This is a genomic window from Streptomyces mobaraensis (assembly GCF_020099395.1).
Lineage (GTDB): Bacteria > Actinomycetota > Actinomycetes > Streptomycetales > Streptomycetaceae > Streptomyces.
Genome location: NZ_CP083590.1, coordinates 1,536,796 through 2,459,541, shown reverse-complemented (window position 1 = coordinate 2,459,541; position 922,746 = coordinate 1,536,796). Strand labels below are relative to the sequence as shown.

Annotated in this window: 772 protein-coding genes, 8 tRNA genes, 3 rRNA genes, 14 pseudogenes and 4 riboswitches (2 of these 801 cut by a window edge); of the genes and pseudogenes, 506 read left to right on the top strand and 291 right to left on the bottom strand. The window is 72.8% G+C overall.

The window, feature by feature from the left end; all coding sequences use genetic code 11:
- Positions 1-791: the 5' portion of a class I SAM-dependent methyltransferase gene (locus K7I03_RS10340; protein ID WP_185940195.1), read on the bottom strand. It extends 46 nt beyond the left edge of the window; the window shows 791 of its 837 coding nt (coding positions 1-791); the start codon lies at positions 789-791; its stop codon lies beyond the left edge, outside the window.
- A gap of 131 nt (positions 792-922) precedes the next feature.
- On the opposite strand from K7I03_RS10340, the gene K7I03_RS10335 reads away from it, so the two are divergent.
- Entirely contained in the window at positions 923-1,183 is a 261-nt protein-coding gene (locus K7I03_RS10335) for a GntR family transcriptional regulator (RefSeq protein ID WP_185940194.1), read from the top strand.
- A gap of 101 nt (positions 1,184-1,284) precedes the next feature.
- Here the strand turns inward: K7I03_RS10335 and K7I03_RS10330 are convergent, their stop codons facing one another.
- Positions 1,285-1,959, bottom strand: coding sequence for a CatB-related O-acetyltransferase (locus tag K7I03_RS10330; protein ID WP_185940193.1), 675 nt, complete (start codon positions 1,957-1,959; stop codon positions 1,285-1,287).
- A gap of 305 nt (positions 1,960-2,264) precedes the next feature.
- Between K7I03_RS10330 and K7I03_RS10325 the strand changes: the two genes are divergently transcribed.
- Positions 2,265-2,717 (top strand): lamin tail domain-containing protein, encoded by a 453-nt coding sequence (locus tag K7I03_RS10325; protein WP_185940192.1) that lies wholly within the window; start codon positions 2,265-2,267, stop codon positions 2,715-2,717.
- Positions 2,718-2,775: 58 nt separating this feature from the next.
- On the opposite strand, the gene K7I03_RS10320 is transcribed toward K7I03_RS10325, so the two are convergent.
- Complete coding sequence (locus K7I03_RS10320) at positions 2,776-3,408, bottom strand: LysE family translocator (RefSeq protein ID WP_185940191.1); 633 nt, start codon at positions 3,406-3,408, stop codon at positions 2,776-2,778.
- Here K7I03_RS10320 and K7I03_RS10315 point away from each other — a divergent pair.
- Both K7I03_RS10315 and K7I03_RS10310 read left to right on the top strand, forming a co-directional pair.
- On the top strand, positions 3,407-3,796 hold the full coding sequence (locus K7I03_RS10315; protein ID WP_185940190.1) for an imine reductase family protein: 390 nt from the start codon (positions 3,407-3,409) through the stop codon (positions 3,794-3,796). The genes K7I03_RS10320 and K7I03_RS10315 overlap by 2 nt on opposite strands.
- Positions 3,797-4,163: 367 nt before the next feature.
- Positions 4,164-6,971 (top strand): M4 family metallopeptidase, encoded by a 2,808-nt coding sequence (locus K7I03_RS10310; protein ID WP_185940209.1) that lies wholly within the window; start codon positions 4,164-4,166, stop codon positions 6,969-6,971.
- A 117-nt stretch (positions 6,972-7,088) separates the two neighbouring features.
- On the opposite strand, the gene K7I03_RS10305 is transcribed toward K7I03_RS10310, so the two are convergent.
- Complete coding sequence (locus K7I03_RS10305; RefSeq protein ID WP_185940189.1) at positions 7,089-7,964, bottom strand: lysozyme; 876 nt, start codon at positions 7,962-7,964, stop codon at positions 7,089-7,091.
- Positions 7,965-8,188: 224 nt separating this feature from the next.
- Between K7I03_RS10305 and K7I03_RS10300 the strand changes: the two genes are divergently transcribed.
- Entirely contained in the window at positions 8,189-8,683 is a 495-nt protein-coding gene (locus K7I03_RS10300; RefSeq protein ID WP_185940188.1) for a MarR family winged helix-turn-helix transcriptional regulator, read from the top strand.
- A gap of 294 nt (positions 8,684-8,977) precedes the next feature.
- On the opposite strand, the gene K7I03_RS10295 is transcribed toward K7I03_RS10300, so the two are convergent.
- On the bottom strand, positions 8,978-9,751 hold the full coding sequence (locus K7I03_RS10295) for a protein phosphatase 2C domain-containing protein (protein ID WP_185940187.1): 774 nt from the start codon (positions 9,749-9,751) through the stop codon (positions 8,978-8,980).
- 354 nt (positions 9,752-10,105) lie between these two features.
- Between K7I03_RS10295 and K7I03_RS10290 the strand changes: the two genes are divergently transcribed.
- The 5 genes from K7I03_RS10290 to K7I03_RS10270 all read left to right on the top strand — a co-directional run bounded on the left by K7I03_RS10290 (position 10,106) and on the right by K7I03_RS10270 (position 15,568).
- A complete protein-coding gene (locus tag K7I03_RS10290) occupies positions 10,106-12,664 on the top strand; it encodes a sensor histidine kinase (protein ID WP_185940186.1) in 2,559 nt (852 codons plus the stop codon).
- An 86-nt stretch (positions 12,665-12,750) separates the two neighbouring features.
- Positions 12,751-13,272: a roadblock/LC7 domain-containing protein gene (locus K7I03_RS10285; RefSeq protein ID WP_185940208.1), complete on the top strand. Its 522-nt coding sequence runs from the start codon at positions 12,751-12,753 to the stop codon at positions 13,270-13,272.
- Entirely contained in the window at positions 13,269-13,685 is a 417-nt protein-coding gene (locus tag K7I03_RS10280) for a DUF742 domain-containing protein (RefSeq protein ID WP_398856928.1), read from the top strand. The genes K7I03_RS10285 and K7I03_RS10280 overlap by 4 nt, the downstream gene beginning before the upstream one ends.
- Before the next feature lie 10 nt (positions 13,686-13,695).
- Positions 13,696-14,301 carry a GTP-binding protein gene (locus tag K7I03_RS10275; RefSeq protein WP_224347408.1) on the top strand — a complete coding sequence of 202 codons (606 nt, stop codon included), beginning with the start codon at positions 13,696-13,698 and terminating at the stop codon, positions 14,299-14,301.
- Between the two features lie 7 nt (positions 14,302-14,308).
- On the top strand, positions 14,309-15,568 hold the full coding sequence (locus tag K7I03_RS10270; protein WP_185940184.1) for a styrene monooxygenase/indole monooxygenase family protein: 1,260 nt from the start codon (positions 14,309-14,311) through the stop codon (positions 15,566-15,568).
- A gap of 178 nt (positions 15,569-15,746) precedes the next feature.
- Here K7I03_RS10270 and K7I03_RS10265 read toward each other — a convergent pair whose 3' ends face one another.
- From K7I03_RS10265 to K7I03_RS10250, 4 genes are all read right to left on the bottom strand, one after another.
- Positions 15,747-16,445: a hypothetical protein gene (locus tag K7I03_RS10265; protein ID WP_185940183.1), complete on the bottom strand. Its 699-nt coding sequence runs from the start codon at positions 16,443-16,445 to the stop codon at positions 15,747-15,749.
- 100 nt (positions 16,446-16,545) lie between these two features.
- Complete coding sequence (locus tag K7I03_RS10260) at positions 16,546-16,848, bottom strand: hypothetical protein (protein WP_185940182.1); 303 nt, start codon at positions 16,846-16,848, stop codon at positions 16,546-16,548.
- Between the two features lie 56 nt (positions 16,849-16,904).
- Positions 16,905-17,627 (bottom strand): TetR/AcrR family transcriptional regulator, encoded by a 723-nt coding sequence (locus K7I03_RS10255; protein WP_185940181.1) that lies wholly within the window; start codon positions 17,625-17,627, stop codon positions 16,905-16,907.
- A 42-nt stretch (positions 17,628-17,669) separates the two neighbouring features.
- Complete coding sequence (locus tag K7I03_RS10250) at positions 17,670-18,617, bottom strand: AurF N-oxygenase family protein (RefSeq protein WP_224346981.1); 948 nt, start codon at positions 18,615-18,617, stop codon at positions 17,670-17,672.
- A gap of 237 nt (positions 18,618-18,854) precedes the next feature.
- On the opposite strand from K7I03_RS10250, the gene K7I03_RS10245 reads away from it, so the two are divergent.
- Complete coding sequence (locus K7I03_RS10245) at positions 18,855-20,015, top strand: ferritin-like domain-containing protein (protein ID WP_185940180.1); 1,161 nt, start codon at positions 18,855-18,857, stop codon at positions 20,013-20,015.
- 149 nt (positions 20,016-20,164) lie between these two features.
- Positions 20,165-20,980 carry a polysaccharide deacetylase family protein gene (locus K7I03_RS10240; RefSeq protein ID WP_185940179.1) on the top strand — a complete coding sequence of 272 codons (816 nt, stop codon included), beginning with the start codon at positions 20,165-20,167 and terminating at the stop codon, positions 20,978-20,980.
- A gap of 119 nt (positions 20,981-21,099) precedes the next feature.
- On the opposite strand, the gene K7I03_RS10235 is transcribed toward K7I03_RS10240, so the two are convergent.
- The 3 genes from K7I03_RS10235 to K7I03_RS33790 form a co-directional block, all read right to left on the bottom strand.
- Positions 21,100-21,172, bottom strand: a tRNA-Arg gene (locus K7I03_RS10235).
- 142 nt (positions 21,173-21,314) lie between these two features.
- Complete coding sequence (mrdA, locus tag K7I03_RS10230) at positions 21,315-23,492, bottom strand: penicillin-binding protein 2 (protein ID WP_185940178.1); 2,178 nt, start codon at positions 23,490-23,492, stop codon at positions 21,315-21,317.
- Positions 23,493-23,736: 244 nt separating this feature from the next.
- Entirely contained in the window at positions 23,737-26,889 is a 3,153-nt protein-coding gene (locus K7I03_RS33790; protein ID WP_263457558.1) for a D-alanyl-D-alanine carboxypeptidase, read from the bottom strand.
- Between the two features lie 819 nt (positions 26,890-27,708).
- Here K7I03_RS33790 and K7I03_RS34290 point away from each other — a divergent pair.
- Positions 27,709-28,302, top strand: a pseudogene (locus K7I03_RS34290) (AAA family ATPase); the annotation flags it as partial.
- A 272-nt stretch (positions 28,303-28,574) separates the two neighbouring features.
- Here the strand turns inward: K7I03_RS34290 and K7I03_RS10210 are convergent.
- Positions 28,575-28,646 (bottom strand) — tRNA-Arg (locus tag K7I03_RS10210).
- 141 nt (positions 28,647-28,787) lie between these two features.
- On the opposite strand from K7I03_RS10210, the gene K7I03_RS10205 reads away from it, so the two are divergent.
- The 25 genes from K7I03_RS10205 (at position 28,788) to K7I03_RS10085 (ending at position 55,079) form a co-directional block, all read left to right on the top strand.
- Positions 28,788-29,291, top strand: a complete 504-nt coding sequence (locus K7I03_RS10205) for a response regulator (RefSeq protein ID WP_185940204.1) — start codon at positions 28,788-28,790, stop codon at positions 29,289-29,291.
- A gap of 145 nt (positions 29,292-29,436) precedes the next feature.
- On the top strand, positions 29,437-30,270 hold the full coding sequence (nrtL, locus tag K7I03_RS10200; RefSeq protein ID WP_185940177.1) for an ArgS-related anticodon-binding protein NrtL: 834 nt from the start codon (positions 29,437-29,439) through the stop codon (positions 30,268-30,270).
- A 102-nt stretch (positions 30,271-30,372) separates the two neighbouring features.
- The gene (gene lysA / locus K7I03_RS10195) at positions 30,373-31,764 is read left to right on the top strand and encodes a diaminopimelate decarboxylase (RefSeq protein ID WP_185940176.1); all 1,392 of its coding nucleotides are present in this window, start codon (positions 30,373-30,375) and stop codon (positions 31,762-31,764) included.
- A gap of 151 nt (positions 31,765-31,915) precedes the next feature.
- Positions 31,916-33,208 (top strand): homoserine dehydrogenase, encoded by a 1,293-nt coding sequence (locus K7I03_RS10190; protein WP_185940175.1) that lies wholly within the window; start codon positions 31,916-31,918, stop codon positions 33,206-33,208.
- Positions 33,209-33,224: 16 nt separating this feature from the next.
- The gene (thrC, locus tag K7I03_RS10185) at positions 33,225-34,307 is read left to right on the top strand and encodes a threonine synthase (RefSeq protein WP_185940174.1); all 1,083 of its coding nucleotides are present in this window, start codon (positions 33,225-33,227) and stop codon (positions 34,305-34,307) included.
- A 433-nt stretch (positions 34,308-34,740) separates the two neighbouring features.
- Positions 34,741-35,655, top strand: a complete 915-nt coding sequence (gene thrB / locus K7I03_RS10180) for a homoserine kinase (RefSeq protein WP_185940173.1) — start codon at positions 34,741-34,743, stop codon at positions 35,653-35,655.
- Between the two features lie 413 nt (positions 35,656-36,068).
- The gene (gene rho / locus K7I03_RS10175) at positions 36,069-38,114 is read left to right on the top strand and encodes a transcription termination factor Rho (RefSeq protein WP_185940172.1); all 2,046 of its coding nucleotides are present in this window, start codon (positions 36,069-36,071) and stop codon (positions 38,112-38,114) included.
- Between the two features lie 384 nt (positions 38,115-38,498).
- Positions 38,499-39,614 carry an LCP family protein gene (locus tag K7I03_RS10170; protein WP_185940171.1) on the top strand — a complete coding sequence of 372 codons (1,116 nt, stop codon included), beginning with the start codon at positions 38,499-38,501 and terminating at the stop codon, positions 39,612-39,614.
- A gap of 159 nt (positions 39,615-39,773) precedes the next feature.
- A complete protein-coding gene (gene rpmE / locus K7I03_RS10165) occupies positions 39,774-39,995 on the top strand; it encodes a 50S ribosomal protein L31 (RefSeq protein WP_185940170.1) in 222 nt (73 codons plus the stop codon).
- 118 nt (positions 39,996-40,113) lie between these two features.
- Entirely contained in the window at positions 40,114-41,193 is a 1,080-nt protein-coding gene (prfA, locus tag K7I03_RS10160; protein ID WP_185940169.1) for a peptide chain release factor 1, read from the top strand.
- A 47-nt stretch (positions 41,194-41,240) separates the two neighbouring features.
- Complete coding sequence (gene prmC, locus K7I03_RS10155; RefSeq protein ID WP_185940168.1) at positions 41,241-42,086, top strand: peptide chain release factor N(5)-glutamine methyltransferase; 846 nt, start codon at positions 41,241-41,243, stop codon at positions 42,084-42,086.
- Between the two features lie 47 nt (positions 42,087-42,133).
- On the top strand, positions 42,134-42,781 hold the full coding sequence (locus tag K7I03_RS10150; RefSeq protein WP_004953289.1) for an L-threonylcarbamoyladenylate synthase: 648 nt from the start codon (positions 42,134-42,136) through the stop codon (positions 42,779-42,781).
- Positions 42,778-43,428, top strand: a complete 651-nt coding sequence (locus tag K7I03_RS10145; RefSeq protein ID WP_185940167.1) for an arsenate reductase/protein-tyrosine-phosphatase family protein — start codon at positions 42,778-42,780, stop codon at positions 43,426-43,428. The genes K7I03_RS10150 and K7I03_RS10145 overlap by 4 nt, the downstream gene beginning before the upstream one ends.
- A gap of 288 nt (positions 43,429-43,716) precedes the next feature.
- Positions 43,717-44,958 carry a serine hydroxymethyltransferase gene (locus tag K7I03_RS10140; RefSeq protein ID WP_185940166.1) on the top strand — a complete coding sequence of 414 codons (1,242 nt, stop codon included), beginning with the start codon at positions 43,717-43,719 and terminating at the stop codon, positions 44,956-44,958.
- Positions 44,959-45,081: 123 nt separating this feature from the next.
- Entirely contained in the window at positions 45,082-46,422 is a 1,341-nt protein-coding gene (locus tag K7I03_RS10135; protein WP_224346980.1) for an MraY family glycosyltransferase, read from the top strand.
- Between the two features lie 258 nt (positions 46,423-46,680).
- Positions 46,681-47,121 carry a hypothetical protein gene (locus tag K7I03_RS10130; protein ID WP_185940165.1) on the top strand — a complete coding sequence of 147 codons (441 nt, stop codon included), beginning with the start codon at positions 46,681-46,683 and terminating at the stop codon, positions 47,119-47,121.
- Between the two features lie 279 nt (positions 47,122-47,400).
- Positions 47,401-48,195, top strand: coding sequence for a F0F1 ATP synthase subunit A (atpB, locus tag K7I03_RS10125; protein WP_185940202.1), 795 nt, complete (start codon positions 47,401-47,403; stop codon positions 48,193-48,195).
- A 76-nt stretch (positions 48,196-48,271) separates the two neighbouring features.
- The gene (locus K7I03_RS10120) at positions 48,272-48,526 is read left to right on the top strand and encodes an ATP synthase subunit c family protein (protein WP_004953266.1); all 255 of its coding nucleotides are present in this window, start codon (positions 48,272-48,274) and stop codon (positions 48,524-48,526) included.
- 40 nt (positions 48,527-48,566) lie between these two features.
- Complete coding sequence (locus K7I03_RS10115; RefSeq protein ID WP_185940164.1) at positions 48,567-49,130, top strand: F0F1 ATP synthase subunit B; 564 nt, start codon at positions 48,567-48,569, stop codon at positions 49,128-49,130.
- Positions 49,127-49,942, top strand: a complete 816-nt coding sequence (locus K7I03_RS10110) for a F0F1 ATP synthase subunit delta (protein ID WP_185940163.1) — start codon at positions 49,127-49,129, stop codon at positions 49,940-49,942. Before K7I03_RS10115 ends, K7I03_RS10110 begins: the two co-directional genes overlap by 4 nt.
- 138 nt (positions 49,943-50,080) lie before the next feature.
- Positions 50,081-51,652, top strand: coding sequence for a F0F1 ATP synthase subunit alpha (atpA, locus tag K7I03_RS10105; RefSeq protein ID WP_185940162.1), 1,572 nt, complete (start codon positions 50,081-50,083; stop codon positions 51,650-51,652).
- 2 nt (positions 51,653-51,654) lie between these two features.
- Positions 51,655-52,575, top strand: a complete 921-nt coding sequence (locus K7I03_RS10100; protein ID WP_185940161.1) for a F0F1 ATP synthase subunit gamma — start codon at positions 51,655-51,657, stop codon at positions 52,573-52,575.
- On the top strand, positions 52,576-54,018 hold the full coding sequence (gene atpD, locus K7I03_RS10095) for a F0F1 ATP synthase subunit beta (RefSeq protein WP_185940160.1): 1,443 nt from the start codon (positions 52,576-52,578) through the stop codon (positions 54,016-54,018).
- A gap of 114 nt (positions 54,019-54,132) precedes the next feature.
- Positions 54,133-54,510 carry a F0F1 ATP synthase subunit epsilon gene (locus K7I03_RS10090; protein ID WP_185940159.1) on the top strand — a complete coding sequence of 126 codons (378 nt, stop codon included), beginning with the start codon at positions 54,133-54,135 and terminating at the stop codon, positions 54,508-54,510.
- Positions 54,511-54,629: 119 nt separating this feature from the next.
- Entirely contained in the window at positions 54,630-55,079 is a 450-nt protein-coding gene (locus K7I03_RS10085) for a DUF2550 domain-containing protein (protein ID WP_185940201.1), read from the top strand.
- A gap of 224 nt (positions 55,080-55,303) precedes the next feature.
- Here K7I03_RS10085 and K7I03_RS10080 read toward each other — a convergent pair whose 3' ends face one another.
- The 3 genes from K7I03_RS10080 to K7I03_RS10070 form a co-directional block, all read right to left on the bottom strand.
- Positions 55,304-57,691 (bottom strand): glycoside hydrolase family 18 chitinase, encoded by a 2,388-nt coding sequence (locus K7I03_RS10080; protein WP_185941092.1) that lies wholly within the window; start codon positions 57,689-57,691, stop codon positions 55,304-55,306.
- A 200-nt stretch (positions 57,692-57,891) separates the two neighbouring features.
- Entirely contained in the window at positions 57,892-58,566 is a 675-nt protein-coding gene (locus K7I03_RS10075) for a response regulator (RefSeq protein ID WP_185941093.1), read from the bottom strand.
- Positions 58,563-59,765, bottom strand: coding sequence for a sensor histidine kinase (locus K7I03_RS10070; RefSeq protein ID WP_185941094.1), 1,203 nt, complete (start codon positions 59,763-59,765; stop codon positions 58,563-58,565). The genes K7I03_RS10075 and K7I03_RS10070 overlap by 4 nt, the downstream gene beginning before the upstream one ends.
- 159 nt (positions 59,766-59,924) lie before the next feature.
- On the opposite strand from K7I03_RS10070, the gene K7I03_RS10065 reads away from it, so the two are divergent.
- Positions 59,925-60,464, top strand: a complete 540-nt coding sequence (locus K7I03_RS10065) for a hypothetical protein (RefSeq protein ID WP_185941095.1) — start codon at positions 59,925-59,927, stop codon at positions 60,462-60,464.
- Between the two features lie 218 nt (positions 60,465-60,682).
- Here the strand turns inward: K7I03_RS10065 and K7I03_RS10060 are convergent, their stop codons facing one another.
- The gene (locus K7I03_RS10060) at positions 60,683-61,255 is read right to left on the bottom strand and encodes a cob(I)yrinic acid a,c-diamide adenosyltransferase (RefSeq protein ID WP_185941096.1); all 573 of its coding nucleotides are present in this window, start codon (positions 61,253-61,255) and stop codon (positions 60,683-60,685) included.
- 278 nt (positions 61,256-61,533) lie between these two features.
- Here K7I03_RS10060 and K7I03_RS10055 point away from each other — a divergent pair, with 278 nt between their 5' ends.
- From K7I03_RS10055 to K7I03_RS10045, 3 genes are all read left to right on the top strand, one after another.
- Entirely contained in the window at positions 61,534-62,382 is an 849-nt protein-coding gene (locus tag K7I03_RS10055; RefSeq protein ID WP_152262402.1) for a 3-hydroxyacyl-CoA dehydrogenase family protein, read from the top strand.
- 137 nt (positions 62,383-62,519) lie between these two features.
- Positions 62,520-62,864, top strand: coding sequence for an STAS domain-containing protein (locus tag K7I03_RS10050; protein ID WP_185941097.1), 345 nt, complete (start codon positions 62,520-62,522; stop codon positions 62,862-62,864).
- Between the two features lie 214 nt (positions 62,865-63,078).
- Positions 63,079-65,622, top strand: a complete 2,544-nt coding sequence (locus K7I03_RS10045) for an ATP-binding protein (RefSeq protein ID WP_185941098.1) — start codon at positions 63,079-63,081, stop codon at positions 65,620-65,622.
- A gap of 282 nt (positions 65,623-65,904) precedes the next feature.
- Here K7I03_RS10045 and nucS read toward each other — a convergent pair whose 3' ends face one another.
- Complete coding sequence (nucS, locus tag K7I03_RS10040) at positions 65,905-66,567, bottom strand: endonuclease NucS (protein WP_185941099.1); 663 nt, start codon at positions 66,565-66,567, stop codon at positions 65,905-65,907.
- A 211-nt stretch (positions 66,568-66,778) separates the two neighbouring features.
- Here nucS and K7I03_RS10035 point away from each other — a divergent pair, with 211 nt between their 5' ends.
- Positions 66,779-67,171: an SCO5389 family protein gene (locus tag K7I03_RS10035; RefSeq protein WP_185941100.1), complete on the top strand. Its 393-nt coding sequence runs from the start codon at positions 66,779-66,781 to the stop codon at positions 67,169-67,171.
- A gap of 163 nt (positions 67,172-67,334) precedes the next feature.
- Here the strand turns inward: K7I03_RS10035 and K7I03_RS10030 are convergent, their stop codons facing one another.
- Positions 67,335-68,360, bottom strand: coding sequence for an LLM class flavin-dependent oxidoreductase (locus K7I03_RS10030; RefSeq protein WP_185941101.1), 1,026 nt, complete (start codon positions 68,358-68,360; stop codon positions 67,335-67,337).
- A gap of 202 nt (positions 68,361-68,562) precedes the next feature.
- Here K7I03_RS10030 and K7I03_RS10025 point away from each other — a divergent pair, with 202 nt between their 5' ends.
- On the top strand, positions 68,563-68,901 hold the full coding sequence (locus K7I03_RS10025; protein ID WP_185941102.1) for an ATP/GTP-binding protein: 339 nt from the start codon (positions 68,563-68,565) through the stop codon (positions 68,899-68,901).
- Positions 68,902-68,929: 28 nt separating this feature from the next.
- Here the strand turns inward: K7I03_RS10025 and K7I03_RS10020 are convergent, their stop codons facing one another.
- From K7I03_RS10020 to mce, 8 genes are all read right to left on the bottom strand, one after another.
- Entirely contained in the window at positions 68,930-69,880 is a 951-nt protein-coding gene (locus K7I03_RS10020) for an ABC transporter permease subunit (protein ID WP_185941103.1), read from the bottom strand.
- Positions 69,877-71,121 carry an ABC transporter ATP-binding protein gene (locus K7I03_RS10015; RefSeq protein ID WP_185941104.1) on the bottom strand — a complete coding sequence of 415 codons (1,245 nt, stop codon included), beginning with the start codon at positions 71,119-71,121 and terminating at the stop codon, positions 69,877-69,879. The genes K7I03_RS10020 and K7I03_RS10015 overlap by 4 nt, the downstream gene beginning before the upstream one ends.
- A gap of 109 nt (positions 71,122-71,230) precedes the next feature.
- Entirely contained in the window at positions 71,231-72,358 is a 1,128-nt protein-coding gene (locus tag K7I03_RS10010; RefSeq protein ID WP_224346979.1) for a hypothetical protein, read from the bottom strand.
- Between the two features lie 7 nt (positions 72,359-72,365).
- Positions 72,366-73,136, bottom strand: coding sequence for an ABC transporter permease (locus tag K7I03_RS10005; RefSeq protein ID WP_185941105.1), 771 nt, complete (start codon positions 73,134-73,136; stop codon positions 72,366-72,368).
- A 2-nt stretch (positions 73,137-73,138) separates the two neighbouring features.
- Positions 73,139-74,137, bottom strand: coding sequence for an ABC transporter ATP-binding protein (locus K7I03_RS10000; protein WP_185941106.1), 999 nt, complete (start codon positions 74,135-74,137; stop codon positions 73,139-73,141).
- Between the two features lie 374 nt (positions 74,138-74,511).
- Positions 74,512-75,450, bottom strand: coding sequence for a coiled-coil domain-containing protein (locus K7I03_RS09995; RefSeq protein WP_004952125.1), 939 nt, complete (start codon positions 75,448-75,450; stop codon positions 74,512-74,514).
- A 124-nt stretch (positions 75,451-75,574) separates the two neighbouring features.
- Entirely contained in the window at positions 75,575-80,047 is a 4,473-nt protein-coding gene (scy, locus tag K7I03_RS09990) for a polarized growth protein Scy (RefSeq protein ID WP_185941323.1), read from the bottom strand.
- 170 nt (positions 80,048-80,217) lie between these two features.
- Positions 80,218-80,658 carry a methylmalonyl-CoA epimerase gene (gene mce, locus K7I03_RS09985; RefSeq protein WP_152262407.1) on the bottom strand — a complete coding sequence of 147 codons (441 nt, stop codon included), beginning with the start codon at positions 80,656-80,658 and terminating at the stop codon, positions 80,218-80,220.
- 173 nt (positions 80,659-80,831) lie between these two features.
- On the opposite strand from mce, the gene K7I03_RS09980 reads away from it, so the two are divergent.
- Complete coding sequence (locus K7I03_RS09980; protein WP_004950827.1) at positions 80,832-82,007, top strand: acetyl-CoA C-acetyltransferase; 1,176 nt, start codon at positions 80,832-80,834, stop codon at positions 82,005-82,007.
- Between the two features lie 62 nt (positions 82,008-82,069).
- A complete protein-coding gene (gene meaB / locus K7I03_RS09975) occupies positions 82,070-83,029 on the top strand; it encodes a methylmalonyl Co-A mutase-associated GTPase MeaB (RefSeq protein WP_185941107.1) in 960 nt (319 codons plus the stop codon).
- A gap of 126 nt (positions 83,030-83,155) precedes the next feature.
- Here the strand turns inward: meaB and K7I03_RS09970 are convergent, their stop codons facing one another.
- The 4 genes from K7I03_RS09970 to K7I03_RS09955 all read right to left on the bottom strand — a co-directional run bounded on the left by K7I03_RS09970 (position 83,156) and on the right by K7I03_RS09955 (position 85,794).
- Positions 83,156-83,632, bottom strand: a complete 477-nt coding sequence (locus K7I03_RS09970; RefSeq protein WP_185941108.1) for a MarR family winged helix-turn-helix transcriptional regulator — start codon at positions 83,630-83,632, stop codon at positions 83,156-83,158.
- Positions 83,633-83,732: 100 nt separating this feature from the next.
- On the bottom strand, positions 83,733-84,509 hold the full coding sequence (locus K7I03_RS09965) for an AIM24 family protein (protein ID WP_185941109.1): 777 nt from the start codon (positions 84,507-84,509) through the stop codon (positions 83,733-83,735).
- The gene (locus K7I03_RS09960; RefSeq protein WP_185941110.1) at positions 84,506-85,156 is read right to left on the bottom strand and encodes an AIM24 family protein; all 651 of its coding nucleotides are present in this window, start codon (positions 85,154-85,156) and stop codon (positions 84,506-84,508) included. The genes K7I03_RS09965 and K7I03_RS09960 overlap by 4 nt, the downstream gene beginning before the upstream one ends.
- Complete coding sequence (locus K7I03_RS09955; protein ID WP_185941111.1) at positions 85,156-85,794, bottom strand: AIM24 family protein; 639 nt, start codon at positions 85,792-85,794, stop codon at positions 85,156-85,158. The genes K7I03_RS09960 and K7I03_RS09955 overlap by 1 nt, the downstream gene beginning before the upstream one ends.
- A gap of 220 nt (positions 85,795-86,014) precedes the next feature.
- Between K7I03_RS09955 and K7I03_RS09950 the strand changes: the two genes are divergently transcribed.
- The 6 genes from K7I03_RS09950 to K7I03_RS09925 all read left to right on the top strand — a co-directional run bounded on the left by K7I03_RS09950 (position 86,015) and on the right by K7I03_RS09925 (position 90,948).
- Positions 86,015-86,359, top strand: coding sequence for a DUF3817 domain-containing protein (locus tag K7I03_RS09950; RefSeq protein WP_185941112.1), 345 nt, complete (start codon positions 86,015-86,017; stop codon positions 86,357-86,359).
- Positions 86,356-86,649: an MTH1187 family thiamine-binding protein gene (locus K7I03_RS09945; RefSeq protein ID WP_185941113.1), complete on the top strand. Its 294-nt coding sequence runs from the start codon at positions 86,356-86,358 to the stop codon at positions 86,647-86,649. The genes K7I03_RS09950 and K7I03_RS09945 overlap by 4 nt, the downstream gene beginning before the upstream one ends.
- 129 nt (positions 86,650-86,778) lie before the next feature.
- Positions 86,779-87,303 carry a MarR family winged helix-turn-helix transcriptional regulator gene (locus K7I03_RS09940; protein WP_185941114.1) on the top strand — a complete coding sequence of 175 codons (525 nt, stop codon included), beginning with the start codon at positions 86,779-86,781 and terminating at the stop codon, positions 87,301-87,303.
- Between the two features lie 119 nt (positions 87,304-87,422).
- Positions 87,423-87,764, top strand: coding sequence for a DUF3817 domain-containing protein (locus K7I03_RS09935; protein ID WP_185941115.1), 342 nt, complete (start codon positions 87,423-87,425; stop codon positions 87,762-87,764).
- 227 nt (positions 87,765-87,991) lie between these two features.
- The gene (locus K7I03_RS09930; protein ID WP_185941116.1) at positions 87,992-89,692 is read left to right on the top strand and encodes an acyl-CoA mutase large subunit family protein; all 1,701 of its coding nucleotides are present in this window, start codon (positions 87,992-87,994) and stop codon (positions 89,690-89,692) included.
- 110 nt (positions 89,693-89,802) lie between these two features.
- Positions 89,803-90,948, top strand: a complete 1,146-nt coding sequence (locus K7I03_RS09925) for a serine hydrolase domain-containing protein (RefSeq protein WP_185941117.1) — start codon at positions 89,803-89,805, stop codon at positions 90,946-90,948.
- Between the two features lie 171 nt (positions 90,949-91,119).
- On the opposite strand, the gene K7I03_RS09920 is transcribed toward K7I03_RS09925, so the two are convergent.
- Entirely contained in the window at positions 91,120-91,773 is a 654-nt protein-coding gene (locus tag K7I03_RS09920; protein ID WP_185941118.1) for a TetR/AcrR family transcriptional regulator, read from the bottom strand.
- Between the two features lie 207 nt (positions 91,774-91,980).
- Between K7I03_RS09920 and K7I03_RS09915 the strand changes: the two genes are divergently transcribed.
- The 4 genes from K7I03_RS09915 to K7I03_RS09900 all read left to right on the top strand — a co-directional run bounded on the left by K7I03_RS09915 (position 91,981) and on the right by K7I03_RS09900 (position 96,167).
- Positions 91,981-92,943 carry a tetratricopeptide repeat protein gene (locus K7I03_RS09915; protein WP_185941119.1) on the top strand — a complete coding sequence of 321 codons (963 nt, stop codon included), beginning with the start codon at positions 91,981-91,983 and terminating at the stop codon, positions 92,941-92,943.
- A gap of 579 nt (positions 92,944-93,522) precedes the next feature.
- A complete protein-coding gene (locus K7I03_RS09910) occupies positions 93,523-94,161 on the top strand; it encodes a DUF6230 family protein (protein WP_185941120.1) in 639 nt (212 codons plus the stop codon).
- A 137-nt stretch (positions 94,162-94,298) separates the two neighbouring features.
- Positions 94,299-94,778, top strand: a complete 480-nt coding sequence (locus tag K7I03_RS09905) for a DUF6114 domain-containing protein (protein WP_185941121.1) — start codon at positions 94,299-94,301, stop codon at positions 94,776-94,778.
- 12 nt (positions 94,779-94,790) lie between these two features.
- Positions 94,791-96,167 carry a hydrogenase expression protein HypF gene (locus tag K7I03_RS09900; RefSeq protein WP_185941122.1) on the top strand — a complete coding sequence of 459 codons (1,377 nt, stop codon included), beginning with the start codon at positions 94,791-94,793 and terminating at the stop codon, positions 96,165-96,167.
- Positions 96,168-96,245: 78 nt separating this feature from the next.
- On the opposite strand, the gene pyk is transcribed toward K7I03_RS09900, so the two are convergent.
- From pyk to pta, 3 genes are all read right to left on the bottom strand, one after another.
- Entirely contained in the window at positions 96,246-97,670 is a 1,425-nt protein-coding gene (pyk, locus tag K7I03_RS09895; RefSeq protein ID WP_185941123.1) for a pyruvate kinase, read from the bottom strand.
- A 95-nt stretch (positions 97,671-97,765) separates the two neighbouring features.
- On the bottom strand, positions 97,766-98,995 hold the full coding sequence (locus K7I03_RS09890; RefSeq protein ID WP_185941124.1) for an acetate kinase: 1,230 nt from the start codon (positions 98,993-98,995) through the stop codon (positions 97,766-97,768).
- A gap of 44 nt (positions 98,996-99,039) precedes the next feature.
- Positions 99,040-101,136, bottom strand: a complete 2,097-nt coding sequence (gene pta / locus K7I03_RS09885; protein ID WP_185941125.1) for a phosphate acetyltransferase — start codon at positions 101,134-101,136, stop codon at positions 99,040-99,042.
- A gap of 286 nt (positions 101,137-101,422) precedes the next feature.
- Here pta and K7I03_RS09880 point away from each other — a divergent pair, with 286 nt between their 5' ends.
- A complete protein-coding gene (locus K7I03_RS09880) occupies positions 101,423-102,448 on the top strand; it encodes an ATP-dependent 6-phosphofructokinase (RefSeq protein ID WP_004950879.1) in 1,026 nt (341 codons plus the stop codon).
- Positions 102,449-103,310: 862 nt separating this feature from the next.
- On the opposite strand, the gene K7I03_RS09875 is transcribed toward K7I03_RS09880, so the two are convergent.
- The 5 genes from K7I03_RS09875 to K7I03_RS09855 all read right to left on the bottom strand — a co-directional run bounded on the left by K7I03_RS09875 (position 103,311) and on the right by K7I03_RS09855 (position 109,383).
- The gene (locus tag K7I03_RS09875) at positions 103,311-104,183 is read right to left on the bottom strand and encodes an NAD(P)-dependent oxidoreductase (protein ID WP_185941126.1); all 873 of its coding nucleotides are present in this window, start codon (positions 104,181-104,183) and stop codon (positions 103,311-103,313) included.
- A gap of 162 nt (positions 104,184-104,345) precedes the next feature.
- Complete coding sequence (locus K7I03_RS09870; RefSeq protein WP_185941127.1) at positions 104,346-106,871, bottom strand: ABC transporter permease; 2,526 nt, start codon at positions 106,869-106,871, stop codon at positions 104,346-104,348.
- Between the two features lie 78 nt (positions 106,872-106,949).
- Positions 106,950-107,726 (bottom strand): ABC transporter ATP-binding protein, encoded by a 777-nt coding sequence (locus K7I03_RS09865; RefSeq protein WP_185941128.1) that lies wholly within the window; start codon positions 107,724-107,726, stop codon positions 106,950-106,952.
- 234 nt (positions 107,727-107,960) lie between these two features.
- The gene (locus K7I03_RS09860; RefSeq protein WP_185941129.1) at positions 107,961-108,815 is read right to left on the bottom strand and encodes a carbohydrate ABC transporter permease; all 855 of its coding nucleotides are present in this window, start codon (positions 108,813-108,815) and stop codon (positions 107,961-107,963) included.
- A 139-nt stretch (positions 108,816-108,954) separates the two neighbouring features.
- Positions 108,955-109,383, bottom strand: coding sequence for a CBS domain-containing protein (locus K7I03_RS09855; RefSeq protein WP_185941130.1), 429 nt, complete (start codon positions 109,381-109,383; stop codon positions 108,955-108,957).
- A 273-nt stretch (positions 109,384-109,656) separates the two neighbouring features.
- Between K7I03_RS09855 and K7I03_RS09850 the strand changes: the two genes are divergently transcribed.
- The 3 genes from K7I03_RS09850 (at position 109,657) to K7I03_RS09840 (ending at position 113,262) form a co-directional block, all read left to right on the top strand.
- Entirely contained in the window at positions 109,657-110,442 is a 786-nt protein-coding gene (locus tag K7I03_RS09850) for a VOC family protein (protein ID WP_185941131.1), read from the top strand.
- Positions 110,443-111,290: 848 nt separating this feature from the next.
- The gene (locus K7I03_RS09845) at positions 111,291-112,115 is read left to right on the top strand and encodes an MmyB family transcriptional regulator (RefSeq protein ID WP_185941132.1); all 825 of its coding nucleotides are present in this window, start codon (positions 111,291-111,293) and stop codon (positions 112,113-112,115) included.
- 85 nt (positions 112,116-112,200) lie between these two features.
- A complete protein-coding gene (locus tag K7I03_RS09840) occupies positions 112,201-113,262 on the top strand; it encodes a type III polyketide synthase (protein ID WP_185941133.1) in 1,062 nt (353 codons plus the stop codon).
- 5 nt (positions 113,263-113,267) lie between these two features.
- On the opposite strand, the gene K7I03_RS09835 is transcribed toward K7I03_RS09840, so the two are convergent.
- Complete coding sequence (locus tag K7I03_RS09835) at positions 113,268-114,014, bottom strand: MmyB family transcriptional regulator (RefSeq protein WP_185941134.1); 747 nt, start codon at positions 114,012-114,014, stop codon at positions 113,268-113,270.
- Between the two features lie 603 nt (positions 114,015-114,617).
- Here K7I03_RS09835 and pdxR point away from each other — a divergent pair.
- Positions 114,618-116,027: a MocR-like pyridoxine biosynthesis transcription factor PdxR gene (pdxR, locus tag K7I03_RS09830; protein WP_185941135.1), complete on the top strand. Its 1,410-nt coding sequence runs from the start codon at positions 114,618-114,620 to the stop codon at positions 116,025-116,027.
- A 48-nt stretch (positions 116,028-116,075) separates the two neighbouring features.
- Here the strand turns inward: pdxR and K7I03_RS09825 are convergent, their stop codons facing one another.
- The 4 genes from K7I03_RS09825 to K7I03_RS09810 form a co-directional block, all read right to left on the bottom strand.
- Positions 116,076-116,942 carry a carbohydrate ABC transporter permease gene (locus K7I03_RS09825; RefSeq protein ID WP_185941136.1) on the bottom strand — a complete coding sequence of 289 codons (867 nt, stop codon included), beginning with the start codon at positions 116,940-116,942 and terminating at the stop codon, positions 116,076-116,078.
- Positions 116,939-118,342, bottom strand: coding sequence for an extracellular solute-binding protein (locus tag K7I03_RS09820; protein ID WP_398858495.1), 1,404 nt, complete (start codon positions 118,340-118,342; stop codon positions 116,939-116,941). Before K7I03_RS09820 ends, K7I03_RS09825 begins: the two co-directional genes overlap by 4 nt.
- A gap of 195 nt (positions 118,343-118,537) precedes the next feature.
- Positions 118,538-119,209, bottom strand: a complete 672-nt coding sequence (locus tag K7I03_RS09815) for a response regulator (protein ID WP_185941325.1) — start codon at positions 119,207-119,209, stop codon at positions 118,538-118,540.
- A 65-nt stretch (positions 119,210-119,274) separates the two neighbouring features.
- A complete protein-coding gene (locus K7I03_RS09810) occupies positions 119,275-120,936 on the bottom strand; it encodes a sensor histidine kinase (protein WP_185941137.1) in 1,662 nt (553 codons plus the stop codon).
- Positions 120,937-121,101: 165 nt separating this feature from the next.
- Between K7I03_RS09810 and K7I03_RS09805 the strand changes: the two genes are divergently transcribed.
- Positions 121,102-122,550, top strand: coding sequence for a cation:dicarboxylate symporter family transporter (locus tag K7I03_RS09805; protein WP_185941138.1), 1,449 nt, complete (start codon positions 121,102-121,104; stop codon positions 122,548-122,550).
- A 232-nt stretch (positions 122,551-122,782) separates the two neighbouring features.
- Here the strand turns inward: K7I03_RS09805 and K7I03_RS09800 are convergent, their stop codons facing one another.
- Complete coding sequence (locus K7I03_RS09800; RefSeq protein WP_185941139.1) at positions 122,783-123,412, bottom strand: TetR/AcrR family transcriptional regulator; 630 nt, start codon at positions 123,410-123,412, stop codon at positions 122,783-122,785.
- A gap of 168 nt (positions 123,413-123,580) precedes the next feature.
- On the opposite strand from K7I03_RS09800, the gene K7I03_RS09795 reads away from it, so the two are divergent.
- The gene (locus tag K7I03_RS09795; RefSeq protein WP_185941140.1) at positions 123,581-125,245 is read left to right on the top strand and encodes an MFS transporter; all 1,665 of its coding nucleotides are present in this window, start codon (positions 123,581-123,583) and stop codon (positions 125,243-125,245) included.
- 75 nt (positions 125,246-125,320) lie between these two features.
- Here the strand turns inward: K7I03_RS09795 and K7I03_RS09790 are convergent, their stop codons facing one another.
- Positions 125,321-125,839, bottom strand: coding sequence for an NUDIX domain-containing protein (locus K7I03_RS09790; RefSeq protein ID WP_185941141.1), 519 nt, complete (start codon positions 125,837-125,839; stop codon positions 125,321-125,323).
- Positions 125,840-125,987: 148 nt separating this feature from the next.
- On the opposite strand from K7I03_RS09790, the gene K7I03_RS09785 reads away from it, so the two are divergent.
- The gene (locus tag K7I03_RS09785) at positions 125,988-126,254 is read left to right on the top strand and encodes a hypothetical protein (protein ID WP_185941142.1); all 267 of its coding nucleotides are present in this window, start codon (positions 125,988-125,990) and stop codon (positions 126,252-126,254) included.
- A gap of 24 nt (positions 126,255-126,278) precedes the next feature.
- On the opposite strand, the gene K7I03_RS09780 is transcribed toward K7I03_RS09785, so the two are convergent.
- The gene (locus tag K7I03_RS09780) at positions 126,279-126,845 is read right to left on the bottom strand and encodes a hypothetical protein (RefSeq protein ID WP_185941143.1); all 567 of its coding nucleotides are present in this window, start codon (positions 126,843-126,845) and stop codon (positions 126,279-126,281) included.
- A gap of 175 nt (positions 126,846-127,020) precedes the next feature.
- Positions 127,021-128,238, bottom strand: a complete 1,218-nt coding sequence (locus K7I03_RS09775; RefSeq protein ID WP_224346978.1) for an MFS transporter — start codon at positions 128,236-128,238, stop codon at positions 127,021-127,023.
- Positions 128,239-128,326: 88 nt separating this feature from the next.
- On the opposite strand from K7I03_RS09775, the gene K7I03_RS09770 reads away from it, so the two are divergent.
- Complete coding sequence (locus tag K7I03_RS09770) at positions 128,327-128,968, top strand: CGNR zinc finger domain-containing protein (RefSeq protein ID WP_224346977.1); 642 nt, start codon at positions 128,327-128,329, stop codon at positions 128,966-128,968.
- 39 nt (positions 128,969-129,007) lie between these two features.
- Here K7I03_RS09770 and K7I03_RS33785 read toward each other — a convergent pair whose 3' ends face one another.
- The gene (locus tag K7I03_RS33785; RefSeq protein ID WP_185941144.1) at positions 129,008-130,756 is read right to left on the bottom strand and encodes a hypothetical protein; all 1,749 of its coding nucleotides are present in this window, start codon (positions 130,754-130,756) and stop codon (positions 129,008-129,010) included.
- Between the two features lie 464 nt (positions 130,757-131,220).
- Here K7I03_RS33785 and K7I03_RS09755 point away from each other — a divergent pair, with 464 nt between their 5' ends.
- Genes K7I03_RS09755 through K7I03_RS09745 form a run of 3 tightly spaced genes read left to right on the top strand, consistent with a single transcriptional unit; the run spans position 131,221 to position 132,873 of the window.
- Positions 131,221-131,412, top strand: coding sequence for a hypothetical protein (locus K7I03_RS09755; protein WP_185941145.1), 192 nt, complete (start codon positions 131,221-131,223; stop codon positions 131,410-131,412).
- A 49-nt stretch (positions 131,413-131,461) separates the two neighbouring features.
- The gene (locus K7I03_RS09750; protein ID WP_185941146.1) at positions 131,462-132,064 is read left to right on the top strand and encodes an RNA polymerase sigma factor; all 603 of its coding nucleotides are present in this window, start codon (positions 131,462-131,464) and stop codon (positions 132,062-132,064) included.
- Positions 132,061-132,873, top strand: a complete 813-nt coding sequence (locus K7I03_RS09745) for a hypothetical protein (RefSeq protein ID WP_185941147.1) — start codon at positions 132,061-132,063, stop codon at positions 132,871-132,873. Before K7I03_RS09750 ends, K7I03_RS09745 begins: the two co-directional genes overlap by 4 nt.
- A gap of 9 nt (positions 132,874-132,882) precedes the next feature.
- Here the strand turns inward: K7I03_RS09745 and glgB are convergent, their stop codons facing one another.
- The 5 genes from glgB to K7I03_RS09720 form a co-directional block, all read right to left on the bottom strand.
- On the bottom strand, positions 132,883-135,204 hold the full coding sequence (gene glgB / locus K7I03_RS09740; protein WP_185941148.1) for a 1,4-alpha-glucan branching enzyme: 2,322 nt from the start codon (positions 135,202-135,204) through the stop codon (positions 132,883-132,885).
- Positions 135,205-135,246: 42 nt separating this feature from the next.
- Positions 135,247-136,761: a maltokinase N-terminal cap-like domain-containing protein gene (locus K7I03_RS09735; protein WP_224346975.1), complete on the bottom strand. Its 1,515-nt coding sequence runs from the start codon at positions 136,759-136,761 to the stop codon at positions 135,247-135,249.
- 260 nt (positions 136,762-137,021) lie between these two features.
- Complete coding sequence (gene treS, locus K7I03_RS09730) at positions 137,022-138,743, bottom strand: maltose alpha-D-glucosyltransferase (protein WP_185941149.1); 1,722 nt, start codon at positions 138,741-138,743, stop codon at positions 137,022-137,024.
- Positions 138,740-140,743, bottom strand: a complete 2,004-nt coding sequence (locus tag K7I03_RS09725) for an alpha-1,4-glucan--maltose-1-phosphate maltosyltransferase (protein ID WP_185941150.1) — start codon at positions 140,741-140,743, stop codon at positions 138,740-138,742. Before K7I03_RS09725 ends, treS begins: the two co-directional genes overlap by 4 nt.
- Positions 140,744-141,270: 527 nt before the next feature.
- On the bottom strand, positions 141,271-142,203 hold the full coding sequence (locus K7I03_RS09720; RefSeq protein WP_185941151.1) for a helix-turn-helix domain-containing protein: 933 nt from the start codon (positions 142,201-142,203) through the stop codon (positions 141,271-141,273).
- Positions 142,204-142,582: 379 nt separating this feature from the next.
- Between K7I03_RS09720 and glgP the strand changes: the two genes are divergently transcribed.
- Positions 142,583-145,210 (top strand): alpha-glucan family phosphorylase, encoded by a 2,628-nt coding sequence (glgP, locus tag K7I03_RS09715; protein ID WP_185941152.1) that lies wholly within the window; start codon positions 142,583-142,585, stop codon positions 145,208-145,210.
- Between the two features lie 195 nt (positions 145,211-145,405).
- Here the strand turns inward: glgP and K7I03_RS09710 are convergent, their stop codons facing one another.
- The 5 genes from K7I03_RS09710 to glgX (K7I03_RS09685) form a co-directional block, all read right to left on the bottom strand.
- Complete coding sequence (locus K7I03_RS09710; RefSeq protein WP_185941153.1) at positions 145,406-146,962, bottom strand: M4 family metallopeptidase; 1,557 nt, start codon at positions 146,960-146,962, stop codon at positions 145,406-145,408.
- A gap of 271 nt (positions 146,963-147,233) precedes the next feature.
- A complete protein-coding gene (locus K7I03_RS09705; protein WP_185941154.1) occupies positions 147,234-149,516 on the bottom strand; it encodes a M4 family metallopeptidase in 2,283 nt (760 codons plus the stop codon).
- Positions 149,517-150,305: 789 nt separating this feature from the next.
- A complete protein-coding gene (locus K7I03_RS09695) occupies positions 150,306-152,144 on the bottom strand; it encodes an ABC transporter ATP-binding protein (RefSeq protein ID WP_185941328.1) in 1,839 nt (612 codons plus the stop codon).
- 44 nt (positions 152,145-152,188) lie between these two features.
- A complete protein-coding gene (locus K7I03_RS09690; protein ID WP_185941155.1) occupies positions 152,189-154,234 on the bottom strand; it encodes an ABC transporter ATP-binding protein in 2,046 nt (681 codons plus the stop codon).
- Positions 154,235-154,285: 51 nt separating this feature from the next.
- Positions 154,286-156,640 (bottom strand): glycogen debranching protein GlgX, encoded by a 2,355-nt coding sequence (gene glgX, locus K7I03_RS09685; RefSeq protein ID WP_185941156.1) that lies wholly within the window; start codon positions 156,638-156,640, stop codon positions 154,286-154,288.
- A gap of 214 nt (positions 156,641-156,854) precedes the next feature.
- On the opposite strand from glgX (K7I03_RS09685), the gene K7I03_RS09680 reads away from it, so the two are divergent.
- The 6 genes from K7I03_RS09680 to K7I03_RS09655 all read left to right on the top strand — a co-directional run bounded on the left by K7I03_RS09680 (position 156,855) and on the right by K7I03_RS09655 (position 162,746).
- On the top strand, positions 156,855-158,120 hold the full coding sequence (locus K7I03_RS09680) for a L,D-transpeptidase (protein ID WP_185941157.1): 1,266 nt from the start codon (positions 156,855-156,857) through the stop codon (positions 158,118-158,120).
- A 165-nt stretch (positions 158,121-158,285) separates the two neighbouring features.
- Positions 158,286-159,521: a L,D-transpeptidase gene (locus K7I03_RS09675; RefSeq protein ID WP_398856893.1), complete on the top strand. Its 1,236-nt coding sequence runs from the start codon at positions 158,286-158,288 to the stop codon at positions 159,519-159,521.
- Positions 159,522-159,604: 83 nt separating this feature from the next.
- Complete coding sequence (locus tag K7I03_RS09670) at positions 159,605-160,372, top strand: enoyl-CoA hydratase/isomerase family protein (RefSeq protein ID WP_185941158.1); 768 nt, start codon at positions 159,605-159,607, stop codon at positions 160,370-160,372.
- Between the two features lie 310 nt (positions 160,373-160,682).
- Complete coding sequence (locus K7I03_RS09665; RefSeq protein ID WP_185941159.1) at positions 160,683-161,186, top strand: ATP-binding protein; 504 nt, start codon at positions 160,683-160,685, stop codon at positions 161,184-161,186.
- 527 nt (positions 161,187-161,713) lie between these two features.
- Positions 161,714-162,472, top strand: coding sequence for an N-acetylmuramoyl-L-alanine amidase (locus K7I03_RS09660; protein WP_221902594.1), 759 nt, complete (start codon positions 161,714-161,716; stop codon positions 162,470-162,472).
- 58 nt (positions 162,473-162,530) lie between these two features.
- Positions 162,531-162,746: an EF-hand domain-containing protein gene (locus K7I03_RS09655; RefSeq protein ID WP_185941160.1), complete on the top strand. Its 216-nt coding sequence runs from the start codon at positions 162,531-162,533 to the stop codon at positions 162,744-162,746.
- 32 nt (positions 162,747-162,778) lie between these two features.
- Here the strand turns inward: K7I03_RS09655 and K7I03_RS09650 are convergent, their stop codons facing one another.
- The gene (locus tag K7I03_RS09650; protein WP_185941161.1) at positions 162,779-163,087 is read right to left on the bottom strand and encodes a hypothetical protein; all 309 of its coding nucleotides are present in this window, start codon (positions 163,085-163,087) and stop codon (positions 162,779-162,781) included.
- A gap of 130 nt (positions 163,088-163,217) precedes the next feature.
- On the opposite strand from K7I03_RS09650, the gene cutA reads away from it, so the two are divergent.
- From cutA to K7I03_RS09635, 3 genes are all read left to right on the top strand, one after another.
- A complete protein-coding gene (gene cutA, locus K7I03_RS09645; protein ID WP_185941162.1) occupies positions 163,218-163,553 on the top strand; it encodes a divalent-cation tolerance protein CutA in 336 nt (111 codons plus the stop codon).
- 63 nt (positions 163,554-163,616) lie between these two features.
- Positions 163,617-164,378, top strand: a complete 762-nt coding sequence (locus tag K7I03_RS09640; protein WP_185941163.1) for an ATP-grasp domain-containing protein — start codon at positions 163,617-163,619, stop codon at positions 164,376-164,378.
- Between the two features lie 266 nt (positions 164,379-164,644).
- Positions 164,645-165,691 carry an AraC family transcriptional regulator gene (locus K7I03_RS09635; protein WP_185941164.1) on the top strand — a complete coding sequence of 349 codons (1,047 nt, stop codon included), beginning with the start codon at positions 164,645-164,647 and terminating at the stop codon, positions 165,689-165,691.
- 25 nt (positions 165,692-165,716) lie between these two features.
- On the opposite strand, the gene K7I03_RS09630 is transcribed toward K7I03_RS09635, so the two are convergent.
- From K7I03_RS09630 to K7I03_RS09620, 3 genes and pseudogenes are all read right to left on the bottom strand, one after another.
- Positions 165,717-165,878: a hypothetical protein gene (locus tag K7I03_RS09630; RefSeq protein ID WP_185941165.1), complete on the bottom strand. Its 162-nt coding sequence runs from the start codon at positions 165,876-165,878 to the stop codon at positions 165,717-165,719.
- Between the two features lie 156 nt (positions 165,879-166,034).
- A pseudogene (locus K7I03_RS09625) lies at positions 166,035-166,402 on the bottom strand (hypothetical protein).
- 16 nt (positions 166,403-166,418) lie between these two features.
- A complete protein-coding gene (locus K7I03_RS09620) occupies positions 166,419-167,726 on the bottom strand; it encodes a tetratricopeptide repeat protein (protein WP_185941331.1) in 1,308 nt (435 codons plus the stop codon).
- Between the two features lie 293 nt (positions 167,727-168,019).
- Between K7I03_RS09620 and K7I03_RS09615 the strand changes: the two genes are divergently transcribed.
- Positions 168,020-168,163 carry a hypothetical protein gene (locus K7I03_RS09615; protein WP_185941166.1) on the top strand — a complete coding sequence of 48 codons (144 nt, stop codon included), beginning with the start codon at positions 168,020-168,022 and terminating at the stop codon, positions 168,161-168,163.
- The gene (locus K7I03_RS09610; RefSeq protein ID WP_185941167.1) at positions 168,160-168,453 is read left to right on the top strand and encodes a hypothetical protein; all 294 of its coding nucleotides are present in this window, start codon (positions 168,160-168,162) and stop codon (positions 168,451-168,453) included. Before K7I03_RS09615 ends, K7I03_RS09610 begins: the two co-directional genes overlap by 4 nt.
- A 76-nt stretch (positions 168,454-168,529) precedes the next feature.
- Here the strand turns inward: K7I03_RS09610 and K7I03_RS09605 are convergent, their stop codons facing one another.
- The 4 genes from K7I03_RS09605 to gcvT form a co-directional block, all read right to left on the bottom strand.
- Complete coding sequence (locus tag K7I03_RS09605) at positions 168,530-169,912, bottom strand: L-serine ammonia-lyase (RefSeq protein ID WP_185941168.1); 1,383 nt, start codon at positions 169,910-169,912, stop codon at positions 168,530-168,532.
- 130 nt (positions 169,913-170,042) lie between these two features.
- Entirely contained in the window at positions 170,043-171,305 is a 1,263-nt protein-coding gene (gene glyA / locus K7I03_RS09600) for a serine hydroxymethyltransferase (RefSeq protein WP_185941169.1), read from the bottom strand.
- A gap of 55 nt (positions 171,306-171,360) precedes the next feature.
- Complete coding sequence (gene gcvH, locus K7I03_RS09595) at positions 171,361-171,738, bottom strand: glycine cleavage system protein GcvH (protein ID WP_185941170.1); 378 nt, start codon at positions 171,736-171,738, stop codon at positions 171,361-171,363.
- A gap of 86 nt (positions 171,739-171,824) precedes the next feature.
- Positions 171,825-172,976 (bottom strand): glycine cleavage system aminomethyltransferase GcvT, encoded by a 1,152-nt coding sequence (gene gcvT / locus K7I03_RS09590; protein WP_185941171.1) that lies wholly within the window; start codon positions 172,974-172,976, stop codon positions 171,825-171,827.
- Positions 172,977-173,134: 158 nt separating this feature from the next.
- Positions 173,135-173,253, bottom strand: a riboswitch (glycine riboswitch).
- A gap of 202 nt (positions 173,254-173,455) precedes the next feature.
- On the opposite strand from gcvT, the gene K7I03_RS34285 reads away from it, so the two are divergent.
- From K7I03_RS34285 to K7I03_RS09575, 3 genes are all read left to right on the top strand, one after another.
- The gene (locus tag K7I03_RS34285) at positions 173,456-174,421 is read left to right on the top strand and encodes an AAA family ATPase (RefSeq protein ID WP_398856887.1); all 966 of its coding nucleotides are present in this window, start codon (positions 173,456-173,458) and stop codon (positions 174,419-174,421) included.
- A complete protein-coding gene (locus K7I03_RS09580) occupies positions 174,418-175,197 on the top strand; it encodes an enhanced serine sensitivity protein SseB (RefSeq protein ID WP_185941172.1) in 780 nt (259 codons plus the stop codon). The genes K7I03_RS34285 and K7I03_RS09580 overlap by 4 nt, the downstream gene beginning before the upstream one ends.
- Positions 175,198-175,322: 125 nt before the next feature.
- A complete protein-coding gene (locus K7I03_RS09575; protein WP_224346973.1) occupies positions 175,323-176,096 on the top strand; it encodes an enhanced serine sensitivity protein SseB C-terminal domain-containing protein in 774 nt (257 codons plus the stop codon).
- A 113-nt stretch (positions 176,097-176,209) separates the two neighbouring features.
- Here K7I03_RS09575 and K7I03_RS09570 read toward each other — a convergent pair whose 3' ends face one another.
- Positions 176,210-176,482, bottom strand: coding sequence for a hypothetical protein (locus K7I03_RS09570; RefSeq protein WP_185941173.1), 273 nt, complete (start codon positions 176,480-176,482; stop codon positions 176,210-176,212).
- 424 nt (positions 176,483-176,906) lie between these two features.
- Here K7I03_RS09570 and K7I03_RS09565 point away from each other — a divergent pair, with 424 nt between their 5' ends.
- The 7 genes from K7I03_RS09565 (at position 176,907) to K7I03_RS09535 (ending at position 184,881) form a co-directional block, all read left to right on the top strand.
- A complete protein-coding gene (locus tag K7I03_RS09565; protein ID WP_185941174.1) occupies positions 176,907-177,911 on the top strand; it encodes an ABC transporter permease in 1,005 nt (334 codons plus the stop codon).
- Between the two features lie 170 nt (positions 177,912-178,081).
- Positions 178,082-179,860 carry an ABC transporter substrate-binding protein gene (locus K7I03_RS09560; RefSeq protein ID WP_185941175.1) on the top strand — a complete coding sequence of 593 codons (1,779 nt, stop codon included), beginning with the start codon at positions 178,082-178,084 and terminating at the stop codon, positions 179,858-179,860.
- A 134-nt stretch (positions 179,861-179,994) separates the two neighbouring features.
- Complete coding sequence (locus tag K7I03_RS09555; RefSeq protein ID WP_185941176.1) at positions 179,995-180,993, top strand: ABC transporter permease; 999 nt, start codon at positions 179,995-179,997, stop codon at positions 180,991-180,993.
- Positions 180,990-182,090: an ABC transporter ATP-binding protein gene (locus tag K7I03_RS09550; RefSeq protein WP_185941177.1), complete on the top strand. Its 1,101-nt coding sequence runs from the start codon at positions 180,990-180,992 to the stop codon at positions 182,088-182,090. Before K7I03_RS09555 ends, K7I03_RS09550 begins: the two co-directional genes overlap by 4 nt.
- Positions 182,091-182,166: 76 nt before the next feature.
- Entirely contained in the window at positions 182,167-183,216 is a 1,050-nt protein-coding gene (locus K7I03_RS09545; RefSeq protein ID WP_185941334.1) for an ABC transporter ATP-binding protein, read from the top strand.
- Positions 183,217-183,292: 76 nt separating this feature from the next.
- Entirely contained in the window at positions 183,293-184,000 is a 708-nt protein-coding gene (locus K7I03_RS09540) for a trimeric intracellular cation channel family protein (RefSeq protein ID WP_185941178.1), read from the top strand.
- A 23-nt stretch (positions 184,001-184,023) separates the two neighbouring features.
- Positions 184,024-184,881 carry a thioesterase family protein gene (locus K7I03_RS09535; RefSeq protein ID WP_185941179.1) on the top strand — a complete coding sequence of 286 codons (858 nt, stop codon included), beginning with the start codon at positions 184,024-184,026 and terminating at the stop codon, positions 184,879-184,881.
- A gap of 17 nt (positions 184,882-184,898) precedes the next feature.
- Here K7I03_RS09535 and K7I03_RS09530 read toward each other — a convergent pair whose 3' ends face one another.
- Complete coding sequence (locus K7I03_RS09530) at positions 184,899-185,483, bottom strand: TIGR03086 family metal-binding protein (RefSeq protein WP_185941180.1); 585 nt, start codon at positions 185,481-185,483, stop codon at positions 184,899-184,901.
- Between the two features lie 409 nt (positions 185,484-185,892).
- Here K7I03_RS09530 and K7I03_RS09525 point away from each other — a divergent pair, with 409 nt between their 5' ends.
- Both K7I03_RS09525 and mnmA read left to right on the top strand, forming a co-directional pair.
- Positions 185,893-187,062, top strand: a complete 1,170-nt coding sequence (locus K7I03_RS09525; protein WP_185941181.1) for a cysteine desulfurase family protein — start codon at positions 185,893-185,895, stop codon at positions 187,060-187,062.
- Between the two features lie 64 nt (positions 187,063-187,126).
- Positions 187,127-188,269 carry a tRNA 2-thiouridine(34) synthase MnmA gene (mnmA, locus tag K7I03_RS09520; RefSeq protein ID WP_185941182.1) on the top strand — a complete coding sequence of 381 codons (1,143 nt, stop codon included), beginning with the start codon at positions 187,127-187,129 and terminating at the stop codon, positions 188,267-188,269.
- 99 nt (positions 188,270-188,368) lie between these two features.
- On the opposite strand, the gene K7I03_RS09515 is transcribed toward mnmA, so the two are convergent.
- The gene (locus K7I03_RS09515) at positions 188,369-188,944 is read right to left on the bottom strand and encodes a TetR/AcrR family transcriptional regulator (RefSeq protein ID WP_185941183.1); all 576 of its coding nucleotides are present in this window, start codon (positions 188,942-188,944) and stop codon (positions 188,369-188,371) included.
- A 101-nt stretch (positions 188,945-189,045) separates the two neighbouring features.
- On the opposite strand from K7I03_RS09515, the gene K7I03_RS09510 reads away from it, so the two are divergent.
- The 4 genes from K7I03_RS09510 to K7I03_RS09495 all read left to right on the top strand — a co-directional run bounded on the left by K7I03_RS09510 (position 189,046) and on the right by K7I03_RS09495 (position 191,916).
- Positions 189,046-189,333 (top strand): putative quinol monooxygenase, encoded by a 288-nt coding sequence (locus tag K7I03_RS09510; RefSeq protein ID WP_185941184.1) that lies wholly within the window; start codon positions 189,046-189,048, stop codon positions 189,331-189,333.
- 46 nt (positions 189,334-189,379) lie between these two features.
- Positions 189,380-189,880, top strand: coding sequence for a hypothetical protein (locus K7I03_RS09505; protein ID WP_185941185.1), 501 nt, complete (start codon positions 189,380-189,382; stop codon positions 189,878-189,880).
- A 125-nt stretch (positions 189,881-190,005) separates the two neighbouring features.
- On the top strand, positions 190,006-190,962 hold the full coding sequence (locus K7I03_RS09500) for an SDR family NAD(P)-dependent oxidoreductase (protein WP_185941186.1): 957 nt from the start codon (positions 190,006-190,008) through the stop codon (positions 190,960-190,962).
- Positions 190,963-191,538: 576 nt separating this feature from the next.
- The gene (locus K7I03_RS09495; RefSeq protein WP_185941187.1) at positions 191,539-191,916 is read left to right on the top strand and encodes a beta/gamma crystallin domain-containing protein; all 378 of its coding nucleotides are present in this window, start codon (positions 191,539-191,541) and stop codon (positions 191,914-191,916) included.
- Positions 191,917-192,283: 367 nt separating this feature from the next.
- Here K7I03_RS09495 and K7I03_RS09490 read toward each other — a convergent pair whose 3' ends face one another.
- From K7I03_RS09490 to K7I03_RS09470, 5 genes are all read right to left on the bottom strand, one after another.
- Complete coding sequence (locus K7I03_RS09490; protein WP_185941188.1) at positions 192,284-192,484, bottom strand: Rossmann-fold NAD(P)-binding domain-containing protein; 201 nt, start codon at positions 192,482-192,484, stop codon at positions 192,284-192,286.
- 61 nt (positions 192,485-192,545) lie between these two features.
- A complete protein-coding gene (locus K7I03_RS09485) occupies positions 192,546-192,740 on the bottom strand; it encodes a DUF397 domain-containing protein (protein ID WP_185941189.1) in 195 nt (64 codons plus the stop codon).
- 11 nt (positions 192,741-192,751) lie between these two features.
- Entirely contained in the window at positions 192,752-193,081 is a 330-nt protein-coding gene (locus K7I03_RS09480) for a DUF397 domain-containing protein (protein ID WP_224346972.1), read from the bottom strand.
- Between the two features lie 92 nt (positions 193,082-193,173).
- Entirely contained in the window at positions 193,174-193,368 is a 195-nt protein-coding gene (locus K7I03_RS09475) for a DUF397 domain-containing protein (RefSeq protein WP_185941190.1), read from the bottom strand.
- Between the two features lie 11 nt (positions 193,369-193,379).
- The gene (locus K7I03_RS09470) at positions 193,380-194,234 is read right to left on the bottom strand and encodes a helix-turn-helix domain-containing protein (RefSeq protein ID WP_185941191.1); all 855 of its coding nucleotides are present in this window, start codon (positions 194,232-194,234) and stop codon (positions 193,380-193,382) included.
- 182 nt (positions 194,235-194,416) lie between these two features.
- On the opposite strand from K7I03_RS09470, the gene K7I03_RS09465 reads away from it, so the two are divergent.
- On the top strand, positions 194,417-195,019 hold the full coding sequence (locus tag K7I03_RS09465; RefSeq protein ID WP_185941192.1) for an ATP-binding protein: 603 nt from the start codon (positions 194,417-194,419) through the stop codon (positions 195,017-195,019).
- A gap of 58 nt (positions 195,020-195,077) precedes the next feature.
- Here the strand turns inward: K7I03_RS09465 and K7I03_RS09460 are convergent, their stop codons facing one another.
- Positions 195,078-195,359, bottom strand: a complete 282-nt coding sequence (locus K7I03_RS09460) for a hypothetical protein (protein ID WP_185941193.1) — start codon at positions 195,357-195,359, stop codon at positions 195,078-195,080.
- Here K7I03_RS09460 and K7I03_RS09455 point away from each other — a divergent pair.
- Positions 195,358-195,630: a hypothetical protein gene (locus tag K7I03_RS09455; protein ID WP_185941194.1), complete on the top strand. Its 273-nt coding sequence runs from the start codon at positions 195,358-195,360 to the stop codon at positions 195,628-195,630. The genes K7I03_RS09460 and K7I03_RS09455 overlap by 2 nt on opposite strands.
- Before the next feature lie 335 nt (positions 195,631-195,965).
- Here the strand turns inward: K7I03_RS09455 and K7I03_RS09450 are convergent, their stop codons facing one another.
- The 3 genes from K7I03_RS09450 to K7I03_RS09440 form a co-directional block, all read right to left on the bottom strand.
- Positions 195,966-196,526: a Uma2 family endonuclease gene (locus tag K7I03_RS09450; protein WP_224346970.1), complete on the bottom strand. Its 561-nt coding sequence runs from the start codon at positions 196,524-196,526 to the stop codon at positions 195,966-195,968.
- Positions 196,527-196,670: 144 nt separating this feature from the next.
- On the bottom strand, positions 196,671-197,789 hold the full coding sequence (locus K7I03_RS09445; protein WP_185941196.1) for a sensor histidine kinase: 1,119 nt from the start codon (positions 197,787-197,789) through the stop codon (positions 196,671-196,673).
- Positions 197,790-197,827: 38 nt separating this feature from the next.
- On the bottom strand, positions 197,828-198,511 hold the full coding sequence (locus K7I03_RS09440; RefSeq protein WP_185941336.1) for a response regulator: 684 nt from the start codon (positions 198,509-198,511) through the stop codon (positions 197,828-197,830).
- Positions 198,512-198,951: 440 nt separating this feature from the next.
- Here K7I03_RS09440 and K7I03_RS09435 point away from each other — a divergent pair, with 440 nt between their 5' ends.
- The 10 genes from K7I03_RS09435 (at position 198,952) to K7I03_RS09390 (ending at position 212,705) form a co-directional block, all read left to right on the top strand.
- Positions 198,952-199,641 (top strand): SDR family oxidoreductase, encoded by a 690-nt coding sequence (locus K7I03_RS09435; protein ID WP_185941197.1) that lies wholly within the window; start codon positions 198,952-198,954, stop codon positions 199,639-199,641.
- A 305-nt stretch (positions 199,642-199,946) separates the two neighbouring features.
- On the top strand, positions 199,947-200,987 hold the full coding sequence (locus K7I03_RS09430; RefSeq protein WP_224346969.1) for a methionine synthase: 1,041 nt from the start codon (positions 199,947-199,949) through the stop codon (positions 200,985-200,987).
- 97 nt (positions 200,988-201,084) lie between these two features.
- Complete coding sequence (gene ligA / locus K7I03_RS09425; RefSeq protein WP_185941338.1) at positions 201,085-203,280, top strand: NAD-dependent DNA ligase LigA; 2,196 nt, start codon at positions 201,085-201,087, stop codon at positions 203,278-203,280.
- 172 nt (positions 203,281-203,452) lie between these two features.
- A complete protein-coding gene (locus K7I03_RS09420; RefSeq protein WP_185941198.1) occupies positions 203,453-205,582 on the top strand; it encodes a putative bifunctional diguanylate cyclase/phosphodiesterase in 2,130 nt (709 codons plus the stop codon).
- A gap of 320 nt (positions 205,583-205,902) precedes the next feature.
- A complete protein-coding gene (gene gatC, locus K7I03_RS09415; RefSeq protein WP_004948522.1) occupies positions 205,903-206,199 on the top strand; it encodes an Asp-tRNA(Asn)/Glu-tRNA(Gln) amidotransferase subunit GatC in 297 nt (98 codons plus the stop codon).
- Between the two features lie 5 nt (positions 206,200-206,204).
- On the top strand, positions 206,205-207,701 hold the full coding sequence (gene gatA, locus K7I03_RS09410) for an Asp-tRNA(Asn)/Glu-tRNA(Gln) amidotransferase subunit GatA (RefSeq protein ID WP_185941199.1): 1,497 nt from the start codon (positions 206,205-206,207) through the stop codon (positions 207,699-207,701).
- The gene (locus tag K7I03_RS09405) at positions 207,698-207,967 is read left to right on the top strand and encodes a hypothetical protein (protein ID WP_004948516.1); all 270 of its coding nucleotides are present in this window, start codon (positions 207,698-207,700) and stop codon (positions 207,965-207,967) included. The genes gatA and K7I03_RS09405 overlap by 4 nt, the downstream gene beginning before the upstream one ends.
- A gap of 25 nt (positions 207,968-207,992) precedes the next feature.
- Positions 207,993-209,501 carry an Asp-tRNA(Asn)/Glu-tRNA(Gln) amidotransferase subunit GatB gene (gene gatB, locus K7I03_RS09400; protein WP_185941200.1) on the top strand — a complete coding sequence of 503 codons (1,509 nt, stop codon included), beginning with the start codon at positions 207,993-207,995 and terminating at the stop codon, positions 209,499-209,501.
- A 202-nt stretch (positions 209,502-209,703) separates the two neighbouring features.
- A complete protein-coding gene (locus K7I03_RS09395) occupies positions 209,704-210,303 on the top strand; it encodes an AMIN-like domain-containing (lipo)protein (protein WP_185941201.1) in 600 nt (199 codons plus the stop codon).
- Positions 210,304-210,497: 194 nt separating this feature from the next.
- Positions 210,498-212,705, top strand: coding sequence for an MMPL family transporter (locus K7I03_RS09390; RefSeq protein ID WP_185941202.1), 2,208 nt, complete (start codon positions 210,498-210,500; stop codon positions 212,703-212,705).
- Between the two features lie 21 nt (positions 212,706-212,726).
- Here the strand turns inward: K7I03_RS09390 and K7I03_RS09385 are convergent, their stop codons facing one another.
- Positions 212,727-213,461 carry a CTP synthase C-terminal region-related (seleno)protein gene (locus K7I03_RS09385; protein ID WP_185941203.1) on the bottom strand — a complete coding sequence of 245 codons (735 nt, stop codon included), beginning with the start codon at positions 213,459-213,461 and terminating at the stop codon, positions 212,727-212,729.
- A 76-nt stretch (positions 213,462-213,537) separates the two neighbouring features.
- Here K7I03_RS09385 and K7I03_RS09380 point away from each other — a divergent pair, with 76 nt between their 5' ends.
- The 3 genes from K7I03_RS09380 (at position 213,538) to K7I03_RS09370 (ending at position 218,158) form a co-directional block, all read left to right on the top strand.
- A complete protein-coding gene (locus K7I03_RS09380; RefSeq protein WP_224346968.1) occupies positions 213,538-214,410 on the top strand; it encodes a LysR family transcriptional regulator in 873 nt (290 codons plus the stop codon).
- Between the two features lie 404 nt (positions 214,411-214,814).
- Positions 214,815-215,018 (top strand): hypothetical protein, encoded by a 204-nt coding sequence (locus K7I03_RS09375; RefSeq protein WP_185941205.1) that lies wholly within the window; start codon positions 214,815-214,817, stop codon positions 215,016-215,018.
- A 35-nt stretch (positions 215,019-215,053) separates the two neighbouring features.
- A complete protein-coding gene (locus K7I03_RS09370) occupies positions 215,054-218,158 on the top strand; it encodes a helix-turn-helix transcriptional regulator (RefSeq protein WP_185941206.1) in 3,105 nt (1,034 codons plus the stop codon).
- Here K7I03_RS09370 and K7I03_RS09365 read toward each other — a convergent pair.
- Positions 218,136-218,300, bottom strand: a complete 165-nt coding sequence (locus K7I03_RS09365; protein ID WP_185941207.1) for a DUF6191 domain-containing protein — start codon at positions 218,298-218,300, stop codon at positions 218,136-218,138. The genes K7I03_RS09370 and K7I03_RS09365 overlap by 23 nt on opposite strands.
- 110 nt (positions 218,301-218,410) lie before the next feature.
- Here K7I03_RS09365 and K7I03_RS09360 point away from each other — a divergent pair, with 110 nt between their 5' ends.
- Genes K7I03_RS09360 through K7I03_RS09350 form a run of 3 tightly spaced genes read left to right on the top strand, consistent with a single transcriptional unit; the run spans position 218,411 to position 220,033 of the window.
- Complete coding sequence (locus tag K7I03_RS09360; RefSeq protein WP_185941208.1) at positions 218,411-218,974, top strand: TetR/AcrR family transcriptional regulator; 564 nt, start codon at positions 218,411-218,413, stop codon at positions 218,972-218,974.
- Between the two features lie 56 nt (positions 218,975-219,030).
- Entirely contained in the window at positions 219,031-219,633 is a 603-nt protein-coding gene (locus tag K7I03_RS09355) for a DUF4865 family protein (protein ID WP_185941209.1), read from the top strand.
- Positions 219,634-219,676: 43 nt separating this feature from the next.
- Positions 219,677-220,033 (top strand): MerR family transcriptional regulator, encoded by a 357-nt coding sequence (locus K7I03_RS09350; RefSeq protein ID WP_185941210.1) that lies wholly within the window; start codon positions 219,677-219,679, stop codon positions 220,031-220,033.
- A 150-nt stretch (positions 220,034-220,183) separates the two neighbouring features.
- Here the strand turns inward: K7I03_RS09350 and K7I03_RS09345 are convergent, their stop codons facing one another.
- The gene (locus K7I03_RS09345; protein ID WP_185941211.1) at positions 220,184-221,176 is read right to left on the bottom strand and encodes an aldo/keto reductase; all 993 of its coding nucleotides are present in this window, start codon (positions 221,174-221,176) and stop codon (positions 220,184-220,186) included.
- 107 nt (positions 221,177-221,283) lie between these two features.
- Between K7I03_RS09345 and K7I03_RS09340 the strand changes: the two genes are divergently transcribed.
- The 7 genes and pseudogenes from K7I03_RS09340 to serA all read left to right on the top strand — a co-directional run bounded on the left by K7I03_RS09340 (position 221,284) and on the right by serA (position 231,309).
- The gene (locus K7I03_RS09340) at positions 221,284-222,273 is read left to right on the top strand and encodes a 2-hydroxyacid dehydrogenase (protein WP_185941212.1); all 990 of its coding nucleotides are present in this window, start codon (positions 221,284-221,286) and stop codon (positions 222,271-222,273) included.
- A gap of 175 nt (positions 222,274-222,448) precedes the next feature.
- Positions 222,449-222,571: a hypothetical protein gene (locus K7I03_RS33780; RefSeq protein WP_260630088.1), complete on the top strand. Its 123-nt coding sequence runs from the start codon at positions 222,449-222,451 to the stop codon at positions 222,569-222,571.
- Positions 222,568-225,558: pseudogene (locus K7I03_RS09335) on the top strand (putative bifunctional diguanylate cyclase/phosphodiesterase). Before K7I03_RS33780 ends, K7I03_RS09335 begins: the two are co-directional and overlap by 4 nt.
- 339 nt (positions 225,559-225,897) lie before the next feature.
- Positions 225,898-227,760 (top strand): acetolactate synthase large subunit, encoded by a 1,863-nt coding sequence (locus K7I03_RS09330; protein WP_185941214.1) that lies wholly within the window; start codon positions 225,898-225,900, stop codon positions 227,758-227,760.
- Between the two features lie 23 nt (positions 227,761-227,783).
- A complete protein-coding gene (ilvN, locus tag K7I03_RS09325; protein WP_185941215.1) occupies positions 227,784-228,308 on the top strand; it encodes an acetolactate synthase small subunit in 525 nt (174 codons plus the stop codon).
- 98 nt (positions 228,309-228,406) lie between these two features.
- On the top strand, positions 228,407-229,408 hold the full coding sequence (gene ilvC / locus K7I03_RS09320) for a ketol-acid reductoisomerase (protein ID WP_185941216.1): 1,002 nt from the start codon (positions 228,407-228,409) through the stop codon (positions 229,406-229,408).
- Positions 229,409-229,704: 296 nt separating this feature from the next.
- Complete coding sequence (gene serA, locus K7I03_RS09315) at positions 229,705-231,309, top strand: phosphoglycerate dehydrogenase (protein ID WP_185941217.1); 1,605 nt, start codon at positions 229,705-229,707, stop codon at positions 231,307-231,309.
- Between the two features lie 558 nt (positions 231,310-231,867).
- Here the strand turns inward: serA and K7I03_RS09310 are convergent.
- Complete coding sequence (locus K7I03_RS09310; protein ID WP_185941218.1) at positions 231,868-233,430, bottom strand: MFS transporter; 1,563 nt, start codon at positions 233,428-233,430, stop codon at positions 231,868-231,870.
- 66 nt (positions 233,431-233,496) lie between these two features.
- On the opposite strand from K7I03_RS09310, the pseudogene K7I03_RS33775 reads away from it, so the two are divergent.
- From K7I03_RS33775 to K7I03_RS09290, 4 genes and pseudogenes are all read left to right on the top strand, one after another.
- Positions 233,497-233,622, top strand: a pseudogene (locus K7I03_RS33775) (hypothetical protein); the annotation flags it as partial.
- A gap of 121 nt (positions 233,623-233,743) precedes the next feature.
- Positions 233,744-234,124 (top strand): TetR family transcriptional regulator C-terminal domain-containing protein, encoded by a 381-nt coding sequence (locus K7I03_RS09300; protein ID WP_224346966.1) that lies wholly within the window; start codon positions 233,744-233,746, stop codon positions 234,122-234,124.
- Between the two features lie 155 nt (positions 234,125-234,279).
- Complete coding sequence (locus tag K7I03_RS09295; protein ID WP_185941220.1) at positions 234,280-235,521, top strand: cytochrome P450; 1,242 nt, start codon at positions 234,280-234,282, stop codon at positions 235,519-235,521.
- Positions 235,522-235,541: 20 nt separating this feature from the next.
- The gene (locus tag K7I03_RS09290) at positions 235,542-235,733 is read left to right on the top strand and encodes a ferredoxin (RefSeq protein WP_185941221.1); all 192 of its coding nucleotides are present in this window, start codon (positions 235,542-235,544) and stop codon (positions 235,731-235,733) included.
- A 63-nt stretch (positions 235,734-235,796) separates the two neighbouring features.
- Here the strand turns inward: K7I03_RS09290 and K7I03_RS09285 are convergent, their stop codons facing one another.
- Positions 235,797-236,735, bottom strand: coding sequence for a serine hydrolase (locus tag K7I03_RS09285; protein WP_185941222.1), 939 nt, complete (start codon positions 236,733-236,735; stop codon positions 235,797-235,799).
- A 241-nt stretch (positions 236,736-236,976) separates the two neighbouring features.
- Here K7I03_RS09285 and K7I03_RS09280 point away from each other — a divergent pair, with 241 nt between their 5' ends.
- From K7I03_RS09280 to K7I03_RS09270, 3 genes are all read left to right on the top strand, one after another.
- Entirely contained in the window at positions 236,977-237,339 is a 363-nt protein-coding gene (locus K7I03_RS09280; protein ID WP_185941223.1) for a hypothetical protein, read from the top strand.
- 63 nt (positions 237,340-237,402) lie between these two features.
- Complete coding sequence (locus tag K7I03_RS09275) at positions 237,403-238,260, top strand: helix-turn-helix domain-containing protein (protein WP_185941224.1); 858 nt, start codon at positions 237,403-237,405, stop codon at positions 238,258-238,260.
- Positions 238,257-239,336, top strand: a complete 1,080-nt coding sequence (locus K7I03_RS09270) for a methyltransferase (protein ID WP_185941225.1) — start codon at positions 238,257-238,259, stop codon at positions 239,334-239,336. The genes K7I03_RS09275 and K7I03_RS09270 overlap by 4 nt, the downstream gene beginning before the upstream one ends.
- Positions 239,337-239,368: 32 nt before the next feature.
- On the opposite strand, the gene K7I03_RS09265 is transcribed toward K7I03_RS09270, so the two are convergent.
- A complete protein-coding gene (locus K7I03_RS09265; protein WP_185941226.1) occupies positions 239,369-240,598 on the bottom strand; it encodes a PucR family transcriptional regulator in 1,230 nt (409 codons plus the stop codon).
- Positions 240,599-240,797: 199 nt separating this feature from the next.
- Here K7I03_RS09265 and K7I03_RS09260 point away from each other — a divergent pair, with 199 nt between their 5' ends.
- From K7I03_RS09260 to K7I03_RS34485, 3 genes and pseudogenes are all read left to right on the top strand, one after another.
- Positions 240,798-241,724, top strand: a complete 927-nt coding sequence (locus tag K7I03_RS09260) for a proline dehydrogenase family protein (RefSeq protein WP_185941227.1) — start codon at positions 240,798-240,800, stop codon at positions 241,722-241,724.
- A gap of 34 nt (positions 241,725-241,758) precedes the next feature.
- On the top strand, positions 241,759-243,390 hold the full coding sequence (gene pruA / locus K7I03_RS09255) for an L-glutamate gamma-semialdehyde dehydrogenase (protein ID WP_185941228.1): 1,632 nt from the start codon (positions 241,759-241,761) through the stop codon (positions 243,388-243,390).
- A gap of 105 nt (positions 243,391-243,495) precedes the next feature.
- Positions 243,496-243,627, top strand: a pseudogene (locus tag K7I03_RS34485) (IS630 family transposase); the annotation flags it as partial.
- 462 nt (positions 243,628-244,089) lie between these two features.
- Here K7I03_RS34485 and K7I03_RS09250 read toward each other — a convergent pair.
- Positions 244,090-244,434 carry a VOC family protein gene (locus K7I03_RS09250; protein ID WP_185941229.1) on the bottom strand — a complete coding sequence of 115 codons (345 nt, stop codon included), beginning with the start codon at positions 244,432-244,434 and terminating at the stop codon, positions 244,090-244,092.
- An 8-nt stretch (positions 244,435-244,442) separates the two neighbouring features.
- A complete protein-coding gene (locus tag K7I03_RS09245) occupies positions 244,443-244,982 on the bottom strand; it encodes a MepB family protein (RefSeq protein ID WP_185941230.1) in 540 nt (179 codons plus the stop codon).
- A 251-nt stretch (positions 244,983-245,233) separates the two neighbouring features.
- Between K7I03_RS09245 and K7I03_RS09240 the strand changes: the two genes are divergently transcribed.
- The 3 genes from K7I03_RS09240 (at position 245,234) to K7I03_RS09235 (ending at position 246,577) form a co-directional block, all read left to right on the top strand.
- Complete coding sequence (locus K7I03_RS09240; protein ID WP_185941231.1) at positions 245,234-245,650, top strand: hypothetical protein; 417 nt, start codon at positions 245,234-245,236, stop codon at positions 245,648-245,650.
- Positions 245,651-246,002: 352 nt separating this feature from the next.
- The gene (locus tag K7I03_RS33770; protein ID WP_260630089.1) at positions 246,003-246,137 is read left to right on the top strand and encodes a hypothetical protein; all 135 of its coding nucleotides are present in this window, start codon (positions 246,003-246,005) and stop codon (positions 246,135-246,137) included.
- Positions 246,138-246,211: 74 nt separating this feature from the next.
- Positions 246,212-246,577 carry a hypothetical protein gene (locus K7I03_RS09235; RefSeq protein ID WP_185941232.1) on the top strand — a complete coding sequence of 122 codons (366 nt, stop codon included), beginning with the start codon at positions 246,212-246,214 and terminating at the stop codon, positions 246,575-246,577.
- A gap of 146 nt (positions 246,578-246,723) precedes the next feature.
- Here K7I03_RS09235 and K7I03_RS09230 read toward each other — a convergent pair whose 3' ends face one another.
- Both K7I03_RS09230 and K7I03_RS09225 read right to left on the bottom strand, forming a co-directional pair.
- Positions 246,724-247,044, bottom strand: a complete 321-nt coding sequence (locus K7I03_RS09230; protein WP_185941233.1) for a hypothetical protein — start codon at positions 247,042-247,044, stop codon at positions 246,724-246,726.
- A gap of 180 nt (positions 247,045-247,224) precedes the next feature.
- Positions 247,225-248,796, bottom strand: coding sequence for a purple acid phosphatase family protein (locus tag K7I03_RS09225; RefSeq protein ID WP_185941234.1), 1,572 nt, complete (start codon positions 248,794-248,796; stop codon positions 247,225-247,227).
- Between the two features lie 140 nt (positions 248,797-248,936).
- Between K7I03_RS09225 and K7I03_RS09220 the strand changes: the two genes are divergently transcribed.
- From K7I03_RS09220 to K7I03_RS09210, 3 genes are all read left to right on the top strand, one after another.
- A complete protein-coding gene (locus tag K7I03_RS09220) occupies positions 248,937-249,998 on the top strand; it encodes a 3-isopropylmalate dehydrogenase (protein WP_185941235.1) in 1,062 nt (353 codons plus the stop codon).
- A 208-nt stretch (positions 249,999-250,206) separates the two neighbouring features.
- Positions 250,207-251,292: a branched-chain amino acid aminotransferase gene (locus K7I03_RS09215; protein ID WP_185941236.1), complete on the top strand. Its 1,086-nt coding sequence runs from the start codon at positions 250,207-250,209 to the stop codon at positions 251,290-251,292.
- 319 nt (positions 251,293-251,611) lie between these two features.
- On the top strand, positions 251,612-252,943 hold the full coding sequence (locus K7I03_RS09210; RefSeq protein ID WP_185941237.1) for an MFS transporter: 1,332 nt from the start codon (positions 251,612-251,614) through the stop codon (positions 252,941-252,943).
- A gap of 3 nt (positions 252,944-252,946) precedes the next feature.
- On the opposite strand, the gene K7I03_RS09205 is transcribed toward K7I03_RS09210, so the two are convergent.
- From K7I03_RS09205 to K7I03_RS09185, 5 genes are all read right to left on the bottom strand, one after another.
- Positions 252,947-254,728, bottom strand: coding sequence for an ABC transporter ATP-binding protein (locus K7I03_RS09205; protein WP_185941238.1), 1,782 nt, complete (start codon positions 254,726-254,728; stop codon positions 252,947-252,949).
- Positions 254,729-254,755: 27 nt separating this feature from the next.
- Positions 254,756-255,172 (bottom strand): lasso peptide biosynthesis B2 protein, encoded by a 417-nt coding sequence (locus tag K7I03_RS09200; protein ID WP_185941239.1) that lies wholly within the window; start codon positions 255,170-255,172, stop codon positions 254,756-254,758.
- A complete protein-coding gene (locus tag K7I03_RS09195; RefSeq protein ID WP_185941240.1) occupies positions 255,169-255,420 on the bottom strand; it encodes a lasso peptide biosynthesis PqqD family chaperone in 252 nt (83 codons plus the stop codon). The genes K7I03_RS09200 and K7I03_RS09195 overlap by 4 nt, the downstream gene beginning before the upstream one ends.
- On the bottom strand, positions 255,417-257,228 hold the full coding sequence (locus tag K7I03_RS09190; protein ID WP_224346965.1) for an asparagine synthase-related protein: 1,812 nt from the start codon (positions 257,226-257,228) through the stop codon (positions 255,417-255,419). The genes K7I03_RS09195 and K7I03_RS09190 overlap by 4 nt, the downstream gene beginning before the upstream one ends.
- Before the next feature lie 73 nt (positions 257,229-257,301).
- On the bottom strand, positions 257,302-257,421 hold the full coding sequence (locus K7I03_RS09185; protein WP_185941242.1) for a keywimysin-related RiPP: 120 nt from the start codon (positions 257,419-257,421) through the stop codon (positions 257,302-257,304).
- Positions 257,422-257,953: 532 nt separating this feature from the next.
- Between K7I03_RS09185 and cimA the strand changes: the two genes are divergently transcribed.
- Entirely contained in the window at positions 257,954-259,576 is a 1,623-nt protein-coding gene (gene cimA / locus K7I03_RS09180) for a citramalate synthase (RefSeq protein ID WP_185941243.1), read from the top strand.
- 22 nt (positions 259,577-259,598) lie between these two features.
- On the opposite strand, the gene K7I03_RS09175 is transcribed toward cimA, so the two are convergent.
- Entirely contained in the window at positions 259,599-260,219 is a 621-nt protein-coding gene (locus K7I03_RS09175) for a YceI family protein (RefSeq protein WP_185941244.1), read from the bottom strand.
- A gap of 371 nt (positions 260,220-260,590) precedes the next feature.
- Here K7I03_RS09175 and K7I03_RS09170 point away from each other — a divergent pair, with 371 nt between their 5' ends.
- The 3 genes from K7I03_RS09170 to K7I03_RS09160 all read left to right on the top strand — a co-directional run bounded on the left by K7I03_RS09170 (position 260,591) and on the right by K7I03_RS09160 (position 264,915).
- On the top strand, positions 260,591-262,921 hold the full coding sequence (locus K7I03_RS09170) for a polysaccharide lyase 8 family protein (protein WP_185941245.1): 2,331 nt from the start codon (positions 260,591-260,593) through the stop codon (positions 262,919-262,921).
- A 197-nt stretch (positions 262,922-263,118) separates the two neighbouring features.
- Complete coding sequence (locus K7I03_RS09165) at positions 263,119-264,702, top strand: acyl-CoA carboxylase subunit beta (RefSeq protein WP_185941246.1); 1,584 nt, start codon at positions 263,119-263,121, stop codon at positions 264,700-264,702.
- An 18-nt stretch (positions 264,703-264,720) separates the two neighbouring features.
- Complete coding sequence (locus K7I03_RS09160; RefSeq protein WP_185941247.1) at positions 264,721-264,915, top strand: acyl-CoA carboxylase subunit epsilon; 195 nt, start codon at positions 264,721-264,723, stop codon at positions 264,913-264,915.
- Positions 264,916-265,102: 187 nt separating this feature from the next.
- Here K7I03_RS09160 and K7I03_RS09155 read toward each other — a convergent pair whose 3' ends face one another.
- The 10 genes from K7I03_RS09155 to K7I03_RS09110 all read right to left on the bottom strand — a co-directional run bounded on the left by K7I03_RS09155 (position 265,103) and on the right by K7I03_RS09110 (position 278,888).
- A complete protein-coding gene (locus K7I03_RS09155; RefSeq protein WP_185941248.1) occupies positions 265,103-267,742 on the bottom strand; it encodes a KGGVGR-motif variant AAA ATPase in 2,640 nt (879 codons plus the stop codon).
- A complete protein-coding gene (locus K7I03_RS09150; RefSeq protein WP_185941249.1) occupies positions 267,739-268,113 on the bottom strand; it encodes a HEPN domain-containing protein in 375 nt (124 codons plus the stop codon). Before K7I03_RS09150 ends, K7I03_RS09155 begins: the two co-directional genes overlap by 4 nt.
- Positions 268,114-268,347: 234 nt before the next feature.
- The gene (locus tag K7I03_RS09145; RefSeq protein WP_049717346.1) at positions 268,348-268,929 is read right to left on the bottom strand and encodes a GTP-binding protein; all 582 of its coding nucleotides are present in this window, start codon (positions 268,927-268,929) and stop codon (positions 268,348-268,350) included.
- Positions 268,910-269,554: a DUF742 domain-containing protein gene (locus tag K7I03_RS09140; RefSeq protein WP_185941250.1), complete on the bottom strand. Its 645-nt coding sequence runs from the start codon at positions 269,552-269,554 to the stop codon at positions 268,910-268,912. Before K7I03_RS09140 ends, K7I03_RS09145 begins: the two co-directional genes overlap by 20 nt.
- An 84-nt stretch (positions 269,555-269,638) precedes the next feature.
- A complete protein-coding gene (locus K7I03_RS09135) occupies positions 269,639-270,061 on the bottom strand; it encodes a roadblock/LC7 domain-containing protein (protein ID WP_049717348.1) in 423 nt (140 codons plus the stop codon).
- A 1-nt stretch (position 270,062) separates the two neighbouring features.
- Positions 270,063-273,128: a sensor histidine kinase gene (locus K7I03_RS09130; RefSeq protein WP_185941251.1), complete on the bottom strand. Its 3,066-nt coding sequence runs from the start codon at positions 273,126-273,128 to the stop codon at positions 270,063-270,065.
- A gap of 334 nt (positions 273,129-273,462) precedes the next feature.
- The gene (locus K7I03_RS09125) at positions 273,463-274,044 is read right to left on the bottom strand and encodes a GTP-binding protein (protein WP_185941252.1); all 582 of its coding nucleotides are present in this window, start codon (positions 274,042-274,044) and stop codon (positions 273,463-273,465) included.
- Complete coding sequence (locus tag K7I03_RS09120) at positions 274,025-274,432, bottom strand: DUF742 domain-containing protein (RefSeq protein WP_185941253.1); 408 nt, start codon at positions 274,430-274,432, stop codon at positions 274,025-274,027. The genes K7I03_RS09125 and K7I03_RS09120 overlap by 20 nt, the downstream gene beginning before the upstream one ends.
- A gap of 103 nt (positions 274,433-274,535) precedes the next feature.
- Positions 274,536-274,949, bottom strand: coding sequence for a roadblock/LC7 domain-containing protein (locus K7I03_RS09115; protein ID WP_040889161.1), 414 nt, complete (start codon positions 274,947-274,949; stop codon positions 274,536-274,538).
- A gap of 9 nt (positions 274,950-274,958) precedes the next feature.
- Positions 274,959-278,888 carry a sensor histidine kinase gene (locus K7I03_RS09110; protein ID WP_185941254.1) on the bottom strand — a complete coding sequence of 1,310 codons (3,930 nt, stop codon included), beginning with the start codon at positions 278,886-278,888 and terminating at the stop codon, positions 274,959-274,961.
- Positions 278,889-279,264: 376 nt separating this feature from the next.
- On the opposite strand from K7I03_RS09110, the gene K7I03_RS09105 reads away from it, so the two are divergent.
- From K7I03_RS09105 to K7I03_RS09060, 10 genes are all read left to right on the top strand, one after another.
- Positions 279,265-279,417, top strand: coding sequence for a hypothetical protein (locus K7I03_RS09105; protein WP_224346964.1), 153 nt, complete (start codon positions 279,265-279,267; stop codon positions 279,415-279,417).
- Positions 279,418-279,449: 32 nt separating this feature from the next.
- The gene (locus K7I03_RS09100) at positions 279,450-279,638 is read left to right on the top strand and encodes a hypothetical protein (protein WP_185941255.1); all 189 of its coding nucleotides are present in this window, start codon (positions 279,450-279,452) and stop codon (positions 279,636-279,638) included.
- Between the two features lie 210 nt (positions 279,639-279,848).
- Positions 279,849-280,631, top strand: a complete 783-nt coding sequence (locus K7I03_RS09095; RefSeq protein ID WP_185941256.1) for a fumarylacetoacetate hydrolase family protein — start codon at positions 279,849-279,851, stop codon at positions 280,629-280,631.
- The gene (gene gltX, locus K7I03_RS09090) at positions 280,624-282,096 is read left to right on the top strand and encodes a glutamate--tRNA ligase (protein WP_185941257.1); all 1,473 of its coding nucleotides are present in this window, start codon (positions 280,624-280,626) and stop codon (positions 282,094-282,096) included. Before K7I03_RS09095 ends, gltX begins: the two co-directional genes overlap by 8 nt.
- Before the next feature lie 221 nt (positions 282,097-282,317).
- Positions 282,318-282,389, top strand: a tRNA-Gln gene (locus K7I03_RS09085).
- An 81-nt stretch (positions 282,390-282,470) separates the two neighbouring features.
- A tRNA-Glu gene (locus K7I03_RS09080) sits at positions 282,471-282,543 on the top strand.
- Positions 282,544-282,603: 60 nt separating this feature from the next.
- A tRNA-Glu gene (locus K7I03_RS09075) sits at positions 282,604-282,676 on the top strand.
- A gap of 13 nt (positions 282,677-282,689) precedes the next feature.
- Positions 282,690-282,761 (top strand) — tRNA-Gln (locus tag K7I03_RS09070).
- Positions 282,762-282,791: 30 nt separating this feature from the next.
- A tRNA-Glu gene (locus K7I03_RS09065) sits at positions 282,792-282,864 on the top strand.
- A gap of 98 nt (positions 282,865-282,962) precedes the next feature.
- Entirely contained in the window at positions 282,963-283,841 is an 879-nt protein-coding gene (locus tag K7I03_RS09060; protein ID WP_185941258.1) for an MEDS domain-containing protein, read from the top strand.
- Here the strand turns inward: K7I03_RS09060 and K7I03_RS09055 are convergent.
- Positions 283,789-284,523 carry a MerR family transcriptional regulator gene (locus tag K7I03_RS09055; RefSeq protein ID WP_185941259.1) on the bottom strand — a complete coding sequence of 245 codons (735 nt, stop codon included), beginning with the start codon at positions 284,521-284,523 and terminating at the stop codon, positions 283,789-283,791. The genes K7I03_RS09060 and K7I03_RS09055 overlap by 53 nt on opposite strands.
- Positions 284,524-284,605: 82 nt before the next feature.
- On the opposite strand from K7I03_RS09055, the gene K7I03_RS09050 reads away from it, so the two are divergent.
- Positions 284,606-285,100, top strand: coding sequence for a DUF4188 domain-containing protein (locus tag K7I03_RS09050; RefSeq protein WP_185941260.1), 495 nt, complete (start codon positions 284,606-284,608; stop codon positions 285,098-285,100).
- A gap of 226 nt (positions 285,101-285,326) precedes the next feature.
- On the opposite strand, the gene ndgR is transcribed toward K7I03_RS09050, so the two are convergent.
- Positions 285,327-286,055 carry an IclR family transcriptional regulator NdgR gene (gene ndgR / locus K7I03_RS09045; RefSeq protein ID WP_040889156.1) on the bottom strand — a complete coding sequence of 243 codons (729 nt, stop codon included), beginning with the start codon at positions 286,053-286,055 and terminating at the stop codon, positions 285,327-285,329.
- Positions 286,056-286,152: 97 nt separating this feature from the next.
- On the opposite strand from ndgR, the gene leuC reads away from it, so the two are divergent.
- The 4 genes from leuC to K7I03_RS09025 all read left to right on the top strand — a co-directional run bounded on the left by leuC (position 286,153) and on the right by K7I03_RS09025 (position 289,463).
- Entirely contained in the window at positions 286,153-287,574 is a 1,422-nt protein-coding gene (leuC, locus tag K7I03_RS09040) for a 3-isopropylmalate dehydratase large subunit (RefSeq protein WP_185941261.1), read from the top strand.
- 53 nt (positions 287,575-287,627) lie between these two features.
- Positions 287,628-288,221, top strand: a complete 594-nt coding sequence (gene leuD / locus K7I03_RS09035; RefSeq protein WP_185941262.1) for a 3-isopropylmalate dehydratase small subunit — start codon at positions 287,628-287,630, stop codon at positions 288,219-288,221.
- Positions 288,222-288,413: 192 nt separating this feature from the next.
- On the top strand, positions 288,414-288,659 hold the full coding sequence (locus K7I03_RS09030; RefSeq protein WP_185941263.1) for an SCO5555 family protein: 246 nt from the start codon (positions 288,414-288,416) through the stop codon (positions 288,657-288,659).
- A gap of 123 nt (positions 288,660-288,782) precedes the next feature.
- On the top strand, positions 288,783-289,463 hold the full coding sequence (locus tag K7I03_RS09025; protein WP_185941264.1) for an HU family DNA-binding protein: 681 nt from the start codon (positions 288,783-288,785) through the stop codon (positions 289,461-289,463).
- Positions 289,464-289,784: 321 nt separating this feature from the next.
- On the opposite strand, the gene K7I03_RS09020 is transcribed toward K7I03_RS09025, so the two are convergent.
- Together K7I03_RS09020 and cofC are read right to left on the bottom strand one after the other, a co-directional pair.
- Entirely contained in the window at positions 289,785-289,994 is a 210-nt protein-coding gene (locus K7I03_RS09020) for a hypothetical protein (protein WP_185941265.1), read from the bottom strand.
- A gap of 10 nt (positions 289,995-290,004) precedes the next feature.
- Positions 290,005-290,685: a 2-phospho-L-lactate guanylyltransferase gene (gene cofC, locus K7I03_RS09015; RefSeq protein WP_185941266.1), complete on the bottom strand. Its 681-nt coding sequence runs from the start codon at positions 290,683-290,685 to the stop codon at positions 290,005-290,007.
- A 250-nt stretch (positions 290,686-290,935) separates the two neighbouring features.
- Between cofC and K7I03_RS09010 the strand changes: the two genes are divergently transcribed.
- From K7I03_RS09010 to K7I03_RS09000, 3 genes are read left to right on the top strand one after another with little or no spacing between them, the layout of a single operon-like run.
- Entirely contained in the window at positions 290,936-291,703 is a 768-nt protein-coding gene (locus tag K7I03_RS09010) for a lysophospholipid acyltransferase family protein (protein ID WP_185941267.1), read from the top strand.
- On the top strand, positions 291,700-292,698 hold the full coding sequence (locus tag K7I03_RS09005; RefSeq protein ID WP_185941268.1) for an NAD(P)H-dependent glycerol-3-phosphate dehydrogenase: 999 nt from the start codon (positions 291,700-291,702) through the stop codon (positions 292,696-292,698). The genes K7I03_RS09010 and K7I03_RS09005 overlap by 4 nt, the downstream gene beginning before the upstream one ends.
- 34 nt (positions 292,699-292,732) lie before the next feature.
- Entirely contained in the window at positions 292,733-293,881 is a 1,149-nt protein-coding gene (locus tag K7I03_RS09000) for a D-alanine--D-alanine ligase family protein (protein WP_185941269.1), read from the top strand.
- On the opposite strand, the gene K7I03_RS08995 is transcribed toward K7I03_RS09000, so the two are convergent.
- A complete protein-coding gene (locus K7I03_RS08995; protein ID WP_224346963.1) occupies positions 293,878-294,450 on the bottom strand; it encodes a DUF3515 domain-containing protein in 573 nt (190 codons plus the stop codon). The two genes, K7I03_RS09000 and K7I03_RS08995, sit on opposite strands and share 4 nt — an antisense overlap.
- 19 nt (positions 294,451-294,469) lie before the next feature.
- Positions 294,470-294,703 (bottom strand): Lrp/AsnC ligand binding domain-containing protein, encoded by a 234-nt coding sequence (locus tag K7I03_RS08990; RefSeq protein WP_004942812.1) that lies wholly within the window; start codon positions 294,701-294,703, stop codon positions 294,470-294,472.
- Positions 294,704-294,858: 155 nt separating this feature from the next.
- Here K7I03_RS08990 and K7I03_RS08985 point away from each other — a divergent pair, with 155 nt between their 5' ends.
- Positions 294,859-295,842 carry a thiamine-phosphate kinase gene (locus K7I03_RS08985; RefSeq protein WP_185941270.1) on the top strand — a complete coding sequence of 328 codons (984 nt, stop codon included), beginning with the start codon at positions 294,859-294,861 and terminating at the stop codon, positions 295,840-295,842.
- Positions 295,843-295,863: 21 nt separating this feature from the next.
- Complete coding sequence (thiD, locus tag K7I03_RS08980) at positions 295,864-296,652, top strand: bifunctional hydroxymethylpyrimidine kinase/phosphomethylpyrimidine kinase (RefSeq protein ID WP_185941271.1); 789 nt, start codon at positions 295,864-295,866, stop codon at positions 296,650-296,652.
- A gap of 352 nt (positions 296,653-297,004) precedes the next feature.
- Here the strand turns inward: thiD and rpmB are convergent, their stop codons facing one another.
- The gene (gene rpmB, locus K7I03_RS08975; RefSeq protein WP_004942804.1) at positions 297,005-297,190 is read right to left on the bottom strand and encodes a 50S ribosomal protein L28; all 186 of its coding nucleotides are present in this window, start codon (positions 297,188-297,190) and stop codon (positions 297,005-297,007) included.
- 277 nt (positions 297,191-297,467) lie between these two features.
- Between rpmB and K7I03_RS08970 the strand changes: the two genes are divergently transcribed.
- The 10 genes from K7I03_RS08970 to mutM all read left to right on the top strand — a co-directional run bounded on the left by K7I03_RS08970 (position 297,468) and on the right by mutM (position 307,387).
- The gene (locus K7I03_RS08970) at positions 297,468-299,111 is read left to right on the top strand and encodes a DAK2 domain-containing protein (RefSeq protein WP_224347405.1); all 1,644 of its coding nucleotides are present in this window, start codon (positions 297,468-297,470) and stop codon (positions 299,109-299,111) included.
- 93 nt (positions 299,112-299,204) lie between these two features.
- On the top strand, positions 299,205-301,397 hold the full coding sequence (gene recG, locus K7I03_RS08965) for an ATP-dependent DNA helicase RecG (protein ID WP_238513480.1): 2,193 nt from the start codon (positions 299,205-299,207) through the stop codon (positions 301,395-301,397).
- Between the two features lie 111 nt (positions 301,398-301,508).
- Positions 301,509-301,952 (top strand): cupin domain-containing protein, encoded by a 444-nt coding sequence (locus tag K7I03_RS08960; RefSeq protein ID WP_185941274.1) that lies wholly within the window; start codon positions 301,509-301,511, stop codon positions 301,950-301,952.
- 123 nt (positions 301,953-302,075) lie between these two features.
- Entirely contained in the window at positions 302,076-302,684 is a 609-nt protein-coding gene (rsmD, locus tag K7I03_RS08955) for a 16S rRNA (guanine(966)-N(2))-methyltransferase RsmD (protein WP_185941275.1), read from the top strand.
- A 29-nt stretch (positions 302,685-302,713) separates the two neighbouring features.
- On the top strand, positions 302,714-303,193 hold the full coding sequence (gene coaD, locus K7I03_RS08950) for a pantetheine-phosphate adenylyltransferase (protein WP_185941340.1): 480 nt from the start codon (positions 302,714-302,716) through the stop codon (positions 303,191-303,193).
- A gap of 108 nt (positions 303,194-303,301) precedes the next feature.
- Positions 303,302-304,435 (top strand): ATP synthase F0 subunit B, encoded by a 1,134-nt coding sequence (locus K7I03_RS08945; RefSeq protein WP_185941341.1) that lies wholly within the window; start codon positions 303,302-303,304, stop codon positions 304,433-304,435.
- 242 nt (positions 304,436-304,677) lie between these two features.
- Positions 304,678-305,274, top strand: a complete 597-nt coding sequence (locus K7I03_RS08940) for a YceD family protein (RefSeq protein WP_224346962.1) — start codon at positions 304,678-304,680, stop codon at positions 305,272-305,274.
- A gap of 2 nt (positions 305,275-305,276) precedes the next feature.
- Positions 305,277-305,450, top strand: a complete 174-nt coding sequence (gene rpmF / locus K7I03_RS08935) for a 50S ribosomal protein L32 (protein ID WP_003951102.1) — start codon at positions 305,277-305,279, stop codon at positions 305,448-305,450.
- A gap of 19 nt (positions 305,451-305,469) precedes the next feature.
- Entirely contained in the window at positions 305,470-306,432 is a 963-nt protein-coding gene (gene rnc / locus K7I03_RS08930) for a ribonuclease III (protein ID WP_185941276.1), read from the top strand.
- An 88-nt stretch (positions 306,433-306,520) separates the two neighbouring features.
- A complete protein-coding gene (mutM, locus tag K7I03_RS08925) occupies positions 306,521-307,387 on the top strand; it encodes a bifunctional DNA-formamidopyrimidine glycosylase/DNA-(apurinic or apyrimidinic site) lyase (RefSeq protein WP_185941277.1) in 867 nt (288 codons plus the stop codon).
- A gap of 14 nt (positions 307,388-307,401) precedes the next feature.
- Here mutM and K7I03_RS08920 read toward each other — a convergent pair whose 3' ends face one another.
- Positions 307,402-307,824: a winged helix-turn-helix transcriptional regulator gene (locus K7I03_RS08920; protein ID WP_185941278.1), complete on the bottom strand. Its 423-nt coding sequence runs from the start codon at positions 307,822-307,824 to the stop codon at positions 307,402-307,404.
- Between the two features lie 129 nt (positions 307,825-307,953).
- On the opposite strand from K7I03_RS08920, the gene K7I03_RS08915 reads away from it, so the two are divergent.
- Positions 307,954-308,538, top strand: a complete 585-nt coding sequence (locus K7I03_RS08915; RefSeq protein ID WP_185941279.1) for a flavodoxin family protein — start codon at positions 307,954-307,956, stop codon at positions 308,536-308,538.
- A gap of 124 nt (positions 308,539-308,662) precedes the next feature.
- On the opposite strand, the gene K7I03_RS08910 is transcribed toward K7I03_RS08915, so the two are convergent.
- On the bottom strand, positions 308,663-310,129 hold the full coding sequence (locus K7I03_RS08910) for a CAP domain-containing protein (protein ID WP_224346961.1): 1,467 nt from the start codon (positions 310,127-310,129) through the stop codon (positions 308,663-308,665).
- 179 nt (positions 310,130-310,308) lie between these two features.
- Here K7I03_RS08910 and K7I03_RS08905 point away from each other — a divergent pair, with 179 nt between their 5' ends.
- The 5 genes from K7I03_RS08905 (at position 310,309) to K7I03_RS08885 (ending at position 317,595) form a co-directional block, all read left to right on the top strand.
- Positions 310,309-310,590, top strand: a complete 282-nt coding sequence (locus K7I03_RS08905) for an acylphosphatase (protein WP_185941280.1) — start codon at positions 310,309-310,311, stop codon at positions 310,588-310,590.
- 397 nt (positions 310,591-310,987) lie between these two features.
- Positions 310,988-311,194, top strand: a complete 207-nt coding sequence (locus K7I03_RS08900) for a hypothetical protein (protein WP_004944922.1) — start codon at positions 310,988-310,990, stop codon at positions 311,192-311,194.
- 308 nt (positions 311,195-311,502) lie between these two features.
- Positions 311,503-315,051 carry a chromosome segregation protein SMC gene (gene smc / locus K7I03_RS08895; RefSeq protein ID WP_185941281.1) on the top strand — a complete coding sequence of 1,183 codons (3,549 nt, stop codon included), beginning with the start codon at positions 311,503-311,505 and terminating at the stop codon, positions 315,049-315,051.
- Between the two features lie 283 nt (positions 315,052-315,334).
- Positions 315,335-316,753, top strand: a complete 1,419-nt coding sequence (locus K7I03_RS08890) for a sugar porter family MFS transporter (protein ID WP_185941282.1) — start codon at positions 315,335-315,337, stop codon at positions 316,751-316,753.
- Positions 316,754-316,833: 80 nt separating this feature from the next.
- Positions 316,834-317,595 carry a serine hydrolase gene (locus K7I03_RS08885; RefSeq protein WP_185941283.1) on the top strand — a complete coding sequence of 254 codons (762 nt, stop codon included), beginning with the start codon at positions 316,834-316,836 and terminating at the stop codon, positions 317,593-317,595.
- 98 nt (positions 317,596-317,693) lie between these two features.
- Here K7I03_RS08885 and K7I03_RS08880 read toward each other — a convergent pair whose 3' ends face one another.
- Together K7I03_RS08880 and K7I03_RS08875 are read right to left on the bottom strand one after the other, a co-directional pair.
- Positions 317,694-318,128 (bottom strand): DUF7878 domain-containing protein, encoded by a 435-nt coding sequence (locus K7I03_RS08880; protein WP_224346960.1) that lies wholly within the window; start codon positions 318,126-318,128, stop codon positions 317,694-317,696.
- 72 nt (positions 318,129-318,200) lie between these two features.
- The gene (locus K7I03_RS08875) at positions 318,201-319,070 is read right to left on the bottom strand and encodes an RICIN domain-containing protein (RefSeq protein WP_185941284.1); all 870 of its coding nucleotides are present in this window, start codon (positions 319,068-319,070) and stop codon (positions 318,201-318,203) included.
- A 62-nt stretch (positions 319,071-319,132) separates the two neighbouring features.
- On the opposite strand from K7I03_RS08875, the gene K7I03_RS08870 reads away from it, so the two are divergent.
- Positions 319,133-319,375 (top strand): Tn3 family transposase, encoded by a 243-nt coding sequence (locus tag K7I03_RS08870; protein ID WP_224346959.1) that lies wholly within the window; start codon positions 319,133-319,135, stop codon positions 319,373-319,375.
- A gap of 44 nt (positions 319,376-319,419) precedes the next feature.
- Here K7I03_RS08870 and K7I03_RS08865 read toward each other — a convergent pair whose 3' ends face one another.
- Both K7I03_RS08865 and K7I03_RS08860 read right to left on the bottom strand, forming a co-directional pair.
- Entirely contained in the window at positions 319,420-320,178 is a 759-nt protein-coding gene (locus tag K7I03_RS08865; RefSeq protein WP_185941285.1) for an SDR family NAD(P)-dependent oxidoreductase, read from the bottom strand.
- 133 nt (positions 320,179-320,311) lie between these two features.
- On the bottom strand, positions 320,312-320,578 hold the full coding sequence (locus K7I03_RS08860; RefSeq protein ID WP_185941286.1) for an Atu4866 domain-containing protein: 267 nt from the start codon (positions 320,576-320,578) through the stop codon (positions 320,312-320,314).
- A 139-nt stretch (positions 320,579-320,717) separates the two neighbouring features.
- Here K7I03_RS08860 and K7I03_RS08855 point away from each other — a divergent pair, with 139 nt between their 5' ends.
- Positions 320,718-321,566 (top strand): helix-turn-helix transcriptional regulator, encoded by an 849-nt coding sequence (locus tag K7I03_RS08855; RefSeq protein ID WP_185941287.1) that lies wholly within the window; start codon positions 320,718-320,720, stop codon positions 321,564-321,566.
- Between the two features lie 225 nt (positions 321,567-321,791).
- Positions 321,792-322,028, top strand: a pseudogene (locus K7I03_RS08850) (recombinase family protein); the annotation flags it as partial.
- A 141-nt stretch (positions 322,029-322,169) separates the two neighbouring features.
- Here the strand turns inward: K7I03_RS08850 and K7I03_RS08845 are convergent.
- Complete coding sequence (locus K7I03_RS08845) at positions 322,170-323,156, bottom strand: LysR family transcriptional regulator (protein ID WP_185941288.1); 987 nt, start codon at positions 323,154-323,156, stop codon at positions 322,170-322,172.
- Positions 323,157-323,320: 164 nt separating this feature from the next.
- On the opposite strand from K7I03_RS08845, the gene K7I03_RS08840 reads away from it, so the two are divergent.
- The 7 genes and pseudogenes from K7I03_RS08840 to K7I03_RS08810 all read left to right on the top strand — a co-directional run bounded on the left by K7I03_RS08840 (position 323,321) and on the right by K7I03_RS08810 (position 331,138).
- The gene (locus tag K7I03_RS08840) at positions 323,321-324,235 is read left to right on the top strand and encodes an NADP-dependent oxidoreductase (protein ID WP_185941345.1); all 915 of its coding nucleotides are present in this window, start codon (positions 323,321-323,323) and stop codon (positions 324,233-324,235) included.
- Positions 324,236-324,603: 368 nt separating this feature from the next.
- On the top strand, positions 324,604-325,728 hold the full coding sequence (locus tag K7I03_RS08835; protein WP_185941289.1) for a homogentisate 1,2-dioxygenase: 1,125 nt from the start codon (positions 324,604-324,606) through the stop codon (positions 325,726-325,728).
- Positions 325,729-325,840: 112 nt separating this feature from the next.
- Positions 325,841-326,461 (top strand): NADPH-dependent FMN reductase, encoded by a 621-nt coding sequence (locus tag K7I03_RS08830; RefSeq protein WP_185941290.1) that lies wholly within the window; start codon positions 325,841-325,843, stop codon positions 326,459-326,461.
- A 440-nt stretch (positions 326,462-326,901) separates the two neighbouring features.
- Positions 326,902-328,087, top strand: a pseudogene (locus K7I03_RS08825) (helix-turn-helix domain-containing protein).
- 83 nt (positions 328,088-328,170) lie between these two features.
- The gene (locus K7I03_RS08820) at positions 328,171-328,833 is read left to right on the top strand and encodes an HAD family hydrolase (RefSeq protein WP_185941291.1); all 663 of its coding nucleotides are present in this window, start codon (positions 328,171-328,173) and stop codon (positions 328,831-328,833) included.
- Between the two features lie 123 nt (positions 328,834-328,956).
- Positions 328,957-330,201 carry a helix-turn-helix domain-containing protein gene (locus K7I03_RS08815; RefSeq protein ID WP_185941292.1) on the top strand — a complete coding sequence of 415 codons (1,245 nt, stop codon included), beginning with the start codon at positions 328,957-328,959 and terminating at the stop codon, positions 330,199-330,201.
- A gap of 448 nt (positions 330,202-330,649) precedes the next feature.
- Positions 330,650-331,138, top strand: coding sequence for a hypothetical protein (locus K7I03_RS08810; RefSeq protein WP_185941293.1), 489 nt, complete (start codon positions 330,650-330,652; stop codon positions 331,136-331,138).
- A gap of 74 nt (positions 331,139-331,212) precedes the next feature.
- Here the strand turns inward: K7I03_RS08810 and K7I03_RS08805 are convergent, their stop codons facing one another.
- Positions 331,213-332,715 carry a purine-cytosine permease family protein gene (locus tag K7I03_RS08805; RefSeq protein ID WP_398856841.1) on the bottom strand — a complete coding sequence of 501 codons (1,503 nt, stop codon included), beginning with the start codon at positions 332,713-332,715 and terminating at the stop codon, positions 331,213-331,215.
- 240 nt (positions 332,716-332,955) lie between these two features.
- Between K7I03_RS08805 and ftsY the strand changes: the two genes are divergently transcribed.
- Complete coding sequence (ftsY, locus tag K7I03_RS08800; RefSeq protein ID WP_185941294.1) at positions 332,956-334,194, top strand: signal recognition particle-docking protein FtsY; 1,239 nt, start codon at positions 332,956-332,958, stop codon at positions 334,192-334,194.
- 179 nt (positions 334,195-334,373) lie between these two features.
- Here ftsY and K7I03_RS08795 read toward each other — a convergent pair whose 3' ends face one another.
- Entirely contained in the window at positions 334,374-335,045 is a 672-nt protein-coding gene (locus K7I03_RS08795) for a bifunctional DNA primase/polymerase (RefSeq protein WP_185941295.1), read from the bottom strand.
- Positions 335,046-335,537: 492 nt separating this feature from the next.
- Here K7I03_RS08795 and nsdA point away from each other — a divergent pair, with 492 nt between their 5' ends.
- From nsdA to ffh, 5 genes are all read left to right on the top strand, one after another.
- Positions 335,538-337,100, top strand: a complete 1,563-nt coding sequence (nsdA, locus tag K7I03_RS08790; RefSeq protein ID WP_185941296.1) for a transcriptional repressor NsdA — start codon at positions 335,538-335,540, stop codon at positions 337,098-337,100.
- Between the two features lie 459 nt (positions 337,101-337,559).
- Positions 337,560-338,849, top strand: a complete 1,290-nt coding sequence (locus tag K7I03_RS08785) for an ammonium transporter (RefSeq protein WP_238513578.1) — start codon at positions 337,560-337,562, stop codon at positions 338,847-338,849.
- Positions 338,846-339,184, top strand: a complete 339-nt coding sequence (locus tag K7I03_RS08780) for a P-II family nitrogen regulator (RefSeq protein ID WP_185941298.1) — start codon at positions 338,846-338,848, stop codon at positions 339,182-339,184. Before K7I03_RS08785 ends, K7I03_RS08780 begins: the two co-directional genes overlap by 4 nt.
- A 22-nt stretch (positions 339,185-339,206) precedes the next feature.
- Positions 339,207-341,585, top strand: a complete 2,379-nt coding sequence (locus tag K7I03_RS08775; RefSeq protein ID WP_185941299.1) for a [protein-PII] uridylyltransferase — start codon at positions 339,207-339,209, stop codon at positions 341,583-341,585.
- Positions 341,586-341,832: 247 nt separating this feature from the next.
- Positions 341,833-343,377, top strand: a complete 1,545-nt coding sequence (gene ffh / locus K7I03_RS08770; RefSeq protein WP_185941300.1) for a signal recognition particle protein — start codon at positions 341,833-341,835, stop codon at positions 343,375-343,377.
- A 94-nt stretch (positions 343,378-343,471) separates the two neighbouring features.
- Here the strand turns inward: ffh and K7I03_RS08765 are convergent, their stop codons facing one another.
- Positions 343,472-344,296, bottom strand: coding sequence for a class I SAM-dependent methyltransferase (locus K7I03_RS08765; protein WP_185941301.1), 825 nt, complete (start codon positions 344,294-344,296; stop codon positions 343,472-343,474).
- A gap of 285 nt (positions 344,297-344,581) precedes the next feature.
- On the opposite strand from K7I03_RS08765, the gene proS reads away from it, so the two are divergent.
- The 18 genes and pseudogenes from proS to K7I03_RS08675 all read left to right on the top strand — a co-directional run bounded on the left by proS (position 344,582) and on the right by K7I03_RS08675 (position 359,840).
- Positions 344,582-345,997, top strand: a complete 1,416-nt coding sequence (gene proS / locus K7I03_RS08760) for a proline--tRNA ligase (RefSeq protein ID WP_185941302.1) — start codon at positions 344,582-344,584, stop codon at positions 345,995-345,997.
- Positions 345,998-346,234: 237 nt separating this feature from the next.
- The gene (locus K7I03_RS08755) at positions 346,235-346,825 is read left to right on the top strand and encodes a hypothetical protein (RefSeq protein ID WP_004944874.1); all 591 of its coding nucleotides are present in this window, start codon (positions 346,235-346,237) and stop codon (positions 346,823-346,825) included.
- Between the two features lie 206 nt (positions 346,826-347,031).
- Positions 347,032-347,472, top strand: a complete 441-nt coding sequence (gene rpsP / locus K7I03_RS08750) for a 30S ribosomal protein S16 (protein WP_185941303.1) — start codon at positions 347,032-347,034, stop codon at positions 347,470-347,472.
- A 2-nt stretch (positions 347,473-347,474) separates the two neighbouring features.
- Positions 347,475-347,714 carry an RNA-binding protein gene (locus K7I03_RS08745; protein WP_004944869.1) on the top strand — a complete coding sequence of 80 codons (240 nt, stop codon included), beginning with the start codon at positions 347,475-347,477 and terminating at the stop codon, positions 347,712-347,714.
- 109 nt (positions 347,715-347,823) lie between these two features.
- Positions 347,824-348,429, top strand: coding sequence for a ribosome maturation factor RimM (gene rimM, locus K7I03_RS08740; RefSeq protein ID WP_185941304.1), 606 nt, complete (start codon positions 347,824-347,826; stop codon positions 348,427-348,429).
- Positions 348,429-349,268 carry a tRNA (guanosine(37)-N1)-methyltransferase TrmD gene (trmD, locus tag K7I03_RS08735; RefSeq protein WP_185941305.1) on the top strand — a complete coding sequence of 280 codons (840 nt, stop codon included), beginning with the start codon at positions 348,429-348,431 and terminating at the stop codon, positions 349,266-349,268. Before rimM ends, trmD begins: the two co-directional genes overlap by 1 nt.
- A 130-nt stretch (positions 349,269-349,398) precedes the next feature.
- Positions 349,399-349,749, top strand: a complete 351-nt coding sequence (rplS, locus tag K7I03_RS08730; RefSeq protein WP_004944863.1) for a 50S ribosomal protein L19 — start codon at positions 349,399-349,401, stop codon at positions 349,747-349,749.
- A 45-nt stretch (positions 349,750-349,794) separates the two neighbouring features.
- Positions 349,795-350,619, top strand: coding sequence for a signal peptidase I (lepB, locus tag K7I03_RS08725; RefSeq protein ID WP_185941306.1), 825 nt, complete (start codon positions 349,795-349,797; stop codon positions 350,617-350,619).
- A gap of 157 nt (positions 350,620-350,776) precedes the next feature.
- Positions 350,777-351,729, top strand: a pseudogene (gene lepB, locus K7I03_RS34280) (signal peptidase I); the annotation flags it as partial.
- Entirely contained in the window at positions 351,653-352,729 is a 1,077-nt protein-coding gene (lepB, locus tag K7I03_RS08715) for a signal peptidase I (RefSeq protein ID WP_185941347.1), read from the top strand. The pseudogene lepB (K7I03_RS34280) and the gene lepB (K7I03_RS08715), both read left to right, overlap by 77 nt.
- Before the next feature lie 239 nt (positions 352,730-352,968).
- Positions 352,969-353,784, top strand: coding sequence for a signal peptidase I (gene lepB / locus K7I03_RS08710; RefSeq protein ID WP_185941348.1), 816 nt, complete (start codon positions 352,969-352,971; stop codon positions 353,782-353,784).
- Positions 353,777-354,283 carry an NUDIX hydrolase gene (locus K7I03_RS08705; protein ID WP_185941308.1) on the top strand — a complete coding sequence of 169 codons (507 nt, stop codon included), beginning with the start codon at positions 353,777-353,779 and terminating at the stop codon, positions 354,281-354,283. Before lepB (K7I03_RS08710) ends, K7I03_RS08705 begins: the two co-directional genes overlap by 8 nt.
- A 39-nt stretch (positions 354,284-354,322) precedes the next feature.
- On the top strand, positions 354,323-354,631 hold the full coding sequence (locus tag K7I03_RS08700; RefSeq protein ID WP_004944840.1) for a DUF2469 domain-containing protein: 309 nt from the start codon (positions 354,323-354,325) through the stop codon (positions 354,629-354,631).
- Between the two features lie 93 nt (positions 354,632-354,724).
- A complete protein-coding gene (locus K7I03_RS08695) occupies positions 354,725-355,084 on the top strand; it encodes a YraN family protein (RefSeq protein ID WP_185941309.1) in 360 nt (119 codons plus the stop codon).
- On the top strand, positions 355,084-356,721 hold the full coding sequence (locus tag K7I03_RS08690) for a YifB family Mg chelatase-like AAA ATPase (RefSeq protein WP_185941310.1): 1,638 nt from the start codon (positions 355,084-355,086) through the stop codon (positions 356,719-356,721). Before K7I03_RS08695 ends, K7I03_RS08690 begins: the two co-directional genes overlap by 1 nt.
- A 38-nt stretch (positions 356,722-356,759) precedes the next feature.
- Positions 356,760-358,034, top strand: coding sequence for a DNA-processing protein DprA (gene dprA / locus K7I03_RS08685; RefSeq protein ID WP_221902599.1), 1,275 nt, complete (start codon positions 356,760-356,762; stop codon positions 358,032-358,034).
- Positions 358,035-358,329: 295 nt separating this feature from the next.
- Entirely contained in the window at positions 358,330-359,166 is an 837-nt protein-coding gene (gene whiG, locus K7I03_RS08680; RefSeq protein ID WP_185941311.1) for an RNA polymerase sigma factor WhiG, read from the top strand.
- Between the two features lie 119 nt (positions 359,167-359,285).
- A complete protein-coding gene (locus K7I03_RS08675) occupies positions 359,286-359,840 on the top strand; it encodes a TetR/AcrR family transcriptional regulator (protein ID WP_185941350.1) in 555 nt (184 codons plus the stop codon).
- A 128-nt stretch (positions 359,841-359,968) separates the two neighbouring features.
- Here K7I03_RS08675 and K7I03_RS08670 read toward each other — a convergent pair whose 3' ends face one another.
- Positions 359,969-360,643 carry a M23 family metallopeptidase gene (locus tag K7I03_RS08670; protein WP_185941312.1) on the bottom strand — a complete coding sequence of 225 codons (675 nt, stop codon included), beginning with the start codon at positions 360,641-360,643 and terminating at the stop codon, positions 359,969-359,971.
- Positions 360,644-360,958: 315 nt separating this feature from the next.
- On the opposite strand from K7I03_RS08670, the gene rpsB reads away from it, so the two are divergent.
- The 10 genes and pseudogenes from rpsB to K7I03_RS08615 all read left to right on the top strand — a co-directional run bounded on the left by rpsB (position 360,959) and on the right by K7I03_RS08615 (position 371,979).
- Complete coding sequence (gene rpsB / locus K7I03_RS08665) at positions 360,959-361,843, top strand: 30S ribosomal protein S2 (RefSeq protein ID WP_185941313.1); 885 nt, start codon at positions 360,959-360,961, stop codon at positions 361,841-361,843.
- A 178-nt stretch (positions 361,844-362,021) separates the two neighbouring features.
- Complete coding sequence (gene tsf / locus K7I03_RS08660; RefSeq protein WP_185941314.1) at positions 362,022-362,858, top strand: translation elongation factor Ts; 837 nt, start codon at positions 362,022-362,024, stop codon at positions 362,856-362,858.
- Between the two features lie 160 nt (positions 362,859-363,018).
- Positions 363,019-363,798, top strand: a complete 780-nt coding sequence (gene pyrH, locus K7I03_RS08655; RefSeq protein WP_004944811.1) for a UMP kinase — start codon at positions 363,019-363,021, stop codon at positions 363,796-363,798.
- A 169-nt stretch (positions 363,799-363,967) separates the two neighbouring features.
- Positions 363,968-364,525 carry a ribosome recycling factor gene (gene frr, locus K7I03_RS08650; protein WP_185941315.1) on the top strand — a complete coding sequence of 186 codons (558 nt, stop codon included), beginning with the start codon at positions 363,968-363,970 and terminating at the stop codon, positions 364,523-364,525.
- Complete coding sequence (locus tag K7I03_RS08645) at positions 364,525-365,640, top strand: phosphatidate cytidylyltransferase (protein WP_185941316.1); 1,116 nt, start codon at positions 364,525-364,527, stop codon at positions 365,638-365,640. Before frr ends, K7I03_RS08645 begins: the two co-directional genes overlap by 1 nt.
- A 168-nt stretch (positions 365,641-365,808) precedes the next feature.
- Positions 365,809-366,921 carry a 23S rRNA (adenine(2503)-C(2))-methyltransferase RlmN gene (gene rlmN, locus K7I03_RS08640; RefSeq protein WP_185941317.1) on the top strand — a complete coding sequence of 371 codons (1,113 nt, stop codon included), beginning with the start codon at positions 365,809-365,811 and terminating at the stop codon, positions 366,919-366,921.
- A 71-nt stretch (positions 366,922-366,992) separates the two neighbouring features.
- Positions 366,993-367,098: riboswitch (TPP riboswitch) on the top strand.
- A complete protein-coding gene (locus K7I03_RS08635; RefSeq protein WP_185941318.1) occupies positions 367,094-368,191 on the top strand; it encodes a thiamine ABC transporter substrate-binding protein in 1,098 nt (365 codons plus the stop codon). (Overlaps the previous riboswitch by 5 nt.)
- Positions 368,167-369,890 (top strand): annotated as a pseudogene (locus tag K7I03_RS34480) (iron ABC transporter permease). Before K7I03_RS08635 ends, K7I03_RS34480 begins: the two are co-directional and overlap by 25 nt.
- Entirely contained in the window at positions 369,890-370,933 is a 1,044-nt protein-coding gene (locus K7I03_RS08620; protein ID WP_398856825.1) for an ABC transporter ATP-binding protein, read from the top strand. The pseudogene K7I03_RS34480 and the gene K7I03_RS08620 overlap by 1 nt, the downstream one beginning before the upstream one ends.
- 119 nt (positions 370,934-371,052) lie before the next feature.
- Positions 371,053-371,979 carry a DMT family protein gene (locus tag K7I03_RS08615; protein ID WP_185941320.1) on the top strand — a complete coding sequence of 309 codons (927 nt, stop codon included), beginning with the start codon at positions 371,053-371,055 and terminating at the stop codon, positions 371,977-371,979.
- 218 nt (positions 371,980-372,197) lie between these two features.
- Here K7I03_RS08615 and K7I03_RS08610 read toward each other — a convergent pair whose 3' ends face one another.
- From K7I03_RS08610 to K7I03_RS08595, 4 genes are all read right to left on the bottom strand, one after another.
- Positions 372,198-373,421: a hypothetical protein gene (locus K7I03_RS08610; protein ID WP_185946132.1), complete on the bottom strand. Its 1,224-nt coding sequence runs from the start codon at positions 373,419-373,421 to the stop codon at positions 372,198-372,200.
- Positions 373,403-374,140: an ABC transporter ATP-binding protein gene (locus tag K7I03_RS08605; RefSeq protein WP_185946131.1), complete on the bottom strand. Its 738-nt coding sequence runs from the start codon at positions 374,138-374,140 to the stop codon at positions 373,403-373,405. Before K7I03_RS08605 ends, K7I03_RS08610 begins: the two co-directional genes overlap by 19 nt.
- Positions 374,141-374,439: 299 nt before the next feature.
- Positions 374,440-375,822, bottom strand: a complete 1,383-nt coding sequence (locus K7I03_RS08600; protein ID WP_185946130.1) for an aspartate aminotransferase family protein — start codon at positions 375,820-375,822, stop codon at positions 374,440-374,442.
- Complete coding sequence (locus tag K7I03_RS08595; protein WP_185946129.1) at positions 375,807-376,328, bottom strand: Lrp/AsnC family transcriptional regulator; 522 nt, start codon at positions 376,326-376,328, stop codon at positions 375,807-375,809. The genes K7I03_RS08600 and K7I03_RS08595 overlap by 16 nt, the downstream gene beginning before the upstream one ends.
- Positions 376,329-376,493: 165 nt before the next feature.
- On the opposite strand from K7I03_RS08595, the gene K7I03_RS08590 reads away from it, so the two are divergent.
- The 3 genes from K7I03_RS08590 to K7I03_RS08580 all read left to right on the top strand — a co-directional run bounded on the left by K7I03_RS08590 (position 376,494) and on the right by K7I03_RS08580 (position 379,953).
- Positions 376,494-377,945 (top strand): gamma-aminobutyraldehyde dehydrogenase, encoded by a 1,452-nt coding sequence (locus K7I03_RS08590; RefSeq protein ID WP_185946128.1) that lies wholly within the window; start codon positions 376,494-376,496, stop codon positions 377,943-377,945.
- Between the two features lie 102 nt (positions 377,946-378,047).
- Positions 378,048-378,650 carry a Uma2 family endonuclease gene (locus K7I03_RS08585; RefSeq protein WP_313772181.1) on the top strand — a complete coding sequence of 201 codons (603 nt, stop codon included), beginning with the start codon at positions 378,048-378,050 and terminating at the stop codon, positions 378,648-378,650.
- 115 nt (positions 378,651-378,765) lie between these two features.
- Entirely contained in the window at positions 378,766-379,953 is a 1,188-nt protein-coding gene (locus K7I03_RS08580) for a polyamine ABC transporter substrate-binding protein (RefSeq protein WP_224346958.1), read from the top strand.
- 51 nt (positions 379,954-380,004) lie between these two features.
- Here the strand turns inward: K7I03_RS08580 and K7I03_RS08575 are convergent, their stop codons facing one another.
- Together K7I03_RS08575 and K7I03_RS08570 are read right to left on the bottom strand one after the other, a co-directional pair.
- The gene (locus K7I03_RS08575) at positions 380,005-380,688 is read right to left on the bottom strand and encodes a glycerophosphodiester phosphodiesterase (RefSeq protein WP_185946127.1); all 684 of its coding nucleotides are present in this window, start codon (positions 380,686-380,688) and stop codon (positions 380,005-380,007) included.
- A 93-nt stretch (positions 380,689-380,781) separates the two neighbouring features.
- Positions 380,782-381,816 (bottom strand): adenosine deaminase, encoded by a 1,035-nt coding sequence (locus K7I03_RS08570; RefSeq protein WP_185946126.1) that lies wholly within the window; start codon positions 381,814-381,816, stop codon positions 380,782-380,784.
- A gap of 107 nt (positions 381,817-381,923) precedes the next feature.
- On the opposite strand from K7I03_RS08570, the gene K7I03_RS08565 reads away from it, so the two are divergent.
- Positions 381,924-382,760: a DUF4190 domain-containing protein gene (locus K7I03_RS08565; RefSeq protein ID WP_185946125.1), complete on the top strand. Its 837-nt coding sequence runs from the start codon at positions 381,924-381,926 to the stop codon at positions 382,758-382,760.
- Here K7I03_RS08565 and K7I03_RS08560 read toward each other — a convergent pair.
- The gene (locus tag K7I03_RS08560) at positions 382,706-383,311 is read right to left on the bottom strand and encodes an NADAR family protein (RefSeq protein ID WP_185946124.1); all 606 of its coding nucleotides are present in this window, start codon (positions 383,309-383,311) and stop codon (positions 382,706-382,708) included. The genes K7I03_RS08565 and K7I03_RS08560 overlap by 55 nt on opposite strands.
- Before the next feature lie 450 nt (positions 383,312-383,761).
- Here K7I03_RS08560 and K7I03_RS08555 point away from each other — a divergent pair, with 450 nt between their 5' ends.
- From K7I03_RS08555 to K7I03_RS08535, 5 genes are all read left to right on the top strand, one after another.
- Positions 383,762-384,946 (top strand): ABC transporter ATP-binding protein, encoded by a 1,185-nt coding sequence (locus K7I03_RS08555; RefSeq protein ID WP_185946123.1) that lies wholly within the window; start codon positions 383,762-383,764, stop codon positions 384,944-384,946.
- Positions 384,943-385,851, top strand: a complete 909-nt coding sequence (locus K7I03_RS08550; protein ID WP_185946122.1) for an ABC transporter permease — start codon at positions 384,943-384,945, stop codon at positions 385,849-385,851. The genes K7I03_RS08555 and K7I03_RS08550 overlap by 4 nt, the downstream gene beginning before the upstream one ends.
- The gene (locus K7I03_RS08545; RefSeq protein ID WP_185946121.1) at positions 385,851-386,675 is read left to right on the top strand and encodes an ABC transporter permease; all 825 of its coding nucleotides are present in this window, start codon (positions 385,851-385,853) and stop codon (positions 386,673-386,675) included. Before K7I03_RS08550 ends, K7I03_RS08545 begins: the two co-directional genes overlap by 1 nt.
- A 4-nt stretch (positions 386,676-386,679) precedes the next feature.
- Complete coding sequence (locus K7I03_RS08540) at positions 386,680-388,092, top strand: NAD(P)/FAD-dependent oxidoreductase (RefSeq protein ID WP_224346957.1); 1,413 nt, start codon at positions 386,680-386,682, stop codon at positions 388,090-388,092.
- Between the two features lie 128 nt (positions 388,093-388,220).
- Positions 388,221-388,673: a hypothetical protein gene (locus K7I03_RS08535; protein WP_185946120.1), complete on the top strand. Its 453-nt coding sequence runs from the start codon at positions 388,221-388,223 to the stop codon at positions 388,671-388,673.
- On the opposite strand, the gene K7I03_RS08530 is transcribed toward K7I03_RS08535, so the two are convergent.
- Both K7I03_RS08530 and gabT read right to left on the bottom strand, forming a co-directional pair.
- On the bottom strand, positions 388,609-389,481 hold the full coding sequence (locus tag K7I03_RS08530) for a phosphatase PAP2 family protein (RefSeq protein ID WP_185946119.1): 873 nt from the start codon (positions 389,479-389,481) through the stop codon (positions 388,609-388,611). The two genes, K7I03_RS08535 and K7I03_RS08530, sit on opposite strands and share 65 nt — an antisense overlap.
- A gap of 136 nt (positions 389,482-389,617) precedes the next feature.
- A complete protein-coding gene (gene gabT, locus K7I03_RS08525) occupies positions 389,618-390,970 on the bottom strand; it encodes a 4-aminobutyrate--2-oxoglutarate transaminase (RefSeq protein WP_185946118.1) in 1,353 nt (450 codons plus the stop codon).
- 388 nt (positions 390,971-391,358) lie between these two features.
- Between gabT and K7I03_RS08520 the strand changes: the two genes are divergently transcribed.
- The 12 genes from K7I03_RS08520 (at position 391,359) to K7I03_RS08465 (ending at position 408,860) form a co-directional block, all read left to right on the top strand.
- Positions 391,359-393,806, top strand: coding sequence for an ATP/GTP-binding protein (locus K7I03_RS08520; protein ID WP_185946117.1), 2,448 nt, complete (start codon positions 391,359-391,361; stop codon positions 393,804-393,806).
- Positions 393,807-393,944: 138 nt separating this feature from the next.
- A complete protein-coding gene (locus K7I03_RS08515) occupies positions 393,945-395,501 on the top strand; it encodes a PucR family transcriptional regulator (protein WP_185946116.1) in 1,557 nt (518 codons plus the stop codon).
- 281 nt (positions 395,502-395,782) lie between these two features.
- Positions 395,783-397,234, top strand: coding sequence for an aldehyde dehydrogenase family protein (locus tag K7I03_RS08510; protein ID WP_185946115.1), 1,452 nt, complete (start codon positions 395,783-395,785; stop codon positions 397,232-397,234).
- Between the two features lie 268 nt (positions 397,235-397,502).
- Positions 397,503-398,759 carry a sensor histidine kinase gene (locus tag K7I03_RS08505; protein ID WP_224346956.1) on the top strand — a complete coding sequence of 419 codons (1,257 nt, stop codon included), beginning with the start codon at positions 397,503-397,505 and terminating at the stop codon, positions 398,757-398,759.
- 21 nt (positions 398,760-398,780) lie between these two features.
- On the top strand, positions 398,781-399,479 hold the full coding sequence (locus K7I03_RS08500) for a response regulator (RefSeq protein ID WP_185946114.1): 699 nt from the start codon (positions 398,781-398,783) through the stop codon (positions 399,477-399,479).
- Positions 399,480-399,609: 130 nt separating this feature from the next.
- Complete coding sequence (locus tag K7I03_RS08495) at positions 399,610-401,544, top strand: acyl-CoA dehydrogenase family protein (protein WP_185946113.1); 1,935 nt, start codon at positions 399,610-399,612, stop codon at positions 401,542-401,544.
- A gap of 76 nt (positions 401,545-401,620) precedes the next feature.
- Positions 401,621-402,901 carry a 1-deoxy-D-xylulose-5-phosphate reductoisomerase gene (dxr, locus tag K7I03_RS08490; protein WP_185946112.1) on the top strand — a complete coding sequence of 427 codons (1,281 nt, stop codon included), beginning with the start codon at positions 401,621-401,623 and terminating at the stop codon, positions 402,899-402,901.
- Complete coding sequence (locus tag K7I03_RS08485; RefSeq protein ID WP_185946111.1) at positions 402,898-404,199, top strand: M50 family metallopeptidase; 1,302 nt, start codon at positions 402,898-402,900, stop codon at positions 404,197-404,199. The genes dxr and K7I03_RS08485 overlap by 4 nt, the downstream gene beginning before the upstream one ends.
- Positions 404,200-404,376: 177 nt before the next feature.
- A complete protein-coding gene (ispG, locus tag K7I03_RS08480; RefSeq protein ID WP_224346955.1) occupies positions 404,377-405,534 on the top strand; it encodes a flavodoxin-dependent (E)-4-hydroxy-3-methylbut-2-enyl-diphosphate synthase in 1,158 nt (385 codons plus the stop codon).
- Positions 405,535-405,663: 129 nt separating this feature from the next.
- Positions 405,664-406,509 carry a GNAT family N-acetyltransferase gene (locus K7I03_RS08475; RefSeq protein WP_185945993.1) on the top strand — a complete coding sequence of 282 codons (846 nt, stop codon included), beginning with the start codon at positions 405,664-405,666 and terminating at the stop codon, positions 406,507-406,509.
- Positions 406,510-406,563: 54 nt separating this feature from the next.
- Entirely contained in the window at positions 406,564-407,097 is a 534-nt protein-coding gene (locus K7I03_RS08470) for a GNAT family N-acetyltransferase (RefSeq protein ID WP_185945992.1), read from the top strand.
- 56 nt (positions 407,098-407,153) lie between these two features.
- Positions 407,154-408,860 carry a proline--tRNA ligase gene (locus K7I03_RS08465; protein WP_185945991.1) on the top strand — a complete coding sequence of 569 codons (1,707 nt, stop codon included), beginning with the start codon at positions 407,154-407,156 and terminating at the stop codon, positions 408,858-408,860.
- A 193-nt stretch (positions 408,861-409,053) separates the two neighbouring features.
- Here the strand turns inward: K7I03_RS08465 and K7I03_RS08460 are convergent, their stop codons facing one another.
- From K7I03_RS08460 to K7I03_RS08450, 3 genes are all read right to left on the bottom strand, one after another.
- Positions 409,054-409,995: an aminoglycoside phosphotransferase family protein gene (locus tag K7I03_RS08460; protein WP_185945990.1), complete on the bottom strand. Its 942-nt coding sequence runs from the start codon at positions 409,993-409,995 to the stop codon at positions 409,054-409,056.
- Between the two features lie 77 nt (positions 409,996-410,072).
- On the bottom strand, positions 410,073-410,510 hold the full coding sequence (locus tag K7I03_RS08455; RefSeq protein ID WP_185945989.1) for a ferritin-like domain-containing protein: 438 nt from the start codon (positions 410,508-410,510) through the stop codon (positions 410,073-410,075).
- Positions 410,507-410,968 carry a hypothetical protein gene (locus K7I03_RS08450; RefSeq protein WP_185945988.1) on the bottom strand — a complete coding sequence of 154 codons (462 nt, stop codon included), beginning with the start codon at positions 410,966-410,968 and terminating at the stop codon, positions 410,507-410,509. The genes K7I03_RS08455 and K7I03_RS08450 overlap by 4 nt, the downstream gene beginning before the upstream one ends.
- A 197-nt stretch (positions 410,969-411,165) precedes the next feature.
- Here K7I03_RS08450 and rimP point away from each other — a divergent pair, with 197 nt between their 5' ends.
- From rimP to K7I03_RS08405, 9 genes are all read left to right on the top strand, one after another.
- Entirely contained in the window at positions 411,166-411,699 is a 534-nt protein-coding gene (gene rimP, locus K7I03_RS08445; protein WP_185945987.1) for a ribosome maturation factor RimP, read from the top strand.
- Between the two features lie 2 nt (positions 411,700-411,701).
- Entirely contained in the window at positions 411,702-412,694 is a 993-nt protein-coding gene (gene nusA / locus K7I03_RS08440) for a transcription termination factor NusA (protein WP_185945986.1), read from the top strand.
- 236 nt (positions 412,695-412,930) lie between these two features.
- On the top strand, positions 412,931-413,209 hold the full coding sequence (locus K7I03_RS08435) for a YlxR family protein (protein WP_185945985.1): 279 nt from the start codon (positions 412,931-412,933) through the stop codon (positions 413,207-413,209).
- Between the two features lie 181 nt (positions 413,210-413,390).
- Positions 413,391-416,429, top strand: a complete 3,039-nt coding sequence (gene infB, locus K7I03_RS08430; RefSeq protein WP_185945984.1) for a translation initiation factor IF-2 — start codon at positions 413,391-413,393, stop codon at positions 416,427-416,429.
- A gap of 133 nt (positions 416,430-416,562) precedes the next feature.
- Complete coding sequence (locus K7I03_RS08425; protein WP_185945999.1) at positions 416,563-416,859, top strand: DUF503 domain-containing protein; 297 nt, start codon at positions 416,563-416,565, stop codon at positions 416,857-416,859.
- 23 nt (positions 416,860-416,882) lie between these two features.
- On the top strand, positions 416,883-417,344 hold the full coding sequence (gene rbfA, locus K7I03_RS08420) for a 30S ribosome-binding factor RbfA (RefSeq protein WP_185945983.1): 462 nt from the start codon (positions 416,883-416,885) through the stop codon (positions 417,342-417,344).
- The gene (gene truB / locus K7I03_RS08415) at positions 417,341-418,246 is read left to right on the top strand and encodes a tRNA pseudouridine(55) synthase TruB (protein ID WP_185945982.1); all 906 of its coding nucleotides are present in this window, start codon (positions 417,341-417,343) and stop codon (positions 418,244-418,246) included. The genes rbfA and truB overlap by 4 nt, the downstream gene beginning before the upstream one ends.
- A gap of 261 nt (positions 418,247-418,507) precedes the next feature.
- Entirely contained in the window at positions 418,508-422,416 is a 3,909-nt protein-coding gene (locus K7I03_RS08410; RefSeq protein WP_224346954.1) for a serine protease family protein, read from the top strand.
- Between the two features lie 53 nt (positions 422,417-422,469).
- On the top strand, positions 422,470-423,420 hold the full coding sequence (locus K7I03_RS08405) for a bifunctional riboflavin kinase/FAD synthetase (protein ID WP_185945981.1): 951 nt from the start codon (positions 422,470-422,472) through the stop codon (positions 423,418-423,420).
- A 236-nt stretch (positions 423,421-423,656) separates the two neighbouring features.
- On the opposite strand, the gene K7I03_RS34275 is transcribed toward K7I03_RS08405, so the two are convergent.
- On the bottom strand, positions 423,657-424,772 hold the full coding sequence (locus K7I03_RS34275) for a MinD/ParA family protein (RefSeq protein ID WP_398856806.1): 1,116 nt from the start codon (positions 424,770-424,772) through the stop codon (positions 423,657-423,659).
- A 1,960-nt stretch (positions 424,773-426,732) separates the two neighbouring features.
- Positions 426,733-427,005: pseudogene (locus K7I03_RS34270) on the bottom strand (SCO5717 family growth-regulating ATPase); the annotation flags it as partial.
- Positions 427,006-427,271: 266 nt separating this feature from the next.
- Here K7I03_RS34270 and K7I03_RS08395 point away from each other — a divergent pair.
- The 3 genes from K7I03_RS08395 to K7I03_RS08385 are packed head-to-tail and all read left to right on the top strand — an operon-like array spanning position 427,272 to position 432,777.
- Positions 427,272-428,357 (top strand): protein kinase family protein, encoded by a 1,086-nt coding sequence (locus tag K7I03_RS08395; RefSeq protein WP_185945980.1) that lies wholly within the window; start codon positions 427,272-427,274, stop codon positions 428,355-428,357.
- Positions 428,357-430,633, top strand: a complete 2,277-nt coding sequence (locus K7I03_RS08390) for a protein kinase domain-containing protein (RefSeq protein WP_185945979.1) — start codon at positions 428,357-428,359, stop codon at positions 430,631-430,633. Before K7I03_RS08395 ends, K7I03_RS08390 begins: the two co-directional genes overlap by 1 nt.
- A gap of 47 nt (positions 430,634-430,680) precedes the next feature.
- The gene (locus K7I03_RS08385; protein WP_185945978.1) at positions 430,681-432,777 is read left to right on the top strand and encodes a serine/threonine-protein kinase; all 2,097 of its coding nucleotides are present in this window, start codon (positions 430,681-430,683) and stop codon (positions 432,775-432,777) included.
- A gap of 60 nt (positions 432,778-432,837) precedes the next feature.
- On the opposite strand, the gene K7I03_RS08380 is transcribed toward K7I03_RS08385, so the two are convergent.
- Both K7I03_RS08380 and eccE read right to left on the bottom strand, forming a co-directional pair.
- On the bottom strand, positions 432,838-433,665 hold the full coding sequence (locus K7I03_RS08380) for a hypothetical protein (RefSeq protein WP_185945977.1): 828 nt from the start codon (positions 433,663-433,665) through the stop codon (positions 432,838-432,840).
- Positions 433,665-434,927: a type VII secretion protein EccE gene (gene eccE, locus K7I03_RS08375; protein ID WP_185945976.1), complete on the bottom strand. Its 1,263-nt coding sequence runs from the start codon at positions 434,925-434,927 to the stop codon at positions 433,665-433,667. The genes K7I03_RS08380 and eccE overlap by 1 nt, the downstream gene beginning before the upstream one ends.
- A 342-nt stretch (positions 434,928-435,269) precedes the next feature.
- Between eccE and eccB the strand changes: the two genes are divergently transcribed.
- The 7 genes from eccB to K7I03_RS08340 all read left to right on the top strand — a co-directional run bounded on the left by eccB (position 435,270) and on the right by K7I03_RS08340 (position 442,530).
- A complete protein-coding gene (eccB, locus tag K7I03_RS08370) occupies positions 435,270-436,811 on the top strand; it encodes a type VII secretion protein EccB (RefSeq protein WP_185945975.1) in 1,542 nt (513 codons plus the stop codon).
- Positions 436,812-436,836: 25 nt separating this feature from the next.
- Positions 436,837-438,087, top strand: coding sequence for a type VII secretion-associated serine protease mycosin (gene mycP, locus K7I03_RS08365; RefSeq protein WP_224346953.1), 1,251 nt, complete (start codon positions 436,837-436,839; stop codon positions 438,085-438,087).
- Positions 438,088-438,294: 207 nt separating this feature from the next.
- Positions 438,295-438,654 carry a WXG100 family type VII secretion target gene (locus K7I03_RS08360; RefSeq protein ID WP_040890593.1) on the top strand — a complete coding sequence of 120 codons (360 nt, stop codon included), beginning with the start codon at positions 438,295-438,297 and terminating at the stop codon, positions 438,652-438,654.
- 41 nt (positions 438,655-438,695) lie between these two features.
- Positions 438,696-438,977 carry a WXG100 family type VII secretion target gene (locus K7I03_RS08355; protein WP_185945974.1) on the top strand — a complete coding sequence of 94 codons (282 nt, stop codon included), beginning with the start codon at positions 438,696-438,698 and terminating at the stop codon, positions 438,975-438,977.
- Between the two features lie 123 nt (positions 438,978-439,100).
- Positions 439,101-439,595 (top strand): hypothetical protein, encoded by a 495-nt coding sequence (locus K7I03_RS08350; protein ID WP_185945973.1) that lies wholly within the window; start codon positions 439,101-439,103, stop codon positions 439,593-439,595.
- An 18-nt stretch (positions 439,596-439,613) separates the two neighbouring features.
- The gene (locus K7I03_RS08345) at positions 439,614-441,119 is read left to right on the top strand and encodes a WXG100 family type VII secretion target (RefSeq protein ID WP_185945972.1); all 1,506 of its coding nucleotides are present in this window, start codon (positions 439,614-439,616) and stop codon (positions 441,117-441,119) included.
- 37 nt (positions 441,120-441,156) lie between these two features.
- Positions 441,157-442,530, top strand: coding sequence for a S8 family serine peptidase (locus tag K7I03_RS08340; protein WP_224346952.1), 1,374 nt, complete (start codon positions 441,157-441,159; stop codon positions 442,528-442,530).
- Between the two features lie 78 nt (positions 442,531-442,608).
- On the opposite strand, the gene K7I03_RS08335 is transcribed toward K7I03_RS08340, so the two are convergent.
- Complete coding sequence (locus tag K7I03_RS08335; protein WP_185945971.1) at positions 442,609-442,839, bottom strand: DUF397 domain-containing protein; 231 nt, start codon at positions 442,837-442,839, stop codon at positions 442,609-442,611.
- Positions 442,840-443,065: 226 nt separating this feature from the next.
- Here K7I03_RS08335 and K7I03_RS08330 point away from each other — a divergent pair, with 226 nt between their 5' ends.
- Genes K7I03_RS08330 through K7I03_RS08310 form a run of 5 tightly spaced genes read left to right on the top strand, consistent with a single transcriptional unit; the run spans position 443,066 to position 447,339 of the window.
- Positions 443,066-444,847: a YwqJ-related putative deaminase gene (locus K7I03_RS08330; protein ID WP_185945970.1), complete on the top strand. Its 1,782-nt coding sequence runs from the start codon at positions 443,066-443,068 to the stop codon at positions 444,845-444,847.
- Positions 444,848-444,873: 26 nt separating this feature from the next.
- The gene (locus tag K7I03_RS08325) at positions 444,874-445,350 is read left to right on the top strand and encodes an SUKH-3 domain-containing protein (RefSeq protein WP_224346951.1); all 477 of its coding nucleotides are present in this window, start codon (positions 444,874-444,876) and stop codon (positions 445,348-445,350) included.
- On the top strand, positions 445,343-445,732 hold the full coding sequence (locus tag K7I03_RS08320; RefSeq protein ID WP_185945969.1) for a YwqJ-related putative deaminase: 390 nt from the start codon (positions 445,343-445,345) through the stop codon (positions 445,730-445,732). Before K7I03_RS08325 ends, K7I03_RS08320 begins: the two co-directional genes overlap by 8 nt.
- Positions 445,729-446,721: an SUKH-3 domain-containing protein gene (locus K7I03_RS08315; protein WP_185945968.1), complete on the top strand. Its 993-nt coding sequence runs from the start codon at positions 445,729-445,731 to the stop codon at positions 446,719-446,721. Before K7I03_RS08320 ends, K7I03_RS08315 begins: the two co-directional genes overlap by 4 nt.
- A gap of 3 nt (positions 446,722-446,724) precedes the next feature.
- Positions 446,725-447,339: an SUKH-3 domain-containing protein gene (locus tag K7I03_RS08310; RefSeq protein ID WP_185945967.1), complete on the top strand. Its 615-nt coding sequence runs from the start codon at positions 446,725-446,727 to the stop codon at positions 447,337-447,339.
- Between the two features lie 80 nt (positions 447,340-447,419).
- Here K7I03_RS08310 and eccCa read toward each other — a convergent pair whose 3' ends face one another.
- Complete coding sequence (gene eccCa / locus K7I03_RS08305) at positions 447,420-451,382, bottom strand: type VII secretion protein EccCa (protein WP_185945966.1); 3,963 nt, start codon at positions 451,380-451,382, stop codon at positions 447,420-447,422.
- A 227-nt stretch (positions 451,383-451,609) separates the two neighbouring features.
- Here eccCa and eccD point away from each other — a divergent pair, with 227 nt between their 5' ends.
- The 6 genes from eccD to K7I03_RS08275 all read left to right on the top strand — a co-directional run bounded on the left by eccD (position 451,610) and on the right by K7I03_RS08275 (position 458,679).
- Positions 451,610-453,079, top strand: coding sequence for a type VII secretion integral membrane protein EccD (gene eccD / locus K7I03_RS08300; RefSeq protein ID WP_185945965.1), 1,470 nt, complete (start codon positions 451,610-451,612; stop codon positions 453,077-453,079).
- A gap of 180 nt (positions 453,080-453,259) precedes the next feature.
- On the top strand, positions 453,260-453,547 hold the full coding sequence (gene rpsO / locus K7I03_RS08295; RefSeq protein ID WP_185945964.1) for a 30S ribosomal protein S15: 288 nt from the start codon (positions 453,260-453,262) through the stop codon (positions 453,545-453,547).
- Between the two features lie 289 nt (positions 453,548-453,836).
- Positions 453,837-456,059 carry a polyribonucleotide nucleotidyltransferase gene (locus tag K7I03_RS08290; RefSeq protein ID WP_185945994.1) on the top strand — a complete coding sequence of 741 codons (2,223 nt, stop codon included), beginning with the start codon at positions 453,837-453,839 and terminating at the stop codon, positions 456,057-456,059.
- The gene (locus tag K7I03_RS08285; RefSeq protein WP_185945963.1) at positions 456,056-457,435 is read left to right on the top strand and encodes a M16 family metallopeptidase; all 1,380 of its coding nucleotides are present in this window, start codon (positions 456,056-456,058) and stop codon (positions 457,433-457,435) included. The genes K7I03_RS08290 and K7I03_RS08285 overlap by 4 nt, the downstream gene beginning before the upstream one ends.
- 26 nt (positions 457,436-457,461) lie before the next feature.
- A complete protein-coding gene (dapB, locus tag K7I03_RS08280) occupies positions 457,462-458,214 on the top strand; it encodes a 4-hydroxy-tetrahydrodipicolinate reductase (RefSeq protein WP_185945962.1) in 753 nt (250 codons plus the stop codon).
- 6 nt (positions 458,215-458,220) lie between these two features.
- Positions 458,221-458,679 carry a tetratricopeptide repeat protein gene (locus tag K7I03_RS08275; protein WP_185945961.1) on the top strand — a complete coding sequence of 153 codons (459 nt, stop codon included), beginning with the start codon at positions 458,221-458,223 and terminating at the stop codon, positions 458,677-458,679.
- A gap of 69 nt (positions 458,680-458,748) precedes the next feature.
- On the opposite strand, the gene K7I03_RS08270 is transcribed toward K7I03_RS08275, so the two are convergent.
- Positions 458,749-459,009: a hypothetical protein gene (locus tag K7I03_RS08270; RefSeq protein WP_185945960.1), complete on the bottom strand. Its 261-nt coding sequence runs from the start codon at positions 459,007-459,009 to the stop codon at positions 458,749-458,751.
- Between the two features lie 380 nt (positions 459,010-459,389).
- On the opposite strand from K7I03_RS08270, the gene dapA reads away from it, so the two are divergent.
- From dapA to K7I03_RS08235, 7 genes are all read left to right on the top strand, one after another.
- A complete protein-coding gene (gene dapA, locus K7I03_RS08265; protein ID WP_185945959.1) occupies positions 459,390-460,289 on the top strand; it encodes a 4-hydroxy-tetrahydrodipicolinate synthase in 900 nt (299 codons plus the stop codon).
- Positions 460,290-460,473: 184 nt separating this feature from the next.
- Positions 460,474-462,159, top strand: a complete 1,686-nt coding sequence (locus K7I03_RS08260) for a ribonuclease J (RefSeq protein ID WP_185945958.1) — start codon at positions 460,474-460,476, stop codon at positions 462,157-462,159.
- Between the two features lie 543 nt (positions 462,160-462,702).
- Positions 462,703-464,228 (top strand): 16S ribosomal RNA (locus K7I03_RS08255).
- A 275-nt stretch (positions 464,229-464,503) separates the two neighbouring features.
- Positions 464,504-467,627, top strand: a 23S ribosomal RNA gene (locus K7I03_RS08250).
- 78 nt (positions 467,628-467,705) lie between these two features.
- Positions 467,706-467,822 (top strand): 5S ribosomal RNA (gene rrf, locus K7I03_RS08245).
- Together the 16S, 23S and 5S rRNA genes form the textbook arrangement of a ribosomal RNA operon.
- A 117-nt stretch (positions 467,823-467,939) precedes the next feature.
- Complete coding sequence (locus K7I03_RS08240) at positions 467,940-468,650, top strand: DegT/DnrJ/EryC1/StrS family aminotransferase (protein ID WP_185943370.1); 711 nt, start codon at positions 467,940-467,942, stop codon at positions 468,648-468,650.
- Positions 468,651-468,718: 68 nt separating this feature from the next.
- Positions 468,719-468,794, top strand: a tRNA-Thr gene (locus K7I03_RS08235).
- Between the two features lie 51 nt (positions 468,795-468,845).
- On the opposite strand, the gene K7I03_RS08230 is transcribed toward K7I03_RS08235, so the two are convergent.
- Complete coding sequence (locus K7I03_RS08230; RefSeq protein ID WP_185943383.1) at positions 468,846-471,464, bottom strand: SpoIIE family protein phosphatase; 2,619 nt, start codon at positions 471,462-471,464, stop codon at positions 468,846-468,848.
- Positions 471,465-471,979: 515 nt separating this feature from the next.
- Here K7I03_RS08230 and K7I03_RS08225 point away from each other — a divergent pair.
- The 13 genes from K7I03_RS08225 (at position 471,980) to K7I03_RS08165 (ending at position 488,120) form a co-directional block, all read left to right on the top strand.
- Positions 471,980-477,454 (top strand): HAMP domain-containing protein, encoded by a 5,475-nt coding sequence (locus K7I03_RS08225; protein WP_185943369.1) that lies wholly within the window; start codon positions 471,980-471,982, stop codon positions 477,452-477,454.
- A 244-nt stretch (positions 477,455-477,698) separates the two neighbouring features.
- A complete protein-coding gene (locus K7I03_RS08220) occupies positions 477,699-478,388 on the top strand; it encodes a response regulator (RefSeq protein WP_185943368.1) in 690 nt (229 codons plus the stop codon).
- Positions 478,389-478,509: 121 nt separating this feature from the next.
- Positions 478,510-481,200, top strand: a complete 2,691-nt coding sequence (locus tag K7I03_RS08215; RefSeq protein WP_185943367.1) for a DNA translocase FtsK — start codon at positions 478,510-478,512, stop codon at positions 481,198-481,200.
- Between the two features lie 244 nt (positions 481,201-481,444).
- Positions 481,445-482,254, top strand: coding sequence for a helix-turn-helix domain-containing protein (locus K7I03_RS08210; RefSeq protein ID WP_185943366.1), 810 nt, complete (start codon positions 481,445-481,447; stop codon positions 482,252-482,254).
- 111 nt (positions 482,255-482,365) lie between these two features.
- Entirely contained in the window at positions 482,366-483,859 is a 1,494-nt protein-coding gene (gene rimO, locus K7I03_RS08205) for a 30S ribosomal protein S12 methylthiotransferase RimO (protein ID WP_185943365.1), read from the top strand.
- Positions 483,856-484,482, top strand: coding sequence for a CDP-diacylglycerol--glycerol-3-phosphate 3-phosphatidyltransferase (pgsA, locus tag K7I03_RS08200; protein WP_185943364.1), 627 nt, complete (start codon positions 483,856-483,858; stop codon positions 484,480-484,482). The genes rimO and pgsA overlap by 4 nt, the downstream gene beginning before the upstream one ends.
- Positions 484,479-485,018: a CinA family protein gene (locus K7I03_RS08195; protein WP_185943363.1), complete on the top strand. Its 540-nt coding sequence runs from the start codon at positions 484,479-484,481 to the stop codon at positions 485,016-485,018. Before pgsA ends, K7I03_RS08195 begins: the two co-directional genes overlap by 4 nt.
- Before the next feature lie 94 nt (positions 485,019-485,112).
- Complete coding sequence (locus K7I03_RS08190) at positions 485,113-485,496, top strand: helix-turn-helix domain-containing protein (RefSeq protein WP_004955592.1); 384 nt, start codon at positions 485,113-485,115, stop codon at positions 485,494-485,496.
- 267 nt (positions 485,497-485,763) lie between these two features.
- Complete coding sequence (locus K7I03_RS08185; RefSeq protein ID WP_185943362.1) at positions 485,764-486,234, top strand: Dps family protein; 471 nt, start codon at positions 485,764-485,766, stop codon at positions 486,232-486,234.
- Between the two features lie 330 nt (positions 486,235-486,564).
- Positions 486,565-487,065, top strand: coding sequence for a peptidoglycan-binding domain-containing protein (locus K7I03_RS08180; protein WP_185943361.1), 501 nt, complete (start codon positions 486,565-486,567; stop codon positions 487,063-487,065).
- Between the two features lie 101 nt (positions 487,066-487,166).
- Positions 487,167-487,415: a hypothetical protein gene (locus K7I03_RS08175; protein ID WP_221903095.1), complete on the top strand. Its 249-nt coding sequence runs from the start codon at positions 487,167-487,169 to the stop codon at positions 487,413-487,415.
- 104 nt (positions 487,416-487,519) lie between these two features.
- Positions 487,520-487,741: a hypothetical protein gene (locus K7I03_RS08170; protein WP_185943360.1), complete on the top strand. Its 222-nt coding sequence runs from the start codon at positions 487,520-487,522 to the stop codon at positions 487,739-487,741.
- 67 nt (positions 487,742-487,808) lie between these two features.
- Positions 487,809-488,120, top strand: a complete 312-nt coding sequence (locus K7I03_RS08165; RefSeq protein WP_185943359.1) for a hypothetical protein — start codon at positions 487,809-487,811, stop codon at positions 488,118-488,120.
- A gap of 384 nt (positions 488,121-488,504) precedes the next feature.
- Here the strand turns inward: K7I03_RS08165 and K7I03_RS08160 are convergent, their stop codons facing one another.
- On the bottom strand, positions 488,505-493,298 hold the full coding sequence (locus tag K7I03_RS08160; RefSeq protein ID WP_185943358.1) for an ATP-dependent helicase: 4,794 nt from the start codon (positions 493,296-493,298) through the stop codon (positions 488,505-488,507).
- A 57-nt stretch (positions 493,299-493,355) separates the two neighbouring features.
- Entirely contained in the window at positions 493,356-494,321 is a 966-nt protein-coding gene (locus K7I03_RS08155; protein ID WP_185943357.1) for a hypothetical protein, read from the bottom strand.
- Between the two features lie 175 nt (positions 494,322-494,496).
- On the opposite strand from K7I03_RS08155, the gene K7I03_RS08150 reads away from it, so the two are divergent.
- The 4 genes from K7I03_RS08150 to recX all read left to right on the top strand — a co-directional run bounded on the left by K7I03_RS08150 (position 494,497) and on the right by recX (position 497,306).
- Positions 494,497-495,069, top strand: coding sequence for a hypothetical protein (locus K7I03_RS08150; protein WP_185943356.1), 573 nt, complete (start codon positions 494,497-494,499; stop codon positions 495,067-495,069).
- A 17-nt stretch (positions 495,070-495,086) separates the two neighbouring features.
- Positions 495,087-495,281, top strand: a complete 195-nt coding sequence (locus K7I03_RS08145) for a DUF3046 domain-containing protein (RefSeq protein WP_004945405.1) — start codon at positions 495,087-495,089, stop codon at positions 495,279-495,281.
- A 270-nt stretch (positions 495,282-495,551) separates the two neighbouring features.
- Entirely contained in the window at positions 495,552-496,670 is a 1,119-nt protein-coding gene (recA, locus tag K7I03_RS08140; protein WP_185943355.1) for a recombinase RecA, read from the top strand.
- Between the two features lie 6 nt (positions 496,671-496,676).
- Positions 496,677-497,306 (top strand): recombination regulator RecX, encoded by a 630-nt coding sequence (gene recX / locus K7I03_RS08135; protein ID WP_185943354.1) that lies wholly within the window; start codon positions 496,677-496,679, stop codon positions 497,304-497,306.
- Positions 497,307-497,546: 240 nt separating this feature from the next.
- Here recX and K7I03_RS08130 read toward each other — a convergent pair whose 3' ends face one another.
- The 8 genes from K7I03_RS08130 to K7I03_RS08100 form a co-directional block, all read right to left on the bottom strand.
- Positions 497,547-497,921: a rhodanese-like domain-containing protein gene (locus K7I03_RS08130; protein WP_185943353.1), complete on the bottom strand. Its 375-nt coding sequence runs from the start codon at positions 497,919-497,921 to the stop codon at positions 497,547-497,549.
- A complete protein-coding gene (locus K7I03_RS08125) occupies positions 497,918-498,463 on the bottom strand; it encodes a cupin domain-containing protein (protein WP_185943382.1) in 546 nt (181 codons plus the stop codon). Before K7I03_RS08125 ends, K7I03_RS08130 begins: the two co-directional genes overlap by 4 nt.
- Before the next feature lie 106 nt (positions 498,464-498,569).
- Positions 498,570-498,656 (bottom strand): putative leader peptide, encoded by an 87-nt coding sequence (locus K7I03_RS34030; protein WP_313772161.1) that lies wholly within the window; start codon positions 498,654-498,656, stop codon positions 498,570-498,572.
- Positions 498,657-498,689: 33 nt separating this feature from the next.
- Positions 498,690-500,444, bottom strand: a complete 1,755-nt coding sequence (locus K7I03_RS08120; protein WP_224346949.1) for an FAD-dependent oxidoreductase — start codon at positions 500,442-500,444, stop codon at positions 498,690-498,692.
- 166 nt (positions 500,445-500,610) lie between these two features.
- Complete coding sequence (locus tag K7I03_RS08115) at positions 500,611-501,486, bottom strand: amino acid ABC transporter permease (RefSeq protein ID WP_185943352.1); 876 nt, start codon at positions 501,484-501,486, stop codon at positions 500,611-500,613.
- Positions 501,483-502,133, bottom strand: coding sequence for an amino acid ABC transporter permease (locus tag K7I03_RS08110; protein WP_185943351.1), 651 nt, complete (start codon positions 502,131-502,133; stop codon positions 501,483-501,485). The genes K7I03_RS08115 and K7I03_RS08110 overlap by 4 nt, the downstream gene beginning before the upstream one ends.
- Positions 502,134-502,235: 102 nt before the next feature.
- Positions 502,236-503,156 carry a glutamate ABC transporter substrate-binding protein gene (locus tag K7I03_RS08105; RefSeq protein ID WP_185943350.1) on the bottom strand — a complete coding sequence of 307 codons (921 nt, stop codon included), beginning with the start codon at positions 503,154-503,156 and terminating at the stop codon, positions 502,236-502,238.
- Positions 503,157-503,229: 73 nt separating this feature from the next.
- Positions 503,230-504,024, bottom strand: a complete 795-nt coding sequence (locus K7I03_RS08100; RefSeq protein ID WP_185943349.1) for an amino acid ABC transporter ATP-binding protein — start codon at positions 504,022-504,024, stop codon at positions 503,230-503,232.
- A 266-nt stretch (positions 504,025-504,290) separates the two neighbouring features.
- On the opposite strand from K7I03_RS08100, the gene K7I03_RS08095 reads away from it, so the two are divergent.
- Together K7I03_RS08095 and K7I03_RS08090 are read left to right on the top strand one after the other, a co-directional pair.
- On the top strand, positions 504,291-504,995 hold the full coding sequence (locus K7I03_RS08095) for a response regulator transcription factor (RefSeq protein WP_185943348.1): 705 nt from the start codon (positions 504,291-504,293) through the stop codon (positions 504,993-504,995).
- A 15-nt stretch (positions 504,996-505,010) separates the two neighbouring features.
- On the top strand, positions 505,011-506,411 hold the full coding sequence (locus K7I03_RS08090; protein WP_185943347.1) for a sensor histidine kinase: 1,401 nt from the start codon (positions 505,011-505,013) through the stop codon (positions 506,409-506,411).
- 6 nt (positions 506,412-506,417) lie between these two features.
- Here K7I03_RS08090 and K7I03_RS08085 read toward each other — a convergent pair whose 3' ends face one another.
- Positions 506,418-507,395 carry a TAXI family TRAP transporter solute-binding subunit gene (locus K7I03_RS08085; RefSeq protein WP_224346948.1) on the bottom strand — a complete coding sequence of 326 codons (978 nt, stop codon included), beginning with the start codon at positions 507,393-507,395 and terminating at the stop codon, positions 506,418-506,420.
- A gap of 199 nt (positions 507,396-507,594) precedes the next feature.
- Here K7I03_RS08085 and miaB point away from each other — a divergent pair, with 199 nt between their 5' ends.
- Both miaB and K7I03_RS08075 read left to right on the top strand, forming a co-directional pair.
- Positions 507,595-509,118, top strand: coding sequence for a tRNA (N6-isopentenyl adenosine(37)-C2)-methylthiotransferase MiaB (gene miaB / locus K7I03_RS08080; RefSeq protein WP_185943345.1), 1,524 nt, complete (start codon positions 507,595-507,597; stop codon positions 509,116-509,118).
- 27 nt (positions 509,119-509,145) lie between these two features.
- A complete protein-coding gene (locus K7I03_RS08075; protein WP_185943344.1) occupies positions 509,146-509,859 on the top strand; it encodes a class III extradiol dioxygenase subunit B-like domain-containing protein in 714 nt (237 codons plus the stop codon).
- Positions 509,860-510,089: 230 nt separating this feature from the next.
- On the opposite strand, the gene K7I03_RS08070 is transcribed toward K7I03_RS08075, so the two are convergent.
- The gene (locus K7I03_RS08070; protein ID WP_185943343.1) at positions 510,090-510,350 is read right to left on the bottom strand and encodes an antitoxin; all 261 of its coding nucleotides are present in this window, start codon (positions 510,348-510,350) and stop codon (positions 510,090-510,092) included.
- Between the two features lie 40 nt (positions 510,351-510,390).
- Positions 510,391-510,663 carry a hypothetical protein gene (locus K7I03_RS08065; protein ID WP_185943342.1) on the bottom strand — a complete coding sequence of 91 codons (273 nt, stop codon included), beginning with the start codon at positions 510,661-510,663 and terminating at the stop codon, positions 510,391-510,393.
- Between the two features lie 182 nt (positions 510,664-510,845).
- On the opposite strand from K7I03_RS08065, the gene miaA reads away from it, so the two are divergent.
- The 6 genes from miaA to hflX all read left to right on the top strand — a co-directional run bounded on the left by miaA (position 510,846) and on the right by hflX (position 519,068).
- Positions 510,846-511,784 carry a tRNA (adenosine(37)-N6)-dimethylallyltransferase MiaA gene (gene miaA, locus K7I03_RS08060; RefSeq protein WP_185943341.1) on the top strand — a complete coding sequence of 313 codons (939 nt, stop codon included), beginning with the start codon at positions 510,846-510,848 and terminating at the stop codon, positions 511,782-511,784.
- Between the two features lie 106 nt (positions 511,785-511,890).
- Complete coding sequence (locus K7I03_RS08055) at positions 511,891-512,349, top strand: hypothetical protein (RefSeq protein ID WP_185943381.1); 459 nt, start codon at positions 511,891-511,893, stop codon at positions 512,347-512,349.
- A 285-nt stretch (positions 512,350-512,634) separates the two neighbouring features.
- The gene (gene dapF / locus K7I03_RS08050) at positions 512,635-513,519 is read left to right on the top strand and encodes a diaminopimelate epimerase (protein ID WP_185943340.1); all 885 of its coding nucleotides are present in this window, start codon (positions 512,635-512,637) and stop codon (positions 513,517-513,519) included.
- Between the two features lie 181 nt (positions 513,520-513,700).
- On the top strand, positions 513,701-515,848 hold the full coding sequence (locus K7I03_RS08045; protein ID WP_185943339.1) for a RelA/SpoT family protein: 2,148 nt from the start codon (positions 513,701-513,703) through the stop codon (positions 515,846-515,848).
- Positions 515,849-515,953: 105 nt separating this feature from the next.
- Positions 515,954-517,420 carry a M1 family metallopeptidase gene (locus K7I03_RS08040; protein WP_185943338.1) on the top strand — a complete coding sequence of 489 codons (1,467 nt, stop codon included), beginning with the start codon at positions 515,954-515,956 and terminating at the stop codon, positions 517,418-517,420.
- A gap of 151 nt (positions 517,421-517,571) precedes the next feature.
- Positions 517,572-519,068, top strand: a complete 1,497-nt coding sequence (gene hflX / locus K7I03_RS08035; protein WP_185943337.1) for a GTPase HflX — start codon at positions 517,572-517,574, stop codon at positions 519,066-519,068.
- Between the two features lie 70 nt (positions 519,069-519,138).
- Here hflX and K7I03_RS08030 read toward each other — a convergent pair whose 3' ends face one another.
- Positions 519,139-520,347, bottom strand: a complete 1,209-nt coding sequence (locus K7I03_RS08030; protein WP_185943336.1) for a trypsin-like serine peptidase — start codon at positions 520,345-520,347, stop codon at positions 519,139-519,141.
- Positions 520,348-520,627: 280 nt separating this feature from the next.
- Here K7I03_RS08030 and K7I03_RS08025 point away from each other — a divergent pair, with 280 nt between their 5' ends.
- From K7I03_RS08025 to K7I03_RS08015, 3 genes are all read left to right on the top strand, one after another.
- Complete coding sequence (locus K7I03_RS08025; RefSeq protein ID WP_185943335.1) at positions 520,628-522,646, top strand: aminotransferase class III-fold pyridoxal phosphate-dependent enzyme; 2,019 nt, start codon at positions 520,628-520,630, stop codon at positions 522,644-522,646.
- A 21-nt stretch (positions 522,647-522,667) separates the two neighbouring features.
- A complete protein-coding gene (locus K7I03_RS08020) occupies positions 522,668-524,671 on the top strand; it encodes an IucA/IucC family protein (protein ID WP_185943334.1) in 2,004 nt (667 codons plus the stop codon).
- A gap of 97 nt (positions 524,672-524,768) precedes the next feature.
- A complete protein-coding gene (locus tag K7I03_RS08015) occupies positions 524,769-526,781 on the top strand; it encodes an ATP-dependent DNA helicase (RefSeq protein WP_185943333.1) in 2,013 nt (670 codons plus the stop codon).
- 183 nt (positions 526,782-526,964) lie between these two features.
- On the opposite strand, the gene lexA is transcribed toward K7I03_RS08015, so the two are convergent.
- The gene (gene lexA, locus K7I03_RS08010; protein ID WP_185943332.1) at positions 526,965-527,750 is read right to left on the bottom strand and encodes a transcriptional repressor LexA; all 786 of its coding nucleotides are present in this window, start codon (positions 527,748-527,750) and stop codon (positions 526,965-526,967) included.
- 1,013 nt (positions 527,751-528,763) lie between these two features.
- Between lexA and nrdR the strand changes: the two genes are divergently transcribed.
- Both nrdR and K7I03_RS08000 read left to right on the top strand, forming a co-directional pair.
- Entirely contained in the window at positions 528,764-529,318 is a 555-nt protein-coding gene (gene nrdR / locus K7I03_RS08005) for a transcriptional regulator NrdR (RefSeq protein WP_185943331.1), read from the top strand.
- A 118-nt stretch (positions 529,319-529,436) separates the two neighbouring features.
- On the top strand, positions 529,437-532,307 hold the full coding sequence (locus K7I03_RS08000; protein ID WP_185943330.1) for a vitamin B12-dependent ribonucleotide reductase: 2,871 nt from the start codon (positions 529,437-529,439) through the stop codon (positions 532,305-532,307).
- A gap of 219 nt (positions 532,308-532,526) precedes the next feature.
- Here K7I03_RS08000 and K7I03_RS07995 read toward each other — a convergent pair whose 3' ends face one another.
- Positions 532,527-532,892 (bottom strand): hypothetical protein, encoded by a 366-nt coding sequence (locus K7I03_RS07995; RefSeq protein ID WP_224347758.1) that lies wholly within the window; start codon positions 532,890-532,892, stop codon positions 532,527-532,529.
- 47 nt (positions 532,893-532,939) lie between these two features.
- On the opposite strand from K7I03_RS07995, the gene K7I03_RS07990 reads away from it, so the two are divergent.
- Positions 532,940-533,740: an MFS transporter gene (locus K7I03_RS07990; RefSeq protein WP_224347404.1), complete on the top strand. Its 801-nt coding sequence runs from the start codon at positions 532,940-532,942 to the stop codon at positions 533,738-533,740.
- A gap of 136 nt (positions 533,741-533,876) precedes the next feature.
- A complete protein-coding gene (locus K7I03_RS07985) occupies positions 533,877-534,482 on the top strand; it encodes a YdbC family protein (protein WP_185943329.1) in 606 nt (201 codons plus the stop codon).
- 22 nt (positions 534,483-534,504) lie between these two features.
- Here the strand turns inward: K7I03_RS07985 and K7I03_RS07980 are convergent, their stop codons facing one another.
- Positions 534,505-535,206 (bottom strand): TetR/AcrR family transcriptional regulator, encoded by a 702-nt coding sequence (locus K7I03_RS07980; RefSeq protein WP_221903069.1) that lies wholly within the window; start codon positions 535,204-535,206, stop codon positions 534,505-534,507.
- Between the two features lie 103 nt (positions 535,207-535,309).
- Here K7I03_RS07980 and abc-f point away from each other — a divergent pair, with 103 nt between their 5' ends.
- The 5 genes from abc-f (at position 535,310) to K7I03_RS07955 (ending at position 540,020) form a co-directional block, all read left to right on the top strand.
- A complete protein-coding gene (gene abc-f, locus K7I03_RS07975; protein ID WP_185943328.1) occupies positions 535,310-536,926 on the top strand; it encodes a ribosomal protection-like ABC-F family protein in 1,617 nt (538 codons plus the stop codon).
- A gap of 46 nt (positions 536,927-536,972) precedes the next feature.
- Positions 536,973-537,632 carry a histidine phosphatase family protein gene (locus tag K7I03_RS07970; protein ID WP_185943327.1) on the top strand — a complete coding sequence of 220 codons (660 nt, stop codon included), beginning with the start codon at positions 536,973-536,975 and terminating at the stop codon, positions 537,630-537,632.
- An 11-nt stretch (positions 537,633-537,643) separates the two neighbouring features.
- On the top strand, positions 537,644-538,540 hold the full coding sequence (locus K7I03_RS07965) for an ADP-ribosylglycohydrolase family protein (RefSeq protein WP_185943326.1): 897 nt from the start codon (positions 537,644-537,646) through the stop codon (positions 538,538-538,540).
- A 112-nt stretch (positions 538,541-538,652) separates the two neighbouring features.
- The gene (locus K7I03_RS07960) at positions 538,653-539,381 is read left to right on the top strand and encodes a ribonuclease HII (RefSeq protein WP_185943325.1); all 729 of its coding nucleotides are present in this window, start codon (positions 538,653-538,655) and stop codon (positions 539,379-539,381) included.
- Between the two features lie 57 nt (positions 539,382-539,438).
- Complete coding sequence (locus K7I03_RS07955) at positions 539,439-540,020, top strand: hypothetical protein (protein WP_185943324.1); 582 nt, start codon at positions 539,439-539,441, stop codon at positions 540,018-540,020.
- A gap of 66 nt (positions 540,021-540,086) precedes the next feature.
- Here the strand turns inward: K7I03_RS07955 and K7I03_RS07950 are convergent, their stop codons facing one another.
- Both K7I03_RS07950 and K7I03_RS07945 read right to left on the bottom strand, forming a co-directional pair.
- The gene (locus tag K7I03_RS07950) at positions 540,087-540,665 is read right to left on the bottom strand and encodes a hypothetical protein (protein WP_185943323.1); all 579 of its coding nucleotides are present in this window, start codon (positions 540,663-540,665) and stop codon (positions 540,087-540,089) included.
- Between the two features lie 384 nt (positions 540,666-541,049).
- Positions 541,050-543,215 carry a RecQ family ATP-dependent DNA helicase gene (locus tag K7I03_RS07945; RefSeq protein ID WP_185943322.1) on the bottom strand — a complete coding sequence of 722 codons (2,166 nt, stop codon included), beginning with the start codon at positions 543,213-543,215 and terminating at the stop codon, positions 541,050-541,052.
- Between the two features lie 138 nt (positions 543,216-543,353).
- Here K7I03_RS07945 and K7I03_RS07940 point away from each other — a divergent pair, with 138 nt between their 5' ends.
- The 7 genes from K7I03_RS07940 to K7I03_RS07910 all read left to right on the top strand — a co-directional run bounded on the left by K7I03_RS07940 (position 543,354) and on the right by K7I03_RS07910 (position 553,990).
- Positions 543,354-544,760 carry a DUF4192 domain-containing protein gene (locus tag K7I03_RS07940; protein WP_185943321.1) on the top strand — a complete coding sequence of 469 codons (1,407 nt, stop codon included), beginning with the start codon at positions 543,354-543,356 and terminating at the stop codon, positions 544,758-544,760.
- 121 nt (positions 544,761-544,881) lie between these two features.
- Entirely contained in the window at positions 544,882-546,921 is a 2,040-nt protein-coding gene (locus K7I03_RS07935; protein WP_398856779.1) for a glycogen debranching N-terminal domain-containing protein, read from the top strand.
- Between the two features lie 122 nt (positions 546,922-547,043).
- Positions 547,044-547,805 carry an NUDIX hydrolase gene (locus tag K7I03_RS07930; protein ID WP_004949054.1) on the top strand — a complete coding sequence of 254 codons (762 nt, stop codon included), beginning with the start codon at positions 547,044-547,046 and terminating at the stop codon, positions 547,803-547,805.
- Positions 547,806-547,967: 162 nt separating this feature from the next.
- Complete coding sequence (locus K7I03_RS07925) at positions 547,968-549,761, top strand: ABC transporter ATP-binding protein (protein ID WP_185943320.1); 1,794 nt, start codon at positions 547,968-547,970, stop codon at positions 549,759-549,761.
- 264 nt (positions 549,762-550,025) lie between these two features.
- Positions 550,026-550,964: a FadR/GntR family transcriptional regulator gene (locus K7I03_RS07920; protein ID WP_274390170.1), complete on the top strand. Its 939-nt coding sequence runs from the start codon at positions 550,026-550,028 to the stop codon at positions 550,962-550,964.
- Positions 550,965-551,387: 423 nt separating this feature from the next.
- Entirely contained in the window at positions 551,388-552,938 is a 1,551-nt protein-coding gene (locus K7I03_RS07915) for an RNA polymerase sigma factor (protein ID WP_185943318.1), read from the top strand.
- Positions 552,939-553,117: 179 nt separating this feature from the next.
- Positions 553,118-553,990, top strand: a complete 873-nt coding sequence (locus K7I03_RS07910) for a S1 family serine peptidase (RefSeq protein ID WP_185943317.1) — start codon at positions 553,118-553,120, stop codon at positions 553,988-553,990.
- A gap of 148 nt (positions 553,991-554,138) precedes the next feature.
- Here the strand turns inward: K7I03_RS07910 and K7I03_RS07905 are convergent, their stop codons facing one another.
- Entirely contained in the window at positions 554,139-554,369 is a 231-nt protein-coding gene (locus tag K7I03_RS07905; RefSeq protein WP_004949045.1) for a DUF7455 domain-containing protein, read from the bottom strand.
- A 446-nt stretch (positions 554,370-554,815) separates the two neighbouring features.
- Between K7I03_RS07905 and K7I03_RS07900 the strand changes: the two genes are divergently transcribed.
- From K7I03_RS07900 to K7I03_RS07885, 4 genes are all read left to right on the top strand, one after another.
- On the top strand, positions 554,816-556,936 hold the full coding sequence (locus K7I03_RS07900) for a DNA gyrase/topoisomerase IV subunit B (protein ID WP_185943316.1): 2,121 nt from the start codon (positions 554,816-554,818) through the stop codon (positions 556,934-556,936).
- Positions 556,937-557,101: 165 nt separating this feature from the next.
- A complete protein-coding gene (locus K7I03_RS07895; protein WP_185943315.1) occupies positions 557,102-557,590 on the top strand; it encodes a DUF1453 domain-containing protein in 489 nt (162 codons plus the stop codon).
- 73 nt (positions 557,591-557,663) lie between these two features.
- On the top strand, positions 557,664-558,827 hold the full coding sequence (locus K7I03_RS07890; RefSeq protein ID WP_185943378.1) for a sensor histidine kinase: 1,164 nt from the start codon (positions 557,664-557,666) through the stop codon (positions 558,825-558,827).
- A gap of 61 nt (positions 558,828-558,888) precedes the next feature.
- Positions 558,889-559,659 (top strand): response regulator transcription factor, encoded by a 771-nt coding sequence (locus K7I03_RS07885; protein WP_185943314.1) that lies wholly within the window; start codon positions 558,889-558,891, stop codon positions 559,657-559,659.
- 30 nt (positions 559,660-559,689) lie between these two features.
- On the opposite strand, the gene K7I03_RS07880 is transcribed toward K7I03_RS07885, so the two are convergent.
- Entirely contained in the window at positions 559,690-560,367 is a 678-nt protein-coding gene (locus K7I03_RS07880) for a response regulator (protein WP_185943313.1), read from the bottom strand.
- 157 nt (positions 560,368-560,524) lie between these two features.
- Positions 560,525-561,430 carry a sucrase ferredoxin gene (locus K7I03_RS07875; protein ID WP_185943312.1) on the bottom strand — a complete coding sequence of 302 codons (906 nt, stop codon included), beginning with the start codon at positions 561,428-561,430 and terminating at the stop codon, positions 560,525-560,527.
- Between the two features lie 178 nt (positions 561,431-561,608).
- Between K7I03_RS07875 and K7I03_RS07870 the strand changes: the two genes are divergently transcribed.
- Positions 561,609-562,643 (top strand): CobW family GTP-binding protein, encoded by a 1,035-nt coding sequence (locus K7I03_RS07870; RefSeq protein ID WP_185943311.1) that lies wholly within the window; start codon positions 561,609-561,611, stop codon positions 562,641-562,643.
- Between the two features lie 33 nt (positions 562,644-562,676).
- Here K7I03_RS07870 and K7I03_RS07865 read toward each other — a convergent pair whose 3' ends face one another.
- Positions 562,677-565,136 carry a DNA gyrase/topoisomerase IV subunit A gene (locus K7I03_RS07865; protein ID WP_185943310.1) on the bottom strand — a complete coding sequence of 820 codons (2,460 nt, stop codon included), beginning with the start codon at positions 565,134-565,136 and terminating at the stop codon, positions 562,677-562,679.
- Positions 565,137-565,398: 262 nt separating this feature from the next.
- Between K7I03_RS07865 and K7I03_RS07860 the strand changes: the two genes are divergently transcribed.
- The 4 genes from K7I03_RS07860 (at position 565,399) to K7I03_RS07845 (ending at position 570,450) form a co-directional block, all read left to right on the top strand.
- On the top strand, positions 565,399-566,784 hold the full coding sequence (locus K7I03_RS07860; protein WP_185943377.1) for a M16 family metallopeptidase: 1,386 nt from the start codon (positions 565,399-565,401) through the stop codon (positions 566,782-566,784).
- Positions 566,785-566,828: 44 nt separating this feature from the next.
- On the top strand, positions 566,829-568,196 hold the full coding sequence (locus K7I03_RS07855) for a M16 family metallopeptidase (protein WP_185943376.1): 1,368 nt from the start codon (positions 566,829-566,831) through the stop codon (positions 568,194-568,196).
- Positions 568,197-568,420: 224 nt separating this feature from the next.
- Positions 568,421-568,576, top strand: a riboswitch (cyclic di-AMP (ydaO/yuaA leader).
- A 14-nt stretch (positions 568,577-568,590) separates the two neighbouring features.
- Positions 568,591-569,397, top strand: coding sequence for a M23 family metallopeptidase (locus tag K7I03_RS07850; protein WP_185943309.1), 807 nt, complete (start codon positions 568,591-568,593; stop codon positions 569,395-569,397).
- 378 nt (positions 569,398-569,775) lie between these two features.
- Positions 569,776-570,450: a GntR family transcriptional regulator gene (locus K7I03_RS07845; protein WP_238513479.1), complete on the top strand. Its 675-nt coding sequence runs from the start codon at positions 569,776-569,778 to the stop codon at positions 570,448-570,450.
- A gap of 186 nt (positions 570,451-570,636) precedes the next feature.
- Here the strand turns inward: K7I03_RS07845 and K7I03_RS07840 are convergent, their stop codons facing one another.
- On the bottom strand, positions 570,637-570,918 hold the full coding sequence (locus K7I03_RS07840) for an HPr family phosphocarrier protein (RefSeq protein ID WP_152263926.1): 282 nt from the start codon (positions 570,916-570,918) through the stop codon (positions 570,637-570,639).
- Between the two features lie 110 nt (positions 570,919-571,028).
- Between K7I03_RS07840 and K7I03_RS07835 the strand changes: the two genes are divergently transcribed.
- The 4 genes from K7I03_RS07835 (at position 571,029) to K7I03_RS07820 (ending at position 576,469) form a co-directional block, all read left to right on the top strand.
- Positions 571,029-573,815: a bifunctional acetate--CoA ligase family protein/GNAT family N-acetyltransferase gene (locus tag K7I03_RS07835; RefSeq protein WP_185943307.1), complete on the top strand. Its 2,787-nt coding sequence runs from the start codon at positions 571,029-571,031 to the stop codon at positions 573,813-573,815.
- A 100-nt stretch (positions 573,816-573,915) separates the two neighbouring features.
- Positions 573,916-574,503 (top strand): DUF5998 family protein, encoded by a 588-nt coding sequence (locus K7I03_RS07830; protein ID WP_004949338.1) that lies wholly within the window; start codon positions 573,916-573,918, stop codon positions 574,501-574,503.
- A complete protein-coding gene (locus K7I03_RS07825; RefSeq protein WP_185943306.1) occupies positions 574,503-575,711 on the top strand; it encodes an alkaline phosphatase family protein in 1,209 nt (402 codons plus the stop codon). Before K7I03_RS07830 ends, K7I03_RS07825 begins: the two co-directional genes overlap by 1 nt.
- Before the next feature lie 53 nt (positions 575,712-575,764).
- Positions 575,765-576,469 (top strand): thymidine kinase, encoded by a 705-nt coding sequence (locus K7I03_RS07820; protein WP_185943305.1) that lies wholly within the window; start codon positions 575,765-575,767, stop codon positions 576,467-576,469.
- Here K7I03_RS07820 and K7I03_RS07815 read toward each other — a convergent pair.
- The gene (locus K7I03_RS07815) at positions 576,444-577,241 is read right to left on the bottom strand and encodes a VOC family protein (protein ID WP_185943304.1); all 798 of its coding nucleotides are present in this window, start codon (positions 577,239-577,241) and stop codon (positions 576,444-576,446) included. The two genes, K7I03_RS07820 and K7I03_RS07815, sit on opposite strands and share 26 nt — an antisense overlap.
- Positions 577,242-577,554: 313 nt before the next feature.
- Here K7I03_RS07815 and K7I03_RS07810 point away from each other — a divergent pair, with 313 nt between their 5' ends.
- Positions 577,555-578,403 carry a sulfurtransferase gene (locus K7I03_RS07810; protein ID WP_185943303.1) on the top strand — a complete coding sequence of 283 codons (849 nt, stop codon included), beginning with the start codon at positions 577,555-577,557 and terminating at the stop codon, positions 578,401-578,403.
- Between the two features lie 139 nt (positions 578,404-578,542).
- On the opposite strand, the gene sepH is transcribed toward K7I03_RS07810, so the two are convergent.
- Complete coding sequence (gene sepH / locus K7I03_RS07805; RefSeq protein ID WP_185943302.1) at positions 578,543-579,604, bottom strand: septation protein SepH; 1,062 nt, start codon at positions 579,602-579,604, stop codon at positions 578,543-578,545.
- Between the two features lie 347 nt (positions 579,605-579,951).
- On the opposite strand from sepH, the gene K7I03_RS07800 reads away from it, so the two are divergent.
- The gene (locus tag K7I03_RS07800) at positions 579,952-581,043 is read left to right on the top strand and encodes an ICP22 family protein (RefSeq protein ID WP_185943301.1); all 1,092 of its coding nucleotides are present in this window, start codon (positions 579,952-579,954) and stop codon (positions 581,041-581,043) included.
- 103 nt (positions 581,044-581,146) lie between these two features.
- On the opposite strand, the gene K7I03_RS07795 is transcribed toward K7I03_RS07800, so the two are convergent.
- Positions 581,147-582,487, bottom strand: coding sequence for a D-arabinono-1,4-lactone oxidase (locus tag K7I03_RS07795; protein ID WP_185943300.1), 1,341 nt, complete (start codon positions 582,485-582,487; stop codon positions 581,147-581,149).
- Positions 582,426-583,730, bottom strand: coding sequence for an MFS transporter (locus tag K7I03_RS07790; RefSeq protein ID WP_185943299.1), 1,305 nt, complete (start codon positions 583,728-583,730; stop codon positions 582,426-582,428). The genes K7I03_RS07795 and K7I03_RS07790 overlap by 62 nt, the downstream gene beginning before the upstream one ends.
- 196 nt (positions 583,731-583,926) lie before the next feature.
- On the opposite strand from K7I03_RS07790, the gene K7I03_RS07785 reads away from it, so the two are divergent.
- A complete protein-coding gene (locus K7I03_RS07785; protein WP_185943298.1) occupies positions 583,927-585,054 on the top strand; it encodes a ferrochelatase in 1,128 nt (375 codons plus the stop codon).
- 37 nt (positions 585,055-585,091) lie between these two features.
- Entirely contained in the window at positions 585,092-585,901 is an 810-nt protein-coding gene (locus tag K7I03_RS07780) for an inositol monophosphatase family protein (RefSeq protein WP_185943297.1), read from the top strand.
- A gap of 94 nt (positions 585,902-585,995) precedes the next feature.
- Here K7I03_RS07780 and K7I03_RS07775 read toward each other — a convergent pair whose 3' ends face one another.
- Positions 585,996-586,163 carry a hypothetical protein gene (locus K7I03_RS07775; RefSeq protein WP_004949318.1) on the bottom strand — a complete coding sequence of 56 codons (168 nt, stop codon included), beginning with the start codon at positions 586,161-586,163 and terminating at the stop codon, positions 585,996-585,998.
- 372 nt (positions 586,164-586,535) lie between these two features.
- Between K7I03_RS07775 and K7I03_RS07770 the strand changes: the two genes are divergently transcribed.
- From K7I03_RS07770 to K7I03_RS07755, 4 genes are all read left to right on the top strand, one after another.
- Positions 586,536-587,189, top strand: a complete 654-nt coding sequence (locus K7I03_RS07770; RefSeq protein WP_004949316.1) for a response regulator transcription factor — start codon at positions 586,536-586,538, stop codon at positions 587,187-587,189.
- A 4-nt stretch (positions 587,190-587,193) separates the two neighbouring features.
- Positions 587,194-588,483, top strand: coding sequence for a sensor histidine kinase (locus tag K7I03_RS07765; RefSeq protein ID WP_185943296.1), 1,290 nt, complete (start codon positions 587,194-587,196; stop codon positions 588,481-588,483).
- 448 nt (positions 588,484-588,931) lie between these two features.
- Complete coding sequence (locus tag K7I03_RS07760; RefSeq protein ID WP_004949312.1) at positions 588,932-589,228, top strand: DUF4193 domain-containing protein; 297 nt, start codon at positions 588,932-588,934, stop codon at positions 589,226-589,228.
- A gap of 14 nt (positions 589,229-589,242) precedes the next feature.
- Positions 589,243-590,091, top strand: a complete 849-nt coding sequence (locus tag K7I03_RS07755) for an EcsC family protein (RefSeq protein WP_221903065.1) — start codon at positions 589,243-589,245, stop codon at positions 590,089-590,091.
- Between the two features lie 21 nt (positions 590,092-590,112).
- Here K7I03_RS07755 and K7I03_RS07750 read toward each other — a convergent pair whose 3' ends face one another.
- Positions 590,113-590,580: a DUF3093 domain-containing protein gene (locus K7I03_RS07750; RefSeq protein ID WP_185943295.1), complete on the bottom strand. Its 468-nt coding sequence runs from the start codon at positions 590,578-590,580 to the stop codon at positions 590,113-590,115.
- A 59-nt stretch (positions 590,581-590,639) separates the two neighbouring features.
- Between K7I03_RS07750 and K7I03_RS07745 the strand changes: the two genes are divergently transcribed.
- From K7I03_RS07745 to kdpC, 7 genes are all read left to right on the top strand, one after another.
- Complete coding sequence (locus K7I03_RS07745; protein WP_185943294.1) at positions 590,640-591,224, top strand: PaaI family thioesterase; 585 nt, start codon at positions 590,640-590,642, stop codon at positions 591,222-591,224.
- Positions 591,221-591,721, top strand: coding sequence for a dUTP diphosphatase (gene dut, locus K7I03_RS07740; protein WP_004949305.1), 501 nt, complete (start codon positions 591,221-591,223; stop codon positions 591,719-591,721). The genes K7I03_RS07745 and dut overlap by 4 nt, the downstream gene beginning before the upstream one ends.
- Position 591,722: 1 nt before the next feature.
- Positions 591,723-592,490: a DUF3710 domain-containing protein gene (locus K7I03_RS07735; RefSeq protein ID WP_185943293.1), complete on the top strand. Its 768-nt coding sequence runs from the start codon at positions 591,723-591,725 to the stop codon at positions 592,488-592,490.
- A gap of 313 nt (positions 592,491-592,803) precedes the next feature.
- On the top strand, positions 592,804-592,893 hold the full coding sequence (kdpF, locus tag K7I03_RS07730; protein WP_171162596.1) for a K(+)-transporting ATPase subunit F: 90 nt from the start codon (positions 592,804-592,806) through the stop codon (positions 592,891-592,893).
- A gap of 8 nt (positions 592,894-592,901) precedes the next feature.
- Entirely contained in the window at positions 592,902-594,593 is a 1,692-nt protein-coding gene (kdpA, locus tag K7I03_RS07725; RefSeq protein ID WP_185943292.1) for a potassium-transporting ATPase subunit KdpA, read from the top strand.
- Positions 594,590-596,701 (top strand): potassium-transporting ATPase subunit KdpB, encoded by a 2,112-nt coding sequence (gene kdpB, locus K7I03_RS07720; RefSeq protein ID WP_185943291.1) that lies wholly within the window; start codon positions 594,590-594,592, stop codon positions 596,699-596,701. Before kdpA ends, kdpB begins: the two co-directional genes overlap by 4 nt.
- A 7-nt stretch (positions 596,702-596,708) precedes the next feature.
- On the top strand, positions 596,709-597,359 hold the full coding sequence (gene kdpC / locus K7I03_RS07715; protein WP_185943290.1) for a potassium-transporting ATPase subunit KdpC: 651 nt from the start codon (positions 596,709-596,711) through the stop codon (positions 597,357-597,359).
- Positions 597,360-597,410: 51 nt separating this feature from the next.
- Here kdpC and K7I03_RS07710 read toward each other — a convergent pair whose 3' ends face one another.
- Positions 597,411-598,175, bottom strand: a complete 765-nt coding sequence (locus K7I03_RS07710) for an SDR family oxidoreductase (RefSeq protein ID WP_185943289.1) — start codon at positions 598,173-598,175, stop codon at positions 597,411-597,413.
- Between the two features lie 269 nt (positions 598,176-598,444).
- Here K7I03_RS07710 and K7I03_RS07705 point away from each other — a divergent pair, with 269 nt between their 5' ends.
- The 4 genes from K7I03_RS07705 (at position 598,445) to K7I03_RS07690 (ending at position 603,060) form a co-directional block, all read left to right on the top strand.
- Positions 598,445-600,997, top strand: coding sequence for an ATP-binding protein (locus K7I03_RS07705; protein WP_185943288.1), 2,553 nt, complete (start codon positions 598,445-598,447; stop codon positions 600,995-600,997).
- 100 nt (positions 600,998-601,097) lie between these two features.
- The gene (locus tag K7I03_RS07700; RefSeq protein WP_185943287.1) at positions 601,098-601,787 is read left to right on the top strand and encodes a response regulator; all 690 of its coding nucleotides are present in this window, start codon (positions 601,098-601,100) and stop codon (positions 601,785-601,787) included.
- A gap of 109 nt (positions 601,788-601,896) precedes the next feature.
- Complete coding sequence (locus tag K7I03_RS07695; RefSeq protein ID WP_185943286.1) at positions 601,897-602,295, top strand: OB-fold nucleic acid binding domain-containing protein; 399 nt, start codon at positions 601,897-601,899, stop codon at positions 602,293-602,295.
- A 3-nt stretch (positions 602,296-602,298) separates the two neighbouring features.
- Positions 602,299-603,060, top strand: a complete 762-nt coding sequence (locus K7I03_RS07690) for a DUF3159 domain-containing protein (protein ID WP_398856760.1) — start codon at positions 602,299-602,301, stop codon at positions 603,058-603,060.
- Positions 603,061-603,166: 106 nt separating this feature from the next.
- On the opposite strand, the gene K7I03_RS07685 is transcribed toward K7I03_RS07690, so the two are convergent.
- On the bottom strand, positions 603,167-603,844 hold the full coding sequence (locus K7I03_RS07685) for a potassium channel family protein (RefSeq protein WP_004949287.1): 678 nt from the start codon (positions 603,842-603,844) through the stop codon (positions 603,167-603,169).
- Positions 603,844-604,512, bottom strand: coding sequence for a potassium channel family protein (locus tag K7I03_RS07680; RefSeq protein ID WP_152263938.1), 669 nt, complete (start codon positions 604,510-604,512; stop codon positions 603,844-603,846). Before K7I03_RS07680 ends, K7I03_RS07685 begins: the two co-directional genes overlap by 1 nt.
- A 498-nt stretch (positions 604,513-605,010) precedes the next feature.
- Between K7I03_RS07680 and K7I03_RS07675 the strand changes: the two genes are divergently transcribed.
- Entirely contained in the window at positions 605,011-606,327 is a 1,317-nt protein-coding gene (locus K7I03_RS07675; protein ID WP_185943285.1) for an IS701 family transposase, read from the top strand.
- A 32-nt stretch (positions 606,328-606,359) separates the two neighbouring features.
- On the opposite strand, the gene K7I03_RS07670 is transcribed toward K7I03_RS07675, so the two are convergent.
- Both K7I03_RS07670 and K7I03_RS07665 read right to left on the bottom strand, forming a co-directional pair.
- On the bottom strand, positions 606,360-608,390 hold the full coding sequence (locus tag K7I03_RS07670) for a helix-turn-helix domain-containing protein (protein ID WP_224346947.1): 2,031 nt from the start codon (positions 608,388-608,390) through the stop codon (positions 606,360-606,362).
- A 316-nt stretch (positions 608,391-608,706) separates the two neighbouring features.
- Positions 608,707-609,864, bottom strand: coding sequence for a transaldolase family protein (locus tag K7I03_RS07665; protein WP_185943284.1), 1,158 nt, complete (start codon positions 609,862-609,864; stop codon positions 608,707-608,709).
- A gap of 301 nt (positions 609,865-610,165) precedes the next feature.
- Here K7I03_RS07665 and wrbA point away from each other — a divergent pair, with 301 nt between their 5' ends.
- The 9 genes from wrbA to K7I03_RS07620 all read left to right on the top strand — a co-directional run bounded on the left by wrbA (position 610,166) and on the right by K7I03_RS07620 (position 621,416).
- The gene (gene wrbA, locus K7I03_RS07660) at positions 610,166-610,783 is read left to right on the top strand and encodes an NAD(P)H:quinone oxidoreductase (RefSeq protein ID WP_185943283.1); all 618 of its coding nucleotides are present in this window, start codon (positions 610,166-610,168) and stop codon (positions 610,781-610,783) included.
- A 243-nt stretch (positions 610,784-611,026) separates the two neighbouring features.
- Positions 611,027-613,666, top strand: a complete 2,640-nt coding sequence (locus K7I03_RS34265; protein ID WP_398856756.1) for an ATP-binding protein — start codon at positions 611,027-611,029, stop codon at positions 613,664-613,666.
- Positions 613,663-614,103, top strand: coding sequence for a roadblock/LC7 domain-containing protein (locus K7I03_RS07650; protein ID WP_185943282.1), 441 nt, complete (start codon positions 613,663-613,665; stop codon positions 614,101-614,103). The genes K7I03_RS34265 and K7I03_RS07650 overlap by 4 nt, the downstream gene beginning before the upstream one ends.
- Entirely contained in the window at positions 614,100-614,462 is a 363-nt protein-coding gene (locus tag K7I03_RS07645; RefSeq protein WP_185943281.1) for a DUF742 domain-containing protein, read from the top strand. Before K7I03_RS07650 ends, K7I03_RS07645 begins: the two co-directional genes overlap by 4 nt.
- Entirely contained in the window at positions 614,440-615,063 is a 624-nt protein-coding gene (locus K7I03_RS07640; RefSeq protein ID WP_185943280.1) for a GTP-binding protein, read from the top strand. The genes K7I03_RS07645 and K7I03_RS07640 overlap by 23 nt, the downstream gene beginning before the upstream one ends.
- A complete protein-coding gene (locus K7I03_RS07635; RefSeq protein ID WP_224346946.1) occupies positions 615,060-616,685 on the top strand; it encodes a cytochrome P450 in 1,626 nt (541 codons plus the stop codon). The genes K7I03_RS07640 and K7I03_RS07635 overlap by 4 nt, the downstream gene beginning before the upstream one ends.
- Positions 616,682-617,833, top strand: coding sequence for a cytochrome P450 family protein (locus K7I03_RS07630; protein WP_224346945.1), 1,152 nt, complete (start codon positions 616,682-616,684; stop codon positions 617,831-617,833). Before K7I03_RS07635 ends, K7I03_RS07630 begins: the two co-directional genes overlap by 4 nt.
- 114 nt (positions 617,834-617,947) lie before the next feature.
- Entirely contained in the window at positions 617,948-620,002 is a 2,055-nt protein-coding gene (locus tag K7I03_RS07625; RefSeq protein WP_185943278.1) for an APC family permease, read from the top strand.
- 94 nt (positions 620,003-620,096) lie between these two features.
- Positions 620,097-621,416, top strand: coding sequence for a class I SAM-dependent RNA methyltransferase (locus K7I03_RS07620; protein WP_185943277.1), 1,320 nt, complete (start codon positions 620,097-620,099; stop codon positions 621,414-621,416).
- 210 nt (positions 621,417-621,626) lie between these two features.
- On the opposite strand, the gene K7I03_RS07615 is transcribed toward K7I03_RS07620, so the two are convergent.
- Positions 621,627-622,727 carry an Lrp/AsnC family transcriptional regulator gene (locus tag K7I03_RS07615; protein WP_185943276.1) on the bottom strand — a complete coding sequence of 367 codons (1,101 nt, stop codon included), beginning with the start codon at positions 622,725-622,727 and terminating at the stop codon, positions 621,627-621,629.
- Between the two features lie 75 nt (positions 622,728-622,802).
- On the opposite strand from K7I03_RS07615, the gene K7I03_RS07610 reads away from it, so the two are divergent.
- Positions 622,803-623,627: an SAM-dependent methyltransferase gene (locus tag K7I03_RS07610; RefSeq protein WP_185943275.1), complete on the top strand. Its 825-nt coding sequence runs from the start codon at positions 622,803-622,805 to the stop codon at positions 623,625-623,627.
- A 183-nt stretch (positions 623,628-623,810) separates the two neighbouring features.
- On the opposite strand, the gene K7I03_RS34260 is transcribed toward K7I03_RS07610, so the two are convergent.
- The 6 genes from K7I03_RS34260 to K7I03_RS07585 form a co-directional block, all read right to left on the bottom strand.
- Positions 623,811-624,062 (bottom strand): TerD family protein, encoded by a 252-nt coding sequence (locus K7I03_RS34260; RefSeq protein WP_398856752.1) that lies wholly within the window; start codon positions 624,060-624,062, stop codon positions 623,811-623,813.
- The gene (locus K7I03_RS07605) at positions 624,002-625,723 is read right to left on the bottom strand and encodes an exonuclease domain-containing protein (protein ID WP_398856750.1); all 1,722 of its coding nucleotides are present in this window, start codon (positions 625,721-625,723) and stop codon (positions 624,002-624,004) included. The genes K7I03_RS34260 and K7I03_RS07605 overlap by 61 nt, the downstream gene beginning before the upstream one ends.
- 221 nt (positions 625,724-625,944) lie before the next feature.
- Entirely contained in the window at positions 625,945-626,946 is a 1,002-nt protein-coding gene (locus tag K7I03_RS07600) for a hypothetical protein (RefSeq protein WP_224346944.1), read from the bottom strand.
- A 113-nt stretch (positions 626,947-627,059) separates the two neighbouring features.
- Positions 627,060-629,000, bottom strand: coding sequence for a hypothetical protein (locus K7I03_RS07595; protein WP_185943274.1), 1,941 nt, complete (start codon positions 628,998-629,000; stop codon positions 627,060-627,062).
- A gap of 35 nt (positions 629,001-629,035) precedes the next feature.
- Positions 629,036-629,791: a toll/interleukin-1 receptor domain-containing protein gene (locus tag K7I03_RS07590; protein WP_185943273.1), complete on the bottom strand. Its 756-nt coding sequence runs from the start codon at positions 629,789-629,791 to the stop codon at positions 629,036-629,038.
- Positions 629,792-629,805: 14 nt separating this feature from the next.
- Positions 629,806-631,122, bottom strand: a complete 1,317-nt coding sequence (locus K7I03_RS07585; RefSeq protein ID WP_224346943.1) for a helix-turn-helix domain-containing protein — start codon at positions 631,120-631,122, stop codon at positions 629,806-629,808.
- A gap of 344 nt (positions 631,123-631,466) precedes the next feature.
- Here K7I03_RS07585 and K7I03_RS07580 point away from each other — a divergent pair, with 344 nt between their 5' ends.
- Positions 631,467-634,055: a GmrSD restriction endonuclease domain-containing protein gene (locus tag K7I03_RS07580; RefSeq protein ID WP_185943271.1), complete on the top strand. Its 2,589-nt coding sequence runs from the start codon at positions 631,467-631,469 to the stop codon at positions 634,053-634,055.
- 141 nt (positions 634,056-634,196) lie between these two features.
- Here K7I03_RS07580 and K7I03_RS07575 read toward each other — a convergent pair whose 3' ends face one another.
- Positions 634,197-634,634 carry a hypothetical protein gene (locus K7I03_RS07575; protein WP_185943270.1) on the bottom strand — a complete coding sequence of 146 codons (438 nt, stop codon included), beginning with the start codon at positions 634,632-634,634 and terminating at the stop codon, positions 634,197-634,199.
- 152 nt (positions 634,635-634,786) lie between these two features.
- Here K7I03_RS07575 and K7I03_RS07570 point away from each other — a divergent pair, with 152 nt between their 5' ends.
- A complete protein-coding gene (locus tag K7I03_RS07570) occupies positions 634,787-636,874 on the top strand; it encodes a tetratricopeptide repeat protein (RefSeq protein WP_185943269.1) in 2,088 nt (695 codons plus the stop codon).
- A 25-nt stretch (positions 636,875-636,899) separates the two neighbouring features.
- Here K7I03_RS07570 and K7I03_RS07565 read toward each other — a convergent pair whose 3' ends face one another.
- From K7I03_RS07565 to K7I03_RS07555, 3 genes are all read right to left on the bottom strand, one after another.
- Entirely contained in the window at positions 636,900-638,690 is a 1,791-nt protein-coding gene (locus tag K7I03_RS07565) for a glycosyltransferase family 9 protein (RefSeq protein WP_224346942.1), read from the bottom strand.
- 772 nt (positions 638,691-639,462) lie between these two features.
- A complete protein-coding gene (locus K7I03_RS07560) occupies positions 639,463-639,813 on the bottom strand; it encodes a hypothetical protein (RefSeq protein WP_224346941.1) in 351 nt (116 codons plus the stop codon).
- Positions 639,814-639,883: 70 nt separating this feature from the next.
- A complete protein-coding gene (locus K7I03_RS07555) occupies positions 639,884-640,480 on the bottom strand; it encodes a helix-turn-helix domain-containing protein (RefSeq protein ID WP_224346940.1) in 597 nt (198 codons plus the stop codon).
- A 79-nt stretch (positions 640,481-640,559) separates the two neighbouring features.
- Here K7I03_RS07555 and K7I03_RS07550 point away from each other — a divergent pair, with 79 nt between their 5' ends.
- The 6 genes from K7I03_RS07550 (at position 640,560) to K7I03_RS07525 (ending at position 644,393) form a co-directional block, all read left to right on the top strand.
- The gene (locus K7I03_RS07550; RefSeq protein WP_224346939.1) at positions 640,560-641,333 is read left to right on the top strand and encodes an AzlC family ABC transporter permease; all 774 of its coding nucleotides are present in this window, start codon (positions 640,560-640,562) and stop codon (positions 641,331-641,333) included.
- On the top strand, positions 641,330-641,641 hold the full coding sequence (locus tag K7I03_RS07545; RefSeq protein ID WP_185943260.1) for an AzlD domain-containing protein: 312 nt from the start codon (positions 641,330-641,332) through the stop codon (positions 641,639-641,641). Before K7I03_RS07550 ends, K7I03_RS07545 begins: the two co-directional genes overlap by 4 nt.
- A gap of 149 nt (positions 641,642-641,790) precedes the next feature.
- Entirely contained in the window at positions 641,791-642,204 is a 414-nt protein-coding gene (locus K7I03_RS07540) for a cell division protein SepF (RefSeq protein WP_185943259.1), read from the top strand.
- A 24-nt stretch (positions 642,205-642,228) separates the two neighbouring features.
- Positions 642,229-643,434, top strand: a complete 1,206-nt coding sequence (locus K7I03_RS07535) for an AAA family ATPase (RefSeq protein ID WP_185943258.1) — start codon at positions 642,229-642,231, stop codon at positions 643,432-643,434.
- A complete protein-coding gene (locus tag K7I03_RS07530) occupies positions 643,431-643,817 on the top strand; it encodes a nucleotide pyrophosphohydrolase (protein WP_185943257.1) in 387 nt (128 codons plus the stop codon). The genes K7I03_RS07535 and K7I03_RS07530 overlap by 4 nt, the downstream gene beginning before the upstream one ends.
- A gap of 117 nt (positions 643,818-643,934) precedes the next feature.
- Positions 643,935-644,393, top strand: coding sequence for a DUF6099 family protein (locus tag K7I03_RS07525; RefSeq protein WP_004948109.1), 459 nt, complete (start codon positions 643,935-643,937; stop codon positions 644,391-644,393).
- A gap of 59 nt (positions 644,394-644,452) precedes the next feature.
- On the opposite strand, the gene K7I03_RS07520 is transcribed toward K7I03_RS07525, so the two are convergent.
- Positions 644,453-644,650: a hypothetical protein gene (locus K7I03_RS07520; protein WP_185943256.1), complete on the bottom strand. Its 198-nt coding sequence runs from the start codon at positions 644,648-644,650 to the stop codon at positions 644,453-644,455.
- Between the two features lie 247 nt (positions 644,651-644,897).
- Here K7I03_RS07520 and K7I03_RS07515 point away from each other — a divergent pair, with 247 nt between their 5' ends.
- From K7I03_RS07515 to K7I03_RS07500, 4 genes are all read left to right on the top strand, one after another.
- Positions 644,898-645,821, top strand: coding sequence for an LLM class F420-dependent oxidoreductase (locus tag K7I03_RS07515; protein ID WP_185943268.1), 924 nt, complete (start codon positions 644,898-644,900; stop codon positions 645,819-645,821).
- A gap of 220 nt (positions 645,822-646,041) precedes the next feature.
- The gene (mmuM, locus tag K7I03_RS07510) at positions 646,042-646,953 is read left to right on the top strand and encodes a homocysteine S-methyltransferase (protein WP_185943255.1); all 912 of its coding nucleotides are present in this window, start codon (positions 646,042-646,044) and stop codon (positions 646,951-646,953) included.
- 70 nt (positions 646,954-647,023) lie between these two features.
- A complete protein-coding gene (locus K7I03_RS07505) occupies positions 647,024-648,535 on the top strand; it encodes a 3' terminal RNA ribose 2'-O-methyltransferase Hen1 (protein WP_185943254.1) in 1,512 nt (503 codons plus the stop codon).
- Positions 648,532-651,255, top strand: coding sequence for a polynucleotide kinase-phosphatase (locus tag K7I03_RS07500; protein WP_185943253.1), 2,724 nt, complete (start codon positions 648,532-648,534; stop codon positions 651,253-651,255). Before K7I03_RS07505 ends, K7I03_RS07500 begins: the two co-directional genes overlap by 4 nt.
- A gap of 420 nt (positions 651,256-651,675) precedes the next feature.
- Here the strand turns inward: K7I03_RS07500 and K7I03_RS07495 are convergent, their stop codons facing one another.
- Positions 651,676-653,133, bottom strand: a complete 1,458-nt coding sequence (locus tag K7I03_RS07495) for a GlxA family transcriptional regulator (RefSeq protein WP_398856741.1) — start codon at positions 653,131-653,133, stop codon at positions 651,676-651,678.
- Positions 653,134-653,204: 71 nt separating this feature from the next.
- Here K7I03_RS07495 and K7I03_RS07490 point away from each other — a divergent pair, with 71 nt between their 5' ends.
- From K7I03_RS07490 to K7I03_RS07470, 5 genes are all read left to right on the top strand, one after another.
- Positions 653,205-654,671, top strand: coding sequence for an MFS transporter (locus tag K7I03_RS07490; RefSeq protein WP_185943252.1), 1,467 nt, complete (start codon positions 653,205-653,207; stop codon positions 654,669-654,671).
- Positions 654,672-654,948: 277 nt separating this feature from the next.
- Positions 654,949-656,175, top strand: a complete 1,227-nt coding sequence (locus K7I03_RS07485) for an arginine deiminase (RefSeq protein WP_185943251.1) — start codon at positions 654,949-654,951, stop codon at positions 656,173-656,175.
- Between the two features lie 256 nt (positions 656,176-656,431).
- Positions 656,432-657,490 carry an ornithine carbamoyltransferase gene (gene argF, locus K7I03_RS07480; protein ID WP_224346938.1) on the top strand — a complete coding sequence of 353 codons (1,059 nt, stop codon included), beginning with the start codon at positions 656,432-656,434 and terminating at the stop codon, positions 657,488-657,490.
- A gap of 266 nt (positions 657,491-657,756) precedes the next feature.
- Complete coding sequence (locus tag K7I03_RS07475; RefSeq protein WP_398858483.1) at positions 657,757-658,530, top strand: enoyl-CoA hydratase family protein; 774 nt, start codon at positions 657,757-657,759, stop codon at positions 658,528-658,530.
- Position 658,531: 1 nt separating this feature from the next.
- On the top strand, positions 658,532-660,790 hold the full coding sequence (locus K7I03_RS07470; protein ID WP_185943248.1) for a bifunctional salicylyl-CoA 5-hydroxylase/oxidoreductase: 2,259 nt from the start codon (positions 658,532-658,534) through the stop codon (positions 660,788-660,790).
- A gap of 35 nt (positions 660,791-660,825) precedes the next feature.
- Here the strand turns inward: K7I03_RS07470 and K7I03_RS07465 are convergent, their stop codons facing one another.
- Positions 660,826-661,671, bottom strand: coding sequence for a PaaX family transcriptional regulator (locus K7I03_RS07465; protein WP_185943247.1), 846 nt, complete (start codon positions 661,669-661,671; stop codon positions 660,826-660,828).
- Positions 661,664-663,295, bottom strand: coding sequence for an AMP-binding protein (locus K7I03_RS07460; RefSeq protein ID WP_185943246.1), 1,632 nt, complete (start codon positions 663,293-663,295; stop codon positions 661,664-661,666). The genes K7I03_RS07465 and K7I03_RS07460 overlap by 8 nt, the downstream gene beginning before the upstream one ends.
- Positions 663,296-663,509: 214 nt before the next feature.
- Here K7I03_RS07460 and K7I03_RS07455 point away from each other — a divergent pair, with 214 nt between their 5' ends.
- The 4 genes from K7I03_RS07455 to K7I03_RS07440 all read left to right on the top strand — a co-directional run bounded on the left by K7I03_RS07455 (position 663,510) and on the right by K7I03_RS07440 (position 666,211).
- A complete protein-coding gene (locus K7I03_RS07455) occupies positions 663,510-664,715 on the top strand; it encodes an acyl-CoA dehydrogenase family protein (protein WP_185943245.1) in 1,206 nt (401 codons plus the stop codon).
- Positions 664,712-665,140 carry a RidA family protein gene (locus K7I03_RS07450; RefSeq protein WP_185943244.1) on the top strand — a complete coding sequence of 143 codons (429 nt, stop codon included), beginning with the start codon at positions 664,712-664,714 and terminating at the stop codon, positions 665,138-665,140. Before K7I03_RS07455 ends, K7I03_RS07450 begins: the two co-directional genes overlap by 4 nt.
- 75 nt (positions 665,141-665,215) lie before the next feature.
- Complete coding sequence (locus K7I03_RS07445; protein ID WP_221903053.1) at positions 665,216-665,752, top strand: DM13 domain-containing protein; 537 nt, start codon at positions 665,216-665,218, stop codon at positions 665,750-665,752.
- Between the two features lie 63 nt (positions 665,753-665,815).
- Positions 665,816-666,211 carry a cupin domain-containing protein gene (locus tag K7I03_RS07440; protein WP_185943242.1) on the top strand — a complete coding sequence of 132 codons (396 nt, stop codon included), beginning with the start codon at positions 665,816-665,818 and terminating at the stop codon, positions 666,209-666,211.
- A 57-nt stretch (positions 666,212-666,268) separates the two neighbouring features.
- On the opposite strand, the gene K7I03_RS07435 is transcribed toward K7I03_RS07440, so the two are convergent.
- Positions 666,269-667,501 (bottom strand): protein-glutamine gamma-glutamyltransferase, encoded by a 1,233-nt coding sequence (locus K7I03_RS07435; RefSeq protein ID WP_185943241.1) that lies wholly within the window; start codon positions 667,499-667,501, stop codon positions 666,269-666,271.
- An 868-nt stretch (positions 667,502-668,369) separates the two neighbouring features.
- Positions 668,370-669,899: a helix-turn-helix domain-containing protein gene (locus K7I03_RS07430; RefSeq protein ID WP_185943240.1), complete on the bottom strand. Its 1,530-nt coding sequence runs from the start codon at positions 669,897-669,899 to the stop codon at positions 668,370-668,372.
- Between the two features lie 125 nt (positions 669,900-670,024).
- Here K7I03_RS07430 and K7I03_RS07425 point away from each other — a divergent pair, with 125 nt between their 5' ends.
- The 5 genes from K7I03_RS07425 (at position 670,025) to acnA (ending at position 675,335) form a co-directional block, all read left to right on the top strand.
- Positions 670,025-671,026: a hypothetical protein gene (locus K7I03_RS07425; protein ID WP_185943239.1), complete on the top strand. Its 1,002-nt coding sequence runs from the start codon at positions 670,025-670,027 to the stop codon at positions 671,024-671,026.
- Position 671,027: 1 nt separating this feature from the next.
- The gene (locus tag K7I03_RS07420) at positions 671,028-671,390 is read left to right on the top strand and encodes a GntR family transcriptional regulator (protein WP_185943238.1); all 363 of its coding nucleotides are present in this window, start codon (positions 671,028-671,030) and stop codon (positions 671,388-671,390) included.
- Positions 671,391-671,505: 115 nt separating this feature from the next.
- The gene (locus tag K7I03_RS07415) at positions 671,506-671,940 is read left to right on the top strand and encodes a DnaJ family domain-containing protein (RefSeq protein WP_185943237.1); all 435 of its coding nucleotides are present in this window, start codon (positions 671,506-671,508) and stop codon (positions 671,938-671,940) included.
- Between the two features lie 268 nt (positions 671,941-672,208).
- Positions 672,209-672,352, top strand: a complete 144-nt coding sequence (locus K7I03_RS07410) for a hypothetical protein (RefSeq protein WP_185943236.1) — start codon at positions 672,209-672,211, stop codon at positions 672,350-672,352.
- Positions 672,353-672,620: 268 nt separating this feature from the next.
- Complete coding sequence (acnA, locus tag K7I03_RS07405; RefSeq protein WP_185943235.1) at positions 672,621-675,335, top strand: aconitate hydratase AcnA; 2,715 nt, start codon at positions 672,621-672,623, stop codon at positions 675,333-675,335.
- Positions 675,336-675,440: 105 nt separating this feature from the next.
- Here acnA and K7I03_RS07400 read toward each other — a convergent pair whose 3' ends face one another.
- The 3 genes from K7I03_RS07400 to K7I03_RS07390 all read right to left on the bottom strand — a co-directional run bounded on the left by K7I03_RS07400 (position 675,441) and on the right by K7I03_RS07390 (position 678,037).
- A complete protein-coding gene (locus K7I03_RS07400; protein WP_185943234.1) occupies positions 675,441-676,274 on the bottom strand; it encodes a helix-turn-helix domain-containing protein in 834 nt (277 codons plus the stop codon).
- A gap of 54 nt (positions 676,275-676,328) precedes the next feature.
- Positions 676,329-677,240 (bottom strand): FG-GAP repeat domain-containing protein, encoded by a 912-nt coding sequence (locus K7I03_RS07395; RefSeq protein ID WP_224346937.1) that lies wholly within the window; start codon positions 677,238-677,240, stop codon positions 676,329-676,331.
- 137 nt (positions 677,241-677,377) lie between these two features.
- Positions 677,378-678,037, bottom strand: a complete 660-nt coding sequence (locus tag K7I03_RS07390) for a TetR/AcrR family transcriptional regulator (protein ID WP_185943232.1) — start codon at positions 678,035-678,037, stop codon at positions 677,378-677,380.
- Positions 678,038-678,157: 120 nt separating this feature from the next.
- Between K7I03_RS07390 and K7I03_RS07385 the strand changes: the two genes are divergently transcribed.
- On the top strand, positions 678,158-678,844 hold the full coding sequence (locus tag K7I03_RS07385; RefSeq protein ID WP_185943231.1) for a DUF5701 family protein: 687 nt from the start codon (positions 678,158-678,160) through the stop codon (positions 678,842-678,844).
- Positions 678,845-678,903: 59 nt separating this feature from the next.
- Here the strand turns inward: K7I03_RS07385 and K7I03_RS07380 are convergent, their stop codons facing one another.
- From K7I03_RS07380 to K7I03_RS07360, 5 genes are all read right to left on the bottom strand, one after another.
- Positions 678,904-679,851: an FG-GAP repeat domain-containing protein gene (locus K7I03_RS07380; protein WP_185943230.1), complete on the bottom strand. Its 948-nt coding sequence runs from the start codon at positions 679,849-679,851 to the stop codon at positions 678,904-678,906.
- Between the two features lie 34 nt (positions 679,852-679,885).
- Complete coding sequence (locus K7I03_RS07375; protein ID WP_185943229.1) at positions 679,886-680,818, bottom strand: FG-GAP-like repeat-containing protein; 933 nt, start codon at positions 680,816-680,818, stop codon at positions 679,886-679,888.
- Between the two features lie 104 nt (positions 680,819-680,922).
- Entirely contained in the window at positions 680,923-681,804 is an 882-nt protein-coding gene (locus K7I03_RS07370; RefSeq protein WP_221903051.1) for an FG-GAP repeat domain-containing protein, read from the bottom strand.
- Between the two features lie 160 nt (positions 681,805-681,964).
- On the bottom strand, positions 681,965-682,723 hold the full coding sequence (locus K7I03_RS07365; RefSeq protein WP_224346936.1) for an FG-GAP repeat domain-containing protein: 759 nt from the start codon (positions 682,721-682,723) through the stop codon (positions 681,965-681,967).
- Between the two features lie 252 nt (positions 682,724-682,975).
- Positions 682,976-686,878 (bottom strand): GH92 family glycosyl hydrolase, encoded by a 3,903-nt coding sequence (locus tag K7I03_RS07360; RefSeq protein ID WP_185943228.1) that lies wholly within the window; start codon positions 686,876-686,878, stop codon positions 682,976-682,978.
- 445 nt (positions 686,879-687,323) lie between these two features.
- Between K7I03_RS07360 and ngcE the strand changes: the two genes are divergently transcribed.
- The 11 genes from ngcE to K7I03_RS07305 all read left to right on the top strand — a co-directional run bounded on the left by ngcE (position 687,324) and on the right by K7I03_RS07305 (position 701,879).
- On the top strand, positions 687,324-688,769 hold the full coding sequence (gene ngcE, locus K7I03_RS07355; protein ID WP_185943227.1) for an N-acetylglucosamine/diacetylchitobiose ABC transporter substrate-binding protein: 1,446 nt from the start codon (positions 687,324-687,326) through the stop codon (positions 688,767-688,769).
- An 87-nt stretch (positions 688,770-688,856) separates the two neighbouring features.
- Positions 688,857-689,771: a carbohydrate ABC transporter permease gene (locus tag K7I03_RS07350; RefSeq protein WP_185943226.1), complete on the top strand. Its 915-nt coding sequence runs from the start codon at positions 688,857-688,859 to the stop codon at positions 689,769-689,771.
- Between the two features lie 85 nt (positions 689,772-689,856).
- Entirely contained in the window at positions 689,857-690,777 is a 921-nt protein-coding gene (locus K7I03_RS07345; protein WP_185943225.1) for a carbohydrate ABC transporter permease, read from the top strand.
- A 64-nt stretch (positions 690,778-690,841) separates the two neighbouring features.
- Positions 690,842-691,294: a DUF1707 SHOCT-like domain-containing protein gene (locus K7I03_RS07340; RefSeq protein ID WP_185943224.1), complete on the top strand. Its 453-nt coding sequence runs from the start codon at positions 690,842-690,844 to the stop codon at positions 691,292-691,294.
- A gap of 316 nt (positions 691,295-691,610) precedes the next feature.
- Positions 691,611-692,807, top strand: a complete 1,197-nt coding sequence (locus K7I03_RS07335) for an ROK family transcriptional regulator (protein ID WP_313772160.1) — start codon at positions 691,611-691,613, stop codon at positions 692,805-692,807.
- Positions 692,808-692,975: 168 nt separating this feature from the next.
- Positions 692,976-694,082, top strand: a complete 1,107-nt coding sequence (locus tag K7I03_RS07330; protein WP_152263990.1) for a substrate-binding domain-containing protein — start codon at positions 692,976-692,978, stop codon at positions 694,080-694,082.
- Between the two features lie 26 nt (positions 694,083-694,108).
- Complete coding sequence (locus K7I03_RS07325; protein ID WP_185943222.1) at positions 694,109-694,888, top strand: ATP-binding cassette domain-containing protein; 780 nt, start codon at positions 694,109-694,111, stop codon at positions 694,886-694,888.
- Entirely contained in the window at positions 694,885-696,162 is a 1,278-nt protein-coding gene (locus K7I03_RS07320; protein WP_185943221.1) for a sugar ABC transporter permease, read from the top strand. The genes K7I03_RS07325 and K7I03_RS07320 overlap by 4 nt, the downstream gene beginning before the upstream one ends.
- Positions 696,163-696,501: 339 nt before the next feature.
- Positions 696,502-698,481 (top strand): 1-deoxy-D-xylulose-5-phosphate synthase, encoded by a 1,980-nt coding sequence (gene dxs / locus K7I03_RS07315; protein WP_185943220.1) that lies wholly within the window; start codon positions 696,502-696,504, stop codon positions 698,479-698,481.
- 208 nt (positions 698,482-698,689) lie between these two features.
- Entirely contained in the window at positions 698,690-700,213 is a 1,524-nt protein-coding gene (locus K7I03_RS07310; protein ID WP_185943219.1) for an amino acid permease, read from the top strand.
- A gap of 160 nt (positions 700,214-700,373) precedes the next feature.
- Positions 700,374-701,879 (top strand): ArnT family glycosyltransferase, encoded by a 1,506-nt coding sequence (locus K7I03_RS07305; protein ID WP_185943218.1) that lies wholly within the window; start codon positions 700,374-700,376, stop codon positions 701,877-701,879.
- Positions 701,880-701,910: 31 nt separating this feature from the next.
- Here the strand turns inward: K7I03_RS07305 and K7I03_RS07300 are convergent, their stop codons facing one another.
- Positions 701,911-702,330: a PIN domain-containing protein gene (locus K7I03_RS07300; RefSeq protein WP_185943217.1), complete on the bottom strand. Its 420-nt coding sequence runs from the start codon at positions 702,328-702,330 to the stop codon at positions 701,911-701,913.
- Positions 702,331-702,465: 135 nt separating this feature from the next.
- On the opposite strand from K7I03_RS07300, the gene K7I03_RS07295 reads away from it, so the two are divergent.
- Positions 702,466-703,542, top strand: a complete 1,077-nt coding sequence (locus K7I03_RS07295; protein ID WP_185943216.1) for a hypothetical protein — start codon at positions 702,466-702,468, stop codon at positions 703,540-703,542.
- Between the two features lie 237 nt (positions 703,543-703,779).
- Here K7I03_RS07295 and K7I03_RS07290 read toward each other — a convergent pair whose 3' ends face one another.
- The 6 genes from K7I03_RS07290 to K7I03_RS07265 form a co-directional block, all read right to left on the bottom strand.
- Positions 703,780-706,410, bottom strand: a complete 2,631-nt coding sequence (locus tag K7I03_RS07290; RefSeq protein WP_185943215.1) for an MXAN_6230/SCO0854 family RING domain-containing protein — start codon at positions 706,408-706,410, stop codon at positions 703,780-703,782.
- Between the two features lie 204 nt (positions 706,411-706,614).
- Positions 706,615-708,744, bottom strand: coding sequence for a 3-hydroxyacyl-CoA dehydrogenase NAD-binding domain-containing protein (locus K7I03_RS07285; protein WP_185943214.1), 2,130 nt, complete (start codon positions 708,742-708,744; stop codon positions 706,615-706,617).
- A gap of 73 nt (positions 708,745-708,817) precedes the next feature.
- The gene (locus K7I03_RS07280; RefSeq protein WP_185943213.1) at positions 708,818-710,032 is read right to left on the bottom strand and encodes a thiolase family protein; all 1,215 of its coding nucleotides are present in this window, start codon (positions 710,030-710,032) and stop codon (positions 708,818-708,820) included.
- A gap of 388 nt (positions 710,033-710,420) precedes the next feature.
- Complete coding sequence (locus tag K7I03_RS07275; RefSeq protein WP_185943212.1) at positions 710,421-711,698, bottom strand: ribonuclease D; 1,278 nt, start codon at positions 711,696-711,698, stop codon at positions 710,421-710,423.
- Between the two features lie 75 nt (positions 711,699-711,773).
- The gene (locus K7I03_RS07270) at positions 711,774-712,433 is read right to left on the bottom strand and encodes a response regulator transcription factor (RefSeq protein WP_040891381.1); all 660 of its coding nucleotides are present in this window, start codon (positions 712,431-712,433) and stop codon (positions 711,774-711,776) included.
- A 250-nt stretch (positions 712,434-712,683) separates the two neighbouring features.
- The gene (locus K7I03_RS07265) at positions 712,684-713,331 is read right to left on the bottom strand and encodes a DUF3000 domain-containing protein (RefSeq protein WP_185943211.1); all 648 of its coding nucleotides are present in this window, start codon (positions 713,329-713,331) and stop codon (positions 712,684-712,686) included.
- Positions 713,332-713,431: 100 nt separating this feature from the next.
- On the opposite strand from K7I03_RS07265, the gene hemE reads away from it, so the two are divergent.
- Entirely contained in the window at positions 713,432-714,487 is a 1,056-nt protein-coding gene (gene hemE / locus K7I03_RS07260) for a uroporphyrinogen decarboxylase (RefSeq protein ID WP_185943264.1), read from the top strand.
- A gap of 224 nt (positions 714,488-714,711) precedes the next feature.
- On the opposite strand, the gene K7I03_RS07255 is transcribed toward hemE, so the two are convergent.
- Together K7I03_RS07255 and K7I03_RS07250 are read right to left on the bottom strand one after the other, a co-directional pair.
- Entirely contained in the window at positions 714,712-715,899 is a 1,188-nt protein-coding gene (locus K7I03_RS07255) for a 4-hydroxybenzoate 3-monooxygenase (RefSeq protein WP_185943210.1), read from the bottom strand.
- 34 nt (positions 715,900-715,933) lie between these two features.
- Positions 715,934-717,127 carry a thiolase family protein gene (locus K7I03_RS07250; protein WP_185943209.1) on the bottom strand — a complete coding sequence of 398 codons (1,194 nt, stop codon included), beginning with the start codon at positions 717,125-717,127 and terminating at the stop codon, positions 715,934-715,936.
- A 175-nt stretch (positions 717,128-717,302) separates the two neighbouring features.
- On the opposite strand from K7I03_RS07250, the pseudogene hemG reads away from it, so the two are divergent.
- Together hemG and hemQ are read left to right on the top strand one after the other, a co-directional pair.
- A pseudogene (gene hemG / locus K7I03_RS07245) lies at positions 717,303-718,700 on the top strand (protoporphyrinogen oxidase); the annotation flags it as partial.
- The gene (hemQ, locus tag K7I03_RS07240; protein ID WP_317988288.1) at positions 718,686-719,453 is read left to right on the top strand and encodes a hydrogen peroxide-dependent heme synthase; all 768 of its coding nucleotides are present in this window, start codon (positions 718,686-718,688) and stop codon (positions 719,451-719,453) included. The pseudogene hemG and the gene hemQ, both read left to right, overlap by 15 nt.
- Positions 719,454-719,548: 95 nt before the next feature.
- Here hemQ and K7I03_RS07235 read toward each other — a convergent pair whose 3' ends face one another.
- Together K7I03_RS07235 and K7I03_RS07230 are read right to left on the bottom strand one after the other, a co-directional pair.
- Positions 719,549-721,171, bottom strand: coding sequence for an alpha/beta hydrolase (locus K7I03_RS07235; RefSeq protein WP_185943206.1), 1,623 nt, complete (start codon positions 721,169-721,171; stop codon positions 719,549-719,551).
- A 158-nt stretch (positions 721,172-721,329) separates the two neighbouring features.
- On the bottom strand, positions 721,330-722,115 hold the full coding sequence (locus tag K7I03_RS07230; RefSeq protein WP_185943205.1) for a TIGR04222 domain-containing membrane protein: 786 nt from the start codon (positions 722,113-722,115) through the stop codon (positions 721,330-721,332).
- Between the two features lie 157 nt (positions 722,116-722,272).
- Between K7I03_RS07230 and K7I03_RS07225 the strand changes: the two genes are divergently transcribed.
- Entirely contained in the window at positions 722,273-722,986 is a 714-nt protein-coding gene (locus K7I03_RS07225; protein WP_185943204.1) for a nuclease-related domain-containing protein, read from the top strand.
- Positions 722,987-723,008: 22 nt separating this feature from the next.
- On the opposite strand, the gene K7I03_RS07220 is transcribed toward K7I03_RS07225, so the two are convergent.
- The 3 genes from K7I03_RS07220 to K7I03_RS07210 form a co-directional block, all read right to left on the bottom strand.
- Positions 723,009-723,254: a BlaI/MecI/CopY family transcriptional regulator gene (locus K7I03_RS07220; protein WP_185943203.1), complete on the bottom strand. Its 246-nt coding sequence runs from the start codon at positions 723,252-723,254 to the stop codon at positions 723,009-723,011.
- 145 nt (positions 723,255-723,399) lie between these two features.
- On the bottom strand, positions 723,400-724,200 hold the full coding sequence (locus K7I03_RS07215; protein ID WP_185943202.1) for an alpha/beta fold hydrolase: 801 nt from the start codon (positions 724,198-724,200) through the stop codon (positions 723,400-723,402).
- Positions 724,201-724,312: 112 nt separating this feature from the next.
- Entirely contained in the window at positions 724,313-725,311 is a 999-nt protein-coding gene (locus K7I03_RS07210) for a LysR family transcriptional regulator (protein ID WP_185943201.1), read from the bottom strand.
- Between the two features lie 126 nt (positions 725,312-725,437).
- Between K7I03_RS07210 and K7I03_RS07205 the strand changes: the two genes are divergently transcribed.
- The gene (locus K7I03_RS07205; RefSeq protein WP_185943200.1) at positions 725,438-725,803 is read left to right on the top strand and encodes a darcynin family protein; all 366 of its coding nucleotides are present in this window, start codon (positions 725,438-725,440) and stop codon (positions 725,801-725,803) included.
- 60 nt (positions 725,804-725,863) lie between these two features.
- Here the strand turns inward: K7I03_RS07205 and K7I03_RS07200 are convergent, their stop codons facing one another.
- The 3 genes and pseudogenes from K7I03_RS07200 to K7I03_RS07190 form a co-directional block, all read right to left on the bottom strand.
- Positions 725,864-727,528 carry an NRAMP family divalent metal transporter gene (locus tag K7I03_RS07200; RefSeq protein WP_185943199.1) on the bottom strand — a complete coding sequence of 555 codons (1,665 nt, stop codon included), beginning with the start codon at positions 727,526-727,528 and terminating at the stop codon, positions 725,864-725,866.
- Positions 727,529-727,860: 332 nt separating this feature from the next.
- A riboswitch (M-box (ykoK) riboswitch) is annotated at positions 727,861-728,034 on the bottom strand.
- A 216-nt stretch (positions 728,035-728,250) separates the two neighbouring features.
- A pseudogene (locus tag K7I03_RS34255) lies at positions 728,251-729,150 on the bottom strand (bile acid:sodium symporter family protein); the annotation flags it as partial.
- A 431-nt stretch (positions 729,151-729,581) separates the two neighbouring features.
- Complete coding sequence (locus K7I03_RS07190) at positions 729,582-729,932, bottom strand: helix-turn-helix domain-containing protein (RefSeq protein WP_185943197.1); 351 nt, start codon at positions 729,930-729,932, stop codon at positions 729,582-729,584.
- A gap of 750 nt (positions 729,933-730,682) precedes the next feature.
- On the opposite strand from K7I03_RS07190, the gene K7I03_RS07185 reads away from it, so the two are divergent.
- Positions 730,683-731,804, top strand: a complete 1,122-nt coding sequence (locus K7I03_RS07185) for an IS30 family transposase (RefSeq protein ID WP_185946280.1) — start codon at positions 730,683-730,685, stop codon at positions 731,802-731,804.
- A gap of 90 nt (positions 731,805-731,894) precedes the next feature.
- Here the strand turns inward: K7I03_RS07185 and K7I03_RS07180 are convergent, their stop codons facing one another.
- The 4 genes from K7I03_RS07180 to K7I03_RS07165 all read right to left on the bottom strand — a co-directional run bounded on the left by K7I03_RS07180 (position 731,895) and on the right by K7I03_RS07165 (position 734,620).
- Positions 731,895-732,209, bottom strand: coding sequence for an SCO5918 family protein (locus K7I03_RS07180; protein ID WP_185943990.1), 315 nt, complete (start codon positions 732,207-732,209; stop codon positions 731,895-731,897).
- 50 nt (positions 732,210-732,259) lie between these two features.
- Positions 732,260-732,625 carry a CBS domain-containing protein gene (locus K7I03_RS07175; protein ID WP_260630309.1) on the bottom strand — a complete coding sequence of 122 codons (366 nt, stop codon included), beginning with the start codon at positions 732,623-732,625 and terminating at the stop codon, positions 732,260-732,262.
- 61 nt (positions 732,626-732,686) lie between these two features.
- The gene (locus K7I03_RS07170) at positions 732,687-734,177 is read right to left on the bottom strand and encodes a DEAD/DEAH box helicase (protein ID WP_185943991.1); all 1,491 of its coding nucleotides are present in this window, start codon (positions 734,175-734,177) and stop codon (positions 732,687-732,689) included.
- A 239-nt stretch (positions 734,178-734,416) separates the two neighbouring features.
- Positions 734,417-734,620, bottom strand: a complete 204-nt coding sequence (locus K7I03_RS07165; protein WP_185943992.1) for a cold-shock protein — start codon at positions 734,618-734,620, stop codon at positions 734,417-734,419.
- A 1,103-nt stretch (positions 734,621-735,723) separates the two neighbouring features.
- Between K7I03_RS07165 and K7I03_RS07160 the strand changes: the two genes are divergently transcribed.
- The 6 genes from K7I03_RS07160 to K7I03_RS07135 are packed head-to-tail and all read left to right on the top strand — an operon-like array spanning position 735,724 to position 751,857.
- Positions 735,724-737,565 carry a hypothetical protein gene (locus K7I03_RS07160; RefSeq protein ID WP_185943993.1) on the top strand — a complete coding sequence of 614 codons (1,842 nt, stop codon included), beginning with the start codon at positions 735,724-735,726 and terminating at the stop codon, positions 737,563-737,565.
- A 1-nt stretch (position 737,566) separates the two neighbouring features.
- The gene (locus K7I03_RS07155; RefSeq protein ID WP_185943994.1) at positions 737,567-741,844 is read left to right on the top strand and encodes a DUF6603 domain-containing protein; all 4,278 of its coding nucleotides are present in this window, start codon (positions 737,567-737,569) and stop codon (positions 741,842-741,844) included.
- A gap of 8 nt (positions 741,845-741,852) precedes the next feature.
- Positions 741,853-743,973, top strand: a complete 2,121-nt coding sequence (locus K7I03_RS07150) for a hypothetical protein (RefSeq protein ID WP_185943995.1) — start codon at positions 741,853-741,855, stop codon at positions 743,971-743,973.
- A 12-nt stretch (positions 743,974-743,985) separates the two neighbouring features.
- Positions 743,986-747,456 carry a hypothetical protein gene (locus tag K7I03_RS07145; protein ID WP_185943996.1) on the top strand — a complete coding sequence of 1,157 codons (3,471 nt, stop codon included), beginning with the start codon at positions 743,986-743,988 and terminating at the stop codon, positions 747,454-747,456.
- Positions 747,457-747,488: 32 nt separating this feature from the next.
- Positions 747,489-750,476: a hypothetical protein gene (locus K7I03_RS07140; protein WP_185943997.1), complete on the top strand. Its 2,988-nt coding sequence runs from the start codon at positions 747,489-747,491 to the stop codon at positions 750,474-750,476.
- Between the two features lie 31 nt (positions 750,477-750,507).
- On the top strand, positions 750,508-751,857 hold the full coding sequence (locus K7I03_RS07135) for a hypothetical protein (protein ID WP_185943998.1): 1,350 nt from the start codon (positions 750,508-750,510) through the stop codon (positions 751,855-751,857).
- Between the two features lie 210 nt (positions 751,858-752,067).
- Here K7I03_RS07135 and K7I03_RS07130 read toward each other — a convergent pair whose 3' ends face one another.
- The gene (locus K7I03_RS07130; RefSeq protein ID WP_185943999.1) at positions 752,068-752,796 is read right to left on the bottom strand and encodes an aminoacyl-tRNA hydrolase; all 729 of its coding nucleotides are present in this window, start codon (positions 752,794-752,796) and stop codon (positions 752,068-752,070) included.
- A gap of 87 nt (positions 752,797-752,883) precedes the next feature.
- On the opposite strand from K7I03_RS07130, the gene K7I03_RS07125 reads away from it, so the two are divergent.
- Together K7I03_RS07125 and K7I03_RS07120 are read left to right on the top strand one after the other, a co-directional pair.
- Positions 752,884-753,723 (top strand): ABC transporter ATP-binding protein, encoded by an 840-nt coding sequence (locus K7I03_RS07125; protein WP_185944000.1) that lies wholly within the window; start codon positions 752,884-752,886, stop codon positions 753,721-753,723.
- Positions 753,724-753,728: 5 nt separating this feature from the next.
- Positions 753,729-754,394 carry an ABC transporter gene (locus tag K7I03_RS07120; protein WP_185944132.1) on the top strand — a complete coding sequence of 222 codons (666 nt, stop codon included), beginning with the start codon at positions 753,729-753,731 and terminating at the stop codon, positions 754,392-754,394.
- A gap of 5 nt (positions 754,395-754,399) precedes the next feature.
- On the opposite strand, the gene K7I03_RS07115 is transcribed toward K7I03_RS07120, so the two are convergent.
- A complete protein-coding gene (locus K7I03_RS07115; protein ID WP_398858480.1) occupies positions 754,400-755,242 on the bottom strand; it encodes a polysaccharide deacetylase family protein in 843 nt (280 codons plus the stop codon).
- A 295-nt stretch (positions 755,243-755,537) separates the two neighbouring features.
- Positions 755,538-756,629, bottom strand: coding sequence for a cell division protein ZapE (gene zapE, locus K7I03_RS07110; protein WP_185944001.1), 1,092 nt, complete (start codon positions 756,627-756,629; stop codon positions 755,538-755,540).
- Between the two features lie 95 nt (positions 756,630-756,724).
- On the opposite strand from zapE, the gene K7I03_RS07105 reads away from it, so the two are divergent.
- The 4 genes from K7I03_RS07105 (at position 756,725) to msrB (ending at position 760,335) form a co-directional block, all read left to right on the top strand.
- Complete coding sequence (locus tag K7I03_RS07105; protein WP_185944002.1) at positions 756,725-757,534, top strand: pyrimidine reductase family protein; 810 nt, start codon at positions 756,725-756,727, stop codon at positions 757,532-757,534.
- 158 nt (positions 757,535-757,692) lie between these two features.
- Positions 757,693-758,187, top strand: a complete 495-nt coding sequence (locus K7I03_RS07100) for an indole-3-glycerol phosphate synthase (protein WP_185944003.1) — start codon at positions 757,693-757,695, stop codon at positions 758,185-758,187.
- A gap of 311 nt (positions 758,188-758,498) precedes the next feature.
- Positions 758,499-759,896, top strand: a complete 1,398-nt coding sequence (gene murC / locus K7I03_RS07095) for a UDP-N-acetylmuramate--L-alanine ligase (protein ID WP_185944004.1) — start codon at positions 758,499-758,501, stop codon at positions 759,894-759,896.
- 31 nt (positions 759,897-759,927) lie between these two features.
- On the top strand, positions 759,928-760,335 hold the full coding sequence (msrB, locus tag K7I03_RS07090) for a peptide-methionine (R)-S-oxide reductase MsrB (RefSeq protein WP_185944005.1): 408 nt from the start codon (positions 759,928-759,930) through the stop codon (positions 760,333-760,335).
- Positions 760,336-760,628: 293 nt separating this feature from the next.
- Here the strand turns inward: msrB and treZ are convergent, their stop codons facing one another.
- Complete coding sequence (gene treZ / locus K7I03_RS07085) at positions 760,629-762,371, bottom strand: malto-oligosyltrehalose trehalohydrolase (protein WP_185944006.1); 1,743 nt, start codon at positions 762,369-762,371, stop codon at positions 760,629-760,631.
- Between the two features lie 222 nt (positions 762,372-762,593).
- The gene (lpdA, locus tag K7I03_RS07080) at positions 762,594-764,006 is read right to left on the bottom strand and encodes a dihydrolipoyl dehydrogenase (RefSeq protein WP_185944007.1); all 1,413 of its coding nucleotides are present in this window, start codon (positions 764,004-764,006) and stop codon (positions 762,594-762,596) included.
- A gap of 97 nt (positions 764,007-764,103) precedes the next feature.
- Between lpdA and K7I03_RS07075 the strand changes: the two genes are divergently transcribed.
- A complete protein-coding gene (locus tag K7I03_RS07075) occupies positions 764,104-765,090 on the top strand; it encodes a LysR family transcriptional regulator (protein ID WP_185944134.1) in 987 nt (328 codons plus the stop codon).
- Here K7I03_RS07075 and K7I03_RS07070 read toward each other — a convergent pair.
- The 6 genes from K7I03_RS07070 to glgX (K7I03_RS07045) all read right to left on the bottom strand — a co-directional run bounded on the left by K7I03_RS07070 (position 765,050) and on the right by glgX (K7I03_RS07045) (position 772,789).
- Positions 765,050-765,490 (bottom strand): lasso peptide biosynthesis B2 protein, encoded by a 441-nt coding sequence (locus K7I03_RS07070; protein WP_185944008.1) that lies wholly within the window; start codon positions 765,488-765,490, stop codon positions 765,050-765,052. The genes K7I03_RS07075 and K7I03_RS07070 overlap by 41 nt on opposite strands.
- Entirely contained in the window at positions 765,487-765,744 is a 258-nt protein-coding gene (locus K7I03_RS07065) for a lasso peptide biosynthesis PqqD family chaperone (RefSeq protein ID WP_185944009.1), read from the bottom strand. The genes K7I03_RS07070 and K7I03_RS07065 overlap by 4 nt, the downstream gene beginning before the upstream one ends.
- Positions 765,745-765,803: 59 nt before the next feature.
- Positions 765,804-767,606 carry an asparagine synthase gene (locus K7I03_RS07060; RefSeq protein ID WP_185944010.1) on the bottom strand — a complete coding sequence of 601 codons (1,803 nt, stop codon included), beginning with the start codon at positions 767,604-767,606 and terminating at the stop codon, positions 765,804-765,806.
- Positions 767,607-767,665: 59 nt separating this feature from the next.
- The gene (locus K7I03_RS07055) at positions 767,666-767,815 is read right to left on the bottom strand and encodes a keywimysin-related RiPP (protein ID WP_185944011.1); all 150 of its coding nucleotides are present in this window, start codon (positions 767,813-767,815) and stop codon (positions 767,666-767,668) included.
- Positions 767,816-768,241: 426 nt separating this feature from the next.
- Positions 768,242-770,623 (bottom strand): malto-oligosyltrehalose synthase, encoded by a 2,382-nt coding sequence (gene treY / locus K7I03_RS07050; RefSeq protein ID WP_185944012.1) that lies wholly within the window; start codon positions 770,621-770,623, stop codon positions 768,242-768,244.
- A 39-nt stretch (positions 770,624-770,662) separates the two neighbouring features.
- Complete coding sequence (gene glgX / locus K7I03_RS07045; RefSeq protein WP_185944013.1) at positions 770,663-772,789, bottom strand: glycogen debranching protein GlgX; 2,127 nt, start codon at positions 772,787-772,789, stop codon at positions 770,663-770,665.
- Between the two features lie 352 nt (positions 772,790-773,141).
- Between glgX (K7I03_RS07045) and K7I03_RS07040 the strand changes: the two genes are divergently transcribed.
- Both K7I03_RS07040 and K7I03_RS07035 read left to right on the top strand, forming a co-directional pair.
- Entirely contained in the window at positions 773,142-774,380 is a 1,239-nt protein-coding gene (locus K7I03_RS07040; RefSeq protein WP_185944014.1) for an SAV2148 family HEPN domain-containing protein, read from the top strand.
- Between the two features lie 129 nt (positions 774,381-774,509).
- A complete protein-coding gene (locus K7I03_RS07035; protein WP_185944015.1) occupies positions 774,510-775,199 on the top strand; it encodes a 3'-5' exonuclease in 690 nt (229 codons plus the stop codon).
- A 124-nt stretch (positions 775,200-775,323) separates the two neighbouring features.
- Here K7I03_RS07035 and K7I03_RS07030 read toward each other — a convergent pair whose 3' ends face one another.
- Positions 775,324-776,202 (bottom strand): phosphotransferase enzyme family protein, encoded by an 879-nt coding sequence (locus tag K7I03_RS07030; protein WP_185944016.1) that lies wholly within the window; start codon positions 776,200-776,202, stop codon positions 775,324-775,326.
- A gap of 516 nt (positions 776,203-776,718) precedes the next feature.
- Here K7I03_RS07030 and K7I03_RS07025 point away from each other — a divergent pair.
- The gene (locus K7I03_RS07025) at positions 776,719-777,369 is read left to right on the top strand and encodes a LysE family translocator (protein ID WP_185944017.1); all 651 of its coding nucleotides are present in this window, start codon (positions 776,719-776,721) and stop codon (positions 777,367-777,369) included.
- 81 nt (positions 777,370-777,450) lie between these two features.
- On the opposite strand, the gene K7I03_RS07020 is transcribed toward K7I03_RS07025, so the two are convergent.
- Positions 777,451-778,290 carry an NAD(P)H-binding protein gene (locus K7I03_RS07020; protein WP_185944018.1) on the bottom strand — a complete coding sequence of 280 codons (840 nt, stop codon included), beginning with the start codon at positions 778,288-778,290 and terminating at the stop codon, positions 777,451-777,453.
- 95 nt (positions 778,291-778,385) lie between these two features.
- Between K7I03_RS07020 and K7I03_RS07015 the strand changes: the two genes are divergently transcribed.
- Positions 778,386-778,880 carry a MarR family winged helix-turn-helix transcriptional regulator gene (locus K7I03_RS07015; RefSeq protein ID WP_185944019.1) on the top strand — a complete coding sequence of 165 codons (495 nt, stop codon included), beginning with the start codon at positions 778,386-778,388 and terminating at the stop codon, positions 778,878-778,880.
- Between the two features lie 78 nt (positions 778,881-778,958).
- Here the strand turns inward: K7I03_RS07015 and K7I03_RS07010 are convergent, their stop codons facing one another.
- The 12 genes from K7I03_RS07010 to K7I03_RS06960 form a co-directional block, all read right to left on the bottom strand.
- On the bottom strand, positions 778,959-779,729 hold the full coding sequence (locus K7I03_RS07010; protein WP_185944020.1) for a sirohydrochlorin chelatase: 771 nt from the start codon (positions 779,727-779,729) through the stop codon (positions 778,959-778,961).
- Positions 779,726-780,715, bottom strand: a complete 990-nt coding sequence (locus tag K7I03_RS07005) for an ABC transporter permease (protein WP_224346935.1) — start codon at positions 780,713-780,715, stop codon at positions 779,726-779,728. The genes K7I03_RS07010 and K7I03_RS07005 overlap by 4 nt, the downstream gene beginning before the upstream one ends.
- Positions 780,702-781,556 carry an ABC transporter ATP-binding protein gene (locus tag K7I03_RS07000; protein ID WP_185944021.1) on the bottom strand — a complete coding sequence of 285 codons (855 nt, stop codon included), beginning with the start codon at positions 781,554-781,556 and terminating at the stop codon, positions 780,702-780,704. Before K7I03_RS07000 ends, K7I03_RS07005 begins: the two co-directional genes overlap by 14 nt.
- Positions 781,557-781,608: 52 nt before the next feature.
- The gene (locus K7I03_RS06995; protein ID WP_185944022.1) at positions 781,609-782,727 is read right to left on the bottom strand and encodes an aliphatic sulfonate ABC transporter substrate-binding protein; all 1,119 of its coding nucleotides are present in this window, start codon (positions 782,725-782,727) and stop codon (positions 781,609-781,611) included.
- A gap of 927 nt (positions 782,728-783,654) precedes the next feature.
- Positions 783,655-785,028: a sulfate adenylyltransferase subunit 1 gene (locus K7I03_RS06990; protein WP_185944023.1), complete on the bottom strand. Its 1,374-nt coding sequence runs from the start codon at positions 785,026-785,028 to the stop codon at positions 783,655-783,657.
- A 2-nt stretch (positions 785,029-785,030) separates the two neighbouring features.
- On the bottom strand, positions 785,031-785,948 hold the full coding sequence (gene cysD / locus K7I03_RS06985) for a sulfate adenylyltransferase subunit CysD (protein WP_185944024.1): 918 nt from the start codon (positions 785,946-785,948) through the stop codon (positions 785,031-785,033).
- Positions 785,945-786,478 (bottom strand): adenylyl-sulfate kinase, encoded by a 534-nt coding sequence (cysC, locus tag K7I03_RS06980; RefSeq protein ID WP_185944025.1) that lies wholly within the window; start codon positions 786,476-786,478, stop codon positions 785,945-785,947. The genes cysD and cysC overlap by 4 nt, the downstream gene beginning before the upstream one ends.
- A gap of 44 nt (positions 786,479-786,522) precedes the next feature.
- Positions 786,523-787,206, bottom strand: a complete 684-nt coding sequence (locus K7I03_RS06975) for a phosphoadenylyl-sulfate reductase (protein WP_185944026.1) — start codon at positions 787,204-787,206, stop codon at positions 786,523-786,525.
- Positions 787,193-787,390, bottom strand: a complete 198-nt coding sequence (locus tag K7I03_RS06970; RefSeq protein WP_185944027.1) for a hypothetical protein — start codon at positions 787,388-787,390, stop codon at positions 787,193-787,195. Before K7I03_RS06970 ends, K7I03_RS06975 begins: the two co-directional genes overlap by 14 nt.
- Positions 787,387-789,093 (bottom strand): nitrite/sulfite reductase, encoded by a 1,707-nt coding sequence (locus K7I03_RS06965; RefSeq protein ID WP_185944028.1) that lies wholly within the window; start codon positions 789,091-789,093, stop codon positions 787,387-787,389. The genes K7I03_RS06970 and K7I03_RS06965 overlap by 4 nt, the downstream gene beginning before the upstream one ends.
- 244 nt (positions 789,094-789,337) lie before the next feature.
- Complete coding sequence (locus tag K7I03_RS34250) at positions 789,338-789,421, bottom strand: putative leader peptide (protein ID WP_351506350.1); 84 nt, start codon at positions 789,419-789,421, stop codon at positions 789,338-789,340.
- Between the two features lie 90 nt (positions 789,422-789,511).
- Complete coding sequence (locus tag K7I03_RS06960) at positions 789,512-790,177, bottom strand: GNAT family N-acetyltransferase (RefSeq protein WP_185944029.1); 666 nt, start codon at positions 790,175-790,177, stop codon at positions 789,512-789,514.
- Positions 790,178-790,365: 188 nt separating this feature from the next.
- Between K7I03_RS06960 and K7I03_RS06955 the strand changes: the two genes are divergently transcribed.
- The 4 genes and pseudogenes from K7I03_RS06955 to K7I03_RS06940 all read left to right on the top strand — a co-directional run bounded on the left by K7I03_RS06955 (position 790,366) and on the right by K7I03_RS06940 (position 795,298).
- Positions 790,366-791,481, top strand: coding sequence for a YihY/virulence factor BrkB family protein (locus K7I03_RS06955; protein ID WP_185944030.1), 1,116 nt, complete (start codon positions 790,366-790,368; stop codon positions 791,479-791,481).
- Between the two features lie 1,086 nt (positions 791,482-792,567).
- A pseudogene (locus K7I03_RS06950) lies at positions 792,568-792,915 on the top strand (ribosome small subunit-dependent GTPase A); the annotation flags it as partial.
- A gap of 307 nt (positions 792,916-793,222) precedes the next feature.
- Complete coding sequence (locus tag K7I03_RS06945; RefSeq protein ID WP_185944032.1) at positions 793,223-794,752, top strand: DNA-3-methyladenine glycosylase 2 family protein; 1,530 nt, start codon at positions 793,223-793,225, stop codon at positions 794,750-794,752.
- Between the two features lie 12 nt (positions 794,753-794,764).
- Positions 794,765-795,298 (top strand): methylated-DNA--[protein]-cysteine S-methyltransferase, encoded by a 534-nt coding sequence (locus K7I03_RS06940; RefSeq protein ID WP_185944033.1) that lies wholly within the window; start codon positions 794,765-794,767, stop codon positions 795,296-795,298.
- A 58-nt stretch (positions 795,299-795,356) separates the two neighbouring features.
- Here the strand turns inward: K7I03_RS06940 and K7I03_RS06935 are convergent, their stop codons facing one another.
- A complete protein-coding gene (locus K7I03_RS06935) occupies positions 795,357-796,199 on the bottom strand; it encodes a helix-turn-helix transcriptional regulator (RefSeq protein ID WP_185944034.1) in 843 nt (280 codons plus the stop codon).
- A 2,692-nt stretch (positions 796,200-798,891) separates the two neighbouring features.
- Between K7I03_RS06935 and K7I03_RS06930 the strand changes: the two genes are divergently transcribed.
- Together K7I03_RS06930 and K7I03_RS06925 are read left to right on the top strand one after the other, a co-directional pair.
- On the top strand, positions 798,892-799,941 hold the full coding sequence (locus tag K7I03_RS06930; RefSeq protein ID WP_398856710.1) for a protein phosphatase 2C domain-containing protein: 1,050 nt from the start codon (positions 798,892-798,894) through the stop codon (positions 799,939-799,941).
- Positions 799,942-800,271: 330 nt separating this feature from the next.
- The gene (locus tag K7I03_RS06925) at positions 800,272-800,751 is read left to right on the top strand and encodes an ATP-binding protein (RefSeq protein ID WP_224346933.1); all 480 of its coding nucleotides are present in this window, start codon (positions 800,272-800,274) and stop codon (positions 800,749-800,751) included.
- A 137-nt stretch (positions 800,752-800,888) separates the two neighbouring features.
- On the opposite strand, the gene K7I03_RS06920 is transcribed toward K7I03_RS06925, so the two are convergent.
- Complete coding sequence (locus K7I03_RS06920) at positions 800,889-801,998, bottom strand: DUF2637 domain-containing protein (protein ID WP_185944037.1); 1,110 nt, start codon at positions 801,996-801,998, stop codon at positions 800,889-800,891.
- Between the two features lie 363 nt (positions 801,999-802,361).
- Positions 802,362-802,616: a hypothetical protein gene (locus tag K7I03_RS06915; RefSeq protein WP_224347757.1), complete on the bottom strand. Its 255-nt coding sequence runs from the start codon at positions 802,614-802,616 to the stop codon at positions 802,362-802,364.
- On the opposite strand from K7I03_RS06915, the gene K7I03_RS06910 reads away from it, so the two are divergent.
- On the top strand, positions 802,500-803,336 hold the full coding sequence (locus K7I03_RS06910; protein ID WP_224347401.1) for a GntR family transcriptional regulator: 837 nt from the start codon (positions 802,500-802,502) through the stop codon (positions 803,334-803,336). The genes K7I03_RS06915 and K7I03_RS06910 overlap by 117 nt on opposite strands.
- Before the next feature lie 19 nt (positions 803,337-803,355).
- On the opposite strand, the gene K7I03_RS06905 is transcribed toward K7I03_RS06910, so the two are convergent.
- Positions 803,356-804,201, bottom strand: coding sequence for a hypothetical protein (locus tag K7I03_RS06905; protein WP_185944039.1), 846 nt, complete (start codon positions 804,199-804,201; stop codon positions 803,356-803,358).
- Positions 804,202-804,619: 418 nt separating this feature from the next.
- Here K7I03_RS06905 and K7I03_RS06900 point away from each other — a divergent pair, with 418 nt between their 5' ends.
- A complete protein-coding gene (locus K7I03_RS06900) occupies positions 804,620-806,692 on the top strand; it encodes an elongation factor G (protein WP_185944040.1) in 2,073 nt (690 codons plus the stop codon).
- A 234-nt stretch (positions 806,693-806,926) separates the two neighbouring features.
- On the opposite strand, the gene K7I03_RS06895 is transcribed toward K7I03_RS06900, so the two are convergent.
- A complete protein-coding gene (locus K7I03_RS06895) occupies positions 806,927-807,808 on the bottom strand; it encodes an FG-GAP repeat domain-containing protein (protein ID WP_185944041.1) in 882 nt (293 codons plus the stop codon).
- Between the two features lie 217 nt (positions 807,809-808,025).
- Here K7I03_RS06895 and K7I03_RS06890 point away from each other — a divergent pair, with 217 nt between their 5' ends.
- Positions 808,026-808,421, top strand: coding sequence for a PPOX class F420-dependent oxidoreductase (locus K7I03_RS06890; protein ID WP_185944042.1), 396 nt, complete (start codon positions 808,026-808,028; stop codon positions 808,419-808,421).
- Positions 808,422-808,510: 89 nt separating this feature from the next.
- Here the strand turns inward: K7I03_RS06890 and K7I03_RS06885 are convergent, their stop codons facing one another.
- Positions 808,511-809,101: a MarR family winged helix-turn-helix transcriptional regulator gene (locus K7I03_RS06885; protein WP_185944043.1), complete on the bottom strand. Its 591-nt coding sequence runs from the start codon at positions 809,099-809,101 to the stop codon at positions 808,511-808,513.
- 69 nt (positions 809,102-809,170) lie between these two features.
- On the opposite strand from K7I03_RS06885, the gene K7I03_RS06880 reads away from it, so the two are divergent.
- Positions 809,171-809,887 carry an SDR family NAD(P)-dependent oxidoreductase gene (locus tag K7I03_RS06880; RefSeq protein WP_185944044.1) on the top strand — a complete coding sequence of 239 codons (717 nt, stop codon included), beginning with the start codon at positions 809,171-809,173 and terminating at the stop codon, positions 809,885-809,887.
- Positions 809,888-809,914: 27 nt separating this feature from the next.
- On the opposite strand, the gene K7I03_RS06875 is transcribed toward K7I03_RS06880, so the two are convergent.
- Both K7I03_RS06875 and K7I03_RS06870 read right to left on the bottom strand, forming a co-directional pair.
- The gene (locus K7I03_RS06875) at positions 809,915-810,952 is read right to left on the bottom strand and encodes an AEC family transporter (RefSeq protein ID WP_224346932.1); all 1,038 of its coding nucleotides are present in this window, start codon (positions 810,950-810,952) and stop codon (positions 809,915-809,917) included.
- Positions 810,953-811,124: 172 nt separating this feature from the next.
- A complete protein-coding gene (locus tag K7I03_RS06870; RefSeq protein ID WP_185944045.1) occupies positions 811,125-812,351 on the bottom strand; it encodes a threonine synthase in 1,227 nt (408 codons plus the stop codon).
- 546 nt (positions 812,352-812,897) lie between these two features.
- Between K7I03_RS06870 and K7I03_RS06865 the strand changes: the two genes are divergently transcribed.
- On the top strand, positions 812,898-813,530 hold the full coding sequence (locus K7I03_RS06865) for a helix-turn-helix transcriptional regulator (protein WP_185944046.1): 633 nt from the start codon (positions 812,898-812,900) through the stop codon (positions 813,528-813,530).
- Between the two features lie 26 nt (positions 813,531-813,556).
- Here K7I03_RS06865 and K7I03_RS06860 read toward each other — a convergent pair whose 3' ends face one another.
- Positions 813,557-815,305, bottom strand: a complete 1,749-nt coding sequence (locus K7I03_RS06860) for a PucR family transcriptional regulator ligand-binding domain-containing protein (protein ID WP_185944047.1) — start codon at positions 815,303-815,305, stop codon at positions 813,557-813,559.
- Between the two features lie 436 nt (positions 815,306-815,741).
- Between K7I03_RS06860 and K7I03_RS06855 the strand changes: the two genes are divergently transcribed.
- The 5 genes from K7I03_RS06855 to K7I03_RS06835 all read left to right on the top strand — a co-directional run bounded on the left by K7I03_RS06855 (position 815,742) and on the right by K7I03_RS06835 (position 822,781).
- Positions 815,742-816,647 (top strand): FAD binding domain-containing protein, encoded by a 906-nt coding sequence (locus K7I03_RS06855; protein WP_185944048.1) that lies wholly within the window; start codon positions 815,742-815,744, stop codon positions 816,645-816,647.
- Positions 816,638-817,159 carry a (2Fe-2S)-binding protein gene (locus K7I03_RS06850; RefSeq protein WP_185944049.1) on the top strand — a complete coding sequence of 174 codons (522 nt, stop codon included), beginning with the start codon at positions 816,638-816,640 and terminating at the stop codon, positions 817,157-817,159. Before K7I03_RS06855 ends, K7I03_RS06850 begins: the two co-directional genes overlap by 10 nt.
- 240 nt (positions 817,160-817,399) lie before the next feature.
- Positions 817,400-819,955 (top strand): xanthine dehydrogenase subunit D, encoded by a 2,556-nt coding sequence (gene pucD, locus K7I03_RS06845; protein ID WP_224346931.1) that lies wholly within the window; start codon positions 817,400-817,402, stop codon positions 819,953-819,955.
- A 111-nt stretch (positions 819,956-820,066) separates the two neighbouring features.
- A complete protein-coding gene (locus K7I03_RS06840; RefSeq protein ID WP_185944050.1) occupies positions 820,067-821,536 on the top strand; it encodes an NCS2 family permease in 1,470 nt (489 codons plus the stop codon).
- A 45-nt stretch (positions 821,537-821,581) separates the two neighbouring features.
- Positions 821,582-822,781, top strand: a complete 1,200-nt coding sequence (locus tag K7I03_RS06835; protein WP_185944051.1) for an XdhC family protein — start codon at positions 821,582-821,584, stop codon at positions 822,779-822,781.
- 46 nt (positions 822,782-822,827) lie between these two features.
- Here K7I03_RS06835 and K7I03_RS06830 read toward each other — a convergent pair whose 3' ends face one another.
- On the bottom strand, positions 822,828-823,214 hold the full coding sequence (locus K7I03_RS06830) for a nuclear transport factor 2 family protein (RefSeq protein ID WP_185944052.1): 387 nt from the start codon (positions 823,212-823,214) through the stop codon (positions 822,828-822,830).
- A 103-nt stretch (positions 823,215-823,317) separates the two neighbouring features.
- On the opposite strand from K7I03_RS06830, the gene K7I03_RS06825 reads away from it, so the two are divergent.
- The 17 genes from K7I03_RS06825 to fabG all read left to right on the top strand — a co-directional run bounded on the left by K7I03_RS06825 (position 823,318) and on the right by fabG (position 841,467).
- Positions 823,318-823,902, top strand: coding sequence for a TetR/AcrR family transcriptional regulator (locus K7I03_RS06825; RefSeq protein WP_185944053.1), 585 nt, complete (start codon positions 823,318-823,320; stop codon positions 823,900-823,902).
- Between the two features lie 137 nt (positions 823,903-824,039).
- Positions 824,040-824,837, top strand: coding sequence for a thymidylate synthase (locus tag K7I03_RS06820; RefSeq protein ID WP_185944054.1), 798 nt, complete (start codon positions 824,040-824,042; stop codon positions 824,835-824,837).
- Positions 824,834-825,421 (top strand): dihydrofolate reductase, encoded by a 588-nt coding sequence (locus K7I03_RS06815; RefSeq protein ID WP_185944055.1) that lies wholly within the window; start codon positions 824,834-824,836, stop codon positions 825,419-825,421. Before K7I03_RS06820 ends, K7I03_RS06815 begins: the two co-directional genes overlap by 4 nt.
- A gap of 197 nt (positions 825,422-825,618) precedes the next feature.
- Positions 825,619-827,385 carry a B12-binding domain-containing radical SAM protein gene (locus K7I03_RS06810; protein ID WP_224346930.1) on the top strand — a complete coding sequence of 589 codons (1,767 nt, stop codon included), beginning with the start codon at positions 825,619-825,621 and terminating at the stop codon, positions 827,383-827,385.
- A 31-nt stretch (positions 827,386-827,416) separates the two neighbouring features.
- A complete protein-coding gene (locus K7I03_RS06805) occupies positions 827,417-829,531 on the top strand; it encodes an FAD-dependent monooxygenase (protein ID WP_185944056.1) in 2,115 nt (704 codons plus the stop codon).
- 14 nt (positions 829,532-829,545) lie between these two features.
- Positions 829,546-831,132 (top strand): AMP-binding protein, encoded by a 1,587-nt coding sequence (locus K7I03_RS06800; protein ID WP_185944057.1) that lies wholly within the window; start codon positions 829,546-829,548, stop codon positions 831,130-831,132.
- Complete coding sequence (locus K7I03_RS06795) at positions 831,129-832,622, top strand: MFS transporter (protein WP_185944058.1); 1,494 nt, start codon at positions 831,129-831,131, stop codon at positions 832,620-832,622. Before K7I03_RS06800 ends, K7I03_RS06795 begins: the two co-directional genes overlap by 4 nt.
- On the top strand, positions 832,619-833,140 hold the full coding sequence (locus K7I03_RS06790; protein ID WP_185944059.1) for a PaaI family thioesterase: 522 nt from the start codon (positions 832,619-832,621) through the stop codon (positions 833,138-833,140). The genes K7I03_RS06795 and K7I03_RS06790 overlap by 4 nt, the downstream gene beginning before the upstream one ends.
- Positions 833,134-833,373, top strand: a complete 240-nt coding sequence (locus tag K7I03_RS06785) for an acyl carrier protein (protein ID WP_224346929.1) — start codon at positions 833,134-833,136, stop codon at positions 833,371-833,373. Before K7I03_RS06790 ends, K7I03_RS06785 begins: the two co-directional genes overlap by 7 nt.
- The gene (locus K7I03_RS06780; RefSeq protein ID WP_224346928.1) at positions 833,370-835,100 is read left to right on the top strand and encodes a class I adenylate-forming enzyme family protein; all 1,731 of its coding nucleotides are present in this window, start codon (positions 833,370-833,372) and stop codon (positions 835,098-835,100) included. The genes K7I03_RS06785 and K7I03_RS06780 overlap by 4 nt, the downstream gene beginning before the upstream one ends.
- Positions 835,097-836,263: a beta-ketoacyl synthase N-terminal-like domain-containing protein gene (locus tag K7I03_RS06775; RefSeq protein WP_185944060.1), complete on the top strand. Its 1,167-nt coding sequence runs from the start codon at positions 835,097-835,099 to the stop codon at positions 836,261-836,263. The genes K7I03_RS06780 and K7I03_RS06775 overlap by 4 nt, the downstream gene beginning before the upstream one ends.
- Positions 836,264-836,577: 314 nt before the next feature.
- Positions 836,578-837,399, top strand: a complete 822-nt coding sequence (locus K7I03_RS06770; protein WP_185944061.1) for a beta-ketoacyl synthase N-terminal-like domain-containing protein — start codon at positions 836,578-836,580, stop codon at positions 837,397-837,399.
- Positions 837,396-838,607, top strand: coding sequence for a beta-ketoacyl-[acyl-carrier-protein] synthase family protein (locus tag K7I03_RS06765; protein WP_185944062.1), 1,212 nt, complete (start codon positions 837,396-837,398; stop codon positions 838,605-838,607). The genes K7I03_RS06770 and K7I03_RS06765 overlap by 4 nt, the downstream gene beginning before the upstream one ends.
- The gene (locus K7I03_RS06760; RefSeq protein ID WP_185944063.1) at positions 838,604-839,599 is read left to right on the top strand and encodes a beta-ketoacyl synthase N-terminal-like domain-containing protein; all 996 of its coding nucleotides are present in this window, start codon (positions 838,604-838,606) and stop codon (positions 839,597-839,599) included. The genes K7I03_RS06765 and K7I03_RS06760 overlap by 4 nt, the downstream gene beginning before the upstream one ends.
- Positions 839,600-839,621: 22 nt before the next feature.
- Complete coding sequence (locus K7I03_RS06755; RefSeq protein WP_185944064.1) at positions 839,622-840,425, top strand: SDR family oxidoreductase; 804 nt, start codon at positions 839,622-839,624, stop codon at positions 840,423-840,425.
- Positions 840,426-840,451: 26 nt separating this feature from the next.
- A complete protein-coding gene (locus tag K7I03_RS06750) occupies positions 840,452-840,721 on the top strand; it encodes an acyl carrier protein (RefSeq protein ID WP_224346927.1) in 270 nt (89 codons plus the stop codon).
- Positions 840,721-841,467, top strand: coding sequence for a 3-oxoacyl-ACP reductase FabG (gene fabG, locus K7I03_RS06745; protein ID WP_185944066.1), 747 nt, complete (start codon positions 840,721-840,723; stop codon positions 841,465-841,467). The genes K7I03_RS06750 and fabG overlap by 1 nt, the downstream gene beginning before the upstream one ends.
- Before the next feature lie 312 nt (positions 841,468-841,779).
- Here the strand turns inward: fabG and K7I03_RS06740 are convergent, their stop codons facing one another.
- Complete coding sequence (locus K7I03_RS06740; protein ID WP_398856698.1) at positions 841,780-842,394, bottom strand: helix-turn-helix domain-containing protein; 615 nt, start codon at positions 842,392-842,394, stop codon at positions 841,780-841,782.
- 98 nt (positions 842,395-842,492) lie between these two features.
- On the opposite strand from K7I03_RS06740, the gene K7I03_RS06735 reads away from it, so the two are divergent.
- From K7I03_RS06735 to K7I03_RS06710, 6 genes are all read left to right on the top strand, one after another.
- The gene (locus K7I03_RS06735; protein WP_224346926.1) at positions 842,493-843,965 is read left to right on the top strand and encodes an MFS transporter; all 1,473 of its coding nucleotides are present in this window, start codon (positions 842,493-842,495) and stop codon (positions 843,963-843,965) included.
- Between the two features lie 109 nt (positions 843,966-844,074).
- Positions 844,075-845,070 (top strand): hypothetical protein, encoded by a 996-nt coding sequence (locus K7I03_RS06730; RefSeq protein ID WP_185944068.1) that lies wholly within the window; start codon positions 844,075-844,077, stop codon positions 845,068-845,070.
- Between the two features lie 371 nt (positions 845,071-845,441).
- The gene (locus K7I03_RS06725; RefSeq protein ID WP_185944069.1) at positions 845,442-846,968 is read left to right on the top strand and encodes an alkaline phosphatase D family protein; all 1,527 of its coding nucleotides are present in this window, start codon (positions 845,442-845,444) and stop codon (positions 846,966-846,968) included.
- A 113-nt stretch (positions 846,969-847,081) separates the two neighbouring features.
- Positions 847,082-848,974 (top strand): FG-GAP-like repeat-containing protein, encoded by a 1,893-nt coding sequence (locus K7I03_RS06720; RefSeq protein WP_185944070.1) that lies wholly within the window; start codon positions 847,082-847,084, stop codon positions 848,972-848,974.
- A gap of 198 nt (positions 848,975-849,172) precedes the next feature.
- Entirely contained in the window at positions 849,173-849,610 is a 438-nt protein-coding gene (locus tag K7I03_RS06715) for a hypothetical protein (protein WP_185944071.1), read from the top strand.
- A gap of 226 nt (positions 849,611-849,836) precedes the next feature.
- Positions 849,837-850,637, top strand: coding sequence for an MgtC/SapB family protein (locus K7I03_RS06710; protein ID WP_185944072.1), 801 nt, complete (start codon positions 849,837-849,839; stop codon positions 850,635-850,637).
- Here K7I03_RS06710 and K7I03_RS06705 read toward each other — a convergent pair.
- Entirely contained in the window at positions 850,624-851,307 is a 684-nt protein-coding gene (locus tag K7I03_RS06705) for an L-2-amino-thiazoline-4-carboxylic acid hydrolase (RefSeq protein ID WP_185944073.1), read from the bottom strand. The two genes, K7I03_RS06710 and K7I03_RS06705, sit on opposite strands and share 14 nt — an antisense overlap.
- A gap of 267 nt (positions 851,308-851,574) precedes the next feature.
- Between K7I03_RS06705 and K7I03_RS06700 the strand changes: the two genes are divergently transcribed.
- Positions 851,575-852,102 carry a GNAT family N-acetyltransferase gene (locus K7I03_RS06700; protein ID WP_185944074.1) on the top strand — a complete coding sequence of 176 codons (528 nt, stop codon included), beginning with the start codon at positions 851,575-851,577 and terminating at the stop codon, positions 852,100-852,102.
- A gap of 92 nt (positions 852,103-852,194) precedes the next feature.
- On the opposite strand, the gene K7I03_RS06695 is transcribed toward K7I03_RS06700, so the two are convergent.
- Both K7I03_RS06695 and K7I03_RS06690 read right to left on the bottom strand, forming a co-directional pair.
- On the bottom strand, positions 852,195-852,575 hold the full coding sequence (locus K7I03_RS06695) for a hypothetical protein (protein ID WP_185944075.1): 381 nt from the start codon (positions 852,573-852,575) through the stop codon (positions 852,195-852,197).
- A gap of 19 nt (positions 852,576-852,594) precedes the next feature.
- The gene (locus tag K7I03_RS06690) at positions 852,595-853,146 is read right to left on the bottom strand and encodes a hypothetical protein (RefSeq protein WP_185944076.1); all 552 of its coding nucleotides are present in this window, start codon (positions 853,144-853,146) and stop codon (positions 852,595-852,597) included.
- 351 nt (positions 853,147-853,497) lie between these two features.
- On the opposite strand from K7I03_RS06690, the gene K7I03_RS06685 reads away from it, so the two are divergent.
- On the top strand, positions 853,498-854,349 hold the full coding sequence (locus K7I03_RS06685; protein WP_185944077.1) for a helix-turn-helix domain-containing protein: 852 nt from the start codon (positions 853,498-853,500) through the stop codon (positions 854,347-854,349).
- A gap of 121 nt (positions 854,350-854,470) precedes the next feature.
- Here K7I03_RS06685 and lysA (K7I03_RS06680) read toward each other — a convergent pair whose 3' ends face one another.
- A complete protein-coding gene (gene lysA, locus K7I03_RS06680) occupies positions 854,471-855,820 on the bottom strand; it encodes a diaminopimelate decarboxylase (RefSeq protein ID WP_449657237.1) in 1,350 nt (449 codons plus the stop codon).
- 385 nt (positions 855,821-856,205) lie between these two features.
- Positions 856,206-856,661, bottom strand: a complete 456-nt coding sequence (locus K7I03_RS34025; RefSeq protein ID WP_313772163.1) for an SAV_915 family protein — start codon at positions 856,659-856,661, stop codon at positions 856,206-856,208.
- A 666-nt stretch (positions 856,662-857,327) separates the two neighbouring features.
- Between K7I03_RS34025 and K7I03_RS06670 the strand changes: the two genes are divergently transcribed.
- A complete protein-coding gene (locus K7I03_RS06670; RefSeq protein ID WP_185944142.1) occupies positions 857,328-858,998 on the top strand; it encodes an AMP-binding protein in 1,671 nt (556 codons plus the stop codon).
- Complete coding sequence (locus K7I03_RS06665; protein WP_185944078.1) at positions 858,995-860,626, top strand: AMP-binding protein; 1,632 nt, start codon at positions 858,995-858,997, stop codon at positions 860,624-860,626. Before K7I03_RS06670 ends, K7I03_RS06665 begins: the two co-directional genes overlap by 4 nt.
- Before the next feature lie 75 nt (positions 860,627-860,701).
- Here the strand turns inward: K7I03_RS06665 and K7I03_RS06660 are convergent, their stop codons facing one another.
- On the bottom strand, positions 860,702-861,820 hold the full coding sequence (locus K7I03_RS06660) for an NADP-dependent oxidoreductase (RefSeq protein WP_224346925.1): 1,119 nt from the start codon (positions 861,818-861,820) through the stop codon (positions 860,702-860,704).
- Positions 861,821-861,918: 98 nt separating this feature from the next.
- On the opposite strand from K7I03_RS06660, the gene K7I03_RS06655 reads away from it, so the two are divergent.
- Together K7I03_RS06655 and K7I03_RS06650 are read left to right on the top strand one after the other, a co-directional pair.
- Entirely contained in the window at positions 861,919-862,785 is an 867-nt protein-coding gene (locus K7I03_RS06655; protein WP_185944079.1) for a LysR family transcriptional regulator, read from the top strand.
- 356 nt (positions 862,786-863,141) lie between these two features.
- Positions 863,142-863,375: a hypothetical protein gene (locus K7I03_RS06650; RefSeq protein ID WP_185944080.1), complete on the top strand. Its 234-nt coding sequence runs from the start codon at positions 863,142-863,144 to the stop codon at positions 863,373-863,375.
- A 166-nt stretch (positions 863,376-863,541) separates the two neighbouring features.
- On the opposite strand, the gene K7I03_RS06645 is transcribed toward K7I03_RS06650, so the two are convergent.
- From K7I03_RS06645 to K7I03_RS34245, 6 genes are all read right to left on the bottom strand, one after another.
- Positions 863,542-864,237 carry a hypothetical protein gene (locus K7I03_RS06645; RefSeq protein ID WP_185944081.1) on the bottom strand — a complete coding sequence of 232 codons (696 nt, stop codon included), beginning with the start codon at positions 864,235-864,237 and terminating at the stop codon, positions 863,542-863,544.
- Between the two features lie 147 nt (positions 864,238-864,384).
- Positions 864,385-866,136 (bottom strand): glyoxylate carboligase, encoded by a 1,752-nt coding sequence (gcl, locus tag K7I03_RS06640; RefSeq protein WP_185944082.1) that lies wholly within the window; start codon positions 866,134-866,136, stop codon positions 864,385-864,387.
- A 44-nt stretch (positions 866,137-866,180) separates the two neighbouring features.
- Positions 866,181-867,056 (bottom strand): 2-hydroxy-3-oxopropionate reductase, encoded by an 876-nt coding sequence (locus K7I03_RS06635; protein WP_185944083.1) that lies wholly within the window; start codon positions 867,054-867,056, stop codon positions 866,181-866,183.
- Between the two features lie 250 nt (positions 867,057-867,306).
- Positions 867,307-868,086 (bottom strand): TIM barrel protein, encoded by a 780-nt coding sequence (locus K7I03_RS06630; RefSeq protein ID WP_398856690.1) that lies wholly within the window; start codon positions 868,084-868,086, stop codon positions 867,307-867,309.
- Between the two features lie 162 nt (positions 868,087-868,248).
- Complete coding sequence (locus K7I03_RS06625) at positions 868,249-872,133, bottom strand: type I polyketide synthase (protein ID WP_221903234.1); 3,885 nt, start codon at positions 872,131-872,133, stop codon at positions 868,249-868,251.
- A gap of 129 nt (positions 872,134-872,262) precedes the next feature.
- On the bottom strand, positions 872,263-872,934 hold the full coding sequence (locus tag K7I03_RS34245) for a transposase (RefSeq protein ID WP_185944086.1): 672 nt from the start codon (positions 872,932-872,934) through the stop codon (positions 872,263-872,265).
- Between the two features lie 438 nt (positions 872,935-873,372).
- Between K7I03_RS34245 and K7I03_RS06615 the strand changes: the two genes are divergently transcribed.
- Both K7I03_RS06615 and K7I03_RS06610 read left to right on the top strand, forming a co-directional pair.
- Positions 873,373-873,645 carry a hypothetical protein gene (locus tag K7I03_RS06615; protein WP_185944087.1) on the top strand — a complete coding sequence of 91 codons (273 nt, stop codon included), beginning with the start codon at positions 873,373-873,375 and terminating at the stop codon, positions 873,643-873,645.
- Positions 873,646-873,740: 95 nt separating this feature from the next.
- The gene (locus tag K7I03_RS06610) at positions 873,741-874,046 is read left to right on the top strand and encodes a helix-turn-helix domain-containing protein (RefSeq protein ID WP_221903252.1); all 306 of its coding nucleotides are present in this window, start codon (positions 873,741-873,743) and stop codon (positions 874,044-874,046) included.
- Between the two features lie 46 nt (positions 874,047-874,092).
- Here the strand turns inward: K7I03_RS06610 and K7I03_RS06605 are convergent, their stop codons facing one another.
- Both K7I03_RS06605 and K7I03_RS06600 read right to left on the bottom strand, forming a co-directional pair.
- Entirely contained in the window at positions 874,093-875,016 is a 924-nt protein-coding gene (locus tag K7I03_RS06605) for a hypothetical protein (protein ID WP_185944088.1), read from the bottom strand.
- On the bottom strand, positions 875,013-876,425 hold the full coding sequence (locus K7I03_RS06600) for a phenylacetate--CoA ligase family protein (RefSeq protein ID WP_185944089.1): 1,413 nt from the start codon (positions 876,423-876,425) through the stop codon (positions 875,013-875,015). Before K7I03_RS06600 ends, K7I03_RS06605 begins: the two co-directional genes overlap by 4 nt.
- 727 nt (positions 876,426-877,152) lie before the next feature.
- Between K7I03_RS06600 and K7I03_RS06595 the strand changes: the two genes are divergently transcribed.
- The 3 genes from K7I03_RS06595 (at position 877,153) to K7I03_RS06585 (ending at position 879,806) form a co-directional block, all read left to right on the top strand.
- Complete coding sequence (locus K7I03_RS06595) at positions 877,153-877,947, top strand: IclR family transcriptional regulator (protein ID WP_221903235.1); 795 nt, start codon at positions 877,153-877,155, stop codon at positions 877,945-877,947.
- A gap of 127 nt (positions 877,948-878,074) precedes the next feature.
- Complete coding sequence (locus K7I03_RS06590) at positions 878,075-878,923, top strand: helix-turn-helix domain-containing protein (protein ID WP_185944090.1); 849 nt, start codon at positions 878,075-878,077, stop codon at positions 878,921-878,923.
- Complete coding sequence (locus K7I03_RS06585) at positions 878,910-879,806, top strand: oxidoreductase (protein ID WP_185944091.1); 897 nt, start codon at positions 878,910-878,912, stop codon at positions 879,804-879,806. Before K7I03_RS06590 ends, K7I03_RS06585 begins: the two co-directional genes overlap by 14 nt.
- A 21-nt stretch (positions 879,807-879,827) precedes the next feature.
- Here the strand turns inward: K7I03_RS06585 and K7I03_RS06580 are convergent.
- Positions 879,828-880,357: pseudogene (locus K7I03_RS06580) on the bottom strand (hypothetical protein); the annotation flags it as partial.
- 28 nt (positions 880,358-880,385) lie between these two features.
- Here K7I03_RS06580 and K7I03_RS06575 point away from each other — a divergent pair.
- Both K7I03_RS06575 and K7I03_RS06570 read left to right on the top strand, forming a co-directional pair.
- On the top strand, positions 880,386-880,592 hold the full coding sequence (locus tag K7I03_RS06575) for a hypothetical protein (RefSeq protein WP_185944092.1): 207 nt from the start codon (positions 880,386-880,388) through the stop codon (positions 880,590-880,592).
- A 531-nt stretch (positions 880,593-881,123) separates the two neighbouring features.
- Complete coding sequence (locus K7I03_RS06570; protein WP_185944093.1) at positions 881,124-881,339, top strand: hypothetical protein; 216 nt, start codon at positions 881,124-881,126, stop codon at positions 881,337-881,339.
- A gap of 807 nt (positions 881,340-882,146) precedes the next feature.
- Here K7I03_RS06570 and K7I03_RS06565 read toward each other — a convergent pair.
- From K7I03_RS06565 to K7I03_RS06550, 4 genes are all read right to left on the bottom strand, one after another.
- The gene (locus K7I03_RS06565; RefSeq protein WP_185944094.1) at positions 882,147-882,335 is read right to left on the bottom strand and encodes a hypothetical protein; all 189 of its coding nucleotides are present in this window, start codon (positions 882,333-882,335) and stop codon (positions 882,147-882,149) included.
- The gene (locus K7I03_RS06560) at positions 882,329-882,799 is read right to left on the bottom strand and encodes a hypothetical protein (protein WP_185944095.1); all 471 of its coding nucleotides are present in this window, start codon (positions 882,797-882,799) and stop codon (positions 882,329-882,331) included. Before K7I03_RS06560 ends, K7I03_RS06565 begins: the two co-directional genes overlap by 7 nt.
- Before the next feature lie 93 nt (positions 882,800-882,892).
- The gene (locus K7I03_RS06555; RefSeq protein WP_185944096.1) at positions 882,893-884,104 is read right to left on the bottom strand and encodes a helix-turn-helix domain-containing protein; all 1,212 of its coding nucleotides are present in this window, start codon (positions 884,102-884,104) and stop codon (positions 882,893-882,895) included.
- A gap of 208 nt (positions 884,105-884,312) precedes the next feature.
- Positions 884,313-885,554, bottom strand: coding sequence for a helix-turn-helix domain-containing protein (locus tag K7I03_RS06550; RefSeq protein ID WP_185944097.1), 1,242 nt, complete (start codon positions 885,552-885,554; stop codon positions 884,313-884,315).
- 139 nt (positions 885,555-885,693) lie between these two features.
- Here K7I03_RS06550 and K7I03_RS06545 point away from each other — a divergent pair, with 139 nt between their 5' ends.
- Positions 885,694-886,167: a hypothetical protein gene (locus K7I03_RS06545; RefSeq protein WP_185944098.1), complete on the top strand. Its 474-nt coding sequence runs from the start codon at positions 885,694-885,696 to the stop codon at positions 886,165-886,167.
- A 6-nt stretch (positions 886,168-886,173) separates the two neighbouring features.
- Here the strand turns inward: K7I03_RS06545 and K7I03_RS06540 are convergent, their stop codons facing one another.
- Positions 886,174-887,448, bottom strand: coding sequence for a glycosyltransferase (locus K7I03_RS06540; protein WP_185944099.1), 1,275 nt, complete (start codon positions 887,446-887,448; stop codon positions 886,174-886,176).
- A gap of 167 nt (positions 887,449-887,615) precedes the next feature.
- On the opposite strand from K7I03_RS06540, the gene K7I03_RS06535 reads away from it, so the two are divergent.
- Both K7I03_RS06535 and K7I03_RS06530 read left to right on the top strand, forming a co-directional pair.
- Positions 887,616-888,308 carry a response regulator transcription factor gene (locus K7I03_RS06535; protein WP_185944100.1) on the top strand — a complete coding sequence of 231 codons (693 nt, stop codon included), beginning with the start codon at positions 887,616-887,618 and terminating at the stop codon, positions 888,306-888,308.
- The gene (locus K7I03_RS06530) at positions 888,308-889,918 is read left to right on the top strand and encodes a sensor histidine kinase (protein WP_185944101.1); all 1,611 of its coding nucleotides are present in this window, start codon (positions 888,308-888,310) and stop codon (positions 889,916-889,918) included. Before K7I03_RS06535 ends, K7I03_RS06530 begins: the two co-directional genes overlap by 1 nt.
- 73 nt (positions 889,919-889,991) lie before the next feature.
- Here K7I03_RS06530 and K7I03_RS06525 read toward each other — a convergent pair whose 3' ends face one another.
- Positions 889,992-890,828: a helix-turn-helix domain-containing protein gene (locus tag K7I03_RS06525; RefSeq protein WP_185944102.1), complete on the bottom strand. Its 837-nt coding sequence runs from the start codon at positions 890,826-890,828 to the stop codon at positions 889,992-889,994.
- A 117-nt stretch (positions 890,829-890,945) separates the two neighbouring features.
- On the opposite strand from K7I03_RS06525, the gene K7I03_RS06520 reads away from it, so the two are divergent.
- Positions 890,946-892,010, top strand: a complete 1,065-nt coding sequence (locus tag K7I03_RS06520) for an aldo/keto reductase (protein ID WP_185944103.1) — start codon at positions 890,946-890,948, stop codon at positions 892,008-892,010.
- Between the two features lie 24 nt (positions 892,011-892,034).
- Here K7I03_RS06520 and K7I03_RS06515 read toward each other — a convergent pair whose 3' ends face one another.
- Positions 892,035-892,757, bottom strand: a complete 723-nt coding sequence (locus K7I03_RS06515) for an SDR family oxidoreductase (protein WP_185944104.1) — start codon at positions 892,755-892,757, stop codon at positions 892,035-892,037.
- Between the two features lie 137 nt (positions 892,758-892,894).
- Here K7I03_RS06515 and K7I03_RS06510 point away from each other — a divergent pair, with 137 nt between their 5' ends.
- The 6 genes from K7I03_RS06510 (at position 892,895) to K7I03_RS06485 (ending at position 900,356) form a co-directional block, all read left to right on the top strand.
- Complete coding sequence (locus tag K7I03_RS06510; protein ID WP_185944105.1) at positions 892,895-893,788, top strand: LysR family transcriptional regulator; 894 nt, start codon at positions 892,895-892,897, stop codon at positions 893,786-893,788.
- Positions 893,789-893,935: 147 nt separating this feature from the next.
- Positions 893,936-894,817: a 2-oxo-4-hydroxy-4-carboxy-5-ureidoimidazoline decarboxylase gene (gene uraD / locus K7I03_RS06505; RefSeq protein WP_185944106.1), complete on the top strand. Its 882-nt coding sequence runs from the start codon at positions 893,936-893,938 to the stop codon at positions 894,815-894,817.
- 6 nt (positions 894,818-894,823) lie between these two features.
- Complete coding sequence (gene pucL, locus K7I03_RS06500; RefSeq protein ID WP_398856683.1) at positions 894,824-895,783, top strand: factor-independent urate hydroxylase; 960 nt, start codon at positions 894,824-894,826, stop codon at positions 895,781-895,783.
- A 36-nt stretch (positions 895,784-895,819) separates the two neighbouring features.
- The gene (locus K7I03_RS06495; protein ID WP_185944107.1) at positions 895,820-897,205 is read left to right on the top strand and encodes an 8-oxoguanine deaminase; all 1,386 of its coding nucleotides are present in this window, start codon (positions 895,820-895,822) and stop codon (positions 897,203-897,205) included.
- Between the two features lie 79 nt (positions 897,206-897,284).
- Positions 897,285-898,784: a nucleobase:cation symporter-2 family protein gene (locus K7I03_RS06490; RefSeq protein ID WP_398856681.1), complete on the top strand. Its 1,500-nt coding sequence runs from the start codon at positions 897,285-897,287 to the stop codon at positions 898,782-898,784.
- Positions 898,785-898,832: 48 nt separating this feature from the next.
- The gene (locus K7I03_RS06485) at positions 898,833-900,356 is read left to right on the top strand and encodes a YfcC family protein (protein ID WP_224346924.1); all 1,524 of its coding nucleotides are present in this window, start codon (positions 898,833-898,835) and stop codon (positions 900,354-900,356) included.
- Between the two features lie 248 nt (positions 900,357-900,604).
- Here K7I03_RS06485 and K7I03_RS06480 read toward each other — a convergent pair whose 3' ends face one another.
- The gene (locus K7I03_RS06480) at positions 900,605-902,542 is read right to left on the bottom strand and encodes an ABC transporter ATP-binding protein (protein ID WP_185944148.1); all 1,938 of its coding nucleotides are present in this window, start codon (positions 902,540-902,542) and stop codon (positions 900,605-900,607) included.
- Positions 902,543-902,942: 400 nt separating this feature from the next.
- Here K7I03_RS06480 and K7I03_RS06475 point away from each other — a divergent pair, with 400 nt between their 5' ends.
- Entirely contained in the window at positions 902,943-903,122 is a 180-nt protein-coding gene (locus K7I03_RS06475) for a hypothetical protein (RefSeq protein WP_185944109.1), read from the top strand.
- Positions 903,123-904,211: 1,089 nt separating this feature from the next.
- Here the strand turns inward: K7I03_RS06475 and aceB are convergent.
- Both aceB and K7I03_RS06465 read right to left on the bottom strand, forming a co-directional pair.
- Positions 904,212-905,828 (bottom strand): malate synthase A, encoded by a 1,617-nt coding sequence (gene aceB / locus K7I03_RS06470; protein ID WP_185944110.1) that lies wholly within the window; start codon positions 905,826-905,828, stop codon positions 904,212-904,214.
- Positions 905,829-906,587: 759 nt separating this feature from the next.
- Positions 906,588-907,202, bottom strand: coding sequence for a nucleotidyltransferase family protein (locus K7I03_RS06465; RefSeq protein ID WP_185944111.1), 615 nt, complete (start codon positions 907,200-907,202; stop codon positions 906,588-906,590).
- Positions 907,203-907,355: 153 nt separating this feature from the next.
- On the opposite strand from K7I03_RS06465, the gene K7I03_RS06460 reads away from it, so the two are divergent.
- Positions 907,356-907,670 (top strand): DUF5955 family protein, encoded by a 315-nt coding sequence (locus K7I03_RS06460; RefSeq protein ID WP_185944112.1) that lies wholly within the window; start codon positions 907,356-907,358, stop codon positions 907,668-907,670.
- Positions 907,671-907,827: 157 nt separating this feature from the next.
- Here K7I03_RS06460 and K7I03_RS06455 read toward each other — a convergent pair whose 3' ends face one another.
- Entirely contained in the window at positions 907,828-908,610 is a 783-nt protein-coding gene (locus K7I03_RS06455) for an IclR family transcriptional regulator (protein ID WP_185944113.1), read from the bottom strand.
- 214 nt (positions 908,611-908,824) lie between these two features.
- Here K7I03_RS06455 and allB point away from each other — a divergent pair, with 214 nt between their 5' ends.
- Positions 908,825-910,159 carry an allantoinase AllB gene (allB, locus tag K7I03_RS06450; protein ID WP_185944114.1) on the top strand — a complete coding sequence of 445 codons (1,335 nt, stop codon included), beginning with the start codon at positions 908,825-908,827 and terminating at the stop codon, positions 910,157-910,159.
- On the top strand, positions 910,156-911,322 hold the full coding sequence (alc, locus tag K7I03_RS06445) for an allantoicase (protein ID WP_185944115.1): 1,167 nt from the start codon (positions 910,156-910,158) through the stop codon (positions 911,320-911,322). Before allB ends, alc begins: the two co-directional genes overlap by 4 nt.
- Positions 911,323-911,343: 21 nt before the next feature.
- Here the strand turns inward: alc and K7I03_RS06440 are convergent, their stop codons facing one another.
- The 3 genes from K7I03_RS06440 to K7I03_RS06430 form a co-directional block, all read right to left on the bottom strand.
- The gene (locus tag K7I03_RS06440; RefSeq protein ID WP_185944116.1) at positions 911,344-912,012 is read right to left on the bottom strand and encodes a thiaminase II/PqqC family protein; all 669 of its coding nucleotides are present in this window, start codon (positions 912,010-912,012) and stop codon (positions 911,344-911,346) included.
- Positions 912,013-912,090: 78 nt separating this feature from the next.
- Complete coding sequence (locus tag K7I03_RS06435) at positions 912,091-912,351, bottom strand: DUF6126 family protein (RefSeq protein ID WP_185944150.1); 261 nt, start codon at positions 912,349-912,351, stop codon at positions 912,091-912,093.
- Positions 912,344-912,988, bottom strand: coding sequence for a helix-turn-helix domain-containing protein (locus K7I03_RS06430; RefSeq protein WP_185944117.1), 645 nt, complete (start codon positions 912,986-912,988; stop codon positions 912,344-912,346). The genes K7I03_RS06435 and K7I03_RS06430 overlap by 8 nt, the downstream gene beginning before the upstream one ends.
- A 157-nt stretch (positions 912,989-913,145) precedes the next feature.
- Between K7I03_RS06430 and K7I03_RS06425 the strand changes: the two genes are divergently transcribed.
- On the top strand, positions 913,146-913,583 hold the full coding sequence (locus K7I03_RS06425) for a ribonuclease domain-containing protein (RefSeq protein WP_185944118.1): 438 nt from the start codon (positions 913,146-913,148) through the stop codon (positions 913,581-913,583).
- Positions 913,584-913,914: 331 nt separating this feature from the next.
- Positions 913,915-914,580 (top strand): bifunctional 4-hydroxy-2-oxoglutarate aldolase/2-dehydro-3-deoxy-phosphogluconate aldolase, encoded by a 666-nt coding sequence (locus K7I03_RS06420; protein WP_185944119.1) that lies wholly within the window; start codon positions 913,915-913,917, stop codon positions 914,578-914,580.
- 222 nt (positions 914,581-914,802) lie between these two features.
- Here K7I03_RS06420 and K7I03_RS06415 read toward each other — a convergent pair whose 3' ends face one another.
- The gene (locus tag K7I03_RS06415; protein ID WP_185944120.1) at positions 914,803-915,555 is read right to left on the bottom strand and encodes a LysE family transporter; all 753 of its coding nucleotides are present in this window, start codon (positions 915,553-915,555) and stop codon (positions 914,803-914,805) included.
- 297 nt (positions 915,556-915,852) lie between these two features.
- On the opposite strand from K7I03_RS06415, the gene K7I03_RS06410 reads away from it, so the two are divergent.
- The 8 genes from K7I03_RS06410 to K7I03_RS06375 form a co-directional block, all read left to right on the top strand.
- Complete coding sequence (locus tag K7I03_RS06410; RefSeq protein ID WP_185944149.1) at positions 915,853-916,572, top strand: GntR family transcriptional regulator; 720 nt, start codon at positions 915,853-915,855, stop codon at positions 916,570-916,572.
- A gap of 214 nt (positions 916,573-916,786) precedes the next feature.
- Positions 916,787-917,797 (top strand): sugar ABC transporter substrate-binding protein, encoded by a 1,011-nt coding sequence (locus K7I03_RS06405; RefSeq protein ID WP_185944121.1) that lies wholly within the window; start codon positions 916,787-916,789, stop codon positions 917,795-917,797.
- Positions 917,794-918,834 carry an ABC transporter permease gene (locus K7I03_RS06400; RefSeq protein WP_185944122.1) on the top strand — a complete coding sequence of 347 codons (1,041 nt, stop codon included), beginning with the start codon at positions 917,794-917,796 and terminating at the stop codon, positions 918,832-918,834. The genes K7I03_RS06405 and K7I03_RS06400 overlap by 4 nt, the downstream gene beginning before the upstream one ends.
- Positions 918,831-919,694 carry an ATP-binding cassette domain-containing protein gene (locus tag K7I03_RS06395; protein WP_224346923.1) on the top strand — a complete coding sequence of 288 codons (864 nt, stop codon included), beginning with the start codon at positions 918,831-918,833 and terminating at the stop codon, positions 919,692-919,694. Before K7I03_RS06400 ends, K7I03_RS06395 begins: the two co-directional genes overlap by 4 nt.
- A 238-nt stretch (positions 919,695-919,932) precedes the next feature.
- On the top strand, positions 919,933-921,054 hold the full coding sequence (locus K7I03_RS06390) for an ROK family glucokinase (protein WP_185944123.1): 1,122 nt from the start codon (positions 919,933-919,935) through the stop codon (positions 921,052-921,054).
- A 5-nt stretch (positions 921,055-921,059) separates the two neighbouring features.
- On the top strand, positions 921,060-921,626 hold the full coding sequence (locus tag K7I03_RS06385; protein WP_185944124.1) for a hypothetical protein: 567 nt from the start codon (positions 921,060-921,062) through the stop codon (positions 921,624-921,626).
- Between the two features lie 116 nt (positions 921,627-921,742).
- Positions 921,743-922,129, top strand: a complete 387-nt coding sequence (locus K7I03_RS06380; protein WP_185944125.1) for a hypothetical protein — start codon at positions 921,743-921,745, stop codon at positions 922,127-922,129.
- A 55-nt stretch (positions 922,130-922,184) separates the two neighbouring features.
- A protein-coding gene (locus K7I03_RS06375; protein ID WP_224346922.1) for a nucleotide exchange factor GrpE crosses the window boundary here: on the top strand, positions 922,185-922,746 show its 5' portion. 23 nt of this gene lie beyond the right edge of the window; 562 of the gene's 585 nt are visible here — the first part of the coding sequence; it begins with the start codon at positions 922,185-922,187; the stop codon falls past the right edge of the window.

Sequence of the window (922,746 nt, the reverse complement as noted above, 5' to 3'; positions counted from 1 at the left end):
CCGACGCGTCCGCCGTGGGCGTCGACGGTTCGGGCGACTTCCGCGAGCAGGCTGCGGCGGGTGTCCTCCGGCTGGGCGCGGTAGAAGGACAGGGACGTCAGCAGGGCCGTGATGCCGGTGGTGGAGCGTTCGTGCGTCGTGGAGTAGAGGCGGTGACCGAGGTCGGTGAAGCCGGGGTCCGCGCGGAGTTCCGCGGTCACCCAGGCGTGCTCGTCGCGGACGGACTCGCGGGGTTGCTCGTCGAGGATCGAGTGCGGGGGGCGTGCGGGGAGGAAGCGGTCGTGGACGGCGACGAGTTTCTGTCGCAGGGGCTCGTCGGTGACGTACCAGTCGTTCCAGAAGAGGGCGAGCGCGCCGCCGGGGCGGAGTACGGAACGGGCGCGCGACCAGCGCACTTCCGGATCGACCCAGTGCCACGCCTGGGCGGAGAAGAGAAGGTCGAAGCGGCGGCCGGCGGGGTCCCAGGTCTCGAACTCGCCCGGGTGCACGGTGATTCCGGGGCGGTCGGCGCGGTGCCGGGCCAGGATGGCGGCCATGCGCGGGTCCGGCTCGATCGCCGTCACCGAGACGCCGAGCGCGGCGAACGCCAGCGTCGCCTTTCCGGTGCCCGCGCCGACCTCCAGCGCCTCGACGTCCCCTTCCGTGCCGGGCCGCGCGAACTCCAGCACGTCGGCGAAGAGTTGCGCCGGATATCCCGGCCGGGCGGCGTCGTACTCCTCGGCGGCCTCGCCGAAGACCGCCCGCCGGGCGCGGTCCGGCTCGCCGGGCCGGTCGTTGTCGCTGCGCGTCATGGCGGCACTCTACGAGGCGGTCGCTAAGGGCGGTGTCAGATCAGTCGCCCGCCGCCTGTCCCGGCGCGCGGCGCCCTCCCGGGCATCGCCGTGCCGCCCGTGTAGCGCTTCCTTGCTCTATGTTGACTGCCATGGCAGGTGAGCAGGGCGCGGCGTCCATCGACCCGACCAAAGCGGTCTACGTCTACATGCAGGTCGCCGACCACATCGCGGCTCGCATCGTCGCGGGTGAACTCAGACCGGGCGCCAGGCTGGCGGGGGAGCGGGACCTGGCGGAGGAGTACCGCGTGGCCATCGGTACCGTTCGGCGAGCCATCCAGGAACTGCGGGAGCGGGGCTTGCTGGTGACGCTGCCCGCCAAGGGAACGTTCGTCACCGAGCCGGCCGAGTAGGCGGCCCCGCCGACGCGTGACGGAGCGCGGGTTCCGGACTCGACGGAGGCTCCGGCCGGGACGGGGAGCCGCGCGGCCTCCCGGCCCCGGTCGCCGAATCCCTAACCACGGCCCGGAGTCGCCGCCTCCAGTTCGTCGAGCGTGCCGGACATGATGGTCCTGACGTGCCGCGTGATGTGCTCCACCGGCCAGTCCCACCAGGCGATGTCCAGCAGCCGGGCGATGTCCTCGGGCGCGTACCGGTACCGGATGACCTTGGCCGGGTTGCCGCCGACGACGGCGAAGTCCGGTACGTCGTCGACCACGACCGACCCCGAGGCGACGATCGCCCCGTGCCCGATCCGGACGCCGGGCATCACCAGCGAGCGGTAGCCGAACCAGACGTCGTTCCCGACCACGGTGTCACCGCGGCCGGGCAGTCCGGTGATCAGGTCGACGTGGTCGGCCCAGGATCCGCCCATGATGGGGAAGGGGAACGTCGAGGGGCCGTCCATCCGGTGGTTGGCGCCGTTCATCACGAACCGGGTCCCCTCGCCCAGGGCGCAGAACCTGCCGATGACCAGCTTCTCCGGGCCGTAGTGGTACAGCACGTTCCGGGTCTCGAAGGCCGTCGGGTCGTCGGGGTCGTCGTAGTACGAGAACTCCCCGACCTCGATCAACGGCGAGGTCACCAGCGGCTTCAGCAGCACCACCCGGGGCTGGCCGGGCATCGGGTGGAGCACGGTGGGGTCGGCGGGAACGGGTGGAACAGGCGGAACAGGCGGAACAGGTGGCATCAGGGGTCACCCCTCTCACACGCGGCGGGCCCGGGGCGTTTAATGATCACAAATCCCGGGCGGACGCGGCCCGGTGGGGCGCGCCGGAGCGACGTTCGTGGCCGGTCCGAGGCGTGAGCCCGCCGCGAGGCCCTGAGGCCGGCGGGGTGTCACGGGAGCGTGAGAACTGCGTCACAGCAGTACCCGTCCTTTTCCCGGAGCGGACGCCTCCGCGCGAAGGTAGGGCGAGCCCGGCGGCCGTCGGGCGCGCAGCCGTGGTCGCGGCGGCCCCCGCCGGGCCGCCGGGCCGGAAAGCAGAGGTTCCCTTGTCGCGATCCATAGCCCGCCTGGTCGTCACCGCCGCCTGTGGCGCGGTGCTGGCGTCCGCCGTCGTGCCCGCGGCGGTGGCGGCGGAGCAGAGCGTGGCCGCTCGCCCGACCGTCGCGTTCGGCAAGATCCAGTACGACAGCCCGGGGCGCGACGACCGCTCGAACCGGAGCCTGAACGTCGAGTGGGTCACCGTCACCAACACCGGCAAGAAGGCCGTGGACCTCAGCCGCTGGACGCTCACCGACAACGAGCGCCACACCTACCGCTTCGGCACGCTGCGCCTCGCCGCCCACGCCTCCGTCCGCGTGCACACCGGCACCGGCCGCGACAGCGCCGCCGACGTGTACCAGAACCGTCGCGCCTACGTCTGGAACAACGACAGGGACAAGGCCACCCTGCGGGACGCCGCCGGCCGCACCGTCGCCACCGCCTCCTGGGGCCGTCGCTGACCGGTCCGAGTACCGGGGTTCCGCCGCCTGCCTCCCGGGCCGGCGGCGGAACCCCGGCTCAGCCTTCGACGGCCATCCGCACGCCCAGTGCCACCAGCACACCGCCCGACGCCAGTTCCAGCCGCCTGCGCACCCGCTCCCGCGAGATGACCGCCCGCATCCGGCCGACGAACCACACATACACCCCGTAGTACCCCACCTCGAACACCGCCCAGATCGCGGCGAGCGCCACCATCGCCGGCAGATGCGGCACCCCGTCCGGCACGAACTGCGGCAGGAACGACATCGCGAACACCGCGGCCTTCGGGTTCGCCAGGTTGCACACCAGGCCCGCCCGGTACGAGGACCAGCCGGAACGTTCCTCCTCCCCGGCCTGCGCGGCACCCGGCACCTCCGCCTTCCCGGTCCCGCGCCGCACCTCCAGCAGCGTCCTGACCCCGAACGTCACCAGCACCACGGCCCCGACGATCCGCATCACGTCGTACGCCACCTCGGACGCCGCCAGCAGCGCCGTCAGGCCGAACGCGGCGGCCAGGCCCCAGACGAAGACGCCGGTCTCGTTGCCGAGCACCGTCATGAAGCCCGCCCGCCGGCTCTGCAGCGACTTGCGGATGATCAGCATGGTGCCGGGCCCGGGGGAGGCCGCGATCAGGGTGCATGCGCCGAGGAAGGCGATGAGGGTGGTGAACATGGGGTCATCGTGCGGCAAGGGGCTGGAGGGACGCCAGCGGGTCGTACCCGCAACCTGTGCCGCCTCCGCCGTCCGCTCTCCGGGGCTCAAGTCCCTACTGGTCGATCCGGCCGCTCAACTCCCGTCGTACACCCAGGGGATCGTGTCACTGTTGGGACAGGTGGTGCCGGTGTACGCGGAGCGGGCCGACGCGGACAGCCACCCCGGCGACGTCTCGAACGTCACCTCCGTCGCGCCCGGCATCGAGCACATCGTTCACGCCGCGGCCGCGCGCGGGCTGGACACTGGCGTCCTGGACGCGGCGCTCGCCGTCGCCCGCCGGGCCATCGCCGAGGGGCAGGGCCGGGACGACTTCTCACGCCTCGTGGACACCGTGCGCGTGGCGTGAGTCGGCGCCGGAGACGCGTGTTCTCCTGCGGAAGAGGTGGTTCCGGCGGGGAAATGACGGCGGAGTCGGCAACTCCGCCACCGGAGGCGAGAGTTCCGCCCCCGCCGGCCCCGCCCGGACCCCCTCCGCGCACCGGCCGAAAAGTGCCCGTGGAATACCCCTCCCCATTGTCCGGCCGCCCGGCTGCCGCTTGCATGTCCCTGCCCTGAAGCAGTCCCACCGGGTCGAAGCGGCCCACCGAGTGGAGCGGTTCGACCGTCCGGCGCGTACCGAGGGGGAGACCTTGCGCAGTACCGGAGCACGTTCAGGCAGAGCCGGCAGATCGAGAACCGGCAGAGCATCGAGAACCAGCAGAGCACAGAGCGGCATATCGGGTGCGGCGGCGCTGATCGGCGCCGCCGCACTCGTCGTCTCGGCGGTCCCTGCCCACGCCGACCCGGGGAAGTCGGCGGACGGCCCCGGCCAGGTGATCCCGGCGGGCAAGACCGCGACCCCGGCCCTGGTCCGGGGCATCCGTGAGCCGGCCGCCGCGAGCGGCAGCCCCGCCGACGCGGCCCGCGGCCACCTCGCGGAGAAGAAGAGCCGCTACCGCATCGCCGACCCGGGCCGCGACCTGCGGCCGGTGCAGACCCTGAGCTCGGGGACGGCCGAGACGGTCCGGCTCCAGCAGCGGCACCGGGGCGTGGAGGTCCTGGGCGGCCAGTACGTCGTGCGGATGGAGCACAAGGACGGCAAACGCGTCGTCACCGGTACCTCCGGCCAGTACTTCACCGGGCTGAAGACCGCCACGACCCCCGACGTCGACGCCGAACTGGCCGTCGAACGGGCCGTCGGCGCCACCGAGGACCGGCTCGCCGCGCAGCGGGCGGCCGGACCGCGGAAGAGCGCGGACGACGCCGAGAAGGCGCCCCCGCTCACCGGCACCGCCCGCGGCCTGGTCGTGCTGCCCAAGGGCGAGGGCGTCCTCACCCAGCACGTCACCGTGCGCGGCGCCGACCCGGCCACCGGCCGGCCGGTGCTGCAGGAGGTGTACATCGACGCCAGGTCCGGCTACCCGGTCCTCCAGTACAGCGCCATCAAGACGTTCGGCGCGCCGGGCGCCGACGCGGGCAAGGGCAGGGCCGCCGACGCCTCCCGTACCACCGCGCGGCGGAGCGCGGCGGCGGCCGACGGGCCGCAGGACGGCGCCACCGGCACCGGCGTCCGGCTCGACGGCAAGTCGGTGGACCTCCAGGTCACCAAGGACGCGGAGCGCAACGAGTACGTGATGCGCGACCTCTCCCGGATGCGCGACAGCACCAAGAACGAGCTGTCCACCTGGGACGCCCGCGGCAAGTCCGTCGACGAGACCTCCGGCACCTGGCCCGAGGGCGTCAAGGAGTTCGGCTCCGCCGGCCCGGCGTTCGGCAAGGACGCCACCGAGTCGGGCGCGGTCGACGCGCACTGGGCCGCCGGCAAGGTCTACGACTACTACCGGACCGTGCACAACCGGAACAGCCTCAACGGCCGCGGCATGGCCATCAAGTCCCTGGTGGGCGTGAGCTACTGGGGCATGCCGTACGTCAACGCCTTCTGGGACGGCACCAAGATGGTGTACGGCAACGGCGACGCCGAGTACCGGCCGCTCTCCGCCGGCCTGGACGTCGTCGGCCATGAGATGACCCACGGCGTCGTCGAGAACTCCGCGGACCTCGTCTACGCCGGCCAGTCGGGCGCCATGAACGAGGCCATCGCCGACTACTTCGGCAACGCCATCAAGAACGACGCCCGCGGCATCGCCATGGACGACCCCGACTCCGGCCTGCTCGGCGAGTCCCTGTGCCGCACCAAGTCGCCGCGCGACTGCGCGTTCCGGGACCTCAACGACGGGAGGACCACCTCCAAGTCCTTCCTCGGCGTCGGCTTCGGCACCGACAACGGCGGGGTGCACCTCAACTCGACGATCTTCTCCGGCGCCCTGTGGGACATCCGCCAGGACCTGGACAAGACGCTCGCCGACAAGATCGTCTACAAGGCGCTCACCGAGTACATGACCCCGCTGGACGGCTTCACCGAGGGCCGGAACGCCGTGCTCGCCGCGGCCAAGGACCTCAAGGTCACCGACGCCCAACTGCGGACCGTCGAGCGCTCGTTCAACGCCCACGGCATCGTCCCCGGCTGGGAACTCGCCATGGGCGTGGACTCCGACCAGCTGCTGGGCAAGGTCAACACCAACGAGAGCCGCGCGGGCGCGGGCGGCGGCTGGTGGGCCGCGTCCAAGTCCAACGACGACGGCACCGAGGCGTACTCCGTCTGGGCCGGCCGCACCGACGGCACCGGCGCGCCCAAGCTGATCAGCCCCAACGACGGCCGCTTCCACGTCGACCCGGTCACCGACGGCAAGACGGTGGTCTGGATGGCGTACAAGGGCCGGGACATCCAGCTGCTGGCCCGGCCGCTGGCCGGCGGGCCGGTCAAGGTGCTCGCCACCAGCCGCTACCGCTTCACCTCGCTGGCGGTCGAGGGCAAGACGGTCGCCTTCGAACTGCACGGGCGGCGCGGCTACACCGCGGCGGCGTACCTCCGGATGGGCCAGGACGACGAACCGGTCCGCATCCCGCCCTCCGCGGGCACCGGCCGTTTCAACCGCACCAACTACCCCTCGCTGCACAACGGCCGAATCGCCTTCGCCGACGAGCACCGCGTCGACGGCGCGTACCGGAACGACGTCGGGATCCTGGACGTCGCCACCGGCGCCCGGACCACGGTCAAGCTGACCGACGCAGCGCCCGAGGCCGGCCCGACCGCGATCACCGGCAAGCACGTCTTCTGGCTGAGCACGCCGGACTACGAGACCGGGCTGACCGCGGTGCGCCGGGCGGACCTGGACGGCGGGAACGTCGTCGACATCAGCCCGGCGACGGGCAAGGACGCGCTGCGCGGCGTCCTGCTCACCGCCTCCGACGAGGCGGTGACCGTCCTGGCGCAGACCCCGGACACCCAGTACCGCAACGAGACGCTGTCCAAGCTGTGGCAGTTCTCGCCGGACGGCGCCCGCAAGGGCCGGGTCTCCTGCAACCGCGGTGAGCAGCTGGGCGGCGCGGCGGACTCCGGCACCCGCGTGGTGTGGACCGACGCGACCACCGGCTACACCGACCTGGTGACCCGGCACCGCCCGGCCGGCAACTGCGGCTGACGGCCGTTCGCCGGCACGCGTGAGAGCCGTGCCCCCGGCGCCGATGTGCCGGGGGCACGGCCCGCCGTGAGGCCGCCCCGTCAGCCGTCGGCGGCCCGGCCGTCAGCCCCTCGGCCCTCAGCCGTCGGCCAGCGCCTGGAGGCGGGACTGCGAGCCGTTGAAGCGGTTGTGGTCGCCGACCACCGGCCCGGTGTCGGTGTACTGCCAGAACGTGTGGAAGCTCCAGCCGGCCGGGAGCGTCCCCGGCGAGCCGGCGTAGCGCGGGATCCACAGCGGGTTGACGGCGCCGAAGCCGGCGTAGTCGCCGGTGCACCGCTGCCACCAGGCGGTGGAGGTGTACAGGACGGCGTCCCGGCCGGTGCGCTGCCGGTAGGTGCGGAAGAAGTCGGTCATCCAGTCGACCAGGGCGCCGGTGCTCATCCCGTAGCAGATGTCGCCGTAGGGGTTGTACTCCATGTCGAGCACGCCGGGCAGCGTCCGCCCGTCGGCGGACCAGCCGCCGCCGTGGTCGGCGAAGTAGTTCGCCTGGGCGGCGCCGTCGGCGTGGTCGGGCAGCGCGAAGTGGTAGGAGCCGCGCAGCATGCCGACGTTGTACGAGCCGTTGTACTGCTGGGCGAAGTACGGGTTGGTGTAGCCGGTGCCCTCGGTGGCCTTGACGTAGGCGAAGCGGGCTCCGGAGTTCCAGAGGGTGCTCCAGGCCACGTTCCCGTTGTGGCTGCTGACGTCCACGCCTTCGACGGTCGCGGTCAGCCGCTCCGGTTCGACGACGGGTTCGCCGCCCTCGTGGAGGCGGACGGTGGAGCCCATCCAGTCGCGGTCCGGGTGGCCCGGGCGGGGCGGGGCGAAGCCGTCGCCGGCGGCGCGCGCGGTGCCGGGGAGGGCGACGAGCAGGGCGACCACGGCGAGTAAGGCGGTGAGGAGGGTGCGGACGGCCGCCGGCCCGGGGGGTCTGCGGCGGGCGTGGGGGGTGGTGGGACGGGGGAGTGCGGACATGCTGCCTCCGGGACCTCGGTGGGGGAGGATCCGATCGGTGGGCGCCGATTGGCGCGGCCATGACATAGATATGCCCACTCGGCAAACTACGCGGGTAGCGGTATCGGGGATAGGTCCCCGGGGTGCCGTCGTTGGTCTAATCCTGCGAAATACTGACGGAGCTGCGGCGACCTGCCGCGACCCGGGCAAAGTTTCACGTACTGGAAAGCCGGAGAGGGCCCCACGTGCACCAGACCACCACGCCGCCTCCCGAGGAGGGCGGTACGGACCAGCGGACCGCCAGTGGTGAGGACCACCCGTTCCTCGCCCTGGAACGCGAGCTCTCCGTGTTCCTGCGCCGCGCCCGCGCCTCCTCCGGGGAGATGGCGCGCGAGGTCCACCCCGAGCTGGAAGCGGCCGCCTACGGCCTGCTGGTCCGGCTGGCCGACGCCGGCCGCCAGCGCGCCACCGACCTCGCCGCCTACTTCGGCGTCGGCAAGGCCACCATGAGCCGCCAGCTCCGCGCCCTGGGCGACCTCGGCCTGGTCACCCGCACCCCCGACCCGGCGGACGGCCGCGCCTCGCTGGTCGCCCTCACCGAGGAGGGACACGCCCGCTTCAGCCGCGTCCGCGACGCCCGCCGGGGCCAGTACATGCGCAAGCTCGCCGACTGGGACCGCGCCGAGATCGGCGAACTGGCCCGGCTGCTGCACCGGCTGAACACGACTCTGGGCGGCTGACGGACCGGGGGTGGGGGGCCGTGTCGTCGACGCGAGCGGATCGTTCATCGGACTCCCCGGGAGGCTGACGGTCACGCGACGGCGGACGGCCGTTCCGGACGGATGCCACCGCCACGGCCGTTCCGGACGGATACCCGCCATGAACCGTTCCAGCCGGGAGGGTCACCCGGACGCCGCGTCCGAACGCGGCCGGGCCGCGGGTGGGCCCTGGCGGACGCCTCCGGAACGCGGGGCCCGGCCGGCCGTGCGCCCACCGGCGGGCCCGGCCGTCGTCCACCCGCCGGCGCCGGCCGGCTACAACTCCGCGTACACCGCCGCCGCGTCGTCGTGCACCTTCCCCCGCCGGAACAGCCGCCGGTCCGGGTCGGCCAGCTCCGCCGCCCGGACCCGGTCGACGAGGGCGCGCGGGCCGCTCTTGGCCAGCAGGGCGGCGCAGGCGGTCCAGTCGCCCTCGGCGAAGACCTCCACCCAGCGGGCCGCGCCGTCGCTGAGCGCGGCCAGGGCGCGGACCCCGGCGCGCGGCAGGACGCCCGTGACGGCCAGCTCGGTGACGGCGGGGTCGGCGGCGGCCGTGTGGAAGCCGCCCTCGGCGTTGCGGTGGGCGTCCGTCACCGGGCCGAGCGCGGCGAGCCGGGCGATCCGGTCGTCGAGCACGGGTGTCACCGCGCCGTCCGCGCCCTCCACCAGGAGGACGGAGTCCGACAGCACCAGGTACTCCACCCGCTCCTCGTCCCAGCGGGCGGCCACCACGGTGGCCTGCGGGGTGCGGCGGTGACCGAGATCACAGCCGGTCCGGTGGGCGTCCGCGGTGCGGGTGATCGCGTCGGCCAGGCACTGGCGCGGCGTCAGTTCGCGCCGGGTGGCGCACAGTTCCAGCAGTGCGCCGCCCAGACGCGCCGTGAACCAGGGAACGCCGTGCTCACAGCCGTCGTCCCCGTCCGGCGGCGGCGTCACGCCGTCCAGCAGCACCAGCGCGCCGCCCCGTCCGGAGGCGGGCAGGACCGCCGACACGAAGTCCTCGTTGGGCCGGGCCGGGTCGCCCGGCCGGGTGGCCAGCTCGATGCGCATGGGGCCAGTGTGCACGAGCCGTGATTTCCGCGGCGGTTGGCGCGCATCCTTCCGGCGGGCCGGGCGGTTTACCGGGTGGCGGTTGCCGGGGGCGGCGGACGCGGCGACACGGCATTCCCACCTACGCGGCGGGGGGCGGCGTGCGGCCGGTGGACGATCACGGCAACTTCCGGGACGGAACCCCACACCTTCGGGTGTGGCGGACGGATGACCGGCGCCCGCCCCGCCCCCGTGCTGACAAGGTCCAGTCAGCGCCAGGGGTGGGCGGGACCCAGACCGGACGAGAGCGGATTGTGAGCACCGGTGCGGAAGAAGCGGCTTCGGGGCGGGCGACGGGAGCGACAGACCACGGGGGTGCCGGAGGGCACCGCCCGCGCCCGCAACCGGCTCGTCCTCTCCGTCGCGACCGCCTCCCTGGCGGTCCTCGGCGCGGGCGCGCTGGGCGTCGCGGACGCCTACCGTGACGCGGCGGACACCGCGCGGCTCGTCCCCACGGCCGAGGCCGCGAGCGACGCCGTGCGGCTCGCCCACGAACTGGCGGACGAGCGCGACGCGGTCACCGAGTACACGGCGGCCGGCCGCGGCCCCGTACCGGCCACCCTCGCGGCCCGGCGCGCCCGGACGGACCGGCGGCTCGGCGCCTTCCTCACCTCGGCGACGACGCGCGCCGGGCTCCCCGAGGCGGTCCGCACCCGGCTCGACGGCCTGGCGCGGGAGCGGCGCACCGTCCTCACCGGCTCCGCCGACCCGCTGACCGTCTTCCGCACCTACACCTCCACCGTGCAGGCCCTGCACGGCGTCGCCGGCACCCTCGCCGCCCGGCTGCCCGAACGGGCCGGGACGGGCGACGGGCAGGCCGTGGCGCTGCTCGGCCGCGCGGTCGAGGAGGCGTCCGCCACCCGCGGCCTGCTCCTCGCCTCCTACGCGGCCTCCGCCGCCCACCGCGAACGGCCCGAACTGGCCGCCGCCGCCCAGCAGACCGACACCCGCGAGCGCGCCGCCCGCGCCGACTTCGCCCAGCTCGCCCCGGCCAAGGCCCGCGACGCCTACGCCCGGGAGGTGAGCGGCCCGGACGTCTCCGCCGCCGAGTCCCGGCTCCCCGCTCTGGTCGCCGGGGAGCGGGTGCAGGACGCCGGGCCCGTGCGCGCCCTGCTCACCACCCGCCTGGACCGGATGCGCGGCGTCGAGTCCGACCTGGCCGCCGCCGAGGCCGACCACCTGGCGCGGGTCCACGAGCGCGACGTGACGGCCTTCCAGGTGCGCGCCGGGCTGGTCGCGCTCTGCTTCGCCGCCGCCCTGTTCGGCGGCGTCCGGGCCACCCGCTCGCTGACCCGCCCGCTGGCCGCCCTCCGGCAGGGCGCCCGCCGGGTCTGCGCCGACCCCGGCGGCACCGAACCGGTCGCCTTCAAGGGCCGGGACGACGAGTTCGCGGAGATCGCCCGCTCGGTCAACGTCCTGCACGGCACCGTCGTCCGGCAGCGCGAGCGCATCACCCTGCTGGACGCCGAGCGCGCCCGGCTGGACGCCGCCCGCCAGGACCTCGCCGACGAGCGCGACGCGCTGCGCGCCCGCGACCGGGACCGCGAGGAACACCTCGCCGGCCTCGCCGGACGCGCCCACACCACCTGCGCCAGCCTGTCGCTGCGCACCCTCGGCCTCGTCGAGCGCCAGCTCACCGTCATCGAGGGACTGGAGGCGCACGAGGCCGACCCCGACCGCCTCGACGTCCTCTTCAAACTCGACCACCTCGCCACCCGGATGCGCAGGCACAGCGAGAACCTGCTGGTCCTGGCCGGCTCCGAGCACGTCGGCGGGCACGCGGGCACGGTCCCGCTGCTGGACGTGCTGCGGGCCGCCGTCAGCGAGATCGAACGGTACGAGCGGGTCCGCATCCACTCCCTCCCGGCCCGCTGCCAGCTCGCCGGCTTCGCCTCGGACGACATCAGCCACCTGGTCGCCGAACTCCTGGAGAACGCCACGGCGTTCTCGCCGCCGGACGTGCCCGTGCAGGTCTCCGGCTGGCTGCTGGAGAACGGCGACGTGATGCTGTCCGTCCAGGACGAGGGCATCGGCATGGCCCCCGACCGCCTGGAGCAGATCAACTCCCTGCTGGCGCAGGCCGATCCGGAGCCGCCGGGCCCGGGCCCGGCGGGCGTTCCGGACGACGCCGTGATGGGCCTCGGCCTCTACGTCGTCGCCCGGCTCGCGGCCCGGCACGGCGTCCGCGTCCAGCTGCGCGAGCAGCGGCCCGGCGGCATTACGGCCGTCGTGGTGCTGCCCGCCCGGCTGCTGCCCGCCGGACCGCCGCCCGTCGCCGAGCCGCAGGCCACGCCCCCGGCGCCGGGCGCCTCCACCGCCCCGGCCGTGCAGCTGCCGGGCGTCGCCGCCGAGGCCAACTCGCACGTGATGGCCGGGCGTTCGCGGCGGATGGCCGGGTTCGCGCCGCAGCCGGCGGCCTCCGGGCCGCCGGACGACGCGACCATCCAGCTGATCGTCCCCGAGCGGGGCGCCCCCGTCGCCCCGCCCGAGGTGCGCCCCCTCAGCCCGGAGGGCCGCCCCACCGTCCCCGCCCAGCCCGGCGGGAGCGGACGGCACGCCCGCCCCTCCGCTCCCACGGCCGCCCCGGACCCGTACCCGACGGGCCCGGTGGACGGCGCCCTCACCGGCAGCGGGCTGCCCAAGCGCACCCCGCGTGCGGTGCCGCAGGCCGTGGTGGTGCCACCGGGCCGGCAGGTGCGCAAGGGCGTGGACGCGGAGGCGCTGCGGGCCAAGCTCGCCGGGTTCCAGCAGGGGGCGCGGGAGGGCCGGCGCGACGTCGCGCAGGAGCTCGCGGGGCGCGAGGGCGAGCGGCGCCGGGCGGAGGCGCCACACGCAGGTGGTGACGTCGGCGATGTCGAGGAGGCACGCGGTTGACTGCATTTTCCCGGGGGGCGACCCCCGTCACCCCCGTTGGAAGTCCCGTCGGAACCCCCGTCGGAACCCCTGTCGGCACCCCGGGAATCCCCGGCGGTGCCGGACTTCCCGCCGGCGGCACCGGTTACGGGCTGAGCCACGAGGCCCGCAACCTCCAATGGCTGCTGACCGACGTGGTCGAGGAGGTGCCCGGCGTCCGGTCGGTGGCGGTCGTCTCCTCCGACGGCCTGTTGCTGCTCTCCTCCGATCCGCGGCAGCGGCCGGACGGCGGCGGCCCCTTGGACGGGCCCTTGGGCGGCCCGGTTGACGGCCCCCGGCACTCCTCCGCCGACCTGGCGACGATCGTCGCGGGGCTGGGCAGCCTGACCACCGGGGCCGCGTCCCTGATGGACGGGGGCACCGTCAAACAGACCATGGTGGCCATGGAGGAGGGCAGCCTGTTCGTCATGACCATCAGCGACGGCTCGCTGCTGGGCGTCCACACCGCCCCGGACTGCGACATGAGCGTCGTCGCCTACCACATGGCGCTGTTCGTCGGCCGCGCCGGGCACGTCCTGACCCCCGAACTCCGGCGCGAACTGCGGCAGTCGGTGGAGGCGGTCAGGTGACCGGAGGCTGCGCCGTGCCCGCCCCGCACCTGGCCCCCGCGCACCCGGCCCCCGCGCCCGCGCGCCGGGGCCGGACGGCCCGCGTCCGCCCGTACTCCGCCGCGGGCGGACGCGCCCCCTGCGGGCACGTCCTCCAGGTGGAGACGTTCGTGCAGACCCACGAGCGGCGGCCCGGTGAGCCGGGGGCCGCCCGGCTGGTCCCCGAGGCGGGCGCCATCGTCGGGCTCTGCCGCGGACTCCGGGCCGTCGCCGAGGTCTCCGCGCTGCTCAGGATGCCGCTCGGGGTGGTCCGCGTCCTCCTCGGCGACCTGGCGGACCAGGGAAGAATCCGCGTCTACGGCCCCGGTCACGGCACCGGACGGCCCGACCGCGCGCTGCTCGAAAGGGTCCAGTGTGGACTTCGCAGGATCTGAGACGGAGACGATAGCGGGCTCCGAACCCGTACGGGAGCGCCCGCAGCACGCCCCGGACGGCCGCACCCGGGCCCCCGCCGCCACGAAGATCGTCATCGCGGGCGGCTTCGGCGTGGGCAAGACGACGTTCGTGGGCTCGGTCTCGGAGATCACCCCGCTGCGCACGGAGGCCGTGATGACGGTCGCCGGGGAGGAGGTGGACGACGCCGTCGCCGTCCCGGAGAAGGCCACGACCACGGTCGCCATGGACTTCGGCCGGATCACCCTCGAACCCGACCTGGTCCTCTACCTGTTCGGCACCCCCGGCCAGCAGCGGTTCTGGTTCATGTGGGACGACCTGGTGCGCGGCGCCATCGGGGCCGTCGTCATGTGCGACACCCGCAGGCTGGCGGACTGCTTCCCCGCCCTCGACTACTTCGAGAGCAGCGGGCTGCCGTACATCGTCGCCGTCAACCACTTCGAGGGGACGCCCCGGCACGAGGCGGAGGAGGTCCGCGAGGCGCTCTCGCTGACCCCGCACGTCCCGATCGTGATCATGGACGCGCGGAAGCGGAACACGGTCGTCGACTCGCTGCTGATCCTGGTCGGCCGCGCCCTCGACGTCACCCCCGGATGAACGGACCATGCGACGCATCCTCATAGTCGGCGCCGGCCAGTCCGGTCTCCAGCTCGCCCTCGGCCTCCAGGCCCGGGACTACGACGTGACGCTGCTCTCCAACCGCACCCCGGACGAGATGCGCGCCGGCCGGGTCACCTCCACCCAGGTCATGTTCGGCACCGCCCTGCGGCACGAACGCGAACTCGGCCTCGGCTTCTGGGAGGAGCACGCCCCCGGCATCGAGGGGTTCGGCTACTCCGTGGCCGGCCCGCCCCTCCCGGCCGCGAACGGACGGGTGCGGCGCATCGTCGACTGGGTCGGCCGGCTCGACGAACCCGCCCGCTCCGTCGACCAGCGGCTCAAGATGGCCGGCTGGCTGGAGACCTTCGCGGCCCGCGGCGGGAAACTGGTCCTCCACGGCGCCACCGTCTGCGACCTGGACTTCTTCGCCGGCCGCTACGACCTCGTGCTGGTCGCCGCGGGCAAGGGCGAGCTGGTCTCCCTCTTCGACCGCGACCCCGCCCGCTCCCCGTACGCCGCGCCCCAGCGCTGCCTGGCCCTCGCCTATGTCCACGGCCTGGGGCCGCGCCCCGAACACCCCGAGTACGACGCCGTCCGCTGCACCCTCGTCCCCGGCGTCGGCGAACTGCTCGTCATCCCCGCCCTCACCCTCTCCGGCCGCGCCGACATCCTCTTCTGGGAGGGCCTCCCCGGCGGCCCCCTCGACGTCTTCGGCGCCGGCGAGAGCCCGGCGGAGCACCTGGCCCGCATGCTCGAACTGATCGAACGCTACGCCCCCTGGGAATACGGCCGCGCCACCCAGGTCGAACTCACCGACCCCGGCGCCACCCTGGCCGGCCGCTACACCCCCGTCGTCCGCGACCCCGTCGGCCGGCTCCCCTCCGGGGGCCTCGTCCTCGGCATCGGCGACGCGGTCGTCGTCGACGACCCGGTCACCGGGCAGGGCGCCAACTCGGCGGCCAAGTCCGCGGCGGCGTGCCTCGCCGCGATCGTCGAGCGGGGGGACGGGCCGTTCGACGAGGCGTGGATGCGGTCGGTCTCCGACCGCCACTGGACGGCGTCCGCGCGTCACGCCACGCGCTGGACGAACGCCATGCTCGCGCCGCTGCCGCTGCACGTCCAGCGGCTGATCGGGGCGGCTTCCGGCTGCCGGCCGGTCGCGGACCGCTTCGCGAACGGGTACGACGATCCGTCGGATTTCGAGGGGTGGTTCTACGAGGAGGAGCGGGCGGAGGCGTACCTCCGGGAGGTGGGTGGGGGGTGAGCCCCGGTCCCTCCCCCAGAGGGGGCACCCCCACTTCGCCGTTTCCTGGGGCTGCGCCCCAGACCCCCGTGATCGCGGCTTCGCCGCTCGTCCTCAAACGCCGGACGGGCTGAAATGTGCGCCCGGGCGCGAAATCAAGCCCGTCCGGCGTTTGAGGACAACCGCGCGCAGCGCGGTTTCAGGGGGTCCGGGGCGCGGCCCTGGAAGAAACGGTGAAATGGGGGTGCCCCCTCTGGGGGAGGGACCGGGGCACCCCACCCGGCGACGCCCCCAGCGCCGCCAACTCCCCGTCCGTAAGCCCGGCCAGCAGCCGCTCCACCTCGTCCAACCCCCGCCGAGCCGTCTCCCGCCGCCGCTCCCGCCGATCCGCCAGCGTCAGCTGAGCGTCGAGAACGCCCCGGGCCTCCCGCGCGACCCCATCCGCCCGAGCCGCCGCGGCCGACAGCCGCGACAGCACCCCCGCCCGCCCCGCCGCCGCCCGCTCCAACTCGTGCCGCCGGCGAAGAACCCCCTCCGGGTCCGCGGCGAACAGAAGGGTGACGGCGGGGGAGAGAGCACCCGCCCCACTCCGGTACTGCTCGCGCGCCAGCGCCCCCGCCTCGTCCCGGCTCCGGGCGAGAGCCACCCGCGCCCCGGCCACTTCCTCGGCCGCCCGATCCGCGGCGGCCCGCTGCCGCCGCAGCGCGGGCCCCGCCGCCTCGTACTCCTTCGTGGCCGCGTCGATCTGCCGGTAGAGCGTCCGCAGCCGCGTGAGCAGGGCGCCGACCGACCGCTCGCCGGAGGGCGGCTCCGCCGGGCCACCGGGCGGCGGCGCCGCCGACACGACGGCGGCGGCCAGCGCCAGGGCGCAGCAGCAGCGCACCAGCCGTCCGGACACGGGGGTTCACCTCCGGGGCGATCGTGTCACGGACCGGTCGTACTTTTAGGGCGTCAGGGGCGGAACCGCCCGAGCCGCACACCGTCCGGGCGACGCCCCCTCACCCGGACGGCGGCGACTCCCCGGCCCCGGGCCGGGACCGAGACCGCGACCACGGCCACCGGACGCCCTCACTCCGCCGCCCCTCCGGGTCGTACACGTACTTCCACCCCCGCGGCAGCCCCAGCCGCCGCGTCACCCCGGCCTGCGCCCGCCGGTAGACCAGGACGGTGGGCGGCCCGCCGGCCGCGTCCGGTACCGGGACCTCGTAGACCTTCGGCGGGTGCCCGGTCGGTCCCAGCAGCACCGGCAGTACCCGCCCGTCGAGGGGCCCGCCCTCGAAGGGCACTTCTTCGCTTCGCACCGTACGAGCGTACGTTCGCCCCGGCCCGGCCGCCCGCCCACGCCCGGCGCGGACGCTCAGAGCAGATGCCCCGCCTCCGCCAGCACCGGCCCCAACCGCCGCACCAGCCGCGTCACCACCCCGTCCGCCGGCTCCAGCGCCAGCGCGGCCCGCGTCACCCGCGCGGTCTGTTCGTCGCTCGCCGCCGTGGTGATGAGCAGGGCGACGAAGTGGTCGACCAGCCAGTCCCGCAGCTCCTCCACGGGCGGTCGCTTCCCCTCGTCCAGCCAGGTCAGGGACGCGCCCTCGACGGCCGCTATCCACGTCCTGACCGTCATCCGCAGCCGCACCCCGGGTTCGGGCACCTGGAGGTGGGCGAGGATGTGGCCGGCGGCGGTGCGGCGCACCTCGTCCACGATCGCGCCGGTCCGCGACGTCTCGACGACGCTGCCGCCCTGGAGCAGCGCGCCGAATCCGGCGGCGTGCCCGTCGACGAAGGCGAGGTAGCGGTCGAGGGCGGCGGCGAGCCGGAGGGTCAGCGGGCCGGTCTGCGGTTCGGCGAAGCACAGTTCCAGCTCGTCCGCCGCGCTGCGCAGCGCGGCCTCGTACAACTGGGTCTTGCCGCCCGGGAAGTAGCGGTAGACCAGCGGCCGGGACACCTGGGCGGCCGCCGCCACGTCGTCGAGGGAGACGTCCTCGGGCGGACGCTGGGCGAACAGGCCGAGCGCGGCGGTGATCAGCTGGGCGCGGCGCTGGGCGACGCCCAGCCGCCGGTAGGAGGTGGTTCCGCTGCCGGTCATGCAGGGCAGGGTACGGCAGCCCTCCGAATGGATGCGGCTCGCTCAGGCCAGCAGGCCGGAACTGCGCCACAGCCGGCGTCCGGGCCCCCGCAGCACCCCGATCTCCCCGAGGAAGTCGGTCAGCCGCTTGGCGCCCGCCTGCATCACCTCGCGCCGGTGCCCGCTCGCCCGCACCTGGGCGACCGCCTCGCGCCGGTCGAGGCCCACGTTGGTGTAGACGGCGGGGTTGACGAAGGCGACGGAGAAGACGCGGGCCGCCTCTCCGCAGCTCAGCCGGGTGAGTTCCGCCTCCCAGCGCGGACAGGTCTTCATCTGGCGGCGGAGTTCCTCCCGGGCGTACCGGACGTGCCGCGCCTCCTCGACGACGTGGATCCGGGTCACGCCGCGCACCAGCGGCTGGACCCGCTCGTCGGGGAACGTGAGCCGCTGCATGTAGTCGAGGATCTCCTCGCCGAGCAGGGTGCAGGCGAACGAGCCGGGGGTGGTGGAGATCGTCTTCAGGATCCGAGCGAGGTTGTGGTGGAGGCGGGCCACGGGGTACGTGGGGGCGCCGCCATGCTGGATCATGCGGGCGAACATCTTGGAGTGCCGGCACTCGTCGGCTATCTCGGTGAGCGCGTACCGGACGTGGGCGCTGGTCACCGGCTTGTCGTAGATGTGCCGGACGAGCAGTTGCATCAGGATGATCTCGAACCAGATGCCCAGCGAGGCGAGCGAGGCGGCCTCGTGCCGGGAGAGCTCCATGCGCTGTTCCTCGGGCATCCGCCGCCACAGCGGCGTCCCGTAGAGCGAGACGAGCTCCGGGGGCCAGTACCACTTGCCGTCCTCGGGCGGGGCGTCCCAGTCGAGTTCGGTGTCCGGGTCGAAGGAGTGTCTGGCCGAGGACTCCAGCAGGCGCTCGGCGATCCGTTCTCGGTCCTTGAGCGGCCCGAGCGCGTCACGGAGCGCGGGTCCGGCCGTGCCGGCCGGCGTCATCGGGTCTGCTGCCATGCCTGATCCCACCTCGATTGCGGGCTGCTGCTCACGTGCGGGGCCCCTGTGAGTTACCCGGGGTTACCTGCTTATAAGACTGCGTGTCAGCAAGCCCGTCAAGACCCCCGGAGCCCCTGACGCCCCGTAGGACACGAATCACTCCGGCCGATTGACCACCGGTCAAAAAGCGTGTGAGCCTGCCCACAGTGGCGAGCCGCGGGGGACAGCGAGCGAAGGAAGCGAAGGAGGCGTCCGATGGCGACGCGACAGCTCTACGCGCACGAGCCCGACGAGCCGCTCTGGGAGGTCCCCGCGAGCGGCGCCGCCCGCTTCGGCTGGGAGTACGAGGAGGGCCGCGAACGGCTCCTCGCCCTCTACCGGAAGGGCAAGGACAAGCAGTGGGACGCGGCCAAGCGCATCGACTGGGACGCGGAGGTCGACCCGTACGACCCGCTCGGCGTCCCCGACGAGAACATGCTGGTGTACAACACCCCGTACTGGGACCGGATGGGCGAGGCGAACCGGCGCGACATGCGCCGCCACTACGCCGCCTGGCAGTTCAGCCAGTTCCTCCACGGCGAGCAGGGCGCGCTGGTCTGCGCGAGCCGGATCACCGAGTCGGTGCCGGACCTCGACGCCAAGTTCTACTCCGCCACCCAGGCCATGGACGAGGCCCGGCACGTGGAGGTCTACAGCCGCTTCCTGCACGAGAAGATCGGGATGCTCTACCCCGTCGACACCAGCCTCCAGCGGCTGCTCGGCGACACCCTGCGCGACTCCCGCTGGGACATGCCCTACCTCGGGATGCAGGTCCTCATCGAGGGGCTCGCCCTCGCCGCGTTCGGCATGCTGCGCGACTTCACCGAGAAGCCGCTGCCGAAGCAGATCCTCACCTACGTGATGCAGGACGAGGCCCGGCACGTCGCCTTCGGCCGGCTGGCGCTGCGCGACTACTACGCGCAGCTCAGCGACGCGGAGCTGCGCGAGCGCGAGGAGTTCGTGATCGAGGGCTGCCACCTGATGCGGAACCGGCTGCGCGGGGAGGAGGTCCTCGTCGACTTCGGCATCCCGACCGCGGAGGCGGTGGAGCTGAGCGAACGGTCCGACTACGTCCGGGCCTTCCGGAAGCTGCTGTTCAGCCGGATCGTCCCCTGCGTCAAGGACATCGGACTGTGGGGCGAACGCCTCCAGCGCGCCTACCTCGACCTCGGCGTCCTCGACCTGGGCGACGCCAGCCTCGACCGGCTGATGGCCGAGGACGAGGAGCTCGCCGAACGGCTCGACGCCCGGCGCTTCGCCGCCGAAGAGGCGGCCCGCGCCGCCGAGGTGGCCCGCGTGATCGCGGAGGGCGAAGCGCCGGACGTGAAGGAGGACGGCATTCCGGGAGAAGATGGCGGAGGAAAGCCGGAAGAGTGACCGCCGTACGGTGATTGAGGACGTCTCAGGCGCGTGAGCGCCTGCTTTGTCACTGTTTTGTGAGCGATACCGCATAACGGAACGGCATGCGGTACAAGCACGTCTTCGCGGGCAGGGAACAGACAGGCGTGCGAGGGAGTGGATCGTTCATGACGCGAACTACCGGGCGGGGGCGGCACATCGCGGTGGCGGCCGGGTCGGGCCTTGCGCTCGTGGCGGTGATACTGGGCTCGGTGGCCGTCGCCAACCAGGCGTCGGACGACGGCGGGAGCAAGCACGTCGCCGCCGACGCCAAGAGCCCGTCGGCGAAGGTGCCCCGCGAGCGGGGCAAGGCCGCCGAACCCGACGTGGGCGGACCGGTGTCGGAGGAGATCTCGCACGACAGCGAGAGCCCGGGCAAGGTCGTCAACATCACCATCGACGACGGCCCCGACCCCGTCTGGACGCCCAAGGTGCTGGACCTGCTGCGCCGGAACGACGTCAAGGCGACGTTCTGCATGATAGGTCCGCGCGCCAAGGAGTACCCGTCCCTCGTCAAGAAGGTCGTCGCGGAGGGGCACCGGCTCTGCGACCACTCCATGGACCACAACACGGCCATGGACAAACGCCCCGAGTCCTACCAGGCGAGCCAGATCCTCGACGCCCAGAAGCTGATAGAGGATGCCGCCGGGGACGGAGTGAAGGTGCGGTACTACCGCGCCCCCGGCGGCGCGTTCACCCCGTACAGCCGCAAGGTGGCCGCCGCGCACGGGATGCGGCCGCTCGGCTGGCAGGTCGACAGCCGCGACTGGCAGCGCCCGGGCGTCGCGCGCATCGTGGCCAACGTCAAGCGCGAGGTCCCCAGCGGCCCCACCATCCTCTTCCATGACGCCGGCGGCGACCGCAGCCAGACCATGGCCGCGATGGAAGAAACGCTTCCGTGGCTGAAGCGGCAGGGGTACGGCTTCAGCTTCCCGAAGATCTGAAGCGTGGGAAGGGGGGCGCCCTGCCGGCGCCCCCTCCCGCGGGGGAATGCGCACAGGCAAACCTGCTCACAGGCAAACAAAAGAGCCCGCTTCGCCGAAACGAAGCGGGCTCTTTGCGGTGCGCTCGGCAGGATTCGAACCTGCAACCTCTTGATCCGTAGTCAAGTGCTCTATCCGTTAAGCTACGAGCGCGGGCTTGCGAGAAATACTTTACACGCCCCGCGGACCCCCGATGACCAGGTCAGGGGGGTTCCGGAAAAGAAATCGCTGTGACGGTCGCCACTTTCCCTTGCGGCCCGCCGGAATTCCGGCGCCGGCACCTCACGAACGGCCGTCAGTCGCGCCGCCCGCGCCCCGGGGCCGGCGCCCCGGTGGCCGGCGGTTCCGTATTTCCCTGCTCGTCGGGCCGGTACTTCCCGATCCTCGGCTCCTCGATGGTCCCGTCCGCGTTGATCTTCGGCAGGGTCTTCTGCGGTGTGGGCAGCAGCGCCTTCTTCGGGTCGACCGCACCCTTCCCGTCGACGCCGTAGAGCGCGCTGTAGATGTTCCGCACGGCGGGGGCCGAGGCGCCGGAGCCGGTGCCGCCCTGCGCGATCGTCATCACCACCGCGTAGTCGTCGCTGTAGGTGGCGAACCACGAGGTGGTCTGCTTCCCGTAGACCTCCGCCGTGCCCGTCTTGGCGCGCAGCGGGATCCGGTTCTGCGGCCAGCCGCCGAAGCGCCAGGCGGCCGACCCCCGGGTGACGACGCCCGCGAGGGCCTGGTCCATCTCGTCGCGCAACTGCTTGGTCACGGGCAGTTTCCCGCGCGCCTTGGGGGCGAGCTCCCGCACCTTCTTCCCGTCCGGGCTGATCACCGCCTTGCCGATGGAGGGCGTGTAGAGCGTGCCGCCGTTGGCGAGGGCCGCGTAGACGCTCGCCATCTGGATGGGTGTGACGAGGGTGTCGCCCTGGCCGATGGAGTAGTTCACGGCGTCGCCGGCGCGCAGCAGGTTGCCGCCGCGGCAGTTGTCGTAGGCGATCCGCTCGGCGTAGCCGCCGTCCTTCTTGCCCTGTTTGCACCAGGCGTCCTTGTTGGCCTCCCAGTACCGCTGCTTCCACCGGCGGTCGGGGACCCGGCCCGGGACCTCGTTCGGCAGGTCGATCCCGGTGGTCCTGCCCAGGCCGAACCGGTGGGCCGTCCGGAAGAACCAGTCGCCGGCGCCGTCCTTCGCCCGGAGCCCGCCGTCCGTTCGCCACTCGTCGTGGGCGAGCCGGTAGAAGACGGTGTCGCAGGAGACCTCCAGGGCGCGGCCCAGGGAGATCGGGCCGTGGTTCGCCGACTCGAAGTTTTTGAAGACCTGGCTGCCGATCCGGTACGAGCTGGAGCAGTCGTAGGGCCCCTCGTAGGAGTGGCCCGCGTCGACCGCGGCCGTGGTGGAGACCACCTTGAAGATCGAACCGGGCGCCGACTGGCCCTGGATCGCGCGGTTGAGCAGCGGGTGGTGGGAGTCCTCGCCGGTGAGCTTGCGGTAGTCGGCGGCCGAGATGCCGCCCACCCAGGCGTTCGGGTCGTACGTCGGCGCGGACGCCATGGCCACCACGCGCCCCGTCCGCGCCTCCATCACCACGACGGCGCCGGAGTCCGCCTTGTAGTTCTCGCCGGTGTTGTGGTCCCACTCCTTGCGGGCGGCCTTCATGGCCTCGTTCAGCTCGTACTCGGCGACCCGCTGGACGCGGGCGTCGATGCTGGTGACGAGGTTCGAGCCGGGCACGGGCGGGTCGCTCTCGGCCGTGCCGATGACGCGTCCCAGCTTGTCGACCTCGTGCCGGGTCACACCGGCCCTGCCACGCAGCACCTCGTCGTACTGCCGCTCCAGCCCGGACCGGCCGATCATGTCCGAGCGCAGGTAGGGCGAGTCGCTGTCCTTGGCCCGCGCCACCTCCTCGTCGGTGACGGGGGAGAGGTAGCCGAGGACCTGCGCGGTGTTGGCCTCGCCGGGGGCGGGGTAGCGGCGCACGGCCGTGGGCTCGGCGGTGATGCCGGGGAAGTCCTCGGCGCGCTCCCGGATCTGGAGCGCCTGCCGGGTGGTGGCCTTGTCGGTGATCGGGATCGGCTGGTACGGAGAACCGTTCCAGCACGGCCGGGGCGTCTTCGCGTCACACAGCCGGACCTTGGCCATGACCTCCTTCGGGTCCATCCCCAGCAGCCCGGCGAGCCGGGTCAGCACCGCCTTGCCGCGGTCCTTCGCCTTCGACAGCTCGGTGCGGGACGCGGAGACGACGAGGCGGCTCTCGTTGTCCGCCAGCGGCACGCCGCGCGCGTCGAGGATCGACCCGCGCACGGCGGGCTGGACGGACCGCTGGACGCGGTTGCCGGTCGCCTCCGCCGCGTACTCGTCCCCCTTGCGGATCTGGAGGTACCAGAGCCGCCCGCCCAGGGTCAGGAGCAGCGAGAAGACGAGGATCTGGACGACGACGAGCCGTATGCGGATCCGTGGCGTCCGGCCGCCGGTCTCCGGGATGTTGGTCACGCGCGGCATTCCCCCCACAGGAACCGAACAGTCGTACCAGCAGCAGAGCTTAGGCGACGCGGGGGGAGCGCGGCATCGGGGGGGCGTGTGGCGTCGGGGGCTCGGCGCCGGGCTGACCCGGCGCCGACTCGGCGCCGGCCCGGACCGGCCGGGGGGATCCGGGCCGGCTCTGGATCACCCGCATCGGCCCGGACCAGCCGATCCGGCCCCGGGCCACAGCCACACCCGCACCGGCCCGGCCGGATCAGCCGATCCGGGTGATCCGCGTACCGAAGGACGGCTCCTTGAGCGCCGACTTCAACACGACGGGCACCTTCCCGGCCTCCGCCCCGTCCCCGGTGCTCGCGGTGAGCTCGCCGACGACGGTCCCGCGCCCGGCCGTACGGGCGAGGGCCCGGCCGCCGTCGCGGAAGGTGACCCGCACCCGCTGCCCCGGGAGGCCGACGACGGTGAGGTCCTTGGCGGCCACGACGGGCGTCCGGCCGCCGAACCCGTCGTCGACATGCCCGACGACCTGCCCCTTGCGCACGGCGGTGCCGGTGGTCAGCCCCTTGCGGACGGCCGCGACGACCTTCCTGCTGTTCTCCAGCACCAGCGCGAGGCTGTTGGCGCCGTTCGGGTCCGGGCCGGTGACGTGCTGGTCCATCATCGTGCCGAGGATCAGCCGCTCCACGCCGTCGACCTTCGTCCGCGCGGCCCACGACAGCGTGCCGCCGGCCGGGGTGTTGGAACCGGTCTTGATGCCCTCGACGCCGAGCCCGGCGGTCAGCAGCGGGGCGTTGTTGTTGTCGATGTGCCCGGCGCCCGGGATGTCGGCGCCGACCATGGAGACGACCGACCGGAACGCGTCCGACTTCATCACGGCGTCGGCCAGCTTGAGCTGGTCGACGGCGGTGCTGACGGTCCCGCGGCCGAGGCCGCTGGGGTCGGTGTAGGTGGTGTTCCGCATGCCGAGCGCCTTGGCGGCGTCGTTCATCTTCCGCACGAACGCGGTCTCGTTTTTGGTGTGGGTGTCCCAACGCGCGAGCATCCGGGCGATGTTGTTCCCCGACGGGATCATCAGCATGCGCAGCATGTCCAGCTCGCTGAAGGACTGCCCCTCCTGGAGCCCCTCGACCCGGGACTCGTCCTCGGCCGTCCCGTCCGTCACGGTCTTGGCGTCGATGGTGATCCGCGGACCCTGCTCGCCCTTGGCGAGAGGGTGCTCGCGCAGGATGACGTAAGCGGTCATGATCTTGGCGACACTGGCGGTCGGAACGGGCTTCTCCGCCCCGAACGTCCCGATGGTCCCGCCCCCGGCGACCATGACGGCCCCCTGCCCCTTCCCCGGCCACGGAATCGTGAACCGACCCCCCGGAACGGTGACCGTCGCGGCGGCCTTCCGCACCTTCAACTCGGGTTCGGGCAACGGCCGCACCATCTGCACGACCAGGAACACGACGACGAGCAGCGCGAGAACGCCCCCACCCAGCGCGACCGGCCGCCGCACGGCCGCCTGGACCACGCCCCGCACGCCCGCGCCACGCACCCCCGCACCGGCGGGCTCGGCGGCTGAGGCATCGCCCTCGTCACGGACACCACCGTCGGCCTTCTCCGCGACCCTCGCCGGGCCGGGCGCGGGAACGGCGACCTTGACGGCCCCGCCGCCCGCGCCCTGGGCTCCCGCCCCGGACCGCCCGGCACCTTCACCACCGCCGGCGTCGTCCTTTGCCTCGGCCTTGGAGACGGCCGGAGGCTTCGCCGCGGCCGCGCCCTTGGGCTTGGCGGTGTCGCCACCGCTGCCACCGGGGCTTGTCTTCCCCTCACCCTCGAACCCGGCGGCCCCGCGCGCCCTGCCCGCGCCACCCGTGGCGCGGGGCCCGGAGGCGACGGAGGCACCGTCCGCCTCCGCCCGGGCATCGCCCTCCGCCGGCGCCGCACCCTGGGCAGGGGGCTCCGACTCGGCGCCATCCGCGCCCTCGTCCGCAGCTTCCGGGCCGGCCGAGACGCCGGCTTCACCGTCGCTCTCGGACACGCCCCCGTCCGCCCCTCCGGCGCGGGAGGCGGAGGCGACATCGGCCTCCACCCCTCCCGTGCCGCCGGGCTCGGCCCCGGCCTCGCCGGTGGCAGGGGTGCCGGACTCGCTCTTGGCCGCGAGCTCGGCTCTTCCGGACTTGCCGCGCGTCTCCGCCCTGTCCGTGCCGCCGGATTCGGCTCCGGCGTCGGCCTTGCCGGCGGATTCGGCGGCTGGGGTGCCGGGCTTGCTCTTGGCGGTGGGCTCGGTCTTCCCGGACTCGCTGTCGGTGGCTGTCCCGTCCGTGCCGTCGGACGTGGCCCCGACGCCGGCCTGGTCCCCGGCTTTGCCGGTGGATTCGGCGGCTCGGGTGTCGGGCTTGTCCTTGGCGCCTGGTCCGGTCTTCCCGGACTCGCTGTCGGTCTCCGCCCCGTTCGTACCGTCGGCCTCGACCTCACTGGCGGCAGGGGCGGCGGGCGTGCCCTGGGCCGCGGGCTCGGCCTTCCGGGACGTGCTGCCGGCCTCCGCCACGGTGTCACCGGACTCGGCCGCGGCCCGGTCCTCGGCCTCGCCGGAGGCGACGGCGGCAGGGCCGCCCGCCTTGCCCGAGGGGCCAGGCTCGGCCTTCTCGCCGAACTCGCCGGTTTCACCGGCCTCGTCCGTACCGGGCTCGTCCCCGACCCGCGACGTGGTCTTGTCCGCGTCGCCGGCCTTGACCCGGTCCTCGGAGGCGGCGGAAGACTCGCCGTCCGCAGGAGGAGCCGGTTCGCCTTCGGCGTCCGCGACCACCGCACTGCCCGCCCCGGTACGTGCGGTGCTCTCGGACGCACTGCCGGCAGAGGACTTGGGGCCGGGGCCGCTCTCGGCCTCGGACCGGCGAGTGCCTCCACTGCTCGCCTCGGCCTCGTCCGTGCCGTTCGGCGCGGCGGGGTTTCCGGCGGCGAGGACGCGTTCGGTCCCGCCTTCGGCATCGGCCGAGGCTTCGCTGTCGGGGCTGGACTCGGTTCCGGCCGCGTCCTCGCCACGAGCGGTGGGCGCTCCGGTATCGGTGTCGGCCCTGTCACCGGATCGGGGTCCGCCCTCGGCGTCGGCTGTCACCTGGCCGGAGATCTCGGCGCGAGGTCCCACCCCGGCGTCGGCCGCCGCGCCACGCGCAGCCCCCTGCCGTCGGGATCCCGCCTCGGACTCGCGGGAAGCGCCGGCCTCCGGCCCGGCAGCGGACCGCGCCGAAGCGTCCGCGGCCGGGGCGTCGCCCGCGAGGCCGTCCGTTCCGCCGGAGGCGGTCCCGGCGGTCGCCTGTCCCGGCGACGCGGTGGCGCCCGAAGCGGCCGCCTCACGTTCTTCGGAGGAGACGTCCGCCCGCGTCGGCTGCTCGTCGGGTGCGTCGGGGGATCGGCCCGCCATCCATGTCTCCTACGTCGCGTGTCCAGGTGCCGCGGGCCGGTGTCACGCCCGGCGGACCCGGCGGTCCACGGCTGACACACTCAGGTGCGCCCGAGCACCGCGAACGCGGGAAAGGACGGTGTGCGGAGGGACGCCGGGAACCGGACTCCGTACAGGCCCTCCCCCTGGGCCTGAAGGCCGTTCACCGTACGGCGGCGCCAGCGTAACCGATCACTGTTCGACGTCGTCCCGTCCGTCCGGACCGCCGGCGCTGCCGCGGCCGGAGGGTCCTGTGCTCCAGGTGCTCCCGACCCGTCGACGGCTCTGGACAACGTCGTCGTCACTCGTGTGCGGACCGGCCTGCGCGTTGCCGGAAACCGTGCCGCACCCTCGCCGCCGACGGATGGACAGCCATGGGCGAGCTCGCCGCACTCATGCGCGGATTGGCGTGTCCGCTCGGGGAAGCCACCGCCCCCCGGCACCCTCACCCACGAGCGCGCGGAAAATCTGAGAAGCCGCCATCGTGCGGGGCACGTGAGGGGGACGACATGGACCCGCGCCGACGGGTGACGGTTCCTGGTGCTGGAGGTGTTCCGGCCGCGCGCGCCCGACAGGGCGCGGTTCGAGAGCGCGGGAAGCATCGGTGCGGCTCCGTCCCGGGCATCCGCGGTGAACAGGATCCCGGCCCCTGGACTTGCCCGGCCCCGGTCTTGCCCGGCCCCGGTCTTGCCCGGCCCCGGTCTTGCCCGGCGGCCGGGGCGTGGTCGGCCACGCGGCACGGTGGCTGCGTTGTCGCGGGAGCTGTCTTTGCCGCGATCGCCTACCGGATAGATTCGCCCCATGCCCAGCCGCCTCCTCGAACTCCGCGTCGAGAACTTCCGAAGCCTGCGAGACGTGACCGTCCCGCTTGGTCCGCTGACCGTCCTGGTGGGGCCGAACGGTGTGGGCAAGTCGAACGTGCTGAAGGTCTTCGATTTCCTTGCCGACATCATTCGCACGGACCTTCAGCCGGCGCTCGACGTGCGCGGCGGGTTCGACGAGGTTGCCTTCTGGGGCGGCAACAAGCCCCCCACCTTCATGCGCGTCCAGTTGAAAGCGACCTGGACAAGCAACTCCACACTCAACGCGCCTGACCAGTACAGTCTCACGATCCGGCGCCGATCCCTGCCGGCGAACCGGGACAGCAGCCGGGCCGCCTACACCCTGTCCCGCGAAGAGAGCTTCGCATTCAAGCGAACTCAAGGGAGGGGACGGCGCATCACCATTTCCGGCGAGGAAGCGCGCGTGGTCGACAGGCGCGCGGGCAAGGAGGAAGGCGCCGGGAGGTTCGGTATCCGCAGACTGAGCAGTGGCTTGTCCACGCTTCCCAGGCTCGGTCCCGCGGACGGCGGTGACGAGGTGACCCGCGTTGCGGAACGCCTCTCATCCTTGCGTTGTCGAGGAGCTCAAGAGCTGGTGAGCACCCGAGTACCGGAGGGCGTGCCGGGTTCCCATGAGTGCCGCCAGGTCTCGTCCGTCTTGTCCGCGCGGGTCTTCCGCGAACGGATGGCGGGGACGTTCACGGCCCCGGCCGGCCTGAGGGAGCGAGTCAAAGTCCCGTGCCCGGTCCATGGCGCCCGTCGGCAGCCGGATCCGTCCACGCATACGAGAAGCCCCGCCTCACCGGTTTCGGCGGTAGGCGGGGTCTTCCGGCACTTCCTGCGAAGTGCCCCCGGCAGGATTCGAACCTGCGCACACGGCTCCGGAGGCCGTTGCTCTATCCCCTGAGCTACGGGGGCGTGTCTTCCGGTCGCGGTCTCGCTCGCGGCGACAGGAAGAACAGTACCAGCTCCGGGCGGGTGATCCGTAACGGGTTCCGGCACGGGGCAACGGGTGCCGGAGGGCCGGAGGGTGGGGCCGGGTCGCTCTCGGGGGTGGAAGTGGGGAAAACCCGGACGCGGTGCGGTGGGCGCGCCTACCCTCGGGGTGTGCCTGGCTTGCCCGGCCGGGTCCTCGTTGTCGACGACAACAGGGTCATCCGGCAGTTGATCAGGGTCAACCTCGAGCTCGAGGGCTTCGAGGTCGTGACCGCGGCCGATGGTGCCGAGTGCCTGGAGATCGTGCACCGGGTGCGCCCCGACGTCGTGACCCTCGACTTCGTGATGCCCCGGCTCGACGGACTGCGGACGGCGGCGCGGCTGCGGGACGACGTGCGGACGCGGGACATACCCATCGCCATCATCAGCGCGTGCACACAGCTCGATGGGGAGGGCGGGCCGCCCGCCGGAGTGGACGCGTTTCTGGCGAAGCCCTTCGAGCCGGCGGAGCTGGTGCGGATGGTGTGGGGGCTGCTCCTGGGGCGCGGGGTGCGTGACGGGGGCGAGGGGGAGGCGGGGGAGACGGCGTCCGGGGACGCCGGGGCCGTGATGCGGCCGGCCGGCTGACCACGGCAGCGGCCCGGCGTGCGGACGGTTCACGGTGATGAGGGTGACGACGGCCGGCCCCGAGGACGGATGTAAGGGGCATGTCCGGGGAACATCGGGGAAACCGGCTGGCGGAGCGCCCCTCTTCCTCCCCTAGGCTTGCCCTGTGACCCCAGCGGATCTCTCCCGTACCGTGCTGCGCGCCGTGCGTCGTGCCATCGACGCCGACGAGCTGCGCGCCGTGGCGCCGGCCGCGGTCGGGATCCGGGTGCCGCCGCACCCGGGCAGTGGGGACTACGCCACCGAAGTCGCCCTGCGGCTGGCCAAGGAGAGCGGACGGCCCGCCCGGGAGGTCGCCGAGCTGCTGCGGCGCCGGCTGGTACGGGAGCCCGGGATCGCCCGGGTCGACATCGCCGGTCCCGGGTTCCTCAACATCACCCTCGCGGGCGCCCCGCACGCGCGGCTCGTACGGGACGTCCTCGCGCGGCGCGTGCAGTCCGAGCCGCTTCCGCTGCGGCCCTCCGACGAGCTCGTCCGGCGGCTCGGGTCCGACGCCGCCCGCTGGAGCCTGCTCAGCCCGCCCGGCCTCGACCGCGGCCTGCTGCTGGTGCAGCGCGAGGCCAACCCCCTCTTCCGGGTGCGGTACGCCCACTCCCGCTGCCGCGCCCTGCTGCGCAACGCCCACGACCTCGGGTTCGGGCCCGCTGTCGCCGACGACTCAGGCACCGACGACTTCGGCGCCGGCTCCGGGCCGCTGATAACCGCCCTCGCCGACCACCCTCGCATCGTCGGCGCCCGTGACCCCGAGCGGCTCGCGCGGGCCCTGGAGCGCCTGGCCGACGCCTTCCTCCGCTGGCAGGCGTCGTGTCCGACGCTGCCCCGGGGGGACGAGAAACCCTCGGTCGTCCACCGCGCCCGCCTGGCCCTCGCCGAGGCCACGGGCACGGTGCTCGCCGACGGCCTCCACCAGCTCGGCATCACCGCACCCGCACACCTCTGAGACCCGCACCTCTCCGAGACCCGCATCTCCAAGACCCCCGCGTCTCCGAGAACCGCGTCTCCGAGCCCCCCACATCTCTGAGCATCTGAGGAGATCAGCGCCATGAGCCGCTCCGCGCACCCCGCCGGGCCCCGCTACGCCGACGTCCTGCCCGAGGGCCACCACCCGGCGCCCCCCGCCGACCTCAACGCCCTCCACCCGCGCGTCTGGTCGCGCACCGTCTCCCGGAACGAGGACGGCGTCGCCACCGTCGGCGGGCTGGACGTCAAGCGGCTGGCCGAGGAGTTCGGCACGCCCGCCTACTTCCTCGACGAGGACGACTTCCGGGCCCGCTGCCGCGCCTGGCGCGAGGCGTTCGGGCCGGACGCGGACGTCTTCTACGCGGGGAAGGCGTTCCTGTCGCGGGCCGTCGTGCGCTGGCTGACCGAGGAGGGGCTCAACCTCGACGTCTGCTCCGCCGGCGAGCTGGCCACCGCGCTCGACGCGGGCATGCCCGCCGAGCGGATCGCCCTGCACGGCAACAACAAGTCGGCCGAGGAGATCACCCGGGCCGTCGAGGCGGGCGTCGGGCGGATCGTCGTCGACTCCTTCCAGGAGATCGTGCGCGTCGCGCACACCGCCCAGCGGGCCGGGAAGCGGCAGCGGGTGCAGATCCGCGTCACGGTCGGCGTCGAGGCGCACACGCACGAGTTCATCGCCACCGCCCACGAGGACCAGAAGTTCGGGCTGCCGCTGGCCGGCGGCCAGGCGGCCGAGGCCGTCCGCCGCGCGCTCAAGCTGGACGGGCTCGAACTGATCGGCATCCACTCGCACATCGGCTCGCAGATCTTCGACACCTCCGGCTTCGAGGTGGCGGCGCACCGCGTCGTCGGCCTGCTCCGTGAGATCCGCGACGAGCACGGCGTCGAGCTGCCCGAGATCGACCTCGGCGGTGGCCTCGGCATCGCCTACACCCCGGACGACGACCCCCGCGAGCCGCAGGAGATCGCCACCGCGCTGCGGGCCATCGTCGAGCGCGAGTGCGCGGCCGCCGGGCTCGCGGTGCCGCGCCTGTCCGTCGAGCCGGGGCGTGCGATCGTCGGTCCCACCGCCTTCACGCTGTACGAGGTGGGGACGGTCAAGGAGCTTCCCGGGCTGCGGACGTACGTCAGCGTCGACGGCGGCATGTCCGACAACATCCGTACCGCGCTCTACGACGCCGACTACTCGGTGTCCCTGGTATCGCGTACGTCGACCGCCGGGCCGATGCTCTCCCGCGTCGTCGGCAAGCACTGCGAGTCCGGTGACATCGTGGTCCGCGACGCCTTCCTGCCCGCCGACGTCGCCCCCGGCGACCTCCTCGCCGTGCCCGCGACCGGCGCCTACTGCCGCTCGATGGCCAGCAACTACAACCACGCGCTGCGGCCCCCGGTCGTGGTGGTGAAGGACGGCGCGGCCCGGGTGATCGTCCGGCGGGAGACGGAAGAGGACCTGCTCCGGCTCGACGTCGGCTGACGGAAGCGGAGAGCGGAGCCGAGGCCCCCGCAAGCCGCCCCGAAACCGGCCGGCGGATGACGGAATCTCGGATACTGGACGGGGGAGGGAAAGCCTCCGACCGGTGAGTGAGACTGGTGTACCACCCAAGATGTACGAGAAACGAGGTCGGATGATGCGTACGCGTCCGCTGAAAGTGGCGCTGCTGGGCTGTGGAGTGGTCGGCTCCGAGGTGACGCGCATCATGACGACGCACGCCGACGACCTCGCGGCCCGGATCGGCGCCCCGGTCGAGCTGGCCGGCATCGCGGTGCGCCGGCCCGACCGGGTCCGGGCCGGGGTGCCCGCCGAGCTGATCACCACCGACGCGACCGCCCTGGTCAAACGGGGCGACATCGACGTCGTCGTCGAGGTCATCGGCGGCATCGAGCCCGCCCGCACGCTGATCACCACCGCCTTCGAGCACGGCGCGAGCGTCGTCTCGGCCAACAAGGCGCTGCTCGCCGAGGACGGCGCCGCCCTGCACGCCGCCGCCGGGCAGCACGGTACGGACCTCTACTACGAGGCCGCCGTCGCCGGCGCCATCCCGCTGATCCGCCCGCTGCGCGAGTCCCTCGCCGGCGACAAGGTCAACCGGGTCCTCGGCATCGTCAACGGCACCACCAACTTCATCCTCGACAAGATGGACTCCACGGGCGCGGGCTACCAGGAGGCCCTGGACGAGGCCACCGCCCTCGGCTACGCCGAGGCGGACCCCACCGCCGACGTCGAGGGCTTCGACGCCGCCGCCAAGGCCGCGATCCTGGCCGGCATCGCCTTCCACACCCGGGTGCGCCTCGACGACGTCCACCGCGAGGGCATGACGGAGGTCACGGCCGCCGACTTCGCCTCCGCGAAACAGATGGGCTGCACCATCAAGCTGCTGGCCATCTGCGAGCGCGCCGCCGACGGCCGGTCGGTCACCGCCCGCGTCCACCCCGCGATGATCCCGCTGAGCCACCCGCTGGCCTCGGTCCGCGAGGCGTACAACGCGGTGTTCGTCGAGGCCGAGGCCGCCGGGCAGCTGATGTTCTACGGGCCGGGCGCCGGCGGCGCGCCGACCGCCTCCGCGGTCCTCGGCGACCTGGTCGCCGTCTGCCGCAACAAGCTGGCCGGGACCACCGGGCCGGGTGAGTCGGCGTACGCGCGGCTCACCGTCAGCCCTATGGACGACGTCGTCACGCGCTACCACATCAGCCTCGACGTCGCCGACAAGCCGGGCGTCCTCGCCCAGGTGGCCACGGTCTTCGCCGAGCACGGGGTCTCCATCGACACCGTTCGCCAGCAGGGCAAGGACGGCGAGGCGGCGCTCGTCGTCGTCACGCACCGGGCCCCCGACGCCGCCCTGTCGGCGACCGTCGAGGCCCTGCGCAGGCTCGACACGGTGCGCGGCGTCGCCAGCATCATGCGCGTCGAAGGTGAGTAGGGGAGCAAGGAAGACCATGTCTGCGAACAACGGCAACGCCGCCACCCGTCAGTGGCGCGGCATCATCGAGGAGTACCGCGACCGCCTCCCGGTCTCCGCGGACACGCCGGTGGTCACCCTGCGCGAGGGCGGCACGCCCCTGGTGCCGGCCCAGGTGCTCTCCGAGCGCACCGGCTGCGAGGTGCACCTCAAGGTGGAGGGCGCCAACCCCACCGGCTCCTTCAAGGACCGCGGGATGACGATGGCCATCACCCGGGCGAAGGAGGAGGGCGCGAAGGCCGTCATCTGCGCCTCCACGGGCAACACCTCCGCGTCCGCCGCGGCCTACGCCGTGCGCGCCGGGATGGTCTGCGCCGTCCTGGTGCCCGAGGGCAAGATCGCGCTCGGCAAGATGGGCCAGGCCCTGGTGCACGGCGCCCGCATCCTCCAGGTCGACGGCAACTTCGACGACTGCCTGGACCTGGCTCGCGCCCTGGCCGACAACTACCCGGTGGCGCTGGTCAATTCGGTCAATCCGGTGCGCATCGAGGGGCAGAAGACCGCCGCCTTCGAGATCGTGGACGCGCTCGGCGACGCCCCGGACATCCACGTCCTGCCGGTGGGTAACGCGGGCAACATCACCGCGTACTGGAAGGGGTACCGGGAGTACGCCGCCGACGGCATCGCCTCCCGCACCCCGCGCATGTGGGGCTACCAGGCGTCCGGCTCGGCGCCGATCGTGCGCGGCGAGCCGGTGAAGGAGCCGCACACCATCGCCACCGCCATCCGCATCGGCAACCCCGCCTCCTGGCGGTTCGCCGAGCGGGCGCGCGACGAGTCCGGCGGGCACATCGACGAGGTGACCGACCGCCAGATCCTCGCCGCCTACCGGCTGTTGGCCGCTCAGGAGGGTGTCTTCGTCGAGCCCGCCTCGGCGGCGAGCGTCGCCGGTCTGCTGAAGGCGGCCGAGCAGGGCAAGGTGGATCCGGGCCAGCGCATCGTCTGTACGGTCACGGGCAACGGCCTCAAGGACCCCGACTGGGCGGTGGCCGGTGCCCCGCAGCCGGTCACCGTCCCGGTGGACGCGGCCGCGGCGGCCGAGCGCCTCGGGCTCGCGTAACGGCCGTTCCCCGGCGCGCGGGTCCGCCCGCGTACCGGCCCGCCCCCGGGCGGCCGTCCCAGGACGGGACGGCCGCCCGGCCTCCGCAAAGGCGCCGGCACATCCCGGCGCGGGGCGCGACACGACGGAACACGAGGAGACCCTGAAGAAAGGAGAAGGGCGGAAAATTTCGCCCGCTCCCCTTCGGACCCGCGAATTCCCAGGTCACAACCCCGACGAAAGCCCGCCAAAATCGACACGGGGCACGGCTTGGCGTGCGACACGCATCGCGCGCCTCCTGTGCGCCCTATGTCGCCACAGAACCTTCCTTCGATAGGCTGTCCTCACTCCGCCCCGTCGCAGACCCAAGCCGCCCTCCATGCGGTACCGCCGTCGCGGCCCTTGCGGATGTCGCACGCCCTACCAAGGCCACATCAAGGAGAGTCATCGAGCGATGGCCGGTCCCGCCTTCCGCGCCGCCGCCGTCCGAGTGCGCACCCCCGCCACCAGCGCCAATCTCGGTCCCGGCTTCGACGCCCTCGGTCTGTCCCTGGGGCTCTACGACGACGTCGTGGTCCGGGTGGCCGAATCCGGGCTGCACATCGACATCGCCGGCGAGGGCGCCGATTCGCTCCCGCGCGACGAGGGTCACCTGCTCGTACGGTCCCTGCGCACCACGTTCGACCTGCTGGGCGGCCAGCCGCGCGGCCTGGAGGTCGTCTGCGCCAACCGCATCCCGCACGGCCGTGGCCTGGGCTCCTCGGCCGCCGCGATCTGCGCCGGCATCGTCGCCGCCCGGGCGGTGACCATAGGCGGGGCCGAGCGGCTCGACACCACGGCGATGCTGGAGCTGGCCACCGAGATCGAGGGCCACCCGGACAACGTCGCGGCCTGCCTGCTCGGCGGTTTCACCCTGGCCTGGATGGACGGGGGAGCGGCCCGCGCGGTGCGGATGGACCCCGCCGATTCCATCGTTCCGGTGGTCTTCGTGCCCGGCCGTCCCGTGGCGACGGAGACCGCGCGCGGCCTGCTGCCGCGCCAGGTCCCCCATGTGGACGCGGCGGCCAACGCCGGCCGGGCCGCGCTGCTCGTCGAGGCCCTGACCAGGCGCCCCGACCTGCTGCTGCCGGCCACCGAGGACCGGCTCCACCAGGAGTACCGCGCCCCGGCGATGCCGGAGAGCGTGGCCCTGGTCAACCGACTGCGGGCGGACGGCGTCCCCGCGGTCGTCTCCGGCGCGGGCCCCACGGTGCTCGCGCTGGTCGAGGACAGTGCGGCGGACAAGGTCGCACGGCTGGCGGGCGAGGGATGGGCGGCCAACCGGCTGTCGCTCGACGCCGGGGGGACGAGTGTGCTGCCGCTCGCCTGACAAGGGGCGAACGCGGTGGTACGCCGCCGAGGAAGGCCCCGCGGAAAACGCGGTTGCCGGACTTTGAGAGGGGGAATGTTTGTGGGATCCGGTAGTGTTAACCTCAAGTCTGCACCCGAAGCCACGTCGGCTCGGTGCTCTGTGTCCCGATCAGGGACCGCTTTTCTTCCGGGAGCCTCCCAGACTGCCTGAGCAGATTCGAGCACGCTCCGGAAATCGGCGTGGGCGACATGAGTGATGCGATGCGTCTTGTCCTCACTGATTTCCCCACGTCGGCATCAACGCACTGATTCTTCCGCCGTACCGCGGCGGACCACCGCCCCGGCCCGGTCCGCGATCAGGACCGCAGCCGGACAGCACAACCGGTCGCCGAGCCAGACAGGCCGACGCCCGCTCCAGGGAAGGACCCCTTCGTGAGCGACACCACCGATCTGATGGGCGTGAACGCCGCGGGCACCAAGGGTGCCGCGGGCAATGCCTCCGCGCCCGCCACGGACGCTCCCGCCGCGCCCGCCACCGGTGCTTCCGCCGCCCCCCGGCGGCGACGCTCGGGCACGGGCCTCGACGCCATGGTCCTGGCCGAGCTCCAGCAGCTCGCCTCCAGCCTCGGCATCAAGGGCACCGCGCGGATGCGCAAAGGCCAGCTGATCGAGGTCATCAAGGAGAGGCAGGCCGGTTCCGGCGCCTCCGCCAAGCCCGCCGCCGAGCCGGCCGCGGAGCAGCCGGCGGAGAAGCCGAAGCGCCGCGCCACCTCCCGGGCCCGTACCGGCGAGGCCGCCGAGAAGACCGCCGAGAAGGCACCCGCCGCCCAGCAGCAGATCGAGATCCCGGGCCAGCCGGGCGCCGAGGAGGCGCCGGCCGGTGAGCGCCGCCGTCGCCGTGCCACCGCCCCCGCGGGCTCTCCGGAGCCCACCGCCGAGGCGCGGACCGAGGCCCGTGCCGAGGTGCTGACCTCGGAGAAGCCCGAGGCCGCTGTGGACACCGCCGAGGGCCGCGGCGCCAAGGGCGACCGCCAGGAGCGCGGCGACCGCGCCGAGCGCGGTCAGAAGGGCGACCGCCGCGAGCGGGGCGACCGCGGTGAGCGCGGCGACCGTGGCGAGCGTGGCCAGCGCGACCGCCGTGACCGCCGTGGCGACGAGGCCGGCGCCGGCCAGCAGGGCGGCAACCGCCAGCAGCGCGCCGGGCGCGCCGAGGCCCCGCAGGACGACTTCGACGACGAGGCGGGCGGCCGTCGCGGCCGTCGCGGCCGCTACCGCGACCGCCGGGGCCGTCGTGGCCGCGACGAGTTCGCGAACGAGCCGCAGCTGTCCGAGGACGACGTCCTGATCCCCGTCGCGGGCATCCTGGACATCCTCGACAACTACGCCTTCATCCGCACCTCCGGCTACCTGCCGGGCCCGAACGACGTCTACGTCTCCCTCGCCCAGGTCCGCAAGAACGGCCTGCGCAAGGGCGACCACGTCACCGGCGCGGTGCGGCAGCCGAAGGACGGCGAGCGGCGCGAGAAGTTCAACGCCCTCGTGCGCCTCGACTCGGTGAACGGCATGGCGCCCGAAACCGGCCGCGGCCGCCCGGAGTTCCACAAGCTGACCCCGCTCTACCCGCAGGACCGGCTGCGGTTGGAGACCGACCCGGGCGTCCTGACGACCCGTATCATCGATCTGGTCGCCCCCATCGGCAAGGGCCAGCGCGGTCTGATCGTGGCCCCGCCGAAGACCGGCAAGACCATGATCATGCAGGCGATCGCCAACGCGATCACCACCAACAACCCCGAGTGCCACCTGATGGTCGTCCTGGTCGACGAGCGTCCGGAAGAGGTCACCGACATGCAGCGGTCGGTCAAGGGCGAGGTCATCTCCTCGACCTTCGACCGCCCGGCCGAGGACCACACCACCGTCGCCGAGCTGGCCATCGAGCGCGCCAAGCGCCTCGTGGAGCTGGGTCACGACGTGGTCGTGCTGCTCGACTCCATCACCCGCCTGGGCCGCGCCTACAACCTGGCGGCGCCGGCCTCCGGCCGCATCCTGTCCGGTGGTGTCGACTCGACCGCGCTCTACCCGCCGAAGAAGTTCTTCGGTGCCGCGCGGAACATCGAGGACGGCGGCTCGCTGACCATCCTGGCCACCGCGCTGGTCGAGACCGGCTCGCGGATGGACGAGGTGATCTTCGAGGAGTTCAAGGGCACCGGCAACATGGAGCTCAAGCTCGACCGGAAGCTCGCCGACAAGCGCATCTTCCCCGCGGTGGACGTCGACCCGTCCAGCACCCGCAAGGAGGAGATCCTGCTCGGCGGCGAGGAGCTCTCCATCGTCTGGAAGCTCCGCCGGGTGCTGCACGCGCTGGACTCGCAGCAGGCCATCGAGCTGCTCCTCGACAAGATGAAGCAGACGAAGTCGAACGCCGAGTTCCTGATGCAGATCGCCAAGACGGCGCCCGCGCCGGGCAACGGCAACGACTGACCCGGCGGCCGCCGGCAGTCTCCGGAACCTCCCCGTCACCTCGGTGGCGGGGAGGTTCCGCGTTTTCGGGCCGGGTTTTCGGGACCCCGCACGTCCGGTGTTTCCTTCGTGATCTTGCCGAGTCCTCACCGTGACCTTCTGAGACTTCCGCCACAGGAACACCCGGCGAAGTGCGGCGAAACGGCACCGGTGCGATGGGCGAAAACCCAGGTGACAGGGGGTGTGGGTGGGTTTGTCACGGCGTTCCGTCCGGTCGGTTCCTAAGAAGGCGCTCTCACGGCTCCGTGCAACCCTGTCGCAGACCTCGCCGTCTGAAAGTGGCGAGGCACCGCGCCTGATCGGGCGGCAGGGGGGAAGCCGAACCAGCGGAGGACTGAGGAGCGTATGGCGGACGAGACCAGGGGCAGGCAGGCGGGAGCGCGCCGTCGGCGCCCCGGCGGACCCCATGGCCGCAGGCGCAAGCCCCGTGCGCGCCGTACGGGCTGGCGAATAGTCCTCTGGACGGCCGCCGCGCTGGTCGTCCTGGGCGGATCCGGGATCGGATACGTCTACTTCAAGCTCAACGGCAACCTGCACGGTGTGGACATCAACTCCGCGCTCGGCACCGACCGCCCCGACAATGTGGACAACGGCTCGCAGGACATCCTCGTGCTGGGGTCCGACTCGCGGGCCGGCGACAACAACAAGTACGGCCGCGACGAGGGCAGCTCCCGCTCCGACACCGCGATGATCGTCCACGTCTACGCGGGTCACAAGCAGGCCAGCGTGGTCAGCATCCCGCGCGACACCATGGTCCCCCGGCCCGAGTGCAAGACCCTCGACGGCAAGACCAGCCCGGCCGTCCGGCGGGCGCAGTTCAACGACGCGTACTCGGTGGGCGGCGCGGTCTGCGCGGTGAAGACCGTCGAGGCCATGACCGGGATCCGGATGGACCACTACCTGGAGGTCGACTTCGCCGGCTTCCAGAAACTCATCGACAAGCTCGGCGGCGTCGAGGTGACCACCACCAAGCCGATCCGCGACAAGTGGAGCCACCTCGACCTCCCGGCCGGCAAGCACACCCTCAACGGCGAGCAGTCGCTCGGCCTCGTCCGCACCCGGCACGGCGTCGGCGACGGCAGCGACCTCGGCCGGATCAAGCTCCAGCAGGCGTTCATCAAGGCGCTGATCGACCAGGTCAAGTCCGTCGGCCTGTTCACCAGCCCGACCAAGCTCTACGGGATCGCGGACACCGCCACCAAGGCGCTCACCACCGACTCCGACCTGGCCTCGGTACAGAAGCTGCTCTCCTTCGCCAACGGCCTCAAGGGCATCGGCTCCGGCGACATGCACATGGTGACGCTGCCCGTCACCACCGACCCGCTGGACAAGAACCGCGTGGTGCCGCTGAAGGCCGCCAAGGAGATGTGGCAGGCGCTGCACGAGGACAAGCAGATCCCGGCGTCGGCCCTCAAGGACGGCGAGGGGACGAAGACGGACGCGGACGGCGTCGTGAAGTAGTCCCCGTCGAACGCCGCACGCCAGGGGCCCGGGAATAACGGGCTCGCCGACCCCGTTTTGGGGGATGCGGCCGGTACTGGCAGACTGGTACGTCGGCCCCGGTTCACGTACGGCAATCCCGCCGCACGACCCGGTGCCCTCCCGAACCTAGGAGAACCCTTGAAGCGCGACATCCACCCGGAGTACGTCGAGACCCAGGTCAGCTGCACCTGTGGCGCCTCGTTCACCACCCGTAGCACCGTCGCGGACGGCACCATCCGTGCCGACGTGTGCTCCGAGTGCCACCCGTTCTACACGGGCAAGCAGAAGATCCTCGACACCGGTGGCCGTGTGGCGCGGTTCGAGGCCCGCTTCGGCAAGAACGCCGGGACGAAGAAGTAGCGACCCGCAGGCGCCGGTCGGCCGTCCCTCCTCGGCGGGGGACGGCCGGACCGGCGCTTTGTCGTCCGGCCGGTCCGTCACTTCCAGCAGCTCCGTCACCTTCGCTTAGGGAATCTTGATGTTCGAGGCAGTCGAGGAACTGATCGGCGAGCACGCCGACCTCGAGAAGCGGCTCGCCGACCCCTCCGTCCACGCGGACCAGGCCAACGCCCGCAAGCTCAACAAGCGCTACGCCGAGCTGACCCCGATCGTCGGCACGTACCGCTCCTGGAAGCAGACCGGGGACGACATCGACACGGCGCGCGAGTTCGCGGCCGACGACCCCGACTTCGCCGCCGAGGTCAAGGTGCTGGAGAAGCAGCGCGAGGAGCTCACCGAGAAGCTCCGCCTGCTGCTCGTCCCGCGCGACCCCAGCGACGACAAGGACGTCATCCTGGAGATCAAGGCGGGCGCCGGCGGCGACGAGTCCGCCCTCTTCGCGGGCGACCTGCTGCGCATGTACCTGCGCTACGCCGAGCGCGTCGGCTGGAAGACCGAGATCATCGACTCCACCGAGTCCGAGCTCGGCGGCTACAAGGACGTCCAGGTCGCCGTCAAGACCAAGGGCGGCAACGGCGCCACCGAGCCCGGCCAGGGCGTCTGGGCCCGGCTGAAGTACGAGGGCGGCGTGCACCGCGTCCAGCGCGTGCCGGCCACCGAGTCCCAGGGCCGCATCCACACCTCCGCCGCCGGCGTGCTCGTCACGCCCGAGGCCGAGGAGATCGACGTCGAGATCAACCCCAACGACCTGCGGATCGACGTCTACCGCTCGTCCGGCCCCGGCGGCCAGTCCGTCAACACCACCGACTCGGCCGTCCGCATCACCCACCTGCCGACCGGCGTCGTGGCCTCCTGCCAGAACGAGAAGAGCCAGCTCCAGAACAAGGAGCAGGCCCTGCGCATCCTCCGCTCCCGGCTGCTCGCCGCGGCGCAGGAGAAGGCCGAGGCCGAGGCCGCGGACGCGCGCCGCAGCCAGGTCCGCACCGTCGACCGCTCCGAGAAGATCCGGACGTACAACTTCCCGGAAAACCGGATCTCGGACCACCGGGTCGGCTTCAAGGCGTACAACTTGGACCAGGTGCTCGACGGCGAGCTGGACGCGGTCATCCAGGCGTGCGTCGACGCCGACTCGGCGGCCAAGCTGGCTGCCGCACAGTAGAGATCGCGTACGGAGTTGGTCATGGAGCGCAACAGGAGGAAGGTCCAGTGAACCTGCTGCTCGCCGAGGTGGCGCAGGCCACCCAGCGGCTGGCCGACGCCGGCGTGCCCTCCCCGCGCTTCGACGCGGAGGAGCTCGCGGCCTTCGTGCACGGCGTCAAACGGGGTGAGCTGCACCTGGTCGCCGACGGGGACTTCGACGCCCGCTACTGGGAGGCCGTCGCCCGCCGCGAGGCCCGCGAACCCCTCCAGCACATCACCGGGCGCGCCTTCTTCCGCTACCTGGAGCTCCAGGTCGGACCCGGCGTCTTCGTCCCCCGGCCGGAGACCGAGTCGGTCGTCGGCTGGGCCATAGACGCGGTCCGCGCCATGGACGTCGTCGAACCCCTGATCGTCGACCTGTGCACCGGCTCCGGCGCCATCGCGCTGGCGCTCGCGCAGGAGGTGCCCCGGTCCCGGGTGCACGCCGTCGAACTGGACGAGGGCGCCCTGTCCTGGGCGCGGAAGAACGTCGAGGGCTCGCGCGTCCAGCTGCACCACGGGAACGCGCTCGACGCGCTCCCCGAGCTCGACGGCCAGGTCGACCTGGTCATCAGCAACCCGCCGTACATCCCGCTGACCGAGTGGGAGTACGTCGCCCCCGAGGCCCGCGACCACGACCCGCAGCTCGCGCTGTTCTCGGGCGAGGACGGCCTCGACACCATCCGCGGCCTGGAGCGCACCGCGCACCGGCTGCTGCGCCCCGGCGGCGTGGTCGTCATCGAGCACGCCGACACCCAGGGCGGCCAGGTGCCGTGGATCTTCACCGAGGAGCGGGGCTGGGCCGACGCGGCCGACCACCCCGACCTCAACAACCGGCCCCGGTTCGCCACGGCCCGGAAGGCCCTGCCGTGACCGCCACGGCACCCCAGACATCTGCCCCGTACGAGGAGGTTGGCTCAATGGCTCGGCGATACGACTGCGGCGACGCGACCGACCGCAGGACCGGTCTGCGTGAGGCGACCGCCGCGGTCCGCCGCGGCGAGTTGGTCGTGCTGCCCACCGACACCGTGTACGGCATCGGTGCGGACGCCTTCAGCCGCGACGCCGTCGGCGACCTCCTCCAGGCCAAGGGCCGCGGCCGGGGCATGCCCTCGCCGGTCCTCGTCGGCTCCCCGAACACCCTGCACGGGCTCGTCACCGACTTCTCCGAGCAGGCGTGGGAGCTCGTCGACGCCTTCTGGCCCGGCGCGCTCACCCTGGTCGCCAACCACCAGCCGTCGCTGACCTGGGACCTCGGCGAGACCCGCGGCACGGTCGCGGTGCGGATGCCGCTGCACCCCGTCGCCATCGAACTGCTCACCGAGTTCGGCCCGATGGCCGTCTCCAGCGCCAACCTCACCGGGCACCCGGCGCCGCAGACCTGCGACGCCGCCCAGGAGATGCTCGGCGACTCCGTCTCCGTCTACCTCGACGGCGGCCCCACCCCCGCGGACGTGCCGTCCTCGATCGTGGACGTCACCGGCAAGGTGCCGGTGCTGCTGCGGGCCGGCGCCATCAGCGCCGAGCAGCTCCGCGAGGTGGTACCCGACCTCGAGGTGGCGAATTGATCGCCCCGCAGGGGCGTGGCATAGCGGGACCGGAGACGAGCACCGACACCTTCCGCATCCTCCACGTCAGCACCGGCAACGTCTGCCGCTCGCCCATCACCGAGCGGCTGACCCGCCATGCCCTCTCCGAGCGCCTCGGCGACCCGGACGCGGGCGGGCTGGTGGTGGAGAGCGCCGGCACCTGGGGGCACGAGGGCGCCCCCATGGAGGCCCACGCCGCCACCGTGCTGACCGACTTCGGCGCGGACCCGCACGGCTTCACCGGGCGGGAACTGCTGGACGAGCACGTCATCCGCGCCGATCTGGTGCTCACCGCTACGCGTGACCACCGGGCTCAGGTCATCTCGATGGGGCACTCGGCGGGGCTGCGGACCTTCACGTTGAAGGAGTTCACCCGGCTGGTGCGGGCCATCGATCCGACGACCTTGCCCGCGCCGGACGGCGCGGGGGGTGTGGTCGAGCGGGCCCGTGCGCTGGTGCAGGCTGCCGCGGCGCTGCGGGGGTGGTTGTTGGCGCCCGACGCGGAGGCGGATGAGGTGCATGATCCGTATGGGGCGCCCATTACGTTCTTCCGCTCGATCGGGGACGAGATTCAGCTGGCGCTGGATCCTGTGGTGACGGCCCTGACCGGGGTCCCGGCGGGTTGAGGGGCCCCGGACCCGCCCCTTCGCCGTTTCCTGGGGCTGCGCCCCAGACCCCCCTTGTCCTCAAACTCCCCCAGAGGGGGTACCCCCAACGGGCTGAAATCAGCCCGTCCGGCGTTTGAGGACAGCGCGCGCGGCGCGCTTCGGGGGTGCGGGGGCGGAGCCCCCGCAGAAACGGTGAAATGGGGGTGCCCCCTCTGGGGGAGGGACCGGGGCACCCTGCACACCCCCCGCAGCGGGCCTACATTGGGTGGTGAGCACACTGCTCACGCCCACCGCACGGAGCCCCCGATGCCCGTCACCGAAGCAGCGGCCGACGCGCTCACGCGTCAGGATCCCGAAATCGCCGGCATCATCCTCGCCGAGGCGAGACGGCAGTCCGCAGGACTCCAGCTCATCGCGGCGGAGAACTTCGTCTCGGCCGCCGTGCTGCAAGCACTCGGCTCACCGCTGGTGAACAAGTACGCCGAGGGCTACCCGGGAGCCCGGCACCACGGTGGCTGCGAGGTCGTGGACATGGCCGAGCGGGTGGCGCGGGACCGGGCCGCCGCGTTGTTCGGGGCGGAGCACGCCAATGTGCAGCCGCACTCGGGTTCGGCGGCCGTGCTGGCCGCGTACGCCGCGCTGCTGGCCCCGGGGGACCGGGTGCTGGCGATGGGGCTGCGGGAGGGCGGGCACCTCACCCACGGCTCGCCGGTGAACTTCTCGGGGCGGTGGTTCGACTTCACCGGGTACGGGGTCCGCGCGGACACCGGGCGGATCGACTACGACCAGGTGCGGGACCTCGCCCGGGCCCGCCGCCCGCGGGCCGTCGTCTGCGGGTCCATCGCCTATCCGCGGCACCCGGACTACGCCCTGTTCCGGGAGATCGCCGACGAGGTGGACGCGCTGCTGATCGTGGACGCGGCGCACCCCATCGGCCTGGTCGCCGGGGGAGCGGCGCCGAGCCCGGTGCCGTACGCGGACGTGGTGTGCGCCACGACGCACAAGGTGCTGCGCGGGCCGCGCGGCGGGATGCTGCTGTGCGGCGGGCGGCTCGGGGAGCGGATCGACCGGGCGGTGTTCCCGTTCACGCAGGGCGGCGCCCAGATGCACACCGTGGCGGCGAAGGCCGTCGCCTTCGGGGAGGCCGCGACGTCGGCGTTCGCCGCGTACGTCCGGCAGGTGGTGGCCAACGCCCGGGCGCTCGCGGCCGGTCTGGCCGAGCAGGGGCTCGCCGTCGCCACCGGGGGCACGGACACCCATCTGATCGTCGCGGATGTGACCGGGCTCGGCCTGGACGGCGTCCGGGCGCGGGGCCGGCTGGCGGCGGCCGGCATCGTCCTGGACGTGTGCGGGCTGGGCCATGGCACCGCGCGCGGCCTGCGGCTGGGCACGGCGGCGGTGACCACCCAGGGGATGCGCGAGCCGGAGATGGCCCGGGTGGCGGCGCTGACGGGCGCGGCGCTGCGGGGTGACGGGGAGCCCGCGCGGCTCCGGGAGGCGGTCGCGGAACTGGCGCTGGCGTTTCCGCCGTATCCTGCGCTGGCGTGATCGTTTACCGAGCGCTCGCAACCATCAGGGGGTGGTGAACGTCTTCATCTGCATTCACGGATCCGGTCCGGACGCGAATATGGTGTGGGGCTGTGATGGCCGGCGAAATCCCTGGGGCAGCCCGTGCGTGAATACCTGCTGACGCTCTGCGTCACCGTGGCGGTCACCTATCTGCTCACGGGCCCGGTGCGGAAGTTCGCCATCGCGGCGGGCGCGATGCCGGAGATCCGGGCACGTGACGTGCACCGGGAACCGACGCCGCGGCTGGGCGGGATCGCCATGTTCGGCGGGCTCTGCGCGGGTCTGCTGGTCGCCTCGCACCTGTCGAGCCTCAAGCACGTCTTCGAGACCTCCAACGAGCCGCGCGCGCTGCTCTCGGGCGCCGGGCTGATCTGGCTGCTCGGGGTGCTGGACGACAAGTGGGGCGTGGACGCCCTGGTGAAGCTCGGCGGACAGATGATCGCCGCGGGCGTCATGGTGCTCCAGGGGCTCACGATCCTCTGGCTGCCGGTGCCCGGTGTGGGCACGGTGGCGCTGACGCCGATGCAGGGCACCCTGCTGACCGTCGCGCTGGTCGTGATCACCATCAACGCCGTGAACTTCGTCGACGGCCTCGACGGCCTCGCCTCGGGCATGGTGTGCCTGGCGGCGGCGGCGTTCTTCCTCTACGCGTACCGGCTCTGGTACGGGCACAACGTGGAGGCGGCGGCCCCGGCGACGCTGTTCGCGGCCATCCTGATGGGCATGTGCCTGGGCTTCCTGCCGCACAACATGCACCCGGCGCGGATCTTCATGGGCGACTCGGGTTCGATGCTCATCGGACTGGTGCTGGCCGCCGGCGCGATCTCCATCACCGGCCAGGTCGACCCCGATCTGCTGGGTTCCTTCACCGGGTCGGAGAAGGCGACCGTGCAGGCCACGGTGCCGATCTACATCCCGCTGCTGCTGCCGCTGACGATCATCGCGGTGCCGGTGGCCGACCTGCTGCTGGCGATCGTGCGCCGGACGTGGAACGGCCAGTCGCCGTTCGCGGCCGACCGCGGCCATCTGCACCACCGGCTGCTGGAGATCGGCCACTCGCACAGCCGGGCCGTCCTGATCATGTACTTCTGGTCCGCGCTGATCGCGTTCGGCACGGTGGCGTACTCGGTGAACTCGGCGGGCGGCGTGCTGCTGTTGATCGTCGCGCTGAGCGCCGTGGGTCTGGTGCTGCTGCTGATGCCGCGCTTCCGGCCGCGGGCGCCCCGGTGGGCCGAGCACCTGGTGCCGCCCCGCTACCGCCGCCGCAAGGCCGCCGCGCCGGCGACGGCGGAGGAGCGGCCCGAGGGGCCGGGGAGCGCGGAGAAGCCCGGGGAGGCGCTCGACGAGGAGCGGGAGCCGGTCCCCGCGGGGCTGCACGGCGCGACCGCGGTGGGCGACCGCTCGCGCTTCCGTCACGCGCGCGACATCAGCGGGCGGCGCTGAGCCCGGCGTTAGCAGAGAACAGGCCGTTCGTCAGCATGAGGACGGGCGGCTTGACTCTTGTGTGTGACAGGCAGCACACGATATAGGTAAAGACCTCATCAAATAGTTTGTGATACCGTTCACGAAACCCGTGGCAGAGCCGAAGGACCGTAGTGGAGCGCCCCCCAGCGGTTCCTTCGTCGCGAGGTCGTGCCCACACCCCGGGATACCCTCGTCCCCGACGAATCGTTGCTTCCGAATCCGCCGGAGAGACCCTTCATGCAGGCCAACGACGCCCGAACGCTACTTCAGTGCGCCGTCCCGACCGCAGTCGCGGGGGTCGTCGCCGTTGCCGTCGGATTCGCCGTCGCGGGCGGCAAGGGGGCCATCGGCGCCGCGGCGGGCATGCTGCTCGCGCTGGCCAGCATGTCCGTGGGGCTCTACATGCTCCAGCGGACCGCGCGGCAGTGGCCGCAGGTCTTCCAGATGATGGGTCTCGCCCTGTACGCCGTGCAGTGCCTGGTGATCGTGATCCTCCTCGGCATCCTGAAGGGCACGACGCTCTTCAGCTTCAAGAGCTTCGCCTTCTCCGTGCTCGTCGCGACCCTGGTGTGGGTCGCCGCCCAGCTGCGCGCCCACCTGAAGATGAAGATCCTGTACGTCGATCCGGAGGCCGCCGCCGACGCGAGGAAGCCCGCGCCGGCGGAGTCTCCGTCATGACAGGTAGGGCCGGGATAAGCCTCCGTGTGCTCACCTGCTATCGTCCGGTGCCATCTGAGGTGCAGCGGACGCAGACGGCCGGGTCCCCGCTTCCGGCGGGAGCGAATCGGCGGTCCGCGCAGCTGATGCCCGCGATGGCTCCCGGCCACCGGCCGACCTGCCGCACCCCTAACCGTAAGACCAGTCCAGTGCCGTTCCGTGGCTGCTTGCCGCGCCGACACAACGAGGTTGCCGTACCTATGCGCCACGCTGAAGGAGCTCGCGGTGAGTGCTGACCAGATGCTCGCCTTCGAGACCGATTGCCACATCTTCGACGGGTGCGGCTTCCCGACCCCAGGGCTCCACTCCTTTGTGTTCGAGCCGCTGTTCACCGTCGGCGGTATCGAGGTCAACAAGCCGATGCTCCTGGCCGTCCTGGGCTCGGTCATCACGATCGTGTTCCTCTGGGCCGCTTTCGGCCGGGCCAAGCTGGTCCCCGGCAAGCTCCAGATGGTCGGTGAGGCGGGCTACGACTTCATCCGCAAGGGGATCGTCTACGAGGCCCTGGGGAAGAAGGAGGGCGAGAAGTACGTCCCCCTCATGGTCTCGCTGTTCTTCTTCATCTGGATGATGAACCTCTGGTCGATCATCCCGGTCGCCCAGTTCCCGGTGACGTCGATCATCGCGTACCCGGCGGGTCTCGCGCTGCTGGTGTACCTGATCTGGGTGCCCCTGACGTTCAAGCGGCACGGCTTCATCGGCGGCATCAAGAACATCAGCGGCTACAACAAGGAACTCGGCTGGGTTCTTCCGCTGGTCATGGTCCTGGAGCTCTTCTCCAACCTGCTGATCCGGCCCTTCACCCACGCCGTGCGGCTCTTCGCCAACATGTTCGCGGGCCACGTGCTGCTGCTGATCTTCACGATCGCCAGCTGGTACCTGCTGAACGGGATCGGCATCGCCTACGCCGGTGTCTCCTTCGTGATGGTCATCCTGCTGACCGTCTTCGAGATGTTCATCCAGGCCCTTCAGGCGTACGTCTTCGTCCTTCTGGCCTGCTCGTACATCCAGGGCGCTCTCGCCGAGCACCACTGAGCAGACCCTCCCCACAGACCCCCAGACGTCCGGTGGCCAACCCCCACCGGTCCGTGAAAGAGAAGGAAGTAACGGCATGTCCGCTGCTCTCGAAATGGTCAACCTCGCCGCCGCCAAGGACACGTTCCACGGCAACGCCGCTGCGATCGGTTACGGTCTCGCGGCCATCGGCCCCGGTGTCGGCGTCGGCATCATCTTCGGTAACGGCACCCAGGCGCTGGCCCGCCAGCCCGAGGCGGCCGGCCTGATCCGTGCCAACCAGATCCTGGGCTTCGTCCTCTGTGAGGCGCTCGCCCTGATCGGCCTCGTCATGGGCTTCGTCTACAGCTGATCTGTAGACGGCCACTCATTACGCGACGAAAGGCACTGATGTGATCGCCCTGGTACAGCTGGCATCGGAGGAGACGGAACCCGCGTTCCTCCCCCCGCTGCCCGAGCTCGTCATCGGCACGCTGGCCTTCCTCATCGTCGTCCTCTACCTCGGCAAGAAGCTCCTCCCGAACCTCAACAAGGTCCTGGACGAGCGCCGTGCCGCCATCGAGGGCGGCATGGAGAAGGCCAAGGCCGCCCAGGACGAGGCTCAGCAGGTCCTCGACGACTACCGGGCACAGCTCGCGGAGGCCCGCAACGAGGCCGCCCGGCTGCGCCAGGACGCGCAGGAGCACGGCGCCGCCATGGTCGTCGAGATGCGGACCGAGGGCGAGCGCCAGCGCGACGAGATCGTCGCCGCCGGTCACGCCCAGGTCGAGGCCGACCGTCAGGCCGCCGCGGCCTCGCTCCGCCAGGACGTCGGCAAGCTGGCCATCGACCTGGCCGACCGGATCGTCGGCGAGTCCATGAAGGACGCCGCCCGACAGGAGCGCACCATCGACCGGTTCCTCGACGCGCTCGAGGCCAAGCCGGCCGACACGACGAAGGCTGAGGTCACGCGATGAACGGAGCGAGCCGCGAGGCCCTTGCCTCGGCACGCGAAAACCTCAACGCGCTGGCGGACAGCGCCTCGGTCGACGCCGCGAAGCTGGCCGGGGACCTTGCCTCCGTCACCGCGCTGTTCGACCGCGAGGTCTCGCTGCGCCGGGTCCTCACCGACCCGGCGCAGCCCGGCCAGGCCAAGGCCGAGCTGGCCGGACGCCTGCTCGGCGGGCAGGTCGGCGCCGACTGCGCCGACCTGGTGAGCGGCATGGTCCGCTCCCGCTGGTCGACCTCGCGCGACCTGGTGGACGCCCTGGAGGAGCTCGCGGCGTCGGCCGACCTGGCCGCCGCCGAGCGCGCCGGCCGGCTGGACGACGTCGAGGACGAGCTGTTCCGCTTCGGCCGGATCGTCGAGTCCAACCCCGGTCTGCGCGCCGCGCTGACCGACAAGGTCGCCGAGCGTTCCGCCAAGGCCGAACTGCTGCGCAGCCTGCTGGGCGGCCGGGCGAACCCGGTCACCGAGCGGCTCGTCGTCCGCCTGGTCACCGCGCCGCGAGGCCGTAGCCTGGAGGCGGGGCTCACCGCCCTCTCCAAGCTGGCCGCCGACCGCCGCGGCCGCGTCGTCGCGGAGGTCACCTCCGCGGTGCCGCTGAACGACCGGCAGAAGCAGCGGCTGGGCGACGCGCTCGCCCGGCTCTACGGGAAGGACGTCCACCTCAACCTGGACGTCGACCCGGAGGTCCTCGGCGGCATCCAGGTGCGCATCGGCGACGAGGTCATCAGCGGGACCATCGCGGACCGCCTCGCGGAGGCGGGCCGGCACCTGGCCGGCTGACGCCGGCCGGGCTGGCGGCTGACCAGCCACCAACTCAAGAGCATGACTGACGGCCCGAGTTGGGCCGACGGTGTCCCGCGGGGAAGCACCCGCGGGAGAGAAATACTTCGGGCCCAACAAGGAGAGCAGGGAACCCAGATGGCGGAGCTCACGATCCGGCCGGAGGAGATCCGGGACGCGCTGGAGAACTTTGTCCAGGCGTACAAGCCGGACGCGGCCTCGCGCGAGGAGGTCGGTACGGTCAGCCTTGCCGGCGACGGCATCGCGAAGGTCGAGGGTCTTCCCTCGGCCATGGCGAACGAACTGCTGAAGTTCGAGGACGGCACCCTCGGCCTCGCCCTCAACCTTGAGGAGCGCGAGATCGGTGCGATCGTCCTCGGTGAGTTCAGCGGCATCGAGGAGGGCCAGCCGGTGCAGCGCACCGGTGAGGTGCTCTCCGTGGGTGTGGGCGAGGGCTACCTCGGCCGCGTCGTCGACCCGCTGGGCAACCCGATCGACGGCCTTGGCGAGATCAAGACCGAGGGCCGCCGCGCCCTCGAACTGCAGGCCCCCACGGTCATGCAGCGCAAGTCGGTCCACGAGCCGATGGAGACGGGCTACAAGGCCGTCGACGCCATGACCCCGATCGGCCGCGGTCAGCGTCAGCTGATCATCGGTGACCGCCAGACCGGCAAGACCGCCCTGGCGATCGACACGATCATCAACCAGCGTGCCAACTGGCGCACCGGCGACCCCAAGAAGCAGGTCCGCTGCATCTACGTCGCCATCGGCCAGAAGGGCTCCACCATCGCGTCCGTCCGCGGCGCGCTGGAGGAGGCCGGCGCCCTGGAGTACACGACGATCGTCGCCGCCCCGGCGTCCGACCCGGCCGGCTTCAAGTACCTCGCGCCGTACACCGGCTCCGCCATCGGCCAGCACTGGATGTACCAGGGCAAGCACGTCCTGATCGTCTTCGACGACCTGTCGAAGCAGGCCGACGCCTACCGTGCCGTCTCCCTGCTGCTGCGCCGCCCGCCGGGCCGTGAGGCCTACCCGGGTGACGTCTTCTACCTGCACTCCCGTCTGCTGGAGCGCTGCGCCAAGCTCTCCGACGACATGGGCGCCGGTTCCATGACCGGTCTGCCGATCGTCGAGACCAAGGCCAACGACGTCTCGGCGTTCATCCCGACCAACGTCATCTCCATCACCGACGGCCAGTGCTTCCTGGAGTCCGACCTGTTCAACGCCGGCCAGCGCCCGGCCCTGAACGTCGGTATCTCGGTTTCCCGCGTCGGTGGCTCCGCCCAGCACAAGGCCATGCGCCAGGTGTCCGGCCGCCTCCGGGTGGACCTCGCCCAGTACCGCGAGCTGGAGGCGTTCGCCGCCTTCGGTTCCGACCTGGACGCGGCCTCCAAGGCGTCGCTGGAGCGCGGCAAGCGCATGGTCGAGCTGCTGAAGCAGACCCAGTACGCGCCGTTCGCCACCGAGGACCAGGTCGTGGCGATCTGGGCCGGCACCACCGGCAAGATGGACGACGTCCCGGTCGAGGACATCCGCCGCTTCGAGCGCGAGCTGCTCGAGTACCTGCACCAGGCGCACAAGGGCCTGATGACCAGCATCGTCGAGGGCGGCAAGATGTCCGACGACACGCTGCAGGCGCTCGGCGACGCCGTCGCGTCCTTCAAGCAGCAGTTCCAGACCGCGGACGGCAAGCTGCTGGGCGAGGGCTGAGCATGGGTGCCCAGCTTCGGGTCTACAAGAGGCGGATCAAAGCCGTCTCCGCGACCAAGAAGATCACCAAGGCGATGGAGATGATCGCCGCCTCGCGCATCGTCAAGGCACAGCGCAAGGTGGCCGCGTCGACTCCGTACGCCAGTGAGCTCACCCGGGCCGTGACCGCCGTCGCCACCGGCTCCAACACCCGGCACCCGCTGACGACCGAGGTCGAGCGGCCGACCCGGGCCGCGGTCCTGCTCGTCACGAGCGACCGCGGTCTCGCGGGCGGCTACTCGTCCAACGCCATCAAGGCGGCGGACCAGCTCACCGAGCGGCTCCGCGGCGAGGGCCGGGAGGTCGTCCACTACATCGTCGGCCGCAAGGGCGTGGGCTACTACTCCTTCCGGGAGCGCCCGGTCGCCGGGTCGTGGACGGGCTTCACGGACAACCCGACGTACGCGGACGCCAAGAAGGTGGCCGACCCGCTGATCGAGGCCGTCCTCAAGGACACGGCCGAGGGCGGCGTGGACGAGCTGTACATCGTCTCCACGGAGTTCGTGTCGATGATGACGCAGACGCCGGTGGACAAGCGGCTGCTGCCGCTGACCCTCGAGAAGACGGACGCCGAGGACGCGGCGGCGAAGGACAAGATCCTTCCGCTGTTCGAGTTCGAGCCGTCGGACGAGGCCGTGCTCGACGCGCTGCTGCCGCGGTACGTCGAGTCCCGGGTCTACAACGCCCTGCTGCAGGCCGCGGCCTCCGAGCACGCGGCCCGGCGCCGGGCGATGAAGTCGGCGACCGACAACGCCGAAGAGCTCATCAAGTCGTTCACGCGGCTTGCCAACGCGGCCCGACAGGCCGACATCACCCAGGAAATCAGCGAGATCGTCGGTGGCGCGAGCGCCCTGGCCGACGCGACCGCGGGGAGTGACCGATAAATGACCACCACTGTTGAGACGGCCGCCGCGACGGGCCGCGTCGCCCGGGTCATCGGCCCGGTCGTCGACGTGGAGTTCCCCGTCGACGCGATGCCGGAGATCTACAACGCCCTGACCGTCGAGGTCTCCGACCCGGCCGAGGCCGGCCGGAAGAAGACCCTGACGCTCGAGGTCGCGCAGCACCTCGGCGAGGGCGTCGTGCGCGCCATCTCCATGGAGCCCACCGACGGCCTGGTCCGCCAGGCGCCCGTGACCGACACCGGCGACGGCATCACCGTCCCCGTCGGTGACGTCACCAAGGGCCGGGTGTTCAACACCCTGGGCAAGATCCTGAACGACCCCGAGGCCGAGAACGAGGTCACCGAGCGCTGGTCCATCCACCGCAAGGCGCCCGCGTTCGACCAGCTCGAGTCGAAGACCGAGATGTTCGAGACCGGTCTGAAGGTCGTCGACCTGCTGACCCCGTACGTCAAGGGCGGCAAGATCGGTCTGTTCGGTGGTGCCGGTGTCGGCAAGACCGTTCTGATCCAGGAAATGATCATGCGTGTGGCCAAGCTGCACGATGGTGTTTCCGTGTTCGCCGGTGTCGGCGAGCGCACCCGTGAGGGCAACGACCTCATCCAGGAAATGGAAGAGTCGGGCGTTCTGGACAAGACCGCGCTGGTCTTCGGCCAGATGGACGAGCCCCCGGGCACCCGTCTGCGCGTCGCGCTGGCCGGCCTCACCATGGCCGAGTACTTCCGTGACGTCCAGAAGCAGGACGTGCTGTTCTTCATCGACAACATCTTCCGCTTCACGCAGGCCGGTTCCGAGGTCTCGACCCTGCTCGGCCGCATGCCCTCCGCGGTGGGCTACCAGCCGAACCTGGCCGACGAGATGGGCCTCCTCCAGGAGCGCATCACCTCGACCCGCGGTCACTCGATCACCTCCATGCAGGCGATCTACGTCCCCGCGGACGACCTGACCGACCCGGCCCCGGCCACCACCTTCGCCCACCTCGACGCGACGACGGTGCTCTCCCGTCCGATCTCCGAGAAGGGCATCTACCCGGCCGTGGACCCGCTGGACTCCACGTCCCGGATCCTGGACCCGCGCTACATCTCGCAGGACCACTACGAGTGCGCCTCCCGCGTCAAGGGGATCCTGCAGAAGTACAAGGACCTCCAGGACATCATCAACATCCTCGGTATCGACGAGCTGGGCGAAGAGGACAAGATGGTCGTCCACCGCGCCCGTCGCGTCGAGCGCTTCCTGTCGCAGAACACCCACGCGGCGAAGCAGTTCACCGGTGTCGACGGTTCGGACGTTCCGCTGGACGAGTCCATCGCCGCGTTCAACGCGATCTGCGACGGTGAGTTCGACCACTTCCCGGAGCAGGCCTTCTTCATGTGCGGTGGTCTCGAGGACCTCAAGAAGAACGCCAAGGAGCTGGGCGTCTCCTGAGCATCCCGATGCTCGCGGTCCGGGGGCGGGGCACTCCCGCCCCCGGACCGCACGTCCCCTATTCTTTGACCCAACACCCGCCGCGCCCGGCGGGTGGAGACCCGAGGAGCCACGTTGGCTGCTGAGCTGCACGTCGAGCTGGTCGCGGCGGACCGAAGCGTCTGGTCCGGCGAGGCCACTCTGGTCATCGCGCGTACCACATCGGGTGACATCGGCGTCATGCCCGGCCACCAGCCGCTGCTCGGTGTGCTGGAGTCCGGCCCGGTGACCATCAGGACCACCGGCGGCGGCACCGTCGTCGCCGCGGTGCACGGCGGTTTCCTCTCCTTCGCGGACGACAAGCTGTCGCTGCTGGCGGAGGTCGCCGAGCTGGCGGACGAGATCGACGTCACCCGCGCGGAGCGGGCTCTGGAGCGCGCGAAGGCGGAGGCCGACGGCGCCGCCGAGCGCCGCGCGGATGTCCGGCTGCGTGCGGTCGCGGGCCCTCACTAGCCCACGGCCACACTGAAGTACGTCCCTCAGCCGCGGACCGCCCGGAACAAACCGGGCCGGTCCGCGGCTGAGGCAATACAGGTGCGGTTGCTCTAGATGATGCGAGGAGGTCGGTGGTGATGGTCCTCGCTCTGCTCGTGAGCGGCATCGTCGTTCTGCTGGTACTGCTGGGACTCTTCGTCTTCGGGCTGCGCAGACGGCTCATCCAGCGGTCCGGGGGCACCTTCGACTGCAGCCTCCGCTGGGACGTCACCGAGCCGGCCGCCGACCCTCCCGGGAAGGGGTGGGTGTACGGCGTCTCGCGGTACAGCGGTGACCGGATCGAGTGGTTTCGGGTCTTCTCCTATGCGGTGCGTCCTCGGCGGACGCTGGAGCGGGATGCGATCGAGGTTCTGGAGCGGCGGGCTCCTCATGGGGATGAGGAGTTGGCACTGTTGTCGGACGCGGTCGTCCTTCGGTGTTCTTTGCGGGGGACGCTGCTTGAGCTGGCGATGAGTGAGGATGCTCTTACGGGGTTCTTGGCTTGGCTGGAGGCGGCGCCTCCGGGGCAGCGGGTGAATGTGGCGTAGGGGTGTTGCCCCGGTCCCTCCCCCAGAGGGGGCACCCCCACCTTCGCCGATTCCTGGGGCTGCGCCCCAGACCCCCTTTTCGCGGCTTCGCCGCTCGTCCTCAAACGCCGGACGGGCTGAAGTGTGCCTGAGGTGGCACTTTCAGCCCGTCCGGCGTTTGAGGACAACCGCGCGGAGCGCGGTTTCAGGGGGCCCGGGGCCGCCGCCCCGGGCCCCCGGCCGCGTCAGCGGAGACCGTTGTCCAGTGCGGTCATGAGCGTGCCGCTGTCACCGCTCATCTCCCACACCATGGCCCCGCCAAGCCTCTTCGACTTCAGCCAAGCCGTCTTCTTCCCGATCGACCAGGCGTCGTCGAACGTCCACCACTGCCCGTTGTCACCGGTGTAGCCGTACGTCGCGACCGACGTCTCGTCGTGGTACACGGTCAAGTTCGGTACGGAAGCGAGCAGGTTGTCGTAACCACGTGTACCGGACTCCTCCGGGAACTGCCCGGGTGCGGCGCCGTTCGCCTTCTGCCAGACGCCGTGGACGCCGCCGTCGGTGACCTGCTGCCAGCCTCGGCCGTAGAAGGCCATGCCGAGGACGAGCTTGCGGGAGTCGACTCCGGCGTCGAGGTAGGTCTGGACGGTCTTCTCGACGCTGAACTTGGTGGTGTACGGGTCCTTGGCGTCCGGGTACAGGTTGCCCTGGTGGCCGGTGAGGTTGGGTTCCCAGCTGTTGTCGCTGCCGGAGCCGTGGAAGTCGTACCCCTGGACGTTGGCGTAGTCCATGTAGTCGAACACGCTGGGCGTGCCGTCCTTGGTGGTGATGTCCCAGCCCGCCTCGATCTTGCCGGGGTCGGCCGGGGTGAAGGCGGAGAGCAGGTACTTCTTGCCGTCGGCCGCGCCCTGGGCGTCGAGCTGCTTGCGGAACTCGGCGAAGAGGAGGGTGTTGCCGGCCTTGTCCTCCTTGGAGATGTGGTTGCCGGCGTGGCCTTCGGAGCCGGGCCACTCCCAGTCGATGTCGAAGCCGTCGAAGATGCCGGCCGCGCTGCCGTTGCCGCCGCGTCCGTTGCTGACCGGCAGGTTGCCCTTGATGTACATGTCGATACAGGACTTGACGAACTTCTGCCGGGAAGCGTCGGTCTTGACGACGTCGGAGAAGTACTTGCTGTACGTCCAGCCGCCGATCGACATCATCACCTTGAGCTTCGGGTACTTGGCCTTGAGCTGCTTCAGCTGGTTGAAGTTGCCGGCCAGCGGCTGGTCCCAGGTGTCCTGGGTGCCGTTGACGGATTCGCCGGAGCTGAAGCCCTTCTCGTAGTCGGCCCAGGAGTCACCGGCGCCGTCGCCCTGGTTGGGGTCCTGCGGGTTGGAGCCGGTGGCCTTGGTGACGCCGTTAAGGCAGGTGAGGTTGTTCGGGTCGATGTTGCTGAAGGCGTAGTTGACGTGGGTGAGCTTGGCGGCGGCGCCGGTGGTGTCCAGGGACTTCACCGTGTAGGCGCGGCCGTAGATGCCCCACTGGGCGAAGTACCCGGCCTTGATCATGTCGCCGGAGGGCTGGGTGCCGCCGCCGGTGGTGCGGACGGTCAGCGGCGGGCTGGCCGGGCCGGTCTGGCCGGCGGTGTCCCGGGCGACGACGGTGTACGTGTAGTCGGTGCCGGGCTGGAGGCCGGTGTCGGTGTACGCCAGCTTGGCGACGGTCGCGACCTTCGCCGTGCCCCGGTAGACGTCGTACTCCTTGACGCCCTTGTCGGACGTCGCCGCCGTCCACTTGAGGGCGACGGAGGTGTCCGTGACCGCCGTGGCCTGCGGGGTGCCGGGGGCGGACGGTGGCTGGTCGGAACCGCTCTTCGTGGTGCGGAAGGTGGCGGCGGGGCTCGCGGGGCCCGTCTTGCCGTCCAGGTTGCGGGCCACCACCGTGTACGTGTACTCGGTGTCCGCCGTGAGGCCGGTGTCGGTGTAGGCGAGCTTGGCGACGGTCGCGACCTTCGCCGTGCCGCGGTAGACGTCGTACTCCTTGATGCCCTTGGAGTCGGTGGCCGCCGCCCACTTCAGGCCGATGCTGGTGGCGGTGACGCCGGTCGACTCCGGCTTGCCGGGGGCGCTGGGCGGGGTGTCGGTGGACGAGCCGTCGCACGCCCCGCCGTTGAGCTTGCAGCCGGCCGGGGTGCCGGAGCCGGTGGCGACGAAGCCGAAGGAGACGCTGCCGCCGGGCGGTATGGAGCCGTTGTACTCCCGGTTCTTGGCCGTGTAGTGCGTGCCGGAGCCGGTGATCAGGGCGTCCCAGTAGGCGCCGACGGCGGTGCCGGAGGGGAGGTCCCACTCGACGGTCCAGCCGTCGATGGCGGTCGTCCCAGTGTTCTTGACGGTCCATTCGCCCTGGTAGCCGGAGCCCCAGTCGCCGGTCTTGGCGAACGTCGCGGTCGCGGAGGCGGCCTTGAGGGGCTTGCCGGCCGCGGCCGTCGCCGGGTGGGCCGGGGCGCCGGCCGAACTCGCCGGTGCCGCGAGGCCGATGAGGGCGGCGGCCGGGAGGAGCAGGGCGCCGAGGGTGGCGACGGCGCGGGTGAGGGGGCGTCTGCGCGGGGTGTTGAGGGTGGGGTTCGTGTGATGTCGAGAGGTCTCTGATGACAAGAGAGTGCTCCTCGATGAGGTCAGGAGGTGTGGGGGGTGATGTGGGGGTGTGGGGGGGGTGGGGGGTTTCCGTGACCTGTGCGCAGCGAGGTGAGCACGCGCGTGGGCGAGGGGAGGGACGGGCCCGGCGCAGGGGTGTGCGTATCGCGAGGACGCTCACCACGACTGTGAGGGGAGCGTAAGAAGGTCCGTACCAATGGTCAAGAGGTCTGGACCATGCCCAACTCCTGGGCCAGGACGGCCGCTTGTACCCGGCTGCGCAGCCCCAGCTTGGCCAGCAACCGGCTGACGTGGGTCTTCACCGTCGCCTCCGCCATCCCCAGGCGTCCCGCGACCTCCGCGTTGGACAGCCCGCCGCCCAGGCAGGCCAGCACCTCCCGTTCGCGGCGGGTGAGGGTGTCCACGATCGCGGCGTCCCGGTGCACCGCCGGGTCGGGGGCGCGGCGGGCGAACTCGGAGATCAGCCGACGGGTCACGGCGGGCGAGATCAGCCCCTCGCCCCGGGCGACGGTCCGTACCGCCGCGAGCAGGTCGGCGGCCTCGCTGTCCTTGAGCAGGAAGCCGGCCGCGCCGGCGCGCAGCGCGCCGAAGACGTACTCGTCCAGGTCGAAGGTGGTCAGGACGAGCACGTCGGCGAGGCCCTCGCCGGCGATCCGCCGGGTGGCCGAGATGCCGTCCAGGCGGGGCATCTGGACGTCCATCAGGACGAGGTCCGGGCGCAGTTCGCGGGCGAGCCGGACGGCCTCCTCGCCGTCGGCGGCCTCCCCTGCCACCTCCACGTCCGGGGCCGACCGCAGGATCAGGACCAGCCCGGACCGCACGGACGCCTGGTCCTCGGCCACGACCACGCGGATCGGCCGTTCCCGCTCGCTCATGTGTTCTTCTCCTCGTCGTCCAGGGGCAGTTCGGCCCGTACTTCCCAGCGGCCGCCGTCGTCGGCGGCGGGGCCGGCCGTCAGCCGGCCGCCCAGCAGGGCGACGCGCTCCCGCATCCCCACCAGGCCCGCCCCGGCGCCCGGGGCGCGCGGTTCCGTGCCGCCGCCGTCGCGGCCCGTGAGGGTACTGGTCACGCGTACGGTCAGGGCCCGCTCCCGGCCGTCCGCGCCGGTCAGTTCCACCGCGACCGGGCCCGGCGCCGCGTGCTTGACGGCGTTGGTCAGCGACTCCTCGACGATGCGGTACGCGGCCAGTTCGACCGGGGCGGGCAGCGGTCCGGGGCCGCGGGCGTCGTGCAGTTCCACGGTGAGGCGCCCGTCGGGCAGCGCGGCGCGGGTCCGGTCGAGGAGGGCGTCGAGACCGTCGAGGGTGGGGGTCGCGGCCGGCTCCCCGGCCTCCTCCGCCCCGCGCAACAGGCCGATGAGGCGGCGCATTTCGGCCAGACCTTGCACGCTGTTGCCGCGGATGACGCCCAGCGCCTCGCGGGACGTCTCCGGCTCGTCGATCGACAGGGCGGCCGTGGAGTGGATCGCGATCGCCGACAGGTGGCCCGCGACCACGTCGTGCAGCTCGCGGGCCATCCGCGCACGCTCCGCGACGACCGCCTCGCGCCGGTCCATCTCGGCCAGCAGCACGGTCCGTTCGGCCGCGAGCCGGGCGGCCTCCGCCGCGTCGCGGTGCTGCCGGACGCCGACGCCCGTCCAGGCCGGGGCGATGGTGACGACGGCCAGCGCGCACCCGATGAGCACCGCCTCCGGCCGGCGGATCAGGGCCAGGGACAGCAGTGTCCCGATCACGGTGACCGCCTCGCAGGCGCGGGGGAGGAGGCGGTACGCGGCCGGGGGCCCGTAGAGCACGGCCGCGTACACCAGGTCCGTGAACATCACCGTGGTCGCGACCAGGTTGCCCGAGCACACGTCGACCGCCAGCGCCGACGCCCCCACGGCGAGTCCCACGAGGGGTCTGCGGCGGCGCAGCAGCTCGGCCGCGGCCATCACGGCCAGTGCTACGAGCGCCACCCGGCGGGGCAGCCCGCCCACCGGGCGGCTGCTCAGCCCCAGCGCGTACAGGACGAGACCGCCGAGCAGCCCGGACGCGGCGATCAGCAGGTCGTCGCGGTGCGGGAGGGAGCGGGGCATGAGGACATCACAGCACGTGGGACGGGGTGCCGTCGTCCGCCGGCGGGGCGCGGGACGGAGCGCGGAGTACATCGAAGGATGCAGTCGCGAATCGCCGTCCGTGAGGACGAGGCGGCTCGTCGGTGCCGGGAGCCTGGAGGGGAGGGAAGGGAGAAGACGGTGGTCGTCACGCTGATCGTCGCCTGCGAGGTGGCCTTCTGGGTGCTGCTGGCCGGCGGGCTGAGCCTGCGCTACCTGCTGCGCATGCCGCGGGCCGGGGCGGCGCTGCTGCTGGTGGAGCCGGTGCTGGAGCTGGTGTTGCTGGTGGTGACCGCGATGGACCTCCGGAACGGCGCGACGGCCGACTGGAAGCACGGCCTGGCGGCCGTCTACATCGGGTTCTCGGTCGGCCTCGGCCACTCGACGCTGAAGTGGGCCGACCAGCGCTTCGCCCACCGGTTCGCGGGCGGGCCGCCGCCGGTGAAACCGCCCAAGTACGGACCGGAACGGACCCGGCACGAGTGGCGGACGGCGGGCCGCTGGATCCTCTCCGCGGTGGTCGCCATGGCACTCCTCCAGGCGGCCGTCTGGTACGTCGGGGACGCCGGGGACACGTCCTCGCTGCGGATGTGGCGGACGCGGATGGTGTGGGTGATCGGCATCAACGTGGCCATCGCGGGGAGCTACACGCTGTGGCCGCGGCGCGCCCCGGGCGCTTGACGCCGTGGGGCGGCGGGTCTGTCCGGGGGCGCGGCCGGCCTCCGGCCTTCGGGTCCACCGTCCGGCCGGAGTGGGCGGGCGCGTGGGAGGCTCAGCGGTTTTCGCCCGTACCCAGAGGACGTCGCCGACCTCCTTGTTCGTCGTCCGCGCCAGGATGCTGTGTCGTTCGGGGGGTGGCCCCCGAGCCCCCGGCCGGAGTGCGTGGGCGCGTGGGAGGCTCAGCGGTTCTCGCCCGGTACCCAGAGGACGTCCCCCACCTCCTTGTTCGCCGTCCGCGCCAAGATGAACAGGAGGTCGGAGAGGCGGTTGAGGTAGGTGGCCGTCAGGGGGTTCATCGTCTCGCCGTGTGTCTCCATGGCCGCCCACGTCGAGCGCTCCGCCCGGCGGACCACCGTGCACGCCTGGTGCAGCAGCGCCGCCCCCGGGGTGCCGCCCGGCAGGATGAAGCTGCGCAGCTTCTCCAAGTCGGCCAGGAAGCGGTCGCAGTCGGCCTCCAGCCGGTCGACGTACGACTGCTCGACGCGCAGCGGCGGGTACTTGGGGTTCTCCACGACCGGCGTGGAGAGGTCGGCGCCCACGTCGAAGAGGTCGTTCTGCACCCGGACGAGCACCTGGGCGACGTCCTCGGGCAGCTCCCCGAGGGCCAGGGCCACGCCGATCGCGGCGTTCGCCTCGTTCGCGTCCGCGTAGGCGGCGATGCGGGGGTCGGTCTTGGCGGTGCGGCTCATGTCGCCCAGCGCGGTGGTGCCCTTGTCGCCGGTGCGGGTGTAGATGCGCGTCAGATTGACCATGCCACGAGCCTAGCCGCGGCCCTCGCCGGGGCGGCCGACGCGGGCGGTCCGGGGGCCGGACGGGGGCCCGGGCAAGTGCCGTACGGGTGTGACCCGCGGTACGGAAGTGGCTGGATTGAGCCGTGCGCCCGCACGGCCGCGGTGTCCGGTGTGATGTCCGTCATTTGGGACGTGACGCGCATCTCTCTGCCCCCACCAGCGCGGTGACGGGCGCTAAGGTCCGCAGCGGAGCCGTAAGTGAACCGCCGGTAAGCGCGCAGGAATTAAAGGGGACAGCCGTGGCCAAGAAGCTCGCCGTCGTCGGAGCCGGACTGATGGGTTCCGGTATTGCCCAGGTCTCCGCCCAGGCCGGCTGGGAGGTCGTCCTGCGGGACGTCACCGACGCGGCGCTGAAGCGGGGCACCGACGGGATCCGGGCCTCGTACGACAAGTTCGTCTCCAAGGGGAAGCTGACGGCCGAGGCGGCCGACGCGGCGTTCGGGCGGATCACGGCCACCACCGACCTGGACGCGGCCGCCGACGCGGACGTCGTCGTCGAGGCGGTCTTCGAGGACGTCGACACCAAGCGCGACATCTTCCGCGCGCTGGACGGAATGGTGCGCGAGGACGCCGTGCTCGCGTCCAACACGTCCGCCATCCCGATCACCAAGATCGCGGCCGCCACCTCCCGCCCCGAGCGCGTCGTGGGCGTCCACTTCTTCTCGCCGGTGCCGCTGATGCAGCTGTGCGAGCTGGTGCGCGGGCACAAGACCAGCGACGAGACGCTCGCCAAGGCCCGTGAGTTCGCCGAGGGCGTCGGCAAGACCTGCATCGTCGTCAACCGCGACGTGGCCGGCTTCGTCACCACCCGTCTGATCACCGCGCTCGTCGGCGAGGCCGTCAAGCTGTACGAGTCCGGGGTGGCCACCGCCGAGGACATCGACACCGCGTGCAAGCTCGGTTTCGGCCACGCGATGGGCCCGCTGGCCACCACCGACCTCACCGGCGTCGACATCCTGATGCACGCGATGGGCAACATCTACACCGAGTGCCAGGACGAGAAGTTCGCCCCGCCGGAGATCATGCGCCGCATGGTGGACGCGGGCGACCTCGGCCGCAAGAGCGGGCAGGGCTTCTACCAGTACTGAGCCGTCCGTGCAAAGCCCGGTTCACCCTGCCGTGTGAATTCGGTAATGGTTCGCTAACGGACGGCAACCTTGGCGTGTGAGAGGCAGTCAGTTCTTTAGAGCCACACCCACACCACGCAGCACTCAGGGGAGCGCATATGCACATCAGGGGCGACCACGCCGAACTGGTCGTCGGGGGCCGCCTCGACGTCCGCAACGCGGCGGACGCCCGAACGGTCCTGCACTCCGCGCTTGACGCCGGCCGGGGCGACCTCGTCCTCGACCTCACCGAGCTGGACTCCTGGGACGCCACCGGACTCGGCGTCATCATGGGGGCCCACCGCCGGGCCGGGCGCAGCGGCCGGCGGCTGGTGCTGCGCGGGGTGCCGGACCGGATGCAGCGCGTGCTGGTGGCCACCCGGCTGCACCGGATCCTCGCCATCGAGGACCCCGAACAGCCGGGCCGCGTCACCCCGCTCCCGGCCTGCGAACGCGCCGGATGAGGCGGGTGTGAGCCGAGTGTCCGGATTGCCCGGACGAGGGTGACGCCCGGGGCGCCGCGGGTGCCCCCGGTCGGCGATACTGTCCCAAGGTCTGTTCGGTTTCCCGTCGCTTTCGCCTTGCAGAAGCCCGCGGGGCGCCGGACCGGTGGTCGGAAGAGCGCGGACAGGCCGGGAGGACACGACGGCACGCCACGCGACTGGGGGGCTTTGAACGATGGACCCGACCAACCGGACACCGGACGCGGCGCGGCCGGGTGAGGGCCGTACGGGCGCCGAAACCCCCGGCTCCCCGGTTCCCCCGGGCTCTCCGGTCCCTTCGGGGGAGGAGACGGGGCAGAGCCCGGCCCCGGTCCGGGTCGTCCAGCTCGTCGCCGGCGACTACCTGCTCACCGTCAACCCCGTGGACGGCAGCGAGATAGAGCCCTGCCCGCCCGGCCGCATGCCCCCACCCGCCCGTCGGCACGACCCCGACGCCCGTGCCGAGCGGGACCGCGCCGCCGTCCCGCCGCCGCCCGCCGGCGCCGCGCGGTCCGGCGCGCCGCTCATCGGCCGGGGCGAGGTCCGCGAGCGGCTGGGACGGCTGCTCTCGCGCGGCCGTTCCGTCCGCCTCACCGGCCCCGCCGGTTCCGGGCGCACCGCCCTGCTCGACGTCCTCGCGGCCGACTGCGCCCACCTGGCGCCCGACGGCGTCGTCCGGCTGAACGGCCGTCACCGCACCACCGCCGACCTCCTCCACGAGCTCTTCGCCGCCGTCCACCACGCGCCGCTGCACCGGCCCGACCGGGCCGGACTGCCCGCCGCCGTACGGGAGATCGGCGCGGTCGTCGTCCTCGACGACCTGGAGTTCGGCGGCGCCGCGCTCGACGAACTCCTGGACGCCACCCCGGAGTGCGCCTTCCTCTTCGCCGCCCGGCCCGACGTCCCGGCGCCCTCCGCCGACGCGCACGTCGAGGAGGTCGTTCTCGACGGTCTCGACCGCACCGAGTGCCTGGAGCTGCTGGAGACGGCCGTCGACCGGCCGCTCACCGACGAGGAGGCCGACTGGGCGGCCGACCTGTGGGTCGAGTCGGACGGGCTGCCGCTGCGGTTCGTCCAGGCCGGCGCGCTGCTGCGGCGGCTCGACGGCGCCGCGGCCGAGGGGGACGCGGCCGACGGCGAACGGCCGTTCAGCATCCCCGAGAACGCCGACGACCCGGTCGTCCGGCGCGCGCCGCTGCCCCGGGGGGCCGCCCCGGCCGTGGCGCTCGCCGCCCGGCTCGGCGACTCCGCCCGCGAGACCTTGCGGTTCGCCCTCGCCCTCGGCGGCGAGGTCCCGCACCAGGCCCAACTGCCCGCGCTCGTCGGCGACGAGCACGCCGACGCCGCCGTGGGCGAACTGTTCGACGGCGGGCTGATCACCGTGGTCGGCGCCCACTACCGGGTGGCGGCCGGGGTCGCCGGGCAACTGGCGGGCGCTGACTGGTCCGAGGGCGCCGGCGAGCGCGTCCTGGCCGCCGCCCGGCACTACGCCTGGTGGGCCGGGCACCCCTCCGTCACCCCCGAGCGCATCGCCGCCGAGGCGGACGTCATCCTCGCCGCGCTCACCGCCCTCGTGACCTCCGGCGCGCCCGGCCACCCGGCCGCCGCCGTGCTGCTGGCCCGTACCGCCGCGCCGGCGTTCGCGGGCGCCCTGCACTGGAGCGCCTGGGAACGCGGGCTCCGGCACGGCCAGGAAGCCGCCCGGCTGGCCGGCGAAGTGGGCGAAGAAGCGTATTTCCACCACGAGTTGGGCGTGCTCGCCCTGTGCACCGGGAACCTGGGCCGGGCCCGCGCCGAGCTGGAGGCGTCCACCGGGCTGCGCGGCGTGCTCGCCGACAAGCGCGGCGCCGTCGCCAGCCGGCGAGCGCTCGCCCTGGTCGCCGACCGGTCCCGGCCGGCGCCCGCCCCCACGCCCGTCGGACGGCCCGGCGGCCCCGCCGCACGGCCCCCGGCGCCGGCCGGCGGCCCGCGCGGGTCCGCGGGCGAGGAGATCCCGGCGGCCCGCAGCGAGCAGTCCGCGGCGCCCCCCGCCGGGCCCGCGCCCTTCACCACCGACCCGGACCGCGTCTCCACCGCGGCCATCCACCGCGTTCCCGCGCCGCGCGCCGGGACGGGCGCCGGTGCGCCCCCGGCCGGCGGCAAGCGGGGTGGCGGGCCGCAGGCGTGGGTGCAGAAGCTGATGGCCGGCGGCGGGCGGCGCAACCTGGCCGCGGCCGGGGCCGGGGTCGTGCTCGCCGCCGTGCTCGGCACCGTCGTGTCGCTCGGGACGTCCGCGGGGGGTGGCGAGCAGGGGAGTGGTGATCAGGACGCGGTCAAGCCGGACCGGTCCGCTTCCCAGCAGGACGGGGAGCCCGATCTGACCGCCGAGCATCCGGCGGGGGGTGGGGGTGGGCCCGCTCCGATGCGCGGGCGGGGTGGCGCCTCGGAGCGGCCCGGTACGCCGGGGGCGACCGGGGCGCCGTCGGGGACGCCGTCCGGCGACACGTCGCCGTCGCCGTCGGGCAGCGCCTCGCCCGATGACTCGCCGTCGCCGACCCGGACGCCCGGTGGCGGGCACTCGACTGGGCCCACTCGTACTCCGGGGGGCGGTGAGTCGACCAAGACTCAGCCTCCGACCACTCCGAGTGAGCCGACGGATACCCCTCCGACGACGGATCCGCCGCCGGTGACGCAGAAGCCGACCCCGCCTGCCGGCGGGGGCGACTCGGCGGGGTCGGGGACGGTCAAGCCAAGCGGCTGATCGGGGTGGGGGTGCCCCGGTCCCGCCCTTTCTCCCCCAGCTACCGCTGGGAGGTGCCCCCAGTTGCTTGCGGGGGCTCCGCCCCCGCACCCCCGAACCGCGCTCCGCGCGGTTGTCCTCAAACGCCGGACGGGCTGAATCGTGCGCCTGGGCGCAACCACTCAGCCTGTCCGGCGTTTGAGGACCTCGCGGCGAAGCCGCGATGCCGGGGCGCGGGCCCTCCCGCAGAAACGGTGAATGGGGGTGCCCCCTCTGGGGGAGGGACCGGGGCACCCCTCCCGCTCAGAACAACCTGAGCTTGTCGTCCTCGATCCCCCGCAGCGCGTCGTAGTCGAGCACGACGCACCCGATCCCCCGGTCCGTCGCGAGGACACGAGCCTGCGGCTTGATCTCCTGGGCGGCGAAGATGCCGCGTACCGGCGCCAGGTGCGGGTCGCGGTTGAGGAGTTCGAGGTAGCGGGTGAGCTGTTCGACGCCGTCGATGTCGCCGCGGCGCTTGAGTTCGACGGCGACCGTCTGTCCGTCGGCGTCGCGGCAGAGGATGTCGACCGGGCCGATCGCCGTGGGGTATTCGCGGCGGATCAGGGTGTAGCCCTCGCCGAGGGTCTCGATGCGGTCGGCGAGGAGCTCCTGGAGGTGTGCTTCCACGCCGTCCTTGATGAGGCCGGGGTCGACGCCGAGCTCGTGCGAGGAGTCGTGGAGGACCTCCTCCATGGTGATGATGAGCTTCTCGCCCGCCTTGTTGATCACCGTCCAGACGCTGCCGTCGCCCTCCTTGAGGGTGCACGGCGGGGACATCCAGTTGAGGGGCTTGTAGGCCCGGTCGTCCGCGTGGATCGAGACACTGCCGTCGGCCTTGACGAGGATGAGACGGGGGGCGGACGGCAGGTGGGCGGTGAGCCGGCCGGCGTAGTCCACGGAGCAACGGGCGATGACGAGACGCATGGTGAGCCACGCTACTCGACTCCCGGCACCGGACGCGATTCGCCCTGGATGGGCCCCTTCGCCGGTGGCCAGTTGTAGGTGCGTTCTCCTGGTGGGGCAGCAGTGGCCGGATTACCGTTGAAGCGGGCGGTCGCCGTACGGGCACTGGGCGTCGTCGTCCGCTCGCCCACCCCCAGGACCCCGCCCGGCGGGGCCCGCGAGAGGAGAACTCATGTCGCTCGACGTCTCACCGGCCCTCCTCGAACAGGCCGAGCGAGGCGAGGTCGACGAAGAGGCATTCGTCGACTGCGTCCGGAACTCCCTGCCCTACGCCTGGGAGATGATCAGCTCGCTGGTGGCCCGGCTCGAGGTCGAAGGCGGCGAGTTCGCCGACAACCGGACGCCGCCGCCGGACGAGAAGGCGCGCGGCCAGCTGCTGCGCGCCCTGGCGAGCGACGCGATCCGCGGAGCGCTCCAGCGGCACTTCGGGGTCCGGCTGGCGTTCCAGAACTGCCACCGGGTCGCCGTCTTCCCGCTCGACCCCGCGGCCGACGAGCGGCTGGCCCGCTTCACGTCGGTCCGGGGGCAGCTCCTCAACCAGTCCCCGGAGCTGCGCGACTGCTGAACCGGCACCGCTGCCGCTCCGCGCGCGGGGGCGCGGGACGGTACGGGGGCGGTCACGGCGGCGCGGCGGCGCCGACGATGTGCCGTGCGCCGGGGGCGGGCCGCCGCGTCTCCGGTACGCGTCCACGCGCCCCGTGGGAAACGGCCAAAGGCCGTGACTGTTCTCAGCGGATCAGCGGCAGTACCTCCGCGCCGAGCCGGCGCAGGTTCTCCTCGGTCGCCATCAGGTCGCCCGACCCCTCGGCCAGCAGCGCGAAGCCGCGCACCCCGGTCCGTTCCGCCGTGGCCGCGAGGCGGTCGGCGCACAGCCGGGGCGGGCCGACCGGGTGCAGGGAGCACAGCAGCTCCGTGTACGCGAGCGGGTCCCGCATCCGGCGCTCCCGGCCGTCGACGGTGACGTGCGCCCCGAGGCCCTGGCGCAGCCAGCCGGGCATCGCCTTCAGCAGGGTCTCCGCCGCCTCCTGGCGGCGGTCCGCCACCTGCACCACGCCCGCCGCGACGTGCCCGGCGGTCGCCACGTACTCCGGTGAACTCCCGGCCTCCAGGGCGCACTTGCGCCACAGGGACACCATTTCGGCCTTCTCCTCGTCGGTGCTGTGCATGCCGAGCAGCATGGGCAGCCCGTGCCGGGCGGCCAGCCGGACGCCGCCTGGTGAGGTGCAGGCGACCAGCACCGGCGGGCCGGGCCGGTCGAGCAGTTCGTCCGGGCGCGGGACCACCGGCACCTCGCGGAAGGAGAATCGTTTGCCCGAAGCGCCGACGCGGGGTTCGCGCAGCCAGCGCATCAGCAGTTCGAGGGATTCCGGAAACGCTTCTTCGTAAGCCTGGACGCCCGCGTTGAACACTTCCAGGTCCACCCAGGGCCCGCCGCGGCCCACCCCGAGGGTGAACCGGCCGCCCGAGGCGATGTGCAGCACCGCCGTCTGCTCACCGAGGGCCACAGGGTGGGTGGTGGGGAGGACGCTCACCGCCGTGCCCACCCGGATCCGCCGGGTGCGGCCCAGGAGCAGCCCGGCCAGCGTCACCGCCGACGGGCAGACGCCGTAGGGGACGAAGTGGTGCTCGGCCAGCCAGACCGCGTCGAGCCCGGCCTCCTCGGCGACCTCGGCCGTCCGCACCGCCCGGTACAGCGCCTCTCCGTGACCCTGGCCCGGGAACTGGGCGGCCAGGACGAACGCTCCAACGCGCATCTCGTGCACCTTCCTGCGCGACCGACCCGACCCCCCGGTGGCAATAACGCCCGACACGTGCCACGAGGTACGGGCGTTCAGGAAGTTTTCATGATGATCGGAGAGGGTGGCGGGGTGGGGCCGGGGTACGTCCGGCCGGGGCGGTGACCCTGACGCGTACCCTGGTCACAGCCCGTAGCTCGTACGACCTCCGAGGTGACCCGTGTCCCCGCGCCGAAACCGCCCCCGAGGCGGCGCCGCCAGCCAAGCCGCCGAGTCCGCCCCGTACGAGGGCGGCGGGACGCGCTACGGCCTGGAGCAGACGGAGAGCTGGCAGGGCGAGGACTGGTCGGTCCGCATGGTCGGCGGGAGTTCGGCGGGCAAGCGCTACCGCTGCCCCGGCTGCGACCAGGAGATCCCGCCCGGGGTGCCGCACCTGGTGGTGTGGCCGCAGTACGGCGCGGGGGTCGAGGACCGCCGGCACTGGCACAAGTCCTGCTGGAACGCGCGGGACCGCCGGAGCGCGCGGCTCCAGCGGTCCCGTAACGCGCCGCGGTACTGAGTACCGCCTACCGCCCGTCTCAACTGCCTCAGGCGTCCCGCTTGTTCAGCACCAGGTGGGCGCCGGCTGTGGCGGCGGCGGCCAGCGCGAGCATGATCCACAGCCCGTCCCAGCCGGACGGGCCCGATTCGATGTCCCCTCCGTACAGAGTCAACAGCTGTGTGGGGATCGAGTACTTGAGGAGCGCCTGGCCGATGTCCCGGACGGCGTCGGCCTGGAGGAAGATCGACAGCAGCGGCGGGAACAGCACCAGGCCCAGCATGGTGGTGATCGCCCCGGCGGAGTGCCGCAGCAGGGTGCCGACGGCCAGGGCCAGCAACCCCGCCAGCGCCACATAGAGGCTGACGCCGACGGTCGCCTTGAACCACTGGCCCGCGGTCGGGTCCTCGGTGACCTGGTCGCCCAGCAGGGCGCTGCTGATCATGGCGACGAGGAGCGTCGCGATCAGCGTGGTCACGAAGGCCAGGCCGCCGAGCACGATCGCCTTCGCCGTCAGCACCCGGGAGCGGCTGGGGCAGGCGGTGAGGGTGGTGCGGACGAGCCCGGTGCCGTATTCGGAGGAGATGGTCAGCACGCCGAGGGTGAGCACCGGGATCATGCCGAGCAGCACGCCGACGGCGCCCAGGCTGGTCAGGCTCTCGGCGCTGATGAGCTCGTCCCGGCCGGAAAAGACGAGCGACCAGGTCAGACCGAGGCCGACGACGAGCACCAGCATCGTGCCCAGCGTCCACATCGTGGACCGCAGGCTCCGGATCTTCGTCCACTCGGCGATGACGGCGTCCCCGAGGTGCGCCGCGCGCACCGGGACCGGCGAGACGTAGCCGCCCGGCCCGCCGGGGCCCGCCTGACCGGGCCAGTACGGCTGCGCGGGGGCCTGACCGGGCTGCTGCGGCCCCTGGGGCTGCTGCGGCGCTTGACCGGGCTGCTGCGGCGCGCCCTGCGGGGGCACGGGGTGCTGAGGGGTCGTCGGGGTGGTCATCGGGCGTCCTCGGTGTCGCGCTTGGTCAGGTCGGCGGGTGCTGACGGGGCTGAGGGTGCTGTGGGGACCGCGGCGGCCGCGGGTGCGGCGGCCGGCGGCTGCGGCGGGGCGGCGGGGGCCGCGAGGTGCTGCGGCGGCAGAGGCGCCTGCTGGGCCTGCGGGGCCGCCATGGGCTGCTGTTGCTGGGCGTACGGGTTGGGCTGCTCGCCCGGCAGCACCGGGTAGCCCGCCGGCCCGTTCCACCCCTGCGGCACCGGCGCGCCGGGCGCGCCGGGCATCGCGTAGCCGGGGGCCGCCTGCGGCTGGAAGCCGGCCAGGGCGTCATGGGTCGACCGGTAGTCGACGGCGCCCTGCGTCATCCGCATGTACGCCTCCTCCAGGGACGCCTGGTGCGGGGAGAGCTCCCAGAGGCGGACGTCGTGGTCATGGGCGACGTCGCTGATCCGGGGGAGTTCCAGGCCGGTGACGCGCAGGGCGCCGTCGGACTCGGGCAGCACCTGGCCGCCCGCCTCCACCAGCGCGGCGGTGAGCTTCTCGCGGCCCTCCGGCTCGGTGTCGGGGGTGCGGACGCGGGCGAAGCCGGCCGAGTTGGCGGCGATGAAGTCTTGGACGCTCATGTCGGCGAGCAGCTGACCGCGGCCGATGACGATCAGGTGGTCCGCCGTCAGCGCCATCTCGCTCATCAGGTGCGAGGAGACGAACACCGTCCGGCCCTCGGCGGCCAGCCGCTTCATCAGGTTGCGGACCCAGAGGATGCCCTCGGGGTCGAGGCCGTTGACGGGCTCGTCGAACAGCAGCACCTGGGGGTCACCGAGGAGCGCCGCCGCGATGCCGAGCCGCTGGCCCATGCCGAGCGAGAAGCCGCGCGAGCGCTGCTTGGCCACGCCGTGCAGGCCCACCACGCCCAGCACCTCGTCCACCCGGGAGCGCGGGATGCCGGCGAGCTGGGCGAGCGACAGCAGGTGGTTGTAGGCGCTGCGCCCGCCGTGCACGGCCTTGGCGTCGATCAGCGCGCCGACCTGGCGAGCGGCGTTGGGCAGTTCCCGGTAGGGGCGGCCACCGATGGTGACCCGGCCGGCGGTCGGGGTGTCCAGACCCAGGATCATGCGCATGGTCGTGGACTTGCCGGAACCGTTGGGGCCCAGGAAGCCGGTGACGGCCCCCGGCCTCACCCGGAAGTTCAGGTTGTGCACGGCCGTCTTGGCGCCGTAGCGCTTCGTCAGGCCGACTGCCTCGATCATTCTCCGCCCCTCGCGAGATGGTCGGGGCGTGTGCCCCCGTTCGGGTTAGGAGGATAACGAGAGGCTGACGGTTCCACGGAATGCCGGGGGGGGAGGGGGACCGGCGTTGTCAAGGGGCCAGGTCGGCATGGCGGAGGTCGGTCGGCCCGGAACCCGACGGAAGATCGCCTTCCGGGTGGATCCAGCCCTCCTCGCGGAAGATCCGGGCGCCCTCCGCCCGTACGGTCTCCTCGGCACGCGCCCGCTCGGTCCAGGCGCGCGGGTCGGGGCCTAGCAGGGTGCGCAGGCGCTTCGAGGAGCGCAGCAGCGCGGAGAGCAGCGCGCTCTGGTCCTCCGCGCCGGGGTGTGGCCGGCCGGTGGCCGGGTCCAGCAGGACGCCGTGCCGGGAGACGTAGAGGTAGGCGCCGCCCAGCGGGTCGCCCGAGGGCAGGGTCATCGGGAACGCCGCGCCGGGGAGCAGAACGCGCCGGTAGTGCAGCTCGGAGGCGTCCACGGCGGCCAGCTGGTCCGGGTCCAGCCAGCTCACCACCAGCCGGCGTTCGGCGGCCGGGTCGGCGTACGGCGCGGCGGCCACGTACCCGGCCCGCCCGATGTGGGCGGAGCAGCCGACGCCGATGCCGCGGACGGTCACCGGGACCATGGGCACGGCGGCCGGCAGGCCGTGTGCGGCCAGCTTGTGGCACATCTGGGCGGGGGAGGCGTTGGAGCCCACGGCCAGGACGGGGTGGCGGCGTCCGGTGACAAGCCGGCCGCGGGCGGTGAGAAAGGTGTCCAGCGGGGGTTCGGGGCCGTCCGCGGCTCCTCGGCCGCCGGGGACGGCGTCCGTGCGCGGCCGGCCGGCGACGGGCGGCCCGGCCCGGTCCGTACGTGACGCTCCGCCGTCGGTGACGGGCGGCCCTGACCCGTCCTCCGTACGCGCCCCCGTCCCGCCGCCGGCAGGCGGCCTCGTGCCCCCGCCGTCCGTGCGCGGCGCCACGTCTCGGCCGTCCCCGGGCGGTTCGGCCGCGCTCCCGCCGTCCGTACCCGCCGCCACGCCTCCGCCGTCCCCAGGCGGCCCCACCGCGCCCCCGCCGACGACCGGCCACGCCCCGAGCGGCCGCCCCGGTACGGCGCGCAGCGGCAGCAGCTCCGCCTCCAGCAGCAGGCACGGCTCCGGGGCCGGGCGGCCCGGGTACTCCAGGGGGTGCCGGAAGGGGACGGCGTCCAGCCCGAGGGCGCGCAGCGACCGGCGGCGCATCGGCGGGCTACGCGTCGCGCTTCTTCAGCACGACGTACCCGCCCACCAGGGCCGCGATCACCCACAGCACCATGATCGCGAAGCCTCCCCAGGGCCCGTACGGGGCGTCGTCGTCCACGAGCACGACCTGCATGACCTTCTGCCCGGCCTTGTCGGGCAGGTACTCGCCGACCTTCTTCGTGGCCGAGACGTTCGCCAGGATGCTGGAGATCAGGAAGAAGAACGGCATCAGGACGCCGAGCGAGAGCATGGGGCTGCGCAGCATCGCCGCCACCCCCATCGAGAACATCGTGATCAGCGCCATGTAGAGCCCGCCGCCGACGACCGCGCGGAGGACGCCCGGGTCGCCCAGGTGCGCGCCGCGGTCGCCCAGCATCGCCTGTCCGACGAAAAAGGTGAGAAAGCTGGTGATCATGCCCACGACCAGCGCGAGTGCCGTCGCAATTGCGATCTTGCTGAACAGGAAGACGCCGCGTTGCGGAACCGCCGCCAGTGATGTGCGGATCATTCCGGTGCTGTATTCATTGGCGACCACCAATACCCCGAAAACGATCAATGCGAGCTGACCGAGTCCCATCCCCGCGAAACTGATGAATGTCGGGTCGAACGTGAACCGGTCCTTCGGGGAGAGGTTTTCGTAGTCGTTCTTCGCGAGTGCGCTGATCAGCGCGCCGAGCGCGACGGTGACCACTACTCCGGTGCCCAGCGTCCACACCGTGGAGCGCACGGATTTGATCTTCGTCCATTCCGATCGCAGGACCTGCGCCGTCACCGCCATGATCAGGATTCCTTCCCGCGCCAGTCCGTGCCCCAGGCGGGCCGCCCGTCCGGTGGCTCGCCGGGTGCCCCGGTGTCCGGCGGCGCGTCGGGCTCGCCCGCGCGCGCGTGGTACTCCACGGACCCGGCCGTCAGCCGCATGAACGCCTCCTCCAGCGAGGCCCGCTGCGGACTGAGCTCGTGCAGCGTGATCCCGTGCCGCGCCGCCAGTTCGCCCAGGTGCGCGGCGTCCTCCCCGGTCACGTCCAGCCCGCCCTCCGGGCCCGGCGCGGCCGTGATCCCGGCGCCCGAGAGCACGTCCCGCAGCCGCTCCTGCTCCGGCGAGCGCATCCGTACGTACGAACGCGAGTTCCGCGCGATGAAGTCGGCCATCGAGGTGTCGGCGAGCAGCCGGCCCTGGCCGATGACGATCAGGTGCTCGGCGGTGAGGGCCATCTCGCTCATCAGGTGCGAGGAGACGAAGACCGTACGGCCCTGCGCCGCGAGGCCCTTCATCAGCGTCCTGATCCAGTGGATGCCCTCGGGGTCCAGGCCGTTGACGGGTTCGTCGAACATCAGGATGCGCGGGTCGCCGAGGAGCGCCGCGGCGATGCCCAGCCGCTGGCCCATGCCGAGCGAGAACCCCTTGGCCCGCTTCCGCGCCACCGAGGTCAGGCCCACCGTGTCCAGCACCTCGCGCACCCGCGCGGGCGGGATGCCGTTGCTCTGCGCCAGGCACAGCAGGTGGTTGTAGGCGCTGCGGCCGCCGTGGATCGCCTTGGCGTCCAGCAGGGCGCCCACCGTCCGCAGGGGATTGTGCAGTTCGCGGTAGTGCCGGCCGTCGATGCGGACCGTGCCGCTGGTGGGGTTGTCGAGGTCGAGCATCATGCGCATCGTCGTCGACTTGCCCGCGCCATTGGGGCCGAGGAAGCCGGTGACGATTCCGGGGCGCACGGTGCAGGTGAGGTGATCGACGGCGAGCTTGTCGCCGTAGCGCTTGGTCAGACCCTCCAGCTCGATCATCCATTCACGGTACGGGCGTGCCCGGGGCCTCGCCACCGGAAGGACGCCGTTCGCGAAGGGCGGGTGAGGGGCACGGGCGTGCGGGACACGTCAGCGCGCCGTATGCCGCCGCCGGATCCTCGGACGGCCACGACGCGCTGAGCGCGGGATCCCCCGAACGAATGTGGTGCTGGGTACTGCCTGTTGCCGCTGTGGTGCGCTGCCGCAACGTGGTGCTGTGCTGTGCTGCGCCGTGGCGCATGGTGCTGCGGTGCCGCTCTGTACTGTCCGCGCCGCCGCCGGCGTGTGAACCCGCCGTACTGCCCTCGCGCGGGTCCTCGCACGGGCTCCTCGCGGCTCCGCGGCGTCTCCCGCCGCCGGTGAACCGCCGCGGTTCAGCGGCTCTGCTGGGCCGGGACGCCGCGCGAGATCGGCTCGTCGTCACCGGGCACACCCGCCGCGGCCACCGCGGCGCCGGTCAGCGTGGCCAGCATCTCGCGGACGTTGGTGAGCTGGGCGTTGATGCTGTCGCGGCGGTTGGTCAGCGCCGCCAGCTCGCGCTCGGACTCGCTGCGGATCCGGTCCGCCTTGGCGTTGGCGTCGGCCACGATGTCCTCGGCCTGGCGCTGCGCGGTCTCCACCGTCTGGCGCGCCCGGCGCTCCGCGTCCGTCCGCAGCTTCTCGGCCTCCAGCCGCAGCTGCTCCGCGCGGTGCTCGATCTCCGCGAGCCGCTTCTCCGCCTTCGCCTGCCGGGAGGCCAGGTCGCGCTCGGACTGCTCGCGGCGCTTGGCCAGGTTGGTCTCGAAATCGGCCGCCGCCTGGGCCGCCTTGGCGCGCGTCTCCTCGAAGAGGGCGTCCGCCTCCTCGCGCTTGGACTGCGCGTCCTTCTGCGCCTCGGCCCGCAGCGTCGCCGCGTCCCCCTTGGCCTTCTCGACGATCCGGGCGCCCTCGTCCTCCGCCTTCGCCTTGCGGTCGGCGGCGAACGCCTCGGCGTCGTTGCGGACTTGCTGCGCCGCCGACTCCGCCAGCTCCCGGTGCTGCTCCGCCGCCCGACGGGCCTCCTCGCGCAGGTCCTTGGCCTCTTCCTCGGCCAGCCGGAGGATCTTCTCGACCCGCGCCCCGAGCCCCGCGTACGACGGTTCCGCGTCATTGATCTGGGCCTGAGCGTTCTGCGTTTCGAGGTGCAGCTCCTCGATGCGCTTTTCCAGAGAGGTGATCCGGGCCAGTGCGCTGTCACGGTCGGCGACGAGCTTGGTAATGCGGTCGTCCACCTGGCCGCGGTCGTATCCACGCCGCACGAGCTCGAAGCCGAAGGGGGAGGAAGTGTCGCTCATGGGGTTCCTGTCGAAAGAGACCGGTGAGGTGATAAGGGAATCCTAGGGCGGTGAGCGGCGTCGCATGGAGCAGATCCTCGTACTCGGTTGGCGGATTGGGGAATTGTCCCCTCGAATGAGTGGCTTACTTCTGACTCTGCTTGCCACCCGAACGAGTTGCGCCGGCTCCCGCCGTCGCCTTCACCCCGCCCTCCTTGGAGCCGCTTGCCCCGGGGGACTCAAATGATTCCAACGCCTCCAACACGTCCTGGACACGGGAAATCTCCGCGTTGATGTCCTCGCGGCGCCGAACCAGCGCCTCCAACTCCGTCCGGCCGCCCTCGACCAGGCGCCGCGCCTCCTCCTCGGCCTCGGTGCGCAGGCGCTCCGCCTCGCGTACGGCCTCGGTACGCAGCCGCTCCGCGTCGCGCACGGCGGCGTTCTTCTTCTGCTCGGCCTCCTTGATCAGGGCCTCGGCCTTCTTCACCGCGGCGACGCGGACCTTGTTCGCCTCGCCGCCGGCGTCGGACACCAGCTGCTTCGCCTTCGCCTCGGCCTCCGCCAACTGCTCGGTGGCGGCGGCGACGAGCTTGTCGCAGCGCTCGCCGGCCGACTGCATGGCCTCGGCGGACTCCCGCCGCGCCCGGTCGTGCAGCTCCTCGACCTCGGCCTCGATCCGCGTCCGCAGCTCCTCGGCGCGCTCCCTTATGGCGGTCGCGTCCCCGCGGGCCTCGGACAGCAGCGTGTCCGCGTCCGTACGGGCCCGCTCCACCAGCGCGTTGCCCTCGCCCGTGGCCTCCGCGACGATCCGCTCGGCCTCCCGGCGGGCGACGCCCACCATGGTGTCCGCCTGCTCCTCGGCCGCGGCGGCGGTCTTCACCGCCTCCTCCTGCGCCTTGGCGATCAGCGCGTCCGCCTGCTCGGCGGCCTCGGTACGCCGCTGGGCCGCCGCGTCCCGCGCCTCGTCGACCGTCCGCTCGGCCTCCTCGCGCGCCTCCGCGCGCAGCCGCTCGGCCTCCAGCACCGCGTCGGCCTTGAGCTTCGCCGAGTCGGCGCGCGTGCTGTTGGCGTTCTCCTGGGCCGCGGCCAGGGCCGCCCGTGCCTCGGCGGCCATCCGCTCGGCCTCGGCCGTCGCCTCGGCGACCAGCTCGTCCGCCTGCCGCGCGGCCTCGGCGCGCTTGTGCGCCGCGGCCTCCCGCGCCTCGTCCGCCGTCTCGGCGGCCTCCTGACGTGCCTGCTCCAGCGCCGCCGCCGCGTCGGCCCGCACCCGCTCGGCCTCCGCCCGGGCGTCCGCCATCGTGCGCTCGGCCTCCGCCGCGGTCTCCGCGCGGTGCGCCTCCGCCGCCTCGCGGGCCTCCTCGACCGTGCGCGCGGCCTCGGCGGCCATCCGCTCGGCCTCGGACGTCGCCTCGGCCACCAGCTCGTCGGCCTGCCGCGCGGCCTCCGCGCGGCGCTTGTCGGCCGCCGCGCGCGCCTCGTCGAGGATGCGGTCGGCGTCCTCCTGCGCGGAAGAGGTCAGCTCCGCCGCCTCGTTGACGATGCGTTCGGCCTCCGCACGGCCGTCCGCCCGCATCTTGTTCGCGTCCTCGCGGGCCTCGGCCCGGGCGCGCGCCGCGTCCTGCTCGGCCGACGCCAGCGCGTCCGACGCGTCGGTGCGCATCTGCTGCGCCTTCGCCGACGCGTCCGAGACCAGCCGCTCGGCCTCCGCCGTCGCCTTGGCGACCAGCTCGTCGGCCTGCTGCGCCGCCTCGACACGGTGGGCGTCGGCCGCGTCCCGCGCCTCGTCCATGACCCGCTGGGCCTCGGCGCGCAGCGCCTCCGCGTCGGACGCGGCCTGGGCGCGCTCCGCCTCGGCGGCCTCCTCGGCCTCGTCCAGCACCCGGCCCGCGTCCGCGCGCAGCCGCTCGGCCTCGCCCGTCGCCTCCGCGATCAGCGCGTCCGCCTGCTCGGCGGCGTCCGACCGGCGCTTGTTCGCCGTCTCGCGGGCCTCCTCCAGCACCCGCGCGGCCTCCGCCCGGACGCGGTCGCCCTCGGCGATCGCCTCCTCGACCGTGCGCTCGGCCAGCTCGCGGGCCGCCTCCGAGGCCGACTGGGCCTCGGCGCGGATCCGCACCGCGTCCTCCCGGGCGCTCTCGCGCTCGGCGTACGCCTCGGAGCGGACCCGGTCCGCCTCCTCCTGCGCCTCGGTGACCGTCCGCTCGGCACTGTGCTCGGCGGCCGACCGCAGCCCGGCGATCTCCTCCTCGGCCTGCTCGTGCAGCCCCGCGACGGACTCCCGCACCTGCTGGGCCGTCTGCTCCGCCGTGGCCACCAGCTCCGCCGCCCGCTGCTCGGCCTCCTCGACCAGGCGCCGGGCCTCCTCCTGCGCCTCAGCGACCCGCGTGCGCGCCGAGGCCAGCAGCTCCTCGCTCTGCTCGCGCGCCGCCTCGCGCTCGGCCTGCGCCTCCGTCCGGGCGTCGCCGAGGGTCTCCTCCGCCTCGCGGCGGCGCCTCGCGGCCTCCTCCTGCGCGGCGGCCAGCTCCTCGGCGGCCTCCGCCGCCGTCCGCTCCGCGGCCGCGTTGGCCTCGGTCCGGATCCGGTCGGCGGCCTCCTGGGCCTCCGACCGCAGCCGCTCCGCCTCCTCGGCCGCCTCGGCACGCAGCCGCGACGCCGTCTCCTCGCCCTCGGCACGGGCCGCGGCCGCCTCCTCGGCGGCCTCCGCCCGCTGCCGCTCGGCGTCCTCCTCGGCCTGCGCGCGCAGCGCCCGGGCCCGCTCCGCCGCCTCGGTCCGCTGCCGCTCGGTCTCCTCCGCGGCCTCCTTGCGCAGCCGCTCGGCCTCCGTACGGGCCTCGCGCAGCGCCTCCTCGGCGGCCTCGACCCGCTCCTCGGCCTCGGTCCGCAGCCGGGTCAGCTCCTCGGCGGCGTCCTCACGCAGCGCCTCGGCGGCCTTCTCGGCCTCCGCGCGCAGCCTCTCCGCCGCCTCGGCGGCCTCGGTACGGGTGCGCTCGGCGTGGTCCTCGGCCTCCTCGGCCATTTCCTCGGCCTCGGTCCGGGCGCGCTCCAGCGCCTCCTCGGCCTGCTTGCGCAGCCCGGCGGCGCGCTCGGCCGCCTCGGCCCGCACCCGCTCGCCCTCGGCCGTCGCCGCGGACCGCGTCTCCGCCGCGTCGGACTTCGCCTTGGCCAGCAGCTCCTCGGCGGTCTTGGCCGCCTCCTCGATCTGCTGGAGCGCCTCGCGGCGCGCCTCGGCCCGGACCTTCTCGGCCTCGGCGACGGCGTCCGCGCGCAGCTGCTCGGCCTCGCCGCGGAGCCGCCGCGCCTCCTCCTGGAGCTCGACGGTCTTGGCGCGGTACTCCTTGGTGTCGTCCTTCGCGGCGCCCTTGAGCTGCTCCGCCGACTCCTCGGCCTGCGCCCGCAGCCGCTCCGCCTCGGCCTCCGCCTCCTTGCGGATGCGCTCGGCCTCGGCCGCCGCCGCCTTCGTGGCGGCCCGGGCGTCCTCGGACGCCTTGGACAGCATCTCCTCGGCCGTCCGCGCGGCCTTCGCCAGCTGGGCGGCCGAGTCCTCGGCGGCGGCGCTGCGCGCCTTGTCCGCCGTCTCGGCCAGCAGCCGCTCGGCCTCCGCCGCCGCGTCGTCCCGCAGCTGCTGGGCCTCGGCCCGCAGCGCCTCGGCCTCCTTGGTGGCCTCGCCGACCAGCCGGGTGATCTCGGCGCGGGCGGCCCGGGTGCGCTGCTCGTTGTCGGTCTCGGCCTCGGACAGCCGCGCCTGCGCGGCCTGCGCGGCCTCGGCGACGACCTTCTCGGCCTCGGCCCGCGCCTCGCGCAGCGCCGTCTCGGCCTCCCGCATCCGCGCCTCGGCGGCGCGGGTGAGCTCGGCGGCGGTCGTCCTGGCCTGCTCGGCCTCGCCGCCGGCCTCGGTCCGCAGCCGCTCGGCGTGGTCGGTGGCCTCCTGCGCCTGCTGGGAGGCGGCGGTCAGCAGCCGCTCCGCGTCCGTGCGCGCCCGGCGCAGGATCGCTTCGGCTTCGGCGCGCGCCTCCTCGGCGGCGGCGCCGAGCCGGGTGCGGGCCTGCTCGGTGAGGCGCGCGGCCTCGGCGCGGGCGGCGCTCAGCGCCTGCTCGGCCTCGGCCCGGGACTCGTCCAGCAGCCGGCGGGCCTGCGCCTCCGTCCGGGCGCGCAGCTGCTCGGCCCAGGCGACGTTCTCGTTGACGTGCGACTCGACGGTCGACCGGCGCTCGTTGAGCTCCTCGTCCAGCCGCTGCCGGCGGGCCACCGCCTCGGCGTGCAGCTCGGCCTCCATACGGGCCTGCCGCTCGGCCTGCTCCTGGAGCAGCCGCTGCGTCTGGGCGCGCGCCTCGCGCAGCTCGCGCTCGGCGTCCGCGCGCAGCTGGTCGGCCTGGATCTGCGCGTTGCGCAGCAGTTGTTCGGCCTGGTAGTCGAGTCCGGCCGCGTCATAGGCGGGACGGTGCGCGAGGGTGCGCCGCGCCTCGTGCAGCTTGGCGCGCAACACCTCGACCTGGTAGCCGAGGTCGTCGGCGTGCTGGACCGCCTTCTCCCGCTCCTTCTTCAGCCGCTCCATCTCGGCCTCGAATTGCGAGAGGTGGTCGGTTTCAGCCCGCTGGCTGTCCTGGCGCTCGTAGCCCCGCACTGCGCGGTCCATCCGTCCCCTGGTCGCGTCGGTGGCCGGCCCCGTGCGTGGTGGTGGAACCCGGAGCCCGCCCTTCCGAAGAAATGGTGTCAGATCATCGGCACAGCCTGGGCCGGGCCCCACCCGTACCCCGGCCGAACCTGCACTCTACCGGCCGGGGCAGGTGTGGGTCAGTGCTCCTCGGCCGGGCGGGGCGCCGAGGTGACCAGTTCCGTCAGCACGCCGTGGCAGTCCTTGGGGTGCAGGAAGGTGATGCGGGAGCCCATGGAACCGGTGCGCGGGGTGTCGTAGAGGACGCGGACGCCCTTGTCCCGCACGGCCGCCGCGTCGGCGTCGACGTCGGCCGTGCCGAACGCGATGTGGTGCACGCCCTCGCCGTTCTTCGCCAGCCACTTGCCGACCGGGGAGTCCTCCCGGATCGGCTGGAGGAGCTGGAGGTAGGAGGCGCCGCCGTCCGACGTCTCATTGATCTTCAGCATGGCCTCGCGTACACCCTGTTCCTCGTTGACCTCCGTGTGGAACACCTCGAAGCCGTACGTGGCACGGTAGAACTCGACGGTGGCGTCGAGGTCGGAGCAGGCGATCCCGATGTGGTCGATGCGCGTCAGCATGGGTCCAGTGCACCGCCGCGCGGAGCGGTTACGCAACGTGCGCGCGATCACACCCGCCGCCCGATGACCGACCGGTGTACCGCTCAGTACATTGACGAGAACCACCGTTAACCGCCTCCGCCGAAGGAGCACCGTCCATGTCTGGTACGAACGGTTCGACCGCCCCCACCTCAGTGATCGTCGCCGGGGCCCGGACGCCCATGGGCCGCCTCCTCGGCTCCCTGCGCTCCTTCTCCGCGGCCGAACTGGGCGGTTTCGCCATCAAGGCCGCGCTCGACCGGGCCGGCATCGGCGGTGACCAGGTGCAGTACGTGATCATGGGTCAGGTGCTGCAGGCCGGCGCCGGGCAGATCCCCGCCCGCCAGGCCGCCGTGCACGGCGGCATCCCCATGAACGTCCCGGCACTGACCGTCAACAAGGTGTGCCTGTCCGGCCTCGACGCCATCGCGCTGGCCGACCAGCTCATCCGCGCGGGCGAGTTCGAGATCGTGGTCGCGGGCGGCCAGGAGTCGATGACCAACGCCCCGCACCTGCTGCCCAAGTCGCGCGAGGGCTACAAGTACGGCGCGATCGAGATGCTCGACTCCATGGCGCACGACGGGCTCACCGACCCGTTCGAGGCCATCGCCATGGGCGAGTCGACCGAGAAGCACAACACCCGGCTGGGCATCGGCCGCGCCGCGCAGGACGAGATCGGCGCCCGCTCCCACCAGCGGGCCGCCGCCGCCCAGAAGAACGGCCTGTTCGACGCCGAGATCACCCCGGTCGCGGTGCCGCAGCGCAAGGGCGAGCCGGTGGTCTTCAGCAAGGACGAGGGCGTCCGCGGCGACACCACCGTCGAGGTGCTCGGCAAGCTCAAGCCCTCGTTCAGCAAGGACGGCACCATCACCGCCGGCACCTCCTCGCAGATCTCCGACGGCGCCGCGGCCGTGGTCGTGATGAGCAAGGCCAAGGCCGAGGAGCTGGGCCTGGAGTGGATCGCCGAGATCGGCGCCCACGGCAATGTGGCCGGTCCCGACAACTCGCTGCACTCGCAGCCGTCCAACGCGATCCTGCACGCCCTGTCCAAGGAGGGGCTGACGGTCGACGATCTGGACCTGATCGAGATCAATGAGGCTTTCGCGGCGGTTCTTGTGCAGTCAATCAAGGATCTGGGGGTATCGCCGGAAAAGGTGAACGTCAACGGCGGTGCCATCGCGCTGGGCCACCCCATCGGCATGTCCGGCGCCCGGACGGTCCTCCACCTCGCCCTGGAGCTGCGCCGGCGGGGCGGCGGGGTCGGCGCCGCGGCGCTGTGCGGCGGCGGCGGCCAGGGCGACGCCCTGATCATCCGCGTGCCGGGCAAGTGACGGCACCCGCATCCAGGACGAGTGACGGCCCGGCCCACCGGCGGACGGCGGAAGGAGCGGCGATGGCGGACGTGACCAGGCTGGTCGAGCAGGCCCGGGCCGGCGGTCCGCGCGCCGTCGCCCGGCTGATCTCGCTGGTGGAGGGGGCGTCCCCGCAGCTCCGCGAGGTGATGGCGGCGCTGGCGCCGCTCGCCGGCGGGGCCTACGTCGTCGGGCTCACCGGCTCGCCCGGGGTCGGCAAGTCCACCTCCACCTCGGCCCTGGTCTCCGCCTACCGGCGGCGGGGCAAGCGGGTGGGGGTGCTGGCCGTCGACCCGTCCTCGCCGTTCTCCGGGGGCGCCCTGCTGGGCGACCGGGTGCGGATGTCGGAGCACGCCTCCGACCCGGGGGTGTACATCAGGTCGATGGCCACCCGCGGGCACCTGGGCGGCCTCTCCTGGGCCGCGCCGCAGGCGATCCGCGTCCTGGACGCGGCCGGCTGCGACGTGGTGCTGGTGGAGACCGTGGGCGTGGGCCAGTCCGAGGTGGACATCGCCTCCGAGGCCGACACGACGGTGGTGCTGCTGGCCCCGGGCATGGGCGACGGGATCCAGGCGGCGAAGGCCGGGATCCTGGAGATCGGCGACGTCTACGTGGTCAACAAGGCGGACCGGGACGGCGCGGACGCGACGGCCCGGGAGCTCAACCACATGCTGGGGCTGGGCGAGGCCCGCAAGCCTGGCGACTGGCGGCCGCCGATCGTGAAGACCGTGGCGGCCCGCGGCGAGGGCACCGACGAGGTGGTCGAGGCGCTGGAGAAGCACCGGGCCTGGATGGAGGAGAACGGCGTCCTCGCGGAGCGCCGTGCGGCCCGGGTGGCGCACGAGATCGAGCGCATCGCGGTCACCGCGCTGCGCTCGCGCATCGGCGACCTGCGCGGCGGCCGGGACGTGGGCGTCCTGGCGGCGCGGGTGCTGGACGGGTCGCTGGACCCGTACACGGCGGCGGACGAGCTGGTGGCGGGGCTGACGGCGGGGGCGTGAGGCCCTGGCGTGCGCTGTGACGCGGGGGCGTGCGGTCCGGTCGTGCGCTCCGGCGCGGAGGCGTGGAGCCCGGCCGTGCGCTCCCCGGCTCGGGGAGCGCACGGCCGGACCACGGCGTCCCGAGGGTCAGCCTTTGCCCCGCGCGGCGCGCAGGTGCTCCGCCACCGGCGCCAGCGAGGAGCTCAGCGCCTTGAGCTCGTCCGGCGACAGCAGATCGATGAAGTGCTGCCGGACGGACGCCACATGGTGCGGGGCCACCTTCCGCATGGTTTCCCAGCCCTGGTCGGTGAGGACGGCGAACAGCCCCCGCCGGTCGGACTCGCAGTTCTCCCGGCGGACGAGACCCGCGTTCTCCATGCGCGTGATCTGGTGCGAGAGGCGGCTCTTCGACTGGAGGGTCGCGGCGGCGAGATCGCTCATCCGCATCCGGTGGTCCTTCGACTCGGAGAGGTTGACCAGGATCTCGTAGTCGTTGTTGGTCAGTCCGAACGGCTGGAGGTCCCGTTCGAGCTGATGCATCAGCAGTCGGCTGACGTCCAGGTGGGCACGCCAGGTGCGCTGTTCCTCATCGCTGAGCCAACGTGTGCCGTTCTCGGTGTCCATGGTGAGATTCTACCTAAGAAAGTTGAAAAGCGAACCAATTGGAATGTGGGGGCCGGAACGGGAGGTCAGGCGTTCGACGTCACACTCCGCAGGGTACCGCTCACAGCCCGAAGCGGCGCTGGAGGTCTCCCAACTGGCCGGGCAGCCGGGGAACGGATGGCTGATTCCCATGCGTCGAGGGCGTCCCGCCCGAGGGCACGCCCGCCTCGTCCGGCGGCGCCCCCGTGGGCTGTTCGGCCATCAACTGCTCGCTGGACTGGAGCAGTACGGTCCCGGCGCCGACGAACTCGAACTGGTGCTCCTCGCCGGACGTCCCGCCGAGCCCGGTGAACATCCGCACCCCGCCCAGCACTCCGCGCATGTACCCGTGGTCGTAGTGGTGGCACGGCGCGGGGCAGTCCGCCCAGCCGACCAGCGCCTGTGGATCCACCCGGATCGGCGGCTCCACGAAGACCACGGGCCCGTTGGACGCGGCCACGAACTTCCCCGTGCCGATGAGCGTCACGAACCCCGGGATGATCGACTGCTTGAGGGCCAGGGTCGGCTGGTAGGCGAGCAGATTCCCCGACCGCACGGTCAGGTTGCCCTCCTCCAGGTCGTACGAGTTGACGTCGAACGACCGGTCCGCGAGCAGCATCCTGCCCCGCCCCTCGGCCACCACCCAGTCCGCGGCGTGCAGCGGCGAGTGGAAACTGCTCCGGATCAGCCGGTCCAGCGGGCCGTGGCCGATGCCGTGGAAGCTGATCTGCCCGAAGTAGGCGATCATCTTCCCCTTCTGCAGGAACCACTGGCCGTCGAGATCCACGCTGAACGCGTAGGGGTTGACGTTGTCGTTGACCGGCAGCGAGTGCGCGTCATGGATGACCGGGCCGTTCACAGCTTCTCCTCCGACGCCTGCACGAACACCGTGCCGTTGCCCGACAGTTCGAGCTGGAACGCCTCGCCCGAGCCACGGCCGATCATCTCCCGCCAGCCGATCGCCGTCGACAGCTTGTTGCGCACGTCGCCGCGGTGCGCCACATACGCCTGGGGGTCGACGTGCACCGGCCGCTGCGGCTGGATCGGCAGCTCGATGAAGCCGCCGTGCGCCATCACCGCCACCGCGCCATGGCCCTTGAGGGTCGTGGTGAAGAGGCCCTGGCCCGTCACCTGGCCGCGCACCATGCCCATCACGCCGCCCTGCGACCCCATGAACATCGTGCCCTGCTGGAGCGAACCGTCGAACGCCAGCAGCCGGTCCGCCTCCACATAGAGGGTGTCACCGGTCAGTTCGATCACATGGACGTGGTGCCCGCCGTGCCCGAACATCACCGTGCCGCTGCCCTCCACCGTCATCAGCGGCGTGGCCTCGTTGGCGATCCGGCGGCCGATCATCCCCATGACGCCGCCCTGGCCGCCCGTGATGCTGGGGGTGAAGGAGACGTCCCCCTTGTACGCGAGCATCGCCCCGCGCTGGCTGAACAGCCGCTGCCCCGGGATCACCTGGGCCTCGACCATCCGCGAGTTCAGTGAACGGAACGGCATCAGACGTCACCCCCGAACGTGGTGCGCTCGCTCGGCTGCACGTACACCAGCCCGTCGCCCTCGAAACGGATCTGGAACGCCTCGCCGGATCCCTCGCCCAGGAACGTCCGGAAGTTGACGCCGGACTGGAAGTGCTGCCGCAGCCCGCCGGTGTGCGCGATGTACGCCCCCGGGTCGACCGACAGCGGCGTCTGCGGCGTCACCCGCAGCACGATCGCCGTGCCGTCCGAGAGGATCGCCGCCTGGCCGGTGCCCTCCACGGTCGTCGTGAACAGGCCGTTGCCCTGGGACGCCCCGCGCAGGCCGGTGAACGACGTGCCGGTGCGCAGCGCCGAGTCGGTGCAGAGGAGATTGCTCGCCTCCACGTACAGCGTCTCGCCCTGGAGGTTCACCAGGTTGATCTCGCTCGCGCGGTCGGCGAAGTAGCAGGTGCCGTGCCCCTTCACCTCCATGACCGTCATCTGTTCCCCCGTGAGCCGGCGGGTGACCATGCCGCGCAGGCCGTCACCGCCACCGGTCATCTTCTTGAATGTCATGTCGCCCTCGTACGCGACCATGGCCCCGTTCTTGGCCTTGACCGCGTCGCCCGCCATGTCGACGGCGAGGACTTTGCTCCCTTGGAGCCGAAACTGTGCCACGCCTCGACGCTAGCGGGCGGCGGCGCCGCTCCGACAGGCCCCCGGTCCCGGAGAGACCCCGGAATCGTCCCTGATAAGACCCCTGGTATGGGCTCGAACACCACCCGGAGCCTGGGGTGTCGGCGGTAACTGCAACAATGGTCAGAACTTGTGAACGCACTCACAAGATCGCTGCAGTGCGTGACCGTCCCGCCACTCCCGACGGAAAGGGTGCTCACCCGTGGACCTCAAGACCGCCTCCGCTCTGCGCCGGCTCCGGCTGATCTCCGCGCCCGAGGCCACGTCGTTCCTGCTGCTGATCACGTGCTCGATCCTCAAGCGGACCACCGACTTCAACGCCGTCCCGGCCATGGGCATGGTGCACGGCTTCCTCTTCATCACCTACGTGATCTTCTGGGTCGACGCCTGGAAACGGGCCAAGTGGGAGACGAAGACCGCCGTCCTCTACTTCGTCCTCTCCGTCCTCCCGCTCGGCGGCTTCTTCGCCGACCGCAAGCTCCGCCGCGAGGCCGAGGCGAGCGTCATGGCCGCCCGGGCCCGCAAGGAAGGCGTGGTCGGCGCGTGATCGTCGCGTTTTCCGTCACCCCCATCGGTGCCGGTGAGGACGTCGGCGCGTACGTCGCGGAAGCGGTGCGCGTCGTCCGCTCCTCCGGTCTGCCGAACCGTACCGACGCCATGTTCACCTCCCTGGAAGGCGAGTGGGACGAGGTCATGGACGTCGTCAAGCGCGCCGTCCAGGCCGTCGAGGCCCGCTGCGGCCGGGTCTCCCTCGTCCTGAAGGCGGACATCCGGCAGGGCGTCACCGACGGCCTCACCAGCAAGGTCGAGACGGTGGAGCGCCACCTGGCGTCCTGACGGCGGCGGCGCGGCGCGGCCTCGTTCCGTACAACCGGGGAGGCCGCCGCCCGCGTCCCACCCCTGAGGGGGCCGTCCGAAGTGCGGAACGCCGGCGCTCGCCATAAGGCCGGGCGATAGGCTCATGCCGTGTCCAAGCCGCTCAGCCTCCCCTTCGACCCCATCGCCCGCGCCGACGAACTGTGGGAGCGGCGCTGGGGTGCGGTGCCGTCCATGGCCGCGATCACGTCGATCATGCGGGCGCACCAGATCCTGCTCGGCCAGGTCGACGCCGTCGTCAAGCCGTACGGGCTGACGTTCGCGCGCTATGAGGCGCTGGTGCTGCTCACCTTCTCCAAGGCCGGAGAGCTCCCGATGTCCAAGATCGGGGAGCGGTTGATGGTGCACCCCACATCGGTGACCAACACGGTGGACCGCCTGGTCACGGCCGGTTTCGTGGACAAGCGTCCCAACCCGAGGGACGGGCGTGGCACGCTCGCGTCGATCACCGACAAGGGGCGCGAGGTCGTCGAGGCGGCGACGCGGGACCTGATGGCGATGGACTTCGGGCTGGGCGTGTACGGCGCGGAGGAGTGCGCGGAGATCTTCCGGATCCTGCGGCCGCTGCGGGTGGCGGCGTCGGACTTCACGGAGGACGAGTCGGCGGCCGGCTGATGCCGCGGCGGCGCTCTCCGCGGCGCCGCGCGACACGCCACCACCCGTCCCACCAGGCACCCTTCGCACACGCCAGGGGCGGCGAAGATCGCCCCGGAAGGTGCCGTTACGCTCTCCCCATGAAGCGCTCCGTCCTGACCCGCTACCGTGCCCTGGCCTACATCACCGGCGTGCTGCTGGTCCTGCTGACGATCGGCGTGATCGCCAAGTACGGACTGGACATGGACGGGGTGGCCGGCCCCCTCCGGGTCGTCGCCATCGCCCACGGCTGGCTCTACGTCGTCTACCTCGTCTTCGCCTTCGACATGGGCTCCAAGGCCAAGTGGCCCTTCGGCCGGCTGGCCTGGATCCTGCTGGCGGGCACCATCCCGACGGCCGCGTTCTTCGTCGAGCGCAAGGTCACCCGCGAGCTGGAGCCCCTCTTCGCCGAGGCCGCGCCCGCCGCGTCGCCCGTCGCCTGACCCCGCCGCCCGCCCCGCCCGGCGGGGTGGCGCCCCGAGGACGAACGGCCCCGGACGCCCCTTGTGTCCGGGGCCTTCTTGCGCGACGATTTACTAGGACGTCCTAGTAGTTTTCAGTGGCTTCTAGAAGTTCGGCGTCCCCGGACGGCCCGCGACGACGGGGGCCGCCCGGCGGTCGAGGCCCGCGCGGCACCGCGCGGGGGCGCGGAGAGGCGGACGGCACCACCATGGACGCAGCATCCATCGAAGCGGGACGCGGTCGCTGGCAGGCCCGTTACGACGCGGCGCGCAAGCGGGACGCCGACTTCACCACCCTGTCCGGCGACCCGGTGGAGCCGGTCTACGGCCCCCGCCCCGGCGACACCTACGAGGGCTTCGAGCGCATCGGCTGGCCCGGCGAGTACCCCTTCACCCGCGGCCTCCACCCGACCGGCTACCGGGGCCGCACCTGGACCATCCGGCAGTTCGCCGGCTTCGGCAACGCCGAGCAGACCAACGAGCGCTACAAGATGATCCTGGCCGCGGGCGGCGGTGGCCTCTCGGTCGCGTTCGACATGCCGACCCTGATGGGCCGCGACTCCGACGACCCCCGCTCGCTCGGCGAGGTCGGCCACTGCGGCGTCGCCATCGACTCGGCCGCCGACATGGAGGTCCTGTTCAAGGACATCCCGCTCGGCGACGTCACCACCTCCATGACGATCAGCGGCCCGGCCGTGCCGGTCTTCTGCATGTACCTCGTCGCCGCCGAACGCCAGGGCGTGGACCCGGCCGTCCTCAACGGCACGCTCCAGACCGACATCTTCAAGGAGTACATCGCCCAGAAGGAGTGGCTGTTCGGCCCCGAGCCGCACCTGCGCCTGATCGGCGACCTGATGGAGCACTGCACCCGCGCCATCCCCGCCTACAAGCCGCTCTCCGTCTCCGGCTACCACATCCGCGAGGCGGGGGCCACGGCCGCCCAGGAGCTCGCGTACACCCTCGCCGACGGCTTCGGCTACGTCGAACTGGGCCTTAGCCGCGGCCTGGACGTGGACACCTTCGCACCCGGCCTCTCCTTCTTCTTCGACGCGCACCTCGACTTCTTCGAGGAGATCGCCAAGTTCCGCGCGGCGCGCCGGATCTGGGCCCGCTGGATGAAGGAGGTCTACGGCGCGAAGACGGACAAGGCGCAGTGGCTGCGGTTCCACACCCAGACCGCCGGCGTCTCGCTCACCGCCCAGCAGCCGTACAACAACGTCGTCCGCACGGCGGTGGAGGCCCTGGCGGCGGTCCTCGGCGGCACCAACTCCCTGCACACCAACGCCCTCGACGAGACCCTGGCGCTCCCCAGCGAGCAGGCCGCCGAGATCGCCCTGCGCACGCAGCAGGTGCTGATGGAGGAGACGGGCGTCGCCAACGTCGCGGACCCGCTGGGCGGTTCGTGGTTCGTCGAGCAGCTCACCGACCGGATCGAGGCCGACGCCGAGAAGATCTTCGATCGGATCAAGGAGCGCGGCCTGCGCGCCCACCCCGACGGGAAGCACCCCATCGGCCCGATCACCTCCGGCATCCTGCGCGGCATCGAGGACGGCTGGTTCACCGGCGAGATCGCCGAGAGCGCCTTCCGCTACCAGCAGTCGCTGGAGAAGGGCGACAAGCGGGTCGTCGGCGTCAACTGCCACGAGGGCTCGGTCACCGGCGACCTGGAGATCCTGCGCGTCAGCCACGAGGTGGAGCGCGAGCAGGTCCGCGTCCTGGCCGGCCGCAAGGCGGCCCGCGACGACGCCGCCGTCACCGCCGCCCTGAACGCCATGCTGGCCGCGGCCCGCGACGGCTCCAACATGATCGAGCCCATGCTGGAGGCGGTCCGCGCGGAGGCCACGCTCGGCGAGATCTGCGACGCGCTGCGGGACGAGTGGGGGACGTACACGGAGCCGGCGGGCTTCTGACCCGCCTCTGACCTGCTCATACCCCCGATATTCGGTCGAGGCGCCCGGTCCCCTCCGGTTAGGGTGACCGGGCGCCGATCATGGCGCGGACGAGACGCGGGGGAACCGGAATGCGGTACGACGGACACGTGGACGAGGGCTTCGAGGCCGTCGCGGACGCCTTCGAGCGGAACTTCGCGGAGACCGCCGAACTCGGCGCGGCCGTCACCGTCTTCCACGGCGGCCGCAAGGTCGTGGACCTCTGGGGCGGCACCGCCGACGAGCGCACCGGCCGCCCCTGGGAAGCGGACACGGCCGTTCCGGTGATGTCCGCCGCCAAGGGCGTCCTCGTCCTCTGCGTCCACCTCCTCGTCCAGCAGGGCCTGCTGGACCTCGACGCCCCCGTCGCCGACCACTGGCCCGAGTTCGCCCGGAACGGCAAAGAGGGCGTCACCACCCGCATGATCCTCGCCCACCGGGCCGGCCTCCCCGTCCTCGACGCCAGCCCGTCCTTCGCCGAGATCACCGCCTGGACCCCGGTCGTCCGCGCCCTGGAGGAACAGCAGCCCCTCTGGGAGCCGGGCACCGCGCACGAGTACCACGGCCACACCATCGGCTGGCTGGCCGGCGAACTGATCCGGCGGATCACCGGCCTCACCCCCGGCGCGTACTTCCGCTCCGCCGTCGCCGACGACCTGGGCCTGCGCACCTGGATCGGCGTCCCCGAGGACGAGTACGAGGGCCTCGCCCGCCTCGCGTACGACGGCGAGCCGCCGGCCCTCCCGGACCCCGACCACCTCTTCACGCGCATCCTCACCATGAACGGCGCCTTCGTTTTCCCGGGCCTCGACCACCCGCGCGGCTGGAACGCCAAGGACTTCCTGACCGCCGAGATCCCCGCCACCGGAGCCGTCTCCACCGCCCGCGGCCTCGCCGCGATGTACGCGGCGGCCGTCACCGGCGTCGACGGCGGCCCCCGGCTGCTCACCGAGGACACGGTGACCGCCGCCGTACGCCCGCAGACCTCCGGCGCCTCCTGGTCCGGCTTCCCCGACCTCGGCGTCCGCTGGGGCGTCGGCTTCCACCTCGACTCACCCCCCGTCGTCCCCATGCTCGGCCCCCGCAGCTTCGGCCACGACGGCGCGGGCGGCCATCTGGGCTTCGGCGACGACGAGTTCGGGGTCGGCTTCGCGTATGTCGCCAACCGGATGATCGGCGAGGGGGACGAGCGGGCGGGGCGGTTGGTGGCGGCGGTGCGGGCGTGTTTGGAGGGGTGAGTTGCCCCGGCCCCGCCCCTTCGCCGCTCGTCCTCAATCGCCGGACGGGCTGTATCAGCCCGTCCGGCGATTGAGGACAGCGCCCGCAGGGCGCTTCGGGGGCGCGGGGGCTGGCCCCCGCCAGAAACGGTGAATGGGGGTGCCCCCTTTGGGGGAGGGACCGGGGCACCCCTACCGCGGCGAAGCCGCCCCGGCCCCCGCCAACCCCCCGATGAGCAACGCCGTGAACCCCCGCGCCCACTCCGCGTCCACCGGCTCCGCACTGACGAGCGTCCGATGGACGACCGCCCCCGCGATCACATCGAAGATGAGATCCGCGGTCCGGGCGGCGACGGCCGGCTCGTCCTCGCGGGGAAGTTCCCCGCGAGCCTGGGCGCGGGCACGGCCCAGCAGGACCAGGCCCTTCTGGCGTTCGACGATCGCGGAGCGGATGCGCTCACGCAGCACCTCGTCCCGGGTCGACTCCGCGACAACGGCCATCAGGGCCGTCTTCGTCTCCGGCCGATCGAGAAGCGCCGCGAACCGAAGCACGACCCCCTCGATATCGGCCTGCAAACTACCCCGGTCGGGCAGTTCGAGGTGCTCGTCGAAGAGGTCGGCCACGGCATCGACGACGAGCGCGTTCTTGCCGGCCCAGCGCCGGTACAAGGTCGTCTTGGCGACCCCCGCGCGGGCGGCGACGTCGCCCATCGTCAGCTTGCCCCACCCCAGTTCGACCAGCGCGGCGCGCGTCGCGTCGAGGATCGCGCGGTCGGCCTCGGCGCTGCGGGGGCGGCCCGTGCGGCCGCTCGCACGGTGTGCGGGGGGCTGCGGGGCGGACGTCATACGGCGACCTTACCGCCGGGTAGCCGCGCGGGTATGAGGCAGATCACGGAAGGCGCCCTGCCGTGCCGAGGGGGTTCCAGTTACGCTACGAGTCGTAGCGAAAGAGTGAGCGACAACCACGGACGCCAGGTGGGGACCCGGCGTCGAATTCGCTGTGTACCGCTGCGTACTTTTCCGATCGCCGTGCGGAGGGGGGAGGATAGGCCCATGCAGCCACGGAACATGTCCATGAGTGGAGTGGTCGACCTCGCCGCGGTGAAGGCGGCCGGGGAAGCCAAGCAGAAGGCGGAGCAGGCGCGGGCCGAGGCGGCGCGCCAGGGCGGTGCGCCCGCGGGCGCGGTGCGTCTGGTCCTCGACGTCGACGAGGCGTCGTTCGAGCACGAGGTGCTTCAGCGGTCGGCCGAGGTGCCGGTCGTCATCGATTTCTGGGCCGACTGGTGCGAGCCCTGCAAGCAGCTCGGCCCGGTCCTGGAGCGGCTGGCCGGGGAGTACGCGGGCCGGTTCGTGCTGGCCAAGGTCGATGTCGAGGCCAACCAGCGGCTGTTCCAGCAGTTCGGGGTCCAGTCCATCCCGGCGGTCTTCGCGGTGGTGGCCGGGCAGGCGCTGCCGCTGTTCCAGGGCGCGGCGCCCGAGGCGCAGATCCGCCAGGTGCTGGACCAGCTCGTCCAGGTCGCGGAGCAGCAGTTCGGGATCGTCGGCGTGCCCGCGGCGCCGGGTGCCGGTGAGGCGGAGGTGCCGGCGCGTCCGGCCGGGCCGCACGACGCGGCGCTGGGAGCGGCCCACGACGCCCTCGACAAGGGGGACCTGGGCGGTGCCGTCCAGGCGTACAAGAACGTGCTGTCCGACGACCCGCTCAACGTCGAGGCCAAGCTGGGCCTGGCCCAGGCGGAGCTGCTGCGGCGGGTCCAGGGCGCGGACCCCCAGCAGGTGCGCAAGGCCGCGGCCGACGCGCCGGGCGACGTCCACGCGCAGGCGGCGGCGGCCGACCTCGACCTGGTCGGCGGGCACGTCGAGGACGCGTTCGGGCGGCTGATCGACGTCATCCGGCGGACGGCCGGCGAGGACCGCGACGCGGCACGCGTCCGGCTGCTGGAGCTGTTCGAGGTCATCGGCCCGGACGACCCGCGGGTGACGGCGGCGCGGACGGCGCTGTCGCGGGCGCTGTTCTGACCGTCCCGTTCACACGCTCGTCACAGACGAAACACCGGTCGCGGTATATCAAATCTTTATAAAGGCGACCGTAGTTACTTGAGGTAAGGGAAACCCGGGCTTCCGCCCGGGTTTTTCCCGTTATGCCGCCACGTTTCCGGCATGCTGCCGCTCACGCCGCGTGCCCGCCCGTCGCGGCCCTGACTCCTCGGGGACGCCCGGGCGTTACTCGCAAGTAATGAACCTCTTGTGCCCCGCCCCGGAATCGACCACGATCGGCGCAACCCGGTCCAGCACCGCGGCACGGCATCCGGCCGGCGCCCGGGAGCTGGGTCCCCACCGGGGCGACCGGCGGCCTGCCCGCCGGCCGTGGGACAGGGGGGTCCCCGCCGCCAACGACGGGGCCTGTCCCGGAGGTTGCGCGCACGCGTGGCCACGTGGTTGTCGCTCGGGGGTGATCGCCGGTGTTTCGGTCGCGGCTTGGCGTTGGACGCCACCGCACGCGACGGCGCTCCGCTTCCCGAGGACGTAGCACGTCTCCCACCCCGGGCCAGAAGTCGTCGGCCCGCTCGGGGTGTACGTCCGAGAAGGAGGCAAGTCATGAAGTCCCAGGCACGCGGTGGGACCAGATGGAAGCGGTTCGCGGTCGTCATGGTCCCGAGTGTGGGCGCGGCGGCGGCGGTCACGATGGCCATCGCGCAGGGCGCGCTGGCGGCGTCGTTCCAGGTTTCCGGTCAGCAGTTCCAGATCACGGCCAAGCACATCCACGGCGAGGGCTTCGGCCAGTACGGCGCTATGGAGGACACGGACCCGAACGCCAAGGACCACAAGGCGGTCGCGGTCGTCGGCATGAACCGGGCCGACATCACCAACCTCTGCCAGGCGGTCAACGTTCCGACGCCGTTCGGAGCGGTGGGCCTCAAGCTGAAGGCGGGCGGCGGGGACACGAAGGTCGTGGCGAAGCAGCTCTACCTCGACGCCAATGAGATGAAGGTCGGGAACGCCCAGTTCAACAAGATCGACATCGGCGTCTCGTCGGACCACATGACCCAGGGACCGGGCAAGAACCCCGGCGACAAGACCAAGTCGGTGCCGGGCTCCTTCGCCCAGCAGGCCGAGTCGGTCGAGTTCGACGACGTGGAGCAGCAGGCGTGGGCCACGTCGGCCGGTTCGTTCACCCTGCCCGGCCTCCACATGAGCGTCGGCATGGGCGCACAGAAGTGCAAGGTCGGCGAGTAACACGCCGGTACGGCCGGGGACGGGAACCGCACCGGCTCCCGTGCCCGCGCCGCGCGCACTCCGCCGCGGGGTAGCGGAACGAGAGCCCGGCAGGGCTCGCACAGCACCAAACCGCCAGTTCCGAGGAGCTGTACATCATGAGCGCCGACACGACGCCACCACAGCCGGCCGACAAGAGCGGCCTGCGCCGCAGGTTCCGGACCTGGCGGGGTGAGCGCCCGTTCTGGGCCGGTCTGTGGACCATGCTCGCCGGTGTGCCGATCATGTACATCCCGTACCAGACCCTGAAGTTCGGCGAGCTCAGCATCCGGCTGTCCACCACGGCGGGCGCCGGGTCACTGATCATCGGGATCCTGCTCATCGTCCTCGGGCTGACCATGTGGTTCCAGCGGCACTCCCGGGTCTTCTCGGGGATCGCGGCCATCCTGCTCGGGATCGTCTCGCTCGTCGTCTCCAACTTCGGCGCGTTCCTGCTCGGGATCATCCCGGCGATGCTGGGCGGCGCGCTCGCCGTCTCCTGGGCCCCGGCGCAGCCGCTGCCGGAGGCCACGGATGCCTCGGAGGAGGAGCCGCCGGACCTCCCGATCCCGTCCGGTCCGTCGCTGGTGAAGGAATGAACAGGAGCCACCGTGGCGACTGACGACGACGCGCGCGACCGCGACTGCCCGAGAGCCGGTCCGCGCCACGCCGCGCCCAGGAAACCCCTGCTGGCGCGCCTGCACATGCCCGCGGGGAAGGCCGTCGCACTGGCGGCCATGCCCACGGCGGTGCTCATGGGCATGGGCTTCACGCCCCAGCTGGCCACGGCCAAGCCGGGGGCGCCCAGTCCGTTCGGCGACGCCTTCTGCGTGACCACGCCGGACGGGACGCCCACGCCCGACGTACCGACGCCCGGTTCACCCACGGCGGGTTCGCCCACGACCACGCCGAGCCCGGGCACGAGCGCGGGCGGGGACGCCGACGAGGACGCCGGCAAGGAGAAGGACAAGGGCAAGGGCAAGAAGAAGGACAAGGACGAGGACGGGGACAAGGACAAGGCGACGAAGGCCCCCGACGGCGAGGGGAAGGACGGCCCGGACGCGCACGGGAAGCGGAAGCCCGCTCCCACCCCCACCGCCGACCCGACGCCGGACCCGGCCGTACCGGGCGAGGGCAAGCTGCCGGTGCCGCCCGTACCGGACCTGCCCTCGAAGCTTCCGACGCCGACGCCCGGTTCGACGACGTCCCCCACCCCGGCCCCGACGACCACCCCGTCACCGGGCGCAACAGGCACCACCCCGACCCCTCCCGCCACTTCGGCGACGCCCAAGCCCGGGAAGACCCCGGACGGCGCTGGGAAGAAGACGGAGGAGGCGGCGGGCAAGAAGGCGACGCGTCCGACCACCGACCCCTCCGCCGACCCGAAGGACGGCACCCCGGACCCCGCCTCCACGCCGACGCCCACCACGACCCCCGGCTCGTCACCGTCGAGCACCCCTTCGCCCGGCACGTCGGCCGCGAAGACGCCGCGCCCCTGCCCGCTCACCAAACGGCAGGCGGACAACGGGCAGGCCGCCTTCGCCGACAACCCCTGGTACCTGGAGGCGAACAGGCTCACCCTGACCGGCCTCACCTACGAGGGGGTCAAGGAGATCGTCACGGCGGGCGGGCAGAAGAAGTCCGTCCTCAAGTTCACCGCCGACAAGCTGGCGATCGACGACCTGCACGCCCTGGTCAACGACCGGAAGCGGATCTACCACCAGTCGGGCCCGGGCAAGACCTCCACCGTCAACGGCGGCCGGGTCACCATGTACACCGAGCAGCTGAAGGGCAAGCTCCTCGGCAGCACCCTCCCGATCTTCGCCGCCGACTACACCGCCGAACACCCGCCCCCGCTCATCCCGGGCCTCAAGCTCCCCATCCCGATCTTCTTCACCGACGTGAAGATCCGCCAGGCGGGCCAGTTCGGCGGCACCCTCACCATCCCGAACATGCGCGTCTACGTCACGGACGGGGTGTACCCGTAGCGGCGTCGCGCCCGAAACGGCTGTGGCCGCCGGCCCCCCGGGAGGGGGCGGCGGCCACAGCCGTTTCGGGCGCGAGGGTCAGTTCTCGCGGCCCAGGTGGTGGACGCGGACCATGTTGGTCGTGCCCGGGACGCCGGGCGGGGAGCCGGCGGTGATGATCATGGTGTCGCCCTCGTTGTAGCGCTTGAGCTTGAGGAGCTCGGCGTCGACGAGGTCGACCATGGCGTCGGTGTTGTCGACGTGCGGGACGACGTACGTCTCGACGCCCCAGCTCAGGGCGAGCTGGTTACGGGTGGCCGCGTCCGTGGTGAAGGCCAGGATCGGCTGGGCCGCGCGGTAGCGGGACAGGCGGCGGGCGGTGTCGCCGGACTTGGTGAAGGCGACGAGGGCCTTGCCGCCCAGGAAGTCGGCGATCTCGGCAGCCGCGCGGGCCACCGAACCGCCCTGGGTGCGCGGCTTCTTGCCCGGGACGAGCGGCTGGAGGCCCTTGGAGAGGAGCTCCTGCTCGGCCGCCTCGACGATGCGGGACATCGTCTTGACGGTCTCGATCGGGTAGGCGCCGACCGAGGACTCGGCCGACAGCATGACCGCGTCCGCGCCGTCCAGGATGGCGTTGGCGACGTCGGACGCCTCGGCGCGGGTCGGACGGGAGTTGGTGATCATCGACTCCATCATCTGGGTCGCGACGATCACCGGCTTGGCGTTGCGGCGGCACATCTCGATGAGGCGCTTCTGCACCATTGGGACGCGCTCCAGCGGGTACTCCACCGCGAGGTCGCCACGGGCCACCATCACACCGTCGAAGGCCATGACGACCTCCTGCATGTTCTCGACGGCCTGCGGCTTCTCGACCTTGGCGATCACCGGGACGCGACGGCCGACCTCGTCCATGACCTGGTGCACGTCCAGGACGTCCTTGGCGTCGCGGACGAAGGACAGGGCGACCATGTCGCAGCCCATCGCGAGCGCGAACTTCAGGTCCTCGATGTCCTTCTCGGACAGCGCCGGGACGTTGACGGCCGCGCCGGGCAGGTTGATGCCCTTGTGGTCGGAGATGACACCGCCCTCGATGACGATCGTCTTGACCCGCGGGCCGTCGACCTCCGTCACGCGCAGCTCGACGTTGCCGTCGTTGATCAGGATCTGGTCGCCCTTGGCGACGTCGCCCGGCAGGCCCTTGTAGGTGGTGCCGCAGATCGTCCTGTCGCCGGCGACGTCCTCCGTCGTGATGACGAACTCGTCACCGCGCACCAGCTCCACCGGGCCGTCCGCGAAGGTCTCCAGGCGGATCTTCGGGCCCTGGAGGTCGGCCAGGACGCCGACCGCGCGGCCGGTCTCCTCGGCGGCCTTGCGGAGGCGGTGGTACCGCTCCTCGTGCTCCGAGTGGCTGCCGTGGCTCATGTTGAAGCGGGCCACGTTCATACCGGCCTCGATCAGCGTCTTCAGCTGCTCGAAGGAGTCGACGGCGGGGCCCAGGGTGCAGACGATTTTGGAACGGCGCATGGGGCAGATCCTATCGGTTTGTTTCGGAGCGGAATATTCGAGCTGTGGGAAGGAACAGGGGCGAGCCGGGGGCGGAACCCCCGGCTCCGCGGGGATCAGGCGCTGACCAGGGCGTATGCCTGGGTGGCGATCTCCAGCTCCTCGTCGGTCGGGACGACCGCGACGGCGACCCGCGCGTAGTCAGGGGAGATCAGCCGCGCCGAGTCCCCGCGCTGCGCGTTGAGCTCCGCGTCCACGGCCAGGCCCAGCTCCTCCAGACCGGCCACGGCGGCCTCCCGCACGGGCGCCGCGTTCTCGCCCACACCCGCCGTGAAGGCGATCGCGTCGACCTTGCCCAGCACCGCGTAGTAGGCGCCGATGTACTTCTTCAGCCGGTGCACGTAGATGTCGAACGCGAGCCGCGCCGCCTCGTCGCCCTCGTCGATCCGCCGGCGGATCTCGCGCATGTCGTTGTCGCCGCACAGTCCGATCAGACCGCTCTTCTTGTTGAGGAGCGAGTCGATCTCGTCGACGGACATCCCGGCGTTGCGGGCCAGGTGGAAGATGACCGCCGGGTCGACGTCACCGGAACGGGTGCCCATGACCAGGCCCTCCAGCGGCGTCAGGCCCATGGAGGTGTCCACGCAGCGGCCCCCCTGGACGGCGGACGCCGAGGCGCCGTTGCCCAGGTGCAGGACGATCACGTTGACCTCGGACGGGTCCTTGCCCAGCAGCTTCGCCGTCTCCCGCGAGACGTACGCGTGCGAGGTGCCGTGGAAGCCGTAGCGGCGCACCCGGTGCGCGTCCGCCGTGGCCACGTCGATCGCGTAGCGCGCGGCGTGCTCCGGCATCGTCGTGTGGAACGCCGTGTCGAACACCGCGACCTGCGGCAGGTCCGGGCGGAGCGCCTGGGCGGTGCGGATGCCGGTGATGTTGGCCGGGTTGTGCAGCGGGGCGACCGGGATCAGCCGTTCGATCTCCGCCAGCACCTCGTCGGTGATCAGCGTCGGCTCGGTGAACTGGTTGCCGCCGTGCACCACGCGGTGGCCGATCGCGGCCAGCTCGGGGGAGTCCAGGCCGAGCCCGTCCGCCGCCAGCTCGGCGGCGACGGCCTGGAGCGCGGCGGTGTGGTCGGCGATCCGCTCGGTGATCTCGCGCTTGGTGCCGCCGGTCGCCAGCGGGGTGTGGGCCAGCCGCGAGGAGTCCTCGCCGATGCGCTCGACGAGCCCGACGGCGAGCCGGGAGCCGTCGGCCATGTCCAGGAGCTGGTACTTCAGCGAGGACGAGCCGGAGTTGAGGACGAGGACGCGGGTCGCGCGGGAGGTGGCCTGGGCGTTGGCAGTCATGGGGCTTTCCGTGGTGGGGGGAACGGCGGAGGGCGGGGCGGGGATCACGGCTCGACGCGGTCGCCGCGCTGGTCGCCCTGGGCCTGGATGGCCGTGATGGCGACGGTGTTGACGATGTCCTGGACGAGGGCACCGCGGGACAGGTCGTTGACCGGCTTGCGCAGACCCTGCAGCACCGGGCCGACCGCGACCGCGTGGGCCGAGCGCTGCACGGCCTTGTAGGTGTTGTTGCCCGTGTTCAGGTCGGGGAAGACGAGGACGGTCGCCTTGCCGGCCACCTCGGAGCCCGGCAGCTTGGTGGCCGCGACGGCGGCGTCCACGGCCGCGTCGTACTGGATCGGGCCCTCGACCAGCAGGTCGGGACGGCGCTCGCGGACGAGCTCGGTCGCCCGGCGCACCTTGTCCACGTCCGCGCCGGAGCCGGAGGTGCCGGTGGAGTACGACAGCATGGCGATCCGCGGCTCCACGCCGAACTGGGTCGCGGTCGCGGCGGACTGGATGGCGATGTCCGCGAGCTGCTCGGCGTTCGGGTCCGGGTTGACGGCGCAGTCGCCGTAGACGAGGACCCGGTCGGCCAGGCACATGAAGAAGACCGACGAGACGATCTGCGCGCCCGGCGCGGTCTTGATGATCTCGAAGGCGGGCCGGATGGTGGCGGCGGTGGAGTGCACCGCGCCGGAGACCATGCCGTCGGCCAGCCCCTCCTGCACCATCAGCGTGCCGAAGTACGACACGTCGGCGACGACGTCGTGGGCCAGCTCCACCGTCATGCCCTTGTGGGCGCGGGCCGCCGCGTAGATCTCGGCGAAGCGCTCGCGCAGCGGCGACTTCTGCGGGTCGATGAGCTGCGCCTCGCCCAGGTCGATGCCCAGCTCGGCGGCGCGCTTGCGGATGACGTCCTCCTCACCCAGCAGGGTGAGGTCGCAGACGTCGCGGCGCAGCAGCACGTCGGCGGCGCGCAGCACGCGCTCCTCGGTGCCCTCGGGGAGGACGACGCGGCGGCGGGCGGAGCGGGAGCGCTCGATCAGCTCGTGCTCGAACATCATCGGGGTGACGCGGCCGGAGCGGGCGACGGCGATGCGCTCGGTGAGCTCGGCGGTGTTGACGTGCCGCTCGAACAGGCCAAGGGCGGTCTCCGCCTTGCGCGGCGACGAGCCGTCCAGCTTGCCCTCGACGGCGAACAGCTCGGCCGCCGTCGGGAAGGAGCCGCCGGGCACGGAGATCACCGGGGTGCCGGGGGCGAGCCGGCCGGCCAGCGCCAGGATGTCCGGACCCGGCCGCTCGTCCAGGGTGAGGAGCACGCCGGCTATCGAGGGGGCGCCGGCGCTGTGCGCGGCGAGGGCGCCGACGATCAGGTCGACGCGGTCGCCGGGGGTGACCACCAGGCAGCCGTCGGTCAGGGCCGGGAGGAAGACGGGCAGCATGGCGCCGCCGAAGACGAAGTCCTTGGCGTCCCGGTTGAGCCCGGCGTCGTCGCCGAGCAGCACCTCGGCCCCCAGCTTGCGGACGATCTGCGCCACGGTCGGCGCGGAGAGCGAGGCGTCCTCGGGGAGCGCGTAGCAGGGCACCGGCAGGCTCGCCGACAGGCCCTCGGCGATGGCCTCGCGGTCGGCCGGGGCCACCCGGTTGACGACGAGGGCGACGACGTCGCAGCCCAGCGCCTCGTAGGCGCGGCAGGCGTTGCGCGCCTCGGCGCGGACGGCCTCGGCGGTCTGGCCGCCGCCGCCCACGACGGTGATCACCGAGGCGCCGAACTCGTTGGCCAGCCGGGCGTTGAGCGCCAGCTCGTCCGGCAGGTTGCTGCCGATGAAGTCGGTGCCGAGGACGAGGACGTTCTCGTACTCCCGGGAGACGGCGTGGAAGCGCTCGACGAGCCGGGAGACCAGTTCGTCCGTGCCCTTCTCGGCCTGGAGGGCGGCGGCCTCGGCGTAGCTGAGGCCGTACACGCTTTCGGGTGACTGTTCCAGCCGGTAGCGGGTGCGCAGGAGGTCGAAGAGACGGTCCGGCCCGTCGCCGTGCACCAGCGGGCGGAACACCCCCACCCGGTCCACCTGGCGGGTGAGGAGCTCCATGACTCCCAGCTCGATGACCTGGCGTCCGTCGCCGCGGTCGGTCCCGGTCACGTACACGCTGCGCGTCACGCGTGCTCTCCTTGCTCCATGGCCGTGTGCTGTTCGAGTGGCGTTTGTTCGGCTTGTGAAATTACCCGTTAGGGTGGTCTTGCCCTCTTGACAATACCTGCGACCCTGGATAAGGCGCTCGTCAGGCGGAAGGCGAGGGGCTCGGCGGAAGATCGTCAGTGTGTTGGTTAATGTGCGTTGACGGCCGCCCGTACGAGCGCGGCGGGTCCGGCGGGCCCGTGGAACAATCGGGTCCGGCTCACAGGTCCCACTAGCGACCACCAGAACCAGCAGGAGACACAGCACGATGCGCATCGGAGTCCTCACCGCGGGCGGCGACTGCCCCGGCCTGAACGCCGTCATCCGCTCGGTGGTGCACCGTGCCATCACGGAGCACGGTGACGAGGTCATCGGCTTCGAGGACGGCTTCAAGGGCCTGCTCGACGGCCGGTTCCGCAAGCTCGACCTCGACGCCGTGAGCGGCATCCTGGCCCGCGGCGGCACCATCCTGGGCTCGGCCCGGCTGGAGCGCGCCCGGCTGCGCGAGGCGTGCGAGAACGCCAAGGACTTCTCCCGTGAGCACGGCATCGACGTGCTCATTCCCATCGGCGGCGAAGGCACTCTCACCGCGGCCCGGATGCTGTCGGACGCCGGTCTCCCGGTCGTCGGCGTCCCCAAGACGATCGACAACGACATCTCCTCCACCGACCGCACCTTCGGTTTCGACACGGCCGTCGGCGTCGCCACCGAGGCCATCGACCGGCTGAAGACCACCGCCGAGTCCCACCAGCGCGTGATGGTCGTCGAGGTCATGGGCCGGCACGCCGGCTGGATCGCCCTGGAGTCCGGCATGGCCGGCGGCGCCCACGGCATCTGCCTCCCCGAGCGGGCCTTCGACCCCGCCGACCTGGTGAAGATGGTGGAGGAGCGGTTCGCCCGCGGCAAGAAGTTCGCCGTCATCTGCGTCGCCGAGGGCGCGCACCCGGCCGACGGGACGATGGACTACAAGAAGGGCGCCATAGACCAGTTCGGCCACGAGCGGTTCGCCGGCATCGGCACCAAGCTCGCCGGCGAGCTGGAGCGCCGCCTCGGCAAGGAGGCCCGCCCGGTCATCCTCGGCCACGTCCAGCGCGGCGGCACCCCGACGGCGTACGACCGCGTCCTCGCCACCCGCTTCGGCTGGCACGCGGTCGAGGCCGCGCACCGCGGCGACTTCGGCAAGATGACGGCGCTGCGCGGTACCGACATCACGATGGTGCCGCTGGCGGACGCGATCACCGAGCTGAAGCGGGTGCCGGAGGACCGGATGGACGAGGCGGAGTCGGTTTTCTGACCGGCTGAGGGTTCGCGGGCGGACGGCTCGTCCGGACGGCTCCGGTTCGCGGCTTTCCGCCTCCCCCGTACGGGGGTTGGCGGGTACGGCACTTGACTCGGTGGCGTTTACGGTGTGCCGCGGGGGCGCTAGAGTGCTGGTGGCCCTGGGGAGTCTTCGGAATCCTCGGGGCTGGGGACGCCCCATGGCTTCGCCCGGGCTGATCGCCTGAGCGAGGTGCCCCCCTTCAACGGTGTAACCACAACCAAAAAGAGGCCCTCGCCCCTGGGCGGCCACCCGGGACGAGAGCCGACACCGCCCTCAACGGACGGCATCCTGACCGTCAGTCCTCAGTTCCTCGGAGGACTGGCGGTCACCGAGGCGGCGCTCACCGCGTCGTCGCGGCACAACCAAAAAGAGGCCCTCGCCCCGGCGGTCTCCGGGGCGAGAGCCAGCACCGCCCTCAACGGACGGCATCCTGACCGTCAGTCCTCAGTAGCTGGGAGGACTGGCGGTCACCGTTCGTTGAGCCACCTCCAGAACTCCCGGATCACTGCCGCGATCCGCTCGTGCAGAGGCTTCTTGCGGTGACGCCCCATGGCGCCCCCCTTCGACGGTTGCGGCCAGAGGACCGGTGACCGCTCCGGAGGGGGCCCGGGTTCGGACTCCCCGCCCGTGGAAGCCCGTGAAGGACCTCCCGGACGAGGACCCCGACGTGCGTGGGTCCCTCGTGAAGGGGGGCGCTTATGCAGCGCTGGTCCGTACGCTATCGCAACGGCCGCGCGCGGAACGCCCGTTGCGGGGGAGTGTGAAAGCGGCGTGCGGCGCCCGGAGTTCACCGGGCGCCGCACGCCGCTTCTTCGCAACCTCCCCTGCGCGAGCGCTACTTCTCGATCTTCATCAGCTCGACGATGCTCGTCAGGTCGTCCGCGCCGTACCCCTCCGCCGTCCGCCGCACCATCAGCTCCTGGAGCGCCGTGTGGAAGACCGGGCGCACCCCCTGCTCCTCGGAGGCGGCGAGGAGGTTGCCGTAACCGGCGGTCTGCATCGCGAGGTTGGAGACGACGTGCTGGGAGTGGTCGCCCGACGCGATCTGCTCGGCGAAGCGCGGGATGCTCGTCGCCATCGCCTCCAGCCAGGCGGTGAGCAGCGGCGTGAACTCATCCGCCGGGACGCCGGCCGCGGACGTCATCGCCAGGGCCTGCATCACGCCCATGAACTGGCCGTACATCCCGGACAGCAGCGCGATGTCGTACAGCGCCGCCAGCCCCGGGTCGGTGCCGACGAAGCGGGCCGCGCCGAGCCGTTCCAGGACCGGGAGGTACGCGTCGAACGCCTCCCGGGCGCCGCTGTAGACGAGGAACGCCTGCTCCGTGCCGATGCCCGGCGGGATGGCCATGATGCCGCCGTCGACGTAGGTGATGCCGTGCTCGTCCGCCCAGGCGGCCATCCGCCGCGCCTGCCCGGGTGTGCCGTTGGTGAGGTTGACGAGCGTCCGGCCCTTCAGGGCGGCGGCCGCCGGCTTCAGCGTCTCCTCCACGGACGCGTAGTCCCAGATGCAGGCGATCACCAGCTCGCTCGCGCTCACCGCCGCGACGACGTCGTCGGCGCGGACGGCGCCGAGGGCGACGAGCGGGTCGGCCTTCTCCGGGGTGCGGTTCCAGACGGTGGTCGGGTGGCCGTTGGTGAGGAAGGCGGTGGCCAGTGCTTTGCCCATGGCGCCGAGGCCGAGGAGGGTGACGGGGGTGTTGCTCATGGCGGGTCTGCTCCTGAAGGGGCGAGGTGGGAAGGGTTCTCGGCTGCGCGCGCCCCTTCACCCTCGTCCAGGCGGCGGTCCCGCTCAAGTACGCACAATAGGGTGGGTACTTACCCGGAGGTGGGGGCCTGCCCGCGGCGGACCCCCACCTCCGGGGCCGGGTCACTGCGCCCCGATCGCCTCCAGGGTGTCCAGCCGTGCCGCCCGCCGCGCCGGCCACGCCGCCGCTAGGACGCCGACCGCCAGCGCCAGCAGCAGGAACACCCCGATCCGCTCCCACGGCACGACCATCTCGTACTGCGGGAACGAGGTCCGCAGCAGATGCCCGCCCGACCAGGCGAGGAAGAGCCCCAGCCCCACGCCGAGCACCGCGCCGAACATCGCGATCATCACGGACTCCAGCCGCACCATCTGCCGGACGCCCGAGCGGGCCAGCCCGATCGCCCGGAGCATCCCGATCTCCCGGGTGCGCTCGAAGACCGACATGGCGAGGGTGTTGACCACGCCGATCACCGCGATCACGACGGCCACGCCCAGCAGTCCGTACATCAGGTACAGGACGTCGTCGATGTCACCGGCGGCGGAACGGCGCAGGTCGTCGCGGCTCTCGACCTTGACGGCCGGGTTGCCGCCCAGGGCCTCCCGGATCCGCGCGCGCAGCCCGTCGGCCTTCCCGGGCGCGGCCTTGACCAGCACCTCCTGGTCCCGTACCCGGTCCAGGTGCGGATCGACGAAGGAGGGCGCGGCGAGGACGTCGCTCAGTACGTCGTTCTTCGAGTGGACGGCGACGACGCGGGCCGTGGCGCGCTTCCCGTCGTAGAACGTCATGGGCAGCGACGAGCCGACCGTCAGATGCCGTTTGCGGGCGTAATCCTCGCTGACGGCCACGTGGGTACCGCGCACGTCGGACAGGGAGCCCTTGAGGACCTTCAGGTCGGTGACCTTCCCGACCGCCGCCACGTCCGTGCCCCGGATGCCCGCCGGATCGCCCGCGGAGTCGAAACCGGTGACGCGGAGCGGGACCGCCGCGTCGACGTCCGGCAGCTTGGCCAGCGTCCGCGCGGTGGCGGGGTCCAGGCCCCGGCCGCCCGCGGTGTTCACCTTGTAGTCGGCCGTCAGGTCCTGGTCGCCCATCCGGTCGACGCCCCGGTCGGCGGAGACCGCCGTCACGGTCAGGCCGGTGATCAGCGTCAGGCCGATCATCAGCGCGGAGGCGGTGGCGGCCGTGCGCCGCGGGTTGCGCAGCGCGTTCCGGCGGGCGAGCCGGCCGCTCACCCCGGAGACGCGCTCCGCGAGCCGCCCGAAGAGGTGGACGACCGGCCGGGACAGCAGCGGGGCCAGCACGATGACGCCGGTGAGCGTGAGCACCGAACCCGCCATGGGGACGGTGAGGTCACGGGCGTTCTTGAGGGTGCTGACGTACAGCATGGTCGCGACGCCCGCGCCGGTGAGGACGGCGCCGATGGTGTTGCGTACGACGAGGCTCCGGGTGCCGGCCGGCGCGTCCACGGCGGCGAGCGCCTCCACCGGGGCGATGCGCGCCGCCTTCCGGGACGGCAGCCAGGCGGACAGGACGGTCACCAGGAAGCCGACGCCGAGGGCGGACAGCGCGGATGTGGGTGTGACGACCAGCGGCCCGTCCGGGAGTTCCGCGCCGTTGGCGCCGAGCAGCGACCGCATGCCGACCGCGACTCCGAGGCCCAGGAGGAAACCGGCCGCCGACGCGATCAGACCGAGCAGCCCGGCCTCGATCAGCACCGAGCGCACGACCTGGCGGCGCGACGCTCCCACCGCCCGCAACAGGGCGATCTCGCGGGTGCGCTGGGCGATGAGCATGGTGAAGGTGTTGGCGACGATGAAGATGCCCACGAAGAGCGAGACCGCGGCGAAGACCAGGAAGGTCTTGCGGATCGTGCCGGTCTGCTCGTCGATGGCCTTGGACTGCTCGGCCGCCAGCTCGGTGCCGCTCCTGGCCCGCGCGCCGTCGGGCAGGACGGTACGGACGCGGGCGGTCAGCGCGTTCTCGTCGGTGCGGGGGGCGGCGGTGACGACCAGCTCGTCGAACCGGCCCTTGGTGCCGATGAGCTTCTGCGCGGTCGCCGTGTCGAACAGGGCCAGGCTGCCGCCGGCGCCGACCCGGGGGTCGTCCGTCCTCACCGTGCCGACGAGCTTCTTGGTCATCACCGGCCCGTCCACGGCCAGCCGTACCGTGCCGCCGATTCGCGCGCCGGTCTTCTCCGCCGTTCTCGTGTCGAGCGCGACCTCGCCGGCGGCGGCCGGGCCGCGGCCCTCGACGAGCGGGTAGCGGCGGTCCTTGCCGTCCGCGCCGGGCACGTAGTTGGCGCCGGTGCTGCCCCACTCGCTGCCCGCGGACTCGTTGTGGCGGTCGGCGACGATGACCGTGCCGGTGACGGAGGGGCGTACGGAGGCGACGCCGGGCAGCGCGCGGATGCGGTCGGCCGTCCGGGCGTCGAGGCCGCCGGCGTCGCCCGGGCCGCCGCCCGTCGAGGTCACGGAGACGGCGACGTCGTCGAGGCTGCGGGACGTCCGGTCGCGGTACGCCTTGTTCACGGAGTCGCTGAAGACGAGCGTGCCGGAGACGAAGGCGGTGCCGAGGAGGACCGCGAGGGCGGTCATCAGGAGGCGGGTCCGGTGCGCCAGGAGGTTGCGCAGAGCGGTACGGAACACGTGGAGTCCTGAATTCTGGTGGTCTGGTCGGGGGCGGCGGGTCGTCGGCTGCCCGCGGGAGGGGCGGGCGCCGGGCGGTCAGCTCGTGCGGCCGTGCGCCTCGAACGCCTTCATCCGGTCCAGCACCGCCGACGCGGTCGGGCGCGGCATCTCGTCCACGATCCGCCCGTCCGCGAGGAACAGCACCCGGTCCGCGTACGCGGCCGCCACCGGGTCGTGGGTGACCATGACCACCGTCTGGTCCAGGGCGCGCACCGACTCCCCGAGGAAGCCGAGGAGTTCGGCGCCGGCGCGGGAGTCCAGGTTGCCGGTCGGCTCGTCGGCGAAGACGATCTCGGGGCGGGAGGTGAGCGCGCGGGCGACGGCGACGCGCTGCTGCTGCCCGCCGGAGAGCTGGTTCGGCCGGTGGGCGAGCCGTCCCGACAGCCCGAGAGCGCCGACGATCTCCTGGAGCCACTCGGGGTCGGTCCGCCGGCCCGCGATGTCCATCGGCAGGGTGATGTTCTCCAGCGCGGTCAGGGTCGGCAGCAGGTTGAACGCCTGGAAGACGAAGCCCACCTTGTCCCGGCGCAGCCGGGTCAGCTGCCGGTCGCCGAGCTCGGACAGCTCGGTGTCGCCGATCCGGACGGAACCGGAGGAGACGGTGTCCAGGCCGGCCATGCAGTGCATCAGCGTCGACTTGCCCGAACCCGACGGGCCCATGATCGCGGTGAACTCGCCGCGGCGGAACGCGACGTCGACCGCGTCCAGGGCGGTCACCCGGGTCTCCCCGGCGCCGTACACCTTGCTCAGGCCGGTGGCGCGGGCCACGACGGCGCCGGTGCGGGGGGTGGTCGGGACGGCCGTGGGGGACAAGGGGGCTCCTCGGGACGGGTCGGGGCTGCCGATTCCGCGGGACGGGAAAGAGGGGGGTGGGAAGGGGGAGCGGGAATCGGAAGGGACTCGTCCAGTCTCTGTGCCGGAGGTCCGCCGGGCGTCAGCCGCGAGACCGGAAAGCGGTGTCGCACTTTCGGGAGGGGCGGAGGCGGCGCGTAGTCCCTGAGGGGGACGGCGGTCATCCTGGGGGTGCATGGGGGGCTGGTGTCGCGGTCAGCCCTTCACCGCCCCGCCCAGCGCGAACCCGCCGCCGAGCCGCCGGGCGACCAGGGCGTACAGCAGGACGACGGGCGTCGAGTAGAGGACCGAGAACGCGGCGAGCTGCCCGTAGGCCACCTGCCCGTGGTTGCCGAAGAAGGTGAAGACGGTGACCGACGCGGGCAGCCGGTCCGGCGACAGCAGGAGCAGGAACGGGACGAAGAAGTTGCCCCACATCAGCGCGAAGCAGTAGACGGCCACGACGGCCGTGCCCGGCCCCATGAGCGGCAGGACGATCCGCACCAGCGCCGTGAACCGGCCCGCGCCGTCCGTCCACGCCGCCTCCTCCAGCGACGTCGGCACGTCGTCCATGAAGTTCTTCATCAGCCATACGGCGAACGGCAGTTGGGCGGCGGCCAGGAAGAGGATCGTGCCGGACATGGTGTCGATGAGGTTGATCCGGACGAACAGCCCGTAGACCGGCACCATGATCGCGGTGATCGGGAGGCAGGTCATGAACAGGATCGTCAGCAGGTAGGAGTGGCCGAAGCGGGAGCGGAAGCGGGACAGCGGGTACGCGGCGAGGGCCGCGCAGGCCACCGTGAGAGCGGTGGCGGCGCCGCACAGCAGCAGGCTGTTGAACATCGGGGTGAAGGTGATCTCGTCCGTCAGCACGGCCGAGAAGTTGTCCGCCGAGGGCGCGTCCGGGGCCCGTACGCTCAGCCCGGCCTCGGGGTCCACGGACGCCAGGGCCAGCCACAGCAGCGGTACGGCGAAGGCGGCGGCGACGGCGAGCAGCGCGGCGTCGGCGGCCAGGCGGCGCCGGGCGCGGCGGGTGAGCGGTGGGCGCAGGGCGGGAAGCGGGCGCATGGACGACCTCCGGGCGCGCGTGCTCGGAGGATAGCGGGCGGGCGGCGGGGCGGACAGGGCGCGCGGAGGGCGTGCGCCCGGCGCGAGGGAGCGGGCCCGGTCGCCCCGGGCCCGCTCCGCATCCGTTCCTCCGGTCGCCTCAGGTCTGCGGCGGTGTCGCGTAGACGCGCGACGCGAACGCGTGGACCTGGTCCTCGGGGAGGTTGCGGGCGACGTCCGCCTCGCTGATCATGCCGACCAGCCTCTTGTTCTCGATCACCGGCAGCCGGCGGACGTGGTGGCTGCCCATCTCCTCCACCACCTCTTCGACGCTGGCGTTCGCGTCGACCCAGCGCGGTGTGCCCTGCACCAGGTCGGCGGCGGTGCACCGGGACGCGTCGTGGCCCTCGGCCACGCACTTCACCACGATGTCCCGGTCGGTGATGATGCCGCACAGGCGCTCGTTCTCGTCGCTGACGGGGAGCGCGCCGACGTGCAGGTCGCGCATCCGCCGGGCGGCGTCGAGCAGCGTCTCCGTCTTGGGGATCCACTGCGCGCCCTCGTGCATGATGTCCTTGGCGGTGGTCATGGTGGTACCTCCTGACTGCGCCTTCGTGGTCTCCCCCTCGCGCGTGCCCCGTCCGGGCGCCGTGACGCGTGCCGCGGGGCATGCCGGGCCGTCCGGCCCCCGTCCGTCCCCTCCTCCCATGCTCGCGCGGTCGCCGTCGTGCCGCACGCGGGGCGGCCCGCGCCGTGCCGGGCGGGGGCGGGAGGCCGGTGCGAGACTGGGAACGGGGCAGAAGACGGGAAACAGACGGAAAACGCCGCGCGAGTGGTACGCGGAGAGACGGGGTGCACGGCCATGCTCACCACTGATTTCGTCACCGGTTCGCCCAGCTGGCTCGACCTGGGGAGCCCGGACACCGGAGCGTCCGCCGAGTTCTACGGGACGGTCTTCGGCTGGGAGTTCCAGTCGGCCGGGCCCGAGGCGGGCGGCTACGGCTTCTTCCGCCGGGACGGCGCCACCGTCGCGGCCGTCGGCCCCCTCACCGAGGAGGGCGCCTCCCCTGCCTGGACCGTCTACTTCCGGACGCCGGACGCCGACGCCACCGCCAAGTCCGTCGAGCAGGGCGGCGGGACGGTCCGCGTCGAGCCCTTCGACGTGATGGACGCCGGGCGGATGGCCTGTTTCACCGACCCGGGCGGCGCGGAGTTCGCCGTCTGGCAGCCCGCGCGCGTCGGCGGCCTGGACCGCGCCTCCGACGAGAACGCGCTGTGCTGGACCGAACTGCACGTCGCCGATCCGACCGCGGCGTACGCCTTCTACCGCGGCGTCTTCGGGTGGCGGGTCGCGGACATGGAGGTCCCGGGGATGGTCTACAAGGTGCTCTCCACGGCGGAGGGTGACCAGCAGACCGCCTCGTTCGGCGGAGTGGCTCCCCTCCAGGAGGGCGACCGGCCGCGCTGGATCCCCTACTTCGCCGTCGTCGACCCGGACGCGGTCGTCGCGGCGGCGGAGAGCGGCGGCGGCTCGCCGCTGATGCCGGCCGCCGACGTGGCCGGAGTCGGCCGCATCGCCTGGCTCGCCGACCCCTTCGGCGCCCCCTTCGCCGTCATCCGCCCGGACCAGCCGGCGGCGGCCGCCTGACGGGCGGTCTTCCGCGCCCGTCCTCGGTGCCCGTCTCGGCGGCTCTCGACGCCTTTTGGCGGTTTCCGGCGGCTCTCGACGCGGCGCGTCCCGACGGCTGCGGACGGGTGTTCCCGGGACGCACGTTCCCGGGACGGGCGTTCCCGCCGGGCTTCCTGGGGCCCTGGAGCTCCCGGGGCTCCTCCGGACTTCCTCCGGGCCTCCCCCGGCCTTCTCGGGCTTCCCGGCCCCGAAACGACTACGGGCCCGCGGCGGTGGGGCGCGACGGGCTCGGGCCGGACTCGTACCGGGTGGGCGGGCGTCATCTGGGCGTCCGGCTCCCGTGGTGGGCGTTCGCAAACCTGACAAGGCTTGTTTTTGCCCAGTTTTTGCGTAAAGATCAGCGGCATCCCGCTTGATCGGCGGCGTCCCCGCGGTCGGTGCCGTCCGTGTGGACCGGCGCCGGAGCGGGCCCGCGCGTGGGCGGGGGATCCGACGGTTCCCCTCCGTCGGACCGCAACCCCTCACTTGTTGCGGGGTGTCTTTTCAGCCGTTGAGCACGGGGCTAACTTCGCGATGAGCGACGGTGGCCCTGAAGGGAGAACGTAAACCCGAACGCGGTAACTGGCGCCGTATCAACTCCGCCCACTGCCGCCATTTCCCGTCGAAGGACGATCGCATGTTCCCCTCCCGTAACTGATACATCACTCGCCGTGGACGGCGAATCGGGTTCGGTCACCCCCGTAGGTCGAACCCGAGTCTGATGATGCAGGAGAGATGCGATCATTACAGCGGTCAACTTTTCCTCCGAAAAACTCTCGGACTAAAGCGTCTTCCCTTGAGGGGGGAGCCGTGGTAATGGGGGGTAGATGGACAAGGGAGCGCTTCAATGGCTGTTGCGCGAACGACGGGCGCTCATCGCCCCGGAAGAATACGGTTTGAGTAGGCCGTCCCGACAGGGACGGCGCGCTCCCGGGCTCACGCAATCGCAGATCGATCAACTGTTGCACCGCACTCACGGAACGTACAACAGGCTGGAGACGGGTAACTACCCCAATCCTCCAGAGGACTTATTGCGGGATGTCGCCCGACTTCTGGCGTTCAACGAACACGAGTGGTCGTTGCTTTGGCTCTACACGCTTCACCGGGATCCGCCGACGCCGCTCCATCCGCGTTCCGGCACCGAAGTCCGCGGGGCGTGGCAGGACGTCATCGACGGCATCTCCCATATCGCCTACATCACCGACCAGTCCTGGCGGGTGGTCACGTACAACAAGGCGTTCGCCGAGATTTTCCCGAGCGGGCGGGTGCCCACCAACACCATGCGGTGGATGCTCCTGGCGCCGGATGCCCGCGAGATCCTGATGGGCTGGGACGAGCACTGGCTCCCCATGGTGCTGCCGCAGTTGCGCGCCGCCATGGCGGCCCTGCCGCACGACGAGACGCTCGCGGAGATCGAGAAGGACGTCCTGGCGGACCCGGTCGCGGGCCCGCTCTACGAGGCGGGTGGCGGATCGTACATCCACCCGGACGGTGACGAACGGCCGTTGCTGCACGCCCGGCTCGGCCCGGGCTGGGTGTCCCTGTGCACGGCCGAGCCGCTGTCGTCGCCCAGGGCCCGCCTCATGGTCATGATCTTCCGGCCAGGTGAGGAACGCCGGCACACCGGACCGGCCATCCTCCGCGCCACATGAGCCCGGACTTACCCGGCCGGGCGGCCGCCGTACGGCGGCCGCCGCCGGGCGCAACCCCCCGCACCGACCCCCCGTGGAGGATCCCTTGCCCGCCTACGTCGCGCGGCCCGCCATAGCGCTGCCCGAACACATCGTCACCACCGACGAGATCTGTGACGACATCCAGTCCCACCACGGCGGTCTGCCACGCCTGGCCGCCACCCTGCGCATCGTCCGGGCCACCGGGGTCTCCACCCGCAGGTTCGCCCGCCCCCTCCACTCGCCGACCGTCTCCGGGGACGCCCCGGTCCTGGAGCGCAACCAGGCGGCGTTCGACGACGCCTGCCGGCTCGCCGAGGAGGCCGCCCGCGGCGCCCTCGCGCACGCCGGGCTGGAACCCTCGGACATCGACTGCCTGGTCACCAGCCACAGCACGTCATGGGCGGTCCCGGGGCTCGACGTCCACCTCGTGCAGGCGCTCGGCCTGCGGCCGGACGTCCGGCGCGTCCCGATGGCGTCCCTCGCCTGCTCGGGCGGAGCCCAGGGGCTGGTCCGCGCGACCGACCTGATCGCCGCGCATCCGGGCAGCCGGTGCCTGGTGGCCGTCGCCGAGACGTTCAGCGCCATCTATCACCAGCAGGACACCTCGGTGGAAGCCATGATCTACAAGGTGCTGTTCGGAGACGGGGCCGGTGCCTGCGTGGTCACGGACGAACCGCTGTCGCCGGGGCTGCGGATCGACTCCACATGGGAGTATTTGCTCCCGCACAGCCGCGACCGCTATTGGGCGCATCTGGACGGCAGCGGCTTCCACTTCAACTCCAGCCGCAAGGCCATCGAGGCGGCGGGGGAGGCGATGCCCGCGCTCCGGAAATGGCTGGTGACCGCCGCCGAAGGGGACCGGCCCTTCCGGCCGGAGTGGATCGTCGCCCATCCCGGCGGGCCGCGCATCCTGGACAGCGTGGCCGAGGAACTGGCGCTGGAACGGGAGCGGTTGCGGCACTCGTGGGACAGCCTGGCGACCAACGGCAACCTGGGCGGGGTGGCCGTCCTCGACGTCCTCACCCGCACTTACGCGGATCCGCCGTCGGCCGGTGCCCCGGGGCTGCTGCTCGCCTTCGGCCCGGGTTTCGTCGCCACCGGCGGCGTCGGCGCCTGGCACGCGTGATCCGGTCACGGCATGGGGGCACACGGCGGGTAGTAGCCGGCGGGGTCGTGGGTGCGCGGGTCGGATTCGGGGTACTCCGGGGCGGTCCCCTCGTCCGTGCGGAAGATCATCTGGAACTGCCGTAGTCCGGGGAATCCGGACAGTTCGCTGACGCACATGGTGACGGTTCCGGGCCCCTGCTCCGGGTGGCGCCACGGGCGTATCGCCCCGTCCGGGTGCGCGTGTCCGGACGGGACGCTCCGGTACCACCTGCTCAGCAGTGGATCGGCCAGGCAGCGGTCGGTCAGCCACTGGAGGACGGGATCACCCTTGTGCCGGACCTGTGCCAGCCGGAGCTGGGGGACGGCCACCGGACCCCAGCGGTTCTCCCAGTCGAGCAGTGTGGTGGTGCGGGCGCTGTCGTCGAAGAGCATCCAGTGCATGGTGTTGTGCGGAACCCGGCGGCCGGGGAACAACGCGGCGAAACCGCGGCTGTAGGCGTGGACATTCCAGAGGCTGTCGCTGATGTAGGTGACGGCGGGGGACTCGGTGATCACCTCCCGCCAGTGGCGGGGCGTGGTGGTCCGGGAACTGTCCGCGAGGGGGAACGGAGGCTGCTCTCCCCGGGCGTATCCATAGAGAACGACCCATTCCTGTTCGCTGAGTCCGAGCGTATGGGCCACATCACGCAAATACTCGGGCGCCGGATTGTCCAGGACGCCGCGCTCCAGTTTGCCGTAGGTGCCCGGGGCGCGCAGGAGTAAGTGGTCCATGTGAGCCTGTGTCAGCCCCGGGGACTTTCTGCCCCGGGGATCCATCCGTACCAGCCCCAGCCCTTCGGGGCTGACGGCGGCCCGGCGTTCGGTGAGCATCTGGCGCAACACCTCCGCGTCCAATGAACAACTCCCTTCCTACACCGGGGACCTCCGTTTTTCGAGGTGCGATCCGCACCTGGAAAGGCCGCTCGCGCCCCGATGATAGGGCCGGAGAAGTCCGCGCACTGTCGCGGGTCGCGGAAATGGCAACAAAGCGGGTCCCGAAGGCGTCCGGGAGTGCGCTGTCCTACGGGGCCCCGGTGCGATCGTTGGTGAGCGGCGACGGATCCTACCGGGCGACCATGGGCGTCGCCCGCATGCGGAGCTCCGTCTCCACACGGATAACCGGTCCACGAGCCGGTGTTCGGCTCCCCGGCGATGGTCGTTGATGACCTGCTTTCCTCCCTTTCCCCGCTTCGGGTGCCCGACGGCCGCGACAGCGACAGTCCCCGTTCCTGAGCCGGCTCGCGACGCCGTTCTGGTTGCGGCGGCGGCACGTTCAGTAAAGCCTTGGCCTGGCCGCGGAGGCCAGTCCAGTCGGGGAAGGATCGAGCAGACCAGATGTCGACGCACTTGCAGGTCACGATCGACCGCACCTCCGGGGAACCGCTGCGCGAGCAACTGCGCACGCGCATCCGGGACATGATCACGACCGGCATACTGCGCGCCGGCACCCCCCTGCCGTCGAGCCGCCGGCTGGCGGCCGATCTCCGGTTGTCCCGCAGCGTTGTGGTGGAGGTGTACCAGCAGCTCACGGCCGAGGGTTACCTCCATACGGTCGACCGGTCCGGCACCCGTGTCGCGGACTGGGGCATCACACGCTCCAGCGCTACGGTCCCCGCGTGCGGAAGGGTGGCGCCGCCGGCCGCCGTGAGTACTCCCGTCCGCTGGGATCTGCGCACCGGTCTGGCCGACGCCACGGGCTTCCCCCGGCGGGAGTGGCTCTTCTGCGTGGAAAAGGTCTTGCGGACCATGGGGTCCGAGCACTTGGAGTACCCGCCGCCGGAGGGAGTGGCCGAGGTGCGGGAGGAACTCGCGGCCTACCTCGGCCGTGTCCGGGCCGTACGCGCCATGGCCCACCACGTCATGATGACGGCCGGGTTCTCCCACGGCCTGTCCCTGGTGTGCCGGCTGCTGCTCGCGGAAGGCCACCGCAGCATCGGTGTGGAAGACCCGGGGCACCCGGGGCAGCGGCAGTTCATCGAGAGCGCCGGTCTGCGGGCCGTGCCGGTGCCCGTCGACGGCCAGGGCATCGTCGTCGAGGCACTCGCGCGCAGCGGCACGAGGGCCGTTCTGGTCACGCCCGCTCACCAGTTCCCCACGGGTGTGGCACTGACCGACGAGCGCAGGAGCGCACTCGTCTCATGGGCGCGCGCCGTCGACGGGATCGTGGTGGAGGACGACTTCGACAGCGAGTTCTGGTTCGACGTCGGCGAACGTCCGCTGTCGCTGCAGGCGGCGGCGCCCGAGCACGTTATCCACGGGAGCTCCGCCAGCAAGCTCTTGGCCCCCTTCCTCCGCCTCGGCTGGCTGACGGTGCCCTCCCATCTGGTGGCGCCGTTCAGCCGGACCAGGGCTCGGCTGGACATCGGCACGTCCAGCGTCGACCAGCTCACCTTCGCCGAGTTCGTCCGCGGCGGACGGCTGGACCGGCATCTGCGGCGCATGCGCAAGCGTCACCAGGAACGTCGGCGGGCCCTGACCGACGCGCTGGCCCGGTACTTTCCCGGCGCCGCCGTTCAGGGAGCGGCGGCCGGCCGGCACAGCCTCGTCTCACTGCCCCGGGACCTCGACGAACGTACCGTGACGCGGGCCGCCCGGCAGTCGGGTGTCCTGGTCCGCGGGCTCGGTGACTTCACCGTCCGGCCGCCGTCGCCCTTCGGTCCGTGTCTCGTCGTCGGGCACGCCGCGCAGACGCCCCATTCCCTCGCCACCGCGGTGCAACTCATCGCTCAGGCGGTACGCGTCTGAGGGGCTGCCACCGCTCGCCTGGCCGCGGGGTGGGAGACGGGCCCGGCTTCACTCCTCGCGCAGTAGTCGCAGGTACACCGCCGAGAACAGCCCGCCGACGAGCAGCAGGAGGAGGGCGACCGCCGTTCCGTAGCCGATGAGGGACTTGAGGAAGGCCTGGTCGTACATGAAGACGGGGAGGGTCTCGCTGCGGTGGGCCGGGCCGCCTCGGGTCATGGACCAGATGAGGCCGAAAACCGACAGTGTTTGCAGGGTGTTGAGCATGAGGTTGGTGCCGATGGTGCGGCGGAGCATGGGGAGGGTGATGTAGCGGAAGCGGCGGAGGCCGGTGGCGCCGTCGACGAGGGCGGCCTCGGTCACGTCCTGGGGGATGCCGTCCAGCGCGGCCGAGTAGACCAGCATGGAGAACGCGGTGCCGCGCCAGACGTTGGCGAAGGAGACGGCCAGGATGGGCAGGGTGAACAGCCAGCTCTGGGTGGGCAGATGGAGGGCGTCCAGGATGGCGTTGAGGGTGCCGCGCCGGTGGAAGAAGGTGTAGAGGAGGAAGCCCGCCACGATCTCCGGGACCACCCACGCGGCGATCACGACCGTGCCGGTGACCGCGCGGACCGGGCGGGACGCGTGCCGCATCAGGGCGGCGAGCGCGAAGCCCAGGGTGTTCTGGCCGATGAGCGACGACAGGACCGTGAAGACGAGGGTGCGGACGACCGCGTTCCGGAAGTTCTCGTCCGCGAAGGCGTGCCGGAAGTTGTCCAGTCCGACCCAGGACGCCGACGCCTGGCCGGTGAGCCGGGTGTCGGTGAAGGCGATCCCGACGCACCAGACGACGGGTCCGGCCAGGAAGAGGAGGAGCAGGACGGTGGCGGGGGCGAGGGGGAGCCAGCGGGTGAGCGCCGGGCGGCGGCGGGCGGTCATCGGCCGGCCCCGGCCGTGTCGGCGACGGACCGCAGCTCCTCGTCGTAATCCCGCGCGGCCCGGGCGGGCGTGGCGTCGCCCGTGGCGACCTCCTCCATCGCCTCCTGCAGCGCGGACGAGACCTGCGGGTAGACGGGCAGGGCCGGGCGGTGGCGGGTGACCGCGACCAGGCCGGTGAAGAAGTCGATGCCCGGTACGTACGTCCGGTAGCGCGCGTCGGCGGCGACGTCGTCCCGGACGGCGATCTGCCCGTCGCGGACCGTCCAGTCGAGGGCGTTCGACCGGGTCTGGAGGGTTTCCACCACCTGCCAGGCCAGGTCCGCCTTGCGGGAGCGGGCGGCGACCGCCCACGCCCAGCCGCCGGAGAGGCTCACCCGCCCGGGGGCCGCGCCGTGCTGGGTGGGGAAGGCGGCCCGGCCCAGCACCCGCGACCAGGCGGGCCAGGGTCTGCTGCCGCCCGGCTGCCAGTTCTTGCCGAGCCAGTTGCCGTCCAGGGCGATGGCGAGCTTCCCCTTGGGCAGCCACTCGGCGGTGACGCGCGTGCTGACGTTGGGGTCGAGGGCGTCGGCCGGGTCCGGGCCGAGCTTCTCGGCGTAGACGGTACGGACGAACTCCAGGGCGTCCACGAAGCCTTGGCGGCCGGTCAGCCACTTCTTTCGCGCCGGGTCGTACAGCGGGTCCCGGCCGGTGCCGTACAGCAGCATCTCGAACCCCTGCATGGCCGCCGCCTCGCCCGGGCCCCTGCCCGTGTAGAGGTGGAACGGAATCACCCCGGGGACCCGGTCCCGGACGGCCCGGGCCGCGGCGAGGACGTCGTCCCAGGTCCGCGGCTGCCAGTCGGCCGGCAGGCCGGCCCGGGCGAAGATCTCCCTGTTGAACCACAGCCCCCGGGTGTCCGTCCCGTCCGGCACCCCGTACGTCCGGCCGTCCTCCGCCGTCACCAGCGCCCTGGCGGCCGGCAGATACCGCTTCCAGTCCTGCCAGCCGGCCAGCTTGTCGTCCAGCGGCCTGAGGTAGCCCGACGCGACGTCCGAGTCGATGAGGGAGGTGTCCTCGCGGACCAGATCCGGCGCGGTCCGCGGCGAGCGCATCATCTGCTGCACCTTGACGGCGTAGTCGTCCTGCGCGGCCTGTACGGGAACGAGTTCCATCTTCCGGCCCGGGTGCTCCCGCTCGAACCGCCGCTTCACGCCCGCCAGATAGTCGTCCAGGATGCGGTACTTGTTGTCGGTGCTGCGCTGGTAGACGACCCGTACGGTGTCCGGGTCGCCGCCCGGGGCCCCGCAGGCGGTGAGCGCCGTGGCCGTCAGCGCGGCGGCCAGCAACGCGGTGGTGAGGGGGCGTACGGGGGCGGTGGCGCGCGCGAGACCCTTGGGACGCGCAGGGGTGGTGGTACGCACAGGGGCGGTGGGGCGCACAGGGGCGGTGGGGCGCACGGGCGACCTCCTACAGGCCGGAGCCTGCGTGCGGCCCGCGGCGGGCCCGGCGGCTCGGTGGCACCCCGTAACGTTCCCTGCCCGCCGCCCGGGTACGCGCCGGGGACGTCGTACGGCGGACGCCGCGCCGGGCTCCGGCCCCCGTCCGCGTCCGGTCGCTCAGCCCCCGCTCAGCCAGCGGTAGCGCAGCTCCGGCCGCCCCACCTGCCCGTACAGCGGCGCCCGTGCCGCCCGCCCGGTGTCGACCAGGTGTTCAAGGTAACGGCGGGCGGTGATCCGGGAGATGCCCACCGCGCCGCCGGCCGTCGTGGCGGAGAGGCCGTCCGGGCCGGCCGTGCGCAGGGTGTCCGTGATCGCCGCCAGGGTGTCGGTGCTCAGCCCCTTGGGCAGGACGGCGGGGCGCGGGGCGCGCAGTGCGCCGAGGGCGCGGTCCACCTCATCCTGGCCGCTGGCCTCGCCCGCGACGGACCGGAACTCGGCGTACCGCACCAGCCGGTCGCGCAGGGTGGTGAAGGTGAACGGCTTGAGCACGTACTGCACGACGCCGAGCGACACGCCCTCCCGGACCACGGCCAGGTCGCGGGCCGAGGTGACGGCGATGACGTCCGCCGTGTGCCCGGCGGAGCGCAGGGAGCGCAGCAGCCGCAGCCCGTGGCCGTCGGGGAGGTAGAGGTCGAGGAGCAGCAGGTCGGCGGGGGAGCGCTTGAGGAACTGCGAGGCGTCGCCCACCGAGTGCGCCACCCCGGCCACGGCGAAGCCCGGGACGCGCCGGACGTAGAGGGCGTGGGCGTCGGCGGCCACGGGGTCGTCCTCGACGACGAGTACGCGGATCGGCGGTGTGGGCGGCGTCGGTGGTGCCGGAGGCGTCGGCGGTGCCGTGGGTGGCGCGGGTGGTGTCACGGCCGTTCACCGGCTTCGCCCGGCGCCGCGGCGCCGGTGCCCAGCGGCAGCCGGACCGTGAACTCCGCGCCTCCGGACGGTCCCCGGCCCGCCTCCACCGTCCCCCCGTTGCGCACCGCCGCCTGGCGGACCAGGGCGAGGCCCAGGCCGTGGCCGTGGGGGGCGTCGCCGGGGTCCTTGGTGGACCAGCCGCGGCGGAAGACCTCGTCGGCCGTTCCGGGGGCCAGGCCGGGGCCGGTGTCGGTGACGCGCAGGAGGAGGTCGTCGCCGTCCGGGCGGACGGTCACGGTGACCCGGGCGGCGCCGGCGGGGAGGCCGTCGCCGGGGCGGGGGCCGGCCGCGTCCACCGCGTTGTCGATGAGGTTGCCGAGGACGGTGACGAGGTCGCGGGTGGGCAGGCCGGGCGGCAGCAGGCCGTCGTCCACGTGGCTGTCGGGGGAGAGCAGCAGTTCCACGCCGTGCTCGTTGGCGTGGGCGGCCTTGCCGAGCAGCAGCGCGGCGAGGACGGGTTCGGCGACGGCGGCCACCACCTGGTCGGTGAGGGCCTGGGCGAGTTCGAGTTCGGCGGTGGCGAAGCCGATGGCCTCCTCGGCGCGGCCGAGTTCAATCAGCGAGACGACGGTGTGCAGCCGGTTGGCGGCCTCGTGCGCCTGGGAGCGCAGCGCTTCGGCGAAGCCCCGGACGGAGTCCAGTTCGCCGCTGAGGGCCTGGAGTTCGGTGTGGTCCCTGAGAGTGACGACGGTGCCGCGGCGCTGACCGCCGGAGACCGGCGACGTGTTGACGACCAGCGTCCGGTCGGCGGTCAGGTGCAGCTCGTCGACGCGCGGCTCGGGCGCCAGCAGGGCGTCGGTCAGCGAGCGGGGGAGGCCGAGGTCGGTGACGTGCCGGCCGACGGCGTCCGTCCCGCGCAGCCCGAGCAGCTCCCGGCCGCCGTCGTTGACGAGGGCCACCCTGCGCTGCCCGTCCAGCATCAGCAGCCCCTCGCGCACCGCGTGCAGGGCGGCCTCGTGGTAGTCGTGCATCCGGGCCAGCTCGGTGGCGTTCATCCCGTGGGTGTGCCGCCGCAGCCGCCGGTTGAGGACGTACGTCCCGGCGCCGCCGAGCGCGAGGACGGCCGCGGCGAAGACGAGCAGGGCGACGACCTGGCGGCGGTGGCGCGCGCTGATCGCGTCGACCGTGATGCCGGCGCTGACCAGGGCGGTGACCTTGCCGTGCCGGTCCCGGACGGGGGCGACGGCCCGTACGGACGGCCCGAGCGTGCCGGTGTACGTCTCCGCGAACACCCGTCCCGCCAGCGCCGGCCCGGTGTGGCCGAGGAAGGGCTCGCCGATCCTGGCCGGGTCGGGGTGGGTCCAGCGGGTGCCGCCCGGGCTCATGATGGTCACGAAGTCCACGTCCGTGTCGTGCCGGACCCGCTCGGCGTACGGCTGGAGCGTACGCGAGGGGTCCGCCGTCCCGGCCGCCTCGGCGACGGCGGGGGACGCGGCCACCGCCGTCGCGGTCGCGGTCACCTGCCGGCGGGCGGCCTTCTCGGCCTCCGCGCGGTCGGAGAGCCAGGCGAACGCGGCGCACCCCGCCACCACCGCGGCCACCAGCACGATCTGCACGGCGAAGAGCTGGCCGGCGAGGCTGCGGGAACGTATGCGAGGTGTGCGCATGGCCGACAGTGTGCACCGCGGTCCATTCGTGAACGTAATGCACGCAAGGGTGACCGCGGTCACAGCGGCGTGCATAGTCTCCGGGACCCCCCTCACGGGGAGCGGGACCCCGCCGAACGGACGGGCGGGCCCGGCCCGCAGAGCCGCGACGACGAGGAGCCCCACGTGACACCCGTGACGACGACGTCACCGTCCACCCCACCGGACCCGCCGGAGCGCCCGGATCGGTCGGAATCACAGGCACAACCGGTTCCGCAGGCGCGGCCGGCCGGGAAGCGGGACCGGACCCACTACCTCTACCTCGCCGTCATCGCGGCGGTGCTGGCCGGCATCGCGGTCGGCTTCGCCGCCCCCGGCACGGCCGTCGAACTCAAGCCGCTGGGCACGGGATTCGTCAATCTCATCAAGATGATGATCTCGCCCGTCATCTTCTGCACGATCGTGCTCGGCATCGGATCGGTCCGCAAGGCGGCCAAGGTCGGCGCGGTGGGCGGGCTGGCGCTCGGCTACTTCCTCCTGATGTCGAGCGTGGCACTGGCCGTCGGCCTGCTGGTCGGCAACCTGCTGGAGCCCGGCAGCGGCCTGCACCTGACGGAGGCCCTCCGGCACGCCGGCGAGGCGCAGGCCAAGAACGCGCACCAGTCGACCACCGCGTTCCTCCTCGGCATCATCCCCACCACTCTGGTGTCCGCCCTCACCGGCGGCGAGGTGCTGCAGACCCTGCTGGTCGCGCTGCTGGTGGGCTTCGGCCTGCAGGCCATGGGCGGCGCGGGGGAGCCGGTGCTGCGCGGCATCGGGCACCTCCAGAAGCTGGTCTTCCGGGTGCTGTCCATGATCATGTGGGTGGCGCCGGTGGGAGCCTTCGGCGCCATCGCCGCGGTGGTCGGGGCGACCGGCGTCGACGCGCTGAAGTCGCTGGCCGTCATCATGATCGGCTTCTATACGACCTGTCTGCTGTTCGTCGTGGTGATCCTGGGGACGCTGCTGCGCCTGGTGGCCGGGGTGAACATCTTCCGGCTGCTGAAGTACCTGGGACGGGAGTTCCTGCTGATCCTCTCCACCTCGTCGTCGGAGTCGGCGCTGCCCCGGCTCATCGCGAAGATGGAGCACCTGGGCGTCAGCCGGCCCGTCGTCGGCATCACCGTGCCGACCGGCTACTCGTTCAACCTCGACGGCACCGCCATCTACCTCACCATGGCCTCGCTGTTCATCGCGGAGGCGATGGGCACGCCGCTCGACCTGGGGCAGCAGGTCTCGCTGCTGCTGTTCATGATCATCGCGTCCAAGGGCGCGGCGGGCGTCACCGGCGCCGGGCTGGCCACCCTCGCGGGCGGCCTCCAGTCGCACCGGCCCGAACTCGTCGACGGCGTCGGCCTGATCGTCGGCATCGACCGCTTCATGAGCGAGGCGCGCGCCATGACCAACTTCGCCGGGAACGCCGTCGCGACGGTGCTCGTCGGCACCTGGACGAAGGAGATCGACCGGGAGCGGGCCCAGGAGGTCCTCGCCGGGCGGCTGCCCTTCGACGAGAGCACGCTGACGGCGGAGGAGGGCGCGCACGGATCGCCGCCGCCGGAACCGCGGGAGGCGGAGCGGGCGCCGGCGGGCGTCTGACGGCGGTCGCGTTTCGGGGCGGCGTGTTTGGGGCTGCGCGTTCGGGGTGGCGCGCCCGAGGCGGCAGGTTCCGAGGCGGCGCGTTCGAAGCGGTCGCGTTCCGAGGTGGCAGGTTCCGACGCGACGCGTTTCGAGGCGGCGGGAGCCAAGGTGACGCGTTTCAGCCGACGCGTTCCAGGGGGCGCCGGGTGGGATTCCGGCCGGCGCCCCCGGCGCTTCTCCTGACGAGGCGTCAGTCGGCCGTCGTGCTCTCCACCGCGCTCTCCGCCGCGATCCGTTCCACCAGCTCCACCGCCTCCTCCGCCCGGACGCCCGCCGCCGTCAGGACCGTCACGGCGGCCGAGCGGCCCGCCCGTTCCGGCGGCAGCAGACCGTCGTTGACGGCCTGGAGCAGCCCGAAGAGGATCTGCTCGTGCACGTAGGCGAGGGCCGCCGCGGGCAGGACGGACGTGAAGCGCCCCGCCTCCAGGCCGCGCCGCAGCAGCGCCTCGCTCTCCCGCCGGACCGGCTCCAGCCGGCGCAGGATCCCCTCCACCGTGACGCTGCGCTGCGCCATGGAGACCAGCAGGCGGTAGCCGTCGGCGATCTCCCACACCGCGAGGATCGCGCGGGCCAGCGCCTCCGCCGCGTCGCCGGGGTCGCCCCGTAGCGCCTCGGCCCGCGCCGCGCCGACCGTCTCCGCCGCGTCGTCCACCAGGGCCGCGACGAGCGCGTCGCGGCCGGGGAAATGACCGTAGACGGTACGCCGTACGACGCCGGCCGCGCGGGCGATCTGGTCCATGCTCGCCTCGGGGTCGCGCAGCAACTCCGCGAGGGCGACGTCCAGGATGCGGCGGCGATTGGCGTCCGCTCTGCCGGTCATCGGTTCTCTTCTCCGTCGGGCCCGTCCGGCCCGCCCAGGGCCTTCTGCCTCCTCATTTTGCACACCACGGTCCATGCCCCTTACATTGCACACGAGTGTGTAATTTGCACAATCCTGTGCAAGATCTAGAGCAGGACTGAGTGCAAGATCAAGGAAAGGAAGGTTGCCATGCGCCTGGGGATATCGCGTCCCGTCGACGCGATGGACGGGCCGTACGCGCGACGCTGGTGGGCGCTGGGGGTGCTCTGCATCAGCCTGCTGATCATCGTCATGGCGAACACGTCGCTGACGGTGGCCGCCCCGGACATGGTCCAGAGCCTCGGCCTCGGCAGCTCCGACCTCCAGTGGGTCATCGACGGCTACACCGTCCCGTACGCCGCGCTGATGCTGATCCTGGGCGCGGTCGGTGACAAGTACAGCCGCCGCGGCGCCCTCGTCCTGGGCCTCCTGGTCTTCGCCGGGTCGTCCGTCGCGGGCTCGCTCGTGGACAGCGCGGCGGGCGTCATCGCGTCCCGCGCGGCGATGGGCGTCGGCGCGGCCATGATCATGCCGGCGACGCTGTCGCTGCTCGCCGCGACCTTCCCGCGCGCCGAGCGGGCCAAGGCCATCACCATCTGGACGGCCACGGCCGGCCTCGCCATCGCCGTCGGCCCGCTGGTCGCGGGCGCGCTGCTGGAGGACCACGGCTGGGCCTCGACGTTCCTGATCAATGTGCCGATCGCGCTGCTGGGCGCGGTGGGTGCGCTGTTCCTCGTGCCGCCGTCGAAGGCCGAGAACGTCGAGAAGATCGACTACATCGGCGGTCTGCTGTCCGTCATCTGGGTCGGCTCCCTGATCTACATGATCATCGAGGGACCGCACTTCGGCTGGGGCGCCAAGGCCATCACCGCCGCGGTCGTGGCCGGCATCGGCCTCGTCTGCTTCGTGCTGTGGGAGCTGCGCCACCCGCGTCCGGTGCTGGACGTGCGCCGCTTCGCCAAGCGGGCCTTCGCGGGCTCGACGCTGGCGGTCGCCCTGTTCTTTCTCGCCGTCTTCGGTGCCTTCTACTACCTCACGCAGCACCTGCAGTTCGTCCTCGGCTACTCGCCGCTGGACACCGGCGTCCGGATGCTGCCGCTGGCCGGCGCGGTGTTCGTGGGCGGCGCGCTGACCGCGTTCCTCACCCCGCGGTTCGGCATGAAGATCACGGTCGCGCTGGGCATGACCGTCGGTACGGTCGCCATCGCGCTGCTCACGCGCGTCGACGCGTCCTCGTCGTATGACGACTTCGTGCTGCCGCTGATCATCCTGGGCCTGGCCATCGGCCTGTCCCTGTCGCCGTGCACCAACGCCATCATGGGCTCCTTCCCGGAGAGCCAGCTCGGCGTCGGCGGCGCCGTCAACAGCACCTCCATCGAGCTCGGCGGCTCCCTCGGCATCGCCATCCTCGGCACGGTGCTCGCCAAGACGTACTCCTCCAACCTCGGTGACGCCGCCGCCAAGGCCGCCGCCGCGGGCGGCCCCAAGCTGCCGGAGAAGGCGCTCTCCGCCGCCCAGGACTCGGTCGGCGCGGGCCTCTACGTCGCCAAGGAGGTCGGCAAGCAGGTCACGGCCGGCGCCGCGCCCAAGGTCGGCCCGGAGAAGGCCGCCGCCCTCGGCGCCCAGCAGGCCCAGACCGTCGTCGACGCCGTCCACAAGGCGTTCGCCGACGCGGTCGCCCACACCAGCGTCGTCGGCGCCGTGATCCTCGGCATCGGCACCGTCGTCGTCGCCCTCCTCCTCCCGCGCAAGGCGGCCCAGCCGCAGGCCGCCACGGCGGAGCGGTCGGAGGAACGGGAGTCCGAGCGGGTCTGACGGCCCTTGGCCGGAACCTGTCACCGACACCGCCCGTCTGCCGCGAGGGAGTCCTCGCGGCAGACGGGCGCTTCGCTATGTCTCGGAGTCCGTACGCAGGTACCGCGGAACCCCGTCACCCAGCGCGATGACGGCGGCGGCGAACCGCCGTGCCATACGGGAGTTCAGCAGCCCCCGAGCCCGCCCGGGCGCGACGAACGCCACCTCGGACAGCTCCCCGTCGCAGGGACGCAGACCGGCGGCCACCGCCGCGTCGAGCACGCCGCCGTCGAAGACGAAGGCGATCTGGTCGTCCCAAGGCCCGTGCGGCGCCACCCAGTCGACGACGAGCAGTCCCTGTAGCGTCACGGCCAGGCCCAACTCCTCCCGCAACTCCCGCGCCACAGCGACATCGGGCGCCTCGTTGGCCTCGGCCATCCCACCGGGGAGATCCCAGCCGGGCTTGTAGGTGGGCTTGACGAGCAGACAGCCCCCGGCCTCATCCCGGAGCAGCACGTCGGCGCTCACGCGCTTGCGCGCCTGCCTGGCGTTGCCTTCCGCCAGGTAGGCGTTCCACGCCTCGGGATCGGAAGGGTCCGGGCTCGGCCCCGGCATGTTGTCACCGCCTTTCTCCGGTCCCGACGGCTGTGCCGGGCGCCCGGCTGATGACGGGAGCCGGAACGACGGCGTACTGTCGAATGTCGACGATCTTGTACGAGGGGTGGGGCTCGTGGTCGGGTTGCGGTGTGAGGCGGTGCGTTGGGTGAGTGACGAGCCCTTCCCCGGGTGGGTGGAGGTGCGGTTCACGGACGCGGCCGGGCGGAGCTGGTCGGTGTTCGACAAGCCTCCGGTCTTCGACGAGCTGGATGTGCTCAGGCCGGACTCGTCCTACCCGGTGGACGTCACGATCGCCTGCGTGGTCCTCAAGGAGCACGACGGGCTGGTCACCGTCTCCACGACTCCGCACTATGTCGAGACGCCGGACGGGCGCGATGAGTTCGCGGTGCGGCGGGAGCAGCTCGTCGGCTGATCGAGTACCGGAGGGCATCGAGCCCTACCTGGTCCTGTCCCGCAGCGTGTAGCCGCCTGCGATCACGCGTGCGTCGGTGGCCGAGGCCATGCACTTGGTGAGCATCGGCTGTCCCTTCGGGGACGGTGCCGCCAGCCCTATGCGGCTGGGGCCGCCACCCTTCGGGGCGATGGAGAAACTCACGCCCATGCGCGCGTGCTCGGGGAACATGGTGCGCCAGGGGTGGCCGGGGCTGGTGCGGGTGAGGGTGCCGGTGACGACCGCGGTGGGGCCGCCGGTGCGGAGGCAGTCGACCGTGAAGTCGCCCCAGTAGATCTTTGCTTGCTTTCCGGTGCCGAATTTGTGGGAGAGGCGGAAGGTACCCCAGGACTTGGTGGGGAGGGTGGGGCCGCCCGCGTAGGTGGCGTGGGCGTCGACGGTCAGGCGGACGTCCTCCGTGGTGACGGGGTACTCCATGCGTCCTGAACCCCGTATCGCGGACGTCAGGGGGCGGTCGGCGCCCTTCGTCGTCGCGGCGTCCGCCACGCCGGCCGTGGCCGTCGTCGTGAGGGCGAGGGCGAGGAGGGCGGCGGTGCGGAGGGTCTTGTTCATCGGGTGCTCCGGTTCGGGGGGCGTCAGTGGCTGGCGAACACTGTGATCATGGCCGGGGGGTGTGGTCGGAAGCCTCCGCCGTGGGGCCCTTTCCGCTCCGTCGCGCGGATGAAGTCCGGTGCTACCCGAGGGCGATCCGGCGCGGCGGACCGCGTCGTCCGTTCGTGGTGCCGCGTTACGCGGGTACGGCGTCGGCCCGTCCCGCGGTGCCGACCAACGGGCCGACCACGAGGAGTTGGCCGGCCGCCAGGGCGAGGCAGACGGCCGCGGTGCCGGTCCACAGGGCCGTGACGCCGGCGTGTTCCAGGATCTGCGTGGCGGTGACCGGGGCGGCGACCGTGGCGACGCCCCAACTGACGCCGTACGCCGCCAGGTAGCGGTCGGCGCCGCCGGGCGGTGCCAGGTCCGCCACGACGCCGAGGATCCGGCCCAGGACGAGCACGTCGCCCAGGCTCCACAGGGCCGTGGCCGCGAGGAACGCGGGCAGGCCGTACGCCGGCGCGTAGCCCGCCAGGCCGGCCGCCATCAGGGTGTGGCCGAGGGCGAGGGCAGCGGAGTCGGGGAGCGTGGCGAGGCGGCGCAGGCGCAGGGCGGGCTGGGACGCGACGACGGTCACGGCCGAGGCGCTGAACAGCAGCCCCGCGTCGGACGGTTGCAGGCCGCGGTGGGTGAGGGTCAGCGGCAGCGCCATCGTGATCTCCATGGAGACGAGGGCGAAGACGGTGCCGGAGACGAACAGGGCCCACAGCGCGCGGTCCCGCCACGGGTGGACGGGCTCGGGACGTCCGCCGCGCTCGGTGGTCCGCCGGCCGGGGTGATCGGCGGGCAGCGCGAAGCGGAGCGTCAGCGCGCAGGCCAGGCAGGTGAGCGCGTCGGCGACGAACAGCCAGCGCAGGTCCCACCGGCCCAGGGCGGCGGCGATCAGGCCGGCGCCCGTACCGCCCGCCGCGAGCGCGGCGTTGAGCAGGCTGTAGGCGCGCACCCGGTCGGCCGGGCCGACCGCGTCGGCGATCATCGCCTGGCTCGGCGGTTCGTAGAGCTCGAAGGCCAGGCCGAGGAGGACCGCGAAGGCCGCCACCGAGGTCAGGGAGCCGGCGGCCGCGATGCCCAGTTGCGCGAGCGCGCAGCCGGTGAGGCCGAGCACGATCGTGCGGCGCCGCCCGAGGCGCGTCGCCAGGCGGCCGCCGGCCAGGCGCGACGGGATCGTCGCGAGCCCGAAGACGGCGGAGAGCAGCCCCGCCGTCGTGGCGCTCGCGCCGAAGTCGGTGCTGATCAGGACGGTCAGGAAGGGGAGGGAGAAGGCGCCGAGCCGGTTGATCGCCCGGGCCGCCACCAGCAGCCAAACGATGCGCGGCAGCCTCGCTGTCGTCGCCGCTCCTGCCTCCGTACCCATTCCCGTCCCCCCGCCGTTCCCGCGTAACTGGTGAATCGAGTAACGTCGGTTACGGACGCTAGCCCCGGAAGGAGTGACTGGTCAAGTGATGTTCGACAGTCACGTCGCGATGCTGCTGGACCAAGCCGTAGCGCTCGTGAACACGTTGACCGACGGAACCGCGCGCGGCCGCCCCTACACCGCGCCCCGCGGAACCGGGCTCCGGACCGCGGTCGATGCCGCGATACCCCGCACCGCCTCCTCGCTGCCGCGCGACATCGACGACGAGCAGGCCGCGTACCTGGCCGGAGCGGCCCTGCGCATGCGGGACGTCTTCCAGGCCATGCAGGACGGGCGGTTGGACGCCGCCGCGGCGGCCGTGAACGACCTGCTGCGCGACACCGGCGCCCGGCCGCGGCTGGACCGGGGCGCGGGCGAACCCTGGCAGCTGCACTTCCACGGCCCCGACGACTCCTTCGCGGCGGGGTCCAGCGCCGCCTGTGCCACCGCGCTCGCCCTGGCGGTGGGCGGCGGCCTCGCCGGACGGCTGGGCGTCTGCGGTGCCGACCGCTGTGACCGCGTCTACGTCGACCTCTCCCGCAACGCCGCCCGCCGGTTCTGCTCCACCGCCTGCCAGAACCGCGCCAAGGCCGCGGCCTTCCGCGCCCGCCAGGACGCCCGCGACTCCCAGCTGGACGCCCGCGACTCCCAGCTGGACCCCCGCGACTCCCAGCCGGGCAACCGCGACTGACGCGGTTCCGGTACGGGCGCCTTGTGGGGCCGCCCGCCCTCACCCCCTCGGCGGCAGTACGCCTTCCACATACGGCCCGTTCGTGAGCCGGCGTCCCAGGACCGGGGCGCGGGGGCCGGGGGACGGGTCGATGCGGATGACGGTGGCCAGGCCGCGGGTGGGGACGGGGAGCGGGGGAGGCTCCTCGACGGGGGTGCGGGGCTGCGGGGGGATCGTGGGGCGGAGTTCGGCCAGGAGGTGATCGGCGGCGGCGGGGGCGCCGGCCAGGCGAAGGATCTCCGCGAGGGCGCGGGCCTCGGTGCGAGGGCGTTCGCGGGCGGCGAAGCCGAGGAGCCAGCGGGCGTCCTCGGGCCGGCCGGCGGATTCCAGCGAGCGGATCAGCGGCGGTACGTCGCCGAGGGCGCGGAGCCGGCCGGCGGCCATGAGGACCCGGTAGACGTCCGAGTGCAGGCCCGCCTCCCGGAGCGCGGCCACCACCTCCAGGACCCGACCGGCCGACTCGGCGCGGGCGAGCGCGACATGGACGTACGAGGCGTCCTGCGGCCGTCCGGCGCGGAGCAGGGCCGTGAGGACGGCGGGGACGCGGACGGGGGGACGGGTCCGGGCCACGGCCGTGAGGACGCGCTCGGCGTCCGCCGGCTGCTCGTCGGCGTACAGCAGGGCCACCACGCGCTGGACGAAGCCGGGGTTGCCGTCCCGGCCCACGGCGGCGGTCAGGTGCCGGGCCGCGGAGTCCTGGCCGCGCGCGCGGGCGTCGGACAGGGCGTGGACCGCGGCCAGTGGGGAGTTGTCCGGCGGCGGAGCCGTCCGGGCGCCGCCGCGGTCGTCGAGGGTCTGGTCCGGGCGCTGGTCTGGGTGCTGGTCCGAGCCCTGGTCCGGGCGCTGGTCCTGGTGCTCGTCCAAGGGCTTGTCCGGCCGGTTGACCGGTGGCGCTGTCCGGGCCGGGTCCTCGATTGTCCGGACCGGACCCTCGGTCGTCCGGGCCGGATCCCCGGTCGTCCGGGCCGGATCCCCGGTTGTCCGGGTCCAGCTCCCGGTTGTCCGGCCGTCCGGACAGGACACGGAAGCGCCGCGCAACGCGTCCCGTTCGGCCCGGACGCGCCGCAACTCCTGAGTCAGCAGCGTCCGTCGGGCCTCGCTCCGCTGGAGACGCCGGTGGGCTCTGCGCAGTTGTTCCGTACGCGCTCCCTCGGCCCGGCCTCGGGCGCGCAGCTCGTCCAGGTCCCTCTCCAGCCTGCCGACCGTCGTGAGGAGTAGGACGGACAGCTGGTGGGCTCCGTCCCGCGCGCGCTCCGCCTCGGCGGCCCGGTTCAGCGCGGCGCGCAGCGCCTCGCCGTCCGGCCCGTCGACGGCTGCGCGGGAGGCGTCGTCCGGGCTCCCGCCGGACCGGCCGGGTTGTCCGGTCCGGCGGCCGCGTTGTCCGGCCCGGCCGTCGGGTTGTCCGGCCCGGTCACTGTGCCGCGGTGGGGCCGCCCGGACGCGCTCCCACACGGGACGCGCCTCGTCGAGCAGTCGGGAGCGCTCCGGGTCGTCCCGGGAGCAGACGTCGGCGACGGCCTCCACGAAGTCCCATCGCGGATTCGCGCCGGCAAGCCGGTCCGAGACCGTGGAGCGGGCGGGCACCCGCCCGTCCGTGAAGTGCTCGGGCTGCAGGGCGCCCGCCAGGTCCCTGACGCGCAGCCCCGCCTTGTCCAGCCAGGCGCGCTGCAGGTCGGCCAGCTCCCGGGCCGGGTCGGAAGGGCCGCGCAGCGGTCCCCAGGGTCGTGTCCGCCTCCTTCCCTCACTCAACGTCCCTCTCCTTGTGTTCGCGATGGCAATGCATGGCAATCGATGACAACAGGTGGCAGTGGATCTTGTCCATGCTTGTCCGGCCGGACGCCCGGACCAGTGGACCAACGGATTCCGTTGGACGAACCTCGCTCTGGAGGCTGGTCCGCCGGGAGAGTTGATGGATCTCATACTGAAGCACGCGTCATGCTTCCGGCGCACCGGGTGGTGGGGTCGACTCCGGGTTCGATCAGGGAAAACCCCGAGATGTTTCGCACTGGTGAACGAGGCGAGGAGTGGCCGGTCCGGCGCGTTCGGCGCTTCCCCGTATCCGGGGCCTGCACGTTCGGGCCTCGAACGGCGCTTGTACCCATGGAGACCACGCGTCTCCGGCGCCGCACGGGGGATGCCCGGCGTCCCCTCCCCCCTTCCCCTCCAAACCACTCCACTCCACACCACACCGATACGCAGTACGGGAGAAGCAGGTGCACCAAGAGAACGCGGCGCGATGGATCGAAGTCGGGCTGGCCCTGCGGGTGTTCGGGCCGGACGTGTTCCGGCTGCTGCGCCGGATGCTCGCCGCCGGCGTCCGGATCGGCATCTCCGGCCTGGCCGGCGGCCCCCGCCACTCGGGCCCGGCGAAGCCCTCGTGCAAGCACGGGGGCCGCTGTGGCTGAGGGGGCGTCCGACGGGGACGGGAGCGGGGGCGGCGACGGTGACGGCCCGATGGCGCGGTGGTCGGACAGCGACCGGCTCTCCTTCTGGGCCTTCCACCTCGCCCGCAGACGGGACTACATGCGCTTCGCCTACGCCCGGCTGGGATCCGACGCCGACGCGGAGGAGGCGGTGGACCTCGCCTTCGAGGCCGTCATGCACAGCTGGCCCCGCATGCTGCGGATGGCCCACCTGGAGCAGTACGCCTGGACGATCCTCAAGCACCGCATCTGCGACCAGTGGCGCCGCCGCAGGCGCCGCCCCGAGCCCATGGACACCGCCGCCTTCGAGGCGGCCCTCCGCGACCAGGCCGAGGACCCCTACGAACTCCTCGCCGATTTCATACAGTTGAACGCCGCCATCGGCAGTCTGAGTGAGCGCCAGCGGGACGCCGTTGTGCTCCGGTACCGCATCGGCTACACCACCTCCGAAGCGGCGGAACTGCTGGGCATCGAGGAGGCCACGGTGCGCTCCCACGTCAGCCAGGCCTGCCGGCGCCTGGCCCGGGTGCTGCGGACGGGCGTCACCGGAGCACCGCGCGGCGAAGGGATCCCGGGCGCCCCCGGTGTCCCGGAGGCCACGGCCGACACCGCACGGCGGGAGGAGACCCCATGACCGACGACCTCGCGCCCGCGGCCCGGGGCAGAGTCGAACGACTCCTGTCCCTGGCCCGTACCCCGGACCGCTACGCCGACTACGACGTGACGGCGGCCGAGGCGCGCCTGCGGGCCCGGCTGTCCGCCCGCGTGTCCGCCCGCGCTCGCCGGACCGCGCCGGCCGTCTCCGTCGCCTGGTCCCCGGCCTGGACGGACCCGACACCCGGTGACGCAACACCCGGAGGCGCAACATTCGGAGACGCAACCCCCGGGGACCCGACACCCGGAGACCCCGCCCCCGGCGCCCCGGGCACCCCAGGCGCCATCGGCATCCCCGGCGCCCCGGCCACCCCCGACGCCGACCGCGCCCGCTGGGACCTGACGGACATGAGCCTGGCCGTGCTGCGTGCCCCCGACGCCCCCCGCGACCTCGACCGCTTCATCCGCGACCGGTGCGCGGGCCGCACCGGCGCCCGGGTCTTCGCCTGTCTGCTGCACCTGGCCGACCACGGCGACGGCGCCCGCTTCTGGTGGCAGTTCGCGGCCGGCGCGGGCGACGGCACAGCGGAGTATTGCCTGTTCCTGGACCACTCCTGCCGCGGCGAGTACCACGACGCGGCCTTCTGGTGCGGGGAGCTCGTCCGGCACGGCTTCGTCCCGGACCGGGTCTGGGGCGACCGGGCCGCCGCCTCCGCGGCCGCGCGCCGCCTCCCCGGGCCGGCCGCCGTGCACTTCAGCGAGCACCACGACCCGGACCTCGGCGCGATCCCGCTCCCCGAGCCCCCCCTCGTCCAGGACCTGCGCACGCTCACGGCGGCGGCTCCGTAGGAGACGGCGTCACACCGGCCGGAACCACACCGTGGCCAGCGGCGGCAGTGTCGGTTCGATGCTCGCCGGCCGCCCGTGCCGGCCCACCGGAAGCGCCTTGACGGGGTCCGGGTTGCCGACGCCCCCGCCGCCGTACCGCGCCGCGTCGGTGTTGAGGCACTCCTCCCAGACCGCCGTCCCGGCCGGCACCCCCAGCCGGTAGCCGGGCCGGACGACGGGCGAGAAGTTGCTCACCGCCAGCAGCGGCGAGCCGTCGGCGGCGAAGCGGAGGAAGGCGAGGACGTTGTCCTCCGCCGCGTCGCCGACGACCCACGAGAAGCCGTCCGGCACCGTGTCGTACTCCCACAGCGCGGGCGTGGCCCGGTAGCGGGCGTTGAGGTCGCGGACGAGGTCCCGTACGCCCCGGTGGTCGGCCCCGGCCGCGTACGTGGAGTCGAGCAGCCACCAGTCCGGCCCGTGCGTCTCCGACCACTCGGCCCCCTGGGCGAACTCCTGGCCCATGAACAGCAGTTGTTTGCCCGGATGGGACCACATGAAGCCCAGGAACGCCCGGTGGTTGGCCCGCCGCTGCCACCAGTCGCCGGGCATCTTCGACACCAGGGACCGCTTCCCGTGCACCACCTCGTCGTGCGAGATCGGCAGTACGTAGTTCTCGCTGTACGCGTAGACCATCGCGAAGGTCAGCTCGCCGTGGTGGTACTTGCGGTGCACCGGCTCCTTCGCCATGTACTCCAGCGAGTCGTGCATCCACCCCATGTTCCACTTCAGCCCGAAGCCCAGCCCGCCGAAGCCGCCCGGTCCCACGTGGTGGGTGGCCCGGGTGACGCCGTCCCAGGCGGTGGACTCCTCGGCCACCGTGACGACCCCCGGGCAGCGCCGGTAGACGGTGGCGTTCATCTCCTGGAGGAACGCCACCGCGTCCAGGTTCTCCCGCCCGCCGTGCTCGTTGGGCGTCCACTGGCCGGGCTCGCGCGAGTAGTCGAGGTAGAGCATCGAGGCGACGGCGTCCACCCGCAGCCCGTCGACGTGGTACTCCTCGCACCAGAAGACGGCGTTCGCCACCAGGAAGTTGCGCACCTCCGTGCGCCCGTAGTCGAACTCCAGCGTCCCCCAGTCCGGATGGGCCGCCCGCAGCGGGTCCGCCGGCTCGTACAGCGGGCGCCCGTCGAACTCCGCCAGCGCCCACGCGTCGCGCGGGAAGTGCGCCGGCACCCAGTCCACCAGAACCCCGATGCCCGCCTGATGCAGCCTGTCCACCAGGTACTTGAACTCGTCCGGCGTGCCCAGCCGGGCGGTCGGCGCGTAGAAGCCGGTCACCTGGTAGCCCCACGAGCCGCCGTACGGATGCTCCGCGACCGGCAGGAACTCCACATGTGTGAAGCCCAGGTCCGTCACGTACGCGGCCAGCTGCTCGGCCAGTTCCCGGTAGCCCAGCCCCGGCCGCCAGGACGCCAGGTGGACCTCGTAGACGGAGAACGGCGCCGCGTGCGCCGGCCGGTCGCCGCGCCGGGCCATCCAGGCGTCGTCGCCCCACTCGTGGTGCGAGACGTGCACGACCGACGCGGTGGCGGGCGGCGCCTCCGTGCGCCGCGCCATCGGGTCGGCCCGCAGAGTGTGCGTCCCGTCGGGCCGGGTGATGTCGAACTTGTACAGCTCGCCCTCGCCGACGCCCGGGACGAACACCTCCCACACGCCCGTCGCCCCCAGCGAGCGCATCGGGTGGGCCGTGGCGTCCCACAGGTTGAAGCCGCCCGCCACCCGCACCCCCAGGGCGTTCGGTGCCCACACCGTGAACCGGGTGCCCGTCACCCCCTGGTGCGTCATCGGCCACGCGCCGAGCGCCTGCCACAGCTGCTCGTGGCGCCCCTCGCCGATCAGGTACAGGTCGAGCTCGCCGAGAGCGGGCAGGAAGCGGTACGGATCGTCGATCTCGATCTCGTCGGCCTCACCCGACTCGGTCGGTCCGTACGCCACATGCAGCCGGTAGTCGGGGATCTCCCGCAGCGGCAGCACCCCGCCGAAGAAGCCGTCCCCCTCCGGCAGCAGCTCCGCCCGCAGCCCCTTGGCCACCACCGTCACCGCGCGGGCGTACGGGCGGAGCACCCGGAACGCCACCCCGCCCGGGGCGTGGTGGGCGCCCAGCAGGGCGTGCGGATCGTGGTGGGCGCCGCTCAGCAGCCGTGCGCGCTCGGCCTCGTCCGGGCGTGGTGCGGGCCGCACCCCCCGCCCGCCGGCCGGCGCGGGCGGGGAGCCGGGGCGTCGGCGGCCGGGCAGGAAGGTGGCGGGGACGAACCCGTTGGGGGGCTCGTGGGACGGCGGTCGAGCGGTCACGGGGTCTTCCTCCCGGAAGTCATCAAGGGGGGACGGGTGCGGTCAGGGCCGCCGGACGCCGTCCGCCCGCTCAGCGAGCCGGCGGATCGCGGACAGCGGCACGGGGAGCCAGTCCGGCCGGTGCCGGGCCTCGTACAGCACTTCGTAGACGGCCTTGTCGGTCTCCTGCGCGACCAGCAGCGGGCCGTCCTCGCGCGGGTCGTGGTGGGCGGCGGCGTAGCCGTCGCAGTACGCCTCCCGGGCGCGCGGCGCCCAGTCGGTGCCGGCCGCCCGGCCGACCGCCGCCGCGTAGTCGAAGGAGCGGAGCATGCCCGCGACGTCCTGCTCGACCGGCTGCGGGCGGCGCCGCTCGGCCAGCGGCCGGGCCGGCTCGCCCTCGAAGTCGATCAGCGACCAGCGGCCGTCCGCGGTCCGCAGCGCCTGCCCGAGGTGCAGGTCGCCGTGGATCCGCTGGGCGCGGCGCGGCCGGCCGGGACCGGGCGGGCGGGTCAGTTCGTCGTAGGCGGCGCGCAGCGCGTCCCGGTACGGGCGGAGCGCCGGGACGGCCTCGGCGGTCACGTCCAGCCGGCGGCGCATGGCGGCGGCGATCCGCTCCAGCCGCGGCGGGTCCAGGTCGACGGTCGGGAGGGCGGCGGCGAGGGCGCGGTGCACCTCGGCGGTGGCCTGCCCCAGGGCGCGCGCGGAAGCGGCGAAGTCGGCCCCCGCCGCCAGCGCGTCGAGGGCGAGCCGCCAGCCGTCGGCGGAGCCGGGCAGGAACGGCTGGAGGACGCCGAGGGTCATCGGCTCGGCCGCGCCCGGCGGTTCGGCCTCGTACCAGGCCACGGGCGCGGGGACCCGGGCGCAGCCGGTACGGGCGAGGGCCCGGGGGAGTTCGAGGTCCGGGTTGACGCCGGGGCCCACGCGGCGGAAGAGCTTGAGGATGTACGTGTCGCCGTACACCACCGAGGAGTTGGACTGCTCGACCCCGAGGAGCCGGGGGGCGAGGCCGGCCGGCAGGTCGCCGTGCGGCTCGCGGGCGAACCGCAGCGGGCCGAGCCGGCCGGGCACCCGCAGCCGCTCCAGCAGCAGCCCGGCCAGCCGGGGGTCGGCCAGCGCCTCGTACACGGCGAGCCCGCGCAGCGGCCCGTCCTCCGGGCGGCCGACGAGCGCGGGCGCGAGGTGCGGCGGCAGCACGTGCCGGACGCCGAGCAGCAGCTGGTAGCAGTCGTCGGAGCCGGTCCCGGACTGCCGGGCGCGGACGAGGAGGTGCAGCAGGCCGGGCGCGCCCCCGGCCGGGCCGACGGGCAGCAGGTCGACGGCGGTGACCGGGGTGAGCCCGGTGACCGGGCTGCCCTTGCCGGCGAACCAGCGCTGCCGGGGCAGCCAGTCGACCAGGGGCGGGGCCAGTGAGGACAGCAGCGCCTCGGCGCGGTCGGAATCCTCAAGACGGTCGGAACTCTCAAGGCGGTCGGAACCCTCAAGGGGGAGCGGCGGCGCGGCGGCGACGCCGGACGGTGCGGACCCGGGGCTCTCCGCCCCCGGGGCGGTCTCCCGGCGGGGCGGTACAGCGTCCGACATGGCGTCGCGTCCTTTCCCCGGGGCACACGACGATGGGGCACAGTGTCCCGGATTGCGGCTTTGGCCAGTGTGCGGTGCGTCGGGGCGCTCCCGCCGAAGGCGGCGGGAGTGTCCGGCCAGGATCGTCCGTACGGTCAGCGCGCGCCGTACCGGAACCCTTTGATCCGGGCCGGTCTGTGCGTAGTAGTGAGGGTGCCCGGGGCGGGGGCGGGAAAACCGGGTGCGGCCCGCAGCCGGTTTTCCCGCCCCCCGCCTGCCGGTCACCCCGGCTGGTGGCCCCCGGCCGGGGCGTTGCGGCGCAGCCGGAACCAGTAGAAGCCGTGTCCCGCCAGGGTCAGCAGGTACGGCAGCTCCCCGATGGCCGGGAAGCGGACGCCGCCGATCAGCTCCACCGGGTGCCGCCCGTTGAAGGTCCGCAGGTCCAGCTCGGTCGGCTGTGCGAAACGGGAGAAGTTGTTCACGCACAGGACCAGGTCGTCCTGGTATTCCCGCAGGAACGCCAGCACCGCCGGGTTGCTCGACTGGAGCTCGGTGTACGAGCCGAGCCCGAACGCCGCGTTCTGCTTCCGGATCTCGATCATCCGGCGGGTCCAGTGCAGCAGCGACGACGGACTGCTCATCGCCGCCTCGACGTTGGTGACCTGGTACCCGTAGACCGGGTCCATGATCGTGGGCAGGAACAGCCGGCCCGGGTCGCAGGAGGAGAAGCCCGCGTTGCGGTCCGGCGTCCACTGCATCGGGGTCCGCACCCCGTCCCGGTCACCGAGCCAGATGTTGTCGCCCATGCCGATCTCGTCCCCGTAGTAGAGGATCGGCGAGCCGGGCAGCGACAGCAGCAGCGCGGTGAACAGCTCGATCTGGTTGCGGTCGTTGTCGAGCAGCGGGGCCAGTCGGCGCCGGATGCCGATGTTGGCGCGCATCCGGGGATCCTTGGCGTACTCCGCGTACATGTAGTCGCGTTCCTCGTCCGTCACCATCTCGAGGGTCAGCTCGTCGTGGTTGCGGAGGAAGATGCCCCACTGGCAGCGCGAGGGGATGGCCGGGGTCTTGGCCAGGACTTCGGAGACCGGGTAGCGGGACTCGCGGCGCACGGCCATGAAGATGCGCGGCATCACCGGGAAGTGGAAGGCCATGTGGCACTCGTCGCCGCCCTTGGCGTAGTCGCCGAAGTAGTCGACGACGTCCTCCGGCCACTGGTTGGCCTCGGCCAGCAGCACGGTGTCCGGGTAGTGGGCGTCGATCTCGGCGCGGACCCGCTTCAGGAAGGCGTGCGACTGCGGCAGGTTCTCGCAGTTGGTGCCCTCCTGCGCGAACAGGTACGGCACCGCGTCCAGCCGGAACCCGTCGATGCCCAGGTCCAGCCAGAACCGCAGGGCCGCCAGGATCTCCTCCTGGACCGCTGGGTTCGCGTAGTTGAGGTCCGGCTGGTGGGAGAAGAACCGGTGCCAGTAGTACTGCTTGCGGACCGGGTCGAAGGTCCAGTTGGACGTCTCGGTGTCGATGAAGATGATCCGCGCGTCCTGGTACTGCTTGTCGTCGTCGGCCCACATGTAGTAGTCGCCGTACGGCCCGTCCGGATCGGTGCGGGACTGCTGGAACCAGTCGTGCTGATCGCTCGTATGGTTCATGACAAAGTCGATGATGACGCGCATGCCGCGCTGGTGCGCGGCGTCCACGAACTCGACGAAGTCCGCCAGGTCACCGAACTCCGGAAGGACGGAGGTGTAGTCCGAGACGTCGTAGCCGCCGTCCCGCAGCGGGGACTGGAAGAACGGCGGCAGCCAGAGGCAGTCGACGCCCAGCCACTGCAGGTAGTCCAGCTTGGCCGTCAGCCCTTTGAGGTCCCCGATGCCGTCGCCGTCGCTGTCCTGGAAGGAACGCACGAGGACCTCGTAGAACACCGCGCGCTTGAACCAGTCGGGATCCCGGTCCTTCGCGGGGGTGTCCTCGAACGTGTCCGGTACGGGCTCGTTGACGATCATGGTGTGGGTGACCCTCCGATCGGTGAGGACGGTCGCAGCGAGAACACGTGCGCGGGCGCGATCGCGCGGCCCGGCTCAAGGCGCACATAGTTGTCCCTGCCCCAGTGGTAGGTCTCGCCGGTGAGCTCGTCGCGCACCGGGAAGGTCTCGTGCCAGTCGAGGCCGAGCTCCGGCATGTCCAACGAGACCGTCGCCTCCTGGGTGTGGTGGGGGTCGAGGTTGACGACCGTCACCACGCAGTCTCCGCCCGGGCCGTCGCAGCGCTTGGAGTAGGCGATGACGGCGTCGTTGTCGACGTGGTGGAAGCGGAGGTTGCGCAGGCGCCGCAGAGCCGGGTGCCGCCTTCGCAGCCGGTTGAGCACGGTGATCAGGGGAGCCAGGCTGCGCCCCGCGCGCTCGGCCGACTCCCAGTCGCGCGGCCGCAGTTGGTACTTCTCCGAGTCCAGGTACTCCTCGCTGCCGGGCTTGGCGGGGACGTGCTCGCACAGCTCGTAGCCGGCGTAGACGCCCCAGGACGGGGAGAGGGTGGCGGCGAGCACGGCCCGGATCTCGAACGCCGCGCGGCCGCCCTCCTGGAGGTAGGCGTGCAGGATGTCAGGGGTGTTGACGAAGAGGTTGGGGCGCATCACGGCGGCCGAGTCACGCGAGAGCTCGGTGAGGTAATCGGTGAGCTCCTGCTTGGAGTTGCGCCAGGTGAAGTAGGTGTACGACTGCTGGAAGCCGACCGCGGCGAGGGTGCGCATCATCGCGGGCCGGGTGAACGCCTCGGCCAGGAAGATCACATCGGGGTCGGTGCGGCCGATGTCCGCGATCACCTTCTCCCAGAAGGCGACCGGCTTGGTGTGCGGGTTGTCCACCCGGAAGATCCGCACCCCGCGGTCCATCCAGAACCGCAGCAGCCGCAGCGTCTCCCGCACCAGCCCGTCGAAGTCCGCGTCGAACGCCAGCGGGTAGATGTCCTGGTACTTCTTCGGCGGGTTCTCGGCGTACGCGATCGAGCCGTCCGCGCGGTGGTGGAACCACTCCGGGTGCTTGTCCACCCAGGGGTGGTCGGGGGAGCACTGCAGGGCGAAGTCCAGTGCCACCTCCATCCGCAGCTCGCGCGCCGTGGCCACGAAGTGGTCGAAGTCCTCGAAGGTGCCGAGGTCCGGGTGGATCGCGTCGTGCCCGCCGTCGGCCGAGCCGATCGCCCACGGGCTGCCGACGTCGTACGGGCCCGCGCTCAGCGCGTTGTTGGGGCCCTTGCGGAAGGAGGTGCCGATGGGGTGGATGGGCGGCAGATAGACGACGTCGAAGCCCATCCGCGCCACGGCCGGCAGCCGCTTGGCCGCCGTCCGGAACGTCCCGCTCACCGGCGGCCCGGCCGCCGTCACCACCGCCCCCTCCGAGCGCGGGAACAGCTCGTACCACGAGCCGAACAGCGCCCGCTCCCGCTCCACCAGCAGCGGCAGCGGCCGGGTGGAGGTGACCAGTTCGCGCAGCGGGTGCGCGGCCAGGGCGGCCGAGACGGCCGGGGCCAGCGCGGCGGCCAGCCGGTCGGCCACCGGCCGCTCGGTGTCGCGCAGGGCGTCAACCGCGGCCAGCACCGCCTCCCGGCCCTCGCTCTTGGGCACGCCGCCCGCCGCCCGCTCGTACAGCCGGGCGCCCTCCTCCAGCACCAGCTCCGTGTCGATGCCCGCCGGCACCTTGATCCGGGCCGCGTGCCGCCAGGTGCTCACCGGGTCGCTCCACGCCTCGACCGCGTACGTCCAGCGGCCCTCCGCGTCCGGGGTGACCTCGGCGCCCCACCGGTCCGTGCCCGGGGCGAGCTCCCGCATCGGCGTCCACGGCCCCGACCGGCCCGAAGCGTCCCGCAGTACCACGTTCGCGCCCACCGCGTCATGGCCTTCGCGGAAAACCGTGGCGGTGACCTCGAAGGACTCGCCGACCACTGCCTTCGCCGGTCTGCGGCCGCAGTCCACGAGCGGGGCGAGGTCCAGGACGGGAATGCGACCGATCATGGAATCACCTGGGGTCCGAGGGGAAACCGGAGAAGTGCCCGGTTGATGACGGATGCTGACGGGGGATCTGGCGCGTTCCGTTCTTTCTATCCGCTGCCCCGACGGCCGGGAGAACGCGGGCAGGGCTGCACCTGTCCGCATTCACCCGGCCGGGCGCCGGAAAACCTGCGAAAACCTGACGAGCGGGAAGTGCGGAAATACCGAGGGGGTCGTCCTGGGGGCGAGCGGACGGGGGCGCGGGGTCCCCGCACCGGGGGAGCTTTCCCACCGGACCCTGGCGGACATGCCCGCACCGCCCGGCCTACCGGTGCGTAGTTCCCCCGGTACCGCCCGAGGAGGGCGGCGGGGCCTCCGTCACTCGTAGGGAGTCTCCCCGCTGGGCCGACCGTGTGCAATGTGACGACCGGGGGCCGCCGACGGCCGGATGGGGGAACGCCGCGCCCGCCCGGCGTTCGAAGGTCGTAGCGACTTCCGGCCTTCGAAGGCCCGGGTGTAGGCGCGGCGTATTTCCGCCTCGTACCGGAGCATCAGTGCGCGGTCGGCCTCTGGCGGTCGTGTTCCACGCGCGGGGCGACGGCGCCTCCCGGGGCCCGTGCACCGGCGGGCTCCAGCGTCGTCCCCAGCAGCCGCAGCCCCGCCTCCGACGGGCTCCCCGGCTCCGCGCTGAACGTCAGCAGCGACTGCCCGGGGCCCTCCGCCGCCGGCACCCGCAGCATCTCGAACGTCAGCGTCAGCGGGCCCACCAGCGGGTGGTGGAAATCCTTGGTCCCCGTCACGCAGGACCGCACCGGATGCCGGGCCCACAGCGACGCGAACTCCGGGCTCTTCATGCTCAGTTCCCCGATCAGCTCGGCCAGCGCCGGGTCGTCCGGGTGCTCGCCCGCGGCCAGCCGCAGCGCCGACACCGCCCGCCGCGCCTCCAGGTCCCAGCGCGGGTAGAGGTCCCGCACGTGCGGGTCGAGGAAGAGCAGCCGCTGGGAGTTGGGGCGCGCGGCGGCGCGGTGCGGGCCGTCGGCGGCCAGGTGCCCCGCGGTCAGGGCGTGGCCCAGGGGGTTCCAGTCCAGCACGTCGTAGCGGTGGTTCAGGACGACGGCCGGGATCCCGTCCAGCGCCGCCACCAGCCGCCGCACCCCGGGCCGCACCCGCGCGGGCCGGGCCGCGGCGGCGCGGGGCGCGGGACGGCCGGGACGCGCCAGGTTCCGCAGGTGCGCGTACTCGTCCGGGCTCAGCCGCAGCGCCCGCGCCAGCGCGTCCAGCACGCCGTCCGAGGCGTTCACGGACTGCCCCTGCTCCAGCCGGGTGTAGTACGCCGTGCTGACCCCCGCCAGCAGCGCCAACTCCTCGCGGCGCAGCCCGGGCACCCGGCGCTGTCCCCCGTAGGTGGTCAGCCCGACGTCCTCGGGCCGCAGCGCGGCGCGGCGGGTGCGCAGGAATTCGCCCAGGGCGGCAGGAGTGTCCATGGGGGCAAGTCAACCGCGCCCGCGCGGGGGCTGCCTGCCCCTGCCAGTGTCAGGCAGCCCGGGGCCCGGAGGGGGACGTCCCGGTGCCACCGGCCGGGACCGCGACGGCGGGCCTCCGGGGGACACCCACGCGTCACCGGCCGCGAGCCGCCGCGCGTCCGGCCGGGCCGGCATCGGCGCGCCTCCGGGGGACATTCCCGTGCCACCGGCCGGGCCCGCGTCGGCGGGGTCTCCGGGGGATCTCCCCGCGTCACCGGCCGCGAGCCGGCGTCCGGCCGGGACCGCGACGGCCCGCCTCCGGGGGAAGCGGTTCGAGCAGAAGGAGGCACTTGGCGTCTTGAGCCGCGACCGCGGCCCCCGCGCCGCTACCGTCGTCCCCGTGAAGGCCATTCGTCGATTCAGCGTGCGCCCCGTCCTTCCGGAGCCCCTACGACCGCTCAGTGAGCTGGCGCGCAATCTGCGCTGGTCCTGGCACCCCGAGACCCGTGAGCTGTTCCAGACCCTCGATCCCGAGGGCTGGCGGGCGGCCGGCGGCGATCCGCTGCGGCTGCTCGGCGCCGTGCCGGCCGCCCGGCTGACCGCCCTCGCCGACGACCGCCGGTTCCGCAGGCGGCTCGCCGCGGCCGCCGACGACCTGCACGACTACCTCACCGGCGCCCGCTGGTACCAGGAGCAGCCGCCCGGACTGCCCGCCGCGGTCGCCTACTTCTCGCCCGAGTTCGGCATCACCGCCGCCCTCCCGCAGTACAGCGGCGGCCTCGGCATCCTCGCCGGCGACCACCTGAAGTCCGCCAGCGACCTGGGCGTCCCGCTGATCGGCGTGGGGCTGCTCTACCGGCACGGCTACTTCCGGCAGTCCCTGTCCCGCGAGGGCTGGCAGCAGGAGCACTACCCGCTGCTGGACCCCAACGAGCTCCCGCTGTCCCTCCTCCGCGAGGCCGACGGCTCGCCCGCCACGGTCGCCCTGGCGCTGCCCGGCGGCCGGTCGCTCCGCGCCCATGTGTGGAAGGCCGAGGTGGGCCGGGTGCCGCTGCTGCTCCTCGACTCCGACGTCGAGGAGAACGCGCCGGGCGAACGCGACGTCACCGACCGCCTCTACGGCGGCGGCAGCGAGCACCGGCTGCTCCAGGAGATGCTGCTGGGCATCGGCGGCGTCCGCGCGGTCCGCGCCTACTGCCGGCTCACCGGCCACCCCGCCCCCGAGGTGTTCCACACCAACGAGGGCCACGCCGGTTTCCTCGGCCTCGAACGCATCCGCGAACTCAGCGCGGGCGGACTGGACTTCGACGCCGCGCTGGAGAGCGTCCGGTCCGGGGCCGTCTTCACCACCCACACCCCCGTCCCCGCCGGCATCGACCGCTTCGACCGCGAGCTCGTCGCCCGGCACTTCGCCGACGGCGCCGAGCTGCCCGGCATCGACGTCGACAGAGTGCTGCGGCTGGGCGCCGAGGACTACCCCGGCGGCGACCCGGCCCTGTTCAACATGGCGGTGATGGGGCTGCGGCTGGCGCAGCGCGCCAACGGCGTCTCCGTCCTGCACGGGGAGGTCAGCCGCAGGATGTTCGCGGGCCTGTGGCCCGGGTTCGACGACACCGAGGTGCCGATCACCTCGATCACCAACGGCGTCCACGCGCCCACCTGGGTCGCCCCCGAGGTCTTCCGGCTCGGCGCCCGCCGGATCGGCGTCGCCCGCGCGGAGGACGCGCTCACCCTCGGCGGCAGCGAACGCTGGGACTCGGTGGCCGACATCTCCGACGCCGACGTCTGGGAGCTCCGCCGCACCCTGCGCGAGCAGCTGGTGGAGGAGGTCCGCGAACGGCTGCGCGCCTCCTGGCGGGAGCGCGGCGCCGGCACGGCCGAGCTCGGCTGGATCGACGGCGTCCTCGACCCGGACGTGCTGACCATCGGCTTCGCCCGCCGCGTCCCGTCGTACAAGCGGCTCACCCTGATGCTCAGGGACCGCGAGCGGCTCACCCGGCTGCTGCTCCACCCGGAGCGGCCGCTCCAGATCGTCGTCGCGGGCAAGGCCCACCCGGCCGACGACGGCGGCAAGCGGCTGGTGCAGGAGCTCGTCCGGTTCGCCGACGACCCGCGCGTCCGGCACCGCGTCGTCTTCCTGCCGGACTACGGCATGGCCATGGCCCAGAAGCTCTACCCCGGCTGCGACGTCTGGCTGAACAACCCGCTGCGCCCGCTGGAGGCGTGCGGCACCTCGGGCATGAAGGCGGCCCTCAACGGCTGCCTCAACCTCAGCGTCCTGGACGGCTGGTGGGACGAGTGGTACGAGCCCGACTTCGGCTGGGCCATCCCCACCGCCGACGGCTCGGCCACCGACGAGGAGCGCCGCGACGACCTGGAGGCCGCCGCCCTCTACGACCTGCTGGAGGAGCGCGTCGCACCCCGCTTCTACGACCGCGGCCCCGACGGGCTGCCCGGCCGCTGGATCGAGATGGTCCGCTCGACGCTGGGCACGCTCGGCCCCAAGGTCCTCGCCGGGCGGATGGTCCGCGAGTACGTGGAGCGGCTCTACGGCCCGGCGGCGGAGGCGCAGCGCGCCCTCACGCCCGACGCGGCGCGGGAACTCGCCGCCTGGAAGGCCCGGGTGCGGGCCGCCTGGCCGACGGTGGCCGTGGACCACGTGGAGGCCGCCGCCGACGGACCCCTCGACGGCACCGCCGAACTGGGCTCCACCGTCACCCTCCGGGTGACCGTCACCCTTGGCGACCTCGATCCGTCGGACGTCGAGGTGCAGGCCCTGGCCGGCCGGGTGGACGCCGCCGACCGGCTCACCGGAGCGGCGGCCGTACCGCTGAAACCGGCCGGCACCTCGGCCCTCGACGGCCGCCGCCTCTACGAGGGCCCGCTCACCTTCGACCGCACGGGCCCCTTCGGCTACACCGTCCGCATCCTCCCCGGCCACCGCCTCCTCGCCGACGGCGCCGAGATGGGCCTCGTCGCCGTCCCGGCGGAGGCTTCGGGGGAGGCGGCGGGGGTGCTGATGCGGTAGCGCCCGGAGGGGCGCGCCACCACCCGGCTCGCACGTTCCGTGATCACCGCCGGCGCCGCGCCGGGATGGCCGCCGCCCTCACGCGGGCGCTCGGAACGCGCCGGCCCCGCGGCACGAAAAAACGGCGGGCGACCGCCCGGAGTTCCCCTCCGGGCAGTCGCCCGCCGCCGACGGCCGCTCCCGCGCTGCCGTTGGTTACTTGACGTTGACGCCGTCCCACGCCGCCTGGACGGTCTTGTACTGCTTGCTCTTGGTGCCGTACAGGTCCCGGGCCGCCTTCAGGGTCGCCGAACGCGCGCCCTTGTAGTCGGTGTTGGTGGTCATGTACGAGGTGAGCGCCTTGTACCAGAGCTTCTCGGCGGCGCCGCGGCCGATGCCGTTGACCTTGATGCCGCCCCACGTCGGGCTGTTGTACTTGACGCCGTTGATCGTCTTGGCGCCGCTGCCCTCGGCCAGCAGGTAGAAGAAGTGGTTGGCCACGCCGGACGAGTAGTGCACGTCCAGGTCGCCGAGGCCCTTGCGCCAGTAGTCGGCCGAGCGGCCGTCCTTGCTGGGCTTGTCCATGTAGCGGAGCGGCTTGCCCAGCTTCTCGCCGATGAGGTAGTCGCCCTTGTCCTGGCCGTTGCGGGCGTAGAACTCGACGGCGGTGCCGAAGATGTCGGACGTGGCCTCGTTCAGGCCGCCGGACTCGCCCTCGTAGCGGAGGCGGGCGGTGGCGGAGGTGACGCCGTGGGTCATCTCGTGGCCCGCGACGTCGAGGGAGGTCAGCGGCGCCTTGTTGCCCTTGCCGTCGCCGTAGACCATGCAGAAACACTCGTCCGACCAGAAGGCGTTGTTGTAGCCGTTGCCGTAGTGGACGAAGGAGTTGGCGGCCTTGCCGTTGCCCTTGATGCCCTTGCGGCCCAGGACGTTCTTGTAGTAGTCCCAGGTCATCGCGGCGCCGTACTGGGCGTCCACAGCGGCGGTCTGGGCCATGCTCTGCTTGCCGTTGCCCCAGACGTCACGGGTGTTGCTGAAGGCCGGGAAGGACTCGCCGGACTTCTTGTTCTGGGCGTGGAAGGTCGTGTGACCGCCGCGCGCGCCGTCCTTCATGTAGAACCGGCCGCCGGACTTCACCGAGTTGACCGGGACCTTGCCGTTGTACATGCCGGTGCCCGTACCGGTGGCGATGGCCTGGAACTCGTCCAGCTTCTTGCCGGTGGTGGCGTCGGTGACGACGTGCAGCTCGCTGGGGGTGCCGTCATGCTGGAGGCCGCCGACGACGGTCTCGTAGGCGAGGACGGGGGCGCCCTTGGCCGCCCAGACCACCTTGCGCGGGGCCTGGTTGCTGATGAACGCGCCGGCGCCCTCGTCCGCCGACGCCAGCATCGCCTGGCGGCGCGCGACGGGGGCGGAGACCTTCGCCTTGGTGGTGGGGACCTTGATGGTGGCCTCGGTGGCCTTGTCGACGTCCTCGACCTTGCCGTGCTTGTCCTGGTGGACGACGAGGTCGCCGCCGAGAACCGGCAGGCCCTCGTAGGTGCGCTCGTACCGGGTGTGGACGGTGCCGTCCTCGTCGGTGACCGTGCCGCGCGGGACCAGCCGCTCCTTGCCGCTCAGGTGCAGGGCCTTGGCGGGGTCCTCCTGGCTGGCCGCCTGGGCCGGGGTCCCGGCGAAGCCGGAGGCGAGGAGGGCCGCGGCGACCGTGGCCGCGCTCGCGGCGACGGCGGGGCGACGGGACCCGGAACGGGCTATTCGGGACGTGTGACGCACGCATGCTCCTGGCAGGTGAGAGTAGCGGTCCGCGAGGATCGCGGCCGAGCGTCAGTTTGATCGAACTTGCGTGCGTCCTGCCGGGAATATCGGGGCTGCTGTGGCAGCGGTTTGATAAAGATTCTTCGCTCGTTCAGGGAATTTCCGGGCGAAACGGTCGAATTGACCATTCCGGTTGTGTGGGGCGCCGGGGCGGCCCGGGAAAACGAAGGCGCCGCCCGGGGGAGTCGGTGCTCACCCCGGGCGGCGCCCGGTCCTGCGGTGCCGGCTGCTAGAAGGTCAGCCGCCACTTGTCGATGGTGCCGGAGTCACCCGAGTACACGTCCTGGACCTTGAGCTTCCAGGTGCCGTTGGCGCTCACCGAGGAGGCGTCGACGGTGTACGTCTCGGAGACGTCCGCGGCGGAGTCCCAGGCGTCGGAGTTCTTGAGCCGCCAGGTCTTCCCGTTCGGGGCGACGAGGTCGATCGTGAGGTCACCGCGGTAGGTGTGGGTGATGTTCACGTCCACCTTGAGCGCGGAGGAGCCGTTGCCGCTCCGGGTGACGACGATCGGCGAGGTCACGGCCGCGCCCGCGTCCGGGATGGCCACCTGGGTGGTGTTCTCGAAGACGCTGCCGCCGCCCGTGGTGTTGACCGTCCACTTGAAGGACGTGGAGCCGGTCTTGCCGGCGGAGTCCTTGACCGTCACCGTCACGTTGCTGGTGCCCGTGGCGGTGGGGGTGCCGGAGATCAGGCCGGTCGAGGCGTTGATCGACAGGCCGGCCGGCAGGCCGGTGGCCGAGTAGGTCAGCGCGCCGCTCGTCGAACCGGTGGCCTTGATCTGCAGGGAGACGGCCTGGTTCACGATGCTGGTCTGGTCGCCGGGGCTGGTGACCGAGACGCCGGAGGAGGCGCGGGGCCCGACGTTGATGGCCGCCCAGGCGTTGGCCACGTTGTTGTACGTGTCGCTGTTGACGCCGAACAGCTCGCCGGCCGCCCACAGGGTGGCGTCGCGGGCGCCCTTGTAGTCGGTGTTGGACTGCATGCGCTCGGTCAGCGCCTTGAACCAGATCTTCGCGGCGTTGTCCCGGCCGATGCCGGTGACGGGCAGGCCGTCGGAGGTCGGGCTGTCGTAGTGCACACCGCCGATGTCCTTGGGGCCGCTGCCCTCGGAGGCCAGGTAGAACCAGTGGTTGGCCGGGCCGGACGAGTAGTGCACGTCGATGCCGCCGAGGCCGGAGTACCAGGCGTCCTTGGACGCCCCGTCCCGGCTGGGCTTGTCCTGGTAGCGCAGCGGGGTGCCGTCACCGTTGATGTTGATCTTCTCGCCGATGAGGTAGTCGCCCGGGTCGGCCGGGTTGTTGGCCCAGAACTCCACGGCGGTGGCCATGATGTCCGAGGTCGCCTCGTTGAGGCCGCCGGACTCACCGCTGTAGGTGAGGTTGGCGGTGGCGGAGGTGACGCCGTGGGTCATCTCGTGCGCCGCGACGTCGATCGAGGTGAGCGGGATGCCGTTGCCGTCGCCGTAGGTCATGCAGAAGCAGCTGTCGTCCCAGAAGGCGTTGACGTAGTTGTTGCCGTAGTGGACGCGGCTGTACGCGCCGACGCCGTCGCCCCGGATGCCGTTGCGGCCGTGCACGTTCTTGTAGTAGTCCCAGGTGAGCTGGGCGCCGTAGTGCGCGTCCACGCCGGCGGTCGCCGGGTCGGAGTTGGTCCCGTTGCCCCAGACGTCGTCGCTGTCGGTGAACAGGGTGCCGGTGCCCGACGAACCGTGGTTCAGGTTGTACGTCTTGTGGCCGCCGCGCGTGGTGTCGTACATCTGGTACGAGCTGCCGGACTTGGTCGTACCGATGGTGACCTGGCCGCTGTGCTGGCTGTTGCCGGTGCCCTGCTTGACGCCCTGGAACTCGAAGAGCTTCTTGCCGGTCTTCGCGTCCGTGATGACGTGCAGCTGGCTGGGCGTGCCGTCGTCCTGCACGCCGCCCACGACGGTCTCGTAGGCCAGCAGGGGCTTGCCGTTGGCCGCCCAGACGACCTTGCGCGGCGCCTTGTCGGCCTTGTCGGCCTTGGAGCCCTTGGCGCGCGCGGCCTTGACGGCGTCCTTCTCGGCCGCGGAGGCGGCGAGGGACGGGGTCGTGGTGGCGACCGCGATGCGCTGCTTGGTGGCCTTCGCGGCGGTCTTGACCTGGCCGCTCTTGGTCGCGTCGACCACCAGGTCGCCGCCGAGCACCGGCAGGCCGTCGTAGGTGCGCTCGTACCGCGTGTGCAGGGTGCCGTTCCTGTCCTTGACGACGTCCTTGACGACGAGCTTCTCCTTGGCCCCGAGGCCCAGGTTCTTCGCCGTCTCCGCCTTGGTGGCGTTGGCGTCGCGTATCAGCTCGGCCCGCTGCGACGGTGACAGCTTGACCGGCTCGGCGCCCGGGTCGGGCTTGTGGATCGACTGCCGGGGGGCCGGCTGCGCGGCCTTGTCCTGCCCGGCGTTGGCCGAGGTTGTCTGGACGCCTACGGCGAGCATCGCGGTGACGGCGACGAGTGCGCCGGTCGCGACGGCGCGTCTCTGGGGGGTGGGTCTCACGCTGACTCCTTCTGCGGCGACCACGACCGGTGGGTGTGTGGCCGGATGGGCGACCGGGCGGCGTGGGGAGCCGGCCGGCAGTTCACGGCAGAACCAGTGGAGAAGAGAGGAGGAAAACGTTGGAAATGCCGGGGAAAGCGGTGGGAGAGATGAGGGTGAGGCTTCCGTTGGGGCCCGAGGGGTGCAACGGGGCGGTACGGGAGCTTCGGTGCGGGTGCTTCGGTGCGGGTGCTTCGCGGGTGAAGCCCCGACGGGGAGGCTTCGACGGTGAAGCCTCGATGCGGAACTGTGGGGGGTTTCGCTGTGGGGGTGGGGGGTGTTCCGGCGCCGGTTGTGGTGAAGAGTGCCACCGCCCCCCGTCGTATGTCAGGGGCGCGTCAACAAGTTGGCCGGAAAATGTCCGTTGGCCAAAGATCGCTGTCCGAATAGCGGGCGGTATGCGGGAGTTGGGCGGAGAAGGGGTGTCCGGCCCGCCGGACCTGGCCGGAAGACGCCTCGCCCGACGGCCGGAATGCGGCGGTCCGCCGCCCGCGGCCGGACGGCACGGAGTGCCGGCGCATGGCCGGATGCGGCCGTTCCGGGGCGGTTGCGGGGACGGCGTTCCGGGCATACCCGTGCCGGCGGATCCGGCCGCCCGCGGGCGGCCGTCCCGGGCGCTCTCCGCTGCCGGCGCCGCCGGCCCGCGTGCCCCGGTCCGGGAGCCCGCCCGCTGTCGGGCGCGCTCGCCCGTGGCGCGCTCGCCCATGGCCCGGCCGCCCACGGCCCGGCCGCCCGCGCCGCGGCGTCCGGTTACACCAGACTCTCCCGCCATGCCTGGTGCAGCTCCGCGAACCGCCCCGTCCCCGCCGTCAGTTCGGCCGGAGTGCCGTCCTCCACCACGCGGCCGTCGGCCATCACCAGCACCCGGTCCGCGATCTCGACGGTCGACAGCCGGTGGGCGATGACCACCGCCGTCCGGCCGCGCAGGACCGTGCGCATCGCGCGCTGGACGGCGCGCTCGCCCGGGATGTCGAGCGAGGACGTGGCCTCGTCGAGGACGACGACGGCCGGGTCGGCGAGCAGGGCCCGGGCGAAGCCGACGAGCTGCCGCTGGCCGGCGGAGATACGCCCGCCGCGCTTGCGGACGTCGGTGTCGTAGCCGTCGGGCAGGGCGGTGATGAAGTCGTGCGCGCCGATGGCCTTGGCGGCGTGTTCGATGTCCGCGCGGGAGGCGTCGGGGCGCCCGACGGCGATGTTCTCCGCGACGGTGCCGGAGAACAGGAACGCCTCCTGCGTCACCATCACGACGTTCCGGCGCAGCTCGGCGCCGGACAGCTCGGTGAGGGGGACGCCGTCCAGCAGCACCCGCCCCTCCGTCGGGTCGTAGAACCGGGCCAGCAGCTTGGCCAGGGTGGACTTGCCGGCGCCGGTGGCGCCGACGACCGCCACCGTGCGGCCGGCGGTGAGGGTGAGGTCGAAGCGGGGCAGGACCTCGCCGCCGGTGCGGTAGGCGAAGCGCACGCCCTCGAAGACGGCCTCGCGGCCCGGGTCGCCGGCAGGGCGCGGCGGCAGCGGGACGGGCCGCTCCGGTTCCGGGACGGTGGGCCGCTGCGCCAGCAGCCCGGCGATCTTCTCCAGCGAAGCGGCCGCGGACTGGTACGAGTTGAGGAACATGCCGATCTGGTCGACCGGGTCGTAGAGCCGTCGCAGATAGAGCACCGCCGCCGCGAGCACACCCAGCTCCAGGCCGCCGGAGGCCACCCGGTACGCGCTCCAGACCACGATCGCGGTCAGCGAGACGTTGCAGATCAGCCGGGAGGTCATCACATAGCGCGCCATGCTGAGCATGGCGTCCACGTTGGTCTCCCGGTGCGCGCGGTTGAGCTCGGCGAAGTGCTCCTCGTTCACGGCCTCCCGGCGGAACGCCTGCACCGGCCGGATGCCGTTCATCGTCTCCGCGAACTTCACGATGACGGCGGCGGTGGCCGTCGACTTCCGGCGGTGCACGGTCAGTGACCGCCGCCGGTAGCCGCGCATGACGAGGGCGAGCGGGACGAAGGACAGGGCCGCCGCCGCGCCCGTCCGCCAGTCCAGCCAGGCGAGGGTCGCGGAGACGAGGACGACCGACGCGGCGATGCCCATGAGCTCCTGGAGCCCGTCGTTGAGCAGTTCGCGGAGCGATTCGACGTCGGTGGTGGCCCGGGAGATCACCCGGCCCGAGGTGTAGCGCTCGTGGAAGTCGACGCTCAGCGTCTGCGCGTGCCGGAAGATCCGGCCGCGCAGGTCGAGCAGGGCGTCCTGGCCGACCCGGGCCGAGACCCGGACGAAGGCGAGCTGGAGCAGGCCCGAGGCCACCGCGCAGAGCAGGTAGGCGGCGCCGACGGCGGCGAGCGGGCCGTAGTCGTCCCGGCGGACGGCCGGTACGGCCCGGTCGATGGCGACGGCGACGAGCAGCGGGCCGGCCTGCACGGCCGCCTGCTGGGCCAGCAGCAGCAACACCGTGAGCCACACACGTCCGCGCGCCGGCGCCAGCAGGGAGCGCAGCAGCTTCAGCGAGGCGCCCTTGGGGGCGGGCAGTACGTCCTGGGCGACGGGATCGCCGGCGGCGGGGCCCCGAGGGCCGCCGGCGGGCCCCTCGGTATCGCTCACGGCCGGCCGGGCGCCGGTGTCCCGCGGCCCGGAGACGGTGGAGGTCACGGTCGGTCGTCCCCTTCCTGACGGTCCTCGTGCGGCTCCCGGCCGCCCTCGGGGGCGGACATCAGCCACGCGTACTCCCGGTTCTCGCGCAGCAGTTGATGGTGGGTCCCCACGGCCGCGATGCGGCCCTCCGACAGCAGCGCGACCCGGTCGGCGAGCAGCACGGTGGACGGGCGGTGGGCGACGACGAGCGCGGTCGTGGTGGCGAGCACCTCGCGCAGCGCCCGTTCCACCTGCGCCTCGGTGTGCACGTCGAGCGCCGAGAGCGGGTCGTCGAGGATCAGGAACCGGGGGTCTCCGATCACGGCGCGGGCGAGCGCGAGGCGCTGGCGCTGGCCACCGGAGAGGCTGAGGCCCTGCTCGCCGACCTGGGTGGCGGTGCCCCGCGGCAGCGCGTGGACGAAGCCGTCGGCCTGTGCGACCGCCAGCGCCCGCTCCAGCTCGGCGGGCCCGGCCGCCGCCCCGCCCATCAGCACGTTCTCGCCCACGGAGGCGCTGAACAGGGTGGGTTCCTCGAACGCCACGGCCACCAGCTCGCGCAGCCGCGCGCGGGGGAGCGTGGCGATGTCGCGGCCGTCGAGGGTGATCCGGCCGGCGGTGGCCTCGTGCAGCCGGGGGATCAGCGCGGTCAGCGTCGTCTTGCCGCTGCCGGTGGCCCCGACCAGGGCCATGGTCTCCCCGGGCCGGATGTGCAGATCGACGCCGCGCAGCACGGGCGGGGCGTCCGGCGGCGCGTCGGGATACCGGAACTCGACGCCTTCCAGGCGCAGTCCGTCCCCGGCGGCGGTCTCCTCCGCGGCGCCCACCCGCAACGGCGCGTTCCCGCGCACCGGCGTGCTCCGGGGCGGGGACGAGCCCGGCGGCACGGGCACGTCCCCCGGTACAGGCACGCCTTCCGACGCCGACGCACCCTCCGACGCCGGAGCGTCCCCCGCTGCCGAAGCGCCATCCGGCGGCGACGCGTCCGCCGGCGCCGGCGCGCTTTCCGACGCGGGCGCGTCGCGCGACACCCGCACGCCCTCCGACGCCGACGCGTCGTCCGGCACCCGGACGTCCAGCACCTCGAAGTAGCGGTCCGTCGCCGTGGCGGCCTCGTTGGACAGCGCCAGCAGGAACCCGATCGACTCCACCGGCCAGCGCAGCGCCAGCGCCGTCGACAGGAACGCCACCAGTGCCCCCGCCGTCAGACCGCCGTCGGCGACCTCGCGGACGCCCAGGACCAGCGCCGCGCCGATCGCCACCTCGGGCAGGATCATGATGACCGCCCACAGCGCCCCGAGCAGCCGCGCCTTGTGCAGCTCCGTCGCGCGGACCCGGCCGGAGAGCGCCGCGAAGGCCCGCTGCTGTCCCCGGTGCCGGCCGAAGCCCTTGATGATCCGGATGCCGAGGACGCTCTCCTCCACCACCGTGGTCAGATCGCCGACCTGGTCCTGCGCGGTGCGGGCGGCCAGGGAGTAGCGGGCCTCGAAGGAGCGGCAGAGGATCACCAGCGGTATGACCGGCGCGAGCAGCACCAGCCCCAGCGTCCACCGCTGGAGCAGCAGGATGACGAAGCCGATGACGATCGTCAGCCCGTTGACGACGAGGAAGGTCAGCGCGAACGCCAGGAAGATGCGCAGCAGCATCAGGTCGGTGGTCGCGCGGGAGAGCAACTGCCCGGACGCCCACCGGTCGTGGAAGGCGACGGGCAGCCGCTGCAGATGCCGGTAGAGCGTGGCCCGCATGGACGCCTCGACCTCGGCGAGCGGCCGGGCCACCAGCAGCCGGCGGAGCCCGAACAGGCCCGCCTCCAGCGTGCCCAGCACGAGGATCGCCAGCCCGCCGAGCCATACTCCGGGCGGGTCGCGGTCGGCGATCGGGCCGTCGACGGTCCACTTGAGGGCCAGGGGGATCACCAGGCTCATGGCCGAGGCGAACACCGCCATCACCACGCCGGCGAGCATCCGGCCGCGGGCCGGCCGCACGAACGGCCACAGGCGCAGCAGCGAGCGCACGGCGGAGCGGTGCGCCTCGGCTCCGGGTGCTTCACGGTTTCCGGTCATCAGTGGGGAGCCTACGACCCGCCACTGACAACGCTCACTCGGATTTCCGCCCTAGGCCGGGGGACGGGCGCGGTCCTCCGCCACGTCTCCGGTCACCCGTCCCGGCAGCACCTTCCACACCGCAACGGACCGCGCCTCCAGAGTGGTTGGGGCGCCCGCCGGCCGACGCGCGCCCGGTGCGGTCTCCTGTTCCTCCAGGGCCGTGTCGACGAGCAGCTCGTACGCCTCCGCCCACGGCGGTCCGGGCAGCGTGAACCGGATCGGCGCGTCCCCGGCGTGCAGGACGACGAGGAAGCTGTCGTCCGTGACGGGCGTGCCGTCCGGGCCGCGCTGCGGGATGTCGCCGCCGGAGAGGTACATGCCGAGGGTGGCGGCGGGCGCGTACCAGTCGGACTCTGTCATCTCGGTGCCGCGCGCGGTGAACCAGGCGAGGTCCCGCAGCCCGTCCGACGACCGCGGCCGGCCGGAGTAGAAGGCGCGGCTGCGCAGCACGGGGTGGGCGCGGCGGAGCGCCAGCAGCCGGGAGGCCAGGTCGGCGAGGGCGCGCCAGCCCGGGTCCGCCAGCAGCGACCAGTCGACCCAGCCGGTCTCGTTGTCCTGGCAGTAGGCGTTGTTGTTGCCGCCCTGGGTGCGGCCCATCTCGTCGCCCGCGACGAGCATCGGCACCCCGGTGGAGAGCAGCAGCGTGGTCAGCAGGTTGCGCGCCTGCCGCCGGCGCAGGGCGAGCACGCCGGGGTCGTCCGTCGGGCCCTCCGCGCCGCAGTTCCAGGAGCGGTTGTCGTCGCTGCCGTCCCGGTTGCCCTCCCCGTTGGCCTCGTTGTGCTTCCGCTCGTAGCTCACCAGGTCGCGCAGGGTGAACCCGTCGTGCGCGGTGACGAAGTTGACGGAGGCGTACGGGCGCCGGCCGCCCCAGGCGTAGAGGTCGCTGGAGCCGGAGAGCCGGTAGCCCAGGTCGCGTACGTCCGGGAGGGCGCCGCGCCAGAAGTCCCGTACGGCGTCCCGGTAACGGTCGTTCCACTCCGTCCACAGCGGGGGGAAGTGCCCCACCTGATAGCCGCCGGAGCCGACGTCCCACGGCTCGGCGATCAGCTTGACCCGGCGCAGCACCGGATCCTGCGCGATCACCGCGAGGAACGGCGAGAGCATGTCCGGGCCGTCGACGGCGCGCATCGCCCGGGCGAGCGCCGCCGCCAGGTCGAAGCGGAAGCCGTCGACGCCCATCTCCGTCACCCAGTACCGCAGCGAGTCGGTGATCAGCCGGAGCGCGTTGGGCTGGACGACGTGCAGGGTGTTGCCGCAGCCGGTGTAGTCGGCGTAGCGGCGGGGGTCGTCCTGGAGCCGGTAGTAGCGGCGGTTGTCGACGCCGCGCAGCGAGAGCGTGGGCCCGAGCTCGCCGCCCTCGGCGGTGTGGTTGTAGACGACGTCGAGGATGACCTCGATGCCGGCCGCGTGCAGCGCCCGCACCATCCGCTTGAACTCGCCGACCTGCTGGCCACGGGTCCCGGTGGCGGCGTAGGCGGCGTGCGGCGCGAAGTAGCCGATGGAGTTGTAGCCCCAGTAATTGCGCAGGCCGCGGCGGAGCAGGTGGTCCTCGTGGGCGAACTGGTGCACGGGCAGCAACTCGACGGCCGTCACCCCGAGGCGGACCAGGTGGTCGAGAGCGGCCGGGTGCGCCAGCCCCGCGTAGGTGCCGCGCAGCTCCGGGGGCACGCCGGGGTGGCGCATGGTGAAGCCGCGGACGTGCAGTTCGTAGATGACGGTGTCGGCCCAGGCCGTGCCCGGCCGGTGGGCGCCGGCCGGTACGCCGTCGGGGGCGACGACGACGCCCTTGGGGACGTACGGGGCGGAGTCCCGCTCGTCGCGGACGGTGTCGGCGACGTGCTGCTGCGGCCAGTCCCTGACGTGCCCGTACAGCTCCGGCGGCAGCGGTCCCGAGCGGCCCGGCGGGTGGCCGAAGTCGCCGTCGACGGCCCGGGCGCACGGGTCGAGCAGGAGTTTGGCGGGGTTCCAGCGGGCGCCCGTCCAGGGGTCCCAGCGGCCGTGGACACGGAAGCCGTAGCGCTGCCCGGGCAGGACGCCGGGCAGGAAGCCGTGCCATATCTCGTGCGTCAACTCGCCCAGGAAGTGCCGGGTTTCGCGCTGACGGCCGCCGTCTTCACCGTCGAAGAGGCACACCTCCACCGCCTCCGCGCTCCCGGCCCACAGGGCGAAGTTCGTCCCGGCGACCCCATGGGCGCCGACGCCGAAGCAGGCCCCCAGCGGCTCGGGGGAGCCCGGCCACACGGCTCCCCCGGGGCCGCGGGCCACCGGCCGTCCGTTGACGGCGGCGGCCCGGGCACCGGCCGCCGGGGCCGCCGGTCCGGCCTGGGGGCGGCGCCCCGTCTCCTGTTCCGGTGTGCTCGACACGTGTTCGCCTCCGGCGGCTCTGGACGGCGCGCACCGGGCACCCGGCGTCCCTTCCGGGGGTCCGGCGGTACGGCCTCCGCCCCGCGTCCCGGGGCTCCTTCGGGGTTTCCTTCCCACTCCTGCCCGGTTCCGCGCATGCGCTCACACGTGTGAGCGGGAGCGGCAAGCGAGTGCCGACACGTTTCCCGTGGGGAACCGGGTCGTTGGGACGGATGTGACAGGATTTGCCCTCCCGCGCGCCCTGCGCGGACTGTGCGCCCTCGCCGCCCTCGCCACCCTCTGCGGCTGCGCCTCCGACGCCCCGCGCGCGCCACGGCCCCACCCCGCGGTGTCGTCCGCGGCGGCGCCCTCGGACGACCCGCGGCCGGTCGCCGGGCTGATCCGGGTCACCCCGCGCGCCGGCGCCCGGGACGTCCGGGCCGCGGACCGGTTCGAGGTGCGGGTGCGGCAGGGGCGGCTGGAACGGGTGCGCGCGGTGCGGATCCGGGACGGCGTCCGGGGCGCGGTCGGCGGCCGGATCTCCGCCGACGGACGCCGCTGGCGGCCGGACGCCCGCCGGCTCGCGCTCGCCGCCCGCTACACCGTGGACGTGGTGGCCCGGGACGCGGAGGGCCACCGGGCGACCCAGCACACGGAGTTCAGGACGTACGTCCCGGCGCACCGCTTCGTCGCGGCCGTCGCTCCCGCCCCCGGCGCCACGGTGGGCACGGGCATGATCGTCTCGCTCGCCTTCAGCCGGCCGGTCGTCGACCGGGCCGCGGTGGAGCGGGCCGTCCGGGTCACCGCCCGGCCGCGGACCGAGGTCGCCGGCCACTGGTTCGGCGCGTACCGGCTGGACTTCCGGCCGCGCCGGCGCTGGACGCCCGGCTCCCTCGTCACCGTCGACCTGCGGCTGCGCGACGTCCGCGGGGCGCCCGGCGTCTACGGGCTCCAGCGCCGGAGCGTCGCCTTCCGGGTCGGCCGGGACCAGGTGAGCACCGTGGACGCCGCCACCCACACCATGACGGTGGTCCGCGGCGGCCGGACGCTGCGCAGGGTGCCGGTCACCACGGGCGGCCCCGGCACCGAGACGTACACCGGCCGGATGGTGATCAGCGAGAAGGCGCGGGTGATCCGGATGAACGGGGACACGGTCGGCTTCGGCGGCGCGTACGACATCAAGGACGTCCCGCACGCGATGCGGCTCACCGCCACGGGAACGTTCCTGCACGGCAACTACTGGGTCCCGGCGGGGACGTTCGGCGCCCGGAACGTGAGCCACGGCTGCATCGGCCTGCGCGACGCGGAGCACGGGACCGCCGTCACCCCGGCCGCCTGGTTCTACGGCGCCTCGCTCGTCGGCGACACCGTCGAAGTGATCAACTCCGGGCGCCGCCCGGTGCTCCCCGACAACGGCCTGGGTGGCTGGAACCTGACCTGGGAGGAATGGCGCGCGGGCTCCGCACTGGGCCGCACGGACTCCCCGACGGGGGTGGATTGACCCGGTCGGCACCCTATGCACCCCCGGCCGCGTGCCACTTGGAACGCAACGGTGACCTTCACGGGACCGGGCTGTCCGATCCGTATGGTTATCTATCGCCATGCGCGGAGGACGCGCTTCGGGGGCGCCGCGTGGCCGCGGGCCGTGCGATGAGGAGAGACCGTAGTGAACGTGTTTCCGCTGTCCGGAAGAACCGGGACGAGGGGACGCCGGGGAGCGCTGTCCGCCCTGGTGCTGGCCGCGGTGATGACCGTGGCGACCGCGTGCGGAGGCGACGGGGACGGCTCGGACGCGGGCAAGAAGGCGGGCAAGAAGGTCAGCGCCGAGGGCCCGTCCCAGGCCGTCGTCTCGATCGCCGTCAAGGACGGCGCGACCGACGTGAAGACCAGCGGGGCGCTCAAGGTCACCACCGAGCAGGGCAGCCTGACGTCGGTGAAGGTGACGGACGGCAAGGGCGGCCGAATAGAGGGGAAGATATCCAACGGCGGGTCCCTCTGGGAGCCCGCCGCCCACCTGGCCGCCTCCACCAAGTACTCGGTGGACGCCATCGCCAGGGACAAGGACGGCCGCGAGTCCGCCAAGCACGCGTCGTTCACCACGCTCACCCCGAAGAACACCTTCGCCGGTTACTTCACGCCCGAGGACGGCAGCACCGTCGGCGTGGGCATGCCGGTCTCGCTCACCTTCAGCCGGGGCATCACCGACCCCAAGGCCGTGGAGCGGGCGGTCAAGGTGACCGCCGAGCCCGCCGTCGACGTCAAGCCGCACTGGTTCGGCAACGACCGCGTCGACTTCCGCCCCGAGAAGTACTGGGCGGCCGGCACCAAGGTCACCCTCAGCCTCAACCTCAACGGCGTCGAGGGCCGACCCGGCGTCTACGGCACCCAGAACAAGACCGTGAAGTTCACCGTCGGCCGCTCCCAGGTGAGCACGGTGGACGCCAAGGCGCACACCATGAAGGTCGAGCGCGACGGCAAGGTCATCAAGACCGTCCCGATCTCCGCGGGCGCCCCCGGCCACTCGACCTACAACGGTCAGATGGTCATCAGCGAGAAGTACGAAGTGACCCGGATGAACGGCGACACGGTCGGCTTCGGCGGCGAGTACGACATCAAGGACGTGCCGCACGCGATGCGCCTGTCCACCTCCGGCACCTTCATCCACGGCAACTACTGGTCCGGTCACGACACCTTCGGCTCCGAGAACGCGAGCCACGGCTGTGTCGGCCTGGAGGACCAGCGCGGCGGCGGCGACCCCTCGATGCCCGGCGCCTGGTTCTTCAAGAACTCCATGATCGGTGACGTGGTCGTGGTGAAGAACTCCGACGACAAGGTGATCCAGCCGGAGAACGGCCTCAACGGCTGGAACATGCCGTGGTCCGAGTGGACGAAGAGCAGCTGACCCCTTCCCCGTTCGGTACGGCCCGGCGCACTGTGACCAAGTGCACCGGGCCGCCGCCGTTTCCCGGCGTCTAACCTGCTGCCATGACTGTGCATCTTGAGGTCGCGGAGGGCGTCGGCACCGTCCGGCTCGACCGTCCGCCGATGAACGCGCTGGACATCGCCACCCAGGACCGGCTGCGCGAGCTGGCCGAGGAGCTCACCCACCGCGCGGACGTGCGGGCCGTGGTGCTCTGGGGCGGGGAGAAGGTGTTCGCGGCCGGCGCGGACATCAAGGAGATGCGGGACATGGACCACCCGGCCATGATCGCCCGGTCCCGCTCGCTCCAGGACGCCTTCACCGCCGTCGCGCGCATCCCCAAGCCGGTGGTCGCCGCGGTCACCGGCTACGCGCTGGGCGGCGGCTGCGAGCTCGCGCTCTGCGCCGACTTCCGGATCGCCGCCGACAACGCCAAGCTCGGCCAGCCCGAGATCCTGCTCGGCCTGATCCCGGGCGCGGGCGGCACCCAGCGGCTGCCCCGGCTGATCGGCCCGTCCAAGGCCAAGGACCTCATCTTCACCGGCCGTCAGGTCAAGGCCGACGAGGCGCTGGCCATCGGCCTGGTGGACCGGGTGGTCCCGGCCGCCGAGGTGTACGAGCAGGCGCACGCCTGGGCGGCCCGGCTCGCCGCCGGTCCCGCCATCGCGCTGCGGGCCGCGAAGGAGTCGGTGGACTCCGGCCTGGAGACCGACATCGACACCGGACTGGCCATCGAACGCAACTGGTTCGCCGGGCTGTTCGCCACCGAGGACCGGGAGATCGGTATGCGCAGCTTTGTCGAGGACGGTCCGGGCAAGGCCAAGTTCGTCTGATTCCGGACCGCTTGGGAGGTACTGACAGGGAGTGACCCCCTGGCCCGACCGTGCGTACACGGAGGATCGGGTTCCGGGGGTTGCCTCTTGTGGGGGAATTTCAAGGGCCCTGCGGACCCTTGGTGTTGACCCGGTGGGGTACCTCCGTCGATCTTTTGCGCATCTGCGATCGCCGCAGGTCAGTCGTGGTGCGAGGGGGCGAATGAAGCCCCTGGCATATGTCGTCGACGGCCCTCGGAGCGGCCTCTTCCGGAAAACCGAATCCGAAGGTTCCACTCCCGGACGGCTTTTCGGCCGCCATCATGGGGGCATGGCGGGTCTGGAGGGAACGGAGCAGCCGCGACGCGGGGTCGGTACGGCCGGGACGCGCTGGGCTCCGGCGGTTGACGACGAACTGGCGCTCAAGGCGCTCGAGCGGTACGGCGACCCCACGGTCCGTGAGATCCGGATGCCCTCCTGCCCGGAATCCACGGTCGCCGTGCGGCGGCTCACCCGGGCGGTGATCGTCCACCACTGGGGGCTCTCCGAGCGGCTCGCCGAGCACGCGGTGCTGCTGGTCTCGGAGCTCGTCGGCAACGCCGTCCGGCACACCGGCGCCCGGCACTTCGGGCTGGGGCTGGCCCGGCGGCGGGGCTGGATCCGCGCCGAGGTGCGCGACCCCTCGCGCGGGCTGCCCTGCCTGGTGCCGGTGGGGGAGCTGGACATCAGCGGACGCGGGCTGTTCCTCGTCGACCGGCTGGCCGACCGGTGGGGCGTGGACCTGCTGGCGCGGGGCAAGACGACGTGGTTCGAGATGCGGGTCGCCGACCGCTGACCGCTTTTCGCGCGGGACGCTTTCCGGGCGGGGCGCCTTCCGCGAGGGGTGCTTTCCCCGCGGGCGCTCTCCGGGCGGGGGCGTTGAAGATCGCCTTCCGTTTCCCCCGGTACGCCGAGAGGCCCCGGTCCGTCGTCCTGCGACGGGTGGGGGCCTCTTGCTGGCGCCGCGGAGAAGTGGGGTGTGTTCCGCGGCGTATGACGACCGAGCCCGGGTCAATGGGGGTCGTGGCTCCGACTATGGCAGACGGGATGGTGCCCGGCCAAACCTCAATAGGGTGGATATGGGGCGGTTTGCGGGTGATTTCCCAAATGGCTCAGGGTAATCGAAGGTGAGTTGCGCCACTCGCCTTCTTTTCCATGAATCAATCCGCCGAGTAACTTATGGATATGCGGCTGCACGGTAAATAGGTGCAGACCATTCCGGAAAATTGAGGGGGGATCCGGGGCGCGGCGGTGCTTGCGCACCCCGGCCGCTGCGAGTGTCATGTCCCCGTCCGACGTTCCCCCGCGCCTCCTGGAGGCCCCATGGACGCTGAGCCGTTGAACGACGAGCCGTTGCACGACGAGCCGTTGGACGCCTCGCCGTCGGAGGACGCGCCCGGCCCCGGCCCGGTGGACGCGCCCGGCCCCGGCCCGGCCGGCGTGCGCCGCCGCCGCGCCCTCGGCGGTGCCGCCACGCTCCTCGGGGCGGCGGCCCTGGGCGCCGCCACCGCCTTCAGCGTCGGCCGCCCGGCCGCGTCGGCGGCCTCCCGGCCCCCGGAGTCCTACCCGCCCACCCACTGGATCCCGGCCAGCAGCGCCAACTACACGGTCTCCGCCCGCCCCGGCTCGTACCCGGTCGAGTACCTCGTGATCCATGTGACCCAGGAGACCTTCCCGGACACCGTGAAGATCTTCCAGGACCCGAAGTCCAAGGTCTCGGCGCACTACGCCGTCGCCTCGGCCGACGGCTACACCGCCCAGTTCGTCCGCGAGCGGGACATCGCCTGGCACGCCGGCAACTGGGACTACAACACCCGCAGCATCGGCATCGAGCACGAGGGCTGGATCGACCGGCCCGAGTACTTCACGGACGCCCTGTACCGGGCCTCCGCCCGGCTCGCCGCCGCCGTCTGCGCGCGCTACGGCATCCCCGCCGACCGCGACCACATCATCGGGCACGTCGAGGTACCCGGCTCCACGCACACCGACCCCGGCCCGTACTGGGACTGGGACCGCTACCTGGGACTCGTGACCGGTCACCTCCCGGCGGGCGGGGCCGGACGTCCTCCGGCGGGCGGCTAATCTGTGCCGGTCAACAAGCCCGCGACGCACGGTGCGCGGCAGAACAGGGGAGGCCCACATGGCTGACATCGACGAAGCGCGCAAGGTGTTCGCGCAGTTCGACGCCAACGGCGACGGTTTCATCACCGCGGCCGAGTACAAGAGCGCCATGGCCCGGCTCGGCGACCCGTACGTCACCGAGACCGTGGCCCAGGCGATCATCAACTCCAAGGACCTCAACGGCGACGGCCTGATGTCCTTCGACGAGTTCTGGGCCGCCCAGAACAAGGGCTGACCGGCGCCTCGGGCCCGGCGGCCCGGGGCGGGTCAGCGCCCGCCCCGCCGCTGGGCGCCCGCCCGGCGCCGCGCGTCGTTGCACAGCAGGCAGCGGCCCCAGCCCGGGGGCAGCGGATCCTCCTTGTCCCCGTACAGCGGGTCCACCGCGCCCTTGGGGTGCATGGAGCACCCCGTCGCGCCGTGCGCGGCACCCAGGGCACGGGCCGCGTCCAGCGCCCGGCGCAGGGCGTCGACGATCTGCCCCGCCTCCTCGGCGGTGGGCTGGGACTCCAGGGCGTACGCGATGTCCGAAGCGGTGTTGAGCGCGCTGTGGAGTTCGCGCAGGTCTGCGTAACTCATGCTCGTGAGCGTACGCGGCACCACTGACAACGGGCCCCGGCCGCCGTAGCGGCAGGGTCCGGCCGTTCCTCACGGCCGCTCTCCCCGCCGCCGTACCGGAGCGCCCCGCGCCCGCGATACGGTCGGTTCCATGGACGACGCGACGCCCCCGTACCTCGCCGTGCTGACCACGGCCCCCGACGAGGAGACCGCCCGCCGCCTCGCCAAGGACGCCGTCGAACGCCGGCTGGCGGCCTGCGCCCAGGTCGACGGCCCGGTGACCAGCGTCTACCGCTGGCAGGACGCGATCGAGACCGACACCGAGTGGCGCGTCCTCTACAAGACGACGGGCGCCCGCTACCCGGAGCTGGAGGCCCACCTCCGCGCCGGGCACCCGTACGACGTCCCCGAGGTGATCGCCACGCCGATCACCGCCGGCAGCGACGCCTACCTGGCGTGGCTGCGCTCGGAGACGGGCGCTTCCTGAGGTCCCGGGGCGCCGGGGAAAACCACGAGCGTTCCCCGCTCCCGTACGCGAGGATCGCCGCCCATGACCACCACGCTCGTCCTGCCACCCCGCCTCACCGCCTCCGCCGAGTCCGTCCGGGACGCCGCCGTCCGGCGTGGACTCCGTACCGTCCGGCTGCCGGACTTCACCGTTCCGGACGGGCTCCGCGCGGAGCACCTGCACGCCGGGCCGGCGTTCGTCGACGCCGTGGCGCCCGCGCTGGGCATCGCCCCGCTGGAGGCCCCCGCCGACTGGCTCGCCCGGCTGCCGCGGGAGCGCACCCGGCGCGAGGTGCGGGCGGTGCCGATCGGCGAAGCGTACGGCCTCCGCCGGCCCGCCTTCGTCAAGTCCCCGAACGACAAGGGGATACGCGCCATGGTCTACGCCGACGGCTCGCGGCTGCCCGGTCCCGACGCCGTCGACCCGGCCACGACCGTCCTGGTGAGCGACGTGGTCGAGTTCACCGCCGAGTACCGGCTGTTCGTCCTGGACGGCGCGGTGCGCGGCGGGAGCCGGTACGGCGAACGCGGCCGGCTCGCCCTCGGCCCCCTGGCGCCCGACGCCGCCCGCTTCGGCGCCGACCTGCTGGCCGCCCACGCGGACACGCTGCCCTCCGCCGTGGTCGTCGACGTGGGGACCGTCGCGGACGGCTGGGCGGTGATCGAGGCCAACGCCGCGTGGGCGAGCGGCCTTTACACCACCGACCCGGACACGGCCCTCGACGTCGTGCTGCGGGCCGCCGGGCCGTGCGCGGCGCTCGCGGACCGGGACCGTCCGTTCGTCCGGGGGCGCGTCCTCCGGTAGCGGTGGGGCCCCTGTGGCGTCAGCCGTCCGACGACTCCCCTCCTGATGGTCGTCGGTCGAATGACGTGGGAGCGCGAGCCGGACCCCCGTACCCGCTCGCACCCCGATCCGCGCGGCCCTGACCGGCCGCCGGTGGACGGGCAGCGTCCGTTTCCGGCCGCCGCAGCCCGCGGCCGTTCCAGATTGCCCAGGTCGAGGCGGCCCTGCCCAGGACCGAACGTGCCACCCGCGGCACACGACGCGCCAACGTGTCGGAAAATGGCCGCATGGCAGAAGCGCTGACGACCGGGACGACCGGTGAGCTGGACTCCATCGTCCTGTCGAAGTTCCTCCTCACCGCGGCGGCGGCGAACGGCGCCGACCCCGACCGCATCGCCCGCGAGGCCGGGGTGCCCGACTGGGCACTGGCCGAGGACGAGGTCACCATCCCGGCCCGCCGGACGATGCACGTCTGGGAACTGGTCGAACGGGCCCTGGACACCCCGGACTCCCCGGTGTCCATCGCCGGCCTCTACAGCCTGGGCGCCCTCGGCCTCTTCGACTACCTCTTCACCAACGCGCCCACGCTCGGCGCCGCGATGGAGACCAGCACCCGGTACCTGCACTTCATCACCACCAATGGCCGCTTCGCGCTCCACACCCAGGACGAGCGCGAGACGACCTTCTCCTTCCACTACCTGGAGGGCGAGCCCCGGCAGGTGGAACTCGCCGAGCAGTTCGCCCTGGCCGTGCTCTGCGCGCGCTCGCGGGGGGTGACGGGCACGCCCGTGCACCCGCTGCACGTCGGCTTCTCCCAGCCGGCCCCGCGCCGGCACGCCAACCTGACCGAGGCGCTCGCCGCCGAACGCGGCGTCGACTTCGGCCAGGACCGCGCCACGGTCACCTTCCGCACCGCCGACCTGGCCCGCCCGGTCCTCGGCGCCGACCCGCGACTGGGCGCCATCCTCGGCCGCTACGCGGCGACCCTGCCCCCGCCCCCGCCCGCCGACTGGCGCGACCAGTTCCGCCACGCACTCGACGCCTGCCTCGCCGAAGGCCCCCCGGCCCTCGACCACGTCGCCCGGCGCCTCACCATGAGCCGCCGCACCCTCCAACGCCGCCTCGCCGAATCCGGCACCACCTGGCGCACGGAACTGGACGCCGCCCGCCGCCGCCACGCCACCCAGGCCCGCCGCACCGGCCGCCCCGCCAACGCGGCCCTCGCCGACCGCCTCGGCTACTCCGACCCGCGGTCGCTGCGGCGTGCGGTACGGCGGTGGTCGGCGGAGGAGCGCGGGCCGGGGGAGACCGGCGGGCCGGCGGCCGGGGCCTGAGCACCCGCGCTCCGGGCGCGCGGTGTCACCGCCTGCCGAAGTCCACCACGTAGGCGATCGCGAGCGTGAGCCCGAGCGCGCCGATGCCCAGCGCCGCCAGAACCTGGAACACGCTCGCCCCTGACGCGACGCCCCGGATCGCACCGGCGAACCCGCCGACGGAGGCGCACACTCCGAGAACGAGCATGCGAGACGACAAACACCCGGCGGACCGGCCCGCCTTACCCCCTCGATTCGGCATGCCGCCGTGCTCCCTTCCGCCCGCGTGTCCTCTCGTATTCCTGGAGGCTACGAGAGGAGTGACGCCCCTGCCGCGCGTGCCCGCCGGAAGGCTGGGCGGCGCTCAGCCGGCGGACGCCTTCTCGATCGCCTCGAAGATGTCGGCGTCCGTCTCCGTTGCCAGGCGGGCAGTTCGGGCCAGTCCGCGACGTACCCCGGCTTCGGGTCCGTGAAGTGCCGGTACATCTGCGCCGTCCAGCAGAGGGCCACGAACCGGCCCTTCTGCTCGCGCGTCAGCCGCGTCGCGTGCCCGTCGCTGACGGCGAGGAACCGCCGCACCTGCTCGTACACGGCTCCCGCGGCGGCCCGTTCCCAGTCCGGCGTGTCCTCCCACGGGGTGACGTAGCCGGGCTTGGGCTCCCCGGGAAAGTGCGCGCGCACGCCGGCGATCCACGCTTCGCGGAACAGCCGGGCACCTTCGGTCTCGGACAAGTGGGTTCCTTTCGGTTCACGCCCCCGCGAGCGCGGGGGCGAGGCGGCGCGCCCGTTCGCGGAGTTCCCTCGCGGCGCGGTTGCGGAGATGCGGGCGGAGGCGGGCGGTCAGGGCGCGGACGCGGTCGTCCGCGCGGCCGGAGTGGACGTCGGGGTAGTCGTCCAGGGCGAGGTGCCAGGTCCGGCAGGCTACTTCCAAGTGGCCGACCTCCAGCTGCCGTTCGGCGAGGGTGCAGCGGTGCCGGACGCGGGCCCGCCGGAACACTGCCTGCCGTACCCGGTCCGACTCCTTCAGCGCGGCCACCGAACCGGTGACGTCCCGGAGTTCGTAACGGACCTGGCTCACGTGGTACAGCAGCGACGAGGGGTCGTACGAGCCGAACGCCTTCGCCCGGGACTCGGCCTTCTCCATCGCCACCTCCGCCTCCCGGAGGTACGCCAGCGCGCTCGCCCGGTCCCCGGTGCGGGCCGCAGCGTGCGCCTGCTGCCCGGCCAGGAAGGCCCGCATCCGGGGGCCCGCCTGCGGCGACGCGGCGGCAGCGGCGTCGGCCAGGCGCAGGGCCTCCCGTCCGTGCCCGAGGTCCACGGCCTGGACGCTCATCCCGCGCAGGGTGGTGCAGTACGTGAGGTGGTCACCCGCCGCACCGGCCAGCTCCAGAGCCTTGACGTAGTAGCGCTGGGCCAGGCCGTGGAGGCCCTCGTCGACGGCCATGTAGCCGGTCAGGTAGCACAGGTCGGCGGCGGCCGACAGCATCGCCTGCCGTACGGACTCGGGGGCGTCCGCGCGGAGGTACGGCGCGACGGTGTTGACGAGGAACGCCGCCGCCATCGGCCGCGCGTGGCGCCCTCCGAAGCTGTCGTCGAGCGCCGAGATCCGTTCCGTCATGGCGGACACCATGGCGACGTCCGGCGCACCGTACCGGCGCGGCCCGCCGTGCGCGACCGCCTCCATGCGACCGACCACGTCCTGCCAGTGCGGGACGGTGAGGACGACGGAGAACAGCCCCGCCCCGAGGACGCCGCGCCGTGACGGATCCATGTCCTGCCTGCCGAGGGCGAGCAGCTCCTCGGTCGTGCCCGCCCCCTCTCCCCCCGTCCGAGGGGCAGGAAAACCGGCCTCCGCGTACGTGACCGGACGGCCGAGCCGCCGGGACAGTACCTCGACGACCAGCGGCCGTACGGACTCCCTGGGCAGGTGCCCGCCGAGCCACTGATGCACCGATGGCTCCCGGTACTTGAGGGGGGTACCCCGCTCCGTCCCGAGCCGGTTCACCTCCTGAGCGAACCGGCGCAGCGTCCACCCGGACTCGCGGTACAGCCTCATCAGGCCCGCGTTGACCAGTGGTTCACTCACAGCACTCACGTCCTCGTGCCGGACGGTCACTTAAAGCTCTTAAGCCCCGACGCCCAGGCAACCGTACCGCCAGGCCGGGCTGGTCGGTTCTCTGTCCGTATGGCCAACACGACCACCAATGGAGACAGATGGCTGATTTCCGTGGCAGGACAGACCGGCGCGGGGCCGTATGCCCACCGCTCGTTCCGCTGCCTCCGGCCGCGGCTGCGCCGGTGCCACTGGGGCGACTGGTCAAGGACATGGACACGGGAAGGCTGGGGCTCGTGAGGGAGACCCAGGGCGGCAAGGTACGGCTCCTGGGGACCGGCGGCACCGGTTCCTGGTGGTGCCCCCGGTACCGCCTGGCCCTCGCCTCCCCCGACGAGCGGCGTGCGCTGGGGCTCGACCCGGAAGGGGGCGCGCGATGACCGGATCGGGTGACGGGGAAGCCGTGGGAGTCGGTGAGCATCCGCCCCGGCGTCCGGACTTGGCGGTCATGCGCGAGTACGTGGTCACCGTCCCGCACGGATCCGGTGCCGGAGGCGCGTACACCCTCCCCGCCGTCTCCCAGCGGCCCCGCCGCCCGTGCGTCCGCTGCGCGGCCCTGCGGGACGCGCTCGCCAACGCCGTGCGAGCGGGCGACGCGGCCGCCGAGGCCCGGGCCGCCCGGGAGCGGGCCGGGCACTGGCGGCGGGACCACCGGCGGGTGCACGCCTGACGGCCGCCGCGCCGTAAAGGCGACGCCCCGCCCGGCGGACCGGGCGGGGCGTCGGAAGATCAGCGCGTCGGCGCGCTCAGCACTCGATGACGTTGACCGCCAGCCCGCCCCGGGCCGTCTCCTTGTACTTGACCTTCATGTCGGCGCCGGTCTCCTTCATGGTCTTGATGACCTTGTCGAGGGAGACGTGGTGCCGGCCGTCGCCGCGCAGGGCCATGCGGGCCGCCGTGACGGCCTTCGCCGCGGCCATGCCGTTGCGCTCGATGCACGGGATCTGGACCAGGCCGCCGACCGGGTCGCAGGTGAGGCCGAGGTTGTGCTCCATGCCGATCTCGGCCGCGTTCTCGACCTGCTCGGGGGAGCCGCCCATGACCTCGGCGAGGCCGCCGGAGGCCATGGAGCAGGCCGAGCCGACCTCGCCCTGGCAGCCCACCTCGGCGCCGGAGATGGAGGCGTTCTCCTTGAAGAGCATGCCGATCGCGCCCGCGGCGAGCAGGAAGCGGACGACGCCCTCCTCGTCCGCGCCGGGCACGAAGTTCATGTAGTAGTGCAGGACGGCCGGGATGATGCCGGCGGCGCCGTTGGTGGGGGCGGTGACGACGCGGCCGCCGGCCGCGTTCTCCTCGTTGACCGCCATCGCGTAGACGGTGATCCACTCCATCGCGCGGGCCTGCGGGTCGCCCTCGGCGCGCAGCTGGCGGGAGGTGCTCGCGGCGCGGCGGCGGACCTTGAGGCCGCCGGGGAGGATGCCCTCGCGGGACATGCCGCGGCTGACGCACGCCTGCATGACGCGCCAGATCTCCAGCAGGCCGGCCCGGATCTCGTCCTCGGTGCGCCAGGCCTTCTCGTTCTCCATCATCATCGCGGAGATCGACAGGCCGGACTCGCGGGACATCCGCAGCAGCTCGTCGCCGGTGCGGAAGGGGTACTTCAGGACGGTGTCGTCGGGGACGATCCGGTCCGCGCCGACCGCGTCCTCGTCCACCACGAAGCCGCCGCCGACCGAGTAGTAGGTCTTCTCCAGCAGGGGCGCGCCGCTCTCGTCGTAGGCGAAGAGGGTCATGCCGTTGGCGTGGTACGGCAGGGCGCGGCGGCGGTGCAGGATCAGCTGGGTGGAGGCGTCGAAGTCGATCTCGTGGGCCGAGCCGATCTCGGTGCCGAGGAGGCGCAGGCGCTTGGTGGTGCGGATGCGCTCCACCTCGTCGTCGGCGATCTCGACGTCGACGGTGCGCGGCGAGTGGCCCTCCAGGCCGAGCAGGACGGCCTTGGGCGTCCCGTGGCCGTGCCCGGTGGCGCCGAGGGAGCCGAAGAGCTCCGCGCGCACCGAGGCGGTCTGGGCGAGCAGGCCGTCCTTCTTGAGGCGGCCCACGAACATCCGGGCGGCGCGCATCGGGCCGACCGTGTGGGAGCTGGACGGGCCTATGCCGATCGAGAAGAGATCGAAGACGGAGATGGCCACGGTGGCAGCTCCTTGGGTCGGGGGTGGTACGAGGGGGGTTTACGGCTGTGTGTGACGTGGTGCGGGGCACCGCGCTCACCACCAGTGTGCGCGATGCCCCGTACATCCCGGTAAAACCGGAGGTCCGGTCCTACTTCAGGCCGGGGTACAGCGGGTGCTTGTCCGCCAGCGCGGTGACGCGGGCGCGCAGCGCCGGGGCGTCGTACTCGGGCTTCAGGGCCTCCGCGATGACGTCCGCGACCTCGCGGAAGTCCTCGGTGGTGAAGCCGCGGGTGGCCAGCGCCGGGGTGCCGATCCGCAGGCCCGAGGTGACCATCGGGGGGCGCGGGTCGTTCGGGATGGCGTTGCGGTTGACCGTGATGCCGACCTCGTGGAGGCGGTCCTCGGCCTGCTGGCCGTCCAGCTGGGAGTTGCGCAGGTCGACGAGGACCAGGTGCACGTCCGTGCCGCCGGACAGGACGGAGACGCCGTGCTCCTTGACGTCGTCCTGGACCAGGCGCTCGGCCAGGATCTTCGCGCCCTCCAGCGTGCGCTGCTGGCGCTCCTTGAACTCCTCGCTGGCCGCGACCTTGAAGGAGACCGCCTTGGCCGCGATCACGTGCTCCAGCGGGCCGCCCTGCTGGCCGGGGAAGACCGCCGAGTTGATCTTCTTGGCGAGCTCGGCCGTGGAGAGGATCACACCGCCGCGCGGACCGCCGAGGGTCTTGTGCGTGGTGGTGGTCACGACGTGCGCGTGCGGCACCGGGGAGGGGTGCAGCCCGGCGGCGACCAGGCCCGCGAAGTGGGCCATGTCGACCATCAGGTACGCGCCGACCTCGTCCGCGATCCGGCGGAACGCCGCGAAGTCCAGCTGGCGCGGGTAGGCGGACCAGCCGGCGACGATCAGCTTGGGGCGGTGCTCCTTGGCGAGGCGCTCGACCTCCTCCATGTCGACCAGGTTGGTCTGCTCGTCGACGTGGTAGGCGACCACGTTGTAGAGCTTGCCCGAGAAGTTGATCTTCATGCCGTGGGTCAGGTGCCCGCCGTGGGCGAGGTTCAGACCCAGGATGGTGTCGCCCGGCTTGAGCAGCGCGAACATCGCCGCGGCGTTGGCCTGGGCGCCCGAGTGCGGCTGCACGTTGGCGGCCTCGGCGCCGAACAGCGCCTTGATCCGGTCGATGGCGATCTGCTCGACGACGTCGACGTGCTCGCAGCCGCCGTAGTAGCGGCGGCCCGGGTAGCCCTCGGCGTACTTGTTGGTGAGGACCGAGCCCTGGGCCTCCATGACCGCGACCGGAGCGAAGTTCTCCGAGGCGATCATTTCCAGCGTGGACTGCTGACGGTGGAGTTCGGCGTCGACAGCGGCGGCGACGTCGGGGTCGAGCTCATGGAGGGAGCTGTTCAGAAGCGACATGAGTTCTTCCTGGCGGGAGGGGCCGGGAGGGGCCGGGGGAAGGCGGGACGCGGGGTCAGCCGGCGAAGTCCGTGTACGCGTCGGCGGTCAGCAGCTCCGCCGGCTCGTCCGTGATCTTCACCTTGAACAGCCAGCCGCCCTCGAAGGGGGCGGAGTTCACCAGCGAGGGGTCGTCCACGACGTCCTGGTTGGCCTCGACGACCTCGCCCGTGACGGGGGCGTAGAGGTCGCTGACCGACTTGGTGGACTCCAGCTCACCACAGGTCTCGCCCGCGGTGACGGTGTCGCCGACGGCCGGGAGCTGGGCGAAGACGACGTCTCCGAGCGCGCTGGCCGCGAACTCGGTGATACCCACCGTCGCCACACCGTTCTCATCCGTGGCCGACAGCCACTCGTGCTCCTTGGTGTAGCGGAGGTGCTGGGGGTTGCTCATGGGTTGATTCTCCTGTACGCGGGTGGGTGCTCGTGCAAGGGGTCTTGACAGGTGAGACGGAGAACGACGGGGGACGCCGGGCGGGCTCAGCGCTCCCGCTTGTAGAACGGCAGGGCGACGACCTCGTACGGCTCGTGGCTGCCGCGGATGTCCACCGCGACCCCGGCCGTGCCGGGCGCGGCGTGGGCCGCGTCCACGTAGGCGATGGCGATCGGCTTGCCGAGCGTGGGGGAGGGCGCACCCGAGGTGACCTCGCCGATGACCGCGCCGGAGGCGGCGTCCACCACCGGGTAACCGGCCCGCGGCACCCGCCGCCCGGTCGCCACCAGGCCCACCAGCGTGCGCGGCGGGGCGTCGGCGGCGCGCTCGGCGGCGGCCTCCAGCGCCGCGCGCCCCACGAAGTCGCCGGGCTTGTCGAACTTGACGACGCGGCCGAGCCCGGCGTCGAACGGCGTGGTCGCCGTCGTCAGCTCGTGCCCGTACAGCGGCATGCCCGCCTCCAGACGCAGCGTGTCCCGGCAGGACAGGCCGCAGGGCACCAGGCCGGCGTCCGCGCCCGCCTCGGTGAGCGCCTGCCACAGCTTCTCCGCGTCGGCGGGGGCGACGAACAGCTCGAAGCCGTCCTCGCCGGTGTAGCCGGTGCGGGCGATCAGCGCCGGGACGCCGGCGACCGTGCCGGGCAGGCCCGCGTAGTACTTGAGGCCGTCGAGGTCGGCGTCGGTGACCGACTTGAGGATGGCGGGGGAGGCCGGGCCCTGGACGGCGAGCAGCGCGTAGTTCTCGCGGTCGTCCCGCACCTCGGTCCCGAAGCCGGCGGCCCGCTCGGTGAGCGCGTCCAGCACCACCTGGGCGTTGGAGGCGTTGGCGACGACCATGTACTCCTCGTCCGCCAGCCGGTAGACGATCAGGTCGTCCAGGATGCCGCCGCGCTCGTCGCAGATCATCGTGTAGCGGGCGCGGCCCGGCTTCAACGCGGAGAGGTTGCCCACCAGGGCGTGGTCCAGGGCCTGGCCGGCCTGCGGACCCGTAAGGGTGATCTCGCCCATGTGGGAGAGGTCGAACAGACCGGCGCGGGTGCGGACGGCCACGTGCTCGTCGCGCTCGCTCCCGTAGCGGAGGGGCATGTCCCAGCCGGCGAAGTCGGTCATCGTCGCGCCCAGGGCGCGGTGCAGCGCGTCGAGCGCGGTACGACGCGGGGCGGCGGTCTCTGAGGGCTGTGAGGTCTCTGCGGCAGACATGATCAAGGCTCCCGGGCAGCGGTCGCGAGGACGCGGGGACGTCGAAGGACGGCCTCCCCATCTGTCATCGGAACCTGAGAGGTTCACCGGGAGCCCCGGAGGGCACGCGGCTTGCACCTTGGGTGGGACCGCCGGGCGGTCCGCTTTTCAGATCTGCCTCACCCTGCGCGGTACGGGGCCTGAGAGATTCAAGGGAGGAACTTGCTCCTTCGGCGCCCGGCATGCGGCGTGCCGCGGTGCGGCAGGCACATGGCCGGGACTCTCCCGCGCGGATTCGAGCGGCCGGTATGCAGTTGTACGCAGGTGTGCGTGTACGCAGGTGGTCGTGCTCTTGGCGCGCACATCATTGCACGTACGGGCGTGCGATGGACCGTTCGGAGCCCATCGCATTGGATTACTTTTCCTTTACTCCGTCCGTATGCGGATGGGGTACACCGTGAGCACCGGGCGACGGAGCCGCGGCGCGGCGGTGTGGCGGTGTGGCGGACGAGGACGGGGGAGCGGTGCGAACGGGCGTCCAGAGGGGGGCGGCGGATGCCGCGCGGGCGACACGGACGGCGGGGACCGCCGGGGCGCGGGTGCGCGACCTGCGCGGGGCCGCGCGGCCCAGCGCGGAGCTGGGCTGCCGCGCCGGGGACCTGCTGGTCGTCTCCGGCCTGCCCGGCGCCGGGAAGTCCACCCTGATCCGGCGGGTCGTGCCCGCCCTCGACGGCCGGGGCGACCCCGTCCGCAGCGTCGACTCGCAGGACTCCCGGGCCCGCCTGGAGCGCCGGTTGCGCGGGCTGCCCGTACGGCTTCCGTACGGCGCCTACCGCCCCCTCGCGCGCCTCGTGCACTACGCGCACCTGTGGCGCGCCCTGCGCTCCGGCGCGAGCCTCGTCGTGCACGACTGCGGGCAGCGCGGCTGGGTCCGCCGGCTGCTGGCCCGCGAGGCGCGGCGGCGCGGCACCGCGCTGCACGTCCTGCTGCTCGCCGTCGAGCCCGGGACCGCGCTCGCCGGGCAGCGGGCCCGGGGGCGGACGGTCTCCCGGGCCGCGTTCGGGCGCCACCGCCGCGCCATGGAGCGGCTGATCGCGGCGGCGGAAGCGGGCCGGCCGCCGGCGGGCGCGGCGGGCGTCTTCCTGCTCGACCGCCCGGCCGCGGCGGCGCTGCGGACGATCACCTTCGCGGGGCGGGGTGCGGGGGGAGTGCCCGCGCCGGGAGCGCCGGCCGCCCCTTCTGCCCCCGCCGCCCCCTTCGCGTCGGGAGCACTCTCCACTCCTGCCGCCCCTGCCGCCCCTTCCTCTTCGGGACCGTCCACCGCCCCCGCCGCCTCCACCGCCCCCACCGTCCCCGCCGCGCGCCGGCCGCCCCGCCCGCCCGCCGTCCCCCTCCCGCCCCCTGACGGAGAGCCGGCCGTTAAGGTGCGGGTGCGAGCGCGACGAGACCGTGGGGAGAACGGATGAGCGGCCCCGAGCTGCACGGCACCGAGCGGGTCCGGGGCGAGGCCCCCAGCTGGCCCGCCAACGAACTGGAGGAGACCCTCGCCGCCTGCGCGGGCGTCCCCGGCACCGGCGAGCGCGTCGTCGAGGTGCTCGGCCGCAGCGAGGTCTGGATACCCCTGCCCAAGGGCGGCGGCCCCGACAGCCCCGACCTCGACCTGCCCACCGTCGAGCTCGGCGGCGCCGCGTTCGTGCCGGTGTTCAGCTCCGAGGAGCAGTTCCGCCGCGTCATCGGCGACCACATGGCCTACGCGGTCGCCCCCGCCGTGGAGTTCGCCCGCGGCCTGCCCCCGCAGGTCGGCCTGGTCGTCAACTTCGAGGGCACGGTCGCCGTGCCGCTGCCGCCCGCCGCCGTCGCCGAGCTCTGCCGGGCGGGGCGGCTGCGGCTGGAGGGCGAGCCCACCGGCGGCCGGGTGCGCCTGCACGAGCCCGACTGGCAGGACGAGCCCACGGCCTTCCTCGCCGCCGCGGGACTGGAGTTCACCGCCGCCCGCGCCGTGCGCACCGCCCGCCGTGCCCTGGCCAGTGTGGAGGGCGGGCCGCCGGAGCTGTTCGTCGGCGTGGAGCTCGACCTCCCCGACGACGACAGCCGCGCCGCCGCCGTGGACGCGCTGGGCCGCGCCCTGGGCTCGGCTCCCGTCCCCTGGCCGGTCCGCACGGTCTTCCTGGACGTCACCCGCGACCCGGTCGCCGACTGGATGCGGGACCGCGTCGCACCGTTCTACGACCGTGACCGGTGACTGCTCCCCTGCATGCCGCCCCGGCCTCGTAAGCTGGTTGGACGACCGTACGGGAGGCGCGACCGCGCCGTGAGGCAGGGGGCGGACGCGACGCGAGCGTCCGCCGTGAGAAGGGGCGGGATCAGGTGAGCGCGGGCGCGGAGAGCGGCGTGGAGCAGGTGCTGCGCCAAGTGGCGCCCGGGCGGTACGACGTCTACGAGTCGCTGCTGCACGCCGTCGCCGACGGCCGGCTGTGGATGCTGCTCTGGCACGGCCGGCCCGGCTCGCCCGACGCCCAGTACGGGAACATGGAGGTCGACGGCCTCGGCTACGCCCCCTGCGTCACCTCCGAGCGCGAGCTCGACGCCAGCGGCTGGAACCGCGCCCACGAGGTCGTCACCGGCCGCTCCCTCGCCTCCTCGCTCTACCCCGGCCGCTGGGGCCTGTGGCTCAACCCGCACGCCCCGGGCGGCGGCGTCGGCATCCCCTGGCTCGACCTGCGCCGCATCGCCGGCGGCCTGGACCGGCTGCCCGCGGGCCCCCTCCAGATCTCCGAACCCACCGTCGACATCGCCCGGTTCTACGCCCTGCTCGCCCAGCACGCCCAGCGCACGCCCGCCGTCCGGGCGCTGCGCCGCGCCTGGGTCCAGCCGGCGATCGGTGCCGCGTATCTGGCGATCGGCCTCGACCTGTACGACACCTCGCCGCCCGCCGTGGAGTCCGTCCGGGCGATGATGCAGCAGGTGGTGGCCGTGGTGCCAGAGGGGCTGCCGGTGTCCACGGTGGCGATGTCGGACGAGTTCGACCCGGTGGCCCTGTGGATGCGCGCCCACGCCCGCCCGTTCTACGGCCACGCGGCCCCCGCCCCGAGCGGCGCACCGGCACCGGCACCGGCGCCGGGGTACGGATACCCGCACTGACGGGTACCCGCACCAGGCGTCGTTCCGCGCCGAGTGCGGACCCTCCGCGCACACGGACCGGCCGGCCCGTTCACGACGGACCGGCCGGCGGGCAGGGGAGGTGCCCCTCGGGGTCAGGCCCAGACCCAGAGCTCGTAGCCGGCCGATACCTCGTAGCAGTGGTAGGCACTCTCGCCGTGGCGCAGGAAGTACTCCCCGCCACCCTGGCACTGCTGGTAGTTGTCGTAGCGGTCGATGTAGCGGCCCTGGCCGAGGGTCGCCCGGGAGACCGTGGGGTCCCCGGAGGGCGCCGCCACCGCGGACGCTCCCGAGGCCAGGGCGCCGGTCAGTCCGAGGGTGAGCGCCGCGCCCGCCATGGCGGCGCGGCGGATCAGCTTCCGTGTCACGTCAACTCCTGTGATTTCAGCGGCAGATGAGCCGCCTGTGGTTGTCCGCGAGCCTGACCGCCCGCCTTGCCCCTGTCAAAGGCACAGCTGGTACTGGTGTCTTGCGTGCGGCGTCGGTAACACCCTGCGCCGTGCGGTGAACCGACGAGCGCCCTTCGCTGAGCGGCCGCCCCCGTCCGTATAACGGAACCTCGCATCGCACATCACGGTTGCGCATCCTTTGGCCGCCGGGTCTGGCGGGTGATCGTGAACGCGTTGAAGACTCCCGCTCCAAGGACCCGCAGGTCCGGTGTACGACCAGCTCCGCTTGTACTTCCCGCACCACAGCACCGCACAGCACCGCATGTGTCAGTGATGGTCGACCAGCCGCCCCGGGGCGGCCGGCGGAGGCCGGTTCCACCGGCCGAGAGGGGTCCAGCGAACGATGACGGCACCACTCCCCGAGACGAGCGCGACCGGGACCGCGACCGTCGTCGCCGACGCGGAAATCCCGGTCCCGGGCACGACGATCGAGGGCCGCTCCCCGTGGCGCATCGCCTGGACGCGGCTCAAGCGCGACAAACTCGCCCTCGCCGGCGGGATCGTGGTCCTGCTGCTCATCCTGGTCGCGATCTTCGCCCCGCTGATCGTGGACCTGCTGGGCCACCCGCCGAACGAGTACCACGAGGACCAGATCGACCCCCTCTTCGGCACCCCGAAGGGCTCGTGGGGCGGCATCAACGGGGACTTCCTGTTCGGCGTCGAGCCGGTCAACGGCCGGGACGTCTTCAGCCGCGTCGTCTACGGCGCCCGGGTCTCCCTCCTCGTCGCCTTCCTCGCGGCCGTGGTCGCCGTGGTGATCGGCACCGTCCTGGGCATCATCGCCGGCTATTTCGGCGGCTGGGTGGACACCGTGGTGAGCCGGGTCATGGACGCCCTGCTGGCCTTCCCGCAGCTGCTCTTCATCATCGCGCTGATCTCCGTCGTCCCCAACGAGCTCTGGGGGCTGACCGGTTCGGGCGTCCGGATGGCCGTCCTCATCGCGGTGATCGGCTTCTTCGGCTGGCCCTACGTGGGACGCATCGTGCGCGGGCAGACGCTCTCGCTGAGAGAGCGCGAGTACGTCGAGGCGGCGCGCAGCCTGGGCGCCGGCCGGACGTACATCCTCTTCCGCGAGCTGCTGCCCAACCTGGTCGCGCCGATCACCGTCTACGCCACGCTGATGATCCCGACCAACGTCCTCACCGAGGCCGCGCTCAGCTTCCTCGGCGCCGGCGTCAAGCCGCCCACGTCGTCCTGGGGGCAGATGCTCTCCAAGGCCGTCAACACCTACGAGGGCGACCCGATGTTCATGGTGATCCCGGGCCTCGCCATCTTCGTCACCGTGCTGGCGTTCAACCTCTTCGGGGACGGCGTCCGGGACGCCCTGGACCCCAAGGGCTCGCGCTAGCCGCCCTCGCACACCCCAACACCACCCTGCGCGGAGCGACATGCGGCGAGCGGCAGCGGAAACGTCCCGCCGCCCGTCCGGTCCCTCCGGCACCAGGAGTACGAGCTGAAGGAACCACCCCCATCGCGGTCCGCTCCCCGGCCCGCGACGATCACGGAGGTCGCGACATCTTGGCAACACACAGGACATCGAGGAGAACGGCCGCGGGCGCGGCACTGGTGGTCGCGGCCCTCGTCGGGGTCACCGCCTGCGGTGGCGGCGGAAGCAAGGACGACAAGGGCGGCGGGGGCGGCGGCAAGGGCCCCGGCTTCAACGCGGGCGTCGAGAAGGTCGCCAGCCCGTCCGACAAGAAGGGCGGCGAGCTGAAGTTCATCGCCACCCAGGAGTCCGACTCCTGGGACCCGCAGCGCATGTACTACGGCTTCGCCTGGGACTTCGCCCGCTACTACGTCCGCACCCTCGTCACCTCCAAGCCCGCGCCGGGCCACGGGAGCGCCGAGCTGGTGCCGGACCTGGCCACCGACCTGGGCAAGGTCTCGGACGACAAGAAGACCTACACGTTCACCCTGAAGGACGGGGTCACCTGGGAGGACGGCCGGCCGATCACCGCCCAGGACATCAAGTACGGCATCGAGCGCACCTGGGCGCAGGACAAGATCTCCGGCGGCCCCACCTGGCTGATGCAGGTCCTGGACCCGGAGAAGAAGTACAAGGGCCCCTACAAGGACGACAGCAAGGACAAGCTGGGCCTGTCCGCGATCGAGACGCCGAACGCCAAGACCATCACCTTCAAACTGGCCAAGCCCAACGGCGACTTCCTCCAGATGCTGGCGCTGCCCGCCGCCGGCCCGGTGCCGCAGGACAAGGACACCGCGGAGAAGTACAACCTCCGGCCGTTCTCCAGCGGCCCGTACAAGTTCGAGTCGTACAGCCCCAACAAGAGCATGGTCCTCGTCCGCAACGACAAGTGGAACAAGGACTCCGACGCGGTCCGCAAGGCGCTGCCGGACAAGATCTCGGTCAAGTTCACCACCAACGCGGACGCGATGGACAGCGACCTGATCGCGGGCAACTACGACGTCGACCTCAATGCCACCGGCATGGGCTCGGCCGGCCGTCAGAAGGCGCTCCAGACCGCCAAGGGCAACCTGGACAACCCGCGGACCGGCTTCATCCGGTACGCGGCCTTTCCCAAGTCCGTCGCGCCGTTCGACAACGTGCACTGCCGCAAGGCGGTCATCTACGGCGCCGACCACACCTCCCTCCAGACCGCCCGCGGCGGCCCCCAGGCGGGCGGTGACATCGGCCTCAACATGATCCCGCCGGCCGTCACCGGGCACGACGGGTCCTACGACCCGTACAACCTCAAGCAGGGCGCGCCCGACCCGGCCAAGGCGAGGGAGGAGCTGAAGGCCTGCGGCAAGCCCGACGGCTTCAAGACCACCATCGCGGTCCGGAACAACAAGCCGCAGGAGATCGCCACGGCCGAGTCGCTTCAGGCGTCGCTGAAGAAGATCGGCATCGAGACGCAGATCGACCAGTACGACGGCGCCCAGTCGTCGACCGTCGTCGGCGCCCCGGCGAACGTCAAGAACAAGAACTACGGGATCATCGTCTTCGGCTGGGGCGCGGACTTCCCCAGCGGCCAGGGCTACCTCCAGCCCATCGTGGACGGCCGGTTCATCCTCGACACCGCCAACCAGAACTACCCCGAGCTCAACGACCCCGAGATCAACAAGCTGATGGACCAGGCCATCGCGGAGAGCGACCCGCAGAAGGCGGGGAAGATCTACCAGGAGGCCAACAAGAAGGTCATGGAGGGCGCCTGGTACCTGCCCTTCACCTACGAGAAGAACATCATCTGGCGTAGCTCCCGGCTGACCAACGTCTACACGACGGACGCCTTCAACGGCCGGTACGACTACCAGGCCCTGGGCGTCGTCAAGTGACCGCGCACGGGCCGCAGTCGACCGTCCATCCGCTCCTCCGGCACTCCCGCCGCTAGGCCCGAAGGGCAGGTGAGGGCCGAGCGCGGCGGTCCGGTGGGCATCCCCGCCACCGGACCGCCGCCGGGCCGACCGCAGTGTTCGCTTACATCGTCAGGCGACTGTTCGCCGTCATCGTGATGCTGCTCGTGGTCACGCTGGTGACCTTCTTCATCTTCTTCACCATCCCCAAGCTCACCGGGGCCGATCCCGCCGCCATGTACGTCGGCAAGCAGGCGGACCCGGAGACGATCGAGGGCATCCGGCAGAAGCTCGGGCTCAGCGACCCGGTCCTGGTCCAGTTCTGGCACTTCGTCTCCGGCATCTTCGCCGGCCGCGACTACACCGGGGGCGGCACCACCGACCACTGCCCGGCCCCCTGCTTCGGCTACTCCTTCCGCACCGAGCAGGCCGTCTGGCCGGTCCTCACCGACCGGCTGCCCCCGACCCTCTCGCTCGCCGGCGGCGCCTGCGTCATCTGGCTGCTGCTCGGAGTCACCGCCGGGGTGGTCTCCGCCCTCAAGCGCGGTACGAAGATCGACCGCGGTGCCATGATGACGGCCCTGGCCGGCGTCTCGCTGCCGATCTACTTCACCGCCCTGCTGCTGCTCGCCCTGTTCAAGTACAAGCTCGGCTGGACCTCGTCCGAGTACGTGGACTTCGCCGACGATCCGGCCGGCTGGTTCGGCGGGCTGATCCTGCCCTGGGTCGCCCTCGCCTTCCTCTACGCGGCCATGTACGCCCGGCTCACCCGCGCCACCATGATGGAAGTGCTCGGCGAGGACTACATCCGCACCGCCCGCGCCAAGGGGCTCACCGAACGCGTCGTGATCGGCAAGCACGCCATGCGTTCCACCATGACCCCCATCGCCACCATCCTCGGCATGGACCTCGGCGCCCTGGTCGGCAGCGCGATCCTCACCGAGAGCGCCTTCAACCTGCCCGGCCTCGGCCAGGCCGCGGTCACCGCCATCAACAACCGCGACCTGCCGATCATCCTCGGCGTGGTGCTCATCGCCGCCACCGCCGTCGTCATCGCCAACCTCGTGGTGGACCTGCTCTACGCCGTGATCGACCCCCGTGTGAGGCTCTCATGACCACCGCCCCCGAGCCGGCCGTCGAGATCGTCGAGGAGCCACCGGGCGACCGCGCCTACCTGGACGTCCGGGACCTGCGCATCCACTTCCCGACCGACGACGGCGTGGTGAAGTCCGTCGACGGGCTCTCGTTCCGCCTGGAAAAGGGTCGCACGCTCGGCATCGTCGGCGAGTCCGGTTCCGGCAAGTCCGTCAGCTCGCTCGGGATCATGGGCCTGCACACCGTCGGCCAGTACGGCCGGCGCAAGGCCCGGATCTCCGGGGAGATCTGGCTCGACGGCCGGGAGCTGCTCACCGCCGACCCCGAGGAGGTCCGCCGGCTGCGCGGCCGCGAGATGGCGATGATCTTCCAGGACCCGCTGTCCGCCATGCACCCCTACTTCACCATCGGCGCGCAGATCGCCGAGGCGTACCGGACCCACCACGACACCGACAAGAAGACCGCCCGCAAACGGGCCGTCGAACTCCTCGACCGGGTCGGCATCCCGCAGCCCGACCGGCGGGTGGACGACTACCCGCACCAGTTCTCCGGCGGCATGCGGCAACGCGCCATGATCGCCATGGCGCTGGTCAACAACCCCGCCCTGCTCATCGCGGACGAGCCGACGACTGCCCTCGACGTCACCGTCCAGGCGCAGATCCTCGACCTCATCCGCGACCTGCAGAAGGAGTTCGGCTCCGCCGTCATCATCATCACCCACGACCTGGGCGTGGTCGCCGAACTGGCCGACGACATCCTCGTCATGTACGGCGGCCGCTGCGTCGAACGCGGCCCGGCCGAGCAGGTCTTCTACGAGCCCCAGCACCCCTACACCTGGGGGCTGCTCGGCTCCATGCCGCGCATCGACCGTGAGCAGACCGAACGGCTGATCCCGGTCAAGGGCTCCCCGCCCAGCCTGATCAACGTGCCACCGGGCTGCGCCTTCAGCCCGCGCTGCCCGTACGCCGACGTCCCGGGGGAGGGGGTCACCCGCACCGAGCGGCCCGAACTCCGGCCGGTGACGGGGGAGAAGAGCCGGGGCCACGTCGCCGCCTGCCACATGACGCAGGAGGAGCGGACGCGGATCTGGACCGAAGAGATCGCTCCCAAGCTGTGATCACTCCCAAGCTGTGAAGGACCGAGCTGTGCCTGAAGACAACGACGCGGTTTCCACGGGAGCGCCGGAGAAGACGATCCCGCTCGACAAGGAGGCGGCTTCCGCCACCCCGGAGGTACGTCCCCTGCTCCGCGTGGACGGCCTGGTCAAACACTTCCCGATCACCAAGGGGCTGCTGCGCCGCCAGGTCGGCGCCGTGCACGCCGTGGACGGCATCAGCTTCGACGTCCGCCCCGGCGAGACCCTGGGCGTGGTCGGCGAGTCGGGCTGCGGCAAGTCCACCATGGGCCGGCTGGTCACCCGGCTGCTCGAACCCACCGGCGGGACCGTGGAGTTCGAGGGCCGGGACATCTCCCACCTGGGGGTGGGCGGGATGCGCCCGATGCGCCGGGACATCCAGATGATCTTCCAGGACCCGTACTCCTCGCTGAACCCCCGGCACACCGTCGGCACCATCGTCGGCGCGCCCTTCCGGCTCCAGGGCATCACGCCGGAGGGCGGGGTGAAGAAGGAGGTGCAGCGGCTGCTGGGGCTGGTGGGTCTCAACCCCGAGCACTACAACCGCTACCCGCACGAGTTCTCCGGCGGTCAGCGGCAGCGCATCGGCATCGCCCGCGCGCTGGCGCTCAAGCCGAAGCTGGTGATCGCCGACGAGCCGGTCTCCGCGCTGGACGTCTCGATCCAGGCCCAGGTGGTCAACCTGCTGGACGACCTCCAGGACGAGCTCGGGCTGACGTACATCATCATCGCCCACGACCTGTCGGTGATCCGGCACGTCTCGGACCGGATCGCGGTGATGTACCTGGGGAAGATCGTGGAGCTGACCGACCGCAGCTCGCTCTACAGCACCCCCATGCACCCGTACACCAAGGCCCTCCTCTCGGCCGTGCCGGTGCCCGACCCGCGGCGGCGGGCCAAGCGGGAGCGCATCCTGCTCAAGGGCGACGTCCCGTCGCCGATCTCGCCGCCGTCGGGCTGCCGGTTCCACACCCGGTGCTGGAAGGCGACGGAGGTGTGCCGGACGGACGAGCCGGTGCTGACCGCGCTGCGGCCCGGCCACCAGGTGGCGTGCCACCACCCGGAGCCGGTGGAGCCGGCGGAGCCCGCGGAGGGGGAGGCGGCCTGAGCGGACGGGCGCCCCCGCGAGGAACCCTCCCAGGGCGGGACAAGGGGGACACCCGGCTGACCGGTAAGAATGTCGCGTGCTCACCGATCTGTTCTCCCCCTCCGTCCAGCACTGGCTGGACATCGCCGGGATCTTCGTCTTCGCGATCTCCGGCGCGCTGCTCGGCGTCCGCAAGAACTTCGACGTCTTCGGCATGGCGGTGCTGGCGGAGGTCACGGCACTGGGCGGAGGTCTCTTCCGGGACCTGGTCATCGGTGCCGTGCCGCCCGCCGCCTTCAGTGACCTCGGCTACTTCGTCACCCCGCTGATCGCCACGCTGATCGTCTTCTTCCTGCACCCCGAGGTGGAACGGATCACCAGCGCGGTGAACGTCTTCGACGCCGCCGGGCTCGGCCTCTTCTGCGTCACCGGGACGGTCAAGGCGTACGGGCACGGGCTCGGCCTCACCCAGTCCGCCACCCTCGGGCTGGCCACGGCGGTGGGCGGGGGAGTGCTGCGCGACGTCCTCGCCCACGAGGTGCCGTCGCTGCTGCGCTGGGACCGCGACCTGTACGCCGTCCCGGCCATGGCCGGCGCCGCGACGGCGGCGCTGATGCTGAAGTCCGGCGTGCTGCACGGGCCCACCAACGCCATCCCGGTGGTCGTCGGCTGCGGGCTGCGGCTGCTCTCGATGCGCTTCCACTGGCGGGCCCCGCGCGCCTGGCACCGGCGGAGCGCGGCGGCGGAGGAGGTGCGGCCCGGGGTCGGGCCGCACCTCACTCCCCGTAAGGCTACCCGCCGGTAACCTACCGGTAGTACGGTGCCCGCATGGCACTGGCAAGCATCGGCAACAGCGAGTTCGACCGGGACACCGCGATCACGCCGCGCGCCCCGGGCGTGACGGAGGACGGCACCGCCGCGCACGACGTCCACATCCACCAGGGCTGGACGCTCTTCGGCGCGGCCAACGGCGGCTACCTCCTCGCCCTCACGGCCCGGGCCCTCGCGGACACCCTCCCGCACCCCGACCCGTTCACCGTCACCGCCCACTACCTGAGCGCCACCCGGCCGGGCCCGGCCGTCGTCCGCAGCAGCCGGGCGCACACCCGCCGGTCGCTCTCCACCGGCCAGGCGAGCCTGTTCCAGACGGCCGACGACGGCACCGAGGTCGAACGGCTGCGGGTCCTCGCCACCTACGGCGACCTGGACGCGCTCCCCGACGACATACGCACCACCGCCAAGCCGCCGGAGCTGCCGCCGCGCGAGCACTGCGTCTCCCGCGAGGACCTCGGCAGCGGCGAGGGCTTCGGCGCCGCCGAGATCGTCGCCCGCCTCGACCTGGCGCTCGACCCCGCCACCGCCGGCTGGGCGACCGGCGGCCCGACGGGCCCGGGCGAGATGCGCGGCTGGTTCGACTTCGCGGACGGCCGCGACCCGGACCCGCTCTCGCTCCTCCTCGCCGCCGACGCGCTCCCGCCCACCCCGTTCGACCTGGGCATCATCGGCTGGGTCCCGACGGTCGAACTCACCGTCCACATCCGCCGCCGCCCCGCCCCGGGCCCCCTCCGCATCGCGGTCGTCACCCGCAACCTCGCGGGCGGCTTCCTGGAGGAGGACGCGGAGATCTGGGACAGCGCGGACCGGCTGGTGGCGCAGTCGCGGCAGCTGGCGCGGATGCTGGGCTGAGGCGCGGCGGCCCTGGATCAGCCCAGAGGGCGGCCGGTCCGCGCCGCCAGCCGGGTGTGGACGTCGGCCCCCTCGGGAGCCGGCCGGGCGGCGCCGAAGGCGCCCTCCCTGCCCTCGGGCGGCAGCGTCTCGGCCACCTTCAGGGCGTGCTCGGACAGCTCCGGGTCGAGCTCGACGGGCCGGCCGATCGCCTCGTTGAGGTCCCAGGTGTGGACGACCGTCTCCAGCACCAGGAAGCTGATCACGCCGTATCCGGGCGACTTCCCCCACGGCACGTCGTACATGGCCGTCAGCACGGACTCGTCGTCCCAGGCGGCGACGAGCCGGGAGCCGGCCTCGTCGAGGGCGGCGGCCCACCCGTCGTCCGCCACCTGCGGCGTGGCGGGCGGCCCGCTCGGCCGGTACCCGCCACTGGAGGCGACCTCCGTCAGCGCACGGGCGGCGCCGAGGACGTGCCCCAGCAGCCCGCGGACGTCGTACTCGGTACAGGGGGTCGGGTCGTTCAGCCGCTCCGGCCGCACGGCGGCGGCGACGGCGGCAAGCTGCGCGACGGCCCGGCGCAGCTTAGGGCGCGGGTCGGGAACGTTCTCGGTGTCGGGCACGGGCGGCTCTCCTCGGTGCGCGATGGGTGGTGATGCGGGCGGATCGCCCCAGCAGAGCCTGCCGCCGGAGGGCTCTGCCTGCCGTGCGCTTTTCGGCCAATGTCCAGCACGGGTGGACCCGAATCAGCCCATCCGCACCCACCCGCCAGCCCGTCCGGCGTTTGAGGACCGCGCGCGAATTGCTCACCCACCCACCCCGCTGCCCACCCACCCCGGCCCCCTCCAGCCCGTCCGGCGTTTGAGGACAACCGCGCGGAGCGCGGTTGCGGGGGCGCGGGGGCGCAGCCTCCGCAGGAAACGGAGAAATGGGGGTGCCCCCTCTGGGGGAGGGACCGGGGCACCCCCCCCACCGAACAGCACCGCACCGCCGGGTACGCCCACCCCCACAGCTCGTAGAATCGTCCCCACCATGGCCTACCTCGACCACGCAGCCACCACTCCGATGCTCCCGGAGGCGGCAGCGGCGATGACCGCCCAGCTCGCCACGACCGGAAACGCCTCGTCGCTGCACGCCGCAGGGCGCCGCGCGCGCCGCACCGTCGAGGAGGCCCGCGAGTCGCTCGCCGCCGCACTCGGCGCCCGCCCCAGCGAGGTCGTCTTCACGGCCGGCGGCACGGAGGCGGACAACCTCGCCGTGAAGGGCCTGTACTGGTCCCGCCGCGCGGCTGACCCCGCGCGGACCCGCGTCCTCGCCAGCCCGGTGGAGCACCACGCCGTCCTCGACGCGGTCGACTGGCTGGCGGCCCATGAGGGCGCCACCGTCGAGTATCTGCCGGTCGACGCGCACGGCAGGGTGCACCCGGAGGCGCTCCGCGAGGCGATAGCCCGCGACCCGGCGGACGTCGCCCTGGTCACGGTCATGTGGGCCAACAACGAGATCGGCACGGTCCAGCCGGTCGCCGAACTCGCCGCCGTGGCGGCGGATTTCGGCGTCCCGATGCACGCCGACGCCGTCCAGGCGGTGGGCCAGCTGGACGTGGACTTCGCCGTGTCCGGCCTGGCCGCGATGACCGTCAGCGGCCACAAGATCGGCGGCCCGTACGGCATCGGCGCGCTGCTGCTGGGCCGCAGCCACACGCCCGTCCCGCTGCTGCACGGCGGCGGCCAGGAGCGGCACGTGCGCTCGGGCACGTTGGACGTCCCCGCGATCGCCGCGTTCGCGGTGGCGGGCACGCTGGCGGCCGGACGCCGGGAGGAGTTCGCGCGGGAGGTCGGCGCCCTCCGGGACCGGCTGATCGCCGGCGTCCTGGAGGCCGTCCCCGACGCGGTCCTCGGCGGCGACCCGGACCCGGCGGGCCGCCTCCCCGCCAACGCCCACTTCTCGTTCCCCGGCTGCGAGGGCGACTCGCTCCTGCTGCTGCTGGACGCCCAGGGCATCGAGTGCTCGACGGGCTCGGCCTGCACCGCCGGCGTCGCCCAGCCCAGCCACGTCGTCCTCGCCACCGGCACGGACCCGGAGCTGGCCCGCGGCACGCTCCGCTTCTCGCTCGGCCACACGTCGACGGAGGCGGACGTGGCGGCGGTCCTGGAGGCGATCGGCCCGGCGGTGAAGCGGGCGAGGAGCGCGGGCCTGAGCTAGCCGTCGCAGTCCCGCCGAATAAGAGGAAGGGACGAGATCGCGCCTCCCGTACCCTGGAGAGGCTATGACTGACTTCCCGGGTGCACCCGATCCCCAGGCCCCCCGCAAGGGGCTCCGCGTCCTCGCCGCCATGTCCGGCGGCGTCGATTCCGCCGTCGCGGCGGCCCGCGCCGTCGAAGCGGGTCACGACGTGACCGGCGTGCACCTGGCCCTGTCGGCCAACCCGCAGTCCTTCCGCACCGGCGCCCGCGGCTGCTGCACCATCGAGGACTCCCGCGACGCCCGCCGCGCCGCCGACGTGATCGGCATCCCCTTCTACTGCTGGGACCTGGCCGAGCGCTTCCGCGAGGACGTCGTCGAGGACTTCGTCGCCGAGTACGAGGCCGGCCGCACCCCCAACCCCTGCCTGCGCTGCAACGAGAAGATCAAGTTCGCGGCGCTGCTGGACAAGGCGCTCGCCCTGGGCTTCGACGCCGTCTGCACCGGCCACTACGCGACGGTCGTCCTCAACGAGGACGGCACCCGCGAGCTGCACCGCGCCAGCGACATGGCCAAGGACCAGTCCTACGTCCTCGGCGTCCTGGACGAGCGCCAGCTCGCGCACGCGATGTTCCCCCTCGGTGACACGCTCACCACCAAGGAGGAGATCCGCGCCGAGGCCGAGCGCCGCGGCCTGGCCGTCGCGAAGAAGCCGGACAGCCACGACATCTGCTTCATCGCCGACGGCGACACCCGCGGCTTCCTGGCCAAGCGCCTCGGCACCGCCGAGGGCGACATCGTCGACGAGACGGGCGCCAAGGTCGGCACCCACGAGGGGGCCTACGGCTTCACCATCGGCCAGCGCAAGGGCCTCCGCCTCGGCCACCCGGCCCCGGACGGCAAGCCGCGCTACGTCCTCGACATCTCCCCGGTGAACAACACCGTCACCGTCGGCCCCGCCGAGGCCCTGGACGTCTCCGCCCTCACCGCGATCCGCCCCCGCTGGTGCGGCGTCGCCCCCACCGGCCCCGGCCACTACACCGCCCAACTCCGGGCCCACGGCGGCGAGACCCCGGTCACGGCGGAACTCGTGGACGGCGTCCTCCAGGTCACCTTCACCAGCCCCGTCCGCGGCGTCGCCCCCGGCCAGGCGATCGTCCTGTACGACGGGACCCGCGTCGTCGGCTCGGCGACGATCGCGACGACGGAACGGGCCGTCGCGGCCTGACGGAACCTGCCGATCCGGGGCGTGCGTCCGACGCCGACGGTCCAAGCCGCCGTCGGCGCCCGGTGGTTCACGCGGACGGGTTCGGGGGTCGGGGAGGCGTCACTCGGTGGGTGCGGTGCCCTGGCGGACGCCGAGGACGAGGTCGGCGGCGCGGGCGATGACCGTGGCGCGGGTGGTGCCGGGGTGGTCGGCGGCGAGGAAGTGGCTGCCGATCGCCGTGCAGAAGGCGAGCAGGGCGCGGGCCTCGACCTCGTCCGGGTCGGTGCAGAAGGTGCCGAGCGCGTCGCGCAGGAGTTGCACGCGCTTGTTGTCCACGCGGCGCAGGCGCTCGGCGACGGCGGGGTCGCGGCGGGCCCACTCGCGCACGGCCAGGTCGATGGGGAGCAGGCGGTCACCGGAGAAGGTGAGCTGCCCGGCCAGGCGGACCCTGTCTCGTACGTCGCCGCCCTCGCGCTCGACCCGGACGATGACGTCGTCGACGCTCTCGCGCTCCCAGGTGTCCAGCATCGCCGTCAGCAGGGCTTCGCGGTCGGCGAAGTACCCGTAGAAGCCGCCCTTGGTCACGCCCATCGCCTTGGCGAGCACCTCGACCCGCACCGAGTCCACCCCGCCCGAGGCCAGGGCCTCCAGCCCCGCCTCGATCCACTTCTCGCGCGGTGTGCGCAATGCGCCCATCTGTGGCCCACCTCACCCTGTCCATCCGATTGTACGGAGCCGTATAGCGTCCTAGTCTGGCGTTGTACGGCATCGTATAACCGTCCGGGAGAGGACATCCCATGGCGTTCGGTTTCGTCGCCTTCCATTACCCCGCCCCTGAACACCTCGACGCGTTCGTCCGCGAGGCCCATCGGGTCGCCGACGCGGCGCGGCAGCAGCCCGGGTTCCTGTCCGTCGGCGTCTGGGTCACCCCGGACGGCGACGCCGTCGTCACCACCGGCGCGTACGAGTCCGAGGCGGCCTTCCGGGCGGCGTCCGAGGTCGGCCGCGAGATGGGCGCGACGCCCGACGGCATCAGCGACCTCGAAGTCAGGCCCCGCGAGGTCCACTTCCTCCTGTCCCGCTAGCGCACCGCCCCGACCGAAAGCCCCACACCACCCACGAGGAGTGTCGATGGCCGATCCCACGTCCGGTTCTACCCGGTTTCCGGGCACGGTGTGCCACGTCCCGGTGCCGCCCGCCGCGCACGTGCTCAGCACGCTGTCGCGGATCGACTACGAGAACGCCGTGCTCGCCGATCCCGACCCGGCACCGGACCGTACCGCCGGACAATGGGCGCGAGCCGTCCTGGAGGACGCGGACGCCGGCACGCGGCAGGCCCTCACCCAGGGGTGGACGTCGCTCGGCCTCACCCTCGCGCCGGCCGGTTCCGACGGGCACGTGCTCGGCTGGCGGGTGCGCCGCGGCACTCCGGACGCCGTCCTCCTCTCCGCCGCCGCCACCCTAGGACTCCGCGCCGAGCTCCTCTTCCAACGCCTCGAGGGGAAAGCCCTGTTGGCCTGCTTCATTCAGCTGGACGACGACGCGGCGCGCGCCCGGTGGGCCCCGGTCGAGAGCCGCCACCCTCAAGTCATGCACCGGCTCCTCGAACAGGCCGTCTCCCGGGTGACGTGACCGGGCGGGACGCCCGGCGACCGGACGTCGGAGGTCTGTCGGCGGTGACCGTGATCTGTCGGTGGCGCGTCGGCGGACGCTGCGAGCCTGGGCGGGTTGGTGCCGAGCGCAAGGAGCCTGTCATCGTGTTTTCCGCCTCCCCGAGCCGGGCGTGGGACGTCCGCCGGCCGCCCTCCGCCGAGGGCAAGGTCTTCCTGGTCACCGGGGGCAATGCCGGGATCGGCTACTTCGTCGCGGAGCAACTCGCCGCCACCGGCGCCGTCGTCGTGCTCGGCAGCCGGGACGCCGCGAAGGCCGGCGCCGCCATGGCCTCGATCCGCTCGCGCGTGCCCGGCGCGTGCCTACGGCGCCTTCCCCTCGACCTCGCCGATCTGTCGTCCTTGAAGACCGCCGTGGACGCCTCGGGCCTCGACCGCCTCGACGCGGTGGTCCACAACGCGGGGGTCGCGCTCGACGACCCGCCGCGCCGGGAGACCGCCGACGGCCACGAGCTGATGTTCGGCACCAACCACCTCGGCCACTTCGCGCTCACCCGGTGGCTGGCGCCGCTGCTGAACGCGGCGCCGGCCGGCCGCGTCGTGACGGTCGGCAGCTTCGCGGCGCGGTCCGAGCGACTGGACCCGGACGATCCGCAGTCCGTCCGGGACTACCGGCCCAAGCGCAGCTACGGCCGGTCCAAACTGGCGCAGATGACCTTCGGCTTCGCACTCGACCGCCGCCTGCGCGCCGCCGGCAGCACGGTGCTCAGCGTGGTCGCGCACCCCGGCGGCGCGCTCGACTCCCTCACCCCGTCGCGCCCGCCGGTGCACGTGACGAAGCCCGGCGAGCGGCTGCGCGCCTGGCCCGCCGCGCTCCTGGTGCAAGGCAAGGAAGCCGGAGCCTGGCCCATCGTCCGTGCCGTCCTCGACCCGGACGTGCGGGGAGGGCAGTTGTGGGGCCCGAGGGTCTTCGGCCTGCGCGGCGTCCCGCGGCCTGAGCCCGTCCCTTCCCACATGGCCGACCGGGCCGCCGCCGCCCGCCTGTGGATGGCCAGTTGCGAGCTGACCGGCATCGAACCGCACCTCGGCTTCGGTTCGCGGTAGGCGCCCGGGGCGGGTGCTTGGAAGGCGACCGCGGGATGCCGGCGGGGCGCCCTGTCCCACCCGCGCACGGCGGGGCGGGGTGTCTTTCCGGCCGTGTGTGGAGCCCGGCGGGCCGGTGGTCGTGCTGCGGTGAGGGTGCGGGGCGCCGGGCGTCGCCGCCGCTCGCGTGGGCTCACGCTCGGTTCGTATCTTCATGTGTCGGCCATTTAACTAACTGTCCGCCTTGGCCGGTTCTGTGGCGTCCGCCGGCCGGGAGGGCCTGGGGAAGGTGGCCGCGGGGTGCCCCGGAAGGTTTCCTCCGCATGGCCGGCCGCCGCTTGGCACGACGGCGGCGGTGGGAAACGTGATCCCTCCCACAAACGGGTCCCCGCTGCGCCGCGGCTTTCGGACTCCGGGGGAGTGGCCGGAATTTCGTGCCGCGTCCTTTCGGATGGACCGGAATTCGGGTATTGGCCGTCGGCCCTATTCGCGGTTATGCCGGTGGCATAGGAAATTGGCCGGGAAGGATTCTTTCGGGGAGCTTGTGGCGCATGCGACGGTGAGGGCTCCCACCCCGCACGAAGAGAGGGAAAGAAAATGAAGCTCCCTGTGGGCCGTTCCCTTGGCGTGGCCGCAGCGGCCGTTGCCGCACTGGCGGCCACCGCCCTGCCGGCCGTCGCCGCTTCCGACTCGGCCGCCGCCGCCCCGATCAACCGCACGAACTGCAACCAGAACGATTACCTGGAAATACACAACAACAATGGCCGCGACACGCTCTGCTTCGCCAACGCCGGCGAAATGCCCGTCGCCATTTACGGCGTCAACTGGGTCGAGTCCGGGAACAATAGCGTGACCTTCCAGTTCCAGCGGAATGAGAGCGACCCGCGGCTGGAGACCGTCACCCTCGGCAAGTGGAGCCAGTGGAACCCGGGACAGCCTTACCTCCACAAGATCATCTGGATCAAGATTCACTGACGACGGCGGTCCGAACCGGCGATGTGAGTCGACGACCGGAGAACGCGATGGGGATCCGGTGGCCGGCCGCCACCGGGTCCCTGCCCCGGACCCGCGTGCACGACTCGCGCACGCGGGCCGGACCTTGGCTGTGGCGTTGCTCGAAGACGGGTGCGCCGCCGGCCTGTTCGGGTGTGACGATGAAGCACAGCGGTCGGCAGCGGTTGCCGGTGGCGAGGTGGACCTCTTGTCCGTCCGCCGCTGGACTGCCCGAGGGAGCGATCGCCGGCCGCGCGGTGACGGCTGCGCACGAGGGTCGAGTCGACCGCGACCGCCTGCTCCAGGGCCTCGTCCGCATCGGCCTGTGTGAGCAGAGCGGTGCAACGGCCTACGCGGCGACGACGGCGACCCCCGTCCTGCTTTCGTCGACGCCCATCACGCTCCCGTGCACGACGGCCACCTCGTCGCCCGCCGGCCAGACCACGGCGTAGGCGACGGCGTCCGGCGCGCCGATCCGGTCGGCCGGCGCTTTGACGTGCACTCCGTAGGCGGTTCCGGGCGTCGGGTAGACGTCGGCGTTGTTCGCCAAAACGTCGATTTCCCCGCCAGCACCCGGTGGGCCCGGTCGGCCAGGCCCTGGGAAGCCCAAGTCAGGCGCTGTGGGAGGGGACGCTCGCTCTTATCCTGCGGATCAGCGAGCGGAAGGCGCTCGGATCGGTCCGTATGACCTGTTCAGGGTCGGTGCTCTCCCGCAGAGCGATCCCGTCGTTCGCGGCCGCGATCTCCAGGCAGTTGTTCCCGCCGCCCGCGCACATGGACGAGCGTTGCCAAGGGGGACGGTTCATGAAGCTGCTCCTCACAGCTCACGTGCGATGGAACGGATGAAGCTCTGCGTCGCGTCCGGCGAGAGCGCGGTTTCTTCGATGTCCCGCGATGTGCGGAACTCTGCGCCGCAGGGAATGAATCGGCGAGTCCGGCCCGCGTCAGGCGCGCAGGCGGGGGCGCTTGCTTTTGTCTCGCGGACCAGCGCGCGGAAGGCGCTCGGGGTGATTCGTATGACCTGTCCCGGTTCGGCGCTTTCGCGGATGGCTACGGTGTAGGTGTTCGCGCACACCTGTATGCAGTTGTTCCCGCCGGCATCGGAGAACGACGACTTGACCCAGCTACGGTTGGACAACTCGCTCACCCTTAAAGCTCTTCGCCAATCGTGAGGATGAGGCTTTGTGATGCTTCGGCAGAACCCTGCGCCGCAGGGTGAACCGGCGAGTCCAGCCCGCGTCAGGTGCTCCAGGCGGGGGTGCCTGCCTTTATCTCGCGGACCAGCGATCGGAAGGCGCTCGGGCTGATCCGTATGACCTGTTCCGGGTCGGTGCTCTCGCGCAGGGCAATGCCGTCCTTCGCAGCTCCGATCTCCAAGCAGTTGTTTCCGCCGCCCGCGCACATGGACGAGCGTTGCCAAGGGGGACGGTTCATGAAACTGCTCCTCACAGCTCACGCGCGATGGAACGGATGAAGCTCTGCGACGCGTCCGGCGGAAGTGCGGAGCTCTCCATGAGGTCGAGCAGGGTGCGGTAATTGGTCACGAGTGCTGGAGCGTCCACGAAGTGTGCGCCGAACGCCGTGTCCAGATGGACGGTGTCCAACTGGGGCACCGGGCCTTCCGCGTACAGGATCGACTGTCCCGCGCCGTGGAAGGCGCCCGCGCTGAACGGGATGACGAGTAGCGTGACGTGCTCGAGGTCCGCGGCTTGCGCCAGGTATTCCAGTTGCTTTCTGGCGACCTCGCGGCCGCCGAACTCCAGTCGCAACGCCGCCTCGTGGATGATCCCTGTGTACGGCGTCGGGTCGGGGCCCGTCACGACGGCCTGGCGCGCCATACGGTGCGCGACCCTGAGTTCGATCTGCAAGCGAGGAAGTTTCGGTACACCCAGCTCGAAAATGGCCCTGGCGTGTTCTTCCGTCTGGAACAGGCCGGGCAAATGCACCGTTTGCGCTGTCCTGATGCGGACAGCGTGATGCTCGATCTCCGATACCTCGAGGTGGCCCTCGGGGAGCTTTCCTCGGTACTCGTGCCACCAGAAACCCGATCGCCGGCCGGCGGCCATCGCGACGAGAGCGTCGATCAGCCGGGAGTCGGAACATCTGTAGAAGCAGGCGAGTTGACGTACACGGTCGCCGCTCAGGCCGGTACGACCGGCCTCGATGTTGGAGATCATCGTGCGGTCCGCCCCGAGCATGGCAGCGGCCTCCTGGATGGAGATTCCCGCCTGCTCGCGCAGCCGACGCATCTCGACTGCCAGGCGCTTCTGGCGGCCCGCGGGAGCGTTACGTGGAGTCATCGATCCTCTCTCGGTGCGCCAACAGTGTTGCAGCCCCGCGTACCTCGGTCCAGTGAGTCGTCTAGCAGGTCACTCGTTCGTGGTTTGGGACTCACTTGTGAGTCGTAGTGTCCTACGGTGTGAGTCGCGTCACCGCTCCGTCGACTGAGCCTCGTGGAAGTGCACCGCACTCGCCTGCGGCAATGACACCGCGAGGTACCAGAGCCCTGGGCCAGCCCCGAACGCTCCGAACTCCACTCAATCCAAGGCCGTACAGTCATCGCGCTCCGCATGGAGGTGTCCCTGTGGTCACATGCCCCCCACGACCCGCTCCCGCCCCTCAACCTCTCCCCTTCACCGCACCCTGGGAGTACGAACTCGTCTTCCCGCACGACCCGCGCGGCCCCGGGATCGCGCGCGTCACCCTCCGTGCCGTGCTGGCCGTTCATGGGCTTGACGAACTGGCCGACAGGGCCGAACTGTTGACGTCCGAGCTCACGACGAATTCCGTCCGGCACGCGTGGGGGCCGGCGACCGTCCGGCTGACGTGGGATCACCCCGTGCTGAGGGTGAGCGTCGCGGACACCGGTCCGTACGTGCCGACCGTGCCGCCGGATCCGGCGGCCGTGGCGCTGGACGCGATCCGGGGCAGGGGGATGCTGATCCTCGACCTCATCGCCCACCGGTGGGGCGGATTCCCGCTCGGGGTGCCCCCGTTCGGGACAGAGGGGAAGATCGTCTGGTTTGAGCTGAAGCTGGACGCCGAGGCGCCGCCTCCGGGGGCCGTCCCGGCGCTGGTCGCCTGAGCGCAACAAGGCGCGGGCCGGGCGGGGGGCGGACCCCCACCCGGCGCCGGGCGCGGCGTCAGCGGGACGTACGCGAAACGTTCGTCACCGAGCAGCGGAAGGTGCCCGTGGAGCCCGGCTTGGCGACGTAGACGGTGGAGACGTCGGCCGTGCGGCTGCTGTTCGGGGGGACGGACATGATGGAGGTATAGCGGGTACGCGTGTCGCCCTCCGGCATCGTGAACTTCACGGTGAGCGAGTAGTCGCTGGTCTGCGACGCGCTGCTGTTGGTGGCGGTGAGCTTGGCGGTGATGCCGGTCGCGCTGCTGTAGGTGCAGCCGTTGATCTTGATGTCCCGCATGGCGTCGTTCGAGCTGCCGCGGCTGCGGCCGGACGAGCCGAGGATCGACGAACCGCCGCTCGACGAGTCGCCCGAGGTCGTCGTCCCGCTCGACGTCGAGCCGGTGCTGAACCCGCCCGACGTGGAGTCGGAACCGGTCCCACTGGACGTGGTGCCGCCGAACGTGCCGCCCGACGAGTCGCCGCCGGACGTGGACGTGCTGCCGCCGGACGACGAACTGCTACTGCTGCTGTGGTGGCTGGAACCGCCCCCTCCGCAGCTGCCGCCGTGATGGCCCCGGGCACCGGTCAGTGCGACGACGCAGACACCGAAGATGGCCGCGGCGCGGACATGACGAAACTTCACTGGTTCGGAACTCCCCCGTTGTCAGGCTTTTTTGCCCGTTCTTTTGACGAGCGCACGCCAGACTAACCAGATCTTTACAACCTCAGAAATCCTCGCGCCTTCTGTGACAAGGGCGGGATGAAACCGGTGGCGAAACGGTACCGGCGTGGCCGGAAAAGGGCGGTAAACAGCGGGATATCGGGCATGCCGGGCGCCGGGAGGGCCGCCTCCGTGCCGCTCGGGGGCAGCGGTACGGCCACCCCTGCGGCGGGCGGGGGCGGCTCAGTAGGTGTAGAGGGCCGAGGTATCGATGTCCATGTCGACGGGCGCACCGACGGAGACCGGATCGCCGAACTTGCTCTCCACCTTGGCCCGGTATCGTCCGTTGTCGGGCAGCGAGTAGAGGAGACACTCGCCCTGGATCGGGTCGACGACCAGGTAGCAGGGGACCCCCGCTTGGGCGTATTTGGTCAGCTTGCGGCGGGTGTCGTTCCCGGGGTTGGACTCGGATACGACCTCACCGACGAGGAGCAGCTTCTCGGCGGGAAACACGTCGTGGTTCGTGCCGCGGTACGCGGGGTCGGCCACCGCGATGTCCGGGCGCAGGCACGTCGTTCCGCGCCAGCCGTCGCAGACGGTGTCGGTCGCCGTCATCACACACCACTTCGCGAGCATCTGGGCCCCGACGGACATCGCCATCTGGCCATGAGCACTGGTCACCACGGTTTCGATGCAGACCTCTCCGTCGATCATCTCGGCGTGCACGTCCGGGAACGCCGTGTCGACCGCGCCCCATACCCGCATCTCCTCGGTCGTCACTGGGTGTTCCTGCTGCGGTGTCACGGTGGGTCCTCCCCTCTGGTCCCGGCCGTCCGCCAGGTCGGGGACATGGGGACCATCCTCGGCTCATGTCGTGGCGACCGCGCGGGTTTCAGTGCGGAGGCACTCGAACGAGTGAGCGTCACCGGGTGCGGCGCCGAGGGCCCGTCACCCCGAGGCCGGCAGGACCGCCCGTACCCGGAACCCCTCGCGCACCGGCCCCGCCGTGAACTCCCCGCCCAGTTGTTCGGCCCGTTCGCGCAGGCCCGTCAGGCCGTGGCCGCCCGAGGGCAGGGGGGACGGCTCCGTGCCGCCGCCCGGGGCGGCGGTGTTGGTGATCTCCACGGCGAGGGCGGTCCGGCCGCCCTCCCGGACGAGGCCCACCGTGACCGTGACGGCCGCGCCCGCCGCGTGCTTGCGGACGTTGGTCAGAGCCTCCTGCACCGTGCGGTACGCGGCCTCCTCGACCGCCGCCGGCCACTTCAGGGCGTCGAGGGCGGGCAGGTCGGCCTCCAGGCGGGCGTCGAGGCCGCTGCCGGCGACGAGGTCCGGCAGGGCGCCGAGCCGGGGGCGGAGGGCCGCGTCGCCGGGGGTCGTGCGCAGGACGCCGAGGAGGCCGCGGAGTTCGCGGAGGGCGGTGGCGCCCAGGCCGCGGATGACCGAGGCGGTCTCGCGGGCGGCCGGCTCCTCCGCCGTCCGTTCCAGGGCGCCGGCCTGTACGGTCATCAGGCTGACCTGGTACGAGACGACGTCGTGCATCTCCCGGGCCAGCCGGGCCCGTTCGGCGACGACGGCCCGTTCGGCGATCAGCTCCGCCTCCCGGCGGTGGGCGTGGGACAACTCCTGGATGTGATCGGCCAGTTGCCGGCGGGCGCGGCTGAGCTGGCCCATCGCCGTCGGGCCGATCGTCATCAGGGCGGACGAGAGGACGCCGAAGAGCAGCGCGTCGTCCGGGCCGCGCCAGGCGTCCGGCAGCGACGGCCACCAAGGGCCGAGCGAGGTGAGGAAGAAGGCTAGGGACCAGCCGTAGACCGTCCGCCGCCGTTCCACGGAGCGCGAGACCTCGTACGTGGCCACCATGGGCGCGATCAGCAGGTGCCCGCCGAAGGTGACGGGCAGGGCCGTCACCAGGACGGGGACGGGGAAGCGGCGCCGGACGAAGAGGGCGGCGACGGTCACGGCGTAGAGGGCGGTCTCCGTCGGGCCGGCCACGGGGTACATGGCCGCGGTCTCGGCCGTCGCCACCGGGAGGAGGAGCAGGTCGCGGCGGAAGCTCCGCCAGGTCACCGGCCGCCGCACACCCCCGAACGCCGCGCGGAGGCGCCTCACGCCGGACCGGCCGCGTCCGGTTCCCCGCCGGGTTCCCCGTCGAGGCGGACCAGCCCGTGGTGGTGGGCGAGGACGGCCGCCTGGACGCGGTTGGCCGCGCCGAGCTTGGCCAGGATCGCGCTCACGTGGTCCTTGGCCGTGGCGGCGCCCATCAGCAGGGCGGCGCCGATCTCCGCGTTGGACTTCCCCCGGGCCAGCAGGGCCAGCACCGCGCGCTCGCGCTCGGTGAGGGTGGCCAGCCGGGCGGGCGGGGCTCCGCCGCCGGCGCGCAGGTAGCCGTCGACCACGCTGTTCGCGACGGCGGGCGACAGAACCGTTCCGCCGGCCGCCAGGATGCGTACGGCACTGGCCAGTTCGTCGGGGACGGTGTCCTTCACCAGGAACCCGGCGGCGCCGGCCCGCAGGGCGGGGGCGATGTGCTCGTCGCCGGAGAAGGTGGTGAGCATCGCCACCACGGGCGGCTCCGGCAGCGCCAGCAGCGAGCCGAGCACCGAGAGGCCGTCCACCTCGGGCATCCGGATGTCCAGCAGGACGACGTCGGGGCGGTGCGCGACCGCGAGTTCCACGGCGCGTACGCCCTCGCAGGCCACCGGAACCTCGATATCCGGTTCCGCTTCCAGAATGCTGCGGATCCCCGCGCGCAGCAGCTTCTCGTCGTCCACGACCATGACGCGGATCACCATCACCACTCCTGCGCTGTTACCGGTCAGGAAATATAACAACCGCCCGGTCGGTCGGGACCCGTCACCCCCGCCGACCGGCGGGGACGGAACCGACGGTCGGCGGGTACCGCGAGGTGCCCCGGGGTTGCCACCATGAAGGCGAGGGGGATGCGGTCCGCATCACGCCGGACATCCGGAGGCGGGCGGGCGGCCGCGCGTTCCGTGGGGGGAGCGCGGCCGAGGAGCCGTACGGCCAGGGGGGACGTACGGCTCCGGGGGGCCGTCCCGACAGGGACGGCCGCCCGCCTCCGGAACGGGTCCGCCCCGGCCGCGGTGTTTTCCCCACCCCCGAAGGGGGTCGCCGCCGCCGGGGCGCTCGACCCGCCCCGCACGCTCGGCCTTCCGCGAGGTTCCGGACTACCGCGCGTCCGCCGGGCGCGGTAAGGCAAGCTGGGCACATGGCAACACATGTGATCACCGGTGCCGGATCGGGCATCGGAGAGGTGCTGGCCGAGCGGCTGCTCGCCCGCGGGGACGAGATCTTCCTGTTCGCGCGCGACGCCGGACGCGCCAAGGAACTGGCGGCCCGGTTCCCCGGCGCCCACACGCTCGTCGGCGACCTCTCCAACCCCGACCGGCTCTCCTGGGCCCTCGACCACCAGACGCTCCCCGAGCGCGTCGACTCGCTGCTGCACGTGGCGGGCGTCGTGGACCTCGGCGGAGTCGGCGAACTGACGCCGCGGACGTGGACGAACACCCTCGCGGTCAACCTCGTCGCCCCGGCGGAGCTCACCCGCCTGTTCCTGCCCCAACTGCGGGTGGCCCACGGCCACGTGGTCTTCGTCAACTCGGGCGCCGGCCTCAACGCGGGCCCCAACTGGAGCGCCTACGCGGCCAGCAAGCACGGCCTCAAGGCGCTCGCCGACTCCCTGCGCGCCGAGGAGCACGCCAACGGGGTGCGGGTGACCAGCGTCTACCCGGGCCGGACGGCCACCGCCATGCAGGCGAAGGTGCACCAGCAGGAGGGCAAGGAGTACGACGCCACGCGGTGGATCGAGGCCGGCTCGGTGGCGTCGACGGTCCTCCACGCGATCGACCTGCCCCGCGACGCGGAGATCAACGACATCTCGGTGCGGCCGGGGCGCTGACGCGCGGGTTGCCGACCTGCCGGGTTGCCGACCTGCCGGGGTACTGACGTGCCGGGGTACTGAGGTGCCGGGCCGCCGGTGTTCCGGGCCGCTGGTGTGCCGGGCGCCGGCCCGCGGAACGCCGGCCCGCCGGGCGTCGACGAGCCCGGCGCTGCCCCGCCCGGCGTTGCTCCGCCCGGACGCGCGGCCCGCGCGCCCTTCATCGGGGCGCGCCCGCTCGCCGCGCGCCCCCGGGCGACCCGGTCCTGGCCGGGGGAGTCCCGTCCCTTCCCGTCCTTCCCGGAGGAGTCTCGTACCCTTCCCGGGTGAGCGAGACGATCGAGACCAGCGAGCCCCGTGAGAACCGCCCCTGGGGGCCCGGCGCCGCGACCGGTGTCGGGTCGATGCCGGGGACGGACGCCCGGGAGGCGGCCAAGACCGTCACCGGGTCCCTGGAGACCCTTCCGTACCTGCCGGAACTTCCGGCGCGCGGTCCCGGCGCGGACATGATCGGCCGGACCGCGGGCCTCCTCGTGGAGGTCTTCGCCCATGTGGAGCCGAGCGGCTGGCGGATCTCCGACCGGCCCGGCCGCGACACCCGCCGGGCCCGCTCCTGGCTGCGCGAGGACCTGGACGCGCTGGAGGAGTTCACCCAGGGGTACGAGGGGGCGCTCAAGGTCTCGGCCGTCGGGCCCTGGACGCTCGCCGCGGCGCTGGAACTGCGCGGCGGCGAGGCCGCCCTGAGCGACCCGGGCGCCTGCCGCGACCTCACCGCCTCGCTCGCCGAGGGCCTGCGCGGCCATCTCGCCGAGCTGCGCCGCCGGGTGCCGGGCGCGACGCCCGTCCTCCAGCTCGACGAGCCGTCGCTGACGGCCGTGCTCCGGGGCCAGGTCAGGACGGCCAGCGGCTACCGGACGCACCGCGCCGTCGACCGGGCCGTCGTCGAGGGCGCCCTGCGGGAGATCGCCGCCGTGGCACGGCAGGCCGGCGCACCCCTCGTCGTGCACTCGTGCGCCCCCGGCGTGCCCTTCGCGCTGCTCCGGCGCGCCGGGGCGACCGGCGTCTCGTTCGACTTCTCGCTGCTCACCGAGCGTGAGGACGACGCGCTCGGCGAGGCCGTCGAGGGCGGAACGACGCTCTTCGCCGGCGTCGTGCCCGGCGTGGACGGCCCATTGTCCGACCCTGCCGGTAGCGTCATGGGTGTCAGGACGCTGTGGCGCAGGCTGGGGCTGTCACCTGGGACTCTCGCCGAGTCCGTGGTGGTCGCGCCCGCGTGCGGGATGGCGGGCGCGTCGCCCGCCTACGCCCGCTCGGCCCTCGCCCACTGCGTCCGGGCGGCACGATCACTCGTGGACAACCCTGAGTGACGGCGCCGGAGGGCGCACCTGAGGACAACGGGAGGACGAGACGGTGGCTGTCGAACAGCACGGCGGGCACGGCGAAGCGGGCGGAGAAGGCGGGAAGCTGACCTCGGAGGCTGCGACGCCCGCGGCGGCGCGGGAGAAGCACGCCCTGCTCGCCGAGCAGATCGAGGAGCACCGCTTCCGCTACTACGTGAAGGACGCGCCGGTCGTCAGCGACGCCGAGTTCGACCGGCTGCTGCGCGACCTGGAAGCCCTGGAGGAGGAGCACCCCGAGCTCCGCACCCCCGACTCGCCCACCCAGAAGGTCGCGGGCTCGTACGAGACGGAGTTCACGTCCGTCGAGCACCGCGAGCGCATGCTCTCCCTGGACAACGCCTTCAACGACGAGGAACTGGCCGCCTGGGCCGACCGCATCGCCAAGGACGTCGGCGAGGGCGCGGACTACCACTTCCTCTGCGAGCTCAAGGTGGACGGCCTCGCCGTCAACCTGACCTACGAGCACGGGCGGCTGACCCGCGCCGCCACCCGCGGCGACGGCCGCACCGGCGAGGACATCACGCCCAACATCCGGACCATCTCCGAGATCCCCCACCGCCTCAAGGGCGACCGGATCCCGGCCCTGGTCGAGGTGCGCGGCGAGGTCTACTTCCCGATGGAGAAGTTCCAGGAACTCAACGCGCGCCTGGTGGAGGCCGGCAAGCCGCCGTTCGCCAACCCGCGGAACGCGGCGGCCGGCTCGCTGCGGCAGAAGGACCCGCGGGTCACCGCCACCCGCCCGCTGCACATGGTGGTCCACGGCGTCGGCGCCCGCGAGGGCTTCGCCATCGACTGCCAGTCGCACGCCTACGAGCTGCTGCGCGAGTGGGGCCTGCCCACCGCCGCGCACGCCGAGGTCGTCGACTCGCTGGACGGCGTGCGGAAGTTCATCGCGCACTACGGGCAGCCCAAGGTGCGGCACTCCATGGAGCACGAGATCGACGGCGTCGTCGTCAAGCTCGACGAGGTGCCGCTCCAGGGCCGGCTCGGCTCCACCGCGCGGGCCCCGCGCTGGGCCATCGCCTGGAAGTACCCGCCGGAGGAGGTCAACACCAAGCTCCTCGACATCCGGGTGGGCGTCGGCCGCACCGGGCGCGTCACCCCGCAGGCCGTCGTCGAGCCCGTCACCGTCGCCGGCTCCGAGGTCGAGTTCGCCACCCTGCACAACCAGGAGGTCGTCAAGGCCAAGGGCGTCCTCATCGGCGACACGGTCGTCCTCCGCAAGGCCGGCGACGTCATCCCCGAGATCCTCGGGCCCGTCGTCGACCTCCGGGACGGCAGCGAGCGCGAGTTCGTGATGCCGGCCGAGTGCCCCGAGTGCGGGACGGCGCTGCGCCCCATGAAGGAGGCCGACGTCGACCTCCGCTGCCCCAACGCCCGCTCCTGCCCCGGCCAGATCCGCGAGCGGATCTACTACCTCGCCGGCCGCGAGTGCCTGGACATCGAGAACTTCGGCTACGTGGCCGCCTCGGCCCTCACCCAGCCGCTGGAACCGGCCACGCCGCCGCTGCTCAACGAGGGTGACCTCTTCGACCTGACCATCGAGGAGCTGCTGCCCATCAAGTCCTACGTCCGCGACCCGGACACCGGACTGCCCAAGCACGACCCCAAGACGGGCGAGGAGAAGGTCGTCACCTTCTTCGCCAACCAGAAGGGCGAGCCGAAGAAGAACGCCCTGGCCATGCTGGAGAACATCCAGGCGGCCAAGACCCGGCCGCTCGCCCGGATCGTCAACGGCCTCTCCATCCGGCACGTGGGCCCGGTCGCCGCCGCCGCGCTGGCCCGCGAGTTCGGCTCGATCGACCGGATCGCCGCCGCCACGGAGGAGGAACTGGCCGCCGTCGACGGCGTCTCCGACACCATCGCCACCGCCGTCCGCGAGTGGTTCGCCGAGGACTGGCACCGCGAGATCATCGAGAAGTGGCGGGCCGCCGGCGTCCGGATGGAGGAGGAGACGAGCGGCGACGAGGGCCCCCGGCCGCTGGCCGGCCTCACCGTCGTCGTCACCGGCACCCTCGCCTCGTACACCCGGGACCAGGCCAAGGAGGCCCTCCAGTCCCGCGGCGCCAAGGTGACCGGATCCGTCTCCAAGAAGACCGACTTCGTGGTCGTCGGCGACAACCCCGGCTCCAAGTACGACAAGGCCATGCAGCTGAAGGTCCCCGTACTGGAGGAGGACGGCTTCGCCGTGCTCCTCGCCGAAGGACCGGAAGCGGCGCGCGCCGCCGCCGTGCCACAGGAGCCCACCCCGGCGGAGTAATGCCCGCAAGGCCAGTGGGCATTACCCCTACAGCGCTTTCCGAACGCCACGCCAGGCCGGATCCTGTTCGGGCAACCGCCGCCGATCGCTGCCCGTCGTAGCCTTCTGCGGCCTACTGTTGAGGTGTGCGCCTGCCGTGGCGCGGGCACCGCCGGCTGTGAGAGGGACGGGCATGAAACCCACCGACAGCGCCGAACCGGCATCGCGGCTGCGCAGGGATCCACCACCCGCGCTGCCGGTCGTCTGCGTCCCCCTCGCGCTGCTCGTCCTCGCCCTGGGGATCGAGCGGGCCGCCGCCGCGGGCCACGCGGTGTTCCCCGGGCGGACGGTCGGCTGGTCCCTCGCCACCCTCACGGCCCTCATCGTCGCCCATCTGGTCGCCCTGGGCCGTGACCGGTGGTGGGGAGGCTCCGGCTCCGGCGCCGCCCTGACCCTGGCCGTCCTGCTGCTCCACGGCTGGATCCCGGCCGCCGTCATCGGCATCGCCGTCGTCACCTTCGTCACCACGGCCCGGCGGCACCGCTGGCGCCAGGCGTTACTCCACTGCGCCGTCGACGTCCTCGGCGTCGCGGCGGGAGGCGCGGCGCTCGGCCTGCTGGACGTGCACGCCTCCGTCGAACACCCCTGGCTGCCCAGCGGCTGGGAGCCGTCCGACGTCCCCCGGATCGCCCTCGCGGCCTTCGTCTACCTCACCGTCACCCGGGCCCTGCTCTGGCGTCACCTCGCTCCGCCGCACTCCGGGTTCGCCGGCGGCCCCGCCCGCGCCGCCCTGCTCCGGCAGGCCCTCGTCGGCGGCGCGCTCCTGGGCATAGCCCCGCTGATCGCCGTCGTCGCCGAACACGCGCCGCTGCTGCTGCCGCTGTTCGCGATCCCCCTCATAGCCCTCGACTCCACGCTCTGGATAGCCCACGCCCGCGCGGAGGAGCAGCTCCGCGACCCGCTCACCGGGCTCCCCAACCGGCAGTGGCTCCTCGAACGGACCTGGGCCGCCCTCGACGAGGCCGAGCAGGCCGGCGAGCGGACCGCGCTCGTCCTCATCGACCTCGACCGCTTCCGGTCCGTCAACGACACCCTCGGCCACCTGGCCGGGGACCGGCTGCTCCTCCAGATCGCCGCCCGGCTCCGGGACGCCCTCCCGCGCGACGCGGAGGCCGCCCGCCTCGGCGGCGACGAGTTCGCCGTCCTCCTCCCCGCCGTGGACTCCCTCACCAGCGCCCAGCGCGTGGCCCGCGGCCTCGTCGCCGCCCTCGGCTCCCCCCTCGACCTGGACGGCCTCACCCTCGTCCTGGAGGCCAGCGCCGGCGTCGCCGTCCACCCCGACCACGCCCTCGACGCCGAAGGGCTGCTGCGCCGCGCCGACGTGGCGATGTACCAGGCGAAACGGGACCGCAGCGGCGTCGAGGTCTACGAGGCCCGCCGGGACGGCAACACCCCCGACCGCCTCGGCCTCCTCGGCGACCTGCGCCGCGCCCTCGACGCGGGCGAGGTCGAGCTGCACTACCAGCCCAAGGTGGGCTTCGACGGGCACGTGGAGGGCCTGGAGGCGCTGGTGCGCTGGGTGCACCCGGAGCGCGGCCGGGTCTCCCCGGACGAGTTCATCGCCATCGCCGAGTCGTCCGGGCTGATGCCGCGGCTCACCGAGTACGTCCTGGAGACCGCCCTCGGCCAGGTCGCCCGCTGGCGGGCCATGGGCCTGGAGGTGCCCGTCGCCGTCAACGTCTCCCCCCGCGACGTCCACACCCCCGGCTTCGCCGGCTCCGTCGCCGCCCGCCTCGCCCGGCACGGCGTCCCGCCCGGCGCCCTCCAGTTGGAGATCACCGAACACGTCCTCCTGGAGGACCCCCAGCGGGCCGCCGACGCGCTCGCCGGGCTCACCGGGCACGGCGTGAAGATGTCCCTCGACGACTTCGGCACGGGGTACTCGTCCCTGGTCCACCTGCGCCGGCTCCCCGTCAGCGAGCTGAAGATCGACCGGTCGTTCGTGGCCCGGCTCGCCATCGACAACGAGGACGCGGAGATCGTGCGCTGCACGCTTGATCTCGCGCACTCGCTTGGGCTTCTCGTGGTCGCGGAGGGCGTTGAGGACGATGAGACGTGGGAGCGGTTGCGGGATCTGGGGTGTGATGCGGTGCAGGGGTGGTTGGTGGCGGCCGCGATGCCTCCTGAGGAGACGACGGCTTGGCTTCGTCTGCGCGAGGCGGGGTGGCGGCGGGAGCACCCACCGGCCGTCGCGCCCGCGCCCGCGCCTGCGGCGCCCGCTCCCGCTGTCGCGGAGAAGGAGGCGGACCAGCCGGTGACGTAGGGGAGTGGCCCCAACCCCGCCCTTTCACCGTTTCTTGCGGGGGCAAGCCCCCACACCCCCGCAACCGCGCTCCGCGCGGTTGTCCTCAAACGCCGGACGGGCTGAGTGGTGCGCCCGGGTGCGAAATCCAGCCCGTGCGGCGTTTGAGCACGAGCGGCGGAGCCGCGACAAGGGGGTCTGGGGCGCAGCCCCAGGAAGCGGCGAAGGGGCGGGTCCGGGGCACCCCCACCGCGCCAGCGGACAATCCGTTTCGCGGCGGGCGCCCGCCGCGCCATAGGATTGGCCGCGAAACCTACACACTCCACCCTGAGGATCGCTGCATGCCTGGCATCACGCGCGAGGAGGTCGCCCACCTCGCCCGGCTGGCGCGCCTGGAGCTGAAGGGCGAAGAGCTTGACCACTTCGCCACTCAGCTCGACGACATCATCGGCGCGGTCGCCCGCGTCTCCGAGGTCGCCGACCAGGACGTCCCGCCGACCTCCCACCCGCTGCCGCTGACCAATGTCATGCGGCCGGACGAGGTCCGTCCGTCGCTCAGCCCGGAGGCGGCGCTCTCCGGCGCCCCCGCTCAGGAGCAGCAGCGTTTCAAGGTGCCGCAGATCCTGGGTGAGGAGTGACCACGATGACCACCGAACTGATCAAGCTGACCGCCGCGGAGATCGCCGAGAAGATCGCCGCCGGTGAGGTCACGGCCGTCGAGGTCACCGAGGCCCACCTGGCCCGGATCGAGGCCGTCGACGAGAAGGTGCACGCCTTCCTGCACGTCGACCGCGAGGGCGCCATGAAGCAGGCGCGCGCCGTCGACGAGAAGCGGGCGCGGGGCGAGAAGCTCGGCCCGCTGGCCGGCGTCCCGCTGGCGCTGAAGGACATCTTCACCACCGAGGGCATCCCGACCACCGTCGGCTCCAAGATCCTCGAAGGCTGGATCCCGCCGTACGACGCGACGCTCACCAAGCGCCTCAAGGACGCGGATGTCGTCATCCTCGGCAAGACCAACATGGACGAGTTCGCGATGGGCTCCTCCACGGAGAACAGCGCGTACGGCCCGACCGGCAACCCCTGGGACCTGACCAAGATCCCCGGCGGCTCCGGCGGCGGCTCCAGCGCGGCCCTCGCCGCGTACGAGGCCCCCCTCGCGATCGGCACGGACACCGGCGGCTCGATCCGCCAGCCCGCCGCCGTCACCGGCACGGTCGGCGTCAAGCCCACCTACGGCGCGGTCTCCCGCTACGGCATGGTCGCGTTCTCGTCCTCCCTCGACCAGGGCGGCCCCTGCGCCCGTACGGTCCTGGACGCGGCGCTGCTGCACGAGGTCATCGCGGGCCACGACCCGCTGGACTCGACGTCCATCGACGCCCCGGTCCCGCCGGTCGTCGAGGCGGCCCGCAACGGCAGCGTCGCGGGCATGCGCGTCGGCGTCGTCAAGCAGTTCCGCGGCGAGGGCTACCAGGCCGGCGTCCTCCAGCGGTTCGACGAGTCCGTCGAGCTGCTGCGCGAGCTCGGCGCCGAGATCGTCGAGGTGGACTGCCCCTCGTTCGACCTCGCCCTGGCCGCGTACTACCTGATCGCGCCGTCCGAGTGCTCCTCGAACCTGGCCCGGTTCGACGGCCTCCGCTACGGTCTGCGCGCCGGCGACGACGGCACCCGCTCCGCCGAGGACGTCACCGCCCTCACCCGCGAGGCCGGCTTCGGCCCCGAGGTGAAGCGCCGCGTGATGCTCGGCACCTACGCGCTGAGCTCCGGCTACTACGACGCGTACTACGGCTCGGCGCAGAAGGTCCGCACCCTCATCACGCGGGACTTCGAGAAGGCGTTCGAGCAGGTGGACGTGATGGTCTCGCCGACCACGCCGACCACCGCCTTCGCGATCGGCGAGCGCGCCGACGACCCGATGGCGATGTACCTGGCGGACCTGTGCACCATCCCGACCAACCTGGCGGGCAACGCGGCCATGTCGCTGCCGTGCGGCCTCGCCCCGGAGGACGGGCTGCCGGTGGGGCTCCAGATCATCGCCCCCGCCATGAAGGACGAACGGCTCTACAAGGTCGGTGCCGCGGTCGAGGCCGCGTTCACCGCCCGCTGGGGCCACCCGCTGCTGGAGGAGGCACCCGCACTGTGAGCACCGCGAGCGAGAACAAGAGCAAGGGCAGCGCGCTGAAGAAGGCTAAGGGCTTCAAGAAGTCCAAGGCCGGCACGTACCTGTCCATCGGCACGACCCTGTTCGGCGCGGTCAGCGTCGTCAAGCAGGCGAAGACGGCGCGCGGCGAGCAGGACACGCTCCAGCTGGTCGACGCGGTCGTCTCGGCCGCCGCCATCGTCACCGGCGTCGCCCTGCTCGTGCGGGAGCTGCGCCGTATGAAGAGCGACGACGTCCTCGCGGGCTGAGCCGGGACTGAGAGGTAAGTTTTCCGTGACCGTCACTGAACTGGTGTCGTACGAGGACGCGTTGGCGTCCTACGACCCCGTCATGGGCCTGGAGGTCCATGTCGAGCTCGGCACCAAGACCAAGATGTTCTGCGGGTGCTCCACGGAGCTGGGCGCCGACCCGAACTCGCAGACCTGCCCCACCTGCCTCGGCATGCCCGGCGCGCTCCCGGTCGTCAACGCCGTCGGCGTCGAGTCCGCGATCAAGATCGGTCTCGCGCTGAACTGCGAGATCGCCGAGTGGTGCCGCTTCGCCCGGAAGAACTACTTCTATCCGGACATGCCGAAGAACTTCCAGACCTCCCAGTACGACGAGCCCATCGCCTTCAACGGCTACCTGGACGTCCAGCTGGAGGACGGCGAGGTCTTCCGCGTGGAGATCGAGCGCGCCCACATGGAGGAGGACACCGGCAAGTCCACGCACGTGGGCGGCGCCACCGGCCGTATCCACGGCGCGTCCCACTCCCTGCTCGACTACAACCGGGCCGGCATCCCGCTGATCGAGATCGTCACCAAGCCGATCGAGGGCGCGGGCGAGCGGGCCCCCGAGGTCGCCAAGGCGTACGTCGCCGAGCTGCGCGAGCTCATCAAGGCGCTCGGCGTCTCCGAGGCCCGCATGGAGATGGGCCAGATGCGCTGCGACGTCAACCTGTCGCTGCGCCCGAACGGCACCGAGAAGTTCGGCACCCGCTCGGAGACGAAGAACGTCAACTCGCTCCGCAGCGTCGAGCGGGCCGTCCGGTACGAGGTCATGCGGCACGCCGCCGTGCTGTCCTCGGGCGGCACGATCGTCCAGGAGACGCGCCACTTCCACGAGGAGGACGGCTCCACGACGGCCGGCCGCATCAAGGAGGAGGCCGAGGACTACCGCTACTTCCCCGAGCCGGACCTGGTGCCGGTGGCCCCCTCCCGCGAGTGGGTCGAGGAGCTGCGGGCGACCCTGCCCGAGCTGCCGCGCGTGCGCCGCAACCGCCTCCGCGAGGAGTGGGGCGTCAGCGAGCACGACATGCAGTCGATCCTCAACGCGGGCGCGGTCGACCTGATCGTCGCCACCGTCGAGGCCGGCGCCGACTCCGCCGCCGCCCGCAAGTGGTGGATGGGCGAGCTGGCCCGCCGGGCCAACGAGGCCGGCACCGACCTCGCCGCCATGGCGATCACCCCCGCCCAGGTGGCCCGGGTGGCCGCGCTCGTCGCGGACGGCTCGCTCAACGACAAGCTGGCCCGCCAGGTCATCGAGGGCGTGCTCGCGGGCGAGGGCGACCCGGACGCCGTCGTGGAGAAGCGCGGTCTGAAGGTCGTCTCCGACGAGGGTGCGCTCGGCACCGCCGTGGACGAGGCCATCGCGGCCAACGCGGCCATCGCGGACAAGATCCGCGCCGGCAAGGTCGCGGCGGCGGGCGCGCTCGTCGGCGCGGTCATGAAGGCCACGCGGGGCCAGGCGGACGCGGCACGCGTGCGTGAGCTGATCCTGGAGCGGCTGGGCGTCGAGGGCTGACGCCCGTCTCCGGAATCAGAGGGCCGTTCCCCGCAAGGGCCGCAAGGGGGACGGCCCTCTTCCGTATCCTCCGGCGATTATTGGCTGACAAGTCGCATTTGGCCGGATTCGCTCGATCGCTTCCCCGGCCGCCGGAACGGTCCGGCATGATCCGGTGCAACGGGCCGGACCACGCGCCCGTACTCCATGGCTGGGGGTAGCAATGCGACGGTTGAGCACTGCGCTGGCCGCGCTCCTGCTGGCGGGCGCCGGGCTGGTGTCGGTCACGGGGGCCATGGCGTCGGAGTCCGCGTCCGAGCCCGCGGGCGGCGGCGCCACGGACGCGTCGGACTGCCGGGTCGGCTGGGGGAGCCGGCCCAGGAGCCATCCCGACTCCGAGTACCACCCGCTGACCGACATCAGAACCGGCCGCCACCGCTGTTTCGACCGGATGGTCTTCGACGTGCACACCTCGCACGGTCACCCGATCGGGTACCACGTGGGGTACGTCGACAAGCTGTATCAGGACGGTTCCGGGGACGTCGTCACCGTCGCCGGCGGCGCCCTCCTGGAGATCCGGGTGGCCGCGCCGAGCCACGACCCGGAGACCGGCGGCCCCCGCTACCCCGGGCGCGCCGGACAGCCGCTGCCCGGCGTGGACCTCACCGGTTACCCGGCGTTCCGCGAGGCCCGCTTCGTGGGCAGCTTCGAGGGCGACACGATGGTGGGGCTGGGGCTGAAGGGACGGCTGCCGTTCCGGGTCTTCCAGACGGGCAACCACGTGGTCGTCGACGTCGCCCATTCGTGGCACACGTTCCGGTAGGGGCCGCTGTGCCGTAGGGGCGCCCGGGTCCTGTGGTGTGACCCACAAAAAGGACAAACGATCTCCCGGAGCTGTCAGAGTGGATGGCCGGAGGCCCGCATACTGTGGCCGCCCGCCCCTCTCCGTCGAAGCGCTCCGAGCCGCGGCTCCCCCCGGCGTGCGCGACGCGACACAATCCCCCCGGGAAGCAGGGAATGACCGCACTCGCCCGGTGGTGCCTGCGCCGCCGCCTCGCCGTCGTCGTCCTGTGGCTCGTCGCCCTCGCCGGCACGGCCACCGCGGCGGCGCTGGCCGGTTCGTCCTACTCCGAGGACTACCGGGTGCCCGGCACCGAGTCCGGCCGCGCCACCGCCCTGCTGGAACGGGACTTCCCCGGCCGCGGCGGCGACGACACGATCGTCTGGCACACCACGTCCGGCACCGTCCGCTCCGCCGACGTCCGGCAGCGGATGTCCCACACCCTCCACGAGATCGCCGCCCTGCCCGGCGTCGCCTCCGTCGACGGCCCGTACACCGGCTCCGGCGGCCGGATCAGCCCCGACGGCCGGACCGCGTACGCCGATGTGACCTTCCGCGACGCCGCCGGCGGCGGCGATCCGGACGCCGGACAGGTGCGGACGGTCGTCACCACCGCGCGGGCGGCGGCCGGGGACGGGCTGGAAGTGGCCCTCGGCGGCAGCTCCATCGGCCTCACCGAAGGCGCGAACAGCCACCTCAGCGAACTCGTCGGCATCGTCGTCGCGGCCGTCGTCCTCTTCGTGGTCTTCGGCTCGCTCGCGGCCTGTCTGCTGCCCATCGCCACCGCGCTCGTCGGCGTCGGCACGGCGGCCGCGGGCACCGTCCTGCTGGGCCACCTGATGCCGGTCGCCGGCTTCGCGCCCATGCTGGGCACCCTCATCGGCCTCGGTGTGGGCATCGACTACGCCCTGTTCATCGTCACCCGCCACCGCAAGGGCCTGCGCCAGGGGCTGTCGGTCCCCGAGGCGGCCGAACGCGCGGTGGCGACGACCGGGCGGGCCGTGGTCTTCGCCGGCGGGACCGTCTGCGCCGCGCTGCTCGGGATGCTCGTCCTCCGGCTGGACTTCCTGATCGGCGTCGCCCTCGCCGCGTCCCTCACCGTCGTCCTCACCGTGGCCGCGTCCCTCACCCTGCTGCCGGCGCTGCTGGGGTTCATGGGCCGGCGGGTGCTGGGCCGGCGAGAGCGCCGGTCGGCCGTGCCCGCGGGCCCCGGCCCGGATGCCCCCACCGGCCTGGCCGCCCGCTGGTCGGCGCTGGTCGAACGGCGGCCGAAGCTGCTCGCCGCCGTCGCCGCCGCCGTGATGCTCGTCCTCGCCCTGCCCGCGTTCGCCCTCCACCTGGGCACCTCCGACCAGGGCAACAACCCCGCCTCGTCCACCACCCGGCAGGCGTACGACCTGCTCGCCGACGGCTTCGGCCCCGGTGTCAACGGCCCACTGACGCTCGTCGCCGAACTCGACGGCGCGGGCGAGCGCCTCGCCTTCGACCGGCTGCCCGAGCGGCTGCGCGGCACGCCGGGCATCGCCTCCGTCGGCCCCGCCGCGCACGGCCGCGGCGGCGCGTCCGGCGTCATCGCCGTCGTCCCCGACAGCTCGCCGCAGTCCCGCGCTACCAGCGACCTCGTCCGGCGGCTGCGCGCCGAGACCCTGCCCCGCGCCACCGCCGGGACCGGCCTGGACGTCCACGTCGGCGGACCGACCGCCGGCTACGACGACTTCGCCGCCGTCATCCGCGGCAAACTGCCGCTGTTCGTCGGCACGGTGATCGGCCTCGGCTGCGTCCTGCTGCTCCTCGCGTTCCGCAGCGTCGGCATACCGCTCAAGGCCGCCGCGATGAACATCGCCGCCGTCGCCTCCTCGTTCGGCCTGATCGTCGCGGTCTTCCAGTGGGGCTGGGGCAGCGAACTCCTCGGCCTCGGCCGGGCCGGACCCATCGAGCCGTTCCTGCCCGTGGTGATGATCGCGGTCCTCTTCGGCCTGTCCATGGACTACCAGGTGTTCCTGGTGAGCCGGATGTACGAGGAGTGGCTGGCCACCCGCGACAACCGGCGGGCCGTCCGGGTCGGGCTGGCCGAGACCAGCCGGGTCATCAACTCGGCCGCGATCATCATGATCGCGGTGTTCCTGGCCTTCGTGCTGAGCGGTGACCGGGTCATCGCGATGTTCGGCATCGGGCTGGCGGCGGCCGTCGCCCTGGACGCGTTCGTGCTGCGCACGCTGCTGGTCCCGGCGCTGATGCACCTGCTCGGCGGCGCGAACTGGTGGCTGCCGGGATGGCTGGAACGGCGGCTGCCGCGTATCAGCATCGAGCCGCCGGAGCCGCGGCTTCCGTTGGTCCTGCCGGTGACGCGGCCGGAGCGGGAGGACGTACGGCCGGTGGCGTGACGGCCGTCGGCTGTCTGTCCGTCAGACGGGCATCCGTTCCGCCGCGTGCCGGACGGCGGCCTCCGCCAGGGCCCGGATCAGGGGATGGGCGCGCGTCCCGTCCCCCGCCAGCTCCGGCTGGAAGAGGGTGCCGAGGAAGAACGGGTGCTCCGGCAGCTCCACGATCCGGGCCCCGCCCTCTTCGTCGGCGCCACTGAAACGCAGCCCGTGCGCGCGCAGCACGTCCTCGTACGCCGGGTCCAGGGCGTACGAGCAGTGGTAGCGCTCGACCGTGCGGTCCGTGCCGAGCAGCCGCGCGGCGAGCGTGCCCGGGACGAGCGTGACGGGACCCTCATGGCCGACGAGGGAGCAGGCGAGCGGGGCGATCAGCGGATCGGCGGCCTCCGGCGCGACCTCCGCGTGCGCGGCATCGCCGAGTCCGCACACCGACCGGGCGTACTCCAGCAGCGCGTGCTGGAAACCGCCGCAGGTGCCCAGGAACGGCACGCCGCCCTCCCGTGCCGCCCGGACGGCGGCGAGGGCGCCCGCCTCACTGCGGTACGGGCTGCCGGGCAGCAGCCAGACGCCGTCGAACCCGTCGAGCGCGCCCGGGAGTCCGGCGTCCTCGGTGGGGATCCAGTAGGGGTCCACCACCAGGCCGTCGTGCCGGGCGAGGGAGGCGAGGAGGCCGGGGGCGCGGACGTGGGAGCGGACGGCGGACGAGCGGTCGCCGACGAGGGCGAGGCGGGCGGTGGGAGCGTGGTGCGCAAGGGTCATGCGGGAATCCTGACGCGCTGTCGTGGTTCAGCGCCAACGATGATCCCTGCACTCCGCATCAGAAATACTGATGCGCATGGACCCGCACCTGCTCCGCACCTTCGTGACCGTCGCCCGCCGCGGGTCGTTCTCCGCGGCGGCCGCCGAACTCGGCTACACCCAGTCCGCCGTCTCGCAGCACATCGCCGCTCTGGAGGCGGACGTGTCGGCGGTGCTGCTGGGCCGCAGGCCCGTGGTCCCGACGGAGGCCGGCCGGCTCCTCCTCGATCACGCCGGCCCGCTGCTGCTGCGGCTGGACGCGGCCCGGGCGGACATCGCCCGGCTGGTCGCGGAACCCACGGGCCGGCTGACGTTGGGGGTCACCCCGCTCGCCCTGACGCCCGACGTGGCGGACCGGCTGGCCGGACTGCGGGCCGCGCACCCGCGCTGGGAGACGACGATCCGGGTCCTCGACCGGGACGCCGTCCCGGCGGCGGTCTCGGCGGGCGACCTCGACGCGGGCCTCACGGACGGCATGACGGCGCCCAACGACCCGCTGCGCCACCCGGAAACGGGCCCCTTGACGTCGACGGTGGTCGCGGAACGCCCCCTCCACGTCACCCTCCCCACCACCCACCCCCTCGCCCACCGCACGGGCCTGCGCCTCCCCGACCTCGCCGACGCCTTCTGGCTCGACGCCCCCGGCACGGCCGTCCCCCTCACCCACCTCCGCACGGCGTGCCCGCCCGGCGCCTTCCGCGCCCGCCTCCGCTACGAGGGAACCGACGTCCACGGCCTCGCGGCCCTGATCGCGGCGGGGGAGGGCCTGGCCCTGCTGCCGGGGCTGGACGGACTGGCGGGGGTGGCCCAAGTCCCGGTGTCGGCACCGCGCCTGACGCACCGCGTGGAGCTGCTGACGGGCGGGGTGACGCGGGGGCCGGCGGCGGCGCTGCGTAAGGCGCTCACGTAGCGCGGGGCTGGGCGAGGCCACCGCGCTCTGTCCTGGCTGGTCGTCGCGCTCGCTGACGCCAACGAGCCGGAGGAGGCCGCCGCGACCGCCGCCCGCGTCATCGCGCTCTCCCGCACCCCGGCGAGCGAGCGCGTCGCCCGGCGCGTGGAGGTGATGCTCGGCGCGCTCCGGGCGTACGCGCGCGTCCCCGAGGTCGCCGCCCTGCTCGGCGGGGACGGGCCCGCATAAGGACTTCGGTGGTACCTAAGGCGGCCCGCACCCGCCGCCCGCGAATCTAAGGCATCCGGGCGCCCCCGATATGAGGCACTCGCCCGATGCCCCGCCCCCACCTCAGAGACGAAGCTTTCCTCAGGTCGGGAGAACGACACCGGCCGCCAAGGACCGAAGCGACCTGAGGAGTCACGATGATCGACAACCTGCTCCACCACTTCCGCCTCGTCGAGTTCGCCCGCGACGCCGCCGACCACCGGATGCTGGACGAGGCCCGGATCGCCCAGCGCTCGGAGGCCGAACAGGGCGGCCAGGAAATCGGGGGGCGGGTGAGGACGCACACGATCCTTCCGCTCGTACCGCGGCAGCGGCGCGTGGCCGAGCGGGCCGGACTGTGATCAATTCGGCCGGGCCGTTGTCAGTGGGCTGTGCCATGCTCGGCGATGTGCAGAAGACCTCCGTCAGCCCCGTGTTCGTCGGCCGGACCGAAGAACTGGGCGTACTCGCCGACGCACTCGCCCGCGCCGCCACGGGCGAGCCGCAGTCCGTGCTCGTGGGCGGTGAGGCGGGGGTCGGCAAGACCCGGCTGATCGACGAGTTCCTGGCCGCGGCCGGTGCGGCGGGGGCCGTCACCGCGCTGGGCGGCTGTGTGGAGATCGGCAGCGACGGGCTGCCGTTCGCGCCGGTCTCCACCGCCCTGCGCGGCCTGCACCGGCAGCTCGGGGACGAGCTCACGCGGGCCGCCGCCGGGCAGGAGGGCGAACTGGCCCGGCTGCTGCCGGAGCTGGGCGAGACCGCGCGGGAGTCGGAGGACGGCCGCGCCCGTCTCTTCGAGCTCACCGCCCGGCTGCTGGAGCGCCTCACCACGGACCGCACGATCGTCCTCGCCATCGAGGACCTGCACTGGGCCGACCGCTCCACCCGCGAACTCCTCTCCTACCTCTTCCGCTCGCTGCACACCGCGCGGCTCGTCATCGTCGCCACCTACCGCTCGGACGACATCCACCGCCGCCACCCGCTGCGTCCCTTCCTCGCCGAGGCGGACCGGATGCGGGCGCTCGGCCGCGTCGAGTTGTCCCGCTTCACCCGGGACGAGGTGCACGCCCAGCTCACCGGCATCAGCGGCGACGCACCCGACCACACCCTCCTCGACCGGGTCTTCGAACGCTCCGACGGCAACGCCTTCTTCGTCGAGGAGCTGGCCGCGTCCATCGCCGGAGGGTGCCGCTCCGGTCTCAGCGACTCGCTGCGCGAGCTGCTCCTCGTCCGCATCGAGGCACTGGGCGAGGACGCCCAGCGGGTGGTCCGCGTCGCGGCCGTGGGCGGCTCGACGGTGGAGTACGCGCTGCTGCGCGCGGTCGCCGGGCTCGACGAGGACGCGCTCATCCAGGCGCTGCGCCAGGCCGTCGGGGCCAGCGTCCTCGTCCCCACGTCCGACGGCGACGGCTACCGCTTCCGGCACTCCCTGGCCCGCGAGGCCGTCGCCGACGACCTGCTCCCCGGCGAGTGCTCCCGGCTCCAGCGCCGGTACGCCGAGGCGCTGGAGGCCCAGCCCGGCCTCGTCCGCGCCGACGAGCTCCCCGCCCGGCTGGCCCTCCACTGGTACCACGCGCACGAGCCGGCCAAGGCGCTGCCCGCCGTCCTGGAGGCGTCCGTGCACGCCCGCCGGCGCTACGCCTACGCCGAGAAGCTCCGGCTGCTGGAGCGCGCGCTGGAGTTGTGGGAGGACGCCCCCGAGGAGGTCCGCGCGGTCCAGCGCCCGCTCGACTTCGCCGACGTCTACCCGGCGTGCGGCTGCGACGACGACGGGCTGCACCACATCGACCTGCTGGCCGAGATCGTCGTCGCGGCCAACCTCTCCGGCGACCAGGAACGGGCGCTGGCCATCGCCAAGAAGGCGCTGCGCAAGCTGGAGATGGACCCGCTGCGCGGCGCCTGGTTCTGGCTCCAGCGCTCCAAGCTGATGACCGGCCTCGGGCGGGGCGACGGCCGTCCCGAGCTCGACACCGCGCTCGAACTGGTCGCGGACCTGCCGCCGTCCGCCGTGCACGCCGAGGTGCTGGCCCAGCTCGCCGGCTGGGCGGCGCTGCACGACCCCGGGCCCGAGCTGAGCGCCACGGCGGAACGGGCGATCGCGATGGCCCGGGCCGTCGGCGCGGAGAGCACCGAGCTGAGCGCCCGCCTCACCCTCGCCGGCCACCAGGTCGACACCGGCACCGACGTGGACGGCGGCCTCGCCGAGATGGCGGAGGTCTGTGCGCGCGTCGTCGCCGGGGGCGTCGTCGGCGTCGTCGGCCGCAGCCACATCAACCTGGCCTCCGCGCTCCAGGGCGTGGGCCGTTCGGCGCGCGCCGCCGAGGTCGCCCGGGAGGGCATCGCCCTCGCCGACCGCTACTGCCTCGACGACGCCCGCGCCTGGGCGCGCAACAACCTGGCGTCCGCCCTCTTCGTCCTCGGCCGCTGGGACGAGGCGGAACGGGCCGCGGAGGAGGCCCGGCGCGAGGCCCGGGGCATCAAGCCCGGCGGCTTCGCCGACGTCCGGCTCGCCGCCATCGCCCTCGCCCGGGGCGACCTGGAGCGCGCGGAGCGCCTGCTCGCCACGGCCCGCGAACGGTTCGGCACCCACGACCCGCAGCCGCAGAGCACCCTGGTCCTCGCCCGGTACGCCATCGAACTGAGCGCGGCCCGCGGCCGGTACGCCGAGGCCCGGGCCGAGCTGGAGCGGGTGCTGGCGGAGGGGCTGCCGCGCGGCGCCCACCGCTACGTCTGGCCGTTCCTCGCCTCGGCCGCCGCGGCCGAGGCCGACGCCCGGGAGCTCCCGGAGACGGCCGCCGGCCGGGCCGCGGCCCTGGACGGGCTCCGCGCCGCCGCCGAGGGCCGGTCCCGCGCGATACCCCTCCGCCGGGCCTTCGGCCTGCTGTTCGACGCCGAACTCGCCCGCGCGGACGGCATATCCGACGCCGGCCGGTGGGAGGCGGCGGCCGGCGCCTTCGAGCCGCTGGACCGTCCCCTGGAGCTCGCGCGCGCCCGCCACCGCTGGGCGGAGGCGCTGCTCACGGAGGGCGGCCCGGCCGCGGAGCACGCCGCGGGGCTGCTCGCGCGGGCCCACGCGGAGGCCGTACGGCTGGGCGCCCGGCCACTGCGCGAGGCGACCGCGTCGCTCGCCCGCCGCGCCCGGCTCCCCCTCGCCGGGGAGCCCGCGACGGACGGGCGTACGCCTGCGCCGGAGGCGGGCACCGGCGCCGACGCGCCGCCCCGGCTCACGCCGCGCGAGCACGACGTCCTCCGGCTCGTCACCCTGGGCCGGAGCAACCGCCAGATAGCCGAGGAGCTGTTCATCTCGCCGAAGACGGCCAGCGTGCACGTCTCCAACATCCTGGCGAAGCTGGGCGCCGCGGGGCGCGGCGAGGCGGCGGCGACGGCGCACCGGCTGGGGCTGTTCGGCCCTTCCGAGCTCGGCTCCTCCGCTCCTGGTCCGTCCGCGGCCGGTCCCACCGCCGTCAGCCCCTCCGCCGTCAGCCCTTCCGCGGTCGGATGACGACCTGACCGGAGTCGAGGTCGACCGGCCCCCTCCCGGGGTCGGCGTCCCCGACGTCGTCCAGGCATAACTCGTGCCGGTTGCGCTCCTCCTCGGTGTGCCTGCGTCCCGGGGCGAACAGTTCGCTGAGCGCGTCGAACATGACAACTCCCGTCCTGGCGGCGGATGTCCAGTGTAGGCACACGGTTGTGCGACACCTGTGCGTGCGGACGCGCCTTGCCGCTGTACCTACTGGTATGTACAGTCCGGATCATGGACACCTCGGAACGCCTCATCGAGAGCACCCGCGCCCTGCTCTGGGAGCGCGGCTACGTGGGCACCAGCCCCAAGGCCATCCAGCAGCGGGCCGGGGCCGGGCAGGGCAGCATGTACCACCATTTCAGCGGCAAGCCCGACCTCGCCCTCGCCGCCATCCGCAGGACGGCCGAGGAGATGCGCGCCCTGGCCGAGCGGCAGTTCGCCGGGCCCGGGACGGTCCTGGAACGGATCTCCGGCTATCTGCTGCGCGAGCGCGAGGTGCTCAAGGGCTGCCCGGTGGGCCGGCTCACCCAGGACCCGGACGTCGTCGCCGACCCGGACCTGCGGCGGCCGGTGGACGAGACCTTCGCCTGGCTCCGCGACCGGCTCGCCGGCCTCCTCGCGGAAGGACGCGAGAACGGCGAACTGGACGCGGCCCTCGACCCCGCCGCGACCGCGTCCACCGTCGTCGCCGTCCTCCAGGGCGGCTACGTTCTGGCCCGCGCGGCCGACTCCGACGAACCGTTCCGGGAGGCGGTGCGGGGCGTGCTCGGGCTGCTGGGGGCGCATGCCCGGTGAGCCCGCCGGGCTCGTGCACCCGATCCCCCACTCACGCGATCAGAAAGAGCGACCCCGTGTACGCGATGCAGTACGAGATCACCCTCCCCGCCGACTACGACATGGGCATCATCCGCCACCGCGTGGCCACCCGCGGTCACGCCCTCGACGACCGCGCGGGCCTCGGGCTCAAGGCGTACCTGATCCGCGAACGCGGTCGCGGCGGCTCGCCGGTCAACCAGTACGCGCCCTTCTACCTCTGGCGGGACAGCGGGGCGATGGCGGAGTTCCTCGTCGGAGGCGGTGGGTTCCAGGGCATCATCGCCGACTTCGGCCGGCCCGCCGTCCGGCAGTGGACGGGCGTCGCCTGCCACTCCGGGCCGGCCCGGGGTGCCGTTCCCCGCGCCGCGTCGCGCCGGGTCGGCCCGATGCCCGTTTCCGAGGAACCGGGCGCGCTCGCCGCGTTCGTGGCCGAGGAGGCCGGCCGGCTCGCCGAGACCGCCGGGCGTGAGGGGGTGCACACGGCGGCGCTCGCCTTTGATCCGTCCCGCTGGGAGTTGACGCGGTTCGTGCTCTGGGAGCACGAGGTGCCGGAGGGGGAGGGGGTGGCCGAGCGGTACGAGGTGGGTCACCTTTCGGTGCCTCACCTGGACGATGTCTCCGTTGGGCGGCAGTGGTGATCTCGCGGGAATGCGGCCGGCGGGGCGCCGCGCTGCACTCGGTATGCGTATGCGAGACATGGTGCGGCGGACCGGGGTCAGTGAACGGCTGCTGCGGTACTACGAGGAGCAGGGGCTGCTGACGCCCGCGCGGTTGCCGAGTGGGTACCGCGTGTACTCCGAGGCCGATGTCGTCACCGTCCGGCGGATACGGGGGCTGCTCGCGGCGGGGCTCACCACTGCCGTGATTGCTCGGGTGCTGCCCTGCGTCGATGGCGATGGTGCGCATATGGTGCCGGTCTGTCCGGATCTCGTCGCCGAGTTGCGGGGGGAGCGGGCGCGGATCACTTCGGCGATCGACGAATTGCGGGGGGCGCGGGATGTTCTGGACGCGGTGATCGCGGCTGGGCCGCGGGGGTAGGGGCCCCGGTCCCACCCTTTCTCCCCCAGCTACCGCTGGGAGGTGCCCCCAGTTTCCTGGGGCGCTGCCCCCAGACCCCGAAACCGCGCTCCGCGCGGTTGTCCTCAAACCCCCCCAGAGGGGGCGCCCCCAACGGGCCGAGTGCGCGCCTCAGTACCACGACCCCAACGCCCTCGGCAGCCCCCCTATCTCCTCCAAGTCCTTCTCCGACAGCCGCAGTTCCACCGCCCCCGCGTTCTCCACCGCCCACCTCGCCTTCTTCGTCCCCGGTATCGGTATCACGTGCCGCCCCTGGGCCAGCACCCACGCCAGGGCGACCTGTGCCGCCGTCGCGCCGTGGCGGTCGGCGACGCGGCGGAGGCCGGCGACTATGGGCTGGTTGGCGGCCATCATCTCGGCGGTGAAGCGGGGGTGCCGGGCTCGGATGTCCTCGGGTTCGAAGCCTTGGCCGGGGGTGAGGGTGCCGCTGAGGAAGCCGTTGCCCAGGGGCATCGCGGCGAGGAGGCCGACGCCGCGGGAGGCGCACCAGGGGGCGAGGGCGTCGAGGGCCTCCCGGGACCAGACCGACAGTTCGGCCTGGACGCAGCTGACGGGGAAGACCTGCTGGACGCGTTCCAACTGCCGGATCGTTCCGTCGTACAGGCCCCCGGTGAACCGGCGTCGGGTGCGTGCGCCGATGGCGCACCAGCCCAGGGCGCGTACCTTCCCCGCCGCGACGAGGTCGGCCATCGCCCCCCAGGTCTCCTCGACGGGGACTTCGGGGTCGGGTCGGTGGAGCTGGTAGAGGTCGATGACGTCGGTCTGGAGGCGGCGCAGTGAGGCGTCGCAGGCGCGTTTGACGTAGCCGGGGCGCCCGTTGGCGACGATGTGCTGCTCGCCGACGAGCAGGCCGCACTTGGTCGACACGAACGCCTCGGAGCGTCGCTCGCGCAACACCCGTCCCACGAGCAGCTCGTTGGTGAACGGGCCGTACATGTCGGCCGTGTCGAGCAGGCTGGCACCGGTGTCCAGGGCGGCGTGCACGGTGCGGAGCGCGGTCTCGCCGCTCTGCTGGGAGGCGGTGTAGGCCCAGTGCATGGGCATGCAGCCGAGGCCGATCGCCCCCACTTCGAGCGCCGTGGCACCGATTGTCCTGCGCTCCACCGGCCGTATCCCTCCCGTTCCCTCCTGATCGGCGCGCGTCCAACTTAACCTTTGGCGCCCGTCCGGCGGTCAGCGGGCCGCCGCGCGCCGTCGCCTAACCTCGCGGCATGAGCGCAGATCACAGCGGTGCACCCGCGGCCACGGCCCGCCCCCTGGCCTGGCTGCCGTTCCGTCCCGAGGAGATCGAGGGGCTGCCCGAGGGGCTGGAGTACGCGTACTGGGACGGTGGTGGCGACTACCCGACGGACCCGGCCCGGGTCGCCTTCTACGGGGTCCCCTACGAGATCGACGGCAGGCTGGCCCCGGCCGAGGTGTGCCTCCGTCCGCTGCCCCTGATGCGCGGCGTGCGCGTCGTCCAGGCCCTGACGGCCGGTGTCGACCACCTCAAGTCCGCGCTGCCGCTGCTGCCCTCGGGCGCGGTGCTGTGCAACGCGCGCGGGCTGCACGACGCCAGCACCGCCGAACTGGCCCTCGCCCTGACCCTGGCTTCCCTCCGGGACATCCCCGGTTTCGTCCGGGCGCAGGACGCGGGGGAGTGGCGGCAGGGCTTCCGTCCGGCGCTCGCCGACAAGGCGGTCCTCATTGTGGGTTACGGGTCGATCGGACGTGCCATCGAGGACCGGCTTGCTCCCTTCGAGTGTGCGCGGGTGACGCGCGTCGCGCGCTCACCGCGCCACACGGAGCGCGGTCCCGTGCACCCGGTCACCGCCCTCCCGGATCTTCTCCCGGACGCCGACGTGGTGATCGTCGTGACGCCGCTCACCGACGAGACCCGGGGGCTGTTCGGCGCCGGCCTGCTGGCCCGGATGAAGGACGGGGCGCTGCTCGTCAACGTGGCGCGCGGGGCCGTCGTGGACACCGGGGCGCTGGTCGCCGAGCTGGAGAGCGGCCGGCTGCGCGCCGCGCTGGACGTCACCGACCCCGAGCCGCTGCCCCCGGGCCACCCCCTGTGGAGCGCCCCCGGCGCACTGATCACCCCGCACGTGGGCGGCCCCTCCTCGGCCTTCCGGCCCCGCGCGGAGGCGTTGCTCCGCGGCCAACTGGCCGGATTCGTCCTGGACGAGCCTCTGCGAAACGTCGTAGCCACTGCGCTCTGAAGCCACGTACAGATACCGTCTGGCTGCACTGCGTATCCATAATCCCGTAGCTAGTTACGCTATGTATATGAGCTATGTCCCTGAGTGACCAGTCTGGTGTATCGTCCGGACCGGGGGCTGCGCCGGGCACCGTACGGGCGCAGCGAAGTACCGCACTCAAGGGGGGCGACGGGCGATGCACGGCCAATGGACGATCAACCCGACGCGGCTCACGCACCAGCGGCTCGCGCGGCAGCGGTCCACGTCGTCGGCGGGGCCGGAGGCGCTCCGGGCCCCGCTCGGGACGGCGGAGCGGTGACCGCGCAGGGAGCCGCCCTGCCCCGGCACACCGCCCCGGCCGGGGGGCCGGGCGGCCGGCCCGCCGGGGCGTCGGGCGTGGTGTCACAGCTCCTGCTCGCCCTCGTCTGCGGCGGGTAGGCCACGGGGGCGGCGTTCGGCTGGGGTTCCCCCGATCTCGCCAAGACCATGGGCGACTTCGGGCTCAGCGGGGCGGCGGTCCTCGCCGCCGTCTCCTGCTTCTGGTACGCGCGCACCCGTACCACCCGTTTCCGTCCCGCGTGGCTGCTCTTCGCGGTCTCCTCGGGCATGGCGGGCTTCGGGAACGCGGTCTGGGGCTGGTACGAGGTCGTGCTCCGGGAGCGCGTCCCCACCACCTCGCCCGCCGACTTCGCGTTCCTCCTGTTCGCGCCGCCCGCCATCATCGGCCTGCTGGTGCTGGCCCGCCGCCCGGTCACCCGGGCCGGCTGGGTCTGCCTGGCGCTCGACTCCTGGCTGATCGGCGGCTCGCTGCTGACGCTCTCCTGGAGCCTGGCCCTCGCCCACACGGCGCACTTCGCCGACGAGACGGTGGCGCACGCCGCGCTGTCCCTGGCGTACCCGCTGCTGGACATCGTGCTGGTCTCCATGGTGCTGGCGCTGCACTTCCGACGCTCCTCCGCCAACCGGTCCGCCGTCAACACCGCGATCGCCGCGCTCGCCCTGACGGTGCTGTGCGACGCCCTGTTCACCTCGCCGCTGCTGCGCGAGAACTACCGTTCCGGCCAGATCCTCGACGCCGGCTGGTTCGCGGGCTACATGCTGATGGCCTACGCCCCCTGGGTGACCCGGCAGCAGGAGCGCGCGTCCGGCGCGGCGAGCCGCCAGGCCCAGGCCCAGCCGCCGTCCGGCCGGCCCATCGCCGGCTCCCTCGCCGCCCTCACGCCGTACCTCGCGGCGGCCGTCTGCACCCTGGGCATCCTCTACAACGTCCTGGACGGCCACCACGTCGACCGGGTCGTGCTCTTCACCGGCTGCACGGTCGTCCTGGCCCTCGTCGTCCGGCAGGGCATCATGCTGCTCGACAACATCTCCCTCACCCAGGAACTGGCCCAGACGGAGAACCACTTCCGCTCCCTGGTGCAGGGCTCCAGCGACGTCATCATGATCGCCGCGCCGACCGGCGTCCTGCGCTACGTCAGCCCGGCCGCCGCCGGCGTCTACGGGCGCGCGGCGGAGGACCTGGTCGGCTCCGAGCTCGCCTCCCTGATCCACCCCGAGGACCTGGGCCGGGTCGTCCACGAGGTGCGCCGCTTCCTCGCGGCGCCGCCCGCCGACGAGCCGACCACCCGGATCGAGTGCCGCTTCCGCTCCGGCGACGGCGACTGGCTGAACGTCGAGTCCACCGTCAAGCGGCACCACGGCGGCCTCATCTTCAACAGCCGTGACGTGACGGAACGGGTGCGTCTCCAGGCCCAGTTGCAGCACACCGCCGAGCACGACCCGCTCACCGACCTGCCCAACCGCTCGCTGTTCACCAAGCGCGTCCAGCAGGCCCTGGCCGGCCGGAGAATGACCGACCCGGGCACGGCCGTGCTCTTCATCGACCTCGACGGCTTCAAGGCCGTCAACGACACCGTCGGCCACCAGGCCGGGGACGAGCTGCTCGTGCAGGCCGCCCGCCGGCTCCAGGAGTCCGTCCGCGCCGGGGACAGCACCGCCCGGTTCGGCGGCGACGAGTTCGCCGCGCTGATCCTCGGCGACGGCACCCGCGACCCGTCGGCCCGCGAGTACCGCATCCTGGAGATCGCCGACCGGCTGCGGCTCACCCTCTCCGAGCCCTACGTGGTGGAGGGCGGCACCGAGGTCCGGGTGGCCGCCAGCATCGGCGTCGCCTTCGCCGAGCCCGGCATCACCCCCGGCACCCTGATGCGCAACGCCGACCTGGCCATGTACCGGGCCAAGCAGGCCGGCAAGGGCCGCGTCGAACTGTACGAGCCCCGCCTCCAGGCCGAGGTCGTCCGCCGCGCCGAGCGCACCACCCGGTGGCGCACCGCCCTGCACGACGGCGAGTTCGCGCTGCTCCACCAGCCCGTGGTGGAGCTCTCCACCGGGCGCGTCACCGCCGTCGCCGCCCAGGCCCGCTGGCGCTCCCCGCAGGGCATCCTGTTCCCGCCGGAGGAGTTCCTGCCCGGCACCGACCCGGACCGCGGCGACGAGAGCGGGCGCACCGCCGAACTCGGCCGCTGGACGCTGGAGAAGGCCCTCGAACAGGCCGAGCGGCGGCGGGCCGCGGGCCACGCGGTGCCGGTGTACGTCCGGCTGTCCGCCGCCCGCCTGGTCGACCGGGCGCTGCCGGCCAAGCACTTCGAGTCGCTGCTCCTCCGGCACGGCATGCCCGCCGGCGGGCTGGTGCTGGAGCTCACCGGCGTCGACTCCCGCGTCCCGCTGGACGAGCTGGAGCGGCGGCTCGCCTCGCTGCGCCGGTTCGGGGTGCGCATCGCCCTGGACGGCTTCGGCAGCGGCCACGCGGCGATGAGCGCCCTGCGGCGGCTCCCCGTCGACGTCCTCCGGCTCGACCGGGACCTCGTCGACGGCGTGGCCGATTCCGTACGGCTGCGCAAGATCACGGCGGGGCTGCTGAGGATCGCCGGCGACCTCGGGACGCAGTCCGTCGCCGAGGGCGTGGACGACGCCGAACAGGCCCGCGTGCTGCGCGCCCTGGGCTGCACCCACGCCCAGGGCCTGGCGTTCTCCGGGCCGCTCGACGAGCACCGGCTGCGCCAGGCGCTCGGCCGCGGTTCCTTCCCGGTCCCCGGCGGGCCTCTGGACGGCGACGGCGGCCCCGCCCCGGGCGGGCCGCTGCCGTCGCCCGCGAACAGGCTGCCGGGCGGCGGGAAACGCGTCCTCCTCGGCGGGCCGGTGCCCGTCAACGTCCTGTTGCCGTCCGCGCTGCGGGCCGGGGGCGCGGGGGCCCTGGCCCATGCTCCATTGCGCTCAAATAGTGAGACGCCCATCCCACCCACTTGACACCTCGCCCGTGACAGGGAGAGGGTCGGTCCCATGCGCACCCGAATTCTCGTACTTGGACAGCGCGTCGGCTGAAGCAGGCCGCGGTTCCCCGCCTGCTGACCCACACCGGCGCGCTCCCCTCGCTTGCCTTACGGCACGAGGGGTTTTTTGTTGCACCGATACCTCCACCGAGACTCCACCGTCCGACGGGACCGCGACGAAGCGGTTCCCCAGCAGCAGCCGACAGCGGCCCTACCGGGCCCGCCGCGGCTCCTAGCCGTCCGAAGCAGTCCGAAGCAGACGAAGCAGCCGATGCGGTCGCATCCGTCGCATCAGTCCCTCGAAAAGAGAAGGTCGATGTCCGAGCAGGCCACCGGAGTCCCCCATCCGCAGCCGCGCACCCGAGGCGGCGCGGCCCAGCAGCAGCCCGCCATCGTCGAGCCCGGCGTCACGGGCGCGCAGTCGCTCATCCGCTCGCTGGAGGAGGTGGGCGCCGACACCGTGTTCGGCATCCCCGGCGGCGCGATCCTCCCGGCCTACGACCCGATGATGGACTCCTCGAAGGTGCGCCACATCCTCGTCCGCCACGAGCAGGGCGCCGGCCACGCCGCCACCGGGTACGCGCAGGCCACCGGCCGGGTCGGCGTCTGCATGGCGACCTCCGGACCGGGTGCCACCAACCTCGTCACCCCCATCGCCGACGCCCACATGGACTCCGTCCCGCTGGTGGCCATCACCGGCCAGGTCTCGTCCAAGTCGATCGGCACGGACGCCTTCCAGGAGGCGGACATCTGCGGCATCACCATGCCGATCACCAAGCACAACTGGCTGGTCACCGACCCCGCCGAGATCCCGCGGACCATCGCCGAGGCGTTCCACGTCGCGTCCACCGGCCGCCCCGGGCCGGTCCTGGTCGACATCGCCAAGGACGCCCTCCAGGCGCGCACCACCTTCGTCTGGCCGCCCCACACCGACCTGCCCGGCTACCGGCCCGTCACCAAGCCGCACGCCAAGCAGATCCGCGAGGCCGCCAAGCTGATCACGCAGGCGAAGCGGCCGGTGCTGTACGTCGGCGGCGGGGTGCTCAAGGCGCAGGCGACCGCCGAGCTCAAGGTCTTCGCCGAGCTCACCGGCGCCCCCGTGACCACCACCCTGATGGCGCTCGGCGCCTTCCCCGACAGCCACCCGCAGCACGTCGGCATGCCCGGCATGCACGGCTCGGTCGCCGCCGTCACCGCCCTGCAGAAGACCGACCTGATCGTCGCGCTGGGCGCCCGCTTCGACGACCGCGTCACCGGGCGGCTCGACTCCTTCGCCCCGCACGCCAAGGTCGTCCACGCCGACATCGACCCCGCCGAGATCGGCAAGAACCGCGCCGCGGACGTCCCCATCGTCGGCGACGCCCGGGAGGTCCTGGCCGACCTGATCGTCGCGGTCCAGGCCGAGCACTCCGCCGGCCACGTCGGCGACCACACCGCCTGGTGGACCGACATCAACCGGTGGCGTGACGCGTACCCGCTCGGCTACGACCGCCCCGAGGACGGCAGCCTCGCCCCGCAGCAGGTCATCCAGCGCATCGGGCAGCTCGCCCCGGACGACACCGTCTACACGGCGGGCGTCGGCCAGCACCAGATGTGGGCCGCCCACTTCATCGCCTACGAGCGGCCCGCCACCTGGCTCAACTCCGGCGGCGCGGGCACCATGGGCTACGCCGTCCCGGCCGCCATGGGCGCCAAGGTCGGCATGCCCGACCGCACGGTGTGGGCGATCGACGGCGACGGCTGCTTCCAGATGACCAATCAGGAACTGGTCACCTGCGCCCTCAACAACATCCCGATCAAGGTCGCCGTCATCAACAACGGCTCCCTCGGCATGGTCCGCCAGTGGCAGGCCCTGTTCTACAACGAGCGCTACTCCAACACCGTGCTGCACTCCGGCCCCGAGGCCGACGGCAAGCAGCCCTGCTCCGGCACCCGCGTCCCGGACTTCGTCAAGCTCGCCGAGGCCATGGGCTGCGTCGGCCTGCGCTGCGAGGACCCGGCCGACCTGGACGCCGTCATCGAACAGGCCAACGCCATTAACGACCGGCCGGTGGTCGTGGACTTCATCGTCCACCAGGACGCCATGGTCTGGCCGATGGTCGAGGCCGGCACCTCCAACGACCGGATCCTCGCCGCCCGCGGGGTCCGCCCCGACTTCGGCGACGTCGTCGACGACTGACACCAGGAGAGAGAAGACCGACCATGACCAAGCACACGCTCTCCGTCCTGGTGGAGAACACCCCCGGCATCCTGGCCCGGATCGCCGCCCTGTTCTCCCGCCGCGGCTTCAACATCGACTCGCTCGCCGTCGGCGTCACCGAACACCCGGACATCTCCCGCGTCACCATCGTCGTCAACGTCGAGTCGCTGCCGCTGGAGCAGGTCACCAAGCAGCTCAACAAGCTCGTCAACGTGCTGAAGATCGTCGAGCTGGAGGACTCCGGCGCCGTCAAGCGGCAGCTCGTCCTGGTGAAGGTCCGCGCCGACAACGAGACCCGTTCGCAGATCACCGAGATCGTCCAGCTGTTCCGCGCCAAGACGGTCGACGTCTCCCCGGAGGCCATCACCGTCGAGGCCACCGGCGGCGGCGACAAGCTCAACGCCATGCTCAAGATGCTGGAGCCGTTCGGCATCAAGGAACTGGTGCAGTCCGGCACCATCGCCATCGGCCGCGGCGCCCGCTCGATCACCGACCGCAGCCTGCGCGCCCTGGACCGCTCGGCCTGATCCCCCCTCGGGGTCCGGATAACGGGACCCGACGACACCCCGCCTCCCCGCCGTCATACGGTGGGACGCAACACCTCGCATTCAAGGAGAAACCACACGTGGCTGCCGAGCTGTTCTACGACAACGACGCCGACCTGTCCATCATCCAGCGCCGCAAGGTCGCGGTCCTCGGCTACGGCAGCCAGGGCCACGCCCACGCGCTGTCGCTGCGTGACTCGGGCGTCGACGTCCGCGTGGGCCTGCACGAGGGCTCCAAGTCCCGGCAGAAGGCCGAGGAGCAGGGCCTCCGCGTGGTCACCCCCGCCGAGGCGGCGGCCGAGGCCGACGTCATCATGATCCTCGTCCCGGACCCGGTCCAGGCCGAGGTCTACGAGGAGTCCGTCAAGGACAACCTCAAGGACGGCGACGCGCTGTTCTTCGGCCACGGCTTCAACATCCGCTTCGGCTTCATCAAGCCCCCGGCCGGTGTCGACGTCTGCATGGTCGCCCCCAAGGGCCCCGGCCACCTGGTGCGCCGTCAGTACGAGGAGGGCCGCGGCGTCCCGTGCATCGCGGCCGTCGAGCAGGACGCCTCCGGCAAGGCCTTCGAGCTCGCCCTCTCCTACGCCAAGGCCATCGGCGGCACCCGCGCCGGCGTCATCAAGACCACCTTCACCGAGGAGACCGAGACCGACCTCTTCGGCGAGCAGGCCGTGCTCTGCGGCGGCGCCTCCGCCCTGGTCAAGGCGGGCTTCGAGACCCTCGTCGAGGCCGGCTACCAGCCCGAGATCGCGTACTTCGAGTGCCTCCACGAGCTGAAGCTGATCGTGGACCTGATGTACGAGGGCGGCCTGGAGAAGATGCGCTGGTCCGTCTCCGAGACGGCCGAGTGGGGCGACTACGTCACCGGCCCGCGCATCGTCACCGACCAGACGCGCGCCGAGATGAAGAAGGTCCTCGCCGAGATCCAGGACGGCACCTTCGCCGAGAACTGGATGAAGGAGTACAAGTCCGGCCTGCCGAAGTACAACGAGTACAAGAAGGCCGACGAGGACCACCTGCTCGCCACCACCGGCCAGAAGCTGCGCAAGCTGATGAGCTGGGTCGACGACGAGGCGTGATCCCTCAGTGATCTCCGGTTCCGGTGGGGCCGCTTCCGGGCGGCCCCACCGGGCTCCCCCGTCCCCGGTTGTCCACGGTGGCCGGTCCCGCCGGGTGATCCTTGCGGAACGGAGCAGAACGCCCGCCCGTCCGCCGATACACTTCTCCGCAACAAAGCGCGTCAGGCTCACAGCGTCGTGCGTCTCCAACGCGGCTGCGCCCCTTCACCGCCTGCGGCCGTCGGGACGGCCGTCATTTCCCGTGCCCCCCACGGCACGTCCGGGAAACCCATGGACCAGTGAGGACTGAGGACCCCGTGAGCACTGCTTCGACCCGCAAACCCGTTGTACTCATCGCCGAGGAACTCTCGCCCGCCACCGTCGACGCGCTCGGCCCGGACTTCGAGATCCGGCACTGCGACGGCGCCGACCGAGCCGACCTGCTGGCCTCCATCGTGGACGTCGACGCCGTCCTCGTACGCTCCGCCACGAAGATCGACGCCGAGGCGGTCGCCGCCGCCAAGCGGCTGCGGGTGGTCGCCCGTGCCGGCGTCGGCCTCGACAACGTGGACGTCTCCGCCGCCACCAAGGCCGGCGTGATGGTCGTCAACGCCCCCACCTCCAACATCGTCACCGCCGCCGAGCTCGCCTGCGGCCTGCTCATCGCCACCGCCCGCAACATCCCGCAGGCCAACGCGGCGTTGAAGAACGGCGAATGGCAGCGGTCCAAGTACACGGGCGTCGAACTGTCCGAGAAGACGCTCGGCGTGGTCGGCCTGGGTCGCATCGGCGTGCTCGTCGCCCAGCGCATGGCCGCCTTCGGCATGAAGGTCGTCGCCTACGACCCCTATGTCCAGCCCGCCCGCGCCGCCCAGATGGGCGTCCGCCTCTGCACCCTCGACGAGCTGCTGGAGACGGCCGACTTCATCACCGTCCACCTGCCCAAGACCCCCGAGACGCTCGGCCTGATCGGCGACGAGGCGCTCCGCAAGGTCAAGCCGTCGGTGCGCATCGTCAACGCCGCGCGCGGCGGCATCGTCGACGAGACCGCGCTCGCGGCGGCGTTGAAGGAGGGCCGGGTCGCCGGCGCCGGCCTGGACGTCTACGCGTCCGAGCCGTGCACCGACTCGCCCCTCTTCGAGTTCGACAGCGTCGTCGCCACCCCGCACCTGGGCGCCTCCACCGGCGAGGCGCAGGAGAAGGCGGGCATCTCCGTCGCCAAGTCGGTGCGGCTGGCCCTCGCGGGTGAACTGGTGCCGGACGCGGTCAACGTGCAGGGCGGCGTCATCGCCGAGGACGTCAAGCCGGCGCTGCCGCTCGCCGAGAAGCTGGGCCGCATCTTCACGGCCCTGGCCGGCGAGGTCGCCGTCCGCCTCGACGTCGAGGTCTACGGCGAGCTCACCCAGCACGACGTCAAGGTGCTCGAACTCTCCGCCCTCAAGGGCGTCTTCGAGGACATCGTCGACGAGACCGTCTCCTATGTGAACGCCCCCCTCTTCGCCCAGGAGCGCGGCGTCGAGGTCCGCCTGACGACGGGTTCCGAGTCCCCCGAGCACCGCAACGTCGTCACCGTCCGCGGCACCCTCTCCGGCGGCGACGAGGTCTCCATCTCCGGCACCCTCGCCGGCCCCAAGCACCTCCAGAAGATCGTCGCCGTCGGCGAGAAGGACATCGACCTCGCCCTCGCCGACCACATGGCCTTCCTCCGCTACGTCGACCGCCCCGGCGTCGTCGGCACCATCGGCCGCATCCTCGGCGAGGCGGGCATCAACATCGCCGGCATGCAGGTGTCGCGGGCGACGGAGGGCGGGGAGGCGCTGGTCGCCCTGACGGTCGACGAGTCGATTCCGCTGCCGGTGCTCGCGGAGATCGCCGACGAGATCGGCGCGGCGTCGGCGCGGGCGGTGAACCTGACGGACTGACGTCGGGGAATCGCCCCCGGCCCGCCCTTTCACCGTTTCTTGCGGGGGCGAGCCCCCGCACCCCCGAAGCGTCCCGTGGGCCTCAGCCCCAGGAAAGCCAGGCAGCCGTGAGAAGAATCCGTGCATCCGAGTTCCGTGGAAAGCCGCAGAATTACGTGGCGCAATTGGACCTGACAACCGGTCAATTGGTTTCGTGGTGGGGGCGTGAGGAAGTCACTCCGGATGATCTGGGGCCGTGGTTCACGTTTGCGTTCGCTCTGGACAACGGGACCCTGGCCGCCTTGGTCCGGGAAGTCGAAAATGCGCCGTCCCCGGGTTACATCCTGACGGCCATAGGGGAGCAGGATCCTCGCGCGACGCTGGCGGACTTTCTGGCAGAGGCGGGCCTCGACGCAGATTGCGTACTCCACGAGGGGTTGAGTAGCCGGACCGGCCACCAGCCCGTCCGGCGTTTGAGGACGAGTGGCGGAGCCGCGATCAGGGGGTCTGGGGCGTAGCCCCAGGAAACGGAGAAGGGGCGGGGCCGGGGCGACAACCCCCGACACCCGCCCCTGCCGCCTACCGCCCGGCGGCGACCGGTGCCTCCGCCGGTCGCTCGGCCGGGGCCGGGGTCGAGGGCCGCCCTCGCAGGGCCCGGACCGTCACCGCCGCTCCGATGAGGAGGACGAGCACCGCACCCAGCGCAGCCACGTGCATCCCGTGCACGAACGCCTCGCGCGCAGCGGAAAGCACCGCCTCACCCGACCGCCCCGGCAGCCGCCCCGCGACCGCCGCCGCGCCGGTCAGCGTCTCGCGGACCGTGTCGAGTTCGCCGTGCGGGAGGGTGGGGGACAGGGAGTCCGAGACGTCCCGCCGGTAGACGGCCATGCCGATGGTGCCGAACACGGCCATGCCCAGGGCCCCGCCGAACTCCTGGCCGGTCTCCAGCAGGGCGGCGGCGGAACCGGCCTTCTCCGGGGGTGTGGCACCGAGGGCCAAGTCGGAGACGAGGGCGGCGACGGTGACGATGCCGCAGGCGATGACCGCGCAGGAGATCAGGGTGAGGGTCAGGGAGGAGGTGCCGGCGCCGAGGAGGAGGGCGAAGCCGGCCGCGGTGACGACGAAGCCGGTGGCGATCACGTAGGCCCGGTCCACGCGCTGGGCGGCGACGGTGGCCAGTGGTCCGGCCGCGCCGACGGCGAGGGACGGGAGCGTGCCCCAGAGCGCCGCCTCCAGCGGGCCCTTGCCCAGGACCGACTGGAGGTACTGGGTGGTGAAGTACGAGGAGCCCATCATCGCGAACATGGCGAGGGTGTTGAGGCCGATGCCCGCCCCGAAGGCGCGGTCGAGGAACAGTTCACGGCTGATCATCGTGGACCGTCCGCCGCGCTGCCGCCGGACGAAGGCCGCGCCGAGCGCCAGCCCGGCGAGCAGGCAGAGCAGCCGGGGGACGCTGAAGCCGTCGGCCGCCATCTCCTTGATGCCGTAGATCGTCGGCAGTACGGCGCCCATCGACAGCACCACGCTCGGCAGGTCGAAACGTCCGGGACGCGGGTCCTTGAACTCCGGGACCAGGAGCGGCGCGCAGACCAGCAGCAGCACCATCGCGGGCACGTTCAGCAGGAAGACCGAACCCCACCAGAAGTGCTTGAGCATCACTCCGCCCAGCACCGAGCCGAGCGCGATGCCGCCGGCCATGGCCGCGGACCAGATGCCGACCGCCTTGGCGCGCTGCGCGTCGTCGCGGAACATGTTGCGCACCAGCCCCATCGTGCTGGGCATCAGCGTCGCGCCGCCGATCCCCAGCACGAACCGCGCCGCGATCAGCATCTCCGCGCTCTGCGCGTAGGCGGCGGCCGCGGAGGCCGTGCCGAAGGCGGCGGCGCCCAGCAGCAGGAGCTTGCGGCGGCCGATCCGGTCGCCCAGCGAACCCATCGTCATCAGCAGCCCGGCCAGGGCGAACGCGTAGCTGTCGAAGATCCAGAGCTGCTGGGTGCTGCTCGCGCCCAGGTCCCGGGTGATGGCCGGGACGGCGAAGAAGAGGACGGAGGTGTCCATCGAGACCAGGAGGAGGGGCAGCAGGAGGACGGTGAACGCCGTCCACTCCCTGCGCCCGGCACGCGGCGTGCTGGGGTTCGTCATGGGCAGGACTATACGGATGTCTTAAACGCTTGTCTATGACGGCCGTTTAAGACGGTCGTCCATGACATGCGTATGAGCGGCGGTTACGCTTCCGCCATGGGACATCGCGAAGACCTGCTGGAGGGCGCCAAGCGCTGCCTGCTCGACAAGGGCTGGGTACGCACCACCGCGCGCGACATCGTGGCCGCCTCCGGCGCCAACCTGGCCTCGATCGGCTATCACTACGGCTCGAAGGACGCGCTGATGATGGCCGCGTTCCTTCAGCTCACGGAGGAGTGGGGGGGAGCGGGCGGGGCAGGCGCTGGCCGCCGGCGTGAAGCCCGACGCCTCGTACGACGAGCGGATGGCGGCCTGCTGGGACTCGCTGCTCGAAGGGTTCGAGAACGACCAGGCGTTCTGGGCCGCCCAGTTCGAGATGATCGGCCAGCTCCCCGGCCGGCCCGAGTTGCGGGAGCGGTTCGCCGCCGTGCTGCCGAGCGGTCGCGAGGGTCTCGTGGCCGTCTTCGAGGGTGTCGAGGACGACCGGGTGCCCGCGGTCGCGACCCGCACCGTCGGCTCCGTCATCCACGCCCTGTTCATCGGGCTGTGGGTGCAGTGGCTGATCGATCCGGCGGTCGCGCCGCGCGGCAAGGACATCGTCGAGGGGATGCGGCGCATCGTCGAGGGGCGGGTGCTCGACCCGAGCGAGGCGTAGCCGTCAGCGAGGCGTAGCCGTACGAGTACCGGGGGGCGGGGCGGCCGGATAGCGGTCCCGTGTGGCCGGATTCCGGTCACGCCCCATGGACGGGTGCGGAACCCTCCGCTCTAATGGTTGCCCAAGGATACCAGTCCGCTTGCCGGAGGTCGTTCATGACCGAGACCGCGCAACCCCCGCTGTCCGCCCCCGACTTCACCCCGTCCGCCGCCCCGGAAGCCGCGACCCGGCCCTGGCCGCAGGACCGGGCCTGTCCGTACCATCCGCCCGCCGGCCACCTCCCGGCCCCCGAGGACCGCCCGCTCTCCCGGGTGACGCTCTTCGACGGCCGGGAGGTCTGGTTCGTCACCGGACACGCCGAGGTCCGGGCCCTGCTCCGCGACCGCCGCCTCTCCGCCGACCGGCAGCACCCGGACTTCCCGGTCACCATGCCGCGCCTCGCCGAGCAGGCCATCCGGCCCCTCCCGCTGCTGGGCGCCGACGACCCCCTCCACAACCGCCAGCGCCGGACCCTCATCCCGGGCTTCGGCCTCCAGCGGATCACGGCCCTCCGCCCCGCGGTCCAGCAGGTCGTGGACGACCAGCTCGACCGCATGCTCGCCGCCGGCCCGGAGACCGACCTCGTCACCGCGTTCGCCCTCCCCGTCCCGTCCACGGTGATCTGCTCGCTGCTCGGTGTCCCCTACGACGACCACGAGTTCTTCGAGACCCGCTCGCGGCGGCTGCTCGTCGCGAAGACCGCGGCGGAGGCCGGTGAGTCCCGCGAGGAGTTACGGGCGTACTTCCGTCGGCTGCTCGACCGCAAGCGCGCGGCGCCGGGCGACGGCCTCCTCGACACCCTCCTCGCCGACCCCTCCGGCACCCTGGACCGCGAGGAACTCGTCTCCATGGCGCTGCTGCTGCTGATCGCCGGCCATGAGACGACGTCCAACATGATCTCCCTCGGCACCTACACCCTGCTCCGCCACCCGGAGCAACTGGCCGCGCTGCGCGCCGATCCGGAGCTGATGCGGGGCGCGGTCGAGGAGCTGCTGCGCTACCTCTCGATCGCCGACTCGCTGGTACGGGTGGCCGTGGCGGACGTCGAGGTGGCCGGGGAGACGATCCGGGCGGGGGAGGGCGTGCTGCTCGCCACCCCGGAGGCCAACCGCGACCCGGCCTCCTACGCCGACCCCGACACCCTCGACGTGCGCCGCTCCGCCCGCCACCACGTGGCGTTCGGCTACGGGATCCACCAGTGCCTGGGCCAGAACCTGGCCCGCGCGGAGCTCGAAATCGCCTTCTCGTCCCTGTTCGCCCGTATCCCCACGCTGCGACTGGCCGTTGCCCCCGATGAGGTGTCCGCCAAACCCGGCGGCACCGTGCAAGGACTGTTCGCCCTCCCGGTCACCTGGTGACCGCAGAACGGAGTACCCCCATGCGCGTCAGCATCGATTCGGACCTGTGCATCGGCTCGGGTCAGTGCGCCCTCACCGCCCCCGGCGCCTTCGACACGGACGACGACGGCTTCGGCGTCGTCCGGCCGGAGGGCGAGGGCGGCGCGGACCCGATGGTGAAGGAGGCGGTGCGGGCCTGTCCGGTCCAGGCGATCACCCTCGACGAGGGCTGAGGACAGCCGCTTCCGGGACGGCCGGAGGGGGCTCCCCCCCCGGCCGCCCCGGCGCGCCCGGGCTCACACGCCCGGCGGCATGACCTCCTGCGGGTGCGCCGGCGGAGCGATGAGCTGGGCGTGGTTCGCCGCCGGGTTGACGTCGCGGTGGACGGCGCGGGCGACGGCCTGGATGGCGTCGATGCCGCCCTGCCAGGTGCGGTTGCCGTGGGTGAGGACGGACATGGTGTACGTCCGGCCGCCGACGGTGAAGGCGCCGATGCTGTGCACGCGCCAGAGGTGGTCCCGGTCGCGCTGCAGCCAGCCGTTCTTGACGTGCACCTTGGTGCCCTTGGGGGCACCGGCCGGGGTGCCCCAGCGCTGCGAGGAGATCACCTTGTTCATCAGGTCGAGGGCGTAGGCCCGCGACTTGTCGGTGATCAGCTTGTTGCGCGAGGTGAATAGGGCGAGCAGTCGCTGCTCGTCCCGCGCGGTGATCTGGGTGGTGCCCCAGGTCTGGTTGGGGAGCGTGCGCTTCATGCCGGCGGCCTTGACGAACGACGTGATCTTCGCCGTGGTGAGGCGGTTGCGGAGCTCCGTCGTGGAGTCGTTGTCCGACTCGGTGATCATCTTGTGGGCGAGCGACTTCTCACGCGACGTCAGCGAGCGCTTCGCCCGGTCGGCGTCCCACAGCAGGGTGCCGAGGACGATCGGCTTGAAGACGCTCGCGGAGTCGAACTGCCGGTCCGCGTCGTAGGTGCAGCTCGTCTTCGTCGCCGGGTCGTCGAACGCGATGCCGGTGTGGCCGGCCCGGCCGCGCAGCGCCGCGGTGATGTCCTTGGTGAGCTTGGCGGCGAGCCCGGCCTTGCCGGAGGTGCAGACGACCTGCGGCCCGGCCGCGGCGGCCGGTTCAGCCACGGCGAGCGGCGCGGCGACGGCCGCTGCGGCGACGACGGCGGTGAGGGCGCGGCGCGGGAGGCGGCGGGCTCTCGGGGCGTCTTCGGGTATCGGGTGTGCGGTCACGACGGGGTCCCCCCTGGGATGGGCCGTGGCGGGTCGTGCGCGGTGACGGCGCACCTCTTGACCCGCCCTTGAATCGAATGACTGCCCGATTCTCGCCCATGCTTCCTCCCAACAGGACAGGTGGTCCGCCCGTCCGGCACGGAGGCCATGCGGAACGCCCACTTCCGGCCCGCTGCCCGGCCGTTGACCGGAGGGCGGTCCCTACGGTCCCTACAGTTCCTACGGTCCCTACAGTTCCCGCATGACAGCGACCCCAGTGACCCCTCAGGACGAACTCCTCATCGATCTGATCAACCGCACCGACATGGAGGGCGCCGGCCCGCGCATCACGGTGATCGCCGGGGGCGTGGTGCTCGCCGGCCGCCTCGCGGCACACCGCCACTGGGCGGCCCACGTCGCCGGCCGGCTGGGCGACGGAGGCCTCCCCGAGGAGCGCTTCGCCGAGGACTTCACCCGCGAGGCGGCCGAACCCCCGGTCTACCCACCGGAGTTCGTCCATCTCCACGGCTGCCATCTGATCGCCGGTTCCAGTAGTCTGCCCGCACAGCTGGGCGAGTACTTCCGGATACCGGTGTCCGCGGTGAGCGCGTGGAGCGTCTGCTGAGCGACGCCCGCCCGCGGAACTTTCGTCCAAGACGGGACGGCCGGATTCGGCGACCGTAGGGGCATGCGCATCGACGACACGGACCCCGCCGCCTTGAACGGCGGTGCCGGCGCCGGAAACGGCTGGGAGGTCGCCCTCGGTGGCACCCGCCTCCCCGGCGTCCGGATGGCCGGCTTCCGGGACCGTGCCGCCGGCGGGCTGCACAAGCGGGTGCTCCCGCGGCCCGACGTGGTCGTCGTCATCGGGCTCGGCGAGGACCCGTTCACCGTCGAGGGCGCCACCGGACGGCAGTCCGTGCGGAGCTTCGTCGCCGCGCCGGCGTCCGGACCGGCCCGCGTCGGCGGGGAACGCGTCGAGTGCGTCGAGATGCGCCTGTCGCCTCCGGCCGCCTACGCGCTGCTGGGCGGCGTCTTCCCGCGGGAACCGGACCGGCCGGTGGTCGGCCTGGGCGAGGTGTGGGGACGGGACGAGGAGCGCCTGCGCGAGCGGCTGCCCGAGGCCGCCACGTGGGCCGAGCGCCTCGCCCTGGTGGACGGGTTCCTCACCCGGCGGGCCGCGCGGGCGCCGGCGGTGGCGCCCGAGGTCGCGGCCGTCTGGGAGCACATCGTGGTCCGGCGGGGCCGGGTACGAGTCGGCGAACTCGCCGCGTCCTGCGGCTGGAGCCGCAAGCGGTTGTGGTCCCGGTTCACCGCACAGATCGGCCTCACCCCCAAGCGCGCGGCCATGCTCGTCCGCTTCGACCACGCCGCCCGGGCGCTCCGCGCGGGCCGGAGCGCCGCCGACACCGCGCTGGCGTGCGGCTACGCCGACCAGCCGCATCTCCACCGCGACGTACTGGCGTTCGCGGGCCGCACCCCGGGCGCCCTGGCCGCGCGGCCGGCCGCTCCCACTTACCGTTCGACGGAAGGAAGAAACCCGTGACGACCACCGACGACCAGCGAGCGGCGGACACGGCCGACCGGAGCCTCATCGTCCGGACCGCCTTCGGCACCATGGCCGCGCAGACCCTGCGCGCGGCGGTACGGCTGGGGGTGGTCGAGCTGATCGGCGACACCCCGCGCCGAGCCGACGACATCGCCGCCGACGCCGGGGCCGACGCCCGGCCCATGACCCGGCTGCTGCGCGCCCTGGCCGGCCTCGGCCTGCTGCGGGAACACACCCCCGGCACCTTCTCGGTGACCCCCACGGGCACGCTGCTCGACCCCCGCCGCCCCGGCTCGCTCGCCTCGTTCGTACACGTCTTCACCGACCCGGTGGCGACGCGCGCCTGGGAGCGCCTGGACGACAGCGTCCGCACCGGCGACGTCGCGTTCGACGCGGTCTTCGGCACGGACTTCTTCGGCCACCTCGCCCGCCACCCCGAGCTGTCCGCGGCGTTCAACACGGCGATGAGCCAGGCCGCCGGGGCGGCCGCCGCCGCGCTGCCGTCCGCCTACGACTTCGGCCGCTTCACCTCGGTCACGGACGTCGGCGGCGGCGACGGAACCCTCCTCGCCGCCGTCCTCACCGCCCACCCGGGCCTCACCGGCGCCGTCTTCGACACGGCGGAGGGCCTGGCCGGGGCACCGGCGACGCTGGAACGGCACGGGCTCACGGAACGCTGCTCCCTGCACCCCGGCGACTTCCTCGCCCCCGGATCCGTCCCCAAGGGCTCGGACCTCCACCTGATCAAGAGCGTCCTGCACAACTGGGCGGACGAACAGGCCGCCACCATCCTGCGCCACTGCCGCGAAGCCCTGCCGCCCGACGGCGGCCGGGTCCTGATCGTGGAGCCCGTCCTCCCCGACGTCGTCGGCGCGAGCCCCGGAGACCACGCCACCGATACCGGAATCGCCTATCTGAGCGACCTCAACATGCTGGTCAACGTGGGCGGCCGCGAACGCACCCGCGCGGACTTCGAGGACCTGTGCGGCCGGGCGGGCCTGTCCGTCACCTCGGTCACCCCGCTCACGGGAGCCGCGCCGTTCTCCCTCGTCGAGGCCGCGGTCGTGGCCTGAGGGCTGAGCGGCCCTGCCTGAGCCCAGCGGCCCTAACCCAGCCGCGCCGCCTTCAACGTCATGTGGAGCAGCAGCCGGTCCTCGCCGTTGTCCAGGTCCAGGCCGGTGAGCTGTTCCACGCGGGACAGGCGGTAGTAGAGGGTCTGACGGTGGATGCCGAGGGCGGCGGCGGCGCGGCCGGCCTGGCCGGCGCAGTCGAGGTAGACCTCGGTGGTGCGGGCCAGCTCGGCGTGGGAGCGCTCCAGCAGGGGGCGGACGGCGTGGTCGGCCGCCCGGCCGGCGGGGAGGCCCGTCAGGACGCGGTACGGGCCGATGGCCGCCCATTCGGCGAGCGGGCCGAGGCGGCGTTCGGCCGCGGCCGCGCGGGCCGCGGACAGCGCCTCCGACCAGGCGTCGGTCAGCTCCGCGAGGCCCTTGCGCGGGGTGCCCAGGCCGGCGGCGGCCAGGCCCGGGCCGCCGTCCGCACCGGCGCGCGGGGAGTGCAGCAGCCGGTCGGCGGCGGCGCGGGCGGGGGCCGGGGCGCTGAGGGCCCGTAGCCGGACCAGGGCGGCCAGGGCCGCCGAGCCGTCCGGCAGGCTGTCCGGCACCGCGCAGAGCGCCGCCACCCCCGACCGGGCGGCGAACGCCGAACCGGGACGGTCGGCCGCGGCGTCGTTGGGGTCATCGGGATCCGTCCGCCAGGGCGCCACCGCCAGCAGCGCCAGCGGGCCGTCCGCCGCCGGGCCCAGGGCCTCGCGGAGGGCGAGCCGGGCCGCGTCGCGGCCCGCCGGGCGCGCGGTCAGCAGGTCCAGCAGCAGTTCGCCCAGCTCGGCGCCCGCGCGGGCCTCCGCCGCGAGCAGGGCGCCGATCCGGGCGGCCGTCTCCATCGCCTGCGCCACGCGCGGGTCCGGCGCGGCGGGGCCCAGGTCGAGGCCGGCCAGGTGCTCGTCGTCCAGCAGCCAGACGTAGCCGTGCACCACGCCCCGGTGGCGTACGGGAAGGCAGATGCGCCCCTTGAACACGCCCGCCGCCGGGTCCGGCGGGATCCGCATCGGCGCCTGCGCCCGGGCGATGCCGAACGCCTCGAACCAGGCCCGGACGGCCGCCGTCGAGCGCCGCTGGAGGATCGAGCGCGTCCGGACGGGGTCCATCGAGACCTCCAGATCGTCGTCGCCGCCGTGCGCGCCGAAGGCGATCAGGCCGAAGTCGCGGTCCTCCAGGGTCGCGGGCGCGCCGAACACCGCCGAGATCTCGTCCACGAGCTGCTGGTACTCGCCCCGCATGACGCGCCGCACTCCCTTTCGTCCCTTGTGTCCCGTCCTCGTCGTCTCCGGGAACCATTGTCATACATCTGTCTGAGATCCCGGCCACGGATGCGTGACAGCTGTCGATGGCCCGTGGGGTGGCGTGAAATCTACGTTTCACGTCGAGTTGGTTATGCCGTCGTCCCGAGGGGGACCGGCCGTCATCGTGGAGGTGCCCGTGCTGGGTCCCGTCATCCTCGCCGCCTCGCGCAGCGACCGCATGCGTCGTTTCGTGTCGGCCGCCCCGGGCACCAAGCAGGTCGTCGACCGCTTCATCGCGGGCGAGACCGTCGATCAGGTCATCCCGATCGTCAAGGACGCCGCGGCCAAGGGCCTGGAGGTCACCCTCGACGTCGTCGGCGAGGACATCACCACCGTCGAGCAGTCGTACGCGGCCCGTGACGCCTACCTGGAGCTGATCGGGCGCCTCAAGGAGCTGGGCCTCGGCGAGCGCGCCGAGATGTCCGTCAAGCTGTCGATGTTCGGCCAGGCGCTGGAGGGCGGCCACGAGCTGGCCCTCGCCAACGTCCGCCCGGTCGTCGAGGCCGCCGCCGCCATCGGCACCACCGTCACGCTGGACGCCGAGGACCACACCACCCTCGACTCGATGTTCGCCATCCACGAGGAGCTGCGGAAGGACTTCCCGCAGACCGGCTGCGTCATCCAGGCGTACCTCTTCCGCACCGAGGACGACGCCCGCCGGCTCGCCGCCGCGGGCAGCCGAGTGCGTATCGTGAAGGGTGCGTACAAGGAACCCGCCTCCGTCGCCTTCCAGGACAAGGCCGAGATCGACAAGGCGTTCGTCCGCGTCGTCAAGATACTGATGGCGGGCGAGGGCTACCCGATGATCGGGTCGCACGACCCGCGTCTGATCGCGATCACCCAGGAGCTGGCCCGGCAGGCGGGGCGCAAGCTGGACGAGTACGAGTTCCAGATGCTCTACGGCATCCGCGGTGACGAGCACGTCCGGCTGGCCGCCGAGGGCCACCGGATGCGGGTCTACACGGCCTACGGCACCGACTGGTACGGGTACTTCATGCGCAGGCTCGCGGAGAAGCCCGCCAACCTGCTGTTCTTCCTCCGCTCGATGATCACCAAGGGCTGAGACCCTCACAACCCCGTAAGGAGCCATGAGACTCATGGACGCTGTCACCCAGGTCCCCGCCCCGGTCAACGAGCCGGTGCACTCCTACGCCCCGGGCTCCCCGGAGCGCGCCCGCCTCGAGGCCAAGCTCAAGGAGCTGGCGGGCAACCCCATCGACCTGCCGATGACGATCAACGGCGAGAAGCGGATGGGCGGCGGCGAGCGCTTCGACGTCGTACAGCCGCACAACCACAAGGCTCGCATCGGCACCTACGCCAACGCCACCGAGCAGGATGCCCAGGACGCGATCGACGCCGCCCTGGCCGCCGCCCCGGCCTGGCGCGCGATGTCCTTCGACGACCGCGCCGCGATCATCCTCCGCGCCGCCGAGCTGCTCGCCGGCCCCTGGCGCGAGACGCTGGCCGCCTCCACCATGCTCGGCCAGTCGAAGACCGCCCAGCAGGCCGAGATCGACACCCCCTGCGAGCTCGTCGACTTCTGGCGCTTCAACGTGCACTTCGCGCGCCAGATCCTCGCCGAGCAGCCGGTCGCCAACTCCGCCGGCGTGTGGAACCGCAGCGACCACCGCCCGCTGGAGGGCTTCGTCTACGCGATCACGCCGTTCAACTTCACGGCCATCGCCGGCAACCTCCCGACCGCGCCCGCCCTGATGGGCAACGTCGTCGTCTGGAAGCCGTCCCCGACGCAGACCCACGCCGCCGTGCTGCTCATGCAGCTCCTGGAGGAGGCCGGCCTCCCCAAGGGCGTCATCAACCTGGTGACCGGCGACGGCCTCGCCGTCTCCGAGGTGGCCCTGAACCACCCCGAGCTCGCGGGCATCCACTTCACCGGCTCCACCAAGACCTTCCAGTACCTCTGGAAGACCGTGGGCAACAACATCGAGAAGTACAAGGGCTACCCGCGCCTCGTCGGCGAGACCGGCGGCAAGGACTTCGTCGTCGCCCACCCGAGCGCCGACCGAGCCATCCTGAAGACCGCCCTGACCCGCGGCTCCTTCGAGTTCCAGGGCCAGAAGTGCTCGGCCTCCTCCCGCGCCTACATCCCCCGCTCCATCTGGGAGGACGGCTTCAAGGAGGAGTTCGCGGCCGAGGTCGACGGCATCACCATGGGTGACGTCACCGACCTGTCGAACTTCATCGGCGCCGTCATCGACGAGCGCGCCTTCGCCAAGAACAAGGCCGCCATCGACCGCGCCAAGGCCGACCCGACCTGCACGATCGTCGCCGGCGGTACGTACGACGACTCGGTCGGCTACTTCGTCCGCCCGACCGTCATCGAGTGCACCGACCCGTCCAACGAGGTCTTCACCACCGAGTACTTCGGCCCGATCCTCGCCGTCCACGTCTACGAGGACGAGGACTTCGACGCGATGCTCCAGCAGATGGAGTCCGTCTCGGCGTACGCCCTGACCGGCTCGGTCATCGGCCAGGACCGCGCCGCGGTGGCCGACGCGATGGAGAAGCTCCGGTTCGCCGCCGGCAACTTCTACATCAACGACAAGTCGACCGGCGCCGTCGTCGGCCAGCAGCCCTTCGGCGGCGGCCGCGCCTCCGGCACGAACGACAAGGCCGGTGCGGCCACCAACCTCCTGCGCTGGGTCTCGACCCGGTCCATCAAGGAGACCCTGGTCCCGCCGACCGACTACCGCTACCCGCACCAGGGCTGACCTGCGCTGCCTTTGTGGGCCCCTGCCCCCGCCCGGCCGACGCCGGGCGGGGGCAGGGGTGTTTTCCGGGGTGTGGGGGCGGCCGGGGCGGACGGTTCACATGGTGGTCCGCCCGTCCACGGCCGAGCGGATCAGCGGTGGACGCCGACGCGGGTGAGGACGCTGATGGGGCGGCTGTTCCACGCCTCCTCCATGGTGGAGGGCACGTGGGATCCGCCGAAGCGGCACGGGTGGTCGACGTCCGGCCGCGGGTCAGAGCACCGCGGCGGCGCGCGGCGGCTGGATCGTCTCCGAGGACGAGCCAGGCACCGGTCCGTGTCCGGACGCGTGCACGCCCCGACCGCCGCGGCGAAACCGGCGAGTTGGCGGCGGACGCCGTGCCGCTCAATGCGGTCACGAGGCCCATCGCCGTCGCGAGCGTCAGCAGAAGCGCGCAGAGTTTTCGCAGCATTTCCCTTGTCGTCCCCTGGCCCGGCTGCCATCGGAGGAGGTCAGACGCCCCTCTTTCCGTGGCGCCGTCGGCCGGACCCGAACGCTAAACCGGCGCCGGACGTACGGATTGCCGGGCGGTGCACTTCTCGTTGCCTCTCCGCGCAGGAGAAGTCGCGAGGGGCGCGGACGGCCGGAAGGGCTGCGCGGAGCGCCGACTCGGCGTCGCACGACGCACAACGGGCGTGCCGTGCCTCGGGCCGAGGTGATTCACCGTTCTATCGGGACCCATGCGGCAAGCTCGTTGCCTCCCGGCTCCCGGAAATGGAACCGCCTGCCGCCGGGAAAGTCGAACGCCTCGACCGTGATGGTGCCGCCCGCCTCGAGCACCGCGCCGCGCGTCGTCTCCAGATCGTTCACCCGGATCACCGCGAGCGGCCCGGTCGGGGCTTCCGAGCGGTCCTGCTGGAAGCCGAGACCGACCCCGCCGCCGCAGTCCACATCGGTGTACTCCGAGCCGTACGGCGTCGCTGTCCAGCCGAAAACGGAGCCGAAGAACTCCGCGGACGCGTGGGCCGAGGTGGAAGGGAACTCGACCATCGTGAAACTGTTCATAGCCATGATCATGAAGGCGCGGCCTGGTGGTGGTAAAGGCTGCGGGCGCGCCCCACGTCGACGGGCTTGTTCCGGCCGAGGTCGAGGAAGAAGGCCACCTGCCACGCCTGGGTGCCGCGGGCCTGCCGGCTGGTCGTGGTCACCCAGGGCGGATAGACGCGGAACCCGCGCTTTCCGCCGGATCCGCCGCGCGAGACGATGCCGCGCTCGCACAATACGTCGCGCGGGAAGACGAATTGCCCGAAGCCGTCGGCGTCGCGGCTGCTGACGACGAAGAGGTCCACCCCGTCGTCGGCGTCGAAGGGCCGGATCGGCCCCTCCTCGGACCGCTGCCAGAAGGTGACGAACTGGCCCACCTTCGTCGGGGTGGTCTTGCCCACCCGGAAGCGGACCGACCGGCCGTCGAGCGTGAAGGCGCACGCCGCGTACTCGGCGCTCTCCGCTTCCGGCACCGGCGGCGAGCAGACGAAACCGCCCGGTCCGTACACCAGCGCCTCCGCCGCCGCCAGGTCGTCGTGCGTCCCCGCCCACGGCTGATTCGTCACCATGCCGCCATCCTGCCACCGCGCCCGTGCGGGCCGTCCGGGCGCGGGAGGGGTGCCGGATGTACGGCTCGACCCAGTGCTCCCGTGGCCGTGTCCCGGGCGGATGTCGTCCTCGTGCCGGCTTCGGGATGGGACAAGTGCGAAGAGGGACGGCACCTGGGTGTATCCGTCGTTTATCGGTTGTTGAACACGTTTTGCGACGGTGGCGTCGTCGGTCCGACCGGACCGTCCGCAAACCAGTCGAGGAGTTCCCCATGCGTGCACTGAGAATCAAGCGCGGCGCCGCCCTGGCCCTGGCCGCCACGGCGCTGGCCGCGACCGCGGCCGTGGCCGGCGCCGGCAGCGCGGCCGCTTCCTCGGGCGGCGGCTGCGCCGGACCCACCTGGAAGAACGTCTGCATCGCCGACCACAACAACGGCACCATAGGCGCCGACGCCTACCTGAACCTCGGGAACGTGAACTCCAACTGCTACGTGGAGTTCGGCGTCTTCGACAAGACCACGTGGGACTTCGCCACCCGCCAGTCGGTCTCCTGCCAGAACGGCTACCAGCACCTGGGCATCGTGCTGAGCAACCCGGCCTCCGGCCACCAGTACGTCGGCTTCACCAAGATCCACTGGTCCGGTGGCCCCGACCTGGAGACCACGGACAGCCCCGTCCTGACCTACTGAACCCCCTGAAACCCGCTGACCCCTGCTGCACCCGCTGAACCACGGCAGCCTTGCCGTCGGGCGCGAGGACGGACTTCCGGCCGTCCCGTCCGGTTCCCCGAACCGTTCGCCGCCCGATGGCAGGCTGCCGACGCGTGCCGGGCGTCTCAGATAGTAGGAAGCCCGAGTAAATACGGCGACAGCGCGGGAATGCTCGCTTAGCGTGGAGGAAGCCGAGCGTCCCGCTCCATCGAGCGACGGCGGACGCGGCCGGGCGCGTGAGCGCAGGTGATCCCTGCGAGCGTCCGGGCCCCCGCCCCTTCCCCGGCTCTTCGCATCCCTCGCAGGACTTCTTCCAGAGGAGACGTGACCCATGGCCGAGACCGCCGCCGTCCGCAAGCCCCGCCGTACGCGCCGCGCCGAGCGCGACACCGACCGCCTCAACGCCGCCGCCGCCCTCCAGCGCGCCCTCGACCGGCGCGACAACGGAGGCCCGGCGGGCCACTAGCGGCACAGCCGCGCGGCCGGTCCCGTATCCGCGCAGGGGCGTATCCGTGTGCGGGCGGGATCGTTCGTCAGCTCATGAACCAGCACACCGTCGTCCGTGCCGCCGGCGTCGTCCTGGCCCTCCTCGCGGGAGCCCAGGCCACGGCGGCCCCGGCGTGGGCGGGGGACACGGGCGGTGGCGTCCCCGCCCCGGCCGTCGGCGACGACCTGCCCCTGCCCCTGCCCTTGCCCCCGCCTCTGTCCCCGCTCCGGCCCTTGTGCGCTCCCGCCTCGGACGAGACCCCGTCGCCGTTCCCGGCCCTGGTCAACCTGGGCGTCCAGGACGTCGGCGTCCTGAGCGACATCGGTCCTCGGACGTGTGCCCGCGGTCCGGTCGACCGGGCCTTCTCCCGCATCGCCGGCTTCCCGGGCCTGGCGGGGATCGTGCCCGCCGGCTCCTGATCCCCTGGCCGACGTCGGTACCCGCCCGCGGTGCCACCGACGCGCTGTCGCATGGGAGAACGGGATCCGGTGGACGGAGTCGTCCACCGGATCCGCGCGGGACTCCCGTCAGGCCGTACGCCGGAAAGCGGGATCGGGCCGCCCGCTCAGCCGATGACCCGCACCGACTGGGGACCTCCGACGTGGGAGACCGCGCGGCCGGGGGCAAGGGTCGTGACGAACGTGGCGCAGGCTGTGCCGAGGAAGACGCTCACCGACTTGTTCGTGTCGTTGGCGACCTCGTCCGCCCGAACCTGGAGAGCGAGGCAGACGTTGTCCCGCGGATTCGTGATCTGGAGCTCCTGACCGCCGTTGAAGTACCGGATCCTTCCCGTGGCGGCCTGCGCGTTGGTGGTCAGGCCGGTGGCCAGCACGGCCGCCATGGCGATTGCCGGGCCGGTCCTGGCCAGGCGTGCGAGCGCGAGCATCAGAGGTCCCCTTTCCCGGGGCGGGCGCCGAGTTCGGTGTTTCGGCGTCCCAAGGATGAGAGTCCTCCGGCCGGGGTTTGACGCGCGATTACCCAAATGGGTGACGGGCCGCCCCAGGTTGCCGGGGGAGGGGCGGGTCCGGGCGCCTCAGCCCCTGCCCCCCTGCCTCCTCCACCCCCTCTACCTCCCCTGCCGCACCACGTCGAAGTGGTCGATCCGCCTGCCGTTCTCCGCCAGCGCCGTGACCCGCAGCCGGGGCCGCGAGCCCGGTTCGCACTCGACCGCGAGGAAGGAGTGGCCCGTGTAGCGGACGCGGGACCACTCCACTCGTTCGGGGGACTTCACCCGGCCCTTCTTCCAGTGGTAGCTGGCAACGCTTTCGAGGTCGTGGACGTGGCCCTCGTAGCTGTCCGGGACCGGGAAGTCGTAGAGGTCCGCGCCCGCGCCGCCGGCGGTGACGTAGACGATGCCGTCGCGGGACGGGTCGACCGTCGCGCCGATCGGGACGCGGCGGCGGAGCCGGCCCGCGCGGAGGGCGTCCGTGCGTTCGTAGATGTGGTTGTGGCCGTTGACGACGAGGTCCACGCGGTGCTTGTCGAACAGGGGGAGCCAGGCGTCGCGGACGCCGCCGTCCGAGGCGTGCGCCTTCGTCGTCGAGAAGGCGCAGTGGTGGAAGAAGACGACGACGAAGTCCACGTCCCGGTGGGCCCGCAGCTCCCGCAGCCGGCGGTCGAGCCAGGCGGTCTGCCTGCCGCCGCTGTAGCCCGTGTTGGCGGCGATCTCGTACGAGACGTCGTTGGCGTCGAGGGCGACGACGGCGACGTTGCCGTGGACGAAGGAGTAGGCCCCCGGCGACCTGCCCGGGTCGAAGCCGTTGGCGGGCAGCGCCCAGCGGGCGCTCTGGCCGCCGTAGCCGTTGGGGGAGTACCAGGCCTCCATGTCGTGGTTGCCGGTGGTCACCATCCACGGCACGCCGCGCGCCACCGACTCGGTCTGGGCGAGGAACTGGTCCCACACCCGGGCGTCGTAGACGTCGCCGGGCCGGCCGGAGCCGCTGCTGTCGGCGTAGCAGATGTCGCCCGCGTGCAGGTGGAACGCCGGGTCCTGGCCGAGCAGCACCTGGTCGTTGCCGAGGGCGTGGTAGCCGACGCCCTGGTCGCCGAAGGCCGTGAACACGAACCGCTCCGGGCGCGCGGGCGCGGTGCGGAAGGACGCGACCGTGCCCAGGTGCCGGGCGTCCGCCGGGTCGAAACCGGTGTGTCCGACGCCGTAGTAGTACGTGGTGCCGGGCCGCAGCCCGTCCAGCGCGACGTGCAGGTAGTACTGGTCGACGGCGGGCAGCTTCTTCACCAGCGGCGGGGTGTGCAGGTGCCGCACCTCCGCCTCGACGCGGCGGCCGAGGTCCCACGGCTTCAGCCCGATCCGCAGGAACGGCTTGCGGACCGCGAAGGGCACCTGCCACGAGACGCGCATCTGGGTCTTCGGGTCGGCGCCGAAGGCGAGGTGCCGGCCGAAGGGGGCGACCAGGGAGCCGTCGACGCGGGCGGTGGCTCTCGCCGTCACCAGGGTGGGCGTGGCCAGGGCGGTGGGTGGCGCCCCCAGCAGGCCCGTCCCGGCGACCGCCCCGGCCGTCACCGCGCCCGCGCGCAGCAGACCGCGCCGGGTGAGCCTGCTCCGCAGGTACTCGTGCTGCTCCGGCATGGTCATGCGCTCGGCGAGCGGGCCGGGAATGCCTACGCGTGGAGTGTCCATGCCGGGAACGTGCCAGCAAAGGCCCGTCCCGTCACCCACTTCCGCCGAATTCCGCCGAACCGGCCCCGGCCCTCGCACCGCCGCGTCCATATGGTGGACGGCGAGTGTCATTCAGTGGGACGAGGCAGTACGGTCCCGTCATGTCTCGCAGCATTCGCCTCGCAGTGATCCCCGGTGACGGCATCGGCCCCGAAGTGGTGGCCCAGGGACTCCGCGTCCTCACCGCCGTCCTCCCCTCCGACGTGAAGCTGGAGACCCGGGAGTACGACCTCGGCGCCCGGCGCTGGCACGCCACCGGGGAGACCCTCCCCGACGCCGAACTGGAGTCCCTCAAGGAGCACGACGCGATCCTGCTCGGCGCGGTGGGCGACCCCTCCGTACCGTCCGGCGTGCTGGAGCGCGGCCTGCTGCTCAAGCTGCGCTTCGCCTTCGACCACCATGTGAACCTGCGCCCCTCCCGGCTCTACCCCGGCACCACCGGCCCGCTCGCCGGCCGCCCGGACATCGACTTCGTCGTCGTCCGCGAGGGCACCGAGGGCCCGTACACCGGCAACGGCGGCTCGCTGCGCACCGGTACCCCGGCCGAGGTCGCCACCGAGGTCAGCGTCAACACCGCGTACGGGGTGGAGCGCGTGGTCCGGGACGCGTACGCGCGGGCCCAGGCCCGGCCGCGGAAGAGGCTCACGCTCGTCCACAAGAACAACGTCCTGGTGTACGCGGGCCGGCTCTGGAAGTCCGTCTTCGACCGGGTCGGCCGGGAGTTCCCCGAGGTCACCACGGACTACCTGCACGTGGACGCGGCGACGATCTTCCTCGTCACGCAGCCCGAGCGGTTCGACGTGATCGTCACCGACAACCTCTTCGGCGACATCCTCACCGACCTCGCGGCGGCCGTCAGCGGCGGCATCGGGACCGCCGCGTCCGGCAACATCAACCCGGACGGCACCTTCCCGTCCATGTTCGAGCCGGTCCACGGCTCGGCCCCGGACATCGCGGGCACGGGAACGGCCGACCCCACGGCGACCGTCCTCTCCGTCGCCCTGCTGCTGCGGCACCTCGGGTACGAGGGCGAGGCGGCCCGGGTGGAGCGGGCCGTGGCCGCCGACCTGGCCGGACGGGCGGGGGCCGCCGCCCGCTCGACCGAGGAGACGGGGTCCGCGCTCGTGAATCTGGTATCCGAGGTACCGGGGGTGCCCGCCTGACCCGTCCGCCCCGCGCGCGGCCGGAGTCCCCACCCTTCCACCGGGCCGCGCGCCTCCTCGGCGTTCGCACAGGTATTTCGTTCATGCCCCCCTCCGAGCGATAATCGGACACGGGGCCGCGAAAAGAGGCGAAGAAGCTCGGACGTCCGCCAGAGCGGGGACGGCGTGAGCGCGGTCCGCAGCACCCGAAAGTTAAGGACACGCATCCATGACCACGCCCACGATCGAGCTCAAGCCCTCCTCGCAGCCGCTGTCCGACGCGGAGCGGGAGCGCATCCTCGCGGACCCCGGGTTCGGCCGCCACTTCACCGACCACATGGTCACCGTCAAGTGGGCGGACGGGGTCGGCTGGCACGACGCCCAGCTCGTGCCGTACGCGCCGCTGTCGATCGACCCGGCCAACATGACGCTCCACTACGGGCAGGCCATCTTCGAGGGCCTCAAGGCGTACCACCGCCCCGACGGCGGCGTCGCCACCTTCCGCCCGGACGAGAACGCCAAGCGCTTCCAGGCGTCCGCCCGCCGGCTGGCCATGCCCGAGCTGCCCGTCGAGACGTTCATCGAGGCGTGCGACGCCCTCGTGCGGCAGGACCGCGCCTGGGTGCCCACGTCCGGCGAAGCCTCCCTGTACCTGCGGCCGTTCATGTTCGCCACCGAGGCGGGGATGGGCGTGCGCCCGGCCAAGGAGTACCTCTTCGTCGTCATCGCCTCGCCGGCCGGCGCCTACTTCGCGGGCGGCGTCAAGCCCGTCTCCGTCTGGATCTCCGAGGAGTACGTGCGCGCCGCCCCCGGCGGCACCGGCGCCGCCAAGTGCGCGGGTAACTACGCCGCTTCCCTCGTCGCCCAGGCGCAGGCCGCCGAGAAGGGGTGCGACCAGGTGGTCTGGCTGGACGCGGTGGAGCGGCGCTGGATCGAGGAGATGGGCGGGATGAACCTGTACTTCGTGTACGGGAACCGCATCGTCACCCCCGAGCTGACCGGCTCGCTGCTGCCCGGCATCACGCGGGCCTCGCTGCTGCGGATCGCCGCCGACCTCGGCTACGAGGTCGCTGAGGGGCGGATCTCCGTGGAGGACTGGCGGAACGCGAACGCGGACGGGTCGCTGACGGAGGTGTTCGCCTGCGGCACGGCCGCCGTCATTACGCCGGTCGGGTCGGTGAAGTCCGCTCGTGGGGACTGGACGATCGGGGACGGGGGTCCCGGTGAGGTGACGATGCGGCTGCGGCAGGCGCTGCTGGACATCCAGACGGGGGCTGCGGACGACACGTACGGGTGGATGCACCGGCTGGGCTGAGCCGGTGGTGGGGTTGCCTCGGTCCCTCCCCCAGAGGGGGGACCCCCACCTTCACCGATTCCCGGGGGCAAGCCCCCGGACCCCCGAAACCGCGCTCCGCGCGGTTGTCCTCAAACGCCGGACGGGCTGATTTCAGCCCGTCCGGCGTTTGAGGACGACTGGCGGAGCCGCGACAAGGGGGTCCGGGGCGCAGCCCCGGGAAACGGAGAAAGGGCGGGACCGGGGCACGTCAACCCGCGACCACAACGCACGCATGTAAGCGCGATCGTTGCCACGGACCCCTTGTCCGAAACCACACCCTTCCGCCACCGTGCCCTGCATGGAACAGCACTGGAAGAAGATCTGGATCGGCTCGGCCGGCAACATGGTCGAGTGGTTCGACTGGTTCGTCTACGCCAGCTTCGCGACCTACTTCGCGGGCTCCTTCTTCCCCGAGGGCAATGACACCGCCAAACTCATGAACACCGCCGGCATCTTCGCCGTCGGCTTCTTCATGCGGCCGGTCGGCGGCTGGCTGCTCGGGCGGGTGGGGGACCGGCGGGGGCGGAAGGCGGCGTTGACGCTGACCGTGACGCTGATGTCCGCCTCGGCGGTGCTGATCGCCGCCGCGCCCACCTACGGGGTGGCGGGGTACGGCGGGGTCGCCGTCCTGCTGGTGGCGCGGCTGTTGCAGGGGCTGTCGGTGGGCGGCGAGTACGCGGCCAGTGCCACGTACCTCACCGAGGCGTCCGCGCCGGGCCGCCGGGGGTTCGCGTCCAGCTTCCAGTACGTGTCCATGACGGCCGGCCAACTCCTGGGCCTGGGGCTGCTGATCGTGCTCCAGCACACCCTGACCTCCGCGCAGTTGCACGACTGGGGCTGGCGGATCCCGTTCGTCGTCGGCGCCCTCGGCGCGGCCGTCATCTTCTACCTGCGGCGCAACATGCTGGAGACGGAGACGTACCAGGAGGCGGACGACACCCCGCAGGGCGAACGCGGCACGGTCCGCGCCCTGCTGCGGCACAAGCGCGAGGCGCTGCTGGTGATCGCGCTGACGATGGGCGGCACGGTCGCGTACTACACGTACACCACCTACCTCACCAAGTACCTCTCCAACACCGCGGGGCTGCCCAAGCAGACCGCCACCCTCGTCAGCTTCTGCGCGCTGCTGGTCTTCGCCTGTCTCCAGCCGCTCGCGGGCGCGCTCTCGGACCGGATCGGCCGCCGGCCGCTGCTGATCACGTTCGCGGTGGGCTCGACGTTCCTCACCGTGCCGATCATGACGCTGCTGAAGCACGCCGGCTCGTTCTGGCCCGCGCTCGGTCTCGCGCTGCTCGCCCTGATCGTGGTCACCGGCTACACCTCCATCAACGCCTGTGTGAAGGCGGAGCTCTTCCCGACCGGCGTCCGCTCCCTCGGCGTCGCGCTGCCGTACGCGATCGCCAATGCGGCGTTCGGCGGCACGGCGGAGTACGTGGCGCTGTGGTTCAAGAAGAGCGGGATCGAGTCGGGGTTCTCCTGGTACGTGGCGGGCTGCGCGGCCGTGTCGCTGGTGGTGTACCTGACGATGCGGGAGACCCGGGACATCGACCTCAAGCGGGTCGGCGGGCGGCCGGGCGAGGAACAGCCGGGCACGGAGGAGCCGGGCCGCGCCGCGGCTCCCCTCGCCTGAGCCCTACGGCGCGCCGGACGGGTCCGCCGCCAGCTGGGTGGTGGCCAGTTCGCGGTACAGGTCGTCGGAGCCGACGAGTTCCTCGTGGCCGCCGACCGCGCGGACCCGGCCCGCCTCCATGACCACGATGCGGTCGGCGCGTACGACGGTGGAGAGCCGGTGGGCGATCACCAGGACGGTGGTCTCGGCGGCCAGTTCCAGGACGACGTCGCGCAGCCGCTGCTCGTTGACCGCGTCGAGGTGCGAGGTCACCTCGTCCAGGAGGAGCAGGCGCGGCTTGCGCAGCAGCGCCCGTGCGATCGCCACCCGCTGGCGCTCGCCGCCGGAGAGCGCGGTGCCCCGGTGTCCGACCGGGGTGTCGAGGCCCTCGGGCAGCCGGGCGACGAGCTCGTCGAGGCCGGTGCGCGCCACCGCGCGCAGGAGTTCGTCGGGTGTGGCCCGGGGGGCGGCGAACAGCAGGTTGTCCCGCAGGGTTCCGGCCAGGACCGGCGCGTCCTGTTCCACGTAGCCGACGGAGGCGCGGAGTTCGGCCAGCGGCCAGTCGCGGATGTCGCGGCCGTCGACGGTGATGGTGCCCGACTGGTGGTCGTAGAACCGCTCCAGGAGGGCGAACACCGTCGACTTGCCCGCACCGGACGGGCCGACGAGTGCGGTCATGCCCCGGGCGGGCACCTCGAAGGTCACGCCGTCGTGGGCCGGCCCGCGGTCGTCCCCGTACCGGAAGACCACGTCGTCGAACCGGAGTCCGACCGGTCCCGTGGCCGTTGTCGCGCTCGCGGCGGGGGCGGTGCCGGCCGGCTCGCCGGGCAGCGCCTCGATCTCGTGGACGCGTCCGACCGCGACGAGTCCCTGCTGTACGGCGGCCCAGCTCTCGACGAGCTGGCCGAGCGGCGACACCAGGTAGAACAGGTACAGCAGGAAGGCGATCAGCGCCGACACCTCCAGCGCCCCGGACGCCACGCGCGCACCGCCGACCGCCAGCACGCTCAGGAAGGCGAGCTGGACGGCCATCAGGACCGACGCGCCGGTCAGCGCGGTCCAGCCGGCCACGGTCACCCCCCGGTCCCGGGCCCGTGCCGCCGCCTCGCCCACGACGCCGGTCTCCCGCTCCTCGGCGCCGCTGGCCTTGACCGTGCGGAACGCCTGGAGGGCGCGGTCCAGCGCCGACCCCATCTCGCCGACAGCCTCCTGGGCCCGGCGCTGCGCCCGCTGGATCCTGGGCATGAGCAGGGCGGAGACGCCGGCGACGGCGCCGATGACGAGGAGGGTGACGCCGAGGAGGACGCCGTCCAGGGCCGCCATGAAGGCGATCGCGCCGGCCAGCGTGCAGACGCCGGTGACCGATTCGACGACGCTGGTGGTGAGCGCCGTCCGGAGGAGGGTGGTGTCGCTGGTGACCCGGGTGAGCAGGTCGCCCGGGGTGAGCCGGTCGACGGCCGGTATCCCCAGGCGCAGCACGCGCCCCACGAGCCGCCGCCGGGCGCCGAGGACGATGTTCTCCCCGGTCCGGCCCAAGAGGTAGCCGGCGCCCGCCGTCGCGCCCGCGCCGAGGACCGCGACGGCGGTGAGGGCCGTCAGGGGTCCCGACGCCGACCGTTCCTCCCCGAGGGCGTCGACGACGTACTTGGCCATCAGGGGCATGGCCAGCCCGGCACCCGCGCCGAGCAGGGACAGCACGCCGCCGAGCGCCAACGTCCGCCAGTGCGGCCGCAGATGGCCGAACAGCAGCCGCAGCGGCTTCGGCTCACGCCCCTCGTCGGCCGGGCCCTCGCCGGTCTCCCGCACCGGAACCTCCTTCTCGTACGGTCACGGTCATCCTCGTACGGTCACGGTCATCAGCGGCCGGAAGTCCTCGGACCGGCCGCGCTCGCCGACCGGCTCACCGTCGGCCTCCACCCAGGCGTGGGCCGCGAACGGCGGTGAACTCCGGACGCCGGCGCACCAGTCGGGCCAGGTGCCCGACAGCCGGCAGACGAGGGCGATGGCGACGGAGCGCGGCAGGCAGCCGTACCAGCCGGCGCAGCGGCGGCTGGTGCCGACCACGGCCTGGTACACCTCCAGGACCTCGGCGTGGTGCGCGGGGCGGGCGCCCCGGCTGATCAGCGTCAGCAGCTTCCGGAGCCGTCCGGGGCGCAGCCTGGCCAGCAGGAAGGCGAGCGCGATCACCGCCCGCAGGGTGATCCCGCCCCGCCCGGCGCCCCGGGCGGGCATGGTCATCTCCGTGGTCATGGCCGGACGATCTTCGCCTCGACGAGCCGGCGGACGAGCTCCCGGACATCGGCCTCGGCCTCGGCGGCGTCGACGTCGAACTCGGCCGCCAGCCGCTCGGCGACGGCGCCCGGGGCGAGCCCCTCGGCGAGCGCGCTCACGATGACGGCGCCGCTGTCGTTGAGCTGCCAGTAGGTGCCGTCGCGTTCGTCGAGGAGGACGGCTCCGTAGTCGGTCGAGGTGAGGGCGACGCCGTTTCTGAGTCTCATGTGCCTTCCTTTTCCTGGGTGGTCGTCCGGTTCGCCTGGTCCGCCCCGGGACGTTCCCGGTGTTCGATCGCGCGCAGCCAGGTCTCGCAGGCGACCACCGTCCAGAGGGAGTTCTCCTGGAGGAGGGGAGTGTCCGGCTCGTCGGCGAGCCGGACCAGCAGGTCCGCGTCGACGAGCCCCCGCCGGGCGAGCCGCGAGTCCGTCCAGAGCCGGCGCAGGTCCGGGGCATGCCGCCGGAGGCCGAGCGCCTGGTCCTGCGACATCTCGTCCTTGGTCGTCCGGTCGAGCAGCACGTCGGGCACCAGGCCGCGCAGGGACTCGACCAGCAGCGGTTTGTACCGCGCGGGGTCCATGCGGTCCTCGAGCCGGACGGACAGCACCGCCTCGATCACCCGGTCGTCGAAGAACGGCGCGGCCACCGGGACGCCCATGGCGACGCCCAGGTCCTCCAGGGCCTGGAAGGCGCGGGCGCCGGCCCTGATCACGTCGAGTTCCGTATGGCGCCCCGGCCCGGGGGCCAGGGGCCGGGCCCGCCGCGCCGCCGACAGGTATCCGGCGCGGATCAGCCGCCGCCCGCGAGCGGTGATCCACGGGTGGACGGACTGTGTGGGCCCCCAGCCCAGCAGTGGGGTGCGCGCCCCCAGGAGGGGCTCGCGGGTCACGGAGTGGGTCAGCCAGGAGCCGTACCGCGGACGGGCGAGCAGCTGCCGCAGGGTCGGCAGCAAGGGCCATCCGTGCAGGTGGCGGGTGGCGTTGAGCCGGGACCACGCCAGCAGCGGCCGGTGCGCGAAGAGGTCGCGGTAGGCGGCGGGAACGCCGATGAAGAGCTCGTCGCCGCCGTGGCCGGTGAGGTGCATCCGCGACCCCGCGCGGACCGCGGGCTCCAGCATCGCCCGCGCGCGCTCGCGGGCCGGAGCGAGGTAGCAGGGCTCGTCCAGCGGTTCGGCGGGGGTGCCGAGGCCCGCGAAGAACAGCGGGTACGCGTCGGAGGGGACGACGTGGTGGGCGAGCCCCGGGAACTCCTCCGCCGCGCGCCGCGCCCAGCGCTCGTCCTCGGCGAAGGCGTCCCGTCCGGCGACCGTCACCGCCAGCATGTCGCCGACGCCGGCCTCCCGGGCGAGAAAGGCGACGGAGGTGGAGTCCAGACCGCCGGAAAGATCGCTGCTGACGCGGTCACGGCCGTCCGTGTATTCCTTTATGGAATTCATGAGCGCGGCCGCGACAGCGGCCTTTCCGTGCGCCATGGAAAGGTGTGGACGGGGAGAATTCCACCACCGGCTTATTCGGTATCCAGGACCGTCGCGGAAAGTGAGGGAGAACTCCGGTTCCACTTCTTCCACGCCGTGCCAGAGCGTACGGTGGCGCAGTGGGTGCGGGACGAAATCCAGCAGCCGCAGCGCGAGCGCACCCTCGTCGATCTCCGCGCCGGACAGGCCGGCCAGGACGGTGGCGCGATCGGAGGCGATACGGAGGCCGCCGTACCGGCAGTGGTACACGCGGCGCAGTCCGGAGGCGGTGCCCCGGACCCGTATCCCGCCGCGGAACGACGAGATCACGTGGTGCGCGCCGGGCAGCCGGCGCAGCAGCCGGTCCAGGTCGGCGCTGTTCCGCGCGCGGTCCAGGAGGTCGGCGAGCACCCGGTCGGGGACGCGGCCGGGGCCGATCAGGACCAGGGCGGCGTCTCCGCGGGACAGATGGCTGACGTGGCGCCAGGAACTCCGGGCGACGACCCACGGCCGTCCGGAGGGGTGGGGGACCGTCGTCAGTCCGGCCGGCCCCCCGCTCCCCCCGGAAAGGTGCCCGACCACAGACCGACCTTCCGCATGGTCCGGTAGCACCGTGAAAAAGTCACCCATGTGGTCGGGCATCTTCATTTCAGGATCACGACCCGCCGATACGCCAGGTGAGGGTTTCCGACTTCTTGCTCATGAACCAGCCGGCGGTCTTCTTGGTGAAGTCGCCCTGCTTGAACAGGGTCGGCTTCATGTAGTTCTTCTTCATGTGGCCTCCTTCCTGTTGGGGACGGTAACAGGGATCTCCCGGCTTGATCAACAGCCTTTTCCCGTCGACGGCACCCGCTGTTTTATTCCCGCGGCCGGATATTGGAATGATGAATTCCGAACCGATCGCACCAGGTCGGGACGGCGCGACGTCGCGTGCCGGGCGCGGCGCGCATAGAGGGTGAAACCGGAGGGATCGGGAGGGCGGCCGGTCGCCGCGCCCGGAGGTCCACCGCTGCCCGGATGGCGAGACGGGGCCGCTCCCGCGGCGGCGGTTGTGCAAGACTGCGTCACGTGTTCTCGCTCGCCATGATTACGGGCAGCAGGCGCGCCGGTCCGCAGTGACCGTTCCGTACGCACCTGGTACGGCACGGCCACCCTCGTCCCCGACCCGCGCGCAGACCTCTCGCACCCGCGAGGGGTTTTTTCGTTTCCGGCCCACCTTCAGCCGGGAGCGGAGCACGCGGGACCATGGAGGGACGGTGGAGCCGGTCATTCCGGTAGACCGAGATCCCGACAGGAGCCTCAGCAGCATGACGGACACCCTCACGGACGCCCCCGAGGCGGCGCCGTCCGACGCGTTCCACGTCTTCGACACCACGCTCCGCGACGGCGCGCAGCGCGAGGGCATCAACCTCACGGTGGCGGACAAGCTCACCATCGCCCGGCACCTGGACGACTACGGCGTGGGCTTCATCGAGGGCGGCTGGCCGGGCGCCAACCCGCGGGACACCGACTTCTTCCGGCGCGCCCGGGAGGAGATCACCTTCCGCCACGCCCGGCTCGTCGCGTTCGGCGCCACCCGCAAGCCGGGCGTCCGGGTGGCGGACGACCCGCAGGTGGCCGCGCTGCTCGCGTCCGGCGCCCCGGTCGTCACGCTGGTCGCCAAGGCACACGACCGGCACGTCGAACTCGCCCTGCGCACCACGCTGGAGGAGAACCTGGCGATGGTCCGGGAGACCGTCGCCCACCTGCGGGCGCACGGCCGGCGGGTGTTCGTCGACTGCGAGCACTTCTTCGACGGCCACCGGGCGAACGCCGCGTACGCCACCGCGGTGGTCCGCGCCGCGCACGAGGCGGGCGCCGACGTGGTCGTGCTCTGCGACACCAACGGCGGCATGCTCCCCGCGCAGGTGGCGGAGACCGTCTCGGCGGTCCTCGCGGCGACCGGCGCGCGGCTCGGGATCCACGCGCAGGACGACACCGGGTGCGCGGTGGCCAACACCCTCGCCGCCGTGGACGCGGGCGCCACGCACGTGCAGTGCACGGCCAACGGCTACGGCGAACGCGTCGGCAACGCGAACCTCTTCCCCGTCGTCGCGGCCCTGGAGCTCAAGTACGACCGGCGGGTGCTGCCGCCCGGCAAGCTGGCCGAGACCACCCGCGTCTCGCACGCCATCGCCGAGGTCGTCAACCTGACGCCGTCCACGCATCAGCCGTACGTGGGGGTTTCGGCCTTCGCGCACAAGGCCGGGCTGCACGCCTCCGCGATCAAGGTGGACCCGGACCTGTACCAGCACATCGACCCCGAGCGGGTCGGCAACACCATGCGGATGCTGGTCTCCGACATGGCCGGCCGGGCGTCGATCGAGCTCAAGGGCAAGGAACTCGGCATCGACCTGGGCGGCGACCGCGAACTCGTCGGCCGGGTCGTCGAGCGCGTCAAGGAGCGGGAGGCGCAGGGCTACACGTACGAGGCAGCGGACGCCTCCTTCGAACTGCTGCTCCGCCAGGAGGTGACTGGCCGGGCGCTCCGCTACTACCGCGTCGAGTCCTGGCGCGCCATCGCCGAGGACCGCCCCGACGGCACCCACGCCAACGAGGCGACGGTGAAGATCTGGGCCAAGGGCGAGCGGATCGTCGCCACCGCGGAGGGCAACGGACCGGTCAACGCCCTGGACCGGGCGCTGCGTTCGGCCCTCGAACCCTTCTACCCGCAGCTCGGCGGGCTGGAGCTGACCGATTACAAGGTCCGCATCCTGGAGGGCAGCCTGGGCACCGGCTCGATCACCCGCGTCCTGGTCTCCACCAGCGACCAGGACGGGGAGTGGTCCACGGTCGGCGTCGCCGAGAACGTCATCGCCGCGTCCTGGCAGGCGCTCGACGACGCCTACGCGTACGGGCTGTGGCGCGCGGGCGTCGAACCGCGGGAGTGAGTCCGGCGCTTCCGGCCGGGGGTCAGCCCTGGGGCGTGGCGCGGACGGCGGAGATGTCGAAGAGCAGCTTCACCTTGTCGCTGATCATGACGCCGCCGGCCTCCAGGGCCGCGTTCCAGGACAGCCCCCAGTCGGAGCGCTGGATCGCGGCGAAGCCCTCGAACCCGACGCGCTCGGTGCCGTAGGCGTCGACGGCCGAGCCGTTGAACTCTAGGTCGAGGGTGACCGGGCGGGTGACGTCCTTGATGGTGAGGCCGCCCGTCAGGCGGTAGGTGTCGCCGCCCAGCGACTGTGCGGCGGTGGAGCGGAAGGTCATCAGCGGGAACCGTTCGACGTCGAAGAAGTCCTCCTTCCGGAGGTGTGCGTCGCGGTCCTTCATGCCGGTGTCCACGCTGGCGACGGTGATGTCGATGGCGGCGGTGGAGCGGGAGGGGTCGGTTCCGTCGAGGTGGAGCGTGCCCTGGTACTCGTGGAAGGAGCCGCGGACGTTGGTGACCATGGCGTGGCGCACCATGAAGCCGAGGGTGCTGTGGACGGGGTCGATGGTCCAGTCGCCGGTGAGGGCGGCCAGTGCGGGGTTCGTGGCGGCCGGGGTCTCGGGGGCGTCGGTGTCGGAGACGGGCTTGCGGGTGAAGGGGCCCATGGCGTTCTCCTCGCGGGTCGACGGCCGGCCGGGCGGGGCCGGCGGGGTGGGTCGATCGGATCGATCGCTCGATCCGTGTCCAACGTACTGCGGGTTGGTTCAGCTTTCAACTTAATCGGGGGGTCCCCGGCGGGATTCTCCGCGCCCGGGCCGACGCGCCGGGAGGCCGATTCCGGCCGGGCCGCCGGGCCGGGTCGCCGGGCCGGGGCGCCGGGCCGGGGCGCCGGGCCGGGGCGCCGGGCTTGGCCGCAGGGGGGCGGGGGAGCGGCGCGGAACGGACGGCGCTCGCACCCGCCTCATTGCGCCGCCCCGCCGGGCCCTGGCACCGTGTGGGCCGTCCCGCGCAGCCCGCCCGCACCGTGAGGACCACCATGCCTCCACCCTGGACCCGCCGCGCCTTCCTCGCCACGGCGCTCGCCGCCCCCGTCGCGGGGGCCCCGCCCGCCCCCGGTGACCCCTTCACTCCCCTCCGCCACCGCTGGCGTGACCTCCTCCTCGGCACCGGCCTCGACCCGGCCGCCGAGCCGTACCGCGCGGTCCTGCGCCGCACCGGCGCGACCGCGCACGCCCACCGGGCCCGGATGCGGCCCGCCCCCGGGTCGCTCTGGCCCGACGCCCCCTTTGATCCGCCCGCCGGCATCACCCTCAGCCACGCCCGGCTGCACGTCATGGCCCGCGCCTACGTCCAGCCCGGCACCGGGCTCACCGGCGACGCGGCGCTCGCCGCCGACGTCCTCGCCGGCCTGGACCACGTCCGCCGGACCGTCTACCACCCGGGCACCGAGCGGTACGGCAACTGGTGGGAGTGGCAGATCGGCACCCCCCGCCTGCTGCTCGACACCCTCGCCCTGCTGTACGCGGAGGCCGGACCCGCCCGCCGCGCCGACGCGCTCGCGGCGGTCGACCACTTCGTCCCGGACACGCTGCTCGGTGCCTACACCGGCACCAGCACCGGCGCCAACCGCGTCGACCTCTGCCGCGTCGTCGCCCTCCGCGGCGTCCTGGGGGAGGCGCCGGCGAAGCTCGCCCTCGCCCGCGACGCGCTGACCCCGGTCCTCGCCCACGTCGACCACGGCGACGGGCTGTACGCCGACGGATCGTTCCTCCAGCACACCGCCGTCCCCTACACCGGCACCTACGGCTGGGTGCTGCTCGACGGCCTAGCCCGGCTCCTCGCCCTGCTGCGCGGCTCCGCCTGGGACATCGCCGACGCCAGCCGCCGCTTCGTCCACGACGCCGTAGACCGGGCGTTCGTCCCGCTGATCCACCACGGGCTGGTGGCGGACACCGTCTCCGGCCGCGCCGTCAGCCGGGGCCTGACCGACGACGGCGGGCCGCCGCAGAGCGACCGGCGGCGCGGCCACGCCCTCGTCGCGGCCATCGCCCTGCTCGCCGGGGGCGCGCCCGCCGCCGCGCGCGCCCGGTGGCACGGCCTGATCAAGGGCTGGGCCGCCCGCGACCCGGCCGCCCCGCTCCTCGCCGACCCCCAGTTCGACACCGCCGACCTGGCCCGGCTCGCGGCCGTCCTCGCCGGACCGGAACCCGCCGTACCCGAGCCCGCCGGGCACCGGCTGTTCCCCGCCATGGACCGGGCCGTGCACCGCCGCCCCGGCTGGACCGCCGCCCTCGCCATGGCCTCCGACCGCGTCGCCCACTACGAGAACGGCAACGGCGAGAACCCGCGCGGCTGGCACACCGGCGCCGGGATGCTCCTCTGGTGGGGGCCCGGCGGCGAGGACCAGTACGGCGACGGGTTCTGGGCCACCGTCGACCCCTACCGCCTCCCCGGCATCACCGCCTCCGCCAAGCGCCTCGCCGACGGCGAGGGCGGCGCCTGGGGCAAGCCGAGACCCGACGCCCGCTGGGTCGGCGGCGTCACCGACGGCACGTACGCGCTCCTCGGCCAGCACCTCAAGGGGCTCGGCTCCACCCTGGAGGCGCGCAGGACCTGGGTGTGCGCGGACGACGCAGTCGTCTGCCTCACCGCCGGCGTCACCGCCCGCGACGGCACACCCGTCGAGACCGTGCTCGACAACCGGCGGCTCACCGGCCCGCCCCGGCTCACCGTGGACGGCGCGTACCGCACGGGGGACGCCTTCTTCCCCCGGGCCCACTGGCTGCACCTGGAGGGGCACGGCGGCTGGGTGCTCCCCGGCGGCGCGCCCGTGCGCGTCCTGGACGACCACCGCACCGGCACCTGGCGGGACGTCAACACCGGCGGCTCCACCCGCCCGCTCACCCGCCGCTACCTCACCCTCTGGCACCCGCACGGCACCGACCCCGAAGGCGCCGCCCTCGTCCACCTGCTGATGCCCGGCGCGAGCCGGGCCGCCGTCGCCGCGCGCGCCGCCGACCACGGCCGGCTGACCGTCCTCGCCAACACCGCGGACGTCCAGGCGGTACGTCTCGCTACGCCCGCCCTCACCGCCGCCGCCTTCTGGCGCCCCGGCACTGTGGGCACCCTCACCGTGACCGCCCCCGCCGCCGTCCTCGTCCACCGGCAGGGCCGGCGCGCCACCCTCCACCTCGCCGAGCCCCCGCGCACGGGCGCGCCGGTCGACCTCCTCTGGGCGCGGCCGGTGCGCCGGGTGGTGTCCCACGACCCGTCCGTACAGGTACGTGCCACCGGACCCGGACTGCGGCTGCGGATCCGCCCGGGAACCCGGTGCCTGCCCCACCGCTGCGAGGTCGAGACCGGCTGACACCCCGCCCGGCCCCCGGCCGGACGGCGGTGTGTCCGAGTGGTTTTGTGGACTACCCACAGCGTGGGAAGACCAGACGAACAGGGACAACTGATAGGGGCGCAGTGCGATTCTGTGCTCCTTGCCCACCAAATCGAGCACTACCTTGTGCGGAGTCGACATGATGTTCCGGCACGGGTCCCACGTACCGTCTATCCATGAGCAATCTCGAAGGTGCGCCCGAAGAGGCGAGTGACGTCCGTGGGCGCGTCGCCGAGCTGCACGCCATCCGCGAGCAGGTTCGGCGTGGTCCCAGCGACCGGGCTACCCAGGCACAGAAGGCCAAGGGAAAGCTGACGGCGCGCGAGCGTATCGATCTGCTGCTGGACGAGGGCTCTTTCTCCGAGGTCGAGCCGCTGCGCCGGCACCGCGCCACGGGCTTCGGCCTGGAGGCGAAGAAGCCGTACACCGACGGGGTCATCACCGGCTGGGGCACCGTCCACGGCCGGACCGTGTTCGTCTACGCCCATGACTTCCGGATCTTCGGCGGCGCGCTGGGCGAGGCCCACGCCACCAAGATCCACAAGATCATGGACATGGCCATCGCGGCCGGCGCGCCCCTGGTGTCGCTCAACGACGGCGCCGGCGCCCGCATCCAGGAGGGCGTCTCCGCCCTCGCCGGCTACGGCGGCATCTTCCAGCGCAACACCAAGGCGTCCGGCGTCATCCCGCAGATCTCGGTGATGCTCGGCCCGTGCGCCGGTGGCGCGGCCTACTCGCCCGCCCTCACGGACTTCGTCTTCATGGTCCGCGAGACCTCGCAGATGTTCATCACCGGCCCGGACGTGGTCCGCGCGGTGACCGGCGAGGAGATCACCCAGAACGGCCTCGGCGGCGCCGACGTGCACGCCGAGACCTCCGGCGTGGCCCACTTCGCGTACGACGACGAGGAGACCTGCCTGGAGGAGGTCCGCTACCTGCTCTCCCTCCTCCCGCAGAACAACCGCGAGAACCCGCCGCGGGTCGTCTGCGAGGACCCAGTCGACCGCACCGGCGAGGCCCTCCTGGACCTCGTCCCGGCCGACGGCAACCGCCCCTACGACATGCGCAAGGTCATCGAGGAGATCGTCGACGACGGCGAGTACCTCGAGGTCCACGAACGCTGGGCCACCAACATCATCTGCGCCCTGACCCGGCTCGACGGCCAGGTCGTCGGCATCATCGCCAACCAGCCGCAGTCCCTGGCCGGCGTCCTGGACATCGAGGCGTCCGAGAAGGCGGCCCGGTTCATCCAGATGTGCGATGCCTTCAACATCCCCATCGTCACCCTCCTGGACGTCCCCGGCTTCCTGCCCGGCGTCGACCAGGAGCACGGCGGCATCATCCGGCACGGCGCCAAGCTGCTCTACGCCTACTGCAACGCCACCGTGCCGCGCATCTCGGTGATCCTGCGCAAGGCGTACGGCGGCGCCTACATCGTCATGGACTCCCAGTCCATCGGCGCCGACCTCACCTACGCCTGGCCCACCAACGAGATCGCCGTCATGGGCGCCGAGGGCGCCGCCAACGTCATCTTCCGCAAGCAGATCGCGGACGCCGACGATCCCGACGCGATGCGGGCCCGCATGGTCAAGGAGTACAAGGCCGAGCTCATGCATCCGTACTACGCGGCCGAGCGCGGCCTCGTGGACGACGTCATCGATCCGGTGGAGACGCGGCAGGTGCTGATCCGGTCGCTGGCGATGCTCGCGACGAAGCACGCCGATCTGCCGTCCCGCAAGCACGGCAATCCGCCTCAGTAACCGAAGGACTCAGCAGACATGACTGACACGCTTGTTCGCGTCGAGAAGGGGACGGCCGGGCCGGAGGAGCTGGCCGCCGTCACGGCGGTGCTGCTCGCTCGGGCGTCCGCCGGGTCCTCGGCTTCCGTTCCCCGTCCGCGGCGGTCCGCGGCGTCCTGGCGCCGCCTGGAGCGCTCCGGCGGTTTCACCGCCGCCCACAGCTGGCAGGGCTGACGCCCACGCGAAGGGCCCCGCTCTCCGTAAGGAGGGCGGGGCCCTTTTCGGCTTCGCCGGGGGATGCCCCAGTCCCGCCCCTTCCCGTTTCTTGCGGGGGCGAGCCCCCGCACCCCCGAAACCGCGCTCCGCGCGCTCCTCCTTAAACGCCGGATGGGCCTGGAGTTCGTGCTCAGGCAGCCGTGGGTCAGGCTTGGCCCTTCCGGGTCATATTGAGCGCCTTACGGTACATCTCCGGCACTCGATAGCGCTCCGCTTTGTCCCGTGGGCCGGAAATTTCCTCCAGTAGCCCCACGTCGCGGGCGAGCCGGACGAGGTCGGGTGAAGTCCCTTCCAGCTGTTCGGCCGCGAAAGGAGTCGAGCCGATGTCGCGTAGTCGCCTGAAGAGCGGTTCCAGCTCGGGAAATTCATCACGCTCAAGAGCGTCCAAGGCCGAGTCGCTGACAATGTCGAGAGACTCGACGAGCGCGCGGGGCCGGATGATAGATCGAGAATAGCTGTTCCCTGCTTCGAAACCTCGCTCCAGAGCGACCGCTGCCGTCATCATTTGAGCCAATGCGCGGGGCGCGTGGTCGCCGTTGGCGTCGGCAAGCCGTGACCAGACCCAGTTGTCCGTGTACGCGGTACGGCCGCCGGACACTCGCTCACTGGCCAGGATCACCCAGGCATTGCGGACGAACTCCTCCGGCCAATACTCGACTGGAGTTGCTTCGAGCCGGAAATCCGGTTTGTTCAGACGGGCGGTCACCAATTGCCGGAAGGGTTCCGACCGCCATGCCTGCTTGATGGCGATGCGGAGGTAATCCATCTTGTTCGACCAGCTGAGCCGAGCGGCGCGGGCACTGAGATGCGACTTGTTCGGCACCTTCACTTCGCGCCAGATGTCCTCACGCAGCAGCACCTTGAACTTCAAGCGGCGCAGTTGGGGGCCGAGCGTGCCGACGACCGTCAACAAGCCTGCCACACCGTCGTTGCGTCGTCGGCGGTCGTTGTCGCTGTTGCCGAAGCCCGTGTCCAACGCGTCGAACAAAAGTGCGTGGTCGCCGTCCAGGTAGCGATCGATGGTTTGTAGCCACTGGCCTACCAGCAGGGATGCCCGCGGGTGGGACAGCAGGCTGCTGACATCGTTGAGCAGATCCGTATTGAGGTATTCGCTGCCTGTTGCGGGCACTCCGACGGGCCCTGACGTCCACTCAGGCTGGGGAACCTCGGGCAAGTGCTGAAGGATGGCGAGGCCGACGAGTGCGGGCCATGCTTGACGCCACTCCAGTCCTCGCTCTCGCAGCTCCGCTTCCAGGGTCGAGTACACATTCGAATCCGGAGTCCAGCTCCGATGAGTGTCGAGCGCCGCTGGACAGGTCACAACGATGGCTGTCTGTTCTTCGGCGAGCTTACGGAACACGGCTGTCTTGCCGGTGCCTTTGCGCCCGATGACGACGATACTCTCCGGGGCGAGCGCCCGGTCCACATCGGCGGTACTCAGGAAGGTGCCGTGCAGTTCCTCCAGCGCCTGGTCTTCCGCGGTCTCCCCGGCGAAGTGCAGCGAGGCGAGCACCTCCGCCTTGCTCGGCTCCGGTACCTCGCGCGACTGCTCTCCGAGTGCGTCTCGTGGTTCGACGAGCCCGGTGATCCAGTCGGCTACAACAGAGAAGTCCTCCGTGGTTTGCACACGCATCACGGAATCCGAGGCAGCCAGGGACTCCTGGTACCCGATGACCTGGACGATCTCCTCCAGCGCCTCGAAGGCCGGCCCTCCTGCCGCATTCCGAGCCACGGAAAGCCACTCCGTGATCCACTCCTGAGCGCGCTCCGCATACAGGGCCCGCACTTCTACAGTGGCCGGGACCGGAGAGACGACGAAGCGAACCTCCGGCGTGCACGGACTACCCTCCGTCGACCGGCGGGACTTCGCCGCGAGGAGGGCCCTGGTAAGGGCCCGGGTGCCTGCCTTCGCCTGCGGATGTGGGTAGAAGGCGATGACATTGATGTCCGAGACGTCGAACAGCAAAGGAGCGGCCAGTGGACTGATACCCGTCCTGGAGTCGATGAGTACCACATCCGGCCGTTCCGCCAGACCGGATACCGCCTCGACAAGCAACCGCAAGGGGTTGATCTCGTCTTCTCCATACCAGGCCGAGGGGTCGAGGTGGGACAGGAGCCGGGCGTATTCCGCGCCGGGGCATCCGGCCGGGAGAAGGAACAGTTCTGCGTCCTCGGTAACCCTCACCACGTGTTCGTCGAGCGGGCCGATCTCGCCACTGACTTCCGCGGCTGCCAGGAGCGGAACCACCCCCGTGCCCTCGGTGACGTCGTCCTCCACATCGAAGAGTGAAGCGAGGCCGGGGGCTTCCAGGTCCATGTCGATGCACAGCACCGTGAGCCCCTGCCCGGCGATGACACGCGCGGCATGGGCCAGGGCGGTGGACCGGCCGACGCCACCGCGCAACGAGTAGAAAGTGGAGACCACTGGGGACGGGAGGGTGCCGTAGTCCTCGGAGGGGAAGCGCACCGTGATCTCGTCCGCCTGGGCGTTCGCCAAGGCTTCCGGCCACAGCGGAAGCTCCTCGAAGGCCGGCGTGGCGTCCAGATCCTCCCGCTCCACGAACCGCGCCTCGTCGGGAGTCATCAGGTCGTACCGGACGATGTCGGCGGCCGGTACGAGCGCTTGTACACGCTCGCGACGCGCTCGCGGAGTCATGCCGGTGAACACGTCCGAGATCGCGGTGACTCGGATTCCTGCAAAGGGGTCTGCTGTAACACGCACTCCGTCCCCGAGGGCTTCACGCAACGCGCTTTCCGTACGGTTGATGTCATCCGGCTGTGTCACGGCGCGTTCCTCCTGTGCGCTTTCGCCCGACGTCGCAACTGGGTGGTACACCAGTTCGCGAAGCGATTGGCCGCTTTGATCTCGTCCTCGATCGTGACATCCTCGGGCAGCGCCGACTGGTAGCGCAGGCCGACGTCGCGGTCCGTGAGAAAGTTACGCACCTCCAGCGACAGCACCTGGGGGCTGAATCCCGCTTGAGCCAGAATCGCCAGCACGTTGTGTCCGTCACGGCCGCGGGGCACTGCGCGGCCCCGAGCAGCGCACAACGCCTTGGCAAAGCACTCGGCAGTGAATCCTAGGTAGTAGAGGCAGGCCAGGTGCCGACCGGCCTTGTGCAGCTCAACGGCGTCCGTGCGACGCTCCAGAGCCACGTCCTCCCACTCCTGTGGTGTACGCGGATCCTCGTACAAGCCACCCCCCAAGGTGATGTCCCCCGTCGTCAGTCCAGAGATTCCCGAGACACTCGGTTTCCCCTTCGCTCTTTCTCGGGCTGTGTCCGGCGCGGCGAAAAAGCCGCGCGACCTGCCGCGAAGGCCAGGCAGGACTGATTCCGACCTGCCCGGCCTTCGGATGGGACGCCTCGGGGCTCAGCCCCGCGCGGCCTGCTACCGCAGGCGCGCCATCAGCGCGTGCTCCACCAGCGTGATGAGCGCGCTCTTCGCCTCGTTCCGGTGCCGAGCGTCCGTCGTGATGATCGGCGCGTCCGGCCCGATCTGCAGAGCCTCCCGCACCTCGTCGGGAGTGTACGGCTGGTGCCCGTCGAAGCCGTTCAGCGCGATGACGAAGGGCAGGCCGCTGTTCTCGAAGTAGTCGACGGCCGGGAAGCAGTCGGCGAGGCGGCGGGTGTCCACCAGGACGACCGCCCCGATGGCACCGCGGACGAGGTCGTCCCACATGAACCAGAACCGGTCCTGTCCGGGCGTGCCGAACAGGTAGAGGATCAGGTCCTGGTCCAGGGTGATCCGGCCGAAGTCCATCGCCACGGTCGTCGTGGTCTTGTCCGGCGCGTGCGTGAGGTCGTCGATGCCCGCCGAGGCGGAGGTCATGACGGCTTCGGTGCGCAGCGGGTTGATCTCCGAGACCGCGCCGACGAACGTGGTCTTGCCCACGCCGAAACCACCGGCCACCACGATCTTCGCGCTGGTGGTGGAGCGGGCTGCCTCGCCGCTAGAGGTTCCGAAGTCCACTGAGCACCCTTTCGAGCAGTGTCACGTCAGGCTGGCCGCCGGCGGACGCGTCGCCGCCGGGCTGATGAATGGCGACGAGCCCGGCCTCGGCCAGATCGGCCACCAGGATTCGGGCGACGCCGAGCGGGATGGAGAGGAGTGCCGAGATCTCGGCTACCGACTTGATCTCGCGGCACAGGTGGCAGATGCGCTGGTGTTCCGGCAACTGCCCTTGGAGCTGGGCCGGCTGGGCCGTGGTGTGCACCAGCGCCTCGATGGCGAGCTGGTAGCGCGGCCGGGTCCGGCCGCCGGTCATGGCGTAGGGGCGGACCAACGGGTTGCTCTTGCCACCCGACGGCGACCCCGAACGCCGGTGCTGCGGCCCCTGTCCCGCGTGCCGGCCCTGCCCCGCGGGGGGCGGGACATGGCCCGTCGGGACGTGCCCGGGCGCGCTGGGCGGGGAGTACCCGCCGCCGGGCACCGCGTGCGGCGGTACCGGGGGCTGCGGGGTGTAGGGCACCTGTGAGGGGTGCTGGGCCTCCGACCGGTCCCTGGGGGTGGGCGCGGAGGGGAAGTTGAAGCGGTTCAGCGGCGGGTTCTCCTGCTGGTCATTGCCATACGGGTAACCGCCTGGGGGCGTTGCCACGGCTCCTCCTCCGACTTTCCTGTCTGCTGCTGGTCGCGCCACCGCACCTTAAGGCGCGGTGGCGCGAAACGCACTGTCTCTCTGCTAGTTGAGAAGGCTCCCCTGCAGTTCGGCGCGGAGGTCGGGCGTGAGCACGTTGCCCGCGCGGTCGACCAGCAGGGCCATCTCGTAGCCGACGAGGCCGATGTCGCACTCGGGGTGCGCCAGCACGGCCAGCGAGGAGCCGTCGGAGATGGACATGATGAAGAGGAAGCCGCGCTCCATCTCCACCACGGTCTGGTTGACGGCGCCGCCCTCGAAGATGCGCGAGGCACCCGCGGTCAGGGAGGTCAGGCCGGAGGCCACCGCCGCCAGCTGGTCCGCGCGGTCCCGCGGAAACCCTTCGGACATGGCCAGAAGGAGTCCGTCGGCGGAGACCACGACGGTGTGGGACACCCCTGGGGTGTTCTCCACGAAACTGGTGATCAACCAGTTCAGGTTCTGCGCCGCCTGGCTCATCGGGCTCACACTAACGCTCCTGCTCGTAGGTGCCGCCGGGGCCGAAGCCCTGGTCGTGTTGCTGCTGCTGCTCCTGCGCGGTGATCGCGGGGAACTCCGAGGAGTCCGTTCCCGCGCTGCGCCCCTGCTGGACACCGCGGCGCAGGTTGGCGAGCCTGCCGCGGACGTCCTCGGGTGCCCGGGATATCTGCGGGCCGCCCTGGGAGGTCTCCACCGCCTTGCCCTCGACCAGATTGGCCCTGGGCACCCGGCGCGGGAGACCGGAGGAAGTCGTTCCGTCCGCCTTCGGCACCCGGAGCCGCTCGGCGCGCTGCCAGCGCTCGTCGTTGGCCGACTGCCCGGCGGACGTGTCCCCCTCGTTCCGAGGCCGGGAGATGTCCTGCTGGGACCGGTCCGGTTCTGCGCCGCCCCTCGTGGCCTCCTCGCCCGTCTCCGGCTGCTGCCACTGCCGATCGCGGCGCGGCAGACCGGACCCGGTCAGCGAGGGAGGGCCGCTCGTGGCGGGGCCCGGACGGTCGAACTCTACGCGCTCCGGCTGCGCCGTGTCAGCGGACGGCTGAGATTCCGATTCCGCTCCGTAACCCGACGCGTACCCGTGCTGGTACGGAGTGGCCTCCGGAGCCGTCCCGCCCCACTCACCTTGGTAGGCGGGGGCGTTGAAGTCGCCGTAGGTCTGCTGGTCGGTGAAGCCCTGTTCGCTGTAGGCGGCTTCCGTATACGGCTGCTCACCCGTGGCCTGCGGGGCGAACGGAGTCTGCCGGGTGTCGTGCGACGGCACCTGGTGCCCACCGGTGTCGTGCCCGGGCTGCGCGGAGGTGTGCGCCTCCAGGGCGCCCTCCAGGGCGGCCCGCCGCTCCTCGCGCAGCCGCGAGCGGCCGAGCGGGTCGAGCACCGGGGCACCCGCCGCCCCCGGCTCGTAGCGCGAGTCGTCGAAGCCCAGTTCCGCGGCGGTACGGACGCCGCCGGCCGGCCCGACGGTGCCGGCCTGCTGCTCCGGGACGATCCGGGAGACCGTGAAGTCGTCGCCGGCCTGCTCGTCCTCGCCACCGCCACCGTGGGTGATGGGCTCCGGGAGCATGACCAGCGAGGTGGTGCCGGCCTGCTCGCCCGAGGGACGGAGCTGGACGCGGATGCCGTGCCGCATGGCCAGCCGGCCGACCACGAAGAGACCCATCCGCTGGGAGACCGTGGCGTCCACGGTCGGCGGGTTGGCCAGCTTGTGGTTGATGTCCGCGAAGTCCTCGGGGGTGAGGCCGATGCCCTTGTCGTGGATCTCGACCATCACACGGCCGTCGGGCAGACGCGTGGCGTTGACGCGGACCTTGGTGTGCGGGGAGGAGAACGTGGTCGCGTTCTCCAGCAGCTCGGCGAGGAGGTGCACGAGGTCGGTCACGGCGAGACCGTGGATCTCGGCCTCCGAGACGCCGTCCAGCTCGATGCGCTCGTACGCCTCCACCTCGGAGGAGGCCGCGCGCAACACGTCCACCAGCGGGATCGGCTGGTCCCAGCGGCGGCCGGGCTCCTCGCCCGCGAGGATGAGGAGGTTCTCGCCGTTGCGGCGCATACGAGTGGCCAGGTGGTCGAGCCGGAAGAGGTTCTCCAACTGGTCCGGGTCGGCCTCGTTGTTCTCCAGCCCGGTGATGAGCTCCAGCTGGCCCTCAATCAGGCTCTGGTTGCGGCGGGAGAGGTTGGTGAAGATCGCGTTGACGTTGCCCCGGAGCATCGCCTGTTCGGCGGCGAGCCGGACGGCCTCCCGGTGCACCTGGTCGAAGGCGCGGGCGACCTCGCCGATCTCGTCCTTGGTGTCGATCGGGATGGGCTGCACCCGGGTGTCGATCCGGCCCGGCTCGGTGCGCGAGAGCTGGTCGACCAGGGCCGGCAGCCGCTGCTCGGCCACCTCGAAGGCGGCACCGCGCAGCCGGCGCATGCTGCGGCTCATCGAGCGGGCGATGCGCCCGGCGACGAAGAACGCGGCCAGCAGCGCGACGATCATGATCGAGCCGTTGACGATCGCGTCCCGGCGGGCGTCGGAGGCGACCTGCGACGCCTGGTCCACCGCGTGGTCGGCGAGGTGCGACTCGACGGCGCGGTAGGCGTCGAACTTCCCGGTGGCCGTGGTGTACCAGGACTCAGGAGTGACGCCGACGGCCTTCAGCTTCTCCGGCGACTCGCCGGACATGATGGCCAGCGCCATCTTGTTCTGCTGCTCGACCTGCGCCTTCTCCTTGAGCGTGTTCTTCAGCCGGTCGATGTCCTCCTGGGAACCACCGGTCGTGTACTCGTCGGAGGCGATGTACTCGAGGAAGTTGTACGAGGAGAAGGAGGTCAGCAGGAAGCGCCGGTCCTTGGCGGCCATGTCCGGCTTGGCCAGCAGGTGCGTACCCATGGACCGCTGGAGCGACTCGGCGGCCTTGGCCAGCGAGACGGCGTAGACCATGCGGCCGTACGAGGTGACGGTGCCGGTGCCCAGGCCGAGTTCGTTGGTGAACGCCATCAGCGGACGCTGGATGGAGCCGTACGCGTCCTCGGTCTTCGCGGCCTCGGAGGCGTAGGCGGTCTTCCGGATCTGCGGCAGCTTCTTCTCCGCGTCCCGGACCGCCGCCAGCCGGCGCTGCAGGCTGGGGGTGTCGGGCATGGAGCGGACGGTGTCGTTGAAGGCGGCCTGGGCGGAATCCGTCGTCTCCCGGGCCTTCTTGACGTTCTCGTCCTCGTGCTGCTTCGCCAGCAGGGGGATGACGCTCTTGTCGCGCTCGTCGACGATCGCCTGGGCGTAGTCGGCCGCGGCCCGCACCACACGGGCGGTGTCGGCCGCGTCCTCGGCCTCGGTCCAGGTGTCGACCGAGTTCTTGATGCCGAGACCACCGAAGACGAGGGCGACCAGCACCGGGATGAGGAGGATCGCGTTCAGCCGGGTGGCCACCCGCCAGTTGCGGGGAGAGAGCCGTCCGCCACCGCCACTGGGCGCGACGGGGGTACGGGGAACGTCCGAGGGCTCCACCGCGGCCTGCGACGGCGGTGTGAAGTTGCCCCGCGCGTCCTTCGCCTGCTGCGCGGTGCCGGTCTTTCTTCGCCTCACTCGTCCAACAACCTCTCGGCGTCGGCACCGACGTCGAGGACGTCGTGCCGTCTTTCGGCTGGGCCACGACGGCCCAGTTCGGGAAATTCCAGCACGCCGGACCAGTGCGTTCCAAACAGTGGGCAGAGCCGACGGCCGGGGGGATCCGCCCGACATAAAACGGGCATTAAGAGCGAGCGACGCCAAAAGGCGGGCGAAACATGTGCGGAGGGGAACCGGACGGCTGCGGCCCGTGGTGGCGGGCCTGTCGCGCCCCGGTCAATTCTCTGTCGAAACGTTATGAAGCCCGGGGGCGGCCCGTGGCGGATCCCACACGGCCGCCCGCTCCCGCCGGCTACTTCAGCCGCGCCATCAGGGCGTGCTCGACGAGCGTGATGAGCGCGCTCTTCGCCTCGTTCCGATGCCGCGCGTCGGTGGTGATGATGGGCGCGTCCGGCCCGATCTGCAGCGCCTCGCGCACCTCTTCGGGGGAGTAGGGCTGCTCTCCGTGGAAGCCGTTGAGGGCGATGACGAAGGGCAGGCCGCTGTTCTCGAAGTAGTCGACGGCGGGGAAGCAGTCGGCGAGGCGGCGGGTGTCCACCAGGACGACCGCCCCGATGGCACCGCGGACCAGGTCGTCCCACATGAACCAGAACCGGTCCTGTCCGGGGGTGCCGAACAGGTACAGGATCAGGTCGTCGTCCAGCGTGATGCGGCCGAAGTCCATGGCGACGGTGGTCGTCGTCTTGTCCTGGACGTGGCTCAGATCGTCGATGCCCGCGGACGCGGACGTCATCACGGCCTCGGTGCGCAGCGGGCTGATCTCCGAGACGGCGCCGACGAACGTGGTCTTGCCCACGCCGAAACCGCCGGCCACCACGATCTTCGCGGAGGTCGTGGCGCGACCGGTGGTCCCGCTAGAGCTTCCGAAGTCCACTGAGCACCCTTTCGAGCAGTGTCACATCCGGCGTTCCGCCGGCCTCGCCGCCGCCGCCCGGCTGATGGATCGCCACCATCCCGGCCTCGGCCAGGTCGGCCACCAGGATCCGCGCCACGCCGAGCGGCATGTTCAGCAGCGCGGAGACCTCCGCGACCGACTTCACCTCACGGCAGAGGTGGCAGATCCGCTGGTGCTCGGGCAGCAGGTTGCCCAGCTGGGCCGGGTCGGCGGTCGAGCTGACCAGCGCCTCGATGGCGAGCTGGTAGCGCGGCCGGGTCCGGCCGCCCGTCATGGCGTAGGGACGGACCAGTGGCTGGTCGCCTTCACTCCCGTACGGCATGTGGTGCGAGGCGCCGTACGGGCCGGGCGAGACGGGCGGGGTCATGAATCCTCCGGGCGGGACAGCAGGAAGGCAATGATGCCGTCGAGCGGGGGCCGGTGGGAGCTTTCGGCCGTACGGTCGGACGGGATTTGCGGTGTGTGTACGGTCAGTTCAGCAGGCTTCCCTGCAGTTCGGCGCGGAGATCGGGCGTCAGTACGTTGCCCGCGCGGTCGACCAGCAGGGCCATCTCGTAGCCGACGAGGCCGATGTCGCACTCCGGGTGCGCCAGCACGGCCAGCGAGGAGCCGTCGGAGATGGACATGATGAAGAGGAAGCCGCGCTCCATCTCCACCACGGTCTGGTTGACGGGCCCGCCCTCGAAGATGCGCGAGGCACCGGCCGTCAGGGAGGTCAGGCCGGAGGCCACCGCCGCCAGCTGGTCCGCGCGGTCCCGGGGGAACCCCTCGGACATGGCCAGCAGCAGTCCGTCGGCGGACACCACCACCGTGTGGGACACCCCCGGGGTGCTCTCCACGAAGTTGGTGATCAACCAGTTCAGATTCTGCGCCGCCTGGCTCATCGGACTCAACTAACGCTCCTGCTGGTAGGTGGGGCCACCGTGGTGGCTACCGGTGGCCGGGCTGGTGCCGGCCTGACGTCCTTGCTGAATGCCCCGGCGGAGGTTGGTCAGCCGGCCGCGCACGTCGTCGGGCGCGCGCGAGACCTGCGGACCCTCCGGCAGGGCCTGCTGCTGGGCCGTGCCCTCGACGAGGTTGGCCCGGGGGACCCGGCGGGGCAGGCCCGACGAGGTGGTTCCGTCCGCGGCGGGCACCCGGACCTGCTCGGCCCGGCGCCAGCGCTCGTCGTTGGGGGACTCGCGCCAGTCCGGCAGCGGGGTCTGGGCCGTGACGTCGGGGGCGGTGGGGGCAGCGGGGGCCTCGGCGCGCGGGGCCCGGCGCGGCAGACCGCGGGGCGCCTCGGGCTCGGCCGCCGGCTCCGGCGCCCGCTCGCGGGTCTCCTGGTCCTGGAACCAGTGCGACTCCAGCTCCTGGAAGAGCGGCGTCGACTCCCGCGTGCCGTCGTGCCGGGGGGCGTTGCCGGACCCGGTGTCGAACTGCCCGGTGTCGAACTGTCCGGTGTCGAACCGGCCCGTCTCGAACTGGCCCGTGTCGAACCGGCCGGTGTCCTGTCGCCCGGCGTCCCGCTGCCCGGCGTCCTGCTGTCCGAAGCGGCCGGCACCGGCAGGCGGAACGATCCGCCCGGTGCCGTCGGCGTCCGGCACGGGGGCCAGCTGCGGGAAGGCGGCGGTGCTGCCCGGGTCGGCCGGGGACGCGGCGTCACGGGAGGGCAGCGCGTGCCGGCCGGTGCTGCTGCTCTCCGGCTCGGGCACGGGCGCCAGGCGCGGGTACTGCCCGGTGCCACCCGGGCCGTCCGCGTCACCCTCGGGGACGGCGGGCAGCGCGTGGCGGCCGGTGCCGCTGCTCTCGGGCTCCGGTACGGGCGCGAGCTGCGGGAACTGCCCGGTGGCAAACGGTCCTTCGGCGCGCTCGGGGGTCTCGACGCTGTCGTGGCCGCGCGGGGTGTCCCGCTCGGCGCGCGAGGAACCGTTGGAGGCCAGCGGCCAGTCGTCCACCGGTGCGGCGGGGGAGCGGTCGTTGCCCCAGCTCGGCGCCGGACGGGCCGGCGGCTCGGCGGGGGTGTTCTTGCGGTCGCCGCGCTTGGGCAGGCCGGAGAGCGCGTTGCGCGGGGGCAGGCCGTTCCCGGCACCGCCGCGCTGGGGCAGGCCGCCGGTGCCGGGCTTGTCCTCGCCGCCGCGGACGGGCAGTTCGGGCAGGCCGGACGGCGTGCCGGCGCCCCGGACCGGGAGCCCGCCGGGCGTGCTCGACCGGTCGCCGCGCTTGGGCAGGCCGCTCTTGGTGGACTCGCCACCCTTGCCGGCCTCGCCGCCACCGCGGACGGGCAGGTCGGAGCCGGTGCCCTCGCCGCGCTGCGGCGGCTGCGGGCGGCGGCCGTTGCCCACCGGCGCGATCACGGCGGGCCGCTTGCCGCGCGGCGGCAGGCCGGACCGGCCGTCGGCGCCCTTGCCGCCGGAGGCGTCGTCACCCGCGCCGGCGTGCGGCGGGGCGTCGAAGAGGCTGGGGCCGCCGGTCGGCGCGCCCGCGCCCGGGGTGGCCCCGGGAACGCGCGTCGGCAGACCGCTCTGCGTCAGGCCGCCGGCCCGCGACGGATTGGCCGGCGGGCGCGGGCCCTTGGGCGGCAGCTGGCCGCGGTCGCGGGCCGGCGCCTGCGGGGCACCGCCGGGACCGCCGGGACCGGGCAGGCCGGGCGCGGTCTTGCCGCCGGGAATGCCCGGGGCGCCCGGGACGCCCGTGCCGGGCATGCCGCCGGGGGCGCCGCCACCGGGCAGGCCGGGGCCGCCGGGCGCGCCGGGGCCGGGCTTCTTGCCGCCCTGGGCGACGTCGACCGGCAGCATGACGAGCGCGGTGGTGCCGCCGGAGTCCGACGGGCGGAGCTGGATGCGGATGCCGTGTCGCAGGGACAGGCGGCCGACCACGAACAGACCCATGCGCCGGGAGACGGAGACGTCCACGGTCGGCGGGCTGGCCAGCCGCTCGTTGATCGCCGCCAGGTCCTCCTGGGAGAGGCCGATGCCGGTGTCGTGGATCTCGACCAGCACCCGGCCGTCGGGCAGGGCGTGACCGGTGACCTTGACCTTGGTCTGCGGCGAGGAGAACGACGTCGCGTTCTCCAGCAGCTCGGCGAGGAGGTGCACGAGGTCGTTGACGACGCGGCCGGCGACCTCGGTCGGCGGCACACCGGTGAGTTCGATGCGCTCGTACTGCTCCACCTCGGACGCGGCGGCACGCAGCACGTCGACGAGCGGGACCGGCCGGGTCCACCGGCGGCCGGGCTCTTCACCGGCGAGAACGAGGAGGTTCTCGCCGTTACGGCGCATACGGGTCGCGAGGTGGTCGAGCTTGAACAGCGAGGACAGCTGGTCCGGGTCGGCCTCGCGGGACTCCAGTTCAGAGATGAGCGAGAGCTGACGCTGGATGAGGCCCTGCGACCGCCGCGAGAGGTTGGTAAACATCGCGTTGACGTTGCCCCGGAGGAGGGCCTGCTCGGCGGCGAGGCGGACGGCCTCGCGGTGCACGTCGTCGAAGGCCGCGGCCACCTTGCCGATCTCGTCGCGGCTGTGCACGCCGACGGACTCGACGGAGGTGTCCACGTCCTGCGGGTCGGCCTCGGAGAGCTGCTTGACCAGCTCGGGCAGGCGTTCCTGGGCGACCTTCTGCGCGGTGTCCTGGAGCCGGCGCAGCGAGCGCACCATGGACCGGGCCACGACGAAGGCGCCGACCAGCGAGATGCCGAGGACGAGGATGATCAGCGCACCGTTGAGGTACGCCTCCTGCTGGGCGTCGTCGCGGAGTTCGAGGGCCTTCTGCTCCATCTCGTTGAGGAGCGTGGTCTCGATCTTGGACATCTCCGCGATCTTGACGCTGTCGCGGTCGAACCAGTCGCGGTAGGTGAGGCTGTCCGCGCCGCGCAGGCCGTCGCCGCGCATCAGCACGCGCTCGGCGTAGGCGTTGGCCTGCGAGATGTCGTAGGTGCCGCCGTTCAGACCCTGGAGCAGCTCCCGGTCCGTGTCGCCGTGGACGCGGAGGAAGCGCTTGTACGCCTGGTCCTCGCCGGTGAACGCGGACTGGCCGAAGAGGCGGTCGTTGTCGGAGAGCTCGTGCGGCGAGCGGGCGAGACCGGCGCTGATCAGCGCGCGCTGCATGGACGCGTACTCCTTGGCGGAGGAGAACGAGGCCAGGGCGCGGGTGGAGGCGATCATCTCGCTGTTGCTGGACGCCAGGGCCATGTCCTGGGACAGCGTGATCAGCGAGGTGACGAGGCTGTTGTACGCGTTGACGGTCCGCGAGATCTGGTTCGGGTCGTGGTACGCGTCGTTGCGGTACTTCTGGATGTCCGTCAGCTGCCGGGAGATCTCCACCAGCGTGGCGTTGACGCCGGTCGTGGTGGCGTCGTCGGGCTTGACCCGCTCGGTGAGCTTCTTGAACTCCTCGATCGCCTTGTCGGTCCGCTGGCGCGGCGCCACGACGTCGTCGTTCTTCGGGTCCTTGAGGATCAGCGGCGCGGCGGACCGGTCGCGCTCCTCCTGGAGCGCGTTGGCCAGGTCGGTGGCCACGCTGGTCATGTCCGTCAGCAGCTTCATGTGGTCGAGCTGGTCGACGTCCTGCAGCGAGCTGTCGATACGCAGCGCACCCAGGGTCGTCGCGGCGACGACGGGCAGGGCGAGCAGGGACACCAGGCGGGTACTGATGCGCCAGTTGCGCAGGGCTATTCGTGAGCCCGGCCCGCTGGGGACCTTCGCCTTGCCCTTCCCCTTGGGGCCGCCGGCGGGTTCGCCGCCGGCCGGCGCGTCGACGGGCGTGCCGCGGTCGCCGCCTGTCGCCGCACCCTGCGGCTCCGGCTCCGCCGCAGCGCTGCCATCCCTCTTGAAACGTCCCTGCACTAGCGTCGCAACCTCTGGACCAGGCGTCCCCCCGGCGAGCGGAGGAACGGTGTCGAGTCGTGGGGGGACCGCGGTGCCCCCCTGGCGGTCCGTGGAATTCCAGCACAGTGCCGGATGCGCCAACAAGGCCGGTGCGTCCCACCGCGGATCGGTCACGGACGGTAGCCCGCCCTGTCGCTCTCCGTGGAGGGTCCACTCCTATCAATTCGGACTTACGCGGGCGAATGCGCCGCACCTCGTCGCGCTGAGCGACCTGTCCCAGTCGCCATGATCAGGAGCGGAACGTCAGCTTCAGTCCGGCGATGTCCGTTTCGTACAGGCGGGACAGCTGTCGGTTATGCGGCATTTATCCCAAGCTTCGTGAGGAAACTCACAGGTGACACCCCGCATCCTGCTCGGTATGGCGGGGAAGGGCGCGCCTAGCCTGGATCCTTGCGCGGACGTGACGGCCGCCGACGCCCGCGGACGACCCGCGAGGCCGCGGCCGGCCGCCCTCGAAGCCCGCGACGACCGCGACGACGAGACCTGACGACACCAGAGACAACGCGAGGCAACCGCACAGTGAAGACCACCAGCCCCTCCCGGAAGACCGCCAACCCGCGCCGCACCACGCTCGCGAACCTCGACGACGCCAAGGCGCTGTTCGAGGCCGAGCGCCCGCAGCACGCGGTCGAGCTCCCCACGGTCACCGCCAACCCGCGCCGCACCGTCCTGATGACCGCTCCCGCGCCGGTCCTCGTCGAGGACTGACGGGCCCGCGCGCCCGAGGAGCCCCCGAGGGGCCTGCCGGATCCGGCAGGCCCCTCGCTCGTCCCGCCCGTCCGGACCGCCGGGAACGGATCGCCGGCCGGACCGCCCGCCCGGATCGCCCGGCCGAACGCCGCGCACGGAGCGCGCGCGGCCCCCGCGATAGCCTGAAGTGTCAGACTCCGGCCGGATCAGTGAGGGGCTCAGCTTCCCGTGCGCATCGCCAGATTCTCCATCGACGGCAACGTCGGCTACGGCGTGGTCGAGGGGGACGCCTCCACCGAGGGCGGTCCCGTCCTCGACATCATCAAGGGCATTCCCTACGGCGACTTCGAACGCTCCGGCACCAAGGTGCCGCTGAGCAAGGTCCGCCTGCTCCCGCCCGTCCTGCCCAGCAAGGTCGTGGCCATCGGCCGCAACTACGCCGAGCACGCCGCGGAGCTGGGCAACGAGGTGCCCGAGGTGCCCGTCGCCTTCTTCAAGCCGTCGACCTCCGTCGTCGGCCCGGGCGACCCCATCGCGTACCCGTCCTTCAGCAGCGACGTCCACCACGAGGCCGAGCTGGCCGTGGTCATCGGCCGCATGTGCCGCGAGGTCCCGCGCGAGCGCGTCAAGGACGTCATCCTCGGCTACACCTGTGCCAACGACGTCACCGCGCGCGACGTCCAGCAGCGCGAGAAGCAGTGGGCCCGCGCCAAGGGCTTCGACTCCTCCTGCCCGCTCGGCCCCTGGATCGAGACCGAGGTCGACCCGGGCGACCTGGCGATCACCTGCACGGTCAACGGCGAGCTGCGGCAGAGCGGCCGCACCGCCCAGATGCTGCGCTCCGTCGAGGAGCTCATCGTCCACATCACCGAGGCGATGACGCTGCTCCCCGGCGACGTCGTCCTCACCGGCACCCCCGCCGGGGTCGGACCCCTGCACGACGGCGACGAGGTCGCCGTCACCATCGAAGGCATCGGCACTCTCACCAACAAGGTGATCAAGCGTGGCTAACGCGAACGTCCGCGTACGTTTCTGTCCCTCGCCGACCGGCAACCCCCACGTGGGGCTGGTCCGCACCGCCCTCTTCAACTGGGCGTTCGCCCGCCACCACGGCGGCACCCTGGTCTTCCGCATCGAGGACACCGACGCGGCCCGCGACTCCGAGGAGTCGTACGAGCAGCTCCTCGGCGCGATGCGGTGGCTGGGCTTCGACTGGGACGAGGGCCCCGAGGTGGGCGGCCCCCACGCGCCCTACCGCCAGTCGCAGCGCATGGACATCTACCGCGACGTGGCGCGGAAGCTCCTCGACGCCGGCCACGCGTACCACTGCTACTGCACCACCGAGGAGCTCGACGCCCGCCGCGAGGCCGCCCGCGCCGCCGGCAAGCCGTCCGGCTACGACGGCAAGTGCCGGGTCGTGAGCCCCGAGCAGAAGGCCGCCTACGAGGCCGAGGGCCGCCCGTCGATCGTCCGCTTCCGGATGCCCGACGAGGCGATCACCTTCACCGACCTGGTCCGCGGCGAACTCACCTTCACCCCGGAGAACGTGCCGGACTTCGGCATCGTCCGGGCCAACGGTGCCCCGCTGTACACGCTCGTCAACCCCGTCGACGACGCGCTGATGGAGATCACCCACGTGCTGCGCGGCGAGGACCTGCTGTCCTCCACTCCGCGGCAGATCGCCCTCTACAAGGCGCTGATCGAGCTGGGCGTCGCCAAGGCCGTGCCCGAGTTCGGCCACCTGCCGTACGTCATGGGCGAGGGCAACAAGAAGCTCTCCAAGCGCGACCCGCAGTCCTCCCTCAACCTCTACCGGGAGCGCGGCTTCCTGCCGGAGGGCCTGCTCAACTACCTCTCGCTGCTCGGCTGGTCCCTCTCGGCCGACCAGGACCTCTTCTCGATGGACGAGATGGTCGCGGCGTTCGACATCAAGGACGTCAACGCCAACCCGGCCCGCTTCGACCTCAAGAAGGCCGAGGCGATCAACGCCGACCACATCCGCCGGCTGGACGTGAAGGACTTCGTCGCGGCCTGCGAGCCCTGGCTGCGCGCCCCGCACGCCCCCTGGGCGCCGGAGGCGTTCGACGCCGCCGCGTTCGCGGAGCTGGCCCCGCTGGCCCAGACCCGCCTCACGGTCCTCTCCGACATCACGGCCAACGTGGATTTCCTCTTCCTCGACCGCCCGGTGGAGGACGAGGCGTCCTGGGCCAAGGCCATGAAGGAGGGCTCCGACGCCCTCCTCCGTACCGCCCGCGAGAAGCTGGCCGCCGCCGACTGGAACGCCGAGGCCCTCAAGGCCGCCGTCGTCGCCGCGGGTGAGGAGCACGGCCTCAAGCTCGGCAAGGCCCAGGCCCCGGTCCGGGTGGCCGTCACCGGCCGTACGGTCGGCCTGCCGCTCTTCGAGTCGCTGGAGGTCCTCGGCCGCGAGCGGACCCTGGAGCGTGTCGACGCCGCCCTGGCGAAGCTGGCCGCCTGACGGCTGCCGCCCGCACCCCGAAGGGCCCTGGAAGCCGCGCGGGCGGCCTCCGGGGCCCTTCGCCGCGTTCCGGGGCCCGGGCCGGGCACCGGCCCGGGTTATCGATTTTGGTGCCCCGTCCACCTTCGGGTAATGTTCTTCCTGCGCCGCCCGGGAGGGCCGAGAGGCCGGAGCGGAGGGCGCGAGCCGAGCAAGACCCCTTCAGGGGGGTTGAGTTCTGGTGGGGTATGGTGTAATTGGCAGCACGAGTGATTCTGGTTCACTTAGTCTAGGTTCGAGTCCTGGTACCCCAGCAAGAGAAATTCACTGGAAATTCTCTTGCAAAACTACTGGTAAAGTAGAAACCGCGCGAAAGCGCAAAACGCGAAGTGCGAGCCCCCGTTGTGTAGCGGCCTAGCACGCCGCCCTCTCAAGGCGGTAGCGCCGGTTCGAATCCGGTCGGGGGTACTGATCCTGAATCCGTCACCATTCGGAGAATTCCGGAGGCGATGTCGATGGATCGCTAGGGCCCCCGTTGTGTAGCGGCCTAGCACGCCGCCCTCTCAAGGCGGTAGCGCCGGTTCGAATCCGGTCGGGGGTACTGGTCATCACCATGGGCTATGGTGTAATTGGCAGCACGAGTGATTCTGGTTCATTTAGTCTAGGTTCGAGTCCTGGTAGCCCAGCGCAAGACTTCCGAGTCTGCAACAGAGCAAGCCCCCGTTGTGTAGCGGCCTAGCACGCCGCCCTCTCAAGGCGGTAGCGCCGGTTCGAATCCGGTCGGGGGTACGCACAGGGAAATGCCCTCCGCGATACGCGGGGGGCATTTGCCGTTTCCGCCCCGTGCGCCCTTCTCGCCCCGGGGCGCCGTCGCCATAATTCCCCGCATGGCCCTTCCCCGTGGCGCGCTCCACCGGACCCCCGTCGGCGACCTCCGGCCCGGTGACCACGCCTGCCTGCTCTTCGCCTCCGACGAGGAGCGGACCGCGGTGCTGCGGGAGTTCGTCCGCGGCGGCCTGGACGCCCAGGACAAGATCCTCTACCTGGCCGGCCGCCGGGACCCCCACGACCCCGCGGCCCTGCTCGACCGGTACCGGCTGCCGGCCCCGCGCACCGGCGTGGAAGTGCTCCCCCTGGACGAACTCCGCACCGGCGACGGCCCCTTGGAACCCGCCGCGCTGCGGGACCGGTTACACACCGCCGCCACCCGCTGCCGCGCGGAGGGCTACCGCGCCCTGCGCATCGCCGGGGAACCCTGCCCGGCCCCGCACGACGGGCGCGACGTGCGCCGGCTGCTGCGGTACGAGTCCCTGCTCGGCGAGGAGTTCGCCGCCGGCCGCGCCCTGGCCGTCTGCCAGTACGACGTCCGGCGCTGCGCCCCCGAGGCGCTGGACGCCGCCGCCTCGGCCCACACCCGCGGCGTGGGCCCCGACCCGCTGGTCAGAACCGCCGACCTGCTCGTCGTCCGCACCTACCGGCCGCCCGGCCTGCGCCTGGAGGGCCGGGTCGACGCCTCCGCCCACCGGCAGCTCCGGGACGCCCTGCGCTCGGTGGCCGCGGTCCGCGACGACCTCCGCCTGGAGATGTCCGGCGTGGAGTTCCCCGACCTCGGCGGCCTCCGGCTGCTGATGACCTTCGCCCGGGCCCGCGCCGCCCGCCACCGCTCCGTCGAACTCACCGGCCTGGCGCCGCGGCTGTGCGAGGTCATCACGCTCATCGGCTGGGACCGGACTCCCGGTCTCCGGCTGCCGGAGTCGGTCGGCTGAGCTCCGGGGGCCCGCTTCCGTCGTCCTGGCCTCCGACGTCCCCGCCTTCGAGGCGCCGCGCCGACTCCTCCGCGTGCGCCAGCCGCCGCAGGCTGAGCAGCACCGGCTCGTAGAGCACGGTGAGCGCCACGGCCGCCTCCACCTGACCGTCCGCCGTCGGCTCCGCCAGCACCAGGTCCAGGTCGGTGACGGCGAGCTCCGCGGCCAGCCGCCCGTACGGCAGCAGGTGCTCCGTCCCGCACGGGTAGCCCAGCCGGGCCAGGGCGGCCACCGAGTCCAGCAGCGTCCGGTAGGCGGGGGAGGCCGTGACCTCCACCCGGGCCGGGTCCCACCCCAGCCGCGCGAGCAGGCCGTCCACCGCCCCGCGGGCGGCCTCCGCCGCCTCGTCGCCGGCCTCCGGTGCCGGGACCCTCGGCAGGGCCCAGGTGGCCGCCCCCAGCCGCATGTGGTGGTCCAGGGACGTGTCCTCCGCCGCGGCGATCACCTCCCGCGCGGCGGCCACCGACACCCCGCCCACCTGGATCAGCGCCCGTACCAGCCGCAGCCGCCGCAGATGGCCCTCGTCGTACGCGGCCTGGGTCGCGGACACCCGGCGGCCCGGCCGCAGCAGCCCCTCGCGCAGGTAGTACTTGATCGTCGCGGTGGGAACGCCGCTGCGTTCGCTGAGCTCGGCCAGTCGCATGGCTCTTGCGCCCTCCTGTTGGATAGTGCCACTATCCAAGCATGGACGGCGCCGCCGTCCAATGAGGGGCGGGGGTAACGCCATGGGCAAGTCACCGATCGAGGGCCGGGTCACGGCGGCGGCCGAAGGGGACGTGGTCGTCTTCCTGATCGGCATGCGGATCAACCGCTGGCGCTCGGCGCGCCACTGGATACCGGTGTTCGACGCGATGCGGCGGATGCTGGGGGAGCTCGGGCGGGACCCCGACGCCGGGCTGCTGGGCTACCGGCTGCTGACGGCCGGGCCGCGGGAGTACACGGTGCTGCAGTACTGGGAGTCGCGCGAGAAGCTGCTCGCCTACGCGGCCGACCGGGACCGGCTCCACCGGCCGGCCTGGGCCGCGTTCAACCGGCGGGCGCGGGACGCGGCGGGGCGGGTGGGGATCTGGCACGAGACGTATGTGGTGCCGGCGGGGTCCTACGAGACGATCTACAGCGGGATGCCGGCGCATGGGCTCGGTGCCGCGTACGGGGTCGAGGCCGTGGCCCGGCGGGGCGAGCGGGCCGCGGAGCGGCTCGGGGCCCCTGCGGGGGGCTGAGCCCCTGCCCCGCCCCTTCGCCGATTCCTGGGGGCAAGCCCCCAGACCCCCTTTTCGCGGCCGCGCCGCTCGTCCTCAAGCGCCGGACGGGCTGAAATCAGCCCGTCCGGCGTTTGAGGACAACCGCGCGGAGCGCAGTTTCGGGGGTGCGGGGGCTTGCCCCCGCAAGAAACTGGGGGCACCTCCCAGCGGTAGCTGGGGGAGAAAGGGCGGGTCCGGGGCACCCTCACCCGTTGCGCCGCAACGCCTCCGTCAGCCGCACCGCCGCGTCCAGCACGGCCTGGGCATGCATACGCCCAGGGTGCCGGGTGAGCCGCTCAATCGGCCCGGACACCGACACCGCCGCCACCACCCGATTCGAAGGCCCCCGCACCGGCGCGGAGACGGACGCCACACCCGGCTCCCGCTCCCCGATCGACTGCGCCCACCCCCGCCGCCGCACACCCGAAAGCGCCGTGGCCGTGAACCGAGCCCCCTGCAGCCCGCGGTGCAGCCGCTCCGGCTCCTCCCAGGCCATGAGGACCTGGGCGGCGGAGCCGGCCTTCATGGGCAGGGTGGAGCCGACGGGGACCGTGTCCCGCAGTCCGGACAGCCGTTCCGCCGCCGCGACGCAGATGCGCATGTCGCCCTGGCGGCGGTAGAGCTGGGCGCTCTCGCCCGTCACGTCGCGCAGGTGCGTGAGGACCGGGCCGGCCGTGGCCAGCAGGCGGTCCTCGCCCGCCGCCGCCGCGAGTTCGCTCAGCCGGGGGCCGAGGATGAAGCGGCCCTGCATGTCGCGCGCCACCATGCGGTGGTGTTCCAGGGCCACCGCGAGCCGGTGCGCGGTCGGGCGCGCCAGGCCGGTGGCCGTCACCAGTCCGGCGAGCGTCGCCGGGCCCGACTCCAGGGCGCTCAGCACCAGGGCCGCTTTGTCGAGTACGCCCACTCCGCTCGAGGCGCCACCAGAATTGTCCATGCAACGATACTCGCGTCTCACACTATGAAACGCAAGTTCACGTTTTCCCGGAAGCCGCCAACCTGTACCCACGGCACCCCGATCCGGAGGGACAGCGATGGGACGCACACTGGCCGAGAAGGTCTGGGAAGAGCACGTCGTGGCGCGCGCCGAGGGCGAGCCCGACCTCCTCTACATCGATCTCCACCTGCTGCACGAAGTCACCAGCCCCCAGGCGTTCGACGGACTGCGCAAGGCGGGCCGGCCGGTGCGCCGCACCGACCTGACCATCGCCACCGAGGACCACAACACCCCCACCCTCGACATCGACAAGCCCATCGCGGACCCGGTCTCGCGCACCCAGCTGGAGACCCTGCGCCGCAACTGCGCCGAGTTCGGGGTCCGGCTGCACCCGCTGGGCGACGTGGAGCAGGGCGTCGTCCACGTAGTGGGACCGCAGCTGGGACTGACGCACCCCGGCGCCACCGTGGTCTGCGGGGACAGCCACACCTCCACCCACGGCGCGTTCGGCGCCCTCGCCTTCGGCATCGGCACCAGCCAGGTCGAGCACGTCCTCGCGACCCAGACGCTGCCCATGTCGCCGTTCCGGACCATGGCCGTCACGGTCGAGGGCGAACTCCCCGAAGGAGTCACCGCGAAGGACCTGATCCTCGCCGTCATCGCGGAGATCGGCACCGGCGGCGGCCAGGGGTACGTCATCGAGTACCGCGGGTCCGCGATCGAGAAGCTCTCGATGGAGGCGCGGATGACCGTCTGCAACATGTCCATCGAGGCCGGCGCCCGGGCGGGCATGATCGCCCCGGACGAGACCACGTTCGCCTACCTGAAGGACCGCCCGCACGCGCCCCGGGGCGCCGACTGGGACGCCGCCGTCGCCCACTGGCGCACCCTGCGCACCGACGACGACGCCGTCTTCGACCACGAGGTGGTCATCGACGCGTCGGCCCTCTCCCCGTTCGTCACCTGGGGCACCAACCCGGGGCAGGGCGCACCGCTGTCGGCGGCCGTCCCCGACCCCGCTTCGTACGAGGACGCGTCGGAGCGCTCCGCCGCCGAACGCGCCCTGGAGTACATGGGGTTGACGGCCGGTCAGCCGCTCCGCGACATCGCCGTGGACACCGTCTTCGTGGGCTCCTGCACCAACGGCCGGATCGAGGACCTGCGGGCCGCCGCCGACGTGCTGCGCGGCCGCGCGGTCGCCGACGGGGTGCGGATGCTGGTCGTCCCGGGGTCCGTCCGGGTGGCGTTGCAGGCGGTCGACGAGGGGCTCGACGCGGTGTTCACCGCGGCGGGCGCCGAGTGGCGGCACGCCGGGTGCTCGATGTGCCTGGGCATGAACCCCGACCAACTGGCGCCGGGCGAGCGGTCGGCGTCGACCTCCAACCGCAACTTCGAGGGCAGGCAGGGCAAGGGCGGCCGGACGCACCTGGTCTCGCCGCAGGTCGCCGCCGCCACCGCCGTGCTCGGCCGGCTCGCCTCGCCCGCCGACCTCCCGGCCGGTCCGGTCCTCGCCGCCTGAACGGCGCAGGGCACCCTACCCCAGCCACCCCACCCAGCGAGGAAGAGCAGCTCATGGAAGCGTTCACCGCACACACCGGCCGGGCCGTGCCGCTGCGCCGCAGCAACGTGGACACGGACCAGATCATCCCGGCGCACTGGCTGAAGAAGGTCACCCGCGACGGTTTCGAGGACGGCCTCTTCGAGGCGTGGCGCAAGGACCCGGACTTCGTCCTCAACGAGCCCGCCCGCGCGGGCGCCTCGGTCCTGGTCGCCGGGCCGGACTTCGGCACCGGCTCCTCCCGCGAGCACGCGGTCTGGGCGCTGCAGAACTTCGGCTTCAAAACCGTGATCTCCGCACGGTTCGCGGACATCTTCCGGGGTAACTCGCTCAAGAACGGTCTGCTGACGGTCGTCCTGCCGCAGGAGACCGTCGAGCGGCTGTGGGAGCTGACCGAGGCCGACCCCGCCGCGGAGGTGACCGTGGACCTCGTCGCGCGCCAGGTGCGGGCCGAGGGCATCACGGCCGATTTCAGCCTTGACGAGAACGCCCGGTGGCGGTTGCTGGAGGGGCTGGACGACATCGGGCTAACCCTCCGGCACGAGTCCGCCATCGCCGCCTTCGAAGCCCGCCGGCCGGCCCACAAGCCGTCCACGGCCCAGGTCTGAGGCGGTTTCCGGGCCGGTCTCCGACCCGGTTTCCCGCCCGTTCGGCCCAGCGCCCGGGGCCCGGATCGACCCTCGATTTCCGCTGTTCACCCCAGGTTTGGCATGATGCGCCCCCTGTCTTCGGACAGGGGGCGCACCGCGTTGTTGAGGCCCTGTGAGGCGACAACTCGCCTCAGATGGCACAATCGGTGCATGGAACGCGACAGCCAACTCGGGCTCTACCGGCTCGTCGCGGACCAACTCAAGGAAGCGCACTCCCGGGTGCGCGCACTGCAAGTCCCGGAGGGCGTACGGATGGCGCTGTCCCGGAAGCTGCTGGCCATCACGGCCGCGGCGAAGCACGATCTCTCAGGCGCGGCAATGCGCCTGGACCGGCTGATGAAGGACCTCGACGAGGGCCGTTTCCCTTCAGAGCGCGGCACCGACGGAACTCCGTGATGGGTCGGGTTCGTTGCGGCACAAGGGTGATTAGACCGTTTCGTGTTTGATTTGCGGTATATATCTGCCTAACGTGCGAAAAGGCTGGAACAAATTCCAGCAGGTGTCTCCGAAGGGGAAGACGTGAACAAGGCGCAGCTCGTTGAAGCGATTGCCGACAAGCTCGGCGGCCGTCAGCAGGCCGCTGACGCGGTCGACGCGGTACTCGACGCGATCGTCCGTGCGGTCGTCGCCGGCGACCGGGTCTCGGTCACCGGCTTCGGCTCGTTCGAGAAGGTCGACCGCCCGGCCCGTTACGCCCGCAACCCGCAGACCGGCGAGCGCGTCCGGGTCAAGAAGACCTCGGTGCCCCGCTTCCGCGCCGGTCAGGGCTTCAAGGACCTGGTGAGCGGCTCGAAGAAGCTGCCCAAGGGCGGCGAGGTCGCGGTGAAGAAGGCGCCCAAGGGCAGCCTTTCCGGTGGCAAGGCCACCACCAAGGCCGCGGCCAAGAAGGCCACCGCCAAGAAGACGGCCGCCAAGAAGGCGACCACGGCCAAGAAGGCGACCACCGCCACCAAGGCCACCACCGCCAAGAAGACCACGGCGGCGGCGAAGAAGACCACCGCCAAGAAGACCGCGCCCGCCACCAAGGCGGCAGCGGCGAAGAAGGCGACGCCGGCGAAGAAGACGACCGCCGCGGCGGCCAAGAAGACCACGGCGAAGAAGACCGCCCCGGCGAAGAAGGCCACGGCGACCAAGGCTCCGGCGCGCAAGACCACCGCGCGCAAGACCACCGCTAAGAAGGCCGCGGCCAAGAAGAAGTAAAAAGCCGCTGACGGCGTCACGCGCCGGGCCGGGCTCCCTTCGGGGAGCCCGGCCCGCGGTGCGTTCGCCTCCGGCGCGGCGGCGGGCGGGAGCGGCTGAACGCCCGCTGAGACCCGTGGACGCCCGGAAGGGCATCCTCGGACGCCGGAGCCGCCGGGGGAGTTCAGACCGCCCTTCAGGGCCCGGGAAGAGCGTGACAGCCCCCAGGGCGTGCCGGAGCCCGTAATTCCGGGAGCCCGGGCCGGAGACGAGGGGCGCCGAAGGAGGCGGGGGCGCGGACTCGCCGGGCCGGCACCCGGCTCAAAGGCCGGGACCCTGGGCTCAGAAGGTCTGGAGCGTCACCAACGTCACACGCCGCGGCTCCGGCCCGGCCGCCTCCGCCCACTCGATCCGCACCCGCTGCCCCGGCCGCAACAGCCGCAGACCGCCCGCGTCGAACGCCTCGGCGTCGAACGGCACCGGGGTGCCGTCGTCGAGGAGAACGCTTCCGCAGCGGGTCTCGGGGTCGTAGGTGTACGCGGTGGCCTGCATGTCCGAGAGCCTAGTCCGTCGCCGTGCCGGCGGCCCCGCGCGGCGGCCCGGCGGCCGTCCACGCCCCGGCGGCCGCGGCCGTGCGCGGTCCCACGCCCAGGGCCAGCGCGGCCCGGAGGTCCGCCGGGGTGTCCACGTCCCGGCGGACGGAATCCACCCCCGGCAACCCGATTTCCCGTGCCCCGGAAGCCCGGTGCCGGGCGCGCGAGCGGCCCTCGAACGCCGGCGCCAAAAGCATTCCGGGAGCCGCCGCCAACAGCGTCGTCCCGATTCCCTCGGCGTCCGCGAGAAATGCGCGCGGGAATTCCGCCGCCGAATCGAGCACCCGCCCGAGTTCCCTCGCGCGCAGTGCCGGGAGATCCGCGTTCAGCGTCGCCACGCCCGCTCGCGGACGGTGCGCGCGGACCGTCCGCGCGCCGTGCGCGAGCGCCGCGTTGAGGCCCCCGCCGCCCGCCGGTTCGGCGACCGTACGGGCACCGACCGCCCTCAGTTCCGCGCCGGCCAGCGGGTCGTCGGTGACGACCACCACATCGCGTACCGCCGCGCAGGACAGCGCGGCCTCCACCGTGTCCAGCGCGAAGGCCAGCGCCAGCGCGGACCGGCTGGTACCGGAGCCCGCGCCCGCGGCCGCCGCCAGCCGGCTCTTGGCCCGCGCCAGCGGCTTCAGCGGCACCACCAGCGTCCAGCGCACGGCACTCCCTCTCTCTTCCACCCGGGGCCCACCCGGGCCACCCGGGTCCCGCCCGGCCCCCACCGGCCCTTGCCGGGCCCATTGTCGCCCTCGGCCGCGCGCCCCCGCTCCGGGAGTCCGGCCGCTGCCGCCGGAGGGGCACGGGGTTACGGTGTTCTCGACAGACCGGGTACCTGGCGCCACACTTGTCCGGCCCCGGGAGAGCAGCAGGCCCGTGGAAGCTTCCAGGTCCCAAGAGAAGGGTGTACGGGTGTCCCGCCACAGAATCGGCTTCTGGTACCGCTTTACGGCGGTGTTGGCGAAACCGCCGCTCGTGGTTCTGTTCAAGCGGGAGTGGCGCGGAATGGAGCACATTCCCGCCGACGGCGGCTTCATCACCGCCATCAACCACAACTCGTATCTGGACCCGCTGTCCTACGCGCACTTCCAGTACAACACCGGGCGCGTCCCCCGTTTCCTGGCCAAGGCGGGCCTCTTCCGCAACGGTTTCGTCGGCACCCTGCTGCGCGGCACCGGGCAGATCCCCGTCTACCGCGAGAGCACCGACGCCGCCAACGCCTTCCGCGCCGCCGTCGACGCCATCAACAAGGGCGAGTGCGTGGCCTTCTACCCCGAGGGCACCCTGACCCGCGACCCCGACCTGTGGCCCATGGAGGGCAAGACCGGCGCCGCCCGGGTCGCCCTGCTCACCAAGGCGCCCGTCATCCCGGTCGCCCAGTGGGGCGCCCACGAGGCCATGCCGCCCTACGCCAAGGAGAAGAAGGTCCGCCTCTTCCCGCGCAAGACCCTCCGGGTGATGGCCGGCCCGCCCGTGGACCTCGCCGAGTTCCTCGACAAGGAGCCGACCGCCGAGGTGCTGCGCGCGGTCACCGACAAGATCATGGCCGCGATCACCGAACTCCTCGCCGAACTCCGCGACGAGCCGGCCCCCGCCGAGCCGTACACCCTCAAGAAGGCGCGCGCGGCCGCCGCCGCCCGCCGCCAGGCCGGCACCGACCGCCAGGAGGACGGCAAGTGACACGCTGCGCCGTCTTCGGCACCGGATCCTGGGGCACCGCCTTCGCGATGATCCTCGCGGACGCCGGCTGCGAGGTGACCATGTGGGGCCGCCGCGCCGCCGTCGTGGACGCCGTCAACAAGGGCGCCAACCCGGACTACTTCCCCGGCGTCGAGCTGCCCTCCGCCGTCCGGGCCACCACCGACCCCGCCGAGGCCGCCGCCGGGGCCGCGTTCACCGTGCTCGCCGTGCCCTCCCAGACGCTCCGCGGCAACCTCGCCGCCTGGAAGCCGCTGCTGGCCGACGACACCGTGCTCGTCTCCCTGATGAAGGGCGTCGAACTCGGCACCGCCAAGCGGATGAGCGAGGTCATCGAGGAGGTCGCCGGGGTCTCCCCGGACCGCGTCGCCGTCCTCACCGGCCCCAACCTGGCCAAGGAGATCGCCGACCGGCAGCCCGCCGCGGCCGTCGTCGCCTGCCGCGACGAGGACGTCGCCAAGCGCCTCCAGGCCGCCTGCCACACCGCGTACTTCCGCCCCTACACCAACACCGACGTGGTCGGCTGCGAGCTCGGCGGCGCCGTGAAGAACGTCATCGCCCTCGCGGTCGGCATCGCCGACGGCATGGGCCTGGGCGACAACGCCAAGGCGTCCCTCATCACCCGCGGCCTCGCCGAGACCACCCGGCTCGGCCTGGCGATGGGCGCCGACGCGCACACCTTCGCCGGACTCGCCGGGATGGGCGACCTCGTCGCCACCTGCTCCTCCCCGCTCTCCCGCAACAACACCTTCGGCCGCAACCTCGGCCGCGGGCTGAGCCTGGAGGAGACCATCGCCGTCACCAGGCAGACGGCGGAGGGCGTCAAGTCCTGCGAGTCCGTGCTCGATCTGGCGCGAAGGCACCATGTCGACATGCCGATCACCGAGACGGTCGTGGGCATCGTCCACGAGGGCAAGCCGCCCATGGTCGCCCTGAAGGAGCTCATGGCGCGCAGCGCCAAGCCGGAGCGGCACTGAGACCGGCGGGGTCACCAGGTACGCTCAACGCGATATGAGCAGCGAGAACCCCACCCAGAGCCCCGGCCGCAAGCCGCGCGTCGCGGTCGTCTTCGGCGGCCGCAGTTCCGAGCACGCCATCTCCGTGGTCACCGCCGGCGCGGTGCTGCGCGCCATCGACCGCACGAAGTACGACGTGCTGCCGATCGGCATTACGCAGGACGGCCGTTGGGCGCTGACCACCGACGACCCCGAGCGGATGGCCATCTCCGGCCGTACGCTGCCCAGCGTCGACCGGCTCGCCGAGTCGTCGGAGGGCGAGGTCGTGCTGCCCGTCGCCCCCGCCAACCGCGAGGTCGTCTACACCGAGCCCGGCTCGGTGCCCAAGGCGCTCGGCGAGGTCGACGTGGTCTTCCCGATGCTGCACGGCCCCTACGGGGAGGACGGCACCCTCCAGGGCATGCTGGAACTGGCCGGCATCCCCTACGTGGGCGCCGGTGTGCTCGCCTCGGCCGTCGGCCAGGACAAGGAGTACATGAAGCGGATCTTCATCTCCTACGGGCTGTCGGTCGGCCCGTACGAGGTGATCCGCCCGCGCGAGTGGGAGAACGACCGCGAGGCCGCCCGCCGCAAGGTCCTCGACTTCGCCGACGAGCACGGCTGGCCCCTCTTCGTGAAGCCCGCCCGCGCCGGCTCGTCCATCGGCATCAGCAAGGTGGACGACGCCTCCGGCCTGGACGAGGCCATCGAGGAGGCCCGCCGCCACGACCCCAAGATCCTCGTCGAGGCTCTGCTGCGGGGCCGCGAGATCGAGTGCGGGGTGCTGGAGTTCGAGGACGGCCCGCGCGCCAGCGTGCCCGCCGAGATCCCGCCGGTGGAGGCGCACTCCTTCTACGACTTCGAAGCCAAGTACATCGACTCGGCGGCCGGCATCGTCCCCGCGCCGCTGACCGACGAGCAGACCCGCCGCGTCCAGGAGCTGGCCGTCCAGGCGTTCGAGGCCGTCTCCTGCGAGGGCCTGGTCCGCGCGGACTTCTTCCTCACCGAGGACGGTGAGTTCGTCATCAACGAGATCAACACCATGCCGGGCTTCACGCCCATCTCCATGTACCCGCGCATGTGGCAGGAGAGCGGCGTCACGTACCCGGAACTGGTGGACCGCCTCCTCCAGGCCGCGCTGCGCCGCTCGACGGGCCTGCGCTAGGGAGTCCTCGGAGCGGGGGAGTCGTCCGGGTCGTCGGACGGCACCGCCTTCCGGACGGCGGCGGCGAGATCGACGAGCGCGCTCATGTCGCCGCCGTCGCCGGCCACCTCCTTCGGCAGCGTGACCTCGACGTACACCGGCCGCAGAGGGGTGGTGCAGCGGATGCTCCCGTCCGGCAGCCGCTCGGGGGACCACTTCACCCCGTCGATGTCCACGGCCTGCGTCCGTACGTCGTTGAAGATCTCCGGCCGCGGCACCCCGCAGCGCAGTTCGATCCACGGGCCGTCGCCCCAGGCGGCGGTGAAGTCCGAGACGGGATCGGTGGCGCGCCGCTTCAGGCCGCCCACCTCGTCCGGCAACTCCTTGTGCAACGTCCGGCAGAGCGCCGCCTGGTGCCCGGACGGGGCCGGCACGGCGGGACGCGGGGCGTCGTCCGCCGCCGAGCAGCCGACGGCCGCGCACAGCAGGGCCGCCGTGACGGACAGGGCGGCCCGCCGGCGCGGCCGGACGGGACGGACGGTACGGGTGGAACGGGCTGAACGGGCTGAACGGGCGGGCACAGTGCTCACCGGCCGAGCATACGAGGGGCTACAGGTGGACGACCGGGCAGGTAAGGGTCCGGGTGATGCCCTCCACCTGCTGGACCTTGGCGACGACCATCCGGCCGAGCGCGTCCACGGTGTCGGCCTGCGCGCGGACGATGACGTCGTAGGGACCCGTCACGTCCTCGGCCTGGATCACGCCGTTGATCTTCGAGATGACTTCGGCCACGGTCGACGCCTTGCCGACCTCGGTCTGGATCAGGATGTACGCCTGTACCACGGAACCTCCAGGGCGGCTTCGAGGATCATGTGGGGAGAAGAGACGCCACCGTACCGCGCCGCCGCACGGCACGGGGAGACCCGCGCCACCTGCGCGGCGCGCGGTTCCTCGGGAACCGCGAGACCACAGCACCGGATACTCCGAGGAGGAGCGCAGTGAAAGGCACCGTCGGCGAGTTGGGGGAGTTCGGCCTCATCAGGGAGCTGACGTCCCGGCTCACCACCACCCCGGCCGTCCGGCTCGGACCGGGCGACGACGCCGCGGTGGTCGCAGCGCCCGACCGGAGGGTCGTGGCCAGCACGGACGTGCTCCTGGAGGGGCGGCACTTCCGCCGTGACTGGTCCACCGCCTACGACGTGGGCCGCAAGGCCGCCGCCCAGAACCTCGCCGACATCGCCGCCATGGGCGCCGTGCCGACCGCCGTGCTGCTCGCCCTCGTCGTCCCGGCCGAACTCCCCGCCACCTGGCCGGTGGAGCTCATGGACGGAATCCGCGACGAATGTCAGGTCGCCGGCGCGGCGGTGGTCGGCGGGGACGTGGTGCGCGGCGAGACCATCACCGTGTCCATCACGGCCCTCGGCGACCTCCGCAACCACGAACCCGTCATGCGCTCCGGCGCGCAGCCGGGCGACGTCGTCGCCGTCACCGGCTGGCTCGGCTGGTCGGCGGCCGGACTCGCCGTCCTCTCCCGGGGCTTCCGCTCCCCCCGCGCCTTCGTCGAGGCGCACCGCCGCCCCGAACCCCCGTACCACGCGGGCCCGGCCGCCGCCTCGCTCGGCGCCACGTCCATGACGGACGTCAGCGACGGGCTGATCGCCGACCTCGGGCACATCGCCGAGGCCAGCAAGGTCCGGATCGACCTGCACACGGCGGCCATCGACGTCCCCACGCAGATGTCCGACATCGGGCAGGCCGTCGGCGTCGACCCGCTCCAGTGGGTGCTCACCGGCGGCGAGGACCACGCCATCGTCGCCACCTTCCCGCCCGACGTGAAACTGCCCGCCCGCTGGAAGGTGATCGGCGAGGTCGTCAACCCGTCCGCCCTGCCCCAGGTGACCGTCGACGGCGCGCCCTGGGAGCGGGCGGGCGGCTGGGACCACTTCGGCGACGAGGACCTGCCGGAGGCGGAGGAGGACTGAGCGGCGCGTAGGTTGGTGCTCATGCCGATACCTCCGCGTGTGCTGACCGTCGCCGGCTCCGACTCCGGCGGCGGCGCCGGCATCCAGGCCGACCTCAAGACGATGCTCGCCCTGGGGACGCACGGCATGAGCGTCCTCACCGCCGTCACCGCCCAGAACTCCCGCGGCGTACAGGGCGCCTGGCCGCTGCCCGCGGAGGCGGTACGGGCCCAGTTCCGCAGTGTCGTCGACGACATCGGCGTCCAGGCCGTCAAGACCGGGATGCTGGCCTCGGCGGAGCTGGTGGAGACGGTGGCCGAGCTGCTGGCGGGCGTCGGGGCGCCTGTCGTGGTCGATCCCGTGGGCGTCTCCAAGCACGGGGATCCGCTGCTGGCCGCTTCCGCGCTCGACGCGCTGCGTCTGAAGCTGCTTCCTCTGGCCACGGTGGCCACGCCCAACCTCGACGAGGCGGCGTGGCTGACGGGTGTCCGTGTCACGGGCGAGAACGATCTCCGGCGGGCCGCCGACGCTCTGCTGGCCTTCGGCCCGCGCTGGGTTCTCGTCAAGGGCGGCCACCTGCCCGGCGACGCGGTCGATCTCCTCACCGACGGCACGTCCGAGCACCTGCTGCGTGCTCCGCGCCATGACAACCGGCATACGCACGGGACGGGGTGCACGCTGGCGAGTGCGATCGCCTGCGGGCTGGCGAAGGGGTTGTCCGTGCCGGACGCGGTGTCGGCGGCGAAGGAGTACGTCACCGGGGCGATCGCGGCGGGGTTCCCGCTGGGGGAGGGGATCGGGCCGGTGGATCACGGGTGGGCGCTGCGCTGAGTCCGCCTGCGGCGGGCTGGTGCCCCGGTCCCGCCCTTTCTCCCCCAGCTACCGCTGGGAGGTGCCCCCAGTTTCCTGGGGCTGCGCCCCAGGCCCCGCTTGTCGCGGCCGCGCCGCTCGTCCTCAAACGCCGGACAGGCTGAAATGCGCGCCCGGGCGCACTATCCAGCCTGTCCGGCGTTTGAGGACGACCGCGCGGAGCGCGGTTTCGGGGGTGCGGGGGCTGGCCCCCGCAAGAAACGGTGAAATGGGGGTGCCCCCTCTGGGGGAGGGACCGGGGCACAGCAAAAAGCCGGCCCCCTGAGGGGGCCGGCCTTCAGCAACCGGAAAGGGCTGCGCGTACGCGAAGCCGCTAGCGCGAGACCTTGCCGGCCTTGATGCACGAGGTGCAGACGTTGAGCCGCTTCGGCGTCGCCCCGACCTTCGCACGCACCCGCTGGATGTTGGGGTTCCAACGGCGGGAGGTACGGCGGTGCGAGTGCGAGATGTTGTTGCCGAAGCCCGGCCCCTTGCCGCAGACGTCGCAGTTGGCAGCCACGGGTTACTCCAAAGACGGGTCACCCTCGCTCACGCGAGGACGACAGGCACGTACGGTGAATCCCTGCGTGCCGAGATCTCAGAGAGTGACCGGCAGTGTCAGGGGGATGGCCTGACTCTCGTCAGGCAACCGGAGCAGCATACAACGACCGCTCCAGGACAACGAAACTACCATGACCGGCCCGTATCCCGCCCGGCCGGCCCGGTGGAGCGGCCCGCACGACTACTGTGCCCACGGGCCACCGCCCACCGCCACTCACCCTGAGGAGGACCCCCAGGTGCCGCACCCGCTCGACGCCGCCGCGGTACGCGCCTGGTGCGCTCTGGCGCTCGACGCCCTGGGCCGGGCCCGCGAGGAGATCGACGCGATCAACGTCTATCCCGTGGCCGACGGCGACACCGGGACCAATCTCTACCTGACCGTCGAGTCCGCCGGCCGCGCCGTCGAGGCCGTCTTCGAGGCGCACGCCACCGCCGGGCCTGGGGCCCGGCCGGGGCTGTCGGAGGCGGTGCGGGCCATGGCGCACGGCGCCCTGATCGGCGCGCGCGGCAACTCCGGGACGATCCTGGCGCAGCTGTTCCGCGGCATGGCGGAGGTGCTGAAGGACAGCGGCGGGGGTGACCAGGGTCACCTCCTGGGCCGCGCGCTGCGCCGCGCCGTCGACGCCGCGTACGAGGGCGTCGCGAGGCCCGTCGAGGGCACCGTCCTCACCGTGGCCGCCGCCGCTGCCGACGCCGCCGCCCGTACCGGGGGCGACGCCGCCGCCGTGGCCCGCGCGGCGCACACCGCCGCCCGTACGGCCCTGGAGGCCACCCCCTGCCAGCTGGAGGCGCTCGGCCGGGCAGGGGTGGTCGACGCGGGCGGGAAGGGGCTGGTGGAGGTCCTGGGGGCGCTCGTGATGGCGCTGGAGGGCGGTGCCGCGCCGGCCGGCCGCCCGGCGCGGACACCCCGCGCCGCCCGGCCCGTCGACACCTGCCCGGCCGGGACGGCGTCCGGCACCGCGCCCGGCGCGGGCCCCGCCTTCGAGGTGATCTACCTGCTGGAGGCGGACGACGACGCCGTCGCCCGGCTCCGCGCCCGGCTGGACGCGCTGGGGGAGTCGCTCGTCGTGGTCGGCGGCGACGGCCTCTGGAACGTGCACGTCCACGTGGACGACGCGGGGGCCGCCGTCGAGGCCGGCGTGGACGCCGGACGCCCGTACCGGATCCGTATCACCCACTTCGGCGCCGCCGACGAGCGCGCCCGCGCCCCCGAGCCCGTCCAGCGGGCCGTCGTGGCGGTCGTCCCGGGCGAGGGGCTGGCGGCCCTGTGCGCGGAGGCCGGCGCGACCGTCGTGCCTGTCCGGCCCGGCGAACCGCCCGCCAGCGGCGAGCTCGTCGAGGCGGTCCGGCGCGCGCACGCACGCGAGGTCGTCCTCCTGCCGAACGACCCCGACCTGCGGCACACCGCCGCCGCGGCGGCCGAGCAGGCCCGCGCCGAGGGCGTCCGGGTCGCGCTCATCCCCACCCGCTCCCCGGTCCAGGGCGTCGCCGCCCTCGCCGTCCACGAGCCCGGCCGCCGCTTCGACGAGGACGTCGTCGCCATGACCTCCGCCGCCGGCGCCACCCGCTACGCCGAACTGACCGTCGCCGAGAGCCGGTCCTGGACCATGGCGGGCGTCTGCCAGGCCGGCGACGTGCTCGGGCTGATCGACGGGGACGTCGCCGTCATCGGCGCCGACCTGGCCGCCACCGCCGCCACCGTGCTGGACCGGATGCTCGCGGCCGGCGGCGAACTGGTCACCCTCGTCGTCGCCGACGACGCCCCGCCCGGCTTCGCCGAGGGGCTGGAACGGCACGTCCGCGGCGGCCACCTCGCCGTGGACACCGTCGTCTACCGCGGCGGCCGGCAGCCGGCGCCGCTGCTCATCGGCGTCGAGTAGGCGCCGGACAGCGGTGCTGCCCGGCGTTGTCAGTGCCGTGGTGTGCAATGGGACCGTGCCCGTACCCGACGTCCGGAGGACCCGGAGAACACCGTGCAGCTCGATCAGCCTTTGAAGAAGATCCTCGGCGGCACCACCGCGAAGGTGATGGCCGAGCACCTCGGCCTGCACACCGCCGGCGACCTCCTGCACCACTACCCGCGCCGCTACGCCGAGCGCGGCGAGCTGACCCGCCTCGCCGACCTGCCGCTCGACGAGCACGTCACGGTCGTCGCGCAGGTCGCCAAGGCCGCCATGAAGACGTTCAACCAGGGCCGCGGCGTCCGGCTGGAGGTCGTCGTCACCGATGGCAGCGGCGCCCTGACCCTGGTCTTCTTCGGGCGCGGCGCCTACGCGCGCGAGAAGGAGCTGGTCCCGGGCCGCCGTGGCATGTTCGCCGGCAAGGTGTCGGTGTTCAATCGCACCCGGCAGCTGCTCCACCCCGACTACGAGCTGCTCGACCGGGACAGCGGCGCGGACGCCGCCGCCGACTTCGCGGGCCGGCTGCTGCCGCTCTACCCGGCCTGCAAGCAGTTCCAGTCCTGGAAGCTCACCAAGGCCGTCGACACCCTCCTCGACCTCTTCGAGGCCGACGGCTGGCGCGGGCTCGTCGACCCGCTGCCGCCCGCGCTCCGCGAGGGCCGCGGCCTCGCCGAGCTGCCGGACGCCTTCCGCAAGGTCCACCGGCCGCGCACCAAGGCCGACATCGAGGACGCCCGCGCCCGGCTCAAGTGGGACGAGGCGTTCGTCCTCCAGGTCGCCCTCGCCCGCCGCCGGCACGCCGACACCCAACTCCCGGCCGTCGCCCGCAAGCCCGCGCCCGGCGGTCTGCTCGACGCCTTCGACGCCAAGCTGCCGTTCACCCTCACCGACGGCCAGCGCACCGTCTCCGCCGAGATCTTCGACGACCTGGCCACCGAGCACCCCATGCACCGGCTGCTCCAGGGCGAGGTCGGATCGGGGAAGACGATGGTCGCGCTGCGCGCCATGCTCGCCGTCGTGGACGCGGGCGGGCAGGCGGCCATGCTGGCGCCCACCGAGGTGCTGGCCCAGCAGCACCACCGGTCGATCACCGAGATGATGGGCGAGCTCGCCGAGGGCGGCCTGCTCGGCGGCGCCGAACAAGGCACCAAGGTCGTCCTCCTCACCGGCTCCATGGGCGCCCCGGCCCGCCGCCGCGCCCTGCTCGACCTGACCACGGGCGAGGCCGGGATCGTGATCGGTACGCACGCCCTGATCGAGGACAAGGTGCAGTTCCACGATCTCGGGCTGGTCGTGGTGGACGAGCAGCACCGCTTCGGCGTCGAACAGCGGGACGCGCTGCGCTCCAAGGGAAAGCAGCCGCCGCACCTGCTGGTCATGACGGCCACGCCGATCCCGCGCACGGTGGCCATGACCGTCTTCGGCGACCTGGAGACGTCCGTCCTGGACCAGCTCCCGGCCGGCCGCTCGCCCATCGCCACCCACGTCGTCCCCGCCAAGGACAAGCCGCACTTCCTGACCCGCGCCTGGGAGCGGGTGCGCGAGGAGGTCGAGGGCGGGCACCAGGCGTACGTGGTGTGCCCGCGCATCGGGGACGAGGAGGAGAACGGGAAGCGGAAGTCCGGCGAGGGGCCGGACGATCCCGAGAAGCGGCCCCCGCTCGCCGTCCTCGACGTCGCCGCGCAGCTGGCCCAGGGGCCGCTGGCGGGCCTGCGCGTGGAGGTGCTGCACGGGCGGATGCAGCCCGAGGCCAAGGACGACGTGATGCGCCGCTTCGCCGCCGGCGAGGTGGACGTCCTGGTGGCCACCACCGTGATCGAGGTGGGCGTGAACGTCCCCAACTCCACCGTCATGGTGATCATGGACGCGGACCGGTTCGGCGTCTCCCAGCTGCACCAGCTGCGCGGCCGGGTCGGCCGGGGCTCCGCCCCCGGCCTGTGCCTGCTGGTCAGCGAGGCCGGCGAGGCCAGCCCCGCGCGGGCCCGGCTGGGCGCCGTCGCCGGCACCCTGGACGGCTTCGAGCTCTCCCGCATCGACCTCGAACAGCGCCGCGAGGGTGACGTCCTCGGCCAGGCCCAGTCCGGCGTCCGGTCCTCGCTCCGGATGCTCACCGTCATCGACGACGAGGAGGTCATCGCCGCCGCCCGCGACGAGGCGGCGGCCGTGGTCGCCGCCGACCCCGAGCTGGAGTCCTTCCCGGCGCTCCGCACGGCCCTGGACGCCCTGCTGGACGAGGAACGGGAGCGGTACCTGGACAAGGGGTGACGCCTCTCGGGGCCGTGTTGCCGTTCGAGCAACAAAGGTTGCCCGTCCGGCCACACCCGCCGCAGCCTGATGCCCGGCCGCAAGGGCCGCTAGCGATCAGGGAGGCAGACGATGACCGTGCAGGAGAACGCCGCGACCACGCCGGGCACCGACGAGGACGCGCGGCCCAACAACCGCGTCCACCACGTGCGCGCCGGCGAGCTCGACGGCTACACCGCCCTCAGCGGCCACACCGTCGGCTCGAAGAAGCTGTGGATGGGCATGGTGGAGAACCCTCCGCTGAGCGCCACCGACAACCACCACCACGGCGCCTCGGAGGCCGGCATCTTCGTGGTGAGCGGCCACCCGGTGTTCGTCTTCCACGACGGCACCGAGGAGGTGCGGATCACCGCGGGCCCCGGCGACTTCCTCCTCGTCCCGCCGTTCGTCCCGCACCGGGAGGAGAACCCCTCCGCGGACGAGCCCGTGGTCGTCGTGATCGCGCGCACCACCCAGGAGCCGATCAAGGTCTCCGTGCCCGAGCTCTACCAGCTCACCGAGCTCCCGGCGGCGTAGCGGAGCGGCGGAGCGAACGGCGTGGGGGAGAGCCCCGGGGCGGGCCCCCGGGGCACGGCCTACGCTGAGGGCAGCGGCGAACCCCGCCGCCCTCCGCCCGCACCCCCGAAGGACCGCACCCCCATGACCCGCGTGATCGCCGGAACCGCCGGCGGACGCCGCCTCGCCGTACCGCCCGGCACCGGTACCCGCCCGACCTCCGACCGGGCGCGCGAGGGCCTGTTCTCCACCTGGACGGCCCTGCTGGGCCCGCTCGACGGGGCCCGCGTCCTCGACCTCTACGGCGGCTCGGGCGCCGTCGGCCTGGAGGCGCTGTCGCGCGGCGCGGCGCACGCGCTGCTGGTGGAGGCCGACGCCCGGGCGGCCAAGGTGATCCGGGGCAACGTCCGCACCGTCGGCCTGCCGGGCGCCGAGGTGCGCACCGGCCGGGCCGAGCAGATCGCGGCGGGCCCCGCCCCGGCCGCGCCCTACGACATCGTCTTCCTCGACCCGCCCTACGTGGTCACCGATGACGAACTCCGCGAGATCCTCCTCACACTCCGCGCCGGCGGCTGGCTCGCCGAGGACGCGCTGGTCACCGTCGAGCGCGCCACCCGGGGCGGCACGTTCGAGTGGCCCGGGGGCTTCGAGGGGCTGAGGGCCCGTCGCTACGGCGAGGGAACCCTTTGGTACGGTCGCGCCGCCTCGGCGTGCGGCACCGACAACGCTCCGAGCACGTCACGCACGCCATGAAAGCACCGGAGAGCGAGGAACCACCGTTGTTGCGCCGCGCCGTCTGTCCGGGGTCGTTCGACCCCGTCACCAATGGACACCTCGACATCATCGCCCGCGCTTCCAGGCTGTACGACGTCGTGCACGTGGCCGTGATGATCAACAAATCCAAACAGGGCCTCTTCACGGTGGACGAGCGGATAGACCTGCTCCGCGAGGTCACCGCCGAGTACGGGAACGTGGAGGTGGAGTCCTTCCACGGCCTGCTGGTCGACTTCTGCAAGGACCGCGGCATCCCGGCCATCGTCAAGGGCCTGCGGGCGGTCAGCGACTTCGACTACGAGCTCCAGATGGCCCAGATGAACAACGGGCTCTCGGGCGTCGAGACCTTGTTCGTCCCCACCAACCCCACTTACAGCTTCCTCTCCTCCAGCCTGGTCAAGGAGGTCGCGGCCTGGGGCGGCGACGTCTCCCACCTGGTCCCGCCGGCCGTGCTGGACGCCCTCACCGGGCGCCTCGCGCGCGGCTGACCCGCCACCGGGAACTGACGACTCGTCAGTAGCTGCCGGGCGGCGGCCGGCGGCCGTACAGTCGTGGCGTTCGTAGCCGTCGTCCGGGAGAGAGTGGCGATCGTCAAGGTGGACGTCCAGAAGAAGCTCGACGAGATCGTCGCGACGGTCGCCGGGGCCCGTTCGCTGCCCATGTCCGCGTCCTGCGTGGTCAACCGGGCCGAGCTGCTCGGCCTCCTGGAGGAGGTCCGGGCCGCCCTGCCGGACTCCCTCGCGCAGGCGAGGGAGGTGATCGGCGGCCGGGAACGGATGGTCGCCGACGCCCGCGAGGAGGCCGAGCGGATCATCGAGTCCGCCCGCGCCCAGCGCGGCTCCCTGATCTCCGACACCGAGGTCGCCCGGGAGTCCCGCGAGGAGGCCGACCGCATCCTCGCGGAGGCCCGCCGGGAGGCCGCCGAGATCCGCGCCCAGGCCGACGACTACGTCGACGGCAAGCTCGCCAACTTCGAGGTCGTCCTCACCAAGACCCGCGGCTCGGTCGAGCGCGGCCGGGAGAAGCTGCTCGGCCTCGGCGACGGCCGCGTCTTCGACGACCCCGAGGGTCTTGGCGCCGACGTCCCCGAGCGCAGCGGCGACCCCGCCACCCAGCGGCACAACGCCGACGCCTACGTGGACGCCAAGCTCACGGCCGTCTCCGCGGTGCTGGCGAAGACGCTGGAGGCGGTCGGCCGTGGCCGGGAGAAGCTGCTGGGCGCCCGCCCGGCGGACGAGCTGGGCGCCCACCTGGCCGCCCAGGACGGCCGCCCGGCCGAGCGCCCCGCCACGGACGCCGACTTCCTCGCGGAGCTCGCCGCCCATCCGGCCCCGGCCGCCGCCACCGAGCCGGCCCGGTCCGACTGGGCCTCGCCCCAGGAGCCGGTCCAGGACGCGGGATACGGCTGGCAGCCGTACCCGGGCCAGACGGACCCGTACGCGGTCGGCGGGACCGGTGGGGGGCACACCGGGCAGGAGGCCGGCTACGGCTGGCCGGCCCAGGACGCGGGACAGCAGGCGTACGGGCACGGACACGGGCACGGCTACGGGCAGGGCTACGACCAGGGGTACGGTCAGGGTTACCCGCCGGCGCCTCCCCGGCAGGACGCCCCGCTGGAGGGCGTGGTCGTCGTCCCGCCCCAGGGCGGTGGCGCGCTCGACGAGACCAGCTTCTTCGACACGAGCATGATCGACCTGGAACAGCTCCGGCGCTACGAGCAGGGGCGCTGAGCCGGTCCCGGCCGGCCCCGCGGGCGGTCCGGGGCCGGGTCCGAAGTCGGTGCGGAAGGCACGATTGGGCCAGGGGCGGACCGTCCAGTATCCTGACTGTTCGGTCGCGCGTACATTCGCGATCCCGGCTGCCCGCGTCGTGGCGTACGAGGTTTCGTACGGCGCGTGATCACGGGCCGCCTTCGCCGCAGCGTAGAAAGCAGGAAGCCCTGAACGCCCGCCTCGATCACCGTTCCCCCCTCGTGTTCGACACGCACGAGCTGGGCCGGCGTCCCGGTGCGCTGAAGCGGCTCTCCCGCTCGATCCCGGCCCCCGTCGACCTCGGCATCGAGGTCATCGGAGTCGCCGAGGGCGCGACCGTGGAGCTCGACCTCCGACTGGAGTCGGTCATGGAAGGGGTGCTCGTCACAGGCACCGCCCGTGCACCGCTCACCGGGGAGTGCGTAAGGTGTCTGGAGCCGCTGGAGCGAGAGCTCGACGCGGACTTCCAGGAGATGTACTCCTACCCCGACGCCGACAGCCGGAACCGCCCCGTGGCGGAACCGGAGGACGACGCCGAGGACGAGGAGGACACGCTCTTCCTCGAGGGCGACCTGTTCGACCTCGAACCCGTGCTGCGTGACGCGGTGGTGCTCGCACTGCCGCTGCAGCCGGTGTGCCGGGAAGACTGCCCCGGCCTGTGCTCCGAGTGCGGAGCGCGGCTGGCGGACGACCCGGACCACCACCACGACGTCCACGACATTCGCTGGGCGGCACTGCAGGGACTCGCCGGATCCGACCAGGACGGCGAGATGGACAACGCACCCCGGCCCGCCGGGGATGACTCACAGGAGAAGTAGCCGTGGCTGTTCCGAAGCGGAAGATGTCGCGCAGCAACACGCGCCACCGCCGGTCGCAGTGGAAGGCTGCGGTCCCCACCCTGGTGGCGTGCGAGCGCTGCCACGAGCCGAAGCAGCAGCACATCGCGTGCCCGAGCTGCGGCACCTACAACAAGCGTCAGGTCCTCGAGGTCTGATCGGCGGGTGACAGGCTCCATGTCAGACGCCAATTCGCCGTCCCGCGGACGCGGGACAGGATCCGGACCGGCGCCACAGGACGCAGCCTCGTCTCACACGCTTCTGGAAGGGCGGCTCGGGTACAGACTCGAGACCGCCCTTCTGGTGCGTGCGCTGACCCACCGCTCCTACGCCTACGAGAACGGCGGTCTGCCCACCAACGAGCGGCTGGAGTTCCTCGGTGACTCCGTCCTCGGCCTGGTGGTCACGGACACGCTGTACCGCATCCACCCCGACCTGCCCGAGGGCCAGCTGGCCAAGCTGCGGGCCGCGGTGGTCAACTCGCGGGCGCTGGCCGAGGTGGGTCGCGGCCTCGACCTGGGTTCCTTCATCCGGCTCGGCCGGGGTGAAGAGGGGACCGGCGGCCGTGACAAAGCCTCCATCCTCGCCGACACCCTGGAAGCCGTGATCGGCGCCGTCTACCTCGACCAGGGGCTCGACGCCGCCGCCGAACTGGTGCACAGGCTCTTCGATCCGCTGATCGAGAAGTCCTCGAACCTCGGCGCCGGCCTGGACTGGAAGACCAGCCTCCAGGAGCTCACGGCGACGGAGGGACTGGGCGTGCCCGAGTACCTCGTCACCGAGACGGGTCCGGACCACGAGAAGACCTTCACGGCTGCTGCCCGCGTCGGTGGTGTCGCGTACGGCACCGGCACCGGCCGCAGCAAGAAGGAGGCCGAGCAGCAGGCGGCCGAGTCCGCCTGGCGCGCCATCCACGGCGCGGCGGAGGCCCGGGCCAAGGCCGCGGAGGCCGAGCGGGCCGGGAAGCCGGCTCCGTCGGTGAAGGCCGTCAAGCAGCAGGACGTCAAGCAGCAGGACAAGGCCGTCAAGGCCAACGGGACGGCGGCACCCGCCGCGACCGGCACCGCGTCCGCGCGGGAGCCGGCCGTCGACGGGGACACCGATCCCACCGGTGGCGGAGCGCAGCCCGCCGCGCAGTGAACGACCGGCCGGTCCCGGGTGCCTTCGGCGCCCCGGGCCGGCCGTTTCGCGTTCCCCCGCCCCCACGAACCGTTCCCGGAGGAGCACCGTGCCCGAACTGCCCGAGGTCGAGGTCGTCCGGCGCGGGCTGGCGGCCTGGGTGTGCGGCCGTACCGTCGCCTCCGTCGAGGTCCGGCACCCCCGGGCCGTCCGCCGGCACCTCGCCGGCGCCGCCGACTTCGCCGCGCAGCTCACCGGGGAGCGGCTGGGCCCCGCGCGGCGCCGGGGCAAGTACCTGTGGCTGCCGCTGGAGGGGCCGTCGGGCCGGGCGGTCCTCGCCCACCTGGGCATGAGCGGCCAGCTCCTCGTCCAGCCGGAGGACGCGCCGGACGAGAAGCACCTCCGGATCCGGCTGCGGTTCGAGGACGCCGCCGGCACCGAGCTGCGCTTCGTCGACCAGCGCACGTTCGGCGGGCTCTCGCTCCACGACACCGTGCCGGGCGACGACGAGGCGCTCCCCGACGTCATCTCCCATATCGCGCGGGACCCCCTGGACCCGGCCTTCGACGAGGCCGCGTTCCACGCCGCGCTGCGCCGCCGCCGTACGACGGTGAAGCGCGCCCTGCTCGACCAGTCGCTGATCAGCGGGGTCGGGAACATCTACGCCGACGAGGCGCTGTGGCGTTCGCGGCTGCACTTCGACCGCCCGACGGCCGGCCTGACCCGCCCCCGCACGGCCGAACTCGTCACCCACATCCGCGAGGTCATGAACGAGGCGCTGGCGGTCGGCGGCACCAGCTTTGACAGCCTCTACGTCAATGTGAACGGCGAATCCGGCTATTTCGACCGCTCGTTGGACGCCTACGGGCGGGAGGACGAGCCCTGCCGGCGCTGCGGCACGGCCATGCGGCGCAGCCCCTGGATGAACCGGTCCAGTTACTTCTGCCCGCGCTGCCAGCGGCCGCCGCGCGTCTGAGCCGTCCTGGGCCGTCAGGCCGGCCGGTGGCCGGTGTCGTACCGCTCCCGCGCGGCGTCGATGTCCGCCTGCCGGTCCTGCACCAGCTCGATCACGCCCATCAGCCGCTCGGCGACCTCTTCGCCCAGCGGCGTCAGGCTGTAGTCCACCCGCGGCGGGTTGGTCGGCTGTGCCGTGCGATGCACCATGCCGTCCCGCTCCAGGGCCTGGAGCGTCTGGGACAGCATCTTCTCGCTGACCCCCTCGACGCGGCGGCGCAGCTCGTTGAAGCGGAGCGTGTTCTCCAGCAGGGCGGTGAGCGCGAGCGAGCCCCAGCGGCCGGTGATGTCGAACAGCGTCTCCCGGGACGGGCAGTCGCGGGAGTAGACGTTGAAGGCGAGCGCCTCGGTACAGGTGATCTTCCTGGTCGGTGGTGCTGCGGTGCCGTCGGCTGTCATGAATCCAGCGTACTCTCCCACAGCGCTCACCCAGGGGTTGCGCTAACCAAAAGTTAGTGCTTTCCTTTGGTTATCGGCACGGCCTGCAGCGGCCGGCCGCCCCCCTCAGCTCTGCCTCAGGAGACCCCCATGACCACGCCCGTTGTCTCGATCGCCTTCCACTCCGGCTTCGGCCACACCGCCGTCCTCGCCGAGGCCGTCCGCGCCGGCGCCGCCGAGACCGGCGCGACCGTCCACCTGATCGAGGTCGACAAGATCACCGAGGAGCAGTGGGCACTGCTCGACGCCTCCGACGCGATCGTCTTCGGCTCGCCGACCTACATGGGCACGGCCTCCGGCGCCTTCCACACCTTCGCCGAGGCGACCTCCAAGCGCTGGTTCACCCACGCCTGGCGCGACAAGCTGGCCGCCGGCTTCACCAACTCCGGCTCCAAGAGCGGCGACAAGCTGCACACCCTGCAGTTCTTCGGCATCCTGGCCGGCCAGCACGGCATGCACTGGGTGAGCCTCGGCCTGCACCCGGGCTGGAACACCTCCGAGGCGTCGGAGAACGACCTCAACCGCCTCGGCTTCTTCCTCGGCGCCGGCGCCCAGAGCAACAACGACCAGGGCCCCGAGGGCGTCCACAAGGCGGACGTCGAGACCGCCGCGCACCTCGGCCGCCGCGTCGCCGAGCAGGCCCGCATATTCGCGGCCGGCCGCGCCGCGCTCTGACGGCGGCGCCCCCCACGGCACTGACCGCTGTCCCCCCCCACGCGTCGGCGGGCGGGCCGCACCCGGAAGCCCGGGATGCGGTCCGCCCGTCGGCGTTCGCGGTCCTCGTCGTGCGGCGGCTCCCTTAGTAGCCGAAGTCCTGCGTCCACCACGGGCCGCCCGCGCCGTGCTCGACGCCGACGCCGAGCGTCCGGTAGTCGCAGTTGAGGATGTTCTGCCGGTGCCCCGCACTGCGCATCCACGCGTCGACCACCGCGTGCGCGTCGGCATGGCCGCGGGCGATGTTCTCCCCGCCCAGGTTCCGGACGCCGTGCCGGGCCGCCCGGTCCCAGGGGGAGCGGCCGTCCGGATCGGTGTGGTCGAAGAAGCCGCGCCGCGCCATGTCCTCGCTCATGGACTGGGCGAGGGAGGTCAGCCGCGCCTCCGCGCGCAGCGGCCGGCAACCGGCCTTCGCCCGTTCCGCGTTGACCAGGGCGACGACCGTCCGCGCCGCGGCGCCCCGGCTGTCGGCGACGGCCTCCGCGGCCGCCCGGGTACCCGCCTCGGCGGCATGGTCGGCCCGCAGCCGGGCGGCCGCCGCCTGCTCCACCCGCCCGGACGCGACCGGTACCCCGTCCCGCCGCCGCGCGTCGACCGCGACCCGGGCCGCGGCGGAGCCGGGGACGGTGACGGACGCCGACGCGGCGGACGCGGTGGTGGACGCGGCGGTGGACGCCGTCGTGGTGTCCGCGACGGCCGACGGGCGCTCGGCGGACGTCCGGGCGACGGCCTGGACCAGCGAACGGGCGCTCCCGCGGTCGTACGCCGTACCGACCGCCGTCCCCGGCCGCGCCACCGGGACCGTCGGGCCGGTGTGCCCGGCGGCCGGCGGCTGCCCGGGCCGGGCGCCGGGCGGCACCTCGATCGGGGCGTCGGCGCGGACCTGGCCGCCGGGGACCCCGCCGCGCCCGCCACCGCTGCTGTCGCCGACGGTCAGCGGATTGCCGGGCAGCAGGCCGGAGACCATGGCCACGGCTCCTATGGCCACCGCGGCCGAGGCGCCGAGCAGCCCGGTCCGGGCGGGGGTCTTCGCCTTCTGCGTCTTCGGCGGCCGGACGGCGCCGCCGCCGACGGCACCGGCCCGCGCCGCGGCGCCCCGGCCGGGCTCCCGCGTCCCGCGCGCCGCTTTCTTCTCCCTGGGCTGTTTCTCCGGCTTCTCCGGCCGTGGCGCGGACGCCTTGGCCGGCCCTTCATCCGGTCGGCGCCGGCCGTTCTCGGGCGTCGCCGACCGCCGTTCCGCGCGCCCGGCCCGGCGCCGGCCGCGGTGCCGGCCGTTGGCCGGACGGTACTCGTCCGGCGTCGCCGCGCCCGGACCGGTGCGCGCGTCACCGGCCGGGAGGGGGACCGCCACCGGCACCGTTACCGGCACCGCCACCGGGAGGGGCACGGTGGGCGCCTCGTCCGGGTCGTACGGCTCGACGGCGTACGGTTCGACGGCCGCGTGCGGGGGTGGCGTCGGGGTCGGGGTGATGGCCTTGGCCGGCTCGGTCGTCTCGCTCGTCAGGGGATCCCTGGATGCCCGGGGACTCGCTGTCGCTTCTTCGGAGGTCACGGGGGCAGAGCGTCGATGGCGACCCATCCGCTGCCTTCCTTGGGTGCTCGGCGTCACGGTGCGTGTCACGGTGCGTGGGGTGTCACTCGTACGGGCTAGTCCTTTTCGAGGCGCGACTGTACGGCACGAAATGAGGGGTCGAAGTGCTGCTTATCTAATTGGCCGGTTAGCGTGCAGACATGAACGACTGTGTCCGTCTCACCGCCTGGGTTCGTGGTCATGTGCAGGGTGTCGGCTTCCGCTGGTTCACCCGGGAGAACGCATTGCGCATCGGCGGGCTGATCGGTTTCGCCTCGAATCTCGCCGACGGCCGCGTCCAGGTGGTGGCCGAGGGTCCCCGCGCGGCGTGCGAGGGGCTGCTCGACTGGCTGCGCAGCGGGGACACGCCCGGGCGCGTGGACGGCGTCACCGAGATCTGGGCCACACCGCGCGGCGGCTACGACGGCTTCGAGATGCGCTGACCGGGTGCCGCCGAAAGGGCGGAAGAAGCCGGAATCCGGCGCGCCCCCAGGGTCGTTTATATGCCATTGGCATATGCACTCGCGGAATATTGCCTGATGGTTGCCAAGACGGCGCCGCCATGGAAGGCTGCACCCCAACGGATGATCTCCCCGCCCTCCGGGCCCGGTCAGCGAAAGGCGCCGCGCATTCGACCGCCGCGCACCGCCGGGACGCCCGTCGATACGCGGTGTGATCGTGTTGACCGTCAAACCATTTGGTGAGACTCTGGAAGCCCCGCGCACCTTAGCTGTTTGGCATGGAAGACACGAGCAAGAGCGAAGGCCAAGCACCGCGGGTGCGAATCCCTCACGACCCACACCGCTTAGGTCGGTCACTCAGTGTGGAGGACCATCCATCATGGCAAAGGCGCTTCTCGGTTACGTCGGCGGCTCCGACCCCCGAGTCCTCTCCGAGATGCGACGGCTTCAGCAGCGAGTCCAGGACCTGGAATCCGAGCTCATCCGGATGCAGGCCGAGAACGACGCGCTGTCTGCCGCCGCTCACCGCGGTGACTCGCTGCTCGACAGCATCGACGTTTCCAAGGCGGAGCCTGCGCTCGCCTGACCGCAACGGTCCCGCCCCGGGGGCCCGGTCGGGCTGCACTGTCAGCCGCTCGAGAATCTGCAAGGGACGCTTCGGCGTCCCTTCGTCGTACCCGCCTCCGCCGACGGCCTCCGCCGGCCGGCCGCTCCGTTCCCCGGGCGTCCTCCGTCGTTCCTTCCGTCGTCCACTGGCGTTCGCCCCCCGTCCCGTACCGCAACTGTGCCCTCCCCGTTCCGGGGCGAAACCACGGCCCGCGGATCGCGTCGCGGCGCGCCAGCGGCCCGCGCGGGCCCGGAACGGCGCAGGACAGAACGGTAAAGTCGGTCCGCGTGCACCTCAAGAGCCTGACCCTGCGCGGGTTCAAGTCCTTCGCCTCCGCCACCACCCTGCGCTTCGAGCCCGGCATCACCTGCGTCGTGGGCCCCAACGGCTCCGGCAAGTCGAACGTCGTGGACGCCCTCTCCTGGGTCATGGGCGAGCAGGGCGCCAAGTCGCTGCGCGGCGGCAAGATGGAGGACGTCATCTTCGCCGGGACGACCGGCCGGCCGCCGCTCGGCCGCGCCGAGGTCTCGCTCACCATCGACAACTCCGACGGCGCGCTCCCCATCGAGTACGCCGAGGTCACCATCACGCGGATCATGTTCCGCAACGGCGGCAGCGAGTACCAGATCAACGGGGACACCTGCCGCCTCCTCGACATCCAGGAGCTCCTCTCCGACTCCGGCATCGGCCGCGAGATGCACGTCATCGTCGGCCAAGGGCAGCTCGACTCCGTCCTGCACGCCGACCCCGCCGGCCGCCGCGCCTTCATCGAGGAGGCCGCGGGCGTCCTCAAGCACCGCAAGCGCAAGGAGAAGGCGCTCCGGAAGCTGGACGCGATGAAGGCCAACCTCGCCCGCGTCCAGGACCTCAGCGACGAACTGCGCCGCCAGCTCAAGCCGCTGGGCCGGCAGGCCGCCGTGGCCCGCCGGGCCGCCGTCATCCAGGCCGACCTCCGCGACGCCCGGCTGCGGCTGCTGGCCGACGACCTGACGGCCCTCCGCGAGGCGCTGCGCGCCGAGATCGCCGACGAGGCCGCGCTCAAGAGCCGCAAGGACGCCACCGAGGCCGAGCTGCGCGAGGCCGCCCGCCGGGAGGCCGAACTGGAGCGGCAGGTCGAGGAGCTGGCGCCACGGCTCGCCACGGCCCAGCAGACCTGGTACGAGCTCTCCCGCCTCGCCGAGCGGGTGCGCGGCACCATCGGCCTCGCGGACGCCCGGGTCACCAGCGCCACCGCCGCCTCCGCCGAGGAGCGGCGCGGCCGCGACCCCGAGGACCTGGAGCGCGAGGCGGCCCGCATCCGCGAGCAGGAGGCCGAGCTGGAGGCCGCCGTGGAGGCCGCGGGCCGCGCCCTGGAGGACACCTCCGCCCACCGCGCCGACCTCGAACGCCGCCTCGCCGACGAGGAACGCCGGCTGCGCGACGCCGCCCGCGCCCTCGCCGACCGGCGGGAGCAGCTCGCCCGGCTCCAGGGCCGGGTCACCGCCGCCCGCGGCCGGGTGGCCTCCGCCGAGGCCGAGGCCGGCCGGCTGGCGACCGCCCGCGACGAGGCCCGGGAGCGCGCGGCGGCCGCCCGGGAGGAGTACGAGCTCCGGCAGGCCGAGGCGGACGGCACCGACGCCGGCGACGCCGAACTCGCCGACGGGCTGCGGGCCGCCAAGGAGGCGCTGGCCGAGGCCGACGCCGCGTTGGCCGCCGCCCGCGAGGCCGCCACGGACGCCGAGCGCCGCCGGGCCGCCGTCACCGCCCGGCACGACGCCCTGGCCCTGGGCCTGCGCCGCAAGGACGGCACGGGCGCCCTGCTGGCGGCGGGGGAGCGGTGGGACGGGCTGCTGGGCCCGGCCGCGGAACTCCTCACCGTCGCCCCCGGGTACGAACTCCCCGTGGCCGCCGCCCTGGGCGCCGTCGCCGACGGCGTCGCCGTCACCGGCCTCCCGGCCGCCGCCGAGGCCCTGCGGCTGCTGAAGAAGGAGGACGCGGGCCGCGCGGTCCTGCTGCTCGGCGGTGCCCCTTTTGCCGCCGTCCCGGAGCGCCCCGCCCCGCCCGTCGGGCGGTACGCCGCCGGCCTGGTCACCGGCCCCGACGAACTGCTGCCCGCCGTGCGGCGGCTGCTGGACGGCGTCGTGGTCGTGGACGCGCTGGAGGACGCCGAACGCCTGGTCGCCGCGCGGCCGGAGCTGACCGCCGTCACCGCCGAGGGCGACGTCCTCGGCGCTCACCTCGCCCAGGGCGGGTCCGAGGGCGCGCCCAGCCTGCTGGAGGTGCGGGCGGCCGTCGACGAGGCCGCCGCCGAGCGGGCCGAACTGGACGAACGCTGCGCCGCGCTGGCCCGCGCGCAGCGGGAGGCGGGGGAGGAGCGGGTCCGCCGCGCCGCCCTCGTCGAGGAGCTGGCCGCCCGGCTGAGCGCCGCCGACCGGGAGAAGTCCCGGTCCGCGCAGCTGCTCGGCGGGCTCGCCGGGCAGGCCCGCGCGGCGGCGGGTGAGGCCGAGCGGGCCGCCGCCGCGGCCGCCCACGCGGAGGACGCCCTGGTCCGGGCGCGGGAGGAGGCCGAGGAGCTGGCCGCGCGGCTGGCCGCGGCCGAGGAGCTGGGCGAGGACGAACTCGTCGAGGAACCGGACACCGCGGTCCGCGACCGGCTGGCCGCCGACGGCGCCAACGCCCGGCAGACCGAGATGGAGGCCCGGCTCCAGCTGCGCACCCACGAGGAGCGGGCCAAGGCCCTGGCGGGCCGGGCGGATTCGCTGGACCGGGCGGCGCGCGCCGAGCGGGAGGCGCGGGAGCGCGCCGAGCGGCGGCGGGCGCGGCTGCGGCACGAGGCCGAGGTCGCCACGGCCGTCGCGGCCGGAGCCCGGCAACTGCTGGCCCACGTCGAGGTGTCACTGGTCCGCGCGGACGAGGAGCGGCGGACCGCGGAGGCGGCGAAGGCGGAGCGCGAACGCGAGCTCGTGACCGGCCGCAACCGGGCGCGCGACCTCAAGTCCGAGCTGGACAAGCTCACCGACTCGGTGCACCGGGGCGAGGTGCTGGGGGCCGAGAAGCGGCTGCGTATCGAGCAGTTGGAGGCGAAGGCGCTGGAGGAGTTCGGCATCGAACCGGCGGCGCTGGCCGCCGAGTACGGTCCGGATCAGCCGGTGCCGCCGTCGCCCCCGGCGGAGGGCGAGGAGCCGCGGGAGCTCGCGCCCGTCCCGTACGTCCGGGCCGAGCAGGAGAAGCGGCTGCGCGCCGCCGAGCGGGCGTACCAGCAGCTGGGGAAGGTCAACCCGCTGGCGCTGGAGGAGTTCGCGGCGCTGGAGGAGCGGCACAAGTTCCTCTCGGAGCAGCTGGAGGACCTGAAGAAGACCCGGGCCGACCTGCTCCAGGTGGTGAAGGACGTGGACCGGCGGGTGGAGGAGGTCTTCACCGAGGCGTACCGGGACACGGCCCGGGAGTTCGAGGGCGTCTTCTCCCGGCTGTTCCCGGGCGGCGAGGGCCGGCTCGTCCTCACCGACCCCGACGACATGCTGGCCACCGGCGTGGACGTGGAGGCGCGGCCGCCGGGCAAGAAGGTCAAGCGGCTGTCGCTGCTGTCGGGCGGCGAGCGGTCGCTGACCGCCGTCGCCCTGCTGGTGGCCATCTTCAAGGCGCGCCCCAGCCCGTTCTACGTGATGGACGAGGTCGAGGCGGCGCTGGACGACACCAACCTCCAGCGGCTGATCGGGATCATGCGGGAGCTCCAGGAGAGTTCGCAGCTGATCGTGATCACGCACCAGAAGCGGACGATGGAGGTCGCCGACGCGCTCTATGGCGTGTCCATGCAGGGCGACGGTGTCTCAAAGGTGATCAGCCAGCGGTTGCGGTGACCGGATCTCGTCCCTGTCGGTCGGCCGACTGGTGATCGTTTGCGCCCCGAACAGCCCCGCATTCCGGGCATTTTTCATGATCGCCTTCAAGTGTTGAAGGCAAACTACCGCAAAGGCAGGGGATAGTTCTTCGTCACAAAGTATTGACTTCGCCAAATGAAGACATAGGGTCTGCTGCGTCGCTTATGCCTTCAACTGGTGGGCACTTGGATCATGTGACCCACTGGAAAGGCCACCCCCACACCTTTCCCGGCAATGTCGCCGAGGAACCCAGGAGTACACGTTGACCAGCACTGCGATGGCGCAGGGGGCCGAGGGCCGCAAGGCCCAGCCGGACCACCTCGGCCACGTCATCTTCATCACCGCGGCCGCGGCCATGGGTGGCTTCCTCTTCGGCTACGACAGCTCCGTGATCAACGGCGCGGTCGAGGGCATCCGCGGGAAGTACGACATCGGCTCGGCCGCCCTGGCCCAGGTCATCGCCATCGCGCTGATCGGCTGCGCCATCGGCGCCGCCACCGCGGGCCGCATCGCCGACCGCATCGGCCGCATCCGCGTCATGCAGATCTCGGCCACCCTCTTCACCATCAGCGCCGTCGGCTCCGCGCTGCCCTTCGCCCTCTGGGACCTGGCCTTCTGGCGCGTCCTCGGCGGCATCGCGATCGGCATGGCCTCGGTCATCGGCCCGGCCTACATCGCCGAGGTCTCCCCGCCCGCGTACCGCGGCCGCCTCGGCTCCTTCCAGCAGGCCGCGATCGTCGTCGGTATCGCCGTCTCGCAGCTGGTCAACTGGGGCATCCTCAACGCGGCCGACGGCGACCAGCGCGGCAAGGTGCTGGGCATCGAGGCCTGGCAGCTGATGCTCGGCGTCATGGTCGTCCCCGCCGTCCTCTACGGCCTGCTGTCCTTCGCCATCCCCGAGTCCCCGCGCTTCCTGATCTCCGTCGGCAAGATCGACAAGGCCAAGGCCGTCCTCGCGGACGTCGAGGGCAAGGGCGTCGACCTCGACGGCCGCGTCGCCGAGATCGAGCACGCGATGCGCAGCGAGCACAAGTCCAGCTTCAAGGACCTGCTCGGCGGCAAGGCCGGCTTCCTGCCGATCGTCTGGGTCGGCATCGGCCTCTCGGTCTTCCAGCAGCTGGTCGGCATCAACGTCGCCTTCTACTACTCGGCGACCCTGTGGCAGTCCGTGGGCATCGACCCGAGCGACTCGTTCCTCTACTCGTTCACCACGTCGATCATCAACATCGTCGGCACCGTGGTCGCGATGCTCCTCGTCGACCGGATCGGCCGCAAGCCGCTCGCGATCGTCGGTTCGGCCGGTATGGCCGTCTCCCTGGCCCTGGAGGCATGGGCGTTCTCCTCCCAGGCCGGCGACGGCTCGCTGCCGACCGCCCAGGGCACCGTCGCCCTGATCGCGGCCCACGCCTTCGTCCTCTTCTTCGCCCTCTCCTGGGGCGTCGTGGTCTGGGTGTTCCTCGGCGAGATGTTCCCCAACCGCATCCGCGCCGCGGCGCTGGGCGTGGCCGCGGCCGCCCAGTGGATCGCCAACTGGGCCATCACGGCCAGCTTCCCGAGCCTGTCGGACTGGAACCTGTCCGGCACCTACATCATCTACACGGTCTTCGCCGTGCTCTCCATCCCCTTCGTGCTCAAGTACGTCAAGGAGACCAAGGGCAAGGCGTTGGAGGAGATGGGCTGACATCCCCCCGCCGCCCTTCTCCACGGACAGGCCGTCCCGGTTCGCACCGGGGCGGCCTGTCCGCTGTCTACTCTGAGACCGTGCTCTCCCTCGTCGTGGCCCCTTGCGGCCGCCCCCCGGTGATCGAGCGGAACGCGGACGCGGTGCACTACGCCGCGAGCACCATGAAGGTGGCCGTCCTGGCCGCCCTCCACCGCTCCGGCACCGACCTCGACCGGCCCGTCCCGGTCGTCAACCGCTTCGCCTCCGCGACCGGCGAAGGTACGTACGCCAACGACCCCGCGGAGGACAGCGATCCGCTGCCCTGGCGACGGCTCGGCGAGACGGTCCCGCTGCGCTGGCTCGCCGAGCGGATGGTCACCCACTCCTCCAACCTGGCCACCAACCTCTGCCTGGCCGAGGCCGGGTACGCGGCCGTGGCCGAGGTCTGGCGCCGGGCCGGGGCCACCCGCAGCACCGTCACCCGCGGCATCGAGGACCACCGCGCCCGCGCGGCCGGCCTCCAGAACCACGTCACCGCCCGCGACCTCGCCGCCCTCCTGGACTCCCTGGAACCCGAGGTCCTGGCCCTGCTGGAGCACAACGCCCACGCCGTCGACCTCGCCGCCGGGCTGCCCCCGGGCACCCGCCTGGCCGGCAAGAACGGCTGGATCACCGGCCTCCGCCACAGCGCCGCCGTCGTCCACCCGCCCGACGCCCCGCCGTACACCCTCGCCGTCTGCTACACCGGCCCGCTCGGCTCGGGCGACGACGTCGACGACCCGGCGGCGCGGCTGCTGGCGAGGGTCTCGGCGGGGGTGTGGGAGAGGCGGCGGGAGATCGGGCGGACGGCGGGGGGCTAGGGCGCCGGGCGTGCCAGGGGGGTGGATGTGTGGGGCGTGCCGGGGGGTGACGGGAGTGCCGGGGGGCAGGTGTGACGGCGTGCCGAGCGTGACGGCCGTCAGAGCGCGGGGAGGACGTCCGGTCCGACGCCCAGCGCGGCCAGGCCCTCGCGCACGGAACGGTCGAGCCGCCCGATCTCCGTCGTGAGGACGTCCCAGGCGACGGGCGCGGTCCACCAGGCCGGCGCGAGGCCGGAACCGACCCGCCAACGCCCCTCGCCGGCCTCCGCGATCCGGAGCGTCCCCGGTTCCGCCTGCAGCGAGTCGAACGTGAAGTCACCGCGGTCGGCGTCCGCCCCACGGAGCCAGCGGCCGAGCTGGTACGCCAGCTCGGCCGCCGGAAAGGCGTCCTCGGCCCACACGGTCCGCCCGTCCTCCCGGACGGACAGGTCCGCCTCGACGTCGAGGAGCAGCACCTCCAGGGGCGCCTGATGCGGGGCGATGCCGCGCCGGGGCAGGTCCGACAGCCCGAAGTTCCGGCAGATGAACCGCATGGCCCGGCCTCCGAGGGGTCTCTCAGGTGGGCGGCGGTCACACCGGCCACCGCCCAAATGCGGGCAACCGTATCAAGTCGCACGCCTGTGACTGCTCACGGCATGAACGTCCAGCGCTGCCGCGGGCTGTCGTCGCAGGACTCGATCGTCACGTACCCCGTGTCCCGCAGCGGCGCCGCCAGGCACAGGTGCGCGGACTCGTTGCGGAAGCGGAGGGTGCCGTCGCCGTACATCTCGGCCTGCCAGCGGTGCCCCCGTGCCGTCCTTCTTGGCGCGGTGGTCGGAGCAGTCGCCCAAGACCGTACGGTCACCGGGGCGCGGCCGGTCGGCGTCGGCCAGGTCGACGCAGCGCTTGCCGCCGCCGAGCGCCCTGAGGCGGACGAGGTTGTCGCCGGACTCGGCGTACTCGGTGTCCCACCGCTGGGTGCCGGCGCCGTTCTTCGCGCGGGCGGTCAGCGGAGTGCCGTCGCGGCCGCTCCCGTTCCGGAGGTCCAGGTACAGGCCGTTGAAGGCGCGCAGTCGTGTCCGGCCGTCACCGACCCGCCACTCCCGCTCGGGCACCGCGCGGGAGTTGTCCCACCACTGCTGGGCCGCGCCGTCGTCGCAGGGCAGCGCCCCGACCGGGTCCCCGCTCCGTTCCGCGGTCAGACAGAGCTCCGGGTGGCGGGAGTTGCGCCAGCGCAGCGGGCCGCCGGGCTCGCCCGGGTCGTCCGGCGTCCACTGCGCCTCGGGCGCGTCACAGGACCACGCGAGGACGGACAGCGGGAGGAGCGGGTTGACGCCGGGGCACAGTTCGTCGTGCACCGCTTTTCCGGTTTTTCCGGCGAGGGTCGCGAGCGTGACGCGGGGGCTGCCGCCGCGGACCATCCGGTACCAGTGCCCCTGCGTGGTCCGCATCCGGAACCGCTGGTTGGCGTTGTACGCCTGCCGGCGGGTGGTCACCCGGCTTTCGGCCGTACCCGGCCATATGGGCAGCCTGTGGTGCTGTGGGGGCGGAGGCGTCGATGCTCGCCCTGCACCTGCTCCAGTCCGCGCTCGTGCACGTCCACACCCTGCTGGTGCAGCAGGCCCTTGCCGAACCGGCATGGGCGAAGAAGCCCAGCGATGAGGACCGGCGCGGCCTGACCGCGCTGTTCTGGTCGAACGTCAACCCGTCGCTGGAGCGCGGTGAACCCGCCGTCAGCGGCGACCACGGCTCCCGTGACGAAGCTGGAGCGGTGCGCGGACCGGGTGGGCCGCGCCGTTGACGCATGCACGGCAGGCCCACGTGAACGTCGTACGGTGGGGTTGTTCAGTGCGCGGTGAGCCCGCCGTCGACCACCAGCTCCGCGCCGGTGACGAACGAGGAGTCGTCGCAGGCCAGGAAGAGGATCGCGGGCGCGATCTCGTCGGCGCGGCCGGCTCGGCGCATGGGGGTGCGTTGGATGTCCGGCTGCTGGTCGCCCTGGTCGTCCAGGAGTTCCTGGATCATCGGCGTGGCGATCACGCCGGGATGCACCGAGTTGATCCGTACTCCCTGCCGGGCGTACTCGACCGCGGCGGTCTTGCTCAACAGGCGCACGGCCCCCTTGGACGCCTGGTAGGCCGCAGCGGCACCGCTTCCTACCAGGCCGAGTACTGACGACGTATTGATCACCGACGCGTTGCCGTTCGCACGCAGGAGCGGCATCGCCGCCTTCATGCCGAGCCATGTGCCTTTCTGGTTCACGTCGATGACGCGGTCCCACGCCTCTTCCCGCGTGTCCTCGATACCTGGCCAGTCCAGGATGCCGGCGAGGTTCACGAGCACGTCCAGCGTTCCGAACCGTTCGCGTACGAGGGTGATCACTTCGTCCCACTCCCGCGCGGAGGAGACATCGAGGCGAGCGGCGACGGCCTCCGCGCCGTGTGCCCCGATCCGGTGGGACAGGTCGCGCAGGGGGCCTTCGGCGATATCGGTGATCACTAGCCGGGCGCCTTCGCGGGCGAAGAGTTCGGCGGTCGCTGTGCCGAGACCACCGGTCGCGCCCGTGATCAGCGCGACCTTGCCGGCAAGTCGTTGTCCTGTCATGGATATGGTCCTTGATTCACGTTGGTTCTCGTTGCTGCCGGCTGACTGAACGGCTGACTGTTGTGCCGGGACTTCTTGGTCCGCCGACGGCGGAATCGTCCCCGGGTCCCAGGGCAGCCGTGGCCCGGCCGCTCTACGACGACTTCTGCTCCCGGTAGAGCACGAGGTGCTCGTGATAGAGCACCCCGCCCCGGACGTCGCCCGTGGCGGTGAACCCGGTGTCGTCCACGTAGTCCAGGTGGCTGCCGGTCACCGTGTACCGGCCGGTGTACGCGCTGCGCCGCTCGCCGCGGGCTTCGTCGTAGCGGCCGTCCGGCAGCAGCTCCTGACGGATGTGACCATCCGCGGTCACCCACATCCCCACCACGTCGACGTGGTCGCCCTCAACGGTCCCGGCCATGGCGGACTCCTCTCCTCGAATGGTGCGGTCCTTCCCGCTCCACCGAGTCTGGGCAGGCCAGCGGCCATCAACCAGGACGCGCACTGCCTGGGTTCGGCACACCCAGGCTGCGCACCGGACCGCCGCCTAGCCTGAACACATGGACGACAACCACCTGGGAGACTTCCTGCGCACACGCCGCGACGGCCTGCGGCCGGAGGACGTCGGCATGGCGAGCTACGGAGCCCGCAGAGTCGCCGGACTGCGCCGCGAGGAGGTCGCCGTCCTGGCCGGAGTGAACGCCGACTACTACACCCGCCTGGAACAAGGCCGCGAGCGCAACCCCTCACCCCAGGTGGTCGACGCGCTCAGCCGCGCGCTGCGCCTCGACGCGGACGCACGCGCGCACGTGTACCGGCTGGCCGGGGCCACGCCGAACGACCAGCCCTCCGTCCATGCCGCCGAGCGGGTCAGCCCTTCGCTGCGACAGCTCATGGATGGTTACCCGAACACTCCGGCGTTCGTCATGAGCCGGACCCTGGACCTCCTCGCCGCCAACACCCTGGCCGATGCCCTCTACGCCCCGTTCGAGCCGGCGGACAACTTGGCCCGCATGACCTTCCTCGACCCCGCGGGCCGGTCTTTCTACACCGACTGGGACCGGGCAGCCCAGGCCACCGTCGCCAACCTCCGCGAGGCAACCGGATTCGACCCGGACAACCCGCGGCTACGCGAACTCGTCCGCACCCTCACTGAGCACAGCGCGGACTTCACCCGCCTCTGGAACGCCCACGCCGTGCGCGGCAAGACCCAGGACGCCAAACGCTTCCTCCACCCGGACGTCGGCCCCCTCACCCTCACTTACCAGGCTTTCGACGTACGCGACGCCCCCGGCCAGCAGCTCGTCATCTACCACGCGGAACCAGGCAGCCCCAGTGCCCATTCCCTCCATCTGCTCGGTTCCCTCCACGCCACCCGGCGCCGCCCCGACCCCCGGCCCCACCGCTGATCAGCCGACGGAACATGGGAAGAGGTCGGCAGTAGTGCCCGGCCGATTTCGCTCCCGCGTGTTTCGTCGGTGGTCGCTCAGGAAACATCCAGCCGCACGGTCGGCCACCTGCGGCGATCATGTTTCATGAGTTGTCGCCAACGACTGGACACCTGAAACACCCTCACCGAACAGTCCGGGGCCGTGAGCGACGACTTCAAGCGCGTGGCATCGCACGACTGCCAGATGTCCACCCGCGCCACCAAACGACCGGAGCTGGAGGCCGCCGTGCAGCTCGCCGGGGAGATCCGCTCCTCCGGGGTCGCCGTCACCCTCGTCGTGCACGAGCACAAGCGGCTGGGGCGCGGCATCGAACGCGCCATGCTCGCCGAGGAGCTGAAGGCGAGCGACGTCGGCCTGGAGTTCCTCACCGGAGAGTCGAAGGGCTCACACGATCCGTCCGGCATCGTGTTCATCGTGCTCGCGGGAGTACGACGAACAGGCCGCCACAGCGGCGAGCATGTGATCACCCGGCTGGTGTGCGGCTGGTGTCTGAGCCAGGACTCCACGGCCGTCTCGCGTCGTCAAGTGACCATGCGGGTGGCGGGCGCGTCGGCCGGATGGTCACTTCCGTGGGCTCAGTGCCGCGCGGTCCGTCTCCGGCAGCCACCAGGGGGCGTCGGGGAGACGGTGCCAGTGATGGGCCTGGGCGTAGGCGTGGATGATCTCCAGGGCCCGGTGGGTGGCGGTGGGCGCGGTGGTGGTGTTCCAGACGGCGTGCCAGGGGTAGAGGGGGACCGGGTCGGCCAGGCGGCGGGCGGTGAGGCCGTCGGGGAGGTGCCCGGTGGTGAGGCCGAAGGAGGGGTAGCCACGGGCCTGGACCATCGCGTGGATCGCGGCGCGGCCGTGCCCGCGCACCCGCAACGCGCTGCGGAGACCGAAGTCCTCCATGATCCGGTCGATCCAGTCGCGCCATTCGGCGGCTTCGTCGGCGGTGTGGACGAGGAGTGGGTGGTCGGCGAGGGCGGCGAGGGGCACCTCCTCGTATGCGGCGAGGGGATGGCCGGCGGGGACGATCACGCCGATGGGCTCCAGCCGGACGGGCATGACGGCCAGGGGCGCGGGCAACTCCCGGCCGTGGCCGACGCCGTGGCCGACGCCGTGGCCGTGGCCGTGGACGCGGCCGAAGGCGAGGTCCAGTTCGCCGGAGAGCAGGCGGGGCAGCGCGGCGGCCAGACCCTGGCTGTGGACGACCTCGAAGGGCAGGCACGGGTTCTGGGCGCGCAGGTGCCGGGCGAGGACCGAGGGAGTCAGCCCTTCGGTCAGGACGTCGACGCGCAACGGCGTGGGGGTGCGGGCGAGGTCGTCGACGAGCTGCCGGGCGTCGCCGAGCAGGCGCCGTGCGCGGGGGACGAAGACCTCGCCCTCGGGAGTGAGGCCGACCTGACGGCGGTCGCGGTGGAACAGCCGGACGCCGAGGCGTTTCTCCAGGGCGGTGATCTGCGCGGACAGGGTCTGCTGAGCGATGGCGAGCCGGGCGGCGGCCCGGCCGTAGTGGAGTTCCTCGGCGAGGGTGACGGCGTAGCGCGTCTGGCGCAGATCGAGATCCACACCTTCACCGTAACAGTCTGAGGCTGTTGGGTGTCCGACGGAGAGTGTTGGACCCATCGGGGCGCGTGGCCGTTGACTTAGTGAGCAGAAGGCGCCGGACGACGCCCTTTCCAAGGGCTTGATGCCGGTGTGATCGCTTATTCGAAGGTGAGGCGGCAGGCGTGATGAAGGCAGTGGTGATGGATTCCTACGGCGGCCCGGAGGTCCTGCGGGTGGCCGATCTCCCCGAACCGCGGGCGGGCGCGGGACAGGTCCGCGTGCGGGTCAAGGCGGCCGGGCTGAACCCGATCGATGCCAAGATCCGGCGCGGGGAGTTCGACGCGGTCTACGACATCTCGTTCCCCCAGCGGCTCGGCAACGAGTTCGCCGGCGTGGTGGACGGGGTCGGGGACGGCGTCGACGGGTTCGCGCCCGGTGACGAGGTGATCGGGTTCGTGGACATGGCGGCCTACGCCGAGTGGGTCGTCGTCCCGGCGGAGAACCTGACGAGAAAGCCCGCGGAGCTGTCGTGGGAGACGGCGGCGGTCGTCGGCGCGGTCGGACAGGCGGCGTTCAACGCGCTGGCCCGGCTGGGCGCGGAGGCCGGGGAGACGGTGCTGATCCATGGCGCGTCCGGCGGTGTCGGAAGCCTGGCGGTGCAGTTCGCCCGTGCGCGGGGTGTGCGCGTCATCGGCACGGCGAGTGCGGACAACCACGACTACCTCCGCTCCCTCGGCGCCACCCCCGTGACCTACGGAGAGGGCCTGGAGCAGCGGGTACGCGAGGCGGCCCCGCAGGGCGTGGACGCCTCGCTGGACCTGACCGGCTCCGAGGAGGCGATCGGCGTGTCCGTCGCGGTGACCGGCGACAGGAGCCGGATCGTGACGCTGGCCGGCCCGCGGCCGGCCCAGCGGTACGGCATCACCATGATGTTCGGCACCCGCTCGGCCGCCACCGTCGCCCGAGTCGCCCAGGCGGTGGCCCGGGGCGAGGCCACCCTGCCCGTCGCCCGACGCTTCGCGCTGACGGACATCGCCGACGCGCACCGGCAGTTGGAGGCCGGCGGACACCAGGGCAAGCTCGTCCTGACCCTCGGCTGATCACCGGGCCGCGCCGGCGCGCTCGCGGTGCGACCGCCGACGGGACGCCCGGCGCCCGTCGCGTCCGCGGAGGGTGTGGCCCCGCCCACCGGCTCGCGGACGACGCGACCGGTACCCACCGCGACCGCTGAGGGCAGGCCGCCCCCACCCACCACACCACTGACCGCGTGGCCGGAGCCTGTCCACGTCGTACGCCCGCGTCGTACGCCCGCGTCGTACGCCCGCGTCGTACGTACGCGTCGTACGTCCACGCCATACGCCCGCTCGGTCACCCGGCACGGCACCCGACATGGCACCCGGCACGGTGCCCGGCACGGCACCCGGCATGGCACTCGTCCGGGCCGGCGCGCCGGCGGAAGGAGACGAACATGTACGCCAAGCACGCTCAGGGCCGGATATCCCCCCAGGCCCACGCGCAGGTGCCCGAGGGCACCTACGAGGAGCACCACGCCCGCCAGGGGTTCGAGGGCGAGGTCTCCCAGCTCTACCACGCCCACCCCACCACCGACTGGCTGCGCGTGGAGGGCCCGGTCCGGCCCCGCGGCATCCAACTCACCGAAGTACGGACCGCCGACGAGCACGACGCCCGCGCGCTGCCGACGCCCCTGCTGTACAACGACGACCTCACCCTCTCGGTGTCGCGGCGGACCGCGCCCATGCCGTACTACCTCCGCAACGCCGACGGCGACACCCTGCTGCTCACCCAGTCCGGCTCCGGCACCCTCGTCACCGACTACGGGACGCTCAACTACGGACCGCTGGAGTACCTGGTGATCCCCAAGGGCACCAACCACCGCGTCGTCCCCGACGCGGCCGGCGGCCCGCACGTGATCTACGTCGTGGAGACGCGCGAACCCCTCACCCTGCCCGAACGCGGCCCGTTGGGGCACTTCCTGCCTTTCGACCGCGGCGTGCTCGATGTCCCCCGGCTCGACGCCCGGGCCACCGTGCCCTCCGCGCGGAACGCGGACGGCGAGTGGGAGGTGCTCGTCAAGCGGGACGGCCGGCTGTCGTCGATCTTCTACGCGTTCGACCCCGCCGACGTGCAGGGCTGGACCGGCACCCTCGCCCCCTTCCGGCTGCGTCTGGCCGACATCCGCCCCGTCACCTCCGAACGGCTGGACGTGCCGCCGATGACCCACGCCACCTTCCAGGCGGGCAAGAACTGGATCGTCACCATGGCCCCGCGTCCCACACAGACCGCCGACGACGCCGAGCGGGTCCAGCCCTACCACCGCAACGTCGACTACGACGAGGTCATCGTCCCCCTCGGAACCGGCGACGGCCGTTCCGCCGGGTCACCGACAGGGCTGGCCGGCATCACCCCCGGCGGGATGAACCACGGCCCCGGCCGGGCCCGGCTGGCCGCCAACCGGGACCGGCTGCCGATCTACGTCTGGAACATCGACACCATCCGCCCCCTGCGCTACACCGACGCCTTCGAAGCGCACGAGATCCCCGACTTCGCCCGCCACGAAAGCTACCGCGGCTGACGCACGCCGTCCCGCCCCGCCTCGGCGGCCCCACCCGCTCCCCTCGCTCCCCTCGCCCGTCCCCAACTCCCCGATAACTCCCCGATACTCCCGATCCAGGAGCATTCCCGTCATGAGCCGTGTCCTGGCCATCTCCGGCTCGCTGCGAGCCGCTTCCTTCAACACGCGGATCCTGGAGGACCTGCAGGCTCTCGCCCCCGACGGCATGCACATCGAGGTGTTCAGGCACCTCGGTGACCTGCCGCACTTCAACGAGGACCTGGAGAACGACCCGCCCGCCGCCGTGCGCCGGCTGTGGCAGGCCATCACCGAGGCCGACGGCCTGATCGTGGCCACCCCCGAGTACAACGGCGCGCTGCCGGGCGTGCTGAAGAACGCGCTGGACTGGGCGTCCCGCCCCTATGGCGCCGGCGCGCTGCCCGGCCACGCCGCCATGGTCCTCTCCGCCTCACCCGGCATCTTCGGCGGCATCCGCGCCCAGAGTCAGCTGCGTGAACTGTTCGCGCTGCTCAACGTCTACGTCGTCGGCGGCCCCCAAGTCGCCGTCCCCGAGGTGCACACCCGCCTCGACCCCACGGCCCGACCCTCGGAACGGCTGACCGACCCGACCACCCGGGCCATGCTCGCCTCCCTCCTCCACGGCCTGGCCGAGGCCATCGACCACCAGGCAGGGGACCGCCTCATCAAGCCTCTGCGCCACTGGCAGAACAGTCAGGATCAGCCGGCCGCCTGACCGGCAGGACGGGGACGGGCCGCGCGTACCGCACGGGGGTGCCTGAACGGGGGTCCGGCCGCCTTTGCCCGCACTTTCCCTTCGATCAGCACGGTGGCGTCGCGTCACCTGCGCGAAGGCGGTGCCCGACGGTTCCCGTCCGGCCCCTCGGGTGTCGATCAGCGCGTGGTCGATGTCCCAAAGAACGACGCGCAGTGCGTACACGCGGTCTCCTCCCTGTCGGCCTCCTGTAGCCGTCGGCCGTGCTGATCGACCCTTGTCGGGGCCCTGAGCGAGCCGCCCACCGTGCTCAACGGTCCCACGCGCTCGGGTCGTTCACTGCCGCTCGCGCAACTCCGCGCTCTACGCTTGCCGCGTCGAGCCGCGCGAAGGAGGACATCCCATTACCGGACGAGGCCGCCCCGGACCCGTACGCCCACCCGCTGGTCTTCGGCCAGCGGATGCAGATCCTGCGCACTCGCCGCGGAATGAGCCGTCCGGTGCTCGCCGGGCTGCTCGGGCGGTCGCCGTCGTGGGTGAAGCAGGTGGAGAACGGCGTCCTCAACACGCCGTCCCTGTCGATGATCCTGCGCATCGCCGAGGTCCTGCGCGTGCGCGACCTGGTCGAACTGACCGGTGACCCGGGCATGTCGGCCGAGCTGTTCACGGGCCCGGGGCACCGGCTCCTGCCCGCCGTACGGGAAGCGGTCGACGCATTCCCGATTCGGTGCGACCGGGAGCCGGTGTCCGCCGCGATGCTGCGGCAGCGGCTCGACCGGGCCTGGGTGGCCCGCCATTCGGCCGCCAACCACCGCGAGGTCGTGGGCGGGCTGCCGCCACCCTCATCCGGGATGCCCAGTGCGACGCGCGAGCGGCCGAGTCGTCGGCCGAGCGGCGGGCGATGCAGGCGATTCTGTCCGAGGTGTACTCGCTGGCCCAGTTCTTCGTGGCCTACCAGCCTGACCCGGCCCTCCTCTGGCGGGTGGCCGCGCGCGGGATGGTGGCGGCGCAGGAATCCGAGGACCCCCACGCCGTCGGCGTCGCCGCCTGGCTGACCATCCAGGCCCACCGCGACGCCGGACGCTTCGACGCGGCGGAAGCGGTCAACGCGGAGGTGCTGCGGTTCCTGGAGCCGCTGCTCCCGGACGCGAGCACCGAGGTGCGTGCCGTCACCGGGGCTCTGCGCTTCGAGGCGGGGTACACGGCGGCACGGCGTGGTGAGGCGGGGACCGCGTGGGGCTGGTGGGACAGGGCCCGCGAGGTCGCGGAGGCGCTGCCGTCCCGGTTCTTCCACTCGGCCACCTCCTTCTCGGCCGCCATGATGTCGGCCACGCCGTCACTGTCGCCGTGGAGTCGCACGCGGGCCCCGAGTCGGTCCGGCAGTCCGCCAGGGCGGACGGGGACCTGATCCCGTCCCGCCCGCGCCGGGCGCGGCACCGCATCGAGGAGGCCCGCGCCCACCACCTCGACGGACAGCCGGACGTCGCTCTGGTCACCTTGGCCAAGGCGCCCGCGGCCGCGCCGGAGACGGTCGCCTACAACGGCTACGCCCGGCGGATCGTGCTGGAGGAGACCGAGTCCCGGAGCCCGGAACGGCGGCGCTGGGTCGGCGAACTCGTAGTGAAGATAGTCCTGGTGGCTGCCTGAGTACCGGAGGGAAGCTATTTCGGCGCTGATCCGCAGGCGCTTCCGCCTCCGCGCAGTCGGCTCCGCCCCGTAGGCTGCCTCGCGTGATCGAGGCAGTGGTTTTCGACATCGGTGAAACGATCATCAAGGACGACCGGGGCTGGGCCTCTTGGGCGGACTGGCTCGCGGTTCCCCGGCACACTTTGTCCGCGCTGGTCGGCGCCGTCGTGGCGCAGGGGCGGGACAACGCCGACGCGATTCGGATGTTCCGGCCGGGTGTCGACCTCGCCGCTGAGACTCGCGCCAAGGAAACGGCGGGATTCGGCGAACGGCTGGACGAGTCGGATCTATACCCGGACGCCCGCCCGGCGTTGCGGGCGCTCCACTCCACCGGCCTGCGCGTGTTTCTGGCCGGCAACCAGACCGCCCGGGCCGGTGACCTGCTCCGGGCCATGAACCTTCCTGTCGACGCCGTCGCGACCTCGGGGGAGTGGGGGGTGGCCAAGCCGGACCCCACCTTCTTCGTCCGCGTCGCCGAGCTGGCCGGGACCTCGCCGGAGCGTACGGTTTACGTGGGTGATCACCCTGCCAACGACTGCGTTCCCGCGGCGGCGGCCGGGTTCCGCACGGCGCACCTGCGGCGAGGGCCGTTGGGGCACCTCTGGGCGGACAGCGCGGAAGCGGCCGTGGCGGACTGGCGCGTCCAGTCCTTGACGGAGCTCGCTGTACTACTGCGTTCGAAAGATGTGCTTCAGAGCCCTGAGTAGGCGATCCGCCGACCCAACTGCCGTCCCGCATAGGGGTGAGCGCTGACGTGACCACGCGCTCGCGCTCTACGCTTGCCGTGTCGAGCCGCTGCCGTGTCGAGCCGCGTGAAGGAGGGCACCCCCATGCCGGACGCCGCCGTCCCGGATCCGTACGCCCACCCGTTGGTCTTCGGTCAGCGGATGCAGATCCTGCGCACGCGGCGTGGTCTGAGCCGTCCGGTGCTCGCCGGGCTGCTCGGGCGGTCGCCGTCGTGGGTGAAGCAGGTGGAGAACGGCGTCCTCAACACGCCGTCCCTGTCGATGATCCTGCGCATCGCCGAGGTCTTGCGCGTGCGCGACCTGGTCGAACTGACCGGTGACCCGGGCATGTCGGCCGAGCTGTTCACGGGCCCGGGGCACCGGCTCCTGCCTGCGGTACGGGAGGCGGTGGACGCGTTTCCGGTCCGGTGCGAGCGCGAGCCGGTGCCGGCCGCGCACCTGCGGTTGCGGCTCGACCGTGCCTGGGTGGCGCGCCATTCCGCCGCCAACCATCGTGCGGCCGTGGGCGCGCTGCTGCCCGGCCTGATCCGCGACGCGCAGTGCGGCGCGCGGGCCGCCGAGTCGTCGGCCGAGCGGCGGGCGATGCAGGCGATCCTGTCCGAGGTGTACTCCCTGGCCCAGTTTTTCGTGGCCTACCAGCCCGACCCGGCCCTCCTCTGGCGGGTGGCCGAACGCGGCATGGTCGCCGCCCAGGAGTCCGAGGATCCGCACGCCATCGGCGTGGCCGCCTGGCTGACCGTCCAGGCCCACCGCGACGCCGGGCACTTCGACGCGGCGGAGACCGTCAACGCGGAGACGCTGCGGTTCCTGGAGCCGCTGCTCCCCGAGGCGAGCACCGAGGTGCGTGCCGTCACCGGGGCTCTGCGCTTCGAGGCGGGGTACACGGCGGCACGGCGTGGTGAGGCGGGGACCGCGTGGGGCTGGTGGGACAGGGCTCGTCGGGTCGCGGAAGGGCTGCCCTCTGGTTACTACCACCCCGTCACCTCGTTCTCCACGGCCGTGATGTCGGCCCACGCCGTCACCGTCGCCGTCGAGTTGCGTGCGGGCCCCGAGTCCGTCAGGCAGTCCGCCCAGGCGAACGGGAACCTGATTCCGTCCCGCCCCCGCAGGGCGCGGCACCGCATCGAGGAAGCCCGTGCCCACCACCTCGCCGGCCGGCCGGACGCCGCCCTGGCGATCCTGGCCGAGGCCCACGCGACGGCACCGGAGACGATCGCCTACAACGGCTACGCGCGGCGGATCGTGCTGGAGGAAACGGAGTCCCGGAGCCCGGAGCGACGGCGGCGTGCCGGCGAACTCGCCGTGAAACTCGGGGTTCTGGCGGCCTGACTGCGCCTGCTGGAACTCATGAGCGAGGGGCAGGAATCCTGCCCCTTCCGCTTTTCCCAGAGCCGTACGGTCGGCGCCACACCACGTCCGTCAGCGGCTCAGGGAGTCATATGGACAGCACCACGACGGATCGGGCAACCGACCTGCCTGCCGAGCAGAGCGCCTCAGGGCGCCCGGCAACGGGCAACCTGCGAGCCCGGCCCGACCACCGCGACCAAGGGCCCGTCCCGGACGTGGCACAGCCTCGGACATCCGACCTGTGTCACTTCGGACAGCATGCGCGGTGCCCCGGAGCCACGGTGATCCGCTGGATCTCCGGCGACTCCGACCGTGACCGTACCGAGCGCTCGCTCTGCGACTGCCCTTGCCATCAGCGAGCGGCGGGCCGGGCCGGGAGCCCGCCGCGGTCGACCGATGCCATCTCGGCCCCCAACGGAAAGCCACGCCCATGACCTCTCTCCTCCGCCTCCACCCCTGGCTCGCCACCGGCCCCGCCGCCTGGCTCGTGTCGCGGGAGGTGCACCCCGGGGTGGCCCGGGAGGCGTGGGCCAAGGGGTTGCCGGCCACGTTGCGGGCCGGGATCCACTTCGACGCTGTCCACGTTTCCGCCGCGCTCGTCGAGAGGCGGGCCGCGAGCCGGGAGCGCGGGGCGGTGGAGGCGTGGTTCCGGGAGGGCGGGATCACCGCGGCGGTGATCGTCTCCCGGCTGCGGGACCGGTACACCGCGCTCGTGCCGCCGGACGCCGCCACCGGATGGGACGTGGCGCACACGCACTGCCTCGGGGCGACTCGCCACACCCCTTACCTGGCCGTCCCGGTCCCCACGCGCCGCCGCCCGCCGGGCGCCTTCTGGCTGTTGCCCGCGCCGGATGGGGAGGGCACGTTGTGCGCTCCCGACCGGCTGCGGGAGCTGCTCGGGGGCGCGTCGCCGCGCTGACGGGCTGCTTCACGTGCGACGCCCCCGCACCGGCGGCCGGTGCGGGGGCGTCGTGGACGTGGACGGCGGAGCCGTCAGACGGTGGCCTTCGGCCGCTCCGCCTCGCGCTGGGACGGGACCGGGGCGGCGCCCGTCTCGCGCGGGGTGGGGAGGACGGCCATGATGATCGCGGAGATCACGATGGTCGCGGCCCAGCCCAGGCCGTACTTGCCGACGAAGGTCGTGGCCAGCGGGCCGGTGAACCAGGCGCAGTCGGTGAAGCAGAGGCCCGCCAGCAGGGCCACGGCCCAGGACGTCATGGCCTGCCAGCAGAAGCCGCCGACGTACCAGTAACGGCTGGTGCGGCCGGTGTCCATGAGGGCCTCGGGGTCGTAGCGCACGGCGCGCGTGCGGCGGCGGAACATGTCGACCGCGTAGACGCCGATCCAGGCGGAGAAGGAGACCGCGAGCAGGATCAGGAAGGTGATGAAGGAGCTCAGGAAGCTCTTCGCCACCAGCATCAGCATCAGACCGCCGACCAGCGAGATCACCGCGTTGATGCTCACGGCCATCGCCCGCGGCAGCTTGACGCCCATGGTCTGGGCGGTGAAGCCGGCCGAGTACATGGAGAGGCTGTTGATCAGCAGCATGCCGACGATGGCGGTGATCAGGTACGGGACCGCCAGCCAGGTCGGGAGGATGTCGCCGAGGAAGGAGACCGGGTCGGCGGCGTTCGCCAGGTCCGGGGTGGACACGGCCATCACGGCACCCATGAGCACCATCGGCACCATGACGAGACCCGCACCGGAGATCGTCGTCCCGACGATCTTCTTGCCCGAGGCCGAGTGCGGCAGGTAGCGCGCGAAGTCCGGGCCGGTGGGCACCCAGCTGATGCCGCCGGCGGCGATGGTACCGACACCGGCGACCACCATGGCCGTCGTGCCCGCGGGCTTGGAGAAGACCTCGTCCCAGTCGATGTTGGCGATCAGGTAGCCGAGGACCAGCACGCTGAAGATGCCGAACAGGTACGTGGACCAGGTGTTGCAGACGTTGAGCGCCTTGCGCCCCATGCCGCTCACCAGGAACGTGCTCGCCACGAACGCGAGCAGCGTGATCACGATCAGCGCGGTGTTGCTCTTCACGCCGAAGACCAGGTCGAGGACGGTCAGCACGGCGTACGCGCCGGTGACCGCGTTGATCGTCTCCCAGCCGAAGCGGGCCACCCAGAGGATCGCGCCCGGGAAGAGGTTGCCCCGCACACCGAACGTCGCGCGGGAGAGCATCGCGCCCGGCGCGCCGCCCCACTTGCCGGAGACCGACAGGACACCCACGAGACCGAAGGAGACCAGCGCCGCGCAGGCGGCGACGATCAGGACCTGCCAAAAGTTCAGGGAGTTGAAGACGATCAGCGCCGCGCCCATGGTGAGCAGCAGGACGCTGATGTTGGCGGCGACCCAGGTCGGGAAGAGCTCCCGGACCCGGCCGTGCCGCTCGTGGTCGGGGACAGGCTCGATGCCGCGCGTCTCGATGGCGCTCGCGACGCCGTCGGTGCTGGACACGTTGGCGCCTTCGGCAGCGTTGTCCATGGTGGGGGCCATATCGGGGGCTCCGTGCGGGGTGTGAACAGGGCGGGCCCTGAACAGCAAGGGACAGAAAGGAACAGTCGGACTCTACGCGCGTCGCGCAGCCCGGACCATCGTACTTAGTTCCAACTTTGCGCAGTTAGTGCCATTGGTCCTTGTGGAAAAGCACAAGAGCGGCGGCGGAGGAACACGGGAGTGCCGCGTCGTCGGGCGTTGGGGCGCCCTGACGGCAGGGTGTCCGATACTGGGTCCGTTATGGAAATCGTCATCCTTGCTGTAGTCATCGCTGTGGTCGTGCTCGGCGCGATCAGCGGGCTCGTGGTCAGCAGCCGCAAGAAGAAGCAGCTGCCCCCGGCTCCGCCGCCGAGCAGCCCGTCCGTCACCGCGCCGCCCGCCGAGCCCCACGTCGGCGAGGAGGCCGAGACCCCGCGCGAAGAGAAGCGCCGCACCGTCGAGGAGGTCGAGCTCCCGCCGGCCCCGGAAGAGGAGGCGGCCCCCCCGGAGGCCATCGAGGAGCCGGCGCCCGAGCCCGAGGCGCCCGCCGTCGAGGTGCCCGAGCCCACCGCCGGCCGGCTCGTCCGGCTCCGCGCCCGTCTCTCGCGCTCGCAGAACTCCCTGGGCAAGGGGCTGCTCACGCTGCTCTCCCGGGAACACCTCGACGAGGACACCTGGGAGGAGATCGAGGACACCCTGCTCACCGCCGACGTCGGCGTCGCGCCGACGCAGGAGCTGGTCGAGCGGCTGCGCGAGCGCGTCAGGGTGCTCGGCACCCGCACCCCGGAAGAGCTGCGCGGCCTGCTCCGCGAGGAGCTCCTGACCCTCATCGGTACCGACGCCGACCGTGCCGTGCACACCGAGCCCGGCGTGGGCGTCAACGGTGAGGAGAAGCCCGGCGTCGTCATGGTCGTCGGCGTCAACGGCACCGGCAAGACCACCACCACCGGCAAGCTCGCCCGCGTCCTCGTGGCCGACGGCAAGTCCGTCGTCCTCGGCGCGGCCGACACCTTCCGCGCCGCCGCCGCCGACCAGCTCCAGACCTGGGGCGAGCGCGTCGGCGCCCGTACCGTCCGCGGGCCCGAGGGCGGCGACCCCGCCTCGGTCGCGTTCGACGCGGTCAAGGAGGGCATCGCGAAGAGCGCGGACGTCGTCCTCATCGACACCGCCGGCCGCCTGCACACCAAGACCGGGCTCATGGACGAGCTCGGCAAGGTCAAGCGCGTCGTCGAGAAGCACGGCTCGGTCGACGAGGTGCTGCTCGTCCTGGACGCCACCACCGGGCAGAACGGCCTGGTCCAGGCCCGGGTGTTCGCGGAGGTCGTCAACATCACCGGCATCGTGCTCACCAAGCTCGACGGTACGGCCAAGGGCGGCATCGTCGTGGCCGTCCAGCGCGAGCTGGGCGTGCCGGTGAAGCTGGTCGGCCTGGGCGAGGGCGCGGACGACCTCGCGCCGTTCGAGCCCGAGGCGTTCGTCGACGCCCTGATCGGCGACTGACGGACGGCTCGACGGAGCGTGGGAACGGGTTCTGCCGCGGAGACGCGCGGCGGGGCCCGTTTCGCGTTCCGGGCCCGGCGGTACGAGGCGGGGGTGCGGCTGCGCTGGGTCGGGGCGCGGTCGTACCGTCCTGGACGGTGTCGGGGTGCGGTCGTACGGCCCCGGGGCCGGCGTCGGCGTCAGGCCGCGCCCGAGCGGTGGCAGACGTACGCGAGGGTGCCCAGCAGCAGCCGGGCCTCCGGCGGGCGGTAGGCGGTGTCCAGGGCCGGCGGGCGCAGCCAGCGCATCGGGCCGAGCCCGGCGAAGTCGGACGGCGGCGCGGTGACGTGGTCGCCGACGCCGAGGCCGTGCAGGTCGAGCCGGGCGTCGTCCCAGCCCATCCGGTAGAGCAGCTGCGGGAGTTCGGCGGCGGCCCCCGGGGCGACGAAGAACAGGGCGCGGCCGTGCGGGGTGAGGGCCACCGGGCCCAGCGGAAGCCCCATGCGCTCCAGCCGGGCGAGCGCGTGCCGGCCGGCGGCCTCCGAGACCTCCAGGGCGTCGAACGACCGTCCCACCGGCAGCAGGACGGCGGCGCCGGGCACCCGCGCCCAGGCGGTCGCGGCCTCGTCCAGGGTGGCGCCCGCCGGGACGACGGGGGCGAAGGGGAGGGGATGGGCTCCGGGGGAGGGGCAGTCGCCGGCCCCGCACGAACACGACACCTGCTGCCCCGCGCGCACCGCGCGGGCGCCGGGCGCCACGTCCCAGCCCCACAGTCCGGTGCACTCCGCGACCACGGTCACGTCATCGGACGTACGGCCCCGGCGCCGAGAACTCGCACGCAGGTCCCGGATGCCGCCGATTGTGAAGCCCATGCCCCCTCCAACGGGTCCTCTATGCGGTTGGTTACGGGTCGGAGTGTCCTGGACACGTACCGTCGCGGGACCTGCTTCATGGCGGCGCGACGGTGTGCGGCGGGGGGTGTGACCTGCGGCGCGCGCCGTGCCGTGCGCCAGTTCACCCCTTGCCGGACGCCGGTTCCCCGTGCTCTCCGGTGCCCATGTCAAGTCAATCGCGCGGCGGGCGTGGCGCGTTCATTCCTTGGGGTGGCGAATGGTGGCGTTTACTGGACTGCACTCGCTTCGACCGTGATCGTAGGATTACTTTCGGTGTGTGAACCGCGGCGGCGCCACGGGGTGCCGCCACCACGTTCGCACCCGTTCTCCCTTTGCCCGTGCGGCCGTTGTGCCGCGATGGCGTGGTGTGGGCGGCGGGCGGCGTGAGCGGCGCGGTGCGCCGGTGGTTCGCGACTCAGCGGTCCCGTGCGGGTGAGCGCGGGAGCGGACGGTCTGGATGGGGGCGTTCCAGTGGACGGCAGCGTCAGCGGCACCGGCGGTGCCGACAGGGCTGAGCAGGCAGGGAAGAAGGCGGAAGACGCGGCGGGGAAAGCCGGGACGGGCGAGAGGGCCGAGAAGGCTGAGAAGTCGGAGAAGCGCCCCAACGAGCAGCTCAACTCCTGGTTCCTGCGCAGCGGCTGGTCGAAGGGCGAGCTGGCGCGGCAGGTCAACCGCCGGGCCCGGCAGCTGGGCGCCCACCACATCAGCACCGACACCTCCCGGGTCCGCCGCTGGCTGGACGGCGAACAGCCGCGCGAGCCCATCCCGAAGATCCTCTCCGAGCTCTTCTCCGAACGGTTCGGCTGCGTCGTCGGCGTGGAGGACATCGGCCTCCGCACCGCGCACCTCTCGCCCTCCTCGACCGGCGTCGACCTGCCCTGGGCCGCCCCGCAAACCGTCGAGATGATCAGCGAGTTCTCGCGCAGCGACCTGATGCTCGCCCGGCGCGGCTTCCTCGGCACCTCGCTCGCCCTCTCGGCCGGGTCCGCCCTGATCGAGCCCATGCAGCGCTGGCTGGTCCCCACCTCGCCCGTGGGCGCCACGCCGTCCGCCGGTGGCGACCGCTCCCGCCGCGGCCGGCTCTCCAAGCCGGAACTGGACCTGCTGGAGTCCACCACCAAGATGTTCCGCGCCTGGGACGCCCAGTGCGGCGGCGGCCTGCGCCGCAAGGCCGTGGTCGGGCAGCTCCACGAGGTCACCGACCTGCTCCAGGAGCCGCAGGCCGACGAGACGTCCAAACGCCTCTTCAAGGTGGCCGCCGAACTCGCCCAGCTCGCGGGCTGGATGAGCTACGACGTCGGCCTGCACCCCACCGCCCAGAAGTACTTCGTGCTCGCCCTGCACGCCGCCAAGGAGGCCGGCGACCGGCCCCTCGGTTCGTACGTCCTCTCCAGCATGAGCCGGCAGATGATCCACCTCGGCCGGCCCGAGGACGCGCTCGAACTGATCCACCTCGGGCAGTACGGATCACGCGAGACGGCGACGCCCCGCATCCAGGCCATGTTGTATGCGATGGAGGCCCGGGCGTACGCCACCATGGGCCAGCCCGCCAAGTGCAAACGCGCCGTCGGCATGGCGGAGGACTGCTTCTCCGACTGCACCCCCTCGGACGGCGACCCGGACTGGATCCGCTTCTTCTCCGAGGCCGAGCTGAACGCCGAGAACGCCCACTCCTACCGTGACCTCGCCTATGTCGCCGGCCGCAGCCCGATGTACGCCTCGCTCTCCCGCCCCAAGATGCTGCAGGCCGTCCACCTCTTCGAGGAGGACGGCGAGCACCAGCGCTCCTACGCCCTGAACCTGATCGGCCTGGCCACCGTCGACCTCATGGAACGGGAGCCCGAGGCGTCCACCGTCCACCTGGCCAAGGCCCTGCGGATCGCCAAGCAGGTCCGCTCGGAGCGGGTCAACAACCGGCTCCGCAAGACCGTCGACACCGCGGTCCGCGACTTCGGGGGCGTTGACGAGGTCCGCGACCTCACCGAACAGCTCGCGCTCCACCTGCCGGAATCCGTGGAGACCGCTCCTGCCTGAGCCCGCCTGATCCTTCTTGCCCCGGCCTGACGCTGCCCACCCCCGCCAGGCCCCGCCCCCGCCAGGCCCCCGGCCTCGCAGGACGCACCGGCCCCCAGACCCCGGCCGCGGCGACCGTCCCGTACAGCCCGACTCGGCTCCCCCACGCCAGTCAGACGTCGGACGGCCGCCGCGGTCGGCCTTCTTCGCGGACGGTGACCGCGGCGGCCGTGCGGACACCCCGCCGTAGCCCCGGAATCCTCACCCGCTTCACCCGCCCGTAACACTCCCGCCGCCTTCGTCACCGGCGCGAAACAACCGGCTGCCCTGTCCGAAACCGCGCTGCGTCAGCCTCTAGGCAACACCGGCCCACAGCGAACCCCGCCCGCACGGGGGCACGGGCCCCGCTGCGAGGAGACACGGATCGTGAATGGAGCGGATACCGCGTTCGTACTGATCAGCGCCGCGCTCGTGATGCTGATGACACCCGGGCTGGCCTTCTTCTACGGCGGCATGGTCCGGGTGAAGAGCGCTCTGAACATGCTGATGATGTCGTTCGTCTCGCTCGGCATCGTCACCGTGCTGTGGGTGCTCTACGGCTACTCGCTCGCCTTCGGTGACGACATCGGCGGAGGGCTGCTCGGCGACCTCGGGCATGTGGGCCTCAAGGGCATCAGGCCGGAGACGCTCACCGGCGGCAAGGAGGGGATCCCGGTCCTGGCCTTCGCCCTCTTCCAGCTGATGTTCGCGGTGATCACACCCGCCCTGATGAGCGGCGCCCTCGCCGACCGGGTGCGGTTCAGCGCCTGGTGCCTGTTCATCACCCTCTGGGTCAGCCTGGTCTACTTCCCGGTCGCCCACTGGGTCTGGCAGGCGGACGGCTGGCTGTTCAAGCTCAAGGTGATCGACTTCGCGGGCGGTACGGCCGTCCACATCAACGCGGGCGTCGGCGCCCTCGCCGCCCTCCTCGTCGTCGGCAAGCGCATCGGCTTCCGCAAGGACCCCATGCGCCCCCACAGCCTCCCCCTGGTGATGCTCGGCGCGGGCCTGCTGTGGTTCGGCTGGTTCGGTTTCAACGCCGGTTCGGCGCTCGCCGCCAACGGCACCGCCGCCACCATGGCCCTCAACACCCAGGTGGCCACCGGCGCCGCGATGCTCGGCTGGCTCGCCTACGAACGCGTCCGGCACGGCGCCTTCACCACCCTGGGCGCCGCCTCCGGAGCCGTCGCCGGCCTCGTCGCCATCACCCCGTCCGGCGCCGCCGTCAACGCCTTCGGCGCGATCCTCATCGGCCTCGTCGCCGGAACCGTCTGCTCCTGGGCCGTCGGCCTCAAGTTCCGCCTCGGCTACGACGACTCGCTCGACGTCATCGGCGTCCACCTCGTCGGCGGCGTGATCGGCACCCTCCTCGTCGGCGTCCTCGCCGTCGACGGCGTCGGCGGTGCCACCCAGCTCGGCCGGCAGGCCGCCGGCGCGTTCTCGGTCATGGCGTACTCGTTCGCCGTCTCCTGGCCGCTCGCCAAGCTCGTGGACCGTATCGTCGGGTTCCGCGCCACGGAGGACGACGAGATCGCCGGGCTCGACCGGGCGTTCCACGCCGAGACCGCGTACGACCACAGCGCGGTGGGCGGCGCCGGCGGCACCGCGGCCCTCCGTGGCGCGCCCGCCCCGGACCGGCGGCCGGAGTCCCTCCGGGCGGAAGACCGGGCGGGAGACCGACCGGAAGACCGACCGGACAACACGCCGGACAACAAGAAGGTGGACGCATGAAGCTCGTCACCGCCGTCGTCAAACCGCACCGCGTCGACGAGATCAAGGACGCCCTGCAGCGGTTCGGCATTCAGGGGCTGACCATCAGCGATGTGCAGGGGCACGGCAGGCAGCGCGGCCACACCGAGGTCTACCGGGGAGCCGAGTACCGGATCGACACCCTCCCCAAGTCCCGCATCGAGGTCCTCGTCGAGGACCCGGACGCGACCGACGTCGTCGACGTCATCGTCCGCACCGCACGCACCGGCAAGATCGGCGACGGCAAGGTCTGGGTCGTCCCCGTCGAGACCGTCGTCCGCGTCCGCACCGGCGAACGCGGACCCGACGCCCTCTGAACCACCCACCAGGGAGCCCGAGTTGACCGAAACCCACCTGCGATCCGCCGACTCGGGCACCGACTGCTACGCGGCGGCCCGGCTGCGCCTGCTGCACGACCGCGGCCGCAGCGGGCCGGCCCTGCGGGCCGAGCTCGCCCGGCTCACCGACGGCTGGCTCGCCGGCCTCCTCGGCCGCGCCCACGGCGTCGCCCTCGCCGCCGTCGGCGGCTACGGCCGCGGCGAACTCTCGCCCCGCAGCGACCTCGACCTCCTCCTGCTGCACGCGCCCGGCGCCGACCCGGCGCACGTCGCCGCCGTCGCCGACCGCCTCTGGTACCCGGTCTGGGACCTCGGCCTCGCCCTCGACCACGCCGTCCGCACCCCCGCCGGCGCCCGCCGGACCGCCGCCGACGACCTCAAGGTCCACCTCGGCCTGCTCGACGCCCGCCACCTCGCCGGCGATCCCGAGCTCACCGCCGCCGTCCGCGCCACCGCCTACGCCGACTGGCGCGACCGCGCCCCCGCCCGGCTGCCCGAACTCCGCGAACTCGGCGAGGAACGCGCCCGCCACCACGGCGACCTGCGCTTCCTCCTCGAACCCGACCTCAAGGAGGCCCGCGGCGGCCTCCGCGACGCCACCGCGCTGCGCGCCGTCGCCGCCTCCTGGCTCGCCGACGCCCCCCGCGCGGGCCTGGAGCCCGCCCGCGCACTGCTCCTCGACACCCGCGACGCCCTCCACCTCACCACCGGCCGCGCCACCGACCGCCTCACGCTCCAGGAACAGGACCAGGTCGCGGCCGCCCTCGGACACCCGGACGCCGACGCCCTGCTGCGCCGCGTCTACGAGGCGGCGGGCACCGTCGCGTACGCGGCCGACGTCGTCTGGCGCGAGGCCGGCCGGGTCCTGCGGGCGCGCTCCGGACGGCCCCGGGTGCGGCGGGTGCTCGGGGGCCGGGGCGGGCGCGGCGGCTTCACCGAACCGGAACGGCTCCCGCTCGCGGAGGGCGTCGTCGAACAGGACGGCGAGGCGGTCCTCGCCCGGACGGCCCGGCCCGAGCACGACCCCGTCCTGCCGCTGCGGGCCGCCGCCGCGGCCGCCCGCGCCGGACTGCCGCTCGCCGCGCACACCGTCCGCCGGCTGGCCGCCGCCGGACCGCTGCCCGAACCCTGGCCCGCCGAGGCGCGCGAGCACTTCGTCACGCTCCTCGGGGCCGGCCCGCACACCGTCGCCGTGTGGGAGGCGCTGGAGGCGGAGGGCGTCATGTCCCGGCTGCTGCCGGAGTGGGAACGCGTCCGCTGCCGGCCGCAGCGCAACCCCGTCCACCGGTGGACCGTCGACCGGCACCTGATCGAGACGTGCGTCCGGGCCGCCGCCCTCACCCGGCGGGTCGACCGCCCGGATCTGCTTCTCGTCGCGGCACTCCTGCACGACCTGGGGAAGGGGCTGCCCGGTGATCACTCCGTGACGGGTGAGGCCGTCGCCCGCGAGGTCGCGCCCCGGCTGGGGTTCGGCCCCGAGGACGCGGCCACCCTCGCCGTCCTCGTCCGGCACCACCTGCTGCTCGTCGAGACCGCGACCCGGCGGGACCTCGACGATCCGGCGACGGTGCGGGTGGTGACGGAGGCGGTTCCGGACGCTCCGACGCTGGATCTGCTGCACGCCCTGACGGAGGCGGACGCGCTCGCGACCGGGCCGGCGGCGTGGAACTCCTGGCGGGCGTCGCTGGTTTCCGGCCTGGTGCGGCGGGCGGCGGCGGTGCTGGCGGGGGAGTGGGCCGTGGGGCGCGCGGAGCCTTCGCCGCCCTCCGCCGACGAGGAACGCCTCGTGACGCAGGCGCGGAGTTCCGGCTCACCGGCGGTGGAGCTGTCCGCCGGGGACGACGGGGTGGAGCTGCTGATGGCCGTCCCCGACCAGCCCGGCGTGCTGGCCGCCGCCGCGGGCGTGCTCGCGCTGCGGCGGCTCACCGTGCGGGCCGCGGACCTGCGGTCGGTCGCCGGCGTCCTGCTGCTTCGGTGGCGGGTGGCGGCGGAGTACGGCGATCCGCCGTCGGGGGCGCGGTTGCGGGACGATCTTGTGCGGGCGTTGGACGGGTCGCTGGACGTCGTGGGGCGGCTGGCCGAGCGCGAGGCGGCTTACGCGGGGCGTCGGCGTGGGCTGCCGCCGGCCGCGCCTTCGGTCTCCGTCTGCGACGGCGGCTCCCATGACGCGACCGTCCTGGAGGTGCGGGCCGAGGACGCTCCCGGGCTGCTGTACCGGATCGGGCGGGCGTTGGAGGGGGCGGGGGTGTGGGTGCGGAGTGCGCATGTGTCGACGTTGGGGGCGAGTGTGGTGGATGCGTTTTATGTGACGGGGGTGGATGGGGTTCCGCTGCGGGGGGCGGGGGTTGTGGCTGAGGCGGTGGAGCGGGCGTTGCGGTAGCGCCTGCGGCGGGCTGTGCCCCAGACCCGCCCCTTCGCCGTTTCCTGGGGCTGCGCCCCAGACCCCGCTTGTCGCGGCTTCGCCGCTCGTCCTCAAACGCCGGACGGGCTGAATCCAGCCCGTCCGGGGGTGCGGGGGCCGCCCCGCAGAAACGGTGAAAGGGCGGGACCGGGGCCACCCCCACCGAAGGTGCGGATACCCTGGAGGGCGATTCCACCGCCCCCGACCCCGAGGACCGACGAGCGCCGTGTTCGATACCCTCTCCGATCGCCTCTCAGCGACGTTCAAATCCCTGCGCGGCAAGGGTCGGCTCTCCGAGGCGGACATCGACGCCACCGCTCGCGAGATCCGCATCGCCCTGCTGGAAGCGGACGTCGCCCTCCCGGTCGTCCGGGCCTTCATCAAGCAGGTCAAGGAGCGCGCCACCGGCGAAGAGGTCTCCAAGGCCCTCAACCCGGCCCAGCAGGTCGTCAAGATCGTCAACGACGAGCTGGTCGGGATCCTCGGCGGCGAGACCCGCCGCCTCCGCTTCGCCAAGACCGCCCCGACCGTGATCATGCTCGCGGGTCTCCAGGGTGCCGGTAAGACGACCCTCGCCGGCAAGCTCGGCCTCTGGCTGAAGGGCCAGGGCCACAGCCCGCTGCTGGTCGCGTGTGACCTCCAGCGCCCCAACGCCGTCAACCAGCTCAGCGTCGTCGCCGAGCGCGCCGGGGTGGCCGTCTACGCGCCGCAGCCGGGCAACGGTGTGGGCGACCCGGTGCAGGTGGCCAAGGACTCGATCGAGTACGCGAAGTCCAAGGTCCACGACATCGTCATCGTGGACACCGCCGGCCGCCTCGGCATCGACGCCGAGATGATGCAGCAGGCCGCGGACATCCGCGACGCGGTGAACCCGGACGAGACGCTGTTCGTCGTCGACGCGATGATCGGCCAGGACGCCGTCAACACGGCGGAGGCGTTCCGGGACGGCGTCGGCTTCGACGGCGTCGTGCTGTCCAAGCTGGACGGCGACGCCCGCGGTGGTGCCGCGCTCTCCATCGCGCACGTCACCGGCAAGCAGATCATGTTCGCCTCCAACGGCGAGAAGCTGGACGACTTCGACGCCTTCCACCCGGACCGCATGGCGTCCCGCATCCTCGACATGGGCGACATGCTCACCCTGATCGAGAAGGCCGAGCAGACCTTCAGCCAGGCCGAGGCCGAGAAGATGGCGGCCAAGCTGGCGAAGGGCCCCAAGGAGTTCACGCTCGACGACTTCCTGGCCCAGATGGAGCAGGTCCGGAAGATGGGCTCCATCTCCAAGCTGCTCGGGATGCTGCCCGGCATGGGGCAGATCAAGGACCAGATCAACAACCTCGACGAGCGTGACGTCGACCGCACCGCCGCGATCATCAAGTCGATGACGCCGGCCGAGCGCCAGGACCCGACGATCATCAACGGTTCGCGCCGGGCGCGGATCGCCAAGGGTTCGGGCGTGGACGTCAGCGCGGTCAAGAACCTGGTCGAGCGCTTCTTCGAAGCCCGCAAGATGATGTCGCGCATGGCGCAGGGCGGCGGTATGCCGGGCATGCCGGGGATCCCCGGGATGGGCGGCGGCGCCGGCAAGAAGAAGAAGCAGCAGAAGCAGGGCAAGGGCAAGCGGCAGAGCGGCAACCCGATGAAGCGCAAGGCGGAGGAGCAGGCCGCCGCCGCGCGCCGGGAACAGGCCGCGGCCAACCCGCTGGGCCTGCCCGCCGGCCAGGACGCCAAGAACTTCGAACTCCCCGACGAATTCAAGAAGTTCATGGGCTGAGGAAGTTCATGGGCTGAGGCGCGCCGCCTGAGTCCGAACCAGCCCCCGGCCGGCGGCCGGGGGCTTTCCTCTGCCCTCGGCCACCCCGCCGTCGCTACACGCGTGCGATGAGATAGCGGAACACATTCGGCATCCACACCGTGCCGTCCCCGCGCAGATACGGGTGGACGGCCTCGGTGAGTTCCTTCGACACCTGCTCCTGGTCGGTGGTCCGGGTGGCCGCGTCGAAGGCGCCCGTCGAGAGCAGCCCGCGGACCGCGCTCGCCAGATCCGCGTAGCCGTACGGGCAGGAGACGCGCCCCGAGCCGTCCGGCCGCAGCCCGGCCATCCGGGCCAGGTCCTCCAGGTCGTCCCGGCCGCTCGGCCGCCAGTGCGCCGCGGTGGCCATCGGGTCGGCCAGCCGGGCCGCGACCCGCAGCGCGCCGGAGGCCGCGCAGCGCTCCGGCGGGCCCCAGCCGGCCAGCACGACCGGCGCGCCGCGCCGGGACCGCGCGGCGGCCTGCCGCAGTGCCTCCGCCATCTCCCGGGCGCCGCCGCCCGCGCAGTAGAGCGGGTCGAAGGCGGTGACGAGGGTGAACGGGGGGTCCGCGGGATCCGCGACGCCGTCCACGTCGCCGTGTCCCAGCCGGACCGGCCCGCCGGACGGGTGGGCCGCCAGCCGCTCCCGGGCGAGGTCGAGCCGGCGTTCGTCCGTGTCGATGCCGCTGACGGTGGCTCCGCGGGAGGCCGCCATCAGCAAGGCCAGTCCCGATCCGCAGCCCAGGCTCAGCAACCGGGTCCCGTCATCGACTTCCAGCCGCTCGTAGACCGCTTCGTACAGCGGCACGAGCATGCGTTCCTGGATTTCCGCCCAGTCGCGGACCCGCGACCGGGGCGGCGACGGGGACGGCCGGTGCCGTCGCACGAGCGTTGGTGTCATCGCATGCGCCCCAATCCGCCGAATTCGGTTTCCTGACCGAAGTGCCGCCCCCCATGTGCTGTCGTGCACGCGGTTCCCCGAACCGCCCCCCAAGCCAGGGAACCCCGCTTCCGCCCGGGAGTCCAGGGGGTACGGCGAGAAGTTCCCCCACCGCCCAAGATGGCATGTGCCGCGCCGGACCGCATGAGATGAATACCCAGCCGCAAACCCTGAACGGGCCGACAACGCGGGGTTGCGGGCGGACGGATTCACACTCGGCCCGACCGGGCCCGTACCATTCGCACCATGGCAAAGGCTCCCATTCTCACTCCGCAGGCGGAAGACTTCCCGCGCTGGTACCAGGACCTGATCAACAAGGCCGAACTGGCCGACAACGGCCCGGTGCGCGGCACCATGGTCATCCGCCCGTACGGCTACGGGCTGTGGGAGCGCATGCAGCAGGAGATGGACGCCCGGATCAAGGACGCGGGCGCCTCCAACGCGTACTTCCCGCTGTTCATCCCGCAGTCGTACCTCACGCGCGAGGCCGAGCACGTGGAGGGCTTCGCCCCCGAGCTGGCGGTCGTCACGCACGGCGGCGGCAAGGAGCTGGAGGAGCCGATCGTCGTCCGGCCGACCTCCGAGACGATCATCAACGAGTACTTCTCCAAGTGGGTGCAGAGCTACCGCGACCTGCCCCTGCTGATCAACCAGTGGGCCAACGTGGTCCGTTGGGAGATGCGCCCCCGCGTCTTCCTGCGCACCAGCGAGTTCCTCTGGCAGGAGGGCCACACGGCGCACGCGACGTACGAGGACGCGCGCGACTACGCGGCGCGCATCCACCGGGACGTGTACTACGACTTCATGGTCAACGTCCTGGGCATCGACGTGGTCCTCGGCCGCAAGACGCCCAAGGAGCGCTTCGCGGGCGCGATCAACACCCTCACGCTCGAAGGCATGATGCGCGACGGCAAGGCCCTCCAGATGGGCACCAGCCACGAGCTCGGCCAGAACTTCGCCAAGGCGTTCAACACCTCGTACCTGTCCAAGGACGGGCAGCAGGAGCTGGTCTGGCAGACCTCGTGGGGCGTCTCGACCCGCATGGTCGGCGGCCTGATCATGTCGCACGGCGACGACAGCGGCCTGCGCGTCCCGCCGCGCCTGGCGCCGGTGCAGGCCGTGGTCCTCGCGATCAAGGGCGACGACGCCGTCATCGCCAAGGTCCGCGAGATCGGCGACCAGCTGAAGGCCGCGGGCGTCCGCGTCCAGGTCGACGACCGCACGGATACCCCGTTCGGCCGCCGCGCCGTGGACTGGGAGCTCAAGGGCGTTCCGGTCCGGATCGAGATCGGCCCGCGCGACCTGGAGAACGGCACCGCGATGCTGGCCCGCCGCATCCCGGGTGGCAAGGAGCCGGTGCGGATCGACGAGCTGACCGCGCTGCTGCCCAAGGTCCTGGAGGAGGACCAGGCGCTGCTGCTGAGCCAGTCCCGTGAGCGCCGCGAGGAGCGGACGTCGGACGTGTCCACCATCGAGGAGGCGGCCGAGGCCGCCGTCGCCGGCGGCTGGGCGCGGATCCCGTGGTCGGTGCTGGGCGCCGAGGGCGAGGCCAAGCTGGCCGAGCAGGCGGTGACCGTGCGCTGCCTGGTGACCGAGGACGGCGGGGTGCCGGAGACGGACGACGCCCCGGGCGCGCTGGCGATCGTCGCGCGGGCCTACTGAGGCGCGGGCGCTGTGTGAACCCCGGCCGGGGCGGAACTGACTCGTGCGTCAGTTTCGCCCCGGCTTGCGAACAGGTGCGCGTACTTCTGCTGCTTCTCCGTACTTCTGTGCAGATCGGGGCACCCGCCCTCGTCGCGGCGGGTGCCCCGGTATCGCAGGGATACTGACTGGTACGTGCAAATTATTTGGGATGGCCCGGTATCGGAACACCGGGCGGTCCCGACTCGTTGTCACGACGTGAGCACGACACCACCTGTTCTCGCCGCAGAACTGGCGCAGGCGTGGGCCGACATTCAGCGGTTCCACCCCGAGCTGCCGGATCTCGCCGCGCCCGAATCCTTGATCGGGGAGTCGTCGTCCGCGTGCGGCGCCGAGCTCTCCTTCGAAAGGCTGCTGCACGAGGCAGTGCACGGCATCGCGGCCGCCCGCGGTGTCCGGGACACCTCACGCGCCGGCCGCTACCACAACCGCCGGTTCCTGGCGATCGCCGAGGAGCTGGGCCTCGACCACAGTGACGAGCCGCATCCCAGCAGCGGCTTCTCCCTGGTCGTGCTCAACCCGGAGGCGCGCCGCCGCTACCGCGCCACCATCGACAGACTGCAGCGCGCCCTCAAGGCGCACACGATGGCCACCGCGGCCGACACCTCGCGCACCTTCCGCGGACCCGCCGCCCGGCACGGTTCGTCGGGCGGCGGCGTGCGGGTCAAGGCCGTGTGCGACTGCGGGCGGAACGTCCGTGTGGTGCCGTCCGTGCTCGCCCAGGCGCCGATCATGTGCGGGGGCTGTGGCCAGCCGTTCCGCATCCCCGAGGCGATGTCCGTGGGGTGACGCGAGGTCCCGGCCGGCGGCGGTCGGCCGGGATCGGGTGATGTTCGTGCGCCCGGGCGCGTATGGCACAATGGGGGGCTGTACTCGACAGTCGTACAGGACCCCTCTCTCCTCCGGCTGACGCGTCCATCGGGCACTCCGAGTACCGCAACCCCACGTGGCATCTTGTTGTGCCCACCACGTCAAGACCAGGAGACACCACTCCAGTGGCAGTCAAGATCAAGCTGAAGCGTCTGGGCAAGATCCGTTCGCCTCACTACCGCATCGTCGTCGCCGACTCCCGTACCCGCCGTGACGGCCGGGCCATCGAGGAGATCGGCCTGTACCACCCGGTGCAGAACCCCTCGCGCATCGAGGTGAACTCCGAGCGCGTCCAGTACTGGCTGGGTGTCGGCGCGCAGCCGACCGAGCCCGTCATGGCCATCCTCAAGGTCACCGGCGACTGGCAGAAGTTCAAGGGCCTCCCGGCCCCGGCTCCGATGCTCGTGGCCGAGCCCAAGGACAAGCGCGCCGCGTTCGACGAGTTCACCAAGGCCTTCGAGGCCAACGAGGCGAAGGGTGAGGCCATCACCCCGAAGGCCAAGAAGTCGGAGAAGAAGGACGAGGCTGCCAACGCCGCCGAGTCCGCCGAGTCGACCGAGGCCTGAGCATGCTGGAGGAGGCCCTTGAGCATCTGGTCAAGGGCATCGTCGACAACCCCGACGAGGTGCAGGTGGCGTCACGCACCCTGCGCCGCGGGCGCGTGCTGGAAGTCCGGGTCCACCCGGACGACCTCGGCAAGGTGATCGGCCGCAACGGCCGTACCGCCCGAGCGCTGCGGACCGTCGTGGGCGCCATTGGCGGCCGGGGCATCCGCGTCGACCTCGTCGACGTGGACCAGGTTCGCTGAACGGGCGGCAGGCATCGGCACGGGCCGGGAAGGGATCCCCTTCCCGGCCCGTTGCCGTGTGGGAGGGGCGTTTCGGGGCGCCCCAGGATCGTGGAGAAGGAACGGAATCGTGCAGCTCGTAGTGGGCAGGATCGGCCGCGCCCATGGCATCAAGGGTGAGGTCACCGTCGAGGTGCGGACGGACGAGCCCGAACTCAGGCTCGGCCCGGGCGCCGTACTGGTCACCGACCCCGCCGGCGTGGGACCGCTCACCGTCGAGAGCGGCCGGGTGCACAGCGGCCGGCTGCTGCTGCGGTTCGCCGGCGTCCCCGACCGGACGGCCGCCGAGGCGCTCCGCAACACCCTCCTGATCGCCGACGTCGACCCGGACGAGACTCCCGAGGACCCCGACGAGTTCTACGACCACCAGCTGGTGGACCTGGACGTCGTCACCGTCGACGGCACCGAGGTCGGCCGGATCACCGAGATCGCCCACCTGCCGTCGCAGGACCTCTTCATCGTCGAACGCCCCGACGGGAGCGAGGTGATGATCCCCTTCGTCGAGGAGATCGTCACCGAGATCGACCTGGAGGCGCAGCGCGCCGTCGTCGATCCGCCGCCCGGGCTGCTCGACGCGGAGCGGGCCGTGATCGCCGGCAGCCGGGACGAGTCCGGCGAAGAGTCCGGTGAGTCCGGTGAGTCCGGTGACAAGAGCAGCGACGAGGGTGACCGCTGATGCGCCTGGACGTCGTCACGATCTTCCCCGAGTACCTCGAACCGCTGAACGTCTCGCTCGTCGGCAAGGCCCGCGCCCGTGGGCAGCTCGACGTCCGCATCCACGACCTGCGGGAATGGACGCACGACAAGCACAACACCGTCGACGACACCCCGTACGGCGGCGGCCCCGGCATGGTGATGAAGCCCGAGCCGTGGGGTGAGGCGCTGGACTCCGTCATCGGCTCGGGCCCGGGCTCCGGCTCCGACTCCGGCTCCGGTGACGAGGCGCCGACGATCGTCGTCCCCACGCCCAGCGGCCGGCCCTTCACCCAGGAACTGGCCGTCGAGCTGTCGGCCAAGCCCTGGCTGGTCTTCACCCCCGCCCGCTACGAGGGCATCGACCGCCGGGTGATCGAGGAGTACGGCGAGCGGTTCGACGTCCGCGAGGTCTCGATCGGCGACTACGTGCTGGCCGGCGGCGAGGCCCCGGTGCTCGTCATGGTCGAGGCCATCGCCCGGCTGCTGCCCGGCGTCCTCGGCAACGCCGAGTCGCACCGCGACGACTCCTTCGCCCCCGGCGCCATGGCCGACCTGCTGGAGGGCCCGGTCTACACCAAGCCGCCGGAGTGGCGCGGCCGGGGCATCCCCGACGTGCTGCTCAGCGGCCACCACGGGAAGATCGCCCGCTGGCGCCGCGACGAGGCGTTCCGCCGCACCGACGTCAACCGGCCGGACCTCATCGAGCGCGCCGACCCCGCGTCCTTCGACAAGAAGGACCGCGAGATGCTCTCCATCCTCGGCTGGGCCCCGGGCCCCGATGGCCGATTTGGGCGAGTGGCCCCCGACGTGGAAGAATAAGCCGTTGCCTTGCGTCCGGCGCGCGCCCCTGCCACAGGGGGAACGACGTTCGCCGGGGGCAGTACGGCACTCCTACTTTCCGCACAAATTCCGCCGATGACCTGTGGCATCGGCGAGGAAGAGACGACTCATGTCCTCCCTGCTCGACAACGTCAACGCCGCGTCGCTGCGCACCGACGTCCCGGCCTTCCGTCCCGGTGACACCGTGAACGTCCACGTCCGCGTCATCGAGGGCAACCGCTCCCGCATCCAGCAGTTCAAGGGTGTCGTCATCCGCCGCCAGGGCGCGGGCATCAGCGAGACCTTCACCGTCCGCAAGGTCTCCTTCTCGGTCGGCGTCGAGCGCACCTTCCCGGTCCACAGCCCGATCTTCGAGAAGATCGAGCTCGTGACCCGCGGTGACGTCCGTCGCGCCAAGCTGTACTACCTCCGTGAGCTCCGCGGCAAGGCCGCGAAGATCAAGGAGAAGCGCGACAACTGAGCTTCCGCCCGGCGTCCGGGTCCGGCCGGATAGGCTCTCGGACCGATGGACACCGACGCACAGCTTTCGGAGCGCGACCGCTCTCCCCACCCCGAAGGGGGCGAGGAGCAGCGGTCGCGCTCTTCGCGTATACCGGGCCGTTCGACGCTCGCCGGGCTGCTCCGGCGGGTGTGGCGGTGGGTGACCGGCGGCGGGCCGCTGCGCCGGGCGGGGGTGCTGCTGGTCTGCTGCCTGGCCTCCGTGATGCTGGTCAGCGCGTATGTGGTGCAGCCGTTCGTGATCCCGTCGGCGTCGATGGAGAACACCCTGCGGCCCGGCGACCGGGTGCTGGTCAACAAGCTGGCCTACCGCTTCGGCGACGAGCCGCGGCGCGGGGACGTGATCGTTTTCGACGGCCTGGGGTCGTTCGTCCAGGAGGAGCCGGCCGAGAACGCGGTGACGAAGGCAGTGCGCAAGGTCGCCTCCTCCGTCGGCCTGATGCAGCCGGCGCCGACGGACTACGTGAAGCGGGTCGTGGGGATCGGCGGGGACCGGGTGGTCTGCGACCACCGGGGTCGGCTGTCCGTCAACGGCCGTGTGATCACCGAGAACTACCTCTTCCCGGGCGACACGGCCTCGCGGGTGCCCTTCCGGGTGGAGGTGCCGGAGGGGCGGCTGTTCGTCCTGGGTGATCACCGCAGCGCGTCCCGGGACTCGCGCGACCACCTGGGGGAGCCGGGCGGCGGCATGGTCCCGGTGGACCGGGTGATCGGCCGGGCGGAGTGGATCGGCTGGCCGCTCGGCCGCTGGACCGCGCTGGACCGGCCGGACGCCTTCGACGGCGTACCGGAGCCGCGCGGCCAGGGCGGGGGTGCGCGTGGGGCACCGTAGGGGCGGGCCCCGGTGGTGGCGGGGTTCGGGGGCGGGCACGCGGTACGGGCGTCCCCGCGGACGGTACGGACGTCCTCGGGTGCGGTGCGGGCGTCCCCGCGTACGGTACGGGCGGGCGGGCGCGCGGTACGGGCCCCGGCCGGCGGATGCCGCGCCGGTGGGGCGGGCGGCGCGGCGTCTGGCGGCGCGGCGGGTGCGGCGGAACCGGCGGAGGTCCCTGGTCACCGAGGTGCCCGTCCTGCTGTCGGTGGCCCTGCTGATCGCTCTGGTGCTGAAGACGTTCCTGGTACAGGCGTTTGTGATCCCCTCCGGCTCCATGGAGCAGACGATCCGGATCGGCGACCGGGTGCTGGTGGACAAGCTGACGCCCTGGTTCGGCGACCGGCCCGGCCGGGGCGACGTGGTGGTGTTCAAGGACCCGGGGGACTGGCTGGGGGAGGCGGGGGAGCCCGAGGAGGGGTCGGCCGGGATCCGGGCCGGGCGGCGGGTGCTGTCGTTCGTCGGGCTGCTGCCGTCGGCGGGGGAACAGGATCTGATCAAACGGGTGGTCGCGGTCGGCGGGGACAGGGTCAAGTGCTGTGACGCGAGCGGCAAAATCATGGTCAATGGTTCGCCGGTCCGCGAGCCGTATGTGCACCCCGGAAACCCGCCGTCCGAGCTTCCGTTCGACGTACGGGTGCCGCGCGGGCGGCTGTTCGTGCTGGGGGACCACCGCTCCGACTCGGCCGATTCACGGTTCCACCTCGCCGAGACCGGGCACGGTACCGTCCCGGAAGACCTGGTCATCGGCCGTGCCATGGTGATCGCCTGGCCGCCGGGGCACTGGCGCCGGCTGTCGGGGTGACGGAGGCGGCCACCGTCTCCTCGGCTCCGTCGGGTCCGGTCCGGAGGGTGAGGACGTTCCGGGACGGGCGGGGTGAACGGGATGATCCGGACCCCGACCCCTGTGGAACTCCCGCTCGTTAAGGGAGTGGCGGGCCTGCGGCGGATGGCGACAGGCGACAGCGCGGAGTGAGGAGTGGATGTGGGGGATGTGGCGGTCGGCGCCCGGTCCGGCCATGGAGAGCCCGAGAAGCGCCCGGACGGTGCCGGGGAGCCGGCCGCGGGGGAACGTGTTCCCCCCTCGCCTGCCTCGCCCCCTTCGCCCCCTTCGCCCCAAGGGCCCCACGGGGGCCCGGGCGGGCCGCCGCCACCGGAGGATCCCGGCCGGGTTCCGGACGGGCCGGTGGGCGGTGACCTGCCGGACGGCCGGGGGCCCGGGGAGCCGGTGTCGCTGGGGAAGGACGGCGAGCCCGGTAAGCCTGGTAAGCCCGGTAAAGCCGGAAAGGCCGGGAAGCAGCGGTCCTTTTGGAAGGAACTGCCGATCCTGATCGGCGTCGCGCTGATCCTCGCGCTCTTCATCAAGACGTTCCTGGTGCAGGCGTTCTCGATCCCGTCCGAGTCGATGCAGGACACCCTCCAGCGCGGCGACCGGGTGCTGGTCGACAAGCTCACCCCCTGGTTCGGCGCCGAGCCCGAGCGCGGCGAGGTGGTCGTCTTCCACGACCCGGGCAGCTGGTTGAGGGACACCCCGGGCGAGCAGTCCGGGCCGGTGGGCAACGGGGTGCAGAAGGTCCTCAGCTTCGTCGGACTCATGCCGTCCGCCGGGGAGAAGGACCTGATCAAGCGGGTCATCGCGGTCGGCGGCGACAAGGTCGAGTGCAAGGGCGGCAACAACCCCGTCGTCGTCAACGGCAAGGCGCTCGACGAGCCGTACATCTTCCCCGGGGACACCCCGTGCAGCGACAAGCCCTTCGGGCCGGTCACGGTGCCCAAGGGCAAGCTGTGGGTGATGGGCGACCACCGGCAGAACTCGATGGACTCGCGCTGGCACCAGGACGAGGACGGTGGCTTCGTGCCGGTGGACGACGTCGTCGGCCGCGCGATCGTCGTCGCCTGGCCGCTGAACCGCTGGGCGACGCTGCCCGTCCCCGACACCTTCGACCAGCCCGGTCTGGGCGCGGCCGCCGCCGCGGCGCCCCCGGCGCTGGGCCTCGCGGGGGCCGTCCCGCTGGTGCTGTGGCGCCGCCGCCGGCTGCTCGCCTCCCGCGCCGCCGTAGTGCGCGACTGACGGCGCGTTCCGGTCCCGGGACTGGCGGGTGTTCGCGTGTTCCGGTCTCCGGGGCTGACGGCGTGTTGCGGCCTCCGGGTTGACGGTGTGTTCAAGCCGTCGGGCCGCCCGCATGCCGGCAGCCCGTCCGTCCTCTCCGGCCCGCGGTACGGGAGGGCTGACGCCGCTCCCGTACCGCGGGTAGGGTGCGATTTCATGCCCCGGCGCGGGGAGCGGATCTTCTACGGGTGGGGGACGCGATGGGCGGAGCGGAACGCGGTGGTCCGGGACGTGCCGGCAGGCTGGTGTCCGGGATCGCCGTGGCCCTCGGCGCCGTCCTCTTCCTCGGCGGCTTCGCGTGGGCGGCCCTCGTCTACAAGCCGTACACCGTCCCCACCGACTCCATGGCGCCGACCATCGCCCGCGGCGCGCGCGTCCTCGCCCAGCGGATCGACGGGGACGACGTCCGGCGCGGCGATGTCGTCGTCTTCCACGACAAGGTGTGGGGCGACATGGCCATGGTCAAACGCGTGGTGGGGGTCGGCGGTGACACCGTCGCCTGCTGCGACCGGCAGGGGCGGATGACGATCAACGGCACCCCCGTCGAAGAACCGTATCTGCACGGTGGCGGCCCGGCCTCCGGCGCTTTCGGCCCGGCCGCCGGCGGTTTCTCGGCCACCGTACCCAAGGGGGAGCTGTTCCTGCTCGGCGACCACCGCGCCGACTCCGTCGACTCCCGCTCCCACCTGGGCAAGGACCAGGGCGCGATCCCGCGCGACGCGGTGAGCGCGCGGGTGGACGCCGTGCTCTGGCCGGCCGGTGACCTGGGCGTGCTGTCCCGCCCCGCCGCGTTCGACGCCCTGCCGGGCGGCACGTCGCGGCCCGGGCCCGTGCGCCTGCTGGCCATCGCCGTCGTGGTGGGCGCGGCGCTCATCCTGGTAGGTGCGGCGTACGGCCCGCTCGCCCGCCTGCTGACGCGGCGGACGGCTTCGGGCGGGTCTTCCGGCGGCGCTTCCGGCGGGACTTCGGGCGGGTCCTCCGGCGGGACAGGGAAGGCGGTGGCGCCCCATGGCTGACGCGGCACGGACCGGGGAAGCCCGGCGGCGGGCGGCCCGCGTCGTCCTGCTCGACGCCCGGGACCGGATCCTGCTGCTGCACGGCTTCGAACCCGCCGACCCCGGGCGGACCTGGTGGTTCACCCCGGGCGGCGGACTGGAGGGTGACGAGGACTGGGAGGCGGCGGCCCGCCGCGAGCTCGCCGAGGAGACCGGGATCACGGAGATCGAGCTCGGCCCGCCGCTGTGGCGGCGCACCTGCTCGTTCCCCTTCGACGGCCGCCGGTGGGACCAGGAGGAGCGCTACTACCTGGCCCGTACCCGGCAGATGGGCTCCTGGACCGGCGGCGGGACGGAGCTGGAACGCCGCAGTGTGACCGGACTCCGCTGGTGGACCTGCGGTGAACTCCTCGCCACCCATGAGACGGTGTATCCGACCAGGCTCGCCGAGCTGCTGAGCACGCTGCTCCGAGACGGTCCCCCGCAGGTGCCGGTGCGCCTGGAGACGGAACGCGCCTGACGCACAATGGGGGGACGCACGGCTGAAGGGGAACATGCCATGAGCGCCGAGGACCTCGAGAAGTACGAGACCGAGATGGAGCTGAAGCTCTACCGGGAGTACCGCGACGTCGTCGGTCTGTTCAAATACGTGATCGAGACCGAGCGGCGCTTCTACCTGACCAACGACTACGAGATGCAGGTCCACTCCGTCCAGGGCGAGGTCTTCTTCGAGGTCTCGATGGCGGACGCGTGGGTCTGGGACATGTACCGGCCCGCCCGCTTCGTCAAACAGGTGCGGGTCCTGACGTTCAAGGACGTCAACATCGAGGAGCTCAACAAGAGCGATCTCGACCTTCCGAGTGGCTGAGTTCTCCACAACCGGCGGGTTGTCCACAGGATTCGACCAAGATCCCCCACTTCCGCCCGGAGGCCGCACCGTCGGTCCCGGGAGGTGGTGCGGATGGACGCGCGACGGGCGCTGGGGCGCTACGGGGAGGACCTGGCGGTACGCCGGCTGACGGAGGCCGGGATGACGGTGCTGGCCCGCAACTGGCGCTGCCGCGAGGGCGAGATCGACGTGGTGGCGCACGACCGGGACGCGCTGGTCGTGTGCGAGGTGAAGACCCGCAGGGCGGGTGCCTACCAGCACCCGATGGCGGCCCTCACGGCCGTCAAGGCCGAGCGGCTGCGCCGGCTCGCGGGGCGCTGGCTGGAGCGGTACGGCGGCCCGCCCCCGGGTGGGGTGCGCATCGACCTGGTCGGCGTGGTGCTCCCGGAGCGGGGCGCTCCCGAGGTGCAGCACGTCAGGGGGGTGGCGTGATGGGCTTCGCCCGTACGTGCTCGGTCGCCCTGGTCGGGGTGGAAGGGGTGGTCGTCGAGGTCCAGGCCGACCTCGAACCGGGCGTCGCCGCCTTCACCCTCGTCGGGCTGCCCGACAAGAGCCTCTCCGAGAGCCGGGATCGGGTCCGCGCCGCCATCTCCAATTCGGGCGGCGAGTGGCCGCAGCGGAAGCTGACGGTGGGGCTGAGCCCCGCGTCCGTTCCGAAGGGCGGCAGCGGCTTCGACCTGGCCGTCGCCTGTGCGGTGCTGGGCGCCGCCGAGCGCATCGACCCGCGGCGGATCGCCGACCTGGTGATGATCGGGGAACTGGGCCTCGACGGCCGGGTCCGCCCGGTGCGGGGCGTCCTGCCGGCCGTGCTCGCGGCGGCGGACGCCGGGTACCGGCAGGTCGTCGTCCCCGAGCGCACCGCCGCCGAGGCGGCGCTGGTGCCCGGCGTCGCGGTGCTCGGGGTACGCAGCCTGCGCCAGCTGGTGGCCGTCCTCACCGACGAGCCCGTGCCCGAGGAGGCGGACCCCGAACGGGACGGCCGCCCCGACCCGTTGCTCGCCGGGCTGGCGGTGCCCGGCGCGGGCCAGGGCATGGGCGTGGCTTCCCACGGGCACGACGGGCATACGCCCGACCTCGCCGAGGTCGCGGGCCAGCGGCGGGCGCGCCGGGCGCTGGAGGTGTCCGCCGCCGGGCGGCACCACCTGTTCCTGCTGGGTCCGCCGGGCGCGGGCAAGACCATGCTCGCCGAGCGGCTGCCCGGCCTGCTGCCGCCGCTCACCCCGGAGGAGTCGCTGGAGGTCACGGCGGTCCACTCGGTGGCGGGCACGCTCCCGGCCGGGCAGCCGCTGATCGACCGGCCGCCCTACTGCGCACCGCACCACTCGGCCTCGATGGCCTCGTTGGTCGGCGGGGGTTCGGGGATGCCCCGGCCGGGCGCGGTGTCGCTGGCTCACCATGGGATCTTGTTCCTGGACGAGGCGCCCGAATGCTCCCCTCGTGTCCTGGACGCCCTGCGGCAGCCGCTGGAGTCCGGGCATGTGGTGGTGGCCCGCTCGGGCGGGGTGATGCGGCTCCCGGCCCGGTTCCTGCTGGCTCTGGCCGCCAACCCCTGCCCGTGCGGTCGGCACGGGCTCGGCGGGGACGGCTGCGACTGCGCGCCCAGGACCGTACGGCGCTATCTGGCCCGCCTCTCCGGGCCGTTGCTCGACCGGGTCGACCTCCGGGTGACCGTCGAACCGGTGGCCCGCGCGGAGCTGGTGGGGCTCGGCCCGGGCGCCGAGAGCTCCGCGACGGTCGGCGCCCGGGTGCGGGCCGCCCGCGAACGGGCCGCCGCGCGGTACGCGGGCACGCCCTGGCGCACCAACAGCGAGGTCCCGGGGCACGAACTGCGCACCCGCTGGCTCGTCGAGCCGGAAGCCCTGCGGGACGCCGAACGGGACATGGAACGCGGCCTGCTCACCGCGCGCGGGCTGGACCGGGTGCTCAGGGTCGCCTGGACCGTCGCGGACCTCGCGGGCCACGCCCGGCCGTCGGCGGACGACGTCCGCCAGGCGCTCGAACTGCGCACCGGCGTCCGGCGGGGTGCTGTGGCGGCCGGGGCCGGGGCCGAGGCCGGGGGGCTGCTGTGACGGGGGTGCGGGACGGTGCCGAAGCCGGTGAAGTCGGCTTGACCGCCGGGGTGGCGGCCGGTGGACAGGCGGGCGCACGGACGGCCACCGCCAACGGTACGGACGCCGGTGCCGCTGCCGGGGCCGTTGCCGGCCGCGGGGCCGTGGGCGACGAGGAGCGGCTGGCCCGGGTCGCGTTGACGCGGCTCACCGAGCCCGGGGACGAGGTCGTGGGCCGCTGGCTGCGGGAGTGGGGCGCCCCCGCCCTCGTGCGCGGACTCCTCGGGGACGGGCCGCCGCCCAAGGGGGCCAGGAGCGAGCGGCTGGCCGGGTGCCGGGCCCGGGCCGCCGCGCTCGACCCGGCGGGCGACCTCGCCGCCGTGGCCCGGCTCGGCGGGCGGTTCGTCTGTCCCGGCGAGCCCGAGTGGCCGACCCAGCTCGACGACCTCGGGGACGCCCGGCCGCTCGGCCTCTGGGTGCGGGGGCCCGCCGACCTCCGGCTGTGGGCGCTGCGTTCCGTGGCCGTGGTGGGCGCCCGGGCGTGCAGCGACTACGGCTCGCACATGGCCGCCGTCCTCGGTGCCGGGCTCGCCGAGCGCGGCTGGGTGGTCGTCTCCGGCGCCGCGTACGGGGTCGACGGCGCGGCCCACCGCGGGGCGCTCGCCGCCGGCGGGGCGACCGCGGCCGTCCTGGCCTGCGGAGTGGATGTGCCCTACCCGCGCGGCCACGCCCAACTGCTCGGCCGGATAGCGGAACAGGGCCTCGTCCTCGCCGAACTGCCGCCGGGCGGTCATCCCACCCGCGGCCGGTTCGTCCTGCGGAACCGGGTCATCGCCGCCCTCACCCGGGGCACGGTCGTCGTGGAGGCGGAGTACCGCAGCGGTTCGCTCGTCACGGCGCGGCGCGCGCGGGCGTTGGGCCGGCACACGATGGGCATCCCGGGCCCGGTCACCTCCGGCCTCTCGGCCGGCGTGCACGAACTGCTGCGCGAGGGCGCCACACTGGTGACCGACGCGGACGAGGTCGCCGAACTGGTGGGCGCCATAGGGGAGCTGGCGCCCGAACGCCGGGGGCCCGCCGTCCCCCGGGACCTGCTCGCCCCTCAGACGGCGGCCGTCCTGGAAGCCGTCCCCGGCTCCGGCGGCGACACCGCCCGGATCGCCCTCAACGCCGGGCTGAGCAGGGACACCACGCTCGGCAGGCTCTACGAACTGCACGGCCTGGGCTTCGTCGCACGCCGGGGCGACCACTGGCGCCCGGTCGCGCGGGCGTCAACATCCGTCCCCTCCAAGCCCCTCGGACGGCGCCCCTCCATGCGGCGAGGCGGTTCTTGACCTGGGGCGATCGGGTGAAAGGGTTAAGGACATGACCGCCAAGACCGCGGTGACCCCGGCGGCGCCGGGCCGCGCCTCCGCCGGGCCCCGCACGGTCCCGGGGCACGGCCGTCGGCCGAGAGCACGGCCGGTGGCTGTGCTCTCGGCCGGTGGCCGTGCGGACCGCCGAACGGGCCCGCGGGACACGGTCGCTCCCCGCAGCGCGCCGGTCACGCTACGCTCACGGGATTCCGGCCATGCGGATGGATCCTGTCGCACCTGATCCACGTCACAGCAGAACGGCTCAAGACGACGAATGCCCCAGCAACCCTCCGGATCGGACCGCGCGGCGGCGCCGCCCGCGGCGCGCGGCGCCGCCCGCCCGCCCGCACCCTCGACCCTCGACGAGCTGTGGCGCTCGTACAAGGCGTCGGGTGACGAAAGGCTGCGGGAGCAGCTGATCCTCCACTACTCACCGCTGGTGAAGTACGTGGCGGGACGGGTCAGCGTCGGGCTGCCGTCCAATGTGGAGCAGGCGGACTTCGTCTCGTCCGGGATCTTCGGACTGATCGACGCGATCGAGAAGTTCGACCCCGCCCGCTCCATCAAGTTCGAGACCTACGCGATCACCCGCATCCGGGGCGCGATGATCGACGAACTGCGGGCGCTGGACTGGATCCCCCGGTCCGTCCGGCAGAAGGCACGGGCCGTGGAGCGTGCCTACGCCACTCTGGAGGCCACCCTCCACCGGACGCCCTCCGAGGCGGAGGTGGCCGCCGAAATGGGCATCCCCCTCGAGGAACTGCACACCGTCTTCAGCCAGTTGTCCCTGGCGAACGTCGTCGCCCTGGAGGAGCTGCTGCACGTCGGGGGCGAGGGCGGCGACCGGCTCAGCCTGATGGACACCCTGGAGGACACGGCGGCCGACGACCCCGTCGAGGTCGCCGAGGACCACGAACTCCGCCGGCTGCTCGCCCGGGCCGTCAACACCCTCCCGGAACGGGAGAAGACGGTGGTCACCCTCTACTACTACGAGGGGCTCACCCTCGCCGAGATCGGCCAGGTGCTCGGTGTCACCGAGAGCCGGGTCAGTCAGATCCACACCAAGTCGGTGCTCCAGCTGCGGGCCAAGCTCGCGGACGTGGGCCGCTGAGGGACGGGCCGGGGGCGGCCGGGGCCGGGCCGGTCCCGGCGTCGAGTCGCCGCTCCGACCTCGTCTCTTTCCTCCCAGGTCCGTAAAGTGGAACCGTGCCCAGGATTCGAGCGGCCTCAGTGGCCGAGCACCGGACGATGCAGCGCGACGCCCTGCTGGACGCCGCCCGCTCCCTGTTGTCCGAGGGCGGTACGGAAGCGCTGACCTTCCCCGCCCTCGCCGAGCGCACCGGACTCGCCCGGTCCTCCGTCTACGAGTACTTCCGCTCCCGGGCGGCCGTCGTCGAGGAGCTGTGCGCCGTCGACTTCCCCGTCTGGGCGGCCGAGGTCGAGTCCGCCATGGCGGAAGCGGATACGCCGGAGGCGAAGATCGAGGCGTATGTGCGGCGGCAGCTGGCGCTGGTCGGGGACCGGCGGCATCGTGCCGTCGTCGCGATCTCCGCGGGGGAGCTGGACGCCGCCGCCCGGGAGAAGATCCGGGCTGCGCATGGCGGGTTGATCTCGATGGTGGGCGAGGCGCTGGTGGCTCTGGGGCATGAGGAGCCGCGGCTCGTCGCGATGATGTTGCAGGGGGTCGTGGACTCGGCCGTCCGGCGGATCGAGCTTGGGGTCGACGAGCCGGGGCGAGTCGCGGACGTGGCGGTCGGGATGGCCCTGCGGGGTGTCCGGGGCTGACGCCCCGGTGGGGTGCCCCTATCCCTCCCCCAGAGGGGGCACCCCCATTCACCGTTTCCTGGGGCTACGCCCCAGCCCCCCTTTTCGCGGCTTCGCCGCTCGTCCTCAAACGCCGGACGGGCTGGAACTCAGCCCGTCCGGCGTTTGAGGACAACCGCGCGCAGCGCGGTTTCGGGGGTCCGGGGGCACAGCCCTGGAAGAAACGGCGAATGGGGGTGCCCCCTCTGAGGGAGGGACAGGGGCAGCAACCGCGACGGCCCCCGCCGCAGCATCCACCCCGGCAGCAACCCCAACGGATCCAGATACTCCCGCCCCCGCAGCAGTCCCCAGTGCAAGCAGCCGCCGGCGCAGTGCCACGGCCCGGGGCCCAGCGCACCCAGCACATCCCCCGCCGCCACCCGGTCCCCCCGGCGGACACCGGCCCGCACAGGCTCGTACGTCGTCCGCAGCGGAGGATCACCCGTCCCCGTCAGCTCCACGCTCACCACCCCCCGCCCCGCGACCGTCCCCGCGAAGGAGACGACGCCGCCGGCGGCGGCCCGGACCGGATCGCCGGGGGCGGCGGCCAGGTCGACCCCGCGGTGGCCCCGGGCCCAGCGGACGGCCGGCGGCTCCCAGCCGCGCGGGATGGCCGGACGGGTGCCCACCGGCCAGGCACGGGCTGCGTCGCCGGGCGGTGCGGCGGGCGGTGCGGCGGGAGACGGTCGGACCGGCCCGCCGGCCGCCGCCGGAAGCGCGCCGACGAGCAAGATCACGGCCAGTACCGCCGTCAGAAAAGCGTGCGAGATCCTTTGCGCAGACATGCGCCCACCGTGGTGGAAGCCCGGGAATCCGGGGGATCTTGAGCCGGATCTGTGGACTACTCGCCGGTTGTGGACAACGCCGTCACCCGCCCCTTCCCCGGTCCCGTACACTTCTCTTGGCGATCCGGGTCACCGGGTCGACTTCGCACGCCCCGCCACCGTCGCGTCAGACCCTTCCCGGGCAGCGCGGTGGACGCGTCCCTCGGTCCGTGAACGGCTCCCCAGTGGGGAGCGGCGCACGGCGGACGCTCCGGGACGTCAGGAGCGGCGGCCGCCCGGCCGCCGTGGAAACCGAGTATCACAAGGAGCGCGGCCATGGCCGTCGTCACGATGCGGGAGCTGCTGGAGAGCGGCGTCCACTTCGGTCACCAGACCCGTCGTTGGAACCCGAAGATGAAGCGTTTCATCTTCACGGAGCGCAACGGCATCTACATCATCGACCTGCTCCAGTCGCTGTCGTACATCGACCGCGCCTACGAGTTCGTCAAGGAGACCGTCGCGCACGGCGGCTCCATCATGTTCGTCGGTACGAAGAAGCAGGCCCAGGAGGCGATCGCCGAGCAGGCGACCCGCGTCGGCATGCCCTACGTCAACCAGCGCTGGCTGGGCGGCATGCTCACCAACTTCTCGACCGTCTACAAGCGCCTGCAGCGCCTGAAGGAGCTCGAGCTCATCGACTTCGAGGATGTGGCCGCCTCCGGCCTCACCAAGAAGGAGCTCCTGGTCCTCTCCCGCGAGAAGGCCAAGCTGGAGAAGACCCTCGGCGGTATCCGCGAGATGCAGAAGGTGCCCAGCGCCGTCTGGATCGTGGACACCAAGAAGGAGCACATCGCCGTCGGTGAGGCGCGCAAGCTCCGCATCCCGGTCGTCGCCATCCTCGACACCAACTGCGACCCCGACGAGGTCGACTACAAGATCCCGGGCAACGACGACGCGATCCGCTCCGTCACCCTGCTCACCCGCGTGATCGCCGACGCCGTCGCCGAGGGCCTCATCGCCCGTTCCGGTGCCGCGACCGGCGACCAGAAGCCGGGCGAGAAGGCCGGCGAGCCGCTGGCCGAGTGGGAGCGCGACCTGCTCGAGGGCGGGGACGCCAAGAAGGCTGCCGAGGAGGCCCCGGCCGCCGCCGCCGAGGCTCCCGCCGCCGAGGCTCCCGCCGCCGAGGCCGAGAAGCCGGCCGCGGACGCCGAGCAGGCCTGACCCTGCCGTACCGGACGGCGGGGGCCACGTACAGCGTGACCCCGCCGTCCCTGGTGGATCCACGGCCGGATTCCGTCCGGTGGACGGGGGCCGGCCGTCGTGGTGACCTCAAGACGGACCTGCCCCGCCGGGTGCCGAGCGGCACGGCGGGGCACAGTGCACAAGAAGGATTTCAACGATGGCGAACTTCACCGCCGCTGACGTCAAGGCTCTCCGTGAGAAGACCGGCGCCGGCATGATGGACTGCAAGAAGGCGCTCGACGAGGCCGAGGGCAACCTCGAGAAGGCCATCGAGATCGTCCGCGTCAAGGGCCTCAAGGGCGTCGCCAAGCGCGAGTCCCGCACCACCGAGAACGGCGCCGTCGTCTCCTCCATCGCCGACGACAACACCTCCGGTGTCATCGTCGAGCTGAAGTGCGAGACCGACTTCGTCGCCAAGGGCGAGAAGTTCATCACCGTGGCCGACGCGCTCGCCGCCCACGTCGCCAAAACCGCCCCCGCCGACCTTGAGGCCCTGCTCGCCTCCGAGATCGAGGCCGGCAAGACCGTCCAGGCGTTCATCGACGAGGCCAACGCCACTCTCGGCGAGAAGATCGTCGTGGACCGCTTCGCCGCCTTCGCCGACGGCTACGTCTCCGCGTACATGCACCGCACCGCCGCGGACCTGCCCCCGCAGGTCGGCGTCCTGGTCGAGCTGGACAAGGAGAACGCCGAGGTCGCGAAGGACGTCGCGCAGCACATCGCCGCGTTCGCGCCGAAGTTCCTCTCCCGTGACGCCATCCCGGCCGACGTCGTGGAGAACGAGCGCCGCGTCGCCGAGGCCACCGCGCGCGAGGAGGGCAAGCCCGAGGCCGCCCTCCCGAAGATCGTCGAGGGTCGCGTCACCGGCTTCTTCAAGGAGCAGGTCCTGCTGGACCAGCCCTTCGCCAAGGACAACAAGAAGACCGTCCAGAAGATCCTGGACGAGGCCGGCGTCACGCTGAAGCGCTTCGCCCGCATCCGCGTCGGCGCCTGAGCCCCGGCAGGGCAGCGATTGACCCGCGACCCGCTAGGGTCGTACGCAGCCGACCGGTCACCGGCCGGCCGCTGATGTGACGAGGAGGCCATTGCCGCACAGGGAACCGAAAGGACCCACCGGCAATGGCCTTCTTCGTATGTGCACGAGGAGAACTCCAATGAATCAGGGTGCGGACGCCCACAGGGCCGCCGACGGCAAGAGCGACGACCACGGGAAACCCCGCCGGTTCCTGCTGAAACTGTCCGGCGAGGCCTTCGCCGGCGGCGGAGGGCTCGGTGTCGACCCCGATATCGTGCACGCCATCGCCCGGGAGATCGCGGCCGTGGTCCGCGAGGGTTACGAGATCGCCGTCGTCATCGGCGGCGGCAACTTCTTCCGCGGCGCCGAGCTCCAGCAGCGCGGCATGGACCGGGCGCGCTCCGACTACATGGGCATGCTCGGCACGGTGATGAACAGCCTCGCCCTCCAGGACTTCCTGGTGAAGGAAGGCGTGGAGACCCGGGTCCAGACCGGCATCACCATGGGCCAGGTCGCCGAGCCGTTCATCCCGCTGCGCGCCGTGCGCCACCTGGAGAAGGGCCGCGTCGTGATCTTCGGCGCCGGCATGGGCATGCCCTACTTCTCCACCGACACCACCGCCGCCCAGCGCGCCCTGGAGATCCACGCCGAGGCGATCCTCATGGGCAAGAACGGCGTCGACGGGATCTACGACTCGGACCCGAAGAAGAACCCCGCCGCGGTGAAGTTCGACGCCCTGGAGTACGGCGAGGTGCTGGCGCGCGGCCTCAAGGTCGCCGACGCCACCGCCATCAGCCTGTGCATGGACAACAAGCTGCCGATCCTGGTGTTCGAGCTGCTCGCCGAGGGCAACATCGCCCGCGCCGTCAAGGGTGAGAAGATCGGCACGCTCGTGAGCGACCAGGGCACGCGGGACTGAGACGCCCGTACGGCCGTCCGCCGCGCCCCCGGGCACCGGCGGACGGCAACCCGGTGCCGTGGGAAGACCACGGCCCGGGGATGGACAACCGCCTGCCGGTCGGACACCGTGCAGGAGAAGACGCGCGCAGGGGCGAGGCTCTGCTTACTGATAACACCAGGAGCAAGTGGTGATCGAAGAGATCCTCCTCGAAGCCGAGGAGAAGATGGAGAAGGCCGTTGTGGTCGCCAAGGAGGACTTCGCGGCGATCCGCACCGGGCGTGCGCACCCGGCGATGTTCAACAAGATCGTGGCGGACTACTACGGTGCGCTGACGCCCATCAACCAGCTGGCGTCGTTCTCGGTCCCCGAGCCGCGCATGGCCGTGGTGACCCCGTTCGACAAGAGCGCGCTGCGCAACATCGAGCAGGCCATCCGCGACTCCGACCTGGGCGTCAACCCCAGCAACGACGGCAACATCATCCGAGTGAACTTCCCCGAGCTCACCGAGGAGCGCCGCCGGGAGTTCATCAAGGTCGCCAAGGGCAAGGGCGAGGACGCCAAGGTCTCGATCCGCTCCATCCGCCGCAAGGCCAAGGACCAGCTCGACAAGCTGGTCAAGGACAAGGAGACCGGCGAGGACGACGTGCGCCGCGCCGAGAAGGAGCTCGACGACACCACCGCGAAGTACGTGGCGCAGGTGGACGAGCTGCTCAAGCACAAGGAATCCGAGCTGCTCGAGGTCTGATGAACGACGCATCCTGGGGAACCCCGTCGCGCGCCGGGCAGTGGGGATCCGCCGACCGGCACACCCCGTTCCCGGCGGGTCCAGTGCGCGAAGCGGCCGTGGCGGCGCAGACTCGGCCCATGCCGATCGTGCCCGACGCAGGCGGAGACCAGGAGGACCGTGACCAGGGGGCCGCTCACCTCGGTGGCCCCCTGTTCCGTGACGAACACGGCGACCGTGACCATCGCGACGACCGTGACCGAGGGGAGCCCGACATCCGGCCGCACGAACCCGCCCCCCAGGCGCCCAAGGCGGGGAAGAAGAGCGCGGGCCGCGATCTGCGGGCCGCGATAGGGGTGGGCCTGGGGCTCGGCGCGGTCATCGTCGCCTCGCTCTTCGTCTACAAGCCCGTCTTCCTCGGCGTGATCGTGATCGCCGTGGTGGTCGGGCTGTGGGAGCTCACCTCCCGGCTCGCGGAGCGCAAGGGCATCAAGGCGCCCCTGGTGCCGCTCGCCATCGGCGGGGCCGCGATGATCGTCGCCGGGTACGTCGACGGCGCCGAGGGCGCGTGGGTGGCCATGGCCCTCACCGCGCTCGCCGTGCTGGTATGGCGGATGACCGAGCCGCCGGACGACTACCTCAAGGACGTCACGGCGGGCATCTTCGCCGCGTTCTACGTGCCGTTCCTGGCCACCTTCGTGGCCCTGATGCTCGCCGCCGACGACGGTGCCTGGCGGGTGCTGACCTTCCTGATCCTCACGGTGGTCAGCGACACCGGCGCCTACGCGGTGGGCTGGCGCTTCGGCAAGCGCAAGCTGGCGCCGCGCATCAGCCCCGGCAAGACCCGCGAGGGTCTGATCGGCGCGGTGCTGTTCGCCATGGCGGCGGGCGCGCTGTGCATGCGCTTCCTGATCGACGACGGGGTGTGGTGGCAGGGCCTGCTGCTCGGCCTGGCCGTCGCGGTGAGCGCGACCCTGGGCGACCTCGGCGAGTCGATGATCAAGCGGGACCTGGGCATCAAGGACATGGGCCGGCTGCTGCCGGGGCATGGCGGGATCATGGACCGGCTGGATTCGCTGCTGCCGACGGCGCCGGTGGTGTGGTTGCTGCTCGTCGCCTTTGTCGGGGCGGGCTGACGAGCACCAGGTACGCTGGAAGGGCCTGTGGCATTGCTGCCGCGGGCCCTTCGCTCGTCCCCGCCGTTGTGGGGGTCGTCCAGTGAGGTCTCCGGGCTTTGGCGTCATGTTGCCGTTGTCCCCGCCGTCGCGGGGTGCCCGACCTCGTCGTCTTGAGGAGTAGCCATCGTGGCACGTCCGGCTCCCGGTGAGCTTACTTTCGTCGCCCCCCGCGGAGCCAAGAAGCCCCCGCGGCACCTCGCCGACCTCTCGCCCGCCGAGCGCAAGGAGGCCGTCGCCGCCATCGGTGAGAAGCCTTTCCGGGCGAAGCAGCTGTCCCAGCACTACTTCGCGCGGTACGCGCACGACCCCGCGCAGTGGACGGACATCCCGGCCGGCGCCCGCGAGAAGCTCGCGGGCGAGCTGCTGCCGGAGCTGATGAGCGTCGTGCGGCACATCTCGTGCGACGACGACACCACCCGCAAGACGCTGTGGCGGCTGCACGACGGCAAGCTCGTCGAGTCCGTCCTGATGCGCTACCCGGACCGGGTCACCATGTGCATCAGCTCACAGGCCGGCTGCGGGATGAACTGCCCGTTCTGCGCCACCGGCCAGGCCGGTCTGGACCGCAACCTGTCGACCGCCGAGATCGTGCACCAGATCGTCGACGGCATGCGGGCGCTGCGCGACGGCGAGGTCCCGGGCGGGCCCGCGCGGCTGTCGAACATCGTCTTCATGGGCATGGGCGAGCCGCTCGCCAACTACAAGCGCGTCGTCGGCGCCATCCGCCGGCTGACCGACCCGGAGCCCGACGGCCTCGGGCTGTCGCAGCGCGGCATCACCGTCTCCACCGTCGGCCTGGTGCCGGCGATGCACCGGTTCGCCGACGAGGGCTTCAAGTGCCGCCTCGCGGTCTCGCTGCACGCGCCCGACGACGAGCTGCGCGACACGCTCGTCCCGGTCAACACCCGCTGGAAGGTCCGCGAGGTCCTGGACGCGGCCTGGGAGTACGCGGAGAAGTCCGGTCGCCGGATCTCCATCGAGTACGCCCTGATCCGGGACATCAACGACCAGGCGTGGCGCGGCGACCTGCTGGGCCGGCTGCTCAAGGGCAAGCGGGTGCACGTCAACCTGATCCCGCTGAACCCCACCCCGGGCTCCAAGTGGACGGCGTCCCGTCCGGAGGACGAGCGGGCGTTCGTCGCGGCGATCGCGGCCCACGGCGTCCCGGTCACCGTCCGGGACACGCGCGGCCAGGAGATCGACGGCGCCTGCGGCCAGCTGGCGGCGACCGAGCGCTGAGCCCCGCCGGCGGCGGCGGGGGAGCGGGCGGGCGCACTGGTACGGTGCACTCGCACCGCTCGTACAAATGAACAATCCGACAGGGGAGCGCACACAGCGCTGAGAGTGCGGCCCGCGCCGCAGACCCTCGGACCTGATCCGGTTAGTACCGGCGTAGGGAGTCAGCTCGACCATGAACACCACCCTCCGGCGTGCCCTGGGCGCCGCCGCCGTCACCGCCCTGGCCGTTCCGGCCCTCGCGGCCTGCGGAGGCTCCGACGAGGCCAAGGAGAAGGACGGCGGCAAGACGGTCACCCTCGTCTCGCACGAGTCGTTCGTCGTCTCCCCGGACGTGCTCAAGGAGTTCACCGCACGGACCGGCTACAAGGTGAAGACGCTCAAGAGCGGCGACGCCGGGCGGGCCGTGAACCAGGCGATCCTCTCCAAGAGCCACCCGCAGGGTGACGTGTTCTTCGGCGTCGACAACACGCTGCTCTCCCGCGCCCTCGACAACGGGATCTTCGAGCCGTACGAGGCCAAGGGCCTGGACCGGGTGGCGAAGGAGTACCGGGCCGACGACGCCGAGCACCGGGTGACGCCGGTGGACTCCGGTGACATCTGCGTCAACTACGACCGTGCCTACTTCACCGATCACAAGCTGGCGCCGCCGAAGACCCTCGACGACCTGGTGAAGCCCGAGTACAAGGGCCTGCTGGTCACCGAGAACGCGGCCACCTCCTCCCCGGGCCTCGCCTTCCAGCTCGGGACCGCCGCCAAGTACGGCGACGAGGGCTGGCAGGACTACTGGAAGAAGCTCAAGGACAACGGCGTCGAGGTCGTCGACGGCTGGGAGCAGGCGTACAACGACCGCTTCTCCGGCTCCGCCGCCGGCCGCAAGGCCAAGGGCGACCGGCCGCTCGTCGTCTCTTACGCGTCCAGCCCGCCGGCCGAGGTGCAGGGCATGAAGACGCCGCCGAAGTCGGCGGACGAGGCGCCGACCGGCGTCGCGACCGGCACCTGCTTCCGGCAGACCGAGTACGCCGGGCTGCTCAAGGGCGCGAAGAACGCCGAGGGCGGCAAGGCGCTGCTGGACTTCCTGCTGAGCAAGCGGTTCCAGGAGGACGTGCCGCTGAGCATGTACGTCAAGCCGGTGGTGACGGACGCCAAGCTGCCCGAGCTGTTCACCAAGTTCGGCGCGACGGTCGACACCCCGCAGACGCTCGCCCCCGAGAAGATCGCGAAGAACCGTGATCAGTGGGTCAAGGCATGGTCCTCGATCGTCCTGAAGTAACCGCACCGAAGGACCGCGGAGTGCGGGGGACGGGCGTCCGCCTCGGCCTGATGGCCGTCCCGCTCGCCTTCTTCGGCCTCTTCTTCGCCTACCCGGTGGCCGCGATCGTCACGCGGGGATTGAAGGCGGACGGACGGTGGCGGTTCGGCCGCATCGGCGAGGTGCTCACCGACCCGGCAACCGGGCACGTCCTGTGGTTCACCACCTGGCAGGCGGCGGCCTCCACGGCGCTCACGCTGGTGCTCGCGCTCCCCGGCGCGTACGCCATGGCGCGCTTCGACTTCCCCGGCAAGGGGCTGCTGCGGGCGGTCGTCACCGTCCCGTTCGTGCTGCCCACCGTGGTGGCCGGCTCCGCCTTCCTCGCGCTGCTCGGGCGGCGGGGACTGCTCGACGAACTGTGGGGCGTCCGGCTCGACAACTCCGTCTGGGCGATCCTGCTCGCCCACGTCTTCTTCAACTACGCCGTGGTCGTCCGGACCGTCGGCGGGCTCTGGGCGCAGCTCGACCCCCGGCAGGAGGAGGCCGCGCGGGTGCTCGGAGAGTTTCAGCCGGTACGACGACTGGCGGCGCCTAACACCTGACTGACGCGACGGCCGTCGCCGCGCGGCGCTGAGGATTTGCTAGTTCACCTTTACACCTGAACGAATCGAGCGCGGCGTACTTCGAGCGACAGGGTACGATCGAGCTGGGGTGAGTAAGATGTACCGGCAGACCGCCGTACTGCTCGTACTACGTAGGGGAAGGCCGTACGTCATCACGCGCAGGACGCCGCCGTCGCCGACGCGCTGAGCTGGTGACAGCGCGGGACCGTGCGAAACGAGCTGCGAGTCCGACTGGGCTGAGGACGCGCCGCCGCACGACGCGCCGCGCCGACTCGCGGCGGCGCCCAGAAGCTGCTAGCCGAAAGCTGAGCCCAGGGAGCCGCGCAGCTACGGCAGCCGCTCGCGCGGTGACTCGAGCTAGCGACGTCGACGGCCAGACGGCTACGGCACGCCTTCACGCGCTCGCCTACGGGGCGGGACGACGGCGTTGCTCGGCGTCGTCGCGGAGGCGAGCGAGCAACACGCGGCGTACGGCCTCGCGGCCACCGTCATCGCCCGTCGTCGTCGAAGACGGCTAAGTGAATGCCGCCGCGACGCACGGCGACGAAGAAGAAGAGCCGGCTAAAAGTAAAGCGGGCGCGACTGCGCTAAACGAGATGCTGCCGCTGGAAGCACCTCCGAAACGTGACCGCGAAACGGCGCGGCACTGTGATCGCCTGGACGAGAAACGCCGCAGGACAGCGGAGCTACGAAGGATCAGGTACCGATGGCCCAGGCGATAGTACGGAGTGCCGTAGTGAGCAAGCACGATGCTGACGTGCACGACGCAGTCGATCCGCGGCTGCGGAGGCACGATCAGGACGTGCTCGGCGCGTCCGACACGGGTTGGCGGAGTGGACCTGCCGATGGTCGGCCGGGCCCTGGCGGTCGCGGCGGGCTTCGCCTTCGCCGTCTCCCTGGGCGAGTTCGGCGCCACCGTCTTCATCGCCCGCCCCGACAACCCCACGCTCCCCGTGGCCGTGGCCCGGCTGCTGGGCCGTCCCGGGGAGCTCAACTACGGGCAGGCGATGGCCCTGAGCACGATCCTGATGCTGGTGTGCGCCGTGGCGCTGCTGGTGCTGGAACGCGTACGTACCGACCGCACGGGGGAGTTCTGATGCCGTCCGCTCCGATGCTGCCTGCTCCGATGCTGCGTCTGGAGGGCGTCACCGTCCGGTTCGGCGACCGGACTGTCCTGGACGCCGTCGGCCTCGACGTCGCCGAGCACGAGGTCGTCTGCGTCCTCGGCCCCAGCGGCAGCGGCAAGTCCACGCTGCTGCGGGTGGTCGCCGGGCTCCAGCGGGCCGACGCCGGGCGGGTGTTCCTGTCCGGCGAGGACGTCGGCGGGGTGCCCGTGCACCGGCGGGGCGTGGGGCTGATGTTCCAGGACCACCAGCTCTTCCCGCAGCGGGACGTGGCCGCGAACGTCGCCTTCGGGCTTCGCACGCGTGGTGCCGGACGCGACGAGGCCCGGCGGCGGGTCGCCGAACTCCTCGATCTCGTGGGCCTGCCGGGCGCCGGGCGGCGGTCCGTCGCGGCGCTGTCCGGCGGCGAGCAGCAGCGCGTCGCGCTGGCCCGGGCGCTCGCCCCGAGCCCCCGGCTGCTGATGCTCGACGAGCCCCTCGGGCAGCTGGACCGGAGCCTGCGCGAGCGGCTGGTGACCGAGCTGCGGCAGCTCTTCGGACGGCTCGGCACGACCGTGCTGGCGGTCACCCACGACCAGGGCGAGGCGTTCGCGCTCGCCGACCGGGTGGTGGTGATGCGGGACGGCCGGATCGCCCAGCAGGGCACGCCCCTGGACGTCTGGCGGCGGCCCGCCTCCGAGTTCGTGGCCCGCTTCCTCGGCTTCGACAACGTCGTCCCCGCGACCGTCACCGGCGACCGGGCCGACACCCCGTGGGGCAAGGTGCCCGTCCCGGCCGGTTCCCCGGAGGGCCCCTGCTCGCTCCTGGTACGGCCGGGTGGCGTCCGGCTGGTGGCGGACGGACTGCCGTGCGAGGTCACCGCCCGGACCTTCCGGGGCGACCACGTGCTGCTCTCGCTCCGTCCGGAGCGGGGTCCGGCGCTCCAGGCGGCGTGCGCGCTGGCGCACGCGCCGGAGGTGGGAGCACGGGCAGGGGTCGCGTTCGACGCCGAGCACGTGGTAGTGCTGGGCGGCTGAGCGATACGGCGAGAAGGCGCCCTCCTTTTTCTTGACCTTTTCTTGACCCTAGGCAACTTCGGCGCCGCGTTGAACGTCTGGTTCAGGAGCAGGCGGTTCATTGGCGAACGGAGCAATTGGTGATCATCGGCCTGGTGACGGCTGTCGCGGCCTCGGCGTGCTACGGCACGGGTTCGGTCCTGCAAGCCGTCGGATCGCGGAAATCCGCCCTCCGGGAGGCGGCCTCGTCCCCCGACACGGGCGTGACCCAGCACGGCGGACCCAGCCTGTCCTCCACCGCCAAGGCCGCCGTGACCTGGGAGTTCATGGTCGGTACCGTCCTGGACTTCCTCGGCTTCGGCCTCGGCGCCCTCGCGGCCCGGCTGCTGCCCCTCTTCCTCTCCCAGACGGTCATCAGCGCCAACCTGATCGTCACCGCCCTGCTCAGCATCAAGCTGCTCGGCATACGGCTCAAGCGCCCCGAGTGGGCGTCCATCGCCGTCGTCTGCGCCGCCTTGGTGCTGCTCGCGACGGCCGCCGGGCACGAGGGCAGCGGGGAGACCGCCCGGTCTACGCACTGGTGGCTGCTGATCATCTCCGTGGTGCTGATGGCCGGTGGCACGGTGGCGGTGCGTCTGATGGGGTCCCGGGCCGCGATCCTCGCCGGTCTGCTGTCCGGACTGGGCTTCGGTGCCATCGGGGTCGGGGTGCGCATCCTCGACGGGATCGACCCGTTCCACCTGCCCACCCTCCTCGCCGACCCGGCTCTCTACGCGATCCTGATCTCCGGTGGCGTGGGCATGTACCTGCACACGGTGGCCCTGCAGATCGGTTCCGTCAACGGTGCGACGGCGGCTCTGGTCGTGGGTGAGACGATTCTGCCGGGCATCATCGGCGTGCTGCTGCTTGGGGACGCTTCTCGGGAGGGGTTCGCCTGGGTGGCGGTCCTCGGATTCATCCTCGCCGTCGCGGGGGCGGTTGCGGTCGCGTGGTTCGGTGAACCCGACAGTCACGGGGCGGCGACCCCCGCTGTGGACGAGGCGACGGAGCCCGTGCAGCGCGTGTAGGAGTGCCTCGGTCCCTCCCCCAGAGGGGGCACCCCCATTCACCGTTTCTTGCGGGGGCAGGCCCCCGCCCCCCGAAGCGCCCTGCGGGCGCTGTCCTCAAACGCCGGACGGGCTGACTTGTCAGCCCGTCCGGCGTTTGAGGACGAGCGGCGGAGCCGCGAAAAGGGGGTCTGGGGCGCAGCCCCAGGAAGCGGCGAAGGGGCGGGTCCGGGGCATCCTCACCGCGTCAGCGGCAACGCCGCCAACTCCGCGACCACCCACGTCAGTGGAGCCAGCACGACGACCAGCGCAGCCGTCCGTACAGCAGCGGCACCGCGCAGCAAAGAGCCCGGCAAGCCCAGCCGCAGCAGGGCAGCCGTCGTCTCGGACCGCACCTGCCGCGCGTCCAGCGCCGCCGTGATCGCCGTGGCGGTCGCGCAGGCCATGACCACGGCCGCGCCCAGCCCCGTGAGCGGGCCGAACGGCCGGGGGCCCGCGTCCTCCCAGGCCACCCCGTAGAGCTCGGCGGCGGCCAGCGCGCCGGCGGCGACCGCGCACAGGACGCCCAGCGGCCGGCCCAGCCGCGTCGCCGCGTCCTGGAGCATGCGCCCGGCCAGCATCCGCACCGGGCCGGGCCGCCCGGCCGCGAGCGCGGCACCGCACCAGTGCGTCAGCCCCGGGCCCGCCAGGACCAGGCCGAACACGGTGAGCAGCCAGCCGCCGAGGAGACCGGGGGAGGCCCCGCCGTCCTGCCCGGGGAGGGCGAGCAGCCGGCCCGGCTCCGGCGCGGGCGCGTGGCCCACGTACGCCACCAGCGCCAGGCCGGTCGCGATGACGGTGATGCCCCACGGGAGCCCGGCGTACGAGGGCCGGGGGGACGCGCCGCGCCGCGGCGCCGAGGTGTCGTCCGGCTGCGGCCGGGCGTGCGCCGGGCCCGGGCGCTTGCGCTGTTCCTCGCGCGGGCGCAGAACGAGGGCGCACACGCCGGCGCTCACGGCGGGCAGCAGGGCGAGCAGGGTCACGGTGGCGGCCCACGGCAGGGCGTGGCCGCCGTCCAGCAGCCGGTTCGCCGTACCGCTCAGCGGGGTGCCGCCGAGGTCGCCCCGCAGTTCGAGATAGGCGAGCAGGGCCGCGCCGCTGCCGAGGCCGCAGGTGAGGGCCGTGGAGGCGGCTGCCAGCAGGGCGAGCCGGACCGGCCCGAGGCCGATCGCGTCGAGCCCGTCCCGGGGCCGGGTGGCGGGGTCCGTCCGGGCCACCGCCAGGGCGAAGTGCACGACCGCCGCGCAGGGGACCGCGCACCACAGCAGCCGCACGACCCCCTCCTCCGGCCGCTTCGGATGCGCGACGGCGTACCCGAGGGCGCAGAGCAGCAGGAAGGCGGCGCCCGCCGCGGCGGCGGCGACCAGCACGCGCCGCAGCAGGACGAGCGGGTGCGCGCCCCGGGTCAGGCGGAGACTGAGCACGCGGCCCTGCCCTCCCCGTCGGGCGCGTCCGGTGCGGGGATGCCGCCACCCCGGCGGCCGTCGGCGAGGCCGACCGCCCGGTCGGCGAGCGCGGCGCCCTCGTCGTCCGGCGTCGCGAGGACGACGGTGATGTGGTGCGAGCGGGCCGCGGTGGTGAGGGTGCGCAGGACCTGGGCCCGGTCGGTGCTGTGCAGCGGCGCGGTGGGGTCGTCGGCGAAGACGACGGTGGGCTCGCAGGCCAGGGCGCGGGCGACGGCGATCCGCTGGCACTGGGCGCGGGAGAGCGCGGCGGGCCGCTTGCGGGCGCAGTCGCCCACGTCGAGGCGTTCCAGCCACTCGGCGGCGGCCTGTTTGGCGGTGCGGTGGCCGGTGCCCCGGGCCAGCAGGGGGAGGGCGGCGTTCTCCCAGCCGGTCAGCTCGGGCACCAGGTGCGGGGTGCTGTCGATCCAGCCGAACCGCTCGCGCCGCAGGCGTTCGCGCTCCGCGCGGGGGAGGGTGTGCACCGGCGCGCTGTTGAACCAGACCTCGCCGGAGGCGGGTACGAGCTGGCCGGAGAGGCACTTGAGGAGGGTGGTCTTCCCCGCGCCGCGCGGCCCGGTGACCGCGAGGACCTCGCCCTCGCGGATGCCGATGGACACGCCTGCGAGGGCGGGGGAACCGTTGTAGGAGTAGTGCAGGCCGCGTGCCCAGAGCACGTCGTTGTCCGGCGGGGCCACCATTTCGAGCACACCTCGGGTCGCTGGAGGGTCCGTTCCCCTGTCCGGGTGAACGAACCGGGGGCCATTGGGTCACTGGCACCGTACGGAACGGGGATCCTAGCCCCGGTCCAGGCTCGGCGCGGGAGTGGTCCAGGAGTGGCCCACTTTCCTCCCATCGGGCTCATGGCGCGAGGGTGCGAAGAGGGTGTGCGGGGGCGGAAACGGCCTCAAGGGGCGGAAAGGGGCAGGAAGTGCGCGGCGGGGGCCCGCGCGCACCGCCGACGTGGCGCGCGCGGACCCCCGCCGGGCCCGTCAGGTCGTCAGATCCGCGCCCACGCCTCGGTGAGGACGCCGCGGAGGATCTGCTCGATCTCGTCGAACGTGCCCTGGTCGGCGATGAGCGGCGGGGCGAGCTGGACGACCGGGTCGCCGCGGTCGTCGGCCCGGCAGTAGAGGCCGTCCTCGAACAGCCGCTTGGACACGAAGCCGTAGAGCAGCCGCTCGCACTCCTCGGGCGTGAACGACTCCTTGGTGGCCTGGTCCTTCACCAGCTCGATGCCGTAGAAGAAGCCGTCGCCGCGCACGTCGCCGACGATCGGCAGGTCGCGCAGCCTCTCCAGGGTGGCGCGGAAGGCCGCCTCGTGGTCCAGCACGTGCCGGTTGAGGCCCTCGCGTTCGAACAGGTCGAGGTTGGCCAGCGCGACGGCGGCCGAGACCGGGTGGCCGCCGAAGGTGTAGCCGTGCAGGAAGGTGTTCTTCCCCTTGAAGAACGGCTCGGCGATCCGGTCGGAGACCACGGCCGCGCCGATGGGGGAGTAGCCCGAGGTCATGCCCTTGGCGCAGGTGATGATGTCCGGGACGTAGCCGAACTTGTCGCAGGCGAACATCGTCCCGAGCCGGCCGAACGCGCAGATGACCTCGTCGGAGACGAGCAGGACGCCGTACCGGTCGCAGATCTCGCGCACCCGCGCGAAGTAGCCGGGCGGCGGCGGGAAGCAGCCGCCGGCGTTCTGGACCGGCTCGAGGAAGACGGCGGCGACGGTGTCGGGGCCCTCGAAGAGGATCTGCTGCTCGATCTGGTCGGCGGCCCAGCGGCCGAACGCCTCGGGGTCGTCGCCGTGGATCGGCGCGCGGTAGAAGTTGGTGTTGGGCACCTTGTGGGCGCCGGGGACCAGGGGTTCGAAGGGGGCCTTGAGAGCCGGGAGTCCGGTGATGGCCAGCGCGCCCTGCGGGGTGCCGTGATACGCCACCGCGCGGGATATCACCTTGTACTTGCCGGGGTTGCCGGTGAGCTTGTGGTACTGCTTCGCCAGCTTCCACGCCGTCTCTACGGCCTCGCCGCCGCCCGTGGTGAAGAAGACCTTGTTGAGGTCGCCGGGCGCGTAGTGGGCCAGCCGCTCGGCCAGTTCGATCGCCTTGGGGTGGGCGTAGCTCCACACCGGGAAGAAGGCCAGCTCCTGCGCCTGCTTGGCGGCGGCCTCGGCCAGTTCGGCGCGGCCGTGGCCCGCCTGGACGACGAAGAGTCCGGCCAGGCCGTCGAGGTAGCGCTTGCCCTTGTCGTCGTAGATGTACGTGCCCTCGCCGCGCACGATCGTCGGCACGGGGGCGTTCTCGTACGACGACATGCGGGTGAAGTGCATCCACAGGTGGTCGTACGCCGTCTGGGAGAGGTCCTTGCTGCTCACGGCTATCGGGTTCCCCATGTATAGGTCTGTTTGCGGAGCTTGAGGTAGACGAAGCTCTCGGTGGAGCGCACTCCGGGCAGGACGCGGACGCGTTTGTTGATCACGTCCAGCAGGTGGTCGTCGTCCTCGCAGACGACCTCGATGAGCAGGTCGAAGGAGCCGGCCGTCACCACGACGTACTCCACCTCGTCCATCGCGGTGAGGGCGTCGGCGACCGGGTCGAGGTCCCCCTCGACATTGATCCCGATCATGGCCTGCCGGCGGAAGCCCACGGTGAGCGGGTCGGTGACCGCGACGATCTGCATCACGCCCTGGTCCAGCAGCTTCTGCACGCGCTGCCGGACGGCCGCCTCGGACAGTCCCACGGCCTTGCCGATGGCGGCGTAGGGCCGGCGGCCGTCCTCCTGGAGCTGTTCGATGATCGCCAGGGAGACGGCGTCGAGGGGCGGCGCGCCGCGGGCGCCCCTGGAAACCGCTGAAACCGCTGAATCCGTCTTACGAGTGGCCACCCGGCCACTGTGCATGAGGAGTCCGCCGTATGACAAGCGTCCGGCGATGAAATCCGTTGTGACGAGGCACCTGAATAACCGATTCCGTTGCTCCTGGCTGGTGGGTATATCGAAAACGTGGTCCTCCTGGCTAGGCTGGGCGTCTCACCCTTCGGACATCTCACAGGAGAGGTGCACACCGTGACCACCGAGCCGCGCCGGTTGCGCAACTACATCAACGGGGAGTTCCGGGACGCCGCGGACGGGCGGACCACCGACGTGGTCAACCCGGCCACGGGCGAGGTGTACGCCACCGCTCCGCTGTCCGGCGCCGCCGACGTGGACGCCGCCATGGCCGCCGCCGAGGAGGCGTTCCCGGCCTGGCGCGACCTGGTCCCGGCCGAGCGCCAGAAGGTCCTGCTCAAGATCGCCGACGCGATCGAGGCGCGGGCCGAGGACCTGATCGCCGCCGAGTCGGAGAACACCGGCAAGCCCCTCGCCCTCACCCGCAGCGAAGAGGTCCCGCCGATGGTGGACCAGATCCGCTTCTTCGCGGGCGCCGCCCGGCTGCTGGAGGGCCGCTCCGCCGGCGAGTACATGGAGGGGATGACCTCCATCATCCGCCGCGAGCCGGTGGGCGTCTGCGCCCAGGTCGCCCCCTGGAACTACCCGATGATGATGGCCGTCTGGAAGTTCGCCCCCGCCCTCGCCGCGGGCAACACCGTCGTCCTCAAGCCGTCCGACACCACCCCGGCCTCCACGGTCCTGCTCGCCGAGATCATCGGCGGGGTGCTGGAGGAGCTCGGCCACCCCAAGGGCGTCTTCAACGTCGTCTGCGGCGACCGCGACACCGGCCGGCTGATGGTCGAGCACCCGGTGCCCGCGATGGCCTCCGTCACCGGCTCCGTCCGGGCCGGCCAGCAGGTCGCCGCGTCCGCGGCCAAGGACGTCAAGCGCGTCCACCTGGAGCTCGGCGGCAAGGCGCCCGTCGTCGTCTTCGAGGACGCCGACCTCGCCAAGGCCGTCGAGGACATCGCCATGGCCGGCTACTTCAACGCCGGCCAGGACTGCACGGCCGCCACCCGCGTGCTCGTCCACGAGTCCGTCCACGACGAGTTCGTCACCGCCCTCGCCAAGGCCGCGGCCGACACGAAGACCGGGCAGCCGGACGACGAGGACGTGCTCTACGGGCCGCTCAACAACGCCAACCAGCTGAAGCAGGTGGCCGGCTTCATCGACCGCCTCCCCGCCCACGCCAAGGTCGAGGCCGGCGGCCACCGCGTCGGCGACAAGGGCTACTTCTACGCCCCGACCGTCGTCTCCGGCCTCAAGCAGGACGACGAGATCGTCCAGAACGAGGTCTTCGGCCCGGTCATCACCGTCCAGTCCTTCACGGACGAGGACCAGGCCGTCGCCCACGCCAACGGCGTCGAGTACGCGCTCGCGTCGTCCGTGTGGACCAAGGACCACGCGCGCGCCATGCGGATGTCCAAGCGGCTCGACTTCGGCTGCGTGTGGATCAACACCCACATCCCGCTGGTCGCGGAGATGCCGCACGGCGGCTTCAAGAAGTCCGGCTACGGGAAGGACCTGTCGGCGTACGGGTTCGAGGACTACACGCGGATCAAGCACGTGATGACGTCGCTGGGCTGACGCCTCACGCGTCCGAACGCGGGTTCCGGGACAGGCCGTGTCCCGGGCCCGCGTTCGTCGTTCGACCGTGTGCGCAAGGGGCGCGCGGGAGGGGGCGGAACAGTGACCGACACGGACGGGCTCGGCACGGAGGGGACAGCCCTGGCAGAAGAGCCGGAGGACACGTTCCTGGACGAGATGTTCGGGGCTCTGGAGCGCCTGCCGGCCCCTGAGGGGCATCACATCGAGATCGTCGAGGGGACGGTTTGCGTCACGCCGAAGTCCCCTGACCACTGGCGCATCATCCGTACCGTTTTGTGGCAGCTTGTCGACCGCTTCGGGAAGGAAGCCCACATCGATTCGGATGTGCGGATGGATTTTCCCGGGTACCGGAACGGGTTCTGCCCGGATCTGGTCAAGGTGACGGACGGGGCACGGCCCGACGCGAGGGATCAGTACGCTCCGAAGGACGTGGAACTCGTCGTCGAGGTCATCTCGGAGGGCACCAGGAGCAACGACTACGGCCCCAAGAAACGGACCTACGCCGCGGCCGGTGTGCCCGTCCTTCTGATCATCGACCCCTATACCGGCCGGTGTCATGCCCACACCTCTCCCCAAGGCGGCACCTACCGTTCGGAACTGATCGTCGAGTTCGGCGAGCCCGTCGACCTGACCCGCACCCCGCTCGGCCTGACGATCCACACCCACAAGTTCCCCCGCGACTGACCCCGCCCCCGGCGTTCCCGTATCATCGACGGCCCGGCGAAGCGTCTGCCGGCACCCCCGATCTCCGGACACCCCGCCCCTTGTCCGTGAAGATCGCCTCCCCCATCCTGCCGTCATGCGAGAGAAGCCCGTGAAGCACCTGTCCCGCCGCTCCCTGCTGCGCGCGACGGTCGCCGGCGCGGGTGGAGCCGCGCTCGCCGGCTGCGGAGTGCCGGCCGCCTACATCGCCCCCGGCGACCGCGCCGCGAAGGATCGTTCCGCCACCGACCGGCGGCTGTCGTTCGCCAACTGGCCGCTGTACATCGACACCGACGAGAAGCATCCCGGCCGGCGGCCCACGCTGGAGGCGTTCGAGAAGCGCAGCGGCGTCTCGGTGAAGTACACCGAGGAGATCAACGACAACGACGAGTTCTTCGGGAAGATCAGCCCCGCCCTGATGAATCATCAGGACACCGGCCGCGATCTGATCGTCGTCAGCGACTGGATGTGCGCCCGCTACGTCCGCCTCGGCTGGGTGCAGGAGATGGACCGGGCCGCGCAGCCGAACGTCGCCCGGCACCTCGACCCGCTGCTGCGCAAGCCGTCGTTCGACCCCGGCCGCAAGCACTCCGTGCCCTGGCAGTCCGGGATCACGGGCATCGCCTACCACCGCAAGAAGCTGGGCCGCGAGATCCGCAGCACGGCCGAGCTGTGGAAGGACGACCTGCGCGGCCGGGTCACCCTGCTGTCCGGGATGGACGAGGCGTTCACCCTGCTGATGCTGGGTGACGGCGTCGACGTCACCCGGTGGACCGCCGACGACTTCCACCGGATGACGGACCGGCTGCGCCGCCTGGTCGCCCAGCGGCACATCCGCCGGTTCACCGGCAACGACTACATCAAGGAGCTGTCGTCGGGCGACGTGCTGGCCTGCCAGGCGTACTCCGGCGACATCATCCAGCTCCAGGCCGACAACCCCGATATCGCCTTCGTGGTGCCGGAGGAGGGCGCGGAGCTGTGGGCGGAGAGCCTGATGATCCCGGACCTCGCCCGGCACAAGGCGAGCGCCGAGCAGCTGATCGACCACTACTACCGGCCCGAGGTGGCGGCGGAGCTGGCCGCGGCGGTCAACTACGTCTGCCCGGTGCCCGCCGCGCGGGACGTGCTCGCCTCGTCGAAGGACAAGGAGCTCGCCGAGCTGGCGGAGAACCCGCTGATCTTTCCGACGGACGACATGCGGAAGCGGCTGGCGACGGCGCGCGACATCACGGCGAGGGAGCGGCCGGGGTTCGCGAAGGAGTGGAACGAGATCGTCGGGCTGTGAGGCCCTGAGAGCTCCGACGCGCCCCGGCCGCCGCGCCGTGAGACAGCCGGTTCAGGAAGCCAGCAACGCCCGCAGGGTGCCCACCCGGTTCGTCGTGATCGAGTCGACGTCGGCGGCCAGCAGGCGCCGCATGGAGCGCCGGGTGTCCGCCGTCCACGCCGACACCAGGTAGCCGTCGGCGTGGTGCCGGGCGACCAGTTCCGGACTCACCAGCCCGAAGCGGTAGTTGAGCCAGTGCGGGCGGACCGCGGCGAGCAGGGCCGCGGGGGGCGGGTTCAGGGTGGTCCGGGTGAGGGCGATCTCCGCCTCCGGGTCGGCCCGCCGCACCTCGCGCATGGAGTCGGTGCCGCCGCAGTAGTAGACGCGGCCCGCGGCCCCCGCCGCGTGCACCTCCGCGACGGCGGCGGACGCCGCCGAGGGGTCGGGGAGGTCGACGAACAGCCGCCCGGGGCCGTCGTCCGCCAGTGCCTCCCGCAGCGTCGGCACGCCGCCGCCGGTCAGGGCGCGCAGCTCGTCGGCGGTCACCGAGGCGAGGGCGCGGTCGTGGCCCCACAGCCGGCGCAGGGTGGCGTCGTGCAGCAGGACGGGCACCCCGTCGCGGGTGAGGCGGACGTCGATCTCCACCGCCGCCGCCCCGGCCCGCCGGGCCGAGCGGATGGACGGCAGGGTGTTCTCGCGGTGGACGTACGGGTCGCCGCGGTGGGCGACGGCCTGGAAGGCGCGGGTGATCGGCATCCGCCCATTGTGGCCGGAGGGCGCGCGGTCCGCCGGACGGGCCCGGCGGCCCGGCCGGGCGCGCGCCGCCGGCCATCCCGCGAGGGCCGCCGGTCAGTCCGCGAGGGCCGCCGTGTACGCGTCCGTGTACGCGTCGATCTCCGCGGCGAGCCGCGCCTTGCCCGCCGCGTCCATGAACGACGCCTCGACGGCGTTCTTGGCGAGGTCCGCGACGCCGCGGGCGTCGAGCTCCAGCAGCCGGGCGGCGACCGCGTACTCGGTGTTCAGGTCGGTGCCGAACATCGGCGGGTCGTCGCTGTTCACGGTGACCAGGACGCCCGCGGCGGCCATCTCCCGGATCGGGTGCCGCTCGATGTCGGTGACGGCCCGGGTGGCCAGGTTGGAGGTCGGGCAGACCTCCAGCGGGATGCGGTGCTCGGCGAGGTGGGCGAGCAGCCGGGGGTCCTGCGGGGCGCTGGTGCCGTGCCCGATGCGCTCGGCGCGCAGCGCGGTCAGTGCGTCCCAGATCGTCTCCGGGCCGGTCGTCTCGCCGGCGTGCGGCACGCTGTGCAGCCCGGCGGCGATGGCGCGGTCGAAGTAGGGCTTGAACTGCGGGCGGGGGACGCCGATCTCGGGGCCGCCGAGGCCGAACGAGACCAGGCCGTCCGGCCGCAGGTCGCAGGCGATCCGGGCGGTCTCCTCGGCCGCCTCCAGGCCGGCCTCGCCGGGGATGTCGAAGCACCAGCGCAGCACCACGCCCAGCTCGGTCTCGGCCGCCTTGCGGGCGTCCTCGATCGCCTCGACGAAGGCCACGTCGGGGATGCCGCGCCGCACCGAGCTGAAGGGCGTGACCGTCAGCTCCGCGTAGCGGATGTTCTGCCGGGCCATGTCCCGGGCGATCTCGAAGGTGAGCAGCCGGACGTCCTCGGCGTCGCGGACGAGGTCGACGACCGAGAGGTAGACCTCGATGAAGTGCGCGAAGTCGCGGAAGGTGAAGAAGTCGGCCAGTGCCTCGGGGTCGGTGGGCACCGGGGAGTCCGGGTGCCGGGCGGCCAGTTGGGCGACGATGCGCGGGGAGGCCGAACCGACGTGGTGCACGTGCAGCTCGGCCTTGGGCAGGCCGGCGATGAAGGGGTCGAGCGCTGACATGCGGGCCTCCGGGGGCTGGTCGGTCGGCGGGTGCCGATCATCGTATGCGGGGGTCCTCCGGCGCCGTTCGGGAGGCCGTAGCATGGCGGGGGAGCAGGGGAGGGTCAGTGTCCGACACGGGCAGTGCGCAGCAGGAGCCGCGGGACCGCGACCCGTGGGCGCCGCCGGAGCGGGGAGTGCCGCTCGGCGGCGGCGGGGTCCCGCTCGGCAAGGGCCCGGACGCTGTCCGCCCGCCACGGCACGCGGCCGTGCCGCCGCAGGCCCCTCCGCCGCCGGAAGGCATCGTGCCGCCCGTGCCCCCGGCCCCGACGGGCCCCGGCACCCCGAGCGCGTGGCGGCCCTCCGCCCCCTACGGGACGCCGGCCGGTTACGCGAACGTGCCGCAGCCCGGCTCACCGTACGGGCCGGCGTACCCGGCGTACGGCGCCGCACCCCAGGGGCCGGGCCCTTACCCGGGCCCCGGCCCGGCGCACGCCCCGGGTCTTCCCGGCGGCTCGGGACTGCCGGTGTACTACGGGCCGGTGGCGCCCATGGCGCCGGCCGTCCCCGACAACGGCTTCGGCACGGCCGCCCTCGTGCTGGGCATCGTCTCGCTGGTCCTCGCCGTCTCCGTGGTGCTGGGGCTCGTCCTCGGTGTCCTCGCCGTCATATTCGGGGCGGTCGGACGGGCGAAGGCCGTCCGGGGCGTGGCGACCAACCGCGGCCAGGCCCTTGCCGGGCTGATCCTCGGGGCGCTCGGGCTGGCCGCCTCCGTCGCCGTCTTCGTCCTGGTGCTCAACACCCCGGACGACCCTTCGCACGACGACGACCACTACGTCGACGATCCCGATATCACCGAGATCTCCGACGTGACCTACCGGGCGTCCGGCACGTCCGGCGCCGCCGGCGGCTACGCGGCGGGTGCCTCCGGCCGGGGGCCGCTGGTGCTGTCCGCCAGCCGCTGACGCGCCTCCATCAGCGCGAAGCCCAGCAGATTGAGCCCGTTCCAGCGGGCCGGGTCCGCGGCGCGCTCGTCGTCCGCGGCGAGACCTATGCCCCACACCCGGTCCAGCGGGCTGGCCTCCACCAGCACCCGGCTGCCGGTGCCGAGCAGGTACTCCCGCAGCTCCGGGTGGTGGCCGAACTTGTGCACGCCGCCCTCGACGACGAGCTCGAAGCGGTGCCGCCGCCACTCCTCCTCGTCGAAGCCGCGTACCGTCCGGCCGGCATCCTTCGCCTGCTTGGGATGGGCCGCCGCCAGCACCCGGGCCTCGGCCTCGGCGTCACCGAACAGCCGGGCCTTGCCCGCCATCATCCAGTGCTCCGCCGTCGCGTAGACCGTGCCGTCCACCGTGAAGGGCGACGGCCACCACTGGCTGAAGCAGCCCGGCCCCACCGAGCCGTCCCGCCGCGGCCGGTGCCCCCAGAAGAAGACGTACTTCGGACGCTCACCGCGCGTGACGGCCGCCGTCAGCTCCTCGACGGTCCGCGCGTCCGCCACACCCCTGTTCACCATGCCATTCCCCGTTCCCCTCGACATGCCGACCATTCTGGCACCCCCCACTGACAACGCAGAGTGAATATCGGGGCGGTCCGACGCGGACCGGCGCACCGGTCGGGCGGCCGGCAATGAGAAGATCACCTCGTCCGGTCCGGCGACCGACGGCGGACCGACGGCGACCGATGACGCGCCGTCGGGACCGCACCGCGTGACCCTCACCCCCGCAGCACCGAATCCGTCGTGGAACCAAATCTCCACGACGGAATCTCTTGTTGCGGGCCGCCTCCTCTGCCAGGATCGGCGATCACATCCGTTAGGAGCGACGGCTGGGACCGCTGCGGTCCCGGCCCGAGCGGGCAGCGGAGGAGTGAGCGATGCGGCACCCGCACGGCCCGTACGCGGACATCCCCGTCCGTATGTCACTGTTATGTGCTCTACGCCCCCACATCCGATGGATCCACACCCATGACTGCAACCGCCCCGAGCGGCCCCGGCGGCAGCGGAACCGACGTCCGCCTGGCCGGGATCAGCAAGCGCTACGGCGCCTTCACGGCCGTGCACCCGCTGGACCTCTCCGTCCCCGCGGGCTCCTTCTTCGCCCTGCTCGGGGCCTCCGGCTGCGGCAAGACCACTACCCTGCGCATGATCGCCGGCCTGGAGACCCCCACCACCGGCAGCGTCGTCCTCGCCGGCCGGGACGTGACCGCCCTGCCGCCGTACAAGCGCCCGGTGAACACCGTCTTCCAGAGCTACGCCCTCTTCCCGCACCTCGACATCCACGAGAACGTCGCCTTCGGCCTACGCCGGCGCGGGGTGAAGTCGGTGCGCAAGCAGGTCGGCGAGATGCTCGACCTCGTCCAGCTCGGCGACCTGGCCCGGCGCCGGCCGCACGAGCTCTCCGGCGGCCAGCAGCAGCGCGTGGCCGTCGCCCGCGCGCTCATCAACCACCCCCAGGTGCTGCTGCTCGACGAGCCGCTGGGCGCCCTGGACCTCAAGCTCCGCCGCCAGATGCAGCTGGAGCTCAAGCGGATCCAGACCGAGGTCGGCATCACCTTCGTGCACGTCACGCATGACCAGGAGGAGGCCATGACGATGGCCGACACCGTGGCCGTCATGAACGCCGGCCGGGTGGAACAGCTCGGCGCCCCCGCCGATCTCTACGAGACCCCGCGCACCACTTTCGTCGCCAACTTCCTGGGCACCTCCAACCTCATCACCGCGGACGTCCTCGACGCCTCCGGCGACGACCTCGTGCTGCGCGCCGCCGACGGCAAGCTCGCGCTGCCCGTCGCCCGCTGCCAGGTCCCCGCGCGCCCCGGGGACAAGGTCCTCGTCGGCATACGGCCGGAGAAGATCGCGCTCACCCACGCCGACGACGCCGCGACCGTCCCCGAGGGCCGCAACAGGCTGCGCGGACGCATCAGTTCCGCGAGCTTCATCGGCGTCTCCACCCAGTACCTCGTCGACTCCCCGGTCGCCACGGGCGGCACCGGCCTGTCCGTCTACGCCCAGAACGTCGACCGCGACCCCCGCCTGGTCCCCGGTGCCGAGGTGCTCCTGCACTGGAACCCCGGGCACGGCTTCGGACTGGACGCCGCGCAGCGCATCGAGGCGGGCACCGACGTGGACCTGGGGGAGGCCCCCTCATGACGACGGTCACCCCCGACACCGTCCAGGACGTCACCCCTGCCCGCCGTGGCCGGCGCGTCCCCCACTGGCTGCTCCTCCCCGGCATCCTCTGGCTGCTGGTCTTCTTCGTGGCCCCCCTCGTCTACCAGGCGTCGACCTCCGTCCAGACCGGCTCGCTGGAGGACGGCTTCCGGGTCACCTGGCACTTCGCCACTTACTGGGACGCCTTGAGCACCTACTGGCCCCAGTTCCTCCGCTCGATCGGCTACGCCACCGCCGCCACCGTGCTCTGCCTGCTGCTCGGCTACCCGCTCGCGTACCTCATCGCCTTCCGGGCCGGCCGCTGGCGCACCCTGCTGATGGTGCTGGTCATCGCGCCGTTCTTCACCAGCTTCCTGATCCGCACGCTGGCCTGGAAGACGATCCTCTCCGACGGCGGACCGGTCGTCGGCGCCCTCGACTCGCTGCACGTCCTCGGCCTGACCGACGCCCTCGGCGTCACCGAGGGGCACCGGCTCCTCGCCACCCCGCTCGCCGTCGTCTGCGGCCTCACCTACAACTTCCTGCCCTTCATGATCCTGCCGCTCTACACCTCCCTGGAACGCATCGACGGCAGGCTCCACGAAGCCGCGGGCGACCTCTACGCGGGACCCCTCACCACGTTCCGCCGGGTGACGTTCCCGCTGTCCATGCCCGGTGTCGTGGCCGGCACGCTGCTCACCTTCATCCCGGCCGCCGGCGACTACATCAACGCCGAACTGCTCGGCTCCCCGGACCAGAAGATGATCGGCAACGTCGTCCAGTCGCAGTTCCTGCGTGTCCTCGACTACCCGACCGCCGCCGCGCTGTCCTTCCTGCTGATGGCCGTGATCCTCGCCCTGGTCACCGTCTACCTGCGCCGGGCCGGGACGGAGGACGTCGTCTGATGCGTACCGCCGCCCGACCGCTGCGCTGGCTCCGCCGCCACCTGGTGGTGATCGCCGGCCTGGGCACGCTCGCCTACCTGCTGCTGCCCAACGTCATCGTCACCGTCTTCTCGTTCAACAAGCCCGCCGGCCGCTTCAACTACGAGTGGCGGCGGTTCTCCACGGACGCCTGGACGCACCCCTGCGACGTCGCCGGCCTCTGCGGCTCGCTCTCGCTCAGCCTCTGGATCGCCCTCTGGGCCACCGTGGGCGCCACCGTGCTCGGCACCCTCGCCGCGTTCGCCCTGGCCCGGCACCGCTTCCGGGGCCGCGGCGGGGCGAGCGGCCTGTTCTTCCTGCCGATGGCGATGCCCGAGGTGGTGATGGCCGCCTCGATGGCCACCCTCTTCCTCAACACCGGCGTCGCGTTCGGCTTCTGGACGATCCTCATCGCCCACATCACGTTCTGCCTGAGCTTCGTCGTCACGGCCGTCAAGGCCCGGGTGGCGAGCATGGACCCGCGGCTCGAACAGGCCGCGCAGGACCTCTACGCCACGCCCCTCCAGACGTTCCTCCGCGTCACCCTGCCGATCGCGGCGCCCGGCATCGCGGCCGGGGCGCTGCTGTCGTTCGCGCTCTCCTTCGACGACTTCGTCATCACCAACTTCAACGCCGGCTCCACTGTGACCTTCCCCATGTACGTCTGGGGAGCCGCGCAGCGGGGCACTCCCGTTCAGATCAATGTCGTCGGCACGGCGATGTTCGCCGTCGCCGTCCTGTGCGTCCTGGCCGGACAGCTGGCCGGGCGCCGGAAGAACAGACGAAGAGGCAGCCGAAGGAGCTGAGAACATGGCCGCTCGTGCCATGAACCCTGCCCAATCACTTTCCGACACCGCTCTGCGCCCCTACTGGCTCGACGACCCCGGCCGGCCCGACCCCCGCCCCGCCCTCGTCGGCGACGAGCACTGCGACCTGCTCGTCGTCGGCGGCGGCTACTCGGGGCTCTGGACCGCCCTCAACGCCAAGGAACGCGACCCCGCCCGCGACGTCGTCCTCATCGAGGCCGAGGAGACCGGCTGGGCCGCCTCCGGCCGCAACGGCGGCTTCTGCGCCGCCTCCCTCACCCACGGCGTCGCCAACGGCCTCGCCCGCTGGCCCGACGAACTCCACCGCCTGGAGGAGCTCGGCCGCCGCAACCTGGACGGCATCGAGGCCGCCCTCCGCCGCCACGGCATCGACTGCGACTTCGAACGCACCGGCGAGATCGACATCGCCACCGCCCCGCACCAGGTCGCCGAACTCCGCGAGGCAGCCGAGGAGTACGCCTCCCTCGGCATCACCGGCCACGAGTACCTCGACCGCGACGCCCTGCGCGCCGAAGTCGACTCCCCGACCTTCCTCGCCGGCCTCTGGAACCGCGACGGCGTCGCCATGCTGCACCCCGCCAAGCTCGCCTGGGGCCTCAAACGCGCCTGCCTGGAGCTGGGCGTCCGGATCTACGAGCACACCCCCGGCAGCGGACTGTCCTCGCGCGGCGCCGGCATCGCCGTCCGCACCCCCTACGGGCGGGTGTTCGCCCGGCGGGCAGCCCTCGGCACCAACGTCTACCCGTCGCTGGTCAAGCGGCTGCGCCCGTTCATCGCCCCGGTCTACGACTACGTGCTCGTCACCGAGCCGCTGACCGAGGAGCAGCTGGCGGCCGTCGGCTGGAAGCGGCGGCAGGGGCTCAGCGACTCCGCCAACCACTTCCACTACTTCCGGCTCACCGCCGACCGGCGGATCCTGTGGGGCGGCTACGACATCGTCTACCACTACGGCGGCGAGGTCCGGGCCGAGTACGACCACCACCCGGCCACCTACCAGCGGCTCGCCGAGCACTTCTTCCGCTGCTTCCCGCAGCTGGAGGGCGTCCGCTTCACGCACGCCTGGGGCGGCGCCATCGACACCTGCTCCCGCTTCTCGGCCTTCTTCGGCACCGCGCACGGCGGCCGGGTCGCCTACGCCCTCGGCTACACCGGGCTCGGTGTCGGGGCCACCCGGTTCGGCGCCGACGTGATGCTCGACCTGCTGGCGGGGGAACGGACGGAGCGCACCGAGCTGGAGATGGTCCGCAGCAGACCGCTGCCCTTCCCGCCGGAGCCGGTGCGGTCGGTGGGGATCGGCATCACCCAGTGGTCGATGACCCGGGCCGACGAGAACGGCGGGCGCCGCAACCTCTGGCTCAAGGCCATGGACAAGGTCGGGCTGGGCTTCGACAGCTGAGGCGCCGGCCGGCGTGCCCGCCGGCCGGTGAACCCGGTCGGGGGAATCCCGCGGGACCCGCGTAAGAGCCGCCCGGCCGCTCCCTCCCACCCGTGACGCACCCACGCGCGACACGGAGGAGGCAGCGTATGAGCGGCGGCACGGGGAGGACGAGCGCGGTGGACTGGCTGGCGGCGGCCGCGCCCGATCCCGTGAGCTGCCGGTGGGAGTGGGAGCGCAATCCCTTCGGGATCGCCCTGCTGCCCGCCGGCCGGCTCTGGGACGTCCTCATTCTTCCCGGCGGCCTCGGCCGCCCCACGGCGGACGTCCTGGCCGAGCGCGCCGGCCGGCCCGGGCCCGTCCTCGCCGACGAACGGGCGGGCCGGATCGGCTTCCTCGTCCCGCCCGGGACGGCGGCCCGGTGGCTGGCGACCGGGGTGCGCGGCGCCGGGCCCGGCACCTGGATCGTGGTGCCGCACCCGGTCCGCAACGCCTCCCTGGTCCGCTGGCTGGTACCGCCCGACGGGTCGGGCGTGCTCACCGATCCGGTGGTGCTGGAGCTCTCCCTGCACGAGGCCGCCGCCCGGCTCGCCCGCGGCTGAGCGCCCGGGACAGGCACCACAGCACGAGCGCCGCCAGGCACCAGGAGCCCAGGACGTCCAGCGGCCAGTGGTAGCCGCGGTGGACGAGTGCCGCCCCCACCGCCGCGTTCAGCAGCAGGTACCCGGCGGCGGCGCGGCGGGAGTGGGTGAGCAGCAGCAGCGCGGCGCCGTAGGCCACGGCGGCGGTGGCGGCGTGGCCGGAGGGGAAGAAGCCGTCGTGCGGGCCGGCCCCCATCGCGGGCGGGCCCGGGCGGTCCACGAGCGTCTTGAGGGGGACGACCAGGGCGGGCACCGCCGCCATGGCGAGGGCGACGGCCAGGGCGTGCGACCACGGCCGGCCGCGCCGCAGGACCGCCCACAGCGCCGCGGCGACCAGCACGGGTACGGCGACGGAGGCGTTGCCGAGGTCGGCGAGGAACCCGGTGACCGCCCGCGGGAACGCCGTGCCGGCGACGGCGCGCCCCACCCGCTCGTCGAGCGCGCGCAGCGGGCCGTGCCCGGCGACCTGCCAGGTGACCAGGGCGAACAGGACGGCGGAGAGCGCCGGGAGGAGGATCCTGCGGAGCGGGGACGGCCGAAGGGCCGGCGGCTCCGGAACAGGGGGGGAGGTTCCGAGGCCGCCGGCCTGGTCGGCGTGCCGCTCGCCCCGGGGGGTGTGGAACGGGCGGCCGTCCGATCGGTGAGGAGTCCCGGGGCCCGCTCCTGCCTCGGCCCCGGTCGCGTGCGCGGTGGCACGGCCGCGCCGGCACTGGGGACGTACCGGCGGGGCGTCGTCCGCAGTCCCCTGCGGACGGGGTGTCTCACTCATCTGCAGAAACCGTACGGCAGGGCGGGCGGCGGACGGTAGCCGTGTCACCCGTCCACCACCCGCCCCGCACAGGTTCTTCACGGGCGCCCGTGCAGACGCCCGCGCACGCCGGATCGGAAGGAACCGGACCGGCGGATCAGAGCTGTCCGAAGGCCGCCTCGATGATGTCCAGACCCTCGTTGAGCAGGTCCTCTCCGATGACCAGCGGCGGCAGGAAGCGCAGCACGTTGCCGTAGGTGCCGCAGGTCAGCACCAGCAGGCCCTCGGCGTGGCAGGCCTTGGCCAGGGCGCCGGCCGCCTCCGGGGCGGGGGCCTTGGTCTCCGGGTCCTTGACCAGCTCGATCGCGATCATCGCGCCGCGGCCGCGGATGTCGCCGATGACCGGGAACTTCTCCTGCATGACCGCGAGGCGGGCCTTCATGACCTCCTCGATGCGCTTCGCCTTCGCGTTGAGGTCCAGCTCGCGCATGGTCTCGATCGCGCCGAGCGCGGCGGCGCACGCCACCGGGTTGCCGCCGTAGGTGCCGCCCAGGCCGCCCGCGTGCGCCGAGTCCATGATCTCCGCGCGGCCGGTGACCGCGGCCAGCGGCATACCGCCCGCGATGCCCTTGGCGGTGGTGATCAGGTCCGGGACGACGCCCTCGTCCTCACAGGCGAACCACTGACCGGTGCGGCAGAAGCCGGACTGGATCTCGTCCGCGACGAAGACGATGCCGTTGTCGTTGGCGAACTTCACGATCGCCGGCAGGAAGCCCTTGGCCGGCTCGATGAAACCGCCCTCGCCGAGCACCGGCTCGATGATGATCGCGGCCACGTTCTCCGCGCCGACCTGCTTGGTGATCTGGTCGATGGCCTGCGCCGCGGCCTCGGGGCCGCAGTTCTCCGGGCCGGTCGGCCAGCGGTAGCCGTAGGCCACCGGCACCCGGTAGACCTCGGGGGCGAACGGGCCGAAGCCGTGCTTGTACGGCATGTTCTTGGCCGTCAGCGCCATCGTCAGGTTGGTGCGGCCGTGGTAGCCGTGGTCGAAGACGACGACCGCCTGGCGCTTGGTGTACGCGCGGGCGATCTTCACCGCGTTCTCGACGGCCTCGGCGCCCGAGTTGAACAGCGCCGACTTCTTGGCGTGGTCGCCCGGCGTCAGCTCGGCGAGCCGCTCGCAGACCTCCACGTACCCCTCGTAGGGGGTGACCATGAAGCAGGTGTGGGTGAAGTTCGCCAGCTGGGCCGACGCCCGGCGGACCACGGCCTCGGCGCTGGCGCCCACCGACGTCACCGCGATGCCCGAACCGAAGTCGATCAGCGAGTTGCCGTCCACGTCCTCGATCACGCCGCCGCCCGCGCGGGTCGTGAACACCGGCAGCACCGAGCCGACGCCCCCGGCGACCGTCGCCGTGCGACGCGCCTGGAGCTCCAGCGACTTCGGGCCGGGGATGGCGGTGACGACGCGGCGCTCCTGGGGGAGGGCCGAGCCTCCGGTCAGTGCGGTCATGGTGGGCTCCCGGGGGAAGAACGCGGACTTTTGACCGCAGGCTAAGGGCGGGCCGACGGGCCCGGCATGTTCCGTTCGGGAGAAGTACGGGCGCGCCGTTGTCCGGACGGTACATGGCGGGACGGGCCGCCCCCGATGCCCCTCCGCCGCCCCCGCCGCCCGGGCCCGCCCCCGCCGGACCGGGCGGTGCCGCCTCCGGTGCTGCCCCCGAGCCGACCCCGAGACGGCCCTGAGTCATCCCGGAACTCCACCCGGAGACGCTGAACTCCCCGCTCAGGGCCGCTAGATTGGCCACGCGACGTCGGCCCGGCCCAGCCGGGCCGTACGGCGGGCAGGCAGCAGCAGTGGTGGCAGGGGCAGGACCGGCCGGCGGGGGCAAGGGGCAGCGATGGCGACCGAGGACACGTACGGGGACGCGTACGGCGCGCCTCCCTTCCACGGCGGACGGGCGGCCCGGCCCGTCCCGCCGGCCCCGCGCCGGCCGCCGGCGCCCGGCGTGCAGGACGAGGCCGAGCACCCGTTCCTGGCCTGGCTGCGCACCCCCAGACCGGCCGCCCAGCCCGGCGTCTGGCGGTTCGGCCACCGCCCCAAGCCGCCGGAGGAGCCCGGCCGCACCCCCGGCCGGCAGCTCCTCGGCGGCGCGGTGATCTCGATGCTGTGCGGCTGGCTCGTCTGGTCCCTGCTGTGGCACGGCTACTTCGGCCCGTACTGGAAGTGGCCGCTGAAGGCGCTGGTCCCCGGCGACTGGGACGAGATGTCCCGCGAGTGGATGCTGTCCTCCTACGTCTACTACGCCCTGTGGTTCTGCGGCCTGGTCGTCCTCTTCGCCCGCATCGGCCGCGTCCCCGAGCTCTGGCGCCGCCACGGCCGCCCCGCCTGGTCCTCGCTCAAGCGCCGGACGGGCCTCCGGCTGCCGCCCGCCCTGCTCCCCGAGCGGCCCGACCGCATCCCCCGGCCGCTGCTCGTCCGCCGCGCCGCCCTCGCCCTGGCCGGCGCGGTCGTCGCCTGGGAGCTCTGCTACGACGTGTTCGGCGAGATCTGGCTGTGGCCGCTGATGCGGGTCATCCCGGTCTCCTGGATGCAGCCGCCGATGTTCTTCTACGCCAGCTACGCCTACTACACCCTCTTCATCGCCCTCTTCCTCACCCTCGCCGCCCGGTTCGGCTGCTGGGGCGAGCTCTGGCGCCGGTACACGGCCCCCGACCGGCCGCCCCGGCTCCCCGGCGGACCGGCCGGGACCGTCGCCCCCGCACCCGACGAGGACCCGGCCGACTGGCCCCGGCTGCGCGCCGAGGGCGCCCCCGACGCCGCCGAGCGGCTCGCCGCGGACGCCCGCCGGGGCCTGATGAACGACGTGGACCGGGCCCGGATCGAACGCGCCTGGGAGGCCGTCCGCAACCGGCCCGAGTGGCGGCCCGCCTTCACCGACGCCGTGCTGCGGGCCGGCGCCGCCGCCTGCGCCCACCCCTCCGGCGCCCGCGACCTGCCCGTCCGGGCCGCCCGGCACGACCTGGTCACCGGGCAGGTGCGGATCGGCACCGCCGCCGAGGACCACCGCAACCCCTACGACCACCGGGGCGTCGGCTGGGCGCTGGAGCCGGGCCTGCTCGGCACCTCCCTGCTCGCCGTCGGCCCGCCCGGCTGCGGCAAGACCGCCGGCCTGGTCCGGCCGGTGCTGGAGTCGCTGTGCCTCCAGGCCCTCGCCGGGCGGGCCGCCGTCGTCGCCGTCGGGGCCGCGGGCACCGCCCTGGCGCCCGACGAGGCGTTCGACGTGGTGATCCGCATCGGCCGGCCGGACTCCGCCTACGACCTGGACCTGTACGGCGGCACCGAGGACCCCGACGAGGCCGCCGCGATCCTCGCCGAGGGGCTCGTCGGCGACCTCGCCGCCGCGCTGCCCGGCGGGGACGGCCGCCGGGCGGCCACCGCCCTCGCCCAGATCCTCGGCCCGTACCACGGCGCCCACGGCCGCTTCCCGTCCGTCCAGGAGCTGCGCGAGCTGCTCGACGGCTCGCCCGCGGCGCTCGACGCGCTCCGCGACCGGCTCGCGGCCACCGGCCAGGAAGCGCTGGCCCGCGAACTGGACGCCCGCGAGCGGCAGGCGCGGCGGCCCGGCGACCCGGCGCCGATGCTCGCCGACCGCGTCGCGCTGCTCGACCGCCCGGCCTTCGCGGGCTTCTTCGACACCGGCGACCCCAAGCGCACCTTCTCCCTCCGCACCCTCGAACACCCGCTGCGGGTCCGGATCGACCTGCCGGAGCGCGGGCACGCGGAGGCGTCCCGGATGCTGGCCCGGCTGATCCTCGCCCAGTTCACCGAGTCCGCCGCCGCCCGCGCAGACCGCTCCCTCTTCGCCTGCCTGGTGCTCGACGACGCCACCCACACGGTGACGGCCGAGTCGGTGCGCGGCCTCCAGCGGCTGCGCTCGGCGCACGCCGGCGCCGTCCTCACCCTCCGCACGCTCGACGACGTGCCCGAGGCGCTGCGCAGCGCCCTGCTCGGCACCGTCGGCTGCCGGATGGCCTTCTCCGGCGTGACCACCTGGGACGGCGCGCGGTTCGCCGAGGTCTGGGGGAAGGAGTGGGTGGAGACCCGCGACGTCACCGACCGCCAGATCATCGCCCATGAGCCGCTCACCCGCGCCCTGCACGTGCTGCGCCGGGTGGTCACCGGCCGCGCGGTCACCGCCCAGTCGGTCACCGTGCGCACGGTGGAGCGCGAGCGCTGGTCGGCGTCCGAGCTGGCGCACGGGGTGCCGCCGGGGCACGCGGTGCTGTCGGTGACGTCGGTACGGGGGGTGATGACGCCGCCGGTGCTGGTGAACCTGCGGGACTGAGGCCGGTCGGCGAGAGACCGCGCCTTGTGCTCCGCTGAGGCAGAATCGGTCACAGCAGTTCATACGGGACGGCCCGGTCGCCGTGCCGCCCCGCTCTGGTCGTGCGGGTTCCCCCGAAACCGCCCACCCGAAGGTGCCATGCCCCCCACGCTCGCCTCGCTCGTCCACCACTCCTCCCTCAAACTCACCGTTCTCGCGGGCCGGGAGCGGCTGGACACCCCCGTCCGCTGGGCGCACGTCAGCGAACTGGCGGACCCGGTGCCCTGGATGGAGGGCGGCGAACTGCTGCTGATCACCGCCATGAAGATCGACGCGGCGGACCCGGACACCGTGCGCCCCTACGTCAGGCGACTGGTCCGGGCGGGCGTCGTCGGCCTGGGGTTCGCCGTCGGCGTCAACTACGAGCAGGTGCCGCCCGCCCTCGTCGAGGCCGCGGAGGAAGCGGGGCTTCCGCTGCTGGAGGTGCCCCGGCGCACCCCCTTCATCGCCATCAGCAAGGCCGTCTCGGCCGCCATCGCAGCCGAGCAGTACCGGGCGGTCACCGCGGGTTTCGCCGCCCAGCGGGAGCTGACCCGCGCCGCCCTCGGCCCCGACGGCCCGGCCGGACTGCTCGCCCGGCTCGCCGCGTACCTCGACGGCTGGGCCGCCCTGTACGACGCCTCCGGCGCGGTCGTCGCCGCGGCCCCCGACTGGGCCGCCCGGCGCGCCGCCCGCTTCGGCCCGGACGTCGAGCGGCTGCGCGGCCGGCCCGCGCCCGCCAGCGCCGTCGTCGCACCGGAGGAGGGCGACGACCGGGTCGAGCTCCAGTCCCTCGGCACCGGCCGGCGCGCCCGCGGTGTCCTCGCCGTCGGCACCGGGGCGCCGCTCGGCACCCCCGAGCGGTACGCCGTCCACTCGGCCGTCGCCCTGCTCACCCTCGCCACCGAGCGCTCCCGCGCCCTCCAGGCCGCCGAGCAGCGGCTGGGCGCGGCGGTGCTGCGGATGCTGCTGTCCGGCGAGGCGGAGCACGCGCGGGCCGTCGCCGGGGAGCTCTACGGTTCCCTGCTCGACCGGCCGTTCCGGGTGCTCGTCGCCGAACCGGTGCCGGCGGAGGGCGCCGACCCGGACGCCGGCGACCCGCTCGCCGCCCTCGCCGACGCGGCGGAGGCGGCGGCCAGCAGGGCCGCGGAGCCGGTGCTCGCCGTGCCGGAGGCCGGGCGGCTGGTGCTGCTGGCCCCCGATGGGGGAGCCGCGGCGGGCGCCTGCGCGGACGCCGTGCGGGGGGAGGGCTCGGGTCTCGCGCTGGGGCTGTCCGCGCCCGCCCTGCCCGGCGCCACCGCCGCCGCCCTCCGTCAGGCCGAACAGGCCCTGTCCGTCGCCCGGCGCCGGGGACGCCCCCTCGTCGAGCACGAGGACGTCGCCGCCGGATCCGTTCTCCCGCTGCTCGGCGACGAGGCGGTGCGGGCGTTCGCGGACGGGCTGCTCAAGGCGCTGCGGGCGCATGACGCGACCGGGCGGGGGGATCTCGTCGCCTCGCTGCGGGCTTGGCTCGCGCGGCATGGGCAGTGGGACGCGGCGGCGGCTGATCTGGGGGTGCATCGGCATACGTTGCGGTATCGGATGCGGCGGGTGGAGGAGATTCTGGGGCGGTCGCTGGATGATCCTGATGTGCGGATGGAGTTGTGGCTGGCGTTGAAGGCTTCGCCGGGGGCGTAGGGGTTGTGCCCCGGTCCCGCCCTTTCACCGTTTCTTGCGGGGGCTCCGCCCCCGCACCCCCGGACGGGCTGACTTGTCAGCCCGTCCGGCGTTTGAGGACGAGGGGGTCTGGGGGCTTGCCCCCAGGAAACGGCGAAGGGGCGGGACTGGGGCATCCCCCCCACCGCGCCGATCCGGCGCCCCGCCCCTCCGCTCCGCTCCACCGCGGACAAATGGCGCGCCCCCGTCCGCCCCCTACGGTGAGGGGGCACGCACCCACCCCGTACCGGAAAGGCGGCCCCATGACCTCCCCCGCCCCGCACGCGTTCTGGCTGGCCGGCCGCAAGGCCACCGGCGAGGAGACCTTCGACGTCACGAACTCCTGGGACGGCCGCCTGGTCGGCACCGTGAGCGTGCCCACCGAGGCGCAGGTGGAGGAGGCCGTGGCCGCCGCGCACGCCGTGCGCGAGGAGTTCGCGGGGACGCCCGCGCACGTCCGTACGGCCGCCCTCGACCACGTCGCCAAGCGGCTGGCCGAGCGCACGGAGGAGATCGCCCAGCTGATCTCGGCCGAGAACGGCAAGCCCATCAAGTGGGCGCGCGGCGAGGTCGGCCGGGCCGTCTCCGTCTTCCGGTGGGCCGCCGAGGAGGCGCGCCGCTTCAACGCGGGTGACGCGCAGCGGCTGGACACCGACCCCGGTTCCACCGGCCGCCTGGCCCTCACCCGCCGCTTCCCGCGCGGCGTCGTGCTCGGCATCGCGCCGTTCAACTTCCCGCTGAACCTGGCCGCGCACAAGGTCGCGCCCGCCATCGCGGTCGGTGCGCCGATCATCCTCAAGCCGGCCCCGGCGACCCCGCTGTCCTCGCTGGTCCTCGGCGAGCTGCTGGCCGAGACGGAGCTGCCGGCCGGTTCCTGGAGCGTCCTGACCGTTCCCAACGACCGGATGCCGGCCCTCGTCCAGGACGAGCGGCTGCCGGTGATCTCGTTCACCGGTTCCGGTCCGGTCGGCTGGTCCATCCTGGACTCGGCGCCGCGCAAGCACGTCACCCTGGAGCTGGGCGGCAACGGCGCGGCCGTCGTCCTGGCGGACTGGTCCTCCGAGGCGGACCTGGACTGGGCGGCGCAGCGCGTCGCCACCTTCTCCAACTACCAGGGCGGCCAGTCCTGCATCTCGGTGCAGCGCGTGATCGCCGACGCGTCGCTGTACGAGCGCCTGGTGCCCAAGGTCGTCGCGGCCGTCGAGGCCCAGGTGACCGGCGACCCGTCGGACGCGGCCACCGACGTCGGCCCGCTGGTCAGCGAGGACGCCGCCAAGCGCGTCGAGTCGTGGGTGGACGAGGCCGTCGCCGCGGGCGCGAAGCTGCTCGCCGGCGGCAAGCGCGAGGGCGCCAGCTACGCCCCGACCGTGCTCGCGGACGTCCCGGCCGGTGTGACCATCGCCTGCGAGGAGGTCTTCGGACCGGTGCTGACCCTCTCCAAGGCCGACGGCGAGGAGGCCGCCTTCGCGGCGGTCAACGACTCGCCCTACGGCCTCCAGGCGGGCGTCTTCACCCACGACCTCCAGACCGCCTTCCGCGCCCACCGCGCGCTGGAGACCGGCGGCGTGGTCATCGGCGACGTCCCCTCGTACCGCGCCGACCAGATGCCGTACGGCGGCGCCAAGCAGTCCGGCGTGGGCCGCGAGGGCGTGCGCTACGCCATGGACGACTACACCTACGAGCGGGTCCTCGTCCTGACCGGCCTGGCTCTCTGAGCACGTCAGTGCGCTCCGGGCCGATGACCCGGAGCGCACTGTTCCCCCGTGCCGCCGGCACGTTCCCCCGATTTTCCCCCGTGAAGAGCTCCGGGGTGCCGACGGGAACGACTCTAGGGACCCGGCGGGCGGGACCCATCCCCTCGCCGGTTGAATCCCGGGTCAACCCCTGCGGTATCCGGGCCCGTTCCCTCCACCCGCCGCGGCAGGCGGCACGGCCCGCGCCCGGCCGATGCCGGTCCGCGCGCCGCGCGGGTACGCTGCGGCGGTGCGGACGGCAGGGGCGGCAGCGGCGCGGTCGCGCGCGTGGATGCGGACGCTGGAACGGCGGTCCGCCGCCTGGCCGTTGTGGGTGCGGGACGCGCCGCTGGCGGTGTGCTGCGCCATCGCCACGGTGGTCTACGTCAGCACGCCGTCGCCCGCGAACGACCTCTGGAAACGGCCCGACGCCCTGGCCTACGGGCTGATCTGCGTCATCAACCTGAGCCTGGCCGCTCGCCGGCTGGCGCCCGTCCTCACGTTCGCCCTGACCAGCACCCTGTGGATGGTGTTCGTCGCCGCCGGATACTGGCCGATCGTCAACAGCCTCTGCCCGATGGTGACGCTGTACGCGGTCGCGGCGAGCCGCCCCGCGCCGGTGGCCATGGTCTGCGGCGTCTGCTGCGCCGGGTGCGCCGTGCTCTCCTCGGTACTCGGCGACACCGACGACCTGGTGACCACGATCGCCCAGGCCGCGGTGATGCTCCTCATCATCCTGAAGTTCGGCGGCAACGCGCGCCAGCTCGCCCAGCGCAACGCCGAGTTGTCCCGCCTGGCGGCCCAACTCCGCCGGGAGCGCGAGGAGAACGCCCGCCGCGCCGTCGCCGAGGAGCGGGTCCGCATCGCCCGGGAGCTGCACGACGTCGTCGCCCACCACATGTCCGTGGTGTCGGTGCAGGCCGGGCTCGCCCGCTACGTCTTCACCAGCGATCCGGCCACCGCCCAGGACGCGCTGGGCACGATATCGGCCAGCAGCGGGGAGGCACTGGAGGAGATGCGCCGGCTGCTGGCCGTGCTCCGGGTCGGCCCGGAGGGCGGGGACGAGAGCGGGCACCCGGAGGGCGACTGCCCGTACCACCCGATGCCCGGCCTCGACCGGCTGGAGGCGACCGTGGAGCGGATGCGGGCGGTCGGCGTCCGGGTGGACCTGGAGGTCACGGGGGAGCGGCGGCCCCTGGCGGCCGGCCCCGACCTCTGCGCGTACCGCGTGGTCCAGGAGGCGCTGACCAACATCATCAAGCACGCGGGCGCCGCCCGCGCGGTGGTCCGCGTCGCCTTCCGCCCGCACGAACTGGAACTGAGCGTCACCGACGACGGCCGGCCCTCGCCCCGGCGGCGGCGAAACGTTCCGGCCAACCCGGTGCCGTCCGGCGGGCACGGATTGATCGGCATGCGCGAGCGCGCCAGGATCTACGGGGGAAGACTCGCGGCCGGCCCGCGGGCGGACGGCGGCTTCGAGGTCCGGCTGACGCTTCCCCTCCAGTGACCGGCGGGGGCGGGACGGATCATGACCGGCGAGCACGGCGGCGGTACCGGCATACGCGTCCTCGTCGTCGACGACCAGGTCCTCATCCGGGCCGGGGTCGCGGCCCTGCTGCGCGCGGCCCCCGGCGTGACCGTGGCGGCCGAGGCCGTCGACGGGCAGGAGGCCGTCGACCTGGCCGTCGCCCACCACCCGGACGTCGTCCTCATGGACATCCGGATGCCCGGCCTCAGCGGCATCGCCGCCACCGAGCGCATCCTCGCCGCCGGCCTCGTCCCCGCGCCCAGGATCCTCGTCCTCACCACCTTCGACCTCGACGAGTACGTCTACGCCGCGCTGCGCGCCGGTGCCTCCGGCTTCCTGCTCAAGGACGCCGGGCCGCAGCGGCTGCTGGCCGCCGTCACCGCCGTGGCGGGCGGGGACACCCTCTTCTCGCCCAGCGTCACCCGCCGCCTCGTCGAGGCGTTCACCCGGCCGCGGTCCGCCCCCGAACCGCCGCGGAGCGAGGTCCTCGAGGTGCTCACCGGCCGCGAACGGGAGGTGCTGCGCCACACCGGGCGCGGCCTGTCCAACGGCGAGATCGCCACCGAGCTCGTCATCAGCGAGGCCACCGTCAAGACCCACCTCAACCGCGCCATGGCCAAACTCGGCCTCTGCAGCCGCGCCCAGGCCGTGGTCGTCGCCTACGAGAGCGGCCTCGTGAAGCCCGGCACACCGCGCTGACGGCCGCCCGGCCCGGCCGGAATCCCGCGCGCGGTCTGGTAGACACCCCGCGAATCGGGTACATACGGACCGGTAGCACCGGTCGGTATCGACCGTGACAACCGCGACGACTGAAGCGGCGAGGTGCCCCATGACCGCACCATCCGTACGGCCGGTCTCCGAGCGCGAAGCCCGCCGGGTCGCCGAGGCGGCCCGCGAGCAGGGCTGGCAGAAGCCCAGCTTCGCCAAGGAACTCTTCCTCGGCAGGTTCCGGCTCGACCTGATCCACCCGTACCCGGCGCCCGCGCCGGAGGACGTGCGGCGCGGCGAGGAGTTCCTCGCCCGGCTGCGCGCGTTCTGCGAGACGGGCATCGACAGCGCCCGCATCGAACGCGAGGCGCGCATCCCCGACGAGACGGTCGCGGGCCTCAGGGAGCTCGGCGCCTTCGGGATGAAGATCGACGTCCGGTACGGCGGCCTCGGCCTCACCCAGGTGTACTACAACAAGGCCCTGATGCTGGTCGGCTCGGTCAGCCCGGTCGTCGGCGCGCTGCTCTCGGCCCACCAGTCCATCGGCGTCCCGCAGCCGCTGAAGCTCTTCGGCACCCAGGAGCAGAAGGACGCGTTCCTGCCGCGCTGCGCCCGCCACGACATCTCGGCGTTCCTGCTCACCGAGCCGGACGTCGGCTCGGACCCGGCCCGGCTGGCCACCACCGCCGTGCCCGACGGCGACGACTACGTCCTCGACGGCGTCAAGCTCTGGACCACCAACGGCGTCGTCGCCGACCTGCTGGTCGTCATGGCCCGGGTGCCGAAGAGCGAGGGCCACAAGGGCGGGATCACCGCCTTCGTCGTGGAGACGGCGGCCGAGGGCGTCACCGTCGAGCACCGCAACGCCTTCATGGGCCTGCGCGGCATCGAGAACGGCGTCACCCGCTTCCACGGGGTCCGGGTGCCGGCGGCGCACCGCATCGGACCCGAGGGCGCCGGCCTGAAGATCGCGCTGACCACGCTGAACACCGGACGGCTGTCCATCCCGGCGATGTGCGTCGGCGCCGGCAAGTGGTGTCTGAAGATCGCCCGCGAGTGGTCCGCCGCCCGCGAGCAGTGGGGGAAGTCCATCGCCCGCCACGAGGCCGTCGGCGCGAAGATCTCGTTCATCGCCGCCACCACCTTCGCCCTGGAGGCGATCGTCGACCTCTCCGGCCAGATGGCCGACGAGGACCGCAACGACATCCGCATCGAGGCCGCCCTCGCCAAGCTCTACGGCAGCGAGATGGGCTGGCGGATGACGGACGAACTGGTCCAGATCCGCGGCGGCCGGGGCTACGAGACCGCCGCCTCCCTCGCCGCCCGCGGCGAGCGCGCCGTCCCCGCCGAGCAGATGCTCCGCGACATGCGCATCAACCGGATCTTCGAGGGCTCCACCGAGATCATGCACCTGCTGATCGCCCGGGAGGCCGTGGACGCCCACCTGTCGGTCGCCGGCGACCTCATCGACCCGGAGAAGACCCTGGGCGACAAGGCGCGGGCCGGCGCCCGGGCCGGCGGCTTCTACGCCCGCTGGCTGCCCAAGCTCGTCGCCGGCCCGGGCCAGCTGCCGACCAGCTACGCCGAGTTCCACCCGGCCGGCCACACGGATCTCTCCGGGCACCTGCGCTACGTCGAACGCGCCTCGCGCCGGCTCGCGCGCTCCACCTTCTACGCCATGTCCCGCTGGCAGGGACGGCTGGAGACGAAGCAGGGGTTCCTGGGACGCGTGGTGGACATCGGGGCCGAGCTCTTCGCCATGAGCGCGGCCTGCGTCCGGGCCGAGAAGCTGCGCACCGAGGGGGCGCACGGCCGGGAGGCGTACGGGCTCGCGGACGCCTTCTGCCGGCAGGCGCGGATCCGCGCCGACGAGCTCTTCGCCCGGCTGTGGACCAACACCGACGCCCTCGACCGCTCGGTGGTGAACGCGGTGACGGCCGGGGCCTGCACCTGGCTGGAGGACGGCATCCTCGACCCGAGTGACGACGGCCCCTGGATCGCCGACGCCACCCCGGGCCCGGCCAAGTACGACAACGTGCACCGGCCGGTCCCCTGATCCCCGAGCCCCTCCGGTCCGCCGGGACCGGAGGGGGCCTGGGTGCCCGCACCGCGCCAGCCCCCACAATGGGGGGATGACCGACTCCCTCGCTGACCCGCATCTGCGCTACTCCGCCCCCACGCACCGGAGCGGTGGCCCGCGCGAGATCGTGATCCTCGGTTCGACCGGTTCGATCGGGACCCAGGCCATCGACCTCGTGCTGCGCAACCCCGACCGGTTCACGGTGACGGCCCTGTCCGCCGCCGGCGGCCGGGTCGAGCTGCTCGCCGAGCAGGCGCACCGGCTGGACGTACGGGCGGTGGCCGTGGCGCGGGAGGAGGCGGCTCCGGCGCTGCGGGCGGCGCTGGCCGCGCGGTACGGCGCCCGGCCGCTGCCGGAGGTGCTGGCGGGCCCGGACGCGGCCACCGAGCTGGCCCGGAGCGAGTGCCACACGGTGCTCAACGGCATCACGGGTTCGATCGGTCTGGCGCCGACGCTGGCGGCCCTGGAGGCCGGCCGGTCGCTGGCGCTGGCGAACAAGGAGTCGCTGATCGTCGGCGGCCCGCTGGTCAAGGCCGTCGCCAAGCCCGGGCAGATCGTGCCGGTGGACTCCGAGCACGCGGCGCTGTTCCAGGCGCTGCTGGGCGGTGCCCGCAGCGAGGTCCGCAAGCTGGTGGTGACGGCCTCCGGCGGTCCGTTCCGCGGCCGTACCAAGGAGCAGCTGGCCGCCGTCACCCCCGCCGACGCCCTGGCGCACCCCACCTGGGCGATGGGCCCGGTCATCACGATCAACTCCGCGACACTGGTCAACAAGGGGCTGGAGGTGATCGAGGCCCACCTGCTCTACGACATCCCCTTCGACCGCATCGAGGTCGTCGTCCACCCCCAGTCGTATGTGCACTCCATGGTCGAGTTCACCGACGGCTCCACGCTCGCCCAGGCCACCCCGCCGGACATGCGCGGCCCGATCGCCATCGGCCTCGGCTGGCCCGAGCGGGTGCCCGACGCCGCCCCGGCCTTCGACTGGTCGAAGGCGTCCACCTGGGAGTTCTTCCCGCTGGACGAGGAGGCGTTCCCCTCCGTCGCGCTCGCCCGGCACGTGGGTTCCCTGGGCGGCACGGCCCCGGCGGTGTTCAACGCCGCGAACGAGGAGTGCGTCGACGCGTTCCTCTCCGGCGGCCTGCCGTTCAATGGCATCGTGGACACCGTCGCCGAGGTCGTGGCGGAGCACGGCACCCCCGACCGGGGAACCCTCCTCACGGTCCCGGACGTCCTGCAGGCGGAGACCTGGGCCCGTGCCCGGGCCCGCGAACTGGTGGCGCGTACGGCAACCGCGGTCCGTACGGCCGGAGCGACCTCGGAGGCCCGCGCATGACCCTTCTGATGACGGTCCTCGGGATAGTCGTCTTCGTGGTGGGCCTGCTGTTCTCCATCGCCTGGCACGAGCTGGGCCACCTCTCGACCGCCAAGATGTTCGGCATCCGGGTGCCGCAGTACATGGTCGGCTTCGGCCCGACGATCCTCTCCAGGAAGAAGGGCGACACCGAGTACGGCATCAAGGCGATCCCGCTCGGCGGCTACATCCGCATGATCGGCATGTTCCCGCCCGGCGAGGACGGCAAGATCGCGGCCCGGTCCACGTCCCCTTGGCGCGGCATGATCGAGGACGCCCGGTCGGCCGCGTTCGAGGAGCTCCAGCCGGGCGACGAGAGCCGGCTGTTCTACACGCGCAAGCCCTGGAAGCGCGTGATCGTGATGTTCGCCGGGCCGTTCATGAACCTGATCCTGGCCGTCGTGCTCTTCCTCGGCGTGCTGATGACCTTCGGCGTCCGCACCGAGACGACGCAGGTCGGCTCGGTCCAGGACTGCGTCGTCAAGGCGTCCAGCGCCACCGACACCTGTCCCAAGGACGCCCCGAAGTCCCCGGCCAACGCGGCCGGCCTGCGGGCCAAGGACAAGATCGTCGCGTTCAACGGGCACCCGACGCCCGACTGGAAGTCGATCCAGAAGGACATCCGGAAGACCACCGGACCGGCGACGATCACCGTCGAGCGCGACGGCAAGCGCCTCGACCTGCACGCCAACCTGATCGAGAACCAGGTCCAGAAGTACGACGGCGACGGCAACCCCGTCCGCGGCGAGTACATCACCGCCGGCTTCCTCGGCTTCGCGCCCGCCAGCGGCATCGTCCAGCAGTCCTTCGGCCAGTCGGTCGACCGGATGGGCGACATGGTCCAGTCCGGCGTCGAGTCCCTGGTCGCCCTGCCCGGCAAGATCCCCGACCTCTGGAACGCGGCCTTCGACGGCGGCGAGCGCAAGGCCGACTCCCCGATGGGCGTCGTCGGCGCGGCCCGGGTCGGCGGCGAGGTGTTCACCCTTGACATCCCGCCGTCCCAGCAGATCGCGCTGATGCTGACCCTGGTGGCCGGCTTCAACCTCTCGCTGTTCCTCTTCAACATGCTGCCGCTGCTGCCCCTGGACGGCGGGCACATCGCCGGCGCCCTCTGGGAGTCGGTGCGCCGGATGTTCGCCAAGGTGTTCCGCCGCCCGGACCCCGGCCCCTTCGACGTGGCCAAGCTGATGCCGGTCGCCTACGTCGTCGCGGGTATCTTCATCTGCTTCACCCTGCTCGTCCTCGTGGCCGATGTGGTGAATCCGGTGCGCCTGACGTGAGGGGGCGGGGGTTCGCCCCCCGCCCCGCGCCCCCCGCGCGCGGAACGTGTCCCGCCACCGCTTGTTCGTGCGGTGTTCGGGGCGGGATGTGCTTCCGGGGAGGCGCTTGCCGTAATCTCGGAGACCGGAGCCCGCCGATCTCGGGACCATGATTCAGACCTTGGGGTTGCTCGCCAGATGACCGCGATTTCGCTGGGAATGCCGTCCGTTCCGACCAAGCTCGCCGACCGCCGCGTCAGCCGCAAGATCCAGGTCGGATCCGTGGCCGTGGGCGGGGACGCCCCGGTGTCGGTGCAGTCGATGACGACGACGCGGACGTCGGACATCGGTGCGACGCTCCAGCAGATCGCGGAGCTGACGGCGTCGGGCTGCCAGATCGTGCGGGTGGCGTGCCCGACGCAGGATGACGCGGACGCGTTGAAGGTGATCGCGGCGAAGTCGCAGATCCCGGTGATCGCGGACATCCACTTCCAGCCGAAGTACGTGTTCGCGGCGATCGACGCGGGCTGTGCGGCGGTGCGGGTGAACCCGGGCAACATCAAGCAGTTCGACGACAAGGTCAAGGAGATCGCCAAGGCGGCCTCCGAGGCCGGCACCCCGATCCGCATCGGGGTGAACGCCGGGTCGCTCGACCGCCGTCTGCTCCAGAAGTACGGCAAGGCCACGCCCGAGGCGCTGGTGGAGTCGGCGCTGTGGGAGGCGTCGCTGTTCGAGGAGCACGGCTTCCGCGACATCAAGATCTCCGTCAAGCACAACGACCCCGTCGTCATGGTCAACGCCTACCGGCAGCTCGCCGCCCAGTGCGACTACCCGCTGCACCTGGGCGTCACCGAGGCCGGTCCCGCCTTCCAGGGCACGATCAAGTCGGCGGTGGCGTTCGGTGCGCTGCTGGCGGAGGGCATCGGCGACACCATCCGCGTCTCGCTGTCGGCGCCGCCGGCGGAGGAGGTCAAGGTCGGCATCCAGATCCTGGAGTCGCTCAACCTGCGCCAGCGCCGGCTGGAGATCGTCTCGTGCCCGTCGTGCGGGCGGGCGCAGGTGGACGTCTACAAGCTGGCGGACGAGGTGACCGCGGGTCTGGAGGGCATGGAGGTGCCGCTGCGCGTGGCGGTGATGGGCTGTGTGGTCAACGGTCCGGGTGAGGCGCGCGAGGCGGACCTGGGTGTGGCGTCCGGCAACGGCAAGGGGCAGATCTTCGTGAAGGGCGAGGTCATCAAGACCGTCCCCGAGTCGAAGATCGTCGAGACCCTCATCGAAGAGGCCATGAAGATCGCCGCCCAGATGGAGAAGGACGGCGTCGCCTCCGGCGAGCCCGAGGTCAGCGTCGCCGGCTGACGTACGCGACCCCGCGGCGGGAGGCCCGTCGTCCTCCCGCCGGGACGGGGTAGGCGCCGGACCGGAGAGGTAAAGTGCCAGGAATCTGTTTTCCCGGCCCCCGGCCGCGACGGTGAGGCAACCGCACACGTGTTGACGACGACCACGACCAAGGTCCTGGAACCCGGCGACCTCGACGCCGCCCTCGCGGTACTCGACCGCGACCCCGTCGCCAACGCCTTCGTCGCCGCCCGCGTGCAGGTCGCCGGCCTCGACCCCTGGCGGCTCGGCGGCGAGATGTGGGGCTGGTACGTCCTCGGGCGCTTGGAGGCGCTCTGCTACGCCGGCGCCAACCTCGTCCCCATCTGCGCCGGGCCCGAGGCCGTCCGCGCTTTCGCCGACCGCGCCCGCCGGGCCGGCCGCCGCTGCTCCTCCATCGTCGGCCCCGCCGAGTCCACCGCCGCCCTCTGGTCGCTGCTGGAGCCGCACTGGGGCCCGGCCCGTGAGGTCCGCGCCCACCAGCCGCTCATGGTCACCCGCTCGATGCCCGCCGACGTCGACCCCGACCCGCTGGTCCGCCGCGTCCGCAAGGACGAGATGGAGCTGATCCTCCCGGCCTGCGTCGCCATGTTCACCGAGGAGGTCGGCGTCTCACCGCTGGCCGGCGACGGCGGGCTCCTCTACCAGGCGCGCGTGGCCGAACTGGTGGGCTCCGGCCGCTCGTTCGCTCGGATAGAGGACGGCAAGGTCGTCTTCAAGGCCGAGATCGGCGCCGCCACCGCCCGCGCCTGCCAGATCCAGGGCGTCTGGGTCGCCCCCGAACACCGGGGCCGCGGGCTGTCCGTGACCGGCATGGCCGCCGTCCTGGACCACGCCCTCCGCGAGGTCGCCCCGGTGGTCAGCCTCTACGTCAACGACTACAACGCCGCCGCGCGCGCCGCCTACCGCCGGGTCGGCTTCCGGGAGACCGGCGCCTTCATGAGCGTCCTCTTCTGATCCACCGCCTCCCGCGCCCGGCGGGAAGACCGGCCGGCCGGGTAGCCTCCCCGCATGGATGACATCGTGGTCGGCCCGCTGGACCTCGCCGCGCGGGTCGACGACGCGCTGGCCGTGCAGGCCGTGGCCTTCGGACTCACCGCCGAGGAGGTCGGCGTCCGGCGCCACATCGTGCTCCGCCACCTCACCAGCCCCGGCGCCCGCGCCCTCGGCGCGACGACACCGGGCGGCCGGCTCGTCGGCTTCGTCTACGGCATGCCCAACGACCGCGGGCACTGGTGGTCCACCGTCGTCGAGCCGTACCTGCGGGCCACGGGGACGGAGGAGTGGCTGGACGACGCCTTCGTCATCACCGAACTGCACGTCCACCCCGCCTTCCAGAACCGGCGGATCGGCCGGGCGCTCATCACCGCGCTCACGGCGGACGCGGCGGAACCGCGCTCGATCCTCTCCGCCATCGACGTCGAGAGCCCGGCCCGCGCGCTCTACCGCAAGCTCGGCTACCGGGACCTGGCCCGGCAGGTGGTCTTCCCCAGCGCCGTCAGCCCGTACGTGGTGATGGGCGCGGAACTGCCGCTGCTCGGCTGACGGACCGGCCCGGAAAACCCGGTGAACTCCGCCCGGCCCACCGCTACCCTCCGGGCATGTCACCCGTACAGCGCCCCCTGCGTCTCTCCCAGCTGATGCTCAGAACCCTGCGCGACGACCCGGCCGACGCCGAGACGCCGGGCCACCGGCTGCTGGTCCGCGCCGGCTACGTCCGCCGGAGCTCCGCCGGGGTGTGGACGTGGCTGCCGCTCGGCAAGAAGGTGCTCGACAACGTCGCCCGGGTGGTGCGCGAGGAGATGGACGCCATCGGCGGCCAGGAGGTCCTGCTGCCCGCCCTGCTGCCCCGGGAGCCCTACGAGGCCAGCGGCCGCTGGACGGAGTACGGCGAACTCCTCTTCCGGCTCCGCGACCGCAAGGGTGCCGAGTACCTGCTCGGTCCCACGCACGAGGAGGTCTTCACCCTCACCGCCAAGGACCAGTGCGCGTCCTACAAGGATCTCCCGGTCACCCTCTACCAGATCCAGAACAAGTACCGGGACGAGGCCCGGCCGCGCTCCGGGGTGCTGCGCGGGCGCGAGTTCCTGATGAAGGACGCCTACTCCTTCGACCTCGACGACGAGGGGCTCGCGGAGTCCTACCGCCGCCACCGCGAGGCGTACCTGCGGATCTTCGAGCGCCTCGGGCTCGACCACCGCGTGGTCTCCGCCGTGTCCGGCGCCATGGGCGGCTCCGCCTCGGAGGAGTTCCTGGCCCCGGCCGACGCGGGGGAGGACACCTTCGCCGACTGCCCGGACTGCGGCTACGCCGCCAACACGGAGGCCGTCACCACGGCCGTCGGTCCCGCCGACCCCACCGGTCACGGGCCGCTGGAGGAACTGGACACCCCCGACACCCCCACCATCGACACCCTCGCCGCCCTCCTGGACGTGCCCGCCTCGGCGGTGCTCAAGAACGTCCTCGTCAAGGTCGACGGCGAGATCGTCGCCATCGGCGTACCCGGCGACCGCGAGGTCGACCTCGGCCGGGTCGCCGAACGGCTGGCCCCCGCCGAGGTGGAGCTCGTCACCGCCGACGACTTCGCCTCCCACCCCGACCTGGTGCGCGGCTACGTCGGCCCGCAGAAGCTGCCCGTCCCGTACTGGGCCGACCCCCGGGTGGCGCCCGGCACGGCCTGGATCACCGGCGCCAACCGGCCCGGCACCCACGCGCGGAACGTCGTCTGCGGCCGGGACTTCACCGTCGACCGGTACCTCGACGCCGTCGTCGTCGAACCCGGCGACCCCTGCCCGCGCTGCGGCACCGGCCTCCGGCTGGGACGGGCCATCGAGATCGGCCACATCTTCCAACTGGGCCGCAAATACGCGGACGTCTTCGGCTTCGACGTCCTCGGCCCCGAGGGCAAGCCGGTCCGCGTCACCATGGGGTGCTACGGCATCGGCGTCTCCCGCGCCGTCGCCGCCCTCGCCGAGCAGACCCACGACGGACGCGGCCTGTGCTGGTCCCGCGAGATCGCCCCCGCCGACGTCCACATCGTCGTCGCCGGCAAGGCCGTTCAGGCGGAACTGGCCGACGCCCTCACCGCCCGGCTGTCCGACGCGGGCGTCCGCGTCCTGCTCGACGACCGCGCGGGCGTCTCGGCGGGCGTCAAGTTCGCCGACGCCGAACTGCTCGGCGTCCCCACACTGCTGACGGTCGGCCGCGGCGCGCCGGACGGCCGGGTGGAGCTCAAGGACCGGCGCACGGGGGAGCGGGAGGAGCTGTCCGCGGACGCGGCGGTCGAGCGGATCCGGGCCCTGCGGTAGGGGGTTCGGGGCTGGTACGGCGTCCTGGCGTCGCGCTGCCCGGCGGCCGCGGACGTGTGGTGAACGGGTCCCGGTGCGGCGCCGGGGCCTTCCGAGGCCCGACGTCAGGGCATCCGGCGGGCCCGTCCGGTCCCCGGCGCTGGTCCGGTGGCGCGGGCGCCGCTCCCCGCCGTGCGGAGCTCCCGGGCCGCCCTTACAGCAACGCCGCGAACTCCAGCAGGAGTTCGGCCGCCTTCGGGTTGCCGGCCGCCCGCTCCCGTACCCCGTCCGCCACCGCGCGGAACAGGGTCCAGCCGCGCAGCCGTTCCGCGTCCACCTCCAGGGCGTCCGCGAGGCGGGCCGCGCGGCGGCGGAGGATCGCCGGGGCGCCGGGGGAGGCGAGGAGGGTGTCGGCGCGGTCGCGGACCATGCGGGCCAGGTCGTAGGCGCGTTCGCCGGTCAGCGGGCGGGGGCCCACCGCCAGCCAGGGCAGCCGCTCGCCGGCCAGGACCTTCCCCTGGTGGTAGGCGCCGTGCAGCAGGCTCGGCGGCTCGCCGTCCGGGCCCGGTGCCAGCGCGTCCCGCAGCTCCAGGGCCTCGTCGACGAGGGGCCGGGCGTCCGCCGCCCAGGATTCGTCCCGCCGGGCGCGCAGGGCGTCGGCGAGGCCGGCCGTGTGGCCGGCCACCGAGGGGACCGCCGTGCCGCCGGGCGGCGCGACCCACAGCCGCTGGAGCGTCGCCGACGCCTCCAACTGCGCCTTGGCCTCCGCGAGCGAGCGCAGGCCGACGTCCGGGTGCAGCCGCTCCAGCAGCAGCGCGCCCGCCTCCGGGGCGGCCGCCAGGACCCGGACCGCGCCCAGCCCGCCCCAGTGCTCCAGCGCGGCGTGCTCGGCCGCCGCCGCGTCGCCGGGCGGCAGGAGCTTGAGCGCCGCCGGGGTGCCGTCGGACCGGTGCGCCAGGACCACCAGGCCCGTCCGCCCGCCCGGCGCCTGCACCCGTTCGGGTGTCAGCTCCCAGCGGTCCAGCCACTCCCGGGCCGTCGCCGGGAGCCCGGCCAGCCAGTGGCGGGCGGCCTCCGCGCGGGCGGGGTCGGGGTCGGAGCCCAGGGCGTGAACCAGCCGTTCCGGCGGTTCGAGGCGGTCGTTCGCATGGCCCATCCCTGTGCTGTCCCTTTCGTCCGTGCGGTCCCTGCCGGTGGGGCGTCCGTGCCGGCGGCGCCGGCCGGGGGCGGGGGCTACGCGCCGTCCGGGGCCCGGCCGACGAGCCCAGGGAAGGCTACGCTGCCGCCCCGCCAGCGCGTTCCCCGCACCGCCGCCTCGCGCAGCGCCGCCGCGGCCTCCCCGCGCAGCGCGCCGTCCGCCGCCGCGACCAGGTCGGCGTAGACGGCCGCCACCCGGCTCTCCAGCTCCGCCGCCAGCCGCACCGCGGCGGACACGTCGGGCACCGGGAACGGCAGCGCGTACGCGGCGTCGGCGGCGGCCGGGGCGCCGCCCAGGTCGCGGACGGTACGCCGTATCCCGTCCCGCCGGGCGCGGTGCGCCTCGTACGCCTCACGGGCCTCCTGGGCCCGCTCCTCCCCGGCACGCGCGCCGACGACCCCGTACCCGTAGACCGCCGCGTGCTCGGCGGCCAGGGCCGCCTGTGCCGCCGTCAGCACGGCCGGATCCGTCATGCGTCCGCTCCCAGCAGGTAGGCGTGGGCCGCGCCGGACGCGGCCACGGAGGCCAGCAGCCGGGCGAGTTCGGGCGGGGCCGCGGCGAGGGCCGCGGTGTGGCCGTCGGCGGTACGGCGCTCGGCGGCGGCGAGCGCGGCGAGCGCCTCGTCGGGGTCGTCGGGGACGGCGGGCGGGGGTGCCGGGGACGAAGGAGCGGCGCCGAACGCCCGGGCGTGGCGGGCGGTTTCGGCCCGCAGCGGGGCCAGCCGGGGCGCCAGGCCGGCGTGCGCGGCGAGCGTCGCGTCGTAGCGGGCCAGCAGGGCCGCCGCGTTCCGGCCGGCCTCGGCGCGGGTCCGGCCGTCGGCACGGTCGTCGTCCCCGCCGCCGGCGCAGCCGGTGAGCAGGAGCGCCGTCGCGCCCGTCAGCAGCGCGCGTCTGCGGGGGCCGCGGGCCCGCGCCGTCGTCGTGAACGCCACGTTCCACTTCCTGCCGGTGGTCGTCGGGGCACCGTCGCGGGACCAGGGGTCGTGATCACCGTTCGTGAGCGTACCGGCGCCCGGCGGGTGTCCCGCGGACGAAGGCACCGAATCGTCAGCCGGGTGCCGGAACGGATAGGCTTTGACCTGACACGCGACTTTCCCACAACAGCACACGCGGCCGAGGAGTCACCCGGATGAGCACCACCCAGAGCGAGCGGCTCCGCGAGCTGCTCGCCCCTCTCGTCAGCGCACGGGAGCTGGATCTGGAAGAGGTCGACGTGACGCCGGCCGGCAAACGGCGTGTGCTGCGCATCGTGGTGGATTCCGACGACGGCGTCCAGCTGGACGAGTGCGCCGAGCTGAGCCGGGAGATCTCGGCCAAGCTCGACGAGAGCGACGTCATGGGCGGCGCCCCGTACGTCCTGGAGGTCACCTCCCCCGGCGCCGACCGCCCCCTCACCGAGCACCGGCACTACGTCCGGGCCACCGGCCGGCTGATCAAGGCCCAGCTCACCGCGGGCGGTGAACTGGTCGCGCGGATCATCGCCGTGGACGACGAGGGACTGGACATGGAAGTGCCGGGCGTGAAGGGGCGCAAGCCCACCGCCCGGCGGCTCGCCTTCGACGAGATCGCGAAGGCCCGCGTGGAGATCGAGTTCAACCGACCGTCCGGTGCGGGGGCCGCCCAGGCCGAAGCGGAAACCGACGAGAATCAAGAGGAGGCGTAGCCGTGGACATCGACATGAGTGCCCTGCGGGGCCTGGTGCGAGAGAAGGAGATCTCCTTCGACCTGCTGGTCGAGGCGATCGAGTCGGCCCTCCTCATCGCGTACCACCGCACCGAGGGAAGCCGCCGCCGGGCCCGTGTGGAGCTGGACCGGTCCAGCGGCCACGTCACGGTCTGGGCCAAGGAGGACCCGCAGGACCTCGCCGAGGGCGAGGAGCCGCGCGAGTTCGACGACACCCCGTCCGGCTTCGGCCGGATCGCCGCGACCACCGCCAAGCAGGTCATCCTCCAGCGTCTGCGCGACGCCGAGGACGAGATCACTTTCGGTGAGTTCGCGGGCCGGGAGGGCGACGTCGTCGCCGGTGTCGTCCAGCAGGGCAAGGACCCCAAGAACGTCCTGGTCGACATCGGCAAGCTGGAGGCCATCCTGCCGGTGCAGGAGCAGGTCCCCGGCGAGGACTACACGCACGGCACCCGGCTGCGCACCTATGTGGTGCGGGTGGCCAAGGGTGTCCGCGGCCCGTCCGTGACGCTCTCCCGGACCCACCCCAACCTGGTGAAGAAGCTCTTCGCCATGGAGGTCCCGGAGATCGCCGACGGTTCGGTGGAGATCGCGGCCATCGCCCGCGAGGCCGGCCACCGCACCAAGATCGCCGTCCGTTCGACCCGCTCCGGGCTGAACGCCAAGGGCGCCTGCATCGGCCCGATGGGCGGCCGCGTCCGCGCGGTGATGGCGGAGCTCAACGGCGAGAAGATCGACATCGTCGACTGGTCGGACGACCCGGCGGAGCTCGTGGCCCACGCGCTGTCGCCCGCCCGGGTGAGCAAGGTCGAGGTCGTGGACCTCGCCGCCCGCTCGGCCCGGGTGACCGTGCCGGACTACCAGCTGTCGCTCGCCATCGGCAAGGAGGGGCAGAACGCCCGCCTGGCCGCGCGGCTCACCGGCTGGCGGATCGACATCCGGCCGGACACCGAGCAGCAGGACAAGCCGGAGTAAGCGCCTGCGCCGAGCGCCGGCGGGCGGAAGCACTCGGGGGCGCGCGGCGAAGAGCCGGCGCCGGTACCGCGGTGCCGTGCCCCCGGCGCTCGTCGCCGCCGTCCGCCGTCGCGGTGGCGGAAATCCACCGCGGACCGGACGCGGATCCGACGAGAATCCGCCACGAGTCAAAAAGCATACGTAGCCGATCTGTGCCCCAAAGGGGTGAGCTCGGCTCGGGGAGGTAGACTTAACCAGTGTCTGGCCGGACGCATGCCCGCGCATGCCCTCAGCGCACCTGTGTGGGGTGCCGGGAGCGAGCGGCCAAGGGCGATCTGTTGCGGATCGTGCTGACCGAGGGCGCCTGCGTCCCCGATCCGCGCGGTACGCTGCCCGGCCGGGGTGCCTCCGTGCACCCCACACTGGTCTGTCTCGACCTGGCGGTCCGCCGCCGGGCGTTCCCCCGGGCCTTCAAAAGCCCGGGACCGCTGGACACCGCGGAACTGCGCCGTCACATCGAGACGATCGGGCGGTAAGAAGAGTTGGACCCCGCATCAGCGGGGATGTCCCAGGCACGGGTACCCGGTACCCGTGCGGTCAGGTACCTCGCGATTTGGAAGTAGGTCGAGATTGCGATGAGCACTCGATGAGTACGCGATGAGTACGCCCATGAAGTAGCGACGGTCCGGTTGACAACCCGGACCTAGAAGGAGCGAAGTGGCTAAGGTCCGGGTATACGAACTCGCCAAGGAGTTCGGAGTAGAGAGCAAGGTCGTCATGGCCAAGCTCCAAGAACTTGGTGAATTCGTCCGTTCGGCGTCCTCGACGATCGAGGCGCCGGTCGTCCGTAAACTGACTGACGCGCTGCAGGGGCCCGGCGGTAACGCCGGCAAGTCCGCTGCGAAGCCCGCGGCGCCGCGCAAGGCGGCCCCCGCGAAGCCGGGCGCGCCCACTCCGGGTGCCCCGCGCCCCGCCGCACCGGCCCCGAAGCCGGCCGCGGCCCCCACCACCCCCAGCACGCCCAAGCCCGCCGGTGGCGCCCCCACCCCGGGTCCCCGTCCGGGTCCGAAGCCGGCCCCGGCCAAGCCCGCCCCGGTCACCCCGGTGCCCGCCGCGGAGTTCTCCGCGCCGGCCCCGGCGCAGCCGGCCGCCCCGCAGCAGCCCGGCGCCCCGCGTCCGGGCGCTCCCGGCCCGCGCCCCGGCGCCCGTCCGGGCCCGGCGGGTCAGCAGCGTGACGGCGGCCAGGGCCAGCGTGCCCCCCGCCCGGGTCAGGGCGGTGCCCGTCCCGGCGGTCGTCCGGCCGGTCCCCGTCCGGGCAACAACCCCTTCACCTCCGGTGGCTCCACCGGCATGGCCCGCCCGCAGGCCCCGCGCCCGCAGGCACCCCGCCCCGGCGGCGGCCCGGCCGGCCCCGGCGGCGCCCCGCGCCCGCAGGGCGGTCCCGGTGGTGCCCCCCGTCCGCAGGGCCAGGGCGCGCCGCGTCCGACCCCCGGCGGCATGCCCCGTCCGCAGGCTCCCGGCGGCGCCCCGCGTCCCGGCCCGGCGGGCAACCGTCCGAACCCCGGCATGATGCCGCAGCGTCCCGCTGCCGGCCCGCGTCCGGGCCCCGGCGGCGGCCGCGGTCCCGGCGGCGGCGCCGGCCGTCCCGGCGGCGGTGCCCGTCCGGGCTTCGCCGGCCGTCCGGCCGGTCCCGGCGGCGGCGGTCGTCCCGGTGGCGGCGGCGGCTTCGCCGGCCGTCCCGGTGGCGGTGGCCCCGGTGGCGGCGGCGGCTTCGGCGGCGGTCGTCCCGGCTTCGGCGGTCGTCCCGGCGGTCCCGGTGCCCGTGGTGGCACGCAGGGTGCCTTCGGCCGTCCCGGCGGTCCGGCCCGTCGCGGCCGCAAGTCCAAGCGTCAGCGGCGCCAGGAGTACGAGGCCATGCAGGCCCCGTCCGTGGGCGGCGTGATGCTGCCGCGCGGCAACGGCGAGACCATTCGCCTGTCGCGTGGTGCCTCCCTCACCGACTTCGCGGAGAAGATCGGCGCCAACCCGGCGTCGCTCGTCGCCGTGATGATGAACCTCGGCGAGATGGTCACGGCCACGCAGTCCGTCTCCGACGAGACGCTGCAGCTCCTCGGCGGCGAGATGAACTACACGGTTCAGATCGTCAGCCCCGAGGAGGAGGACCGCGAGCTCCTCGAGTCGTTCGACATCGAGTTCGGTGAGAACGAGGGCGGCGAGGAGATGCTCGTCGCGCGTCCGCCGGTCGTGACCGTCATGGGTCACGTCGACCACGGTAAGACGCGACTCCTCGACGCGATCCGCAAGACCAACGTGGTCGCGGGCGAGGCCGGTGGCATCACCCAGCACATCGGTGCCTACCAGGTCGCGACCGAGGTCAACGACGAAGAGCGCAAGATCACCTTCATCGACACCCCGGGTCACGAGGCGTTCACCGCCATGCGTGCCCGTGGTGCCAAGTCGACCGACATCGCGATCCTCGTGGTGGCGGCCAACGACGGTGTCATGCCGCAGACGATCGAGGCCCTGAACCACGCCAAGGCGGCCGACGTGCCGATCGTGGTCGCGGTCAACAAGATCGACGTCGAGGGCGCGGACCCGACCAAGGTGCGCGGTCAGCTGACCGAGTTCGGCCTGGTGGCCGAGGAGTACGGCGGCGACACGATGTTCGTCGACATCTCCGCCAAGCAGGGTCTGAACATCGACAAGCTGCTCGAGGCCGTCGTCCTCACCGCCGACGCCGCGCTCGACCTGCGCGCCAACGCGGAGCAGGACGCGCAGGGCATCGCGATCGAGGCCCACCTCGACCGCGGCCGCGGCGCCGTGGCCACCGTCCTCGTCCAGCGCGGTACCCTCCGCGTCGGCGACACGATGGTCGCGGGCGACGCCTACGGCCGCGTGCGGGCCATGCTCGACGACAAGGGCCAGAACGTGGAGGAGGCGGGTCCGTCGACCCCGGTCCTCGTCCTCGGTCTGACCAACGTCCCGGGCGCCGGCGACAACTTCCTGGTTGTCGACGAGGACCGCACGGCCCGCCAGATCGCCGAGAAGCGCGCCGCGCGTGAGCGCAACGCCGCCTTCGCCAAGCGCACCCGCCGGGTGTCCCTCGAGGACCTCGACAAGGTGCTCAAGGCCGGTCTGGTGCAGGACCTCAACATCATCATCAAGGGCGACGCGTCCGGTTCGGTGGAGGCCCTCGAGTCCTCGCTGCTCCAGCTCGACGTCGGCGAAGAGGTCGAGATCCGCGTGCTGCACCGCGGTGTGGGTGCGGTCACCGAGTCGGACATCAACCTGGCGACCGGCTCCGACGCCATCGTCATCGGCTTCAACGTCCGCGCCGAGGGCCGTGCCACCCAGATGGCCGAGCGCGAGGGCGTCGACGTCCGGTACTACTCGGTCATCTACCAGGCGATCGAGGAGATCGAGGCGGCCCTGAAGGGCATGCTGAAGCCGGAGTACGAAGAGGTCGAGCTCGGTACGGCGGAGATCCGCGAGATCTTCCGCTCGTCCAAGCTGGGCAACATCGCGGGTGTCCTCATCCGCTCCGGCGAGGTCAAGCGCAACACCAAGGCGCGCCTCATCCGCGACGGCCGGGTCGTCGCGGAGGACCTCACCATCGTCGGTCTGCGTCGTTTCAAGGACGACGTCACCGAGATCCGCGAGGGCTTCGAGGGCGGTATCAACCTCGGAAACTTCAACGACATCAAGATCGACGACGTCATCGCGACGTACGAGATGCGCGAGAAGCCGCGAGGCTGATCACCGCAGCTCCTGGGGCCGGTCGGCGGGGAATATCCCGTCGATCGGCCCCGGCCGTTGCGTGTACGGTTTCGAATGAGCCGTACACATGACGGATCCCCAAGGCCCCCCGGGTGGCATGAACCCGCACCACATGTACGTAGGGACACTGTCCTTCGACCTCCTCCTCGGCGACGTGCGGTCGCTGAAGGAGAAGCGCTCCGTCGTCCGCCCGATCGTCGCCGAACTGCACCGCAAGTACGCGGTGAGCGTGGCGGAGGTCGGCGAGCAGGACCTCTACCGCAGGGCCACGATCGGCCTGGCGGCGGTCTCCGGCGACATGGGGCACCTCACGGACCTGTTGGACCGCTGCGAGCGCTGGGTCGCCGCACGTCCCGAAGTGGACCTGCTGTCCGCGCGGCGGCGGTTCCACGGCGAGCACGACGACTGAAACACCAAGAAGGAGACGGACCAGTGGCCGACAATGCGCGGGCTAAGAAGCTGGCGGACCTCATCCGGGAGGTGGTGGCCCAGAAGCTGCAGCGCGGCATCAAGGACCCGCGGCTCGGCAGCCACGTGACCATCACGGACACCCGGGTCACCGGCGACCTGCGGGAGGCTACGGTCTTCTACACGGTCTACGGCGACGACGAGGAGCGCGCCGGCGCGGCCGCCGGGCTGGAGAGCGCCAAGGGCATGCTCCGCTCCGCGGTCGGCAAGGCGGCGGGGATCAAGTTCACGCCGACCCTGACGTTCGTGCCGGACGCCCTGCCGGAGAACGCCCGGACCATCGAGGACCTCCTCGACCGGGCCCGCAACCTGGACGCCAAGGTGCGCCAGGAGGCCTCGGGCAAGGACTTCGCCGGCGAGGCGGACCCGTACCGCAAGCCGGGCGAGGACGACAACGGGGACGCCGAGGGCGGCGCCTCCGCATGAAGCGCAAGTCACCGCCCGGCCCCGACGGTCTCGTCATCGTCGACAAGCCGGCCGGCTTCACCTCGCACGACGTCGTCGCCAAGATGCGCGGCATGGCGAAGACCCGCCGCGTCGGGCACGCCGGAACGCTCGACCCGATGGCGACCGGCGTGCTCGTCCTCGGCGTCGAGCGGGCCACCAAGCTCCTCGGTCACCTCGCGCTGACCGAGAAGGAGTACGTGGCCACCATCCGGCTCGGGCAGAACACCGTGACGGACGACGCCGAGGGCGAGATCACCTCGTCGGCCGACGCCTCCGGGGTCACCCGCGAGGTGATCGACGCCGGCGTGGCCAAGCTGACCGGGGCCATCATGCAGGTCCCGTCCAAGGTCAGCGCGATCAAGATCGACGGCAAGCGCTCGTACAAGCGGGCGCGGGAGGGCGAGGACTTCGAGATCCCCGCCCGCCCGGTGACGGTCTCGTCCTTCGTCGTGCACGCCGTGCACCCGGCGGAGGCCGAGGACGGCACGCCGGTGCGGGACGTGCTGGTCTCCGTGGTCTGCTCGTCCGGCACCTACGTCCGTGCCCTGGCGCGCGACCTGGGCGCCGACACCGGCGTCGGCGGCCACCTCACGGCGCTGCGCCGCACCCGGGTCGGCCCCTACGGGATAAGCGAGGCGCGCACCCTGGACCAGCTCCAGGAGGAGCTGGCCGTGATGCCCGTCGCGGACGCGGTCTCCGCCGCGTTCACCCGCTGGGACGTCACCGAGGAGCAGGCGAAGCTGCTCGGCAACGGCGTCCGGGTGCGGATGCCGCTCTTCGAGACCACCGGACCGGTCGCCGTCTTCGGCCCGGACGGCACCTTCCTCGCCCTGGTCGAGAACCAGGGCGGGCGGGCGAAGAGCCTCGCCGTCTTCGGCTGAGCCCCGGGCCGAGCCCCGGAACCGCTTCCGGAACACCGTGGGGCGGGGACCGCGTCACCGCGCTCCCCGCCCCACGACCCCCCTCCCCCCATCTCTATCCATCTGATACGCACGATTCACCCCAACGGGCAGGCGCTCGGAGTGAACCAGGGGGGTGCAAGGGGGCGCGTTCGGCTCGCGATCTGTCCTGCCGATCACCGGCTGCCTACCGTCGGAACGTACGGGCGTACGCACGTACGGTCACGCGGGGAGGTTCGGCGGATGAGCGGTCGGCGGGCCGACGCGGACGAGTCCTTGGTGCGCATCAGGGATCTCGCCGGGCGGCGGCGCGGCACGGGCTTCCCGGTCGACGACAGGTCCACCCTGATCACCAGCCACGAGGCGGTCGACGGCCTCGCCTGCCTGGTGCTGCACGCCGCGGGCGACCGCACGGTGGTGGTCGGCGCCGACGCCGTCACCCCGCTGCCCGACTGCGACCTGGCCCTGGTCCGGACGGAGGGCCTGGACCTGCCGCCGCTCCCCGTCTCCGCGACCGAGCACATCGAGGGCGGCACCGAGGTCCGGCTGCGGGCCGGCCGCTGGCACGACGCCTCGGTCGTCGGCGAGCCCCTGGTCACGTACACCGCCACGGACCGCTTCCACCTGCTGCGCACCGCCCTGGAGCTGTCCCTCCCGGAGCGGACGCCGCTGCGGCTGGGGGAGGAGGCCACCGGCGGCCCGGTGCTCGACGCGGGCACCGGAGCGGTCGTCGCCGTCCTCGGTACCGCGCTGCACGCCGAACGCCGGGCGGGCGGCTACGCGATCCCGCTGCGGGCCACGGCCGCCGCCGACCCCGACGGGCCGCTGGCCAGGCTCCTGGACCGGAACGCGGCGACCGTCCCCGCCTACGGCCGCGACCTCAACCTCGCCGGCGCCCTCCAGCTCACCGGCACCTCCCTCGGCTCGGTGGTCACCCCCCGCACCTGGCGCGACCCCGTCGAGCGGCCCGAGACGATCCGCGAGTTCGACTGCTTCCTGGCCGGCGGGGCGCCCGGCGCACGGGCCCTGACCCGGGCGGCCGGCGGGCACGGTCCCGGCGGGCCGTACGTCCTCGGCCTGGTCGGCGAGCCCGGCACCGGGCGCACCACCGAGCTGGGCGCCCTCGCGGCCCGGCGCTCGCGCGGCGCGGAACCGGCGCCCACGCTCTGGCTGCGCGGCGCCGACCTGCGCGCCGACGACGAGAGCCTGCGCGATGCCATCGCCCGCGCGCTGCAGGCCGCCGGCCGCATCGTCACCGCCTCGGCGGGCGCCCAGGGCACCGTCGGCGACACCTCCGCGGCCACCCCGGAGGCCGTCGCCCGGCTCGGCCACCGGGTCGGCCGGCCCCTGCTCGTCCTCCTCGACGGGCCCGAGGAGATGCCGCCGCTGCTCGCCCACGCGCTGCCCGCCTGGACCGCGGCCACCGCCCGCTGGCTGGAGCGGACCGGCACCCGGCTGGTCGTCGCCTGCCGGCCCGAGCACTGGGAGACGGCCGGCGCCCTCTTCCCGCAGGCCGCCCTGCACTCCCCGGCCACCGCCCTCGTCAGCGGCGCCCCGGCCCTCACCGCCGCGCCGCCGCCCTCGCTGCCCGCCTGTGTCCGGCTCACCGACCTGACCCCCGAGCTCGCCGAGCGCGCCCGCGCCTCGTACGGCGTCCCGGCCGGCGGGCTCGCCCCCGCGGACGCCGGGCATCCGCTCGCCCTCCGGCTGCTCGCCGAGGTCCACGCCGCGCTCCCGGACGGCGCGGACCGGCCGGAGGGCGCCCCCGCCCCCGACCGGTGGGACGTCTTCGCCGCCCACCTCGACCTCGTCTGCCTGCGCATCGCCGTCCGCCTCGCCGCCGCCCGCCGGCCCCCGCTGCGCGGCACGGCCGTCCGCCGGCTGGCCGCCAAGGTGGCCGGGCAGGTGCACGAGGCGGCCCGGCAGTGCCTCGGCCCGGGCCAGGGCGAGCTGGAGCGGGAGACGTTCGAGCAGCTCTTCCCCTGGCGCACCGGCTGGGCCTCCGCCGTGCTCACCGAGGGGCTGCTCGTCCCGGCGGGCAGCGGCTACCGGTTCGCCCACGAGGAGTTCGCCGACTGGCTGCACGGCACCCACCTCGACCTGGACGCCGCCCTGCACGCCCTCGTCCACCGCTGGTACGAGCCGGAGGGCCCGCCCGCCGAGGCGGCCGTCCGGCTGCCCTCCCGCCGCGGCGGCGGCCCGGCCCGGGCGCCCGAGGGGCACGTACCGCCGCCGCCCGGCTCCCGGCCCCCGACCAGACGCCGGGGCCGGCGCGGCGGCGACCGGCAGGAGCGGCCCACGCTGCTGCCCGTCCCACGGCACCGCATCGGCCCGGTCCTCCAGTCCCTGCTGCTGCTCGGCCGCCGCTCGGGGCCCACAGAGCTGTCCCGGCGGCTGACCGCGCTGGTCCACGCCGTCGAGACGCTCTCCGGCCGGGAGGGCGTACCCGCCCCGGCGGCGGACGGCGCGATGGCGGACGGCGGGCCGGCCGGCGGCGCGGCCGAGGCCGGAGAGGCGGCCGCCGGCCGGGCTCCGGTGCTCACCGACCCGGCCTGGTGGGCGGCCCACCTGCTCTCCGAGACCCTGCTGCGGGTCCCGGACGCCACCCCGTACCTCGGGGTGCTGCGGCTGCTCGCCGAGCGGGTCGCCGGCTGCGCCCGCGCGGCCGGCGGCTTCGACTCCACCGCCACCGAGGCGCTCGGCGGCCTGACCCGGTTCGGCCCGCCGTTCTGGCTCCGGCTGCGTCTGGGCCTCGGGGACCGCCTCGACCTGCTCCGCCGCCTCGTCCCCGCCGACGCTCCGCCGCCCGGCGCGGCCGGCGGGACGCCCCAGCCGCCCGCCGCCGACCGCTTCCTCCCGGCGGCGGCCGCCCTGCTCGGCGACGAGCCGTGTGCCGCCCAGGCGCTGATCTGCCGCTGGTTCGACGACGACCGCACGCTGCTGACCGCACCGGACGGCGGCGCCGAGTTCGCGGCGCCCACCGTCGCCGCGGCCGCCCAGGCCATGCTCCACACCCACCGCAGGCGCGCCCTCGACGACCTCACCGACGCCCTGGTCGGCGCGGCCCACCCGAGGGCCGACGAACTGCTGGCCGCCCTCGCCGAGGACGAGCCGTCCGCCGTCTGCCGGGCCGTCGACCGCTGGGCCCACGACGACCGGGTGGAGCTGCACGTCGCCGCCGCCGCGTACGGCCTCAAGGCCGTGCCGTACGTCACCACCGAGGCCGACCGCGAGCTGCTGCGCTACTCCGCGCTGGCCCTGCTCGCCCGTCCCGCCGAGGACGCCCTGCGCGGCCCGGCGCTGGCCGTCCTGGTCCGCGACCCGCTCACCCGCGCCAAACACCTGCCGGAGGCCGTCGCCCGGTTCTCCGCCGGCGACCCGCAGGTCCCGGCCGCCGCCCTGGCCGCCGCGCTGACCACCCACCCCGAGCCGGTGCTCGGCGCCTTCCGCGCCCGCCTCTACCAGCCCGGCGACGGGCCGGCGGACGTCCTGCGGATCCTCGCCGAGGTCGCCGACCCGGCGCTGGCCCGCCGTGCGGCCTCCCTGGTCCGCGAGCACGTCGAGCACCGGCCGGACAACGCCCCGCACGTGGCCGCCTTCATCGACCGGCGGCTGGAGGACGGCCCGTCCGCCCGCGCCGTCCTCTTCCCGCTCGTCACCCACCTGCTGCGCACCCGCCCCGCGCCCGTCCGCCGGGCCCTCGCCCCGGTGCTCGCCGCGCCCGGTACAGCCGCCTCCCGGGGGCTGCGGCGCGAGCTGCTGGAGGTGCTGCTGGAACGGGAGGAGCAGGAGCCGTACGAGCGGGGCGGCGACGTCCTCGACGCGCTGCTGCGGGCGGCGGCCGAGGGCGCGTCCGAACGCTCCGAGGCGCGCACCCGCGACCTCGTGCTCCGGGTCGGGGAGCTGCTGGCCCGCACCACGGAGGGCGCGGCCCGCTTCGACCGCCGGCTGGTGCAGCTCGCGGGCGAGATCCCGGCGTTCGGCGCCCGGCTGCGCCGCTGGCTGCGGACCGCGCCCGCGCAGTGGGCGCCGGTGGTGGGGCCGGGGGCGCGGATCCGGCTGACGGCTGGGGGCTCCGGCGGCCCGGGTGGTGCGGACGGCCCGGGGGCCCCGGCCGATGCGGACCGCCGCCAACCGGCATGGCACTCTTAGACCTGCGTAATCGACAGAGACAAGAGTTCGGGTTCGGGCGAGGAGCGGGCACAGTGCAACGCTGGCGTGGCTTGGAGGACATCCCCCAGGACTGGGGGCGCAGCGTCGTCACCATCGGCTCGTACGACGGTGTCCACCGCGGACACCAGCTGATCATCGGCCGCGCGGTGGAGCGGGCGCGTGAGCTGGGGGTGCCGTCGGTCGTGGTGACCTTCGACCCGCACCCCAGCGAGGTCGTACGGCCGGGCAGCCACCCGCCGCTGCTGGCGCCGCACCACCGGCGCGCGGAGCTGATCGCGGAACTCGGCGTGGACGCGGTGCTCGTCCTGCCCTTCACGGCGGAGTTCTCCAAGCTGTCGCCGGCCGACTTCGTGGTGAAGGTCCTGGTCGACAAGTTGCACGCGAAGCTCGTCGTCGAGGGCCCCAACTTCCGCTTCGGCCACCGCGCCGCGGGCACGGTCGCGCTGCTGGAGGAGCTCGGCACGACCTACGACTTCGGCGTCGAGGTCATCGACCTCAAGCTCACCGGCGAGGCCGGCGGCGGCCTGCCCTTCTCCTCGACGCTGACCCGCCGCCTGGTCGCCGAGGGCGACGTGGCCGGCGCCATGGAGATCCTCGGCCACCCGCACCGCGTCGAGGGCGTCGTCGTCCGCGGCGCCCAGCGCGGCCGCGAACTCGGCTTCCCCACCGCCAACATCGAGACCCTGCCCCACACCGCCATCCCCGCCGACGGCGTCTACGCCGGCTGGCTCGTCGTCGAGGGCGAATCGATGCCCGCGGCCATCTCCGTCGGCACGAACGTGCAGTTCGACGCGACGGAGCGGACGGTGGAGGCGTATGCGATCGACCGGGTCGATCTGGATCTGTACGGGCTGCACGCCGCGGTGGACTTCCTCGCTTATCTGCGGGGGATGGAGAAGTTCGAAACGCTTGAGGCGTTGCTGGAGTGCATGGCGGATGACGTGAAGCGGGCGCGGGAGCTGGTGGGTGGCGCTTCGCGGTGAGGGTGCCCCGGTCCCGCCCTTTCGCCGTTTCTTGCGGGGGCAAGCCCCCGCACCCCCGAAACCGCGCTCCGCGCGGTTGTCCTCAAACGCCGGACGGGCTGGAGTGGGCGCCCCATTCAGCCTGTCCGGCGTTTGAGGACGAGCGGCGAAGCCGCGAAAGGGGGGGGCCGCGGGGGACTCCCCGCAGAAACGGTGAAAGGGCGGGGCCGGGGCAAACCCCCCGGCCCCGCCGGACCTCACTGCTGCGGCCACCCCCCGGTCGCCGGATACTGCTGCTGCCCGGGCTGAACGGGCGGCTGCGCCCCGTACGGGCTGTACGGAGCCCCCGCCCCCTGAGCCGGAAGCTGCCCCTCATACTGCGCAGCCTGCGGCGGCTGCCCACTCGTCCCCCAGAGGCCCTGCTGCTGCTGAGCCCGGACGAAGTCCTCGGCCACCATCGCCGACAGCCCGAAGTAGGCCTCCCGCGTCTTGGGCCGCATCATCTCCAGGTCCAGCTCGGCCCCCGCCGCGAGATGCTCGTCGAAGGGCACGACCACGACCCCCCGGCAGCGCGTCTCGAAGTGGGACACGATGTCCTCGACCTTGATCATCTTTCCGGTCTCGCGGACCCCCGAGATGACGGTGATGCTGCGCCCGACGAGCTCGCCGTAGCCGTGCGCCGCCAGCCAGTCGAGCGTGGTGCTGGCGCTGCTCGCGCCGTCGACGGACGGGGTGGAGACGATGATCAGCTGGTCGGCGAGGTCGAGCACGCCGCGCATCGCGCTGTAGAGCAGACCGGTGCCCGAGTCGGTGAGGATGATCGGGTACTGCCGCCCCAGGACGTCTATCGCCCGCCGGTAGTCCTCGTCGTTGAAGGTCGTGGAGACGGCCGGGTCCACGTCGTTGGCGATGATCTCCAGGCCGGACGGCGCCTGCGAGGTGTAACGGCGGATGTCCATGTAGCTGTTGAGGCCGGGGATGGCCTGCACCAGGTCACGGATGGTCGCGCCGGTCTCGCGGCGCACCCGGCGGCCGAGGGTACCGGCGTCCGGGTTGGCGTCGATGGCCAGGATCTTGTCCTGGCGCTCGCTGGCGAGAGTGGCGCCGAGGGCGGTCGTCGTCGTGGTCTTGCCGACGCCGCCCTTGAGGCTGATGACGGCGATGCGGTAGCAGGAGAGGACGGGCGTGCGGATCAGCTCCAGCTTGCGCTGCCGCTCCGCCTCCTCCTTCTTCCCGCCGAACTTGAACCGGCCCGAACTCTGCTTCTTCGGCTTCGGCTTGCTCTTGAGCAGCCGCTCCGAGGACAGCTCGACCGCGGCCGTGTAGCCGAGCGGCGCGCCGTGCACGGACCGCTGCCGCTGCTCCGGCGTCACCGTCGGCCAGCCGCCGGTGCGCGGGTCGACGGGACCGGCGGCCGAGGCGTCGGCCGGCTGGACGGGCTGGCTGGGCTGAACGGGCTGGGCGGGACCGGGCTGTTCGGGCTGTGCGCCGGGAGCGCCCTGGGGTCCCTGTGCCCCCTGAGGGTTCTGGAGCCCTTGGGGGTTCTGCGGCCCCTGAGGGAAGGCGCCGGTGTCGGCGGGACCGGCCTGCGGCTGGGGCGCGTACGGGCCGGGGACCGGGGCCCCCTGGGGCGCGGCGGGCGGCTGGGGCTGCGTCTGGGGGAGGGGGTACGCGTGCTGCGCGGGGGGGCGCGGGCGTCTCCCCGGCGGGGGTCCCGGGATGCGGGAAGCCGTAACCGCCCTGCGGGGCGGCGGTGCCCGTCGGGTGCGGGAAGCCGTATCCACCCTGCGGCGTGGACGCGGGAGTGGCGGCTCCGGCGGTGGGTGCCGCCGGGGGCGGGAAGCCGTAACCGCTCTGAGGCGCGAGTGCGGGCGCTTCCGGCGTGGGCGGCGTCGGCTGCGGGAAGCCGTAACCACCCTGCGCAGTGGGGGTGTTGACGGGCGCCTGCGGGGCGGGGGCCGGAGCCGGAGCGGGCGGGGCCGTCGCCGGGTCCGGCTGCGGGGTGCCGTATCCGCCGTGTCCGCCGTAGCCGCCGTACGCGGGAGGCGGTGTCGGGGTCGAGGGCGCCGTCGGAGGAGCCGGCTGTCCGGCGGCGGCCAGCGGGAAATCGCCCTGGGCGGACGCCGCTTCGGCGGCTGGGGCGGGGGGGTTCGGCGCGCCGTACGCCGGGAGCGCCTGCGGTGCGGGCGGGGCGTACGGGCCGGGCTGAGCGCCGTCCTGCGGAGCGGGCGCCGGTGCCGTGGCGAACGGGGTACCCGCGCTCCCGGTGTAGGGAGCGGCCTCCGGACCGGGCGCCGCGGGCGCCACGAAGGCCCCGGAGCCGTCCGCCGCGGCGGGCGCGGGCGCGCCGGCGGTCTCCGCCTGAGCTGGGGAGGCCGGGGAGGCCGGGGGAGTCGGGGGAGCGCCCGGAACGGCGGGCGGCGCGGGCGGCATCGCCGGGGTTTGCGGAAGTGCCTGCTGTGCCGCCTGCTCTGTCGTCTGCTGAGTCGCCTGAGGTGCCGCCGGCGCGTTCCACGGGGCCGGCGCGGCCTGGCCGTCGGCGGGCTCCGCGGGACGGAAGTCCGGCGGCAGGGGCGGCAGCGACGACGGCGGAACGGAGGGCGGGGTCCAGGACTCGGTGGACGCGCTGGGCGCCTCCGGCTCCTCCGGCGCCACGGAAGCGGACGCCGACGCCGACGGAGCCGACGGCGCGTCATCGGCCGCCGCCGCTCCCGTCCGGTTGCGCAAGGAGCTCGCCGAGAACCGCATGGTGCCCTCGCTGCGCAGAGTGCCGCTGTTGTCGGCTTCGCCCGAAAGCTCCGACGCTTCCGCCGACTTGTCCGTCTCCGTCAACTTGTCCGTCTCTGTCGGCTTGTCCGCCTCCGCGGACGTGACGATCGCGCCGGATTCCTTCGGACCATCGAAACCCTGCCCACCGGAATCCGATGCGTGCGCGGCGATTTCGTCCCGCAGCGCCGCGGCCGAGAACCGCATGGTCGCGGGCGTCGTCGTTCCTCCGGCCGGCGCGGGCTCCGCGTCGGCGCCGGCCCCCGAGCCGTCGAGGCCGTGTCCGGCCACGGCGCCGGGCCGCGCGTCGCCGCTGCGGTCCGCGCTCCCGTCGGCGTCCTTCCCGCCCACGGCGTGGGCGTCGACGGCAGGGGTGTCAACGGCCCGGGAGCCGGCGGCAGGCGCGTCCGCCGCACGGCCTTCCCCCGCACCCTCGGCCGAGGCCGGCGCCGCGCCGACGCCCGTCCCCTCTCCCGAGGCTCCCGAGTCTCCCGAGTCGCCCGAGGCGGGTGGTGCCGGAGGGGCCGGAGGCGCCGGGGGGACCGCCGGGGCGGGCGGGGAGGTCTGGACGTACCAGGCGGGTGGCGTGTAATCGATGGTGAACTCGCCCGTGTGCTCGACTTCCTGCTCCTGGTCCAGCTCGTGGTCGGCGTCGGACCGGTTCTCGCCGGCTGTGGTCCCGGCCGCGCGGATCTCGTTCCGATCGCTGCTCACAATGCCTCCTGCTGGTGTGGTCCGGCGCTTCGGGGAATCACCTGCCGGCACCGGGCCGTTCCCGGGGCTCGACCGCCCGATTCCCCCATACGTCACGCTGCGGGCCCCCGGCGTCGGGTTCTCCATGCGTACGGTCATCAAGACTAATCGTCATCCGTAGCACTGCGGCAGGCCCGCACGCTCCCGCACCGGCCTCGCGGGTCACGGCCTGATATCGCCGCCGGAGTCCCCGTCACCACCCGGGTGCCCGGCCCGCGTCCACGCCCGGCGGACGCATGAGTAGGCTCCTGTGTCCGTCTGTCGTACTCGTATACGACCGTCATCTGTGCTCGTCATCCATACGCACGCCGTCCCCCGGGAGGGGACGAGGGGGACCGAGGGAAGGGGTCGGAATGGAACCGTCGCGCCGGGGCGACCCCGAGCGGATCGGCCCGTACGCGGTGCTGGGCCGGCTCGACGCCTCGACGGTCGGTGCTCCGACGGGCGGTTCTCCGGCGGTCGGTGCACCGACGGGTGCTGTCACCGCCGCGGCGCACCGGTTCGTCGCGCGGTCCCGGGGCGGCGACCGCACGGTGATCCTCACCACGCCTCCGCAAGGCACCGACCCGGACCGCTTCCGGGCCGAGGCGGAGGCCGCCCGGCGGCTGTTCGGCCCCTGGACGGCCGTGGTGGACGAGGTGGGAGCGACCGGAGTGGCGAGCGAGGGCACCACGGGCGGCGACAACGTCCCCTGGTACACCACCCCGTACCTCCCCGCCCTCCCGCTGCCCACCGCGCTCGCCGCGCACGGCGGTCCGCTGCCCGAACGGACCGTCCGTGCGCTCGGCACCGCCCTCGCCGAGGCCCTGGCGGCGCTCCACGCGACGGGCGCGGTGCACGCGGGCGTCTCCCCCGCGGCCGTCCTGCTGACGTCCGACGGCCCGCGCCTCACGGGTTACGGCGCGGTGCGCGCGGCGGCCCCGGCGGGGCCGGGCGGCACCGGACCCGTCGGACCGGCCCCGGGGACGGTGTCCCCCGAACAGCTCGCCGGGGCACGGCCCGAGCCGCCCGGTGACGTCTTCGCCCTGGGCGCGGTCCTGGCCTACGCGGCGACGGGACACACCGTCCCGGAACGTGATGAACTCCCCGAGGGCCTGCGCGCCCTCGTCTCCGCCTGCCTCGCCCGCGACCCCGCCCACCGCCCGTCGGTCCGCCGGCTGCTGGACGAACTCCCCGGCACCGCGCCCGGTTTCGGCCCTCCGCCCGATATGACCGGTCCGCCGCGAGCCACCGTGCTGGACGGCGGCCCCAGCCGGGCGGCCGCGCTCCTGGGCCCCGGCTGGCTGCCGGCCCGGGCGGTCGCCGCGCTCGTCCGGCAGTCGGCCGCCGTCCTCGCCGCGGAACCGCCGCCTCCCGCCGTATCACCCCACTCGGCCCCCTCACCCCGCCCATCTCTCTCACCCCACCCGTATCCCTCACTCGACAGCGGACCGTCCTGATGCCCCTGCCCCTCCACCACGACGACCCCCGGCAGCTCGGCCCCTACCGGCTCGTCGCCCGGCTGGGCGGTGGCGGCATGGGCACCGTGTACCTGGCCCGTTCCGCGGGCGGCCGGACGGTCGCGCTCAAGGCCGTGCACCCCCGGTTCGCATCCGACGAGGCGTTCCGCACCCGGTTCCGGCTGGAGTCCGATGCCGCCCGGGTGATCGGCGGGGAGTACGGGGCCGGGGTCGTCGACGCCGACCCGTTCGCGCCCCGGCCCTGGCTGGCCACCGAGTACGTACTGGGCCCACCCCTGGACGAGGCCGTCGAGCTGTGCGGCCCGCTCCCCGAGCGGACGGTACGGGCGCTCGGCGCCGTACTGTGCCGCGCGCTCGGCCAGTTGCACCGCTCCGACGTCGTCCACCGCGACCTCAAGCCGTCCAACGTCCTCGTCACCGCCACCGGACCGAAGATCATCGACTTCGGGGTGGCGCGGGCGCTCGGCGACGACCGGCTGACCCAGCTCGGCACGGCCGCCGGCACCCCCGCCTACATGTCACCCGAACAGGCGGCGGGCACCGAGCACACCTCCGCGGGGGACGTGTTCGCCCTCGCCGGCGTCCTCGTCTTCGCGGCGACCGGCCACGCCCCGTTCGGCGGCGGCCAGGCCGCGGACCTCCTCTACCGGGTGCGCTACGCGGCCCCCGACCTGACCGGCCTGCCCCCCGCCCTCACCCCCGTACTGTCCCGCTGCCTGGACAAGGACCCGACCCGCCGCCCCGGCACGGCCGAACTGGCCGCGCTGCTGGCCGAGACGGAGGCGGGCAGGGAGGCCGAGGCGGAGGAAGTCCCCGGTATGAAGGGACTTTCCGCTGCGGAGAGAGTGCCCACCGCGGAGGAGTTCCCCACCGCCCTCACCGACACCCTCCTCGCCGAGATCGCCCGCCGCTCCACCGAAGTCTGGCGCCACCAGCCGCACCGCCTGCCCCCGCCCCCGGAGGAGGCCGCCACCTCGACCGCCCCCGGCCCCGGCCCCGCCCTCTCCCGCCGCCGCCTCCTCGGCATCGCCGGCGGCTCGACCCTGGGCGTGGCGGCGGCCGGCACGGGCGGCTGGCTCTGGTGGAACAACCGCAAGCACACCGACACCCCCGGCCCCACCCACTTCGCCCGCCCCGCCAACATCCCTGACGGCGTCACCTGGTGGGCCCGCCTCGACAAGGCGGACGGCGGCCGTCCGCCCCTTGTCGTCGGCGACCTCGTGGCCGTACACGGGGGACCGGGCCTGGTGTCCTACGACGCGAAGACCGGCAGCAAGCGGTGGACGGCCACGGCGGTCAAGGAATCCTACGAGTTCACGGCGGACGGCGAACGCGTCTACAGCTACGCGCCGGACGGCCAGCGCACCACGGGCTTGAAGGTCTACAGCGTCTCGAAAACCGGTGGTCTGGAATACGTCGCGGGCCCGTTCGACGACCTTTCCTCGGCGACCGCTCACGCCGAACCCCTGACCGCCGCCGACGGAGTGGTCTACCTGGCCGCCGACAAGGCAGGCGACCGGAACCGCGATGCCTGGTGTCTTCTCGCCGTCAACACCAGGACGGGCAAGGGACTCTGGCGTCAGCCTCTCGGGGACCACAGCCCGGGCGGCTCGACGGACAGGATCGTGGCCGGCGTCGCCGGCCGCCACCTGGTGTACGCCCGGCCCATGCGTTTCGCACGTAAGAACCTCCTGGTCTGCCACCGGCTCTCTGACGGCCGACCGGAGTGGGACCGGGAGATGCCGAGGCAGCGGCTCGACGATGCCTTCCTGGATGTCGGGAAGCTGGCACTCGACGACCGGCACGTCTACTTCACCGGGGAGGAAGTGGTCGCCGTCAACCTGGCCGACGGCACGCCGGCGTGGACGTTCGGCGGGGGCCGGTCCAAGGGCGACGTCCCCGCGGAAACCAGCCCCTACGGCCCGGCGACGGTCAAGGACGGCGTGGTCTACGCGGCGGAGGGCACGCGCGGCATCGTCGCCCTGTCCGCGGACACCGGCAAGCTGCTGTGGGAGACGCCCTTTCCCGGTATGCCGCCCGGCCGCATGTCGCCGGTGGCCGGCCGGAAGTACGTGTACGTCGCCGCGACGGACGGTGCGCGCGACCAGATCCGGGCGGTCGATCTGCGCACCCGTCGGATCGCCTGGTCGATGGATGTCCCGGGGCGGATCGGCGCCGCGCCCGTCGCCCATGAGCGGGCAGGCCGTCTTGTCTGGACGTCCGGCGACTACGTGTGCGCCCGGCCGCTCGAATAGCGCTCCCCGCCTCTTCCTACGCCACCTGTGAAAGGAACTCTCCGACCGTGAAGCCACTCGCCGCCGGTGACCCGATCCGCCTCGGTCCGCACCGGATCCTCGGCGTCCTCGGGGAAGGCGGCATGGGCAAGGTCTACCTCGGCCGGGACGACGCCGGCCGGACCGTCGCCATCAAGGTGCTGTTGCCCGAACTGGCTCACGACCCGCACATGTCCCGGCGCTTCGTCCGCGAGGCGCGGGCCGCGCAGGCGGTGACCAGCCCGGGCGTCGCCCGCGTGCTCGGCGCCTGGACGGAGGGTCAACGGCCCTGGATCGCCACCGAGTACCTGGCCGGTCCGACGCTGGACGAGATGGTCGAACGGCTGGGCCCCTTGGATGAGACGGCTGTACGTGCTCTGGGAGCGGCCCTCGCCAGGACGCTCCAGGACATCCACACCGCTGGTCTGGTCCACCGCGACCTCAAGCCCGCCAACATCGTCCTGACCTCCGCCGGCCCGCGCGTCATCGACTTCGGCATCGCCCGCCCCGAACACGGCCTCACCCTCACCGTCACCGGAACGAGTCCCGTCACCCCCGGCTACGGCCCGCCCGAGCAGGTGCTCGGGCTGCGTGTGGGGCCGCCGGGCGACGTCTTCGCCCTGGGCGCGGTCCTCGCTTACGCGGCGACCGGCCGCCGCGCGTACGAAGGGACCGATGTGGCGGCCGTGCAGTACCAGGTCGTCCACGGCACGCCGGACCTCTCCGCCCTGCCGCCGGACCTGCACCCGCTCCTCGCGCCCTGCTTCGCCAGGGACCCCGCGCACCGGCCGCCGCCCGCCCGGATCGCCACCGCTCTCGCGCCGCCCAAGGGCACCGAACGGCTGTGGCGCCGCGGCCCGCTGGCCGCCGACATCGCCCGGCACGCGGCAGAGGCCCGGCAACTCGCGACGTTCCCCGGCTCGGACGTGAGAACCGGCTTCGGACGCCGCCGCTTCGTCGTCGGTTTGGCCGGAGGCGGCACCCTGGCCCTGGCCGCCACGGGTGGCGGCGCCTGGTGGCTGCTCCGCGGAGGCGACGACGGGGACAGGAGACCGACCGAGAAGGAGGACACGCCGGCTCCCCAGCCCTGGGACGCGAAGCGTCTGAACGCCGCCGACTACCGCGATGGTCAACCGCCCACACCGTTGTGGGGGCCGGTCGAGGTGTATCCCGTCGGCGAGTTGGTCCTGCCTGTCCGGGATGTGGTGATGGTGGCAGGGCGGCAGGAAGGGCTGACAGCACTCGGAGTGACCGACGGCGCGGTGAAATGGAGTCTGCAGAACAGGTTCCACGCCGGGTGTGCGGAGCTCTCGGAGGGGCTGCTCGCCACGGTCGTCGACAACCGGCTGACCGCGCTCGACAGTCGCTCGGGCAAGCCGCGGTGGAGCGCTGGAGAAAGGATTCAGCGCGTTCTGGCAGCCGACGACGCGACGGTTTACGTGTCCTGCGGTCAGTACGGTGACGAGGATCGCCTGTCCGCTTTCGACCTCTCCACCCGGGATCGTCGGTGGACGGTGCGCAAGCCGGTGCCCTCCAGCATCGCCCAGCCGGCCGTGGCGGTGGCCGGCGGCGGCCGGCTGGTGGTCTACGCCGGAGAAGGCGGAGACGTCGTCGCTCTGGACGCCCGCACGGGGCGCACCGTGTGGCGGCTGCCGCGTCAGAACCGTTTCAAGGGGCTTCTCCCCGCCATCTCGGGCGACACGGTCTACCTGGGCGGCAAGACGTTGACCGCCAGGCGAGTGGCCGATGGCAAGGAGGTGTGGTCACTGCCCGCCGGAACCGCGCCATATGGCTATGTGGGTGGCTGGAGCGCGCCTGTACTCGACGGTGACGCGCTGTACGCCGTTGACGGTGACCGCATCAGCCGACGCAACCGGCATGACGGTCGGACCGACTGGATTCATCCGCTGGGACACACCGCTTACACGACTCCGGTGACCGTGGAGGGGGGCATGGTGTGGGTGGCGTCATCGGTCGAGGGCAACGACATCGTCGCCCTGCACAAGGACACCGGCAAGCCCGCCTGGACCTGTTCCGGCGAGGCGAGTGAATGGCTGACGGCGGGTGCGGGAAACCGGGTGTTCCTCTTGCAGTCCGGCCGGCTGACGGCGATGCCGGTGATATGACACCCGGACGAGCGCCGGAACACGGCCCGGCGCAGGGCCGTTCCCGGCGACCCGACCCGCTTACTCCAACCGCCGCGCCGCCCCCAGCAACCCCGCCTCCGGGTCCGTCGGCCGGGTGGTGACGTACGTCCGGGACGAGCGGGTGCACCACAGGGTGACGCCGTCGGGGAGGGTGGAGAGGGACTCCACGTCCTCCCGGGGCAGGTTCATGGTGCGGCCGATCTGGACGGCCTCCTCGGGGGCGACCCGCTGGACGCCGACGAGATCCGCCTGGGACATCAGGCGCGCGGTCGTGGGGCCGGGGTAGGGGAGCAGGGTCAGCACCGGCTGCCAGGGCGCGGAGCGGACGCGGCCGAGCGGCGGGCGTATGCCGCAGTCGCGGACGATGAGGACGGGGCTCGGCACCGAGGGGCCCTGCGGGGGAACGCGGCCCACGTCGTGCAGGGTGATGGACTGCTGGCCGGTGTTGGCGGCCTGCGCGAGCGCCGTCCACAGCTGCGGACGTCCGCTCTCCACGGCGACCCGCGCGCCCGTGCCCACCGCGCGCAGCGCGATGACCTGCGCCGTCCACGCGCCGCCCACCAGGACCACGTCGAACGCGGCCGGGCGGACCAGCCCCAGCACGGCCGGGGCGCCCTGGGCGTCCGTACCGACGACCACACCGTCGTCACCGACCGGCAGGCCGAGCTCCGCGAAGCGGTCGGGGTCCAGCTCGTGCCGCTCGCGGCGGGGGCCGAGCAGCCCGAAGCCGGGCGCCGGGCGCCGGGCCGGGGTGCGGCCGACGGACGCCGGGGAGACCGGAGAGGCCGGCGGCGGGACAGCGGACGGGGAACCGGCCGGCGCCGCCGGATCCCGGCGTACCCGCGTCGTTCTCGACAACAGACCCATCAGCGCGTCCCTCCCAGCGGCAGCGTGGCGAGGACGCCCGGCACCTGCTCGTGGTCCAGCCGGACGAGCCCGACCTTCACCCCGCGCGCCGTCCGCTCCAGCTCCCGCCGGACCTCGCCCAGTTCGTCGGCGCTGCGCCCGCACACCCGTATGTGCCCGGTGACCGTCGGCACATGTCCGCCGTCCTGGGCGCGCCCGCGGCCGAGCGTCAGGCTCAGCGTCGTCGACAGCGCGGGCAGGGACGTCAGCAGCGCCGCCAGCTGCGGCAGGGACGCCGCCCCGGAGCCCAACTGCGGCCAGCGGCCCACCCAGTACGAGGTGTGCCACCGGTCGTCGCACCGCCACGTCCGGGACGTCTCGGCGGTCCGCCGCGCGCTCGTACCCGAACGGCTCGCCTGCGCCGTGGCGGCCGGGTTGACGTTCGCCGCGGTCGACAGGGCCGTCGCCAGCTCCTCCTCCGCGAGCAGCACCGCCCGGAAGCCGGCGCTCCGCAACCGGCTCGCCAGCTGGTCCGCCGCGCGCAGCACACATCGCCGCGCCCCCCGGACACCGCCGCCCCGGGCCGCGACGGCCTCCGGGCACAGCTCCGGGTCGAGCTTGAGCGCCACCCAGGTCATGCGGACCGCGGGGGCGCCCGTCAGCGCCTGCAGCGGCGCGTAGTTGCGCGCGGCCAGCGCCTGGGCGGACAGATGGGGGGCGGGCGACGGTAGCGCGCTCTGCACCACCTGCACCGACTCCAGCCGGACGTCCGCCGTGTCCAGCGCGTCCCGCAACAGACCGAGCGGGAGCGCCTTCTCCACCCGCAGCGGGCGCAGCGGCTCGTCCACCGCCTCGACCTGGAGGACGACGGTCACGAACGTCCCGTCGCCCACCACGCCTATGTGCCGGCTCTCGCGGTCCGTGAACGACTCCACGCGCAGCGCCGGTTCGCACTCGACGAGCGGGGCCAGGGCGGGCGCGACATCGGGGGAAGCCGGCGCGCCGGTGGTACCGCGCGTACGGCGGCGCAGCGCGAGGACCGCGCCCAGCCACTCCGGCACCGGCCGCTGCCGCCGTCGCGCGAGCGCCAACGCCGCGAGGACGACGGCCACTCCGCCGGCGGGGGCGGCCAGCAGCGGGTCGACGGCGTACCCCACGAGCACCAGCGCCGCCGCCACCTCCAGCAGCACGAGCTGCTGCAGCCGCACCGGGCCCAGCCGGCCCGGCCCGGACCGTCGGCGCACCACTGTGGCCTGCTGCGCCGATCGCGCCGCGGACGCCATACCCGCGCACCCCCCTCACCCTCGTCGGAACACTTCACCGGGCACGCGCCGGCACACTCACCGGAAACGCGCCGGAACCCTCACCGGCACACGCACCGGACCGTCCGGAGAACCACGCCCGCCACGGGCGCGGACCGGCCGCCGCGGACCCGGGCCCGCGCGACGACCACACCCGGACGGCGGAACCGGATCGTCAACAGGCATAGTAGGGGGCCGGTCTGACAACGCGGACCGAGGGCAGGTCCGACCAGCGGGTCCGGCCGGTTCCGACGGCCGGCCCGGCGGCGGGCCCGGACGGAACCCGGCGAACGGAACCCGGCGACGGGGGGAGTACTTCGGCACATGGCAACACGGCGGGACGAGCTCAACGCCTACACCTTCGCGCGCAAGCGCATGGTCGCCGCGTTCCTGCAGCCCTCGGCGGCGGGGACGGACGAGGCGGCGCCGCGCCCGGTGCGCGCCATCCTGCCCGGAATCGTCGTCGGGGCGCTCGTCCTGGCGGGCTTCGGCGGCTGGGGCATCTTCAAGCCCAAGGCGCCGGCCGGCTGGTCGGAGCCCGGGGCGCACGTCATCGTGGGCAGCAAGTCGACCACCCGGTACGTCGTCCTCAAGACCGACGGCACCAAGCGGCTGCACCCGGTCCTCAACTTCTCCTCCGCGAAACTCCTCCTGAAGCCCGAGAAGTCCTCGGTGATAAAGGTCGACGAGGGCGAGCTCGACAACGGGAAGATCCAGCGCGGCCCCACCCTCGGCATCCCGTACGCCCCCGACCGGCTGCCCGCGCCCGAGGACGCCGGCAAGGAGAAGAGCTGGGCCGTCTGCGAACAGCCGGGCAGTGGGGGCAAAACGGTGCAGAAGGCCGTGTTCCTCCTGGCCTCCCGCGACGCCGCGAAGGTCGCCGGCAGCGGGAAACTGCGCGACGGTCAGGCCCTGTATGTCGAGGGGCCCACCGGCGACCGCTACCTCGTCGACCCGGGCGGCACCAAGCACCTCGTCGGCCTGCCCGACGGCGACCACCCGTCCCCCCGCGACCAGGTGCTGCGCCGCTCGCTGTTCAGCGAGGGCGCCCGCCCGCAGAAGGTCGACAAGGAGTGGCTGGGCACCCTGCACGAGGGCACGCCCATCACCTTCCCCCGGCTCCCCGGCCGGATCGGCGCCCCGGCGGGCGTCGGCAGCCTCGACCCGCGGCTCAACCGGGTCGGCACCGTCATCCGCGCCGTCGCCGGCAAGGGCATGCAGCACTACGTGGTGCTCCCGGGCCAGGTGGCGCCCGTCTCCGACCTCGTCGCGCGGCTGCTGCTCACCAGCCCGGACGCGGTGGTGCTGCACCAGAACGCGCGGGCGGAGGAGGTCGGTCCGCAGTCCTTCACCTCGTCCCCCGAGTGGTTCTACGGCCAGTACGGCTGGCCGGGGCTCGTCCCCACCCAGGTCAACGACGCGGGCACCGGTGTCCGTACGGTCTGCAACGTGATGCACGGCGTGGACGGCAAGGGCGTGCCCCAGCTGACCACCTGGGCCGGCGCCAAGTACCCCGCCGAGATCGTGGACGGCGCGACCAGCGCCTACGTCACCCCGGGCAGCGGCCTGCTCTACCGCCAGATCAACGGCTCGTCCACGAGCGTCGGTTCGCTCTTCCTGGTGACCGACACCGGACTGCGATACGCGGTGCAGACCAACAACGACAGCAGCGCGGGCCGCTCGGGCATCGGTGACGACGACAAGCCGAAGACGCCGGAGGAGCGGGCGGCGCAGGCCAACGAAGCGCAGATCCGGCTCGGGTACAAGGACGTCAAGCCGCTGCCGGTGCCGGACAACTGGTCCGCCTTCCTGCCCAAGGGACCTCGGCTGGACGTCAACAGCGCCGGCCAGCCGCAGAGCTCGTGAGGGGGGCTGTTCGATGACGGCTGCGATGACGGTACTGAGAACGGCCGCGGTGTCGGTCATGGTCATGGCCACGGTTCTGACGGTGGCGGGCACGGGCGCGGCGGCGGCCGGGCCGCGCGCCGAGGGGCCGGGCGCCGCGCTGGCCCTGAACGGCAACGGCGAGTGCACCTTCCCGATGAAGCAGCAGATATCGGGCATGCCGTGGGCTCTGCAGCGGGTCGTCTTCGACCGGCTCTGGCAGGACACCAAGGGCAAGGGCGTCCGGGTGGCCGTCATCGACACCGGCGTCGACATCGACAACCCCCAGCTGGCCCCGGCCGTCGACCGGTCCGCGGGCCTGGACCTGCTGCCCAAGGACAAGAACGCCCCGCAGGAGAAGGGCGCGCGCACCGACGGCACCACCGATCCGGTCGGCCACGGCACGAAGGTCGCGGGCATCATCGCCGCCCGCCCGCGCGAGGGCACGGGCTTCGTCGGGCTCGCCCCCGAGGCCACGATCCTGCCCATCCGGCAGAACGACGAGAAGGGCACCGGTACCGAGCGCACGCTCGCCACCGCCATCCGGCACGCGATCAGCCGGCACGCCCGCGTCATCAACATCTCGCAGGACACCGCGAAACCGCTGCACGCCGACTCGGATCTCGCCCAGGCCGTCCGGGAGGCCCTGAACGAGGACATCGTCGTGGTGGCCTCGGCGGGCAACGACGGACTCCAGGGCAAGGTGCGGAAAACGTACCCGGCGGCATACCCGGGCGTACTCGCCGTGGCCGCCTCCGACCGCAACAACGAACGCGCCGCCTTTTCCCAGACGGGCGATTTCGTCGGAGTGGCCGCGCCCGGCGTCGAAATGGTCTCCACCGTGCCGAAGGGCGGCCAATGCGTGGACAGCGGAACGAGTTTCTCGGCGCCGTACGTCGCCGGAATCGCGGCGCTTCTCCGCGCGAAACACCCGAACTGGAAACAGCATCAGGTCGTCGCCCAGATCGAGCAGACCGCGGAAAGGGCCGTCAAGGGCCGCGACGACTTCGTCGGCTGGGGCGTCGCCGATCCGGTGCGCGCGCTGACCGAGGACGACCACCCCATCGACGCACCGGTGGCGGACCGCGCCGTCTCGGCCGGCCGGGCCGTACCGAAAGCCGCCCCGCTCACCATCGGCGAGACACCGCGCGAACGCGACGAACGCCTCGCCACATACGCGCTGATAACGGCCGGTGTCCTCATCGCGGCGGTCGCGGGAACGGCAGTGGCGCTACGGGACCGGCGACGACGCGGGTGACGGCTCGCTCGTCGGCTTGGTTGATGTCTGGACCAATGACCGCCTCACGCGAGTGACACGCGTGCGCGAACTCACGTCAAAGGCATACCGGTTGGACGCCCTCGTGTGAGTGGCTAGAGTGGCAGCCGACAACTTCGGTCTGATGCAAAGGGGAGCCGTGCGAAGGGCTCCCACAGAACATCCGATTCATGGGGGGTAGGTGTAACGATGGCCGACCTTCGGCTTGAAGTAGGAAACCTCGATCAGCTGGTCAAGGATCTGGGGACCATGCACGACACGCTCGAGGCCAAGATCAACAGCCTCAAGGGCGTCGTCGCCACCGTGCAGGGCGGCTGGAAGGGCGATGCGGCGTCCGCTTACCACTCCCTCCAGGAGCGTGTGAACGAGGACACGCGCCGGCTGAAGGAACTGCTGGCCTTCACCAAGGACGCGATGCAGTCGAGCCGTCAGGGCTTCGACCAGGAGGAGCAGGAGCGCCTCAACAGCTTCAAGGGCGTGGGCGAGGGCGGCACCACCGGCATGGGTGACGGCGGCGTCACCGGTGTCCTGGGCCGGTTCCACGGCTGACCGCCGCTTTCCGCTTCCGCATCGCGTCAGGAGACAGTTTCATGGAAATCAAGTACGGCACCGTCGTCGAGGCTTCGAACGCGGTCAAGTCGGCGGCCAACAACATCAAGAGCGAGCTGGACTCGCTCGACGCCCGCGTCGAGGCGCAGGTCGCCCAGTGGGACGGTGAGACCCAGCAGGCGTTCCACTCCCGCCACAAGGGCTGGAAGACCAACGTGGACGACATGCACCAGACCCTGCTGAAGATCTCCAGCCTCCTCATGGAGGCCACCCACGGCTACCAGTCCAACGACAAGCGCCAGGCGGCCCGCTTCGGCCACTGAGCCGTCCTCGCACTCGTTCTCCGTCCGTGGGCGCGGATGCGGCCGGTTGTCCGCAGACCGCGCCCACGGGCGTTTCCAACAGACTTCATCGTGCATGCACATTCACCAACAGGGGGCTGACTCATGGGATCCGGGGATCCGGCACAGCACGGCGGGGGCGGTGGCAGTCCGTCGGATCTGGATGTGGGGGACGAGGACAACCTCCAGGGCCTGAAAAAGCGTGTGGACCGCCTCCTCGGCAAGCTGGACAAGTCCGCCGCTTCCCACCAGCACATCGCCAACCAGAAGGTCAGCAAGGAGGCGTTCGGCAGCTTCGGGGAGGCGCAGGCCCTGTCGGACGCGTACGACAGGGTCCACCAGCGGCTGGAACTCCTGTCCCAGATGCTGGGCGACCAGCTGGAGGCCATGAGCCTCGCGGTGGGCATGGCGGACCGCGACTATAAGAACGTCGACCGTGAGCACGCGCAACGGCTCGCCGAAATCCAGAAGCGGTCCATCGCGAACTGGGAACAGCAACAGAAGCTGAAGCACCAGGACGAGCAGAACAAGAATGGAAAGCCCGGAGACCACTCCGGTAAGGGTGGAGGAGAGGAATCCTCCGATCAGGCCACGCCGTGATGCGGGGGGAGGAACATCATGGGTGAAAACTCCAAGAGCGTGAAGAGCATGTCCTTCGAGGAGATCTACTACTCGTTCATTCACGCCAAGGGCGAGGAACTGAGCGGCAAGGGCCGCGCTCTCGAGGAGGCCGGCCCGGAGATCGATAGCATCGGCAGCGAGCTGAAGGGGCATGTCGGCCGGACGGAGTGGAAGGGCGAAGGAGGCGACGCCTTCCGCGAGTGGGGCGACGCCTTCGCCAAGCAGATCATCAAGCTGGCCCATGTCGCCAAGGTGACGGGCAAGGAGATGATCGAAGCCGGCGGCGACATCAAGGCCGCCGTCGACGAACTCATGAAGACGCCGCCCGGCGACATCGGCCAGTGCTATGCGGACGCGGACAAGGAAAAGGCCCGCATCAAGGCAGTGGCCGACAGGCGCGAAACAGTCATGGCTGAAGACGGCCCCGTCAAGAGGGCGGCCGACAAATGCGTGAGGGCCCGGGCCACGATTGCAGGGCTGGAGGTTCCTGAGTTCCGGCCGATGCCCGGGTCATGGGGCATTGACGATCCGTATGGTGACTGGAGCGAGCCGTACGGCCCGTCCGGTGGGTCCGCCGCCGGGGGCTCTGCCGGGGGGCAGCCGTACAGCGCCGCGGCAGGCAGCGGGGCCGAAGGCGGGAGTGGCGCGGCGACGCGTCCGGCCGGTTCCGCGTACCCGGACGCTTCAGGCGCACAGATTCCGCCTCCGGTACATGGCGACACCGGAACGGGGCCTGTGCACGTGCCTGCGGGTGGGCATGACGGCACGGGCTCCGGCCAGGGCCCGACCGGCACGCGCATCGACAGTGGCCCTGCTGCGCCCCCTGCTCCCGCTCCGACGACGCCTTCACCCGGCACGGGGCCACAGGTCCCGACTGATCATTCCCGGTCGGTCCCACCGGTGCCGCCGCTGCCCACGGGCCCGGTTCTTCCTGGGTATCCCCGTCCTGGGGGCGGCCGGCCGCACGGCCCCAATGGACCTGGGTCCCAGCCGACTTCGCCGGTGAACATGGGCAGGCCGGGCCGGAGCGCTGTCGACCCTGGTCGTTTCGGTGTCCCCGGGGTAGGGAAGGTGCCCGCCGCGCCGAGGATCGATCCCGGCGTCATCGGCGGCACGCCTGTTTCGGGACCCGGGGCGGCGAGCGGTCGGGGCATTCCGCGTGGAACTGTCATCGGTGGTGAATCGCAGCAAACGGGCCGTGGAATGATGGGCGCTCCGGGGAGCATGGGTTCAGGCTTCCCTTCTCGCGGAACCGGAGCTGCTGCGAGGCGGTATGCGTCGCAGCCCGGCGGTGTCGTGGAAGGTCCCACGGGAGCCATGGGAGCCCGACGTGAATTCACGCCGGGTGGAAGCGGGCTCATCCGTGGGGGCGGTGCTGCGGGAACGAGCAACCGAGAGGCGGAGAAGGAGCGGAAGCGGGCTCAGGGGTCCGGCTACCTTACAGAGGACGAGGAAACCTGGACCGGGGGTGGACCCGAGAACGTTCCCCCAGTGGTCCAGTAACGCCTGTACCCGATGTCGGATGGTGAGCAGAGGACACGTGAAAAAGACGATGATGAGGGGCGCTCGTCGCCGCGTGCTGGTTTTGGCGTCCGCTCTGAGTTCTCTGCTCGCCGTCGGGGGCGTCGGCGCCCCCTCCGCGCATGCCGGAACGGTCCGCGAGGGGCAGTGGTACCTGGAGACCATGCAAGCCGAGCGCATGTGGGAAAAGACCACAGGCAAAGGCATCACCGTTGCGGTGTTGGATACCGGTGTGCGTGCTTCCCAGCCGGAGCTGCGGGGGAAGGTGCTTCCCGGGAAGAGTTATGTCCTCGGTGAGGAAGGCAAGGACGGTCGCGAAGCCGACGATCTCCATGGCACGGCTATGTCAGCGCTCATCGCCGGCAGTGGCCAAAGCGACATGCAGGTGAGGGGACTCGCCCCCGGAGCACACATTCTGCCCGTGAAGGTCATGTCAGGTTTGGGCGACACCGCAGCCATCGCCGATGGCATCAGGTATGCGGCCGACAGCGATGCGCGCATCATCAGCATGTCCATCGTCAGTGCTGCGGCCTCAGTGGATGACAAGCAGAAGGCGCAGATCCAGCGTGCCGTGGACTATGCGATAGAGCGGGGAAAGCTTCTTTTCGCAGGCGTCGGAAACGAGGGGGATAGAACCAACGCTGTCGAGTATCCGGCGGCGATTCGAGGAGTTGTGGGCGTCGGGGCTGTCGACACACGCCTGCAAGCAGGCAAGTTCTCGACGCATGGCCCGCAGACGGCCTTGTCCGCTCCTGGGGTCGACATCCCCACCGTGTGTGGCGGGAAGACGGGATATTGCCGTAGCAGAGGCACCAGCCAAGCCACCGCCCTCGCCTCCGCCAGCGCCGCCCTCGTCTGGTCCCTGCACCCCAAGTGGACCGGCAACCAAGTCTTGCGTGTCCTCCTGGACACCGCCGGCAGGCCGCCGCACGGCAAGGTGCCCAGCGAGTACGTCGGCTATGGCATGATCCGCCCGCGCGAGAACGTGCTGGAGAACAAGGGCGACCCCGGCCCCCCCGACGTCAACCCGCTGGTCGCTGCAGCGGAGAAGACCGACAAGTCCTCCGCGAAGGGCGCGAGCCCGACCGCTCCCGTCACCCACGAGCCCGCGGGTGTGAACGGCAAGAAGGGCAAGGCCAAGGGCAAGGACGACAACCTGCCCTGGTTCATCGGCGGTGCCGTGGCCGTGGTCGTGCCCGGGGCCGTGCTGGTGGCACTGATGGTGCGCCGGGCGCGGCGTAAGGCCAGGGTGCGGAGGCAGCAAGCGCAGCAGCCGACTGTCGCCGCCGGGCCGTACGGCGGTACGGCGCCGATGGATCCGCCGTACCCGCAGCAGCCCCCGCAGCCTCCGATGCCCCCGCAGGGTGGTGGCCGCCCTCCGGGCGGCTCCTGACCGAGGGTCACGAACACGGCGGCCCCCTGCCGGCTCCTTAGGAGACGGCAGGGGGCCACGTCGTTCGAGCGCCACGCGTCACGTGATGTCGAACTCCCCGTCCCGCACCCCCAGGACGAACGCCTTCCACTCGCTCGCCGTGTACCGCAGCACCGTGTCCGGGTCCTCGGAGTTGCGCATGGCGACGGCTCCGCCCGGGAGGTAGGCGATCTCCACGCGCTCCTTCGTCGGGGTGTCCGGAGCGCTGAGCCATTCCACGCCGGAGATGTCCATGGCGTACAGCTCTTCCGTCTCACGCTGGGTGGCCATCAGAGGAGTTCCTTTCCGCACGGATGACGAACGCCGCGGGCCCGCTCCCGCGAGCCCGCCGTCAGGCTACCGGCCACCAGGCTTGCGTCACCGGGGCTTTCGGCAAGTGCGGCAGGGGCCGGCGGAGGTGTGCGGTCCACCACGGGCAATGAAATTGAGGACGAACGGATTCTTGCCTAAGGTCGGAGGGCTTGGATCTTGACAGTGTTCTGACGGGGGAACAGAGATGGGAGTCGTCCTACCGGACAAACTGGCCTTCGTGCTCGACCTGATCGGCGTCAACTGGCCGAACGTCGACGAGGACGACTACCGCGAGATGGCCAAGTCGCTCCGCGGTTTCGCGACCGACGTGGACGCGGGCCGGGGTGACTCCAACGTCGCCCTGAACCGGCTCATCTCCACCAACCGCGGCGAGATGACGCAGGCCATCGAGGGGCACGTCCGCAAGCTCAACGGCAAGCACCTGCACAACCTCGCGGAGGCGGGACGGCTGCTCGCCGGCGGCCTGGACGCGGCGGCGGTCGTCGTGGCGGGAGCCAAGGGCGCGGCCATCGTGCAACTCGGCATCCTCGCGGCCGAGGTGGCGACGGCGCAGGCCGCCGCGCCGTTCACCCTGGGCCTCTCGGAGCTCGGCGCGCTGGGCGGGGTCGCGGTGACGCGGACGGTCGTCAAGCGCATCCTGAAGGGTGCGGCCGAGGCCGCCGTGCAGGAAGTGATGTCCGTGGTGACGGGGCCGGTGTTCGCCGCCCTGGACTCGATGACGACGGACCTCGTCGTCCAGGTCGTCTCCGACGGCCTCGGCGCGCAGGACGGCATCAACCTCAAGCAGACGCTCCAGGCGGGCAAGGACAACCTGAAGATCGCCAGCGCGGGCACCTCCGGGGGCGGTGGAGGCGGCCTCGTCCTCGCCGGCGCCGGCGGAAGCGGCGGAGGCGGCGGTGACCTCGTCTTCGACGAGCACGAACACAACACCTTCACCGGCAAGGTGCACGAGCACTCCAAGCACCTCGACGAGAAGGGCGGCAAGCACCTCCACGCGTCCCGCCACCACTTCGGCCGCACGCGCGGCCGCGGTTCGCTGGCCAAGGCGATCGAAGAGGTCACCGAGAAGGCGATGAAGTCCCTCGGCGACGCGCACGGGCAGCTCAAGAAGCACCTGAACGACGTCGGCGACGGCCTCTCCGAGGCGGGCAAGGCCCAGAAGAAGCACGACAAGCACGTTCAGGACGGCATGGACGGCGTCAAGAACCGTCATCCCGGCCAGAAGCCGGCGGATGGCTCCGGCGGCGGGAACAGCGGGCACAGCGGGAATGGCGGCAAGGGTGGAGGTGGCTCGGGAGGCTCCGGCGGCGGCAGTCCGGCAGGTGGGAATCCCCAGGGGCAACCGATGAACCCGCAGCCCGACTGGCACGGGCAGAGCGCCGGAAAGATGCGGCACCACCGGCGTGATGCGCTGGACGTCGCGCATCTCGACGAGGCGGGCCAGCGAGACGTCATGAAGCGCGAGGCACGGCACCTTGCCGATGACAGCAAGAACGCGCCCGCGCCCGACGGCCGCCAGGAGCCCCTGCCCGAGCAGGTGGGCAAGGAGCGGTCCCTGCCCGGTTGTGCGGGAAGCCTCCTGCACAATGGGGTGGTGACCTCGCACACGGGGACCAGCCAACGGTACAAGGGCGATCCCAACAAGCACCCGGCGGTGCACCCCGTACTAGGGCAAGTCCTGGACGGCATCAGGGCTGATAGCGACGCGGGCAAGATCGGAAAAGTGGGGGCGGGGCACGGCAAGTGTGCCGAAGTGGCCCTCATCTCGGACAGGCTTCACCAAATGGATCCCACGGGGCAGTCCATCAGGACGGCTGAGGATGCGAAGAAGGCGCTGTCCGGAGCGGTCGTTCACACGCGACAGATCGGCGACGTCCCGAAAATCGGGCTGGTACACGGCCAGTACAAACCGCCATGCCGGTCGTGCGAACACATGCTGCCCGCCCTGGGTGTCACACCCATTTAGTATCCAGGTGTAGTTGAGGAGTCTTTGTGGGAACCGAAATCCCCAAGTCGGTCGTCGAAGAATGGCTGAGAAGTCATGGCTGGTCCTCTGAGAGGGACATCGGCGACCAAGCCGATCGACTGATCGCGGAGCGGGTGGAGGACAGCGCGCGGCAAGGCCATCCGCTCCGGCCTTCCGAGGCGGCGGTGCGATTCCTGCACTCCTTCGGGGGTTTGGACCTTGCGTATCCCGAAACCCCGGAGATCCGGTGGATCGTCGACCCCACCGTGGGATACGAAGGGGATGCGGCGGAGTTTGCGGAGTTCTCCGAAGACCTCGGCCGCCCGCTGTTCCCGGTGGGAGGGGAGACGTCCGAAGCGGGATTCTTGCTGATGGACGATCTGGGGCGCTGTTTCTATCAGCATTGGAGCGGCCGCTATTATGTGGGCGAGGACGCCTGGGCCGCTTTTGCGAAGCGGCTGCGGGGCACGCTGATGCAGGACGCGGAGGACTTTTATGTCTGATATTGCCCCCGGCGTCGCCGCCAGCCTGCTCGTGCAAGGCAAGATCTTCAGCATGACCAACCTGTCCGGCCCGGGCACCCCCCACCTCCACCCGGCCGTGCGGCACTTCTTCGACACCCTCCCCCCTGAGCTCCGCGAGCCCTACATCGGCTATTGCGCCGAATCCGCCCTCGTCTCCGACCAGTTCTGGGGACTGGACGAGGGCCGGAGCGACGGCGGGCACACCGCCCTCGACGAGGGCGCCGCGCATTTCGCCGGGGCGATGGTGATGTCGGTGAAGATCCGTGAGGAAGGGGACCCGGAGCACGGGGAGACCACGCTTCCCTGCCGCTCCTGCACCGCCCTCCTCGACCGCCTAGGCGTTGGGATCAGCCGCCCATGAGCGGAAGAGGCGGAAGAGGTCGCGAAGCACTGCTCGCGGCGGGCTGGACCCCCGACCGTGACGCCGGATACAACGCCCTGCACGGCATGCTGACGGCGGTCAGCACCGTCTCGCCGGACGGCACCGCCTCCTGGGAGCCCTTCCCGGCGGCGGAGAACGCGCTGCGCTCGTTCCACGGTCTGACCGTACGGCCGGCCGGCCCCGGGGCCGAGGTGGCGGCGCACGGCTGTGTCGTCGATCCGGCGCGGGCCCGTTTCGCCGTCCGCGCCGCCGCCGACTTCGGCCGGGAGATCGGCGCGCGGCTGTTCCCGCTGGGCGTCACGGACGCCGAGACTCCGCTGTTCGTGGACGAGGAGGGGCGGCTGTTCGCCGCCGACACCGGAGGCTGGTGGGTCCTCGGGGACTCCGTGGAGGACGGCCTGACCGCCGTCGCCGAGGGCCGCGCGCCGCGCCGGATCGCCGCCGCCGATCACGGCTGGCGTCTCGGCCGCCTGCCGGCGGAGGACGTGGTGGCCGACCTGGTCAAGACCGGCATGGTGCTCGTCTACGTACTGCACCGGCATGGCCTGCTCGCGACCCGCGCCGTCCGCTTCCGTGTCGTCGGCCTGCGTGGGCACGGTCCCGTCCGGCTGGACGAGGTCTTCCGCCTGGCGCCGGGCTCGCTCGATCACAGCGCGGAGACGCTGCTCGGGAACGTCCGCGAGGCCGTGGGCGAGATCCCCCTCGGAGCGGCCGAGAAGTCCGTCGAGCTCCTCCCCGGCACCTCGGGCAGACGCCCGCACCCCGGCGTGACCTGCACGGTCTCCGCCGGTCGGCAGGGCGCCGAGGGCATCGGCGTACGGCTGACGGCCACGACCCGCACGGTCCTGGAGAAAGGTGACGGCCTCGCCGGCGCCCTCGACGAACTGTCCGGCTACGCGAGCCAACGCGTGCTCGCCCCCGCCCGCACACCGGCCGCCACCGCCGCGTCGAGTACGTCCCAGGGCTGACGTGTGCCGGGACAGGACCACCACACCGCGCCCGGCCACACCGCACCCGACGACACCGCACCTGGCCAAACCGCGCCCACCCACCCCCCACCCGACGACACCACCGCCTGGCTCACGTCCCACGGCTGGTACCCCGGCCGCGACACCGGGAACACCCTGGCGCCGCACATCGCCCGACGCGTCCGCGACTTCCACGACCAAGGCGAGGAACTGACCCCCACCCACACAGCGGTGACGTTCCTCCGCACGTACGGCGGCCTGTGCCTGCCCCTCTCCGAACGGGTGCGCCTCGTCACCGAACCGGACGGCGGACACGTCGAGATCGCCGAGGACGTCGCGGACCTCGCGGCGCACCTCGGGCAGCGCCTCTTCCCCGTGGCCTACGAGACGGACGAAGGGTCGGTCCACCTCGTGGACGAGACCGACCGCTTCTTCCTCCTCCACCCCTCCGGCACCTTCTACCTCGGCACCGGAGCCCAGGAAGCGTTCACCAAGCGCCACCGCCCCCGCCCCACACTCGTCGACGCCTGGAGCCTCCACGCCCACCGGCCCGGGACATCACACCGGCCTAGGACACCGCACCAGCCCGGGACACCGCACCAGCCCGGGACACCATGACTCCCGGGCCGGCGGCTCCTGACACGACCGGAATCGGCCGCCTCCCCTACTCCTCTGCCGCTCCGACTCCTCCGCCGCTCCTACTCCTCCGTGGCCACCCACCCCGTCTGCACCAGCGAGGCCCCGCCCCGCCGGGACACGAACAGGCCCCGCCCCGGCGGCAGCGGGCGCGGCTTGATGTTGCCGAGGAGTTCGCCCTCGCTCGAGTTGCCGGACAGCAGGACGCCCTGGGCGCCGAGTTCCTTGAAGCGCTGGATGAACGGCTCGTACGCGGAGCGGCCCGCGCCCGCGCTGCTGCGGGCGATGATGATGTTGACGCCGGCGTCGCGCGCGTACGGCAGGTTGTCGACGAGCTGTGCCATCGGGTTGCCGGACGAGGTGGCGACCAGGTCGTAGTCGTCGACGATGATGAACGCCCGCGGGCCCTTCCACCAGCTCCGGTCGCGCAGCTGCTGCGGGGTCACGTCCGTGCCCGGGATGCGGCTGCCGATCAGGGTGTTCATGTCGGTGAGGTACTCGGTGAAGGCGTTCTGGGTGGTGGCGTAGCCCACGAGGTAGGGCTCCGGCACGCACTCCAGCAGGCTGCGCCGGTAGTCGGCGACGAGGAACAGCGCCTCCTCGGGCGCGTACCGCTCGGTGAGCTGCTTGATCAGCAGCCGCAGCAGTGCCGTCTTCCCGGACTCGCTCTCGCCGTAGACCGCGAAGAACGGGTCGGTGTCGAAGTTGACGAAGACGGGCGCGAGGTTCATCTCGTCGAGGCCGATGGCCACGCCGCGGCCCGGCTGCGCGTGCCCGTCGGGCAGTTCGCGGGCGGACAGCATCCGCGGCAGCATCCGGACCTGCGGCGCGTGCGGGCCGGGCCAGGCGTCCACCGCCGCCTTGACGAAGTCGGCGGTGGCGTCCGAGAGGTCGTCGCCGCCTCCCGAACCGCCGTCGACGCGCGGCAGACCGCCCAGGAAGTGCAGCTTCTCGGCGGTGATACCGCGCCCGGGCACGCCCACCGGGACGTTCACCGCGATCTTCCGGTCGAGCTCGGAGTCGAGCGGGTCACCGAGCCGCAGCTCCAGCCGGCTCAGGAACTGGTCCTTGAGCGCCGCCCGCATCTCCATGTAGCGGGAGACGGTGACGACGAGGTGGACGCCGAGACCGAGACCGCGCGTGGTGATGTCGGCGATGTACGGCTCCAGCGCCTCGTAGTCCGTCTTGAACGTCTGCCAGCCGTCGATGACGAGGAAGACGTCGCCCCACGGCTCGTCGGGCAGCCGTCCGGCGGCGCGCAGCCGGCGGTAGGTGGCGATGGAGTCGATGCTGTTGTCGCGGAAGAACTCCTCGCGCCGGTTGAGGATGCCGGTCACCTCGGCGACCGTCCGGCGGATCTTCTCCGGGTCCAGCCGGGACGCGATGCCGCCGACGTGCGGCAGCCCCTCGACGGCGCTCAGCCCGCCGCCGCCGAAGTCCAGCCCGTAGAACTGCACCTCGTGCGGGGTGTGGGTGAGCGCGAACCCGGCGATCAGGGTGCGCAGCAGCGTGGACTTGCCGGACCGCGGACCGCCGACGATCAGCATGTGGCCGGCCGCGCCGGAGAAGTCCCGGACCAGGACGTCGCGCCGCTGCTCGAACGGCTTGTCCAGCAGGCCGAGCGGGACCCGCAGGCCGCCGGTCGTCTGGGGGTCCGGGCAGTGCAGACCGCGCTCGGGGGTGGCCGTCAGGCGGGGGAGCAGCTGGTCCATGGACGGCGCCTTGTTGAGCGGCGGCAGCCACACCTGGTGGGCGCCCGGGCCCTGGCCCTCCAGCCGGCGGACGATGACGTCGAGGACGGTGTCGGCGAGCGCGTCGTCGTCCGGCCGCGCCGGGGTGTAGCTGAAGTCCGGGTCCGGCGCCTGGTAGCGGACGGGCACCGGCGCCGCAGTGAAGAGCACCGGGCGGCGGTCGGCGGGCAGCGGGCCGGTACGGGTCAGGGCGCCCGCGCCGTCGCGGTACGTGCCCGACACGTAGGCGGCCTTGAACCGCGTCATCTCGTCGGTGCCGAACTTCAGGTAGCCGGAGCCCGGGACGGACGGCAGGTGGTACGCGTCCGGCACGCCCAGCGCCGTACGGGACTCGGCGGCGGAGAAGGTCCGCAGGCCGATCCGGTACGACAGGTAGGTGTCCAGGCCGCGCAGCCGGCCCTCCTCCAGGCGCTGCGAGGCCAGCAGCAGGTGCACGCCCAGGGACCGGCCGATGCGGCCGATCTGGATGAACATGTCGATGAAGTCGGGTTTGGCGGTGAGGAGTTCGCTGAACTCGTCGATGACCAGCACCAGCGAGGCCAGCGGCTCCAGCGGAGCGCCCGCGGCCCGCGCCTTCTCGTAGTCGTTGAGGTTGGCGTAGTTGCCCGCGGCGCGCAGCAGCTCCTGGCGGCGCTGGAGCTCACCGGTGATGGAGTCGCGCATGCGGTCGACGAGCGTGAGGTCGTCGGCGAGGTTGGTGATGACGGCCGCGACGTGCGGCAGTTCGGCCATGCCGGAGAACGTCGCGCCGCCCTTGAAGTCGGCGAGGACGAAGTTCAGGTTCTCGGACGAGTGGGTGACCGCCAGGCCGAGCACCAGCGTGCGCAGCAGCTCGGACTTGCCGGAACCGGTGGCGCCGACGCACAGGCCGTGCGGGCCCATGCCGTCCTCCGCGGCCTCCTTGAGGTCGAGCATGACGGGCGCGCCGTCCTCGCCGACGCCGATCGGCACCCGCAGCCGGTCGGCCCGCGAGCGCGGCCGCCACGTCGTGGCCGTGTCCACGGAGGCGGCGTCGCCCAGCCCCAGCAGGTCGGTGAACTCCAGGTTGGCCAGCAGCGGTTCCTCGTCGTCCCCGGCGGCGCCCACGCAGAGCGGGGCCATCTGCCGGGCGAGCGCCTCGGCGACCGGCACCGGCAGGTCGTCGGGCACGCCCTGGTAGACGGCGGTCGCCGACTCCAGCCGCAGCGCGCCCGGCCGGACGGTTATGCACAGCCCGCCGCGCGGCTCGTCCTCCTCGCCCGGGGCGATCTCCAGGACGGTGACGCCCTGCAGCCCCTCGGGCGAGGCGAGCAGCGACTCCGGCGGCACCGCGCCGCCGTCCAGCACCACCACGACGTGCGGCTGGTCCAGCACCGGCTGGGCCTCCCGGCTGAACCGGCTGCGCCCCTCCAGTCGCTTGGCCAGCAGCTCCTCGACCTCCGGCAGGTGGTCGCTGAACAGCCGCTTGGTGCCCGCGCCGTCGGCCGTGCCGGGCGCCTGGGTGTGCGGCAGCCACTTGGTCCAGTCCCACTCCGGCGCCGCCTCGCCGTCCGCGACGACCGCGATCACCAGGTCGTCGGGGGAGTGCAGGGCGGCCAGCCCGGCCACCATCGACCGCGCGGCACCCCGCACGGCGTCCGCCTCGCCGGTGACGACCACGTGGTAGAAGGCGCGCATCGACACCGCCACCGGCAGCCCGTCCAACGAGCCGTGCGTCGCCAGGAACTGCTGCATGGCACCGGCCGACAGCGGCTCCAGCTCCTCCACCGGCGCCGTGGTCGGCGCCACCAGCGGCGTCCAGAGCTGCTGCGGGCCGAGACCGATCCGCACCTGCCCGAAGTCCTTGTCGGAGACGCGCCGCTCCCACAGCCGGCTGCGCTCGGCGACCAGCGCCCACAGCTGCTCGGGCCCGGGGTGCAGGTAGAACTGCGCGTCCCGCTGCGCCCGCGCCGTGCGCCGCACCTTCCGCCGGGTCTGCGCCAGGTACTTGAGGTAGTCGCGCCGGCCGTCGACGGCCGCCCCCTGCGAGCCCTTGCGGTAGCGGACGACCTGCGCGATCGCCATCGCGACCGTCGACAGCAGCATCATCACGCCCATGATCTTCATGAACGGCTGGGTGCCGGGCATGAAGAAGAAGACGACCGACGAGCCCATGCCGAGCATGGGCAGCAGCTGCATCGCCATGCCCTCCTGCTGCCCGCGGGGCAGTTCGGGAGGGGGTTCGAGCTGCAGCTCATCCGCGTCGGGCTCGGGCGGCATGACCCGGGGCGGACGTTTGACGACGATCTGACTCACCGGCGTATCAATCCCTCGCGTACGGGCTGGGCGGTTGCGACCGGCGCGCCCCCCTGGTGGTGGCCAGTGCCCCCCCGGTGGTGGCCTGTCTCGGCGCGACGATGATCCTACGTGCATAACACAGCGGTGGGCCCCGGTATGGTGTCGGCCCGTCAACACGCGGGACCACCGGCGGCAGACCGCGGGACCGGCGGGTGGAACAGCAGGCAACGAGGGGGCCCTCCAAGGTGAGTCCGACCACAACGACCGGTTACAGCCGAGTGACGGTCGTCGCGCCCGACAGCCGGATCGACGTCGCCCTCCCCGACGACGTCGCCGTCGCGGATCTCCTCCCGGAGATCCTCCGGCTCACCGGGCACACCGCCGAGGGGACCACCCCGCCCGGCTACCACCTGGTGGGCACCGACGGCACCGTGCTCGAACCGGCGCGTTCGCTCGGCGCCCAGCGCGTACTCGACGGCGCGCTCCTGCGGCTGCGTCCGTTCACCGAGTCGCTGCCGCCCGCCGTCTACGACGACGTCGCCGACGCGGTCGCCGCCGCCGTCACCCGCGACCGCACCCTGTGGAACGAGCGGCTGCTGCGCGCCTCCGGCCTGGCCGGCGGCTCCCTGCTGCTGGTCCTGCTGGGCTTCGTCCTCTGGTTCGCCGACCCGGCGCGGCACGACATGCACAGCCTGCCCGGCATCATCGCCGCCGCGGTCGGCATCCTGCTGACGGCACTCTCCGGCGTCCGCGCCCGCGTCTACGACGACCGGCCGTCCGCCGTCGCCATGGGCCTCTCCGCCCTGCCGCACCTGATGATCGCCGGATCCGGCCTGATCGCCCTCCGGGACGGCGAGGGCGTCGGCCGCCTCCAGTTCCTGCTCGGCTGCGTCACCGTCCTCGTCGCCTCCGTGGTGCTCGCCGCGGTCATGCCCAGCGGGGACGCCCCCTTCGTCGCCGCCGTCTTCGCCTCCGCGGTCGGCACCCTCGCCACCTTCTGCGCGATCCTGGCCGGCGCGAGCCCCACCGACACCGCCGCCGTCTGCGCCGTCGTCGCGGTCGGCGCCCTGGCCTTCCTCCCCGGGCTGTCCGCCCGCGTCGCCCGGCTGCCCATCGGCTACGCCGCCCCGCGCTCGGCCACCGCGGGCGACCCCGACCGCGAGCCGGGCGTCCCGGCCGCGGACCCCGTCAACGCCGACCGCGTCGCCGCGCAGGCCCGCCGGGGCCACGAGATGCTGCTCGGCCTGGTCGGCGGCAGCGCGGCCGTCGTCGTCGGCGCCTGTGCCGTCCTCGGCTTCTCCCACGACGTATGGGCGCAGCTGCTGGCCCTGGCCACCGGCGCCGCCATGCTGCTGCGCGCCCGCCTCTTCCGCTACACCGCGCAGGTCGCGGCCGTCCTCACGGCCGGTCTCGCGGGCCTCGGGCTGCTGGTGCTCGGCCTGTCCCTGAACCCGCCGGGCGAGGCGGTCCGCAAGATGGTCATGGAGGGCGACCGCGGCCCGCTCGACGTGCACACCGTGTGGCTGGCGGCGGCCGTCGCCGCCGGGGCCGCGCTGATCGTCGGCATCGCGCTGATCGTCCCCAAGAAGGGGCTGTCCCCGTTCTGGGGCCGCCTCTCCGACCTCGCCGAGAGCGCCTTCCTGCTCGCCCTGGTGCCCCTGTGCCTGGCGGTACTGGACGTGTACTCCGCGGCCCGGAGCATGACCAGCGGGTGACGCCCCGGCCGGTGCTGCTGGTACGCTGTGTGACGGCCGTATGTGTACGCGCCCCCGGACCGCCCTTCGCGGTGTCTGGGGACAGCGCCCAGCGGACCCCGCCTCCCGAGTAACGGAAGCTCCCCTGAGACCAAGACCAGGGGCACTCGGTGGCCAAACGAGACTCTGAAGGAGTATCGCGTGTCGCTCGACGCCGCTACGAAGAAGCAGATCATGTCCGAGTTCGCCACCAAGGAGGGCGACACCGGCTCCCCCGAGGTCCAGGTCGCGATGCTCACCCGCCGCATCTCGGACCTGACCGAGCACCTCAAGAAGCACAAGCACGACCACCACTCCCGCCGTGGTCTGCTGCTGCTGGTCGGCCAGCGTCGCCGCCTGCTGCAGTACCTGGCGAAGAAGGACATCACGCGCTTCCGCGCCCTGGTCGAGCGCCTCGGCATCCGCCGCGGTGCCGCCGGCGCCAAGTAAGACGTGACGAAGGGAGCGGTTCCCACTGGGGGCCGCTCCCTTTGCGTATCTCGTGGGACACGGAAGCTTTGTACTCTGGTCCCACAACGGCACAACGCACGGCATAACGAACACGACGCATGCCAGGAGGAGCGCGGACTCTCCGCCGGTCCTCGGTAGTGGCCCCCGGAACGGGGAATTCCGGGTGCTTCGATCGAAGACCGGCCCGCACAGAGCACAGCGCGCCCTCCACCACCGTCCCGCCACACGGGCGCGGACGGCACATGGATCCGACGAGGAGATATCCCTGGTGGAGAACGAGACCCACTACGCCGAGGCCGTCATCGACAACGGCGCCTTCGGCACCCGCACCATCCGCTTCGAGACGGGCCGCCTGGCCAAGCAGGCCGCCGGCTCCGCCGTCGCGTACCTGGACGACGACACCATGGTGCTGTCGGCCACCTCCGCGTCCAAGCAGCCCAAGGACCAGCTCGACTTCTTCCCGCTCACGGTGGACGTCGAGGAGCGGATGTACGCCGCCGGCAAGATCCCCGGCAGCTTCTTCCGCCGCGAGGGCCGGCCCTCCGAGGACGCGGTCCTCACCTGCCGCCTGATCGACCGCCCGCTGCGCCCCTCCTTCAAGAAGGGCCTGCGCAACGAGATCCAGGTCGTCGCCACGATCATGGCGCTCAACCCCGACCACCTGTACGACGTCGTGGCGATCAACGCCGCCTCCGCGTCCACGCAGCTGGCCGGCCTGCCCTTCTCCGGCCCGATCGGCGGCGTCCGCGTCGCGCTGATCAACGGCCAGTGGGTGGCCTTCCCGACGCACACCGAGCTCGAGGACGCCGTCTTCGACATGGTCGTCGCGGGCCGCGCCCTGGAGGACGGCGACGTCGCGATCATGATGGTCGAGGCCGAGGCCACCGAGAAGACCATCCAGCTGGTCGCGGGCGGCGCCGAGGCGCCCACCGAGGAGGTCGTCGCCGCCGGTCTCGAGGCCGCGAAGCCCTTCATCAAGGTGCTCTGCAAGGCCCAGGCCGACCTCGCCGCGAAGGCCGCCAAGCCCGAGGGCGAGTTCCCGATCTTCCTGGACTACCAGGACGACGTCTTCGAGGCGCTCGCCGCCGCCGTCCGCCCCGAGCTGGCCCAGGCGCTCACCATCGCCGGCAAGCAGGACCGCGAGGCGGAGCTGGACCGCGTCAAGGCGCTCGCCGCCGAGAAGCTCCTCCCGGAGTTCGAGGGCCGCGAGAAGGAGATCTCCGCCGCGTACCGCTCGCTGACCAAGTCTCTGGTCCGTGAGCGCGTCATCAAGGAGAAGAAGCGCATCGACGGCCGCGGTGTCACCGACATCCGCACCCTGGCCGCCGAGGTCGAGGCCATCCCGCGGGTGCACGGCTCCGCGCTGTTCGAGCGCGGCGAGACCCAGATCCTGGGTGTCACCACGCTGAACATGCTCCGCATGGAGCAGCAGCTCGACACCCTCTCGCCGGTGACGCGCAAGCGCTACATGCACAACTACAACTTCCCGCCGTACTCCGTCGGTGAGACCGGCCGCGTGGGTTCGCCCAAGCGCCGCGAGATCGGCCACGGCGCGCTCGCCGAGCGCGCGATCGTGCCGGTCCTGCCGACCCGCGAGGAGTTCCCCTACGCGATCCGCCAGGTGTCCGAGGCCCTCGGCTCCAACGGCTCGACGTCCATGGGCTCGGTCTGCGCCTCCACCATGTCGCTGCTGAACGCCGGTGTGCCCCTGAAGGCCCCCGTCGCCGGCATCGCCATGGGCCTGATCTCCCAGGAGATCGACGGCAAGACCCACTACGTCGCCCTCACCGACATCCTCGGTGCTGAGGACGCCTTCGGTGACATGGACTTCAAGGTCGCCGGCACCAAGGAGTTCGTGACCGCCCTCCAGCTCGACACCAAGCTGGACGGCATCCCGGCCTCCGTCCTGGCCGCGGCCCTCAAGCAGGCCCGCGACGCCCGCCTGCACATCCTCGACGTGATGATGGAGGCCATCGACACGCCGGACGAGATGTCCCCCAACGCCCCGCGGATCATCACCGTCAAGATCCCGGTGGACAAGATCGGTGAGGTCATCGGCCCCAAGGGCAAGATGATCAACCAGATCCAGGAGGACACCGGCGCCGAGATCACCATCGAGGACGACGGCACCATCTACATCGGTGCCGCCGACGGCCCCTCCGCCGAGGCCGCCCGCGCCACGATCAACGCGATCGCCAACCCGACCATGCCGGAGGTCGGCGAGCGGTACCTGGGCACGGTCGTCAAGACCACCACCTTCGGTGCCTTCGTCTCCCTGATGCCCGGCAAGGACGGCCTGCTGCACATCTCGCAGATCCGCAAGCTCGCCGGCGGCAAGCGCGTGGAGAACGTCGAGGACGTGCTCGGCGTCGGCGCCAAGGTCCAGGTCGAGATCGCCGAGATCGACCAGCGCGGCAAGCTCTCCCTCGTCCCCGTGATCGAGGGCGAGAACGACGACACCGCCGAGACCAAGGACGAGTCCGCCAAGTGACGTCCCGTAGTACACGGAAGACGGCCCGCACCTCCTCGGAGGGGCGGGCCGTCGCCCGTACCCAAACGCTTCTCAAGGGCGAGAACGGCATCGGCACGGTCCGCAGGACCACCCTCCCCGGCGGCCTCCGCGTCGTCACCGAGACCCTGCCGTCCGTCCGCTCCGCCACCTTCGGCATCTGGGCCAACGTCGGCTCGCGCGACGAGACCCCGACGCTCAACGGCGCCACCCACTACCTGGAGCACCTGCTCTTCAAGGGCACGGCCAAGCGCAGCGCGCTCGACATCTCCGCCGCGATCGACGCGGTCGGCGGCGAGATGAACGCCTTCACGGCCAAGGAGTACACGTGCTACTACGCGCGTGTCCTCGACACCGACCTGCCGCTGGCCATCGACGTCGTCTGCGACATGCTCACCGGGTCCCTGATCGACGCCGCGGACGTGGACGCCGAGCGCGGGGTGATCCTCGAAGAGATCGCCATGACCGAGGACGACCCCGGCGACTGTGTGCACGACCTGTTCGCGCACACCATGCTGGGCGACACCCCCCTCGGCCGCCCGGTGCTCGGCACCGTCGACACGATCAACGCGCTGGGCCGCGACCAGATCGCTCGCTTCTACAAGAAGCACTACGACCCCACCCGCCTCGTCGTCGCCGCCGCGGGCAACGTCGACCACGCCAAGGTCGTCCGCCAGGTCCGCGCCGCGTTCGACCGGGCCGGCGCGCTGTCCCGTACGGACGCCGTGCCCGTCGCGCCGCGCTCCGGCTCGCGGACCATCCGCACCGCCGGCCGCGTGGAGGTGCTGAACCGCAAGACCGAGCAGGCGCACGTCGTCCTCGGCATGCCCGGCCTGGCCCGCACCGACGAGCGCCGCTGGGCGCTCGGCGTGCTCAACACGGCGCTCGGCGGCGGCATGAGCTCCCGCCTCTTCCAGGAGGTACGGGAGAAGCGCGGCCTCGCCTACTCGGTCTACTCGTACACCTCCGGGTTCGCCGACTGCGGCCTCTTCGGCGTCTACGCCGGCTGCCGGCCCAGCCAGGTCCACGATGTGCTGCGGATCTGCCGCGACCAGCTCGACCTGGTCGCCTCCGAGGGCCTGTCCGACGAGGAGATCGGCCGCGCGATCGGCCAGCTCTCGGGCTCCACGGTCCTCGGCCTGGAGGACACCGGCGCGCTGATGAACCGCATCGGCAAGAGCGAGCTGTGCTGGGGCGAGCAGATGTCGGTCGACGACATGCTGGCCCGCATCTCGGCCGTCACCCCGGACGAGGTCCGCGCGGTGGCCCGCGACGTCCTGGGGCAGCGCCCCTCGCTGTCCGTGATCGGCCCGCTGAAGGACAAGCAGGCCGCCCGCCTGCACGAGGCCGTTTCCTAGTGTCACCGTCGAAGGAAGCAGGAACGATGAGCAAGCTGCGCGTGGCGGTCATCGGCGCCCGGGGCCGCATCGGCTCCGAGGCCGTCCGGGCCGTCGAGGCCGCCGACGACATGGAACTGGTGGCCGCGCTGGGCCGGGGCGACAGCCTGGAGGCCCTGACCGCGGCCGGGGCCCAGGTCGCCGTCGAACTGACGCACCCCGACTCCGTCATGGACAACCTGGAGTTCTGCGTCCGCAACGGCATCCACGCCGTCGTCGGCACCACCGGCTGGACCGAGGACCGCCTCGCCCGGCTCACCTCCTGGCTCGACGCCTCCCCGTCGACAGGAGTGCTCATCGCGCCGAACTTCTCCATCGGTGCCGTCCTGACCATGACGTTCGCCCGGCAGGCGGCCCGGTTCTTCGAGTCGGTCGAGGTCGTCGAACTGCACCACCCGAACAAGGCGGACGCCCCCTCCGGCACCGCCACCCGCACCGCGCAGCTCATCGCCGCCGCGCGGCGCGAGGCCGGCTGCCCGCCGCAGCCCGACGCCACCACCACGGCGCTGGACGGCGCGCGCGGTGCCGACGTCGACGGGGTGCCCGTGCACTCCGTCCGGCTGCGCGGCCTGCTGGCCCACCAGGAGGTGCTGCTCGGCGACACCGGCGAGACCCTCACCATCCGGCACGACTCGCTGCACCACAGCTGCTTCATGCCGGGCATCCTGCTGGGCGCCCGCCGGGTGCCGCGGACCCCGGGGCTGACCTTCGGCCTCGAGCACTTCCTGGATCTGGGCTGATCGACGATGCGCGCGAAGATCGTCTACTTCGGGCTGGCCGCCGTCCTGGTCGTCTACTTCGTCCTGGTCGGCAGCCGCGGCGTCATGCTCATCGAGCAGGGCACGGCCATCACGGTCGCCTTCGGTGTCGCCGTCCTCATCCTGCCGTTCATCGGCGCCTGGTTCCTCTACCAGACCACCAAGTTCGCGCGGGACGCCAACCGGCTGGCGCGCGAGCTGGAAGCCGAGGGCGGACTGCCCGTCGACGAGCTGGAGCGGACCCCCAGCGGCCGGGTGGACCGGGACTCGGCGGACGCCGTCTTCGCCCGCCGCAGGGCCGAGACGGAGGCCGCCCCGGACGACTGGCGCAGCTGGTTCCGGCTCGCCGTGGCCTACCACGACGCGCGGGACACCCCGCGGGCCCGTAAGGCCATGCAGCGGGCGATCGCGCTGCACGACGGGAAGCCGGTGCGCGCGGCGCACTGAAGCCTCTCCGGAGGTACGGAAAAGGGCCTGGTCGCCTTGTCGACCGGGCCCTTTTCGGGTGAACCGCCCTCAGCGGTTGGACGCCTGAGTGCTCTGCGAGTGGTGGGTGTTCTGCGGGCTGGTGTCCATCGCGGGCATGCCGAACAGAAGTGCTCCGGCCAGCCCGGCGGTGACCGTCAGCCCCATCAGCACCCGCCCGACGATCTGCGAGCGACTGGCGCGCTGAGGAGGCGGCGTGATGTTGCTGCGATACCGCTCGGCTTCGGCGACGAAGGCGAACGGTACGGGCTCTCTGGGGGCACCGCCCAGCGGTAGCTGGGGGAGGGACATGGTGGGCTCTCCTAGGAACCTTGAGGTGGCTGTCACCCGTAAAGACGCTCGAACGCCCGATTTGGTGCCCGATTTCTGGGACGTCTGTGAAAAATCTCAACCGCCGGACATCTGGCGGGCGGACGTGGTCGGTGCCCTCGGTCCACGCCGCCGCCGACCCGGGAGGGTCGTGCCGCTCCGTAGCGCGGGAACCCGGGGGAGGGACGGGCGCCCCGATGAGCCCCGGTGGCGGGTTGTCCGTATTGCGACCTTTCGACCTCTTCATTTAGGCTGAATAAACGGACCCGGCACTGTTTGAACCCCCGAGCAGGCAGTGCCGGGATCCATTGCACACTCCCCGAGGGAGTACCTCACGGTGAGCAACGAGTAGCGTGGCCCCCATGGCTCCGATCTCCACACCGCAGACGCCCTTCGGACGGGTCCTGACCGCTATGGTCACCCCCTTCACCTCCGACGGCGCTCTCGACCTCGACGGCGCGCAGCGGCTCGCCGCCCACCTGGTCGACGCCGGCAACGACGGCCTCGTCGTCAACGGCACCACCGGCGAGTCGCCCACCACCAGCGACGCGGAGAAAGCGCAGCTCGTACGGGCGGTTGTGGAGGCCGTCGGCGACCGGGCGCACATCGTGGCCGGAGCCGGCACCAACGACACCCGGCACAGCGTCGAGCTGGCCCGCGCCGCCGAGCGGGCGGGCGCCCACGGCCTGCTGGCCGTGACGCCGTACTACAACAAGCCCCCTCAGGAGGGCCTGTACCGGCACTTCACCACGGTCGCGGACGCCACCGACCTCCCGGTGATGCTCTACGACATCCCCGGCCGCAGCGGCACCGCGATCGAGACCGAGACGATGGTCCGGCTCGCCGAGCACCCCCGCATCGTCGCCAACAAGGACGCCAAGGGCGACCTGGGCGCGGCGAGCTGGGCCCTCAGCCGCAGCGGACTGGCCTGGTACTCCGGCGACGACATGCTGAACCTGCCGCTGCTGTCCGTCGGCGCGGTCGGCTTCGTCTCCGTGGTCGGCCACTTCGTCGCCCCCGAGCTGCGCGCCTTGCTGGAGGCTCACCTCTCGGGTGACGTCACCAAGGCGACGGCGATCCACCAGCGGCTGCTGCCGGTCTTCACCGGCGTCTTCCGGGCCCAGGGTGTGATCACCACCAAGCGGGCACTGAGCCTCCAGGGCCTGCCGGCCGGGCCGCTGCGGCTGCCGCTGGTCGAGCTCGGCCCCGAGCAGACCGAACAGCTCAAGCGCGATCTGGCCGTCGGCGGGGTACAGCTCTAGGAGAGGGCGCGCGACCGTCCGCGCCACCGCGCGACGGGCCGCCCGCAGACTTCACAACCGAATACCGCTTCACAACTGAACAAGCTCGACAACCGAATACCGGTAACCCATAACTGCAAGTGCACGAATGTCACGCGCGCCATGTGTCCCCGGGACATGTGGCGTGCGTGGTGAGGAGAGTCTTTTGAGTCACCCGCACCCTGAACTCGGTCCCCCGCCGAAGCTCCCCGAGGGCGGCCTGCGCGTCACGCCGCTCGGCGGTCTTGGCGAGATCGGCCGCAACATGACGGTCTTCGAGTACGGCGGCCGTCTGCTGATCGTCGACTGCGGAGTGCTTTTCCCCGAGGAGGAGCAGCCCGGAGTCGACCTGATCCTGCCGGACTTCACGTCCATCCGGGACCGCCTGGACGACATCGACGGCATCGTGCTCACGCACGGCCACGAGGACCACATCGGCGGCGTCCCCTACCTGCTCCGCGAGAAGCCGGACATCCCGCTGATCGGCTCGAAGCTGACCCTCGCGCTGATCGAGGCGAAGCTCCAGGAGCACCGCATCCGCCCGTACACCCTGGAGGTCGTCGAAGGCCACCGCGAGGCCATCGGCCCCTTCGACCTGGAGTTCGTGGCGGTCAACCACTCCATCCCGGACGCCCTGGCGGTCGCCATCCGCACCCCCGCCGGCATGGCGGTGCACACCGGCGACTTCAAGATGGACCAGCTTCCGCTGGACCGCCGCCTCACCGACCTGCCCGCCTTCGCGCGGCTCGGCGAGGAGGGCATCGACCTGCTGCTGGTGGACTCCACCAACGCAGAGGTCCCCGGCTTCGTCCCGCCGGAGCGCGACATCTCCAACGTGCTGCGGACGGTCTTCGCCGGCGCCCAGAAGCGCATCATCGTCGCCAGCTTCGCCAGCCATGTGCACCGCATCCAGCAGATCCTGGACGCCGCGCACGAGTACGGCCGCCGGGTGGCCTTCGTCGGCCGCTCGATGGTCCGCAACATGGGCATCGCCCGTGACCTGGGCTACCTGCGCGTCCCGGCCGGTCTGGTCGTCGACGTCAAGGCGCTGGACGACCTGCCGGACGAGCAGGTCGTGCTCGTCTGCACGGGTTCCCAGGGCGAGCCGATGGCCGCGCTGTCCCGGATGGCCAACCGCGACCACCAGATCCGGATCGTCCAGGGCGACACCGTCATCCTGGCGTCGTCCCTCATCCCTGGCAACGAGAACGCGGTCTACCGCGTGATCAACGGCCTGACCCGCTGGGGCGCCAACGTCGTCCACAAGGGCAACGCCAAGGTCCACGTCTCCGGACACGCCTCCGCGGGCGAGCTGCTGTACTTCTACAACATCTGCAAGCCGCGGAACCTGATGCCGGTGCACGGCGAGTGGCGCCACCTGCGCGCCAACGCCGAACTGGGCGCGCTCACCGGTGTGCCGAAGAACCACATCGTCATCGCCGAGGACGGCGTGGTCGTCGACCTCGTCGACGGCGCGGCGAGGATCGTCGGCAAGGTCCAGGCCGGTTACGTGTACGTGGACGGCCTCTCGGTCGGCGACGTGACGGAGTCCTCCCTGAAGGACCGCCGCATCCTGGGCGACGAGGGCATCATCTCGGTCTTCGTGGTCGTCGACTCCACAACCGGCAAGGTCGTCAGCGGCCCGCAGATCCAGGCCCGCGGTTCCGGCATCGACGACGCGTCGTTCAACGCCGTGGTGCCCAAGATCGAGGAGTCCATCGCCAAGGCGGCCGCGGACGGCATCGCCGAGCCGCACCAGCTCCAGCAGCTGATCCGCCGCGCGGTGGGCCGCTGGGTCTCCGACCAGTACCGCCGGCGCCCGATGATCCTGCCCGTGGTCGTCGAGGTCTGACGCACCTTCGGTTGACGCCCCGTCAGCCGCACGGACGGCCGCGCCCGCCTCGATTTGCATCCGGGCGCGGCCGTCCAGTACGTTTACGGCTCCACCGCGACGGGAACCCTGTAGCGCTTCGGCGTGAAGGGAAGACCGTCAGGCGGTCGGAAAAACCGACTGAATCGGATCTGATAAAGTCGGCACCGCCGGAAAGCGAAAGCAAGAAGGCGAAACCCCGCTCCAACAGGGGGCCGGAAACAGAATCCGAACCGGAAACGGAACGGAAAACGGATCTGGTAAGGTTGGAAACACCGAAGGGAAGCGCCCAGAGGAAAGCCTGAGAGAGTCTCTCGGGTGAGTACAAAGGAAGCGTCCGTTCCTTGAGAACTCAACAGCGTGCCAAAAGTCAACGCCAGACTATAAAACAACCCCGTCCACGGATCCTTGTGGTCCTGGATGAGGTTCCTTTGAAAAACACAGCGAGGACGCTGTGAACGACCGGGCTTATTCCGCTTGGTCGTTCCGCTCAACGCGAGTGTTGCACCGGATGACCGGTAAACATTCACGGAGAGTTTGATCCTGGCTCAGGACGAACGCTGGCGGCGTGCTTAACACATGCAAGTCGAACGATGAACCTCTTTCGGGAGGGGATTAGTGGCGAACGGGTGAGTAACACGTGGGCAATCTGCCCTGCACTCTGGGACAAGCCCTGGAAACGGGGTCTAATACCGGATACGACTACTGACCGCATGGTTGGTGGTGGAAAGCTCCGGCGGTGCAGGATGAGCCCGCGGCCTATCAGCTTGTTGGTGGGGTGATGGCCTACCAAGGCGACGACGGGTAGCCGGCCTGAGAGGGCGACCGGCCACACTGGGACTGAGACACGGCCCAGACTCCTACGGGAGGCAGCAGTGGGGAATATTGCACAATGGGCGAAAGCCTGATGCAGCGACGCCGCGTGAGGGATGACGGCCTTCGGGTTGTAAACCTCTTTCAGCAGGGAAGAAGCGAGAGTGACGGTACCTGCAGAAGAAGCGCCGGCTAACTACGTGCCAGCAGCCGCGGTAATACGTAGGGCGCAAGCGTTGTCCGGAATTATTGGGCGTAAAGAGCTCGTAGGCGGCTTGTCGCGTCGGATGTGAAAGCCCGGGGCTTAACCCCGGGTCTGCATTCGATACGGGCAGGCTAGAGTTCGGTAGGGGAGATCGGAATTCCTGGTGTAGCGGTGAAATGCGCAGATATCAGGAGGAACACCGGTGGCGAAGGCGGATCTCTGGGCCGATACTGACGCTGAGGAGCGAAAGCGTGGGGAGCGAACAGGATTAGATACCCTGGTAGTCCACGCCGTAAACGTTGGGAACTAGGTGTGGGCGACATTCCACGTCGTCCGTGCCGCAGCTAACGCATTAAGTTCCCCGCCTGGGGAGTACGGCCGCAAGGCTAAAACTCAAAGGAATTGACGGGGGCCCGCACAAGCAGCGGAGCATGTGGCTTAATTCGACGCAACGCGAAGAACCTTACCAAGGCTTGACATACACCGGAAAGCGCTAGAGATAGTGCCCCCCTTGTGGTCGGTGTACAGGTGGTGCATGGCTGTCGTCAGCTCGTGTCGTGAGATGTTGGGTTAAGTCCCGCAACGAGCGCAACCCTTGTTCTGTGTTGCCAGCATGCCTTTCGGGGTGATGGGGACTCACAGGAGACTGCCGGGGTCAACTCGGAGGAAGGTGGGGACGACGTCAAGTCATCATGCCCCTTATGTCTTGGGCTGCACACGTGCTACAATGGCCGGTACAATGAGCTGCGATACCGTGAGGTGGAGCGAATCTCAAAAAGCCGGTCTCAGTTCGGATTGGGGTCTGCAACTCGACCCCATGAAGTTGGAGTTGCTAGTAATCGCAGATCAGCATTGCTGCGGTGAATACGTTCCCGGGCCTTGTACACACCGCCCGTCACGTCACGAAAGTCGGTAACACCCGAAGCCGGTGGCCCAACCCTTGTGGAGGGAGCTGTCGAAGGTGGGACTGGCGATTGGGACGAAGTCGTAACAAGGTAGCCGTACCGGAAGGTGCGGCTGGATCACCTCCTTTCTAAGGAGCACATAGCCGACTACGAGCGAATGACTCGTACGGTTGCTCATGGGTGGAACGTTGACTATTCGGCACAGTCTTGAGGGACTTGTTAGTACTGCTTCGGCGTGGAACACAGGGTCTGGAGAGGCTGGGTCGGGCACGCTGTTGGGTGTCTGAGGGTACGAGCGTGAGCTTGTTGCCTTCGGTCCGGCCCCGGTAAAGGCTTGCTTCGGCGGGTTGTGACGGGTGGCTGGTCGTTGTTTGAGAACTGCACAGTGGACGCGAGCATCTGTGGCCAAGTTTTTAAGGGCGCACGGTGGATGCCTTGGCACCAGGAACCGATGAAGGACGTGGGAGGCCACGATAGGCCCCGGGGAGCTGTCAACCAAGCTGTGATCCGGGGGTGTCCGAATGGGGAAACCCGGCAGTCGTCATGGGCTGTCACCCGCTGCTGAACACATAGGCAGTGTGGAGGGAACGCGGGGAAGTGAAACATCTCAGTACCCGCAGGAAGAGAAAACAACCGTGATTCCGGGAGTAGTGGCGAGCGAAACCGGATGAGGCCAAACCGTTTGTGTGTGATACCCGGCAGGGGTTGCGCAGGCGGGGTTGTGGGATCTCTCTTTCATAGTCTGCCGGCTGTGAGACGAGTCAGAAACCGTAGTGATAGGCGAAGGACATGCGAAAGGTCCGGCGTAGAGGGTAAGACCCCCGTAGCTGAAATCATTGCGGCTCGTTTGAGAGACACCCAAGTAGCACGGGGCCCGAGAAATCCCGTGTGAATCTGGCGGGACCACCCGCTAAGCCTAAATATTCCCTGGTGACCGATAGCGGATAGTACCGTGAGGGAATGGTGAAAAGTACCGCGGGAGCGGAGTGAAATAGTACCTGAAACCGTGTGCCTACAAGCCGTGGGAGCGTCGCATGGCAGGCTTGCCTGTCATGTCGTGACTGCGTGCCTTTTGAAGAATGAGCCTGCGAGTTTGCGGTGTGTTGCGAGGTTAACCCGTGTGGGGAAGCCGTAGCGAAAGCGAGTCCGAATAGGGCGATTGAGTAGCGCGCCCAAGACCCGAAGCGGAGTGATCTAGCCATGGGCAGGTTGAAGCGGAGGTAAGACTTCGTGGAGGACCGAACCCACCAGGGTTGAAAACCTGGGGGATGACCTGTGGTTAGGGGTGAAAGGCCAATCAAACTCCGTGATAGCTGGTTCTCCCCGAAATGCATTTAGGTGCAGCGTCGTGTGTTTCTTGCCGGAGGTAGAGCACTGGATAGGCGATGGGCCCTACCGGGTTACTGACCTTAGCCAAACTCCGAATGCCGGTAAGTGAGAGCGCGGCAGTGAGACTGTGGGGGATAAGCTCCATGGTCGAGAGGGAAACAGCCCAGAGCATCGACTAAGGCCCCTAAGCGTACGCTAAGTGGGAAAGGATGTGGAGTCGCAGAGACAACCAGGAGGTTGGCTTAGAAGCAGCCACCCTTGAAAGAGTGCGTAATAGCTCACTGGTCAAGTGATTCCGCGCCGACAATGTAGCGGGGCTCAAGCGTACCGCCGAAGTCGTGTCATTGCAGTACATACCTCTAACGGGGACTGTGATGGGTAGGGGAGCGTCGTGTGCCGGGTGAAGCAGCCGCGGAAGCGAGTTGTGGACGGTTCACGAGTGAGAATGCAGGCATGAGTAGCGATACACACGTGGGAAACGTGTGCGCCGATTGACTAAGGGTTCCTGGGTCAAGCTGATCTGCCCAGGGTAAGTCGGGACCTAAGGCGAGGCCGACAGGCGTAGTCGATGGACAACCGGTTGATATTCCGGTACCCGCTTTGAAACGCCCAATATCGAATCAGGCGATGCTAAGTCCGTGAAGCCGTTCCGGACCCTTCGGGGAATGGAAAGTGGTGGAGCCGACGATCCAGACTTGTAGTAGGTAAGCGATGGGGTGACGCAGGAAGGTAGTCCAGCCCGGGCGGTGGTTGTCCCGGGGTAAGGGTGTAGGCCGTGTGGTAGGCAAATCCGTCACACGTTAAGGCTGAGACCTGATGCCGAGCCGATTGTGGTGAAGTGGATGATCCTATGCTGTCGAGAAAAGCCTCTAGCGAGTTTCATGGCGGCCCGTACCCTAAACCGACTCAGGTGGTCAGGTAGAGAATACCGAGGCGTTCGGGTGAACTATGGTTAAGGAACTCGGCAAAATGCCCCCGTAACTTCGGGAGAAGGGGGGCCATGTCTGGTGATGAGTCTTGCACTCTGAGCTGGGTGTGGCCGCAGAGACCAGCGAGAAGCGACTGTTTACTAAAAACACAGGTCCGTGCGAAGCCGTAAGGCGATGTATACGGACTGACGCCTGCCCGGTGCTGGAACGTTAAGGGGACCGGTTAGCTTGGATTCGTCCAGGCGAAGCTGAGAACTTAAGCGCCAGTAAACGGCGGTGGTAACTATAACCATCCTAAGGTAGCGAAATTCCTTGTCGGGTAAGTTCCGACCTGCACGAATGGCGTAACGACTTCTCGACTGTCTCAACCATAGGCCCGGTGAAATTGCACTACGAGTAAAGATGCTCGTTTCGCGCAGCAGGACGGAAAGACCCCGGGACCTTTACTATAGCTTGATATTGGTGTTCGGTTCGGCTTGTGTAGGATAGGTGGGAGACTGTGAAGCATGCACGCCAGTGTGTGTGGAGTCGTCGTTGAAATACCACTCTGGTCGTGCTGGATGTCTAACCTGGGTCCGTGATCCGGATCAGGGACAGTGTCTGGTGGGTAGTTTAACTGGGGCGGTTGCCTCCTAAAGGGTAACGGAGGCGCCCAAAGGTTCCCTCAGCCTGGTTGGCAATCAGGTGTTGAGTGTAAGTGCACAAGGGAGCTTGACTGTGAGACCGACGGGTCGAGCAGGGACGAAAGTCGGGACTAGTGATCCGGCGGTGGCTTGTGGAAGCGCCGTCGCTCAACGGATAAAAGGTACCCCGGGGATAACAGGCTGATCTTCCCCAAGAGTCCATATCGACGGGATGGTTTGGCACCTCGATGTCGGCTCGTCGCATCCTGGGGCTGGAGTCGGTCCCAAGGGTTGGGCTGTTCGCCCATTAAAGCGGTACGCGAGCTGGGTTTAGAACGTCGTGAGACAGTTCGGTCCCTATCCGCTGTGCGCGTAGGAGTCTTGAGAAGGGCTGTCCCTAGTACGAGAGGACCGGGACGGACGAACCTCTGGTGTGCCAGTTGTTCTGCCAAGGGCATGGCTGGTTGGCTACGTTCGGGAGGGATAACCGCTGAAAGCATCTAAGCGGGAAGCCTGCTTCGAGATGAGGACTCCCACCCACTTGATGGGGTAAGGCTCCCAGTAGACGACTGGGTTGATAGGCCAGGTGTGGAAGACCGGTAACGGTTGGAGCTGACTGGTACTAATAGGCCGAGGGCTTGTCCTCAGTTGCTCGCGTCCACTGTGTTGGTTCTGAAACCACGAACAACCAAAGTGCCGGTTGTTTGAAATTGTTTCATAGTGTTTCGGTGGTCATAGCGTTAGGGAAACGCCCGGTTACATTCCGAACCCGGAAGCTAAGCCTTTCAGCGCCGATGGTACTGCATGGGGGACCGTGTGGGAGAGTAGGACGCCGCCGAACTAAATTTCAGAAAAGCTCTGGTGTTTGAACCTCGGTTCAGACGCCAGAGCTTTTTTGTTTTCCCAAAGAAATACGGAGTGTCATGCGCGGTTAACGTCGTGCCACCATCATGGAGGTATGGGGACAAGGACAGCAGACCTCCTGGCAGCGGCCGGCGTGGGCATCGGTGACGAGGTGATCGTGCCCTCGTACGGCACCACCGACGTCGTCGAGGCCGTACGGGCCGTCGGAGCCGCGCCGGTGTTCGCGGACATCGACGTCTGGAGCTACTGCCTCGCGCCGGCCTCCGTCGCCGAAGCGATCGGGGAGCGCACCGCCGCGATCGTCCCCCTGGACCTCTTCGGCCACCCCGCCGACGTGATGGCCCTTCAGGCCCTCGTCGGCGCCCGGCCGTTGCCCGTCATCTCGCATGTCGAAGAGCGGCCCGCCGATTCCGCCGAAGCGCTCCAGCGACGCCGGTCCCACGCCGCCTACCTGGACGGCAGGCTGACCGGAGTCTCGACGCCCCGCACCGCGCCCGGCGTCGAGCACCGCTACCACTCCTACGTCGTCCGCGTCCCCGGCAACGGACGGCCGGACCGCGACGCCTTCGCGCGGGCCCTGCGGGCGCGCGGCGTGCGGTGCTCCGTTCCCATCACCACGCCCGTGCACCGGACGCCGGCGTACGCGCGGGACGTGAAGGATCTGAGCCTCCCCGAGACCGAGCGGGCCGCGGAGCAGTGCCTCGCCCTGCCCGTCGACGCCGGCATGACGCGCCGTGAACTGCGTCATGTGGTGGCCGCCTGCAACGCGTTGGGCGGGCTCCTGCCGTACGACGTCGCCGCCTGACCGGCGGGAACGGCGGCCGGATGGTCAAAAGCACGTCCGAACATCCGGTATGCTTTATCTCGTTGCCGGCCCCAATAGCTCAGTCGGCAGAGCGTCTCCATGGTAAGGAGAAGGTCAACGGTTCGATTCCGTTTTGGGGCTCCAGAAGAAAAGGCCCCCGCCTCTCGGCGGGGGCCTTTCTTGTATCCACCGGTATCACTCCACCGGCCGCTCCGGCATCCGCATGGCCAGAATCGCCATGTCGTCGGACGGCGGCTCGGCCGCGAAGCGCTCCACCGCGCGGAGGATGCGCGCCGAGACCGCGCCCGCGTTCAGGCCCGTACAGGTCGCGAGGACGTCCGCGAGACCGTCGTCGCCCAGCATGCGCGAGCCCTCGCGGCGCTCGGTGACGCCGTCCGTGACGCACAGCAGGACGTCGCCCGGGTCGAGGGTGACCGGCTGCTCGTACAGCTCCAGGTCGTCCATGACGCCCAGCAGCGGCTGCGGGTCGGCCGCCGGCTCCACCGTGCCGTCCGGGCGCAGCCGCAGGGGCAGCGGGTGGCCGGCGCAGACGACCTTGAGGAGGGCGCTGCCGTCCTCCTGCGGCCACAGCTCGCCGTACAGCAGGGTGAGGAAGCGGCTGCGGGCGCCCTCGTCCAGGATGGCCGCGTTGAGGCGCTCCAGGACCGCGGGGCCGCCGAAGCCCTCCCGGGCCAGCAGGCGCAGGGCGTGCCGGGCCAGGCCGGTGACGGCCGCGGCCTCCGGGCCGGTGCCGCAGACGTCGCCGATGGCGAAGCCGTACGCGCCGTCCCGGATCGGGAAGAGGTCGTAGAAGTCGCCGCCGACCTCGTTGCCCTCGCCCGCCGCGCGGTAGATGACGTCGACCTCGACGCCCGGCACGTCCGGCAGGCCCGGCGGGAGCAGGCTGCGCTGGAGGCTCTGGCTGATCGCCGTGCGCTCGCTGTAGAGGCGGGCGTTGTCCAGGGCCAGCGCGGCCCGGCGGGAGAGGTCCTCGGCGAGCTCGACGATCTCCTGGCGGAAGTGGTCGTCGGTCGGCTTGCCGAGGGTGAGCATGCCGATCACGCGGTTGCGGGCCACCAGGGGCAGCACTACGGTCTCGCCGCCGACCGCCGCCGCCGTGGTGAGCGAGACGCCGGGGGCGGGTGAGGATTCCGGGACGTCGGTGAGGCCCACGCTCCGCAGCGAGCTGCGCAGCGCCTCCGAGTGCGCCGCCCGGGCGGGGGCCGTCCAGATGCGGGCGCCGGGGGTGGGGACGGGGTCCGGCGGGGCGACCTTGGCCAGCAGCGCCTTGAGGCCGTCGATGAGGTCCTCGTCCTCGTGCAGGACGTAGGAGAGCTCCGGCTCGGAGGACTGGTCGGCGATGGTGTAGACGGCGCACCAGGTGGCCAGGGTCGGGACGGTCATCTGGGCCATCAGGGCCAGCGTCTGGTCCCGGTCCAGGGTGCCGGCCAGCAGGTCCGACGCCTCGACGAGGAAGGACAGCGAGCCGCGGCGCAGCCGTTCGAGCTCGCCGAGGCGGGCGGACTCGACGGCGAGGGCGATCCGGTCGGCGGCGAACTGGAGCCGCAGCGCCTCCTCGTTGCCGTACCGGTGCGGGGCCTCGGCGGCGACGCCGAGCGAGCCGGTGAGGCGGCCCTCGACCTTGAGCGGGACGGTGACGACCGAGCGGAGGCCGGTGTCGGTGAGCAGGGGCACGGCCCCGGGGACGGCGTTGAGGTCGTCGTGGACGGAGGGGAGCCGGGCGGAGCCGTAGCGGCCGGTGCCGGCCTCGACGGGAACGCGGGCGAAGCGCTGCCGGGCGGAGGGCAGGCCGGTGGAGGCCCGTACCTCCAGCTCGGTCTCGTCGTCGGTGGCGAGGAGGAGGTAGGCGGCGTCGCCGTCGAGCATGTCGCGGGCGCGTTCGACGGTGCGCTGGAGCAGGCCGTCGAGGTCGTCGGGGGCGGGGGAGCCGATGAAGACCTCGAAGGGGTCGGCGGCGGTGCCGCGGTCCGTCGAGGCGTCGGGGCCGGAGGAGCGCGGCGGGCTCTGCAGCACGGCCCGCTCCTCGTCGCGGACCAGCAGGCAGACCGTCGAGGGCGCGCCCTCGTTGTCGCGGACGCGCAGGTGGGAGGCGTAGACGGGGATGACGCGGCCGTCGGAGCCCCTTATCCCGTACGAGCCCTCCCAGCGGGAGAGGCGGAGGGCCTCGGCGATGCCGGTGGAGGTGCCGGGGGTGTGCGGCCAGGCGGCGAGGTCGGCGAGGGGTTTGCCGGTCACCTGGTCGGCGGTGTAGCCGAAGAGGTGCGCGGCGTCGTCGTTCCAGGCGCTGATGCCGCCGGCGCCGTCGATCTGGACGACCGCGACGCGGACCCGGGGGTCGGCGACGGGGAGGGCCTCGACGGGCAGGGCCGGGCCGGCCGAGCGGGTGCCGGCGGGGCGGTCGTCGAGGTCGAGGCGGAACCAGACCTTCTTCTGGGTGGCGCCGTATTCGACGCCCCAGCAGGCGGCGAGGGCGGTGCAGAGCATCAGTCCGCGGCCGCCCTCGCGGTCCAGGCCGCCGAACTGGCGGGTGGGCGTCTGGAGCGGAAGCTCACGTTCGGGGTAGCGGTCGCTGACCTCGATGCGGACGCCCGCGTCCGTCCTGACGCAGAGGACGTCGGCGGAGGTGCCGGCGTGGACGACGGCGTTGGTGACCAGTTCGCTGGTCAGCACCACCGCGTCGTCGATGACGTCGGGGAATCCCCACCCCTGGAGGGTGTCCCGGACGAAGGCCCGGGCAGCGGCGACCGAGCGCCCGACCGGCTCGAAGGTGGCGGCTGCCCGCGCGGTGATCACAGCACTCCCCATTGGCCTCTCATCGCTCCCCCGAGTCCTGTGCCCGATTCCCATGACGACGATTCGTCCGCCAGGCTAAACCGTCGGCAGACGGGATGGGGAACGATGGGGGAAGGACGGGGAACGCGGGCGGGGAATCCCGGGCGGAATGCGGAGGCGTGGAAGGAGTGGGGGAAGGGGTCCGGAAGAGGCTTGAAGGACTCTCGGAGGTGGCGGAACCGTACGCGCTTTCCCCTTGGAATGGCGGGGGTGCGGAAGCGGTCGGGAGCGGTGTGGTCTGCGGGGACAGCTTCTGGGTAGGGGGCGTACGGGGAAGAGGAAAGTGCCGTCGGTATGTGCGGTTCCGCCGAAGCTCCGGCAAGCGTGGGTCAGGTTTTCCTGTTCATCTTTAACGAGCTGTCCCGTCACCTGGTTACGCTCTGACGGGCAGCCGCCCCGGTGCGCTTCAGTGAAACACTGGGAAAGCTGGAAGCGAAAACCCCTACGAGGATCAGCGACCCTGCGGGAGGGACACGGTGGAGTCTGGCGGAGCGACGCGGGGCACGAGCGCGCGCGCGAAGGGCGGACGTTCCCGGCCCCAGGGGACGACGGAGGTGGACAGCGCCGCGCTGTACCGCCTGCTGGGGGCGCTGGAGGCCATGCGGGACGGGAACTTCCGGCGCCGTCTGACGATCTCCGGCGACGGGGTGATGTCCGAGATCGCGGCCGTCTTCAACGAGGTCGCGGACCGGAACCTGCAGCTCACCGGCGAGCTGGCGCGGGTGCGCCGGGTCGTCGGGCGGGAGGGCAAGCTCACCGAGCGGCTGGAGGTCGGCTCCTGCGAGGGGGCCTGGGCCGCGGCGATCGACGCCTCCAACGCCCTGGTCGACGATCTGGTGCGGCCGGTCTCGGAGGTCGGCCGGGTGCTGTCGGCGGTGGCCGAGGGCGATCTGGACCAGCGGATGGACCTGCGGTCGCACGCGGCCGACGGTTCGGCGCACCCGCTGCGCGGCGAGTTCCTCAAGGTGGGGCGGACCGTCAACGGGCTGGTGGACCAGCTCTCCGCGTTCACCGACGAGGTGACGCGGGTGGCCAGCGAGGTCGGCACCGAGGGCAAGCTCGGCGGGCAGGCGCGGGTGCGCGGGATGTCCGGCTCGTGGAAGGACCTCACCGACTCCGTCAACACCATGGCGTCGCGGCTCACCGCTCAGGTGCGGGACATCGCGCTGGTGACGACGGCGGTCGCCAAGGGCGATCTGTCCCGGAAGGTCACGGTGCACGTGGCCGGGGAGATGCTGGAGCTGAAGAACACCGTCAACACGATGGTGGACCAGCTGTCGTCGTTCGCCTCCGAGGTCACGCGGGTGGCCCGGGAGGTGGGCACCGAGGGCGAGCTCGGCGGCCAGGCCCAGGTGCCCGGCGTCGCGGGCGTCTGGAAGGACCTCACCGACTCCGTCAACCTGATGGCCGGGAACCTCACCGCCCAGGTGCGCGGCATCGCGCAGGTCACCACCGCGGTCGCCAACGGCGACCTGTCGCAGAAGGTGACGGTGAGCGCGCGCGGCGAGATCGCGCAGCTCGCCGAGACGATCAATCAGATGACGGAGACGCTGCGCACCTTCGCCGACGAGGTGACGCGCGTGGCCAGCGAGATCGGCGCCGAGGGGCTGCTGGGCGGCCAGGCCCAGGTGCCGGGCGCGGCCGGGACGTGGAAGGACCTGACGGACTCCGTCAACACGGCGTTCCGGAACCTGACCGGACAGGTGCGGGACATCGCGCAGGTGACGACGGCGGTCGCCAACGGTGATCTGGGCCAGAAGGTCACGGTGGACGTCTCCGGCGAGATGCTGGAGCTCAAGAACACCGTCAACTCGATGGTCGACCAGCTCCAGTCCTTCAGTGGCGAAGTGACCCGTGTGGCACGGGAGATCGGCGTGGAGGGCGAGCTCGGCGGGCAGGCACAGGTGGCCGGTGCGGCGGGGACCTGGAAGGACCTCACGGACTCCGTCAACACGGCGTTCCGCAACCTGACCGGACAGGTGCGCAACATCGCGCAGGTGACCACGGCCGTCGCCAACGGCGACCTCGGGCAGAAGGTCACCGTCGAAGTGTCCGGCGAGATGCTCCAGTTGAAGAACACCGTCAACACGATGGTGGACCAGCTGTCGTCGTTCGCGGACCAGGTGACCCGGATGGCGCGGGACGTGGGCACCGAGGGGCGGCTCGGCGGGCAGGCGCGGGTGGACGGGGTCAGCGGCACCTGGAAGGAGCTGACCGACTCCGTCAACTTCATGGCGGGCAATCTCACCTCCCAGGTGCGGCAGATCGCCCAGGTGACCACGGCCGTGGCGCGCGGTGACCTCTCCCAGAAGATCGACGTCGACGCGCGCGGCGAGATCCTGGAGCTCAAGAACACCATCAACACCATGGTCGACCAGCTCTCGGCCTTCGCCGACCAGGTCACGCGGGTGGCCCGGGAGGTCGGTACGGAGGGCCGGCTCGGGGGTCAGGCGCAGGTGCCGGGCGTCGCGGGCGTCTGGCGGGACCTGACCGACTCCGTCAACGGCATGGCCGGCAACCTGACCGCCCAGGTCCGCAACATCGCCCAGGTCGCGACGGCGGTGGCGCGCGGCGACCTGTCGCAGAAGATCGACGTGGACGCGCGCGGCGAGATCCTGGAGCTGAAGAACACCCTCAATACGATGGTGGACCAGCTCTCCTCGTTCGCCGAGCAGGTGACCCGGGTGGCCCGGGAGGTCGGCACCGAGGGCATCCTGGGCGGCCAGGCCGAGGTGAAGGGTGTCTCGGGCACCTGGAAGGACCTCACCCAGTCCGTCAACTTCATGGCCAACAACCTGACGTCCCAGGTGCGGAACATCGCCGAGGTGACGACGGCGGTGGCCATGGGCGACCTCTCGAAGAAGATCACGGTCGACGCCAAGGGCGAGATCCTGGAGCTGGTCACCACCGTCAACACCATGGTCGACCAGCTGTCGGACTTCGCCGAGCAGGTGACCCGGGTGGCGCGCGAGGTCGGCACCGAGGGCCAGCTGGGCGGTCAGGCGCGGGTCAGGGACGTGACCGGCATCTGGAAGGACCTCACCGACAACGTCAACCTGATGGCCAACAACCTGACCAGTCAGGTGCGGAACATCTCCCAGGTGGCCGGCGCGGTCGCCAACGGCGACCTCACCAAGAAGATCACCGTGGAGGCGCGGGGCGAGGTGGCGCAGCTCGCCGACACCGTCAACACCATGGTGACCACGCTGTCGTCGTTCGCCGACGAGGTGACGCGGGTGGCGCGGGAGGTCGGTACGGAGGGCCGGCTGGGCGGCCAGGCCCGGGTGCCGGGCGTCAGCGGCACCTGGAAGGACCTCACCGAGTCGGTGAACTCGATGGCCTCCAACCTCACCGGCCAGGTCCGCAACATCGCGATGGTCACCACGGCCATCGCCCAGGGCGACCTCACCAAGAAGATCGACATCGATGCCCGGGGCGAGATCCTCCAGTTGAAGACGACCATCAACACGATGGTCGACCAGCTGTCGTCGTTCGCCGACCAGGTCACGCGGGTGGCCCGGGAAGTGGGCACGGAGGGGCAGCTGGGCGGTCAGGCGCGGGTCCGCGACGTGGACGGCACCTGGCGCGACCTCACCGAGTCCGTCAACGAGATGGCCGGGAACCTGACCCGCCAGGTGCGCGCGATCGCCAAGGTGGCGACGGCGGTGACCCGCGGCGACCTGGACATGCGGATCAACGTGGACGCGGCCGGCGAGATCCTGGAGCTCCAGGACAACATCAACACGATGATCGTCAACCTGCGCTCGACCACCCTGGCCAACAAGGAGCAGGACTGGCTGAAGGGCAACCTCGCCCGGATCTCCGGCCTGATGCAGGGCCGCCGGGACCTGGAGGACGTCGCACAGCTCATCATGAGCGAGCTGACGCCCGTCGTGGACGCCCAGCACGGCGCCTTCTTCCTGGCGATGCCGGCGGCCGAGGGGGAGAGCGGCGAGGACGCGTACGAGCTGCGGATGCTCGGCTCGTACGGCTACGCGATGGGCTCGATGCCGACCTCCTTCCGGCCCGGTGAGTCGCTGATCGGCACCGCGGCCAAGGAGAAGCGCACGATCCTGGTGGAGAACGTGCCCTCCGGCTATCTGAAGATCGCCTCCGGGCTGGGGGAGGCGCCGCCCGCCCATGTGATCGTGCTGCCGGTGCTGTTCGAGGGGCAGGTGCTCGGGGTCATCGAGCTGGCCTCGTTCAAGCGGTTCACCCAGATCCAGCGGGACTTCCTCAGCCAGATCGCCGAGATGATCGGCACCAGCGTCAACACCATCAGCGTCAACACCAAGACGGAGATGCTGCTCAGGCAGTCGCAGGAGCTCACCGAGCAGCTGCGCGAGCGGTCGGCGGAGCTGGAGAACCGGCAGAAGGCGCTGGAGATCTCCAACGCCGAGCTGGAGGAGAAGTCCGACCGGCTGGCCCGGCAGAACCGCGACATCGAGGTCAAGAACACGGAGATCGAGGAGGCCCGGCAGGTGCTGGAGGAGCGGGCCGAGCAGCTCGCGGTCTCCATGCGCTACAAGTCCGAGTTCCTGGCCAACATGTCGCACGAGCTGCGCACGCCGCTCAACTCGCTGCTGATCCTGGCCAAGTTGCTGGCGGACAACGCGGACGGCAACCTCTCGCCGAAGCAGGTGGAGTTCGCCGAGACGATCCACGGGGCCGGCTCCGACCTGCTCCAGCTGATCAACGACATCCTCGACCTGTCGAAGGTCGAGGCGGGCAAGATGGACGTCAGCCCGACCCGGATCGCCCTGGTGCAGCTCGTCGACTACGTGGAGGCCACCTTCCGGCCGCTGACGGCGGAGAAGGGCCTCGACTTCTCGGTCCGGGTCTCGCCGGAGCTGCCGGCCACCCTGCACACCGACGAGCAGCGCCTCCTCCAGGTGCTGCGCAACCTGCTGTCCAACGCGGTCAAGTTCACCGACACCGGCGCCGTCGAACTGGTCATCAGGCCGGCCGGCGCGGACGTCCCGGACTCGATCCGCGAGCAGCTGCTGGAGGCGGGCGCGCTGCGCGACCCGGACGGCGAGCTGATCGCCTTCTCGGTGACGGACACCGGCATCGGCATCGCCGCGAGCAAGATGCGCGTCATCTTCGAGGCGTTCAAGCAGGCCGACGGCACGACCAGCCGCAAGTACGGCGGCACCGGCCTCGGCCTGTCGATCAGCCGCGAGATCGCCCGGCTGCTGGGCGGCGAGATCCACGCGGCGAGCGAGCCGGGCCGCGGGTCCACATTCACCCTCTACCTCCCGCTCGACGCGGCCGAGCCGGCGGCCGAGGGCTTCCCGCAGCTGCCCGGCGGGGAGAACGCCGAGCAGCGGGCCCTGCCGCCGGGCGGCGGGCAGGCCGCGGAGCGGCACGGCGGCGAGCCGCCGGCGCGCGGCGCGGCCGGGCTGTTCCTGCGCCGCCGGCGGGCCGCGCAGGCGGCGGCCGGCCAGGGCGCCGCGGCCGCCGGGGCGGGCCCGGCGGCCGGCGTGGACGGGCCGCGGCAGCCGGTACCGGCGGCGCCGCAGGAGGAGTGGGCCGAGGACCGTAGCGGGGAGACCCCCGGGTTCACCGGCTCGTTCCACGGCGAGAAGGTGCTGATCGTCGACGACGACATCCGCAACGTGTTCGCCCTCACCAGCGTGCTGGAACAGCACGGGCTCACGGTGCTCTACGCGGAGAACGGGCGCGAGGGCATCGAGGTGCTGGAGCAGCACGACGACGTGGTGGTGGTCCTGATGGACATCATGATGCCGGAGATGGACGGTTACGCGACCACGGCGGCGATCCGCAAGATGCCGCAGTTCGCCGAGCTGCCGATCATCGCGCTCACGGCGAAGGCGATGAAGGGCGACCGGGAGAAGAGCATCGAGGCAGGCGCTTCCGACTACGTGACCAAGCCGGTCGATACTGATCAACTGTTGACGGTGATGAAGCAGTACATGAGCGCAGAGTGACGGACTCCGGATCGATCCTCCCCGTTTTCCTGACCGGGAGTGGCCGACGAGGTGTGGGACCGCGGCATTCCGGGAACTTTCACGTCCCGTGCCGCGTTTCCGCTACGTGCACAGTGACATCGCGGTGACAGGGTGTGGTGACAGGCGGGGTGCGGCTACCATGACCGGCACAAGGACGGGCGGCGCAAGGGAGTCGTCCCCTGGGGCGGCGCCCGGTGCACTTCCGGGGCGAGGAGGACGGGCCATGGTGCAGAAGGCCAAGATCCTCCTGGTCGATGACCGGCCGGAAAATCTGCTGGCGCTGGAGGCGATCCTCTCGGCGCTCGATCAGACACTGGTGCGGGCATCGTCAGGGGAGGAGGCGCTCAAGGCGCTGCTGACGGACGACTTCGCGGTGATCCTGCTGGACGTCCAGATGCCGGGCATGGACGGCTTCGAGACCGCGGCGCACATCAAGCGCCGGGAGCGGACGCGGGACATCCCGATCATCTTCCTCACGGCCATCAACCACGGCCCGCACCACACCTTCCGCGGCTACGCGGCCGGCGCGGTGGACTACATCTCCAAGCCGTTCGACCCCTGGGTGCTGCGCGCGAAGGTCTCGGTCTTCGTCGAGCTGTACATGAAGAACTGCCAGCTCCGGGAGCAGGCCGCCCTGCTGCGCCTCCAGATGGAGAACGGCCAGGGCGCCGGCCGCGTAGCCGTCGGCGAACCCCCGGAGACCGCCGGACTGCTCGCGGAGCTCTCCGCGCGGCTCGCAGCCGTCGAGGAGCAGGCCGAGGCGCTCTCCAAACAGCTGGACGAGTCGGCCGACGCCGCCGCGGTCGCTACCGCCGCCCACCTGGAGCGCAAGCTCAACGGCCTGCGGCGGGCCCTGGACGCCCTGGAGCCCGGCACGGGCAGCAGCGTGCCGCCGGTGGCCTCGCAGAGCTGACGGCCGGGGGCCGGAAGACGCCTGACGGTGTGTCAGCCGTGGCCGTGCCCGGCCATGACACGAACGGACGAACGCCCGGGCCCACGTGTCCCGCCCGCCCGACGACGGTAACCTCGGCACCATGGCCTCACGTACGTCCGGCAAGGGTTCCCAGAGCACGGCGGGCACCAGGCAGCGCACCGGACGCGCCGGGGGAGCCGCCGCCAAGCCGCCCGCCAAGAAGAGCGCGGCGAAACCCGTCCAGAAGCGGCCCGCGGCCCGGCCGGCGCGCAAGGCGCCCGCCAAGAAGGCGGCGCCGCCCCGCCCGTCCATGGCCGGCCGCGCCGGCCGCGGCCTGGCGCACGGCGTCGGCGCCCTGTTCCGGGGCGTCGGCCGCGGCGCCCGCAGCCTCGACCCCGCGCACCGCAAGGACGGCGTCGCGCTGCTCCTCCTCGGCCTGGCCCTGATCGTCGCCGCGGGCACCTGGTCGGGGCTGGAGGGGCCGGTGGGCGAGCTGGTGCGGATGCTGGTGACCGGCGCGTTCGGGCGGCTGGACCTGGTCGTGCCGATACTCCTGGGCATCGTGGCGATCCGGCTGTTCCGCCACCCCGAGCGGCCCGAGGCCAACGGGCGGATCGTCATCGGCCTGTCGGCCCTGGTCACCGGCGTCCTCGGGCAGGTCCACGTGGCCTGCGGGACACCCGGCCGCGGCGAGGGGTCACAGGCCCTGCAGGACGCGGGCGGCCTCATCGGCTGGGCCGCGTCCAAGCCCCTGGTCTTCACCGTCGGCGACGTCCTCGCCGTACCGCTGCTGGTGCTGCTCACCATTTTCGGCCTGCTGGTCGTCACCGCCACGCCCGTCAACGCCATCCCCCGGCGGCTGCGGCAGCTGGCGATACGGCTCGGGGTGCTCGAACCGTATCCCGGTGAGTACGCGGACCCGGCGGCCGACGAGTACGACGCCGAGTGGCGCGAGGCGCCGCCCAAGCGCCCCCGCCGCGCCGCCGCGAGCCGGTCCACCGCGCAGCCGGACGGGGTCGAGGCCGCCGAGCAGGCCGCGCTGGAGGGGCGCAAGCGTGCCCGGAAGACGCCCGCCAAGAAGTCCGGCCCGGACGCCGTGGACCTCGCGGCGGCCGCTGCCGTGGACCTGGACGGCGCGGTGCTGCACGGCGTCCAGCCGTCACCGCTCATCGCCGGGCTCAGCAGCGGCATCCGGCAGGACACCGAGCAGACGCTCCCCGTGCCCTCCGGCCGGGACGACACCGCCCCCACCGTGGCCGTGCCCGACCTCACCAAGCCCGCCCCCGAGCCGCCGGCCGGCCTCCCCCCGCGCGCCGAGCAGCTCCAGCTCGCCGGGGACATCACGTACGCCCTGCCCTCCCTGGACCTGCTGGAGCGCGGCGGGCCCGGCAAGGCGCGCAGCGCCGCCAACGACGCCATAGTGGCCGCCCTGACCACGGTGTTCGCGGAGTTCAAGGTCGACGCGGCCGTCACCGGCTTCACCCGCGGCCCGACGGTCACCCGGTACGAGGTCGAGCTCGGTCCCGCGGTCAAGGTCGAGCGCATCACCGCCCTCACCAAGAACATCGCCTACGCCGTGGCCAGCCCGGACGTCCGCATCATCAGCCCCATCCCCGGCAAGTCCGCCGTCGGCATCGAGATCCCCAACACCGACCGCGAGATGGTCAACCTGGGCGACGTGCTGCGGCTGGCGGACGCCGCCGGCGACGACCACCCGATGCTCGTGGCGCTGGGCAAGGACGTCGAGGGCGGCTATGTGATGGCCAACCTGGCGAAGATGCCGCACGTCCTGGTCGCCGGCGCCACCGGCTCCGGAAAGTCGTCCTGCATCAACTGCCTCATCACCTCGCTGATGGTGCGGGCCACCCCGGAAGAGGTCCGGATGGTGCTGGTCGACCCCAAGCGCGTCGAACTCACCGCCTACGAGGGCATCCCGCACCTCATCACGCCCATCATCACCAACCCCAAGCGGGCGGCCGAAGCCCTGCAATGGGTCGTGCGCGAGATGGACCTGCGCTACGACGACCTGGCCGCCTACGGCTTCCGGCACATCGACGACTTCAACGCGGCGGTGCGGCAGGGCAAGGTCGAGCCGCCGCCGGGCAGCGGACGCGAGCTGTCGCCGTACCCGTACCTGCTGGTCATCGTGGACGAGCTCGCCGACCTGATGATGGTGGCGCCGCGCGACGTCGAGGACTCCATCGTCCGGATCACCCAGCTCGCGCGGGCCGCCGGCATCCACCTCGTGCTGGCCACCCAGCGGCCGTCCGTGGACGTCGTCACCGGCCTCATCAAGGCCAACGTCCCCTCCCGCCTCGCCTTCGCCACCTCCTCGCTCGCCGACAGCCGCGTCATCCTCGACCAGCCCGGCGCCGAGAAGCTGATCGGCAAGGGCGACGGCCTCTTCCTGCCGATGGGTGCCAACAAGCCGGTCCGGCTCCAGGGCGCCTTCGTCAGCGAGGCCGAGGTCGCCGCCGTCGTCAAGCACTGCAAGGACCAGATGGCGCCGGTCTTCCGGGACGACGTCACGGTCGGCTCCGCCAAGAAGAAGGAGATCGACGAGGACATCGGCGACGACCTCGACCTGCTGTGCCAGGCCGCCGAACTGGTGGTCTCCACCCAGTTCGGCTCCACGTCGATGCTCCAGCGCAAACTGCGTGTGGGATTCGCCAAGGCGGGCAGGCTCATGGATCTGATGGAGTCGCGCGACATCGTGGGCCCGAGCGAGGGGTCGAAGGCCCGGGACGTGCTCGTCAAGCCGGACGAGCTGGACGGAGTCCTCGCACTGATCCGCGGGGAGACCGCCGGCTGACGGACGGCCGGGGCGGGCGCGCCGCTCCCGGCCGGCTCCCTTCCCGGGATCGCTCCGGCGTTTCCCGGGCCCGCACGGCGCCCGCGGGAAGGAGGGACGATGTGCCGCGGCCGGTACGGCAGAGCCGTCTGAGGCCCGGGTCTTCTGATGGCCTACAAAGACCGGCTTCCCGCTTGCCGGACCCTTTTGCGTCCCCCCTAGACTGAACTTCCAGCAGGTGGCTGCACGCTCGAAAGGCGCCCACGTGTCCATCGGCAACTCACCCCCGGAAGACGACCGGCCGTCCGTCGGCCGCGCTCTCCAGCAGGCCCGGATCCAGGCCGGGCTGACCGTCGACCAGATCAGCACGACGACCCGCGTGCGCATCCCGATCGTGCACGCGATCGAACAGGACGACTTCTCCCGCTGCGGCGGGCACGTCTACGCCCGAGGACATATCCGCACGCTGGCGCGCGCCGCCGGCCTCGACCCCACCCACCTCGTCGAGCAGTACGACGCCGAGCACGGCGGGCGCCCCCGGCCGAGCCGGGCGGCCCCGGTCTTCGAGGCGGAACGGATCCGTCCGGAGCCGCGGCGGCCCAACTGGACCGCCGCGATGGTCGCGGCGATCGTCGCGGTCGTCGGCTTCGTCGGGTTCACCCTCTTCAACGGGGGCGGCGGCGGCCGGGACGACGCGGTCGAGGCCGGGCAGGCGTCGGCCAAGCCGTCCAAGGCCCCCGCGAAGGCACCGCCGAACCGGCCGGCCGACGCCAAGCCGGAGCCGTCCGACAGCGCCATCGCCGGTGCCCCGGCGAACAAGGTCACCGTCAAGCTCACCGCCGAGCGCGACCAGACCTGGATGTCGGCGAAGGACCACAACGGCAAGCTGCTGGAGGAAGGCGTCCTCCAGCGCGGGGCCTCCAAGACCTTCACCGACAGCAACCGCATCGACCTGGTGCTCGGCAACGCCGGGGCGGTCCAGCTGTTCGTCAACGGCAAGGAGATCAAGAACGTCGGCGACGACGGCCAGGTGCAGCGGCTGAGCTACACCAAGGGCGACCCGGCGGCCGGCTGACCGGGCCGTTCTCCGGGTCCCGGTGCGGAGAGCCGGTGGGTGACCAGGCTCTCCGCACCGGGCGGCCACTCGGCAGCGGAAGCGGCGCCCGGACAAAGTAGGCTGAGCCCTATGCCCGAACGCCGTACCGTCGCTCTTGTCACACTTGGCTGCGCCCGTAACGAGGTGGACTCGGAGGAGCTGGCAGGCCGTCTGGCGGCGGACGGCTGGGACCTCGTCGAGGACGCCGCCGACGCCGACGTGGCCGTCGTCAACACCTGCGGCTTCGTCGAAGCCGCCAAGAAGGACTCCGTCGACGCCCTCCTTGAGGCCAACGACCTGAAAGATCACGGCCGCACCCAGGCCGTGGTCGCCGTCGGCTGCATGGCCGAGCGGTACGGCAAGGAGCTCGCCGAGGCCCTGCCCGAGGCCGACGGCGTGCTCGGCTTCGACGACTACGCCGACATCTCCGACCGGCTCCAGACCATCCTCTCGGGCGGCGTCCACGCCTCCCACACCCCCCGCGACCGCCGGAAGCTGCTGCCGATCAGCCCCGCCGCCCGGCAGGACGCCGCCGTGGCGCTCCCCGGCCACGCGCAGGAAGCCCCCGCGCCGGCCCCCGAGGACCTGCCCGAGGGTGTCGCCCCGGCCTCCGGACCGCGCGCGCCGCTGCGCCGCAGACTGGGCGCCAGCCCGGTGGCCTCCGTCAAGCTGGCCTCCGGCTGCGACCGCCGCTGCTCCTTCTGCGCCATCCCCTCCTTCCGCGGCTCCTTCGTCTCCCGCCGCCCCTCGGACGTCCTGGGTGAGGCCCGCTGGCTCGCCGAGCAGGGCGTCAAGGAGGTCATGCTGGTCTCCGAGAACAACACCTCGTACGGCAAGGACCTCGGCGACATCCGGCTGCTGGAGACGCTGCTGCCCGAGATCGCGGCGGTGGACGGCCTGGAGCGGGTCCGCGTCAGCTACCTCCAGCCCGCCGAGATGCGGCCGGGCCTGATCGACGTCCTGACCTCCACCGAGAAGGTCGCCCCCTACTTCGACCTGTCCTTCCAGCACTCCGCCCCCGGCGTGCTCCGGGCGATGCGGCGCTTCGGCGACACCGAGCGCTTCCTGGAACTGCTGGCCACCATCCGCTCCAAGGCGCCGCAGGCCGGTGCCCGGTCCAACTTCATCGTCGGCTTCCCCGGGGAGACCGAGGAGGACGTCGCCGAGCTGGAGCGCTTCCTCACCGCGGCCCGGCTGGACGCCATCGGCGTCTTCGGCTACTCCGACGAGGACGGCACCGAGGCCGCCGGGTACGAGGAGAAGAACGACCCCGAGGTCGTCGCCGAGCGGCTGGCGCGCGTCTCGCGGCTGGCCGAGGAGCTGACCGCCCAGCGCGCCGAGGAGCGGATCGGAGAGACAATCGAAGTACTGGTCGACCGCGTGGACGACGAGGACGGCGTGATCGGCCGGGCCGCGCACCAGGCGCCGGAGACCGACGGCCAGGTCACGCTGCTCACCGAGGGCCTGGACAGCCCGCCGGTACCCGGACGTATGGTCGTGGCCACGGTCGTGGCGAGCGAAGGGGTCGACCTCGTCGCGGAGCCGGTCCGAGACGGCGGACGCACCGAGGAGGCGGGCAGATGAGCGGAGTCCCGGCATCGGCCGCGGGCCGTCCCGCCGCGGCGCCGGGCGTGCGGCGGGTCAGGCTGTGGAACATCGCCAACATCCTGACCATGGGGCGCCTGTTCCTGGTGCCCGGTTTCGTGCTGCTGATGCTCCACAACGGCGGGTACGACCCGGCATGGCGTTCGTTCGCCTGGGCCGCGTTCGCCATCGCCATGATCACCGACCTGTTCGACGGGCACCTGGCCCGGACGTACAACCTGGTCACCGACTTCGGCAAGATCGCCGACCCGATCGCCGACAAGGCGATCATGGGTGCGGCGCTGCTCTGCCTCTCCGCCCTGCACGACCTGCCCTGGTGGGTCACCGGCGTGATCCTCGCCCGTGAGATCGGCATCACGCTGATGCGCTTCTGGGTGATCAAACACGGTGTGATCCCCGCCAGCCGCGGCGGCAAGATGAAGACGCTCGCCCAGGGCGTGGCCACGGGGATGTACATCCTCGCCCTGGAGGGACCGCTGGCCACCATCCGCTTCTGGGTGATGGCGGTGGCCGTCGTCTTGACGGTCCTCACCGGTCTCGACTACGTACGACAGGCGATCGTGCTGCGCCGGAACGCCCGGGCCGCGGGGTCCGGGCAGTGAGCGCCGGGGTCCCGCGAGAAGCGGAGCGGGCGCTGGCCGCGCTGGTCTCCCGGGGCCGGACGGTGGCGGCGGCCGAATCGCTCACCGGCGGGCTGGTGGCCGCCGCGCTGACCGCCGTCCCGGGCGCCTCGCGCGCGGTCCGCGGCGCGGTCACCGCGTACGCCACGGACGTCAAGCGCGAGGTGCTGGGCGTCGACGGCGGGCTGCTGGCCGCGCGCGGAGCGGTCGACGCCGACGTCGCGCGGGCAATGGCCCGGGGGGTCCGCACGCTGCTGGCCGCCGACTGGGGCCTCGCCACGACCGGCGTCGCCGGACCCGAGCCGCAGGACGGCAAGCCCGTGGGCACGGTCTTCGTCGCCGCGGCCGGCCCGGACGGTACGTGCGCGGTGCGCGAGCTCGCGCTGGACGGCGGCAGGGAAGCGATCCGGACAGAAAGCGTGCGCGCGGTTCTCCGCCTGCTGCTCGACGAATTGACGGAGAACGCGGGGGCAAAGGATACGGAACACAAGGGGGGGAATGGATGTTTGCAGCCCTGAGTGAACACGACATAGCTCCCCGCACGGCCGCACCCCGAGGCGGTACGGTGGGGCGTGAAGGATCCGGATTCGCGGTCCAAGGAGGGAGCCACCGATGATTCTGCTCCGTCGCCTGCTCGGTGACGTGCTGCGTCGGCAGCGCCAACGCCAGGGCCGCACTCTGCGCGAGGTCTCCTCTTCCGCCCGGGTCTCGCTCGGCTATCTCTCCGAGGTCGAGCGGGGGCAGAAAGAGGCGTCCTCCGAGCTTCTCTCCGCAATCTGCGACGCTCTGGACGTCAGGATGTCCGAGGTCATGCGTGAGGTGAGCGACGAGCTGTCGCTCGCCGAGCTGGCGCAGTCGGCGGCGGCGAGCGAGCCGGTACCCGCGCCGATGCGGCCGATGTTCAACCCGGTGTCCGTGACGTCCGTGACCGGCGTTCCCGGCGAGCGCGTGACCATCAAGGCGCCCGCCGAGGCCGTCGACGTGGTCGCGGCGTAGCGCGGGGCGGCGGGGCGGGCCCTTCCGGCCGTACCGTCCCGTCCGTTGTGACTCCCCGGTCCCCGCAGACCCCCGTGGTCTGCGGGGACCGGTGCGTTTTCCGATTCGTGACGTTTCCCGATTCGTGACATTTTCTGCTTCGCGGCCGATGGCGGGTATTTCCCGACCTGACGCATCACTCCGCATTTCCGGCCCGTTTCGAGTCGCTGTGGGATGGTAGGTGCAACGGAGGAAAGCGAAACGACGTCGACGGTGAAGGAGCAGCGCATGTCTGTCGTCAAGAGCCCTCTGTCCGAACAGGACCGCAAGACCGTCGGTGACGCCCTCCAGGGAGCCCTCGTCGATCTGGTGGACCTCTCGCTCGTGGCCAAGCAGGTCCACTGGACGATCGTGGGGCCGCGCTTCCGCTCGGTGCACCTCCAGCTGGACGAGGTCGTGACCACGGCCCGGCAGCACGCCGACACCGTCGCCGAGCGCGCCTCCGCCCTCGGGATCGCCCCGGACGGCCGCGCCGAGACGGTGGCCAAGACCAGCGCCATCGACACCGTGGGCGGCGGCTGGAACAAGGACGTCGACGCGGTGCGCATCATGGTCGAGGCGCTGGGCGCGGTGATCTCCCGGATGCGGGAGCGCATCCGCGACACCGACGAGCCGGACCCGGTGACCCAGGACATCCTCATCGGGCTCACCGCCGATCTGGAGAAGCACCACTGGATGTTCCAGGCGGAGAACGCCTGAGCGGGGGCCGGATGTTGGCCGCCCGCGGACGCGGGGCGGCGCGGGTGAGGGCCTTCCGACCGGATGCCGGTCGGGGGCCCTCCGGCCTGTTCGGGGGTTCCCATGCCGAGCGCACGGGTGTCGTACGTAACGGGGGCGTAACGCGAGCTGTCGGGCGCTCCGGAGTCTCCTGAGTGCCGACATGCACTCCTTCGGAGGGTTTCGCCGTACGACCACGGTCACGCGCGGTCAGGCCGTGGACCATGGTGCCGAGGGTGCCGTCGACGCGGCCGGCGGTTCGGTTCGTCGGGCGTGCCGGGTTCCCGGTCCCGGGACACGGAGGGGGAAGCCATGCGTTCGCGTTTTCTCGTCAGGGCACTCGTCGGCCTGTCCGCCGTCGTCGGTCTCGCCGTCGCGGGCCCGGTCGGCGCGGGCACCGGTCGGGCGGCCGCCGCGCCGCCTGCCGCGCCGTCCGCCGCTCGGCAGTCGGCGGGCCCGGCTCCCGCCGTTCGGCTCGCGGTGGAGAACCTGGGGCTGAGCGCCGCGCAGGCGCAGTACGTCCAGTGCTGGCTGAGGAAGTACTGGGGATACACCGACGCCCTCGACGGGCAGCTGGGGACCAGCAGTTGGCAGGCGTACCAGAGAGCGCTGCGGCACGACTGGGGTTACACCGGCGCGATCGACGGCGTCGTCGGGAGCGGCACGGTGATGGCGCTGCAGCGGCAGATGCGCGACGCGGGCTGGGGGTACAGCGGGGCGATCGACGGGGTCGCCGGGCCGGAGACCAGGGCCGCGTTCCAGCGGTTCGCCGACGCCTGCGTCAGTGTGTGCCGGCAGGGGATCGTCGTGTGAGGTGAGGCGGGTGTGGCGTGCCCTGCGCGGAGGACGGCGGACCGGGGGCGAATCCGGGCGAGGCGGTGGTGACGGGAATGCGAGGCCCTAACCTGAGACGCATGTCTGCCGACCCCGCGGACGGGCCCTGTCCCGCCGAGGAGATCAACCGCGCCATCCGCGCGTTCCTGACCGACCGCGACGGCCGGCCCCTGACCCCGGCCGAGCGGCGGCAGTACGAGCAGCTGCGGGCGCGGTGGCTGGAGGCCGTGCGCCGGCGCAGGGGGTGCGTGGCGCCCTCGTCCTCGACACCGTCCCCGCCGGCCTCGCCGCCCTCCCCGTCTTCGCCTTCGCCTTCGCCCTCGCCCTGAAGGGGCCGTCCGGCCGCGGTCGTGTGGGCCCGGGGACGCGCGTGCGGGGGCCTGGGTGGGCCGCTCGGGTGGCGGAGCGCGGCCCGGCGGGGTCTCCTGGTGCCATGGACGAGCACCCGGTGATCCGGTTCACGAACGAGCTCATGGTGGTGTCGGAGCTCGATCAGCGTGCCGCCGGCGCGTTCGTGCGCAGCGTCTACCAGGAGGGTGCGCGCGAGGGTGAGCAGCGGGTGATCGTCGAACTGCACCGGCGCGACCGCAGGATCGCGGAGCTCGAAGGGGAGCTGGCGCGGCTGCGCGGTGAGGACGGGGAGACGGCCGGCTGACGGGCGGCGCCCGGTGGGCGCTCCGGCGCGGGGGCGCGGGTTCCGGCGCCCCGCCGAAGGAGGCGGCATGCTCTGGCGCGAGATACGGCGGCGGCGACCGCTTCTCCGGCTGCTGCCCCTGGCGATGGGCGGGGTGTGGTGGTGGGCGGTCTGCCGCCTCGTCGACGAACCGGAGCGGGCGGGCTCCGTGGAGGGGCTGGTGGTGACCGGGGGGTGGGGGTTGAGCCTGTTGCCCGTGCACTGTGTGCCGTGGACGCGGGCGCGGCGGGGTGGGGCTCGCGCCCGTGGTGGCGAGGGGCGGGGGGAGGGCTGGGAGGGCCGGGAGGCGGGGGAGTCGGACGAGGGGTGGGTGGAGCAGGAGAGGCAGGAGGGGCGGTAGCGGGGGCGGTCGGCACGGATCCGGGTCACCCATATGGGTGGAGGGTTACGGGGTGGTGGAGGGGTGACGACCGGCGTGCGGGCCGCCGATGGCTGACCGGTTGACCGGCCGGGGTTGGCCGGGGCCGACCTGACCGGGTCTGCCGGGTCCCGTGGAGCCGTCCGGGCCGAGGGGCGCGGTGCTGTTCGGTGCGTCTGGAGTCGCGTTCTTTTGGGCGGGTGGGTGTGTGGTCTTCTCCGGCGGGTTCGCCCGGGCCTGTCGGGTTCTTCCGGTCGGGCCGGGCGCGGCGCTTGGCGTCCGGAGCATGCTCCCTTGGGCGGGGTGGGTGTGCGGGGTCGCTCCGGCGGCCGGCCGGGGGCCGCCGGTTCGGGCCGGTGCGTGTTGTCAGGGGGCTCGCAGTCGCATTCCCTTCGGTGTCGCATGGAAGCCCGCCGACTCCAGCAGCGGGCCCAGCGGGGAGCCCAGGGCCGGGGAGCCGTTGATCCGTTCCACGGTGACCGTGCCGAGGGCCCCCGCGCGGGCCGCGCCGGCCAGAGCCTCGGCGGCCTCCCGCAGGCCGGGGTCGTCGGCGTCCGGCGGCTCCGCGCCGTCGCCGCCCGCCGTGCCGGGCCAGGCGAGGAGCGTCTTTCCGCCGCGCTCCATGTACAGGGCGAGCGCGCCGTCGAGGAGGACGACGAGCGAGCCCGCCTTGCGGCCCGGTTTGTGGGTGGCGCCGGACGGCGGGTCGGGCCAGGGGAGCGCGGCGCCGTACGCGTTGGCGGGGTCGGCGGCGGCCAGGACCACCGCGCGGCGGCGGGCCGGGCCCGCCGCGCCGCCGTCGGCGCGCTCGCGGGCGGTGGCGACGGCGCGCAGCCGGTCGATCGCGCCCTCCATGGCGAACTGGGCGGCGCCCAGCCCCTCGACGACGTAGCCGCGACGGGCCTGCCCGCTGTCCTCGAAGGCGGAGAGCACCCGGTAGGCGGCGGAGAAGCCGCCCGCCACGCCCTCGGCGGCGACGGCGCCGCGCGTGACCACGCCGTGCCGGTCGAGGAGGGTGCGGGCCAGGGCGTGGGCGCGGTGGGTGGTGTCGCCCTCGGGCCGGGGGAGCAGTGACCAGCGGCCGGCGACGGTCGGGGGGCCGCCGCGGGAGGCGGTGGGACGGCCGGTCGCGGCGAGGGCGGTTCGGGCGGCGAGGGCGCCGTAACGGCCGCGCGGGACCGCCCGTTTGGCGCGGTGCGCGGTGGAGCCGGCCGTCCGGCCCGAGCCGAGGAGCGCGCGCAGCGGTGCGAGCGTGTCGTTGGTGAGCCGGCCCGACCAGGCCAGGTCCCAGACGGCGTCGGCCAGTTGGGCGTCGTTCGGCGGTGATCCGTCGGGCTCCTGGTGCGTCTCCCGGACGCGTTCGGCGATCTGACGGAAGAACAGGCCGTAGCCGCCGGAGAGCGCGTCGAGCACCGCCCGGTGCAGCGGCGTGAGCTCCAGCGGGTGCGGGTCGGGCAGCAGCAGCGGTGCCGTGTCGGCCGGCAGCAGGGAGACCCAGCCGTCCTTGCCGGGGAGCGCGCCGGCGCCGGCCCAGACGACCTCGCCGGCGGCGGTGAGCTCGTCCAGCAGCGCCGGGGAGTAGTCGGAGACCCGCGCGGGCAGGACGAGCTTCTCCAGGGCGGAGGCGGGGACGGGCGCGCCCTGCAACTGCTCGACGGCGCGCAGGAGTCCGTCGACGCCGCGCAGCGCGTGGCCGCCGATGTGCTGCCACTGGGGGAGGAAGGCGGCGAGCGCCGTGGGCGGCACGGGCTCCAGCTCCTGCCGGAGCGCCGCGAGCGAGCGGCGGCGCAGCCGGCGCAGGACCGTGGCGTCGCACCACTCCTGGCCGATGCCCGTGGGGTGGAACTCGCCCTGGACGACCCGGCCGCCGGCCGCCAGGCGCTGCAGGGCGCCGTCCGTGACCGCGGGCCCCAGGCCGAAGCGGGCGGCGGCCTGCGCCGAGGTGAACGGGCCATGGGTGCGGGCGTAGCGGGCGAGGAGGTCGCCCAGCGGGTCCTTCACGGGCTCGGTGAACGCCTCCGGGACGCCCACCGGGAGTGCTGTGCCCAGGGCGTCGCGGAGCCGGCCGGCGTCCTCGATCGCCGCCCAGTGGTCCCGGCCGGCGATCCGTACCCGCAGGGCGCGGCGGGCGCCGGACAGCTCCTCCGCCCACGCCGGGTCGGCGCCGCGCTCGGCCAGTTCGCCGTCGGTCAGGGGGCCGAGGATCCGCAGCAGGTCGGCCACGCCCTCGGCGTCCTTGATCCGGCGGTCCTCGGTGCGCCACTGGAGCTCGGCCTCCAGCTCGGCGAGGACGTCGGCGTCCAGCAGCTCGCGGAGCTCGGCCTGGCCCAGCAGTTCGGCGAGCAGCCGGGAGTCGAGGGAGAGGGCGGCGGCCCGGCGCTCGGCGAGGGGGGAGTCGCCCTCGTAGAGGAACTGGGCGACGTAGCCGAACAGCAGTGAGCGGGCGAACGGCGACGGCTCAAGGGTGGTGACCTCGACGAGGCGGACCCGGCGGGCCTCGATGTCGCCCATGAGCTCGGTGAGCCCGGGGACGTCGAAGACGTCCTGAAGGCACTCGCGGACGGCCTCCAGCACGATGGGGAACGATCCGAACTCGCTCGCCACCTCCATCAGCTGGGCCGCCCGCTGGCGCTGCTGCCACAGCGGGGTGCGCTTGCCGGGGTTGCGGCGCGGCAGCAGGAGCGCGCGGGCGGCGCACTCGCGGAACCGCGCCGCGAACAGCGCGGAGCCGCCCACCTGTTCGGTGACGACGCCGCCGATCTCGCCGCGGTCGAAGACGACGTCGGCCGCCCCGACCGGCGACTGCTCGGCGTCGTACTCGGTGCCCTGCCGGGCCGGGTCGGCGTCGAGCAGGTCGAGGCCCAGCAGGTCGGCGTCGGGCAGGCGCAGCACGATGCCGTCGTCGGCGTGCATGACCTGGGCGTCCATGCCGTACCGCTCGGCCAGGCGGGCGCCGAGGGCCAGCGCCCAGGGGGCGTGCACCTGGGCGCCGAACGGGGAGTGGACGACGACCCGCCAGTCGCCCAGCTCGTCGCGGAACCGCTCGACGACGATCGTCCGGTCGTCGGGCACGTGACCGCAGGCGCGGCGCTGTTCGTCGAGGTAGGCGAGGACGTTGTCGGCGGCCCAGGTGTCGAGGCCGGCGGCCGTGAGCCGGGCGCGGGCGGCCTCCGGGCCGGCGCCGCCGATCTCGCGGAGGAACGCGCCCAGCTCCCGGCCCAGCTCCAGCGGGCGGCCCAACTGGTCGCCCTTCCAGAACGGCAGCCGGCCGGGGACGCCGGGGGCGGGGGTGACGAGGACGCGGTCGCGGGTGATGTCCTCGATGCGCCAGGAGGTCGTGCCGAGGGTGAACACGTCGCCCACCCGCGACTCGTACACCATCTCCTCGTCCAGCTCGCCCACCCGTCGCCCGCCACCACCCCGAGTGGAAGCGCTGCGCGCTGCCGTATCTGATGGGCCGCCGCCCTTCTTGGGGTCGGTGCCCGCGAGGAAGACGCCGAACAGGCCGCGGTCGGGGATGGTGCCCCCGGAGGTGACGGCCAGCCGCTGGGCGCCCGGGCGCCCGGTGACCGTGCCGGCGACGCGGTCCCAGACCAGGCGGGGGCGCAGCTCGGCGAAGGCGTCCGAGGGGTAGCGCCCGGCGAGCATGTCGAGCACCCCCGTGTAGGCGGACTCCGGCAGGGCGGCGAACGGGGCGGCGCGCCGCACCAGGGCCAGCAGCTCGTCGACGTCCCAGGTGTCCATGGCCGTCATGGCGACGATCTGCTGCGCCAGCACGTCCAGCGGGTTGGCGGGCACGCGCAGCGACTCGATGGCCCCCTGGCGCATCCGCTCCGTCACCACGGCCGCCTGCACCAGGTCCCCCCGGTACTTGGGGAAGACCACGCCGGTGGAGACCGCGCCGACCTGGTGCCCTGCGCGGCCGACGCGCTGGAGGCCGGAGGCCACCGACGGCGGCGACTCGACCTGGACGACGAGGTCGACGGCGCCCATGTCGATGCCCAGCTCCAGGCTGGAGGTGGCGACGACGGCGGGCAGCCGGCCCGCCTTGAGGTCCTCCTCGACCAGGGCGCGCTGCTCCTTGGAGACCGAGCCGTGGTGCGCGCGGGCGAGGACCGGCGGGGCGCCGTGGGCGGCGCCGGACTGCGCCATCAGCTGGGCGGGGGCGTGGTGTTCGGGCAACGGCTCGCCGGTGGCCCGTTCGTGGGCGATCTCGTTGAGCCGGTTGCACAGCCGCTCGGCCAGCCGACGGGAGTTGGCGAAGACGATGGTGGAGCGGTGCGCCTGGACGAGGTCGGCGATGCGCTCCTCGACGTGCGGCCAGATCGACGGCTTCTCCCGTTCGTCCCCCTCCTGGACGGGCGAGGCGCCCAGCTCGCCCAGATCCTCCACCGGGACGACCACGGAGAGGTCGAACTCCTTGCCCGAGGGCGGCTGGACGATCTCCACCTTGCGCTTGGGCGACAGGTAGCGGGCCACCTCCTCCACCGGCCGGACGGTGGCCGACAGGCCGATGCGCCGGGCCGGGCGGGGCAGGAGGGTGTCCAGCCGCTCCAGGGACAGGGCGAGATGGGCGCCCCGCTTCGTCCCGGCGACGGCGTGCACCTCGTCGAGGATGACCGTCTCCACCCCGGAGAGCGCCTCCCGCGCGGCGGAGGTGAGCATCAGGAACAGCGACTCGGGGGTGGTGATCAGGATGTCCGGCGGCCGGGTGACCAGGGCGCGGCGCTCGGCGGCCGGGGTGTCGCCGGAGCGGATGCCGACCTGGATCTCCGGCTCGGGCAGCCCGAGCCGGACGGCCTCCTGACGGATGCCGGTGAGCGGGCTGCGCAGGTTGCGCTCGACGTCGACCGCCAGGGCCTTGAGCGGTGAGACGTACAGGACGCGGCAGCGCTTGGCGCGCTCGGCGGGCGGCGGGGTGCTCGCCAGCCGGTCCAGCGAGGCGAGGAAGGCGGCGAGCGTCTTACCGGAGCCTGTAGGGGCGACGACCAGCACGTCCGAGCCCGCGGAGAGGGCCCGCCAGGCGCCGGTCTGGGCGGCCGTGGGCGCGTGGAAGGCGCCCGTGAACCAGGAGCGGGTCGCGGGGGAGAAGCCGTCGAGGGCCGCGTCCCCCGCCGGGGCCGCCGCCGGTTCCGTCGAGTCGGCCGGTTCTTCCGTCATGCCCCCCATCGTGCACCGAGGCACTGACAATGCCCCTGAAGCGCAGGTCAGCCCGGGTCAGTGCTGATCGGCGCAGGTCCGGGGGGACGGCAGGGAGGCGCCGCGGCCGTGGGCGCGCAGGGTCAGGAGCGCGTCGATGGTGGCCATCGGGCGGCCTTCGAGGGCGGTGCCGGGCGCCCAGGCGCGCCGCCGCAGCGGCCAGCCGCCGTCCTCCTGCTGGGCGGCGGCGAGGTGGTCCAGCGACCGTTCGAACTCGGCGTCGGTGAACCAGGGGCGGGCCCGGGAGCCGGGGCTCCGCGCGTAGTCGTGCGGGAAGTGCGCCGTGGGCCGGTTCTGCGGGGTGCCCTCGCCCGGTCCGGCGCCGGCCCGGTCCGGGTCCAGCACGGCCAGCCGCTGCTCCCGGACCACCCGGCCGAGCCGGTCCGCGGCGGCCTCGGCCCGCTTGCGGTCGGGGACGCCGTCGAGGAAGGCCACGGCCGCCTCGATCTCGTAGGGGTGCGGCCGGCCGCCGAGGGACAGCGCGTCGATCGCGGCCCAGCAGAAGTCCGTGGCGCGGAACAGCCAGGCGTGCCACACGGCGTTGCGGTGCAGCAGACCCACCACCGGCCCGGTGGTCAGCAGGGAGCCGGTGCCGGCCCGGGCGCCGGCGGCGGGGTGCCAGGGGGCGGCCGGCCAGCCGGCGGACGCGGGGTGCAGGGCGGGCAGGGCGCCGTCGGGGGTGGAGATCGCGGTCAGGAAGCGGCAGACGGCCTCGGCCCGGCGGTCCCCGCAGCGGCCGATCTCGTCCAGGACCCGCAGGGCGTGCACGGTGTGGTGCGGCTGGCTCACCGGGCCGCGCAGGTCGGGGTCCAGGGCGTGCCCGTAGCCGCCGTCGTCGCCCCGGTAGGCCGTGAGGGCCGCCTCGACGGCGTCGGGGCTGCCGTCGCGGAAGTGGAAGGCGAATCTGCGCTGTTCGAGGACGCGGGCGGTCAGCCAGACGAAGTCTTCGGCGCGGGCTGCGGGGGATGCTCCGGACGGTGCCATGGAACAGACCGTAGGGCCCGGAACGCCGCCGGTCAGCGGCTCGTGCCCGGCTGCACCCGCAGGGGCGGCGGGCGGGGGGCGCGCGGTTGACGGGCGGGGGCCGGAGGGCACCCCGGCGGCCCCTTCCGGGGGCTTTAGGATCAGTGGACTTCGGGGGAGCAGAGGGGGGCCTGTCGTGGACGAGGGACGAGTCGTGCTGTCGGTGGCGAGCGCCGCCGCGGACGGGCGCGTGGCTTCCGTGATCGGGGCCGGGAACGCCGTCGTGATCCTGGGGATCACCGGGCTGGTGCTGTTCCTGCAGTTCCGGGCCCGGCGGGTGCGGGCGGTGGCGTTCGTCTGGGTCGCCCTGCTGACGGCCCGCGGCCTGCTGCCCCCGGGGCCCGCGCGGACGACCGCGGCCGGCCTGGCGTTCCTGGCGGTGGGGCTCGTCGTCTCCGCGGTGTTCGGGTGGCTGCGGGGCAGGACCATGCCGCTGTGGCGGGACCGCGACGGGGTGGTGTGGCGCCGGGGCGACGCCGTGACGCTGCGCCTGTGGCTGCTGACCATCGGCGCGCGGTTCGCGCTGACGGGCGTGGAGTACGCGCTGTTCCACGAGCCGTTCAACGGCGGCTCCCTCCTGCTCGGCCTGGGGCTGTCGCTGGCCGTCCAGCAGGTGGTCCTGATGCGGCGGGGGCGGACGCTGACCCCCGGCGGTACCGAGCCGCGGGGCGGCCTCGGCCCGGCCGGCGTGCCGGGCTCCGCCGGCTGACGCCTTACCCTGCGTACATGCGGTTGACGGACTTCTGGCGGCGAATGGCCGACCACTTCGGGGCGGCGTACGCCGACTCCTTCGCACGTGATCACGTGATGTCGGAACTGGGCGGCAGGACGGTGCGCGAGGCGCTCGACGCGGGCTGGGACGCCAAGGACGTGTGGCGCGCGGTGTGCCGGGCGATGGAGATCCCCGCCGACCGGCGCTGACCGTCGCCGCCTCCCGACCCCGCTTCTCGGCCCTGCCTCTCGCCCCCGCCTCCCGGCGCCGCCCGGACCCCGTCCGCGCACCGGATTCCCCTTCCCCGGACCCGCGTGGCGCGTTTGACACAAAAATCGAACATCCATTCTCATGGATGGACCGGGCCTGTGGGGAGAAGGCGTTTCTCCAGGTCAGCGCGGTGCCCGGGCCCGTTGTCAGTGGCAGGCGCTAGCGTCGTGGACGTGAAGCGATCGACTCAAACGAACCGGGTGGAACCCATGGCAGGCACGGACCGCGAGAAGGCGCTCGACGCCGCACTCGCGCAAATCGAACGGCAATTCGGCAAGGGCGCCGTGATGCGCCTCGGTGAGCGTCCCAACGAGCCCATCGAGGTCATCTCCACCGGGTCGACCGCTCTCGACGTCGCGCTCGGCGTCGGCGGGCTGCCGCGCGGCCGCGTGGTGGAGGTCTACGGTCCGGAGTCCTCCGGCAAGACGACCCTCACCCTGCACGCGGTCGCCAACGCCCAGCGGGCCGGCGGCACGGTGGCCTTCGTCGACGCGGAGCACGCGCTCGACCCGGAGTACGCCAAGAAGCTCGGCGTCGACATCGACAACCTGATCCTGTCCCAGCCGGACAACGGCGAGCAGGCGCTGGAGATCGTCGACATGCTGGTCCGCTCCGGCGCTCTCGACCTGATCGTCATCGACTCCGTGGCCGCCCTGGTGCCGCGCGCGGAGATCGAGGGCGAGATGGGCGACTCGCACGTGGGCCTCCAGGCCCGGCTGATGAGCCAGGCGCTCCGGAAGATCACCAGCGCGCTGAACCAGTCCAAGACCACCGCGATCTTCATCAACCAGCTCCGCGAGAAGATCGGCGTGATGTTCGGCTCCCCGGAGACCACGACCGGTGGCCGGGCGCTCAAGTTCTACGCCTCGGTGCGGATCGACATCCGTCGCATCGAGACCCTGAAGGACGGCACGGAGGCGGTCGGCAACCGCACCCGCTGCAAGGTCGTCAAGAACAAGGTCGCGCCGCCCTTCAAGCAGGCCGAGTTCGACATCCTCTACGGCCAGGGCATCAGCCGCGAGGGCGGCCTGATCGACATGGGCGTCGAGCACGGCTTCGTGCGCAAGGCCGGTGCCTGGTACACGTACGAGGGCGACCAGCTCGGCCAGGGCAAGGAGAACGCCCGCAACTTCCTCAAGGACAACCCCGACCTCGCCAACGAGATCGAGAAGAAGATCAAGGAGAAGCTGGGCGTGGGCGTGAAGCCCGAGGCCCAGGGCGGCGAGTCGGGCGCCGACGCGGCGGGTGCCGCCGCCGAGCCCGTCAAGGCCGTGCCCGCCCCGGCCGCCAAGGCCACGGGGAAGGCCAAGGCCGCGGCCAAGGGCTAGCCGCCCATGACACGGCGAAGCGACTGGCCTGAGCAGGCCGTTGAGCACCGTGCCGACCGCGGGGACCGCGGCGACCGTACGGGCGGTGGTGCCGCGTCCCCGTCGAGGGCCGGGGACGCGGCACCACCGCCGCCCGAGGAGCAGGCGCGGGCGATCTGCCTGCGCCTGCTCACCGGGAGCGCGCGCACCCGGAAGCAGCTCGCCGAGGCGCTGGCCAAACGCGGAATCCCCGACGAGGTGGCGGAGGAGGTGCTGTCCCGCTTCGAGGAGGTCGGGCTGATCGACGACGCCGCGTTCGCCGGCGCCTGGGTGGACTCCCGGCACCGCGGCCGGGGCCTGGCCCGCCGGGCCCTGGCCCGCGAGCTGCGCACCAAGGGCGTCGACGCGGCACTGGTCGACGAGGCCGTCGGCCGGCTCGACGCGGACCAGGAGGAGCGGACCGCCCGCGACCTGGTCGAGCGCAAACTGCGCACGACCCGCGGTCTGGACCGGGAGAAGCGGCTGCGCCGCCTCGTCGGCATGCTCGCCCGCAAGGGCTACTCCGAGGGCCTCGCCCTCCGGGTCGTGCGGCGGGCGCTGGAGGAGGAGGGCGACGACCCCGAGGCGCTGGACGCGTACCTGCCGCCGGGGGAGTAGGCGGCGGGACGGATGCGCCGGCACCCCGGACCCGACGGGCCGTGGCCCCGGGGGCGTCGTACCGCTCGGTGCGCGGGCGCCGCACGGGATGTGACGGAGGGGCGCGTTTCCGCCGGGGAGAGACGGCCGAGGAGAGACGGACGGGCCCGGCGGGCGGAGCCGTGCCGTCACGGGCGGCGGCGACGCGGACCGCGCGGTCGGTGGCACCCGAACCGCCCGGACCCGAGTCACGCACCCGTGTCAGCGTGCCACCGGCAGCCCCGCCGCCCGCCATGCCCGGAAGCCGCCGGTCAGGTCGGTGGCCCGGTGCAGGCCCAGCCGCCGCAGGGAGACGGCGGCCAGCGACGAGGCGTACCCCTCGTCGCAGACGACCACCACCGGCAGGTCGTGGCCGGTGGCCTCCGGCGCCCGGTGCTCGCAGTCGGGGTCGAGGCGCCACTCCAGTTCGTTGCGCTCCACGACCAGCGCGCCGGGGATCGTGCCGTCGCGCTCCCGCAGGGCGGCGTAGCGGATGTCCACCAGCAGTCCGCCGTGCGCCTGGACGTCGGCGGCCTCGGCCGGGGACAGCCGGTCCAGTTCCGCGCGGGCGGCGGCGAGCAGTTCCTCGACTCTCATGCCCACTCCTCCGGCCACTCGACCTGTTCGAGCCGCAGGACCGGCCCGGTCCTGCTGTAGCGCCGCATCATCGGCAGCGGTGGGTAGTAGGCGTGCGCGGACACCGCGTGCCCGGCCTCCGCGTTGAAGACCTGATGGACGTGGTGCGGGCCGAACGCCCGGCCGTCCCGGTCGGCGAGCCGGCGTTCGCGGTCGACGCCGTCCGCCAGTTCCAGCGTCTTCCACCCCTCGGTGGGCAGCCGGGCGGCGAGCGACTGTTCGGTCAGGGCGCCCTGGGCGGTGACGAAGGCGCCGTGCGAGCCGCCGTGGTCGTGCCAGCCGGTACCGGCGCCGGGCGGCCAGCCGATGAGCCACGCCTCGCAGCCGCCCGGCCCGTCCAGCCGGATCCAGGTGCGGCCGGCGGGGTCGAGGGGGAGCGAGGAGACGAGGGTCGCGTCGGCGGCCACCTCCCGGACGAAAGCGAGGAGTTCGGCCGCGGAGGGCGCGCCGGCCCGGGCGGGAGGAGACGCGGGGCAAGCGGGGGAAGATGCGGAGGGAGACAGAGGCAACGGAACCGTCCTGGAAGATCGCGGAGGAGCGCGCCGTGGCCCGGAGTGCGCGCGAAGCGGGCACCCGGGCCGGCCATGGGCGGCGCGGGGTGGCAGCGGATCAGCAGGACGGACGACAGACACAGCCCGCGTAGCGGAGCAGGTCCACATGGACCCTCCGCCAGAAACGCGCGCCTCCGTCAGTCACGTTCCGGAGTGAACCATCGACCGTCCACTCGGGTCAACGCTTGGCCGGAGCCTCACGGACGGCCGCCTCCACGGCGTCCCCCGCGGGCCCGTCGGCCGTCTCCTTCACGAGTTCCGTCCCCGTCGCCGGCCCCAATTCCGGGGCGCCGCCGCGGGTGGCGTCCGCGCACGCGGAGAGCTCGGCGGGCCGCACCCCGGAGAGCGCGGCCACCAGATATCCGTCCGGCCGGACCACCAGCACCGTGTGCGCCGCGGCCCCCGGATACCCCTCCGCCACCAGCAGTTCGGCCCGCATCGGCAGCCCTTCCACGGCGGCGGCGAGGCCGGGCATCAGCCCCGCGCCGAGCCAGTGCCGGCGCTCCCAGACCCCCGTCCCCGGGGCGATCAGCACCACCAGCAGATCGCCGTCGAGCCGGTCGTGCAGCCGGACCGACGACCCGTCCGGCGCGGTCACGGGCACGTCCTCCACCGGGGCCCCGACCGGGGTGCCGACGGGCACCGAGCCGTCGGGCGGCGTCGCGGGTGCCAGGGGCGTACGGCCGTACAGCACCGGACCGGCCAGTTCCCCCCGCCCCAGATGACCCTCCGTCAGAATCGCGTCGTGGCCGCGCACGGAGCCCGGCACGACGCTCCGCCGGACCGCGCGCCAGCCGCCCGTGCCCCGGACCGCGGGCAGCGCCCGGTCGGCGGACCGCAGCAGGCAGCCGACCGCCTCCCTGCGCTCCTCCTCGTAGCTGTCGAGCAGCGCCTCCGAGGCGCCGTGGTGCCAGGCGAGGGCGAGCTTCCAGGCCAGGTTCCCGGCGTCCCGCAGGCCCTCGTCCAGCCCCTGGGTGCCGAAGGTGCCCAGCAGATGCGCGGCGTCCCCGGCGAGGAAGGCGCGCCCGATGCGCCAGCGGCGCGCGAGGCGGTGGTGCACGGCGTACACGCCGGTGTCCAGGAGCTCGTAGGGGGGCACGTCCCCGCACCACGCGCCCAGCGAATCGTGGATGTGGCCCAACAGGGCCTCCGGGGTGACCAGTCCGCCGTCCGGCGGCAGCAGCCAGTCGAGCCGCCACACCCCGTCCGGCAGCGGACGGGCCGTCACCTCCACGCCGCGCAGCGGCGACCGCTGCAGCACGGCCTCGCCGGGCCACGGCAGCTCGGTGCGCAGCGCCGCGACGGCGTACCGCTCGACGTTGGTGCGCCCGGGGAAGCGCGCGTCCAGCAGTTTGCGCACGGTGGACCGCGCGCCGTCGCAGCCGACCAGGTGGCTCGCCCGCCACGCCACCCCGCGCTGGGTCTCCACGGTGACCCCGCCACCGTCCTGCCGGAGCGCCGTCACCCGGCTGTCGGGGACGATCCGCGCGGTCTCGTGGGCGGCCAGCGCCGCCCGCAGTTCGCGGACCAGTGCGTGCTGCGGCAGGTGCAGGGGCGGCGGTTCGCCGGGGCCGCCGTCCGGCACCTCCGCGTCGGGCGCGTGCTCGTCGTCGGGGGCGAACGCCCCTTCGTCCGCCGGTATTTCCTTGCCCGCGTCCGGGCCGGTGAAGGCCACCCGGGCCACCGTCGACCGCCGGCGCAGGGTGCGCCAGCCCGTCCAGCGGGCACCCTCCGCCGTGGTGCAGCCGAGCCGCTCCAGCATCGCGGCGGTGTCCGGCCGCAGCACGGCCGTCCGGGCGAGCCGCCGCTCGGCGAGGTCCGCGTCGCCGGCCGGTCTCTCGTCGAGGACGACGACGGGCACCTCGTGACGGGAGAGGGCCAGGGCGAGCGCGAGGCCGACGGGTCCGGCCCCGACGACGGTCACCGGGTCCACGGCGCGAGGGTGGTGAGGAGACGGAGCGCGATCACAGAACGTATGCAACCCATTGCCGGTGCTTGCGTCAAGTGATCAGTGGTCCCCCGGCGGCGCGCCGGTGGCGTACGCCCCCCGGTCCGCGGGGGGACCGGGAGCCGTCGTGCGCCACCGGGGCACCACCCGGTCAGGCGGCCGGACCTGCCCCGGTGGCGTTCCCGAGGTCCGCGGTCACGGGGGGAGCGGGAGGGGCGCCCTTGCGGGAGCGCTTCGTGCGCCGTTCGATCCAGTTGGCGATGCCGGACAGGGCGAGGCAGAGCAGGATGTAGATCGAACCGAAGACGATGACCATCGGGATGAACGGGTAGACCCCGCCCACCGGCTCCTGCTGCTGCGCGAACGACTTGCCCACGAAGAGCAGTTCCTCGTAGAGGATGATGAAGCCGAGCGAGGTGTCCTTGAGCGTCACCACGAGCTGGCTGATGATCGACGGCAGCATCGAGCGGACGGCCTGCGGGACGAGGATGCCCGTCATCACCTGGGTCTTGCGCAGCCCGATGGCGTAGGCGGCCTCGCTCTGGCCCTTGGGGAGGGCCTTGATGCCGGACCGGAAGATCTCCGCCTGGACCGAGCCGTTGTACAGGGTCAGGCCGATGACCAGGGCCCACATGGGCTCGGTGGTGAAGAACGCCGCGTACAGCAGGAAGATCATGATGAGCAGCGGCATCGCGCGGAAGAACTCCACCAGCACGGTGGCCGCCCAGCGCACCGGCGCGTGGTCGGAGAGCCGTCCGGTGGCGAGTAGCGTGCCGAGGGCGAGCGAGAGGACCGCGGCGATGGCGAACGTCTTGAGGGTCGTCAGCAGGCCCTCGACGATGCGTTCCTGTGTGTCGTTGTACTGGTACGTGTCCCACAGGCCGTGCTGGAACTGCCCGGTGACGTCCAGCCGGTGGAGGATGAACGCGATCAGGCCGAGGATCGCGAGGGCCGCGAGGACGCCGTAGACGCGGTTGCGGACGCGGGCCTTGGGGCCGGGGGCGTCGAAGAGGACGTTGGTGCTCATCGGGCCACCGCCATCCGGCTCTCCAGCAGTCGGAAGAGGCCGCTGATGACGAAGGTGACGATGAGGTAGCCGAGGGCGATCCAGAGGAAGATGACGTAGATGTTGTACCCCTCGTCCGCGTTGAGCTGCTTCTGGAGGGCCCCGAGTTCGGCGACGTTGAAGCCCGAGGCGATGGCCGTGTTCTTGGTCAGCGCGATCATCAGGCTGCCGATCGGGGGTATCGCGGTCCGCAGGGCCTGCGGGAGGACGACCTGGCTCAGCGTCTGGCTGAACGTCATCCCGATCGAGCGGGCGGCCTCCGCCTGTCCCATCGGCACGGTGTTGATGCCCGAGCGGATGGCCTCGCAGATGAACGCCGAGGTGTAGCAGCCCAGCGCCAGCACCGCGAGCCAGAACGAGTCCCAGCCCTTGAGGCCCAGCGCCGGCAGGCCGAGGGTCACGGCGAGGAAGAGGAGCACGAGCGGGGTGTTGCGCAGCAGCGTCACCCAGGTCGTGCCGAAGACGCGCAGCGCGGGCACCGGAGATACCCGGAAGGCGGCGATCAGGGTGCCCAGCACCAGGGCCAGCAGTGCGCTCAGCACCGTCAGCTCGACGGTGTTGAGGAAGCCTTCGCGGAACTCCGCGAAGTGGTCCGTCAGAACGTTCAAGTCACTTCTCCGGAATCGCGTGGCGGTCGTCCCCGGGGCCCCGGCCCCGGCTCAGGGGGCCGGGGCGGCCCGGCAGGCGGCAATCGGTGGCGTCAGTACGCGTCAGTACCGGTCGACGGCGGGCGGCTCCTGGGCGGCCGTGCCCGACAGGCCCAGGGTGGCGTCGTACGCCTTCTTCCAGTCGCCGTTCTTCATGTGCGCCTCCAGGGCGTTGTTCACCGCGTCGCGCAGCGCCTTGTCGCCCTTCTTCAGGCCGACGCCGTACGGCTCCTTGGAGAACGGGCTGCCGACGACCTTGAGCGCGCCCTTGTTCTGCGCGGCGTAGCCCTTGAGGATCGCGTCGTCCGTGGTGACCGCGTCCACCGTGCCGTTGATCAGCTCCTGCACGCAGAGCTGGTACCCCTGCTGGGCCTTGACCTCCTTGGCGCCGTACTTGGCCTCCTTGATCCGCTTGAGCGGGGTGGAGCCGGTGGCCGAGCAGACCTTCTTGCCCTTGACGTCGTCCGGGCCCTTGATGTCGCTGTCCTTCTTGACGAGCAGGTCCTGGCCGGCGATGTAGTACGGGCCGCCGAAGTCGATCTGCTTCTTGCGCTCGTCGTTGATCGTGTACGTGCCGACGTAGAGGTCGACGCCGCCGTTGGCGATCTGGGTCTCGCGGGACTCCGAGGGCACCGTCTTGAACTCGATGTGGTCCTTGTCGAAGCCGAGGTCCGCCGCGATCATCCGGGCGATCTCCACGTCGAAGCCGGACCGCGTCTTGTCGCTGGGGTTCTCGAAGCCGAGGAAGGGCTGGTCGGCCTTGGTGCCGATGGTGATCTTCTTGCCCTTGATCTTCTCGAAGACCGGCGAACCCTTCACGTCGGCCGCCGTGTTGACCTTGTAGGTCGGGACCGCGGGGGCCGAGGAGCCGGCTCCGGGGTCGGCCTTCTTGTCGTCGGTGTCGCGGTCCTTGCCGCAGGCGGTCGCGGACGCGGCCAGCGCCACCACCACGGCGGCCACGGCGGCGGTCTTCCGGAGCTTCATCGTGAACATCCTTTGTGTCGGCGGGTGTTCGCCCTGCGGGAGGACGGCGTGGGGGTGGGGTGAGGGGAGGGGCTCAGTGGTGGAGGATCTTGGAGAGGAAGTCCTTGGCCCGGTCGCTGCGCGGGTTGCTGAAGAAGCTGTCCGGCCGCGCCTCCTCGACGATGCGGCCGTCGGCCATGAAGACCACGCGGTTGGCGGCGGAGCGGGCGAAGCCCATCTCGTGGGTGACGACGACCATCGTCATCCCGTCCCGGGCGAGCTGCTGCATGACCTCCAGCACCTCGTTGATCATCTCCGGGTCCAGGGCGGAGGTCGGCTCGTCGAAGAGCATCACCTTGGGGTCCATGGCGAGCGCGCGGGCGATGGCCACGCGCTGCTGCTGGCCGCCGGAGAGCTGGGCCGGGTACTTGTCCGCCTGGGCGCCGACGCCGACCCGGTCGAGGAGGGTGCGCGCGGTGGCCTCGGCCGACCTGCGGTCCTTCTTGCGCACCTTGACCTGGCCCAGCGTCACGTTGTCCAGCACGGTCTTGTGCGCGAACAGGTTGAAGGACTGGAAGACCATGCCCACGTCGGCGCGCAGCCGCGCCAGCTCCCGGCCCTCCTGGGGCAGCGGCCGGCCGTCGATGGTGATCGACCCGGAGTCCGTGGTCTCCAGCCGGTTGATCGTCCGGCACAGCGTCGACTTCCCGGAACCGGACGGGCCGATGACGACGACCACCTCGCCGCGGGCGATGGTGAGGTCGATGTCCTGAAGGACGTGCAACTGTCCGAAGTGCTTGTTGACCTTGTCCAGGACGACCAGGGGGTCCCCCGCGGGGGCGGTGCCCTCGGCGGCCGTGGCGTCCTTGGTCACCGGTGCTTCGCTCATCGGCGTTCCTCGCTCCGTCCTCCTCGAATGAGAGGACAGTAGTGAGCCGCCCCGACCAGCGTCATTACATCTGAGCTGAAATTGAGCATAACGATCCGGCTGCGGCTGGACACCGAGGGTGAGGGGGGCGCGAAGCGCGTGCGGGGGCGTACCGGCTGCATAACGGAAGCCCCCGGCCGGGCCGCACCCCCTTGACGCGCGCCGCGTCCATCGGAGTGGATGCGGTGTCACCCCACGAGGCGGGGGCGGGCGTGGACGGAGGACGAGTGAGACTGCTGCTGGTGGAGGACGACGACCACGTCGCCGCGGCCCTGTCGGCCGTACTGGCCCGGCACGGCTTCGCCGTCACCCACGCCCGCAACGGCGAGGAGGCCCTCCAGGCCCTCCTGCCGGGCGACGCCGCGCCGTTCGGCGTCGTCCTGCTCGACCTCGGCCTGCCCGACCAGGACGGCTTCGAGGTGTGCGGCAGGATCCGCAAGCGCACCGGCACCCCCGTCATCATGGTGACCGCGCGGGCCGACACCCGCTCCAAGATCCACGGGCTGAACCTGGGGGCCGACGACTACGTCGTCAAGCCGTACGACACCGGCGAGCTGCTGGCCCGCATCCACGCCGTCGCCCGGCGCACCCCGCCGGAACCGGGTCCGGCCCCCGGCCCCGACGAGGTGCCGGGCAGCACCCTGCGGCTGGGCGGCCTGACCATCGAACTCCCCACGCGGCGCGTCTCGGTGGACGGCCTGGCGGTCCCGCTCACCCGCAAGGAGTTCGACCTCCTGGCGCTGCTCGCGCAGCGGCCCGGCGTCGTCTTCCGCCGGGAGCAGATCATCAGCGAGGTGTGGCAGACCAGTTGGGAGGGGACGGGCCGGACGCTGGAGGTGCACATCGCGTCGCTCCGGGGCAAACTCCGCATGCCCGCCCTGATCGAGACGGTCAGGGGCGTCGGCTACAAAATCGTCGTCCCCTCGGCGTGACGGCCGGCCACACCCGTGCGCGCCCGACTCCTCCCCCTGCTCATCGTCCTGATGGCCGGCGTGCTGCTCGCCCTCGGCCTCCCGCTCGGCGCCGGCCTGGCCAATGTGCAGCAGCAACGCCTGGTGGTCGACCGGATCGACGACACCGCCCGGTTCGCCGCGCTCGCCCAGTACGTCGCCACCCGGCCGTTCGAGACGCCCGCCGACGTGGACGAGCGGCTGATCACCCTGCGGGCCGAACTCAACCGCTACGAGGACCTCTACGGCATACACGCCGGTGTCTTCAACCGGAACGGCAGCGCCATGGCCGCGGCCCCGCTCGGCTGGGAGGGCCCGCCCGACGCGGAGGGGCGGCGGGCGTTCCAGGAGGCGCTGGCCGGGCGGCGCAGCCACGACCCCGAGCAGGTCTGGCCCTGGGAGCACCGCCGGCTGACCGTCGCCTCACCGGTGATCCGCGACGGCGACGTCGTCGCGGTCGTCGTCACCGACTCGCCCACCGGGGCGATGCGCTCCTGGATCCTGCACAAGTGGCTGCTGATCCTGGCGGGGGAGTCGGCGGCGATGCTGCTCGCCGTCGCCGCCGCGTTCCGGCTCACCGGCTGGGTGCTGCGGCCCGTCCGCACCCTGGACGCCGCCGCGCACAACATGGCCACCGGCCACCTCAACTCCCGGGTGGTGGCCGACCAGGGGCCGCCGGAACTCCGGCGGCTGGCCCGCTCGTTCAACGAGATGGCCGACAACGTGGAGGAGTCCCTGGAGCAGCAGCGCGCCTTCGTCGCCGACGCCTCGCACCAGCTGCGCAACCCGCTCGCGGCGCTGCTGCTGCGGATCGAGCTGCTGGCGCTGGAACTGCCCGACGGGCACGAGGAGATCGCCTCCGTGCGCACCGAGGGCAAACGGCTGGCCCGGGTGCTGGACGACCTCCTCGACCTCGCCCTCGCCGAACACGCCGCGAGCGACCTCCAGCTGACCGACGTCGCGGAGCTCGTCACCGACCGGGTGGGCGCGTGGTCGCCGGTGGCCGAACGGGAGGGCGTCGCCCTGGCCTACACCGGCCCGGCGGCGGCCACGGGCTGGGCCGACCCCGTCGCCCTGTCCAGCGCGCTCGACGCCGTCGTGGACAACGCCCTCAAGTTCACCCCGGAGGGCGCCCGGGTCGAGGTGGCCCTGGAGGCGGCGGGGGACCGCGTCGTCGTCACCGTCACCGACGAGGGCCCGGGCCTGACGGACGAGGAACTCACCCGCGTCGGCGACCGCTTCTGGCGCAGCGGCCGGCACCAGAACGTCTCGGGCTCCGGCCTCGGCCTCTCCATCGCCCGCACCCTGCTCACGGCCGGCGGCGCGGGCATCGCCTACGGGCGCAACGAACCGCACGGACTGCGGGTCGTCATCGACGTCCCGCGCGAACGGTCTTGAACGGCCTCAGGGTTTCGTCGACACGTAGTACCGCCGCGCCCCGGAGTGCAGCGGCAGCGGATCGGTGAAGACCGCCGTGCGCAGGTCCACCCGCTGCGCCGCGTGCACCACCTGGCCGATCCGGTCCCGGCTCGCTATCACCGTGCGGGTCACGCCCTCGGTGAGGTGGGCGTCGGTGTCCTCGGTGGTGATGAGCAGGTTCGCGACCGCGATGGTCTTCACCACCTCGGTGGCCCGCATGGCCGGATAGGCGTCCGCCGGCATCACCGCGGCCCGGTAGAAGCGCGTCTCGCGGCCCAGGGTGCGCAGCGGGCCGATCATGTCGCCGAGCTGGACGAGCCGCACCGGCATCCGGCGGCTGAGCGACAGGACGGCGCTGGTGGGCAGCCCGCCCGACCAGAAGAAGGCGTCGATGTCGCCCTTCTCCAGGAGGTCCGGCATCCGGTCGATGCCGACCTGGACGGGGGTGATGTCCTTGGTGAAGTCCAGGCCGGCGGCCTGGAACAGCCTCCTGGTGATCAACTGCACCCCGGAGCCCTCGGCCCCCACGCCGACCTTGAGTCCCTTGAGGTCCCGGATCGACTGGGCCGAGGCGTCCCTCGGCACCACGAGCTGCATGTAGTCGTCGTAGAGGCGGGCGCAGGCGCGCAGCCGGTCGCCGCCCGGACGGTCGTTGTCGACGTAGTCCGCGGCGGCGTCGGCGGTCGCGATCGCGAAGTCCGCGTCGCCGGTGGTGAGCCGGCGCAGGTTGTCGACGGAGCCGGTGCTGAGCCGCAGGCGGACGTCCAGCGACGGGAGGTCGCGGTGCAGGTCCTCCTTGAGGAGGGCGCCGTACTTGGCGTAGACGCCGGTCGGCACCCCGGTGGCGACGGTGATCCGGCCGCCGGGCACCGGGTCCTCGGGCGGGGCGGCCAGCGACCAGGTCAGCAGCGCGAGCAGGGCGGCGGACAGGGCGCCCGCCCATACGGTGCGACGCCTGACCAAAGGGGTACGGGGGGGCCATGGGCGGATCCTGCCAGCGCGCGCCGGGGGACGCCAGGCCCGCGCGAGGCTCTTCGCGGGAGGGCGCGGGGCGCTTCGCGGGAGGGAACCGGCAGCGGTGCGGGGCCGTCGCGGAGCCGGAACGGAGCGGGATGTTCCGGCACGGAAGAGGTCCTCCGGGACACCGCCTACCCTTGTGTGCATGACCAGCAGCGACCGGAGCCACGACGTGCCCTCGACCAAGACCTACCTCATCCGCACCTACGGGTGCCAGATGAACGTCCATGACTCCGAGCGGCTCTCCGGCCTGCTGGAGGACGCGGGCTACGTCCGCGCCCCCGAGAACACCACGGAGGGCGACGCCGACGTCGTCGTCTTCAACACCTGCGCCGTCCGCGAGAACGCCGACAACAAGCTGTACGGCAACCTCGGCCGGCTGGCCCCGATGAAGACCCGGCGCCCCGGCATGCAGATCGCCGTCGGCGGCTGCCTGGCGCAGAAGGACCGCGACACCATCGTCAAGAAGGCGCCGTGGGTCGACGTCGTCTTCGGCACGCACAACATCGGCAAGCTGCCCGTCCTGCTGGAGCGCGCCCGGATCCAGGAGGAGGCGCAGGTCGAGATCGCCGAGTCCCTGGAGGCGTTCCCGTCGACCCTCCCGACCCGGCGCGAGAGCGCGTACGCCGCGTGGGTCTCGATCTCCGTCGGCTGCAACAACACCTGCACCTTCTGCATCGTCCCCGCGCTGCGCGGCAAGGAGAAGGACCGCCGGCCCGGCGACATCCTGGCCGAGGTCGAGGCGCTGGTCGCCGAGGGCGTCAGCGAGATCACCTTGCTCGGCCAGAACGTCAACGCCTACGGCTCCGACATCGGCGACCGCGAGGCGTTCTCCAAGCTGCTGCGCGCCTGCGGGAAGATCGAGGGCCTGGAGCGCGTCCGCTTCACCTCGCCGCACCCGCGCGACTTCACCGACGACGTGATCGCCGCGATGGCCGAGACGCCCAACGTGATGCCGCAGCTGCACATGCCGCTCCAGTCCGGCTCGGACACCGTCCTGAAGGCGATGCGCCGCTCGTACCGCCAGGAGCGCTTCCTCGGCATCATCGACAAGGTGCGCGCCGCCATGCCGGACGCCGCGATCTCCACCGACATCATCGTCGGCTTCCCGGGCGAGACCGAGGAGGACTTCGAGCAGACCATGCACGTGGTCCGCGAGGCCCGCTTCGCCCAGGCGTTCACCTTCCAGTACTCCAAGCGCCCCGGCACCCCCGCCGCGACCATGGACGGCCAGATCCCCAAGGAGGTCGTGCAGGCGCGCTACGAGCGGCTGGTGGAGCTCCAGGAGCAGATCTCCTGGGAGGAGAACAAGAAGCAGGTCGGCCGGACGCTGGAGATCCTGGTCGCCGAGGGCGAGGGCCGGAAGGACGACGCCACGCGGCGGCTCTCCGGCCGGGCGCCCGACAACCGGCTCGTCCACTTCACCAGGCCGGACGAGGACGTGCGCCCCGGCGACGTCGTCACCGTCGAGATCACCTACGCCGCCCCGCACCACCTGCTGGCCGAGGGCCCGGCGAAGGGCGTGCGCCGCACCCGCGCGGGCGACGCCTGGGAGAAGCGCAACGCCGCCGCCGCGGAGAAGCCGAAGGGCGTGCTGCTCGGCATCCCGACCATCGGCGCCCCCGCGCCGTCCCCGGCCCCGGCCGCCGCGGGCTGCGGCTGCGACTGAGCACGGCGAGGGCTTAAGGTTCCGAGCATGCTCGTCGCCGCCGCCGTGTGCCCCTGCCCGCCGCTGCTCGTACCCGAGGTCGCCGCCGGGGCCGCCCCGGAGCTCGACCCGCTGCGGGCCGCCTGCCTGGACGCCGTCGCCGTCCTGGCAGCGGCCCGGCCCGACCGCCTCGTGGTGGTCGGGCCCGCGGCCGAGGACGGTGCGGGGTCCTACGCCGAGGGCGCCGGCGGTTCGTTCCGCGGCTTCGGGGTCGCCCTCGACGTCCGGCTGGGCCGGGGCGATGACGGTACGGCCGGGCGGCCGCTGCCGCTGTCGTTGGCCGTCGCCGCCTGGCTGCTGGAGCGCACCGGCTGGTCGGCCGCCCCGGTGACCGGCCTCGGCGTGGCCGAGTCGCTCACCCCCGCCGACTGCCTCGCCGCCGGCCGTGAACTGACCGCCCCGGAAGGCCGCGTGGCACTGCTGGTCATGGGCGACGGCAGCGCCCGCCGCACGGTCAAGGCGCCCGGCTACCTCGACGAACGGGCGGAGGGCTTCGACGCCACCTCGGCGGCGGCCCTGGGCTCCGCCGACACCGCCGCCCTCGCCGCCCTCGACCCCGCGACCGCCCGTGAGCTGCAGGCCGTCGGCCGGCCCGCCTGGCAGGTGCTCGCGGGCGCGGCGGAGGGCGCGGGGCTGAGCGGGCGGCCGCTGTACGAGGAGGCGCCGTACGGCGTGGGGTACCACGTCGCGGTTTGGTCCTGAGGGTCTGGTCCTGGGCATCCGGGCCTGAGGGTCTGGTCTGAGCTTCCGCGGCTGAGCGTCCTGGGCGTCCGGCCGGGCCACGGCGTCCGGCCGAGGCGAGCGCCGCCCGCCGCGTCCCGCGCGTACGGCGTCCCGCGCGTACGGCGACGGCCGCGGAGCGAGCTGCTCCGCGGCCGTCGCCGTACGGGGTTCCCCCGGGCCCGGACGAGAACCGGGACCCGGACGAGGGGTCAGGACGCCGGGGAACCGGCGCCGCCCTTGCCGCCGGGGCCCTCCGGCTTGGGCTCCTCGGCGAGCCGGCCGAGCGCCTCCTTGGCCTTGCCGGCACCGGTCCGGATCTGGTTGCTGTACTTGCCGTCGGTCTTGGAGTCGACCATCCGCGCGGCCTTGTCCAGCCCCTGCTCGATCTTGTCCCCGTGCTGCTGCACGAGGCCGCCGACCTTGTCCTTCACCGGACCGATTTTGGCCTTGAGATCATCGAACAGGCCCATGGCACCTACCCCTCGCTTCGTTCCGCGCGCGGTCCGCGCACTACTTGCGGGCGCCCTCACCGGCCTCGCTGTCCGCCGCCTCGTCCGCGGACTGCTGCTTCGGGATGTCGACGCCCTCGACCCCCTCGCCACCCTCGGCCGCCCCGGTCTCCTCGGTGGAGCCGGCCGTGACGGCCTCGGCGGCCGCCGCGTTCTCGTCGGCCGCCTCGTCCGTCCCGGCGCCGCCGTCCGGTTCCGCCGTCAGGGTGTCCGTCGCGGCCTCCTCCGTTGACGCCTGCGACGGCTTGCGGCGAAGCCATGAAAACACGCCCATATCTACTCCATTACCTTACTGGTGTGAGCGAAATCCCGGGTCGCCCGGAGCGTCCCATTGCGCCGCTCGCGGGCTCCGGCCCGTGAACCGGCGGTCGGAACCTCGCAACAGGCAACGAGACCGGGAGCGTCGCGTCACGTCGCTCGTTCGAGGGGAGGCCCGGTGTTTGCGAGACTGGTGGGGTGAGAAACGCACCCCCCGCACCGCAGGTCATCGCCGTCGTAGGTCCCACCGCGGCCGGCAAGTCCGACCTCGGCGTCGCGCTCGCGCGGCACCTCGACGGCGAGGTCGTCAACGCCGACTCCATGCAGCTCTACCGCGGCATGGACATCGGCACCGCCAAGCTGACGACCGAGGAGCGGCAGGGGATCCCCCACCGGCTGCTCGACATCTGGGACGTCACCGAGGCGGCGAGCGTCGCCGGGTACCAGCGGCTGGCCCGCGCCGAGATCGACCGGCTGCTGGCCGAGGGCCGTACGCCCGTGCTCGTCGGCGGCTCGGGCCTGTACATCAAGGGGGCCATCGACGCCCTGGAGTTCCCCGGCACGGACCCGGCCGTCCGCTCCCGCCTGGAGGACGAGCTGGCCGAGCTCGGGCCGGGCGCGCTGCACGCCCGGCTGGCCGCCGCCGACCCGGACGCGGCCCGCGCCATCCTCCCCGGCAACGGCCGCCGCATCGTCCGGGCACTGGAGGTCATCGAGATCACGGGGAAGCCGTTCACCGCCAACCTGCCCGGCGAGACGGCCGTCTACGACGCCGTGCAGATCGGCGTCGACGTCGAGCGGCCCGAGCTGGACGAGCGCATCACCAGGCGTGTGGACGTCATGTGGGAGGCCGGACTGGTCGACGAGGTGCGCGAACTGGAGCGGGCCGGACTGCGCGAGGGGCGCACAGCGTCGCGCGCGCTCGGGTACCAGCAGGTGCTGGCCTTCCTCGCCGGCGAGTGCACCGAGGAGGAGGCGCGCGCCGAGACCGTGCGCGCCACCAAGCGTTTCGCGCGCCGGCAGGACTCCTGGTTCCGCCGCGACTCCCGCGTCCACTGGCTCAGCGGCGCCGCCGACCGGCGCGCGGAACTCCCGGGACTCGCGCTGGCGTTGGTCGAACGGGCGGTCACAGCCTGATCACGTGATGGCATCGGGACGCGCCACGTGTCATCGGGGTCTGTCGGACCGTGCCATCATCAGTCTTCGATCGAGCCGTGAAGTCCGGTTGGGAGGGCGCGTGGCGATGGAGGCCGGCCCTCGTGACAGACCGCAGCAGCCGCTCGATGACGGGCCCGGCGGCCTCACCCCGGACGGCCCCGACGCCGCGGACGGCTCCGCTCCGGAGCCGGGCGCCGGCGGTACGGCGGAGTCCTTCCGCGAGCTGCGGCCCCCGCGCCGGCTCCGCGTCTGGCAACTGGCGCCGATCGTCGTCCTCGCCGTGACCGGCTCCTTGATGTTCGCCTTCCCGCTCGCCTTCGAGGTCGGCGACGGCGGCCCGGTCGTCGCCATGCTCGGCCTGCTCATCTGCGGCTGCGCCGCCGGGTGGGGCGTGATGGCGGCCCGCCGCGTCGGCTACACCTGGCCCGGCCTGCCGCCGCGCGGCTCCGGGCGGCGCCCGGACTGGCGGTACGTGGCCGCGTACACCGTCGTGGTCGTCCTGGCGACCGTGCTGGCCGTCTGGCGCGTGGCGCGGCTGCGCTGACGGACCGGACGAGCCGTCGCGCGGGCCGGCCGGGCTCGTCGTACACGGCCGCTCCCCCCCGTCGTCGCCGGCCGGCGGAGGGCGGGCAGGTGTCGATCCGCTCCGGGAACGACCGCGGTCGGCTCCCGGCGTCCGCCGACCGGAGGTGGTCCGTGTGCCGGGCGCCGTCGGGGGCGGAGGCCGCCGGGAGGCTGCAAGGTCCCGGAAGGGACGGCCGGAGGTCTCCGGGCCCGCCCGCGTAGGACCGCCGGACGGCGGGGGCGCCACCCGCCGTACCATCGACACGTGAGCACCGCGCAGACCGCCTTCCTCAAGGGCCACGGCACCGAGAACGACTTCGTGATCATCCCCGACCACGACGGGCTGATCGACCTCTCCCCGGCCGCCGTCGCGCGGCTCTGCGACCGCCGGGCCGGCATCGGCGCCGACGGGGTGCTGCGGGTCGTCCGGTCCGCCGCGCACCCCGAGGCGCGGGCGATGGCCGGCGAGGCCGAGTGGTTCATGGACTACCGCAACAGCGACGGCAGCGTCGCCGAGATGTGCGGCAACGGCGTCCGCGTCTTCGCCCGCTACCTCCAGCGGGCCGGGCTCGCCGAGGCGGGAGACCTGGCCATCGCCACCCGCGCGGGCGTGCGCCGCGCGCACATCGCCAAGGACGGCCCCGACGGCGAGCCGGGCCCCGTCACCGTCTCCATGGGCCGGGCGGCCCTTCCCGCCGGCGAGGTGACCGTGACGGTCGGCGATCGCAGCTGGCCCGCGCGCAACGTCAACATGGGCAACCCGCACGCCGTCCTCTTCGTCGAGGACCTCGCCCACGCCGGCAAGCTGGACGACGCCCCCGCCGTGAGCCCGGCGGACGCCTACCCGGACGGGGTCAACGTCGAGTTCGTCGTCGACCGCGGCCCGCGCCACGTCGCCCTGCGCGTCCACGAGCGCGGCTCCGGCGAGACCCGTTCCTGCGGCACCGGCGCCTGCGCGGTGATGGTCGCGACGGCCCGCCGCGACGGCGCCGACCCGGCCGTCGACGGGCGGCCCGTCACCTACACGGTGGACGTTACCGGCGGCCGGCTGGTGATCGGCGAGCTCCCGGACGGCACGGTCGAGATGACCGGCCCGGCCGTGATCGTCGCCGAGGGGCACTTCGACACCGCCTGGCTGACCGCCTCCTGACGGTCCGGAGCCCGGACACCGTAGCCGCCTCATCGGTTTTCCGGATGAACGCCTCCCTCGAATGGGTGATCCGGTTCACTCTGCGCGAGAGGGGGTGAGCGGTGCGTGATGGGGTCGGTAGCATCAAGCACCGGCCCGGACGGCGTGAGCCGACCGCCGGTCGACGCTGCCGGAGGTGCCCATGAGCGCAGAGGCCACGAACGAACGCCCCAGCCGCCGTAAACGCGGCCCCCGGATCGACCTGAGACGGCTGGGCCGCGCGGCGCTCGGCGGCTCGGGGGCCCGGGGCCGGCTCCCCGACGCCCTGGAGCACGTCGCCAAGGCGCACCGGGCCCACCATCCCGGGGCCGATCTGGACCTCCTGCGCCGCGCCTATCTGTTCGCGGAGTCCTCGCACCGGGGGCAGACGCGCAAGAGCGGCGGCCCGTTCATCACCCACCCGCTCGCCGTCACCCTGATCCTCGCCGAACTCGGCGCGGAGACCACGACGTTGACGGCCTCCCTGCTGCACGACACCGTCGAGGACACCGAGGTGACGCTCGATCAGGTGGGCGAGCTGTTCGGCGCGGAGGTGCGGTTCCTCGTCGACGGGGTCACCAAGCTGGAGAAGGTCGACTACGGCGCCGCGGCCGAGCCCGAGACGTTCCGCAAGATGCTGGTGGCCACCGGCAACGACGTTCGTGTGATGTCCATCAAGCTCGCCGACCGGCTGCACAACATGCGCACCCTCGGTGTGATGCGCCCCGAGAAACAGGCGCGGATCGCCAAGGTGACGCGGGACGTGCTGATCCCGCTCGCCGAGCGGCTGGGCGTCCAGGTGCTCAAGGCCGAACTGGAGGACCTGGTCTTCGCCATCCTCCACCCCGAGGAGTACGCCGCCACCCGGGAGGCCGTCCTCGCCCACGCCGGCCGCCCCGACCCGCTCCAGGCCACGGCGGCGCGGGTGCGCGCGGTCCTGCGCGAGGCCGGCGTCACCGCCGAAGTGCAGGTCCGGCCCCGGCACTTCGTCTCCGTGCACCGGGTGCGGCTGAAGCGCGGCGAGGTGACGGGCTCGGACCTGGGGCGGCTGCTCGTCCTCGTCGGGGAGGACGCGGACTGCTACGCGGTCCTGGGCGAGCTGCACACCTGCTTCACCCCGTACATCTCGGAGTTCAAGGACTTCATCGCCGTCCCCAAGTTCAACCTCTACCAGTCGCTGCACACCGCCATCGCCGGCGAGGCCGGCCAGGTGGCCGAAGTCCTCATCCGCACCCACCAGATGCACCGGGTCGCCGAGGCCGGTGTGATCGCCCTCGGCAATCCGTACGCCGCCGCCGAGGCCCCCGACGCGGCCGAGGGCGAGCGTGCCGACCCCACCCGCCCCGGCTGGCTCTCCCGCCTCCTGGAGTGGCAGCGGTCCGCCCCCGACCCGGACACCTTCTGGACCTCGCTCCGCGACGAGCTCGCCCAGGACCGGGAGATCACCGTCTTCCGCGCCGACGGCGGCACCATCGGCCTCCCCGCCGGCTCCAGCTGCGTCGACGCCGCCTACGCGCAGTACGGGCAGGGCGGCCACACCTGTATCGGCGCCCGGGTCAACGGGCGGCTGGTCGCCCTCGGGACGGTCCTGCGCGACGGCGACACCCTCCAGCTGCTGATGTCCCCGGACACCGCCTCCGGGCCGTCCCCCGACTGGCGCGAGCACGCCCGTACGCCCGCGGCCCGGATCGCCATCGGCCGCTGGTTCGCCACCCACCCGGCGCCCGACCCCGCGGCGGACCACGGCCCCGCCGGACCCGTCGGCCCCGCGCTGTCCCTGCCCCCCGCCGCCCGGCCCGGCGCCCGCGGCCCGGCTCCCGCCGCCCGGGAACCGGTCGTGCTCGGCTGCGCCGAGGCGGGCCTCGCCGACGCCGGCGCGCGGCTGGCCGGCTGCTGCACCCCCGTGCCCCCGGACGAGGTCACCGGCTTCGCCGTCCGCGGCGGCGCCGTGACGGTGCACCGCGCCGAGTGCCCGGCGGTGGCGCGGATGACCGCCGCCGGCCGGCGGCGGATCGCCGTGCGCTGGCGCCGCCCCGACGGCTCCGGGCCCGGGGACTTCCGCGTCACCCTGCGCGCCGAGTCGTTCAGCCGCCCGCACCTGCTCGCGGACCTCACCGAGGCCATCGCTGCGGAGGGCGTCGCCGTCATCTCGGCGGCCGTCGAACCACCCCACGAGCAGCGCGTCCGCCACACGTACACCCTCCAACTCCCGGACGCCTCGCACCTTCCGGACCTGATGCGCGCCATGCGCCGCGTACCCGGCGTGTACGACGTGGGGCGCGCCGGCCGGCCCGCCGCCGCGCCCCTGTGACCGGAGCGGGCGCAGGGGCGTACGCGCCCCCGGCGCACCGCCCGTACGGGTGGGACCGCGCGCGCCGCGCCCCGGAGACGACGGCGCGCTGATAGCGGTGGACGCATGCCGCACTCTCCCGGGGCACGCCCCCCGCAGCACCGCCGCAGGCTCCGCCGCGCGGCCCTCGCCGCCACCGTGCCGCTGCTGCTCCTGACCGCCGCCGCGCCGCCGCCCGCCCCGCTGGGCATCGGCGACCGGCTCTTCCCCTACCTCGGTAATCCGGGCTACCACGTCACCGACTACGTCCTCGCCTTCGACTACCGGGGGAACGACAGGCCGCTGGACGCCGTGACCACCATCGAGGCGCGGTCCACCGAGCGGCTGGAGCGGTTCAACCTCGACTTCGCCCGGGGCACGGTGCGCTCGGTCGAGGTGAACGGTGCCCGTGCCTCGTTCACCCCCGTCGAGGAGGACCTCGTCGTCACTCCGGCCCACCCGGTGCTCCGCCACACCCCTTTCACCGTCACCGTCCACCACACCAGTGATCCGCGCGGCGGGGAAGGCGGCTGGGTCACCACCAAGGACGGGCTGGTCATGGCCAATCAGGCGGACGCGGCGCACCGCGTCTTCCCGAGCAGCGACCACCCCTCCGAGAAGGCGGACTTCACCTTCCGGATCCGCGCCCCCAAGGACCTCACCGTCGTCGCCAACGGCGTCGCCACCGGGCACACCACCCGGGGCGCCACGACCACCTGGACGTACCGCACCCGCCACCCCATGGCCACCGAGCTCGCCCAGGTGGCCATCGGCCGCTCCGCGATCCTGGAGTCCACCGGACCGCACGGCCTCCCGCTGCGCAGCGTCGTGCCGGCCGGCCGGCGGGACGGGCTGGCGCCCTGGGTCGCCAAGACCCCGGAACAGCTGGCCTGGCTGGAACGCCGGCTCGGCCGGTACCCCTTCGAGAACTACGGCGTGCTCCTGGCCGAGGCGACGACCGGCTTCGAGCTGGAGACCCAGACCCTCTCCCTCTTCGAGGCCGACCTGTTCACCAAGCGCTCCTTCCCCGCCTGGTACCTGGAGTCGGTGATGGTCCACGAGCTGGCGCACCAGTGGTTCGGCGACAGCGTCACCCCCCGCACCTGGGGCGACCTCTGGCTCAACGAGGCCCACGCCACCTGGTACGAGTCCGAGTACGCCGAGGCCAAGGGCGGCCGCAAGCTGGCCGACCGGATGCGCCGCGCGTACGAGTACTCCGACCTGATGCGCGCCGACGCCGGCCCGCCCGCCGCCCTCAAGCAGCCCGCCCCCGGCAAGAAGGTCGCCATCTTCCGGCCGGTCGTCTACGACGGCGGCGCCCTGGTGCTCTACGCCCTCCGGGAGAAGATCGGCGCCCGCGCCTTCGAGGAGCTGGAGCGCGCCTGGGTCGACCGGTACGCGGACCGGACGGTGACCACCGCCGACTTCGTCGCCCTCGCCTCGAAGGCCGCCCACCGCGACCTCTCCGGCTTCCTGCGCCCCTGGCTCTACGACACCGCCACCCCGCCCATGCCCGGCCACCCCGACTGGAAGGTCACCGCGAAACCCGCGTGACGGCCCCCGCGCGGCATGGGACCATTTGCGGGTCGGCCGCCGCGGCGCGGGCCCGGGAATCACCGGGAAGCGTCCGGCGTTGTCGACATGTGGGTCCCCGCCCGGGGACACCACCGTGCGCCCAGCACGACCCGACGAAGCAAAGGATCACATGACCTCCACTTCTTCCCTTCCCCAGGACCGGCAGGACCGGCAGAGCCTCCCGGAGAGCCTTCGGGCCGACGCCCTGATGGAAGAGGACGTCGCCTGGAGCCACGAGATCGACGGGGAGCGGGACGGGGACCAGTACGACCGCTCCGAGCGCGCGGCACTGCGCCGCGTCGCGGGCCTGTCCACCGAGCTGGAGGACGTCACCGAGGTCGAGTACCGGCAGCTGCGCCTGGAGCGCGTGGTGCTGGTCGGCGTCTGGACGTCCGGCACGGTGCGGGACGCCGAGAACTCCCTGGCGGAGCTGGCCGCGCTCGCGGAGACCGCGGGCGCCCAGGTCCTGGACGGCGTGGTCCAGCGCCGCGACAAGCCGGACCCGGCCACGTACATCGGCTCCGGCAAGGCCCAGGAGCTGCGGGACATCGTCCTGGAGTCCGGCGCCGACACCGTCGTCTGCGACGGTGAGCTCAGCCCCGGCCAGCTCATCCACCTGGAAGACGTCGTCAAGGTGAAGGTGGTCGACCGTACCGCCCTGATCCTGGACATCTTCGCCCAGCACGCCAAGTCCCGTGAGGGCAAGGCGCAGGTCTCCCTCGCGCAGATGCAGTACATGCTGCCCCGGCTGCGCGGCTGGGGCCAGTCGCTGTCCCGGCAGATGGGCGGCGGCGGTTCCGGTTCCTCGGGCGGCGGCATGGCCACCCGTGGTCCCGGTGAGACGAAGATCGAGACCGACCGGCGGCGGATCCGCGAGAAGATGGCGCGGATGCGCCGGGAGATCGCGGAGATGAAGACCGGGCGCGACCTCAAGCGCCAGGAGCGCCGCCGCAACAAGGTGCCCTCGGTCGCCATCGCCGGCTACACCAATGCCGGAAAGTCCTCGCTGCTCAACCGCCTCACCGGTGCCGGTGTCCTGGTGGAGAACTCGCTGTTCGCCACCCTGGACCCGACCGTCCGGCGGGCCGAGACGCCCGGCGGCCGGCTCTACACCCTGGCCGACACCGTCGGTTTCGTCCGCCACCTGCCGCACCACCTCGTCGAGGCGTTCCGCTCCACCATGGAGGAGGTCGGCGACTCCGACCTCATCCTGCACGTGGTGGACGGCTCGCACCCGGCGCCGGAGGAGCAGCTCGCGGCGGTCCGCGAGGTGATCCGCGACGTGGGCGCGCTCGACGTGCCCGAGATCGTCGTCGTCAACAAGGCGGACGCGGCCGACCCGCTCGTCCTGCAGCGCCTGCTGCGCGTCGAGCGGAACGCGATCGCGGTCTCGGCCCGCTCCGGTGAGGGCATCGACGAGCTGCTCGCCCTGATCGACGAGCGGCTGCCGCGCCCGGCGATCGAGGTCAAGGCGCTGGTGCCGTACACCCAGGGCGCGCTGACCGCCCGGATCCACTCCGAGGGCGAGATCCTCTCCGAGGAGCACACGGCGGAGGGCACCCTGGTCAAGGCCCGGGTGCACGAGGAACTGGCCGCGGAGCTGCGGCCGTTCGTCCAGGCCGCCTGAACCCGGTGCGCGAGATGAAGGGTCCGTCCCCCACGAGGGGGACGGACCCTTCACCGTTTGACGCCCGTCGTCAGCGCGTGGCCGCGAACTTCTTGCTGACGGCCTGGTAGATGCCCTTGGCCTCGGGGCCCAGGTGCGGCCCGGCGAGCCAGCGGCTGTCGGACGGGCCGACGGAGGTGTTGGACACCAGCACCGCCTTGCCGCCCGGACCGACGCGGAACCAGCCGCCGCCCGAGGAACCGCCGGTCATCGTGCAGCCGATGCGGTACATCGTCGGCTGCGCGCTGTCCAGGGTGAGCCGCCCGGGGCGGTCGATGCAGTCGTACATCCGCTGCCCGTCGAAGGGCGGCGCGGCCGGGTAGCCCCAGGCGCCCATCGAGGAGATGGACTTCACCTGCGGGGCGTCGAAGTCCACGGCCAGCGCGGTGCCGACGGTCTCCTCCAGCGACTTGCCCGAGCCCTGCTCCGGCTTCACGTGCAGCACGGCGAAGTCGTACGGGGCGCCCGCGCCGCCGCTGGACGCGCCCTGGGCGATCCACTGGCCCGAGGTCTGCGCCCAGTCCGCCCACCACACGCCGTACGGCGCGACCTGCTGCACCGGCGCGCTGTTGACCTGTGAGGCGGGCAGGCCCCGGTTGTTGTAGGAGGGCACGAAGGCGATGTTGCGGTACCAGCCGCCCTTCTGGCCCGCGTGTACGCAGTGGCCCGCCGTCCACACCATGTTGGACTTGCCCGGATGTGCCGGGTCCTTGACGACCGTCGCCGAGCAGACCATGTGGCCCTGGGGGCTGTCGAAGAAGACCTTGCCGACCGGGGCGGCGTTGTCGCTGTACGGCCGCTTCACCTCACGGGCCTTCACCGGCCGCGGCTCCGGGTCGGTGACCCCCTGGTCGCCCTGGGACGAACCGCCCGGGGGAGTCCCCGGAGCGTCCTTGACGGTCTTGTCACTGGATCGGGCGTCCTTCATCGAGTCGGGCTTCCAGTGCCCCTCGATGATCGGGTTGATGAAGTCCCGGGCCTCCCGCAGCCACCGGTCCTTGTCCCACTTCTTCCAGGCGCCGCCCTTCCACTTCTCCAGGTCCTGGAGGGTGAGCCCCTTGGGGAGCTTGAACCCGTCCAGGCCCTGGGAGCTCGCCGACGCGGTGGGCTTGTCGCCACCGGCCGCGTCGTCGTCGGACGGACCGCAGACGGCGGTCAGCGCCAGCACGGACGCGACGGCGACCGCGGCCAGGGTGCGCGGCCCCCGCCGGCGGGCGACGGGCGGGCGTTGGGATGACATGGAGTGTTTCTCCCCCGTTCGGTGACACATGTGCGGGTGCGTGTCCGCGTCCGCGGATGTGTCCGCGCGGACTTGTCCTCGCGGACTTGTCATGCACCGCCCCGGTGGCGGGGCAGGGACACCCTACGCCGCCGCCGCGGGGGACGGGCCGGGGCGGCACGCCGGCGGCGATGTGGCACGCGCCGCACCTTCCCCTCCCGCGCACCCGTGATCCGGACGGCCCGGCGTCGTTGGTACGTACGGGGGACGTCCGGCGTTCAACAGGAGGAGGACACAGGTCGTGGCCTTGACCCAGCCACCGGCGGTGCTCTCGGCGGGACGCGGCGCCCCGCGCCCGGAGCCGCCCGCCCGCGCGTACGCCTGCCCGCTGCCCCTCGTCCCCGCGCGCGCCCGGGGCCTGACGGTCGAGACGGCCGACGGCCGCCGCTACCTCGACTGCTTCCCCGGCGGCGGCGCGCTCGTCCTCGGCCACCACCACCCGGTCGTGCGCGAGGCCGTCCGCTCCGCGCTCGCCCGCGGCGTCCCGCCGGCCGAGGTCTTCGCCGACGAACTGCGCGCCACCCTCCCCGGCCGGCTGGCCGACCACGCCCGCCTCCACTTCTGCCCACCGACCCGCGCGGCGGCGCTCGCGGCGGCGCGGGCGCTGGCGGCGGGCGCCGGGGGGTTCGTCGAGATCGTTCGCGACGGGGAGGGAGCCAACGGTTCACGCCGGATGGGCACAGGGGATGGCGGGACATGCGGCGACGCGGGCGTTGAGGGCTTCGCCCGGGCGTGCGACCTCGCGGCGGACCGGGCGGTCGCCGGTGGCCCGGGGGTCGCGCCCGGCGGAGACGGGGGAGGGGACCACCCGGACCGCGACGCCGCCGCGGCCCGGGTGCTCGGCGGTGGCGGCCTCGCCGGGGCGGTGCCCGGCAGAGGAGTCGGTGCGCCGGCCTCCTCCCACGCGGAGGGCCCAGGCCCGGCCGGAACCGTCCCCGGAGCCCGCGACCGTACCCTCCTCGTCGCCGACGAGACGCGCACCGGCCCCGGCCGGACCGGCGCCTTCTGGGACGTGCAGCACACCGGCCGCGTCCCCGACGTCATGGTCCTGGCCGGCGCGATCGGCGGCGGGCTGCCGCTCGCCCTCCTCGTCCACGGCGCCGACGTGCCCGCCGCCCTCCCGGAGCGGGACGCCCACGGCAACCGGCTGGCCATGGCGGCCGGCGCGGCCACCCTGCGCCACATCCGGGACAACGGCCTGGCCCCACGGGCCGCGGCCCTGGGCGCGCGGATGCTCGCCCGGCTCCGCCGGGCCGTCGCCGGCCGCGACCCGGTCACCGGCGTCCACGGCCGCGGCCTACTGCTGGGCGTCACCTGCGCCGACGCCACCGCGGCCGAGGCGGTCCGCCGCGCCTGCCTCCGCCGCGGCCTCCTCGTCGGAGCGGACGACGACGAGCCCCGCCTGCTGCGCCTCCTGCCGCCCCTCACCCTCACCGACGAACAGGCGGAAGCCGTACTCGACCGCTTCACCGACGCGGTCGGCGCCGTGAGCGGGGGCTCGCGGGCGGGAGTACCGGTGGCGGTCGCCGCCGCGCGCTCCGGCCTCCCGGCCGCGCCCCCGGCCCCGGCTCCGGCTCCGGCCCGAGCCACCTCCACGGCTCCCACAGGGACGGTGCCGGGGGCGCCCGAACGGCGCGGACTCGCCGCAGTCACGCCGACGGCCGCCGACGTGGCGGCAGCCGGAGCCCCTACGCCGGTGCTGGAAGCCTCCGGTCGGCGTGGTCCGTGTCCGGTGGCGACGGCGGTCGCTGATCCGGTGGCAGTCGGAGCGGCCACGTCGGCCCGGGGAGCGTCCGGTCGGCGTGGACCACGTCCGGTGACGACGCCGGTCGCCGATCCGGTGGCAGTCGGAGCGGTCACGCCGGCGCGGGGAGCCTCCGATCGGCTCGGTCCACGCCCGTTGACGACGCCGGTCGCCGATCCGGTGGCAGCCGGAGCCGCCACGCCGGCGCGGGGAGCCTCCGATCGGCGTGGTCCGCGCCCGGTGGCGACGGCGGTCACCGACCCCGTGGCCGGCGGTACCACCACGGCCGGGCCGGGTGAGGTATCCGGGGAGCACGATGCGCCCCTCCGGGAAGCGGCCGAAACCTTCGCGCCCTCCGCTCCGGCGGGCACAGCGCCCGACGCGCACGGCGGCCCCGTGCCGGAAGGGAAAGAGGTGCCGCCGGGATCCGCCCGGCGAGCCGCTGTCCCGGGGCTGTCCGCCGGCTCACGGAAGCCCGCCACCCCACGGAAGGAGGCAGGCGCGGCCCCGGCCTGACGGCCCGGCCCGCCGCACCGTATGAACGTACGCCCCGCCACGCCGACGACCCCCGCTCCTCGCGCACCCGAGGCCCCGCGCCGCCCGGGCGCCGTGCCGGTCGCACCCCGTTCCGTAGCGCCAGTCCCACCGGTACCACCCCTACCGCCCGTACCACCGGTACCGCCCAACGGTGACCGGTCACGGACGGCTCCCGACACCCCCGCCGACCCCTGCGCCCCCACCGACACCCTCGGCCCCTTCTGTCACCCCGACCCCCTCGACCACCCCGACCCCGCGACCGCCGCCGACAGCGCCGCCGTCGACGCCCTCTTGCGCTGCTGGGTGCGCGAGCACGACGTCGACCGGCCGCCGGGCCCCTGCCTCCAACTGCCGCTCGCCACCGACGGGAACGTCCTCCACGTCCCCGTCCGCTACTGGTCGGCCACCGGGCGGCACCGGTTCGGTGCCCCGGCGCTGCTGAACGCCCCGGACGGCGCCCCCGCCCTGGACGCCGTCACCCTGGCCGCGCTGCTCGGCCGGGAGGCGGCGCACCGTGGGGGCCGGGGGAGCGCGGCCGGCCTCGCCGCGTTGGTCGGCCGGGTCGCCGACTCCGTCCGCAGGACGGCGGTCCTCGTCGGGGAGCGCCGGGCCCGCCCGGCCGACCCCGCCGACGACGCCCTCTTCCTGCACGGGGAGCAGGCGTCGTTCCTGGGCCACCCCTGGCACCCCGCGCCGCAGAGCCGCGAGGGCTTCTCCGCCGCCGAGTCCCCGCGCTACGCCCCCGAGTGCCGCGGCGGCTTCCCGCTGCACTGGCTGGCCGTCCACCGGTCCGTCCTGGCCGCCGACTCGGCCTGGACGGAACGCGGCCGGCCCGTCGAGGCGGCGACCCTGGCGGCCCGCCTCCTCCCCGCGGAACCCGGGCCGTGCCTCCCGCCCGACACCGTGCCGCTGCCCCTCCACCCCTGGCAGGCCCGCGACGTCCGCTGCCGTCCCGCCGTCGCCGCACTCCTCGACGCCGGGCTGCTCCACGACCTGGGGCCGCACGGCGCGCCCTGGTACCCGACCTCCTCCGTCCGCACCGTGCACCGGCCCGACGCCCCGGTGATGATCAAGCTCGCGCTGGGCGTACGCCTCGCCGGACGCACCCGCGAGCCGAGCCGAGCGGAGCTGCGCCGCGGCGTCGCCCTGCACCGGCTGCTGCGCGGCGGCCTCGCCGAGCGCTGGCGGGCGGCCTGCCCCGGCGGCCTGGGCTTCGACGTGGTGCGCGACCCCGCCTGGCTCGCCGTCGACGCCCCGGGCGGCGGCCCGGCGCCGGGCCTCGCCGCCGTCCTCCGGCATAACCCCTTCGGCCCCGGCGACGACGCCGTCTGCCTCGCCGGTCTGACCTCGCTCCGCCCCTGGCCGGGCCGTACGGCACCGGCCGGGCACCCGGCCGTCTCGTCCCGGCTCGCCGAGACCGTCCACGGGCTCGCCCGGCGCACCGGCCGTCCGGTCCCGGTGATCGCCGTCGAATGGTTCCTGCGCTACCTCGGGGCCGTCGTCCGCCCGCTGCTCTGGCTCGACGGCGAGGCGGGCGTCGTCCTCGCGGCGCACCAGCAGAACACCCTCGTCCTGCTGGACCGGGACGGCTGGCCGGTCGGCGGCCGGTACCGGGGCGGGCAGCACGCCGGATTCCGGGAGTCCGCGCGGGACGCGCTCTCCGCCCGGCTGCCGGCGCTCGCCGCGGACGACGAGGAGGCGTTCCTGCCGGACGGGACGGCCGACGAGCGGTTCGCCCACCACCTGGGCTGCGACAACGTCCTCGGGCTGATCGGCGCGTTCGGCTCCCGGCGGCTCGCCGACGAACGGATCCTGCTGGCGGCCTTCCGCCGGTTCCTCGCCCGCGCCGCCACCGGCCCGGGCGCCACCCGCTCGTCCCTGCCGCGCCGCCTGCTGGACGCGCCCACCCTGCGCTGCCCGGCCCACCTGCTGGGCGAGCTGGCCGGGGACGGCGCCGGGTCGCCGTACGTCACGATCGCCAATCCCCTTGCGGGACCGGGGTGATGAGGCCGGTGAAAGCGGTGGCGCCGGGTGGCGGAGCGGGGCGGTTGTCGCGGACGGGGCCCGCGATGTCGGTGCCGCCCCGTAGGCTGGAGAGGCTATGACTGCCACCCCCGCGCCCTCCGCGTCTCCTGCCCCGTCCGGGTCCCGGCCCGACCTCACCGCCCTGCTGCACGCGGCCGTCACCGCGGTCGGCGGCACCGAGCGCCCCGGCCAGGTCGCCATGGCCGAGGCGGTCGCCGAGGCCATCGACGGCACCTCGCACCTGCTGGTCCAGGCGGGGACGGGCACCGGAAAGTCCCTCGGCTACCTCGTGCCCGCCCTGGCGCACGGGGAGCGGGTGGTGGTCGCCACCGCGACGCTCGCGCTCCAGCGCCAGCTCGTCGAGCGCGATCTGCCGCGGACGGTCGAGGCCCTGCACCCGGTGCTGCGCAGACGCCCCGAGTTCGCCATGCTCAAGGGCCGCTCCAACTACCTCTGCCTTCACCGGCTGCACGAGGGCGTGCCGCAGGAGGAGGAAGACGGCCTCTTCGACCCCTTCGAGGCGGCGGCCCCCACCAGCAAGCTCGGCAAGGACCTGCTCCGCCTGCGTGACTGGTCGGACGAGACGGAGACCGGCGACCGGGACGACCTCACCCCCGGCGTCTCCGACCGCGCCTGGTCCCAGGTCTCGGTCACCTCGCGGGAGTGCCTGTCCGCCTCGAAGTGCGCCTATGGCGCCGAGTGCTTCGCGGAGGCCGCCCGGGAGCGTGCCAAGCTCGCCGACGTCGTCGTCACCAACCACGCCCTGCTCGCCATCGATGCCATCGAGGGCGCCCCGGTGCTGCCCCAGCACGAGGTGCTGATCGTCGACGAGGCGCACGAGCTGGTCTCCCGCGTCACCGGCGTGGCCACCGGTGAGCTCACCCCGGGCCGCGTCAACCAGGCCGTCCGGCGCGCGGCCAAGCTCGTCGACGAGAAGGTCGCCGACGCGCTCCAGACGGCGGCCGAGAGCTTCGAACGGCTGATGGAGCTGGCCCTGCCCGGGCGGCTGGAGGAGATCCCCGAGGACCTCGGCTACGCCCTGGTGTCGCTGCGGGACGCGGCGCGGACGGTGGTCTCGGCGCTCGGTACGACGCGCGACAAGTCCGTCCAGGATGAGGATGCCGTCCGCAAGCAGGCGCTCGCCGCGGTGGAGAACGTGCACGCCGTCGCCGAGCGCATCGTCGCGGGCTCCGAGTACGACGTCGTCTGGTTCGAGCGGCACGACCGCTACGGCGCGTCCCTGCGGGTGGCCCCGCTCTCGGTGTCCGGGCTGCTGCGGGAGAAGCTCTTCAGCGAGCGGTCCGTGGTGCTCACCTCCGCCACGCTCAAGCTCGGCGGCGACTTCAACGGGGTCGGCGCCTCCCTCGGCCTCGCGCCCGAGGGCGTCACCGGCGAGGACCTGCCCGAATGGAAGGGCGTGGACGTCGGCTCGCCGTTCGACTACCCCAGGCAGGGCATTCTCTACGTGGCCAAGCACCTCTCCCAGCCCGGCCGGGAGGGCGGCCGGGCCGACATGCTGGACGAACTGGCCGAGCTCATCGAGGCGGCGGGCGGGCGGACGCTCGGCCTCTTCTCGTCGATGCGCGCCGCGCAGGCCGCGGCCGAGGCGCTGCGCGGCCGGCTCGACACCCCGATCCTGCTCCAGGGCGAGGACACCCTCGGCGAGCTGATCAAGAACTTCTCGGCGGATCCGGCGACGTGCCTGTTCGGCACGCTGTCGCTCTGGCAGGGCGTCGACGTGCCGGGGCCGAGCTGCCAGCTCGTCGTGATGGACCGGGTGCCCTTCCCGCGCCCGGACGACCCGCTGATGAGCGCCCGGCAGCGGGCGGTCGAGCAGGCGGGAGGCAACGGCTTCATGTCCGTCGCGGCGACGCACGCCGCCCTGCTGATGGCTCAGGGCGCGGGGCGTCTCGTACGGGCCACGGGCGACCGGGGTGTGGTGGCGGTGCTCGATCCGAGGCTGGCGACGGCGCGCTATGGGTCGTTCCTGCGCGCTTCCCTGCCGGATTTCTGGTACACGACCGACCGCAATCAGGTCCGCCGCTCGCTGGCGGCCATCGACGCGGCGGCGAAGGCGGAGAATCGCTGAGCGGGTATTTCCGTTCGCAATGCGGGCGTTCGCAATGCGGGGGCGGGGAATTCGGGAGTGATCCGTTCCCCCGCTCCGCTCGCGACACCCCAGGGGAAAGGGTGCGGTGAACACCGCGCCGGTCGCGGACAGGGGAGAGCCCCGGAACCGGCGCAGTGATTCCGGGGCCCGGTCTCGGCTCGCTCAGACCCGCCGCAGGACGGCCACGACCTTGCCCAGGATCGTGGCCTCGTCACCGGGGATGGGCTGGTAGGCGGAGTTGTGCGGCAGCAGCCACACATGGCCGTCCTCGCGCCGGAAGCGCTTGACCGTCGCCTCCCCGTCGAGCATCGCGGCCACGATGTCACCGTTCTCCGCGACCGGCTGGCGGCGGACCGTCACCCAGTCCCCGTCACAGATCGCGGCCTCGATCATCGAGTCGCCGACCACCTTGAGGACGAACAGCTCGCCGTCGCCCACCAGCTGCCGGGGGAGGGGGAAGACGTCCTCGACCGACTCCTCCGCGAGGATCGGCCCGCCCGCTGCGATCCGGCCGACCAGCGGCACGTAGGACGCGGCGGGTTTGCCGGTGGTGTCCGTCGGCTGGGAGCTGGGCTGGTCGGAGCCGCGCACCTCGTAGGCGCGGGGGCGGTGCGGATCCCTGCGCAGGAAGCCCTTGCGCTCCAGCGCCATCAGCTGGTGCGCGACCGAGGAGGTGCTGGACAGCCCCACCGCCTGGCCGATCTCACGCATGGACGGTGGGTAGCCGCGCCGCTGCACCGAGTCCCGGATGACCTCGATGACGCGCCGCTGCCGGTCCGTGAGGCCGGAGCTGTCCGCGCGGATTCCGGGTGGCCGCCCGGGGAGCGAACGGGCCGGCTTCTGCCCGTCGTTGTTCATGCCGGTGTCGTTCATCGGATGTGTCTGGTCGAGTCGGTTCTGGGAGCGGTCCTGGGCGGTGATGGTGGCGCTGTTTGCGGTGGTGGTCACGTCGGCCCCTCTCGAAATGTTCTCCCTAGCTGGACAACGGTAGTTGCTTTCGAAAGGTTGCGCCAAACACACGTTCGAGTGAAATATCGCCGATTCGCTGACTTGATCAGGCGTGAGGGTGTACGAGCGAAGATCAATTCCGCTCGCGACGGTCCCGCGACCGCCCCCGGCCGACTTCGCCTCATCCGTGGAGCGCGTGCGATTCCGGGGAATTCCGGGGTTTCCCGGAGCCGGTCCTTCCGTGGCTCCACTCGCCCCATCGTTCCCGGCCGCGTTCCGGCCGCGCGGGAATTCCCGCAATTCACGGCTCCGGAGAGCCCGCGTGCGACAGGAGCGGGCAGGGCGGGGCGTTCCCACCGCGCGTCCGGGGCGACGCCGCGTTCCCGGGGCGACGCGTGGTGCGCGGCGGTACCAGTGTGGCATCCGCCCGGACGTCGGCGCCCCCGAGGGTTCACCGCCGCGCCGCTCGCGTACCCTCGATGTCGGCCCGCCGAGGGCCGGCGTCCGACCGTGCCGCGGTCCCATCCAGGCCGGCGTCCGACCGCGCCGACGCCTCCGGCAGCTGTCGTCGGCGACCTCGCGGACGGCAGTCCGAGCGCCTCCGGCCGACCTCGCGGACGGCAGTCCGAGCGCCTCCGGCCGACCTCGCGGACGGCCCTCCAGGAGCCTCGCGCCGCGCCGCGCGCCCCACTCCGTCCGCCGTGGTCCGACGGCCCCCAGGCGGCCCGCCGACGCCCCTCCGGAGGCCCTTTTCCGGCCCTCGCCCCAGGCCGCGCGCCGCGACACGCGCTGGGCCCGCTTGGCGACCGGACACCAGATCTAGTGGTTTGATGGCGTCAGTCGCCCACAAGTTGTGGTCGGTGGCCGATCCCGGTCATCCCCACCCATGGCCATCGCCTATGCTTGGGGCTGCTTCGCGGGGCCCTGTCGCCAGGGCCGGCCGGAGCCGTGGATCGTGCACGTCCCCCGGGTCTCCCGGGGTTCTCGTCGAGGGTGAAGGAAGGTGGAGAGCCATGCACTGCCCCTTCTGCAGGCACCCCGACAGCAGAGTCGTCGACAGCCGGACCACGGACGACGGCTGCTCGATCCGCAGGCGCCGCCAGTGCCCCGACTGCTCCCGTAGGTTCACGACGGTCGAGACCGCGTCCCTGATGGTGATCAAGCGGAGCGGTGTGACCGAGCCGTTCAGCCGCACCAAGGTGATCTCCGGGGTGCGGAAGGCGTGCCAGGGCCGCCCCGTCACCGAGGACGCCCTGGCCAAGCTCGGCCAGCGGGTCGAGGAGGCCGTGCGCGCCACCGGCAGCGCTGAGCTCACCACGCACGACGTCGGCCTCGCCATACTCGGTCCGCTCAAGGACCTCGACCTCGTGGCATACCTGCGGTTCGCGTCCGTGTACCAGGCGTTCGACTCGCTCGAGGACTTCGAGGCGGCCGTCGCCGAGCTGCGCGGCGGCATTCCCGGCGCCCCCGACGGCGCCGGCCAGGAGGGCCGGGACGGCCCCGCGAAGGACGCCGGCGGTCGCGGCGGGGACGTCGGCGTCCCCGCGCCCGCCACGGCCGCCGACTGAGCGGCCCCATACGAGACCTGCCCGGTGCGCTCCCGCGCACCCGGGCGAACGACACACATCGCGCCATGGAAGAAATGTGCGCACAAGGGCGTTTTCGCCCGGTAGAGGGAGGCGTGGCATGACAGAGACGACGAGCGGCCCGGCACGAGGTTCCCGCTCCAAGGGGAACAAGGGCGGCAAGGGCCTGCGCATCGAACGCATCCACACCACCCCCGGCGTGCACCCCTACGACGAGGTGGTCTGGGAGCGTCGTGACGTCGTCATGACCAACTGGCGCGACGGCTCCATCAACTTCGAGCAGCGCGGCGTCGAGTTCCCCGACTTCTGGTCGGTGAACGCGGTCAACATCGTCACGAGCAAGTACTTCCGCGGCGCGGTCGGCTCCCCCGAGCGCGAGGCGAGCCTCCGGCAGCTCATCGACCGCGTGGTGCTCACCTACCGCAAGGCCGGTGAGGAGCACGGGTACTTCGCGTCCCCCGCGGACGCCGAGATCTTCGAGCACGAGCTGACCTACGCCCTGCTCCACCAGGTGTTCAGCTTCAACTCGCCGGTCTGGTTCAACGTCGGCACCGCCCAGCCGCAGCAGGTCTCCGCCTGCTTCATCCTCTCCGTCGACGACTCCATGGAGTCGATCCTCGACTGGTACAAGGAAGAGGGCATGATCTTCAAGGGCGGCTCCGGCGCCGGCCTGAACCTCTCCCGCATCCGCTCCTCCAAGGAGCTCCTCTCCTCCGGCGGCAACGCCTCCGGCCCGGTGTCGTTCATGCGCGGCGCCGACGCCTCCGCCGGCACCATCAAGTCCGGTGGCGCCACCCGCCGCGCGGCCAAGATGGTCGTCCTCGACGTCGACCACCCGGACGTCGAGGCCTTCATCGACACCAAGGTGAAGGAGGAGGAGAAGGTCCGCGCCCTGCGCGACGCCGGGTTCGACATGGACCTGGGCGGCGACGACATCACCTCCGTCCAGTACCAGAACGCCAACAACTCCGTCCGCGTCAACGACGAGTTCATGAAGGCCGTCGAGACCGCGTCGAAGTTCGGCCTGCGCTCCCGCCTGACCGGTGAGGTCATCGAGGAGGTCGACGCCAAGGCGCTGTTCCGCAAGATGGCCGAGGCCGCCTGGGCCTGCGCCGACCCGGGCATCCAGTACGACGACACCATCAACCACTGGCACACCTCGCCGGAGTCGGGCCGCATCACCGCGTCCAACCCGTGCAGCGAGTACATGCACCTGGACAACTCCTCGTGCAACCTCGCCTCGCTGAACCTGATGAAGTTCCTCCGCGACGACGACCAGGGCAACCAGTCGTTCGACGCCGAGCGCTTCGCCAAGGTCGTCGAGCTGGTCATCACGGCGATGGACATCTCCATCTGCTTCGCCGACTTCCCGACCGAGAAGATCGGCGAGACCACCCGCGCCTTCCGCCAGCTGGGCATCGGCTACGCCAACCTCGGCGCCCTGCTGATGGCCACCGGCCACGCCTACGACAGCGACGGCGGCCGCGCCCTGGCCGGCGCCATCACCTCGCTGATGACCGGCACCTCCTACCGCCGCTCCGCCGAGCTGGCCGCGATCGTCGGCCCGTACGACGGCTACGCCCGCAACGCCGACGCCCACCAGCGCGTCATGAAGCAGCACGCGGACGCCAACGCGGTCGCCACCCGCATGGACGACCTGGACACCCCGGTCTGGGCCGCGGCCACCGAGGCCTGGCAGGACGTGATCCGCCTCGGCGAGAAGAACGGCTTCCGCAACGCCCAGGCGTCCGTGCTGGCCCCCACCGGCACCATCGGCCTCATGATGGACTGCGACACCACGGGCGTCGAGCCGGACCTGGCCCTGGTCAAGTTCAAGAAGCTCGTCGGCGGCGGCTCGATGCAGATCGTGAACAACACGGTCCCCAAGGCCCTCAAGCGCCTCGGCTACCTGCCCGAGCAGGTCGAGGCGATCGTCGCCCACATCGCCGAGCACGGCAATGTCATCGACGCCCCGGGCCTGAAGGCCGAGCACTACGAGGTCTTCGACTGCGCCATGGGCGAGCGCGCGATCTCCGCCATGGGTCACGTGCGCATGATGGCCGCCGCGCAGCCGTTCCTCTCCGGCGCGATCTCCAAGACCGTCAACCTGCCCGAGACGGCCACCGTCGAGGAGGTCGAGGAGGTCTACTTCGAGGGCTGGAAGATGGGCCTGAAGGCCCTCGCGATCTACCGCGACAACTGCAAGGTCGGCCAGCCGCTCTCCGCCAAGAAGAAGGAGGAGGAGAAGAAGGCCGAGGTCGTTCCCGCGGTGGCCGAGAAGGTCGTCGAGTACCGCCCGGTCCGCAAGCGCCTCCCGAAGGGCCGCCCGGGGATCACCACCTCCTTCACGGTCGGCGGCGCCGAGGGCTACATGACGGCCAACTCCTACCCGGACGACGGCCTGGGCGAGGTCTTCCTCAAGATGTCCAAGCAGGGCTCGACCCTCGCGGGCATGATGGACGCCTTCTCCATCGCCGTCTCCGTCGGCCTCCAGTACGGCGTGCCGCTGGAGACCTACGTCTCGAAGTTCACCAACATGCGCTTCGAGCCGGCCGGCATGACGGACGACCCGGACGTGCGGATGGCGCAGTCGATCGTCGACTACATCTTCCGCCGCCTGGCGCTGGACTTCCTGCCGTTCGAGACCCGCTCGGCGCTCGGCATCCACTCGGCCGAGGAGCGCCAGCGCCACCTCGACACCGGCTCCTACGAGCCGGCCGACGAGGACATGGACGTCGAGGGCCTGGCCCAGTCCGCCCCGCGCCAGGTGGAGGCCCCGAAGGCGGAGGCCGCCCCCGCCGCGGCCGCCGTCCCGGCGCCGAAGCAGCCGCACAACTCCACCGAACTGATGGAGATGCAGCTCGGCCTGAACGCGGACGCCCCGCTCTGCTTCTCCTGCGGCACCAAGATGCGCCGCGCGGGCAGCTGCTACCTGTGCGAGGGCTGCGGCTCGACGAGCGGCTGCAGCTGACACCGGGTGTGACAGCTGACGTCTAGTCAGACGGAGGGGACCGGCCACGCGGCCGGTCCCCTCCGGCGTTCCCCCCCCGGCGGAGGTGCGCCGGGCGCGCGATGACAAATGTCATGGGCGAACAAGGGGCGATCTCACTGCTGGGGCACCGGTGCCCGCGAAGACGATGGTGGGCATGGACAAGCAGCAGCCCGGCCCCGTACCGGAGGCAGACCTTCGTCATCCCGTCAGCCGGAAGGCGTTCCGCACCGTGAAGTGCTCGTCGGGGGGTATGTGGCCCTCAGCGTGCTGACGCTCGTGGTCATCGCCCTGTTGCGCGACGACGCGGACGGGGTCTCCGCCGCCTCCGTCTCCGGTGTTCCCCTGGGCGCGTTCGTCGGTGACGCCTTTGGGTGGCGGGCCTCGTTCGCGTCGCTGTCCGCCGCCGCCGTGCTCCTCGGCGCCGGGCTGCTGGTGGCGCTGCCCCGTTTGCCGCGCCCGGCCGCGCCGGTGGACGCGGACGACCGGGCCGTCCACCGGCCGCTGCTGCGCGTCCCCTCGGTGACCGTCGGCCTGACGGTGATCGTCCTCCTCCTCATCGCCCACTTCGCCGCCTATACGTCGTCCGGCTTGTCCTTGAGGAACGCGCCGGTCTGCCATCCGGTACCGTCGCGCCGCTCCTGCTCGTCTACGGCGCCTTCGGGCTGGCCGGCAATTTCGCCGCCGGTGCCTCGGCGGCGCGCCGTGCCCGGGCCACGGTCCTGGCGCTCGCCCTCGGCATCGGCGCGGCGGTCGCGCTGCTCGCGCTGTTCGGCGGCGTCGGTGGCGCGGCCGGCGTCGGAATCGTCCTGTGGGGCCTGGCCTACGGCGGTCTGTCGGTGGCCGGCCAGATCTGGATGACCCGCTCCGCGCCGGACCGGGTCGAACGCGTCACCGGGCTGTACGTCGGTGTCTTCACCGCCGCCATCGCTCTGGGAGCCTTCCTCGGTGGAGCCGTCGTGGAGGCGTCCGGCGCCACCCTCCTGTTGCGGCACGCCGCCGCTCTCGCGGCCGTCGCCCTCGCCGTCGGGTTGTACGGCCCAGGGTCGGCCGGTGGTTCGGCCCCGGGCCGGAAGGCCGTGTTGTCACCGGTCGGACGGAAGGAGCGCGGTCGACGGACGACACCCGGCGCACGGCGAGTTGACCTCACACCCGGTGGAATGTGCCGAGAAGGTGCCCAGGCGGAGGCCGTACGCCAGGAAGCGCCGCGCGCTCCCTCGCCGCGCGCTCCCTCGCCGCGCGCTCCTTCGCCGCGCGGGGCGCGCTCCGTTCGGCGGAGGGGGCGGCCTCTCGCTATCGGCGCATTCGCGTCGCCCGGGTGTCTACGGGACGTGGTGCAGCGGGCGGATGCGGAGTCGCGAGAGAGGGCGGCGGGGCCGGGGGATCGGCCCGGTGGCGCCGTCGATGAACGGTGAGGGCGGGGACGGGAGTTGACGCCGGGGGCCGAGTCGCGCGGAGGGGCGCGGACCGGCATTGGTGCGCCGGGCGGACGCCCGCCGGGGCTCATTCGCGGCGTGACGCGGGCCACTTCGGGCGCCGTACGATGACCCGGTGCTGATCAAGTGGATTCGCTGCGTCGTGGTGGACCGCCGGGGCTTCGACCGGGCGCAGCGGAAGTGGGCGGGGCTGCTGGGGGAGCCGGGATTCCTGAGCCAGGGCGGCGGGTGGAGCCGGAGCCGTCCCGACGTGGTGCACCTCTTCTCCTTCTGGGAGAGCAGGGCGTTCTACGACTCCTTCATGGCGCGATCGCACGACAGACTGGCGGTGGCCCAGGCGGGCACGTACAAGGACGTCCGGGTGCGGTTGTTCGAGCACCGCCTGGACGTGAAGGTGGGATTCCGCCCGGAGTTCACGGACGCGGACGTGGTGCGGATCGCGCACTGCCGGGTCCGGGAGGAGCGGGAGGAGCACTTCCGCACCGTGCAGGAGAAGGTGTGGAACCCGGCGATGGCCGGCTCGCCCGGAATGCTGCGCGGCATGCTCGGCGCCGCGCCGGGCCCGGAGTTCCTGATCCTCTCGATGTGGAACTCCGAGGCCGAGCACGGGAAGTACCGCGCGGAGCGCGTGGAACGGCTGGCGCTGCGCGCTCAGATGGAGGCGGACGTGGAGGCCGTCGACGGTGACGTCGTCGGGGTGGAGGCGTCCTGGACCGTGTGACGGGGGTCGCTCGCCCGGGGGGTCACGCCGTCCGTCCGTCCGTGGTGTCCGGGGTGGCGGCGTACACGCCCGCCCGGGCGGCGGCGAGGGCCGCTGCCGCGGCCTGGTCCGCGGCGGCCGTGTCCACGGGCTCCCGGGTGATGAAGAGGCGGAGGAAGAGGGGAGCGCTGACCGCCCGGGCGAGCGCCCCGGGATCGGTGCCGGCCGGGACCTCGCCGCGGTCCGCGGCGCGTGCGACGAGCGGGGCGCAGCGCCGGAAGCGCTCGTCGTAGAAGCCGCGGAGGGCCTGCGCGGCACGGTCCGACTGGAACGCGGCGGCGATGAAGGCGGCCGGGGCCGCCGCCGTCCCCGGGTCGGTGAAGGTGTCCAGGATCTCCTGGGCGAGGGCGCGCAGGTCGCCGTCGAGGGAACCGGTGTCGGGCGGCGTCCAGGTGTCCTCGCCCGCGAGGTCGAGGGCGTCCGCGAGCATGCCCTCCACACCGCCCCAGCGCCGGTAGAGCGTGGTCTTGTGGACGCCCGACCGCTCGGCGACGTACTCGACGGTGAGGCCCGGATAGCCGTGTTCGACCAGGCCGGTGAGCACGGCGTCCCGGACGGCGGCGCGGGTGCGCGCGGTGCGGCCGCCGGGCCGGACGGTGCCGGGGATCGGGGACTGTCCGGTCGGGGACTGTCCGGGGGGCGAAGCCGGCGCCGGCGCCCCGGGAGCATGCTGATCCGCAGGCAAGTGCAACTCCAGTTGTATTAGGTGGCGGGTCGTGCCATGCTGTGGCATTGTAACGCCATCGAAGTTGCGTTTGGCGGTGTTCGCCGCCGAAGGGGGAATTCGCATGCCTGCTCAGCTTTCCTTGCGTGAGGTGACCGTGTCCCGGGGCGACCGGCCCCTGCTGGAGCGCGTGTCCGTCACCGTGCGGCCGGGGGAACGCGTCGGTCTCGTCGGTGAGAACGGAGCGGGGAAGTCCACGCTCCTCAAGGTCCTCGCGGGCGCCGAACCGCCCGACGACGGCTCGGTCGTGGCCGAGGCGGACGGCGGGATCGGCTACCTCCCGCAGACGCCCCGGTTCCCGCCCGGCGGGACGGTGGCGGACGCCGTCGACGAGGCGCTGTCCGAGCTCCGGGCGCTCGAACGCGCGTTGCGCGAGCTGGAGCCCGCTCTGGGCGCCGGGGACGCCGGGGCGCTGGAGGAGTACGGGCGGCTGCTCACCGTCTTCGAGGCGCGCGGCGGCTACGAGGCGGACGCCCGGGTGGACAAGGCGCTGCACGCCCTCGGCCTGGCCGGCGTCGGCCGCGACCGGCGGCTGGACACGCTGTCCGGCGGCCAGCGGGCCCGCCTCGGCCTGGCCTGCCTGCTCGCCGCCGCGCCCGAGACCATGCTCCTGGACGAACCGACCAACCACCTCGACGAGACGGCCCTCACCTGGCTGGAGGACACCCTCCGCGCCCACCGCGGCACCGTTGTCGTCATCTCGCACGACCGGGCCTTCCTCGAACGGGTCGCCACCGCCGTTCTGGAGGTCGACGCGGACCGGCACACCGTCGTCCGCTACGGCGGCGGCTACGCCGGCTACGTCGCCGAACGGCTGGCGGCCCGCCGCCGCTGGGAGCAGGAGTACGAGCGGTGGTGCGCCGAGACGGAGGCGCTGGCCGAGGCGGCGTCGGACACCGCCCGCCGCGTCGCCCCCGGCCGTGCCATGAAGGACGGGAACAAGATGGCGTACGACCGGGCCGCGGGCCGGGTCCAGGCGTCGGTCGCCGGCCGGGTCCGCAACGCGCGGGAGCGGCTGCGCAGACTCCAGGCCGACCCCGTCCCCCGGCCGCCGGAGCCCCTGCGCTTCACCGCCCGCCCGGTACGGGCGGAGGCGGACGGACTTCTGGCGGCCCTCGACGGCGTCCGGGTCGGCGACCGGCTGCGGGTCGACTCGCTCCGCGTCGAGGCCGGCGGCCGGCTGCTGGTGACCGGCGCCAACGGGGCCGGGAAGTCCACGCTGTTGCGGGTGCTCGCCGGTGAGACCGAACCGGACGCGGGGACGGTGACCCGGCACGGCCGGATCGCCCACCTGCCGCAGGAGATTCCGGCGGGCCGGCCCGCCGACCGGCTGTTCACCGCCTATGCGCGCGGCCTGCCCGGAACGCCCGACGAGCAGCGCGAGGCCCTGCTGTCCACCGGCCTCTTCCGGCAGCGCGACCTGCACGTGGCGGTGGGCTCCCTCTCGGACGGCCAGCGCCGCCGGCTCGCCCTCGCCCGGCTGCTGGCCCGGCCCGCCGACCTGCTGCTGCTCGACGAGCCCACCAACCACCTGGCGCTCGCCCTGGTCGAGCAGTTGGAGGAGGCGCTCGCCCGGTGGACCGGGGCCCTGGTCGTCGTCTCCCACGACCGGACCCTGCGGGACCGCTTCACCGGCCGGCGCTGCGAGATACGGGACGGCCGGCTGCTGGACGCCCGGTGAGCCGGCGCGGGCGCCCGCGCGCCGTGTCTCGCCATAGGGTGGCGTCATGGCACGGCCCCGGCGCATCGTCCTCCTCCGCCACGGCGAGTCGGAGGGCAACATCGACGACACGGTCTACGAACGCGAGCCCGATCACGCCCTCGCCCTGACGGCCCTCGGCCGCCGGCAGGCGCGGGAGGCCGGGGTCCGGCTGCGGGAGATCTTCGGGGACGAGCGGGTCTCCGCCTACGTCTCCCCCTACCGCCGGGCCCACCAGACCTTCCACGCGCTGGGGCTCGACCCCGCCCGGGTCCGGGTCCGCGAGGAGCCCAGGCTGCGCGAGCAGGACTGGGGGAACTGGCAGGACAGGGAGGACGTGCGCCGGCAGAAGGCGTACCGCGACGCCTACGGCCACTTCTTCTACCGCTTCGCCCAGGGGGAGTCCGGGGCCGACGTCTACGACCGGGTGGGCAGCTTCCTGGAGAGCCTCTGGCGCAGCTTCGAGGACCCCCGGCACCCGCCCAACGTCCTCCTGGTCACCCACGGGCTGACCATGCGGCTGTTCTGCATGCGGTGGCTGCACTGGACCGTCGCGGAGTTCGAGAGCCTGTCGAACCCGGGCAACGGGGAGAGCCGGATGCTCCTCCTGGGCGCCGACGGGCGGTACCACCTGGACCGGCCGTTCGAGCGCTGGTGTACCCCTGAATCGTACGGCTTCACCGATTAGAGTTCGCTGCGATGACCGCTGACCGATTCCCCCGGGCCCTCGCCAGCCTGCGCGGGCTGGCCGTGGGCGACGCCCTCGGCTCCCAGTTCTTCGTCCCCGCCCACTACCCCTCCCTCAAGCGCCGCGAGCCGCCGCCCGCCCCCTGGCAGTGGACCGACGACACCGAGATGGCCTGCTCGGTCGTGGCGGTCCTCGCCGCCCACGGCCGCGTCGACCAGGACGCCCTGGCCCGGTCCTTCGCCGACCACCACGACTTCGACCGCGGCTACGGCCCGGCCGTCAACCGGATGCTCCGCCTGATCAGGGAGGGCGGCGACTGGCGCGAGCTCGCGGCGGGCCTGTTCAAGGGGCAGGGCTCCTGGGGCAACGGCGCGGCCATGCGCATCGCCCCCCTCGGCGCCTGGTACGCGGGCGACCCCGAGCAGGCCACGCACCAGGCGGAGATCTCGGCCTACACGACCCACCAGCACCGCGAGGCGGTGGCGGGCGCCATGGCCGTGGCCGCCGCCGCGGCCGTCGCGGCGGAGGCCGACGGCACGGCGGTCACCGGGGAGCGGCTGCTCGACGAGGTGATCGCCCTCGTCCCGCGCAGCGCCGTGCACGCCGGGCTGCGCAGGGCGCGCGACATGCTCGACTACGACGACGCGACGACGGTCGCGGCCGTGCTCGGCTGCGGGCGCCGGACCAGCGCACACGACACCGTGCCGTTCGCCCTGTGGTCCGCGGCCCGCCATCTGGGCGACTACGCGGGCGGTTTCTGGGCGACGGCGTCGGTCGGCGGGGACGTCGACACCACCTGCGCCATCGTCGGCGGGGTGATCGCGGCGGCCGGCCGCGGCGCGCCGCCCGCCGCCTGGTGGGAGGCCACCGAGGCCCTCCCCGGCTGGCTGCCGGCCGCCCCGGACTGACCGCCGGACCGGCCGATCGGCCGCTCCCGGCCCGCCCGCCGCCCGCCGCGCGGGGGCAGTGAGGGGGCCGGGGCGGCACGGGCCGCCTCCGGGGCGTACCCTTGCTGGCGCCATGCCCTACGAACCGCCTACCCACAGCGTCGAGCGCTCCCTCCGGGCGACGACCGGAGCCAAGATCGTCGCCGGCGTCGACGAGGTCGGCCGGGGCGCCTGGGCCGGACCGGTCACCATCTGCGCGGCCGTCACCGGCCTGCGCCGCCCGCCGGAAGGGCTCACCGACTCCAAACTGCTGACCCCCAAGCGCCGCCGCGCGCTCGCCGGACAGCTGGAGTCGTGGGTCACCGCCTACGCCCTCGGTCACGCCTCCCCCGAGGAGATCGACGAACTGGGGATGACGGCGGCGCTCCGGCTGGCGGCCGGGCGGGCCCTCGACGGCCTCCCGGTGCGGCCCGACGCCGTCATCCTCGACGGCAAGCACGACTACCTCGGCGAGCCGTGGCGGGTCCGCACGGTCGTCAAGGGAGACCAGTCCTGTGTGGCCGTCGCGGCCGCGTCCGTGCTCGCCAAGGTGCGGCGGGACGCGATGATGGCCGAACTGGACGCGGACCACGCGGACTTCGGGTTCCCCGACAACGCGGGGTACCCCTCGCCCGTCCACCGCGACGCCCTGGAACGGTTGGGACCCACGCCGCACCACCGGCTGTCCTGGGCCTATCTGGACGCGCTGCCCCGGTGGCAGCATCTGAAGCGGACGCGTCTCGCGGCCGGGGGCCCGGAGGGTCCCGCGGGCCGCGGAACGGCCGCTCTGGAAGCCGGCGGTCAACTCGGGTTCGAGTTCTGACCGCGGAAGTGCCACCCGCCGATGCGACTCGCACCGGCGTTTGATAGACATCGACCTATGCCTCTCATCCCCGAGGAGCCTCAGATTCACGAGAGTGTCCCGGGTCCCCGCGCTGTTCCGGCCGCCGGCCGCACCGCGTCGACCCCCCGCCCCGTTCCCGGCCCCCGCCCGGCCCCCCGGCCCGGCCCCCGCGCCGCACGCCCGGTGCCCGCGCCCCCCGGCCCGCGCACCCCGCCCCCGGCGGCACCCGCCGCCCCCCAGGTCCAGCTGATCCCCGTTCCGGCGGAGGGTGCCCTGGACGCCGCCGACGAGGCCGTCGACCTGCTGCTCGACAGCGGCCGCGCGCCCGGTGACGTCCTGGTGCTCACCACCGGGGAGGCACACCCATGGGCCGCCCACGAGCTGTCCTTCGGCGAGGCCTCCTACTGGGCCCAGCACGACGCCGCGGACGACGTGTTCTACGCCGACGCAGGCGCCGACCGCGTGAAGGGACGCCCCGTCGTGGTCGTCGCCGTCAACGGCGGCTCCGACGCGGCGGTGCGGCAGGCGCTGCCCGCGGCCCTGGGCCGCGCCGGTGCCCTGCTGGTCGTCTGCGGGGACAGCGCCCGCGTCAACTCCGTTCTGTCGGCGGCCGTCTGACCCGGCGCCTCTCCGAGGCGCCGGTACCGGCCGTACGGGCCCGGTGCCGGGTGACCCGTGCGCGCGTCACCCGGCCGCGGCGTGCCGCAGCGCCGCCGGCACCGGACGGACGGAGCCGGCCGCCGCGGCGCGGTGCTCGGCGGAGCGGGGACTGCGCCCGCTCCTGCCCTCGCCGAGGATCCGCCAACCGCCGCCCGTCAGCGTGATGTACGCCCCGCAGCGCAGCCCGTGGAGCACACAGGCGTCGCGCAAGGCCCACATCCACGCGCCGTCCTCCACGGTCCAACGGCCGTCCCCCTCACGGCAGTAGAGCAGCACCGCCGTGCGCACCGGCGAGCGTCTGCGCAGGTCGTGCGGGATCACCCGGCGCAGTCGCGCCAGCAGCGCGTTGCGCAGCTCCCAGCCGTCCCGGACCGCCGCCCGGCGGGTGAAGGACGCGCTGGCCACCAGTCGTTCGTCCGGATCGAGGACGGCGATCACGGCCGTGCACGGCGTCGGCAGATGCCGGGCGTGCAGCCCGGTGACGACCTCACGGGGGCTGCGCAGCAAGGGAATTCCGGCGGCGGCCCACTCGGCGGGCTCCACCACGCGGACCGGCCGCCCGGGGGCGAGCCGGGACGGGGACGGGACCGGGCCGAAGGCCATGACTCTCCCTTCGCCTGCGCGCCCGCGGCGGCCGCGGGCGTCGGCAACGAGGAACAGCGGACGGCAGCCCAGCGGGCCGTGGGGGGGACGGGAGCGGGGAGCCGGTCCCATTCTCGTGGCCCCACCGGCCGCACGGCAACGATCAATTGACGTCACCGGCCGGAACCAGGCGGCACTCCTTCCGTTTCCCCGGCACGCACACACTCTCCCCGGTCACCTCTGCGCGGACGTTCCTCCCCCTGGCCACCTCTGCGCGTACGTTCCTCCCCTGGTCACCTCTGCGCGTACGTCCCTCCCCGGTCACCCCTGCGCGTAAGTCTCTCCCTGGCCACCCCTGCACTCACGCCCCGCCGCGGTCACCCCTGCATTCACGCCCCTCCTCGATCACCCCTGTACGGCCAGCACCAAGGGGAACACCTGGGACGCGCCCGCCCGGCGCAGCAGCCGCGCCGCCACCGCCAGCGTCCAGCCGGTGTCCGACAGATCGTCGACGAGCAGGACCGGACCGCGCGCCTCCGCCAGCCGTGCCGCGAGCTCCGGCGGAACGGTCAGTGCCCCGTCCAGCGCCCGCAGCCGCTGCGCGCTGTTGGTGCGCGGCACCCGCGACTCCTCCGCGTCCGCGCGGTAGGAGACGGTGCCCAGGAACGGCATCCGGCCGACCGCCGCGATGTGTTCGCCCAGCGAGCCGATCAACTTCGGCCTGGTGCGCGAGTCCACGACCACGACGCCCACCGGCCGGTCCGGCGCGTCCGGCGCGCCGGAGGCCCAACCGCCCGGCCCCTTGGCCCAGTCGGCGAGCACCGTCACCACGGCGCCCGCCACATCGTCCGGAACGGGACCGTCCGGAGCCTGTGCGGCCAGCAGCGGACGCAGCCGGTTGCCCCACCCGATGTCGGAGAGCCGCCCCAGCGCCCGCCCGGGAGCCGCCTGTTCACCCGCCGGGATACGGCCCTTGAGGTCCACCCCCACCGCCGGCATGCCGGTCGGCCACATCCGGCGGGGCTCCACCTCGACCCCGGGCCGTCCCAGCTCACCCCGCGAGGCGTCGAGCGCCTGCCCGGACACCTCCGCGGAGAACCGGGCCCCCGCGCAGTTGTCGCAGCGCCCGCAGGGCGCCGCCTGCTCGTCGTCCAGCTGACGGCGCAGGAACTCCATCCGGCACTCCGCCGTCGTCGCGTAGGCCCGCATGGCGTCCTGCTCGGCCTTCCGCTGCCGGGCCACCCAGGCGTAGCGTTCCGCGTCGTACGTCCACGGCCGGCCGGTCGCCGTCCAGCCGCCGCGCACCCGGTGCACGGCCCCGTCCACGTCCAGGACCTTGAGCATGGTCTCCAGCCGCGACCGGCGCAGCTCCACCAGCGGCTCCAGGGCCGGCAGCGACAGCGGCCGGTCCGCCGCCGCCAGGACGTCCAGCGTCCGCCGGACCTGCTCCTCGGGCGGGAACGCCAGCGAGGCGAAGTACTGCCAGATCGCCTCGTCCTCCCGGCCCGGCAGCAGCAGCACCTCCGCGTGCTCGACCCCGCGGCCCGCGCGGCCCACCTGCTGGTAGTAGGCGATGGGGGAGGAGGGCGAGCCGAGGTGGACGACGAAGCCGAGGTCGGGCTTGTCGAAGCCCATGCCGAGCGCGGACGTGGCGACGAGGGCCTTCACCCGGTTGGCCAGCAGGTCCTCCTCCGCCTGCTGCCGGTCGGCGTTCTCCGTCTTGCCGGTGTACGCGGTCACCACGTGCCCGCGCCGGCGCAGGAACGCCGTCACCTCCTCCGCCGCCGCGACGGTCAGCGTGTAGACGATGCCCGAACCCGGCAGCTCGTCCAAGTGGTCGGCGAGCCAGGCGAGTCGGTGCGCGGCGTCCGGCAGGCGCAGGACGCCGAGGCTCAGGCTCTCCCGGTCGAGCGGCCCCCGCAGCACCAGCGCCCGCTCCGCCCCCTCGCCCGTCCCCAGCTGCTCGGCGACGTCGGCGGTGACCCGGGCGTTGGCCGTCGCGGTCGTCGCCAGCACCGGGACGCCGGGCGGCAGTTCGGCCAGCATCGTGCGCAGCCGCCGGTAGTCCGGGCGGAAGTCGTGGCCCCAGTCGGAGATGCAGTGCGCCTCGTCGACGACCAGCAGCCCGGTCGCGGCGGCCAGCTTGGGCAGCACCTGGTCCCGGAAATCGGGGTTGTTGAGGCGCTCGGGGCTCACGAGGAGCACATCCACCTCGCCGGCGGCGACCTCCGCCTGGATGGTGTCCCACTCCTCCGGATTGGCCGAGTTGATCGTGCGGGCGTGGATGCCGGCCCGCGCCGCCGCCTCCACCTGGTTGCGCATCAGCGCCAGCAGCGGGGAGACGATCACCGTCGGACCGCTGCCGCGCTCGCGCAGCAGGGCTGTGGCGACGAAGTACACCGCCGACTTGCCCCAGCCGGTGCGCTGGACGACGAGGGCTCTGCGGTGGTCGGCGACCAGCGCCTCGATCGCCCGCCACTGGTCCTCGCGCAACCGGGCTCCGCCGGTGGCATCACCCACCAGCCGGGCGAGGACGGCGTCGGCGGCGGTACGGAGGGCTTCGTTGGTCATGGACCCATGCAACACGAGGCCACTGACATCGCGCGACCGAGGTCCGTCGACGGCCGATATCCACAGGTGTTCGTACGATGATCTGCCGCGCGTCCACAGGGCTGGCGGGCCCGGAACGCCCTGCGGGACGCTCGGCGCATGACCGACCACGACGCATCGGCCGGCCCTCCGCGGCCGCCCGCCTCCGACCGGGAGCCGTCGGCTCCCACGCACGTCACCCTCCGCAGCCCGGCGGAGCTCGCCGACGCGCTGCCCTACCTGCTGGGCTTCCACCCGAACGACAGCATCGTCCTCATGGCCCTGCACGGCGAGGGCAGACGCTTCGGCGGCCGGCTCCGCCTGGGCATCCCCGTGCCGGACGACTGGCCCGACGTCTCCGACCAGCTCGCCGAGACCCTCGTCACCGGCTGCCTCAAGCGCGGCACCCGACCCGACGGCATCGTCCTCTACCTCTGCCAGGACCCCGCGGACGGCGAGACGTCCACGGCCGTGATGGAACGGCTGCGCCCGCTCGCCCAGCGTCTGCGGATCGCCTGCGGGGCCCTGGACGTGCCCGTCGTCGAGGCACTCTGCCTCTCCGACGGCCGCTTCTGGTCCTACTGCTGCTCCGACCCCCGCTGCTGCCCGCCCGAGGGCACGCCCCTGGCGCTGCCCGGCACCACGGTCATGGCCGCGGCCGCCGCCTACGTGGGCATCCGCGTGCGCGGGACCCTGCGCGAGATGGAGGCCCGCCTGAGTCCGCGCCCCGGCCGGTGGCACGAGGAACAGCGCCGCGCCCTGGACACCGCCACCTCCCGCCTGCTCCCGCGCGTGATCGCCGGGGAATGCTGGACGACCCGCCAGGAGACCCTGGACCTGGCCGAACGGCTGGTCGACCGCCTCCACGAGACCCCGGCCGGAGCGGACGGCGCGGAGTCCGACGCCCGGGACGACGCGCTCCTGACGGCCGAGGAGACCGCCACCCTCGTCCTCGGCCTCCAGGACCGCGTCGCCCGGGACCGCGCCGCCGAGTGGATGGAAGGCCCGCGCACCCAGGCGGTGCTCCGCCTCTGGCGGGCCCTCGCCCGGCGCTGCGTCCCGCCGTACACCGAGCACGCCGCCGCACCGCTGACCCTCGCCGGCTGGGTGGCCTGGTCCAGCGGCGAGCAGGCCGAGGCGAGGGTCGCCCTCGGCCGCGCCCTGACCGCCGACCCCGACTACCTCTTCGCGCAACTCCTCCACCACGCCTGCAACGAAGGGCTGGACCCGGAGACCCTGCGCGACTGCCTCCGACGGGAGCGCGCGGACCGCGCCGTCTGCCAGGCCGCCCGCGCCGCCGACGCCCCGCGGCCGCCCGCCGGGGAGACGGACACGGACACGGACGCGACCCGGTCCGCCGCGCCCTCCGGAGGGCAGGCGACCGTGCCGCGGGCACGCCGGCGCAAACCCGCCGACGACGCCACGCGCCCGAAGCGGGCGATCGGCGACACACCCGCCGGCGGGCCCGCGGGCAAGCCCCGGGCGCGGCGGCAACCGGCCCGCCGCACCACCCGCGACCGCCGGTGACGGTGATCACGCGCACACCGCCGTGACCTCGGCGGCGCCGCCGCCGTTCACCTGTGTGGCCCTCCTTCCCGTCCGACCCCGGCCGACGTCCGGCCCGTGACCTCCCAGGGAGCGCAGACCCGTGCACGGCACCGCCGCCCATGCCCACCCCGCCCCCCGTCCGGCCGTGCCCCGGCGCCCCGGCGACGCGCGCCCCCAGGGGCCGCGCCCGGTGCACACGGCGCTGATCTGCGTCGCCCTGCCCGCCCTCGCGATCTCGGAGGAGCACGGGCAGCTCACCGGCCACGGCCTCGACGGGTTCTACCGCAATGGCCGCCGCCTGCTGGCGCGTTGCGTGCTCCGGGTGGACGGGGCCGAGCCGGTCCCCCTCCAGGGCCGGCTGGTCGACGCCGGACGGGCGCGGTTCGTGGCCGGCCTCCGCACCGCCGCGGACGAGGGCCCCGACCCCGCCGTCACGGTGGAGCGGGTCCGGGACGCCGAGGGCGTCGAGCGGGTCACCCTGCGCAGCGCGGCGCCGCGCGAGGCCCGGCTCCGGGTCGAGATGTCGCTCGGCACGGACCTCGCGGACCTCGGCCTGATCGCCCACGGCACGGCGGCGCCCGAACTGCCCGCCGCCGTCCACGGTTCCGGTCTCCGCTGGACGGCACCCGGCCTGCACACCGTGGTGACCGCCGACCCGCCGCCGGACGACGCCCTGGCCTCGGCCGGACTGCTCTGCTGGGAGATACGGCTGCCGCCCGGCGGCACGCGCGGCGTCGAACTGCGCGTCCGCCCCGAGGTCCCCGGCAGGCCCCGCCCGCCCGAGGGCCCCCGCACCCGGACACGCGCCGCGGCGCCCTGGGGCGACGCCCAGGCGGAGGGCGACGACCCACGGGCCGCCGCCCTGCTGGCCGGCAGCCTCGACGACCTCAGGGCCCTGCTCGTCCGCGACCCCAAGATCCCCGGGGACGTGCACGTCGCCGCCGGCGCCCCCTGGCGCTGCGGCGGCCTCGCCCCCGCCGAGGCCCTGTGGGCCGCCCGGATGACCCTCCCGCTCGGCGTCCGGCTCGCCGCCGGGACGCTGCGCACCCTCGCCCGCACCCAGCTCCCCGGCCCCGGGCCGGAACGGGGCCGCATCCCCGGCGCCCTCCGGCACACCGGGGCGCACCTCCCGCCCGGGTGCACCGGGATCGAGGCCACCCTGCTGTTCCCCACCGTCCTCGCGGAGGCGAGGCGTTGGGGGCTGCCGTCCCAGGAGATCGAGCCGCTGCTCCCGGCGGCCGAGCGCTGCCTGGCCTGGCTGCGCTCGGCCGTCGACGACCGCGGCTACCTGGCGGACCCGGTGCCCGGCGGCCCGTACCGCTGCGAGGTGCAGGCCCACGCCCACCGCGCCGCCCTGCTGGGCGCCGACCTCCTCGCCGCCCACGGCCGCCCGGGAGCGGACGAGTGGCACGCCTGGGCGGCCGGTCTGAGGCGGCGCTTCCGCGAGGACTTCTGGGCCGACGACCGCGGCGGCGGCCGGCCGGTGGCCGCCCTGGTGCCCGACGGCGAACCCGTCCCGCACCTGGGCTGCGCCGCCGCCCACCTCCTCGACACCGGCCTGCTGGGCCAGGGCGAGTACGCCCCCGGCCTGCTGGACCGGGCCCGCACCGAGCAACTGGCCCGGCTGCTGGGCAGCCCCGCCCTCGACTCCGGCTGGGGCCTGCGCAGCCTGGGCGCCAGGGAAGGCGGGCACAACCCCTTCGGTCACCGTGGCGGGGCCGTGCGCGTCCACGAGACGGCCGTCGCCGTCGCGGGCCTGGCCGCGGCCGGCTTCGAGAAGGAGGCGGGCTCCCTCGCCCGCGGCGTACTGGACGCCGCCGAGACCTTCGGCCACCGGCTGCCGGAGATGTACGCGGGGGAGCAGCGCACCGCCGGGAGCGCCCCGCTGCCGCATCCGGCGGCCTGCCGTCCCGCGGCCGTCGCGGCGGCGGGCGCCGTCCACCTGCTGACGGCGTTCGCCGGGGTGCGGCCCGACGTCCCGGCGGGCGGTGTGACGGTCCGCCCGCCCGGTTCGGCGCCCCTGGGGGCGCTGCGGTTCACCGGGCTGCGGGTGGCCGAGCAGCCGTTCGCCGTACGCGTCAGCCGGCTCGGCCTGGGCATGGTCGAGGAAGCCGCCGACGGACTGCAGCTGGGGGTGTGAGCTCCGTGCGCGCCGTTCCCGTCGAGGGCCCCCGTGGCGCCTCCCGTGGGGCCGTGTTCTCCACCGCGGCCCACGTGGGACAAGAACCTGTTTATCGTCAAGCAGACGACTATGATCGCGTCATGCCCTACGACCCGTCGGCCTTCCCGCCCTTCGCCGTCACCGTCGACCTGGTCGTGCTCACCGTGCGGCGGCACTCCCTGTGCGCGCTGGCGGTGCGCCGTGGAGAGCCGCCCTTCCAGGGCCGATGGGCGCTGCCCGGGGGATTCGTCCGGTCCGACGAGGACCTGGCGACGGCCGCGGCCCGCGAGCTGGCCGAGGAGACGGGGCTGCACGTTCTGCACGACCCCGCCTGCCCCGCCACCGCCCACGCGGCCCACCTCGAACAGCTCGCCACCTATGGCGACCCCAAGCGCGATCCCCGCATGCGCGTCGTCAGCGTCGCGCACCTGGCGCTCGCCCCCGACCTGCCCGCCCCCCGCGCCGGCGGCGACGCGCACAGCGTGCGCTGGGCCCCCGTCGAGGACCTGCTCGACCAGGACGGCCACGCCCGGGACGGCGAACAGGCCGCGCCGCTGGCCTTCGACCACGCCCGCATCCTCGCCGACGGGGTCGAACGCGCCCGCTCGAAAATCGAATACTCGTCCCTCGCGACCGCCTTCTGCCCCCAGGAGTTCACCGTCGGGGAGCTGCGCCGGGTCTACGAGGCCGTCTGGGGCGTCGCCCTCGACCCCCGCAACTTCCACCGCAAGGTCACCGGCACCCCCGGCTTCCTGGTCCCCACCGGCGGCACGACGACCCGGCAGGGCGGGCGTCCCGCACAGCTCTTCCGCGCGGGCGGCGCCACCCTCCTCAACCCGCCCATGCTCCGCCCGGAGGCGTAGCACCGGCGCGCGCGACCTCCGGGGCGCGGGAGGGGACACGCCGCCCGCCCCGCTGCGTAGCAAATAGGACATATCGGGTTACGGTGCTGCGGTACGTCCCGTGCTCCCGCGCCGCCCTTCCCCTTCCGCGCGGGACCGTCTCACGCCCCCGCGAGGGAAGTCATGATCCAGGCCATCGGACTGACCAGCGTCCCCCGCCGCAACCGGCCCCCCGTCGTCGACGACCTGACCTTCGAGGCCCGCCCCGGGCGCGTGACCGTCCTGCTCGGGGAGGCCGGCGCCGGCAAGACCAGCACCCTGCGTCTGATGCTGCGGCTCGACCCGGGCCGCGGCGTCGCCCTGTTCCGCGGCCGCAGCCTCGACCGCGTCGCCCATCCCGTGCGCGAGGTCGGCGTGCTCCTCGGGGACGTCCCGGGCCACCCCGGCCGCACGGCCCGCGGCCACCTGCGCATGCTCAGCGCGGCCGCCGGAGTGCCCGCCGCCCGGGCCGACGAGGTGCTCGACGTCGTGGGCCTCAGCGGGCTGGCCGACCAGCGCATCGGGGACTTCTCCCGCGGCATGGACCGCCGGCTGGGCATCGCCGCCGCCCTCCTCGGCGACCCGCACACCCTCGTCCTGGACGAGCCGACCGCCGGCCTCTCCCCCCGGGAGACCTCCTGGCTGCACGGCCTCCTCCGCGGCTACGCGGCCCAGGGCGGGGCCGTGCTCGTCACCTCGTCCTCGCCGGGGGAGGCGGCACGCGTGGGCGACCAGGTCGTCACCATCCATCGCGGACGCCTCGTCGCCGACCAGGAGACCGCGGTCTTCGCCCGGGCCCGCCTCCGGCCGCGGGTCGCCGTCCGCTCGCCCTCCGCGGCGCGGCTCGCGCACATCATCTCCGCGGAGGCGGAGGCCGCCTGCCCGCCGTCCGAGGCCCCGCCCGTGGAGGTCGTCCATGAGGGCGGCAGCGCCCTCGCCGTGTACGGCAGCAGCTGTGCCGCCGTGGGGGAGACCGCGTACCGGCACGGCATCCTCGTGCACCGGCTCGCCGAGGAGGTCGAGGCCGGGCCCGTCCCCCCGCTCCAGCGCGCCGACGGCCGCCGCCCGGCCGATGCCGCGACCGCCCCCGACGCCCCGGCGGGCGTACCCGCCGCACACGGGCGCGACGCGCCCGAGGGGCCGCTCTCCCGCGTGCAGCCGCCCCTGCCGGCGCCCGGCCCGGCCTGGCCGCTGCGCTACGAGCTGCACCGCATCGCCGGAGTACGCACCGGATGGGTCGTGGTGGCCACCACTCTGCTGCTCTCCCTGCTCGCCTCGGTCCTGCTGGCCCGGGCCGGGGCGCCGGAGCCCGGCCTGCTCGCCGGGTGGCCCGCGCCGCTCCCGCTGCCCCCGGCCGCGCTCGGCGCGGGGGTGCTGGGAGCGCTGGCCTTCGGGCAGGAGTACCGCTACCCGGCGCTGGCGCCGGACGCGGGGGGCGTCCCCCGGCGGCTGGCGCTCCTCGGCGGCAAGCTCACGGTCACGGCCGCCGCCGCGCTGCTGCTCGCCCTCTCCTCGGTGGTCCTGGACGCCGTGGTGGTGCGGCTCCTCTTCGGGCGGTCGGTGACCCTCTTCCCCGACGCCTGGCCCGGCGCCCTCGCCGGATGGATCGCCCTCGCCCTCGGCTGCGCGTGGGCCGGGCTGCTGGGCGCGGGCCTGTTCCGGTCCACTCTCCTGGGGCTCGTCGCCGTGCTGGTGGTCCCGACGCTGGTGGTCCCGGTCGTGAACGCCGTGCTCGCCCGCCCCGCGGCCCGGTCGCTGGCCGGACTGCCGGGGCGGCTCCGCTCCTCGGCTCCGCTCCAGTGGCCGGCCGGCATGGACGAGGGCGTCTCGACGGCGCTGCGGCTGGTGTCCCAGCCCGTCGGCTGGGCGCTCGTGCTGTCCCTGACGGGGCTGCTCGGGGCCTATGTCCTCACGGTGTTCCGGGGGAGACCGCGGTGAGGTCTGTGCTAGGGCGTCGCCGGCCCGGCGCTCGTCGGCCGCCGGTCGCGGCGGACACGGAGCGTAGCGGGCGGCCGACCGGGGTCGCGGAGAACGCGGACGTCATCGGAGGGCCCCGCGTCCGCCGGTACCCGTGGGTAGACGTCCTACGCCACGCTCCGGAACCGGCCCTCTATAGCTGTCCGTACGCGCTCGACCTCGAAGAGTGCCCAAATCTGTCCGTTTGGACGTCAATTGTGAGGTAATGGGCGATCACCCTTTCGTGTGCTTTTCACCAAAGACCTCAAGGCCTGTCGGCCCGTCGCCGACAAAGGAAGCGTGAGTACCCTTGCGCACACCATGATGACCGCGGCTCGCCCCGCCGACTCCGGCCTGACGGGCCCGGGCGAGCTCGACCGCTACTCCTACGCGGAGGCCCCCGGGGCCGACCGCGGCTCCGCGCACGCCTGGGACGGTGACGCGGAGCTGGGCCGCGCCGGCCGCCGGGCGGCCGGCAGCCGCGGCCGGGGGCTGCATGGACAGCTCGTCCAGCAGCTGGGGCAGATGATCGTCTCCGGCGATCTCGGTGCCGACCGGCCGCTCGTCCCCGAGGAGATCGGCCAGCGCTTCGAAGTCTCCCGCACCGTCGTCCGGGAGTCGCTGCGCGTTCTCGAGGCCAAAGGTCTGGTCAGCGCCCGCCCCAACGTCGGCACCAGGGTCCGTCCGGTCAGCGACTGGAACCTGCTCGACCCGGACATCATCGAGTGGCGGGCCTTCGGGCCCCAGCGCGACGACCAGCGCCGGGAGCTCTGCGAGCTCCGCTGGATCATCGAGCCGCTGGCCGCACGGCTCGCCGCCGGGCACGGCCGCGAAGACGTCCAGCAGCGCCTCGCCGACATGGCGGAGATCATGGGGCACGCCCTGGCCCAGGGTGACTCGCTCACCTTCTCCCGGGCCGACGCCGAGTTCCACACCCTGCTGCTCCAGGTCGCGGGCAACCGCATGCTGGAGCACCTGTCGGGCATCGTCTCGGCGGCCCTGCACGTCTCCGGCGCCTCGGTCGGCGGGTGCGACCGCCCCACCGACGCGGGCGTCGGCCACCACCTCCGGATCGTCGACGCCGTCGGGGCGGGTGACGCGGCCGCCGCGGAATCCGCCATGCGTCAGCTGCTCGTCTCGCACCCCGAGGTCGAGCGGGCCGTGCCCGCGCCGCGCGAGCACTGATCCGCGGGAACGGGCCGTACGGACAAGGAAAGGTGCGCGCGGGACTGTTCGTCCGCCCCGCGCGTACGGCCGCGCGGGGAGTCGCGGAACCGCGCGGGGCGATCCGTACAGGCGCGTGCGAGAGGAAACGCGCCGCCGGTCTTGGGTCGAGCTGCGGAGGAGCGCATCGTTCTGTCCCGTTCAGTGGTATCTCACACCCTTATGAGGTGTGACTCGGGCCACGGGGATTGGGCGTAACGCTCCCTGAGGCAGCGCGATGACTTAAGAGGTGGTGGCCGTGGAGGGAATACAGGCCTCGAACGAGGCGCTGTGTTGCTACCGCACTATCGCCCGCGCCGTCGGTTCATCCTTGCCGACGGTCGTCGGCTCCGATCCCCAGCGGATGGAGCCGGAAGCCGTTTCCATCGTTCCGAGAGGTTGTTCGTGTCGGCCAGCACATCCCGTACGCTCCCGCCGGAGATCGCCGAATCCGAGTCTCTGATGGCGCTCATCGAGCAGGGAAAGGCCGAGGGGCAGATCGCCGGCGACGACGTGCGTCGGGCCTTCGAGGCTGACCAGATTCCGCCAACCCAGTGGAAGAACGTTCTGCGCAGCCTCAACCAGGTCCTCGATGAGGAAGGTGTGACGCTGATGGTCAGTGCGGCAGAGGCGCCCAAGCGCACCCGCAAGAGCGTCGCAGCGAAGAGCCCGGCGAAGCGCACCGCCACCAAGGCCGTCTCGTCCAAGACGGTCACGTCCCGCCCGTCGTCCACGGCCGCCGCCACGTCCGCCGCGGGCTACGGCGACGAAGCGGGTGACGAGGCCGTGACGCCCGCCAAGAAGGCCGCCGCGAAGAAGACGGCCGCCAAGAAGACGGTGGCGAAGAAGGCCACCGCCAAGAAGACGACGGCCAAGAAGGCCACCGCCAAGAAGGACGCCGACGAGCTCCTCGAGGACGAGCTCGTCGACGAGACCCCCACCCCCGGCAAGGTCGACGAGGAGGAGGAGACCGGCGAGAACAAGGGCTTCGTCCTGTCCGACGAGGACGAGGACGACGCCCCGGCGCAGCAGGTCGCGGTGGCCGGTGCCACCGCCGACCCGGTCAAGGACTACCTCAAGCAGATCGGCAAGGTGCCCCTCCTCAACGCAGAGCAGGAGGTGGAGCTCGCCAAGCGGATCGAGGCCGGTCTGTTCGCCGAGGACAAGCTGGCCAACGCGGACAAGCTCGCCCCCAAGCTCAAGCGTGAGCTGGAGATCATCGCCGAGGACGGCCGGCGCGCCAAGAACCACCTGCTGGAGGCCAACCTCCGTCTCGTGGTCTCCCTGGCCAAGCGCTACACCGGCCGCGGCATGCTCTTCCTGGACCTGATCCAGGAGGGCAACCTCGGTCTGATCCGTGCGGTCGAGAAGTTCGACTACACGAAGGGCTACAAGTTCTCGACCTACGCCACCTGGTGGATCCGCCAGGCGATCACGCGAGCCATGGCCGACCAGGCCCGCACCATCCGCATCCCGGTGCACATGGTCGAGGTCATCAACAAGCTCGCGCGCGTGCAGCGCCAGATGCTCCAGGACCTGGGCCGTGAGCCCACCCCGGAGGAGCTGGCCAAGGAGCTCGACATGACCCCCGAGAAGGTCATCGAGGTCCAGAAGTACGGCCGTGAGCCGATCTCCCTCCACACCCCGCTGGGTGAGGACGGGGACAGCGAGTTCGGTGACCTCATCGAGGACTCCGAGGCGGTCGTCCCCGCCGACGCGGTGAGCTTCACGCTTCTGCAGGAGCAGCTGCACTCGGTTCTGGACACGCTCAGCGAGCGTGAGGCCGGCGTGGTGTCCATGCGCTTCGGTCTCACCGACGGTCAGCCGAAGACGCTCGACGAGATCGGCAAGGTCTACGGGGTGACGCGTGAGCGCATCCGGCAGATCGAGTCGAAGACCATGTCCAAGCTGCGCCACCCCTCGCGTTCGCAGGTGCTGCGCGACTACCTGGACTGATCCTCGGGTTCCCGATCACAGGGCCCGGTTCCTCTTCGGAGGGGCCGGGCCCTCGTCGTTCGGCCGGTGCGGCGGACGGTCGCCCGGCGGAACGAGGCGGACGGCGGACTCCGGATGCGGCGGACGGTGCCGGGGTTGACTCTGGGAAGGCAAGTGCATCCGCTGCGTCAGGAGACCGTATGCGTGCCCTCGGCTGTTCGCTGACCGCCGCCTTCGCGCTGCTGCTCGCGGCGCCGAACCCGGTGGCGGCCGATGAGCGGCTGGTCGTGGGCGGGCAGGAGGTGAAGACCGCGGACGCGCCGTGGGTGGTGGCCCTGGCGAGCCGCGAACGCTTCGGCGCGACGCGCTCAGGGCAGTTCTGCGGCGGCGTCGTCGTGGGGCGCAGCACCGTGGTGACCGCCGCCCACTGCCTCACCCGCGAGGTGCTCGGTACGGAACCGAGCGCGGCGTCCGACCTGCGGGTCATCGTCGGCCGCGACGATCTGAAGGGGAAGGCCGGATCCGAGCTGGCCGTGAAGGAGACGTGGGTCAACCCGGCCTTCAACGCGGAGACCAACGCCGGGGACGTCGGGGTCATCACGTTGGCGGAGCCGCTTCCCGACGGCCGTGCGATCGCGATGGCGCAGCAGGGCGAGGCGGTCTACGCGGCGAATACGCCGGCCATGGTGTACGGCTGGGGCGACACCCTGGGCAACGGGTCGTACTCGGACACGCTGCGTGCCGCCTCGGTGCTGGTGCTCGCCGACGAGCTCTGCGAGAAGGCGTATCCGGGCGGGCTGGAGGGGGCCTACGACCGGAAGACCATGCTCTGCGCCGGCTGGCCGGAGGGCGGGAAGGACGCCTGCCAGGGCGACAGCGGAGGGCCGCTGGTGGCGGACGGGCGGCTGGTGGGGCTGGTGTCATGGGGAAGCGGATGCGCCCAGCCCGGCCGTCCGGGGGTCTATACGCGCATCTCCGCCGTTTCCGCGATGGTCACGGCACACAGTGTCGACGCGAGGCCGCACAGCCCTCAGGGGCCCGCACAGCTCGCGCGCCCGGCGGTCCCCTCGTGAGAGCGGGCCCGGGCCCGACGAGGACGGGCGGCCGCCCCCGGTGGGGGCGCCGCCCGTCGCTGCCCAGCCCACAGGGGTCGGACCTCGCTCGTCGTGGATGCGATGTGCCAGCGTTCCAGCGGTGGACTCAGCGGTCCTCGGGAGGACCTCAGCGGTCCTCGTCGGACGCGGAGGCCGGGACGGCCGTCAGTCGCTCGGTCTCGTCCTGTATCTCCGCGGCGATCTTCTTGAGCTCCGGCTCGAACTTGCGCCCGTGGTGGGCGCAGAACAGCAGCTCACCGCCGCTCAGGAGAACGACGCGCAGGTATGCCTGAGCGCCGCACCGGTCGCAGCGGTCAGCGGCCGTCAGCGGGCTCGCGGGGGTCAGAACAGTAGTCACGTCGCCTCTTCTCTAGCTCGACGAGCTGTCGTACCAGGGTCAACATCCAACCAGGCCGAAAACGTTCCCGCTCGTGGCTTTTCCTCGAAACTTCCTTCCGAGTGAGCCGGATCTTGACGTTTGGCGGCGAATGAGCCGTATTGCGTGGGTCTACGGTTTCACATCGCTGAGGTTCACATCATCGGGGGGTCCGTCCACCCGGCCGGCTTGCCGGGTTGTTCTTGAGGACGTGCCCGGAGCCTAAATGGTTCATGCCTCCAAGGGAACGTGATGTGCACGTCACCCCATCGAGTCATCGAACAGGCATTCGAAATTCGACTAGCATGGTCGGCGCCGCGGGTGGCGGCACAAAGGCTCTACCGGGCCTCGGTACCCTCTGAACGGCGAACGAGCCAGCCATGCGCCCGCAGACGGGTGACAGAGAAATTCAGCGAGGAGCGAACCGCGTGACCGCCGATACGTCCGTGCCGTCCACCGCATTGCTGACCGGGGCAGACCGGGACGGATCCAACTACACCGCGCGGCACCTGCTCGTCCTCGAAGGACTGGAAGCCGTCCGGAAGCGTCCCGGCATGTACATCGGGTCGACGGACAGCCGCGGCCTGATGCACTGCCTCTGGGAGATCATCGACAACTCCGTCGACGAGGCCCTGGGCGGCTACTGCGACCGCATCGACGTGATCCTGCACGATGACGGCTCCGTGGAGGTCCGCGACAACGGCCGGGGCATTCCGGTGGACATCGAGCCCAAGACGGGGCTGTCGGGCGTCGAAGTCGTCATGACCAAGCTGCACGCGGGCGGCAAGTTCGGCGGCGGCGCCTACGCGGCCTCCGGCGGTCTCCACGGTGTCGGCGCCTCCGTCGTCAACGCGCTCTCCGCGCGACTGGACGTCGAGGTGGACCTCCACAGCAGGACCCACACGATCAGCTTCCGGCGCGGTGTGCCGGGCATCTTCACCGAGTCCGGTCCCGACGCGCCCTTCGACCCGGCCAGCGGGTTGCTCAAGGGCAAGAAGGTGCCCAAGAACCGGACGGGCACCCGGGTCCGCTACTGGGCGGACCGGCAGATCTTCCTCAAGGACGCCAAGCTCTCCCTGGAGACGCTCTACGGGCGCGCCCGGCAGACGGCCTTCCTGGTGCCCGGACTGACCATCGTGGTGCGGGACGAGCGCGGCCTGGACGGCGCGGACGTCACCGAGGAGACGTTCCGCTACGACGGCGGGATCAGCGAGTTCTGCGAGTTCCTCGCGCAGGACAAGGGCGTCTGCGACGTGTTGCGGCTGAGCGGGCAGGGCACCTTCAAGGAGACCGTGCCCGTCCTCGACGAGCGCGGGCACATGATGCCCACCGAGGTCACCCGGGAGCTCGGGGTGGACATCGCGCTGCGCTGGGGGACCGGTTACGACACCACGATCAAGTCCTTCGTCAACATCATCGCCACCCCGAAGGGCGGCACGCACGTCGCGGGCTTCGAGCGGTCCGTCACCAAGACCGTCAACGACGCGCTGCGCGCGAGCAAGCTGCTGCGTGTCGCCGAGGACGACGTGGTCAAGGACGACGCCCTGGAGGGCCTCACGGCGGTGGTGACCGTGCGGCTGGCGGAGCCGCAGTTCGAGGGGCAGACGAAGGAGGTGCTGGGCACCTCGGCCGCCTCCCGGATCGTCGCGAACGTCGTGGCCAAGGAGCTCAAGGCGTTCCTGACGTCGACCAAGCGCGACGCGAAGCAGCAGGCGCGGGCCGTGCTGGAGAAGATCGTCGCGGCGGCCAGGACGCGGATCGCCGCTCGGCAGCACAAGGAGGCGCAGCGCCGCAAGACGGCGCTGGAGTCCTCGTCGCTGCCGGCCAAGCTGGCCGACTGCCGCAGCGACGACGTGGAGCGCAGCGAGCTGTTCATCGTCGAGGGCGACTCGGCCCTGGGCACCGCCAAGCTGGCGCGGAACTCGGAGTTCCAGGCGCTGCTGCCGATCCGCGGAAAGATCCTGAACGTGCAGAAGGCCTCGGTCTCGGACATGCTCAAGAACGCCGAGTGCGGGGCGATCATCCAGGTGATAGGAGCGGGGTCCGGCCGGACCTTCGACATCGACGCCGCGCGCTACGGCAAGGTCATCTTCCTCGCCGACGCCGATGTCGACGGAGCGCATATCCGCATCCTGCTGCTCACCCTCTTCCAGCGCTACATGCGGCCGATGGTGGAGGAGGGACGGGTGTTCTCCGCGGTGCCGCCGCTGCACCGGGTGGAGCTGACCCGCCCCAAGAAGGGGCAGGACAAGTACATCTACACCTACTCCGACAACGAGCTGCGGCAGACGCTGCTGGAACTCGAGCGCAAGGGCATCCCGTACAAGGACTCCGTCCAGCGCTACAAGGGTCTGGGCGAGATGGACGCCGACCAGCTCGCGGAGACCACGATGGACCCGCGCCACCGCACCCTGCGCCGGATCAACATCAGCGACCTGGAGGCCGCCGAGCGCACCTTCGACCTGCTGATGGGCAACGAGGTGGCGCCGCGCAAGGAGTTCATCACCAACTCGGCGGCGACGCTCGACCGCTCGCGCATCGACGCCTGAGTCTCCACCCCCGGGTGGAGAGAGGATCTCCACCCGGACTCCACCCGTGATCCACCCCTGCTCCGATCCGTGCCGGGCGGCGGCTCCGTAGCGTCGGATGTGCCGGCCGGCAGCGTGTTCACCCGCGGTCGGCCGCCGTGTCCACGCTCAACGGAGGGGCCTTCCATGTCCGCTGTGATCGACGTAGGGGTGATCGTCGCCGTCGTCGCGCTCGTCGTCGTCCGGCAGTTCAAGCCGCAGAAGGTGGTCTCGGGCGAGCGGCGGTGGTGGATCGTGCCCGCGGTGCTGGTCGTCGTCGCGGCCAGGGAGCCGGGGATGGTGGACGCCGGCCATCGGGTGGCGTCCGTGGGGCTGCTGGTGGCGGGGGTGGCGGTCGGGCTCGCCACCGGTGCGGCCTGGGCCTGGACCACACGAATATGGACCGACGAGTCGGGAGCGGTCTGGGCGCGGGGCACGAGAGCCGCGGTGGCGATCTGGGCCGGCGGGCTGGTGCTGCGGCTGGGGCTGTCCGGGATCGGGGCGCTGATCGGCGTCCACCAGGGGGCGGCGGCCACTCTGGTCACGCTCGCGGCGATGCTGCTGGCCAGGACCGGGATTGTGGTGCTGCGGGCCCAGCGGTCGCTTCCGGCGTACGGTGTCGTTGCCGGTGGCTGAGACCGCGGTGGCCGAGACCGCAGCGCGTGAGACCGCCGTGCGTGAGACCGGAGCACGGGTGGAGGAGCCGGACGTGCCCAGGGAGAGCTGGACCGCGTGGCCCGCCCGGGAGGCGCTCTCCCAGGCCGGGGTACCGCGCCGTCGCCAGGTGCTGACGTGGATCGTGCGCGCCGTGCTGGTCGGGGTGTTCTTCGCCGGCGTGGTGCGGGAGGACGTGCTCCGCGGGTGGGAGTACGCGGTGGTGGCCGCGGGGTTCGTGGTGTGCGGCGCCGCGATCTGGCGGTGCTACACCACGACGCTCGACCGGCGGCTGTGGGCCTCGGTCGGACTGCTGGCGGTTCCGGTCGCGGTGGGAGCCCTCGCCGAGGGGGCGGGAGCGCACGTCGCCGCCGCCGGGCTGTGGTGCATCGCCGCGGTCGTCGCGGTGGAGCGGCTGCCGCTCGGGCCCGGTCTGGGGCTGGCGGCGGTCCCTCTCGCGGCCTACGTGCTGACGACGCGGGGCTCATGGGCGGGAACGGCCGGGACGGTGGCCATGGTGCTGCTCATCGGGTACTCGCTGCGGCTGGACGAGGAGGCGCGGGGGGCCGGGTTCCGGATGCTGGCCCAGGAGCGGGCCGCGCGCCGGGCGGAGGCGGAGACGGCGGCCCTGAACGAGCGGGCGCGGATCGCACGCGAGATCCATGACGTCCTCGCGCACAGCCTGTCGGCCCAGCTGGTGCACCTGGAGGCCGCGCGGCTGCTGGTCGAGAGCGGCGCGGAACAGGACCGGGTCCTCGAACGGATCGTGTCCGCGCGGGGGATGGCCCGGGAGGGGCTGGCCGAGACCCGGCAAGCGCTGTCCGCGCTGCGGGGGGAGATGACACGTCCGGAGGAGTTCCTGCGGGACCTCGCGGCCGCGCAGGGGGCCGGTCTGCGGGTGACCGGTGAGCCGCGCCGGCTCCCGGCGGAGGCCGGGCTGGCGGTGCGCCGGGTCGCGCAGGAGGCGCTTACCAATGTGCGCAAGCATGCTCCGGGGGCGCGGGTGGACATGGAGTTCTCCTATTTGGAGGGAGAAGTGGAGCTGGCGGTTCATGACGGTGGGGCGCGGGGGAAGAACACCGAGCTGGCCGGCTCCGGCGCCGGGTACGGACTGCTCGGCATGCGGGAGCGGGCCGAGCTGCTGGGGGGCAGTCTGGAGGCCGGTCCGGTGGCTGAGGGGCGCGAGGGCTTCATGGTGCGCCTGAGAGTGCCGGCGTGATGAGAAACGTGGGGAATGTCAGGTGGGGGGAGCGGGAGTGGTTCCGGGAGGCGGGAGTGGTGTGAGCGGAGCAGGTGAGGCGGAACGGTCGCCGGCGCGGGTCCTGGTGGTGGACGACCAGACCGTGGTCCGTGAGGGGATCGTGATGCTGTTGGGGCTGTTGCCCGGCATCGAGGTCATCGGATCGGCGGGCGACGGGCTGGAGGCCGTGCGGCTCGTCGCCGAGCACGCCCCGGACGTGGTGCTGATGGATCTGCGCATGCCGCGCTGCGACGGCGTCGAGGCCACCCGGCGTATCCGCGAGAACCATCCGGACACCCAGGTCGTGGTGCTCACCACCTTCGGTGACGACGACTCGCTCTTCCCCGCGCTCCAGGCCGGGGCGCGGGGGTATCTCACCAAGGACGCCGGAGGGAAGGAGATCCTCCGGGCGATCGAGGACGTGAGGTCGGGGGAGGCGGGGCTCTCCCCGCAGGTGCAGCGGAGGCTGCTGGAGCGGCTGGCGACGGCGGCGCCCGTGCAGGCGCCCAGGCCGTACGGCGCGTTGGCGTCGTCCGGTCCGTCCGCCGATCGCCGGGCGGCGGGTTCCGGGGGAGGGCCGGAGGCGCTGCCCGACGGGCTGACCGCACGGGAGGCGGAGGTCCTGGCGCTGGTCGCCGAGGGGCTGTCGAACACGGAGATCGCCCGGCGGCTGCACGTCAGCACGGCCACGGTGAAGACGCACATCAACAACCTCTTCGCCAAGACCGGAGTACGGGATCGGGCGCAGGCCGTCCGGTACGCGTTCCACCATGGCATCGCGGGGGCTTCGGGGCCGGGTCTCCGGGGCTGAACAGCGGGCCTGCCAAATGCTCGTCGTCCGTCAGCGGCCGGACCAGGTGTAGCGGTGTTCGGGGCGGCCCGTGGAGCCGTAGCGCAGGGTCAGGCTCAGCCGGCCGGACGTCTCCAGGCGCTTGAGGTAGCGCTGGGCGGTGGAGCGGCTCAGTCCGGCGCGGGTCGCGACCTCGTGGGCGGACAGGGGATGTGCGGCGTCGCGGAGCACCCGGCGGATCAGTTCCGCCGTCGGGGCGGAGTGGCCCTTGGGCAACGGCGGTGAGACGGCGGTCGTCCGCAGGGTGGAGAAGATCCGGTCCACCTGTTCCTGCTCGGCCTCCTCCGTGCCGTCGAGGGCCAGGCGCAGCCGGGCGTACGCCTCCAGCTTCGCCCGCAGACCGGGGAAGGAGAACGGTTTGACGAGATACTGCAGGGCTCCGTAGCGGATGGCCGTGCGGACGGTGGCGATGTCCCGGGCCGCGGTCACCATGATGACGTCCGTCGGATGCCCCGACTGCCGGACGCGGCCCATGAGCGACAGGCCGGTCTCGTCCGGCAGGGAGTGGTCGAGCAGCATCAGGTCGACGTGCTCGCGTTCCAGAACGGCCATGGCCTGGGCCGCGTTGTGGGCGGTGGCCCGTACGCGGAAGCCCGGAACCCGTGCCACATACGCCGCGTTGACCTCCGCCACACGGAAGTCGTCGTCCACGACGAGGACTTCGAACATGGTGCACCCCTTCGAGCGGTGTGGCCGGACGGCCCTCGGCTCCGCCGTCTCGCGGCCCCGTCGTGCCGCCACCTGTTCTAGCGTGCGCAGAACGAGCAGAACAGGGTTCGTGTGCGCAAGCGGCACAATGCGCGACAGGCCCGGCTCCCTAGGCGCCTCAGGCGAGCGGGACGACGGCGACGACGTCCATGCGGGCCGGTGAGCCGAGGGCCCGGCCGCAGCTCTCGGGGCGCGGTGGCTCGGCGGCGCCCTGTTCGACGACGACCCGCCAGGAACGGCCGTCGGTGTGGGCCACGGTCACCTCGTGGCGAGGGGCGGAGCCGGTGGTGGCGGCCACGTCCAGGGCCTTCGCGTCCGTCTCGCCGGTCAGGGCGCGTACGGCCAGTTCGGCGGCCTGGGCGGGGCGGTCCCAGGCGGACCGGCCGCGGCAGTTCGCGGTCACCACACGGCCCTCGCGCGCGGCTTCCAGCACTTCCTTGACGCCGTGCGCGGTGGCCCGGCCGTACGCGTAGCCGAAGGGCAGCACGAAGAGGGTCGGCGCGAAGCGGTGGCCGCCGATGTGGGTGACCTCCCAGACCCCGGTGCCCCCGGCGGCCGTCAGTTCCGCCGCCAGCGGGCGGCCCAGCAGGGCGCAGCAGCGGTCGCGCTTGCCGTTGGTGCACACCAGGGCGAGCGGATCGCCGGTGTACGGCTCCCACAGTCCGTCGTGGTGCCCGGCGCCGAGGGCGGGGAGGTCCAGGTCCAGGAGGAGCGCCGGGTCGTCGAGTTCGGTGGTGCGGATCCAGGAGCGGCCGGGGGCCGTGTGCGCGACGAAGATCCGGCGGCCGGCCGGCGGGCGGCAGTCGGCGTGCCGCCCGGGGCGGCGGATCAGGGCGACCCGCACGCCCGTACCAGCGGCCGCCTCTTCCAGGGCCCGGCCGACGGCGGGGTCGAGGCGACTGGAGGTGAGGGCCTTGGCGCCCCAGGGGCCGGGCTGTTCGATCAGCAGCCAGGTGGGGGCGGTGACGGCGGTACCGGCCAGGGGCTCGGTCAGCAGTCGGGAGGCGGTGGCGCACGTGCTCACATAGGCGAGCCTAACCTGGGGCGGAGGGCGCTGCGCGCCCGGTCGGCCCCGGCTTCCGGTACGACCATATCCTGGGGCGGGCGGGGCGCAGGGGCCCGCCGTGTGCCCCGGCCGGCGACGGAGTCGGCGGCGGAGAGACGACGGAAAGACGACGGAAAGACGACGGAAAGGCGCTCGGGTGGCCAGACGACAGATCCCCGTCATCGTGCTCGCGGGCTTCCTCGGCTCGGGCAAGACCACGCTGCTCAACCATCTGCTGGCACACAGCGGGGGCAGCCGGATCGGTGTGGTGGTCAACGACTTCGGCAGCATCGAGATCGACGCCCTGAGCGTGGCCGGCCAGGTGGACTCCATGGTGTCGCTCGGCAACGGCTGCCTGTGCTGCGCGGTCGACACCAGCGAGCTGGACGGCTTCCTGGAGCGGCTGGCCCGCCCGGCGGCCCGGATCGACGTCATCGTGATCGAGGCCAGCGGGCTGGCCGAGCCGGAGGAGCTGGTCCGGATGATCCTGGCCAGCGACAACGAGAGCATCGTGTACGGCGGTCTGGCCGAGGTGGTGGACGCCGCCGAGTTCGGCCGGACCCGTGAGCGGCACCCCGAGCTCGACCGGCACCTGGGCATCGCGGACCTGGTGGTGCTCAACAAGACGGACCGGGTGACCGACGCCGAGCGGCAGGAGCTCGAAGCGGTCCTCGCCGGGCTGGCGCCCGGCACCCCCGTCGTCGCCTCCTCGCACGGCCGGGTCGACCCCGAGTTGCTCTTCGACCGCAAGCCGCGCGAGGACCGCCTGGAGGCCATCCGGCAGCTCTCCTTCGAGGACCTGGCCCACGAGGAGCACGACCACGCGCACGACGGGCACCTGCACGCGGCGTACGAGAGCGTCGAGTTCGTCTCCGACGACCCCCTGCACCCCCGCCGCTTCATGGAGTTCCTGGACCGCAGGCCGGAAGGGCTCTACCGGATCAAGGGGTTCGTGTACTTCGGGGTGCCCGGGCACCGGCAGAAGTTCGCCCTGCACGCGGTCGGGGACTTCCTGCGGATGTACCGGTCGCCCTGGGCGCGGTCGGAGCGGCGCCTCACCCAGCTGGTCATGATCGGCAGTGGTGTCGACGGGGATGCCCTCCGGGCCGGCCTGGACGCCTGTCGCGACGAGGCACCGCGGGACGCCGACGACCACAGCATGTGGGGCGTCCTGCGGTACACCCAGGGCTGATCACGGGCGGATCGGCCCCGGGCGTCCGTCGGATCACACCGGTCCGGCCACCACCGCCACCGGCTTGGCCAGCGGCGTCCCCGAGCCGTCGCGGCGCGGGTCGGGCTCCGGCAGGGCCACCGGCGTGCCGTTGGCCGCGGCGGCGCGGGCCGGAGCGGCCCCCGCCCAGGCCAGGACCAGGCAGTCCTCGCCCTTGAGGAACCGCTGGCAGCGCACACCGCCGGTGGCGCGGCCCTTGCGCGGGTACTGGTCGAACGGGGTCAGCTTCGCCGTTCCCTCGGAGGCCGCGCCGGGCAGGCCGCCCGCGGCCCCGGCCACCGTGAAGACCACCGCGTCCTCCGCCGGGTCGACGGCGGTGAAGGAGATCACCTTCGCCCCGGAGGACAGCTTGACGCCCGCCATGCCGCCCGCGGGCCGGCCCTGCGGACGCACCTGCCCGGCCTGGTAGCGCAGCAACTGCGCGTCGTCGGTGATGAACACCAGGTCCTCGTCCCCGGTCCGCAACTCGGCGGCGCCCACGACGCGGTCGCCGTCCTTGAGGGAGATGACCTCCAGCTCGTCCTTGTTGGCCGGGTAGTCGGGGACCACGCGCTTGACGACGCCCTGCTCGGTGCCGATGGCGAGCCCTGGCGAGGACTCGTCCAGCGTGGTCAGGCAGACCACCCGCTCGTCGTCCGCCAGCGACAGGAACTCCGACAGGGGCGCGCCGCCGGCCAGGTTGGGCGCCGCGGCCGTCTCCGGCAACTGCGGCAGGTCGATCACCCGTACCCGCAGCAGCCGCCCGTCCGAGGTCACCACGCCGACCTCGCCCAGCGCGGTGGCGGGCACCGCCGAGACGATCACGTCGTGCTTCACGCGCTTGGTCTCGCCCGCGCCGGGCGCGAACGGCTCGCCGGTGGCGGTGCGGGCCAGCAGGCCGGTCGAGGAGAGCAGCACCCGGCACGGGTCGTCGGCGACCTGGAGCGGGACGGCCGACGCCGTGGCGCCCGCCGACTCCAGCAGGACCGTGCGCCGGTCGGTGCCGAACTTCTTGGCGACGTCGGCCAGTTCGGAGGAGACGAGCTTGCGCAGCTCGGCGTCGGAATCGAGGATCTTCGTCAGCTCCTCGATCTCCGAGGTCAGCTTGGTCCGCTCGTCCTCCAGCTCGATCCGGTCGAACTTGGTCAGCCGGCGCAGCGGGGTGTCGAGGATGTACTGCGTCTGCACCTCGGAGAGGGAGAAGCGCTCGACGAGTGACGCCTTCGCCGCCGCGGCGTTATCGCTCGATCGGATGATTCTGATGACCTCGTCGATGTCAACGAGCGCCACCAGCAGACCCTCGACCAGGTGAAGCCGGTCGCGCCGCTTGCCGCGCCGGAACTCGCTGCGCCGCCGGACCACCTCGAAGCGGTGGTCGACGTAGACCTCCAGCAGCTCCTTCAGACCCAGCGTCAGCGGCTGGCCGTCCACCAGCGCGACGTTGTTGATGCCGAAGGACTCCTCCATCGGAGTCAGCTTGTAGAGCTGCTCCAGCACGGCCTCGGGGTTGAAGCCGTTCTTGATCTCGATGACCAGCCGCAGGCCGTGGGCCCGGTCCGTGAGGTCCTTCACATCGGCGATGCCCTGGAGCTTCTTCGCGCCGACCAGGTCCTTGATCTTGGAGATGACCTTCTCCGGGCCGACCGCGAACGGCAGCTCGGTCACCACCAGGCCCTTGCGGCGGGCCGTCACGTTCTCGACGGAGACGGTGGCGCGGATCTTGAAGGTGCCGCGGCCCGTCTCGTACGCGTCCCGGATGCCGCTCAGCCCGACGATCCGGCCGCCCGTGGGCAGGTCGGGGCCGGGGACGTACCTCATCAGGGTGTCGAGGTCGGCGTTCGGGTGCTTGATCAGGTGCCGGGCGGCGGCGATCACCTCGCCCAGGTTGTGCGGCGGCATGTTCGTCGCCATGCCGACCGCGATGCCCGTGGTGCCGTTGACCAGCAGGTTCGGATACGCGGCCGGCAGGGCGACCGGCTCCTGCTCGCTGCCGTCGTAGTTGGCCGCGAAGTCGACGGTGTCCTCGTCGATCGACTCCGTCATCAGCGAGGTCGCGGACGCCATCCGGGCCTCGGTATACCGCATGGCGGCCGGCGGGTCGTCGTTGCCGAGCGAGCCGAAGTTGCCGTGCCCGTCGACCAGCGGCACGCGCATGGAGAACGGCTGCGCCATGCGCACCAGCGCGTCGTAGATGGAGGCGTCACCGTGCGGGTGCAGCTTGCCCATCACCTCGCCGACCACGCGCGCGCACTTCACGTAGCCGCGCTCGGGCCGCAGGCCCATCTCGTTCATCTGGAAGAGGATGCGGCGCTGCACCGGCTTCAGGCCGTCGCGGGCGTCGGGCAGGGCGCGGGAGTAGATGACGGAGTAGGCGTACTCGAGGAAGGAGCCCTGCATCTCGTCGACGACGTCGATGTCGAGGATGCGCTCCTCGAACTCTTCCGGCGGCGGGGTCTTCGTGCTGCGGCGGGCCATCGCGGCTGCGGCTCCTTCGGTCGATTGCCGGGGGCGGACTGACGCCGACCATTGTGGACCTCCCCACTGACAACGCCGACCGCGACCCGTCCGCGAGCACCGCGTTGTCGTGGGGGAGGCCCTGGGAACTTCGCCGGATGTCGGTGCGCTTGCATACAGTGACAGCAGTGTTCATCACGCGAGTCGTCGCGGGCGCCGCGGGCGGGTAACGGCGGCGCGGGATGCAGCGAGATATCGAGCGATCGAAGGGACGTACATGCCCATGGGTCACACGGCCGCGCAACAGGCCGGCACCGGCGGCCTGACAGCGACCGAGCACCGCCTGGCCAACGGCTTGCGGGTGGTGCTCTCGGAGGACCACCTGACCCCGGTCGCGGCAGTCTGCCTCTGGTACGACGTCGGCTCGCGCCATGAGGTCAAGGGCCGCACCGGCCTCGCCCACCTCTTCGAGCACCTGATGTTCCAGGGCTCGGCGCAGGTGAAGGGCAACGGCCATTTCGAGCTGGTGCAGGGCGCCGGCGGCTCGCTCAACGGCACCACCAGCTTCGAGCGGACCAACTACTTCGAGACCATGCCCGCCCACCAGCTGGAGCTGGCGCTGTGGCTGGAAGCCGACCGGATGGGCTCGCTGCTCACCGCGCTCGACGACGAGTCCATGGAGAACCAGCGCGACGTCGTCAAGAACGAGCGCCGCCAGCGGTACGACAACGTGCCCTACGGCACCGCGTTCGAGCGGCTGACGGCGATGGTCTACCCCGAGGGCCACCCCTACCACCACACGCCCATCGGCTCGATGGCCGACCTGGACGCCACCTCCCTGGAGGACGCCCGGGAGTTCTTCCGCACGTACTACGCGCCCGGCAACGCCGTCCTCGCCGTGGTCGGCGACATCGACCCCGAGCGGACGCTGGCCTGGATCGAGAAGTACTTCGGGTCCATCCCCGCCCACGACCGCAAGCAGCCGCCGCGCGACGGCGCCCTGCCCGACGTCATCGGCGAGCAGCTCCGCCAGGTGGTCCGCGAGGAGGTGCCCTCGCGCGCCCTGATGGCCGCCTACCGCCTCCCGCACGACGGCACCCGGGAGGCGGACGCCGCCGACCTGGCGCTGACCGTCCTCGGCGGCGGCGAGTCCTCGCGGCTGCACAACCGCCTCGTCCGGCACGACCGCACCGCGGTCGCGGCGGGCTTCGGCATGCTGCGCCTGGCGGGCGCCCCCTCGCTGGGCTGGCTGGACGTCAAGGCGTCCGCCGGCGCCGAGGTCGCCGACATCGAGGCGGCCGTCGACGAGGAGCTGGCCCGCTTCGCCCTGGAGGGGCCCACCGCCCAGGAGATGGAGCGCGCCCAGGCCCAGCTGGAGCGCGAATGGCTGGACCGGCTGGCCACGGTCAGCGGACGCGCCGACGAACTCTGCCGCTTCGCCGTCCTCTTCGGCGACCCGCAGCTCGCCCTGACCGCGGTCCAGCGGGTCCTGGAGGTCACGCCGGAGGAGGTGCGGGCCGTCGCCCAGGCGCGGCTGCGCCCCGACAACCGCGCGGTGCTCGTCTACGAGCCGACCGGACCCCAGACCGCGGGCGCCGACGAGACCGGCGCCACCGAGGGCGCCATGGTGCAGGAAGCCGACGTACAGGAACAGGAGACGGCCCAGTGAGCGAAGCCGCAGTCGTGGGCGCCACCGGCACCGCCGAACCCACCATGCAGTTCCACCCGCAGCCCCTGCCGGGCACGGCCACCCCGTGGAACTTCCCGGCTCCCGGCCGCGACCGGCTGCCCAACGGCCTGACCGTGCTGCGCTGCCACCGCCCCGGCCAGCAGGTCGTCGCCGTCGAGGTCAGCCTCGCCGCGCCGCTGGAGGCCGAGCCGGCCGGCCTGGACGGCGTGGCCACGATCATGGCCCGCGCCTTCTCCGAGGGCACGGACAAGCTCAGCGCCGAGGACTTCACGGCCGAACTGGAGCGCTGCGGCGCCACCCTGGACGCCCACGCGGACCACCCCGGCGTCCGGCTCTCCCTGGAGGTCCCCGCCTCCCGGCTGACCAAGGCGCTGGGTCTGCTCGCCGACGCCCTGCGCGCCCCGGCCTTCCCCGACAACGAGGTCGAGCGCCTCGTCCGCAACCGCCTGGACGAGATCCCGCACGAGCTCGCCAACCCGGCCCGCCGGGCCGCCATGGCGCTCTCGGCCGAGCTCTTCCCGGCCGACTCGCGGATGTCCCGGCCCCGGCAGGGCACCGAGGAGACGGTCGAGCGCATCGACGCCGCCTCCGTACGGGCCTTCTACGAGGCGCACGTCCGCCCGGCCACCGCCACCGCGGTGATCGTGGGCGACCTGACCGGCGTCGACCTGGACCAGGCCCTGGCCGACACCCTCGGCGCCTGGACGGGCTCCCCGGCCGAACCCCGGCCCGTCCCGCCCGTCTCCGCCGACGACACCGGCCGCGTCGTCATCGTGGACCGCCCGGGCGCCGTCCAGACGCAGTTGCTCATCGGCCGCGTCGGCGCCGACCGGCACGACAGCGTCTGGCCCGCCCAGGTGCTCGGCACGTACTGCCTCGGCGGCACCCTGACCTCCCGTCTGGACCGCGTGCTGCGCGAGGAGAAGGGCTACACCTACGGCGTCCGCTCGTTCGGTCAGGTGCTGCGCTCCGCCCCCGACGGCACCGGCATCGCGATGCTCGCCATCAGCGGCTCCGTGGACACGCCCAACACCGGTCCCGCGCTGGCGGACCTGTGGACGGTGCTGCGCACCCTCGCCGCCGAGGGGCTGACGGACGCCGAGCGCGACGTCGCCGTGCAGAACCTGGTGGGGGTCGCGCCGCTCAAGTACGAGACGGCGGCGGCCGTCGCGGGCACGCTGGCCGACCAGGTCGAGCAGTACCTCCCGGACGACTTCCAGGCCCGGATGTACGAACGCCTCGCGCAGACCGGGACGGTGGAGGCCACCGCGGCCGTCGTGAACGCCTTCCCGGCCGACCGCCTGGTCACCGTGCTGGTCGGGGACGCCGCGGAGATCGCCGAGCCCGTCCGGACGCTCGGCATCGGCGAGGTGACGGTCGTCTCCGCCTGACGGAAGCTCAAGCCTCCGCGTGCGCCCCGGCGCAGGCGCGGGGGCGGAGAGGCGCGTGGGCCCTTCGGGGGCCACGCGCCTCCGTTATGCCCGATTTATAGGAGCGGTTGCACCATCCTTCTGTGGCGTGCGTCACTAAAACGGGGTTCCGTTTGCCGTTCGAATCTGACGGCGATTAGCTTCATGGCGGCAGCCCGTCGGATCGGAGCCGCAACCGCGGCCCCGGGCAGCCATCGCCGAGTCCCCGTACGGCGCGAGCCAGGGGAGCCGGGGAACCACATGTTCCCTGGGGTGAATCGGGTCCCTCTCCGGAGGGAGCCGTAGGAGACCTTCCTGCTCCGAACCCGTCAGCTAACCCGGTAGGCGAGAAGGAAGGAAAGGAACAGCCGCAACCATGGCGTTCACCCGTGCCACCGGGAAGCACCGTCGTCCGAGCCGTGCCGTGCGAGTCGGCGCCAACGTCGCCGGCATAGCCACCCTGAGCGCCGCGGGCGTCGTCGCCGGTGTCGCCGCTCCGGCCTTCGCCGCCTCCCCGGAGGAGGCGCCCCGCATGCAGGACACCGGCCTCACCCAGGCCGTCGTCGTCTCCGACCACCTGGCCGACAGCGTGGACGAGCAGGCTCAGATGCAGCGCGGCGTCGCCGAGCAGGACGCCGCCACCCAGAAGGCCGAGGACGCCGCCAAGGCGCAGGCCGCCCTGGTCAAGAAGCGCGCCGACGAGGCCAAGCGCAAGGCCGAGGCCGAGCGTGCCGAGAAGGAGCGCGCGGCTCGCGAGGAGGAGCGCAAGCGCCTCAACACCTTCGTGATGCCGATCGCCGGCTCCTTCGTCTCCACCCAGTACCACGCCTCCAGCGGCCTGTGGTCCTCCGGCAGCCACACCGGCGTCGACTTCCACGCCGAGGAGGGCACCAGCGTCCACGCCGTGGGTGCCGGCACCGTCGTCGAGGCCGGCAACGGCGGCGCCTACGGCAACAACATCGTCATCAAGCACAACGACGGTACGTACACCCAGTACGGCCACCTCTCGTCGATCGGCGTGAGCGTCGGCCAGACCGTCACCCCCGGCCAGCAGATCGGCCTCTCCGGCTCCACCGGCAACGTCACCGGCCCGCACCTGCACTTCGAGGCCCGCACGGCGCCCACCTACGGCTCGGACATCGACCCGGTCGCGTACCTGCGCGCCCACGGCGTCGCCATCTGACCGCGGCCGTCCCCTTTTCTTCCGCAGAGCCCCGCCCGGACCACGCGTCCACGGCGGGGCTTTCGGTTGTCCGGAGACGGCGGGGGCTTTTCCGCTCTCTCCGCTTGGCCCCGGTCTCTCCACTCGGCCCCGGTCTCTCCACTCGGCCCCTGCGCTCCCCTTGGCCAAATCATTTCCATGGTCTTCCGGCGGCCATCGGAATCCGCACGGGATTGCCATAGAGTCGAGCGAATCCTGAAGAAGCGTCCCTCGCCCGCGGACCGTCGCTTTTACGCGAGGCCGCGCCGGGGTCGATCCGGAGGTCCGTCCAATGCGGGGACGTTTGTGAACGGCGGGGCCGAAGCGGTTCCCGAGAGCCGCCGCGTTTCCGCGCAGGCGGTGTGCACGGCCATTCGCGACGACATCGTCTCCGGCGCCTTCCCGCCCGGAAGCCGGCTCATCGAGGAACTGCTCGCCCGCCGGTACGGCGTCTCGCGCGTCCCGGTGCGGGAGGCGCTGCGCACGCTGGCCTCCGAAGGCTTCGTGACCACGCGCCGGCACGCGGGCGCCTGCGTCGCCGAGCCGACCGAGCAGGAGGCGGCCGACCTGTTGGAGGTGCGGGCGCTGCTGGAGCCGCTGGGGGCCGCCCGGGCCGCGCAGCGGCGGACCGAGGCGCACCTGAAGGTGCTGCGCGGACTGGTCCGGCTGGGCCGGGAGCGCGCCCGCGCCGGGCAGCCGGGCGAGCTGTGCCCGCTGGGCGACTGGTTCGACGAGACGCTCGCCCAGGCGTCCGGCAGTCCCAGTCTGGCCGCGCTGCTCACCCAGGTGCGGCGCAAGATCGCCTGGATGTACGTGCCCGAGCCGCCCGCCCGGCCCGTGGAGACCTGGGAGACGCACGCCGCGCTGGTCGACGCGGTGGTCAGGAGGGACGCGGGGCGCGCCCGGGACATCGCCGCCGGGCGGGCCGGACGGGCCCCCGGGGAATTCCGGTTCCGGCGTCCGGTGCCGGCTTCTTCCGCGCTCCCGGCCGGCGTTCGGAAACGCGCCGTTCACACGGCGGGCGCCGGAATGTGACGGCCGTCCGGTATTCCGGGGCCGGCGGTGAATTCCCCGGCACGGAACGCCCGGTGTTTTCCGGCCGGAATGCGCGCGGGTGAAACGCGCGAACGGGGCCGTGGCGGCCGGTCCACCGGCCGCCACGGCCCCGTTCGCGTCCCGTCGGGAGCCCGGCCGAATGCGGCGGCTCCCCGGGACGAGGGCTCAGACGGTCTCCGGAAGCTCCTCGAGCCCCTCGGCGACCAGCTTGGCCAGACGGTCGAGCGCGGCCTCGGCACCCGCGTCCTCCGAGGCGAGGACGATCTCCTCGCCGCCCTGGGCGCCCAGGCCCAGCACGGCCAGCATCGACGCGGCGTTGACGGGGGTGCCGCCGGCCTTGGCAATGGTCACGGGGACGCCGGCGGCGGCGGCCGCACGGACGAAGATCGACGCCGGACGGGCGTGCAGGCCGTCGGCCCAGCCGACGTTTACACGGCGCTCAACCATGGTGTTGCCCTTCGAGTCGCGAATGGGTTGTCTAGACCAGTGTCGCACGGTGCGGACAGTGCTCCGCAGCGCCCGGGCTCGTTGTCGGTGGCCGGTCGTACGCTGATCCCATGCAGACGCCGTCCGAGCACGCGTACCCGGCCCACTGGGAAGCCGATGTCGTCCTCCGCGACGGCGGGACCACCCGCGTCCGGCCCATCACCCCCGACGACGTCCAGCGCCTGGTCAGCTTCTACGAGCAGGTCTCGGACGAGTCCAAGTACTACCGCTTCTTCGCGCCCTACCCCCGGCTGTCCGACCGCGACCTGCACCGCTTCACCCACCACGACTACAACGACCGGGTCGGGCTGGCCGCCACGATCGGCGGCGAGTTCATCGCCACCGTCCGCTACGACCGCATCGACTCCCGCGGCCGCCCGGCCCACGAGCCGACCGACGAGGCCGAGGTCGCCTTCCTGGTGCAGGACGCCCACCAGGGCCGCGGGGTCGCCTCCGCCCTGCTGGAGCACATCGCGGCCGTGGCCCGGGAGCGCGGGATCCGGCGCTTCGCGGCCGAGGTGCTGCCCGCCAACACCAAGATGATCAAGGTGTTCACGGACGCCGGCTACACCCAGAAGCGGAGCTTCGAGGACGGCGTCGTCCGGCTGGAGCTGGACCTGGAGCCGACGGACCGCTCGCTCGCCGTCCAGCGCGCCCGCGAGCAGCGTGCCGAGGCCCGCTCGGTGCAGCGCCTCCTCGCCCCCGGCAGCGTCGCGGTCTTCGGCACCGGCCGCGAGCCCGGCGGGATGGGCCGGGCCGTGCTGCACAACCTGCTGGCCGGCGGGTTCGCCGGCCGGGTCCTCGCGGTCAACACCTCCTTCCCCGAGGGTTTCACCACGCTCGACCCCGAGGGCGTCCCCGCCCTCCGCTCCCTCCGCGAGGCCGAGGGCCCGGTCGACCTCGCCGTCGTCGCCGTGCCCGCCGACCGCGTGCCGTCCGTCGTCGAGGACTGCGGGGAGCACGGCGTCCAGGGCCTCGTGGTGCTCTCCGCCGGGTACGCGGAGGGCGGGCCCGACGGCCGGGCCCGCCAGCGCGAGCTGGTCCGGCAGGCCCGCTCGTACGGCATGCGCATCATCGGCCCCAACTCGTTCGGCCTGGTCAACACCGCCGCCGGGGTCCGGCTCAACGCCTCCCTCGCCCCCGAGCTGCCCCCGCCGGGACGGGTCGGCCTGTTCAGCCAGTCCGGCGCCATCGGCATCGCGCTGCTCTCCGGGCTCCAGCGGCGGGCGGCCGGCCTGGCCGGCCTCGCCTCGGTCTCCACGTTCGTCTCGACCGGCAACCGCGCGGACGTCTCCGGGAACGACTTCCTCCAGTACTGGCACGACGACCCGGACACCGACGTCGCCCTGATGTACCTGGAATCCATCGGCAATCCGCGCAAGTTCACCCGCCTCGCCCGGCGCACCGCGCGCCACAAGCCGGTCGTCGTCGTCAAGGGTGCCCGGCACGGCGGCGTCGCCCCGGCGGGGCACACCGTGCCCACCACGCGCATGCCCGACGCCACCGTCTCCCACCTCCTCCGGCAGGCCGGCGTGATCCGCGTCGACACCGTCACCGAACTCTCCGACACCGGGCTGCTGCTCGCCGCCCAGCCGCTGCCCGCGGGCCCGCGCGTGGCCATCCTGGGCAACTCCCAGTCCCTGGCGCTGCTCACCTACGACGCCTGCCTCACCGACGGCCTCCGCCCGCTGCCCCCGCGGGACCTCACCACCGCCGCCGGTCCGGAGGACTTCCACCGGGCGCTCGCCGCCGCCCTGGCCGACCCGGCCTGCGACGCCGTCGTCGTCACCGCCATCCCTCGGGTCGACGGCGAGTCGGCCGCCGGGCTCGCCGCCGCCCTGCGCGACGCCGTCGCCGCCGCGCCCGCGGCGAAGCCCGTCTGCGTCGTCCACCTGGAGATCCCGGGCCTCGCCGAGGCCCTGGCCGCCCCGCCGGAGGCCGGTGCTCCGGCCGGCCCGGGCTCGGTGCGCGTGCCCGCCTACCCCGCCGCCGAACGGGCCGCCCGGGCCCTGGCCCAGGCCGCCCGGTACGCCGAGTGGCGGCGGCGCACCGAGGAGCGGCCCGGGCGGGTCCCGGAGTACGAGGACATCGACGAGACGGGCGCCGCGGCCGACATCGAGGTGCTGCTCGCCGCCCACGGCGTGACCGAGGGCGACCCCGGCGGGCCGCGTGCCGTCACCCTGTCCGCCGCCGACACCCAGCGCCTCCTCGCCCGCTACGGCATCGCCGTCCTCCCCGCGCTGCCCGCCCCCGACCCGGACACCGCCGTGGCGGCGGCCCACCGGCTGGGTTTCCCGGTCGCCCTCAAGCCCACCGCCCCGCACCTGCGGCACCGCGCCGACCTGGGCGGCGTCCGCCTCGACCTCGGCGGCGAGGCCGAACTGCTGCGGGCCTACAGCGAGTTGACCGAGCTGCTCGGCAAGCCCTCGGAGACCCGCCTGGTGGTCCAGTCGATGGCCCCGCGCGGCGTCGACACCGTCGTCCGGGCCACGATCGACCCGGCGGCCGGGGCGGTGCTCTCCTTCGGCCTCGCCGGAGCGCCCTCGCTGCTGCTCGGCGACACCGCGCACTGCCTGGTCCCGGCCACCGACCGGGACGCGGCCGAGCTGATCCGCTCGGTGCGCACCGCGCCGCTCCTCTTCGGCTGGCGCGGCGCGGCCCCCGTCGACACCGGGGCGCTGGAAGAGCTGCTGCTGCGCGTCTCCCGCCTGATGGACGACCATCCGGAGGTCGTCGGTGCCGACCTGGAGCCGGTGATCGTCGCCCAGCACGGCATCCACGTCCTGGGTGCCTCCATACGGCTGGCTCCGCCCCCGCCGCGCACCGACCTGGGGCCGCGGAGCCTGCCGACGTACTGAGCGGAGCCCGCCGACGCGCCGGAGCGGCCGGGGCCGGATCCCGGGCACCGGCCCGGGCATCGGCGGCGGCAGGGGTCCGTACGCCCCGTAGGATGGGCGTATGGCGAAGACCGGTACGACGACCCAGGGGCTGCGCGCGGCGATCGAGCGCAGCGGCTACTACCCGGCCCTCGTGGCCGAGGCCGTGGAGGCGGCCGTGGGCGGGGAGCCGGTCGTGTCGTACCTGGTCCACCAGGAGACGACGTTCGACTCCAACGAGGTCCGCCGCCATGTGACGGTCCTCGTCCTCACCCGTACGCGGTTCATCGTCAGCCACACCGACGAGCAGGCGGCCGACGGCACCTCGCCGTCCCCGTACGCCACCACCTCGACGGAGTCCGTGAAGCTGGACCGGATCTCGTCGGTCGTCGTGAGCCGCGTCGTGGCCAACCCCGAGTCGTACACGCCGGGCGCGCTGCCCCGCGAGGTGGTCCTCACCATCGGCTGGGGCGCGGTCTCCCGGATCGACCTGGAGCCGGCCGCCTGCGGCGACCCCAACTGCGACGCGGACCACGGCTACACGGGCTCCTCGACCGCCGACGACCTCAGCCTGCGCGTCAGCGAGGCGGGCGACGGCCCCGACAGCGTCCGCCAGACCCTCGCCTTCGCCCAGGCGATCTCCGAGGCGACCGCGGTCACCGGCCGCTGATGTCGTACCCGAGCACCGCGGGCGCCGCCTGGCACGAGCCCGCCACGCTGGACCCCCGCTCCGCGCCGCTGCCGCGCTACGGCTCCGGTGCTCTCTCCGACCTGCTGCCCGCCGCGGTGGCGGGCATGGGGGTGCCGGGCTTCCGTTCCGGACTGGAACTGGCGCCCGCCGACCGGGTCTGCGTCTTCCTGATCGACGGCCTGGGCTGGGAGCTGCTGCGCGCCCATCCGGCCGAGGCACCGTTCCTCCACTCGCTGCTCGGCAGTTCGCTGAACGGCACCGGTGCCCCCCTGACCGCCGGCTTCCCGTCCACCACCGCCACCTCACTGGCCTCGGTGGGCACCGGCCTGCCGCCCGGCGCCCACGGCCTGCCCGGGTACACGGTCCTCGACCCGGCCACCGGCGAGCTGATGAACCAGCTGCGCTGGCGTCCCTGGACGGACCCGCACCACTGGCAGCCGTATCCCACCGTCTTCCGGCTCGCGGACGACGCGGGCGTGCACACCTGCCAGGTGTCGGCCCCCGACTTCGAGCACACCCCGCTGACCCGGATCGCGCTCAGCGGCGGCACCTTCCACGGTCGGCTGTCCGGCGAGGACCGGATGGACCTCGCGGCCGCCCAGCTCGGCGCCGCCGACCGCTCGCTCGTGTACACGTACTACAGCGAGGTGGACGGCAAGGGCCACCGCTTCGGCGTCGACTCCGAGGAGTGGCGCGGCCAGCTGATGTACGTGGACCTGCTGGCCCGGCGGCTCGCGGAGCAACTGCCCCCGCGGTCCGCGCTGTACGTCACCGCCGACCACGGCATGATCGACATCCCGTTCACCCCGGACGCCCGCATCGACTTCGACGAGGACTGGGAGCTCCGCGCCGGGGTCTCGCGGCTCGGCGGCGAGGCCCGCGCCCGGCACGTCTACGCCGTACCCGGCGCCGCCGCCGACGTCCTCGCCGTGTGGCGCGAGGTGCTGGGGGAGCAGATGTGGGTCGCGGGACGTGACGAGGCCATCGAGGCCGGCTGGTTCGGCCCGCCCGGAGCGGGCGTGGACGACCGGGTGCACGCGCGGATCGGCGACGTGGTCGCCGCGGCCCGGGACGACATGGCGATCGTCGCCACCGAGACCGAGCCCAACGAGTCGAAGATGGTGGGCCTGCACGGCTCCATGACGCCCGTCGAGCAGCTGGTGCCGCTCCTCGAAGTCCGTACCTGAGCACCGCCCCCTCCCTTTCCCCGCCCCACGAAACGAAAGGCGTTGGCCTTCCCATGCCCGAGCTGGTGTTCTTCTCCGGAACGATGGACTGCGGAAAGAGCACCCTCGCTCTGCAGATCGAGCACAACCGCTCGGCCCGCGGTCTGCAAGGGATGATCTACAGCCGCAACGACCGCGCGGGCGAGGGCAAACTGTCGTCCCGGCTCGGCCTGGTGACGGACTCCGTCGAGGCGGGCGAGGGGTTCGACTTCTACGCCCATGTGGTCGGCCACCTCTCCGCGGGCGGCCGGGTGGACTACGTCATCGCGGACGAGGCCCAGTTCCTCGCCCCCGAGCAGGTGGACCAGCTCGCCCGGATCGTCGACGACCTCGAACTCGACGTCTTCGCCTTCGGCATCACCACCGACTTCCGCACCCGGCTCTTCCCCGGCTCGCGGCGGCTGGTCGAACTCGCCGACCGCATCGAGGTCCTCCAGGTCGAGGCCCTCTGCTGGTGCGGCGCCCGCGCCACCCACAACGCCCGGACGGTCGGCGGGCAGATGGTCGTCGAGGGGGCCCAGGTCGTCGTCGGCGACGTCAACCAGCCGGAGACGGTGGTGGGTTACGAGGTGCTGTGCCGCCGTCACCACCGCCGGCGCCTCACCGCGGCGGCGGCCCGGGCCGCCGCGCTCTCCCCGGACGTGCTGCCCGTGGACCCCGAGCCGGTGGCCCCCGAGCAGGCGGGTGGCGCGGCTAACGAGGTGACCGCACCAGCGTGAGGACGGCCCCCTCCGGGTCCGCGACCGACGCCGTCCGCCCCGCCGGCCCGTCCTGCGGGGCCTCCAGCACCCGTCCGCCCAGCTCCTCCGCGCGCCGGACGGCGGCGTCGGTGTCGGCCACCTCGAACCAGGTCGTCCACCGCGGGTGCCGCACCGCGGCCCCGACGCCGCGCACGGAGGCGACGGGCCGGCCGTCCAGGTGCAGGACGAGCCGGTCGGAGTCGACGGACCCGGCCGGCTTGATCTCGTAGGGGAAGAGCGCCTTGTAGAACTTCACGGCGACGGCCGCGTCATGGGTCAGCAGTTCGTGCCACACGGCCGTCCCGGGCACCCCGGGTGCCGACGGCGCGGGGGGCTCGTGCGGCTGCCGGACGCCGAAAGGGGCGCCGGCCGGGTCGGAGGCCAGCACCAGGCGGCCCGTGTCCCCGGTGGCGAGCGGGCCCACCCCCACCGTGCCGCCCGAGCAGCGGATCCACTCCGCCGTCACATCGGCGTCGGCACTGGCCAGATAGGTGGTCCACTCCCTCGGCAGCCGCCGGTCGGGCGGCAGTTCGCCGAGCCCCGCGACCTCGCGGCCGTCGAGCACGGCGCGGACGCAGGGGCCGAGCCGGCAGGGCCCGGGGCTGTCGTAGCTCCAGCCGAAGAGGCCGCCGTAGAACTCCTTCGTCGCCCCCAGGTCGTGCACCAGCAGGCTCGTCCAGCACGGGGTGCCCGGGACGTGCCGGACCTGCCCCTCGCTCCGCTGCGGGGCGGACCCCCATACCTCGGTCATCGTCGCTCTCTCCTCGGACCATCGTGGTGGCCGCGCGGCGCTCCCATGGCCTGACGGCACGGGCGGAACTCCCGTGGACTGCGGCGCGCGGGGTGGTGCGGGACGGTGCCTGAGCAGATGGTTGCACCACCGGTCGTGTCATGCCCCCCGGCCGCGCCGGATGACACTGGTTCCCGTGGGATCCAGCAGGAAGAGGCCGGAAATCGTGTTTCGCTTCCGTTTCGGGGCTCTTGCCGTCCAGTATCGATCGGTCGTGCGCTGTCCCGCCAGGGTGCCTGTCGGACGCAGAGGTGACTACGCCAGGATGGCCCGCATGAATCCGATCATCAGCGCAAGGGAATTGGCGGAGCTGCTCGCGGCGGGGGAGCGGTCGCCGCGGCTGCTGGACGTCCGCTGGCAGTCGGGCGGCCCGTCGTGCCGCCCGGAGTACGCCGCCGGCCACCTCCCCGGTGCCGTCTACCTCGATCTGGAAGAGGAACTGACGGGTCCGAAGGTCCCCGAGGGCATGGGCTGCCGCCATCCGCTGCCCGACCCGGCCGTGTTCGGGGCCGCGATGCGCCGCGCCGGTGTCTCCGCGGCCGACGACGTGATCGTGTACGACGGCGGCCAGAACTGGGCCGCGGCCCGCACCTGGTGGCTGTTGCGCTGGACGGGGCACCCGTCGGTGCGGGTGCTCGACGGCGGCGTGGCCGCGTGGACGGCCGCGGGCGGCGAACTCACCGACGAGGTACCGGAGGTCGCCGAGGGCGACTTCGTGCCGGCTCCGGGCGCGGTGCCGCTGCTCGACGCGGACGGCGCGGCCGCGCTCGCCCGCCGGGGCGTGCTGCTGGACGCCCGCGCGGCGGAGCGCTATCGCGGCGAGGTGGAGCCGCTGGACCCGGTCGCGGGCCACATCCCGGGCGCGCTCTCCGCCCCGACCACCGAGAACGTGGACGCGGGCGGGCTGTTCCGGCCCGCCGCCGAGCTGGCCGGGCGCTTCTCCGCGCTGGGCGCGGTGCCGGGGGCCGAGGTGGGCGTCTACTGCGGGTCCGGGGTCTCCGGCGCGCACGAGGTGCTGGCGCTGGCCGTGGCGGGCGTGCCGGCCGCGCTGTACGCCGGTTCGTGGAGCGAGTGGACGGCGGACCCGTCCCGTCCGGTGGCCACGGGGGCACAGCCGGGCTGAGCCGGGCCGCGCTCGGATTCCCGGGCCGGGCATGCCGATCGCCGGGCGCACGGGCCCGGCGATTCAGGCAAAAGGGTTACGCGGGAGCGGACGTACGGAACCACGCGAAAGGGGCAGAGCGGGGCGGGCGACGCCGCCCTCACTCCTGTTTCTTGCGCCGCGTCCCGAAGACGATCTCGTCCCAGCTCGGGACCGCGGCCCTGCGGCCCGGCCGGACGCCGTCCGCCTCGGCCTGCCGGTCCGTGGTGCCGATCAGCCGCTCCCGGTGCCCGGCCACCGACCGGGGCATCAGCACGTCCGCGTACGCCGAACCGGCGCTCGCCGCCGGGGCGGGCGGCTCGACCGCCTCCGCCTCCTCCGCCGGGACCTCGCCCGGCGGCGCCGACGGCGGCTCGGGTACGACCATGTCGCCCCGGAAGCTGGGCACGGCCTCCAACAGGCTGGTCAGGGAGTCGCGCTCCTTGGCGGCCTCCTCGGCGGCGGGCGCCGCGACGGCCGCCGGGGCCTCGACGGGCTCCGCCACCGGGCGGTCCTGCGGCCGCTCCCGGGGCAGCCGGGCGATGCGCGGAACGAAGGGGAAGCTGGGCTCCGGGGTGTCCTCGGTCTCCCCGATCAGCGCCCGCGCCTCGTCGTCCAGCGCAGAGACGATCCGGCGCGGCGGATCGTAGGTCCAGCTCGCGGCCCTCGGCTCCCCGGCCACGCGGTAGACCAGCAGTACCTCCCAGGTGCCGTCGTCGCGCCGCCACGAGTCCCACTGCGCGGTGTCCTTCTCGGCGCCGCGCAGCAGCAGGCGCTCGGCCACGGCCTCACCGAGCTGCGGCCCGGTGCTCTCGCCGGGGCGGCGCACGGGGGTCTTGCGGGCGCGCTCGGCCATGAAGGCGCGCTCGGCGAGGACCGGGCCCTCGAAGCGGCGCACGCGTTCCACGGGGATGCCGGCGAGCTGGGCGACCTCCTCCGCGGAGGCGCCGGCCCGGATCCTGGCCTGGATGTCGCGGGGCCTGAGGTGGCTCTCCACCTCGATCTCGATCTGCCCCAGGCGCGCGCGGTCGTTGCGCACGGCGGCGCGCAGCCGCTCGTCGATGGGAAGGGTGTACTCCGTGCTGTCCGCAGCCTTGAGCACCAGCCGTGTGCCGTCGTTGGAGACGGCCACGACACGCAGTTCGGGCATGGGGACCTCCCGGGTGGTGCCTGCCGACGTCACGTGCGTCGCTGCTTCCGCTGGTCGAGTGTGGCCTGCCCGGGTAGCAGCCTGCCACAACATTGCCGGGTTGACGGGGGCGAGAGCCGCCCGGGCCCCTCCCGTTGGGTCCGGGCAACCGGACGGGATACCGGGGCCGGGCTCGCCACAGTACTCCATTCGGACCACTGGGGGTGGAGCGGCGCGCCATCGATGTTCACGTCCGGCAAGGGAGTTGATTGCCCCCTCTTGCGCCGGAGACCTTCCCACGGGTGGCGAGGTTCACACAATCACCGGATTCGGAACTGTTCGTTACGCTCGAATGTCCCTTCTGAGTGCAAGAGGCGCGAAAGGTTCGACAGAGGCTGGAGATGGACGACAAAGCCGAAAGTGGCGCAAAAGCCAAGGGCAAACGCCTGGACTTGAGCGTCGCCCAGGTGGCGGGCAGTGCGCTGGCCGCGGTGATCGCCGCCCTGCTCGCCGGCAAGCTCGGTGTCTACGGCACGGTGATCGGCGCGGGCGTCGTCAGCGTGGTCGCCACCACGGGCGGCACGGTCTTCCACCACCTGTTCAGACGGACCGGCGAGCAGGTGCGCGACGCGGCCGTGCAGGCCGCGCGGCCCCGGCTGCGCCAGGTGCCGCTGGGCGACGCGGAGCGCGCGGTCGGCCGGGCGCGCGCCGCCGACGCCTCCGACGCCGCGGCCGGGCACCCGGGCGCGGCGCTGCCGCCGGACCCGGACCGGACCGAGCTGTTCGCGCGGATCGGCACGGACCGTGACGAGGACGCGACGCGGATGCTGCCGGAAGCGCACGCCGGTGCGTACCCCGGCGCGTACGCCAGTGCGCACTCCGTTCACGGCTCCGAAGCGTTTTCCGGGGAGTTCTCGGCCGGCACGACGCACGGCACCCGGTGGCGCGGCTGGAAGCGGCCGTTTCTGGCCGCCGGCGCGGTCTTCGTCCTCGCCATGGGCGCGGTGACGGCGGTCGAGCTGGTGTCGGGGCAGAGCGCCGACGGCACCAAGGGCGGCACGACGATCATGCGCTCCTTCCAGCAGGACGGCCAGAAGAAGCCGAAGGGCGACGACAAGGGCGGAACGGGCGGCGAGCACGGCCGGGACGGCTCCCACGGCACCGGTTCCGGGACCGACGAGGGCGCGGACGGGAGCCAGGACCCGTCGCGCTCGCCCGGCACGGGCGGCTCCGGGACGACGGACGGCCAGGACGGCAAAGACGACGGCACCGGCAAGGGCGACGCGACGCCGTCCCCCGACGCCTCGCGGCCCGCCGGCGGCTCCGGCGGGCAGACGCCGGACCCGGGGAAGTCCCCGTCGGGCGGCTCCACGCCGAGCCCGGACCGGACCCCGGACCCAGGCGGCTCGCCGGACGCCGGCAAGGGCGGCACGGCCGAGGGCAAGGGCGGCGCGAGCGCGCCGCCGGCCCAGGGGAAGGGCACAGGGGCCTGAGCGGGACTCCGCTGCTCTGCCCCTCCGCTCTGATCCCCGCCGCTCCGGACCCGCGGGGGCCCGGAGCGGCGAGCCCGGAGCAGCGGAACGTTTCCTCGACGGCTCAGTCGCCGAGCACCCGCCGCAGATACGGGTTCCCGAACACCCGGTCGGGGTCCAGCCGGTCCCGCACGGCCGTGAAGTCGGCGAACCGCGGGTAGGCCCCGGCCAGGTACGAGGCGTCCCGGCCGTGCAGCTTCCCCCAGTGCGGCCGGCCGCCGTGGGCGGTCATGATCTCCTCCGCGGCCGAGAAGTACGCCCGGTACGGCGCGCCCCGGTACATGTGCACCGCGAGGTAGACGGTGTCGCGCCCGGAGGCGGTCGACAGCCAGACGTCGTCGGCGGGCGCGGTCCGGACCTCGACGGGGAAGGCGACCCGCAGCCGCCGCCGCTCGATGACCGCCCGCAGCTCGCGCAGCGCCGGGACGGCGGCCTCGCGCGGCAGCGCGTACTCCATCTCCACGAAGCGGACCCGCCGGGGGCTGGTGAAGACCCGGTAGGGGATGTCGGTGTACGTACGGGCGGACAGGGCGCGGCCGGTGACGCGGGCGATGGAGGGCACCGCCGCGGGGACCGCCCGGCCGACCGCGCACACCGCGCCGAACAGCCCGTTCGACAGCAGCTCGTCGTCCACCCAGGCGCCGACGCGGCCGAGCGGCGCGGCGGGGCCCTGGCTGCGGTTGTTGCGCTTGGTGGTGCAGCACTCGGTGTGCGGGAACCAGTAGAACTCGAAGTGCTCGTTCTCCGTGGCGAGCCGGTCGAACTCGGACGTGACCTGTCCGAAGGACATCGGTTCCTCGCACGCCGTGAGCAGGAACTCCGGCTCCACGGCGAAGGTGATCGCCGTGATCACGCCCAGCGCGCCGAGGCCCACCCGGGCCGCCGCGAACACGTCCGGGTGCTCGGTCGCCGAGCAGGAGAGCACCGAGCCGTCCGCGGTGACCAGCTCCAGGGCCGTGACCTGCGCGGCGATCGAGGCCGAGTCGCGGCCGGTGCCGTGGGTGCCGGTGCTGACGGCGCCGGAGACCGTCTGCTCCATGATGTCGCCCATGTTCGTCAGCGACAGGCCGCGCGCGGACAGCGCCCGGTTGAGATCGGCGAGCCGGGTGCCGGCCCCCACGGTCACCGTGCCGGCCGCGCGGTCGACGGACCGTATCCCGGCCAGCCGGTGCGGGCGGATCAGCACCCCGTCCGTCGCGGCCGTGGCCGTGAACGAGTGGCCCGAGCCGGCGGCCTTCACCCGCAGCCCGTCCGAGGCGGCGGACGCCACCGCCCGGGCCAGTTCCGGGACCGTCTCCGGAGTGATCGTCCGGAGTGGGAAGGCGGTGACGTTCCCCGCCCAGTTACGCCACACGCTCGTCTTCGCCGACGCCGTGGTTCGTGCCCTTGCTGGTGTCTCCGTCATGTGCGCCAGACCCTCCCCTAGGCCGCGGGACGGACGTCCCGGTCCGCCGGGACACCCGCTCCGGCGCCGACCGCAGTCGGCGGTACCCGAGGAACGCCCCGACGGCCGCCAGCGCTCCCGCCACACCGGGCACCGCGTACCCCGCGCCGGCCCCCAGGGCGTCCACCACCGATCCGGCGGCGGACGAGCCGAGTGCCGCCCCGACCGCCATCCCGGTGCTCGCCCAGGTCATGCCCTCGGTCAGGTTCGCGCGCGGTACGTGCTGCTCGACCAGGGCCATGGTGGTGACCATCGTGGGTGCGATGGCCAGGCCCGCGAAGAAGAGCGCGACGGTCAAGGACGCCAGGTTCCCGACCAGTTGGAGGGGGATCATACTCACGGCCATCGCGCAGACCCCGACGAGCCAGCGGCGGGCGGGATCGCCCTTGGGGCGCAGCAGGCCGAACACCGTACCCGCGATGCAGGAGCCGAGCGCCCACACGGCCAGGACCACGCTGGACAGCGCCTTGTGGCCCAGTTCCTCGGCGAACGCGACGGTCACGACCTCGATCGAGCCGAACAGGGCGCCCAGCGCCACCGAGGTCCCCACCAGGACCCGCAGTCCGGCCGAGCGCAGGGCGGAGCCGCCCCCGCCGTGCGCGGTCCCGGACGGCGGCGGCTCGGTGGCACGCTGGGAGGTCAGCCAGAAGACGCCGAACAGCAGGAAGAGGCCCGCCAGCAGCGGCCCGGCCTCCGGGAACCAGCCGGTCGACAGGCCGATGGCGAGGACCGGGCCGACGATGAACACGAGCTCGTCGATCACGGACTCGGCGGAGTAGGCGGTGTGCAGGTGACCGGGGGAGTCCTGGTAGAGGGCCGCCCAGCGGGCCCGCACCATCGCGCCCACGCTGGGCACCGCGCCCACGCCGATCACCAGGACGAAGAGGGTCCAGTGCGGCCACCGCAGCCGCGCGCCGAGCAGCAGGCAGGCCGTCGCGGCCACCGAGAACAGGGTGGCCGGCCGCAGGACGCGCCGCTGCCCGTACCGGTCGACCAGCCGCGACACCTGCGGCCCCATCGCCGCCGTGGCCAGGGCGAGCGCCGCCGAGAGCGCCCCCGCGAGTCCGTACTCCCCGGTGATCTCGGAGATCATCGTCACGATGCCGATGCCCATCATCGACAGCGGCATCCGGGCGAAGAGCCCGGCCGCGGAGAAGCCCTTGGCACCGGGCGCGGCGAAGATCGCGCGATACGGACTGGACAAAAGCCGGCTCCGCCCTGAGGAAGAGGAACGAGGGGTTCATGACGAGGGTGCCGCAGGGGCCTTCGATGGCCCATACAGGTTACGGGTGAACCTCTGTTCGCCGCGCGGTATTTCCCGCCTTCCCCGTACGCCTCCGCACTTCGGCCCGCCATGCCGGGTGACGCGGCTGTCAGTGGGGGGTGGCAGGATCGTAGCCATGTCGGATCAGCCAGCCCACGCCCCGTACGACGCCCTGCTGCTGCTCTCCTTCGGCGGCCCCGAAGGCCCGGACGACGTCGTCCCGTTCCTGGAGAACGTGACGCGCGGGCGGGGCATCCCCCGCGAGCGGCTCAAGGAGGTCGGGCAGCACTACTTCCTGTTCGGCGGCGTCAGCCCCATCAAGGACCAGAACCGCGAACTGCTGCGCGCCCTGCGCGAGGAGTTCGCGGCGGGCGGCACCGACCTGCCGGTCTACTGGGGCAACCGCAACTGGGCGCCGTACCTGACCGACACCCTCCGCGAGCTGGTACGCGACGGCCGGCGCCGAGTGCTCACCCTCGCCACCAGCGCGTACGCCTCCTACTCCGGCTGCCGCCAGTACCGGGAGAACCTGGCCGACGCGCTGGCCGCCCTGGAGGCCGAGGGACTGCCCGTCCCGCGCGTCGACAAGCTGCGCCACTACTTCAACCACCCCGGCTTCGTCCGCCCCATGACCGACGCCACCCTGGCCGCCCTCGCGGAGCTGCCCGAGGACGTCCGGGCCGGCGCCCACCTCGCCTTCACCACCCACTCCATCCCCACGGCCGCCGCCGACACCTCCGGCCCCGCCGAGGACCACGGCGACGGCGGCGCCTACGTCGCCCAGCACCTCGACGTGGCCCGGACCATCGCCGACGCCGTGCGCGAGGAGACCGGGACCGACCGGCCCTGGCGGCTGGTCTACCAGTCCCGCAGCGGCGCCCCGCACATCCCGTGGCTGGAACCCGACATCTGCGACCACCTGGAGGCGGTGCACGCCGACGGCGCCCCCGCCGTGGTGATGGTCCCCATCGGCTTCGTCTCCGACCACATGGAGGTCAAGTACGACCTCGACACCGAGGCCAAGGCCAAGGCCGTCGAGCTGGGCCTGCCCGTCGCCCGCGCGGCGACCGTGGGCGCCGACCCGCGCTTCGCCGCCGCCGTCCGCGAGCTGGTCCTGGAGCGGGCCGCCGCCGAGCGCGGGGAGCGGCCCGAGCGCTGCGCGCTGGGCGCCCTGGGCCCCTCGCACGACCTCTGCCCCGTCGGCTGCTGCCCGGCCCGGGCGCCCCGCCCCGCCGCCGCCGGCGCGGACAGCCCCTACGCGTGACCCCGCCGCGCACCCCCCCATCAGGCAAGGAGCACCCGTGAACGCCCCCACCGACGCCCTCAAGGCCGAGCTGCTGTCCGTGGCCCTGGAGGCCGCCGAGCGGGCCGGCGCGCTGCTGAGGGACGGCCGCCCCGCCGACCTCGGGGTCGCGGCCACCAAGACCAGCCCCATCGACGTCGTCACCGAGATGGACCTCGCCTCCGAGAAGCTGATCACCGGCTTCCTCGCCGAGCACCGCCCCGACGACGGCGTCCTGGGCGAGGAGGGCGCCAGCACCCCCGGCACCAGCGGGGTGCGCTGGGTGGTCGACCCCCTCGACGGCACGGTCAACTACCTCTACGGACTGCCGTCCTGGTCGGTCTCCATAGCCGCCGAGTACGCCGGCGAGACGGTCGTCGGCGTGGTGGCCGCGCCCCTGCGCGGCGAGACCTACCGGGCCGTCCTCGGCGAGGGCGCCTGGCTCGGCGACCGCCGACTGCGCGTCCGCCCCGCGCCCGCCTTCGGCCAGGCCCTCCTCGGCACCGGCTTCGGCTACCTCACCGCCCGCCGCGCCGCCCAGGCCGAGGTGGTCCGCCGGCTGCTCCCCGAGGTCCGGGACGTCCGGCGCGGCGGGTCCGCCGCCATCGACCTCTGCGACGTCGCCTGCGGCCGGCTCGACGGCTACTACGAGCGCGGGCTCAACCCCTGGGACCTCGCGGCCGGCGACCTCGTCGCCCGCGAGGCGGGGGCGCTCACCGGCGGCCGCCCCGGCGCGCCCGCGTCCGGCGAGCTCGCCGTCGCCGCCCCGCCCGGCTTCTTCGAGCCCCTCCAGGCCCGCCTGGAGGAACTGGGCGCCTGGCACGACTGACCCCGGCGCCCCGGCGCGTACGGCGGCACACACGGCGGAGCGCCCCGGCGCACGAGGCACCGGGGCGCTCTCCCCGTTGGTGGCGGGTCAAGGGTCAGGCGGCGCTGACCTCGACGCCGTGCTCCGCGGCGAGGCGGTGCAGGTCCTCCAGCTCCGCCTGTTCCATGTCGACGAGAAAGTCGTCTCCGCTGCGGCGGGCCCGGTCGAGATCACTCCGCGTGGTCTCTATGCGCTGCAGAATGCCGGCGGTGAACGCGTCCATGCTGCGCCCCCTCCTGGGTCGGCTCGGTGGCACGGGGGTGTGCCGGGGGGTTCCCCGGACGGTGGCCGGGGAAGACGATCACGTGCGTGGTGGTCCCCCGCGGTGCCGCGTGGTCATGGCGCACCACGGGATGGGGGTCGTGATCGCGGGTGTGCAGACGTCTTCCCCACCCCCGTCCGCGCGGAAACCTCCCGTCCGCAATCGGACGGGAACCCGCCGCCGGCGGCGGCCCAGGAGCCCCTTACAGCCGGTTTATCGGTGTTCGGGGCAGGATGGAGGGCACCACCGGTGGCCGTCCGGCCTGCCCGCAGGGCCGCCGGGACCACCCCCGCACCCCAGGCCCGTCGGGCCCCCTGAGGAAGGAAGAGCCCCGTGCGCGTACTCGTCGTCGAGGACGAGCAACTGCTCGCCGATGCCGTCGCCACCGGACTGCGCCGGGAGGCCATGGCCGTCGACGTCGTGTACGACGGGGCCGCCGCCCTGGAGCGCATCGCCGTCAACGACTACGACGTGATCGTCCTCGACCGCGACCTGCCGCTGGTCCACGGCGACGACGTCTGCCGCAAGGTCGTCGAGCTCCAGCTGGCCACCCGCATCCTGATGCTCACCGCCTCCGGCGACGTCAGCGACCGCGTCGAGGGCCTGGAGATCGGCGCCGACGACTACCTGCCCAAGCCCTTCGCCTTCAGCGAGCTGATCGCCCGCGTCCGGGCGCTGGGCCGGCGCACCACCGTCGCCCTCCCGCCCGTGCTGGAGCGGGCCGGCATCCGGCTCGACCCCAACCGCCGCGAGGTGTTCCGCGACGGCCGCGAGGTGCAGCTGGCGCCCAAGGAGTTCGCGGTGCTGGAGGTGCTGATGCGCAGCGAGGGCGCCGTCGTCTCCGCCGAGCAGCTGCTGGAGAAGGCGTGGGACGAGAACACCGACCCCTTCACCAACGTCGTCCGCGTCACCGTCATGACGCTGCGCCGCAAGCTCGGCGAGCCGCCCGTGATCGTCACGGTCCCCGGCTCCGGATACCGGATCTGACCCGATGGCCTCCACGCCCCCCTCCCCGGCGAACACGCCGCCGGCGGCCTCCCAGCCCCCACCCCGGCCCGCGGCCCCGCCACGGCCCGCCTGGGACCCGCGCCAGCCCGTCGTCCGGCCGTTCCCCTGGCTGCGGCCCACCATCCGCATACGGCTCACCCTGCTCTACGGCGGGATGTTCCTGATGGCGGGCGTCCTGCTGCTCACGATCATCTACCTGCTGGCGGCGGACGCCATGCGGGAGGGCAGTTACCTGCCGTTCCGCTTCATCGACGGCAACCTGGAGAGCACCAGCAACGCCTGTCCCTCCCTCCGCCCCGGCCGGATCGACGCCCGGGAGCTGGAGAACGCCGTCCAGGTGTGCATGAACCACCAGCGCGCCATAGCCCTCAACGGCCTCCTCCGGCGCTCGCTGCTGGCCCTGCTCGGCCTGGCCGTGATCGCGTTCGCCTTCGGCTACGCCATGGCCGGACGCGTCCTCTCGCCGCTCGGGAAGATCACCCGCACCGCCCGCCGGGTGGCCGCCACGGACCTGACCCGGCGGATCGAGCTGGGCGGCCCGGACGACGAGCTGAAGGAGCTCTCGGACACCTTCGACGAGATGCTGGACCGGCTGGAACGGGCCTTCACCGCGCAGCAACGTTTCGTGGCCAACGCCTCGCACGAGCTGCGCACCCCCCTGGCGATCAACCGGACGCTGCTGGAGGTCCACCTCTCCGATCCCGGGGCGTCACCCGAGCTCCAACAGCTGGGCAAGACGCTGCTGGCGACCAACGAGCGCAGTGAACAGCTCGTCGAGGGCCTGCTGCTGCTCGCCCGCAGCGACAACGAGATCGTGGACCGCAAGCCCGTCGACCTGGCCGAGGTGGCCTCGCAGGCGCTCGACCAGGCCCGCGGGGAGGCCCAGACCAAGGGCGTGGAGCTGCGGGGCGAGCGGCTGCCCGCCGTGGTGCAGGGCAACGGCGTCCTGCTGGAGCGCGTCGCGCTGAACCTGGTGCAGAACGCCGTCCGGTACAACGTGCCGGACGACGGCTGGGTGGAGGTGACCACCGAGTCCCGGCCCGGCGAGGCCGTGCTGGTGGTGGAGAACACCGGGCCCGTGGTCCCCGCCTACGAACTGGACAACATCTTCGAGCCGTTCCGCAGGCTGCGCACCGAGCGCACCGGCAGCGACAAGGGCGTGGGCCTCGGCCTGTCCATCGTGCGGTCGGTGGCCAGGGCGCACGGCGGCCGGATCACCGCGGAACCGCGCGAGGGCGGCGGGCTGGTCATGCGGGTGGTGCTGCCCGTCTGAGGGGAACGCGCGGGGGCCGTGGCAGGCACCTGACAGACTCCGCCGGGCGCGGAATTCTGCGACAATGGCGCGGACACGGGTTCGCTTTGGGCGGAATTTTCCTGGTCTGATGAACGCTGTCTTCGTGTGTGATCGATCACACGGAGGGACATCCGGCCATCCACTCTCCGTGATCGGATCCCCTACGGGAACGCCTGGAAAATGGGGGTTTCCGGGGGTCTTGATCACGGGAAGTACAGGAGATGGCGCTGCCACGAGCGGCCTGCGGACCGTGTACGGTCCCGTTCGCCACCCGATCCCATCACCTCTTCAGGTGTGCGGTTGGGTGTCGATTGAGTAACAGACCTTGATGTGAGGCAAAATCTCCGCCTTGGGTCGGGCACAAGTCCGGCCTCTCGCGCGTTACGTGCGCTGGAGACACCGCAGACACCCAGAGGGGGAGAGCGACATGGCAACGGACTACGACACCCCACGCAAGACCGACGATGACGTCAACGAGGACAGCATCGAGGAACTGAAGTCCCGGCGGAACGACAAGTCGGCCTCGGCCGTCGACGTCGACGAGTTCGAGGCCGTCGAGGGCCTGGAGCTGCCGGGCGCGGACCTTTCCAACGAGGAGCTGTCCGTCCGCGTCCTGCCTCGGCAGGCCGACGAGTTCACCTGCATGAGCTGCTTCCTCGTGCACCACCGCAGCCAGCTGGCCGGTGAGAAGAATGGCCAGCCGATCTGCCGCGACTGCGAGTAGGGCAAGGGTCTGCGATGGCAGGCTCGGAACCGTTCCGTAAGCGGCTCGCACGGCGGTCCGGGGCTCTTGGGCGTACGGGGGACGCCGCCGGGCCCGACCGCGCCGTGACGGGCGCGCACGAAGCGGCCGGCGCGCACGCCGAGCGGGGCCCGGGGGCCTCGCTCGCCGCCGCGGACGGCCGCGGTGAAGGACCCTCCCCGGAGGCGGGTCCCCCGCAGGGCAGGGCAGGGCGGTGGAGCCGGGGCGCGCGGGCGGGCCTGACCGCCGTCGTCGACCGGATCATCGCCACCGCGCCCCGCGTCCCGGTACGCGATCTGGCGACCCTGCGCGGCCAGTTCCCGGGCCTCGGCCCGGAGGAGATCGCGGACAAACTGGTGTCCGGCGCCGCCAACGGCACGTCCACCGTGGGAGCCGGCATCGGGGCGGCGGCCATGCTGCCCGTCCCGCCGGCCATGCCGGCCGAGCTCGCCGCCGAGATCGTCGGCGTCGCGGCCGTGGAGTTCAAACTGATCGCCGAGCTGCACGAGGTCTACGGCCTCCGGGCACCCGGCACGCTGCGCCAGCGCACGCTCGCCTACCTCGCGGCCTGGGCCGACGAGCGCGGGGTGGACGTCACCAAACCGACCAGCGTCAACGCGGCGCTCGGCGGGCAGCTCCGCCGCGAGCTGCGCCAGCGGGTCCTCAAGCGCACCTTCCGCAACCTCCCCAACCTCACGCCGTTCATGATCGGCGCGACGGTCGGGGCCGTCATGAACCGCCGGGACACCCGCAGGCTGGCCGAGAAGGTCCGCGCCGACCTGCGCCGCCGCCAGGTGCCCTGGGCCGCGCTGCCGTCGCCGGAGGGGCCGCAGGGCGCGCTCTGAGCCCGCCCGGGGAAGCCCCGGTCAGCCCTGGTCGGCCTTGGCGGCCGACTCCCGCCCGGCCGCCACCGCCGCGGCCAGCCGCTCCGGGAAGCGGGTCGACAGGTACAGGTACGGCGTCGGGTCGGCCGGGTCCGTGACCTCGACCCGCAGGGCGGTCGGGACGTACCCGCGCAGCAGCATGAACGCCCGGCTGTCGGCCTTGTGGGTGCGCCAGGCCCGCGCCTCGTCCGCGTCCAGGACCTCGGCGGCCCCCAGTGCGGCGCACGGGATCCGCGCGTCCCCGGCCAGCAGGGTGTCGCCCACCACCCGGATCCGCACCGAGCCGTAGGCGCTCACGGCGATCGTCGCCAGCGCCCCGCCGACGACGAGTCCGCCGAGCATCGGGATGGTGCCGAGCGGCAGCGTGATCAGGGCGCAGGCCACCCCGATCAGAACGGCGATGGTCCACCAGGAGCGCGGCGCGGTCAGGCGTTCTTCGTAGTGCTGCATGGGCTCAAGCTTGGCACGGGCGGGACCGGGCACCGCTCGCGCGGGTAAGGTCAGCCCCTGTGAGTGGACGAACGACAGCGCTGACACCGCCGGCCGACGCCGGACCGCCGGTGCGGCACCCCGAGGCCCCCGCGCCGGGCGAGGTCATCGGGGCGCACTACGAGAACTGCTTCGGCTGCGGCGCGGGCGTGCCGCACGGTCTGCACCTGGAGGTGCGGGCCGGCGAGGGCGTGGCCGTGACGGCCGAGTTCCGGGTCAAGGAAGCGCACCAGGGAGCCCCCGGCCTGGCGCACGGCGGCGTGCTGGCGACGGCACTGGACGAAACCCTGGGGTCGCTGAACTGGCTGACCCGGGTCATCGCCGTCACCGGCCGGCTGGAGACGGACTTCCTGCTGCCCGTCCCCGTGGACAGCGTGCTGTACCTGGAGGCGAAGGCCGTCGCCGTCCACCACCGCAAGATCTACTGCACGGCCACCGGACGGCTCGGCGGACCCGACGGACCGGTCGCGGTCCGCGCGGACGCGGTCTTCATCGAGGTCAAGGTCGAGCACTTCATCAACAACGGCCGCCCGGAAGAGATCAACGCGGCGCTCGCCGACCCGGATCAGGTCAAGGTCGTCCGAGCCTTCGAGGTGAACCCGTGAGCCGTCCCCCCGTCGACGTCCTGATCCGCCGCCTCGACCCCGAGGTGCCGGTCCCCGCCTACGGTCACCCCGGTGACGCCGGCTGCGACCTCGTGACCACCGAGGCGGCCGTGCTCGCCCCCGGGGAACGCGCCGTTCTCCCGACGGGTGTGTCGATCGCGCTGCCCGATGGGTATGCGGCCTTCGTGCATCCACGTTCGGGTCTCGCGGCCCGGTGCGGGGTCTCCATGGTGAACGCCCCGGGGACCATCGATGCCGGGTACCGTGGAGAGATCAAGGTGATTGTGGTCAATCTGGACCCGCGCGAGAGCGTGCGGTTCGAGAGGTTCGACCGCGTTGCCCAGTTGGTTGTCCAGCAGGTCGAGAAGGTCCGCTTCCACGAGGTGGCGGAGCTTCCCGGCTCGGCGCGGGGCGAAGGGGGCTTCGGGTCCACCGGGGGCCACGCAGCCGTGGGGCATGGATTCGCTTCGGTCGCCTCTGACCGGGAAGGACAGTGACGTGTTCGGTCGTCGCCGCAAGCGCAGCGAGGACGCCGTCGAGCAGTTCGACGACGTGACCTCCGAGGAGTCCGCCGAGGGTGCGGAGTCCGTACAGGACGCCGCGGCCGAGAGCCGGGTCCGGCTGGAGCCGGAGCCGCGCCCGGACGGGCCGTGGGACGTCTCCGAGGTCCACGCACCCGCCGAGGGCCGGGTCGACCTGGGCGGCCTGTTCGTGCCGGGCGTCGAGGGAATGGAGCTGCGGGTCGAGGTCGCCGGGGACGCGATCGTCGCCGCGACCGTGGTGCTGCGCGACAGCGCGGTGCAGCTCCAGGCGTTCGCCGCCCCCAAGCGCGAGGGCATCTGGCACGAGGTGCGGGACGAGATCGCCGGCGGCATCACCCAGCAGGGCGGTGTCGTGGACGAGGTGCAGGGCCCGCTGGGCTGGGAGCTGCGGGCGCAGGTGCCCGTCGCCCTCCCGGACGGGACGAACGGGGTGCAGCTGGTGCGCTTCGTGGGCTGTGACGGACCGCGCTGGTTCCTGCGCGGTGTGATCTCGGGCCAGGGCGCGGTGCAGCCGCAGACCGCCGGCATGCTGGAGCAGATCTTCCGGGACACCGTCGTGGTGCGCGGCGAGTCGCCGATGGCGCCCCGCGACCCGATCGTCCTCAAGCTGCCCGACGACGCCCAGATGGTCGCCGAGGGCATGCAGGACGAGCAGCAGGGCTCCCGCTTCGCCGGGGGCGTGGAGCGCCTCCAGCGCGGCCCGGAGATCTCCGAGGTCCGCTGACACCCTCCGTCAACGGCCGTCGTCAACGGCCTGATAACGACCCACCACCGGGCCGGAACCCTTCTCCAGGGTTCCGGCCCGGTGGCGTTTCCGCAGGTCTTCGGGGCCTCCGTATGGATCCCGTCAAGGGGGCGCTAATGGCCGTAAGGGAGGCGTCAACGAACGCCCCGCGCACTGATTGCGGAGGTTTCCTCTAGAGGTCCGTTCATATCCGAACTCTCTAGGAGCACACGATGGCCGACGTGGCCTTCGTCGCCACCGCAGTCGCGGTCTTCGCGCTGGTGGCTCTCGTCGCCAAGGGGGTGACGAAGCTGTGAGCACCGAGAACATCGTCGGCCTGGTCGTGGCCGTCGCCCTGCTGGGCTACCTGATCCTCGCCCTCGTCTTCCCGGAGAGGTTCTGAGCACAGATATGAGCCCCGTCCTCTCCGGAGTCCTCCAGCTCACCGCGGTCGTCGCGGCGCTGGCGCTGGCGTACCGCCCGCTCGGCGACTACATGGCCGGCGTCTACAGCTCCGAGAAGCATCTGCGCCCCGAGAAGTGGATCTACCGCCTGATCGGCGCGGATCCGCGGGCGCAGATGCGCTGGCCCGCGTACCTGCGCGGCGTGCTGGCCTTCTCGCTGGCGAGCGTCCTGTTCCTCTACCTGCTCCAGCGGATCCAGGGCGTCCTGCCCGGCCGGCTGTCGCTCGGCTTCACCGCGATCTCGCCGGACCAGGCGTTCAACACCGCCGCGTCGTTCGTCGCCAACACCAACTGGCAGTCGTACAGCGGTGAGCAGGCCATGGGCCACGCCGTGCAGACGCTCGGCCTCGCGGTGCAGAACTTCGTCTCCGCCGCGGTCGGCATGGCCGTCGCCATCGCGCTGGTCCGGGGCTTCGCCCGGTCCCGCACTGGTGAACTCGGCAACTTCTGGACCGACCTGGTGCGCGGCACCGTCCGCATCCTGATCCCGATCTCGGTGGTCGGCGCGCTGGTCCTGGTGGCCTGCGGCGCGATCCAGAACTTCGCGGGCATCCACGAGATCGGACAGCTGACCGGCGGCACGCAGCAGGTCAACGGCGGTGCCGTGGCCTCGCAGGAGGTCATCAAGGAGCTGGGCACCAACGGCGGCGGCTACTTCAACGCCAACTCCGCCCACCCCTTCGAGAACCCGAACGCGTTCTCCAACCTCTTCGAGATCTTCCTGATCCTGGTCATCCCCTTCGCGCTCACCCGCACCTTCGGCAAGCTGGTCGGCAACGTCAAGCAGGGCTACGCGATCCTGGCCACGATGGGCCTGATCTGGCTCGGCTTCACGGCGCTGATGATGTGGACCGAGTACGCCCACCACGGCGCCGCGCTGCAGGCGGCCGGCGGGGCGATGGAGGGCAAGGAACAGCGGTTCGGCGTCGGGGCGTCGGCGATCTTCGCGACGACCACGACCCTCACCTCGACCGGCGCGGTGGACTCGTTCCACTCCTCCTTCACCGGCCTCGGCGGCGGGATCACCCTGCTGGGCATGATGCTCGGCGAGATCGCGCCCGGCGGCGTCGGCTCCGGCCTCTACGGCATGCTCGTCATGGCGATCATCGCGGTGTTCATCGCGGGCCTCATGGTCGGCCGGACGCCCGAGTACCTGGGGAAGAAGATCGGCACCCGCGAGATCAAGCTCGCCGCCTGCTACATCCTCGTCACCCCGACGCTGGTGCTGGGCTTCACCGCGCTGTCGATGGCGCTGTCCTCGCCGCCGGAGTCGATCCTCAACACGGCGGGCAACTCGGTGCACGGCAGCGGGGCGCACGGCTTCTCCGAGGTCCTGTACGCCTTCACCTCCGGCGCCAACAACAACGGCTCGGCCTTCGCCGGCCTCAACGCCAACACCCCCTGGTACAACACCACGATCGGCCTCGCCATGCTGCTCGGCCGCTTCCTCCCGATGGTCTTCGTCCTGGCGCTGGCCGGCTCGCTCGCCGAGCAGCAGCCCGTGCCGGAGACCGCGGGCACCCTACGCACCGAGAAGCCGCTGTTCGCGGGGCTGCTCGTCGGCGCGATCATCGTCATCACCGGCTTGACCTACTTCCCGGCCCTGGCCCTTGGCCCGATGGCGGAGGGACTCTCATGAGCACGACCACCCCTGTCCGTACCGCCTCCGGAGACCCCGAGGGCGACGAGCGGGCCCACGGCGCCGAGGAGCACGGCCGGGTCTCCGGCGGCCTCTTCGACCCCGCGCAGCTGGTGAAATCGCTGCCGGACGCCTTCCGGAAGCTCGACCCCCGGGTGATGGTCAAGTCCCCGGTGATGTTCGTCGTCGAGGTCGGCTCGGTGGTCACCACCGCGCTGGCCCTGAAGGACCCGGGCGACTGGTTCGGCTGGACGATCACCGTCTGGCTGTGGCTGACCGTCCTCTTCGCCAACCTCGCGGAGGCCGTCGCCGAGGGCCGCGGCAAGGCGCAGGCCGACACCCTGCGCAAGGCCAAGACCGACACCGTGGCCCGCCGGCTGACCGGCGGCACCGAGGAGTCGGTGCCGGGCACCGAGCTGCGCGTGGGCGACCTCGTCGTCTGCGAGGCCGGGGACGTCATCCCGGGCGACGGCGACGTCGTCGAGGGCGTGGCCTCCGTCGACGAGTCGGCGATCACGGGCGAGTCGGCCCCGGTGATCCGCGAGTCCGGCGGCGACCGCTCGGCCGTCACCGGCGGCACCAAGGTGCTCTCCGACCGCATCGTCATCAAGATCACCACCAAGCCGGGCGAGACCTTCATCGACCGGATGATCAACCTGGTGGAGGGCGCGGCGCGGCAGAAGACGCCGAACGAGATCGCGCTCAACATCCTGCTGGCCTCGCTGACCATCGTCTTCCTGCTGGCGGTCGTCACCCTCCAGCCGTTCGCGATCTACGCGGGCGCCGAGCAGACGATGATCGTCCTGGCGGCCCTGCTGGTCTGCCTCATCCCGACCACGATCGGCGCGCTGCTGTCGGCGATCGGCATCGCCGGCATGGACCGGCTGGTGCAGCGGAACGTCCTGGCGATGTCCGGGCGCGCGGTGGAGGCCGCGGGCGACGTCTCGACGCTGCTGCTCGACAAGACCGGCACCATCACCTACGGCAACCGGCAGGCCGCCGAGTTCGTCCCGGTCAAGGGCACCATGGCGGCCGAGGTCGCGGACGCGGCGCAGCTGTCGTCGCTCGCCGACGAGACGCCGGAGGGGCGCTCGATCGTCGTCCTGGCCAAGGAGAAGTACGGGCTGCGGGAGCGGCACGAGGGCGAGCTGGCCGGCGCCGAGTGGATCCCGTTCACGGCGCAGACCCGGATGTCGGGCGTGGACGTCGAGGGCCGCAAGGTCCGCAAGGGCGCGACCGGTTCGGTCATCGCCTGGGTCGAGGAGCAGGGCGGCACCGTCGCGGAGGACGCCCGGAAGCTCACCGACGAGATCTCGCAGGCGGGCGGCACGCCGCTGCTCGTGGCCGTGGAGGACGACAAGGGGGCGCGCGTCCTCGGCGTCATCCACCTCAAGGACGTCGTCAAGGAGGGCATGCGGGAGCGGTTCGACGAACTGCGCGCCATGGGCATCAAGACCGTCATGATCACGGGCGACAACCCGCTGACGGCCAAGGCCATCGCCGAGGAGGCCGGTGTCGACGACTTCCTCGCCGAGGCCACCCCCGAGGACAAGATGGCCCTCATCAAGCGCGAGCAGGCCGGCGGCAAGCTCGTGGCGATGACCGGCGACGGGACGAACGACGCGCCCGCGCTGGCCCAGGCGGACGTCGGCGTCGCGATGAACACCGGCACCTCGGCCGCCAAGGAGGCCGGGAACATGGTGGACCTGGACTCCAACCCCACCAAGCTCATCGAGATCGTCGAGATCGGCAAGCAGCTGCTCATCACCCGTGGCGCGCTGACCACCTTCTCCATCGCCAACGACGTCGCGAAGTACTTCGCGATCATTCCGGCGATGTTCGCGGTCGCCTACCCGGGCCTGGACAAGCTCAACATCATGAGCCTGCACTCGCCCCAGACGGCGATCCTGTCGGCCGTGATCTTCAACGCGCTGATCATCGTGGCGCTGGTCCCGCTCGCCCTCAAGGGCGTGCGCTACCGGCCGATGAGCGCGGACGCGATGCTCCGCCGCAACCTCCTGATCTACGGACTGGGTGGCCTCGTCTCCCCGTTCGTCGGCATCAAAATCATCGACCTGCTCATCTCCCTCATCCCTGGCATCGGGTGACGACACCATGAACATCTCCGTACGCAACACCGCCCGGGTGGCGGGAGCCGGGCTCCGGGCCCTGCTCGTCCTCACCCTGGTCTGCGGCGTGATCTACCCCCTGGTCGTCACGGGCCTGGCCCAACTGGCCTTCCACGACAAGGCGAACGGCTCCGAGGTGAAGGTGGACGGCAAGTCCGTCGGCTCGGCGCTGCTCGGCCAGAGCTACACGCTCGACAAGAAGGACAAGGACGGCAATCCGCTGCCCGACCCGAAGTTCTTCCAGCCGCGCCCCTCGGCGGCCGGTCCCAACACCGAGAACACCCGGTACAACCTGCTCGTCTCGGGCGCCTCCAACCTGGCGGCCGACAGCAAGGTGCTGCTGGAGAGCGTCGAGAAGCGCCGCGCGGACGTCGCCGCCTTCAACGGGGTCTCCCCGTCGGCGGTTCCGGTGGACGCCCTCACGGCGTCGGCCTCCGGCGTGGACCCGGACATCTCCCCGGCCTACGCCCGTCTCCAGGCGGCCCGCGTCGCCAAGGCCAACGGCCTCTCGGCCGGCGCGGTCGAGCGGCTGGTGAAGGACCACACGGACGGGCGGCAGCTCGGCTTCATGGGGGAGGAGCGCGTCAACGTGCTGAAGCTGAACGTCGCGTTGAAGGAGCTGGCCGCCTCCCGGTGAGGCGGTGCCGAGGGGCCGCGCCGGATCCGTCCGGCGCGGCCCCTCGGCGTGTCAGCGCGTGGTGTAGCCGCCGTTGATGAACAGCGTCTGCCCGTTGAGCCACCAGCCGTCCGTGAGCAGGAACTTCACATACGGGACGATGTCCTCGATCTTCGTCAGATCGCCGTTCATCGCGGACGACTTGTGGTAGGCGATGGAGTCGTCCGTCTCGGCCGGGTAGAAGAAGCCGGTGTCCATGGGGCCGGGGGCGATGTTGTTGACGGAGATGTTCCGGCCGAACAGCTCCTTGGACAGGGCGCGGGTGAAGTGCTCGACGGGCGCCTTGCTGCCGGCGTAGACGGAGTACAGGCCGGTGTAGGCGGCCAGCAGCGAGGTGACGATGGTGATGATCTTCCCGCCGTCCTCCACGCGCTTGGCGGCCTCGCGCATCATGAAGTACGCCGCCTTGGTGTTGACGGCGAACATCTTGTCGAACTCCTCCTCGGTGGTCTCGGTCATCGGCTTCTTGATGACCATGCCCGCCGTGTTGACCACGCAGTCGACCCTGCCGAACTCCCGCACCGCCGCGTCGAAGAGCTTCTCCACCTCGGCGACCCGGGTCAGGTCGCCCTGGTGTGTGACGGCCTCGCCGCCGGCCTTCCTGACATCGGCGGCCGTCTGCTCGGCCTTGTCGCGCGAGGAGTCGCTGTTGTAGTGGACGACCACCTTGGCGCCGTCCGGGGCGATCTCGCGCGCGATCAGGCCGCCGAGGTTGCGGGAGGCGCCGCCGATCACGACGACCTTGTCCCGAAGTGTGCGATCGGGTCGAGCGGACATGTGTCCCCTCCTCGTCGTGGACATGATGGGGGATCGCCGCTGGCGATATTTTCACGTTATTCCGGAACGTCCCGGTACGCCTGTCGGGGTGTCCGTACCTCGCTCTCACAGCCCGGCAGGCGTCAGAGCTGCGTCAATACCCGGCGCACACCCCCCGCGCGCCCGATATGTCCGGACCGCCCGCCGTAAGCTTCCCCTGCGCGCCGGTGCGGCATCCAGGACGGAGAACCGGCCCGGTCCCCGGCGCGACGCTGAAAGACAATGGGGCCATGGGACGCGGCAATCTCCGGATCTACCTCGGTGCGGCACCGGGCGTCGGCAAGACCTACGCCATGCTCTCCGAGGCCCACCGCCGGGTGGAGCGCGGCACCGACGTCGTCGTGGGGTTCGTGGAGCACCACGGCCGCCCGCGCACCGAGGTCATGCTGCACGGCCTGGAGGAGGTGCCGCGCCGGGAGATCACCTACCGGGACGGCGTCTTCACCGAGATGGACGTGGACGCCGTCCTGGCCCGCCGACCCGCCGTCGCCCTCGTCGACGAACTGGCCCACACCAACGTCCCCGGCTCGCGCAACACCAAGCGCTGGCAGGACGTCGAGGAACTGCTCCAGGCCGGCATCGACGTCGTCTCGACCCTCAACATCCAGCACCTGGAGTCGCTGGGCGACGTCGTCGAGTCGATAACGGGCGTGCGCCAGCAGGAGACCGTCCCCGACGAGGTCGTCCGCCGGGCCGGCCAGATCGAGCTCGTCGACATGTCGCCCCAGGCGCTGCGCCGGCGCATGGCGCACGGCAACATCTACAAGCCCGACAAGGTCGACGCGGCCCTCTCCAACTACTTCCGCCCCGGCAACCTCACCGCCCTGCGCGAGCTGGCCCTGCTGTGGACCGCCGACCGGGTCGACGAGTACCTGCGGCAGTACCGCTCCGACCACGACGTCTCGACGATATGGCAGGCCCGCGAGCGCATCGTCGTGGGCCTCACCGGCGGCCCCGAGGGCCGCACCCTCATCCGGCGCGCCGCCCGGATGGCGGCCAAGGGCTCCGGCAGCGAGATCCTCGCCGTCTACATCGCCCGCAGCGACGGGCTGACCGCCGCCTCCCCCAAGGAGCTGGCGGTCCAGCGGACCCTCGTGGAGGACCTCGGCGGCACCTTCCACCACGTCATAGGCGACGACGTGCCCGCCTCCCTGCTGGAGTTCGCGCGCGGCGTCAACGCCACCCAGATCGTCCTCGGCTCCAGCCGCCGCAAGACCTGGCAGTACATCTTCGGGCCCGGCGTCGGGCAGACCGTCGCCCGGGACTCGGGCCCCGACCTCGACGTCCACATCGTCACCCACGAGGAGGTCGCCAAGGGCCGGGGGCTGCCCGTCGCCCGCGGCGCCCGGCTCGGCAAGGGCCGCATCGTCGCCGGCTGGCTCGTCGGCCTCGTCGGGCCCGTCCTGCTCACCCTGCTGCTCACGCACGTCCTCCCGGACCTGGGCCTGGCCAACGACATGCTGCTGTGCCTGTGCATGACGGTGGCCGCGGCACTGCTGGGCGGACTGCTGCCGGCGCTGGCCTCGGCGGCCTTCGGCTCGCTCCTGCTGAACTGGTTCTTCACCCGGCCGCTCCACGAGCTGACGATCACCGACCCCAAGAACATCGTCGCCATGGCGATCTTCATCTTCGTCGCCGTGTCCGTGGCCTCCGTCGTCGACCTCGCCGCCCGCCGCACCCACCAGGCGGCCCGGCTGCGCGCCGAGTCGGAGATCCTCTCGTTCCTGGCCGGCAGCGTGCTGCGCGGCGACAACAGCCTGGAGGCGCTGCTGGAGCGGCTGCGGGAGACCTTCTCCATGGACTCCGTCGCCCTCCTGGAACGCGCCAGCGACGTCGATCCCTGGACCTGCGCCGCGAGCGTCGTCGGCAACGCCGGCAAGCCGCTGCTGCGCCCCGAGGACGGCGACGTGGACATGCCCGTCGGCGACACCATGGCGCTGGTCCTCGCCGGCCGCGTGCTGCCCGCCGAGGACCGCCGGGTGCTGGCCGCCTTCGCCGCCCAGGCCGCGCTCGTCCTGGACCGCCAGCGGCTGGTCGGCGAGGCCGAGCGGGCCCGCAGGCTGGACGAGGGCAACCGGATCCGCACCGCCCTGCTCGCCGCCGTCAGCCACGACCTGCGCACCCCGCTGGCCGCCATCAAGGCCGCCGTCACCTCGCTGCGCTCCGACGACGTCGCCTGGTCCGAGGAGGACGAGGCCGAGCTGCTGGCCGGCATCGAGGACGGCGCCGACCGCCTCGACCACCTCGTCGGCAACCTCCTCGACATGTCCCGCCTCCAGACCGGCACCGTCACCCCGCTCATCCGCGAGATCGACCTCGACGAGGTGGTCCCGATGGCCCTCGGCGGCGTCCCGGAGGGCAGCGTCACGCTCGACATCCCGGAGACGCTGCCGATGGTCGCCGTCGACCCGGGCCTGCTGGAACGCAGCGTCGCCAACATCGTCGAGAACGCCGTCAAGTACAGCCCGGCCGGCACGCCCGTCCACGTGGCCGCCAGCGCCCTCGGCGACCGCGTCGAGGTACGGGTGGCCGACCGCGGCCCCGGCGTCCCCGACAGCGCCAAGGACCGCATCTTCGAGCCCTTCCAGCGCTACGGCGACGCCCCGCGCGGCGCCGGCGTCGGGCTGGGCCTCGCGGTGGCCCGCGGCTTCGCCGAGGCCATGGGCGGCACGCTCGCCGCCGAGGACACGCCCGGCGGCGGCATGACCATGGTGCTCACGCTGCGGATGGCGGCGGGCCGCCCGCCGGTGCGCGCGGACCTGCCGGCGCAGGCGACGACGTGAGCCGCCGCGTGAGCCGTCACTCGGGCCGTGAGGCCGCTCCCCGTCGATTTCTTCCCGGGCCCCAGGGCGGGGTCCGCTCGAACAGCAGAGGTGGTTCCGCATGAACCGGGTGCTCGTGGTGGATGACGAGCCGCAGATCGTCCGCGCTCTTGTGATCAACCTCAAGGCCCGCAAGTACGAGGTCGACGCGGCCCCCGACGGTGCCACCGCCCTCCAGCTCGCCGCCGCCCGCCACCCCGACGTCGTCATCCTCGACCTGGGCCTGCCCGACATGGACGGCGTCGAGGTGATCAAGGGGCTGCGCGGCTGGACCCGGGTGCCGATCCTGGTGCTCTCGGCCCGCCAGACCTCCGACGAGAAGGTCGAGGCCCTGGACGCGGGCGCCGACGACTACGTCACCAAGCCGTTCGGCATGGACGAGCTGCTGGCCCGGCTGCGCGCGGCCGTCCGCCGCGCCGAGCCCACGGGGGCCGCGGCGGCGGGCGACGACGCGATCGTCGAGACCGGGGCCTTCACGGTCGACCTGGCCGCGAAGAAGGTCAACCGCGGCGGCCGGGACGTCCGGCTCACGCCGACGGAGTGGCACCTGCTGGAGGTGCTGGTCCGCAACACGGGCCGGCTCGTCAGCCAGAAGCAGCTGCTCCAGGAGGTGTGGGGGCCGTCGTACGGGACGGAGACGAACTACCTGCGGGTGTACATGGCACAGCTGCGGCGCAAGCTGGAGCAGGATCCTTCGCATCCGAAGCACTTCATCACCGAGCCGGGGATGGGGTACCGGTTCGAGCTGTGAGGCGGCGGGCGCTCCCGGCCGAGCCGGGCGGGCCGGGGTCTCTGCGTCGTTCGGGAAAGCCGTGACCGGAGACTGCAAGGGCCCTCCCCGGCCCCGGTACGCTGGTTTCATGAGTGCCGTATCCCGTTCCGACAAGCCGACCGGCCGCTTCCGCCGGATGCTCGACCGGCTTTCCACCTCGCAGGAGGAGCTGCACGACGCGGAGCTGCAGCAGGACGCGGAAGCGGTGGGCTGCACCAAGATCGGCGACTGCGGTGACCGGCAGATCGTCACGGTCACCGGAACGCTGCGGACCGTCACCCTGCGCCCCCGGGCCGGGGTGCCCGCCCTGGAGGCCGAGCTGTTCGACGGCTCCGCCGCCCTGGACGTCGTCTGGCTGGGGCGCCGCTCCATCGCCGGGATAGAACCGGGCCGTAAGCTGATCGCCTCCGGCCGGATCTCCATGAGCCACGGCCGGAGAGTGCTGTTCAACCCCCGATACGAACTCCGACCGCTCGGACAGGAGTAGCCCTTGTCGTCTCTCGACGAACCGATGGACCGGCCGACCGGAAAGCACCGGGACGAGGATTCCCGCTCGGCCACCGAAGCCGCCCTGTTCGAGGCGTTCGGCGGGGTGCGGGGCATGGTGGAGACCACCGTCCCCGGCCTGGTGTTCGTCGCGGTCTTCACCGTCAAGCGGGACATCCACACCGCCGCCATCGCCGCCCTGGCGCTGTCCCTGGTGCTCGGTGTCGCCCGGCTGGTCCGCAAGGACACCCTCAAGCACGCCTTCAGCGGCGTCTTCGGCGTGGCCTTCGGCGCGGTCTTCGCGATGATGTCCGGCGACGCCAAGAACTTCTACCTGCCGGGCATGCTCTACACCCTCGGCCTGGCGGTCGCCTACATCGTGACGGCCGTGCTCGGCTGTCCGCTGCTCGGCCTGATCCTGGGCCCGGTGTTCAAGGAGAACCTCTCCTGGCGCACCCGCAACCCGGGCCGCAAGAAGGCGTACACCAAGGCCAGTTGGGCCTGGGGGCTGATCCTGCTCGCCAAGTCCGCGATCCTCTTCCCGCTCTACTGGTGGGGCGACGCGACGCAGCTGGGCTGGGTCAAGGTGGCGCTCGGCATCCCGCCGATGCTGCTCTCCGTCTATCTGACCTGGATCTTCCTGGCCAAGGCGCCGCCGCCGATCGACGTGTTCGCGGAGATGGAGGCGGCGGAGGCCGCCGAGCGCGAGGCGAAGGCCGCGGGGAGTGGCGCGGGGAGCGCCGCGGAGGACAGGGTGACCTCGTGACACCATCGGCCTCGTGACGTCCGCGGCGCCCGCCGCCCGTACCACCGCGAGCACATGTGCGAGAGCCCCCGGGACGACGTGTCCCGGGGGCTCTCGCACACCGTGCTCAGTCCGTGGGCTCCTCGCGCCGGACGGACAGCAGGTCCTCCAGCTGCTCCTCCCGCGCGGGCGCCGCGACGAACAGCAGCTCGTCGCCGGCCTCCAGGGCGTCCTCCTTGTTGGGGGTGAGGACGCGGTTGCCGCGGATGATGGTGACCAGCGAGGTGTCCTCGGGCCAGTCCACGTCGCCGACGCGCGTCCCGGCCAGCGCCGCCTCCGGGGGCAACGTCAGCTCGACGAGGTTGGCGTCGCCCTGGCTGAAGCGCAGCAGCCGGACCAGGTCGCCGACGCTCACCGCCTCCTCGACCAGGGCCGACATCAGGCGCGGCGTCGAGACGGCGACGTCCACGCCCCAGGACTCGTTGAAGAGCCACTCGTTCTTGGGGTTGTTCACCCGCGCCACGACGCGCGGCACCCCGTACTCCGTCTTGGCGAGCAGCGAGACGACGAGGTTGACCTTGTCGTCGCCGGTCGCCGCGATGACCACGTTGCAGCGCTGCAGCGCCGCCTCGTCGAGCGAGGTGATCTCGCAGGCGTCGGCCAGCAGCCACTCGGCCAGCGGCACCCGCTCCACCGAGATGGCGGACGGCGCCTTGTCGATCAGCAGGACCTCGTGCCCGTTCTCCAGCAGCTCGCCGGCGATGGAACGGCCGACGGCGCCCGCTCCCGCGATTGCGACGCGCATCAGTGGCCACCTTCCTCGGGGCCCTGCGCGAACGCGGCCTCCACCGTCTCGACCTCGTCGGTGCGCATCATCACATGCACCAGGTCACCCTCCTGCAGCACCGTCGAGGACGACGGGAGGACCGCCTCGCCCAGCCGGGTGAGGAAGGCCACCCGGACCCCGGTCTCCTCCTGGAGCTTGCTGATCCGGTGCCCTATCCACGCCTCCGCGACCGGGATCTCGGCCAGCTGGACGCCCCCGGTGGGGTCGCGCCACAGCGGCTCCGCGCCGGACGGCAGCAGGCGCCGCAGCATCTGGTCGGCGGTCCAGCGGACCGTGGCCACCGTGGGGATGCCCAGCCGCTGGTAGACCTCCGCGCGGCGCGGATCGTAGATGCGGGCCGCGACGTTCTCGACGCCGAACATCTCGCGCGCCACCCGGGCCGCGATGATGTTGGAGTTGTCGCCGCTGCTCACCGCGGCGAAGGCGCCGGCCTCCTCGATGCCCGCCTCGCGCAGGGTGTCCTGGTCGAATCCGACCCCGGTCACCCGTCGCCCGCCGAAGCCGGAGCCGAGGCGCCGGAAGGCGGTCGGGTCCTGGTCGACGACCGCGACCGTGTGGCCTTGCTGCTCCAGGGTCTGGGCCAGGGCCGAGCCGACCCGCCCACACCCCATGATCACAATGTGCACGACGCCTGCCCCGTACTCCGGAATTCCGCGTTGACCTGCACCAACACCCTGCTCACTTCTTCCTGCTCATCCGAGCCCCTACGGCGTCCCCCGGGCCGCCGCTCCCCGTGCGGGCGGCCGGCGGTACCGGTTCGACCGCGCCCACGGGTTTCTCGTTCCTGTCGGCGCACGCCACCACGGTAGCCGCAACGTCCCGCCGCCCGACCCCCCGGACCCGCCGACCGGCCGCACGGCCGTCGTCCGCCGGGGCGCGGCCGGTGCCGCCGACGGGGGCGCGGTGGCCCGGGCACACCACCGTAGGCCGCGCGGCACGCCCCTGTAGCCCGCCCCGTGCCCCCGCTCGTCCCCTCCGCGCCGCCCTGGTGGCCGGACCACCGTCCGGCGGGCCCACCGGGTGCCCGGCACACCTGTGCCCGGCGGGTGCCCCGGGGCGAAGGTGGTCACCGGTCCGGCCGACGCACGGCGACGGCGGCACGACGACGAAGTGGGGGACAGGGGATGAACGGGACGGCCACGGACACGACGCGTGCGCCCATCACGAGCGCGCGGAGGACGGCGACGGCCGCGCAGCGGACGGCCGCGCACCCGGCGACGGCCGGACGGCGGTCGGCGGCGCCCGGACCGGGCGCTCGCGAGCTGGTCTTCGCCGACCTCGGCGCGTCCCTCTTCGCCTCGCTGCCCCGCACCGACCAGCGCCGGCGCGGCGAGGCGTACCTGCGCGGGCTGCTGGGCGCGCGGGGCCGCAAGTCCATCCGCAACATCGCGGCGCAGACCGGCGGCCCGGCCGCCGAGCAGAGCCTCCACCACTTCGTCGCCGCCTCCCCGTGGGAGTGGGGGCCGGTGCGCCGGGAGCTGGCGCACTACGTGGCGCGGGCCGCGCCCCCGCAGGCGTGGGTGGTGCGGCCGATGACGATCCCCAAGGTCGGCGACAACTCCGTCGGCGTGGAGCGCCGCTTCTGCCCGGACGCCCGCCAGGTGCTCAACTCGCAGCAGGCCGTGGGGGTCTGGGCGGCGGCGCCGGACCTCGCCGTCCCGGTCGGCTGGCGGCTGCACCTCTCCGGCGCCTGGCTGGAGGACCCGGCGCGCCGGCGCCAGGCCGGCATCCCGGACTCGGTGACCGAGGAGAGCTGGGGGGAGTGCGCGGTCGAGGCGTTCTCCGGGATGACGCGGGGGTGGGGTCTGCCGGTGCGGCCGGTGGTGCTGGACGCCCGGGAGGCGGACACGCTGGCGGCGCTCCCCAGGCTGCGGGCCGTCGGCGTGCCGGTGCTCGCCCGGGTCGGCGGCTGCCTGCGGCTGACGCTGTCCGAGCCGACGCTGCCGGGCCGCGGCGGTACGTTCACCGCCCAGCACGTCATGGCCGCCGCCCGGGACCTGCGGCGCCCGGTGCTCTGGCGCGACGGGACCGCCGGGGCGCCGCGGACCGCGCGGACCGCCCTGACCGCCGCCGTGCGGGTCGGGCTGCCGGTGGCGCGGGCGGTGGCGGGCGCGCCCGTCCGGCGCCGGGAGATGCTGCTGCTGGGCATCGGGGACGGGTCCGACCGGGCCGGCCGGTGGCCCGCCGAACTGTGGCTCACCGACCTGCTGAACGTCCCGCCGGCCGCGCTGGTGCGGCTGACCCGGCTGCCGGCGCGGGTGGACCGGGACTTCCACGAGATCGGGGACCGGGTGGGCCTCCGGGACTTCGCCGGGCGCTCCTTCGGCGGCTGGCACCGGCACACCACGCTCGCCTCCGCCGCGCACGCGGTCGTCGCGCTGGCGCGGCGGATCGAGGGGGACGGGGCGGCGGGGGACGCGCGGCTGGACCGGGTGTCCTGAGGCCGGCTCTCCTGACGTCGGCTCCGCTGAAGTCAGCTCTCTTGAGGCCGGCTCTCCGGGGGGCGGTCCGGCCCGGCCAGGGTGTTCCGGACGCGGAAGACGCGCAGCGCGAGCCGCACCTCCAGGGCCCGTTCCGGCTCCTGCCACCCCGGTCCCAGCAGCTCCCCGATGCGTTCGAGCCGCCGGGCGACGGTGTTGGGGTGGACGTGGAGCCGCTTGGCCGCGTTGGTCGGGCTGCCACCCGCCTCGAAGTACGTCTCCAGGGTGCGGGTCAGGTCGGTGAACCGCCGCGCGTCGTAGTCGATCACCGGGCCGACGGCCGCGTGGACGAAGCCCTCGACGTCGTGGTGGTCCGACAGCAGTACCCCCAGGAAGCCCAGGTCGGCCAGGGATCCGGCGCGCCCGGTGGCGCCCAGCGCGGTCATCGCCTCCAGGCAGCGCAGCGCCTCCTGGAAGACGTGCCGGACCGACGCCGGATCGGCGACCGGTCCCGCCGCCCCCACCGTCACCGGGTGGTCCAGCAGCGGCGACAGCTCCGCCGCCACCGCGCGGGCCGCCGCGCCCGGGTCGGAGCCCGGCAGCAGGAGCACGGCGCAGCCGTGGTGCATGGCCTTCAGCCCCTTCTTCCGGGAGGCGTACGACGAGGCCCAGACGGCGGGCCGGCCGCGCGCCTCGCCCTCAGGGCGGGCGACCACCACGACGTGGTCCGCGCGGAGGTCGATCCCCAGCCGCCGGGCGCTCTGCTCCAGCTGCCGGGGCGGCCGCCCCGGGCCGAGCAGCAGCTGCCCGAGGAAGTCCTCGCGGGCCTGCCCCTCGGCGATCGCGGCCCGGCTGCTCTCCACCAGCAGCTGTACCGACACGACCTGGGCGACCAGCCGGACCAGCCGTTCCTCGGCCGCCGTCCACGGGCGCCGGGCCCGGCGGGGGCGCAGCATCAGGGTGCCCAGGTGGCCGGTGCCCGCGGCGATCGGCACGGCCCAGAACCCCGGGGACACCTCGACCGGTTCGCGGGCCGCGTGTGCCCCCAGGCCGGAGATCAGTACGTCGTCGGCCCCGCAGGCGGGCGGGTCGCCGGCGGTGGTGAGCGGGGTGCCGTCGGCGCCGAAGATCCGGACGTCGGCGTCCAGTTCGCGGCGCACCTCCTCGGCGAGGGCCGTCAGGTCGCCGTCGTCCAGGATGAGTTCGATCAGCCGGTGGTGGGTCTCGCTGAGCCCCCGGGCGCCGCGCAGCCCGGCCTCGACGCTGGTGGTACGGCGTTCGAGCCCGGCGATGAGCGACGCGTTCCGCTCGGCCAGCCGGGCCTGTTCGACGGCGGCCGCGGCCAGGTTGGCGAGCGCGCCGGCCAGGGTCACCTCGGCCGGCGTGTAGTGCCGTACGTTGCGCTCCCCGATGTAGAGGGCGCCCACCGGGCGGGTGCCGTGCACCATCGGCACGGCCAGGACGGCGCGCAGCCGCTCGGCTCGCACCACGTCGTCGACGTCCCGGCTGTGCTCGATGCGCTCGTCCGGGAGGTAGTCGGGGGTCCAGAAGGGGGAGGGGTTGTCCCGGCGGGTGGTGGCGGAGCCCAGTCCGGCGCCGCGGGCGATCCGCAGGCCCATGTTGCGATCGGTGATGTGGCCTTCGGAGGCGCGGACGACGTGGCAGTCCTGCGCGTCGTCGTCCAGGCCGATCCAGGCCATGTCCGCGCAGAGCAGCAGGCGCGCCCGCCGGACGACGACCTTCATCAGGGCGCCGGGGTCCTGGTGGGCCGTCAGGTCGGAGGCCGTGTCGAGGAGGGCGGACAGGTCGTTGGCCCGCTGCTGCTCGGCCTCGATCCGGGACCGGACCGCCAGGCCGAGGCGCACGGCCCGCTCCAGGGCGGCCAGCCGCGCGGGGCCGGCCCCGGTCCGCCGGGCGTCCGCGAGCAGCGCCTCGTACCGGTCCGGCGGCGCGCCGCCGTCCAGCAGCTCCAGTACCTCCAGTGCCTCCAGGGCGCCGGGTGTGCCGCCGCCCGCCGCCTCCGGCAGCCCCGCTGTGTTCGGCTGCCCCGCCGCCTCCGGTGTCCCCGATATGTCCGACGACACGTGCCCCTCCCTGGTACCGACCGCGTCCCGACGGACGGGTCGCGCGTCGGCGGCGCGGCATGGCGCGGGCCGCGGGGTGCGCGGGGGTGTGCGGGGCCCGTAATCCCCGGACCCCGGTTGCGGCACCTACACGGCCAAGGCGCCAAGGTATGCGGAAGCACACAAGTGGCGCAAGGGTCAAGGGTGTCCGGCGGGGCGCCGAGGGCGGTGTAGGACGGTCTCCGCCCTCGGCCGGTGGCGGCGGCTCGCGGCTCCCCACCGTCCGTACGGAGCCGCCCGGCGCGTCCACAGGGGACGCGGCGCCCGCGCCCCGGGGTCAACCGCGTCCGTCGTGGCCGCGCCGCGCGGGCGCCGGGGCGCCGGCCGGCCGGAGCTGTTGGGTGACGGACGTCCGCAGCGCCGCCCATGCGGCGGTCAGCCGGGCCAGGCGGCGGGCCGCCAGTGCCGCCGCCGTCCCGTCGACGGAGACGCCGAGCCGCTCCAGACGGGCCAGGACGGCGCGGGCGGGACCGTGCCGGTCGGTGAGGGTGTCGCCGCGCAGCCGGCCCGCGCGGGCGACCGCGTCCAGGCCGGCGGCGGGGAGGGCGACGCCCGTGCCCCAGGCGACCAGCGACTCCACCCGGCGGAGCACCCGGGCGGTGCCGTCCGCGTCCGCCCGGTCCCCGCCGACGTGCCACAGCAGCCGGGGCGGGCGGGCCCCGGCGCGGGCCAGCGTCCGCCACCGGTCGCCGGCCAGCCGTTCCTCGTACGCCCGGTACGCCAGCCGGGCCGCGGCCTGCGCCGCCGTGCCCCGCAGGGCGTCCGCCTCCGCCGTGCCCAGGGCGGCGAGGCGCGCGTCGACCGCGTCCTCCAGCGGGCCCACGGCGAACGAGACGCACACCGGGACGCGCGCGAGGTCGCGGCCCGCCGCGCGGGCCCGGTCCAGGCCGTCGAGGCAGGCGTCGAGGGCGTCGCCGTGCCGCCGCACCGAGAAGACCTCCGTGAGGTGCGTGCCCACGCCCCGCTCCAGGCAGACCCGGGCGGCCGCCAGGCCGGCCGCCGTCGCGGGGACCTTGACCAGCGCGTTGTCCCGCAGCGCGGCGCGGTGCAGCTCCGCCGCCGCGGCGGCCGTCGCGCCGGGGTCGTGGAGGAGGCGGGCGTCGAGGTCCATCGAGGCGTGGCCGTCGAGGCCGTGCGAGGCGTCGAACACCGGGCGCAGCGCGTCGCACGCGGACCGCAGGTCGTACGCGCACAGGGCCAGGACGGCGGTGTCCGGCGCGGCGGAGCGCTGCGCGAGGTGGCGGAGCTGCTCCCGGCACCCGTCGTCCCCGGCGGCGTCGGCGGCGAGGGCGGCGGGGTCGGAGACCGCGCCGCGGACCCCTTCGGCGGCCCGGGCGGGACGGGCGCGGGACGGCCCGTCGAGCCAGGGGGAGACGCCCTCGGCGGCCAGGGCGTGCAACGGGCTCCCGGCCGTGCCGGTCACGTGCTCCGCCATGGACGCGGCCTCCTCCTGGATTCCCGCCGGGTGCCCCCGGCAGCGGTCGGGGGCCAACACCCGGCTCCCGCAGGCACCTTAGGAAGCGGCCCCACCCGCCGTCGAACGGTCCGCCCCCACTTCGTCCGCTACTTCGTCACATACCCGTCCATGCGGCGTGGGGCACGGATGCGGCCGATGCGCCGGAGAGTTGACGTAGTGCGCGGTCCGTCCTTGGTCCGGGTCACGGCGGCGGTCACGATGATCCGGCGCTCGCCCTGTGAGCGCTCCCCCCTTGACCAGCGAAGGAGCCCCCACGGCCATGACCAACGTCGCCGTCGTCTACTACTCGTCCACCGGGAACGTGCACAAGATGGCCGAGGCCGCCGCGGCCGAGGCGGAGAAGGCGGGCGCCGCGGTGCGGCTGCGCCGGGTGGCCGAACTCGCCCCGCAGAGCGCGATCGAGCGCAACGAGGCGTGGGCCGCCCACGCCGCCGCCACCCGCGACATCCCCGAGGCGGCGCTGGAGGACCTGGACTGGGCGGACGCCATCCTCTTCGGCACGCCCACCCGGTTCGGGCTGCCGGCCGCCCAGCTGAAGCAGTTCCTGGACACCACCGGCGGCCTCTGGTTCCAGGGCAAGCTGGTCAACAAGGTGGTGTCGTCCTTCACTTCGTCGAACAACACCCACGCCGGCCAGGAATCCACCATCCTCGCGCTGAACAACACCTTCTACCACTGGGGCGCCGTCATCGTCCCGGCCGGCTTCGCGGACCCCGTCCAGTTCGAGCAGGCCAACGGAAACCCGTACGGCGCGAGCAGCGTCACCGACAACGTCCCGGGCAACGTCCACCCGGACAACCTGGCCTCGATCGCCTTCCAGGCCCGCCGGGTCGTGGAGATCGCCAAGGCGCTCGGCGCGGGGCTGTCGGCGGCCTGAAAGACGTCTCCCGTGTGATGAGTTCCGGCCGGATGTCGGCCGGAAATCTTCTGTCGCCTCCCGATCGCCCTCCCTTGGGCGGACGGGAGGCGTTCATGTGTTCGCAATTCGAGAAGGGAACCGGACGCAGGGTCACAGGTGTGGTTGGATGATCCGCGTATTCCGCTTTTGGACAGGAGGCCAGGACGCTGTGACCTGCTGACTGTCCAGCCGTACGCGTACCCCGGTGCCCAAGAGGAATTGATGTCGCATCACATACCGGAGGCGGGGGTCTGGTGCCTGATCGTGGCACTGGCCGCCGTGGTGGTCCTGCTGGTCCGGCAGCGGACGGTCACCACCGCGCTGCGGGCCCGCGCCGCCGCACTGGAGGAGAACGTCCGGGCGCGTGACGAGGAGGCCGCGCGCCTGGTCGACGTGCGCCTGCCGGCCGTCGCCGACTCGATGGACAGATCGGAGCCCCTGCCCGGCCTGCTCGACGAACGGCTCACCGGCACCGCGTTCGCCCACAGCCTCCAGGCCGTGATGGAACTCTTCGCGCAGTCCGTGGACAAGGCGCAGGAACGCGCCGACCAGTCCGCCAAGGCGGCGCTCCGCGCCTCCATGCGCGCCCTCCAGGGACTGGCGCACGAACAGCAGCAGGCCATCTCCGGCATGCAGGAACGGCACGACGACCCCGCCGTGCTCCGCGACCTGCTGGAGATCGACCACACCAACTCGCAGTTCGGGCGGCGCGCCCAGGCCATCGGCGTGCTCTGCGGCTCATGGCCCGGGCGGCAGCGCGTCGCCTCCCCGCTGACCGACGTCGTCCGCGGCGCCACCTCCCGCATCCGCGACTACCGGCGGGTACGGGTGCACGGCGACGGGGAACTGGCCGTGGTCAGCCGGGCCGTGGAACCCGTCGTCCTCGCCGTCGCCGAACTCCTCGACAACGCCGCCCGGCACTCGCAGCCCAACACGACGGTGGAGGTCAGCCTCCAGCCCGTGCACAACGGCGCCTGCGTCCTCATCGACGACGCCGGCGTCGGCATGGACGGCCAGGAGATCGACCGGGCCGTCGCCCTGCTCTCCGGACGCCGCGCGGTGGACGTCTCCCGGCTCGGCGACCCGCCGCAGTTCGGCTTCCCCGTCGTGGGCGTGCTCGCCGCGCGCTACGGCTTCAGCGTCTCCGTCGACACGCGCTCGCCGTACGGCGGTGTGCGCGCGGTCGTCTTCCTGCCCACGGCGCTCCTCACCCATCTGGAACTGGACGGTCCGGGCACCACGCCGCTCGCCGCGCCGCGCGCGTCGGGTGCGTCGGGCGGGGGACCGGCGCGCGGGCGGGGCCGGGCGCGGGGCGGCCCTGACGGGCCGGCGACCGGTTTCGGGGGCGGATTCGGGGAGGGCGCTCCGGGCGCTCTCGGCGCGGCCGGGCCGCTGGGCTCGCCCGCCGGTCCGGACCGTACCCCCGGGCCCGGCGCGGGCGGTGACCGTCGGCCGTCCGCCGCGGGTGCGCCGGACTCGGGGCGGCCCGCGTCCCGGCCGTCCGGCGCCGAGGGCCACGACGCCGAGGCCGGCGCCGCGCCCTCCCCGGTCGCGCCCGCCCAGAGATCCACTCCGTCCGCCGGGACCACCGCGGGCGGTCTGCCCAAGCGCCGCCGGCGCCGCCCCGCCGGCCCGCCGGCCGGCTCCGCACCCCTGCCCCCCGAGGCACCGGCACCCGCCGCCCCCGAGCGCACGGCCGAGGAGACGGCCCGGCGCATGGGCGCGTTCGCCCGCGGCACACGCTCGGGACGCGCGGGCCGCACCATGGCCGATACCGGCGGCCCTGCCGAGACCACCGGTCCGTCGGCTACCGGTCCGTCGGCCACTGGCCTCGGTAGGGCTACCGGCCCGTCGGCCACCGACGCGGGCCGGTCCGACGCGGGCCGGTCCGATATCGGCCGCGCTGTCGGTGACGCGGGCCGGACCGCTTCCGGTTTCGGCCGGCCTGCTGAGGCGAGGGGCGGGGCTGCCGACGGTGACCGCGCTGTCGGCCACGAGGGCCGGATGGCAGACGATTTCGGCCGGCCTGTCGCGGGTGGCGGCGAGGCTCGCGACGCCGGTTGGCTCACCGCTGACGCCGACCGGACGGCCACTCATGCCGGTCAGGCCGGTGTGGACCGCCCTGCCGGCGACGCGGGCCGGACCGCCCCCGGTTTCGGCCGGCCTGCCGAGCCGGGTGGCCGGGTTGCCGACGCCGACCGGTCCGATGTCGATCGGTCCGCCGTCGGCCGCGCACTTGGCGACGCGAGCCGGCCCACCGAGGCCGCCGGCCGGAGCGCCTACGGCACCGGCCCGTCCGCTCCCGGCACCGGCCGGTACGCCGATGCCGTCGACCAGCACCCGGGGGCCGGGCACCCCGGATCCGCCGAGCGCGCTCCGCGTGCCGAGGACCGGACGCGGGCTCAGGACCGGATGCCGGGCCGGGCGCCGCTGCACGGCCGGACTCCCGCGCCCGCGCGCCCGGCCGGCCAGGACCCGCGAACCGGCACCCCGCACCCGTACCCCGGCGCGCCGGAGCCGCAGGCCGAGGTCCCGCGCTCGTTCCCTGGCGCCCCGCAGCCGCACGCCGAGGCCCCCGGACCGTACGTCCCGGAACCGCACGCCGAGACCTCGCACCCGCGCCCAGGCACCCCGGCCCCGTACGGCGAGGCCCCCGGTGCGTACCCCGGCGTCGGGGACCCGTACCCCGGCGTCCGGGACCCGTACCCCCGCGTCCGGGACCCGTACCCCGCCGCGCCAGAGCGGTCCGGGGCCGACCCCGGCCTGTCCCCCCGGCCTCACCCCGCTCCAGGACCGCGGCCCACAACCGCCCCCGCCCCCGCCCCCGAGCCCGCAGAAGACGAAGGGAACCCGCACGCGTGAACGACCACCTGAACAACGATCTGGCCTGGATGCTGGACGAGGTCGTGAAGATCCCCGAGGCCCGCCACGCGATCCTGCTCTCCGCCGACGGCATGCTGCGCGCCCACTCCGCGGGCATCGCGCGCGACGAGGCCGAGCGGCAGGCGGCGGCGCTCTCCGGGCTGCAGTCCATCAGCCGTTCGACGGCGGACTTCTGTACCCACCCGGCCCGGCACGAGACGCCCTGGCGGCAGACGCTCATCGAGTTCGCGCACGGCTACGTCTTCCTGATCGCGGCCGGCCCCGGCGCCTACCTCGCCGTCTCGGCCACCGAGAACGTCGACATGGAGGCCGTCACGTACCGCATGCAGAAGACGGTCGACCGGCTCGGCAAGGAACTCGTCAGCCCGCCGCGGCACGACGCCGGGTGGCAGGGCGGCCCGGGCAGCCCGGCGTGACCCCGGCCGTGCCCCGGCGCGACAAGGGGCTGGTACGGCCGTACGTCGTCACGGAGGGCCGGTCGCACCCGACCCGCAACACCTTCGACCTGGTCACCCTGGTGATGGCGCACGGCGACCGGCCGCTCGACGGGCTCAGCCCGGAGAAGCACCGCCTCATGGAGCTCTGCCTGGGCGGCGCCCTGTCGGTCGCCGAGATCGCCGGCTACCTCCAACTGCCCGTCAGCGTCACCAAGGTGCTGCTCAGCGACCTCGTGGACAGCGGCCACCTCAGCACCAGGGCGCCCATCCCCTCGGCACAACTGCCCGAGGCCCAGATCCTCCAGGAGGTGCTCGATGGACTCCGCGCTCGTCTCTGACCGGGGCCGGAGCCCGCACAGCGGCGTCTATCTGCGCGGGACCGTCCGCACCGCGGCCAAGCTGCTCGTCGTCGGCCACTTCGGCGTCGGCAAGACGACGTTCGTCGGCGCGCTGTCCGAGATCCGGCCGCTGCGCACCGAGGAGACGATGACGCAGGCCGGCGCGCACGTGGACGACCTGGCCGGGCTCGACGGCAAGACCACCACCACGGTCGCCATGGACTTCGGCCGGCTCACCCTCAGCGACAGCCTCGTCCTCTACCTCTTCGGCGCCCCCGGCCAGCAGCGCTTCACCCGTCTGTGGCTGGACATGATCCAGGGTGCCCTCGGCGCGCTCGTCCTCGCCGACACCCGCCGGCTGGACCACTCCTTCGACGTCATGGGGCTGCTGGAGGAGCACGGCGTGCCGTACGCCGTGGCCGTCAACCACTTCGACGACGCGCCGGTGTTCCCGGAGGAGGAGATCCGCGAGGCCCTCGACCTGCTCCCCGAGACCCCGCTGGTCACCTGCGACGCCCGGGACCGGATCTCGGCCACCCGCGCGCTGATCACCCTGGTGGACCACCTGCACGCCCGCACCGCCGCCCAGGAGCCCGTGTGACCCGTGTGACCCCTGTGAGTCAGCAGCCGGCCGCCGGCCCGCCGGCCGGCTGCCCCGCCCACCAGGGCGCGGCGCCCCCGCCCGAGGCCGTCCCCCTCCACGGGCCCGACTTCGCCGCCGACCCGCACGCCGTCTACCGGCGGCTGCGCCGGTACGGGCCCGTCGCCCCCGTCGAGCTCGCGCCGGGCGTCCGGGCCCACCTCGTCACCGACTACCGCGCCGCCCTGGACGTCCTGCGCAGCCCCGAGGCGTTCGCCAAGGACGCCCGCCGCTGGCGCGCCCTGGCGGACGGCCGCGTCACGCCCGACAATCCCGTCGTGCCGATGATGGCGTACCGGCCCAACTGCCTCTTCACCGACGGCGAGGCGCACCGGCGGCTGCGCCAGGCGGTCACCGACAGCCTGGAGCGCATCGACCCCAACGCCCTGCGCGGCTACGTCGAGCGCAGCGCCGACGTGCTCGTCGACCGGTTCACCACGGCCGGCGAGGCCGACCTGCTCGGCGACTACGCCAAGGTGCTGCCGCTGCTCGTCTTCAACCAGCTCTTCGGCTGCCCGCCCGCGCTGGGCGACCGGCTCGTCGAAGGCATGTCCGGCATCTTCGACGGCGTCGACGCCGAGCGCGCCAACGCCCTCGTCACCAGCACCTTCACCGAGCTCATCGCCCTCAAACGCCGGCAGCCGGGCGCGGACATGACCTCCTGGCTGATGGCCCATCCGGCCGGGCTCACCGACGAGGAGATGATCCACCAGCTGGTGGTGCTGATGGGCGCGGGCACCGAGCCCCAGCAGAACCTCATCGCGAACGCCCTGCGGCTGCTGCTCTGCGACGACCGGTTCGCGGGCGACCTGGCCGGCGGCAGCATGCCCGTCGACGACGCCCTCGACGAGGTCCTCTGGCTGGACCCGCCGATGGCCAACTACGGCGTCCACTACCCGACGGCCGACCTCGACTTCGCGGGCGTACGGCTGCGCGCCGGCGAACCCGTCGTCGTCAGCTTCGCCGCCGCCAACACGGACCCCGCCCTCCGCCCCGACCACCACTCCGGGCAGCGCACCGGCAACCGCGCCCACCTCGCCTGGAGCGCCGGCCCGCACCACTGCCCGGCCAAGGACCCGGCCCGGCTGATCGCCTCCGCCGCCGTGGAACGGCTCCTCGACCGGCTGCCCGACCTGGAACTGGCCGTCCCCGCCGACCGCCTGGTGTGGCGGCCCGGCCCCTTCCACCGCGCCCTGACCGCGCTGCCCGTCCGCTTCCCGCCGCAGCCCGTGCCCGTACCGGCGGCCGCGTCGGCGGCGGCGTCCGCGTCGGCGTACGTACCGGGGCGGCGGACGGGAACGGCGGAAGGCCGCCCCGGCGGCGGGCCCGCCCGTAGCGCCCCGCGGCCCGCCGCGACCGCTTCCGTTCCCGGGACCGCTTCCGTTCCCGCGGTCACTCCCGCGACCGCTCCCCTCCCCGCTCCCACCCCCGAGACTTTTGGAGACCGCAGATGGAACGTCCCACCTGCCCCGTCACGATCGACCCCGCCGGCCGGGACATCCACGGCGAGGCCGCCCGCATCCGGGCCCACGGGCCGGCGGTCCCCGTGGAGCTCCCTGGGGGCGTGGTGGCGTGGGCGGTGACCTCCCAGGCCCTGCTCAAGCGGCTCCTCACCGACCCGCGCGTCTCCAAGGACCCGCGGCGGCACTGGCCGGCCTGGATCAACGGTGAGATCTCCCCGGAGTGGCCCCTCTACACCTGGGTCGCCGTGCAGAACATGTTCACCGCCTACGGCCCCGACCACCGCCGCCTCCGTTCCCTGGTCGCCAAGGCGTTCACCGCCCGCCGCACCGCCGCCATGCGCCCCCGCGTCGAGAAGATCACCGCGGAGCTGCTGGACGGCCTGGCCACCGCCGAGCCCGGCACGGTCGTCGACCTCCGCGAGGGCTACGCCTACCCGCTGCCCATCCAGGTCATCTGCGAGCTGATGGGCATCGACGACGAGGACGCCCGTGAGGGCCTGCGCCGCTGCGTCGACTCGATCTTCCACACCTCCGCCGACCCCGCCGAGGTCACCGCCACCTACACCGAGATCTACCGGCTGCTGGGCGAGCTCGTCGCCGCCAAGCGCGCGAAGCCCGGCGACGACATGACCAGCGTCCTCATCTCGGCCCGCGACGACGAGGACGGCACCCGGCTCAGCGAGCAGGAGCTGGTCGACACCCTGCTGCTGGTGATCAGCGCCGGCCACGAGACCACCGTCAACCTCCTCGACAACGCCATCCACCTGCTGCTCACCCACCCCGAGCAGCTCGCCCTCGTCCGCTCCGGACGGGCCGGCTGGGACGACGTCGTCGAGGAGGCGCTGCGCGTCCAGGCGCCCGTCGCCAACCTCCCGCTCCGCTACGCCGTCGAGGACATCACGCTCGACGACGGGACCGTCCTCCGCGAGGGCGACGCCATCGTCGCGGCCTACGCGGCGGCGGGCCGCGACCCGGAGCTGTACGGCGAGGGGGCGGCCGTGTTCGACGTGACGCGCGCCACCAAGGACCACCTCTCCTTCGGCCACGGCGCCCACTTCTGCCTCGGCGCCCCGCTGGCCCGGCTGGAGGCCACCGTGGCGCTGCCCGCCCTCTTCGCCCGCTTCCCGGAGCTGCGCCTCGCGCCGGAGGCGGGCGGCGTGCCGGACGGCGGCCTGTCGGAGGGCGGCCTGCCGGACGGCGGCCTTGAGCCGGTGGACTCCTTCATCTCCAACGGACACCGGTCCCTCCCGGCCCTCCTGCACGGCTGAGCGGCGTTCTCCCCGGACGGGGAGCGCGCCGCCGCCCGCCACCCACCAGTCCGAACACGGCCCCGGTGGGTGGCGGGTGGGCGACCGGGGGGCCGAACGCTTACGATCCTCTGCGTGTCCAAATTGACCGACCTGCCGAAACGGATCCTGATCGGGCGGGCGCTGCGCAGCGACAAGCTCGGAGAAACCCTTCTCCCCAAGCGCATCGCCCTCCCCGTCTTCGCGTCCGACCCTCTCTCCTCTGTGGCGTACGCGCCGGGCCAGGTCCTGCTCGTCCTCTCCGTGGCAGGTGCGTCGGCCTACCACTACAGCCCATGGATCGCCGTCGCGGTGGTCGTGCTGATGTTCACGGTGGTCGCCTCGTACCGCCAGAACGTCCACGCCTACCCGAGCGGCGGCGGCGACTACGAGGTCGCCACCACCAACCTGGGCCCGAAGGCCGGACTTACCGTCGCCAGCGCCCTCCTCGTCGACTACGTCCTCACGGTCGCCGTCTCCATCGCCTCCGGCATCGAGAACCTCGGCTCCGCCATCCCGTTCGTCGTCGAGCACAAGACCGCCTGCGCCATCGCCGTCATCGTGCTGCTGACCCTGATGAACCTGAGAGGCGTCAAGGAGTCCGGCAAGCTCTTCGCCATCCCGACCTACGTCTTCGTCGGCGGCGTCTTCCTGCTGATCGCCTGGGGCGTCGTCCGGGGCGTGTTCATGGGCGACACCATGCGCGCGCCCACCGCCGACTACACCATCAACGCCGAGCACAAGGGCCTGGCCGGCTTCGCGCTGGTCTTCCTGCTGCTGCGCGCCTTCTCCTCCGGCTGCGCCGCGCTCACCGGCGTCGAGGCGATCAGCAACGGCGTGCCCGCCTTCCGCAAGCCGAAGTCGAAGAACGCCGCCACGACGCTGGCCCTCATGGGCGGCCTCGCCGTCACCATGTTCTGCGGCATCATCGCCCTGGCCATGGCCACCCACGTGCGCATGGCCGAGAACCCGGCGAGCGACCTCCTGAAGGACGGCAAGCCGCTCGGCGAGGGCTACACCCAGAACCCGGTGATCTCGCAGGTCGCCGAGGCGGTCTTCGGCCACGGCTCGTTCCTTTTCATCATCCTGGCCACCGCCACCGCGCTCGTCCTCTTCCTGGCCGCGAACACCGCCTACAACGGCTTCCCGCTGCTCGGCTCGATCCTCGCCCAGGACCGCTACCTGCCGCGCCAGCTCCACACCCGCGGCGACCGGCTGGCGTTCTCCAACGGCATCGTGCTGCTGGCCGGCGCCGCGATCGTCCTCACCTACATCTACGGGGCCGACTCCACCAAGCTGATCCAGCTCTACATCGTCGGCGTCTTCGTCTCCTTCACGCTGAGCCAGATCGGCATGGTCCGGCACTGGAACCGGCACCTGGAGACCGAGACCGACCCCGGCAAGCGCCGCCACATGGTCCGCTCCCGGGCGATCAACACCTTCGGCGGCTTCCTGACCGGCCTGGTGCTGGTCGTCGTGCTGCTGACCAAGTTCACCCACGGCGCCTGGGTCGCCCTGCTCGGCATGGTGATCTTCTACGCGACGATGACGGCCATCCGCCGCCACTATGACCGGGTCGCCGACGAGATCGCGCTCGAGGACGAGCCCGGCGAGGCGGCCGCCCGGCCGTCCCGCGTGCACTCCATCGTGCTGGTCTCCAAGGTCCACAAGCCGACCCTGCGGGCCCTCGCCTACGCCAAGCTGATGCGCTCGGACACCCTGGAGGCGCTGAGCATCAGCGTCGACCCGGCCGAGACCAAGGCGCTGCGCGAGGAGTGGCACCAGCGGGGCGTCGACGTCCCGCTGAAGATCCTCGACTCGCCGTACCGCGAGATCACCCGCCCGGTGATCGACTACGTGAAGTCGCTCCGCAAGGAGAGTCCGCGCGACGTGGTCAGCGTCTACATCCCCGAGTACGTGGTCGGCCACTGGTACGAGCACCTGCTCCACAACCAGAGCGCCCTGCGGCTCAAGGGCCGGCTCCTCTTCACCCCGGGCGTGATGGTCACCTCGGTGCCCTGGCAGCTCGACTCCTCCGAGGCCGCCCGCCGCCGCGCCCGCAAGCGCGCCGAGTGGAACGCGCCCGGCTCGGTACGGCGCGGCCCGGTCGCCCCGCCGCAGAAGAAGGAAAAGGCCGCGGCGAAGAAGTAACCGGTTCGGGGGTGGTGCGGCGGGACGTAGACTGAACGGCTGTTGCCCAGCCGCACCACCGCCCCACCCCCCCAGGACCAGGAGCTCTTCCCCCATGCAGACGGAACCGACGAAGTCGCTGGTCGGCGAGGAGTACGAGGTCGAGGTCGGCCCGGTCGCGCACGGCGGCCACTGCGTCGCCCGGACGGAGGCGGGCCGCGTCCTGTTCGTCCGCCACACGCTCCCCGGGGAGCGGGTGATCGCCCGGATCACCGAGGGCGAGGAGACGTCCCGCTTCCTGCGCGCGGACGCGGTGGAGATCCTGGAGGCGTCGAAGGACCGCGTCCCGGCCCCCTGCCCGTTCTCCGGCCCGGGGAAGTGCGGCGGCTGCGACTGGCAGCACGTCAAGCCGGGCGCGCAGCGCCGCCTCAAGGGCGAGGTGATCGCCGAACAGCTCCGGCGCCTCGCGGGCCTGACGCCCGAGGAGGCCGGCTGGGACGGCACGGTGGCGCCGGCCGAGGGCGACAAGGTCCCCGCGGGCCAGGTCCCCGCCTGGCGCACCCGCGTCCAGTACGCGATCGACGCCGAGGGCCACGCCGGCCTCCGCAAGCACCGCTCGCACGAGGTCCAGCCCATCGACCACTGCCTGATCGCGGCCCCGGGCGTGAGCGAACTCGGCATCGAGAAGCGCGAATGGCCGCAGATCGCCTCGGTCGACGCCATCGCCGCCTCCGGCTCCGCCGACCGCCAGGTCGTCCTCACCCCGAAGCCGGGCGGCCGCCTCCCGATCGTCGAACTCGACAAGCCGGTCTCGGTGATGCGCGTAGGGGAGAAGGACCAGCGCATCCACCGCGTCCACGGCCGCCCCTTCGTCCGCGAGCGCGCCGACGGCCGCACCTACCGCGTCGGCGAGGGCGGCTTCTGGCAGGTCCACCCGCAGGCCGCCGACACCCTCGTCAAGGCCGTCATGCAGGGCCTCATGCCGCGCAAGGGCGACATGGCCCTCGACCTCTACTGCGGCGTCGGCCTCTTCGCCGGCGCCCTCGCCGAGCGCGTCGGCGACAAGGGCGCCGTCCTCGGCATCGAATCCTCCAAGCGCGCCGTCGAGGACGCCCGCCACAACCTCCAGGACCTCGACCGCGTCCGCATCGAACAGGGCAAGGTCGAGGACGTCCTCCCGCGCACCCGCATCGACAGCGCCGACATCATCGTCCTCGACCCCCCACGCGCCGGCGCCGGCCGCGCCACGGTCCGCCACCTGTCCGGCCTGGGCGCCCGCCGCATCGCCTACGTCGCCTGCGACCCGGCCGCCCTCGCCCGCGACCTGAAGTACTTCGAGGAGGAGGGCTACCGGCCGGCGACGCTGCGGGCGTTCGACCTGTTCCCGGTGACGCATCACGTGGAGTGCGTGGCGATCCTGAAGCGGGTTGCGTAAGGCCCCCGACCTGCCGGTCTGTTCGTGCTCTTTGAAGCGGTGGAGTAACTGTCGCTCCGGCGCCCTCCTCTCCCGGGGAGGGCGCCGTTGCTTGCCCGCTCATGAGTGGATCCGTCGCCGTTCGCGGGTTCGGCGTCGGGAAACGTCGGCCGCGTCGGACTCACGTGCCTTCCGCCGACTCGTGTGCAAGCCTCTCGTCGGGACGCACCTTTACGAGGGGTTTGCATGTTCGATGGCATCTGTGCGGAAGCGGGGGCTTGCCGCTGCGACGGGCGAAGTGGTGCTCATGCCGCGGAGCATGGCATGGGTGTCGACATGCCGGCGGGCAGCCGTCGTCGTCAGTGCGGGCGGCGGGGATCCGGCACGTTTGGTCCGGCGGACGACGATTTGGGCTTCGGCGCCGAGGACGCCCGGCAGCAGGCTGATCTGCTGGAGCATGTAGTGCGACAGCCCCTGGGTGTCCCGGCACATCACCATGGCCATGAGGTTGCTGTCCCCGGTCACATGGGCCGCGAACGCGACCTCAGGATGGCGGGCGAGAGCCGCGGAGGTCTCGGACAGCAGCATGGGCGTCACTTTCAGCCAGACCATGGCTTCGACCTCGTAACCGAAGAGCGCGGGAGCGATCTCGACGGTGAACCGTACGGCGTCCGAGTGCCGGAGCGTTGCCAGCCGGCGGCGGGCGCTCGCCTCCGACCAGCCGGTGACCTCCGCGAGCCGGGAGAAGCCGAGGCGGCCGTCCTTGGACAGGGCGCGCAGCATCCGCCAATCGCCGTCCTGAAGCTCGACTCGTTCGCCGTCGGAATCATGGGCAGCGTGCGGGCGCAAGGCGGACACCTCGTCGGAATCGAGGGCTTCCGTCCGGACCTGCCACCCCGTGGCGCCGGCGACGGGCTGCAGGAGGCACTGTGTGGTGATCACGGCAGCTCGGGGAACCTGACGCAGGGCCCGCCAGAGGCCGGCGTCCTCCTCACCGATCAACGTGTGGACGATGCACATGATTTCGGTGCCCGCGGCGGCGATGCCCACCCAGGTCACGTCCTGACGCCGTGCCAACTGCGCGGCCAGCGCGGGGACCGTCTCGCCGGCCTGGCGAATCCTCACCAGCCAGTCGCGGACGCCGATGTTCCGGCTGTTCGGAACCGCTACCACACGTAGGCCGTGCAACTCCCTGAGGCGTCGGTACCGGTGTCCCAGAGTCCGATCCGAAACGCCGATGACCGACCCGATGCGGCTGAGGGGCGCGCGCCCGTCGACTTGAAGTGCGTGAACCAATTGCCGGTTGACGCGGTCGAGTTCGCATCCGTCCATCCGGTGCACGCTACATGTGGGTGCGTCGGCGTCGCAATGAACCTTGTTCCATTGTCCGACCGAGGAGGACCGACCATGACGGAACTATTCGATCCGGTTTCCCTGACCGCCCGGCTCACCGCAGCTGAGCGCGCCCGGGAGTCGCAGCGGACCGACCGGCTCTTCGCCGACCCATGGGCGGAGCGACTGGCCGGGCCGGACGGGGAAGAGCTCCTGATGGAGTTCCAGGGATCGTTGTCGGTGGAGAATCCGACGGTTCCCGTGCGCACCCGCTTCTTCGACGAAGCGGTGCTGGACGCCTCCGCGGGCGGGCTCCGGCAGATCGCCCTGGTGGCCGCGGGCATGGACAGCCGGCCCCTCCGGCTCGCTCTGCCCGAGGAGACGGTCGTCTACGAGCTGGACCGGCCGGATCTGCTGGAGCTCAAGGGCCGGCTCCTGGGCGAGGTGCCCGGCGGGGGCCCGGTACGGCTGCCCGTGGGCACCGACCTCGCTCAGGAATGGACGAAGGCCCTGCTCGATGCGGGGTTCCGTACGGACCTGCCCGTCTGCTGGGTCGCTGAGGGCCTCAGCCAATACCTCGAAGAGAAGGCGGTTCTGGGCCTGCTGGACCGCATCACCAGCCTGTCCGCCCCCGGCAGCCGCGTATTGATGGATTTCGTCGGCCGGTCGCTTCTGGAAAGCCCCGCCATGGCACCCATGCTCGAGCTGTTCGGCAGCCGGGGCATGACGTGGAAGTACGGCGACGAGGCTCCCGAGGAGCTGTTCGCGCGACGCGGCTGGCGTGCGGAGGTCACCCGCCTGGGTACCGCCGGTACGCGATTCGGCCGGTGGCCGTTCCCGGACGTTCCACGCGGTACGCCCGGAGTTCCGCAGGGGTACCTGGTCAGCGCGACAAGGTGAGCAGAGCCCTCCGGAGCTCGGGGGCAGGACCGCGACCTGGGCGTCGATGTCCGCGGTGGGTCTGGGAATCGCCGTCCGGCGGGATGGCGGCGCACTCGCCGACGCCGTCCACGGCCTGCCGGTCCGGTCCCCGCGGGGTCAAGACGCCGCATCCTCCTTGGCGCCGGCGGGCAGAGCCCCTGTTCAGCCGGTGACCTCGACCCCGTAGCCGCGGGCGAGCTCGGCGAGTCCATGGTCGTAGCCCTGCCCGACGGCACGGAAGCGCCAGACGGAACCGCGGCGGTAGATCTCGGCTAGGAGCAGTGTGCGCTCGCTGGTCGCCGCGTCCAGGGTGGTCCGCGCGAGCGCCGCTCCGCTCTCGTCGGGCGCGGCGGTCACCTGGACCGCGCCCACGTCCCCGAAGGCCACGTCCCCGTCGATGGCGGCCGCGACCACGACCTTCCGCGAGGCCGGCGGGAGCGAGGCGAGGTCGAGGGCGATGTCTGTTCGGCCGGGCCGTCAGTACGGAGCCGGACCGTTCCTCCGGGGTTCTCCGGGGCGCCGTAGAACACGAAGTCCTCGTCGAGGCGCACCTGTTCGTCTTCGTCCAGCACGAAGGCGACGACATCGACTTCGCAGTGCTTCTGCTGCGCCCAGGTCGCGGAGATGTGCCACTGGGGTGCGGGAGTTCCGGTCGGCGGGGCGGGCAGATCGACGACTCCGCCACGAGGCAGCACGTGCGGGGCGGCCTGTGACCGCTCGACGGCCGCCTCCGTGGCCACCGTCATCTCCGCCCCGGTGCCCGGCTTTGGCACACCGGCCGCGACCGCCGGGTCGTCGAGCCATTGCTCGTCGCGGACAGGGAGCCCCAACTCGGTGATCCGGCGCATACGGCGGTCGTTCTCCCCGCCGGCCAGGACGACGGCGTCGGTGACGCTGCGGGACAGGTTGATCGCGGCGGAACCGCCCAGTTCGACGACGCGGCCGCGGGCGGCGGCCGCCTCGGGGTGCGCACCACCCAGGACGAGCACGCGCCGCCCGGCCAGTGGCCTCTCCGCTGGTGCGGCCGGTGCGGCCGGTGCGGCCGATGCGTCCGGTGTGGGCTCCGCTGGACGCTGAGGCGGGAGGACCGGCACCGGAGCGGGCGCGGCCTCCGCTACGGAAGCGTCGGTCCTCGGCGCCGGCCCCTGATGGAGCACCCCGGGCCGTACATCCCCGAGCAGTTTGAGGAAGGTGCGCTCGTCGATCACCGGTACACCCTCGGCGACGGCCCGCCGGGCCTTGGCCGAGCCGGACGTGGAGTCGTTGGTGACCAACGCGCTGGTGTGCCGGCTGACCGATGACATCATGTTCAGCCCGGCCGCCACCGCCCGTTCCGCCAACTCGGCGCGAGAGGTCGCGGTCTCACCGGTGATGGCGATCTTCATCCCCTGGATGAGCGGGCTGCCCGGCTCCAGCCGTCCCGGATTGCGGTGCGCACACGGCGTCTTCGGCGGCTTGGGCGCGAACCGCGGGTCCTGCCGGGGCGGACACGCCACCAGCGGCAGGGGCAGATCCAGCCTGGCCGCCTCCCGCAGCGTCGCACGGAAGATCCCCGCGAGCACCCGGGTGTCGTCCAGGGCGTCGTGCGCTCGCGCCTGCGGTATGCCGTAGTAGGCGGCCAGCGTGCCCAGCTTCATGTCCTCGGTGGGCGGGTCCACCTGCCGGTTGAGCGCGAGGGTGCACAGCCGCCGCGTCACCGGCAGACGCAGGCGGGCCCGCGCGAACTCGTGGGCCAGGAAGTCGTAGTCGAACTGCGCGTTGTGGGCCACCAGCACCCGGCCCCGCAGCAGCGCCCCGATCCGTTCGGCGACCTGCTCGAAGGTGGGAGCCCCGCGCAGCCGCTCGGCGGTCAGCCCGTGTACGTGCACGGGCCCGGGGTCGCACTCAGGGTTCAGCAGAGTGGAGAACTCCTCGGTCTGTTCGCCGTCCGCTCCGATCGTCACCACCGCGATCGACAGCACGCGGTCCCGTCGGGGAACGAGTCCGGAGGTCTCGACGTCCACGAGCGCCCAGTCGAAGGCGTAGCCGCCCACGTCGGATACCGACGCGTCGAGACCGGGAGATCGGTGAGGCATGACGGTAAGGATGGGACGGAATGGTCCATTCCATCAACCTCGGCTCCGACGTGTCCTGGTATGCGGGGAGTGGAGAGTGCCGGCGGGATCCCGCTGGGGCCCGTACGCGCCAGGAAACGGCCGGCCAACGCGCGGGCGCGCGTCCAGGAGCCGGTGACCACGAGGGAACCCAGGGTGGTCGCTCCTGACGCCGCGAGAGCGGCCGCTTCCCTGTCCATCGTCTACTCCTGGGTGGTCGGGGCCTCGGTGTGCGCATTCGGCGGGCCGGAGCGGGAGTCGGGCTCCTCACCGTTGTCCGGTGTGAACGGCGCCGGCGGATCGAATCGGCGCAGCAGGTCCTCGGCCGTCTCGTAGCGGTTCTGTTCCTTGACGATGCGGGAGATCTGTTGAGCCAGCATGGCCCGCCGGACGTCTCCTTCCGCGAAGCCCATGGCGTCGAAGAACTCCGAGAGGTGATCCGCGGCCGACCGTTCCTCCGGTACGGGAGCGGGAATCCTCTCCGGGAACTCGGGAGCGGGCCGCTCGTCCGGCAACTGCGCCAGGAGATTCTGGAGCCGCTCGGGAATGTCGGTGTCGTTGGCGGCGGACGCCAGCCGGGCGAGCAGGGCGAGATCCGCCACCGTCTTTTCGACGTGCTCGTCGTTCTTGGCGAGCCACCAGACCACCGCGCTGCCGGTGTCCTTGAGCACGTCCTCGCCCAGGTATTGGCGCTTGCTCTGCTCGTAGGTGCGCTGGTGCTCCCAGACGGCCTTGTCCTTGCGTACTTTGGCGAGCCGGTCCAGACGCTCCCGGTCCTGGTCGAGCAGGGTGAGGCTGACGTTTTCCGCCATGGCCTCGAGATATCCGGTGGGATCCGGGCACATGCGACTCAGGGCACCGCTGAGCTCGTGCTGAACGAGTGAGACCTGGCCCGGTTCCCGTTTCTCGGTGATGGCACGGGCGCGGTTCAGCACCGCCTCGGCGGCGAGTCCCGCCGGATTGAGGACGGGGGCGTTCCCGGCAGGGTCGGCGAGGTACCACCGTACGGTCGCCGAGAAGACGAAGTCGTAGTCGTCCCGGAGACTGGGCAGGGCCACGCGGCCGACCTGGCAGTCCGTGCGTTCCACGGGTGAGGCCGTGAGCTGTTCCTCGAAGCTGACCGGCACGGAACCGCGGCGGACGGAGGCGATCCGGAAGGCCGCCGCCGGGACGATGAGGAGGAACGCGGCCAGCGCCGGCCACATCCATGTGGGCCACCTTTGCGTCAGTCCGGCAATGGTCAGCAGAAGGCCGCACAGAATGGTGAGGAAGACGGTTGTCGTTCTTTGACCGGTCGTCACTATCGATTCCCCCTGGCTCAAGCGGGCGACGGAGTGGCCGGGCCCCCGACGCCCTGGACCACGCCGATTTTGTCAAGGAGCAGTTCGGTGGTTTCGACGGAGCGGGTGGGATCTCCGGGAGAAAGGCGCTCGGCCGCGCGGGCGCTCGCGTACAGCGCGGCGAACACCTCACCCCGTCTTTCCCCGCACCGGTCCGCTGCGCTGACCACGAGGTCGAGCAGGAGTTCCCCTCGGTGTCCGGTGTCCTCGGCCGCCTGGAGGAGCCAGTGTTCCGCGTGGGGCTGCCACGTCGTCCGCGGCAGCCCGGCCAGTACCGCATGCCAGCAGGTGGTCAGGGACCGCTGTACACCGATCTCCTCCACCAGCGCACGGGGGGTGTCGGAGGAGTCCGTCAGCCGTGCCGGGTCGCAGGTGCGCAGGAAGATGCCCAGGTCGGGCGGTGAGAGGTCGGATCGCGCGAGGCGGTCGAGCAGCCTTCGGTCCAGCCGGCGGCTGCCGGCCGCCAGGTCGCCCAACGCCCGTAGGGCGCTTGTCGTGCCGCGCTCGCGCCGGGCCAGGTAGTACAGCCTGAGCAGGGCCTGATCCGGATGGCTGGTCGCGAGGACGTCCGCGCAGATCCGGACGAGTACCTGTGCGAACTCTCCCCTGAGTCGCCGGTGAGCGCACCACTGGTAGATGCGTTCGCGGAACTCCCTGCCGTGATCCGGGTCGTTGAGGGCGCAGGTGAGTGCGTGGACAGCGGCTTCCAGCCGTGCCTTGCCGGGTGTCCCGGAACTCCATTGTTCGGCGACGGACGCCAGACCGTCGCCGCGTCCGGTCCGTAGGTACTGGCCGGCGAGACGGGCCACCAGACCGTCTCGGACGGCGAGTCCGGCGTGCGGCTCGTTCATCTCCACGACGTTCGCGGCCCAGGCGCCGAGGTGCGGCCGTACATCGGGCATGTGGTCCCAGAAATGCGCGCGGACGGCGGAGTCGTAGTCGAGCTCCGTGAACCTCACGTGCCCGCCCGGCCCGGTTTCCGCCGCGATCTCCGCGAGCCGCTCGGCGAGGTCCCTGTGCTGGATCAGCGGGATTTCTTCCGATGGGGTGTCGAGAGCGCGCAGCAAGAGCCGGGTCGCATGGTGGATGACGTCGGCGTGCGCCCCGTGCAGCATGGATACGGTGAGCAGGAGGGCCCGCTGAGGAGCCTCACGCAGTCCCGCGACGAGTGCCGCGATTTCCTTTCGCCGGCCGGTCCACGCGCTTTTGGCCGTCGCGCACCACTCCGCGAACCCTTCGCCCGGTCGAGCGGACTCACGGGCGCGGCGTATCAAGTCGGCGAAGCCCGCGATTTCCCGCATCGGCCTTTCGTCGAGCAGGAATCCGGTGTCGTCGGTGTCGATCCGCAGGTACTGCTCCGGTGGCACACCGTGCATGCGGAGGTGCCGTTTGAGGACGTAGGAGCCGATGGGCCGCTTGATTTCCACCCGGTAGTACTGGAGGTCGGGGTCGAGGGTGCCACCGTGCGGCATGACGATGACGAGGTGCGCATGCCGTTCGTGGACGGTCTTGCGGAGCGCGGAGAGATCCGTCCGTACCGCGGACCACTGACGGTCATCGGCGGCGGACAGGTCCAGCAGCAACTGGTCACCGGTCCCGACGAGGGCGGGGTCGTGGAGGGATAACTCGTCTTCTTCTTCGTCGGGCAAGAGTTCGTGGAAGTCACCACCGTCCCGGTGGTATTCGCGCAGGAGCACGCGGGCGGCGGAAGTCCGTCCGCTGCCCGGCTCGCCGTCCAGAATGACCGTGCCGGTGTCGTCGAGCACGGCGCGGGCCGTGCCCATGCCGAAGGGAGCGACCAGTACGCGTCGCAGCCAACGGAGCTGGTCCTCGGCGACCCGCCGGAAGGCCGGTTTGTCCGAGTCCCGCAATTGGTCGCCGACATGCACGTGGATATCGCCGGGGCCGGTGTGCGTCACGCCGGAGTTTCCGACCTGTGTACCGCCGTGCACGCTCACCGGCTGTCGTCCTCGCGCCGATCCGGCTCACCGAACCGATGCTGGACGTTGCCGTGGTTGTCGCCTTCGAAGTACGTCATCCCGTCGCCCGAGAAGTGCCGGTCACCCGAAACGTGACGGGAATTCTGGTAGATGTGGCCGTTGCCCGTGTGGACAGGACCGTGCGGCCCCTTCACGATGGTGCCGCCGACATCTCCGGTGAAGTCACGGCTCTGCACCGCTGTTCCGCTGACGTCCCCGATCGAGTTGTGCACGGAATCCGACACGGCCGACGACGCGTCGGCCCGGGACAGGTCGCGCAGTCCGGGGACCATATCGGCGACCAGATCGCCGATGCGCCTGACACCGGTCTCCGTATCGTGGGTGTCGAACGGAATGGACTGCAGATCGGCGAGCCGGTCCAGCTCGGGCGGCAGGTCCGCCTTGCGCAGCCGGTCGGTCTTCCGGCCGTCCAGGATGGGTACGACCGGGAGTTCGCAGGTGAACGCCTCCTCGATCTCCTTGCGCACCCAGTCCTCCGGGTCATGCAGCTGGGACCGGAAATTCGTCCAGCCCGGCCCCACGATGGCAAGAAGGAGAGAACTGCGCCGCAGCGTGGCCCGTAGTTTGTCCGGGTAGGTCTCGCCGGGGGCGATGGATTTCGACGCACGGAAGATGTGGTCGCGTCCGAAGCGGCGCGACAGTTCCTGGTCCAGCAGGGCGGCGGTCTTCTCTCCGTCGCCCGTGCGGTAGTTGATGAAGACTTCGTGCACGGTGGTGGCCTCCCTCAGGAAGTGGACGAGCGCGATAACGTGCCGAGCCGCGGTGCCAGTCGGCGTACCTCGGGGTGATCCGCATGGCGGGCCAGGACGCGGGCGAGCCGCCGCAGATCGGTCGTGACGGTCGACGAGCGCACCGCGGCGACACCGTCGAGCAGCGGTGCGGTCAGCGCGCACGCGTGGTCGATCTCGCCGGCCGACGCGTAGGCGAGCGCCCGGCGCACGCCGTACCGCACCCGCGTGCGCACCGCGTCCTGGCCGACGAGGGCGAGCTGCCGGTCGAGTTCCTCGGCGGCCTCCCGCGGCCGGCCGAGATCGACCAGGCACCAGCCGGTGACCATGCCGACCGGGTCGGGAAGGTGCATGGAGCCGATCACCGGCCCGTCGGAATCGTCGTCCCGGCGGTCGAGGAGCGTACGAGCGCGTTCCAAGGCCCGCAGGCAGGCGGTGAGATCACCCGCGAGCGCGTGACCCTGCGCCTCGCGTTGCGCGGCGAGCCCGCGGATCCGCGGGGGCAGCGTGCCGCTCTGGGCGCGGCCGGCCAGGGCGACCGTCTGCTCGGCGTCGTCCCGGTACAACGTGATCAAGGCTCTGCGGACCAGCGCGTAGCCGGCCAGCGCCCGGTCACCGCCCGCCGCCGCCAGTTCGACCGCGCGCTGTGTCCACCACAGGGCCGCACGTTCGTCCCCGGTTTCCTGGACCAGCCAGCCGACGTACTCGGCGTATCGGGAGCCGAGTGCCAGTAATCGGCGCCGGGTGCCGGCGTCGCTTTGAGCGGACAACTCCCGCAGCGTATGCGTCTGGGCGATCAGCACGGGCAGGAGCAGGCCGGGCTCCACGGTCTGCCCGAGCCTCCGGTAGTGGGTGAACAGCGAGCGGGACGCCTCCAGCATGCCCGCACCCGAGGCCGGGGAGGCCGGGCCCGCTCCGTTCGACCGCCAGGTCATCAGCGACGAGACACCGGCGCCCATCACTTCGCGCCGGCCCAGCGGATGGAAGCGGTTCGGGCCGTCAGGTGACAACCGCATGATCCATTCCTCCTCGTCGGCCAGGCCCGGTGCCTGTGCCTGTGCCGGTGCCGGTGCCGGTGCGGTAGATGTGTCGGTGGTGTCCCGGGTGGTCAGGGCGATCAACGCCCCGTCGGCACCGAGGGCGGCGTCACACAGCCGGACGAGGTCGCGGCTGGGCGCCTTGATACCTCGCTCGACTTTGCTCAACTGCGCTTTGCTGTAATGCACGACGCCGGACAAGGCCGTGAGGCTCAGCCTGGCCTCCAGACGTCGCTTCCTCAGCTCCTCGCCGAACCCGGCGGACGCTTGTGACACGAAACCCTCCCCGGCCCATCCGCCCGGCCGAGGTGGCGCCGCACGAAAGACTGCGGCAACCCGGCCGGGCGGAACAAGGCGATCGATGCTGTTTCCCGTTTCCTTCTCTGCGGGCGGGGCCGGCATTCGCGGGGGCTGGAAGCCGTACGGGCTGCTTCGGCAGTGGAGGGGACGTAACCGGTCGGGGAAGGCGTAGGAGTCATAGCCGGTCGTTTCGCCCGGAGTTGCGCGGTCCGGAGTCTAAGCGCCCGCTTACTGGGGGACGCTGTCAGTGGCGGGTCGTATCGTCGTTCCGGACGGGCCCCGAGAGGGCGACGCTACGACCAAGGACGGGACGCCCCGAGATGCAGGCCAAGGAAACACTGTTCGCCGACCTGGTGCAGGGGCGGGCTCAACAGTTCCAGATCCCTCTGTACCAGCGTACGTACTCCTGGTCGGAAAAACAGTTGGCGCAGCTGTGGAGCGACATCCTGGAACAGGCGGAGCTGCTTGAGTCGGGCGCGACGGCAAGCACGCATTTTCTCGGTTCGGTCGTACTCGCCCCGTCGCCGCAGAACGAAGCGACGTTCCCCCGTTGGCTCGTGGTCGATGGCCAGCAGCGGTTGACCACTCTGTCCCTCGCGCTGGCGGCGATCCGTGACCACATGGCCCAGGCGCAGCCGGACGAGGCCGAGAGAATCGATGAGGAATACCTCATCAATAAGCGTAAGGCGGGGGACGATTACTTCCGCCTGCTACCCACCCAGGCGGACCGGCCTCAGTATGCCGCGCATATCCGCACTGCCCTTCCGGAAGGGGCCTCAGGGGAAAGAGTCGGCGCCGCTTACGGGTTCTTCCGTCGCAAACTGGCCGAAGCGGACGGTCCGGCCGGCCCGAAGAGCGTCTCCCGTATCGAGCAGGCGATCACGTCCCGGCTCACGCTGGTGTCGGTGACCGCCGAGCGCGGAGACAACGTCCACCGTATTTTCGAGTCGCTCAACAACACCGGACAGAAGCTCAGCCAGGCGGACCTCCTGCGTAACTACCTGTTCATGCGCCTGCCCACTCGCGGAGAGCACGTCTACGAGAGCCATTGGCTTCCGCTGCAGGCCAGCCTGCGGAACGACGAGCTGGAACAGCTCATGTGGCTGCAACTGGTGCTCGCCGGAGACGATCGTGTCCGGCGTCAGGACCTCTACGCCGCGCAGCAACAGTATTTCGAGCGTGAAAGCGCGAACGGAGGGCGGACGGAGGAGGAGGTCGAAGCGTATATCAAGGAATTGCACCGACGCAGTGCCCATTTCCGTAAGGTGATCCATCCCGAGGAAGAGGTGTCGGCTCTGGTGCGCGGCCACTTGAGCCGACTGCGGGACTGGCAGGCCGTCGTGACCTATCCGGCGCTGATGCTGCTGCTGGATCGGCGGGAACGAGGCGAGCTGGACGACCGGGAAACGGCCCGGGCCATGTCGTACATCGAGAGTTTCCTGGTGCGCCGGATGATCTGCCGGGTGCCGACGAACAACCTGAACAGGGTGTTCCAGTCCGTACCCGCCCAACTTCCGCACGGCATTCCGGTGGCCGACGGCTTGCATCAGCTCCTCTCCGCGGAGAACCGTTCCTGGCCCGACGACGAAGAGCTGCGTGAAAGGATGCGAACCGCGCCGTTCTACCAGTATGGGCGGTCGAACCAGCGCAGACTGGTCCTCCAGAGGCTGGAGGAGAGCTACGAGCATCCGGAGCCGGTGGATTTCGGTTCGGCGCAGCTGACCGTCGAACACGTCATGCCGCAGTCACCTGGCGAGGAATGGATGCGGATACTGCGCGATGACGCGATCGACGGGGAAAGCCCGGAAGAGCTTCATGCACGGTTGCAGCACACTCTCGGCAATCTGACACTGACGGGTGTCAACTCGGAGCTGTCGAATCACCCGTTCGAACGCAAGCAGGGGCTGCTTCAAGGCAGTCACTTGGAGATGAACAGGAGCATCGCCGCCACGGAGCGCTGGGGCGTCCGGGAGATCCTCGCCCGAGCCGACGAGCTCGCCGACCGCGCGATCCGGCTGTGGCCCGCACCGCTGCGAGGCGTGGGACGGGCCGAACGCAGCCGTGACTGGCACCTCGCGTACCAGGTGCTCTCCGCGCTTCCACGTGGCACGTGGACGACCTACGGGGACCTCGCGGCGTTCCTCGGATCCGGTGCCCAAGCCGTGGGCAGCCATCTTGCCAAGTCGGAGGGGATCGTCAACGCGTACCGCGTGCTCAACGCGGACGGCAAGATCGCCGAAGGATTCCGGTGGACCGGCCGGGACGGCGGTGACGTCCGCGCCCGGCTGAGCGCCGACGGCATCCTCTTCACCGCGTCTGGAGCGGCCGATCCGGCCCAGCGCCTCACCAGCGACGAACTGGCCTTGCTCCTCGTCGACACCGATGACGAGGGCGAGCCTGGAGCGACGGGCGAGACGGCGCAGGGCGGTCTCGACCCGCGAGGCGAGGAGACGCGCGCCGTGAGGTTCTTCCGTCAGCTGGCGGCCGACGACTCGCCGGAGACCGTTGATGCCGTGCGTGATGTGTTCACCCGGTGGGAAAAGCTGGGTGGCTGGATCGGCCACGGCGCGGGCGCGGTCACGACCAGCGCTTTCCTCATGCTCGGCGAGGCCGGCGGGCCAGGCCGGGGAATCTGGCCGTTCACCTTGTATCCGGGCGGCGGACGCGGCGGCGTGGTGGAGGTCGTGTTCCAGCACCTAGCGCACCGGGAGCCTTTCACCGACCGTTCCCTGCGTTCGGAACTGCTCGAGCGCCTGAACCGGCTGGAGGGCGTCGCCATTTCCGAGGGCAAGCTGGAACTGCGTCCCAGCTTCCGGCTCTCTCTGCTTGAGAGCGACCGGAACCGCGACCTGCTCTGCGAGACGCTGGAGTGGTTCCGAGACCGCTGGGATGCCAGAGAGGTCGCGTGACGCGCTGCTTCACACGGTTGAGATTCCATCGGCATCGACCCACTCGTGCCGCGTGCCCACCCCAGGATCCGCCCGACGGCCGGTCGGATGGGGGTGGGATGTCGGGCCGCCTGGCCCGCCCATCTGTGCGTCGGCCGTCGGCTACTGGCCGCCGGCCGGCCATACGGGCGTCGTGAAGGTGATTCCGGACGAGTCCCGCCCTTGCACGACCGGAGCGTGGAACGTGCTGCTGTTGTTGATGTTGTTGTACACGTTGCCGCCGCCGGTGACGACGGGCTGGGCGCGCTGCCACCACTCGTCGAGTTCGCTGCGGAACTGGGCGTCCAGGGCGGCTCGGACGCCCAGGGCCGTGACCAGGGCCTGGGCGCGGGCCGGGTCGGCGGGGGAGTGCTGGAGAGCGGTGAGTTCGGGTTCGGCCGTGCTTACCCGCAGGGTGGTGCCCGGCTCCTGGGGGTCGTCGTCGCCGCGGCGGAACGGACGGCGCACCAGGGAGGCCAGGCTCTGCGACACCTGACGGCCGGCTTCCCCGCCCGCACCTCCCGCGAGGGCCGCGAGCGCGCTCGCGGTGATCGGATCCATGGCCGCGCTCCCCGGGTCGGCTGTGAAGGGACGCATATTCTGGGGCGATCGGCGGCGCATCGGCAGGGGGGATCGGAGGGGGGATGGGGGGAATTCGGGCGTGCTGGTGCCGTTGCACCGTCAGATCCGTTGGCTGCTCGTAGAGTTTGCGCGTGGCCGACGATACGTACAACAGCGTGGACGGGCAGGCACGGATGGACGCGGTCGTTCAGGCCCGCGATATCGGTGAGGTGCATCAGCATGTTCACGCTGCCCCACCGCCCTTGCCATCGGTTCCCCGGCAGTTGCCGCCCGCGATCGCGCACTTCGAGGATCGGCGGGACGAGCAGGAGAGCATCCTGCGGGTCCTGGACGGGCGTTCGGGTGCTGGGGGCGGCCCGCTGGTCGTCACACTGACCGGAATCGGTGGAGTGGGCAAGACGGCGCTGGGGTTCCATGTCGCCCGGCGGATCAGCGACCGGTTTCCGGACGGCGTGCTGTATGTCGACCTGGACGACCTGCGCCGGGACGGGGTGGTCGAGGACGCGGACGCCCTGGGTGAACTGCTGTCCGGGCTCGGGGTCGCCGCCGAGTGGCTGAATCGGCCGTCCTATGGGCGTAAGAAGCAGTACTGGTCGCTGACGCAGGATAGGCGTCTCCTCGTGGTGGTGGACAACGCGCGGTTCCGCAACGAGGTCATGCCGCTGCTTCCGTCCTCGGACGCCGGCCTGGTGATCGTGACAAGTCAGGAACGGCTGCACGACTTGGAGGGTGTGGCCACGCTGGAGGTGCCGATGAGTCCATTGGCTGTCGAAGACGCGGTGCGGCTGCTGCGGCACATCGTCGACGACGCACGGCTGACGGAGGAACCGGACGCCGCCGTCGAGCTGGCGCGCGGGTGCGGCGGGCTGCCGGTGGCGCTGCACGTGGCCGGCCGGTGGGTTCGCAGACACCGGCGGCGTAGCCTGTCCCGGCTGGTCGCGGAGCTCTCGGCGGAGTTGCACGAGAAGGGCGTCCCGATGGTGGAGGCGATTTGGGACGCGGCGTACGAGGGGCTGGGTGCGGAGGCGGCGCGGTTGTACCGGCTGCTGCCGGAGTTCCCCGCTCCGGTCCTGACGGTTCCGGCCGCCACCGCCCTGCTGGGCGGCGGCCGGAAGGCGGCCGAGGACGCCCTGGAGGAACTGGAGGATGCGGGCCTTCTGGAGAGCCGGCCCGAAGGGCCCGGCATCCACGACCTGGTGCGTGAACACGCCGAACGCCGGTCCCGCGAGGAGGACCCCGCCGGAGGCAGTCGGCAGCAGGGCCGCGAACGGCTCGTCCGCTGGTACCGGCGTCAGGCGATCCTCGCGGATGGCCTGGCGGCGGGTCCGAGGATGACGTTCGCCGAGGCCGGCGACGCCCTCCCCGGCGTCCCCGACGTCGAGTTCGCCGGGAAGGCGGCGGCGCTGCGGTGGATGGAGTCCCATCGGCTCGCCCTGTACGGCTGCGTCAGGGTCGCCTACGAGAGCGGGCTCGACGAGGACGCGTGGGCGCTGTGCGAACCGCTGTGGACCCACTTCCTCGACCATCCGCACTACGCGGACGTCACCGACGCCTTCGGCAGGGGACTGGCCGCCGCGCAGCGCCTCGAACGCCTGCCGGCGGCGATCCGCATGCGCTGCCAGTTGGCCCGGCCCCTGTGGGAGCAGGGGCGGTACGAGGAGGCGGCCGAGCAGCTGCGGCACGCGGTGAGCGCCGCCGGTGCCCTCGGTGACTCGGCCGACGAACGGAAGCTCAAGGCGTCCGTCGTGGAGTTCCGCGGCAAGCTGGCGTCTGTCCAGGGCGACTGGGCGTCCGCCGTCGCCGACTTCGAGAGCGCCCGCCGGGAACACGCGGCCATCGGGAACGCCTACGGCGTCATGCTCCAGACGTACCTGCTCGGGGGCGCCGCCATCGACATGGGCGAGCACGAGCGGGCGGTCGACCTGCTCACGGACGCGCACCGCATGGCACGGGAGCTGGGCAGGGAGCGTATGACCGCGCGTACCGGCTTCGCGCTCGGGCGCGCGCTGCGCCGCGCCGGGCGGCCGGCGGAGGCGGTCGCGCTGGTCCGGGCCGCTCTGGACAGTGCCCGGCGGCGCGGTTCGACCAGCGACGAGGCGCGGGTCCTGGAGGAACTCGCCCGGCTCGCCGACGAGGTGGGGGAGACGGAGGAGGCGGAAGAGCACCGGGCGGCGGCGCGTCTGCTGGCCGAACGCTGTGGTGGGGTGCCGAGTTCGTAGGCGAGATCGGAGCCTTCGGTTCGGGTCAGAGCTCGTGGTCGCGGTCGGAGTCGTCGGCCCGCGTCACGACGGCGCGGACGGAGAACGTGCCGACGTCGCACACCAGCGTGACCGGGACGGGATCCGGAGCTGCGGGCTCCGGCCGGCTGGCCAACCACGCGTGGACAGCCGAGACCACCGCCGCCGGATCCGCGCGCATGACGCGCCCGTCGGCCCGGTGCGGCTCGACGTGGACGCGGAACGTTCCCGCCGTGCGGTGCCGCAGCAGGCACCGTTCCGGTGTGAGGATCGCGGCCGCGGTGCCGCAATACGGCAAGTCGTCCAGCATCCGGGCCGTCCAGCCGCCCGCCGTCCACGTACTCGAGTGCGGGGTTCCGGCGGCGGGCCGGGAGCGGCGCCACAGCACCGCCGCGCTCTGCGTCTCGCGCGGCCCGGCGTGCGGGGACTCGACGGCCAAGTAGTGAATCGGGAGAGGGGTGTCGGCGGGGAAGCGTTCGACGGCGACCCGGCGGCCGGTCACCCGGGTCCGTACCGCGTAGGCCGCCGGGCCGTTCGGCGCCGCCGGCCTCCTCGGGGCCGGCAGGGGGCGCGGCCGTACCGGTACCGGCCGTGGCCGGAGGTCCAGCAGCCGGTACAGCGCGTCGCGGAGCCGCGGGAGCGACTCGCCCGGCAGGTCGAACGCGGCGTCGGCGCACTTGCGGACCTCCTGCGCCGATGCCTCCCGCAGCGCCGCCTCCAGGCCGGCCGGGTCCGTCAGCCGGGGTGCCCGTTCGAGCAGCGCGGCCATCGGGGTGCCCGGTATGAGCTCGTGCCCGCCGTCGTAGGCGCCGATGACGGGCCGGCCGAGGGCGGCGGCGTAGAGCGCCGTGGAGCCGTGGTCGGTGACCACGGCGTCGCAGGCGATCAGCAGGGCGGCCCACTCCTCGTGCGGCCCGGCCAGGACCGTGCCCGCGCGCAGGGCGGGCGCCAGGTGCCGGGTGAGGTCGTACGAACCGAGTCGGCTGTGCTCGTTGGGGTGCAGGACGAGCGCGAGCTGGTACGCGTCGTGGGGGAGGGCGCGCGCGAGCGCGGCGGGCAGCTCCGGCCGCCGCTCCAGCAGCGACTCGCGGCCCCAGGTGGAGGTGAGGACGACGAGGCGGCGCTCCCCGGTGCCCAGGGCGGCGCGGTAGTCGTCTCGGTGGGGGAGCGAGGCGAGGAGGCGGTCGAGCGTCGGGTCGCCCACGACCGTGGCCCGTGCGGCGGCCGGCGGGCAGTGCTCGGCGAGGCGGTCGAGCTGGTCGCCGTGCGCGAGCGCGTGGAGGGCGGCCCAGGGCCTGCCGTCGACGAGCAGGTAGTGGGGGTCGAGGCCGGACGGCAGGCGCGGCGAACCCTCGTCGGGCAGCGCCTTGTTGAAGCCGGCGCCGTGCGGCAGCAGCACGTGCGGCCCTGAGAGGACGCGGATCGCGCCTTTGGGGCTCGCGGTCAGGACCAGGTCGTGGGCGCTGGAGCGGGCGTCGTCCCAGGTGACGAACCGGGCGCCGGAGCGGTCCAGGGCGGCGAGGGCGTCCACGTCGAAGTCCGAACCGGGGACGAGTGTGAAGCGGCTGACGACGCGTTCATCGCCGTCGAAGACCGGGATGACGTCAAGGAGCCGGTGCAGGGCGCCGGCCGACCGGACGGCGAACAGCACACACGCCTCCGGCCCCCGCTGCCCGCTGCCCGCTGCCCGCTGCCCGCTGCCCGCTGCCCGCTGCCCGCTGCCCGCTGCCCGCTGCCCGCTGCCCGCTGCCCGCTGCCCGCTGCCCGCTGCCCGCTGCCCGCTGCCAAAGCTTGTCATCGTACTGGGTGCTCCGGGAAGGAACAAATCACCCATATCGATGTCAAAGGGCTTGTGAGCGGTCTGGTGTGCATGCCTGCGATCGTACTGGCGGGCGGATGGGGCCCCTGGACTCCCCGTGCGGGAGGTGTCGGCCGCCACGCACGGGGAGCCCTCGGATGTCGGCCGTTGGAAGATCAGCCGACCGCCCGGTGGTGCGGAAACGGTTCTCTTGTCTCGCTACCTCGCGTAACGCGATGGCTCCCGCCGGGGTGGCCCGCAAGGTGGTGAGCCTGACGTGGTGGCAGGGGCTGGGGAGGCGCCGCGGAGTCGGCGCAGGAACGGCAGGAGGCGAGTGAACGGCCGGGCGGCGCGGCCCGGCGGCCGCCCTGGCTCCGGCACGGTGAGGGAGAGGGGTGGTCCGAGGGGTGATACGAGGGACGGTTCAGCGTCGGGGAACCGTGCTTCCGTAGCGGGCTCAGCGGTGAACGGATCGCGGGGCGGACGCGGGGAGCTGGATTCGCTACGCGCGGTCGCGGTCGCGGTCGCGCCCGCGCCCACGTCGGCGCGGGAAGCGGAACGGGCATCCCCAGCCCGCCCCCCGTCTCCAGAACTGTCGGACGGGGAAGGGGAGTCGACGAAAAGTGGACGGAACTGATCGCGGTACGCCTGGGCGCGCAAATAAGCGCTCACGGCCCGCGCGGGGTCGAGCGGCATGACGTCTCTGCTCTCTTGCTCTCTTGCCGGTGGTCGAGGGACGCGACGGCGCCGCCGCACGGCGGGGCGGCGCGGGTCACCTCAGCAGCGCAGGACGGCGTTCCGTGCGAGTCGCGCCGGGAGAGAGGACGTGCGGTCGAGCGGGACGGCGGGACGGTCCGGGGCGACGACGGAATGGGGGGGCGAGGGCGTCCCGCCCGGTGCGCTGCCGGCGCTGCACGCCGGCCTGCGTGTCCTCCGGGGTGACGGCGTCCACCGTACGGTCGTCGGAGGCGCTGAACTCCGTTGAGGCGGAACGCTCTTCCCGCCCCCGATCGCCCACCGCGAGAGCGGGATCGCCGCCGGACAGCACCAGCAGCAGGGAGACCAGCGCGGCGGTCACGGCCTGCAGAACAGGCCGTGTGTGCGCGGGACCCCATCGAGACATGCACGCATAGTAATCGCTCAACTACTCTATGCGCAGTCCCTCCATCGGGTGAGAGGTGCCCCTCGCCTCGTCAGGTGTGCTCCATGACCATGACGATGGTCGTGCCGGCCTCCAGGGCCTGACAGATGTGCGGAACGTCGCCCGGGTAGCTGATGTAGTCGCCGGGTCCGAGCTCCAGCGGCTCGTCGCTGAGGCCGATCAGCGCCCTCCCCGACGCGATCACGGCATGCTCCGTCGTCCCGGGGGAGTGGGGATCCGACGCCTTCGGGGCGCCCGGTTCCACCCGCAGCACGTAGAGGTCGCGGCGGGCGTGGGGCGGGCAGGAGGCGAGGAGGGTCGCGGTGTAGTCCGCGTGCTCCGACGGCACGGCGGCGCCCTCGCCGAGGCGGAGCACGGTGACCCGGGGCCGGGGCGGATCCACGAGCCTGCTGAACGGGACGTCCAGGGCCACGCTGAGCGCCCACAGTGTCTCCACGCTCGGGTTGCCCGTGCCCGACTCCAGTTGGGACAGCGTGGACTTGGCGATGCCGGCGCGCTTGGCCAGCTCCGACAGCGACAGTCCGATGTGCTCGCGTTCCGTCCGGAGCGAGGCGGCGATGCGGGCCAGCGGCGGGCGGGTCGGCCGCCCCGGCCGGCCGTCCGAGGCGTGTTCGCTATAGCGGTCCACTTGTTCTCCTTGACGAACGACTCCTGCGACGTTCATTCTATCGACCATGCGTTCGTTTTGGAGAACACTCGATCGCTCCGTGGTGCGGAACATAGGGGCGGTGGGCGCGGCGATGGGCGTGGTCGGTGCTTCCTTCGGCGCCATCGCCGTCTCCGCCGGACAGCCCGCCTGGGTGCCGCTGGCCATGTCCCTGACGGTGTTCGCGGGCGGGGCGCAGTTCGCCACGCTCGACATCGTGCTGGGCGGCGGCGGGGCCGTGGCCGCTGTGGCCGCCGGACTCCTGCTCAACGCGCGTCTGCTCGTGTACGGCCTGACTATCTCCGACGTCCTGGCGCTGCGCCGGCCGGCCCGCCTGCTCGGCAGTCACCTTCTGGTCGACCAGGCGGTCGCGTTCGCCCGCGCCGAGCGCGACCCCGCACGGCGCCGGGCGGCCTACTTCCTCTGCGGCGGCGTCCTGTTCGTCACTTGGAACGCGGGCACCCTCCTCGGCGCCCTGGCCGGCCGGGTGGTGGGCGACGCGCGCGCTCTGGGGCTCGACGCCGCCGAACCCATGGTCCTGCTGGCCCTGGTACTTCCCGCGCTGCGGGAAACCGGTCCGCGGCGGGCCGCGTCGGCGGGAGTCGTCGTGGCGCTGGCCGCCGCGCCCTTCCTGCCGAACGGGGTGCCGGTGCTGCTGGCCCTCCTTGGGCTGCCGGCGGCGTTGTGGGGTGTGCCGGTCTCGGGCCGGAGCGCGACGCTCGTACAGGGCGCGACCCCCGTACAGGCTGTCCCGCAGTCCCAGCGACCCCCACGGGACCCGCAGGCACCGCACGCCCGGAAATCCACCGACCCGTCAGCAGGCGACCTCCCATGACAACCCTCTGGACCATCCTGGCCCTCGCCCTCGGCACCTACCTCCTCCGCCTCTGCGGCCCCCTCCTGCACAACCGTTTCGAGCCGTCCGGGCGCGTCCGCGTGGCGCTGTCGGCCTCCGCGACCGTCCTGCTCTGCGCCATGGCGGCCGTGTCGGCGCTGACGGCCGGTCATGGCTTCGCGGGCTGGGCGCGCCCCGCCGGTGTCCTCGTCGGCGCCGTGCTGGCGCTCCGGAAGGTCTCGTTTCTGATCGTCGTGGTGGCGGCAGCGGCCACGACCGCGTCACTCCGGTTGCTGGGGGTGAGTTGAGGGGCGTCGGACGTCCGCCGGGACCCACGGGACGGAGCTCGGCGCCGCCCAGTGCGGCGCCACGCGTGTCATTGGGCCGAATGGAGGCGCCCTTTTCCCTAGAATCGCCGGATGTACATAACCAGCGCGTTCCCCGGAGGGGTGATCCGGTGAACAGGTCAGAGGCCACCGACGAGCAGTGGGAGGGGCTGGCCGAGGTCGTGCCCTTGCGCGGTCATCACACCTGGCCGTCCTGGTCCAACCACCGGTCGCTCCCCGAGGAGGAGCCGGAGACGGAACCGAACCAGCGGAGGCTCGTGGTCCTCCGGGTGCAGATCTTCGCGGACGCCCGCGAGGTGGCGGAGCACCTGATCAACGGCACACCCGTGCTCCTCGACCTCACCAGCGCGGACACCGACGTCGCCAAGCGCATCCTCGACTTCTCCAGCGGCGTCGTGTTCGGGCTCGGCAGCGGCATGCACCGCGTCGACACCAATGTCTTCCTGTTGGCGCCCGAAGGCACGGAGGTCGCCTCGGCGTACTCCGATCGTAGGAAGAACGACAGGCTGAAACGGTTTGGCTGATCCACCGGGCCATACGGTCCGGGCATGTCCGTCGCATCCCACGGCCCGGTCGCGAAGGCGCGTGACGCGCGCGGCGCCGGGCCCGCCGCCGCGCAGCCGCCCCGGCGTCCCGCCGTCACCGAACTGCGGCTCTCCGCCTTCAAGTCGCACCGCAACGCCGGCTTCGCGCTGGCTCCGCTGACCCTCTTCCGGGGCGCCAGCGGCAGCGGGAAGTCCAGTGTGCTCCAGGCCTACGAGGTGCTGGCCCGGCTCGCGGGAGGCGACGGGCTGGCCGAGGCCCTCGCGCCGGTGGCGGGCGGGGCCCCGGCCTGCGTTCCGCACCGGGCCCGCCCGGACGCGCAGGGGAGGCGGGGGTTCCGGATCGGCTGCACGGTCGACGGACCCGTCGGTCCGGTCCGTTTGGACCTGGCCGTACAGGCGGAACCGGAGGTCCGGGTGGTCGGCGAGCGCCTGACGGGCGGCGGGCGGACGCTGTTGACCACGGCGCTGCGCGACCCCGGGCTGCCGACGGTGGAGGCGGCGTGGCACACGGCCGGAGCGGTTCCGGTCACCCGGGCGCCCCTGCCGGACGACCGGCTGGGCACCGCGCTCCTGCCGCTGCGCGTGGCGGGCAAGACGGCGGGGCAGCGGCTGGTGCTCGACGCCGCGGAGCAGGTCGTCGTCGCCCTGCGCTCCGTTTTTCCGTGTGACCCCCGGCCCGAGTTGATGCGGACGCCCGTCGCCGCACGGGACGGCCGGCTGCGGAGCGCCTGTGACAACGTTGCCGCCGTGCTGGGCCGTACGGCGAGCGAGTGCTCGATCCGGCACGCGGCCCTGGTGAAGGCGGCGGACGCGGGCTGCCGGGGCCGGGTCGAGGGGGTGGAGGCACGGAGGCTGGACGGCGGCTTCGTCCGGGCCGTCCTGGCGCGGGGTACGGAGGTCGAGACCGCGCTGGAACGGCTTGGGGACGGCGAACTGCGTTATCTGGCCTTGTGCTTGGTGTTACTGACGGGACCCGATGTACTCGCGGTGGAGCCCGCCGCCGAGGTGCTGTCCGCCCTGCAGACGCTCACCGTGCTGGCGGACGGTCTGGACCGGTGCCTCGACCCTTGCCAGTCACGGGAGTTGGTGGAACTGGCGGCGCGGATGTGCGAGAGGGGGCATATCAGGCTGGTGGGCACGGTGGGGCGGGAGATGGCAGAGGTGGCGTCGGGGCTGCCGGGGGTCTCGATGGTAGACCTGGAGGCATGACCGAGCACCACGGGGTCCAGGACCTCGACGCCCTGCGGCGCCGGCTGGCGGACTTCGCCGCCGCGCGCGACTGGCAGCCCTTCCACACTCCCAAGAACCTCGCGGCGGCGCTCAGCGTCGAGGCGTCCGAACTCCTGGAGATCTTCCAGTGGCTGACGCCCGAGGAATCCGCGCGTGTGATGGCGGACTCAGGCACGGCGGAACGGGTGAAGGACGAGGTCGCGGACGTGCTCGCCTATCTCCTGCAGTTCTGCGACGTGTTGGGGGTCGACGTCCTGGCCGCGCTCTCCGCCAAGATCGAAAGGAACGAGCGGCGGTTTCCGGTAGTGGAGGAGCGATCGAACATCCGTCAGGGTTCGCCGGATCGTCACTCTCCGGAGTGATTGAGTTGTCCACAGCGGATTTGGTATCCACAGATTTCTGAATTCCCCTGGCTTTTCCGGCGGTTAGTCATCACTCTGGGTAGTGAGAGCGCACAGGCGGAAACTGGGGGACCGGCAATGGACGCACTGCGGTTGATCGAGGCCACCCGGCTCGCCCTGGCCGAAGCCAGGACGATGCAGGACATCGTCGCCGAGGCATGGCAGACCCAAGCCTTGGCCCAGGCTGTGGGTGGTCACCTGGCCGCGCACGGTCCCTTCGAGGCGCGGGCCGCGGCGTGCGGGCTGAGCGAGGCCGGCGGCCGGGCCTCCGGGGCGCTGCGGCAGGTCGCCCTGCGCTCCGGAGGCTTACGCGCGGCGCGGCTCTCGGCCGTCCGCGACCCCTGGGGGGTGCTGACGGGCCTCGCCGCGCTCCTCGGTGACGTGGGTATCGCCCTGGTCGGCGTGGCCTGTGCCTGCGAGGAGGACGGCCTCTACTGGCAGTGCATCGAAGCCATAGACGCGGCCGACGAGACCGGGGACCGGGTGGGCGGGCTGCTGAGACGGCTCGCCCTGCGGGAGAGAGGGGGCGCCGCATGAGGTACGGCGGGGGATTCCGGCCGGGGCGCGGCCGGAGGCACGGAGCGGGATACGGGGGATCAGCCGTCGGCGGTGTCCTCGCGTGCGGGCGCGGGCCGCTCGGCCGAGGACTGCAGGTCGGCGTCGAGTTGCGACAGATCGGCGTTCAGCGCCGCCATCAGCTCCTCCATTTGTTGCAGCAGGCCCTTGGGTGGGTCCTGGCGTGGGGAAGCGGCCTGTTGGGGCACCGCCTCGGCGGGCACGGCTTCCTGGTGCATACGGCCTCCTCGGCCCTGGGCTCCTCCAGGCTGGAGGAGCGGTGTCGCGGTCGTCGCCTCCGGCGGGGAAAACCGGTGCGCGGGCCGGGCGGTCCGGCTCCGCCGAAGCCAACGATCACCGTGCGGGCCGGACACTGGCCGGTGCCCGGACGGCAGGTGAGAGCGGGGGAGATTCACCCGACAGGGGCCAGTGCGGCGGCGCGGGGGCGGTGCGTTGACCTGTGTTCGAAGGTGCAGGATGGACCGTATGGACCTGCGCATCTTCACCGAGCCCCAGCAGGGGGCGAGCTACGACACCCTCCTCACCGTCGCCAAGGCCACCGAGGACCTCGGCTTCGACGCCTTCTTCCGCTCCGACCACTATCTGGCCATGGGCTCCTCCAACGGACTGCCCGGCCCGACCGACGCCTGGATCACCCTGGCCGGGCTGGCCCGGGAGACCCGGCGGATCCGGCTCGGGACGCTGATGACCGCGGGTACCTTCCGGCTGCCGGGCGTGCTGGCCATCCAGGTGGCACAGGTCGACCGGATGTCGGGCGGCCGCGTCGAGCTGGGACTGGGCGCGGGCTGGTACGAGGCGGAGCACACGGCGTACGGCATCCCCTTCCCCAAGGAGAAGTTCGGGCGCCTGGAGGAGCAGCTCGCGATCGTCACGGGACTGTGGGAGACGGAGGTGGGCGCGACGTTCGACTTCGACGGTGAGTACTACCGGCTGGCCGATTCGCCGGCCCTGCCCAAGCCCGCCCAGACCAAGGTGCCGGTGCTGATCGGTGGCCTGGGGGCGTCCCGGACACCGCGGCTCGCCGCCCGCTACGCCGACGAGTTCAACGTCCCCTTCGCGTCCGTGGCGGACAGTGAGCGGCAGTTCGGACGGGTGCGGGCGGCCGCGGAGGAGGCGGGGCGCAAGCCGGACGACCTGGTGTACTCCAACGCCCTGGTGGTGTGCGTGGGCAAGGACGACGCCCAGGTGGCACGGCGGGCGGCGGCCATTGGACGGGAGGTCGACGAGCTCAAGGCCAACGGCCTGGCGGGGTCCCCGGCCCAGGTGGTCGACAAGATCGGCCGGTACGCGGAGATCGGGGCGTCCCGGGTCTACCTCCAGATTCTGGACCTGGACGACCTCGACCACCTGGAACTGATCTCCGCCGAGGTCCAGGCGCAGCTGGGCTGAGAGCGGAAGGACGGAAAGGAAAGGGAAGGAAGGAACGGCGGGCGAAGTACCGGAAGCGCCCGGAGCACCGGAGAGTCGGATACGCCGGAAGGGTCCGGAGCATCGGAGGCGCTGGTGCATCGGACCAGCCGGAGGGCCGGACGCGCCGGAGGACGGAAGCGCTCGGTGCGCCGGAAGAGCCGGTGCGCCGGAAGAGCTCGGAGGACGAGGACCGTACGCGATGACCCCACCCCGCACACCGCTCGCCGCCGCGCTCGCGCGCGGGCCGCTCGTCCTCGACGGCGGGCTGTCCAACCAACTGGAGGCGCAGGGCTGCGACCTGTCCGACGCGCTCTGGTCGGCCCGGCTGCTGATGGACGGGCCGGAGCAGATCGAGCGGGCGCACGGGGCCTATGTATGGGCGGGGGCGCGGGTGCTCATCACCGCCGGCTACCAGGCCACCTTCGAAGGGTTCGCCCGGCGGGGTGTCGGCCGGGAGGAGGCCGCCGGGCTGCTGCGGCGCGGCGTCGCACTGGCGCGGCGGGCGGCGGCCGAGGGGGAGCGGGAGGTGTGGGTCGCCGCGTCCGTCGGCCCGTACGGGGCGATGCTCGCGGACGGCAGTGAGTACCGGGGGCGGTACGGGCTGGGGGTGGCGGAGTTGGAGCGCTTCCACCGGCCGCGGATCGAGGTGCTGGCCGCGGCCGGGCCGGACGTCCTGGCGCTGGAGACGGTGCCGGACGCCGACGAGGGGCGGGCGCTGCTGCGGGCCGTGCGCGGGTGCGGGGTGCCGGTCTGGCTGTCGTACAGCTGCGCCGGCGGGCGGACCCGGGCCGGGCAGCCGCTGGGGGAGGCGTTCGCGCTCGCCGCGGGGAACGACCAGGTCGTCGCCGTGGGCGTCAACTGCTGTGAACCGGGCGAGGTGGAGGAGGCCGTGCGGGTCGCGGCGCGAGTGACCGGGAAGCCGGTCGTGGTGTATCCGAACAGTGGGGAGGGGTGGGATGACCAGGAACGGCGGTGGCGGGGGCGGCCCGCCTTCGACGCCGGGCGGGTGGACGCCTGGTTGGCCGCGGGGGCGCGGCTTATCGGTGGCTGCTGCCGCGTCGGGCCGGAGCGGATCGCGGAGCTGGCCGCCCGGATGGCGGGGCGGGACTGAGGGGCCGCCGGCGGGAGGCGGTCGGAAAACGGGTGGGGAAGGAGGCCGGCCCGCGGCGATACTCGGACGCGTGTTCCTCACTCTCACTACCACCGGCCATGACGACGTTCCCGCGACCGACCTGGGTTTCCTGCTGCACAAGCATCCCGGGCGGGCGCAGCGGTTCTCGACCTCCCATGGCACCGCGCACGTCTTCTACCCGGAGGCGACGGCGGAGCGCTGCACGGCGGCGCTGCTGCTGGAGGTGGACCCCGTGGCGCTCGTCCGGCGGGGCGGCGGCAAGGGACGCGGGGGCGCGCCCGACGCGGCGCTGGCGCAGTACGTCAACGACCGGCCTTACGCCGCATCCTCCCTGCTGGCCGTGGTCCTGGGCGGCGTCTTCTCCAGCGCGATGAAGGGGAAGTGCGCCGCGCGGCCCGAACTCGTCGACCGGCGCCTGCCGTTGCGGATCGAGCTGCCCGTGGTGCCCGCGCGCGGCGGGGCCGGGCTGGTGGAGCGCCTCTTCGCGCCGCTCGGCTGGACGGTGACGGCACGGCCGCTGCCGCTGGACGAGCGGTTCCCGGAGTGGGGGGACTCCCGCTACGTCGCGCTGGTGCTGGAGGGCGAGCAGCTGCTCGCCGACGCGCTGCGGCAGCTCTACGTGCTGCTGCCGGTGCTGGACGACGCCAAGCACTACTGGGTCGCCCCGGACGAGGTGGACAAGCTCCTCCGCTCCGGTGAGGGATGGCTGGCCGGCCATCCCGAGCGGCGGTTGATCGCCGACCGGTTCCTCGCCCGCCGCCGTTCCCTCGCCCGGGACGCTCTCGAACGGCTCGCCCTGGCCCGGCTCGCCGAGGCCGAGGGCACGGAGGCCGAGGAGCTCGACAACGCCGTGGACGAGACGGTGGACACCGAGGAGAAGCCGGTGCCGCTGGCCGTCCGGCGGCGCGAGGCCATCGTCGGCGCCCTGCGCACCGCCGGTGCCGCCCGCGTGCTCGACCTGGGGTGCGGACAGGGGCAGTTGGTGGGGGAGCTGCTCAAGGACCCCCGGTTCACCGAGGTCGTGGGCGTCGACGTGTCGGTGCGCGCGCTGCGGGAGGCGTCGCGGAGGCTGCGCCTGGACCGGATGCACGAGCGGCAGGCCGCGCGCGTGCGCCTCTTCCAGGGTTCGCTCGCCTACACCGACCGGCGCCTGGCCGGTTACGACGCCGCCGTCCTCAGCGAGGTCGTCGAGCACGTCGACCTGGTGCGGCTGCCGGCGCTGGAGCACGCGGTGTTCGGCGCCGCGCGCCCCGGGACCGTCGTCGTCACCACCCCGAACGTGGAGTACAACGTCCGCTGGGAGTCCCTGCCCGCCGGGCACGTCCGGCACGCGGACCACCGCTTCGAGTGGACGCGCGAGGAGTTCCGCGGCTGGGCCGGCGCGGTGGCCGAGCGGTACGGCTACCGGGCGGAGTTCCACCCCGTGGGCCCCGACGACCCCGAGGTCGGCCCCCCGACCCAGATGGCGGTCTTCCGGCGCGATACGACTCACGACACGACTCGCGGCACGACTCGCGACGCGAGCCCCGACACGACCCCGAAGGAGGCGAAGGCCGCATGAGCACCACCGTCACCCCGCACAGCGCACCGGACGCGGGGGTGCGCACCCTCGCTGTGCCCGACCTCTCCCTCGTGGTCCTCGTCGGTGCCACCGGCTCCGGCAAGTCGACCTTCGCGGCCCGGCACTTCGCGCCCACCGAGACGCTGTCCTCCGACACGTGCCGGGGGCTGGTCAGCGATGACACCAACGACCAGGCGGCGACCGCGGACGCCTTCGACGTCCTGCACTACATCGCGGGCAAACGGCTCGCCGCCGGGCGGCTCACCGTGGTGGACGCCACCAACGTCCAGCCGGAAGCGCGCAAGCACCTTGTCCGGCTCGCCCGTGAGCACGACGTGCTGCCGGTCGCGATCGTCCTCGACGTTCCCGAGGAGGTCTGCGCCGCGCGCAACGCCGCCCGTCCCGACCGGGCCGCGCTCCCGCGCCGCGTCATCCAGCGCCACCAGCGCGAGCTCCGCCGCTCCCTCCGCCACCTGGAGCGCGAGGGGTTCCGCAAGGTGCACGTCCTGCGCGGCACGGAGCAGATCGAGGCCGCCGAGATCGTCCGCGAGCGCCGCTTCAACGACCTGCGCCACCTCACCGGCCCCTTCGACATCATCGGCGACGTGCACGGCTGCCGCGCCGAGCTGGAGAGTCTGCTCGACCGGCTCGGCTACCGCGTCGAGCGCGACGACCGGGGCCGGCCGGTGGACGCCGTCCACCCGGCGGGGCGCACCGCCGTGTTCGTCGGCGACCTGGTCGACCGCGGCCCGGACAGCCCCGGCGTGCTGCGCCTGGCGATGGGCATGGTCGAGGCCGGGCACGCCCTGTGCGTCCCCGGCAACCACGAGAACAAGCTCGGCCGCCACCTGTCCGGTCGCACCGTCCGGCACACCCACGGCCTGGCGGAGACGATCGAGCAACTGGAGCGGGAGGAACCGGAGTTCCGGGAGCGCGCCCACGCCTTCATCCGGTCGCTGGTCAGCCACTATGTGCTGGACGGCGGGGCGCTCGTGGTCTGCCACGCCGGTCTGCCCGAGAAGTACCACGGCCGCACCTCCGGCCGGGTCCGCTCGCACGCGCTGTACGGCGACACGACGGGGGAGACCGACGAGTTCGGCCTGCCCGTGCGCTACCCATGGGCCGAGGACTACCGCGGCCGGGCCGCCGTCGTCTACGGCCACACCCCCACCCCCAGTGCCACGTGGCTCAACAACACCATCTGCCTCGACACCGGTGCCGTCTTCGGTGGCAAGCTGACCGCGCTGCGCTGGCCCGAGCGCGAACTGGTGGACGTGCCCGCCGAACGGGTCTGGTACGAGCCGGCCAGGCCGCTGGCCCAGGACGCGCCGGGCGGCAGCGAGGGCCGGCCCCTCGACCTCGCCGACGTCACCGGGCGCCGCGTGGTCGAGACCCGGCACATGGGCCGGCTCGCCGTGAAGGAGGAGAACGCCGCGGCGGCGCTTGAGGTGATGAGCCGATTCTCCGTGGACCCCCGCCAACTGCTGTATTTGCCGCCGACGATGGCGCCCTGTGCCACCTCCCGCGAGGACGGCTATCTGGAGCACCCGGCCGAGGCGTTCGCCGCCTACCGCGCGGAAGGGGTCCGGCAGGTCGTCTGCCAGGAGAAGCACATGGGGTCGCGGGCGGTGGTCCTGGTCTGCCGCGACGCGGAGACGGCCCATGAGCGGTTCCACACACCGGAAGGTGTGCCGGGGGCGATCTTCACCCGCACCGGCCGGCCGTTCTTCGACGACCAGGAGACCGCGCGGCGGCTGCTGACCCGGGTGGCGGGGAGCGTCGGCGGCGCCGGGCTGTGGCAGGAGCTGGGCACGGACTGGCTGCTGCTGGACGCCGAGCTGATGCCCTGGTCCCTGAAGGCGGGCGGGCTCCTCCGGAACCAGTACGCGGCCGTGGGCGCCGCCTCCCGTGCCGTCTTCCCCGCCGCGCTGGCCGCGCTGGAGAGCGCGGCGGCCCGCGGCGTGGACGTCGACGGCCTGCTCGGGCACCAGCGCGAACGCGCTGCGGACGCGACGGCGTTCACGGAGGCGTACGGACGGTACTGCTGGCCCGTCGGCGACACCACGCGCGGCTGGCCCGGCGAGCCGTCCCCCGACGAACTGCCGCGTCCCGCCGGCACCCGGCGGACGGACGGGCTCGACGGCATACGGCTGGCGCCGTTCCAGATACTGGCCGCCGAGGGCCGGTCCCTCGCCCGGCTGCCGCACGACGAGCAACTGGGCATGATCGACCGGATGATCGAGGACGAGGAGACCGGCGCCGCGCTCGTCAACCAGCCCTGCGGCCTCCGCCGTCCGTGGGCCAACCGCGTCCTCGCCCCCACGCGCCGGCTCGTCGTCGACACGGAGGACGAGGCGTCCGTGGCCGCCGGCGTCCGGTGGTGGCTGGACCTCACGGCAGAGGGCGGCGAGGGCATGGTGGTCAAGCCCCTCCAGGCCTACCTCCGCAAGGAGGATGGCGGCCTGGTCCAGCCGGGCGTCAAGTGCCGGGGCCGGGAGTACCTGCGGATCATCTACGGCCCCGAGTACACCCGCTCCGACAACCTCGCCCGCCTCCGCAACCGCCACCTCGGCCACAAGCGGTCGCTGGCCCTCCGCGAGTACGCGCTGGGTCTGGAGGCCCTGGACCGGCTGGCCGACGGGGAGCCGCTGTGGCGGGTGCACGAGGCGGTGTTCGCGGTGCTGGCCCTGGAGTCGGAGCCGGTCGACCCGCGGCTGTGAGGCGACGGGGGCGGGGTGCGGGTGGGGGCCGTACGGGCCGTCCGTGTCGCCGGCCGTGCCGGACGGGCGTTACGGCGGACGGCCGGCGACACGGATCGGTTCGTCTCGCCGGTGCGCGCTCCCGAGGGGACGTACCGAGGTGGACGTGTCGCCGGCCGCCGGAACGTCCGGATGCTTGCGGTGCGGTGTGGTGCGGTGCGGTGTGGTGCGGTCCGGTGGGGGGCGGGGGTGAGGGCCCCAACCCCGCCCTTTCTCCCCCAGCTACCGCTGGGAGGTGCCCCCAGTTTCCTGGGGCTGCGCCCCAGACCCCGCTTGTCGCGGCTTCGCCGCTCGTCCTCAAGCGCCGGACAGGCTGGATATCAGCCCGTCCGGCACGTTTTCCGGGTGGCACGTTCGGCGGTTTCGCCCGGCGTGGAGGGCCTACGCCGCCCGCCGGGCCCGGAACGTTCTCCGGTAGTCGTTCGGCGGGACGCCGACCGCCTTGGTGAAGCGGCGCCGGAGGTTGGCCGCCGTGCCCAGGCCGCAGAGTTCGGCCACGCGGTCCACGGACGCGTCGCTCGCCTCCAGCAACTCCCGGGCCCGCGCGATGCGCTGGGCCTGGAGCCACTGCATGGGCGTCGTCCCGGTCGCCGCGTGGAAGCGGCGGATGAGGGTGCGGGGGCTGGTGTGCGCCCGGCGGGCGAGGTCGGCGACGGTCAGGGGCTCGGCGAGCCGCTGCGCGGCCCAGTGGAGGAGGGGGGCCAGGGATTCGTCCGTCCGCTCGGGCAACGGCGCCTGAATGAACTGCGCCTGCCCGCCGGGCCGGTGGGCAGGCGCGACCAGCCGGCGGGCCACCGCGTTCGCGGCCTCGACACCGAAGTCCTGGCGGACCAGGTGCAGGCAGACGTCGATGCTCGCGGTCGCTCCCGCGCCGGTGATGACGTCACCGTGGTCGACGTAGAGCACGGACGGGTCCACCCGCACCGCCGGGTAGCGCTCGCCGAGCAGCCGCGCGTACCCCCAGTGCGTCGTCGCCGTCCGGCCGTCCAGCAGTCCCGTGGCCGCGAGCGTGAACGCGCCCGAGCACAGGGACACCACCCGCGCGCCCCGCCGGTGCGCCTCGCGCAGGGCGTCCACCAACTCGCCTGGCGGGTCGCCGTACACGTCGGCGGAGGCCGGGACGAGGACGGTGTCCGCGGTGACGAGGTCGTCGACGCCGTGCGGGGTCCGCGCGCGGAACCACGAGCGGGCGCGCGCGTCGTCCTCCGCCGTACCGACGGCGCAGACGCGCAGGTCGTACCAGCCGTCGGGAGCCGCTTGGCGGTCGCGCCCGGCCTCGCTCGCGCGGGAGCCGTCCGCGCGGGAGCCGTCCGGGCCGCGCGAGTCCTCCGGTCGGCCGGAGCCGAGGCCGGAGTCGAGGCCGGAGTCGAGGCTGAAGCCGACCAGGCCGGCGGCATCGCCCGGCCCCCCGCCGCGGGCCCGGCGAGTACCGGCACCTGCTCCGGCGTCGGCGCTCGCGATGACGGCGCCCCCCGGCCCGCCGGGGGTCCGGCCCGGCTCACGGTCACCACCTGCCGAGAGGGTCCGGTCCGGCCCGCAACCACCGCTTGCCGAGAGGGTCCGGTCCGGCCCGCAACCACCGCTTGCCGCGAGGGTCCGGTCCGGCCGGCGGCCGCTACCTGGCTGGGAGTCGCCAACCGGCTCAAAGGCTCCACCCGCACCGAATCCGCCGCCCGACCCGAACACGTCACCAAACCCGGACGCTTCACCCGGCCCGAATCCCCCGCCCCACCCCAGGACCCCGCCGCTGCCGAAGATGTCGGTCCCGAACACATGGCAGGGAATGGCCAATTCGAAGAACGGCATGCCGTCAGTGGCTGCCACGGCGATCGAGGGCATGGCAGTAATGTACCGGGCATTGTCATTGCTGCCACTCGTGGCGGTGCGCCGCCCTCCCGATGCTGGGGTGCATGAAGTCCCTTCCGGAGCACGTGAAACCGCTCGCCCCTCCGTCCGAAGCCCACGCAGAACCCCACTCAGAACTCCACTCCGACCCCCACCCCGAGCCCCGCGTCGCCCCAGCCGATCCCCGCCGCTGGCTGGTCCTCGCCGTCGCGTCGGCCGCACAGTTCCTCGCCGTCCTCGACGTCTCGGCGATCAACGTCGCCTTCCCGGTGATCGGCGAGGACTTCCCCTCGGCCTCGGCGGCCGGGCTCTCCTGGGTGCTCAACGCGTACACCATCGTGCTCGCGGCGCTGCTGATCCCGGCCGGGCGGCTGGCCGACGTCCTCGGCCGGCGGCGGTCGTTCCTCCTCGGCCTCACCGTGTTCGGGCTGGCCTCCGTCGGCTGCGGTCTCGCGCCCGGGCTCGGCTGGCTGGTCGCCGCCCGGGTCGTGCAGGGCGTCGGCGCGGCCGTGCTCGTCCCCACCTCCCTCTCCCTCGCGCTGCCCGCGTTCCCCGCCGCCGAACGCGCCACGGCCGTCGGCGTCTGGACGGCCATCAGCGCCGTGGCGGCCAGCGCCGGTCCGATGCTCGGTGGGCTGCTGGCGGCGTCCGACTGGCGGTGGGTCTTCCTCATCAACGTCCCTGTCGTCCTGGCCGCCCTGGTGGCGGGCGTCCGCCTGCTGCCGCGTCCCGCCCCGGCCGCCCGGCGCAGCTGGGACCCGCCGGGGACGGCGCTGGTGTTCGTCGCGGTCGGCGCCCTGACGACCGCCGTCGTCGAGGCCGGCGACTGGGGCCGTACGTCGCCCGCCACGCTCGGCGTGCTCGCCGCCGGGATCGTGGCGACCGCGCTCGGCGTCCGGCACGTGCGGCGCGTCCCCGAGCCGGTCGTCGATCCGGCGCTGTTCCGCACCCGGGGCTTTACGGCCGCCACCCTCGGCCTGTTCAGCTACTTCCTCGCGTACTCGGCGATGCTGCTCGCCGCGTCCGTGCTCTGCTCGGACGTCTGGGGCTGGTCGGTGCAGCGCTCCGGACTCGCCCTCGCTCCCTGGCCCTGCACGGTACTGGTGATCTCCTCCCTGTCCGGCCGCATCGTCCGGGCGCTCGGGGAGCGGGGGGCCGCCGCTCTGGGCGCGGTCTGCTTCACGGCCGCCCCGCTGTGGTGGCTGACCGCCGTGAACGGCGATCCGCGCTACGCCGCGACGGTCCTGCCCGGACTGTTCCTCGCGGGTATCGGCACGGCGCTCTGCCAGTCGGTGATGTTCGCGGCGGCCGGGCGGCTGCCGGAGAACCGGATATCCCTGGGGTCGGGTGTCCTCATGGTGTCCCGGCAGGGCGCCACGGCCCTCGGCGTGGCCGTGCTCGTCGCGCTGGGCGGCGGCGCCCACCGCCTCGGTCTGGGCACCCTCCGCGCGGGTTGGGTGTTCGCGGCGGTGACGGCCGCGCTCGCCCTCGCCGCGTGTCTGACGTTCCCTCGCCGCGAGGCCCGTGTCTGAGGTTCCTCTGGTGTGAGGCTCGTGCCTGACGTTCCCTCGCCGCGAGGCCCGTGTCTGAGGTTCCTCTGGTGTGAGGCCCGTGTCTGACGTTCCCTCGCCGCGAGGCCCGTGCCTGACGTTCCCCCGCCGCGAGGCCCGTGCCTGACGTTTCTCCGCCGTGCGCCCTCCGCCGCCGCGACGCGCGTCTGAGGCCCCTCGCCGCCCGCCCGAACCGCCCGTCCGACGTTCCGCCGCGCCACTCGGGGTGATCACGCCTGAATCAGGTGAGGATGGAGGGATGGGATTCCATGTCGATTCCGAGGCCGGGCGGCTGCGGCGGGTCATCCTGCACCGCCCGGACCTGGAGCTGAAGCGGCTCACTCCGTCCAACAAGGACGCCCTCCTCTTCGACGACGTGCTCTGGGTCCGCCGCGCACGCGCCGAGCACGACGGCTTCGCCGACGTGCTGCGCGAGCGCGGCGTCGAGGTGCACCTCTTCCGGGACCTGCTGGAGGAGAGCCTGCGGGTGCCCGCCGCACGCACGCTCGTCCTGGACCGGGTCTTCGACGAGAAGGAGTACGGCCCGCTGGCGACCGGCCCGTTGCGCGCGGCCTTCGAGCGGATGCCCGCCCCCGAGCTGACGGCCTGGCTCGTGGGCGGGATGACCAAGCGGGAGTTCCTGGAGCGGCACGCCGAGCCCGTCTCCGTCCGCTTCCATGTGATGGACCTCGACGACTTCCTGATCAATCCGCTGCCCAACCACCTCTTCACCCGCGACACCTCCGCCTGGATCTACGACGGTGTGTGCATCAACGCCATGCGCTGGCCCGCCCGTTGGCACGAGACCGTGCACTACGAGGCGGTGTACCGGCACCATCCGATGTTCGCGGCGGACGACTTCCACGTCTGGTCGGAGGGCCAGGCCGCCTACCCGTCGACGATCGAGGGCGGGGACGTGCTGGTCATCGGGCGGGGCGCGGTGCTGATCGGAATGAGCGAACGGACCACTCCGCAGGCCGTGGAGATGCTGGCCCACCGGCTGTTCGCCACCGGTTCCGCCCGGACCATCGTGGCGCTGGACATGCCCAAGCGCCGGGCCGTGATGCACCTGGACACGGTGATGACCATGGTCGACGGCGACACCTTCACCCAGTACGCCGGGCTGGGCATGCTCCGTTCGTACACCATCGAGCCCGGGGTCGGCGAGCGGGAGCTGAAGGTCACCGACCACCCGCGGGGCCATATGCACCGGGCCATCGCCGCCGCCCTGGGGCTGGACTCGATCCGGGTGCTCACCGCGACGCAGGACGTCCACGCGGCGGAACGGGAGCAGTGGGACGACGGGTGCAACGTGCTGGCGATAGAGCCGGGCGTGGTGGTGGCGTACGAACGCAACGCGACGACCAACACCTTCCTGCGCAAGCATGGGATCGAGGTCATCACCATCCCCGGCAGCGAGCTGGGCCGGGGGAGGGGCGGGCCGCGCTGTATGAGCTGTCCGGTGGAGCGGGACCCCGTCGGATAGCGCACGGTCCGTGGGAACGGGACCCCGGCGGCTGGCGCGCGGTCCGTGAGCGTGCACAGTGGGACTGGAGGGCCGGTGGATGCCCGTGAGACGATGAGTGCATAATATTGCGATCAAGCGCATAGAATTCCAGCGCGGAGGCGTACAGGAACGCGCCGCATCCGGGAGTGCACGGCGTCCGGGAGCGCACGGCACTCGGCGCGCATGGTATTCGGCGCGCACGGCATTCACAGCGCACGGCATTCAGGGAGTCCTCATGGCCACAGACCTCGCGGGCCGCGGCCTGCTCAAGGAGACGGATCTCAGCCCCGAGGAGTTCCACGCCCTCGTCGAGCTGGCCGCCGAGCTGAAGGCGGCCAAGCGGGCCGGTACCGAGGTGCCCCGGCTGACCGGGCGCAACATCGCGCTGGTCTTCGAGAAGACCTCCACCCGTACCCGCTGCGCCTTCGAGGTCGCCGCCGCCGACCAGGGGGCCCGCACCACCTATCTGGACCCCACCGGCTCCCAGCTCGGCCACAAGGAGTCCGCCAAGGACACCGCCCGGGTCCTCGGCCGGATGTACGACGCCATCCAGTACCGGGGGCACGCCCAGGAGACGCTGGAGGAGCTCGCCGCGTACGCCGGGGTGCCGGTCTTCAACGGCCTCACCGACATGTGGCACCCCACCCAGATGCTCGCCGACGTCCTCACCATCTCCGAGCACACCGCCAAGCCCCTGGAGCACGTGGCCCTCGCCTACCTCGGCGACGCCCGCTACAACATGGGCAACTCCTACCTCGTCACCGGCGCCCTGCTCGGCATGGACGTCCGCATCGTGGCCCCCGAGGAGCTCTGGCCCGACCCGGAGGTCGTTGAGCAGGCGCGGCGGATCGCCCGCTGGAGCGGCGCCCGCGTCACGCTCACCCAGGACGTTGCCGAGGGCGTGGCGGGCGCCGACTTCGTCGCCACCGACGTCTGGGTCTCGATGGGCGAGCCGCGCGAGGTGTGGGACGCGCGGATCGCGCTGCTCGCCCCCTACGCCGTCACCATGGACGTCCTCCGGGCCACCGGCAACGCGGCCGTGAAGTTCCTGCACTGCCTGCCGGCCTTCCATGACCTGGGCACCTCGGTCGCCCGGGAGATCCACGAGCGGCACGGCCTGACCTCCCTCGAAGTGACGGACGAGGTCTTCGAGTCCGTCCACTCCGTCGTCTGGGACCAGGCGGAGAACCGGATGCACACCATCAAGGCGCTCCTCGTGGCCTGCCTGGCCCGCCCGGAAGGGCGGGGGCGGTCCGGGGACGGGGAGTCCGCGGTGCCCATCGCGCACTCGTGACGACAGTCACACGTCGGTGATAACTTCGCCGGGCAGGCACCAGCCCACCCGGCTGAAGGAGGCCGCGCCCGATGAGCCCGTCGCCCATGAGCCCGTCGCACCCGCCGCGCCCGTCGCACCCGCCACACCCCACGAGTCCGGCCGCGGATCGGGCTGCAGATCCGGCCGCGGGTCCGGCCGCGGGTCCGGCCGCGGATCCGGCCACGAGTCCCGCGAACCCCTTCACCGGCTCGGCGGCCACGACCGGCGCATGGCGGCACCTGCGCCTGACCGTGGACTCCGGCGTCGCCACCGTCACCCTCACCCGCCCCGACAAGCTCAACGCCCTCACCTTCGGCGCCTACGCCGACCTGCGTGACCTGCTCCCCGAACTCGCCCGCGACGGCTCGATACGGGCCCTGGTCCTCGGCGGCGAGGGGCGCGGGTTCTGCTCCGGCGGGGACGTGGACGCCATCATCGGCGCCACACTCGCCATGGACACCCGCCGGCTCCTCGACTTCAACCGCATGACCGGGCAGGTCGTCCGGGCCCTGCGCGAGTGCCCGTTCCCCGTCGTCGCGGCCCTGCACGGCATCGCCGCCGGCGCGGGCGCGGTCCTCGCCCTCGCCGCCGACTTCCGCGTCGCCGATCCCACGGCCCGGTTCGCCTTCCTCTTCACCAAGGTCGGCCTCTCCGGCGGCGACATGGGCGCCGCCTACCTGCTGCCGCGCGTCGTGGGCCTCGGCCACGCCACCCGGCTGCTGATGCTGGGCGACACCGTCCGCGCCGCCGAGGCCGAACGCATCGGGCTCATCAGCCAGTTGGTGCCGGAGGGGGAGGCGGCCGACGCGGCCCTCGCCCTGGCCCGCCGGCTGGCCGACGGGCCCGCCCTCGCCCACGCCCAGACCAAGGCCCTGCTCACCGCCGAGCTCGACATGCCGTTCTCCGCCGCCGTCGAACTCGACGCCGCCACCCAGGCGCTCCTGATGAACAGCGCCGACTACGCCGAGTTCCACGCGGCGTTCACCGACAAGCGGCCCCCCGAGTGGCGGGGCGTCTGACGTGCGCGTCGCGGTCATCGGCGGCGGGCCCGGCGGGCTCTACGCCGCCGCCCTGCTGAAGCGTCAGGACCCCGGGTGCGAGGTCACCCTCTGGGAGCGCAACGCCCCCGACGACACCTTCGGTTTCGGCGTCGTCCTCTCCGACGAGACGCTCGGCGGCATCGAGAGCGCCGACCCCGACGTCTACGCCGCGCTCCGCCGCTCGTTCGTCCGCTGGGACGCCATCGACGTCGTCCACCGGGGCCACGCCCTGCGCTCCGGCGGCCACGGCTTCGCCGCGCTCGGCCGCCGGCGACTGCTGCGGATCCTCCACGGGCGCTGCCGCGGCCTCGGCGTCGACCTGCGGTTCCGTACGGAGGCGCCGCCCGCCGCCGTACTCGCCCGCGACCACGACCTCGTCGTCGCCGCCGACGGAGTCCACAGCGCCACCCGCACCGCCCACGCCGACCACTTCCGGCCCACCCTCACCACCCACCGCTGCCGCTACATCTGGCTCTCCGCCGATTTCGCCTTCGACGCCTTCCGCTTCGAGATCGCCGAGACCGAGCACGGCGTGATGCAGCTGCACGGCTACCCCTACGCCCCAGGCGCGAGCACGGTGATCGTCGAGATGCGCGAGGAGGTCTGGCGCCGGGCCGGCTTCGACCGGCGCACCGAGGGGGAGACGCTCCGGGAGTGCGCCGCCCTCTTCGCCGGCGCGCTGGGCGGGCGCCCCCTGCGCTCCAACCGCTCCGCCTGGACGGCCTTCCGCACCGTCGTCAACGCCCGTTGGTCGTATGGCCCTGTGGTGCTGCTCGGCGACGCCGCCCACACCGCCCACTTCTCGATCGGCTCCGGCACCAAGCTCGCCGTCGAGGACGCCCTGGCCCTCGTCGGACGGCTGACCGGGCCGGGCGGCCCCGGCGGTCCGGACGGCGTACCGGCGGCCCTCGCGGCGTACGAGGCCGAGCGGCGCCCGCTCGTCGAGTCCACCCAGCGCGCCGCCCGGGCGAGCCTGGAGTGGTTCGAGGAATTGGAGTGGCGCCGGGACCGGACGCCGCGCCGGTTCGCCTTCGACCTCCTCACCCGCAGCCGCCGCGTTACCCACGACAACCTGCGGCTCCGCGACCCGGAGTTCGTCGCCGCCGTCGAGGCGGAAGCAGGTGTTCCACCCGGCACCCCGCCCATGTTCACCCCCTTCACCCTGCGCGGACTGACGCTGCGCAACCGCGTCGTGGTCTCCGCGATGGACATGTACTCCGCCACCGACGGCACACCCGGTGACTTCCACCTCGTCCACCTCGGGGCACGCGCCCTGGGCGGCGCGGGGCTGGTGATGACCGAGATGGTCTGCGTCAGCCCGGAAGGGCGCATCACCCCCGGCTGCACCGGCCTCTACGCACCCGCCCACGAAGCCGCCTGGCGCCGGATCACCGACTTCGCGCACACCTCGGCCCCCGGCACGGCCGTCGGCGTCCAGCTCGGCCACTCCGGCCGCAAGGGGTCGACGCGGCTGATGTGGGAGGGCATCGACGACCCCCTGCCGGAGGGCGGCTGGCCGGTGGCGGGCCCGTCACCGCTGCCGTACCGGCCGGGCGTCAGCCAGGTGCCGCGGCAGCTCGGACCGTCCGAAATGACCCTCATACGGCAGCAGTTCGCGCGCGCCGCCGCCTCCGCCGCCCGTGCCGGCTTCGACCTGCTCGAACTCCACTGCGCCCACGGCTATCTGCTCTCCTCCTTCCTCTCCCCGCTCACCAACCACCGCGACGACGCCTACGGCGGCGACCTCCCGCGCCGGCTCGCCTATCCCCTGGAGGTCTTCGACGCGGTACGCGCCGTCTGGCCCGCCGACCGCCCGATGACCGTCCGGATCTCCGCGACCGACTGGGCCTCCGGCGGCACGACCGCCGACGACGCGGTGGCCGTCGCCCGCGCCTTCGCCGCCCACGGCGCGGACGCGGTGGACGTCTCGACGGGCCAGGTCGTCCCCGACGAGCGGCCCGCCTTCGGCCGGTCGTACCAGACGCCGTTCGCGGACCGGATCCGGAGCGAGGCGGGCGTCCCCGTGATCGCCGTCGGCGCCATCTCCTCCTGGGACGACGTCAACTCGCTCATCCTCGCGGGCCGCGCCGACCTCTGCGCCCTCGGCCGGCCGCACCTCTACGACCCGCACTGGACGCTGCACGCGGCGGCCGAGCAGGGGTACGCCGGGCCGGGGGTGTGCTGGCCGGTCCAGTACCGGGCGGGGAGCCGCCCGCCGCCGGTCGGGCGGCGGGTGTAGGGGGCAGGCGCATGGGCTGCCCCCATCCCTCCGCCTCACCCTCCCCCCTTCAGTACCCCCGCCACGAACTCCCCACCCGTATCCCGCAGTCTCCGATGCAGCGCCGTGAACACCCGCGCCGACCGGACGCCCGGCCACCCCGCCGGCAGCACGGCCGCCGGCAGGCCCGGGTCGGCGTACGGCAGGCGGCGCCAGGAGTCGAGGGCCAGCAGGTAGTCCCGGTACGCCTCCTCGGGCGGCGTCGGGCGCCGCCGCGCCCAGCGGCGCAGCACCGGCTCGTGCACCTCCAGGAACGCGTGGTGCCGTTGGGCCAGCGCGTCCAGGTCCCACCAGCGGGCCACCGCCTCCGCCGTCGGTTCGAAGCCGAGGTGCCGGCCGCGGAACAGGTCGACGTACGGGGCCAGGCCCAGCCGGTCGAGCGTGTGCCGGGTCTCCTCATGCACATGGGCGGGGGCGATCCAGACGCCGGGCGCCGCCGTTCCGAAGCCCAGCCGGGACAGCCGCGAGCGCAGCAGGTGCCGCTTGTGCCGCTCCTCCTCCGGCACGGAGAAGACCGCCAGCAGCCAGCCGTGGCCGGGGCGGGCGGCGGGCCGGCCGAGGATCCGGCGGTCGCCGTCGTCGAGCAACTGCCGGGCCGCGTCGGAGAGTCCGTAGCCCGCCGCGCCGTCCGCCGTCCGGCCGGAGGTCAGCAGGCCGCGCCGCTTCAGCCGGGAGACCGCCGACCGTACCGAGGGCGCGTCCACGCCCACCGCGCCGAGCAGCCGGATCAGCGCCGCGACCGGCAGCGGGCCGGCCGGTCGCCCGGCGGCCCCGCGGCCGTACGCACCGTAGAAGGAGACGATCAGCGAGCGGGGGGTGGGGGACGGCTGGTGGTCAGTCACGGGGAAACTGTAAAGCGCCCGAACGCAGCCGGAACCGCTGGAGTTTGCCGGTAGGCGTGCGCGGCAGCGCGTCGAGGAACACGATCTCGCGAGGGCACTTGTAGGGGGCGATCTCCTTTTTGGTGAACTCCCGCAGGTCGTCGGCGGTGTGCCCGGTGCGCGGCACGCCGTCCCGGAGCACCACGTGGGCGACGACGACCTCGCCGCGCCGCTCGTCCGGCCGCCCGGTGACGGCCGCCTCCAGCACGTCGGGGTGGCGGAGCAGCGCCTCCTCGACCTCGGGGCCCGCGACGTTGTGCCCGCCCGAGACGATCATGTCGTCGGCGCGACCGAGGAAGGTGTGGCAGCCGTCGGGGTCCCGGACGTAACGGTCGCCGGTGATGTTCCAGCCGTTCCGGACGTACGTCGTCTGCCGCTCGTCCGCGAGGTAGCGGCAGCCGACCGGGCCGCGCACCGCCAGCAGGCCGGGCGAGCCGTCCGGCAGCGGCCGGCCGGCGTCGTCGACGATCCGCGTCTCGAACCCCGGCACCGGGCGTCCGGTCGTGCCCGGGCGGGACGTCTCGCCGTCGGCGGCGAGGAAGATGTGCAGCATCTCCGTGGCACCGATCCCGTTGATCAGCGCCAGCCCGGTGGCCGCCCGCCAGGCGTGCCAGAGCGCGGCGGGCAGGTGCTCGCCCGCGGAGACGCATCTGCGGAGGGAGGACGTGTCGTACGAACCGATCCTGTCGAGCATCGCCCGGTACGCCGTAGGGGCCGTGAACAGCACGGACACCCGCTGCCGTTGGACGTCCGCGAGCAACTGCCCGGCGCCCGACCAGCCGGCGAGGACGGTCGAGGCGCCGGCCCGCAGCGGGAAGACGAGCAGCCCGCCGAGACCGAAGGTGAAGCCGAGCGGCGGGCTGCCGCCGAAGACGTCGTCGGGCCGGGGGCGCAGCACCCGCGCCGAGAAGGTGTCGGCGATCACCAGGACGTCCCGGTGGAAGTGCAGGCAGCCCTTGGGCGGTCCGGTGGTCCCCGAGGTGAACGCGATCAGCGCGACGTCGTCCGCCGAGGTCGCCACCGCGGCGTACGATGGTGGTTTCTTTGCCGACAGCCGCAGCAGGTCGCCCGGCGAGCCGCCGCCGAACGGCGTCGTCCGCAGCCCGGGCACGGCGGCCTTGGCCAGTTCACCGGTGGAGCGCGCGTCGCACAGCGCGTGCCGTATGCGCGCGATGCGGCAGATGTCGGCGAGTTCACGGGCACGTTGGGCGTCGGGCACGGTCACGGCGACCGCCCCCGCCTTCATCACCGCCAGCCAGCAGGCGGCGAGGAGCGGGGTGGTGGGGCCGCGCAGCAGCACGCGGTTGCCGGGGACGACGCCCAGGTCGGTGGTGAGCGTGTGCGCGAACCGGTCGGCACGCTCGCGCAGTTCGCCGTACGACCAGACGCTCCCGGCCTTGTCCCGCAGCGCCGGCCGGTCGGGACCCAGCCGCGCCGCGGTCGCGTCCAGCAGCTCGGCGCCGCAGTTGAGCCGGTCCGGGTAGCGCGGGACGTCCGGCCCGGACGTCAGGTCCGGCCACTGGTCGGGTGGCGGGAGGCTGTCGCGGGAGAAGGTGTCGACGTGGGCCGACGGCATGAGCTCCATGACGGGTCGCGCCCCCTCGTGCCGGGGAAGGGTGGAGGTGCGGGGAGCGCCGGCGACGCGTGGGGGCCGGCGGTGGTGCGGGGAGGTCTTGCCAGCCGTACGGATGCGCTGCCAGCGTAACGAGACCGTGACGGCAGTCAACAGAGCGCGACAAACGAACGCATGCTTCCGAACGCACGCTTCTGAACGCACGCTTCCGAAAGGACGGACGGCGATGTCATCCCCGTCATTCCGGTCATCCCCACAAGGCGCCACCGAAGAACGCCCGCCGGGCCGCGCCCCGCTCGTCTCGCCGGCCTCGCTCACGCCCGAACAGCGCGCCTGGACGGCCACGTTACGCACCCTGGCCGCCCGCCGGCTGCGCCCGCTCGCCGCGGCGGGCGAACCCGGGCGCGTCAACCGCCCGCTGGTGGCCGCCCTCGGTGAACACGGCCTGCTGGCCCGGGTCTTCCCCGCCGACGGTGTGGTCCGCGCCGTCGACCTCTGTCTGCTGCGCGAGGCGCTCGGCCAGGAGTGCACCGAGGCGGAGACCGCCCTCGCCCTCCAAGGTCTGGGCGCGCACCCGATCGCCGCGTCCGGCACGGAGGCACAACGCGCCCGCTGGCTGCCGGAGGTCGTCGCCGGACGGGCCGTCGCCGCCTTCGCGCTCAGCGAGCCGGAGGCGGGCTCCGACGCCGCCGCCCTGCGGCTGCGCGCCGAACCCGCCGGACCGTCGGAGTCCTCCGGCTGGACGCTGCACGGCGAGAAGCAGTGGATCTCCAACGCCCCGGAGGCCGACTTCTACACCGTCTTCGCCCGGACCCGCCCGGACGCGGGGGCGCACGGCGTCACGGCGTTCCTGGTCCCGGCCGACCGGCCGGGCCTCGGCGGCCGGCCACTGAACCTGATCGCCCCGCACCCCGTCGGGCTGCTCACCTTCGACGGCGTCCCCGTCGGCCCCGACGACGTCCTCGGCGAGGTGGACGGCGGCTTCGGCGTCGCCCTGCGCACCCTCGACCTCTTCCGCCCGAGCGTCGGCGCGTTCGCCGTCGGGATGTCCCGCGCCGCCCTGCGGTCCGCGCTCGCCCACGCCGCCGAACGCCACGCGTTCGGCGGCCCGTTGAAGGATCTCCAGGCCGTCTCCCACCAGCTCGCCGACATGGCCACCCGCACCGAGGCCGCGGCCCTCCTCGTCCACGCCGCCGCCACCGCCTACGACGCCGGCGAACCGGGCGTCGCCGGCCGCTCGGCCATGGCCAAGCTCTACGCCACCGAGACCGCCCAGTACGTCATCGACGCCGCCCTGCAGATCCACGGCGCCCGCGGCCTGGAACAGGGGCACCTCCTGGAACACCTGTACAGGGAGGTCCGGGCGACGCGCATCTACGAGGGCGCCACGGAGGTGCAGCGCACGATCATCGCGAGGGAGCTGTACAGGTGAGCGCGGAACGAGAAAAGGGCGATCCGGCACACCTGGCCCGTCTCAACCCTCCGGAACTGTCCCCGCCCCGAGGCTTCTCCCACGCGGTGACGGCGGAGGGCGGGCGCCTGGTCTTCCTGGCGGGCCAGACGGGCCTGGACGGCACGGGCCGGGTGGTCCCGGGCGGCCTGCCCGCGCAGTTCGAGCGCGCGCTGACCAACCTCCTCACGGCCCTCACGGCCGCCGGCGGTACCCCGGCCGACCTCGCCCGCGTCACGGTCTACACGACGGACGTCGCGGCGTACCGCGCGTGCGCCGGGGAGCTGGGCCGCGTCTGGCGGCGGCTGGCGGGGCGGGACTACCCGGCGATGGCGGTGATCGGCGCGGTGCGGCTGTGGGACGGGGAGGCACTGGTGGAACTGGACGGGGTGGCGGTGCTGCCGTGACGCACTGATCCCGTGGCCGTGCCGGTTGTGGGAGAAATCCGGCCGCCCCGGACGTTGCGCTTCATACAGGTCCGGATGGCGCGAGACGACGGGAGACGGACAGTGGTGCACGTACAGGTACGACGGTGGTGGCGGCGGCCGTTCGCCGCCGGGGCGCTGGGCGTCGCGGTCCTGGCGGCCGGAGTGGCGGCCTACTGGTTCCAGCCGTGGAAGCTGTGGCAGAACGAGACGGTCCACGAGGCGGCGCCCACCGCCGCCACCCGCACCCTGGCCACGGGCACCCTCATCAGCCACGAACACACCACCTCCGGCACCGTCCGCGTCCTCCGCCTCCCGGACGGCAGCCGCACCCTCCGCCTGGAGGGCCTCGACACGAGCAACGGCCCGGACGTGAAGGTCCTCCTCAGCGACGCACCGGTGAAACCGGGCCGTGCCGGCTGGCACGTCTTCGACGACGGCGCCCACGTCAGTCTCGGCTCCCTGAAAGGCAACAAGGGCGACCAGAACTACGCCCTCCCACGGGACCTGGACCTCGACCGCTACACCAGCGTCAGCATCTGGTGCGACCGCTTTGACGTCTCCTTCGGAGCGAGCGCCCTCATGAAGGCGTGACAGCAACAAGGCGTGACAGCAACGTACAAGACGCCGCGGCGGCCTCCCGCCGAGACTCACACCATGAACAACACCGAGCCCGTCAACCTCACCAAGGCTCTCGCCTCCTTCGACGACGTCTACAGCCCGCGCATCGTCGCCCGCATGAACGACTACGACATCCGCGTTGCCCACACCCAGGGCGAGCACATCTGGCACGTACACGAGGACACCGACGAGTTCTTCCTCGTCCTGGACGGCCGCTTCGACCTCGCCCTCCGCGACCCCGACGGCACGGAACGCGCTGTGCGGCTCCACAAGGGCGACACCTTCGTGGTCCCCAAGGGCACCGAACACAAGCCGTCCTCCCCGGGCGCCTCCATCCTCATGTTCGAACCCACGGGCACCCCGACGACGGGCGACCGCCACGAGGGCGAGATCCCGGACCACGTGGACAGCACGACGGGCCACGAGCTGTAGAGCCGACGGTGGGGAGGGGAGCCGGATGCTCCGCCTCCCCTCCCCTCCCCGCTTACATCACGGCCAGCCCTGTGTCACCTTGTCGGGGGCGGTGTTCCAGCTCTTGGGGACGAACGTGACCACGTAGGCTCCGCGGTCGAAGTCCGAGTAACCGTCGGACCAGTTGCGGAACTTGCTCTCGTACACGTGCATGGCACCCAGGCTGCCATTGGGCGCGTGGTAGTGGTTGCCGTGGGTCCATACGGTCTTGTCGGCGTCCGCTTCCGTCTGCGCTCCGAACCAGCCGTAGTCGAAATTGACGAAACTCTCGCCGGGGCTGGTGGGGCTGCGCGGAATGTTCCTGTCCCTCGACATGTCGACCAGGCCGGTGCCGCGGTCGGGGCGGAAGGCCTCCGGGTCGCCGTACTTCCTCTTGTCGGAGGAGCCCGACCGGTCCTGGCCGCTCCAGAAGTGCTTCGAGTAGATGACGGCCTTCATCTTGGACGGGTCGTGATTGCCGCCGTTGCGGTCCTTGAAGGACGGCGTGTTCCGCAGCGCCGAGTAGAAGGGCGAGCGGGCATCCTCGTTCCGCAGGGCGTCGTTGCCGTTCGCCAGCTCCTTCTTGAGGTTGTCGAGGTACGCCCCCTCGTCGTGGGCGTTCTCCAGGGCCTTGTTCATGACGGACGCCACGTCACGCGCCCGCTGGAACCCCTTCGCCTCGTCGAAGCTGTCCTTGGCGACGCGCCCCTCGAACTCCGCCCGCGTTTCGCCGGACCGGGGCCTGCCGTTCTTCAGCTCGTTCTTGTACTTGTCCTCGTCGAAGAACGCGAAAGCCAGCCTGTTCGTCGGATACTGGCCCGAGTTGACCCAGGTGACACCGACGCAACCGTAGGACAGCCACTCCCGCTGTTCCTCGGTCATCTGCTGTTTCCTGCCGTCGCGGTGGCTGTAGACCTGCTGCCACTTGCGTATGTAGTTGTTGACGATCGTCTCGGCCCTGCCGTACGAGGGCCGGTACGGGTCGGGCATCCGGTCGAGCGGCTCGGCGGGAGGAGTCACCCGCTCGTCGGAGTCGGGGGCCCGGAAGGACGGACCGGCGCTCGAAGCGGCCGGAGCGCTTTCGTTCAGCGCGTTGATGTCGTCGACGTCATCCGCCGTCAGGCGGTGCGTTTCGGCGTAGGACCTCTTCTCTTCCCCGGTGCCGCTGCCACTGCCACTGCCGGTGGCCGCGCCTGCGGACGGCATTAACGCGGTGGTGCACATGACCGCACCGAGAGCGGCGAAGACGAGAGTTCTCCCGCGTTGGGACATGAAGAACAACAACTCCTTTGGCGAACGTGACGAAAGGGCTGAATCTGGCGAACCTCGCGGAACGAGGGCATGCCAGAGTGCGACGCGGGGGGTGGAGGTTGCGGCGAGTGGCCGCGCATAACGTCGGGCGGTGCCCGTCCTGCGGTGCCGCGCCGGTAACGGCGGTGAGGAAGAGGCCGCGGCCGCACGGCGGAATGGGGATGCGGTGCGTACCGGATACGGCCGGTGACGGCGCGGTCGTGTTACGTCGAAGCCGTCACCGGAGCGGTGAAGCGGACCCCGTCCGGGCGGTTCTCCGGGTGGCTCTCTCGGCGAGAGGCAGACTGCCGGCCGCGGTCACGGCGGCAGGGGTGATGGTGCGGAATGGGGTTCGGCGTAACACTTCTCGACTCCCGGACGAGTGATCGGGTCGCTACGAGAAGTGATCATGTCTCCCAGTTAACTCCCCGGCAACACCACGGCTCCAAAACCGGCCACTCCGTCACAGGAGCGGAATCCGGCTGGGCGCCGGACACCGCCGCATCCCCTCCGGGCGAGCGAGACCGCGGGACTCGGTGCGCCTGCGTCCGTCATCGACGCAGCAGGGTCGGCGCTGGCCTCGGGCAAGGGAAGGCGCTTGGACTCGCCTTGGAGGACTTCGACTTCGCGGAGGAACTCCCGCTTCCCGCCCCGCGCCGGTACCCGAGGCGGCGCCGCCATCGACGCGATCTCCGCGTAGCCACGGCCGATCGGCGCCGGAAGTGCCCCTGGGACGTGGCCTGCCGAGGGCCACGGGGTCCCGGAGAAGTCCCAGAGACGCCGCCGCACCCCTTCTTCAACTCTTCGACCGCGAGAAGCAATTCAGACGGGGTGCGGCGGAATCCGTCCGTCAGATGTCCCGGAAGATCTCGATCTGGGCGCCGATCGAGTTCAGCCGGTCCGCCAGGTCCTCGTAACCCCGGTTGATCACGTACACGTTGCGCAGTACGGACGTGCCCTCCGCCGCCATCATCGCCAGGAGGACGACGACCGCGGGGCGGAGCGCCGGCGGGCACATCATTTCGGCGGAGCGCCAGCGGGTGGGGCCCTCGACGAGGACGCGGTGGGGGTCGAGGAGTTTGACGTCGGCGCCGAGGCGGTTGAGGTCGGTGAGGTAGATGGCGCGGTTGTCGTAGACCCAGTCGTGGATGAGGGTCTGGCCCTGGGCGAAGGCGGCGATGGCGGCGAAGAAGGGGACGTTGTCGATGTTGAGGCCGGGGAACGGCATCGGGTGGATCTTGTCGATGGGGGCCCGGAGCTTGGAGGGGCGGACGGTGAGGTCCAGGAGGCGGGTGCGGCCGTTGTTGGCGCGGTACTCGGGGCTGCGCTCGTGGTCGAGGCCCATCTCTTCCAGGACGGCCAGTTCGATCTCCATGAACTCGATGGGCACCCGGCGGATCGTCAGCTCCGACTCCGTGATCACGGCCGCGGCCAGCAGGCTCATCGCCTCCACCGGGTCCTCCGACGGCGCGTAGTCGACGTCGCGGTCGATGTGGGTCACGCCGTGGACGGTGAGGGTCGTGGTGCCGATGCCCTCGACCTTGACGCCCAGCTCCTCCAGGAAGAAGCAGAGGTCCTGGACCATGTAGTTGGAGCTGGCGTTGCGGATGACGGTGACGCCGTCGTGCCGGGCGGCGGCCAGCAGGGCGTTCTCGGTGACGGTGTCGCCGCGCTCGGTCAGGACGATGGCGCGGGTGGGGGAGACGCTGCGGTCGACCTTCGCGTGGTACGTGCCGTCGGTGGCGGTGATCTCCAGGCCGAAGTGGCGCAGGGCCGTCATATGCGGCTGGACGGTGCGGGTGCCCAGGTCGCAGCCGCCGGCGTACGGGATGCCGAACTGGTCCATGCGGTGCAGCAGCGGGCCGAGGAACATGATGACGCTGCGGGTGCGCCGGGCGGCCTCGCGGTCCATCGCGTCCAGGTCGAGGTCGGCCGGGGGAATGATCTCCAGGTCGTTGCCGTCGTTGATCCAGCGGGCGCGGACGCCGATGCTGCCCAGCACCTCCAGGATCCGGTAGACCTCCTCGATCCGGGCCACCCGCCGGAGGGTGGTGCGGCCGGCGTTCAGAAGGGTCGCGCAGAGCAGGGCGACGCAGGCGTTCTTGCTGGTCTTGACGTCGATCGCACCGGACAGCCGGCGCCCGCCGACCACCCTCAGGTGCATGGGGCCGGCATAGCCCAGGGAGACGATCTCACTGTCCAGCGCTTCACCGATACGAGCGATCATATCAAGACTGATGTTCTGATTTCCCCGCTCGATGCGGTTGACCGCGCTCTGGCTGGTGCCGAGTGCGTCGGCGAGCTGTGACTGGGTCCAGCCTCGGTGCTGCCGGGCGTCACGGATGAGCTTGCCGATGCGGGCGAGGTAAGCGTCTGTCATGAGGTAGACGGTATCTCAGATATGAGATCTTTCGCGGGATCCCTCTGGTGATCTATCTTTGTTCTATTGGCATGCGAACAAATCCCGGAGACCCGTCCCCGAGGCCCGTCGTCGAGAGGTGGTCGGTGAACCTTCCCCTGCGCACCGCCGGGCGGCCCTGGCGCCCGGCCCTCCTCCTGCTGCCCTACCTCCTGTCAGCCGCCGCCTTCCTCCTCCTCTTCGAGCGCCGGCGGGACCGGCTGCCGGACCGGCTGGCCATCCACTTCAGCGGCTCCGGCCGGGCGGACGGCTTCACCGCCACCGGCTCCTTCGCCTCCGAGGGCCTCGTCCTCGTCCTCTCCCTCGCCCTCCTCTTCGCCGCGCTCGCCTTCTTCCTCGAACTCGAAGTCCTCTCCTGGCGCGCCCTCGCCGCCACCGCCTACGCCGTGGCCGCGCTGATCGGCTCGCTCATGATCTGGACCGTCCTCTGCAACGCGTCCGCCGACGACCCCGACGACGCCCGGCTCGGCCTCGCCACCCTGCTGACGACCCTGCTCTCCGCCCTCGTGGCGGGCGCCCTCGGCATCCTCCTCGCCGGCCTCACCGCCCCGCGCCCCCGTAAGGCGGTCGCCGCCGCGACCACCGCCCCCGCCCCCCGTCTGCCGCTCGGCCCCACGGAAGGCGCGGCCTGGACGCGGGCCGTGGTCTCGCGCCCACTGCTGGGGCTCGGCGTCGCCCTCCTGGCCGTCGCGGCCGGGTTCGGCTTCGCGGGCGGCTGGACGTCCGGGCTGGGGATGGCGGTCGGCGCCCTGCTGGTCCTCCCGCTGTCCGGGGCCCGCGTCGCCGTCGACCGCCACGGCCTGACCGTCACACCCCTGTGGGCGCCGCGCCCGCGGCTGCGGATCGGGCTCGACCGCGTCGGGTCGGCCGACGGCCGTGCCCTGGACGCGTTCCGCGAGTTCGGCGGCTGGGGCTACCGCGTCCGCTCCGGCCGCAGCGGGCTCGTGCTGCGCTCCGGCGACGCCCTCGTGGTCCGGCTGACGGGCGGCGGCGAGTTCGTCGTCACGGTCGACGACGCCGCGACGGCCGCCGCCCTGCTCAACACCCTCGCCGACCGGGCCCGCCGACGCGCGGACGGCGAGGCCTGACGTGCTCGTCCGGCTCGACCACGGATCGCCCGTGCCGCTCGGCGACCAGATCGCCGCGTCCGTCCGCGGCGCGGTCGCCGACGGCACGGTACGCCCGGGGGAGCGGCTGCCCGCCGCCCGCGCCCTGGCCGACTCGCTCGGCGTCAACGTGCACACCGTGCTCCGCGGCTACCAGCGGCTGCGCGAGGAGGGGATCATCGAACTGCGGCGCGGCCGGGGCGCCGTGGTCACCACGGGCGACGCCGTCGCCGACCGCGCCCGGCTGCTCGCCGCCGCCGGCCGGCTCGTCGCGGAGGCCCGCTCCTCCGGCCTGGGTGACGAGGCCATCCTGGACCTCGTCCGGACCAGCCTCGGTCCCGCCTGACTCCCGGGCGGGCGAGGGCGGTTGACGAGCGCGCCGGGACCCCGCTCCCGGCGGACCCGGCCGGATGCGCGACACTGGAAGGGAAGCGAAGGCCAGAGGCGACGGGAGCCGACCGATGACCGAACGCAAGCCGCCCGGCGTGGACTTCGAGACCTGGGCCGACCTGCAGATCCGCGAGGCGGCGGAGCGCGGGGAGTTCTCGAACCTCCCCGGCTTCGGCAAGCCGCTGCCCGGCCTCGACCGCCCCTACGACGACATGTGGTGGGTCAAGGAGAAGATGCGGCGGGAGAACCTGTCGTTCCTGCCCCCCTCCCTCGTCCTCCGCAAGGAAGCGGAGGACGCCCACACGGCGGCGCTCGGCGCCCGCTCGGAACGCGAGGTCCGGAGCATCCTCGCCGCGATCAACGAGAAGATCGCCGCGGGGCTCCGCCGCCCGCCCCCGGGGCCGCCGCTCAACCTGACGCTGTTCGACGTCGAGGACGTCGTCCGCGCTTGGCAGGACGCACGAGACGCGCGGGGCGAGAGGGGGCAGGGGGAGTCGGCGGTCTGACGGCCGACGGCGACCGGTGGCCGCCAGTGGCGGCGCCCCCAGCCGTACGCCCCCGGAACGTACGCCAGCCGGCCGTACGCCCTCAGCTGTACGCCCCCGCTCACCCGGTCGGCCGTACGCCCCCTTGATCAACGCCGGCGCCCCGCCTGCCGCGCCCTGCGCCCGCCCCACCAGAGCGGAACGGCCACGCCCCGTAAGCCCTCTCCCAGGGCGAACGGGGTCCAGGCCCCGCCGTCCCCGCCCGCACCGAAAGCCAGGAGCACCGGCCATGACCCCCACCCCCGACGACGAAGCCCCCGACGTCCCGCGCTGGACGCTCGTCGTGTCGGCCGCCGCCGACCTGCTGCTCGGCCTGATCAAGCCCGTACTCGATGCGCCCAAGGGCCGGCAGAGCGGCTCGACCGGCGACTGACGCGGCCGCGCGGCCGGCCGAGACGGGAACGTGACCGGCCTCCGTCCCCGTGATGCCCCCGCGATCGCTCATCCGGGCATGACCGATCCCCGGCGATGTACTAGAGTTATCTCGACATCGAGATATATGCCGAGAGAGGCGTACCGCCGTCACGCCACCAGGGAACACTAAGGCATGCCTAAGTTAGGGCAACCTTAGCGGACCGGCGCGACGTTGTCGCGGCAGGATGGCCGCAGTACGCGCATTCATGCACATGAAGGAGACTGTCGTGTCGGCGAACAGCTTCGACGCCCGCAGCACGCTGCAGGTGGGCGACGAGTCGTACGAGATCTTCCGGCTGGACAAGGTCGAGGGCTCCGCTCGCCTTCCCTACAGCCTCAAGGTGCTGCTGGAGAACCTGCTCCGCACCGAGGACGGCGCCAACATCACCGCCGACCACATCCGCGCGCTGGGCGACTGGGACTCGCAGGCCCAGCCCAGCCAGGAGATCCAGTTCACGCCGGCCCGCGTGATCATGCAGGACTTCACCGGCGTCCCCTGCGTCGTCGACCTCGCCACCATGCGCGAGGCCGTCAAGGAGCTCGGCGGCGACCCGGCGAAGGTCAACCCGCTCTCCCCGGCCGAGCTGGTCATCGACCACTCCGTCATCGCCGACAAGTTCGGCACGAAGGACGCCTTCGGCCAGAACGTCGAGCTGGAGTACGGCCGCAACAAGGAGCGCTACCAGTTCCTGCGCTGGGGCCAGACCGCCTTCGACGACTTCAAGGTCGTCCCCCCGGGCACCGGCATCGTCCACCAGGTGAACATCGAGCACCTGGCCCGTACGGTCATGGTCCGCAACGGCCAGGCGTACCCCGACACCCTCGTCGGCACCGACTCGCACACCACCATGGTCAACGGCCTCGGCGTGCTCGGCTGGGGCGTCGGCGGCATCGAGGCCGAGGCCGCGATGCTGGGCCAGCCGGTCTCGATGCTCATCCCGCGCGTCGTCGGCTTCAAGCTGACCGGTGAGCTGCCCGCCGGCACCACCGCCACCGACCTCGTCCTCACGATCACCGAGATGCTGCGCAAGCACGGCGTCGTCGGCAAGTTCGTCGAGTTCTACGGCGAGGGTGTGGCCGCCACGTCGCTGGCCAACCGCGCCACCATCGGCAACATGTCGCCCGAGTTCGGCTCCACCGCCGCGATCTTCCCGATCGACGGCGAGACCCTGAACTACCTCAAGCTCACCGGCCGCAGCGAGCAGCAGGTCGCGCTCGTCGAGGCGTACGCCAAGGAGCAGGGCCTCTGGCTCGACCCGGCCGCCGAGCCCGACTTCTCCGAGAAGCTGGAGCTCGACCTCTCGACGGTCGTCCCCTCCATCGCCGGCCCGAAGCGCCCGCAGGACCGCATCGTCCTCGCCAACGCCGCCGCGCAGTTCGCCCAGGACGTCCGCAACTACGTCGACGACGTCGACGAGGCGGGCAAGGAGTCCTTCCCGGCCTCCGACGCCCCGGCCGTCTCCGCCGGCGCCCCGTCGAAGCCGGTCACCGTGACCGCCCCCGACGGCTCGACGTACGAGATCGACCACGGCGCCGTCACCGTCGCCGCGATCACCTCCTGCACCAACACCTCGAACCCCTACGTCATGGTCGCCGCCGCGCTCGTGGCCAAGAAGGCGGTCGAGAAGGGCCTGACCCGCAAGCCGTGGGTCAAGACCACCCTCGCCCCGGGCTCCAAGGTCGTCACCGACTACTTCGACAAGGCGGGCCTCACCCCGTACCTCGACAAGGTCGGCTTCAACCTCGTCGGCTACGGCTGCACCACCTGCATCGGCAACTCCGGCCCGCTGCCGGAGGAGGTCTCCAAGGCCGTCAACGACCACGACCTCGCCGTCACCTCGGTGCTCTCCGGCAACCGCAACTTCGAGGGCCGGATCAACCCCGACGTCAAGATGAACTACCTGGCGTCGCCGCCGCTGGTCGTGGCCTACGCGATCGCCGGCTCGATGAAGGTCGACATCACCAAGGACGCCCTGGGCACCGACCAGGACGGCAACCCGGTCTACCTCAAGGACATCTGGCCCTCCGAGGCCGAGGTGAACGACGTCGTCGCCAACGCCATCGGCGAGGACATGTTCAACAAGTCCTACCAGGACGTCTTCGCGGGCGACGCCCAGTGGCAGGCCCTGCCCATCCCGACCGGCAACACCTTCGAGTGGGACGCCGAGTCCACCTACGTCCGGAAGCCCCCGTACTTCGAGGGCATGACGATGGAGACCACCCCGGTCACCGACATCGCCGGTGCCCGCGTCCTGGCCAAGCTGGGCGACTCGGTCACCACCGACCACATCTCCCCGGCCGGTGCGATCAAGGCCGACACCCCGGCCGGCAAGTACCTCACCGAGCACGGCGTCGAGCGTCGTGACTTCAACAGCTACGGCTCCCGCCGCGGCAACCACGAGGTCATGATCCGCGGTACGTTCGCCAACATCCGCCTGCGCAACCAGATCGCGCCGGGCACCGAGGGCGGCTTCACCCGCGACTTCACCCAGGACGGCGGTCCGGTGTCGTTCATCTACGACGCCTCCCGCAACTACATCGAGCGGAACATCCCGCTCGTCGTTTTGGCCGGCAAGGAGTACGGCTCCGGCTCGTCCCGCGACTGGGCCGCCAAGGGCACCGCGCTCCTCGGCGTCAAGGCCGTCATCGCCGAGTCCTACGAGCGCATCCACCGCTCCAACCTCATCGGCATGGGCGTCCTCCCGCTCCAGTTCCCCGAGGGCGCCTCGGCCGAGTCCCTCGGCCTGACCGGCGAGGAGACCTTCTCCATCACCGGCGTGACCGAGCTCAACGAGGGCCGCACGCCGCGTACGGTCAAGGTCACGACCGACTCGGGCGCGGAGTTCGACGCGGTCGTCCGCATCGACACCCCCGGTGAGGCGGACTACTACCGCAACGGCGGCATCATGCAGTACGTGCTGCGCTCGCTGATCCGCAAGTAAGCGGCAGGCGCCACACGGCCGAGGGCCGCATCCCGCGTTCGCGCGCGGGGTGCGGCCCTCGGTGTGTACGGGCATGTGTACGGGCGGACGGTCAGGGGGCGCCCCTCACTTGGCGGCGAACTCGTCGTGCACCGTCCGCAGAAAGTCCAGTGACGCCGCACGCGACAGCGCCGCCGCCCTGACCAGGTCGAAGAGGCGCCGGTTGTGGTCCACGACGTCCCGCTCCTCGATGAGCCGACCGCTGCGCGCCCACTCGGTGTACAGGACGGGCGGACTGTCGCAGAAGTCCATGAGGGTCACAAAGCTGTCCATGAAAGCTTCCGCCATGGCTGTGAACGGGAGCACTTGCACGACGACGCGTGACCGTTGTGCCATTTCGATCAGGTGACCGGTCTGCTGCCGCATGACGGCGGGGCCGCCGATATGTGCGCGCAGAGCCGATTCGCAGACGACCGTGGACAGTACCGGGTGCGACGGGTCGCGCAAGATCTTCTGGCGCTCCATCCGGCCGCCCATCCAGCGGTCCACCGTCGCCTTGGCGACGAAAGGCTGGGCGGCACAGGTGATGGCGTGCGTGTAGTTCGCGGTCTGCAGAAGGCCGGGCACGAGCACCGGAGAGTACGCGGTGATGCTCTTGGCCTTGGGCTCCAAGTCGACAGCGTCCACGGCGTAATCGGCCACGCACTTCGCCTGACGGGCCAGCCTGCACAGCCGTTGCATGTGCTCGCCGGTTCCGAAGATCTCGTCGAACCGCTTCGACAGCTCCAACTGCGGGACGCGGATGGCCGACTCGAACTGGCCGATGTACGAACCCGAGCAGAACGCACGTGCCCCGAGCTGTTCCTGGCTGAGGCCGGCGGCGTCGCGCAGACGGGCCAGCTCCGAACCGTAGAACGCCCGGGGATTGGCGTACGGATCCCTGTCCTTGGAAGCGGTCATCCGGTCAACGTAGACCGGTTGACCCGCCGCCGGAGCGGGAAGTGGGAGGATCACTCAGAAGAGCAGCCGGTACTGGTTCCAACCCGACTTCCCCACCAGCACGCGGGACTTGAACGGCGCCGACGCCCGGCCTGTGCCCTTGTACAGCCACAGCGCGCCCTTGCCGTCGCGGGCGAGCAGGTCCGGGTGGCCGTCGAGGTCCACGTCGCCGGTACCCAGCAGCAGGTTGAACTGGTTCCAGCCGTCCCCGACACGGGTGCGGGACTTGAAGGGGCGGGACGTGTCGCCGGTGCCCTGGTACAGCCAGAGGGTGCCCTTGCCGTCGCGGGCGACGATGTCCGTCCGGCCGTCACCGGTGAGGTCCGCGCGGCCGGTGATCGCCGTGTACTGGCCCCAGCCGGGGCCCACCTTCTTGCGGCCGGAGAGCGAGCCGTCGGCCTTGGCCAGGTAGAGCCAGAGCACGCCCGCGCGGTCGCGGACGAGGATGTCGGACTCCTTCGAACCGCCGAGGGTGCCGGGGGAGAAGAAGCTGTCGTACTGGCCCCAGTCCGTGGCGACCACCCGGCCGCCCTTCTTGGCGAAGTACCCCACCGAGTCGTCCGGCCCGATGGCGTAGGTGCCCTCGGCGAGCCCGTCGCGGTCGTGGTCGACCGCCGTCGCCGCCTTGATCACGCCCCAGCCGCCGCCGAAGGGCTTGCGCTGAGCCAGACCGCCCTTGCCGTCCGGCACGTAGACGAAGAAGTCGCCCTTGCCGTCGACCGCCTGGACGGGGAAGAAGGGCGCGTTCGGCGACAGGCGGGCGTCGGCCCGGAGGGCCGGTGCCGCCGGCGGCCGTACGGCCGGGACGGACCCGGGGCCGGGGACGTCCGCCGACGCCGTGCCGGCGGTGACGGCGGCCAGGGCGACGGCGGTCGCGGCGGTGAGGGCGCGCGAGAGGACGCGGCGACGGCGGGAACGGTCGGGCACGTAGGGCTCCGTACGGTAGGCACAAGGGAACGGCACGACGGAGGTGTCGTGTGCGTACCGCTTACGCCCCCCCGCGTGATCACTGATGCTGCCACACCGCCCCCGGCGCCCCGGGGTTGAGGCCCCCTCCCGTCGGGTCAGGCCCGCGCGTAGGCCCCCAGAGACGGTTCCAGCAGGTCGAACGCGCGGACCGCCTCCGCCCCGACGACCTCGGCCACCTCGTCGTCGCCGTGCCCGGCCAGCGTCAGGGCCTGGATGCGGCCGAAGAGGACCCGGTGCACGCCGCCCAGGACCGCGGCGGCGGCGCGCGGGGTCACGTCGTCCGCCGGTACGGCCGTCGCCTCGGCGAGGGCGGCGGCGAGGGCTTCCTCACGGCGGTCGTGGAGGCCACGCAGGCAGACGGAGAGGGTGGGGCTGTCGGCGATCATGCGGCTAAAGTCCGGTCCCGCGAAGCCCGCGACGGGGTCCCGTTCGGCGACGGCCGCGAGGAAGGAGCGGCGCAGGGCGGCGAGGGCGGACTCGCCGGGTTCGCGGGCGGCGACGGTCAGGGCGAGCCCCCGGACGAACTCCTCCTGGTGGTCCAGCGCCAAGTCCTCCTTGCGCGGGAAGTAGTTGGTGACCGTCTTCTTGGCGACGCGCGCGGCGTCGGCGATCTCGGCGATGGTGGTGCGCTCGAAGCCCTGCTCGATGAAGAGCCTGGTCGCGTGGTCGGAGATCAGCCGGCGCGTCTCGCGCTTCTTGGTCTCACGGAGTCCGGCGGGCGGGGTGCCCGGCTCCGCGGTCGAGTGGGAGTCCATGGGTGAACTTTACCCCCGTCCTATTTTTTCGTTGACACTACTGAACGCCCGACGTAAAGTTACTCCCGTCGTAAGTTTGCGCTCGCGGCGCAAGTAGCCCGACTTCCCTACGGAGGATCCTTGTCGCACACCCCCTCGCCCCTCTCCGACGCCGGCGCCGAGTTCGACCGCCAGGTGCGCAACCTCGTGACCCGCGACTACCCGGCCCTCTCCGGCCTCGACGCCGAGAAGTTCGAGGCCCTGGTCGCGCCACTGCGGGCCGAGGCCGTCGCCCTGGCCGCCGCGCCGGACACGTCGTACGACCTCGACGCCGGGCGGATCCCGTTCCTGCTGGTGGTCGCCCGGGACGTGGTGCCGATCGAGGAGACGATGCCCCGTACCACCCTGCACGGCGGACGCCTTCCCGGCTTTGTCGACCGCTCCTTCGAGCCGGGCGCGCTGGAACGGTTCGTCGCGACCGAGGAGACCGAGGCGGGCGGACTCTCCGCGTACCTGCTGTACGGCGTGGAGCGCGGCGAGGAGTTCTGCGGCGCGGTGCCGGAGACGGCCATGGCGGCGATAGCCGGGCGCGGGCGGACCCTGCTCACCATCGAGGAGGGCGTCGCGCTGATCACGCACTTCCCCGAGGCGCTGGTCAAGAACAAGTGCTTCTCGCTGGGCGGTTCGCGCTGCGGCGACCGGCGGGTCCCGGCGATCTGGATCAGCAAGAAGGCGCCGAAGCTGGGGTGGTGCTGGGCCGGCAACCCGCACACCTGGCTCGGCATGGCCTCCGCGGCGGGGCGTCGCACTCCGGCGGCGGGGGCCTGACACGCCTGTGGCGCCCCTCCGGATGGAGGGGCGCCACAGGGCCGGTACCTGACGCAGTGTCAGAACATCAGGCGGTACTGGCCGAAGCCCGTCCCCACCTTGACCGAGCCCTTGAAGGGCTCGTTCTGCTTGCCGGTGCCCTTGTAGAGCCACAGCGCGCCGGACTTGTCCCGCGCCAGCAGGTCCGCGCGGCCGTCGCCGTCGACGTCGCCGGTGCCGACCAGCAGGTCGAACTTGTTCCAGCCGCCGCCGATCTTGGTGCGGCCCACGAAGGGCTTGTTCAGGTCGCCGGTGCCCTTGTACAGCCAGAGCGTGCCGGACTTGTCGCGGGCGACGATGTCCGTCTTGCCGTCCCCGGTCAGGTCGCCGCGCCCGGCGATCGCCGTGAACTGGCCCCAGCCGCCGCCGACCTTCTTGCGGGCGGACAGCTTGCCGATGATGTCGGCCTGGTAGACCCACAGGACGCCCGACTTGTCGCGCCCGAGCACGTCACCGTACACCGAACCGCCCAGGTTGCCCGGGGAGAAGACGGTGTCGTACATGCTCCAGCCGGTGCCGACGCGTGTGCTGAAGCCCTTGTCCGCGAACCAGGCCTCGTTGTCCTTCTGGACGTAGTAGTGGCCGTCGCCCTCGCCGAACTGGTTGTGGTGCTGGGTCGCCAGCCGCATCTGCTTCCAGGCGTTGCGGGACGCGTTGGTGTTCTTGCCCGCCTTGCGGGCGGTGAGACCGCCCTTGCCGTTGGGCTGGTACGAGTAGTAGTCGCCCTTGTTGTCGATGGCGTTGAGCACCAGGAAGGGCGCCGCGCCGGTCGGGTCGGCGACGGTGGCCTTGGCGGCGGCCGTCTTGTCGGCGGTCACCTTGGGGCCGAGCTTTCCGGCCGGGGCCGCGGCCGGCCCGTCGGCCAGCGCCGTACCGGCGGTGCCGGCCACGAGGGCGGCGGCGATCGCCGTGGTGACGACGCGGGGGAGTGCGCGACCGCCGGAGCGGCGGCCGTTGGTGTGGATCACGTAGAACTCCGTAGGAGGAGAAAGGAGAAGTGGGTCAGAAGACCAGGCGGTACTGGTTCCAGCCCGAACCGTCGATCTTCACCCGCGACTGGTACGGCGAGGACGCCTTGCCCGTGCCCTTGTAGAGCCACAGCGCGCCCTTGCCGTCCACGGCGAGGAGGTCGGCGTGGCCGTCCCCGTTCACGTCGCCCGTCGCGACGAGCTTGGTGAACTGGTTCCAGCCGCTGCCGATCTTAGTCCGGGCCGCGAAGGGCTTGGCGATGTCCCCGGTGCCCTTGTAGAGCCAGAGCGTGCCGGACTTGTCGCGGGCGACGATGTCCGTCCTGCCGTCACCGGTGAGGTCGCCGCGGCCGGTGATCGCGGTGAACTGTCCCCAGCCGCCGCCGACCCGCTTGCGCGGGGCGAGCTTGGAGTAGTCGCGGCCGGGCTTGCCGTTGGCCTGGTGAACCCAGAGAACGCCCTGCTTGTCGCGGGTGAGGAGGTCGGAACCGCGGGTTCCGCCGAGGTCGCCCGGGGAGAAGAAGGTGTCGTAGCCGCCGAAGCCGCTCGCGATCCCGGTGACGCGGCTCGCGGCGCTCTGGTGGAAGACCTCGCCGTTGTTCTCCAGGAGGTACTCGCCGTCGAGCTTGCCGTTCCGGTCGTGGTCGACGAACGTAGCCGCTTTGACGAGCTCCCAGTCCTTGTCACGGCCGGAACCGAGCGACCGCAGGCCGCCCTTGCCGTCCGGTACGAAGGCGCGGACGAGGGATTTGTCGACAGCCACGACGGGCAGCACCGGCGCGTCGCCGGTCGGCTTCCCGGCGGCGGCGACCTTGGCGGACCGTGCGTCCGGCAGGGTGGCGGAGAACTGCCCGGCGGGGCCGTCGGCCAGTGCCGTGCCGGCGGTGGCGCCGACGAGGGTGACGGCGATCGCCGTCGTGACGAGGCGCGGCAGAACGCGCCCCTTGCGGCCGGGGATGTGGGCCACTGGGTCTCCTGACGAAGGGAAGGATGCGCAGAAGTCGAGCCGGGGACGGGCCGTGCCCCGCGAGGAAGGCACGGCCCGGTGGTACTGCGTCACCGCACGGCGGATCAGTACACGAGGCGGTACTGGTTCCAGCCGGAGTTGCCGATCTTCACCGGGGCCTTGAAGGGCGCGGCCTGCTTGCCCGTGCCCTTGTACAGCCACAGCGCCCCCTTGCCGTCGACGGCCAGCAGGTCGCTGTGGCCGTCGCCGTTCAGGTCGCCGTTGGAGAAGACCTTCGTGTACTTGTTCCAGCCGCCGCCGATCCGGGTGCGGGCCTCGAAGGGCTTGCCGGCCTTGCCCGTGCCCTTGTGCAGCCAGAGGATGCCGGCCTTGTCCTTGGCGACGATGTCGGTCTTGCCGTCACCGGTGAGGTCGCCGCGGCCCGCGATGTCGGTGTACTGGGCCCACTCCTTGCCGCCGGTCCGCGTCTGATCGGAGAAGGTGCCGTCCTCCTTCATGACGAAGAGGTGGAGGCTGCCGTCGTTCTTGCTGCGGGCCAGCAGGTCGGACTGGCGCGACCCGGCGAGGTTCCCCGGAGCCAGGATGCGGTCGTAGAAGTGACCGAAGCCCGGCACGACGTTGCGCGCGCGGCCCGCGAGGCCGATGAACTTGAGGTCGCCGCCCTCGACGTAGTAGTTGCCGTCCTGGCGCCCGTCCGCGTCGCGGTCGACCCAGGCCGCCATCGAGATGGCCTTCCAGTTGCCGCCGCCCAGTTGGCGCGGCTTGAAGCCGCCCTTGCCGTCGACGTCGTAGTAGTAGAACTTGTCCGTCTTGGTGACGGCGCCGAGCGGGAAGACCGGCGCGGAAGCGCTCGGCTTCTTGGCGGCGAGCTGCGTGCCGGTGGTGTGCGCGGCGGCGACCCCGGCCGTCCCCCCGACCAGGGCCACGGCGACGGCGGCCGTCACGAGGCGCGAGAGACCACGCCGAGAAACACGCGAAACAGTCATGGAAAGTTCCCCCCAAACCATGAGAAAGGGTATGCGGTGCTGCCCTCCACGCCGGAGCGCAGCACTGGACCTTCAGTGGAGATGGAATCCGGCGGAGCCGGGAGCGGGCCGTGCCGTCGATGGGCGGGGCACGGCCCGGTGACGCGTTACCTCATGGGCGTCAGAAGACCAGGCGGTACTGGTTCCAGCCCGAGTTGCCGATCTTCACCGGGGCCTTGAAGGGCGCGGCGGCCTCGCCCGTGCCCTTGTACAGCCACAGGGCGCCGTCGTTGTCGATGGCCAGCAGGTCGCTGCGGCCGTCGCCGTCGGTGTCGCCGTTGGAGAAGAGGTGGTGGTACCTGTTCCAGCCGCCGCCGACCCGGGTGCGGGCCTCGAAGGGCTTCTCGGCGTTGCCGGTGCCCTTGTAGAGCCAGAGGACGCCGTCCCGGTCGTGGGCGACCATGTCGGTCTTGCCGTCACCGGTGTAGTCGCCGCGGCCGGCGATCTCGGTGTACGTCCCCCACTCGGATCCGGTGATCACGCGCTCGCCGGAGAACGTGCCGTCGTAGTTGGTGATACGGACGTCGATCCTGTCCTTGCCCAGCGCGACGAGGTCGGCCTCCTTGCCGCCGCCGAGGTCTCCGGGGGCGATCAGGCCGTGGTAGAAGTACCCGTAGTTGGGCACGAGGTTGACATCTTTGCCGGTCAGGCCGTGGAACTTGAGGTCGCGGCCGTTCTCGCTGATGAAGTAGTCGCCGTCGTGGCGGCCGTCGGCGTCGCGGTCGACCTGGGCGATTTCGCTCAGGTCCTTCCACGGGCCGCGGGCCTCGCGCGGCTTCAGGCCGCCCTTGCCGTCGACCTCGTAGACGTAGAAGTCGTCACCCTTGGCGGTGACGGCACCGACCTGGAACACCGGCGCGGAAGCCGACGGGCTCTTCACGGCGGCCACCTGGGCCGCCGTCGTGTGAGCCGCTGCGACCCCGGCCGTCCCCCCGACCAGAGCCACCGCGACGGCGGCGGTCACGAAGCGCGAGAGACCGCGCCCGGAACCACGCGAAGCGCGAGAAACGCGCGAAACAGTAGTCATGGAAAGTTTCCCCCCAACCATGAAAAAAGGACTTCAGTACCGCCCTTTGTGCACGAAGAGCAGCACTGGATCTTCACAGACTCTACACAGGCTTCCCGGCCTCAACTACCGCTGTGGTGAACCCAACAGCTCCATCTCGGCCAGACTCGCCTCGCCACCGACGACTTTCAGCCGATAGTGACGGTAGGTGACCGGAGCGTGGAGTGAGAACACCCGCGTTTGCCGGTCCCATGTGAAGGACTGTCCCTCGCGTCGATCGGTTGCACTCCAGTCACGCCCATTTTCCGAACCTTCGAGCACCCAACTCTTCGGCGCCCGGGCCCGGTCGGCGGAGGTGAGGGTGTACGAGGTGACGCGGGAGCCGGCGGTCACCTCCAGTGGGACGGTGGTGACGGTGGCGGCGGTACGGGAGGTGTTGTCGGTGAGGGCGGAGCCGTCCGGGACGGTGACGTCGGACAGCGGGTCCGGGACCTTGTCGTCCTGGCTGATCGACGTGGGCCCGGCGCCCTCGCCGGAGGCCCAGGACGACGGCTCGGGGCCCATGGCGAACTCCAGGGTGGCCCCCTTCGCCACCACCGAGTGCGGCAGCGCCGTCGAGTTCCAGGGCTTGCCGTCGACCGTGAGCCCCTGCACGTACACGTTCCGCGCGCTGTTGCGCGGCGCCTTGACCACCAGGTCGCGGCCGTTCTCCAGGTGCACGGTCGCCTTGGTGAACAGCGGCGACCCGATCGCGTACTCGCCCTGCCCCATCACCAGCGGGTAGAAGCCGAGCGCGCCGAAGACGTACCAGGCGGACATCTCGCCGTTGTCCTCGTCGCCCGGGTAGCCCTGCCCGATCTCGCTGCCCAGGTACAGGCGGGAGAGCACCTCGCGCACCTTCGCCTGCGTCTTCCACGGCTGCCCGGCCGCGTCGTACAGGTAGGCGATGTGGTGGGAGGGCTGGTTGCTGTGCCCGTACATGCCCATGCGGACGTCGCGGGCCTCGGTCATCTCGTGGATGACCCCGCCGTACGAGCCGGCGAACTCCGGCGCGCCCGTCTCCGGGGTGGCGAAGTAGGCGTCGAGCTTCTTCGCGAGACCGGACCGGCCGCCGTACAGCGCGGCGAGGCCGCGGGTGTCCTGGGGGGCGGTGAAGGCGAAGTTCCACCCGTTGGTCTCGGTGTAGTCGTAGCCCCAGACCCGCGGGTCGTACGCCTCGGGGGACAGCCGCCACGAGCCGTCCTCGTTCCGGCCCTGGAAGAAGCCGATCCGCCGGTCGAACAGCTTGACGTAGCCGCGGGCGCGGTTGAGGAAGTACTCCGACTCCTCCCGGTAGCGCTCCCGGTGCGTCTTCGCGTAGAGCGCCTGGCCCATCCGGGCCAGCCCGAAGTCGTTCAGGTAGCCGTCCAGCGCCCAGGACATGCCCTCGTGCGTCTTCGTGCTCGTCCAGCCGAGGAAGACGGAGGTGTCCATGCCCTTGCGGCCGGTGCCGGGGTCGGTCGGCGCCACCGTCGCGTTCCTCAGCGCCGCCTCGTACGCGGCCTCGGCGTCGAAGCGGACGCCCTTCGCGTGCGCGTCGGCGAAGGCGATGTCGGAGCTGGTGCCCGTCATCAGGTCGGCGTAGCCGGGGGAGGACCAGCGCGAGACCCAGCCGCCGTCCTTGAACTGCCGCACGAAACCGTCCACCATCCGCCCGGCCTGCCCGGGGGCCAGCAGGGAGTACGCGGGCCAGGTGGTGCGGTAGGTGTCCCAGAAGCCGTTGTTGACGTAGACCTCGCCGTCGACGATCCGGGCGCCGGTACGGGTGGGGGTGGACGCGCCGGTGGGCGGGGAGAACGGGCTGGCGTAGCGCTGCTTGGGGTGGTCGGCCGAACCGGTGTTCTCGAAGCCGGAGTTGGGGTAGAGGAAGAGGCGGTAGAGGCCCGAGTACAGGGTGGTGAGCTGGTCGGCGGTCGCGCCCTCCACCTCCACCCGGCCCAGCAGCCTGTCCCAGGCGTCCCGAGCCCGGTCGTGGACGCGGGCGTACGGCGTCCCGGCCGGGATCTCCTGCTCCAGGTTGGCCTTCGCCTGGTCGGTGCCGATGAGCGAGGTGGCGATCCGCAGGGTGACCGTACGGTCGGCGCCCGGCCGGAACCGCAGGTAGCCGGTGACGTCGCTCGCGTCCCCGGCCCCGCCGCGCCGCAGCTTGCCGCCGCCGGTCACCGGGGCGTCGAAGGCGCCGTACACGTACAGCCGGCCGGCTCCCGTCGACAGTCCGCTCTTCACGTCGGACCAGCCGGTGAACGTCCCGTGCGCGGTGTCCAGCGTCAGACCGCCGGCGTTGGTGACGTTGTCAAGGATGACGTTGGCTTTGTCGGCCGATTCACTCGGAAAGGTGAATCGCATCATCGCGGCGTGGTCGGTGGGCACGATATCGGCCTTCAGCCCGTTGTCGAAGGTGACGCCGTAGTGGTGTGGCGTGGCCGTCTCGCGGGAGTGGTGGAAGGGGAGGGCGCGGGCGGTGCGCGAGGCGTCGGGGGTGCCTGCCGCGACGGAGGGCATCACCTGGAAGGTCTGCCGGTCGCCCATCCAGGGGCTGGGCTCGTGGCTCGCCGAGAACGCCTGGAGGATGGGCAGGTTGTCGGCGTTGTTGGCCGCCGCGTACCGGTAGAGCCAGCTGGTGGAGCCCGCGTCGGTCACGGGCGTCCAGAAGGTGAAGCCGTGCGGGACGGCGGTGGCGGGGAAGGTGTTGCCGCGGGAGAAGGAGGAGCTGGAGAGGGTGCCGCGGGTGGTGAGGGCGCGGTCCGCGGGGTGCGCCGGGGTCTTCTCCTCGGGCGCGGGGGCCAGGGACACGTCGTCGATCCAGCCCCGGAAGGGCGCGGGGCCGTCGGGGGCGTCGTAGGCGACGAGGACGCGTGCCACGGTCTTGCCGGCGGCGACGCGGCCGATCGCCGCCTCCTTGCTGTTCCACTGGTTGACGTAGAGCGTCTTGGAGTCCGCCTGGCCGCGCGGCGTCAGCGGCGCGCCGTGCTGGTCCCGGGCGTCGAGCTGGCTGAGGTAGGTGCCGTCGGTGAAGGCGAGGTCGAGGGAGACGTGGGTGGCGGGGTAGCGGGGGTCGCGCTCGGCCATGGCGGGGAAGATCTTGTACGCCAGCCGGGTGCGCGCGGTGACCCGCACGTTCACGGCGAAGACCTTGTTGTACGCGTAGGCGCGGCCCTTGGCGCGGTGGGTGCCGCCGTAGCGCAGGGCGTGCTTCCCGGTGAAGCCGGCGCGGGGCTTGGCCGTGGGGGAGGCGGCCGGGCCGGTGTCGGGGTACGTGCGCATGGCCGCGGGCGGGGGAGTGCCGGGGTCGGCCGTGGCGAACTGCACCTCGGCGAGCTGGGTGAGCTCGTCGCCCGCGTTGCCGGTGATGTCGAGGCGGAAGTGGCGGTAGGCGCCACCGGTGGCAAGGGTGAACTGCCGTGTCTGGAGCCGCTTTTCGAAGTTCTCGCCGCGCCGGGTGTCGAGGACCGTCCAGCTCTTCCCGTCCGCCGAGCCGCGCAGCGTCCAGTCCCGGGGGTCGCGGCCGGGGGCGTCGTTGGCGGAGGTGAGGGCGTACCGGGTGACGGCGACGGGTTCGGAGAGGTCGAATTCCAGCCAGGCCGTCCGCTGCCGGACCAGCCACTTGCTGGTGGGCTCGCCGTCGACCAGGTTCTCCTTGATCTCCCCGCCCTCGGCGTTCTCGCCGCTGGCCCGGACGGCGGTCACCTTGTCGGTGGCGTTGCCGGGGATGCCCTGGCCATCCCCGCCGTCGATCCCCGACGACCTGGCCCGGCCGTCCGGGCCGGTCTCGGCCGTGTTGCGCCAGTCGGGGCGGGGATCGCCCGGTTCGAAGGAGGACGCGAAGCTCTCCTCGGCCCTGCCGCCGGCCGCCGTGTCCGCGGCCCTCCCGGCGGGCGCCGCGGCGGCGCCGGACGGGGCGATCTGAGGGGCCGTCACCAGTATGGCGGCCACGAGGACGGCCGCGGGCCGGGCGAGCGCCCGCCGGCGACGTCTGAGTCTCTGTCTCATCCCTTGCCTCTCCCGAAGGCAGACAACGTTGTCACCCGGATCGCGCTCTGTTAAGTAGGGCGTGAGGCTCCAGTGGTGTCAAGGGTCCCGGGGCTGGTGTCGCCCGGTGTCGGAGAGGTCTCAACTCGGGAAAGACTGACGGTCGAAGACGCTTCCGATCTTGCCCAGTTGGTGAGAAGTGGACTATACCTGTCGGCGTCCGGGGCGACCCCGCGTCGCCGTGGCGGAACCGGGGGGACACCGGGGCCCATCGAGGGGACGAGCCGACGGCTCCGCCCGGGCGCCTTCCCCGGCGTACACCCAGCGCACCCAGCACGTCCAGCACGCTCAGCACATCCAGCACGCCCAGCTTCCACCGAACCGCGGTGTCGTGCCCTTCGTCGAGCCGACTGCACAGGGGAGACCGCCACACCGCCTGAGTCCTGGAGAAGGCGAGGACTTGAGCATGGGATCCACCTCGGAATTCAGCCGGCGCGACCTCATCAAACGCGCCGCGGCGCTCGGCCTGGTGGCCGTACCGGCGATGAGCGCGCTCAGCGCCTGCGCGTCCGGCGGCGACGACGATGACGCGAAGCCCGACAAGCCGGCCGGCGGCGGCGGTGGCGCGGGCGAGATGAAGCCGCTGAAGGTGAACGCCTCGGCCCCGCTCGACGTGGTCATCTTCGACGGCGGCTTCGGCCAGCAGTACGCCAAGGACGCCGAGGCCGAGTACAAGAAGGCGTACCCGCAGGCCGACATCAAGCACACCGGCACCCAGGACATCGCCCCGCAGATCCAGCCCCGCTTCAACGGCGGCACCCCGCCCGACCTCATCGACAACTCCGGCGCTAAGCAGATGGACCTGGGCACCCTCGTCGGCCTCAAACAGCTCACCGACCTCAACGCTCTCCTCGACGCGCCGTCCCTCGACGACCCCAAGAAGAAGGTGCGGGACACCCTCCGCCCGGGCGTCGTCGAGATGGGCCAGTTCGACGGCGACGAAGTGTGGGTCTTCTACTACGCCTACACCGTCTACGGCGTCTGGTACTCGAAGACCAATCTGGAGAAGCTCGACGCCCAGTACCCGGAGACCTGGGACGAGATGCTCAAGCTCTGCGAGAAGGCGAAGAAGAAGGGCATCGCCGGCTGGACGTACGCGGGCCAGCACCCGTACTACATCCCGTTCAGCCTCTACCCGTTCATCGCCAAGATCGGCGGCACCGAGGTGCTGGACCGCATCGACAACCTGGAGCCGGACGCCTGGAAGCACCCGGCCGTCAAGGCCGCCTTCGAGGCGTACTACGAGCTCTACAAGAAGGGCTACATCCTGCGGGGCACCGCGGGCCTCGACCACATCCAGTCGCAGACGGCGTGGAACGAGGGCAAGGCGCTGTTCATCCCGAACGGCTCCTGGGTGGAGAACGAGTCCAAGAAGATGACGCCGAAGGACTTCCGGATGGCGGTCGGCGCGCCGTCCAGCCTGGACAAGAGCGACAAGATGCCGTTCGGGACCATCTGGGCGTCCGGCGGCGAGCCGTTCATCGTGCCGAAGAACGCCAAGAACGCGCAGGGCGGCATGGAGCTGCTGCGGATCATGCTGGGCAAGAAGTCCACCCAGAACTTCATCAAGGCGGTCTCCTCCCTCACCTCCCTCAACGGCGGCACCGAGGGCCTCACCCTGCCGCCCGGTCTGGCGTCGTCCCAGGAGGCGCTCACCAAGGCCGGCCGGAACGTGGTCAATCCGCGGCTCCAGGACTGGTACGTCTCCCTCCAGAAGGAGAAGATCGGCAAGGCGGCGCTCGGTCTGATGATGGACGGCCGGCTCACCCCCGACGAGGCCATCAAGAAGATCCAGAAGTACACCGACGAGACCCGCAAGGACGATTCCGTGAAGAAGTACAAGCACAAGTAGCCCGTCCCGCACCATCCAGCACCGCTCGCACCGTCCCGCGCCAAGGCGGCACCCGTCACGGCAGTTCGAAGATCGGGGTCCGAGGTCATGCAGCACGGTAAGTACCGTTTCATCGCCGGTTTCCTGCTGGTCCCGCTGGCGATCTACGGGGTCTTCGTCGTCTCGCCGTTCGTCCAGGCCATCTACTACTCCTTCACCAACTGGACCGGCCTGAGCTCGAAGTTCAAGATGACGGGGCTGAAGAACTACCAACGCCTCTGGGACGACGAGCTGTTCTGGAAGGCGCTGGGGCACAACCTCCTGCTGCTGCTCCTGCTGCCCTTGGTGACGCTGGGACTCGGCCTGTTCTTCGCCTTCATGCTCAACGTCGGGGGCCGCCGCCGGAAGAACGCGGCGGTCGCCGGCGTCCGCGGCTCCGGCTTCTACAAGATCGTCTACTTCTTCCCGCAGGTGCTGTCCATCGCCATCGTCGCCCTGCTGTTCAAGTTCGCCTACAACCCCAACAGCGGGGCGATCAACTCCTTCCTGGACGCGATCGGCCTGGGCTCCCTCCACCCGAACTGGCTGGGCGACCCGGACCTGGCGCTGTGGTGCGTGACGGCGGTGATGGTCTGGAGCAACGTCGGCTTCTACGTGGTGCTGTTCTCCGCCGGGATGAGCGCCATCCCCAAGGACTTCTACGAGGCCGCCCTGCTGGACGGCGCCAACCGGGTCCAGACCTTCTTCCGGATCACCCTGCCGCTGCTCTGGGACACCGTCCAGACCGGCTGGGTCTACATGGGGATCATGGCCCTGGACGGCTTCGCGGTCGTCCAGATCATGATGGACGGGCCCGGCCCGGACTACTCCACCGAACTGCTCACCTACTACCTCTACACCAAGGCGTTCACCGACGGGCAGGCCGGCTACGCGACGGCCCTGGGCGTCGCGCTGCTCATCGTCACCATGCTCTTCGCGGGCATCGTGATGAAGCTCGGGCGGCGCGAACGGCTGGAGTACTGATGCGCGCGCCCGCCGTGATGCGCGCGCCCGTCCCCCCAGCGCCTGCCTGTTCCGTCCGTCCGCACAACCACCCGGGGGTGGCACCGTGACCGTGCAAGCCGAGCCGTCGGACCGTCCGGACGCCCCCGCGCCGGCCGCCCCGCCGGAGAAACGGGCGCGGGGCGCGGGCGGCGAGCGCGAGGGCGGCGTCCTGAACGTCTTCTCGCACGGCGTCCTCGTCATCTGGGGCCTGATGGTCACCCTGCCGCTGCTCTGGGCGGTGATGAGCGCCTTCAAGACCGACAAGGAGATCTTCTCCTCGCCCTGGTCGCTGCCGAAGAGCCCGGACTTCGGGGCCTGGGGCCGCGCCTGGTCCCAGGCGCACATGAGCGAGTACTTCCTCAACTCGATCGTGGTGGTGGCCGGTTCGCTGTGCGGCACCATGCTGCTGGGCGCGATGGCCGCCTATGTGCTGGCGCGCTTCGACTTCCCCGGCAACCGCTTCGTCTACTACCTGTTCGTGGGCGGGATGAGCTTCCCGGTGATCCTGGCCCTGGTGCCGCTGTTCTTCGTGATGAAGAACATGGCGCTGCTCAACACGTACCACGGGCTGATCCTCGTCTACATCGCCTATTCACTGCCCTTCACGGTCTTCTTCCTGACCGGTTTCTTCCGGACGCTGCCCTCTTCGGTCGCGGAGGCGGCGCTGATCGACGGCGCGTCGCACACCCGGACCTTCTTCCAGGTGATGCTGCCGATGGCCAAGCCCGGCCTGATCAGCGTGGGCATCTTCAACTTCCTCGGCCAGTGGAACCAGTACCTGCTGCCGGCGGTGCTCAACGTCGGCGACGACGACAAGAAGCTGCTGCCGCAGGGCCTGGTGGCACTGGCGGCCAGCCAGCGGTACAAGGGCGACTGGTCGGGCCTCTTCGCGGGCCTGGTGATCGCGATGCTGCCCGTCCTCGCCGCGTACATCGTCTTCCAGCGCCAGGTGCAGTCCGGGCTGACGGCCGGCGCGCTCAAGTAGGCGCGGGGGTCGCGGGCCCGGCTCCGGCCACTCCGTCCGAAGACGCGAAGATACGATCATGCGCGTGACCCAGCTCGACAGCACCAAGCTCCGTATCGGCGACGACGAACGCGACGAAGCCATCGAGGCCCTGACGACGCACAGCCGTCAGGGCCGGCTGACCATCGACGAGTACGGAGAGCGGCTGGAGGCCCTCAACGAGGCCCGTACCCGGGCGGACGTCCTGGCCCTCTTCGAGGATCTCCCCGAACCCCGTCCGACCCTCGTCGACACGGCCGCGGGCACCGCCCTCGCCCGGTCCGGCACGGCCGCCCCGGCCCCCGCCCGGTCCGCCGCCCCGGAGCCCGCCGACCGCCCCGGCCGCTTCACCGGCGCCTTCCTCGGCGTCCCCGTCGGCGCCGTCGCCGCCGCGGGCGTCAGCTACGCCACCGGGAGCTGGTTCTTCATGTTCCTCGCCGGGCCGATCGCCTTCGCGGCGGACCGCCTCTCCCACCGGGTGCGGCGCGAGCGGGACTGAGCCCCGCAACCGCTCCCGCACCGCCCTCGCAACCGCTCCCGGAGCCGCCCTCGGAGCAAGCCCCTGGAGCCGCTCCCGAAGCCGCTTCCGAAGCCGTCGGAGGCCCCCGCCCCTCCGCCCCGGCCGCCGCCGAGCGGTGATCCGTACCATGGGAGGGCCCCGCCCGGCGCCGTCGCGGTGTCCGGAGCCTTGACGTGCTCCCGGGTGTGCGGCTGAGCTTAGAGTTCATATGTTGTACGGATACCGGGCTCCACTGTCGCAGCCCGGTGGCCGGGGCGGCGGTCGTGCCGTGCCGACGAGGCGGGAGTGGATGGGCGTGGAGACTCCGGGGTCGCAGTCGTCGCTGCACCGGGCCAACCTGGAGCGGGTCGTCCGCGCGGTGCGCAGGTCGGGGGCGCTGACCCAGGCGGAGATCGCCCGGACCACCGGGCTGTCGGCGGCCACCGTCTCCAACATCGTCCGCGAGCTCAAGGACAACGGCACCGTCGAGGTGACCCCCACCTCCTCCGGCGGCCGGCGGGCCCGCAGCGTCTCGCTCTCGGGCGACGCCGGGATCGTCGTCGGCGTCGACTTCGGCCACACCCACCTGCGCGTGGCGATCGGCAACCTGGCCCACCGGGTGCTCGCCGAGGAGGCCGAGCCGCTGGACACGGACGCCTCCGCGACCCAGGGCCTGGAACGGGCCGAACACCTGGTCAAGACGCTGATCGCGGCCACCGGCATCGATCCCGGGAAGATCATCGGGGTGGGCCTGGGCGTCCCCGGGCCGATCGACGAGTCCGGCGTGCTCGGCTCGACGGCGATCCTGCCCGGCTGGGCCGGCACCAACCCCCGCGACGAGCTCGCCACCCGGCTCGACGTCCCCGTCCACGTCGACAACGACGCCAACCTCGGCGCGCTCGGCGAACTGGTCTGGGGGGCCGGCCGCGGGGCCGCCGACCTCGCGTACATCAAGGTCGCCAGCGGCGTCGGCGCCGGCCTGGTGATCAACGGGCAGATCTACCGGGGCCCCGGCGGCACCGCGGGCGAGATCGGCCACATCACCCTGGACGAGTCCGGGCCCGTCTGCCGCTGCGGCAACCGCGGCTGCCTGGAGACCTTCACTGCCCACCGCTACGTCCTGCCGCTCCTGCACTCGGCCCACGGCCCGGACCTCACCGCGCCCCGCATGGTCCGGCTCGCCCGCGACGGCGACGCCGGCTGCCGCCGGGTGATCGCGGACGTCGGCCGGCACATCGGCAGCGGCGTGGCGAGCCTGTGCAACCTGCTCAACCCCAGCCGGGTGGTGCTCGGCGGGGACCTCGCGGAGGCCGGGGAGCTCGTCCTCGCGCCGATCCGGGAGTCGGTCGGACGGTACGCGATCCCCAGCGCCGCACGGCAGTTGGAGGTCGTACCGGGCGCGCTGGGCGGCCGGGCCGAGGTGCTCGGCGCGCTCGCCCTCGTGCTCAGCGAGATGGGCGACTCCTCGCTGCTGGACGGATTGCCGGCGGCGGACGCGCCCGGTCCCTTCTGATTGATTTCCGGACACCTCCGGCAACACGCCCCTTGAGTTCACGCACATAACGCATGGCATCGTTGCCATCTCGTTAAGGATTAACTTCTTGACGCCCCTTTGCGGTCCGAGTTGACTTCCGGTCACCTCGGCCGCAACGGCGCGGCCATGTCAGGGAGGTATCCGTACGTGAACACGCATCTGCGTCGCGCCGCGGTGGCCGTCGTCGCTCTGTCGACGGCCGTCACCCTCGCCGCCTGCGGCAAGGCCAAACAGGCCGGCGACAACGGGGACAAGAAGGAGAAGAAGGGGTCGCTCACCATCGGGCTGCTCCTTCCGGAGAACCAGACCGCGCGGTACGAGCGTTTCGACAAGCCGCTGCTCGAAAAGAAGATCAAGGAATTGGCGGGCACCAGCGCCACCGTCCTCTACGAGAACGCGAAGCAGGACGCTTCCGTCCAGCAGCAGCAGGTCGACACGATGATCACCAAGCGGGTCGACGCGCTGATCGTCGACGCCGTGGACGCCAAGTCGATAGCGAGCTCGGTGAAGAAGGCGCACGACAAGGGAATCCCCGTCGTCGCCTACGACCGGCTCGCCGAGGGCCCGGTCGACGCCTACACCTCCGTCGACAACGAACGGGTCGGAAAGATCCAGGGCGAGTCGCTGCTCAAGGAACTCGGCGACAACGCCGGCAAAGGCCAGATCGTCATGATGAACGGCTCGGTCACCGACCCCAACGCCAAGATGTACAAGGACGGCGCCCATTCCGTGCTCGACGGAAAGGTGAAGGTCGGCAAGGAGTACGACACCAAGGAGTGGAAGCCGGAGAACGCCAACGAGAACATGAAGGGCGCGATCTCCTCGCTCGGCAAGGAGAACATCGTCGGCGTCTATTCGGCCAACGACGGCATGGCCGGCGGCATCATCACCGCCCTCAAGAGCGCCGGCTTCGACAAGCTGCCCCCGGTCACCGGCCAGGACGCCGAACTCTCCGCCGTCCAGCGGATCCTCGCCGGCGAGCAGTTCATGAGCGTCTACAAGCCGTACGTACCCGAGACGGAGGCCGCGGCCACCATGGCCGTCGCCCTGGCGCAGGGCAAGAAGCTCGACGGCACCGCCAAGACCACCGTCGACAGCGGGAGCGAGAAGAAGATCCCCGCGATCATCGTCGACCCGTTCGCGCTCACGAAGGCCGACATCCCCAAGTACGTCGGCAAGGAGGGCTTCTTCACCCTCCGCGAGATCTGCACCGACAAGTACAAGTCCGCCTGCGACGCCGCCGGCCTCAAGTAGGGCGCGCGCCCGAGGAGCTGATCCACATGTCCGCTGCGCCCGTACTGGCGTTGCGCGGGATCTCCAAGCGGTTCGGTGCCGTCCAGGCGCTGACCGACGTGGAGCTGGAGATCCGTCCCGGTGAGGTGGTCGCCCTGGTGGGCGACAACGGCGCCGGCAAGTCCACCCTCGTCAAGACCATCGCGGGCGTCGCGCCCGCCGACGACGGCGTCATCGAGTGGGAGGGGCGGCCCGTCACCATCGACCGGCCGCACACCGCCCAGGAGCTCGGCATCGCCACCGTCTACCAGGACCTCGCCCTCTGCGACAACCTCGACGTCGTCGGCAACCTCTTCCTCGGCCGGGAGATCTCCCGCGCCGGGGTGCTGGACGAGGTCGGGATGGAGCGTCGGGCCCGCGAACTGCTCGGCGCCCTGTCCATCCGCATCCCCAGCGTCCGGATCCCCGTCGCCGCCCTCTCCGGCGGCCAGCGGCAGACCGTCGCCATCGCCCGCTCGCTGCTCGGCGAGCCCAAGGTCGTCATCCTCGACGAGCCCACCGCCGCGCTCGGCGTGGAGCAGACCGCCCAGGTCCTCGACCTGGTGGAACGGCTCCGCGAACGGGGTCTCGGCGTGATCCTCATCAGCCACAACATGGCCGACGTCCAGGCCGTCGCCGACCGCGTCGCGGTGCTGCGCCTCGGCCGGAACAACGGGGTCTTCGCCGTGCGCACCACCTCCCAGGAAGAGATCGTCTCGGCCATCACCGGCGCCACTGACAACGCTGTCACCCGCCGTAAGGCCCGCATCGCGGAGGACCGGGCATGACCACCGACCTCTCCAAGACCCCCGAGGGCTCCCAGCCCGCCGCTCCGGCCGTCGCCACCCCCGTCGACCCCCGGCTGCTCGTCCGCGAGGAGGGCTTCGCCGGCTACTGGTCCGAGTTCCTGCGCAAGCTGCGCAGCGGCGAACTGGGCTCGCTGCCCGTCGTCGTCGGCCTGATCGTCATCTGCCTGGTGTTCCAGCTCCAGGACTCGGCCTTCCTCGGTGCCGAGAACCTCTCCAACCTCTTCATCACCGCCGCCGGCACCGGCCTGATCGCCGTCGGCATCGTCTTCGTCCTCATCCTCGGCGAGATCGACCTCTCCGTCGGCTCGGTCAGCGGCCTGGCGGCGGCCGTCTTCGCGGTCCTCAACGTCAACCACGGCATGTCCGAATGGCTCGCCCTGATCCTGGCGATCCTCACCGGCACGGTCGCCGGGGTGCTCCACGGCTTCTTCTTCGCCCGGATCGGCGTCCCCGCGTTCGTCGTCACCCTGGCCGGCCTGCTGGGCTGGAACGGCCTGATGCTGGAGGTCCTGGGCGCCAACGGAACGATCAACCTCGACGACTCCGGGCTGGTCGCCCAGCTCACCAACCACTACTTCGAGGACATCTCCGCCGCCTACGGACTGGCCACCGCCACCGTCCTGGCCTACTTCCTCGTCGCCTGGCGGGACGCCCGCCGCCGGACCGCCGCCCAGGTGCCCAGCCGGCCTTTCGCCGAGATCGTGCTGCGCACGGCCGCCCTGGCGGTGCCCGCCTACGCGGTGGCCTGGGTCTTCAACCAGTACAAGGGCCTGCCACTGGCCGTGGTGATCTTCATGGGCGTCGTCGTCGCCCTCGACCTGGTACTGCGCCGCACCCGCTACGGCCGCAAGGTCTTCGCCGTCGGCGGCGGCGTCGAGGCGGCCCGCCGGGCCGGCATCGACGTGGCGACGGTGCGGATCTCGGTCTTCGCGCTCTCCGGGACGATGGCGGCACTGGGCGGGATGTTCCTCGCCTCGCAGATCAACGCGGCGAACCAGTCGTCGGGGGCGGGCAGCCTGCTGATGAACGCGATCGCGGCGGCGGTGATCGGGGGGACGAGCCTGTTCGGTGGGCGCGGGAAGACGTGGTCCGCGCTGCTGGGTGTGCTCGTCATCCAGTCGATCGCTTCGGGGATGGCGCTGCTGGGGATCGCCTCGGCCGTTCAGTACATGATCACCGGTGCGGTGCTGTTGGCGGCGGTCGTGATCGACTCGGTGTCGCGGCGGACGCAGCGGACGGCGGGGCGGGTGTAGCGCCTGCGGCGGGCTGGTGCCCCGGTCCCGCCCTTCGCCGATTCCTGGGGGCAAGCCCCCAGACCCCCTTTGTCCTCAAACTCCCCCAGAGGGGGTACCCCCAACGGGCTGAAATCAGCCCGTCCGGCGTTTGAGGACAACCGCGCGGAGCGCGGTTTCGGGGGTGCGGGGGCGCAGCCCCGCAAGAAACGGTGAAAGGTCGGGACCGGGGCACACCCCCCTGCGGGACCACCACCGAGCATCCGGGTGACATACATCCCCGCACCCGTTCACCGCCACGCCAAGCGGAAGATTAGACTCGACCGACCGGCAAAAGCTCGACAGCTTAAGGAGGCACGGGTGGCCCTGCTGACCCGCATCAGGGAACCGCGCGATCTTGACCGGCTGAGCCCCGAGCAGCTCGACCGGCTGGCCGCGGAGATCCGCACCTTCCTCGTCGACGCCGTCTCCAAGACCGGTGGCCACCTCGGCCCCAACCTCGGTGTGGTCGAGCTCACCATCGCCCTGCACCGCGTCTTCGACTCGCCCAAGGACAAGGTCCTCTTCGACACCGGGCACCAGTCGTACGTGCACAAGCTGCTCACCGGCCGCCAGGACTTCTCCCGGCTGCGCGCCAAGGACGGCCTCTCCGGCTACCCCTCGCGGGCCGAGTCGGAGCACGACGTCATCGAGAACAGCCACGCCTCCACCGTCCTCGGCTGGGCCGACGGCCTCGCCAAGGCCAACCAGGTCCTGGGCCACGACGACCGGCACGTCGTCGCCGTCATCGGCGACGGCGCCCTCACCGGCGGCATGGCCTGGGAGGCGCTGAACAACATCGCCGTCGCCAAGGACCGCCCGCTCGTCATCGTCGTCAACGACAACGAGCGCTCCTACGCGCCCACCATCGGCGGCCTCGCCAACCACCTGGCCACCCTGCGCACCACCGACGGCTACGAGCGCTTCCTGGCCCGCGGCAAGGACCTGCTGGAGCGCACCCCGGTCGTCGGCAAGCCGCTCTACGAGACGCTGCACGGCGCCAAGAAGGGCCTCAAGGACTTCATCGCCCCCCAGGGCATGTTCGAGGACCTCGGGCTGAAGTACGTCGGCCCCATCGACGGCCACGACATCGAGGCCCTGGAGTCCGCGCTCCAGCGGGCCAAGCGCTTCAACGGTCCGGTGATCGTCCACTGCCTCACCGAGAAGGGCCGCGGCTACCAGCCCGCCGAGCAGCACGAGGCGGACCGCTTCCACGGCATCGGCGTCATCCACCCCGACACCGGTCTGCCGGTCGCCGCCTCCAGTGCCAGCTGGACGTCCGTGTTCGGCGACGAGATGGTCGCGCTCGGCCGCGAGCGCGAGGACATCGTGGCGATCACCGCCGCGATGATGCAGCCGGTCGGCCTCGGCAAGTTCGCCAAGGAGTTCCCCGACCGCGTCTACGACGTCGGCATCGCCGAGCAGCACGCCGCCACCTCCGCGGCCGGCCTGGCCACCGGCGGGCTGCACCCGGTCTTCGCCGTCTACGCGACCTTCCTCAACCGCGCCTTCGACCAGGTCCTCATGGACGTGGCCCTGCACAAGTGCGGCGTCACCTTCGTCCTCGACCGCGCGGGCGTCACCGGTGACGACGGCGCCTCGCACAACGGCATGTGGGACATGTCGATCCTCCAGGTCGTGCCCGGCCTGCGGATCGCCGCCCCGCGCGACGCCGATCAGGTCCGCGCCCAGCTCCGCGAGGCCGTCGAGGTCGACGACGCCCCCACCGTCGTGCGCTACTCCAAGGGCACGGTCGGACCGGCCGTCGAGGCCGTCGGCCGGGTCGGCGGCATGGACGTGCTGCGCCGCCCCGCGGACGGTACGAACCGGGCCGACGTCCTGATCGTCTCCGTCGGCGCGCTCGCCCCGATGTGCCTGGAGATCGCCGACCTCCTCGACAAGCAGGGCATCTCCTCCACCGTCGTCGACCCGCGCTGGGTCAAGCCGGTCGACGAGGCGCTGCCCGGCCTGGCGCGGGAGCACCGCGTCGTCGTCACCGTCGAGGACAACGGCCGGGTGGGCGGCGTCGGTTCGGCCGTCGCCCAGGCGCTCCGCGACGCCGGCGTCGATCTGCCGCTGCGCGACTTCGGCATTCCGCCGCGCTTCCTCGACCACGCCTCCCGCAAGGAGGTCATGGCCGAGATCGGGCTGACCGCCCCGGACATCGCCCGCCAGGTCACCGGCCTCGTCGCCAAGCTCGACGGGGCGTCCGTCGAGGGCGGCGTCACGGAGGCCGCCGAGGCCGCCGTGCTCCCGGGCGCGGACGAGCCGGGCGAGCCCGCGGAGGCAGCCCGCGACTGACCGGGCCACCGGACCCCGACGAGGGCCGGTCGGACCATCCTCCCGGGTGGTCCGGCCGGCCCTCGCACACACCCCCGAACGCCCTCCATCGGGTGAATCCGGTGCCGGGAGGCTGTGGCCCCCCGGGCCGGGCCCCGGACATCGCGGACACTCGCTCAGTTCAGGGACGACGCGGGGCGGCGCGAGCCGCGACTGGTGGAGGTGGGCCATGGCCACGGAGCGACCGACCCGGAACGACCGCGGCAGGAGCGGGGTGTTCCGGACCAAGACGGTGGAGCAGTCCATCCGGGACACCGAGGAACCCGAACACGTCCTCAAGAAGTCCCTCTCCGCCCTCGACCTCACCGTCTTCGGCGTGGGCGTCGTCATCGGCACCGGCATCTTCGTCCTCACCGGCAAGGTCGCCAAGGAGACCGCCGGCCCCTCCGTGGCCCTCTCCTTCGTCCTCGCCGGCATCGTCTGCGCGCTGGCGGCGCTGTGCTACGCCGAGTTCGCGTCCACCGTGCCGGTGGCCGGCTCCGCGTACACCTTCTCGTACGCCTCGCTCGGCGAACTGCCCGCCTGGATCATCGGCTGGGACCTGATCCTGGAGCTGGCGCTGGGCTGCGCCGTGGTCTCCGTCGGCTGGTCCGGCTACATCCGCTCGCTGCTCGACACCGCCGGCTGGCACTTCCCCGCCGCCCTCTCCGGGCCGCACCACGGCGACTTCGGCTTCGACCTCCTCGCCTGTGTGCTGGTGCTGGTGCTCACCGCGATCCTGATCGCCGGGATGAAACTCTCCTCACGCGTCACCGCCGTGGTGGTGGGCGTGAAGGTGACAGTCGTCCTCATCGTCATCATCGCTGGGTCGTTCTTCGTCAGCGGCGCCAACTACGACCCGTTCATCCCGCCCTCCCAGGGCAGCGCGGGCGGCAGCGGCCTGGCCGCCCCCCTGTCCCAGCTCCTCTTCGGCTTCACACCGTCCCACTTCGGCGTCATGGGCATCTTCTCCGCCGCCGCCGTGGTCTTCTTCGCCTTCATCGGCTTCGACATCGTCGCCACCGCCGCCGAGGAGACCCACAACCCGCAGCGCGACGTGCCGCGCGGCATCCTCGGCTCGCTCGCCATCTGCACGGTGCTGTACGTGGCCGTGTCCATCGTCGTCACCGGCATGCAGAAGTACAGCCGGCTCTCCGTCGACGCGCCGCTCGCCGACGCCTTCAAGGACGCCGGACAGCCCTTCTGGGCCGGGCTGATCAGCTTCGGCGCGGCAGTCGGCCTCACCGCCGTGTGCATGATCCTGCTGCTCGGGCAGAGCCGGGTGTTCTTCGCGATGAGCCGCGACGGGCTGCTGCCGCGCGTCTTCTCCACCGTGCACCCCCGCTTCGGCACGCCCTACCGCTCCACGCTCCTGCTCGGCGGTGTCGTGGCCGTCGTCGCCGGGTTCACCTCCATCGACGTGCTGGCCGAGCTCGTCAACATCGGGACCCTCTTCGCCTTCGTCGTCGTCGCCCTCGGCGTCATCCTGCTGCGCCGCGCCCGCCCCGACCTGCCGCGCGCCTTCCGCACCCCGTTCGTGCCGTTCGTGCCGGTGCTGTCCGTGCTGGCCTCGCTCTGGCTGATGCTCAACCTGCCGGCGGAGACGTGGCTGCGGTTCGCCGTGTGGATGGCCCTGGGCGTCGTCGTCTACTTCGCGTACGGGAAGCGGCACAGCAGGGTGGCGGCGGAGGCGGCGCGGTCGGGTGGACGGTGACGGGGCGGCCTCCGGGACCGGGCCTCGGGGATTCCCCCGACCCGTCCCCGACTCCGGGCCCGGCCCGCCCCCGACTCCGCCTCCGGACCATCCCTGATTCCTCCCTGACCGCCCCGTATGTCACCCGCCGCCGGAACAGACCGACCCCTAGGTTGGCCGCATGCCCGCCGTCCAGCACGTCGCCGTCCCGGCCCCCGCCGCCGTCCCGCGCCCCCGCGCGAGCGCGGAGCCGCCGTCCACGGGACCCCGGCGCGGGCTGCCCTTCTGGCGCGGACTGCTGCCCGCCCTGACCGCCCTGGCCCTCGCCACCCGGCTGCCGTCCTTCCTCCGCCCGCTGTGGAACCCGGACGAGGGCTTCCTCGCCACCCAGGCCCGGATGCTCGCCCAGGGCGCCGTCCTCTACCGCACCGTCGTCGACCGGAAGCCGCCCCTGCTGCCCTGGCTGTACGAGGCGTGCTTCCGCGCCTTCGGCGACGGCTCGCTGCTGCCCGTCAAGGGCCTCGCCGTGGCGGCCCAGCTGGTGACGGCCGTGCTGCTGGCCTCGCTCGCCCGCCGCCGCTGGGGCGAGCGCGCCGGGCGCACGGCCGGGGTGCTCTACCTGCTGGTCTCCATCGGCCTGGAGCCCGAGGACGCGCAGGCCGCCACCTTCGAGGTGTTCGCCGTGCCGTGGACGGCCGCCGCCATGTGGTGCGCCGACCGCGGCCGCTGGGGCCGGGCCGGCCTGGCCACGGCCGCGGCGCTGCTCACCAAGCAGACCGGGGGAGCGGTCCTGGCGCCCGTCCTGCTCATGCTCTGGACCGCCCGGCCGCTCCAGGGGCAGGGCCGCCGCGGCACGGCCGCCCTCGCGGCCGGCCTCACCCTGCCCGTCGCCGCCGTCGCCTGGCTCTGCGGCCCGGCCCGGCTGCTGTTCTGGTGCGTGACCGGCTCCGGCAGCTACGCCTCCGTGGACGGCACGGTCGGCGCCTCGGCCGCCCGCGCCCTCACCAACGCCGGTACGCTGACCACCAGTTGCGCGGGCCTGCTGGCACCCGTCTGCCTCCTCCTGCTGGCCCGCCGCCGGGTCGCGCCGCCCGAGCTGTGGCTGTGGCTGATCGCCTCGGCGGTGGCCGTCACCACCGGCTTCCACTTCTTCGGCCACTACTACCTCCAGCTCATCCCGCCCCTCACCCTGCTGGCCACCGCGGCCCTGCACACCCTCCCCGAGGCGGCGCGGCGCGTGGCCGCCGGGCTGAGCGCCCTGTCCTGCGCCGCCTTCCTGACCGCCGGACTCGTCGTCACCCCGCCCGAACTGCCGCACTCGCTGCGGGTCGCCGACGCGGTACGGGCCCGGACCGCACCCGCCGACCCGGTGCTGATCTGGGGCATGCACCCCGAGCAGTACTGGTTCGCCCGCCGCCCGCCCGCCGGCCGCTTCCTGACGGCCGGACTGCTCACCAACTACAGCGGCGGCCGGGACGCCTCCGCCGTAGGGGAGGCGTACGGCGTACCGGGCGGCTGGCCCGTCCTCCGCCGCGAACTCCGGGCGCGCCCGCCGGCGCTGGTCGTGGACGATTCCCGCGGCCGGCCCTACGCGGTGGCACGGGTGCCCACGCTGCGGGCCTTCGTGCGGAGCGGGTACGCGCGGGTGGGGAGCGTGGAGGGGGCGGTGCTGTACGCGCGGCGGTGAGGCCGTCGCCGTACGGTCGCGGCCGGCCCCGTCAGGGCCGTACCGTCCGCGGCCCTACCGTCTCCGCGCCCAGCGCCGCGACCCGCTCCCGCAGCTCCCGGTCGGCGGTCGCCACCACACAGCGCCGCCCCCGGGCCCGCTCCCCGGCCACCACCTCGACGATCCGGTCGTCCCCGCTGCCGGCCGCCGCCTCCACCCGCACCCCCGGCACCGGCTCCGTCCCGCGCGCCGCGCCCTCCACCACCAGGACGACGTCCAGCGGGCCGGGCAGCGGCGGGACGACGTCCGGCAGCCCGCCGGACGCGTACCCGGCCAGGGCGTCGCGCAGTCGCTCGGTGGCCCCGCGGCGGTCCCGCCACCAGCCGTCGGGGACACTGCCCACGACGTTGGCGGCGTCGACGACGAGGAGGGGACCGGGCCCGTCCGCTTCGGCTGTCCTACCGGCGTTCATACCCACCAGGCTCGCACGCCGGGTGCGAACCGGAATGCCGTCACCTGCGCAATGTTATTGTCGGGGGTCGGAAATCGCCGGTGAAACGGCTCCGCGCGACGCGGAATTGGGGCAGAGAGAGGCTGGCAGCGAGTCATGGCACGGACGGCCACCCCCACGACCGGCTGGCTGCTGCGGGGACAGGACGGCCGGCTCACGGCCTACGCGCCCGCCGCCAACGGCCTGCTGCGCTGGACCGAGACCGCCCCCGGCGGCCCCGGCTGGACGGGCCCCGAGCGGATCACCGTCCCCGGCCTGGAGCCCCACCTCTCGCTCTGCCGCACCCCGCAGGGGTACGTGTACCTCTTCGGCGTCCGCACCCGGGAGACGGACGACGGCCGCACCGAGACGGACGTCGTCTACGCCACGCAGTTCCAGCCGGGCCGGGCCCTGACCCCCTGGCGCTCCATCGGCACCCCCTACGGGCAGGACCAGGAGCGCGCCGCCCGCATCGGCGCCCCCGCCGCCGTCGTGGACAAGCACGGCCCGCAGGTCTTCCTCCGGAACGCGGGCGGCGGCGTCTGCGGCCGGCGCCAGGACGCCAAGGGCGTCTGGGGCGCCTGGACGGACATGAAGGGCAGCAACGTCCTCGACTCCCTCGCCACGACGGCCACCGAGGACGGGCGCGCCGAACTCCTCGCCCCCTGCGACGGCAGCGTCCAGAGCTGGCGGCAGGAGGAGCCCGGCGGGCCGCTGAAGCGGGTGCGCAACATCACCGCCGAGCCGCTGGCCGGCTCCGCCGCCTCCCTCGACGCCGGGGAGGGCCGCGTCAGCCACTTCTGGCGGGACGCCGCCGACTCCGCCCTCCGCGTCCACACCCGCGCCCTCGGCGACCCCGAGGACGACGTCACCCCCGTCACCCTCGGCCCCTCCGACGACGAGGGCACCGGCCCCGTCGCCGCCCTCCGCACCACCATCGACGGCCACGACTGCACGGTCCTCGCCCAGCGCACGGCGTCCGGCCTGCCGGCCGTCGCCGCCTACCCGACCGGCGACGAGAAGGCGGGCGCCTTCTGGTCCAAGACCGGCGAGGCGTGCGTGGGGGCGCCCGCGCTGGCGCTTGACGCGGCGGGGCGGGTGGTGCTGGCCGCTTTCGCGCCGGACGGTGGGCTGTGCGTGACGCGGCAGAAGGAGGAGGCGGGGCTGGCGTTGGGGCGTTGGGTGCGGGTGTAACGCCTGCGGCGGGCTGTGCCCCGGTCCCTCCCCCAGAGGGGGGACCCCCACCTTCGCCGATTCCTGGGGGCGAGCCCCCAGACCCCCCTTGTCCTCAAACGCCGGACGGGCTGACAAGTCAGCCCGTCCGGCGTTTGAGGACAGCGCCCGCAGGGTGCTGCGGGGGTGCGGGGGCGCAGCCCCCGCAAGAAACGGTGAAATGGGGGTCCCCCCTCTGGGGGAGGGACCGGGGCACCCTCACCCCAGCGCAGCCACCACATCCGCAGCCGCCACCAGCCGCACCGCCCCTGCAGCCAACCCTCGCGGATGCAGCGCGAAGACCTCGGCTCCAGGAGCCGGTTCCACATCCCCGCGGTACAGGAACGCCAGCCCAGGCGCCGGGACGTCGACCGGCCCATCCCCATCGGCGGAACCGATCCGCCGCGCGAAGCGCACGACGTCCTCCCCGGCCCGCCGCCGATAGGCAAGCCGCGCCCCATCGCCCCACCGCACCACGACCGTATGGGCCCGAGCCGCCGCGTGCAGCCGCGCGACCTCCCCGAGCCCCACCCGCGCCCCGGATCCGAAGAGCTCCACGAGCCCCCGCCCGAGCAACGCCAGGTCGTCGACGTGCCGATACACCGCGTGGTGCGTACCGGTGACACCCTTGACGACGTCCAGCCACCGCATCGTACGGTCCGCCACATCGACCACCAGCGGCACGCACGCATGGGCCCGTCCCGTGAGGTCGAACCGCTGCTCGACCTGGCGCGGGTCGAACACCGGGCCGCGCCCGCCGGGTTGGTCGCGGACCATGAGCCCGGCGAACCCTTCCGCGAGTTCCTCGAACGGCACGCTGTTGAAGGAGAAGACGACGGCGACGACGTACCGGACGCCGGCCTTGGCCAGCTTGCGCAGGTCCAGGTCGACGAACTCGCTCGCCCCGTCCGGCGGCGGCGCGCTGGTGAGGTCGCCGGAGTGGACGGCGGTGGTCTTCCCGAACCGCAGGTTGGTGTAGTCGCAGGTGCCGACGTGCCGCCAGGAGGCGTCGAAGAAGGCCGTGGACAGGTCCAGGTCGGTCCTTCCGGAGGCCGCGCTCTCGGTCCAGTGCAGGAACAGCCGCAGCGTGCGCCCCTCGGGCACCGGCAGCTCGCTGCCGCGCGGGAGCGTCACCAGGGCGCGGGACGCGGTGCGTTCGGTGAACGGCGCGACGACCCCGTCCAGCGCGGCGTCGACGACGGCGACCTCGGCCGGCGGCAGGGTGCCGGCGCGGCGCAGGAGTTCGCCGGTGAGGACGTCGACCACGCGGCCGACCGTCGCCGCGGGCAGGGGCGCGCGCCCGTCCGGGACGATGTGCGCCCGGGCGGTGCCGCCCTTGGGGAAGAAGACCCGGTTCCGGTCCCGGCCCCCGCCCGCCGACCGGGTGCGCAGCGCGCCGAGCGCCGACAGCAGGACCGCCGGGGACACCCGGGCCGCGGCGGGCCCGAGCGCCGCGAGGACGGCGTCCGTACGGTCCGCGCCCGACGCACCGGAAGCCCCGGACGCGCCGGCTCCGTCGGCGAGGCGCAGCAGATGATCGAGGCGCCGCAGCAGCTCGCCCGGCCGCCGGGCGAGGAGCGGCAGGGCGGCGTCGACGTCCCCGGCGGCCAGCGCCGTCTCCACCAGCCCGGCCCAGCGCGGCAGTGCGACCCGAGCGCCCAGAGCGCCCCGAGCGTCCGTAAGGGCACCCGCCGGGTACACCGCCCGCAGCCGCGCCGACAGCGCGTCGTCGGAGAGCCGGAAGCCGCGCAGGTCCGCGAAGGCGAGGGCGGCCCGCGGATACCGGTCGGCGTGCTCGAACGGGTGCAGCCGTTCCGCCGCCCGCTTCCACACCGCCGCGTGCCGCCGCAGGTCCTCGGCCACCAGCAGCGGGTCGAGCCCGTCCAGGACGGCCAGCAGGGCGCGCCGCAGCGGGCGGGGTACGGCGGTGAAGCGGGGGACGTCGACCAGTCCCGCGTCGCCTCCGGAGCGGACGGCGAGCAGCCGCAGCACGTCCGTCGCGGTGGTGATCAGGGCCGTGGCCGCGGGGAGGGTGACGGGGTGCGCGGCGGGGTCCGCGAGCAGCCAGGCCAGGAGCCGGGCCTTGGTCTCCCGGCCGGGGACGTCCTTCGGGAGCCAGTCGAGCGCGACGCGGTCCCGGCCGGCCAGCAGGTCGTCGAGGTCGTCGGTGTCCTGCGGGGACAGCGCGCCGGTGCGGGAGAGCAGGGCGGTCAGTTCGGCGCGGGCGGCCGCCTCCAGGGCGTCCGGGCCGCCGCCGTGGGACAGCACGCGCAGCCGGGCGGGCAGCGCGCGCCCGGGACCGGCCTCCGGCCGCGCCGGCTTCGGCAGCAGGAACGGGTCGCCGGCGTCGATCCGCCGGTGGCAGACCGGGCAGGCGGTGAACTCGGCGCCGTCGAAGCAGGACCGGCACACCAGGTGCGCGCACGGGTCGACCGCGTGGACGGTGCCCTCCGTCCCGCACAGCACACAGGGCCGGCGCGGAGACTGGAAGAGGTGGGCGAGGACGCGGTCGACGTAGAAGGCGAGCGTGTCCTCGGGGACCGTGTGCGGGAAGCCGTGGAACAGCGGCTGGTGGGGGCGGTGCGCGCCCAGCAGGCGGTCGGTCTCCCGGAGCAGGGCCCGTCCTTCGGTGGCCAGGACGGCCGGTTCCAGCCGCGTCAGGGCCCGGCGGAGGTCCGCGGAGACCAGGAACCCGCGCTCCAGCAGGTCGGTCTCCAGCAGGGTGACGGGAATCTCGGCGCCGCCTTCCGCCGGGTTGCCGGCCGGGGCGGGGAGGTGGACGGCCCCGCGCCGGGACAGCAGCACGGCGGCGGTGCTCCGCCGGGTGCCGGTGGTGGTGGTCGTCGTCATCGCTCTCCGCGTTCCCAACGTGAGGGTGCGGGGCGGGAAGTGAACGCACTGGCGTCTGAAAAGGGAGAAGGAAGCACGTTCGGAGCCGCCCCGCACCCGGAAGCTAACAGAGCCCGCGACGCGTCGGCCAGCGAATAACGGGCGGTACGCGGAGACGGCGAGGGGCCGCGCGGACGGTGTCCACGCGGCCCCTCACCCCAGGCATTACGCCGGGACGCTCGCGACGCCCGGCTCCAGGAACCGCTTGCCGTTGACGCGCTCGGAGACGCCCTCACGGTCCAGGTACGGCGTGACGCCGCCCAGGTGGAAGGGCCAGCCGGCGCCGGTGATCAGGCACAGGTCGATGTCCTGCGCCTCGGCGACGACGCCCTCGTCCAGCATCAGCCCGATCTCCTGGGCGACACCGTCCAGGACACGCGCCCGCACCTGCTCCTCCGTCAGGACGGTGTCGCCCTGCTGGAGGAGGGCGGCGACCTCGGGGTCCAGCTCCGGCTTGCCGGAGTCGTGGACGTAGAAGCCGCGCTTGCCCGCCTTGACCACGGCGGCCAGGTTGGGGGAGACCTTGAAGCGGTCGGGGAACGCGCCGGCCAGCGTCTCGGAGACGTGCAGACCGATCGCCGGACCCACCAGCTCCAGCAGCACCAGCGGCGACATCGGCAGGCCGAGCGGCTCGACGGCCTTCTCGGCGACGGCGACCGGGGTGCCCTCGTCGATGACGTTCTGGATCTCGCCCATGAAGCGGACCAGGATGCGGTTGACGACGAACGCCGGGGCGTCCTTCACCAGCACCGCGGTCTTCTTCAGCTTCTTGGCCACGCCGAACGCGGTGGCCAGCGCCGCGTCGTCGGTCCGCTCGCCGCGCACGATCTCCAGCAGCGGCAGGACCGCGACCGGGTTGAAGAAGTGGAAGCCGACGACCCGCTCGGGGTGCTTCAGCTTCGACGCCATCTCGCTGACCGACAGCGACGAGGTGTTGGTGGCGAGGATGGTGTGCTCCGGCACGACCGCCTCGACCTCGGCGAACACCTGCTGCTTGACGCCCATCTCCTCGAAGACGGCCTCGATGACGAAGTCCGCGTCGCCGAAGGCGGCGGCCTTGTCGAGGGAGCCCGTCACCGCGGCCTTGAGGCGGTTGGCCTTGTCCTGGTTGACACGGCCCTTGAGCAGCAGCATGTCGATCTGGTCGTGGACGTACTTCACGCCCTTGTCGACGCGCTCCTGGTCGATGTCGGTCATGACGACCGGCACCTCCAGGCGGCGGGCGAACAGCAGCGCCAGCTGCGAGGCCATCAGGCCGGCGCCGACGACGCCCACCTTGGTGACCGGGCGGGCCAGCGACTTGTCCGGGGCCCCGGCCGGGCGCTTGCCGCGCTTCTGCACCAGGTTGAAGGCGTAGATGCCGCTGCGCAGCTCCTCGCCCATGATGAGGTCGGCCAGCGCCTCGCTCTCGGCGTCGAAGCCCTGCCGCAGGTCGCCGTTCTTCGCCGCGGAGATGATCTCCAGCGCGCGGTAGGCGGCGGGGGCGGCGCCGTGCACCTTGGAGTCGGCGAAGGCCCGGCCGCGCTCGACGGCCGCGTCCCACGCCTCGCCGCGGTCCACCTCGGGGCGGGAGACCTGGAGCTCGCCCTTGAGTACGGCCGCGGTCCAGGCCAGCGACTGCTCCAGGAAGTCCGCGCCCTCGAAGATCGCGTCGGCGATGCCGAGCTCGAAGACCTGCTTGCCCTTGAGCTGCCGGTTCTGGTTGAGCGAGTTCTCGATGATCACCGAGACCGCGCGGTCCGCGCCGATGAGGTTCGGCAGCAGGACGCAGCCGCCCCAGCCGGGCAGCAGACCGAGGAAGACCTCGGGCAGCGAGAAGGCGGGGATCGCCTTGGAGACGGTCCGGTACGAGCAGTGCAGCCCGACCTCGACACCGCCGCCCATGGCCGCGCCGTTGTAGTACGCGAAGGTGGGCACCGCGAGCGACGACAGCCGCTTGAAGACCTCATGCCCGCCCTTGCCGATGGCCAGCGCGTCCTCACGGGTCTTCAGCAGCTCGACGCCCTTGAGGTCGGCGCCGACGGCGAAGATGAACGGCTTGCCGGTGACACCGACGCCGACGATCTTCCCGGCCTTCGCCTCTGCCTCGACCTGGTCGATCGCCGCGTCGAGGTTGGCCAGCGACTGCGGGCCGAAGGTGGTCGGCTTGGTGTGGTCCAGGCCGTTGTCCAGCGTGATCAGCGCGAACGTGCCGGCACCCAGCGGGAGGTCGAAGTGGCGCACGTGCGCCTGCGTGACGACCTCGCCGGGGAACAGCTCGGCCGCACCCTTCAACAGTTCGGTGGTGGTGCTCATGCCGCTCCCTCGCTTCGCTCGCTCGAGCATTCGCTCGTGCTGCCCCTTTTCACTGTTCGCTCGCGAAGCTCGCTCACTTGCCCTCCCAGTGGGGGTTCTCCCAGATGACCGTTCCGCCCATGCCGAGGCCCACACACATCGAGGTGAGGCCGTAGCGGACGTGCGGCTGCTCCTCGAACTGCCGGGCCAGCTGGGTCATCAGCCGCACGCCGGAGGAGGCCAGCGGGTGGCCGAACGCGATCGCGCCGCCGTACTGGTTGACGCGCGGGTCGTCGTCCGCGATGCCGTAGTGGTCCAGGAGCGCGAGCACCTGCACGGCGTACGCCTCGTTGAGCTCGAACAGGCCGATGTCGTCGATCGACAGGCCGGCCTTGGCGAGGGCCTTCTCGGTCGCCGGGATCGGGCCGTAGCCCATGACCTCGGGCTCGACGCCGACGAAGGCGTACGAGACGAGGCGCATCCGGACCGGCAGGCCCAGCTCGCGCGCCACGTCCTCGGCGGCGATCAGCGAGGCGGTGGCGCCGTCGTTGAGGCCCGAGGCGTTGCCCGGGGTGACCCGGCCGTGCGGGCGGAACGGCGTCTTGAGGTTGGCCAGGCCCTCCATCGTGGTGCCCGGGCGCATCGGCTCGTCGGCCGTGACCAGGCCCCAGCCCAGCTCCCCGCCCTCGGGCGTGGTGCGGCGCACGGAGATCGGCACCAGGTCGGCCTGGATCTTGCCGTCGGCGTACGCCTTGGCGGCCTTCTCCTGGCTGCGGACCGCGTAGGCGTCCGCGCGCTCCTTGGTGAGCTGCGGGTAGCGGTCGTGCAGGTTCTCCGCCGTCATCCCCATGACCAGGGCGGACTCGTCGACCAGCTTCTCCGAGAGGAAGCGCGGGTTGGGGTCGACGCCCTCGCCCATCGGGTGGCGGCCCATGTGCTCGACGCCGCCGGCGAGGGCGACGTCGTACGCGCCGAAGGCGACGCCGCCGGCGACGGTCGTCACGGCGGTCATGGCACCGGCGCACATGCGGTCGATGGACATGCCGGGCACGGTCTGCGGCAGGCCCGCGAGCATGCCGGCCGTACGGCCCAGGGTCAGGCCCTGGTCGCCGATCTGCGTGGTCGCGGCGATGGCGACCTCGTCGATCTTGGCGGGGTCCAGGTTCGGATTCCGGCGCAGCAGCTCACGGATGCACTTGATGACGAGGTCGTCGGCGCGGGTCTCGTGGTAGATGCCCTTCGGGCCCGCCTTGCCGAACGGGGTGCGGACGCCGTCGACGAAAACGACGTCCCTAGCGGTACGAGGCACGTTGGCTCTCCTCCAGGTGCGGATCGCTGCGCGCGGGCATGCCGATACGGCTCCGCCGCGGTGCGGGCTGACCACCTCATGCTACTTACGGGTAACCAGGCTGCACAGCCCCCCTGGCGGGAGCGGCGAACGTCACATCTGGTGGGTTGTGCCCCGGTCCCGCCCCTTCGCCGTTTCCTGGGGCTGCGCCCCAGACCCCGCTTATCGCGGCTCCGCCGCTCGTCCTCAAACGCCGGACGGGCTGAGATTCAGCCCGTCCGGCGTTTGAGGACTGGGGGCACCCCCTCTGGGGGAGCGCGCAGCGCGCTTCGGGGGTGCGGGGGCTCGCCCCCGCAAGAAACGGTGAATGGGGGTGCCCCCTCTGGGGGAGGGGCCGGGGCACCACCCCTCAGACAGAAGCCTCCCGCAGCGCGCGGACAAGCACCGGCGTCACCTGCTCCACCTGCCAGGGCCGAGCCCCATGCCCGGCGAGGGCGGCGGCGACGGCCTCCGGCGAAAGATCCCGCGGCGGCTCCCAGCAAACCCGCCGCACCGTATCCGGCGTGATCAGATTCTCCTGAGGCATCGTCAACCGCTCCGCCAACGCCGACACGGCAGCCCGCGCCGCCGACAACCGCGCCGCCGCGACGGGATCCTTGTCCGCCCAGGCCCGCGGCGGAGGCGGCCCGGTCAGCGGCTGCCCGGGCTGTGGGAGTTCGGACTCGGGCACGGCCCGCGCCCGGTCCACCGCCGCCTGCCACTGCTCCAGCTGACGGCGGCTCATGCGCGGCCCGAAGCCGGGCAGCGCGGCCAGCGCGTGCGCGTTGGGCGGCATGTTCAACGCGGCCTCGATGATCGCGCCGTCGCCGAGCACCTTGCCCGGCGAGACGTCGCGCTTCTGCGCGACCTGGTCGCGCGCGGTCCACAGTTCGCGGACGACGGCCATCTGCCGGCGCCGGCGCACCTTGTGCATGCCGGAGGTGCGCCGCCAGGGGTCCTTGCGCGGCGGGGCCGGCGGCGCGGCGGCGATGGCGTCGAACTCCTGGTGGGCCCACTCCAGCTTGCCCTGCCGGTCGAGTTCCTTCTCCAGCGCGTTGCGCAGGTCGACCAGCAGCTCCACGTCGAGCGCGGCGTAGCGCAGCCAGGGCTCGGGCAGCGGGCGGGTGGACCAGTCGACGGCCGAGTGGCCCTTCTCCAGGGCGTAGCCGAGGACGTTCTCGACCATGGCGCCGAGTCCCACCCGCGCGAACCCGGCGAGCCGTCCGGCCAGCTCGGTGTCGAAGAGCCGGGCCGGTGTCATCCCTATCTCGCGGAGGCAGGGGAGGTCCTGGGTGGCGGCGTGCAGGACCCACTCGGCGTCGCCGATGGCCTCGCCGAGCGTGGAGAGGTCGGGGCAGCCGACGGGGTCGATCAGGGCCGAGCCGGCGCCTTCGCGGCGGAGCTGGACGAGGTAGGCGCGCTGTCCGTACCGGTAGCCGGAGGCGCGCTCGGCGTCGACGGCCACGGGCCCGCGGCCCCCGGCGAAGGCGGCGACGACGGCGGCCAGGGCGTCGCGGTCGGCGACGACCGGCGGGATGCCCTCACGTGGTTCCAGCAAAGGGATCGGCGCCGATTCGACGTCGTCCGGGGGGCCGCCCCCGGTGGTTCGCAGTGGTGGGTCTGCTGCGGTGTCTTGGGCGTCGGTCACCGGTCAAGGGTATCCGGGGATGACGGAAGCCCGCCGACGGAACGTTCCGTCGGCGGGCGTGGGGGGCGGGCGGGGTCAGTGGATGATGCCGGTGCGCAGGGCGACGGCGACCATTCCGGCCCGGTCGCCGGTGCCCAGCTTGCGGGCGATGCGGGCGAGGTGGCTTTTGACGGTGAGCGCCGAGAGGCCCATCGAGACGCCGATGGCCTTGTTCGACTGGCCCTCCGCAACCAGCCGCAGGACCTCGACCTCACGGCCGGACAGTTCGCGGTAGCCGCCGGGGTGGCCGGGCGCGCCGGGAGGGCGGCGCTGCATCCGCGCGGCCGCGGCGCCGATCGGGGAGAGCCCGGGGCGGCCGGGCACGCCGAGGTTGGTGCGGGTTCCGGTGACGACATAGCCTTTGACGCCGCCCGCCAGGGCGTTGCGCACGGCGCCGATGTCGTCGGCGGCGGAGAGGGCGAGCCCGTTGGGCCAGCCCGCGGCGCGGGTCTCGGACAGCAGGGTCAGGCCGGAGCCGTCGGGGAGGTGGACGTCGGCGACGCAGATGTCGCGCGGACTGCCGATGCGGGGGCGGGCTTCCGCGATGGACGATGCCTCGATCACGTCCCGCACCCCCAGGGCCCACAGGTGGCGGGTGACGGTGGAGCGGACGCGGGGGTCGGCGACGACGACCATGGCCGTCGGTTTCGTCGGGCGGTAGGCGAGGCTCGCAGGTTGCTCAAGGAGAACGGACACCAGGCCTCCAGAGGGAGTGGCGGGGACGGGTGCCGACTTTTGGGTAAGCCGGGGCGATCCGTACGGGAAGGGTCACAAGTCCCTTCGGCAGACAAACCGCCCGGCTTTAGGGAATGATCACGAATTGATGAGTAACAATTCGGGCAATTCCGGCCTGGGGGTGGTTGCCCCGGCGGTCACCCCGATGGCCGCATCGGCGCACGCCGGGCTCGCCCCCCGGCGCGGCACCCGGCACTCCTACCCCCCGCTGTCAGCGGCTCTGCGGCCCCCGGCGCTGCGGCAGCGTCACGATCCCGGCCTCCGGGGCCCCGCCCGGCGGCAGCCCCGCGATCTGGCAGAGCAGGTCGCACCAGGCCGACAGGTGCGCCGCGGTGTCCGGAACGGCCCCCTGCCCGCCCGGCTCGATCGGCGACCACGACGCGCGGATCTCGATCTGGGTGGACGGCGGACGCTCCCGCAGGCCCCCGAAGTAGTGCGAGCCCGCCCGCGTCACCGTGCCGCTCGGCGCCGCGTACGGCACCCGGCGCGCCTCCAGCGCCCCGGTCAGCCAGGACCAGCACACCTCCGGCAGCAGCGGGTCCGCCGCCATCTCCTCCTCCAGATCCGCGTGCACCAGCGTGACCAGGCGGAAAGTGCCGCCCCACGCGTCGTGCCCGGCCGGATCGTGCAGCAGGATCAGCCGCCCGTCCGCCAGTTCCTCGTCGTCCACCACGACCGCCGCCTCCAGTGCGTAGGAGAAGGGGGCCAGCCGCTGGGGCGGCGGGGTGGCGTCGAGTTCGATCTCGGGCCGCAGGAGCACGCCCTGCAGCCCGGCGACCGCCTGCCGGAAGACGGACGGGGAACCCTCCCCACCCACGTCGTCCGGACTGTCCTCGTGGTGTCCGTGCGCCGCAGCCATGCCCGGAAGACTAGGCGGAACGACCCCCGGTTCCGGGTAGGGACACCCACATGCGCGGGTCACTCGTTCGGCCCGTGCGAAGATTTGGGGCATGAGTGAGATGGGCGAGCAGCAGACGGGCCGCGGCGCGGCATACGATTCGGCGTTCCTGCGGGCGTGCCGGCGCGAGCCCGTGCCGCACACGCCGGTGTGGTTCATGCGGCAGGCGGGCCGCTCGCTCCCCGAGTACCGCAAGGTCCGCGAGGGCATCCCCATGCTGGAGTCCTGCATGCGGCCCGAGCTGGTCACCGAGATCACGCTCCAGCCGGTGCGCCGGCACAACGTGGACGCCGCCATCTTCTTCAGCGACATCGTGGTGCCGCTGAAGGCCATCGGCATCGACCTCGACATCAAGCCCGGCGTCGGCCCGGTCGTCGAGCGGCCGATCCGCACCCGCGCCGACCTGGAGCGGCTGCGCCCGCTGGAGGCCGGCGACGTCTCCTACGTGACCGAGGCCGTCCGGATGCTCACCGCCGAGCTGGGCGCCACCCCGCTCATCGGCTTCGCCGGCGCCCCCTTCACCCTGGCCAGCTACCTGGTCGAGGGCGGCCCCTCGCGCAACCACGAGCACACCAAGGCGCTGATGTACGGCGATCCGGAGCTCTGGGCCGACCTGATGGACCGGCTCGCGGACATCACCGCGGCCTTCCTGAAGGTGCAGATCGAGGCGGGCGCCTCCGCGGTCCAGCTCTTCGACTCCTGGGTCGGCGCCCTGGCCCCGGCCGACTACCGCCGGCACGTCATGCCGGCCTCCGCCAAGGTCTTCGACGCCGTCGCGGGCTACGGCGTGCCCCGCATCCACTTCGGCGTGGGAACGGGCGAGCTGCTCGGTCTCATGGGCGAGGCGGGCGCGGACGTCGTGGGCGCGGACTGGCGGGTGCCGCTGGACGAGGCGGCCCGGCGCGTCGGCCCCGGCAAGGCGATCCAGGGCAACCTGGACCCGGCCGTCCTGTTCGCCCCGCGCGAGGCGGTGGAGGCCAAGGCGGCCGAGATCCTGGAGGCCGCCCGCGGCCTGGAGGGGCACGTCTTCAACCTCGGCCACGGTGTCCTGCCCACCACGGACCCGGCCGCCCTGACGCGGCTGGTGGAGTTCGTGCACGAGCGCACGGCGCGCTAGCGGGGTGTTGCCCCGGTCCCTCCCTTTCACCGTTTCTCGCAGGGGCGAGCCCCCGCACCCCGAGCGCCCCTGCGGCGCGCGTCCTCAATCGCCGGACGGGCTGCATCAGCCCATCCGGCGATTGAGGACAACCGCGCGGAACGCGGTTTTCGGGGGTCTGGGGCCGGCCCCAGGAAACGGTGAAAGGGGCGCCCGGCGACCGCGCCAACCCCTCGGGCGGCCCGTCAGATGAGGGGCGCGTCCATCGGCAGCCCCGCGTAGTTCTCCGCGAACTCGGCCGCCGCGGCGGTGGGTCCCGTCAGCCGGTCGAGCCGGGCCGTGCGCAGTCGTCGCTCGTAGGCGTCGGCGTCCGGCGCCGCGTGCAGCAGCAGGGTCATGGCGTGCGAGAACTCCTGTACCTGCCACACCCGGCGCAGGCACAGCTCCGAGTAGCGGTCCAGGAGCGCGGTCGAGCCGGTCCGCCGTCGGTGGGCGAGGCCCCGGGCCATCGTGACGACGTCCGCGAAGGCCAGGTTGAGGCCCTTGGCGCCGGTGGGCGGGACGAGGTGCGCGGCGTCCCCGGCCAGCAGCAGCCGCCCGTACCGCATCGGTTCGACGACCTGGCCGCGCAGCGGGATCACGGCCTTGGCCGTCACCGGGCCGTGGTGGAGGGGGTGGCCGGGGACGGCCAGCCGGGCGTCGAGCTCGGCCCACATCCGGTCGTCGGGCCAGTCCTCCGGCACGGTGCCGGCCGGGACCTGGAGGTAGTGCCGGGAGATCTCCGGCGACCGCATGCTGTGCAGGGCGAAGCCGCGCTCGTGCCCGGAGAGGATCAACTCGTCGGAGGCGGGCGGCGCGTCGGCGAAGACGCCCAGCCACGCGTACGGGTAGACGCGCTCGTGCAGCCGGGCCGCGCCGGTGGCGAGCAGTGCCCGGCGGGCGGCGCCGAACGAGCCGTCGCAGCCCGCCACGTAGGAGCACTCCAGGGTCTCCTCGCGGCCGTCGCGGGTGTACCGGAGCACCGGCCGGTCGCCGTCGAGCCCCTCGACCGCGGTCACCGGGGACTCGAACAGCAGAGGCGTGCCGCCGGCCGTCACCAGCGCGATCAGGTCCTTGACGATCTCGGTCTGCGGGTAGAGCGTGTTCGCCCGGCCGCCGGTCAGCGCCGCGACCCCGAACCGCTGCTGCCGCCCGCGGTGCCGCAGCTCGAAGCCGTCGTGCCGGACGCCCTCCCGGTCCAGCCGGTCCGCGGCGCCGCAGGCCCGCAGCACGTCCACCGCGCCCTGCTCCAGCAGCGCGGCCCGCTGCCGGCGCTCGACGTACTCCCGGTCGCGCGCCTCCAGCACCACGCAGTCGACGCCCGCCCGGCGCAGCAGCCGGGCGAGCAGCAGTCCGGCGGGGCCGGCTCCGATGATGCCGACGGTGGTGCGCATGCGGGGATTGCCTCTCGGTAAGCGGAGGGGCGGATCAGCGCTCCAGCACCAGCGCCTGCCCCTGCCCCACGCCGATGCACAGCGCCGCCACTCCGATACCGGAACCGGCCGCCGCGAGCTGATGGGCCACCGTACCGGCGAGCCGGGCGCCGGAGCACCCCAGGGGGTGTCCGATCGCCAGTGCCCCGCCGTGCCGGTTCACCAGGGCGGGGTCGAGCTCCGGCCACTCCGCGAAGCATCCCAGGACCTGGGCGGCGTACGCCTCGTTGAGCTCGAAGTGTGTCAGGTCGGCGAAGGAGCGGCCGGCCCGGGCCAGGGCCCGGCGCACCGCCTCGACCGGGCCCAGCCCGTACAGGTCGGGCTCGGTGCCGGTGACGGCCGACGCCCGGACGCGGGCCAGCGGTTCCCGGCCGGTCGCCCGCAGGCCCTCCTCGTCACAGAGCAGCAGGGCGGCCGCGCCGTCGTTCAGCGGGCAGGAGTTGCCCGCCGTGACGGTACCGCCCTCCGGCCGGAACGCGGGCTTCAGCTTGGCCAGGGCCTCCTCCGACGTGGTGTCGCGGATGCTCTCGTCGCGGGCGAGCTCCACGTCCGGCGGGAACACCACCTCGTCGGCGAACGCGCCCTCCTTCCACGCGCGGGCCGCCTTCCGGTGGCTGGCCAGGGCGTACGCGTCCTGGTCCGCGCGGGAGATGCCGTGCTTGGCGGCGATCAGCTCGGCGCCCTCGCCCAGGGAGACCGTCCACCGCTCCGGCATCGCCGGGTTGGTCATCCGCCAGCCGAGGGTCGTCGAGTACAGCTCCTGGTGGCCGGCCGGGTAGGCGCGGTCCGGTTTGGGCAGCACATAGGGCGCGCGGCTCATCGACTCCACGCCGCCCGCGACGACCACCGACGCGTCGCCGACGGCGATCGCCCGGTACGCCTGGACGACGGCCTCCAGGCCGGAGGCGCACAGCCGGTTGACCGTCGATCCGGGGACGGTCACCGGCAGTCCGGCGAGCAGGACGGCCATCCGGCCCACGTTCCGGTTCTCCTCGCCGGCGCCGTTGGCGTTGCCCAGCACCACCTCGTCGATCCGCGCCGGGTCGAGCGCGGGCGCCCGGGCCACCAGGGACCGGACGACGTGGGCGGCCAGGTCGTCCGGGCGGACGCCGGCGAGCGCGCCGCCGTAGCGGCCGAGGGGCGTGCGGACGGCGTCGACGACGTAGACGTCGCGGATGCGGTCGTTCATGCGGTCTCCGTAAGCGGTCGGGCGGACGGCGGGAGGGGCCGAACGGACGGCGGGCCTCGGCGAACGGCCCCCGGAAGCACCGACTGACCGTTCGGTCGAGAGTCTTGGCGGGCTCCCCGCCGCATGTCAATGGGGTGCGGAGCGCCGGTCCGGCGCCGTCTGAGACAGTGAGCCCATGAGCAGCGAAGCCCACACCCGCGCCCCCCACGTGGCCGTCGTCGGCGGCGGCATCTCCGGACTGGCCGCCGCCCTCCGGTTGCTGGAGGGGGGTGTGCGCGTCACGGTCCTGGAAGGCTCCGGCCGGGTCGGCGGCAAGCTGCTCGCGGGGGAGATCGCCGGCGTCCCCGTGGACCTGGGCGCCGAGTCGATGCTCGCCCGCCGCCCCGAGGGCGTCGCGCTCGCCCGCGCCGTCGGCCTCGGCGACCGCCTCCAGCCGCCGGCCACCGCCACCGCCGGCGTCTGGACCCGGGACGGCCTCCGCCCGCTGCCCAAGGGCCAGCTGATGGGCGTCCCCGGCGACCTCGACGCGCTCGCCGCCTCCGGGGTCCTCTCGCCGGACGGCCTGGCCGCCGCCGCCCGCGAGGCGGACCTGCCGCCCACCGAGCCGGGCGAGGACGTCGCCGTGGGCGCCTACGTCGCCGGGCGGTTCGGCCCCGAGGTCGTCGACCGGCTCGTCGAACCGCTGCTCGGCGGCGTCTACGCGGGCGACGCCTACCGCACCTCGATGCGCGCCGCCGTCCCCACCCTCTTCGAGGCCGCCCGCGGCCGGCGCTCGCTCACCGAGGGCGTCCGCGCGCTGATCGCCGCCGCCCCGCCGAACGCGGGACCGGTCTTCGCGGGCATCGACGGCGGCATCGGCCGGCTGCCGCTCGCCGCCGCCGACGCCGTACGCGCGGCCGGCGGCGAGATCCGCACCGGCACCCCGGTGGCCGGCCTGCACCGGACCGCCGACGGCTGGCGTCTCGACCTCGGCGACGCCCGCCTGGCCGCCGACGGCGTCGTCCTCGCCACGCCCGCGCCCGCCACCGCCCGGCTGCTCGCCGGCACGGCGGACACCGCCGCGGCCGACCTGGCCGACGTCGAGTACGCCTCCATGGCCCTGGTCACGCTGGCCTTCCGCCGCTCCGACGTGGCCGGGCTCCCGGCGGGCAGCGGCTTCCTCGTGCCGCCCGGCGACGGCCGGCGGATCAAGGCGTCCACCTTCGCCAGTAACAAGTGGGGCTGGATCGCCGCCGCCGACCCCGACGTCTTCGTGCTGCGCACCTCCCTCGGCCGCTACGGCGACGAGGACGACCTGCACCGCGACGACGCCGACCTGGTCAAGCTGTCCCTCGCCGACCTCCACGAGGCGGTCGGCCTGGACGCCACGCCGATCGCGTCCCGCGTCACCCGTTGGGACAACGGCCTCCCGCAGTACCCCGTCGGCCACCTCGACCGGGTGGCGCGCGTCCGCGAGCGGGTCGCGGGCCTGCCCCGGCTGCGGGTCTGCGGCGCGGCCTACGACGGCGTCGGCATCCCGGCCTGCGTCGGCGGCGCCCGCCGCGCGGCCGAGGAGCTGATGGCCACCCTGCCGCAGGGTGCCGGGGGCGCGGGGGGGACAATAGGGGGCATGACGACTGACGCCCAGAAGATCCCGAACGCCGGCAAGAAGGCCAAGGACCTCAACGAGGTCATCCGCTACACGCTCTGGTCGGTGTTCAAGCTGCGCGACGTGCTCCCGGAGGACCGCTCCGGCTGGGCGGAGGAGGTCGAGGAGCTGTTCGCGGCCCTCGCCAAGGAGGACGTCACCGTGCGCGGCACGTACGACCTCTCCGGGCTCCGGGCCGACGCCGACGTGATGATCTGGTGGCACTCGGAGACGTCGGACGCGCTCCAGAGCGCCTACAGCCGCTTCCGCCGCACCCGCCTCGGGCGCGCCCTGGAGCCGGTGTGGTCGAACATGGCGCTGCACCGCCCCGCCGAGTTCAACAAGTCGCACATCCCGGCGTTCCTCGCGGACGAGAACCCCCGCGAGTACGTCAGCGTCTACCCCTTCGTCCGCTCGTACGACTGGTACCTGCTGCCCGACGAGGACCGCCGCCGCATGCTGGCCGACCACGGCAAGATGGCCCGCGGCTACCCGGACGTCCGGGCCAACACGGTCGCGTCCTTCTCGCTCGGCGACTACGAGTGGATCCTCGCCTTCGAGGCCGACGAGCTGCACCGGATCGTCGACCTGATGCGCCACCTGCGGGCGTCCGAGGCGCGGATGCACGTCCGCGAGGAGGTCCCGTTCTTCACCGGCCGCCGCAAGGCGGTCGCGGACCTGGTGGCCGGGCTGGCCTGAGCCCGGTGACGGCGTCCGCTGACGACGCCCTGTGACGACGAACGGCCGCCGGCCGGGCTTGGGAGGCCCGGCCGGCGGCCGTTCTCGTCGCGGTCTCAGGTCGCCCGTGGCTCCGGGCGGCCCGCGCACGTCACGTTCCGGGTCGGCAGCTCACCCGTGAGCAGGTACTTCTCGAAGTACCCGTTGACGCAGGCGTTCGGGCCGCCGCCGATCCCGTGCGTCCCCGCGTCCCGCTCGGTGACCAGGGCCGCCGAGCCGCGCAGCCGGCGCAGCAGCTCCAGGGCGCCCGCGTACGGGGTGGCCGCGTCCCGTTCGGCGGCCAGCAGCAGGACGGGCGGCAGCGCCCTGCGGGCCGTCCCGACCTCGAACGGCCGCTGCCGCGGCGCTTTCCAGTAGGCGCACGGCAGGTTCATGAAGGCGTTGCTCCACGTCTCGAACGGCGCCCGCCGGGCCAGGTGGTCGTTGTCGCGGTTCCACCGGGACCAGTCGCGCGGCCAGGACGCGTCGTTGCACTCGACGGCCGTGTAGACGGCGTTGCCGTTCTCTGCGGCCGGGCTCCCGGAGGCGCCGCCGCCGGCGAGGGCGACCAACTGCCCCTCGTCGCCGCGCAGATACGCGGCGAGCGCCCCCGCCGCCCGCGCCCAGGCGGTGTCCGTGTAGCCGGCCTTGAGGAACAGGGCCTGGAGCTGCGCCGGCCCGACCTTGCCGCCCGCGGGACGGCGGCGCAGCCGGTCGACGGCCTTGTGGTACGCGGCCAGCACCTCGTGCTCGGTGCGGCCCAGGCGGTAGACGGCGTGGTGCCGGGCCGCCCAGCGGCGCCAGTCGTACCAGCGGCGCTCGAAGGCGGCGGACTGGTCGAGGTTGTTCTGGTACCAGATCTTGCGCGGGGACGGGTTGACGACGCTGTCGAAGACCATGCGCCGGACGTGCCCGGGGAAGAGGGTGGCGTAGACGGCGCCGAAGTACGTCCCGTACGACGCCCCGACATAGTTGAGCCGCCGCTCGCCGAGGGCCGCGCGCAGGACGTCGAGGTCGCGGGCGTTGTTGCGGCTGGTGAAGTGCCGGAGGTCGGGGCCGGCCTTGCGGAGGCAGCCCCGCGCGTACGCCTTGGCCTGGGCGATCCGCTGCCGTTTGTACGCGGCGGTGGGGTGCTCGGGGGCGTCGCTCGGGCCGCGCTCGAAGCGGGCCGGGTCCACGCAGGAGAGCGGGGCGGAGCGGCCGACGCCGCGCGGCGCGTAGCCGATGAAGTCGTACGCCTCGGCGAGCCTCTTCCACGCCGGCAGACCGGCCAGCAGCGGGAAGATCATCCCGGAGCCGCCGGGGCCGCCGGGGTTGAAGACGAGCGCGCCCTGCCGGAGCGAGCGGTCGCCGGTGGCGTGGCCCCTGCTGACGGTGAGGCTGATGTGCTTGCCGTTGGGGCGGGCGTAGTCCACCGGGACGGAGAACGTGCCGCACTCCACGGGTGCGGGCAGGCCCTCGACGGCCGGGCAGGCGCCGAACGCGATGCCCTTGGCCGCGGCCCGCTCGGCCGCGAGCGCCACGCCGCGGGCCTCGGCGGGGCTGTCGGCGGCGGAGGGTGCTGTGGGGCCCGCGGGGGCCGTGGGGACTGAGGGGGAGTGGAGTGTTCCGGTGCCGTGGGCGGCCGGAGCGGAGGCGAGGGTGGTGAGGCCGGTGAGGAGGAGGGATCCGACGGTTCCGTAGAGGGCGACTGCGCGCACGGGCGTCCCTTCATATCTATTTGCGACAAAAGGGATATTCGATTCGCAGACCGGCGAAGTAAAGCACCGGGGGGAGATGTCGGGGGAGTTGGGCCCGATGGACCCCGCCCCCGCCCCGCCCCCGTCCCGGGCGGACCCCGAGCGCGGCCCGTGGCGCGTCAGTAGCGGTGGGCCGCCAGGGTCTCCGCGAGGGCGGCGCGCAGTTCCGGGTCGCGGAGGGCGCGGCGGCCGTGGACGGCCAGTGAGGTGAGCAGGCCGACGTCGTCCTGCCCGGTGTCGTCGGCCGGGCGGACCACCGGCGCCTGGTCGAGGAGCGCCCGGCCGGCGGTGGAGGCCCAGAGGGTGTCGGGGTTCACCTCGTACCGCGCGATGGCCAGGCAGCCGGCGGTCAGCACCAGCGGCACGGCCAGCCAGCCGGCGGTCCGCCCGAACGCGGCGCCGTCCGGCAGCGTCAGCAGCGTGGCCACCGCGGTGAGCAGGGACAGCACACAGGCCGCCCGGACCTGCCGGACGGCACCGGCGACCTCCTGGCGGACCCGCGCGGGCACCACCAGGCCGGCGGCCGTGAGCCGGTCCGCGAGGGCGCGCACCGCGTCGGCCGTGCCGTGCGCGGCGCGTATGCGCGGCACGGGGGACTGGCCGTCGGGGCCCATCGCGGTGATCACCGACCGCTCGACCTCGTCCCGGCCCACCGGGTCGACGACGGTCGCCCACCCCGTATGGGCCAGCAGCAGCCGCCGCTGCCGGGCCATCGCGACCAGCGTGAGGTCGGTGACCCGGCCCGGGCCGCCGTTCAGAAATGCCGTCTCGTACAGCGTCAGGGCGTCGAACCCGGCGGCGGCCGGGCCGGGCGCGGGGCCCGCCGCCGCCATCGCGGCGTGGCACAGACGGGCGCAGGCGGCGACGGCGACCACGCACGTCACGATCAGCAGAACGACCCACATACGGGTGTTCTACTCGACGGCTCGCCTCTCGCGCACCTCCATGTCCGGAATGCGGACTTTGGTGGGGTGGTGTGCGGGACCCGCACCCGACCCGGCGAGCGGCGTACGGGTCCGGCGCCGCCGTCCTGCGGCAAGATGGCGGGTGGGGGTGATGGGCGTGCGCGAGCGGCCGGGAACGGGAGCCGGAGCGGGTCCGGGGGCGAAGGGCGGGGCGGTCGGGCGGAGGTACGACCCGGACCGGCTGTTCCTGCCTCCCGACGACGACCTGGCACCCAACCGCCCCGGCGAGACCCTCCGCGCCCGGCTCGACACGTCCCGCGCCGGCCGCGGCACCCTCCTGCTGGCCCGGCTGCTCGGCCGCCGGCCCGTGGAGGACCGCTGGCGCCGGGCCCTGGCCGCCGAACAGCAGGTCGGAGCGGCCCTGGACGGTCTGACCGCGGGCGGCTGGGAGGTGCTGCACTCCGTCGTCCTGCCCGGCGACGCCGTCATCCCGCACCTGCTGATCGGCCCCGGCGGCGTCTTCGCCGTCCTCGTCGAACCCACCCGGCGCACCCCGGCGCGGACGGACGACGCCGCGATCCGCGTCCCCCGCGAACGCCACCCCCGCCCCGCCGTCCGCCACGCCCGCCAGACCGCGGCCCGCGCCTCCCTCGTCCTCACCCGCGGCTGCGGCTTCCCGGTCCCGGTGGGCCCGGTCGTCGTCCTGACGGGCGCCACGGAGGTGCACGACGAGTCCGAGCGCGGCGACGTGCGTGTGCTGACGCTGCGTCAGGTGGCGGGGCTGGGGGTCCTCGGGGGCGTCCTCCACCCGGACCGCGTGGACCGCGTCCACACGGTGGCGCGCAACCGGCGGCTGTGGCTGGGGTGTTGAGGGGCCGCCGACGGCGGCGCGGTCAGACCGCCGCGTACGCGTACCCCCGGCCCCGGGGCGTGCGGGTGAGCATGTGCTTGCCGTGCAGGCGGCGGAGGATGATCACGACGGTGCAGTAGGTGAGGGCGCCCGGCAGTTCCCGCTGGACCTCGCGCGGGGTCAGCGGGGTGCCCGCTCGGCGCAGGGCCGCGAGGACCTCGCACTCCAGCGCGCCGCTCGCGCGGCGGCGGCCGCGGCGTACCGCGGTGGCAGGTGTGCCCGCTCCCATGTCCCCGGTTCCTCCACTGTCCGGCGTGCACGACGTGATCACGTGGTGCGGGGGTCCGGTCACGGACCCGACAGACGAGTGTAAGGGGCCGCCCGGGAACGCGGCGGAACGGAGGGGGTGCGCCCGGGTGCCCCCGGGCGCGCGGTCACGCGGTGGGCGCCGTCGTGTCGTCGAGGAAGGCGCGAGTGAGGGACGCCAGCCCGCTCGGGTCGCCGAACCAGTCCATGTGGCCCTGGCCGGGGACCCCCACGAGGCGGCTGCCGGGGATCGCGGCGTGCAGGTCCCGCGAACCGGAGAACGGGATCATCGCGTCGTCCGCGAACCCCACGACCAGGGTCGGCGCGGTGATGCGCGGCAGCAGGCCGCGGATGTCGACGCGCAGCCCGAGCTCGATCTGGCGGAGCATGCCGACGGGCGGCCAGGCGTCGTCGAGGTACCGCGCGAGCCCGTCGTGGCCGAAGCCGTCGAGGGCGGCCGCGCCGTAGCCCGTCAGCGCGCAGAACCGCTTGAACAGCTCGCGGTCCGTACGGCCCAGCCGGAGCCAGGTCTCGAAGTAGAACCGGTCGCGGGGCCCGGTCGAGTGGGACCAGCCGGCGACCAGGACGAGGCGGCGCACCAGCCCGGGGTGCTCGGCGGCGACGGCCGCGGCCGCGACCGCGCCCAGCGAGAAGCCGAGGAGGTCGACTGGACCGTCGACCGCGGCGCGCGCCGCCCCGGCGACCTGGGCGGCGATGAGGTCCATGGTGAGCGGATCGCCGTCGTCGGCGGTCAGGCCGCTGCCGCTGAAGTTGGGGCGGACGACCGTGTGGTCGCCGGCGAAGTACGGCACGACGCCGCCGAAGACCTTCTCGGCGTCCCCGCCGGTGCCGTGCACCAGGACCAGGCCCGGACCCCGGCCCTCGCTCTCGTAGTGGACGCGGGTGTCGCGAACGGTGGTGAAGGGCATGCCGACTCCCTGGGTCGCCCGTCGTCGACGAGCGGTGGTGATGAGCGCTGAACGGTCGTTCGCATCATGTGGCCGGCACGGACACGGGGTCGACGAGATCGGGGGTTCTCTGTCACAACCCGCTCTCACCGGGCGGGAGTTCGGGGGACGGGGGATGGTCCCGCGCCGACGGGACGCTCCCGGTCAGCGTCCGGCGGACGGCCTCGCGGAGCCAGCGGTGGGCTCCGTCGGCGGCGTGGCGCGGGTGCCAGGCCATGCCCATGGCCACGGGCGGGAGCGGCAGGGGGACGTCGAGGAGGCGGAGGCCGAGGGCGGTGGCGGTCCGGGTGAGGGGCGAGGGGGCGGCGCCGGGGACGGCGGCGGGGACGAGGCAGACGACGTCGCTGTGGGCGACGAGGTGCATCGCGGCCAGGTGGCTGGGGAGGACGGCGGTGACCCGCCGGCGGAGGTCCCGCTCGGCGAGGGCGGCGTCGAGGGGCCCGGTGAACCGGCCGCGGCGGCTGACCGCGACGTGTTCCGCGGCGGCGAGCCGGGCCGGGGTCAGCGGCTCCCCGGCGAGCGGGTGACCGGGCCGGACGGCGGCGGCCATCCGCAGCGTGACCAGCTCCTCGACGCGGGTCTCGGGGTCGACGTGGTCGATCACCCCGACCTCCAGGTCGATCCGCCCGTCGCGGAGGGCCGGCCCGGCCTCCAGCTCCTCCGCCCGCAGCCGCAGCGAGACCCCCGGCGCCTCCTCCCGGGCCAGCTCCAGCAGCCCGGGGGCGAGCGCCGCGCCGACCAGGTCGGCGGCCTGGAGGGTGAACGTGCCGCGCAGGGAGGCCGGGTCGACTTCCGCGCCGGGGCTGAGCAGCGCCCCGAGGCGGCGTACCACCTCCGCCGCCTCGTCCCGCAGCTCCTGGGCGCGCGGGGTCGGCACCATGCGCTGTCCGGCCCGGACGAGGAGGGGGTCCTGGAGGACCCGGCGGAGCCGGGCCAGGGTGCGGCTCATGGCCGCGGGCGAGGTGTGCAGGCGCGCGGCGGCGCGGGTGACGCTCCGCTCGGCCAGCAGGGCGTCCAGGGCGACGGCGAGCTGGGCGTCGATCACCGGTTCAGGGCTGGTCACCAGGGTCATTCCGTTCCCGGCAATGATGCGTTGCCGAAGTTCCCATTGTGGCAACAGGGTGCCACTTCCCAGGATGGGAGGCGTAACGATCCGGCACGAACCCCCACTTCACTGAATTTCACCGAAGGAATCACTGTGTCCACTCAGGAAACCGAAGCCCCCGTCACCGCCTTCATGCTCGTCAAGACCACGCGCGCCTGGCTCGACAAGACCCCCGAGGAGCGGATGCACGCCCTCACCACCGAGATCGTCCCCGTGATCGAGGCCAGGACCACCGGCGTCCGGTCCCGCTTCTTCGACACCGAGTTCTACTCGACGCGCGTCACCGACGTCTGGCTCTGGGAGGCCCGCGACCACGCGGCGTACCAGCTCCTGATCGACGCGCTGCGGGAAACGCCGTTCTGGGACCACTACTTCGAGGTCGTCGACCTCCTCGTCGGCGTGGAGAACGGCTACGCCCGCACGTACGGCTTCGACACCGCGGCGACCATCAGCACCTGACGCGGCGGCCGGGGCCGGTGCCTCCCGGGCCGCGGGGCTCGGGAGGCACCGGCCGAATGCTCAGCCGCCGAAGGCGAGTTGCGTGACGCGGACGACGACCAGGACCGTCGCCGCGAGCAGGTAGACGCGCAGGGCGGTGAGGCCGACCTTGCGGCCGGTGGAGACGAGGGGCCGGGGCAACTCGCGCAGGGGCGGCATCCGCCAGTTCTCCCTGCCGGTGCGGTCGACGGGCCCGGCGGGGGTCCAGCCCTTGCGGCGGCGGCGCGTCTCGGCGTAGCCCAGGGCGAGGATACCGGCGACGCCGCAGACCCCCATGATGTCGAGGATCGCGGCGGAGCCGATGTCCGGGAAGAGGACGGCCGCGGTCAGGATGACGGACAGGGTGACGAGGACGGCGACGACGAGGGAGGTGAACACGTTCATCGCGCGTCCGTTGACCCACGGCCCGAGGACGGCCTTGTCGTTGCAGAGCAGGAGCAGGAAGACCGAGGCGGAGGGCAGCAGGACGCCGGCGAGGGTCTGTACGCCCTCGGTCAGCAGGCCGAGCGGTGAGCCCGGGATGACGACGATGACCGCGGCGGCGAGGACGAGCCCGGCGAAGACGGCGTAGAAGCCCTTGGCGCCCCTGACGCCGCGGTGCAGGGAGTGCTTGAGGCCCATGACGTCGCCGATGGCGTAGGCGGTGGAGAGGGAGACGGCGGAGGCGCCGATGACCGACGCGTCGAGCAGCGCGACGGCGAACAGCACGCCCGCGGTCTTCCCCGCGTACCTCTCCAGACCGGTCGCCACGTCACCGGCGTCGGTGAAGTGGCCGAACTCCCCGTGCCCGGCGAACGCGGCGGCGCAGAAGCCCATCATCGCGGCGGCGCCGATGACGACGATCCCGATGCCCAGCCACAGGTCCGCCTTCTCGTACCGCATGAAGCGCGGGGTGATGCGCTTGTCGATCACGTACGACTGCTGGAAGAACAGCTGCCACGGCGCCACGGTCGTGCCGACGATCGCGATGATCAGCAGCATGACGTCCGACAGCCGGGCGTGCTGCGGCATGCCGGGGACGACGAGGTCGTGCGCCATCCGCCCGGTGGCGGGGTGCACGATGAAGTAGACGGGGACGAGCAGCAGCGAGCCGGCGCACAGCAGGATCGCGGTGCGCTCGAAGCGGCGGAACGAGCCGGTGGACGCGGCGGCCACCACGATCACGGCGGCCAGCAGCACGCTCGGCACCTTCGGCAGCCCGAGATAGCCGACGGCCAGCGTGATGCCGATGAACTCCGTGACGAGCGTGAGGGCGTTGAGCAGGAACAGGTCGATGACGGAGAACGCGCCCCAGAACCTGCCGAACCGCTCCAGGATCAGCCGCGCGTGCCCGACCCCGGTGACGGCGCCGAGCCGCAGCACCATCTCCTGGTTCACGTACAGCACGGGTATCAGCAGGACGAGGGTCCACAGCAGGCTGGTGCCGTAGTCCTGTCCCGCCTGGGTGTAGGTGCCGAAGGCGCCGGCGTCGTTGTCGCCGACCATCACGATCAGCCCGGGGCCGACGATCGCGAGCAGCGTCTTGAGCCTGGCGGACAGGCCCCGGCGCGGAGCCGTGTCGTCCAGCCTGATGGTGCCCAGGGCGCCGCGGATGTCGCCGACGTGGGCGTCGTCGAGCACGGCGGTGGTGCGGGGCGCGGGTACGGTCGGAGCGGTGGTCGGAGCGGTGGTGGTGAGGTCGGTCATGACAGCCTCCCGGTTCCCCCCGTCGGGGGAGGTCTGGGGCGCGCGGCGGCGATCCTCCCCGCGAGCGGGCAGCACGAGGACCCGAGGCGGCGGGGTGCCGCGACGGGAACGGGCCGCGTCGGCTGTCGCGCGGAAGAGCGCGGGGAAGGGTCGGGGAAGGTGCGGGGAAGGTCGTTACCGTGTGCCGGAGGTCAACGAGGACATACGGATGAGGGGCCTACTGTGGCCCGGACTGTGGCTGGTGCCGTCCATGTCTCTCGCCTCCTCCCGGCCGGGGCGCGCGCGGGCGCCGTAACGGACACGGCAAGGAGCCAGCCGGCCCGGAAGGGAGCGGCTCACCCCAACTCGTCAGAGCTTTGGCACTCCACGGCGTAATCCCCCGGCAGGGGCAGCCACTTGGGATCACCCCTTAGGCCGGGGAGATCTGTCCTGACCCTGGGCGTCTCTCGACGTCGTGGGGTCAGTGGCCTGTGTCCGTGAAGACGCCTCACCGAACGAGGTGCCTCAAGCGTTGTCGAACGTCCAGCAGCATAGCGCGACACTTGCGTCGGGACGCAAGTGTTTGACTCAACCTTGACGCCCGGGCGCCGCCGGCGCCGCCGCTCGCGTGGGGGAGGGGAGGCCGGGAGGCCGGAGGTGCTGGGCGGTGTGCCCGCCGCGCCCGCGACGATCTTCTGCGGCAGGCTGTAGGAGAGGATCGGCAGCAGCACTTCTGGGCGGTGGGAGAGCCGGCAGGCGGCCAGCACGGCGGCGGCGCCGCTGTTGTTCATGCCGGTGGCGAAGGTGAGGGAGATGCCGTCCGGCCGGTCGCAGCGCGTCCAGGAGGACAGCCACCGGCCGCAGTAAAAGGCCAGGCAGCACACCGCGCCGGACAGGACGAGGGCGAGCAGCAGCAGGTCCGGGTGGGCGAGGGCCTGCCCCAGGGCGCCGGCCGCGTTGACGTAGCACAGCAGCAGGATGTTCACGAGGTTGACCGCCTTGACCGCCTTGACCGCGGGCAGGACGCGGCGGACCCGCTCCTCGCCGAGCAGCATCCGCGCGAGGACGCCCACCAGACACGGCAGCACCACCGACACGAGCGCGAACACCCCGGCCCCGGTACGGGCGATGACATCGACCTTGGCGGTGTCGTCCAGGGCACCGGCACCGTAAGGGCCCACCAGCACGCCGGCCACATGCATCCCGAGCGGAACGGTGAGCGGGCTGAGCAGGGTGGAACCGATGACCATCGCGACGACCAGGGGAACGTTCCCGCCCGCGTTCTGCCCCCAGGAGGCCGCACCGCCCGCGATCGGCATCGCCAGCACCAGCATGAGCCCGACCACCAGCCCCTCCGCCTCGGCCGGATCGGGCCAGGTGCGCAGACCGAGCGCCAGCAGTGGAAGCACGATCAGGGGCGACAGGGCGTTGGCGGCGACCCCGAGCACCAGCCGCACCGGCCGCCGCACCACCACCCGCAGCTCGGCGAGCCGGACCCCCAGGCCCGCGTTGAACAGCATGACCGCCAACAACACCATGGGGGGCGTCAGTTCCCCCGCCCCCGCGGGAGCCGGAACCGCCGCCGCGCGGAGCGCCTCACCGGGGGCCGGGAACACCCCGGCCAGGACGTAGCAGGCCAGCATCAAGCCGAGCAGCCACCGCTGCGTGGCCTGCAGGATGGTCGTCACGCAGGAAAGTTTATTGGTGACGCGGTGCCATATCGGCCGCACGTCGGGCGAGTTGACGCCGGTCCGCATGGGGTGACGGCGCCCCGTCGTCCGGCTACAGCCGCGACGGTGCCGGGCTTCGGCGGGCCTGACTCCGCGCGTACGCCTGCTCGCGCCCTGGCGCCTGCTCGTCCCGTGGCGCCTGCTTGTGTCCTGGCGGGCGAGGGGCTCCGTCGGCGCGCGGGAGCGGTCGGGAGCGCCCGCGCAGCACCGGGTGGCCGGCGGTCACAGATCCAGGTGTAATCCCGTAGAAGGCGGGAGGGTGGACGCCATCGGCCGGAGGCCCGGCCGGCGGTGGCAGCAGCCGTCAACGGGTGCCGACCCGCGAGCGCCCCCGCGCCCCGTGATCAGCTCGGACGGGGGCTGGAACCTCCGGATGCCTCCTGTGAGGCGCGGCGGTACTCGGCGTTTATGCGCTGGGCTTCCTCAAGCTGGTCCTCGAGGATGACGATGCGGCAAGCGGCCTCGATCGGGGTGCCCCGGTCGACGAGTTCGCGGGCGCGGGCGGCGATCCGCAGTTGGTAACGGGAGTACCGGCGGTGTCCGCCCTCCGAGCGCAGCGGAGTGATCAGACGGGCCTCGCCGATGGCCCGGAGGAAGGCAGGGGTCGTGCCGAGCATCTCGGCGGCCCGGCCCATGGTGTACGCCGGATAGTCATCGTCGTCCAGGCGGTCGCTGAGCGGTGTGTCTGCTGTCATGTCACCTCGTTGTGCAACGCGTCGAGGGGCCCTGGTGCCGTACGGCACCAGGGCCCCGAAGGAAATTCAACACCATCCGTCGGCCCTAATGCTCTGCCGACCTTCTGTTTCCGCTGTCCGGCCCGTGAGGGGCGGGGTGCGGGGATCGCGGCTGCGTGACCGGGGACCACCATCCAATCGGGGGTCTTGCGGTACCCGGACCGAGGGTTTCCCGGGCCGGGCGATCCTGATGGCGTCTGCTCCTCCGTCCTTCTTCCGAACCAAAACGGGTACTGCGGTACTGCATCGGTACTGCCGGTGGCAGCCCCTCGACCTGCGGGCCGCCCAGTGCGGTTCCCAGCCCCGTCGCCGTCCTGCGAACGCCTTGGCTTCGGAGCTCCGGAACCGCACCGACCTGCGAACTTCGAATGTCGCTACCCGCCAGTTCATGTCTGCCGGGTCTCACTTGACCGTGTCGACGAGAAAAAGACTAACCGTGCCGGGCGGCAATGTCTACGCTGACAAACACAGATTTTGAGGCTCGCGGGCCGCAGACACGGTGGCCCGCGACAAGGGCACCGGACCCAGGCCGTCGGAGCCCCGAAAAAGCGGTGAGGGCCCCGCCGACACGTGCTTGGGTTCTAGTGGTCGTCGCAACACCCCAGTTCAAGGGGTGCGATGGACGTCGAGAGCGGCAGGGTACGGAAGCGTCCGGGGCATGCTCCTTTGATCCATAAACGGGAGGAATACTTCCGGCTTGTGGATCAAGGAATGAGCTTCGCGGAGGCCAGCCGGATTGTCGGCATCAACCTCCGCACAGGCAAGCGCTGGCGAAACGGCCGTCATGCCTCTGGCGGCCGGAAGGCGGTACCACCGGTCAACGCGGTGGTACCGCCTTCCGGCCCGTCCCGGTATCTGTGCGAGGCCGACCGCATCCACATAGCCGACCGGCTGCTGGAGAAGGCCACGGTCCGCGCCATCGCGGCGGAGCTGGGCCGCAGCCCGTCCACCGTCAGCCGTGAGATCCGCCGCAACCGGCATCCGGTCAACGGCCAGTACCGGCCTTATGCCGCCCAGGTCCGCGCTGATGCCCGCCGGCCCCGGCCCAAGACCGGGAAGATCGGGCAGAACCCTGCCCTGCGGGACTTCATCCAGGCCCGCCTGGCCCTACGGTGGAGTCCCGAGCAGATCTGTCAGGCTCTGCGGGAGAACTTCCCCGAGCGGCCGGAGATGCACGTGGTCCACGAGACCGTCTATCAGGCCCTCTACGTCCAGGGCCGCGGCGAACTCCGCCGCGAACTCACCCGAGCCCTGCGCACCGGACGTACCCGCCGCAAACCGCACCGCCAGGCCCAGCACCGTCAGGCCAGGTTCTCCACCCCGATGATCATGATCGGCGAGCGCCCCGCCGAGGCCGACGACCGGGCCGTGCCCGGCCACTGGGAAGGCGACCTCATCATCGGCAAGGACAGCGGCTCGGCAATCGGCACCCTGGTCGAGCGCGCCACCCGCTACACGATGCTGGTGCACCTCCCCGACGGCCGCAGCGCGGAACGCATGCGCGACGCCCTGGTGAACACCGTCCAGAGCCTGCCCGGCCACCTGACCCGCTCACTGACCTGGGACCAGGGCGCCGAGATGGCCGCCCACGGCTCCTTCACCCTCGCCACCGACATCCCCGTCTACTTCTGCGACCCCGCCAGCCCCTGGCAGCGCGGATCGAACGAGAACACCAACGGCCTGCTGCGGCAGTACTTCCCCAAGGGCACCGACCTCTCGGTCCACCCCCGCGAGCACCTCAACGCCGTCGCCGCCGAACTCAACGGCCGCCCACGCAAAACGCTCGGCTGGGAAACCCCAGCCGAGCGCCTGCATAAACTGCTCACGGCCTGATCAAACCAACCCAGTGTTGCGACGATCCCTAGAAACCGCCCGTGTCGGCGGGGCCCTCACAAGGTTCTGGTGGCGGTCGACCGCCCGTCTTCACGCCTCCGGGGAGGCGATGCCTCCGAGCAGTGCCGAGGCGGCCCGGAGCGCGGTGGAGACGTTCGGCGGCGCGGCCGCGGGGCGATCGTGGCAGGTGAAGCCGAGGCAGGCCATGGCCCGGACCACTTCGCCGCTGGTGAAGTCGCGGCGGTCCTGTCGGGTGATGACCTGGCCCACTTGCTTGACCGGGTAGCGGCGGCGGCCGATGGTCACGGACTCATCCGTGACGAGCTCGGGCGCGACGCCCTTCATCGAGGCCGCCACCCCGCTCTTGGTCAGCTCGAACGGGTACCGGGCGATGACACAGCGCATGATGCCTCACAGCGGAGAGGAGGACGGGCACACCTGGCGAGGTGGAGGGGTCAGCGGGCGAGGGCGAGAACGTCCGGGGCGGGGACGTGCTCACCGACGGCCCCGGTCCGGGCGCCGGGCGGGACGAACGGTCCGGCGAGGACGTCCCGTAGGCGGAGCCGGTCCGTGTAGGTGAGGCTGCCGCGGAGAACGGCGAGCCGGGCAAGGGTGATCAGGCCGGTGCTCTGGTCGTCCCCGTCGCAGAGGACGAGGTGATCGACACGGGCGCCGGCCATGAGGGCCAGAGCCACCTCGACCGTCATGTCGTCACGGACCCGTGGTCCGGACGCGCCCCTGCCATCGGTCAGGGCCACGGACACGGCCACGGTCTTGGGGGAGGGATCCACTCCGTGCTGCTGCGTTCGCGACGGTGCCATACGCGCCTCCTGGCGGAAAAGGGGAAAAGCGGGAAGGGATGGGCTTGTGAGCGCGGCGGTGCTACGCGGCCGAGCCGAAGCCGTTCTGTCGCCGTGGCCCGCGGGACCCCGCTTCACCGGCGGACCGGCCCCGGCCGGTGTGGCCGCGGCGCCCCCGGCGGGCCTGGGACGGGGAAGCCGGTCCACGGCGGCGTTCCCCGTCCGGCGCGGTGATGACGACCGGGACACCGGAAGGGGCCTGGGCGCCCGTGATGCGGCTCAGCTCCGCCTCGCCCGAACGCACCTGGGCGACGTGAGGGGTGATGCCCGCCGAGACCATCAGCCGGCTCATCCCGCGCCGCTGACCAGGAGTCACCAGGGTGACGACGCTGCCGGACGCGCCGGCGCGGGCCGTGCGGCCGCCGCGGTGCAGATAGTCCTTGTGGTCGCCGGGCGGATCCACATTGACGACCAGGTCGAGGTCGTCGACGTGGATCCCGCGCGCCGCGACGTTGGTCGCCACCAGGACCGTCACATGCCCGCTCCTGAACCGGGCCAGTGTCCGGGTGCGCTGCGGCTGGGACTTGCCGCCGTGCAGGGCCGCGGCGCGGACACCGCTGCTCAGCAGGTGCTCGGTCAGCCGGTCCACCGCGTGCTTGGTGTCGAGGAACATGATCACTCGACCGTCCCGCGCCGCGATCTCGGTGGTCGTCCGGTGCTTGTCCGCGTCGTGCACGTGGAGGATGTGGTGCTCCATCGTGGTGACCGCGCCCGCCGACGGGTCGACGGAGTGCACCACCGGATCCGTCAGGTAGCGGCGGACCAGAAGGTCGACGTTGCGGTCCAGGGTGGCCGAGAAGAGCATCCGCTGCCCGTCGGGACGCACCTGGTCGAGCAGGGCGGTGACCTGGGGCATGAAGCCCATGTCGGTCATCTGGTCGGCCTCGTCGAGGACCGTGACGCCGACGCCGTCCAGCCGGCAGTCGCCCCGGTCGATGAGGTCCTTGAGCCGCCCGGGCGTCGCGACGACCACCTCGGCCCCGGTGCGCAGCGCACCGGCCTGCCGTCCGACGGACATCCCGCCGACGACGGTGGCCAGCCGCAGGCCCACGGAGCGGGCGTACGGGGCGAGCGCGTCGGCGACCTGCTGGGCGAGCTCCCGGGTGGGGACGAGGACGAGGGCGAGCGGCTGCCGTGGCTCGGCACGCCGCCCCGCCGTACGGGCCAGTACGGCGAGGCCGAAGGCGAGGGTCTTGCCCGAGCCGGTGCGGCCCCGGCCGAGCACGTCACGGCCGGCCAGGGAGTTCGGCAGGGTCGCCGCCTGGATCGGGAACGGTACGGTCACGCCTTCGTGGCCGAGCGCGGCCAGCAGCCGCGCGGGCATGGCGAGATCGGCGAAGGCCCCGACGGCGGGCAGTGCCGGCGTGATCGTCTTCGGCGGCGCGAATTCGCCCCGCACGGCCTGGCGATTTCCGTTTCCGCGGGTTTCGGATCGGCGCGGGCCACCGGAGCGGTGGGCGGCGGTGCCTCCTCCGGCGCGGTCATGTGTGCGGGTGGGGCGGGAATACTTCATGCGGAACCCTTCCTTGACGGGGCACGTGGCAAGGAATTCCCGCAGCAGGCGATCGGCGCAGAGAATCTCGAGAGACGGGCCGGAGGTGAAATGGGCGGGGCCGGACCGGTGGGAATGTGCCACCGGCCACCGGTCGGGGATGCGGCGGAGTCTTCCGCCGCGTGCCCTGAAAAGCGGCGAGCCGGGGCCCGCACCCCAGTGGTGCGGGCCCCGGCTGCGGAGTACGTCGGCCGCCGGTGTCAGGCGATGACGATGTTCTCGGCCGTCGGGCCCTTCTGGCCCTGCGCGATGTCGAACGACACCTTCTGGCCTTCCAGCAGCTCGCGGAAGCCCTGGGCGCTGATGTTCGAGTAGTGGGCGAAGACGTCGGCGCCGCCGCCGTCCTGCTCGATGAAGCCGAAGCCCTTTTCCGCGTTGAACCACTTCACGGTGCCACTGGCCATGTCATTCTCCTCGGGAGACGGTGTCGGGAATTCACCCTGTGCGAATTCCGTGTCGCCGTGATGATTACCCCGGAGGAAATGAGCCTTCTGGCAACCACACCTGCAACCGGGATCGACGGTAGCACGGTGCGATCGGCCTTGCACGGTCGATAATTCCCCTCCGGTCGGCGGCCGAAAAATATTCGACAAGCCCCGCGCCCATTTCTCGTGTCACGGGAACAGATATCGATCCCCGTGGGCGCGGCCTTTTCTGCCCCGAGGCGTCCGGGCACCCCCGTGACCTCGCTCGACGGGAGACGTGCCGCTGCCCCTGCCGCCAGCGCATGGCGCGAGGGGCGGACACGCCGAGACCGCCCATCACGACGAGGGTCACATCGCCGGCGAAGCGTGCGACAGCGGTGGACGGCACGGGGATACCGGCCTCGTGGCGCTCGCGGTGACCCCCGCCGTCGGACAGGAAAGACGGCGCACACGCCCCGCTCTCGGCCTCCCGGGTGTCCCGCGTGCCGCGCGCGCGACGGCGGCTTCATCCTCGTGCGCGGACCCCGAACCGTCTCGCGGCCGGGCGCTGGGCACTTACCTGGCTACGGGCGTCGGCGCGCGGGAGCGGTCAGGGGCGTCAGCGCAGGGCCGGGTGGTCGGCGACGATCGTCGCCGAGCCGGGGGCGATCTCGATAACGGCCTGCTCCGGTACGCGGACCCAGCAAGCGCCCGGTGCTGGAGGGCCTCGCGGCACCGCAGATCGCGTTCTCCTGGCTGGGCCACGGCGCCCCTGAAGAGGATGCGAGCGCCGGAGGTCCCGACTGGCCGCCACCCGGGTTCGCAGGTGGCGTTCGGGAGGTTCCTCGTCGGGATTTCCTCCCCGCATCGGTTTCCCCGGGCCGGCTCTGGGAGTCGACGGCCGGTCTTTCATCCGCTCGGGCGTTGGACGCTTGTAGCCGCATTCGTACGACACGCGTGGCTCGTCCGTTCGAGTCACGTGATTGACCGGCCCCGTGGGGCTGGATAGCGTCGCCGAATAATAGGAATCTCTGTGTTTCCTGGATGCAGGTGGATGCTTTTCGGCCTTCGCCCGCTGGGCTGCGAGTGAAGGGCGACGGGTAGTGCCGAACCTGAAGGTGGTCTTCGGATTCGTCGGGCAGGGGGATTTCACCGTCATCGTCTTTCCGAGCGGTGAGGTCGCGGTCATCGATGCGGGCTCAGTCCAGTTCAAGGACACGGCGAGGGCCGAGATCGCGAAGTTGCTCAAAGAATTCGTGCCGACGACCTCGAAGACCATCCACCACCTGTTCATCAGTCACCCCGACGAGGATCACTACAACCTGCTCCACGAAGCCTTCTTCAAGTGGCCGAACCGCGACCTCAGATACCAGGTCCGGGAGTCGATCTACGGCGGCCTGCTGGCCGAGTACGACAACCTCAAGCTCCGCGACAGTGCCCACGGGTACCAGGTGATGAGCGAGCATTTCCTCAGTGTGGTGCAGGGGGAGGAGCTCGACACGCTGCTCTGCTCCGGTTGGAACAAGGCGACGGGGAAGTACGAGGAGGGCATCCCGCACGCCGAGTACGGCGGCGTGAAGTTGTACATTCTCGCGGCCAATGCGAGTGACAGGCGCGACGAGAAGCTGAATGCCCTGTACGCCCGGGACGTGGCGCACGAGGACATCGAGTCGCTGAAGGGCGAGATCGAGATGGCCCGCCGGACCGTCGACGAGCTGGACGGCTTCGTGAAAGGCAAGGCCGTTCCCTCTGACAAGCCGGCCGAGGAGCTGGAGAACGTCAACAAGAGGATCGAGAACGCCTCCAGGAAGCGAGGCAGGAAGCGCCGGATCGACGTGGTGAAGGCGGAGGAAGGGCTGAGATTCTACCCCGTCGAGCAGCGCGTCCTGAAGAAGCTGCGGAACGACCAGCCGCTCAGTCCGCCGGAAGTCGGTCTCGCCGCCGAGTTCGATAGCGCCGTCCTCCGCGCCAAAGCCCGTGTGGAGGACCTCAGGAAGTCCGGTGCTCTGACGGCGGATAACGATGTGACCGTGAACAAACTTGAGGCCGCCGTCCTTCACAGGGAAAGACTGGCAACTCTGATCAAGCGGTTCAAGGGGGGCGGCTGGGGGTCGAAGTTCGGCGATGTCGACGAAAAACGGCTGGAGGAGAGCGGTAAGGAGGAGAAGCAGGCCCTCGAGACCCGTGCGACCTATTGGCGGGACGCCGCTGTCTACCGGAGGCTGGACATCAAGCGCACGTACCTGCCGAAAATCGTGGAAGTGCGGAAGAAGCGTGAGAGAAAAGACACCGTACAGCAGCGGGACAAGGACGACCTGAAAAACGCGCAAACCCACCTGAAGGGTCTGGAGACGCGACTCGAGCGACATCGGGAGAAGTACGCGGAATACGAGGCCGAGTTCGGCGGTCACAACGCCAACCATGACTGCATCGTGATCCTTCTGGTACACGGGAAGAACAAGGTCTTCCTGATGGCGGATGCCACCACCCTGACCGAGCGGGCCATCCTGGGATTCGTGAACGGGCACACCGACGCCAAGGTCAGGGATTTGCTGAAGAATGCTGGCCACTGCACGCTGAAAGTTGGTCACCACGGCAGCGTGACCTCCTCCGGTCCCGACTGGCTCAAGGCGATCGAACCGAACCTCATGGTATGCAGCGCGGGAATCAAGGGTTTCGGCAAGGGAATGGGCACGGCACGCTACGGCCACCTCAGTAATGTCATCGCCACCAGCGTGAAACTGGGCACCGGTGCCTCGCACAAGTATTACTGCTGGGACGACACGACCGTCCCGACGAAGCCGAAGTTCAAGGGGTTCGACACCACGAAGGAATTCCACACGACCCTGCTGACCGCCGACGAGAAGCTGACGAGAGGCGCGTACCGGACCTACGTCCTCGAAAGCGACGGCACCAACGTGCCCACGCTGACGGGACGCCCCTGAGATGCCGATCTCCCGGACGGACCTGCGAGAGCACCTGAAGAAGGGCGGAGACTTCACGCTCCCCGCTCGCGCGGTCGGCCTGGAGCAGGTGTGGGACCTCTTCAGCGCCTGCTTCCCGTCGGGCGAGGCGAAGCTCACGGGCATCACCGAGCGCGACCTGGCGGCATTGCGCGTCACCGGCACCGCCGCGAAGGTCACGGGCGTCGGCACCAACGTCAGGGCCTCCCTCACCTTCCTTGTCGATCCGCGCAGCGACGAGGTGGGAGCGGTCCGCCTGGAGGTGTTCCTCCCCGGTTTCCAGTCCCTTCCCCACGGTCTCGACGCCTCCTTCACATCCCTGGCCGATCTGGGCTTCAGCGATCCGCGCCTGGTGCTCACCGCGACCGACTGCGCCCCGCCGGTCCCCGGCCGCCAGGTGGGCCTCAGCGTGGCCTACCAGCCGGTCAGCGGGAAGACGGTGCGCCTCACCGGGATGCAGGACACGACCACCGGCCGTTGCACGTTCGCCGGGGAATGCACCGGTGTCACGTTCTCGTCCCTCTCCGCACTGGCCTCGGTACTGCCCAAGGCGGGCACCGCCGACCTGACGGTGCCGAAGGACCTGGGGATCACCCAGCGGTCCGGACTCGAGCTGACCCGACTCGCGCTCTGCTGGCAGACCCGCACCAAACGCTTCCACTCCGCCTCGGTGCGGGTCAGGTTCGCCGACACATGGGCGGTCGTGCCCGGCGTCATCAGTCTGGGCGCCGTCAGCGTCGACGCCGAACTCGTCCGGGGCGCCACGAAGCCCTCCGTCTTCCTGGGCTTCCGCGGAACGCTCACGGTCGGCGGTGTCACGGTGGGCGCTTCCGTGGACCCGTACCGGGAACTCCAGGCGGAGTTCCGCACCCCTGTCGAGCTGACGAAGCTGCCCACGGAGTTCCGCACGGGTCTGGAGCTGCCGGACCTCAAGACGGGCCGGCTACGGGTGCTGGCACGGCACACGGAGAAGTCCTACGAGCTCGACGGCCTGCTGGAGGGAAGCTGGCAGCTCGCCGGTGTGACACTCACGGGCCTGCGGCTGTACGTCGAAGGCCGGAGCGGAGCCTCGCCGGCCGGCGCCCTGGAGGCAGGGCTGTCGGTCGGCGGCGCGGCCTTCGGCCTCGAGGGAGGCTACTCCGCGGCCAACGGTTGGCAGCTCGCCGGCGGACTGGCACCCGGGTCACGCCTCACCGGCGCACAACTGACGGCATGGCTGCAGAGCACGCTGAAGGTGCCGGCCGGTGACATCCCGCCCCTGGTCAAGACGCTGACGCTCCAGGACGCCGAGCTCGGGTTCGCGTCCAAGCGCAGAGAGATCACCTTCTCCTGCGGTCTGACCGCCTCCGCGTTCGGGCTGCCGCAAGCGGTCGCCGTACGGCTGGTGGCGAAGGCGGAAGGACCCACGACATCGACGGGCAACGGAAAGGTGAGCTTCGCCGCCGAGGTGAAGGTGAGGATCCCGACCTCCGACGGCCGGACGCACCTCGTCGAGTTGCGGGGGGACATCGCCAAGAACGCCGGCGAGAACGCCGTGGTGACGGTGAGCGGCACCAGCTCGTCCGGGTGGGGTCTCGCGAGCCTGCTGAAGGCCCTGGGCGTCGATCCCGGCGGTCTGCCGCTGTCCGCGCTGCCCACCTTCACCTCGCTCACCGTCGGCTTCGGCCAGGGCGGACACCTGGTGCGCGCGGCCACCGAGCGAGGCCATGCGGTGACCGTGGCCGGCGGTTCCGGATGGTCCGTGGTCCAGGCGCGCTTCAAACTGACGGCGGGGCTCTCCAGCCTGGACCTCCTGCACGGACAGCTTCCGGCCGGGCAGGACGTCTCGGTCTCTCTGCCCCTCGTCCGGTACGCGCCCAAGCCGATTCCGGAAGCCACCATGAAGGCATGGCGCACCTGGTATGGCGACCAGGCGGCGAAGGAACTGGGGCTTCCAGGGGGAGCGGTTCCCGCCGGAATCCGTGGCACCGTCCTGCTCCGGGTCGGCACCGCGGACCGGCAACAGGAGATCGCGCTGGGATCGACGGCCCCGAAGGGACAGGAGGCCACCCCCGTCGACGCCCCGCTGGACGTGGGCACGGAGGTGCGCCTCGACCGCTCGGTCGGCCCGCTGCGGGTGCACGGCCTCGGCATCCGGCTGACCGGCGACCGGGTGACGGTCGACGCGAACGCCTCGCTGTCCATCGCGGGAGTGGAACTCCAGGTCGACGGACTCGGGCTGAGCGTAGAGCTGAAGGAGCCGCACACGGTCCGGCCCGCGCTGCGCGGAGTGCTGCTCTCGGTCAGCGCGGGAGCCGCCGAGGTCGCCGGTGCCCTCCTCTACACCCGACCCCCGCGCGACTCCGGGTTCACCGACCAGTTCGACGGGATGCTGCTGCTCCGCCTGCCCACCGTCTCCGGCCGGCTGCTCGGTCAACTCGCCTACGCCACCGGTGGATCGGCGTGGTCGTTCAGCGCCTTCGGCGAGCTGGCCGCCGAAGGCGGCGGAGGCTTCGGGCCGCCGCCGTTCCGCGTCACCGGAGCCATGCTCGGCGGCGGCTACAACGCCACCGTGCGCGTTCCCGCCCCCCACGAGGTACAGGACTTCCCCCTGGTGGCGGGCCTGGGGAACCCTAACGTCGCCAAGCAGACGCCCGCCCGGATGGCCAAGGGCCTGGTGGCCGCCAAGTGGCTGAGCCCGAAGCAGGGACAGAACTGGGTCGCCGTCGGCATCCAGTTCACCTCCTTCGAGTTCCTCGCCGGCCGTGTCCTCGCCCTCGTCGAATTCGGCGACGACCTGTCCGTCGGCCTGTTCGGCCTGCTCAAGGCAACGTTCCCCACCCGCCTCGCGCCGGGTGGCGCGGTGTACGCCCAGATCGAACTGGCCATGCGCGCCCTGTACCAGCGCGGCCCGGGCCTGCTGTCGTTCACCGCGCTCCTGACCGGCGACTCCTACGTCCTCACCCCGTCGTGCAAGCTGACGGGAGGCCTCGCCGTGTCCGTATGGAGCCCGCCCGAGCCGGGCAAGGGCCCCGACCGCAGCGGCGACTTCGTCATCACGCTCGGCGGGTACCACCCGCTCTACCCGGTGCCCGGCCACTACCCCCAGGTCCCCCGGCTCGGCGCGAGCCTGGCGATCTCCAAGGCGGTGTCCTTCACCGCCGGCGTCTACCTGGCCGTCACCCCCGGCGCGTTGATGCTCGGCTCGGACCTGGCCGTCGTCTTCGATGGCGGTTGGGTGCAGGCCTGGTTCACCGCGAGCTTCCACGGCTACCTGCAGTGGACGAACCCGCCACGCTACGACTTCCGGCTCGGGGTCCGCGTCGGCTTCCGGGCCGACATCTCGGTCGGTCCGATCCACGTCACGGTACGGGCGGAAGTGTCGGCCGACTGCCTCGTATGGGGTGATCCGTTCGGCGGCCGGGCCACGGTCCGCTCCGGTCCGGTCTCGTTCACCGTCCCCTTCGGGTCGGGCGGCGCGGACGACCGCCCGGTCGCGTGGCCGGACTTCCAGCGCCAGCTCCCGCCGCCCCTGAAGGCCACCGTCGCGTCGGGGCTGCTGCCCGCGCCCAAGGTCCCCGGGGCGACGACCCAGCCGTGGACGGTCGCGGGCGACGGGTTCTCCTTCGTCACCGCCGGGGTCGCCCCGGCGACCTCCCTGGTGATCGGTCTGCCGGACGGGAAGGAACACACCGTCCGGTCCGCGACGGACAAGGTCACCATCCGGCCGCTGCGGGAGAGCGGGGTGACCTCGGTCCACAAGGTCACCGTGACCAAGGACGGCAAGGCGCTGAACCTGATCAAGAGTGGTGAGGCGTGGACCATCGAGGCCGACACCGGCGACGTCCCCGAAGCCCTGTGGGGCAGTCCGGACCGGAAGACCGGACACCTCCTCGCCGGCCGGCTCGTCGGCATCCGCCTGACCGCGCCCGCCAGGCAGCCCGGCCGCAGCCCCGGCCGCATCACCCCGGCGGCCCTCAGCCGGGTGACGGTGCCGAACTCCGCGCGGATGCCGTTGACCTCCGCAATGCAGGGGGTCCCGCCCGTCCGGGAGTCCACCTCGGTCGGCAAGGTCGCGAAGATCGACCTGGCCTCGGCGAAGACGGCCAGGGCCGCGGTACTCAACGCGCTCAGGAACGCGGGCGCCGAGGCGATGGTCCGGGACGAGACCAAGCCGCTGACCGATCCGCCGGTCCCGCTCCGTGACAACGCACTGTCCCGCTACGCCCGGGACGTCGAATCCGCCTTCACCAACGCGCCGTTGGTCGCGACAGAGAGCTGAACCGCGCCATGTCCGTGCCGCTCGACCTGCACTTCCACGACACCCAGCGCCCCGGGCTGACCGCCGGGGACTACACCGTCACCGTCACCCAGAAGGTCACCAGCCCGAAGAACGGCGAGCTGGGCAAGGAGTTCTTCCAGCCGCTCGTCCAGCCCGTGCAGGTCACCGCGCCCCGCTTCGCCCTCGACCCGGTCACCGTCCACGCGGTGCACCCCGCGAACGGCGCGGCCGGCCGCTTCGACCAAACGCTGCCGCACTGCACCCTGCGCCGGCCGTCGCTGCCCTGGCAGCGGCTCATCGGTTCCGACTCCAAGCACCAGGACCTCCCCTGGATGGCGCTGCTCGTCCTCGGCCCGGGCGAAATCCGCGAGGACCCCGCGGCCGGAGGGCTGGCGACTCCCCGGACCGGGGCGGACGTGCCGAAGGCGGAGAGCGGCGTCGCGGTGCCGGCCGTGACGCCGACGGCCGCCGAGCAGACGCTGCCGTGCCGCACCATCGACGTCCTGGCCACGGTGTTCACCCAGGTGTGTCCCCGCGACAGCGACGACGAACTGGCACACGCGGCCCACGTCCGCAAGGCCAGGCCGGCCGCCGCCTTCCGGGGCGAGGAACTGGTCGAGGGCGACTTCGCGGTCCTGCTCGCCGGCCGGCTGCCCAGGAAGCCGGGGCCGTACGCCGCCCACCTGGTCTCCCTGGAGGGCCACGGCAAACACCTGACGGGCACTCTGCCGGGCAACCCGCAGTGGGTACGGCTGGTGTCCCTGTGGTCGTGGACGTTCACGTCCAAGGACGGGGCCAGGCATTTCCCGGCCGTGGTCGGCAAACTGGCCGGCGGCGACCTGCTGCTGCGGCGCCCTCCCCGGGGCACCGCGGGCGGCAGCGCCGCGGAGAAGGAGGTCCGGCGACGGCTGAACCGGGGCTACGTCCCCGTGCCGAGCCGGCTCTCCTCGGGTGAGCAGACCCTCGCGTGGTACCGGGGGCCGCTGACGCCCGTGGTGCCCCCCGCGCTCCCGGACCTGCCCCAGCACGTGACCAGCGGCGACCACGCGGCCGTCTACCTGCCCGACCACGGCGTGTTCGACATCGGCTACGCCTCCGCGTGGAGCCTGGGCCGCGCCCTCGCCCTCTCGGACGCCGACTACGTGGCCTCACTGACCGGCTGGCTGGCCGTCGCCCGCCGGACGGTCACCCGGATGCTCACGACCGGCCCACCCGAGTCCGGCCGGTGGCGGGTGCCCGCGTCACCCGGGGAGCGGCTGACCGCGTGGTTCGCCAACGGCCCCGCCGACGCCGTGGCCGCGGCCCTCGACGTACCGCCCGGCAGCCGGCCGGACCGGGAGAGCGGCCCCCCATCCGGGGAGCGGACCGCCCCGGCCGCCGCTCTCCTGCACACCCGGGCGGAGGAGGTGGCCGACGCCCTGGCCGCCCTCGGCGCCGAGACGACGGAGCTGGTCAACGCCCGCTCCTGGCTGCGCCGCCTGGAACTGCTGGAGCAGGTGCCGTTCGGCTACCTGGTGCCGGACGCGGGAATGCTGCCGCCCGAGAGCCTGCGGTTCTTCCACGTCGACCAGGACTGGCTGTCGCGGCTGTGCGCCGGGGCCCGCGGCGTGGGCCGCTTCGGCGAGGTCGACGCGCTGGCCGAACGGGCCATGACGGCGATCGCCCCGCCACCCCGCCCGCAGGCGGGCCTGCTGCTGCGTTCCGCCCTGGTGTCGGACTGCCCGGACCTGGTCATCGAGGTGTCCGGCGGCGCCGGGGTCGAGATCCTGCGCCGCTCCGTGCTCGCCGCCGACGTCCTGATCTGCCTGTTCGACGCCGTCCCCGCCTCGGTCGTGCTGCGCGAGCCGGCCCAGGGACTGCACTTCGGCATCGACGGTCCGGACGTCATCAACCTGCGGCAGCCCACCGGGACCGACTGCGGCAAGGAGATCACCGGCCGGAAACTCACCGGTCTCGCCGCGTTCCAGCGGGACACGCAGCGTGCCGTCTTCCGCTTCGGCACCCACTCCTCCTCACTGTCCACCGCCCTGGCGAAACAGCACGGCATCGGCTCCGCGGCGTTCAAGTCGTCCGACCTCGCGGTCCAGTTGCTCAACAGCCCTCACCAGATCACCTTTCCCGCCGCGTAGGAAGCAGCCCAGATGACCACCGGTCCTCTCGTCGTCCCGGTCCGGGTGGAGGCCCGCACCCTGACGTTCCGCACGGAGAAGGGCTTCGTCCGCTGGCGCCCCGACTTCCGCGGAGCGATCAACTCCCAACGCCCGGTGGAGCCGGACCCGTTCAGCGGATTCTCGCTCGACCAGGGCCGGGACCGGGGCATCCGACTGCACTGGCGCCTACCGGAGGCCCTCTGCCGCGGTGGCACGGAAGCGGCCGGCCCGCCGGCGTTCCCCCTCGTGCCCAACCGCTGGCTCGTCCTGCGCCAGGCCACCGACGCGACGGGTAAACAGGTCCTCGCCACCTCCTGGATGGTCGAGAGCGACCAGGTGCGCGACAGCCTCGACGACCCGGACGCCCATGCCGCCCGGTACGCGCGCCCCGGTGCCGACGGCAAACTCAAGGCCTGCTGGATCGGCGAGCTGAAGAACGCCGAGGACGGCTGGACCGAACCCCGGCCGAACACGGCGCAGTTCCTCACGGCCGTCGGCCCCGGGCTCCCCGCGTTCGCCGCCTTCCAACCCTACTGCCACAACGTCTTCTCCCTGCTGGACAAGTGCGTCGGCATGGACGAGGAGTGGTTCGCCGTCAGCTACCTCGTCGCCGGCTGGTACTCCCGCGCCGCCGACGACATCCTCACCACCACGCCCGACCCGTCCCGGCTGGGCTGGCGGCTCCCGACGGGCATGACGGCCTACCCGAAACGCTCGCTCTTCGTGGGCGCGGCCGTCTCCGTGATCTGGGATCCCAAGGGGAAGAAGGACGTCAAGGAGTCCATGCCGGACAAGGACAAGGCCAAGGACGCGGTACGGGTCGCGGTCGGCAACAGCGCCAGTGACGCCCTCAGCGCCCTGACGGGGCCCGGCACGGAGAACGACGCCCTGCTCACCGCCCTCCAGCACGGACTCACCGACGACCTCGACGCCCCCCAGGCGGCCCGCCACGCACTGCACCGGGACTGGTTCCACCGTGCGCCGGCCCGCTTCCGCTGGACGTCCGAACCCCTGGTGCCGGCGCAGGCGGGCGGCGATGACGACCTCCCGTCGGTGGACGCGCTGAACTCCGCCGAGGCGGCCCTCGCCCATGCGGAGGCCCAACTGCACGGCTCGCAGGCACGCCTCTACCACCTGTGGTGGCTGCGCAACCTCCCCGACGCCAAACGTCCGTCCGGGACGACCGAGAAGCTGAACGCCCAGCTCGACCCCGGGACCGCGACCTCACTGGCGGCCAAGGTCCGTGCGGTGCAGCAGGAGGTCGCCGGCCTGCGCCGCGGGCTGGACGGCGTCGCCTCACCCTTCGGCACCCGCCTGGCCCGCCACCCGCACGGCGCGGTCCACACCCCCACCGACCCGGTGGTCCTGATCCGGGGCGCGCGGGGCGGCCGGCACCCCGCGGTGCCGTCCGCCCCGCAGTGCCGGTCCTCGGACAAGCTGGTCACCGCCTTCACGGACAAGAGCGGCACGAAGGTCCAGCCCAAGCTCCCCGGCGGCGCCTGGAAGAAGCTGCCGGCCCCGGGCAGCGGCAGCGGCTCGCCCACGGCGGCCGCCCTGGCCGGCGAGCTCTGTCTCCTGCACCAGGCGGCCTTGTCGCAGTCGTCCGCTCCGGGCACGTACCCGACGCTGCTCGAAGAGCTGTACGCGAAGCCCGCCAAGGTCACCGGCGCCTTGCCCGAACTGACCGACCGCTGGACCGCCGAGCCCTGGTCACCCCTGTTCGTCCTGTGGAAGACCGAGATCCATCCCCTGGCCTTCCCCGGCGGCGCCGACTCGACCGCCGGCGCCGCCGCCGGCCAGTGGACGCTCACCGCCGACGGCCGCCTGCGATGGACCCGTACCAAGGCCGCGACCACCACCGGCCCCTCCTTCTCGGGGCGTTCGCTGCTCACCGCCCAGATCCCGCACGTCCTCCAACGGCAGCTGGAGCACTACAGCCTCGGTCTCGCCGACGACGACGCGGCCGAACGGCTCCGTGCCCAGGCCGAGGAGATGGGCAGCCTCGACCTGCTGTCCCAGACCCTGCACGGCTTGAACGCGTGGATGCGGCTCAGCTCGGAGGGCACCCACGCCACGCCGGCCGGCATGGCCATCGGACAGTTTCCCGGCACCGGGGCCCTCGTAGCGGGCGGCCCGCGCAGCATCCCCTTCGAGAACGAGCTGAAGGATACCGGACGCGCGTTCCGCCCGCTGTCCTGCGGCCAGTTCCTCATCACCCGCCTCAGCGTCGTCGACACCTTCGGCCGGTCCCTAGACCTGATCACCAAGAACTACGCCGGCGACCAGCTCGCCCGGTCCCCGCACATCGTCCCGGGCACGGCCGTCCGCGACCACGCCACCGACAAGTGGCTGCAACTCGCTCCCCGCCTCCAGCAGTCCGCCCGGCTGCGGTTCGACTTCCTCAGCGCGGGCGACGACCGGCGCGTCATCGACCCGGGTCTGGAGGACACGGCCGACCCCAGCCCGGTCGTCGGCTGGCTCCTGGCCAACCGTCTCGGCGGGTCCCTGCTCGTCTACGGACCGGCGGGCGATCCCGTGGGCGAACTGTGCACGGCGGTGAAGAAGACAGGCGACTCCCAGGTGGTGTGGCGCCCGCTGCCCCACGCCGTCGAGCTGAACACCACCACCATGCGGCACCTCGCGGCCTTCGTCACCGGCCTGCGGGGCAAGGGCCGGCAGGCGCTGTCGGCCCTCGTCACCTCGATCGACCGGGTCAGCGCCACCACCAGCCCCGGCCCCGGTGCCACGGAGCGGACACTGTCCCTGCTCCTCGGCCGCCCGGTCGTCCTGCTACGGGCCCGGCTGCGCGGCGAACTCGCCGGTCCGGTCGCCGTCAGCCCGCAGTGGAAGGCGCTCGGGGTCACGCCGGACGACGCCTACACCAAGAAGCCGGTCACCGTCCGGCTCGGTGCGGCGGCCCTGCCCGCGGACGGGCTCTACGGGTACGTCCGGGGCGACGACTACCAACGGGTGTACGTCACCGATCCCCAGCCCGCGGACAGCGGGGGATACCTCGGAGCCGGTACGCAGGACCAGGGCGTCACCGTCACGTTCACCCCCGCCCCCGACCCGTCCAAGACGGCGGACCACTCACTCGACACCCGGGTGACGCTCCTCGCCGACCCGTTCAGCGCCGTCCACGCCTTCACCGACGTGGTGCCCGTCGAGACGCTGCGCCTCCCCGCCCGGTACTCCGACCCGTTCGTGCGCGCCGGGCGTGCCTCGTTCCGCACCGGTCCGCTGCTGGCCGAGCTGGAGGCCGAGGGCAAGATCCGGATGCCCCGCCCCGCCGCCTGGCAGGGCGAGTGGACCTTCGTCGAACGCCGCGACGAGCGGATCTGGCACGACTACCCCATCAGCACGGCGGGCACCGAAGCCCAGCTCAGCGACGCGGCCCCCGATGCCGGGCGCCCGCCCGCCCGCGACGGCTTCCTGCACCTGCGCACTCCGCTCACCGGCTGACCGAACCCACCCACCCCACCAGAACGGGAACCATGTCCAACGACGGCACGTCATCCCTTCTCCGCTACGGGCGCGCGCTGCGCCCGAAGGTCTTCTACGCCGGCTCCACGCTGGCCGAGGTGCAGATCCTCGTCCAGATCCCCGGCGACGTCGCATGCGGAAAGCTGGTCTTCCAGTTCCCCGTCGGAACCGGCAAGGAATCACTGTTCACGTCCGCAACCTGGAAGTCGGTTCTGGGCATCGCGCCGACCACGGGCGGCTGGAAGCTGGAGAAGGACCCGAAGGTCGAGGGCAGGTTCACCGCCACCACCAGCAGCGAACCCAAAGGCGACTTCACCTTCGGCTTCAAGCAGATCACCGTCCACGACCGGCACGGCGTAGCCACGATCGCGATCACGGAGAACAGCGCCAAGACCGGGAACACCGCCACGGACCGACCCGCGAAGGTGCAGGTCGAGAAGGTCTCGACTGCGGTGAAGTTCACCAACCTGCGGACCGATCCCGCCGATGTCGCCTGCGGAAACCCGGTCACGGTGAAGTGGGAGGGGTCCAGTACGGCCGAGTACACGGTGTACTACAACACCGACGACACGGCGCCCGCACCGCAGCTCAAGGACGGCACCTGGAGTACCACCGTCCAGAACGTGACCTACCCCACCACTTTCGTGGTCCGGGCGCAGAGCGTCGAGGGTAACCAGACCCTGCACAACTACCAGAGCATCCACGCCACGGTCCGGCGCCCCAAGGTCGTCACCGGTGACCTGGCCGTCCAGACCTCGGCCCAGCTCTTCGGCACACCCGTCACCTACCCGCAGGACTGGGGCAAGGGCGCCTTCGTCGCCGTGGCGCAGACCGATGGGCTGCTGCTCTACCAGCCCACGTTCTCCGTCCAGGGCCACCGGACCTGCCGCGTGTTCCTCAACGTCTTCACCGACGCCCAGCTCAGCCACACGCAGCGCCGGACGGTCCGGAACAGCGCGGAGAAGCCCAAGACCCCCGCCGCCCTCTGCGTTCCCGTGCCCGCCGGCTCCAAGATCGAGCTGACCGCTCTCATGGTCCCGGACAACGGCTCGCTGACCTGGATCCCCCTCGGGGGCAAGGGGCTCACCGTCTCCAAGCAGGAAATCGGCGAAGCCGTGCCGGCCAGTGGCTCCGCGCCCCGGCTCATGTACGCCTACGCGCCGCGCGACGTCGAGGTGTCCACCGCGACCCAGCCCAGCAAGGTCACCTTCAACCTCCACGTGGACACGGCCGACACCAATGAGAAGCTCTCGAAGCTCACCATCACCCTGCCCCTGGGAACCGGCAAGGGCCATCTCACCGAGTCACTCGACGGCATCAGCACCCTCTACACACGCTGGTCGTCCTTCGACAAGATCGACGACACCCACTACGAGGCCGACCCCGGGCAGGAACTGATCTTCCGGCAAACGCCCGAGAATCTGACCCTGCAGGACGTCACCGTCAACAAGGCGACCGGGACCGCCGAGATCGAGATCCGTGAGGAACGCGACGGCTCGCAGAGCACCCCGGTGAAACTTCGGGTGCTGAAGGGGGCCCCGGAACTGAAGATGAGAGGGCTGCGCGCTCAGCCCCCCACCGTGCGACGCGGCGGCCGGGCCCGCATCACCTGGCAGGCAGTCAGCCTCAGTAACGTCCGCTACGAGCTGGTGTGGGACGACAAGAAGGCGAACGTCTCCACCGTGAACGAATACACCATCGACAAGCTCTACCGCACCACGCCGGTGACGCTCACGGCCTACGACACCGCGCAGCAGAACAAGGTGCTCCATTCGCTGTCCACGACGGTGACCGTCTCCGAACCGGACCTCACGGTCAAGACGCTCAAGGTCGCCGGCACGTGCACCATCCTTGGGAAGCGCCAGGTCTGGTCCCCCTCCTTCACCAGCACGTGGCAGGGACGAGCGGAGGCGGACGGTCTGCTGGTGCTGTCCGCCATCAACCGGAGACCCGGCCGCTCCCTGAGCGGGGACGTCGAGGGCGCCGGCGTCCGGGCGAAGAACGAGCCCGTCACGCTGCAGGTCGACGTCACCCCGAAGGGCGGCACGGCGTACCGCGCGCGGTCGCTGGCGTACGACCCGAAGGAGGAGTACGGCGACCTGCTGCCCGTGGGCATCGTGGTCCCGGTCGCCCGTGACGCGACCGTCGCCGTCAAACGGGAACCCGGCAGTACCCATGCGATCGACACGCTGCTGACCTGGCTCCCGTTCGGCGCGGGCGAGATGGGCGAGGGCGCGGGGCCGCAGGAGGAGGAGAGCCTCGCGCTCGCCACGGTGGTCGCGCCCCGGCAGGAGGACGATGCCGTGCGGAGCGCCGGCGACGGAATGCGGCGGCGCATCAGTGGGTTCCGCCCGGACAGCCTCCAGGTGCCCAACGGCGGAAGCGTGACGTTGTCCTGGACGGCCGACCCGTCGACCACCCTGACCCTCGTCTACAGCGACGCGCGGGAAGCGACGGTGACGGAGAACGTCACCGGTACGACCGAGCACACGGTCAGAGGGCTGACCAAGGACACCGCGTTCGCCCTCATTGCCTCGGAAGGCCCCTACGGCACCGGCAGGATGCTGGAGGTCGCCGCCACCACGGTCACCTCCGCCAACCCGAACGCCGACTTCACCGAACTGCACGTGACCGGCCGCATGACGGTGATCGGCCCCCCGGAGAAGGTCGGCTACGGCTTCACCCAGCCCTGGACCAAGTCGAACACGGCGAGCGACGGTTTCCTGGTCGGGTACATCAGCGACGACAGCACGTCCGGCAGCAAGGTGACCGCCAAGGTGACGCCCGCGACCGGTTCGTCCTATGAAGTGTCGCTGTACAGCGCCAAGTCGGCGGACGGCACCCAGACCGTCCCTGACGCCGTCTTCCTCCCGGTGCCGAAGGGCGCCACCCTCACGATCGCCGCCGCCTCGGCCCACCCCTCGGGCGAAGCGGTCGAGCACAGCACGAGCCGCACCGCGTCGCTGGTATGGATTCCGCTGGGCGGCCGGGCCAACTAGCAGGTACCACCGAAAAAGCGAAAGGCGCAGCATGGCAACACAGGGCATCCGGCACGCCTTCAACCTCAAGAAGGCCAAGGTCACGTACAGTAAGGACCCCGCCGAGAACGCCGTCGTCCTGGTCCAGAACGGATCGGCCGGGGTGGGCCAAGTGGAGAACGGGGTGATTCGCTGGTTCCCCATTTCCCTGGCCTTCCGCGGCTATTACGATCTCCCGGCGACACTCGGTCGCTACCAGAACCTGCCGAGCCCGTTCAACCAGCGGCTGGAAACCGTCTTCCCGGACTATGACAAGGCCGCCTCGATCACCTGGGCGACGTCCGGGGAGAATATCCTCCAGTTCGACTGGGCCAATGACAAGGTGACGAAGACGGCCACCACCCTCACCAAGGCCATTCCGGGGCTGCCCACTGCGTTCAAGTCCGGCCTCACCGCGGCGATGGGCGGCACCGAGGGCGGCAAGAAACCGAACGCATGGCTGTTCAAGGGCAAGCAGTGCGTGCGGCTCAGTTACGAGGACACCACCTTCACCTGCGGCACCGCCGTGGACGTCCAGCGCAAATGGAAGCTGCAGGGACGGCAGGTCCCCGAACTGGCCGGCGGCATCGACGCCGCCCTGCGTATCCCCGGTACCGACACCGGCTACTTCTTCGTCGGCGACAAGTACCTCACCTGCGACGTCGCGAAGGAGCAGCTCACCGCCGGGCCGCGGTTCATCCGCCGTTACTGGCACCAGGTACCTCTCGCCTACCCGCTCCCCGACACCACCTTGTGCGCCGCGCGTGAGGGGAGCACCTCCTACGAGTGGTACCTCTTCCTCGGCAAATACGCCGCCAGGATCGTGGACGCGACAATCACCGGGGGTGTTCCCAGTCGCAATTCGTCAAATCCGCCCATCGTCCGCAGGATCGACGAGCACTTCCCCGCGCTGAAGAACACCGTTTTCGCGAACGGCGTGGACAGCGCGATCAACTACGCGGGCACCTGTTACCTGGTCAAGGGCGGGAAAATCGTCAAGCCCTACGACAGCAGCCCCAAGGCCGAGGACCTGAAGAAATACTACGGCGGGAGCAGCCGGTTCCTCTATCCCCACTGGTCGGCGGGGACGACGAAACAGACGGTGTACGACCTGGCCGACAAGAAGCAACGGGAGTTCTCACCCGCCGCCACCGTCAAGGGCGATCACGAGTGGCAGTCAAAAATCACCGGCACCGTTCGAACGGCCGTGCAGTTCAAGGAGTTGAGCTGGGCGGGCGTCCCTTACCTGATCACGGAGGGGCACAGGGTGTGGCTCCTCGACGGGAGCCAGGGAAAAATCCATAAGGCGGTCGAAGGCCTGTACAACTGGGAGGTGGACTGGCCTGACAACCCGTACGCGTGACGACCCGCCCCGGTTCAGTGAGTCAAAGAGGTCTCAGATGAGGTCCAATGGATAGCCCGATCGGGAATCAACCCAGGCTCACCGAACCCGTGTCTCCCCTCCAGGCTCCGCCAGTGGCTACCGTGCCCTATCCGCGTTCCCGCTCTGCCATGGTGTGGACAGCCTCGCCCGCTCCACTGCTTGCGCAGAGGGACCGCTCAGGCAGCCTGCCTACGGTCGCGGCAGGCGCCCAACCGGGCAGTAGCGCTCGCCGCCTTCGACTGCGAGAGTCAGCCCGGGGGCGATCTCCGTGAAGCCGGCGTCGCGGACGAGGGGCAGGCCGCTTGAGGTCAGGGCCGCCCAGCGGGCGGGGGCGGCGGTGCGGACGGAGAGGGCGAAACCGTTCTCGCGCCACGCCTTGCGGGCCGTGTCGTCCAGGCGCCACCAGGCCAGTTGGGCGCCGTGTCCGGCCTGGGCCATCGCCTTGCCCGCGGACATCTCCAGTTCCGGGTTGAGCCAGAGCACCGGCCGCTCGGGGGCGGCGGGGCCGGGGGCGGTGGGGTCGTCCAGGTCGGTGCCGGACACCTGGAGCTTCACCAGCTCCGGCGGCCAGCCGTCGAGCGGGACCGGCGGGAAGACGCGTACCTCGGCCGTCTCGCCCGTCACCGTGATCCCGGGCAGGGCCGAGGCCCGGCGCCACTCCGCGCCCCTGGCCCGGCGGACGACCTTGCGGATCCGGGCGTCCTGCCAGTCCCGTACGGCTTCGGCCCACTCGCCGTCACCGGTGGAGCGCTCGTCCGACAGCAGGACGAGCACCGCGCGGGCCGCCGTCTCCAGGGCGTCGGTGCGGGCCGGCGGGGCGGCCTTCTCGATCCGTACCACCAGGGGCAGGACGAACTGCGGCGCGGTGTCGCGGGGGTCGGCGGAGTCGGCCGGGATGCCGGTTTCTGAGCTGGTCACGGAGCCAGTCTGCCAGCAGACCGCCGGGGCCCCGGGGCCGCTATGGTGATCCGGGAATCGGGGCCATCGGGGAGGGGTGGGGATCCTGTGGAACTCCGTGACGTCGGCCGCCGGTACGGCGTGCGCGGCCGGTGGGTGCTCAGGGGGGTCGGACTGCGAGTGCCGGGCGGCACGCTGCTGAGGGTCGAGGGCGGCAACGGCAGCGGCAAGTCGACGCTGCTGCGGCTGCTGGCCGGCATCGACGCGCCGAGCGCCGGACGGATCACCGGCCGGCCCCGCACCGCGTACGTCCCCGAGCGGTTCCCCGCCGCCCTGCCGCTCACGGCCCTCGGTTACCTCACCCGCCTCGGCCGCGTCCACGGTCTCCGCCGGCGCGCGGCCGACCGCGCCGCCCGCGACTGGCTCGAACGCTTCGACGCCGGCCGGTACGCCCGTACGCCGTTGCGGGAGCTGTCCAAAGGGACGGCCCAGAAGGTCGCCGTCGCGCAGGGTCTCGTCGGCGCGCCCGCGCTGCTCGTCCTCGACGAGGCGTGGACCGGCCTGGACGGCGACTCCCGCCGCGTCCTCGACCGGGCCGTGCTCGACCGCGTCGCCGACGGGGGTGCCGTCGTGTTCGTCGACCACGATCCGCGCCGGCTGGCGGGGGAGTGCGGCGCGGTCCACCGGGTGGAGGGCGGACGGCTCGTGGACGTGTCCGCGGCCCCTCGGGCCCGTGTCCAACGGGTCCGGGTCGAGGCGGAGGGCGCCGGTCCGCTGCCGGACGGGCTGCCCGGCGACCCGGTCAGCGAACGGCTCCCCGGCGCCGTCCGGCTCACCGTCGCCGCCGCCGACTCCGACGCGCTGCTCCACGCCCTGCTCACCACCGCACCGCCCTGGCACATCCGCTCGGTGACCGCCGTGCCCGCCCCGGAGGAACCGCACCGATGACCGCCCTGACCGCCCTGCTGCGCTACCAGGCCGCGCTGCTCCTCCGCTCCCACCGCTGGCTCCCGCCGCTGATGCTGTACGCCGTCCTCCTGACCATCGGCGTACGGGCCGGGGAGCCCGTCCTCGACTCCTTCGGCCTCGCCGCCGGCCTCCTGCTGCCGGTGGCCGCCTGGCTGGTGCGTGTCTGCGTCACCAACGAGTCGGACGCCGCCCGGGACTGCGCCGCCGCGGCGGCCCGGCCGTGGCGCGTCCACCTGGCCGGCGTGCTGACCGGCCTGGGGGCCTCCCTCGTCCTGGCCGGGGCCGGGACCGCGGTCGTCGCGCTGATATCCGATCCGCACAGCTCACGGGGGCGGGTGCCCGTCCCACTGGCCCCGGCCTTCGGCGCGGGCCTCACGGCCGCCGTGAGCTGCGCCCTGCTCGGCACGGCCGTCGGCGCCCTCTGCAACCGGCCGCTGCTGCGCAGCGCGGCCCGGTCCGTACCGGCCACCGTGCTCGCCGTGTTCCTGGTGCTGCTGCCCGGCGGCTCGCCCGCCAACGCCGCCGTCACCGAGCTGGTCAGCGCCTCGCGCAGCGGCGCGGTCAGCTGGCCGCTGCTGCCGCTGGCCGTCGCGGCGGTGTTCGCCGCCGGGGCGGCGGCGGTGGCCTGCGCGCTGAGCTCGCGGCGGTAGGGGGCTCAGCCCTTGGCGATCAGGTCCGAGACGCGGACGAGTTCGTAGCCGCGCTCCCGGAGCCGGGGGACGATCGTCCGGACCGCCGCCTCCGTGGCCGGCGCCGCGCTGCGCGTGCAGTGCATCACCACGACCGAGCCGGGACGCGCCTTCGCCAGCACCTCGTCCGCCACCGGCCCGGGCCGCTTGGCGAACGCGTCGCCGCTTATCACGTCCCACTGCACGGCCGTCACCTTCGCGGGGCCCAACTCCTTGAGCACGGACGGGTTGTGACACCCGCCCGGAAAGCGGAAGTACGGCACCGTCCTCTGGACGCCGGCGCGCCGGAACGCGGCGAACGCCTTCTCCACGTCCGCCCGCGCCCCGCCCTTCACCGGCGGGAGGCCGTAGCACGGTGTGGCGAACGCGTGGTGGCTGTACGAGTGGTTGGCGACCTCGAAGAGCGGGTCCGCGCCGATCGACCGGGCCTGGTCCGGGTATTGCTCGGCCCAACGGCCGGTCATGAAGAGGGTGGCGGGCACTTTGAGGCGGCGGAGGGTGGCGATGAGGGCCGGGTTGTCGAAGTGCTCGCCGTGGGCGGCGCGGGGGCCCTGGTCGGACGTCATGTCGGCGTCGAAGGTGAGGGCTATGTGTTTGCCGTGGTCGCGGCGGCCGTGCGAGAAGGTCGGGGTTTCGCCGGTTTTGCCCGGGGGGAGTGTGGGGGCGGTTGTGGGTGCCGGTTTCGTCGTGGCGGGTGCGACGGGTGTCGGCTTGTCGCCGGGGGCCGCGGTCTCCTTCATTGCGCTGCCGGCACCGCCGCAGGCGGTTATGCAGCAGAGGAGGGTGAGGGCGAGGAGGGGGCGGGATATGCGGGGCACGGGGGGACGTTACCCCGGTGGAGCGTGCCCCGGTCCCTCCCCCAGAGGGGGTACCCCCACCTTCGCCGATTCCTGGGGCTGCGCCCCAGGCCCCGCTTGTCGCGGCTTCGCCGCTCGTCCTCAAACTCCCCCAGAGGGGGCACCCCCAACGGGCTGATTTCAGCCCGTCCGGCGTTTGAGGACAACCGCGCGGAGCGCGGTTTCAGGGGTGCGGGGGCGCAGCCCCCGCAAGAAACGGTGAATGGGGGTGCCCCCTCTGGGGGAGGGACCGGGGCACCCCCACCCCTCAGCCGTCCGCCAAGGACTTCGCATCGCGCGCCAGCGCCGTGAGCCGCGAGATGGCCCGGAAGTACTTCTTCCGGTAGCCACCGGCCAGCATCTCCTCGCTGAACAGCCGGTCGAACGGCCGCCCGGACGCCAGCACCGGCACCTCGCGGTCGTACAGCCGGTCCGCGAGGACGACGAGCCGCAGGGCGGTGGACTGGTCCGGGACGGGTTCGACGCCGGTGAGGCAGACCGCGCGGACGCCGTCGCAGAGGGCGCCGTAGCGGCTCGGGTGGACCTGGGAGAGGTGCCGGAGGAGGGCGGGGAAGTCGTCCAGGGAGGCGCCGCCCACCGAGTGGGCCACCCGCTTGACGGTCTCGTCGTCGTACGGCGCCGGCGCCTCCGGCAGACCCCGGTGGCGGTAGTCCTCGCCGTCGATGCGCAGGGCGCGGAAGTGGGCCGAGAGGCCCTGGATCTCGCGGAGGAAGTCGGCGGCGGCGAACCGGCCTTCGCCGAGCTTGCCGGGCAGCGTGTTGGAGGTCGCGGCGAGCGCGACGCCCTGTTCGACGAGCTTGCCGAGCAGGGTGGAGACGAGGACGGTGTCGCCCGGGTCGTCCAGCTCGAACTCGTCGATGCAGAGCAGCTCGTGCCCGCCGAGCGTGCGGACGGTCTGCTGGAAGCCGAGGGCGCCGACCAGGTTCGTCAGCTCGACGAAGGTGCCGAACGCCTTCCGCTCCGGGGCGGCCGGCGCCGCGTGCCAGAGGGAGGCCAGCAGGTGCGTCTTGCCGACGCCGTAGCCGCCGTCGAGGTAGACGCCGCGCGGGCCGGCCGGCGCGGGCTTGGCCTCTCGCCGGAACCAGCGCTTCCGGCCGCTGCCGGCGGCCGGGGAACCGAGCCCGGCCGCGAAGCCGGACAGCACCCGGACGGCCTCGGTCTGGCTGGGCTGGTTCGGGTCCGGTATGTAGGTGTCGAACCGCACCGCGTCGAAGCGCGGCGGCGGCACCATCTCGGCGACCAGGCGCTCGGCCGGGACGTGCGGGGTGCGCGAGGTGAGCGCGACGGGCTGCCCGCTCGTCGGGCGGGCTTCCGGGGATGCTGCGGTGGAGGACGACACAACTCTCCAGGGTAGTTCGCCGACGGGCGCGGGGCGGCCGGGAGCGGAGCGAGGCATGTCACACTCGGGGCGGCGAGGCGTGTCACACTGCGCCCATGCGACGCCTGTTCCCCTCGCCCACCGCCCCCGCCGACCTCGAAGACCGCGAATGGGGGCTCGACGAGCTGGCCGACCTCTACGCCTACCCCGGGGCCGTCGCGGAGGGCCGCCCGTGGCTGCGCGCCAACATGGTCTCCTCGCTCGACGGCGCCGCCCACCACGAGGGCCGCTCGCAGCCGCTGTCCTCCGCCGCGGACATGCGGATCTTCGGTACGCTGCGCGCGCTCGCCGACGCCGTCGTGGTCGGCGCCGAGACCGTACGGCAGGAGGGCTACCGCCCGGCGCGCGCCCGCGAGGCGTTCGCCGCCCGGCGCGCCGGGCTCGGGCAGTCGCCGGCGCCGGTGATCGCGGTGGTGAGCGCCGGGCTCGACCTCGACTTCTCGCTGCCGCTGTTCGCCGAGCCGCTGGTGCCGACCCTGGTGCTGACCGGCGAGGCGGCCCCCGCCGAGCGGCGGGACGCGGCCGCCGCGGCGGGCGTGGAGGTCGTCGTGGCCGGCGAGGGGAGGACGGTGGACGTGGCGCGCATACCGGAGCTGCTGGCCGCCCGCGGGATGACGCGGCTGCTGACGGAGGGCGGGCCGCGGCTGCTGGGGCAGTTCACGGCAGCCGGGGTGCTGGACGAGCTGTGCCTCTCGCTCGCCCCGATGGTCGCCGCCGGGGTCGCGCCCCGGATCGCCGGCGGGCCCCCGCTGGAGGTGCCGCGGCGGTTCGCGCTGGCGTCGGTGCTGGAGCAGGACGGGTTCCTTTTCACCCGGTACCGGACGGAGACGGGCGGCGCGGCCCGGACACGGGAAACCGGCATCTGACAATCGGCGGAATCCCCTGTTCCGCTTATCGTCCGACGGGCAGAATTGTGTCGGACGCTCCCCCGGGGGCACGGGTTCGAAACAGCGAGCTCCGAGGGAGCACGCGCAGGATGGTTTCTGTGTGGGCCCGGGGCCCACGGAGGAGAAGGGCGCCGACCGTGTTCACGAGCGTATTGATGATCGAGCAACCGCTGTCCGCGACGGACGTCGACTTCGTCACCGGCCTGCACGACGACGAGATGTCCTTCGTGGTCCTGATGCAGCCCAGAGGCGCCGAGGACCGGCTGCTGCGCGCCATCGACGACGTCGCCCTGGGCGAGCTGGAACAGGCCGTCCACGAGGCGGACGAACCCGAGGGCGAGGCCGCCCTGCGGCCCGCCGCCCTCGCCCTGGAGCACTCCCTGCGCCTCCTGCGCGGGGCCGGCAGCGAGGCCGTCGGCCAGATCATCGACGACCACCCGCTGGACCTGCTCCGTTCCGTCGTCGAGCAGACCCACGCCGACGAGGTGATCGTGCTGACCGCACCCCACCTCGTCGAGGAGTTCTTCCACCGCGACTGGGCCTCGCGCGCCCGCCACAAGGTCGGCGTGCCGGTCCTCAAGCTGTATGCGCACGCGGACGAGGAGCAGCCTGTGACCGGCGACGCGGAGTAGACGTCAAACGGGACCGCCCGCCCGCCGCCATCCGGAAAGGTGAGTTTGACGCCGGACGGGCTGACCCTTCAGCCCGTCCGGCGTTTGAGGACAACCGCGCGGAGCGCGGTTTCGGGGGTGCGGGGGCGGAGCCCCTGCGGAAACGGTGAATGGGGGTGCCCCCTCTGGGGGAGGGACCGGGGCACCCCCCGGCCGAAGGCCGCGCTGTCGGCACCGGGTGCGAGAATCGGCGCAGTCACCGTCCCCGGACCCCCGGGGACAACCGCTGGTCACAGCGGACAGCAGCCGAGAACAACCAGGGAGCACCGCACATGGCACCGGCCGTCCCCCCGACGATGGACCGCCCCCACTTCATCGGCATCGGCGGCGCCGGCATGTCGGGCATCGCGAAGATCCTCGCCCAGCGCGGCGCCCGGGTGGCGGGCAGCGACGCGAAGGAGTCCGCGACCGCGGCCGCGCTGCGCGCCCTCGGCGTCACGGTCCACGTCGGCCACGCCGCCGGGCACCTCGCCGAGGACGCCACCTGCGTCGTCGTCTCCAGCGCCATCCGCCAGGACAATCCGGAGCTGGCCGCCGCGGCCGAGCGCGGCATCCCCGTCGTCCACCGCTCGGACGCGCTGGCGCGGCTGATGGACGGGCTGCGCCCGATCGCCGTCGCGGGCACGCACGGCAAGACGACCACCACGTCGATGCTGGCGGTGGCGCTGGACGCGCTCGCGCTCGACCCGTCGTACGCGATCGGCGGCGACCTCCACGGGCCCGGCACCAACGCCCGGCACGGCGCCGGCGAGATCTTCGTGGCGGAGGCGGACGAGAGCGACCGCAGCTTCCACAAGTACGCGCCCGAGGTCGCGATCATCCTCAACGCGGAGCTGGACCACCACGCGAACTACGCCTCGATGGAGGAGATCCACGAGTCGTTCGAGATCTTCGTGGGCCGGATCCGCCCGGGCGGCACGCTCGTCGTCGCGGCCGACCAGGAGGGCGCCCGCGAGCTGACCCGCCGCCTCGCCGGTCGCACCGACGGCATCCGGGTCGTCACCTACGGCGAGTCCGAGGGCGCCGACGTCCGCGTCCTCGACGTCACGCCGCGCGGCCTGACCAGCGAGGTCACCGTGCTCCTCGACGGCCGTGAGCTCACCTTCGGCGTCTCCGTGCCCGGCCGGCACTACGCCCACAACGCCGTCGCCGCCCTCGCCGCGGGCGTCGCCCTCGGCATCCCGGCCGGCGACCTGGCCGCCGCCCTCGGCAAGTACACCGGCGTGGGCCGCCGCCTCCAGCTCAAGGGCGAGGCCGCCGGCGCGCAGGTCATCGACTCGTACGCGCACCACCCCACCGAGATGACCGCCGACCTGGAGGCCATGCGCGGTGCCGCGGCCGGCTCCCGCGTCCTGGTGGTCTTCCAGCCCCACCTGTTCAGCCGCACCCAGGAGCTCGGCACCGAGATGGGGCAGGCGCTGGCCCTGGCCGACGCCTCCGTCGTCCTCGACATCTACCCCGCCCGCGAGGACCCGATCCCCGGCGTCACCAGCGCCATGATCATCGACGCGGCCCGCGAGGCCGGCGCCGACGTGCGCGCCGAGCACGACATGGCCGCCGTCCCCGACGTCCTCGCGGGAATGGTCCGCCCCGGCGATCTCGTTCTCACCATGGGCGCGGGGGACGTCACGGACCTCGGCCCGCGGATCCTGGCCCGCCTGGAGAGCTGACCCCCGAGAGCCCCGAGAGGACGTACGGCCCATGCCCTACGAGGTCGAGAAGACGGACGAGCAGTGGCGCGCGGAACTGTCGCCGGCGGAGTACCAGGTGCTCCGCCGCGCCGGGACGGAACCGGCGTTCCGCGGTGAGTACACGGACACGACGACGGCCGGCGTCTACTCCTGCCGCGCCTGCGGAGCCGAACTCTTCCGCTCCACCGAGAAGTTCGCGAGCCACTGCGGCTGGCCGAGCTTCTACGACCCCAAGGACTCCGACGCCGTCGAGCTCCTGGAGGACCGCTCGCACGGCATGGTCCGCGTGGAGGTCCGCTGCGCCCGCTGCGGCTCCCACCTCGGGCACGTCTTCGAGGGCGAGGGCTACCCGACCCCGACGGACCAGCGCTACTGCATCAACAGCATCGCCCTGCGCCTGGAGCCGGCGGAGGACTGAGCCCGGCCGGGGCGGCCGCGGCCGGTACGGCGAGTGGGCCGGCCGGAGCCGGCCGCCTGGCGACGGGGGGCGCCGACGGCCGGACGGCCGGTGAACGAACGGAGGGGCCGCGGCCGGGACCGGCCGGCCGGGCGGGTGAGGGATGGCCGGCCGGCCCCGACAACGACCGGGGACGGCATCCTCCGGTCGGTCACCCACCACCTTGCCCTGTCCGGGCGCCGCCGCACGGGGGCCGAACGGGCCGGTTCGGGACCGTTCGGCCCCGGTACGACGGGACCCGGTCCGCCACCCCCTCACCCGCTCACCCGCAGGACCGCCGCCGACTCCGGGGGCAGGTGCGGCGGGCCGTTCCCGTCCGGGGCGGTGAGCGGGCGCCAGGCGGCGAGGACGCGGGTGGCCGGGGGGACGGGGAGTGCGGCCGGGGTGCGGCCGAGGTTGGCGGCCACGAGGAGGGGGCCGCGGCGGAAGGTGACGCATCGGTTGGGGGTGACCGCCGGGTCCGTGCCGGTCCAGTCGGGGGCGGTCAGAGACGGTTCCGTGTGCCGGAGGGCGGTCAACCGGCGGTGCCAGGCCAGGAGTTCGGCGTGGGGGGCGCGGGCCGGCTCGTCCCAGTCGAGGCAGGAGCGCAGCCGGGTGGCCGGGTCCTGGGGGTCGGGGATCTCCTCCGCGGGCCAGCCGTGGGCGGCGAACTCGCGGCGCCTGCCGCGGCGTACGGCCTCGGCCAGTTCCGGGTCGGTGTGGTCGGTGAAGTACTGCCACGGCGTGCGGGCCCCCCACTCCTCGCCCATGAAGAGCATCGGCGTGAACGGCGCGCACAGCACCAGCGCGGCGGCGCAGGCGAGGAGGCCGGGGGAGAGGCGGGCGGCGAGGCGGTCGCCGAGCGCCCGGTTGCCGATCTGGTCGTGCGTCTGGGCGTAGCCGAGCAGGCGGTGGGCGGGGGTGCCGGCCGGGTCCAGGGGGCGGCCGTGCGGGCGGCCGCGGAACGACGAGTGGGTGCCGTCGTGGAAGAACCCGCCGCGCAGCGTCTTGGTGAGGGCGAACGCCGGGTCCGCCGCGAAGTCGGCGTAGTAGCCCTGCGACTCGCCCGTCAGCGCGGTGTGCAGGGCGTGGTGGAAGTCGTCGTTCCACTGCGCGTGCAGGCCGAGGCCGCCGGACGCGCGCGGGGTGATGGTGGCGGGGTCGTTGCGGTCGGACTCGGCGATGAGGAAGAGGGGGCGGCCGAGGCGTTCGGCGAGGTTGTCCACGGCCTCGGAGAGGTCGGCGAGGAAGTGGCGCGGACCGTCGTCCACAAGCGCGTGGACGGCGTCCAGGCGCAGGCCGTCGAGGCGGTAGTCCCGCAGCCAGGCCAGGGCGCTGTCGATGAAGTACGACCGGACCTCGGCGGATTCCGGGCCGTCGAGGTTCACCGCCGCGCCCCACGGGGTCTGGTGGCGGTCGGTGAAGTACGGGCCGAAGGCGGGGAGATGGTTGCCGGACGGGCCCAGGTGGTTGTGCACCACGTCGAGGACGACGCCTAGACCGTGCCCGTGCGCCGCGTCGACGAAGCGGCGCAGCCCGTCCGGGCCGCCGTACGGCTCGTGGACGGCCCAGGGCGCCACCCCGTCGTACCCCCAGCCGTGCCGGCCGGGGAACGGGCAGACGGGCATCAGCTCGACGTGGGTGATGCCGAGGGTGGCGAGGTGGGGGAGGTGGCGGGTCGCCGCGTCGAAGGTGCCTTCCCGGGTGAACGTGCCCGTGTGGAGCTCGTAGAGGACCGCGCCGGGGAGGTCGCGGCCCGGCCACGGGTGCCGCCATTCCCAGCGCGCCGGGTCGATGACGGCCGCCGGGCCGTCGGGGCCGTCCGGGAGGCGGCGGGCCCGGGGGTCGGGGAGGGGCGGGCCGTCGTCCAGGGCGAAGCTGTAGGGGGTGTTTTCGGTGCCGGGTGCTTCGCGGTGCCACCAGCCGGGGCGGGTGGGGGTGCGTTGCATGGGGTGGGTGCCGTTGTCCGTGTGCAGGGTGACGCGTGTGGTGTGCGGGGCCCATACCTCGTACAGCACCGGCGGCTCCTCGGGTCGGGTGGGGAGTTGGGTTGCCCCTGCCCCGCCCCTTCCCGTTTCTTGCGGGGGCAAGCCCCCGCGCCCCCGGGGCGGGCTGATTCAGCCCGTCCGGCGTTTGAGGACGAGCGGCGAAGCCGCGACAAGGGGGGTCTGGGGGGCGCAGCCCCAGGAATCGGTGAAGGGGAGGGACCGGGGCGCAAGCCCGCCGCAGGCCCCCCCGGCTCACACCTGGTGCAGGCCCCGCCCCGCGAGCGAGAGCATCACCTCGCCCACCGCCTCCGACAGCGTTGGATGCGCATGGATGTGCTGCGCCACATCGGACGCCTCCGCGTCCCAGCCCACCATCAACTGCCCCTCGGCGATCATTTCGGAGACGTGGGGGCCGACGAGGTGGACGCCGAGGATGCGGCCGCTCTTGTCCGCCACCGCCTTCACCATGCCGCCCTGGCCGTGGACCATGCCCTTGGCGGTGCCGGTCAGGGGCATGGAGTTGACGGTGACGTCGTGGCCGGCGGCGACGGCCTGTTCCTCGGAGAGGCCGACGGACGCGGTCTGCGGGCTGGAGTAGGTGACGCGGGGCACGGCCGCGTAGTCGACCGGGCGGGAGGCGCGGCCGGCCAGGGTCTCGGCGACGAGTAGACCCTCGGCGAACGAGGCGTGGGCCAGGCCGAGGGAGGGCGGCGGCAGCAGGTCGCCCACGACGTGGACGCCGGGCACCGCCGTCTCCAGACGCGACCAGTCGGCCGGGGCGAGGAAGCCGCGGGCGTCGGTGGACAGTCCGGCCGCCGCCAGGCCCAGGCCGTCCGTCACCGGCACCCGGCCGACGGCCACCAGCAGCCGGTGGACGGTCAGTTCGCGGACCTCGCCGCGGGCGGTGCGGACCGTCGCCCGTACGCCGCCCTCGAAGGGGTGCGCCTCTTCGAGGCGCGCGCCGGTCTGGACGTCGATGCCGCGCTTCTTCAGGCCCCGGGTGAGGTGCCGGCTCACGTCCGCGTCCTCCAACGGAAGCAGCCGGTCCGCCGCCTCCACCAGCGTCACGCGGGCGCCCATCGAGCGGTGCAGCGAGGCGTACTCGACGCCGATCGCGCCGCCGCCCAGTACTAGGACGGACGCCGGGAGCCCCGGTGCGAAGAGGGCGTCGTCGCTGGTCACCACGTGCCGGCCGTCCGGCTTCAGGCCGGGCAGGGTGCGCGGGCGCGACCCCGTGGCCAGGACGACGCCGCGCCGGGCGCGCCACTCCGTACCCGCCTCGGCGCCCGAGTCCACCCGGACCGTGCGGGCGGACGTGAGGGAGGCGGAGCCGCGGACGACGCGGACGCCCGCCTGGGCCAGGTGGTTCTCGACGCCCTTGTGGTTGCGGCCGACGATGTCGTCCCGGGTGGCGGTCAGCGCGGCCCAGTCGACGGACTCCAGCGTCGCCCGCACGCCCCAGCGCTCGCGCGCCTCCGCGATGCCGTCCACCAGTTCCGCCGCGTGCAGCATCGCCTTGCTCGGTATGCAGCCCCGGTGCAGGCAGGTGCCGCCGACGAGGTCGCGCTCGGCGAGGACCACGTCCAGGCCGAGGTGCGCCGCGCGCAGTGCGGTGCTGTAGCCGCCGGTGCCGCCGCCGATGACGATGACGTCTGTCTCATGCATGGGACAACCCTCCGCCCAGCAGCGAATATGAGTCCAACGCAAGGTTTCGATCGGAGCGATGAGAGATGTTCATGGGGGAGTCGTGAGCCTGCGGCAGATGCAGTATCTGGTGGCGGTGGTGGAGGAGCGGTCCTTCACCCGGGCCGCCGAGGCGCTCAACGTCACCCAGTCCGCCCTGTCCCACCAGATCAAGGCGCTCGAACGGGAGGTGGGCGGCGACCTGCTGGAGCGGCTGCCGCGCGGGGTCGGGCTGACGCCCATGGGCCGGGCCTTCCTGCCGCACGCCGAACTCGCCGTGCGCAGCGCGGGGATGGCCCGCCGGGCGGCCCGGGCGGCCGCCGGCGCCGAGGGCGGTGAGCTGCACATCGCCACCCTGCACGCGCTGGCGGTCGGCGCGCTGCCGGCCGTCCTCGCCGCCTGGCGGCGGGAGTTCCCCGGCGTCCGGCTCCACCTCCACGAGTACCTGACCACGGACGAACTGCGTGATCACATGGACCGCGGGGTGGCCGACCTCGCGGTGGGCCCCCGGCCCGAGGGGTGGCAGGGGCCGGTGGTGCCGCTGGGGGAGGAGGAGATCAGACTCGTCGTCTCCCGCGACGACCCGCTGGCCCGCGCCACCGCCGCCCGCCTGGCGGACCTCAGGGACCGCGCCTGGGTGCGGTGCGTGCTGGAGCCGGTGATCGACGGCCGGCGGTGGCTGGACTGGGTCTGCGAACAGCACGGCTTCAAGCCGCTCACCGCGGTGGAGACGCAGCACGCCTCCACCGCCGTACGGCTGGCGGCGGCGGGCGTCGGCATCGTCGCCGCCTCGGTCGACGTGGCCCGGACGACGGCGGGAGCGGTCACCGTCCCCGTCAACCCGGCCTGGCGGCGGGAGTTGACGGCGTTCTCCCGCGTGGAGCTGACGTGGGCGGTGAGGCGCTTCGTCGGGGTGTGCCGGGAGGTGGGGTTCGCGGGCGGGGCGGACGGGTGGGAGGCGGACGCGTCCGCTCCGGAAGCCTTCATGCCGGACGTGCCCGCGCCGGAAGCCCCCGCGCCCGGCGTCACCCGCGCCGCCCTCGCCCTTCCGGCGCCGGAACGGTGAACAGGACGCGGAAGTACGACGCGTCGGCCCGCTCCTCGACCATCCGGCCCTCCGCCTCCACCCAGGCGTGCGCGCCGAACGGCGGGCGGGCCCGGACGCCCACCGCCCAGGCGGGCCAGCGGCCGCGCGCCCGGCACAGCAGCACGGTCGCCAGGGAGCGCGGGAGGCAGCCCTCGTCCGAGGCGCAGCGCAGGCTGACCGCCTCGACGGCCGCCCGCGCGGCGCGTGCCTCGGCGTAGGTGGCCGGGCGGGCGCCGCGGGCGAGGCGGGTGAGGACGGCCCGGATCCGGGCCGGCGGCCGGCGTGCCAGGCGGCCGGCGAGCGCGACGGCGGCCAGGGTGAGCAGCCGTTGGCCGGGGGAGAGCCGTACCGGGGCGCGCCGGGGGACGACCGCGCTCATCCGCGTACCACCTTCGCGGCGCGCATGCCGTCCAGCAGCCGTTCCACGTCGGCGCGGGCCCGCTCCCCGTCGACGTCGTAGCCTTCGGTCAGGGCGTCCGCAGCCTGGTCGACCGTGCCGCCGGCCAGGAGGGTGCGGAGGGCCAGCGACGCGGTGGCGTTGAGCTGCCAGTAGCGTCCGGTGGCTCCGTCGAGCAGCACCGTGCCGTATTCGGTGTCGGTGGTCGAGACGTCGGGACGCAGGTGCAGGGCCATCGTTCGGTTCTCTCCGTGAGGTCGTGAGATGTCGGGCGCGCGGACGGAGCGGGGGCGGGTCAGCCAGCGGACCGCGCCCACAGCTCGCAGGCGAGCGCGGTGGCGAAGTCCCCCTCGTGGGAGCGGGTCGCGTACGGGCGTTCGCAGAGCGCGCGGAGCGGTGCGGGGTCGGCCAGGCCCAGGGCGGCGAGCCGGGAGGAGTCCCAGAGCGCGGCGAGTTCCCGGCGGTGTGCGGCGAAGCCCTCGGCGGCGATCGTCCCGCCGTCCGACTTCGTCCGCCGCTCCAGCACTTCCGGCGGCATGATCCCGCGCATCGCGGCCTTGGCCAGCGGTTTGAACTCCCAGGGGGTGACGCGGTCCTCGGGCCTGGTGGCGAGGCACGCCTCGACCACCCGGTCGTCCAGGAACGGCGAGGCCGACAGGAGCTCGTCGGTGCTCGTGAGCTGGTGGAAGCCACGAACCTGCCGTCCGGCGTCCTGGAGCGCCAGCAGGTCGGCGTGGGCGCCGCGGGCCGGCGCGAGCGGTACGGCCGTCCGGACGGTCTCCCGCAGGGCGACGGTGACCAGGTGCCGTGCCTCGGGGGTGGCCCACGGGGGCAGGCGCAGGGCACCGCCCCAGTCGAAGGCCCGGTCGCGGGCGCGGCGGGCGCGGCCCCGGACCAGGGCGGCGGCCTCCGCGGTGAGCCAGCGGCGGTAGGAGTCGCCGTCCAGCAGCGTCCGGGCCGCGTCGGCCAGCGGGAAGCCGGCGAGCCGCCGGTAGGCGTACAGGGACCGGGCGGCGGTCAACGGGCGGCTGCGCAGCAGGTCGTGGTAGCGGGCCGGGTGGCCGGACAGGTTCTGGTCCCCGCCGAGCCCGTCGAGGTGCAGCCGGGAGCCGTGTCCGGCGGCGATGGCGCGCAGGGCCCGCAGTCTGGGGGCGCTCAGCAGGGCGGTCGACGGTTCGTCCGGCAGGCCGGCGAGGCCGGTGAGACCGCTGAAGAAGGACGGCAGGTCCCGTTCGGGGAAGACGATGTGTTTCAGCCGCGGCAGCCGGGCCGCGGCCAGCCGGGCCCAGTACAGGTCGTCGTCGACGCCGTCGTCGTTCTCCACGGTGAAGGCGGTCAGCGCGACGGGCTCCCGGGCGGCCAGCACGGTGACGGCGGTGGAGTCCATGCCGCCGGAGAGATCGCTGGTCAGCGTGGAAGCGTCCCGGGCGCGGACGTGGACCGCCTCCTCCAGGGCCCGCCGCAGCGATGCCGCCGCCTCGGCCAGCGGACGGACCGCTTCCGGGAGGTGCCACCAGCGGTCGACGCGGTGCCGCCGGCCGTCGGGGGAGAGGGTCAGCCGGGAGCCGGGCGGGACGGCCTCCACACCCCGCCACGCCGGGCGGTCGCTCAGCGGGTGCGGAAGGGAGCCGAGCAGGCGCAGCGCCAGCACGGTCCGGTCGAGGGGCGCGCCGGTGAGGGCGGCCAGGACGTCGGCGCGGTCGCCGGCGACGGTCAGGCCGTCGAGGCTGCCGTGGAAGACGCGGCGCAGGCCGGAGGCGCTGCCCCGGATCTGGATCCGGCCGCCGACGGAGGCGATGAGGTGGTGGCTGCCGGCCCAGCGGGAGGCCGGCCCGTCGAGCCGCGCCGGATCGGTGGTACGGGCGGCGAGGGCCGTCAGCTCGGACCGGCTCGCCGAGCAGTGGCCGACGACGACGAGCCGCGTCGTGCCCGCCGCGACGGAGACGACGGGTTCGGCGCCCGTCCGGCCGACCACCCAGGGCCGGCCGGACGGGTGCGTCATGATCCGCGTATGGCCCGGAGGAAGCCGGCCGGCGGCCGCCGCCGCCGTCTCGTGGTCCGGCAGAACCACGAAGAACCGCTCTCCTTGACCGGTCACCTCAACCTCCTTGTCCGGGCCGCCGGATCACGACGGATTCACCAGGACCTCGAACGGGATTACCAGAACTTCGAGAAGCTGTGAGTGATCGGCTCGACGCCCTTGAGGCCGAGGTAGCCGGTGTCCTCCTGGAAAGAGCCGACCTCGAACATTTGCGGAGCCTCGTACGGCGCGAGCGCACGCGGCTCGGTCGCCTCGTCGTTCTTCATCGCACATTCACCCTCTTCCTTATAGATGCGGTGGATACGGTGGATACGGTGTTTTCCCGGTGGGGAGCGACGCGAGTGTGCTGCTCACAGGCATGATCGAGCGGTACGTCCGCGGCGCGTCCGGAAACCGGGTGTCCTTCCCGGGAAGACGATCAACCGTAACCACGGCGGATCACCGCGGGCAACCCCGAATTGGCCCGGAAGGCAGGGGAGTTGCGGAATGGTGCGCTCTGTTTCGGTGGTTCCGCCGGCCCGGGAGGGGTTTTCCGTAAAGGGCGCCCTAAGCGTCGCCGTCGGCCCTTCCGGTGTTGTGGACTCCAGGTAAACGCACTGAAATTCAGGCATCACCGACGGCTTTTCGGGCGAGGGGGGCCGCCCCGCCGCCGCTCCCGGGGCGCGGGCGGCGTCCGGGTCGGCTCCGGCCCCTCACTCCCGTGTCAGCAGCGCCACCGGGTACCGGTGCAACAAGCGCCCCAGCAGCACCCGTTCCTCGCATGCCCGGCCTGTCAGCAGCTCGCGCCACCCGCCGCCTCCGCTTTCGTCTCCGCCTCCGGGGAGGGTCAGCGCCGTATCGCCCCAGCCGCCCGCCGCCTCCAGCCCCCGCGCCAGCCGTGTCACCACCGTCACCACCTCGCCCGAGCGGGCGAAGGCGACGCAGTGGCCGGCGGCGGGGCCGGCCGCGGTCAGCGAGACGTACGTGGCGTCCGGGCCGAACCAGGCGGGGTGGGCGCGGCGGAGGCGCAGGGCGGTACGGGTGAGGTGGAGCTTCTCCGCCGCCAAACCGCCCGGCTCCCCGGCCGCGAAGTCCGGCGGGCGGCGGTTGTCGGGGTCGACGAGGGTGCGGGAGACGCGTTCGGTGCCCATGTAGACGTCGGGGACGCCGGGCATGGTGAGGTGGAGCAGCGCCGCGCCGAGCGTGCCGGCCCGGACGGACGCGGCGGTGGCCGCCGCGAAGGCGGTGAGCTCCTCGTGGGCCGGGCCGCAGGGCCCCGCGACGACGAAGCGCTCCACCGCCTGCTCGTACGCCGCGTCCGGCTCGGTCCACGTCGTCCGCAGCGCCGCCTCCCGGACAGCCTTGAGGACGGCGGGGACGAGCCGCAGGGCGTCCGGTTCGCCCAGGCCGAAGGCGGTCTGCCAGGCCGTCCAGGCCACGTGCGGCTCGGGGGCGGGCGTCCGTTCCGCCAGCCGGGCGAGCAGCCGCGCCCACTCCTCCGGGTACTCGGCGAGGACCGCTATCCGCGCCCGGACGTCGGCGCCGCGCTTGGTGTCGTGGGTGGACAGGACGGTGCCGGTGGCGGGCCAGTCGCGCTGCAGCCGGGCGCAGAAGGCGTGGAACGCGCCGGGCGTGACGGCGGGCCGGCCGGGGGAGCCGCCGACCTCCGTCGCCGAGAGCAGGGGCGCGTAGCGGTAGAAGGCGGTGTCCTCGACGGACTTGGCGTGCAGAGCGGCGGCGGTCTGGGCGAACCGGGCGCAGAAGTCCCGGTGGTCCGGGCCGTCACCGAGCCGTCCCAGGGCCGCGTCCTTCACCACGTCCACTGCGTCCGCCTCCTCCGGCACGGCGAACGCCGCCCGCGCCTCCCGTGCCGCCTCCTCCAGCAGGACGGCGTCGGCGGGCGCCACGGGTGCGCCGGGCCGGGCGTAGGGGCGGTAGACGGGCAGCCGGACGAGGATCTCGCAGAGGGCCGTGCGCAGCGCCCAGGGGGCGTGGTCGCGGAGCGGCAGCGCGCCGTCGCAGATCCGGCCGGCGACGCGGACGAGGCGTTCGACCTCCGTCACCAGCTCGTGGGAGACCATCCGCCAGGCGGCCCGCCGGGCCGTCGCCGCCCAGTCGCCGCCGCGGTCGGGCGGCGGGGCGGCGAACGCCCGGTAGGCCGCGGTGAGCCGCTCGGCGCCGGCCGGGTCGGTGAAGAGGCCGTCGATGTGGTGGAGGGCGTCGTAGCCGGTGGTGCCGGCCACCGGCCAGTCGGCGGGCAGCGTCTCGTCGCGGGCGAGGATCTTCTCGACGACCGTCCAGCGGCCCCCGGTGGCCTCGTGCAGCCGCCGCAGATAGCCGGCCGGGTCGGCGAGCCCGTCCGGGTGGTCGACCCGCAGCCCGTCGGCCACCCCCTCGCGCAGCAGTTGGAGCACTTTGGCGTGCGTGGCCCCGAAGACCGCGGGGTCCTCGACGCGGACGGCGATCAGTTCCGAGACGGTGAAGAAGCGGCGGTGGTTGAGCTCGGTGCGGGCCAGCCGCCACCAGGCCGGCCGGTACCACTGGGCGTCCAGCAGTTCGGGCAGCGGCAGCTTCTCGGTGCCGGGGCGCAGGGGGAGGACGTGGTCGTAGTAGCGCAGGGTGCCGTCGTGGATGGTGAAGCGGTCGAGCTCGTCGCCGAGCCGGCCGGCCAGCAGGGGGAGCAGCACCCGGCCGCCGTGCTCGGCCCAGTCGATGTCGAACCAGCGGGCGTAGCGGGAGACCGGGCCGTCCCGCAGCACCTCCCACAGCGGCCCGTTGAGGTGCTCGGGCGCGGGGACGGCCATGTGGTTGGGCACGATGTCGAGGATCAGGCCGAGCCCGTGGGCGCGGGCGGTGCGGGACAGCGCGCGCAGCCCCTCCTCGCCGCCGAGCTCGGCCCGGACCGCCGTGTGGTCCGTCACGTCGTACCCGTGCGCGGAGCCGGGGACGGCCTCCAGTACGGGGGAGAGGTGCAGGTGGGAGACGCCGAGGGCGGCGAGGGCGGGCACGGCCCGCTCGGCCGCGGCGAACGGGAAGGCGGGCTGGAGCTGGAGGCGGTAGGTCGCCGTCGGAGGCACCGGGCTGTCGCGCTTCATGGGAACATCCGTACCCAGTAGAAGGGGTATGTGCGCGCCCTACAGCGGGCGTTGCAGGACGGCCATGCTCCGGTCGGTCAGTGTGAGCCGGTCGCCGGCGGCGAGTTTCCGCCCGTCGTCCGTCACCCCGTCCGGGAGCGCCGTGTCGACCACGACCTGCCAGAGCCGGCCGTGGTCCGGCGGGATGACGAAGTCCAGCGGCCCGTGGTGGGCGTTGAACAGCAACAGGAACGAGTCGTCGGCCACCCGCTCCCCGCGCGGCCCCGGTTCGGAGATGGCACCGCCGTTGAGGAAGACCGCCAGCGACTTGGCGTACGCGGCCTGCCAGTCGGCGTCCCGCATCTCCTCCCCTTCCGGGGTGAACCAGGCGATGTCCGACAGCTCGTTGAAGGTGCCCTGCTCGGGCCGGCCGTGGAAGAAGCGGCGGCGGCGGAAGACCGGGTGGTCGCGGCGGAGCCAGACCATCGCGCGGGTGAAGGCCAGCATCCGCCGCGCCCGCTCGGCCGCCGTGCCGTCCGGGCCCGGCCAGTGCACCCAGGACAGCTCGCTGTCCTGACAGTAGGCGTTGTTGTTGCCGCGCTGGGTACGGGCGAACTCGTCGCCATGGCTGATCATCGGCACGCCCTGGCTGAGCAGCAGGGTGGCGATGAAGTTGCGCATCTGCCGCTCGCGCAGGGCGAGCACGGCCGGGTCCTCGGTCTCGCCCTCGGCGCCGCAGTTCCACGACCGGTTGTGGCTCTCGCCGTCCCGGTTGTCCTCGCCGTTGGCCTCGTTGTGCTTCTCGTTGTACGAGACCAGGTCGTGCAGGGTGAAGCCGTCGTGGCAGGTCACGAAGTTGACGGAGGCGAGCGGGCGGCGGCCGTCGTCCTGGTAGAGGTCCGAGGAGCCGGTCAGCCGGGAGCCGAAATCGGCCAGGGTGGCCGGTTCACCGCGCCACAGGTCCCGGCAGGTGTCCCGGAACTTCCCGTTCCACTCGGTCCACAGCGGCGGGAAGTTCCCGACCTGGTAGCCGCCCTCCCCCACGTCCCACGGCTCCGCGATCAGCTTCACCTGGCTCACCACCGGGTCCTGCTGCACCAGGTCGAAGAACGACGACAGCCGGTCCACCTCGTGGAACTGCCGGGCGAGCGTCGCCGCCAGATCGAACCGGAACCCGTCCACCCGCATCTCGGTGACCCAGTACCGCAGCGAGTCCATGATGAGCTGGAGCACATGGGGACTGCGCATCAGCAGCGAGTTCCCGGTGCCGGTGGTGTCCATGTAGAACCGCGGGTCGTCCGCCAGCCGGTAGTACGAAGCGTTGTCCAGACCGCGGAACGAGAGCGTCGGCCCCAGGTGATTGCCCTCGGCCGTGTGGTTGTAGACGACGTCCAGGATCACCTCGATGCCGGCCTCGTGCAGCGCCCGCACCGCCGACTTGAACTCCAGCACCTGCTGCCCGCGGTCGCCCCACGAGGCGTAGGCGTTGTGCGGGGCGAAGAAACCGATCGTGTTGTAACCCCAGTAATTGGCCAGGCCCAGGTCCACCAGACGGTGGTCGTTGACGAACTGGTGCACCGGCATCAGCTCGATCGCCGTCACCCCCAGATCCTTGAGGTGATTCACGATCGCCGGGTGCGCCAGCGCCGCGTAGCTGCCCCGGACGTCCTCCGGCAGCTCCGGGTGAAGCATCGTCAGACCCTTGACGTGAGCCTCGTAGATGACCGTGCGGTGGTACTCGGTGCGCGGCGGCCGGTCGTCGCCCCAGTCGAAGTACGGATTGACGACGACGGACGTCATCATGTGCGGAGCGGAGTCCAGGTCATTGCGCGCGTCCCGGTCGGCGAAGTGATAGCCGTAGACGGCCTCACACCAGTCGACGGCACCGCTCACCGCTCGTGCGTACGGATCCAGGAGCAGCTTGGCGGAGTTGCACCGCTGCCCCCGCTCGGGGGCGTACGGGCCGTGGGCCCGGAAGCCGTACCGCTGGCCCGGCATCACCCCCGGCAGATAGGCATGGCGCACGAACGCGTCGCTCTCCCGCAGCTCGACCGCCGTCTCCGAACCGTCGTCGTGCAGCAGGCACAACTCGATCCGCTCCGCCGCCTCCGAGAAGACCGCGAAATTGGTGCCCGCACCGTCATAGGTGGCACCGAGGGGATACGCCTGTCCCGGCCAGACCTGCATAGGCTCGACTCTCTCGCGTCTCCGGCTCTCCCGGGCACCGTTGCCCCGGACCGTCGAGATACAGATCTTCCCCAAAAGCGCCGCCCCCACCGCCCGGCGGGCCACGTCCACCCGGGTGACGGGCCGGATTTCCCCCTCGGACGCACGCCCTCCGCAAGCGGGTTTCGGCCTTTCTCCGTGCTCCGTGCCACATATCACTATGAGTCACATCACTCCGGTCCCGGGGCTCGGGGACAACCGCCTCATGGAGCACGTGAGTTCACCGTGTGGTCGACCGGCCCGTGTGCGCCGCCTCCCGCGGGCGCAGTAGTCTGCCTTGATCATTGAACGGGGGGCGGAAGGCGGTGGACTGGTGAGCTCGGGCGGGCTGGAGCTGCCCCCTGCGGACGGCGACGCGGGGGAGGACGCGCCCGGCGGTGCACCCCTCGGCGCGGTCTCGCTGGTACGCCCCGGTGAGATCGGGGCGGAGCTGGACTGGGACGCCGCCGCGTGGAGCGAGGTGCGCACCCGCGCCCGCCGCGCCGGCCGTGCCTACATCTGGCTGAATCTGGTGGAGCAGCGGCTGCGCGCCGTCGTCGCCGCCGTGCTGCGGCCGGTGTACGAGCCGGTGCACGGCGAGGACGAGTGGGTCGTCGCCGCGGCCGGCCCCGCCGGGCAGGAGTGGGTGCAGCGGGCCGTCGCCGTCCGCGAGGTCAGCCGCCGCAAGGGCTACCTCCTCGACCCGGCCGACGACAACGTCCTCAGCTTCCTCACCCTGCCCCAGCTGCGGGAACTCCTGGTCCAGCACTGGCCGTGCTTCGAGCCGTACCTCGACGACCGGCGCGAGCTCGAACTGGCCCTCGACGAGCTGGAGGTCACCCGGAACGTCGTCTCCCGCAACCGGGCCCTCTCCCGGACCGTCCTCGACCAGGCGGAACGGGCGTCCACCCGGCTCCTGGACATCCTCGGCAGCGGCCCCGGCGGGCACTCCGTCGACCGGCTGCCCGTCGACGCGGTCGAGGACCTGGTCGGCGACCGGTACGCGGACGTCGTCGGCGTCCACCCGGACCGGGTGCGGCTCCAGCGGCAGCTGCCCGTCGAGGACCTCTTCGGCAGCGCCCGCCGCCTCGACGCGGTGGGCATCGGCCTCAACCTGCTGGTGCAGAACTACTCGGGGCGCCGGCTGGTGCGGCTCGCCGAGCACGGCTGCCGGGCGCGGCTCCTCTTCCTCAACCCGGCGAGCAGCGCGGTCCGCCGCCGGGAGCGCGAGCTCGGCCTGAAGAAGGGCGAGATGAGCCGGTCCGTGGAGATGAACATCATGCACATGCGGCGGGTGCGCGACCGGCTGGCCGACCCCACCGCGTTCGAGATCCGCGTCTTCGACGAGACCCCGCGCTTCACCGCCTACCTCGTCAACGGCGACGGGCCTGACGGGCTCGCCGTCGTCCAGCCCTACCTGCGGAAGGCGCGCGGGATGGAGGCACCGGTGCTGGTGCTGCGCGGCGGCCGGCGCACCGAGGTGCGGGCGCAGGCGCCCGACGAGCACGGGCTGTTCGACACGTATCGCGAGGAGTTCGAAGGGGTCTGGCAGGACTCGCGACCGGTCTCCTGACCACCCCCTCCCCCTTCGCCCGGTGCTTCCTTGTCCGCCGGCCGGTATTTCGCCGCTTCGGCCCGCTGTCAGTGCCTCGTGCGAGGCTGGTTGTCCAACGGGGAAAGCACCACCGAGGGGGGATGTGCCATGGGCTGGCACGGGGAGCTGCTGGTCGGGTTCGACCTGGAGACGACGGGTACGGATCCGGCGGAGGCGCGGATCGTCACGGCGGCCGTCGTGGAGACCAAGGCCGGTGAGCCGGTGGGCCGGAGGAGCTGGCTCGCCGATCCCGGCGTGCCGATCCCGGACGAGGCCGCGGCCATCCACGGCATCACCGGGGAGCGGGCGGCGGCGGAGGGCCGGCCCGCGGACGAGGTGGTCGCGGAGATAGGGCGGACACTGGCCGCCCACTGGGCGGCGGGCACCCCGGTCGTCGTCTACAACGCGGCCTTCGACCTCAGCCTCCTCGCCGCCGAGCTGCGCCGGTACGGCCTGCCGCCGCTGCTGCCTGAGGGGCTCGGCCCGGTCGTCGACCCCCTCACCATCGACCGTGCCGTCGACCGCTACCGCAAGGGACGCCGCACCCTCGGCGCGGTCTGCGCCGAGTACGGGGTCGTCCTGGACGCCGCCCACGAGGCGGGCGCCGACGCCCTGGCGGCGGTACGGGTCGCCCGCGCGATAGCCGAGCGGCACCCGGGCATAGGGGAGGCCGACCTGGCGGACCTGCACCGCAGCCAGGTGCGCTGGTACGGCGAGTGGGCCGCGGGCTACCAGGCGTGGCTGCGGAGGCAGGGGCAGGAGGGGGCCGTGGTGGACGGGAGGTGGCCGTTGCGGTGAGGCGCGGGACGAGGCCCGGACGCGGGGAGGCTGCCCGCGCCCGCGGGTGAGCTGTCGGTGGGTGAGCTGTCCATGCCGGCGGGTGAGCTGTCCGCGCATGCGGGTGAGGGGCCGGCCGCCGTCGTCAGAAAGGCCGCCAGCGGACCGTCGGATCGCCGTCCCGCAGCGACGCGACCCTGCGCCGGAACTCGGCCAGCGCGGCCGGGTTGCCCGGCGCGTGCTGGGCGACCCAGGCGCAACTGGCCGTCTCCCGCGCCCCGCGCAGCACCGCGCAGCCGTCCCACTCCCGGACGTCCCAGCCGTAGGCGCGGACGAAGGCGTCGTAGGCGTGCGGGTCGAGGCCGTAGCGGTCGCGGCTGAGCGCCATCACGACCAGGTCGTGCTCGCGCAGGTCCGCGGCGAAGGTCTCCAGGTCGACCAGGACGGGCCCGTCCGGCCCGACGTGGACGTTGCGGGGGAGCGCGTCGCCGTGCACCGGGCCCGGTAGCAGGTGCGGGACGAGCGCGGCGGCGGCCCCGGCGAAGCCGTCGCGCCGCTCGCGCAGGTACGCGGCGTCCGCCGGGTCGATCGCCTCGCCGGCCAGCAGCAGCCAGCGCTCGACACCGTCGAGCAGCTCGCGCGGCGGCAGGCCGAAGTCCGGGGCGGGCAGGGCGTGGACGAGCCGGAGCAGCCCGGCCAGGTCCTCGGGGGCCGCGGGGCGGACGGTGTCGGGGAGGCGGTGCCAGAGCGTCACCGGGTGCCCGTCCGCCAGCACCACGTCCGCCTCGGCGGGCCGCACGGCCGGGACGCCGCTCTCCGCCAGCCAGGCGGCGATGCGCAGTTCGCGGCGCGCGCGGTCGGCGAGCGTGGCGTGCCGCCCGACCTTCACCACCAGGCCGCCGGTCGCGAACACCGCGTTCTCGCCGAGGGCGAGCAGCGTCGCGTCACGTGCCGCGGGTTCCGTCACCCCGGCCTGTGCCAGGAGGGCGCGCGCCCGCCGCTCCGTGAATGCCGCCTCCGACACGTCGGCCACCGTCCGTACCCTCGCTCTCGTTCCGTCCCCTCGGCCCCGCGACACGGGCGTCCGGCGCCCGGCGTCCCGGCGAGGGGTGTCCTCGGGCATTCTGCCGTCTGCCGGCGCCGGGGTCCGCACCGGCGGCCGTCCGTCGGGGCCGCCGGCCGTCGAACGCCCGTCCCTGTGGACGGATCGCCGAGGCGAGGGAGAGGGGGGAAGCAGTGGAAGGGGGGGGCGGGAAGAGGGGGGGAAGAGACGGAGGAGCCGCTGCCGCCCTCGTCGGACGCGCCTCGCGGCTCGCGGGCCGGCCCGGCGCGGTGGAACCGGACCGTCCGGCCGCCGGTGATCGGACGCGCGGGGTACCGACCGCCTGGTACGGTCCCCTCGGCCGCCGTGCCTCACCCCCACGGGGCACGGCGGTCACCTCCGTCACCGGCGGCACCCCTGGCACCCCCGGTAATTCCCCGCAACCGTCCCAGGCAGCCGCATTAGGCTCCGGTCACCGACGTGTGACTGGAGTGCTGCATGACGACCGCGATACTCGGCTTCGCTCTCTTCTCCCTCCTGGTGACGGTCTCTCCGGGCCCCGACCTCGTACTCGTGCTGCGCAACTGCCTGCGCGGCGGGCGCCGGGCCGGCGCGGCCACCGGCCTCGGGGCGGCCGTGGGTTCGCTGGGCTGGGGCGTGGCCGCCGCGTTCGGCCTGGCGGCGGCGCTCCAGCGGTGGGACGCGGCGTTCACGTGCGTCAAACTCGCCGGCGCCGCCTACCTCGTCTTCCTCGGGGCGCAGGCGCTCTGGGCGCAGCGCCGCGCCGTCGCCCTGTCCAAGGAGCCGCCGGCCGTGGTGCCGGAGGATGACGCGCCCGGGGCGCTCGGCGCCGGCGCGGCCTTCCGGCAGGGCGTGCTGAGCTGTCTGCTCAACCCCAAGGTCGGCGTCTTCTTCGTCGCGGTCGCCCCGCAGTTCCTGCCGGACGGCGCGTCCCCGCTCACCACCACCCTCCTCTTCGGGGTGATCGACGCGGTCATCGCCGCCGTCTGGTTGCTGCTCGTGACCCTCGGCGCCACCCGCTTCATGGCCTGGCTGCGCCGGCCGCGCGTCCACCGCAACCTGGAACGCGCCACGGGCGGCGTGCTGTTGGTGCTGGGGCTCGGGACGGCCGCCGAGTCGGTGGTCTGATGCCCGGCTCGCCCGGGCGCGAAGTCCGCTCGCGCGCGAGGCCGTTCGGGCGGTGAAGCGCGTTCAGGCGGTGAGGCCCGTTCAGGCGGTGAAGTCCGCCGCGTGCTCCTCGGCCCACGCCGCGAACGTACGGGCCGGACGCCCGGTCAGCAGCTCGACGCCGGGCGCGACAGCCTCCGGAACGCCGTCCGTGGCCCGCCACGCGGCGAGCAGCGTGTCCGCGTACTCCTCCGGCATGGAGGCGGAGACCGACCGCTTCCACTCCTCCGGGCTCACGGTCTCGACGGTCAGGGTCCGGCCCACGGCGCGCCCGATGTGCTCCACCTGTCCCCGGAAGGTGAGCGACTCCGGCCCGGAGAGCGTGTGCCCGGTGCCGCGGTGCGCCTCGGAGGTGAGCACGGCGTGGGCGGCCCCGGCGATGTCCCGCTCGTGGAGGGAGGCGGAGTGCGCGTCGGGGTAGGGGAGGCGGACGACGCCCTCGGAGCGGATGGCGTGGGCCCAGCCGAGCGCGTTGGTGGCGAAGCCGCCCGGCCGCAGCGCGGTGGAGACGATCGGGGACGCCGCCAGCGCCCGCTCGGCGTCCCGGTGCATGTCGACGATCGGGTTGCGGACGTCGTCCGGTACCAGCGCGGCCGTCGACGACAGCAGGACGATGTGCTCCACCCCGGCCCGCGCCGCCTCGGCGAGGAAGGCGTCGGCGTGCGACGCCTGGGCATAGAGGAAGACCGACGTCACACCGTCGAGGGCCGCGGGGAACGTCTCCGGCTCGCCGAGCGAACAGCGCACGGTGGGCGTGCCGTCCGGCAGCTCCAGCCGCTCGGGCGCGTTCGAGGCGACGCGGACCGGACGGCCGTCGGCGCGCAGGAGGTCGACGAGGGCACGGGCCACGCGCCCGCGGCCGCCGGTGACGAGAGTCGTCATGGTCTGGAGAGCCTTCCGTACGATGGGGAGGCACACAAAATGTGCGCCACGCAAAGATTGTGTTGCGCAAAGATCGATCAACGCAAGGGGATTTCATGGCGGACGGAGACCGCGCGCCCGAGCGCGCCGAGCTGCTCGCGCGGATCGAGGCCGAGAGCCGGGGCCACTACGCGGTGTGGACCCTGTTCAACCAGGCCCTGGCCGACCGCCTGGGCCTGCACCCCACCGACCTCCAGTGTCTCGGCGTCCTGGCCGAGCAGGACCACCCGCTGTGCACCGGCGAGATCGCCCGCCTCACCGGCCTGACCCCGGGCTCGGCCACCCGCCTCGTCGACCGCCTCGTCAAGTCCGGCCTCGCGGACCGCCACACCGACCCCACCGACCGCCGCCGCGCCCTCGTCTCCCTCACCCCCGGCTCCCTCGCCACCGTCCGCGCCGCATGGGACGAACCGAGCCGGGCCTTCGGCGAAGTGCTGGCCGGCTACACCGACGGACAACTCGCCGTCATCGGTGACTACCTGCGCCGCACCGCGGAGGTGGGCCGCACCCAGACCGAACGCCTGCGGGCGGAGGCGGCCGGACGGAAGTGAGGGACGCCCGGCCCGGGCGGGGGGCGGGCTTCCGCCCGGGCCGGGCGGGCCGGAGACGGCCGCCGGGCGCTCGCCGCGCTAAGCCGCCGCGCGCGCCGCGGCCTCCGCGGCTCCGGCGGCCCCCACGGCTCCTTCTTCGTATCGCCGCACCAGCAGCGCCACCACCTCCCGCGCCGCGCCCAGCGGTTCCGCCACCGCGTCGGCGCCCGCCACGTGGGCGCCCGCGGCGATGCGGTCCGGGAGGCGGCCGGGGGCCAGCAGGTAGCGGGCCACGGCGACGCGGTGGCAGCCGTCGGCGCGGAGGGCGCGGACGGCGTCGTCCGTGCGGGGGCCGGCGGCCGAGGCGTAGGCCGGGCGGACGCTGTGCCAGCCGGTGGACTGCCAGGTGCGGGCCAATGCTTCGACGGTGGCGGTGGCCGTCGGGTCGGAGGAGCCGGCGGCGGCCAGGACGACGCCCGTGGTGCGGCGGGCGTGCGCGGGGACGCCCGCCTCACGCAGGCGTCTCTCCAGGGCCGAGAGGAGGAGGGGGGACGGGCCCAGCACCGGCGTCTGTTGGACCGCCAGTCCCGGCGGGGTGGCGGTGCGGAGTATGTCGGGGATGTCCGTCGACGCGTGGAAGGCGTGGGTCAGCAGCAGCGGTACGGCCACCGCCGTCCGTACCCCGGCCTCCGCCAGGCGGGCCAGGGCCGTCGGGACGTCGGGGGCGCGCAAGTCCAGGAAGCCGGCCGCGACCCGGACGCCCGGGAGGCGGGCCGCGACCCGGGCGCGCAGGGCGGCGACGGTCGCCGCGTGGTGCGGGTCGCGGCTGCCGTGGGCGACGAGGAGCAGCGCGGGGGGCGTATCCGTCACTTCGCCGCCAGTCCCCGGGTGCGGAGTACCCGGCGTTCCAGGGGGCTGAAGACCGCCAGGTCGATGGCGATGCCGACGAAGAGGATCAGCAGGATGCCGAGCAGCACCCCCGGCATGTCGGAGTCGGTGCGCGCGTTCTCCAGGTACTGCCCCAGGCCCAGCCCCAGGTCGGGGGAGGACGCGATGAGTTCCGCCGCCATCAGGGAGCGCCAGGAGAACGCCCAGCCCTGCTTGAGGCCGGCGATGTAGCCGGGCAGTGCCGCCGGCAGCAGGACGTGGCGTGCGCCCCGGGCCCCCGTCGCGCCCAGGGTGCGGCCGGCCCGCAGGTACAGCGGCGGCACCTGGTCGATGCCGGACACCAGCCCGTTGGCGATGGACGGGACGGCGCCCAGCAGGATCACCGCGTACATCGCCGCGTCCGTGATCCCCAGCCAGATGACCGCGGCCGGCACCCACGCCACCGAGGGCAGCGACTGGAGGCCGGAGAGGATGGGGCCGAGCGCCGCGCGGACGAAGGGCACGCGCGCCACCAGCAGGCCCAGCGGCGTGCCCAGGGCGAGCGCGGCCAGGAAGCCGAGCAGGCCGCGCGAGACGCTGGTCCAGATGATGTCGAACAGCGTTCCCTGGATCCAGAGTTCGCGGAGACTGTGCCAGACGGCCGACGGGTCGGGCAGCTTGTAGTCCTCGGTGACCCCGGCGACGACCAGCAGCTTCCAGACGGCGACGACGAGGACGACGGCCGTGACCGGCGGCAGCACCTTGTGCAGCAGCATCCGCCGCAGCGGCGGCCGTTCGACCGGGACGGCGTCCAGGGCGTCGAGCCCGGCCTCCAGCCCGGCCAGGTCGGAGGCGGCGGTTCCGGAGGGGGCGGTCCCGGTGGAGGTGGTCGTCTCGGTGGCGGCGGTCCCGGTGGAGGTGGTCGTCTCGGTGGCGGCGGTCCCGGAGGGGGCGGTCGTCTCGGTGGCGGCGGTCTCAGTGCTTGCCATGGCGGCGGATCTCCCCACGCAGTTCCTCGGTGATCTCCACGGACAGGTCGGCGACCGCCGCGTCCTCGATGCGGCGCGGCTGCGGGATGCCGACCGTCCACTCCCGCGCCACCCGGCCCGGCCGGGACGACAGCAGCACCACGCGCTGCCCCAGCCGCACCGCCTCGCGCACGTTGTGCGTGACGAACAGCACCGACAGCGCGGGTCCCGCACCCGACGCCGACTCCGACCAGATCCGGGTGAGTTCGTGGTGCAGCACGTCCCGGGTGATGGCGTCGAGCGCGGCGAACGGCTCGTCCATCAGCAGCAGCCGGCTGTCCTGCGCCAGGGCCCGGGCGAGGGCGACGCGCTGCCGCATGCCGCCGGACAGCTCGTGCACCCGCTTGCGGTGCGCGCCGCCCAGCCGGACGAGGTCGAGCAGCCGCTCGGCCTCCGCCCGCCGGTCGGCCCGGGGCACGCCGCGCAGCCGCAGCGCGAGCTCGATGTTGCGGCCGGCCGTCAGCCACGGGAACAGGGCGTGCTCCTGGAACATCAGCGCCGGCCGGCCGCCCGGCACGTCGATGGTGCCCGCGGTGGGCCGGTCGAGGCCGGCGACCAGGTTCAGCAGCGTGGACTTCCCGCAGCCGCTGGCCCCCAGCAGGCAGACGAACTCCCCGGGACGGACGTCGAGCGTGATGTCCTCCAGGACCGGGCGGCCGTCGCCGGACCGGCCGAAGTGCTTGTGGACGCGGTCGATCCGGACGGCGGGCGGCGTGCCTCCGGCCGGTGCGAGGGGGGTGCCGGTCCTGTCGGTGGTCGTGGTGGACGTGGACGTGGTCGTGGTGGTCGGGGTCGGGGCCATCCGGACCTCCTGGTGAGCGGTCGGTGGTGCGTGCGGGAACGGGTCGTACCGCCTACTGCCGGCCGAGCCCCGCCGCGTCGACGGGCGGCCGGCCCTCGGCCTTGAGGACCTTGTCGAGCGGAGCCAGGTCGTAGATGCCGGACAGGTTCGGCTTGTCCAGCAGGCCGGCGGCGACCGCGTGGTCGGCCTCGGCCCGCAGCGTGGCCGCCAGCGGGTCGTCGGTGGTCCGGATGGACGCCCACGCCGGGTCCAGGACGTCGGCCGGCAGCACCTTGCCGGACAGCTTCTTCAGCGCCGCGTTGACGGACGCCTTCGCCTTCGCCGGGTTGGCCGCGATCCAGGCGTTGGTGCGCACCGAGCCGCGCAGCACGGCCTCGACGACGTCCGGGTGCCGGTCGAGGAACGTCCGCGACACGATGACGTTGGTGATCACGAACTTCCCGCCGGGCCACAGGGACGACTCGTCCAGCAGCACCTTGCCGCCCTCGGACACCAGCTTCGACGCCGTCGGCTCGGGCACCCACGCGCCGTCCACCGAACCGGCCTTGAACGCGTCCGGCGTGACCTTGTTGTCCGTCCGCACCACCGACACGTCGCCCTTGCCGCTCCCCGGATCGACCTTCCATCCCTTGCCCGCGATCCAGTTGAGGAAGGCGACGTCCTGGGTGTTGCCCTTCTGCGGGGTGGCGATCCGCTTGCCCTTGACGTCGTCGAGCGTGCGGATCTTCTTGGGGTCGACGACGAGCTTGACGCCGCCCGACGCCGAGCCGGAGATGATCCGCAGGTTCTCGCCCTTGGCCTTGACGTAGCCGTTGATCGCCGGAGAGGGGCCGATCCAGCCGATGTCGATCGACCCGGCGTTGAGCGCCTCGATCTCGGACGGACCCGCGTTGAACGTGGTCGACTTCAGTTTCGTCCCGCCCAACTCCTTCCGGAGGATGCCCTCCTGCTCGCCGACCAGCGGGGTGGCGTGCGTGATGTTGGGGAAGTAGCCGATGGTGACGGAGTCGGCCGACAGCTTCGCCGCCCCGGCGGCGGCCTGGCCGGCGGGGCGCGTGTCGTCCTTCGCGGAACCGTAACCGCAGGACGCCAGGGTCAGGGTCAGGGTGAGGGGCAGGGCCAGGAGGGGAACGGCGGCCGCGCGTGGTCGGCGGCGGGCGGAGGAGGGCATGGGGGTGGTTCCTCTCGGCGGGGCGGTGGGGGAGGAGCGGCGGCGCGGGCGCGCGGGGCGCGGGGAGGGGGAGCGGGGGAGCGGTGGGGGCTTGAACAGGAGGTTCCGGCAGGGGTGTTGCGCGGGCGTTGCACGGGTATTGCGGGGCGGTGCGGGGTGCGGCGGCGACGGGCGGGGCCGTCGTGCCGCGCGGGCCTCGCGGCCCGTGTGGTCCGGTGCGGCGACGGTGGCCGTACGGGCGGCCGGGCCCGTGCCCGGAACCGGGCGCCGTCGCCGGCCGGTCGGCACCGCGCCGAACGCGTCGCACGCCTGGCGGTACGGCTGTCGCCGCCGGAGGCCGGGGCCTCCGCACACCGCGCGCCCGGCGCGACGGATGGCCCCGGCGCCGGAGACGCTTCGGACGGCGGCCGGTTCGCGGGGTGACGGACGAGCCCCCGCCACGCCCGTCACCCGGCCTCTGCGGAAGCGGCCTCCGTCGGAGCGGCCTGCGCCGAACCGCCTGCCGTCACCCGGCGTACGCCCCGGGCCGCCCGCCGGCACATCGCGCGACGCCGCCCCGGCCGCTGCCGAGTGCCCCGCCACCGACCCGTCCGCCCAGGCGCCCGAAGGTCGCGAAGACACCCGGAACGGGTCCCGGGCCCTCCGCCGTCAGACGTCCCGGCCGGCAGCCGGGGCCCGACGATTCGTGACCGCCGGCGCTCGGTCCGCGCCGTCCGGTGCCGTCCGGCGTGGCAAGCCCGGGTCGGGGGCTGAGGCTCCGCGGTTGGTGATCGCCTGCGCTCGGCCCGCGCCAGCTGGGACGCGCCGTCGTGCAGGGCTCCGACGGGCCGCCGTGCGGCGTCAGACGTCCCGGCCGGCGGCCGGGGACCCGCCGGCCTCGCAACCATCCGTCCAGGCGCCGTTCGCCCCGGCCCCCTTCGCCGGGCATCAGAAGTCCCAGCCGTCGTCCGTGGCCGGGAGCGCGGCGGCCGGGCCTGGCCTTTCGGACGCCGCCGCGAATGCCGGGCCCGCCATGCCGGCGGTCAGTGTCGTGCCGTCGGCCGGGTCGATCAGCAGGAAGGCGCCGGTGCTCCGGGACGCCGCGTAGTCGTCCAGGGCCAGCGGTTCGGCGGTGCGGAGTACCACCCGGCCGATGTCGTTGGCGGACAGTGCGCCCGGGGACGGGCGGAGGGCCAGGTCCGACGGATCGAGTCGGGAGGGCAGCGCCTTGACGACGGCCTTCACCGTGCGCGTGGTGTGCTTCAGGAGGACCCGGTCGCCCTCCCGCAGTGGCCGGTCGGCGACGTGGCAGACGGTCGCCTCGACGTCCCGGACCGGTTCCGGCGCGTCCGCCGCCGGGGCGATGAGGTCGCCGCGCGCGACGTCGAGGTCGTCGGCGAGCCGTATGGTCACCGACTGCGGCGCCCAGGCGACGTCCACCGGGGTGCCGAGAGCGTCGATCGCGGTGATCGTGCTGGTTCGGCCGGACGGGAGGACGGTCACCCGCTCCCCGACGCGCAGCACGCCGGAGGCGATCCGGCCGGCGTAGCCGCGGTAGTCGGGGTGGCCGGTGGTCCGCGGGCGGATCACGTACTGGACGGGGAACCGGGCCGGGTCGCCGGTGGGGTCGGCGACCACCGGGACGGTCTCCAGGTGCTCCAGGACGGTCGGGCCGCCGTACCAGTCCAGGTGTGCCGAGGGCGTCACGACGTTGTCGCCCGCGAGCGCCGATACGGGGATCGCGGTCACGTCGGGGACGCCGAGCGAGCCCGCGTACGCCGTGAACTCCTCGGCGATGCGGGCGAACACGGCCTCGGACCAGTCCACCAGGTCCATCTTGTTCACCGCCAGCACCAGGTGCGGGACGCGCAGCAGCGCGGCCACGGCGGCGTGCCGGCGGGTCTGTTCGACGACGCCGTGCCGGGCGTCGACCAGGACGAGGGCCAGTTCGGCGGTGGACGCGCCGGTGACCATGTTGCGGGTGTACTGCACGTGGCCGGGGGTGTCGGCGAGGACGAACCGGCGGCGGGCGGTGGCGAAGTAGCGGTAGGCGACGTCGATGGTGATGCCCTGCTCGCGCTCCGCCCGCAGCCCGTCGGTGAGCAGCGCCAGGTCGGGCGCGTCGTGGCCGCGGTCGCGGGAGGCGTGTTCGACGGCCTCCAACTGGTCGGCCAGGACCGACTTGGAGTCGTGCAGCAGCCGTCCGACCAGCGTGGACTTGCCGTCGTCGACCGATCCGGCGGTGGCGAAGCGCAGCAGTGAGGTGGCGGCGGCGGGCTCCGTGGCGATGCCGGTGATGCCGGTGGTGCTGGAGATGCTCATGATCAGAAGTACCCCTCGCGCTTGCGGTCTTCCATCGCGGCCTCCGACAGCTTGTCGTCGGCGCGCGTCGCGCCCCGCTCGGTGAGCCGGGAGGCGGCGATCTCCTCGATGACCCGGTCGACGGTGGCGGCGTCCGACTCCACGGCGCCCGTGCAGGACATGTCACCGACCGTCCGGTAGCGCACCACGCGTCTCTCGACCCGCTCCCCGTCCCGGGGGCCACCCCACTCACCGGGGGTCAGCCACATCCCCGACCGGGCGAAGACCTCGCGCTCATGGGCGTAGTAGATCGAGGGGAGTTCGAGCCCCTCGCGGGCTATGTACTGCCAGACGTCCAGCTCGGTCCAGTTGGAGAGGGGGAAGACGCGGACGTGCTCGCCGGGCGAGTGCCGCCCGTTGTAGAGGTCCCACAGCTCCGGCCGCTGCCGGCGCGGGTCCCAGCCGCCGAACTCGTCGCGCAGGGAGAACACCCGCTCCTTGGCCCGCGCCTTCTCCTCGTCGCGCCGGCCGCCGCCGAACACCGCGTCGAAGCGGTGCCGTTCGATGGCGTCCAGCAGCGGCACGGTCTGCAGCGGGTTGCGGGTGCCGTCGGGGCGCTCCCGCAGCCGTCCGTCGTCGATGAACCGCTGGACGGACGCGATGTGCAGCCGCAGCCCGTGCCGGGCGACGACGCGGTCGCGGTAGGCCAGCACCTCGGGGAAGTTGTGCCCGGTGTCCACGTGCAGCAGCGCGAACGGCAGCGGGGCCGGGGCGAACGCCTTCAGCGCCGTGTGCAGCATGACGACGGAGTCCTTGCCGCCGGAGAACAGCAGCACCGGCCGTTCGAACTCGCCCGCCACCTCCCGGAAGACGTGCACCGCCTCCGACTCCAGCGCGTCGAGGTGCGACAGGGCGTACGGGCTGTCACCGCGAGCCGTCACAGCACTCCCCTCCCCGCCAGCAGCGCGTACACCGCGTCCGCCGACTCCGCCACCGTCCGCTCGTGGGCGTCGATGCGCAGGTCGGGGTCGTCCGGGGCCTCGTACGGGTCGTCGACGCCGGTCAGGCCGGTGAGTTCGCCGGCCGCCTGGCGGGCGTAGAGGCCCTTGACGTCCCGGACCGAGCAGACCTCGACGGGCGTGGCCACGTGTACCTCCAAGTACCCGGTGCCCAGCGCCTGGTGGCGTTTGCGCACCGCCTCGCGGGTGTCGGCGTACGGGGCGATGACGGGGACGAGGACCGTCACGCCGTGGGCGGCGAGCAGCTGGGCGACGAAGCCGACGCGCCGGACGTTGGCGTCCCGGTCGGCGCGGGAGAAGCCCAGTCCTGCGGAGAGGAACTCGCGGATCTCGTCGCCGTCCAGCACCTCCACCGGGCGTCCCTCGGCCCGCAGCCGGTCCGCGAGCGCGCGGGCGATCGTCGTCTTGCCCGCGCTCGGCAGGCCGGTGAGCCACACCGTGGCACCCGTCATCCGGTTCTCCCAGGGATTCGATCCGTTTGATCGGTGCGAGCCGGTCATCCGTGCAGCCCGCACTCGGTCTTGGCCCGGCCCGCCCAGCGGCCGGCCCGCGCGTCCTCGCCCTCCCGCACCCGGCGGGTGCAGGGCGCGCAGCCGATGGACGCGTACCCGTCCGTGAGCAGCGGGTTGGTGAGCACACCGTGCTCGGCGACGTACGCGTCCACGTCGTCCGCCGTCCAGCGGGCGATCGGCGCGATCTTCACCTTGCCGCGCCGGGCGTCCCAGCCGACGACGGGTGTCGCGGCCCGGGTCGGGGACTCGTCGCGGCGCAGTCCGGTAGCCCACGCGTCGTACCCCGCCAGCCCCTCCCGCAACGGACGCACCTTGCGCAGCGCGCAGCACAGGTCCGGGTCGCGGTCGTGCAGCGCCGGGCCGTACGCGGCGTCCTGCTCGGCGACGCTCTGCGGCGGGGTGAGGGTGATGACGTGGACGTCCATCACCGCCGCCACCGCGTCGCGCGTCCCGATGGTCTCCGGGAAGTGGTAGCCGGTGTCGAGGAAGACGACGTCCACGCCGGGCCGGACGCGGGACGCGAGGTGGGCGACGACGGCGTCCTCCATGGAGGAGGTGACGCAGAAGCGGTCGCCGAAGGTGTCCACGGCCCAGCGCAGGATCTCCTCGGCGGGGGCGTCCTCCAGTTCGCGGCCGGCGCGGAGGGCGAGCCGCTCATGATCGGTCATCGGGTCCTCCGGTCGTCCGCTTCTCCGGTGCTCCGGCGAGCCCCCGGGACAGCAGCCCCAGGAACTTGAGCAGGAACGCCCGGTTGCACGCGGCGCACTCCCAGGCGCCGTGGCCCTCCTCGTGGGGCCGCAGGTCCTCGTCGCCGCAGTACGGGCAGTGGAAGGGGGCGGCGCGCTCGCTCACGACAGCTCCTCCTCGCCGGCCCGGGCCGCCCAGGCGGCGAAGCGCTCACCGGCCGCGCGGCCGGCCAGGTAGCGGCGGAGCACCCGCTCGACGTAGTCGGGGAGCCCGTCCGCGGTCACCTTGAGGCCGCGCACCTTGCGGCCGAACCCGGCCTCCAGGCCGAGCGCCCCGCCCAGATGCACCTGGTACCCCTCGACCTGGCGACCCTGCCCGTCCGTGACCAGCTGCCCCTTGAGACCGATGTCCGCCACCTGGATACGGGCGCAGGCGTTGGGGCAGCCGTTGAGGTTGATGGTGAGCGGCTCGTCGAACTCGGGGAGGCGGCGCTCCAGTTCGTCGATGAGGGACGCGCCGCGCGCCTTGGTCTCGACGATCGCCAGCTTGCAGAACTCGATGCCGGTGCAGGCCATCGTGCCGCGCCGGAACGGGGACGGGGTCACCCGGAGGTCCAGCGCCTCCAGGCCGGCGGTCAGCGACGCGACGCGGTCCTCCGGCACGTCGAGGACGATCATCTTCTGCTCGGCGGTGGTCCGCAGCCGGCCCGAGCCATGGGCCTCGGCCAGCTCGGCGATCTTCGTCAGGGTGCTGCCGTCCACCCGCCCGACGCGCGGCGCGAAGCCGACGTAGTACCGGCCGTCGCGCTGCCGGTGCACGCCGACGTGGTCGCGCCAGCGCTCCGCCGGGCGCTCGGGCGCGGGCCCGTCGAGCAGCGGGCGGCCCAGGTACTCCCGCTCCAGGACCTCGCGGAACCGTTCCGGCCCCCAGTCGGCGAGGAGGAACTTCAGCCGCGCCCGGTTGCGCAGCCGCCGGTAGCCGTAGTCGCGGAAGATGCCGATCACGCCGCCGAAGACGTCCGGTACGTCGGCCAACGGCACCCAGGCGCCGAGCCGGACGCCGATCTTCGGATTGGTGGACAGCCCGCCGCCCACCCACAGGTCGAAGCCCGGGCCGTGCTCGGGGTGGCGGACGCCGACGAACGCCACGTCGTTGATCTCGTGGACGACGTCCAGCAGCGGGGAGCCGGAGACCGCCGTCTTGAACTTGCGGGGGAGGTTGGAGAAGTCCTTGTTGCCGATGAAGCGGCGGTGGATCTCCTCGATGGCCGGGGTGCCGTCGATGATCTCGTCCTCGGCGATGCCGGCGACCGGCGAACCGAGGATGACGCGCGGGGTGTCACCGCACGCCTCGGTGGTGGACAGGCCCACGGCCTCCAGCCGCCGCCAGATCTCGGGGACGTCCTCGATGCGGATCCAGTGGTACTGGATGTTCTGGCGGTCGGTGATGTCGGCGGTGCCGCGCGCGAACTCCTGGGACACCTCCCCGATCACGCGCAGTTGGGCGGTGGTCAGCCGGCCGCCGTCGACGCGCACCCGCAGCATGAAGTACTCGTCGTCCAGCTCCTCCGGCGCCAGCACCGCGGTCTTCCCGCCGTCGATGCCGGGCCGGCGCTGGGTGTACAGGCCCCACCAGCGCATCCGGCCGCGCAGGTCGGCGGGGTCGATGGCGGCGAAACCCGCCTTGGCGTAGATCGTCTCAATACGTGTCCGCACATTGAGACCGTCGTCGTCCTTCTTCACCTGCTCGTTGGCGTTGAGCGGGGTGAAGTGGCCTGCGGCCCACTGGCCTTCGCCACGGTGGCGGCCGGCCTTGCGGCGGGATGTCGCCGGCGCGGCGGCTGCGGGGGGTTGCGCGGTGGCGGCCATGGCGTTCTGTCCTTCGGGAGGTCCGCCCGCCGGGCCGGCACCGCACACCCCGGCGGCACGCCTGTCCGGCGGGCCGGCCCCCGGTGCCGCTTGTATGCCGGCATGACGGGGCTGACCTGCGGGTATGGCGAGCGGCAGGGTGGGGAGGGTGCAGCGGACGGCCCGAGAACGGACGGAATCGGGTGGGGCCCGCCGGTCCGCGCCTTCGGGGACGGCGGTCAGGGAAGCGGTGGTGCTGAGCCTGTCAGCCCGCTGGACAGATGGCGCTGGACACGCGGCCGAGGTCGACGTGACGCCGACTCACCAAGGCAACTCCAGCTCGTGACATGAGGGAAGCGTGGCACGGGCGTTTGGGGGCAGTCCACTGTCTGCCGCATGGTGAGACGGATCGTCTTGTGATGTGAGATGTGGATGATGGTCAGGCGGAGGTGCCGGCGGGAGCCGGGGACGCGGCCGGACGCGCGCCGGGCCAGGGGCCGGGGGCCGGAACGTCCGGCTCGTCCTCCGTCTTCGTCGCGAAGACGGTGAAGCCGCGGCGCTCGTAGTTGGCCATGGCGTGCTCGCCGTCCTTGGAGCAGGTGTGCAGCCACACGCGCCGGGTCGGCGGCAGCTCCGGGTGGCGTTCGGCCAGGTCCCAGGCCCGCCGGACGCCGTGGGTCAGCAGGTGGCCGCCGATGCGCCGGCCCTGGAAGGCGGGCAGCAGCCCGAAGTAGACGATCTCGACGGACGCGGCGCCGCCCACCGGGCCGGCGCCTCCGAACTCGGGGCCGGGGTCCCCGGGCGCCAGCTCCGCATAGCCGGCCGGCGTCCCCCGGTCGTACGCGACCCACGTCTCCACGCCGGGCCGGTCCAGGTACTCCTGCCACCGCGCGTACGGCCATGCCAGCCGGTCCGTCCAGGCGTGGTCGCCGCCGACGGCCGTATAGAGGAAACGGCTGAACTCGGGCGACGGCACCTCGGACCGTACGAAGCGGATATCGGGGCCCGGACCGGGAGCGCCGGCGGGGACGAGGGCGTCCGGTGCGGTCATGTGGAGTGACCAGGTGGTCACCGGGGTCGTTCTGGTGTCCGATCTGTTGTCCATGGCCTCACCCAACCACGCGCGCCGTGAGGGTCCGGGTGGCCCCCCGCACGGCTGTCCGGCGGATGAACGGACCGGTCGGAGACGGATACGGTTAGGGCGTGCAGGCAGCAACAAATGAACCACCGGGGCAGCGGAAGGGCCGGCTCCACCGAGCCCGGGCCCTGTACCGAAATGTGTCGAAGCGGAGGATGGCGTGGCTGCTCCTCAAGGACACGATCAATTCCTGCATGGAGTACCGCGTCACCGGCCTCGCCGCCGAAGCCGCGTTCTTCACCCTGCTGTCGCTGCCGCCGTTGCTCCTGGGCTTCATGAGCCTGCTGGGGTACCTGGACGACTGGACCGGCACCCACACCATCAGGAGCCTCCAGGACAACATCATCAACGCGTCCTCGGCCGTCCTGTCGGACCGCGGCGTCAACCAGATCACCGTGCCCCTGCTGAATGACGTACAGAACGGCGCCCGCCGGCCCGAGATCGTCTCGGTCGGCTTCGCCATCGCCCTGTGGTCCGGATCGCGGGCCGTCAACGTCTTCGTCGACACCATCACCATCATGTACGGGCTGGAGGGCCGGCGCGGCATCGTCCGCACCAGGCTGCTGGCCTTCCTGCTCTACCTCGTCGCCCTGCTCATCGGGGCGGTGGTGATGCCGCTGATGGTGGTGGGACCGGAGGCGGTGGAGAACATCGTGCCGTGGAGCGCCGGCGTCGTGCAGGTCCTGTACTGGCCCGTCGTCCTGGTGCTGTCCGTCGCCTTCCTGACCACGCTGTACCACGTGTCGGTGCCCGTGCGGTCGCCGTGGCGGGAGGACATCCCCGGGGCGCTCGTGGCGCTCACGATGTGGGTGATCGGCAGCTTCCTGCTGCGGATCTACCTCACCCACACGGTGGAAGGTCTGACGATCTACGGCTCGCTCGCGGCGCCCGTCGCCGTCCTGCTGTGGATCGGCGTCTCCGCCTTCGCCGTGCTCGTGGGCGCTGCGGTCAACGCGGCCATGGACCGCGTCTGGCCGTCGGTCACCACCGCCGCCGCCCGCGCCGAGGCGGACCGCCGCAAGGCCGCCGCCGCGGCGGCGACGGCGGCCGAGCGGGCAGCGCTGGCGATGGTCCACGAGTACGAGGACGACCCCGAGGACTACGCGGAGGACGGACTGCGGGACCGGGAGCCGCCCTCGGAGTTCCCGGAGCGGTGGGCGCAGTTCCTGCCGCCCGAGGACGTGCGGACGCGGCTCCAGCACGTGCGGGCGGAGAAGCCGGGGAAGGCGGCGAAGGGGGAGCCCAAGCACGCGAAGCACCGGAGGCGGTAGAGCGGCAAGGCGGTAAGGGGGGAGCGGGTCGGGCCGCGCTCACGAGCGGATAATCGCTCGCGAGCGCGGCCCGACCCGCTCTAAAGTCCCCCCGACAGCCGCGACCAGCGGCGCGGGAGACAGCGGCAGCGGTGCCGCGCGCGGAATCAGGAGGTGAGTCCGGGATGACTGTCACCACGGCGGCCACGACGGCCCGTACCCGGCGATCGACCACTCTCACCTCCCTCCTTCCGAAGGAACACCGCGTTGTCCTCCGAGTCGTTCCCGCATTCCGCACAGCACCCCCTCGCCCGCTACGGCTGGGACGAGGGCTTCGCTGCACGCCACTGGTCTACGCGGCCCTACGGAAGCAGTGGGCTTAGGTGCATCCCGGGAGCGATCGTAAGCGTAGTCAGGGGAAGATGACGACCTAGGTCGTAGAAGGGGGGTAGAGTCAGGAATAGTAGGGGTAAGTAAAGGAAATAAGGAGTATAAGAGGGGTAAGGAAATGGGAGTAAATAGGGGAGGAATGGCATTGATAAGAGTAGTGGGAGGAAGTAGTTAAATGTTAGGAAGGGGGATAGGAAGGGAGAGGGAGGAAGGAGAAAGATAGGGGAGGGAGGGAAGGTAATAGGTAAGAAATGAGGGAAGGTGGGAATTGAAGGGAAGAATTAGGGGGGTTAGAGAAAGTGTGAGGAAGTAAAGTAGAGAAGGGGGAAGTAATAGTAAGAAAGGGGGGGGGTGGGTTAGGGAGAAGGGAGAAGGGGGAAGGGGGGGTTGAGGGGAAGGTGAAAGGGAGTGGGTGGAGGTAATTGGATGTAAGGATATGTAAAGAAGGGGAGTAGGAATTAAGAAGAGGAAAGTATTAAGGGTTAGAAGAGGAAGGAGAAATGGAGGAGAAGGATGAGGGGGGTGGGAGGTATTAGAGTGAGTGGGAGATAAAGAAGGGAAGGGTAGGGAGGGGAGAATAGGGAAGGAATGGAGAAGGAATAAATATTGGAATAAAGAGAATTAGAAAGAGGGGGATAAGTAGAATGTAGGAATGGAGTGGAGAGGTAAGAGTAGGATTGGAAGAATATAGGTAATAATAAAGATTAAGATGAAAATCCGGGCGGCGGCGTCCTCATCGACACCCCCGGGCTGAGGGGCGTCGGCCTCTGGGACGCCGAGGGCGGCGTCTCCCGCACCTTCTCCGAGATCGAGGCCCTCGCCGCAGAATGCCGCTTCCACGACTGCGGCCACGACAGCGAGCCCGGGTGCGCGGTGACGGCGGCCATTGAGGAGGGCGCGCTGGCCCCTCGCCGCCTCGACAGCTACCGCAAGCTCCTCCGCGAGAACCAGCGCCTCGCGGCCCGCACGGACGCGCGGCTGCGCGCGGAGCTGCGGCGGGAGTGGAAGCTGCGGCGGGCGGAGGGGGCGTACATGGTGGAACGCAAGCGGGGGCGCTCGCGCTAGGCGCCTGCGGCGGGCTGTGCCCCGGTCCCACCCCTTCGCCGATTCCCGGGGAGGGCCCCGGACCCCCTGCATCGCGGCTTCGCCGCGAGGTCCTCAAACGCCGGACGGGCTGAGTGGTTGCGCCCGGGCGCACGATCCAGCCCGTCCGGCGCTTGAGGACGAGCGGCGAAGCCGCGACAAGCGGGGTCTGGGGCGCAGCCCCAGGAATCGGCGAAGGGGCGGGACCGGGGCACCCCCGCCCGGAGGGCCAAACCCCGCGTCCGATTTCCGCCAGTCCCTCCACCGTCCCTCCCGCACACTGGAACACGTGACCACAACCACCCCCCACCCCGACGACCTCCGCTACCAGGCGGTAAGCAGCAGAGACGCCCGCTTCGACGGCGAGTTCTTCTTCGCCGTCGCGACGACCGGGATCTACTGCCGGCCGAGCTGTCCGGCGGTGACGCCGAAGCGGGTGAACGTCCGCTTCTACCCGTCCGCGGCGGCGGCGCAGGGGGCCGGGTTCCGGGCCTGCCGGCGGTGCCGGCCGGACGCGGCGCCCGGGTCGGCCGAGTGGAACATCCGGGCCGACCTGGTGGGACGGGCGGTGCGGCTGATCGCGGACGGGGTGGTGGACCGGGAGGGCGTCGCGGGGCTCGCCGCGCGGCTCGGGTACAGCGAGCGGCAGGTGCACCGGCAGCTCACCGAGGAGCTGGGCGCCGGGCCCGTCGCCCTCGCCCGGGCGCAGCGCGCGCACACCGCCCGCGTACTGCTGCAGACCACGGACCTGCCGGTCACGGAGACCGCCTTCGCGGCGGGTTTCGCGAGCGTGCGGCAGTTCAACGACACCATCCGCGAGATCTACGCCCAGACGCCGACCGCCCTCCGGGCACAGGCCAGGACCGGCAGGCCGGTGCGGGCGGGCAAGGGGACCACTCCGGCGGGCGTGCCGCTGCGGCTCGCCCACCGGGGCCCGTACGCCGCGCGGGAGGTCTTCGACTTCCTGGAGCGCCGCGCGATCACCGGGATCGAGGAGGTGACGGGCGCCGTCGGCGCCCGCGTCTACCGGCGCACCCTGCGCCTGCCCTACGGCACGGGCATCGCCGAGGTCCAGGAGCCGCCCGCCGGGCACGGCCGCACGGGCGGGCGGAACGACCGCGGCGCCTGGCTCGCCTGCCGGCTCCACCTCACCGACCTGCGCGACCTCGCCAACGCCGTCCAGCGCATGCGCCGCCTCTTCGACCTGGACGCCGACCCCGACGCCGTGGCGGAACGCCTCGGCGCCGACCCCCGGCTCCGCCCGCTCGTCGCCGCCCGGCCCGGCCTCCGGTCCCCCGGGGCGGCGGACGCGGAGGAACTGGCCGTCCGGGCCGTGCTCGGGCAGCAGGTCTCGGTCGCCGCGGCGGCCCGCCTCGCGGCCCGGCTCGTCGCCGCCCACGGCACCCCGCTGCCCGTACCCGACGGCACGCTGACCCACGTCTTCCCGGAACCCGGCGTCCTCGCCGAGGCCGGTCTCGACGGCCCCGACGATCCGGGCATGCCGGAGTCCCGCAGGCGCGCCCTGCGGACGGTGGCGGCGGCCCTCGCCGACGGCACCGTCCGGCTCGACCCGGGCGCCGACCGCGACGACGCCGAACGGCGGCTGCTCGCCCTGACCGGCGTCGGCCCCTGGACCGCCGGTTACATCCGGATGCGGGCGCTCGGCGACCCCGACGTCTTCCTCCCCGGCGACGCCGGGGCGCGCCACGGACTCGCCGCCCTCGGCGCCGGTCCGGACGCCGCCGACGACTGGCGGCCCTGGCGCTCGTACGCACTGCACCACCTCTGGAACCACGCGCCCGCCGCTGCGGGGAAGTAAGGACGGCACCCGATGCTTGCGACGCTGTACACCGAGATCGACAGCCCCCTCGGCACCCTGCTGCTCACCGGCCGCCCCTCCGCGACCGCCCCGGGCGGCACCGCCCTCGTCTCCCTCTCCGTCCCGGGCCAGCCCAACGGCGCCACCGTCCGCCCCGACTGGCACCGCGCACCCGACGCCTTCACCGAGGCCCGGCGCCAGCTCGCCGCCTACTTCGCGGGCGAGACCAAGGAGTTCGCGCTCGAGTACGCCGTCGAGGGGACGGAGTTCCGCCGCCGGGTCTGGGACGCGCTCGACGCCGTCCCGTACGGCGCGACCACCAGCTACGGCGAACTCGCCGCCCGCGTCGGCGCTCCGCGCGCGGCCGTCCGCGCGGTCGGCGGAGCCATCGGCGCCAACCCGCTGCTGGTCCTGCGCCCGTGCCACCGCGTCATCGGCGCGGACGGGTCGCTGACCGGGTACGCGGGCGGCCTCGACCGCAAGCGCCTGCTGCTCGCGCTGGAGGCGGGGGAGCGGCCGGTGCGGGACGGACTGCCGGGGATGTGACTGGCGGGGTTGTGACTGCCGGGATGTCAAGGGCGCCCGCCTGGGGCGCCCTCCCTCCTCAGCTCCGCGCCGCCGTCGGCCGCCACTGCGCCGCCGTCGCCCTCGCCGGCCCTCCCGTCGTCCAGCCCCGCTCCGCCGCCTTCCAGCCGAGCTGGAGCCGGGTCGTCACCCCGGCCAGTTCCATGAGCCGCTTCACCCGCCGCTGCACCGTCCGCAACCCCAGCCCCAGTTGCTTGGCGACGCTCGCGTCGGTCAGGCCCGACAGCAGCAGCGACAGGACCGCCAGGTCCGTGGCGTCGGGGACGTCGGAGACAGCGGAGACATCGGAGGCGGACGGTAGCGGTAAAGGAGCGTCCTCGACGGGCGGCAGCGGGCGGGCCTCGTGCCAGACGGTCTCGAACAGAGCAACCAGCGAGTCCAGCAGTTCCCCGTCGCCGACGACGAGCGCCGCGGGGCCCGCGCTGCCGGAGGGGAGGACAAGGAGCGCCTCCCTCCGGTCCGCGAGGAAGAGTTCGGCCGGTACGCGGTCGGCGATCCGGACCTGGTGCGTACCGGCTCCCGGGTGGGTGGGGACGGGGACCGGGACGGCGCTCCCCGCGCGGTCCACGACCGTGCGGTGCCGGACGGGGTGTTCGCGCCGGACGGGGTGTCCGGTGCCCGTGTCAACCCAGGGACAGCCGATGTCAACCCAGGGGCGGTCCTTGACCAGTGCGCACACTTCTTCGACGGCCCGCCGTCGCAGCCCCGTCAGACGGTCGGCGACGGCCGCCGCGCCGGTCACCGCCTCGACCGCCGCACCGGGGCCGCCCGACCGGCCCTCCGACCGCTCCTGCCTGCGCTGTCCTGCGGCTCTTCCGCGTTCCAGGTCCCCGACGGCGGCCGGACCTATGGCACCGGGCACGTGACACCCCTCCCCACGACCGTGTTGCGACTCCCGCCATCATCGCCGCGTGGGGCCCCTCGTGCACTCTTCCCGTATGCCCAGCAGTGTGGACAATAAGGGCATGAGTCAGCTGGGGGATCAGGGACAAGAGGACGCCTGGTGGGCGGAGTTGTACGGCCGGACCACGGAGGGTCCGCGCGCCGCCGCCGAGGAGGACAGCCTCGACGACCGGTTCGCTTCCGCCGCGGCCGTCGTCGGCGGCGACCCGCCGCCCCAGGGCTCCACCCGCCCGCCGGGCCGTCCGGCCCGCGGCGCGCCCCCGCCGAGCGGGCTGCCGGCCCGCGCGGCCTGGTCGGTCTCCCGGGCCGGCGGACTCCCGGACCCCTCCCGGCTGCCCCCGCTCCCCGACCTGGCGGGCCCACTCCGCGGCACCCCGCCACCCCCGCCTCCTCCTCCACCACCTCCACCCCCGCCACCACCACCGCCGTCCGCGGCCTCCCGCTGGGACCTCAACGCACCGCCGCGCGGCGCCCGGCCGGGGACCGCGGCGCCGGGCCGCACGCCTTCCTCCGCGACGCCGGGGCCCGAGGTTCCGGACCGGGGGGACGGCCGCTCCGGGAGGGAGGAACGGCCCGGGACGGGCGGCCGGGCCGGGGGGAGCGACCCACGCCGGGGCGGCGGGCGACGAGAGACGGCCGACCGGCCGGACGGCCCGCACCACTCCCGTCGTACGGACCCCCCGGGCCGCCCCGACCGGTCGAAGTCGGCGAGCCGTCAGCCCTTCGCCGCCAACCGTCCCGACGCGACCGGCCGTTCCGAAGGATCGAGCGCCCCCGCCGACCGGCCGCCAAGGGGCGGAAACCGGCCGGGAGCGGCCGCCGACGGCTTCGCTTCCGGCACACCCGACACCCCCGGGCCCGCACGGGCCTCCGGCGGCGCGGCGGTCGACGGCCCGCGCACACCGGACGCGCGGGAACCGATGAGCGGCGGAACCGGACGACGCGACGGCACGGGACGGCGTGAAGCCCCCGCACGCCGTCCCACCGGCGGCAACAGGCGTCCCGCACCGCTCCCCGATCCGAACGGAACCCCGCCCCGCCCCGACAGCCCCGGCCCCGCACCCACTACCCGGCGACCGGAACCCTCCACCGGCGGCCCGGACGCCGCCACCCGACCGGAAGGCTCGCCTGGTCAGAAGGTCCCCGACCGGCCGGCTGCTTCCGCCGGGCCGGAGTTTCCCGCGCGACGGGACGACTTCACCGGGTCGGGCGTCCCTGACTGGCCGGAGGCGTCCACCGGATCGGAAGGTTTGGCCGGTCAGAAGGCCGGCAACCGGCCGGCCGCCTCTGACGGGCCGGAAGCTTCCCGGCGGCGGGGTGCCTCCGCCGGACCGGCCGGCCGGAACCGTTCGGATGCCTTCGCTGGATCGCTGGATGCCTTTGCTCAGGCGGAGATTTCCGCTCGGCGGGGTGTTTCCAGTGGGCCAGGTGCCCTTGATCGGCCGGACGCGTCCTCCGGGCCGGAAGGCTTGGCCGGTCAAGAGGCCCTCAACCGGTCGGCTGCCTCTGACGGGCCGGAAGTTTCCCGGCGGCGGGGTGCCTCCGCTGGACCGGCCGGGCGGAACCGTTCGGATGCCTTCGTTGGATCGCCAGGTGGCTTTGCTCAGCCGGACGTTTCCGCTCGGCGGGGTGTTTCCGGCGGGCCGGGTGCCCCTGATCGGCCGGAGACGTCCGCTGGGCCCGAAGGCTTGGAGCGACCGGAAGCCGCCAATGGGCCGGGTGTCTCCGCCGGACCGGGAGCTTCGCCCCGGCGGGACGCCGCTACCGAGCTTGAGGCTTCCGGTGAGCCGGAAGGCTTCCCGGATGACTTTGCCGGTTCGGATGCCGCGAGTCGGTCGGGGGCCTTCGCCCGGCCGGAGACTTCCGACGGGTCGGAGGGCTTTGCCCGGCGGGACGACTCCGCCGGGCTGGACGCTTCCTCCCGACCGGACGTCCCGGCCGGTCCGGATGCCGCGCACCGGTCCGGTGCCTTCGCTTCCGCTGGGTCGGACGGTCGCGCCCGGCGAGATGTCTCCGCCGGGCGCGCGGTATCCGCCGGACGGGACGTCTCCGCTGAAGCGGAAGCTCTTGATCGGCCGGTGGCCTCCCCTCGGCGGGGGACCTCCGCTCGGCGGGAGGTCTCCGCTGGGCCGGAAGGCCCTTCCCAGCCGGGAACCTTCGCCCAGCCGGGAGCCCATGCTCAACCCGGGACCTCCGCCCGACCGGACGCCTCGGCGAGGTCCGGCTCTCCCACGAGGCCCGGCGCCCCCACGACGCCCGGCGGCTCCGCGAGGTCCGGCGGTTCCACGACATCTGGCGGTTCCACGATGTCCGGCCGCTCCGCGCGGGCTGACGTTCCCGCGCTGCCCGAATCCTCCGGGGGATCCGAAGTCAGCTCTCGCCCCCAAGTCACCTCTCGCACCACCGGCCCCGCTCACCCCGCTCGCCCCGATCACCCTGCCCGTCCCGAACTCCCCACCCTCCCCGACCTCTCCGCGCTCATCGGCGCGCCCCGGGTTCCCGAAGTCCACACCTTTCCCCATGTCCCCACACCCCACATCGCCGCCGGCCCGCCGGAAGTGGCGGAGGCGTCGGGGCCGTCGGACGCCTCCGATCCCCCCGCGACCCCGGATGCGTCCGGCACCTTCGGGGCCTTCGCGTCGGATCCTCCGATGGCGTGCGAGTCGGCCGCGTCGCTGGAGGCCGCCGTGGTGCCGCAGGTGCCCCGGCCGCGGCACCGGGAAGGCGTCCGGCCGCGGGCGCAGGAATACGTCGGCCAGGGGCCGCCGACCTACGAGGCCGAGCCGACCGCCTGGCCCGCCGCGGACCCGGGCGGGCTGGAGGACCTCGTACCCGACACCGTCCTCGACGGCGCCCGGTACGGTGCCATGACGCTGCGGGCCGTCTCCCTGCGCGGCGACTCCGCGCGCTACCGCGGCGAGCCGCGGCGGGACGCGCTGCTGACCGCCCGGTTCGGGAGCGGGGACGGGGCGGTGCTGCTCGTCGCGGTGGCGAGCGGCGCCCGCGCGGCCGAGGGCGCGCACCGGGCGGCGCGGGACATCTGCGCCTGGCTGGGCAGCGCGGTCGGGCGCAGCCACGCCCGGCTGGGGGAGGACATCCGGGCCGGCCGGCGCGGGGAACTGCGCTCCGGGCTGCACCGGCTCACCGACCGGTCGTACGGCCGCCTCCGCACCCGCGCCGCCGAACTCGGCCTGCCGCCCGCCGAGTACACCGCCGCCCTGCGCTGCCTGCTGCTGCCGGCCGATCCCCGGTGCCGCACCCGCGTGTTCTTCGGTGTGGGCGGCGGCGGGCTGTTCCGGCTCCGCGAGGGCGCCTGGCAGGACCTCGACCCGGCGCCGCGCCCGGCCGGCGCCGATCAGGGGGCCGACGGCCCCGGCGGCGACGCGCTGTGCGACGACCGCATCACCGTCGACCTGGGCATCCCCACCCCCGGCACGACCCCCGTGATCGACCCCGAGGAGGTGCCGACCGAACCCTTCCGGTTCCGGGCCGCGGTCGCCCGGCCCGGTGACGCCCTGCTGCTCTGCAGCGCCGGCCTCGCCGAACCCCTGCGCGGGGAGCCGGCGTTGGCCGACGCCCTCGCCGAGCGGTGGGGCACGCGCGCGCAGCCGCCGGGGCTGGCCGAGTTCCTGTCCGACGCGCAGCTGCGTGTCAAGGGGTACGCGGACGACCGTACGGCCGCCGCGATCTGGGAGGCGTAGGAGAGCACGGGAGGGCGGCCTTTCCCTTCGGTCTCCGGTGGCCCTGTCCGGAGATCGAATTCCGGCGCGCCACCGGCGCGTTCCGCCGGTGCCGTGCGCGCGAGAGGTTCTCGCATTTCCACCGCATCGCTATGTCGATACTCAAGTTGATGACTCAACAGGAGTCGTTTCTGTGCAGGCGGGGCATGCATTTGCCGTGAGCCTGTTCGATGCCGGGGCGCCGGGGAGGGGTCGGGGCGAACGGAGATGAAGCGGCGGACTGCACACTGGTTGGGCGCGGGGAACCGCGAAGGTCGGGAAGGGTCCGCGGGCGTCACGGCTCGGAACGAGGTGAACGGCGGGGAGAGCGAGCCCTCCTGGGAAAGACGGCTCGGGCGCGACGATCTGGCGGCGGTCGCGGGGGTACGGGCGGGGCTGCGCCGGTTCCTGGTCCACTGGGGCGCGCCCGGCCGGGCGGAGACCGCCGAGCTGCTGACGAGCGAGCTCGTGACCAACGCCCTGGTGCACACCGACGGCGGCGCGGTGGTGACGGCCGTGCTCGGCGTTGGCCCGTCGGCCGTCGTCAAGGGGCTGCTGCGCGTGGAGGTGCGGGACACGCTGCCCCGGCGCCCGGTGCTCCGCGCGTCCGACGCCGGGCCACCGGCCCGGGAGGGCGGGGTGCGGACGGACGGGGGCCGGTGCGCCGACGAGGGCGCGGCGACCTCCGGGCGTGGTCTGCTGCTCGTCCAGGCCCTGGCCGACGCCTGGGGAGTCCGGACGCACGGCACGGGCAAGACGGTGTGGTTCGAGCTGGCGGCGGAGGAGCGCTGACGAAGGGCGGTGACGAGGAGCGCTGACGAGGGGCGCCGACGAAGGGCGGTGAGGGACGGCCCGAAGGAACGGGCGGAAAGGGTGACGCGACGCCGCCCGTCCGCTCCGAGCCGGTGTACGCGCCCGGAGCGAACGGGTCAGCCGAACTGCCGCTCGATGCGTGCCAGTTTCTCCTCCAGGGAGTCGAGCCGCCGGATGGGCTGGGTGTCGTCCTCGGCGGTGAGGTCGATGGGGCCGGAGTGGCCTGCGGTGTTGCTTGTGGCGCCCCCTGGGCCCCCCGTGCCCGCCGCGCCCGCCGTGTTCACGGCCTGGAGCGGCCGGCCGCGTGCGGGGAGCTGCTCCTGCTCGGTTATGGAAGGCTCCGCTCCGGACTGCGAGCCGATCTGCGCCGGCTGGGGTGCCGCCGGCACCGCCGTCACCTCCACCTGCCGCCCGCCGCGGGCGCGCCCCCACAGCACGCGGTGCTGCCGGTTGTACGCCTTCAGCCGCGCGCGTTCCAACTTGCCGGCCTCCCGGCGGCGCAGCCGGTGCTGGCGGCGCTGCCGCTTGTCCTCGCGTACCTCGTCCACGGCCTCGTCCAGCGTCCGTACGCCTTCGAGCAGCATCAGCGACCAGGCGCCGAACGTCTCGCGCGGCGCCCGCAGCCAGCGGACCATCCGGATCTGCGGCAGCGGGCGGGGGACCAGGCCCTGTTCGCGCAGGGCGGCCCGGCGGGTCTGCTTGAGCGCGCGGTCGAAGAGGACCGCGGCCGACAGCGACATGCCGGCGAAGAACTGCGGGGCTCCCGCGTGGTCCATGCCGCGCGGCGCGTGCACCCAGTTGAACCAGGCGGCGGCGCCCGCGAACGTCCACACGAGCATGCGGGAGCCGAGCGCCGCGTCGCCGTGGCTGGCCTCGCGGACGGCCAGGACCGAGCAGAACATGGCGGCGCCGTCGAGCCCGAAGGGCACCAGGTACTCCCAGCCGTCCGTCAGGCCCAGGTTCTGCCGTCCGAAGCCGACCAGACCATGGAAGGAGAGGGCGGCGGCCACCGCCGCGCAGCAGAAGAGGAGGACGTAGGACGCGCTGCCGTACAGCGCCTCCTTGCGCCTCCTGCGTTCCTCGGTGCGTTCCCAGGAATCCGTGGCCGTCGCGTCCTCCGGACCGCCGTGGCGGCCCCGGGAGAACACCGTCACCGCCACCACGGCTCCGGCGAGGGCCACGGCACTGGGCAAAACCCAATTCAGCGGTATGTCGGTCACTCTCATCTTGCGTCCCTTGCATCGCGGTACCGGCCTTTCGCGCGCCATCCTGACGGAATCGGCCAGGGCGCCAAGCGGTTTCCGGGCAACTCGCCGCCAATGGACGCCAAGGACATACGGATAGGTGTGTATTGCTTCGAACGCCCTGCTGCGCGACGGGAATTGGGTTCTAATCAATCCACCCGTTCGAGTGGATTGGAGATGATCAGCTTGTGCTCGGTCGGGTGATACGAAGGGTGTCGTGTGGTGCTCGTGTCGGCTGCCGCGTCACCGGCCGGTCGGCCGGGGGGCGGACCCGGACATCCTCTGTTCCGAGACGGTCGGGCCTTACTTCGTGACGATCGGGGTTTGAGCCGTCGGATCCTCCGCCTATGGTTCGAATGAGACATAGGAGGACCTCTCATGGAGCAGGGCAGACCCCACCCGGCGGTGCCGTACCCGCGCGCCGCCGCGCCCGCGCCCGCGCGCGTACCGCTCACCGAGGGCGCCGGGGCGCGCGGCGAGCATGTGCACGGCGACCGTTGCGAGCACTTTCAGCACGGTGAGCACCTTCAGCGCGGTGAGACCGTCCAGCGCGGTGAGCACGCCGAGCGCGGTGAGTACGGTCGCGGTGCCTCCGGTCATGGAGGGCACGCGCACGCGTACGGGGCCGGTGCGCCGGCGGCCGGTGTGGGTGCCGGTGTCGGCGTGAGTGCCGGTGTCGGTGTGGCGGCCCGGCGTATGCCGACGCGCTACTCCGTCCGCGGCCAGGTCCTCGACGCCCTGCGCAAGGCCCTGGTCAGCGGTGAGCTCATACCCGGTGAGGTCTACTCGGGCCCCGCGCTGGCCGAGCGGTTCGGGGTTTCGGCGACGCCGGTCCGGGAGGCGATGCAGCAGCTGGTCGCCGAGGGCGCGGTCGAGGCCGTGCCCAACCGGGGCTTCCGGGTCACCAGCCGGTCCGCCCGCGACCTGGCCGAACTCGCCGAGGTCCGCGGCCTGCTGGAGGTGCCCGTCCTGCTCCGGCTGGCCTGTACGCTGCCCGCGGCCCGCTGGCGGGAACTGCTGCCGCTCGCCGAGACGGCGGAGACCGTCGCCCGGGGCGGGGACCGCGCCGCCTACGCCGAGGCCGACCGCGCCTTCCACCGCGCCCTGCTCGGCCTCGGCGGCAACCGCCAGCTCGTCACCGTCACCGACGAGCTCCACCGGCGCGCGCAGTGGCCGACCCCCGACGGCCCGGTCCGGCGCACGGAGGACCTCGTCGCCGACGCGGCCGAGCACGTCGCCCTGCTCGACGCGCTTGCCGCCCGCGACCTGCCGGCCGTCGAGGCCCTGCTCCGCGGCCACTACACGGGGGCCGCGCACTGAACCCGCCCGCCAGGAGCGCTCAGCCGGCCGCCGCGCTGCCCGGTGCCTCCGCCGTCTCCGCCGCGTCCGCCGCCGCCGTCGGGCGCGGGGGAAGCCGGTCCGCCAGCCAGGACGGGACTCCGCCCAGCAGCCTGACCAGCCGGCCCGCCTCCTCGCGCAGCCGGGTCGCCTCGGCCGGGTCCGGGAGGACGGCGGCGAGCGAGACGAGGGCCGGCGCGATCCCCACCAGGTAGCCCAGCTCCTCGCGGATGCGCAGCGACTCGGTGTAGCCGTGCCGGGCGTCGGCGGTGCGGCCGTCGTGCTCCGCCATGGCCGCCAGGTGCCGCCAGGTGAACGAGAGCAGCAGCCGGTGGCCGTGTTCGGTCGCGCCCGCGTGGGCCCGCCGGAAGGCCGCTGTTGCGTCGGACGGGTTGTCCGAGAGGTGCTGGGCGATCAGACCGCGGCGGAAGTCGAGCAGGGGGCGGCCGGGGGAGTGGGGCGCGAGCAGTGCCGCCGCGCGCCCCAGAGCGGAACGTGCCTCGTCCGCCCGGTCGCGTACCCCCAAAAGGGTGGACAGGTAGGCGAGATGACCCCGTTCACAGGCCGCCGCGCCGCGCTCCTCGTCGTCCGCGGCCAGCGCCTCCGCGCCGCGCAGCGCGTCCTCGGCGGCGCTCCAGCCCTCGGCGGTGAACACGCAGCGCTCGATCAGTACGGCAGTGCGCCACCGCGCGGCGCCCGGGTCCGTCGCCGCGCGCGGGGCGATCAGCTCGGCGGCGTCCTCCCAGCAGGCCCGCGAACGGAGCCGCCACACCGCGCGCTCCAGCGGTCCGTCCTGCGGGCTCGGCCCCTGTGGTCCCCATGGTTCCGTCAAGCCAGAATTCCGCATGGCGGTATCCGCCACAGTGCCCTCCCCAAGCGCGCCGTCGAGCTGGAAGCCAAGCCTGCTCCGATCACAGCACGCGGAACCGGGCCCGGCCAAGAGGCCGGTGTGAACCAATTCACAAAGCTCGGGGTGGACTTCGGCCGGGAGTGCTGCGAAGATCGCCGCCCCCTCGCCTCGCCCGCCCGTTGACCAGGCCGTTCCGGCGGGCGGTGGCGGACGCCGACGCCCGCCGTCCGGGCGGCGGAGGGGAAAATCCCTCGCGCGCCATGCCTGCCCCTGGCACCATGGCCCGCGCGCACCACATCGCGCACCACATCGCGCACAGCCACGCCGCACAAGGGAGACGACCGGACGATGCGCCAGGCCCTCGGAGACATCCAGCGCCCTGACCGGACGACCGTTCCCGAGGACTTCTCCCCTGATGCGCACCTCCAGCCCGGCCCCGACTGCCCGGGGCTTTCTGAACATCGGCATCCTGGCGCACGTCGACGCCGGTAAGACCAGCCTCACCGAGCGCCTGCTGTTCGACACCGGCGCCATTGACCGGCTCGGCAGCGTCGACGCCGGCACCACCCGTACCGACTCCGGTGAGATCGAGCGCCGGCGCGGCATCACCATCCGCTCCGCCGTGGCCTCGTTCACCATCGACGGTCTCCACGTCAACCTCATCGACACCCCTGGCCACAGCGACTTCATCGCCGAGGTGGAACGCGCCCTCGGCGTGCTCGACGGGGCGGTGCTCGTGCTGTCCGCCGTCGAGGGGGTGCAGGCGCAGACCCGGGTGCTGATGAGGACCCTGCGCCGGCTGGGGCTGCCCACCCTGGTCTTCGTCAACAAGATCGACCGGACGGGGGCGTGCGAGGCCGAGACGCTGTCCGCGATCCGGACACGCCTCACGCCGCGCATCGTCCCCATGAACACCGTCCACGCCATCGGCACCCGGGACGCCCGCACGCTGCCCGGCTCCTTCGACGACCCCGCCTTCCGCGAACGCGTCGCCGAAGCACTGGCGGAGGACGACGACGCGCTGCTCGCCGACCTCGTCGAGGACCGCGTCCCCGACGCCGGACGGCTCCGGTCCGGCCTCGCCGACCACACGGCGCGCGGCCTGCTGCACCCCCTCTACTTCGGTTCCGCCCACTCGGGGCAGGGCGTGGCGGCCCTCCTCGACGGCATCGCGCACTGGCTCCCCGGCCGGGGAGCCCTGGAGCGGAATGCCTCGGAGCGGAGCGCCGAGGGCCACGCGTCCGCCGGACTCGCCGCGTCCACCGCCCCCGTCGGCACCGTGTTCGCGGTCGAGCGAGGCGTGAACGGCGAGAAGACCGCGTACCTCCGCCTCTTCTCCGGCACCCTGCACCGCCGCGACCGCGTCACCCTGCACCGGCACGGCCCCGACGGCACCGCCGGCGAACTCACCGTCCGCATCACGGCACTTGAGGTCGTCGGAGCGCCGCCCGGCGCCGACCATCGGCTGACCCCCGGCGGGATCGCCCGGCTCCGCGGCCTGCCCGGCGTCCGCGTCGGCGACCGGCTCGGGCCCACGCCCGCGTCCGACGACGCGACGGGAGACGGGGGCGTGGTGCCGCGGTTCGCCCCGCCGAGCCTGGAGACCGTCGTCCGGCCCCGGCGCCCGGAGGACGCCCCACGCCTCTACGCCGCGCTGGCCGCGCTCGCCGACCAGGACCCGCTGATCGGCACCCGCCCCCTGCCGGACGGTGCCGGAACCTCCCTTCTGCTCTACGGCGAGGTCCAGAAAGAGATCATCGCGGCCACCCTCGGCGAGGAGTTCGGGATCGAGGCCGTCTTCGAGGAGAGCCGCACGGTCTTCCGCGAACGCCCCACCGGGAGCGGTGCCGCCTACGAGGGCATCGACCGCCACCGGACGCCCGCCTTCTGGGCGACGATCGGGCTCCGGGTGGATCCCGGCGCCCCCGGCTCCGGCGTCGCGTTCCGCCGGGAGACGGAACTCGGCGCGATCCCCCTCGGTTTCGACCGCGCCATCGAGGAGACCGTGCGCCGCACCCTCCAACAGGGCCTGTACGGCTGGCCGGTCACCGACTGCGTCGTCACCCTCACCCACTCCGGCTACGCCAGCCCGGTGAGCACCGGGACGGACTTCCGGTCGCTCACCCCCCTTGTCCTGATGCGCGCCCTCGACGAGGCCGGCACCCGGGTGTACGAGCCGTGCCACGCCTACGAGGCGGAGGTGCCCGCCGACGCGCTGAGCGCCGTGACGGGACTCCTCGCCGAGCAGGGGGCCCGGGTTCGGGACACGGTGCCCGGCCGTGGTACCTGGCTGGTCAAGGGCACCATCCCGGTGCGGCGGGTGGCGGCGGTGGAGCGGCGCCTTCCGGCGCTGTCCCGGGGCGAGGGGCTCTGGTGGTCGGCCCCCACCGACGACCTGCCCTGCCCCGGAACCCCGCCGGTCCGGACCCGGACGGACGGCGACCCGCTCAACCGCGCGGCCTACCTGCGGCACATGGGCCGGGGTTGAGAGACCCGGCGAGTCCCGAGCCGGGTCCGAGTCCCGAGCCCCGTGCCGGGTCCGAGTCCCGAGCCCCGTGCCGGGTCCGAGTCCCGAGCCCCGTGCCGGGTCCGAGTCCCGAGCCCCGTGCCGGGTCCGAGCCCGAGTCCCGAGCCCCGTGCCGGGCCCGAGTCGGGGGCAAGCCGGAGCCGACGTTCCCCTCCTGATGTACGTCGGCGCCGGCCTGCCCCCTGGTTCGTGGGGTCAGTAGACGATCCGGTACTGGTTCCAGCCGGAGTTGCCTATCTTCTCCTTGGCCGCGAAGGGCGCGGACGCCTTGCCGGTGCCCTTGTAGCGCCACAGCGCCCCGGACTTGTCGCGGGCCACCAGGTCCGTACGCCCGTCGAAGTCCGTGTCGCCGGCGCCGTGCAGCAGGTTGAACTGGTTCCAGCCGCCGCCGATCCTCGTCCGGCCCGCGAACGGCTTGGTCCAGTCGCCCGTGCCCTTGTAGAGCCAGAGCACTCCGTCCTTGTCGCGGGCGACGATGTCCGTCTTCCCGTCGCCCGTCAGGTCGCCCTTGCCGGTGATCTGCGTGTACTGCCCCCAGCCCGGCCCCACCTTCTTCTTGCCGGTGAGCGAGCCGTCCGCCTTGGCCAGGTAGAGCCAGAGCACCCCCTGCCCGTCCCGGGCCAGGATGTCCGGCTGCTTCGCCCCGCCCAGGTCTCCCGGCGAGAAGAACGTGTCGTACGCGCCCCAGCCGGACGCGACCTGGCGCCGCACCCCGTCCAGCGGCTTGTCGAGGATCACCTTGCCGTCGGTGGTGAGGTAGTACGCGTCCCCGTCGTAGTAGTTGTCCGCGTCACTGTCCACCTGCGTCGCCGCCCGCAGCTTCGGCAGATCCAGGAGCCCGTCCATGCGGGGCTCCAACTTGCCCTCCACGCCCCACATGTAGGTGAAGTCCTTGCCGCTCCCGTCGACGACCTCCAGTGGGAAGTGCGGCGCGTCACCGGGCAGCGCCCGCGCGAGCTTCTTGCGTGCCGTCAGGGCGGACCGCCCGGGGCCGTCATCGGCCACGGCCGCACCTGCGGCGGTCACGACGAGCGCGGCGGCGGCCACCGCCGCGGCGAGGCGAGGAAGTCGGTTCACGTCTCTATCTCCGTATTCGGGTGGTGAACAGGGCGCGGCCGCACAGGTGCCTGACGTGTCGTCACGCGCTTCTGTGTATCCGCATCATTTCACAGTCCTGGTGACTGTCAACCGAGTTCACACTGCCGTGTTCATGTGGGAGGGCAGGAAGGATTCGGCCCCCGCGTCTGTTCTGCGCAAGGAATCGATCACGAACGCTCGACAGAAGGGTGAAGCCGTGTCAGTGGCATTCGACGAGGAGACGCGCAAGCTGCTGGACGGGAGGAACTTCGCCACCATCGCGACGCTGGGGCGGGACGGCGCGCCGCAGACCTCGGTGGTCTGGATCGCGAGGGACGGCGACGCGGTGCTGTTCTCCACCACGGCGGGCCGCCAGAAGGCGCGTAACCTCGCCCGCGACCCGCGGATCAGCCTCACGGTCTTCGATACGGCGAACCCCTACCGGTCCGTGGACATCCGCGGCACCGTCGAGCTGATCGAGGACCGGGAGAAGTCGCTGTCGCGCGAGCTCTCCCAGAAGTACCTCGGCGAGAACCCGCCGCCCGAGTCGGACGAAGTGCTCCGGCTCATCGTCCGGGTGACGCCTCGGAAGGTCACCGGCTTCTCCGTCTGAAGCCGGCTCGTCCGCCGCCTCGGTCGCTTTCCGCCGCCTCCGTCGCCCTCCAGTGCGGTCCGGTGCGGTCCGGTGCGGTCCGAACCCGTTCAGGATTCCGTGCGTGCCGTGCGGTCGCGCACGTCGGTGGTCAGTTTGGCCAGGAGGGCGGTGAGCGTGGCGCGTTCGGTGTCCGTGAGGCCCTCGACGAGGGTGGCCTCGCGGCCGAGGACCGTGTCGACGGAGCGTTCGATGAGGGCGTGGCCTTCGGGGGTGAGGGTGACCAGTACGGCTCGCCGGCCCGTGGTGCCGGGTGTGCGTGCGACGAGTCCCTCGCGTTCGGCCCGGGCGACGCGTTGCGAGATCGCCCCGGCGGTCACGAGGGTGCGGTGGGTGAGTTCGCGGGTGGTGAGCGCGTAAGGCGGCCCGGAGCGGCGGATGACGGACAGGAGGTCCAGGGTGGCCGCGTCGATTCCCGCCTGTCGGAGGGCCCGGTTGCGGTCGTCCGCGAAGAGCTTGGCCAACTGCCAGATGGGGGTGACGATCTCGATCGACCCGGTCGGTGTGCCCGGTCGTTCCCGGCGCCAGGCCGCGGCGATCTCGGCGGCGGAGTGGGCGGGTTCGAGCGGTCCGGAGACCGGGACCGCGGAGACGGCGGACGTGGCGTCCGTCGCGGCGTGATCCCTCGGGCTGGCGTCCACTGCTGATCCCCTGGCTTGGCGTCCACTGCTACGTTTAGGTCTAAACGTAGCAGTGGACAGGAGGATCCCGTGACACGCACCGTTCTCGTCACCGGCGGCACCAGCGGCATCGGCCGGGCCGTCGCCGCGGCGTTCGCCGCCGACCGGGCCGAGGTCTTCATCACCGGACGCACCCCTGACGCCGTCGAGCGCACCGCCGCGGAACTGGGGGTGCGCGGCGTCGTCTGCGACGCCACCGATCCCCGGCAGGCCGAGGCGCTCGCCGCCCGGCTCGACGGCCTGGACGTCCTGGTCAACGCCGCCGGCGGGCTGGCCCGGACGGATGCCCGGGACGAACCCGGTCTCGACACGCTCCTCGCGCAGTGGCAGGAGAACCTGGCGCAGAACCTGCTGACCGCCGTCCTCACCACGGCCTCGGTGCGCGACAAGTTCACCGGTGGCGGCTCCGTCGTCAGCATCGGTTCGATCGGCGCCGAGCGCCGGGGCGGCGCGTACGGGGCCGCCAAGGCCGCCCTGGCCGCCTGGAACGCCTCGCTGTCCGCCGAACTCGCCCCCCAGGGCGTCACCTGCAACGTCATCGCCGCGGGGTACGTCGCCGGCACCAACTTCTTCCACGGCGGACTGAGCGAGGAACGCGAACGCGCGCTGGTGGAGGAGACGCACGTCAAGCGTCCGGGGACGGTCGAGGACATCGCCCGGACCGCGCACTTCCTCGCCTCGCCGGGAGCCCGGCACATCACCGGGCAGACGATTCACGTCAACGGAGGCGCGTTCACCACGCGTTAGGGGGGCGCGGCCCGGGCCCTGCCCCCCTCAGCCGCCCGGCGCGAGCAGCAGCGCGAACCCCGACAGCGTCGCCATCGAGACCAGGGTCGAGGCGACCACCGCGTCCCGCGCGAGGGCGGTGGCCGCGCCGTACTCGCGGGCGTAGACGTAGACGTTCTGCGCGGTGGGGAGGGCCGAGCAGACGACGGTGGCGAGGAGTTGGTGGGGCGGGAGATGGAGGGCGAAGCGGCCGGTGGCGTAGGCCGTCGCCGGCTGGGCCACGGTCTTGAGGAGGACGGCGACCCCTGCTTCCGCCCACGACGCGGCGGTTGCCGTCCCGGCGTCCGGGCGGCGGCCTCGGTCGTGCAGCGACAGGCCCAGCATGACCAGCGCCGTCGGGACGCCCGCCCGGCCGAGCAGGTCGCAGGAGCCGTCCAGGGCGCCCGGCAGCCGCCAGTGCGCGGCCGAGAAGACGGCACCCGCGGCGGCGGCCAGGACGATGGGGTTGCGTACGGGCGCCAGGAGCGCGTGCCCGGCGCGTCGGCGGCCCTCGCCCGTACCGGCGCCGAGTACCGCCAGCATCAGCGGCGTCACCACCAGCACCTGGAACAGGATCACCGGCGCCACCACCGACGCGTCGCCCAGGACCTGCGCCGCGACGGGGATGCCCAGGTTGCCGGAGTTGACGTAGCCGGCGACGAGCCCGCCGACCGCCTGCTCGGCGGGCTTGCGGTGGAAGAGCCGGCGGGACGCGGCCGCGCCCAGCGCGAGGGCCACGGCGGTGCCGGCCGCGAAGGCGAGCATCGAGGCGTTCGCGAAGCCGGCCAGCGGGGCCCGGGCGAGGAGGGTGAACAGGGCGGCCGGCGTGGCGATGTTGAAGACGAAACGCCCCAGGACCTCCTCCGCGTCCGCGCCGAGCAGCCCTGTCCTCCCGGCCAGGTAGCCGACCGCGGTCAGGGCCCAGAGCGGGACGAAGGCGGAGAGCAGCCCGGGGAGCGCGTGCGCGGTGGGCAGGGCGAGGACGGTGGGGAGAGCGAGCATGGTGGGCGGGGTGGGCGGAGTGGGTATGGCGGGCACGACGAGCATGGATCCTCGGACGGGTGGCCCGTCGCGGGACGGGGAGTGGACGGGCGGCCCGTCGGGGGACGGGGGCGGACAGGCGGCTCGTGGTGGGACGGGGAACACCGCAAGCCACGGGCCGCAGGCTGCGGACCACCACCCGCTGACCGCGCATACCGGGAGCGGCCCGCCCCCCCACTCATTCCGGCGGCTTCGCCTTCAGCCCGTTCCCGCACAGCGGCGCCACGGCGAACGGGCGGTCGCCCTCCACCGCGTGCTCCGGCACCAGCCCCTCCTGCAGCGCCGCCCAGCAGACGGCGGACGTCGGCTCCACGTACAGCCCGTGGCGGGCGAGTTCGCGGTGGGCCGCGACGATCCGGTCCTCCGGGACCGTCACGAACGTGCCCCCCGTCTCCCGTACCGCCCGCAGGACCTGGGAGCCCCGGGCCGGCCGGGCGATGGCGATGCCCTCGGCGACGGTCGGCTCGGCGGTGATGCGCTCCGGCACCTCGCCGCCCAGCGCGGCGGCGCGTGCGAGGGGCGCGCAACCGGCCGCCTGCACCGCCGTGATGGCGGGCAGGCGGTCGATCAGCCGCTGGTCGAGGAGTTCCTGGCAGCCGAGGCGGGCGCCGAGCACCAGGGTGCCGTTCCCGGCCGGGAGGACGAGTGTGCCGGGCAGCCGGCCGCCCAGTTGCTCCCACAGTTCGAAGACGTAGGTCTTGGTGCCGTGCGGGAAGAACGGGTGGTACACGTGGCTGGCGTAGAAGGTCCCGGGCTCCTCCGCCGCGCGGGCCGCCGCGGTGGCGGTGTCCTCGCGGGAGCCCTCGATCCGGTGCACTTCGGCGCCGTACGCGCGGAGTTGGGCCACCTTGCCCTCGGAGGTGGCCGCCGGGACGTACACCTCGCAGGCGAGGCCCGCGCGGGCCGCGTAGGCGGCGACCGCCGTCCCCGCGTTGCCGCTGCTGTCCGCCATGACCTTCCGTACGCCCAGCCGGGCGGCCAGCGCCACCAGCAGCACCGCGCCGCGGTCCTTGAACGAACCGGTGGGCATCAGGTGGTCCGCCTTCAGCAGCACGTCCGGCCGGCCCGGCGCGCTGATCAGCGGGGTCATGCCCTCGCCGAGGCTGATCCGGGGCGGCCCCGGCACCGGCAGCGCCTCGGCGTACCGCCACAGGGTGGGCGGGCGCCGGCCGAGTTCGACGGCGTTGGGCATGGCGGGTGTGAAGCCGTGGACGTCGAGGAGGCCGTGGCAGTCGGCGCACCGCCAGGCCAGGTCGGCGAGGGCGTGCCGGCGCCCGCAGGTGGTGCAGCGCAGCCGTACCGTGCCGCATGGGGCGTCCGGGCCGTACGAGTCGGGCGAAACCGAGGGGTCGTTCGGGGCGTGGGGACGGAACGGGCCGGAGGGCCCATCGGCCGGGAAACGCATCGTGCCTCTCCTCCTCGTGTCCTCCTCATGCAGCACAAGGCGGGGGAGCGGAAGCGGTGCGGCCACCCCGCCGCCGCGTACGAACGGTCCTGCGCCGGGCGCCTTCCTCCCACGCCGCCGACGCGTGTCCGCGCACCGTCCGCACGCTTTCCGCAGTCCGGTGTCCCGTCGAAACCATGGACAGTCCGCGCACAAATCATGTGCACCACAAGAGTCTTGACAACCATGGTCAACTCCCCACCCAGGCAGAGTGTCCAGTGATCTGGACAGTTCGTCAAGGGTTGAAGCACGTCACCCCGATGACGTACTTCTAGTCTCGTTCCGGACGCGCGGGACGGGATCGGACGGTCCGGCGAAGCCGATGGGCGTGCGGAGGCAGGGATGACATCACCGGCATCAGCGGGATCAGAGGCATCGGCGGGATCAGAGGCATCGGCGGGACGACCGGCGGCACCAGAGCCGCCGGCACCCCCATCCACACACCCGCCTCACGAGAACGCGGCCGCCCTGCAGGCCCCGCAGGTCGCGGACGGCACCGCCGACGCCGTGCTCCGGGCCCTGCGCCCGGTCGTCGACGGCCTCGCCGCCACCTTCGGCCCCCAGTGCGAGGTGGTGCTGCACGACTACCGGACCCCCGACGCCAGCGTCGTCGCCCTCGCCGGATCCGTCACGTCGCGGTCCGTGGGCGGGGCCATGAGCGAGATCGGGCTGGAGATGCTGGCGCGCGGCGACACCGCGCGGGACAAGCTGAACTATGTCACCAAGACGCCCGACGGGCGCACGGTGAAGTCGTCCACCCTCCTGCTGCGCGACGGCTCCGGGCACGTCTTCGGGTCGCTCTGCGTCAACCTCGACATCACCGAACTCCGGCTCGCCGCCAAGGCGATGGCCGCCCTGGTCGGCACGGCGGACGCCGCACCGGCGGCCACGACGGTGTTCTCGGACGACATCGGCGAGGTCGTCACCGCCGTGATCGAACAGGAGGAGGAACGGCTCGGCCGGCCGCTGGCCCACGACTCGCGGCAGGGCCGGCTCCGGGTGATCGAGGCGCTGGACGCCCGCGGGGTGTTCCGGCTCAGCCGCTCGGCGCTGGTCGTCGCCGAACGGCTCGGCGTGTCACGGGCGACGGTCTACGCCGACCTCGGACTGGTCCGGGGGGAGCGGCGGGCGCCGGACTGAGAAGTCCACGAAACCCGTCACCCCCCTCAACTCATCCGCAGCGCCAGGAAGAAGTCCAGCTTGTCCTCCAGCCGCGACAGGTCGCGCCCGGTCAACTGCTCGATGCGGCCCACCCGGTAGCGCAGCGTGTTGACGTGCAGGTGCAGCCGCGTCGCACAGCGCGTCCACGATCCGTCGGAGTCGAGGAACGCCTCCAGGGTCGGGATCAGCTCGGCGCGGTGCCGGTTGTCGTACTCGCGCAGGGGGTCGAGCAGCCGGGCGGTGAACGCGCGGCGCACGTCGTCGGGGACGAACGGCAGCAGCAGCACGTGCGAGGCCAGCTCCTGGTGGCCGGCCGCGCAGACGCGTCCGGGCCGGGCGGCGGCGACGCGGCGGGCGTGCCGGGCCTCCTCCAGGGCGCCGCGCAGGCCCTCCGCCGAGTGGACGGCGGCGCTGACGCCGAAGGTCAGACGGCCGTCGCCGTCGAGGCCCCGGGAGAGCGGGGCGCGGACGGCGGCCAGCAGCGCGTCGGCGTGCAGGCCGGAGCCAGAGCCAGAGCCGGTGCCCGCACCGGCACCGGCCTGCCGGTCCTCGTCGGCGGCCGTCTGAGCCGCGGTCGCGGCCGGAGCCGCCGGGGCCGCGGGGAGCGGCACCAGGGCGACGGCCTCGTCGTCCGTGTGGGCGACGGCGATCCGCTCGGACGGCTCGGTGCCCGTCGCGTCCGGGGCGACCAGCGCCTCCTCCAGCAGGCTCTGCGCGATCGGCCCGGCCGGGAGGGCGGCGGCCGTCTCGCCGTCGGTCCACTCCACGCGGGCCACGACGACCTGCCAGTGCGGGGCGGCGCCCGGCCCGGGCATCAGGACGGGCGCGGCGACCCGCAGCCGCGCGGCGATCTCGGCCGGCGCGGCGTTCGACTGGACGAGCTCCAGCACCTCCTGCGCCAGCCGGCGGCGGACCGTGCGGGCGGCCTCGCGCCGCTCGCGCTCGACGGCGATCAGCTGGGTGACGCCGTGCAGCAGGTCGAGGCGTTCGGCCGGCCAGTCACCGGCGTCGGCCTCCACGGCGAGCAGCCAGTCCGAGAGGACGGTCTCGCGCGGGTCGGCCGGGCCGGCGGACGTGCCGCGGATGGGGAACAGGGAGTACGTGGCGCCGCCCGCCGTCACCCGGTGCGGGCCCCGGCGGCCCGAGCGGGCCGCGGCCAGGTGCTCGCCCGCCAGCACGGCGCTGACGTCGGGCGACAGCGCCGGCCCCGCACCGGCGAGCGAGGAACCGGCGATCGGGCGGCCGGTGGGGGACAGGACCCAGGCGCGGAGGTCCAGGTCCGAGCCGAGCAGGTCCAGGACGACCTCCGGGCCGCCGCCCGCCGGGCCCGAGGTCATCAGCCGGCGGTGCCGGTCCACGACCGCGGCCAGGTCGCCGGCGCGCTCGCCGGAGACCTGCCGGACGACGTGCTCGGTGATGGACGCGAACGACACCGTCTCGTCCACGGAGAACAGCGGCAGCCGGTGCCGGGCGCACGCCTCGATCAGGTCGTCCGGCGTGGAGCTGATCTCCGCCTCGCCCGCCGCGAGTCCGGCCACCCCGGCGGAGGCCAGGATGCGGACGAAACGCTCCGAGTCGGCCGGTTCCCGGCGCCAGGCCAGGCCGGTGAGGACCAGTTCGCCGCCCGAGAGGTAGCGGCTCGGATCGCGCAGATCGGTCGTCATCACGCCGCGGACGGTGCGGTCGAGCTCGTCCTCGCCACCGAGCAGACGAAGGCCCAGCGCGTCGGTCTCCAGCAGTGCGCGCAGCCGCATGGTGGGTCGCCGCCGATCTTTCTCGTGTGTTGTCGTGTTACCGGTGCGAAGCCGTGAGGTTTCCGTGCTCCGCCTTTCGTTCGAATCTACAAGACGGTGTGCGTGACCAGCCAACCGCTTCATGGTTTCGGTGACTGCTCCCTTCCGGTGAAGCCTCTGTGTACTGGCTGCACGCGGCATCGACCCGGCGCCGGCCCCCACCCGAAACCTCCCCCACGACCGACCCGCCCGGAGCCGTCCGAACGGCCCAAGCACGGTCCCCGGACCGTCCCCGCACCACCCCCGCGCCGCCCCACGCCGTCCTGTACGGCCGTGTCCGCCCGCCGCCGGGCGGCCGGCAGAGGCGGGCCGGGCGGCGGGCGACGGGCGATGGCGGACCGGGTGGGCCGGGCGGGCCACGGCCCGGCGGCGGGACCAGAGCGAGAAGAGAACGCCCATGGACTTCCTGCGCCCCGACCGCTGGGAGGACGCGCTGGCCGCCAAGGCCGAGCACCCCGCGGCGGTGCCTCTGGCGGGCGGCACGGATGTGATGGTCGAGATCAACTTCGACCACCGCCGCCCCAGCCACCTCCTCGACCTCACCCGCATCGGCGAGCTGTACGCATGGCAGACCGACGGACCCGACGTCCGCCTCGGCGCCGCCGTCCCGTACGCCCGGGTGATCACCGAACTGTCCGGCCCGCTCCCCGGCCTCGCCCTCGCCGCCCGCACCGTCGGCTCGCCGCAGATCCGCAACCGCGGCAGCGTCGGCGGCAACCTCGGCGCCGCCTCCCCGGCCGGCGACTCCCACCCCGCGCTGCTCGCGGCGGGCGCCGTGGTGGAGGCGGAGTCGGTGCGCGGCACCCGGCTCGTACCGGTCGACGCCTTCTACACCGGCGTCAAGCGCAACGCCCTCGCCCCCGACGAGCTGATCCGTGCCGTGCGCATCCGGAAGGCCGCCGGGCCGCAGCAGTTCGCCAAGGTCGGCACGCGCAACGCGATGGTCATCGCCGTGTGCGCCTTCGGCCTCGCCCTGCACCCCGACACCCGGACCGTCCGCACCGGCATCGGCTCGGCGGCGCCGACGCCCGTCCGGGCGCGGGCGGCGGAGGACTTCCTGGCCGCCGCCCTCGACGAGGGCCGCTGCTGGGACACCGGCCGGCCCGTATCGGCCGCAGCCGCCGAGGAGTTCGCCGCCCTCGCGTCGGCCGCCTGCAACCCCATCGACGACGTGCGCGGCAGCGCGGCCTACCGCCGCCGCGCGGTGGGGGTCATGGCCCGGCGCACGCTCGGCTGGGCGTGGCGGCAGTACACGGACGGGACGACGGGGGAGACGGGAGAGGGGAACGAGCTGTGCGCGTGAACATGACGGTCAACGGCCGGCAGCGGCGGGCCGACGACGTGTGGGAGGGCGAGAGCCTCCTCTACGTCCTGCGTGAGCGCCTGGGCCTGCCGGGCTCCAAGAACGCCTGCGAGCAGGGCGAATGCGGCTCGTGCACGGTCCGCCTGGACGGCGTCCCGGTCTGCGCCTGCCTGGTCGCCGCGGGTCAGGCGGAGGGACGCGACGTCGTCACCGTCGAGGGCCTGGCCGCCCGCGCGGGCGTACCGGACGGGCACCTCTCCCCGGTGCAGGAGGCGTTCGTCGACGCGGGCGCCGTGCAGTGCGGCTTCTGCACCCCCGGCCTGCTCGTCGCCGCCGACGACCTGCTGGCCCGCGACCCGGACCCGTCCGACGCGGACATCCGCGAGGCCCTCTCCGGCAACCTCTGCCGGTGCACGGGCTACGAGAAGATCCTCGACGCGGTACGCCTCGCCGCTGCGCGGGGCGGGGACGACGCCAGTGACGCGAGCGGCCGAATGGGACGGGAGGGCTGAGCCGTGCGTGAACGACTCTTGCCTGAGCGGACGGTTGCCGGGGCGATGTCCTCCGGCGTGGGACCTCGTGAGGGGACGGCTGCCGCTGTGAGGACGGTTGCCGCTGCGAGGACGGCTGGCGCTGCGAGGACGGCTGGCGCGCGTGCGGTCGGCGAATCGGCGGGGTGCCGGCCGATGGCTGTCGGGCGCCTCACCGGAACAGGCACGGCCGATGGGGCCACGGCCGGCCCGCGTCCGTCGATGCCCGCTCCCGGTGGCGACTCGGCCGACGGCACACCCGCAGACGACCACCCGGCCGGCGTCCCCGCCACGAACGCCCCCGCGAACGCCTCCGCCGCGAACGCCCCCGCCCCGAACGCCCCCGCCGCGAACGCCCCGGCCCCCGGAGGCCCCGCGGCCTCCGGCTCGCGACGGCGCGGTCGGCTCGCCGCCGCCGGGCTCACCCAGGGCAGCCGCACCCGCGGCGGCATCGGGGAGTCGACGCTCCGCCCCGACGGCACGCTCAAGGTCACCGGCGAGTTCGCCTACGCCTCCGACCTGTGGCACGAGGACATGCTCTGGGGCCACACCCTGCGCAGCCCGCACGCCCACGCCCGGATCCTGTCCGTCGACGCCGCCGAGGCCCTGGCCACCCCGGGTGTGTACGCCGTCCTGACCCACGACGACCTCCCGGCCGCCACCCGCTACGGGCTGGAGCTCCAGGACACCCCCGTCCTCGCCGACGGCGTCGTCCGCCACCACGGCGAACCGGTCGCGCTCGTCGCCGCCGACCACCCGGAGACCGCCCGCCGCGCCGCCGCGAAGATCCGGGTCGCGTACGAGGAACTGCCGGTCGTCACCGACGAGGCGAGCGCGACGGCCCCCGGCGCGCCCGTCCTCCACCCCGGCCGCACGGACGGTCACGCGGCCCACGTCCCGCACCCCAACATCGTCCACCGGCAGCCCGTCCGGCGCGGCGACGTCGCCGCCGCGAAGGCCCGGGCGGTGGCCGTCGTCACCGGCGAGTACGAGGTCGGCATGCAGGACCAGGCGTTCCTGGGGCCCGAGTCGGGCCTCGCGATGCCCGCCGAGGACGGCGGCGTCGACCTGTACATCGCCACGCAGTGGCTGCACGCCGACCTCCGGCAGATCGCGCCCGTCCTCGGCCTGCCCGAGGACAAGGTGCGGATGACGCTGTCCGGCGTCGGCGGCGCGTTCGGCGGCCGCGAGGACCTGTCCATGCAGGCCCACGCCTGCCTGCTCGCGCTGCGTACCGGCCGGCCGGTGAAGATGGTCTACAACCGGTTCGAGTCCTTCTTCGGGCACGTCCACCGGCACCCGGCCAAGCTCCGCTACGAGCACGGCGCCGACCGCGACGGCCGGCTCCTCTACGTCACGGCGCGCATCGTCCTGGACGGCGGCGCGTACGCCTCGTCGTCCCCGGCCGTCGTCGGCAACGCCGCCTCGCTCGCCGTCGGACCGTACGAGTGCCCGAACGTCGACGTCGAGGCGCTGGCCCTCTACACCAACAACCCGCCCTGCGGCGCGATGCGCGGCTTCGGTGCCGTCCAGGCGTGCTTCGCCTACGAGGCGCAGATGGACCGGCTGGCCGCCGAACTCGGCCTCGACCCGGTCGAATTCCGGCGCCGCAACGCCATGTCCCACGGCTCGGTGATGCCGACCGGGCAGCCCGTCGACGCGCCCGCCCCCGTGGCCGAACTGCTGCGCCGCGTCCAGGCGATGCCGATGCCGCCCGAGCGGCAGTGGGAGACCGCCGGCGGCGCTCCCGACCTGCGGGCGCTGCCCGGCGGGGTCGCCAACACCACGCACGGCGAGGGGGTCGTGCGCGGGGTCGGCTACGCGGTCGGCATCAAGAACGTCGGCTTCTCGGAGGGCTTCGACGACTACTCCACGGCACGGGTGCGGCTGGAGTACGCCGGAGGGGAGGCCGTGGCCACCGTGCACACGGCGATGGCGGAGGTCGGGCAGGGCGGCGTCACCGTCCACGCCCAGATCGCCCGGACCGAACTGGGCGTCTCCCGGGTGACCATCCACCCGGCCGACACCCGCGTCGGATCGGCCGGTTCCACGTCCGCGTCCCGCCAGACGTACGTCACGGGCGGCGCCGTCCGGCACGCCTGCGCGACCGTCCGCGAGCGCGTCCTGGTACTCGGCCGGACGAAGTTCGGCACGTACCACCCGGCCTGGGCCACCGCCGGACTCCTGCTGGAGGACGGCAAGATCGTCACCGACGGGGGCGAGGTACTGGCGGCCCTCGCGGACGTCCTGGAGGGCGAGGAGCCCGTCGAGGCGGAGGCGGAGTGGCGGCACCGGCCCACCGAACCGTTCGACCTCCGCACTGGCCAGGGGACCGGCCACGTCCAGTACTCCTTCGCCGCCCACCGCGCGGTGGTGGAGGTGGACACGGAACTGGGCCTGGTGAAGGTCGTCGAACTGGCCTGCGCGCAGGACGTCGGCAAGGCCCTCAACCCGCTCTCCGTCACCGGGCAGATCCAGGGCGGGAGCACGCAGGGGCTGGGGCTGGCCGTCATGGAGGAGATCGCGGTCGACCCGGTCACGGGGAAGGTCCGCAACCCCTCCTTCACCGACTACCTCATCCCCACCATCCTCGACACCCCGGCCATGCCCGTCGACGTCCTCGAACTCGCCGACCCCCACGCGCCGTACGGGCTGCGGGGCGTGGGGGAGGCGCCGACGCTCTCCTCCACCCCCGCCGTCGTGGCCGCCATCCGGCAGGCGACGGGGCTGGCGCTGCGGAGGGTGCCGGTGCGGCCGGAGCATCTGACGGGGGGCTGAGAGCGGCCGAGGCGGGCGCCCCCCACAACCCCCCACCCCCCCACAACCCCCCACCCCCCCACAACCCCACCGGCATCGCACCGCCCGGCATCCAAGGAGCAGGCAGACACCATGACGCAGCCATCCGTGGAGCCGGCGGCCACGGCCGCGGGCGCGAGCGCGGGCTCGTGTCCCCCGGCCGGCAGGTCCCGGCTCGCCCGGCTCGACCGGTACTTCCAGATCTCGGCACGCGGTTCCACCCCCGCCCGCGAGGTGCGCGGCGGCGTCACCACGTTCATGGCGATGTCCTACATCGTGCTGCTCAACCCGCTGATCCTGTCCGGCAAGGACGCGTCCGGGCACACCCTCGGCCACGCCGCCCTCATCACGGCGACCGCGCTGGCCGCCGCCGTCTGCACCCTGCTCATGGGCGTCGTCGGCAGGGTCCCGCTCGCGCTCGCCGCCGGGCTCGGCGTCTCCGGGGTGCTGTCGAGCCAGGTGGTCCCGCACATGACCTGGCCGCAGGCGATGGGCATGTGCGTGCTGTACGGGGGCGTCATCGTCCTGCTGGTCCTCACCGGGCTGCGCGAACTCGTCATGAACGCCATCCCGTTGGCGCTCAAGCACGCCATCACCATCGGCATCGGGATGTTCATCGCCCTCATCGGTCTGGTGAAGGCGGGGTTCGTGCACGCGGCCAAGGGCGGCGGGCCGGTGACCCTCGGCCCGGCGGGCGAGCTGGCCGGCTGGCCCGTGCTGGTCTTCTGCGTGACGCTGCTGATCGTCTTCATGCTCCAGGCGCGGAACGTCCCGGGCGCCATCCTCATCGGCATCGTGACCGGCACCGTCCTGGCCGTCACGGTCAACGCCGTCGCCGACCCCGGCCCCGGCACCTGGCAGTCCGGCGCCCCCGAACTCCACGGCAGCGCCGTCTCCCTGCCCGACTTCTCCCTCCTCGGCGACGTCTCCTTCGGCGGCTGGGGCTCGCTCGGCGCGCTGAGCGTCGGGGTGATCGTCTTCACCCTCGTCCTGGCCGGCTTCTTCGACGCGATGGCCACGATCATCGGCGTCGGCACGGAGGCCGGACTCGCCGACGACCGCGGCCGGATGCCCGGGCTCAGCCGGGCGCTGCTCGTCGACGGCGCGGGCGGAGCGATCGGCGGCGTCACGGGCGCGTCGGGCCAGACGGTGTTCATCGAGTCCGCGACCGGTGTCGGCGAAGGGGCCCGTACCGGACTGTCGTCCGTCGTCACCGGCCTCCTCTTCACCGCCTGCCTCTTCTTCACCCCGCTCACCCGGATGGTCCCGGGGGAGGTCGCGGCGGCGGCGCTGGTGGTCATCGGCGCGATGATGATGAGCCATGCGCGGCACATCGACTGGAACGACCGGGCGGTGGCCGTCCCCGCGTTCCTCACGGTCGTCCTCATGCCGTTCACGTACTCGATCACGGCCGGGGTCGGCGCGGGGGTGATCGCCTACACCGCGATCAGAACGGCCGAAGGGAGGTGGCGGGAGCCGGGAGCCTTCATGTGGGTGCTGACGGCGGTCTTCACGGTCTACTTCGCGCTGCACCCCATCGAGAACTGGCTGGGCGTCACATAGGGACCGGCAACGCCGAGAGGAAGCGAGAGGAAGGAGGTACCCGTCATGCTGGACCTCGCGGAAGACCTGCACCGCTGGTGCGCGGAGGGCCGCGACTTCGCCGTCGCCACCGTCGCCGCCGTCCACGGCAGCGCCCCGAGACAGCCGGGCGCCGCCCTCGCCGTCGACGCGGCGGGCACGGCGATCGGCTCGGTCTCGGGCGGCTGCGTCGAGGGCGCCGTCTACGAGCTCTGCCGCGAGGCGCTGGAGAGCGGCTCCGCCCGGCGCGAGCGCTTCGGCTACTCGGACGAGGACGCGTTCGCGGTGGGGCTGACGTGCGGAGGCGTGATCGAGGTCCTGATCACGCCGGTCCGGGCGGCGGACCCCTGGCGGGGCGTGTACGAGGCGGCGCTGTCGGCGGCGGCGGGCGGGGAGGCCGTGGCGCTGGTCCGCTCCCTGTCCGCCGCGGAACCGGGCGCCCTCCTGGTCCGCCCGGACGGCGCCTTCTCGGGATCGCTCGGCGCGGCGACGGCGACGGCGGACGACCGGGCGAGGGCGCTGGCGAACGACCGGGCGACGGCGGACGACCGGGCGACGGCGCCGGCGGCCGACCGGCGGGCGGCCGACGAGGCCGCCGCCTTCCTGGTCACCGGCCGTACGGGCGTCCTGACGCCGGTCGCCGACGGCGCGTACTGCGGCCGGCCGGCCGAGCTGCTGATCGAGACCAGCGTCCCGCCGCCGCGCCTGATCGTCTTCGGCGCGATCGACTTCGCGGCGGCGCTGGCACGCGTCGGGAAGTTCCTCGGCCACCACGTCACGGTGTGCGACGCCCGCCCGGTGTTCGCCACCCGCGCCCGCTTCCCGGACGCGGACGAGGTTGTCGTCGACTGGCCGCACCGCTACCTGGACGGGCAGCGCCACCTGGACCCGCGCACGGCCGTCTGCGTCCTGACCCACGACGAGAAGTTCGACATCCCGCTCCTGGTCCGCGCCCTCCGCCTCCCCCTCGCCTACGTCGGCGCCATGGGTTCCCACCGCACCCACCACGCCCGCCTCGCCCGCCTCCGCGCGGCGGGGCTGGGGGAGGCGGAGCTGTCCCGCCTCCGCTCGCCCATCGGTCTCGACCTGGGCGGCCGGACGCCGGAGGAGACGGCCCTGTCGATCGCGGCGGAGATCGTCGCGGTACGCAGGGGCGGGTCGGGGACGCCGCTGCGGGGGGCCGGGGTGCCGATTCACCGGGAGGTGGCGGTGGGGGTGAGGTGCTGACGGGGGAGGCGGGGACAGCGGACGAAGCGACGCGGAGTGAAGCGGCTCAGACGAAGAAGGCGTTCATCCCGTCGACATCCGACAGGTACGTCTCGATCCCCGCGATCTTGCCGTCGCGCAGACGGCAGACGGTGGACAGGTGTTCGTCCAGTCGTACGTCGCCCCGGCGGGCGGTGTTGTGCAGGGACAGGGCCATGTTCTCGCGGCTGACGAGGATGTGCAGCAGCTCGAAGTCGACGCCGTAGGACGCGATCTTCTCGGCCCGCTCCACCACCGCGTCGGCCCCCTCCGCCGTGCCGGAGATCGCGTTGTCGCCGGGCAGTGTCCAGGTGGCGTCGTCGGTGAGCAGCGTTCGGATACCGGCCCAGTCGCCGGCGCTGAGGAAGGCGTGGAAACGGACACCGAGCCGGTGGGCGGTCTCGTACGGGGACATGGCTCCTCCACGGAGATGCTGCGGTTAAGGCGATGAACTTCGCTTTAATTCCACTCAAGCAGGCGAGGCGCTAAAGCGCAATCCTTTGCTTTAAGGTGGAGGGATGACCGCCAAAAGCAAAGACAGCCGCCCCGGCGGCCGGAGCGCCCGCATCCGCTCCGCCGTCCACCAGGCGGTGGTGGATCTCGTCGGGGAAATCGGCGCCGACAAGGTGACCGTCCCGGCGGTGGCGCGCCGCGCCGGCGTCCACCCCAGTTCGGTGTACCGGCGCTGGGGGACGACCTCGGCCCTGCTCGCGGACGTGGCGGACAGCCGCCAGGAGGAGGAGGCGCCCGAGCTGCTCGGCGACCTCCGCCAGGACCTGGAGCGGGCGGCGGTGTGGACGCTCGCCGACCTCTCCCGGCCGGGAGGCGTGGCGTTCTTCCGTGCCGAGGTGGCGCCGGACGTGGACGAGCGCAGGGCGGGCCTCCGCGCCTGCCTGGAACGGGTCAGCGCCCGCTTCGGCGCCCCCTTGGAGGCGGCCGCCGGCCGCGGGGAGACGCCGCCCTCCCTGGAGCGGGTGCTCGACCGCGTCGTCGCACCCCTCTACTTCCGCGTGGTCTTCTCCGTCCCCGGGACGGACGAGCGCTACGCCCGGGACCTCGTCGCCGAGCTGTGCGCCGGGCACCCGGCCGGCACTTCCGGCTGACGGCCGCCGGCCAGGTGGACCCGCTCGCCAGGTGCCCCTGCCCGCCCGGTGGGCCCGCCTCCGGACGGTCGGACCGCGACGGCCGTGGAGTGGTCCCGGGAGTGGTCCCGTCCGGGCGGCCGGTAGAATCGACGCCCGTGGCGGACACCCAGTACGAAGACCTGTTGCGGCTAGTGCTCACCTCCGGAACGGCCAAGGCCGACCGGACGGGCACCGGCACCCGAAGTGTCTTCGGGCACCAGCTGCGGTACGACCTCTCCCAGGGATTCCCCCTGGTCACCACCAAAAAGGTGCACCTCAAGTCCATCGTGTACGAGCTGCTGTGGTTCCTCCGCGGCGACTCGAACGTCGGCTGGCTGCGGGAGCACGGCGTCACCATCTGGGACGAGTGGGCCGACGAGAACGGCGACCTCGGTCCCGTCTACGGCGCGCAGTGGCGCTCCTGGCCCGCCCCGGACGGCCGGCACATCGACCAGATCAGCGAGGTCCTCGACACGCTGCGCCGGAACCCGGACTCCCGCCGGATGATCGTCTCCGCCTGGAACGTCGCCGAGCTGGACAGGATGGCCCTGGCACCGTGCCACGCCTTCTTCCAGTTCTACGTGGCCGACGGCAAGCTCTCCTGCCAGCTGTACCAGCGCAGCGCGGACCTGTTCCTCGGTGTGCCGTTCAACATCGCCAGCTACGCCCTGCTCACGCACATGGTGGCGCAGCAGGTCGGGCTCGAACCGGGTGACTTCATCTGGACCGGCGGCGACTGCCACATCTACGACAACCACGTCGAGCAGGTGACCGAGCAGCTCTCGCGCACCCCGTTCGAGTTCCCCACGCTGCGGCTGCGGCAGGCGGACTCGCTCTTCTCCTACGCGTACTCCGACGTCGAGGTGGTCGACTACCGGCACCATCCGGCGATCAAGGCCCCGGTCGCGGTATGAGCGACGCGTCGGCGGACGGCGGCCGGACGAGCGGTGGCCGAACGAGCAACGGTGGGACGAGCGGCGGGCGGACGACGGTCGGGCTGATCTGGGCGCAGGCCCGCGACGGTGTGATCGGCGCGGGCAACGCCATCCCGTGGCACCTGCCCGAGGACCTGGCCCACTTCAAGGCCGTCACCCTCGGCCATCCGGTCGTGATGGGGCGCAGGACGTGGGATTCGCTGCCCCCGCGGTTCCGTCCCCTGCCGGGCCGGCGCAACATCGTCGTCACCCGCGACCCGCACTGGGCGGCCGGCGGCGCGGACCGCGCCGGGTCCGTCGCCGAGGCGCTGCGGCTCGCGGCGGACGGGGCGCAGGACGCGCCCACGCCCGCTGAGGTGTGGGTGATCGGCGGCGGCGAGATCTACCGGGCGGCCCTGGAGTACGCCACGGCGCTCGCGGTGACCGAGGTCGACGTGGCGGTGGACGGCGACACGTACGCGCCCGCCGTGGACGGGTCGTGGACGGCCACGGAGGACACCGGCTGGCAGTCGTCCGCCGCCGCCTCCGGACTGCGCTATCGCATGCGCCGATACGCCCGTTGACAGCTTTCCTCTCGTGTACACGCCGTACGTGATGTTTCCGGCCGTCCTGGACGGCGGAACCGACAGAAGGCAGGAAAGAGTAAAGAGATCGAATAGCGGCCTCCCGACCGGCCCTTGACAAACCTTTCGGCCGGAAGAAACCATGATGACCTCTTGCCGGGCGAACGGTGAGCCAGCGGAGGCCGTGAATGGTTGTCATGGATCAGCCGTCCACCTCGCGATTAGAGGCCGATCTCTTTCTTCTGCACGCGCCCAGCGTCTTCGACTTCCGTGAGCGCGACGACATGCTGTTCGCTTATCTCAGCGACAGTGACAGCGTGAACGTCACGTCCGTCTACGAGATTTACCCGATCGGCTGGTTCTCGATAAAGCAGCGATTAGCCGACCACGGTTTCGAGACGAAGATCGTGAACGTCGCCTCGCTGATGCTGATGCATCCGGGCCTGGACGTGCGCCGGCTGCTCGCCCGCTTCGAGGCGCCGATCTTCGGGTTCGACCTGCACTGGATGGCGCACTGCCACGGCTCGGTCGAACTCGCCGCTCTCGTGAAGGAAGTGCACCCCGAGGCGCTCACCATCTTCGGCGGCATCTCGGCGACGTACTACGCCGACGAGTTGATCCGGTACCCCAGCGTCGACGTCGTCGTCCAGGGGTACGACACCCTCGACCCGGTCACCGAGCTGGTCACCCGGGTCCGGCAGGGGGACAGGGACTTCCGCTCCATTCCGAACCTGCTGTACAAGGACGGCGGCGAGGTCCGGGCCACCGGTTTCTCCCACACGCCGGACAGCGACTACAACAACGTGCGCAACGACTGGTCGTACTACCGCGAGGCGGCCGACGGAGGGCCGTCGGCGTCCAAGCTCATCATGACCCTGCCGAACACCGGCTGCGCGCACGACTGCGGCTGGTGCGGCGGATCGCGGTTCGCCTACCGCAATATCATGGGCGTCCGCAGAACGCTCGTGCAGAAGGACAACGACCTCGTCGTCGCCGAACTCCGCACCATGGGAGAGGCCGCCAAGCGCACCTCGATCTACGCCCTCCAGTGCTATTCCGAGAACAGAACGCGGATGCACCAGTACCTGGACGCCGTGAAAGAACTCGGCTACAAGAGTGTCCATTTCGAGCAGTTCAGCCTGACGCCGCCCGACATCCTCCGGAAAATGGGCGAGTCGACGGATTCCTACATCATGCTCTCCCCGGAATCCCACGACCTGCGGATCAGCAAGGCGGCCGGCCGCGGAAACTACACCATGGCGCAGATGGAGGAATGGATCCCGCGCGCCCTGGACGCCGGTGTGAAAGGCATCATGATCTGGTACTTCATCGGCATGCCGTATCAGGACCGGCAATCGGTGATGGACACGATCGCCTACTGCGAGCGCCTCATCCGCAAGTTCAAGGGGTGGGCCGCCCTGCCGCTGATCTGCCCGATGGTCCCGTTCCTCGACCCGGGATCCCAGTTCTTCGAGGAACCGGACAAACACGGCTACCGCATCCACCACCGCACCCTGGAAGAACACCGCCGGGCCATGGTCGAGCCGCTGTGGTACCGCCGGCTGAACTACGAGACGCGCTGGCTGGACCGGCGGCAGCTCCAGGACGTCTCCTACGAGGCGATCGGCCGCCTGGTGGAGATCAAGGGGGAGTACGGGGTCCTCCCGTCCGGATTCTGCAAGGCCGTCCTCGCGACCATCGACGAGACGCGGGGACTGCTCGGGGAGATGGAGCGGGCCCTGTTGCTCGACGGGAAACTGCCGGCCGAGCTGCGCGACCGGATGCGCGACTACAACCGCAAGGTCCTCGCGTACACCAACGACCAGATCATGCCGGTCCCGCGGCCGCTCGGCGGCCGGTGGTTCGACGACGCCACCGTCCCGCCGGAGATGATCGAGGACCTCCTGGCGTCGTCGGTCGCGTCGTCCCCGGTGAGCGAATCGACCCCGACCCGCGAAGCGTGAACGGACGGTACCCGGTGCGCAGGAGGTCGAGGTGCGGATCGCTGTGATCGGCGGTGGTCCCGGCGGGCTGTACTTCAGCGTGCTGGCCCGCCGCCTCGGTGCCGCGCGGGAGATCACCGTCTACGAACGGAACCCGCCCGAGGAGACGTTCGGCTTCGGCGTCGTGCTGTCGGACCGGGCGCTGCGCGGCATCGAGCGCGCCGAACCGGCCGTCGCCGAGGAGATGTGGCCGGCGCTCGTCCGCTGGGACGACATCGCCGTACACCACCGCGGCACCACCCGCACGGCGGGCGGCAACGGGTTCGCCGCCATCGGCCGCGCCACGCTGCTCGCGGCCCTGCGGCGGCGCTGCGCCCGGCTCGGCATCCCGGTCCGCCACGGCAGCGAGATCACCGACGTGGACGCGCTCGCCGCCGGCCACGACCTCGTGGTGGCCGCCGACGGCGCCCACTCGGCGGTCCGGGAGCGGTACGCCGACACCTTCCGGCCCGCGGTGCGGACCGGCGCGTGCCACTACATCTGGCTGGGCACCGACCTGAAGCTCGACTCGTTCGCCTTCCACATCCTCGACACCCCGGGCGGCGCCGTGCAGCTGCACGCCTACCCCAACTCCCGGAACGCCGGCACCGTCATCGTCGAGCTGTCCGAACGCGCCTGGCACGCGGCCGGGTTCGCCGGCGTCGCCCCCGCCCGGTGCACACCGGGGGAGAGCGACGGACGGTCCATCGGCCTCATCGCCGAACTGTGCGCGGACTTCCTCGGCGGCCACAAACTGTTCGGGAACAACTCGCGCTGGCTGCGCTTCCCCACCGTGCGGTGCGCGACCTGGCGGCACCGCAACGTGGTGCTGCTCGGCGACGCGGCGCACACGGCCCACTTCTCCGTCGGCTCGGGCACCCAGCTCGCGATGGACGACGCCGCGGCCCTGGCCGGGAGCCTGGCCGGGCAGCGGGGCACGGCGGCGGCCCTGGCCGCGTACGAGGCCGAGCGCCGTCCGGAGGCGCACGCCGTCCAGCGGGCCGCGCTGGCCAGCCAGGAGTGGTTCGAGAACATCGACCGGTACACCCACCAGGAGCCGACGCAGTTCGCGGTGAACCTCCTGACCCGCAGCCGCCGCGTCTCACACGCCGGCCTCCGCCGACGCGACCCGGCGTTCACCGCCCGGGCGGAACGGTGGTTCGCCGACGCGGCGGGCCACGGGGCGAGTCCGTCGGGTACGGGCATGGGGGCGGGCGTGGGCACGTGCATGGGCGCGGGCACGAACGGCGACCCGGTCGCCCCGCCGATGCTCCAGCCCTTCACCCTCGGCCGGCTGACGCTGCCCAACCGCCTCGTCGTCTCCGCCGACGAGCCGCTCCCCGCCCGCGCGGGCGTACCCGGCGACCTCCACCTGGTCCACCTGGGCGGCGCCGCGCTGGCCGGGGCCGGGCTGGTGCTCACCGGGCCGGTCGCCGTCTCCGCCGAGGGCACCGCCGCCCACGGCGGCGCCGGGCTGCACACCGGCGAACAGGCCGCCGGCTGGCGGCGGGTGGCGGACTTCGTCCACGCGCACTCGCCGGCGAAGATCGGTCTGCGGCTGGGCTTCTACGGCCCGGCCGTGCCGGCCGCGTCCGGGCTGCGCCGCGCCTTCGCCGCCGCCGCCCGCCGCGCCACCGCGTTCGACCTGCTGGAACTGGACTGTGCCCACGACACCGTGCTCTCCCCGCCGACCGACGGGAACGACCGCCCGCCGGGGGGCTCCCTCCGCCACCCCCTGGAGGTGTTCGACGCCATCCGCGCGGAGTGGCCCGCCGACCGACCGCTCGGCCTGTGCCTCGCACCGCCCCGGTGCTCCCCGGACGGGCGCGGCGCCGACGTCCTGACCGAGATCGCGAACGAGTTCGCCGCACACGGTGCGACGGCCGTGCACGTCCGCGCCGCGACCCGTGACGGCCGGGACGTGTACGCGGACCGGATCCGTAACCAGCTTGACGGAAAAGGGGAGTTGGCAGTTATCGCCGCGGGCTCGATCTCGGCGTCCGACGTCAATACCATCGTGCTGGCCGGCCGGGCGGACCTCTGTGTCGTCGACCGGCCGACGGTGGGCTCGCCCTGGCTCGCCCCGCGCGGGACACCGGAACGTTCCACTTCGGACCAGTGCTCGTAGCGGAGGAAGATGCCGTGCTCCCCCTCGCAGACCTCGGCTTACTGCCGGAAAGCGCCGCCGGCCGTCACGGTGGGACCGCCCTGTGCGCGGACACCCCATGGCCCTCGGCGGGCCTCCGCGATCCGGAGACCGTGGCCGACTTCGCGGCCGTCGTCGCCGATCACGCCGACCGGCTGTGGGCCGCCGGGGTACGGCCGGGCACGGTGGTGGCCCTGGTCAAGGCCAACCACCTGGACATCCAGGCGCTCCTGTGTGCCCTCGTCCGCGTCGGCGCGCTGCCCGCGCCGCTGTCCGTGGCGATGGACCCGGACGACCTCCTGTCCTGCCTCAAAGAACTCGAACAGCCCTGGCTCCTGACCGACGCCGCCGGCGCCGAGGCCCTGCGCCCCCGGTACGACCGGCTCGACGGGATCGTTCCCCGCGTCCTCACGCTCACGCCCGGAGCTGCACCCTCCGGGGCGGCACCGACCGGAGAGGCACCACCCGGAGTCGCGCCACCGGGTGCCGTCGAACTCGGCGAGACGGCACCCCACCGCGTCACCCGCCGCCCCGGCACGGACCCCGTCCTCGTCACCCACTCCTCCGGCACCACCGGCAAGCCCAAACTCCTCGTGCACACGGTGGATTCGCTCCACGCCCACGTGGCCCCGCAGATCGGCGTGGTGCGGTCGCAGCACTACGCCGGGCTCAGCGCCAAGTGCCTGTCCTTCGTGCACGTGCGGATGGCGACCGCGCTGCTGACCGCGCTCCACACGGGGGTTCCGCTCCTCGCCGTCACCTCCTCCGATCCGGACGCGGTACGCGCCGCGCTCCTGCGGTACCGGCCGGAGACCCTGGAAGCGCAGCCGAACACGTTCCTGCGCTGGGAGGCGCTGGCACGCGAGACGCCCAGCCCGTTCGCCTCCGTGCGGCGCTACGTCAGCACGTTCGACGCGCTGCACCCGCGCACGCTGCGCGCCCTCCTCGACGCGTCGGACGACCCCGACCCGGCGTTCGTCCTGGTGTACGGCCAGACCGAGACCGGTCCGGTCACGCTGCTGACGGCGACGCGCTCCGACCTCCGCACGCCCGGCCGGCTCGACTCGCGAGACGTGGGCGCGGCGCTCCCCGGAACGGAGATACGCGTCGTGGACGACGCCGGCTCGGACCTCCCGGCCGACGAGCCCGGGCACGTCGAGGTGCGCACCCCCGCCCGGGCGGAACGGATGATCGGCCGTCCGCCGCTGCCCGGCCGCGACACCTGGTGGCCCACGGGCGACATCGGCTCGCTCGGCCCGGACGGCCACCTGAAACTCCTCGACCGGCGGGCGGACCGGGTCCCCGGCGTGCCCAGCGCCCTCCGCGCGGAGGACGTCCTCCTCGACGAACTGCCCGAGCTGGACGAGGTCGTGGTCACCGCCGCGGAGGGCGGGACGGTCACGGTGGTGGCGGCGACGGCCGACGGCGCGCCGCCGGACGCGGAACGGTGGCGGGCCGCCCGCCGCCGGGCCGGGCTGCCGGACGACACCCGGCTCGACTGCCGGCCGTGGCAGGGCCTCCCGCTCACCGGCACGATGAAGGTCCGCCGGCACCGGCTCACGGCGGACGGAGCCCTCGGATGAGCCGGAGCCCTCGGACGAGCCGCTCCCCGGCGCCAAAGGCGACGGCGCCCGACCGGTTCCCGCCGGCGGAGCGCAAGGCCGCCGCGCTCGTGCTCGGCGCCGCCTTCATGCTGCTCGCCGACACGTCGATCGTGAACGTCGCCATCCCCAGCCTCCAGCGGGACCTCGGGGCGAGCGTGCCCGACGTACAGCTCGTGGTCGCGGGGTACGTCGTCGCCTACGCGGTGATGCTGATCACCAGCGGGCGGCTGGGCGACCTCTACGGCAGGCGCCGCATGTTCATGATCGGGGCCGTCTCCTTCACGCTGGCCAGCCTCGCCTGCGGCCTGTCCCAGGGGCCCGGCGAGCTGATCGCCGCCCGGGTCTGGCAGGGCCTCTCGGCGTCCGTCCTCTACCCGCAGGTCATCGCGACGCTGCACCTCACCGTCGCGGCCGAACGGCGGGGCCGCGCCTTCGCGCTGCTGGGCGCGGTGGTGAGCTGTGCGACGATCGCGGGGCCGCTGATCGCCGGGCTGCTCATCGCCGCCGACGTCGGCGGGCTGCAGTGGCGCCCGATCTTCCTGATCAACATCCCCGTCGGCGCCGTCCTGATCGCGCTGGCCCCCCGCATGGTGCCGGCGCACAAGGGGCTGCGCCTGCGGCTCGACTACGCGGGCTCGCTCACCGTCGTCCTGCTGCTGGTCGCGCTGCTGGTGCCCCTGACCGTCGGCCGCGACCAGGACTGGCCGCTGTGGGGCTGGCTGCTGCTCCTGTGCGTCCCCGTCCTGCTGGCCGTCTTCCTCCGGCTGGAAGCGGTACTGGAGCGGCGGGGCCGATTCCCGCTGCTCCGGCCCGGGTTGTGGTCCGACCCGGCCTTCCGCCTGGCCCTCTCCCTGTACCTGGTGTACTTCTCGGCCGTCGTGCCCTTCTTCCTCTACTTCTCCATCACCGTGCAGTACGGCCTCGGTTACGGCGCCCTCGCGACGGCCGCGGCGATGGCGCCGTACGCGGTCGGGAGCACGGCCACGTCCCTCCGGTCGGCTCGGATCGTGGCCCGCTTCGGCGCGCCCCGCACGATCCTCGCCGGCTGCCTCCTGTGCGCCGCCGGCAGCGCGGTGATGATCGCCACGGTCGCGGGGAACCGCTCGGGCCGGCACTTCGGCTGGATCATGGCCCCCACCATGGTCTTCACCGGCCTGGGGCTGGGGCTGGTCCTCGGGCCGCTGCTGAACTTCGTCCTCGCCCGGGTCCGCGCCGACGACTCCGGGGCCGTCTCGGGGGCGCTGTCCACCGCGCAGCAGATCGGGTCGTCGCTGGGCGTGGCTCTGATCGGGCTGGCCTTCTTCCGGGGCTTCCACGGGGAGTTGACGTCCCTGGACTACCCCGCGCTGCGAACCGACATGATGCTCGGACTGGCCGTCATCGTGACGGCGTTCGCGCTGGCGTCCGCGCTCGTCTGGCTCATCGCGCGCCGCAGCAGCGCCGACGGCGGAGGAGGACCGGCCTCATGAGCCGCGTGGGAGCTTCGGGGAACACGGGCGCTTCCGGGACGGAGTCCCCGTCGACGGGCGCGGTGACGGCGCGGCAGAAGACGCTGGACGCGATCGCCGCCGGCACCACCCCGGTCCCGGACTTCGTGGCCCGCCTGTCCCTCCGGGTCGTGGCGATGGAGTGGCGCGCGGGATTCGTCGCGGTCCGCTTCCGCATCCCCCCCGACCTGTGCGTGGAGCCGGACGTGGCCTTCGGCGGCCATGTCGCCGCGCTCCACGACCAGGCCGCCGGATTCGTCATGTACAGCCTCCTGGAGGACGACAGGACGTTCGCCACGACCCGGCTGGACGTGCGGTACCTGACGGCGACCCGCCCCGGAGCCGTGTGCGCCGAGGCCGCGCTCGGCACCCTGCGCGAGCGCTCCGCCGACGTACGCGTCTCCCTGCTCCAGGACGGCAGGGTGACCAGCGAGTCGCTCGTCACCGAAGCGATCAGGAAAGCCGGAAGACGACCGGCGAGGGAGGGCATGCCGTGCTGACCGACCAGGATGTGCGGGAGCTGGTGGCGGGCGTCCTGGACGTCGACGCCGCCGACGTCGGGTCCGACCGGTCCTTCTACGTGGACCTCGGGATGGACTCGCTCCACAAGGCGGAGTTCATCGTCCGGCTGGAACGCGCCTGCGGCGCGGAGTTCTCCCCGGCGGACGCCGCGCGGATGGACAGCGTCGGCGAGGTGATGCGGCTGCTCGACGACCGGCGCCGGGTGTCATGAACCCCCGCGCCGGCGCCGGCGGCGGCAACCCGGTCCACACGCTGCTGCTCGGCCACGACGGCGGCCGGCGCTGCGCCGTGGACCGCCGGGCCGGCGAGGTCACCTACGCCGGAATGCGGCGCGCGGTGACGGAGTACGCCGGGCGCCTCCGGGCGTCCGGCGTCCGGCCCGGCCGCCGGGCCGTCGTCGTCTCCGACGACTGTGTCGCGGCCGTCACCGCGGTTCTCGGCCTGTGGTGGCACGGCTGCGTGCCCATCGTGCTGCACCCGGCGCTCCGGCCGGCGGAGATCGGCTTCATCGTGCGGGACAGCGCGGCGGAGTACGTGGCAGCGGACGTCGCGCCGGGGCAGGAGGGGGCGTTACGGGCGGAGCTGGACGCGATCGACGGGGAGCGCCGGGCGGCCGGGCGCGCGGGCCTGCTCACCGAACTCCGTCCGGGGGACGGGGAGGACCTCCCGCCGGCCGACTTCGGCCCGACCGACGAACTGCTGGTCCAGTACACCTCCGGCAGCACCGGACGGCCGCGCGGCGTACGGCACTGTCCGCGGGCGGTGCACGCGGTCCTGCGCGGCGTCGGCAGCGTGCTCGGGCTCACCCCCGACGACGTCGTCCTGTCCACGGCGAAGCTGTCGTTCGGGTACGGGTTCGGGAACTCGCTGCTCCACCCGTTCGCGGCCGGCGCGAGCTCGGTGCTGCTCGACGGGCAGGCGGACGCCTACGGCGTGGCGGCGGCGCTGGACGCGTACCGGCCGACCGTGCTGTTCTCCGTCCCCCGGCTCTACGCCGGCCTGCTCGACCTCGCCGAGCGGGGCAAGGCGGTCGAGACCGGCGCGCTGCGGCTGGCCGTCGCCACCGGAGAGCACCTGCCGGCCGGCCTGGCGGCCCGGATCACCGAGACGCTGGGCGTACGGCTGATCAACGGCTTCGGTGCGACGGAGGTGTTGCACACCGTCCTGACGGCCGCCGTCCCCGGCTCGATCGGTTCCCCGGTGCCCGGGGTGACCGCGACCGTCCGCGACGCCACCGGCCGCCCGCTCCCCGACGGAACCCCCGGCCGGCTGCACCTCACCACGGAATCGGCGGCACTCGGCTACCTCGACCGCCCCGAGGACACCGCCCGTACCTTCGCCGACGGCGGGGTCTACACCGACGACATCGTGTACCGCACACCCGACGGCGACCTCCACCACGTCGGCCGCGCCGACGACATGCTCCTGCTCGGCGGATACCGCATCGCCCCGGCCGAGATCGAACGGGTGGTCCGGGGCGTCGCCGGGGTCGCCGACTGCGCGGTCGTGGGCGATACGGATCGCGACGGGCTGGAGCAGGCCACGGTGTACGTCGTGGCGCGGGAGCCGGTGTCCTCCCCGGAGGGGGTGCGCAGGGCGGTGCACGCGGCGCTGCGCGACGGACTGGCGTCGTACAAGCGGCCGTCGAGGGTCGAGGTCATCGACGGGCTGCCGGTCACGGCCAACGGCAAGCTGGCGCGGTTCCGGCTGCGCGGCCGGGCTGGTGGGGCAGGGGGTGCCGAGGGTTCCGGTGGCCCGGGTGGCTCAGGCGCACCCGACCGTTCCGACGACCTCCGCGGTGCCGGTGGCGTCGGCGGTCCCGGATGTACCGCCGACCCCGCCGGCCCTGACGGCTCCGCTTGCCCCGGTGGCTCCGGCCGCCCCCGCGGCTCCGGTGGTCCCGCCGGTCCCGCCGGCAGTACGGAGGGCGTGGCATGAGCTGGGAGATCAGCGGCATGGGCGCGGTCTGCGCGCTGGGGGACGGCGTCTCCGCCATCCACCGCGCGCTGTGTGCCGGGCGGTCCGGCCTCGCGCCGGTCTCCGCCTTCGACGCGTCCAAGTACCGCGCGGGCGCCGCGTACGAGGTGCCGGACCGGGCCCGTCCCGGCGTGGACGAACCGCTCCGCGCGACCCGTTGGCTCGTCCGCGTCGTCGGGGACGCCCTGGCCGACGCCGGCCTGCCGGAACCGGGGCCCGAGGTGCCGGTCCTGGTCGGGACGACGCACCGGGAGATGCGGACCGCCGAGCTCTGGTGGCGGCACGCCGGCCCCCTCTCCCCGGCCGATCTCCACTTCACCTCCGCGCTGCGTTCCGCCTTCGGCCTGTCCGACGTGCACACGATCGCCAGCGCCTGCGCGGCCTCGCTGTACGGGCTCGGGACGGCCACCGACCTGATCGCCCTCGGGGAGGCGGACACCGTGGTGGTGGCGGGGACCGACGCGATCCCCGAGAGCTCGTTCGGCGGGTTCGACCGGATCCAGTTCCCGCCGCCGGACACCATCCGCGCGTTCGACCGGTCCCGCCGCGGCATGATCATGGGGGAGGGTGCGGTGGCGGTGGTGGTGCGGCGCGTCGGCACGCGCCCGGGCCGGGCCGACGACCGGGCGCACGGCCGGGTCCACGGGCGGGTCCTCGGCGTGGGCATGAACTGCGACGCGTCGCATCCGACGGCACCGGATGCCGCGGGGATCGTCCGGGCGATCGAGGACGCCCACGACCGCGCGTCGGTCGCTCCCGACGACGTCGACCTGGTGATCGTGCACGGCAGCGGCACACCGCAGAGCGACCTGGCCGAAGCGGTCGCGCTGACCGAGGTGTTCAAGGCCGCCGACCCCGGCCCGCTCGTCACCGCGGTCAAGGGTGGCACGGGCCATATCTCCGGCGGCGCCGGGCTGTTGAACCTCGTCGTGGCCCTGGAGGCCATCCGCACCGGGACGCTGCCGGCGATCGGTGGCCTCACCGACCCGGTCGAGGAGGCGGCGGAACTGCGGCTCGTGTCCGGCCGGCCGGCCACGGGGACGTTCCGTACCGCGCAGGTGCACGCCGTCGGCATGGGCGGGATCAACGCCGTGGCGATCGTGGAAGGGGCGATGGCGCGATGAGGGAGCCGGGCGGTGGTGCCGTGCGCGTGGCGATCACAGGGGTGGGATGGGCGGTGGCGGACCCAGGCGGCGATCCGGCGACGGCACCGGCGTCCGTGCGGCCGCCCGAGCCGGGCGAGCATCCGGCGACCGCGCCGACCGGCCACCCGGCGAGTGCGTCGGCCGAGGGTCCGGCATGCGCGCCCGCCGGGCGTCCGGCACCCGCACCCGCGCCGACGCCGGCGCCCGCAGCGACCGGACACCCGGCGCCCCCGCCGGCGAAGCACACCGCGCCGCCGCCTGACCACACGCCCTGCCCACCCACCGAGCGCGGCATGCGGCACAAGGACCGCTCGTCACGACACGCCCTCCGCGTGGCCCGGCGCGCGCTCGGCGACGCCGGGCTGCTGGGTGCGCCGGAGCTCGATGGTGCGGCGGTCGTCGTATCCAGCAACTACGGCAACCTGGAGGCGGTCTGCGACTGCGCCACCGCGATCGCCACCGGCCGCAGCAGGGACATCAGCCCCATGCGCGTCCCGCAGTTGTCGAGCGCCGTCGCGGCGGCCTGGGTCGCGATCGACCACGGTATCCGCGGCCCCAACCTGACGCTGTGCAACGGCGCTTCGGGCGGACTTGACGCCGTGGCCGCGGCGCGGTACCTGATCGCGGCGGGCCGGGCCACGGCCGTCCTCGTCATCGGGGTGGAACCGGACGCCCCACCTGTGGCCAGGCTGCACAAGGAGGCCGGCGGCGGAACGTGGTTCGACGGCGCCGTGGCCGTGGTCGTCGAGCCGCTGCGCGAGGCGGAGCGGCGCGGTGCGCGGATCCGCGCGGAGGTAGCCGGCTACGGCAGGGCGGACGACGAGCGGACGGCCGTCCGGACCGCCGTCCGTACAGCGGGGGCCACGATGATCCGCCGGCGCCTGGACGGCGAGCCGACCGCGCGGTTCGGCCGCTGCTCGGGAGCGCTGGGCGTGGTGCAGTGTGCGATGGCCGTCGAGCTGCTGGAGCCGCTGGAGAGCGGTTCACGGGACCAGCCGTACGACGACGAGGCGGTGCTCGCCGTCGCGGGCGCCGGGACGGGGGAGAGCGACGGGACGTCCGTCGCGGCCCTGGTCCTCGCGCCTCACCGGACTCCACGCGGGGGGCACCCGTGAGCACACCCGGCGGCGGCGACCGCCGCGTCCTCGTCACCGGCCTCGGCGCGATCTGCTGCCTGGGCGTCGGCCCCGCCGCGTACTGGAACGGCCTCCTCACGGGCGGCGGCGAGCCGGCCGAGGTCCCGCTGCCGCACCTCGACATGCGGGCGACGAAGATGTACCTGGCCGACCGGTCGTGGATCCCCGCCGAACCGTCAAGCCACGCCGGGGTGGAGCTGGGCAGCAGCCCGCGCATGGCGGTCGCCGCGGCCGAACAGGCGCTCACCGACGCCGGTGTGGGGGACGGGGCGCGCGCCGCCGTCCCCGTGGTGCTCGGCGCGGAACTGGGCAACGCGGACCTTCACGAACGGATGCGCGACGCGGGACGGACGGCGTGGACGCCGCTGACGCCCGCCGCCGCCGTCGTGGCGGCGGCGACCGGCTCGCGGGCCGCCCCGATCAGCGTGGGGAACGCCTGCTCGGCCAGCGGTTACGCGCTCACGATCGCGCTGGACATGATCCGCGCGGGGGAGGCGGACACGGTCCTGGCCGGCGGGGCCGAGGGGGTCACCCGCGCCGGGATGGGCGCGTTCGACCGACTGGGGGCCGCGGATCCGGTGCGCTGCCGGCCGTTCGACCGGAACCGTGCCGGGACGATGTTCGGCGACGGCGCGGCCATGGTCGTCCTGGAGGCGGCCGAGCACGCCCGCCGCCGTGGCGCCGCCCCCTACGCCGAACTGGCCGGCGCGGCCTGGAGCTGCGACGCGTACCACCCGACGGCCCCCGACCCGTCGGGGGACCAGGTCCTCCGCGCCATGACCGGCGCGCTGGCCGACGCGGGGCTGGGCGGCGCGGACGTGGGCTGCGTCATCCCCCACGGGACGGGGACGCCGCTCAACGACGTGGTCGAAAGCCGGGCGCTGCACCGGATGTTCGGCGCGCGGACGCGCGAGCTGCCCCTGTTCTCCCTCAAGGCGATGATCGGGCACACGACCGGCGCGGCGGGCGCGTTCGCCTGCCTCACGGCGGCGCTCATGCTGCGCCACCGGACCGTTCCGGCGAACACCCCGGTCGACCAGGATCCGGAGTGCGACGTCCGGCTGCCACAGGAGGGGCCGGTGGGGCTGGAGATGCCGGCGGTCCTGGTCAATACGTACGCGTTCGGCGGCAACAACGCGTCCCTGGTCGTCACAGGAGTGTCCGGCGGACGGGCGGAGGGGCGGTGAGCGCCGGGGAACTGGCCGTCGTCGGCATGGGGATCGTGGCGCCGGGCGTCACCGGCCCCGATGACGCGTCGGCACCGGCCCGGGAAGCGGCCCCGGGCTGGTTCCGGGCGGATGTCGCGCTCCCCGGGCGGGGCTACCGGCGACTGCCGGACGCCTGCAAGTACCTCCTCGCCGCGTCGCGGCTGGCGGTCCGCGACGCCGGGGACCGGTTCGCGGAGACCGCGCCGGACGACCGAGGCGCGACGGTGGCCATGAACCACGCCGGCGCCGCGCTGCTGGAGGAGCTGGACGGTGTGATCACGCGGGAGGGCGCCGCGGAACTGCCGCCGTCCGCGGCGCCGTTCATCGCGATGAGCTCGTTCGCCGGCCGGCTGTCGATCGAACACGGCATCACCGGCTTCAGCCTCACCCTCAACTCCCCGGTGACCGCGGGTCTGGAGGCGCTGGCGGTGGCGGCCCGCGCGGTCGCGGCGGGCCGGGCCCGGACGGTGCTCGTCGGGGCGGTGGAGGAGGCGCTGTCGCCTTCCCAGGCGGCCGGCGGCGGGTGGGAGGCGGGCGCGGCGGTCCTGCAGTGCGAGCCCGCGACGGAGGGACCGGGCGGCGGACCTTACGGTACGTGCCGGGCGCGGGGCGGGTTCCTGCGCCCGGACGCGGGGGCGGGCGACGCGGCCGCCACGTTCGCCCGGTTGACGGGCGACGACCCGCCGGCCCGGGTGGAGGCCGTACTGGACGACTCCGCCGTGGGAACGGCCGCCGCCCGGTGGCTGGACCGCATGGCGGCGGGCGGCTGTGAGGTGGCCGTCGTCCCGGCCGACGCGCAGGCCGGCTGCCTGACTCCGCTGCGGCGCGTCATGGGCCTCCTGGCCCGGGAGCACCCGGCTCCCGCCCGGTGCGCGGTGCTGGCGGCGTCCGCCCTGGGCTCGCTCGCCTGGGCCGAGGTGCGCGTCGCGCCGCGCGGAACGCCCGCGACCGGCCATCGCGGCACCGATTGAACCGATCACAGGGAGGAAGCCGATGTACGTCCCCCTCAAGGGAGCCTGGGCCCTGGTCTTCGGCGTGTCCAGCGGCATCGGCCGGCAGACCGCGCGCGCCCTGGCCGAAGCGGGCTGCAACGTCATCGGCGTGCACTTCGACCTGGCCGACGGGCGCGAGAGCGCGGAGCGCGACGCTCGGGAACTGGCCGGACTCGGCGTCGAGGCACACTTCTTCAACCGCAACATCGCGGCGAAGGAGGCCCGCGCGGAGCTCGTCCCCGCCGTCCGCGACCTGACGTCCGGCACCGGGCTCCGGGTCGTCCTGCACTCGGTCGCGTACGGAACACTGACCTCCCTCCTCCCGGGGCAGGGGGGCGACGGGAGCCCGGGCGTCACGCCGAAGCAACTGACGATGACAGTCGAGGTCATGGGGCACAGCCTCGTCTACTGGATTCAGGACCTGGTGAAGGCGGCGCTGCTGCCCCGCGGGGCGAAGGTGTTCGCCATGACCAGCGCCGGCGGGTCGCGGGTGCTCGGCGGATACGCGCCCGTGTCGGCGGCGAAGTCGGTGCTGGAGGCCCACGTCCGCCACCTGGCGGTGGAACTCGCCCCGCACGGCGTGGCGGTGAACGCGATCCGGGCCGGCACCACCGTCACACCGGCGCTGCGGAGGATTCCCGGCAGCGAGCGACTGATCGCCCGGTGCCGCGACATCAACCCGGGCGGCCGGCTGACGCGCCCGGAGGACGTGGCCGACGCGATCGTCACCCTCTCCGCCACCGACTCCTCATGGCTCACCGGAAACGTCATCGGCGTCGACGGCGGAGAGGCACTCGTCGTCTGAACCGCCATCACAAGGAGGGCTGCACTGTGTCGGACGTATCGGAAAACCGGACCGCAGGCGTCGACCTCGAAGAACTGCGCGCGCTGATAGCGGAGGAACTGGAGCTTCCGATCGCGGAAGTGACCGACGAGGCCGACCTGAAGGCCGACCTCGCCATGGACTCCCTCACGGCGATGGAGGTAGCCGTACAGCTGGAAAAGAAGTACCGGATAAAAATCGAAGAGGACGAGATCCCCTCGCTCACTTCCCTGACGACGATCCACCGGCTCCTGTCCGCAAAGGTCGAGGCGGCCTGATGCCCGGCCGCGAACGCCCCGTCGCCGTCGTCACCGGCGGTTCGCGCGGTATCGGCCGGGCGGTGGTGCTGCGCCTGGCCGCCGACGGCTTCGACGTGGCCTTCTGCTACCTGTCCAGCCCGGGCAAGGCGGAGGAGGTCGCGGCCGAGGCCCGGCGGTACGGCGCCCGGGTGCTGGCCCGCAGGACCGACGTCTCGGTCGCGGGCCAGGCCGAAGACCTGGTCGCCGAAACGGAGTCCGAACTCGGCCCGCTGGCGGCGGCGGTGGCCAACGCGGGCGTCGTCCGCGACGGTCCGTTCGCCCGGATGACCGAAGACGAATGGCAGACGGTCCTCCGCACCAACCTCGACGGCACCTACCACCTCTGCCGCGCCGCCGCCCGCTCACTCATGCGCCACGACCACGGAACCATCGTCACCGTCTCGTCGGTGGCGGGCGTCCACGGCAGCGTCGGCCAGGCGAACTACGCGGCGTCGAAGGCGGGAATCATCGGATTCACGAAGTCGATCGCGAAGGAACTGGGCCGCTTCGGAGTGCGGGCCAACTGCGTGGCGCCGGGAATGATAGCGACGGATATGACGGACGGCCTGGCGGAGCGGAAACGCGACGAACACCTCAAGGCGATCCCGCTCCGGCGGGCGGGGACGCCGGAGGAGGTGGCCGATCTGGTGTCCTTCCTCGTGTCCGACCGGTCGGCTTACGTCACGGGGCAGGTGGTGGGGATCGACGGCGGGCTGGTGTGCTGACCATCCCCTCCCGGGTACCGCCACGGCTTGCCGGCGGTCCGGCACGGCCGGGAGCCTGGGCCGTTGAGGCTGGGCGCCACCTTGCTCACCCCCGCCCGCACGGGGACCACCGAGCTGATCCTGTTCATCGGTCCTCACCTGACGGACCACCCCCGCCCGCGCGGGGACCACTCGCTAAGCGCCGGTCGCTCCGTAAGGAGTGGAGGACCACCCCCGCCCGCGCGGGGACCACCCTTCGCCACCTGCGCCTTCACAGCGGCCAGACAGCGATCCCATGCACCACACCACGTACCGTCCACGCACGGTACCAACTCACGAATCCACCGCCCCCTCACCCCCCGTCCGTACCACCGCCTGATCCCCCCGCGGCCCGAACAGGTGCAGGATCTCGACCGCCTCCGTCCCCGCCGGCCCGAACCAGTGCGGCTCGCTGGTGTCGAATTCCGTTGCCTCGCCCACCCGGAGGGTGAATTCGCGCTCGCCCAGAATGACGCGCAGCTCGCCCGCGAGGACGTAGAGCCACTCGTACCCCACATGCGTGACGAGCTTCGGCTCGCGCGGTGCGAGTACCTGTTTGAAGACCTGGACGCGCCCCGGGTACTGGGTGAGCGGGACGAGGACGCTGCCGGGCTTCCGTAGGTGCGGACGCAGGTGAACGCGTGGGTCGCCGGTGGCCGGCGGGGCGATCAGCTGGTCCAGGGTGACGCGGTGCGTCCGCGCGAGCGGTATGAGCAGGTCGAGCGTGGGGCGCCGTTTGCCCGATTCGAGGCGGGACAACGTACTCAGGGAGACGCCGGTCTCGTCGGCGAGCGCTTCCAGGGTCAGGCCGCGGTCGCGCCGCAGCGCCCGTAGTCGCGGACCGATGGCCGCGAGGGTCTCGGCGAGTCCGGTGTCCGTGTCGGTGTCCGTCGCGTCAGTGGGGCGCATGGAGTCCATTTTGCGGTCTCCGCAAAGGTGCTGGTCCCGGGCCGGTGCCCGCTCCGACCATGGTCCGGCAGACGAAACCGGACAGAAGGTGGGCTCAGGTGACCACGACGACTCCTCCCGTACAACCGGACCAGCCGGGGCGGCCGGCTCGGCCCGCTCCCTCCACCCCGACCCCGCTCGGCCCCCGCCGCCGATGGACGATCCTCGCCATCTGCGCGTTCAGCATGTTCCTCGTCGGCCTGGACACCACGATCGTCAACGTGGGCCTGCCCGAGATCGGCCGCGGTCTCGGCGTGGACACCCGCGGCCTGGAGTGGGTCGTGGACGCGTACACCGTGGTCCTGGCCAGCCTCCTCATCGCGTCCGGGGCGCTCGCGGACCGCTTCGGCCGCCGCCGCGTCTTCCGGACCGGGCTGAGCGTCTTCGGCGCCGCGTCCCTCGCCTGCGCGTGCGCCCCGACGCCCGGTCTGCTCGTCGCCGCCCGGGCGGTCCAGGGCGTCGGGGCGTCGATGCTGAGCCCGGTCGCCCTGGCGATCGTGGTGAACGCGATGCCCGATCCGCGCGAGCGGGCCCGGGCGATCGGCGTCTGGGGCGCGGTCTTCGGGCTCAGCATGGCGGCGGGGCCGGTCACCGGCGGCGGGCTCATCGCCGCGTTCGGCTGGCGGGCGGTGTTCTGGATCAACGCGCCGGTGATCGTCGCGGCGCTGGTGCTGGTCGCGGTGTTCGTGCCGGAGTCCCACGGCCAGCGCGCCCGACGGGTCGACGTGCCCGGACAACTCCTCCTCACCGTCGCGCTGTTCCTGTCGGTCGGCCTCCTGATCGAGGGGCCGCGCGTCGGCTGGGCCTCGCCCTGGGCCGTGGCCGGGTACGCGGCGGTCGCCGCGACGGCGTCCGCGTTCGTCCTCGTCGAGCGCCGACAGCGCGAACCCCTTATGGACCTGGGCCTCTTCCGGCGACCACCGTTCGCCACGGCCGTGCTCGGCGCGGTGGCGGTGTTCACCGCGCTGAACGTGACGCTGCTGCTCAACACCCTCTACCTCCAGCACACCCGCGGCTGGTCGCCGCTCGCGACGGGCGCGGCGACGCTGCCCATGGCGCTCGGGGCCATCGTCTGCGCGCCGTGGTCCGGCACCCTGGTGGCGCGCCTCGGGCCCCGGCGTCCGCTCCTCGCGGCGGGCGGACTCCTCGCCGCGGGCGGCCTGTGCCTGACCGGTCTCGGCCTGCTGACCGGCCCCGGCCGGGAGACGAGCGTCCCGCCGCTCCTCCTCGCCTACCTGCTGATCGGCGCCGGATTCGGCTTCGCCAACGCGCCGATCACCAACACCGCCGTCAGCGGCCTCCCGCCGGCACGGGCGGGCGTGGCCGGGGCGATCACCTCCACGGCGCGGCAGGTCGGTTCGTCGGTGGGCATCGCGGTGGCGGGCGGCCTGGTCGCGGACGCCGCCCCGGCCCGGCTGGCCGACGCCGCGCGTCCCGGCTGGGTGCTCGTGACGGCGTGCGGCCTCTTCCTCCTCGTCGTGGCCCGGGCGTCCCGGACGCCGTCGCGGGCGCCGTCACGGCCGGCCGGCTGAACCGCGCCTGCCGCCCGCCCGCAGCCGCTAACCTGGCAGGTCCGCCGCAACCTGGCAGGCCCGCCGCCACCACGCCGGGACGCCGCCCACCACGCCGGGAGCGCCGCACATGATCCGACGCCGTCACGGGAACACGTTCGTCTGCTGCGACCTGTGCCCCGGGCGCCCCGTCCTCCCCACCCCGAACGACGACGTCAACCCGGCCAAGTGCATCCGCTGCCAGGGCGATTACCGCTGGCTGCCGGTACCGCACCCGGAGGACCACCTGTGCGACGTCTGCCGACGGGAGTGCCCGGACTGCCAGGCACCCTCTCCGACGGGCGGCCGGTGCCTGACCTGCCAGGGCAAGTGCCGCACCTGCCAAGGGCCGTTGCCGGAGCGCGACGTCACCGTCCACGTGGTGGAGCCGGGCGCGCGCAAGGACCGCAAACGCCGCTGGCGCCGCCACTTCTACCCGCACACCGCCGCCCGCGACCGCTGCGACCGCTGCCTGGAGCAGGCCGGTTCCCGCGACCCGCTGCGGGTGGTCCTGGCGGCCGTCCCGGACCGGCTCCTGCGCGCCTGCGGCGGCGCCTACCCACCGGAGGCGATGCGGACGATCTGGGCGCAACTGGACCACCGCACGCCGCGCCAACTCGCCGAGCGCGTCGAACGCCGCTGGTGGACCGGCTGGTCGAACCGTCCCCTGCGGCGCGACGCCGACGAGCGGCGGGAGGGCTACGGACCCGACGACGTCGTCCTGTGGCTCCTGGCCCCCGCCGACTGCCACGCCGACTGCGAGGACGGCTTCCACCCGGACGACCCGGACCGCCCCTGCCCCGCCTGCCGCGGCCACGCGCCCCTCCCCGGCCCGTCCGTCACCCGCGAGGAGCCCGACGGGGAACCGCCCCGCACGGCGGACCGCAACCCGGCCGAGGCCGTCGCCCACCGCCCGCCCATGACCGAGTGCACCGGCAGGGACGGCGCCTGCGGCGTCCCCGTCGCCGCCCCCTACCACCAGTGCCCCGCCTGCCTCGACTGGCCCACCTGCCCCTGCGGCTACCGCCGCTACGACCCGACCCGCGCCACGGCGTGCCCCGCCTGCTCGTCCGACCCCGCAAGCTGAACTCCGACAGCGGGATGGTCACATCGGCTCAGTCCCATGTGCCCCCGCCGGCGCGTCGACCCGCCGCGCCAGGCCGAAGTCGGCCTCGGTGATCCGGTGTCGAGCCGATCCGGCATCGTGCGCTTGTGACGGAGAACCGCACATGATCCCAGCGGAGACCGACGTCCGCATGAGGGGCCCGGATCCGGAAGCCGCGGCCGTGCCGAGTGCGTCAACCGGCCGGCCCCGACCGCCGCCTTGACGGAAGGCCGTGAAGCCCCGGCCCCACCCCGCGGCTTGACCTCCCCAACCCCCGCACGACGGGATCCCACCCCCCGCTTCCGGCGGTACTCTCGTCCCGTCGGGCTCCGTTACGTGAGGGAGTGGAGCGCATGACGCGCGAGATGCGGCGGCGGTCGGACAGGGAGTTGAGCGGGCGGGAGGTGGGCGAGGATCCGTTCACCCTCGGGGTCGCCTCCGGTGATCCGCTTCCGGACGGGGTCGTGCTCTGGACGAGGCTGGCGCCGCGGCCGTTGGAGGCGGACGGCGGGTTACCCCCGGAGTGCCGGATTCCGGTGGAGTGGACGGTCGCGGCGGACGAGGAGCTGCGGGATGTCGTCCGGCACGGGGTCGCGGCCGCCGACGGCGCGGACGCGCACAGTGTGCACGTCGAGGTGGACGGGCTGGAGCCGGGGCGGACGTACTGGTACCGCTTCCGCTGCGGGCCGTGGGGCAGCCCGGTGGGGCGGACGCGGACGGCGCCCGCGCCCGGGGCCGGCGTCCACCAGGTGAGGGTGGGACTGGCCTCCTGCCAGCAGTACGACGAGGGGTACTACACGGCCCTCGCGCACCTCGCGCGGGAGGACGACCTGGACGCCGTTCTCTTCGTCGGTGACTACATCTATGAGAACGAGATCAACGCCCAGGCCGGGGCCCGCGGTTACACCGGGGCGCAGCGGCTCCCGGAGGCGTTCAACCACTGGCTGACCACCCTCGACGGCTACCGGCTGCGCTACGCGCTCGGCAAGACCGACGCGGACCTTCAGGCCGCGCACGCCGCGCACCCCTGGATCGTCACCTGGGACGACCACGAGGTCGAGAACAACTACGCCGGCGCCGTCTCCCAGGACAACCTCCCCGCCGACGAGTTCCTGCGCCGCCGCGCCGCCGCCTACCGCGCGTACTGGGAGCACATGCCGCTGCGCGAGGCCCAGCGCCCCTGCGGTCCGGACGCGCTGCTGTACCGGCGGTTCGGGTACGGGGACCTGGTCCGGTTCGACGTCCTCGACACCCGGCAGTACCGGTCCGACCAGGCGTACGGGGACGGCTGGAAGTACCCCGGGCCCGAGTCCGAGGACCCGGCGCGCACGCTCACCGGGGCCGAGCAGGAGGCGTGGCTGCTGGACGGTTTCCGGGAGTCGTCCGCGCTCTGGAACGTCGTCGTCCAGCAGGTGGCCTTCTGTCAGCGGAAGGGGAACGCCGGGCGGGCCAAGGTCTCGATGGATGCCTGGGACGGGTACCCGGCCTCGCGCCACCGGATCCTCCAGGGCGCGCGGGACGCGGGCGTCGCCAACCTCGTCGTCCTCTCCGGTGACGTCCACGTGCACTACGCGATGGACATCAAGGAGGACTTCGACGACCCCGCCTCCGCCACCCTGGGCGTCGAGATCGTCGGCACGTCCGTGTCCAGCGGGTTCGACGGGGTCGAGCGGCCGGACGACTGGGAGAACGTGATGCGGGTCAATCCGCACATCAAGTACTACGCGGAGCGCCGGGGTTACGTGGTCGTCACCTTCACCCCGGGCGGCGTCCGGGCCGACTACCGCGTCCTGCCGTACGCCACGCGGCCGGGGGCGCCCGTCGGCACCGACGCGAGCTTCGTGTCCCGGGCGGGGCGGCCCGGGTTCGTCCCCGCGTAGGAGGGGAGGGCCGGGGGCGTCGGTCCGCCCCACCCCGGCGGCTTCACGACCACCGCACTGTGCAAATATTCGTTCGAATATTTGTCCCCTGTTCCCTAGTGCAGTGAGTCGTCTTGACACCTCACAGATGGTCCCGGAGCCTCGCCACCGTCCTCGCCATGGCGGCCTGTGGCGCCTCCGCCACCGCCGCCGTGGCGGCCCCCGGCCCCGGCCCGGGCTCCGGTACCGCATCCAGGCCCACGCCCTCCGCGTCGGCCCCCGCCACCCGCGCGACCCCGTCCGCGGTGGAGAAGTTCTGGACGGCCGACCGCCTCGCCGCCGCCGTGCCGCTGGACGCCGGCCGGGGCACGCCCGTCGCGTCCCCGCGCCCCGGGGTCTCCCAGCTGGCCCCGCCCGGACCCGTCGGCACCGCCCCCAAGGGCACCCCCAAGGGCGTGTACGGGGACGGCATACCCGCCGTCGGCACGTTCTTCTTCGACACCAAGGCCACGGGCGCCACGTACTGCTCCGCGAGCATCGTCCGCAGCGCGCACCGGAACCTCGTCCTCACCGCCGGGCACTGCGCCAAGCACGCGGCCGACAAGGGCATCTTCATCCCGCAGTTCCGCAAGGGCAAGGCGGTGAAGGACCAGCCCTTCGGCGGCTACCCGGTCCAGAAGGCGTTCACCTACGCCAACTACCAGCCCAACAGCATGCGCGCCGACTCCGACCTCGACTTCGCGTTCCTGCGCGTCGGCCCGGAGTACCAGCGCAAGAAGCAGGTGGAGGAGGTCACCGGCGCCGGGCTGCGGCTGCGTGACACCCCGCGCCTCGCCAACCAGGTCACCGTCCACGGCTACCCGCACCTCAGCGGCAACGGCCAGCGGGCGATCAGCTGCACCGTGCCGACCGAGCGGCTCGCGGGCTTCCGCCAGATGCTGATGCGGTGCTCCGGGTTCTACGGCGGCGTCTCCGGCGGCCCGTGGGTCACCGGCTACAACGCCAAGACCCGCACCGGCGACGTCATCGGCAACGTCGGCGGCTACTACGGCGGCGGCCCGCCGCGCAGCTCCGGCCACGACGACTGGATGAGCTACTCGCCCGTCTACGGGCAGGAGATCCAGGACCTCTACCGCGCCGCCGTCGCCGACCGCGCCCCGGGCAGCGCCCCGCCGCGCGGCCTGTACGAGGGCAAGCTGGCCGGGCCCGCGAGCGACTGGAAGTACGCCACCCACGTCGTGGCCGCCGACGTCGACGCCGACGGCCACGACGACCTGCTGGTCATCTGGAAGGACGGCGAGGCCACGCTCTACCCGGGCGACGGCCGCGGCGGCTTCGGCACCCCGCGCACCCTCGCCAAGCAGAAGAGCTTCTGGAAGAACGCCCGCTCGGTCACCACGGGCGACTTCACCGGCGACGGCCGCCCCGACCTCATGGTCCTGTGGGCCAAGGACGACAAGAAGGACACCTCCACCGGCAAGGTGAGCGTGTACTCCGACATCAGCGCGGCGCGGCTGACCGGCACCAAGGAGTACGTCGTCCAGCAGGCCGGCTCCGAGTGGAAGTACGCGACGGCGATCACCGCCGGCGCCTTCAACTCGGGCAAGGCGAACGACGTCGTCGTCCGCTGGAAGGACGGCGACGTCACCCTGCACAGCGGCGTCACCGGCAGCGGCACCGGCCGCGAACGGACGCTGGTGAGCAAGGACGCCGCCTGGAAGGACGCCGTCTCCCTCACCACAGCCCAGCTCTCGGGCAAGGGCGCCGACCTGCTCGTCCGCCGCGCGGACGGCAAGCTGGAGGCGTTCTCCGGCATCACGGCCACGTCCGGCCGCCTCGGCGGGGGCGCCGTCCTCCAGCCCGCCCACCCCTCGTACACCCGCAACTCCGCGATGGCGGCGGGCGACTTCACCGGCTCCGGCCGGCGCGCCGACCTGCTGGTCCGCTGGGTCGAGGGCGAGACCTCCCTCTACGAGGGCACCGGCCCGAAGCGGATCGGCACCTGGAAGACCATGGTGTCGCCGTGAGCGGACGCGTTCGCCGACGCGTGAGCCGACGGGTCTGATGACGCGTCTGACGACGCGTGCGGTGACACCGCGACACGGAAGGGGGCGCCGGTGGACGAACCGGGGCCGCCCCGCTCCCCTTCTTCCCTCTTTCCGGCGGCCGGCTTCCGCTACGTCGTCCACTTTGTCCCCGCTCTCCGACTCCGACGGGTGGTACCCATGGACGTCTCCGCCGCACCCCCGTCCGGCGGCGGCACCGGACCACGGCGCCCCCACACCCCCGGCACACTGATCGCCGCGCTCTGGGTGCCGTTCGCGACCGTCGCCGGCGTGGTCACCTCCTGGCAGGTGCAGCGCATCGACGGTGACTGGGTGGACCGGCAGCAGGCGGCGTGCCGGCGCCTGGCCTTCCCGACGGCGGAGCACGTCGCCGCGTGGGCGGGCCCGGCCCTCGGGGTCTCGGCGGTCGTCGTCTGCGTCCTGCTCGCCCGGTGGCTCCGCCGCCGGCGCGGTGTCCGGCTCGCGGGGACCGGGCCGGGGCTCGTGGCGTACCTCGGCGCGTGGCCCGCCGTGCTCACGATCCCGCTCGAACTCTTTCTGCTGTACGCCACGTACTCGCCCGTCGGCTCCGGGCCCGTCCTGGGCGACTGCGGATAGCGCCGCGCGCGTCCGCGCGTCCGCCCGTCCTTGTCGCCCGGATTTCCCGCCGTCCGCCGGTTATGGAAGAGATCAGCCGGGGCAGGCGCCCGCCGGATCTCGGTGGGGACGGGGGTGGCTCCTGCGGCCCTGCGGCGGTGGTGGCCTGTCGCCGTGCCGATTCAACAGCCGGCCGCGTCCCGCCGATATCAAAGCGACGCGGAGAGCATGGAGAAGGAGGCGGACGATGGTGCAGGAGTGGCACATGGCGGCCAACATCGGGGCTGGGCTGGGGCTGGGCTCGGTCATCGGGCTGGAGCGCCAGTGGCGGGCCCGGATGGCGGGGCTGCGGACGAACGCCCTCGTCGCCGCCGGGTCCGCCCTCTTCGTGCTCCTCTCCACGTTCGGCTTCTCCGACGCCACCAGCACCACGGGCTACGACGGGTCGCGCGTGGCGGCGCAGATCGTCTCGGGGATCGGTTTCCTCGGCGCGGGTGTCATCATGCGCGACGGCCTGCGGGTGCGCGGTCTGAACACGGCCGCCACGCTGTGGTGTTCGGCCGCCGTCGGCGCGCTCGCCGGCACCGGGCTGTACGTGATCGCGATCCTCGGCACGGCCGGCGTCGTCGCCGCCAACACCCTGCTGCGGCCGCTCGCCCGGCGGCTGGACCGGGAGCCGCGCGGCGGGGCGGAGGTGGCGACCGACTACCACTTCGAGGTCGTCTGCACCGAACCCGAGGAGGCCCACGTCCGCACCCTCGTCGTCCAGGCCGTCGGCCGCCCCGGGTTCCGGCTGCGCTCGGTGCACAGCCGCGACGCGGAGGACGCCGGGAAGGTCACCGTCTCCGCCGACCTGACCACCGAGCGCCGAGACGACAGCCTCCTGGAGGAGGCCGTCAGCCGGCTCTCCCTCGAACCGGCCGTCTCGGCGGTCAGCTGGACCGTCCTGAACACCTCCGACGAGGAGTCGGAGGGGGACGGGGACGACGACTACGGGCCGGCCGGCCGGGCCCGGCGGCGGGTGCGGAACCTGTTCACGGGGCGGTGACCTCGGACGGGCCCTCCCTCCCGGTCGTGCGGCGGAAGACGAACGGGCAGTTCGGGCCGCCGTGCCCGATGGTCGTCGGCCGCTCGAAGGCGAAGCCGTGCCGCTCCGGGTCGACGGCGTCGCTCCAGTTGGCGTCGAAGGCGCAGAGCACCGGCGTCAGCCGCCCGGCGCCGTTCGCCTCCAGCACCTGGTGGTAGAAGCAGTGCTCCACCTGGGCGATGTGCTCGCGGTCGTCGTCACGGGGGTGGCTGAAGGTGAAGGCGGGGCCGAAGTAGTCGCGTTCGCGCTGCCGGCTGAACTCCACCATCAGCGCGAACGCGTCCGGCGCTGCGTCGAGCGCGGCACCGACCCCGGCCAGCATCTCCGCCCGGAGCGGTTCGACGAACGCCCGCTCCAGGAGCGGCAGCAGCTCCTCGTCGGGGTGGTCGGGCGAGAGCTCCCGGTACGCGGCCAGGACGGCGAGGGAGACGGCCAGGTTGTGGCGGGACGACTCGTCCTCGGCCAGGTGCCGCTGGTCGGCGCGGAGGCGCTCGTACCGCTCGCGGAGGCGGGCGGCGAGGCCGTCCGGTGCGGGGTGGTCGTCCACGAGCGCGGTGAAGAACGCCTCGATGGCGAGGTGGGTCTGGTCCACCAGGTCAGGGGTGGTGGTCTCGGAAGAGTGGTGGGTCACGGGGGACTCCCGGTGGTCGGGCCTCTCCCGGACCGGCGGCACACGACCCGTACGGTACGCGTGACGGCCGGTCCCGGCGCGAGGCGGGGCCGGCCGGCGCACCCACCTACCACCATGGCGCCAGCCTGACGTGTTCAGTTGACGGCTCATGATGGTGGATCGCGGGGTGGGCGTCAAACGGCTCGGACGGCTCGGACCCGGCGGCCCGATGGCGCGGCTCGGCTTAACGGTTCGACGTGCCGCGTCGCCGCCCACCAGACTGTCCCCATGCGCATACGCCCTCCTCACCCCGCCGAACTGCCGCTCCTCCGGGACGTGGAACGGGCCGCGGGCGAACGGTTCCGTGACATCGGCATGGCGGAGATCGCCGCGGACGAGCCGCTTCAGGTCGACGAACTGGAGCAGTACCGCCGGGCCGGACGGGCCTGGGTGGCGACGGAGGCCGGGGAACGGGACGCGGACGGGGGCCCTCCGGTCGTCGCGTACCTGCTCGCCGACCGGATCGACGGCAACCTCCACGTCGAGCAGGTCTCCGTCCACCCCGCCGCCGCGCGCCGGGGCGTCGGGCGGGCCCTGCTGGAGCACCTCGCGACCGTCGCCCGCGCGGCGGGAATCCCCGCGCTGACCCTGACCACGTTCGCCGACGTCCCCTGGAACGCGCCCTATTACGAACGCTGCGGCTTCCGCCGGCTGGCCGTGGACGAGATCACTCCGGAGCTGCGGGCGGTCCGGGAGCGGGAGGCCGCGCACGGGCTGGACCGGTGGCCGCGGGTGTGCATGCGCCGGGAGGTGTGAGGCGCGGGGCGGGGCTCCGCTCCAGGAGCCGTCGCGGAGGCCACGGCCGGTTCCGGGCCGTGGCCTCCAAGGGCGGCAAGCGCTCAGGCTGTTCAGGCTGAACCGATGTCCGCCGCCAGTTCCATGACGAGGTGGTAGCCCCCGGCCAGGTCGATGTCGGTCCGCTCGCGGAGCAGCTTGATCGCGGCGTCGCGTCCGCCTCCCCGGAGCAGTTCCGTCAGCTCGTCGACCAGGGGGGCGTCGAGGTGTCGGAGGGATTCCAGCGCCTGCCGGTAGCTGGTGGGCAGGGTGTGGCCCCGGCCGAGCAGGTCCAGGGCCGCGGAGGCCGTGTGCAGCCCGAGGCCGGAGTCCTTCCGCAGGCGGCGGACGGCCTTGGCCGTGCGGCCCTCGGCGGCCAGCGTCCGTGCCTCGTCCTGGGCCTCGGGGCCCACCGGGGTGATCAGCGCCGTCGTACGCGTCTTGGTGCTCGTCATGGCGATGGGGCCTCCCCGGTCAGCGGCACTGCTTCTTGATCTGGTCGATGCCCAGGATGGCCGAGGCCAGGCCGCCGAGGGTGGCGCCCAGCTCACTGATCTTCTCCTCGCCCTTGGCGACGCGGATCAGGAGGTAGGCGGCCTTCTTGACGCCGCCGGCCTTGCTGATGAACGCCTTGAGCTTGAGGACCTTGGCGACGGGAACGGCACCGCCCGCCACGGCGGCGGTGATGGCGGCGACACACTTGGTGGTCTGCCACCAACCGAAGGCCACGACGCCGTCCGGCCCGGTGGGGAGGTGCTCGGCGAGATACGCGCGGACCGCGTCGTCCCCGCGCCCCACCACGTCGTCGGGCATACCGTCGATCACGGTCAGGGCGGCGAGGAACCGCTGTCCGTCGGGGGTCTCCAGCTCCTGCGCGGCCGTCGGGCGCGGGTCCGCGACGGCGGCCGCCGCCGGATGGGCCGCCGGGGTGCGGGTGGCCGCGGCGGCGGCGTGCGAGACGCCGGTGCCGAGGACGGCCACCGTGGTGAGGGCGGCGGTGAGGGTGGTCAGTCTGGTGAACTTCACGTGTTTCTCCCGTCGGTTCAGCCCTGGCTGGTCGAGCCGGGCATGGCACGGCGGTACCGCTGGTCGAACGGTGTCCGCCGTCCGGCGGAAACGATCATGGGTGATGTGGGAGTGCAAAGAGAGGCTTGTGTGGCATGTGAGACCGGATCGGCTAATTCCGTATGCTCACTGTCCGAATGCTTTCGCCGCATGCGGCGTCGTTCGAGAGCCCTGCCGGCGCCGTCCGGAGGGTCCCGGTGCGCTCGCCGCAGTGGGGGCACCTGTGCCACCACGCCGGTGGCTCATGCCTCCATCGGGTGAACGGGCGGCCGTACCGGGCCGGGCGCGCCCGCAAGCCAGTAGGAAAGGCACATGCCGCCCAGAACGACACCCACCGAACGCCAGAAGAGGCTGGGGAGCGAGCTGCGCAAGATGCGCACCGCGGCCGGGGTTTCCACCGACTACGCCGCCCGCCTGCTCGGCGTCGACCGTACGAAGATCTCCCACATGGAGTCCGGGACGCGCGTCGTCTCGCCGGAGAGACTGCGCATCCTCGCCTGCAACTACGCGTGTTCCGACGAGCGGTACATCGAGGCCCTCGCCGACATGGCCACCGACCGCAAACAAGGCTGGTGGGAGCGGTACCGGGCGGACCTGCCGCCCGGCATGCTCGACATCGCGGAGCTGGAGTGGCACGCGGAACGGGTCCTGACCTCCCAGGTCATGCACCTCCCCGGGCTCCTCCAGACCGAGGACTACGCCCGCTCCATCTTCGCGGCGGTCCTGCCACCGCCGAGCCGGCTGGAGGTGGAACTCCGGGTGGCCTTCCGGATGGAACGGGCCCGCGTCCTCCGCGGCGACCGGCCGCTGGACTACGTCGGATACATCCACGAGACCGCCCTGCGCACCCGCTTCGGCGGCCGGGACGTCACCCGGCGCCAACTGGAGTACCTGGCCGAGGTGTCCGAGCTGGACCACGTCGTCCTGCGGGTCGTCCCCGTCTCCAGCGGTGCCTTTCCCGGAGCCGGCCACTCGCTGCTGTACGCGGAGGGGCCGGTCCGGCAACTCGACACGGCGCAACTGGACTCGGAGCTCGGGCCGCTGTTCTGGCACGCGGAGTTGCAGTTGACGAAGTGCCGGGCTCAACTGGCGTGGATGGAGAACGCGGCTCTGGACCGGGAGGAGTCCCGGGCCCTGGTGCGGGCGGTGGCGCGGGAGATCTGAGCCCGTCCGGCGTTTGAGGACAACCGCGCGGAGCGCGGTTTCGGGGGTGCGGGGGCGCAGCCCCCGCAAGAAACGGTGAATGGGGGTGCCCCCCTCTGGGGGAGGGACCGGGGCACACCCCCTACACCCCGACGTCGCGGCTCCGCAGATCCTCAAGCGTCTCCCGGCGCACCACGAGCCGCCCCCGGCCCCCCGAGACCGCCGCCACGGGCGGGCGGCCGACGTGGTTGTACGCGGAGGCCATGGACAGGTGGTACGCACCCGCGGCGGGGACCGCCAGGAGATCGCCCGGGCGGAGGTCGCCCGGGAGCGGGACGTCCTCGGCGAGGACGTCGCCGGCCTCGCAGTGCCGGCCGACCACCGTCACGGTACGGGCCGGTGCCAGGGAGGAACGGTTCGCCAGGTGGACGGTGTACCGGGCCCCGTACAGGGCGGGACGGGGATTGTCGCTCATGCCGCCGTCGACGGCGACGAAGGTGCGCCCGCCCGTCGTCTTGACCGCGAGCACCCGGTAGAGGGCCACCCCGGCGGGGCCCGCGATCCAGCGGCCCGGTTCGACCGTCAGCCGGGGGACGGGGAGTTCGGCGTGGGCGCAGCGCAGGGCGAGTTCCGCCGTGACGCGGTCGGCGTACGCGGCGGGGTCCACGGCCGGGTCGCCGGGGCGGTAGGCGATGCCGAAGCCGCCGCCCAGGTCCAGTTCGGGGAAGGTGACGCCGTGCCGGTCGCGCAGCCGGGCGAGCAGCTCCACGAGCTTCCGGACGGCGACCGCGTACGGGTCGGTGGAGGTGATCTGCGAGCCGAGATGGCAGTGCAGGCCGACGAGTTCGAGCCGGGGCTGGCCCAGGATGCGTACCACCGCCTCCTCGGCCTCGCCGCCCGCGATCGGCAGCCCGAACTTCTGTCCCTCCACCCCCGTCCGTACCGCCGCGTGCGCCCCCGCGGCCACCCCCGGGACCACCCGCAGCAGCACCCGCTGCCGGGTCCCCGCGGGCACGAGCGCGGCGAGCCGGGCGATCTCGCCCGTGCTGTCCAGGGCGATCCGGCCCACGCCGAACCGGAGCGCGGCGCGCAGGTCGGCGGGGCTCTTGGCGTTGCCGTGCAGCACGACGCGCTCGGCGGGAAATCCGGCGTGCACGGCGAGGTCGAGCTCCCCGGCGGAGCAGACGTCGAGGTCCAGCCCCTCCTCGTCGATCCAGCGGACCATGGCGCGGCAGAGGAACGCCTTGCCGGCGTAGGCGATCCCGGCGTCGGGGAGCGCGGCACGCCAGGCGCGCGCCCGGGCGCGGACCTCGTCCTCGTCGAGGACGTACGCCGGGGTGCCGAAGCGGTCGGCGAGTTCAGCCAGGGGGACCCCGCCGACGGCCACCTCGCCGGACGGCAGGGTACGGGCGGAGGCCGGCCACAGGGGCGCCGGACCGACGGCTTCGGCGGCTTCGGGGGATCCGGAGACCCCGGGAGGTACGGAGGTTATGGGCGCGGGCGGGATCGGGGCGGGGTGGGGGAGGGGCACGGGGGTTCCTTCGACGCCTTTGGGCCTGGAGGGGCGTGGGTGGTTGGTGGGGAGGCGGAGAGAGGGGCCGGGGTACGTACCGGGGCGCGTCCGTGGTCACGGCGGCTTCTCCGGTCCCGCGCATCTCCGCGTGGACGTGGGCGCTCACTCGCGGCTCGCGGCTCGCGGCTCGCGGCTCGCGGCTCGCGGCTCGCGGCTCGCGGCTCGCGGCTCGTAGGCGTGCGGGGCGGCGGTGACCGTGGTGCTCCGGCCGGGCACGCGCACCGCGCACCACGAACCGCGCCGGGCCCGAACCGCCCCCGCGCCGCCCCCGCCCCGCCCGCGAGCCGCTCACGCGACCGCGAACTCAGCCCCCGAGCGTGGGCAGCAGCGCAGCGGGCGACGGCCCGTCGGGGGAGCGGCGGACCGCCGGGGCCGTGAGTTGCGGGTCCACGGAGACGAGGGTGACGCCGAGGGGCGCGGCGAGCGCCCGTACCGCCGGCAGGGCCAGCCGGACGGTCGGCTGGTGGGCGCCGAGGCACGCGGTGAGCCGCGCGGGCGTGGTGAAGGCGACGGCCGTCCGGCCCCCGAGCGGCGTACGGAAGACGCGCAGCGCGAAGCCGACGGGACAGGGCCGGACCGGCACGTACAGCGCCGGAAGGACGGAGGTGGGGGAAGGAGCGGGAGAAGCGGAGGCCGGGAGCGGCGTCCCGCCGGGATGGGAGGGCTCTTCGGAGGACTCCCCGCCGTCGGCCACCGGGCTGTGGGCGGCCGTCACGGCCGCTACCGCGGCGGCTTCGGCGGGAGTTCGGTTTACACGCATGACAGTCCTCGGGGAGGATGAGAGGAAAGTGAACCGGGGGTGAGCGGGGTGGGACAGGGACGCTGCGCCCGAGCCGGCGGCCGGGGCGCCGTGCTGCCCACGGTATGCCCGGCCGGACGCCGGACGACCGTTTCCTTGACAGCCTGTTGACCCGCCACACGTGAGCCTTGACGGCCCGTTGACGCAAGCGACGCGATACGAAGCGATACCGAAGCCATACCGGTGCGATAGCGACGCGACAGCGGCGCCATACCGGCGCGTTCCCCACCCCGGCACGGCCGCGCACCGCCGCGGACGGCGGATCACCCGGCGCGCGACCGCCCGCCGTGAACCCGTGCGCCGGGTGTGCGCCCCTCCCGTGCGCCGGGTCCCACTACCACTCTGCCATGAGCGGGCAAAGAATTCGGAAGGACTAGTGCGGGGACGGCCGTCCCCCGGGAACCCCGGCGGGAATCCCCTGTTCGCGCGGCGCGGACAGTCCCGTCCGGGGCTGGCGGGTCTTCGATCACCGACGCACGATGCTCACCTGCGGATCGACGGCTCGCGCGGCAACTGGAGGAACACGTGGCGACAGAGAAGGCGGCGGAGAAGGCGGCGGGGAACAGGGCGGGAGCACCGGACGGAGCGGCGAACGGCGCCGAAACCTTCCGGGCGGCACGGGACTTCCTGCTCGCCCACCGGGAGGACTACCGCGCCGCGTACGACGGCTTCGTCTGGCCCCGGCCCGCGGAGTTCAACTGGGCGCTCGACTGGTTCGACCCGCTCGCCCGGGGGAACGACGCCACCGCCCTGTGGATCGTGGAGGAGGACGGCTCCGAGACGAAGCTGTCCTTCGACGACCTGCGCCGCCGCTCCGACCGGACCGCCCGCCGGCTGCGTGCCCGCGGCGTCCGCGCCGGCGACCGGATCGTCGTCATGCTCGGCAACCAGGCGGAGCTGTGGGAGACCATGCTCGCCGCGATGAAGCTGCGCGCCGTCGTCATCCCCGCCACCCCGCTGCTCGGGCCCGCCGACCTCGCCGACCGGATCGGCCGCGGCCGGGCCCGGCATGTCGTCGTGCGGACCGCCGACACCGGCAAGTTCGCCGAGGTGCCGGGCGACTACACCCGGATCGCCGTCGGCGGCACCCCGCCGCCCGGCTGGCTTCCGTTCGAGGATGGTGCGGCGGAAGAGGGGAACGGCGAGAGCTTCATCCCGGACGACGAGAGCTTCGTGCCCGACGGGCCCACCCCCGCCGACGCCCCCCTCCTCCTGTACTTCACCTCCGGAACCACCGCCCGCCCCAAGCTCGTCGAGCACACCCACACCTCGTACCCCATCGGCCACTTGTCCACGATGTACTGGATCGGGTTGCGCCCTGGCGACGTGCACCTCAACATCTCCTCGCCCGGGTGGGCCAAACACGCCTGGTCCAACTTCTTCGCGCCCTGGAACGCCGGCGCGACGGTCTTCGTCGTCAACTACACGCGCTTCGACCCGGCGCGCCTGATGGCCGAGATGGACCGCTGCGGTGTGACGAGCTTCTGTGCCCCGCCGACCGTCTGGCGCATGCTCATCCAGGCGGACCTGCGCGCCCTGCGCACCCCGCCGCGCGAGGTCGTGGCGGCGGGCGAACCGCTCAACCCGGAGGTCATCGAGGCCGTCCGGCGCGCCTGGGGCGTCGCGATCCGGGACGGCTTCGGGCAGACGGAGACCTCCGTCCAGGTCGCCAACCCGCCCGGGCAGCCGCTGAAATCGGGTTCCATGGGCCGTCCGAGCCCCGGCTTCACCGTCGTCCTGCTCGACCCGGTCACCGGTGAGCCGGCCGACGAGGGGGAGATCTGCCTCGACCTCACGGGCGACCCTGCCACCCGGCCCGTCGGCCTGATGACCGGCTACGCCGGGGACCCCGAGCGCACCGCCGAGGCGATGGCCGGCGGCTACTACCGCACCGGCGACATCGGCGCGCGGGACGCGGACGGCTACATCACCTACATCGGCCGCGCGGACGACGTGTTCAAGTCCAGCGACTACAAGATCTCGCCGTTCGAGCTGGAGAGCGCGCTCCTGGAGCACGAGGCCGTCGCGGAGGCCGCCGTCGTGCCCGCGCCCGATCCGCTGCGGCTGTCGGTGCCCAAGGCGTACGTCGTCCTCGCCGAGGGCTGGGAGCCGGGGCCGGACACCGCGAAGGCGCTGTTCGCCCACTCGCGCGCCGTCCTCGCGCCGTACAAACGCGTCCGCCGGCTGGAGTTCGCCGAGCTGCCCAAGACCGTGTCCGGCAAGATCCGCCGCATCGAGCTGCGCGAACGCACCGCGCAGGGCGGCGGTACCGAATTCAGAGAGGAAGACCACCGGTGAGCACACCCTCGTACGCGGGCGGCCCCGTCGACACCCCCCTGCTTCGAGAGACCATCGGCACCAGCCTCACCCGTTCCGTCGCCCTCTTCGGTGAACGCGAGGCGCTCGTCGACGTCCAGGGCGGACGCCGGTGGACGTACGCGGAGTTCGGACGCGCCGTGGAGGAGGTGGCGCTGGGGCTGCTCGCCAAGGGGGTGGCCCAGGGCGACCGGGTCGGCATCTGGGCCGTCAACTGCCCGGAGTGGATGATCGTCCAGTACGCGACCGCCCGCATCGGCGCGATCATGGTCAACATCAACCCGGCCTACCGCGTGCACGAACTCTCCTACGTCCTGCGGCAGTCCGGGGTCTCGGTACTGGTCTCGGCCACCGCGTACAAGACGAGCGACTACCGGCGCATGGTCGAGCAGGTCCGCGGGGACTGCCCCGCGCTGCGCGACGTCGTCTACCTGGACGACCGGACGTGGACGGGCCTGGTCCGGCTCGGCGCCGGGACGCCCCGCGAGCGGCTGGCCGAACGGGAGGCCGGGCTGAGCCCCGAGGACCCCGTCAACATCCAGTACACCTCGGGCACCACCGGCTTCGCCAAGGGCGCCACCCTCTCCCACCGCAACATCCTCAACAACGGTTATTTCGTGGGCGAGACGCTGGGCTACACGGAAGAGGACCGGATCGCCCTGCCCGTCCCCTTCTACCACTGCTTCGGCATGGTCATGGGAAACCTCGCGGCCACCACCCACGGCGCCTGCGTCGTCATCCCCGCGCCCACCTTCGACCCCACGGCCACCCTGCACGCCGTCGAACGCGAGCGGTGCACCTCGCTCTACGGCGTCCCCACGATGTTCATCGCCGAGCTCGACCTGCCGGACTTCGCCACCTACGACCTCTCCACGCTGCGCACCGGCATCATGGCGGGCTCGCCCTGCCCCGCCGAGGTGATGAAGCGCGTCGTCGCCGAGATGCACATGGAGGAGGTCACCATCTGCTACGGCATGACCGAGACCTCCCCGGTCTCCACCCAGACCCGGCGCGACGACGACCTGGACCGCCGGACGGGCACGGTCGGCCGGGTGCTCCCGCACATCGAGGTGAAGATCACCGACCCCGAGACCGGCGCCACCGTCCCCCGCGGCGAGCCCGGCGAACTCTGCACCCGCGGCTATTCGGTGATGCTCGGCTACTGGAACGACCCCGAGCGGACCGCCGAGGCCATCGACGCCGACCGCTGGATGCACACGGGCGACCTCGCGGTGATGGACGAGGAGGGGTACGTCCGGATCGTCGGCCGCAGCAAGGACATGATCATCCGGGGCGGGGAGAACGTCTACCCGCGCGAGATCGAGGAGTTCCTGCACACCCACCCGAAGATCGCCGACGTCCAGGTCATCGGGGTGCCCGACGACCAGATGGGCGAGGAGATCATGGCCTGCGTCATCCTCCACGACGACGCGGGCGGCCTCAGCCGCGACGAACTGGCCCGCTACTGCCGGGGCCGGCTCGCCCACTACAAGGTGCCGCGCTATCTGCGGGTCATGGAGACCTTTCCGATGACGGTGAGCGGGAAGGTACGGAAGGTGGAGTTGAGGGAGGAGGCTGTGGCGTTGCTGGAGGGGGCGGGGGCGCGGTAGCCGCGCGCAGCGCGCTTCGGGGGTGCGGGGGCTTGCCCCCGCAAGAAACGGAGAAGGGGCGGGGTGGGGCACCCCCTACGCGACGGCCGCCCGAACGAGCATCTTGCCCGTGTTCCACCCACCCAGCATCCCGAGGAACGCCTCCACCACCCGGTCGAACCCCTCCACGACCGTCTCGTCCCGCACCACCCGCCCGGCCGCGATGTGCGGGACGAGGAACTCCTCCCACTCCTCCTGCGCGTCGCCGTGCTCGCGGACCAGGAAGCCCTCCAGACGGATGCTCTTCTCCACGATGTCGTAGAGGTTGCGGGGCGCGGGCGGCGGCTCCGCGCTGTTGTACTGGGCCACCGCGCCGCACCACGCGATCCGGCCGTGCGGGCGCATCGACGCGATGGCCGCCTCCAGGTGGTCGCCGCCGACGTTGTCGAGGTAGACGTCGATGCCGTCCGGGGCCGCCTTCGCCAGCTGCTCGGCCACCGGCCCGTCGTGGTAGTCGAAGGCGGCGTCGAAGCCCAGGTCGTCCACGAGGTGCGCGACCTTGGCGGCCGAGCCGGCGCTGCCGATCACCCGGCCCGCGCCCAGCAGCCGGGCCAGTTGCCCGGCCGTGCTGCCCACGCCGCCGGCGGCCGCCGAGATGAAGACGGTGTCCCCTGGCCGCACCTTCGCCACGCGCGTCAGCCCGACGTACGCGCTGAGGCCCGTCCCGCCCAGCAGCCCGAGCCAGGCGCTCACCGGTACGCCCTCGTGCCGCGGCAGCACCCGTGCGCCCTCCGCCGTGCTCACCACCGCGTGCGTCCGCCAGCCCTTCCGGTGGAAGACCAGGTCGCCGACGGCCAGTGCTGGATCGCGGGACTCCACCACCCGCCCGACCGCCCGGCCCTCCAGCGGCGCGTTCAGCTCCCACGCGGAGTCCATGGCCTCCCGCATGTACGGGTCGACGGACAGCAGGAGGTTCTCCACCAGCGCCGCGCCGGGCGGCACCGCGGGCAGCGGCTCCTCGACGAAGGCGAAGTGCGCGGCGGTCGGCATGCCCTGCGGGCGGGCGGTCTGGTGGACGGCGCGGAGGGTGCCGCGCGCGGTGCCGGCCGGAAGCGTTTCGGCCGGAAGCGTGGCAGTCGGAAGTGTTCCGGCCGGAAGCGTGCCGGTCGCGATGGTGCCGGTCGGGACGGTGCTGGTGAGGGCTGTGCTGGTCATGGGAGGACCGTAGGCCGGGGCTCGGGGCGGTACCCAGCCCCTGGCGTCGATGGACCGAGGGCTTCCATGAATCCCGTTCATGGACGTAGATTCACCCGGTGCCACAGAACGAGATCACCTTCCCCGAGCTCCGCGTCCTCGCTGCCGTGGACGCGGTGGGCAGCTTCACCGCCGCCGGAGCCCGGCTGGGACTGACGCAGTCCGCGGTCTCGCACGCCGTGCGCACCTGTGAACGCAAGCTCGGCGCCGTCCTCTTCGACCGCGGCCGGCACGGCGCCCGCCCCACGGAGGCCGGGACGCGGGCCGTGGCCCGGGCCCGGCGCATCCTGCGGCTGCTGGAGACCATGGGCGCCGAGACCCGTGGGCCGGGTCCGGAAGGGCTCTCCGGACCTCTGCGGATCGCCGCGTTCCGCAGTGCGGCCGCCCAGTTGCTGCCCGGGGCGCTGGCCCGGCTCGCGGCACGGCACCCGGGGCTCGCGCCCGAGGTGCGCATCGTGCGGGAGATCGGCCGCGGTACGGCCGGTGAAGTCGCCGACGGCCGCGCTGACCTGGGCATCGCCACCCTGGACGGCACCCAGCCGCTGCCGCCCGGCCTGGTGGCGGCACCGCTGATCACCGAGCCCTACTCCCTGGTCCACCCGGCGGGCCATCCGGCGCCGCGCTCCCTGCCGTTGGTCGACTGGGCCGAGAACTGCGGCTCGTACACCCGGGACTGGTGGGCCGGGCAGGACTGGATCCCGCCCGCCACGATCAACGCGGAGGACGACAGCGTCGTCCTCTCGATGGTCGCCCAGGGCCTCGGCATGGCCATCATGCCGTCCCTCGCCCTGGCCATGGCCCCCGCCGGCGTCACCGTCGTGGACCTGGGCCCGACGGGCCCGCGGCGGAGCGTCGGCTACGTCACGACCCCGGAGCTCGCGGGCAGTGCGGCGGTCCGCGAGCTGATCCGCGCGCTCCGGGCGTGAGCGGGGGAGCGCACTCCCTCTGTGCCCCGCCTCCGCGCCTCCGGTGCCGCGCGCGCCCGCGCCCGCCCGTGCCCGCGCTCCGGAACAACCGTGCCGCGCCCGCCCCGAATGCGCTGACATGACCGGCAATTCCCCCTGTGGGGTGGAGTGCCGGGCGCATCGTTTTGCCCGGCCCGGCGGCCGGGGAGGCTCGGTGCGAGGACGAGCGCCCGGGCGGGACGGCGACCCGAACTCCTGGCCGGGGGAACGTTTCGGTGCTTCCCCGGTCACCTCGTGGGGGTGACGCGCGGCATGGGGCCGCAGGGCCCAGGGCATTCGTGATGTGTCTCAGCCGATGAGCGGATTAGAGGTACTTCATGCGCAGCTTCGCCGTAATGACCCTCCGCGCCGCCGCGTTCCTGGGTGTGCTCTCCGGCCCCGCGCGGGGTGCCGCGCCGTCCGCCGCCGGTGGTTCGCCCGCCGCCGGGGCGGGCTTCTTCGACGGTGTCGTGAGCTCGGGCAAGGACGCCCTGGAGGCGTGGAAGCAGGAGGCCGCCGAGACGGTCGGCAACGTCATGGCCCTGCGGAAGCCGGCCGGGCAGCAGGGCTGACGGAGGGCCGGGACCGCCCGGCATCCGGCGGGGCCGACCACGGCGGACCCCAGGAAGGGCCCAGCGACGGCGGACCCCGGGAAAGGCCCAGCGACGGCGGGCCCGGGGAAAGGCCCAGCGACGTCGGACCTGGGAGGAACCCAGCGCCGACGCCCCCCCAAAGGGCTCACCGCCGGCGGACCAGCTCCTCCGCGCACGCGTTGAGCGCGCGTGGCGCGCCCGTGAGGTCCATGACGAACAGCGGGAGCCGGCAGTCGTCCGCCCGGGAGCGGGCCTCGGTCGTGTAGCCGGCGAGCGAGAAGCAGACCCCGGTGGCGTCCTCGGTGAGGGCGCGCAGCCAGAGGCACTCGACGTCCCGCGTGGTCGTGGGCAGGGTCGTGGGATCGACCCGTACGACCAGGCCGTTGGCGAGCAGGTCCACCAGGCCCGTGCCCGTCGGCCCGGCCGGCCGGTCCGGACGCCGGACCTGGGCGAAGCCGAGCCAGCGCAGATAGCGCTGGGCGGCGGTGACGGCGTCGCGCTCGGTGCGGATGGCGACGGGCCGGAAGTCCGGCCGGTTCGTCCGCCGGGTTCCGGCGCGCCCCTCGCCGCCGGCCGGCGCGGCGGACTCCACGGAGAGCTGCACCACGGCCCCGCACGAGCAGTCGAACTCCGGTCTGGGCCACTGGCCCTGGCGCCCGCAGCCGCCGCAGCGGACGGCGACCCAGCCGTTGCGCCAGGTGCGGTGGGCGACCGGATGCGGAACGGAACCGGGGGAGACGGGCAGGGTGAGGGGAGCGCCGCAGGCGCAGGGATAGGTGGGCGGAGTGAACGGGTGCTCCCGGCCGCACGTCGGGCAGTGCACCGGAACGCTCTTGGCCATGGTCGGCTCCAGCGAACGGGTCCGTAGGACTGAGGCACTCCATAGTCCACGAAGCGGACGCCGCGGGGGGCGCGAATGGCCGAAGCGGGGACCCGGACGGCGGCGCCGCGGCGCGACCCGGCGGTGGGGACGCCACCGTCCGGGGGTTTAGGGGGCGGGCAGTGGCTCGTACTCGCGGACGGCGTCGATGTCGGTGCCGTGCGGGGTGTTGGCCTCCCGCTCGATCATGATCTCGACCAGCACGGGACGCGAGGTGGCGACGGCTTTCTCGCGCGCCCACTCGATGGCGGGCCGGATGTCGCCGGGCCGGACGACCCGCCGTCCTGAACAGCCGTACGCCTCCATGATCTTGACGTTGTCCGTGCCCGTCTCGTCGTAATGGATGTCGACCTGGTAGTTCATGGCGTAGGGCAGGGACGCCTGCCGGATGAGGCCCAGGTACTCGTTGTTGAGCATGATCAGTACGAAGGGGATGGCGTACTGGGCGGCCACGGCCAGTTCCTCGACCGTGTACTGGAACCCGTAGTCCCCCACGACGCCCACCACTTCCGTCGCGCCCCGGCCCATGCCCTCCAGCGCCTTCTTGACGCCGATCGCGGCCGGCACCTCCCAGCCGAGCGGCCCGGCCTGACCGCAGACCTGGTAGTGGCGCGGCCGGTGGGCCTTCTGATGCTGGCCGCCCCAGATCTGGTAGAGGCCGATGGCGGTGACGAAGTACGTGTCCGCGCCGAAGACCTCGTTGATCTCCTTGTAGACCCGGGGCGCCTTGACGGGCACGGTGTCGAAGTCCTCGCGGCGGACGAGGGTCCGCTTCAGCTCGGCGCACCGGGCCCGCCAGGGACCGATCCGCGGCCGGGCGGCTCCGCTCCCGGCCGAGCGGGCCCGGGCGGCGGTCAGCAGCGCGGCGAGGAAGGCGCGGGCGTCCGAGACGATCCCCAGCTCCGGCGCGACCACCCGGCCCAGCTGGGTGGGTTCGACGTCCACCTGCACGAAGGTGCGCGTCCCCCGGTAGACGGAGAGGTCGGCGCCGGTGTGGCGGTCGCCGAAGCGGGCGCCGACGGCAAGCACGAAGTCGGCCTCCAGGAACGAGGCGTTGGCATACCGCTGGGACGTCTGGATGCCGGTGGTGCCCATGTTGAGCTCGTGGTCGTCCTCGATGACGCCCTTGCCCATCAGCGTCACCTGAAACGGCAGCCGCAGCTCCTCGACGAGCGCCCGGAGTTCCGCCGCCGCGCCCGCGGTGACGACCCCGCCGCCGGCCAGCACGAGCGGCCGTTCCGCGGCGAGCAGCAGATCCAGGGCGGCCTCGACGGACGGCCCGTGCGGCGGACACGGCCGGACGGGCAGCCGGGCGTCGGTCCCGGGCGCGTACGCGATCTCGTGCCGGGCCACGTCCAGCGGGATGTCGACGAGCACCGGCCCCGGCCGCCCCTCGCGGGCGGTGCGGAACGCCTCCCGGAACACCCACGGCAGCTGCGCCGCCTCCTTGACCTGCACGGCCCACTTGGTGACCGGCCGGGCCACCGCCACGATGTCCACCGCCTGGAACGCCTCCTGGGGCAGCTTGCCGGAGACCGCCTGCCCGGTGACGCAGACCATCGGGACCGAGTCCGCGTGCGCCGTGTAGAGACCGGTGATCAGGTTGGTGGCGCCCGGCCCCGAGGTCGCCAGGGCCACGCCGACCCGCCCGTTGGTGCGGGCCCAGCCGTCGGCCATGTGCGCCGCGGCCTCCTCGTGCCGGACGACGAGGTGCTCGACGCCGCCGTCCGCCTCCAGCGCCTGGTAGAGGGGGAGGATGGCGGCGCCGGGGCAGCCGAAGACGGTGTCGACGCCCTCGTCCTTGAGGATGTGCACCACCGCGCGCATCGCGGGGATCCGGGGCACGGTGACTCCGCGCATGCCTCCGCTCGTGCCTCCGCCCGTGCCTCCGTTCACGACTCCGCTCATGACGCCGACATCCTCTCCACACCGCGCAGCAGGGCCGAGTGGTCCAGCCCGCCGTCGCCCTGCGCCCGGACCGCCGCGACCAGTTGAGCGACCAGCCCGCAGAGGGGCAGGGCGACGCCGGCCTCGCGGGCGGCGGCGGTGACGATGCCCATGTCCTTGTGGTGCAGGTCGATCCGGAAGCCCGGGGTGAAGTTCCGGGTGAGGAAGGCGTGCTTCTTCCGGTCGAGGACCGCCGAGCCGGCGAGCCCGCCGTTCAGCACGTCCAGCGCGACGGCCGGATCCACCCCGGAACGCTCCAGGAAGACGACGGCCTCGGCGCAGGCTTGCAGCGTCGCCGCGACGATCAGCTGGTTCGCCGCCTTGACGGTCTGGCCGGCGCCGTGCGGACCGCACAGCGCGGCCGTCGACCCGAGGACGTCGAACAGCGGCCGCGCCGCCTCGAAGTCCGCCCGCTCCCCGCCCGCCATGATGGAGAGGGTGCCCTCGATGGCACCTGCCTCGCCCCCGGAGACGGGGGCGTCCAGGACGCGCAGGCCGCGGTCGGCGCCCTCCCTGGCCAGGGTGACGGCCGTGCGGGGTGTGACCGTCGACATGTCGATGAACAGGGCGCCCGGGCGGGCGTGTTCGAAGACGCCGTCTTCGCTGTCCAGTGCGACGGCCGTCACCTCGGCGTCCGCCGGGAGCATGGTGATGATGACGTCCGCGTCGCGGACGGCTTCCGCGATGGTGGGGGCGGGGGTGCCGCCGTGGGCGGCGAGGTGGTCGAGTTTGTGCTGTTCGAGGGTGTGAGCGGTGAGGGGGTAGTTGGCTTTGAGGAGGTTGTGGGCCATGGGGGAGCCCATGATTCCCAGGCCGATCCAGGCGATGTGCATGGGGGTTCCTTTCGGTTGTGGGGTGTGCCCCGGTCCCGCCCCTTCGCCGTTTCCTGGGGCTGCGCCCCAGACCCCGCTTGTCGCGGCTTCGCCGCTCGTCCTCAAACGCCGGACGGGCTGAAATTGCCGTCCCGGGCCGAATCCAGCCCGTCCGGCGTTTGAGGACAACCGCGCGCAGCGCGGTTTCGGGGGTGCGGGGGCGCAGCCCCCGCGAGAAACGGGAAGGGGCGGGACTGGGGCAAACCCCCCGTTACGGCCGGTACTCCAACGCGACCCACCCGCCGTACCCCGCCTTACGAAGCCGCGCGACCAGCGCATTGAAATCCAAGCGCCCCGTTCCCGGCGCCCCCCGCCCCGGCCAGTCCGCGAACTGCACATGCCCGGCCACGCCTCCGTACCGATCGATGACGGCGTCCAACTCCGCACCGCCCATCGCCAAGTGATACAGATCCATCAGAAACTTCGCGTTCCCCAACCCCGTCACCGCGTTGACCCGCTCCACCACGGCGACGGCCGCCTCCGCCGTCACGAGCGGATAGTCCGGCGACTCGGCCGAGTTGAGCGCCTCGATCAGCAGATCCGCGCCGACCCGGTGCGCCGCGCGTGCCGCGAGAACGAGGTTGTCGAGGGCGAGCGCGTCCTGGACGGCCGGGTCCGTGTCCGGCAGGCGGTTGCCGTAGAGGGCGTTGAGGCCCGTACAGCCCAGCGACCCGGCGAAGTCGGCGGCGACGTCGATGTTGGCGCGGAACCGCTCCGACTCCCGTCCCGGCAGGGACAGTGCACCCCGGTCGGGCCCGGGCAGCCGGCCCGCGTAGAAGTTGAGCCCCACGAGGCGGGTGCCGGCCGACGTCAACGCGGCACGCAGCGCGTCGAGTTCGGAGCGGGGCGGGCAGGGCTCGTCCGGCCACGGCCACCACAGTTCGACGGCGGTGAAGCCTGCGGCGGCCGCGGCGGCGGGGCGTTCGAGGAGTGGGAGGCCGGTGTGGAGGAGGGAGAGGTTGGCGGCCAGGTGCTGATCATCGGGAGCCACCACAGGACACCTTCTTCCGTAGTATGGAATTGATAATCCGTGCAACGGAAAAGAAAGTGCCCGACCGGCCCCGGACTGTCAAGGGGCCTCGCGACGCGGACCGGCCCGTGTGCGACGCCGAGTCGCACACGGGCCGGCCGTGTCGGGGGAGGGTGCGGGGGTTTACGCCGCCGCCACCTCCTGTTCCTCCTCCTGCCTCTCCTCCCGCGCGCCCAACTGCCCGGCCACGTACGCCGCGAGGCCCCCCGCCGTCGGGTGGTTCCACAGGACGGTGACCGGCAGCCGGATCCCGAGCAGCTTCTCCAGCTGCCCGCAGACGACCATCGACATCACCGAGTCCAGCCCCAGATCGGTCAGCGGCCGGTCGCGGTCCAGCTCCGCCGCCGGGATCTTCATCTCGCGGGCCAGTCGTCCGCAGACCTCCTCGTCGATCCGGGCGGCGAGGGCGTCGGCCGGCAGGGACGCCCAATCGACGGCGGCCGGCTCGTCCGGCCCGGCGGTGGGCTCCGCCTCCGCCGCGCGCCCGGCCGGCGCCTCCGAGCGCAGGGCGCCGAACCGCGTCCCCGGCAGCCAGGCGCACAGCCGCCCGCTCTCGTCGCTGATGACGATGTCGACGGTGTCCGTCTCCGGGTCGACGAGCCGGATGTCCACCACACCGGTCTCGGGTGCCTCGCCCACCACGCGCACCTCGCGGATGTGGGCGGGCATCCGGACGGTGGGCGGCCCGCCGTAGATGACGGGGACGACGCCGAGGGCCGCGTCCAGCAGCGGCGCCCAGGTGACCTGGTCGCCCGGTACGGCGGGGGCGTGGATCACGGCCCGCAGCACGTTCTCGCCCTGGAGGAGTTCGCGCACCTCCCACGGCCAGGCGATCCCCTCGACGCCGATCGCGTCCAGCCGGCCGATCACCACCGACGGGTCGGCGGTCACCAGACCGTCCGGGGCGCGTACGGTCAGGAAGGCGTCCGGGAACGGTACGGCGCTGTCGGCCAGGGTCGAACCGGACGTGTGCGTCAGCCAGTTGCCCGGGCCGCCCTTCGCGCCCACGGCCCGGGTGCTGAGCCGCAGTTCCAGCCCCTCCCGTACCACCTGCACCTCGCGTGCCGAGGCGAGAGCGATGGGGAAGCGCAGCGAGAGGTCGAACAGCGCCTTGCTGCCGCCGACGCCCGGGGCGGCCTCCAGGAAGGTGTGGATGATCGAGGAGGCGGGGACGATCGAGGCGCCGTGCAGGGAGTGCCCGCCGGGGAAGGGGCGGCTGGCCTCGTCCAGGACGGTGTTCCATAGCCGTAGCGCGGTGCCGTTGGTGGTGGCGAGGTCCACGGGGGCGCCGAGCAGGGTGTGACCGCTGATGTCGTGCTGGTGGGAGACGGCCGCGGCGGCCGGCAGCACGGCGTCGAGCCAGTGCCTGCGGTGCTGCCAGACGACCGGGGGCAGCTCCGCCGGGGGCCCGGCCGGGTGGTGGAGCGACCAGTCGATCTCGGCGCCGTGGGCGTGCAGCCCGCCCAACTGGCCGAGCAGCGTCCGCACTTCGGGCTTGTCGCGGCGGAGGCTGTGGCCGATGTGCGCGCCGGTGACGTCCAGATGGGCCAGCGTCTCGCCGATCGAGTGGGAGACGACCGGATGTGGCGAGACCTCCAGGAAGCGACGGTACCCGTCCTCGACGGCCGCGGTCACCGCCTGCGCGAGCCGGACCGGTTCACGCAGGTTGGTCACCCAGTACGCGGCGTCGTGCGGGGCGTCGGAGCGGGGGTCGGCGAGGGCCGTGGTGTAGAGCGGTACCTCCGGGGCGCGTGGGGCAAGTTTCTGAAGGGCGTCGCGCAGGCCGTCCGTGAGCTCCAGCATGTGCCGGCTGTGGAAGGCGACGTCGGAGTTGACGTTCCGTACCGGCAGGCCCTCCGCCTGCCAGTCGCGGACCAGCTCCGCCACGGCCTCGGCGTCGCCGGAGACCACCGACGACAGCGGCGACGACGCGATGGCGGCCGAGATCCGCCCGTCGTCCGCGAGCCGCGCCGCCACCTCGTCGAAGGGCAGCCCGACCATGGCCATCGCGCCCCGGCCCGCCACCCGGCGCAGCAGCGCCGACCGCCGGCCGCTGAGCCGGGCGCCGTCCTCCAGGCTCAGCGCCCCGGCCACCACGGCCGCGGCGATCTCGCCCACCGAGTGCCCGATGACGGCCGACGGCCGGTGCCCGTGCGCCCGCCACACCTCGGCGAGGCCCACCTGCATCGCGAAGATCATGGACTGGGCACGGTCGACGGAGTCGAAGTCGCCGTCCAGCAGGGCCTGCCGGGCCGAGAAGCCCAGCTCCTCCCGGAACACGGGCTCCAGCGCGTCGATGACAGCCGCGAACTCGGCACGCTCGGCCAGCAGTTCGGCCCCCATCCCCGGCCAGTGCGAGCCGTGCCCTGAGAACACCCACACCGTCCCGGTGTCCGCCGCGCCCCCGGGCGGTACGGCACCGGTGACGACACCGTCAAGCTGCCGCTCCCCGGTCTCGTCAGCCGCCAACTCCCGTAACAGGGAAACGAGTTCGGCGCGGCCGTCGGCGACGACGGTCGCCCGGTGCTCCAGGTGGCTGCGGCGGGTGGCGAGGGTGTGGCCGACGGCGGAGAGCGGGGTGCCCGGGTGCTGCTCCAGCCAGTCGGCGAGGCGGGCCGCGTAGGCGGTGATCCCGGCGCGGGAGCGGTACGAGAGGGGGTACGCGCGGACGGCGCCGCCCTCCGGTTCCGCGACCGGCTCCTCGTCGGCGGCGGGCGCCTCCTCCAGGACGATGTGCCCGATGGTGCCGCCGTACCCGTACCCGGAGACGCCGGCCCGGCGCGGGGTGTCGCCCTTCGGCCACGGCTGGTGCTCGGTGACCAGCCGCAGCCCCCAGTCGTCCCAGGGGATGTCGGGGCTCGGCTCGCTGGTCAGGACCGTCGCCGCCAGCTCCGCCTCGCGGAGCATCAGCGTGGCCTTGATGATCCCGGCGACGCCCGAAGCGGGTTCGGCGTGGCCGATGTTGGACTTCACCGAGCCGATCCAGCACGGCTTGCCGTCCGGCCGCCCGGTGCCGAACACCGCGTGCAGGCCGGACGCCTCGACCGGGTCGCCGAGCCGGGTGCCGGTGCCGTGCGCCTCGATGTAGCCGGCGGTGGCCGGGTCCAGGCCCGCCTGCCGCCAGGCGAGGCGGAGCAGGTCGCGCTGGGCGTCGGGGTTGGGGGCCATGATGCCGTTGGTCGCGCCGTCCTGGGCGACGGCCGAGCCGCGGATCACGGCGAGGATCCGGTCGCCGTCCCGCTCGGCGTCCGCCAGCCGCTTGAGCACCAGGACGCCGCAGCCCTCGGCGCGCCCGTAGCCGTCGCCCTCCGCGTCGAACGGCTTGCTGCGGCCGTCGGGGGAGAGGGCACCGGCCGCCTCCAGGGTGAGGGTGTACGCGGGCGAGAGGATGATGTTGACGCCGCCGGCCAGGGCGAGGGACGTCTCGCCGGTGAGCAGCGACTGGCAGGCCAGGTGCACCGCCACCAGCGACGCCGAGCAGGCGGAGTCCAGGACGAAGCTGGGGCCGTGCAGGTCGAGGACGTGCGAGACGCGGTTGGCGATGCCGGTGAGCTGGGCGCCGATGCCCGTCCACGGCTCGATGCGGGGCAGGTCTTCCAGTAACCGCCGCCCGTAGTCGTCGGAGCAGGTGCCGATGTAGACGCCGGCGTCGGAGCCCGCCACCGAGCGCGGCGCCATGCCGGCGTGCTCCAGCGCCTCCCACGCCACTTCGAGGACGAGCCGCTGCTGCGGGTCCATGAACTCCGCCTCGCGCGGCGTGATGCCGAAGAACTCGGCGTCGAAACCGTCGACGTCGCCGATGAAGTTGCCCGGCCGGTCGGCGCGGCGCAAAGCCTCGGAGAACTCCGGGCTGATCTTCGTGTAGGGACGCCAGCGGTCCTCGGGGGTGGGTTCGACGGACACCTTGCCGCCGGAGAGGAAATTCCAGAACGATTCCGGGGAGTCGATGCCGCCGGGGAACCGGCAGCCGATACCGATGAGCGCGACCGATTCTCGCTGCTGAAGCATGCGCGTCATTCCGTTCGTTTGGAAGGGAAAAGGGTGGGTGGAACGGGGAGGGGGGAGGGGGTGGGAGGGGCGGCGGAAACGGCACAGGTGTTTCCGCGGGATGGTGCGAACGGCCTTTAGGGGAAGGGCTCAGCGGGCGGCGGCAGCGGTGGCAGCGGCGACGGTGACGAGTGGCACGCGCCGGAGGGCGTCCGATGGGGGCACGTCGACGGGACGGACGGCCGGGACGACGGAGGCGGACGAGACCCACGAGCCGGATGAACCGGAAGAGCCGGAGGGGCTGGACGAGCCGGAAGGGCTGGACGAGCCTGTGGAGCTGGACGAGCTGGATGAGCTGGGCGAACCGAGCGCGCCGAGCGAACCCGGCGATCCGGAGGACGCGGCGGCGCGGGCGCGGATGCGGCGGCAGACGGTGAGCGTCCAGTCGGCGCGCGCCCCGGCGGCGCGGTGTTCGGCGGCGGCGCACAGCAGGTCCCAGAGGCCCGCGGCGCTCCATTCGGTGAAACGGCGGTGCACGGTCTGCCAGGAGGCGCCGAAGACCGGGGGCAGCCGGCGCCAACTGCAGCCGGATCCCGCCACGAACACGATGGCGGCCAGCACCTCGCGGTCGTCGACCCGGCGCTGCCCGCCACCCTGTGGCCGTTTCGGCGTGGGCGGTATCGCCTCCTTGGCCAGGTGCCAGAGGTCGTCCGGGACGAGGCGTCCGGTGAGGACGGTCGGCGCGGGCGCGGGCAGGGAGAGGGCGAGGGGGCTCCGGAAGTCCGGCGCCGACGGGCGGGTGGATAACGCGGGTGAGCTCACTTCGTTTTCTCCGTAATCACGTGTGCACGCGGTAGGGGAAACGGGGGGTGCGCGTCGTTCGCCGGCCGGTGTCCACGGCGATGGGGACCTGGACCGGCGTCTTTCGGCAACTGCCTTTTTGCCTGCGGGGCATTCGGGACGTGTGGCGCGAGATCCCGAAAGAGCACCCTTTAATCGTTGGCCAACACAATGATGGATGTACCATCACAGAAGCGGCAATGTGATCCACGTCACCAAATGTTTTTCATGTCTCACTTGGTGGCACACCCGCCAGGGAGGTCGTGAAAACCGACGGGGAACTCGGACGCCCCGCCATCCGACCCCGTCACCGAGCGTGGCGTCGGCGGCCGGGTGTCGCCGACACAGAGTGAACCCTCTTCCGAACGTACGAACTTGGACGGCGGCCAAGTGAGACGCCGGGCCGGATACCGTGGCGGCATGGTGCGCCTGAGAGTGGAATTCACCACGGAGCCGTTCGACCTCGACCGCCCGCCCCCGCACGCCGTCGTGGCCCGGGACGTGGTCCAGGACGCCGGCCTCGACCACGTGGACGTCGGCCCCTTCGGCAACACGGCCGAGGGCGGGGCGGAAGCGGTCCTCGCCGCCGTGGGCGAGCTGCTGCGCCGGTCGATAGGCGCGGGCGCGACGCGCGTCTCCCTCCAGCTGAACGTCCTGGACGCGCCGGAGGACACCCCGAGGACCGGCCCGTGACGACCCCTTCCCCGGACCTCTCCCCGGACCCTTCTCCGTCCCCCTCCTCGGACGCCGACCGCTTCCGCGCCGCGGTGACCCCCCTGGTGGAGGCGATGGGCGGCCTCCTCCTCGACCCGGCCGAGGCCCTACCGGACGACGTGGTCCTCAGCTGGGAGGGCCACGAGATCCTCGCCGTCCGCCTCCCCCACCTCGCCGACTCCCTCGACCGCATCCTCACCGACCTCGAACGCCGCCACGGCGCCCCCCTGGCCCAACTCGACCGCAAGACCAAGCAGTCCATCGTCCGCAACCTGGAGTCCCGCGGCGCCTTCACCCTCCGCCACGGCGTGGAGAAGGTCGCGGCGGCGCTGGGGGTCAGCCGGTTCACCGTCTACAACTACTTGAACAGGGCGGAGTGACCGGGCGGCCGGCCGTCCCCCCACGTATGCGCGGACCGGCCCGGCGTCAGCCGAGGAGCCGGGCCGCCTCCTGCCCGTGGCGCGGGCCGGCCGCCGCCCCCGGGGCTCCGATCCGGTCGCGGCGGAACGCGAGTTCGGCCATCCGCCGCTCCGGGCCCCGGCGGCGCAGGAGCAGGTGGCCGGTGAAGGCCGCCGGGCCGAAGAAGACCTGGGCCGGGATCAGCGTCGCGGCGTGCCCGGTGACCGCGCCGACGATGTGCAGGGCGGCCACCGGGGCCACCGCGCCGAAGAGCACGACCAGGACGATGCCGGTGCGCAGCCCCGCCTTCCCGTACGCCTTGTAGGCGGCGGTGGTGAAGAGGGCGTAGGCCAGCAGATCGCCCATGCCGAGCACGGCGCCGAGGTCGTCCCCGACGCGCAGCCCGGCCGCGGGGGCGAAGGGGTAGCCCTGGACCGCGTCGGACAGCTCCTCGGTCAGGGGGACGACCCAGGCGAAGAACGCGTCGTAGGCGGTGAGCGCGAGCAGGAACCACGCGACGTTCCTCAGCCGCATCCCGCCCTGGACGCTGATGTTGGTGGCGGAGACGACGACCAGGCCGACGACGCAGCTGTTGGCGATCCAGTACGGCGCGGCGGTGTCGCCGAAGGCGAGGTGGGTGCCGAGCACGGCCGCGATCAGCGCGGCGATCAGCGCCCAGCGCAGCCTTCCGTCGCCGATGACGGGCTGGTAGCCGACGGACAGCCCGCCCGCGAAGGCCACCGCGAGCACCGCCGGCAGGACCGCACCGGGCAGCGCCAGGTAGAGGTACGGCAGTGCCAGGACGAAGCCCATCATCACGAAGATGTCGGCGCCGTTGAAGACGCCGACCGGCGGCCGGGGGGTGCGGACGGCGCGGAAGTAGCCGACGGCGCCGGCGCACACCGCGAGCGCCAGGGCGCAGCTGACCGCGAGTTGGAAGAAGACCGTCATGCGTGGCTCCGGGTGAAGGTGTGCTCCAGCAGGTCGCAGCGGAGCGGGAAGCGGAGCGCCGCTTCCGCGTCGTCCAGCGGCAGGACGGTGACGTCGGCGTCGATGCCCTCGGCCCGCAGCCGTTCGGTCACGTCGGCCGCGCCGAGTTCCTTGGAGACGACCTCCACGCGCAGCCGGCCCCGGGCGGTGACCTCGGCCCGGTGGCGCAGCGGCCACGGCAGGCCGGGGGTGCCGTCCAGCGCCTCCACGAGGTCGCGCGGGGTGACGACGGCGTCGGCGGTGCGGTACAGCTGTCCGGCCTTGCCGAGGATGTGGGAGACCGCGGGGACCGAGGCGAGTTCGCAGGCGGGCTCGCCGTCCAGGGTGCGGACCAGGTCACCGGTGTTGTACCGCAGGACGGGCATGCACTCCCGGTAGGGGAAGTACGGGGTGACCGTCAGCTCGCCGAGACGGCCGGGCCCGGCGGGCTCGCCCGTCTCCGGGTCGAGGACCTCCGTGTACCCCATGGTGGGGTCGATGTGCAGGTGATGGTGGGTACACGTACGGCCGCTGACGGGCAGCAGCTCGGTCATCCCGAAGGAGTCGCCGACGGTGCGCGCGCCGAAGGTCTCGCGGAAGGCGGCCGCCAGGTTGCGGGACAGCATCTCCCCTCCCGCGTAGACCGCGCGCAGCCCGAAGTCCCGCGGCCCGTACCCGCGTTCGCGGGCGACGCGCACCATGCGGGCGAGGTAGCTGGGGTTGCCGGTGAGCACCGTAGGCCGGAGGCCGGAGCGGCCGAGCAGGTGCTCGACGGACTCCTCGGGCGGGACCTGTCCCACCACGTGACAGGCGGCGTTGGCGAGGCGGCACACCTCGACGTCCTCCTGCACGGCGGCGGTCGCCCGCGAGCTGAGGTTGATCTGCATCCGGTCGCCGGGGCCGAGGTCGCCGCGGAGCACCAGGGACAGCGCGATCAGGGCGGGCCACAGCTCCATCTCGTAGCGGGAGAGCCAGATCCGCACCGGCGCGCCGGTGGTGCCGGTGGTCTGCGTCACCAGGTACGGGTTGCCGCAGAGGAAGTCGGCGGGGCGGGCGATCAGGTCGGCCTTGCGCGTCACCGGGATGCGGGTGAGCGTCTCGGTCGTGATCCCGGACGGGTCCACTCCGGCGAGCCGTTCCCGGTAGAAGGGCGAGCGGGCGGCGAGCCTGCGCACGGTGCGCTGGAGCGCCCGGTTCTGCAGGTCGCGGCGCTCGGCCGGATCGGTGAACGGTCCGTCGGCCAGTTCGTCGACGTCGTCGCCGAGCGAGCCGAACTCCTCCAGCGTGGCGAGCGCGTCGGCGACCAGCCGTTCCACGGCCCGTACGCTCAGCCGCCGGCCGAACACCATGGCCGTGGCCACCCGCACCTGCCGGACAGCCGTCTCCAGCACTGATGCCTCCCTCGCACCTCGAACAGGACGAAGGGGTGGGGGCGGCGGACCGCCCCCACCCCCGGCGTCTACTTCAGCTGGCCGAGCACGTGCCGAAGAAGACAGCCGTCATCGCGCCCATGACGTACTTGAACTGCTTCGCGCTCGTCTTGATGGCGCTCATATGTGCCTCCCCTGTCCGCTGTGCGTGGACGCCCGCCCGACTCCCTTGGGAGCACCGGCGTTTCGTCCCCTGACGAGTAACACAGTGGCGCGATCACTGCGCACGGGCAATGATCCGGTCCGTTCAACGGACCGGGGACCGAGGGGAACCCTTTCCAGCCCGGGGCCGGGCAGAGGCAGGCCCCGGCTCGCTGTGCACTTTGTCACCGGCGGGGGGTGTCACTGTGCAGACGTTGACTGTTCATGGAGCAGAGGCTGAAGTAGGTTCACCGCTGCCGGTGTTCGAGAACAAGGCGACACAGCACTGCCCGGACGGTAACGGGAACACGGAGGCGCACCTCCCGGACCGTCCCGGACTGTCCCGGGCCATCCCGGACCGTCCCGGACTGGAACGACGGCCCATACCAGCTGTGGCACGGAAAGCACGTCGCCCCGGCTGCCACATGGGTCCGCCCGCCAAGCCGGACGGGCGGCGCGCCTCGTCGACGAACACCAGGAGGAAGGGTTCGAACGGGGGAGTTGCGGGGCCGTCCGATCGACGGCCCGGCATGAGAGGGGGACCCTCATGGCGAGATCCGGCGCCGAGGGACGCGGCGTGCTGGAAGGCGCGTTCGCACTCATGGAGGTACTCGCGCACGACGACGAGGTGGGGCTGACCCGGCTGGCGAGCGACGCCGCGCTGCCGAAGGCCACCGCCCACCGGCTGCTCGGGCAGCTGGTCGCACTGGGCGCGGTGCAGAGTCACGAAGGCCGCTACCGGCTGGGCCCGCGCACGTTCCGGCTCGGGCAGGCCTGGCATCCGGCGCGCGCGCTGCGAGCCGCATCGGCCCAGCCGCTGCGGGATCTCGCGGCGGTCAGCGGTGAGGCGAGCCTGAGCCTGTCGGTGCCCGAAGCCGGGCACATCATCGTCGTCGGGGGCATGCGGGGCCAGGTGGACGAGGTCTTCCCGCTGCGCTCCGGGGCCGTCCTGCCACCCGGCAGCGCGGCCGAACTGGCCCTGGCGGCGGCCGCCCCGGCGCCGGAGCGGCCCGCCGGCTGGACCGAGGCCGCCTGGGCGCGTGAGGCCACGCGGATCCGGGAGCGGAGGCTCGCGTTCGACTACGAACAGTGCGTGGAGTCACTGTCGTGCGTGGCGGCTCCGGTGCACTCGGCGTCCGGCGAGGTGGTGGCCGCCATCGCGGTGACCGCCCTGGACGCGAAGCTGATCCCCCCGCTGTGCGACGCCGTGAGCCGCGCGGCGTCGCTGATCAGCGGCAGACTGGCCCGCCTGCCCGAGCCCGCGCCCAGGCCCCGCAGGGCCGGTCCGGCCCGGCCCCGGGCCGTGAGGCGCTTCGCGGGCGCGGCCGATTCGGGCCGCTGAGCCGGCGGTTGGCGGCTGGCGGCCGGCGGCCGGGGCTCGCGGGAGGGCGGCGACTTCCTGATCCCACCCCGGGGGTGGGTGTGGCAGGGCCACCCTTTTCGCGGTGCCGGCCCGTACGTTGGTCGGCATGGACGACAACCGGCTGAGTGAATTCCTGCGGGCCCGACGCGCGTTGGTACGCCCTGAGGAGCACGGGATGCCCCCGGGCGCGCGACGCACCCCCGGCCTGCGCCGCGAGGAGGTGGCCGTCCTCGCCGGGGTGAGCACCGACTACTACGTGCGGTTGGAACAGGGGCGCGAACGCAATCCCTCGTCCCAGGTGCTGCGGGCTCTGGCGGCCGCACTTCTGCTGAAGGACGAGGAAGCCGCCTACCTGCGCGCCATGGTCGATCCGCCCCCGCGCCCGCGCCCGCGGTCCGCTCGGGAGTACGCCGGCCCGCAACTGGTGTCCCTGCTGGACGCCTGGGCGGACACCCCGGCTCTGGTCTACGGCCGGTACCTCGACCTGCTGGCCGTCAACCCCCTCGGCGAAGCGCTGTTCTCCTGGCTCGGCGGCGAGGACAGCCTGATCACGGCCATGTTCCTCAACCCGGCCGCGCGGGACTTCTACCGCGACTGGGCCGTCGTGGCGCAGGGATGCGTGGCCGCGCTCCGGGCCGCCAATCCCGCCCCCGACGACCAGCGGCTCCGCGAACTCGTCGGTGAACTGTGCGTGTGCAGCGCCGATTTCGCCCGCATGTGGGCGCGCCACGAGGTACGGGCCAAGACGGCCTCGGCCAAGCGGTTCCGGCATCCGCTGGCCGGCGACCTCACGCTGGACTTCGAGACCTTCTCCGTCAACAGCGCCCCGGGTCAGCACCTGGTCGTCTACCGGGCCGAGCCCGGCAGCGCCGCCGAACGGTCGCTGACCCTGCTGGGCGACCTCACCCCCACCGATTCCCAAAGCGAAGGGCACATCCCGCATGAACACCTCTGACTCGCTATATGACTCCTCCGTTGACTCTCCCGCTGACTCTCCCGTGTGGTTCATCACCGGCTGTTCCTCCGGCCTGGGCCGGGCGCTCGCCCGCGCCGTGCTGGAACAGGGATGGCGCGCCGTGGTCACCGCCCGGGACACCGGCAAGGTCGCCGACGTGGTCGCCGGACACGGGGAACGCGCCCTCGCCCTGCCCCTGGACGTCACCGACGCCGGCCAGATCGCGCGGGCGGTCGCCCGGGCGGAGGCGGCCTTCGGACGGATCGACGTCCTGGTCAACAACGCCGGTTACGGGTACCTCGCCGCCGTCGAGGAGGGCGAGGACGACGAGGTGCGCGCCCTGTTCGACACCAACGTCTTCGGCCTGGTCGACACCACCAAGGCCGTCCTGCCCGGCATGCGCGCCCGACGCTCGGGCCACATCGTGAACATGTCCTCCCTCGGCGGCCTCGCCGGCTTCGGCGCCACCGGCTACTACCACGCGACCAAGTTCGCCGTGGAAGGCCTCTCCGAGTCCCTGGCCGCCGAGGTCGCCCCCCTGGGCATCAACGTGACGATCGTCGAACCCGCCGCGTTCCGCACCAACTGGTCCGGCCCCTCCATGCGCCAGTCCGCCGCGGTCATCGACGACTACGCCCCCACCGCGGGCACCCGGCGCACCAGCACCTTCGCCACCTACGGCCACCAGCCCGGCGACCCCGCACGCGCCGCCCGGGCCGTCATCGACGCCGTCACGGCCGAACGGCCTCCGCTGCGCCTGCTGCTCGGCAAGGCGGCGTACGACATCGCCACCGCCAAGCTCGACTCCCTCCGGGCGGCCTTCGACGGCTGGCGCGAGGTGACGCTCGGCGCCGACTTCCCCGCGGAACATGCCGCGAGCTGACGGCCTTGCAGCCAGCTTGTGACCGGTTCGTCGGGGTTTGGTGCCGACCTTGTGGGGGGGGGCGAGCCGCTGGCATGGCTCGCTGCCGGTGAGGACTCGTCCTACGTCGTGGCGGGTTGCGGGTCGCCGGTTCTTCGAGCCGGGCGGGCGGCTGGGGCCGGGTGCGGTGGGTTTCGGTGCACCGGCCGGAGTGCCAGTCGTCGTGCGGAAGATGTGCTCGACGTCGAACCATCGCAGGAACGCCTGCCGGCACCGGTCGACGTCGGCCGTAGTGGCGCCGGTCCTTGATGACCACAGCCAGACCGGCTTGTTCACCCCGCCGGACGGCAGGTGATCGACGGCCAGGCGGATGGCCGCTCCCTCGATGCGGGCAGCGGTCCATCGTGCTCCAGCCAGGCGGCCCGCTGGGTGGGCCTGGGGTGCAGCCGGTCCCACGCCCGGGCGGTGGCCTTGCCGTAGAGGCGGGTGTCGGTGACCGTGACTGGCTGCTCCGTGCCCCAGGTGGCGGGATCGCCGAAGACGAACTCTCCGCCGTGCTTGGGTGGCCGGCCTCCAGCCGGGTTCGCCGCGGCGGGCGTTATGAACAAGCTCAGCCCGGTGCTGCTCTGCCCGGCGGCCCTCGACGGACCGGTAGGCCGCCTCGGCGGCGACTTCACGCGGGTTGCCGATCGCATCGTCCAGCGGCTGGATGCCGGGGCGGCCAAAGCGCCAGAACGCAGGCCCGGCCGGCCCGTGCTCGCGCAAGCGCTGCGGCGTGGTCCCACGATCGGGATGCGCCCGTTGTAGGTGGTGTGGGCCTTGTGCCGGTGGCGTACTTTTCGCGGCAGACGTCAGAACGCGCAGCCGCCGTCGTGGCCACCGCCGGTATCGTGGCCGCCACCGTGGTGGCTACCGCCCCCATCATGATGGTGCGTGGTGTGCTGCCCACCGCTGTGGCTGCTACCACCGCTGGAGTGTTGAGTGTGATGGTGGTGGCTCGGCTGTGACGATCCATCACTGCCCTGGTCAAGGGAGTGGTGGGTCGAATGTGACAACCCGCTGCTGCCCTGGTCCCGAATACGGCGAGTGGTGCTGGAGCCCCCGGATGCCGCCGTCGAAGGCTTCGGACCACCCTTCTTCTTCGTACTGGGCGGTCGCGGAGCAGGGGGCAGGGGAGGCTTCGCCGGCTTCTTCCGTGCAACCGGGGGAGGTGAAGGAGGCTTGTCCTTGAGCCGCGCCGAGATCCCCTGCCACGCGAAATAGCACACGACGACCCAGAAACCGAGGCCGAGTAGAGCTGCCATCAAGAGCACCTCCGATGCCTATGGCGCCACACTCATGAAGGTACGTCACGTCGACTTCGTCAGGAATGCTCGTCTTGATGACAACCTGGTGGGCGCAGAACGGCGCGAAGGCGACGCGGACTTCAGCGTGAGCGGGTACGCGCTCTTCGCGTGGGCGATGGCCGGCGTCATCTGGCACGGCCGGAGCATGTGCCGGACCGCCTCGCCTCCGGTGACGGCGCAGATCCCGACCGGGGCCCGTCGGACGTAGGCGCCCTGGCGGTCGGTGAGGTCGGCGAGTGGGATCGGCAGGCCGTGCCGGACGCCATCAGCACGTACAGGCCGCCGAAGCCGCGAGCGGTGGCGACGCCGAGGCCGACGCCCTGACTGCTTTCGTGCTCCGCCTGGTCGATACCGAGGTGGAGCGCCGTGCCGCCGTAGCCGTGCCCGGACGGCACGGTGGCGATCACCGCCGCCTCCCCTGCGTGCCCGGCGGCCGGGTGCTCGGTGCGGGCCAAAGAGGTCGGCTCGCTGAGTTACTGGTCATCGAACCAATCCGCAGGATCAAAGGACGGGGCCGCGTGACGTCGTCGACGTCTCCGCTTCGGCGGTGCTCAGTCGCCCGGGGCGGAACGCTGCCCCGACGAACCGGTTGAAAGGCAAGATCAGGGCATCGCTCCTCGCACGTGACCGTCGCGGTGGCGGCGCAGGGCTTTGAGCCGCTCGTCGTGTTCGTGCCTGAGGAGGGCGACGCGGCTGCCGTCTTCGCGGCGCTCGGCGGCTCGCAGCTCCACTTCCAGGGCGCGGAGTTCGCCCTCTTGGACGTCGCAGGGTGGGCATGGCGGGGTGGGGAGTGCTCGGGGACCGCTGCTGTGCGGCAAGGGGATCGGGAGGGGAGGGTGGTTCATCGGGTCGGCCCTCGGGTGGCAGGCGGGACAGGAGCAAGGCGGGAAGCGGAGCGGTGATTCCGGCGGGCGGTCGGTGTAGGGAAGGTGCGTGACCGTGCTCCCGTACGTCCGCCCGCCGTCCCGTGAGACGCGCAGCGTCAGCCGGGAACGCGGCGCTTTCGGATCCGCGTTCATCGTCGCTCCCAGAGACCGGCGTCCTTGAGCTCCCGCACTGTCGCGATGCGGTGGTCGTCGAACGGGCAGTCCCACTCACTGCCGCCGTCCGGTGCGCGCAGCACGACGTACGCGAGCTTCTGGCGTACCACCTGGCCGAGCCGGCCGTCGCGGGTGTCGGTGGCCCAGTTGCCGTATCTCACCATGAGCCGTCGCCCCTCTCGGCCGACGGAGCTCCCGCCGCCGGTTTCCTGAAGTGCACGAAGCCGTTGTGGGCCTCGATCGTGCTGACGAAGGCGCGGTACTGGTCTCCGGAGCGGGGCAGCATGGCCTGGTGCACCGTGAGGAGAGCCTTCGCCCGGCGTTCCCAGAAGTAGCTGATGGCTCGATCGAGGTTGCGGTGCTCCACGGTGCGACACCGCTCGCCGGTCCAGGCGATCGTGCCGACGACGTGCCAGCCGAGCGCGTAGGCGCAGTCTCGGCATTCCTGGAGACCAAGCGCCAAATCGGCCGCGGTCGTCGCGTGGACGTAGATCACGCAAGGGAAGCGCACGACGGACGACTCGAAGCCGGAGGCTATGTCCAGGAGGCGGCGACGGCGCTCGTGGTCGCTCGCCGAACGGTTTCCCGCAGAGGTGGGTCGGGGCTCGCCACGCTGTTTTCCCGGCATACCTGCATCTTGCTGTGGGAGGCGCGGAGGGGGAACCGACGAAGCGTACGACCGCTCAAGGTCACCGAGAGTGACTCGTACGCTCCGTATGAGTCACGCGATCAAGGGCACGCCGATGAGTTGACTGATGCTGCGGACCCTCGCTGAGGAGACCTTCGCCAGACGGCGTCCGATCACCCCGGGGAGAGCCTGGTGCCGCACCCACTCGGGTGCTTCGAGTCCCACCTCGATGAGTGTGTCACCGGCCTGGTCGTAGAGCCCTGCGGCACATTGGGCGAGGGCCACGTCGAGCCTGTACCGGTTCCTCGCCACCATGGACATGGTGCGGGGAAGCCCCTGCATCCCGGGTTCCGTGGCGAGCTTGAGCGCGCGCCCGAAGTTCTTCAGCGCCACGTGGACGCCCACGGCCTCCGCCTTGGCCGCCGTCGGTCCGAAGCTCGTGCCGTAGAGGTCCACGTCCCGGCCGAGACGGGCGGCTGCCGCCGTTGCCTGTGACAGGTAGTTCTGGGCCGATTCCTCGTCCTCGTGGCGGGAGGCGGCTACCGCGGCGGAGATCATCAACCGACCGTAGGCGACCAGTTCGGGCTCTGACGCGCGGCTGAACCTGGGCTCCACAGTCAGGGCGGCGCGCTCGGCGACGGCCATGGCCCGCGGGAGCTTGGCGCTGCGGAGGTGCACCCACGACAAGGTGGACTCCAGGAGGGCGAGGAGCACCGGATCGTCGGCTGCGGTGGCCCACCGCTTCGCCGATACCAGCGCCGCCAGGGCGAGATCACGCTGCCCGAACCCGTTGGCACACGACGCGGCCACGCGGTAGGTACTCGCCAGGATCGCCCCGAGCCGCTCCCGCTCGGCGTCCGTCGCGGTCGCGTACCGGGCGTGCCCTTCCAGAAGCACCTTGGCGGCGAGCGTGCTGACGTGGATGTTGTCACCGGCCCAGTACGCGGCCCATGCCTCGTCCCGAGCGTGGGCGAGTTCCGCGATGCCGCTCGGGTCCTCGATCGCGTCCCAGTCTCCCAGCGCACTTTCGTGGACGGCGTCCGAGAGGCGCCGCAGCGCCGTGCGGTCCTCGCGGTTCATTCCGTGCCGCGGCGCCTGCTGGCCGAGCAGCACAGACACGTCCGTGCGCAGCGCGGCGGCGAGCTTGAGCAGGGAGCCCACGGAGAGGTCCCCCTTGTCCTGCTCCGCCTTCTGCACCAGGGCCAACGAGACGCCGGCCGCCTCGGCGAGGCCCTGTTGCGTCATGTCGGAGCCGCGCAGGGCCTTGATCCGCTTGCCGGTCGTCAGATCCGCCCAACTGGCCATGGCCACCCCAAGAGGTCGGAGAACTTGGTGACTTACCGTCCGATGGTAGGCATTGCGGCGCGGCGCCTGCGCTCAGAGTGGAGCGGCTGGGGTGGGTGAAGTATCACGGTCGTGTCGGTTCGGCTGTCCGGTGCGGGCGTTGAACAGCGGAGGAGGCGGACTCGTACGCCGCGTACGAGTCCCCCTCCTCCACGCGGCCGAACCGACCCTACGGCGCGGCCTTGGCCGTTGCCCGGGCGAAGCCGGACTCGACGCCAGGGCGTACGCCGATCAGCGCCGATACGCGGCGGACGCGGGCTGTCGAAGCCCGTCCGACCTTCTGGACGATCACGCTGGGCAGTGCTTGGTGGCGGGCCCACACGGGGGCTTGGATCAGGGCCTTTTCCAGCGTGTCGAGGGAGGCGTCCCACAGCCGGGCGTCGGCCTGGGCCATGGCCTTGTCCATCGCGAAGCGGTTGCGCGCGGCCTCGGTGAGGGCGCTCAGGCTGTTCTCCGGGATGCCCCGGACCAGCTCCAGGGCCTTGCCGGCCTGCCCGAGTGCCACGGCGATGCCGACCGCCTGCGTGTCGGCCGTGACCGGCCCGAACAGCGTGCCGTGGGCGCGGTGTTCGGCGCCCAGTCGGGCGCCCGTCGCGGTCGCCAGAGACAGGAAGCCCTTGACCAGGTCTTTCTTCTGCATGCGGCTGGCCACGACCGCCGCGAAATTGATGTGCGAGCCGTAGACGGTCAACTGGTCCGAGGTCGCTCGCGAGAACCGCGGCTCGATGTCCACCGCCGCCTTCTCGGCCAGACGCAGCGCGTCGTCCAACCGCGCGTCGCGGAGGTACACCCAGGCGCGGCCCGACCTGACGAGGGCGGGCCGCAACTCGTCGTCCGACCGTTCCGCGGCTGCCTGTGCCTGGCCGATCGCCGCGTAGGCGAGGTCGCGCGACCCCATCAGGTTCGCGACGTACGCCGCCAACCTGTAGGCGTCGGCAAGGAGCCCCCACGCGGTGCCCTGGCTTCCGGCGGGACGTTCGTCGAGGTGGACGGCAGCCTCGGCGAGAACCGGCACCACCAGCGCGCCGGCCTTGGTGTAGTGCCCCTGCCAGTAGAGATCCCAGCACTTGCCGATGGCCACCCGCAGGGCGCGTTCGTCGCTCCCGGCGGCGGTCTCCGGGAGCATCCCGGCCGCGGTGTCGTGCACAGCCTGGGAGAGGGCTCGCAACATCGTTCGGTCGGACTGTGCCATGGCCCGGCGCGGGGCCTGCTGCCCCAGGATGACCGACGTGTCCACGCCCAGCGCGTCGGCGATCTGCATGAGCGTGTTGAGCGAAAGCTGCTTGTCCTGCTCAGCCTTCTGGATGGTGGCGATGGACAGGCCCGTCATCTCGGCCAGAGCGGCCTGGTTGACGTCCCTGCCCCGCAGGATCTTGATGCGCTCGCCGTTGCTGTAGTCGCTCCACCGCATGGCCGATCACTCCGTTCCACCGTCGGTCACCTTCGAACGTACCCGTCCCGGCCTCTCGGGGGTCCCCTGAAGGCCGGGAACAGGCGTCACAGTTGACGGTGGACGGCTGCTCAGCGCATTTCTGTCACGGGAGGGGCATATGAGGATGGGGATCACCGGCCACCGTGGTCTCGCGGCCGAAGTCGAGAGGCAGGTTCGTCCGGAGCTCGCTGCCATGGTCAAGTCCCTGGACGCCGCGGATCTGGTAGTTGTGAGCTGCCTCGCGGACGGACCGGACACATGGCTGGCGCAAGAGGTTCTCGCCCATGGCGGGCGGCTCGAAGTCGTCGTTCCCGCCAAGGAGTACCGGCAGGGACTGCCGCTCTGGCATCACGCGGAGTACGACGAGCTGATGCGCCGAGCTGCCGACGTGCACGCCACGGGACTGCGAAGCTCCGACTCGCACGCCCACATGGCGGGCAGCGAACTGATGGTGGGGCTCGTCGACCGGCTCGTCGCCGTTTGGGATGGTGAGCCGGCGCGCGGCTACGGCGGCACCGCCGACGTCGTGGCGTACGCCGAGCGTCACGGCGTTCCCACTCAGGTCATCTGGCCCGATGGGGCGACCCGGTAGCAGGGGTCACCTCTTCAGCGCGCGCCGCGCCGTCGACCGCCACGCATGCGCCGTGTCGATGGCGGCGGTGCGTGAGCGGTGGGCGGCTTCCCGTAGGGGACCGAGGGTGCGTTTGCCCGGGCCTTTGCTCAGCAAGTCCTCGTACAAGGCCAGGTGTTGCGCGGCGATGTGGGACGGGGTGAAGCGTGCCGCGTTCCGGTGGGCCGCTTCGCCCATGCGGTGGCGCGTCGCCTCGTCGCGGATCAGGGCGCACAACGCGGCGGTGATGCCCGCCGCGTCGCCCGGGCGGACCAGGTGGCCGTCGACGCCGTCGGTGATGATCTCGCGCGGGCCGTTCGGGCAGTCGGTCGCGACGACCGGGAGGCCGGAGCGCATGGCTTCGACGATGGTCATGCCGAAGGACTCCCGGTCGGAGGTGGAGACGGCTATGGAAGCTTTCGCCAGCTCGGAGTCCAGGGTGCCTGTGTGGTCGTTGAGGGTGACGTGGTTGTGCAGGCCGAGGGTGTCGATGAGGGAGGTCAGGGCCCGTCGTTCGTCGCCGGTGGTGTCGCCTCGGCCGAAGATGCGGAGCCGCCAGTCGGGGTGGGCGGCGACGACGCCGGCGAAGGCCCTGATGAGGAGGTCGTAGCGCTTCACCGGGATGAGGCGTCCGGCGGCCACGACGACTTTCCGGTCGGTGGCGGCGGTCGTGCCCTCGGCCGCGGCGGGGACGCTGTTCGCTATCGCCCGCACCCGTACGCCCGGCAGGGCGAGCCCGCGGTAGGCGTGGGCGTCGGCTTCGGTCACCGTGGTGAGCGCGTCCAGCAAGGGGTAGCGGTGGCGTATCTCGTGGCGCATGCGCAGGCCGTGGCCGGAGAGGGTGAGGTGTTCCTGGCCCACGCGGATGGCGGCGGGGTGGGCCTGCCGGGCGATGTGCACGTTGAGGCCCGGCCGGGTGCCGACGATCACGTCCGTCTCCAGCCCGGACAGGTACCGGCCGATGCGTTCGTCCGTGAGGCGGCTGTACTGCCGGTGGCGGCCGTCCGCGCGGGGGAAGACGCGGGCGGGACGGGCGTGGCGGGGGTCGTCGCCGTCGTAGTGCGGGGAGCCGGGGCACAGGTCCACCAGATGGGTCAGCCGGACGCCCGGCGGGGCGCCCATGGCGGGCGTCGCGCGGTAGCGGAGGGCCGAGACGATCTCCACGTCGTGGTCGGCGGCGGCCAGTGCGGCGGCGAGGTTGAACGTCGATCTGATCGTGCCGCCGATGGTGTAGGCGTTGTGGAGGAGGAAGGAAATACGCATGGGGTCGCACGCCTCCGGCGGTGGGCGGCTGGTTGGGCTGGTGGGGCCGTGTGGCGGAGACACAGCATGCGGCAATCCGCCCAAAGATGATCTAAAGAAGCCAAAGGCCGTCTTAAGGGAGAAGCCGGTCGACATGACAGGCTTCATCCCGTGAAAGGCATCCTGTCGTGAAAGGCATCCTGGTCATCGAGGACGACCCGCAGCTCGGGCCCGCCCTCCAGCGCGGCCTCACCGCGGAGGGCTACGACGTCGAGCTCGTCCGCGACGGCACCACCGGGCTGCAGCGGGCCCTGACCGGTGGCCACGCGGTCATCGTGCTCGACATCATGCTCCCCGGTCCGAACGGCTACCGCATCTGCGCCGCCCTCCGCGCCGCGGGCCTCACCACGCCCGTGCTGATGCTCACCGCGAAGGACGGCGAGTACGACGAGGCGGAGGGGCTGGACACCGGCGCCGACGACTACCTGGTCAAGCCGTTCTCCTCGGTCGTCCTCCTCGCCCGCTTGCGGGCCCTGCTGCGCCGGGGCGCCGCCGCCACCGCCGCCGACCGGTCCGTGCTGCGCGTCGGCGACCTGTGGGCGGACGTGACCTCCCGCCGCGCGGGCCGGGGCGACGTGGAGTTCGCCCTGACGCCGAAGGAGTTCGCGATCCTCACCTGCCTGCTGCACACACCGGACCGCCCGGTGTCGAAGGAGGAGATCCTCGACGAGGTCTGGGACCCGGCCTACACCGGGGGCACCGCCATCGTGGAGGTCTACATCTCGACCCTCCGCAAGAAGGTCGACGCCCCCTTCGCCACGCACAGCATCGAGACCGTGCGCGGGTACGGGTACCGCCTCACGCCCCGTGAGCGGTTCTGATGGCCGCCGCCCCGGCCCTGCTCCGTCGCGTCCCCGGACAGGCGCGCATCGCGCTCGTGGCGGGAGTCACCGCCCTCCTGCTGTTCGGCGCCGGGGCGTGGTGGCTGTTCCGGCACGTCCGCGCGGACGCCTACCGGGCGACGGACAACCGGGCGTACGAGCTGTCCGTCCAGCTCGCCGACCAGGCGGCCGCCGGCAAGGAGATCCTCGGCGATCCCCTGCGCGGCTGGCCCCTCATCGAGATCGACCGGGCGGGCCGTACCGTCGCCGCGGCCGGCGGCACCCAGGACCTCGCCGGCCTGCCGGCCCGGCTGCCCCCGCCGCCCATCCCGCCTCCCCGCCGGGCGACCGGCGGCCCGCAACGCGGCACGGTCCGCCTCGGCGCGGTCGACGAACGCGACCACGACCGCTTCCACCGCCCCGACGGCACGCTGAAGCCGCCGCCCGTCAGCGACACCTCCGCCGAGCAGCAGGCCCTCCTCGCCCACCGGCAGGCCCACGCCCTCGCGCACCACACCCTCACCGTCTTCGCCACCGCCGTGCACACCCCCGCGCCCGCGTGCGCCCTGCCCACCGAGGCCGACGGATCGTGCCGTTCCACCCTCTACGTCCTCGTCCCCTCCGACGACGCCGAGCGGGCCACCGTCCCCCTGCGCACCCCGCTCATGGCGGGCGTCCCGCTGGCCGCGCTGCTGGTCGCCGCCCTCGCCTGGGCCGCCGCGCGCCGCTCCCTGCGCCCGGTCGAGGCGATCCGCCGGGAGGTCGCCGAGATCACCGACACCAGCCTCGACCGCCGCGTCCCCGTACCCGACGCCCGCGACCCCGTCCGCCGCCTGGCGCTGACCACCAACACCACGCTGGACCGGCTGGAGACCGCCGTGGAACGCCAGCGCCGCTTCGTCGCGGACGCCTCGCACGAACTGCGCTCTCCCGTCGCCGCGCTGCGCTACGAGCTGGAGACCGCCCTCGCCCACCCCGACACCGTCGACGCGCACGAGACGCTCCGCCACGCCCTCACGGCCACCCGGCGCGTCCACGCCCTCACCGAGGACCTGCTCCTGCTGGCCCGCCCCGACCGGCCCGACGGCCCCGCCGCCCACTCCCTCGTCGACCTGGCCGGCCTCACCGCGGAACTCGTCCACGAGTACCGCCACCGCGGCCACCCCGTCACGCTGCGCCCCGGCCCCGACCGGGCCCCCGTCCGCGGCGACGGCGCACAGCTCCACCGTCTGCTGCGCAACCTCCTCGACAACGCCGTACGCCACGCGCGCACCGCCGTCGTCCTGGCCGTCACCACCGACGGCCGGGCGCACACCGTCACCGTCCACAACGACGGCACGCCCCTGGCCCCGGACGAGTACGAGCTCGTCTTCGAGCGGTTCACCCGCCTCGACGAGGCCCGCACGCGCGACGCGGGCGGCAGCGGCCTCGGACTCGCCATCGCCCGGGACATCGCCGAGCGCCACCACGGCACCCTCACCGCCCGCTCCGGCCACCCGCGCCCCGGGACCACCTTCACGCTGGTCCTCCCAGGCCCGCCGGATACGCCTGAGCCGGGTACGCCCGAGCGGGGTACGCCCGAGCCGGATAAGCCTGACGTGACTCGGTGAGCCACCGGGGCACGGTCCCTCCTTCGGCAGGCGCGGTGGCCGACGAAGCGCGGGCCCGGCGCCCCTACGGGCATCATGGTGCGCACAGCCGGTCCCATGCCGACCGGCTCGCCTCGTCCGCGGGGCGGAAGACCAGCAAGCGCTGGTTCGGATCCTGAAGCGGTATGAGCACTTCGAAACACAGGGCGATCACTCCGGCTTCGGGATGCCGCATCACCTTCTGCCCGCGGCCGTTGACCTGGATGTCCCGCTCGGCCCACCATCGCGCGAATTCCTCATCATGAGTCATGAATTCGGCAATGAGACCGGTCAACGCCCGGTCCTCCGGATGCGCCGCCCACGCGGTGCGCAGGTGGGCGACACCCTCGCGCACGACGCGCTCCCGGTCGACATAGAGCTCGCGTATGTCCGGATGTGCGAGGCACAGCCACATCGCATTGCGCCGCGACGGAGGAAGCGTGTCGAAATCCAGGAGCAGCGTCGTCATTTCGCGGTTCCAGGCCAGGATGTCGTAGCGGTGGTTCATCAGCATGGCCGGCAGCGGCGACAGGTCGGCGACCAGCCCGGCCAGCGGCGGTGCCGCGGTGGTGGCCGGCCGGCCGGCGGTGCGGGGGCGCTGTCGGGCCAGGTCGAAGAGGTAGGCGCGTTCGACGGGGGGCAGGCGCAGCGCACGGGCCAGCGCCTCCAGCACGTCCGCCGACGGCCGCGGCCCGCGCCCCTGTTCCAGCCGCACGACGTAGTCGACGCTCACCCCGGCCAGTTCGGCGACCTCTTCGCGGCGCAGCCCTGGGGTCCGCCGGGCCTGCCGTCCTGGCGGCAGACCGAGATCGCGCGGGTCCAGCCGTTCGCGCCGGGCCCGCAGGAACGCGGCCAGCTCGTGTGTGGTGTCGACGGTGCGGGTGGTCGTCATGTCCGTTCCAACAGTGAGGGTAGGACCGGCGTTCCCAGGAACACCTTTCCCTTACCCGTGGCTCGCGGCGGCCGGAGTCTGGTGTGCGACAACGAACCGAGAGCACAGGAGAAAACGATGTCGCTCACCCTCGACAGCTACCGGCTGCTGGGCCGCTCCGGGCTGCGGGTCTCGCCACTGGCGCTGGGCGCGGCGACCTTCGGCACCGATTGGGGCTGGGGAGCCGGGAAGGACGAGGCACGCAAGCTGTTCGACCTCTACGTCGGGCGGGGCGGCAACTTCATCGACACCGCCGTCACCTACACCAACGGCAGTTCCGAGCGTCTGCTGGGCGAATTCGCCCGCGGCAATCGCGAAAGTCTGGTGCTGGCGACGAAATACACGACGCTGCGCCGGCCCGGCGACCCGAACTCCGCGGGCAGTCACCGCAAGAGCCTGTTCGCTTCGGTGGAGACGAGTCTGCGGCAGCTCGGTACGGACTACATCGATCTGCTCTATCTGCACGTGTGGGATTTCTCGACGCCGGTCGAGGAGATCCTGCGCGGCATGGACGATCTGGTGCGGCAGGGCAAGGTCTTGTACGTGGCGATCTGCAATACACCGGCCTGGCAGGTGTCCCGTATGCAGGCGGTCGCCGACCTGCGCGGGTGGTCGCCGCTGGTCGCGCTGCAAATCGAGTACAACCTGATCGAGCGCACCGGGGAACGTGACCTGATCCCCATGGCACGCGAGATGGGGCTGGGCGTGATCCCGTACTCACCGCTGGCCGGCGGGGTGCTCACCGGCAAGTACAGCCGCGACGATGTGACCGCGACGGACGTCGCGTCCGGGGACGGCACCCGCAAGAGCTTCAACATTGCCTTGGGCGCGCTGACCGAACGGAGCTTCGCCATCGCCGATGCCGTGAAGGAGGTCGCGGCGGAGCTGGGCCGCACGCCTGCCCAGGTCGGGCTGGCCTGGACGCTGCGGAAGCCGAGCGTGACGGCGCCGGTCATCGGCGCCCGCACGCCCGCGCAGTTGGAGGACAACCTGGGTGCCTTGGAGGTCGACTTCACCGCCGCCCAACTGGCCCGCCTCGATGAGGTCAGCGCGGTCGACCTGGGTTTCCCGCACGACATGCTCGCCGGCGACCACATCCGCAAGGTGATCGCGGGTGACCTGCGGATCGAGACCCGCCGCTGATGCGCGGTGTCGCGGCCCGGTGAGCTACCAGGGCACCACGTTCCCCTCAAGGTCGACGAAGTGCAGGCCCTGCTTCCCGCGATGGGCCTCCATCGTCTCCACCACCCCCGGAACGCTCTCCTCCACGCTGAGTTCCGCCTCCGGGCCGCCGAGTCCGGTGCGGACCCAGCCGGGGTCCATCAGCAGCAGGGTCCGGGTGTCCGAGGCGTGGCGGGCCGCGCGACAGCGCATCAGCTGGTTGAGGGCGGACTTGCTCGCCCGGTAGAGGTCCTGGCCGCCCTCCGTGTTCAGGGAGACGCTGCCCTGGTCGGACGACATGACACCGATGGTGCCGGCCGGGGCGACCAGCGGGCGGAGGGTCTCCACGACGCGCATCGGGCTCAGCGCGTTGGTGACCATGACCTCCGTGAACATGTCGGTCGGGACCTCGCCGATCGGGAGGTCGCCGCGCGTTATCGCGGCGTTGACGAAGAGGAGGTCGAGCGTCGTCGACCGCGCCGCCAGGCGGTCGCGGAGCGCCGCGATCTGGTCCGGGGCGGTCATCTCCAGTGACTCGACGGTCAGTCGGCCCCGGCCCCCGGACGTATCGGTGCCGGCCCGGTCGGCCAGCTCGTGCAGCCCCGTACGCCGGGTGCCGCGGACCGTGCCGACGACGTCCCAGCCGCGCCGCAGGTACGCGGCGGCGATCCCGAGGCCCAGGGTCCGGGAGGCCCCGACGATGAGAGCGGTTCTGCGGGTCTCGGTCATGGCTGATTCCTGTTCTGGATACGGGCCTGTTAAGGGGTACGGGCACGGGCCCGAGGGCCGACGGGCAGGGCTTCAGTCTCCGAGCGGGCCCTGCCGCGCGTCCAATACCCTTCTCACCCCATTGATACCGTTCGGACATGGATCTGGACCTGCGCAAGCTCCGCTACTTCGTCGCGGTCGCCGAGCACCGGCACTTCGGCCGGGCGGCCCAGGCGCTGTTCGTCGCCCAGCCGGTCCTCAGCCGGCAGATCCGCGCCTTCGAGGACGAGGTGGGGTACCGGCTGCTCGACCGCACCACCCGCAGCGTCGAACTCACCCCCGCCGGACGGCAGCTGTACGACGAGGCCCGCAGGATCACCACCGTCGTCGACGCCGCGCTGCGGCGGGTGCGGGAAGCCGATCGCGGCGAGCAGCGGCTCGTCGTCGCCTTCTCGCCCGGCCTGCGCGTATCGGAGGCCATCCGGGAGTTCACGGCCCGCCACCCCGAGGTGGCGATCGACGTGTTGCCGCTGCGCTGGTGGGAGCAGGACGCGCCGCTGCGCGACGGCCGCGCCCACGTCGGCTTCCTCCGGCGCCCCTTCGACGACGCCGGGCTGCGCACCGTCCCCGTCGGCCGCGAGCACAAGGTCGTCTGCCTGCCCGTGACGCATCCGCTGGCCGGCCGGGCCGCACTCACCGTCGCCGACCTCGACGGCGAGCCGATTCTCGACGTCAGGAAGCGGCGGACGTCCTCGCTGGACGAGAAGTTCGAGCTCGTCGCCTCCGGGCAGGGCCTCGCCCTCGTCCCGCTCAGCGTCGCGGGTTCGTACGCCCGCCCCGACCTCGTCTACCTCCGCGTCACCGACGCGCTGCCCGTGGAGACCTGTCTGGCGCTGCCGGAGGGCGGCTCCTCCGGCCCCGCGTCCGCCTTCCTCGGCATCGCCACCGCGACGCTGCGCCGGCTCTCCGGCGAGGACGAGGGGGAAGCCGGTGCCGACCGCGGCTGGTTCGACGAGATCGACGACCGCCGACGGGCGCGGCGGCAATCCTGATCGGCGGCGACGGGCCCGCATGAGCGCGGCCGCGCCCGGGTATCCCGCCAGGCGTGGTTTTTCAACAAAGTGTTGACGCCGAGGTGTCCAGGGCGTTAGCTGTGCGCAGCGCGTCCGAGTGCGGCGAGAAGCGCCACGGAGGTTCCCGTGACTTCGAGTTCGGTGCCGGGGCTCACCCGGTTCAACGCGGCGGACGACGGTGCGGCCCGGGCCGCGCTGTCGGAGGTGTGCGCGAGTACGGCGTGGGTCGCGGAGGTGCTGCGCGGCCGGCCCTATCCCGACGTCCGGGCGCTGCTCGCCGCCTCCGACGCGGCGGTCCGACGGCTGGACGAGGCGGGGCTCGACGAGGCGCTCGCCGGGCATCCGCCCATCGGGCGGCCCACCCCCGGGGACACCGTATCGGCCGGTGAACAGCGCGGCATGACCGGCGCCCCGCCCGCGCTCGCCGCCGAGATGCGCGAGCTGAACCTCGCCTACCAGGCGCGGTTCGGCCACGTCTTCCTCGTCTGCGCCTCCGGCCTGACCGCCGAGGAGCTGCGCGACGCCCTCCGCCGCCGGCTCGGCAACTCACGCGAACGCGAACGCGACGTCGCCAGAGCCGAGTTGGGGCGCATCAACCGGCTGCGGCTGACCCGGCTCGTGGAAGCCGCGCCCTCCGCCTCCGCCTTTACCCACGCCCCCGCCTCCGCCCCCGCCACCGTCTCCACCCACGTCCTCGACACCGCCGCCGGCCGCCCCGCCGCCGGTGTGACCGTGGCCCTCACCGCCCGTACCCAGGGCGCCTGGTCGGCGCTCGGCGCCGCCGAGACCGACGGCGACGGGCGGTGCGGCGGGCTTCCGGCGCTGCCCGGGGACGCCACCCACGCACGGCTGCTGTTCGACGTCGGGCCCCACCTGTCCCGTGAACGAGCCGGGGGCGCAGCGTTCTTCCCCGAGGTCACCGCGGTCTTCGCCGTGACGCCGGGAGAGCACTACCACGTGCCGCTGCTGCTCAGCCCCTTCGGCTACTCCGTCTACCGAGGGAGCTAGCACGCCATGACCGAAGCCCCCATGACCGAAGTCCCCGTGACCGAAGCCACCGGCCGTCCCGCCGATCGCGCCGTCCTCGGCCAGAACCAGTACGGCAAGGCCGAGTGCCACGTCGTCCGCGTCACCCGCGACGGCGCGACCCACCACATCAAGGACCTCGTCGTCTCCGTCGCCCTCTCCGGCGCGATGGATGACGTCCACCTCTCCGGTTCCAACGCCAACGTCCTCACCACCGACACCACCAAGAACACCGTCTTCGCCTTCGCCAAGGAGCGCGGCATCGCGTCGGCCGAGGAGTTCGGCGTCCACCTCGCCCGGCACTTCGTCACGAGCCAGGAGGCCATCCACAGGGCGCGCATCCGCGTCGAGGAGCACGCCTGGGACCGGATCGACGCGCCGGGAGCCGGGGACGCCCGGCACTCCTTCGTCAGAGCGGGCCGTGAGACCCGCACCGCGCAGATCACCTACGACGGGACGGCCTGGGAGGTGATCTCCGGCCTCAAGGACCTCGTGGTCCTCAACTCCACCGGCTCCGAATTCCGCGGCTTCGCCAAGGACCGCTACACCACCCTCCAAGAGACCGCCGACCGCGTCCTCGCCACCGAGGTCAACTCCCGCTGGCGGTACGGCTGGACGGACGACGCCCGGCCCGCGCCGGAGTGGGACGCGTCCTGGACCGCCGTCCGCGGCCACCTGCTGCACGCCTTCGCGGACACGTACTCGTACTCGCTCCAGCAGACGCTCCACTCGATGGGCAGCCGGGTCCTCGAACACCGCCCGGAGGTAGAGGAGATACGCCTCTCCCTCCCCAACAAGCACCACTTCCTCGTGGATCTGGAGCCCTTCGGCCTCAAGAACGACCACGAGGTCTACTACGCCGCGGACCGCCCCTACGGCCTGATCGAGGCCACCGTCCTGCGTGCAGGGGCGGAGCCCGGCATCCCCGTGGACCTCACCTGCCTCTAGGGCTCCCCCCCATGGCACCTCCGGAGGATCAGCACTGTGACAGCAGCACAGCCGAAGCACCGCACCGTCATCGAGAACTGCGCCCTCGCGACCGTGGACGCGCACGACACCGAACACCCCACCGGCCACCTCGTCATCGCGGACGAGCGGATCGAGTCCGTCGGCCCCGGGCCCGCCCCCGCCGGGCTCACCGGCGTCGTCCGCCGGGTGGACGCCGGCGGCCACCTGGCCACCCCCGGGCTGGTCAACACCCACCACCACTTCTACCAGTGGCTCACCCGCGGACTCGCCCAGGACGCCGTCCTCTTCGACTGGCTGAAGGCGCTCTACCCGATATGGGCGCGCATCGACGAGCCCATGGTGTACGAGGCGGCCCGCGCCTCCCTCGCCATGATGGTCCGCGGCGGGGTGACGACCGCCGCCGACCACCACTACGTCTTCCCGCGCGGCAGCGGCGACCTCCTCGGCGCCGAGATCCGCGCCGCCCGCGAACTGGGCGTACGGTTCCACCCCACCCGGGGCTCGATGGACCTCGGCGAGTCCGACGGCGGGCTGCCGCCGGACTTCGCCGTCGAGACCCTCGACGCCGCGCTCGCCGCCACCGAGGAGGCGATCGACACCCACCACGACCCGTCCCCCGGCTCGATGCTGCGGGTCGGCGTCGCGCCCTGCTCGCCCTTCTCCGTCACCACCGACCTGCTGCGCGAGGCCGCCGCGCTCGCCCGCCGCAAGGGCGTCCGGCTGCACACCCACGGCTCGGAGACGGTGGAGGAGGAGCGGTTCTGCAAGGAGCGGTTCGGGATGGGCCCGACCGACTACCTGGACTCCACCGGCTGGCTCGGCGACGACGTGTGGATGGCCCACTGCGTGCACATGAACGACGCCGACATCGCCGCCTTCGCCCGCACCGGCACCGGCGTCGCCCACTGCCCGTCCTCCAACGCCCGGCTCGCCGCCGGCACCGCCCCCGTCCCCGCGATGCTCACGGCGGGCGTCCTGGTCGGGCTCGGCGTGGACGGCACCGCCTCCAACGAGTCCGGGGAGCTCCACACCGAGCTGCGCAACTCCCTCCTCGTCCACCGACTGGCGGGCAAAGCCGATGCACTGACGGTACGTCAGGTGCTGCGCATGGCGACGTACGGCGGCGCGCGGGTGCTCGGCCGGGCGGACGAACTGGGCTCGCTCGAACCCGGCAAGCTCGCCGACCTCGTCCTCTGGCGCCTCGACGGGCTCGGCCACTCCACCGTCGCCGACCCGGTGGCCGCCCTCGTCCTCGGCCCGCCCGCGCCCGTCACCCTCTCCCTCGTCCACGGGCGGACGGTCGTCGAGGACGGCCGGCTGGTCACCGCCGACGAGGACGGGATCGCCCGCGCCGCCCGCGCGCAGTCCCGCCGCCTGACCCGCCTCGCGGCGGGGGAGTAGTCGGGCACAAGCCCTCGCAACGCCTCCGGAAACCGTGCTGCCCCATCGGCGGTGCGCACAACGACAGGAGGAACGCCCCGTGACCGTGCCCAGCCCGCCCGCCGACGCCGCCGCCGAACCACCCGAATCGGGGCCGCCTTCGGCGGGCGGCGGGCAAGTTTCCGGCCCGGAGACGCCGTTGCCCCCGGAGACGCCCCCGGAGGAGCCTCCGGGCGCACCCCCGCCCGTCCACCCCGTCGACGAACTCCCCCGCCCCGCCCGCCTGCTGGCGACCGGGCTGCAGCACGTCGCCGCCAGCTACGCCGGAGTCGTGGCCCCGCCCCTGGTGATCGGGGCCGCCGTCGGGCTGTCCGCGCGGCAGATCACCTTCCTCGTCGGGGCCGCCCTGTTCACGGCGGGGCTGGCCACGCTGCTCCAGACCATCGGGTTCCGCGGGGTCGGGGCGCGGCTGCCGTTCGTCAACGGCGTCTCGTTCGCGGGGGTCGCGCCCGTCCTCGCCATCGCGGACGGGCAGGCGGACCGGCGGGACGCGCTGCCCGTGGTCTTCGGGGCCGTGATGGTCGCCGGGGTGCTCGGCTTCTTCCTCGCCCCCTACTTCTGCCGGCTGGTCCGCTTCTTCCCGCCGGTCGTCAGCGGCACGGTCATCACCCTCATCGGCCTCACCCTGCTCCCCGTCGCCTTCGGCTGGATCCAGGACGGTCACCCCGAACGGCCCGCCACCGGGACCGGTCTCGGTCTGGCCGGGGCCACACTGCTGATCGTGCTGGTGCTGCGCCGGCTGCTCCAGGGGTTCCTGCGGCAGATCGCCGTGCTGCTCGGCCTGGTCGCCGGGACGCTGCTGGCTGTTCCCTTCGGGGCGGTGGACGGCTCCGCCACCCGGCACGCGGCGCTCGTCGGTTTCCCCGAGCCGTTCCACTTCGGGAACCCGCACTTCCAGGTGTCGGCCGTGGTGAGCATGTCCATCCTGATGCTGGTGTGCATGACGGAGAGCACGGCGGACATGCTCGCGCTCGGCGAGATCGTCGGACGGCCGGCGGACGAGAGGACGATCGCGGCGGGACTGCGCGCGGACACCCTGGGCAGCGCCGTCGCGCCGGTGTTCAACGGCTTCACCAACAGCGCGTTCGCGCAGAACATCGGCCTGGTCGCCATCACCGGCGTGCGCAGTCGCTTCACCGTCGCGGTCTGCGGGCTGGTCTTCGTCGTCCTCGGGCTCAGTCCGGCGTTCGCCTCGCTGGTCGCGCTGGTGCCGCGGCCGGTGCTGGGCGGGGCCGGCCTGGTGCTGTTCGGGACGGTCGCGGCGAGCGGCATCGGCGTCCTGGTGAAGGCCGGGCTCGACCGGGGCGACAACGTGCTCGTCGCCGCCGTCTCGCTTGGCATGGGCATGATCCCCGTCGTCTCCAAGACCTTCTACGCCGGAGACGCCGTTCCCGAGGCGGTGCGGACCGTCCTCGGCTCGGGCGTCAGTGCCGGCTGCCTGACGGCCGTCCTGCTCAACCTCGCCTTCCAGGGGGTGGGGCGCGCCCGGCGGACCGCCGAAGCGCCCCGCGTGGCGGAAGGGGAGAAACCACTGATCTAGTGATAATCGGGGCACATCTACTGCACCCGTCGTGCGGAGAGGGGCCCCATGGACGACCGGCCAAGCGAGGACGCCGCCGACAGCGAGCCCGGCGGCCGCCGATTCGTCTTCCCCAGCGCCCTCACCGTGCTCGTCGCCGTCACCGTCGTCGTCTGGGCCCTCGCCTTCGTCATCCCCTCCGGCAGCTACCGGCGGACCCCGGCCGGCGACCCCGTCCAGGGCACGTACCACCGCGAGGCGGCGCCCGGCGACTTCGTCCACCGGCTGGGCGAGCTGTTCCTCGCCCCCGTCAACGGCCTCTACGGCGTGCGCGACCCGCGCACCGGCCAGGTCGCCGCCGACGCCGCCGGCACCCTCTACGGCAGCGCCGGAGTCTTCCTGTTCGTCCTCGCCATCGGCGCGTTCATCACCGTCGTCTTCGCCACCGGCGCCCTCGACCGCGGCATCGAACGCCTCGCCCACCGGCTGCGCGCCCGCGGCGCCCTGCTGATCGCCGGAGTGATGACCGTCTTCTCGCTGCTCGGCACGGTGGAGGGCTTCGCCGAGGAGACGCTCGGCTTCTACGGCCTGATCGTGCCGCTGATGCTCGCCCTGGGGTACGACCGGATGGTCGCCACCGGCACGATCATCCTGGGCGCCGGCGTCGGCGTGCTCGCCTCCACCGTCAACCCCTTCGCGACGGGCGTGGCGTCGTCCGCCGCCGACGTCTCGCTCGGCGACGGGATCACCCTGCGGTTCGCGATGTGGCTCGTCCTCACCGGCGTCACCATCGCCTACGTCCTCTGGTACGCGCACCGGGTGCGCGCCCGCCCCGAGCGCTCCCTCGTCGGCTTCCTGCCCGGCGACCGGGAACTGGCCGCCGCCTCCGCCGAACCGCCCGCCCTCACCGGGCTGCACCGGACCGTGCTCGCCCTGGTCACCGCCGTCTTCGTCTTCATGATCTTCTCGGTGATCCCCTGGGCGAGCGCCCTCACCGGGCGCGCCGACGCCACGCCCTACGGCTGGGAACTCGGCTGGTCCTTCGCCCAGTTGGCGGCCCTCTTCCTCACGGCCGCGCTGCTGGTGGGGATCGTGGCGCGGCTGGGGGAGCGGCGGCTGAGCGCGGTCGTCGTCCAGGGCGCGGCCGACTTCCTCGCCCCGGCCCTGACGATCGTCCTCGCCCGCGGCGTCACGGTCATCATGAACAACGCCCGCATCACGGACACCGTGCTGCACTCGATCGAGAGCGCCGTCACCGGCACCGCCGCCTCCCTCTTCGGCGTCATGGTCTTCATCGTCAACCTCCCCCTCGCCTTCCTCATCCCCTCCACCTCCGGCCACGCCACCCTCGCCATGCCCATCCTCGCCCCGCTCGCCGACTTCGCGGGCGTCTCCCGGGCGGTGGTGGTGACGGCCTGGCAGGCGGCCAGCGGCTGGATGAACCTGTGGGTGCCGACGACGGCCGTGGTGGTGGGTGGGGTGTCGCTGGCGAAGGTGGGCTACGACCGGTACCTGCGCTTCGTCTGGCCGCTGCTGGCCGTGCTGGCGGTGCTGATCTGCGGGTTCGTGGCGTTCGGGGCGGTCGCTACGTAGGCCGGGGGGCGGGCGCCGCCTGGTGCGGGGCGTGGTTGCCGCCTGGTGCGGGCGCTGTGGTCGCCGTCCGGTACTCCGGAGCGAGAACGGCCCGTCGGCGCGGGCCGGCTCGGGGGCCTCCAGATGCGGGGACGCCCGAGGCGCGGGGACGCCCAAGGCCCGGTCACACCCAAGGCCCGGGAACGTCCAAGGCCCGGGGACTCCCCCGTGCCCGTCACGCCCCCGCGCCTGTCACGCCCCCGCGCCCGTCACGCCCCCGCGACCTCCGGCGTGGGCAGCTCCCGCTCGTCGCCCACCGCGCCTTCGGCGCTCTCCGCGCCCACCGCGCCCTCCGCCCCCGCGAACTGCGTGCGGTACAGCTCCGCGTAGCGCCCGTCCAGCGCGAGGAGTTCGTCGTGCGTGCCGCGTTCGACGATCCGGCCGGCCTCGACGACGAGGATCTGGTCGGCGGCCCGGACCGTGGACAGCCGGTGGGCGATCACCACGGCCGTCCGGCCCTCCAGCGCCTCCGCCAGGGCCTCCTGCACGGCGGCCTCGGAGGTGTTGTCGAGGTGGGCGGTGGCCTCGTCCAGGATGACGACGCGCTGGCGGGCCAGCAGCAGCCGGGCGATCGTCATCCGCTGCCGCTCGCCGCCGGAGAGCCGGTAGCCGCGTTCGCCGACGACCGTGTCGAGCCCGTCCGGCAGCGCGCGCACCAGGTCGTCGAGGCGGGCCCGGCGCAGCGCGTCCCACAGCTCGTCGTCCGTCGCGCCGGGCCGGGCGAGGGCGAGGTTGGCGCGGACGGTGTCGTGGAAGAGGTGGCCGTCCTGGGTGACCATGCCGAGCGTGGCCCGCAGCGAGGCGGCCGTCAGGTCGCGGACGTCGACGCCGCCGAGGCGCACGCTGCCCGCGTCCGCGTCGTACAGCCGGGGCAGCAGCTGCGCGATGGTGGACTTGCCGGCGCCGGACGAGCCGACGAGGGCGATCGTCTGGCCGGGCTCGGCGCGGAACGAGACGCCGTGCAGCACTTCGGTGCCGCCGCGCGTGTCGAGGGCGGCGACCTCCTCCAGGGAGGCGAGGGAGACCTTGTCGGCCGACGGGTAGCCGAAGCGGACGTCGTCGAACTCGACCGAGACCGGCCCGTCCGGCACCGGCCGGGCGTCCGGCCGCTCCGCGATCAGCGGCTTGAGGTCCAGCACCTCGAAAACCCGCTCGAAGGAGACGAGGGCGCTCATGATCTCGACGCGGGCGCCGGCCAGCGCGGTCAGCGGCGCGTACAGCCGGGTGAGCAGCAGCGCGAGGGAGACGATGGCGCCCGGTTCGAGGGAGCCGCGCAGCGCGAACCAGCCGCCCAGCCCGTACACCAGGGCCAGGGCGAGGGCCGAGACGAGGGTGAGGGCGGTGATGAACGCCGACTGGGCCATCGCCGTCCGCACCCCGATGTCCCGCACCCGGCGCGCCCGGGCGGCGAACTCCGCCGACTCGTCGTCCGGCCGCCCGAACAGCTTCACCAGCGTGGCGCCCGGTGCCGAGAACCGCTCGGTCATCCGGGTGCCCATCGCGGCGTTGAGGTCGGCGGCCTCCCGCTGGAGCCGCGCCATCCGGGCGCCCACCCGGCGCGCGGGGATCACGAACACCGGCAGCAGCACCAGCGCCAGCAGGGTGATCCGCCACGACAGCGTCAGCATCACGGCGAGGGTGAGCAGCAGCGTCACCAGGTTGCCGACGACCCCCGACAGCGAGTTGCTGAACGCCCGCTGCGCGCCGATCACGTCGTTGTTCAGCCGGCTGACCAGCGCGCCCGTGCGGGTGCGGGTGAAGAACGCCACCGGCATCCGCTGGACGTGGTCGAAGACCGCCGTCCGCAGATCGAGGATCAGCCCCTCGCCGAGGGTCGCCGACAGCCAGCGGTTGAGCAGGCCGAGCGCCGCCTCGCCCAGGGCGATGGCGGCGATCAGCAGGGCGAGCCGGACGACCGTGCCCGGGTCGTCGCCGCGCACGATCGCGTTCACGACCCGCCCGGCGAGCACCGGCGTCGCCACGGCGAGCAGCGCGCCCGCGATGCTGAGCAGGACGAAACGGATGATGTGCCGGCGGTGCGGGCGGGCGAAGGCGCCGATGCGGCGCAGGGTGGCGCGGGCGAAGGGACGCTGGTTGCGCTGCGCGTTGATCAGGCCGTGCAGCTGCATCCAGGCGGTGGTTTCCATGCTCATGAGAGGAACGGTAGGACCTCAACCTTTGTCGAGGTAAAGCGGCGGTCTCGGTGGGGTGGGGTGCCCCAGACCCACCCCTTTCCCGGATCTCCAGAGTGGTACGTCTGGAGATGATCGCCCGTGGTGGCAAAGGTGCAGGTCAAGGGTACCGACAGGAATTCGCTGGTCCCTACAGAGAATATGACCCCTCCCGCCAGCACCGCCCCCGAGGCGCCGACCGACCCCCTGTCGGGGACTGTCTTCGACGGTCCCTCGCGGGGGGTCCGCTATGTACGGGTTTAGGAGGTCATTGAGGCGCAGAGGGCGGACGCACATGGCACCCGGCGAAGTATCGCCGGGCCGACGCCATGGACCGGCTGCGCGCCCGGGTGATTCAGCTCAACCGGGAGGGGCGATGAGCAGCAAGTCCTGCGAGTCGTGCGCCTGGTGGGATGAGATGATCGCCAAGGCGGAAAAGCGGGTGCACGATGCCCTGGACAGATGGGAACGGGCGCGCCTCAACGCGGAGTTGGCGAACTACCGGGACAGCAGGGAGGACCACCTCCGGATGCCCCACGGGCGGTACAGCCGATGAAACGTGCGCCGTGCCGCATGCGAGTGGTGGACGGCCCTGTTCACCCGGCACCTGGCCGACCTGCGCGAGGCACGAGCGGCCAAAGACCGCGCACGAGTGGCCGAACTGGGCTGCATCCATCGGGAGTTCGCCATGCAGTACGACGAGCATCTACGCGAGACGCGCGGAGCGCGGCAATGAGCCCCCGCCGACGCCACAGGGGGCCTTCTGACGGCTTGCGGAGCGACTGGGGCGGCCACGCTGAGGGGCTGTTGTTCCTGGCCGTCCTCGGAGCGGCCACGGCCCTCGTCGTGTGGCTCGCGGTGCACGGCACCCACTAGCCCCCTGCCTCTCCGCTGGACGCCCGTCCCTAGCGGCGAGGCAGGCCGACCGCCCGCCCCGGCAGCGCTCATGGTCCGGCCCGCCGGGCGGGTGCACCACCCCTATGGGGTACAACTAAGGAGGCAGACCATGGGAACCACGTGCCAGACCTGCTACGGGACGGGGTTCGTGCGCGACCCCGACACCGGGTTGCAGAGCGCCTGCGAGACCTGTGGCGGAAGCGGACAGGTCAACCAGTAGGGAGTGATCACATGTGCGCCAAGTGCAACAACACGGGGTACATCAGCGAAGAAGTGGGCGACGGTCAGCAATTGAAGTTCGCATGCCCGGAGTGCAACCGGCAGGAGTCGGAGCGCGCACGGGCGCCGCGCAGGCAGCCCACGTGGCTTACTGAGCTCTCCAAGCCCAAAGAGAAGTAGCTAGCTGGTCAGCGGCTCGTGCTCCGCTCCCGGTACGTCTGCACCAAGTGCACGAGCGAAGCGGCGCGCCCTCGCTGACGGGTGGCCTCGGTCTGGTGCTCCCCGCGCCAGATCGGGGCTTCCGCATGCTCTGACCAGGCCCTACCCTCAGAAGTCCCCAAGACGAGATCCGGGATTCGCCGATTTCTGGGGGCTGCGCCCCCAGACCCCCCTTGTCGCGGCTTCGCCGCTCGTCCTCAAACTCCCCCAGAGGGGGTGCCCCCAGACGGGCTGATTTCAGCCCGTCTGGGGGCACCTCCCAGCGGTAGCTGGGGGAGAAAGGGCGGGACCGGGGCCCCCGCGAAGCGGATCAGTCGAGCAGCTCGTACGCCGGCAGGGTGAGGAACTCCGCGTAGTCGTCGTCCAGCGCCACCCTCAGCAGCAGGTCGTGGGCCTCGCGCCAGCGGCCCGCGGCGAAGGCGGTGTCGCCCAGCTCGGCGTGGACGGCGTCGAGTTCGGCCGCCGCGACCTCGCGGACGAGGGCGGGCGTCGCCTTCTCGCCGCCCTCCAGGACGACGCCGGTGTGCACCCACTGCCAGATCTGGGACCGGGAGATCTCCGCCGTCGCCGCGTCCTCCATCAGGTTGAAGATGGCCACCGCGCCCTGCCCCCGCAGCCACGCCTCGATGTAGCGGATGCCGACCTGGACGGCGTTCCGCAGGCCCTCGAAGGTCGGCTTCGCCTCCGTCGTGTCGAGCGCGAGGAGCTGTCCGGCGGTGACGCGGACGTCCTCGCGCAGCCGGTGCTTCTGGTGCGGGCGGTCGCCGAGGACGGCGTCGAAGGCGGCGCGGGCGACCGGGACGAGGTCGGGGTGGGCGACCCAGGAGCCGTCGAAGCCGTCGCCCGCCTCCCGCTCTTTGTCGGCCCGGACCTTCGCCAGGGCCGCCTCGTTGACCTCCGGGTCGCGGCGGGACGGGATGAAGGCCGCCATGCCGCCGATGGCGTGCGCGCCGCGCTTGTGGCAGGTGCGGACGAGGAGTTCGGTGTAGGCGCGCATGAAGGGCACGGTCATGGTGACGGCGTTGCGGTCGGGCAGGACGAACTCCGGTCCCGCGTCGCGGAAGTTCTTGATGAGGGAGAAGAGGTAGTCCCAGCGGCCCGCGTTGAGGCCGGAGGCGTGGTCGCGCAGCTCGTAGAGGATCTCCTCCATTTCGAACGCCGCGGTGATCGTCTCGATCAGGACGGTGGCGCGGACCGTGCCGTGCGGCAGGCCGGCGTACTCCTGGGCGAAGACGAACACGTCGTTCCACAGCCGCGCCTCGCGGTGCGACTCCAGCTTGGGGAGGTAGAAGAACGGCCCCTCGCCGCGCTCGGCGAGGCGGCGCGCGTTGTGGAAGAAGAAGAGGCCGAAGTCGACCAGCGCGCCGGGCACGGGCCGGCCGGCGACGGTGAGGTGGCGCTCGTCGAGGTGCCAGCCGCGCGGCCGGACGACGACGGTCGCCAGCTCCTCGTCCGGCCGCAGGGCGTACGACTTCCCCTCGGCGGTGGTGAAGTCGATGCGGCGCTCGAACGCGTCGATCAGGTTGAGCTGGCCCTGGACGACGTTCCGCCAGGTGGGGGCGGAGGCGTCCTCGAAGTCCGCGAGCCAGACGCGGGCGCCGGAGTTGAGGGCGTTGACCGTCATCTTGCGGTCGGTCGGCCCGGTGATCTCCACCCGCCGGTCGTCGAGCGCGGCCGGGGCGGGCGCCACCCGCCACGTCGGGTCCTCGCGGACACGCGCGGTCTCCGGGAGGAAGTCCAGAGTGCCGGTACGGGCGATCTGCGCGCGCCGCTCGGCGCGGCGGGCCAGCAGGTCGTCGCGGCGCGGGGTGAACCGCTCGTGCAGGGCGGCCACGAACTCCAGGGCCGGGCCGGTCAGTACCTCCTCCTGGCGCGTCACGGTCGCGGTCCCGGCGGCGACGGACGGGGTCGGCGCTGCTGCGGGCATGGGCTCACTCCTCGCTCGGGGGCTCAGGGGCTCGGGAGATGCGGGTCGGTGCGGGGTCGGTGCGGCACGGAGTGCCGCACGGTGACGATCTCTATGGAGGTTAGATTCCGCATGACGGAAATTCAATGCGGCGGGGTGGGGGCAGGGCACTTTCCGGCCGCCGGGCGGGCGAGTGCCGGTGGCCCGGAGTGCCGTCGGCCGAGGGGCGGTGGTGCGACGGAACGGCCTTGGCTACGTTGAGGGTTGCTCGACCGGGAGCCGAGCGGAGCACTGGCGACGTGTCCGATGGGGGACAGTGCTCGGGCCCCGTCCGTAACCAGCTCGACGTGAGTCTCCGATCGTCGCGGAGCCTCGGCGGACCATCGCACAGCGGTGGCCGGGCCGAGGCGCGCCTGCCGACGGGTCGACCACCGCCTTCGCTTCGCGGAATTTCGCGGGAATTCGCGGAAGGGGATCGACCGGTGAGACCGACATTTCCCGTCCAGGTGCTCCTCGTGCTCCTGGCGTTCATGACTCGCTGCTGATGGCCGTGGTGGCGGGGGTACTGTCCCGGGCGACGGGGGAACCGGCCGCGGGCGCCGTGCTGTACGGCGGCGGGGCGTTCCTCGGGTGGATGACGCTGTCCGTCGCCGTACTGAGCGCGCTGGGGCTGCTCGGCGGGGGCGGGCGGGGGCGGCTGAGGCCGGGGCCCGGGGAGGGCCGGGTGGGCCCGGGCGTGCCCGGCGGCCGCCCGGCGGCCGCCCGGCGAGGCCCGGGGACTCACCCGAGGAGCCGGACGAGGTCCGCCGGGACGTCGATGTCGTCCGGATCGGCGACGTCGTCACACGTCACGGCGGTCACCGCCGCCGCGTGCGCGCGCAGATACGCCCGCGCGCCCTGGTCGCCCGTGGCCGACGCGGCGACGCCCGCCCAGTGCGGGCGGGCGAAGAGGACCGGGTGGCCGCGCCGGCCCGCGTACGACGCGGCCACCAGCCCGGCCCCCGCGCGGTGCGCCGCCACCACCCGGGCCACCGCCGCCGCGCCGATCCCCGGCTGGTCCACGAGCATCACCAGCACCGCCGACGCCCGGGTCCCGGCGAGCGACGCCAGACCGCTCCGCAGCGAGGAGCCCATGCCGTCCGCCCAGTCGGGGTTCCCGACCACCGTGCACGCCGCCCCCGCGAGCCGCCGCCGCACCTCCGCCGCCCCGGCGCCCGCGACGACGTGCACCGGCCCGCAGCCGCCCGCCGCGAGCTCCGCGACCGCGCGCTCGGCCAGGGTGCGGCCCCGGTGCTCCAGCAGCGCCTTGGGCCGGCCCCCGAGCCGCCGCCCCCCGCCCGCGGCCAGCAGCAGCCCGGCGACCGGCGGGGCGTCTTCTTCCCTCGTCAGCGTCATGCCCCTTGCATAGCGCACTCGCGGCCGCCCGCGCGCCGTACGGGAGTTCGCCGGTCGCTCAGGAAGACGCGGCCTGAATTTCGCTTTCCGTGTGGCGCGGCCCGCGGAAAGTGGCGTTAACTGATCGCGCGTGGCGTGGGCAGGGGGAGATTCGTGGCGGAAGGCGCCGTGGTGGTGGAAGAGGGGCCGACGGGCCGTACCGGCGAGCGGGACCCAAGGGTGGACGAGCTGGGCGCCGCGGTCTCCCGGCTCCGCAGGGCGCTGGCCGCGCACCCCGCCCGGTTACCCGACCGGGAGGCCGCCGAGGACGAGCTGGCCGCCCTCGACGCGATGGCCCGCACGGGCACTCCGGAGGTCTCGCGCCTGCGCAGCTCCCTGCTGCTCGTGGCGGGCGCCGTCGGCTCGGTGAGCGCCCTGGCCCCGGCCCTGACCGAGGTCCGCGAGGCGATCGACCGCTTCGCGGGGTAGGGGTGCCCCGGCCCCGCCCGGCGGAGGGGGCCCTCATGCGCCGTTTCCGCGGGAGGGGCCGCACCCCGGCATCGCGGCTTCGCCGCGAGGTCCTCACACGCCGGACGGGCTGAAACAGCCCGTCCGGGGGCTCGTCCCCAGGAACACCCCCCGGCCGTCAGGCCGGCGTCGTGTTGGCCAGGGTCGCCGCGAGCTCCGCCGCGGCCTGCTTCAGGAGGGGGACGATGCGTTCCGTCGCCTCCTCCGTGACGCGGCCCGCCGGGCCCGAGATGGAGATGGCCGCGGCCGTGGGGGAGTCGGGGACCGGGACGGCCAGGCAGCGGACGCCGATCTCCTGTTCGTTGTCGTCGACCGCGAAGCCGGAGTCCCGCACGCGGGCCAGGGCGTCGACGAAGACGTCCGGTGACGTGATGGTCTTCTCGGTGGCGGCGGGCATGCCCGTGCGGCCGAGGATCGCGCGGACCTCGTCGTCGGGGGCCTGGGCGAGGAGGGCCTTGCCGACGCCGGTGGTGTGCGGGAGGACGCGCCGGCCGACCTCGGTGAACATGCGGACCGAGTGGCGCGAGGGCACCTGGGCGACGTAGACGACCTCGTCGCCGTCGAGCAGGGCCATGTTGGCGGTCTCGCCGGTCTCGTCGACCAAGCGGGTCAGGTGCGGCCGGGCCCAGGTGCCGAGCAGGCGGGCGGAGCTCTCGCCGAGGCGGATCAGGCGCGGGCCGAGGGCGTAGCGGCGGTTGGGCTGCTGGCGGACGTAGCCGGTGGCGACGAGGGTGCGCATCAGCCGGTGGATGGTGGGCAGCGGCAGGCCGCTGGCCGTGGCCAGTTCGCTCAGCCCGACCTCACCGCCGGCGTCGGCCATGCGCTCCAGCAGGACGAAGGCGCGCTCGAGGGACTGCACGCCCCCGGTGGCTGACGGGGTTCTGGGCTCGGACGAGGGCACTGGTCGCGGTCCTTCCGGGGTGGGGTGGGAGCAGCCTACCGGGCCGTGGCCGGTGGCTCACCCTCGGTTCTGTGGCGTGGAAGTGCGATCCCGGTGGACGGAAACGCCCTGGTGGGGGCGGAGGGGTTGACGGGACTCCGACAGCGATGAAAACTGCGGGCCAGTGCTGTTCAACAGAACGTTGAAATCCGCCTGTTGACCCTCGGGGGGCGTCGTGTCCGACCGGCAGCTCGTCCTGCGTTCCCGGCGCGTGGTGACGCCCGACGGCACCCGCCCCGCCTCTGTCACCGTCGAGGACGGCCGGATCGCCGAGGTCGGCGATCATGCCGCCCCGGTCGCCCCGGGCGTTCCGGTCGAGGATCTCGGGGACGACGTCCTCCTGCCCGGGCTGGTCGATACTCATGTGCACGTCAATGACCCGGGCCGTACGGAGTGGGAGGGCTTCGCCACCGCCACCCGCGCCGCCGCGGCCGGCGGTATCACCACCCTCGTCGACATGCCGCTCAACAGCGTCCCGCCCACCACCACCGTCGACCACCTCCGGATCAAGCGGGACACGGCCCGGCCCGCCGTCCACGTCGACGTCGGCTTCTGGGGCGGCGCGGTGCCGGACAACCGGGCCGACCTGCGCCCGCTGCACGACGCCGGCGTGCTCGGCTTCAAGGCGTTCCTCTCGCCGTCCGGCGTGGACGAGTTCCCGCCCCTGGACGCCGCCGCCCTGGAGGCGGCCGCCACCGAGCTCGCCGCCTTCGACGGGCTGCTGATCGTGCACGCCGAGGACCCGGAGCGGCTGGCCGGCGCGCCCGGCCCGGACGGGCCCCGCTACGCCGGTTTCCTCGCCTCCCGCCCGCGCGACGCCGAGAACGCGGCGGTCGAACGGCTCGTCGCCGTCGCCCGCCGGCACGGCACCCGCGTCCACGTCCTGCACCTGTCCTCCGCCGACGCGCTCGGCACGCTCGCCGCCGCCCGCGCGGCCGGCGTCCGGATCACCGCCGAGACCTGCCCGCACTTCCTGACCCTCACGGCCGAGGAAGTCCCGGACGGCGCCACCGAGTTCAAGTGCTGCCCGCCCATCCGGGAGGCCGCCAACCGGGACGCGCTGTGGGCCGGCCTGGCGGCCGGCACCGTGCAGTGCGTCGTCTCCGACCACTCCCCGTGCACCGCCGACCTCAAGGTCCCCGACTTCGGCCGCGCCTGGGGCGGCATCGCCTCCCTCCAGCTCGGCCTGCCCGCCGTCTGGACCGAGGCCCGCCGGCGCGGCCACACCCTGGACGACGTGGCCCGCTGGATGGCCACCGCCCCCGCCGCCCTCGCCGGGCTCTCCGCCAAGGGCGCCATCGAGCCCGGCCGCGACGCGGACTTCGCGGTCCTCGCCCCCGACGAGACGTTCACCGTCGACCCGGCCGCCCTGCACCACCGCAACCCGGTGACCGCCTACGCCGGCCGCACCCTGAGCGGCGTCGTCCGGTCCACCTGGCTGCGCGGCCGGCGGATCCACCACCGCGGCGCCCTCACCGAACCCACCGGCCGACTCCTGGAGCGCGTATGACCACCAGCGGGATCACCAGCGGCACCGTCAGCGGGATATCCGTCGCCCCCTCCACCGCCCTCACCTCGTTCGCCGGCCCCGCGCGGCCGTACCAGGGCGGCGATCCGTACGCCGACTACCGGGCCGCCGCCGAGCCGCCGTTCGGCCACCTCCCCGACCTCGCCGACCGCCGGCTCGGCGGCGCCGTCATCGCCGCCAACGACGAGTTCTTCGCCGAGCGCGAGAACCTCCTCGTCCCCGGCCCCGCCCGGTTCGAGCCGGAGCACTTCGGGCACAAGGGCAAGGTCATGGACGGCTGGGAGACCCGCCGCCGCCGCGGCCCGTCCGCCGCCCACCCGTACCCCGCCGACGACGACCACGACTGGGCCCTCGTCCGGCTCGGCGTGCCGGGTGTCGTCCGCGGTCTCGTCGTCGACACCGCGCACTTCCGCGGCAACCACCCGCAGGCCGTGAGCGTCGAGGCCACCGCCCGGCCCGGCACACCGTCCCCCGAGGAACTGTCGGCGGACGACGTCCGGTGGACGGTTCTCGTCCCCCGCACCCCGGTCGGCGGCCACGCGGCCAACGCCTTCGCCGTCGACCACCCGCGCCGCTGGACCCACCTGCGCCTCAAGCAGTACCCCGACGGCGGCATCGCCCGCCTCCGCGTGCACGGCGAGCCCGCGCCGGACCCGGCCTGGCTCACCGCGCTGGAGACGGTGGACGTGGCCGCGCTGGAGAACGGCGGTCTGGTCGAGGACGCCTCCGACCGCTTCTTCTCCTCGCCGTCCGGCAGCATCATGCCGGGCCGCTCCCGGCGCATGGACGACGGCTGGGAGACCCGCCGCCGGCGCGACCGGGGCCACGACTGGGTGCGCTACCGGCTGGCCGGACAGTCGCTGCTGCGCGCCGTCGAGATCGACACCGGCTGCTACCACGGCAACGCGGCGGGCTGGGCGGTGCTCTCCGCGCGCGACGCGGCGACGGGCGGCGACTGGACGGAGATCATCCCCCGTACCCGCCTCCGCCCCGACTCCGTCCACCGCTTTCCGCTGCCCGGCCGCCCGGTCGCCACCCACCTGCGGCTCGACATCCACCCCGACGGCGGGATCGCCCGGCTGCGGGTGCACGGCACGCTGACGGGGGAGGGGGTGCGGGCGCTGGAGAAGCGGTGGGACGGGTGAGGCGCGGCGTGCCCGGGGCCGTCACGTCTCCGCGAGCGCGTTCCAGAACATCGTCTCGTAGCTCTGCAGCAGCCGGCCGTACCGGTGGGCCAGGCCCTCCGTGAGGAGGCCGTCCGCCAGCCCGGCCGCGACCGCCGCCAGGGCGGTGCCGGCGGTGTCCGCGGCGTCCGGCGCGGGCCGGGCGAAGAGGTCGAAGAAGCCGCAGGCCGTGTCGTCGAACCCGTAGTGCGCGCGCAGCGCCCGGCCCAGGACGGCGCAGTAGCCGCTCCACGTCGCGAAGTTGACGGTCAGGGCCACCACCACGTCCACCGGCTGGGCCTGCAGCGCCAGCCAGGACGTGTACGCGGGGTACGCCTGGCAGCCCGGCGTCGGCTCGTACGCCCGGACCGCCCGCTCGTCCAGGCCGCAGGCCGCCGCCAGCGGGCCCAGCAGCTCCAGGGCGGTGGTCTCGCCGTCCGCGAGCGGCGCGAAGAACGCCTCGACGGCGGGGCGGCCCGCCGACCGTTCCGCCAGGTGGCGGTAGGAGGTCCGGTCGGACGCGATGACGTGGTGCTGCTCCAGGGCGAACGCGGCGATCACCGAACGCGGTGCCGAGCCGTCGGCGATCAGGGGGACGAGCCGGTTGGCGCCGGTGTCCGGGGCCAGTTCGCGCACCGCGTCCGCCAGGACCTCCTGGGCCGTGCGCGCCATCGGCGTTCCGCCTTCCTGGGGGTGGGCCCGGTGCGGGGACGGGCCGCCAGGATAGCGGCCGGACCGCGCCCGGAGCGGTCACTTGCCCAGGTAGAAGAGGAGGAAGAAAAAGGCGGAGATGAAGTGGACGGCGACCAGGTAGATGAAGACCCGCACCGCCATGCCCATGGGCGCGCGGTCCTCCACCTGCGCCGCCTCCTTGACGGGGGCGGCCGGGGTGGCGGAGGTGACGGGGGTGGCAGAGGCGGCGGGGGTGGCGGGCTCCGGCGGGGCCGCCGGTGCCGTTCCGGCGTCGTGCGCGGCCGGTGCCGCCGGCCGACGGTGCGCGGTGTCACTCATGGTGTCCCCTCCGGTTGGTTCCGGCGTCGCCGAGGCACAGCCCGGCCACGCCGCTCTGCATCAGCGTGTGCATGAACAGCAGGTCCACCCCGCCGGGCGTGGCGGACGCGATGCGGTGCGGGGTGAGCGAGTCGAAGTGGGCGGCGTCGCCCGGGTCGAGCAGGTGCGTCGTCCCGCCGAGGGACAGCCGGAGCCGGCCGCCGGTGACGTACAGCCACTCCTCGCCCGGGTGCACCCGCACCAGGCCGTCCTGGCCGGCCGCGTCGGGGCCGTGCGGCACGTGCAGCCGCAGGGCCTGCATGGCGCGGCCGGAGCCGCCGGCGCGCCAGTACGTCCAGCCGCCCGCCCGCTGGGGCTCCATCCGGTCCGCGCGCACGATCGGATCCGCCGTCTGGGGCACTTCGCCCAGGAGGTCGGATACCGTCGTTCCATAGGTGCGCGCGAGCGCGAGCAGCATGGGGAGGGACGGCGTCCGGCGGCCGGTCTCCAGCCGGGACAGGTGAGCGGGCGACAGTCCGGCCCGGGCGGCGGCCGCCTCCAGCGTCAGCGCGCTGCGGGTGCGCAGCGCGCGCAACTGCGGGGCGACAGCGGGGAGATCCTCGGTCTCGGGGGCGTCCGTGCCGGTGTTTGGGCTCATGCTCCCGGTATAGCTCTGTCATGCCTCAAAGGCAAAAGTTGTTGCCTCAGAGGCAAATTCCCTCTCGTCGAGGTTGTCCCCGGATTCGGTGAACGATGCGCAAACATCAGCTGTTTGTCGTTGACATGACATGTGCTACGCGCGTCATCCTGGGCGCATGAACATCCCCCACCGTTTCGCGCGCCTCGGCGTGCCGGCCGCGTTGGCCTCCTTCCTCTTCCTCGGCGCCCCCGCCGCCGCCATGGCCGCTCCCGCCTCCTCCATCCCCTCTGCCCCCTCCGTCACGGCCGCTTCGCCCGCCCTGAAGGGTGTCGGCCACGTCTGTCAGTCCGCCCTGCCGTCGCAGGCCCACGACACGCTGGACCTGATCGACGAGGGCGGCCCCTTCCCGTACCCCAAGGACGGCACGGTCTTCTCCAACCGCGAGGGCGTGCTGCCCAAGCAGGGCAGCGGCTACTACCACGAGTACACCGTGGTCACGCCGGGCTCTCCCGACCGCGGCGCGCGCCGGATCGTCGCCGGCCGGGCCGACCACGAGGACTTCTACAGCGCGGACCACTACCAGTCGTTCGCCCGGATCGACTTCGCCTGCTGACCACCGCCGGCCGGGCGCGCGCCGCCCGGCCGGTCCACGTCGTCCGCGCCGTCACTGGAACCGGGTGTTCCGCGGCCCGGCCGTTCGGGTATGTGAGCTGACGGAGCGTCAGGCCGCGCGCGCAACAGGCCAGGTGTCGTCACACCCGGCCGTACCCCCGCACGCTCCCGCGGTCCGTTTCGCGCGTCCGGGGAACCGCGAGGCGGGGTCGGATGTCAGTCCCTGCCGTTACCGTTCTTCTCGTTCCGCGAACCGCGGCCACGCGCACCGTGCACCGCGGCCACGCGCACCGCGAACGATCCGCGCGCGACGAGAAGGGCGGCGAACTGCCGTGTACCGCTGGGAGATCACCCGGGCAGCGCTGGGGCAACGCGTCCTCGCCCTGGTCCGCGGCGACAGCTACGACCAGGCGACACTGACGTCCGGCACGCTGCTCTCGGCCGGCCTCACCAGCCTGGAGATATCCCTCGCCACGCCCTTCGCCCTCGACGCCGTCGCCACCCTGGCCCGGGAGGTCGGCGACGAGGCGCTCATCGGGGCCGGCACGGTCCTGGACGCGGCCTCCGCGCGGATGGCCGTCGAGGCCGGCGCCCGCTTCCTGGCCTCGCCCGCCCTCGACCCCGAAGTGCTGCGCACCGGCCACCGCTACGGCGTCCCGGTGTTCGCCGGCGTCTCGACGCCCGCCGAGATCGTCCGCGCGCTGGAGCTGGGCGCCGACGCCCTCAAGCTGTTCCCCGCCGCCGGCCACCACCCCGGGCGCGTCCGCGCGATCCGCTCCGAACTGCCGCAGGCCGCCCTGGTCCCCAGCGGCGGCGTCGGCGTCGACACCGCCCCCGAGTGGATCGCCGCCGGGGCCGTCGCCTGCGGCATCGGCGGCGTCCTGGCGGAGGGCGACCGCGACGCGGTGGCGAAGCGGGTGGAGGACCTGATCGCCCGGCTGGCGGAGGCGGCCGGGGGCGAGGCGACGGGCGCCATGGGCGCCGGGGGGACGGACTAAGGTGCGGGTGAGCGCGGTCCCTCGGGCGGTGCGCTTCCCCGGCCCGCTGCCCCGCACGCGGCGACGCCCCGGCGCCCGCCCGCGTCCCGCCGGGGGATTCGGGCGCACCCGGCGCGGAGACGCCCGCCGGACGCCGTCCGTCCGCGCACGCCCGCGGCCCGGGGCGTCGCCGCGTGCCGCTCCGGCTCGTACCCCCGCGTCGGCCCCGCGCCGGAGCGGGCCTCACCCGATCGCCCGCGCGCCGAAGCTCACCAGCAGCAGCGCGGAGGCGGCCAGCAGCAACAGGCCCGACCCGGCGAGCAGCAGCCGGAAGACGCGGGTGTTCATCCGGTGCCGGGTGCGGGCCACCACCAGGGCGAGGAGCGCCTTGCTGCCCACGAGCAGCGCGTAGAAGGCGGCGAGGAAACCGACGGCGCCCCCGGGGCGCTCCCGCCACGCGTCGACGAGCAGCGGCGACCCGGTCGTCAGCCAGAACAGCCACGGGTGCGGGCTGAGGAGGTTGACCACCACACCCTGCCGGACGGTCCGCCGGCCGGCGGACGTACGAAGGGAGGCGTCCGGCCCGGGGGCGACGCCCGGCCCGAGGGAGGCGCCCGGTCCGGGGGCGGCGTCCGGCCCAGGGGAGGCGTCCGGTCCGGGAGAGGCGTCCGGTCCGGGAGAGGCGTCCGACGCGGCCGGGCCCTCCGGCAGCGGCAGCGTGGCCGTCCGTGCCTCCCGCAGCGTGGTGCAGGCCGGCCACAGCAGGAACAGGCCGCCGACGAGGCCGCCCGCCGCGACCGCCCGGTCCGGCAGCGTGGAGAGCACCGTCACCGACAGCACGATCACGGGTAAGTCGGTCAGCAGCGGCACCGCGGCCACGCGTAACCCGACCCCGAGCCCGCCACGCAAGGTACCCGACAGGACCAGTGCCAGCAGCGGGCCGGGACTGACGCCCGCGCTCAGGCCGAGTGCCACCCCGAGGGCCAGAACCTTCATTCGGCTCCCTTTCCATGGATACGCGAGGCCCGTGCCCGCACGCCGTGGCGATCCTCGCGTGCTCCCGGGAGGCGCGCCAGAGCGCCCGCCCGCGGCCGACGCCCGGCCGCGGCCGAGAGGGCAGGACCCATATGCCCGGACCTATATGTCCGGACAACCGAACCTCCGGACTTCCCGTCATCAGGTCCCCCCGCTACCCTCCACCGGGTGGCGAAGCACCGACCCCCGCACGACCGGGCCCCGCACGATCAGACCCCGCGACACCAGCCCCCGCAACACCGCCCCCTCCAGTTCTCCCTGGACCGCGGCAGCCCCGTCCCGCTCTACTACCAGCTCGCCCAGCAGCTCGAAGCCGCCATCGAGCAGGGCGGGCTCGCCCCCGGCAGCCTGCTCGGGAACGAGATCGAGCTGGCCGCGCGGCTGGGGCTGTCCCGGCCGACCGTGCGGCAGGCGATCCAGTCGCTCGTCGACAAGGGCCTGCTGGTGCGCCGCCGCGGGGTCGGCACCCAGGTCGTGCACAGCCAGGTGAAGCGCCCGTTGGAGCTCAGCAGCCTCTACGACGACCTGGAGGCCGCCGGCCAGCAGCCCGCCACCCTGCTGCTGGGCCGTACCACCGAGCCGGCCACCGCCCGCGTCGCCGCCGCCCTCGGGGTGCCCGAGGGGACGGACGTCGTCCGCGTCGAGCGGCTGCGCCTGGCCCACGGGGAGCCCGTGGCCCACCTCCGCAACCACCTCCCCGTCGGGCTCCTCGATCTCGACGGCGACGTCCTGGCCGGGACCGGTCTGTACCGGCTGATGCGGTCCGCCGGCATCACCCTGCACAGCGCCCGGCAGACCATCGGTGCCCGTGCCGCCACGGCCGAGGAGGCCGAGCGGCTCGCGGAGCCGCCCGGGGCGCCGCTGCTGACCATGGAGCGGACGACGTTCGACGACACGGGACGGGCAGTGGAGCTCGGCGCGCACCTCTACCGCGCGTCCCGCTACTCCTTCGATTTCCAGCTGCTGGCCCGGCCGTGAGACGGTCCCTCCGGGCCGCCGGAGATCATCCGGTCGACAGAATGTTCTGACAAAGTATTGACGTGGTGTGGCGCACACCACTAGAACACCTGCACACCGCGCCGGGAAAGCCCCGCCGGACGACCGTGACGGATCGTGACGGATACTTGGGCGGTCGGGCCCGCGGGACCGGGGCCCGGCCGCACCGTGACAGACAGTGGAAGGGCAAGTCCTCGTGGCAAGGGTTCGGACAGGCGTACGTGCGGTGAGCGCCGTGCTGGCAGCGGTGCTCGGCGCCACACTGGCGGGGTGCAGCAGTACGGGCGGCAAGCGCGCCGAGGAGCGGGCCGCCAAGGCCGCCCAGGGCCGCTCCGCGGTCGACACGCCCCGGTGGACCTTCGCGATGGTCACCCACTCGGGCGATGGCGACACCTTCTGGGACATCGTGCAGAGCGGTGCCAAGCAGGCGGCCGTGAAGGACAACATCAAGTTCCTCTACGCGCACGACGTGGAGGGGAACAAGCAGGCCCAGAGCGTCCAGGCGATGATCGACCAGAAGGTCGACGGCCTGATCGTCTCCCTCGCCAAGCCGGACGCCATGAAGGACGTCGTGGCCAAGGCGGAGAAGGCCGGCATCCCGGTGATCACGGTGAACTCGGGCTCGGACAAGTCCAAGGAGTTCGGCGCCCTCACCCACATCGGCCAGGACGAGGTGATCGCGGGCGAGGCCGTCGGCGAGCAGCTCAACGAGCGCGGGAAGAAGAAGGCCGTCTGCGTCCTGCACGAGCAGGGCAACGTCGGTCACGAACAGCGCTGCGAGGGTGTGAAGAAGTCCTTCAAGGGCGAGGTGGTGAACCTCTACGTCGAGGGCACCAACATGCCCAACGTCCAGTCCTCCATCGAGGCCAAGCTCCAGTCCGACAAGGACGTGGACGCCGTCGTCACGCTCGGCGCCCCCTTCGCGCCGACCGCCGTGAAGGCCGCCCAGCAGGCCGGCAGCAAGGCCGAGGTCGACACCTTCGACCTCAACGCCAAGGTCGCCGACTCCCTCAAGGACGGCTCCCTCGGCTTCGCCGTCGACCAGGACCCGTACCTCCAGGGCTACGAGGCCGTCGACCTGCTCTGGCTCTACCGCTACAACCGCGACATGCTCGGCGGCGGCCGCCCGGTCCTGACCGGCCCGCAGATCGTCACCAAGGACGACGCCAAGGTGCTGGCCGAGTACACCAAGCGGGGGACGCGATGAGCAGTACCACCGCCACCGCCCCCGAGGCGGCCCCGCGGGTCCGGAGCCTGCCGCGCCGGGTGCTCGGCCGCCCCGAGCTGGGCTCGGTCGTCGGCGCCGCCGCGGTCTTCGTCTTCTTCGCGATCGTCGCCGACTCCTTCCTGTCCGCGTCGAGCCTCTCCACCGTGCTCTACGCGTCGTCGACCATCGGCATCATGGCCGTGCCGGTGGCGCTGCTGATGATCGGCGGCGAGTTCGACCTCTCCGCCGGTGTGATGGTGACCAGCTCGGCGCTGGTCTCCTCGATGTTCAGCTACCAGATGACGGCCAACGTCTGGGTCGGCGTCGGCGTCTCGCTGCTCGTCACCCTGGCGATCGGCTTCTTCAACGGCTTCGTGCTCACCCGCACCAAACTGCCCAGCTTCATCATCACGCTCGGCACGTTCCTGATGCTCACGGGCCTCAACCTCGGCTTCACCAAGCTCATCAGCGGCACCGTCTCCACCAAGACCATCGGGGACATGGAGGGCTTCGACTCCGCCCGCGCCCTCTTCGCCTCCCACTTCACCCTCGGTGACGTGGACCTCCAGGTCACCGTCCTGTGGTGGATCGGCCTGGTCGCCGTCGCCACCTGGGTGCTGCTGCGCACCCGCGCCGGCAACTGGGTCTTCGCGGTCGGCGGCGGCGTGGACGCGGCCCGCGCGGTCGGCGTCCCGGTCCGGCGCACCAAGATCGGCCTGTACATGGCGGTCGCGTTCTGCGCCTGGGTCTCCGGCCAGCACCTGCTGATGTCCTACGACGTGGTGCAGTCCGGCGAGGGCGTCGGCAACGAGCTGCTCTACATCATCGCGGCCGTCATCGGCGGCTGCCTGATGACCGGCGGCTACGGGTCGGCCATCGGCTCGGCGGTCGGCGCGTTCATCTTCGGCATGACGAGCAAGGGCATCGTGTACGCGCAGTGGAACCCGGACTGGTTCAAGTTCTTCCTCGGCGCGATGCTGCTGCTGGCGACCCTGCTCAACGCCTGGGTCCGGAAACGCGCGGAGGCCAGCAAATGAGCGCCCTGGTCAGACTGGCCGGCGTCGGCAAGGACTACGGCAACATCCGCGCGCTGGAGGACGTCTCCCTGGAGGTCCACGCGGGCGAGATCACCTGTGTGCTGGGCGACAACGGCGCCGGCAAGTCCACCCTCATCAAGATCATCGCAGGGCTGCACCGGCACGACGCCGGCACCTTCGAGATCGAGGGCGAGGAGGTCCGGCTCGGCTCCCCCCGGGAGGCCCTGGACCGGGGCATCGCCACGGTCTACCAGGACCTCGCGGTCGTGCCCCTGATGCCGGTGTGGCGGAACTTCTTCCTGGGCTCGGAGCCGACGAAGGGCCGGGGCCCGTTCAAGCGCCTCGACGTGGCCGCCATGCGCGAGACCACCCGCACCGAACTGGCCCGGATGGGCATCGAGCTGCACGACGTCGACCAGCCCATCGGCACCCTCTCCGGCGGCCAGCGGCAGTGCGTGGCCATCGCCCGCGCCGTCCACTTCGGGGCGAAGATCCTGGTGCTGGACGAGCCGACGGCCGCGCTCGGCGTCAAGCAGTCCGGCGTCGTCCTCAAGTACGTGGCCGCCGCGCGCGACGCGGGCCTCGGTGTGGTGCTGATCACCCACAACCCGCACCACGCGTACCTGGTCGGCGACCGGTTCGTGCTGCTCAAGCGGGGTGCGATGGCCGGCAGCCACGCCAAGGCCGACATCGGCCTGGACGAGCTCACCCGGCAGATGGCGGGCGGCAGCGAGCTGGAGCAGCTCAGCCACGAGCTGGAACGGGCCCCCGCCCCGGACCTGGCGGCACACAAGGCCGACGGCGCTCCCGAGAAGCCGGGGAAGCCGGCGAGGCCGGAGAAGCCGGAAGAGGACGCCTAGCCACCCCGCGGGGCCCGGCACCGGAAGCGGTGCGGGCCCCGCCGCCCGTCGTGCGCCCACCGTCCGCCCGTTGTGCGGCGGACACCGCCGGTGAGGCACAATCGGCGACGCGGGCAGCACCCGCACCGACCGCATCCGCGAGGCCCAGGGCCTCCCGAGACCACCGCAGGGACGACGACCTCGTGCGAGCACGCCCCCGATCTGCCGCCGGAGCCCACCGAGGCGCGGAGGTGGCCCGATGAGCCTCTACCGCGAGCGGGTCCACCGGGGCTCCGCACGGGCCACCGTCCTCCGTACCACCGGATCGCGCGAACGCCGTTCCCACCTCACCGCGCCCCGGGTGCCCACGGTCGGCATCGACATCGGCGGCACCAAGGTCATGGCGGGCGTCGTGGACGCCGACGGCACGATCCTGGAGAAGGTCCGCACCGAGACGCCGGACAAGTCCAAGAGCCCCAAGGTCGTCGAGGACACCATCGTCGAGCTGGTCCTGGACCTCTCCGACCGGCACGACGTGCACGCCGTCGGCATCGGCGCGGCGGGCTGGGTGGACGCCGACCGCAACCGCGTCCTGTTCGCCCCGCACCTGTCCTGGCGCAACGAGCCGCTGCGCGACCGGCTGGCCGGCCGGCTGGCCGTGCCCGTCATGGTCGACAACGACGCCAACACCGCCGCCTGGGCCGAGTGGCGCTTCGGTGCCGGCCGGGGCGAGGACCACCTGGTGATGATCACCTTGGGCACCGGCATCGGCGGCGCGATCCTGGAGGACGGGCAGGTCAAGCGCGGCAAGTACGGCGTCGCGGGCGAGTTCGGGCATATGCAGGTCGTCCCCGGCGGCCACCGCTGCCCGTGCGGCAACCGCGGCTGCTGGGAGCAGTACAGCTCCGGCAACGCCCTCGTCCGCGAGGCCCGCGAGCTGGCCGCCGCCGAGTCCCCGGTGGCGTACGGCATCATCGACCGCGTCGGCGGCAACATCCCCGAGATCACCGGCCCGCTCATCACCGAGCTGGCCCGCAACGGCGACGCCATGTGCGTCGAGCTGCTCCAGGACATCGGCCAGTGGCTGGGCGTCGGCATCGCCAACCTCGCCGCCGCCCTCGACCCGTCCTGCTTCGTCATCGGCGGCGGCGTCAGCGCCGCCGACGACCTGCTGATCGGCCCCGCCCGGGACGCCTTCCGCCGCCATCTGACCGGCCGCGGCTACCGCCCCGAGGCCCGCATCGTCCGCGCCCAGCTCGGCCCCGAGGCCGGCATGGTCGGCGCCGCCGACCTCGCCCGGCTGGTCGCCCGCCGCTTCCGGCGCGCCAACCGGCGCCGCGTCGAACGGTACGAGCGCTACGCGCGGGCCGGCCGCGGGTGATCACCATGGAGCACACGGACCGCCAGGAGGCCGCGGAGACGCCCGGGGACACCCCGGGCGGCCCCCGCCCGCGCCGCTGGCTCAAGCCGCTGGTCGTCTTCCTGCTCATCGCCATCCCGGCCGGTTACCTCTACATCTCCGCGCTGCAGAGCCGGAACGGCAACGGCGACAAGCAGGAGGAGCACACCATCACCGGCCTGGAGGAGGGCTGGCCCTCCCGGCTCCAGCGGCGGATCTACGAGGTGACGGTCCCGGCGGACGCCGAGGACGTCGCGCACTACGAGACCAACTCCTGGAAGTCCAGCTCCCTCTTCCTCCAGTTCACCACCACCCGCGACAAGTTCGGCCAGTGGCTGAACGACCACGGGATGAAGCCCTCCGAGCTGGAGGAGGGCGACGTGACCATCGACGAGGACGAGGCGGACACCGTCGGCTGGAAGTTCACCGGCAAGCACCACTGGGCGGGCACGGTCCGCGAGGAGGACAAGCCCAAGCCCAACATCGAGGTCACGGCGAACCTCGACGACCCGCGCTACCCGCGGGTGTTCGTCGTCTCGACGACGAGTCCCTGACGGTCCGTTCCGCCGCTCCGGGGGGTTTCCTTCGGCAAACCCGGGTCCCGGCGGCCCCACCGGTTCTAGGCTCGGCCCATGGCCCGAGCGGCGGGCCGTGGTGGAGGACGGACCTCATGGATCAGATAGCACCCGAACTGCTGATGACCCTGGCCGGCGGGGCCGCCGGCGCGGCGGGGAGGCAGGCGTGGGAGACCCTGCGGAGCCTGGTCGTACGGCGGCGGCCGGGCGGGGAGCCGGAGGAGGACGGCGAGCTGACCGCCTTGGCCGAGGCGCCGGACGACGCGGCGCGGGCCGCCGAGCTGGCCGAGGCGCTGGCCCTCCGGGCCCGGCAGGACCCCGCGTTCGCGCAGGCCCTCGCGGACTGGCGGCGGCAGGCCGAGGCCCTGGAGGGCACCACCCGGACCGGCTCGGGCAACGTGCACAACTCCGTCTCCGGGGGCACGCAGAACACCGTCATCCAGGCCCGGGACGTGAGCGGCGGCATCCGCCCGGGCAGTTAGGAGGCGGCCCGGCTTCGGCTGACGCGCGACACCCCCAGGGGCTACGGTGAGCGACGTGTCGGAACAAATCGAACTCTGTTCGCTCGCAGCCGAGTTCACCGAGGCCCTCGCCCGCCAGCAGCGGCTCGCCGAGCGCCGTGAGGCCATCGTGACCAGGCTGCACGACGAGGTCGAGCGGCTGCGCCAGGGCGAGGTGGAGGCGGCGCTCGACCTCGTGCGCCACTCCCTCATCCGGCTTCACGACCAGATCCTCCGCCAGGCCGAGCACGTCACCGGCCCGCTCGGCGTCGACGAACTGCGGGCCCTGCTGACCGCGCTGGCCGACGAGGCGGCGGACACCGTGGCCAGAACCGGCGTCGAGCGGTACGTCCCCCGGCCCGGCGAGGCGTTCGACCGGACGCTGCAACGGCCGGTGGGCCGCGTCGCCGCCGCGTCGCCCGAGGCGGAACGGACGGTGGCGCGCGTCGTGGCGGCCGGGTTCGTGCAGGGGGAGCGGGTCGTGCGCAAGGCCGACGTCGTGGTGTCCCGGTGGGAACCGGACGCCCCGCCGAACGCCTCTTCCCCGGCGGCCACTTCCACCCCGGCGTCCCCTTCTTCCCCGGAGGACACGGGGGACA

Coding starts and splice junctions, on each gene's coding strand:
- K7I03_RS10335 (WP_185940194.1), top strand. CDS start 923: ATGGCAGGTGAGCAGGGCGCGGCGTCCATCGACCCGACCAAAGCGGTC.
- K7I03_RS10330 (WP_185940193.1), bottom strand. CDS start 1,959: ATGCCACCTGTTCCGCCTGTTCCGCCTGTTCCACCCGTTCCCGCCGAC.
- K7I03_RS10315 (WP_185940190.1), top strand. CDS start 3,407: ATGGGGTCATCGTGCGGCAAGGGGCTGGAGGGACGCCAGCGGGTCGTA.
- K7I03_RS10320 (WP_185940191.1), bottom strand. CDS start 3,408: ATGTTCACCACCCTCATCGCCTTCCTCGGCGCATGCACCCTGATCGCG.
- K7I03_RS10305 (WP_185940189.1), bottom strand. CDS start 7,964: ATGTCCGCACTCCCCCGTCCCACCACCCCCCACGCCCGCCGCAGACCC.
- K7I03_RS10295 (WP_185940187.1), bottom strand. CDS start 9,751: ATGCGCATCGAGCTGGCCACCCGGCCGGGCGACCCGGCCCGGCCCAAC.
- K7I03_RS10270 (WP_185940184.1), top strand. CDS start 14,309: ATGCGACGCATCCTCATAGTCGGCGCCGGCCAGTCCGGTCTCCAGCTC.
- K7I03_RS10255 (WP_185940181.1), bottom strand. CDS start 17,627: ATGACCGGCAGCGGAACCACCTCCTACCGGCGGCTGGGCGTCGCCCAG.
- K7I03_RS10250 (WP_224346981.1), bottom strand. CDS start 18,617: ATGGCAGCAGACCCGATGACGCCGGCCGGCACGGCCGGACCCGCGCTC.
- K7I03_RS10245 (WP_185940180.1), top strand. CDS start 18,855: ATGGCGACGCGACAGCTCTACGCGCACGAGCCCGACGAGCCGCTCTGG.
- K7I03_RS10240 (WP_185940179.1), top strand. CDS start 20,165: ATGACGCGAACTACCGGGCGGGGGCGGCACATCGCGGTGGCGGCCGGG.
- K7I03_RS33790 (WP_263457558.1), bottom strand. CDS start 26,889: ATGGCGGGCCGATCCCCCGACGCACCCGACGAGCAGCCGACGCGGGCG.
- lysA (WP_185940176.1), top strand. CDS start 30,373: ATGAGCCGCTCCGCGCACCCCGCCGGGCCCCGCTACGCCGACGTCCTG.
- K7I03_RS10190 (WP_185940175.1), top strand. CDS start 31,916: ATGATGCGTACGCGTCCGCTGAAAGTGGCGCTGCTGGGCTGTGGAGTG.
- thrC (WP_185940174.1), top strand. CDS start 33,225: ATGTCTGCGAACAACGGCAACGCCGCCACCCGTCAGTGGCGCGGCATC.
- thrB (WP_185940173.1), top strand. CDS start 34,741: ATGGCCGGTCCCGCCTTCCGCGCCGCCGCCGTCCGAGTGCGCACCCCC.
- K7I03_RS10170 (WP_185940171.1), top strand. CDS start 38,499: ATGGCGGACGAGACCAGGGGCAGGCAGGCGGGAGCGCGCCGTCGGCGC.
- prfA (WP_185940169.1), top strand. CDS start 40,114: ATGTTCGAGGCAGTCGAGGAACTGATCGGCGAGCACGCCGACCTCGAG.
- K7I03_RS10150 (WP_004953289.1), top strand. CDS start 42,134: ATGGCTCGGCGATACGACTGCGGCGACGCGACCGACCGCAGGACCGGT.
- K7I03_RS10140 (WP_185940166.1), top strand. CDS start 43,717: ATGCCCGTCACCGAAGCAGCGGCCGACGCGCTCACGCGTCAGGATCCC.
- K7I03_RS10130 (WP_185940165.1), top strand. CDS start 46,681: ATGCAGGCCAACGACGCCCGAACGCTACTTCAGTGCGCCGTCCCGACC.
- atpB (WP_185940202.1), top strand. CDS start 47,401: ATGCTCGCCTTCGAGACCGATTGCCACATCTTCGACGGGTGCGGCTTC.
- K7I03_RS10120 (WP_004953266.1), top strand. CDS start 48,272: ATGTCCGCTGCTCTCGAAATGGTCAACCTCGCCGCCGCCAAGGACACG.
- K7I03_RS10110 (WP_185940163.1), top strand. CDS start 49,127: ATGAACGGAGCGAGCCGCGAGGCCCTTGCCTCGGCACGCGAAAACCTC.
- atpA (WP_185940162.1), top strand. CDS start 50,081: ATGGCGGAGCTCACGATCCGGCCGGAGGAGATCCGGGACGCGCTGGAG.
- K7I03_RS10100 (WP_185940161.1), top strand. CDS start 51,655: ATGGGTGCCCAGCTTCGGGTCTACAAGAGGCGGATCAAAGCCGTCTCC.
- atpD (WP_185940160.1), top strand. CDS start 52,576: ATGACCACCACTGTTGAGACGGCCGCCGCGACGGGCCGCGTCGCCCGG.
- K7I03_RS10085 (WP_185940201.1), top strand. CDS start 54,630: ATGGTCCTCGCTCTGCTCGTGAGCGGCATCGTCGTTCTGCTGGTACTG.
- K7I03_RS10075 (WP_185941093.1), bottom strand. CDS start 58,566: ATGAGCGAGCGGGAACGGCCGATCCGCGTGGTCGTGGCCGAGGACCAG.
- K7I03_RS10070 (WP_185941094.1), bottom strand. CDS start 59,765: ATGCCCCGCTCCCTCCCGCACCGCGACGACCTGCTGATCGCCGCGTCC.
- K7I03_RS10060 (WP_185941096.1), bottom strand. CDS start 61,255: ATGGTCAATCTGACGCGCATCTACACCCGCACCGGCGACAAGGGCACC.
- K7I03_RS10050 (WP_185941097.1), top strand. CDS start 62,520: ATGCACATCAGGGGCGACCACGCCGAACTGGTCGTCGGGGGCCGCCTC.
- K7I03_RS10045 (WP_185941098.1), top strand. CDS start 63,079: ATGGACCCGACCAACCGGACACCGGACGCGGCGCGGCCGGGTGAGGGC.
- nucS (WP_185941099.1), bottom strand. CDS start 66,567: ATGCGTCTCGTCATCGCCCGTTGCTCCGTGGACTACGCCGGCCGGCTC.
- K7I03_RS10035 (WP_185941100.1), top strand. CDS start 66,779: ATGTCGCTCGACGTCTCACCGGCCCTCCTCGAACAGGCCGAGCGAGGC.
- K7I03_RS10030 (WP_185941101.1), bottom strand. CDS start 68,360: ATGCGCGTTGGAGCGTTCGTCCTGGCCGCCCAGTTCCCGGGCCAGGGT.
- K7I03_RS10020 (WP_185941103.1), bottom strand. CDS start 69,880: ATGACCACCCCGACGACCCCTCAGCACCCCGTGCCCCCGCAGGGCGCG.
- K7I03_RS10015 (WP_185941104.1), bottom strand. CDS start 71,121: ATGATCGAGGCAGTCGGCCTGACGAAGCGCTACGGCGCCAAGACGGCC.
- K7I03_RS10010 (WP_224346979.1), bottom strand. CDS start 72,358: ATGCGCCGCCGGTCGCTGCGCGCCCTCGGGCTGGACGCCGTCCCCTTC.
- K7I03_RS10005 (WP_185941105.1), bottom strand. CDS start 73,136: ATGGCGGTGACGGCGCAGGTCCTGCGATCGGAATGGACGAAGATCAAA.
- K7I03_RS10000 (WP_185941106.1), bottom strand. CDS start 74,137: ATGATCGAGCTGGAGGGTCTGACCAAGCGCTACGGCGACAAGCTCGCC.
- K7I03_RS09995 (WP_004952125.1), bottom strand. CDS start 75,450: ATGAGCGACACTTCCTCCCCCTTCGGCTTCGAGCTCGTGCGGCGTGGA.
- mce (WP_152262407.1), bottom strand. CDS start 80,658: ATGCTGACGCGCATCGACCACATCGGGATCGCCTGCTCCGACCTCGAC.
- meaB (WP_185941107.1), top strand. CDS start 82,070: ATGGCGGACGTGACCAGGCTGGTCGAGCAGGCCCGGGCCGGCGGTCCG.
- K7I03_RS09970 (WP_185941108.1), bottom strand. CDS start 83,632: ATGGACACCGAGAACGGCACACGTTGGCTCAGCGATGAGGAACAGCGC.
- K7I03_RS09960 (WP_185941110.1), bottom strand. CDS start 85,156: ATGCCGTTCCGTTCACTGAACTCGCGGATGGTCGAGGCCCAGGTGATC.
- K7I03_RS09935 (WP_185941115.1), top strand. CDS start 87,423: ATGAAGCGCTCCGTCCTGACCCGCTACCGTGCCCTGGCCTACATCACC.
- K7I03_RS09930 (WP_185941116.1), top strand. CDS start 87,992: ATGGACGCAGCATCCATCGAAGCGGGACGCGGTCGCTGGCAGGCCCGT.
- K7I03_RS09925 (WP_185941117.1), top strand. CDS start 89,803: ATGCGGTACGACGGACACGTGGACGAGGGCTTCGAGGCCGTCGCGGAC.
- K7I03_RS09920 (WP_185941118.1), bottom strand. CDS start 91,773: ATGACGTCCGCCCCGCAGCCCCCCGCACACCGTGCGAGCGGCCGCACG.
- K7I03_RS09915 (WP_185941119.1), top strand. CDS start 91,981: ATGCAGCCACGGAACATGTCCATGAGTGGAGTGGTCGACCTCGCCGCG.
- K7I03_RS09910 (WP_185941120.1), top strand. CDS start 93,523: ATGAAGTCCCAGGCACGCGGTGGGACCAGATGGAAGCGGTTCGCGGTC.
- K7I03_RS09905 (WP_185941121.1), top strand. CDS start 94,299: ATGAGCGCCGACACGACGCCACCACAGCCGGCCGACAAGAGCGGCCTG.
- pyk (WP_185941123.1), bottom strand. CDS start 97,670: ATGCGCCGTTCCAAAATCGTCTGCACCCTGGGCCCCGCCGTCGACTCC.
- K7I03_RS09890 (WP_185941124.1), bottom strand. CDS start 98,995: ATGACTGCCAACGCCCAGGCCACCTCCCGCGCGACCCGCGTCCTCGTC.
- K7I03_RS09880 (WP_004950879.1), top strand. CDS start 101,423: ATGCGCATCGGAGTCCTCACCGCGGGCGGCGACTGCCCCGGCCTGAAC.
- K7I03_RS09875 (WP_185941126.1), bottom strand. CDS start 104,183: ATGAGCAACACCCCCGTCACCCTCCTCGGCCTCGGCGCCATGGGCAAA.
- K7I03_RS09860 (WP_185941129.1), bottom strand. CDS start 108,815: ATGCGCCCGCTTCCCGCCCTGCGCCCACCGCTCACCCGCCGCGCCCGG.
- K7I03_RS09855 (WP_185941130.1), bottom strand. CDS start 109,383: ATGACCACCGCCAAGGACATCATGCACGAGGGCGCGCAGTGGATCCCC.
- K7I03_RS09850 (WP_185941131.1), top strand. CDS start 109,657: ATGCTCACCACTGATTTCGTCACCGGTTCGCCCAGCTGGCTCGACCTG.
- K7I03_RS09845 (WP_185941132.1), top strand. CDS start 111,291: ATGGACAAGGGAGCGCTTCAATGGCTGTTGCGCGAACGACGGGCGCTC.
- K7I03_RS09835 (WP_185941134.1), bottom strand. CDS start 114,014: ATGGACCACTTACTCCTGCGCGCCCCGGGCACCTACGGCAAACTGGAG.
- pdxR (WP_185941135.1), top strand. CDS start 114,618: ATGTCGACGCACTTGCAGGTCACGATCGACCGCACCTCCGGGGAACCG.
- K7I03_RS09825 (WP_185941136.1), bottom strand. CDS start 116,942: ATGACCGCCCGCCGCCGCCCGGCGCTCACCCGCTGGCTCCCCCTCGCC.
- K7I03_RS09810 (WP_185941137.1), bottom strand. CDS start 120,936: ATGCGCACACCTCGCATACGTTCCCGCAGCCTCGCCGGCCAGCTCTTC.
- K7I03_RS09800 (WP_185941139.1), bottom strand. CDS start 123,412: ATGACCGGCAGAGCGGACGCCAATCGCCGCCGCATCCTGGACGTCGCC.
- K7I03_RS09795 (WP_185941140.1), top strand. CDS start 123,581: ATGCGCCTGGGGATATCGCGTCCCGTCGACGCGATGGACGGGCCGTAC.
- K7I03_RS09790 (WP_185941141.1), bottom strand. CDS start 125,839: ATGCCGGGGCCGAGCCCGGACCCTTCCGATCCCGAGGCGTGGAACGCC.
- K7I03_RS09780 (WP_185941143.1), bottom strand. CDS start 126,845: ATGAACAAGACCCTCCGCACCGCCGCCCTCCTCGCCCTCGCCCTCACG.
- K7I03_RS09775 (WP_224346978.1), bottom strand. CDS start 128,238: ATGGGTACGGAGGCAGGAGCGGCGACGACAGCGAGGCTGCCGCGCATC.
- K7I03_RS09770 (WP_224346977.1), top strand. CDS start 128,327: ATGTTCGACAGTCACGTCGCGATGCTGCTGGACCAAGCCGTAGCGCTC.
- K7I03_RS09750 (WP_185941146.1), top strand. CDS start 131,462: ATGGCGCGGTGGTCGGACAGCGACCGGCTCTCCTTCTGGGCCTTCCAC.
- K7I03_RS09745 (WP_185941147.1), top strand. CDS start 132,061: ATGACCGACGACCTCGCGCCCGCGGCCCGGGGCAGAGTCGAACGACTC.
- K7I03_RS09735 (WP_224346975.1), bottom strand. CDS start 136,761: ATGTCGGACGCTGTACCGCCCCGCCGGGAGACCGCCCCGGGGGCGGAG.
- treS (WP_185941149.1), bottom strand. CDS start 138,743: ATGATCGTCAACGAGCCCGTACCGGACACGTTCGAGGACACCCCCGCG.
- K7I03_RS09725 (WP_185941150.1), bottom strand. CDS start 140,743: ATGATCGGTCGCATTCCCGTCCTGGACCTCGCCCCGCTCGTGGACTGC.
- K7I03_RS09720 (WP_185941151.1), bottom strand. CDS start 142,203: ATGGACACTCCTGCCGCCCTGGGCGAATTCCTGCGCACCCGCCGCGCC.
- K7I03_RS09690 (WP_185941155.1), bottom strand. CDS start 154,234: ATGACCGGAAACCGTGAAGCACCCGGAGCCGAGGCGCACCGCTCCGCC.
- K7I03_RS09670 (WP_185941158.1), top strand. CDS start 159,605: ATGACTGTGCATCTTGAGGTCGCGGAGGGCGTCGGCACCGTCCGGCTC.
- K7I03_RS09665 (WP_185941159.1), top strand. CDS start 160,683: ATGGCGGGTCTGGAGGGAACGGAGCAGCCGCGACGCGGGGTCGGTACG.
- K7I03_RS09660 (WP_221902594.1), top strand. CDS start 161,714: ATGGACGCTGAGCCGTTGAACGACGAGCCGTTGCACGACGAGCCGTTG.
- K7I03_RS09655 (WP_185941160.1), top strand. CDS start 162,531: ATGGCTGACATCGACGAAGCGCGCAAGGTGTTCGCGCAGTTCGACGCC.
- K7I03_RS09650 (WP_185941161.1), bottom strand. CDS start 163,087: ATGAGTTACGCAGACCTGCGCGAACTCCACAGCGCGCTCAACACCGCT.
- cutA (WP_185941162.1), top strand. CDS start 163,218: ATGGACGACGCGACGCCCCCGTACCTCGCCGTGCTGACCACGGCCCCC.
- K7I03_RS09640 (WP_185941163.1), top strand. CDS start 163,617: ATGACCACCACGCTCGTCCTGCCACCCCGCCTCACCGCCTCCGCCGAG.
- K7I03_RS09635 (WP_185941164.1), top strand. CDS start 164,645: ATGGCAGAAGCGCTGACGACCGGGACGACCGGTGAGCTGGACTCCATC.
- K7I03_RS09630 (WP_185941165.1), bottom strand. CDS start 165,878: ATGCTCGTTCTCGGAGTGTGCGCCTCCGTCGGCGGGTTCGCCGGTGCG.
- K7I03_RS09620 (WP_185941331.1), bottom strand. CDS start 167,726: ATGAGGCTGTACCGCGAGTCCGGGTGGACGCTGCGCCGGTTCGCTCAG.
- K7I03_RS09610 (WP_185941167.1), top strand. CDS start 168,160: ATGACCGGATCGGGTGACGGGGAAGCCGTGGGAGTCGGTGAGCATCCG.
- glyA (WP_185941169.1), bottom strand. CDS start 171,305: ATGTCGCTTCTGAACAGCTCCCTCCATGAGCTCGACCCCGACGTCGCC.
- gcvH (WP_185941170.1), bottom strand. CDS start 171,738: ATGAGCAACCCCCAGCACCTCCGCTACACCAAGGAGCACGAGTGGCTG.
- gcvT (WP_185941171.1), bottom strand. CDS start 172,976: ATGTCTGCCGCAGAGACCTCACAGCCCTCAGAGACCGCCGCCCCGCGT.
- K7I03_RS09580 (WP_185941172.1), top strand. CDS start 174,418: ATGAGCGGCCCCGAGCTGCACGGCACCGAGCGGGTCCGGGGCGAGGCC.
- K7I03_RS09565 (WP_185941174.1), top strand. CDS start 176,907: ATGACGGCACCACTCCCCGAGACGAGCGCGACCGGGACCGCGACCGTC.
- K7I03_RS09550 (WP_185941177.1), top strand. CDS start 180,990: ATGACCACCGCCCCCGAGCCGGCCGTCGAGATCGTCGAGGAGCCACCG.
- K7I03_RS09535 (WP_185941179.1), top strand. CDS start 184,024: ATGGCACTGGCAAGCATCGGCAACAGCGAGTTCGACCGGGACACCGCG.
- K7I03_RS09525 (WP_185941181.1), top strand. CDS start 185,893: ATGGCCTACCTCGACCACGCAGCCACCACTCCGATGCTCCCGGAGGCG.
- mnmA (WP_185941182.1), top strand. CDS start 187,127: ATGACTGACTTCCCGGGTGCACCCGATCCCCAGGCCCCCCGCAAGGGG.
- K7I03_RS09515 (WP_185941183.1), bottom strand. CDS start 188,944: ATGGGCGCATTGCGCACACCGCGCGAGAAGTGGATCGAGGCGGGGCTG.
- K7I03_RS09510 (WP_185941184.1), top strand. CDS start 189,046: ATGGCGTTCGGTTTCGTCGCCTTCCATTACCCCGCCCCTGAACACCTC.
- K7I03_RS09505 (WP_185941185.1), top strand. CDS start 189,380: ATGGCCGATCCCACGTCCGGTTCTACCCGGTTTCCGGGCACGGTGTGC.
- K7I03_RS09495 (WP_185941187.1), top strand. CDS start 191,539: ATGAAGCTCCCTGTGGGCCGTTCCCTTGGCGTGGCCGCAGCGGCCGTT.
- K7I03_RS09485 (WP_185941189.1), bottom strand. CDS start 192,740: ATGAACCGTCCCCCTTGGCAACGCTCGTCCATGTGCGCGGGCGGCGGG.
- K7I03_RS09475 (WP_185941190.1), bottom strand. CDS start 193,368: ATGAACCGTCCCCCTTGGCAACGCTCGTCCATGTGCGCGGGCGGCGGA.
- K7I03_RS09470 (WP_185941191.1), bottom strand. CDS start 194,234: ATGACTCCACGTAACGCTCCCGCGGGCCGCCAGAAGCGCCTGGCAGTC.
- K7I03_RS09465 (WP_185941192.1), top strand. CDS start 194,417: ATGACACCGCGAGGTACCAGAGCCCTGGGCCAGCCCCGAACGCTCCGA.
- K7I03_RS09455 (WP_185941194.1), top strand. CDS start 195,358: ATGGCGTCGTTCGAGCTGCCGCGGCTGCGGCCGGACGAGCCGAGGATC.
- K7I03_RS09460 (WP_185941193.1), bottom strand. CDS start 195,359: ATGCGGGACATCAAGATCAACGGCTGCACCTACAGCAGCGCGACCGGC.
- K7I03_RS09435 (WP_185941197.1), top strand. CDS start 198,952: ATGGCAACACATGTGATCACCGGTGCCGGATCGGGCATCGGAGAGGTG.
- K7I03_RS09420 (WP_185941198.1), top strand. CDS start 203,453: ATGAAACCCACCGACAGCGCCGAACCGGCATCGCGGCTGCGCAGGGAT.
- gatC (WP_004948522.1), top strand. CDS start 205,903: ATGCCTGGCATCACGCGCGAGGAGGTCGCCCACCTCGCCCGGCTGGCG.
- gatA (WP_185941199.1), top strand. CDS start 206,205: ATGACCACCGAACTGATCAAGCTGACCGCCGCGGAGATCGCCGAGAAG.
- K7I03_RS09395 (WP_185941201.1), top strand. CDS start 209,704: ATGCGACGGTTGAGCACTGCGCTGGCCGCGCTCCTGCTGGCGGGCGCC.
- K7I03_RS09390 (WP_185941202.1), top strand. CDS start 210,498: ATGACCGCACTCGCCCGGTGGTGCCTGCGCCGCCGCCTCGCCGTCGTC.
- K7I03_RS09385 (WP_185941203.1), bottom strand. CDS start 213,461: ATGACCCTTGCGCACCACGCTCCCACCGCCCGCCTCGCCCTCGTCGGC.
- K7I03_RS09380 (WP_224346968.1), top strand. CDS start 213,538: ATGGACCCGCACCTGCTCCGCACCTTCGTGACCGTCGCCCGCCGCGGG.
- K7I03_RS09375 (WP_185941205.1), top strand. CDS start 214,815: ATGATCGACAACCTGCTCCACCACTTCCGCCTCGTCGAGTTCGCCCGC.
- K7I03_RS09370 (WP_185941206.1), top strand. CDS start 215,054: ATGCTCGGCGATGTGCAGAAGACCTCCGTCAGCCCCGTGTTCGTCGGC.
- K7I03_RS09365 (WP_185941207.1), bottom strand. CDS start 218,300: ATGTTCGACGCGCTCAGCGAACTGTTCGCCCCGGGACGCAGGCACACC.
- K7I03_RS09360 (WP_185941208.1), top strand. CDS start 218,411: ATGGACACCTCGGAACGCCTCATCGAGAGCACCCGCGCCCTGCTCTGG.
- K7I03_RS09350 (WP_185941210.1), top strand. CDS start 219,677: ATGCGTATGCGAGACATGGTGCGGCGGACCGGGGTCAGTGAACGGCTG.
- K7I03_RS09340 (WP_185941212.1), top strand. CDS start 221,284: ATGAGCGCAGATCACAGCGGTGCACCCGCGGCCACGGCCCGCCCCCTG.
- K7I03_RS33780 (WP_260630088.1), top strand. CDS start 222,449: ATGCACGGCCAATGGACGATCAACCCGACGCGGCTCACGCACCAGCGG.
- K7I03_RS09330 (WP_185941214.1), top strand. CDS start 225,898: ATGTCCGAGCAGGCCACCGGAGTCCCCCATCCGCAGCCGCGCACCCGA.
- ilvN (WP_185941215.1), top strand. CDS start 227,784: ATGACCAAGCACACGCTCTCCGTCCTGGTGGAGAACACCCCCGGCATC.
- K7I03_RS09310 (WP_185941218.1), bottom strand. CDS start 233,430: ATGACGAACCCCAGCACGCCGCGTGCCGGGCGCAGGGAGTGGACGGCG.
- K7I03_RS09295 (WP_185941220.1), top strand. CDS start 234,280: ATGACCGAGACCGCGCAACCCCCGCTGTCCGCCCCCGACTTCACCCCG.
- K7I03_RS09290 (WP_185941221.1), top strand. CDS start 235,542: ATGCGCGTCAGCATCGATTCGGACCTGTGCATCGGCTCGGGTCAGTGC.
- K7I03_RS09280 (WP_185941223.1), top strand. CDS start 236,977: ATGACAGCGACCCCAGTGACCCCTCAGGACGAACTCCTCATCGATCTG.
- K7I03_RS09275 (WP_185941224.1), top strand. CDS start 237,403: ATGCGCATCGACGACACGGACCCCGCCGCCTTGAACGGCGGTGCCGGC.
- K7I03_RS09265 (WP_185941226.1), bottom strand. CDS start 240,598: ATGCGGGGCGAGTACCAGCAGCTCGTGGACGAGATCTCGGCGGTGTTC.
- pruA (WP_185941228.1), top strand. CDS start 241,759: ATGGACGCTGTCACCCAGGTCCCCGCCCCGGTCAACGAGCCGGTGCAC.
- K7I03_RS09250 (WP_185941229.1), bottom strand. CDS start 244,434: ATGAACAGTTTCACGATGGTCGAGTTCCCTTCCACCTCGGCCCACGCG.
- K7I03_RS09245 (WP_185941230.1), bottom strand. CDS start 244,982: ATGGTGACGAATCAGCCGTGGGCGGGGACGCACGACGACCTGGCGGCG.
- K7I03_RS09240 (WP_185941231.1), top strand. CDS start 245,234: ATGCGTGCACTGAGAATCAAGCGCGGCGCCGCCCTGGCCCTGGCCGCC.
- K7I03_RS33770 (WP_260630089.1), top strand. CDS start 246,003: ATGGCCGAGACCGCCGCCGTCCGCAAGCCCCGCCGTACGCGCCGCGCC.
- K7I03_RS09235 (WP_185941232.1), top strand. CDS start 246,212: ATGAACCAGCACACCGTCGTCCGTGCCGCCGGCGTCGTCCTGGCCCTC.
- K7I03_RS09230 (WP_185941233.1), bottom strand. CDS start 247,044: ATGCTCGCGCTCGCACGCCTGGCCAGGACCGGCCCGGCAATCGCCATG.
- K7I03_RS09225 (WP_185941234.1), bottom strand. CDS start 248,796: ATGGACACTCCACGCGTAGGCATTCCCGGCCCGCTCGCCGAGCGCATG.
- K7I03_RS09220 (WP_185941235.1), top strand. CDS start 248,937: ATGTCTCGCAGCATTCGCCTCGCAGTGATCCCCGGTGACGGCATCGGC.
- K7I03_RS09215 (WP_185941236.1), top strand. CDS start 250,207: ATGACCACGCCCACGATCGAGCTCAAGCCCTCCTCGCAGCCGCTGTCC.
- K7I03_RS09210 (WP_185941237.1), top strand. CDS start 251,612: ATGGAACAGCACTGGAAGAAGATCTGGATCGGCTCGGCCGGCAACATG.
- K7I03_RS09200 (WP_185941239.1), bottom strand. CDS start 255,172: ATGACCACGGAGATGACCATGCCCGCCCGGGGCGCCGGGCGGGGCGGG.
- K7I03_RS09195 (WP_185941240.1), bottom strand. CDS start 255,420: ATGAGACTCAGAAACGGCGTCGCCCTCACCTCGACCGACTACGGAGCC.
- K7I03_RS09185 (WP_185941242.1), bottom strand. CDS start 257,421: ATGAAGAAGAACTACATGAAGCCGACCCTGTTCAAGCAGGGCGACTTC.
- cimA (WP_185941243.1), top strand. CDS start 257,954: ATGACGGACACCCTCACGGACGCCCCCGAGGCGGCGCCGTCCGACGCG.
- K7I03_RS09175 (WP_185941244.1), bottom strand. CDS start 260,219: ATGGGCCCCTTCACCCGCAAGCCCGTCTCCGACACCGACGCCCCCGAG.
- K7I03_RS09170 (WP_185941245.1), top strand. CDS start 260,591: ATGCCTCCACCCTGGACCCGCCGCGCCTTCCTCGCCACGGCGCTCGCC.
- K7I03_RS09165 (WP_185941246.1), top strand. CDS start 263,119: ATGAGCAATCTCGAAGGTGCGCCCGAAGAGGCGAGTGACGTCCGTGGG.
- K7I03_RS09160 (WP_185941247.1), top strand. CDS start 264,721: ATGACTGACACGCTTGTTCGCGTCGAGAAGGGGACGGCCGGGCCGGAG.
- K7I03_RS09120 (WP_185941253.1), bottom strand. CDS start 274,432: ATGACCCCGCCCGTCTCGCCCGGCCCGTACGGCGCCTCGCACCACATG.
- K7I03_RS09115 (WP_040889161.1), bottom strand. CDS start 274,949: ATGAGCCAGGCGGCGCAGAATCTGAACTGGTTGATCACCAACTTCGTG.
- K7I03_RS09060 (WP_185941258.1), top strand. CDS start 282,963: ATGGCCCTTCCCCGTGGCGCGCTCCACCGGACCCCCGTCGGCGACCTC.
- K7I03_RS09055 (WP_185941259.1), bottom strand. CDS start 284,523: ATGCGACTGGCCGAGCTCAGCGAACGCAGCGGCGTTCCCACCGCGACG.
- K7I03_RS09050 (WP_185941260.1), top strand. CDS start 284,606: ATGGGCAAGTCACCGATCGAGGGCCGGGTCACGGCGGCGGCCGAAGGG.
- ndgR (WP_040889156.1), bottom strand. CDS start 286,055: ATGGACAATTCTGGTGGCGCCTCGAGCGGAGTGGGCGTACTCGACAAA.
- leuC (WP_185941261.1), top strand. CDS start 286,153: ATGGGACGCACACTGGCCGAGAAGGTCTGGGAAGAGCACGTCGTGGCG.
- leuD (WP_185941262.1), top strand. CDS start 287,628: ATGGAAGCGTTCACCGCACACACCGGCCGGGCCGTGCCGCTGCGCCGC.
- K7I03_RS09030 (WP_185941263.1), top strand. CDS start 288,414: ATGGAACGCGACAGCCAACTCGGGCTCTACCGGCTCGTCGCGGACCAA.
- K7I03_RS09020 (WP_185941265.1), bottom strand. CDS start 289,994: ATGCAGGCCACCGCGTACACCTACGACCCCGAGACCCGCTGCGGAAGC.
- K7I03_RS09000 (WP_185941269.1), top strand. CDS start 292,733: ATGAGCAGCGAGAACCCCACCCAGAGCCCCGGCCGCAAGCCGCGCGTC.
- thiD (WP_185941271.1), top strand. CDS start 295,864: ATGCCGATACCTCCGCGTGTGCTGACCGTCGCCGGCTCCGACTCCGGC.
- K7I03_RS08960 (WP_185941274.1), top strand. CDS start 301,509: ATGACCGTGCAGGAGAACGCCGCGACCACGCCGGGCACCGACGAGGAC.
- rsmD (WP_185941275.1), top strand. CDS start 302,076: ATGACCCGCGTGATCGCCGGAACCGCCGGCGGACGCCGCCTCGCCGTA.
- rnc (WP_185941276.1), top strand. CDS start 305,470: ATGTCAGACGCCAATTCGCCGTCCCGCGGACGCGGGACAGGATCCGGA.
- K7I03_RS08920 (WP_185941278.1), bottom strand. CDS start 307,824: ATGACAGCCGACGGCACCGCAGCACCACCGACCAGGAAGATCACCTGT.
- K7I03_RS08915 (WP_185941279.1), top strand. CDS start 307,954: ATGACCACGCCCGTTGTCTCGATCGCCTTCCACTCCGGCTTCGGCCAC.
- K7I03_RS08905 (WP_185941280.1), top strand. CDS start 310,309: ATGAACGACTGTGTCCGTCTCACCGCCTGGGTTCGTGGTCATGTGCAG.
- K7I03_RS08900 (WP_004944922.1), top strand. CDS start 310,988: ATGGCAAAGGCGCTTCTCGGTTACGTCGGCGGCTCCGACCCCCGAGTC.
- K7I03_RS08880 (WP_224346960.1), bottom strand. CDS start 318,128: ATGCGGTTCATCTGCCGGAACTTCGGGCTGTCGGACCTGCCCCGGCGC.
- K7I03_RS08870 (WP_224346959.1), top strand. CDS start 319,133: ATGCTCGCCCTGCACCTGCTCCAGTCCGCGCTCGTGCACGTCCACACC.
- K7I03_RS08865 (WP_185941285.1), bottom strand. CDS start 320,178: ATGACAGGACAACGACTTGCCGGCAAGGTCGCGCTGATCACGGGCGCG.
- K7I03_RS08860 (WP_185941286.1), bottom strand. CDS start 320,578: ATGGCCGGGACCGTTGAGGGCGACCACGTCGACGTGGTGGGGATGTGG.
- K7I03_RS08855 (WP_185941287.1), top strand. CDS start 320,718: ATGGACGACAACCACCTGGGAGACTTCCTGCGCACACGCCGCGACGGC.
- K7I03_RS08840 (WP_185941345.1), top strand. CDS start 323,321: ATGAAGGCAGTGGTGATGGATTCCTACGGCGGCCCGGAGGTCCTGCGG.
- K7I03_RS08835 (WP_185941289.1), top strand. CDS start 324,604: ATGTACGCCAAGCACGCTCAGGGCCGGATATCCCCCCAGGCCCACGCG.
- K7I03_RS08830 (WP_185941290.1), top strand. CDS start 325,841: ATGAGCCGTGTCCTGGCCATCTCCGGCTCGCTGCGAGCCGCTTCCTTC.
- K7I03_RS08815 (WP_185941292.1), top strand. CDS start 328,957: ATGCCGGACGCCGCCGTCCCGGATCCGTACGCCCACCCGTTGGTCTTC.
- K7I03_RS08810 (WP_185941293.1), top strand. CDS start 330,650: ATGACCTCTCTCCTCCGCCTCCACCCCTGGCTCGCCACCGGCCCCGCC.
- K7I03_RS08805 (WP_398856841.1), bottom strand. CDS start 332,715: ATGGCCCCCACCATGGACAACGCTGCCGAAGGCGCCAACGTGTCCAGC.
- ftsY (WP_185941294.1), top strand. CDS start 332,956: ATGGAAATCGTCATCCTTGCTGTAGTCATCGCTGTGGTCGTGCTCGGC.
- K7I03_RS08795 (WP_185941295.1), bottom strand. CDS start 335,045: ATGGGCTTCACAATCGGCGGCATCCGGGACCTGCGTGCGAGTTCTCGG.
- K7I03_RS08785 (WP_238513578.1), top strand. CDS start 337,560: ATGACACCCGGGCTGGCCTTCTTCTACGGCGGCATGGTCCGGGTGAAG.
- K7I03_RS08780 (WP_185941298.1), top strand. CDS start 338,846: ATGAAGCTCGTCACCGCCGTCGTCAAACCGCACCGCGTCGACGAGATC.
- K7I03_RS08765 (WP_185941301.1), bottom strand. CDS start 344,296: ATGACACCAACGCTCGTGCGACGGCACCGGCCGTCCCCGTCGCCGCCC.
- proS (WP_185941302.1), top strand. CDS start 344,582: ATGGCAAAGGCTCCCATTCTCACTCCGCAGGCGGAAGACTTCCCGCGC.
- K7I03_RS08745 (WP_004944869.1), top strand. CDS start 347,475: ATGCTGGAGGAGGCCCTTGAGCATCTGGTCAAGGGCATCGTCGACAAC.
- trmD (WP_185941305.1), top strand. CDS start 348,429: ATGCGCCTGGACGTCGTCACGATCTTCCCCGAGTACCTCGAACCGCTG.
- rplS (WP_004944863.1), top strand. CDS start 349,399: ATGTCCTCCCTGCTCGACAACGTCAACGCCGCGTCGCTGCGCACCGAC.
- lepB (WP_185941306.1), top strand. CDS start 349,795: ATGGACACCGACGCACAGCTTTCGGAGCGCGACCGCTCTCCCCACCCC.
- lepB (WP_185941348.1), top strand. CDS start 352,969: ATGGGCGGAGCGGAACGCGGTGGTCCGGGACGTGCCGGCAGGCTGGTG.
- K7I03_RS08705 (WP_185941308.1), top strand. CDS start 353,777: ATGGCTGACGCGGCACGGACCGGGGAAGCCCGGCGGCGGGCGGCCCGC.
- K7I03_RS08700 (WP_004944840.1), top strand. CDS start 354,323: ATGAGCGCCGAGGACCTCGAGAAGTACGAGACCGAGATGGAGCTGAAG.
- K7I03_RS08695 (WP_185941309.1), top strand. CDS start 354,725: ATGGACGCGCGACGGGCGCTGGGGCGCTACGGGGAGGACCTGGCGGTA.
- K7I03_RS08690 (WP_185941310.1), top strand. CDS start 355,084: ATGGGCTTCGCCCGTACGTGCTCGGTCGCCCTGGTCGGGGTGGAAGGG.
- whiG (WP_185941311.1), top strand. CDS start 358,330: ATGCCCCAGCAACCCTCCGGATCGGACCGCGCGGCGGCGCCGCCCGCG.
- K7I03_RS08670 (WP_185941312.1), bottom strand. CDS start 360,643: ATGTCTGCGCAAAGGATCTCGCACGCTTTTCTGACGGCGGTACTGGCC.
- rpsB (WP_185941313.1), top strand. CDS start 360,959: ATGGCCGTCGTCACGATGCGGGAGCTGCTGGAGAGCGGCGTCCACTTC.
- tsf (WP_185941314.1), top strand. CDS start 362,022: ATGGCGAACTTCACCGCCGCTGACGTCAAGGCTCTCCGTGAGAAGACC.
- pyrH (WP_004944811.1), top strand. CDS start 363,019: ATGAATCAGGGTGCGGACGCCCACAGGGCCGCCGACGGCAAGAGCGAC.
- K7I03_RS08645 (WP_185941316.1), top strand. CDS start 364,525: ATGAACGACGCATCCTGGGGAACCCCGTCGCGCGCCGGGCAGTGGGGA.
- K7I03_RS08635 (WP_185941318.1), top strand. CDS start 367,094: ATGAACACCACCCTCCGGCGTGCCCTGGGCGCCGCCGCCGTCACCGCC.
- K7I03_RS08620 (WP_398856825.1), top strand. CDS start 369,890: ATGCCGTCCGCTCCGATGCTGCCTGCTCCGATGCTGCGTCTGGAGGGC.
- K7I03_RS08605 (WP_185946131.1), bottom strand. CDS start 374,140: ATGGTGGCCCCGCCGGACAACGACGTGCTCTGGGCACGCGGCCTGCAC.
- K7I03_RS08600 (WP_185946130.1), bottom strand. CDS start 375,822: ATGGGGAACCCGATAGCCGTGAGCAGCAAGGACCTCTCCCAGACGGCG.
- K7I03_RS08595 (WP_185946129.1), bottom strand. CDS start 376,328: ATGCACAGTGGCCGGGTGGCCACTCGTAAGACGGATTCAGCGGTTTCA.
- K7I03_RS08580 (WP_224346958.1), top strand. CDS start 378,766: ATGCGAGAGAAGCCCGTGAAGCACCTGTCCCGCCGCTCCCTGCTGCGC.
- K7I03_RS08575 (WP_185946127.1), bottom strand. CDS start 380,688: ATGCCGATCACCCGCGCCTTCCAGGCCGTCGCCCACCGCGGCGACCCG.
- K7I03_RS08570 (WP_185946126.1), bottom strand. CDS start 381,816: ATGTCAGCGCTCGACCCCTTCATCGCCGGCCTGCCCAAGGCCGAGCTG.
- K7I03_RS08560 (WP_185946124.1), bottom strand. CDS start 383,311: ATGGTGAACAGGGGTGTGGCGGACGCGCGGACCGTCGAGGAGCTGACG.
- K7I03_RS08555 (WP_185946123.1), top strand. CDS start 383,762: ATGACTGCAACCGCCCCGAGCGGCCCCGGCGGCAGCGGAACCGACGTC.
- K7I03_RS08550 (WP_185946122.1), top strand. CDS start 384,943: ATGACGACGGTCACCCCCGACACCGTCCAGGACGTCACCCCTGCCCGC.
- K7I03_RS08545 (WP_185946121.1), top strand. CDS start 385,851: ATGCGTACCGCCGCCCGACCGCTGCGCTGGCTCCGCCGCCACCTGGTG.
- K7I03_RS08540 (WP_224346957.1), top strand. CDS start 386,680: ATGGCCGCTCGTGCCATGAACCCTGCCCAATCACTTTCCGACACCGCT.
- K7I03_RS08535 (WP_185946120.1), top strand. CDS start 388,221: ATGAGCGGCGGCACGGGGAGGACGAGCGCGGTGGACTGGCTGGCGGCG.
- K7I03_RS08530 (WP_185946119.1), bottom strand. CDS start 389,481: ATGAGTGAGACACCCCGTCCGCAGGGGACTGCGGACGACGCCCCGCCG.
- gabT (WP_185946118.1), bottom strand. CDS start 390,970: ATGACCGCACTGACCGGAGGCTCGGCCCTCCCCCAGGAGCGCCGCGTC.
- K7I03_RS08520 (WP_185946117.1), top strand. CDS start 391,359: ATGGCGACCGAGGACACGTACGGGGACGCGTACGGCGCGCCTCCCTTC.
- K7I03_RS08515 (WP_185946116.1), top strand. CDS start 393,945: ATGCCCCCCACGCTCGCCTCGCTCGTCCACCACTCCTCCCTCAAACTC.
- K7I03_RS08510 (WP_185946115.1), top strand. CDS start 395,783: ATGACCTCCCCCGCCCCGCACGCGTTCTGGCTGGCCGGCCGCAAGGCC.
- K7I03_RS08500 (WP_185946114.1), top strand. CDS start 398,781: ATGACCGGCGAGCACGGCGGCGGTACCGGCATACGCGTCCTCGTCGTC.
- K7I03_RS08495 (WP_185946113.1), top strand. CDS start 399,610: ATGACCGCACCATCCGTACGGCCGGTCTCCGAGCGCGAAGCCCGCCGG.
- dxr (WP_185946112.1), top strand. CDS start 401,621: ATGACCGACTCCCTCGCTGACCCGCATCTGCGCTACTCCGCCCCCACG.
- K7I03_RS08485 (WP_185946111.1), top strand. CDS start 402,898: ATGACCCTTCTGATGACGGTCCTCGGGATAGTCGTCTTCGTGGTGGGC.
- ispG (WP_224346955.1), top strand. CDS start 404,377: ATGACCGCGATTTCGCTGGGAATGCCGTCCGTTCCGACCAAGCTCGCC.
- K7I03_RS08470 (WP_185945992.1), top strand. CDS start 406,564: ATGGATGACATCGTGGTCGGCCCGCTGGACCTCGCCGCGCGGGTCGAC.
- K7I03_RS08465 (WP_185945991.1), top strand. CDS start 407,154: ATGTCACCCGTACAGCGCCCCCTGCGTCTCTCCCAGCTGATGCTCAGA.
- K7I03_RS08460 (WP_185945990.1), bottom strand. CDS start 409,995: ATGGGCCATGCGAACGACCGCCTCGAACCGCCGGAACGGCTGGTTCAC.
- K7I03_RS08455 (WP_185945989.1), bottom strand. CDS start 410,510: ATGACGGATCCGGCCGTGCTGACGGCGGCACAGGCGGCCCTGGCCGCC.
- rimP (WP_185945987.1), top strand. CDS start 411,166: ATGAGCACCACCCAGAGCGAGCGGCTCCGCGAGCTGCTCGCCCCTCTC.
- K7I03_RS08425 (WP_185945999.1), top strand. CDS start 416,563: ATGTACGTAGGGACACTGTCCTTCGACCTCCTCCTCGGCGACGTGCGG.
- truB (WP_185945982.1), top strand. CDS start 417,341: ATGAAGCGCAAGTCACCGCCCGGCCCCGACGGTCTCGTCATCGTCGAC.
- K7I03_RS08410 (WP_224346954.1), top strand. CDS start 418,508: ATGAGCGGTCGGCGGGCCGACGCGGACGAGTCCTTGGTGCGCATCAGG.
- K7I03_RS08395 (WP_185945980.1), top strand. CDS start 427,272: ATGGAACCGTCGCGCCGGGGCGACCCCGAGCGGATCGGCCCGTACGCG.
- K7I03_RS08390 (WP_185945979.1), top strand. CDS start 428,357: ATGCCCCTGCCCCTCCACCACGACGACCCCCGGCAGCTCGGCCCCTAC.
- K7I03_RS08380 (WP_185945977.1), bottom strand. CDS start 433,665: ATGGGTCTGTTGTCGAGAACGACGCGGGTACGCCGGGATCCGGCGGCG.
- eccE (WP_185945976.1), bottom strand. CDS start 434,927: ATGGCGTCCGCGGCGCGATCGGCGCAGCAGGCCACAGTGGTGCGCCGA.
- eccB (WP_185945975.1), top strand. CDS start 435,270: ATGGCAACACGGCGGGACGAGCTCAACGCCTACACCTTCGCGCGCAAG.
- mycP (WP_224346953.1), top strand. CDS start 436,837: ATGACGGTACTGAGAACGGCCGCGGTGTCGGTCATGGTCATGGCCACG.
- K7I03_RS08360 (WP_040890593.1), top strand. CDS start 438,295: ATGGCCGACCTTCGGCTTGAAGTAGGAAACCTCGATCAGCTGGTCAAG.
- K7I03_RS08355 (WP_185945974.1), top strand. CDS start 438,696: ATGGAAATCAAGTACGGCACCGTCGTCGAGGCTTCGAACGCGGTCAAG.
- K7I03_RS08350 (WP_185945973.1), top strand. CDS start 439,101: ATGGGATCCGGGGATCCGGCACAGCACGGCGGGGGCGGTGGCAGTCCG.
- K7I03_RS08345 (WP_185945972.1), top strand. CDS start 439,614: ATGGGTGAAAACTCCAAGAGCGTGAAGAGCATGTCCTTCGAGGAGATC.
- K7I03_RS08335 (WP_185945971.1), bottom strand. CDS start 442,839: ATGGCCACCCAGCGTGAGACGGAAGAGCTGTACGCCATGGACATCTCC.
- K7I03_RS08330 (WP_185945970.1), top strand. CDS start 443,066: ATGGGAGTCGTCCTACCGGACAAACTGGCCTTCGTGCTCGACCTGATC.
- K7I03_RS08320 (WP_185945969.1), top strand. CDS start 445,343: ATGTCTGATATTGCCCCCGGCGTCGCCGCCAGCCTGCTCGTGCAAGGC.
- K7I03_RS08315 (WP_185945968.1), top strand. CDS start 445,729: ATGAGCGGAAGAGGCGGAAGAGGTCGCGAAGCACTGCTCGCGGCGGGC.
- dapB (WP_185945962.1), top strand. CDS start 457,462: ATGAGCAAGCTGCGCGTGGCGGTCATCGGCGCCCGGGGCCGCATCGGC.
- K7I03_RS08275 (WP_185945961.1), top strand. CDS start 458,221: ATGCGCGCGAAGATCGTCTACTTCGGGCTGGCCGCCGTCCTGGTCGTC.
- K7I03_RS08270 (WP_185945960.1), bottom strand. CDS start 459,009: ATGTCCCTCCCCCAGCTACCGCTGGGCGGTGCCCCCAGAGAGCCCGTA.
- dapA (WP_185945959.1), top strand. CDS start 459,390: ATGGCTCCGATCTCCACACCGCAGACGCCCTTCGGACGGGTCCTGACC.
- K7I03_RS08240 (WP_185943370.1), top strand. CDS start 467,940: ATGGGGACAAGGACAGCAGACCTCCTGGCAGCGGCCGGCGTGGGCATC.
- K7I03_RS08220 (WP_185943368.1), top strand. CDS start 477,699: ATGGTGCAGAAGGCCAAGATCCTCCTGGTCGATGACCGGCCGGAAAAT.
- K7I03_RS08215 (WP_185943367.1), top strand. CDS start 478,510: ATGGCCTCACGTACGTCCGGCAAGGGTTCCCAGAGCACGGCGGGCACC.
- rimO (WP_185943365.1), top strand. CDS start 482,366: ATGCCCGAACGCCGTACCGTCGCTCTTGTCACACTTGGCTGCGCCCGT.
- pgsA (WP_185943364.1), top strand. CDS start 483,856: ATGAGCGGAGTCCCGGCATCGGCCGCGGGCCGTCCCGCCGCGGCGCCG.
- K7I03_RS08190 (WP_004955592.1), top strand. CDS start 485,113: ATGATTCTGCTCCGTCGCCTGCTCGGTGACGTGCTGCGTCGGCAGCGC.
- K7I03_RS08185 (WP_185943362.1), top strand. CDS start 485,764: ATGTCTGTCGTCAAGAGCCCTCTGTCCGAACAGGACCGCAAGACCGTC.
- K7I03_RS08180 (WP_185943361.1), top strand. CDS start 486,565: ATGCGTTCGCGTTTTCTCGTCAGGGCACTCGTCGGCCTGTCCGCCGTC.
- K7I03_RS08175 (WP_221903095.1), top strand. CDS start 487,167: ATGTCTGCCGACCCCGCGGACGGGCCCTGTCCCGCCGAGGAGATCAAC.
- K7I03_RS08170 (WP_185943360.1), top strand. CDS start 487,520: ATGGACGAGCACCCGGTGATCCGGTTCACGAACGAGCTCATGGTGGTG.
- K7I03_RS08165 (WP_185943359.1), top strand. CDS start 487,809: ATGCTCTGGCGCGAGATACGGCGGCGGCGACCGCTTCTCCGGCTGCTG.
- K7I03_RS08160 (WP_185943358.1), bottom strand. CDS start 493,298: ATGACGGAAGAACCGGCCGACTCGACGGAACCGGCGGCGGCCCCGGCG.
- K7I03_RS08155 (WP_185943357.1), bottom strand. CDS start 494,321: ATGGCACCGTCCGGAGCATCCCCCGCAGCCCGCGCCGAAGACTTCGTC.
- K7I03_RS08145 (WP_004945405.1), top strand. CDS start 495,087: ATGCGGTTGACGGACTTCTGGCGGCGAATGGCCGACCACTTCGGGGCG.
- recA (WP_185943355.1), top strand. CDS start 495,552: ATGGCAGGCACGGACCGCGAGAAGGCGCTCGACGCCGCACTCGCGCAA.
- recX (WP_185943354.1), top strand. CDS start 496,677: ATGACACGGCGAAGCGACTGGCCTGAGCAGGCCGTTGAGCACCGTGCC.
- K7I03_RS08130 (WP_185943353.1), bottom strand. CDS start 497,921: ATGAGAGTCGAGGAACTGCTCGCCGCCGCCCGCGCGGAACTGGACCGG.
- K7I03_RS08115 (WP_185943352.1), bottom strand. CDS start 501,486: ATGAGCACCAACGTCCTCTTCGACGCCCCCGGCCCCAAGGCCCGCGTC.
- K7I03_RS08105 (WP_185943350.1), bottom strand. CDS start 503,156: ATGAAGCTCCGGAAGACCGCCGCCGTGGCCGCCGTGGTGGTGGCGCTG.
- K7I03_RS08100 (WP_185943349.1), bottom strand. CDS start 504,024: ATGAGCGAAGCACCGGTGACCAAGGACGCCACGGCCGCCGAGGGCACC.
- miaB (WP_185943345.1), top strand. CDS start 507,595: ATGACCAGCAGCGACCGGAGCCACGACGTGCCCTCGACCAAGACCTAC.
- K7I03_RS08075 (WP_185943344.1), top strand. CDS start 509,146: ATGCTCGTCGCCGCCGCCGTGTGCCCCTGCCCGCCGCTGCTCGTACCC.
- K7I03_RS08070 (WP_185943343.1), bottom strand. CDS start 510,350: ATGGGCCTGTTCGATGATCTCAAGGCCAAAATCGGTCCGGTGAAGGAC.
- K7I03_RS08065 (WP_185943342.1), bottom strand. CDS start 510,663: ATGGGCGTGTTTTCATGGCTTCGCCGCAAGCCGTCGCAGGCGTCAACG.
- K7I03_RS08055 (WP_185943381.1), top strand. CDS start 511,891: ATGGAGGCCGGCCCTCGTGACAGACCGCAGCAGCCGCTCGATGACGGG.
- K7I03_RS08045 (WP_185943339.1), top strand. CDS start 513,701: ATGAGCGCAGAGGCCACGAACGAACGCCCCAGCCGCCGTAAACGCGGC.
- K7I03_RS08040 (WP_185943338.1), top strand. CDS start 515,954: ATGCCGCACTCTCCCGGGGCACGCCCCCCGCAGCACCGCCGCAGGCTC.
- hflX (WP_185943337.1), top strand. CDS start 517,572: ATGACCTCCACTTCTTCCCTTCCCCAGGACCGGCAGGACCGGCAGAGC.
- K7I03_RS08030 (WP_185943336.1), bottom strand. CDS start 520,347: ATGTCATCCCAACGCCCGCCCGTCGCCCGCCGGCGGGGGCCGCGCACC.
- K7I03_RS08020 (WP_185943334.1), top strand. CDS start 522,668: ATGAACGTACGCCCCGCCACGCCGACGACCCCCGCTCCTCGCGCACCC.
- K7I03_RS08015 (WP_185943333.1), top strand. CDS start 524,769: ATGACTGCCACCCCCGCGCCCTCCGCGTCTCCTGCCCCGTCCGGGTCC.
- nrdR (WP_185943331.1), top strand. CDS start 528,764: ATGCACTGCCCCTTCTGCAGGCACCCCGACAGCAGAGTCGTCGACAGC.
- K7I03_RS08000 (WP_185943330.1), top strand. CDS start 529,437: ATGACAGAGACGACGAGCGGCCCGGCACGAGGTTCCCGCTCCAAGGGG.
- abc-f (WP_185943328.1), top strand. CDS start 535,310: ATGCCTGCTCAGCTTTCCTTGCGTGAGGTGACCGTGTCCCGGGGCGAC.
- K7I03_RS07970 (WP_185943327.1), top strand. CDS start 536,973: ATGGCACGGCCCCGGCGCATCGTCCTCCTCCGCCACGGCGAGTCGGAG.
- K7I03_RS07965 (WP_185943326.1), top strand. CDS start 537,644: ATGACCGCTGACCGATTCCCCCGGGCCCTCGCCAGCCTGCGCGGGCTG.
- K7I03_RS07960 (WP_185943325.1), top strand. CDS start 538,653: ATGCCCTACGAACCGCCTACCCACAGCGTCGAGCGCTCCCTCCGGGCG.
- K7I03_RS07955 (WP_185943324.1), top strand. CDS start 539,439: ATGCCTCTCATCCCCGAGGAGCCTCAGATTCACGAGAGTGTCCCGGGT.
- K7I03_RS07950 (WP_185943323.1), bottom strand. CDS start 540,665: ATGGCCTTCGGCCCGGTCCCGTCCCCGTCCCGGCTCGCCCCCGGGCGG.
- K7I03_RS07945 (WP_185943322.1), bottom strand. CDS start 543,215: ATGACCAACGAAGCCCTCCGTACCGCCGCCGACGCCGTCCTCGCCCGG.
- K7I03_RS07940 (WP_185943321.1), top strand. CDS start 543,354: ATGACCGACCACGACGCATCGGCCGGCCCTCCGCGGCCGCCCGCCTCC.
- K7I03_RS07930 (WP_004949054.1), top strand. CDS start 547,044: ATGCCCTACGACCCGTCGGCCTTCCCGCCCTTCGCCGTCACCGTCGAC.
- K7I03_RS07925 (WP_185943320.1), top strand. CDS start 547,968: ATGATCCAGGCCATCGGACTGACCAGCGTCCCCCGCCGCAACCGGCCC.
- K7I03_RS07910 (WP_185943317.1), top strand. CDS start 553,118: ATGCGTGCCCTCGGCTGTTCGCTGACCGCCGCCTTCGCGCTGCTGCTC.
- K7I03_RS07895 (WP_185943315.1), top strand. CDS start 557,102: ATGTCCGCTGTGATCGACGTAGGGGTGATCGTCGCCGTCGTCGCGCTC.
- K7I03_RS07880 (WP_185943313.1), bottom strand. CDS start 560,367: ATGTTCGAAGTCCTCGTCGTGGACGACGACTTCCGTGTGGCGGAGGTC.
- K7I03_RS07865 (WP_185943310.1), bottom strand. CDS start 565,136: ATGGCCCGCCGCAGCACGAAGACCCCGCCGCCGGAAGAGTTCGAGGAG.
- K7I03_RS07860 (WP_185943377.1), top strand. CDS start 565,399: ATGGGTCACACGGCCGCGCAACAGGCCGGCACCGGCGGCCTGACAGCG.
- K7I03_RS07855 (WP_185943376.1), top strand. CDS start 566,829: ATGCAGTTCCACCCGCAGCCCCTGCCGGGCACGGCCACCCCGTGGAAC.
- K7I03_RS07850 (WP_185943309.1), top strand. CDS start 568,591: ATGGCGTTCACCCGTGCCACCGGGAAGCACCGTCGTCCGAGCCGTGCC.
- K7I03_RS07840 (WP_152263926.1), bottom strand. CDS start 570,918: ATGGTTGAGCGCCGTGTAAACGTCGGCTGGGCCGACGGCCTGCACGCC.
- K7I03_RS07835 (WP_185943307.1), top strand. CDS start 571,029: ATGCAGACGCCGTCCGAGCACGCGTACCCGGCCCACTGGGAAGCCGAT.
- K7I03_RS07830 (WP_004949338.1), top strand. CDS start 573,916: ATGGCGAAGACCGGTACGACGACCCAGGGGCTGCGCGCGGCGATCGAG.
- K7I03_RS07825 (WP_185943306.1), top strand. CDS start 574,503: ATGTCGTACCCGAGCACCGCGGGCGCCGCCTGGCACGAGCCCGCCACG.
- K7I03_RS07820 (WP_185943305.1), top strand. CDS start 575,765: ATGCCCGAGCTGGTGTTCTTCTCCGGAACGATGGACTGCGGAAAGAGC.
- K7I03_RS07815 (WP_185943304.1), bottom strand. CDS start 577,241: ATGACCGAGGTATGGGGGTCCGCCCCGCAGCGGAGCGAGGGGCAGGTC.
- K7I03_RS07810 (WP_185943303.1), top strand. CDS start 577,555: ATGAATCCGATCATCAGCGCAAGGGAATTGGCGGAGCTGCTCGCGGCG.
- K7I03_RS07800 (WP_185943301.1), top strand. CDS start 579,952: ATGGACGACAAAGCCGAAAGTGGCGCAAAAGCCAAGGGCAAACGCCTG.
- K7I03_RS07795 (WP_185943300.1), bottom strand. CDS start 582,487: ATGACGGAGACACCAGCAAGGGCACGAACCACGGCGTCGGCGAAGACG.
- K7I03_RS07785 (WP_185943298.1), top strand. CDS start 583,927: ATGTCGGATCAGCCAGCCCACGCCCCGTACGACGCCCTGCTGCTGCTC.
- K7I03_RS07775 (WP_004949318.1), bottom strand. CDS start 586,163: ATGGACGCGTTCACCGCCGGCATTCTGCAGCGCATAGAGACCACGCGG.
- K7I03_RS07765 (WP_185943296.1), top strand. CDS start 587,194: ATGGCCTCCACGCCCCCCTCCCCGGCGAACACGCCGCCGGCGGCCTCC.
- K7I03_RS07760 (WP_004949312.1), top strand. CDS start 588,932: ATGGCAACGGACTACGACACCCCACGCAAGACCGACGATGACGTCAAC.
- K7I03_RS07755 (WP_221903065.1), top strand. CDS start 589,243: ATGGCAGGCTCGGAACCGTTCCGTAAGCGGCTCGCACGGCGGTCCGGG.
- K7I03_RS07750 (WP_185943295.1), bottom strand. CDS start 590,580: ATGCAGCACTACGAAGAACGCCTGACCGCGCCGCGCTCCTGGTGGACC.
- kdpA (WP_185943292.1), top strand. CDS start 592,902: ATGAGCCCCGTCCTCTCCGGAGTCCTCCAGCTCACCGCGGTCGTCGCG.
- kdpB (WP_185943291.1), top strand. CDS start 594,590: ATGAGCACGACCACCCCTGTCCGTACCGCCTCCGGAGACCCCGAGGGC.
- kdpC (WP_185943290.1), top strand. CDS start 596,709: ATGAACATCTCCGTACGCAACACCGCCCGGGTGGCGGGAGCCGGGCTC.
- K7I03_RS07710 (WP_185943289.1), bottom strand. CDS start 598,175: ATGTCCGCTCGACCCGATCGCACACTTCGGGACAAGGTCGTCGTGATC.
- K7I03_RS07705 (WP_185943288.1), top strand. CDS start 598,445: ATGGGACGCGGCAATCTCCGGATCTACCTCGGTGCGGCACCGGGCGTC.
- K7I03_RS07700 (WP_185943287.1), top strand. CDS start 601,098: ATGAACCGGGTGCTCGTGGTGGATGACGAGCCGCAGATCGTCCGCGCT.
- K7I03_RS07695 (WP_185943286.1), top strand. CDS start 601,897: ATGAGTGCCGTATCCCGTTCCGACAAGCCGACCGGCCGCTTCCGCCGG.
- K7I03_RS07685 (WP_004949287.1), bottom strand. CDS start 603,844: ATGCGCGTCGCAATCGCGGGAGCGGGCGCCGTCGGCCGTTCCATCGCC.
- K7I03_RS07675 (WP_185943285.1), top strand. CDS start 605,011: ATGAACGGGACGGCCACGGACACGACGCGTGCGCCCATCACGAGCGCG.
- K7I03_RS07665 (WP_185943284.1), bottom strand. CDS start 609,864: ATGGCGGAGCACGTGACCGGCACGGCCGGGAGCCCGTTGCACGCCCTG.
- wrbA (WP_185943283.1), top strand. CDS start 610,166: ATGACCAACGTCGCCGTCGTCTACTACTCGTCCACCGGGAACGTGCAC.
- K7I03_RS34265 (WP_398856756.1), top strand. CDS start 611,027: ATGTCGCATCACATACCGGAGGCGGGGGTCTGGTGCCTGATCGTGGCA.
- K7I03_RS07640 (WP_185943280.1), top strand. CDS start 614,440: ATGGACTCCGCGCTCGTCTCTGACCGGGGCCGGAGCCCGCACAGCGGC.
- K7I03_RS07620 (WP_185943277.1), top strand. CDS start 620,097: ATGCAGACGGAACCGACGAAGTCGCTGGTCGGCGAGGAGTACGAGGTC.
- K7I03_RS07615 (WP_185943276.1), bottom strand. CDS start 622,727: ATGGACGGATGCGAACTCGACCGCGTCAACCGGCAATTGGTTCACGCA.
- K7I03_RS07610 (WP_185943275.1), top strand. CDS start 622,803: ATGACGGAACTATTCGATCCGGTTTCCCTGACCGCCCGGCTCACCGCA.
- K7I03_RS07605 (WP_398856750.1), bottom strand. CDS start 625,723: ATGCCTCACCGATCTCCCGGTCTCGACGCGTCGGTATCCGACGTGGGC.
- K7I03_RS07600 (WP_224346944.1), bottom strand. CDS start 626,946: ATGTGGCCGGCGCTGGCCGCGTTCCTCCTCATCGTCCCGGCGGCGGCC.
- K7I03_RS07580 (WP_185943271.1), top strand. CDS start 631,467: ATGCAGGCCAAGGAAACACTGTTCGCCGACCTGGTGCAGGGGCGGGCT.
- K7I03_RS07575 (WP_185943270.1), bottom strand. CDS start 634,634: ATGGATCCGATCACCGCGAGCGCGCTCGCGGCCCTCGCGGGAGGTGCG.
- K7I03_RS07565 (WP_224346942.1), bottom strand. CDS start 638,690: ATGACAAGCTTTGGCAGCGGGCAGCGGGCAGCGGGCAGCGGGCAGCGG.
- K7I03_RS07560 (WP_224346941.1), bottom strand. CDS start 639,813: ATGTCTCGATGGGGTCCCGCGCACACACGGCCTGTTCTGCAGGCCGTG.
- K7I03_RS07545 (WP_185943260.1), top strand. CDS start 641,330: ATGACAACCCTCTGGACCATCCTGGCCCTCGCCCTCGGCACCTACCTC.
- K7I03_RS07535 (WP_185943258.1), top strand. CDS start 642,229: ATGTCCGTCGCATCCCACGGCCCGGTCGCGAAGGCGCGTGACGCGCGC.
- K7I03_RS07530 (WP_185943257.1), top strand. CDS start 643,431: ATGACCGAGCACCACGGGGTCCAGGACCTCGACGCCCTGCGGCGCCGG.
- K7I03_RS07525 (WP_004948109.1), top strand. CDS start 643,935: ATGGACGCACTGCGGTTGATCGAGGCCACCCGGCTCGCCCTGGCCGAA.
- K7I03_RS07520 (WP_185943256.1), bottom strand. CDS start 644,650: ATGCACCAGGAAGCCGTGCCCGCCGAGGCGGTGCCCCAACAGGCCGCT.
- K7I03_RS07515 (WP_185943268.1), top strand. CDS start 644,898: ATGGACCTGCGCATCTTCACCGAGCCCCAGCAGGGGGCGAGCTACGAC.
- mmuM (WP_185943255.1), top strand. CDS start 646,042: ATGACCCCACCCCGCACACCGCTCGCCGCCGCGCTCGCGCGCGGGCCG.
- K7I03_RS07500 (WP_185943253.1), top strand. CDS start 648,532: ATGAGCACCACCGTCACCCCGCACAGCGCACCGGACGCGGGGGTGCGC.
- K7I03_RS07495 (WP_398856741.1), bottom strand. CDS start 653,133: ATGCCCTCGATCGCCGTGGCAGCCACTGACGGCATGCCGTTCTTCGAA.
- K7I03_RS07490 (WP_185943252.1), top strand. CDS start 653,205: ATGAAGTCCCTTCCGGAGCACGTGAAACCGCTCGCCCCTCCGTCCGAA.
- K7I03_RS07485 (WP_185943251.1), top strand. CDS start 654,949: ATGGGATTCCATGTCGATTCCGAGGCCGGGCGGCTGCGGCGGGTCATC.
- argF (WP_224346938.1), top strand. CDS start 656,432: ATGGCCACAGACCTCGCGGGCCGCGGCCTGCTCAAGGAGACGGATCTC.
- K7I03_RS07460 (WP_185943246.1), bottom strand. CDS start 663,295: ATGGAGCTCATGCCGTCGGCCCACGTCGACACCTTCTCCCGCGACAGC.
- K7I03_RS07455 (WP_185943245.1), top strand. CDS start 663,510: ATGTCATCCCCGTCATTCCGGTCATCCCCACAAGGCGCCACCGAAGAA.
- K7I03_RS07445 (WP_221903053.1), top strand. CDS start 665,216: ATGGCGCGAGACGACGGGAGACGGACAGTGGTGCACGTACAGGTACGA.
- K7I03_RS07440 (WP_185943242.1), top strand. CDS start 665,816: ATGAACAACACCGAGCCCGTCAACCTCACCAAGGCTCTCGCCTCCTTC.
- K7I03_RS07435 (WP_185943241.1), bottom strand. CDS start 667,501: ATGTCCCAACGCGGGAGAACTCTCGTCTTCGCCGCTCTCGGTGCGGTC.
- K7I03_RS07430 (WP_185943240.1), bottom strand. CDS start 669,899: ATGACAGACGCTTACCTCGCCCGCATCGGCAAGCTCATCCGTGACGCC.
- K7I03_RS07415 (WP_185943237.1), top strand. CDS start 671,506: ATGACCGAACGCAAGCCGCCCGGCGTGGACTTCGAGACCTGGGCCGAC.
- K7I03_RS07410 (WP_185943236.1), top strand. CDS start 672,209: ATGACCCCCACCCCCGACGACGAAGCCCCCGACGTCCCGCGCTGGACG.
- K7I03_RS07400 (WP_185943234.1), bottom strand. CDS start 676,274: ATGACCGCTTCCAAGGACAGGGATCCGTACGCCAATCCCCGGGCGTTC.
- K7I03_RS07390 (WP_185943232.1), bottom strand. CDS start 678,037: ATGGACTCCCACTCGACCGCGGAGCCGGGCACCCCGCCCGCCGGACTC.
- K7I03_RS07370 (WP_221903051.1), bottom strand. CDS start 681,804: ATGACTGTTTCGCGTGTTTCTCGGCGTGGTCTCTCGCGCCTCGTGACG.
- K7I03_RS07360 (WP_185943228.1), bottom strand. CDS start 686,878: ATGAGACAGAGACTCAGACGTCGCCGGCGGGCGCTCGCCCGGCCCGCG.
- ngcE (WP_185943227.1), top strand. CDS start 687,324: ATGGGATCCACCTCGGAATTCAGCCGGCGCGACCTCATCAAACGCGCC.
- K7I03_RS07350 (WP_185943226.1), top strand. CDS start 688,857: ATGCAGCACGGTAAGTACCGTTTCATCGCCGGTTTCCTGCTGGTCCCG.
- K7I03_RS07325 (WP_185943222.1), top strand. CDS start 694,109: ATGTCCGCTGCGCCCGTACTGGCGTTGCGCGGGATCTCCAAGCGGTTC.
- K7I03_RS07320 (WP_185943221.1), top strand. CDS start 694,885: ATGACCACCGACCTCTCCAAGACCCCCGAGGGCTCCCAGCCCGCCGCT.
- K7I03_RS07310 (WP_185943219.1), top strand. CDS start 698,690: ATGGCCACGGAGCGACCGACCCGGAACGACCGCGGCAGGAGCGGGGTG.
- K7I03_RS07305 (WP_185943218.1), top strand. CDS start 700,374: ATGCCCGCCGTCCAGCACGTCGCCGTCCCGGCCCCCGCCGCCGTCCCG.
- K7I03_RS07300 (WP_185943217.1), bottom strand. CDS start 702,330: ATGAACGCCGGTAGGACAGCCGAAGCGGACGGGCCCGGTCCCCTCCTC.
- K7I03_RS07295 (WP_185943216.1), top strand. CDS start 702,466: ATGGCACGGACGGCCACCCCCACGACCGGCTGGCTGCTGCGGGGACAG.
- K7I03_RS07290 (WP_185943215.1), bottom strand. CDS start 706,410: ATGACGACGACCACCACCACCGGCACCCGGCGGAGCACCGCCGCCGTG.
- K7I03_RS07285 (WP_185943214.1), bottom strand. CDS start 708,744: ATGAGCACCACCACCGAACTGTTGAAGGGTGCGGCCGAGCTGTTCCCC.
- K7I03_RS07265 (WP_185943211.1), bottom strand. CDS start 713,331: ATGGCTGCGGCGCACGGACACCACGAGGACAGTCCGGACGACGTGGGT.
- hemE (WP_185943264.1), top strand. CDS start 713,432: ATGGGCGAGCAGCAGACGGGCCGCGGCGCGGCATACGATTCGGCGTTC.
- K7I03_RS07255 (WP_185943210.1), bottom strand. CDS start 715,899: ATGCGCACCACCGTCGGCATCATCGGAGCCGGCCCCGCCGGACTGCTG.
- K7I03_RS07250 (WP_185943209.1), bottom strand. CDS start 717,127: ATGAACGACCGCATCCGCGACGTCTACGTCGTCGACGCCGTCCGCACG.
- hemQ (WP_317988288.1), top strand. CDS start 718,686: ATGGCCACCCTGCCGCAGGGTGCCGGGGGCGCGGGGGGGACAATAGGG.
- K7I03_RS07230 (WP_185943205.1), bottom strand. CDS start 722,115: ATGTGGGTCGTTCTGCTGATCGTGACGTGCGTGGTCGCCGTCGCCGCC.
- K7I03_RS07220 (WP_185943203.1), bottom strand. CDS start 723,254: ATGGGAGCGGGCACACCTGCCACCGCGGTACGCCGCGGCCGCCGCCGC.
- K7I03_RS07215 (WP_185943202.1), bottom strand. CDS start 724,200: ATGCCCTTCACCACCGTTCGCGACACCCGCGTCCACTACGAGAGCGAG.
- K7I03_RS07210 (WP_185943201.1), bottom strand. CDS start 725,311: ATGACCCTGGTGACCAGCCCTGAACCGGTGATCGACGCCCAGCTCGCC.
- K7I03_RS07200 (WP_185943199.1), bottom strand. CDS start 727,528: ATGACCGACCTCACCACCACCGCTCCGACCACCGCTCCGACCGTACCC.
- K7I03_RS07190 (WP_185943197.1), bottom strand. CDS start 729,932: ATGACAGCAGACACACCGCTCAGCGACCGCCTGGACGACGATGACTAT.
- K7I03_RS07185 (WP_185946280.1), top strand. CDS start 730,683: ATGAGCTTCGCGGAGGCCAGCCGGATTGTCGGCATCAACCTCCGCACA.
- K7I03_RS07180 (WP_185943990.1), bottom strand. CDS start 732,209: ATGCGCTGTGTCATCGCCCGGTACCCGTTCGAGCTGACCAAGAGCGGG.
- K7I03_RS07175 (WP_260630309.1), bottom strand. CDS start 732,625: ATGGCACCGTCGCGAACGCAGCAGCACGGAGTGGATCCCTCCCCCAAG.
- K7I03_RS07170 (WP_185943991.1), bottom strand. CDS start 734,177: ATGAAGTATTCCCGCCCCACCCGCACACATGACCGCGCCGGAGGAGGC.
- K7I03_RS07165 (WP_185943992.1), bottom strand. CDS start 734,620: ATGGCCAGTGGCACCGTGAAGTGGTTCAACGCGGAAAAGGGCTTCGGC.
- K7I03_RS07155 (WP_185943994.1), top strand. CDS start 737,567: ATGCCGATCTCCCGGACGGACCTGCGAGAGCACCTGAAGAAGGGCGGA.
- K7I03_RS07150 (WP_185943995.1), top strand. CDS start 741,853: ATGTCCGTGCCGCTCGACCTGCACTTCCACGACACCCAGCGCCCCGGG.
- K7I03_RS07145 (WP_185943996.1), top strand. CDS start 743,986: ATGACCACCGGTCCTCTCGTCGTCCCGGTCCGGGTGGAGGCCCGCACC.
- K7I03_RS07140 (WP_185943997.1), top strand. CDS start 747,489: ATGTCCAACGACGGCACGTCATCCCTTCTCCGCTACGGGCGCGCGCTG.
- K7I03_RS07135 (WP_185943998.1), top strand. CDS start 750,508: ATGGCAACACAGGGCATCCGGCACGCCTTCAACCTCAAGAAGGCCAAG.
- K7I03_RS07105 (WP_185944002.1), top strand. CDS start 756,725: ATGCGACGCCTGTTCCCCTCGCCCACCGCCCCCGCCGACCTCGAAGAC.
- murC (WP_185944004.1), top strand. CDS start 758,499: ATGGCACCGGCCGTCCCCCCGACGATGGACCGCCCCCACTTCATCGGC.
- msrB (WP_185944005.1), top strand. CDS start 759,928: ATGCCCTACGAGGTCGAGAAGACGGACGAGCAGTGGCGCGCGGAACTG.
- lpdA (WP_185944007.1), bottom strand. CDS start 764,006: ATGCATGAGACAGACGTCATCGTCATCGGCGGCGGCACCGGCGGCTAC.
- K7I03_RS07075 (WP_185944134.1), top strand. CDS start 764,104: ATGCAGTATCTGGTGGCGGTGGTGGAGGAGCGGTCCTTCACCCGGGCC.
- K7I03_RS07070 (WP_185944008.1), bottom strand. CDS start 765,490: ATGAGCGCGGTCGTCCCCCGGCGCGCCCCGGTACGGCTCTCCCCCGGC.
- K7I03_RS07065 (WP_185944009.1), bottom strand. CDS start 765,744: ATGGCCCTGCACCTGCGTCCCGACGTCTCGACCACCGACACCGAATAC.
- K7I03_RS07055 (WP_185944011.1), bottom strand. CDS start 767,815: ATGAAGAACGACGAGGCGACCGAGCCGCGTGCGCTCGCGCCGTACGAG.
- treY (WP_185944012.1), bottom strand. CDS start 770,623: ATGAAGCGCGACAGCCCGGTGCCTCCGACGGCGACCTACCGCCTCCAG.
- glgX (WP_185944013.1), bottom strand. CDS start 772,789: ATGCAGGTCTGGCCGGGACAGGCGTATCCCCTCGGTGCCACCTATGAC.
- K7I03_RS07035 (WP_185944015.1), top strand. CDS start 774,510: ATGGGCTGGCACGGGGAGCTGCTGGTCGGGTTCGACCTGGAGACGACG.
- K7I03_RS07025 (WP_185944017.1), top strand. CDS start 776,719: ATGACGACCGCGATACTCGGCTTCGCTCTCTTCTCCCTCCTGGTGACG.
- K7I03_RS07020 (WP_185944018.1), bottom strand. CDS start 778,290: ATGACGACTCTCGTCACCGGCGGCCGCGGGCGCGTGGCCCGTGCCCTC.
- K7I03_RS07015 (WP_185944019.1), top strand. CDS start 778,386: ATGGCGGACGGAGACCGCGCGCCCGAGCGCGCCGAGCTGCTCGCGCGG.
- K7I03_RS07005 (WP_224346935.1), bottom strand. CDS start 780,715: ATGGCAAGCACTGAGACCGCCGCCACCGAGACGACCGCCCCCTCCGGG.
- K7I03_RS07000 (WP_185944021.1), bottom strand. CDS start 781,556: ATGGCCCCGACCCCGACCACCACGACCACGTCCACGTCCACCACGACC.
- K7I03_RS06995 (WP_185944022.1), bottom strand. CDS start 782,727: ATGCCCTCCTCCGCCCGCCGCCGACCACGCGCGGCCGCCGTTCCCCTC.
- K7I03_RS06990 (WP_185944023.1), bottom strand. CDS start 785,028: ATGAGCATCTCCAGCACCACCGGCATCACCGGCATCGCCACGGAGCCC.
- cysC (WP_185944025.1), bottom strand. CDS start 786,478: ATGACGGGTGCCACGGTGTGGCTCACCGGCCTGCCGAGCGCGGGCAAG.
- K7I03_RS06975 (WP_185944026.1), bottom strand. CDS start 787,206: ATGACCGATCATGAGCGGCTCGCCCTCCGCGCCGGCCGCGAACTGGAG.
- K7I03_RS06965 (WP_185944028.1), bottom strand. CDS start 789,093: ATGGCCGCCACCGCGCAACCCCCCGCAGCCGCCGCGCCGGCGACATCC.
- K7I03_RS34250 (WP_351506350.1), bottom strand. CDS start 789,421: ATGTCACGAGCTGGAGTTGCCTTGGTGAGTCGGCGTCACGTCGACCTC.
- K7I03_RS06960 (WP_185944029.1), bottom strand. CDS start 790,177: ATGGACAACAGATCGGACACCAGAACGACCCCGGTGACCACCTGGTCA.
- K7I03_RS06955 (WP_185944030.1), top strand. CDS start 790,366: ATGGCGTGGCTGCTCCTCAAGGACACGATCAATTCCTGCATGGAGTAC.
- K7I03_RS06940 (WP_185944033.1), top strand. CDS start 794,765: ATGCTTGCGACGCTGTACACCGAGATCGACAGCCCCCTCGGCACCCTG.
- K7I03_RS06930 (WP_398856710.1), top strand. CDS start 798,892: ATGGCGTGCGAGTCGGCCGCGTCGCTGGAGGCCGCCGTGGTGCCGCAG.
- K7I03_RS06920 (WP_185944037.1), bottom strand. CDS start 801,998: ATGAGAGTGACCGACATACCGCTGAATTGGGTTTTGCCCAGTGCCGTG.
- K7I03_RS06915 (WP_224347757.1), bottom strand. CDS start 802,616: ATGACCGGAGGCACCGCGACCGTACTCACCGCGCTCGGCGTGCTCACC.
- K7I03_RS06905 (WP_185944039.1), bottom strand. CDS start 804,201: ATGCGGAATTCTGGCTTGACGGAACCATGGGGACCACAGGGGCCGAGC.
- K7I03_RS06900 (WP_185944040.1), top strand. CDS start 804,620: ATGCGCACCTCCAGCCCGGCCCCGACTGCCCGGGGCTTTCTGAACATC.
- K7I03_RS06875 (WP_224346932.1), bottom strand. CDS start 810,952: ATGCTCGTCGTGCCCGCCATACCCACTCCGCCCACCCCGCCCACCATG.
- K7I03_RS06870 (WP_185944045.1), bottom strand. CDS start 812,351: ATGCGTTTCCCGGCCGATGGGCCCTCCGGCCCGTTCCGTCCCCACGCC.
- K7I03_RS06860 (WP_185944047.1), bottom strand. CDS start 815,305: ATGCGGCTGCGCGCACTGCTGGAGACCGACGCGCTGGGCCTTCGTCTG.
- K7I03_RS06855 (WP_185944048.1), top strand. CDS start 815,742: ATGGACTTCCTGCGCCCCGACCGCTGGGAGGACGCGCTGGCCGCCAAG.
- pucD (WP_224346931.1), top strand. CDS start 817,400: ATGCCCGCTCCCGGTGGCGACTCGGCCGACGGCACACCCGCAGACGAC.
- K7I03_RS06840 (WP_185944050.1), top strand. CDS start 820,067: ATGACGCAGCCATCCGTGGAGCCGGCGGCCACGGCCGCGGGCGCGAGC.
- K7I03_RS06835 (WP_185944051.1), top strand. CDS start 821,582: ATGCTGGACCTCGCGGAAGACCTGCACCGCTGGTGCGCGGAGGGCCGC.
- K7I03_RS06830 (WP_185944052.1), bottom strand. CDS start 823,214: ATGTCCCCGTACGAGACCGCCCACCGGCTCGGTGTCCGTTTCCACGCC.
- K7I03_RS06825 (WP_185944053.1), top strand. CDS start 823,318: ATGACCGCCAAAAGCAAAGACAGCCGCCCCGGCGGCCGGAGCGCCCGC.
- K7I03_RS06815 (WP_185944055.1), top strand. CDS start 824,834: ATGAGCGACGCGTCGGCGGACGGCGGCCGGACGAGCGGTGGCCGAACG.
- K7I03_RS06810 (WP_224346930.1), top strand. CDS start 825,619: ATGGATCAGCCGTCCACCTCGCGATTAGAGGCCGATCTCTTTCTTCTG.
- K7I03_RS06795 (WP_185944058.1), top strand. CDS start 831,129: ATGAGCCGGAGCCCTCGGACGAGCCGCTCCCCGGCGCCAAAGGCGACG.
- K7I03_RS06790 (WP_185944059.1), top strand. CDS start 832,619: ATGAGCCGCGTGGGAGCTTCGGGGAACACGGGCGCTTCCGGGACGGAG.
- K7I03_RS06780 (WP_224346928.1), top strand. CDS start 833,370: ATGAACCCCCGCGCCGGCGCCGGCGGCGGCAACCCGGTCCACACGCTG.
- K7I03_RS06775 (WP_185944060.1), top strand. CDS start 835,097: ATGAGCTGGGAGATCAGCGGCATGGGCGCGGTCTGCGCGCTGGGGGAC.
- K7I03_RS06770 (WP_185944061.1), top strand. CDS start 836,578: ATGCGGCACAAGGACCGCTCGTCACGACACGCCCTCCGCGTGGCCCGG.
- K7I03_RS06755 (WP_185944064.1), top strand. CDS start 839,622: ATGTACGTCCCCCTCAAGGGAGCCTGGGCCCTGGTCTTCGGCGTGTCC.
- fabG (WP_185944066.1), top strand. CDS start 840,721: ATGCCCGGCCGCGAACGCCCCGTCGCCGTCGTCACCGGCGGTTCGCGC.
- K7I03_RS06740 (WP_398856698.1), bottom strand. CDS start 842,394: ATGCGCCCCACTGACGCGACGGACACCGACACGGACACCGGACTCGCC.
- K7I03_RS06730 (WP_185944068.1), top strand. CDS start 844,075: ATGATCCGACGCCGTCACGGGAACACGTTCGTCTGCTGCGACCTGTGC.
- K7I03_RS06725 (WP_185944069.1), top strand. CDS start 845,442: ATGACGCGCGAGATGCGGCGGCGGTCGGACAGGGAGTTGAGCGGGCGG.
- K7I03_RS06715 (WP_185944071.1), top strand. CDS start 849,173: ATGGACGTCTCCGCCGCACCCCCGTCCGGCGGCGGCACCGGACCACGG.
- K7I03_RS06710 (WP_185944072.1), top strand. CDS start 849,837: ATGGTGCAGGAGTGGCACATGGCGGCCAACATCGGGGCTGGGCTGGGG.
- K7I03_RS06700 (WP_185944074.1), top strand. CDS start 851,575: ATGCGCATACGCCCTCCTCACCCCGCCGAACTGCCGCTCCTCCGGGAC.
- K7I03_RS06695 (WP_185944075.1), bottom strand. CDS start 852,575: ATGACGAGCACCAAGACGCGTACGACGGCGCTGATCACCCCGGTGGGC.
- K7I03_RS06685 (WP_185944077.1), top strand. CDS start 853,498: ATGCCGCCCAGAACGACACCCACCGAACGCCAGAAGAGGCTGGGGAGC.
- K7I03_RS34025 (WP_313772163.1), bottom strand. CDS start 856,661: ATGCGTGTAAACCGAACTCCCGCCGAAGCCGCCGCGGTAGCGGCCGTG.
- K7I03_RS06660 (WP_224346925.1), bottom strand. CDS start 861,820: ATGACCAGCACAGCCCTCACCAGCACCGTCCCGACCGGCACCATCGCG.
- K7I03_RS06650 (WP_185944080.1), top strand. CDS start 863,142: ATGCGCAGCTTCGCCGTAATGACCCTCCGCGCCGCCGCGTTCCTGGGT.
- K7I03_RS06645 (WP_185944081.1), bottom strand. CDS start 864,237: ATGGCCAAGAGCGTTCCGGTGCACTGCCCGACGTGCGGCCGGGAGCAC.
- gcl (WP_185944082.1), bottom strand. CDS start 866,136: ATGCGCGGAGTCACCGTGCCCCGGATCCCCGCGATGCGCGCGGTGGTG.
- K7I03_RS06635 (WP_185944083.1), bottom strand. CDS start 867,056: ATGCACATCGCCTGGATCGGCCTGGGAATCATGGGCTCCCCCATGGCC.
- K7I03_RS06625 (WP_221903234.1), bottom strand. CDS start 872,133: ATGCTTCAGCAGCGAGAATCGGTCGCGCTCATCGGTATCGGCTGCCGG.
- K7I03_RS06615 (WP_185944087.1), top strand. CDS start 873,373: ATGGTGCGCCTGAGAGTGGAATTCACCACGGAGCCGTTCGACCTCGAC.
- K7I03_RS06610 (WP_221903252.1), top strand. CDS start 873,741: ATGGGCGGCCTCCTCCTCGACCCGGCCGAGGCCCTACCGGACGACGTG.
- K7I03_RS06605 (WP_185944088.1), bottom strand. CDS start 875,016: ATGACGGTCTTCTTCCAACTCGCGGTCAGCTGCGCCCTGGCGCTCGCG.
- K7I03_RS06595 (WP_221903235.1), top strand. CDS start 877,153: ATGGCGAGATCCGGCGCCGAGGGACGCGGCGTGCTGGAAGGCGCGTTC.
- K7I03_RS06590 (WP_185944090.1), top strand. CDS start 878,075: ATGGACGACAACCGGCTGAGTGAATTCCTGCGGGCCCGACGCGCGTTG.
- K7I03_RS06585 (WP_185944091.1), top strand. CDS start 878,910: ATGAACACCTCTGACTCGCTATATGACTCCTCCGTTGACTCTCCCGCT.
- K7I03_RS06575 (WP_185944092.1), top strand. CDS start 880,386: ATGAACAAGCTCAGCCCGGTGCTGCTCTGCCCGGCGGCCCTCGACGGA.
- K7I03_RS06570 (WP_185944093.1), top strand. CDS start 881,124: ATGAAGGTACGTCACGTCGACTTCGTCAGGAATGCTCGTCTTGATGAC.
- K7I03_RS06565 (WP_185944094.1), bottom strand. CDS start 882,335: ATGGTGAGATACGGCAACTGGGCCACCGACACCCGCGACGGCCGGCTC.
- K7I03_RS06560 (WP_185944095.1), bottom strand. CDS start 882,799: ATGCCGGGAAAACAGCGTGGCGAGCCCCGACCCACCTCTGCGGGAAAC.
- K7I03_RS06555 (WP_185944096.1), bottom strand. CDS start 884,104: ATGGCCAGTTGGGCGGATCTGACGACCGGCAAGCGGATCAAGGCCCTG.
- K7I03_RS06550 (WP_185944097.1), bottom strand. CDS start 885,554: ATGCGGTGGAGCGACTACAGCAACGGCGAGCGCATCAAGATCCTGCGG.
- K7I03_RS06545 (WP_185944098.1), top strand. CDS start 885,694: ATGAGGATGGGGATCACCGGCCACCGTGGTCTCGCGGCCGAAGTCGAG.
- K7I03_RS06540 (WP_185944099.1), bottom strand. CDS start 887,448: ATGCGTATTTCCTTCCTCCTCCACAACGCCTACACCATCGGCGGCACG.
- K7I03_RS06530 (WP_185944101.1), top strand. CDS start 888,308: ATGGCCGCCGCCCCGGCCCTGCTCCGTCGCGTCCCCGGACAGGCGCGC.
- K7I03_RS06525 (WP_185944102.1), bottom strand. CDS start 890,828: ATGACGACCACCCGCACCGTCGACACCACACACGAGCTGGCCGCGTTC.
- K7I03_RS06520 (WP_185944103.1), top strand. CDS start 890,946: ATGTCGCTCACCCTCGACAGCTACCGGCTGCTGGGCCGCTCCGGGCTG.
- K7I03_RS06515 (WP_185944104.1), bottom strand. CDS start 892,757: ATGACCGAGACCCGCAGAACCGCTCTCATCGTCGGGGCCTCCCGGACC.
- K7I03_RS06510 (WP_185944105.1), top strand. CDS start 892,895: ATGGATCTGGACCTGCGCAAGCTCCGCTACTTCGTCGCGGTCGCCGAG.
- pucL (WP_398856683.1), top strand. CDS start 894,824: ATGACCGAAGCCCCCATGACCGAAGTCCCCGTGACCGAAGCCACCGGC.
- K7I03_RS06485 (WP_224346924.1), top strand. CDS start 898,833: ATGGACGACCGGCCAAGCGAGGACGCCGCCGACAGCGAGCCCGGCGGC.
- K7I03_RS06480 (WP_185944148.1), bottom strand. CDS start 902,542: ATGGAAACCACCGCCTGGATGCAGCTGCACGGCCTGATCAACGCGCAG.
- K7I03_RS06475 (WP_185944109.1), top strand. CDS start 902,943: ATGAGCAGCAAGTCCTGCGAGTCGTGCGCCTGGTGGGATGAGATGATC.
- aceB (WP_185944110.1), bottom strand. CDS start 905,828: ATGCCCGCAGCAGCGCCGACCCCGTCCGTCGCCGCCGGGACCGCGACC.
- K7I03_RS06465 (WP_185944111.1), bottom strand. CDS start 907,202: ATGACGCTGACGAGGGAAGAAGACGCCCCGCCGGTCGCCGGGCTGCTG.
- alc (WP_185944115.1), top strand. CDS start 910,156: ATGACCACCAGCGGGATCACCAGCGGCACCGTCAGCGGGATATCCGTC.
- K7I03_RS06440 (WP_185944116.1), bottom strand. CDS start 912,012: ATGGCGCGCACGGCCCAGGAGGTCCTGGCGGACGCGGTGCGCGAACTG.
- K7I03_RS06435 (WP_185944150.1), bottom strand. CDS start 912,351: ATGAGTGACACCGCGCACCGTCGGCCGGCGGCACCGGCCGCGCACGAC.
- K7I03_RS06430 (WP_185944117.1), bottom strand. CDS start 912,988: ATGAGCCCAAACACCGGCACGGACGCCCCCGAGACCGAGGATCTCCCC.
- K7I03_RS06425 (WP_185944118.1), top strand. CDS start 913,146: ATGAACATCCCCCACCGTTTCGCGCGCCTCGGCGTGCCGGCCGCGTTG.
- K7I03_RS06415 (WP_185944120.1), bottom strand. CDS start 915,555: ATGAAGGTTCTGGCCCTCGGGGTGGCACTCGGCCTGAGCGCGGGCGTC.
- K7I03_RS06400 (WP_185944122.1), top strand. CDS start 917,794: ATGAGCAGTACCACCGCCACCGCCCCCGAGGCGGCCCCGCGGGTCCGG.
- K7I03_RS06395 (WP_224346923.1), top strand. CDS start 918,831: ATGAGCGCCCTGGTCAGACTGGCCGGCGTCGGCAAGGACTACGGCAAC.
- K7I03_RS06390 (WP_185944123.1), top strand. CDS start 919,933: ATGAGCCTCTACCGCGAGCGGGTCCACCGGGGCTCCGCACGGGCCACC.
- K7I03_RS06385 (WP_185944124.1), top strand. CDS start 921,060: ATGGAGCACACGGACCGCCAGGAGGCCGCGGAGACGCCCGGGGACACC.
- K7I03_RS06380 (WP_185944125.1), top strand. CDS start 921,743: ATGGATCAGATAGCACCCGAACTGCTGATGACCCTGGCCGGCGGGGCC.